At 37.4% G+C, this 760,006-nt stretch carries 665 protein-coding genes, 5 tRNA genes, 13 pseudogenes, 5 riboswitches and 1 other annotated feature (1 of these 689 cut by a window edge); of the genes and pseudogenes, 499 read left to right on the top strand and 184 right to left on the bottom strand.

Translation table 11 applies throughout. The features are described from left to right. Positions 1 to 579: 579 nt before the first annotated feature. From rpmH to BCELL_RS21325, 12 genes are all read left to right on the top strand, one after another. Positions 580 to 717, top strand: coding sequence for a 50S ribosomal protein L34 (gene rpmH / locus BCELL_RS21380; protein WP_013490884.1), 138 nt, complete (start codon positions 580 to 582; stop codon positions 715 to 717). A gap of 150 nt (positions 718 to 867) precedes the next feature. Continuing rightward, positions 868 to 1,233 (top strand): ribonuclease P protein component, encoded by a 366-nt coding sequence (gene rnpA, locus BCELL_RS21375; protein WP_013490883.1) that lies wholly within the window; start codon positions 868 to 870, stop codon positions 1,231 to 1,233. After that, entirely contained in the window at positions 1,230 to 1,481 is a 252-nt protein-coding gene (yidD, locus tag BCELL_RS21370; protein WP_013490882.1) for a membrane protein insertion efficiency factor YidD, read from the top strand. Before rnpA ends, yidD begins: the two co-directional genes overlap by 4 nt. An 81-nt stretch (positions 1,482 to 1,562) precedes the next feature. Continuing rightward, the gene (gene spoIIIJ, locus BCELL_RS21365; RefSeq protein WP_013490881.1) at positions 1,563 to 2,369 is read left to right on the top strand and encodes a YidC family membrane integrase SpoIIIJ; all 807 of its coding nucleotides are present in this window, start codon (positions 1,563 to 1,565) and stop codon (positions 2,367 to 2,369) included. Then, a complete protein-coding gene (gene jag / locus BCELL_RS21360) occupies positions 2,366 to 2,983 on the top strand; it encodes an RNA-binding cell elongation regulator Jag/EloR (RefSeq protein WP_013490880.1) in 618 nt (205 codons plus the stop codon). The genes spoIIIJ and jag overlap by 4 nt, the downstream gene beginning before the upstream one ends. A gap of 359 nt (positions 2,984 to 3,342) precedes the next feature. Beyond that, complete coding sequence (gene mnmE / locus BCELL_RS21355; protein WP_013490879.1) at positions 3,343 to 4,719, top strand: tRNA uridine-5-carboxymethylaminomethyl(34) synthesis GTPase MnmE; 1,377 nt, start codon at positions 3,343 to 3,345, stop codon at positions 4,717 to 4,719. Between the two features lie 21 nt (positions 4,720 to 4,740). Next, positions 4,741 to 6,627 carry a tRNA uridine-5-carboxymethylaminomethyl(34) synthesis enzyme MnmG gene (mnmG, locus tag BCELL_RS21350; protein WP_013490878.1) on the top strand — a complete coding sequence of 629 codons (1,887 nt, stop codon included), beginning with the start codon at positions 4,741 to 4,743 and terminating at the stop codon, positions 6,625 to 6,627. A gap of 26 nt (positions 6,628 to 6,653) precedes the next feature. Next, a complete protein-coding gene (rsmG, locus tag BCELL_RS21345; RefSeq protein ID WP_013490877.1) occupies positions 6,654 to 7,367 on the top strand; it encodes a 16S rRNA (guanine(527)-N(7))-methyltransferase RsmG in 714 nt (237 codons plus the stop codon). A gap of 589 nt (positions 7,368 to 7,956) precedes the next feature. Continuing rightward, positions 7,957 to 8,811 (top strand): nucleoid occlusion protein, encoded by an 855-nt coding sequence (gene noc / locus BCELL_RS21340; RefSeq protein ID WP_013490876.1) that lies wholly within the window; start codon positions 7,957 to 7,959, stop codon positions 8,809 to 8,811. Positions 8,812 to 9,223: 412 nt separating this feature from the next. Then, the gene (locus BCELL_RS21335) at positions 9,224 to 9,985 is read left to right on the top strand and encodes a ParA family protein (protein WP_013490875.1); all 762 of its coding nucleotides are present in this window, start codon (positions 9,224 to 9,226) and stop codon (positions 9,983 to 9,985) included. Beyond that, positions 9,978 to 10,832 (top strand): ParB/RepB/Spo0J family partition protein, encoded by an 855-nt coding sequence (locus BCELL_RS21330; protein ID WP_013490874.1) that lies wholly within the window; start codon positions 9,978 to 9,980, stop codon positions 10,830 to 10,832. The genes BCELL_RS21335 and BCELL_RS21330 overlap by 8 nt, the downstream gene beginning before the upstream one ends. Positions 10,833 to 11,254: 422 nt before the next feature. Continuing rightward, positions 11,255 to 11,956, top strand: a complete 702-nt coding sequence (locus BCELL_RS21325) for a DUF554 domain-containing protein (RefSeq protein ID WP_013490873.1) — start codon at positions 11,255 to 11,257, stop codon at positions 11,954 to 11,956. Between the two features lie 244 nt (positions 11,957 to 12,200). Here BCELL_RS21325 and yyaC read toward each other — a convergent pair whose 3' ends face one another. After that, complete coding sequence (gene yyaC, locus BCELL_RS21320) at positions 12,201 to 12,824, bottom strand: spore protease YyaC (protein WP_013490872.1); 624 nt, start codon at positions 12,822 to 12,824, stop codon at positions 12,201 to 12,203. 89 nt (positions 12,825 to 12,913) lie between these two features. Between yyaC and BCELL_RS21315 the strand changes: the two genes are divergently transcribed. From BCELL_RS21315 to rlmH, 25 genes are all read left to right on the top strand, one after another. Beyond that, positions 12,914 to 13,942, top strand: coding sequence for a YkvI family membrane protein (locus BCELL_RS21315; protein WP_013490871.1), 1,029 nt, complete (start codon positions 12,914 to 12,916; stop codon positions 13,940 to 13,942). An 81-nt stretch (positions 13,943 to 14,023) separates the two neighbouring features. Beyond that, positions 14,024 to 14,221 (top strand): DUF951 domain-containing protein, encoded by a 198-nt coding sequence (locus BCELL_RS21310; RefSeq protein WP_013490870.1) that lies wholly within the window; start codon positions 14,024 to 14,026, stop codon positions 14,219 to 14,221. A gap of 725 nt (positions 14,222 to 14,946) precedes the next feature. Beyond that, positions 14,947 to 16,047 carry a redox-regulated ATPase YchF gene (gene ychF / locus BCELL_RS21305; RefSeq protein ID WP_013490869.1) on the top strand — a complete coding sequence of 367 codons (1,101 nt, stop codon included), beginning with the start codon at positions 14,947 to 14,949 and terminating at the stop codon, positions 16,045 to 16,047. 289 nt (positions 16,048 to 16,336) lie between these two features. After that, positions 16,337 to 16,627 carry a 30S ribosomal protein S6 gene (gene rpsF, locus BCELL_RS21300; protein WP_013490868.1) on the top strand — a complete coding sequence of 97 codons (291 nt, stop codon included), beginning with the start codon at positions 16,337 to 16,339 and terminating at the stop codon, positions 16,625 to 16,627. Between the two features lie 50 nt (positions 16,628 to 16,677). Continuing rightward, positions 16,678 to 17,190, top strand: coding sequence for a single-stranded DNA-binding protein (gene ssb, locus BCELL_RS21295; protein WP_013490867.1), 513 nt, complete (start codon positions 16,678 to 16,680; stop codon positions 17,188 to 17,190). A 50-nt stretch (positions 17,191 to 17,240) separates the two neighbouring features. Continuing rightward, entirely contained in the window at positions 17,241 to 17,468 is a 228-nt protein-coding gene (gene rpsR, locus BCELL_RS21290; protein ID WP_013490866.1) for a 30S ribosomal protein S18, read from the top strand. 639 nt (positions 17,469 to 18,107) lie between these two features. Then, positions 18,108 to 19,040 (top strand): YybS family protein, encoded by a 933-nt coding sequence (locus BCELL_RS21285; RefSeq protein ID WP_013490865.1) that lies wholly within the window; start codon positions 18,108 to 18,110, stop codon positions 19,038 to 19,040. A gap of 12 nt (positions 19,041 to 19,052) precedes the next feature. Beyond that, positions 19,053 to 21,020 carry a DHH family phosphoesterase gene (locus BCELL_RS21280; protein ID WP_013490864.1) on the top strand — a complete coding sequence of 656 codons (1,968 nt, stop codon included), beginning with the start codon at positions 19,053 to 19,055 and terminating at the stop codon, positions 21,018 to 21,020. Then, entirely contained in the window at positions 21,017 to 21,460 is a 444-nt protein-coding gene (rplI, locus tag BCELL_RS21275; RefSeq protein WP_013490863.1) for a 50S ribosomal protein L9, read from the top strand. The genes BCELL_RS21280 and rplI overlap by 4 nt, the downstream gene beginning before the upstream one ends. A gap of 68 nt (positions 21,461 to 21,528) precedes the next feature. Then, entirely contained in the window at positions 21,529 to 22,893 is a 1,365-nt protein-coding gene (gene dnaB / locus BCELL_RS21270; protein ID WP_013490862.1) for a replicative DNA helicase, read from the top strand. A gap of 352 nt (positions 22,894 to 23,245) precedes the next feature. After that, entirely contained in the window at positions 23,246 to 24,532 is a 1,287-nt protein-coding gene (locus BCELL_RS21265; protein WP_013490861.1) for an adenylosuccinate synthase, read from the top strand. Positions 24,533 to 24,854: 322 nt separating this feature from the next. Then, positions 24,855 to 24,929 (top strand) — tRNA-Glu (locus tag BCELL_RS21260). A 105-nt stretch (positions 24,930 to 25,034) separates the two neighbouring features. After that, a tRNA-Met gene (locus BCELL_RS21255) sits at positions 25,035 to 25,111 on the top strand. Positions 25,112 to 25,227: 116 nt separating this feature from the next. Then, positions 25,228 to 25,303: transfer RNA gene (locus BCELL_RS21250), tRNA-Asp, on the top strand. Between the two features lie 39 nt (positions 25,304 to 25,342). After that, positions 25,343 to 25,418 (top strand) — tRNA-Phe (locus tag BCELL_RS21245). A gap of 15 nt (positions 25,419 to 25,433) precedes the next feature. Next, a tRNA-Thr gene (locus tag BCELL_RS21240) sits at positions 25,434 to 25,509 on the top strand. A gap of 448 nt (positions 25,510 to 25,957) precedes the next feature. Then, the gene (locus BCELL_RS21235; protein WP_013490860.1) at positions 25,958 to 27,412 is read left to right on the top strand and encodes a peptidoglycan DD-metalloendopeptidase family protein; all 1,455 of its coding nucleotides are present in this window, start codon (positions 25,958 to 25,960) and stop codon (positions 27,410 to 27,412) included. 165 nt (positions 27,413 to 27,577) lie between these two features. Then, positions 27,578 to 28,285 carry a response regulator YycF gene (gene yycF / locus BCELL_RS21230; RefSeq protein ID WP_013490859.1) on the top strand — a complete coding sequence of 236 codons (708 nt, stop codon included), beginning with the start codon at positions 27,578 to 27,580 and terminating at the stop codon, positions 28,283 to 28,285. Between the two features lies 1 nt (position 28,286). Then, positions 28,287 to 30,113 carry a cell wall metabolism sensor histidine kinase WalK gene (gene walK / locus BCELL_RS21225; protein WP_013490858.1) on the top strand — a complete coding sequence of 609 codons (1,827 nt, stop codon included), beginning with the start codon at positions 28,287 to 28,289 and terminating at the stop codon, positions 30,111 to 30,113. Then, the gene (locus tag BCELL_RS21220; RefSeq protein ID WP_013490857.1) at positions 30,106 to 31,479 is read left to right on the top strand and encodes a YycH family regulatory protein; all 1,374 of its coding nucleotides are present in this window, start codon (positions 30,106 to 30,108) and stop codon (positions 31,477 to 31,479) included. Before walK ends, BCELL_RS21220 begins: the two co-directional genes overlap by 8 nt. Then, positions 31,466 to 32,233, top strand: a complete 768-nt coding sequence (locus BCELL_RS21215; RefSeq protein ID WP_013490856.1) for a two-component system regulatory protein YycI — start codon at positions 31,466 to 31,468, stop codon at positions 32,231 to 32,233. The genes BCELL_RS21220 and BCELL_RS21215 overlap by 14 nt, the downstream gene beginning before the upstream one ends. Positions 32,234 to 32,261: 28 nt before the next feature. Then, positions 32,262 to 33,056: an MBL fold metallo-hydrolase gene (locus BCELL_RS21210; protein ID WP_013490855.1), complete on the top strand. Its 795-nt coding sequence runs from the start codon at positions 32,262 to 32,264 to the stop codon at positions 33,054 to 33,056. 169 nt (positions 33,057 to 33,225) lie between these two features. Continuing rightward, the gene (locus tag BCELL_RS21205) at positions 33,226 to 34,449 is read left to right on the top strand and encodes a S1C family serine protease (RefSeq protein WP_013490854.1); all 1,224 of its coding nucleotides are present in this window, start codon (positions 33,226 to 33,228) and stop codon (positions 34,447 to 34,449) included. Between the two features lie 305 nt (positions 34,450 to 34,754). Continuing rightward, entirely contained in the window at positions 34,755 to 34,913 is a 159-nt protein-coding gene (locus BCELL_RS22325) for a CxxH/CxxC protein (protein WP_081457360.1), read from the top strand. Positions 34,914 to 34,978: 65 nt separating this feature from the next. Further along, positions 34,979 to 35,458 carry a 23S rRNA (pseudouridine(1915)-N(3))-methyltransferase RlmH gene (gene rlmH / locus BCELL_RS21200; protein ID WP_013490852.1) on the top strand — a complete coding sequence of 160 codons (480 nt, stop codon included), beginning with the start codon at positions 34,979 to 34,981 and terminating at the stop codon, positions 35,456 to 35,458. 139 nt (positions 35,459 to 35,597) lie between these two features. On the opposite strand, the gene BCELL_RS21195 is transcribed toward rlmH, so the two are convergent. Beyond that, the gene (locus BCELL_RS21195) at positions 35,598 to 36,479 is read right to left on the bottom strand and encodes a hypothetical protein (protein ID WP_013490851.1); all 882 of its coding nucleotides are present in this window, start codon (positions 36,477 to 36,479) and stop codon (positions 35,598 to 35,600) included. A gap of 191 nt (positions 36,480 to 36,670) precedes the next feature. Here BCELL_RS21195 and BCELL_RS21885 point away from each other — a divergent pair, with 191 nt between their 5' ends. The 5 genes from BCELL_RS21885 to BCELL_RS21170 all read left to right on the top strand — a co-directional run bounded on the left by BCELL_RS21885 (position 36,671) and on the right by BCELL_RS21170 (position 43,339). Next, positions 36,671 to 37,633: an ABC-three component system protein gene (locus tag BCELL_RS21885; protein ID WP_013490850.1), complete on the top strand. Its 963-nt coding sequence runs from the start codon at positions 36,671 to 36,673 to the stop codon at positions 37,631 to 37,633. Next, positions 37,633 to 37,884, top strand: coding sequence for an ABC-three component system middle component 6 (locus tag BCELL_RS21185; protein ID WP_013490849.1), 252 nt, complete (start codon positions 37,633 to 37,635; stop codon positions 37,882 to 37,884). The genes BCELL_RS21885 and BCELL_RS21185 overlap by 1 nt, the downstream gene beginning before the upstream one ends. After that, the gene (locus BCELL_RS21180; protein WP_013490848.1) at positions 37,875 to 39,617 is read left to right on the top strand and encodes a DUF2326 domain-containing protein; all 1,743 of its coding nucleotides are present in this window, start codon (positions 37,875 to 37,877) and stop codon (positions 39,615 to 39,617) included. Before BCELL_RS21185 ends, BCELL_RS21180 begins: the two co-directional genes overlap by 10 nt. Before the next feature lie 1,109 nt (positions 39,618 to 40,726). Then, positions 40,727 to 40,915, top strand: a complete 189-nt coding sequence (locus BCELL_RS21175; RefSeq protein WP_013490847.1) for a hypothetical protein — start codon at positions 40,727 to 40,729, stop codon at positions 40,913 to 40,915. A gap of 468 nt (positions 40,916 to 41,383) precedes the next feature. Further along, a complete protein-coding gene (locus tag BCELL_RS21170; RefSeq protein ID WP_013490846.1) occupies positions 41,384 to 43,339 on the top strand; it encodes a hypothetical protein in 1,956 nt (651 codons plus the stop codon). A gap of 49 nt (positions 43,340 to 43,388) precedes the next feature. Here BCELL_RS21170 and BCELL_RS21165 read toward each other — a convergent pair whose 3' ends face one another. Next, a complete protein-coding gene (locus BCELL_RS21165) occupies positions 43,389 to 44,264 on the bottom strand; it encodes a tyrosine-type recombinase/integrase (RefSeq protein ID WP_013490845.1) in 876 nt (291 codons plus the stop codon). A 271-nt stretch (positions 44,265 to 44,535) separates the two neighbouring features. Between BCELL_RS21165 and BCELL_RS21160 the strand changes: the two genes are divergently transcribed. From BCELL_RS21160 to BCELL_RS21145, 4 genes are read left to right on the top strand one after another with little or no spacing between them, the layout of a single operon-like run. Beyond that, positions 44,536 to 45,993 carry a type I restriction-modification system subunit M gene (locus BCELL_RS21160; protein WP_013490844.1) on the top strand — a complete coding sequence of 486 codons (1,458 nt, stop codon included), beginning with the start codon at positions 44,536 to 44,538 and terminating at the stop codon, positions 45,991 to 45,993. 3 nt (positions 45,994 to 45,996) lie between these two features. Then, positions 45,997 to 47,463 (top strand): type I restriction-modification system subunit M, encoded by a 1,467-nt coding sequence (locus BCELL_RS21155; protein WP_013490843.1) that lies wholly within the window; start codon positions 45,997 to 45,999, stop codon positions 47,461 to 47,463. Further along, positions 47,460 to 48,704, top strand: a complete 1,245-nt coding sequence (locus BCELL_RS21880; protein WP_013490842.1) for a restriction endonuclease subunit S — start codon at positions 47,460 to 47,462, stop codon at positions 48,702 to 48,704. The genes BCELL_RS21155 and BCELL_RS21880 overlap by 4 nt, the downstream gene beginning before the upstream one ends. A 20-nt stretch (positions 48,705 to 48,724) precedes the next feature. Further along, entirely contained in the window at positions 48,725 to 51,631 is a 2,907-nt protein-coding gene (locus BCELL_RS21145) for a type I restriction endonuclease subunit R (RefSeq protein ID WP_013490841.1), read from the top strand. Positions 51,632 to 51,738: 107 nt separating this feature from the next. Here the strand turns inward: BCELL_RS21145 and BCELL_RS21140 are convergent, their stop codons facing one another. The 4 genes from BCELL_RS21140 to BCELL_RS21120 all read right to left on the bottom strand — a co-directional run bounded on the left by BCELL_RS21140 (position 51,739) and on the right by BCELL_RS21120 (position 54,089). Continuing rightward, positions 51,739 to 52,080 carry a hypothetical protein gene (locus BCELL_RS21140; RefSeq protein WP_041808470.1) on the bottom strand — a complete coding sequence of 114 codons (342 nt, stop codon included), beginning with the start codon at positions 52,078 to 52,080 and terminating at the stop codon, positions 51,739 to 51,741. A 46-nt stretch (positions 52,081 to 52,126) separates the two neighbouring features. Continuing rightward, positions 52,127 to 52,432 carry a hypothetical protein gene (locus BCELL_RS21135; protein WP_013490839.1) on the bottom strand — a complete coding sequence of 102 codons (306 nt, stop codon included), beginning with the start codon at positions 52,430 to 52,432 and terminating at the stop codon, positions 52,127 to 52,129. A 908-nt stretch (positions 52,433 to 53,340) separates the two neighbouring features. Beyond that, the gene (locus tag BCELL_RS21125) at positions 53,341 to 53,853 is read right to left on the bottom strand and encodes a crossover junction endodeoxyribonuclease RuvC (protein WP_013490837.1); all 513 of its coding nucleotides are present in this window, start codon (positions 53,851 to 53,853) and stop codon (positions 53,341 to 53,343) included. Next, entirely contained in the window at positions 53,853 to 54,089 is a 237-nt protein-coding gene (locus BCELL_RS21120) for a hypothetical protein (RefSeq protein WP_013490836.1), read from the bottom strand. The genes BCELL_RS21125 and BCELL_RS21120 overlap by 1 nt, the downstream gene beginning before the upstream one ends. A 245-nt stretch (positions 54,090 to 54,334) precedes the next feature. On the opposite strand from BCELL_RS21120, the gene BCELL_RS21115 reads away from it, so the two are divergent. Further along, complete coding sequence (locus BCELL_RS21115; RefSeq protein ID WP_013490835.1) at positions 54,335 to 54,916, top strand: superinfection exclusion B family protein; 582 nt, start codon at positions 54,335 to 54,337, stop codon at positions 54,914 to 54,916. Positions 54,917 to 54,986: 70 nt separating this feature from the next. On the opposite strand, the gene BCELL_RS21110 is transcribed toward BCELL_RS21115, so the two are convergent. After that, positions 54,987 to 55,316 (bottom strand): hypothetical protein, encoded by a 330-nt coding sequence (locus tag BCELL_RS21110; protein WP_013490834.1) that lies wholly within the window; start codon positions 55,314 to 55,316, stop codon positions 54,987 to 54,989. Between the two features lie 671 nt (positions 55,317 to 55,987). Between BCELL_RS21110 and BCELL_RS21105 the strand changes: the two genes are divergently transcribed. The 3 genes from BCELL_RS21105 to BCELL_RS21095 all read left to right on the top strand — a co-directional run bounded on the left by BCELL_RS21105 (position 55,988) and on the right by BCELL_RS21095 (position 58,241). Beyond that, entirely contained in the window at positions 55,988 to 56,431 is a 444-nt protein-coding gene (locus tag BCELL_RS21105; RefSeq protein ID WP_013490833.1) for a hypothetical protein, read from the top strand. Between the two features lie 77 nt (positions 56,432 to 56,508). Continuing rightward, the gene (locus BCELL_RS21100) at positions 56,509 to 56,868 is read left to right on the top strand and encodes a hypothetical protein (RefSeq protein WP_013490832.1); all 360 of its coding nucleotides are present in this window, start codon (positions 56,509 to 56,511) and stop codon (positions 56,866 to 56,868) included. 308 nt (positions 56,869 to 57,176) lie between these two features. Continuing rightward, the gene (locus BCELL_RS21095) at positions 57,177 to 58,241 is read left to right on the top strand and encodes a hypothetical protein (RefSeq protein WP_013490831.1); all 1,065 of its coding nucleotides are present in this window, start codon (positions 57,177 to 57,179) and stop codon (positions 58,239 to 58,241) included. A gap of 140 nt (positions 58,242 to 58,381) precedes the next feature. Here the strand turns inward: BCELL_RS21095 and BCELL_RS21090 are convergent, their stop codons facing one another. Then, positions 58,382 to 58,780: a hypothetical protein gene (locus BCELL_RS21090; RefSeq protein WP_013490830.1), complete on the bottom strand. Its 399-nt coding sequence runs from the start codon at positions 58,778 to 58,780 to the stop codon at positions 58,382 to 58,384. 330 nt (positions 58,781 to 59,110) lie between these two features. On the opposite strand from BCELL_RS21090, the gene BCELL_RS21085 reads away from it, so the two are divergent. From BCELL_RS21085 to BCELL_RS21045, 10 genes are all read left to right on the top strand, one after another. Then, positions 59,111 to 59,389: a type II toxin-antitoxin system PemK/MazF family toxin gene (locus BCELL_RS21085; protein WP_013490829.1), complete on the top strand. Its 279-nt coding sequence runs from the start codon at positions 59,111 to 59,113 to the stop codon at positions 59,387 to 59,389. Positions 59,390 to 60,159: 770 nt separating this feature from the next. After that, positions 60,160 to 60,687, top strand: coding sequence for a hypothetical protein (locus BCELL_RS21080; RefSeq protein WP_013490828.1), 528 nt, complete (start codon positions 60,160 to 60,162; stop codon positions 60,685 to 60,687). Between the two features lie 57 nt (positions 60,688 to 60,744). Then, positions 60,745 to 61,662: a hypothetical protein gene (locus BCELL_RS21075; protein ID WP_013490827.1), complete on the top strand. Its 918-nt coding sequence runs from the start codon at positions 60,745 to 60,747 to the stop codon at positions 61,660 to 61,662. 93 nt (positions 61,663 to 61,755) lie between these two features. Continuing rightward, on the top strand, positions 61,756 to 62,223 hold the full coding sequence (locus tag BCELL_RS21070) for an antirestriction protein ArdA (protein ID WP_013490826.1): 468 nt from the start codon (positions 61,756 to 61,758) through the stop codon (positions 62,221 to 62,223). Between the two features lie 357 nt (positions 62,224 to 62,580). After that, positions 62,581 to 63,054, top strand: a complete 474-nt coding sequence (locus tag BCELL_RS21065; RefSeq protein WP_013490825.1) for a hypothetical protein — start codon at positions 62,581 to 62,583, stop codon at positions 63,052 to 63,054. A gap of 1 nt (position 63,055) precedes the next feature. Then, positions 63,056 to 63,820 carry a DNA-methyltransferase gene (locus tag BCELL_RS21060; protein WP_013490824.1) on the top strand — a complete coding sequence of 255 codons (765 nt, stop codon included), beginning with the start codon at positions 63,056 to 63,058 and terminating at the stop codon, positions 63,818 to 63,820. A 75-nt stretch (positions 63,821 to 63,895) separates the two neighbouring features. After that, positions 63,896 to 64,402, top strand: a complete 507-nt coding sequence (locus tag BCELL_RS21055) for a hypothetical protein (protein WP_013490823.1) — start codon at positions 63,896 to 63,898, stop codon at positions 64,400 to 64,402. Between the two features lie 10 nt (positions 64,403 to 64,412). After that, a complete protein-coding gene (locus tag BCELL_RS23270) occupies positions 64,413 to 64,544 on the top strand; it encodes a hypothetical protein (RefSeq protein ID WP_013490822.1) in 132 nt (43 codons plus the stop codon). Positions 64,545 to 64,617: 73 nt separating this feature from the next. Beyond that, a complete protein-coding gene (locus tag BCELL_RS21050) occupies positions 64,618 to 65,136 on the top strand; it encodes a hypothetical protein (RefSeq protein WP_041808468.1) in 519 nt (172 codons plus the stop codon). A 55-nt stretch (positions 65,137 to 65,191) separates the two neighbouring features. Beyond that, complete coding sequence (locus tag BCELL_RS21045) at positions 65,192 to 66,769, top strand: recombinase family protein (RefSeq protein ID WP_013490820.1); 1,578 nt, start codon at positions 65,192 to 65,194, stop codon at positions 66,767 to 66,769. Positions 66,770 to 66,916: 147 nt separating this feature from the next. On the opposite strand, the gene BCELL_RS21040 is transcribed toward BCELL_RS21045, so the two are convergent. After that, positions 66,917 to 67,966, bottom strand: coding sequence for a GTP-binding protein (locus BCELL_RS21040; protein ID WP_013490819.1), 1,050 nt, complete (start codon positions 67,964 to 67,966; stop codon positions 66,917 to 66,919). Positions 67,967 to 68,062: 96 nt separating this feature from the next. Continuing rightward, entirely contained in the window at positions 68,063 to 68,332 is a 270-nt protein-coding gene (gene rpsN / locus BCELL_RS21035) for a 30S ribosomal protein S14 (RefSeq protein ID WP_013490818.1), read from the bottom strand. A gap of 400 nt (positions 68,333 to 68,732) precedes the next feature. Between rpsN and BCELL_RS21030 the strand changes: the two genes are divergently transcribed. Next, complete coding sequence (locus tag BCELL_RS21030; RefSeq protein WP_013490817.1) at positions 68,733 to 71,510, top strand: glycoside hydrolase family 3 protein; 2,778 nt, start codon at positions 68,733 to 68,735, stop codon at positions 71,508 to 71,510. Positions 71,511 to 71,604: 94 nt separating this feature from the next. On the opposite strand, the gene BCELL_RS21025 is transcribed toward BCELL_RS21030, so the two are convergent. Together BCELL_RS21025 and BCELL_RS21020 are read right to left on the bottom strand one after the other, a co-directional pair. Beyond that, positions 71,605 to 71,862, bottom strand: a complete 258-nt coding sequence (locus BCELL_RS21025) for a hypothetical protein (protein ID WP_013490816.1) — start codon at positions 71,860 to 71,862, stop codon at positions 71,605 to 71,607. After that, positions 71,840 to 72,274 (bottom strand): MerR family transcriptional regulator, encoded by a 435-nt coding sequence (locus BCELL_RS21020; protein WP_013490815.1) that lies wholly within the window; start codon positions 72,272 to 72,274, stop codon positions 71,840 to 71,842. Before BCELL_RS21020 ends, BCELL_RS21025 begins: the two co-directional genes overlap by 23 nt. Before the next feature lie 498 nt (positions 72,275 to 72,772). On the opposite strand from BCELL_RS21020, the gene BCELL_RS21015 reads away from it, so the two are divergent. Together BCELL_RS21015 and BCELL_RS21010 are read left to right on the top strand one after the other, a co-directional pair. Beyond that, positions 72,773 to 73,456, top strand: a complete 684-nt coding sequence (locus BCELL_RS21015) for an ABC transporter ATP-binding protein (protein ID WP_013490814.1) — start codon at positions 72,773 to 72,775, stop codon at positions 73,454 to 73,456. Continuing rightward, positions 73,453 to 76,065, top strand: coding sequence for an FtsX-like permease family protein (locus BCELL_RS21010; RefSeq protein ID WP_013490813.1), 2,613 nt, complete (start codon positions 73,453 to 73,455; stop codon positions 76,063 to 76,065). The genes BCELL_RS21015 and BCELL_RS21010 overlap by 4 nt, the downstream gene beginning before the upstream one ends. 221 nt (positions 76,066 to 76,286) lie before the next feature. On the opposite strand, the gene BCELL_RS21005 is transcribed toward BCELL_RS21010, so the two are convergent. Then, the gene (locus tag BCELL_RS21005; RefSeq protein ID WP_425357465.1) at positions 76,287 to 76,598 is read right to left on the bottom strand and encodes a hypothetical protein; all 312 of its coding nucleotides are present in this window, start codon (positions 76,596 to 76,598) and stop codon (positions 76,287 to 76,289) included. 405 nt (positions 76,599 to 77,003) lie between these two features. Here BCELL_RS21005 and BCELL_RS21000 point away from each other — a divergent pair, with 405 nt between their 5' ends. Next, positions 77,004 to 77,165: a DUF1328 family protein gene (locus tag BCELL_RS21000; RefSeq protein ID WP_041809261.1), complete on the top strand. Its 162-nt coding sequence runs from the start codon at positions 77,004 to 77,006 to the stop codon at positions 77,163 to 77,165. Between the two features lie 1,030 nt (positions 77,166 to 78,195). On the opposite strand, the gene BCELL_RS20995 is transcribed toward BCELL_RS21000, so the two are convergent. Continuing rightward, a complete protein-coding gene (locus BCELL_RS20995; RefSeq protein ID WP_013490810.1) occupies positions 78,196 to 79,104 on the bottom strand; it encodes a nuclease-related domain-containing protein in 909 nt (302 codons plus the stop codon). Positions 79,105 to 79,426: 322 nt separating this feature from the next. On the opposite strand from BCELL_RS20995, the gene BCELL_RS20990 reads away from it, so the two are divergent. Further along, the gene (locus BCELL_RS20990; RefSeq protein ID WP_013490809.1) at positions 79,427 to 80,674 is read left to right on the top strand and encodes a YeeE/YedE family protein; all 1,248 of its coding nucleotides are present in this window, start codon (positions 79,427 to 79,429) and stop codon (positions 80,672 to 80,674) included. Between the two features lie 580 nt (positions 80,675 to 81,254). Here the strand turns inward: BCELL_RS20990 and BCELL_RS20985 are convergent. Next, on the bottom strand, positions 81,255 to 82,505 hold the full coding sequence (locus BCELL_RS20985) for an ATP-binding protein (protein WP_013490808.1): 1,251 nt from the start codon (positions 82,503 to 82,505) through the stop codon (positions 81,255 to 81,257). A gap of 432 nt (positions 82,506 to 82,937) precedes the next feature. On the opposite strand from BCELL_RS20985, the gene BCELL_RS20980 reads away from it, so the two are divergent. From BCELL_RS20980 to BCELL_RS20965, 4 genes are all read left to right on the top strand, one after another. Further along, positions 82,938 to 83,918 carry an EAL domain-containing protein gene (locus BCELL_RS20980; protein ID WP_013490807.1) on the top strand — a complete coding sequence of 327 codons (981 nt, stop codon included), beginning with the start codon at positions 82,938 to 82,940 and terminating at the stop codon, positions 83,916 to 83,918. A 761-nt stretch (positions 83,919 to 84,679) separates the two neighbouring features. Beyond that, on the top strand, positions 84,680 to 86,179 hold the full coding sequence (locus BCELL_RS20975) for a malate:quinone oxidoreductase (RefSeq protein ID WP_013490806.1): 1,500 nt from the start codon (positions 84,680 to 84,682) through the stop codon (positions 86,177 to 86,179). Positions 86,180 to 86,539: 360 nt separating this feature from the next. Next, complete coding sequence (locus tag BCELL_RS20970; protein ID WP_013490805.1) at positions 86,540 to 87,112, top strand: hypothetical protein; 573 nt, start codon at positions 86,540 to 86,542, stop codon at positions 87,110 to 87,112. A 137-nt stretch (positions 87,113 to 87,249) separates the two neighbouring features. Continuing rightward, positions 87,250 to 87,717 carry a hypothetical protein gene (locus tag BCELL_RS20965; RefSeq protein ID WP_013490804.1) on the top strand — a complete coding sequence of 156 codons (468 nt, stop codon included), beginning with the start codon at positions 87,250 to 87,252 and terminating at the stop codon, positions 87,715 to 87,717. 114 nt (positions 87,718 to 87,831) lie between these two features. On the opposite strand, the gene ahpF is transcribed toward BCELL_RS20965, so the two are convergent. Continuing rightward, positions 87,832 to 89,358 carry an alkyl hydroperoxide reductase subunit F gene (gene ahpF, locus BCELL_RS20960; RefSeq protein ID WP_013490803.1) on the bottom strand — a complete coding sequence of 509 codons (1,527 nt, stop codon included), beginning with the start codon at positions 89,356 to 89,358 and terminating at the stop codon, positions 87,832 to 87,834. A 13-nt stretch (positions 89,359 to 89,371) separates the two neighbouring features. Further along, positions 89,372 to 89,935: an alkyl hydroperoxide reductase subunit C gene (gene ahpC / locus BCELL_RS20955; RefSeq protein WP_013490802.1), complete on the bottom strand. Its 564-nt coding sequence runs from the start codon at positions 89,933 to 89,935 to the stop codon at positions 89,372 to 89,374. Positions 89,936 to 90,413: 478 nt separating this feature from the next. On the opposite strand from ahpC, the gene BCELL_RS20950 reads away from it, so the two are divergent. Beyond that, positions 90,414 to 91,463, top strand: a complete 1,050-nt coding sequence (locus BCELL_RS20950; protein ID WP_013490801.1) for an LLM class flavin-dependent oxidoreductase — start codon at positions 90,414 to 90,416, stop codon at positions 91,461 to 91,463. Positions 91,464 to 92,116: 653 nt separating this feature from the next. Further along, entirely contained in the window at positions 92,117 to 92,434 is a 318-nt protein-coding gene (locus tag BCELL_RS20945; protein ID WP_013490800.1) for a membrane protein, read from the top strand. 120 nt (positions 92,435 to 92,554) lie between these two features. Here BCELL_RS20945 and rnz read toward each other — a convergent pair whose 3' ends face one another. After that, entirely contained in the window at positions 92,555 to 93,469 is a 915-nt protein-coding gene (rnz, locus tag BCELL_RS20940) for a ribonuclease Z (RefSeq protein WP_013490799.1), read from the bottom strand. A 277-nt stretch (positions 93,470 to 93,746) separates the two neighbouring features. On the opposite strand from rnz, the gene BCELL_RS20935 reads away from it, so the two are divergent. The 5 genes from BCELL_RS20935 to BCELL_RS20915 are packed head-to-tail and all read left to right on the top strand — an operon-like array spanning position 93,747 to position 98,720. After that, a complete protein-coding gene (locus BCELL_RS20935; RefSeq protein WP_013490798.1) occupies positions 93,747 to 94,664 on the top strand; it encodes a DUF7847 domain-containing protein in 918 nt (305 codons plus the stop codon). A 32-nt stretch (positions 94,665 to 94,696) separates the two neighbouring features. Then, positions 94,697 to 95,329: a hypothetical protein gene (locus BCELL_RS20930; protein WP_013490797.1), complete on the top strand. Its 633-nt coding sequence runs from the start codon at positions 94,697 to 94,699 to the stop codon at positions 95,327 to 95,329. Between the two features lie 25 nt (positions 95,330 to 95,354). Further along, positions 95,355 to 96,485, top strand: a complete 1,131-nt coding sequence (locus tag BCELL_RS20925) for a DUF4350 domain-containing protein (RefSeq protein ID WP_041809259.1) — start codon at positions 95,355 to 95,357, stop codon at positions 96,483 to 96,485. Further along, positions 96,482 to 97,411, top strand: coding sequence for an AAA family ATPase (locus BCELL_RS20920; RefSeq protein ID WP_013490795.1), 930 nt, complete (start codon positions 96,482 to 96,484; stop codon positions 97,409 to 97,411). The genes BCELL_RS20925 and BCELL_RS20920 overlap by 4 nt, the downstream gene beginning before the upstream one ends. Before the next feature lie 7 nt (positions 97,412 to 97,418). After that, entirely contained in the window at positions 97,419 to 98,720 is a 1,302-nt protein-coding gene (locus BCELL_RS20915) for a DUF58 domain-containing protein (RefSeq protein ID WP_013490794.1), read from the top strand. A gap of 125 nt (positions 98,721 to 98,845) precedes the next feature. Here BCELL_RS20915 and BCELL_RS20910 read toward each other — a convergent pair whose 3' ends face one another. Continuing rightward, positions 98,846 to 99,808, bottom strand: a complete 963-nt coding sequence (locus BCELL_RS20910; RefSeq protein ID WP_013490793.1) for a stage II sporulation protein M — start codon at positions 99,806 to 99,808, stop codon at positions 98,846 to 98,848. A gap of 101 nt (positions 99,809 to 99,909) precedes the next feature. Here BCELL_RS20910 and BCELL_RS20905 point away from each other — a divergent pair, with 101 nt between their 5' ends. Beyond that, on the top strand, positions 99,910 to 100,710 hold the full coding sequence (locus BCELL_RS20905) for an RDD family protein (RefSeq protein WP_013490792.1): 801 nt from the start codon (positions 99,910 to 99,912) through the stop codon (positions 100,708 to 100,710). A 112-nt stretch (positions 100,711 to 100,822) separates the two neighbouring features. Here the strand turns inward: BCELL_RS20905 and BCELL_RS22320 are convergent, their stop codons facing one another. Continuing rightward, complete coding sequence (locus BCELL_RS22320) at positions 100,823 to 100,954, bottom strand: DUF4023 domain-containing protein (protein WP_013490791.1); 132 nt, start codon at positions 100,952 to 100,954, stop codon at positions 100,823 to 100,825. Between the two features lie 178 nt (positions 100,955 to 101,132). Between BCELL_RS22320 and BCELL_RS20900 the strand changes: the two genes are divergently transcribed. Together BCELL_RS20900 and aguB are read left to right on the top strand one after the other, a co-directional pair. Continuing rightward, positions 101,133 to 102,152 (top strand): agmatine deiminase family protein, encoded by a 1,020-nt coding sequence (locus tag BCELL_RS20900; RefSeq protein WP_013490790.1) that lies wholly within the window; start codon positions 101,133 to 101,135, stop codon positions 102,150 to 102,152. A gap of 16 nt (positions 102,153 to 102,168) precedes the next feature. After that, positions 102,169 to 103,047: an N-carbamoylputrescine amidase gene (aguB, locus tag BCELL_RS20895; RefSeq protein WP_013490789.1), complete on the top strand. Its 879-nt coding sequence runs from the start codon at positions 102,169 to 102,171 to the stop codon at positions 103,045 to 103,047. A gap of 262 nt (positions 103,048 to 103,309) precedes the next feature. On the opposite strand, the gene BCELL_RS22835 is transcribed toward aguB, so the two are convergent. Next, a complete protein-coding gene (locus tag BCELL_RS22835) occupies positions 103,310 to 104,197 on the bottom strand; it encodes a hypothetical protein (protein ID WP_013490788.1) in 888 nt (295 codons plus the stop codon). Positions 104,198 to 104,781: 584 nt separating this feature from the next. On the opposite strand from BCELL_RS22835, the gene BCELL_RS20890 reads away from it, so the two are divergent. The 6 genes from BCELL_RS20890 to BCELL_RS20865 all read left to right on the top strand — a co-directional run bounded on the left by BCELL_RS20890 (position 104,782) and on the right by BCELL_RS20865 (position 113,465). Beyond that, positions 104,782 to 105,693 carry a glycerophosphodiester phosphodiesterase gene (locus tag BCELL_RS20890; protein WP_425357464.1) on the top strand — a complete coding sequence of 304 codons (912 nt, stop codon included), beginning with the start codon at positions 104,782 to 104,784 and terminating at the stop codon, positions 105,691 to 105,693. Positions 105,694 to 105,711: 18 nt separating this feature from the next. Further along, a complete protein-coding gene (locus BCELL_RS20885) occupies positions 105,712 to 106,857 on the top strand; it encodes a CapA family protein (protein WP_013490786.1) in 1,146 nt (381 codons plus the stop codon). A gap of 124 nt (positions 106,858 to 106,981) precedes the next feature. Beyond that, a riboswitch (cyclic di-GMP riboswitch) is annotated at positions 106,982 to 107,061 on the top strand. Positions 107,062 to 107,166: 105 nt separating this feature from the next. Further along, positions 107,167 to 109,830, top strand: coding sequence for an EAL domain-containing protein (locus tag BCELL_RS20880; RefSeq protein WP_041808465.1), 2,664 nt, complete (start codon positions 107,167 to 107,169; stop codon positions 109,828 to 109,830). Positions 109,831 to 109,860: 30 nt separating this feature from the next. Beyond that, positions 109,861 to 111,177, top strand: a complete 1,317-nt coding sequence (locus BCELL_RS20875) for an ABC transporter substrate-binding protein (RefSeq protein WP_013490784.1) — start codon at positions 109,861 to 109,863, stop codon at positions 111,175 to 111,177. Positions 111,178 to 111,305: 128 nt separating this feature from the next. Continuing rightward, positions 111,306 to 112,502 (top strand): class I SAM-dependent rRNA methyltransferase, encoded by a 1,197-nt coding sequence (locus BCELL_RS20870; protein ID WP_013490783.1) that lies wholly within the window; start codon positions 111,306 to 111,308, stop codon positions 112,500 to 112,502. A gap of 63 nt (positions 112,503 to 112,565) precedes the next feature. Continuing rightward, positions 112,566 to 113,465, top strand: coding sequence for an SDR family oxidoreductase (locus BCELL_RS20865; protein ID WP_013490782.1), 900 nt, complete (start codon positions 112,566 to 112,568; stop codon positions 113,463 to 113,465). Between the two features lie 248 nt (positions 113,466 to 113,713). Here the strand turns inward: BCELL_RS20865 and BCELL_RS20860 are convergent, their stop codons facing one another. The 4 genes from BCELL_RS20860 to tenA are packed head-to-tail and all read right to left on the bottom strand — an operon-like array spanning position 113,714 to position 116,873. After that, positions 113,714 to 114,697: an ABC transporter substrate-binding protein gene (locus tag BCELL_RS20860; RefSeq protein WP_013490781.1), complete on the bottom strand. Its 984-nt coding sequence runs from the start codon at positions 114,695 to 114,697 to the stop codon at positions 113,714 to 113,716. 1 nt (position 114,698) lies between these two features. Continuing rightward, positions 114,699 to 115,448, bottom strand: a complete 750-nt coding sequence (locus BCELL_RS20855) for an ABC transporter permease (RefSeq protein WP_013490780.1) — start codon at positions 115,446 to 115,448, stop codon at positions 114,699 to 114,701. Further along, entirely contained in the window at positions 115,445 to 116,206 is a 762-nt protein-coding gene (locus tag BCELL_RS20850) for an ABC transporter ATP-binding protein (RefSeq protein ID WP_013490779.1), read from the bottom strand. The genes BCELL_RS20855 and BCELL_RS20850 overlap by 4 nt, the downstream gene beginning before the upstream one ends. Next, positions 116,199 to 116,873 (bottom strand): thiaminase II, encoded by a 675-nt coding sequence (gene tenA, locus BCELL_RS20845; RefSeq protein ID WP_013490778.1) that lies wholly within the window; start codon positions 116,871 to 116,873, stop codon positions 116,199 to 116,201. The genes BCELL_RS20850 and tenA overlap by 8 nt, the downstream gene beginning before the upstream one ends. A gap of 152 nt (positions 116,874 to 117,025) precedes the next feature. After that, a riboswitch (TPP riboswitch) is annotated at positions 117,026 to 117,128 on the bottom strand. A gap of 297 nt (positions 117,129 to 117,425) precedes the next feature. Between tenA and BCELL_RS22830 the strand changes: the two genes are divergently transcribed. After that, on the top strand, positions 117,426 to 117,596 hold the full coding sequence (locus tag BCELL_RS22830; RefSeq protein ID WP_013490777.1) for a hypothetical protein: 171 nt from the start codon (positions 117,426 to 117,428) through the stop codon (positions 117,594 to 117,596). 133 nt (positions 117,597 to 117,729) lie between these two features. On the opposite strand, the gene BCELL_RS20840 is transcribed toward BCELL_RS22830, so the two are convergent. Beyond that, positions 117,730 to 117,909: an H-type small acid-soluble spore protein gene (locus tag BCELL_RS20840; RefSeq protein WP_013490776.1), complete on the bottom strand. Its 180-nt coding sequence runs from the start codon at positions 117,907 to 117,909 to the stop codon at positions 117,730 to 117,732. A gap of 437 nt (positions 117,910 to 118,346) precedes the next feature. On the opposite strand from BCELL_RS20840, the gene BCELL_RS20835 reads away from it, so the two are divergent. The 6 genes from BCELL_RS20835 to BCELL_RS20810 all read left to right on the top strand — a co-directional run bounded on the left by BCELL_RS20835 (position 118,347) and on the right by BCELL_RS20810 (position 125,945). Further along, positions 118,347 to 119,738: a VanZ family protein gene (locus BCELL_RS20835; RefSeq protein WP_013490775.1), complete on the top strand. Its 1,392-nt coding sequence runs from the start codon at positions 118,347 to 118,349 to the stop codon at positions 119,736 to 119,738. A 789-nt stretch (positions 119,739 to 120,527) separates the two neighbouring features. After that, positions 120,528 to 121,031, top strand: coding sequence for a GNAT family N-acetyltransferase (locus tag BCELL_RS21875; RefSeq protein WP_049786664.1), 504 nt, complete (start codon positions 120,528 to 120,530; stop codon positions 121,029 to 121,031). A gap of 20 nt (positions 121,032 to 121,051) precedes the next feature. After that, entirely contained in the window at positions 121,052 to 122,590 is a 1,539-nt protein-coding gene (locus tag BCELL_RS20825) for an ABC transporter substrate-binding protein (RefSeq protein ID WP_013490773.1), read from the top strand. 12 nt (positions 122,591 to 122,602) lie between these two features. Continuing rightward, positions 122,603 to 123,574 carry an ABC transporter permease gene (locus tag BCELL_RS20820; protein ID WP_013490772.1) on the top strand — a complete coding sequence of 324 codons (972 nt, stop codon included), beginning with the start codon at positions 122,603 to 122,605 and terminating at the stop codon, positions 123,572 to 123,574. Continuing rightward, on the top strand, positions 123,567 to 124,394 hold the full coding sequence (locus BCELL_RS20815) for an ABC transporter permease (RefSeq protein WP_013490771.1): 828 nt from the start codon (positions 123,567 to 123,569) through the stop codon (positions 124,392 to 124,394). The genes BCELL_RS20820 and BCELL_RS20815 overlap by 8 nt, the downstream gene beginning before the upstream one ends. A 21-nt stretch (positions 124,395 to 124,415) precedes the next feature. Next, positions 124,416 to 125,945 carry an ABC transporter ATP-binding protein gene (locus BCELL_RS20810; protein ID WP_041809256.1) on the top strand — a complete coding sequence of 510 codons (1,530 nt, stop codon included), beginning with the start codon at positions 124,416 to 124,418 and terminating at the stop codon, positions 125,943 to 125,945. Positions 125,946 to 126,703: 758 nt separating this feature from the next. Here BCELL_RS20810 and BCELL_RS20805 read toward each other — a convergent pair. From BCELL_RS20805 to BCELL_RS20790, 4 genes are all read right to left on the bottom strand, one after another. Then, entirely contained in the window at positions 126,704 to 127,828 is a 1,125-nt protein-coding gene (locus tag BCELL_RS20805; protein WP_013490768.1) for a GerAB/ArcD/ProY family transporter, read from the bottom strand. 6 nt (positions 127,829 to 127,834) lie between these two features. Then, a complete protein-coding gene (locus BCELL_RS20800) occupies positions 127,835 to 128,068 on the bottom strand; it encodes a hypothetical protein (protein ID WP_013490767.1) in 234 nt (77 codons plus the stop codon). Between the two features lie 85 nt (positions 128,069 to 128,153). Further along, positions 128,154 to 129,323 carry a Ger(x)C family spore germination protein gene (locus tag BCELL_RS20795; RefSeq protein WP_013490766.1) on the bottom strand — a complete coding sequence of 390 codons (1,170 nt, stop codon included), beginning with the start codon at positions 129,321 to 129,323 and terminating at the stop codon, positions 128,154 to 128,156. Next, positions 129,323 to 130,828, bottom strand: coding sequence for a spore germination protein (locus tag BCELL_RS20790; protein ID WP_013490765.1), 1,506 nt, complete (start codon positions 130,826 to 130,828; stop codon positions 129,323 to 129,325). The genes BCELL_RS20795 and BCELL_RS20790 overlap by 1 nt, the downstream gene beginning before the upstream one ends. 168 nt (positions 130,829 to 130,996) lie before the next feature. Between BCELL_RS20790 and BCELL_RS20785 the strand changes: the two genes are divergently transcribed. The 3 genes from BCELL_RS20785 to BCELL_RS20775 all read left to right on the top strand — a co-directional run bounded on the left by BCELL_RS20785 (position 130,997) and on the right by BCELL_RS20775 (position 133,448). Beyond that, on the top strand, positions 130,997 to 131,185 hold the full coding sequence (locus BCELL_RS20785; protein WP_013490764.1) for a hypothetical protein: 189 nt from the start codon (positions 130,997 to 130,999) through the stop codon (positions 131,183 to 131,185). A gap of 358 nt (positions 131,186 to 131,543) precedes the next feature. Continuing rightward, positions 131,544 to 132,332 (top strand): carbon-nitrogen family hydrolase, encoded by a 789-nt coding sequence (locus tag BCELL_RS20780; RefSeq protein WP_013490763.1) that lies wholly within the window; start codon positions 131,544 to 131,546, stop codon positions 132,330 to 132,332. Positions 132,333 to 132,491: 159 nt separating this feature from the next. Beyond that, positions 132,492 to 133,448: an SDR family NAD(P)-dependent oxidoreductase gene (locus tag BCELL_RS20775; protein WP_013490762.1), complete on the top strand. Its 957-nt coding sequence runs from the start codon at positions 132,492 to 132,494 to the stop codon at positions 133,446 to 133,448. A 152-nt stretch (positions 133,449 to 133,600) separates the two neighbouring features. Here BCELL_RS20775 and BCELL_RS23125 read toward each other — a convergent pair whose 3' ends face one another. Both BCELL_RS23125 and BCELL_RS20760 read right to left on the bottom strand, forming a co-directional pair. Further along, a complete protein-coding gene (locus BCELL_RS23125) occupies positions 133,601 to 137,587 on the bottom strand; it encodes a LysM peptidoglycan-binding domain-containing protein (protein ID WP_013490761.1) in 3,987 nt (1,328 codons plus the stop codon). A gap of 89 nt (positions 137,588 to 137,676) precedes the next feature. After that, a complete protein-coding gene (locus BCELL_RS20760) occupies positions 137,677 to 137,856 on the bottom strand; it encodes an H-type small acid-soluble spore protein (RefSeq protein ID WP_013490760.1) in 180 nt (59 codons plus the stop codon). Positions 137,857 to 138,178: 322 nt separating this feature from the next. On the opposite strand from BCELL_RS20760, the gene BCELL_RS20755 reads away from it, so the two are divergent. The 21 genes from BCELL_RS20755 (at position 138,179) to BCELL_RS20655 (ending at position 166,205) form a co-directional block, all read left to right on the top strand. Then, complete coding sequence (locus BCELL_RS20755) at positions 138,179 to 138,775, top strand: GNAT family N-acetyltransferase (protein ID WP_013490759.1); 597 nt, start codon at positions 138,179 to 138,181, stop codon at positions 138,773 to 138,775. A gap of 254 nt (positions 138,776 to 139,029) precedes the next feature. Next, positions 139,030 to 140,070, top strand: a complete 1,041-nt coding sequence (argC, locus tag BCELL_RS20750; protein WP_013490758.1) for an N-acetyl-gamma-glutamyl-phosphate reductase — start codon at positions 139,030 to 139,032, stop codon at positions 140,068 to 140,070. Between the two features lie 27 nt (positions 140,071 to 140,097). Then, on the top strand, positions 140,098 to 141,324 hold the full coding sequence (gene argJ, locus BCELL_RS20745; RefSeq protein ID WP_013490757.1) for a bifunctional ornithine acetyltransferase/N-acetylglutamate synthase: 1,227 nt from the start codon (positions 140,098 to 140,100) through the stop codon (positions 141,322 to 141,324). A gap of 11 nt (positions 141,325 to 141,335) precedes the next feature. Continuing rightward, positions 141,336 to 142,139: an acetylglutamate kinase gene (gene argB / locus BCELL_RS20740; protein ID WP_013490756.1), complete on the top strand. Its 804-nt coding sequence runs from the start codon at positions 141,336 to 141,338 to the stop codon at positions 142,137 to 142,139. Beyond that, positions 142,132 to 143,328 carry an acetylornithine transaminase gene (locus BCELL_RS20735; RefSeq protein ID WP_013490755.1) on the top strand — a complete coding sequence of 399 codons (1,197 nt, stop codon included), beginning with the start codon at positions 142,132 to 142,134 and terminating at the stop codon, positions 143,326 to 143,328. Before argB ends, BCELL_RS20735 begins: the two co-directional genes overlap by 8 nt. Next, entirely contained in the window at positions 143,325 to 144,413 is a 1,089-nt protein-coding gene (locus BCELL_RS20730; protein WP_013490754.1) for a carbamoyl phosphate synthase small subunit, read from the top strand. Before BCELL_RS20735 ends, BCELL_RS20730 begins: the two co-directional genes overlap by 4 nt. Then, complete coding sequence (gene carB / locus BCELL_RS20725; RefSeq protein WP_013490753.1) at positions 144,400 to 147,660, top strand: carbamoyl-phosphate synthase (glutamine-hydrolyzing) large subunit; 3,261 nt, start codon at positions 144,400 to 144,402, stop codon at positions 147,658 to 147,660. Before BCELL_RS20730 ends, carB begins: the two co-directional genes overlap by 14 nt. Further along, positions 147,639 to 148,616 carry an ornithine carbamoyltransferase gene (gene argF / locus BCELL_RS20720; RefSeq protein WP_013490752.1) on the top strand — a complete coding sequence of 326 codons (978 nt, stop codon included), beginning with the start codon at positions 147,639 to 147,641 and terminating at the stop codon, positions 148,614 to 148,616. The genes carB and argF overlap by 22 nt, the downstream gene beginning before the upstream one ends. A 70-nt stretch (positions 148,617 to 148,686) precedes the next feature. Continuing rightward, a complete protein-coding gene (locus tag BCELL_RS20715) occupies positions 148,687 to 149,952 on the top strand; it encodes an argininosuccinate synthase (RefSeq protein ID WP_013490751.1) in 1,266 nt (421 codons plus the stop codon). Between the two features lie 96 nt (positions 149,953 to 150,048). Beyond that, positions 150,049 to 151,434 carry an argininosuccinate lyase gene (gene argH / locus BCELL_RS20710; protein ID WP_013490750.1) on the top strand — a complete coding sequence of 462 codons (1,386 nt, stop codon included), beginning with the start codon at positions 150,049 to 150,051 and terminating at the stop codon, positions 151,432 to 151,434. 869 nt (positions 151,435 to 152,303) lie between these two features. Then, the gene (locus tag BCELL_RS20705) at positions 152,304 to 152,999 is read left to right on the top strand and encodes a Na-translocating system protein MpsC family protein (protein WP_013490749.1); all 696 of its coding nucleotides are present in this window, start codon (positions 152,304 to 152,306) and stop codon (positions 152,997 to 152,999) included. Between the two features lie 152 nt (positions 153,000 to 153,151). Continuing rightward, a complete protein-coding gene (locus BCELL_RS20700) occupies positions 153,152 to 153,877 on the top strand; it encodes a Na-translocating system protein MpsC family protein (protein ID WP_013490748.1) in 726 nt (241 codons plus the stop codon). 162 nt (positions 153,878 to 154,039) lie between these two features. Then, positions 154,040 to 155,260 (top strand): ATP-binding protein, encoded by a 1,221-nt coding sequence (locus BCELL_RS20695; RefSeq protein ID WP_013490747.1) that lies wholly within the window; start codon positions 154,040 to 154,042, stop codon positions 155,258 to 155,260. A 219-nt stretch (positions 155,261 to 155,479) separates the two neighbouring features. After that, entirely contained in the window at positions 155,480 to 155,941 is a 462-nt protein-coding gene (locus BCELL_RS20690; RefSeq protein ID WP_041809246.1) for a hypothetical protein, read from the top strand. Between the two features lie 791 nt (positions 155,942 to 156,732). Continuing rightward, entirely contained in the window at positions 156,733 to 157,476 is a 744-nt protein-coding gene (locus BCELL_RS20685; RefSeq protein WP_013490745.1) for a Cof-type HAD-IIB family hydrolase, read from the top strand. 258 nt (positions 157,477 to 157,734) lie between these two features. Continuing rightward, positions 157,735 to 157,931: riboswitch (cobalamin riboswitch) on the top strand. Positions 157,932 to 158,107: 176 nt separating this feature from the next. Then, on the top strand, positions 158,108 to 160,288 hold the full coding sequence (locus BCELL_RS20680) for a ribonucleoside-diphosphate reductase subunit alpha (RefSeq protein ID WP_013490744.1): 2,181 nt from the start codon (positions 158,108 to 158,110) through the stop codon (positions 160,286 to 160,288). A 17-nt stretch (positions 160,289 to 160,305) separates the two neighbouring features. After that, entirely contained in the window at positions 160,306 to 161,343 is a 1,038-nt protein-coding gene (locus BCELL_RS20675) for a ribonucleotide-diphosphate reductase subunit beta (RefSeq protein WP_013490743.1), read from the top strand. A 137-nt stretch (positions 161,344 to 161,480) separates the two neighbouring features. Further along, positions 161,481 to 163,307 (top strand): anaerobic ribonucleoside triphosphate reductase, encoded by a 1,827-nt coding sequence (locus tag BCELL_RS20670; RefSeq protein WP_013490742.1) that lies wholly within the window; start codon positions 161,481 to 161,483, stop codon positions 163,305 to 163,307. A gap of 5 nt (positions 163,308 to 163,312) precedes the next feature. Next, positions 163,313 to 163,810, top strand: coding sequence for an anaerobic ribonucleoside-triphosphate reductase activating protein (gene nrdG, locus BCELL_RS20665; RefSeq protein ID WP_049786722.1), 498 nt, complete (start codon positions 163,313 to 163,315; stop codon positions 163,808 to 163,810). Positions 163,811 to 164,036: 226 nt separating this feature from the next. Then, the gene (locus BCELL_RS20660) at positions 164,037 to 165,020 is read left to right on the top strand and encodes an aldo/keto reductase (protein ID WP_013490740.1); all 984 of its coding nucleotides are present in this window, start codon (positions 164,037 to 164,039) and stop codon (positions 165,018 to 165,020) included. A 240-nt stretch (positions 165,021 to 165,260) separates the two neighbouring features. Further along, positions 165,261 to 166,205 carry a dimethylarginine dimethylaminohydrolase family protein gene (locus BCELL_RS20655; RefSeq protein ID WP_013490739.1) on the top strand — a complete coding sequence of 315 codons (945 nt, stop codon included), beginning with the start codon at positions 165,261 to 165,263 and terminating at the stop codon, positions 166,203 to 166,205. A gap of 184 nt (positions 166,206 to 166,389) precedes the next feature. Here the strand turns inward: BCELL_RS20655 and BCELL_RS20650 are convergent, their stop codons facing one another. Further along, positions 166,390 to 169,935, bottom strand: coding sequence for a carbohydrate-binding protein (locus BCELL_RS20650; protein WP_013490738.1), 3,546 nt, complete (start codon positions 169,933 to 169,935; stop codon positions 166,390 to 166,392). 537 nt (positions 169,936 to 170,472) lie between these two features. On the opposite strand from BCELL_RS20650, the gene BCELL_RS20645 reads away from it, so the two are divergent. Beyond that, complete coding sequence (locus BCELL_RS20645) at positions 170,473 to 171,273, top strand: SurA N-terminal domain-containing protein (protein WP_013490737.1); 801 nt, start codon at positions 170,473 to 170,475, stop codon at positions 171,271 to 171,273. Positions 171,274 to 171,338: 65 nt separating this feature from the next. On the opposite strand, the gene BCELL_RS20640 is transcribed toward BCELL_RS20645, so the two are convergent. Beyond that, positions 171,339 to 171,842: a GNAT family N-acetyltransferase gene (locus tag BCELL_RS20640; RefSeq protein ID WP_013490736.1), complete on the bottom strand. Its 504-nt coding sequence runs from the start codon at positions 171,840 to 171,842 to the stop codon at positions 171,339 to 171,341. Positions 171,843 to 172,290: 448 nt separating this feature from the next. On the opposite strand from BCELL_RS20640, the gene BCELL_RS20635 reads away from it, so the two are divergent. The 3 genes from BCELL_RS20635 to BCELL_RS20625 all read left to right on the top strand — a co-directional run bounded on the left by BCELL_RS20635 (position 172,291) and on the right by BCELL_RS20625 (position 174,554). Continuing rightward, entirely contained in the window at positions 172,291 to 172,656 is a 366-nt protein-coding gene (locus BCELL_RS20635; protein WP_013490735.1) for a hypothetical protein, read from the top strand. Continuing rightward, positions 172,602 to 173,426, top strand: coding sequence for a membrane protein insertase YidC (gene yidC / locus BCELL_RS20630; protein ID WP_013490734.1), 825 nt, complete (start codon positions 172,602 to 172,604; stop codon positions 173,424 to 173,426). Before BCELL_RS20635 ends, yidC begins: the two co-directional genes overlap by 55 nt. 510 nt (positions 173,427 to 173,936) lie before the next feature. Further along, complete coding sequence (locus BCELL_RS20625) at positions 173,937 to 174,554, top strand: hypothetical protein (protein WP_013490733.1); 618 nt, start codon at positions 173,937 to 173,939, stop codon at positions 174,552 to 174,554. An 82-nt stretch (positions 174,555 to 174,636) separates the two neighbouring features. On the opposite strand, the gene queF is transcribed toward BCELL_RS20625, so the two are convergent. The 4 genes from queF to BCELL_RS20605 form a co-directional block, all read right to left on the bottom strand. Continuing rightward, positions 174,637 to 175,131 carry a preQ(1) synthase gene (queF, locus tag BCELL_RS20620; protein ID WP_013490732.1) on the bottom strand — a complete coding sequence of 165 codons (495 nt, stop codon included), beginning with the start codon at positions 175,129 to 175,131 and terminating at the stop codon, positions 174,637 to 174,639. After that, positions 175,121 to 175,801 (bottom strand): queuosine precursor transporter, encoded by a 681-nt coding sequence (locus BCELL_RS20615; protein ID WP_013490731.1) that lies wholly within the window; start codon positions 175,799 to 175,801, stop codon positions 175,121 to 175,123. The genes queF and BCELL_RS20615 overlap by 11 nt, the downstream gene beginning before the upstream one ends. 186 nt (positions 175,802 to 175,987) lie before the next feature. After that, positions 175,988 to 177,955 (bottom strand): hypothetical protein, encoded by a 1,968-nt coding sequence (locus BCELL_RS20610; protein ID WP_013490730.1) that lies wholly within the window; start codon positions 177,953 to 177,955, stop codon positions 175,988 to 175,990. Positions 177,956 to 178,121: 166 nt separating this feature from the next. Further along, positions 178,122 to 178,934 (bottom strand): DUF2935 domain-containing protein, encoded by an 813-nt coding sequence (locus BCELL_RS20605; RefSeq protein ID WP_013490729.1) that lies wholly within the window; start codon positions 178,932 to 178,934, stop codon positions 178,122 to 178,124. 308 nt (positions 178,935 to 179,242) lie between these two features. On the opposite strand from BCELL_RS20605, the gene BCELL_RS20600 reads away from it, so the two are divergent. After that, positions 179,243 to 180,895, top strand: coding sequence for a glutamine--tRNA ligase/YqeY domain fusion protein (locus tag BCELL_RS20600; RefSeq protein ID WP_013490728.1), 1,653 nt, complete (start codon positions 179,243 to 179,245; stop codon positions 180,893 to 180,895). A 209-nt stretch (positions 180,896 to 181,104) separates the two neighbouring features. Here BCELL_RS20600 and BCELL_RS20595 read toward each other — a convergent pair whose 3' ends face one another. From BCELL_RS20595 to BCELL_RS20570, 6 genes are all read right to left on the bottom strand, one after another. Further along, positions 181,105 to 181,677 carry a GNAT family N-acetyltransferase gene (locus tag BCELL_RS20595; RefSeq protein ID WP_013490727.1) on the bottom strand — a complete coding sequence of 191 codons (573 nt, stop codon included), beginning with the start codon at positions 181,675 to 181,677 and terminating at the stop codon, positions 181,105 to 181,107. 425 nt (positions 181,678 to 182,102) lie between these two features. Further along, positions 182,103 to 183,029: a homoserine kinase gene (thrB, locus tag BCELL_RS20590; RefSeq protein WP_013490726.1), complete on the bottom strand. Its 927-nt coding sequence runs from the start codon at positions 183,027 to 183,029 to the stop codon at positions 182,103 to 182,105. Then, positions 183,026 to 184,090 (bottom strand): threonine synthase, encoded by a 1,065-nt coding sequence (thrC, locus tag BCELL_RS20585; protein WP_013490725.1) that lies wholly within the window; start codon positions 184,088 to 184,090, stop codon positions 183,026 to 183,028. Before thrC ends, thrB begins: the two co-directional genes overlap by 4 nt. Next, positions 184,087 to 185,388, bottom strand: a complete 1,302-nt coding sequence (locus BCELL_RS20580; protein ID WP_013490724.1) for a homoserine dehydrogenase — start codon at positions 185,386 to 185,388, stop codon at positions 184,087 to 184,089. The genes thrC and BCELL_RS20580 overlap by 4 nt, the downstream gene beginning before the upstream one ends. 393 nt (positions 185,389 to 185,781) lie before the next feature. Beyond that, positions 185,782 to 186,945: a M20 family metallopeptidase gene (locus tag BCELL_RS20575; protein WP_013490723.1), complete on the bottom strand. Its 1,164-nt coding sequence runs from the start codon at positions 186,943 to 186,945 to the stop codon at positions 185,782 to 185,784. Positions 186,946 to 187,075: 130 nt separating this feature from the next. Then, positions 187,076 to 188,644, bottom strand: coding sequence for an FAD-dependent oxidoreductase (locus BCELL_RS20570; protein WP_013490722.1), 1,569 nt, complete (start codon positions 188,642 to 188,644; stop codon positions 187,076 to 187,078). A 183-nt stretch (positions 188,645 to 188,827) separates the two neighbouring features. Between BCELL_RS20570 and mscL the strand changes: the two genes are divergently transcribed. The 7 genes from mscL (at position 188,828) to rsgA (ending at position 195,661) form a co-directional block, all read left to right on the top strand. Continuing rightward, complete coding sequence (gene mscL, locus BCELL_RS20565) at positions 188,828 to 189,322, top strand: large conductance mechanosensitive channel protein MscL (protein ID WP_013490721.1); 495 nt, start codon at positions 188,828 to 188,830, stop codon at positions 189,320 to 189,322. Positions 189,323 to 189,719: 397 nt separating this feature from the next. After that, positions 189,720 to 190,667 carry a type I pantothenate kinase gene (gene coaA / locus BCELL_RS20560; protein WP_013490720.1) on the top strand — a complete coding sequence of 316 codons (948 nt, stop codon included), beginning with the start codon at positions 189,720 to 189,722 and terminating at the stop codon, positions 190,665 to 190,667. A 195-nt stretch (positions 190,668 to 190,862) separates the two neighbouring features. Further along, on the top strand, positions 190,863 to 191,600 hold the full coding sequence (gene pxpB, locus BCELL_RS20555) for a 5-oxoprolinase subunit PxpB (RefSeq protein WP_013490719.1): 738 nt from the start codon (positions 190,863 to 190,865) through the stop codon (positions 191,598 to 191,600). Then, positions 191,597 to 192,361 carry a LamB/YcsF family protein gene (locus BCELL_RS20550; RefSeq protein ID WP_013490718.1) on the top strand — a complete coding sequence of 255 codons (765 nt, stop codon included), beginning with the start codon at positions 191,597 to 191,599 and terminating at the stop codon, positions 192,359 to 192,361. Before pxpB ends, BCELL_RS20550 begins: the two co-directional genes overlap by 4 nt. Continuing rightward, positions 192,362 to 193,315 (top strand): 5-oxoprolinase subunit C family protein, encoded by a 954-nt coding sequence (locus tag BCELL_RS20545; protein ID WP_013490717.1) that lies wholly within the window; start codon positions 192,362 to 192,364, stop codon positions 193,313 to 193,315. Positions 193,316 to 193,336: 21 nt separating this feature from the next. Continuing rightward, positions 193,337 to 193,717: a RidA family protein gene (locus BCELL_RS20540; RefSeq protein ID WP_013490716.1), complete on the top strand. Its 381-nt coding sequence runs from the start codon at positions 193,337 to 193,339 to the stop codon at positions 193,715 to 193,717. Positions 193,718 to 194,614: 897 nt separating this feature from the next. Continuing rightward, entirely contained in the window at positions 194,615 to 195,661 is a 1,047-nt protein-coding gene (rsgA, locus tag BCELL_RS20535) for a ribosome small subunit-dependent GTPase A (protein ID WP_013490715.1), read from the top strand. Between the two features lie 71 nt (positions 195,662 to 195,732). On the opposite strand, the gene BCELL_RS20530 is transcribed toward rsgA, so the two are convergent. After that, positions 195,733 to 196,446, bottom strand: a complete 714-nt coding sequence (locus tag BCELL_RS20530) for a 5-formyltetrahydrofolate cyclo-ligase (RefSeq protein WP_013490714.1) — start codon at positions 196,444 to 196,446, stop codon at positions 195,733 to 195,735. A 91-nt stretch (positions 196,447 to 196,537) separates the two neighbouring features. Between BCELL_RS20530 and BCELL_RS20525 the strand changes: the two genes are divergently transcribed. The 3 genes from BCELL_RS20525 (at position 196,538) to BCELL_RS20515 (ending at position 198,927) form a co-directional block, all read left to right on the top strand. Next, positions 196,538 to 196,777: a hypothetical protein gene (locus BCELL_RS20525; RefSeq protein WP_013490713.1), complete on the top strand. Its 240-nt coding sequence runs from the start codon at positions 196,538 to 196,540 to the stop codon at positions 196,775 to 196,777. Continuing rightward, complete coding sequence (locus tag BCELL_RS20520) at positions 196,764 to 198,572, top strand: terpene cyclase/mutase family protein (RefSeq protein WP_013490712.1); 1,809 nt, start codon at positions 196,764 to 196,766, stop codon at positions 198,570 to 198,572. The genes BCELL_RS20525 and BCELL_RS20520 overlap by 14 nt, the downstream gene beginning before the upstream one ends. Positions 198,573 to 198,645: 73 nt before the next feature. Next, positions 198,646 to 198,927 carry a hypothetical protein gene (locus BCELL_RS20515; protein WP_013490711.1) on the top strand — a complete coding sequence of 94 codons (282 nt, stop codon included), beginning with the start codon at positions 198,646 to 198,648 and terminating at the stop codon, positions 198,925 to 198,927. 272 nt (positions 198,928 to 199,199) lie between these two features. Here BCELL_RS20515 and BCELL_RS20510 read toward each other — a convergent pair whose 3' ends face one another. Beyond that, the gene (locus BCELL_RS20510) at positions 199,200 to 200,561 is read right to left on the bottom strand and encodes a YjiH family protein (RefSeq protein ID WP_013490710.1); all 1,362 of its coding nucleotides are present in this window, start codon (positions 200,559 to 200,561) and stop codon (positions 199,200 to 199,202) included. A gap of 514 nt (positions 200,562 to 201,075) precedes the next feature. Continuing rightward, a complete protein-coding gene (locus BCELL_RS20505; RefSeq protein ID WP_013490709.1) occupies positions 201,076 to 202,452 on the bottom strand; it encodes an alanine/glycine:cation symporter family protein in 1,377 nt (458 codons plus the stop codon). Between the two features lie 378 nt (positions 202,453 to 202,830). Here BCELL_RS20505 and BCELL_RS22980 point away from each other — a divergent pair, with 378 nt between their 5' ends. Both BCELL_RS22980 and BCELL_RS20500 read left to right on the top strand, forming a co-directional pair. Further along, entirely contained in the window at positions 202,831 to 202,986 is a 156-nt protein-coding gene (locus BCELL_RS22980) for a hypothetical protein (RefSeq protein ID WP_198283996.1), read from the top strand. A gap of 149 nt (positions 202,987 to 203,135) precedes the next feature. Then, entirely contained in the window at positions 203,136 to 203,513 is a 378-nt protein-coding gene (locus tag BCELL_RS20500; RefSeq protein WP_013490707.1) for a VOC family protein, read from the top strand. A gap of 251 nt (positions 203,514 to 203,764) precedes the next feature. Here BCELL_RS20500 and BCELL_RS20495 read toward each other — a convergent pair whose 3' ends face one another. Then, entirely contained in the window at positions 203,765 to 204,997 is a 1,233-nt protein-coding gene (locus BCELL_RS20495) for an aminopeptidase (RefSeq protein WP_013490706.1), read from the bottom strand. Positions 204,998 to 205,526: 529 nt separating this feature from the next. On the opposite strand from BCELL_RS20495, the gene BCELL_RS20490 reads away from it, so the two are divergent. Beyond that, complete coding sequence (locus tag BCELL_RS20490; RefSeq protein ID WP_013490705.1) at positions 205,527 to 206,042, top strand: hypothetical protein; 516 nt, start codon at positions 205,527 to 205,529, stop codon at positions 206,040 to 206,042. A 144-nt stretch (positions 206,043 to 206,186) separates the two neighbouring features. Here the strand turns inward: BCELL_RS20490 and bshB2 are convergent, their stop codons facing one another. From bshB2 to BCELL_RS20470, 4 genes are all read right to left on the bottom strand, one after another. Then, positions 206,187 to 206,861 carry a bacillithiol biosynthesis deacetylase BshB2 gene (gene bshB2, locus BCELL_RS20485; RefSeq protein ID WP_013490704.1) on the bottom strand — a complete coding sequence of 225 codons (675 nt, stop codon included), beginning with the start codon at positions 206,859 to 206,861 and terminating at the stop codon, positions 206,187 to 206,189. 46 nt (positions 206,862 to 206,907) lie between these two features. After that, the gene (locus tag BCELL_RS20480) at positions 206,908 to 207,258 is read right to left on the bottom strand and encodes a YojF family protein (RefSeq protein WP_013490703.1); all 351 of its coding nucleotides are present in this window, start codon (positions 207,256 to 207,258) and stop codon (positions 206,908 to 206,910) included. Positions 207,259 to 207,286: 28 nt separating this feature from the next. Further along, entirely contained in the window at positions 207,287 to 208,219 is a 933-nt protein-coding gene (locus BCELL_RS20475) for an ATP-grasp domain-containing protein (protein WP_013490702.1), read from the bottom strand. A 234-nt stretch (positions 208,220 to 208,453) separates the two neighbouring features. Continuing rightward, positions 208,454 to 208,816 (bottom strand): response regulator, encoded by a 363-nt coding sequence (locus BCELL_RS20470; protein ID WP_013490701.1) that lies wholly within the window; start codon positions 208,814 to 208,816, stop codon positions 208,454 to 208,456. Between the two features lie 211 nt (positions 208,817 to 209,027). Here BCELL_RS20470 and BCELL_RS20465 point away from each other — a divergent pair, with 211 nt between their 5' ends. The 5 genes from BCELL_RS20465 (at position 209,028) to BCELL_RS20445 (ending at position 213,582) form a co-directional block, all read left to right on the top strand. Next, entirely contained in the window at positions 209,028 to 209,711 is a 684-nt protein-coding gene (locus tag BCELL_RS20465) for a uracil-DNA glycosylase (RefSeq protein ID WP_013490700.1), read from the top strand. Positions 209,712 to 209,729: 18 nt separating this feature from the next. Beyond that, positions 209,730 to 210,602 carry an NAD(P)-dependent oxidoreductase gene (locus tag BCELL_RS20460; protein ID WP_013490699.1) on the top strand — a complete coding sequence of 291 codons (873 nt, stop codon included), beginning with the start codon at positions 209,730 to 209,732 and terminating at the stop codon, positions 210,600 to 210,602. Positions 210,603 to 210,703: 101 nt separating this feature from the next. Beyond that, complete coding sequence (locus BCELL_RS20455) at positions 210,704 to 211,414, top strand: NAD-dependent epimerase/dehydratase family protein (protein ID WP_013490698.1); 711 nt, start codon at positions 210,704 to 210,706, stop codon at positions 211,412 to 211,414. Next, positions 211,398 to 213,179, top strand: coding sequence for a M3 family oligoendopeptidase (locus tag BCELL_RS20450; protein WP_013490697.1), 1,782 nt, complete (start codon positions 211,398 to 211,400; stop codon positions 213,177 to 213,179). Before BCELL_RS20455 ends, BCELL_RS20450 begins: the two co-directional genes overlap by 17 nt. Positions 213,180 to 213,270: 91 nt before the next feature. Then, positions 213,271 to 213,582, top strand: coding sequence for a YwdI family protein (locus BCELL_RS20445; RefSeq protein ID WP_013490696.1), 312 nt, complete (start codon positions 213,271 to 213,273; stop codon positions 213,580 to 213,582). A gap of 734 nt (positions 213,583 to 214,316) precedes the next feature. Here the strand turns inward: BCELL_RS20445 and BCELL_RS20440 are convergent. The 3 genes from BCELL_RS20440 to BCELL_RS20430 form a co-directional block, all read right to left on the bottom strand. Further along, a complete protein-coding gene (locus tag BCELL_RS20440; RefSeq protein WP_013490695.1) occupies positions 214,317 to 215,039 on the bottom strand; it encodes an amino acid ABC transporter ATP-binding protein in 723 nt (240 codons plus the stop codon). Further along, positions 215,036 to 215,710: an amino acid ABC transporter permease gene (locus BCELL_RS20435; RefSeq protein ID WP_013490694.1), complete on the bottom strand. Its 675-nt coding sequence runs from the start codon at positions 215,708 to 215,710 to the stop codon at positions 215,036 to 215,038. Before BCELL_RS20435 ends, BCELL_RS20440 begins: the two co-directional genes overlap by 4 nt. 93 nt (positions 215,711 to 215,803) lie before the next feature. Beyond that, positions 215,804 to 216,544, bottom strand: coding sequence for a glutamine ABC transporter substrate-binding protein (locus tag BCELL_RS20430; RefSeq protein WP_013490693.1), 741 nt, complete (start codon positions 216,542 to 216,544; stop codon positions 215,804 to 215,806). Positions 216,545 to 216,881: 337 nt separating this feature from the next. Here BCELL_RS20430 and BCELL_RS20425 point away from each other — a divergent pair, with 337 nt between their 5' ends. Both BCELL_RS20425 and BCELL_RS20420 read left to right on the top strand, forming a co-directional pair. Continuing rightward, the gene (locus BCELL_RS20425) at positions 216,882 to 217,205 is read left to right on the top strand and encodes a hypothetical protein (RefSeq protein WP_013490692.1); all 324 of its coding nucleotides are present in this window, start codon (positions 216,882 to 216,884) and stop codon (positions 217,203 to 217,205) included. A 95-nt stretch (positions 217,206 to 217,300) separates the two neighbouring features. Then, entirely contained in the window at positions 217,301 to 217,672 is a 372-nt protein-coding gene (locus BCELL_RS20420) for a DUF423 domain-containing protein (RefSeq protein WP_013490691.1), read from the top strand. Positions 217,673 to 217,777: 105 nt separating this feature from the next. Here BCELL_RS20420 and gerQ read toward each other — a convergent pair whose 3' ends face one another. Beyond that, the gene (gene gerQ, locus BCELL_RS22310) at positions 217,778 to 218,236 is read right to left on the bottom strand and encodes a spore coat protein GerQ (RefSeq protein ID WP_013490690.1); all 459 of its coding nucleotides are present in this window, start codon (positions 218,234 to 218,236) and stop codon (positions 217,778 to 217,780) included. Positions 218,237 to 218,258: 22 nt separating this feature from the next. Then, positions 218,259 to 218,690 (bottom strand): cell wall hydrolase, encoded by a 432-nt coding sequence (locus BCELL_RS20410; protein ID WP_013490689.1) that lies wholly within the window; start codon positions 218,688 to 218,690, stop codon positions 218,259 to 218,261. A gap of 339 nt (positions 218,691 to 219,029) precedes the next feature. Here BCELL_RS20410 and BCELL_RS20405 point away from each other — a divergent pair, with 339 nt between their 5' ends. Then, entirely contained in the window at positions 219,030 to 219,401 is a 372-nt protein-coding gene (locus BCELL_RS20405) for a DUF3887 domain-containing protein (protein ID WP_013490688.1), read from the top strand. Between the two features lie 233 nt (positions 219,402 to 219,634). Here the strand turns inward: BCELL_RS20405 and hemQ are convergent, their stop codons facing one another. Further along, positions 219,635 to 220,378 (bottom strand): hydrogen peroxide-dependent heme synthase, encoded by a 744-nt coding sequence (gene hemQ, locus BCELL_RS20400; RefSeq protein ID WP_013490687.1) that lies wholly within the window; start codon positions 220,376 to 220,378, stop codon positions 219,635 to 219,637. Positions 220,379 to 220,667: 289 nt separating this feature from the next. Between hemQ and pta the strand changes: the two genes are divergently transcribed. Beyond that, the gene (gene pta / locus BCELL_RS20395) at positions 220,668 to 221,636 is read left to right on the top strand and encodes a phosphate acetyltransferase (RefSeq protein ID WP_425357463.1); all 969 of its coding nucleotides are present in this window, start codon (positions 220,668 to 220,670) and stop codon (positions 221,634 to 221,636) included. Positions 221,637 to 222,076: 440 nt separating this feature from the next. On the opposite strand, the gene BCELL_RS20390 is transcribed toward pta, so the two are convergent. Next, positions 222,077 to 222,907 (bottom strand): lipoate--protein ligase family protein, encoded by an 831-nt coding sequence (locus tag BCELL_RS20390; protein ID WP_013490685.1) that lies wholly within the window; start codon positions 222,905 to 222,907, stop codon positions 222,077 to 222,079. 254 nt (positions 222,908 to 223,161) lie between these two features. On the opposite strand from BCELL_RS20390, the gene BCELL_RS20385 reads away from it, so the two are divergent. The 3 genes from BCELL_RS20385 to BCELL_RS20375 all read left to right on the top strand — a co-directional run bounded on the left by BCELL_RS20385 (position 223,162) and on the right by BCELL_RS20375 (position 225,397). Then, positions 223,162 to 223,398 carry a YuzB family protein gene (locus BCELL_RS20385; protein ID WP_041809234.1) on the top strand — a complete coding sequence of 79 codons (237 nt, stop codon included), beginning with the start codon at positions 223,162 to 223,164 and terminating at the stop codon, positions 223,396 to 223,398. A 163-nt stretch (positions 223,399 to 223,561) separates the two neighbouring features. Continuing rightward, positions 223,562 to 224,887: an HD domain-containing protein gene (locus tag BCELL_RS20380; RefSeq protein WP_245546914.1), complete on the top strand. Its 1,326-nt coding sequence runs from the start codon at positions 223,562 to 223,564 to the stop codon at positions 224,885 to 224,887. 3 nt (positions 224,888 to 224,890) lie between these two features. Continuing rightward, positions 224,891 to 225,397: a YwgA family protein gene (locus BCELL_RS20375; RefSeq protein ID WP_013490682.1), complete on the top strand. Its 507-nt coding sequence runs from the start codon at positions 224,891 to 224,893 to the stop codon at positions 225,395 to 225,397. A 111-nt stretch (positions 225,398 to 225,508) separates the two neighbouring features. On the opposite strand, the gene BCELL_RS20370 is transcribed toward BCELL_RS20375, so the two are convergent. After that, the gene (locus tag BCELL_RS20370) at positions 225,509 to 225,736 is read right to left on the bottom strand and encodes a 2-hydroxymuconate tautomerase (RefSeq protein WP_280967039.1); all 228 of its coding nucleotides are present in this window, start codon (positions 225,734 to 225,736) and stop codon (positions 225,509 to 225,511) included. 131 nt (positions 225,737 to 225,867) lie between these two features. Between BCELL_RS20370 and BCELL_RS20365 the strand changes: the two genes are divergently transcribed. Beyond that, entirely contained in the window at positions 225,868 to 226,404 is a 537-nt protein-coding gene (locus BCELL_RS20365) for a YwhD family protein (RefSeq protein WP_013490680.1), read from the top strand. A 236-nt stretch (positions 226,405 to 226,640) separates the two neighbouring features. On the opposite strand, the gene BCELL_RS20360 is transcribed toward BCELL_RS20365, so the two are convergent. After that, the gene (locus BCELL_RS20360; RefSeq protein WP_013490679.1) at positions 226,641 to 228,731 is read right to left on the bottom strand and encodes a transglycosylase domain-containing protein; all 2,091 of its coding nucleotides are present in this window, start codon (positions 228,729 to 228,731) and stop codon (positions 226,641 to 226,643) included. A gap of 307 nt (positions 228,732 to 229,038) precedes the next feature. On the opposite strand from BCELL_RS20360, the gene speE reads away from it, so the two are divergent. The 6 genes from speE to BCELL_RS21860 all read left to right on the top strand — a co-directional run bounded on the left by speE (position 229,039) and on the right by BCELL_RS21860 (position 233,671). Then, the gene (speE, locus tag BCELL_RS20355) at positions 229,039 to 229,866 is read left to right on the top strand and encodes a spermidine synthase (protein ID WP_013490678.1); all 828 of its coding nucleotides are present in this window, start codon (positions 229,039 to 229,041) and stop codon (positions 229,864 to 229,866) included. 235 nt (positions 229,867 to 230,101) lie between these two features. Beyond that, positions 230,102 to 230,539: a YwiB family protein gene (locus BCELL_RS20350; RefSeq protein ID WP_013490677.1), complete on the top strand. Its 438-nt coding sequence runs from the start codon at positions 230,102 to 230,104 to the stop codon at positions 230,537 to 230,539. Beyond that, positions 230,540 to 232,207 carry an arginine--tRNA ligase gene (argS, locus tag BCELL_RS20345; protein ID WP_013490676.1) on the top strand — a complete coding sequence of 556 codons (1,668 nt, stop codon included), beginning with the start codon at positions 230,540 to 230,542 and terminating at the stop codon, positions 232,205 to 232,207. It begins immediately after the preceding gene. Between the two features lie 234 nt (positions 232,208 to 232,441). Continuing rightward, on the top strand, positions 232,442 to 232,612 hold the full coding sequence (locus BCELL_RS20340) for a XapX domain-containing protein (RefSeq protein ID WP_013490675.1): 171 nt from the start codon (positions 232,442 to 232,444) through the stop codon (positions 232,610 to 232,612). A 265-nt stretch (positions 232,613 to 232,877) separates the two neighbouring features. Beyond that, positions 232,878 to 233,246 (top strand): alpha/beta fold hydrolase, encoded by a 369-nt coding sequence (locus BCELL_RS22790; RefSeq protein ID WP_049786663.1) that lies wholly within the window; start codon positions 232,878 to 232,880, stop codon positions 233,244 to 233,246. Next, positions 233,189 to 233,671, top strand: coding sequence for an alpha/beta fold hydrolase (locus BCELL_RS21860; RefSeq protein WP_245547056.1), 483 nt, complete (start codon positions 233,189 to 233,191; stop codon positions 233,669 to 233,671). Before BCELL_RS22790 ends, BCELL_RS21860 begins: the two co-directional genes overlap by 58 nt. Before the next feature lie 80 nt (positions 233,672 to 233,751). On the opposite strand, the gene BCELL_RS20330 is transcribed toward BCELL_RS21860, so the two are convergent. Together BCELL_RS20330 and cls are read right to left on the bottom strand one after the other, a co-directional pair. Beyond that, a complete protein-coding gene (locus BCELL_RS20330) occupies positions 233,752 to 235,692 on the bottom strand; it encodes a heavy metal translocating P-type ATPase (protein WP_013490674.1) in 1,941 nt (646 codons plus the stop codon). A 268-nt stretch (positions 235,693 to 235,960) separates the two neighbouring features. Further along, positions 235,961 to 237,166, bottom strand: a complete 1,206-nt coding sequence (cls, locus tag BCELL_RS20325) for a cardiolipin synthase (RefSeq protein WP_013490673.1) — start codon at positions 237,164 to 237,166, stop codon at positions 235,961 to 235,963. 276 nt (positions 237,167 to 237,442) lie between these two features. On the opposite strand from cls, the gene BCELL_RS20320 reads away from it, so the two are divergent. From BCELL_RS20320 to BCELL_RS20270, 11 genes are all read left to right on the top strand, one after another. Beyond that, positions 237,443 to 239,533, top strand: a complete 2,091-nt coding sequence (locus BCELL_RS20320; protein WP_013490672.1) for a (Fe-S)-binding protein — start codon at positions 237,443 to 237,445, stop codon at positions 239,531 to 239,533. Between the two features lie 155 nt (positions 239,534 to 239,688). After that, positions 239,689 to 240,870 carry an acetyl-CoA C-acetyltransferase gene (locus BCELL_RS20315; RefSeq protein ID WP_013490671.1) on the top strand — a complete coding sequence of 394 codons (1,182 nt, stop codon included), beginning with the start codon at positions 239,689 to 239,691 and terminating at the stop codon, positions 240,868 to 240,870. Positions 240,871 to 241,203: 333 nt separating this feature from the next. Continuing rightward, on the top strand, positions 241,204 to 242,058 hold the full coding sequence (locus BCELL_RS20310; protein ID WP_013490670.1) for a 3-hydroxybutyryl-CoA dehydrogenase: 855 nt from the start codon (positions 241,204 to 241,206) through the stop codon (positions 242,056 to 242,058). A 27-nt stretch (positions 242,059 to 242,085) separates the two neighbouring features. Further along, on the top strand, positions 242,086 to 243,237 hold the full coding sequence (locus tag BCELL_RS20305; RefSeq protein WP_013490669.1) for an acyl-CoA dehydrogenase: 1,152 nt from the start codon (positions 242,086 to 242,088) through the stop codon (positions 243,235 to 243,237). A 105-nt stretch (positions 243,238 to 243,342) separates the two neighbouring features. After that, positions 243,343 to 244,482: an acyl-CoA dehydrogenase gene (locus BCELL_RS20300; RefSeq protein WP_013490668.1), complete on the top strand. Its 1,140-nt coding sequence runs from the start codon at positions 243,343 to 243,345 to the stop codon at positions 244,480 to 244,482. Positions 244,483 to 244,494: 12 nt separating this feature from the next. After that, the gene (gene meaB / locus BCELL_RS20295) at positions 244,495 to 245,472 is read left to right on the top strand and encodes a methylmalonyl Co-A mutase-associated GTPase MeaB (protein WP_013490667.1); all 978 of its coding nucleotides are present in this window, start codon (positions 244,495 to 244,497) and stop codon (positions 245,470 to 245,472) included. Between the two features lie 21 nt (positions 245,473 to 245,493). After that, positions 245,494 to 248,748: a fused isobutyryl-CoA mutase/GTPase IcmF gene (icmF, locus tag BCELL_RS20290; protein ID WP_013490666.1), complete on the top strand. Its 3,255-nt coding sequence runs from the start codon at positions 245,494 to 245,496 to the stop codon at positions 248,746 to 248,748. A 1,207-nt stretch (positions 248,749 to 249,955) separates the two neighbouring features. Further along, on the top strand, positions 249,956 to 250,453 hold the full coding sequence (gene rpoE, locus BCELL_RS20285; RefSeq protein ID WP_013490665.1) for a DNA-directed RNA polymerase subunit delta: 498 nt from the start codon (positions 249,956 to 249,958) through the stop codon (positions 250,451 to 250,453). Positions 250,454 to 250,749: 296 nt separating this feature from the next. Beyond that, positions 250,750 to 252,357, top strand: a complete 1,608-nt coding sequence (locus BCELL_RS20280) for a CTP synthase (RefSeq protein ID WP_013490664.1) — start codon at positions 250,750 to 250,752, stop codon at positions 252,355 to 252,357. 306 nt (positions 252,358 to 252,663) lie between these two features. Continuing rightward, the gene (locus tag BCELL_RS20275; protein WP_013490663.1) at positions 252,664 to 253,218 is read left to right on the top strand and encodes a DUF6944 family repetitive protein; all 555 of its coding nucleotides are present in this window, start codon (positions 252,664 to 252,666) and stop codon (positions 253,216 to 253,218) included. A 180-nt stretch (positions 253,219 to 253,398) separates the two neighbouring features. Beyond that, the gene (locus tag BCELL_RS20270; protein ID WP_013490662.1) at positions 253,399 to 253,902 is read left to right on the top strand and encodes a hypothetical protein; all 504 of its coding nucleotides are present in this window, start codon (positions 253,399 to 253,401) and stop codon (positions 253,900 to 253,902) included. Between the two features lie 563 nt (positions 253,903 to 254,465). Here BCELL_RS20270 and BCELL_RS20265 read toward each other — a convergent pair. Next, the gene (locus BCELL_RS20265) at positions 254,466 to 254,996 is read right to left on the bottom strand and encodes a DUF2529 family protein (RefSeq protein ID WP_013490661.1); all 531 of its coding nucleotides are present in this window, start codon (positions 254,994 to 254,996) and stop codon (positions 254,466 to 254,468) included. Between the two features lie 122 nt (positions 254,997 to 255,118). Between BCELL_RS20265 and BCELL_RS20260 the strand changes: the two genes are divergently transcribed. From BCELL_RS20260 to BCELL_RS20205, 12 genes are all read left to right on the top strand, one after another. Next, the gene (locus BCELL_RS20260; protein WP_013490660.1) at positions 255,119 to 255,637 is read left to right on the top strand and encodes an RNA polymerase sigma factor; all 519 of its coding nucleotides are present in this window, start codon (positions 255,119 to 255,121) and stop codon (positions 255,635 to 255,637) included. Next, complete coding sequence (locus BCELL_RS20255) at positions 255,621 to 257,201, top strand: DUF4367 domain-containing protein (RefSeq protein WP_013490659.1); 1,581 nt, start codon at positions 255,621 to 255,623, stop codon at positions 257,199 to 257,201. Before BCELL_RS20260 ends, BCELL_RS20255 begins: the two co-directional genes overlap by 17 nt. A 654-nt stretch (positions 257,202 to 257,855) precedes the next feature. Beyond that, a complete protein-coding gene (locus BCELL_RS20245) occupies positions 257,856 to 258,233 on the top strand; it encodes a response regulator (protein WP_013490658.1) in 378 nt (125 codons plus the stop codon). Between the two features lie 262 nt (positions 258,234 to 258,495). Continuing rightward, positions 258,496 to 259,359 carry a class II fructose-bisphosphate aldolase gene (locus BCELL_RS20240; RefSeq protein ID WP_013490657.1) on the top strand — a complete coding sequence of 288 codons (864 nt, stop codon included), beginning with the start codon at positions 258,496 to 258,498 and terminating at the stop codon, positions 259,357 to 259,359. A gap of 321 nt (positions 259,360 to 259,680) precedes the next feature. Then, positions 259,681 to 260,973, top strand: a complete 1,293-nt coding sequence (locus BCELL_RS20235) for a UDP-N-acetylglucosamine 1-carboxyvinyltransferase (protein ID WP_013490656.1) — start codon at positions 259,681 to 259,683, stop codon at positions 260,971 to 260,973. A 432-nt stretch (positions 260,974 to 261,405) separates the two neighbouring features. Next, entirely contained in the window at positions 261,406 to 262,680 is a 1,275-nt protein-coding gene (gene rho / locus BCELL_RS20230; protein ID WP_041809232.1) for a transcription termination factor Rho, read from the top strand. A 169-nt stretch (positions 262,681 to 262,849) separates the two neighbouring features. Then, a complete protein-coding gene (locus tag BCELL_RS20225; protein WP_013490654.1) occupies positions 262,850 to 263,095 on the top strand; it encodes a type B 50S ribosomal protein L31 in 246 nt (81 codons plus the stop codon). 414 nt (positions 263,096 to 263,509) lie between these two features. Further along, positions 263,510 to 264,133 (top strand): thymidine kinase, encoded by a 624-nt coding sequence (locus BCELL_RS20220; RefSeq protein WP_013490653.1) that lies wholly within the window; start codon positions 263,510 to 263,512, stop codon positions 264,131 to 264,133. Positions 264,134 to 264,506: 373 nt separating this feature from the next. Next, the gene (locus BCELL_RS22785; protein WP_157184235.1) at positions 264,507 to 264,647 is read left to right on the top strand and encodes a hypothetical protein; all 141 of its coding nucleotides are present in this window, start codon (positions 264,507 to 264,509) and stop codon (positions 264,645 to 264,647) included. Continuing rightward, the gene (locus BCELL_RS20215; protein WP_041808455.1) at positions 264,640 to 265,428 is read left to right on the top strand and encodes a hypothetical protein; all 789 of its coding nucleotides are present in this window, start codon (positions 264,640 to 264,642) and stop codon (positions 265,426 to 265,428) included. The genes BCELL_RS22785 and BCELL_RS20215 overlap by 8 nt, the downstream gene beginning before the upstream one ends. Beyond that, a complete protein-coding gene (locus BCELL_RS20210; RefSeq protein ID WP_041808453.1) occupies positions 265,428 to 265,892 on the top strand; it encodes an inorganic phosphate transporter in 465 nt (154 codons plus the stop codon). The genes BCELL_RS20215 and BCELL_RS20210 overlap by 1 nt, the downstream gene beginning before the upstream one ends. Positions 265,893 to 266,056: 164 nt before the next feature. Beyond that, positions 266,057 to 266,536, top strand: a complete 480-nt coding sequence (locus BCELL_RS20205; RefSeq protein WP_013490652.1) for a hypothetical protein — start codon at positions 266,057 to 266,059, stop codon at positions 266,534 to 266,536. 225 nt (positions 266,537 to 266,761) lie between these two features. Here the strand turns inward: BCELL_RS20205 and BCELL_RS20200 are convergent, their stop codons facing one another. Then, positions 266,762 to 268,090, bottom strand: coding sequence for an FAD-dependent oxidoreductase (locus tag BCELL_RS20200; protein WP_013490651.1), 1,329 nt, complete (start codon positions 268,088 to 268,090; stop codon positions 266,762 to 266,764). A 279-nt stretch (positions 268,091 to 268,369) separates the two neighbouring features. Here BCELL_RS20200 and prfA point away from each other — a divergent pair, with 279 nt between their 5' ends. Then, positions 268,370 to 269,443 (top strand): peptide chain release factor 1, encoded by a 1,074-nt coding sequence (gene prfA / locus BCELL_RS20195; RefSeq protein WP_013490650.1) that lies wholly within the window; start codon positions 268,370 to 268,372, stop codon positions 269,441 to 269,443. 6 nt (positions 269,444 to 269,449) lie between these two features. Then, positions 269,450 to 270,322: a peptide chain release factor N(5)-glutamine methyltransferase gene (gene prmC, locus BCELL_RS20190; protein WP_013490649.1), complete on the top strand. Its 873-nt coding sequence runs from the start codon at positions 269,450 to 269,452 to the stop codon at positions 270,320 to 270,322. 763 nt (positions 270,323 to 271,085) lie between these two features. Here the strand turns inward: prmC and BCELL_RS20185 are convergent. After that, a pseudogene (locus BCELL_RS20185) lies at positions 271,086 to 272,269 on the bottom strand (IS256 family transposase). A 1,111-nt stretch (positions 272,270 to 273,380) separates the two neighbouring features. Between BCELL_RS20185 and spoIIR the strand changes: the two are divergent. The 9 genes from spoIIR to BCELL_RS20140 all read left to right on the top strand — a co-directional run bounded on the left by spoIIR (position 273,381) and on the right by BCELL_RS20140 (position 280,580). Next, positions 273,381 to 274,031 (top strand): stage II sporulation protein R, encoded by a 651-nt coding sequence (gene spoIIR / locus BCELL_RS20180; RefSeq protein ID WP_013490647.1) that lies wholly within the window; start codon positions 273,381 to 273,383, stop codon positions 274,029 to 274,031. 189 nt (positions 274,032 to 274,220) lie between these two features. Further along, positions 274,221 to 274,622 carry an NUDIX hydrolase gene (locus tag BCELL_RS20175; RefSeq protein WP_013490646.1) on the top strand — a complete coding sequence of 134 codons (402 nt, stop codon included), beginning with the start codon at positions 274,221 to 274,223 and terminating at the stop codon, positions 274,620 to 274,622. 182 nt (positions 274,623 to 274,804) lie between these two features. Continuing rightward, on the top strand, positions 274,805 to 275,257 hold the full coding sequence (locus BCELL_RS20170; protein ID WP_013490645.1) for a GNAT family N-acetyltransferase: 453 nt from the start codon (positions 274,805 to 274,807) through the stop codon (positions 275,255 to 275,257). Between the two features lie 149 nt (positions 275,258 to 275,406). Continuing rightward, entirely contained in the window at positions 275,407 to 276,459 is a 1,053-nt protein-coding gene (locus BCELL_RS20165; RefSeq protein WP_013490644.1) for an L-threonylcarbamoyladenylate synthase, read from the top strand. A gap of 274 nt (positions 276,460 to 276,733) precedes the next feature. Beyond that, a complete protein-coding gene (locus tag BCELL_RS20160) occupies positions 276,734 to 277,249 on the top strand; it encodes a manganese efflux pump MntP (protein ID WP_049786720.1) in 516 nt (171 codons plus the stop codon). Between the two features lie 70 nt (positions 277,250 to 277,319). Next, positions 277,320 to 277,937: a low molecular weight protein arginine phosphatase gene (locus BCELL_RS20155; RefSeq protein ID WP_013490642.1), complete on the top strand. Its 618-nt coding sequence runs from the start codon at positions 277,320 to 277,322 to the stop codon at positions 277,935 to 277,937. A 175-nt stretch (positions 277,938 to 278,112) separates the two neighbouring features. After that, positions 278,113 to 278,565, top strand: coding sequence for a ribose 5-phosphate isomerase B (gene rpiB / locus BCELL_RS20150; protein WP_013490641.1), 453 nt, complete (start codon positions 278,113 to 278,115; stop codon positions 278,563 to 278,565). A gap of 50 nt (positions 278,566 to 278,615) precedes the next feature. Next, positions 278,616 to 279,185, top strand: coding sequence for a TIGR01440 family protein (locus BCELL_RS20145; protein WP_013490640.1), 570 nt, complete (start codon positions 278,616 to 278,618; stop codon positions 279,183 to 279,185). 123 nt (positions 279,186 to 279,308) lie between these two features. Further along, on the top strand, positions 279,309 to 280,580 hold the full coding sequence (locus BCELL_RS20140; protein ID WP_013490638.1) for a serine hydroxymethyltransferase: 1,272 nt from the start codon (positions 279,309 to 279,311) through the stop codon (positions 280,578 to 280,580). A 62-nt stretch (positions 280,581 to 280,642) separates the two neighbouring features. Here BCELL_RS20140 and BCELL_RS20135 read toward each other — a convergent pair whose 3' ends face one another. Then, the gene (locus BCELL_RS20135) at positions 280,643 to 280,933 is read right to left on the bottom strand and encodes a hypothetical protein (protein WP_041808450.1); all 291 of its coding nucleotides are present in this window, start codon (positions 280,931 to 280,933) and stop codon (positions 280,643 to 280,645) included. Positions 280,934 to 281,169: 236 nt separating this feature from the next. Here BCELL_RS20135 and upp point away from each other — a divergent pair, with 236 nt between their 5' ends. The 14 genes from upp to BCELL_RS20065 all read left to right on the top strand — a co-directional run bounded on the left by upp (position 281,170) and on the right by BCELL_RS20065 (position 295,912). Beyond that, on the top strand, positions 281,170 to 281,799 hold the full coding sequence (upp, locus tag BCELL_RS20130; RefSeq protein ID WP_013490636.1) for a uracil phosphoribosyltransferase: 630 nt from the start codon (positions 281,170 to 281,172) through the stop codon (positions 281,797 to 281,799). A gap of 489 nt (positions 281,800 to 282,288) precedes the next feature. Further along, positions 282,289 to 283,134 carry an NAD-dependent epimerase/dehydratase family protein gene (locus tag BCELL_RS20125; protein WP_013490635.1) on the top strand — a complete coding sequence of 282 codons (846 nt, stop codon included), beginning with the start codon at positions 282,289 to 282,291 and terminating at the stop codon, positions 283,132 to 283,134. 74 nt (positions 283,135 to 283,208) lie between these two features. Further along, positions 283,209 to 284,048 (top strand): aldo/keto reductase, encoded by an 840-nt coding sequence (locus BCELL_RS20120; protein ID WP_013490634.1) that lies wholly within the window; start codon positions 283,209 to 283,211, stop codon positions 284,046 to 284,048. A 1,101-nt stretch (positions 284,049 to 285,149) separates the two neighbouring features. Next, positions 285,150 to 287,429: a S8 family serine peptidase gene (locus BCELL_RS20115; RefSeq protein WP_013490633.1), complete on the top strand. Its 2,280-nt coding sequence runs from the start codon at positions 285,150 to 285,152 to the stop codon at positions 287,427 to 287,429. A gap of 831 nt (positions 287,430 to 288,260) precedes the next feature. Then, a complete protein-coding gene (locus BCELL_RS20110) occupies positions 288,261 to 288,497 on the top strand; it encodes an AtpZ/AtpI family protein (protein ID WP_013490632.1) in 237 nt (78 codons plus the stop codon). Next, positions 288,494 to 288,874 carry an ATP synthase subunit I gene (locus tag BCELL_RS20105; RefSeq protein ID WP_013490631.1) on the top strand — a complete coding sequence of 127 codons (381 nt, stop codon included), beginning with the start codon at positions 288,494 to 288,496 and terminating at the stop codon, positions 288,872 to 288,874. Before BCELL_RS20110 ends, BCELL_RS20105 begins: the two co-directional genes overlap by 4 nt. Before the next feature lie 56 nt (positions 288,875 to 288,930). Further along, a complete protein-coding gene (gene atpB / locus BCELL_RS20100) occupies positions 288,931 to 289,656 on the top strand; it encodes a F0F1 ATP synthase subunit A (RefSeq protein WP_013490630.1) in 726 nt (241 codons plus the stop codon). 145 nt (positions 289,657 to 289,801) lie between these two features. Next, positions 289,802 to 290,017 carry a F0F1 ATP synthase subunit C gene (gene atpE, locus BCELL_RS20095; RefSeq protein ID WP_013490629.1) on the top strand — a complete coding sequence of 72 codons (216 nt, stop codon included), beginning with the start codon at positions 289,802 to 289,804 and terminating at the stop codon, positions 290,015 to 290,017. Positions 290,018 to 290,297: 280 nt separating this feature from the next. Next, on the top strand, positions 290,298 to 290,795 hold the full coding sequence (atpF, locus tag BCELL_RS20090) for a F0F1 ATP synthase subunit B (protein ID WP_013490628.1): 498 nt from the start codon (positions 290,298 to 290,300) through the stop codon (positions 290,793 to 290,795). Beyond that, positions 290,792 to 291,346, top strand: coding sequence for a F0F1 ATP synthase subunit delta (locus tag BCELL_RS20085; RefSeq protein ID WP_013490627.1), 555 nt, complete (start codon positions 290,792 to 290,794; stop codon positions 291,344 to 291,346). The genes atpF and BCELL_RS20085 overlap by 4 nt, the downstream gene beginning before the upstream one ends. 11 nt (positions 291,347 to 291,357) lie before the next feature. Then, on the top strand, positions 291,358 to 292,857 hold the full coding sequence (gene atpA / locus BCELL_RS20080) for a F0F1 ATP synthase subunit alpha (RefSeq protein ID WP_013490626.1): 1,500 nt from the start codon (positions 291,358 to 291,360) through the stop codon (positions 292,855 to 292,857). Between the two features lie 116 nt (positions 292,858 to 292,973). Continuing rightward, positions 292,974 to 293,846 carry an ATP synthase F1 subunit gamma gene (gene atpG, locus BCELL_RS20075; protein ID WP_013490625.1) on the top strand — a complete coding sequence of 291 codons (873 nt, stop codon included), beginning with the start codon at positions 292,974 to 292,976 and terminating at the stop codon, positions 293,844 to 293,846. Positions 293,847 to 293,927: 81 nt separating this feature from the next. Next, complete coding sequence (gene atpD / locus BCELL_RS20070) at positions 293,928 to 295,340, top strand: F0F1 ATP synthase subunit beta (RefSeq protein ID WP_013490624.1); 1,413 nt, start codon at positions 293,928 to 293,930, stop codon at positions 295,338 to 295,340. Positions 295,341 to 295,519: 179 nt separating this feature from the next. Continuing rightward, on the top strand, positions 295,520 to 295,912 hold the full coding sequence (locus tag BCELL_RS20065) for a F0F1 ATP synthase subunit epsilon (protein WP_041809231.1): 393 nt from the start codon (positions 295,520 to 295,522) through the stop codon (positions 295,910 to 295,912). A 1,825-nt stretch (positions 295,913 to 297,737) separates the two neighbouring features. Here the strand turns inward: BCELL_RS20065 and BCELL_RS22975 are convergent. After that, complete coding sequence (locus BCELL_RS22975; protein WP_425357462.1) at positions 297,738 to 298,250, bottom strand: transposase; 513 nt, start codon at positions 298,248 to 298,250, stop codon at positions 297,738 to 297,740. Beyond that, positions 298,229 to 298,288, bottom strand: a pseudogene (locus BCELL_RS23360) (hypothetical protein); the annotation flags it as partial. The gene BCELL_RS22975 and the pseudogene BCELL_RS23360, both read right to left, overlap by 22 nt. Before the next feature lie 1,264 nt (positions 298,289 to 299,552). On the opposite strand from BCELL_RS23360, the gene BCELL_RS20055 reads away from it, so the two are divergent. From BCELL_RS20055 to BCELL_RS19980, 16 genes are all read left to right on the top strand, one after another. After that, positions 299,553 to 299,924: an NADH-quinone oxidoreductase subunit A gene (locus BCELL_RS20055; protein WP_013490621.1), complete on the top strand. Its 372-nt coding sequence runs from the start codon at positions 299,553 to 299,555 to the stop codon at positions 299,922 to 299,924. Next, the gene (locus BCELL_RS20050; RefSeq protein WP_013490620.1) at positions 299,915 to 300,442 is read left to right on the top strand and encodes a NuoB/complex I 20 kDa subunit family protein; all 528 of its coding nucleotides are present in this window, start codon (positions 299,915 to 299,917) and stop codon (positions 300,440 to 300,442) included. Before BCELL_RS20055 ends, BCELL_RS20050 begins: the two co-directional genes overlap by 10 nt. Continuing rightward, the gene (locus BCELL_RS20045) at positions 300,439 to 300,978 is read left to right on the top strand and encodes an NADH-quinone oxidoreductase subunit C (protein WP_013490619.1); all 540 of its coding nucleotides are present in this window, start codon (positions 300,439 to 300,441) and stop codon (positions 300,976 to 300,978) included. The genes BCELL_RS20050 and BCELL_RS20045 overlap by 4 nt, the downstream gene beginning before the upstream one ends. 14 nt (positions 300,979 to 300,992) lie before the next feature. Then, positions 300,993 to 302,105 carry an NADH-quinone oxidoreductase subunit D gene (locus BCELL_RS20040; RefSeq protein WP_013490618.1) on the top strand — a complete coding sequence of 371 codons (1,113 nt, stop codon included), beginning with the start codon at positions 300,993 to 300,995 and terminating at the stop codon, positions 302,103 to 302,105. After that, positions 302,105 to 303,067, top strand: coding sequence for an NADH-quinone oxidoreductase subunit NuoH (gene nuoH / locus BCELL_RS20035; RefSeq protein ID WP_013490617.1), 963 nt, complete (start codon positions 302,105 to 302,107; stop codon positions 303,065 to 303,067). The genes BCELL_RS20040 and nuoH overlap by 1 nt, the downstream gene beginning before the upstream one ends. Position 303,068: 1 nt before the next feature. Beyond that, the gene (locus tag BCELL_RS20030; RefSeq protein ID WP_013490616.1) at positions 303,069 to 303,524 is read left to right on the top strand and encodes a NuoI/complex I 23 kDa subunit family protein; all 456 of its coding nucleotides are present in this window, start codon (positions 303,069 to 303,071) and stop codon (positions 303,522 to 303,524) included. Further along, the gene (locus BCELL_RS20025) at positions 303,521 to 304,015 is read left to right on the top strand and encodes an NADH-quinone oxidoreductase subunit J (protein WP_013490615.1); all 495 of its coding nucleotides are present in this window, start codon (positions 303,521 to 303,523) and stop codon (positions 304,013 to 304,015) included. Before BCELL_RS20030 ends, BCELL_RS20025 begins: the two co-directional genes overlap by 4 nt. 1 nt (position 304,016) lies before the next feature. Then, the gene (gene nuoK, locus BCELL_RS20020) at positions 304,017 to 304,325 is read left to right on the top strand and encodes an NADH-quinone oxidoreductase subunit NuoK (RefSeq protein WP_013490614.1); all 309 of its coding nucleotides are present in this window, start codon (positions 304,017 to 304,019) and stop codon (positions 304,323 to 304,325) included. A gap of 75 nt (positions 304,326 to 304,400) precedes the next feature. Continuing rightward, a complete protein-coding gene (nuoL, locus tag BCELL_RS20015; protein ID WP_013490613.1) occupies positions 304,401 to 306,263 on the top strand; it encodes an NADH-quinone oxidoreductase subunit L in 1,863 nt (620 codons plus the stop codon). Continuing rightward, on the top strand, positions 306,260 to 307,774 hold the full coding sequence (locus tag BCELL_RS20010; RefSeq protein ID WP_013490612.1) for a complex I subunit 4 family protein: 1,515 nt from the start codon (positions 306,260 to 306,262) through the stop codon (positions 307,772 to 307,774). The genes nuoL and BCELL_RS20010 overlap by 4 nt, the downstream gene beginning before the upstream one ends. A 5-nt stretch (positions 307,775 to 307,779) precedes the next feature. Then, positions 307,780 to 309,264, top strand: a complete 1,485-nt coding sequence (locus BCELL_RS20005) for an NADH-quinone oxidoreductase subunit N (protein WP_013490611.1) — start codon at positions 307,780 to 307,782, stop codon at positions 309,262 to 309,264. 853 nt (positions 309,265 to 310,117) lie between these two features. After that, entirely contained in the window at positions 310,118 to 310,351 is a 234-nt protein-coding gene (locus BCELL_RS20000; RefSeq protein WP_013490610.1) for a DUF1146 domain-containing protein, read from the top strand. 268 nt (positions 310,352 to 310,619) lie between these two features. Next, positions 310,620 to 311,396, top strand: coding sequence for a YwmB family TATA-box binding protein (locus BCELL_RS19995; RefSeq protein WP_013490609.1), 777 nt, complete (start codon positions 310,620 to 310,622; stop codon positions 311,394 to 311,396). A 32-nt stretch (positions 311,397 to 311,428) separates the two neighbouring features. Beyond that, on the top strand, positions 311,429 to 312,754 hold the full coding sequence (gene murA / locus BCELL_RS19990) for a UDP-N-acetylglucosamine 1-carboxyvinyltransferase (protein ID WP_013490608.1): 1,326 nt from the start codon (positions 311,429 to 311,431) through the stop codon (positions 312,752 to 312,754). A gap of 737 nt (positions 312,755 to 313,491) precedes the next feature. Beyond that, positions 313,492 to 314,529, top strand: coding sequence for a stage II sporulation protein D (gene spoIID, locus BCELL_RS19985; RefSeq protein ID WP_013490607.1), 1,038 nt, complete (start codon positions 313,492 to 313,494; stop codon positions 314,527 to 314,529). 1,828 nt (positions 314,530 to 316,357) lie between these two features. Then, entirely contained in the window at positions 316,358 to 317,419 is a 1,062-nt protein-coding gene (locus tag BCELL_RS19980; protein ID WP_013490606.1) for an FxLYD domain-containing protein, read from the top strand. Between the two features lie 123 nt (positions 317,420 to 317,542). On the opposite strand, the gene BCELL_RS19975 is transcribed toward BCELL_RS19980, so the two are convergent. Then, on the bottom strand, positions 317,543 to 317,731 hold the full coding sequence (locus BCELL_RS19975; RefSeq protein ID WP_013490605.1) for a DUF4177 domain-containing protein: 189 nt from the start codon (positions 317,729 to 317,731) through the stop codon (positions 317,543 to 317,545). A 384-nt stretch (positions 317,732 to 318,115) separates the two neighbouring features. Here BCELL_RS19975 and BCELL_RS21855 point away from each other — a divergent pair, with 384 nt between their 5' ends. The 13 genes from BCELL_RS21855 (at position 318,116) to BCELL_RS19915 (ending at position 330,720) form a co-directional block, all read left to right on the top strand. Continuing rightward, entirely contained in the window at positions 318,116 to 319,219 is a 1,104-nt protein-coding gene (locus BCELL_RS21855) for an FxLYD domain-containing protein (RefSeq protein ID WP_013490604.1), read from the top strand. 210 nt (positions 319,220 to 319,429) lie between these two features. Next, positions 319,430 to 320,227, top strand: coding sequence for a stage II sporulation protein SpoIIQ (gene spoIIQ / locus BCELL_RS19960; RefSeq protein ID WP_013490603.1), 798 nt, complete (start codon positions 319,430 to 319,432; stop codon positions 320,225 to 320,227). Between the two features lie 859 nt (positions 320,228 to 321,086). Beyond that, on the top strand, positions 321,087 to 321,371 hold the full coding sequence (gene spoIIID / locus BCELL_RS19955; RefSeq protein ID WP_013490602.1) for a sporulation transcriptional regulator SpoIIID: 285 nt from the start codon (positions 321,087 to 321,089) through the stop codon (positions 321,369 to 321,371). A gap of 136 nt (positions 321,372 to 321,507) precedes the next feature. Continuing rightward, positions 321,508 to 322,509 carry a rod shape-determining protein gene (gene mreB, locus BCELL_RS19950; protein WP_013490601.1) on the top strand — a complete coding sequence of 334 codons (1,002 nt, stop codon included), beginning with the start codon at positions 321,508 to 321,510 and terminating at the stop codon, positions 322,507 to 322,509. 148 nt (positions 322,510 to 322,657) lie between these two features. Then, positions 322,658 to 323,482, top strand: a complete 825-nt coding sequence (locus BCELL_RS19945) for a flagellar hook-basal body protein (protein WP_013490600.1) — start codon at positions 322,658 to 322,660, stop codon at positions 323,480 to 323,482. A gap of 59 nt (positions 323,483 to 323,541) precedes the next feature. Continuing rightward, on the top strand, positions 323,542 to 324,372 hold the full coding sequence (locus tag BCELL_RS19940; protein ID WP_041808447.1) for a flagellar hook-basal body protein: 831 nt from the start codon (positions 323,542 to 323,544) through the stop codon (positions 324,370 to 324,372). Positions 324,373 to 324,414: 42 nt separating this feature from the next. Continuing rightward, entirely contained in the window at positions 324,415 to 325,119 is a 705-nt protein-coding gene (locus BCELL_RS22385) for a DNA-directed RNA polymerase subunit beta (RefSeq protein WP_013490598.1), read from the top strand. 865 nt (positions 325,120 to 325,984) lie between these two features. Continuing rightward, a complete protein-coding gene (gene fabZ, locus BCELL_RS19930; protein WP_013490597.1) occupies positions 325,985 to 326,416 on the top strand; it encodes a 3-hydroxyacyl-ACP dehydratase FabZ in 432 nt (143 codons plus the stop codon). Positions 326,417 to 326,812: 396 nt separating this feature from the next. Then, positions 326,813 to 326,938 carry a hypothetical protein gene (locus BCELL_RS23265; protein ID WP_013490596.1) on the top strand — a complete coding sequence of 42 codons (126 nt, stop codon included), beginning with the start codon at positions 326,813 to 326,815 and terminating at the stop codon, positions 326,936 to 326,938. A 50-nt stretch (positions 326,939 to 326,988) separates the two neighbouring features. Further along, entirely contained in the window at positions 326,989 to 327,129 is a 141-nt protein-coding gene (locus tag BCELL_RS22970) for a hypothetical protein (RefSeq protein ID WP_013490595.1), read from the top strand. A 112-nt stretch (positions 327,130 to 327,241) separates the two neighbouring features. Then, positions 327,242 to 327,547, top strand: a complete 306-nt coding sequence (locus BCELL_RS19925; protein ID WP_013490594.1) for a hypothetical protein — start codon at positions 327,242 to 327,244, stop codon at positions 327,545 to 327,547. Positions 327,548 to 328,186: 639 nt separating this feature from the next. Further along, entirely contained in the window at positions 328,187 to 329,815 is a 1,629-nt protein-coding gene (locus BCELL_RS19920) for a C40 family peptidase (RefSeq protein WP_013490593.1), read from the top strand. A 191-nt stretch (positions 329,816 to 330,006) separates the two neighbouring features. Next, positions 330,007 to 330,720, top strand: a complete 714-nt coding sequence (locus BCELL_RS19915; protein WP_013490592.1) for a polysaccharide deacetylase family protein — start codon at positions 330,007 to 330,009, stop codon at positions 330,718 to 330,720. 86 nt (positions 330,721 to 330,806) lie between these two features. Here the strand turns inward: BCELL_RS19915 and BCELL_RS19910 are convergent, their stop codons facing one another. Beyond that, positions 330,807 to 332,513 (bottom strand): DUF6612 family protein, encoded by a 1,707-nt coding sequence (locus tag BCELL_RS19910; protein ID WP_013490591.1) that lies wholly within the window; start codon positions 332,511 to 332,513, stop codon positions 330,807 to 330,809. A gap of 282 nt (positions 332,514 to 332,795) precedes the next feature. On the opposite strand from BCELL_RS19910, the gene BCELL_RS19905 reads away from it, so the two are divergent. From BCELL_RS19905 to BCELL_RS19725, 40 genes and pseudogenes are all read left to right on the top strand, one after another. After that, positions 332,796 to 333,113 (top strand): hypothetical protein, encoded by a 318-nt coding sequence (locus BCELL_RS19905; protein WP_013490590.1) that lies wholly within the window; start codon positions 332,796 to 332,798, stop codon positions 333,111 to 333,113. 76 nt (positions 333,114 to 333,189) lie between these two features. Continuing rightward, positions 333,190 to 333,966: a class I SAM-dependent DNA methyltransferase gene (locus BCELL_RS19900; RefSeq protein ID WP_013490589.1), complete on the top strand. Its 777-nt coding sequence runs from the start codon at positions 333,190 to 333,192 to the stop codon at positions 333,964 to 333,966. Between the two features lie 75 nt (positions 333,967 to 334,041). Beyond that, the gene (locus BCELL_RS19895; protein WP_013490588.1) at positions 334,042 to 334,629 is read left to right on the top strand and encodes a GNAT family N-acetyltransferase; all 588 of its coding nucleotides are present in this window, start codon (positions 334,042 to 334,044) and stop codon (positions 334,627 to 334,629) included. A gap of 718 nt (positions 334,630 to 335,347) precedes the next feature. After that, a complete protein-coding gene (locus tag BCELL_RS19890; protein WP_013490587.1) occupies positions 335,348 to 336,136 on the top strand; it encodes a class I SAM-dependent methyltransferase in 789 nt (262 codons plus the stop codon). Between the two features lie 42 nt (positions 336,137 to 336,178). Then, positions 336,179 to 336,550: pseudogene (locus BCELL_RS23120) on the top strand (GNAT family N-acetyltransferase); the annotation flags it as partial. Between the two features lie 564 nt (positions 336,551 to 337,114). Further along, positions 337,115 to 337,567: a GNAT family N-acetyltransferase gene (locus BCELL_RS23115; RefSeq protein WP_041809222.1), complete on the top strand. Its 453-nt coding sequence runs from the start codon at positions 337,115 to 337,117 to the stop codon at positions 337,565 to 337,567. A 455-nt stretch (positions 337,568 to 338,022) separates the two neighbouring features. Then, positions 338,023 to 338,664, top strand: a complete 642-nt coding sequence (locus BCELL_RS19880; protein WP_013490585.1) for a hypothetical protein — start codon at positions 338,023 to 338,025, stop codon at positions 338,662 to 338,664. 160 nt (positions 338,665 to 338,824) lie between these two features. Beyond that, a complete protein-coding gene (locus BCELL_RS19875; protein WP_013490584.1) occupies positions 338,825 to 339,190 on the top strand; it encodes a VOC family protein in 366 nt (121 codons plus the stop codon). A gap of 106 nt (positions 339,191 to 339,296) precedes the next feature. Further along, entirely contained in the window at positions 339,297 to 339,470 is a 174-nt protein-coding gene (locus BCELL_RS22765) for a DUF6366 family protein (RefSeq protein WP_157184233.1), read from the top strand. Between the two features lie 80 nt (positions 339,471 to 339,550). Beyond that, a complete protein-coding gene (locus BCELL_RS19870) occupies positions 339,551 to 340,318 on the top strand; it encodes a GNAT family N-acetyltransferase (RefSeq protein ID WP_013490583.1) in 768 nt (255 codons plus the stop codon). 26 nt (positions 340,319 to 340,344) lie between these two features. Then, on the top strand, positions 340,345 to 340,797 hold the full coding sequence (locus tag BCELL_RS19865; protein ID WP_013490582.1) for a DinB family protein: 453 nt from the start codon (positions 340,345 to 340,347) through the stop codon (positions 340,795 to 340,797). A gap of 408 nt (positions 340,798 to 341,205) precedes the next feature. After that, positions 341,206 to 341,661 (top strand): GNAT family N-acetyltransferase, encoded by a 456-nt coding sequence (locus tag BCELL_RS19860; protein WP_013490581.1) that lies wholly within the window; start codon positions 341,206 to 341,208, stop codon positions 341,659 to 341,661. A gap of 215 nt (positions 341,662 to 341,876) precedes the next feature. After that, positions 341,877 to 343,133: an ATP-binding protein gene (locus BCELL_RS19855; protein WP_013490580.1), complete on the top strand. Its 1,257-nt coding sequence runs from the start codon at positions 341,877 to 341,879 to the stop codon at positions 343,131 to 343,133. 459 nt (positions 343,134 to 343,592) lie between these two features. Then, positions 343,593 to 344,153, top strand: coding sequence for a hypothetical protein (locus BCELL_RS19850; protein ID WP_013490579.1), 561 nt, complete (start codon positions 343,593 to 343,595; stop codon positions 344,151 to 344,153). Between the two features lie 65 nt (positions 344,154 to 344,218). Then, the gene (locus BCELL_RS19845; protein WP_041808445.1) at positions 344,219 to 344,614 is read left to right on the top strand and encodes a VOC family protein; all 396 of its coding nucleotides are present in this window, start codon (positions 344,219 to 344,221) and stop codon (positions 344,612 to 344,614) included. A gap of 84 nt (positions 344,615 to 344,698) precedes the next feature. Next, positions 344,699 to 345,013, top strand: a complete 315-nt coding sequence (locus BCELL_RS22960; RefSeq protein ID WP_013490577.1) for a DUF6199 family natural product biosynthesis protein — start codon at positions 344,699 to 344,701, stop codon at positions 345,011 to 345,013. A 149-nt stretch (positions 345,014 to 345,162) separates the two neighbouring features. Beyond that, entirely contained in the window at positions 345,163 to 345,330 is a 168-nt protein-coding gene (locus BCELL_RS22760) for a hypothetical protein (RefSeq protein ID WP_013490576.1), read from the top strand. Between the two features lie 112 nt (positions 345,331 to 345,442). Next, positions 345,443 to 345,631, top strand: coding sequence for a hypothetical protein (locus BCELL_RS19835; RefSeq protein ID WP_013490575.1), 189 nt, complete (start codon positions 345,443 to 345,445; stop codon positions 345,629 to 345,631). A gap of 72 nt (positions 345,632 to 345,703) precedes the next feature. Continuing rightward, positions 345,704 to 345,997, top strand: a complete 294-nt coding sequence (locus BCELL_RS19830; RefSeq protein WP_041808442.1) for a hypothetical protein — start codon at positions 345,704 to 345,706, stop codon at positions 345,995 to 345,997. A 115-nt stretch (positions 345,998 to 346,112) separates the two neighbouring features. Continuing rightward, positions 346,113 to 346,286: a hypothetical protein gene (locus tag BCELL_RS22755; RefSeq protein ID WP_013490573.1), complete on the top strand. Its 174-nt coding sequence runs from the start codon at positions 346,113 to 346,115 to the stop codon at positions 346,284 to 346,286. A gap of 92 nt (positions 346,287 to 346,378) precedes the next feature. After that, positions 346,379 to 347,572: an MFS transporter gene (locus tag BCELL_RS19825; protein ID WP_013490572.1), complete on the top strand. Its 1,194-nt coding sequence runs from the start codon at positions 346,379 to 346,381 to the stop codon at positions 347,570 to 347,572. Between the two features lie 192 nt (positions 347,573 to 347,764). Further along, a complete protein-coding gene (locus BCELL_RS19820; RefSeq protein ID WP_013487640.1) occupies positions 347,765 to 348,328 on the top strand; it encodes a helix-turn-helix domain-containing protein in 564 nt (187 codons plus the stop codon). Then, positions 348,292 to 349,155 (top strand): annotated as a pseudogene (locus tag BCELL_RS19815) (IS3 family transposase); the annotation flags it as partial. The gene BCELL_RS19820 and the pseudogene BCELL_RS19815, both read left to right, overlap by 37 nt. A 263-nt stretch (positions 349,156 to 349,418) precedes the next feature. Continuing rightward, the gene (locus tag BCELL_RS19810; RefSeq protein ID WP_013490571.1) at positions 349,419 to 349,721 is read left to right on the top strand and encodes a hypothetical protein; all 303 of its coding nucleotides are present in this window, start codon (positions 349,419 to 349,421) and stop codon (positions 349,719 to 349,721) included. A gap of 184 nt (positions 349,722 to 349,905) precedes the next feature. Beyond that, complete coding sequence (locus tag BCELL_RS19805; protein ID WP_013490570.1) at positions 349,906 to 350,205, top strand: hypothetical protein; 300 nt, start codon at positions 349,906 to 349,908, stop codon at positions 350,203 to 350,205. Between the two features lie 565 nt (positions 350,206 to 350,770). After that, positions 350,771 to 351,178 carry a hypothetical protein gene (locus BCELL_RS19795; RefSeq protein WP_013490568.1) on the top strand — a complete coding sequence of 136 codons (408 nt, stop codon included), beginning with the start codon at positions 350,771 to 350,773 and terminating at the stop codon, positions 351,176 to 351,178. 110 nt (positions 351,179 to 351,288) lie between these two features. Next, positions 351,289 to 351,849: a sugar O-acetyltransferase gene (locus BCELL_RS19790; protein WP_013490567.1), complete on the top strand. Its 561-nt coding sequence runs from the start codon at positions 351,289 to 351,291 to the stop codon at positions 351,847 to 351,849. Between the two features lie 82 nt (positions 351,850 to 351,931). Continuing rightward, positions 351,932 to 352,462, top strand: coding sequence for an AAA family ATPase (locus tag BCELL_RS19785; RefSeq protein ID WP_041809220.1), 531 nt, complete (start codon positions 351,932 to 351,934; stop codon positions 352,460 to 352,462). Positions 352,463 to 352,534: 72 nt separating this feature from the next. Next, entirely contained in the window at positions 352,535 to 352,927 is a 393-nt protein-coding gene (locus BCELL_RS19780) for a hypothetical protein (RefSeq protein WP_013490565.1), read from the top strand. 912 nt (positions 352,928 to 353,839) lie between these two features. After that, entirely contained in the window at positions 353,840 to 354,211 is a 372-nt protein-coding gene (locus BCELL_RS19775; protein ID WP_013490564.1) for an iron chaperone, read from the top strand. A gap of 85 nt (positions 354,212 to 354,296) precedes the next feature. Continuing rightward, a complete protein-coding gene (locus BCELL_RS19770; protein WP_013490563.1) occupies positions 354,297 to 354,821 on the top strand; it encodes a DUF1648 domain-containing protein in 525 nt (174 codons plus the stop codon). Between the two features lie 246 nt (positions 354,822 to 355,067). Then, positions 355,068 to 355,370 carry an ArsR/SmtB family transcription factor gene (locus BCELL_RS19765; protein ID WP_013490562.1) on the top strand — a complete coding sequence of 101 codons (303 nt, stop codon included), beginning with the start codon at positions 355,068 to 355,070 and terminating at the stop codon, positions 355,368 to 355,370. Between the two features lie 96 nt (positions 355,371 to 355,466). Then, a complete protein-coding gene (locus BCELL_RS19760; protein ID WP_013490561.1) occupies positions 355,467 to 356,378 on the top strand; it encodes a cation diffusion facilitator family transporter in 912 nt (303 codons plus the stop codon). 339 nt (positions 356,379 to 356,717) lie between these two features. Next, on the top strand, positions 356,718 to 356,915 hold the full coding sequence (locus tag BCELL_RS19755; protein ID WP_013490560.1) for a hypothetical protein: 198 nt from the start codon (positions 356,718 to 356,720) through the stop codon (positions 356,913 to 356,915). A gap of 62 nt (positions 356,916 to 356,977) precedes the next feature. Further along, complete coding sequence (locus BCELL_RS19750; RefSeq protein ID WP_013490559.1) at positions 356,978 to 357,319, top strand: VOC family protein; 342 nt, start codon at positions 356,978 to 356,980, stop codon at positions 357,317 to 357,319. A gap of 214 nt (positions 357,320 to 357,533) precedes the next feature. Beyond that, positions 357,534 to 358,097: a helix-turn-helix domain-containing protein gene (locus tag BCELL_RS19745; protein ID WP_013487640.1), complete on the top strand. Its 564-nt coding sequence runs from the start codon at positions 357,534 to 357,536 to the stop codon at positions 358,095 to 358,097. Continuing rightward, a pseudogene (locus tag BCELL_RS19740) lies at positions 358,061 to 358,924 on the top strand (IS3 family transposase); the annotation flags it as partial. The gene BCELL_RS19745 and the pseudogene BCELL_RS19740, both read left to right, overlap by 37 nt. Before the next feature lie 509 nt (positions 358,925 to 359,433). Next, positions 359,434 to 362,481, top strand: coding sequence for a hybrid sensor histidine kinase/response regulator (locus BCELL_RS19735; protein ID WP_013490558.1), 3,048 nt, complete (start codon positions 359,434 to 359,436; stop codon positions 362,479 to 362,481). Then, positions 362,475 to 363,566, top strand: a complete 1,092-nt coding sequence (locus BCELL_RS19730; protein WP_013490557.1) for a response regulator — start codon at positions 362,475 to 362,477, stop codon at positions 363,564 to 363,566. Before BCELL_RS19735 ends, BCELL_RS19730 begins: the two co-directional genes overlap by 7 nt. A gap of 476 nt (positions 363,567 to 364,042) precedes the next feature. Next, positions 364,043 to 368,911 carry an immunoglobulin-like domain-containing protein gene (locus BCELL_RS19725; RefSeq protein ID WP_013490556.1) on the top strand — a complete coding sequence of 1,623 codons (4,869 nt, stop codon included), beginning with the start codon at positions 364,043 to 364,045 and terminating at the stop codon, positions 368,909 to 368,911. Between the two features lie 595 nt (positions 368,912 to 369,506). Here the strand turns inward: BCELL_RS19725 and BCELL_RS19720 are convergent. From BCELL_RS19720 to BCELL_RS19705, 4 genes are read right to left on the bottom strand one after another with little or no spacing between them, the layout of a single operon-like run. Next, positions 369,507 to 370,970 (bottom strand): phytoene desaturase family protein, encoded by a 1,464-nt coding sequence (locus BCELL_RS19720; protein ID WP_013490555.1) that lies wholly within the window; start codon positions 370,968 to 370,970, stop codon positions 369,507 to 369,509. Next, entirely contained in the window at positions 370,967 to 372,070 is a 1,104-nt protein-coding gene (locus BCELL_RS19715) for a glycosyltransferase family 2 protein (protein WP_013490554.1), read from the bottom strand. Before BCELL_RS19715 ends, BCELL_RS19720 begins: the two co-directional genes overlap by 4 nt. A gap of 5 nt (positions 372,071 to 372,075) precedes the next feature. Beyond that, complete coding sequence (locus BCELL_RS19710; protein ID WP_013490553.1) at positions 372,076 to 372,792, bottom strand: lysophospholipid acyltransferase family protein; 717 nt, start codon at positions 372,790 to 372,792, stop codon at positions 372,076 to 372,078. Beyond that, the gene (locus BCELL_RS19705) at positions 372,761 to 373,573 is read right to left on the bottom strand and encodes a carotenoid biosynthesis protein (RefSeq protein WP_013490552.1); all 813 of its coding nucleotides are present in this window, start codon (positions 373,571 to 373,573) and stop codon (positions 372,761 to 372,763) included. Before BCELL_RS19705 ends, BCELL_RS19710 begins: the two co-directional genes overlap by 32 nt. A 300-nt stretch (positions 373,574 to 373,873) precedes the next feature. On the opposite strand from BCELL_RS19705, the pseudogene BCELL_RS19700 reads away from it, so the two are divergent. The 4 genes and pseudogenes from BCELL_RS19700 (at position 373,874) to BCELL_RS19680 (ending at position 378,293) form a co-directional block, all read left to right on the top strand. Beyond that, positions 373,874 to 375,372 (top strand): annotated as a pseudogene (locus BCELL_RS19700) (phytoene desaturase family protein). 53 nt (positions 375,373 to 375,425) lie between these two features. After that, complete coding sequence (locus BCELL_RS19695) at positions 375,426 to 376,265, top strand: phytoene/squalene synthase family protein (RefSeq protein WP_013490551.1); 840 nt, start codon at positions 375,426 to 375,428, stop codon at positions 376,263 to 376,265. Positions 376,266 to 377,333: 1,068 nt separating this feature from the next. Continuing rightward, positions 377,334 to 377,801 (top strand): GNAT family N-acetyltransferase, encoded by a 468-nt coding sequence (locus BCELL_RS19685; RefSeq protein ID WP_013490550.1) that lies wholly within the window; start codon positions 377,334 to 377,336, stop codon positions 377,799 to 377,801. 63 nt (positions 377,802 to 377,864) lie between these two features. Further along, on the top strand, positions 377,865 to 378,293 hold the full coding sequence (locus tag BCELL_RS19680; RefSeq protein WP_013490549.1) for a DinB family protein: 429 nt from the start codon (positions 377,865 to 377,867) through the stop codon (positions 378,291 to 378,293). Positions 378,294 to 378,554: 261 nt separating this feature from the next. Here the strand turns inward: BCELL_RS19680 and BCELL_RS19675 are convergent, their stop codons facing one another. Beyond that, positions 378,555 to 379,295 (bottom strand): hypothetical protein, encoded by a 741-nt coding sequence (locus BCELL_RS19675; protein ID WP_013490548.1) that lies wholly within the window; start codon positions 379,293 to 379,295, stop codon positions 378,555 to 378,557. A gap of 107 nt (positions 379,296 to 379,402) precedes the next feature. Beyond that, the gene (locus BCELL_RS19670) at positions 379,403 to 379,948 is read right to left on the bottom strand and encodes a DUF3231 family protein (protein ID WP_013490547.1); all 546 of its coding nucleotides are present in this window, start codon (positions 379,946 to 379,948) and stop codon (positions 379,403 to 379,405) included. Positions 379,949 to 380,096: 148 nt separating this feature from the next. Between BCELL_RS19670 and BCELL_RS19665 the strand changes: the two genes are divergently transcribed. Continuing rightward, the gene (locus BCELL_RS19665; protein WP_013490546.1) at positions 380,097 to 380,813 is read left to right on the top strand and encodes a hypothetical protein; all 717 of its coding nucleotides are present in this window, start codon (positions 380,097 to 380,099) and stop codon (positions 380,811 to 380,813) included. Positions 380,814 to 380,951: 138 nt separating this feature from the next. Here BCELL_RS19665 and BCELL_RS19660 read toward each other — a convergent pair whose 3' ends face one another. Beyond that, entirely contained in the window at positions 380,952 to 381,386 is a 435-nt protein-coding gene (locus tag BCELL_RS19660) for a hypothetical protein (protein ID WP_013490545.1), read from the bottom strand. A gap of 797 nt (positions 381,387 to 382,183) precedes the next feature. Here BCELL_RS19660 and BCELL_RS21845 point away from each other — a divergent pair. From BCELL_RS21845 to BCELL_RS19575, 18 genes are all read left to right on the top strand, one after another. After that, positions 382,184 to 384,508, top strand: coding sequence for an EAL domain-containing protein (locus BCELL_RS21845; RefSeq protein WP_013490543.1), 2,325 nt, complete (start codon positions 382,184 to 382,186; stop codon positions 384,506 to 384,508). Positions 384,509 to 384,803: 295 nt separating this feature from the next. Continuing rightward, positions 384,804 to 384,956 carry an SRPBCC family protein gene (locus BCELL_RS22750; protein WP_157184232.1) on the top strand — a complete coding sequence of 51 codons (153 nt, stop codon included), beginning with the start codon at positions 384,804 to 384,806 and terminating at the stop codon, positions 384,954 to 384,956. Continuing rightward, positions 384,957 to 385,232 (top strand): SRPBCC family protein, encoded by a 276-nt coding sequence (locus tag BCELL_RS19650; RefSeq protein ID WP_041808438.1) that lies wholly within the window; start codon positions 384,957 to 384,959, stop codon positions 385,230 to 385,232. It abuts the gene before it with no gap. 858 nt (positions 385,233 to 386,090) lie between these two features. After that, a complete protein-coding gene (locus tag BCELL_RS19640) occupies positions 386,091 to 386,666 on the top strand; it encodes a hypothetical protein (protein ID WP_013490541.1) in 576 nt (191 codons plus the stop codon). Positions 386,667 to 386,852: 186 nt separating this feature from the next. Continuing rightward, complete coding sequence (locus tag BCELL_RS19635) at positions 386,853 to 387,392, top strand: DUF1572 domain-containing protein (protein WP_013490540.1); 540 nt, start codon at positions 386,853 to 386,855, stop codon at positions 387,390 to 387,392. A 191-nt stretch (positions 387,393 to 387,583) separates the two neighbouring features. Further along, positions 387,584 to 388,090: a GNAT family N-acetyltransferase gene (locus BCELL_RS19630; protein ID WP_013490539.1), complete on the top strand. Its 507-nt coding sequence runs from the start codon at positions 387,584 to 387,586 to the stop codon at positions 388,088 to 388,090. 179 nt (positions 388,091 to 388,269) lie between these two features. Then, entirely contained in the window at positions 388,270 to 389,046 is a 777-nt protein-coding gene (locus BCELL_RS19625) for an arylamine N-acetyltransferase (RefSeq protein WP_013490538.1), read from the top strand. Between the two features lie 288 nt (positions 389,047 to 389,334). Next, positions 389,335 to 389,532, top strand: a complete 198-nt coding sequence (locus BCELL_RS19620; RefSeq protein WP_013490537.1) for a hypothetical protein — start codon at positions 389,335 to 389,337, stop codon at positions 389,530 to 389,532. Positions 389,533 to 389,572: 40 nt separating this feature from the next. Continuing rightward, a complete protein-coding gene (locus BCELL_RS22955) occupies positions 389,573 to 389,734 on the top strand; it encodes a hypothetical protein (RefSeq protein ID WP_013490536.1) in 162 nt (53 codons plus the stop codon). A gap of 118 nt (positions 389,735 to 389,852) precedes the next feature. Continuing rightward, on the top strand, positions 389,853 to 390,329 hold the full coding sequence (locus BCELL_RS19615) for a hypothetical protein (RefSeq protein WP_013490535.1): 477 nt from the start codon (positions 389,853 to 389,855) through the stop codon (positions 390,327 to 390,329). Positions 390,330 to 390,453: 124 nt separating this feature from the next. Next, positions 390,454 to 390,594, top strand: coding sequence for a YczI family protein (locus tag BCELL_RS23110; protein ID WP_280967031.1), 141 nt, complete (start codon positions 390,454 to 390,456; stop codon positions 390,592 to 390,594). A 102-nt stretch (positions 390,595 to 390,696) separates the two neighbouring features. Further along, positions 390,697 to 391,227 (top strand): LURP-one-related family protein, encoded by a 531-nt coding sequence (locus BCELL_RS19605; protein WP_013490533.1) that lies wholly within the window; start codon positions 390,697 to 390,699, stop codon positions 391,225 to 391,227. Positions 391,228 to 391,431: 204 nt separating this feature from the next. Further along, entirely contained in the window at positions 391,432 to 391,839 is a 408-nt protein-coding gene (locus tag BCELL_RS19600; RefSeq protein ID WP_013490532.1) for a hypothetical protein, read from the top strand. A gap of 85 nt (positions 391,840 to 391,924) precedes the next feature. Next, entirely contained in the window at positions 391,925 to 392,284 is a 360-nt protein-coding gene (locus tag BCELL_RS19595; protein WP_013490531.1) for a YciI family protein, read from the top strand. Between the two features lie 269 nt (positions 392,285 to 392,553). Further along, positions 392,554 to 392,757, top strand: coding sequence for a helix-turn-helix transcriptional regulator (locus tag BCELL_RS19590; RefSeq protein ID WP_041809216.1), 204 nt, complete (start codon positions 392,554 to 392,556; stop codon positions 392,755 to 392,757). 2 nt (positions 392,758 to 392,759) lie between these two features. Next, positions 392,760 to 393,191 carry a hypothetical protein gene (locus BCELL_RS19585; protein ID WP_013490529.1) on the top strand — a complete coding sequence of 144 codons (432 nt, stop codon included), beginning with the start codon at positions 392,760 to 392,762 and terminating at the stop codon, positions 393,189 to 393,191. A gap of 200 nt (positions 393,192 to 393,391) precedes the next feature. Then, positions 393,392 to 393,790, top strand: a complete 399-nt coding sequence (locus BCELL_RS19580) for a VOC family protein (protein ID WP_013490528.1) — start codon at positions 393,392 to 393,394, stop codon at positions 393,788 to 393,790. 143 nt (positions 393,791 to 393,933) lie between these two features. Continuing rightward, positions 393,934 to 394,182 carry a hypothetical protein gene (locus BCELL_RS19575; RefSeq protein WP_013490527.1) on the top strand — a complete coding sequence of 83 codons (249 nt, stop codon included), beginning with the start codon at positions 393,934 to 393,936 and terminating at the stop codon, positions 394,180 to 394,182. A gap of 94 nt (positions 394,183 to 394,276) precedes the next feature. Here the strand turns inward: BCELL_RS19575 and BCELL_RS19570 are convergent, their stop codons facing one another. Continuing rightward, the gene (locus BCELL_RS19570) at positions 394,277 to 394,765 is read right to left on the bottom strand and encodes a pyridoxamine 5'-phosphate oxidase family protein (RefSeq protein ID WP_013490526.1); all 489 of its coding nucleotides are present in this window, start codon (positions 394,763 to 394,765) and stop codon (positions 394,277 to 394,279) included. A gap of 147 nt (positions 394,766 to 394,912) precedes the next feature. Between BCELL_RS19570 and BCELL_RS19565 the strand changes: the two genes are divergently transcribed. After that, positions 394,913 to 395,341 (top strand): DUF3888 domain-containing protein, encoded by a 429-nt coding sequence (locus tag BCELL_RS19565; RefSeq protein ID WP_013490525.1) that lies wholly within the window; start codon positions 394,913 to 394,915, stop codon positions 395,339 to 395,341. 111 nt (positions 395,342 to 395,452) lie between these two features. Here BCELL_RS19565 and BCELL_RS19560 read toward each other — a convergent pair whose 3' ends face one another. Continuing rightward, a complete protein-coding gene (locus tag BCELL_RS19560; RefSeq protein WP_013490524.1) occupies positions 395,453 to 396,736 on the bottom strand; it encodes a methyl-accepting chemotaxis protein in 1,284 nt (427 codons plus the stop codon). 731 nt (positions 396,737 to 397,467) lie between these two features. Continuing rightward, complete coding sequence (locus tag BCELL_RS19555; RefSeq protein ID WP_013490523.1) at positions 397,468 to 398,445, bottom strand: nuclease-related domain-containing protein; 978 nt, start codon at positions 398,443 to 398,445, stop codon at positions 397,468 to 397,470. A 1,161-nt stretch (positions 398,446 to 399,606) separates the two neighbouring features. Here BCELL_RS19555 and BCELL_RS19550 point away from each other — a divergent pair. The 35 genes from BCELL_RS19550 (at position 399,607) to BCELL_RS19400 (ending at position 422,403) form a co-directional block, all read left to right on the top strand. Continuing rightward, on the top strand, positions 399,607 to 400,662 hold the full coding sequence (locus tag BCELL_RS19550; protein WP_013490521.1) for a serine hydrolase domain-containing protein: 1,056 nt from the start codon (positions 399,607 to 399,609) through the stop codon (positions 400,660 to 400,662). Positions 400,663 to 400,677: 15 nt separating this feature from the next. Then, positions 400,678 to 401,460 carry a class I SAM-dependent methyltransferase gene (locus BCELL_RS19545; protein ID WP_013490520.1) on the top strand — a complete coding sequence of 261 codons (783 nt, stop codon included), beginning with the start codon at positions 400,678 to 400,680 and terminating at the stop codon, positions 401,458 to 401,460. Between the two features lie 82 nt (positions 401,461 to 401,542). Then, entirely contained in the window at positions 401,543 to 402,160 is a 618-nt protein-coding gene (locus BCELL_RS19540) for an NUDIX hydrolase (RefSeq protein WP_013490519.1), read from the top strand. A 68-nt stretch (positions 402,161 to 402,228) separates the two neighbouring features. Further along, a complete protein-coding gene (locus BCELL_RS19535; protein ID WP_013490518.1) occupies positions 402,229 to 402,435 on the top strand; it encodes a hypothetical protein in 207 nt (68 codons plus the stop codon). A gap of 88 nt (positions 402,436 to 402,523) precedes the next feature. After that, positions 402,524 to 403,180 carry a hypothetical protein gene (locus tag BCELL_RS19530; protein ID WP_013490517.1) on the top strand — a complete coding sequence of 219 codons (657 nt, stop codon included), beginning with the start codon at positions 402,524 to 402,526 and terminating at the stop codon, positions 403,178 to 403,180. Positions 403,181 to 403,337: 157 nt separating this feature from the next. Then, a complete protein-coding gene (locus BCELL_RS19525) occupies positions 403,338 to 404,093 on the top strand; it encodes a phosphotransferase family protein (RefSeq protein WP_013490516.1) in 756 nt (251 codons plus the stop codon). A gap of 120 nt (positions 404,094 to 404,213) precedes the next feature. Further along, positions 404,214 to 404,714, top strand: a complete 501-nt coding sequence (locus BCELL_RS19520; protein ID WP_013490515.1) for a hypothetical protein — start codon at positions 404,214 to 404,216, stop codon at positions 404,712 to 404,714. 129 nt (positions 404,715 to 404,843) lie between these two features. Beyond that, positions 404,844 to 404,996 carry a hypothetical protein gene (locus BCELL_RS22950; RefSeq protein WP_013490514.1) on the top strand — a complete coding sequence of 51 codons (153 nt, stop codon included), beginning with the start codon at positions 404,844 to 404,846 and terminating at the stop codon, positions 404,994 to 404,996. Between the two features lie 131 nt (positions 404,997 to 405,127). After that, positions 405,128 to 405,295 carry a hypothetical protein gene (locus BCELL_RS22745; RefSeq protein WP_013490513.1) on the top strand — a complete coding sequence of 56 codons (168 nt, stop codon included), beginning with the start codon at positions 405,128 to 405,130 and terminating at the stop codon, positions 405,293 to 405,295. A 153-nt stretch (positions 405,296 to 405,448) separates the two neighbouring features. Then, positions 405,449 to 405,664 carry a hypothetical protein gene (locus tag BCELL_RS19515; protein ID WP_013490512.1) on the top strand — a complete coding sequence of 72 codons (216 nt, stop codon included), beginning with the start codon at positions 405,449 to 405,451 and terminating at the stop codon, positions 405,662 to 405,664. A gap of 104 nt (positions 405,665 to 405,768) precedes the next feature. Beyond that, entirely contained in the window at positions 405,769 to 405,936 is a 168-nt protein-coding gene (locus tag BCELL_RS22740) for a DUF1049 domain-containing protein (RefSeq protein ID WP_013490511.1), read from the top strand. 122 nt (positions 405,937 to 406,058) lie between these two features. Continuing rightward, on the top strand, positions 406,059 to 406,562 hold the full coding sequence (locus tag BCELL_RS19510) for a hypothetical protein (protein ID WP_013490510.1): 504 nt from the start codon (positions 406,059 to 406,061) through the stop codon (positions 406,560 to 406,562). Positions 406,563 to 406,648: 86 nt separating this feature from the next. Then, on the top strand, positions 406,649 to 406,807 hold the full coding sequence (locus tag BCELL_RS22945; protein WP_013490509.1) for a hypothetical protein: 159 nt from the start codon (positions 406,649 to 406,651) through the stop codon (positions 406,805 to 406,807). A 129-nt stretch (positions 406,808 to 406,936) separates the two neighbouring features. Next, the gene (locus BCELL_RS19505; RefSeq protein WP_245546901.1) at positions 406,937 to 407,242 is read left to right on the top strand and encodes a hypothetical protein; all 306 of its coding nucleotides are present in this window, start codon (positions 406,937 to 406,939) and stop codon (positions 407,240 to 407,242) included. A 469-nt stretch (positions 407,243 to 407,711) separates the two neighbouring features. Further along, positions 407,712 to 407,965 (top strand) — a binding site (T-box leader). 66 nt (positions 407,966 to 408,031) lie between these two features. Beyond that, complete coding sequence (locus BCELL_RS19500) at positions 408,032 to 409,291, top strand: MFS transporter (RefSeq protein ID WP_013490507.1); 1,260 nt, start codon at positions 408,032 to 408,034, stop codon at positions 409,289 to 409,291. Between the two features lie 191 nt (positions 409,292 to 409,482). Further along, positions 409,483 to 409,890: a hypothetical protein gene (locus tag BCELL_RS19495; RefSeq protein ID WP_013490506.1), complete on the top strand. Its 408-nt coding sequence runs from the start codon at positions 409,483 to 409,485 to the stop codon at positions 409,888 to 409,890. 116 nt (positions 409,891 to 410,006) lie between these two features. Next, positions 410,007 to 410,273: a hypothetical protein gene (locus BCELL_RS19490; protein ID WP_013490505.1), complete on the top strand. Its 267-nt coding sequence runs from the start codon at positions 410,007 to 410,009 to the stop codon at positions 410,271 to 410,273. Between the two features lie 183 nt (positions 410,274 to 410,456). Beyond that, the gene (locus BCELL_RS23355) at positions 410,457 to 410,738 is read left to right on the top strand and encodes a TIGR04104 family putative zinc finger protein (RefSeq protein ID WP_041808435.1); all 282 of its coding nucleotides are present in this window, start codon (positions 410,457 to 410,459) and stop codon (positions 410,736 to 410,738) included. 465 nt (positions 410,739 to 411,203) lie between these two features. Beyond that, on the top strand, positions 411,204 to 411,662 hold the full coding sequence (locus BCELL_RS19480) for a GNAT family N-acetyltransferase (RefSeq protein ID WP_245546900.1): 459 nt from the start codon (positions 411,204 to 411,206) through the stop codon (positions 411,660 to 411,662). A gap of 773 nt (positions 411,663 to 412,435) precedes the next feature. Next, positions 412,436 to 412,672, top strand: coding sequence for a hypothetical protein (locus BCELL_RS19475; protein WP_013490504.1), 237 nt, complete (start codon positions 412,436 to 412,438; stop codon positions 412,670 to 412,672). 131 nt (positions 412,673 to 412,803) lie between these two features. Then, the gene (locus BCELL_RS19470) at positions 412,804 to 413,175 is read left to right on the top strand and encodes a hypothetical protein (RefSeq protein WP_013490503.1); all 372 of its coding nucleotides are present in this window, start codon (positions 412,804 to 412,806) and stop codon (positions 413,173 to 413,175) included. A 155-nt stretch (positions 413,176 to 413,330) separates the two neighbouring features. Continuing rightward, on the top strand, positions 413,331 to 413,513 hold the full coding sequence (locus BCELL_RS19465) for a hypothetical protein (protein WP_013490502.1): 183 nt from the start codon (positions 413,331 to 413,333) through the stop codon (positions 413,511 to 413,513). Then, positions 413,501 to 413,791, top strand: a complete 291-nt coding sequence (locus BCELL_RS19460; protein WP_013490501.1) for a type II toxin-antitoxin system RelE/ParE family toxin — start codon at positions 413,501 to 413,503, stop codon at positions 413,789 to 413,791. Before BCELL_RS19465 ends, BCELL_RS19460 begins: the two co-directional genes overlap by 13 nt. A 282-nt stretch (positions 413,792 to 414,073) precedes the next feature. Then, positions 414,074 to 414,772, top strand: coding sequence for a DJ-1/PfpI family protein (locus tag BCELL_RS19455; protein WP_013490500.1), 699 nt, complete (start codon positions 414,074 to 414,076; stop codon positions 414,770 to 414,772). Positions 414,773 to 415,021: 249 nt separating this feature from the next. Next, positions 415,022 to 415,453: a cytidine deaminase gene (locus tag BCELL_RS19450; RefSeq protein WP_013490499.1), complete on the top strand. Its 432-nt coding sequence runs from the start codon at positions 415,022 to 415,024 to the stop codon at positions 415,451 to 415,453. 164 nt (positions 415,454 to 415,617) lie between these two features. Continuing rightward, a complete protein-coding gene (locus BCELL_RS19445) occupies positions 415,618 to 416,355 on the top strand; it encodes a hypothetical protein (RefSeq protein WP_013490498.1) in 738 nt (245 codons plus the stop codon). Between the two features lie 418 nt (positions 416,356 to 416,773). Beyond that, positions 416,774 to 417,247, top strand: coding sequence for a MerR family transcriptional regulator (locus BCELL_RS19440; RefSeq protein WP_013490497.1), 474 nt, complete (start codon positions 416,774 to 416,776; stop codon positions 417,245 to 417,247). Beyond that, positions 417,228 to 417,641 carry a hypothetical protein gene (locus tag BCELL_RS19435; RefSeq protein ID WP_013490496.1) on the top strand — a complete coding sequence of 138 codons (414 nt, stop codon included), beginning with the start codon at positions 417,228 to 417,230 and terminating at the stop codon, positions 417,639 to 417,641. Before BCELL_RS19440 ends, BCELL_RS19435 begins: the two co-directional genes overlap by 20 nt. Before the next feature lie 971 nt (positions 417,642 to 418,612). Beyond that, positions 418,613 to 419,533 (top strand): hypothetical protein, encoded by a 921-nt coding sequence (locus BCELL_RS19425; protein ID WP_013490495.1) that lies wholly within the window; start codon positions 418,613 to 418,615, stop codon positions 419,531 to 419,533. A 57-nt stretch (positions 419,534 to 419,590) separates the two neighbouring features. Continuing rightward, entirely contained in the window at positions 419,591 to 419,752 is a 162-nt protein-coding gene (locus BCELL_RS22735) for a hypothetical protein (protein ID WP_157184231.1), read from the top strand. Between the two features lie 171 nt (positions 419,753 to 419,923). Then, positions 419,924 to 420,277: a DUF4181 domain-containing protein gene (locus BCELL_RS19420; protein WP_013490494.1), complete on the top strand. Its 354-nt coding sequence runs from the start codon at positions 419,924 to 419,926 to the stop codon at positions 420,275 to 420,277. Between the two features lie 81 nt (positions 420,278 to 420,358). Further along, a complete protein-coding gene (locus BCELL_RS19415; protein ID WP_013490493.1) occupies positions 420,359 to 420,715 on the top strand; it encodes a hypothetical protein in 357 nt (118 codons plus the stop codon). Positions 420,716 to 420,816: 101 nt separating this feature from the next. Then, on the top strand, positions 420,817 to 421,017 hold the full coding sequence (locus tag BCELL_RS19410) for a helix-turn-helix transcriptional regulator (protein WP_013490492.1): 201 nt from the start codon (positions 420,817 to 420,819) through the stop codon (positions 421,015 to 421,017). Further along, complete coding sequence (locus BCELL_RS19405) at positions 421,014 to 421,451, top strand: hypothetical protein (protein ID WP_013490491.1); 438 nt, start codon at positions 421,014 to 421,016, stop codon at positions 421,449 to 421,451. The genes BCELL_RS19410 and BCELL_RS19405 overlap by 4 nt, the downstream gene beginning before the upstream one ends. A gap of 169 nt (positions 421,452 to 421,620) precedes the next feature. Then, on the top strand, positions 421,621 to 422,403 hold the full coding sequence (locus BCELL_RS19400; RefSeq protein ID WP_013490490.1) for an MBL fold metallo-hydrolase: 783 nt from the start codon (positions 421,621 to 421,623) through the stop codon (positions 422,401 to 422,403). Positions 422,404 to 422,465: 62 nt separating this feature from the next. Here BCELL_RS19400 and BCELL_RS22730 read toward each other — a convergent pair whose 3' ends face one another. From BCELL_RS22730 to BCELL_RS19380, 4 genes are all read right to left on the bottom strand, one after another. Then, positions 422,466 to 422,927 (bottom strand): hypothetical protein, encoded by a 462-nt coding sequence (locus BCELL_RS22730; protein ID WP_157184230.1) that lies wholly within the window; start codon positions 422,925 to 422,927, stop codon positions 422,466 to 422,468. 457 nt (positions 422,928 to 423,384) lie between these two features. Then, a complete protein-coding gene (locus BCELL_RS19390; RefSeq protein WP_013490487.1) occupies positions 423,385 to 423,903 on the bottom strand; it encodes a DUF6141 family protein in 519 nt (172 codons plus the stop codon). Positions 423,904 to 424,063: 160 nt separating this feature from the next. Beyond that, positions 424,064 to 424,810: a hypothetical protein gene (locus tag BCELL_RS19385; RefSeq protein ID WP_013490486.1), complete on the bottom strand. Its 747-nt coding sequence runs from the start codon at positions 424,808 to 424,810 to the stop codon at positions 424,064 to 424,066. Next, positions 424,803 to 425,015 carry a helix-turn-helix transcriptional regulator gene (locus tag BCELL_RS19380; RefSeq protein WP_013490485.1) on the bottom strand — a complete coding sequence of 71 codons (213 nt, stop codon included), beginning with the start codon at positions 425,013 to 425,015 and terminating at the stop codon, positions 424,803 to 424,805. The genes BCELL_RS19385 and BCELL_RS19380 overlap by 8 nt, the downstream gene beginning before the upstream one ends. 136 nt (positions 425,016 to 425,151) lie before the next feature. Here BCELL_RS19380 and BCELL_RS19375 point away from each other — a divergent pair, with 136 nt between their 5' ends. The 3 genes and pseudogenes from BCELL_RS19375 to BCELL_RS19365 all read left to right on the top strand — a co-directional run bounded on the left by BCELL_RS19375 (position 425,152) and on the right by BCELL_RS19365 (position 428,304). Then, positions 425,152 to 425,913: an AAC(3) family N-acetyltransferase gene (locus BCELL_RS19375; protein ID WP_013490484.1), complete on the top strand. Its 762-nt coding sequence runs from the start codon at positions 425,152 to 425,154 to the stop codon at positions 425,911 to 425,913. 242 nt (positions 425,914 to 426,155) lie between these two features. Then, positions 426,156 to 426,704, top strand: coding sequence for a hypothetical protein (locus BCELL_RS19370; RefSeq protein WP_013490483.1), 549 nt, complete (start codon positions 426,156 to 426,158; stop codon positions 426,702 to 426,704). 416 nt (positions 426,705 to 427,120) lie between these two features. Further along, positions 427,121 to 428,304: pseudogene (locus BCELL_RS19365) on the top strand (IS256 family transposase). A gap of 641 nt (positions 428,305 to 428,945) precedes the next feature. Here BCELL_RS19365 and BCELL_RS19355 read toward each other — a convergent pair. Continuing rightward, complete coding sequence (locus tag BCELL_RS19355; RefSeq protein ID WP_013490482.1) at positions 428,946 to 429,278, bottom strand: hypothetical protein; 333 nt, start codon at positions 429,276 to 429,278, stop codon at positions 428,946 to 428,948. Positions 429,279 to 429,485: 207 nt separating this feature from the next. On the opposite strand from BCELL_RS19355, the gene BCELL_RS19350 reads away from it, so the two are divergent. Together BCELL_RS19350 and BCELL_RS19345 are read left to right on the top strand one after the other, a co-directional pair. After that, positions 429,486 to 430,547 (top strand): DUF3231 family protein, encoded by a 1,062-nt coding sequence (locus BCELL_RS19350; protein ID WP_013490481.1) that lies wholly within the window; start codon positions 429,486 to 429,488, stop codon positions 430,545 to 430,547. Positions 430,548 to 430,704: 157 nt separating this feature from the next. Then, a complete protein-coding gene (locus tag BCELL_RS19345) occupies positions 430,705 to 431,229 on the top strand; it encodes a YcxB family protein (RefSeq protein ID WP_013490480.1) in 525 nt (174 codons plus the stop codon). 101 nt (positions 431,230 to 431,330) lie between these two features. Here the strand turns inward: BCELL_RS19345 and BCELL_RS19340 are convergent, their stop codons facing one another. From BCELL_RS19340 to BCELL_RS22725, 3 genes are all read right to left on the bottom strand, one after another. After that, complete coding sequence (locus tag BCELL_RS19340; RefSeq protein ID WP_013490479.1) at positions 431,331 to 432,338, bottom strand: DUF3231 family protein; 1,008 nt, start codon at positions 432,336 to 432,338, stop codon at positions 431,331 to 431,333. A 177-nt stretch (positions 432,339 to 432,515) separates the two neighbouring features. Further along, on the bottom strand, positions 432,516 to 433,013 hold the full coding sequence (locus BCELL_RS19335) for a CBO0543 family protein (protein WP_013490478.1): 498 nt from the start codon (positions 433,011 to 433,013) through the stop codon (positions 432,516 to 432,518). Between the two features lie 159 nt (positions 433,014 to 433,172). Further along, positions 433,173 to 433,313 (bottom strand): hypothetical protein, encoded by a 141-nt coding sequence (locus BCELL_RS22725; RefSeq protein WP_157184229.1) that lies wholly within the window; start codon positions 433,311 to 433,313, stop codon positions 433,173 to 433,175. A gap of 246 nt (positions 433,314 to 433,559) precedes the next feature. Here BCELL_RS22725 and BCELL_RS19330 point away from each other — a divergent pair, with 246 nt between their 5' ends. Further along, positions 433,560 to 434,048 carry a hypothetical protein gene (locus BCELL_RS19330; RefSeq protein WP_013490477.1) on the top strand — a complete coding sequence of 163 codons (489 nt, stop codon included), beginning with the start codon at positions 433,560 to 433,562 and terminating at the stop codon, positions 434,046 to 434,048. A gap of 418 nt (positions 434,049 to 434,466) precedes the next feature. Continuing rightward, on the top strand, positions 434,467 to 435,096 hold the full coding sequence (locus tag BCELL_RS19325) for a hypothetical protein (RefSeq protein ID WP_013490476.1): 630 nt from the start codon (positions 434,467 to 434,469) through the stop codon (positions 435,094 to 435,096). A 654-nt stretch (positions 435,097 to 435,750) separates the two neighbouring features. On the opposite strand, the gene BCELL_RS19320 is transcribed toward BCELL_RS19325, so the two are convergent. Next, on the bottom strand, positions 435,751 to 436,032 hold the full coding sequence (locus BCELL_RS19320) for a hypothetical protein (protein WP_013490475.1): 282 nt from the start codon (positions 436,030 to 436,032) through the stop codon (positions 435,751 to 435,753). 801 nt (positions 436,033 to 436,833) lie between these two features. On the opposite strand from BCELL_RS19320, the gene BCELL_RS19315 reads away from it, so the two are divergent. The 4 genes from BCELL_RS19315 to wecB all read left to right on the top strand — a co-directional run bounded on the left by BCELL_RS19315 (position 436,834) and on the right by wecB (position 441,411). Next, positions 436,834 to 437,043, top strand: a complete 210-nt coding sequence (locus tag BCELL_RS19315) for a hypothetical protein (RefSeq protein WP_157184228.1) — start codon at positions 436,834 to 436,836, stop codon at positions 437,041 to 437,043. Between the two features lie 8 nt (positions 437,044 to 437,051). Continuing rightward, on the top strand, positions 437,052 to 438,968 hold the full coding sequence (locus BCELL_RS19310) for an alginate lyase family protein (RefSeq protein ID WP_013490474.1): 1,917 nt from the start codon (positions 437,052 to 437,054) through the stop codon (positions 438,966 to 438,968). Between the two features lie 3 nt (positions 438,969 to 438,971). After that, positions 438,972 to 440,213 (top strand): glycosyltransferase family 4 protein, encoded by a 1,242-nt coding sequence (locus BCELL_RS19305; RefSeq protein WP_013490473.1) that lies wholly within the window; start codon positions 438,972 to 438,974, stop codon positions 440,211 to 440,213. A gap of 103 nt (positions 440,214 to 440,316) precedes the next feature. Then, the gene (wecB, locus tag BCELL_RS19300; protein WP_013490472.1) at positions 440,317 to 441,411 is read left to right on the top strand and encodes a non-hydrolyzing UDP-N-acetylglucosamine 2-epimerase; all 1,095 of its coding nucleotides are present in this window, start codon (positions 440,317 to 440,319) and stop codon (positions 441,409 to 441,411) included. A gap of 327 nt (positions 441,412 to 441,738) precedes the next feature. After that, positions 441,739 to 441,823: riboswitch (cyclic di-GMP riboswitch) on the bottom strand. 155 nt (positions 441,824 to 441,978) lie between these two features. Here wecB and tnpC read toward each other — a convergent pair. Genes tnpC through tnpA form a run of 3 tightly spaced genes read right to left on the bottom strand, consistent with a single transcriptional unit; the run spans position 441,979 to position 444,249 of the window. Then, a complete protein-coding gene (gene tnpC, locus BCELL_RS19295) occupies positions 441,979 to 443,553 on the bottom strand; it encodes an IS66 family transposase (RefSeq protein WP_013490471.1) in 1,575 nt (524 codons plus the stop codon). Positions 443,554 to 443,596: 43 nt separating this feature from the next. Beyond that, on the bottom strand, positions 443,597 to 443,917 hold the full coding sequence (tnpB, locus tag BCELL_RS19290; RefSeq protein ID WP_157184226.1) for an IS66 family insertion sequence element accessory protein TnpB: 321 nt from the start codon (positions 443,915 to 443,917) through the stop codon (positions 443,597 to 443,599). Positions 443,918 to 443,949: 32 nt separating this feature from the next. Further along, entirely contained in the window at positions 443,950 to 444,249 is a 300-nt protein-coding gene (gene tnpA / locus BCELL_RS19285; RefSeq protein WP_013490469.1) for an IS66 family insertion sequence element accessory protein TnpA, read from the bottom strand. Positions 444,250 to 444,610: 361 nt separating this feature from the next. On the opposite strand from tnpA, the gene BCELL_RS19280 reads away from it, so the two are divergent. The 6 genes and pseudogenes from BCELL_RS19280 to BCELL_RS19260 all read left to right on the top strand — a co-directional run bounded on the left by BCELL_RS19280 (position 444,611) and on the right by BCELL_RS19260 (position 451,440). Next, positions 444,611 to 445,453 carry an SHOCT domain-containing protein gene (locus BCELL_RS19280; RefSeq protein ID WP_013490467.1) on the top strand — a complete coding sequence of 281 codons (843 nt, stop codon included), beginning with the start codon at positions 444,611 to 444,613 and terminating at the stop codon, positions 445,451 to 445,453. Positions 445,454 to 445,730: 277 nt separating this feature from the next. Beyond that, positions 445,731 to 446,024, top strand: a pseudogene (locus tag BCELL_RS19275) (UDP binding domain-containing protein); the annotation flags it as partial. Positions 446,025 to 446,348: 324 nt separating this feature from the next. Then, positions 446,349 to 447,038, top strand: a complete 690-nt coding sequence (locus BCELL_RS19270) for a hypothetical protein (RefSeq protein WP_013490466.1) — start codon at positions 446,349 to 446,351, stop codon at positions 447,036 to 447,038. Positions 447,039 to 447,823: 785 nt separating this feature from the next. Then, on the top strand, positions 447,824 to 449,506 hold the full coding sequence (locus tag BCELL_RS19265) for a DNA integrity scanning protein DisA nucleotide-binding domain protein (protein WP_013490465.1): 1,683 nt from the start codon (positions 447,824 to 447,826) through the stop codon (positions 449,504 to 449,506). 573 nt (positions 449,507 to 450,079) lie between these two features. Beyond that, positions 450,080 to 450,334 carry a hypothetical protein gene (locus BCELL_RS22720; RefSeq protein WP_157184225.1) on the top strand — a complete coding sequence of 85 codons (255 nt, stop codon included), beginning with the start codon at positions 450,080 to 450,082 and terminating at the stop codon, positions 450,332 to 450,334. A 446-nt stretch (positions 450,335 to 450,780) separates the two neighbouring features. After that, positions 450,781 to 451,440, top strand: a complete 660-nt coding sequence (locus BCELL_RS19260; RefSeq protein ID WP_013490464.1) for a RipA family octameric membrane protein — start codon at positions 450,781 to 450,783, stop codon at positions 451,438 to 451,440. Positions 451,441 to 451,679: 239 nt separating this feature from the next. On the opposite strand, the gene BCELL_RS19255 is transcribed toward BCELL_RS19260, so the two are convergent. From BCELL_RS19255 to BCELL_RS19240, 4 genes are all read right to left on the bottom strand, one after another. Then, complete coding sequence (locus BCELL_RS19255; RefSeq protein WP_013490463.1) at positions 451,680 to 452,201, bottom strand: competence protein ComK; 522 nt, start codon at positions 452,199 to 452,201, stop codon at positions 451,680 to 451,682. Between the two features lie 402 nt (positions 452,202 to 452,603). Further along, on the bottom strand, positions 452,604 to 452,885 hold the full coding sequence (locus tag BCELL_RS19250; protein WP_013490462.1) for a helix-turn-helix domain-containing protein: 282 nt from the start codon (positions 452,883 to 452,885) through the stop codon (positions 452,604 to 452,606). 261 nt (positions 452,886 to 453,146) lie between these two features. Then, complete coding sequence (locus BCELL_RS19245; protein WP_013490461.1) at positions 453,147 to 454,181, bottom strand: hypothetical protein; 1,035 nt, start codon at positions 454,179 to 454,181, stop codon at positions 453,147 to 453,149. A gap of 99 nt (positions 454,182 to 454,280) precedes the next feature. Beyond that, positions 454,281 to 454,781, bottom strand: a complete 501-nt coding sequence (locus tag BCELL_RS19240; RefSeq protein ID WP_013490460.1) for a hypothetical protein — start codon at positions 454,779 to 454,781, stop codon at positions 454,281 to 454,283. A 445-nt stretch (positions 454,782 to 455,226) separates the two neighbouring features. On the opposite strand from BCELL_RS19240, the gene BCELL_RS19235 reads away from it, so the two are divergent. Then, positions 455,227 to 455,751: a sigma-70 family RNA polymerase sigma factor gene (locus BCELL_RS19235; RefSeq protein ID WP_245547052.1), complete on the top strand. Its 525-nt coding sequence runs from the start codon at positions 455,227 to 455,229 to the stop codon at positions 455,749 to 455,751. Positions 455,752 to 455,826: 75 nt separating this feature from the next. Here the strand turns inward: BCELL_RS19235 and BCELL_RS19230 are convergent, their stop codons facing one another. Further along, complete coding sequence (locus tag BCELL_RS19230) at positions 455,827 to 456,417, bottom strand: hypothetical protein (RefSeq protein ID WP_013490458.1); 591 nt, start codon at positions 456,415 to 456,417, stop codon at positions 455,827 to 455,829. A gap of 52 nt (positions 456,418 to 456,469) precedes the next feature. Further along, positions 456,470 to 457,312 carry an SDR family oxidoreductase gene (locus tag BCELL_RS19225; RefSeq protein WP_013490457.1) on the bottom strand — a complete coding sequence of 281 codons (843 nt, stop codon included), beginning with the start codon at positions 457,310 to 457,312 and terminating at the stop codon, positions 456,470 to 456,472. A gap of 188 nt (positions 457,313 to 457,500) precedes the next feature. Between BCELL_RS19225 and BCELL_RS21840 the strand changes: the two genes are divergently transcribed. Continuing rightward, positions 457,501 to 459,363 (top strand): DUF5011 domain-containing protein, encoded by a 1,863-nt coding sequence (locus BCELL_RS21840; protein WP_013490456.1) that lies wholly within the window; start codon positions 457,501 to 457,503, stop codon positions 459,361 to 459,363. Between the two features lie 295 nt (positions 459,364 to 459,658). Here the strand turns inward: BCELL_RS21840 and BCELL_RS19215 are convergent, their stop codons facing one another. After that, positions 459,659 to 460,420 carry a transposase gene (locus BCELL_RS19215; protein WP_013490455.1) on the bottom strand — a complete coding sequence of 254 codons (762 nt, stop codon included), beginning with the start codon at positions 460,418 to 460,420 and terminating at the stop codon, positions 459,659 to 459,661. Between the two features lie 561 nt (positions 460,421 to 460,981). Here BCELL_RS19215 and BCELL_RS19210 point away from each other — a divergent pair. Then, positions 460,982 to 461,233 (top strand): hypothetical protein, encoded by a 252-nt coding sequence (locus tag BCELL_RS19210; protein WP_013490454.1) that lies wholly within the window; start codon positions 460,982 to 460,984, stop codon positions 461,231 to 461,233. A gap of 214 nt (positions 461,234 to 461,447) precedes the next feature. Here the strand turns inward: BCELL_RS19210 and BCELL_RS19205 are convergent, their stop codons facing one another. The 3 genes from BCELL_RS19205 to BCELL_RS19195 form a co-directional block, all read right to left on the bottom strand. Then, positions 461,448 to 462,218, bottom strand: a complete 771-nt coding sequence (locus BCELL_RS19205) for an alpha/beta hydrolase (protein WP_041808424.1) — start codon at positions 462,216 to 462,218, stop codon at positions 461,448 to 461,450. A 156-nt stretch (positions 462,219 to 462,374) separates the two neighbouring features. Then, positions 462,375 to 462,995 (bottom strand): glycosyltransferase family 2 protein, encoded by a 621-nt coding sequence (locus tag BCELL_RS19200; protein WP_013490452.1) that lies wholly within the window; start codon positions 462,993 to 462,995, stop codon positions 462,375 to 462,377. A gap of 779 nt (positions 462,996 to 463,774) precedes the next feature. Further along, positions 463,775 to 464,782 carry a DUF3231 family protein gene (locus tag BCELL_RS19195; protein WP_013490451.1) on the bottom strand — a complete coding sequence of 336 codons (1,008 nt, stop codon included), beginning with the start codon at positions 464,780 to 464,782 and terminating at the stop codon, positions 463,775 to 463,777. Between the two features lie 437 nt (positions 464,783 to 465,219). Here BCELL_RS19195 and BCELL_RS19190 point away from each other — a divergent pair, with 437 nt between their 5' ends. Further along, complete coding sequence (locus BCELL_RS19190) at positions 465,220 to 465,702, top strand: hypothetical protein (protein WP_013490450.1); 483 nt, start codon at positions 465,220 to 465,222, stop codon at positions 465,700 to 465,702. A gap of 198 nt (positions 465,703 to 465,900) precedes the next feature. Next, a complete protein-coding gene (locus tag BCELL_RS19185) occupies positions 465,901 to 466,584 on the top strand; it encodes a hypothetical protein (RefSeq protein WP_013490449.1) in 684 nt (227 codons plus the stop codon). 716 nt (positions 466,585 to 467,300) lie between these two features. Here the strand turns inward: BCELL_RS19185 and BCELL_RS19180 are convergent. From BCELL_RS19180 to BCELL_RS19165, 4 genes are all read right to left on the bottom strand, one after another. Continuing rightward, positions 467,301 to 469,379: a methyl-accepting chemotaxis protein gene (locus BCELL_RS19180; RefSeq protein ID WP_013490448.1), complete on the bottom strand. Its 2,079-nt coding sequence runs from the start codon at positions 469,377 to 469,379 to the stop codon at positions 467,301 to 467,303. A 525-nt stretch (positions 469,380 to 469,904) separates the two neighbouring features. After that, the gene (locus BCELL_RS19175) at positions 469,905 to 471,260 is read right to left on the bottom strand and encodes a cytochrome P450 (RefSeq protein WP_013490447.1); all 1,356 of its coding nucleotides are present in this window, start codon (positions 471,258 to 471,260) and stop codon (positions 469,905 to 469,907) included. 212 nt (positions 471,261 to 471,472) lie between these two features. Then, on the bottom strand, positions 471,473 to 472,510 hold the full coding sequence (locus BCELL_RS19170) for an alpha/beta fold hydrolase (protein WP_245546899.1): 1,038 nt from the start codon (positions 472,508 to 472,510) through the stop codon (positions 471,473 to 471,475). After that, the gene (locus tag BCELL_RS19165) at positions 472,503 to 473,048 is read right to left on the bottom strand and encodes a hypothetical protein (protein ID WP_041808422.1); all 546 of its coding nucleotides are present in this window, start codon (positions 473,046 to 473,048) and stop codon (positions 472,503 to 472,505) included. Before BCELL_RS19165 ends, BCELL_RS19170 begins: the two co-directional genes overlap by 8 nt. A gap of 368 nt (positions 473,049 to 473,416) precedes the next feature. On the opposite strand from BCELL_RS19165, the gene BCELL_RS23260 reads away from it, so the two are divergent. Beyond that, positions 473,417 to 476,659 carry an IPT/TIG domain-containing protein gene (locus tag BCELL_RS23260; protein ID WP_013490444.1) on the top strand — a complete coding sequence of 1,081 codons (3,243 nt, stop codon included), beginning with the start codon at positions 473,417 to 473,419 and terminating at the stop codon, positions 476,657 to 476,659. A gap of 122 nt (positions 476,660 to 476,781) precedes the next feature. Here BCELL_RS23260 and BCELL_RS19155 read toward each other — a convergent pair. Together BCELL_RS19155 and BCELL_RS19150 are read right to left on the bottom strand one after the other, a co-directional pair. Then, a pseudogene (locus tag BCELL_RS19155) lies at positions 476,782 to 477,645 on the bottom strand (IS3 family transposase); the annotation flags it as partial. Next, positions 477,609 to 478,172 carry a helix-turn-helix domain-containing protein gene (locus BCELL_RS19150; RefSeq protein ID WP_013487640.1) on the bottom strand — a complete coding sequence of 188 codons (564 nt, stop codon included), beginning with the start codon at positions 478,170 to 478,172 and terminating at the stop codon, positions 477,609 to 477,611. The gene BCELL_RS19150 and the pseudogene BCELL_RS19155, both read right to left, overlap by 37 nt. Before the next feature lie 231 nt (positions 478,173 to 478,403). On the opposite strand from BCELL_RS19150, the gene BCELL_RS19145 reads away from it, so the two are divergent. The 7 genes from BCELL_RS19145 (at position 478,404) to desB (ending at position 486,641) form a co-directional block, all read left to right on the top strand. After that, complete coding sequence (locus BCELL_RS19145; RefSeq protein ID WP_041808421.1) at positions 478,404 to 479,219, top strand: zinc-ribbon domain-containing protein; 816 nt, start codon at positions 478,404 to 478,406, stop codon at positions 479,217 to 479,219. Between the two features lie 215 nt (positions 479,220 to 479,434). Further along, the gene (locus BCELL_RS19140) at positions 479,435 to 480,019 is read left to right on the top strand and encodes a hypothetical protein (protein ID WP_013490441.1); all 585 of its coding nucleotides are present in this window, start codon (positions 479,435 to 479,437) and stop codon (positions 480,017 to 480,019) included. A gap of 159 nt (positions 480,020 to 480,178) precedes the next feature. Further along, the gene (locus tag BCELL_RS19135; protein ID WP_013490440.1) at positions 480,179 to 481,303 is read left to right on the top strand and encodes an SLC13 family permease; all 1,125 of its coding nucleotides are present in this window, start codon (positions 480,179 to 480,181) and stop codon (positions 481,301 to 481,303) included. Positions 481,304 to 481,580: 277 nt separating this feature from the next. Continuing rightward, positions 481,581 to 482,330, top strand: a complete 750-nt coding sequence (locus tag BCELL_RS19130) for a sterol desaturase family protein (protein WP_013490439.1) — start codon at positions 481,581 to 481,583, stop codon at positions 482,328 to 482,330. Between the two features lie 1,012 nt (positions 482,331 to 483,342). After that, complete coding sequence (locus BCELL_RS21830; protein WP_013490437.1) at positions 483,343 to 483,909, top strand: LysM peptidoglycan-binding domain-containing protein; 567 nt, start codon at positions 483,343 to 483,345, stop codon at positions 483,907 to 483,909. 208 nt (positions 483,910 to 484,117) lie between these two features. Continuing rightward, positions 484,118 to 484,978 (top strand): hypothetical protein, encoded by an 861-nt coding sequence (locus BCELL_RS19120; RefSeq protein ID WP_013490436.1) that lies wholly within the window; start codon positions 484,118 to 484,120, stop codon positions 484,976 to 484,978. Positions 484,979 to 485,528: 550 nt separating this feature from the next. Then, a complete protein-coding gene (gene desB / locus BCELL_RS19115) occupies positions 485,529 to 486,641 on the top strand; it encodes a Delta(10) desaturase DesB (protein ID WP_013490435.1) in 1,113 nt (370 codons plus the stop codon). A 310-nt stretch (positions 486,642 to 486,951) separates the two neighbouring features. On the opposite strand, the gene BCELL_RS19110 is transcribed toward desB, so the two are convergent. Genes BCELL_RS19110 through BCELL_RS19100 form a run of 3 tightly spaced genes read right to left on the bottom strand, consistent with a single transcriptional unit; the run spans position 486,952 to position 491,943 of the window. Beyond that, complete coding sequence (locus BCELL_RS19110) at positions 486,952 to 487,707, bottom strand: hypothetical protein (RefSeq protein WP_013490434.1); 756 nt, start codon at positions 487,705 to 487,707, stop codon at positions 486,952 to 486,954. A 49-nt stretch (positions 487,708 to 487,756) separates the two neighbouring features. Then, positions 487,757 to 490,219 (bottom strand): AAA family ATPase, encoded by a 2,463-nt coding sequence (locus tag BCELL_RS19105; protein WP_013490433.1) that lies wholly within the window; start codon positions 490,217 to 490,219, stop codon positions 487,757 to 487,759. Further along, positions 490,216 to 491,943, bottom strand: a complete 1,728-nt coding sequence (locus tag BCELL_RS19100) for a leucine-rich repeat protein (protein ID WP_013490432.1) — start codon at positions 491,941 to 491,943, stop codon at positions 490,216 to 490,218. The genes BCELL_RS19105 and BCELL_RS19100 overlap by 4 nt, the downstream gene beginning before the upstream one ends. Positions 491,944 to 493,287: 1,344 nt before the next feature. On the opposite strand from BCELL_RS19100, the gene BCELL_RS19095 reads away from it, so the two are divergent. The 3 genes from BCELL_RS19095 to BCELL_RS22715 all read left to right on the top strand — a co-directional run bounded on the left by BCELL_RS19095 (position 493,288) and on the right by BCELL_RS22715 (position 495,233). Next, positions 493,288 to 494,121 carry an NmrA/HSCARG family protein gene (locus BCELL_RS19095; RefSeq protein ID WP_013490431.1) on the top strand — a complete coding sequence of 278 codons (834 nt, stop codon included), beginning with the start codon at positions 493,288 to 493,290 and terminating at the stop codon, positions 494,119 to 494,121. Positions 494,122 to 494,282: 161 nt separating this feature from the next. Continuing rightward, entirely contained in the window at positions 494,283 to 494,660 is a 378-nt protein-coding gene (locus BCELL_RS19090) for a hypothetical protein (RefSeq protein ID WP_013490430.1), read from the top strand. 417 nt (positions 494,661 to 495,077) lie between these two features. After that, positions 495,078 to 495,233, top strand: coding sequence for a hypothetical protein (locus BCELL_RS22715; RefSeq protein ID WP_013490428.1), 156 nt, complete (start codon positions 495,078 to 495,080; stop codon positions 495,231 to 495,233). Positions 495,234 to 495,560: 327 nt separating this feature from the next. Here the strand turns inward: BCELL_RS22715 and BCELL_RS19085 are convergent, their stop codons facing one another. Continuing rightward, positions 495,561 to 497,039, bottom strand: coding sequence for an LPXTG cell wall anchor domain-containing protein (locus BCELL_RS19085; RefSeq protein ID WP_013490427.1), 1,479 nt, complete (start codon positions 497,037 to 497,039; stop codon positions 495,561 to 495,563). Positions 497,040 to 497,739: 700 nt separating this feature from the next. Between BCELL_RS19085 and BCELL_RS19080 the strand changes: the two genes are divergently transcribed. Further along, the gene (locus BCELL_RS19080) at positions 497,740 to 498,327 is read left to right on the top strand and encodes a hypothetical protein (RefSeq protein ID WP_013490426.1); all 588 of its coding nucleotides are present in this window, start codon (positions 497,740 to 497,742) and stop codon (positions 498,325 to 498,327) included. A gap of 360 nt (positions 498,328 to 498,687) precedes the next feature. After that, a complete protein-coding gene (yiaA, locus tag BCELL_RS19075; RefSeq protein WP_013490425.1) occupies positions 498,688 to 499,152 on the top strand; it encodes an inner membrane protein YiaA in 465 nt (154 codons plus the stop codon). Positions 499,153 to 499,851: 699 nt separating this feature from the next. On the opposite strand, the gene BCELL_RS19070 is transcribed toward yiaA, so the two are convergent. The 3 genes from BCELL_RS19070 to BCELL_RS19060 all read right to left on the bottom strand — a co-directional run bounded on the left by BCELL_RS19070 (position 499,852) and on the right by BCELL_RS19060 (position 502,267). Beyond that, positions 499,852 to 500,751, bottom strand: coding sequence for a hypothetical protein (locus tag BCELL_RS19070; protein ID WP_013490424.1), 900 nt, complete (start codon positions 500,749 to 500,751; stop codon positions 499,852 to 499,854). A 136-nt stretch (positions 500,752 to 500,887) separates the two neighbouring features. Next, a complete protein-coding gene (locus BCELL_RS19065; RefSeq protein WP_081457348.1) occupies positions 500,888 to 501,538 on the bottom strand; it encodes a ThuA domain-containing protein in 651 nt (216 codons plus the stop codon). A gap of 12 nt (positions 501,539 to 501,550) precedes the next feature. Continuing rightward, positions 501,551 to 502,267 (bottom strand): SDR family NAD(P)-dependent oxidoreductase, encoded by a 717-nt coding sequence (locus tag BCELL_RS19060; RefSeq protein ID WP_013490422.1) that lies wholly within the window; start codon positions 502,265 to 502,267, stop codon positions 501,551 to 501,553. Between the two features lie 358 nt (positions 502,268 to 502,625). On the opposite strand from BCELL_RS19060, the gene BCELL_RS19055 reads away from it, so the two are divergent. The 4 genes from BCELL_RS19055 to BCELL_RS19040 all read left to right on the top strand — a co-directional run bounded on the left by BCELL_RS19055 (position 502,626) and on the right by BCELL_RS19040 (position 505,628). Beyond that, positions 502,626 to 503,246: a DUF2975 domain-containing protein gene (locus BCELL_RS19055; protein WP_013490421.1), complete on the top strand. Its 621-nt coding sequence runs from the start codon at positions 502,626 to 502,628 to the stop codon at positions 503,244 to 503,246. Between the two features lie 14 nt (positions 503,247 to 503,260). Next, a complete protein-coding gene (locus BCELL_RS19050) occupies positions 503,261 to 503,530 on the top strand; it encodes a helix-turn-helix domain-containing protein (protein WP_013490420.1) in 270 nt (89 codons plus the stop codon). A gap of 263 nt (positions 503,531 to 503,793) precedes the next feature. Continuing rightward, positions 503,794 to 504,336: an RNA polymerase sigma factor gene (locus tag BCELL_RS19045; protein ID WP_013490419.1), complete on the top strand. Its 543-nt coding sequence runs from the start codon at positions 503,794 to 503,796 to the stop codon at positions 504,334 to 504,336. Further along, positions 504,312 to 505,628, top strand: coding sequence for a DUF4179 domain-containing protein (locus tag BCELL_RS19040; RefSeq protein ID WP_013490418.1), 1,317 nt, complete (start codon positions 504,312 to 504,314; stop codon positions 505,626 to 505,628). Before BCELL_RS19045 ends, BCELL_RS19040 begins: the two co-directional genes overlap by 25 nt. Positions 505,629 to 505,691: 63 nt before the next feature. Here the strand turns inward: BCELL_RS19040 and BCELL_RS19035 are convergent, their stop codons facing one another. Genes BCELL_RS19035 through BCELL_RS19020 form a run of 4 tightly spaced genes read right to left on the bottom strand, consistent with a single transcriptional unit; the run spans position 505,692 to position 507,854 of the window. Then, positions 505,692 to 506,300 (bottom strand): ABC-2 transporter permease, encoded by a 609-nt coding sequence (locus tag BCELL_RS19035; RefSeq protein ID WP_013490417.1) that lies wholly within the window; start codon positions 506,298 to 506,300, stop codon positions 505,692 to 505,694. Next, positions 506,293 to 507,159 (bottom strand): ABC transporter ATP-binding protein, encoded by an 867-nt coding sequence (locus BCELL_RS19030; protein WP_013490416.1) that lies wholly within the window; start codon positions 507,157 to 507,159, stop codon positions 506,293 to 506,295. Before BCELL_RS19030 ends, BCELL_RS19035 begins: the two co-directional genes overlap by 8 nt. Before the next feature lie 5 nt (positions 507,160 to 507,164). Continuing rightward, the gene (locus tag BCELL_RS19025; protein ID WP_013490415.1) at positions 507,165 to 507,536 is read right to left on the bottom strand and encodes a GntR family transcriptional regulator; all 372 of its coding nucleotides are present in this window, start codon (positions 507,534 to 507,536) and stop codon (positions 507,165 to 507,167) included. Positions 507,537 to 507,551: 15 nt separating this feature from the next. Next, on the bottom strand, positions 507,552 to 507,854 hold the full coding sequence (locus BCELL_RS19020; protein WP_013490414.1) for a YfzA family protein: 303 nt from the start codon (positions 507,852 to 507,854) through the stop codon (positions 507,552 to 507,554). A 554-nt stretch (positions 507,855 to 508,408) separates the two neighbouring features. Between BCELL_RS19020 and BCELL_RS19015 the strand changes: the two genes are divergently transcribed. Both BCELL_RS19015 and BCELL_RS19010 read left to right on the top strand, forming a co-directional pair. Continuing rightward, entirely contained in the window at positions 508,409 to 509,560 is a 1,152-nt protein-coding gene (locus BCELL_RS19015) for a GNAT family N-acetyltransferase (protein WP_013490413.1), read from the top strand. Then, positions 509,557 to 510,126, top strand: coding sequence for a GNAT family N-acetyltransferase (locus BCELL_RS19010; protein ID WP_013490412.1), 570 nt, complete (start codon positions 509,557 to 509,559; stop codon positions 510,124 to 510,126). The genes BCELL_RS19015 and BCELL_RS19010 overlap by 4 nt, the downstream gene beginning before the upstream one ends. Positions 510,127 to 510,201: 75 nt before the next feature. Here the strand turns inward: BCELL_RS19010 and BCELL_RS21825 are convergent, their stop codons facing one another. Then, complete coding sequence (locus BCELL_RS21825) at positions 510,202 to 510,996, bottom strand: helix-turn-helix domain-containing protein (RefSeq protein WP_013490411.1); 795 nt, start codon at positions 510,994 to 510,996, stop codon at positions 510,202 to 510,204. A 606-nt stretch (positions 510,997 to 511,602) separates the two neighbouring features. On the opposite strand from BCELL_RS21825, the gene sda reads away from it, so the two are divergent. Then, entirely contained in the window at positions 511,603 to 511,749 is a 147-nt protein-coding gene (gene sda / locus BCELL_RS22295; RefSeq protein ID WP_013490410.1) for a sporulation histidine kinase inhibitor Sda, read from the top strand. Positions 511,750 to 512,239: 490 nt separating this feature from the next. Here sda and BCELL_RS21820 read toward each other — a convergent pair whose 3' ends face one another. Together BCELL_RS21820 and BCELL_RS18990 are read right to left on the bottom strand one after the other, a co-directional pair. Then, complete coding sequence (locus BCELL_RS21820) at positions 512,240 to 513,472, bottom strand: nitroreductase family protein (protein ID WP_013490409.1); 1,233 nt, start codon at positions 513,470 to 513,472, stop codon at positions 512,240 to 512,242. Positions 513,473 to 513,605: 133 nt separating this feature from the next. Beyond that, the gene (locus tag BCELL_RS18990; protein WP_013490408.1) at positions 513,606 to 514,430 is read right to left on the bottom strand and encodes a hypothetical protein; all 825 of its coding nucleotides are present in this window, start codon (positions 514,428 to 514,430) and stop codon (positions 513,606 to 513,608) included. Between the two features lie 372 nt (positions 514,431 to 514,802). Here BCELL_RS18990 and BCELL_RS18985 point away from each other — a divergent pair, with 372 nt between their 5' ends. From BCELL_RS18985 to BCELL_RS18970, 4 genes are all read left to right on the top strand, one after another. After that, positions 514,803 to 515,381 carry a TetR/AcrR family transcriptional regulator gene (locus BCELL_RS18985; protein ID WP_013490407.1) on the top strand — a complete coding sequence of 193 codons (579 nt, stop codon included), beginning with the start codon at positions 514,803 to 514,805 and terminating at the stop codon, positions 515,379 to 515,381. 105 nt (positions 515,382 to 515,486) lie between these two features. After that, positions 515,487 to 518,153, top strand: a complete 2,667-nt coding sequence (locus BCELL_RS18980) for a YhgE/Pip domain-containing protein (RefSeq protein ID WP_013490406.1) — start codon at positions 515,487 to 515,489, stop codon at positions 518,151 to 518,153. A 304-nt stretch (positions 518,154 to 518,457) separates the two neighbouring features. Then, positions 518,458 to 519,963, top strand: a complete 1,506-nt coding sequence (locus BCELL_RS18975; RefSeq protein WP_013490405.1) for an amidase — start codon at positions 518,458 to 518,460, stop codon at positions 519,961 to 519,963. A gap of 196 nt (positions 519,964 to 520,159) precedes the next feature. Next, positions 520,160 to 520,360 (top strand): hypothetical protein, encoded by a 201-nt coding sequence (locus BCELL_RS18970; RefSeq protein WP_013490404.1) that lies wholly within the window; start codon positions 520,160 to 520,162, stop codon positions 520,358 to 520,360. A 218-nt stretch (positions 520,361 to 520,578) separates the two neighbouring features. Here the strand turns inward: BCELL_RS18970 and BCELL_RS18965 are convergent, their stop codons facing one another. Together BCELL_RS18965 and BCELL_RS18960 are read right to left on the bottom strand one after the other, a co-directional pair. Then, positions 520,579 to 521,388 (bottom strand): IS3 family transposase, encoded by an 810-nt coding sequence (locus BCELL_RS18965; RefSeq protein WP_013490403.1) that lies wholly within the window; start codon positions 521,386 to 521,388, stop codon positions 520,579 to 520,581. Between the two features lie 182 nt (positions 521,389 to 521,570). Further along, positions 521,571 to 521,966, bottom strand: a complete 396-nt coding sequence (locus BCELL_RS18960; protein ID WP_013490402.1) for a helix-turn-helix domain-containing protein — start codon at positions 521,964 to 521,966, stop codon at positions 521,571 to 521,573. Between the two features lie 434 nt (positions 521,967 to 522,400). Here BCELL_RS18960 and BCELL_RS18955 point away from each other — a divergent pair, with 434 nt between their 5' ends. Then, on the top strand, positions 522,401 to 523,177 hold the full coding sequence (locus BCELL_RS18955) for a transposase (protein ID WP_013490401.1): 777 nt from the start codon (positions 522,401 to 522,403) through the stop codon (positions 523,175 to 523,177). A gap of 695 nt (positions 523,178 to 523,872) precedes the next feature. Further along, on the top strand, positions 523,873 to 524,088 hold the full coding sequence (locus BCELL_RS18950) for a hypothetical protein (protein WP_013490400.1): 216 nt from the start codon (positions 523,873 to 523,875) through the stop codon (positions 524,086 to 524,088). Positions 524,089 to 524,288: 200 nt separating this feature from the next. Here the strand turns inward: BCELL_RS18950 and BCELL_RS18945 are convergent, their stop codons facing one another. From BCELL_RS18945 to BCELL_RS18920, 6 genes are all read right to left on the bottom strand, one after another. Further along, entirely contained in the window at positions 524,289 to 526,538 is a 2,250-nt protein-coding gene (locus tag BCELL_RS18945) for an Ig-like domain-containing protein (RefSeq protein ID WP_013490399.1), read from the bottom strand. A 584-nt stretch (positions 526,539 to 527,122) separates the two neighbouring features. Beyond that, entirely contained in the window at positions 527,123 to 528,691 is a 1,569-nt protein-coding gene (locus BCELL_RS18940) for a sensor domain-containing diguanylate cyclase (RefSeq protein WP_013490398.1), read from the bottom strand. Between the two features lie 189 nt (positions 528,692 to 528,880). Then, positions 528,881 to 530,173, bottom strand: coding sequence for a methyl-accepting chemotaxis protein (locus tag BCELL_RS18935; RefSeq protein WP_013490397.1), 1,293 nt, complete (start codon positions 530,171 to 530,173; stop codon positions 528,881 to 528,883). Continuing rightward, positions 530,154 to 530,975, bottom strand: a complete 822-nt coding sequence (locus BCELL_RS18930) for an EAL domain-containing protein (protein WP_198283992.1) — start codon at positions 530,973 to 530,975, stop codon at positions 530,154 to 530,156. Before BCELL_RS18930 ends, BCELL_RS18935 begins: the two co-directional genes overlap by 20 nt. A 362-nt stretch (positions 530,976 to 531,337) precedes the next feature. Next, positions 531,338 to 531,805, bottom strand: coding sequence for a helix-turn-helix domain-containing protein (locus BCELL_RS18925; RefSeq protein ID WP_013490395.1), 468 nt, complete (start codon positions 531,803 to 531,805; stop codon positions 531,338 to 531,340). Positions 531,806 to 531,820: 15 nt separating this feature from the next. Then, positions 531,821 to 533,275: an RAD55 family ATPase gene (locus BCELL_RS18920; protein WP_198283991.1), complete on the bottom strand. Its 1,455-nt coding sequence runs from the start codon at positions 533,273 to 533,275 to the stop codon at positions 531,821 to 531,823. A 311-nt stretch (positions 533,276 to 533,586) separates the two neighbouring features. Here BCELL_RS18920 and BCELL_RS18915 point away from each other — a divergent pair, with 311 nt between their 5' ends. After that, the gene (locus BCELL_RS18915; protein ID WP_013490393.1) at positions 533,587 to 535,464 is read left to right on the top strand and encodes a serine hydrolase domain-containing protein; all 1,878 of its coding nucleotides are present in this window, start codon (positions 533,587 to 533,589) and stop codon (positions 535,462 to 535,464) included. 443 nt (positions 535,465 to 535,907) lie between these two features. Here the strand turns inward: BCELL_RS18915 and BCELL_RS18910 are convergent, their stop codons facing one another. Next, positions 535,908 to 536,468, bottom strand: coding sequence for a hypothetical protein (locus tag BCELL_RS18910; protein ID WP_013490392.1), 561 nt, complete (start codon positions 536,466 to 536,468; stop codon positions 535,908 to 535,910). A 390-nt stretch (positions 536,469 to 536,858) separates the two neighbouring features. Between BCELL_RS18910 and BCELL_RS18905 the strand changes: the two genes are divergently transcribed. Together BCELL_RS18905 and BCELL_RS21815 are read left to right on the top strand one after the other, a co-directional pair. After that, positions 536,859 to 538,337, top strand: coding sequence for a methyl-accepting chemotaxis protein (locus tag BCELL_RS18905; RefSeq protein WP_013490391.1), 1,479 nt, complete (start codon positions 536,859 to 536,861; stop codon positions 538,335 to 538,337). Positions 538,338 to 538,849: 512 nt separating this feature from the next. Next, entirely contained in the window at positions 538,850 to 542,455 is a 3,606-nt protein-coding gene (locus BCELL_RS21815; RefSeq protein WP_013490390.1) for an immunoglobulin-like domain-containing protein, read from the top strand. A 621-nt stretch (positions 542,456 to 543,076) separates the two neighbouring features. Here the strand turns inward: BCELL_RS21815 and BCELL_RS18895 are convergent. Continuing rightward, positions 543,077 to 543,961, bottom strand: coding sequence for a hypothetical protein (locus BCELL_RS18895; RefSeq protein WP_013490389.1), 885 nt, complete (start codon positions 543,959 to 543,961; stop codon positions 543,077 to 543,079). A 587-nt stretch (positions 543,962 to 544,548) separates the two neighbouring features. Between BCELL_RS18895 and BCELL_RS18890 the strand changes: the two genes are divergently transcribed. Next, the gene (locus tag BCELL_RS18890; protein ID WP_013490388.1) at positions 544,549 to 545,802 is read left to right on the top strand and encodes a PTS sugar transporter subunit IIC; all 1,254 of its coding nucleotides are present in this window, start codon (positions 544,549 to 544,551) and stop codon (positions 545,800 to 545,802) included. 163 nt (positions 545,803 to 545,965) lie between these two features. On the opposite strand, the gene BCELL_RS18885 is transcribed toward BCELL_RS18890, so the two are convergent. Next, positions 545,966 to 547,528, bottom strand: coding sequence for a methyl-accepting chemotaxis protein (locus BCELL_RS18885; protein ID WP_041808419.1), 1,563 nt, complete (start codon positions 547,526 to 547,528; stop codon positions 545,966 to 545,968). A 523-nt stretch (positions 547,529 to 548,051) separates the two neighbouring features. Between BCELL_RS18885 and BCELL_RS18880 the strand changes: the two genes are divergently transcribed. From BCELL_RS18880 to BCELL_RS18860, 6 genes are all read left to right on the top strand, one after another. Next, on the top strand, positions 548,052 to 548,567 hold the full coding sequence (locus BCELL_RS18880) for a hypothetical protein (RefSeq protein ID WP_013490386.1): 516 nt from the start codon (positions 548,052 to 548,054) through the stop codon (positions 548,565 to 548,567). A gap of 207 nt (positions 548,568 to 548,774) precedes the next feature. Beyond that, positions 548,775 to 548,924, top strand: coding sequence for a hypothetical protein (locus tag BCELL_RS22710; RefSeq protein ID WP_013490385.1), 150 nt, complete (start codon positions 548,775 to 548,777; stop codon positions 548,922 to 548,924). A 47-nt stretch (positions 548,925 to 548,971) separates the two neighbouring features. Next, entirely contained in the window at positions 548,972 to 549,124 is a 153-nt protein-coding gene (locus BCELL_RS22940; protein ID WP_013490384.1) for a hypothetical protein, read from the top strand. A 1,268-nt stretch (positions 549,125 to 550,392) separates the two neighbouring features. Further along, positions 550,393 to 551,415, top strand: coding sequence for a CAP domain-containing protein (locus tag BCELL_RS21810; RefSeq protein ID WP_013490383.1), 1,023 nt, complete (start codon positions 550,393 to 550,395; stop codon positions 551,413 to 551,415). Between the two features lie 244 nt (positions 551,416 to 551,659). Further along, complete coding sequence (locus BCELL_RS18865; RefSeq protein WP_013490382.1) at positions 551,660 to 554,107, top strand: TPM domain-containing protein; 2,448 nt, start codon at positions 551,660 to 551,662, stop codon at positions 554,105 to 554,107. A gap of 451 nt (positions 554,108 to 554,558) precedes the next feature. Beyond that, a complete protein-coding gene (locus tag BCELL_RS18860) occupies positions 554,559 to 555,056 on the top strand; it encodes a hypothetical protein (protein WP_013490381.1) in 498 nt (165 codons plus the stop codon). A gap of 80 nt (positions 555,057 to 555,136) precedes the next feature. Here BCELL_RS18860 and BCELL_RS18855 read toward each other — a convergent pair whose 3' ends face one another. Together BCELL_RS18855 and BCELL_RS23095 are read right to left on the bottom strand one after the other, a co-directional pair. Continuing rightward, the gene (locus tag BCELL_RS18855; RefSeq protein ID WP_013490380.1) at positions 555,137 to 555,814 is read right to left on the bottom strand and encodes a PspA/IM30 family protein; all 678 of its coding nucleotides are present in this window, start codon (positions 555,812 to 555,814) and stop codon (positions 555,137 to 555,139) included. Positions 555,815 to 556,207: 393 nt separating this feature from the next. Further along, a pseudogene (locus BCELL_RS23095) lies at positions 556,208 to 556,309 on the bottom strand (type II toxin-antitoxin system antitoxin); the annotation flags it as partial. Positions 556,310 to 556,536: 227 nt separating this feature from the next. On the opposite strand from BCELL_RS23095, the pseudogene BCELL_RS18850 reads away from it, so the two are divergent. Further along, a pseudogene (locus BCELL_RS18850) lies at positions 556,537 to 556,776 on the top strand (glutamine synthetase); the annotation flags it as partial. A 2,027-nt stretch (positions 556,777 to 558,803) separates the two neighbouring features. Here BCELL_RS18850 and msrA read toward each other — a convergent pair. The 4 genes from msrA to BCELL_RS18820 all read right to left on the bottom strand — a co-directional run bounded on the left by msrA (position 558,804) and on the right by BCELL_RS18820 (position 563,723). Next, complete coding sequence (gene msrA / locus BCELL_RS18835; RefSeq protein WP_013490377.1) at positions 558,804 to 559,337, bottom strand: peptide-methionine (S)-S-oxide reductase MsrA; 534 nt, start codon at positions 559,335 to 559,337, stop codon at positions 558,804 to 558,806. A gap of 110 nt (positions 559,338 to 559,447) precedes the next feature. Next, positions 559,448 to 560,569 (bottom strand): ABC transporter permease, encoded by a 1,122-nt coding sequence (locus tag BCELL_RS18830; RefSeq protein ID WP_013490376.1) that lies wholly within the window; start codon positions 560,567 to 560,569, stop codon positions 559,448 to 559,450. 1 nt (position 560,570) lies between these two features. Further along, the gene (locus tag BCELL_RS18825; RefSeq protein ID WP_013490375.1) at positions 560,571 to 561,500 is read right to left on the bottom strand and encodes an ABC transporter ATP-binding protein; all 930 of its coding nucleotides are present in this window, start codon (positions 561,498 to 561,500) and stop codon (positions 560,571 to 560,573) included. 132 nt (positions 561,501 to 561,632) lie between these two features. Continuing rightward, the gene (locus BCELL_RS18820) at positions 561,633 to 563,723 is read right to left on the bottom strand and encodes a sensor domain-containing protein (RefSeq protein WP_013490374.1); all 2,091 of its coding nucleotides are present in this window, start codon (positions 563,721 to 563,723) and stop codon (positions 561,633 to 561,635) included. A gap of 1,820 nt (positions 563,724 to 565,543) precedes the next feature. Here BCELL_RS18820 and BCELL_RS18815 point away from each other — a divergent pair. Next, positions 565,544 to 566,791 carry a DUF5050 domain-containing protein gene (locus BCELL_RS18815; RefSeq protein WP_013490373.1) on the top strand — a complete coding sequence of 416 codons (1,248 nt, stop codon included), beginning with the start codon at positions 565,544 to 565,546 and terminating at the stop codon, positions 566,789 to 566,791. Between the two features lie 73 nt (positions 566,792 to 566,864). On the opposite strand, the gene BCELL_RS18810 is transcribed toward BCELL_RS18815, so the two are convergent. After that, positions 566,865 to 567,197: a winged helix-turn-helix transcriptional regulator gene (locus BCELL_RS18810; protein ID WP_013490372.1), complete on the bottom strand. Its 333-nt coding sequence runs from the start codon at positions 567,195 to 567,197 to the stop codon at positions 566,865 to 566,867. A gap of 163 nt (positions 567,198 to 567,360) precedes the next feature. On the opposite strand from BCELL_RS18810, the gene BCELL_RS18805 reads away from it, so the two are divergent. From BCELL_RS18805 to BCELL_RS21800, 14 genes are all read left to right on the top strand, one after another. Continuing rightward, positions 567,361 to 568,416: an LLM class flavin-dependent oxidoreductase gene (locus tag BCELL_RS18805; protein WP_041808414.1), complete on the top strand. Its 1,056-nt coding sequence runs from the start codon at positions 567,361 to 567,363 to the stop codon at positions 568,414 to 568,416. Positions 568,417 to 568,774: 358 nt separating this feature from the next. After that, positions 568,775 to 569,362, top strand: coding sequence for a glycerol-3-phosphate responsive antiterminator (locus BCELL_RS18800; protein WP_013490370.1), 588 nt, complete (start codon positions 568,775 to 568,777; stop codon positions 569,360 to 569,362). Positions 569,363 to 569,500: 138 nt separating this feature from the next. Continuing rightward, positions 569,501 to 570,868 (top strand): alkaline phosphatase family protein, encoded by a 1,368-nt coding sequence (locus BCELL_RS18795; RefSeq protein ID WP_013490369.1) that lies wholly within the window; start codon positions 569,501 to 569,503, stop codon positions 570,866 to 570,868. Then, on the top strand, positions 570,831 to 571,763 hold the full coding sequence (locus tag BCELL_RS18790) for a carbohydrate ABC transporter permease (RefSeq protein WP_013490368.1): 933 nt from the start codon (positions 570,831 to 570,833) through the stop codon (positions 571,761 to 571,763). Before BCELL_RS18795 ends, BCELL_RS18790 begins: the two co-directional genes overlap by 38 nt. 11 nt (positions 571,764 to 571,774) lie before the next feature. Further along, a complete protein-coding gene (locus tag BCELL_RS18785; RefSeq protein ID WP_013490367.1) occupies positions 571,775 to 572,614 on the top strand; it encodes a carbohydrate ABC transporter permease in 840 nt (279 codons plus the stop codon). A gap of 41 nt (positions 572,615 to 572,655) precedes the next feature. Then, positions 572,656 to 573,990 (top strand): ABC transporter substrate-binding protein, encoded by a 1,335-nt coding sequence (locus tag BCELL_RS18780; protein ID WP_013490366.1) that lies wholly within the window; start codon positions 572,656 to 572,658, stop codon positions 573,988 to 573,990. Positions 573,991 to 574,009: 19 nt separating this feature from the next. Beyond that, positions 574,010 to 574,816 carry an HAD-IIA family hydrolase gene (locus BCELL_RS18775; protein ID WP_013490365.1) on the top strand — a complete coding sequence of 269 codons (807 nt, stop codon included), beginning with the start codon at positions 574,010 to 574,012 and terminating at the stop codon, positions 574,814 to 574,816. A gap of 529 nt (positions 574,817 to 575,345) precedes the next feature. Then, positions 575,346 to 576,398, top strand: a complete 1,053-nt coding sequence (locus BCELL_RS18770) for a LacI family DNA-binding transcriptional regulator (protein WP_013490364.1) — start codon at positions 575,346 to 575,348, stop codon at positions 576,396 to 576,398. A 32-nt stretch (positions 576,399 to 576,430) separates the two neighbouring features. Further along, the gene (locus tag BCELL_RS18765) at positions 576,431 to 577,726 is read left to right on the top strand and encodes an extracellular solute-binding protein (RefSeq protein ID WP_013490363.1); all 1,296 of its coding nucleotides are present in this window, start codon (positions 576,431 to 576,433) and stop codon (positions 577,724 to 577,726) included. A gap of 80 nt (positions 577,727 to 577,806) precedes the next feature. Beyond that, positions 577,807 to 579,114, top strand: a complete 1,308-nt coding sequence (locus tag BCELL_RS18760; RefSeq protein WP_013490362.1) for a sugar ABC transporter permease — start codon at positions 577,807 to 577,809, stop codon at positions 579,112 to 579,114. Continuing rightward, positions 579,114 to 579,956: a sugar ABC transporter permease gene (locus BCELL_RS18755; RefSeq protein WP_013490361.1), complete on the top strand. Its 843-nt coding sequence runs from the start codon at positions 579,114 to 579,116 to the stop codon at positions 579,954 to 579,956. Before BCELL_RS18760 ends, BCELL_RS18755 begins: the two co-directional genes overlap by 1 nt. 28 nt (positions 579,957 to 579,984) lie before the next feature. Further along, the gene (locus BCELL_RS18750) at positions 579,985 to 582,363 is read left to right on the top strand and encodes a glycoside hydrolase family 31 protein (protein WP_013490360.1); all 2,379 of its coding nucleotides are present in this window, start codon (positions 579,985 to 579,987) and stop codon (positions 582,361 to 582,363) included. Between the two features lie 321 nt (positions 582,364 to 582,684). Further along, positions 582,685 to 585,225, top strand: a complete 2,541-nt coding sequence (locus BCELL_RS21805) for a pullulanase-associated domain-containing protein (protein WP_013490359.1) — start codon at positions 582,685 to 582,687, stop codon at positions 585,223 to 585,225. 436 nt (positions 585,226 to 585,661) lie between these two features. Then, positions 585,662 to 588,607 carry an alpha-amylase family glycosyl hydrolase gene (locus BCELL_RS21800; protein ID WP_013490358.1) on the top strand — a complete coding sequence of 982 codons (2,946 nt, stop codon included), beginning with the start codon at positions 585,662 to 585,664 and terminating at the stop codon, positions 588,605 to 588,607. 613 nt (positions 588,608 to 589,220) lie between these two features. On the opposite strand, the gene BCELL_RS18735 is transcribed toward BCELL_RS21800, so the two are convergent. Both BCELL_RS18735 and BCELL_RS18730 read right to left on the bottom strand, forming a co-directional pair. Then, positions 589,221 to 591,074: a coiled-coil domain-containing protein gene (locus BCELL_RS18735; RefSeq protein WP_041808412.1), complete on the bottom strand. Its 1,854-nt coding sequence runs from the start codon at positions 591,072 to 591,074 to the stop codon at positions 589,221 to 589,223. A gap of 2 nt (positions 591,075 to 591,076) precedes the next feature. Continuing rightward, positions 591,077 to 593,176, bottom strand: a complete 2,100-nt coding sequence (locus BCELL_RS18730) for an efflux RND transporter permease subunit (protein ID WP_245547048.1) — start codon at positions 593,174 to 593,176, stop codon at positions 591,077 to 591,079. 433 nt (positions 593,177 to 593,609) lie between these two features. On the opposite strand from BCELL_RS18730, the gene BCELL_RS18725 reads away from it, so the two are divergent. Further along, entirely contained in the window at positions 593,610 to 594,179 is a 570-nt protein-coding gene (locus BCELL_RS18725; protein ID WP_013490353.1) for a TetR/AcrR family transcriptional regulator, read from the top strand. Positions 594,180 to 595,108: 929 nt separating this feature from the next. After that, positions 595,109 to 595,441 (top strand): hypothetical protein, encoded by a 333-nt coding sequence (locus BCELL_RS18720; protein WP_013490352.1) that lies wholly within the window; start codon positions 595,109 to 595,111, stop codon positions 595,439 to 595,441. Between the two features lie 263 nt (positions 595,442 to 595,704). Here BCELL_RS18720 and BCELL_RS18715 read toward each other — a convergent pair whose 3' ends face one another. Continuing rightward, positions 595,705 to 596,034 carry a hypothetical protein gene (locus BCELL_RS18715; protein WP_013490351.1) on the bottom strand — a complete coding sequence of 110 codons (330 nt, stop codon included), beginning with the start codon at positions 596,032 to 596,034 and terminating at the stop codon, positions 595,705 to 595,707. A 124-nt stretch (positions 596,035 to 596,158) separates the two neighbouring features. On the opposite strand from BCELL_RS18715, the gene BCELL_RS18710 reads away from it, so the two are divergent. Further along, a complete protein-coding gene (locus tag BCELL_RS18710) occupies positions 596,159 to 596,503 on the top strand; it encodes a hypothetical protein (protein WP_013490350.1) in 345 nt (114 codons plus the stop codon). 504 nt (positions 596,504 to 597,007) lie between these two features. Here the strand turns inward: BCELL_RS18710 and BCELL_RS18705 are convergent. From BCELL_RS18705 to BCELL_RS18690, 5 genes are all read right to left on the bottom strand, one after another. Next, positions 597,008 to 597,400 carry a hypothetical protein gene (locus BCELL_RS18705; protein WP_013490349.1) on the bottom strand — a complete coding sequence of 131 codons (393 nt, stop codon included), beginning with the start codon at positions 597,398 to 597,400 and terminating at the stop codon, positions 597,008 to 597,010. Between the two features lie 31 nt (positions 597,401 to 597,431). Next, positions 597,432 to 597,632: a hypothetical protein gene (locus BCELL_RS18700; RefSeq protein WP_013490348.1), complete on the bottom strand. Its 201-nt coding sequence runs from the start codon at positions 597,630 to 597,632 to the stop codon at positions 597,432 to 597,434. A 79-nt stretch (positions 597,633 to 597,711) separates the two neighbouring features. After that, a complete protein-coding gene (locus BCELL_RS23365) occupies positions 597,712 to 597,825 on the bottom strand; it encodes a zinc-ribbon domain-containing protein (protein WP_483459058.1) in 114 nt (37 codons plus the stop codon). A gap of 21 nt (positions 597,826 to 597,846) precedes the next feature. Beyond that, the gene (locus tag BCELL_RS18695; RefSeq protein WP_013490347.1) at positions 597,847 to 599,370 is read right to left on the bottom strand and encodes a hypothetical protein; all 1,524 of its coding nucleotides are present in this window, start codon (positions 599,368 to 599,370) and stop codon (positions 597,847 to 597,849) included. Positions 599,371 to 599,679: 309 nt separating this feature from the next. Beyond that, positions 599,680 to 600,210, bottom strand: coding sequence for a hypothetical protein (locus BCELL_RS18690; RefSeq protein WP_013490346.1), 531 nt, complete (start codon positions 600,208 to 600,210; stop codon positions 599,680 to 599,682). Positions 600,211 to 601,488: 1,278 nt separating this feature from the next. On the opposite strand from BCELL_RS18690, the gene BCELL_RS18680 reads away from it, so the two are divergent. The 3 genes from BCELL_RS18680 (at position 601,489) to BCELL_RS18670 (ending at position 604,702) form a co-directional block, all read left to right on the top strand. Continuing rightward, a complete protein-coding gene (locus BCELL_RS18680; protein ID WP_013490345.1) occupies positions 601,489 to 602,769 on the top strand; it encodes a phosphate/phosphite/phosphonate ABC transporter substrate-binding protein in 1,281 nt (426 codons plus the stop codon). A 242-nt stretch (positions 602,770 to 603,011) separates the two neighbouring features. Continuing rightward, positions 603,012 to 603,986: a hypothetical protein gene (locus BCELL_RS18675; RefSeq protein ID WP_013490344.1), complete on the top strand. Its 975-nt coding sequence runs from the start codon at positions 603,012 to 603,014 to the stop codon at positions 603,984 to 603,986. A 284-nt stretch (positions 603,987 to 604,270) separates the two neighbouring features. Continuing rightward, entirely contained in the window at positions 604,271 to 604,702 is a 432-nt protein-coding gene (locus tag BCELL_RS18670; RefSeq protein WP_013490343.1) for a hypothetical protein, read from the top strand. A gap of 130 nt (positions 604,703 to 604,832) precedes the next feature. Here BCELL_RS18670 and BCELL_RS18665 read toward each other — a convergent pair whose 3' ends face one another. After that, positions 604,833 to 605,564 carry a toast rack family protein gene (locus tag BCELL_RS18665; RefSeq protein WP_013490342.1) on the bottom strand — a complete coding sequence of 244 codons (732 nt, stop codon included), beginning with the start codon at positions 605,562 to 605,564 and terminating at the stop codon, positions 604,833 to 604,835. A gap of 283 nt (positions 605,565 to 605,847) precedes the next feature. Here BCELL_RS18665 and purU point away from each other — a divergent pair, with 283 nt between their 5' ends. From purU to BCELL_RS18645, 5 genes are all read left to right on the top strand, one after another. Continuing rightward, the gene (gene purU / locus BCELL_RS18660; protein WP_013490341.1) at positions 605,848 to 606,747 is read left to right on the top strand and encodes a formyltetrahydrofolate deformylase; all 900 of its coding nucleotides are present in this window, start codon (positions 605,848 to 605,850) and stop codon (positions 606,745 to 606,747) included. 138 nt (positions 606,748 to 606,885) lie between these two features. Next, positions 606,886 to 607,719, top strand: coding sequence for a CsxC family protein (locus tag BCELL_RS18655; RefSeq protein WP_087942432.1), 834 nt, complete (start codon positions 606,886 to 606,888; stop codon positions 607,717 to 607,719). A 276-nt stretch (positions 607,720 to 607,995) separates the two neighbouring features. After that, positions 607,996 to 608,199, top strand: coding sequence for a hypothetical protein (locus tag BCELL_RS22705; RefSeq protein ID WP_157184222.1), 204 nt, complete (start codon positions 607,996 to 607,998; stop codon positions 608,197 to 608,199). An 810-nt stretch (positions 608,200 to 609,009) separates the two neighbouring features. Next, positions 609,010 to 609,987, top strand: coding sequence for a hypothetical protein (locus tag BCELL_RS18650; protein ID WP_013490339.1), 978 nt, complete (start codon positions 609,010 to 609,012; stop codon positions 609,985 to 609,987). A 113-nt stretch (positions 609,988 to 610,100) separates the two neighbouring features. Next, positions 610,101 to 611,774 (top strand): TcaA NTF2-like domain-containing protein, encoded by a 1,674-nt coding sequence (locus BCELL_RS18645; RefSeq protein WP_013490338.1) that lies wholly within the window; start codon positions 610,101 to 610,103, stop codon positions 611,772 to 611,774. 700 nt (positions 611,775 to 612,474) lie between these two features. On the opposite strand, the gene BCELL_RS18640 is transcribed toward BCELL_RS18645, so the two are convergent. Beyond that, positions 612,475 to 614,250 (bottom strand): SLC13 family permease, encoded by a 1,776-nt coding sequence (locus BCELL_RS18640; RefSeq protein ID WP_013490337.1) that lies wholly within the window; start codon positions 614,248 to 614,250, stop codon positions 612,475 to 612,477. A gap of 380 nt (positions 614,251 to 614,630) precedes the next feature. Here BCELL_RS18640 and BCELL_RS18635 point away from each other — a divergent pair, with 380 nt between their 5' ends. The 5 genes from BCELL_RS18635 to BCELL_RS18615 all read left to right on the top strand — a co-directional run bounded on the left by BCELL_RS18635 (position 614,631) and on the right by BCELL_RS18615 (position 618,201). Next, positions 614,631 to 615,035 carry a hypothetical protein gene (locus BCELL_RS18635; protein WP_013490336.1) on the top strand — a complete coding sequence of 135 codons (405 nt, stop codon included), beginning with the start codon at positions 614,631 to 614,633 and terminating at the stop codon, positions 615,033 to 615,035. Between the two features lie 177 nt (positions 615,036 to 615,212). After that, positions 615,213 to 615,452, top strand: coding sequence for a hypothetical protein (locus tag BCELL_RS18630; RefSeq protein WP_013490335.1), 240 nt, complete (start codon positions 615,213 to 615,215; stop codon positions 615,450 to 615,452). A gap of 47 nt (positions 615,453 to 615,499) precedes the next feature. Then, positions 615,500 to 616,348 (top strand): sugar phosphate isomerase/epimerase family protein, encoded by an 849-nt coding sequence (locus BCELL_RS18625; protein ID WP_013490334.1) that lies wholly within the window; start codon positions 615,500 to 615,502, stop codon positions 616,346 to 616,348. Between the two features lie 250 nt (positions 616,349 to 616,598). Further along, positions 616,599 to 617,057 (top strand): glycine zipper domain-containing protein, encoded by a 459-nt coding sequence (locus tag BCELL_RS23090; RefSeq protein WP_041808410.1) that lies wholly within the window; start codon positions 616,599 to 616,601, stop codon positions 617,055 to 617,057. Between the two features lie 964 nt (positions 617,058 to 618,021). Further along, positions 618,022 to 618,201 carry a hypothetical protein gene (locus BCELL_RS18615; protein ID WP_013490332.1) on the top strand — a complete coding sequence of 60 codons (180 nt, stop codon included), beginning with the start codon at positions 618,022 to 618,024 and terminating at the stop codon, positions 618,199 to 618,201. 186 nt (positions 618,202 to 618,387) lie between these two features. On the opposite strand, the gene BCELL_RS18610 is transcribed toward BCELL_RS18615, so the two are convergent. Beyond that, positions 618,388 to 620,145: a Rieske (2Fe-2S) protein gene (locus BCELL_RS18610; protein ID WP_013490331.1), complete on the bottom strand. Its 1,758-nt coding sequence runs from the start codon at positions 620,143 to 620,145 to the stop codon at positions 618,388 to 618,390. A 202-nt stretch (positions 620,146 to 620,347) separates the two neighbouring features. On the opposite strand from BCELL_RS18610, the gene nagZ (BCELL_RS18605) reads away from it, so the two are divergent. Further along, entirely contained in the window at positions 620,348 to 621,502 is a 1,155-nt protein-coding gene (nagZ, locus tag BCELL_RS18605) for a beta-N-acetylhexosaminidase (protein ID WP_013490330.1), read from the top strand. A 394-nt stretch (positions 621,503 to 621,896) separates the two neighbouring features. Here the strand turns inward: nagZ (BCELL_RS18605) and BCELL_RS18600 are convergent, their stop codons facing one another. The 4 genes from BCELL_RS18600 to BCELL_RS18585 form a co-directional block, all read right to left on the bottom strand. After that, a complete protein-coding gene (locus BCELL_RS18600; protein ID WP_013490329.1) occupies positions 621,897 to 622,505 on the bottom strand; it encodes a guanylate kinase in 609 nt (202 codons plus the stop codon). Positions 622,506 to 622,992: 487 nt separating this feature from the next. Then, positions 622,993 to 623,400, bottom strand: coding sequence for a VOC family protein (locus BCELL_RS18595; RefSeq protein ID WP_013490328.1), 408 nt, complete (start codon positions 623,398 to 623,400; stop codon positions 622,993 to 622,995). A 10-nt stretch (positions 623,401 to 623,410) separates the two neighbouring features. Next, entirely contained in the window at positions 623,411 to 624,355 is a 945-nt protein-coding gene (locus tag BCELL_RS18590) for an aldo/keto reductase family protein (RefSeq protein WP_013490327.1), read from the bottom strand. Between the two features lie 319 nt (positions 624,356 to 624,674). Then, entirely contained in the window at positions 624,675 to 626,558 is a 1,884-nt protein-coding gene (locus BCELL_RS18585; protein ID WP_013490326.1) for a FapA family protein, read from the bottom strand. A gap of 310 nt (positions 626,559 to 626,868) precedes the next feature. On the opposite strand from BCELL_RS18585, the gene BCELL_RS18580 reads away from it, so the two are divergent. Both BCELL_RS18580 and BCELL_RS18575 read left to right on the top strand, forming a co-directional pair. After that, positions 626,869 to 627,519, top strand: coding sequence for a hypothetical protein (locus BCELL_RS18580; RefSeq protein ID WP_013490325.1), 651 nt, complete (start codon positions 626,869 to 626,871; stop codon positions 627,517 to 627,519). A gap of 125 nt (positions 627,520 to 627,644) precedes the next feature. After that, entirely contained in the window at positions 627,645 to 628,355 is a 711-nt protein-coding gene (locus tag BCELL_RS18575; protein ID WP_013490324.1) for a nuclease-related domain-containing protein, read from the top strand. A 140-nt stretch (positions 628,356 to 628,495) separates the two neighbouring features. On the opposite strand, the gene BCELL_RS18570 is transcribed toward BCELL_RS18575, so the two are convergent. Further along, positions 628,496 to 628,885 carry a zinc ribbon domain-containing protein gene (locus BCELL_RS18570; RefSeq protein WP_013490323.1) on the bottom strand — a complete coding sequence of 130 codons (390 nt, stop codon included), beginning with the start codon at positions 628,883 to 628,885 and terminating at the stop codon, positions 628,496 to 628,498. Positions 628,886 to 629,452: 567 nt separating this feature from the next. Here BCELL_RS18570 and BCELL_RS18565 point away from each other — a divergent pair. The 12 genes from BCELL_RS18565 (at position 629,453) to BCELL_RS18510 (ending at position 642,772) form a co-directional block, all read left to right on the top strand. Beyond that, positions 629,453 to 630,415 (top strand): sugar kinase, encoded by a 963-nt coding sequence (locus BCELL_RS18565; protein ID WP_013490322.1) that lies wholly within the window; start codon positions 629,453 to 629,455, stop codon positions 630,413 to 630,415. A gap of 15 nt (positions 630,416 to 630,430) precedes the next feature. Continuing rightward, positions 630,431 to 631,072: a bifunctional 2-keto-4-hydroxyglutarate aldolase/2-keto-3-deoxy-6-phosphogluconate aldolase gene (locus tag BCELL_RS18560; protein ID WP_013490321.1), complete on the top strand. Its 642-nt coding sequence runs from the start codon at positions 630,431 to 630,433 to the stop codon at positions 631,070 to 631,072. A gap of 60 nt (positions 631,073 to 631,132) precedes the next feature. Further along, on the top strand, positions 631,133 to 632,245 hold the full coding sequence (gene uxuA, locus BCELL_RS18555) for a mannonate dehydratase (protein WP_013490320.1): 1,113 nt from the start codon (positions 631,133 to 631,135) through the stop codon (positions 632,243 to 632,245). Between the two features lie 572 nt (positions 632,246 to 632,817). Further along, positions 632,818 to 633,498 (top strand): FadR/GntR family transcriptional regulator, encoded by a 681-nt coding sequence (locus BCELL_RS18550; RefSeq protein ID WP_041808408.1) that lies wholly within the window; start codon positions 632,818 to 632,820, stop codon positions 633,496 to 633,498. A gap of 21 nt (positions 633,499 to 633,519) precedes the next feature. Beyond that, complete coding sequence (locus tag BCELL_RS18545; protein WP_013490318.1) at positions 633,520 to 634,689, top strand: pyridoxal phosphate-dependent aminotransferase; 1,170 nt, start codon at positions 633,520 to 633,522, stop codon at positions 634,687 to 634,689. A 57-nt stretch (positions 634,690 to 634,746) separates the two neighbouring features. Next, complete coding sequence (locus BCELL_RS18540) at positions 634,747 to 635,481, top strand: aspartate/glutamate racemase family protein (RefSeq protein WP_013490317.1); 735 nt, start codon at positions 634,747 to 634,749, stop codon at positions 635,479 to 635,481. 40 nt (positions 635,482 to 635,521) lie between these two features. Then, positions 635,522 to 636,526 carry a sugar ABC transporter substrate-binding protein gene (locus tag BCELL_RS18535; protein ID WP_013490316.1) on the top strand — a complete coding sequence of 335 codons (1,005 nt, stop codon included), beginning with the start codon at positions 635,522 to 635,524 and terminating at the stop codon, positions 636,524 to 636,526. Positions 636,527 to 636,595: 69 nt separating this feature from the next. Next, on the top strand, positions 636,596 to 638,104 hold the full coding sequence (locus BCELL_RS18530) for a sugar ABC transporter ATP-binding protein (protein WP_013490315.1): 1,509 nt from the start codon (positions 636,596 to 636,598) through the stop codon (positions 638,102 to 638,104). Between the two features lie 34 nt (positions 638,105 to 638,138). Beyond that, a complete protein-coding gene (locus BCELL_RS18525; RefSeq protein WP_013490314.1) occupies positions 638,139 to 639,116 on the top strand; it encodes an ABC transporter permease in 978 nt (325 codons plus the stop codon). Between the two features lie 30 nt (positions 639,117 to 639,146). Further along, positions 639,147 to 640,511 (top strand): dihydroorotase, encoded by a 1,365-nt coding sequence (locus tag BCELL_RS18520; protein WP_013490313.1) that lies wholly within the window; start codon positions 639,147 to 639,149, stop codon positions 640,509 to 640,511. Positions 640,512 to 640,632: 121 nt separating this feature from the next. Continuing rightward, entirely contained in the window at positions 640,633 to 641,871 is a 1,239-nt protein-coding gene (locus BCELL_RS18515) for a M20 family metallo-hydrolase (RefSeq protein WP_013490312.1), read from the top strand. A gap of 13 nt (positions 641,872 to 641,884) precedes the next feature. Further along, positions 641,885 to 642,772 carry a dihydrodipicolinate synthase family protein gene (locus BCELL_RS18510; RefSeq protein WP_013490311.1) on the top strand — a complete coding sequence of 296 codons (888 nt, stop codon included), beginning with the start codon at positions 641,885 to 641,887 and terminating at the stop codon, positions 642,770 to 642,772. 87 nt (positions 642,773 to 642,859) lie between these two features. Here the strand turns inward: BCELL_RS18510 and BCELL_RS18505 are convergent, their stop codons facing one another. From BCELL_RS18505 to hemH, 3 genes are all read right to left on the bottom strand, one after another. Then, complete coding sequence (locus tag BCELL_RS18505) at positions 642,860 to 643,327, bottom strand: hypothetical protein (RefSeq protein WP_013490310.1); 468 nt, start codon at positions 643,325 to 643,327, stop codon at positions 642,860 to 642,862. A gap of 358 nt (positions 643,328 to 643,685) precedes the next feature. Continuing rightward, entirely contained in the window at positions 643,686 to 644,519 is an 834-nt protein-coding gene (locus BCELL_RS18500; protein WP_013490309.1) for a sensor histidine kinase, read from the bottom strand. Positions 644,520 to 644,704: 185 nt separating this feature from the next. Further along, positions 644,705 to 645,676 (bottom strand): ferrochelatase, encoded by a 972-nt coding sequence (gene hemH / locus BCELL_RS18495; RefSeq protein WP_013490308.1) that lies wholly within the window; start codon positions 645,674 to 645,676, stop codon positions 644,705 to 644,707. Positions 645,677 to 645,852: 176 nt separating this feature from the next. On the opposite strand from hemH, the gene BCELL_RS18490 reads away from it, so the two are divergent. Then, positions 645,853 to 646,773 (top strand): nuclease-related domain-containing protein, encoded by a 921-nt coding sequence (locus BCELL_RS18490; RefSeq protein WP_013490307.1) that lies wholly within the window; start codon positions 645,853 to 645,855, stop codon positions 646,771 to 646,773. A gap of 1,144 nt (positions 646,774 to 647,917) precedes the next feature. On the opposite strand, the gene msrB is transcribed toward BCELL_RS18490, so the two are convergent. Both msrB and BCELL_RS21795 read right to left on the bottom strand, forming a co-directional pair. Continuing rightward, the gene (msrB, locus tag BCELL_RS18485; protein WP_013490306.1) at positions 647,918 to 648,877 is read right to left on the bottom strand and encodes a peptide-methionine (R)-S-oxide reductase MsrB; all 960 of its coding nucleotides are present in this window, start codon (positions 648,875 to 648,877) and stop codon (positions 647,918 to 647,920) included. A 251-nt stretch (positions 648,878 to 649,128) separates the two neighbouring features. Then, positions 649,129 to 649,911: a hypothetical protein gene (locus tag BCELL_RS21795; RefSeq protein ID WP_013490305.1), complete on the bottom strand. Its 783-nt coding sequence runs from the start codon at positions 649,909 to 649,911 to the stop codon at positions 649,129 to 649,131. A gap of 144 nt (positions 649,912 to 650,055) precedes the next feature. Between BCELL_RS21795 and gloA2 the strand changes: the two genes are divergently transcribed. The 6 genes from gloA2 to BCELL_RS21790 all read left to right on the top strand — a co-directional run bounded on the left by gloA2 (position 650,056) and on the right by BCELL_RS21790 (position 663,421). Continuing rightward, positions 650,056 to 650,442: an SMU1112c/YaeR family gloxylase I-like metalloprotein gene (gloA2, locus tag BCELL_RS18475; RefSeq protein WP_013490304.1), complete on the top strand. Its 387-nt coding sequence runs from the start codon at positions 650,056 to 650,058 to the stop codon at positions 650,440 to 650,442. A 228-nt stretch (positions 650,443 to 650,670) separates the two neighbouring features. Next, positions 650,671 to 651,255 carry a hypothetical protein gene (locus tag BCELL_RS18470; RefSeq protein ID WP_013490303.1) on the top strand — a complete coding sequence of 195 codons (585 nt, stop codon included), beginning with the start codon at positions 650,671 to 650,673 and terminating at the stop codon, positions 651,253 to 651,255. Between the two features lie 720 nt (positions 651,256 to 651,975). Beyond that, entirely contained in the window at positions 651,976 to 656,520 is a 4,545-nt protein-coding gene (locus BCELL_RS18465) for a ThuA domain-containing protein (protein WP_013490302.1), read from the top strand. Between the two features lie 112 nt (positions 656,521 to 656,632). Next, positions 656,633 to 657,172, top strand: coding sequence for a hypothetical protein (locus BCELL_RS18460; RefSeq protein WP_013490301.1), 540 nt, complete (start codon positions 656,633 to 656,635; stop codon positions 657,170 to 657,172). Positions 657,173 to 657,525: 353 nt separating this feature from the next. After that, entirely contained in the window at positions 657,526 to 661,905 is a 4,380-nt protein-coding gene (locus BCELL_RS18455; RefSeq protein WP_013490300.1) for a glycosyl hydrolase, read from the top strand. 220 nt (positions 661,906 to 662,125) lie between these two features. Continuing rightward, the gene (locus BCELL_RS21790; protein ID WP_013490299.1) at positions 662,126 to 663,421 is read left to right on the top strand and encodes a WG repeat-containing protein; all 1,296 of its coding nucleotides are present in this window, start codon (positions 662,126 to 662,128) and stop codon (positions 663,419 to 663,421) included. A 1,097-nt stretch (positions 663,422 to 664,518) separates the two neighbouring features. On the opposite strand, the gene BCELL_RS18445 is transcribed toward BCELL_RS21790, so the two are convergent. The 3 genes from BCELL_RS18445 to BCELL_RS18435 all read right to left on the bottom strand — a co-directional run bounded on the left by BCELL_RS18445 (position 664,519) and on the right by BCELL_RS18435 (position 667,572). Next, complete coding sequence (locus BCELL_RS18445; protein WP_013490298.1) at positions 664,519 to 665,661, bottom strand: S1C family serine protease; 1,143 nt, start codon at positions 665,659 to 665,661, stop codon at positions 664,519 to 664,521. 14 nt (positions 665,662 to 665,675) lie between these two features. Beyond that, positions 665,676 to 667,124 (bottom strand): zinc-ribbon domain-containing protein, encoded by a 1,449-nt coding sequence (locus tag BCELL_RS18440; protein ID WP_013490297.1) that lies wholly within the window; start codon positions 667,122 to 667,124, stop codon positions 665,676 to 665,678. Between the two features lie 160 nt (positions 667,125 to 667,284). Further along, complete coding sequence (locus tag BCELL_RS18435) at positions 667,285 to 667,572, bottom strand: hypothetical protein (RefSeq protein WP_041808406.1); 288 nt, start codon at positions 667,570 to 667,572, stop codon at positions 667,285 to 667,287. A 366-nt stretch (positions 667,573 to 667,938) separates the two neighbouring features. Here BCELL_RS18435 and BCELL_RS18430 point away from each other — a divergent pair, with 366 nt between their 5' ends. The 9 genes from BCELL_RS18430 to BCELL_RS18405 all read left to right on the top strand — a co-directional run bounded on the left by BCELL_RS18430 (position 667,939) and on the right by BCELL_RS18405 (position 675,756). Beyond that, complete coding sequence (locus BCELL_RS18430) at positions 667,939 to 669,051, top strand: thioredoxin family protein (RefSeq protein WP_013490296.1); 1,113 nt, start codon at positions 667,939 to 667,941, stop codon at positions 669,049 to 669,051. 331 nt (positions 669,052 to 669,382) lie between these two features. Further along, positions 669,383 to 669,535 carry a DUF2292 domain-containing protein gene (locus tag BCELL_RS22280; protein WP_013490295.1) on the top strand — a complete coding sequence of 51 codons (153 nt, stop codon included), beginning with the start codon at positions 669,383 to 669,385 and terminating at the stop codon, positions 669,533 to 669,535. Positions 669,536 to 669,614: 79 nt separating this feature from the next. Further along, positions 669,615 to 670,961: a YeiH family protein gene (locus tag BCELL_RS18425; protein ID WP_013490294.1), complete on the top strand. Its 1,347-nt coding sequence runs from the start codon at positions 669,615 to 669,617 to the stop codon at positions 670,959 to 670,961. A gap of 17 nt (positions 670,962 to 670,978) precedes the next feature. Continuing rightward, positions 670,979 to 671,143 carry a hypothetical protein gene (locus BCELL_RS22695; protein ID WP_013490293.1) on the top strand — a complete coding sequence of 55 codons (165 nt, stop codon included), beginning with the start codon at positions 670,979 to 670,981 and terminating at the stop codon, positions 671,141 to 671,143. 244 nt (positions 671,144 to 671,387) lie between these two features. Next, the gene (locus BCELL_RS21785; RefSeq protein ID WP_013490292.1) at positions 671,388 to 672,380 is read left to right on the top strand and encodes an HNH endonuclease; all 993 of its coding nucleotides are present in this window, start codon (positions 671,388 to 671,390) and stop codon (positions 672,378 to 672,380) included. Continuing rightward, positions 672,370 to 672,804, top strand: a complete 435-nt coding sequence (locus BCELL_RS18415; protein WP_013490291.1) for an SMI1/KNR4 family protein — start codon at positions 672,370 to 672,372, stop codon at positions 672,802 to 672,804. Before BCELL_RS21785 ends, BCELL_RS18415 begins: the two co-directional genes overlap by 11 nt. A 249-nt stretch (positions 672,805 to 673,053) precedes the next feature. Beyond that, complete coding sequence (locus BCELL_RS18410) at positions 673,054 to 674,220, top strand: nucleotide sugar dehydrogenase (RefSeq protein WP_013490290.1); 1,167 nt, start codon at positions 673,054 to 673,056, stop codon at positions 674,218 to 674,220. 633 nt (positions 674,221 to 674,853) lie between these two features. Then, the gene (locus BCELL_RS22275; RefSeq protein WP_013490289.1) at positions 674,854 to 675,021 is read left to right on the top strand and encodes an aspartyl-phosphate phosphatase Spo0E family protein; all 168 of its coding nucleotides are present in this window, start codon (positions 674,854 to 674,856) and stop codon (positions 675,019 to 675,021) included. A 150-nt stretch (positions 675,022 to 675,171) separates the two neighbouring features. After that, the gene (locus BCELL_RS18405) at positions 675,172 to 675,756 is read left to right on the top strand and encodes a hypothetical protein (protein WP_013490288.1); all 585 of its coding nucleotides are present in this window, start codon (positions 675,172 to 675,174) and stop codon (positions 675,754 to 675,756) included. Here the strand turns inward: BCELL_RS18405 and BCELL_RS22270 are convergent. After that, positions 675,686 to 675,940, bottom strand: a complete 255-nt coding sequence (locus tag BCELL_RS22270) for an aspartyl-phosphate phosphatase Spo0E family protein (protein WP_013490287.1) — start codon at positions 675,938 to 675,940, stop codon at positions 675,686 to 675,688. The genes BCELL_RS18405 and BCELL_RS22270 overlap by 71 nt on opposite strands. 399 nt (positions 675,941 to 676,339) lie before the next feature. Here BCELL_RS22270 and BCELL_RS18400 point away from each other — a divergent pair, with 399 nt between their 5' ends. From BCELL_RS18400 to BCELL_RS18320, 17 genes are all read left to right on the top strand, one after another. Further along, complete coding sequence (locus tag BCELL_RS18400) at positions 676,340 to 677,761, top strand: tetratricopeptide repeat protein (protein ID WP_013490286.1); 1,422 nt, start codon at positions 676,340 to 676,342, stop codon at positions 677,759 to 677,761. A gap of 22 nt (positions 677,762 to 677,783) precedes the next feature. Further along, positions 677,784 to 679,265: an AAA family ATPase gene (locus tag BCELL_RS18395; RefSeq protein WP_013490285.1), complete on the top strand. Its 1,482-nt coding sequence runs from the start codon at positions 677,784 to 677,786 to the stop codon at positions 679,263 to 679,265. 24 nt (positions 679,266 to 679,289) lie between these two features. After that, on the top strand, positions 679,290 to 680,234 hold the full coding sequence (gene grpE / locus BCELL_RS18390; RefSeq protein WP_013490284.1) for a nucleotide exchange factor GrpE: 945 nt from the start codon (positions 679,290 to 679,292) through the stop codon (positions 680,232 to 680,234). A 33-nt stretch (positions 680,235 to 680,267) separates the two neighbouring features. Next, positions 680,268 to 682,004, top strand: coding sequence for an Hsp70 family protein (locus BCELL_RS18385; RefSeq protein ID WP_013490283.1), 1,737 nt, complete (start codon positions 680,268 to 680,270; stop codon positions 682,002 to 682,004). Between the two features lie 10 nt (positions 682,005 to 682,014). Next, positions 682,015 to 683,253, top strand: coding sequence for a tol-pal system YbgF family protein (locus BCELL_RS18380; protein WP_013490282.1), 1,239 nt, complete (start codon positions 682,015 to 682,017; stop codon positions 683,251 to 683,253). 14 nt (positions 683,254 to 683,267) lie between these two features. Then, complete coding sequence (locus tag BCELL_RS18375; RefSeq protein ID WP_013490281.1) at positions 683,268 to 684,437, top strand: J domain-containing protein; 1,170 nt, start codon at positions 683,268 to 683,270, stop codon at positions 684,435 to 684,437. Positions 684,438 to 685,395: 958 nt separating this feature from the next. Further along, positions 685,396 to 686,193 (top strand): ZIP family metal transporter, encoded by a 798-nt coding sequence (locus BCELL_RS18370; RefSeq protein WP_013490280.1) that lies wholly within the window; start codon positions 685,396 to 685,398, stop codon positions 686,191 to 686,193. 241 nt (positions 686,194 to 686,434) lie between these two features. Beyond that, entirely contained in the window at positions 686,435 to 687,991 is a 1,557-nt protein-coding gene (gene nagZ / locus BCELL_RS18365) for a beta-N-acetylhexosaminidase (protein ID WP_013490279.1), read from the top strand. A gap of 404 nt (positions 687,992 to 688,395) precedes the next feature. Continuing rightward, positions 688,396 to 690,474 (top strand): EAL domain-containing protein, encoded by a 2,079-nt coding sequence (locus BCELL_RS21780; RefSeq protein ID WP_013490278.1) that lies wholly within the window; start codon positions 688,396 to 688,398, stop codon positions 690,472 to 690,474. A gap of 491 nt (positions 690,475 to 690,965) precedes the next feature. Next, complete coding sequence (locus tag BCELL_RS18355; RefSeq protein WP_013490277.1) at positions 690,966 to 692,303, top strand: ABC transporter substrate-binding protein; 1,338 nt, start codon at positions 690,966 to 690,968, stop codon at positions 692,301 to 692,303. A gap of 120 nt (positions 692,304 to 692,423) precedes the next feature. Next, positions 692,424 to 693,287: a carbohydrate ABC transporter permease gene (locus BCELL_RS18350; RefSeq protein ID WP_013490276.1), complete on the top strand. Its 864-nt coding sequence runs from the start codon at positions 692,424 to 692,426 to the stop codon at positions 693,285 to 693,287. Between the two features lie 25 nt (positions 693,288 to 693,312). After that, a complete protein-coding gene (locus BCELL_RS18345; protein WP_013490275.1) occupies positions 693,313 to 694,197 on the top strand; it encodes a carbohydrate ABC transporter permease in 885 nt (294 codons plus the stop codon). A gap of 26 nt (positions 694,198 to 694,223) precedes the next feature. Further along, positions 694,224 to 696,125 carry a beta-N-acetylhexosaminidase gene (locus BCELL_RS18340; RefSeq protein WP_013490274.1) on the top strand — a complete coding sequence of 634 codons (1,902 nt, stop codon included), beginning with the start codon at positions 694,224 to 694,226 and terminating at the stop codon, positions 696,123 to 696,125. A gap of 23 nt (positions 696,126 to 696,148) precedes the next feature. Continuing rightward, complete coding sequence (locus BCELL_RS18335; protein WP_013490273.1) at positions 696,149 to 697,186, top strand: lactonase family protein; 1,038 nt, start codon at positions 696,149 to 696,151, stop codon at positions 697,184 to 697,186. A gap of 268 nt (positions 697,187 to 697,454) precedes the next feature. Further along, entirely contained in the window at positions 697,455 to 698,543 is a 1,089-nt protein-coding gene (locus BCELL_RS18330; protein ID WP_013490272.1) for an amidohydrolase/deacetylase family metallohydrolase, read from the top strand. Next, positions 698,533 to 699,636: a DgaE family pyridoxal phosphate-dependent ammonia lyase gene (locus tag BCELL_RS18325; RefSeq protein ID WP_013490271.1), complete on the top strand. Its 1,104-nt coding sequence runs from the start codon at positions 698,533 to 698,535 to the stop codon at positions 699,634 to 699,636. The genes BCELL_RS18330 and BCELL_RS18325 overlap by 11 nt, the downstream gene beginning before the upstream one ends. A 1-nt stretch (position 699,637) precedes the next feature. After that, on the top strand, positions 699,638 to 700,639 hold the full coding sequence (locus tag BCELL_RS18320) for a sugar kinase (RefSeq protein ID WP_013490270.1): 1,002 nt from the start codon (positions 699,638 to 699,640) through the stop codon (positions 700,637 to 700,639). Between the two features lie 122 nt (positions 700,640 to 700,761). On the opposite strand, the gene BCELL_RS18315 is transcribed toward BCELL_RS18320, so the two are convergent. Continuing rightward, positions 700,762 to 701,484, bottom strand: a complete 723-nt coding sequence (locus BCELL_RS18315) for a GntR family transcriptional regulator (protein ID WP_013490269.1) — start codon at positions 701,482 to 701,484, stop codon at positions 700,762 to 700,764. A gap of 162 nt (positions 701,485 to 701,646) precedes the next feature. Here BCELL_RS18315 and nagA point away from each other — a divergent pair, with 162 nt between their 5' ends. After that, on the top strand, positions 701,647 to 702,840 hold the full coding sequence (nagA, locus tag BCELL_RS18310) for an N-acetylglucosamine-6-phosphate deacetylase (protein ID WP_013490268.1): 1,194 nt from the start codon (positions 701,647 to 701,649) through the stop codon (positions 702,838 to 702,840). After that, positions 702,821 to 703,546 (top strand): glucosamine-6-phosphate deaminase, encoded by a 726-nt coding sequence (nagB, locus tag BCELL_RS18305; protein WP_013490267.1) that lies wholly within the window; start codon positions 702,821 to 702,823, stop codon positions 703,544 to 703,546. Before nagA ends, nagB begins: the two co-directional genes overlap by 20 nt. 807 nt (positions 703,547 to 704,353) lie before the next feature. Here nagB and BCELL_RS23350 read toward each other — a convergent pair. After that, positions 704,354 to 704,536: pseudogene (locus tag BCELL_RS23350) on the bottom strand (sigma-70 family RNA polymerase sigma factor); the annotation flags it as partial. A gap of 144 nt (positions 704,537 to 704,680) precedes the next feature. Between BCELL_RS23350 and BCELL_RS18295 the strand changes: the two are divergent. After that, on the top strand, positions 704,681 to 705,820 hold the full coding sequence (locus tag BCELL_RS18295) for a M20 peptidase aminoacylase family protein (RefSeq protein WP_013490265.1): 1,140 nt from the start codon (positions 704,681 to 704,683) through the stop codon (positions 705,818 to 705,820). A gap of 1,142 nt (positions 705,821 to 706,962) precedes the next feature. After that, positions 706,963 to 707,091 carry a hypothetical protein gene (locus BCELL_RS23255; protein ID WP_280965497.1) on the top strand — a complete coding sequence of 43 codons (129 nt, stop codon included), beginning with the start codon at positions 706,963 to 706,965 and terminating at the stop codon, positions 707,089 to 707,091. A 1,225-nt stretch (positions 707,092 to 708,316) separates the two neighbouring features. Here the strand turns inward: BCELL_RS23255 and BCELL_RS18290 are convergent. Then, entirely contained in the window at positions 708,317 to 709,048 is a 732-nt protein-coding gene (locus BCELL_RS18290; RefSeq protein ID WP_013490264.1) for a sulfite exporter TauE/SafE family protein, read from the bottom strand. A 312-nt stretch (positions 709,049 to 709,360) separates the two neighbouring features. Between BCELL_RS18290 and BCELL_RS22690 the strand changes: the two are divergent. The 6 genes and pseudogenes from BCELL_RS22690 to rfbB form a co-directional block, all read left to right on the top strand. Continuing rightward, positions 709,361 to 709,495 (top strand): annotated as a pseudogene (locus BCELL_RS22690) (N-acetyltransferase); the annotation flags it as partial. Between the two features lie 110 nt (positions 709,496 to 709,605). Then, complete coding sequence (locus BCELL_RS18285; protein ID WP_013490262.1) at positions 709,606 to 710,616, top strand: DUF3231 family protein; 1,011 nt, start codon at positions 709,606 to 709,608, stop codon at positions 710,614 to 710,616. Between the two features lie 460 nt (positions 710,617 to 711,076). Then, entirely contained in the window at positions 711,077 to 712,084 is a 1,008-nt protein-coding gene (gene galE / locus BCELL_RS18280; protein ID WP_013490261.1) for a UDP-glucose 4-epimerase GalE, read from the top strand. A 103-nt stretch (positions 712,085 to 712,187) separates the two neighbouring features. After that, a complete protein-coding gene (rfbC, locus tag BCELL_RS18275; protein ID WP_041808402.1) occupies positions 712,188 to 712,751 on the top strand; it encodes a dTDP-4-dehydrorhamnose 3,5-epimerase in 564 nt (187 codons plus the stop codon). Further along, the gene (rfbD, locus tag BCELL_RS18270; protein WP_013490259.1) at positions 712,748 to 713,602 is read left to right on the top strand and encodes a dTDP-4-dehydrorhamnose reductase; all 855 of its coding nucleotides are present in this window, start codon (positions 712,748 to 712,750) and stop codon (positions 713,600 to 713,602) included. Before rfbC ends, rfbD begins: the two co-directional genes overlap by 4 nt. 1 nt (position 713,603) lies before the next feature. Next, the gene (rfbB, locus tag BCELL_RS18265; RefSeq protein ID WP_013490258.1) at positions 713,604 to 714,602 is read left to right on the top strand and encodes a dTDP-glucose 4,6-dehydratase; all 999 of its coding nucleotides are present in this window, start codon (positions 713,604 to 713,606) and stop codon (positions 714,600 to 714,602) included. Positions 714,603 to 715,113: 511 nt separating this feature from the next. Here the strand turns inward: rfbB and BCELL_RS18260 are convergent. Then, positions 715,114 to 717,057 (bottom strand): InlB B-repeat-containing protein, encoded by a 1,944-nt coding sequence (locus BCELL_RS18260; RefSeq protein ID WP_013490257.1) that lies wholly within the window; start codon positions 717,055 to 717,057, stop codon positions 715,114 to 715,116. Between the two features lie 236 nt (positions 717,058 to 717,293). Here BCELL_RS18260 and BCELL_RS18255 point away from each other — a divergent pair, with 236 nt between their 5' ends. Then, complete coding sequence (locus BCELL_RS18255; protein WP_013490256.1) at positions 717,294 to 718,184, top strand: DUF6671 family protein; 891 nt, start codon at positions 717,294 to 717,296, stop codon at positions 718,182 to 718,184. Positions 718,185 to 718,206: 22 nt separating this feature from the next. Here BCELL_RS18255 and BCELL_RS18250 read toward each other — a convergent pair whose 3' ends face one another. Both BCELL_RS18250 and BCELL_RS18245 read right to left on the bottom strand, forming a co-directional pair. Next, positions 718,207 to 718,707: a VanZ family protein gene (locus BCELL_RS18250; RefSeq protein WP_013490255.1), complete on the bottom strand. Its 501-nt coding sequence runs from the start codon at positions 718,705 to 718,707 to the stop codon at positions 718,207 to 718,209. A gap of 87 nt (positions 718,708 to 718,794) precedes the next feature. Continuing rightward, positions 718,795 to 719,283: a DUF456 domain-containing protein gene (locus BCELL_RS18245; protein ID WP_013490254.1), complete on the bottom strand. Its 489-nt coding sequence runs from the start codon at positions 719,281 to 719,283 to the stop codon at positions 718,795 to 718,797. A gap of 217 nt (positions 719,284 to 719,500) precedes the next feature. On the opposite strand from BCELL_RS18245, the gene BCELL_RS18240 reads away from it, so the two are divergent. Further along, positions 719,501 to 719,941: a histidine kinase N-terminal domain-containing protein gene (locus BCELL_RS18240; RefSeq protein WP_049786659.1), complete on the top strand. Its 441-nt coding sequence runs from the start codon at positions 719,501 to 719,503 to the stop codon at positions 719,939 to 719,941. A gap of 176 nt (positions 719,942 to 720,117) precedes the next feature. Here BCELL_RS18240 and BCELL_RS18235 read toward each other — a convergent pair whose 3' ends face one another. Further along, the gene (locus BCELL_RS18235) at positions 720,118 to 722,631 is read right to left on the bottom strand and encodes a bifunctional diguanylate cyclase/phosphodiesterase (RefSeq protein WP_245547044.1); all 2,514 of its coding nucleotides are present in this window, start codon (positions 722,629 to 722,631) and stop codon (positions 720,118 to 720,120) included. Positions 722,632 to 723,128: 497 nt separating this feature from the next. Here BCELL_RS18235 and ppc point away from each other — a divergent pair, with 497 nt between their 5' ends. The 3 genes from ppc (at position 723,129) to BCELL_RS18220 (ending at position 727,537) form a co-directional block, all read left to right on the top strand. After that, a complete protein-coding gene (gene ppc / locus BCELL_RS18230; RefSeq protein ID WP_013490251.1) occupies positions 723,129 to 725,894 on the top strand; it encodes a phosphoenolpyruvate carboxylase in 2,766 nt (921 codons plus the stop codon). 574 nt (positions 725,895 to 726,468) lie between these two features. Continuing rightward, a complete protein-coding gene (locus BCELL_RS18225) occupies positions 726,469 to 726,822 on the top strand; it encodes a DUF5658 family protein (protein ID WP_013490250.1) in 354 nt (117 codons plus the stop codon). 184 nt (positions 726,823 to 727,006) lie between these two features. Further along, entirely contained in the window at positions 727,007 to 727,537 is a 531-nt protein-coding gene (locus BCELL_RS18220; RefSeq protein WP_013490249.1) for a hypothetical protein, read from the top strand. Positions 727,538 to 727,748: 211 nt separating this feature from the next. On the opposite strand, the gene BCELL_RS23250 is transcribed toward BCELL_RS18220, so the two are convergent. Beyond that, positions 727,749 to 727,880, bottom strand: coding sequence for a hypothetical protein (locus tag BCELL_RS23250; RefSeq protein ID WP_280965482.1), 132 nt, complete (start codon positions 727,878 to 727,880; stop codon positions 727,749 to 727,751). Between the two features lie 178 nt (positions 727,881 to 728,058). Between BCELL_RS23250 and BCELL_RS18215 the strand changes: the two genes are divergently transcribed. The 4 genes from BCELL_RS18215 (at position 728,059) to BCELL_RS18200 (ending at position 732,850) form a co-directional block, all read left to right on the top strand. After that, positions 728,059 to 728,958 (top strand): helix-turn-helix domain-containing protein, encoded by a 900-nt coding sequence (locus BCELL_RS18215; RefSeq protein ID WP_041808400.1) that lies wholly within the window; start codon positions 728,059 to 728,061, stop codon positions 728,956 to 728,958. Positions 728,959 to 729,054: 96 nt separating this feature from the next. After that, positions 729,055 to 729,255: a cold-shock protein gene (locus BCELL_RS18210; protein ID WP_013490247.1), complete on the top strand. Its 201-nt coding sequence runs from the start codon at positions 729,055 to 729,057 to the stop codon at positions 729,253 to 729,255. A gap of 166 nt (positions 729,256 to 729,421) precedes the next feature. Beyond that, on the top strand, positions 729,422 to 730,399 hold the full coding sequence (locus BCELL_RS18205) for an AEC family transporter (RefSeq protein WP_013490246.1): 978 nt from the start codon (positions 729,422 to 729,424) through the stop codon (positions 730,397 to 730,399). Between the two features lie 1,179 nt (positions 730,400 to 731,578). Next, complete coding sequence (locus BCELL_RS18200) at positions 731,579 to 732,850, top strand: methyl-accepting chemotaxis protein (protein WP_013490244.1); 1,272 nt, start codon at positions 731,579 to 731,581, stop codon at positions 732,848 to 732,850. Between the two features lie 74 nt (positions 732,851 to 732,924). Here BCELL_RS18200 and BCELL_RS18195 read toward each other — a convergent pair whose 3' ends face one another. Next, on the bottom strand, positions 732,925 to 734,187 hold the full coding sequence (locus tag BCELL_RS18195; protein ID WP_013490243.1) for a hypothetical protein: 1,263 nt from the start codon (positions 734,185 to 734,187) through the stop codon (positions 732,925 to 732,927). 301 nt (positions 734,188 to 734,488) lie between these two features. Beyond that, positions 734,489 to 735,445: a L,D-transpeptidase family protein gene (locus BCELL_RS18190; protein ID WP_013490242.1), complete on the bottom strand. Its 957-nt coding sequence runs from the start codon at positions 735,443 to 735,445 to the stop codon at positions 734,489 to 734,491. Between the two features lie 233 nt (positions 735,446 to 735,678). On the opposite strand from BCELL_RS18190, the gene gndA reads away from it, so the two are divergent. Then, positions 735,679 to 737,088, top strand: a complete 1,410-nt coding sequence (gene gndA, locus BCELL_RS18185) for an NADP-dependent phosphogluconate dehydrogenase (RefSeq protein WP_013490241.1) — start codon at positions 735,679 to 735,681, stop codon at positions 737,086 to 737,088. A gap of 143 nt (positions 737,089 to 737,231) precedes the next feature. Here gndA and BCELL_RS18180 read toward each other — a convergent pair whose 3' ends face one another. Continuing rightward, positions 737,232 to 737,849 (bottom strand): cyclase family protein, encoded by a 618-nt coding sequence (locus BCELL_RS18180; protein WP_013490240.1) that lies wholly within the window; start codon positions 737,847 to 737,849, stop codon positions 737,232 to 737,234. Positions 737,850 to 737,993: 144 nt separating this feature from the next. Next, entirely contained in the window at positions 737,994 to 739,478 is a 1,485-nt protein-coding gene (gene zwf, locus BCELL_RS18175) for a glucose-6-phosphate dehydrogenase (protein WP_013490239.1), read from the bottom strand. Positions 739,479 to 739,770: 292 nt separating this feature from the next. Here zwf and BCELL_RS18170 point away from each other — a divergent pair, with 292 nt between their 5' ends. Both BCELL_RS18170 and BCELL_RS18165 read left to right on the top strand, forming a co-directional pair. After that, positions 739,771 to 740,763: a BMP family ABC transporter substrate-binding protein gene (locus BCELL_RS18170; protein ID WP_013490238.1), complete on the top strand. Its 993-nt coding sequence runs from the start codon at positions 739,771 to 739,773 to the stop codon at positions 740,761 to 740,763. Between the two features lie 23 nt (positions 740,764 to 740,786). Then, positions 740,787 to 742,592 carry a sensor histidine kinase gene (locus BCELL_RS18165; protein WP_013490237.1) on the top strand — a complete coding sequence of 602 codons (1,806 nt, stop codon included), beginning with the start codon at positions 740,787 to 740,789 and terminating at the stop codon, positions 742,590 to 742,592. A gap of 243 nt (positions 742,593 to 742,835) precedes the next feature. Here the strand turns inward: BCELL_RS18165 and BCELL_RS22685 are convergent, their stop codons facing one another. Together BCELL_RS22685 and thiC are read right to left on the bottom strand one after the other, a co-directional pair. Beyond that, positions 742,836 to 743,006: a hypothetical protein gene (locus BCELL_RS22685; RefSeq protein WP_013490236.1), complete on the bottom strand. Its 171-nt coding sequence runs from the start codon at positions 743,004 to 743,006 to the stop codon at positions 742,836 to 742,838. A 161-nt stretch (positions 743,007 to 743,167) separates the two neighbouring features. After that, positions 743,168 to 744,961, bottom strand: a complete 1,794-nt coding sequence (thiC, locus tag BCELL_RS18160; RefSeq protein WP_013490235.1) for a phosphomethylpyrimidine synthase ThiC — start codon at positions 744,959 to 744,961, stop codon at positions 743,168 to 743,170. 139 nt (positions 744,962 to 745,100) lie between these two features. Continuing rightward, positions 745,101 to 745,215, bottom strand: a riboswitch (TPP riboswitch). 316 nt (positions 745,216 to 745,531) lie between these two features. Here thiC and BCELL_RS18155 point away from each other — a divergent pair. Together BCELL_RS18155 and BCELL_RS18150 are read left to right on the top strand one after the other, a co-directional pair. Then, positions 745,532 to 746,815, top strand: coding sequence for a diguanylate cyclase (locus BCELL_RS18155; RefSeq protein WP_013490234.1), 1,284 nt, complete (start codon positions 745,532 to 745,534; stop codon positions 746,813 to 746,815). A gap of 94 nt (positions 746,816 to 746,909) precedes the next feature. Beyond that, a complete protein-coding gene (locus BCELL_RS18150; protein WP_013490233.1) occupies positions 746,910 to 748,646 on the top strand; it encodes a phospho-sugar mutase in 1,737 nt (578 codons plus the stop codon). 1,071 nt (positions 748,647 to 749,717) lie between these two features. Here BCELL_RS18150 and BCELL_RS18145 read toward each other — a convergent pair. Continuing rightward, a complete protein-coding gene (locus tag BCELL_RS18145) occupies positions 749,718 to 750,623 on the bottom strand; it encodes an SIR2 family protein (protein WP_013490232.1) in 906 nt (301 codons plus the stop codon). Positions 750,624 to 750,810: 187 nt separating this feature from the next. On the opposite strand from BCELL_RS18145, the gene BCELL_RS18140 reads away from it, so the two are divergent. Further along, positions 750,811 to 751,887: a hypothetical protein gene (locus BCELL_RS18140; RefSeq protein WP_013490231.1), complete on the top strand. Its 1,077-nt coding sequence runs from the start codon at positions 750,811 to 750,813 to the stop codon at positions 751,885 to 751,887. A 135-nt stretch (positions 751,888 to 752,022) separates the two neighbouring features. Then, entirely contained in the window at positions 752,023 to 752,232 is a 210-nt protein-coding gene (locus tag BCELL_RS18135; protein ID WP_013490230.1) for a hypothetical protein, read from the top strand. A gap of 220 nt (positions 752,233 to 752,452) precedes the next feature. Here the strand turns inward: BCELL_RS18135 and BCELL_RS18130 are convergent, their stop codons facing one another. Next, positions 752,453 to 752,986, bottom strand: a complete 534-nt coding sequence (locus tag BCELL_RS18130) for a hypothetical protein (protein WP_013490229.1) — start codon at positions 752,984 to 752,986, stop codon at positions 752,453 to 752,455. Between the two features lie 157 nt (positions 752,987 to 753,143). On the opposite strand from BCELL_RS18130, the gene BCELL_RS18125 reads away from it, so the two are divergent. From BCELL_RS18125 to BCELL_RS18110, 4 genes are all read left to right on the top strand, one after another. Next, positions 753,144 to 753,680, top strand: coding sequence for a VanZ family protein (locus BCELL_RS18125; protein ID WP_013490228.1), 537 nt, complete (start codon positions 753,144 to 753,146; stop codon positions 753,678 to 753,680). Positions 753,681 to 753,845: 165 nt separating this feature from the next. Beyond that, positions 753,846 to 755,900, top strand: a complete 2,055-nt coding sequence (locus tag BCELL_RS18120) for a peptidoglycan D,D-transpeptidase FtsI family protein (RefSeq protein WP_013490227.1) — start codon at positions 753,846 to 753,848, stop codon at positions 755,898 to 755,900. 321 nt (positions 755,901 to 756,221) lie between these two features. Beyond that, the gene (locus BCELL_RS18115) at positions 756,222 to 756,800 is read left to right on the top strand and encodes a class D sortase (RefSeq protein ID WP_013490226.1); all 579 of its coding nucleotides are present in this window, start codon (positions 756,222 to 756,224) and stop codon (positions 756,798 to 756,800) included. A 381-nt stretch (positions 756,801 to 757,181) separates the two neighbouring features. Beyond that, on the top strand, positions 757,182 to 758,012 hold the full coding sequence (locus tag BCELL_RS18110; RefSeq protein WP_013490225.1) for an SGNH/GDSL hydrolase family protein: 831 nt from the start codon (positions 757,182 to 757,184) through the stop codon (positions 758,010 to 758,012). A 50-nt stretch (positions 758,013 to 758,062) separates the two neighbouring features. On the opposite strand, the gene BCELL_RS18105 is transcribed toward BCELL_RS18110, so the two are convergent. Continuing rightward, positions 758,063 to 758,302, bottom strand: coding sequence for a CpXC domain-containing protein (locus BCELL_RS18105; RefSeq protein ID WP_013490224.1), 240 nt, complete (start codon positions 758,300 to 758,302; stop codon positions 758,063 to 758,065). Between the two features lie 340 nt (positions 758,303 to 758,642). Between BCELL_RS18105 and BCELL_RS18100 the strand changes: the two genes are divergently transcribed. Both BCELL_RS18100 and BCELL_RS18095 read left to right on the top strand, forming a co-directional pair. Further along, a complete protein-coding gene (locus tag BCELL_RS18100; protein ID WP_013490223.1) occupies positions 758,643 to 759,764 on the top strand; it encodes a glycosyltransferase in 1,122 nt (373 codons plus the stop codon). 22 nt (positions 759,765 to 759,786) lie between these two features. Beyond that, on the top strand, positions 759,787 to 760,006 hold the 5' portion of the coding sequence (locus BCELL_RS18095; protein ID WP_013490222.1) for a glycosyltransferase. The gene runs 929 nt beyond the window's last position; the window shows 220 of its 1,149 coding nt (coding positions 1-220); its start codon is at positions 759,787 to 759,789; its stop codon lies beyond the right edge, outside the window.

Here is a 760,006-nt window from a genome sequence, read left to right as displayed (position 1 = left end):
TAAAAAAATGTGGAAAAACATATAATATAGTAGAAAAGTAGTTTATCAATAGTATTCACATCTATGTGGACAAGCTTATTAAGAGATGAATATAACTATCCACATAGTTGTTAACAGTTGTGGATAGTTATTATTTTACCACAGGTTTTCCACTAGCAAAAACAAGAATATAATATCAAATAAATGCTTTATTAGCAATAAGCAGTGAGAGTTATCCACATAATTCAACAGGTTGTGTTGAAATGTTTTCCACAACACTATATAGTGTGTAAAAGCTGTCGAAATTTCTGTGGAATAAATAAAAAAATGTTGAAAGTTGTCCACAAATAAAATTTAATCTCATTATTTAACAAAATGAATTTTTAACTTTTATGAAAATGGTCGGCTGCATTTTCATAAAAGTTAAAAATAAAAATTTACATGTTGTGAAAAATTTCTCAGTAGCAAAATGATCGAGAAAGTGATATCGTTCATTTTGTCGGAAAAAATGAGACAAGAGAAAAACTTGACAATGAATAGTCACTCTCATATAATTTATTAGACTGTCGTTTTCGTAATTTCCCGCAGGAGGTGTTATAGATGGGTAAACCAACATTTAATCCAAACAATCGTAAACGTAAAAAAGTACACGGTTTTCGTTCTCGTATGAGTACAAAGAACGGTAGAAGAGTTCTAGCAAACCGTCGTCGTAAAGGAAGAAAAGTATTATCTGCATAATAGTAGGCCACTGAGAGTTCAGTGGTCTTTTTCTTTTGTAAAGTAGGAATAAGGGTTGGCGTTAGGACAACTTTTTCTTTATAATGTTATTTGTCTACATCATTTTCCTGAATTAAAGGATGATAACGTAGCGGTAGTGAGGTGTAATAGGTGAAAAAAGAAAACCGCTTGAAGAAAAATGAAGACTTTCAAATCGTATTTCAGCGTGGAAAGTCTGCAGCTAATCGGCAATTCGTTATGTATTCATTAATAAAACAAGATCAAACGCTCCCACGAATAGGTTTATCTGTTAGTAAGAAAATTGGGAACGCAGTAGAAAGAAATAGAATTAAACGATTAATGAGAGAAGCATTAAGAGAAGTATTACCTCATATTAAAGAAAATGTAGACATTGTAATAATTGCTAGAAAACCAGTTATAAATATGAGTGTTTTTCAAATAACTGACTCTATTCAACATGTTTTAAAGGTTGGAAAAGTGATTAAACGTAGTCAGATCGAGGTGAATAAAAAGTGAAGAGGTTCTTTATCGGATCTATTCGTTTTTATCAAAAATATATTTCTCGCTTCACACCTCCGACATGTCGATTTTATCCAACATGCTCTCATTACAGTATCGAAGCGATACAACGTTTTGGTGCATTTAAAGGTAGTTGGTTAACGTTTAAACGAATATTAAAGTGTCAACCTTTTCATCCAGGAGGCTTTGATCCTGTTCCAGATGAAAAAAAAAGTAATCAGTGCAAATGTTTTTCTGGTCATTGATGGTTGTTTAAGTAAATAACTATAATGACGTTTTTATAAAAAAATATAAAATATGTTATAGGAAGGTTAGGAGGACCACATGTGGCAAGGAAATTAAGCTTAATACTTATTTTAGTTGGTTTGATGTTATTAATGACTGGTTGTTTTAGTATTGACCAGCCAATTACTACTGAAAGAGAAGGATTTTGGGATTCATTTTTCGTTTACCCGCTATCTTGGTTAATGATAGAGATTGCAAATATTTTTAATAATAGCTTTGGTATATCTATCATTATCGTAACACTCTTGATTCGTATTTTAATTTTACCTTTGATGATTAAACAAACAAAAAGTACAAAAGCAATGCAAGCAATTCAACCAGAGATGAAAGAATTAAGAGAAAAATATAGTGCAAAAGATCAACAAACACAGCAGAAACTTCAACAGGAAACAATGGCTTTATTCCAAAAGCACGGGGTAAACCCATTAGCAGGTTGTTTACCTATTTTAGTTCAAATGCCTATTTTAATTGCGTTTTATCATGCAATTATTAGAACGCCTTATATAAACCCGGAAGTAGATATTGCAAATTATGGTCATTTAGACCCACAAGTTTTCCTTTGGTTTGAACTTGGTCATGCAGATCCATATTATATTTTACCGTTAATTGCAGGGGCAACGACATTTATTCAGCAAAAAATGATGATGGTTACAGATAATCCGCAAATGCGAATGATGATGTATATTATGCCACTAATGATTATGGCATTTGCAGCATTTTTCCCATCAGCATTAGCACTTTATTGGGTAATTGGTAACTTATTCATGATCGTTCAAACGTATTTCATTACAGGTCCTAATGTAGGTAAAGATAAAGATCCTAAAACAGAGGGAGCGAACCGCAAGTGAGAAAAGTAACTGTATCAGGAAAATCGGTGGAGGAAGCCATTGAACTAGGACTTAAAAAGCTTGATACGACGAGAGAGAAAGTAGAAATTACAACTTTGGAAGAGCCACAAAAAGGTTTATTTGGCTTATTAGGTGGAAAACCAGCTGTAGTTGAATTGAAATTAAAGGCTGATCCAGTCAAGGAGGCCATCATATTTTTACGAGATACCATTGATAAAATGGGAATTTCAGCAAGTGTCGACAAAGAAGAAAGACAAGAAGGTCTCTTTTTAAATATTACTGGCGTTGATATTGGCGTTCTTATTGGGAAAAGAGGTCAAACGCTTGATTCACTTCAGTATTTAGTTAACTTAGTTGCAAATAAGCAGTCAGAAAATTACATTCGAATTTATTTGGATGCAGAAGGCTATAGAGAAAGAAGAAAAGACGCACTTCAAACACTCGCTTTAAGACTAAGTAACAAAGCATTAAAAACGAGACGTGAAGTAAAGCTTGAACCGATGAATGCACATGAGCGAAAAATCATTCATACGACACTTCAAAATGTGAAAGGTATTAAAACATATTCTGATGGTGAAGAACCAAATAGAAGAATAGTTGTTGCACCAAAATAAATAATACAGTAGAGCATCTTAAAGGGTACGACCTTTACGGTGCTTTTTTTTTGAAAATATAATAAAGAAAAACGAGATAATAGAAGTTCTATCACGTTTTTTCTTATAGATGAGATGTGAATAACTCTCTATATTTTTTTGTCAACATGTAGAAAAATATAGCGTTTTAATTATCCACATGTGGATAATTCCTGGTGCATTATTTTCAAAAAAGTAATTGTGGATGATTTTTTATCTTTTTGCCAATGATGAAGAAGAGAGATTAAATGTGGAAAACTTTTTTACATATGAAATATGTGGTATTCTTATGAATTGGGAATAGTTAATAACATTTTTAGCATATAGAGGAGGTGTAGCTGATGGAAATGGATACAATTGCAGCAATTTCCACACCGATGGGTGAGGGAGCAATCGCTATTGTAAGAATCAGTGGAGATGAAGCAGTAAACATTGCCGATCTTATTTATCAAGGTAAAAAGTCGTTGAAGGAAGTAGAAACACACACAATTAATTATGGATATATAGTAGATCCTGAAACGAACGATAAAATAGAGGAAGTAATGGTTTCTGTTCTTTTAGCTCCAAAAACATTTACGAAAGAGAATATTATAGAAATTAACTGTCACGGTGGTATCATTTCTGTCAACCGTATCCTCCAATTAATCATTAGTCATGGTGCAAGGCTAGCTGAGCCTGGGGAATTTACGAAACGAGCATTTTTAAATGGTAGAATAGATTTATCACAAGCCGAAGGGGTAATTGATTTAATTAGAGCAAAAACGGATAGGGCTATGAATGTTGCCATGTCGCAATTGGAAGGGAAATTATCAAAACGAATTCAAAAATCAAGACAAGACTTACTTGAAACAGTAGCACATGTTGAAGTCAACATAGATTATCCTGAGTATGATGCAGAAGAGATGACGTTAGCTTTACTAAAAGAAAAAGCTCATGATGTAAAGGCAGACATTGAAAATCTACTGCAAACGGCACAACAAGGAAAGATTTTAAGAGATGGCTTATCTACTGTTATTATTGGAAGGCCTAATGTCGGTAAATCTTCCTTATTAAATAATCTCGTGCATGATAATAAGGCAATTGTAACTGAAATTGCGGGTACGACGAGAGATGTCATTGAAGAATACGTAAATGTACGAGGGGTGCCCCTTAGATTACTTGATACAGCTGGGATAAGAGAGACAGATGATGTCGTTGAAAAAATAGGTGTGGAAAGATCAAGAAAGGTAGTAGGAGACGCTGAGTTAGTGTTGCTTGTACTAAATTATAATGAGGAATTAACAGAGTCAGATGAGGAATTATTTCATATTAGTAAAGGAAAAGAAAGAATCATTATTATTAATAAAACCGATTTGGAACGGAAAATTAATATGGAGCGAGTAAAGCAGCTAGCGAATGAAGCTCCGATTGTTTCCACATCTTTAATTAAAGATGAAGGAGTAGACGAACTAGAGGAAGCTATTAAAGTGTTATTTTTCCAAGGTGATATTGAAACTACGGATTTAACGTACGTGTCTAATACGAGACATATCACCTTACTCCAAGAAGCATTGCGATCTGTCAGTGAAGCTTTAGAAGCAATTGATGCAGGACTACCTATTGATATGATTCAAATTGATATAACGAAAACTTGGGAACTATTAGGAGAAGTAATAGGGGAAAGTGTTCATGAAAGTTTAATTGATCAATTATTTTCTCAGTTTTGCTTAGGGAAATAATTGAAGAAGGAGAGTTGAAAGATGAGTTATCACGGAGGCGAATATGATGTCATTGTCATAGGTGCTGGTCATGCTGGAGTCGAAGCTGGTTTAGCTGCAGCACGAATGGGTGCCAATACATTAATGCTCACATTAAATTTAGATGCTGTTGCTTACATGCCTTGTAATCCGTCTGTTGGAGGTCCAGCAAAAGGTATTGTTGTACGAGAAGTTGATGCTTTAGGCGGAGAAATGGCGAAAAATATCGATAAAACGCATATTCAAATGAGAATGCTAAATACCGGGAAAGGTCCGGCGGTTCGAGCGTTGCGAGCACAAGCTGACAAGTTTTTATATCAACACGAAATGAAAAAAACGATAGAAGAAACGGAAAATTTATTACTACGTCAAGGAATGGTAGAGCGACTTATTATTGAAAATGATAAAGTGACAGGTGTTATTACACAAACTGGAGCGGAGTACTATGCCAAGTCAGTTGTTATTACAACAGGCACATATTTAAGAGGGAAAGTGATTATTGGTGATTTATCTTATGAAAGTGGTCCTAATAATCAACAGCCTTCGGTAAATTTATCTTATCATCTACAAGAGCTTGGCTTCGAGATGGTTCGCTTTAAAACAGGAACTCCTCCAAGAGTAAATAGTCAAACTATTGATTATAGTAAAACAGAAATACAACCTGGTGATGAAGTTCCGAGAGCATTTTCATATGAAACGACGAAGTATATAACAGACCAGTTACCATGTTGGTTAACGTATACGAATGATGAGACTCACAGTATTATTAATAGTAATTTAGACCGCTCACCAATGTACTCAGGTATGATTGAAGGAACTGGTCCGCGTTATTGTCCATCAATTGAAGATAAAATTGTTCGTTTTAATGATAAGCCTAGACACCAAATTTTCTTAGAACCTGAAGGAAGAAATACGCAAGAAGTGTATGTACAAGGTTTATCTACGAGCTTACCTGAGGATGTGCAACACCATATTTTACGATCTATTCCTGGATTAGAAGGCGTCACAATGATGCGCCCAGGTTATGCAATAGAATATGATGCTATTGTTCCTACACAATTATGGCCGTCTTTAGAAACAAAGAAGATTGAAGGTTTATTTACAGCCGGGCAAATTAATGGTACTAGTGGATATGAAGAAGCTGCTGGACAAGGTTTAATGGCCGGAATTAATGCAGCTAGGAAAGCGCAAAACAAAGAATCTGTCATATTAAAAAGGTCAGACGCTTATATAGGAGTGTTAATTGATGATTTAGTAACGAAAGGAACGAATGAGCCATATCGATTACTTACGTCAAGAGCTGAATATCGTCTCCTTTTACGCCATGATAATGCCGATTTACGTCTAACAGAAATTGGTCATGAAATAGGCTTAATTAAAAGTGAACGTTTCGATCAATTTTTATCTAAAAAGGAACAAATAGAACGTGAGAAGGACCGATTAGCATCAACAATTGTGAAAGTAACAGAAGAAACAAATCAATTTTTAACTGAAATTGGCTCTTCACCATTAAAGGAACCAATGTACGGAGTAGGTTTGTTAAAACGTCCTGAAATTACTTACACACATATTGCGCAAATAGTACCTCCTCTTGAGAAGTTGGATGATGATGTAGCGGAACAAGTAGAGATTCAAGTGAAATATGAAGGGTATATTTCAAAGCAGCTTGAGCAAGTCGATAAACTGAAGAAAATGGAAAACAAAAAATTACCTGAGGACTTAGATTACCATGCAATAAACGGCTTAGCAACAGAAGCTAAACAGAAGCTATCGGAAGTGAGACCATTGTCAATGGCACAAGCCTCTAGGGTTTCTGGCGTAAATCCAGCTGATGTATCTATTCTTTTAGTATATATGGAACAAGGAAAATTACAAAAGATCAAACAATAGGAAGCTTCAATTTAGGGAGATGTACTATGAATGAAGAACAATTTCTAAATGCCCTGCTTGAACGGGGAATACATTTAAATACAGACCAGTTAAAGCAATTCCATGATTACTATGAACTTTTAGTAGAATGGAATGAAAAAATGAACTTGACAGCAATTACTGACAAGGAAGATGTTTATTTAAAGCATTTTTTTGATTCAGTTTCGGTTTCTTTTTATCACGACTTCAAGGAGCAGAAGTCTATTGTAGATGTTGGTGCTGGAGCAGGTTTTCCTAGTATACCGCTTAAAATCTGTTATCCTCATTTAAAAGTCACGATTGTCGATTCGTTAAATAAAAGAATTACGTTTCTCAATGCTTTAGCAGAAAAGTTATCATTAAAAGAAGTTTCTTTTTATCATGATCGTGCAGAGGATTTTGGCAAAAAGAAGGAGCATAGAGAGACTTATGATACTGCACTTGCACGTGCTGTAGCTAGATTACCAGTACTTGCAGAGCTTTGTATGCCATTAGTGAAACAAAATGGATACTTTTATGCCATGAAGGGTGCTGGTGCAAAAGGTGAAATAGTCGATGCGAAAAAAGCAATCTCTACTTTAGGTGGAGAACTAATATCAGAAGATAACTTTGTGCTACCTAAGGAAGAAAGTGAAAGATATATTATTGCGATAAAAAAATTAAAGTCGACACCGAAGAAATATCCAAGAAAGCCAGGCTTACCAAACAAGCAGCCTTTATAAAATGAATGTACTACCACGAAAATATTTCTAGTAATAAAAAACACATTAGTTTTCAATTGAACTAGTGTGTTTTTTTGTTGTATTAATTTCTAGTCATGATTTTTATTTAATTTCATAATCAAACGAAAAATACAAACAATATATTTTTTTATATAGATTGTATGTTTGAAATTATCCTATCTATTATAATAGAAGTATTATTTTATATTTTTACTTGAGTAACTCAATACAGTCTATGATAAAGCGCTATACTAATCATAGAGATGAATCGTTAACGACATATGATTTTACAATTTTATAAAATACCCAAAATAAAGTTTATTTTACTAGATATACATTTACAGTTATAATAGTAGTATGATAGATACTTATGTGTTTTTCATAAATAATAAATAAAATGTTCCACGTGAAACAATTTATATACTCATATTTTTAGAATGGACTTTCTTCATATCAGTTACCTCTAATTTTAAATCTGTTACAATGAGAGGCTAATATATGATTTTAATCAACTACAAAAGCAGGACTTTTATCATTCATCCCGAATGATTAATGATAAAGAGGGAGTTTTTTTGAGGGTGGTGTTGGAATGAAACAGCCGTTTACGCGATTATTTGGATTAAGTGATAAGAACGAAGAGACTGAAGAAATTACAATAAGTGAAAAAGAAGAAGTACATCAACTACCGATCGACAAAATTGTTCCAAATCAGTTTCAACCGCGAACTGTCTTTCAAGATGAGAGAATTGAAGAGCTAGCACAAACAATTAAAACACATGGCATCATTCAGCCAATAGTAGTTAGAGTAAGAGAAGACGATATTTTCGAACTTATTGCTGGAGAAAGACGTTGGCGAGCCGTCCAAAAGCTCGGTTGGGAAACAATTCCTGCAATAATTAAGGAGTTTAATGATTCTCAAACTGCATCTGTTGCACTGATTGAAAATTTACAAAGAGAAGGCTTAACCTCTATAGAGGAAGCTACTGCCTATGCAAAGCTCCTAGAAATTCACAATTTAACACAAGAAAGCTTGGCGCAGCGTCTTGGAAAAGGGCAATCAACAATCGCGAACAAATTACGTTTACTTCAACTTCCACAAATAGTTCAAGATGCCTTATTAAATCGACAAATTACCGAAAGACATGCGCGTGCTTTAATTGCTTTAAAAAATGTTGAACTACAGGAAAAACTATTAGAACGAATTATAAACGAAGAGCTAAACGTTAAACAGACAGAGGAAGCTGCAAAAAAGATCTTAGAAGGGAATAATAATACCGCTAAGAAACCGAAACCTTTAAGAAAAAGTGTTTCAAGGGATATGAGGCTAGCGATGAATACTATTCGTAAATCAGTAGATATGGTTGTCCAAACGGGGATGAATGTTGATACATCTGAAGAAGAACATGATGAATACTATCAATTTACGATTAGAATTCCTAAATAAATACAGAAAAAATATGTTGTCGCATTTGTCATAGGCAAATGCGATATTTTTACAGAGAAAATTTATTCGAGTTGTTATAAATATATCTATTATATTTTTAGCGGAATTTCTTCATTTTAAAGTTCTCACAATGGTTAAATTTGCGTGCGCCCACTATAAGAAAGTCAGTTATAGTGGGCTTTGAATTGGCTTTTGTTACCCAATATATAGATTATAGGTAGCTTAATAGGTAAATGAAACGCTTTCGAGTCAATCACTTTCGTACGTTATATGTCGAGTGTAAATAATAATTTTATAATTTTATCATTTACATTCGTTTTCTCTCGCTTTTTCATGATAAAATAAAAAAAGTTGCTATTTATTTTTTTGATTAGATAGATTTGAAAATAGTAGTTTTAAGGTAGGTGAAATAATGGGAAAAGTCATTGCCATTGCAAACCAAAAGGGTGGTGTCGGAAAAACGACATCTGCTGTTAATTTAAGTGCATGTCTTGCTCATTTAGGAAATAAAACGTTATTAATAGATATTGATCCTCAAGGTAACACGACTAGTGGTGTTGGAATTGACAAAGGGGATGTCGATCATTGTATATATAACGTGCTCGTTGAAGATTTGAAACCAAAAGATGTGATTATTCCAACAAAGGTTGAGGGCCTTCATATATTACCTTCAACGATTCAATTGGCAGGAGCGGAAATTGAACTTGTACCTACAATTTCAAGAGAAGTGAGGCTAAAACGAGCAATAGAGCAAGTGAAGGAAGATTATGAATATATTATTATTGATTGCCCACCTTCATTGGGTTTGTTAACAATCAACTCATTAACAGCATCAGACTCTGTTTTAATACCAGTGCAATGTGAGTATTATGCACTCGAAGGACTAAGTCAATTGCTTAATACAGTCAGATTAGTTCAAAAGCATTTAAATAATGAGCTCGAAATAGAGGGTGTCCTATTAACAATGCTCGACGCACGTACGAACTTAGGGATACAAGTAATAGAAGAAGTGAAAAAGTATTTCAGGGAGAAAGTTTTCAAAACTATTATTCCTCGAAACGTTCGTTTAGGGGAAGCACCTAGTCATGGAGAACCAATCATTACGTACGATCCTAAATCAAGAGGTGCGGAAGTTTATATCGATTTAGCTAAGGAAGTGATGAGCAATGGCTAAAGGACTAGGGAAGGGAATAAACGTTTTTTTTCCTGATAATATCGATGAAAAAAAAGATAAAATTCAGGAGATAGAAATTTCTGAATTGAGACCTAATCCTTATCAACCTAGGAAAAACTTTGAAGAAGATGCGATTGAAGAATTAAAGACTTCTATTGAGCAACACGGTGTTTTACAGCCAATCATTGCTAGGAAAAGTATTAAAGGGTATGAGATAGTTGTTGGTGAACGGCGCTATCGCGCTGCAAAAGCTGCAAATCTATCTGTTATTCCTGCAGTCGTCAGAAAACTGACGGAAGAAGAAATGATGGAAATTGCACTTATAGAAAACTTACAACGAGAAAACTTAAATCCACTTGAGGAAGCCAAAGCATACCAAAAGCTCATGGAGCAATTAAATGTTACACAAGAAGAGTTATCGAAGAAACTAGGCAAGAGTAGACCTCATATTGCTAATCATGTTAGGTTATTACAGCTACCATCCTTAGCGCAAGAGTTGATAGCAGAAGGTAAGCTTTCAATGGGACATGGGCGTGCTTTGTTAGGGTTAAAAAGAAAAGAACTATTATCTAATACGCTAAAAAAAGTGGTAAATGAGAAGTTAAATGTACGCCAAGTAGAAGAGTTGGTACAACGCTTAAATGAAAATGTTTCACGTGAAACAAAATCGAAAAAGAAGGATACTAATTCACCATTCATTAGAGAAAGAGAATCGCACTTAAAAGAATACTTTGGAACGAATGTTCAAATTAAAAAAGGAAAGAAAAAAGGGAAAATTGAAATTGAATTTTTCTCTGAAGAAGATTTAGATAGAATACTGCAATTAATCAACGAAGAAAAAGAATAAGACAAAATTAAAATACTCGAAGGTCACTAACCTTCGAGTATTTTTAAAAAGATAAGAAGAAAGTATAATTCTAAGAAAAGACTAAAGACGAGCTTCGAGCGAGGCCACTGAAAAAGTATAAAACAACTTTTCAGTGCCTTTTATTTGTATTGCAGTCGCTCGCATGATAGGAGAAACCCGGTCCTATCAGGCTTTTAAACGATGGCGTCGGCTACGCAGATTGCTTAAGGGCACTGAAAAAGTGAAAGAACGCCACTTTTCAGTGTCCTTCTTCAAGCTCATTTTTAGTCTTTTCTTATTGCTATGTTAGGCTTTGTTGTTGATTTAGGCTTTAAAGAGTCACTTTATGACAATAAAGAATGAAAAGACTATAATAGCAATAATGTGTTAGAATTTCTTACAGTTAGGAGAGAAAGTGACTTATGGTTTTGTTTGGGACAATCGTTAACGGAATAGCAATTATTGTAGGGACATTAATAGGAATCAACTTCAAAAAACTATCAAAAGGGTTACAGGAAACAGTGATGAAAGCGATTGGACTAGCAGTCATTATTTTAGGTGTATCAATGACGCTAGAAGGTGAACAGTTCTTAATTACGATTTTAAGCCTTGCTTTTGGAGCAGTATTAGGGGAGGCATGGAATATTGAAGGGAAACTTAATCGTGTTGGTGAAATAATAGAAAAGAAAATGAAAAAGAAGAAGGATGACAAAATAGCAGAAGGTTTTGTTGCTGCAACTCTCCTTTATGTTGTTGGGGCGATGGCCATTATAGGCGCATTAGATAGTGGATTAAGACACGACCATTCAGTACTACTTACAAAATCTGTCCTTGATGGATTTTCTGCAATAGTATTTGCTGCAACAATGGGAATAGGGGTCATTTTTTCAGCTATTCCAGTCGTGATTTATCAAGGAACAATTGCATTAACGGCGACTTTTATTGACGCATGGGTTCCTGAAGCTATATTAAACTCTTTCATTCAAGAAGTGACTGCAGTAGGTGGTATTATGATACTTGGAATTGGTTTGAATTTATTAGGTGTTCCTAAAATAAGGGTAGCAAACTTATTACCAGCAATACCTGTTGCAATCGTTGGGGTTTTCATTACAACATTGCTTTAAATTATGTATACTTTGTTATTCATGTTCACATAGGGCAATCTGTTTGTAGCACTTCAGATCGCCAGAAAATATGTTGGAAGGTGTGCAAAAAGGATATGAATCTATCTTGAACACCTTCTTTTTTTTTGCTGTGTAAAGGAATTGAATTCAACTTCAGTACATTCGCTTCCTTCGAATAATTTGGTCTTATTAATGTAAAGTTCGCAACAATAAAACTATGATGTAGTATTTTTAAAAAATATAATCAGTATTTATCTCCAATAGCGGCTATATTAAGCTTCCGTAACCACTCAGGCTCCGTTTCTAACCATCTAGCAGCACGAGATATCGCTCTTGAAATAATATCTGCCATATCCATGACGAGTGATAGTCGCGTATTTTGTAAAACCATCATTTCCATAAACCCATTAACATTAACAATACCAGTAATATGAATATTCCCAACGTCAGGTAGCACCTTATTGACAGCAGCACCTGGCTTCACAGGTCCTTCAGATACTGTCATATAACCAACACTTGAATGCCTTCCTAAGCATGCATCTATTCCAATGATAAAAGGATTATCATAGTTTAATTGAATAGAAGATAATGTCTCTTCCAAGTTTTTTGCATGAACTGGCTTTTCAAGCGTGCCGAAAACAGGGAACCTTTTACAGCCTCTTTCTAGCAGTTTAGTACCAACAAGTGGACCTAAACTATCTCCAGTTGAACGATCTGTTCCGATACAAACAATAATTATTTGTTGATTGTTATCTTTAGGTAACAAGGAGTAGATTTTTTTGGCCATATCACTAGTGACAATCGGTTGTTTCATATGGGCTCGAAATGAGTTATTTTTCTTTTGTGGAAAAAGTTGTCCAGAAAGCATCATACAACCCTCATTTCTAAAATAATAGTAACAGTATACGGATATTTTTTTAGAACTATACGTCAAAACAGGAAAAAGAGGGGAAAAAGATGTGGCTATCTGGTTTTAAGTGGATGTTTTTAATTATTGGTACAATAATAGGAGCAGGGTATGCGTCTGGTAGAGAACTATGGGAGTTTTTTGGGACAGAGAGTACATTTGCAATCGTTTTGTTTTCAATACTCTTTTTCATATGTACCTATGTCATTATGAAAATAAGCTATGAAAAAGAATCGGAACACTATATTCCTGTATTAACGGAGTTAATGGGGAAAAGAATAACTCGCATCTATGATGGGATGATTATTTTATACTTATTTTCAACTACAATGATCATGATTGCTGGTGGGGGAGCGACATTACAAGCTGTAAACATTCCATATTGGTATGGAGTATTTATCATTTGTAGTCTATTAGTATTATTGTTCATATGGGGTATTAACGGCATGACATCGATGAATGCATTTATAATTCCAATATTAATTACCTTCCTAGTAGGTACATTGGTAATCTTTCAAGTCACAACAGGATTTAGTGTTGAGATGGATTTTGGCAAGCAGCATAATTGGCCATCAGCCTTTACTTTTACAGCATTAAATATATTACCTCTAGTTGCAGTAATAGGGGCTATTGGTAGTAAAATTAAACAAAAAGGAGAAATGCTCATTGCTAGCTTTGGAAGTGCATTATTATTAGGGGCCGTATCGTTATTATATAATGAGTCTCTAATCAAAGTCGCTAATGAAGTCATGTTATATGAAATACCGTTATTTGCAATTTTAAAGAACTATCCTTATTTTATGATTATCGTGATGACAGTTTTATTATGGGCAGCAATATTTACAACAGCAGCTTCAGGTATTCTTGGATTATGTACAAGACTATATGAGTATTTGAAAATGAGGTTTTGGCTGATCGCCTTATTATTACTCATTTTAATGGTTCCTTTAACAACGATAGGCTTTGCAAAATTGATATCGATACTTTATCCATTGTACGGTGTGTTGAACTTATATATTTTAGCAGCAATTCTATTACACCCAATAATCCATAAATTTGACGATAATACGGTTAATTGAGAGGAAGAGGATGTTAGCATAAACTATCCTACATATAGTATAATTTTGAGAAATGAGTTTTTAGTAGGGAGGTATGCTTGTATGTCAAATTCAAACTTTGAATTACACGATGTTGTAGAAATGAAAAAACCTCACCCGTGCGGAGAAAATAAATGGGAGATTATACGAATGGGAATGGATATTCGTATTAAGTGCTGTGGTTGTAATCATAGTGTCATGCTTCCTAGAAAAGAGTTTAATAAGAAAGTAAAACGAGTGTTAAATAGAAAAGACGATTAAAGCACGACTGAAAGGTGCTCTATCCTTCGTTTAATTGTATAGATTTTTTCAAACTATAACATCACAGGTATGTTTATTCATTTCGTTTATTTAGATGGATTTCCACTTTAATTCATGAGTTACTGGCTTCAAAGTAGTCGAATGTTATTTCTACTACATTTGCAAGTGTTGGCATGGAGAAAGGAAGAAATCAGTATGGTCTTATAGATTTAATTTAAAAGTAATCGTTTATTTTTATATAAAAGAAGATGCATGAGTTTATAATGATCAGAGACTTAAAGGGGGGATGTTACCTATTAAGTCTCTTTTTTTGAAAGAAAAAGCTTGTTGGTGAGAATGATGCCATGCGTAGTAGAGAGAAGAGCACTACTACTTTAAAGGCATGTGGCAGCATCTCTTCAACTCTTCTAAGAAGTGACTTAAAAAGAGCTTGATGAAGCTTGTTTTCAGTCTTTCTGTATAGACACTTGCGGAATTGTAGTACAAAACCTATAATTGTTAAGGATGAATGACTGTTTGTTTAGGCTGTTTTCGTAAAATTTGTTGCTTTTTTCAGCTTGGTGAAACGAAAGGTGTCCTTGCCCGCGGAAAGCTTCCGCCTGTATTGGCAGCCAAGCATATAAATATACTTAAAAACAACAATCTATGCTAGAAGAGCCTTTGTTAATGTAAAATGTAAACATATTAAACAATAAAAATATTATTTTTAATAAAGGAGCAAAAAAATGGCTTTAACAACTGGAATAGTCGGGTTACCGAATGTAGGTAAATCAACGTTATTTAATGCAATTACGCAGGCAGGTGCAGAATCTGCAAATTATCCATTTTGTACAATTGATCCAAATGTAGGTATTGTAGAGGTACCAGATTATCGGTTAGATAAATTAACAGAATTAGTTGAACCGAAAAAAACAGTACCTACAGCATTTGAATTTACAGATATTGCCGGTATTGTGGAAGGTGCCAGTAAAGGTGAAGGGTTAGGGAATAAGTTTTTATCTCACATACGCCAAGTCGATGCTATTTCACATGTTGTACGTTGTTTTAATGATGAAAACATTACGCATGTCTCAGGAAGTGTTGATCCTATAAGAGACATCCAAGTCATTAATCTTGAATTAATCCTTGCTGATTTAGAGACAGTTGAAAAAAGGATTGGAAAAGTAGAAAAACAAGCAAAACAAAAAGATAAACAATCAATGGCTGAATTTGAAGTATTGGACAAGCTTCGCAATGCTTTTGAGGAAGAAAAACCAGCGAGAAGTGTGGAATTAAATACTGAACAGGAGAAAATTGCTAAAGGCCTACATTTATTAACGATGAAACCAGTCCTCTATGTCGCTAACGTAAGTGAAGAGGAAATACTTGATGTAAGTGATAATCCTTATGTCCAAAAGGTAAAAGCATTTGCAGCTGAAGAAGGTTCGGAAGTAATAGTTGTTTGCGCAAAAATTGAATCTGAAATTGCAGAGCTTGATGGAGAAGAAAAAGAAGAGTTCTTAAATGAACTCGGTATTGCAGAGTCTGGTTTAGACCAACTCATTAAAGCTGCTTACCAATTATTAGGTTTAGAAACATACTTTACTGCTGGAAAACAAGAAGTCCGAGCCTGGACAATAAAAAAAGGAACGAAAGCACCTCAGGCTGCAGGGGTAATTCATACAGATTTTGAGAGAGGATTTATTCGTGCAGAAATCGTTTCTTTTGATGATTTAATAGAGGCTGGATCAATGACTGTTGCAAAAGAAAATGGGAAAGTAAGGTTAGAAGGGAAGGATTACATCGTCCAAGATGGAGATGTTATTCACTTTAGATTTAATGTGTAAAAAAAAAACTTTAATCAGTGTAAAAGCTGATTAAAGTTTTTCTTATTAGAGTTAGTAAGTAAAAGTATTGACTAATGTTAATTTTTCATTTGATTAGCGGAAGGTGCAGTAAGGCTCTGTAAAAAGTATAATAAAGCTGTAGAAAATGGTAAATTTATTTAAAATCAAATACTTTCTTGTATATGCTTGTATAATCTGATATAATTTTCAATTGCGAGCAATACAGATATATTTTGCTCCTTGCTCCTCTCATGAAAGGGGAGCCTTAGACCAAAAGGAGGTGACACACATGCGCAAATACGAAATTATGTACATTGTACGTCCGAATCTTGAGGAAGCTGCAACAAAGGAAGTTGTTGAGCGTTTCAATAAAGTATTAACGGATAATGGCGCAGAAGTCGAAAACGTTGAGGAAAAAGGTAAGCGTCGTTTAGCTTACGAAATCAATGACTTCAAAGAAGGTTTTTACGTTTTATTAAACGTAAATGCTCCAACTGTTGCAATTGATGAGTTCAATCGTTTGATTAAAATCAACGACAACGTTTTACGTCATTTAGTAGTACGTGAAGAAGAAAAGTAATCCGATAGAAATAGATATTTAGAAGTAGTGTATTCCGGGGAGGGAATCCAATGATTAACCGTGTTGTTTTAGTTGGTCGTTTAACGAAAGACCCAGAGTTAAGGTATACAGCTAACGGTATTGCAGTTGCTTCGTTTACTTTAGCGGTAAACCGTCCTTTTTCCAATCAACAAGGAAATCGAGAAGCAGATTTCATTAACTGTGTTATATGGAGAAAACCAGCAGAAAATGTGGCTAATTATTTGAAAAAAGGTAGCCTAGCTGGAGTAGACGGTAGACTTCAAACGCGCAGCTATGATAACAATGAAGGACGCCGTGTATTTATAACTGAAGTTGTTGCTGATAGTGTTCAGTTTTTAGAGCCTAGAAATGCATCTTCTGGTGGGAACCGTGAACAGTTTGGTGGAAATTTTGACCAAGGCCAAAGTGGTTATCAAGGACCTCCTAGTCAATCTCCCGGACAAGGTTTTAGTCAAGGAAACCAAGGTAAACCATCTAACGATGATCCGTTTGCAAACGACGGTAAACCGATAGATATTAATGATGATGATTTACCATTTTAAATGAAAAGACACTTGTTATATAAATAAAAAATAATGAAGGAGGGGTATTCATGGCACGTCGTGGTCGTCCAAAGCGTCGTAAAGTTTGTTACTTTACAGTAAATAAAATTACTAGCATCGACTATAAAGATACAGATCTTTTAAAGAAGTTCATTTCAGAGCGTGGAAAGATTTTACCTCGCCGAGTGACTGGTACATCAGCAAAGTATCAACGTCAATTAACTCGTGCGATTAAACGTTCTCGTACAATGGCATTATTGCCTTATGTTACTGAATAATAATGTTCAAAAAACACAGTAGTGACGGAGCTACTGTGTTTTTTTACAGATTAAATACAAATGTACGGGACGTTTAAATAAAAAGAAGTGAGTATAAAATTACATGTAATGAAAAGTATCAAAAGTAGTTCAACATTTAGAAGTTTTGTTCACCATATAAATGTATATCAGTATTTACATGGAAACGTTCTAGCTTCTGCGTCGATTGTTAAAGTTGTCTCAAGGAATGCTTACTTAAGCTATGCTAGTTAGGCAACATTTACTTTTAACTTCACTGATTAACATCTAATATCCTAACAGCGTAGAGTTTTCCCCTTCCCGTCTACGATAAGTAATATCGAATCGATATGAACTTCATGTAACCATTATCTACTAGCTTAAGTCCATTTTTTAGAGGAAGAGATCTGCTGTATACTCATTTGTAAAATATATTTCCTTTACAATGATAAATTCTTATTCTTAAGAATTGAAAGTATACACTAATTGAAAATGTTCCACATGAAACATTTTAAGTACCATTCTTCAATCGTATTAAGGGTATAATGGGAATAGATAAACAACCTTTGTTCTTAAGAACTAACTCATGCTACAATTAATGGCGATATATTGATTTTACATAGGAAACGAGGGAATGATTAAATGAATCGGTCTCACATGCTCATGGAAGGGGCTAGAAGTTTAGCTATATATATTATCTTAATTCTTTTAACAATATGGCTTCCTTTTGTTAGTCTAATAACTTTATTTTTAATTCCAATCCCGTTTATTTTATTTACTAATAAACATGGATTAAGAGCAGGAGGCTTATTAGCTTTATTTTCATTCTTTTTACTCTTTCTCATAACTCCATTATCACTTCCAATAACAGTTGCTTTTGTGATTGGTGGGGTGACAATAGGGGAGTTATATAGAAAGGGGAAGCATGCATTTGCTGTTTTTCTTGGAGGATCGTTAGCTTTTATTTCAGCATTAATCTTTAATTATGTTGGAAGTATTTTAGTCTTAAATATTAATCCAATAGAAGCTTTGCAAAATTTATTTAGAGAGTCACTGGAGCAAACGGCAGAAATGCTTCAAGTATTAGGACAGTATGATGAAGCAGTAATAAATAGCATTAATTTGTATATTGACCACTTAAGTTATATTGCACCAACGATTATTATTATTTTAGGTGTCGTTTATGCATTTATTGTTCAATGGTTAGCTTCTTTATGGATGCGTAAGCAGAAATATCAAGTAACGCTTTTCCCACCGTTTAGGGAGTGGAGCTTTCCTAAAGTTTTCATTTGGTACTATTTAGTAACATACATTTTTGTTTTTATCGGTTTAGAAGAAGGGAGAACGATGTTTATCGTTCTCGCCAATTTAACACCTGTATTAGATATAATATTGATGATTCAAGGGCTTGCATTCATCTTCTTTTTCTTTCACATGAAGAAGAAAAACAAGATTGTACCTATTATCATTACGATAATACTGTTCCTATTGCCAATGCTATTATACATTGTGCGGATTATAGGTATAATTGATTTAGGTTTTGAATTAAGGAAGCGGTTGAACTCTCAGAAGTAGGAGATGTGAACAATGCCGAATTTTTTATTAAAACGCTGGCATGGATACCATGTTATCGCGCTCTTTACAATTTCAGTGATAATCTCATTATTTTTAACATACTTCCATTGGCAATTTGGTTTAGTTGCCTTTGGTAGTTTAACTGTTGTGCTTTACTTCATGTATAGGGCGAAAAAACAATTTGAAAATCAATTAAAAGAGTATATATCGACCTTATCGTATAGAGTAAACAAGGCAGGGGAAGAGGCTTTTACAAATCTTCCGTTTGGAATCATTCTTTATAATGATAACGACAAAATTCAATGGGTAAATCCATATGTAACAGAATTTTTAAAACAGGAATGTGTTGGAGAGCCATTAAACATACTATCGAATACTTTGCCAGAACTATTAAAAACAGATAGAGAATTCACTGTTTCTATTGAAGAACATAATTTTAAAGTAGTTCACGATGCTAATGAGCGTCTACTATATTTATTTAACGTTACACAGCAAGAAGAAATTAAAGAGCTATATGAAAGAGATAAAACAGTTATTGCTCTCATTTATTTAGATAATTATGATGAAGTTACTCCGGGATTAGATGATCAGTTTCGTAGCAAATTGCTATCAAAGGTTACTGACGAACTAAACAAATGGGCTCAACAATATGACATTTTATTAAGAAGAACAGCTTCAGACCGTTTCATTGCTATATTAAACGAAGCGGCATTAGAATTGTTAGAAGAGGATAGGTTTACAGTATTAGATGAAGTTCGAGAAGTTACTGCAAAGGAATCTGTTTCCTTAACTTTAAGTATTGGTATTGGAAGTGGGAAGGCACCGTTAAGAGAGCTAGGAGAGCTTGCTCAGTCAAGTTTAGATTTAGCACTTGGTAGAGGTGGAGATCAAGTTACTATTAAACAGACGAATGGTAAGGTTCGTTTTTACGGTGGAAAATCTAATGCAGTTGAAAAACGTACGAGAGTGAGAGCAAGAGTCATATCTCATGCGATAAGAGATTTAATAGTAGAAAGTGATAAAATCATTATTATGGGGCATAAAAACCCGGATTTAGACTCGATTGGCTCTGCGATAGGGATGATGAAAATAGCGGAAGCGAATGGTAAAGAAGCAAGTATTGTTCTTGATCCGGAAGATATGAATCAAAGCGTTAAAAAGCTACTTTTAGAAATAAAAAGTCATAATAACCTTTGGAGCCGATTTATTACACCTGAAGAGGCACTAGAAGAAATAACACAAGATTCGATGTTAATTGTAGTAGATACGCATAAACCATCATTAGTCATTGAAAAGAGACTACTTACAAAAGTAGACAGAATCATTGTTATCGACCACCATCGAAGAGGTGAAGAATTTATAAAAGAGGCTGTTTTAGTCTATATGGAGCCATATGCATCATCTACTGCAGAATTAGTGACTGAGATGCTGGAATACCAGCCAAATCATCCCAAATTGCATGTGATTGAGTCAACGGCGCTATTATCTGGTATTATAGTTGATACGAAAAGCTTTGCAATAAGAACAGGATCTCGAACTTTTGATGCTGCTTCTTATTTAAAAAGTAAAGGTGCAGATACAACGATCGTTCAGAAGCTATTAAAAGAAGATATAGAACAATATGTAAAAAGAGCAAAGCTAATCGAAAATGCTTATATTTATAATGGAGGCATGGCAATTGCAAAAGGAAATCCAGAGGAAACATATGGACAGTTAACAATTGCACAAGCAGCTGATACACTATTAACTATGAATGATGTTGTAGCCTCATTCGTTATTTCTAAACTAAGTGATGGAAGAGTGAGCATTAGCGCTAGATCACTAGGAGATATTAATGTACAAGTAATTATGGAAAAACTTAGTGGTGGTGGTCATTTAACAAATGCTGCTACTCAAATAGATGATAAAGATATTGATGAAGTAGAGAGTTTATTAAAAGATAAGATTGATGATTATTTTAAAGGGGGAGAGACGTCATGAAGGTTATCTTTTTGAAGGATGTTAAAGGTAAAGGAAAAAAAGGTGAAGTAAAAAACGTTGCAGAAGGATATGCACGAAATTACTTATTAAAAAATAACTTAGCTGTTGAAGCAAATCAAGGCAATATGAAGACATTAGAGAAAAAACAAGAAAGCCAACAAAAACAAGCAGAAGAAGAACTGCAAAAGGCTGAGGAGTTAAAAGCGCATTTAGAAAGTTTAACTGTTACTTTAAAAGCGAAGGCTGGGGAAAATGGTCGCCTTTTTGGTGCTGTTACAAATAAGCAAATTGCAGAAACATTAAAGAAAATGAAAATAAAAGTGGATAAAAGAAAAATTGAAATGGATGAACCGATTCGTGTATTAGGTTATACAAATGTACCAGTAAAGCTCCATCCTAAAGTAACAGCAACTGTTAAAGTTCATGTAACAGAAGAATAAATGACAAAATGAAGTGCAGCAACAAGTAATTATCATTTGCACTATTGCGGAAAAGAGGGAAGTATGTCATGAGTGATATATTTACTGATCGCACACCACCGCAAAATATGGAAGCAGAACAAGCGGTGTTAGGGGCTATTTTCATTGATGACCAAGCCCTTGTCACCGCTTCTGAACGTTTAGTTCCAGAGGATTTCTATCGAGCTGCTCATCAACGGATTTACTCAGTAATGTTAACTATTGCGCAAAGAGGAGACCCAGTGGATCTCATCACAGTAACATCTGAGCTGCAAACGAAGAAATGGCTTGAGGAAATCGGTGGTGTATCATATTTAAGTGATTTAGCTAACGCTGTACCGACAGCAGCAAATATAGACTATTATAGTCAGATGGTAGAAGAGAAGTCACTTTTACGTAGGTTAATTCGAGTAGCAACCGATATTGCATCTGACGGATATGCAGCAGATGAAGATGTAGATGCTATCTTAAATGAAGCAGAGAAAACGATTCTAGAAGTTTCACAGAAAAAGAGCTCTGGCGCATTCGTGTCTATAAAAGATGTTCTTGTTGAAGCATTTGACAAAATAGAGATGCTTCAACATACTGCTGGAGAGATTACTGGTATTCCTACTGGGTTTTCAGAGTTAGATAGAATTACTGCTGGATTTCAAAGAAATGATCTTATTATAGTAGCGGCACGTCCATCTGTTGGTAAAACTGCTTTTGCGTTGAATATTACCCAAAACGTAGCCACAAAAACAGATGAGAATGTTGCGATATTCAGTTTAGAGATGGGTGCAGACCAGCTAGTAATGCGTATGCTCTGTGCTGAAGGTAATATAGATGCACAAAGGTTACGTACAGGAAAGCTAGAGGATGAGGATTGGCAGAAGCTAACGATGGCTATGGGGAGTTTATCAAAAGCCGGGATATATATTGATGATACTCCAGGTATAAAGGTAAATGAAATAAGAGCAAAATGTAGACGACTGAAGCAAGAACGTGGTTTAGGAATGATCATGATTGATTATCTCCAGTTAATCCAAGGTGATGCAAGAAGCGGAGAAGGAAGGCAACAAGAGGTTTCGGAAATCTCAAGGTCACTGAAAGGACTAGCCCGTGAACTTGAAGTACCTGTTATTGCTCTCTCACAGCTTTCTCGTGGAGTAGAATCAAGAACAGATAAAAGACCAATGATGTCTGATATTCGTGAGTCAGGAAGTATCGAGCAGGATGCTGATATCGTAGCCTTCCTTTATCGAGATGATTATTATGATAAAGAAAGTGAAAAGAAGGATATCATTGAAATCATTATTGCAAAACAGCGTAATGGTCCTGTAGGTACGGTAGAGTTAGCATTCGTGAAAGAATTTAATAAATTCGTTAACTTAGAAAGACGTTACGACGAAAGTGATATTCCACCTGGAGCTTAAAGGTATTGGTGGTTTATAACAGGGAATCTGATCATAATCACGTGGCAATATTTCATCTTGTATGTACGAAAAGACTTAAAATTAGCCTACAAAGCTAGTTTTAAGTCTTTCTTATGTTAAAATAAGAAATTTTATTGATTATAATACATAAGGCGAACAAAATAAATGTGTATTAGTTTAATGTTCGGGATTTGTATTGACTATCTATACAATTTACTGATAAACTAGTTGTGGTTTTCATTGTTCATACAATTATTGGTTATACTAAGTATGATTTTCAACTTTTAAAATTTTTTTACTATCTTTTAAATTATTTTTATAAGTATAGCTACAATCATTTGGAGGTGCTCATATGCCATCTGTTGTTGTCGTTGGTACACAATGGGGAGACGAAGGAAAAGGAAAAATTACTGATTTTTTATCAGAGCAAGCGGAATTAGTAGCAAGGTATCAAGGTGGTAATAATGCAGGTCACACAATTGTGTTTAACGGAAAAAAATATAAGCTGCATTTAATTCCATCTGGGATTTTTAATGGTGATAAAACTTGTGTAATCGGAAATGGAATGGTAATAGATCCTAAAGCGCTAGTAGAAGAGCTGAAATATTTACACGATCACGAAGTGGATACAAGTAACTTAAGAATTAGTAATCGTGCACACGTTATATTACCTTATCATCTTAAGCTTGATGCTGTTGAAGAGGATAGTAAAGGTGCAAATAAAATTGGTACAACTCGTAAAGGGATTGGACCAGCTTATATGGATAAGGCTGCTCGAGTGGGTATACGTATTGCCGACCTTCTTGATAAAGAAGTTTTTGAAGAGAAGCTAGCTTATAATTTAAAAGAGAAAAACCGTATGTTTGAAAAGTTTTATGAAGTTGAAGGGTTTAAAATAGAGGATATTTTAGATGAGTACTACGAATATGGTCAACAATTTGCAAAATATGTAACAGATACTTCTGTAGTACTAAACGATGCTATTGATGCAGGGAAACGTGTGTTATTTGAAGGCGCACAAGGGGTAATGCTTGATATTGACCAAGGAACATACCCGTTTGTCACATCATCTAATCCAATTGCTGGTGGAGTTACTATCGGTTCTGGTGTAGGTCCATCAAGGATTAATCATGTTGTCGGTGTCTCAAAGGCATATACTACTCGTGTTGGAGACGGCCCATTCCCTACAGAGCTAAACAACGAAATTGGTGATAGAATTCGTGAAGTAGGAAATGAGTATGGAACAACTACTGGTCGTCCTAGAAGAGTTGGATGGTTTGACAGTGTTGTTGTTCGTCATGCAAGACGTGTGAGTGGAATCACTGATTTATCTCTAAACTCCATTGATGTTTTAACTGGTATTGAAACGTTAAAAATATGTGTCGCGTATAAGTATAAAGGCGAGGTAATAGAAGAGTTCCCAGCAAGTTTAAAGGTTCTTGCAGAATGTGAACCTGTATATGAAGAGCTTCCTGGTTGGGATGAGGATATTACTGGCGTAAAATCGCTACACGATTTACCAAAAAATGCTTTATACTATATTGAGCGAGTGTCTCAGTTAACAGGAATTCCTTTAACAGTATTTTCAGTTGGTCCAGATAGAAATCAAACGAATTTAATTAGAGGCGTTTTCGGATAATATAAAACATGAAAGTATAAGGAGGGGGACTCAAAACTTTTTGAATCCCCTTTTTAAAAAAAGGCTCTGTTAAAGGCTAATGTTGATTTTCACAAAAGGTGCGAGACGCCTGCGACGAGCGTTACATCACGATTAAGCTTCGAGTTGTCTCGACGGATACAACTCCAGAGCGTTGCATGTAGAGGAAGGGACAGGTTGTGAGCTGAAGATCCCACAGGGTGGTGGTTAGATAGCAATAAAAAAATATTTTGAAATAGCTATTGCATTATTATTTTAAAGGTGGTAAGATATATCTTGTCGCTGAAATAAGTCATTACAGTTTGGCCCGTTGGTCAAGTGGTTAAGACACCGCCCTTTCACGGCGGTAACACGGGTTCGAATCCCGTACGGGTCACCAACTTTACAAACTGAAATAAAATTGGTATAATTAATCTTGTCGCTTCACATACTAAGTTATGTTGGGGAAGAGATAACACAACAACATAGGTAAAGTTTATAACGTCGCGGGGTGGAGCAGTCTGGTAGCTCGTCGGGCTCATAACCCGAAGGTCGGTGGTTCAAATCCGCCCCCCGCAACCAAATTTTAAAACCTCATCGAAATATCTTCATTATACTTTTTGTGCCGAGGCGCTTTTTCACCACAGGAGCAAAATAATACATAAAGATGAGACACTTTGTTTTAAAAAAATACTTGAGGTCCCGTGGTGTAGCGGTTAACATGCCTGCCTGTCACGCAGGAGATCGCGGGTTCGATTCCCGTCGGGACCGCCATTTTTTTTTGTTGATTAGGACAAGTTTTAGTAGTTTAATGGCTCGGTAGCTCAGTCGGTAGAGCAATGGACTGAAAATCCATGTGTCGGCGGTTCGATTCCGTCCCGAGCCACCATTGATATAGTTATTTGCTGGCCTAGCTCAATTGGTAGAGCAACTGACTTGTAATCAGTAGGTTGGGGGTTCAAGTCCTCTGGCCAGCACCATTTTATATAGTATATGGTACATTTTAATGATACTTAACTCTGTATTGTTAAAATGTTTTTTTGTGTTTAAATTTGATTTATAACGATAAAGTTTCAAGGCTGAACTGTTCGTATAATCACTATAAACTATCTTTTTAGTTTTATTTCTATATAGCATGTGTTTGATATGTAAATTTTTTCTTGTTTTGTTACTATATTATTACAAAAAACGATAATGCTTATCATGTTTTCTTGTTACGAATCAAATCGTAAAATATAATTTCAAATACGCATGAGATCAAGCTTTACTGACATTTTTACTATTTACTATTTCAGAAACAGTAAAACTTGTTTTAAAACTTGTAACATTAATAATACAATTTTTTTACGTTTTCCAGAATTATGCCACAATCTATCATAATATGATAAAATATCAATGCTTACATTAAATTCATTTAGGGGGAGAAAAATGGTTTCAATACCGTCACCCATAAAGTATCAGTACTCGCTTAGAAAAGTATTTATGCTTATATCAATAAGTTTATTTATAGTATTACTTTTATTCTCGAATCAAGTGAAAGCAAGTGAGGAAAATTTAGACTCTTCGATTCAAACTATTTACCATGTTTTTTATGGAGATGAATGGTTAGGAGTTGTTGATGATCCAGAGGTAATTGAGAAATATAAAGAAACAGTCATTGGAGAATTAGCGGCAGAGTTTGACGACTTTCATTTTACACTAGATGACTCACTCACTTTTATACCGGAATTAGTTTTCTATCATAATGCAGACAATGAACAAACACTTTCATATTTTCAAGACATGCTAGAGGTTTATGCTAATACATATGAAATCACTATTGGTGATAATGTAATAGGTCATGTTGATAGAAATGAAGATATTGAGGCTTTAGAAAATGCGTTAATGTTAGAGTACATCAGTGAAGAGGAGCTTAATAGTCTAAGTGAAGAAGATATTGATGAGCGTTTAGATGCTCTTGAAATTGGTGATTCAGTAATCGTTAATGCATATATTTCTGATGAAATTGATTGGAAAAAATCAAGTGCTCACCCAGATGATATTTTAGAGATGAATCAAGTTTTAAAGAAAATTCAAAAAGGTACATTAGAAGAAGAAACGTATACTGTACAAGCTGGTGACGTGCTAGGAACGATTGCAGAAAAACATGATTTATCTATTAATGACCTAATGGATATTAACCCAGATATTACAGAAGATACGCTGTTACAAATCGATGATGAAATAAATGTAACGGTTTTGAAGCCTTTAACGACAGTAATCGTCGAAAAAGTAGAGAAAAATAATGAAACAATTAAATATGAAACTGAGACAAAAGATGACAGTGATATGTGGCAAGGTGATACGAAAGTAACCCAAGAGGGTGAAGATGGTGAAAAAGTTATTGAGTATGCGATCACATATGAAAATGGACGAGCAGTCAATAAAGATGTCATAAACGAAGATGTTATTAAAGAAGCACAAAATAAAATTGTATTAAGAGGAACAAAAACTTCTCCATCTAGGGGTTCAGGACAGTTATCTTGGCCTGCTGTAGGTGGTTATATCTCTAGCTATATGGGAACTAGGTGGGGAAGATTCCACCGCGGGATTGATATCGCTAGACCAACTAACCGAAATATTTTAGCTGCTGATAATGGTACAATTAAATCTGCTGGCTGGGAAAATGGTTATGGAAATACGATTAGAATCAATCATAATAACGGAATGGAAACAATGTATGCTCACTTAGATAGTATAGATGTAAGTGTTGGACAAACTGTAGGACAAGGACAAAAAATTGGTATAATGGGCTCTACTGGGAACTCTACTGGTGTGCATTTACACTTTGAGGTATACGTAAACGGACAACTTAAAAATCCTATGGATTATTTAAATCGATAAGAATTATAATCAGGTGTCTCAATTGGATATAACAATCCTTTTGAGACACCTTCATTTTTTGGTAAAATACTATCAGGAGACGTAACGATACTAAGGGCGTTATATGATAGAATAAGAACATGAATGAAAGAAAGCTGTAACTTTACTATAGGAGCTGGTATAACAGTGGACAAGCAAAAAATTCTCGTTGTTGACGATGAACAACCTATTGCAGATATTTTAAAGTTCGGATTAGAAAAGGATGGTTATGAGGTTATATGTGCGTACGATGGTAATGAAGCGATAGAGATGACGAACAAACATGAACCAGACCTCATTTTATTAGATATTATGCTCCCATATCAAGATGGTATGGAAGTATGTAGGGAAGTACGTAAAAAGTTTGATATGCCTATTATTATGCTAACGGCAAAAGACTCGGAGATAGACAAAGTATTAGGGCTAGAGCTAGGGGCAGATGATTATGTGACAAAACCTTTTAGTACTCGTGAATTAGTGGCGAGAGTAAAGGCTAATTTAAGAAGAAATCAAAAATCTAAAGAACCAGATACAGAAAAGAAAAACATTCAAATCGGAGCATTATTGATCCAGCCAGATGCTTATTTAGTATCCAAGCGTGGTGAGCCAATCGAATTAACGCATAGAGAGTTTGAGTTAGTCTATTATTTAGCGAAGCATATTGGACAAGTGATGACGAGAGAGCACCTGCTACAGGCTGTATGGGGGTATGATTACTTTGGGGATGTTCGAACAGTCGATGTTACTGTACGAAGACTACGAGAAAAAGTAGAAGATGACCCGAGTAACCCAACGTGGATCATAACGCGTAGAGGAGTAGGTTACTACTTAAGGAATGCTGACCAGGAGAACTAGCATGAATAAAATTCGATTTTATAAATCCATTCATGTAAAAATCGTTATTATTTACGTTCTCTTAATTCTTATTGCGATGCAAGTAATAGGTGTATATTTCACAGGTAAATTAGATGAATATTTACAATCTAATTTTAATGAATCACTGACAGAAAGAGTAAATTTACTTTCTTACAACGTCGCACAAGAAATAAGCCGTGATGAAGAAGATGAGGAGCGGAACTTTAATACGAGAATAAATAGTTTGTTAAGAGACCTCTTTGATAGGGATACAACCCTTGTACAAATTATTGATAAAAATAATACGATTATAGGCGTATCTAACCCACGCCAACAACCAATTTTAGGTCAACGAACGACAAACGTATATATAAAAAGAGCACTCATCGGTACTGGAATGTCTCAGCCTATTACGATGACAGACCCAACAACAGGTCCAGTTGGTGTTATTGCAGTCCCGGTCATTTTAGACGATGAAGTAGTAGGTGCGATATATATTGAAGCATCTATGCAAGAAATTTATGACCAAATGCAACAAATTAACCAAATTTTGATGACCGGTACGATTATGGCGCTAGCTATTACTGCGATTCTTGGCGTATTGTTAGCACAGACGATTACACGTCCTATTGTTGATATGAAAAAACAGGCAGTAGTTATGGGACAAGGAGATTTCACACGAAAAGTAAAGGTTTATGGTGATGATGAGATTGGTCAGTTAGCTTCGGCTTTTAATGTATTAACTAAAAAGCTACAGGAAGCAAATGAAACGACTGAAGGCGAGAAAAGAAAATTATCATCTGTTTTAACGCATATGACAGATGGTGTAATAGCTACTGATAGATTAGGGAAAGTAATTTTAATGAATAAACGTGCAGAGCAGCTTTTAGGCCATATGCAAGATGACGTACTAGGAATTGAAATTACAAAAATATTAAACTTAGATAAATTTCTTACATTAGATGATCTTTATACATTTAAGGATCCGATTCTTTTAGATTTTGATTCAGATGAAGAGGAAGTCATATTAGAAGCACACTTTTCAGTCATTGAAAAAGAAGCAGGGGCACAAAATGGGTTAATTGCCGTTCTACATGATGTGACAGAACAAGAACGTATCGAAGAGGAAAGAAGAGAATTTGTTGCAAATGTTTCTCACGAATTAAGAACGCCATTAACGTCGATGAAAAGCTATTTGGAAGCTTTAGCAGATGGAGCAATAAACGATTCGGAAGTTGCACCGAGGTTTATTCACGTTACACAAACAGAGACAGAGAGAATGATTCGACTTGTTAATGATTTGCTGCAGCTCTCAAAAATGGATAGTAAAGATTATAGTATGAATGTCGTAGAAATTAATTTACCACAATTTATGGATCAAATTATTGAACGCTTTGAAATGGCGACAAAAAATGAATCCATATCCTTCAAAAGAAGATTAACAGTGAATACGGATATTATCGTTTTTGGTGATCGAGATAAATTGACACAGCTACTAGATAACATTCTATCAAATGCCGTTAAATATTCACCAGAAGGTGGAACGATTCTTTGCTCTTTAAAGATAGCGAAGGATAACGTTATCGTTAGCATTAAGGATGAAGGTGTTGGTATTCCTAAGGAAAATATTCCTTATGTGTTTGATAGATTTTACCGTGTCGATAAAGCGCGTTCTAGGAATTTAGGGGGAACCGGTCTAGGGCTAGCAATAGCAAAAGAGATTGTACATGCTCACGGAGGATCTATTTGGGTAAGTAGTGATTGGGGAAGAGGTACAACGATTTCATTTAGTCTCCCATTTGACGAGGCGGTGAATGTAAATGATTGAAAACATAAAGACGTTCATTTTATGGGTTCTCATTATTACTAGTGTTCTATTCACTTGGCAAATATGGACTTACCAACATGACTATAATTTCATTAATGAAACAGAGTATTATGAGAGTGAGCAAATTGGTGAAGAACGGTCATTAGAGGAATTAATTCAACCGAAACAAGTGATTACGCATGAAGAGGATAATAGCTTTTGGATACAACCGACAAATAACCATTATCTCCTTTTAATGGAAGAATTAAAGCAAGTAAACATTCAAGAGATACGAAGGGGATCAAATTCCTTTGCTAGAACTATCAACGATGTTCAAGGAATAGAACTCCTTTTTTCACACGAAATAAAAGGAGAATGGATCCATCGTTTTTTTGAAATGGACCAGGAAGAGCCATTCCCGATGGAAGGATTAGATAGAATCATTATTTTTATTAATGAACAATCGTCGGAGACTGAAGTATCTGTGCGTTTTATGTCAACTTCAGAGGATGTATTATATCAGGCGAATACGAACTTATCAGCTACTAGCCTCATTTCGCTGTATGAACAGTATGAGGATACACATAAGACGTTAGTGGAAGAAAGGTCGTTACTAGGAAGTGCAGGTGGGCTTTACACAGTCAACTATATGCCAGTAGAAGAAGTAGAAGCAAATAAGTATTTCTATACTGCTACGGAGCTGTCTATAGAAGCTTTTAAGAATGGTTTATTTAATGATCCTGAGTTTGTTAAACAATATTCCCTAGGAAATGACGAAGTATTTGCAGATGGTATTCGGATGATGAGTGTTGAAAACGATGGCTATCTTCTCAAATATGGACAAACGTCACAAAGCTTGCAGCCAGGTGCTGGAGAGCGATCGATTGTAGATGCTAGTATTGATTTCATTAATGGTCATGCTGGATGGACAGGAAATTATCAATTAGATCAATGGAGAGATTCATTAATTAATGACCGAGTCACATATCGGTTACATGTAAAAGGATTGCCAACTTTATCAACAAATTTTTCGAATCAAGATATTCTAACATTTAATATTACAAGACAAGGTAGTCAAATCTCAGAATACGTCCGTCCGTTATTTCATTTTGAAAATGAAGACTTATTTGATGGCCATTACGATACAGTGACCTTGCCGTCATATGATGATCTCATTTCGATTATTGAGCAAAAGGAAATTTTAGAAACGAGTAATATTGAAGATGCAAGAATTGGCTACTACATGAGAATTGCAACGTATGTGTTTTTTGAACCATCCTGGTTTGTAAAGGAAAGGGGTTCAAGTAGCTGGAGAAGAATTGATACGAGTGAACAAGCACAGTCTAGAAGCCAAGCAAGGGAGAGTGATGATAGTGGATTGGAGTAATACGAAGACAATATTCATTATCATCTTTCTTTTTTTAAATGTATTTTTAGCATATCAATTAATGGAAAAGCAGCAACACAGTCATTTTAGTGAATTACTCCATGAGTCCATGCAGGAGCTTTTGCAGGAAAATATTGAAATTAATGTATCAAATCCAGAGGAGCCAATTACTGGTTCTCCAATTCTTGGCTCGCTACAATCATTCAATGAAGAGACATTACACTTTGATCGGCAGATTCAGGATATTGAAATTTTTGGACAAATGCTTTCGTCACAGCTCGTTTCCCCATATCCATTAAATAGAGATACTATAGAACTTGGAGTGGAAACGTTTCTTCAGGAATATGTGTATAGAGGAGAGCAGTACCGATTTCACCGGTTTGATGAGGAAGATAATGTGATTCATCTACAACAGCTGTACGAAGGAAACCCAATTAGTAATCAAGAGCAAGAATCACATATAAAGTTATTTATGAATGACGATTTTGAAATTCAGTCATATCAACAGGAGTATTGGGTTATTTCAGAAGGTGAAAGACAACAAGAAATACTATTACCGCTTGAAGCGATTGAACGTTTATATATTGAAGGGAAGATACCGAGAGATACGGTCATTGATTATGTTGAGTTGGGCTACTATAGTTTGCTTCCTTCAATAGGACAAAATCAAGTGTATACACCAATGTGGAAAGTAGAGGTAAATGATACCTTTCAATTAGTAGATGCCATTGATGGATCAATAACATCACAATAGTATGAGTTTAAAATTGGAGTGAAGCTTTATGACGCTAAGGTTTAGTGTGCTAGCAAGTGGCAGTACGGGGAATGCCATATACGTAGAAACGGGAAATCAAAAGCTATTAATAGATGCAGGATTAAGTGGAAAAAAGATAGAAAACTGCTTTAAACAAATCAATATTTCACCAGAAAGTCTCGATGGTATTCTTGTGACACATGAGCACAGTGACCATATTAAAGGCGTCGGCATACTTGCACGACGCTACGATTTACCTATTTATGCAAATGATAAAACGTGGAAGGCGATGGAAGGGTTACTTGGTAACATTCCTATCGAACAGCGATTTCATTTTGAAATAGGTGAAACAAAACTTTTCGGAGACATTGACGTAGAATCGTTTGGTGTTTCGCATGATGCAGCAGAACCAATGTTTTTTACATTTCAGCATAGTGGAAGAAAGCTAGCACTTGTAACAGACACAGGTTATGTAAGTGATCGAATAAAAGGGACGACAAAAGAGGCAAATACGTTCATTTTCGAATCTAACCATGATATGGATATGCTCCGAATGGGAAAATATCCGTGGAGTGTGAAACGAAGAATTTTAGGAGATGAAGGCCACGTTTCCAATGTAGATGCTGCTTTAGCTTTATCAGATATTATAATGGACTCCTCAGCAAACGTGTATTTAGCACATTTGAGCTTAGATAATAATATGAAGGAATTAGCACGAATGACTGTACACCAAACGTTAGAGGAACAAGGAATCCATGTAGGAAAGCAAGTGAAATTGTTTGATACGGATCCATTAAAGCCAACAGCTCTAACAGCAGTATAATGAAATATGCTTGTTTTATTTTTGCTATTTGTGGGAAATAATATGGATGTGTGAAAAATTGTATAAAATAATCGATAGTATAGACGAAACAAATAGTAGTTTAATAAAATATTCATAGGTCTTTCATTAAGACTTTTCTCCATATTTAAACAAAAAGAGGAGGGTTTTTATGGGATATTATGACGGGCATTATCAATCATCAAGACAAGCAAATCGCCAAAGTGCTAGACGAATTGGTCTATATTCCTTTTTTGGTGCAATCATGGGAGCACTTATCGTAGTTTTTTCGATCCCGGTGTTATCCAATTATGGCTTTCTTCCTTATGATATAGCTCCAAAGGGAGCAACTCAAACTGGAAGCACAACTGAGGAAGCACAAGAGGTTTTAAGTGATGTACCTACTAATACGGTCAATATTTCTATGACATCAGAGGTGATGGAGGCTGTTGATAAAGTTTCAGATGCTGTCGTAGGTGTTGTCAACATGAGGCAGTCTACTAGTATTTTTGGAGCGGGAGGAGAAGGTACAGGCTCTGGCGTTATTTATAAAGTAGAAGGTGATCTTGCATATGTCGTTACAAATCACCACGTAATAGAAGGGGCAAACGAAATAGATGTTACGTTAACGAATGGCGCTCGCGTATCAGCAGAAGTCGTCGGCTCAGATGAATTAACAGATCTTGCCGTGTTAACGATTGATGCTCATGAAGTATCAACGGTTGCTGACTTTGGAAACTCAGAAATGCTAAGAGCAGGTGAACCAGCAATTGCAATAGGAAACCCACTTTCCTTTGAAGGATCTGTTACGTTAGGAATTATTAGTGCAATTGAGAGAAGTATCCCGATAGATTTATCTGGAAACGGTCAGCCTGATTGGGAAGCTGAAGTGCTACAAACAGATGCTGCAATTAATCCAGGTAACAGTGGTGGGGCATTACTAAATATAAACGGCGAAGTCATTGGTATTAACTCTATGAAAATAGCGCAGCACTCTGTTGAAGGTATTGGGTTTGCCATTCCATCAAATATTGCTTTACCTGTCATAGAGGATTTAGAACAGTTTGGTGAAGTTCGTCGTCCGCAAATCGGTGTTTATTTACACTCACTTCAAGAAATACCAAGCTCTTATTGGAAAGGTGCACTTAACCTTCCAGAGGACATTAAAGGTGGTATATATATAGAAGATGTTATCCCAGATACACCAGCAGCAAAAGCTGGTATACAAGCTGGTGATGTTATCGTAGAGTTAGATGGCGAAAAAGTAAAAGGCGCCAATGAATTAAGAAGATATTTATACACAGAAAAGAAGATTGGCGATACGTTAACGGTTGGCTTTTATCGCCAAGGTGAAAAACAGGAAGTCGAAATAACACTAGATGCGCAAGTGTCATAAGGTTGACTTAAAAGGTTGGTTTTTCAAGGACACTGAAAAAGTGATGTTCTTTCACTTTAGTGTCCTTAAGCAATGTACTGTATTGCTACTATAAGTGGATTGATTATAGTGGGCGCGCGTCTAGTGTACCCATTGCCAAGTTCTAGCTTATTTTAAAAAACTAGGGGAAAAATCTTCCCTTAGTTTTTTATTTTTATCAGTTATCCACAAGTCGTGTGAACGTTTTAAATGATTGGGTATGATATAATGTCGGAGGAAATAATAAAAGTAAATAAAATGACATACATGAAGGGTGTTTGATTACGATGTATTATAGCTGTAAAGATCACATAGATATAGCGATGGAAGAGATGGTTGATGAAACTGGAATGCCGCCAGATTTACAATTAGTAAACGAAGCGGAAAAAGAAGAGAGACATTGTTCTTTTTGTAATTCGGAGGCTACGTATAAAATCAGTGGATAATTAACAGGTTTTTTGTGGATATGTGGATAACTATTGTGGATAAATGTGGATGAGGAGACTAAATTGTGAATATATCTATTATTTCGGTTGGAAAGTTAAAAGAAAAATATTTGAAGCAAGGCATAGATGAATATAAAAAACGTCTATCAGCCTACGCAAATATACAAATAGTTGAGGTTGCTGATGAAAAAGCACCAGAAAATTTAAGCAATACAGAAATGGAACAAATTAAACAAAAAGAAGGGGAAAGAATATTAAGCAAGTTATCCCCAGATACATATGTTATCGCGCTAGCCATTGAAGGAGAAAAATGGAGCTCTGAAAAACTAGCAAAGCAGCTAGACCAATTAGCTCTCCACGGAAAAAGTAAAGTTGCCTTCATCATAGGAGGCTCACTCGGATTAAGCAAAGAAATCATGCAGCGCTCACAAGCACAGCTCTCCTTCTCCAACATGACCTTCCCCCACCAACTCATGAGACTCATCCTAGTGGAGCAGATCTATCGTGCTTTTCGGATTAATAGGGGTGAACCGTATCACAAGTGATGGTAAAGCAAAAAGTTGAGATTATATTAGATAAATCTGTTCTAAAAAAAATTCTCAAAAAATGAAAATAAGTTAGAAAGGGAGGTTTGGTTAGTTAAATTAACCAAACCTTTTTCTAAAATAATTAATATAGAAGATTTTAATAATTATTGTTAACGCTATACTTAACTTTATATTCTTGTTCTGTCATAATTTCCATAATTTCTTTTGGGGGTATTCTCCATTCAGGATGTACATATGAGTAAAGCTCGTATTTGCCGTACTTTAGAATATAAAGTGATTTATGGATTACCCATTTCTTTACCTTTGCCTCTATTACATTATTAGGTAAATATTCTAAATTACCTTTTGTAATTCCGTAATCATTATCCTCATATTCAACTTCAAATGTGAACCACTTATAGTAGTTCAGTGGTTGCTTAAATTTAATAATATAATGTTTTTTATTTTTATCTTTAATCCAATCTAGCTCAATCTTTTCATCCCCTAACAAATATGCTAAATCGTAAAGAATCTCTGGTCTATCCTTTGTATAGCCACCGTATGTAAGGACATTTTCGTGACATAAGAACCCGTTAACTTGATAATCACCATAAAATTTATGAATTACACGATTTTTATTTTCATCTTCGTCACTTAAGCAAAAACCTTCAGTTTTCTTACTTATATCAAATTTATTACCATTAAACAAAATGTACATTTCTTCTATACTAATTTTGATATTCTTATCTTCTAAATAAGCCTTTAATGGCGTTTCTTGCGATACAGCATCCTGTAGATTAATTATGCCTATCTCTTTGATTGACTGGCAATTATCAAAACTGGTGGTACTATGTAAGCTTACTAATTCCATATCCTTTTCTAATAGTTTTTCATCTGTTATATTAAATGCTTCCAAAAATTTCACTACTTCTATATCTGTGCTGTTTAAAACAAATTCTGAAATTTCTTCTTTAGTTAAGTCTAAAAAAACTGCTAGTGATTTAATAGTGTTATCAAAATCTGTCATATCAAATATCAAAATTGAACACCTCCAAATAAAATTTTACTAGATAATAGTAGGTTATTATACAAAAATATACAAAGGGCTCCGTTATTTTATTAGTTATTGGAAATTCCGATAATTGAATAGCATAAGGAAATATTTATGTTAATATTAGGATAATAATGTAAAATGTTAATAGAAACCTTTTAAGAGGAGAATTATATTTTATGGATAGAGACGATAAGTATTTATCAAGAATAATGTTTCAAAATAAGATATATTCTAGTGATGGTCAAAATTTTGAGGATCTCTTTACAAAAATTATGGGATTCAGACATAAAGATTTTAGAGCAGTTAAACCTCAAGGTAGATTAGGAGATATGAAGAATGATGGATATATTTTAGATACTGGTCAGTTTTACCAAGTGTATGGACCTGAAAATATATCTACTAGTATCGAAAATGCAATTTCAAAACTAGAGGACGATTTTGATGGACTAATTAACAAATGGTCTGCTGAAGTCAAAATCGAAGAATTTTATTTTGTTGTAAATGATAAATATAAAGGTGCATTTGTAGAGGTACATAAAAAAATAATGAAGCTCCAAGATATCATAGACTCTCTTGGAGAAAGCAGAAAAATAAAGACAGGATTAATTGTAGCAAGAAATTTAGAAAATTTATTATTTGAACTAAATGAAGACGATATTATCGCAGTTGTTGGATTAATACCAAGAACTCATTCTATATATAATGTTGATTACAATTGCTTAAATGATGTTATACAACATATATTAAATCTCCCTTCAAAAAATTATATAGAGGAAGATTTATTTGTTCCAGATTTCAATAAAAAAATTGAGTTTAACAATCTAAGCAAAATAATTGAACGTAGATTAGATGCAGCAGCAATCAATTATGGTGATGTTGAAACATATTTTAAGTATCAAGGAGATTTTCTTAGAAATGAAATAAAGAATAAATTTGTAGATCTATATGAAGAGTCTAAAGAAAAAATTAAGGAAGATGAGGAAAATTATTCAGACCGCAGGTATATGTATATATTAGAGAAAAGTATGCCTAAAAACAGTAATAACTCTGTACAACAAGCAACTGAATGTTTAATGGCATTTTACTTTGAAAGTTGCGATATATTTGAACAGCACATCTTAGAGGAGGTTGAAAAATAATGATTCTACCTCAAAAACACATAAAACTATCGGAATCTATATTTGCAATGGGAGCTATCATATATAGTTTACTTGATGATAACAAATCTGTAGGTGTAGATGAGTTATGGGAAAGACTTAAAAGCAAAAACCAAAATGAGAAAATAATTGATAATTATTCGTTTGATAAGTTTATTATCTCATTAGATTATTTATTTACTATTGGTATTATAAACTCTAATGAGAAAGGAGGTCTAACAAAATGTATTTAAGAAAGTTAAGTGCAAATAGGTCAGGCTTCCATACAATAAAGTTTAAGGATGGTCTTAATTTTATTGTTGGGAAAAGAGAAAATCCAGAAGAGAAGGATTTGAAAAACACCTATAACGGTGTTGGAAAATCATTGGCAATTGAACTAATACACTTTTGTTTAGGAAGTAAAAAAATAGATGTTTTTGAAGAAAATTTAGAAGGTTGGATTTTTACTTTAGAATTTGAGATAGATAGTGAAGAATATATTGTTTCTAGAAATTGTTCAGAGCAAAATAATGTAATACTTAATGGTAAAAAAATTTCTGTTGGAAAATATACAAAACTGTTATTGGAAAAAGTTTTTGGATTTGAAGAAGATAATAAAATAAAATATCTGACATTTAGAAGTTTAATTTCACGTTTTATAAGGAGAAGTAAGTCCAGCTATACAAAGTATGATAAATACCAAGATAAAGAAACGGATTATGCAAAATTATTAAACAATGCATATTTATTAGGATTAGATATAGATCTAATAGAAACTAAAATGATATTAAAAAAAAGTATTGATGAATTGGAGAAAAACAAAAAAATAGTTGAAAAAGACCCAATTTTAAAAGAGTATTTTATTGGTAATGATGATCTAGACTTTGAAATTATAGATTTAAAAGAAGAGGTAAAGGAATTAGAGAAAAAAGCAAGGGAATTTAAAGTCGCAGAAAACTATCGGGAAATTCAACAAGAAGCAGATAGACTTTCTTACCATATAAGAGAATTAAAAAATAAGGGTACGCTTATTGAAAATTCAATTAGGAAAATAGAGAAAAGCTTAAGTCTAAAGCCAGAAATTGAATTAGATATGATACTAGAAATGTACGGTGAAGCAAGATTACTCTTTGAAGATAAAGTTAAAAAGACTTTATCTGAGGTAACAGAGTTTCATAATAAATTACTTTTAAGTAGAAATGAACGGTTAGAGAGACAAAAAAAATCCTTCGAAAAGGAAAAAGAAGAGATTCAGGAAAGAATTATTGAAAAAGGTAATGAATTAGACAAAAAAATGAAGTATCTTGGAGGATACGGTGCGCTTGAAGAGTACAATGCATTACATGATAAATTATCAAGCTTACGAAATAATTTAGAAAAAGTAATGGATTATAAGAATTTACTTGAAACTTATGACGATAGATCAGCACAAGCAAAAATAGATATAGAACAACAAAAATTAGAAACAAGCAAATACTTAAAAGAACATAAAGAAATGCTAGAAGATATTATGGGTACTTTCAGGTCATATTCAAAAGCTTTTTATAAGAATAAAGCGAGTGGTTTAGACATTAAAATAAATGATGGTCTTAATCAGATAAGATTTGAAATAAATGCAAAAATTACGGGTGATTCATCTGATGGAATAAGCGAAGTGTGTATTTTTTGTTTTGACATGACTTTATTGAAGTTGAAAAATCATAATGTTAATTTTATTTTCCACGATAGTAGATTGTTTTCAAATATGGACCCGAGACAGCGCTTATCTTTACTGAAAATAGTAAAGCAGGAAGCAAAGGATGAGAAAATTCAATATATCACATCAATTAACGAAGATATGATTTCTACTATTAGAGATGTTACGAATGAAGAAGAATATCTGTATTACAAGAAATTAATAGATATGAATACTATTCTAACTCTGACTGATAAATCAGATGAAGATAAACTGTTAGGTATGACAATAGATTTACCATATGATAAATGATTTTACAGGCAAGTGGCGTGTCTTTTTCTCTAATATTAGGAAGGGGAATACAATTGCTTTTATACTCCAATAACAATAAAAGATGCAATTAGAGATATAACAGTTTTAATTAGAATTTTGGAGATTTATAATCAAGATACTTTGACAAGAATGTTGTCAAAGTATTTTTTATTATGTTTTACGATTAAATAATAGTAAAAAGCCAAATTTGACTTCAAAAAAAACGGTTATATAATGATGTAACACAATTGAAAATTGAATAGAAAAATAATTATTAAACCATATAAAATAGGCAGTTTTGGAGAGGGTGAAATATTCTCAATGGTTCTGGCTCCCCTCTTAATCAGGAGGGTGGGATGCGTTAAAGGCTAGTAGTTTTCCCAGATGCCTTTCAAGATTATTTTGAGAGGAATTGCCCGTACTAATCGCTAATAGCGAGGTAGAGGTAGGTTATTGCAGTGATGCAAGAGTTGTAAAGTTAGACCTGGGGACTTAATTAATATTGTGTGTTAATTTAACCTACTAAAAATGACTGACTGAGTGATAACTATATCCGTTTTGAACAGTTTTTCTCTGCCCCTTTTTAGGGGGTAGATCTGTCCTTCCCTCATTCCTCCTTCTCCATTTTGGAGTTTATAAATAAAAATACTTAGTGAATCACCCTCTAGATAAAAAAACCAAGGGGGTATAGATTCGCAATTCTTATTCTAAAAGTGGTTGTTCTTATTTATATAACTGGCTCTCCCATCCGCAAACAGCGGCTCTATCTTACGCAATCAATGGCTCAAAACTCCGCACAAGTGGCTCTCTTCAGCCGCAATAATAATCAGGCTTTTCTAATGCTATACATTGGAAATAATTTAGAGAAGGAGTCATTTCAATTATCAACTTCGGGTTAAACTCTTAAATAGTGGTTTTTCGTTGTAAAAGGCTTACATATTTAAGTAGTTCAGTGTAAACTGAATTTACATAATTTATAGTAGATAAATTCATAGTTGTCCGAATAATGTAAGTATTGTATTATAATTGCAACTCATTAAAAGCTAATTTACTATTGCTGGATAATCAATATTTTGATACGCAATTTAAATTGGAAAAGGAGGAAACTTATGAAAAAGTATATTTGTAACGAGTGTGGAGGAGAATTCTCCAAAAATCAACTCGATTCAGAATTACTGGTAGATGGTGAGTCTCTCTGCAAAGGATGTGCTAGCAGCTTAATGGAAGCTGGAAGAGACTTTGTAGATCCTAATCATAATTTTGATTCGTATGACGACTGGGACAAAAATGGACGTTAACTAAAATAACAGAAGTATTAAGAATAGACCGACCTCAATATAGTTGGTTAAGATTTTTTATTATTTCTTTCTTTGCTTACTATTTTGGGTGCTATAGTATATTCGCTTTCCGAAACAATCAATCTTTTTTTGAAAAAACAATCTTATATCTGCTCGATAAGAACCCATTTTGATCCCTCTTTTGGCAAATTGGGTTCTTATTACTTATTGTAACATGTGGGTTTGGGAGGTGCTTATGAACAAACCTCATTTATAAGCTACACAAGTGGCTCACTCACCCGCACTCATGGGCTCTATTGTCCGCAATACTCAAAGTCCTATGTTTTGCCCCAAGGTATATCTTTTATTAACAATTTGATACACTAACCGTAACTGTATATTGAATTAATAAGTCTCAAGTAAATTTATTGAGATAAGAAATATATAGAATGTACTTTAAATAATATTATGTTAAGTGGAGGGGAGCGTATGGATAACGGGGGAAGAACAATCGATAATATAAAATCCCAAGTTAGACACCTATTACAGGAGAATTTATATAGAGAAGTTACACCAGAAACAAAACATAATATATCAGGCATCTATATGATTTACATTGACCATTTTACTTCAGAGGAAATTGTCCCCATTTATATAGGACAAGCAAAGGATATACAAAGAAGATATAAACAACATTTTACTGAAATACTGGCTTTGAATAGACTTTCTTATGAGGAATATAACAAATATTTCTTTTCTAAAACTAGATCTTTTTATGAAGGTAAGTTTAAAGCGTGTAAAATTTTTAAATATATGCTAGAACATGATTGTTCTCTACAAGACTTTCATATGATTGTCTTAGAAGAGGTAGAAGAAGAAATGTTAGATGGAAAAGAAGAGGAATATTTTCAAAGATTATTACCCGCATTTTTTGGATTTAATCAACTGAATTCTTTACTTAAACAGTTTAAGTTGCGTTTTTCAGATTCACAATCGGAAATAAGGGATTATTTGAGGATATTACTGGAGGATGTTAATAATATAGCCACTTATTATGAATATGGATTTACAAAATTTAATTTTGAACATTCGGTACCAAAAGATATCTCTTTATTGAAAGACAAAGAACATTTAGATAGTGACATATTATTAAAGTTTGAAGAAGTAAATCTAAAGCTCAATGAATTGTGTGAACGATACATACCTAATTTTGAAGAAATAAAAAAATTGAATGAAAAGAAAAATAAATTATATGAAGTGTATAAAGTCGCTAGAGAACAATTTAATGAGGAATTAGACTTGCTGAAAAGGTTGATTAGCGAAAAATTTGTAGATATGAACATCTATAGCGAGGAAGCAATTAATAATTTTATAAATAGTATAGAGTATAAAGCTAACCCTAAGTACAAAGAACTTTTCCATAAGTATCTTAAATCAAAAAAGTGTAAATTAAATTTTTATAAGATTTTTGATAACCAAATTAAAGTTGTAAACAAAAAATTAGAAGAAAAAGAAAATAAGAATATTCCTTATCAAGAAATTTTGGACATATATTTAAATAACGAAGATACAATGAGACCAGAAAGATACAAATTAATTTTTCCTTCACATCACTTTGAATCTTTTTCTTTAAGAGCTAGGTCAAACCATTTTGTAATAGAAATAAACGAAGAAAATGATTTATTGAACACATGTCATATTAATATATACATATCAAATAATGCCATTAATAAAAGTGTTGAATACAGTAAGGAACCTTTTATTATTAGATTTGATTATTGTTACATAGATAATGAAGGAAATAAAATAGAAGTGAATCATTATATTGATAATGAAACTACAAGAAATTGTCAGTCTGGCATAGAATATATTGAAAAAGATTACTATGATTTTTGGGCTATAAAGAAAGAAAGGTTTAAAGTTTCTAGTATAATAAATAATGAAATAGACAACTCTTTTATTTCTGTTCTAGCTGAATACAAGCATGGGATTAACGATTACACGATAAAAAATAAAAAGTTGGTAAAATTATCAGCTGTTTTGGAAGAAATTCAACAATTAGTTGTTGAAGATACTCGATTTAGTGTTGGTGCTTCAGAATCGCAAAGATGCTTAGAACTTTGTATGTTGAATGAAAGATTAAGTAATAATTCTTGGGTAGAAAAATTACTTGCAAAAAAATTACCTAAAGTTAAGAAAAAAAGAAAAGCCTCTAAAAAAGCAATAAATAATTCGAGAGACTTGAAGGTAGATAATAAGGTTTCACGAGCTGAAGCTTATAAGCAAAAAATATTAAAAAAATCTAATAATGCTATTAATGTACTAAAATACATTTCAAGTAGAGAAAAAGTAACGGCGCAATGTATCAGTTGTGGATATGAGTGGCAGATCCGAAGTGACCATCTTTTAACAAGAACTTTTTGCCCGTCATGTAGAAAGAGATAAATGAAAGTATAAAGGAGCACCCACTTGTATAGGTGCTCTTTTAATTAGCTTATATTTCAGAAATTGAATTAACATAACGTCTCTTATCTTGTTCGTTGATAGTGGTATAGCGACTAGTAGTTTGAATACTATCGTGTCCCATTAACGTTGCAAGTGCACTTAAAGGAATATTAGCATTCTGGATTAAAGAGTTAGCATAAGTAGCACGAAGCCTAATGCAATATAGTTCGACCCCAGCCTCTATTCCAATCACTTCAACTACCCTTTGAATAGCACGTACCTCTAATCTATCCTGACGTTGAGAAGTAAAAACATACTTACTTCGGGTGTGATATATCTTATCTGATTTATTTCTTTCGTCTATCCAAGCATTTAATGCTTTACAGGTATCCATTGGAATTGGAACATAGCGAGATTTGTTTCTCTTAGAATCCTTTACTAAAAGAGTAGGTTCCTTATCTAAAAATAGACAATCTAATGTAAGGCTACTTAATTCACTTGGGCGCAAACCACATTTTAGTAAAACCATTAGTATGGCATATGCTTTGATTCCCTTTTCTTTAGCTTTACTCATTACTCTTAACTCTTCTGCTCTAGTCATATATTGACTTTTTATATTATCAACTTTTTGTAGTTTAATATATTTTGCAGGGTCTTCTTTTATAATATGTGTTTGTGTCATAAACTTATAAAACGTTTTGATACAGGCTAATTTCTGATTTACAGTAGCTGGAGAATACTTTTCTAATAATATTTGTCTGTATGCTTTAATTTCTCTGGTTGCCACTATTGATAAATCATCTATAAACTTTTCTTTGATTAACCAATTTGAAAATTGAGAAATAGTGTTTAGATAACTAACAATAGTCCTTTCACTTTTATCCATGTCCTCTAAATAATTATTAAAACCCTTTAAATAATTCATTTGTGAAACCACTCCCTTTAAATAGTGTTATACGCTCAGTTTTTTTATAGTGTTATACGATGAGAACATTAAATTTTAGCACCAAAAACCAAGTTTTCAAAAAGAACTAGCCACTTAATAATAATTATGTGTCCAGCAACCTATAGGAAGTAATGCCAATTATTAGTATAGTAAAATTTGTAATATACATTGTGTTATTATATTTATAAAGACAAAGATTAAAAAGATGTTTATTAATTCGTTGAAATGACCTAGGAAGGAAGAAATAGAGATGAAATTAGAAGAACTGGAATCTTGGTTATGGGGAGCAGCAAATATTCTTAGGGGACCTGTAGATCAATCCGACTTTAAATCATACATATTTCCAATGTTATTCTTTAAAAGGATATCTGATGTATACGATGAAGAACTCCAAGAATCTATGGAAATTTATGGAGAGGATTTTGATGAAGAACATAGATTCATCATACCAAAAGGTTGCCATTGGAATGAGGTTAGAAGTGTTACTAAAAATGTAGGTATAAAAATTTTAAGTTCAATAAGGGAAATAGAAAAGGCAAATCCTGAGAGCTTGTATGGTATTTTTGGTGATACACAATGGTCAAATAAAGATAAATTAACTGATGAAATACTAATAGAATTGATTGAGCATTTTTCCCAATATAACTTAGGGAATAAAAACGTAAAATCAAATACAATGGGACAGGCATATGAATATTTAATAAAAAAATTTGCTGATGTTGCAAATAAGAAGGCAGGAGAGTTTTATACTCCTAGAGAAATTGTAAAGTTAATGACAATGCTATTAGATCCTGAAGAAAATGAGAGTATTTACGACCCAGCTTGTGGAACGGGTGGGATGTTGTTGGAGGCAGTAGATCATTTGAATGATACGAGTAGAGATGCTAGGACTTTAAAACTTTATGGTCAAGAAAAGAACCTTACAACTTCTTCTATAGCAAGAATGAATTTGTTTTTACATGGTTTAGAGGATTTTAAAATTGTAAGAAATGATACTCTTAAAAATCCTGCATACTTTGAAGAGGATAAGCTAATGACCTTTGACTGTGTTATTGCGAATCCACCTTTTTCCTTGAAAAGTTGGGGGTATGAAGAATGGAAAGATGACCCTTATGGAAGGAATATAGCTGGCATTCCACCAAAAACAAATGGAGATTACGCTTGGGTGCAACATATGATTAAGTCTATGGAAATGTACACTGGACGTATGGCTGTGGTTTTATCCCAAGGTGTTTTATTTAGAGCTGGGGCAGAAGGTAAAATTAGAAGGGAATTACTTCAACAGGATTTATTAGATACTGTTATTGGATTAGCACCAAACTTATTTTACGGAACAAATATATCTGCTTGTATTTTATTTTTCAGAAAAGATAAACCCGTAGATAGAAAAGGGAAAGTACAATTTATAGATGCATCACAATTATTTAAAAAAGAAAGAAATCAAAATACATTATTATTAGAGCATGTTAACGAGATTTTTAAACTTTATAATGAATACAATACTACAAAAGGAAAGACCAGTATAGCAACTCTTGATGATATTAAATCTAATAATTTTAATTTAAACATTCCACTTTATGTAAAGCCAATTATAGAGGACGACGGAATATCATTAGAGCAAGCATATAATGAAATGGTCCAAGCATTAAAGGAAACTAATGAGTCAGAGAATGTATTAAACAGTTTTTTAAAAGAAATGGATGTGTAATCTGTGGGTAGAATATCTTTAGAAAAGCTAGAGAGGTATTTATGGGGTTCTGCAAATTTTCTAAGAGGTCATATTGATGCAGGAGATTATAAGCAATTTATTTTCCCGTTATTATTTCTAAAGAGATTATGCGATGTTTATGATGAAGAATATAATGATTCGCTTAATACATTAGGTGAGGATTTCGACGAAAATCATAGATTTATTATTCCAAAAGGTCATCACTGGAACGATATTAGGAAGAAAGTAAATAATATAGGAACAGCTATTCAAACTGCAATGGCTGAAATAGAGAAAGCAAACATTGGTAGGTTAGAAGGCATTTTTGGTGATGCACAGTGGACGAATAAAGATAGATTGCCTGATTCATTATTAAAAGATTTAATTGAACATTTCTCACAGCAAACTTTATCACTTCAAAATGTGTCGGAGGATGAATTAGGACAAGCTTATGAGTATTTAATAAAGAAATTTGCTGATGATAGTGGGCATACTGCACAAGAATTTTATTCAAATAGAACAATCGTAAGACTGATGACTGAATTGTTGGAACCCAATCCCAAAGAGAGTGTTTATGACCCAACATGTGGTAGTGGGGGGATGCTGTTACTTTCAGCACTACACTTAAAGGAAAAAGGGAAAGAGTATAGAAGCTTAAGATTATTTGGGCAAGAAATAAACTTAATTACATCCTCAATAGCTAAAATGAATATGTTTTTACACGGAATAGAGGACTTTGAAATATTAAGGGGTGACACACTAGAAAATCCAGCATTTATTAAGAATGATAAATTAAGGCAATTTGACATTGTACTAGCTAATCCTCCATATTCAATTAAAAGATGGAACCGTGAGAGGTGGGAAACAGATCCTTATGGACGTAACATATATGGTACTCCACCAAAATCAAGAGCGGATTATGCCTTTTTACAACATATTATTAAGAGTTTGAAAGCAGATACTGGAAGATGTGCAATATTATTTCCACATGGTGTGTTATTTAGGGATGCAGAACAAGAAATGAGAGAGAACTTAGTAAAAAGTGATGTTATTGAGTGTATTTTAGGGCTAGGTTCAAACTTATTCTATAATTCCCCAATGGAAGCCTGTGTAATATTTTGTAGAACAAATAAAAAAGAAGATAGAAAAGGGAAAATATTATTTATTAATGCTATCAATCAAGTTCGAAGAGAAAGAACAATGAGTTATATAGACCCTGAACATATCGAAGAAATAAAAGGTGTATATGATGAATTTAAGAGTATAAACGGTTTTTCAAATGTAGTTGAGGTTGATGAAGTGTTGAAAAATAATGCCAATCTAAACATTCCTTTGTATGTAATAGATAACAAGCAATATAAAAATTTTACAATTAATGAAACTGTAGAAGAGTATCAAATCGATAGTTCAAGTATAGACGACTCTTTTACAGAACTTTTTAAATTGGTTCAGGAGGTATCATTTAAGTGATAAAAGAGAAAGGGGATATTATTCAACTTGGTGATGGATGGCGTTTAGTTCCTTTTAAACTAATGGCTGAACACATTTCAAAACGAGTTGAACCAAAGGAAACAAAACTAAAATATTACATTGGATTAGAGCACCTAGATTCTAAAACTCTTAAGATAAAAAGGCACGGAACCCCTGAAGATGTTCAAGGAACTAAATTAGTGGCTAAACCAGGTGACATTATTTTTGGGAAAAGAAGAGCGTATCAAGGTAAGGTTGCAATATGTGAGTGGGACGCTATTGTATCAGCGCACTCAATGGTATTACGAGCACAAGAAGAAGTAATTATTAAAGAATTACTACCATTTTTTATGCAATCACAAGAATTTTATAATCGATCACTTAAAATATCAGAAGGTTCTTTATCACCTACTATCAAATGGAAGGTGTTAGCAGAGGAAAAATTCATTATACCTCCTAAAAATATTCAAAGAGATATCATAGAAAAACTGAATGCAACTGAAGACAATATTAATTGTAAGGAGATATTGTTAGAGAAAACATTAAAATATAAAGAAAAATTAGTTAATAAGCTATTAACAAGAGGGGTAAATCATTCTAATTATAAGCCATCATCCATCGGGGAAATTCCAAAAGATTGGGAATTAAAAAGAATCGATGATGTTTGTAATATTAATCCTCAGAAAGAAAAAATAGCGGATACTGATACAGAAATATCTTTTCTTACTATGGAAGATATATCAAATGACGCTAAGATAATTAACTTAAGGGAACGAAAATACTCTGAGGTTTCTAGTGGTTTTACATCATTTAGAGAAAATGACGTTATAGTAGCAAAAATAACACCTTGCTTCGAAAATGGTAAAGGAGCATTGGCTCAAAATTTAAAAAATTCTATAGGTTTTGGGAGCACGGAATTTCATATACTTCGGGCTAAGGATGAAGTCCTCCCCAAATATATCTACTATCACACAACAAACAAGTTATTTAGGACTTTAGGTGAGTGGAATATGACGGGATCTGCGGGACAGAAAAGGGTTCCAAAGGAATTTTTAGAAGGGTTCAAAATAGGAATTCCACCATTAACAGAACAGAGAAAAATTGTTGAAATACTTGATGGTCTAGAAAATGTTATCTCAAATATTGAAAGTAACATAAAGAATACCAAAAAGGTTAAAGAAGAATTGCTTATTTTCCTTTTTGACCCAAAGTTTTATCAAAATAATATAGCAAAAGTTTAATTTAAAGGAGGGATGTTGAGATGTCTGTAAGCAAGTTCAATGAAGGAAATTCTGTTAGAGATTACATCAGAGATTTACTTGTTGAAAATGGTTGGAAGTTCGTTCCCTCTAATAAATTTAATCGAGAATTGAATAATCCATTTATTGAAGAACATTTAGTAAATGCACTAAAAAAATTAAATCCAGAAATAAAAGCAGAACCGAGTCGTGCTGATGAAGTAATTTATAAATTAAGAGCCATTGTGTTAAGTGTAAAATATGAAGGTTTAGTTAGAGCAAATGAAGAGTTTTCCAAATGGCTTAGAGGTGAAAAGTCTATGCCATTTGGGAGAAACAATGAACATGTTCCCGTGAAACTAATTGACTTTGACGTTGTGAAAAATAATGAATTTATAGTAACTACAGAGTATAAGTTTAAAACTCAAGAAAGTCGAAGAACAGATTTGTACCTTTTAGTTAACGGAATTCCTCTAGTTATAGGTGAGTGTAAAACACCTGTTCGCCCAGCAATCTCTTGGGTTGATGGTGCAAAGCAAATCTCAGAGGATTATGAAAACAACGTTCCAGAACTTTTTGTCTCCAATGTATTTAATTTTGCTACTGATGGAAAAGAGTTTAGGTATGGGACAGTCAAATCACCAATCAATAAATGGTTCCCTTGGAGAGATTTTAATAAAGGAAAGCATTCAGAGCTGTCTGCATTACAATTTCCTATTAAGGAAATGTTGAATAGAAGAGTATTACTAGATCTATTGCAAAACTTTGTGATATTTACTACTGATGATAAAAAAAGAAGAATAAAAGTAATATGTCGTTCTCAACAATATGACACTGTTAATAAGATTGTAGAACGTGTAGTGAATGGTAAGATAAAGAAAGGATTAATCTGGCACTTTCAAGGTTCAGGAAAATCATTATTAATGTTATTTGCAGCGTTAAAATTACGTATGCACGAGAAGTTAAAAAGTCCGACTGTCTTAATAGTTGTAGATAGGAAGGATTTGGATTCACAAATAACAGGAACATTTTCCTCAGCGGATGTTCCAAATATGGTCCCTGCTAAAACAATCAGTAGTTTAGAACAGTTATTAATCCAAGATACACGTAAAATAATAATAACAACAATATTTAGATTTAAAGAAGTGGAAGAAGTCCTTAATGATAGAGAAAATATCATTGTCTTAGTAGATGAAGCACACCGTACTCAAGAGGGAGATTTGGGTATTAAAATGAGAAATGCTTTACCAAATGCATTTTTCTTTGGACTAACAGGAACTCCTATTAACAAGCGTGATAGAAATACATTTGCCACCTTTGGTGCTGAAGTTGATGAACAAGGGTATATGAGTAAATATTCTTTTGAGGACTCGATAAAGGATGGGGCAACAAGAAAATTAAAATTTGAGCCACGTCTGGTAAGGTTACATATTGATAAAGAGACTATGAAGGAAGAGTTTGATAACTTAACAGATACAATTGGTGATTTAGAAAGGGAGGAACTAATAAAACGAGCAGGAAGAGTATCCACCTTCGTTAAAGCACCTGAAAGAATAGAGATGGTAAGTAAAGATATAGCAAATCACTATAAAGAGATTATTGAACCCAATAAGTTTAAGGCAATGGTGGTCTGTTATGATAGAGAATGCTGTATTAAGTATAAAGAAGAATTAGACAGATTATTAGGTAAAGATGCCTGTGAAATTGTAATGACTGTTAATAGTGGGGAAGAAGAATATAAAAATTATGACCGTACCCCAGACGAAGAGAAAAAAGTATTAGATAATTTCAACATAGAGGAACACCCTTTAAAAGTTCTTATTGTTACTGCAAAATTATTAACTGGATTTGATGCTCCTATATTGCAGACAATGTATTTAGATAAACCTTTAAAAGAACATACACTATTACAAGCAATTTGTAGGACGAACCGAGTATATAAAGATAAAGAATTTGGTCTAATTGTTGATTATATAGGAGTTTTTGATGAGGTTGGTAAGGCGCTAAACTTTGACCAAAATTCAATGAAAAAAGTTATTGAAAATATCGATGAATATATAAAGGAGTTCCCAGTAGCACTAGATAAATCGTTATCATATTTTCAAGATATTGACCGAAATCTTGAAGGGTATGAGGGACTAATAAGAGCTCAAGAATGTTTACCTAATAATGAAACTAGAGATCAGTTTGCTTCGGACTTTTCTTATTTGTCTAAACTATGGGAAGCTATCTCTCCCAATCCAGTTTTAAACCAATATAAAGGCGATTACAGATGGCTTTCTCAAGTATATGAATCAGTTAAACCCTCAAGTGGTCAAGGAGCATTAGTTTGGCATACGCTTGGACCAAAAACAATGGATATCATTAATCGTAATATACATGTTTCAGAAATTGAGGATAATTTAGAAGAGATTGTTTTAGATGAGGAATTAGTTGAAGAAGTTCTTAAAAACCAAGATTCTCAAAAAGTGAAAGAGATTGAGTTTAAGATATCGGCAAGAATTAAAAGAAACATTAATAAAAACTCTAGGTTTAAAGAATTAGCACAAAAACTTGAAGAATTAAAAGAAAAATATGAAGAGAATTTTAAGACTAGTTTAAATTTCTTAAAGGAACTCTTGGAACTAGCTAAAGAAGTACTAAGGGCTGAAAAAGAAACAGACCTGAATGAAGATGTAAAGACAGGTAAAGCGGCTTTAACAGAATTATTTAATGATATTAAGTCTCAAAAAACCCACATCATTGTTGAAAGAATCGTAAATGACATTGATAGTATTGTTAATGTTGTAAGATTTGATGGTTGGCAAAATACTAATGCTGGAGAACGTGAAGTAAAGAGAGCCCTTAGAAAAACATTAGCAAAGTACCAATTGCATAAGGATCAGGAACTCTTTGAAAAAGCCTATAACTATATCAAAGAGTATTACTAAAAAGTAGGGGGAAGTGAGCCTCCTACTTTTTTCTAAGGGCTAACAAATAATTAAGATATATCCATAATAGTAAAGGTAAAGTATATATGCTATATATCGTATATAGATTAATCTCTATTAAAAATAACTTTTGCACTAACTAAATCATTAATACAATCAATAGAAAAGTTCTTTTCATTATCATAAAAACTTAAGATTTCATTCATGTAATTTCCTGTATATCCAAGCGTTTTTTTAATTTGTATTAGCCCAAATAAATATGTTTTATTATATATCACTTTTTTCCCTTTATTATGAATCTCTACAAAAGAACACTTTTCATTAATTATCAAATTGAAATAGAGCAAAAATGCTACTGTAGCTGGTGTGAGTGATATAACTAAAGGTACACTAATCTTTGAATGTTCTAGATATAAAAATATTGCTAGGAATCCGAGCCCTAAAAACATAACTATTATTCTATTTATAGTATAATCAAATTTACCAACATAAATATTAGTATTGAAAGCAACAATCCTCCTTTGAAATATCAATAACATAGATACCATTATCTATGAATAGGGAACACAGTTCATCATAGTCTCGAAAATGTTTCATACTTGGAACAACAAGGCATTGTATTTCCTCTAAGTTACCCACTAATTTAAACATTTCTTTAAAAGACCCTCGAGTATCTGTAAAAAACACACAATCATTAATATCTAAAGATAACTCTTCAATTGCGAAAAAAAATAGATTTAAAAAATAGTAATCCAAAAATTCCTGAGTATCTCCATAGCAGTAAAAAGCGTATTTCCTCATAATCCCACCCCTAAAATAATGTGGTCCGATTCTAGCAATGATCTGTAATTGTGTAAAGGCTAAACAATATAATATATAATTCTCATTCAGCTCCGATATAGCTTATATATATGATATATATGTTAGAAAAAATAGAAAGTATCCATTGGTAATTATGGACCGATTGGTAATAACAAATATAACAAAAAGATATATTCATTATATTGAACAACAGAAGGTATTTATTGATGCTTTGGATAACCAAGCTACTTAAGATTGAATATACATAAATTTTACTTGAATGCTCATTTATAAAGTAGTTATTAATAACAAAGGAGAAATGTATAGATTAAATAATATAAAAAAGTATGTGTATACATTAAAAAAAAGTACAAATAACCAAAAATACTAAAAAAATTAGACAAGATATTCTAAGTCTAAAATATTATTAAAAAGGAGTTTTTACATTAGTCTTAATTAGAAAGGTATTAAAATGTTCTTTGAAGTCTTTTATAGATAAGAGGGTCATTTATAAAAAGGTGTGAATGAGTGTAGTTCATTTTATCTCCATACTTTTTTAAAAGAATTCGTTTAATATCTTTTGTAAGCCTATCTGCTGAAAACTGGGAAGGGTTTGTATAGACCAATTTTGAATAGAAGTGAAGGTTAACCAAATATATTGAAGAAATTAGAATACATATTAAGCCGTAAATAAGTGCAAAGTTTTCTAAGAATGTATCTGAAAGACCATTAAACAACATATTCAACATCCTCTCTATTATTCTTTTACTTTTACTGCAGGATAATTATACCAATTATGGGTATGGGTCTCAAGCTCTAGTTTTTTTAAAAAAATATTTTTTTATGTGGAAAGGAATGCTAAAAAACCACCGATATCTACTAAGATAATAGTGGTTAATGTCTATATTCTATAAATTAAATAATCCATTTCTTAAGACTAGATTATGATGACAGTGGAATAACCCCATTGCTATGCTGTCACTTTGATGATTATCAAAGTCGGAAGGTTCTCCTAAGATGTTAAATATATGCTCATATACTATATCCTTGTTGATTCGTGGTAATCCAAAAACGTTCCTATAACCGTTTCGCCAAGTGTTAACGTGGACAACTTGGCATTCAATATTTCTATAATAAAAGAAGTATTGTAGAAAGAATAATAAGGAAGATAATTTCTTGTATGTCGTTAGTCCAGTTCCTCTATGCTTTTGGATATCTTCTACAATTGCAAGTTTGATATTATAATCCTTTACCATTTCATTTAATATATTTTCTAAGCAGATTATCCTTTCGAAATAATCTAATTTGGTATTAAGTTTAATCGTTCCGTAATCAATCAGTTCGGATTGATTATTATGTATTTCGAATATGGAATAACCGCAGGAAGTGATTGACTGGTCGAGTGATAACAGCCGAGGCATTAGATGTCACCCCAGAATAACTGTTCATAATCGACTTCATTATATGTATTTTCAGCAAGTAACTCCTGATAAAACATTTCTTCTAATTCATCTAATTCAGGGATTTGAAAATCATATTCTTCTGGTTTATTATTCTTAGCTTCTACATGCTTAGCATCATAGAATAAATACTTCACCATTGATTGATTAGGTAGTTGAATAACAGCAAGAAGGCTTAGTTGATTAATTACTGCCATATAAGGTACTCCTATGCTGCGTATCAAATTTTGCTTGCTTATTATTAAAAATTCCCATTAGTCTCTACTCCTTAATAATCATTTATGTTTTATTGTAGTAACATCTTATTATGGATTTTTAATAAGTCAAATTTGATTAATAATAGCATTAAACTTATATATTGTTGGCAGTATGATTGCTTACAATAATGTATAATTAATAGTACCAATTAAGGAAATTGAATGTTTATTTTACGGAGGGTATTATGAAAATAGATTTTAATATTAAGGAGATTTTAACGCTACCAACAACAATAATGGCTGCATTAACATTAGCAAGTGGAATTCTTCTCTTCTCTCCAACAACTATTTTAGAAAAAATGTTTATGATTGATTTTAGGGATAATTATGGCTTTATTATTGGAATAGTATTTATTGTATCTTTATCAATTCTCATAGTAAATTTAATATACAAGATAGCAAAATCAATTTCTGATGCTAAAGCCAAGAGGGACTTTTATGCAACAGCCGAAAAACGATTACTAAAACTAAACAACTATCAAAAGGCTATTATTTATGAATTATATCAACAAGATAACAGAACGTTGCCGTTGCCGTTACATGATGGTGCTGTTTTAGAATTAGAGCAACACATAATGATTGGAAAAGCAACTTCAGAATATATGGTTAGTGATTTAAACACTGCATCATTTCCATATTTACTTCATCCGTGGGTTGTAGATGAGTTAAATAATAAGCCTGGATTATTAAAAGACTTCAATGACGCTTATAATGCACTCTACGAAAAAGAGTTTAATAGGAGTAAAGAACAAATAGATTACTGGTAAAAAACACAATAAAGACCCCCATGAATAATTGATTGAATTATTAGGGGGTCTTTTCTACATGAAGGGGCTATTATTGTTTTTTACTCAACAACTTATTGTCATAAACGGTAGAATAGATTTCTCCAAAGTTTTTAAATTTTAAATTTTTAACTCCTAATCTCTTCTCAACGAAATCAGTTACATCAGTAAAGTGATGCTGATTATTTCGGTTAGGTCGCTTTGCTACAGTGATTTTTGTACCTTCTTGAATTGCAAAAATACGAATGCTTACTCCATTAGGGAAATAGATACAATGGCTTTTCTTACGTATTTCAATTTTATCGGTAGGTTGATTTATTGTAAGTTCTTCTACTACTTTTTTATAGTGCTGTTGGGTTGTATATATTTTTTTACTTATCATTATTAGAACCTCCTAAATAATATGAATATCTAGTTATAATACGAAAAAGCATAATAGACAAATTTCACCACCGTAAAAGTTTACGGTGTTTTTTATTGTGGGAAATGTAAGTAATATCAATGGTTTGAGCCGAATTTGACTTTGGAAATATTGGTTATATAATGATGTAACACATTTACAATTGAATAAAGTTTTACTTTTTTAAACCATTTAAAATGAGCAGTTTAGGAGAAGGTAAACACCTTCGATGGTTCTGGTTCCCCTATTAATCACAGGGTGGGAAGCGTTAAAGGCTCATAACACACCCAGATGCCTTTCATATACATTTGAAAGGAATTGCCCGTACTAGTCGCTGAAAGGCGAGGTGGGGGTAGGTTATTGCGTGATTGCAAGAGTTGTAAAGCTAGACCTGGGAACTTAATTTATGTGTGAATTTAACCTACTTAGAAGATGACCGAACGAGTTGAACGACACCGTTTTGGAAGAAACTTGTCCACCCTTTTTATAAGGGGTGGGCTCTATTCCCTCACTCGTTTTCACTCCTCCATTTTGGAAGTTGAAAAGATACAAACATTAGAGCTTTACAAAAAAATACAGACTGATTTGAGAAAATTGACAATTGAATATTCAAATATATATCAAACAATCAAAAAGAAGTGAGGTACTCAATAATGAAATTAGAAGATTTAGACTTAACACTAGAAGACTATTTATTAGAACGTAATTTATACATAAGAATTTCAGAAAGCCAGTTAGAGGAATACACAAATCAAGAGGAACAATATATAGTTATTAAGGTAACAGGTAATTCCACATTGTTTGCTAAAGACACATACGTAATTTATTTGAACCATGGTTCTTGCTACTTTTCGGAAGGTGATAATTTAGGAGATTGTAAGTTAGATGACCCGAGCTTCTTTGAAGGGTTACGCATAACTGGAGATATAGATGACGAAGATTTCTCCATCACAGATTGTTATTTCTCAAAAGACTATGACGCTTGTAAGTGGGAAGCTGATTATGACGGGACGAATATTGCTTATGAGTTCAAAATTAACGCACGAAATGACAATGGATTTGCTGACTTATACGGGATTTTCGTGGTGGATAAATAATATAATATAGGCTGGTGGGTTTCACCAGTCTATTTATATAATATTATATATAGGACAAGTATTAGGAGGTTACGAAAGTGAACATTAATGATTACAAAAAATTGTTTAACATGAAATTAAACGATATTGAGAGCTTAGAAGTGTTTGTTGAGTTATTCCAAGAAGAAGAGCACGAGAATGTTATTAAAGATGTTAGTAGATTTATAAAATCATTTGAAAATACTCAATCAGATAAAGGGAATAAAATAAATTATGTTATCTTTGATTATATAGATGACGGATTTAGTGACCCTGAATTTTTAATATTATTTTATGTAAGGGAAGAAGATAATTTGGTGATTAAGACTTACAAAGCGTCATTCAATGGAGATGGGTCAAATGAAGAAATCAAGTTCTACCTAGACAGGGAAAAGATGTTAGAGGCATTCTTTGAGTAAGTAAAATGAAAACGTAAGATTTTCATTCGTTTAAGGTAGTATATCTTAGTTTCTTAAGCTAGTATCTATCTATTAAATTAAAAGTGGTTATTAGGTTGAAAATAGTATTTTCATGATTAAAGAGCAGGGATAATTTCTTGAAGAGGTAAAATGGGCTAATTATGTTGGAATAAAAACAAAGAAACACTAAATGACCGCAGCATGATGTTTAGCATTACTTTTAAGGTCCAACTAGTGTACTTTAATGTTGAGATTTTCTATTTACTGTGATTATTTAGCAAATTGTATGTAAGGATGTGAAATAAACGATGTATGAAATATTACCGAAAGAATATTGGAAAAAACAAGATTATCTGCTTTACGCTTATGATGTTTTGAGAGATATGTTAAAACAAGCAGATAGTAAGAAGCTTTCCAATGTAACTATAAAATTTAATGATATAAAGGAAACGCAATCATTTGAAAAAACGGATGATATTTTTAAGTGGTTGGATTTTAATGGTTATCACGATAAGGCATTAAATTTATTTAGTAACCATATTTTCTTTCTTCTATTAAAGGATTTTTGTTACTATATATACGAATCGATAAGTTGTGCCGAACGGGGAAAAGTAACAGTTGCTTACTCATTACTCCGAAAACCAATAAGGGATAATTTATTATATATGGAATGGTTATTGGCAGATCATGAAGAATTTTACCACACATTTTTACATAAGCCCATAGAAGAGTATGATGTTTCTAATTATAAAATTTTTACAAGGGATAGAATAAAAAAAATCATAAAAGAAGCTGGTGAAAAGACCCATATGGGTGAAGCTATTAATTATAATAATCTTGTTTATACGTTTAGATTTAATGGTAAAGAAGAAATAGGTTTACAGAGAATCTGGAATCAATCGATGCATTTAGTTACAACATCACCTAATTACAAGACGGAGAAAAATAACCTTAATTTTGTTTTTGCGGATGAGGAAGTTTGGAACGATTATTGGCGATACTATTATTTTACACTCCCACAATTAATGGCATATGTCTTAGAGATCTGTGAGTCATTGTTTGTTAAAGCGGTGAAGGTTGATAGCTTTAATTTATTCCTCAATCGATGTATTCGGTACGCTAAATATGCAGATGTTTATCCAAGTGTTGATTTACTTAAAGAGCTGAAGAGTCAACCTAATATACTTTATAAAACAATGAAGGATAGTGGAATAGTATATAAATTTAAATGTGAACATTGCGAGGAAAATATAAAATTAACTTTGGAAGTATTAGATGAGATGGTAGATAGATGGAGTGTTTATTGTTCTTCGTGTTACAAAGAACACAATATCTGTAAATATTATACAGATTCAAATTATTCTAATGAGTAACGATATAAGATAAGGGCTTAAATTACCTTGTCCAATTTAACACTTATTCCCCGTTACGAGGATATAGTTGAATCCATGGTCAAAAGGGTAGTTATTAAAGGATATTCCTCCATATAATAACTACCCTTTCTTTTAATACACTACTTGGCAGTAGCCAATAAATCCTCTTCCTTCTCCAATTTAGCAACAATCAACTCTTTCTCTGCTGTTACCTCATAAGTTCCGTGTACGGAATCCAAATCAATTTTGTTGAATTTGAAAAAGGAGATAGCTGATGTGTAAGTGGCATTCCCTTTGCTGGTTTGGTTTATCTTCAATGCTTTCTCGTCGTTATTAGTTTTGCACAGCTTAATAGCTATTTGTTTCGTTTTAGCGTTATAACCTAATTGAATGAAATTATTGTCTTTCATTAGAGTATTAACGAATTTTTTATTGAGATTAATTCTGCCAGCTTTACTAATGTTGATTGTTGGAAATGGTGATTCTCTTGTTGTTTTATTTTTGCCGTAGTCAAAAAAATCAAATTGTGCAGCAGTCATATTAATCGCTCCCTTTGGTTATTTATACCAGTTTTTTCTGTAGTTAAATTGTATAGTAACAGAATAGGAGCGCCAAGCTTTATTTTGGATGTAGCAAGATTCCTATAGTTGTTTTAATGAGGTTATATGGAAATAGCAGGTTAAGTATGTGGTTTTTGGAAGAATAATAATCATTTAATGCATTTAGGTTTTTTATTATCCAGAACAGATCGCCATTTCCTACACAGACCAATTATCAAATTTAACAGAATGTTATTTTACTATTCATTTTTTAGAATCAAAGTTTCCGTGCTATCATCCATCACTTGATTTAAAAAGGAGATGGAGATAGTGATTAAAACAGTAAAGCGAGGGGAAGTTTATCTTGCTAATATGGATACAGATGTTCAGGGAGTATTGATTGTTCAGAACAACAGGGGGAATCTTTTCAGCCCTACTACAATAGTATTGGAGATTAAGGATACAAAAATTGATTACTTTTCGTTACGAACAATAGATAAGAGTAGGTTAATCAAACGTGTGGGGCAATTGAGTACATATCAAATGCAACAAGTTAGTGAAAATATGACAGCGGTAATTTTAGGTGTGAGAGAACCTGCCTTGGTATAGGTAGGTTTATTTGATGGTTACATGATGTATTAGTAAATGAATAGGTGAATTATAAAAAAATGCAAAATAATAAAAAAAATGTTGACAAGTAGCAATAAGATATACTAGAGTTATTATCAAGTAATTATTTGAAGGAGGAAATTCCTACTTCAAAAGGATGCGAAAAAAGTTTTTTTAAAAAACTATTGCATTGTGTTGAATTACATGCTAGTATTATTTTTACATTCTACATTCTAACAAATGTTGGTAGTTGGTAGATTTACTAAAAAAGAAGGGAAGTGATTTTATAGGATAAAGAAGAAGGTTAAAATTAATTATTAATTGTTAGCTAGATATTTCGAATGCCTTATCTGTATGATAAGCATTTACACAAATTGGAATGCAAGGAAGTTTATATATTTACTATAACCTTTCCGTTCCAAGAAGAACATTGATTGTTTTTAGCACTTACATTTGAAGAGTATCTTCACTTGTTAAGGTAGCTAAGTTTTGAATACTGAATTAATAGGATAAGTATGTTCTATTTTAACAATTCAGTATTACAATCAAAATTCTTGTTATTGTGTAAATGTGTCGCAGATAGTTATTCGAAATCTCTAGCTTTTTTGTTTTTTAGAGATTTTCGTCTGCAAAGCATACGGGAGTCTCTTTTTTTTGTGGGATTCTGACTGTTCTTTGACATAGTGGCTTTCATAGCACGCTGAATAAGCAATACCCAAAGTAGGAAGGAGTTTTAAATTCCGCAAAAATAATTTACGAGGGTGATTATCATGTATCAAAATAACGAGCAAATAAAAGTAGAAATAAGAGAAATTGACCGAGAATTATCTAACTTAGAAGGATATGCAAACATATCTTTAAAGGTTAGTAGAGAAAATGTAGAACGTGGAAGGATACAAAAGCACCTGAATTTTGTAAACCAGCTAGAAAAAAATAAAGATATACGGAATAACAGCTTAATGATTTTCTTTGACGGATATGAAAATGACGCTAGAGAGATAATTGAAATTCCAGAAGTCAGAAAATGGGTATCCAGGCTCTTTAAGAAAAAGCCACATATCTTCTATTATCTGTCAGATAATGAAACGATTAGTATCTTCCTTCTATGTATAAGTAAATCTAAAATAGTTAAATCCGACAATCAAACAGCTACATATGAGATTACTTTAGAGAATCACATAATAACGAAAATAATGACCTCAGCTATTGCACACTCAAGAAAGCGTGGAGACAGCATAGAAAAGCAGGAAGAAGTGGAATCAACAATACTATTTGGAATAATTAAAAATTCAATGTAAGGCAGAGGGGTGTTGTGTAACCTCCTTTGCCAATCAAATTAAGAGAGGGCGAGAAAAATGACTGAAAAAACAATCGAGGAATTAGTTAAGAGCATAAATGAAAATAGTGTTAGTCAGTACAGTGTAAGAAGAGAAGAAATAACAGCCTGTGGATATAAGGGATATTATTTTTCACAAGAAATACCTAACTCTGTGAAAGACCCATATAAAGCAGTTGTAGAGCTAATCTCTTCTACTGAAATAGTTTACGAAGCTCGAATTTTTGATTTAGAAAGCTGTAAAGTTCTTACCTACTACCGTGACTATGATACAGGGCATGGAAACAGAGTTTCTTTTGAATATGAAGAATTTGGAAAATACGTAAATTCATTTGTTAATGAGCTAAATACAAGCAATATTTATGTAATGTTAAGCACTTTGGATATCGTTCAAGAAGACTTGATAAAAATTAGTAAACTGGCTCAATTCGAGCAAGTAATGGATTATATTCAGAATCTATATCCAGTTACAAAACCTAAACCGAAAACTAGTGAACCTCTGTCAGAGAAGGAGTTAGTGGAGTTAATTAATTACGAAAAAGAAAGCTTTAAAATCTCTGAAGTAATAAATGACGACGGTTTTCATGAATGCTTTGAATTAGAAGCCCATGTCAAGGGGAACTCCAAAGAAGTATTGAAAGAAATAATAGATTGTAGTTCAGCTGCACTTGGCGCACTTCTTAATGAGGAAGGAAGTTATAACACCATTGGTAATGCCAATGATTTACCCACTCCATACCCACTAAAACCAAAATTAAAGGTGGATAACACTCACGTAATACTTTGGTGCTCATTGGATATCGAAGACTTAAAAAATATTAGAGAAATGGCAGATACTGAACAAGTGCTAGAGTACTTAAAAAATCCACCAGCAAGATATACGCAAGAAAATTTATTGGAAAACTGTGTTGAAGACGAAGAGATACTTCCATTTTAAAAGAACTGAATCTTCAATGAAACGAAAGTGGAGAAGCTCTATGTTCAAACTAATCAAGTTAAAACAAATAATCTAGTAAAGGGGAAATTAATCATGCATTTAGAAATTAAAGTAATAAAAGATAATAACAAAAATGAATACACACATATTAAGCTACCTTCACCATATTTAGAAGAGGAAATCAATGAAATTGTAGGAACGGATTGTTATTCAATCCAATTTAATAAGAGTATCAAAAATAAGGTGAATTTAAGTATTGCCGATATCAACTTAATTGCAGAAAGATTAGAAAGATATGATACAGCACTGGTTGAAGCAATGTATGAGTATACTGGTTGTTTATATGAAACCTTCGTTTGTTTGGAGGAATATAGGTATCAGTATAAAAGTGGTGTTTCTAGTTTAGTTGAAGTAGCGGAAGAAATGGTGAAGCTAGGATATTTAGGTACGAATGATTTAAGCGAGGAAGTATTGCGCTATATTAGCTTCGATAAAATAGCACGAGATTTAGACGCTGAGGGTTGGAAAATCATTAACAATATTGCCATTTTAGCATATTAATCCCCCTATAAACATTAATAAAAGTATTTAAATGTAAAATAATGATCACCTAAAACTGAGTAAATTTATAAGAAAACTAGCAATAAGGCTATAGGAAATATTGACTTTATTAAATCGGAAACAAGACCTAAAGCTAATCAAATTAGGAAAGAAGCGTTGAAATTCGAATTGGTAATGCATAAGGAGAACTCGAAAGAATTGCAAGAAATGCTAGATAGAATATTAGCACCTTTATAAAATAAGATTTTTAGGGAGCTGTACTTTGGACATTGAGATCCAATGTACAGTTACCCTGAAATCTACGGAAGTAATAAGCCATAAGTTGATTTTTATAAAAATATACGGGGGTAGAACAAAATGATTAATAAAGAAAATTTTTGTGTTGAGGTTAATCGAAGTGATATTGATAGAGGACATATTTTAAGTTATTTAAAATTATTTACAGCATTAGAAAAAAAGAAACAAGTCCAATTGGCAAATAAGATTATGTTTGTATATAGGGGTTATAAGTATGAAGAAGCAACAGAAATTTATAAAAATATAGAATTTAAAAAATGGGCTAGGAGATTGTTTAAGAATAAACCACACATTTTTTATTATTTGTGTGAACATACTTCACAAGATATATATATGGCTATGTCGGAATTTGAGGAATTTAGTACAAACGGGGATAGAGTTATCTATAAAATTAAATATAACGAGAGCCTATCTAATAAGGTTATATTTTCAGCATTAAAGCATTCTGTAAAGCGCAAAGATAGCCTAGAAGTACAAGGATCTGTGGGAGTTACAATTGTAGACTCATTGTATCCAGATATGGGAGGTATTTAAAATGAAAAAATTATTAGGACAAATAGAACTAAATCGTATATATCAACGCAATTGTACTGAAGGAATGAAAATGATACCTGGTGAAAGTATTTCTCTTGTTATAGCTGACCCACCTTATAATATTGGCAAAAAAGGTAGTTTCATAGAAGCAAAAGATAAGCACCACCATACAATCAGAGAAGATTGGGATAATATACCACTCAATGAATTTGAAAAGTTTAATAATGATTGGATAAATGAATGCTTCAGAGTTTTAAAGCCAGGTGGTTCATTATTAGCTTGGGGTAGTCACCATAATATACATATTATTGCTCAATTAATGGAACAAACAGGATATGATATGAAGCCCTTTTATATATGGGAAAAATCTAATCCTGCTCCTTCTTGGAGCGGGAGACTTCCAACAACTAGTACAGAGTATCTACTATGGGGTACTAAAGGAAAAAACTGGACTTATAACTTGGACTATGCAAAATCAATCAATAATGGCAAAAACATAAAAAACGTTTTTAAAACAAGTTTAACTCCACCAAAGGAAAAGAAAAAAGGTAGATTTCCTTGTCAAAAACGTATTGAGGGTTTAACAGACCATTTAGTTAAACTTCATTCACTTAAAGGTGATATTATTCTTGTTCCTTTTTGTGGAAGTGGAACTGAGTGTGTCGTTGCAAAAATGTACGGAAGAGATTTTATATCTTTTGAAACGAAACCTGAATACATAGTACTCGCAAATAACAGGTTAGACGATATATGTGACGTAAGCTAATCTACCAATCTCTTTTAAATATACATACATATCAAAAGAATCACCCAAATAATAACTATGAGGGGATAATTTAAAATGAATGAATATAGAAAAATGATTAATGAGTTTCCTACTAAAGCAAATATGGTTTTAAATTTACTAAGCATACCAAATAAGTACACATATCAATCATTGAGCCTATTAGAGAAAAGAATGCTGGAATTGTACCCTATGGTTCAGGCTGATATTTATTTGCAAACTTATGTTGCTCTTTTTCTAGGAGAAGTATTGGTCCGTAATTTTAAAAAAGCAAAATGGGTTACTGAAGAATGTGAAACTCACTGGGATGTCCATATAACTCTATCAAACTCTCAAGGAGAAAAAATAACATTATACCCATTTAGAAGGGTACAGCGATTTTTTGAGAATCCTGAGTATGGATTAACTGTATGTTATCAAACATTCCAAGACATTTCTAAAAACAAGATAAATACCGTTGGCTTACCAAAAGGTGAATGGGTAAAGTTTGGTGGGTACCAACTTCGTGCAAATAACCCTGATAACTTAAGTAACGACTTAATTTCAATAATACATAAAGAATAAGGTGATTAAAATGTCTTTTAAAGAGGAAAAAAATACAGAATGTAAAAGTAGGTTTATAAAACCAACAACAGAAGAAATAAAAAAACAAGAACTAATAAGTACACTTGCAAGCTTGTTAAAAAAATACGCTCAACAAAAATAGTTTCATACTGATTATTATGGGATAAGTGCCTTATCAAGCACTTAGTCCCAATTTTATAAAAGGGGTAATAAAAATGAATATTGAACAGTTCTTAATGAGAATAAATAACAACAGTAATAAAAGAGATTTTGGAGTAAAAATGAATGATAATGGATTGCTATTTTATTTAAAAAACGATAATACCGATAATGTTATGAAAAACCCATATAAAGAGGCTATCGAGTTAGCAACAAATAAAAGTGTATACCAAGTCTATATTATAGATTATTTAGACCATAGAGCCTATACATATACACGCAATTATTATAATGGCAACGGTGAAGAAGTATCCTTTCAAGAATTTAGTTTTGACTGGTTTGCTAAAAACTGTTGGAATTTAGCTTCTCGTAGAAATGTAGATATATATTTTGAAACACTTGTCCTTGAAAGTACAGATTTACTAAAAATTAGTAAAATTGATTCTTTGAAAAAGGTTATAGGTTATATAAAATGCATTAGCAATCATAATATTCCAGATAAAGCGGTTAAGGATATTCAGGCTAAACAATTAGAGGTACAATATCCTGACGTAGATAGTGACTTACCATTTTAGTTGTTAGGGCAGATTTAATGATCTGCCTTTTAATATAATTTTGGAGGGATATAAAATGTCAAAATCAACATTAAAAGCTGCATTGTATATAAGAGTTTCAACTGAAGAACAAAAAAAACATGGGTATTCATTAAGTGGGCAAGCAGAAGAATTGAAAGAGTATGCTAAACAAAAAGGCTATGAAGTATTTGACGTTTATTCTGACGGTGGTTATTCTGGGAAGAACTTCAATAGACCAGAAGTACAAAGAATGTTCAGGGATATGTCAAATAATAAATTTGACGTAATCATTGTATGGAAAGTTGATAGAATATCGAGAAGTAATAAAGATGTTTTAAGTTTAATAGATGACGAACTAAAACCTAGAAATATGAAACTTTTGGTGAAAACTTGTGATATAGATAGTAGCACAACAAACGGATATATGTTTATTTCTCTATTAGGTACATTTGCGGAATACGAGAGAGCCGTCATAATCGAAAGGGTAACTGCGGGTATGGAAAAGGTCGCTAGGGACGGAGAATGGAATGGCGGCAAAGTTTTGGGGTATGATTCAGAAGATAAACAGCTAGTGATTAATGAAGAAGAAAGTAAAATTGTTAAAGAAATATATAATATGAGGGCTGAAGGACTTGGGTATAAAAAAATAGCTGATAATCTAAATTCTAAAGGAAAAAAGACAAAAAAGGATAATTCGTTTAGTATTCCAGCCATTAAACTGATTTTAGAGAATGAAGTTTATATCGGAACCAAAGTTTGGGGTAAATATCGTAATTGGGAAGAAAAAAGACGTGGTGGAAAGAATAACAGCCCCATTAAGGTTGAGAATAAGCACGATGCAATTATTGATATAGAGCTTTGGAATAGAGTACAAGAGATTAAGAGGATTAATAATAATACCTATTCTACAAATAGAAATTTTAATGGGAACTTATTTTTAACAGGACTGTTAAAATGTCCTGTATGTGGCGCTGGAACAGTTATGAGTAAAACGAAAAAAAGAAATGGAAATGGATATCACATTTACTATATGTGTCAAAATTATCACAGTAAAGGTAAAACAGTTTGTAAACCAAATCTTATAAAGAAAGAAATAGTAGAAAATAAAGTTTTAGAAGCGATAAAAGAAGTTATTTGTGACCCAGATTTAATAAATGAAGTAATTACAAAATTAGAGTTGGAAAAAAAGAGTGGTGTCGCAGATTTAACTAGTAATTTAGCCCTTTTAAAGAGGGAAATAAAAAAATACAAGGAAGAACAGCTGAACCTAGATAAGCAATTATTATGCGGATTAAAAATAGAACATTATAATCGTGTTTCAGACCAAATTCAGGATAGATTAAATGAGTTAAATCAAAGTATAGAGAATATTGAAAGGCAAATTGAAAGAAACAATTTAAATAATTTTATAACCAAGGAGATAATCATAGATACCTTAAAGAACTTTGATAATTTGTTTGAAAAGGCAAATGGAGAGGAAAAGAAACTTTTGATTAGGTCTTTAATAAAGAATGTAGAAATGGAAAAAGACAGAAAAGAAATAAAACACATTGCTTTCTGGTTTGCAGAAGGCAATGGTCCCAAGCCACCAAATGGTTTACCACCTAGTAAAGTTCGGAGAACCGTATCATAAGTGATGAAAAAATATTAGAAAACTTGGTAACTTAGTAAAAAATAAAAGAGGCTGCTCCTATATGCCCGGCTTGCCAATGGACATTTAATTAAAGAAGGTAAATTTAAATCCCCCTACAAAAAGTAAGGGGATTTTTGCGTATGCATGCTATTTAGACATTTTACGAACTGAAGGGGTCTCATATTTAAGTAAAGAATTATCCAGTTCGTTTTGAATAGTAAGTGGGTCTAAATGGTCACCAATAAATAGAAATTCTGATAGCGTTTTGCTTGGAATTTGTTCAACATAAGTTTCTTCCTCTGAAAATACTTCGATAGAAGACCCGATTTGTGAAAAATAATACGTTTGTTTTTCTGAAGGACTATAACATACTGCCTTTGTACGTAATATTCCATCAGGAAGTTGTTTGAAAAACTCTTCAAGACCTTCCATAGAAACGGGAAAAGGACTACGATAAATATACGTATCAATTCCATAATCACTAACGAGCATGAGTGTTTTTTTCTGCTCAAATAATTGTAATTGAAAAGTGTAAAGCTCATGAGGGTTACGCCACTTTCTCATGTTTTTTTCCTCGAAAAGCTTACTATCCCTTTTGAAATCATTCAGAGTAACAATTGTAGCTAGTGGATTTAGCTTATTTAAAAACCATTGTAACTCAGCTAAACGTTCTTGGTTAATCTTGTCATTGTTTCCGATGACAATGGTGTCTGCCATTTCTAATGGTGCAATTAAAAGTTCTCCAATTGATGATTCATATGTTTCTCTCCCGTCCGATGATGCAACATACTTTGTAGAAGAATATTGAAACCAGAAAGTAACCGCATCAACAACATGGACATGTGCCACGTTTACGGGATCATCGTCTTCCAATTTGAAATAATGAGGAAAGTGAAGTTTGATATTTGAAAACCTTTCTAGATCAATAATGATCGAGTCCATTTTCTTATTAGTTCGTTCCATTAGAATAGAAAGTAGATCCTTTTCAGTGAATATCTCTATATCGTGCACTACTTCGGTTAGTATATTATCTTGAATAAACTCTTCCTCAAAAATTTCTCGATTTTCTACAGTACGGTCTCGAAAAAGAATAACTTTAGACTTGTTTTGTAATTTCATGTTCTGAATTAAAGAAGATTTTATACTGTCAGACATCCCCGTTACTAATGTAATGGGAACTTGTTTTTCCGCTGTCATTGTTACCTCCCTTCTGGTAACTTACATCAATAGCCTCTATAAAAGGAGAACTCCAAAAGTCTGAGATTCTTTAACACAGACAGCTGCGCTTTCCTATTACCAACTGGATTTTTTGACACCAGGAATTTGTCCCTTATGTGCTAATTCTCTAAATGCAATTCTTGAGAGTTTAAATTTGCGAAGAACACCTCTCGGTCTCCCTGTCATTTCACATCGTCTAGCAAGACGGTTAGGGTTTGAATCCTTAGGAAGCTTTCGTAACGCCTCGTAATCTCCCTTAGCTTTTAATTCTTTTCTTAACTCCGCATATTGAGCAACTAAAGCTTGTCGTTTTCTTTCCTTAGCTACCATTGATTTTTTAGCCATAAATCTTTTATCCTCCTTAACGGTTATAAATCGTAACCGTTTCGTTTTGTGTATGTTATTATCATAGCGAAAAAATATTAGTAAGTAAAGGAAGCAAACAAATTAAGTTGCGATCATTGTTAATGACATGCGTGAGATTAACATTAACCCTGAGATGGTGAAGCAGGTTTAAATAAAAAGTCAGTTTTTGTGACTACCTCAAAATATCTTACAAATAATATTGTTACAGCTATTATTATGTCAATGTAACAACATTCAGTGAATTTTTTTGCAATATATGTAAAAGTTTGTGAAAAAGCATTTACCCAATTAGAAGTAAGAGATAAGATGGAGTAAGTGAATATTTTAAAACCTAACAAAATTTGAGTAATGGATTCAGAAAGCTAAGGAGGACATAAAGATGAAAAAATATACACTTGATTGGAATCGATATACTGACTTGGCGCGAACTGCAGTTGCAGAAGGTGCCGTTTTATTGAAAAATGAAAAAGAGACACTGCCAATAAAGGCAGGAACGACTATTTCCATTTTCGGACGTAATCAGTTTAATTATTTCAAGAGTGGGACAGGCTCAGGTGGTATGGTAAACGTATCGTATGTGTCAAGTCCGCTTGATGCTTTGAAAGATTGTCCTGATATTCATTTAAATCAATCTTTACTTCAAGTTTATGAGGATTGGCTAGAGGAAAATCCGTTTGATAAAGGTGAAGGTTGGGCAGGCGAGCCGTGGTCTCAAAAAGAAATGCCTGTAACCGAAGAGATGGTTGCTGATGCAGCAGTAAACTCTGATATGGCGTTAATCATGATTGGAAGAACAGCTGGTGAAGACCGTGATAATACTGCAGATCCCGGGAGCTTTCTATTAACGGATGTAGAAAATAAGATGATTGAAATGGTCACGAAGGCATTTTCAAAGACAGCAGTTATTTTAAATGTTGGAAATATTATCGATATGAAATGGGCAATCGACTTTAATCCAAGTGCTATTGTCTATGGATGGCAAGGTGGTATGGAAGGCGGAAATGGACTGATTGACGTCCTGACAGGAAAAGTTAGCCCATCTGGTAAATTAACGGATACCATTTCCTATTCTATTAATGATAATCCGTCAACTGAAAACTTTGGCCATGAGGATATAGGCATTTATCAGGAAGATATTTATGTAGGTTATCGTTATTTTGAAACCTTCGCAAAAGATAAAGTTCTGTACCCATTTGGATTTGGTTTATCCTATACAAGCTTTGCAACCGAGGTTATTGAAGCTACAGAAAGTGAAGGAATAATCAACTTAAAAGTCAATGTTACAAATACAGGTAAGATAAGTGGTAAAGAAGTAGTTCAGGTTTACGTTGAAAAGCCGCAGGGTCTCCTCGGAAATCCTTCACGTTCACTCGTTTCTTTTGCTAAAACCATGCTACTTGAAGCTGGCAAACGCCAAACACTCGATATATCCATCCCTGTTAATGATTTTGCATGCTATGATGATAACGGAGTTACCGGATATAAATCGTCTTACATATTAGAAAAGGGAACTTACCGTATTTATGCTGGGACAGACGTCAGATCTGCAAGCCCTGTCTTTGATTACAATATAGATGCATTACAGGTGATAGAATCGTTAAGTGAAAATATGGCACCTGTCACGCCATTCCAAAGAATAAAACCAATTGCAAATGAAAATGGGTACGAGGTAGCTTATGAGAATGTGCCATTGCGTACAATCGATGTACAGGAAAGATATTTAAGTGAACGTCCAACGAGTCGTGAATACACGGGTAACCGTGGGCATAAGCTAACAGACGTTTATCATGGTAAAGTTTCACTCGATACTTTCCTTGATCAGTTATCGGATGAAGATCTTGCGAGCATCGTTCGTGGACAAGGAATGAACTCCCCTAGAGTCACACCAGGTACTGCCGGTGCCTTTGGAGGGATTTCAGATAAACTTAATGATTTTAGCATTCCAGCAGTTTGCTGTGCGGATGGTCCATCTGGCATTCGCATGGACATAGGTACAAAAGCATTTTCATTACCTAATGGTACGCTTTTAGCCTCAACCTTTAACTTGGAGTTAATCGAGGATCTATTTGAAATGACTGGACTTGAAATGCGTAAAAACCGAGTTGATACACTTCTTGGACCTGGCATGAATATTCATCGTAATCCATTAAACGGACGTAACTTCGAATATTTTTCTGAAGATCCGTATCTCACTGGAAAGATGGCTGTTGCCCAGCTAAACGGTATGCATCGAGTAGGTGTAACAGGTACACTAAAACACCTTAGTGCAAATAATCAAGAATTCCACAGGCACGACATCAACTGTATCGTCTCTGAAAGAGCACTAAGGGAAATATATTTAAAAGGGTTTGAAATGGCAGTTAAAGAAGGTAAAGCCTACTCAATGATGACAACATATGGTGGAGTCAATGGTATTTGGACTGCCGGACTTTATGATCAAAATACCCGTATTCTACGTGACGAGTGGGGATTCGACGGAATTGTTATGACTGATTGGTGGGCTAAAGTTAATCAAGAGGGTGAAAAAGCGAATCGGGAAAATACTGCTGCGATGGTTCGTTCTCAAAATGATTTGTACATGGTTGTTGGAGAGCCTGAGGCAAATCCATTTGAAGATAACACTATTTCATCCATTGAGGATGGTACATTAACAAGAGGCGAACTATTACGGAGTGCAGCTAATATCTGTAAATTTATTATGCGTTCTCCTGTCATGGAACGTACGCTTGGTTTAAATGATGGCGCGATTGACGTAATTGGTTTAGATGAAGAGGTGGAAGAAGAGCTGGATTTTGACGTTTCATATCAGCATGTAAAAGACGGTGAAAGTATCAATCTTATGGATGTTGATACATCTACAGGCAGTTCACATGCTTTCGCAATCTCGGTTGATCAGTCTGGTATGTACGAGGTGACACTAACGGTACGTTCCTTCGCGGGTGAACTTGCTCAGATGCCTGTTACAATATTTGCAAATAATATGCCAGTAGCGACGCTCACATTTAACGGTACCGGAGGGGAATGGGTATCTCAAACGAAGCAAATGTTTTTTGTAAATCAACATAATTATCTAAAGCTCTATTTCTCACTTGGCGGTCTTGAAGTGAAGGAAATAACATTTAAATTAGCAAATTCCTTTAGTATGAGAAATTTATAAGCCAAAGTTTAGTTAATATAGAAAGCTGCCTGAAAACAGGCAAAAGACATCCCTGGAAAGAGAACAGGGATGTCTTTTTTCGTGAAACATATGTTCATTCAGTTTTTTCTCGGCATGATTTACCTTTATTGGCTTTAATCAATTTGTCATGATCTACAATTTTTCCGTTAATGACTACGGATGGTAAATGTTGAATCGAATAGAAATCACGTTTCTCAGCAAATTCGTTGTCTCTTTCATGATATAGTTTTATTTCACAATCTGAACATGCTGTTGCTTTTACATCCTCGATGAAGCAGTGGTCGGACTCAAGGTTTTGTATAAACACTTCAATCTTCATGGCTATTGTCATGATCTCCTTTCATTATTGATTGTATGACGGGACATTGATCTTTGAGAATAGGATGAGGAGTATGAGATTTGAGTAAGACCTTTTTCAATAGGTGCTTTTGGTGTTGTAGCTGAGCTATTTTAGATTCGATTTGCTTCAATTTTTCCTCAGCTAGTGCAAACATAGTCGATGTCTCCACTTCTTCGGAAGAATAAAAAATCATTAAAACTTGTCGAATTTCTTCTAGTGTTAGCCCTAACGCCTGTGCGGATTTTATAAATCGAATATCCTCAATTGTCTTATGTGTAAAAAGCCTATATCCTGACTCAGATCTCGTTGCTTCAGAAATAAGCCCACGTTTCTCGTAGTATCTCACGGTCTCAATACTCACCTGGGATAATTGTGCAATACGGCCGATAGTGAGCCCACCCATTGTCATTCCTCCTTTTCTCAAGATCTTCCATCATATATTTATTATCAACCCTCATCTATACTTCAGGGTCAAACATTTATTAAAGAGGAGTATAAAAAGCACTAGCATAAGAAGTCACGCATGAGACGTAATCCATGCGCCAACTGACATTGGAAATTATCATTGAAGTTATAAGGCCATTCAAGGCCTCGAATCATATGTATGGGGATGACACTGCGGGAACACTTTCATTTTATCATGTTTCCAATAAGTACAGAGTGTAACTTCATGAGTTGTTAAGTTCGTTTAAGAAAAATCACGAATTAAAGTAGCAGTGAATACATTTTTAACTTTCAACAAGAAGGTAAAGCTAAGGAAGGAAGGGAATAGAAAATAGAATAAATTTTTACAAACTAGTTTTTTATATGTAATATGACTAAATTGTCACTTAAGAGTCACCGGACAGTCATTTTAGCCAGTTATAGTAAAGTCAGCAAGAATAAATGGAGGTTATGAGATATGGAAATCTTAAAAATAGAAAATCTGTCTAAAGTGTACGGAACTGGTGACACAGTAGTAAAAGCACTTGATGATGTATCGTTTAGTGTGAAAAAAGGTGAGTTTGTCGCGATTATTGGTCCTTCTGGTTCTGGTAAATCAACACTGCTTCATTTGCTTGGGGGAGTAGATCGGCCATCAGGGGGTAAGGTATTTGTAGATAATACCGATATTTATAAGTTGGATGAAACGCAGTTAGCAGTTTTTCGAAGAAGACAAATCGGTTTAATTTATCAATTTTATAATCTTATTCCAATTTTAACGGTCGAGGAAAATATTACACTGCCGCTGCTATTAGATGAGCATAAAGTAGACAAGGCACAATTTGATGATATTGTTAAAATACTTAATTTATCTACACGATTGAAACATCTGCCTAATCAGCTGTCAGGTGGTCAACAGCAACGTGTTTCAATAGGACGTGCGCTCATTAGTAATCCGGCAATTATGTTAGCGGATGAGCCAACGGGTAATCTCGATAGTAAAAATAGTCAGGAGATTATGGCGCTCTTTAAAATGTTTAATAGAACGTTTAACCAAACTTTAATTGTAATTACACATGATGAACAAATTGCCCTCCAGGCTGATCGCGTTATTGCGATAGAAGACGGCAAGGTTGCTAAGGACGAGGTGATTCGACCATGAACATCATGCATAAGCTTACATTAAGACATTTAAAAGAGAACAAACGAAGAACGCTCGTAACAATCATAGGGACTATCATTTCTGTAGCGATGGTTACCGCTGTTGCTACGTTAGCAATCTCCTTCCTTGATCTCATGCAGCGGCAATTAATTGCCGATAAAGGAGAATGGCATGTTAGCTATTTTCATGTGAGTGCAGAACAAGCGGAAACAATCGAAAATGATCCATCGACGGAGCTACTTATTCTGTCAGGTGACCGAGGATATAGCTATTTAGAGGGAGCTCACAATCAATATAAACCATATATCTTTATTAAAGAATACAATGAAAATGCTTTTGAAAAAGTGCCAATAAGTTTGAGGGAAGGAAGATTTCCTGAGGAGCCCGATGAAATTGTACTATCCTCAGAGATATTGGAGAATACAGATGTTGCATATCGGATAGGAGATACGATTTCGTTTGAAGTAGGTAATCGGGTTTTACAAAATACTGAAGCACACCTTGAAAGTTTCATTGATCAGCAGTATTCACTGGAGATACTGGACGGTGAAGTTACTGAATCGATAGAGAATACAAAAACGGAAACGTATGAGATTGTTGGGATTATTGATCGTCCGAATTGGGAATATTCATGGTCTCCGGGTTACACAGCAGTAACGTATACAGATGTGTCGTTAATTTCAGATAACCATCCTACTACTGCCTCTGTAATACTGAATGATGTGCAGAATTCCTTGTTTTTTCATGCAGAAGAATTAGCAAAACAAATTCATCTCGGATCGGATAATCTTAGTTTTAATCATGAATTACTTCGCTATCATGGAATAACAGATAACGATAATTTACAAGTCACGATGTACTCTTTGGCTGCCATTATTATGACAGTAATCATTGTTGGTTCTGTTGCTTTAATATACAATGCTTTTGCTATTTCGGTATCCGAGCGCGCGAGACATTTAGGAATGCTATCGAGTGTTGGAGCAACGAAAAGCCAAAAGAGAAACTCAGTTTTCTTTGAAGGTGCCATGATTGGTTTAGTCAGTATTCCACTAGGTATTATTTCTGGGCTAGTCGGAATGGGTGTAACATTTTGGTTTATTAATAGGTTGCTGCAAGGTGCATTAAATGTTACTGAGAAATTAATTGTTGTTGTGACACCGATGTCTGTTTTGACAGCAGTTTTAGTCTCTACCTTAACGATATTTATTTCCACTTATCTACCAGCGAGAAAAGCATCAAAAATATCAGCCATTGATGCAATTCGTCAAACGACAGATGTAAAGCTAACAGGTAAAGCGGTAAAGACGTCTACACTCATACGTAAATTATTTGGAATGGAAGCGGAAATAGGCTTGAAAAACATAAAAAGAAATAAGCGGAAATACAAAGTCACTGTTTTCTCGCTGACTGTTAGTATTATTTTATTTCTAGTCGTCTCGTTCTTTACGTACTCACTAGAAAAGTCCATTGAGCTATCACAACAACAAATTAATTATGATATACAATTGACGACTTCAGGTAATATGGAATTCAATGAACTGTCGGTGGAGGCGATTACTAGTTTAGAAGATGTTACTAGTTTTTCTATGATGCAAGAGACATATTCCTTTTATGCGATGGTAGAAGAAGGGGATATCTCTGAAAGATTAAAGGAAATAGTAGAAGATGACCCTAGTATATTAGAGGATGGCCACTATCCATATTTTACAGAAATTCATGCATTGGATGATGAAAGTTTAAAGACATATGCGCAGGAAATTGGAATGAATGTGTCGCCTTTATTGGACGAGAAAACATTTTCGGCCATCGTTGTAGATAGAGGTGTATATGAGGATGTTCAGGCAGGAAGGTTTGTTGAGTTTCATTCTATTCATACATCTGAAGGAGAGCAATTAGATATATATTTTGATGATTGGGAAAATGACAAGAAAGATTTCGTAAGTACATTGACGATTGAGGCACTAACGGATCAGCTACCTATGGGAGTTACAACTGGCGGTGGCATATCAGAGATAAAAGTCTTTGTCTCAGAAGCAGTATTCCAGAATCTCATAGATCTTGAAGGCAGGGCTATCTCTCGGGACTACATCTATTTGAATAGCTCAGACCCATTAAAAACACAGGAAGAAATCGAGGACATTGACGAGAACTTATATATTTACAATGTGTATCAATCTCGTCAGCAAAGTGAACAGTTAGTTTTACTGATGTCTGTGTTTATATATGGTTTTATCGTGTTGATTACAGTTATTTCAATTGCTAATATTTTTAATACTATTTCCACGAGTATCTCTTTACGTAAACGGGAATTTGCAATGTTGAAGTCGGTTGGAATGACGCCTAAGTCATTTAATAAAATGATGAACTATGAAAGTATTTTTTACGGGATTAAATCGTTACTGTATGGTATACCGATAAGCATTGGTATCATGTATCTTCTGTACAAAGCAATGATGAACACATTTGAATATCGTTTTGAGGTTCCCTGGATGAGTATTCTTGTTGTCGTGATCGCTGTTTTTGTCATTGTCGGATCTGCAATGCTTTACTCTATATCAAAAGTGAAAAAAGAGAATATCATTGAAGCTTTGAAACAAGAAAATATTTAATTCGGTTCTTACGAACAAGCATGGAGAATGTTCTTTATGCTTGTTTTTTGTGGTTGTAGTAATGTTGTATAAAATTGTGGAGATTCTAAAAGTAACTAAAACGGGTCTAGTTAACCAACTTCATCATTGAAAAATTTGTAGTTTAAAAGGCAAAGGAGATCCGTCCCTATTAGTAAAAAAACGAAGTACCAAAGAATTGGCTCTCCGTTTTACTATGTTTTTTAACGGTAGTATGGGTAAGGTGGATAATAAGGATAAGGTGGGTAATAGTATCCAATACCAGGTCTTGGTGCTAAAAGTGCCCCAGTAGCAAGTCCTCCTAAAAATCCTAATCCCAATCCAACTCCAACCCCAGGTCTACCAATCCCATAGCCTGGTCTACCATAACCGAAACCAGGTCTTCCAACCCCATAGCCCGGTCTGCCATAACCAAATCCTGGCCTTCCTACTCCAAGTCCAGGACTACCTACTCCAAGTCCAGGACTACCTACTCCAAGACCAGGACTACCTACTCCAAATCCAGGACTTAAAATTCGTTGATCATTACCATCAATTAATTCCTGATTCATTGCTTCAGGGTAACGGTGATATGAATAACCAATTGTCAAAACAAACCCCTCCTAATAATTTCATACACTAAAGGATATGCTTAAGTAGCCTATTTGGCTGGGTATTTGTCTTATGTCCTTATAATTTTCAGTCACTGTTTATGAATCTGAACTTTTTAGGGTTGGGACAAGAATAAGGGAGCAGAGCAGATTATTATGTTTTCAAGCGAGAAGGATGTGGAAGAAACAAAGTTATAAATGAGAGGGCAGCATGTTCAGTGTAAAGCAATATTAGAATGTACGTCATGATCTGACGACTTTTTATAACATGTTTACCTCACAAAATGGTGGGTATTGAAATGTATACAAACAAAGAAAGGCGTTGGTATGATGTTAAGATGGTCAATTATATTTTTTATCATTGCAATTATAGCAGCATTCTTCGGCTTTATTGGAATAGCTGGTGCAGCAATTGAAATTGCTAAATTTATATTCTATATTTTCGTCGTATTGTTTATCATTTCCCTCATTGGTAGTGCTATCAAAAGATAAACACTATTAGGGACGGTTCTCATTTGCAATAATTAATTCGCACTTTTTAGGGTTCGGACAGAGTTGAGTAATGAATGAACAAGGGTATCTGTCTGGAAAAGAGAATGATACAGACAGAGTTGAGTAATGAACAAGGAACTCTGTCCGAAAAAGAGAAGCAATCGGACAGAGTTGAGTAATGAGCAAGAGACTCTGTCCGAAAAAGAGAAGCAATTGGACAGAGTTGAGTAATGAACAAGGAACTCTGTCCGAAAAAGAGAAGCAATTGGACAGAGTTGAGTAATAAACAAGGAACTCTGTCCGAAAAAGAGAAGCAATCAGACAGAGTTGAATAAGAAACAAGGAACTCTGTCCGAAAAAGAGAAGCAATCAGACAGAGTTGAATAATAAACAAGGAACTCTGTCCGAAAAAGAGAAGCAATCAGACAGAGTAGAATAATGAACAAGGAAATCTGTCCGAAAAAGAGAAGCAATCAGACAGAGTTGAGTAATGAACAAGGAACTCTGTCCGAAAAAGAGAAGCAATCAGACAGAGTTGAGTAATGAACAAGGAACTCTGTCCGAAAAAGAGAAGCAATCAGACAGAGTTGAATAATAAACAAGGAACTCTGTCCGAAAAAGAGAAGCAATCGGACAGAGTAGAATAATGAACAAGGAACTCTGTCCGAAAAAGAGAAGCAATCAGACAGAGTTGAATAATAAACAAGGAACTCTGTCCGAAAAAGAGAAGCAATCAGACAGAGTTGAATAATAAACAAGGAACTCTGTCCGAAAGAGAGAAGCAATCAGACAGAGTTGAATAAGAAACAAAGAACTCTGTCCGAAAAAGAGAAGCAATTGGACAGAGTTGAGTAATGAACAAGGAACTCTGTCCGAAAAAGAGAAGCAATCAGACAGAAATGATAAAGCTTCTCAGAAACACTCACTGATAGTATGAAGAATCGAGAATGTAAGCAAATCAGAAACTTAAATCAGTAAAAAACATGTTGTTGATGATACCATACGCTTTTATACATTTTCCAATAGTAATTTATCTATAATATGTTTCTTTTGTCTTTCCAACTGCTTCAAAGTTGTTCTTTAATACCCTACAAATTGTCCTTCTATTTAATTCTGTATTGCACCATTCAGAAATGATTTTAGTAGTAATTTTTTGTCCTGGTAATAGCAGTTTGAATTCGTTAATATGACGAAGAATGACTTTGCTTATTTTTTCACGTTCCCCGCAATTACCGCAAACAAAGTTATACTTTTCAATTGACATATAATAGGAGATACATTTATTACAATAAACGCCTTTTTGTAACTGATCATAATGATAGCTAGGAGGTAAAGAGAAAGGGGTCTTTGGATGATGTAATGATAGTAACTTTTTCGCTAATTGTTTGTCACTATTAGTTAGCTTAGAAGGCACATTGTTTAAATTAGATATAAAACGATTTACTTGGGATGGAAGTATAATAGAATTATCCATGGAAGCTTGATATAGGGTAAAATGAGGATTGATAAAAATAGCGGTCGATTCAACAAGATAATTACATTTGAGGATCCTAAGTAGTTGGGAGAAGAGAGTTTCACTTCTTTTTAACTGGTTAATGGGATTCTTATATTCCCATCGTGTTTTTACAGAAAATATTTTATCAGATTCCATGTAACAATCGCCTTCAAAATTTTTTATATCAATAAGATAAATAATCCCCTGTGAAATAATCAACGTATCAATTTGAAAATATGAATTATTAACTTCTAATAACAAATCATTTAGAATTAGTCTTTCTTCTTGAATATTTTCGATTAGTTGATCAAATTTGATTTCACCTTCGAATCCTTTTTCAAGATTTAAATAGCGAAACTTGTCCTTCTCATTTAACTTTATTCGTCTATTTAAATAACGTAAAATGAGTAATTCATCCGACTCAAACCTCTTCTTAAGAATCATAGGTCACAACCTTTCATATTTATAAGTACATTCTATACAACATTACATGATTGCTTTTCCATAAAATATGTATAATTTGTTAATTATTTTTTGCATAGTCATTAAAAAAGCATATTATTTTACGTTTCCTCCGTTTTGTAAACTATATTTAAATAGTCTCTTTAGAAGATAGCTACTTGTCACTACTTCTTCAAGCTCGTGATTTGAAGGCCTACAAATTATTCCATTCTAGGAAACTTTATTTTTATATTTACTATATTAATAAAATGAATTATAATATCATAGTAATTCCGACTATTTTTATAAGATATGAGGTGATTGGATGGCTTTGCAGTCATTAAAAGAACAGAAAACGAATGTCCAAACTGAAACACCATTACCACCTATGCAGTTGAATCAATTTATTATTGGATTTATCGCATTTATTATTTTAGGTGTGGTCACATACACAATTGCTGGCTTACAAATGTTGATTCTTTTATCATTTGGACTTATATTAGGATACACGCTTTTTCACGCTCGATTCGGGTTTACGTCAGCGTTTCGCCGATTTATGGCCGTTGGAAATGGTGAGGCTTTACGTGCGCATATGATTATGTTGGCAGTCGCAATTACTTTATTTGCACCAATTTTACATTTGGGAATTGGGTTTTTTGGTGTTGATCCATCAGGATATGTTTCTCCAGTTGGAACAAGTGTTATTGTTGGTTCTTTCTTGTTTGGTATTGGTATGCAGCTTGGAAATGGCTGTGCTTCGGGAGCGTTATACCAAATTGGTGGTGGTCGAACGTCTGCCATTATTGTTCTAATTGGCTTTATTATTGGTTCTGTGTTCGGTGCTTGGCACTTTGAGTTTTGGACAGTAACAGCACCTAACTTACCTCCAATTTCACTTGCTGAGGATACTAGTTTAGGTTTTATTGGTGCATGGATATTGCAATTAGCAATTTTCGGAGGAATCATTTTACTAACGATTATTGTAGCGAAGAGACGTCGCTCTCCAAAAATGGCAGTACTTCCGACAGCAGCAGGCTGGAAAAAAATTATTCGTGGTGCTTGGCCTTTATGGGTGGCAGCAGTCATTTTAGCTGTTTTTAATGCTTTAACGTTAATGGTCAGTGGTGCTCCATGGGGTGTTACGGGGGCATTTGCTCTATGGGGATCAAAAATTGCTCAATTTATTGGAATTGATGTATTGCAATGGGGGTACTGGTCTGGCGGCCGAGAGATTCAGCTTGAACAATCAGTTTTCCAAGAAACAACAAGTGTGATGAACTTCGGAGTTATAGCGGGCGCATTTATGGCAGCTGCAGCAGGTGGAATATTAAGTTTTAAAAAGAAAATTCCATTTAAGATCATCATGGCCTCATTAATTGGTGGATTATTAATGGGATATGGTGCAAGGCTTGCATACGGATGTAACATCGGAGCTTATTTCGGTGGTATAGCATCGTTTAGTGTTCACGGTTGGGTTTGGATGATATTTGCGATGATAGGAACATATATTGCTCTGTTTATTCGCCCACTATTTGGGTTGAAAAATCCTAAATCTACTGATAACTTCTGTTAAGAACGAAGGAGGTCGTATTCTATCGAATACGGTCTTTTTTCTATTGTTTTAAGTTAATCGGGACGGTTCGAGACCGCTGAAAAAGTAGAAACCTTGATATTTTATTGTATTAATATTCAATATATCTGATTATAGAATAGGTTGATGAGACCGGAGCAAGCGAGACTCCTGCGGGAGAAAAGGCAGGGGTGAGACTACGTAGATGCAAAGCATCAAGGAGGCTCACCAGCCGCCCGCGGAAAGCGAGTTTGCAAAGGTCTCATCAACTTCTATATTCAGATAACTTTATATTTATTAGTCTATACTTAAAATGAAAGTACTTTTTCACTGGTTCCGGACGGTTCTCATTTGCCAATTAATTATGTACGTATTCTACAATTATTTCTGACAAATGAGAACCGTCTTCCTTTTGGCGATCACTTATGCAATCATGAGGAGATACATCATCACTCTGGAATGCATTAAAACATAATTTTATTGCAAAAATAAAACGTAATTATGTATACAAATCAAGTACGATCTAGGAAGTTTATAATTAAACACCTAGTACTCGGCAAGCAAGAACTGTCCCCATTTGCCATTACTTCAAATAAGGTAGGCGAATGTAAAAGTTTGTTCCTTTATTAACTTCGCTTTTTACACTTAGCTTTCCATTCATTGACGCTATTATCTTGATGGCTACCATCATTCCGAGACCGGTGCCTTCACTTCCTTTAGTTGTAAAGTAAGGTTCGCCTAAACGTGCTAGTTGTTCTTTCGTCATGCCTTTACCATTATCAGATATTATTAGCATAATTTGTTCATTCGTTATTTCTGCATTTATTTTAAGCGTGCCTGTGGCGGGCATTGCCTCAATACAGTTTTTTGTTATATTCAATAAACATTGTTGGAAAAGTTGGTCATCACCTTTAGTGTATACTTCCTCTAATTCGGTTTCTACTTTAACCCCTTTCATATTGGCTAACGGTAAAATGAGGTTAAGGGTGTGTTGTATCTCTTCTTTTATATTCAATGTTTTTACATTTTCAGGGGCAGGTTTTGCAAAAGTTAAATAATCACTAATTATTTCATTTGCCCGATTAACTTCATCAATAGCAATTTTTAAATAACCTTTTCTTTGACTATCGGGTAAATCATTTTGCATCATTAATTGCAAAAAGCCTTTTACAACAGTGAGTGGATTTCTAACTTCATGTGATACAGAAGATGCAAGATGACTTACTACTTCCAATTTTTCTGCTTTAGCTAGTCGCTTATTGATAAAAAGACTTTCATTGAAAACTTCAGAAAAATAAATAAGCAATGCTGTTGAGATTATTGTAAGTATGATGTATAAGAAAAAAAGCGTGGCACTAAATGGCATACTGAAAATGAAAATGGAGTTTAACAATGCTAAAATTGCAGCTGTTAGAGAAAGCGCAGTTCCTAGTATTACTTTTTTTGTACGTGTAGATTGATTAAAAGATTTGTACATTGTACTTAATAAAATTGTTAATAAAGTGATGACAATGATTGTAGCTGTTGCACCTAAACCACCAATTATGAAGCGACAAATGATAATAACGCCACCTAATATAAGAATAGATGGAATACCACCATATAATCCAGCTATTGTAAGTGCTACTAATCTTAAATCAAAAAAATAACCGTCCATTACAGGTATAGGAAAGGACATGCAACTAATAATGGCTAATGAAGCGGATATGATATATATCCATTTTTTCTTACGGTACGTCATTAATTTGCAATTTAATTCGGAAATAATAGGTATAAAAAGTAAGAAAACAATTAAAAAAAGAAAATTTAATAAAAGTTCCTGTAAACCCAACATAGCATTCCGCCTGTTCACGATTTTTATTTATTAGGAGGTTAACCTAATAGATTTCAAAACTTTCTAAATTTAATTCTACCAAAAATTACTGATTGGGGGAAATATGAATGTCGGAGACACTTAGAGACCGCTGAAAAAGTACAGAGCAACTTTTTCCGTGCCAATAAACTCAATGGCAATGGCTCCGTTCGATGTGTGAACCTTATTTTTATAAGTTCTCCCACTAAACATAAGTAAACTTCCACGGGTACCGGACAGTTCTCGTTTTCCAATTAATAAACAATAACTTTCCACCATTGTTAATCGGTAAAAAATAGACGTCCGAGAAGGGTAGCCAGTCAGTACCTTTTACTCTATTATAATAAACATAGAAGGCAAGGAAGAACCGTCCCCTTTAGCCAGCTTACTAATAAGAGAAAGCAGGATAAACTTATGACATGTAAAAGTTGTTTAATAGATGAAGTGATTTATGAAATTAAAATTGATGGGGATGAGAATGTATCTTTCATTGGTGAAGTTGTAGAGCACTTTAGGCGTAATAATTTTAAAGTCTCCTTTGCAAGTAATATTATCAAGCTAGAGGAGACAGGAGTAATTGACCTATTTGATTTCATCATGGATCATATGCCCGCACATCATGTATCTTTTCGAACGAATGGTGGAGAGTGGCGTCCGTTTTTAGAGATTAAAGAAGCATACAAGTTAAGGTGGATTGATGACGTAATTGAAAATGAACGTCTTACTTGTTATTTTCAACCAATTGTAAATCAAGAAGAAGAGATATTTGGATATGAAATTTTGGCAAGATTTCAGAAAGAAGATGGAAGTTTAATATATCCTGGTGAGATTTTTGACGCTGCAAGAAAAAGAGGGCGTTTATATGCATTAGATAAATTATGTAGAATGACAGCAGTGAAGTTTGCAGCCAGAATACAAGATAAAAAAGCATTTATTAACTTTCTTCCGACGTCGATTTACTCACCGGAGTTCTGTCTACGTTCAACAGTAAAGTTAGCCAGCGAATTAAACCTGGATCCCCACCAATTAGTATTCGAAGTAGTAGAAACGGAGAAAGTTGATGATATTGCTCACTTGAAAACAATACTGTCTTACTACAAAGAAAAAGGATTCGAGTATGCATTGGATGATGTAGGTGAAGGTTATAACACTTATACAATGCTGGAGGATATTTCACCACAGTATATGAAGCTAGACATGCAATATGTACAAGGAGTTTTTGAAGATGAGAAGAAACAACAGGTGGCTAAAAAGTTTTTACAAAAGGCCAAAGAGATAGGAGCCACACCTTTAGCAGAAGGTGTAGAGGAAACAAACGACTATCAATGGTTGAAAAAGATAGGATATGAATTGTTTCAAGGATATTTATTTGGAAAACCATCCCCACACCTATAAGGGGAGACTAATGGGGACGGTTCGAGACCGCTGAAAAAGTGTAAAAATTAATATATTATTGCATTATTATTCAAAGTACCTTATTTATAGATTTATAGAAAGAGTTGATGAGACCGAAGCAAGCGAGACTCCTGCGGGAGCAAAGGCAGAGGTAAGACCCCGCAGATGCGCAGCATAGAGGAGGCTTACCAGCCGCCCGCGGAAAGCGAGTTTGCATAGGTCTCTTCAACTCCTCTATACTAATAACCTTATATTTATTAGGGAGCTCACTAAATGCAAGTACTTTTTCACTGGTTCCGGACGGTTCTTGTTTGCCAAATTAAAAATATCTCATTACTCATGCAAATGAGAACCGTCCCTGTTAGCAGTCCCTGTTAGCCAACACTAAATTCTTTATCTTTTTATTCATAACTGCCCACTCTCATTTCATAGTTTAATTTAGTATCTTTATATAACTGTAGGGTTCTCGTTTGGCAATTTTTATCATTGAAAAACGAGGTAGGACAATAGGCAAACGAGAACCGTCCCTTCTTGCCGTCCTTACTTGGAAGGAGTTCTCACTTTTTTAAGGGAAATAAATAGTTTATAATTATCAGATAATAGTAGATATTTTAACCTATTAAAAACTATAATAGAGGAAGGTATCGTGAAGTTTGGCACAAAAAAGGATTGTTTTTAGGTAGCAGCTTGTTAATAAAATAATTCAACCAGAAGTACCTATGTCTTTTTTGCAGATTTTAGGGGGAAAGGAAGATTATATAATGAGCAGCATTCAAGAAGAAACAGACGTTATTTTAATTGGTGCTGGAGTCATGAGTGCGACTTTAGGATCATTATTAAAAGAGCTAGCACCGGAATGGAACATTAAAGTATTTGAGAAGCTTGAAAAAGCAGGGGAAGAAAGCTCTAATGAATGGAACAATGCTGGAACAGGGCATGCAGCATTGTGCGAGCTAAACTATACATCCGAACAGCCTGACGGGTCTATAGATATTAGTAAAGCAGTAAAAATCAATGAACAGTTTCAGATATCGAGGCAATTTTGGTCTTATTTAGTTAACAGTAATCTCATTCGTAATCCTCAAGACTTTATTATGCCAATACCTCATATGAGTTTAGTCCAGGGGGAAAAAAATGTAACATTTTTAAAGAAAAGATTTGAAGCGCTCTCAAATAATCCCTTATTTGAAGGAATGGAATATACCGAGGACGATGAAAAACTGAAAGAGTGGATCCCTCTTGCGATGGAAGGTCGTACGTCTAATGAACCGATAGCTGCAACAAAAATAGATTCAGGAACAGATGTAAACTTTGGTGCATTGACACGGACACTGTTTGATCACTTAAAGAGTAAAAATGTAGAGTTTCACTACAAACATAGTGTTGAAGATTTGAAACGTACAAGTGATGGCTCTTGGGAATTAAAAGTGAAAGACCTACACACGAATAAAAAAGAATATCATAAAGCAAAATTCGTCTTTATTGGGGGCGGCGGAGGAAGCCTACATTTATTACAAAAATCTGGCATACCTGAATCAAAGCAAATTGGAGGATTCCCTGTAAGCGGCTTGTTCTTAGTATGCAATAATCCATTTGTTGTTGAGCAACATCATGCGAAGGTGTATGGAAAAGCTAAAGTTGGTGCGCCACCAATGTCAGTCCCACATCTAGACACTAGGTATATAAATAATGAAAAGTCACTTCTATTCGGACCTTTTGCAGGCTTTTCACCTAAGTTTTTAAAATATGGTTCAGTGTTCGATTTGCTAACTTCAATAAAGCCTAATAATGTGCTTACGATGCTAGCTGCTGGAGCAAAGGAAATGTCATTGACAAAATACTTGATTCAGCAAGTTATGCTCTCACATGAAAAGCGGATGGAAGAATTAAGAGAGTTTATTCCTAACGCTAAAAATGATGACTGGGAAATTGTTGTTGCTGGTCAGCGTGTGCAAGTGATAAAGGATACGGAAAAAGGAAAAGGAACTTTACAGTTTGGGACGGAAGTCGTTAGTGCAGAGGATGGCTCGATTGCTGCATTGCTCGGTGCTTCACCAGGTGCATCAACAGCAGTCAACGTTATGCTAGAAGTATTAGAAAAATGCTTCCCAGAGCACATGATTGGATGGGAAGGGAAAATTAAAGAAATGATTCCATCCTACGGTGAATCTTTAGTAGAAAACCGAGAGCTGTTCAGAGAAATTCATAAACATACAGATGAGACGCTCGGTCTTTGTGAAAAAGAACCTGTTTATAGTTAGTTGTCTCAACAGATATAACAAAATAACGATGATTTTTAACTTTAAAGTCATGTAATGATCCACATAAATCACTACTGTTAATTTGGGTTGTTAGTGATTGCCCGGCGAGTAGCATATGGGACTATTAGAGATAAATGATTAATAATTATATAGTAAAAACGAGACAGTTTTAGAAAGTGAAGAAGCTGTCTCGTTTTTTATCATAATACTCATGTTAGCTACGTTCATATTTTTCTTGATTTGGAAAAAGAGTGGAAAAATTTATGATACAATTAAATAGTAAAGAAATTTATTGTAAAAAAATGCTATTATATCGGAGAGATTGAGTAAGAAAATACTATTAAGGGAGGTGGAGTGTTCATGATCAATATTTTTCTTGGTTTACTGTTTATATTCTTCAAACCAAATCTAAGCTTCTTGGACATAGGTATTGCATATTATATAACCAACATCATTGGATATATTTCAATATTTTTTGGAGTAAAGGAATTGGCAAGAAAATATAACGGTATCGTAAAGGTCCAACCATACGTTATCTTCATGATGATTCACAGTATTATCTTTTTACTTTTGAATGTTTCTGGTAATTCTCCTTTAACTATTGAAATGTCCTCTTACATGGCTGTTATATCTTTAATTGGGTTAGGTTTTATCATTGTAGGTACGTTTTTGGTATTTATCATTATCTCTAAACTTATTGAAGTACTGAAGGTTGAAACAAGTAAAACTGTTAGTGCAAGAAAGTTAGAATTGGTGTGTGCGGCAATGATGATTACATTTTTTTTAACAGGAGTAAGCTATTTCTTATTCCCACTGACTCCAGAAATACCTCAAATGATGATGGGTATTTTATTGTTTTTGAAGGTAATATTTTTATTTGGATTTTATAATGTGTTTCTTCGTAATAGAGAAAGTATAGTTGAGCATTACTGATACTGTTTTAACGTTGCTAGTCAATGAATGAGAGTGTTTGGAGCAAAAAGCAAGCTGCTGTTGCTTTTCTACTACAACAGGGTTCTTGAACAGAGAGAGAACTTCCTAAATGAAGAAACATCAAGGGAGAATTAGATATGACTCAGTATATTTATATTTCTTCACCAATGAGGTTACCTGGGGGATCATTCGGTGAAAATCCGGTATCGTCAGAGCAACCGAATGTTTTTAATAGTGAATTAGATTTTACACATTTATATTTTGAAAATAACTACGATAGCAACTTAAAACGAAGGTTTTCATATAGTCCACATTTTTCTTTCAAACATCAAGTGGCAGCATTCTCTAATCATATTCCTCTAACCAATCAAATAAAGGGAACGGCAGAACAAGAAAAGTGTTTAACCATACTCTATTCCTACCTTGAAGAAGCAATTCAAAATAGTGGAGTTGTAGAGTATTTCACTTCATTAAATGGTGAAGAGGATAATCCACTATCAAAAAAGAGAAATATTCATTGGATGGATTTAAAAAAACCGCATGACTTAGTTTTAGAAGATCGTGAATTTTGGCAAATCACCCTTTGGAATGTAGATGATTACTGAAGTAATAGTGAAAAAAGCGTTCGCTAGTACTTTAAGAGATAAGACGACATGCGATTGCTTCTAAGAAAAGACAAAAAACGAGCTTTAGCAAGCTCGTTTTTTGTTTTTCTTATACTAATTTCGGATAAGGTGGTCAAAAGCACCTAATGCTGCTGTTGCACCTGATCCCATAGAAATAATGATTTGCTTATATGCACTATCCGTACAATCACCAGCTGCAAAAACACCTGGAACGTTTGTAGCACCGTGGCGATCCACTAGAATTTCACCAAAGCGGTTACGTTCTATGACACCATCTAGCCATTCGGTATTAGGGACAAGACCGATTTGAACAAAAACACCTGCTAATTCAACGTGATGCTCTTCTTCTGTATCACGATCAATATACGTAATACCGTTCACTTTATCGTCCCCTATGATTTCCTTCGTTTGTGCATTTTTAACGACAGTTACATTTGGTAAGCTATATAGGCGCTCTTGTAAAACTTCATCAGCCTTTAGCTCAGGCATGAACTCAAGTACTGTTACATGCTTTACGATACCTGCAAGATCAATTGCAGCTTCGATACCAGAGTTACCACCGCCGATAACAGCTACGTCTCTACCTTCAAATAACGGACCGTCACAGTGAGGGCAATATGCTACGCCCTTGTTTTTAAACTCTGCTTCACCAGGGACACCAACATTACGCCAGCGAGCACCAGTTGAAATGATGACACTCTTACTTTTAAGAACTGCACCATTTTCAAGTTCAAGTTCAACAAGGTCTTTTTTCTCTAAGCGTTTTGCACGCTGTAAATTCATTACATCAATATTATATTCCTTCACATGCTCCTCAAGACTAGCTGCAAGCTTAGGACCTTCAGTATATTTTTGACTAATGAAGTTTTCAATACTAAGTGTATCCATAATTTGACCACCGAAGCGCTCTGCAACAATACCAGTACGAATACCTTTTCTCGCTGCATAAATAGCCGCACTTGAACCTGCTGGACCACCACCAACAACGAGGACATCGAATGGATCTTTATCCTCAAAATGAGATGCATCTGGTGCATCCGTGATTTTTGCAAGAAGCTCCTCAAGTGATGCACGGCCACTCGTTAAAAATTCACCATTTAAATATACTGTTGGCACAGCCATGACGTCTCTACTTTCAACCTCATGCTTAAATGCAGCACCATCAATCATAGTGTGTGTAATTCCTGGGTTAAGGACGCTCATGACGTTAAGTGCTTGTACAACGTCAGGACAGTTGTGACAGCTTAAGCTTACGTATGATTCAAAATGGAATTCTCCTTCAATGCTTTTAATTTGATCAATAGCACTTTGATCAACCTTAGGTGCTCTACCACTAACTTGGAGTAGAGCTAGCACTAATGAAGTAAACTCATGTCCTAAAGGAATACCAGCGAATGTAACACCAGTATCTTCACCAACACGGTTGACGCTAAAGCTTGGTGTTCTATATAGCTCAACTTGTTCAACAGTAATTTTTGACGACATATCAGCGATTTCATTCACTAACGATAACATTTCTTTTGAAACGTTATCATCGCTCACGCTTACCTTTAAAACGATGTCGTTTTCTAGTAATTGTAAGTATTGCTCTAATTGTTGCTTTATTTCAGCTTCTAGCATCGATATCGACTCCTTAAATCTTCCCTACAAGATCAAGGCTTGGCTTAAGTGTTTCTCCACCTTCTTGCCATTTAGCAGGGCATACTTCACCTGGATTGTTACGAACATATTGTGCTGCTTTAATTTTATTCACTATTGTACTAGCGTCACGGCCAATACCTCCAGCGTTTACTTCTACAGTTTGAATAACACCGTCTGGATCAATGATGAATGTTCCACGATCAGCAAGACCACTTTCTTCATTTAAAACTTCAAAGTTACGAGAAAGTGTTTGAGATGGGTCACCAATCATCGCGTAAGTAATTTTTCCGATAGTTTCTGAGCTATCGTGCCAACCTTTATGTGTAAAGTGTGTGTCTGTTGATGCAGAGTACACTTCAACTCCTAAATCTTTTAATGTAGCATACTCATTTTGAAGATCTTCTAGCTCAGTTGGACAAACGAATGTGAAGTCTGCTGGGTAAAAGCATAATACGCTCCACTGACCTTTGAAGCTTTCCTCCGTTACATCGATAAATTCACCGTTTTTAAAAGCTGTTGCTGCGAATGGTAGTACTTCTTTTCCGATTAAAGACATAGATAAAATCCTCCTAAAAATATTGTAGTTTTAAGAACTTTTATTAGCATTCCCAAAATTGCTGTAAAAAATTCTTTATCGATAATAATTCTAATTCGATACTTATTATTATATAGAATTGAATGTTTTGTCAAGTAGTATCGGTGTATTTTTTTATTCGTTCAAAAACTTTACACACTATGTAAAGAAAAAGCGAGAAAGAATAAAATGGTAGTTATTCGTTTTAAGAACGCGCAAAGAAGTAACGTTCAAAAATTAAAACATTGATTACTACTGAACATTCTCAATTGTAATTATGTTTTTCTCACTGTTCAAGAAATATGCTTCATGTAGTCGATTTGTGTAAAAAAATAATAAAATAATCTGCAATGATATAAAGAATATTTCCAAACAAACAACTTGAAAATAAAAAGGAAAAGCAGCACAATAGATACATACTAAAATATAGTATCTTAACTTTCGTTAGGGGGAGTGTTGAATGGAAATCGGGATTAGTACGTTTGTAGAAACGACACCTGATACTGTGACAGGTGAAGTGATTAGTCATGCAAAGCGTTTACGAAATGTAATTGAGGAAATAAAGCTAGCTGATGAAGTAGGGTTAGATGTATTTGGTGTCGGAGAACATCACCGAGAGGATTTTGCCGCATCTTCACCAGCAGTCATTTTGGCAGCAGCAGCATCACAAACTAAAAATATTCGCTTAACAAGTGCTGTAACAGTACTTTCTTCCGCTGATCCGGTCAGGGTATTTCAAGACTTTGCAACTGTCGACGGAATATCTAATGGAAGAGCAGAAATTATGGCAGGGAGGGGTTCGTTTATCGAATCATTTCCGTTATTTGGCTACGACCTTCATGACTATAATGAGCTTTTTGACGAGAAGCTGGAGCTCCTTTTAAAGATAAGGGATTCGGAAAAGGTCACTTGGAAAGGGAAACACCGTCCAGCAATTGATCATCTCGGTGTATATCCTCGCCCAATTCAAAACCCACTACCTGTATGGATAGGAAGTGGTGGGAACCCTGAATCGGTTATTCGTGCTGGGCGACTTGGGTTACCACTTGTTTTAGCTATAATAGGTGGAAGTCCCATGCAGTTTGCACCGTTAGTCGAGTTGTATAAAAGAGCTGCAGCTGAAGCTGGTTATGACCCAGATACCTTACCCGTAGCATCTCACTCTCACGGATTTATTGCAGAAAATACAGAAACTGCTGCAGATAAGTTCTTTGCACCAACCCAATATGTCATGAATGTCATCGGTAGAGAGCGTGGGTGGAGCCATTATGGGCGTGCTACATATGATGCTGCCCGTAGCTTTGAAGGAGCACTTTATGTTGGCGATCCTAAAACAGTAGCCGAAAAAATTATTCATTTGCGAAAAAATGTTGGAATTACAAGATTTATGCTACACGTTCCGGTAGGATCAATGCCGCATGAAGATGTCATGAATGCAATCAAATTATTAGGAACAGAGGTTGCGCCTATTGTACGAGAAGAAATAGCCAAATGGGAAAAAGGACAATGAAATCGAGAAAAATAGAATTTTTTTATTAATAATTTAGATAAATCAATTTCATCATTCACTTTTATAAAACATCATACTATCAAAAGTATATTCTCATTAATAAATTTTATTGTTACCTTAACTTTGTTGTTGATTTTCACTTCAGGACACTCGCTTGCCTCGGGCAAGGCTTCAGCTAATCGGGGGAACCCCACCCCGATGGATCTTCCGCTCTTGCTTTTCCCGCAGGCGTCTCGTACCCTTCGTTTCAATCAACAATACTTTGTACAAAACCGGGTAATTATACTTGCTACTGAATACTAAATTCGACATTCATGTAGGTACTCCTTTTTTCATGTTTTGAGACCCTTGGCCTGTAAGGGACGAAAATGATGAAATTCATTCAGATGATTTCCAATAAACAAAAAAGACACTTCTATCGAACTTCTATTTGGAATATGATCATATCATCTTGTGAAAAAGTTAGCCTTACATTTGTAGAAAATTGAACCTAATTTTCTTAAGGAATTAACGGGTTATATAGGTAATTATTATTAAAATGAGAGAATCTTTAGCAAAGCTAAATTTAGTGGAGACAAATTAGGTAATTAGTGCTACAATGTAAAAGGTTAGTTTTTATAAGATTATTTACTTATTTAAAAGGGGGTTTTCACATGTCACCTTCAAGAATTTTGAAGTGGGTTACAGGCGGACTTGAAGCGATTCTAGCAATTCCAGTTTTAGGTGCTTCTATCATTATCGGACTTTTATGGATTCCTTTATTTGTTATGTTAGTGTTGCACATCATTACACTTATCTTGACTAAAAAAGATGGTGGAAAAACAACTGGAAGTATTTTAGGTATCGTTACTTCTTGTGTTGGTTGGATTCCTTTCGTTGGATGGGTGATGCACGTTCTTACAGCGATCTTCTTAATGATCAATGCATCTCAACCAGACAACGCTTCAGCTAACAAGCCAAGCGCTGCATAATAAAATGAACAAAAAACTATTCCAAAACTGGAATAGTTTTTTTTCTATATCAAAAATGGAAATAACGCCACCAATTGGATCTCAGTCAGCTACAATCTTTACTATCCTCCAGTAAAATTTTTAAATTTGAAAGGTTTTTAAATCTTCAGCTATATAAGTCTGAGGAAAGACTTCCTTTGCTTCTAACAATAGCTGTTTCATATCATCCTTTTGATATCGAGAGCTAATATGAGTAAGGATAAGCTGCTCGACACGAGATAGCTTTGCTACTTTAGCAGCTTCTTCTGTAGTCGCGTGAAAGTACTCGTGTGCGATCTGCTCGTCTTTATGTGCAAAAGTCGCTTCGTGTACTAACGTATGAACGCCTTTACAAAGCGCTATCGAACGAGAAGAAAATCTCGTGTCTCCTAAAACCGCTACAGATTTACCCTTTTTCGGCGGACCGATAAAGTCTTCGCCATGAAACACTCTCCCGTCCTGTAACGTTACAGAACGACCAACTTTTAAATCCTTTAATATTGGCCCGGGAGGAATACCGGCAGCAACCACTTTATCCATGAGTAAAGAACCAGCCTGTTCCTTTTGATCAACCCTAAAGCCATAGGAGTCAATCCCATGCTCCAGTAGTTGAGTAGTAACAATGTACTCATTATCTTCATATATGACGCCATCATTCTCGAGCTCTTTAAAATGAATAGGATACTTTAAATAAGTGGTGCTCACCTTTAAAGATGTTTCAATAAAATGTTGTATTCCAACAGGTCCATATACCGTTAAAGGTGTTTCAGCGCCTTGAAATGAGCGACTTCCTAATAATCCTGGGAGGCCAAAGATATGATCGCCATGCAAATGACTAATAAAAATGCTATTTATTTTTCTTAGCTTTATAGGTGTATGTAATATTTGGTGCTGCGTTGCTTCTCCACAATCAAACAACCAAAACAAGCTATCATTATGTAAGTGTAGTGCGATAGAAGAGACATTTCTCTCTTTTGCAGGAATACCCGCACCAGTTCCTAAAAACGTAACCTTCATGTTTTACCTCCAATAAAAATATAAAATGAAAAGGGTCTTTTACATACATGTTTAATGGACAGTTCACCTTTCGTTTACCCAAGTCTGAAAAAACTAAAAAATTATACGGAAACAGTCAATTAAAAAATAAACAGGAGCATAGCTATATTTAGGTTATCAAATTAGATGAAGTAAGACTATTTATATAGTTTGCATATATTTACAAAAACACTACAAAAAAATGTTAAAATGATCATTATGGTGATATTGAAAAAATACATAGAAGGGGGAAATCTGCATGAAAGATAGGTTAAATAAACCTAAAGGTTTTGGGGAAATTCTCGATGTAACATTTTCCTTAAGTAAGAAACATTTTATTAACTTCTTTAAAATATTTTTATTTTTGATCGGTCCTGTTATTTTAATAGAAGCTCTAATAAGGGCAGCGTTCGGTACTAGCTTAATACGTGATGTAGCTGGGGGAACATTTCTTGAGCAGTTTACATCCGTTTTCGATGATCCAGAGCCGTATGCAACCTCAGAAATAATAGCCGATTTATGGATTGCGTTAGTCAGCTTTATTTCTTTGTTTCTATATCCAATTGCATATGCTGCGATCATCCTTGCAGTTAACCGTATACGAAAGGGTGAAGAGTATACGGTTGGGGGAGTCATTAAGCAAGCATTCTCACGCTTTTGGCCAATAATTGGAAGCTCTATTCTTTTCTTTCTTATTTTGTTTGGGATGATTATCGTACCTAATATCGCGCTTCTGTTTATCGGTGTTATTGGTATCCTCATACACCCTGTAATTGGTGTAATTTTAGTATTCATTTTTGGTTTAGCTGCATTTATCGGGCTCGGACTACTATTAACTCGTTGGGCCTTTTTCTTAGGATCTGTCGTATTAAAAGAGGAGAGCCCTGGATTATCAAGAAGCTGGCAATTAACGAGAGGTCGCATGTGGGCATCATTTGGTTTGATTATCGTATTTACTTTAATTATATCGTTGGTTGGTCTCGCCTTCGAATTTTCATTCATGGCACTATTAGGTCACAGTGTATTATTTTTTACTGTGATGAACTTGATCATGCTCGTGACACAGATGATCACTGCTGTTGCATACTCAGTCGTGTATACAGACTTAAAAACGCGACATGATGCAGAAGATATTAAAGATTTACTTGAAAATTATAACGGTTCGATACAGGAATAACCTATTTCCATGTGAAAGCTAGGTGAATAAAAATGGCTGATCATGCTAGAGAGCAGCTAGAAAAGATTTTAGACACGCCAGAATATCAAGTATATTATGAGGATAATCGAGGCTTAATTGAAAGAATAATCGATTTCGTTTTACATTGGATAGGAGAACTACTCTCACGGTTATTTCCGAACATAGCCATTGGTTCGGGAGTATCTGGAGCAGTTTTTGTTTTTATCGTTATCCTTGGCTTAGCGCTATTAGTTGTCATCTTTCTTCTTGTCGCTAGAACTATAAAAAGAAGAAGAACATTCCGTGACAATCAGCCGCTACAAGCAATGAATGAAATGAGCTGGTCGTATGAAAAGCATTTATTAGAAGCCGAAAAGCATGAAGGAAAAGGTGAATACTCTTTAGCAACACGACACATGTTTTTAGGGCTACTCCTTTACTATCATGACATAAACTGGCTCGAGGCAAAAATTTGGAAAACAAACTGGGAGTATTACGATGAGTTAAGGAAAGTAAAGAAATCTGATGCTGAATTATTCTTTAAGTTTGCCATCTTATTTGATGAAGTGACTTATGGAGAAAGATTAATAGAAAAAGAAGAGTATATTCCTTTCCGTGACGAAGTAGCAAACATTTTAAAAGGGAAGCAAGAAGATCACAACTAGGAGGTGAGAGGGCCGTTTGGAGAAAATGAAGAATGTAAGGCGAATGATTGTATGGATTTCTATTTTGGCAATATTTTTAGTCGTTAGTTACTTTGGCTTTTCCAATCAACCGAGAGAATATCCAGCATACATATCTTCCTCTCCATCACCTACTGGTGTAAAAGCACTTTACACTTATATGGAGAATGAATATGACGATGTGACGAGATGGTATAACTCTCCCGATGTATTGCAATCTGAGCAAAGCTTATTATTAATGATTGAACCTTTTTTCGTACCTATGGAAGAGGAAATGAATGAATACGTACGTTTTATGGAAGAAGGAAATACGATTTTACTTTTCAGTGAAAATCCTGTAGGGATGTTTGATATAAAGGTCGAGTATGGCTACCTGACTGAACCACTGGAAGAAGAATACCATTCTGTTCAAATGAATGAGCAAAGCTATCAATCGATGTTTCTTTCAAACATACGAATACAAACGGAAGAGAATGATGAGGTACTCATTACGGATGATTTAGGTGCGATAGCCATTCGTCGCCCTATCGGTGAAGGGCATTTAATGATCGTGAATACACCACATTGGACGATGAACACATACTTACTTGACTATGATCATATTCCTCTTGTGCTGCAGATGATTGAGGAAGGCTATGAAGACCATGAAGCGATTATTTTCGATGAGTATATACATCATCAAGGGAATGCAGCAACGTTTATCACTGTTTATCCAAAATGGTTTATCCTATTTATGATTCAAGGTGCATTACTCGCAATTTTATTACTACTGTATCAAGGAAAACGTTTTGGCCCAATATATCAAGTTCGTGATGAAGCGGTACGTTTTAGCGATGAAGGCACCCGTGCATTAGCTGCTTGGTATTTAAGAGGAAGTAGGTATGCCGATGCGCTAGCTATGCAAGCCGATTATCTCAAGCTCCTCTTGCAGGAAAAATGGATGATCTCGTATAACAGAGAATGGAAGGATATCTCAGAGGAACTAGATAGAAAATGGGCTAGAAAATCACATCAAGAAATAAAAGCATTTTTAGAAGGGTTACACATTGTATTAGGGAAACAAAAGGTCAGTAAGCAAGAGTTTTTACTCTGGTCGAAACGCTTAGAGGAACTTAGAAAAGGGGTGGAAGAAGGATGAGAGAGAAGCTAACATCCTTATTGGACAGCTATGAAAAACGCATTTTAGGTCAAAGCACAAATTTAAGACTATTATTATCTGCCGTATTAGCCGGTGGTCACGTACTTATTGAAGGTGTTCCAGGAACAGGAAAAACACAAATGGTAAGGACGCTCGCAAACCTTTTAGGCGGTGACTTTAATCGTATTCAATTTACACCAGATCTTCTTCCTAGTGATATTACGGGTAGTACGATTTATAACATGAAAGACAGTTCATTTGAAACGTTAAAAGGGCCAATTTTCACGAACGTATTGCTAGCGGATGAAATAAACCGTACACCAGCTAAAACGCAAGCAGCGCTTTTAGAAGCAATGGAAGAAAAGCAAGTAACAATACAAGGAGAGACGTATCAACTAGATGACGTATTCTTTGTTGTAGCTACGCAAAACCCGATAGAGTTTGAAGGGACATATCCACTACCGGAGGCACAACAGGATCGCTTTTTATTTAAGCTACTCATAGATTTTCCTACTTTAGAAGAAGAACAAAACGTTTTAAAGCAAGTCATTGAAAACAGCTATGATGTGAGTGAAGTAAATGCATTTATCGATATGGACGAATTTTTACTCATTCGAAAAGAAATTGAACAAGTGACGCTTAGCGAAAGTGTACTTTATTACATTATGCAAATTGTAAGAAAAACGAGGGAAGTAGATTCGCTACGCTTCGGAGCAAGTACCCGTGCAGCAATTGCAATTGGTAAGGCAGCACAATCATGGGCATACATGGCTGGTCGCGACTATGTCACACCAGATGATGTGAAAATGGTGGCGCGTCCAGCGTTAAGACATCGTGTACAATTATCTCCACATATAGAATTGGAGGGGGCGACTGTTGACCAAATCATCAATGAACTGGTGGGGGCGATTCCTGTTCCGAGATAGAGGGATATTGCCTACGAAGAAGCTGATTCTTCTCATGTTAGTTGTTTCGCTCAGCCTCTTCGTAGCAAGCTTTTTCGGAATCACCTGGACCTTTATTATACTTTGTAATGCAGTAGTGTTATTTGCAACCTTTTTAGATCTTTTCCTTTCTCCAAATAAAAGACAGCTTTCTTTTGAACGAGTATTACCGCAGGAAATGGAGAGAGATATTACGTATGAAGTGGAATTAAAAATAGAAAATCATTCAGATAAGGCGATTAAATTTCGCTTCAAAGATGATTTACCACAATCGTTTAAAAGACCGTTTCCGTACTATGGCACTGCAGAAAAAGATCGTGCGACAATAGTTACATACGAAACAGCAGCACCTGTAAGAGGCGAATATACAATCAACCAGCTGTATTTTCGCTATCGAAGTACGTTAGGCTTATGGGAAAAACAAAAGACTGTCAATATGGAGAAAACCGTTAAAGTTATTCCAGATTTAACGGAAACGAAAGAGTATTTAGAGAATGCACAAAAGTTTTTACTACACGAAGGCGTAAAAATAAAAAAACAAAATAGTAGTGTCGGTGAATTCGCTAAAGTAAGAAACTATGTCGTTGGAGACGATCCAAGAAAGATTAATTGGCGGCAAACGGCTAAGCTACAAGAAGTGATGACGAATGAATATGAACCGGAGCATGGTAAACATATTACATTACTAATCGATTGTGGCAGAATGATGGGTGTAGAGCTAAAGCGAGGAAATCGGTTGGATAAGTCTTTAGAAGCGGCTATCGCAGTGGCTGCGGCGGCGTTGAAAAAGGGCGATTACGTGGCTGTTCTCGCTTTCTCCAAGGGCACGAAAGTATATGTGCCACCGGGCAAAGGGATGGAGCACCTTCAAACGATTTTAAAAGCGGTCTATAACCTTAAAGCTGATGCAGCGGAATCGAACTACGGCGTCGTTTTGAACTACTTGCAAACCGTACAAAAAAAACGGAGCTTGTTGTTACTGTTTAGTGATGTAAAAACGTTTTTACATGAAGAAAGTGCATTAGCTTATTTAAGACGTTTAAGACAGCGTCATGTGTTTTTAATGATTGGAATAGAAGATGAAGAACTTAGAAAGCAAATAAAGAAACAGCCGAGCGATATGCAGTCAACAATGGTGAAAAGTATTGCACAGCAGCAAATGGTATTTAAAAAGCGAGAGAAAAATAGATGGGAAAAGCAAGGTCTACAAATGATCGAAGCAAAAGAGGAAAACTTAGCTGTTACAGCAATTTCAAACTATATTGATATTATCAACCGTGGGTTATTATAATTCCCTTGTAAAGCATTACCTTGGCAGGCGAGCGTTATGAAGTGAAAATCACCAACAAAGCTTATCACAGCCTAAAAACTCCCCAAACCATACAGCGCGACAGTTTGGGGAGTTAAGAAAATCATTTATGACGTCTTATTTTTTAATAATAAGTTACCGATTGCTACATAAAGTAAGAGGCCAATCACAGTTAATATTGCAACGAGATACTTTGCCTCAAGAGAAATGGAGGCAGGAGTAATAAAGCCTTCTATTAGTCCAGCGATAATAAAAATTGGGATCGTACCGATAAGAAGCTGCACGGACCTTTTTGCTTGCACCTTCAATTGGTAGCTCCTTGAATAATTCCCTGGAACGAACAGCTTATATCCCATAAGAAGACCAGCGCCACCCGCAATGAATATCGCAGCAAGCTCAATCATACCGTGCGGAACGATATAAGCCCAAAACTCGTATGTCATACCGTAATGCCAAAACAGGGCAGCAAGTGCGCCAACTATAATACCATTATAAATAAGGATATAAACGGTTAATAATCCGAAAGTAATACCACCTGCAAAGGCTAATATCGCCACTTGAATATTGTTTGTCATAATACTTGCTGACATAAGAGAAGGATCTATCGTATCATGATTAGCACCTAATTGTTCAGGGTCGACCCCTTGAGCAATTTCAGCAGGAAGCACCGTATATAAATGTAGTGGATCGCTTAAAACGGCAAAAAAGCTTCCTAAACCACCTAATGTAAACAAAATCATCGCTGCGATAACAAACTTCCATTGTTCCGTTAGTAAACGAATAAATTTTTGGGTAAAAAAGTAATGAATTTGCTTTACGCTTGTTAATTGATCTTTATAAAGTAAGTTATGAGACTTTGAAACGAGGCCGTTTAAGTACTCTGTGACTTCTTCATCTTTAAAGTACGTTTGACTATAGGATAGGTGTTGTGTTGTCTTTTGATAAAGCTGATGGAAACGCTCAATATGATCTCCAGTAACACGTTTCCTTTTTTTATGTAATGTTGTGATCATTTGTTCTAGCTCTTTCCAGTCTTCGCGATGCTGCTGAACAAATTGCTTTACATTCATGAAACCACCTGCCTTTAAATACTATATCCTTCCATTCTATTATAGTAACATGAATGAAATATAGAAATACATATAGAAAATTAACCGAAGAGGTGAAGCGGATGAATGATGAACAAGTCTCGATAAAAACGCCTGAATTTGTATCACTTCAATTTCAGCCTGCAGGGTTAGGGAGTAGAGCACTCGCCTTTATGCTCGATCAACTCATTATATTGTTGGTCAATATAGGTATCGTTATTTTGACGGTATTATTTATAAGCGGTCAAAGTTTTTTAATAGGAATGAATTCACCGAACGTGGCTATGGCAGTTACCATCGTCCTTATTTTTATCGTTAATACGGGTTACTTTTTCGTGTTAGAGTACTTTACTGGTGGAAGAACGATAGGTAAAAAAATGATCGGAATTAGAGTGATTCAAGAGAGTGGCCATAGTATTACATTATTATCGAGCTTTATTAGAAATTTTTTACGTCTTATTGATTCATTACCGATGGCGTACTTAGTAGGAATCTTAATGATCTTTTTTCATTCAAAGCACAAGCGTTTAGGTGATGTAGTAGGTGGAACGATTGTCGTTCATGAAAGAAGAGCAAAAAAATCGAATAAGAAAACAGCGTTAGAGAAGGAAATAGAAAGAAGAAGCTTAACGAAAGACGATTTGGCGATTGACGTATGGGCATTGAAGTCTATTAGTGCAGAAGATTGGAAGCTAGTCAAAACGTATAGTGAGCGACTATTACATTTACCGATGAATGAACGTGACCCATTAACTCGCAAGGTTGCCAATGCTTTATTAACAAAGGTCGGAATAGAAGGAACTGGTAAATCAAATCGGGAGTTAGAAAGCATCCTGTTTGTTCTTTATTTAAAGCTGAAAGAAGAGTGGGAGTTTGAGTTGTAGCGCTCGCAACTTGCACCGGAGAGGGATTTGGGAAGTAGAGGTTGACAGAAAAGGTGAAAATACACCTTTTCGATCAACCTCTTTTTAATCGTTTAAGAAAAATTACCTTTTCCTACTTGTTTGTGCTATGCTGCTTATTCGGTAACTTGTGGCTAGGATTGCCTGTTCCTTGGCGTTTTTTATTTCTTTCTGCTTTACTTTGTTTATCATGTAAATTTTCCACAAATTCATGTGTATTTTCCATCTTTAATATCACTCCTTCAATGTCGAACTCTATTTTAATTTTTCCTTACATCGATAAAACATACGTGCATGAAAGAGTAGGAAAAATTTTATTGTAGCAAAACAATAATTATTATATGATGAGCGATAGGACAAAATAGTCTTGACAAAAATTTAACGTAAAAAAGAGTGATGAATGTATGGGAAAAATATCAAATATGTATATGCCCCCAGAATGGGTGCCACATAAAAGAACATTAATTTCATGGCCAGTAAAAGAATCAATGGTTTTTCCTGACGACTATGACGTTGTCACGAACGGCTATCAAGAATTAGTTACAGCTATTTCAGAGTTTGAGCCAGTTACTGTAATCGTAAACGAAGCAGATGTCGCGAAAGTAAATGAATTATTTTCTCTTAACAATAACGTTGAGGTGTTATCCATTGAGCATAACGATGCGTGGTTACGTGATAATGGTCCAACCTTTGTGATCAACGAAGCTGGTGAAAAAGCAGGAATAAATTGGATTTTTAATGCTTGGGGAGAAAAATATGCCCCTTGGGATTTAGATGACAATGTCGCGCCCAAAATATTGAAGCATTTTAACATAAAACAAATAGATGCACCAATTGTAATGGAGGGTGGCTCCTTTCATGTTGATGGAGAAGGCACGTTAATTACAACGGAAGAATGCTTACTGCATCCTAATAGAAACCCTTCTCTTAGTAAGACGGAAATAGAACAGCATTTGAAAACATATTTAGGTGTTGAAAAAATAATTTGGTTAAAGCGCGGATTAAGTGGGGATGAAACAGATGGTCATGTAGATAATATCGCCTGCTATGCTGCACCGGGGAAAGTAATTATGCAAGTGTGCGAAGATAAACATGACGAAAACTATGAAATCACGCAAGAAAATATAACTATTTTAGAGAATACGACAGATGCTAAAGGTAGACGTTTAGAAGTAATTCAAATTAATCAACCACCAAAAGTAATGCAACAATCACAAAGACTTACTTTGAGCTACTTAAATTTTTACTTTGTGAATGATGGAATTATTTTACCTGTTTTCGGAGGTACTGCAGAAGAGACAGATAACCAAGCAATCGATGTGCTGCAGCAAGTGTTTCCAAATCGAAAGATACGAACGATTGATGGAATGGCAATCATTAAAGAAGGTGGAAATGTCCACTGTACTACTCAGCAAATGATTTAATCAATGAGGTGAAATGATGAGAAAAGTAAAGGTAGCAGCAACACAAATGAGCTGTTCATGTGATGTTAATGAAAACATCAGTAAGGCCGATAAGCTTGTGAGAGAGGCTTCAGACAAGGGAGCCAACATTATTTTAATTCAAGAGCTTTTTGAAACGCCTTATTTTTGTCAAAAGGAAAAAGCAGAGTATTACGCATATGCAACTGAAATAGAAAGTAATAGAGCGATCAACCATTTTAAAAAGGTAGCAAAAGAGCTTCAAGTCGTATTGCCAATTAGCTTTTACGAAAAGAAAAACAATGCGAGATACAATTCATTAGTCGTTATCGATGCAGATGGTTCGCTTCTTGGCACATACCGAAAAAGTCATATTCCAGATGGACCTGGCTACGAAGAAAAATTTTATTTTAATCCTGGTGATACAGGATTTAAAGTATGGAATACAAAGTATGGAAAAATTGGCGTAGGGATATGCTGGGATCAATGGTATCCAGAAGCGGCTAGATGTATGGCATTAATGGGAGCGGAGCTTCTCTTTTATCCAACTGCAATCGGCTCAGAGCCACATGATGATACGATCGACTCTAAAGATCATTGGCAAACCGTGATGCTTGGTCATGCTGCGGCAAACCTCGTTCCCGTTATTGCCTCAAATCGTGTCGGAGTGGAGGAAGACGATGATTCTAAAATTACGTTTTACGGTTCTTCCTTCATTGCAGGACCGCAAGGCAATAAAATTGAAGAGGCAGACCGAACAGAAGAAACAGTATTAGTCGCAGAATTTGATTTAGATGAACTAGACACACAAAGAATAGAGTGGGGAATTTTTAGAGATCGTAGACCAGATCTATATAAAATCATTACTTCCTACGATGGAGAATTAATCGTTGAATAATGTTTAGTAGGAGGCTGACTCAAAAGGTCGATTTTTACCTTTTGAGTCAGCCTCTAAGCAATGTGCGTAGCCACCGCAATCCCTTAAAGACCACTATAAGTGGTTTTTTATAGTGGTCGCGCGGTGAGTGGAGCCATTGCCAAAAATTTAATAGCTTTTGGGACAGCCTCATTTCTACGTTTTAGGGAAAGGGAGCGAGCGAGAGCGTTGCCATCTGCCTTTGAGCGGTGGGGAAAGTGTGTGGAGGGAAGATGGCGGTGTGTTATCTGCCCTTGAGCGTAGAAAAAGAAGTGTGAAGGAAAGAAGGCGCCGCCCCAACTGCCCTTGAGCAAATAAAAAGTGTTGTGAAGGTAAGATGGCGTTGCCCCAACTGCCCTTGAGCGAATAAAAAAAAGTGTGAAGGTAAGATGGCGCGTTGCCATCTGCCCTTGAGCAAATAAAAAATAGCGTGAAGGTAAGATGGAGCCGTCCCATCTGCCCTTGAGCAAATAAAAAGTGTTGTGAAGGTAAGATGGCGCGTTGCCATCAGCCCTTGAGCGAATAAAAAATAGCGTGAAGGTAAGATGGAGCCGCCCCATCTGCCCTTGAGCGAATAAAAAAAAGTGTGAAGGTAAGATGGAGCCGCCTCAACTGCCCTTGAGCGAATAAAAAATAGCGTGAAGGTAAGATGGCGCGTTGCCATCTGCCCTTGAGCGAATAAAAAATAGCGTGAAGGTAAGATGGCGCTGTCCCATCTGCCCTTGAGCAAATAAAAAATAGTGTGAAAGTAAGATGGCGCGTTGCCATCAGCCCTTGAGCAAATAAAAAATAGCGTGAAGGTAAGATGGTGCGTTGCCATCTGCCCTTGAGCAAATAAAAAATAGCGTGAAGGTAAGATGGCGTTGCCCCAACTGCCCTTGAGCGAATAAAAAATAGCGTGAAGGTAAGATGGAGCCGCCCCATCTGCCCTTGAGCGAATAAAAAATAGCGTGAAGGTAAGATGGCGCGTTGCCATCAGCCCTTGAGCAAATAAAAAGTGTTGTGAAGGTAAGATGGAGCCGCCCCAACTGCCCTTGAGCGAATAAAAAATAGTGTGAAGGTAAGATGGCGCGTTGCCATCAGCCCTTGAGCAAATAAAAAGTGTTGTGAAGGAAAGAAGGCGCGTTGCCATCAGCCCTTGAGCGAATAAAAAATAGCGTGAAGGTAAGATGGCGCGTTGCCATCAGCCCTTGAGCGAATAAAAAATAGCGTGAAGGTAAGATGGCGCTGTCCCATCTGCCCTTGAGCAAATAAAAAATAGTGTGAAAGTAAGATGGCGGCGCCCCATCTGCCCTTGAGCGAATAAAAAATAGTGTGAAGGTAAGATGGCGCGTTGCCATCAGCCCTTGAGCAAATAAAAAGTGTTGTGAAGGTAAGATGGCGCGTTGCCATCAGCCCTTGAGCAAATAAAAAATAGCGTGAAGTTAAGATGGCGCGTTGCCATCAGCCCTTGAGCAAATAAAAAGTGTCGTGAAGGTAAGATGGCGTTGCCCCAACTGCCCTTGAGCGAATAAAAAAAAGTGTGAAGGAAAGATGGCGGCGCCCCATCAGCCCTTGAGCAAAAGAAAAAGCACCTGAAGGTAAGTTAGCAACACCCCATCTGAAATTCTCCCAAACTATGCAATAAAAAACACGCAATCTCCCCTCGGAACCAGCAATATTTTCCATTAAGCAAGTATAGAAACTCTACTAATATCGAATAATATTACTTACGAAATAAGAAAGGGTAGATACAAGTTGCACAAAGCTTACATGAGTATAAAAATCGCATTGTTATTGATGATGTTGATACCATTATCTCAAGCAAGCACAGCAGTAAATACACAGATACATGAATTAGCGTATAGCGTAAACAAAGCAAAGCTTCCTATAGAAGATACTTATGTTGTTGCGCACCGTGGAGCCTCTGGCTATGCGCCAGAAAATACGTTAGAAGCGTTTGCATTAGCTAAGAAAATGGAAGCTGATTTTATCGAGTTGGACATTCAACGTACAAAAGATGGTACACTAATAGTATTACATGACAAATTAGTTGATCGAACGACAAATGGTGAGGGAAAAGTAAAGGATCTTTCATTACATGACATACAACAACTAGATGCTGGATCATGGTTTAACGAAAAATACCCGAAATACGCAAAAAAAGAGTACGTTGGAGCAAAGGTACCTACGTTAGAGCAAGTATTTGAGACCTTTGGCAATAGTATTCAATACATCATAGAATTAAAATCTCCCCATCTTTACCCAAAGATGGAGATGGAACTATTAAACCTCCTTGAAAAATATCAAATTGAAGACGATCACATCATCATACAATCGTTTGATGAAAAGTGTTTAGTTAACATCCACAAACAAAACGCCAATATTCCATTATTCCAGTTATTAAAACGACCAAATACAGACGAGCAACAGTTAAAATTGATTAAAAAGTATGCGGTAGGCGTAGGACCGAATTTTAAACGAATAAATGAAGACTATGTACGAAAGGCAAAAAGTTTTCAGTTATATATTCATCCCTATACATTAAATGATGAATTCGAAATTGAAACGGCATTAAATTGGGGGGTATCGGGGATTATTACAAATTATCCTGATAAAGTGAAGCGAAAGCTGAGTGATAAGAAGTGATAAGAAAGGAGTGGAAAAATGACTAAAAGGATAATAGCGAGTTTTGTTTTGATGGCAATTCTTTTTGGCTGTCAAGAACAAGGAAAATACGAAGGTCAACATTTTGAAGAAAGAAAAAATGAGCTATCTTTATTAAACGCTGCAAATGACAACATAGAAAGAGCTGTCGTTGTTGAGGAGAAAATGACAATTGGAGCAATAGGAGATGTATTGCTGCATAATCGTGTTTATGAGCTTGCCGAAACGGATGAAGGCAAATACGATTTTTCCCCAATGCTTGAAGAGGTTGCCCACCTTTTAGAGAAACCGGATTTTTTAATGGCAAACCAAGAATCGATGCCAGGAGGAGTGGAAATCGGTTTATCCTCTTACCCAGCCTTTAATAGCCCGCAAGAAATAGTAGAAAACTTACAAGACGTGGGAGTCGACATGGTGATCGGTGCGAATAACCATACGTTAGATCGGGGAATGAAGGCGGTAAATAGTGCACTGAACTTTTACGATGAGATTGAGATGGATTATGTTGGTGTTTATCGAAATACGGAAGATAGAGAAACGGACCGCATAGTAGAAATGGATGGGATATCGGTAGGTGTACTTGCCTATACATATGGTACAAACGGGATTCCTATCCCGCAAAATCACCCGGACGTAGTTGCTTTAATTGAGCCAAACAGAATCGTATCTGACGTAGCTAATTTGAAAGAAAAAACAGACGTCGTCGTTGTACACATGCATTGGGGTGATGAATATAAAAGAGAGCCTAACCAGGAGCAAAGGCAACTAGCACAAACATTATCAGAAGCTGGAGTCGATATTATTTATGGTCACCACCCACACGTACTACAACCAATTGAAATTGTAGAAAACGATGTAAATGACAACGAGACAATCGTTTTTTATTCTTTAGGAAATTTCCTATCAGGTCAGTACTTTGACTTTACTGATATCGGAGGGATAGGCACAGTGGAGATAACGAAAATAACTAACGGAGAGGATGTAGAAGTTAGCATAAAAAATCCTGAAATTATTCCTACGTTAGTAGTACAAGAGAATGACCTTTATCGTGTAAAGCCATTAGAGTCTACAGATGGCTCTCCAATAACAGGTTCGACTTTTAAAGAAACGATTGCGCATACATTGCTTTATTTAGATGAAGAGTAGCAAGGAATAGAAACACCTACTTTAGCACTAAGACTATTTTAACGAAAATACTTTTCAACGAGGGCAATACATACTATAATAAAATGAAGAGTTATGTCGATAATTGGAAATTTTTAAAATAAATTTAATATTGGGGCAAACTGTGCGAAAGTGCAGGACGCAAAGCCACGGGTCTAAGCATAGTATGATAGCCGGGTTACCTAGTATATTCTAGAGTAAACTGCTATAACGTTATATGCAGTTTTTTCTATTTTTATTAACGAAAACGTTTTCGTGAACAAGAGTAATATATTCACAAGTGGAGGAGGAATGATGTTGAAGCAAGAAAAGGCAAAAAATCTAGTGTTCAGTAAGTCGTTTAAGTATGTAATTGTATTTCTCCTTCTCTCTTTCAGCGCACTCATAACTAAATTATTCGATCTTCCCTTAGTTTTTGGCATGACGGTGAGCTTTGCTAGTTTATTTTTATTATTAATTGTCAGGTTGTTCAGCCTTGTTAAAGCGACAGCAATCGCTATCGTCATATTTATTATAGGATTCCTCTTTTATGAGTTACATATAACTGAGATTACGATGATACTAGAAGTCTTTTTCATTGGGGTTATTTTATTATTTAGACGAAAAAGCAGTATGGTTTTAATGGTTGGTCTCTTTTGGCTTATAATTGGAGTGCCATTAACGGCGATGATGTACAGCAGCTACTATCCTGAATTTACTGGTACATTACTGTATGTGCATTTGGCAATTCTTATCTTAAGCGGTGTTTGTAATGCATTAATAGCTGATATGATACTCGCTTATACACCATTAGAAAGATGGATAAAGGGCAGTAAAAAACAATACATTAGCTCACAGCATTTAATACTACACATCATCATTGTTGCTATCACCTTTCCATTTTTAATTAATTTTGCAATAAATAGCATTAGTGCGTATGAGTCATCTATTAGAAGCACTTCTCATTTATTGAGTAACAATGCTCGAAGTATTGAGAGTGAAATTAAGCAATGGAATACGAAAGACATGATGAAATTGTCTTTATTTGATACCGTGAAGCAAAGTCAATTAAGTAGCTTGCTAGAACGAAACATACAGGATGAAATATATAATGTCGTGGTAACAAATGAAAAAAATATCATATTATCGTCAACGAATGAACAATTTCATATGAGAGACTATTTTGATTGGTTTTCAGAATATGATGTTTACTATTTATCAGAACGCTATTATCAGAAACTACCAGCTAATCAAAATGAGCAGCCAAGCATTATGAATTGGAATAAAGGTAGCTTTATTTACGAAAGGCCTATTGAAGGGCTTCCACTAACAATATATGTAGAAATGCCATTGTCTTATCAGCAAGAGCGAATTTTTACCGACTTTTTGGATCAATTTAGATTCTTACTTATATTTGCCTTAGTTGCATTATTAATGTCAAGGGTGATCAATAGGAATTTGGTTAGTACTTTAAACCAACTTACATTAACAACGACAGGATTACCTAATAAAATTGGTGACAATGAAACGATTGATTGGCCACAAAGTAACGTGAAGGAAATTGATTTATTAATAGAAAACTTTAAATATACGTCAACGAAGCTGAAACAAATGTTTCAAAGAACAAACAATATGAATAAGGAGCTAGAAGAGCAAGCGGGGATGCTGCAAAAATCAGAGGAAAAGCTACAAAAATTAGCGTACTACGATATGTTAACAGGCCTCCCAAATAGACAGCATTTTCAAAAGTATTTAGAAAGCTTACTACAGTCTGAGGCAAACAAAAAAGCACCAACAATCGCTGTCATGTTTGTTGATTTAAATCAGTTTAAACAAATCAACGACACGTTAGGCCATAAAGTTGGTGATGAACTATTGAAGCTTGTATCCAACAAGTTGATGAAATTAGAGAAAGAGAAGATAAAAGTGTTTAGGCTAGGCGGAGACGAATTTGTCATTGTGTTAACTGAGGCTGATAAGAAAGAGGTAAAAAGATTCGGTGGGAAATTGCAAAGATTGTTTGCTGAACCAATCATTCTTAATAACATGTCCCTTTATGTAACAGCAAGTTTCGGTGTTAGTATGTACCCGAAAGATGGGGATACTTTGGATAGACTTGTTAGGTTTGCTGACATGGCCATGTACAATGCGAAAGAAAAAGGAAGAAATTATATACAATTTTTCGATCAATCGATGAAGGCTGACTTCTCAGAAAGAATGATGATTAACAATGGATTACGAGAAGCATTAGAGCGGAATCAATTTGAGCTTCATTACCAGCCGAAGGTAAATGCAAAAACGGATGAAATGTCTGGAATGGAAGCTTTAATGCGTTGGCACCATCCAGAGTTAGGGAATGTTAGCCCTGGAAAGTTTATTCCAATTGCAGAAGAATCTGGCCTTATTTTAAAAATAGATGAATGGGGCTTATTGCAAGCTTGTAAACAGAATAAACAATGGCAAGATGCAGGCTTGAAAAAAGTACCAGTAGCGGTAAACATCTCGGCAAAGCATTTTTATCATGGCTATTTAAGTGAAATGGTAAAAAGAGCATTAACAATATCGGGACTAGAAGCGCAGTATTTACAAATAGAAATAACGGAAAGCGTATTTATTAAAAAAATGGATGATGTTATTCATACACTTAATGGATTGCAAGAAATGGGTGTAAAAGTATCCATTGATGATTTTGGTAATGGCTTCTCTTCATTAAATCAGTTGTTAAAATTGCCGATTTCTGAGGTGAAACTAGATAGAGAGTTTATAAGGAACATAGGAGAAAATGAAAAACAAGCATCGATGGTAAAAGTGATCATTGAACTAGCGCATAGTCTCCAGTTAAATGTCGTTGGTGAAGGGGTCGAAACAGAAGATGAGCTAGCACTTTTACAGCAGTACCATTGTGATGAGCTGCAAGGCTTCTTATTTAGTAAGCCAGTGCAGGCGAGTGAATTAAAACAATTATTACAACGTTAAGGGATTTCCAAATAGGAAGGAGGACATGGAGTGAAAGCACACTATTTATTTTTTGTTATATTTATATTTTTAGCTGCCTGTCACGGTCAACCAATCGAAATGGAAATTCCTATACATGCTGATGAAGGATATGAGCAAACGGAAGTAAATAATGATGAGCGTATACAATTAGAAGTTTGGTCCTACTATCATGATGGATGGGAAGAGACTTTTCAAGATTATCAAGAGGAGCATCCTAACATAGAATTTTCAATCACTACCTTTGAATACGATGATTATTATGAGGCCTATTTTAACGCAATAGCAACTGGGGATGTACCAGACATCATGGTCATTGATTCTCCTTATTTAGCTTCTTTTAAATCAATGGATGGATTTGAAAATTTACTGGATGAACCATATCTTGCAGGTCAGCATAAGCACAATTTCCCAGAAGCACTCTGGGAGGTGTCTTTATCACTAGATGGTGAGTCCCTACTTGCGATGCCATTTAACACGTCGCCTTTAGTAACTTATTATCGCGCTGATATTATGGAGGATTATGGTTTTCCGTCTGAACCTGATGAACTAGCCGAGTACATGGAGGAACCAGAAAATTGGTTTTTAATAGGTGAGACGCTACGAAGAGATGATAAATGGATACTACAATGGCCGATAGAAGTAATTAGATTGTATGAATCGACTCGAGGATTTTATAATAATGAGATGAAACTTGTTAGAGATGATGGTGAATTTATTCAAGCTGTTAATCATGCACAACACGTAAAGGATAATGGTATGTTTCCTGGGTTAGATATTTACGGATGGAATGGGCGTGAAGCGATAAGAAATGATGAATATGTCATGATCTACTTAGGGACATGGGGAGCTGACTATATTAAACAAATTGCACCTGAACAAGAAGGGAAATGGCGAGTAACGAGGCTGCCTTTCAACCTTTATGGCTGGACAAACAGTGTGAACTTAGCTATTCCAGAAGCAAGCACGAATAAACTAGCTGCTTGGGATTTTGTTGAATACTATACGACAGAGCGAATGATGGGTGGCTTAATAGACTCTGTACCAGCTTATATTCCTGCTAGAGGTAATGAAGAGGTACTTTCATTTGAAAACCCATTTTTCGGAGGCCAATTAACACAGCAGTTATACGAGGATATGATGTCCAAAACGGAGGAAAGCTTTTTAACGCCGCTAGATTTTAAAACTCAACACATTTGGGATAACACGATTTATGATGCGTTAGAATTAGGGCTACGTCCGCGTCAAATATTAGATGCTTTAACTGAGAATATTGAATACGAATTAGCAGAAGATATGGAAATATTAAGGGGAAGCGTAACAAAATAATAAATACGCTATGCATAAAAACTTTCATTAGTGTCAGAAGAGCTAATGAAAGTTTTTTTGAGTTGACAATGTTTTTTTATCTATGTGTTATGCGTATAATGGGACTAGCAACGAGCAAAGGTGGAACAATGATGACTGAATTAAGAGTAACTTTAAAAAGTAAGTTTACAAACAAATATAAACGTGGCTATCCACTATTAACGAAAGACGTGCTTCAGCATGATAACGCTCAACTTGAAGAAGGTGCTTTGCTGCGGGTATTTGATGAAGGAAATCAGTTTATAGGTAAAGCATATTACGGGCTACAAAATAAAGGCGTCGGTTGGATGATCAGTGATAACGAAAACGAAAAAATTGATGAGGCATTCTTTAAAAACAAAATGAGTAGTGCATTCAATCATAGAAAATTGTTTTTTAAAGATACAAGTACGACAGCATTTCGAGTGTTTAATGGTGAAGGTGATGGACTCGGAGGATTAACGATCGATTACTTTGATGGCTTTTATTTAATTCAATGGTATAACGAAGGAATTTATTCCTTTAAGGATCAGAATATTTCTGCTTTAACGGAGCTCGTGACGTACAAAGGGATTTATCAAAAGAAACGGTTTGATAAAAAAGGCCAGTATATAGAGGATGATGATTTTATTACAGGAGAACGAGGAGCGTTTCCGATATTTGTAAAGGAAAACGACGTCAATATCGCTGTCCATTTAAATGATGGGGCAATGGTAGGGGTTTTCCTAGACCAACGTGAAGTGAGAAAGCGAATAAGAGATACATATGCATCTGGAAAAACGGTTTTAAATACGTTCTCGTATACTGGGGTATTCTCTGTGTTTGCAGCATTAGGAGGCGCATTATCAACAACGAGCGTTGACCTAGCAAACCGTAGTAAGCCGAAAACGATCGAGCAATTCAGTTGTAACGGAATTGATTATGAAGCGCAACACATCATCGTGCAAGATGTATTCAACTTCTTTAAATTCGCGGTGAAAAAAGAGTTGAAGTATGATTTAGTCATATTAGATCCGCCTAGCTTCGCGAGGTCAAAAAAGCACACCTTTAGTGCTGCTAAAGATTATAAAGATTTATTAAAGGATGCCATTTCGGTTACAGAAAAAAACGGTGTCATTGTCGCCTCAACAAATGCGAGTAACTTTGATATGAAAAAGTTTAAAGGGTTTATAGAAAAGGCTTTTAAAGAATCGAATAAGGCCTATCACATTTTGGAGGAGTTTACATTACCTGCTGATTTTAAAACAATTCCAGCATATAAGGAAGGGAACTATTTAAAGGTACTTTTTATAAAAAAGAGAGATTAGAAACACTTTGGGCAAGCGCTAGGAATAGGCTATATCGTAAAAAGCGTGAGGAGGTTACGACACTTGTATCCACAATACCCTTATTACGATAAAGAAGTAGAATGTGAAGAACAGCCTATCTCCTTTCCACCACAGCATCAAAATGAGCATCCAGGTAAAGAGTTTCCAATGATACCAAGGCCAATTTCAGAAAATCCTTACTATATGCCAGCAAATAAGTTGAAAAATAAAGTTGCGATTATAACTGGTGGAGATAGCGGTATTGGGAGAGCCACAGCGATTGCCTTTGCAAAAGAAGGGGCTAATATTGCTTTTGCTTATTTCAATGAGCATGAAGACGCACATGAAACGAAAGCGAGAGTCGAAGAGCTAGGAAGTGAATGTTTAGCGATACCGTGTGATTTGACGAGTGAACAGGCAGCAATTGCGTTTGTATCTCAGACGCTCCACTATTTTAACAAAATCGATATTGTTGTCAACAACATAGCAGTTCAGTATGTACAGGAGTCTTTATTAGATATTACGAGTGAACAACTAGAACATACTTTTAAAACAAACATTTTCTCCTTTTTTTACGTAACAAAAGCGGCACTACCGTATTTGAAAAACGGAGCATCCATTATAAACAATGCATCAGTGACCGCATATAAAGGACACGAAAAGCTCATCGATTACGCTAGTACACAAGGAGCAGTCGTTACCTTTACCCGATCATTAGCTAAATCGTTAGTAAAGGATGGTATTCGGGTCAACGGTGTTGCACCTGGTCCTATTTGGACGCCACTCATCCCATCATCCTTTTCTGCAGATGACGTGAAAAAGTTTGGCACTAATACACCGATGAAACGTGCAGGCCAGCCATTCGAATTAGCACCGACATTTGTCTACTTAGCATCAGATGATTCTAGTTATGTAACAGGTCAGGTGTTACATGTAAATGGAGGAGAAAGTGTAGGATCGTAAAAGAGGTTGACTCAAAAGGTCGATTTTACCTTTGGAGTCAACCATACCTTTTGGGACACCCTCTTAGAAACAGTAAAGAAAAGATGCCACATGTCTTTAAAGTAGTAGTGAGTGCTCTTCTCGCTACTACGCGTGGCATCTTTTCCACCGCCAAATTTATACATTATCTTTTAATAAAACGTAAAAACACCTTCACGAAGCAGTTATTAACGTTTTTTCTTTAAAGCGGTAAAGAACGACCTTCGTCCTTACTCTACAATATTAACAAAAATATCATCAATAGAAGGTGCCTCATCAATTAAACCAAATTCGAGCATCCAATCGATCGTTTCTTGCCAAGAAGCACTATCTTGACTTCCGAAACCGTTTGAAGATTGCATTTTTGGTAGTAATATATGCAAGCTTTCCTCTTCTACTTCTTCAATTAATGGGAAGTTTGCTTCATCCTCGTTACTAAACAAAACAGCTAAAGCCTCGTCGGGGTTAGTTACAGTAAATTCATAGCCTTTTGTTGCCGCACGCCAAAACGCTTTAATTGTTTCTTGCTCCTCTTCCCACGTTTGATCATTTGTAACGAAAACGAGCTCATAAAAGCTTGGTACGCCGTAATCAACGGGATTAAAATAGCGTGTTTCATTTCCTTGGTAACGTAAAACGGGAACTTCATGGTTAATGTAAGCGCCAGTGACCGCATCGACTTGCCCAGATACAACAGAGGATCCAAGCTCGAAGCCAACATCAACTAACTGAACATTTTCATAACTTCCACCGTCGTTTTCGACCATCGTTTTAATTAACGCTTCATTTAATGGAATACCAGGATAACCAACTTGCTTACCTTCAAGGTCTCTAGGTGTTTGAATATCACTATCCTCTAAAAAGATCGTATGATTTAAAGGTGAACGGACAATAGCGCTAATCGCTTTTACAGGAACGTCCTGATTAGCACGAGCAGTTACAACGTCAGGCTGATAAGTAATACCGAGCGTAATTTGCCCTGCAGCAGCGAGATTAATAGGGTCAGTTGGATTTGCCGGGAATTGGATGTTGACATTTAACCCTTCCTCTTCAAAATAGCCGTTTTCCTGGGCTACATATAAATAACTGTGTACGGCATTTGGATACCAGTCAAGCATGATGTCAATTTCCGTTAATTCGTCATTGTCGCTGCCACATGCAGTGATAGTAAAAATACATACAGAACAAAATAGTGCGATTAAAAGCTTTTTCATTTTATTTTTTCCTCCATTTTAATGTTACTTTTTCTAGTAGTACGACGAGTAAAACGAGTGTAATACCGATTAATGATAATAATAAAATCGGTGCAAATACACCAGCCCCGTCAAATTGCGTCATCATCCTCCGACTAAAGTAGCCTAAGCCTGCTTGTGCACCTAACCATTCTCCGATAGCAGCCCCAATAACGCTTAACGTCACCGCCACCTTTAAGCCAGAGTAAAAATGAGGTAATGCTGATGGAATATCAAGCTTGAAAAAAATATCCCTTTTTCGTGCCCCCATCGTAAGGAGCAAATCTTTTAAATCTTTATTACTAGATTTGAGTCCATCGTACGTATTTACCGTAATAGGAAAAAACGTAATTAATAACGTGACAGCAACTTTACTCCAAATCGAATAGCCGAACCAAAGCACGAATATTGGGGCAAGTGCAATAACAGGTATCGTTTGAGAAGAGATAATAATAGGATAAAGTGCCTTCTCTAACGTTTTACTCACATTCATCAATACCGCTAATCCTACTCCAAGAAAAATGGATAAAGATAAACCTGTTAAAATAACAGTGAGCGTAGCTGGCATATGGACGAGTAATAAACTACCTCTTAACTCCCAGAGACGAACAATAATTTGTGTAGGAGAAGGTAAAATAAAAGCCATGCCTATCGCCTTTGCGCTAATCTCCCAGGCAATGAGTACAATCAAAACAATCACTGTCGGTGCAATAAAATCCTTCCAATTTTTCATAGCTTTACCCTCGAACGAAGCTGATCAATTAATGCTTCTTTTAGTTCAATCACTTGTGGTTGATGAATATCCCGAATGTCTCTAGGACGGGAGAGCGGGACAGTCACTTCTTGTAAGCGAGTAACCGGCGTTTCGGTAAAAACGTAGATTCTATCAGATAAAAATAACGCTTCATCTACGTCATGAGTAATAAATAATACGGTAGATTTTGCCTTTTCCCATTTCTCTAACAACCATTCCTGCATCGATAATTTTGTAATTGCATCAAGAGAACTAAACGGCTCATCTAATAAAAGAATGTTTGAGCCAGAAAGCACGCTTCGTAAAAAAGATACTCTTTGTCTCATACCGCCAGATAATTCACTAGGAAATTTATTTTCAACTTCTTTTAGACCGAACTCAACTAGCAGTTTTCTAGCTTGTTCGTGAGCTTCATGCTTTTTTAACCCTTTAATTTCTAGTGGAAGTGCTGCGTTCTCTAAAATAGTACGCCATGGCATGAGCAAGTCTTGTTGCGGCATATAACCAACTTGACCGAGCCTATTTTCTACAACTCGCTCATTGATCAATACCTCACCATTTGATGGTTGTTCAAGCCCGGTAATTATCTTGAATAATGTACTTTTTCCAGAACCACTTGGACCAATAATACTTACGAATTCACCATCATTGACAGTGAAATGCAAGTTCTCTAATATGCTTTGCTCCGAGTTGTAGTAAAATGAAACATCGTGGAACTGAAGCGTCTTCTTACTCATCTGTCGGCCACATTTGCTTATTCCAGGACATATCCCAGAACATATATTCAAAACGAGTTGTATTTAAAAAGATTTCTTCAAGCTTTGCTAACTCGTCCTCTGTTTTTCCTTCCGTTAGTTCATCAAGTAAATTGATAGTCCATTCGGCTAACTGACCGAATTCCTCGGAGCTATACATTTGGATCCACTCGCCATAAAACTCATGCTCACTTGCACCAGGAATTTCATTTAATTCTTTACCAATTTCCCAGTAGCTCCACATACAAGGAAGCAAGGCTGTTACGAGGTCTGCAAGTGTACCGTTTTGTCCAACATGTAGCATGTAATGCGTGTATGCTAAAGTTGTCGGTGCTGGAGCAGCTTGCTCAAATTCCTCAGGCGTAATTCCAAACTTTTTCCCGTACTCTCTGTGTAGTGACATTTCTTCATTTAATGTTGAATCTAACAAGTTAGCAAATTTGCCCATTGTTTCTACATCCTTCGCTTTAACAGCACCAATCGCGAAAAGCTTTGCATAGTCAATGAGGTAAAGATAATCTTGAATCATAAAAAAACGAAACTTTTCTTTATCAAGCGTGCCGTCACCAATTCCTTGAACGAAAGGATGTGCATGGTTTTTACGCCAAATAGGCTGAAGCTTTTTGTGTAAACGTTCGCTAAATTTCATCTCGTACCACTCCTCATTTTTAATAAGTGTTACTGTCATATTCATACCACTTTGAAAACTAAGAGAAGAAATAAAAAAGCCACTTCTATTAGAAGAAGCGGCTTTGCTAACAATGTAAGAGACATATACGATGGCTGCAGTCGTATATTAATCATTGAAAAACACTTCTTCCCTACGCTAGTTCGAACTAGATCAGGTTATAAGGGTTAAGACTTATTTGTCTCTCTCAGCTATGTAGCACCCCTAGTAGTGAAAATATGAAGTTTATTCTGAAATATTTTATAACTCGTTAATAGTTGTATCATATAACTATAAGGACTTCAACCAAAACTATTTATTTAGAGTTCCTTCTATAGTCTTATATCATCATACTGGGAAATCGATTGTGGTAATGTTTATGGAGAATAAAATGCAATTATCATTTGTTTTGCTAAAATTTCTTTGTTTTAATAAGTATTTTCAATAAGCAAAATGTGTGCGATACTCGAATCAACAATAAATATCATGTTGAAGAAACGACTTCTGAAAAATGAACAACGTAGGGAGGGGAAAATGATACAATTCGTTTTATTGTTTAGTTCCTTTTTATTTATCGTTTTTTTAATATTGAGCATGGATCCAAGAATAAAACAAATGACCAAATTGTTCTATGTTTTTGTATTTCTTAGTGGAATTAATTTTTCAATACTTATTTATACGATTATGATTATTTTAACTATGTAAAGAAAGATGCATGAAACTTCTCCAAGAAAGTGTACCTTTGCGGTGGAAATGATGCCACGTGTAGTAGCAAGAAGAGCACTCACTATTATTTTAAAGACATGTGGCATCATTTATTCGCCGCTTTTAGTTTTTCTTATCCTTCTGTAAGTCCTTGTACATCTACATCTTGTTCATTTTCCATTTCATCTAAAGGAAAAATGCGGGCTTTGCCACTATTAGCATCTACTTCCTTAATATAAACTGGAATCCCATGATAAGAAACATTAATCATAGCAGGTGATTCGATGATTTCTTGTGCTCTTTGTGTGTCCATATTAGTCCCTCCTCATATAAAGTTACGTCAATATATTTTTTGAAGAAGGTTTATTATCTATACAGTAAAGATTTATAAATATAAAGCACGGGACGGTTCGTTGCTTCCATTGAATTTATTAGGGAACGTCCCTCTGCATCTCTATTAAAAGTCCAATATTGAGCATTTTTGTAGAAGAAAATAACAGAATGAGGGTTCCTCAGGTTTATGTAGGATTAAATAATAATGGAGGTTTCAATTTAATTGATTAAGAAATCAATTATTTTAGGAAAAAACAAACTATTTAAACTTTGGTTTCGTCTATATAAAGGGAAGGATTTGAAAAAATACCGGTTGATATAGGAATTTAATTCAAAAAAGAATCGTGCAAAACAAGCAGAGATTTATTAATCGAAATAATCGAAGCATATCTATTTTGTTGTCAGAGGGAGAAGGTAATGAGAATACAAGAAATTATGGGTATTTTGAGAGAGTATTTTTTACTAGCATTACTAGCATTAATTGTTTTAGGTATTATTATCTTTATAGGGTATTTCATTGTATATCGGAAACTTTTTAAGGGAAAGAAAGGTATTCCAATAAATAAATTATTTTTTGGAGGATTATTTATTGGTTATATCATCATGGTTATAGGAGTAACATTCTTGAATAGAGGTCCTAGTTTTCAAGGTGGGATGAATTTATCTCTTTTCAGTACATATAAAGAAGCTTGGCATAACTTTAGTATAAGGCATTGGCAGTTCGTCATATTAAACATCATTATGTTTGTGCCGTTTGGCATCCTTTTTCCACTATTACATTCACGATTTCAACGAGCAATTTGGGCAATTGGAGCTGCATTGTTATTTACCATATCCATTGAAAGTATCCAGTTAGTGACGGCATACGGTAATTTTGTCCTTGATGATTTATTTAACAATCTACTAGGGGCAATCATTGGATATGGCATCATTATAGGACTCATCACCTTAAAATCAAAGGGAATAATACATTCAGTGAAGTATTTTACCCCTTTATTTCTAGTAGTAATTTCATTTGTAAGTATTTTTACATACTATCATTTCAAGGAATTTGGAAATTTATCCATTGTACCTCTTTATAAGGCTAATATGTCGGAAGCGAAAATCACTGTTGATAAGGATCTGAACGATAATGGAACAGAAGTGTCAATTTATAAAGCACCTTCTTATACAAAGACAGCTGCTGATGAGTTTGTGGTAGATTTTTTTGAAAAAAAGAATGTGGATTCATCTAACATGGATGTTATTTACTATCAGCATGAAGGAGTTTATTGGATAAGAGAGGGAAGTTCTCATAATATATGGTTCAATTTCTTAGATGGAAGTTACAGTTATTCAGATTTTTCATATTTTGATGAAGATATAGAGCTCAAAGATGTAGATGAAGAAATCCTGTTGGAAAACTTAATACAACTTGGCATACATATACCTCAAGACGCATCTTTTCAAAAAAATGATACTGGAAGCTATGAGTGGATTGTAGATAAAAAGCTAATAGAAAATCAACTAATAGATGGTAATTTAGGGGTTAGTTATTACAACGATGATACAGTCAAAGTAATTGATAACCAATTAATAACATATGAAAAAGTAAGGGATGTACAAATAAAAAGTGAACAAGAAGCATACAAAGAAATTTTAGAAGGTAATTTTCAACATTACTCTGAAAATAAAATGATAGAAAGCATCCATATCCACAGAGTAGAGTTAACCTATCGTTTAGATTCCAAAGGATATTATCAGCCTGTTTATGCATTTTATAGTACAGTAAATGGAATAGAGCATATAATCCTAATTCCAGCAATGTAGAAAGTTATAAATCTACATCAGGAAGTGATGGGAAACTGAAGTGGCGTACTTAAACATACGGGTTGCGTTAACAACATATAAACTAGCCTTTAGTTGAACAAAGACAATCATTTAAATGACTTTATGCTGCACAGTACAACCTTACTCGTAATACACATCCATTAAGAGATAATTACTTTAAAAGTAATTGTCTCTTTCCTATTTAAAGGCTGATATTCAAGAAAAAAATTGTTCATACTTAGATGGTCTTTTTGGTGATTAGGTAATCCTTAGTCACTACATTGGCGCGTTCTTAATTGTGTAATATTTCACAATCTTTATTGTATCTAAAAGTAAATATTTACTGATTGCTTTTAATATTTAGAATTTTTACTCTTTACGCTTGACAAATAAATAATATAATATAAAGTGAAGTTTAAATCGTAATTATTACGATTTGATCAATCTATATTAATATGTTGATAGACAATTTTCAGTTGTTAGAGTACGGAGGTGATGGTTGAAAAAAATAAATATACTAGAACTTACTAATATGCTATTCCGCCCATGGTGGTCAGGTTATTTCCAAAAAAGATATGTTGGTGTCAATGTTCTTCGTATCCTACTAGTAATAGCACTATTTTCCTTGGAAGCTATTATTATGGGATAACTATCTGGCAAAACTGCAATGTATGCATGTAAAACCTACGGCTAATTACGATTCTATTTGTACTTATAAATAGTAGGAAATTAATCTTAATAACTGAAGGTGAAAATAAGATTTGTTAGGAAAGACTGGTGAAAACAAGAATGAAAGACTATACCATCCAGCTAGCAACTGAAGATAAACGAGAAGAGATATCAAATTTTGTAATAACGATGTTAGAGGAATTATATCCAACTGGTGCTTTCAATCCTAATCCAACTGATCTAGTAAAGTTTAATACTATCTATTTAAATCGTCCCATTGCTAGTTTCTATATAGCCCTAAACCACTCTAGGCAAATAGTAGGTACTGCAGCTATACGCCCCTACGATGATCGGTTTTCCTTTTTAGGAGATTTGAAATTGGTTCACCCTGTTTGTGAAATGACAAGGTTTTATGTGGAGGCTTCTTATAGGGGAATAGGAATTGGGAAAGAACTTTATGCTTTAACGGAAAATTACGCTTTTGCCACAGGGTATAAGACATCTTATTTACATACCTCGAAGTATTTACCTGGAGGTTATCATTTTTGGAAGTCCAGAGGGTATGAGGAAAATGTTTGGGAAGACGATCAAATCGTCCATATGTGTAAAAGAATTTATGAATAATATGAGGAGTGAATAGAAACATGTTGAAAAAAATATATTTAGTTATTGCATTCATAGTTATTGTTAGTATCGTTTCAGCATGCAATAGTACGACTTCAAAAGAGGATAGTGCTGAATTGGTCATTGCAGCACGTGAAATCGCTGCAAGTTTTGATCCTGTAGAGCCACTCACCTCAAGCTATTTAAGAGGCATCGGTGCTGCAGAAGCTCTTTTTTATGTGAATGCCGATGGAGAAGTAGAGCCATATTTAGCGGAATCCGCAGTAGAAGTAAACCCAACCACTTGGGAAATTAAATTACGACAGGACATTTATTTTTGGAGTGGTAAAAAGGTAGATGCGACTGCTGTCATTGCATCTCTAGAACGTTCGAGAGAAAAAGATTTGCAAGCCCTACCTTTTTTGGAGGAGTTATCTTTTAGTCAATTAGATGAGTACACCATTCAGGTAACAACGAACCGAAAGCATATGTCTGTGCCTTTAAATCTATCTTACTATCAAACGGTTATTCATAATGCAGAAGCAGCATTTGATTCCATAGATACGATGGATTTTACAGGAATGTATAAAGTGGTTGAATTTAGTCCTAATCAAAAAATGGTGTTGGAGGTTAACGAAGATTATTGGGGGAAGAAGCCGACAATTCAGCGTGTCACATTTGAGGAAATTAGTGACGAACAAACAAGGGTACTTTCAGCCTTAAGTGGGCAAAGTCATATCGCTTTAAACGTTGGCGTAACGAGCCTTAGTCAGTTTGAGAATAACAGTGATGTTAGAACATTAGCTACTCCTGTAGCGAACACGCAAACCATATACTTGAATTTAAATAAACCTCAATTCCAAGATGTACGCGTAAGGCAGGCACTAGCGTGGGCTTTAAATCGGGAAGAACTCGTTACACTTGCTGCTGAAGGACAAAGTATTCCAGTAACAACCTGGTTAAGTTCGAATCCAGTTTTCTCAGAAGCAAAAAGTGCTGTATATGAACAATTCGATATAAATAAAGCTGCTACACTTTTAGACGAAGCGGGGTGGGAGCTTGAATCAGACGGTCTCCGCTACAAGGATGGTAATCTGTTAACACTACGTTTAATGACATGGGGAGGAGATAAAGCGTTAGGAGAAGCAATACAAAATCAATGGACCCAAATTGGCGTTAAGGCAGATGTCCAGCACGGGGATTATAGTCTAATCCAAGCAGCCCGCGAGACAGGTGATTGGGATGCTTCCATAGAAGCATGGAGTACCTTTGGGGATATTTACGCATTGATGCTTGGCCAATTTTCACCTGATGGAAGTGCCAATTATGGAGGTTATAACGATAAGGAAACAAACGAATTACTCGCTCAATTGTCAGAAGCAACAGACGATGAAGCACGCTATCAGCTTGCCCTTAAAATAAATGAACGTGTGGCTAGCCAAGCTCCAGGAATCTATTTATTTCCACGACCAGAAATTACGGCTATAAGCAATGAGCTGTCAGGGTTTGAACTTCATTTTAGACAATTTGAAAACATCGTTAATCCTAATATGTCCTTAGATGGAGTATCAAAGGAGTAGGGTGTGTGATACATGCTTAAAATAATTTTACGAAGAGGCTGCGAAGCACTACTCACCTTGTTCTGTTCTACATTACTTATTTTTGTTTTAATACAGTTATCTCCAGGTGACCCAATAAAAATATATCTTGGTCATCAGCCAGAGCTTGCCATGAAAAACACAGAGGCCTATGAGGAACGAGTAGCTGAGCTGCAAAAAGAGCTTGGTCTTGATCAGCCTGTAATGCTACAGTACGTAAGCTGGATAAAAAGGGTACTAACCTTGGACCTTGGAAACTCGATTCATACTGGAAGACCTGTCAGTATTGAAATTGCTGAACGGCTGCCTGCTACGATTCTTCTTGCCATCGCTGCCATCACCATTCAAGTAATGATAGGTCTATACTTTGGAATTATTTCTGCACGAAAAGCGGGAACAGCAACAGATAATATAGTGAGGATATTTTGTGTCTTCTTTGCTTCCATTCCTGTCTTTGTAGTAGGGTTGCTCCTCCTTTATGTCTTTGCTGTTTCCTTCAGGGTATTTGATATAAACAGTTCAGTCAGCTTACAAAGGCTTTGGCTTCCTGCGATTACATTGGGACTAATAGGGTCTCCACAATTAGTTCGATTAATAAGAGCGAACCTTCTTTCTGAATTTGGTCAGACATATGTCCTATCTGTTATCTCAAGAGGGTTAGATAAAAAAAGAGTGGTAAGGCATGCCCTCCGCAATGTCTTACTACCTATTATTACGATTGCGGGCCTCTCATTTATATCTTTAATTAGCGGAGCTGTCGTAATTGAGAGCATTTTCTCTTGGCCGGGCATCGGAAAATATGCGCTAGACAGCATCCTGTTGAAGGATTATCCCGTCATTCAAGGCTATGCTTTTATCATGGTATCGCTGGTGATTCTTATCAATTTACTAGTTGATGTAGCCTATGTAATCATCGATCCTCGTATACGCAATAGAGGGAAGGAAGGTGTAGAATCCTGTGCCTAATGCAAAGCACTCTATTAGTCTTATTTCTGGTATATTTCTGCTAGCTATTCTAACCATTCTTATTATAGGGGCACCATGGATTGCTCCACATGATCCTTTACAGCAAAATCCTTCAGAGCGACTAGAGAAGCCAAGTCTGACCTATCCCTTTGGAACAGATCGTTTTGGAAGAGATGTTCTATCAAGGACTCTCCATGGGGGACAAACTACACTTCTTTCAACGCTAATAGCCCTTAGTTCTGCGATTATGATTGGAATAATCGTCGGATTATTAGCAGGGATATATAAAGGTACGATAATTGATATCTTTTTCATGCGGATCATGGATGTTTTGCTAGCTTTTCCCTTTATGGTACTTGCTATCGTTATTGCCGGGTTATTTGGCACAAGTTTTTTCCATCTAATGATAGCGGTCATTTCTGTATGGTGGGTTACGTTTGCCCGTTTAACGAGAAGTGTTGTATTACAAGCGAAAACTAGCACTTCTTATGCAGCAGCAAAAATACTAGGTGCTAAAGATAGTGTACTAATCTGTAAAGAGTTGCTTCCGAAAGTAATGAGTCCGGTGTTGATCCTGGCTACCTTTGAGCTTGGTAGTCTTATCTTAGCTATCTCCGCACTTTCTTTTCTTGGGTTAGGTGCACAACCACCCGTGGCTGAATGGGGGAGTATGTTGGCAGATGGGCGAGATCATTTTTTCCAAGCTCCATATATTCTTTTAGGTCCAGCAACATTTATTTTCCTAACCGTATTATCCTTTAATCTGATTGGAGAAGGATTACGAGATAGACTAGACCCATATGAAAGATCCGAACTATAGGAGAGATGTTAAGTGAAAAATATGAGCAAACACATCCTACATCTTCAAAATTTAAAGGTAGTCTATAATCAAAATGAAAATTTTGTGCCTGTTATCAAGGATTTTTCAATTGAACTTAAAAAAGGAGAGGTGGTAGCCCTTCTTGGAGAAAGTGGGGCAGGAAAATCTACTATTGGTAAGGCTTTAACTGGTTTGCTACCACCTTCAGCACAGGTTGGAAGTGGTACTCTAAATTTATATCCAGGTCTTTCATTTCAGCTTTCTAGTAAAAAAGAGGATTGGAAGTTTATTAGAGGAAGAAAGATTGCTATGCTTTTTCAGGATGCGCAGCTTGCATTAAATCCTGTGCTAAAAATCAAGGATAACTTTAAGGAATTACTGCTCTATCATGGACTAGTACCAGAGCAAGACATTTTTACTTTTAGCAGTAAACTGCTAAGTAAGCTCCATTTCTCTGATCCAGTGCGTGTTCTAGAATCGTATCCATTTCAGATTAGTGGTGGCATGTGTCAAAGAGTTTGTCTGGCTCTTGCTCTATGTCTTGAGCCTCATCTCCTCATTGCTGATGAGCCTACATCTGCATTAGATGATGACTGTCAGAAAGAGGTTCTAGATGTGATTAAACAGATGAATCAGGAACTAGGCTTGACAGTTTTACTAATTACTCATGATATAGAAGTGGCTCATGCTCTAGCTGACAGAGTTGTTGTCTTACATAAGGGAGCCATTGAGGAAGAGGGACCTGCTCGAACAGTCCTCTCTACACCAAAGTCATCTTACACGAACCGATTGCTTTCTTCTCGGTTTGTTAAATCTAGGCACAAAAGCACTAAGCTAGAGCCTTCTACTGAGCCGATTTTAGACATTATTAAGCTTGAGAAAAGCTATAGCAAAAGCCAGCCTGTCATAAAAGATGTAAACCTATCTGTGTACAGAAAAGAAATAGTTGGAATAACAGGGCCAAGCGGATGTGGCAAATCCACACTGGCGAAATGCATCACAGGATTAGAAACACCTCATGGAGGAAACATCCTGTATCGAGGGAAGGAAATAACAGGATTAAAAGGAAAGCAAAAACGAGAGATATGTAAGCACATTCAGCTGGTTTTTCAAGATGCAAGAGCATGCCTTCACCCAGCACGAACTGCTTTACAGCTCGTTCAAGAACCACTTCATTATTTGAATATTGGTTTGAAAAGGGAGTGTTCTATTAAAGCGAAAATATATCTTGAACATGTGGGAATAAGGGATGATACTCAATTGAGAAGACCTCCACAGCTAAGTACAGGGCAATGCCAGCGAATTGCACTAGCAAGAGCTTTAGTATTGGAGCCTGAGATCCTTATTTGTGATGAGGCGGTATCTGCCCTAGACACACATATTCAAGTGCAAATATTAGAATTGCTTCATCATCTTCATTATCAATTGGATATCTCCATTATCATGATTTCACATAACAAGAAAATACTTGAGTCCTTCTGTGATCGAGTGGCTATAATGAACAATGGAGCAATAAAAGAATATATGAATAGTAATTATTCAATTAAATAGTATACATTCCTATATCTATTCTTAAATTTCATATTAATTTATTTATTGTTAATAGAGGATAATGCTATCAAAGTTACGATCACCGACGGAAAAGAGTTTATATTCAAACGTTTTGTAATGTAATTCATAGTCTTGTCTAATGCCATTTAGTAATAATTCAGCTAACACTAAAGTTCTTATTTGTTCAATATTAACTTAAAAAAACGTTCCGTTAATCATGTTAGAGGCGGAAACGTTACGTCAAAAGTAAGTATATTTTGAAGAATAATTACTAACAAAAGAAAGCCGGTTGATACGTAGTACAATGATACTATCCAGAAAAAAATAACTACCATAATTTAGGTGGTTGTTGTAGAATGAAGTCTAGTTCCTCGGAATAAATAAAGGGGACTAGGCTATTATTACTGGTAAAAAAGCAAATAAACTAAATTCACCTATTCTCCTACAGGAACAAGCGTTTAAATCAATGAATATGCAGCGAGTTGTCTTGGTGTGTAAGATTTAAATTAAAGTACCTGAACACCAGTAGGGATCCTACCCCTACTCCAGCAGATAATGCTCCAACAATGATAAAGTCATAATGATCAATATTATTCATAATACCACCATCCTTTATTGAAAATCGTAATTATTACTTTTTATTATTGGTGATTATTTACTACTCTTTTCATTTTGTCAATAATGAACGGTATTGTGAATAAGGGGTAAATAGTAAAATTATGAAGTAAGCTTTTCAATACTAAAAGAAATATATATTCTCAAGTTTCATCACTACTAGCAGTTTTTTCACTCCCCTTAGTCACAGATTTTATTCCGCGTATTTTCGCTACCAGGAGATAGAGAATTGGGATAGCAGTTACAGACCATACAAAACCGGGAAAGCCTTCGTTTGCAAATAACTCCATTTCTGAGGAGTTGTCACTGATGTTTATTGTATAGATAAACAGTAATAAGCCCATGATTGGAGCAATTTTTTTATAATCATTTATTTTGACGAGTTTACTAAAGAGAATCGTAAAGACGAATAGACAAAAACTAACTCTTACAAAAATAGAGATGATCCAGACGGAAAAAATGAAAGGATCAACATTTTGCAAAAAGTTTGCAATTTGAATTTGACGAAGCATTTCGAGTTCAGCTACAGTACTATAGGTGGGGAAATAAGGTCCAAGTACCAATAGTACCATTATTAATATGGGGATATAGGTGATAATATGGAGTCCCATACCTATTGCTAAGCTCTTTCCTGTTTTCTCTGGATTAGCAATCATATGAAAGATGACTAGGATGATGATAATATCCATTAACCATGGAGTAGTGAATATTGTACCTTCCCATACCTGTGCCATATCAAAACGGTTGATGAAAGCAATTGTCATATCGTAATCTACCTGATTCATTAGTAAAAGAGGAATGCTAATGCCAAGGAAGAGCGATAGAAAAGTGAAATATTGTGCAACCCTTCCAATCGGTTCAACACCAGCGTAAGCTCCCATGAAACAAACGAAACAAAATAAAAAGATGAGTACCTCTTCAGGAGTATCTGGATAATAAGTTCCAGCTGTGAAATCAATAAACAGTTTTATATGAAATGCAGTGATGTGAAGGGTGAAGAAAAATAGATACACTAAGACCAACTTATGAATCCACTTTCCTACGATTTCATTTCCATAATCGAGAAAGGAATAATTCTTAACTTTTTGTCCCACCTTTGTCATCAATAAAAGAAAAAATAAAGCGGGGCCATAAGAAAGAATATATATATACCAAGACGAATAGTCCCCGATCTTGATGAGGGAACTAAAAAGAAAGGTGTTGGAAGCAAAACCAAACATAAAGGTAATCGTGACAATTTGGGATTGAGATACTTGATACGTTTTCATAAATATTCACCACGTTAAAGATAATAGTCTGTATAATTTTCCATAAACGTTGTACAAAACTTCATTGGGAGATGGCATTAATGTAGTATCTACAATCAATACGATTCCTGAAAAAATGCTGATCACTGTTAATGCACTGAATACGACCACATATGTACGAATCCTACTTTTTTTACGCTTCAAGTCATACCAAGTGAACCAATATAATATAAGGCAAAGGAAAATAAAGAATAGCATCATTCTTCTCACCACCTGAATACTCTAAAAAGCTTAGGAATTAATATCATACGTAAGGGAAGCCCTGGTCTCTCTCCCTTTCTAAAGGTTATTCATCTTCATCAACCCAAGGCGGATTACTGATCGCACCATGTCGTTTAATTTTCATTGTTACGTGAGCATCTAACGTAACTTCTTTATATTTATTGTCCCAATCACTGCGTAACTTTTCCCATTCCTTCGGGTGGTGCCACTCGAAGTATTGTCCAACTAAAAATACGTCAGCTCCCACTTCCTGTGTGATAGTAAATGTTCTTTCTAGCCTTTTTTTAATAGCCTCGGCAAAAAGCATTTCTAATTCATCTATTATTTCAGGATCATTGATATCTATCTTTGAACCAACTGAAAGCAAATCGTCTACAGCCTCAATAGTTATTTCAAACGATAATTGACCTGTTTCATCAATAGAAGGACGTTTTTGAATTTTGGAGTCAAGTACAATGATACTAATCGGCTTCCCATCGGTAGGAGAATCGATAGTAATAACAGCTTCTCTCGCAACCTTATGAAACCAAAGTGCCCCTCTCATTTCTGATTGATTAAGGGTGCCAACAATTTTCCAGTCATGAAACAGGGCGGCGCCACCAGTTCCAACCCAAGTGCTCACTTTCCAATCTTCACTAACCATCGGCTCCTCTCCGATTGTAAGCATCGGTACAATGACATTTCCACCGTATTCGTATGCCTTTAAAAAATCTAAAAAAGTTATAGAAATAGTAAGATCTTGATCCATGAATTCATCTAATACTTCGGACGGAAAGCGTTCAAAGGCTGGCGTCAATTTGGTAATATCAGTGGCTTTCCCAGGAGCAACGAAAACTTTAGCTCCAAGTGGAAATGATGGCTGTCTTGCTAAAAAGTCTATACAATCATGTAGACCTATTTCACCAAATTCTTTGCCTATAATAACATTTTTCGTTTGACCCCATGTGATTTTTCGTGGCAAATCTGATTGGATTAGCCGATATGCTGCGGCAATATTCTCCTCTTGTTTTGTGACAGTTGTGTAAAACCTCCCTTCAATACTTGCACCCATTTCTCCTGGAACCATACGATTCGTCAAGGGAAACCCAAGTGTAAGTTCGATTTGTCCGTCGTCGCCTTTATCAAGAAATATAATGGTCACCATAGCATTATCATTTATTTCCGTCATGGACCAGCAACCGCTTAATAGGATGAGATATGTAAAGACAATAATGCCTCGGTATAATTTATTCATTAATCTCTTTCCTCCTCTTTTGGAAGCTGAGGACGGATGATACGGCGACTTCTCGTTGAATTATGTGACGTTGCCAAATGTGGCCGTTTGTTCATCATCCACAGTGGTACTCGAATAAACATATCTTTCCAGTCTGATAAATGATAAGGCGCAACAGGTGTAAGATAAGGGGTTCCAAAGGAACGTAACGAAGACAGGTGAATCATGATTAATATTAACGAAATCATGATACCGTATAACCCAAAGAACCCTGCCATAAGTAGTAATGGAAAACGTAAAAGCCGAATTGGCACGATCAAATTATGTTGTGGAATCACATAAGAAGTGATTCCAGTCAAAGAAACAATAATTACTAGAGGAGCAGAGACGATACCAGCTTGAACAGCAGCGGTGCCGATGACAAGAGCTCCTAGAATAGAGACAGTTTGACCTAGGATTTTTGGGATACGAATACTAGCTTCTCGTAAAACCTCAAACGTTAACTCCAATATCAACGCTTCTAATAGTCCAGGGAACGGAACTACTTCCCTAGCTGAAGCGATGGAAAGAAGTAAATTGTTCGGAATCATTTCTGAATGAAACGTTGTAACGGCGATATAAAACGATGGTAAAACTAATGCTATTATGAAAGACATAAAACGAATCCATCTTGTCCAGGTACTAATAAAAGGACGATTATAAAAATCCTCTGATGTTTGCATTAGCATAAAGAATGTAACGGGTGCAATGATACAATTAGGTGCCCCATCTACCAACACCGCAGCTCTACCATCCAATAGAGCAGCTGCAGCAACATCAGGTTTTTCTGTAAATTCAAATTGAGGAAACAGGGAATAAGGTTGATCTTCTAAGTAAGCTTCAATGTAACTTGTATCAAAAATACCGTCTATATCAATCCTTGAGATCCGCTCATCTATTTCGTCAATAAGCTTTTGTTCACAAACACCATCAATATAAAGAACGGAAGTTTTTGTCTTCGTTAGCCTCCCAAAACGATAGTGCACAAAAGACAACTTCTCACTTTTAATTTTGCGTCTTATCATAGTGATATTTGTATCAATATCCTCCACAAAAGACTCCCTTGGTCCTCGTACCACATTTTCATTTTGAGATTCAGTGATAGAACGGGTTTTAAAATTACTTAATGAAAAAACGTTAATAACGTCTTCTTCATCAAATAGTAGCAATATATTTCCATCCATTAATTCAAGATTTGCTTCAGTTAAATCTAGTGTCGTAGAATAACCCGCTATGGGCAACTTTGATGAAACATCTTCAAATGGTTGAAGAAATCCAGTATTAGTTTTAAAATTTTTATCGTCCAATAATGGGTCTATGAGATTATTCTGTAATAAATTTAGATCCACTAATCCTTGAATATATATGAATGCCCCATGTTTCTCATTAGGTAACGAAAAAGTATAATACACTACATCTTCGGATTTCTGGAACTTTGATTGAAACCAATTGATTCGAACATTGAGGATGTTAGATATTTTTGTCATCGTTAAACTCCTAGGAATGATGTCAAGATGTTCTTTAATATGCACTTATTGGGACTAACTCATGCGCTAGTTGTCTTAAAAAATATATTTTTCTGAAAAACCTAAACTTATTGTAGAAAGGTTGCATAGCTTGTAAACAAGGGAGAAAGAAAAAGAGGAGGGAGCTGCATGAAACTGAAACTCTCAAGCCTGGATAAAAAAAAGATGACCTATACTGCGACAGGTGTGTTTGTTATCGGTGCAATTTTATTTGTATTAGGATCGATTCTATTATTTACTGTATCAAGGGCGGACTTAGAGGAAGAATTGGTGGAGGGATACCCACGTGAAGGAGGAAACGATACGCTATTCGAGTAATACTTCTTTGTATATAGTCTCAAGGCTAGCAAACGTTCGAATTCTATTTTAGAGCCTGATATTTACTAGTGTAAATAAAACACTTATGTTAAAAGAAGCTCCAGTATGTAAGTGCATATTAGGGCTTTTTGGTTTAAGGTTATTTTTCTAGTTAGTCGAAAAACTGATATATAATCTTTATTAAGTTTAAGTACAACGTCGGAATGGGAATTAATTGCACAAAATTGGAATTAAATGGACCAAAAACTTGTATTATATTTGTAAATAAGTGAAAAGAAGTCGAGTAGAATGCTAATCTCATGATGAAGTAAAATGTTGGTATAGTAGAATGTAATAAATGATGATTGGAGGGATAGCAATGCAGTGGAAAGTAGCTATGATACAAATGGATATCGCTTTTGGGGATATAGAAAAGAATATAGATATTGTAAAACAAAAGGTGAAGGAAGCGATGAAGGAAGCCCCAGATGTGATTGTTTTACCAGAGCTTTGGACGACTGGATATGATTTAGCCCGTTTAAAGTCGTTGTTGGAGCATAGTACCATTAATATTTCAGAGTTTTTAAGTAAGCTAGCAAAGGGAAATAAAGTACACATCTTAGCGGGATCGATCGCACAAGCAACAGATGCTGGAATAACAAATATAATGCTCATTTTTAACAATAAAGGAGAGCTTGTGAAGGAATATAGTAAAGCGCACTTATTTCGATTAATGGATGAAGAAAAATATTTAGTTCAGGGGAATAAAGACGGGCTTTTTTCCCTCAATAATATAGATTGTGCAGGCGTCATTTGCTACGATATACGATTTCCAGAATGGATTCGAACACATATGATTGACCAAGCAAAAGTGCTTTTTGTTGTCGCGGAATGGCCGAAAGCCCGTATTGATCATTGGCGGGCATTATTAATGAGTAGAGCAATTGAAAATCAATGTTATGTCATTGCTTGTAACCGTGTTGGTGCTGACCCCAACAATGAATTTGGTGGAAATTCAATGATTATTGGACCGTGGGGAGAGGTAGTTTCAGAAGCTGGTGATAAAGAGACGATCATATATGGTGAAGTTGATCTTTTAGAAGTAGATAAAGTAAGGGAAACGATACCTATTTACTCCGACCGTAGAACAGATTTATATAAACTATAAAATGACCAAAAAATATAAATGGAAAAAGAAGGTATTCACTTTCATGTGTAGAAGTGTAGCATTGCTGATACATATGTTTTGGACAGCGGCGACTTCTTCTACTAGATGAACCCTAAAACAATAGAAGTCTATATTATATGAAGAAAGAAGGTAAAAACGGTGAAAAAAGCTTTAGTATTAGGAGCAACAGGTGGTATAGGCTATTCCATTGTTAAAGAGCTAGTGAGTAGGGACATCGAAGTGATTGCATTTTCACGAACAGAGAAGAAATTAACAGCACTATTCGGTGATAATGAAAAAGTCACCATTTTTTCGGGAGATGTTTTTAATAGGCAAGCTTTATTGGATGCCGCGGAGGATGTCGACGTTATTTTTCACGCATTAAACATTCCTTACGCTGATTGGGAGGAAAAGCTATCTAAAGTGATGGGGAATATACTTTACGTAGCAGAAAAGCAATTAGCGAAAGTCGCTATTGCTGACAATATATATGCATACGGTAGAGCGGAAGGGGTAGCTAAAGTAACGGAAGAAACAGAAAAGAACCCACATACGAAAAAAGGGAAGATAAGATTAAAAGTAGAGAAGCAAGCTAAGGATTCCAATGTGCCCGTGTTGATTGCTCATTTTCCAGATTTTTATGGTCCAAACGCAGAAAGTGCCATTTTACAATATACGCTAGATGCAGTTGTAAAAGGGAAAAAAGCTAGCTTTGTTGGGAATCAGTCTGTGAAAAGAGAATATATTTTCACACCAGATGGAGCGAAGGCAATTGTTGAATTAGCTAGTCGTGACGATGCATACGGTCAAAACTGGAATATTCCAGGTGCAGATATTATTTCAGGACATGAGCTCGTTAAAATCTTGCGAGGTATAACCGGCTATAACAAAAAGGTAGGAACTGTGACGAAACGGATGATTCAATTTATAGGGATATTTAATGCGCAAATGCGTGAAGTAGTAGAAATGCTTTATCTTACAGAAACGCCAGTAGTGTTAAGTGGGGAAAAGTATGAGCGTGAAATTGGCGAAATTCCGAGAACTTCTTATAAAGATGGGCTGCATGAAACGATTTCATTTATGAAAAATAAGGAAGCTGTAAAAACGACAGTTTAGTAAAAGAGATGTTTTTTAAAACATGGCAGTGGAATTTTATCGCCGTGCGTACTAGTGAGAAAAGCACTCACTAGTACTTTAAGAGATACGGCGAAATTCCACTGCTTCTAAGAAAAACTAAAACCGAGCTTCAAGCTCGGTTTTAGTTTTTCTTATGGTATGACAAGTGTTTGGCCTACGAAAATCATATCGCCAGTTAGGTTATTTGCTGCTTTTAACTCATTGATTGTTGTATTATAGCGAAGGGCAATGCGGTATAAGCTATCGCCTGCAACAACAGTATATGTTGTTGTCATCGCCTTTTCTGTTTCAGTAGCGTCATTTCCACTACTCTCATGATTATCGCTACTTACAAAGGCTTCGTCGCGTGGGGTAAACCAGCTGTGATAACGATTCCATACAGTGCGATTTTCTTGACCTATACTCCAATGACCTACACCGCGAATTTGGTATTGTTGTACGAGTGCTGCTTTTGCTTCATAGGACTGATCGTTTTCAAACCAAATTGTGTATGTTCCTGGAGCTAATGCATTCCCCATAATATACGTTTTAGGATCCGTTTCCTTTATCGTGACAAGCGCCTTCACGGAAGCTGTTGCCTCATCGAAAGTGATTGTATGCTCATACTTCTTTAGCATTTCTTCGATTTGTGTATTGGAGATACCGTTTCCACCAACTGCTGCACCTTCTAACCAGAAGCGGCCATAGTGGGCAAGTCCAATAACAATTTTATCTCTTGGTACGCCTTCATTGATTGCATATTGTATAGACCTTTCCACCCATGGAAGGCTTGCCACAGGACCAGGGCTACCACCAGGATAACTTTCGTCGTACGTCATGAGCATTAAGTAATCTGCATACTTTGCAAGTGAGCGATAATCATATGCACCATGCCAGCCTTGCGTCCATCCATTAGGGTTGGCAGCTACTGCAACAGAAACCTCTTTAGAGGAGGGCACTTTCTCACGAAGTAGTCTAACGAAATCGGTGAAGTTATCCCGATCCTCATGATTAATATTCTCTATATCAACGTTTACGCCATCTAAATTATTTCTAACAATAAAGTCTGCTATTTCTTGAGCAGCAGCTTCACGGTTTTCTAGCATTGCTCTACCAATATCGCGGTCCCAATGGTTACTTAAAAAGGGGACAACGCGTATTCCTTCGTTATGCATTGCTTGAATAAAAACGGGATCAAACTGGTGTGTTACCTTTAATGTTCCGTCACGATTAATATCAAAATAACTAGGAGACACGACATTAAAGGAGCGTTCCGTTGCTAGAACCGCATTTGTAAAATGCTTAGGATCGCCAAAAAACATGTATCCTAAATTGAGCGTCTCTGTAGCGGTTACAGGTAAAAGTAGTGATTGTCCAATATGAATGCGATCGCTAGTTAAATGATTTAATCTCGTAATAGCTTGTACAGTTGTGTTGAATCTTTTTGCAATATGAGACAATGTATCTCCAGATTGAACAGTATATATGATTGCATCTGGAGAGAGAACCTCACTCAAATTCCCTGCTTTATCCTCTTGTGTTATAGATACAATGACGCCTTCACTATAGTTGATGTCACTAAGGGGAAGGTCAATGTTGAAAAATCCATTTTCACCGACAGTATAGGTAAGACTTCTATCGTTATTTCCATTAGCCTCCGCTACTGAAAAATGAATGGTAGACATCGGCTCGGCAATTCCAGAAAAGTGATAAACGACATTGCTACCAACGAAAGCAAAGCCACTTCTCGTTAAAGTTGGTGCTGTAATATGTGTATCCTTTTCAACGTTGAGCGTCGTTGATTCACTTTCATTACCAAACTCATCGGCTTGAAATAGGACTATCGTAATTGGCCCATCGTGTAATCTACTCAAGTCTAGACGAATAGCGAACTCTCCATTTTCAACAATGCCAGTTTCCGTTAATGTCGCATCCCCGTCTGAAACCGTAACTGTAACGACAGCGCCATTCTCATCACTGACACCTTGAATGACATAATCTGTATCGTTTGTATTATTAATAAAACCTAAGTCAGACACATTTAATCCACGAGGGGCTTCTGTAGCCTTCATTAAATGAGTATGGTGTTCTTTACTGACATTCCCATGAACGTCTTCTGTACTAACCATCATTGTTATTTCACCGTCTTTAAGAAAACGAAGGTCGACAGGTAGCGTAAAATTTCCATCTAAATCTGAAGAGACCATTTCAGTCATTATTTTTTCCCCATCGGTAATCGAGATGGTAATAGAGCTGTCTGCGGAAGTAACTCCTGAAACGATATAGCTATCTACATTACCACTAAAAACAGGAGTAAGGGCATGCAAACTAAGCGCAGGTGTCACAGCATTCTTTACGAAGGAGTGCTCTATCAACTCACTTTTGTTTCCTGTCTTATTTTTTTGATACATTTGTACGACAACCGTCCCATTTGCTAACTGAGATAGATCAATAGGTAATGTAAACTCGCCTTCACTATTTGCGTGTGCAGTTGCTTCCACTTGCTCGTTCTCACTCGAAATCGTAAAGAATATAGCTGCCTCCGGTTCAGCAGTTCCTGCAAAGAGAAATTCGCGTTCGTTTTGGTTGTTAATAATGTTCTCAGTATTCACTAAACGAGGCTCTTCAGGAGCTACCGTATCTTTTTCAACAATATAAAGACTAGCTTGACTACTATTACCTAAAGAGTTCGTTTGTTTGACACGAACTGTCAGTGTAGAGTCTGACAATGCACTTACATCTAACGCTGTAAAGAAGTTACCATCAGCATCTACTGTTGCTGTATTTTCAATCGTGTTTTCATGTGTATCGGTAATGCTAATAAAGATAGATGCACCTGGCTTTCCACTACCACTTACTTTGAATTGATGTTGTGAAGCGCCATTTATAGAGGTAGGAACATCGACCACTGGAGCTTCAACGACAGTATCCGGTATATGTGGAATATGCAACACTTGTCCAACTCGAATCAAATCCGAGGTTAAATTGTTCAACGTTCTAATTGCGTCAACAGATGTACCGTATCTTTTAGCAATGACAGAAAGTGAATCACCAGAAACAACGGTATATGAAATAGTATTTTGCGTCTCATCTCCACGTTCTATATTTTCACCGTCAGTTGGTGGATTTTCTGTTATATTGTCCTCTTGTTTAATAACGGGTATTTTTAACGATTGCCCGATACGGATAATGTCAGAAGACAAATTGTTTTCCTGTTTTATCGCAGTTACCGTTGTGTTAAATCGCTTTGCAATAACAGATAACGAGTCACCGGAAACTACTGTATAACGAATCGTTTCTTGCTCACGAACAGGTTCATTCGTTTCATTTATGGGCGTAGTGTCTCCCTTTGGCTCAGTGACAGCTTCCTCACCCTTTTGTGGGATCACGAGAGTTTGTCCAACGCGGATAATATCAGAAGATAAATGATTCAGTGTTCTCAAAGCATCTATAGTAGTATGAAACCTTTTCGCAATCACGGATAAGGAATCGCCAGGCACAACAACATAAGTAAATGTCGGTTCAACGGTAGCTTTTATTGGTTGAGGCTCATCCACCTTTACACCTTTGGAAGTAGTAGGCAAACGAAGCTTTTGCCCAGGGAATATACGGTCACTAGTTAAACGGTTCGTGGCAATAATATCATCGACAGTAACTTGAAAATGTCTAGCAATTGTAAACAGACTATCCCCTTGCAACACTGTGTACGTATAAAAAGGGAGCTTCAATTGCTGCCCGATAAAAATGATGTCTGATTTTAAACCATTCGCATCCTTTAGCGCTTGAACAGTAATGTCATGATCCCTCGCAATGACAGATAGACTATCTCCTCGCTTTACGGTATATACGTCATATTTTTCCTCAGTGCTTATTTGAGAAGGAGTAGTTGCATGAGCATCACTTGGTGTAGCGTGTAAATAAATAGAAGATATTAATATCGAGCCTGACATGACTTTAATCGCGTTCACTTTAAGGTTTGGGAACTTCCTTTTAACAAAGGAACGTATATAAACGTGAAGGTCTTCCTTTTTCTTTGGTGAATGACCTAATTCACTTGAAAACTCCGTTAACTGAGGATCTAAATGAACGACTAAAACCATTTCATTTTTTATTTGCTTTAACTCATAACGTTCTATCATGAATGTCACCTCCGAAGTTTAGTATGAGACGGGGCAAAAAGTTACTTTCAAGAGGTTCTACTTAAAAGTAGCTTTTGCACATCCATTCTTTACTCTTCTTTTAAGTTTGCGACTAAAACTTCTTTCTCATTTTGTGAATCGTTTATTGGGAAAATGCGAGCAGTATCATTTTCATCGTTCACGTGTTGAATATAAATTTGTTCGCCATTATATGTAACATTCTTCATATCAGGTGATTGCGCTATTTCCTTCGCTCGTTGTGTATGCATGTATAAAACCTCCTATTAGTCATTCTTTGTTATTTTGCGATGAATAAGTAATAATATTCTTTAGATTAACTAGAAAGAAAGTATACAAAGATGAACCGATAAAAAGGAGAGAGGTTGTTTTCTTAAAATTTGTTGCTTTTTTCAGCTTGGTGAAACGAAAGGTGGCGACTCCAGCGGGAATAGCAAGGGCTGAAGATCCATCGGGTGGGTTTTCCCGATTAGCTGAAGCCTTGCCCGCGGAAAGCGTCCACCAGTAGTGCAGCCAAGCATATAAATATATTTAAAAACAACAATCTATGCGAAAAGAGCTAGGAGAGAATATATGGAGAAACAAATCAAGAGATTAGAGAGTATTCCATTAATAGAAACAAAAAACTATTTGCTACGGGAGATTATGGTAGAGGATGCAAGCAGCCTATATTCTTTTTTAAAAGAAAAGAACACAATGAAATATATTACACCTCACCCCGTTAAAACGATAGAAGAAGTAAAAGAAAACATAATAGGAAGTTTGCAGCAATTCGAAAAAACAAAGGAAGTCCCATGGGTCATCGTCAATAAAATGAATGAGGAAATAGTAGGTACGTTTCGTTTTCATAAGCTAAACCTTTGGCATAAGAAAACAGAGATGGGAGTGGTCATTAGAAAAGAATATCAACAAACAGGAGTGATGACAGAGATTTTATCGTATATTTTACAATTCGGTTTTGAAGTGATGAAACTGAATCGAATCGTTGGCGATATATTTGCTGAAAATAAAGGATCTAAAAAACTACTAGAAAAGTACGGTTTCCATAAGGATGGCGTATTAAGGCAAACGGACTTTGACGGAGAAAAGTATCACGATACAGTCGTATACTCTTTATTAAGAGACGAGTATTATCATGCGTTTAATAGCGAGAAGCGAACTACGACCTAAAGACTAATGGCAAAACTCCGACAAGCTCGCTATAAGAAACCAACTTACATATGATGCGTAAAGGTTGACTAAGAGGTAAAAAACGAGGGCACTGAAAAAGTACAAAACAACTTTTTCAGTGCCCTCGTAAAAAACCTCCTTTTAGTCAACCTTATCTTATAAAAACAATACAATAATTTTTTTAATTCTATTGCATATAAATTCATCAAGGAGTATAATAATGAACTAATCAAGGGAATGGGAGGTTTGTTAACGTGGTAAATGTAGCTGTTGTTGGGGGAACAGGATATGGGGCTGTTGAGCTAATTCGCTTGTTAAATAAGCATCCACATGTCCATTTAAAATCAATTATCTCTCATTCTCAGAGCGGAACAGAAATAAAAGAAGTTTATCCTCACTTAACGAATATTATTAATGTTCAGATGAATGAATGGAATATACAAGGACTATCATCAGATGTTGATGTTGTATTTTTTGCAACACCACCTGGAGTTAGTCAAAAATTAGTACCAGAATGTCGCAAAAATAATATAGCTTGCATAGACTTATCAGGTGATTTTAGGCTAACGTCTCAAGAAGTCTATGAAACTTGGTATGGTACGTCGGCTGCTTCGGAAGATTATTTGCAGGAAGCTACATACGGCTTAACAGAGTTGTATGAACAAGAAATTATGAATAGCAAACTTATTTCTAATCCGGGTTGTTACCCGACTGCAACGCTACTTGCGTTATTACCAATTGTAAAAAAAGGTTGGGTAAATGTTGAGTCGATCATCATTGATGGCAAATCAGGCGTATCAGGAGCAGGTAGAAAAGTAGGGCTAGGAACACTTTATTCTGAAATTAATGAAAATTTAAAAGCTTATAAACTAGGAGAGCATCAACACATACCAGAAATTGAACAGTTTATTCAAAAGGAATCGGGTCAGGAGACGCAGGTCACCTTTACAACACACTTAATTCCAATGACAAGAGGACTCATGTGCACCATTTATGTAGATTTAAACGAAGAAAAGACGACAGAAGAGCTCATTAATTTTTATACAGACGTATACAGTCAGCATCCATTTGTCCGTGTTCGGCAAGAGGGTATTTACCCAGCGACGAAAGAGGTAAGTGGCAGTAACTACTGTGATATTGGTATACACGCAGATGCACGAACTGGAAAAGTAACGATCGTATCGGTGATCGACAATTTAGTCAAAGGAGCAGCAGGTCAGGCCATTCAAAACTTGAATGTCATGAACGGTTGGGACGTGACGCTAGGATTAAAAGAAATACCGATGTACCCGTAAAGAGAAATGAAAGGATGGACTGATCATATGCAAACGACGATAAAGAAAAAACTTCATGTGTTAACGAACGGAAATGTAACAACACCTGAAGGGTATAAAGCCGGCGGACTTCATTGTGGAATAAAAAAATATAAGCTAGATCTTGGTTGGATTCAATCTGACGTGCCAGCAAACACTGCAGGAGTATATACTACAAACCAATTTCAAGCAGCGCCATTACATGTTACGAAAGAAAGTATTGCAGTTGAAAATAAAATTCAAGCAATATTAGTTAACTCCGGCGTAGCAAATGCGTGTACAGGAGATAAAGGGCTTGAAGATGCTTACGAAATGCGTCATCTTTTTGCCAGTAAGCTCGGAATTGAAGATCACCTTGTAGCCGTTACTTCTACAGGGCTTATCGGAACACACTTACCGATGGAAAAAATTAAGGCAGGTGTTTCTGAGTCAGATAAAAGCGAGCATATTGACACCGATCGATTTGAAAAAGCGATTTTAACGACAGATACATGTGTGAAGCATATCGCAGTGCAGTTTGAAATTGATGGAAAAAAAGTGAGTATCGGCGGTGCTGCAAAAGGGTCAGGGATGATTCACCCTAATATGGCAACAATGCTTGCTTTCGTTACAACGGATGCAAATGTTGAGCAAGAAAGCTTATCGAATGCATTAAAGCAAGTAACAAATAAAACATACAACATGATTACTGTTGACGGAGACTCAAGTACAAATGACATGGTGCTCGTTATGGCGAACGGAAAAGCAAACAATGCACCATTAAATGAAAACCACCCGGAGTGGGAGAAATTTTTAGATGCGCTTGAACAAGTGAGTCAAATACTTGCGAAAAAGATTGCACGAGACGGAGAAGGGGCTACGAAGCTCGTTGAGGTAGAAGTAAAAGGAGCACAATCGGAGGAAGCTGCTAGAAAGATAAGTAAAACGATTATATCTTCTAACTTAGTAAAAACAGCGATTTATGGTGCTGATCCGAACTGGGGGCGAATTGTTTGTGCAATAGGGTATAGCGAGCAACCGATTTTGCCTGAAAAAGTGAGTGTTGCTTTAGGTCCAATTCCTGTCGTTGAAAATGGCCTACCACTTTATTTTGACGAAGAAGTAGCGAAGGATTACCTCCAACAAGAGACAGTATCCATCGTTGTAGATCTTCAGCAAGGAGAAGCGAGTGCGACTGCTTGGGGATGCGATTTAACGTATGACTATGTCAAAATCAACGCTTCCTATCGAACATAAGGAGGAGTCCGATGAATTATCTTGTCATCAAATGTGGCGGTAGTGTGCTAGAAAGATTACCACAATCATTTTATAAAAATATAGCTGAGCTCCATCAAAAGGGAATATGTAAACCTGTCATCGTTCACGGTGGTGGTCCACTCATTTCCTCGCTCTTAACGAAGCTCGGTGTAAATACAACGTTTGAAGATGGCTTAAGGGTAACAACGAAGGAAGTGCTTAACGTCGTGGAGATGGTGTTAAGCGGCTCTGTAAATAAACAAATTGTAGAAAGCTTACAAAAGGTTGGCGGAAATGCTTACGGTATTAGTGGTGTCGATGGGGCTTTACTACAAGCAGCACCTACGACAAGTGCAGAAAAGCTAGGCTTTGTTGGCGAAGTTGTTCAAGTGAAGACAAAATTAATTGATCAAATATTAGACCAAGACTTCATCCCTGTTATATCACCAGTCGGTATTGATCGTGAAGGACAGAAATACAACATAAATGGTGATGTTGCAGCATCCGCTGTTGCGCAAGCGTTAGGCGCGAAGCTTTGCTTTATTAGTGACATCCCAGGTATATACGCGGAAAAGAACGGCGTAACAAAAACCTTTCATGAACTTTCCCAGTCAGAAGCGGAGTCACTCATTGAGCAAGAGGTCATCACTGGTGGCATGATTCCGAAGGTGAGAGCGGCAATTGATGGCTTAACACATAATGTTGATCAAGTAGTCATCTTAAATGGGATGGAAACGAATAGTATTACCCATTTTTTAGAAGGAAAAAAAATCGGCACAAAAATGATAGCAGATAGGGAGATGTACCATGTCTGAGGCGATAAAAACTGAAACGATAATGCCAACGTACGCTAGATTTCCACTTACGATCGTCAAAGGGAAAGGGAGCTACGTATGGGATGATAAAGGAAATAAATATTTAGACTTCACTTCTGGCATCGGAACGTGTAACTTAGGACACGTCAATGACGAGGTGAAAAATAAAGTAGAAGCGCAGCTGCAAGCACTTTGGCACTGTTCTAACTTGTTTCATATCCCATCTCAACAGGAATTAGCTGATTTGCTAACAGATAATAGCTTCGGTGACAAAGTATTTTTTTGTAACAGTGGTGCGGAAGCAAATGAAGGTGCAATAAAGCTTGCACGTCGATATGCGCAAAAAGTGAAAGGAAATGACGCCTTTGAAGTAGTCACATTTAAACAATCCTTTCACGGCCGAACTCTCGCGACATTAACTGCAACAGGGCAATCTAAAATACAAGATGGCTTTGCTCCGCTAGCACCAGGCTTTCGCTATTTACCTTATAACGATATTGAGTCATTAAAAGAAGTCGCTAAGTCAACGACATGTGCAGTACTTTTAGAAGTCATTCAAGGAGAAGGTGGTGTGATTCCTGCAAACAAAGAATGGCTCGAGGAGCTTTCAAAAATTTGTAAGGAGCATGACATTCTTCTCATATTTGATGAAGTGCAAACGGGTATCGGGCGAACAGGTTCGTTATTTGCTTATGAACAGTACGGAATTACACCTGATGTGATGACGTTAGCAAAAGGACTAGGCTCAGGTCTACCGATAGGTGCGATAGTAGCAACGGAGGAAGCAGCTAAAGCGCTGGAAGCAGGCACACACGGTACGACATTTGGTGGTAATCCGATTGTAACAACAGCAGGCGTCGCTACAATGCGTGAAGTAACGAAGTGGTTACCACATGCTACTAATATTGGGGCATATTTAACGGAGAAGCTGAATGAGTTGAAAAATCAATTTGTCGAAATAGAAGCGGTTCGCGGAATAGGACTGATGCAAGGAATCGTTTTAAAAGGGCCAGCCAATGACATCATTGCAAAAGCACGGGATAAAAATATTTTAGTTTTATTAGCAGGTCCAAATGTGATTAGACTTTTACCTCCGTTAACGACTACGAAAGAAGAAGTTGACGAAGTAATAGATTCATTGATTGATATTTTTAAAGCGATGGAATTAGAAAGTGAGGGATCCTTGTGAAGCCAGCATACTTAGTACTTGAAACAGGGGAAGTTTTTGAAGGCAAGCTCATCGGAGAGCTAAATGATATGGTCGGTGAGGTTGTTTTTAATACAAGTATGACAGGGTATCAAGAAATCCTAACAGATCCTTCTTATGCAGGCCAAATTCTCACTTTTTGTTATCCGCTAATCGGAAATTATGGGTTGAACAAATTCGATGACGAAAGCTTAAAAACGGTAGTAGCAGGAGTGATTACTGGTGATATGTGCGATGACCCTAGTCACTACCAAGCGACGAAAAAGTTTTCAGATGAGCTTAAGGAAGCGAGTATACCAGGCTTAACAGAGGTCGATACAAGAGCGTTAGTGAAAGTAATTCGAAAGCATCATACGGTTAAAGGCATGATTACAACAGAGCCATCAACCGATATGTTAAAAAAGAATGGGAAAGACGTTTCAACGGATTTTTGGGTCGACCATGTGTCGACGAAGGAGCCAGTTGTTTATGAAAATGACGGCGAACATGTCGTCTTAATCGACTATGGGTATAAAAAATCAATTTTACATGCACTGTTAAAACAAAATTGTGCCGTAACGGTTGTTCCTTATTACTATAGCTATGAACAAATAGCAGCATTAGAGCCAGACGGAGTGTTATTAAGTAACGGCCCTGGAAATCCTATGAAGCTCGAGCCGTGGTTTAAAGAAATTAAAAGAATCACAGAAAGCTTTCCGACATTAGGTATTTGTTTAGGACATCAATTAATTGCACTAGCGCATGGAGCTAAAACGAAAAAGCTCGCATTTGGGCATCGTGGCGGAAATCATCCTGTCAAAGAATTAACTACTGGAAAAGTAAGCATGACAGCTCAAAACCATGGTTATGTGGTCATTGAAGATAGTATCAACTATGACGACTTTCAAGTGCTATTTAAAAATGTAAATGATAAGACAGTAGAAGGATTAAAGCATAACCACTTACCAATACAATCTGTTCAGTTTCATCCTGAAGCACATCCAGGACCAAGTGATACAGAATACATTTTTAATCAATTTTTACAACAAGTGATTGCTTCTGGAGGGAGAACGTATGCCAAAGCATAACAATTTAAGCAAAGTACTTGTCATCGGTTCTGGACCAATTGTCATTGGGCAGGCAGCGGAATTTGACTATGCTGGAACACAAGCGTGTTTAGCGTTAAAAGAGGAAGGCATAGAAGTTGTCCTCGTAAATAACAATCCAGCAACGATCATGACAGACCAATCGGTGGCAGACCAAGTATATATCGAACCATTAAACATCGAAACGATTGAAAAAATAATAAAAATAGAAAATCCAGATGGCATGATTGGTACGCTCGGTGGGCAAACTGGCTTAAACTTAACGGTCGAACTATATGAAAGTGGCATTTTAGATAAATATGATGTTACATTACTCGGAACATCGGTACAATCTATTCAAAAAGGGGAAGACAGAGAAAAATTTAGAAACCTTATGCTAGAAATTGGTGAACCAATTCCAGAGTCTTCTATTATTGAAGATATGGAATCTGGTTTTCATTTTGTAAAAGAAATAGGTTATCCAGTCATTATTCGCCCGGCATATACGTTAGGTGGTGCTGGCGGAGGGTTTGCAACAAATGATGAAGAGCTTGAGGCGATTTTGAAGCAAGGGTTAACGTTAAGCCCTATTCATCAAGTTTTAATTGAAAAAAGTATTAAAGGCTGGAAAGAAGTAGAATATGAAGTGATGCGCGATGAAAATGATACGTGCACAATCGTTTGTAATATGGAAAACATGGACCCTGTCGGTGTCCATACAGGCGATTCTATCGTTGTAGCACCATCACAAACGTTATCTGACGTTCAATATCAAATGCTCCGAGACTCCTCATTGAAGGTAATAAGGGCATTAAATGTCGTTGGTGGATGTAATATTCAGTTTGCATTAGAGCCGCAATCGAATCAGTATTACATTATTGAAGTAAATCCAAGAGTGAGTCGTTCTTCGGCATTAGCATCGAAAGCAACTGGCTATCCGATTGCAAGAATAGCAACAAAGTGCGCGATAGGATACCATTTAGATGAAATATTAAATCCGATAACAGGAAACACGTATGCTTCATTTGAGCCTGCGATTGACTATATCGTTGCAAAGCTACCTCGTTTTCCATTTGATAAATTTTCGGAGGGTGATCGATCACTAGGTACACAAATGAAGGCTACTGGGGAAGTAATGGCAATAGATCGTTCCTTTGAAGGTGCGCTAAATAAAGCTCTTCGATCGATGGAAATGAAGGCGCATAGTTTATATTTGCCGGCTGTACGAAATAAAACATCAGAAGAAATCGAGGCATTATTAATAAAGCCAACGGATTTAAGGCTATTTGCCATTGCGGAAGCTTTCCGTAGAGGATACACGATTGAACAAATAGCGATGCTAACAGAGATCGATCGCTGGTTCTTAACGAAAGTAAAAAATATCGTCACTTGTGAAAGTGAGCTAGCTACGTACCAATGGGAAATTGTACCTGATGAGTTAATCAAAAAAGCAAAGCACCTTAACGTAGGGGATAAACGAATTGCTGAAATTTTTTCCATCACGGAAAAAGAAGTGAGGCAAAAGCTGAAGCAGCTTCACGTAAAACGAGGCTACAAGCTTGTGGATACTTGCGCAGCTGAATTTGATGCGATTACGCCATACTATTATTCTACTTACCGTGGGGCCGATGAAGTAGAGACTTCAACGAATAAAAAGAAAGTATTGGTCATTGGCTCTGGTCCGATTCGTATCGGTCAAGGGATCGAGTTCGACTATTGCTCTGTGCATGCAGCCAAGGCTGTGAAGAAAAAAGGCTATGAAGCAATCGTCATGAATAATAACCCAGAAACAGTGAGTACCGACTATTCTATTGCAGATAGATTATATTTCGAGCCACTAGCGTTGGAGGATATATTAGCTGTCGTAGAAAAGGAAAAAGTAGAAGGAGTACTCGTGCAATTTGGTGGGCAAACTGCGATTAATTTAGCGAATGAGCTAGAGGCTGAAGGTGTTAAAGTTCTAGGTACATCAAATGAAGTGATAGATAAGCTAGAAGATAGAGAACAATTTTATGCACTTTTAAACGACCTAGACATCCCGCATATAGCAGGAAAAACGATTTCGAATCCGGATCAACTTTTGAAGTCAGCGAATGAGTTAGAGTATCCCGTATTAATTCGACCTTCTTATGTCATTGGCGGACAATCAATGTTTATTTGTTATAACGATTATGAGCTGAACAAATATTTGCACCGAATTATCGAAGATGGTAGTGAGCGAAGCTGGCCGTTACTTGTAGATAAATACTTACCAGGTCTTGAATGTGAAATAGACGTCATTAGTGATGGGGAATCTATCGTCGTCCCAGGGATCTTTGAACACTTAGAAAAAGCAGGTGTCCATTCAGGAGATAGTGTCGCCTTATTCCCACCAATCACTATCGGTGAGCATACGAAGGAAATGGTGATTAAATACGGGGAAAGAATAGCGAAGGCACTGCCGATCGTTGGTATGATGAATATTCAATACGTTGTTCATGACGAGACAGTTTATGTATTAGAGGTAAATCCTAGGTCTTCCCGAACAGTTCCGATCATGAGTAAAGTTACAGGCGTTCCAATGATTGAGTGGGCAACAAACGTTCAATTAGGCGATTCGTTAACAGACTTAAGCGAAGTGCTAGGGTTACTCCAAGAACCTCAATATTATTCTGTTAAGGCACCTATATTTTCTGCGAGTAAGCTAAAGGGTGTTGATCACGTTCTTGGCCCAGAAATGAAATCAACAGGTGAAACGTTAGGGTTAGGACTAACGATAGAAGAAGCATTTTCTAAGGCTTTAGCCTTAAACAACGTAAACAAAAACGAAGATAATAAAGTGCTTTTTTGTTCAATTTCTGATCGAGCAAAAGACGAAAGTGTAGCGTATATTCAATCATTTGTGAAAAATGGTTATGCTATTATTGGGACAGAGGGGACAGTGACGTTTTTACAGGAGAAAGGGATACATGCAGAAGCTATTAATAAAGAGAAAGTGCTTTTACATGACTTCTGGAAAAAAACGACACCTACAATCGTGTTAAATATACCAAATGAAGGCCGTGACGGGGAAAAAATCGGTTTTTACATTAGGGAGCTAGCGGTTCGTTATCAAGTGCCGTATTTTACGAGTAACGATACATTGAAGCCGTGGATTGATGCATTTGAACAAAAAGAAACGATCGAAATACCAAGAACGTTAGGTGACTATCTTGCATATATAAAAAATGGGAATGAAGAGGTGCCGTTATGCCAACTACAAAAAAATTAGAGGATAAAGCAATGATAGAACAAAAGCTGCGAGGGAAAGATTTCTTAACCCTCGCGGAGCTTGAAACAGAAGATATTCTTTTTTTACTAGAGGAAGCGATTGATTTAAAGCAAAAGCAGAAGCAAGGAATTCCCCAAACAGACCTACAAGGAAAAACGCTAGGGATGATCTTTGAAAAATCGTCAACAAGAACGAGAGTATCTTTTGAAGTAGGGATGCTTCAGCTTGGAGGGCACGCGATATTTTTGAGTAGTAAAGACATTCAATTAGGTCGAGGGGAAAGCATCCATGACACAGCAAAAGTACTGTCGAGATACGTGAATGGCATCATGATAAGAACATTTGAACATGAAAAGGTAGAGGAGCTTGCAGAGCACGCGACAATCCCTGTCATCAATGGCTTAACAGACTTACATCATCCTGCACAAGTTTTGGCAGATCTCTTGACGATTTTAGAACATAAAGGTAAACTAAAAGGACTTAAACTTTGCTATATTGGAGACGGAAATAATAATGTCGCACACTCCTTAATTGAAGGTGCTGCAAAGGTCGGTATGAATATCGCTATTGCAAGTCCAAATGCATATGAACCGAATGCAGACATACTTAAAGGGGCTAACGCTGACGCAGAAAAGCAAAATAGTTCGATCTCTTTTACAAACGACCCAATTGAAGCAGTGAAGGACGCAGATGTTGTTGTGACAGACGTGTGGGCGAGTATGGGGCAGGAAGACGAACAGGAAGAAAGAATCAATGCTTTTAAGCCGTTTCAAGTAAATAGTAACCTTTGTAAGCATGCGAAGGATGATTTCATTTTTTTACATTGCTTACCAGCACATCGTGAAGAAGAAGTAACAGCAGAAATCATTGATGGAACACACTCCGTAGTTTTTGATGAAGCAGAAAATAGACTACATGCACAAAAGGCACTTTTAAAAGTCTTGATGAAGGACTAATTTTTTTAAATGTAAATGCATAAAAATACGACAAGCTAGATATTAATTCGTTCAAAGGGGAGAAATGAACATGAGTAAGGGAAAAGTAGTATTAGCGTATTCCGGTGGTTTAGATACTTCAGTTTCAATTAAATGGATCCAAGAGCAGTACGGCTATGATGTAATCGCACTAGGGCTCGACGTTGGAGAGAAAAAGGATTTTGAAGCAATTAAAAATAAAGCGCTCGATGTTGGTGCTGTAAAAGCAATTATGGTCGATGCAAAGGAACTATTAGCGAAGGAATACGTGTTACCTGCATTGAAAGCGAACTGCTTATATGAAGGGAAATATCCATTGTCTTCTGCTCTTTCTCGTCCTCTCATTTCTAAACTATTAGTGGAAGTTGCAGAACAAGAGGGAGCAGTTGCTGTCGCACACGGTTGTACAGGAAAAGGGAATGACCAAGTGCGCTTTGAAGTATCTATTCAAGCGTTAAACCCGAATTTAGAGGTGATTGCACCTGTCCGTGAATGGGGAATGACGCGTGATGAAGAGATTGCTTATGCAGAAGAAAAAGGAATTCCAGTTCCTGCAACGTTAGAAAATCCATATTCAATTGATGCGAATATTTGGGGAAGAGCATGTGAAGCTGGTGTACTAGAGGATCCTTGGGTAGAAGCGCCAGAAGGAGCTTTTGATTGGACTGCACCAATTTCTATGACACCTGATGATGCAGAATATGTTGACATTGAATTTAAAAACGGCGAGCCAGTTGCTTTAAACGGAAAAGAGCTTCCATTAGTAGAGCTTATTGAAACGTTGAATGAAATTGGTGGAAAGCATGGCGTAGGAAGAATCGATCACATTGAAAACCGATTAGTAGGGATTAAATCGCGTGAAGTGTATGAAACACCAGCAGCACTTATTTTAATTAAAGCGCATAAAGAGCTTGAATTTTTAACTTTACCTCGTGAAGTAACACAATTTAAAACACAAGTTGATCAGCAAATGACACAAATGATTTACGATGGTCTTTGGTATTCACCGTTAAAGCAAGCGCTAGATGCATTTGTAAATGAAACACAAAAGGTCGTTTCTGGTACAATTAAAGTGAAGCTTCATAAAGGAAACTTTGATGTTGTTGCAAGAAAATCCGATAACAGCTTATACAACGAAGAGCTTGCAACATACTCTAAAGGCGACGCTTTCGATCATAACGCGGCAGTAGGCTTCATTAAGCTATGGGGTTTAACGACAAAGGTTTACTCCGAAGTAAACGAAACGAAGACAGCAAATACGTTAAAAGAAGAATATATATCCCACAAGGCAGAGAAAAGCTCAAAGATTTTAGGTTAGCATAAGCGTCTCGTCTCGTATAAGACAGTAGGGAGAATTCACTTCCTACTGTTTTTACTATAACGAAACAATGAAATAGAAAAGGAGAATCAACTCATGTCTAAACTTTGGGGCGGAAGATTCACGAAGGAAACGAATAAATTAGTAGAAGAGCTTACAGCATCAATATCATTTGACCAAAAGCTTGCACACGAAGATATAGAAGGAAGCATAGCACACGTGCAAATGCTAGGAGAATGCAATATTATCTCCAAAGAGGATGCCGATAAAATTAAACAAGGCTTACAAAAGGTGAAGGAAAAGCTAGAAAATGGAGAGCTTACATACTCTGTTGCAAACGAAGATATTCATATGAATATTGAGAAGTTTCTAATTGATGAAATTGGACCAGTCGGAGGAAAGTTGCATACTGGGAGAAGTAGGAATGACCAAGTCGCAACAGATATGCATTTATATTTAAAAAACCATACTGTTGAAATCATTAGTTTAGTAGAAGCGGTTCAAGCTGCTATCATAGAACAAGCTGAAAAAAATGTAGACACTATTATTCCAGGGTATACACATCTTCAGCGTGCGCAGCCAATTTCATTTGCCCACCACTTACTCGCCTATTTTTGGATGCTAGAACGAGATAAAGGGAGACTACTCGATAGTTTAGAAAGAGTAAATTGGCTGCCATTAGGAGCAGGTGCTCTAGCAGGTACTACTTTTCCAATTGATAGAGAGCGTGTGGCTGAGCTATTAGGCTTTGCACATGTATATCCAAATAGTATGGATGCAGTGAGTGATCGAGACTTTATTCTTGAATTTTTATCCACTGCTTCGATTTTAATGATGCACATTTCAAGACTTTCAGAAGAGCTCGTCATTTGGAGTAGCCAAGAGTTTCAGTTTGTTGAGCTTGATGACTCGTTCTGCACTGGCTCAAGCATCATGCCACAAAAGAAAAACCCGGACGTTCCAGAGCTGTTACGCGCAAAAACAGGGCGTGTATATGGTAACTTAATGGGATTATTAACAGTATTAAAAGGGCTCCCGTTGGCATACAACAAAGATATGCAAGAAGATAAGGAGGGAATGTTTGATACTGTTGAAACACTTGAAGGCTCCCTGCAGCTTTTAGCACCGATGATTGAAACGATGGTCGTAAATGTTGAAAAAATGAGAAGTGCCGTTAATCATGATTATTCAAACGCAACAGATATAGCAGATTACCTCGTTACAAAAGGATTGCCTTTTAGAGATGCTCATGAAGTTATTGGTAAAACGGTTTTATATGCAATCGAAAAGAAAAAGTTTTTACTGGAGCTATCGCTAGAAGAATATAAGCAGTTTCATGAATTATTTGAAGATGATATATACGAGGTACTTACACCAGAGCATGTTGTAGGGGCAAGAAATAGCTACGGTGGAACAGCGCCAAAACAAGTAAAGCAACAAATCATATTAGCCAAAGAAGCATTGAACAACGTTAAAGGATAAGAGTGAAAAAAATCGCGTTCGTGGCTGTCTGTTCTTAAAACTGAAAGTGTTAAAAGACACCAAGAATATAATGACAAGGAAACCTTTCATTGACATGATGAAAGGTTTTCCTTATATTTGGATCCTTGATGAAAGAGAGGTTGACTCAGAAGGAAAAACCTCTAAAAAATATTTTTATAATTTGATAAATTTGTGGTTTTAAACTATTTTTAAGGTGGTACTTGTATAATTAATAAATGAAAAAATTAAATAGACTATAAGAAGTGATCATCATTTCATTTTCTAGGGCGAGTATGCATTATAAATGTTACTAGTTGATGAGATGTGGCCATAGGTTAATTATTGTTTGACTACGCAATATATGTTAAAATAAAAAAGATTGATGTCTAGCAGTCATTGATCATATTAATCACTATTCTTCATATACATACAAATGAAGCACTATACATATAAAACAAAATGACGGTAAATGGAAGAACAGTTGGTAATCGATCAGTTGCGTCTTAACCATGGCCTAACTTCATTATTATGAGGTTAGGCCATTTTTTATTTTGGCTCTGTTAAAGGACAATGTTGATTTTTGCGAAAGGCGAGATACCCTTACGGGAGTGGAGATGAGGCCACTAGTACAAAACAATTTTAAAAGTGCCTTTAGACTATTCGTTGCGCGACTATTATGAGAAACCGATTTATAGTAGTCTTTCAAAAGATTGAAACGACTAGCTTCATAGCTTTGAGGACTCACCAACCGCTCGAGAATAGCGAGTATCATTAAGCTAAAATCAACAATAGCTTTTATTTTAATAAATAGTGTTTGTACTTCAGTTTTTTATAGGTAGGAAGGAATTGTTCAGGAGGAAATGGGAGTTATGATAAGGCAAAATGGAAGACAGGAACAGTTGACGTTCCTAAGTAGTCAAATGAGTAAACTAATTAAACAAAAGTATGGTAAAGGTCCAGATTCCTGTGTCATTACAATGGAAAAAGGGATGATGCTTGCTCACGTTCGTCATTTTAAAACGCCTGCAGAAGAAGTTTTAATACAAAGAAATGAGGTGACTTTAGCCTATAAATACCGTTCAGTCATTTTAGAGGCTATTTTTGAGCAATTTAAACATGAGATTAAAAAGGCAGTAAACTTAGATATTAATAGTTTCGTACATGAATGGGATTATGAAACAAACACTGGTATTATATTGTTTTACAATAATCAGTTACCGCTAATAAAGCTTAACGTAATGGAAAATGGTATGAAGGAATATGTAATGGTTAAGATGAAAGAGATTTATACAAATATTTGTAAAGCACCTTCTGAAATGAAGTTTTATAAGTACAATGAGAACGTTTATATTATCGAATGCAAAAATGTCATGCTACCAATTGAAAGGCACTTGTATAATAAAGGACATTGTGATCTTCTCCGCTCTTATTCCATAGAAGCTAGTAAAAATTTCGATTCATTAAAGGGTAAATTGCACGAAGAATTTCCTATATTCATTAATGAAGTGTATACGATTTGGGATTACTCAATAAATAAAAAATATATCTTTTTATTGAAAGAGTAAAAAATAATTTTGAATGTGAAATAAATCTCAATTTATTGACTATACTATGTGTATCAATAAAATGGGAAAATAAGTTTATTTTTTGGAAAATATTTAAATAATCTCCATACGTACTATAACATATGGTATGCTTAAATGGATTATTGTTTTTCATGGCAGTAATTCTTTATGTTTTCCCTTCAGAAAGAAGTGTTAAGGTGAATATACAAGAAAAGGCAACGAAAATTAGTAGTTATACTAGTAAGATACTGCGACAAAAATTTGGACGAGGACCAGAATCTTGTCACGCTACCATTAGCAGCAACTATCTCGTGCTTTTTATTAGAGGGTTTATCTCACCAATGGAGGAAGTTCTTCTTGAAAAGGGACAAGACAAATTTGTTGATCATACAAGACAAGTCATTATTGGTCATATTCTGGAAGAGCTTAAAGGTGTCGTTCAAGTCAGTTTAGACGTCGAAGTTTTAGAGATGTTTCACGACTGGAACTTTTCTAACAACTCTGGAATGATGACTTTAATATTGGATAAATCTGTCGAGAAACATCAACATAAACCATCATTTAATTTAAAAATGCTTGAAGATGAAATTTCCCGTATAACAGCAATCGTTCAAAAAACACCTGATAAAATAATGACGGTTCCGCTTTCTGAGAATATAATTATTGTCGAGCGAATCGGTATTTTAATCCTTATAGAAAAGGCATTAATTCAAAAAGGCTATCAGGAGGAACTAAAAATAACGAAAGATAACTTAGAAAAAAGCTATTTCCATCGAGATGCTAACTTTACTAATATTTTCGGAACACACGTACTAGATTTATTTATTGACTGGGATTTTAAAGAAGATAAGTCAATCATGTGTTTCATTATTAGATAATGATTACATAGGTAAATGTGAGGAAGTATCATTTAATTGGTATATGCCTAGCGTGGCCTAACTTCTTAATTTTTTTAATTATGAAGTTAGGCCATTTTTATTTTTTTGTATCGTTGATGTCGCCAATCAGTAACTTTTACAATGATAAGGGGTTTTTCATGTATGTACGAACTATTAAAAAAGTATAGGAAAGAGCTATACTACTTTGTTATATGTACAATAGCGATTTTTAGTATAGGAAGTATTATTTTATTCGAAGGAAATACATTTGCAATAATACTAATACTTATCGCTTTTGCACTTATAGCGTACGAGTTATATAGATTAAATAAAGCTAATAAAAATAAAGCTCGTGACATGAATGAAATGGAAAACGTCATGCATCAGTATCAAAATTTGTATGAGCATATACCCGTGCCGATGCTGATATTTAACAAAACTAAAATAATCCACGCAAATCATTATTGTCTTGCATTATTAGCAGCTCCGTGCAAAGAAATGGTTGTCGGAAAGCCATTTGAAGATTTTTTTAAAAATGATGAGTGGTGGCAATCACTGAATAAAAAGCTTTATGGAAATATGAATGGTAAGCTACTTCGGGTAGATGGCGAATGGATTGATGTAAAACTCCATCATAGGCAAATGGAATTCGAAAATGAGCCTGTTTATGGCATCGTTATTAAAGATTTAACAAATGTAAAGGAAAATGAAAAAAAACTCCGTCATTCTGAACAATTGTCAGTAATAGGAGAGCTAGCTGCCGGTATTGCTCACGAAATTCGTAATCCGTTAACGAGCTTGATGGGATTTTTACAATTGTTAGGTGCTCGAGATAAAAATGCGGAGCCGTATAAAGAGATCATGGCATCTGAATTAGAACGAATAAATCTCATTGTAAATGAGCTTCTACTTTTATCAAAACCAAAAGAATACGAGTATGAAACGACAAACATTGTACACCTCCTTCGAACTGTGATAACGATTGCCAATACACAAGCAATCTTACATAACATAGAAATATCATTAAAAATAGAAGACAACGAAGAAATGTTGATTGACTGTGAACAAAATAAACTAAAACAAGTTTTTCTAAATTTAATTAAAAACGCAATAGAAGCAATGGAAGATCATAATGGTGTTATCACAATAGCTGTAAGAAAGAAGCTTGATAAAGTGGAAATATCGTTTATTGATCAGGGGAAAGGAATACCTGAGGAAAAGATCGAAAATTTAGGTAAACGTTTTTATACAACGAAAGAAGATGGCACCGGATTAGGCTTAATGATTAGTATGAATATCATCGGTGAGCATGACGGGGAAATGTACATCAATAGCAAATTAAACGTTGGAACAACAATTACGGTATTATTACCGACAGAGTAAGAGGTGGACTCAAATGGGTGATTTTTCCATACCTATTGAGACTACCTCTTTTTATTTTGATGTACGATCTGTTTGTTAATAGGGATGGTCGATTTTGAAGGAGAAAGCTGGAAATACTGGTATTAATATAGAGTAAATAGTCAGAAAATAAACGAATTTTTAAAATTCTCAATGGACAATTTATAAGTATCAAATAGGTAAGGAGAATTCACTATGACTATGACCTCAAAGCGGCACACGCTATTCAATGTAGCATTAATCATTATTCCTTGGCTTACATTAATATTTATTGGTAAGCGTAGTATGAAGCGATATTCCTTAGCAAGCGGTATTGTTGGCATTTTTGAAATGATTAATCATCTGTATGGACGTAAGCGTCATTGGTGGGAGTTTTATGATAAACCGAGATCCTTTATAAGAGATGAGCTGCCATTTGATATTGGACCTTATATGCCAATGTCTATGTGGCTACTAAAATATTCATACGGGAACTTTAAAAAATACGTATTATTAAATGCCATAGCTAATGGCGCTTTTGCCTTTTTATTCATGCCTTTTCTGAAGAAGATAAGAATAATCGAGTTAAAACGATTAAATTATTTACAATTCTTTCTATATATTCACTATAAAGCGTATGTGTTGTATGGCACACAGTACTTAATTGAAAAAGCGAGAGCGTGAAGGTGAGGGAAATGAATCCGGGTTAAAGTGAACCCGGGTTCAAAAGTCTCACCTTCAAATCAGGAGAAAAAGCGAGAAAAAGAGAGCATGAAGGTGAGGGAAATGAACCCGGGTTAAAACGAACCCGGGTTCAAAAGTCTCACCTTCAAACCAGGAGAAAAAGCGAGAAAAGAAGAGTTTGAAGGTGAGGGAAATGAACCCGGGTTAAAACGAACCCGGGTTCGAAAGTCTCACCTTCAAATCAGGAGAAAAAGGGAGGAAAAGCGAGTTTGAAGGTGAGGGAAATGAACCCGGGTTAAAACGAACCCGGGTTCGAAAGTCTCACCTTCAAATCAGGAGAAAAAGCGAGAAAAGAAGAGTTTGAAGGTGAGGGAAATGAACCCGGGTTAAAACGAACCCGGGTTCAAAAGTCTCACCTTCAAACCAGGAGAAAAAGCGAGAAAAGAAGAGTTTGAAGGTGAGGGAAATGAACCCGGGTTAAAACGAACCCGGGTTCGAAAGTCTCACCTTCAAATCAGGAGAAAAAGCGAGAAAAGAAGAGTTTGAAGGTGAGGGAAATGAACCCGGGTTAGAGCGAACCCGGGTTCAAAAGTCTCACCTTCAAACCAGGAGAAAAAGGGAGAAAAAGTGAGTTTGAAGGTGAGGAAAATGAACCGGGTTCATATCACCACACCACTCACCTTTAAATTAAAACGATCTTCCTCGAAAACCGTGTCTAGAAAGTCTCACCCAAGAGTAAAACATATCCTGATATGGTAAACTGACAATACAAGAAAGAAAGGGTGGAGTACATGCAAGCTATTAAATTAATTGCACTAGATATGGATGGCACTTTGCTGAACAGTGATCATAGCATTTCAGATGCAAATCGACTTGCCATTATGGAAGCGGAGCAAAATGGGATGACGGTTGTGATAAGTACTGGTAGATCCATTTTGACATTAAAGCCATACATAGAATCACTAAATTTATCGTCCTACATTGTAACGGTAAATGGAAGTTTGATCTGGGACAACAAAGGGGAAGTTTTCGATCAAAGTGAACTAGCTCCAGATTTAATAAAAATGATGTGGGACTTAAAAAAGAAATATGATCTTCATTTTTGGGCAGTAACGCCAGAAAAAGTTTGGCGGGACGAATTTCCAGAGGATGAGATTGAAGCGCACGAATGGTTGAAATTTTGTTATCATATTGAAGATGATAAAACGAGAAAAACAGTTTTTGAATTTTTGTCAAAAGATGATCGGTTAGAAATAACGAACTCGAATCCTGTGAACCTAGAAATTAACGCGGCAGGAATTAACAAAGCTTCTGCGCTAAGAAAAATATGTGAGGAACTTGGCATAACAATGGACAATGTGCTCGCAATGGGAGATAGCTTAAATGATATTGCGATGATTAAAGAAGCAGGAGTAGGCGTTGCGATGGGGAATGCACAACCTGTTGTCAAAGACGCTGCTGATTGGGTGACAACGAAAAACAATGAAGATGGTGTCGCTTTAGGCATTAAAAAGTTTGCTTTGAAAACGATATAATGACTTATCAAGCTATAGAAATTATTATGATTAGATACAGTTCTCCGCGAGCCCACTAACCAACTTGTAGTGGGCTGTGAACGGAAGGCTGCGGCACTGTACTTACTTAGCATAGAAGTCAATAGGAAAACCTTTTGAGTCAGTATCGTCATATTTTGTCGAAAAATAGTTGAACGAATATGGTTGCGTTCAATGACAAGATTCGATACACTCATCATACTAGATAAAGTTTCAAAAACAAATGAAAACACTATATATTGATTTTGCTGAAATAAAGGTGCTATTTTTATAGCTTAATAGGGAATTCGGTGTGAATCCGAAACTGTCCCCGCAACTGTAAATGCAGACGAAATGAGAAATCCACTGTGCAAGGAGGCTGAAAGGCTTTTGCATGGGAAGGCTCAAAGTAGGTTGAAGCATTAGTCAGGAGACCTGCCTTCTATTTCAACAGTTTCATGTCTTCGGGGAATGAGATCATGGAGCGGCAGGACGGTGGATATAGAATTAATAGTATCTCTATTAAGAAGATTCTATTCTTATGCCACAAATATGACATGCCGACTCCGTAAGCCAAGCTCTTCCTCCGTTGAGGAAGGGCTTTTTTATTTTTTACTAAAAAGGAGAGATTGTAATGAATACTTTAGTGAAGGAATTAGACGTCTGGGATGAACTAAAGAAAAAATATGAGCACTTAAATTGGGGAAACTGGCATTTTGATAAGAGTGAAAAGGACTTGTTATTAGCTGCACTTGATCGTATTTCAAGTGACGAGCCTGATTGGACGTATGTTGCAGCGACGATTCGGCTGCAGCAGCTATATAAACAAGTAGCTGAGAAGCGGCAAATGAGACCTGAAGAGGTGTATACAGGATTTGCTCATAACGTTACTTATTTAGTAGAAGCAGGCTTTTACGATCAAGATTTAGCAGGCGCCTACCAAAAAGATGATTTAGAGAGATTAGAAGCAGCACTAAATAAATCAAATGACTCCAAATTTACTTATCTAGGTTTACATACATTAATCGACCGCTATCTTACGCGAGACCATGAAGGACATATACTAGAATTACCGCAAGAGCGTTTTATGATCATCGCGATGACATTAATGAAAGAGGAGAAGCAAAGCAAGCGCCTCGACTATGTTTTAGAAGCATATTGGGCACTATCAAATCTTTATATGACAGTAGCGACACCGACGTTGTCTAATGCGGGGAAAACACATGGGCAGTTATCAAGCTGTTTCATTGATACGATGGATGATAGTTTAAGAGGGATTTTTGATAGTACGACAGATGCTGCGACATTAAGTAAAAACGGTGGTGGGATCGGCATTTATTTAGGGAAGATTAGAGCGAAGGGCTCATCAATCAAAGGTTTTAAAGGGACATCGTCTGGGGTGCTTCCTTGGATGAAGCAATTAAACAACACAGCAGTATCGGTAGATCAACTAGGACAAAGGCAAGGAGCAATTGCCGTTTATTTAGATGTGTGGCACAAAGATATCTTTTCATTTTTAGATGCTAAGTTAAATAATGGTGACGAAAGAAAACGGACGCACGATTTATTTACAGGTGTTTGTTTACCTGACTTATTTATGGAGAAGGTCGAAGCGAGAGAAGCGTGGTTTTTATTTGATCCTCATGAGGTACGCCAAACAATGGGCTTTAGCTTAGAAGATTTCTATGATGAAGAGCGAGGCGCAGGCAGCTTTAGAGAAAAATATGAGCAATGCGTCAGAGATCCACGACTTTCAAAAGAAAGTGTCCCTGCGATTGAAATCATGAAACGGGTCATGATTTCTCAGCTTGAGACAGGAACGCCATATATGTTTTATCGTGATGAGGCCAATAGGCAAAATCCGAATGCGCACTGTGGCATGATGTACGGCTCAAATCTTTGCACAGAGATTATGCAAAATATGAGTGCAACAACGATAAAGGAAGAAACAACAGAGGATGGGAAGATACTCATTACAAAAGAAGCGGGAGATTACGTTGTGTGTAATTTAAGCTCTATTAACCTAGCTACGGCCGTAACGGATGGGGTATTGTCCAGGCTTATACCGATACAAGTAAGAATGCTAGATAACGTGATTGATATAAATAATATTGAAGTACCACAAGCGAGGCTGACAAATGAGAAATACAGAGCAATCGGGCTAGGTACGTTTGGATGGCATCATCTTCTAGCGATAACAGGACTTCGTTGGGAATCTGAAGAGGCTATCAACTTTGCTGACAAGCTCTATGAAAAGATCGCTTATTTAACGATCGAAGCAAGTATGGAATTAGCGAAGGAAAAGGGAGCTTACGAAAAGTTTGAAAATTCCGCTTGGCATACAGGAAAGTATTTTTCACAGAGGAATTATACGGATGAAAAGTGGATAGCGCTTGCGGAAATGGTTAATAGAAGTGGTTTGCGTAATGGCTACTTAATGGCAGTTGCACCTAACTCTTCAACGGCGATCATTGCGGGAACGACAGCTTCAATAGATCCAATTTATCGTAAAGAGTATGCTGAGGAAAAAAAGAATTTTCGTATTCCTGTAACAGCGCCAGATATTTCACCGGCAACGACGTGGTATTACAAGTCAGCACATGATATTGACCAAATATGGAGTGTAAAACAGAACGGGGCACGTCAAAAGCATATTGATCAAGGAGTGTCGTTTAATATTTATGTAAAAAACACGGTGAAGGCGAAGGAGTTACTAGACATTCACTTGTCGGCATGGAAGCATGGGTTAAAATCAACGTATTACGTTCGCTCGACATCTAGTGAAATAGATGAGTGTGAGAGCTGTGCAAGCTAAAGGAAGGTTGTGTGAAAATGGATAAATTACAAGAAAGAAAGCTGTACGACGTAACAGCACCGAATGCATCAACACGAATTATTAACGGTGAAAGCTCTAATGTATTGAACTGGGACGATGTTCGTTTTAAATGGGCATATCCATTATATAAAAACATGCTAGCGAATTTTTGGACACCGTTTGAGATTAACATGGGGAACGATGTGAAACAGTATGATAAGCTCGAGCCGAAGGAAAGAGAAGCATTTGATAAAATTATTGGCTTACTCGCCTTCTTAGATAGTATTCAAACAGACTACTCGATGCATGTGGCACGCTATTTAACAGATTCTAGCTTGTCGGCATTAATGACTGTATTGTCCTTTCAGGAGGTTGTTCATAATCAAAGTTATTCATACGTATTATCAAGTTTAACGACAAAGGCAAAGCAGGATGAAATCTTTGAATATTGGAAACATGATAAAGTGCTAAGAGAGAGAAATGATTTTATCGCTGAAGGATATGAGGCGTTCGTCTCCAATCCTACACCAGAAACATTTTTACACTCGATTGTTTACGATATCATTTTGGAAGGCTTGAACTTTTATTCTGGATTTAGCTTTTTCTACAACTTAGCGCGAAATCAAAAGATGGTATCTACGTCGACAATGATCAATTATATTAATCGGGATGAACAGCATCACGTCTATTTGTTTGCAAATATTTTCAAAGAATTAATGCACGAATATCCGGAGCTCAACTCAGAAAAAACCCACCGCTTCGTACAAGAAACGTTTAAAAAGGGAGCGGAGCTAGAAATTAATTGGGCTAAATATATCATCGGCGATCAAATGGAGGGCATTGATATCGGTGATTTAGAAGCCTACATTAAATTTATGGCCAATAAACGTGTGAATGAGCTTGGTGTTGAGCGGCCATTCGAAGGCTACAGAAATAATCCGATGCGCTGGATAAAAATATATGAAGACGTAAATAGCGGGAAAACAGATTTCTTTGAACAAAAATCGCGACAATATACGAAAGTATCTGACGATAACGGATTTGATGATTTATAGAGAGAAAGTGCAGCCGTAAGGGGAAAACGGCTGCATTTTCATAAGGTAAGAAAGTTGAAATATGGCAGTGGAATTTTACCTTTTGAGTCAACCTTAAACGTTTTTCTTAAAAAATGAATAATAAAGGGGATAGATTAATGGAGGAGTTAACGCAAGTTTTTGAAAAGGTAACAATGAATACAGCTGTGGAGGGGAAAGAAAACGCCAATATGGACGGGGGAACGCCATTAGGTAAACTAAATCAATTCGCCTCCACCACAGCAAAATGGTATACAGACAATTACCTGCTGACAGAAGAAGCAAGAAAAGCCGAAGAAAATAATGAGATTTATATTCACGATAAAGACTTTTATCCGACAGGAACGTCAACGTGCTGCCAAATTCCGTTAGGTAAGCTGTTGAAGAATGGCTTTCACACAGGACACGGTTTTATTCGACCACCCAAATCAATTCATACAGCAATGTCCTTAGCATCGATTATCTTACAAGCTAATCAAAATATGCAGCATGGCGGACAAGCATATGCTAGCTTTGATTATGACCTTGCCCCTTATGTAAGGGTGACATTTGAACAGTTTCGACAGTCTGTTAATAAGAATCTTTCAGAGAGGGAAAAGGATGATTTAGCATGGGAAAAAACAGAGGAAGCAACGTATCAAGCGTGTGAAGCTTTTATACATAATGCAAATACCATGCATTCTCGTGGTGGTGGGCAAGTCCCTTTCGTCTCTGTAAACTATGGAACTGATGTATCGAAAGAAGGAAGGATGATCATAAAGCAGCTACTATTAGCTACAGGGGCAGGTTTAGGAAAAGGGGAGACGCCGATTTTTCCTATCCAAATTTTTAAATTGAAGGACGGCATCAATTCTGCTGAGCATGATCCTAATTATGATTTATTCCAACTAGCAGTAGAAACGACAGCCAAGAGACTCTTTCCTAATTTTAGCTTTTTAGATGCCCCGTTTAATAAGCAGTTTGACAATGGGACACCTGAATCCGAGGTTGCTTATATGGGATGTCGTACGAGAGTAATGGGGAATATACACGGAGAAGAAACGACCGTTGGAAGAGGGAATCTTTCTTTCACATCACTCAACCTTCCTGGGCTTGCATTAAAGGCAAAGGGGGAAATTCAGCAGTTTTATCGTCTACTCAACAGCGTGACAAATATTACGATAAACCAGTTGCTTCATAGACTAGAATTTCAAAGTAGTCGACAAGCAAATGAATTCCCATTTCTTTATTCACAAGGAGTATGGCGTGGTGGAGAATTTTTAGATAGAGAGGAAGAAGTGAAAGAAGTACTCAAACAAGGGACATTGAGTATTGGATTCATAGGTTTAGCAGAAGCTTTAGTCGTTTTAACTGGAAAGCATCATGGAGAATGTGAGGAGGCATGGTCATTAGGAAAGGAAGTGATCAGCTTCCTGCGCAATAAGATGGAGGAAGCTGTACGTCAATATCAATTGAACTTCTCTTTACTTGCAACACCGGCAGAGGGGTTATCCGGAAAATTTACAGTACGGGATCAGAAGAAATATGGAATTATTGAACGTGTTACAGATAAATCGTACTATACAAACTCCTTTCACATTCCTGTTGATTCTCGTATTTTAATAGAAGAAATAATTCGTCGTGAAGCACCTTTTCATGCGCTTTGTAACGCAGGGCATATTACATACATCGAACTAGACGGGAATGCATCAGCTAATCGAAGGGCAATTATGCAAGTGATTGAATTAATGAAAGAGCATCAAATTGGATACGGATCGATTAATCATCCTGTAGATCGCTGTCACTCTTGTGGATATAGCGGGATAATGGCAAATCGATGCCCTCAATGTGAAAGTGATGCTATTGAACGTATTCGTAGAATTACTGGATACTTAGTTGGTGACTTGAATCGTTGGAATAATGCAAAACGAGAAGAAGAAACAAAGAGAGTAAAGCACTCGTGGTAAAGGTAATGTCTATCAAGTATGATTCAATTGTCGATGGTGAAGGATTACGTACCGTTATTTTCACAGCTGGCTGTCCTCACTTTTGTCAAGGCTGCCATAACCCATTATCATGGAATATAAATAATGGGTACAGCTATACAGAAGCAGAGCTTGTCGATGCGATTTGTAAGTCTTCCTATAACGATGTGACATTTTCAGGTGGGGATCCATTATATCAAGCAAGAGAACTAGTACCAATTGCAAGACGTGTGAAGGAAATGGGCAAAAATCTATGGATATATACTGGCTATACGATGGAGCAGATTATTGATAGAAGTAACATAGAAGAGATTGAACTTATCTTGTTGGCAGATGTTATCGTTGATGGACCTTTTATTGAAGAAGAAAAAGATCTTTCGTTGCCTTTTAGAGGGAGCAAAAATCAACGCATTATCGAAATGAATGGTGAAATTCGTGACAAATTAAAACATATTACAGAAAATCTACAATATCAATTAATCTAAAAAAGAGACAAAAAGACTTCACAGCTCACAAATAGGGATGCGAAGTCTTTTTCCCATAGAAGGAATCTAATAATGGTACATGTATGAAGCAATGGGTGAAACACTATATAATGTCTTTGTAGTGTTAAGTCTTTTAGTGCAGGCATTAAAAGGGTTTGTATGTTAAGATGATATCGATTACACCTAGGAATAATACGAAAAAAATACATAACGGAGTGTGATATATATGAATTATCGTCAACTCGGAAATACAGATTTGAAAGTAAGTGAACTTAGCTTTGGAACATGGGCCATTGGTGGTTCATGGGGGAAGACGAACGATACAGAATCTATTAATGGGCTACATCGAGCAATGGATGCAGGCGTAAACTTTTTTGATACTGCAGACGTGTATGGTGATGGACATGCAGAGAAGCTGTTAGCAAAAGCAACAAAGGGGAAAGAAGATGAGATTCATATCGCAACAAAGTTCTGTCGAGCAGGTGATATCTTTGATCCGAATACATATTCGGAGGAAGCAGTAAAAGCCTTTTGTGAAAATAGTTTAAAAAGATTAGAGAGAGAAAGAATTGATCTATACCAAATTCATTGTCCACCGTTTGAAATATTAAAGGATGGAAAAGTGTTTGAAGTGCTAGATAAGCTACAAAAGGAAGGGAAAGTTCGCCACTACGGTGTCAGTGTGGAAACTGTAGAGGAAGGTTTATTCTGTCTTGAAAATCCTAACGTTAAAGCACTACAAGTGATATTTAATATTTTCCGACAAAAGCCTTTAGAACAGCTTTTCCCAGCCGCAAAGGAAAAAGGTGTTGGTATATTAGCGCGTGTACCGCTTGCAAGTGGTCTTTTAACAGGAAAGTTCAAAAAAGATACGTCATTTGAAGCAGATGATCATCGGAATTTCAACAAAGACGGAGAAGCATTTAACGTAGGAGAAACGTTTGCAGGATTACCGTTTAACAAAGGGGTAGAATTAAGTGAGGAGCTTCGCTGGATTGGTGAAGGCCGTGGCAACATGACAAAGGCAGCTCTTCGTTGGATTTTAGATCAGGAGGAGGTTACTACAGTAATACCTGGTTTTAAAACGGTCGCACAAGTAGAAGACAATTTAGCTGCAACAGAAGTACCAGCGTTTACGGCGGAAGAGCTACGTAAGCTCACTGAATTTTATGAGCAGAAAGTAAAAGATAACATTCGAGGCCCTTACTAAAAAAGATAGGAAGAGGTTGACTCAAAAGGTCCATTTTTTACCTTTTGAGTCAACCTCTAATAGCTTTGGGACATCTTTAATGTAAGAAACAAATGTAAACATTTTAATGTGAAACGTGATATGATTTTTTTATAATAATGCATTGATATACATTAGTTTTGAAATGATTAATCCTTATTTCTTGTGATAGGTGTCAGTGTCCTAAAGTAAGAAGTGTTGAGTACATAAGGGGGAAGCAAGATGAGTAAAGTAATTGTTCAAGGAGAGCGTTGGTTTCCATCCGAGCAGTCGTTTTCTGATGAAATGAAAGAACTCTGGGGTGAATGGTATTGTGATTCTGAGGTGGGAAAGCTAAGAGCTGTTCTCATGCATAGACCAGGGCAAGAAATAGAAGGAATTACAGAAGATAATTTTGCGGAGTATCGCTTTAGAGCGCCAATGAATCCAGAAAAGGCAAGATACCAACAGGATGAACTGGCAAATATATATCGAGATCATGGTGTAGACGTTCATTATGTGCAAGGACAGCGTACAGATAAACCGAATGCGATGTTTATGAGGGACTTAGTTTTCATGACGCCAGAAGGAGCTATCGTCTGCCGGCCAGCAATTCCTGCTAGAAGAGGAGAGGAAAAGGCTGTTGCTGCGACGCTAGCATCATTAGGGGTACCGATTATTAAAACGATAAATGGTGATGGCTACTTTGAAGGGGCTAGTGCCATGTGGATAAATAGAGAAACCGTCATTATTGGTACTGGCAGTAGGACAAATGAGTCTGGTGCAAATCAAGTTGAAGCAGAGCTTAGAAATATTGGAGTAAAAAATATTATTCGTACAGAAATTCCATATGGCTCCATACATTTAGATGGATATATGAACATGGTAGATAAAAATAAGCTAGTCGTTTTTCCTTGGCATCTAGGGTATGATTGTGCGAAACAGCTGATCGACTTAGGGATTGAGCTTATTGAGGTAACAAATATTGAAGAGTTGAAACAAGGCATGGCAATCAATTTCGTTGCAATAGAACCAGGTAAAATAGTAACACCTAGCGGTAATCCAGAAACGAAGCTACTCCTTGAAAAACATGGTGTTGAGGTGATTGAAGTAAACCTCGATGAGATTATGAATGGCTGGGGAGCGGTTCATTGTATGACTACGTTTTTGAGGAGAGATCCGATTTAAATCCTTCGATTAAGATGGGGAGGGTGTCTAAGCTAAGCTATAAAGTTCGTAAATCGATACAATAGCAGGTCTAATAAGAGCTTACTTAAAATTGACTTCTGGTGATTTTGGTAGATTCAGACGAAGCAGGAAGGTAGACTCAAAGGTTAGTTACCTAATGAGTCTACCTTCTTCATTTCATTGTTTAATGACTATATGAAAACCAATCTGTGGAATATTGAGCTCCTGATCTTTCATAAGTAAAGCTATACTCTATTGTATCTCCACTAGAAAGATTTAAGTGTCTAAGCCAATCTCCGTTGCTCTCGTCCATCCTATAATTTAATTGATTTCCCCCGTTTATGCGTATGTGTACATCTACATAAAGGGATTCAGCAGATGGATTGAAAAATAGTGTTGCTTCGTTCTCAGTAATATTGGTTATTCCAGCTGTGTAATGATCATGAGAATGTGTTTCTCCGTCGTTGCTTCCACCGTTATCTCCACTATCACTACCACCTGAAGTGAATTCAATCCAGTTAACATTCATTAAATCTTGGCTTGAATCTCCTGTGAAGACGAGGAATAAATCATGTGTACCATCGACATCAACATCACCAGAGAAAGTTTCCCATTGTTGCCAACCACCTGTATTGGAAACGTCAACAGTACCAATAAGCGTGCCAGACTGGCTTCCAATACGGAATTCTACTGTCCCACCATCGTTGTCACTAGCAGCACGTATGTTAACCGACGATGTACCTTCATTAAAGTTGACATTGTTAAATCTTACCCAATCTCCGTTACCTATCCAGCCGATGTTTTCCTCACCAGATTCATCACTTGTTTCTTCTGTTTGAATTCCAGACATATCATCGTAAGTTTGTGCTTGAATTGGAGAATAAGGATTTCGAGCATCTGGGTCAGTACTTCCTTCTGCTTGTTCAAACTCAAACCAATTTACATTCATCAAGTCATTACTAGAGTTTGAAGTGAAGACAAGAAATAAATCATGTGTGCCCTCGACATCGACATCACCAGAGAAAGTTTCCCATTGCTGCCAACCACCTGTATTGGAAACGTCAACAGTACCGATGAGTTGGCCAGTATCACTACCTAATCTAAATTCAACTGTTCCACCATCTGCATCACTTGCTGCCCGTACGTTTACAGACGAAGCGCCTTCATTAAAATTGACATTGTTATACCTTACCCAATCACCATTTGCAATCCAACCGATGTTTTCGTCACCAGATTCATCACTTGTTTCTTCTGTTTGAATCCCAGACATATCATCATAAGATTGTGCTTGGATTGCAGAATAAGGATTTCTCTCTTCAGGGTCTCCCGGCGGTGTTGGGTCCGGATCTGGTTGACCTGGATCGCCTGGATCACCAGGATCAATGGACCCTTCACCATTACCAATATTAAAGCTATTTGCTTCAACAGTAACTGAGTGACCATCAGAGAAATTAACTGTAATTGGTGAATTCGAGTAATTGTATGCAATGTATGTTCTTTCACCATCTTTGTTAAACACAGCGTAGATAGGATGATCTGATGTGACAGAAGGATCAACCTGCCCTAGCTCGTTCATATTGTGTATCCAGTGGTAGGTTTGTGCTTTCGTACTTCCTCTTTCTATTATTGTTTCATCACCAGGGTTGAATGAACCATAGTCATCGATTCTTGCTTCCATCTGATTAAGTGCATCATCAGGGTTTGTCAAAGAACGATACATCCAGACCATATTAGACCACAAATTCCAATCGGTTGATCCGTTTTCTGATCTAATAGCTTCATAGGCTCTTTCTACATAGTCAGGGTGATGTCCTAAATATAGAGACCCTCCATGGAATGGTAACCAGCTGATTGCATATTTTTCGACTAATCCTGATTGCCACCAAGTAGCAAAGTCCATTTTACCGCCCCAATTAATCGTGACAATTTCAGGTTCGTACTCGTCAGGTAAAATTTCTTGATGGACATCAAAGAAATATTCATTAATCGCGCTCAACTCAGTTGTATATAAATAAATAGCTCTATCTCTTAATTCAGTATTACCTGTAGCTTCAGCCCAAAGAATGACGTTCGTCCAAGCATGCATAGCCTCAGAAGACGATTCTTGGTTATTACCAGAATCGAATGTTGCTAGCCCGTCAGCCCATGAGTTCCCAGAATACGGATCGAACATTCTGAGGTATGGGAATAAATCGTCATCTCTGTCAGCCGCGAAATCGCGAACTAATAGGTCAATCATGCCACCCCAATTTTCCTCTGCTGCCCACTCTGGGTCAGTACGTGCAATTTCTGCAGCAGCTTTTACGAAGTATCCATAATGGAAATGGTGGTCATTAATACGTGTAGCTGAGCTGTGTGCAGCATGATAACCTAATATCGTGCCCCAGTTATCGTTATAATAAAATAAGTTGTTTCCTTTTAAGTTTCCATTGGAGTCCGTAGCCTTGAGCCAATCTTCTAGAATAGACTTAAGCTCATCTCTAAACTCCTCTGCAATATCACTTTCTCCCATTTGATCAGCGATAGGTGCTAATGTAGCTAATTTGCCTAAATACTTTCCTAATTCGTATGTGTCTGAACCAGTTGGAAAGTGTGATCTAGCATCATCAAGGTAACCTATTAATCTATCTCTATCATAGCTACCTAAGTCTGGTAGTGATGGTAGAACACCTGTGTATGTTAGCTCTGTCTCAAAGCTTTTTCCTTCTAATGCCATCATATTTCCGCGAATAGTTTGAATCTGATAATCTTGAAGTAGTTGATTTTGTGAAGTGTCTGCGATGTTACGATATTGGTGTGGGTACAAAGCAAAAAGTGTTGCATCTGGTGCTCCAGGTGCTTTTGCTTCTGTTGTTACTTCAAATGTTGTTGTGACTAACCCTGTATTTTCATCATACTCGAAATCAGCAATTGCATCTCTTACGATCGAGTAGGCATATTCTTCATATTTATCAAGCATGCTACTATCTTGATCTGGAAGCTTTGCAACGGAAATGTAATCAGAGTTATTTGTTAAATTAAGTGAACCAACGCCTGACCAGTTTTCTCCTGGAGGGGCAAAGGCAGCATAGTGCTTATTGTCATGTGTAGAAAAGCCGAGTACATTTCCTCTGTTCTCCCAAATTTGAGGTTCTATATCAAATTCTAGTTCTGCAGAGCCACCCTCATATTCGACAAAAATGAAGGGAGAACCTACCCCATATGTGACTCTCATATTTTGCGAGCCATCTTCTAGCAAGCCTGTCACATACCAATCGTTATAATCATCAACAAGGGAATGCTGAAAATTATCTGTGTTAGAATGTTTTATTAAAAAGTCAGTACCGATTGCACCATTAATGTGCCACGTTCCAGCCTCAGGATTTTGGTTTACAACCATATTGTGAGGTGCGTCATAAAAGACATGTAGTCCTTCAGCACGGTGACGCACACTAAATGGGTGTGGGTATTGATTCATGGAGAACTGTTCAACAGCTAGAGATCCCCACCACGTGTTTGTTTGCATTGGACCTGTTACGTTGTTAGAACGGTAGATCGTCTCAGGGGGCTCCCCTTGTTGATCTTGGAATCCTGGATCAGTAATTCCGCCGTAATCAATATCTGGAAATATAGTAGAATAACTACCATTCCCAACAACGGCTTCATTAGGATTTGCATAACCTCCTCCGACTGGTAGTATGAGTGTAATGGCCAAAAATACTAAAAACAGTGGTATTCTTCTTTTCCTCATCCAATTCCTCCTTCAAAATATGCATGACATGTCAGCAAATAAAAATATACCCTCCTTTTTTGAAAAGCTATTTAAAGCGCTTTCAATTATAAGCAAAAAAAAGATTAACTAAACGACATTCACCATAACCGAAGCGCTTTCGGTAACATGTCACGTTATTTATAGCCTAGTATGACTTTGTTACAAGCGTCAACAGGTTTGCTAGAATATAACTGCAAAAGGGTTCTATATACTTAATTAATTTACAAAATAATCAATTTATAAGTTCGTTAGGGACTAGGATTAAATACCTATCAACCACGTTGTCTATGGGAATTTTTTCTAATTAAATTTAATTATTTTATTTTTACATTATTTTTTAAATTTCAATATGTAACGATAAAACGATTGTGTTGATGGGCTTTATAAGGACACAAATTTACATATTTACGTATTTCAATATTTTTTCATGGCCATAAAGATGGGTGAGGGTTACGAGTGACAACAAATTTATGTTACAATGACCAAAGCTTGTTTAGTTAAGAAAGGATGGTATTCATGTTAAAGAAAAAATTTGGTCTCAGCTTACTAACACTCGCATTAGCTGTTGGATTAATGGCTTGTGGCGATAATGATGAAACGGATGAAGTAGGGGAAGATTTAGATATTGATACCGAGATTGAAGATCAACTAGACCTTACTGAAGAAGGTGTGCCAGATACGGAATCATTAGTAGATGCGGAAGATTATCCAGATGTCATTGCAACAGTGAACGGTGAAGACATTGGGAAAGAGGATTTTGTCGCACTTCTTGAACAACACCTGATGCAACAAGCTTCTATGGGCCTCACTTTAGATATGGAAGGTAGCGATGAAATTTTAGCGATGCTAGAAGAGGATGTTGCTAACCAGTTAATCAATCAAAGAGTTGTTTATCAAAAAGCACAAGAAGAAGGCTTTGATGCAACAGATGAAGAGATAGATGAAGAGTTAGAGCTAATTAGAATGCAATATCAAATTGAATCAGAAGAAATGCTTATTGAAATATTAGAGGCGGATGGCGTAAGTGTCGATGATTTTCGCCAAGATATAGCGCAATATATTTCAGGCGAGAAATTCCTAGATTCAAGAATTGATACTACAACAGTCTCAGACGAAGCTGTTCAAGAAGAGTATGATGAATATGTAGCGAGAGTACAAGAAGCAATTGAACAGTCTGGAGAGGAAATGGATATTCCGGAAATTGAAGATGTGAGAGCAGACATTGAGAGTTATTTAATGAACCAGCAGCGTCAAGAATTAGAATCAGAAGTGATTCAACAGTTACGAGAAGAAAGTGATGTAACGATCCATATTTAATGGATATGAAGAGGGAGACTCAAAGGGATGATTTTTCGCCTATTGAGTCTCCCTCAATGATTTTACTAAAGAACTTTATAGTAAAAAACGGTAGAATGTAGTTCTCCATTTGCTGATTTAGCGTAATGAGGGATTTTACCCGCATGCATATAACCAATGGAAGAGTAAAGATGATTAGAAGGATCCCCTTCTCTTGTGTCAAGAACTAGTAGTGACCTCCCCTCCTCCTTGGCACGTTCTTCTGCTTTATTCATCAAACTACGACCAATACCACTCCGTCGAAAATGAGGAAGTGTCATAAGTTTGGCAATTTCAGCTCTATGTTGACCGTTCTCTTTAGTACATAGATGTAATTGTACGCTACCAACTATCTGATTGTTTATTTTAGCAACATATAAAAGCACTTCAGGGTTTATTGCATTTTTCCAATAGTTCATTGCATCGGTATGTTGAAACGGTGGCAAAAATCCAATCGATGCACCATCTTCTACAACCAATACAAGTAGTTCCGAAAGTTCATCAATGTGTTCCTCAGTTGATAATAAATGCTCAATCGTCACATTATTCACCAAAAAAACCACCTCAATAATAAAAGGAATATTCTCAATTTTAAAAGATAGTACGCTAATCGTTTAAGTGCATCCTTTCACATACGTTTCTTAAATATGTGACGTGGCTTTTTAAAAGTAAAAACTTAAGCAAAACTAGTCATCGATCGTCTCCTATTGCAACGAAATAATCTATACCCTTATTTTACCACATGTTATATATTTATAGCTGTAAAACTACACTCTAGTTCCCAATATCAGAAGAAGACTATTACGAATAGAACATAAGAGAAAGTTAGTATCATTCTTTTTGAAACTTTTGTTTTTTTGATTAGTATATATATTATTAAATATTTATGAATAATGGATAAAGATGGTACACATACTAAAATAATGCTTTGACATTTCATGGGAAATAAAAGATGATATATATACTTTAGGTCGGAAATGTAAAAGGAGGTGAATACAGATGATATTCGAGTTTTCTAATGATCTAGTACCCATACTTTTATCAATTAGTGTATATGTAACGATATTAGCAGCACATACTGCCAATTTATTGGCAAATGAGCATGTTGTCAAGCAGCGGTTTATGGCAAACGATACATTACAAAAAGTACAGTGGCAGGCATGCTTTCATAGTGAGGTGCCGCTAGATATTGTCGAAAGGAATCAATTCATAACAAGGATTGTAAAGCGAAAAGAAGCGCCTGAAGATGATGCAGATTATTTTTTCTCCTCGAAAATAGCAACAACAGAAACAATACGAGGAGGACAACGATGGAAAACAAATCTGTATTCAAGTTCTTTAAAAGGTACGGTATTTTCATTTTAATAGCATTTCTAGCGATTACTTTGAGTGGGTGTGGAGCAACCAATGAACCAATTGATGAAAATACAGCAGGCTTTTTTAATCATTATGTTGTATACCCATTCTCATATTTAATTAAATTTTTTGCTGCAATGTTTAATGGTAACTACGGAGCATCCATTATATTAATGACGATTTTATTGAGAATGGCGTTAATGCCATTAATGCTAAAGCAATATAAAAATCAGATTGTTATGAAGGAAAAAATGAGTGTCATCCAACCTGAAATGCAAAAAATAAATGAGCAATATAAAGATAAAAAGGATCAAGAAAGTCAAAGAAAAAAACAGCAGGAATTGATGGCAGTTTATCAAAAGCACAACTTTAATCCAATAGCTTCAATGGGCTGTCTACCTATGATTATTCAATTACCAATTTTAATGGGCTTTTATTGGGCAATTATGCGAACACCTGAAATTGCGAGTCACTCTTTTCTCTGGTTTAACCTTGGAGAGACAGATTTGATCTTACCGTTTTTAGCTGCATTCGTGTATTTTGTACAGTTTAAAGTATCACAAATTGGTGTTATTCCCCAACCGGGTCAGGAAAATATGATGAAAATGATGGGATTCATTACACCAGTCATGATGGGGGTATTTTCCTTTGGAATGGCAGCAGCATTGCCACTTTATTGGACGATAGGTGGATTGTTTTTAATATTTCAAACATTGCTGTCTAAAGCGATATATAAAAAACCCGAGCCCGCAATTGCGGCTTCAGTAGATAAATCTTAAGAATTATAAAGAAAGCAGCTTCGAAGTCATTTCGGGGCTGCTTTTTGATATAATAATTGAGAATATAAGTTGTTTTCATAACCTTTTTAAAGACCAGTTGAGGAGAGAAGAACCACTACATAAAATCCCCGTAGTCGAAGGGAAAATAAATTAGCGCTTAAAATCCCGTCGTAGTTGAGGCAAGAGTGTGAAGGGATAATAAAAAGTGTTTAATAGCCTGTTAGAGTTGTGCCGCGAAGCTGAAGGGAAAATAAATAGTGTTTAAAATCCCGTCGTGGTTGTGTCGAGGAGTTGAAGGGATATTAAACAGCGCTTAAAAGCCCATCATAGTTGTAGCCAGCGACTGAAGGGAGATAAACCTAGCATTTAAAATCCCACTCACTATAGAAGTCCAATTCAAAGCACAGAGTATTTTAAACCATGCCAGCTAGTGTGTATAGATTTCAAAACAAAAAAGCATTGATAAAAAATTGTTATAATAATGGAAAATGACGAAAAGGAGGTATTTTAATGACATTGGAAATCTTTATTTTAGTTCTCGTATTTGGATTTTTTTTATGGATATTAACGAGCTTTATCAAGTCTAAAAATAGATTCCAATTAGTAAAAAAGGCGCTATACCCAACACAAGAAGGGACAGATATAGTAACGCGAAGTGGAAAAATAGAATCGCTTAGCTTTAACTCGAGGAAGTGGAAACAGCGATTGTGGCTTTTTATTCTTTCTATCTTGATCATTACAGTGTTCGTTATTTTTTCAATTAATAGTGAAAACTTAGATTGGTTTAATGTTTTGCCGTTATTTAATATACCTATTCTACTCCTCATTTCAACGAAGCTTGCGAGCTTTTATATTATTAATTCTGGCATATTATTGGATGAAAGTTTTTTTGCTTGGGAAGAACTGAAAGGATATAAAACTGCACCATTGCGTATGGGGCATGATATGTATGGGATGTTTGATAACTCGGCTCAATATACAGAGGTTGAATTCTTCTTAGCGAAAACCAAAAATTCAGTGTCTATTTTTGTTCGCGACGAAGATGAAGTGAATAGGATACATCGTTTATTAAAATCTAATGGGCTAGAAGAGATGAATAGCGATAATAAAAAGGAGCAAATTCAATAATGATTTGCTCCTTTTTACATATAAAATAAATGGAAACGTATCCTCGCATAAACGATGAGACAGGTTAATGAAGCTTTCCTATCTATCTATTATCGATTGTTTCTGGGTACATATCGTGGTTCATGAGACGATGCTCAGCCATCTTTTCGTACTTCGTTCCAGGCTTACCGTAGTTGACATATGGATCGATAGAAATACCACCACGGGGCGTGAATTTCCCCCAAACTTCAATGTAGCGTGGGTCCATCAGTTTTACGAGGTCATTTAAAATAATATTCATGCAATCCTCGTGAAAATCCCCGTGGTTTCTAAAGCTAAATAAGTAAAGCTTTAAAGACTTACTCTCAACCATTTTTTTATCAGGAATATAGCTTATATATATAGTTGCAAAGTCAGGTTGCCCAGTTTTAGGACAGAGGCTCGTAAATTCAGGACAATTAAACTTTACGAAATAATCTCGATAATCGTGGCGGTTTTCAAATGACTCTAATATACCAGGGTTGTATTCAAAGTGATACTCTGTACCTTGATTACCTAGAAGAGAGACTTCATCCTCTCTATGATGTTTATGAGACATGAGCGATCTCCTCCTTTTTATTTGTTTGTTTTCGATCGTCATTTCTTAACCATTTCACTGTTAAGTAGATAAATGGTGTATCTGCTAAAGCAATGACTAGCTTCACAACGTATTGAGTAGCAATCATCACGAACAGCGCTGAAAGCTCCATGACACCATAAAAAGCGATAAATACAAAAACAGTAGAGTCTAGTAACTGACTTGCTAATGTACTACCATTATTTCGAATCCATAAATGCTTTCCACCTGTTTTTTCTTTGAGCTTATGAAATAAATGTACATCAAAAAGCTGAGAGGTGAAATAAGCAATAAGCGATGCAGCAACCATCCGCGGTACCGCTCCTAATACAGATTCAAACTCACCTTGCATAGGCCAATAGCTAGCTGCCGGTAAGTTAATCGCAATGTAAAAAAAGCCGATCATAATAAGGTTAGTAATTAGTCCGATAATGACCACTTTTTTTGCAATTGTTTTCCCAAAAACTTCTGATATAGAATCAGATATTAAAAAAGTTAATGGGTATGCGATAATTCCTGCCGTAATCGTTAATGAGCCAATCGTAAATAGCTTCGTTGAAATGACATTGGAAACGAGGAGAGCAGCAAAAAATATGCCAGAAAGCATAATAAGCTTATAAAGCTTCGCCTCAGAAATAGTAACTGTATTCATTTTTTAATCATCTCCCTAGTTTTTATTTATAAAGCGGAGGATGGTTTCGAACTCCGCTAACCTTCATACTTTATCATAAATGTGGATGATTTTAAAAGGGAACTTATGTAAAAATAAAAGAACTGCTCCGAATCTTCAAGATTTGCGGAGCAGTTCCATTGAAGGCTCGCACTTCCAACAAATGTTTTAGTCACCTTCACTTATCGTCGTTCGAGTCATTAAATAATCGATTAATGCCTCTTTTTCCTCCTCACTAAACCCAGCCTCTTCATCTACCCAAAACTCATGGCCTTCACCTGTAACATGAACACGCTGCAAGCTTTCGTCTGCCTTATTTGCTTTAATGACTTTTTCTCTAAGGTTACGATCCACTAACGCCTTTAAACTATTTACAGGATCAGGAGGTACTGCTTGACGAAGTGTTCCTGGGATGCCTAAATGGATGTCTGCATCTGGTCCAACAGCAACACCACCGTCGTGTAGATAAGGTGCAGACCAAGCTAATCCAATAAGCCCTTTTACTTTGTAGCCACCTTCATTACCTTGGGCTAGCATGAGCTGTAATTGATCTTCCTCTAGGTCTCCAGTTGGTATTTTTATTTGCTTTGCATCCTCTGGAATAGGCACAGGTGTGTCAAAGCTGTACATCCATGGCGTGTCCATCATTTTTACAGACCCTTCAAAAGCCTTCGCCCTAGACCCTTCCGTTTTTATTTCTTCTACAGGTATGATTTTATTGTTTGTGTATCCTGCTCCTGCGTGACAAGCAGTACACCCAGCGCGTTCGAAAACTTCTCGGCCTTCCTCGATGCTAACCGTATCCCTTTCTTTATCGGTTGGCATTGGTGGACGCAATGCATCTTGGTATGCTGACATCGCGTTAATCTGCTCAGCAACAGAATAGCCTGGTGAAGATACGATCGTACCATTTGGTGAAAATAATGACACTTTTGGGAAATGAGGTGGCTTGACCATTTCATTAACACCAGGAACTTCAGGAGTTTCATCCACACGAGTGAAAAAAGCTGAAGGCTTTTCACCACTAGTAGGATCATAACGATAATGTCGATGTGCAGCATTTTGTAAAATAGCGCCTATATATACTTCTTTATCAATATCAAATAATTCGTTACTCTGCTCAAATTGAGCTAACAAATCCGAATTCTGCGCATGTACATTATTGTTAAGCGAGGTTAACCCGTTAAAAGGTCCGATAGAAGCAAAGCCATTCCAGCCAAAAGGGTGATCCTTAAATGTAAAAGAGTCAGGTATTTGTGCAGGGTTACTCTTCAAGTCGATCGTCGAGTCAAAATTCCCTTTCGGCCAGTTAGCAAGTGTTTCATCGACTACGGCTTCTAATTTTTCAGGATCAGGAAGAAGCTTTTTCTCCCCATTACTTGTCATTACTTCTTGAGAGTTTTCACTAATATATTTTTCCATCACTTCGACCTCAGTATTTGGGAAAAATGCTGTTGAGTTAGAAGCTAACGCTAATAACATTCCTGCATCAAAATCAGCATTTGGTGCGCCCTCGACAATCTTTCCAGTATTTCGGTCGATAGTAGCATGACACGAAGCGCAGTTTGCACCAACACGAATTTTCCCTTTAGAATAGCTTACAGGCATTCCAATAGGTGACAAAGCTCCTTCCGGAAGATCAAGCCCAGTGTCAATGAGTTCTCCTTTTTCATAAGTTTTATCTCCAATAGTCACATCTTTTGCAAGCGCAACTTGTAAGTTATCGGTCGGCTCACCGCGAAGCTTTTGTTTTAAAATGGCCATCATCATATTCGGTAAAGTAATACCGCCATCTAAAATACCGACAATGTCGGTCATATATTCCTCGTTGTTAAATGTCTCTTTATAAAATTGCTCACGTCCAAATTCAATAAATTCCTCGTCTACTGGAATGGCACCTTCACTAATAGAGGATCCGTGTGTGCCGATGTTAGCATGGTTCATTCCACGGTATTGATAGCTTTCTTCATCAAAAGGTATTTTTTCTCCCCATAGATCATACCCAGTAAAATCAACACGCCTTTCATTAAGAATATCTTCTTCATCCGGTATATAAGCGTACTGAAACTCTATGTTATAGGCTAATATTAAGAAAACAATGATTAAACCTCCGACAATCCACCATCGTTTTTTCATGACAAGACTCCTTTCACTGGTATCGCTATTATTCTTCCTTAATTTCTTCAATTAACTATAAAATATGTAAAAGAGTCTGTTACAAAAGCTCAGAAACGGAGCTCTTGAACAGACTCTAAAAGAAAGGCTAACAGAAGGAATTATATCATTGTGTTATCCAGTAATTTTAATCTTGTAATCTTGGTTTCGTTGGGTCACAATCATCAGGTGGCGCTAACTCTGTCGTATCGGCTAATTTCATTAAGTAATAACATTCTTCACGTAGCATATGATCGGCCATGAGCGGCTCAAAAACGCCTAACGATTCTTTATTTAGCTCCATTTCTTCAACTTCTCTTAAAAAGGCTTTAAATAATTCCATTTCTAGCTTTATGTCTTTATGCATCTTTGACAATGCGGGAAAATGAGTAACATTTGCACGTAAATATCCTGCCATTTCTACTGCCTTTAAGTAAAACTCTTCCCATTCCTTCGTAAACTGCTCACTTCTGTGACGAATGTTGTATTCTACGTGATCCATATCATCGTGAATGGCATTCGCATGACCAGCTGCGTCTAAAAGCCATATTAGGTCATGATGCAGCGGATGCACATCTGGTGGTACTTGGCCTTTGACAAGGTACGATAATAAACGTAAAAATTCATCTAACTCATTTACCATATGATTTAAAAAGGAGGGAGGTAAAGAAATTTTTACATCTCCAACTAAGTGTTCCTTTATAATGCTAAGTTTTAACTCTCGTAATTTATTTCCCTCTTCATTCGATCTTTGTAATAGCTGCATTAATTGTTGATCATTCAGCGATTTTCTCGCTTCCTCTAACAATGTATCAAACGTACGAATGAAATACTTTGCTTGCTTAATATATTCCTCTTCACTTGGTGCCAATGAATCATGTATAAAACGACCGTGATCACCTAATACTTGTAACCAAAACTTTAACTCAAAAAAAGCTTCGTTACGAAAATGTTTAGCCATTATTGCCACCTCCACATTTGTTCCATTACAAACATATGCGCGATAACATGAAAAATGAATGAAAAGAAGCGAGTTCATGAAGATAATGAATGGATAGTGGACTTAATAGCAATAATGATGCTATAAATGATCAAAACGTGATAAAATAACAAAGGCTGATAGGAACCAGCACTTTTATGTTCATATTTAAACAATCCATAAAAAGAGCTTGTTTTTTTCTAAATCCATAGATATGGACGAGCTTTTATGATATAAAGACTAATAAATGTGTCAGAAATGCCATACTAAACAGAAAGGGTGACTATTGTATGAGTGATCATAACACGACATCATCTTCTAACTTTATAAAACACATTATTAAAGAAGATTTAGCATCTGGAAAGCATGATGAAATTGTTACGCGCTTCCCACCTGAACCAAACGGTTATTTACATATTGGACATGCAAAGTCGATCGTATTAAATTTTGAACTTGCCTATGAATTTAAAGGGAAAATCCACTTGCGTTTCGATGACACGAATCCTCTAAAGGAAGATGTGGAATACGTTAATTCTATTAAAGAGGATATCGAGTGGCTTGGTTATAAATGGGATGCACTGCATTTTGCTTCTAACTATTTTGAAGAGATGTATCATCGAGCTGTGGTTCTAATTAAAAAAGGGTTAGCTTACGTAGAAGACCTTTCACAGGAAGAAATCAGGGCGTATAGAGGGACATTAACTGAGCCTGGAAAAGAGAGTCCAGCTAGAAGCCGTACGGTTGAGGAAAACCTCGATTTATTTGAGCGCATGCGTAAAGGCGAATTTAAAAATGGAGAAAAAGTCCTTCGTGCCAAAATAGACATGTCGTCGCCAAATATTAATATGAGGGATCCTGTTATTTATCGTATCTCGCATACCGAGCATCATAATACAGGCGATCAATGGTGTATTTATCCGCTGTATTCCTTTGCACACCCATTAGAGGATGCAATTGAAGGCGTTACGCACTCCATCTGTACGCTAGAATTTGAGGATCAACGCCCATTCTACGATTGGGTTGTAGCGAACTGTGATATGGATGCTGAACCAAGACAGTACGAGTTTGCTCGCTTAAATTTAACTAATACGGTGATGAGTAAGCGTAAGCTCAAGCAGTTAGTCGATGAAAATTACGTGGATGGATGGGATGACCCTCGTATGCCAACGATTTCAGGGCTAAGAAGACGAGGATTTACGGCAGATTCCATCAAGCAGTTTTGTAGAGAAATTGGTGTTGCTAGAGCAGATAATACAGTAGATGTTCGCATGCTGGAGCACTTCATTCGTGAGGACTTAAAGCTAAAAGCACCTAGAACGATGTCAGTTCTTGATCCATTAAAGGTTGTCATTACAAACTATCCTGAAGGGGAAGTAGAATGGCTCGATGCGGATATAAACCCTGAAAATGAAGAAATGGGTAAACGTAAAATACCTTTTTCTCGTGAAATTTATATTGAGCGTAGTGATTTTATGGAAAACCCACCTAAAAAGTATTTCCGCCTATTTCCAGGAAGTGAAGTTCGCTTAAAGCACGCATACTTCATAAAATGTGAGGAAGTAGTCAAGGACGACGCTGGGAATATTGTAGAACTTCGTTGTACGTATGACCCAGAAACAAAAAGTGGTACCGGATTTACTGGACGTAAAGTAAAGGGTACGCTTCATTGGGTAGAAGCAACGCATGCAAAGGCAGCGGAGTTTAGACTTTACGACTCGTTAATTTTAGATGAAAAAAGTGGACACGATTTCCTAGAGCAAGTGAACCCTGACTCTCTTACGATTGCACAAGGGTTTGTAGAGCCGAATATGGAAGAAGCAAAAGCAAACGATAAATTTCAATTTTTCCGTCATGGCTATTTTAATGTAGACCCTAAGCACACGACCGAGGAAAAACTTGTCTTCAATCGAATTGTAGAATTAAAAAGTTCATTTAAGCTATAGGGAATAAGGGTTGACTCTATTTGAGTCAACCCTTATTTAATGAACAAAGCCCGCCGCAATTAATTGAAAATGAACTGTAGAGTGGTTTTTCTATAGTTGTCGAAACGGGAATGTAATCCTTGCCAAACTTTCTGTAGCTTATGGATTCATACAAAATTTAAGTACTTTTAGAAATTAGATCATGTGATAAATAAACGGTTAGAATGAGGTTAGCGGGTTTTTGAATATTCTTCTCTTAATATTGAATAGACCTTTAAATCTTCATGTTTTCCTTTTATAAACGCCGCTTTTCGTAAAGTTCCTTCATATCTCATTCCGATTTTTTCCATCACACGAGCCGAGGCGTTATTATCGACAAAGCATTTCGCCTGGATTCTCACCAAATCCATTTTATTAAAGCCAAACTCAATGACTTTTTCCGCTGCTTCCGTAGTAATTCCCTTCCCCCAATAATCAGGTGATAATACGTACCCAATTTCGGCAACATGATGTGTTGGCTTCCAAGAAACAAAGTCAATCGTCCCAATGAGCTTATTAGTAGATTTGTACTCAATTCCCCAAGGAGCTAAATTATTCGATTCATATTGCTTTATTACAAACTCAATAAAACCCTTCGTATCATCCATTGTATTGTGTGTATCCCAAGTTACATATTTAGTAACCTCTTCATTACTGCCATAAGAAAACATTTCCTTTGTGTCATCAAGTGTAATCTTTCTTAGCCTAAGCCGATCAGTTTCTAAAGAAGGTAAATCACGATAAATATCCTCAATCGTTAACATAAATTGACACCCCACCAACTTTTAGTTATTTATTATATCGGAATTTTCAGGAAATGGAAGAGGGGAATGAATAAATATTTTCGTAGGATGGAAGAAATGAATTTTTTAATTAAAAAAGGTGTCGTTTGGTTTTGAAGGGAGATGAAGGAATGAATAAAAGCCATTTAGTATTAATCTCACTGCACAAAGGGTTAAAATTTAGTATGCTGAAAACAAAGTAAAGGAAAGAAAGATCACAAGAACAAACCTAGTAAGTTATTTTTCACTCATTAGGTTTGTATGTGATTCAACTTCAAAGGTAAAGCAATAGGTGCTGGAAATGTCGCTGCATGTAGTAGCGAGAGGAGCACTCAATAGTCCTGAACAGAGATAGAGAAATATATTCGCCACTGCTAATAAAAACTTAGCTTCGCAAAGCTAAGTTTTTATTGAGACACCCTTTTAGAAGCAAGGTATTGTGTTACTGTTACACCATTTTTGTCGACATTCAGTAGTTGGACGTTATGTTCTGAATAATAACGGTGAAGTTCGTTTTTCACCTTCGCACCATTTCCTTTTTTGGTGAAAAATAACACGATAGGTCCTGCACCACTTAACGATGTCCCGTACACATCGAGCTCTGAAACAATGGAAAGTGCTGTTTCAAGCTCAGGCACAACATTTTTTCTATATGGCTGATGAAAAAGATCGTTCATCATCATTTTTCCAACAACATTCCATTCGTTTTGTAGTAACGCTGCAACTAAAACATTGCTGACGCTACTCGCCTTCACTGCGTCGCGATACGAAAGCTCGCTCGGTAATAACCCGCGAGATTCCTTTGTCTTTAATTCATATGAAGGAATAATAGCAACAATATCAATTTCTGGACAACCGCCTAATATGACATCAGTGTCGTCACCACGGTGACTGCCAATGACTAGGCCACCGTATAACGAAGCTGTAACATTATCAGGGTGACCTTCAAAGGAGCTTGATAAATGTGCTTTTTCTTTATTTGTCAATGAAAGTCCCAACAATTGATCAGCTAGCTCAATACCAGCAATGATAGCAGCGGCGCTACTGCCTAAACCACGAGACATCGGAATACTGCTGTACATGTCAACAAGACATGGTGGAAGAGTTTGATTATACTTTTCAGCTACAGCTGCTGCAATTTCATAAATGTAATTATCGGTTCCTGTAGGTAATCCTTCGAGGTCAGGCGAATGCCCAACAAAAGTCCATTCATCACTTTTACTAATGTGGAGTGTTAAATATCGGTCTATCGCCAAGCCTACAGAGTCAAAGCCAGGCCCTAAATTAGCCGTACTTGCTGGAACTGTAATTGTAAACATCGGCGTCGTAATCATGAGTTAACACGTCCTAGAATATGATCAAAAACAACTTCTTCTTCATTCGGAAGGACGACAGGTTTAAACATAGCAGTATCAATCGCGCAGTTAGGGTCCTTGAGTCCATTACCAGTTAAAACTGCTACGACCTTTGCCCCCTTCTTAATTTTTCCTGCATCAATATCCTTTATCACTCCGGCAATCGATGCACATGAAGCTGGTTCTGCAAACACGCCCTCTTCTTGAGCGAGGAGCTTATAAGCAGCTAAAATTTCGTCATCTGTAACAGAATCGATGGCACCATTGGAAGATGTAGCAGCATCTACCGCTTTATCCCAGCTCGCTGGATTTCCAATTCGAATGGCTGTTGCAATCGTCTCAGGGTTCTCGATCACTTCATTACGAACGATTGCAGCCGCGCCCTCCGCTTCGAATCCACGCATTTGTGGAAGTCCAGTTTGCTTCTGCTCATCGTATTCTTTGAAACCTTTCCAATATGCTGTGATGTTTCCTGCGTTACCAACTGGAATTGCAAGTACATCAGGAGCCGTTCCTAACTGGTCACACACTTCAAAGGCAGCTGTTTTTTGACCTTCGATACGATAAGGATTTACAGAGTTTACTAGCGTAATAGGAGAAACTTCAGCTAAATTTCTAACCATTTGTAAGGCGTTGTCAAAGTTTCCTTCTATTGCATAGATTTCCGCGCCATACATGACCGCTTGTGCAAGCTTACCCATCGCAATTTTTCCATCAGGAATTACGATGATGCATCTAAGACCGGCACGTGCAGCGTATGCAGCAGCAGCAGCGGATGTGTTCCCTGTGGAAGCACACATAATTGCTTCGCTACCTTCTTCCTTCGCTTTAGCCACAGCCATTACCATTCCTCGATCCTTGAATGAACCGGTAGGGTTAGCGCCTTCATATTTGACGTGGAGCTCAATGCCCCACTTTTTAGAAAGGTTTTCTAACGGTATAAGAGGTGTATTCCCTTCACTTAAAGAAAGCCTCGGTGTTTGTTCATTCACCGGTAAAAATTGTTCATATTCTCCTATTAACCCTTGCCATCTCTTCATCGATTGCCATCTCCTTCAACACGGTAGCTACTTTTCACTTCTACAACTACATCTAAGTCATTTAATTTTATTAATATATTTTCAAAGTTTTTCTTTGTCGCATTATGCGTAACAATAATGATTTCAGCTATTTTCCCTTCCTCTAATGGGAGCTGAAGAATTTTCTCTAAGCTTACATCCTGTTCTGAGAACAACGACGTTAAAGAAGCAAATGTTCCTGGCTGATCCTTTGCATGAATACGTAAGAAGTATTTAGCTAAAACCTCCTCAGGAGATTTCAAATTTTTCTCAAATTGTGGAATGACCGCACTGTTACCATTCACACCTAATCTCATATTTTTCACTACTTCTACTAAATCAGACACTACTGCAGTAGCTGTTGGTAGCTTTCCAGCCCCTGGTCCGTAAAACATTGTTTCTCCGACAGCCGCGCCGTATACATAAACGGCATTAAACTCATTATGAACAGCAGCTAACGGGTGAGAGTGTGTAACAAGCGTGGGCTGCACGCTTATTTCAACTTTATCATCAGTACGGTTTGCTAACCCAATCAGCTTCATCGTGTAGCCGAGCTGATCTCCGTATTCAAGATCCTCTTTAGAAACGTGTGAAATACCTTCAACTGAAACATCATCTAAATCAATATGCATGGAAAAACCGAGGGTACCAAGGATCGCAATTTTTCTAGCTGCATCAAGACCCTCTACATCGGAAGTAGGATCTGCTTCTGCATAACCGAGATCCTTTGCCTCCTGTAAAACTTCCTCATAGTTCCGTCCTTCTTGAGACATTTTCGTTAAAATATAGTTTGTCGTGCCATTTACAATACCCATCATTTTTGTAATGCGATCTGAAGCAAGCCCTTCTACTAAACTACGTAGAATTGGGATGCCGCCCGCAACACTTGCTTCATAAAATAAATCACATTGGTTCTCAACAGCTGTTTGTAGCAGTTCACTTCCGTACAATGCCATTAAGTCTTTGTTTGCAGTAACGACATGCTTTTTATTCCGTAAAGCTTGTAATATATACTCACGAGTAGTTTCTACACCACCCATTACTTCAATGACAACATCGATCTCCGGATCGTTTAACACTTCTGAAGGGTCATTCGTTAACCTTGTTCCGTTCAAATACACATCTCTCTTTTTATGAATATCACTAACTAAAATTTTGCGAACCTTCACTTCGCAGCCGACTTGATGCATGAGCTTATCTTGGTGCTGATCAATAATTTGCACGACGCCGCTTCCAACTGTTCCAAGGCCTAATAAACCTACAGAAATTTTTTCTACCATTATGATCGCCCTTCTTTCGTTGTGTCTTTTTATAAAGGACACCTGTTTTTCTATAAGAGACATTATAGTGCTTAAGTCGAAGTAATTCAACCATAAATTGAATAAAAAACCCCGACTTACTGATTAGATTGTTATTGTTAGCGTTTACAACCCTTTGGTGACAATGTGTGTGTGACAGTTGTTGAATTTTTAAAATATTTATTTAATGAGTGTAATGTCTAATAAAGTAGTATTAAAATCCCTTTAGAGAAGCAGCGTTCACCTAAGCGTCCATTAAAGCGAATATAAAATCTCGTAAGAAAAGGAACCATGATCTGAGTTTCCAAATGAGGCCCATTAAAAAACAAAACCAGCCCATGAGCTAAAGAACAGCATCATAAACTGGTTAAAGCGTTATAGTGTTGTTTGGAATTCGGCCTTAATTTTTTCTAGTAATGTTTCGTCTGTTAAAACGTCGAAGCCAGTTAATGCCATCGTTTTTGCAGCTAAAAGCATACCTTCAAAGCCACTCTTACTTAATGCAGCTTCTCTGAATTCATGGGTGTGAGCGATAATAGGCGCTTCACTAATTTTTATAAAAGGGTGTATAGAAGGTACGCAGTGACTGACATTTCCCATATCTAAAGAACCACTTCCGGAAGGTGTAACAATTTCTTCCTGTCCCACACCGAGAGAGATGAGGTTTCTCGTAAAGCATTCTGATAATGCTTCATTTGTAACCATATCATCATAGGAAAATTCATAGTTTGACACAGTTAATTTAGCACCAGTAGCGAGTTCAGCTCCTTTCGCACATTGAATAACCTTTTGGGCGACGTCATTTAAGGTTGCACGTGTATTAGCACGCACGTAAAACTGAGCAACCGCATAATCAGGGACAACATTGGCAGCTTTTCCACCTTCAGGTATGATTCCGTGAATGCGTACATCTGAAGTTACGTGCTGTCGTAAAGCATTAATGCCATTAAACGTTTGGATAACAGCATCTAATGCGTTAATCCCCTCTTGAGGAGCGGCAGCTGCATGTGCAGCACGTCCGTGGAATGCAAACTGTATAGCGTCCATCGCTAATGATGTACCGCTTTTTACATAGCTACTACTAGGGTGTGACATCATAGCAACGTCAAGGTCATTAAATATACCTTCTTCGGCCATCGTTACCTTGGCACCTCGCGTTTCCTCTGCCGGTGTACCAAAAACACTAATTTTCCCGCCGGTTTGATGAATGACTTTACTTAATGCGATGCCTGCTGCAACACCCATCGTACCGATCAAGTTATGCCCACATGCGTGACCAACCTCAGGGAGCGCATCGTATTCTGACATGAAGCCAATGTGTGGACCAGGAAGGCCACTATCGTAAACTGCAATAAAAGCAGTAGGTTGATTGACGACATTCATTGTAATATCGAATTCGTGTTTTATAAGCTCATCCGTTAATATTTGTGCGGCTTTAAACTCTTCATTTCCTAGCTCAGGGTTATTGCCTATAAATTGACTAATATGAAAAAAGTCATCTCGTAACGCCTCTATTGTTTTAGTAATGATGTCTCTCAATGGTAGAACCCTCTTTCCAATTAATAAGTTAGTTCTATTGTAAATGCTAGTACAAGAGCTGTCACTGTTTAATAGAAACAGCAGGTTGAACCATTGTTAGCATCACTACTGAAGAGACATCTTTCACCATTTAACTTAACGTTTCTTCCTCTGGACTCACTTTTCGCAATCCTTTTTTTGCTGGTCCTTCTACAACATCACCATCAAATGTAAATCTAGAGCCGTGGCAAGGGCAATCCCAAGTACGCTCGCCACCATTCCACTCCACTTCACACCCCATATGCGTGCATGTCGTATCAACACAATGAAGTGTCCCTTTTTCATCACGATAAGCGCCAGCACGGCTACCATTAATATGAATAATTCCTGCTTCACCTCGTTGGATTTTATCCGGTGCTTGATGACGCTGATCCAATTTTCCTTTTAGGAAATGTTTCGCTACATTTAAGTTTTCTTTAAAGAAATGTTTTAAGCTTGGATCTGCATGAAAGCGTTCGGTAGAATACACCTCCATTTCAGGTGTATCCTTCTCAAGCGCATAATCACGCAAAATGTGGGCAGCAACAGTACTGCTAGACATCCCCCATTTTCTAAAGCCAGTTGCAACGAAAATGTTCGTTTCATTTGCTGATACTGGACCAATATATGGAACGTTATCCTGTGTATATAGATCTTGAGCAGACCATCGGTAAGGAAATGATGTCACTTGGAAAACATCTTCCCCAAATTTTTTAAGTGCTTCATAATGCTTCATCTCAGGCTCGCCTTGTCCTGTTTTATGACCATCTCCAGCTAATAATAAGTGTGTTTCACCGTTTATTGTGACAGTTCTTACAGACCTTGAAGGACTATCAACACTTAAGTACATGCCTGTTAGATGATCCATGTTGCCATTTGGTTTAGCAGCTACAATGTATGAGCGCTCTGGATGCATCCGCATAAAATAGTAGCCTTCACCTTCATAAAAAGGGAAATGTGTACAAGCCATTACCTTATGACAGGAGACAAAATGACCATCTTGTGTTTCTACATGCAGTCGATCTTCTCCAGTTTGAGATTCTGTCATAATACTTGTAGCAACAGTACCTTCAAAGATTTCCCCTCCGTTAGCTAGAAACTCATCTACCATTTTTCCTAAATACTGTAGTGGATGGAACTGTGCTTGGTTTTTCATCACTAATGCTTTTTCAACACGTACACCGAAAGGAACTGTATCTGTTAACTCTGAAGGAATTCCTAGCTTTTGATAAGCTGCGTATTCCTTTTCAAGCTTACGAACAGATTTAGCCTCTGCACCATAAAGAACCGCATCTTTTTCTTGAAAGTCACACTGTAACTGATGCGATTCAATAAAATTGCGAATAAAGCCTACTGCATTCATATTTGATTCATAATATGTTTTTGCGAATCCTTCACCGAAATGCTCAATAAGCTCATCATATAAAAGGTTATGCTGTGCGGTTACCTTTGCTGTTGTGTGTCCTGTCGTGCCATTAAAAATTTGTGTCGCCTCAAGAATTGCGACTTTCAAGCCTTCCTGACTAAGTAAGTAACCAGTAGTAATGCCAGCAATACCGCCACCGACGATGACGATATCAAAATGTTTGTTTTCCTTTAAAGGATGAAAGCTAGGTCGATTTGTGGAATCAAGCCAGTATGATTCAGGGTATTGAGGTAAACCTTCATAATTTTTTTCCATATGTACGCCTCCTTGCAATAAAAGCAATTACAAAATATTCCTCTTATTTTTAGTCAATGAATAACGTTCTATGCAAATAAAACAAGAACTTTCATCATTTCGTACAAGTATTGGCATATTGCGCTAGGACAACCGAATACAAATGGTTATAATAATAATTTTCATAAGAGGAGTTTCTACTTTATGAGCTTTTTCAGAGGCTTTCGAGAGTTTGCTATAAGAGGTAACGTAGTTGATATGGGGATCGGTGTAATTATAGGTGCTGCCTTTGGTGGGATTGTGACTTCTTTCGTTTCTGATGTATTAATGCCTCCGATAGGACTTTTATTAGGGAAAGTCAATTTTTCTAATTTATATATTAATTTGTCTGGGGAGCATTATAGTAGTTTGGCTGAGGCACAAGAAGCTGGTGCAGCAACAGTGAATTATGGAGCTTTTATAGAAACGGTTATTCACTTTGTGATCATTGCTTTTGCTGCGTATTTAATTATTATTCAAATGAATAAGCTAAGACGAGTCCCGATGGAGTCTACTAAACAAAAATCCTGTCCTTACTGTTTTTCTGATATACCTTCTCGCGCGTTACGCTGTCCGAACTGTACGTCAATAATTGAAGAGAGACGAAAAAATGCATCCAAGAGAAAGGAAGCCGTCGTCCGTATATCCTCGAGAAAATGACTGAGGAGATGGCACAATTCCACCGTAAATTCGTTCTTATCTTCTAAAAAAGACTTAAAATTTAGCTTTATGAAGCTAGTTTTAAGTCTTTTTTTATAAGAAGTTGGCAAGTGTTAGCCATTGCAATACAAATAAAAAGCACTGAAAAAGTTGTTTTGTACTCTTCAGCAGTTTTAAATATCAACCTGTTTCAATGCTCTGTTCAAAATAAATTGGAAGTATCATAAGTTTGTAAGCTTCACATTAGCTTTACTGTAGTATAATAAAGAAATAAAGTTTCGGAAGCATAAACGAAGTGCGTTCTCGTCAATTTTTAGTTACAATTGGGAAAGGAACTATAACAAGGCGGTACACATTATTGCAATGAATACATTCTAGATAGCTGTAGAGGTGGACTATGAAAAATCAAGACTTTACACCATATATTGAATTTGACAGAGATGAATGGGCAAAACTTCGATCTACTGCACCAATGACCATGACGGAAAAAGAAATAGAAGAGTTGAAGGGCCTAAACGACGTATTGAATTTAGAAGAGGTTGAGGATATTTACTTACCACTTTCTAGGCTATTATACTTACATGCAAAAGCAACGAGGGAGCTATACGATAGTCGAAATACATTCTTGCGGACAAAAATTAAGAAAGTACCTTATATTATAGGAATCGCGGGTAGTGTAGCGGTTGGAAAAAGTACAATGGCACGTGTTTTAAAGACATTACTATCAAGATGGCCAAAACAGCCTAAAGTAGACCTATTAACGACAGACGGCTTTTTATACCCTAATGCTGTATTGGAAAAAAGGGGAATTATGGACAAAAAGGGGTTTCCAGAAAGCTATGATATTGGGAAGTTACTTGAGGTGTTATCTGAATTAAAGTCGGGTAAAGAAAGCGTGTCAGCACCTATTTATTCACATATTACATATGACGTTATAAATGGTAAAGAGCAAATCATTGAAAATCCAGATATATTAATTGTAGAAGGAATTAATGTTCTACAACCACCAAAACGATTAGATAAAAAAGCTGTAGACCAAATTTCAGTGTCTGACTTTTTCGACTTCTCTATTTACGTCGATGCAGCAGAAGAAAATATATTTCAGTGGTATGTGGAGAGGTTTAAAATATTAAAAGATACTGCATTCAGACATGAGCACTCCTATTTTAAGAAATTTGCTGGCATAGATGATAAAGAAGCATACGAGATGGCCAAAAGCATATGGGACACGATAAACAAAGTTAACCTACACGAGAATATATTACCGACACGCTATCGTTCCGATCTCATCCTATCAAAAGGAGACCACCACCTCGTCGAATCAATCAAAATGCGAAAAATATAAGAGCAAGCTCCAAAAGGTTGCCCTTTACCTTTTGGAGCTTGCTCGAAGCAAAAGGCGAAGCCATTGCCCAAAAGGTCGCCCTTTACCTTTTGGAGCTTGCTCTAAAGTACTCTTTTATTGGTTTTGGGTGAGAAGAATTTTCCTCAAGCGCGTGAACGGTAGGTGAGGGAGGATGTCAACAAGGAGGGGAGAAGAGTGTTTTCTTATGATGTTATGCCACTTGGTGACAAAGCAATACGGGTAGAGATTGGAAAAACAATCTCACCAGAAATAAATAGTCGTGTTCATCGATTGGCTAGCGCCTTTTCAACGTTAAAAATGAAAGGCGTTATTGAGCTAGTCCCAGCATATACAACGCTAACAATCTACTATAATCCACTTATGATTAGCTACTTACATTTAATAGATGAAATAGAAAACCAAATGAATACACTAAAAAGCCCAGCCTATCTTGAAAGGAAAAAAGTAATCATTCCTGTTTGTTATGGTGGAGAGAAAGGACCTGACCTTGACTACGTTGCTAACTATCACGCTATTACTTGTGAGAAAGTGATAGAAATGCATACAAAACGAAACTATTTAACGTACATGGTCGGTTTTTTACCTGGGTTCCCTTATTTAGGTGGTATGAACAAGCAGTTAGCTACTCCGAGGAAAACGAAGCCACGGAGAAGTGTAGCAGCAGGATCCGTCGGTATTGCAGGTGAACAAACAGGAATATACCCTATCCAAAGTCCGGGTGGTTGGCAAATTATCGGGCGTACACCTGTTTCTTTATTTAATCCAACCATAAAAGATCCTACTCTTGTGAAGGCAGGAGACTATCTCGTGTTTAAAGCCGTTTCAGAAACAGAATATGATACGATTAAAAAAGCATGGGAAAAGGGTGAATATAGTCCAGCTATTTTACATGAAAGGGTGGACGATTTGTGAAGCGAATAGTCGATTTAAATAGTGATATAGGGGAAAGCTTTGGTGCTTATAAGATAGGAAATGATAAAGAAATTCTACAGTATATTACATCAGCAAATATTGCCTGTGGTTACCACGCCGGCGATCATAACGTCATTTTTGAAACAGTAAAGGAAGCTGTAAAAAACGGTGTCGCACTAGGTGCACATCCAGGACTTCCTGACCTCGTCGGGTTTGGCCGAAGAAAGATGGATGTCACACCGAATGATGTGTATAATATGGTTGTTTATCAAGTGAATGCAGTCCAAGGCTTTGCGCAGCTTTTCCAACACTCTCTAAACCATGTGAAACCACATGGGGCTCTGTATAATATGGCGGCAAACGACGAACAAATAGCTAGTGCAATTGCAAAAGCGGTAAGAGATACGAATCCAAGCCTTTATTTATTCGGCTTATCTGGAAGTGCTTTAATTAAGGAAGGCGAAAGGATTGGCTTGAAAACAGTAGAGGAAGTATTTGCAGATAGAACGTACAATGCAGACGGCACATTAACACCTAGAAGTCATCCACAAGCGACGATAGAAGATCCACAAAAGGCAATACAGCAAGTCATTTCGATGGTCAAAAACGGAACTGTACTAGCTGTTGATGGATCTGAAGTCCCGGTGCAGGCAGACAGTATTTGCGTTCATGGTGACGGGGAACATGCATTGATATTTGTACAACATTTACGTGTTGCTTTAAAACGGGCAGGAATTACTGTAAGCTATCCGGGGGGGTAGATGATGAATGTTTTCGAAGTAATAGAACCTGGCTTGCATACAACGATTCAAGATTTAGGGAGAGAGGGCTATAAGCGTTTTGGAATCGTTACTTCTGGAGCGATGGATGACCTTTCCTTTCAAATCGGAAATCTGCTCCTCGGAAATGACCGCAATGCAGCGGGCCTAGAAATGACGATGCTTGGTCCTAGCCTACACGTTTTAAATGATACACATATCGTAATAACAGGTGCCAATTTATCACCGATGATTGATGATAAACCAATACGAATGTGGAAAACGGTAAAGCTGCATAAAGGAGAAAAGCTCCATTTTGGAAAACCAATTGAAGGAGCAAGAGCCTATCTGTTAGTCGCTGGTGGAATTGATGCTCCTATAATGATGGGAAGTAAGTCTACATATGAAAAAGCGAAAATAGGTGGCATTCATGGAGGTCCTCTAAAGGAAAAGGATGTTTTGTGTGCCAACGAGGTTTATGGCAATATAAAGTACGAGAGAAGTATTTCCTCCACTATTATCCCAAATATAGAAACAAATAGCCGAATTAGAGTAATTCCTGGTCCACAAGACAACATGTTTACACAAGAAGCAATCGCACGATTTTACTCTTCAACCTTTAAAATCTCGTCGCAATCAGATAGAATGGGCTACCGCATAGAGGGAGAAGCAATTGAGCATAAGTCGGAACGAGAGATGATTACAGATGGAGTAACGAAGGGATCTATTCAAGTTCCAGGTGATAAAAATCCAATTATATTAATGGCCGATAGCCAAACATCAGGTGGCTATCCTAAAATCGCATCTGTCATTAGTGTAGATCTTTGGAAGGTAGCTCAAAAGCTACCAGGACAAACGTTAACGTTTCAAAAGATAACATTACAACAGGCGCATACAGAATTAAAAAAACGTGAGCAGCTGTTTAACACTTTAAAATTAGGTGTTTTAACAAAATAAATCGGAAAGAGGGAATAAAACATGACAAAACAAATTGTTCAAACAAAAGCAGCACCAGGGGCTATTGGACCTTATTCACAAGCAGTAATTACAGGAGACTTTGTATACTCCTCTGGCCAAATTGGCTTACATCCGGAAACTGGAGAAATGCAGGAAGGACTTGACGCGCAAACACGACAAGTTTTCAGTAATGTAAAAGCGGTGCTAGAAGCTGCCGGTTGTACGATGAATGATGTAGTAAAAGCGACAGTTTTTATGAAAAATATGGATGACTTCGTACAAGTAAATGAAATTTATGCTGAGCAATTTGAACAACCATTTCCAGCAAGAAGTGCAGTGGAAGTAGCACGCCTTCCTAAAGACGCGCTAGTTGAAATTGAAGTGATAGCTGTAAAAAAGTAATCATGTGAATCAATTGCATCTCATTAAAAAATTCCTGTTAACTTAACTTTGTTGTTGATTTTCACTTCAGGCTACTCGCTTGTCTCTTCCTCTGCCAGTTTCGCTCTGAAGCTGCATCCGTCGAGACAACTCGAAGCTTAATCGTGATGTAACGCTCGTCGCAGGCGTCTCGTATCCTTTCGTTTCAATCAACAATACATTGCATAAAGTGTAGTAATTATACTGATACTGAATAGAGCTAATCATTTTTTCATGCTTTTAAAACACTTGACAAGTAAGGCTCAATAATTATGAAATTCATTCATTCATGTGAAAAAAATTATTTACAAATGTTTTATTTAACCATATAATACCAAATAAAGCCTACAAAAATTAATTTTAATTTAGACATAAGATTTAATGATTTCATTATAGATTAAGGTAGGAGATTATTTTATCTCAGAAACTATACTCGAAGGAGTGAATGGTGGCGACTCCAGCGGGAACAGCGCGAGCTGAAGACCCCGCAGACGCGTTTTTTGCGTCGAGGAGGCTGAGGCCGTGCCCGCGGAAAGCGCCCGCCATTAGCGGATTCGAGTAATCATTATTATACAATTATGTTAAATTGAAAAGATGTTATGGTTATTATAAAGGGGGTGTTGTGTTATGCGAAAAGTAATGAATAGAGAATTAACTCAGTTAATTGTATATGCACAGCCCATGGAGGAATTCGTCGTTTAATAGATTGTTCGATGTTTTTTAGTGAACTCTTAAATAATTGTAGAACCATGGGCTGGTAGTCCGTGGTTTTTTAAGGATCAAGTATAAAACTTAGAAAAGGCTAAAAGCGGGCTTCAGCAAGCTCGTTTTTAGTCTTTTTATTTTTGCAAGACTATAATTATTTTGGAGGAATAATCCTTGACATTAGAACAATATGGTTGGAATAAAGAGTGGGAACAAAAAATGAATGACATATCGTCACGAGAGACACTAAATCCTGGTCGAGTGACGGAAGAGCATAAAGGGATGTATCGTGTTTATACGAATGTAGGCGTGATTTCATGTGAAGTAACAGGCAGTTTTAGATATCGTGCTATAGAACGTGAGGAGTATCCAGCGGTTGGGGATTGGGTATTAGTAGAGTTATTTCCGTCTGAGCGAAAAGGAAGGATTCACCATATACTTAAAAGAAAAAGTCGTTTTTCACGAAAAGCAGCTGGTTTAAAAACAGATGAGCAAATTGTCGCTGCCAACGTGGACACATTATTTATTGTCATGGCTCTAAATAATGATTATAACGTACGCAGATTAGAACGCTATTTAACGCTAGCCTGGGAAAGTGGAGCAAGCCCAGTAGTTATTTTGAGCAAGGCAGACTTGTGTCATGATGTTGAAAAAAAGGTTGCTGAAGTAGAAGGAGTATCTTTCGGCGTTCCAGTTCATGTCATTAGTGCTTTATATGATGATGGTATGGAACGCATTTCAACGTACATGAAAAAAGGAAAAAGTGCGGCACTCATTGGTTCGTCAGGTGTCGGGAAATCAACGATCATCAATGCGCTTCTAGGAAGAGAAGTGCAAGCAGTTCAAGGTATAAGAGAAGATGACGCAAGAGGAAGGCATACGACAACACATAGAGAGCTATTTCTCCTCCAAGAGGGCGGTGTATTAATTGATACGCCTGGAATGAGAGAGATACAGCTTTGGGAATCAGAGGAAGGACTAAAGCAAAGTTTTGATGATATACAATCAATGTCATTAGCTTGTCATTTTAGGGATTGTAAGCACGAGCATGAGCCGAGATGTGCGATTCAATCTGCTATCATGGAAGGGACGCTAGATAGACATCGCTACAATAGCTATTTAAAGCTGCAAAAGGAGCAGGATTATATAGAGAAAAAGGCCGTAGAAAAGGCAAAGCTCGCAGATAGACAGCGGAAAAAGGAAAAGAATCGGAGAAACTAACAAAATTGTGTAACAAAACTAGAAAAAGCGGAGCCACCACTTCACGAGTGGGCTCCGCTATTCCTATACTACTAACCTTTTGTCATATCCCAAATCTCCCTTAAAACAGGCATTTCATTCATTTCTTCATCGGTCACTTCTGACCATATAATACCCTTTGGCTTTTCGTATGGAGAATTTGTCTTTATGAGTTCATTTTCTGTAGCAATCCAATCACATGTTAAATCGTACTCATCCTTAGGCATATCTTCAGATACAATTTGTACGGAATGAGCCGTACCAATAACGGGGATCTCACGGTTACCAAGCTCTCGCAAAATAGCATATTCTCTATCTGCATAACCTTCCCCTTTACCGATTCTACGTCCATCGTGATGTAATGCGACGGAGCCAGCGAAGAACAAATCGATCTCAGGCAGTTGAGAGAGAGGAATCACTTTCCCATATTGATGAATATTTTTTAAGCTCGAAGCTTTCTTTTCCTCTCCCGGTGGAACATTTGCTGGATCGACAAAAATAAAGCCATCCTTTAATCGTGGTGTAGGAACTAAAAGTATTTTTCCATCCTTTATAACTTGTGCTCGAATAGGCAGTTGTGGAGAATCTGGATTCACCTTGACGACCTTTGCCTGTTTGTACTCCTCCATCTCAAATACAAATTGTGCTGCTTTCTCTGCCCCTTTAAAATTTGGAATTCTCCCCTTCAAAGGAAATGGAAATCTTCCTACCTTTTCTTCCATCATCTTTTTCCATATATCTTCACGAATGTCTTGTTTATTACGCATGCTTGTCACCTCTCCTCCATTATAGTAAATGTAAAAACATAGAACAATTTACAATACTTAATAGTTAGCTGCCACGTATTACGAGCAATTAGTGACAAACTGTTTTTTGATTCCATACGATAGAGGAGAGGGCACTAGATTTATACTTTTTAGTGATGAGGCATTGTTAAAGGCTAATGTTCATGATTACGAAATAGCATTAGCTAGAGATCCTGCAGGGTACGTTGCCAACTTTAAAGAAAAAACGTTAATAACAGTGAAGCTGTATTTACGTTTTTCTTCTTATTATGTGACCCTTATTAGAGAGGGAGTTATCAATGGAAATACGTGACAAGCTAACAAACTTTCAACAACAATTAATTGAAGATGTACGAGTGAAACAATTGAATGATGGACAGTGGAAGTTTCCTTGCGAAAGTGGACCTCTTACAGATGCATATATGATTGTATTGCTAAAACTAATAGACACTAGGCATGAGCACTTGATAAAGCAACTTGTAGATCGCCTATTATATACGCAAGCAAACAATGGCGCTTGGAAGCTTTATGAAGACGAAAAAGACGGAAATATTTCAGCGACGATAGAGGCGTATACAGCGTTATTATTTTCTAGAAAGATAGATGAACACGATGAAAGACTAGTAAAGGCAAAAAGGTTTATTTATAGAAATGGTGGTTTAAAAGCAGCTCACGTATCAACAAAGTTTTTCTTAGCACTGAATGATTTATATCCATGGCCAACTATTTTTCCTCTACCAACATGGCTGCTATTCATGCCTTCACATATCCCAATTAGCTTTCATAACATGACAAGCTACGTAAAAATTCACTTTGCATCTGTCTTTATTTTAGCTAGTAAACAGTTTTCGATTAGAACACCGAATACACCGTATATAGACGATTTAATTATGGAATCGAAAGTAAGGAAAAGGCTGAAAAAGCAGCGCAATGGTAAAAAAAGACGATTTCATTTTTCACGAATAAATAATGCAGCTAATTTACGTGCAGAAAAATATATTCTTGAGAGGTTAGAGGCGGACGGAACAGCAGGAAGCTATGCTACTGCTACATGTATGATGATATATAGCTTACTAGCGTTAGGGTATCGAAGTGACTCTCCGATTATTCGACATGCCATTCATGGATTGCAGAAGCTAACCGTTCAAATAAACGGAAAGACACATATGGAAAATGCTGAATCTGTCGTGTGGGATACGTCATTACTATTATATGTGCTTCAAGAATCGGGATTTGCAATAGAGGACGAACATGTAAAAAAAGGCGGAGAATTTATACTTCGTCAACAACAAAAAACGAACGAGAATGGCGCATGGGGTTTTTCACAAAATAATTCCTTTTACCCTGATGTTGATGATACACAAGCGTGTTTAAGAGCGCTTCAATCATTAGCCGATAAGGACAGCACTTACAGAGAATGCTGGTATAACGGCCTAAAGTGGCTTTTAAATATGCAAAATAAAGATGGTGGCTGGGCATCCTTTAACAAAAATCGACGTAACCACTTTGTAAAGCACTTACCGATTGAAAACATTAGTGATACGGCTATTGATATATCGACTGCTGATTTAACCGGTAGGGTCGTTCAGTTTTTAGGTAACAATGTAAAAATGACGATTAATCACCCTAAAATAAAAAAGGCAGTACAATGGCTATTAAAGAATCAAGAAAAGGATGGCTCTTGGTATGGGCGTTGGGGCGTTTGTTACATTTATGGAACGTGGGCGGCCGTCACAGGACTATTATCAGTAGGTGTAAGTGAAAACGATCCAGCAATTCAAAAGGCGAAAAAGTGGCTTTTATCGATACAAAATAAAGATGGTGGATGGGGGGAGTCTTGTTCTAGTGATGTTCACAAGAAGTACGTCCCTTTATCGTGGAGTACTCCGTCTCAAACGGCTTGGGCATTAGATACCCTTATCGCAATTTGTGATGAACCGAATGAAACGATACGCCGTGGTATTGAACATCTTATGGAACGAAAGGGAAACTTTACTTACCCTACTGGGGGAGGACTTCCAGGAAACTTTTATTTAACCTACCATAGCTACAACTCTATTTGGCCACTACTTGCAATTGCCCATTTCAGGAAAAAATATATGAAATGAGTCGTCTACAAGAGACACGCCGTTACTAGAATATACGTTGCACCATAGTATGCAAAATAAGGAGGTGAGATGTATGGGACATGTAGACCCATATTTAATGAGTATATTTCGAAAGCGAATCGCTGATCCGAGATGTGCATGCCGAGTATATAAAGCACTACGTAGTTGTTCCTTCCATACGTTGCGAACGCCAGAAGGAGCATATGGCTTAGTTGATGAACTTGCGCGATGCTGTCAAGTTCACATTACACCAGAAACGAGAGACTATGCAGCAAGATGGTTAATGAACTGTGGTGTTGATCCGCAAAATCCTATGCATAGAAGGTCGATGTCGAACTTAGTGTTTGGTAGATAGAAAGAGTTTTTGCAGTGAATGAAGAGAACAGAATAACTACTGTACAGGAACGGCCTTATTACCTTATCTTGACATAAAATACTAAATGACGATGAAGCTTTTGGCCCGTGCAGGTGTGTTGTTTCAATAATAGTTATGGCAGAGGTAATAGTTGTTTAGCGTTCCGTTTCAAGGAATCAAAATCTCCTAATGTGAATAACAAACTATTTTTCCCCAAAAAAAAGGATGACTTAAAAGGTAGATTTACCTTTGAGTCATCCTTGTCGTCGTCATTAAAAAATGATATGTGCAATAAGAGTAATAATTGGTAGTGTGATAATCGTACGTAATAAGAAGATAAATACTAAATCTCTAAATTTAACTGGAATTTTAGAGCCTAGTAATACACCCCCGACTTCAGATAAATAGATTAATTGTGTGACAGAAACAGAAGCGATAATAAATCTCGTCATTTCGCTGCTAATATCTCCTGCAAAAATGGCAGGTAAAAGCATATCCGCAAATCCAACGACTAACGTTTCTGCTGCAGCTGCTGCCTCTGGCACTTGCATTAACTGAAGGAGAGGTACAAATGGTGCACCTAACCATGTGAATACTGGGGTAAACTCAGCGATAATAACACCGAGTGTACCGATCGCCATCACGACAGGAACAACACCAATCCACATGTCTAGCACATTTTTAAATCCGGATTTGAAAAAAGCACCTACACTAGCATTTTTATCGGCACGTACTTTAGCCATTTTTACACCCCAGCTAAATGGATTATAGCCAGTAGGGATTGTTTCGTCTAGCTGTGCTTCTTGCCCGTTAGCATAAGTTTTTGACTTTAACGATAAAGGTGGAATTCTAGGCATAATGATGGCTGCAATGAAACCAGCAACAAAAATAGTACCATAAAATTGTAAAAACATATGCTCTAGTTCTACATAACCGAGAACAACGAGAGAGAAAGTGATCGAAACAATAGAGAATGTTGTACCAATAATTGCAGCTTCACGTTTAGAGTAATAGCCTTCTTCATATTGTTTGTTTGTTAAAATAACACCGAGCGTTCCGTCCCCTAACCATGAAGTTAAAGCGTCTACTGAAGAACGTCCTGGAAGCCTAAATAGTGGTCTCATCACTTTTGTTAATAGTGCACCAACAAACTCAAGTAAACCGAAGTTTAACAGTAAAGGTAAGAATAAACCAGCGAACAAGAAAATAGTAAAAAGAATTGGTAAAAGATCATAAAGTAAAAGCCCACCAGTATAGTCATCGATGACAGCTGCTGGCCCAATTTGGAAATAGACCATCGTAACGAAAACAAGTGCAATGGTACGAATGATAAACCAAACGATAGAAATGTCAAAAAGACTAGCATAGAATGTACTATTCATCATAAACCTTGGCTTTACCCATTTTTGGAAAACGACGCCAAGAACACTAATGAATATAAGGATTAAAGTAATGAGTGGTATGGCATCCCCGAGAAATGCTTCTAGCCAATTTGCCATTACTGAGACCGAAATCATAAACCCATCTTCTCCGGCAGGGAATGGTACCATAAATAAGGCTATTCCTAAGAGAGAAGGTAATATAAATTTCCAAATGGCAGAACTTGATACTTGTTTATCTTCAATATTATTCAAAATAATCACCTCAAAAATTTATAAATATGCAATGAAACTAATTTTAATGTAAAACTGGTAAATTATCAATATAAAATTTATATTTATTCTAAAAAAATATTAAATATACTATTTGAAAGCTGTAAAACACGTAGTTACTGCTATGTATAGCGCTTTTTTAATAGAAAATATACTTATTATTATATTAATAGTTTTTTGTTGGAGTATAAAAAAGATAAGAATGCTATTATTTATGAATGGAATGTATTATTTATTCATTTTCGTTTCAATTCATTTGAATTGAAACAGAGAAAGAGGATGACTCAAAAGGTCGAATTTTTACCTTTTGAGCCATCCTCTAAACACTGTACGGAGGCGCCGCAATTTCTTAAAGCGCATTATAAGTGATTTCTTATAATGGGCGCGCGGCGAGTGGAGTCATTGCCAGAAATTATATTAGCTTTTGGGACATCCTCTCTATTGATGTGACTATTAAGATGTTAGTACTTACCGCAAAACAACTAACTTACAAGCTTTATTCATTTACGGCAGGTGGATCAGAAGATTTCGCTGCTTTTTCTGCTTTGGCTACTTTTAGGAAACGGTTTGTCTCAGCTACGACAATTCCAGAAAGTCCAAGTAGACCAATTAAGTTTGGTACTGCCATCATAGCATTAGCTGCATCGGCAAAGTTCCAAATAATATCATTTGAACCTAAAGCTCCAGCGAAAATTAAAAGTACAAATAAGATACGATAATATTTTGTGCTTTCCTCTTTAAATAAGTAATTGAAACACTTCTCTCCATAATAAGACCATCCTAATATCGTAGAGAATGCAAAGAATGTTAAGCCGATAGTAACAATTGTTGAGCCTGTGCTACCTAAGAAGAGCTCAAATGTTTGACTAGTTAAGGATGCACCATTTAATCCATCCATATAAATATTACCCATTACGATTGCAATACCAGTGATCGAACAAACGACGATCGTATCAATAAATACTTGTGTCATCGATACGAGTGCTTGGCGACCAGGATAATCAGTTCTTGCAGCAGCTGCTGCAATTGGTGCAGAACCGAGACCAGCTTCGTTCGAGAATACCCCACGAGCAACCCCGTAGCGGATAGCAGCACCAATACCACCACCGATAATAGCACTACCAGTAAATGCTTCAGTAAAAATTAAATTAACAGCTGCTGGAACGAGATTAAAATTAGTTACAATTATGACAAGACCCGCACCGACATAAAAGAGTGCCATGAACGGAACGATATACGCTGTAACTTTTCCGATTTTTTTAATACCACCTAAAATAACGAGACCAGCTAATACGGTTAATACAATACCAGTAATCCAAGTAGGTACATTAAAGGTCGAATTTAAAGCAGAGGATACTTCATTTGATTGAACGACGTTACCAATACCAAAGGCAGCGATAGCACCAAATACTGCAAAGAGAACAGCAAGCCATTTCAGCTTCAACCCTTTCTCTATGTAGTACATTGGGCCACCAGAGAATTCACCGTTCTTTCCTTGAACACGGTACTTAACGGCAAGAATGGCCTCAGCATACTTCGTCGCCATTCCGAACAATGCGGAAATCCACATCCAAAAAACAGCACCTGGCCCCCCAAGAACGACGGCAGTTGCAACACCAGCGATGTTACCAATACCAATCGTTGCAGCTAAAGCGGTTGTTAATGCTTGGAAGTGGGAAATATCCCCAGGAGATTTTTTGTCTTGTGCGCGACGACTAAACGCAAGCTTTAAAGAATAAGGTAAAGTACGGAATTGTAAAAATGCGAGACGAAATGTCAAAAAGATACCAGTACCAACAATAAGAATGAGCATAGGTGGGCCCCAAACAACATCATTAACGGCCCCCAAGAAATTTTCAAACCATTCAACCATATAAATCCCCCCTTTTTTAATAGTTGTCTATATTATATAAATTTTCTGATAAATTAGTAGTCTTTTTTCTAAAAAAAGTAAAATTCATATGTAAAATAATCTGACAAAATACGTGTTAATAGGAAGAAACACTGACTATATTAAAATTGTTTGCTATAAGTGACATTATTACCCGTACTCAAACCCATATTTTAAAAATATGACTGTGATAAAATATCTTGTAATGTTATCTTTAGTAATTGGGGAGCCATCGAAAAAAAGACGTTAAAATGATATTAGTGAAAATACAGAGAGTGTGAAATTGAACACTTAAACTCAAGGGGAGTAGCACGAGAAGTGTTAATATTTTTAAGGTATTTATCGGAAAAGGGGAGGATTATGAATAAGGTATATGGTACTTTTAAAAATATGTTCTTAGATTTATTCTCTATGGGTAAAGGTTTTGTCTATGGATTAGTAATGATGGGGTTATTTATTGTAATTTTTGGTGCTTTGATATATGGCTTTTTATTAATTAAAAAACTTATATTTTAATCAATATAATTTTAATTCAAACTTTTACGATGCAACAAACGGGTTGCGTTAACACAAGAAGCTGACGCTACTCTTGTTCAACAAAGGGGGAGGTTTCGTGAAAGAAGGAGTCAATAAAAAAATAGCTTTCAAAGAAGGGATTTGGAAATGTGAGTGTTCTTTTTCGTGTGGAATTGTATGTTAAGGACATTGAGGAATCTATAAAATTTTATCAAGACATAATTGGTTTAGAACTCTACGGTAGGAATGAACGGTCCGCACGTTTTAATTATGATTGTTTTTCATTATTAATAACTTCAGAAACGGTCTTAGATGATAATCATTTCTTTAAAAATAAAGCAAAAAGCAAAGTTAAAGGAAATGGTTTTGAGTTCATTATAGTTGTAGACGAGTTAGAAACAGTACATCATCGATGCCTCGAAAACAATCATCCAATTGAGATTGGTGTGGAAAAATACCCTTGGGATATGAGAGGTTTTAAAATAGCTGACCCAGATGGGTATTTTCTAAGAATTACTTCTAAATGATATTAGTGAAAATATATACTTAAACTATCGGAGAGCGTTAGTTTAATAAGAGTAAAATACAAGTATGTTAGTTATGACTCGGTTCGTGTAGAACTGCGTCATTTTTTTTGAAAACAAAAAGTGCTGCAATTAACAGCACAATTTGTTGTACATTTTTGTATGCAATTTAAAGTTTTGCGATAGGGAACGGAATCCGTTAGAAAAGTCAATTAAACTTTTCAGTCTTTCTAGAAATAATAAAGTGTATAAACTTAAAAAGCCCATTCACCATTTCTAAAGATTGGCTCAGTAGTTCCGTCTGCTTTCACGCCATCAATATCCATCTCTCCAGATCCGATCATAAAATCAACATGAGTCATACTTGTATTTATTCCGTTAGCCTCTAACTCCTCATTAGACATTTTTGCGCCACCTTGAAGGTTAGTAGGGTATGCACTTCCTAGTGCAATGTGGTTGGAAGCATTTTCATCATATAAAGTATTATAAAACAAAATGCCGGATTGAGAGATCGGAGAGCTATGTGGTACAAGTGCTACTTCACCTAAATAGCGTGCACCCTCATCTGTATCTAACAAATGTTTTAACGTTTCTTCCCCTTCTTTTGCTGAAAAAGCAACGACCTTGCCGTTTTCAAAAGTAAGGGAGAAATCATCAATCGTATTTCCTCCGTAGTTCAATGGCTTTGTGTTTGTTACTGTCCCATTTACCCCATCCTTTTTTGGAGCAGTAAACACTTCTTCTGTAGGCATGTTAGCGACGAAGTGAACACCGTCTTCGTTAGGGCCACCACCGCCAATCCAAATGTGTCCCTCTGGAAGATCAATCGTGAGGTCAGTACCAGGTGCTTTATATTGTAACTGCTTATACTGTTTTTCAGTAAGCACCTTCGCTTTTGTCTGTAAATTTTCATCATGCTCTTTCCAAGCTGTAACTGGATTAGCGGTGTTAATACGAACCGTTTCAAACATCGCTTCCCAAAGTTTTTCTTCTTGTTGTTCTTCAGGTACTCCAGGAAAGACCTTTGCCGCCCATGATTTTGATGGCGTGGAAAAAACAAGCCAGCTAACTTTATCAGATTGTATGTATTTTCTAAATGTATTCATTAATTGACCTTGTGTTTTATTAGCCGTTGCTATTTTTTCTGGATCTACACCCTTTAACAGTTCTGGATCAGTCGATTTTATCGTCATGAAAGCAGCACCCTTTTCTGCTAATTCCTCAAAGCCCTTTGCCTTCCATGCAGGTGCTTCCTTGAATGCTTCAAACGGAGCTAAGTCATATTTTAAGCGAGTAAGCTCATCATCGTTCCACTCAACATGGACATTTTTTGCTCCAACCTCATAAGCTTTTTTGGCAACGAGACGAACAAAATCTGCGGATGAAATAGGAGCATTTACAACGAGCGTTTGTCCTTCTTGAACATTAATTCCTATTTTAACAGCCAGCTCAGCATATTTTTCTAATTTCTCATCAAAAGTTGTCATGCTTCATCTCCCTTTTCTATTTCGAATATATTCATGTATATTATTGTATCAGCTTCCGAAATATTATGAAACTTTACTGTGAAAATAAGTGGAAATGATGTGGAAATATGTTGTGAAAATATCTACCACGAAGAGACTATTCTGCAAAAAGACTAGTTATACTAGATGTTCAGAGGAAATCAGGGACTTATATTTAAAAAGGATATGTTAAACTTTGTTGTTGATTTTCGCTTCAGGATGCTCGCTTGCCGCAGGCATTGCTTCAGCTTCCTCGGGCACCACACCCTGCGGGATCTTCAGCTAACAACCTGTCTCTTCCTCTACATGCAACGCTCTGGAGTTGTATCCGTCGAGACAACTCGAAGCTTAATCGTGATGTAACGCTCGTCGCAGGCGTCTCGCACCTTTCGTGAAAATCAACATTAGCTTTTAACAGAGTCTCTAAAAAAACTGTAAAAATAGTTTCAAAACTGCATATAATATGTTATAGTTTATAGTTACACAAAACAAGTAGGGGTGGTGAGGAGTAATGGTTGGAAGAACAAGATTGATATCAGATAAGTATTTTCGCTATATTGTGTCCTGGCTCATCTTTGGTGTTCTAGGTGGAACGCTATTTTGGCAAATAGGATGGATGTATACGATAGCAAGTGTAGCGATTGCTTTTATGCTATCATTTGGAATTGATATGATAGCTAGAATGATAGTCGGGTTTAAAGTGCGAAGTATCGTTAATGAAAAACCGCTCCTTACCGTTGAAGCAATTCGGTTGAGAATGGAGAAAAAAGGGTTTTTAGTTGTTACAAATCGGTTTATTTTATTTGTTCCGTTGTTTAGGAAAATTAAAACCGTTATTGATACGAATCAAATTGTAAGATATGAGGTTGACCGTCTGCAAGTTACTATTACAGCCCGTTTACCAAATCGATATCGGACCTTTTCATATAATGTCACTTCAACAAAAGCGATATTATCACTATTGCAAGAAATGACAGGAGAGTCATTGCCGTATAAGTACGAAAAGATGGAAAAGGATACGATGTGATAAAAAAACTTTCATCCGCTTAAAAAGGATGAAAGTTTTTTTTAGACGGTGGACTCTAAAATTCGACCTTTTGAGTTCACCCCATATAAGTGCAATGCTAGTATAGCCATTGACAAGACGAATAGTAGCTTATGGACTTCTTATTTAAACATCTTCATCAGAGATCGGATATGTCCAAAAAGACTCCTTCGTTAACCTTTCTATAGCTGCCTCTTCTTTCTGTGCATAGCCTTTTTTCAAAGCAGGTATAAAGTTCGCTGTTTGAGATTCATGAGCCTCAAGGACAGCTATTTTTCTTTCGGCAAAAGCTGAAACATCATTGATGACATCTGGAGAACCAATGATTGCTTCACTTCCCTCACTAAAGGCAATGGCATGTATTTTAGGACGCTGCTCCTTATTTAAACGTAAAACAGCTTGCACAACTGCAGCACCTGTAGCATCATGATCTGGGTGTACAGCATACCCTGGATAGAAGGTAATGATTAAAGAAGGATTAACCTCATTAATAACTTCTAATATATGATTAATAATCTTTTCTTGATCTGTAAATTCAACAGTTTTATCTCTTAAGCCAAATCGGCGTAAATCTTTAATACCTAAAAGGCGACACGCTTCATCTAGCTCTTTTTTTCGTATCTCTGGTAGCGTCTCTCTATTGGCAATTAGTGGCCGTCCCATATTTCTCCCCATCTCACCTAGCGTCAAGCATATATAGGTCACGGGTGTGCCAGCCTCAGTATGAGATAATATTGTCCCTGCAACTCCGAACGCTTCGTCATCTGGATGCGGAAATACGACTAGTACGTGGCGTTCCATTTAACCACTTCCTTTCCTAAAAAGGTTACATCTGCTCTAGTAAAAGTTATTTCGGAAAAGGAGTCTCACTTAGCTCGAATGCAATCGCGAGTCTTCCATCCTTATCATGTCCTGCAAACAATACTCTGTTCTTAGTGTCAACGACCCAATCTGTTAAACCCTCTGCGTATAACCAACCAATTTCTGATTCGAGGCCAATACGATAAGGGCCATCTCCTTTTATACTTCCTTGATAAAACGTGAGCTGTGCATTTCTAATGAAAGCACCAGCAGATAAAAAGGATTGGTCGTGATGCGAAGCATATGCCCCGTTTGTTGTTTCAAGATGGACATAAAGCTGCTTGCCTTTGAGCCTACTAAGTTGTTCTTGAACCTTTTGCTTGTCTATCGGTATCAATGTAATGTAACCTCCTATCCGCACTTCACTACTTTAATGATTCTAATTCTTTCTTAAGTGCACGAGCAACTTCCCTCATTCCGAATTTGTTTGCTTTCTTTTCAGCTTCCGGATTATAGTTTGTATTCGTGTTTACGTCATACGTGTATAAGTGCCCGCTTGCATCGGTAATATTCTCAATACCAGCGAAATAAATGCCTTCTGCCTGTAAATACTTTTCATATTTTTCAATCACAGGATGAGAATAATCTTTGATAATTTCAAATTTAGGCTTCGGCTCTGTACCATCTGTTGGACAAAACTGATCACCGATTGCACACGCTTCTGCAGGACAAAGTTCAAAGCCTTCAGATGTATCAACCCTTACTGCGTACAAAAACTTACCTGCTACAAATTCACAACGTGTAATCGTTTGTGTAGGAGATGAAATGTACTGCTGTAAAAGCATGACCCCATCAACGGATTCCTCAAGCTTGCCATCCTCTATAAAAGTCTCGAGCGCTTGATAAGAATCGAATTTATGAACACCTAATCCCTTTCCAGCTCTATTATGTTTCGTAATAAAAGGAGTTGGAAAATCCTTTGCCGCCTTGAGAAGTGAGGAAATACCTACTGCAGCTGTTGTTTTTGGAATAGCTACATCATATTTTTTCAGCGCCTCGTATTGCATGACCTTACTTAATTCATGCTGAAGTGCATGGCGACCATTTAGAACCCTTCTTCCAGCTGCCTCTAACCATGTTAACACGGCATGAGTAAGTTCTGGGGCGTAGCGGTGACCTCGTGAATGCGAAGATGCACTCATTCTATTGTAAAAAACCCCTTCAGGTGGCGACTCATCTAACGGAACGATCCCTTCGTGTAAATGCCAATCTTCAAAGGGAACACCTTCTTCTTTTAAAGCTTCAAGTAACGGCTTCGTCCAATCATCGTTTTCATGGATGATATAAACCTTTTTCATATGGCGTTCCTCCAGTAATATAAGTTCTTCTCAATATTGTATACAGTAAAGGAGAAAACTGCAAAAGAGAGCAATTATTGAAAAAAAGGCATGATGCACATTATAATGGGGAAATAAGGAAACTTAAGATGAGGGGTGGGAAGTGAAAGCGAGACAGCATATAAATATATGTTTCACTCAATTTTTAAGGGCAAGAAAAAAGATTAGGTTATACCCTAATCTCTCTAAGTGATATTATTTAGCAAGTGCTTTTTCTAATGCCTCTTTAATACGAACTTCGTCAAAAGGCTTAACAATAAAATCGATAGCGCCTTGTTGAATGGCGTCAACAACCATGTTTTGCTGCCCCATAGCAGAGCACATAACGACCTTTGCATTTGGATTAATTTCTTTAATTTTCTTAAGTGCATCGATTCCGTTCATTTCTGGCATCGTAATATCCATTGTTACTAGATCAGGCTTATGTTCATTATATAAATCAACAGCTTCCTGGCCGTTAGCTGCTTCACCTACTACTTCATACCCTGCATCTATCACAATTTTCTTAAGTACCATTCGCATAAATGCGGCATCATCTGTAATTAATAATTTAGCCATATTATGTAGTTCCTCCTCCAACACTAAGGAATCTAGTATTTATAATAATCTATAATAAATATAGTACCATAGTTACATAATGTCAATTATATATCAGTTTTCACACAATTATATAGTAATAAAGTCACGGGTTTTCTATCGGTTTTAAATGATTAACACTGAAATACTAGTGGTAAAATAATAGAAAGAACGTAAAAATGTGGAGGGGTTTATGATAACTGTTGTAAATAATAGCTGGGACGAACTACTTCAAAAAGAGTTTCAGAAAGAGTATTTTAAAACTTTATGCTCCCATGTTGAAGAAGCGTATGAAAATAAACAAATATATCCAGAAAAGCAAAATATTTTTCACGCACTAGCCTCTACACCTGTGGAGAAAACAAAAGTAGTTATACTTGGACAAGATCCTTACCACGGACCTAACCAGGCTCACGGGCTTAGCTTCTCGGTTAAAAGAGGAGTAAAGGTTCCACCGTCTTTAAGAAATATATATAAGGAGCTTCAAAGCGACCTTGGTTATGCTATTCCTCATCATGGTTTTCTACAAAAATGGGCGGATGAAGGGGTGCTATTACTGAATACCGTATTAACAGTGGAGGCGCACAAACCAAACTCTCATAAAGGGATTGGCTGGGAGTTATTTACCGATGAAGTGATCAGAACATTAAATAATAAAAATGAGCCAATCATATATATGTTGTGGGGCAAGCATGCACAAGCAAAAGAAGCACTCATATCTAATCCAAATCATTATATTTTAAAATCACCGCATCCAAGCCCATTTTCTGCAAGCAAAGGCTTTTTCGGTAGTAGACCTTTTTCAAAAGCGAATGCTATATTAAAGCAACACGGAAAAGAAGAAGTGGATTGGAAGATCGAAACGTTAGAAGAATAATAGAGAGGGGAATGCTAGATGAACGAAAAACAAATCATTGGCTTTATTGGCACAGGTGTCATGGGAAAAAGTATGGCGAGAAATTTACTGAAAAAGGGACACGAAGTGCTTGTTTATAATAGAACAAAAGCAAAAACGGCAGAATTAGTGGAGGAAGGCGCAGTATGGTGTGAAACAGTAGCCGATGTTGCCAAAAAAGCGGATGTAATCATTACGATCGTAGGATATCCAACCGATGTTGAGGAAGTATATTTAGGGACGAAAGGAATTCTTAACAATGCGAAAGCCGGTGCTTATGTTATCGATATGACGACATCAAGTCCATTATTGGCTAAGAAAATCCATGATGAGGCAACGAAGAAAGGGATTTTTGCTCTAGATGCCCCAGTTTCCGGTGGTGACATTGGAGCGAAATCAGGAAAACTAGCAATCATGGTAGGTGCAGATAAGGAGGCATTTGAGGCCGTAAAACCAATCTTCTCAATCATGGGAGAAAACGTAAAACGCCTTGGACCACCGGGGTCTGGTCAATATACAAAAATGGCAAACCAAATAGCAATAGCTTCGACGATGATGGGGGTTTGTGAAGCGATGGCCTATGCGAAAAAAGCAGGTCTTGATCAAAAGCAGGTGATTGAGACGATTGAAACGGGAGCGGCTGGAAGCTTTTCACTTAGTAAGCTAGCGCCGCGCATGATTGATGGTGATTTTGAGCCAGGTTTTTATATTAAGCATTTTATAAAAGATATGAAAATAGCACTTCAGTCTGCAGAAGAAATGGATGTAAAGACGCCAGGACTAACGTTAGCGAAAAACTTATATGAGCAGCTTGCAAACAAAGGTGAAGAAAATGCTGGAACGCAAGCGTTATATAAATACTATTTTTCATAAACTATAGTCAAATCGAAGTTGATTACCGTATCACATGAGTTTCGGTTCATTTCATGGTACGATAATAAATAATTCGGTTTACTAAATAAGAGGTGAATGGGTTGAAAAAAGCATTAGTTGCTGGAGCTACTGGACTGATAGGTCACCATTTAATGGAGGAACTTTTGCATAGTGGTTTGTATGATGAAGTTCGTGTGCTATCAAGGCGCGAGTCTGGATTTATCGATGAAACAATTGTAAAGGAACGTGTCATAGACTTTGACGAATTACATAAACATGCTGATATGTTCCGCGGGATTGACGATGTTTTTGTTTGTTTAGGAACAACAATGAAAAAAGCAAAAACAAGAAAACGGTTCATGAAGGTTGATTTTAAATACCCATTAAAAATTGCCGAGTTAGCGAAAGAAAAGCATGTAAAGCGTTTTTTAATTGTTTCTTCAATTGGATCCAATCGGGAAGCTACTTTTTTCTATAGTCGTGTGAAAGGAAAGTTGGAGGAAGCATTAGTTTCTTTGCAGCTTCCTTCATTACATATATTTAGACCGTCTTTACTTGTAGGAAAAAGAAAAGAATTTCGATTAGGTGAAAAAACGGCAGAATTTGCTTTTAAACCTCTTTCCATTTTTCTTGTAGGACCTTATGGGAAATATAAGCCAATTAAAGCAACACACTTAGCGAAGGCAATGTTTGCACTTGCACAAGAAGATAGTAGCGGCGTCCATTTATACGAATCAGACCGAATTCAACAATTAGGGAGAGTATTAACACAAGACCACTCTAGGAGGCGGAAATATGACAGCGAAGTATAAGCAAGTTTGGGACTTAGACTCCATATTCAAAGGAGGAACAAGTGATTCTGAAGCACTTCTCAAATTTTTAAATGAGCTTGAAGCGGAGTTATCGACATTTCAAAAAGAAACAGATGCTGCGGATAGTAACGTAGAGACTTGGGCAAATATTATCGTTCGTGCTCAAGAAGTGGGCAAAAAGGTGCGTGAGTCCGGTGCGTTTGTAGGTTGCTTAACGGCCCAAGACGTAAAGGATGAAGGTGCAAAGCTGTTAACTGGTCGAATAAAACAGCTATCATCTATGTACCAATCGATACTCACTTCCATTGATGAGCAGCTTTTAGCTTTTTCCGATGATGAGTGGAACTTATTTATATCGTTAGATTCCATGTACGAAATTGTCTTTAATTTAAATGAACGACGTCAAAATGCGAAGGAAAAGCTTGCAGGAGATAAAGAAAAACTCATCCAAGCTCTATCGATTGACGGCTATCATGCATGGGGAGATTTTTATAGTACGATTGTTGGTCGCATGTCCGTTGACATTGAAGAGGACGGGGAAGTCAATTCTTACTCAGTAGGGCAGGCTGCAAATAAGATGAGCAGCAACGATCGTACCTTCCGTAAACACGTATTTGACCAAACAGAAAAGGCTTGGGAAAAGGAATCTGAGCTTTTCGCAAATACTTTAAACCATTTAGCTGGCTTCCGTCTAAAAACATATGAAGCCCGTGGCTGGGGTGAAGTTTTAAAAGAGCCTTTACAAATAAACCGCATGAAAAAAGAGACGTTAGACGTCATGTGGGATACGATTACAAAAAACAAAGCTGACTTTGTAAAATATATGGAAAGAAAAGCAAAGCTATTAGGTGTAGAAAAGCTAGCGATGTATGACGTCAGTGCCCCTGTCTCTGAAAATGCTGAGGAAGTAAGCTACGATGACGCAGCAACTATGATTGTCGAACAATTTCGTACGTTCAGCCCGAAAATGGCTGACTTTGCACAAATGGCGTTTGATAAAGAGTGGATTGAAGCGGAAAGTCGTCCGGGTAAAAGACCAGGAGGGTTCTGTACTAGCTTTCCAATGAGTGAACAATCACGTATCTTTATGACCTATAGTGGCTCTGCATCAAATGTAGCTACGCTTGCCCATGAGCTAGGGCATGCCTACCATCAGCATGTCATGAATGACCTACCGCAAATGTCGCAACGCTATGCGATGAACGTAGCAGAAACTGCGTCTACATTTGCTGAAATGATCGTAGCTGATGCGACAGTAAAACAAGCTGAAACAAAAGAAGCAAAGATCCAATTATTAGACGATAAGCTTAACCGTGGAATCGCCTTTTTCATGAACATCCATGCTCGCTTCTTATTCGAAACAAGATTTTATGAAGAACGCAAAAAAGGGTTAGTAAGTGCCAATCGTTTAAACGAAATAATGCTGGAAGCACAAAAAGAAGCGTATTGTGATGGACTATCCGAGTACTCACCACATTTTTGGGCTTCTAAGCTTCATTTCCATATTACTGGTGTGCCATTCTACAACTTCCCATATACATTTGGCTACTTGTTCAGCATGGGAATTTACGCGCAAGCAGTAGAATCCGGGGGCGACTTTGAAGAGCGTTACATTGATCTATTGCGTGACACAGGTAGACTAGAGGTAGAAGAACTAGCGAAAAAACATTTAAATGTTGATTTAACAAAACCGGATTTCTGGCAAAAAGCAATCGATCTCGTTAAACAAGATTTAGATACATTCATGGAATTAACCGAAAGCTAAAATGGAGGCCGCTGAAAAAGTGATGTTCTTTCCACTTTTTAGTGGCCTTACAAAATGACTTTGTTATGTTTATTAGAAGGGGCGGAGTAGTATGGAAATTCCAGCTAAAGTAGTAGTGCAGAAAATGGAGGAGGAGCTAGCCAAGTTAAAAACGTTATTAGAAGGCGATTCATCTTCACCAGCTTTTCGTGATCAGGCAACTGCTATTAAAACATATTGTGATTTGCTATTATCATCTCACGAAACGAAGCGGCAAGCAGCCCCTAAAGTGAATCATGCTTCAGTGGACGATGTGATTAACACCAAATCCACTAGTGAAACTATCCGAACTTCAAGTGGTGAAAAAGTTTCTATTTACGATGACGGTGATATACCTAAAAGCGATAGCTTGCTTGATTTTTAAACCGTTTTGGAACATCTATCCAATAAAGGGTGTGAAGAGGGACACTAAATAGGTTGATTTCTGAAGGAAACTGAAAAAGTGAAAGAAAACGAGGCTGCTGAAAAAGTGAAAAACTTGTTATTTTGTTGCATTAATATTCAAAATACCTAATTATAGAAAATGTTGATGAGACCCGAGCAAGCGAGGTAACTGTCTCTTCCTTTACGCGCATATGCTTTGGAGCGTATCCGTAACTGTATGAGCATATAGAGAGATGAAGCAAGAGGTGAAATGCCGATAGAGCAGCGTCGCCCGTTCCTGTGGAAAAGTAAGTCAGGGTGAGACACTGCAGAGCGAGGATCGAGCGGTTTGCCGACTCTCCACTGAAAGCGAGTTTACGCAGGCCTCATCAACTTCTATATTCAAATGACCTTATATTTGTTAGCCACCCCTTTCAATCTAAGGGCTTTTTCAGTGCCATTAAAAAACACCACGTTTTCAGTAACCTTCTAAAGAATCGCTTGTACAGCGATAGGAGTTCGGACAACTAATTTGACTAGTATAACCACTTTTTATTTAATAAGAGTCTGTCCCAAAAGTTACTAAAAGTCCTTGCAATGGCTCGACTCACCGTGCGCTCACTATAAGGAATCCACTTATAGTTGGCTTTAAGGGAATGCGCCGACTCCGTACAATACTTAGTGCTTCTCTCAAAAAAAGCCACCTTTTGAGTCAACCGCAGTTGGCTGTATAGGCTACAAAACTTTATTTAAGAACTCTTGCGTTCTAGGGTTTTGTGGATTGTCGAAGATCACTGAAGGATCCCCTTCCTCCATAATGATGCCTTGATCCATAAAAATGACTCGATCACCCATTTCACGAGCGAACCCCATTTCATGAGTGACTACAACCATTGTCATCCCTTCTTTTGCAAGTTCTTTCATAACTTCAAGGACATCGCCCACTAATTCCGGGTCTAAGGCTGATGTCGGTTCATCGAATAACATGACCTTCGGATTCATTGCAAGAGCTCTTGCAATAGCTACACGTTGTTTTTGTCCGCCTGATAAACTTGCAGGATAAACGTTAGCCTTATCAGATAATCCGACCTTTTCCAATAGTTGTAATGCAAGCTCATCAGCATCCTGTTTTGGGGTTTCCTTTACCCTAATGGGGCCCATTGTTACATTTTCAAGCACTGTTTTATGAGGGAATAGATTGAAATGTTGAAACACCATTCCTACTTGTGAACGTAATTTGTTAATATCGATTTTAGGATTAGTTAAGCTTTCGCCGTCAATAATAACTTCACCAGATGTTACTTCTTCAAGTAAATTAAGACATCGTAAAAAAGTACTTTTTCCAGAGCCAGAAGGGCCAATCACACACACAACTTCTTTTTCCTTTACTTCAGCATGAATGCCTTTCAATACTTGTAATTTACCAAATGACTTGTGTAAATCCTTCACTTTTATCATGATACATCTAACCTCCGTTCAATCCTTCTAAGTATGAGCATCGCTGGAATAGTGATAATTAAGTATGCTAAACAAAGCATAATATAAGGCTGAAGCGTATTCGCAGAAGAGCTTACATACATTCTCATGAGAAAAGTCACTTCCTGTAAAGAAATAATTGCGAAAACAGAAGTGTCTTTTAAGCTAATAATAAATTGGTTTCCTAGAGGAGGGATCATTCTTTTAAAAGCTTGTGGCCAAATGATATAACGCATTGTTTGGCGAGAACTAAGGCCTAAAGACCGGCCAGCTTCCATTTGCCCTTTGTCAATCGACTGTACGCCACCACGAACGATTTCAGAAATATATGCACCTGCATTAATAGCGATAGCTACAATACCAGCAGTTGGTGCATTCAAATTAATACCTATGTTTTGTGAAACTGCAAAATAAAGAACAATAGCTTGGACAATTATTGGTGTTCCACGAATTAGTTCAATATATATAGTAGCAAGTCCATATATGATTTTACTTTTTGACAATCTTGCAATACCAACAAATGTACCGATAATAAATCCGAAGAATATACCTATAAGAGTAACGTATAAAGTCATTTGTAGACCTCTCAAAAGTAAGGGGAGAGCACCAGCCCAATCCGGGTGAGTAAAAAATTCTATTAAACTGTCAACCATTAAAAGTAACCTCCTATATAGAATAGATGGATAAAGCGCAACAAGCTACTCACTTATTGCGCTAGCATATTGTATTACCCTAGTTTCCTCCCATTATGGAGAAGTACCGAACCATTTTTCATAAATCTCATCATAAGTTCCGTCTCCCATTATGTCGGCAAGTGCTTCGTTGACTTCCTCTCTTAACTCTGAATCTTTAGGAAACATAATGCCATATTGCTCGCCAGTAAGAACATCACCTACTGTTTTCATTTCTCCTAAAGCCTCAGATTCAATGTAGTACACCACATTTGGGAGATCATAGATAACAGCATCGACACGTCCAGCTACTAAGTCTTGATATGCATTAACGATATCCGGGAAAAGGCTAATGTCGGCATCCGTATTTTCCATTAAGTATGTTTCACTCGTTGTAGCAGCACGTGTAGCTACAGTTTTCCCGTCTACATCGTCGATCGATTGGATCTCTTCTTCATCTGCTCGAACAGCAAGTATTAATCCAGCATCATAATATGGATCAGAGAAGTCAAATAACTCTGCTCTGTCTTCTGTTATTGTTGCTCCAGCAATCCCAATATCATATCGCCCTGTCTCCATACCAGTTAAAATGCCATCAAATTCAACAACTTCTAAATCAATTTCAAAACCAACTCTATCAGCAACTTCATTGATTAAGTCGATGTCAAAACCTACCATCTCTCCAGTTTCAGTGTCCAAAAACTCAAATGGAACGTAGTTTGTGTCTGTGGCAACTGTATAATTTTCACTCCCACAGGCTGATAGTAGAACAATTGCAACTATTAATCCTAAAAATAACCCACTCATTTTTTTCACTTTATATTTCCCCCTTTGCTTGTATAGAGAACTTTTATGATTAAGACAAGCAAAATATTACAAACTATTTAAAAAATTGAAAAAATAAAGGTGTATTTAACCGATACATTAACTAGTCGGACAACCTCTATGAAGTGTATGTACGCTTTATATTTTTCCTTGAAATACATAGTGTTTTGTAAATCCTTGCATAGTGAAATGCTATATTTACATGAACAGAATATCGAGTTATACACTAGTCATAAAAAATGTTTCATTTAGGCTGTATTCGTAAAAACATTTATACATACATGGTTTTTTTAGTTCAGGAAAAAATAAAATGGTAAGGAGGGATAGTATGAATTTTCAAGGTTACTCAAATGGACAAGGTATTGCAGGTTTGCCGATTCGCTTTATAACAGGTGGAGCAGATGACGATCAACATGATATGAAATTAAATCATGATAGCTATGATGTATATGTGGAGGATCACTATGTTGGCAAGCATACGATGCTCGTCCAAAAAGAAGATGCTACTGCGATTACTGATTTTTTAAAAAAGCAAGGATTTACAAATGCTAACTTAGAGGTTGACGGTGACCATATCGTTGTCCACTCTCAATCTGTAGAGGAATCTAAGGAAATGGAAAAAGCAATAAAAGTATTTTTACAAAATAGGTAACAAAAACAAAAGGCTAAAGGCAAGCACCTACGCTTGTTTTTAGCTTTTCTTCTATGCTATTCTTTGGTCAAGAAAAGCGGAAAGGAGATAAAAACATGAAATTATTTATTTTATTAGGTGGATTAAACGGATTTTTGTTCGTTGCATTAGGTGCCTTTGGTGCACATGCATTAAAGCCTAGACTCGAAGCAAATGGATATTTAGAAACCTTTCAAACAGCAGTTCAATACCACATGATACACTCGATTGCGCTAATTGGCGTCGCGCTTTTAATGAACCATTTGAATGCAACAGGATTATTAACAGGTGCTGGTTGGGCTTTTTTCATCGGTATTATTATTTTTTCAGGCAGTTTATACATACTGAGCATGACAGGACTTTCTTTTCTAGGGGCAATAACACCGATAGGAGGACTAGCCTTCCTAATTGGATGGACGCTCATTGTTGTTGCAGCAATACAAGGATAATGACTTTATAACTTATGTAGAAGAAAAGACTAAAAACGAGCTTCAAGCTCGTTTTTAGTTTTTCTTATTCAGGTGTTTTTCGCACTAAGTTTACCTTATTCCCGTCTAATCTCTTGGCGAGTAAGTTGATAAATCTTGCTGTGCAGGTGCAGGAGCCGGTGCAGAAGCTACTCCATTTGCATAAGGGTAGTCGTATTCTAGCTCCTCGTCGAATGTCACGTAATCTAAATTTATCATGAGTAGTAAATATCTTTTTCCTGTTTGAGGATCACTAAGAATAATGTGATCTCTTCCAGCTGCTTCTACTACACCTTTAAAAACTTTAGCATTCCAACGCTCATTGTTTTCAAAAGTCATATAAAATGTTCCTACTTTTCCACGGTTTAAGCGGAGGATGTTCTCGATAAAAGACTGTTCAAGAGGAAGCTGCCCTTGAGCAAATGGATCTGCAAACTGCTGTTGTTGTGCAAAACCTGGCTGTGGCGTACCTGGAACTGCACCAGGTGCTCCTTGAGGAAAGCCGCCTCCGTATTGTGGAAATGGAAAACCTTGTTGTGGATACATGTTCTTCACTCCTTATGTGATATTAATAAGTACTGTAAACGGACGGACACTCACTGGCTAACGGCGAATAAAAGCAATGTAATTTATAACGGCCAGAGTTCCATTGACCCCACCACTGTGCAGGGCAAGACCCCTCTGGTCGGAAAAACCAAAGTGCGAAATCAGCAGGGTGATGACGCTCCCCTTGTACAAGCCTTCGAGCTAAGCGCTTATCCTTTTCTCTTGGATGCTTATAAAAGTAGCTTTTTTGTACAGCCTCAAAACCTCCTGGAGATTGGAAAACCATTTTCTCAACATTTACAATATCGGTAAAATCAAGACAATCTGCTCGAACCCTATTTACCATGACGTTTCCGGCTTTTAGCATACCAAGCTCGCCTTCTCCTTCAGCCTCGGCTCGCATCAGCCTTCCCAATAATTCAATATCTCGCTCACGAGTTTTTATTACAGCCATTCAAACACCCCCTTTAACATTCTAGTTGTCGGCACATGATGGTGGAGTATTCGATTATATTTAAATGAATCACTAGTATGTGTATGTTTCATCAAGTTCCACTATGACACTAGAATCGTATTAAAAATATATACAGCACTAATTAAATATGTATTCGTCTATACACAAAATTGTGAGTAAAAATTAGGAAAAAAACCTATGCTAGTAGAAAATGGCAATTTGTTAGGCTCTTTTAAAGAATAATGTTGGTTTTCACGAAAGGTGCGAGCATCCTGAATTGAAAATCAACAACAAAGTTTAACATAGCCTTTTGTTAAGAAAACAAAGGAGGAAAATCTAATGAGAAAACAGCTGTTAGTATTTCTTTTACTATTAACATCCATGATAGTGACAATAGGCTGTAATGATCATGACGATATAGAAGAGATAGCTGTCGAGTACCTTGAACAATTAAAAGCTGAAAACTTTGATGAGGCTAGTGCGATGTTTAACGATAGAGTGCAAGCTTTGTATACTACTGAACAGTTAGAAAAGACTTGGGAAGAAATAAAGGGAGATATAGGAGAGTTTAAAGGGCAGGAGTATGAAGCTACTGAGGAATTTGGAACTTCAGAAACAGTGCATATAAGAGGAATTTTTGATAAAAACCAAATAATATTTAGCTTCAACTTCGATGAAAATAATAAAATAACAAATTTTTATATACATTAGAAGTTGAGCTTTGTGTTGTAGTCCTTAAAGAAAAGATGCCACAAAAGGGGGATAGACCTTTAGGTGGCATCTTCATTTCTTAAAAGATAATAAAGTATAAATTTGGCAGTGGAATTTTATCGCCGTGCGTACTAGCGAGAAGAGCACTCACTAGTACTTTAAGAGCTACGGCGAAATTCCACTGCTTCTAAGAAAATACTAAAAACGAGCTTCCAGCTTGTTTTTAGTTTTTCTTAGACATGTAAAAATGCTTTTATTTTGTCTTCCTCTAAAATATTTCCGACGAAGAAGGAGCCAAACTCACCGTAACGTGCACTTACTTCATCAAAACGCATTTCATAAATAAGCTTTTTAAATTGAAGTACATCGTGAGCGAACAAAGTCACTCCCCACTCCCAATCGTCAAACCCTACAGAACCTGAAATGATTTGACGTACTTTACCAGCGTACGAACGACCAATCATACCGTGGCTTCGCATCATTTTTTGGCGTTCTTCCATAGGAAGCATATACCAATTGTCATTACCTTCACGCCGCTTATCCATTGGATAAAAACAAACATACTGCCACTTAGGTAAAATAGGCTTTAATCTTGCTTGTATCTCTGGGTCTGTATTTGGATCTTTGTCAGCTGGTAAGTAATTGCTTAATTCTACAACAGACACATAAGAATGTGCTGGAATTGTGTATTCAGCTAATCGCGTTTTATTAAAAGCATTCTCAATATCATTTAATTCTTCCATAGTAGGACGAAGAAGCATCATCATAAAATCTGCTTTTTGGCCAACGATTGTATATAAGCCATGGCTGCCTTCAAATTTTGATTGCGTATTATTCCATTTTTCAAGTAGGCTAAAAAACTCAGCCATTATCGTTTCTCTTTCCTCAGAGCCAAGCTTTTTCCACTCAGTCCAATTCATTTTACGGAAATCGTGTAACACATACCATCCTTCAAGTGTTTTTGCTGGTTCGCTCATCTTGGTCACTCCATTCCAATTTCTTTTACTCCATTTATTATACTTGTTCACATATCAAAATCCAAACAGCTTGACTTAGGAAAGAAAACATAAAAATCGGTTACACTAAACACATGCAATAAGAAAGGAGATTCACGTATTTGACAACATTGTGAAGTTTTTATCATTCTGAAAATTTAAACTTTAGTGAATTAGTTTACGTTTAATTTATTTTTTTGTCGAGAAAGAGTATCCTAGGTAATAGAGGTAAGTTGTGAGGATATAAAAGGAGGAATTTCTTGTGAGTAATATGTTTTCTGCCATTGCGGATAAAGTGAAGCAAGGCTATCCGTCCATTGTTTTTCCTGAAGGCACGGACGAGCGTATTTTAGAAGCGACGGTAAGGTTAAAAAAAGAAGGGATTTTAAATCCAATTCTTATTGGTCAAGAAACTGCGATTAGCGAAAAAGCAAATAGTCTTCAATTAGATATTTCAAATATAGACATATATGATCCTGATACATACCCAGCATTTGAAGAATTAGTTGAAGCTTTTGTGGAACGCCGTAAAGGAAAGGCTACACCAGAAGAAGCTCGCAAAATATTAAAAACACCTAACTACTTTGGTACGATGCTCGTATATGTAAACAAAGCAGCTGGACTTGTTAGTGGGGCAGCACATTCTACAGGCGACACCGTAAGACCGGCCCTTCAAATTATCAAAACGAAGGAAGGCGTAAGAAAAACATCAGGTGTTTTTGTTATGGTAAAAGGAGATCAAAAGTATATTTTTGGAGATTGTGCCATCAACATTGCGCCAGATAGTAATGATTTAGCGGAAACTGCTATAGAAGCTGCTAAAACAGCAAAAGTATTCGACATTGATCCGAAGGTAGCTATGCTAAGTTTTTCAACAAAAGGTTCTGCGAAAAGTCCAGAAACAGAAAAAGTCGTAGAAGCAACAAAGCTTGCACAAGAAAAAGCACCGCAGATTTTAATTGATGGTGAATTTCAATTTGATGCGGCCTTTGTTCCATCTGTTGCACAAAAGAAAGCACCAGACTCGCCACTAAAGGGAGAAGCAAACGTGTTTGTATTTCCGAGTTTAGAAGCTGGAAATATCGGATATAAAATTGCCCAGCGCTTAGGTGAATTCGAAGCAATTGGACCAATTTTACAAGGGCTCAATAAGCCAGTCAACGATTTATCACGCGGTTGTAACGCAGAAGATGTATACAAATTAGCTTTAATCACAGCAATGCAAGGTCTTTCAGACTAAAAAATTAGTGCCTCTTAGGGTTGATGGAATCCTAATGAGGCACTTTTAATATAGATTTTTTCGTATTAATTGTTGTTTTTAAGAATATTTATTTGCTTGGCTGCACTACAGGTGGACGCTTTCCGCGGGCAAGGCTTCAAGAGGGATAGGAAAAGGTCGATATTTACCTTTTCCAGTTCCTCAATGCAATGAACGGAGCCATTGCTATCCCTCCCCGCCCCGATGGATCTTCAGTCCTTGACCTGTCACTTCCTCTACATGCCACGCTCTGGAGTTGTATCCGTCGAGACAACTCGAAGCTTAATCGTGATGTAACGCTCGTCGCTGGAGTCGCCACCTTTCGTTTCACCAAGATTTAAAACAAAGCTTACGAAAACAGCCTTTAATTTAAAGTAAAAACTTAGGCGGTGGAAGTTAGCCGCGCGTAGTAGCACTGACTACTAATGGAGCTTTTCGTTTCGCTTTATCATTCTTGCTAAGTTATCTTCATAGTTATTCCAATCTTCATCTGTTAATTGGTAAGTACGGAGCTCATCACATAATCGAGAAAGTGTAATAAGTAAGCTGTGCATTAAGCTTTGTACTGAAAAAGGCTGTGTCGATAATTCGTCAAGAGAAGTCATTTTAGTAGGAATGATTTTAGGGTACTCAAATTTTGTAGGAGCACCTTGAACCGCTTGGTCATAAAATTGCTTAATAAGTGCAGCACGGGAAGAGCCACTCCCGGAAACAGCGATATATATTTGTACAGCAACACCGCCGCGAATTCTTCTTTGAGAAATGCCTGCAAACTTTTTACCAGCAATACTTAAGTCATATCTTCCTGGACAATAGGACTCTTTCACTTCACCGTCGATGACCTCTTCGCCAAGTTCACCGAGCAATAATCGAATAAGCATCACCATGAGCTCATAGCCATGATCAATAGACATCTCCTTATTATCTTGAAATAGGAGGGAGATGTTTAACACTTGTTCATCTAAAACGACTGCTAATCCACCTGAATTACGTACGATCACGTCATACCCTGCTTCTTTAAGAAAGTCGATGCCTGTTTCAATATGTGGCAGACGATGGTCCTGAATTCCTAGCACAACCGTATTATTGTGAACCCACGAACGGGCAATTCCCGAATCATCTTCTTGACCAATGCGCCGACATAGCGTGTCATCTATCGCAAACGATTGGATTGGATTCATCCCTAAGCCAACAACTGATTGATCTAATATAAACCATTTTTTTCGAAATAAAGGGGATTCGAAATCTTTCATCGCTTTGCTCCTCAACATTGTTTATGCTTAAATGAGTATAGCATAAAAAGATATATCAAGTGATAGCATGAGAAGTTATGAGGTTAGTTTTTCAACCAAACCGTTTCTTAGAAAAATTGGACAACGTTACCGTTGCAATTCATAGATAAAACATTGTAAAATACTCGTTAGTGTTACAAAGATGCTTTATGCTAATCGTGATCGCTTATAAGCGCTTCGTGCGCTTGACTTATAAAAGAAGGATGTGGTGAATGATGGCAAATGAATTTCGCATCTGTGATGATTGCCTGGCCACAAACATACACACTTTAGTACCAAGGTTAAAAAAACTAGATCCTGAAGCTAAAATAGAGATTGCTTGTCAATCATATTGTGGTCCAGGACGTAAGAAATCATTTGCTTTTGTGAATGATCGTCCTATTTCTGCTCCAGACGAAAAACAGCTTCTAGAAAAAGTGAAAAAGAAGATAAACAGTAAAGTGGCCAAATAGAAAAGCTATTTCTAACATCTCCTTGTTAGAAGTAGCTTTTCGAATTTTTATGTAGGGAGAACCTGTTACGACTTAATTTGTCATTTTAAACTTAAATTTGACATGATTCCCCTGTTATTTTTGTCTGATTTTAGTATAATAATGACTAGGATAAGGCGTAAACATGAGCAAGAAAGGAGCCGCTATGACGGGAAGGTTTGGAAGGCTAGAAGAAGAAAAAGTATTTAAAGATCCAGTACACCGTTATATTCACGTTCGAGACGAACTAATATGGGAACTGATAGGAACGAGAGAGTTTCAGCGACTAAGACGAGTTCGCCAATTAGGTACGACGTACTTAACATTCCACGGTGCAGAGCACACTCGTTTTAACCATTCACTAGGAGTATATGAAATTATGCGCCGTATAGTGGAGAACATGGAGGAAAGAGAGCACTGGGATTCTGAAGAGCGGCTCGTTTGTCTTTCAGCAGCACTTCTCCATGATATTGGACACGGACCATTTTCTCATTCATTTGAAAAGGTTTTTCATACCGATCATGAGGAATGGACGCGAAAAATCATTTTAGGCGATACGGAAGTACATAAAGTGCTATTAAAAATGGGACAAGATTTCCCAAAAAAAGTCGCTGATGTCATTGCAAAAACGTATCCAAACAAACTCGTTGTAAGCTTAATATCGAGTCAAATTGATGCGGATCGAATGGACTATCTTCTTCGCGATGCCTTTTACACAGGAGTAAGCTACGGCCACTTTGATATGGAGCGTCTCTTACGCGTGATGCGCCCGATGGAAGACTCAGCTGTTTTTAAGCATAGCGGCATGCATGCAGTAGAAGATTACATTATGAGTCGTTATCAAATGTATTGGCAAGTATATTTCCATCCAGTAACAAGAAGTGCGGAAGTCATTTTGAGCAAAATTTTGCACCGTGCTAAACATTTATATGAACAAAACTATCAATTTAAAGACAAGCCTAAACATTTTATTTCATTATTCTCTGGAAGCATCACACTGGAAGATTACTTGAAGCTAGATGAATCGATTATCCTTTATTACTTCCAAGAATGGCAAGACGAAGCAGACGCCATTTTAAAGGATTTGTGTCAAAGGTTTATGGATCGAAGACTATTCAAGTATGTGGAGTGTGACCCAAGCGCGCAAATGAAGATTTGGACAGAGTTAAATCAATTATTTATAAAAATTGGACTAGATCCTACTTATTATTTAGTCATTGACTCTTCTTCTGATTTACCATATGACTTCTACCGTCCCGGTGAAGAAGAGGAAAGATTGCCAATTCATTTATTAAAGCCTACAGGCGAACTACGAGAGCTATCAAGGGAATCTGATGTAGTAGAGGCCATTTCAGGTAAAAAGAGAACGGATCACAAGCTTTATTTTCCGAAGGATATATTAGAGAATGATACAACCTTTGCAGAAGAGAAAAAACGTATTTTGGAGCTACTTATGGCACAGGAGGGGTAACCGTTGTTACAAGAGCATTGCAAGCTATTAGCATTGTTAAAGGAAACAGGGGAAGTCGTAGGGAGAAAGAAGCTACAAAAGCTTATTTATATAGCTAAAAAGCTTCATTTTCCGTTTTATGAAAAATATCAATTTCACTTATACGGTCCATACTCTGAGGAATTAAATTTGCGCGTGGAAGAAATGAGTGAGCTTACGTTTGTAGAAGAGGTAAAAGAAAAGAAGGCAGGATACTATCAATATCGTTATAAGCTCTCTGATAAAGGTAATGAATTTCTAGAACTGTCAAGCTATCAATTACCCGAGTCAAAAGGTGTTTTTAATGATATCAATGAAAAAAGCTCAAAGTTTCTTGAACTCGTATCTACAGTTTTATTTTTCGAGGACCTCTCCCGAGAGGAAGTGGAAGAAAAAGTCTTCACACTAAAAGCAAAGCAAAACTACTCAAAGGAAGATATCGAAGAAGCGTACGCTTTTATCGCAAACACAAGGAAAAAACTAATACAATAGCACAGCACTTGCACGACCCTTTAACTGAGGGTCGTGTTTGTTGATGTGAGGTTAATAGGGACGGACCTCGTTCGCCAAAAATGGCAAACGAGGTCCGTCCCTATTCGCCTATTAAGAATCACTCACTCTTTTTCCTGCTACTCCATAATGATTTGGCGACATCTCTTCAATGATGACAGCTACCTTTTCAGCTGGAGCATTTGTCGTTTCAGAAACAGCGGCAGTGACTTTTTCAACTAGCGCGCGTTTTTGGTCATCGGAACGTCCTTCAAGTAGTTTAACAGTAACGATCGGCATAATGTATGTACCCCTTTCACGATAATAGTTCTCGTATAGTATATGATGAAATGGACATTTCAAGCAATGCTATGAAAAGGAATATATTTCGCATATAGCAGTTGCCATTCTTTGTTAACACTATTTGTTATGATAAAATTAGAGGAAGTAGCAATCGAAAGCGAGGGAAAATAATGGACTTGTTTGATAACAAAAAGGATGAAAAGAAGCGATCGCAAGGGTTTAACATTTTAAGCTCTGACTCAACAGATGGCCATGGAGGCTATGGAGCAGGAGTACTAAATTTAAATAACGTCTCTCCAGTTTTTATTGATGTAGAAGAAGGAGAAGCGTTTGTCGATATGGGCGCATTACATGCGCGAAGTGTTGTAGAGAAAGGAATTAAGTTTCTTCCTGACAAAGAGGAAGTGCCAAATGGAAGACCGTATTGGCTCGTTTGGGTAACTGTTGATCAAAGAAATGGTGGCCCAGCGTATGTTGGTCTTGGGGCGTGTGAATTAACAGTCGACAGAGAAATTCGAAGAGGATACAAAAACTTCCCAGAACACGTAAACAATATGGACCGGTCGCTAAAAGGTAGAGTGATGGTTTCTCAAATGGATGATAAATCTAAACAAATTTTGCAACATTATTTAGAAAATTTTAATGAAGAGATGTGGAATCGCGCAGATGAAGAGCTAAAAAAAGCGTTAGAAACTAGTACTGAATGAGAGTAAATGTGAACAAATTGTGAACAGATGTGACAGCTGTTGCTTAATAGACTTTTTGTGCGTACACTTAAAAAATGACATGCAATGTCATACTAAGACAGAAGGCAGGCGAAGGAACCCCAATTATTCTTCGCCTGCCTTTATTTATATAAGAACGATGGAATGACCGCTGACCTGTGCAACAGTTTTATCGACCCGAGAAAAACACTATTGCGTTATCTTCGCTACCTTCTCCTTTAACTAAACCAATCAAAAATCTTATCGAGGAACTTTTCTCTTTTTTCGTCCTCTGTCTTCTGGTGCTCATCAAACTTTCTTTCAGGATTTTCTTCCTCAGCCCCTTCGATATGCTCATAGCAGTACTCTGTAGGCTCCGTTCCTGCATAAAAAAGGGTAGGTCTACTAATTGGACATGATTCGGTTGCTAATAACCCAGTATGTGGATTTATATCTACCTCTACTACATTATCAGGAACTTCAAAATCAATAATTTCTTCACCAGCCATTGCCTCTTTCATAAACTGTCCCCATATGGCACGAGCATGTGTGTATTCTCCATTATTAGAATTTAACCTTTCATTGTCATCATTACCAACCCAAACCCCAGTAACAATTTGTGGATTATATCCAATCATCCAACTATCAAATTCAGTAGAGCCACTTTTCCCAGCAGTGGGCCGATCGAGAAACTGGGCTAATGATGCACCGGTTACTCTTGCATATCTACCTTCACTTAGTTCTGGCTCAAACATTGCCTCCATCATATTGTTCATGACTGCTATTAAATCAGGATTAAATACTTGCTCCTTTTCATTTTCGGCTTCAAATAATATATTGCCATCGCGGTCAACTACTTTTCTTACAAAATGAGGTTCAACGACGGAGCCGCCATTTGCATAAGCACTATAGCTATTTACCATTTCAAGAATGTTGATGGCACGAGAGCCTAATGCAACAGATGGTAGCTCAGGTAGAGGTGTGGAAATGCCGAAACGTGCTGCTGTATCGACTAATTGATCGAGTCCAAGTAAAAAATGAGTTTTCACTGCAAAAATGTTATCAGAAACAGCGAGCGCCTCTAACATCGTTACATAATCCTCAGCATAGGCGTCAAAGTTAGTTACTGGATATTCTGTATTATCATAGTGAAACTCTGTAGCTTCACTTTTTAACATTGAATTTGGCCTCATACCATTTTCTAAAGCCGCGTAATATAAGTGAGGCTTCAACGTTGAACCTGGCTGTCTGGCTGCTTGAGTCACCCGGTTAAATGAACTCTTGTCATAATCGACACCGCCAACGAGTGATTTTACTTCACCAGTCTGGGGATCTATTGCGACAAAACCAGTTTGCAGATGATCTTGTCCACCAAGCTCTTCCTTTACAAGCCTCTCAGCAATTTTTTGCATCGATGTATCTAGTGTCGTATGTATCTCTAATCCACCACTTTCTAGTACACTCGAATCTATTCCTAAATCATTTCTTAACCAATTTAACACCGTTTCTTGAAAATATGGTGCAACGACGTTCGCCTCAATGTCATCGTCAACTGCATACGATAATTCCTCATTTACATAGCTTTGTCTTTCTTCAGAAGTGATGAATCCAGCTTCCTCCATTGTAAATAACACCGTTTCTTGACGACCTTTCGCACGATCTTCGTTTATAAATGGAGAATAAATGTTAGGTCCCTTCGGAATACCAGCTAGCATTGCCGCCTCAGCTATCGTTAAATCTTCTGCGTTTTTTTGAAAATATAAGTTGGCGGCTGCTTCAATTCCATACGCACCGTGTCCATAATATATCGTGTTTAAATACCCTTCCAAAATCTCACTTTTCGTATAATGGAGCTCAAGACGTAATGCATAAAAAGCTTCATCCATTTTTCTAGTCCATGTTTTATCATGTGTTAAAAATAGATTTCTTGCATATTGCTGTGTAATTGTACTAGCGCCTTGAGCCATTGAATTTGACCGTACGTTCGTTACGACAGCGCCACCTATTCGAAAAAAGTCAAAGCCTTGGTGATCATAAAAGCGTCGATCTTCAATGGCTAAAGTTGCCTCTACAATAGCGTCACCCATGTTTTCTAAAGGAATCCAATGTCGGTTTTGCCCTTGATGGAACTCGCCAATAACTTCTTCATTGGCAGAGTATAAGACAGATGTTTCTTGAACAGAAAGTGAGGGTGGCTCTAGCTGGTACGCGTATGTGACAACAGCCGCAACTGCGCATAGGGAAATAGTGAGTAAAAGAATGGAAAGCTTAAATAATCTTCTCCATCTACGTTTACGTTTTCTAATAGCGGTTCTAGTAAGTACTTCCATGTCATCCACCTCTCGCTGTTCAATGCAATAAGCATTTTTATATGAAAATTGCCATTAGTTTCATATGAATTATTACCACAGTTTTCCACAAAAGGAGCTTCGATATACTTACAAGTCGAAAGATTAATAGTGAGAAAAAGAGTGGAGGATGGTAGAAGAAAGTGTGTAAAAGAAAGCAGGGAACACATCGGTTATTTATAAGGATAAAACGCTCGAAATCGGCTGAAGATAAAGAAGTAAATGGATTGCGTGAAAAAGAGTTTGTCGTAGCGAACAAACGTGTATGTATAAAAAAGAGGTGAAGAAAATGGAGTTTTGGTTTACAGAGAAGCAAACGAATGACTTTGGCATTACGATGAGAGTAAAAAAAACATACCATAGTGAAAAAACTGAATTTCAACAATTGGACATGGTGGAAACAGCAGAGTTCGGAAATATGCTCATATTAGATGGCATGGTTATGACGACTGAAAAAGACGAGTTCGTTTATCATGAAATGGTAGCACACGTACCGCTTTTTACTCACCCAAATCCGAAACATGTTTTAGTAGTAGGTGGTGGAGATGGCGGTGTCATTCGAGAAATATTAAAGCACCCTACTGTAGAAAAAGCAACATTAGTTGAAATCGATGGAAAAGTAATAGAGTATTCAAAGCAATATTTGCCTTCTATAGCAGGAAAGCTGGAAGACCCTCGTGTAGAAGTAAAGGTTGACGATGGGTTTATGCATATCGCAAAAAGTGATCATGAGTATGACGTCATCATGGTTGATTCCACCGAACCAGTAGGACCTGCTGTAAATTTGTTTACGAAAGGCTTTTACGAAGGAATATCGAAGGCACTAAAAGAGGATGGTATTTTTGTTGCCCAAACGGACAACCCATGGTTCCATGAAGAGTTAATTAAAAATGCGTATCGTGACGTTAAAGAAACCTTTCCAATAACGCGCTTATATACGGCAAATATACCGACATACCCAAGCGGGCTATGGACGTTTACATTAGGATCAAAAAAATTCGACCCACTCGAAGTGAGTGATGAGCGGTTCCATGAAATTGAAACAAAATATTACACAAAGGAAATCCACAAAGCGGCATTTGCTTTACCGAAGTTTGTAAAAGATTTGACGGAATAGAAGGGTGAAAAACACGAGTGAATTGCTTTAAAAGCGGTTTGCTTGTGTTTTTTTTGTCTCAGTTATAGGGGAGTGATTACTTGAGGCTACAAACTAAACTGATTACGTTAAAACGAGAAATAATTTTAATAACAATGTAGAAATCATCAAAAATAGGGTAAAGCTTGAAGGACAGAGCAACGATCCTATATAATGAGTTAGTTGTAGTAGTTAGCACGGGGAGGATTGAGTCACTTTGGGAAATAGTATACCCGTAGAGATTCAGATGAAGACGACCATTCGCGATGGAAACCAACAAGATACAAGTGTAATGAAATCGACTGGTCATTTAATTCAAAAGTCATTATCTACGTTTTTACGCTTTGAAGAACCGAATGAAGAAAACGAAAAGCAGCTAACCATGCAAACTGTTAAAATACAAAATGGGGAAGTTACTGTCATACGTAAAGGGGCAGTGACGATGAACCAACGCTTTATCCCTGGTATAGAGACGGAAGGAATGTACCATAGCAAATTCGGATCGTTACTCATGATCACTAAAACGAATAAAGCTGATTTTCAATGGGACGATGTGAATAGTGAAGGGCAGCTTCACTTAACATATACGCTTACACTTCAAGGGGCGAAGGCTGGAGACTATGAAATGCGTGTATCAATAAAGGAGGTCAGTTAAATGAGCCAAGTAGAACAATTAAAAGAAACGTTAAAGAGTGAAATCATTGCAGCTGTAATAAAAGCGCAGTTAGCAACTACGGAAAACATACCTGGTGTTGTTATTGAGTCGCCGAAGGAAAAGGAACACGGAGACTATGCAACAAATATGGCAATGCAGTTAGCTCGAATTGCAAAAAAAGCGCCGCGTATGATTGCAGATGATATCGTCGCTAATTTTAACAAAGAAGCAGCGAGTGTAGAAAAAATCGAGATCGCGGGACCTGGGTTTATTAACTTCTTCATGAAAAAGGATTACTTATCAGAAATTGTCTCAACCGTACTTAAGCAAGGAAATGCGTTCGGTAAAGTAAATGTAGGAGAAGGGAAAAGGTTACAAGTCGAGTTTGTGTCAGCCAATCCAACAGGCACACTCCATCTTGGACATGCCCGCGGTGCAGCAGTTGGAGATTCTTTATGTAACATTTTAGAAAAAGCAGGCTACGATGTAGCGCGCGAATACTACATAAATGATGCAGGAAACCAAATAGAAAACCTTGCCCGTTCAATAGACGCACGATATTTACAAGCGCTAGGAAAAGATGTTCCAATGCCTGAGGACGGCTATCACGGACAAGATATCATTGGCTTTGCAAAAGAAATTGCCGACACATACGGAGACCGTTTCATCGATGCGGAGGAAAAGGAACGCCTCGCATTTTTCCGTGAATATGGTTTGAAACGTGAGTTAGATAAGCTAAAGGAAGACTTAGCAGACTTTCGAGTAAACTTTGACCACTGGTATTCTGAAACATCATTATATACGACAGAGAAAGTAACTGATGTTCTTACAGAATTGAAAAATCGTGGGGAAACGTATGAGGAGGATGGTGCTGTATGGTTCCGTTCTACAACATACGGGGACGATAAGGACAGAGTTCTCGTAAAAAGTGACGGTTCGTATACGTATTTAACGCCAGATATCTCCTACCATAAAGATAAGTTTGCACGTGGCTTTGAAGAGCTCATTAACATTTGGGGAGCAGATCATCACGGATATATTCCGCGAATGAAGGCCGCAATTCAAGCACTCGGCTATGAGAAAGAGCAGCTATCTGTTCAAATTATTCAAATGGTAAACTTATTTGAAAACGGTGAAAAAGTTAAAATGAGTAAAAGAACAGGGAAAGCGGTAACGATGCGTGACCTAATGGAAGAGGTAGGTATCGATGCTACGCGTTATTTCTTTGCAATGCGTGCAGCCGATACACACTTAGATTTTGATATGAGCTTAGCGAAATCACAATCAACAGAAAACCCTGTATATTACGTACAATATGCCCACGCGAGAATTTGCAGCATGCTTCGCCAAGCACGAGATTTAGGTTATGAGGTTGACCCACATGCACAATTTGAGCGATTAACTGCAGAAAAAGAGCTAGATTTAATGAAAAAATTAGGCGAATATCCTGAGGCCGTGGCAGATGCAGCGAAAAAACGAGCGCCACATCGCATGGCAAATTACGTCTATGATTTAGCGCAAACACTCCACAGCTTTTATAATGCTGAAAAAGTAATTAATGAAGATAGCGAGCTAACGAAAGCAAGGCTCGGTTTAATGGAAGCGGTTCGAGCAACACTTCAAGATGCTCTTAAGCTAGTAGGAGTAGAGGCACCAGAAAAAATGTAACTTCGTCAGGAGAAAGGTAAGACCGGATTGCGAATGTAATCTTACCTTTGTGCAAAATAGAATGAGTTGGAGGGCAGATGGGAATACACCATCTGCCCTTCGCGTTAAATAAAACTATTAGAAGGTAAGAGTTTCTTTCATTCGCTGAAACATGCCTACTTTTGATAGGATAGAAAAGGTCGCAATATCGCAAACTTTAAATAATAAAAATGAAGACGTTAAAGGGTGATGAAAATGCAAGAAATATTATTAGCACTATTAGCAGGATTAGTTGTTGGCTTTTTATTTGGCTGGATCAAGCTGCCGATACCTGCGCCACCAGCCTTACCAGGTATTATGGGTATTATTGGCATCTATGCAGGATACAAGCTATATGAATGGGTAGGAACGACATTTTTTTCTTAAATAAGGATGCTAAAATAACAATGTTTTTCGTAAGTTTCAAAGCTCGTGTGAAACAGCAATCCATACAAGTACCTAAAATGTATTAGGTAGACTAGAAAAACTTTTTTTGACTCGGTGGATTTTGGATCAAGGAGTCTCGCAATTGCTGCCTATAAACATCCGTTCCGTCCCTGCACGATATTTTTCAATCAAAAAGCATGTTCTAAAAGCTTTTGCGGCAAACTACATATTGGATTGAAAAAAACGTAACAAGGAGGCGGGGAACTTGCCTTGGACAAAGGATGAAGGGAAGGCAGACATATATTATGAAATCGAAGGTTCTGGGCCGCCTATTGTGTTTATTCACCCTCCTGGAATGGGGCATGTAACCTTCCGTGGTCAAAAGGATGGTATGAGTGATCAATTTACGGTTATTACTCTAGATCTACGAGGGAATGGACGTAGCGGGACAGATGAAAGAGAGCTTTCGATGGCCGTAGTTGCTGAAGATGTTGCACGTGTGTTAGATGATTGCGACATAAAAAAAGCGTATATTGTGGCTATTCAAACGGTGGTTCTGTCGTACAAGAATTTGCGATTAACTACCCTGAAAGAACGAGTGGAATCATGCTTATCGGTGGTTTTTCAGAAGTGAATAGCTTTTTACTTCGCAATGAATTTAAGCTAGGTATCTGGGCAACGAGTAAAAAATTGATGGGACTCATTTCCAATGTACTTGCAATTGCCCATGAAAAAAAGCGAGAAAACAAAAAGGATCTATCATCCTATATTAAAAAAGTGTCACCAGAGTTTTTAGAGGAATACTATCGAATGGGGCTTGTGTACAATGCTACCGATCGATTAAAAAAGATTACTTGTCCACTCCTGTTGATATATGGACAACGCGATGATTATGTGCACCATTATCGTCATTTATTTAAGAAATATATTTCAGGTGATGTATCGATGATCTTAGTAGGGAATACAGGACATCAAGTACCGACAAAAAAGGTTCATGCGCTTAATCATATATTAAAGGAATTTATTAATCAAACGAAAACCCACCCTAGCTACTCGTAACAAGGGCCACTGAAAAAGTGAAAGAACACCACTTTTTCAGTGGCCTCATCGTAACAGGAGTGGGTTTTCTCCAAAATGGATTACGTCTTCAGAAGTCGTAAGCCGTTTAATATGACTAATATCGTACTACCCTCGTGGCCAATGACGCCGAGTGGAAGAGAAACGTGTTGAAAAAAATTACCGATAATGAGTAATATGATGACGGATACAGAGAAAACTAGGTTTTGTTTAATGATGCGGTTCATTCTTTTCGATAATAGAAGTGTGAGCTTAATTTTATTTAATTCGCTTTTCATTAATACGAGATCTGCCGTATCAATCGCTACATCTGTACCAGAGCCCATCGCAATCCCGATGTCTGCTTTTGCTAGCGCAGGGGCATCGTTAATACCGTCTCCTACCATTATGACGGAATCGTATTGCCCTTTTAATCGCACAACTTCCTCTACTTTTTCTTCAGGTAGACTTTCAGAAATCCAATCATCGACGCCTGCTTCCGCGGCGATAGAAGCAGCAGTCTCTTCATGATCGCCAGTAATCATGACTGTTTTTAGACCGAGCTTCCTCAGTTCATGTAACGTTGCCTTTGCATTATGACGAATTTGGTCTTTCACACCGAAGGCACCAATAATAGCACCATTTCTACTGACATAAACGACTGTTTTTCCAGCATTACGATAAAGTTTTTCTTCTTGTAGCCACTCATGACTTAAGCTATTGTCTCCTTGTTTTTTCATTAAAGCATAGCTACCAATGCACCACTCTGCATCATCCACCATCGCTTTTACACCGTAACCAGTAATATCCTCAATAAAGGCTAGTTCTGGATAAGGCCCAGCCTCTTTTTCACTACAATAGTTAACGAGCGCCTTCGCCAACGGATGATTCGATTGTCGTTCAATAGCAGTGATAGCACGATAAAAATCTGCTGGGGAAACAGCATCTTCGATAAGTACGTCGGTTACCTCTGGCTTCCCATTTGTAATCGTACCAGTTTTATCAAAAGCAATGACGTCCGCTTTGCTTAATTGCTCTAAAAATATACCGCCTTTCATTAAAACCCCGTTACGTGCACCGCTTGAAATAGCAGAGAGTAAAGCCGGCATGACGGATGCTACAACTGCGCATGGAGAAGCAACGACGAGTAGTACCATTGCTCGGTAAAAGGTCTCTGTAAAGCTCCAATCGAAAAACATATACGGAACAATGAGCATGATACCAACCATTGTGAGCACGACTAGGACATATGGTCCTTCAATTTTTTCAATCCATTGCTGTGTAGGGGGACGTTCCGACTTTGCTTGCTGCACGAGCTTAATCATTTTATGAAAGAGGGAATCAGCATTGCGCTTACTAACTTCAATTGTTAAAGAGCCCTTTCCGTTCATCGTCCCGTTAAAAACGTCGCTATTTGCTTGTTTTATGACAGGGATCGCCTCACCAGTTAAAGTAGATTCGTCTACAGTAGATTCACCTAATATGACGATACCATCAACAGGAATACGTTCTCCTGGTCTCACTAATACACGATCACCAATATGAATGGCATCAATAAATACGGTCCTAAGAGCCCCGGCGTCACCTATGACAGTTGCTTTATTAGGTGCTAGGCTCATGAGTCTTGATAAATCCTTTTCACTTTTCTGCCACGTGTATGTTTCCATTGCACCGCTTAAAGAAAAAATAAAGATCAAAATAGCACCTTCACCCCAGTAGCCAATGGAGGCAGCGCCAATTGCTGCAAGGAGCATTAAGATTTCTACGTTTAGTGATCTATCTTTAAATAAATCAACTACTCCTTCCTTTGCCTTATAATACCCCCCAATAAGATAGGAAATAGCGTAAAAGGCAATGGCGATACTCGAAAGGTCGTACCTATCAATGATATAAGCAAAAAGTAAAAATAGGCCACCAAGTAGAGAGAAAATCAATTGTCTATGGGTAGAAACGAGCGAAGAAGCTTTCAAACAGCATGAGATAAATGGTGAGGCCTCAGTCATCGACTTATTCTTCAGTTCCATATGCTCAACTCCTTTTTTTGAATGAAGAAGCAGCTTATTGATAATTAGAATCATCTTCATTACCCTTAAAAACCACAAATTGCTGGCACCATATAGGTACCAGCAATCAAGATAAAACGCCAAGCTATTTAGTTTTTAAATATGTTAAAAAATGGAACATCATTATCGCCGCTTCTTATATTCATCATATACCGCTATTCGGAAAAAAAGAAGCATATGGATATAAAAAAAGAGGTAGAATAATCAATGTTCTGAATTTTGTCAAATACTATAAAAGTGGAGATACAACCTTTGCCGCAGATTCCTTTATATAATCCATGAATGTTCGCTTTTTTATTTTATCTAGCGTCACTTTTTCACTGCTCTCGTAAAAGTCCTTCTCGATTTCATCCTTTACTGGACGTATCCATTCATTACTATGGATGACACAGTTGATTTCATGGTTAATAAAAAAGCTTCGTTTGTCAAAATTAGCTGTTCCGATATCAATGACTTTATCATCAACAATAATCGTTTTCGAATGATAAAAACCATCATAAAATTGGCGAACATCAACTCCGTGTTGAATTAAGGAGCGAATATACGGGAAGGCCGCTTCTTTTACTAAAGGGTGATCTGGATGTTTAGGAATCAAAACCTGGACGTGGATGCCTGCCTTTGCTATTTCAATTAACTTCTTTTTCATTTTCTCACCAGGCACAAAATAAGGCGTACCTATTTTCACTGACTTTTTTGCGTGCTTTAATAACTCAAATATTGTTTCCTGTACATAAGCGCCATCGGTTGGAACAATTTGAACATCAAGGCTCCCTTTTTCGAGTGTTGGGAAAAACTCTTTTGATTGAAGGGATATCTTTTCTTTTGAAGCACCTTGCCAATCTAATAAAAACTGCTTCTGTAAATCTGCAACCGCTTCACCTGTTAGAAATAAATGATAATCTCGCCATTGTCCCATTTTTGGATCACGGCCTAAATATTCATCTCCAACATTGTATCCGCCTATATATCCAAGCTTACCATCAATGACCGTAATTTTTCGGTGATTTCGCTCATTGTAGCTGTAAAATAGGAACGGTAGTGAGATCGGGTGTGATTTAGCAAATAAAACACCAGCCTCTTTTAACTCTTTTTGAACCTTTTTCGTTATCTTACCAGCGACTGCATCGACCATTAAACGGACAGTAACGCCTTCTCGAGCTTTATCCTTTAATATTTGGAGCATGTCTTTACCGATTTCATCTTCGCGAAAAATATAAAAGTGGATGTGTACAGAGTGTTTAGCCTGTTCAATTTTTTCGAACATATGGTCAAACAACTCATCCCCTTTAGAAAAAAATAAAGCATCGCTTTTTCTCATAGGTGCCCCTTTATAAGGATGAATTTTTTTATGGCTCCACTTTTTACCTAAGTTGTAGTCAATCGTGATCCAAACAACTAGTAGAAGCAATATGGTGAAGATTACGGTCCAAAACACGAAATCCCTCCTCATTTAGCATGTCATTAGCATGTACAAAACTAGCGAATTTACCCTATTTTTTTTACTATTTCCTTTTTCTCAACAATCAAAGCATATTTTTCTTTATGAATGAATACTCATTCATAAAGAATTGTGCTATAATGATTACCAAATTCGATATTTTCTGAATATACGAAATCTCATATGAGTAAACATGTCGTAGTTACAACAGTTCATAAAAACAATATTCAAGTGAATGGGAAACAAATGAAACTTAAAGGGAGGAACGCTTCAATGAACCCAATTTTAATTAACTGGATGATGTTTTTACTCGTCACGGCATATGCCATTTATTTATTTGCTTCACTTGTAAAAACAAGAATGGCTTATATCAAACTTGGAAAAAAGCCAGAGTTTATCCTATCTTTAAAAGAGCGTTGGCAAGCAGTATGGACGATGGTTTTCGGACAAAAAAAGCTATTAAAGGATAAGAAAAGTGGCATTATTCATGTCATGTTATTTTATGGATTCATCCTCGTCCAGTTTAGTGCTATTGACGTCATTTGGAAAGGCCTTGCCCCGAACTCACATTTACCGCTAGGGCCACTTTACCCATTTTTTACATTTTCACAAGAGATCGTCGTAGTCATGATACTCATTGCAGTTTTATGGGCATTCCATCGAAGGTATGTCGAAAAGCTAGGTCGTTTAAAAAGAAATTTTAAAGCAGGACTCGTCCTTATTTTTATCGGAGGGTTAATGATCTCCAAGCTATTTGCAAAGGGCATGGAAATGATTTGGCTAGGTAAATCAACGACTGTAGCCGAGCCAATTGCCTCAGGAATTGCAATCGCTTTCAACTTTGTTGGCGAAACAGGTGCAGGAGCAATGTTTTTTATATTTTGGTGGCTCCACTTACTATTTCTATTAACATTTCTCGTCTATATACCACAATCAAAGCATGCCCATCTTATTGCAGGACCTGCCAATGTTTGGTTAGGGCCAACGCATAAACGTGGTCAATTACAATCAATTAATTTTGAAGATGAGGAAGCGGAAAAGTTCGGTAAAAATGTGATAGAGGACTTTGATCAAAAACAGCTCATCGATTTGTATGCATGTGTGGAATGTGGTCGGTGTACAAATGTATGTCCTGCGACGAGTACAGGAAAGGTGCTTTCACCGATGGACCTCATCGTAAAAATGCGGGACCACTTAACAGAAAAAGGAGCAGCAATTACATCAAGAAAGCCGTGGCTTCCAGCGTATGCGTTTAATCATACGAAAGGAAACCAGTTAGCCGCAGCAGCACCCGCAGGAGAGGCTGGAAAAGAAGCTGCTGCAACGGCAGAAGCATACGATGTAAATCTCATTGGCGAAGTCATTACGGAGGAAGAGCTATGGGCGTGTACGACATGTCGTAACTGTGAGGACCAATGTCCTGTCATGAATGAACACGTCGATAAAATTATCGATATGCGCCGCTACCTCGTTTTAACGGAAGGGAAGATGGACCAAGAGGCACAGCGAGCAATGATGAATATTGAGCGCCAAGGAAACCCGTGGGGCATTAACCGTAAGGATCGTGAAAAATGGCGTGATGAACGCGATGATATAGATGCACCAACTGTAAAGGAAATGAAAAAGCGTGGCGAAGAGTTTGAATACTTATTTTTCGTTGGGTCGATGGGTTCTTATGACAACCGTAGTAAAAAAATCGTACAGTCGTTCGCAAAAGTGATGAATGAAGCGGGCGTATCCTTTGCAATTTTAGGAAATAAAGAAAAGAATTCAGGGGATACACCGAGAAGAATCGGAAATGAGTTTTTATACCAAGAGCTAGCGACGAATAACATCCAAGAATTTCAAAAGCATAACGTGAAAAAAATCGTCACAGCAGATCCACACGCATACAACACGTTTAAAAACGAGTATTCGGAGTTTGGGCTAGAAGCAAAAGTTTATCATCATACAGAGCTTATATTTGAGTGGATACGAGAAGGAAGACTGAAGCCAACGAAGGAAGTAAACGAAACGATCGTCTATCACGACTCTTGCTATTTAGGGCGCTACAACGATGTATACGATGCACCTCGTGAAATTTTAAAGGCCATACCAGGTGTAGAGCTCGTAGAAATGGAACGAAATCGTGAAAACGGCATGTGCTGTGGAGCGGGCGGAGGTATGATGTGGATGGAAGAGGATACCGGCACTCGTGTCAACGAAGCACGTACAGAGCAAGCGCTAGCCGTTTCTCCATCTGTAATCGGAAGTGCTTGTCCATATTGTTTAACGATGCTAAGTGACGGAACGAAAGCGAAGGAAGCAGAAGATGATGTAAAAACGTTAGATATCGTCGAAATCGTCGAGCGATCACTTTCGTAATATAAGCAATTCATTCATGGTGCCTTGCATGTTTTGCGGGCACCTGAATAGAAATAGAAAAAGAATGCTTCGTCAAGACGATAAAAATATGTAGGGACAGCATGTGTTATGTAAGCGCTTAAATGATAGTTGTAGAGATAATAAAGGAGGAGAAAATGGGGAGAACAGTGATTGTAAGTGGGGCAAGAACGCCAATAGGGAAGCTAGGAGGAGCATTGTCTAGCTTCTCAGCAGTACAGCTAGGCGGTACAGCAATCAAGGCTGCGCTACAACGGGGGAATGTGAATGCAAGTGAAGTGGACCATGTCATCATGGGAACTGTATTGCAAGGAGGACAAGGGCAATTACCATCTCGGCAAGCGATGCATGAGGCGGGGATTCCTTGGACGACTGAAACAGAGACAATCAACAAAGTGTGTGCATCGGGATTAAGAAGTGTATCATTAGCTGATTTATTCATACAGTCAGGGGAACAGAAGACGGTTGTAGCAGGAGGAATGGAATCGATGAGCCAAGCACCTTTTTTCGTAAAGGGTGCGCGTTTCGGTTTTAAAATGGGTAATCAAACATTGTATGACATGATGATTCATGACGGCTTAACGTGTACATTTACCGGCGTCCATATGGGGAACTACGGAAACGAAGTCGCCGAGGAATTTGCACTGACGAGAGAGGAACAAGACAAATGGGCATTTCGAAGCCATCAAAGGGCAGCAAAAGCAATAGCGGAACGAAAAATTTCAGAGGAAATTGTGCCAGTGGAAGTGCCGCAAAGAAAGGGTACTCCGATTATCGTAGACGCAGATGAGTCGCCAAGAGCGGACACAACGGTAGAAAAACTGGCGAAGTTAAAGCCTGTGTTTGGTGCAGATGGTACGATCACAGCTGGAAATGCCCCGGGTGTAAACGATGGTGCAGCCGCACTCGTGTTAATGGAACAATCTGAAGCAGAGAAAACAGGTGTCGAGCCGCTAGCAACTATTATTGGTCATACGCAATTAGCGGTAGAGCCTCAAAGCTTTCCGAAAACACCGGGATTAGTCATTAACAAGCTACTAGAGAAAACGGGAGTAGCGTTAGATGAGATAGATTTATTTGAAGTGAATGAGGCCTTTGCAGCAGTTGCTTTAGCAAGCGGAGAAATTGCGAGCTTAAATCCAGAGAAAGTAAACGTCAACGGAGGTGCTGTAGCACTCGGTCATCCTATCGGCGCAAGCGGCACACGTATTTTATTAACGCTTGCTTATGAACTAAAACGAAGAGGCGGAGGAACTGGGATAGCCGCTATTTGTAGTGGAGGTGGGCAAGGTGATGCAATGATGATACGTGTGGAATAACACAGACATCACATTCCGTCCAAAAGAGGAGCACTGAAAAGTACAATATATGGCCACTGAAAAAGTGAAAATCATGATTGTGTCGTGTATTAATATTCATAAGCCATAATTTAAGAACGAATTGATGAGCCTGGAGCAAGCGAGACTCCTGTGGGAACAAAGGCAGGGGTGAGACCCCACAGACCGCAGGTCGAGGAGGCTCACCAGCCGCCCACGGAAAGCGAGCTTGTGCAGGGATCATCAATTCACTATATACAGAGTAACTTATAATAACAACTGATAATGATAGAATAAGTACTTTTTCAGTGCCTCACCAAAAGAGGAGCTGAGATCATGGAAATAAAAAGAGTGATGGTAGTTGGCGCAGGACAAATGGGAGCAGGCATCGCACAAATTTGCGCACGAAACGGTTATGAAGTCATATTACACGACTTACAGGAGGATATCGTTGAAAAAGGGATATCGTCAATAAGAACAGACCTTCATCGTCAAGTGAAAAAGGAGCGCCTTTCTGATGCCGATGTAGAGCGTATCCTTCGCCTTATTCAAATGTCTACTCAACTCGGAAACGTCGAGCACGTAGATATGGTTATTGAAGCGGCAACAGAAAAACTAGAAACGAAAAAAACATTGTTTTCCCACCTAGATCGCAGGGCGCCAGAACACGTCATTTTAGCAACGAACACATCCTCATTACCGATTACAGAAATCGCCGCAGAAACGAAGCGCCCGGATAAAGTCATTGGTATGCATTTTATGAACCCAGTCCCAATTATGAAGCTTATTGAAGTCATTAAAGGTCTAGCGACATCAGATGAAACACTTCATGCAGTGAAAGCAATGGCAAAGTCTTTAAAGAAAACGGCCGTCGAAGTGAACGATTATCCTGGATTTGTAGCCAATCGGATTTTAATGCCGATGATTAACGAAGCAATATTTACCGTTTATGAAGGGGTATCGACACCTGAAAACGTCGATGAAGTAATGAAACTAGGGATGAATCATCCAATGGGACCACTCACATTAGCTGACTTCATCGGACTAGACACGTGCCTTTATATTATGGAAACACTGCATGAAGGATTTGGCGACGATAAATATCGCCCGTGTCCACTGTTAAGGAAATACGTGAAGGCAGGTTGGCTTGGAAAAAAATCCGGAAGAGGATTTTATACGTATGAAGCATAGCTTGTAAAAACGAGCGAGGTGGACAGCATGAATCTTCATTTTACTGAGCAGCAACAAATGGTGAAAAGCATGGTCAGTCAATTTGCAAAAGAGAAAGTCGCAAAGGCAGTTCCGAGAATGGAAAAATACGATGAGTTTCCAGTAGCGATTGTGAAGGAAATGGGGCAGCTAGGTCTCATGGGAATACCTATTCCAGAAGAGCTCGGTGGTAGTGGCATGGACTTCCGCTCTTATATCGTTGCCATTCATGAATTAGCAAAAGTCAGTGCAACCGTAGGGGTTATTTTATCGGTGCACACATCAGTTGGAACGAACCCGATTGTATCCTTTGGAACGGAAAAACAAAAAGAACGCTTCGTAAATAAGCTGGCCACTGGTGAATTTCTTGGCGCTTTCGCACTTACCGAACCTAGTGCAGGAAGTGACGCAGCGAATATTAAAACACGGGCTGTGAAAAAAGGCGATCAATATATTTTAAATGGGGAGAAAGTGTTTATTACAAATGCCGGGGTTGCCGATACGTATATCGTTTTTGCAAAAACAAACCCGAATCTCGGAAGTAAAGGGGTAACCGCATTTATCGTTGAAAAAAATACACCCGGCCTTTTCATAGGTACGAAGGAGAAAAAAATGGGATTGCACGGCTCTAACACGATGCCAATTCATTTCGATGACGCTATCGTACCGGCAGAAAATAGACTTGGCGAAGAGGGAGAAGGCTTTAAAATTGCATTAGCGAATTTAAATGTTGGGAGAATCGGCATTGCTGCACAAGCACTTGGCATAGCAGAAGCGGCCCTTGAACAAGCGACTAACTATGCAAAAGAAAGAAAGCAGTTTGGGAAAACGATTGGGTCCCAGCAAGCGATTGCTTTAAAGCTAGCAGACATGGCCACGAAAGTAGAAGCAGCGAAGCTTCTTACTTATCGTGCTGCCTATTTACACGAACATCGTAAGCCATGTGAAAAGGAAGTGTCGATGTCAAAATCGTATGCTTCTACGATTGCAATGGAGGCTGCGACAGAGGCGATACAAGTATTCGGTGGCTACGGCTATACAGAGGCGTATCCAGTGGAGCGTTTTTTCCGCGATGCAAAGGTAACCCAAATTTACGAAGGAACGAATGAAATACAACGAATCGTCATAAGCAAACAGCTACTCCAGCTACGAGATAAATAGATTGTAAATCAAAGCATAGAAGCGAGTACATTTAGCAGCAAAGAAAATCGATCTATCACAATAACTACTTTCAGAAATAAAAAAGACAAGGGAGGCGGAGTGGAGATGAACTTTCAGCTAACAGAGGAACAGGAAATGATTAGGAAGATGGTACGTGATTTTTCAGAGAAGGAAGTTGGGCCTTCAGCGGCGGAGCGGGATGAGCATGAGCGATTTGATCGTGCTATTTTTGATCAGATGGGAGAGCTTGGGTTGACTGGGATTCCGTGGCCTGAGAAGTATGGTGGGATTGGTGCTGATTATGTTAGTTATGTGATTGCGGTAGAGGAGCTGTCGCGTGTCGATGCTTCAATTGGGGTGACGTTGTCGGCGCATATTTCGCTTGCGGGGTGGCCGATTTATAAGTTTGGTACGGAGGAGCAGAAGGAAAGGTTTCTTCGGCCGTTAGCTGAGGGGCGTAAGCTTGGTGCGTATGGTTTGACGGAGTCGGGTTCTGGTAGTGATGCTGCTGGGATGAGAACGACGGCGAAGAGGGACGGAAGTGATTATGTTTTAGATGGGTCGAAGATTTTTATTACGAATGCGGGAGAAGCGGAAATTTATGTTGTGTTTGCGTTGACAGATCCTGAGTCGAAGCATAAAGGATGCTCGGCGTTCATTGTGGAGAAGGGGATGCCTGGTTTTTCGATGGGGAAAAAGGAGAGTAAGCTCGGTATTCGTTCTTCACCAACGTTAGAAATTATTTTTGATGGCTGTCGTGTGCCGAAGGAGAACTTATTAGGGAAAGAGGGGGAAGGCTTTAAAATTGCGATGATGACGCTTGACGGGGGGCGAAATGGTATCGCAGCTCAAGCTGTTGGCATTGCGCAAGGGGCGTTGGATGCGTCGATTGAATACGCTAAGGAACGAAAGCAGTTCGGTAAGCCAATCGGAGCGCAGCAGGCGATCTCGTTTAAAATCGCTGAAATGGCGACGAAGGTGGAGGCGTCTAGACTGCTTACTTATCAAGCGGCATGGCGGGAAAGTGAGGGGCTTTCTTATGGGAAGGAGTCGGCGATGTCGAAGCTGTTTGCGGGTGATTCAGCGATGGAGGTGACGACGGAAGCTGTCCAAGTGTTTGGTGGATATGGCTATACGAAGGAGTATCCAGTAGAGCGGTATATGCGAGATGCTAAGATCACGCAAATCTATGAAGGGACTAATGAGATTCAAAGGTTAGTCATTTCGAAAATGCTATTAAAGTGAGGGCGTATGTACATGGGTACGAGCGACAAAGACGTACAGCATTTAATAAATGGTATTTTGGCTGGAGAAACGCGTGCGATTGCAAAGGCAATCTCTTTAATTGAGGATCGTATGCCACAGCATGAATTGTTGTTGGAACAGCTTTTTTCTCATGGCGGACGTGCACACATCGTCGGGATAACGGGGGCGCCTGGTGCAGGGAAAAGTACGCTCGTCAATGTGCTCGTAAAAGAGTGGCGAGCGGTTGGGAAAAAGGTGGCGGTCATCGCTGTTGATCCGACTAGTCCTTTTTCGGGCGGTGCGCTTTTAGGCGATCGTGTCCGGTTACAGGATCATGAAGGAGATGACGGTGTTTATATGAGGAGCATGGGGACGCGTGGGAGCTTAGGGGGATTGTCAGAGGCTTGTTACGATGTGCTTCGAGTTCTCGATGCTGCGCCATTTGATATCATCGTCGTCGAAACAGTAGGAGTAGGGCAATCAGAGCTTGATATTATGCAAATGGTACATACTGTCGCTCTCGTAGTAGCACCTTCGACTGGGGATATTATTCAGGCGTTTAAAGCTGGTGTGATGGAAATTGCCGATATTTTTCTAATAAATAAAGCGGACTTACTTGGTGTTGAACAGCTGAGGGGAGAGCTAGAGGAGCTGAATCATTTAACAAAGGTAGAAGCTTCATGGGTGCCACCAATTATTGAGACTGTTTCTACACGTACTCATGTTGTCGGAATGAAAAAGGTAATCTCAGCGTTTGCTAAACACTTTCAACTGTTAAGTGAGTCAGGCCATCTGCAAGAAAGAATGCATGAGCAGCAAATGCAGGAGGTGTTCCGACGGTTAAAGGCGCACTTCAAAAACGAGATAAAGCCAATCGTGGAACGTGCGGTTCAAAAGGAGCCATCTATTAATCCTTATAAACTAGCAAAGACGCTGTATGACGAGTGGAAGAAAACAGGGGAAACGTGCAACAGGAAAAATCAAAAGTAACGATGATTAGGGGGTGTGAGGATGAAGTATAAACCGCAAAATCCAATACGTATCGTCACTGCTTCTAGCTTATTTGACGGTCACGATGCATCGATCAATATTATGAGAAGAATGCTGCAGGCTTCAGGCGCAGAAGTGATTCATTTAGGGCATAATCGTTCGGTAAATGAAGTTGTACAAGCTGCTATTCAAGAGGACGTGCAAGGGGTGGCGATTTCCTCGTATCAAGGTGGACATATCGAGTATTTTAAATACTTATACGATCTATTGCATGAGCGCGGCGCAGCGCACGTACAGATTTTTGGCGGCGGCGGTGGTGTCATTATTCCGTCAGAAATAAAAGAGCTGCATGAGTATGGTATTCGGAGAATTTTTTCTCCTGAGGATGGGAGAAGGTTTGGCCTCCAAGGGATGATCGATGACATCCTTAAGGCATGCGACTTTCCCCTTCGAGATGGAGCGAATATGAGCGAGGAGCAAATCGATTCGCAACAAATGAGTGCGATAGCGAGATTGATTACGATCGCCGAAAAGCGTGCTTTTGATGAAGAGGTTGATGAAAAATCGAGTGCGCTTTTTGAAAAACTTGTCTTGAAGCAATCGTTACAAGCTTCACCTGTATTAGGAATTACTGGTACAGGCGGAGCGGGGAAAAGCTCTTTAACAGATGAGCTTGTGCGCCGCTTTTTAACGGCTTTTCCGGAGAAAACAGTAGCGATTCTTTCTGTCGATCCGACAAAAAAGAAAACAGGCGGAGCATTATTAGGAGATAGAATTCGCATGAATGCGATCCATTCTCCAAGGGTGTTTATGCGCTCGTTAGCAACACGAGATAGTCGCCAGGAGCTTTCGAAGGCAATAGAGGAAGCAATTCGTGTCGTGAAGCGGGCCAAGTACGACCTCATTATTGTAGAAACGAGCGGAATTGGTCAAGGAGATGCTGCAATTACCGATGTTGCAGATGTATCCATGTATGTGATGACGAGTGAATTCGGAGCACCCTCACAGCTAGAAAAGATTGATATGATTGATTTTGCGGATATCATTGCAATTAATAAATTTGATCGGAAAGGCTCTGAGGATGCACAGAGAGAAGTGAGGAAGCAATACCAACGAGCACACCTCCTTTTTGAAGAGGCGCCAGAAAGCATGCCGGTTTATGGTACGATCGCAAGCCAGTTTAATGATGCAGGCACGAACCGGCTATTTTATGCGTTAGTAAATGTACTCAGGGAAAAAGGTGGTGTCGATTGGGCTACGACATTAGGAAAAGAAGATATGATCTCGCTGAAAAAGGTTATTATTCCTGCTGAACAAATTCATTATTTAAGGGAAATTACGCAAACGGTCCGAAGCTACCATCAGGAAACGGAGGAAGAAACGAAGAAAGCACGTCGTATTTTTCAATTGGAAGGTGCGATTGATGAGGTACAGCAATCCGGGCAGATGGAAGTGGCTCTGTCTTCCCAGCTTGAAAAATTACGAGAAGGTGTAAGCGGAAAGCTGCAACGAGAAACGAGGGAAACGCTTGAAGGATGGGAAAAAAAGAGGATTGCATATGAACAAGATACGTTCGTAACGAAAATACGAAACAAGGAAATAGTAACAGAGTTGAAAACGAAAAGCTTATCGGGTCTCAATATTCCTAAGGTAAGCTTGCCGAAGTTTGAAGATTACGGGGAAATCGTAAGGTGGGTTCGCAAAGAAAATGTCCCTGGAGAATTCCCGTTTACTGCAGGAGTGTTTCCGTTTAAGCGAAAAGGCGAGGATCCGAAAAGGCAATTTGCAGGGGAAGGTGGCCCGAAGCGGACGAATCGACGGTTTCATTATTTATGTAAGGATGACGAGGCGAAGCGACTAAGCACCGCTTTCGATTCAGTCACATTGTACGGTGAAGATCCAGGTGTACGACCGGACATCTATGGGAAAGTAGGAGAAAGTGGTGTAAGCATTTGTACGCTTGATGATATGAAATTATTGTTTGAAGGCTTCGATCTTTGTGCACCATCTACATCCGTTTCGATGACGATTAACGGTCCGGCACCGATCATATTAGCGATGTTCATGAACACAGCAATCGATCAGCGTGTAGAAGTCTTTCGGAAGCAGGAGGGCAGGAGCCCACAAGAAAAAGAGTATGAAGCGATTAAAGCAGAAACATTATCAGTAGTACGTGGAACTGTTCAAGCTGATATTTTAAAGGAGGATCAAGGGCAAAACACGTGTATTTTTTCCACTGAATTTGCTTTACGGTTGATGGGCGATGTCCAGCAATACTTTATCGATCATCGGGTACGTAATTATTATTCTGTATCAATTAGCGGATATCATATTGCAGAGGCTGGTGCAAATCCTATTAGTCAGCTAGCGTTTACGTTAGCAAATGGCTTTACGTATGTGGAATATTACTTAAGCCGAGGCATGGATATCGACGATTTCGCACCGAATCTTTCCTTCTTTTTTAGTAATGGCTTAGATGCAGAGTATACGGTGATCGGCCGTGTTGCGAGAAGAATCTGGGCGATCGTCATGCGTGAAAAATACGGTGCAAACGAAAGAAGTCAAAAATTAAAGTATCACATTCAAACGTCGGGACGCTCCCTTCATGCGATGGAAGTCGACTTTAACGATATAAGAACAACGCTGCAGGCGCTATTAGCAATTTACGATAATTGTAATTCACTCCATACGAATGCGTACGATGAAGCAGTGACTACACCAACAGAAGAAAGTGTTCGACGAGCGATGGCCATTCAATTGATAATTACGAAGGAACTCGGTCTCGCGAAAAATGAAAATTCAATGCAAGGCTCGTTTATTATCGAGGAGTTGACCGATTTAGTAGAGGAAGCTGTCCTTAGCGAGCTAGAGCGTATGAACGATCGTGGTGGTGTATTAGGTGCCATGGAGACCCAATACCAAAGAGGGAAAATTCAAGAAGAGTCGTTGCTTTATGAGACTTTAAAGCATAACGGGGATTTGCCAATTATCGGAGTGAATACGTATATAAACCCGAGTCCGCCGTCAGAGGATGAGTTTGAAATGGAGCTTGCTCGTGCTTCGAAAGAGGAAAAGGATGAGCAAATTACTCGTCTTAAAAAGTTCCAAGAGACACACAAAGACGAGGCGGAGGAAGCACTCATGCAATTAAAGGACGTAGCACTGCGCGGAGAAAACTTATTTGCAGAACTAATGAAAACAGTACGCGTCGCAAGCCTCGGACAAATAACAGGCGCGTTGTATGAAGTAGGAGGACAATACCGAAGAAATTTATAGTTATTATGAATTTGTTTTTTGAGCGCATTGAAAGAAGGCTGATTTCCAGGCCGCTGAAAAAGTGATGTTCTTTGAGGTCACTGAAAAAGTACTTAAATTCAAAGGGTATACTAATAAATATAAGGTTGTTTGAATATAGAAGTTGATGAGACCTGTGCAAACTCGCTTTCCGTGGGCGGCTGGTGAGCCTCCTCGACCTGCGGTCTGCGGGGTCTCACCCCTGCCTTCGACCCCACAGGAACGAGCGTTGCTTCGTCGATAATGCTTCGAGTTGTCTCGACGGACACGCTCCAACGCATATGCTTGTAGAGGAAGAGACAGTTACCTCGCTTGCTCCGGTCTCATCAACCTTCCCTATAACGAGGTATATTGAATATTAATGCAACGAAACAGCAAGTTTTTCACTTTTTCAGTGTCCCTAAGCAATGTGTGTGCCGTCGCAATAGCTAAAAAGCCTGATAGGAGTGAGTTTCTCCTATCAGGAGAGCGACTGCAATACAAATAAAAGGCATTGAAAAAGTTGCTCTGTACTTTTTTATTTGACTATGATTTAGCGCTGGTGGACTTTGATATTGTCAGTTGTTTAGTTGATATAGTTGCTGCTCTCTGAGCAAATAAAAAGCAGAGTGAACTATCAAAGTACCGATAGAAAGGGTTTATGATCATATAGAGAGATGAAGCAATAGGTAAAGTGCCGATAGAGGGGCTTTATGAGCATATAACGAGATGCAGGAAGAGATAAAGTGCCGATAGAACAGCTATAAGAGCATATAGCAAGATGAAGGAAGAGATAAAGTGCCGATAGAACAGCTATATGAGCATATAGCAAGATGAAGCAACATGTAAAGTGTTGATAGAACCCTCTTAAAGCATAATTATATAATAGAGGGAGCACCGCCAATCCCCGCCGATCATACGAGTGCGATTAAAACCGATCCGAAAATGAGAATATCAAAAACAACAAAAAAAGTAAGGTTTGAATCGAGGATTTATTGTTTACTCTATATAGTGAAAAAACTTTTCATAGAAATAATGGAATGTACTGGCATATTTATATGAGATATGTTTATAATGAAAGGTATGATTTAATGTAATCGGTGTAGTGAAAAAGCGGTCGGGGACAATGTGTTTTTGTATAAGACTTTCAAGGCATACATAATGAATCCTAACCACTTTTATAGAATATCGTTGAAAGGAAGTGCCAGTTGTGAGCATCAAACAATACAGTGAGGCGCAACTTAAAGAAATTGCAATGCTAGAGCTTGCAAATGAGATTTTACAAGAGTCAAAAAATCCTGTTGACTACCATTCCATTCTGAATCAAATAGCAGAAGCGAAAGGGATGTCTGAAGACTTAAAGAACAGCCGTATTGCACACCTTTATGCTGAAATGTCAATGGATGGTCGTTTTGTCAACATAGGGGAAAACCGTTGGGGTCTACGCTCATGGTACCCATTTGACCAAACAGAGGAAGAACTTTCTCAAGCTAACAAGACTCGCAAAAAGAAACGCAAGGAAGAGGAAGAAGATGACTTGTTTGAAGATGAGGATGACTTCGATGAGTTTGAAGACCTTGAAGATGAGTTAGATGAGTTAGCAAATGAAGAAGATGAAGATTTTGATGAAGATGATGACGAAGATGAAGATATTGATGAATTTGATGAAGATTTAGAAGAGACAGATGAGGATGAAGACGTTCTATAATCGGTCTTGACTTTTTTATCAGATGTAGATAGAATCATTTTTGGGCTCCACAATTTTTTAATGAAATATTTACAAAATATTAACAACAGTCCCCCTCTTATATTGGGGTGGTGTCTGTTGTTTTTTTATTTTATGTACGAAATACAAAAATGTCTCCAAACGGAAAAACTTTTTTATAGTGGACATAACAATGCATGAAATAGGAATTTTAATTCCACTATACAAAAGAGTATAAAATTATAGTTGAACTTTTTTATTTTTTTATATTGAAAAATTGATAAAGCGAGGGAACTAACATGGCAACGAAGTATATTTTCGTAACAGGTGGTGTCGTATCCTCTTTAGGAAAAGGGATCACGGCAGCTTCATTAGGGCGATTGTTAAAAAACAGAGGATTAACAGTTACGATTCAAAAGTTTGATCCATATATTAACGTGGATCCAGGTACGATGAGTCCGTATCAACATGGAGAAGTATTTGTTACGGATGATGGTGCTGAGACAGATTTAGACTTAGGGCACTATGAACGTTTCATTGATATCAATCTAGGCCAATTTAGTAACGTTACAACAGGAAAAATATATTCGTCTGTGTTGAAAAAGGAGCGCCGTGGTGATTACTTAGGCGGAACAGTACAAGTTATCCCTCACATTACGAATGAAATTAAAGATCGCGTATTCCGCGCGGCAAAGCATGGCAACCCTGATGTCGTTATTACTGAAATCGGTGGTACTGTTGGTGATATTGAAAGTTTGCCATTTCTTGAAGCTATTCGCCAAATTAAAAGTGATGTAGGTGCGGGCAATGTCATGTACATACATTGTACTTTAATTCCTTATTTAGCGGCGGCAGGTGAAATGAAATCGAAGCCGACACAGCATAGTGTAAAAGAGCTTCGTAGCTTAGGTATTCAGCCTAATGTCATCGTTGTTCGTACAGAGCGACCAGTGCCAGAAGACATGAAGGATAAAATTGCTCTTTTCTGTGATATTGAAAAAGAGGCAGTAATTGAAGCGCGAGACGCTGAAACTTTATACGAAGTGCCGTTAGAATTACAAAAACAGCACCTCGATGATTACGTATGTAAGTTTTTAAGCTTAACTTGCCAAGATGCAGACATGACAGAATGGAATGGACTTGTGCATAAAGTCAAAAACCTTTCTGGTAAAGTAAAAATCGCGTTAGTTGGTAAATATGTAGCGCTTCAGGACGCTTATTTATCTGTAGCGGAAGCACTAAGACACGCCGGATATCATTTTGATTCAGATATAGAAATCGATTGGGTTCATTCAGAGGACGTAACGAAGGACAATGTAACAGAGCTTTTATCTGGTGCAGACGGAATATTAATTCCTGGTGGCTTCGGTGATCGTGGTATTGAAGGGAAAATCGCTGCAATCGAATATGCACGTGTAAATAAAGTACCAATGTTAGGGATTTGTCTAGGAATGCAGTTAGCATCGATCGAGTATGCACGTAATGTACTAGGCCTTGAAGGTGCAAACTCATCGGAGCTAAACCCAGAAACAAAATACCCTGTCATTGATTTGCTTCCAGAACAGAAGGATGTTGAGGATTTCGGTGGGACGCTTCGCCTTGGACTTTATCCGTGTAAACTTCAGGAAAATACAGCTGCATACAAAGCATATAAAGATGAGGTTGTTTATGAGCGACACCGTCACCGCTATGAATTTAATAATGAATACCGTGAGCAAATGGAAAAAGCAGGATTTGTATTTTCTGGGACAAGCCCAGACGGTCGCTTAGTAGAAATCGTGGAAATTAAAGACCACCCATTCTTTGTGGCGTCACAATTCCACCCAGAATTTGTTTCACGACCAACACGCCCACAACCTTTGTTCCGCGAATTCATTCGTGCAAGTGTTGAGGTACAAAGTAAGTAATAAAGAAGCTATTCAGTAGTACCATTTCTGTATAGAAAATATAAATACTGATAATAACTAGTCCAATTAATTTAGCTAATTGGGCTAGTTTTATTTTTATAAGTTGTTTTTGTAATAACTGAAAATAAGTTCTTATAAAAATAGGTTAATACATGCTGTTATCTCATTTTAGTAATTCTATTATTCAAATACATCATAGTCATGCAGGAAACTAGTGCATTTTCTGCGTTTTCAAGATACTTTCCTATACCTGTCCAATCGTTAAGAATATGATAATAACAATTAGACAGGTTAGGAGTGAGGAGGATGCCTGATGCAAGAGTAGTCGCCGGTAATTGGATAGATGCGGTTGGTACGATTATTTCTGCTATCGCGGAGGTTAGAGAGTTAGCTAATGTTAATGAAATGAACGATCTATTAGTAACGATAGGGGAAGGATTACAGGCAATTGGCGGGTCAATCGCTTCATTGACTGCGACAGATGATGATGAATTAGGGTTTAGTGGTAGCTGGATAGATAATGCAGGGGCTGCCACCTCCTCCATTGCAGCTTATTTACAACATATTGACGAAGAAAACGGAGATGACAATATTCTGTTAGAAAGTCTCGGGGATGGTTTGCAGTCACTGGGTTCTTTTATGAGTGCGATTTCAGACTATGAAGCTGGTGAAGATACTTATGCACTCGGGAACGCCATCCAAGGGATAGGTGCAGGCTTAGAATCGATCGCAGGTATATATGAATTAAGAGAATTAGAAGTAGCAGGACAGCCTATCGGAACAATAGGTGCGATATTACAGGCTATCGGGCAAAACCTTAATGCAGTAACTGTAACAAGGGAAGTGCTAGGACAAGATTAAAAAAACAACAAAAGAGGAAATCGATGCCACCTTTAACATGTATATTGTAGTCATCATAACAGTTGCGGACAATATGTGTTTTCAATGTAAAATCCCTCCCCACATACAATCTTCAGTTGTACTCTGTATCCTTTTATGACTTTTGGCGTCTAAACTTATAAAAGGAAAGAAGGGGTACGCTTGTTTAAATATGGAGTGATCTCTTTAATAGTTGTTTTATTTATAACGGGGTGTAGTCAAGGGAGTGCAGAAAGTCAAAGAGTCGATATAGCAAAACAATACTTAGAAGAAAAAGGTTACACAATGATAGAGCATATTATGACGGTAGAGCCCTTTATACTAACAGAAAGTGATTTATTGGAAACGTATCACATACAAATTTGGCAGCTACAAATGCTCGATGTAGAACAATATATTGGAAAAATGATTAATGGGGAAGTTTTTTTAATAAATAACCATCCTTTAGATCATTATGAGAATGGTACGATAAAAGGATTAGGATATACGCATGTCCATTTATTAATCGTTGATGACGTGGTAATCGGTGGGACCGCCAGTCCAGTTACAGAAGAAACGATATTCGGTGCCCCATACTCATTAGAGGGAAAAACATTCGAAGATCTCTATCCAAATGAAAATTGGAGAGAGTGGACGGACAAATGGATAGAAAAGTATACAAAATAAACGACAGCGATATATTTCTGACTAAAAAGGAAAAAGGAACGAAGAGGAGGGAGACTGAAAAAGTGATGTTCTTTGTGGCCACTGAAAAAGTAAAAATCATGATTGTATCGTGTATTAATATTCATAATCTATAATTTAAGAACGAATTGATGAGACTGGAGCAAGCGAGACTCCTGTGGGAAAAAGGCAGGGGTGAGACCCCACAGACCGCAGGTCGAGGAGGCTCACCAGCCGCCCACGGAAAGCGAGCTTGCGCAAGGATCATCAATTCACTATATACAGAGTAACTTATAATAATAACTGATAATTATAGAATAAGTACTTTTTCAGTGTCCATATGTTCTTTCACTTTTTCAGTCTCCCTAAGCAATGTGCGTAGCCGTCGCTATCGTTAAAAAGCCTGATAGGAGTGGGTTTCTCCTACCAGGCGAGCGACGAGCATAGCCATTGCAATACAAATAAAAGGGGCTAAAAAATTTGTTTTGTACTTTTTCAGTGCCCTCACCTCAACGAAGTGCGGTTCTCATTTCTTTTTAGGTTCAATTGCCCTACCACTTTCTTATCTATTCCTCAAATTCTTCCATAAACTCCATCGTAGTAAAGTACAAAGCATAATAGAAATGTAGCGCTACTAATAAATGTGGGACGCCAATACGGTCGCCAGATTCAGTAGGCATGAGCCCATGTGAAATGCTTGTTGAAAAGGAAACAGTGCATTGACTTGTCCAGTCGATCTGCATATCTCCATCATTTTCGGTTGTTTCAGAAAAGACACCAATCACATTTCCTCCAGCACCGCGAGCGTTGTCAGCCACTTTAGCAGCAGCTTTACTCCCTTTATTTGGTGAAAAAATAAGAACGGTATCTAATGGCGTAAACACACTCGTTTCGGAAGCCTCTAAACAGCCAGGTAAGCGGTCGACCCCATTCAGTGCTTGTGGAATGATTCCCACCATTTCCATGTCGCCAAATATATATACCTTTCCATCACTTATCATACTTTGGGCAATATAACGTGTCGCTTCCTCAAAAGATTCTTCATAGTCATCTATTTTCCTAATTAACCCTTGAAGCTGTGTTTGAAATATTTTCATCAATTATCTTACCTTTCATGTCGAATATGATATCGTTATTTTAACAAGTTTACCGTGCAAAAGAAAAAAATCGTTACGTTTTTTTAACCTGTTCGTCTAAGTAGGTAAGAAAGGAGGAAAATATGCCAATGGAAGAATTTGATGAGCTTTATTTTAAATACAGTGATCGCATTTATTCTTATATTCTACTGATGGTGGGGGACAAACAAATTGCAGAGGATTTAACACAAGAAACATTTGTTAAGATGTTTCGAAATCGCGAACAGTTTCAAGAACAATCACAGTTTTCAACGTGGTTAATTAGCATCGCACGGAACTGTACAATAGATTATTTGCGTAAACAAAAACCATTGTTTTTATGGCCATTTGATAGACTAACAAGTATTACCGCAAAAGATACAGTAGAGATGAAGGTGGAAAAAAACGAAGCGGTGGGAGAACTATACCGGCAAATCTCCATGCTAAAGCAGAAGTATAAAGAAGTGATCATTCTTAGAAAAATTCAGGAGTTATCGATTAAGGAGACTGCCGACATTTTAGGGTGGTCCGAGGGGAAAGTGAAAATGGTCACACATCGGGCTATGGAAAAACTTCGCCTGCATATGAAAGAGGAGGTGGATGTGCATGAGACAATTAGATGATCAACTAAAGGAGCTAAAAGAATTACCAAGGGAGGAATCTGCAAGAATGACATCCTATCATCAAGCGAAGGCACAATTGTATAAACGGGAAAAACCGGAACGCTCGCGCATGCTAGGAAAAAAGCTAGGGATTCCAATAGCATTCGTGTCTGTGTTATTTATTGGATTTATACTTAGCTATCAGTGGTTTGGAGATCATTGGTTCGGTACACCGTTACCTGCAGACGAACAAGAAGAAGTGTTTATTGAAAGTGACATTCGTGAAGCGCGTGTAGGGAATAACTTATGGGCAACCATTCATGGTGCGGACGGAAACGAAATCATCCAAGATTATATAGTCGTAGACGATACGGATACGTTAGCGAAACTAAAAGATGACTTGAACGGAAAAAGAGAAGCGGTTGAGGTTAATTCGTTCGACGGTTACGACGTGGAGCTTTTATTAGAAAGTGGCGATACACTTCGATTATCGTTTTCGAACGAAACGGAAGAAGGGGGCACTGTCGTAAATATTGTAGATGAAGGGACCCTCTACCAATATGATGAAGATTTAAACTACGTATTCATGGAGTATTTAGCTGGCCAATCGTACACAAACTACTATTCAAATATTGAAGAAGCGTTAGCTGAAATAGCACATGCATTACATCACCCTGGAGAGAGCCCAATGAATCTCACGGCAGAAACGATTGTTGTTATGGGAAATCGCGGAACAGGACGAGAAATCTTTCAAATAGATTACGTCGATGCAGCGGATGAAGTGGCTTTGACTTATGTCGCTCATCATTCAGATGAGGAACTGTTTACTATGGATCAAATGTTTGAGGATGAAATAGATGTCACGAAAACGGAATACAAGGATAGAACCTTTTATACAACAGAAATGAACGCATCCATTATTATGGAATGGCAAGACGGAAATGTCTATTATTCGCTAACCTCTGAATCACTCTCCATGGAAGAATTACTAGACATTACAGATATCATGTATGGGACAGAGGAAGAGGGTGAGGTCATAGAATCTGGAGATAGAGAAGAACAGCCAGAAACAAATATAGATCCGCTAGATAAATATGCTGTCTTTACAAACTATGACCTAGAGCACCAAAGCTACATGAGTGAAGCAAAAGACTTTTATTTTAGTGAAGCTTCAGATTATATTTTAGGATTTGGTCACCAAGCCCATGCAGTTATCCAATACAGACTGTATGAAGTAAACGATGACGGGACAAAAGTAACTGCTGTTCGAAGCACCTTTGACAGCGAACATGAGGTTGCCGCAGAGCAATTTGTAGCAGCGGAGGATTGGGAAGGTCTCATCACGTTTTTATTGGAAAACGGTGAAGCAATTGAAGAAGTATTTTTTGAGTATGACGAGAATCGCACTGAAGAAACGGTAACAGTAGATGGAGAAACGTTAAACTTGTACCCAGTACCGGTGAACGAAGACTTGACTTACTATTTTAAGGAAGGTCAAGGGCTTTGGATGGTAGTGAATGAAAATGAAGCAGCAAAAGAGCTATTTGGAGAAAACAATTACGCCTTGAGAAAAATAGAGGAGTAGGTTGACTTAGCTGGAGGAGGTCAGATGGGGAGTGTGCCATCTGACCTTGAGCAGAGAGGGAAGAGTGTGAAGGTAAGATGGGAAGCTGCCATCTGCCCTTGAGCAAGAAAACCGAAGTCTGAAGGTAAGATGAGCCCCCATCTCCCCTTGAGTCAAGAAAACCATAGCTGAAGGCCCAATGCGCAACACCGCCCACCGCCACGCACCCATGCGCAAGACTACTAAGCCAATCACATTACCAAAAACCCTAATTGCCCACCAACGGCACCAACCAATCACATCGTAGAATACCCTACTTGCATAATGCCCCAAATCCTCATCTAACCAGATTGCCATCAACTCCCTTCAAAAAGAAGTCGAACAAAGTAGTATGACTATTTTACAACTTTTCTGCTCCAAGGATGAATCATGTCGAAATTATCCCGTTTCCACGAACAAACATTGTAGATAAAGCGTGAATAATAGTGTTTTTCACGAAATAAATATAAAAAATTTCGACACGCTAAAAAAAGTGACGTAAAACCTACTATTCGACAAAAAAATATACTGATAAATTCCAAATTTCCTGTACAATGAGAGAAGGAAAAACATTTAGGAGATAGAATATTTATTTCGATAACAAAGAGCGTTTTTAATTACATAGGAGGTAGAGTCGTGAAAAAGAAGCTTTTAATTGTAGATGATCAATTTGGAATACGAGTCCTCTTAAACGAAGTTTTTGAAAAGGACGGCTATAAAACGATGCAAGCTTCAAATGGCAAACAAGCGCTAAAGATCGTTGAGGAAGAAGAGCCGGAGCTTATTCTACTAGACATGAAGATTCCAGGTATGGATGGACTAGAAATATTGAGAGAAATTAAAAAGATGGATGTAAAATCTGACGTAATTATGATGACTGCTTACGGGGAATTAGAAATGATTAATGAGGCGATGCAATTAGGCGCTTTAACGCATTTTGCAAAGCCATTTGACATTGATGAAGTTCGTGATGAAGTGAGAAAATACTTGGAAGCTCGCGAAAATGTGAAATAAAAATATAAAAATTGTCAACAGTTTTTAACAATTTCAAATGAAATTTTTTGCCGATATGCTATAATGGTTTAGTGAGTCAACCTAGTGAATGGCATGAGCTATGTCCTAATAAGGTTCATGGCTTTTTTCATGTCAAAACTACATATCAGTTTGAAGGATAATTTTTATTTCGTAAGAGAATATTATCAGTAGTACTGTTTGTACGTAAAGCCATTCGTTTTGGAAGACTAATTTAGCACGTGAATCAAAGGAGGATTATCGAATGCCTTTAGTATCAATGAAAGAAATGCTAGAAGATGCAAAAGCAGGTGGTTATGCAGTAGGTCAATTTAACTTAAACAATCTTGAGTTCACTCAAGCGATCCTACTAGCAGCAGAAGAAGAGCAATCTCCAGTTATCCTTGGGGTTTCCGAAGGTGCTGCTCGTTACATGGGTGGATTTTTAACAGTAGTTAGTATTGTTGAAGCATTAATGGCTGACTATGAAATTACTGTACCAGTTGCCATTCACTTAGACCATGGTTCAAGTTTTGAAAAGTGTGTGGAAGCTATTCATGCAGGATTCACATCCGTTATGATTGATGGATCTCACCATCCACTTGAAGAAAACATTGCACTTACGAAGCAAGTAGTTGCTGTTGCACATACACTTGGAGTTTCTGTTGAAGCAGAATTAGGTAGAATTGGTGGACAAGAAGATGATTTAGTAGTTGACGATGCAGATGCTGCATACGCAATTCCTTCTGAATGTGACCAGCTAGTTCGTGAAACTGGAGTAGATTGCTTTGCACCTGCTTTAGGTTCAGTACACGGTCCATATAAAGGAGAGCCAAACTTAGGCTTTGACCGTATGGAAGAAGTAGCAAACCTTACTGGAGTACCTCTAGTGCTTCACGGTGGTACTGGTATCCCAACGCATGATATCCAAAAAGCAATTTCTCTTGGAACTGCAAAAATCAATGTTAACACGGAGAATCAAATTTCTTCTGCGAAGCGTGTTCGTGAAGTGTTAGCTGAGAAGCCAAATGAATATGATCCACGTAAATACTTAGGGCCAGCTCGTGACGCGATTAAAGAAACAGTTATCGGGAAAATGAGAGAATTCGGTTCTTCTAATAAAGCATAATTAAATTTTAATTATGAAGTTGGTTGCACACCTCTATGGGTGTAACCAACTTTCATTTTTGTTTAGTCTGTCGAAAAATTCGGAAAACTAAAGAGTTTATTCTATAAAAACATAAGAAAAGCCCGAATAGCATGTCTAAAAAATTTTTCTCCGTATAAAATGGTAGATAAGAGTAGTTTTATGTTACCATTTTATAGAGAGTAAAATATGATAGAAGGGCAAAGAAGCCTTTTTTATAAAAAAATAGCTCTTCAAAACACAAACAAGTGTGATGAATAAAGAAATACGTGTCATGTGAAAGTGACAGAAGGGAAGTCGGTTATGGAAAAGCTATTGATCGAAGGTGGTTATCCATTAGAAGGAACAGTACAAATCAGTGGAGCAAAAAATAGTGCTGTTGCACTGATTCCAGCAGCTATTTTAGCAGATTCCCCGGTGACGATCGATAACCTCCCTAATATTTCAGATGTTGAAACGTTAGCAGAGTTGTTAGAAGAAATAGGTGGTAGCACGAAGCTTGAGGATGATACGCTTGTCATTCATCCTGAAAATATGTTTGCCATGCCACTTCCGAATGGACGGGTAAAAAAATTGCGCGCCTCTTATTATATGATGGGGGCTATGCTTGGTAAATTTAAAAAAGCTGTTATTGGATTACCTGGTGGTTGTAACCTTGGTCCAAGGCCCATTGATCAACATATAAAAGGTTTCGAAGCACTTGGTGCAAAAGTAACAAATGAACAAGGAGCTATATACCTCCAGGCAGACGAGCTTATTGGAGCAAGAATATACTTAGATGTTGTTAGTGTAGGAGCAACGATTAATATTATGCTTGCTGCAGTTCGAGCAAAAGGGAAAACAATTATTGAAAATGCTGCAAAAGAGCCTGAAATTATTGATGTTGCCACATTATTAACGAATATGGGAGCAAATATTAAAGGTGCGGGGACGAACGTTATTAGAATAACGGGTGTTGACGAGCTTCATGGTTGTAGGCACTCTATTATTCCTGACAGAATCGAAGCTGGTACATTTATGATATTGGCAGCAGCAATGGGACGATCCGTTCTCATTGACAATATTATTCCGGACCACGTAGAGTCATTAAGCGCTAAGCTTCGTGAAATGGGTGTCTTTATCGAAGAAGCAGATGACTCGGTATTTATACGTGCGCGTGAGGACAACGAATTAACGCCAATCGATGTAAAAACGCTTGTATATCCTGGGTTCGCAACAGACCTACAGCAACCATTTACGAGTCTATTAACGAAAGTACCTGGATCAAGTATGGTGACAGATACAATATATAATGCAAGATTTAAACATATTGATGAGCTTCGGAGAATGGGAGCGAACATTAAAGTGGAGGGCCGTTCAGCACTCGTGAATGGAGGAACGCCTCTACAAGGAGCAAAGGTGCGTGCCAGTGACCTTCGTGCAGGAGCTGCGCTTGTTGTCGCAGGATTAATGGCAAAAGGGATAACTGAGATCACAGGTGTCGAGCATATTGACAGAGGTTACGGGGGATTAGAAGAAAAGCTAAAAGGTTTAGGAGCAAAAATATGGCGTGAAAACCTAAATGAGAAGGAATTAGCCGAGCTAGAAAACATTTAACCATGGATGTCCTTCGATTCAGTAGGGCATTACCATAATAGAGCGAAGGCAAGATACACGAGGGGAAACACTTCTTCCCCTTGTGACTTTAAAACCTCTAACTACAATAATACTCCCTTTCTACACTTGAACATTTTAAGTTTTTATGCTTTGATTATATTAAAGTTATTTTGACTAACCTATTAAAGGAAAACATGTATTTTTGAAAATTGGAAATGATATTATTTTAACCTCATGTTGCTTCTCAGACTTCCATTTACCTTCAGATGGAGCTTTCCTTCAATCGATAATCAACATACACAAATGAATTCCATTCTCTTTATGAATGCTTTACGAGAAAAAAGAATGTGTTGTGAGATTTTTAAATTTAATTTGGAGATTGGGAACGTATACATATATGAAACAAAATTATATAAAGGTGTGATGATACGCATGGGCGTAACGCTAAAAGAACTAGAACAAATGAAATTAAAAGAACTATATCAAATGGCGAAGGAATTCAAAGTTTCTTATTATAGTCAATTAACAAAAAAAGAACTCATTTTTGCAATCATGAAAAAGCAGGCAGAAAAAGAAGAACTCATGTTTATGGAAGGGATACTAGAAGTCGTGCCTTCTGAAGGATTCGGTTTCCTACGCTCCAATACGTACAAGCCTAGCTCGCAAGACATCTATATTTCTGCATCACAGATTCGTCGTTTTGAGCTTAGAAATGGAGATACTGTTTCTGGGAAAGTAAGAAAGCCAAAGGAAAATGAGCGCTATTATGGACTACTACAAGTAGCGGCTGTAAACGGACAAGATCCTGAGCTTGCTAGAGAGCGTCCACACTTCCCGCAGCTAACACCACTTTATCCAGACAAAAAGATGACGTTAGAAAACGACCCTAAGAAAGTCGCATCACGTGTCATCGATATGGTGGCGCCAATTGGTTTTGGACAGCGTGGCTTAATTGTGGCACCTCCGAAAGCTGGTAAAACAATTCTTTTACAAGAGGTAGCAAACAGTATCGCTGAAAACCACCCTGATATTGAATTAATGGTGCTACTTATTGACGAACGTCCTGAGGAAGTAACAGACATGGAACGTTCCATTAAAGGGGAAGTAGTCAGCTCGACATTTGACGAAGTTCCAGAAAATCATATAAAAGTAGCAGAACTTGTCCTTGATCGCGCGATGCGTCTCGTAGAAGCGAAAAAAGACGTTGTTATCTTAATGGATAGTATTACTCGACTAGCACGTGCATACAACCTAGTGATTCCACCAAGTGGACGAACGCTATCTGGTGGTATTGACCCAGCGAGTTTCCATCGTCCGAAGCGTTTCTTCGGTGCGGCTAGAAACATTGAAGAAGGCGGCAGCTTAACAATCTTAGCAACGGCACTTGTCGAAACAGGTTCTCGAATGGACGATGTGATTTACGAGGAATTCAAAGGAACAGGGAACATGGAGGTTCACCTTGACCGTAAGCTTTCTGAGCGTCGTATATTCCCTGCAATTGATATTCGCCGTTCAAGCACACGTCGTGAGGAAATGCTGTTACCTAAGGAGCAAATCGAAAACCTTTGGGCTGTAAGAAAAACGATGAACGATCAGCCAGAATTTTTAGAGCGCTTCTTGAAAAAAGTTCGCCAAACGAAAACGAACGAAGAGTTCTTCAACTCGTTTGAACAAGAAAAGACCGGGAAAGTCCGCGTCAGAAACTAACTGGAATGAATTAACACCAGCTATTATTGAAAAAGCTTAAACAGCTAGTTGCAAATTAAATGCACACTTGATATAATTTCACAGTATGCAAAAATGTACGATGCAGGGCGTATGCTACTGCTCATTAAACTCTGTTTCGAAAGACTCAGGGCGGAAGGAGATGAAAAGAATGAAACCAGAAATCCATCCTAAACATCAAAAAGTTGTATTTAAGGATACTTCTACAGGTTTTATGTTCTTAAGTGGATCAACAAAGTACTCTAGTGAAACAATCGAGTGGGAAGATGGAAACACATATCCATTAATCACAGTCGAGGTTAGCTCTGACTCTCACCCATTCTACACTGGACGTCAAAAGTTCGCCGATGCTGGTGGACGTGTAGACCGCTTCAAGAAGAAATACAATATGAAGTAATAAAGTCAAACAGACAAGTATCTCACTTGTCTGTTTTTTTATGAATTATTAAGGGCTGCTATTTTTGCGTCAACCTGTAATAAGCGGAGCCTCCACAGCCAATTCTTAAACTATTCCAATTTTTCCGTGAAAAACAATAAGCGCTCGGAGAAAAAAATTTTCCCTTGATACGAGTTGTGTTTCCTCACTTTTTGGTGAAATAGGGGAAAATGTCCATTGTTCAGAATGGCCAATATGACTATAATAGAATATGTTGAACCGTTCAGTGTAATGGACGGTTTATCTATTTTATCGAACTATTTAAAGGACAAGCATATAAAAAAATGAGCTGATATGATCACTCGAATGCGTTAACTAAACGAAGCTAAAAGTACATAAATGCTTTTGCGAGAAGATTAGAATAGGGAGAGTAGTATGATGCATTTAACTAGGAGAGAAGGCTGGTTAGAAGTCGTTTGTGGAAGTATGTTTTCAGGGAAGTCAGAGGAGCTTATTCGCCGCGTTCGTCGAGCTTACTATGGTCGTCAAAAAGTACAAGTGTTCAAACCGGAAATTGATAATCGATACAGTGAAAAAGAAGTAGTGTCTCATAATGGGACGAAAGTGTATGCACTTCCTGTTAAAGGCGCAGCTATGATATTAGAACTGTTAGAAAAAGATACACAAGTAGTTGCCATTGATGAAGTACAATTTTTTGACTTAGGAGTTGTAGAAGTTGTCCAAGAGTTAGCTGATGAAGGAATTCGTGTCATTGTAGCAGGGTTGGATCAAGATTTTAGAGGAGAACCATTTGGCTGCATGCCGTCGCTACTTGCGTTAGCGGAAACTGTGACAAAGCTACAAGCGATATGTTTATCTTGTGGTTCGCCTGCAAGTCGTACGCAAAGACTCATTAACGGTGAACCGGCATCTTATGATGACCCGATTATTTTAGTCGGTGCATCTGAATCGTACGAGCCGCGATGCCGACATTGCCACGAAGTACCAGGCCACCCAGCTTTAAATAAAAAAGAATCAGCGCTAGTATCTAAAAACTAAAACTAAATAACGATAAGACGAGTATGAAGTTTTTTTGACTTCATGCTCTTTTTTAAAGACGATTTTCGCATAGATTGTTGTTTTTAAGTATATTTATATGCTTAGCTTACAGGCTAGAGGTAGTCGGTTGAAATTTAACAACGTGTAGTAGTGAGAGAACATTCACTACTACTTTAAAGACATGTGGCATCATTTCATCACCGCTTCTAAGAAAAGACTAAAAACGAGCTTCACCAAGCTTGTTTTTAGTCTTTTCTTATTGACATTTAATTTGTTGGGTAAAAGTTTGTTTTTGAGTGGCACATATTTTTCCATATTATAGTGAATCATATACTTAGTTTAGGGTTATAAAAATGTAGGCTTTGTTAGGGAAATGTTGATTAAAAAACAGTTGAAGCGCCCTGCAATCACGAAGGCGATGAAGCCTAGAAGCGCTCAATCCAGGCTTGGAAAACAGAAATCAACATTAACGTTTAACACTGCTAATAATACAAAGGAAAATAGAGATGAATAACTTTTATCCAACTAACAATCAGCGACGTTTTAAAGCGTACGTGAGTCCAATTGGGACAACACAATTGCACCTTCGTAACCCCTATGTTATTGCTTGGTGGTCTGCTGCATTTCCTGGATTTGGACACCTGCTATTATCTAAATATCTTCGCGGGTATGGATTATTCATATGGGAAATATTAGTGAACAATATGGCTAACTTAAATCACGCAATGGTATTATCCTTTACCGGGAATATTTCAATGGCAAAGGAAGTTCTTGAGCCGAGATGGATGCTATTATATATTCCTGTTTATATATTTGCTATTTGGGATAGCTATCGTACATCCGTTGATATGAACAAAGTATTTTTACTAGCAGAACGGGAAAATGCTGATTTTAACTCTTATACCATTGGAGCGTTTGAAATTAATTATCTAGATAAACGTAGGCCATTAATGGCGATCATCTGGTCCTTGTTTATGCCTGGTTTAGGTCAACTTTATATTCATCGAGTATTGACAGCTGTTTTCACTCTAGGATTTATGATCATTTTTGTCTATTATTCGAAAGTTCTTGTAGCTTTACATTTTCTATTTCTAGGCGACATTAGCGAAGCAACAAATGTGCTCGACCCCCAATGGTTTCTGTTTCTGCCATCCCACTTTGGCTTTGCTGTTTATGATTCATACGTAAATACGGTCGAAAATAATAAACTGTATGAAAGTGAACAACGGAAATTTTTACAACAGAATTTCCAAAAGCGTCGTGTCATGTTTCACGAGAAAGTGGAGGTGAAATAATGCAAATCTTCTCTACCTTTGAGCATTCCGCATATTTAGAGTTGGCTATTAGTGCGTTACAAAAAGTTGGTGTGAAAAAGGAACGTATATTAGCAGTTCCGCTTAATAGCAGAGTAGAGGAAAGACGACTATTTGATACGTTACATAGAGCAGATGGAGTTAGTTTATTTGATAAAGGTGCTGCAATAGCCACTGCTTTATCAGTTGTCGGTGCAAGCATTGGATTTGTACTTGAATGGGGTCCTATATATTGGGGACTAATTGGTGCAGGAGTTGGCTTTATTATAGGATTCACCATAGATTACATCATTTATAAAGTTATTCATAGGCGAAACAGAAAAGTGAGAGGGAAAAAATCTGAAGTTGTCATCGTTGTTGATTGTCCGAAAGAACTAGTGGAGAAAGTGGAAGAAGTGATGTGGGAGCACTTAGCATTAGGAGTGGCAAAAGTGGAAGGAGAATAGAATAAAAAAAGAGTATTTTTACAGACTACTACCTTAGCTGTAAGGAGCTAGGTAGTAGTTCTTCATAATGGAACGCTTTTCCTCAATTTAGCCGATATATTTCTTTTAAAACGTGTATTCCCTCTTATTCTTTAGGAAATGATACGTCATAGGAGGTGTTTGCGATGAAATATACCTTAATTGGAATGACTTTACTTCTATTTGTGATGACAGGATGTAATGAAAACTTAGATAATCCAGAGGTTGGGGGAATGAATACAGAGCCTGGCTCTTCCATGGTTAAAGATTGGGGAGAGAGCTTTTTTGGTCCTGGTCCTGCTAATTACGGTGCAATTGAAGAACACAATGCACCATCTGATCCAAATACGGAAACGAATACGACAGGAAAAAGCTACCGAGATCCTGTAAAAGCACACCAAACGGAAGAGGACGATCACGAAATGATTGAAAATATCGTTCACAATACGCCAGGAGTTACCCCAGGTATGGTAATGATTGTAGGGAGTAATGCTTGGGTGAACGTTTCATTCGAAGAACGGATAAATGGAAATGTAAGCAGTGAGCAAGTAAGAGAAATCGAAAGACAGCTTTACGAAGCGAACCCAAGATACAACTACAGAGTGATCGTAAACGATTTTAGGTAAAAAGAAATTCGTATCTATGAGAGAAAACTCAAAAGGTTCATTTTAGAGGGACTGGAAAAGGGTGATATAGACTTTTCCAGTCCCTCAATGCAATGAGCGTAGTCACGCAACGAACGAAGCCATTGCCATTGAAAATAAGGTTACTGAAAAAGTACTCTGTACTTTTCCAGTCCCCTTATCATTTCATCTATTGGTTCTCTCATTATCAAGCGGAGAGATGGATGACTAATACCTTCTGGCTGCTTGCTGCAATGGGTCCCATACACTGTTAAACGGTGGTGCATAGCTTAAATCAAGGTTTTCCATATCGGCAATTGTCATGTCGTGATAGAGCGCAGTTGCGGCAACGTCAATTCTTTTATCAACGCCTTTTTTCCCAATCGCTTGGACACCTAATAGCTTGTCTGTTGCACTGTCTCGAAGTAACTTAATGAGTATTTTTTCACTATCTGGATAGTAGCTAGCATGAGAGCGCGCTCGGAATTTTAGTGGTTCAGCGTGGATACGGAGCGCTTCAGCCTCTGCGACACTCAATCCCGTCCTCCCAACAGTTAAACGAAAAAATTTCATAATGGACGTGCCGACAACACCTTGGAACGTTGCAGTAACGCCAGCGATATTACTACCTGCAACACGTCCTTGCTTATTTGCATGTGTTCCGAGCGGAATATAATCATCGAGCTGCTTAATACGGTGAAACTGTGTCGCGCAATCACCAGCAGCATAAATGTTTTTCACGTTTGTTTCCATGTACGGATTCACAACAATGGCCCCAGAAGGATGAAGATGAATGCCAGCTTCTTTAGCGAACTGGGAGTTTGGCTTCACACCAACAGCGACAATGACCATATCAGTAGCATACTTCCCCTTATTCGTTACGACCTCTCTTACCCGTCCACTACCGTTAAAGTGTTTGACCGATTCTCCTAAAATGACCTCTACACCATGGCTCTCCGCCTCCTCTTGCAGCAACTCACTTAATTCTTCATCATACACCATACCCAACCGGTCAGCCTGATCGATAATACGCACTTTTTTACCGTGCTCCACTAAATTCTCAGCCACCTCAAGTCCGATGTAACCACCGCCGATGACGGTGACTGTTAGTACATCCTCCTTCATGTCCGTTAATATGTCATCAGCATCGGGGATAGTTTTCAAAACGTGAATCCCAGCTAAATCACGACCATCCCATGGCGGTATTATGGGAGACGCACCGGTCGCAATTAAGCATTTATCATAATGCTGCTCAAACGTATCTCCACTTTCTAAATCGGTGCCAATGACGAGCTGGTTAGTTGGATCAATACGAGTCACCTCGTGCAATATTCGTGCATCAATCCCGTATTTTTCTTCAAATGTATCGCGATGACGCGCAATTAATCGATCACGATCATCGATATGACCACCGATATAATACGGTAGCCCACATTGCGCGTAAGAATAAAATTCTCCTTTTTCGAAAACTGTGACAGAAGCATTTTCATCATTTCTCACAACCTGCATCGCAGCGCTCATGCCAGCAGCATCACCACCAATAATGACGACGTTCATGCAATTTCCCCCTTTAAGAAAACTAAATTAATGCTCTATTAACAATATCCCCAAATTCAGGAACGAAAAAACTTCAACGGCAAAACGTATATTTTTCACCGAACATAGAGTAAAATGACTAAAGTAACGACGTATAGAAAACGTGCATACAAAATGAGTAACGAATCACGATGAGAATGAGCCGACATGATTTTTCCAGAAAAAAAGAATTTTTACAAACGTGTCTCTCTATACTATAATGAGACAGATGAGCGTTTATTATAATGAGGTGAAGAAAACGTGTTTGACCGCCTAGAAGCAGTAGAAGAACGTTATGAGAGATTAAATGAATTATTAATGGATCCGGATGTCATTAGTGACACGAAGAAGCTCCGCGATTATTCGAAGGAGCAGTCGGATATAGAGGAAACGGTGCAAACGTTTCGCGAGTATAAGGAAATCAAAAAGCAGTATACCGATGCGAAAACGATGTTAAAAGAAGAAGATTTAGATGATGAAATGTATGAGATGGTAAAGATGGAGATGGATGAGCTCGAGGATCAAATCCCTCCGTTAGAAGAGAAGCTACGTGTACTTCTATTACCGAAGGATCCAAACGATGACAAAAACGTTATCGTGGAAATTCGTGGTGCCGCTGGTGGAGATGAAGCAGCGCTATTTGCTGGTGACCTTTACCGCATGTACTCTCGCTATGCGGAAGCGCAAGGCTGGAGACCAGAAGTTATCGAAGCGAGCGAAAATGATATCGGTGGCTACAAAGAGATCATTTTTATGATTAACGGAAAAGGCGCTTATTCTAAAATGAAATATGAAAACGGTGCACACCGCGTGCAACGTGTACCAACGACGGAATCCGGTGGACGTATCCATACGTCAACAGCAACCGTTGCTGTTTTACCTGAAGCAGAAGAAGTCGAAGTCGACATTAACGAAAAAGACATTCGAGTCGACACATTCGCATCGAGCGGGCCTGGGGGACAAAGCGTGAACACGACGATGTCAGCGGTTCGATTGACACACATCCCAACCGGTGTCGTAGTATCGTGTCAGGACGAAAAATCACAAATCAAGAACAAAGAAAAAGCGATGAAGGTGTTACGTGCTCGTATATACGACAAGTTTAGGAAGGAAGCCGAAGCAGAATACGCACAAAACCGTAAATCAGCTGTTGGAACAGGCGACCGCTCCGAGCGAATCCGAACGTACAACTTCCCACAAAGCCGTGTGACAGACCACCGCATTGGCTTAACACTGCAAAAGCTCGATCAAATTCTTGAAGGAAAACTCGACGAAATCACCGACGCACTAATCGTCGAAGAACAATCACGCATGATGGAAGAAGCGGGAGAGTAATTAACAATGGAAACAAATCACAAAGTATACGAGGCCCTCAAATGGGCTTCTTCTTTTTTAAACGAACACAATTACGAAGAAACAATCGCACAGCTCCTAATGCGCCATCACACCGGCTGGTCACGATCGCGCCTGTTCAGCGAAATGCAAACAACACTACCAGCACCTATTTGGACTCGTTTTGAAGCCGACGTCCGCCAAGCAGCAACCGGTACACCAGTACAGCACATCATCGGCCACGAACAATTTTACGGACGCGACTTCAAAGTAAACAGCAACGTCCTCATCCCACGCCCAGAAACAGAAGAACTGATTGAAGCCCTTCTGGGAAAAATCAAGTCACTGTTTTTGAACCGAGAACAGCCAATCCGGATTGTCGATGTTGGAACAGGCAGTGGCATTATCGCCATCACATTGGCCCTTGAGGTAGTTCATAGTCACGTCCATGCGGTCGACATTTCGCAAGCGGCACTCGACGTAGCGCGCTCTAATGCAACCGCACTCGGAGCGAAAGTCACCTTCCATGAAGGCGACCTATTAGAACCATTCCTGGCAGAGTCATCGGAATTTGATATTGTCATTTCCAACCCTCCGTACATTCCAGAGGGTGATCGTGCCATCATGAAGGAAAATGTGCTCGACCATGAACCAGCACTCGCACTATTCGCTGGCCAAGACGGTCTAACAATATACCGCAAGCTCATAAAACAAATCCCTTTTGTGCTGCACAAAAAAGGCTTGGTCGCCTTCGAAATCGGCCACGGTCAAGGCGAGAGCGTAAAAGCCCTCCTAGCAGCAGAATACCCAGCAGCTGACATAGCGGTTCTCAACGACATCAATGGAAAAGAACGAATAGTCATCGCAGTAATAGAAGGTTAGTGGTAGAAATCTGTGGGAAGTGCTGATAGGACAGATTGTAGCCTGTTCTCAGGGCAGATAGCCAGGAAGCTTTGAGATTGAAGTGCCGATAGAGCGGTTTTCAAGACAGATAGCGGTGAAGGTTGGGAGTCGAAGTGCCGATAGAGGAGTTCTCAAGACAGATAGCCATTGAAGAATCGAAGCCAAGTGTCGATAGGAGCGTTGTCAAGACATATAGCCTTTATGAATCAATAGCTAAGTGCTAGAGAGTGTTTGGACAAAAATTTCATAGCATTTTTACTCACTGAGCCCTTATTTGATGCCCGAAATTGTGCTCAATATGTACTGACGGTAATCATAGAGGTTGTATGCTGCCTGAGAGTGAGCCCAAAATGAGTTGACGGTAATCATAGCGTTTGTATGCTGCCCGAGAACGAGTCCAAAATGAGTTGACGGTAATCATAGCGCGTGTATGCTTCCCGAGAGAGAGCCCAAAATGAGTTGACGGTAACCATAGCTCGTGTATGCTTCCCGAGAACGAGTGCAAAATGAGATGAAGGTAATCATAGCTCGTGTATGCTTCCCGAGAGAGAGCCCAAAATGAGTTGAAGGTAATCATAGCGATTGTATGAGTCAAGTCCTTACTTATGTGTAAAAGTAAAATACAATGTTTTAACCTGTATATAATAAATTCTACCGAAGGTAGAATGGGTCTTTTAGGTTTTGAACTTTCAGGGGTTGCCCCCCGAGGGGGGCAAAAATTTTCCAATTAATTCTATATTTTTTATTTCACTTTTTCTTCCATGTTTAAAAAGACATTTCTGGCGTTCGCATATGTCTGGTCAATATCCATTAAAATCGCCCCTATTAATCTAGTAGCAGAGGCTAAATTAGGAAAAATTTTAATTGTTTTTCCCTTTTGCGAACTTCTTGGTTCAGTCGTTCAATACTGTTACTAGTACGTAAGCGAATATGGTGATGCGCAGGATACTGGTAGTATTGGGTTGTATCATCAAAAGCTTCATCTAATAGCGCCATGGCTGATTCATACTTTTTTTCTTCACCATAAGCATCTATCAGTTTATTTTTACGTTCTCTTGCCTGATCGAGCGTAGGGGCGTCAAAGATATCCTTGATTTGTGCCTTCATTTCTTTGGATCCTTTTTTAGGTAACAACCCTACCACATTGCGGGACAAATGAAAATAACAGCGTTGCCACGACGTTCCAGCAAAACTAGACCTGATTGAAGAAACAAGCCCAGCGTGGGCATCAGATATCACAAGCTGAGGTCTCTGAAGGCCTCTGGCCTTTAACTCGTCGAAGAACTCAGTCCACGTATCTTTGGATTCACCATTTGAAATTTTCATACCTAGTACTTCTCTCTTACCGGCAGAAGAGACACCAGTAGCGATGTGCAGCGCTTTGGAGACGACTCTATCGCCTTCTCTGACTTTGATATACATGGCATCGGCATAGACATAAGGGAAGTGTTGAGTATTTAATGGACTGTTCCGCCATTTCTCCACCACTGGATCCAACTCTTTCATCAGTTCAGAAACAAGAGATTTGGAGACTTTTTTCCCACAGAAGTGATGGACGACTTTCTGAACATTTCTCGTTGAAACTCCATTTACAACCATCTCAATCATAGCAATCATAAATGCCTGGTCAATACGCTCGTATTTCTTAAATACTGATGGACTGAATTCCCCATCTCGCGTTCTTGGAACATCTAATAGGAGCGTTCCAGCAGAAGTCATTAGTGAACGACTATATGAGCCATTTCGATAACCCTTACGTTCTGAAGAACGTTCATATGAATTAGCCTGTATATGTTCCTCCTGTTCTTTCTTCATGAGTTCATTAAGCGCTAATGTAGCTGAAGCTTTCACGGTAGCTTCAAGTGTACTTTCCTGAATTTTTTCTTTAAGATCTGCTAAATCTAATGTAAAATTGATTTGAGTCACTATCATTACCTCCCTGTTTGTTTTTTTGGTCGAAAACATTGTAACATGGGGTACTTGATAGTGGCCCTTTTCTTTTTACACAATTATATGGACTTAATCATTGTATGCTTCCCGAGAGAGAGTCCAAAATGAATTGAAGGTAATCATAGCGATTGTATGCTGCCCGAGAACGAGCCCAAAATGAGTTGAAGGTAATCATAGCGTTTGTATGCTTCCCGAGAACGAGCCCAAAATGAGTTGAAGGTAATCATAGCGATTGTATGCTGCCCGAGAACGAGTCCAAAATGAGTTGACGGTAATCATAGCGCGTGTATGCTTCCCGAGATCCAGTCCAAAATGAGATGAAGGTAATCATAGCGATTGTATGCTTACCGAGAACGAGCCCAAAATGAGTTGACGGTAATCATAGCGCGTGTATGCTTCCCGAGAGAGAGCCCAAAAAGAGTTGAAGGTAATCATAGCGCGTGTATGCTTCCCGAGATCCAGTCCAAAATGAGATGAAGGTAATCATAGCGATTGTATGCTTACCGAGAACGAGCCCAAAATGAGTTGACGGTAATCATAGCGATTGTATGCTGCCCGTTGGAAGTTGCTAAATCATTTTAAGGTCAACAAAGCTTTTTATACTCGCGATAGGTGCTAAATTACCATTTAAAGGTAATCATGAACAACGCCAGATTCATGAGAGACAAAACCATTATGAGCTAAACCAAACATCCTTATAAACTATCAAATCACCACATGCTGAAATCTACTATACTTATAAAAATGCAGCTAATATGAAAAAAGTAACACCGAGTGGATGTGCAAAAAGAAATCCCCCCATCACGACCACTCTCCCAACACGAGGGGCATAAATCGTCAACAACTCCACAACCTTACAAAACTAGTTTTTCTTAAAATAAAAGTATAAAATTTGGCGGTGGAAATGAGGCCGTGGGTAAAACCAATCACTGCTAATGTGACATCATTTTTCCCCGCTTCTAAGAAAAGACTAAAAATGAGCTTCACCAAACTCGTTCTTAGTTTTCTCAAATAAAATCTATTAAATGCATGTATAAATCTATCTTTCCCTGACAAGAATGATGGCTAAGGGGAAGGGTGATATAAAATGAATCGCAAAGCAAGAATTTATACATTAATTGGACTTATTATATTAGTTTTATCTTGGGAAGCACATGTTATTATGCCTGCACAAGCAGGAGAGGAAAACTACATAGCTGATGAATCTATTAGACTCAGAATATTGGCGAATAGTAATTCAGCGGTGGATCAACAAGTAAAGCAGGATATCCGTGATGAAGTAAATGCACACATAACAGAGTTAGTAGAAGTATTTGACGATGTTGAGCATGCGAGAGAAGTAATAAATGAAAACATAGATGGTTTAAATCATATTGTTGAAAGTAAATTAGCGGAAGTTGGCAGTAACAACTCATTTAACATCTCTTTACAAAAGACAAACTTTCCGACGAAGCTGTACGGAAGCCGAGTGTATCCGGCAGGGGAATATGAAGCGGTACTGATTGAAATTGGAGATGGCCAAGGCGACAACTGGTGGTGCGTATTATTCCCACCACTATGCTTCTTAGATTTTAACAACGGAGATGCAGTTGCACATGAGGCAGAAGAAAAAGAGGAAGCTGTAGAAAAAGAAGAACAAGAACAGGAAGAAATTGAAGAAGATGATGAAGATGAAGTGAAAGTATCTTTCTTTATCGTAGACGTATTCACAAGCCTTTGGGATAGAATTACTGGATAGGATAAAGCAAAAGCAATATCACACTTGAACGAATGAATATAAATTAAAAATATAGAGAAGCCAGGCATGGAGAGTAGTCTCCATGCTTTTTCCATGGCGATAAATAATAATATATAATGATACAATACAATGAATTTCGGAATAACGAAACAGCAGAATTGCTAATGTATTTCGTGAAGGTGGTAATATATGAATAAATTTATTATAACTTCAGGGGCAGTCGTACTAAATAAACATCATAAAATATTATTAAAAAAGGATCCTGTAAGGGGCTGGGAATTACCTGGTGGAATGGTAGAAGAAAACGAACCTATCAAAAACGCAGTCGTTCGAGAGGTTAAAGAGGAAACGGGGATTGATATTGATATAGTTAGCTTTTGTGGGGTGTCACAAGAGTTAAGGAAAAATATTTGTAATATGTGGTGGTTAGGAGAACCAGTAAGTGGAGAATTACAAACAAGTGTAGAAAGTGTGGAAGTTGGCTTTTTTAGTATCGAAGAGGCATTAAATATGATAGTGATAAAAGAATTCACAGAAGAACTTTTAATGTGCTTAGATAAGAAAAAACATCCATTCTATATTGCATTCTAAGGTAACATACATTTAACGGATAGCTTTAATGAAATGCAATCCGCACTGCGAGTATAGCCATTGCTAAGACTTCTTTATACAAAAAAAGTAATCTATTAAAAAATCTCATAAAATAGTAATAATTCCACCCTTCTAACATATGTATACAATACAAGCCTCATTTAATAGAAAGGGTGGAAATCGTGAGCTATATCGTTCGAAAAGCTTCAGAAGAAGATGCACTACAAGTCCAGCATTTTATCGCCAAAGTAGGAGTAGCAAAGCAACCCGCCACCACCGATTGGTCGTCATATCTCGTTGCTGAAGATGAGCAAGGTCAATTCGTCGCCGTCGTACGCATACAGGAAGTAACGAAGACAATAGGATTAATTCGAACATTAGTAGTAGACTCGGAAAAAATAACGTCTATTTTTATACTAGAATTTTTAGAGGCGACACTACATTATGCTGAAAACGCAGGAATAAAGGATATTTATTTACTAGCAGCTAATGAAGCAGGGTTCCTCAAACAATTAGGATTTACGAAAACACTCGTAAATGAACTTCCTAAAGAGCTTGTAGTAATGTCAGACGTCCAAGCTCACCAGGAAAAACAACTACCAATTTTAAAGAAAACCGAAGCTGTGAATAACTAATATTGATATTCACACAAAAAACACAGGTTTATACACAATAATTATAGGGTTATCCACCGCCTCCTGTGGATAACCCTATTGTTTTCCACACATATTGACATTCTAGTCGAACAGAAGCAAAATATATACAGCAAGGAGGACGTTTTTACATGACAAATCAACAAACAAATATACTATCTGTGGATAATAGTGTGGAAAACTTAAAGGAACATCCATTAATTCAGTGTGCAGCAACCCAATTGGCAAGTAATGAGGTCGTTGCTTTTCCAACAGAAACGGTTTACGGATTAGGGGGAAATGCATTATCTGATCAAGCGATTGAGCGGATTTTTAAAGCGAAAGGACGCCCGTCTGACAACCCTTTAATCGTACATATATCCAATAAAAAACAACTGCAGCATTACGTAAAACACATACCAAACTCTGCAAGAAAACTAATAGATGCTTTTTGGCCCGGGCCACTCACGATCGTGCTTGAGCATAACAAGAAGTTATCCACAAGGGTAACCGCTCAATTGTCAACAGTAGCAGTAAGAATGCCAGATCACCCAGTGGCGCTCGCGCTTATTGAAGCAGCGAATGTTCCTTTGGCAGCACCGAGTGCCAATACATCTGGAAAACCGAGCCCGACGACAGCTGATCACGTAAGGAAAGATTTAGCCGGAAAGATATCCACAATCATCGATGGTGGCACAACTGGAGTAGGAGTAGAGTCTACTGTTGTTGATTGCACCAGCGAAACGGTCATGCTCCTTCGCCCAGGTGGAATTTCAAAGGAAGCGTTAGAGGAAATCGTCGGTGTCGTTGAGGTTGATCCTGCATTAGTAGCGGCCGACCACACACCGAAATCACCAGGCATGAAGTATACACACTACGCACCAGATGCACCTTTGCAGCTGATTGACGGTAGCACAGACTTTTTTAGAAAAATAGTAGAAGACGCGATAAACAACGGGAAAAAAGTAGGTGTACTTGTTACAGAAGAAAACAAAGGGTTGACCCGAGCGAATCAAGAGGTCATTCTCGGTAAAAGATCAGACTTATCCACAGTTGCGCAAACACTCTATAGCTCGTTAAGGTCTTTTGATAAAAATGTAGTAGATATCATTTTCACAGAAGTTTTCCCAGAAACTGGCCTTGGAAGTGCAATCATGAACCGCCTAAAAAAAGCCGCAGGCGGCACGATCATTAAACAAGATTAGTTAAGAGCAGCATTCCAATCACCGAATGCTGTTTTTTACATTTAAATGGTATAGCGTGTGAAACTCCGCCGGAATCATGCGAAAACCGTCCAATGATGCACGAAAATCGACAGTAATCACGCGAAACTCCGTCCAAACCATGCATAACCCACCCGAAACTTGCCCCCCTATCCCTACTAAAAAATAGAGATAATTTCCTTTGGACTTGCATATTCTACTTATAGCTAGTCCTAGGGGTGATAACGTGTTAGGAGAATTGTTGACAATAGGGTTTATGGCTTTTGCCTTAAGTATGGACGCCTTTTCACTATCTATTGGAATGGGTCTTGCAAAATTAAGGTATCGGCATATCGCAACAATAGGAATGACCGTAGGAGGATTACACGTTTTAATGCCTCTCATCGGGATTTTTTTAGGAAAACTATTATCTCAATATATTGGACTATTCGCCTTCGTAATAGGAGGGGGCGTGCTAGTCTTTATAGGTTTACAAATGATCGTCTCTACTTTTCAAGACAATAGTGGGCCAGTACTCAGTCCAACAGGATGGGGGCTTCTTTTATTTTCAATAAGTGTTAGTCTTGATAGTTTCTCAGCGGGGCTTAGTTTAGGCATGCTTGGAGCAAAAACGTGGGTGACGATTGTGAGCTTTGGATGGATGAGTGCCGTGTTGACATGGTTAGGACTCATTATCGGAAGAAAAATGGGGAACTTTATAGGAGGGTACAGTGAGTGGCTAGGTGGCGCTATCCTCATTGCCTTCGGTGTCAAAATTATCATTGCAGCATAATAAAAAATAGCGAGTAAATATGATAAAATCATATATACATTGATTTTCAGTAGAGAGGTGAACATACCTTATGAAAAATATTCTATTTATTTGCACAGGTAATACGTGTCGAAGTCCACTCGCGGAGAGACTTTTTGAGCATAAGAAATCGAATAACACGGTAACAGCTAAATCTGCTGGTATTTATGCGACGAATGGTGCACAAATGTCAGGAGGTTCCCGGATCGCATTGGAAAAGCGTGGAGTGAAGGAAAACCACACGTCACAACCAGTCGATGAAGAGCTTTTACAATGGGCAGATATTATTTTGGCAATGACAGAATCTCATAAAAGTGCGGTTATTCAGCAATACCCTGAAAAGGCAGATCACACATTTACATTAAAGGAATTTGTCTACGAGGATAAAGAAACGAAAGAAAAGCTAGAACGCTTTAAAAAGCGTGTAGCACAGTTTGAACTAAAAAGGGCTTCATTGCATGGGAATGAGCAAAATACAGAAGAACAAAGAGAGCAATTGATAAGAGAATTAGAAAACGAACAAGAAGCAATTTATCAGCTTGCCTCTGAACTGCCTGGCTTTGACATTAGTGACCCGTATGGTGGGACAGAAGAAATGTATGAAAACACAGCTAAAGAAATTGAACAAGCAATAAATAAATTGATAGAAAAGCTTGAGAAGGAAAACTAAGTCGTATGAAGTCTTCGGCGAAATTCCATCGAGTTAAAGAAAAGACTTTAATAACAGCTTGATGAAGCTGTTATACGTTTTTCTTATAAAACGAGAAAAAAGTGTTGGAAAATTTCGTATATACGCTACTATAGACATAGAGGAACAACGTCGTTGGAAATGAGGAGGAAGTAAATTGAAGGTAGCGATTGGAGCGGATCATGGAGGATATGATCTAAAAGAGCAAATCAAGCAATTATTAAACGAGATGAATATAGAAGTAGAAGACGCCGGATGTGATTGTTCTCAATCTGTCGATTACGCTGATTATGGTTTGCCAGTAGCTGAAAAAGTCGCAAGAGGAGATGTCGATCGTGGCATTCTTATTTGTGGGACAGGCATCGGCATGTCAATTGCAGCGAACAAAGTAAAAGGTGTACGCTGTGCACTTGTACATGATTTATTTTCCGCAAAAGCAACACGTGAGCATAACGATACGAACGTGTTAGCGATGGGCGCACGTGTAATTGGCCCAGGAGTTGCATTGGAAATTGTACGGATCTGGCTATCAACGGAGTTTGAAGGTGGACGTCATCTCCAAAGAATAGGAAAAATAGCAGAATACGAAAACAAAGGTAATGAAGGGTGAGGTGTCTCAGCCTTCATTCCTTCGTCTACTACAAAGGAGGGAGAATCCTGTTGGATTTTTCATCGATCAAACATTCAGTAAAAACAGTGTTGGATGATCTTCAAGAGGTAGCAAAGCTAGAAGAAGGCCAGCTGCTCGTAGTTGGCACGAGTACGAGCGAGGTTATTGGAAAGCATATAGGGAGTGCAGGCACAGTTGATGCAGCGGCAGAAATTTGGACTGCATTGCACGATTTCGCCGAGAAAACAGGTGTCGATCTCGCTTTTCAATGCTGTGAGCATTTAAATAGAGCGTTAGTTATCCAAGGTAATGTAGCAGACAAATACGGTTACGAGCGTGTTTCCGCTATCCCTATTCCATCTGCAGGAGGATCCATGGCAGCCTTCGCATTTGAAAACATGACATCCCCTGTTTTAGTCGAAGAAATAAAAGCAGATGCAGGAATAGATATAGGCGACACACTCATTGGTATGCACTTAAAGCGAGTTGCAGTACCGGTACGGAGTAAAATAAAAACGATTGGCGAAGCGCATATGACGATGGCGACGACTCGTCCAAAGCTAATCGGCGGTGAACGAGCGATTTATCATACGGGAAAAAATAACCAATCTTGTCATTAATGATTGAAATTTCTCTCATTTTAAGAGAAGATAGAATTTATGAAAGAAAACCAGTTCGGCATACTCTTAAAATGTTTTACTTAAGAGAGAACTATTTTTTACGATTAGAAGGAGGATTCCCCCGTGACTACAACACAAACTGGTAAATTACCTGCAGTAAAAAAGCAAGATGTAGAAGTATATAAAGCGATTGAAGCAGAGCTTGGTCGCCAGCGATCGAACATTGAGTTAATCGCGTCAGAAAACTTCGTCTCAGAAGCTGTAATGGAAGCGCAAGGATCTGTATTAACAAATAAGTATGCAGAAGGCTACCCGCATAAGCGTTACTACGGTGGCTGTGAGCATGTTGATGTTGTTGAGGACATTGCAAGAGACCGTGCGAAAGAGCTATTTGGTGCTGAGCATGCAAACGTACAACCACACTCTGGTGCACAAGCGAACATGGCTGTTTACTTTGCATTTTTAGAAGTTGGTGACACAGTACTTGGCATGAACTTATCCCACGGTGGGCACTTAACACACGGAAGCCCAGTAAACTTCAGTGGTAAGCAATATAATTTTATTGAGTACGGCGTGGACAAGGAAACTGGGAAAATCAATTACGAGGATGTGCGCGCGAAAGCGGTAGAAAACAAGCCTAAAATGATCGTAGCAGGTGCATCAGCATATCCAAGAGAAATTGACTTTGCAAAGTTCCGTGAAATTGCAGACGAAGTTGGCGCTTACTTAATGGTAGATATGGCTCACATTGCTGGATTAGTAGCAACTGGCCACCATCCAAACCCCGTACCATATGCAGATTTCGTCACTACGACAACACACAAGACGTTACGCGGACCTCGCGGTGGGATGATCCTATGTAAAGAAGAATACGGCAAGAAAATCGATAAAGCCATTTTTCCAGGGCTTCAAGGCGGTCCATTAATGCACGTAATTTCTGCAAAAGCAGTGGCATTAGGTGAAGCACTTACTGACGAGTTCAAACAATACTCAGAGCAAGTGAAAAAGAATGCCGTAGCTTTAGCAACAGCATTAACGGAAAACGGCATTGATTTAGTATCAGGTGGAACAGACAACCACCTAGTGCTTTTAGACCTTCGTAGCTTAGGTATTACTGGAAAAATTGCAGAAGAGGCGCTGGACGAAGTAGCGATTACAACGAATAAAAACACGATTCCTTACGATCCAGAAAGTCCATTCGTAACGAGCGGCCTTCGTATCGGAACGGCAGCAGCAACTTCACGCGGCTTTAATGAAGAAGCAATGGCAAAAACAGGTGAAATTATTGCATCTGTATTGAAAGCACACGACAACGAGGAAGTACTAGCAAAAGCACGCAAAGATGTGGAAGCATTAACAGCACAATTCCCACTTTACGACAAATACTCTCTATAATAAGGTAAGAAAAGAAACGCCCCAGCTCGATACAGCTAGGGCGTTTCTTTTCTTATTCCTATTTAAAAAACAATCCATTCACTAATAACAGCAACGATAAATCCACAAATAAGCACGATTCTCTTCGCTTTCACATTTACCTTGCGAAAACGATGGATAAGATAAAAACCAACAGCTAGTCCGACTGCAATAGGAAAAAAGCTGTACCAAAAAATTAGCGTACCGAGAAAGAAAAAACCAACCAACTTTAAAAAAAGTGCTTCTTCTTTACGATTTTCAGAAAAAAAGAAGCCAACTGCAACAACACCAATAATCGGAAAAATATAAATAGGAAAGTATAATAGCGAATTCAAGTGATTTTCCACTCCATCCATCAGCCTAAATTTACCGTTTCAGTATACACCATTCATAGCGGTTCCCTCAAAATAATAGATGATAAATGTGAAAAATAAGTAACATAATAAGATAAAAGTAAATTGTTGCTTGAATCACACACCATTTTTATGTAGAATTTTCAAAGAGAATGTGGAGAAAAACAGAAAAATATTTCAATGACAATGTGTCATTGAAACAAAAAGGAGCTTTTTAAATGAGTAAAGTGTTTGTTTTTGATCATCCGCTTATTCAACATAAGTTAACTTACATAAGAAATAAAAATACAGGTACAAAGGAGTTTCGTGAGCTCATTGATGAGGTAGCTAGCCTCATGGCATTTGAAATTACGAGAGACCTACCGCTACAAGATGTCGAAGTCGAAACGCCAGTTGGCTTAGCCAAGAGTAAACAAATTGCTGGGAAAAAGCTTGGGCTTGTTCCGATACTAAGAGCAGGATTAGGTATGGTTGACGGTATTTTAAAACTTATTCCAGCAGCAAAAGTTGGACATGTCGGTCTATACCGTGACCCAGAAACGTTAAAGCCAGTTGAGTATTACGTCAAGCTTCCGAAAGACGTTGAAGAACGTGAATTCATTGTCATCGATCCAATGCTTGCTACAGGCGGATCGGCTGTTGAGGCTATCAACTCATTGAAAAAGCGTGGCGCTAAAAACATGAAGCTCATGTGTTTAGTTGCAGCACCTGAAGGAGTCGAGGAAGTACAGAAGCACCATCCTGACGTTGACATCTACTTAGCTGCAATGGACGATAGACTTAATGAAAAAGGCTACATCGTACCAGGACTAGGAGACGCTGGAGACCGCTTATTTGGAACAAAATAACGATTGCTAAAGAGGGACTAAAAAGGGAGGTCACTGAAAAAGTACAAAACAACTTTTTCAGTGCCTTTTATTTGTATTGCAGTTGCGCGCCTGATAGGATAAACCCATTCCTATCAGGCTTTTAAACGATTGCAACGACTTCACACATTGCTTAGGCCACTGAAAAAGTGAAAGAACGCCACTTTTTCAGTGGCCTTCTTAAAAGGTTAGTTTTACCTTTTGAGTCCTCTTTCGTTAGTGAATATTGGAATGAAATTGGTAAATCGTGTGTAACTTTGGGTGAACCATGCGTAACTACGAAAAAGTCAAATGCACAACCCCGTACGAACCACCAACACAATAAAAGTAAGTAACTAACCCTAACTATACTTAATCAACAGAGTGTTATTATATTTACAAAATTTCAGTAATTGTTTAAATAAAATAGAACGCGTATACTTCACAGTGTCACGAACGATTCAAAAAAGAAGTTTAATGAGGAGTGGGATGATGGGAAAAGTAGTAGTAACTGGTGGAAGTGGCCTTTTAGGTAGAGATGTTATAAAAGAATTTTTAAATCATGGCTATGAGGTAGTCAATGCAGATTTAAAGCATCCAGCAGAGCCGCTTTGTCAGACAGTAATTGTTGATTTAACAAATCTAGGTGAAGTATATGGCGTGTTAGCTGGAGCGGATGCGGTTATCCACTTAGCAGCAATACCTGTAGCTTATTCTCATCCGAATGAGGTAACATTTGAAAACAATGTAATGTCTACATATAATATTCTTGAAGCCGCTAGCACATTAGGAATCAAGAAAGCAGTCATTTCATCGAGCGAATCCTCTTATGGAATCTGCTTTTCAAAGCAAAACTTAACACCACAGTACGTACCGGTTGACGAAGAGCATCCACAATTACCGGAAGAAAGCTACGGATTGTCTAAAATCGTTAATGAAAAAACAGCTGATATGATTAACCAAAGAACAGGCATGCAAGTAGTATCTATGCGTTTAGGGAATGTGATTACTCCAGAAATGTATCAAAATTTTCCGGACTTTATTCATAACCCAGAAATAAGAAAAACAATCGTTTGGAGTTATATTGATACGAGAGATGCTGCAACTGCGTATCGATTAGCTGTTGAAACGGACGGGCTTGGCTCGGTTGCGCTAAATTTAGCGGCAGATGAAACGAGCATGGACATAGAAAGTAAAGAACTAATGTCATCCGTTTTTCCAGAAGTAGAACTGAAAAAGGAGATTTCAGGCTACGAAACGTTATTAAGTAACGAAAAAGCTAAAAAATTATTGAATTGGCAGCCAGTCCATAAGTGGAGAGATTACGTTAAGCTATAACTTCTGTTGAAAAATGAAGTTTGCTTCCTAAGCAAACCATTTTTGATAAAAATACGAATAAGGAGAGTGTACGTATGCTAAAAGACTTACAAAGCGCAACAACACTACATAATGGAGTGAAAATGCCTTGGCTAGGACTTGGTGTTTTTAAAGTGCAAGATGGGGAAGAAGTTGTAAGCTCTGTGAAAGCAGCGATTGAGCATGGCTACAGAAGCATTGATACAGCGGCAATATACGGCAATGAAGAAGGTGTTGGTAAAGCAATTGCTGAAGTAAATGTGCCACGTGAAGAACTCTTCATTACATCAAAGGTTTGGAACTCAAACCAAGGCTATGACAAGACGTTAGCTGCTTTCGATGAAACGCTAAACAAGCTTGGCCTTGATTATTTAGATCTATATTTAATTCACTGGCCAGTTCCTGCTGAAGGAAAATATATTGATACGTGGAAGGCACTAGAGAAGCTTTATAACGATGGCAAAATTCGTGCAATCGGAGTCAGTAACTTCCAAGTTCACCACCTGCAAGACGTGATTGATCAATGTGACATCGTACCGATGGTGAACCAAGTAGAATATCATCCTAAACTAACACAAAAGGAATTACACACTTTTTGTAAAAACAATAATATCCAGCTTGAAGCTTGGTCCCCATTAATGCAAGGACAGCTTCTTGATCATCCGACATTAACAGAGATTGCAAACAAATATAACAAGTCAGTATCTCAAGTCATTTTACGCTGGGATTTACAAAATGAAGTTGTAACAATTCCTAAATCGGTAAAACCACATCGAATCGCTGAAAACGCAGATGTGTTTAATTTCGAACTTACAAATGAGGATATGGAAAAAATCAACGCACTAAACGAAGACGAGCGCGTCGGTCCAAATCCAGATGAATTTAATCGAGTGTAAGTAGCACGCCCCCTTCCAAATGGTAACCCGTTCGGTTGAGAGGGAGAAGACGGAACAAACAATAGCTTTTGGAGATGCAATTAGCCCGCTAATTACATCTCCTTTTTATGTTGTCATATCAATATTTAAGCGCAATACTATGTGTTTCAACAGGCAATTTTTTTAGCACACCAACTGACGAGGGTGAATAAATGTATGCATTGGTGTTATTTTGGGTGTTAAAACATACGTGAATTTGCTCTCTATACAGAACCTAGCGATTCGAAAAGGAGAAGAGAACTGTCTGGGCTCATAAGGCTCCGCACTTATGGATTATGATTTCTGGTTATGCACCCGGTCTGATAAATAAGCGGAGAAATTTCCCTTAATTAAAAAATAGGCAATGAAAACAGGCTAAATAGACGGAGAGATTCCGCCTATTAACTCGAAGCTCTTGAAAAAAAGGGCTTTAGGTTTGAATAGCCGGAAATTCTCCGCTTATATAGACCAAAACAAGCTCAGTTTTCAATTTAATCGGAAATTCTCCGCTTATTTTCCTTCGCTGATAAGGATAGGGAGACTTCTATATTAACCTCATTTGGATATCCAACGGTGAAACCTATTACAAGAAAGATATTGAAGAATTCAATCTTAAGCAACAGGTATACCGATTTTAAGTTAATCCATTCCGAATACAAGGAGAGTGTTCTACGTATTGAAGTTAATCTAAGAGAAAACGCTTTTTATATTGTTGTTTTCTTTGTTAATCCGAGAGCATATTTGCATTTTCTTCGCGTCATCCGAACGGGTTGTTCCAGATGGACCGGGGGCGTTTTTTTCCATCTGAGCAGATCGTAATAATTTTCCTTAAAATGTTAAATCATACCAAACTCGATCTGAATCATGTGAAACTCAACCGAAACTCGATCTGAATTATCGATAACTCCATCTGAAAACGCTCTTAGCTCCGTCCGAATCCTCCACAACGTAAAAACCACTTGCATGAAAATGAAAGGACCTTGGAAAGATAAAAAAACATGATTAAAAAGGAGTCATAAATTAGCAGACAAGCCAACAAATTAAACGATCCAATACTATACAAAAAAGAAGGGTGATGCATCCATGAGCACGAGAAACAAGATATTTACCCTTGTTTTACTTACTCTCATTTTATTCGTACCAGCAATAGAGAACGGATCGGTCAATGCGACAAAGCTAGAAGCGGCACCTGTTATGTTTCCTGAAAGACCAGCATATCCAGACAGAAGTGACGAAAAATCAGTATACATTATAGAAGCATTAGGTGACCCATTAGAATTAGTAGAAAAAATCAAAGAAGAAATACCTTCGGCTAACATTCGCAAAACATTTACGAAGCTATACAACGGTGTTTCGCTAGAGGTGAAGAGGAAAGACGCAGAACGGCTTGCTAGCTTTTTAAATGTAAATAGAGTAGACGAGATTGCCTATTATGAACCATCTCTAGACGAAAGTGTCCCCTTCATTGGTGGAAATGAAATTAGAAGCATGTTAGATGAAGAAGGTGACAAGTTAACTGGTAAAGGTGTAAAAGTTGGCGTCATCGACACAGGCATTGATTATGAGCATCCTGATTTAAAAAACAGCTATTACGGTGGTTACGATATCGTCGATGAGGACGATGATCCGATGGAAACAAAGCATACAGAAGGACGCCCTACGTTACATGGCACACATGTAGCTGGAATCATTGCCGCAGATGGGAGATTGAAAGGCGTTGCGCCAGACGCAGAAATTTATGCTTACAGAACGCTCGGTCCAACGGGGATGGGGACGACAGAGCAAGTAATCGAAGCTATCGAAAAAGCAGTCGAAGATGGTGTAGATGTCATCAACCTTTCATTAGGCAATACAGTAAATGGACCTGATTGGCCAACAAGTATTGCATTAGATAAAGCAGTCGAACAAGGAGTAGTCGCTGTCACCTCCAACGGGAACAGTGGACCTAACTTATGGACGGTTGGATCACCAGGTACGTCATCAAAAGCGATTTCTGTTGGTGCCTCCACACCACCAATGCGAGTACCGTATTTGACTACAAGTGCACAAGATAAAAATGAAATTCCAATTATACCAATGCAAAATTCGGAAAAGTGGGAGTTAAGAAGAGCATATCCTCTTCAATATGTCGGATTAGGAAAAAAAGAGGATTACGCAAACGAAGATGTGAGAGGAAAAATCGTCATAGCGAAGCGTGGAGAAATAAGCTTTACGTATAAAGCACGAATTGCTGAAAGCGCAGGTGCAGAGGCACTCATTATTTTTAACCATACAGACGGTGAATTTGCTGGTTTGCTTGAAGAACCAATGGGCATCCCGGTAGTAAGCATTTCAAAAGAAGCTGGGGAAGATTTATTAAAAAAGATAGAGAAAGAAGAGGTAATCTTAAGAACGATTTACCGTGAAGAGGAAGACTTTATGGCACCTTTTAGCTCACGGGGACCAGTGACCCACACATGGGATATTAAGCCTGATGTCGTTGCACCAGGGGTAGCCATTGATAGTACAATTCCACGGGGCTACCAAGATTTGAATGGAACAAGTATGTCTGCACCACATGTAGCTGGAGTTGCAGCACTCTTAAAGCAAAAGTATCCAGATTGGACACCTGAGCAAATAAAAGCGGCGATTATGAATACAGCGAAGCCAATTAGCGACAAAGAAGGAGAGATATACCCACCACACGTCCAAGGAACAGGAAGAATTCAAATGAACGAAGCGCTAAACACGGAAACGCTTGTGTATCCTGGATCATTATCGTTCGGTAAGTGGCTAAGGACCGATAGAAGAGTAGAGAAAAAAGTAGAGATCACGATAGAAAATCTTTCAGATAAGCGAAAGAAGTACACGATAGAACCACCTTTTGAAGTGCCTGATGGTATTCAGTGGAAAGTGCCTTTTGCGATTTATCTATCGCCTGGAGAAACGAAAACAGTACCAGTAACGATGGATGTTTTCCCATCTGTATTTGAAGAAGGGATTTATCACGACGTCATTGAAGTGAAAAGTGGCTCAGAAACAATTCAAGTGCCATATTTGTTCTTTGTGGAAGAGCCGGAATATCCAAGATTAATGGCATTCGTGTTTGAACAAACACCGGAACCACATAAATATCATTATGAAGTGTATTTCCCTGGTGGCATCGATACGTTTGGAATTGCTTTGTATGACCCTGATACGTTTCAGTTTATTGATTACGTCGATGTACAATCAAACATAGACAGAGGAATGTTTGAACAAGATGTGAAGATGGAAGTAAAGCCTGGCGTATATAAAGCGTTAATATTTGCAGAAAAAGACGGCCATGAAGATACAATTGAAAAGGAAATATACATTGGATCTTGGGGAGAAGAAGGAAACTAATGAACGCGTCACACATTACCAAAAAGGGAAACACAATAGGTGAAAAACAACCTAATGTGTTTCCCTCTTTTGTATTAGAATGAATTTCATAATTATTGAGCCTTACGTGTCAATTTATAAAAAGTATGAAAAAATGATTACCTCCCCAAATGTCGAACTTATTATTCAGTATCAGCATAATTACTACACTTTGTGCAATTGTTGATTGAAACGAAAGGATACGAGACGCCTGCGGGAAAAGCAAGAGCTGAAGATCCATCGGGGTGGGTTTCCCCCGATTAGCTGAAGCCTTGCCCGCGGCAAGCGAGTAGCCTGAAGTGAAAATCAACAACAAAGTTAAGTTAACAAGAGATTTTTTAATGAGATGATACTTATTCTGAGACTATGATTTTTTTTAGAAAGTGAATGATGAAATTGATTCATTATAGTAAAAAAAGAATAAAATCGGGATAATTTGAAAGCATATATATATGTAAAAAGTAGGAATTCTTTTGTTAGTATAATGGAAAATAAAGGATAAAGGATGATAAAGAGGAGTCATTAATTTATTGAAAATTAAAAATATTATTTTTCCGCAATTTAGCAAAGACAGACTAATACTTTTTATGTATAATAGAAATTGTGTCTACTGTGTGAACTTTATTAGAAAAAAGTGTGAACAAGAAAGCGCTTAACCCTTATGTATAAGAGAGTTTTTTTTATGATACATAGATAGGATTTATTGACAGGGATATGCGGTATTGGTACGATTACAAAGGATAATTCAGTAGTGCACAAACTTTTTGTTAACGAAGTTGTTTTAGACTAGGACTCAAGCTTGAGGAGAAAACTATGTCAGAACCTTCATCTAAATTTCGAAGCACAGTAAAAGCACTTGCACTGATGACGACAATGAGTTCTTACCTTGTAGGTTCAATACTTGTTGGTGTGTTTACTGGTAGGTGGGCAGATAACCGATTTGATGGAGATGGTTTATTTATTGGGCTTGGTGTACTTTTAGGTATTGGAACTGCGATAACAGGAATATACTTTGCTATTCGCAAATTTCTAGGAGAAGAATCATCATGATGGATTATAAAGTGGCAGCGAAAAGGTACACTATTTTTACAATCGTTATCATTGCAGTTTTTCTTATACTCGCTTTTATACTTTCTAATTCCCCACTCTTCTTAGGAATTGTATTTGGAGCAAGCTTCAGCTTAATTAATCTTATTAATACATATTTGCAAGTGAAGCGAATTGGCGAAGTGTTTGACGGAAAAAAAAGACCGAGTCTTGTGATTTTTGGAACGCTAACACGAATTATCGCTGCGGTCTTAGCTGTAACAATCGCAATGCGTTTTCCTGAATACCTACAAATCGAAGGTGTCATCATAGGTTTAGCAATAACCTATTTCATTATATTAATAGAACCTATGTTTCACATTAAGCACCTTAATCGCTAATGTGCATGGCAAAAAATGTACAAACCTAGAGTAACAGAGAAAAGAGGTGAAAATGGTTGGATAATAAGAAACCAGTGATTGAGCTTTTTGATAACCCTTGGTTAAAGGTGGACCTCACCGGTATTTTCATGACTACTGTTGTCATGGCAATCGTGTTTTTTGTCCTCTTTTTTATGTCGAGGAAAGTGAAAATGTACCCGACAGGAGCACAAAACGCAGTCGAATACTTATTACAGTTTATCAAAAATATCATCAGTACAAATATGGATTGGAAGCAAGGGAAGCACTTTGTCGTGCTAGGTACGACATTAATTCTCTATGTTTTCGTAGCTAATATGGCTGGGCTACCGTTTGAGCTTGCGACTAAAACAGAACACTATGTTTACTGGCATTCTCCTACAGCAGACCCTGTACTTACGATTTCATTAGCAGCTTTCATCATCATATTAACGCATTTCTATGCATTAAAGCTTAAAGGACCTAAAGAATATGGGAAGGACTATTTCCGTCCAGTACCATTCTTATTTCCATTTAAAATTATTGAGGACTTTTCCAACACCCTCACTCTTGGAATGCGTCTTTATGCCAACGTATTTGCAAAGGAAGTACTAATGGTCATGCTAGTTGGTCTCGGTGCAAGCACCGTTGCATGGGGGGTTGCAATGTTCTTACCGCTCATTGCATTACAAGTGTTTGGACTATTTATTGGATCGCTACAAGCATTTATTTTCTGTATGCTTACAATGGTGTACATGGCACACAAAGTGAACGAGGAACATTAAACATGAAACTGCTTTATGCACAATAAAAGTGCTAAAGCACAGCAACACTTTTCAAGTATAAACTTTGGTAATCTTGCTCTTATATTTTTTAGGGCGTTACAAATAAAAACAATAATCAATGGAATTTTAAAGGAGGATATTAATAATGGAATTTCTTTCAGTAGCAATAGTTGCAAGTATCGCTGCAGTAGCAGGGGCGTTTGGTGTAGCAATCGTAGTACGTAGTGTCGTTCAAGGGGTAACTCGTCAACCTGAGATGAGAGGTCCACTTCAATTACTATTATTCATCGGTGCACCATTAGTAGAGGCGATTCCTATCTTTGCTATCGTTATTGCCTTCATGTTATTAGGTAATATTTAAGGCTAACACCTTTAGCATATATCCTTTTATTCTGCGCACATAAGCTTACTAGCTTTAGTCGCCATTGCCTCAATAACTAACCTGCCGATGAAAGCATTTATCGAACAGATTAATACGTGAGGCAATGACCTTATATGCTATTATGGCGGAGAACGTTACATACACACTCTTCGCCATTCCTTTTATGTTTTCATAGTTGTAGAAATGGAACGTAACGTAAAAAAACATAATGATAGAATGGTGTTTTCTAGATATTACTGTATGAAGGAGGCGAAAATCGTTGTTTGATCTTCAAGATATTGCATGGATTAATGCTGGTTATCAGCTTTTGGCTTTCCTCGCACTCATGTTCTTATTGAAAAGGTTCGCACTAGGACCAATTCTTAAGATGATGGAAGACCGTGAAAACCACATTGCTGACCAAATTAATTCTGCAGAAAAAAATCGTAAAGAAGCAGAAAAATATTTAGCTGAACAACGGGAAGCAATTCAAGAGGCCCGTCAAGAAGCGAAAGGTATTATTGAAAAAGCAACAAAACTAAGCGAGCAGCAAGCGGAAGAAATCGTCTCCAATGCACGAACTGAAGCTGAACGCATGAAGCAATCAGCACTTGCTGAAATTAATAATGAAAAAGAGCGAGCTATCTCCGCGCTTCGTGAGCAAGTTTCTACCTTGTCAGTCCTTGTTGCATCTAAAGTGATCGAAAAGGAATTGGATGAAAAGGAACAAGAAAAGCTCATTCAAGAAACGCTTAAAGAAGTGGGCGAAGAGCTATGAAAAAACATCCAGTAGGTTTTCGTTACGCTAGTGCACTGTTTGAATATGCACAGGAAAACAGCCTTTTAGATTCTATTCAACAAGAACTAGACGATGTGACACAAGTATTTCAAGAGACGAACCTTCTTGACGAAGTGTTTAAACATTCGAAAATGACTTCTGAAGAAAAGAAGAAAATAGTTAGAGAGAGTTTTTCGTCAAAAGTAAGTGACGCGGTGTTAAACCTTCTTCAAATCTTAATAGATAATAGAAGAGAGCAGCTATATTACACAATTGCAGAAAGCTACCGGTCGCTCGTTTTTGAAGCGAAAGGAATTGCGGAAGCAACTGTTTATACAGCTAAAGCCTTATCGGAAGAAGAGAAGCAAGCAATTTCACAAGTGTTTTCTAAAAAAGCCAACAAAAATCAGCTTCTTATTAATAACGTTGTAGATAAAGATATCATCGGTGGCATGAGATTAAGAATCGGTGATAGCGTTTATGACGGTAGCGTAGCCAACCAATTGGCACGCATACAGCAACGTATGATGTATGGGAACGTTAGTAGATAGGGGTGAACGGAATGAGCATCAGAGCCGATGAAATCAGCTCTTTAATAAAAAAACAGATTGAAGGCTATCAATCTGAAATTGAAGTAAGCGATGTTGGTACCGTCATCAAAATTGGTGATGGAATCGCTGTTGCTCACGGACTAGAAAATGTTATGGCCGGTGAGCTTTTAGAATTTTCAAATGGTGTCATGGGTATGGCACAAAACCTTGAAGAAAACACAGTTGGTATTATCATCCTTGGACCTTACACGGACATTCGTGAAGGGGACGAAGTACGTCGAACTGGACGTATTATGGAAGTACCAGTTGGTGAAGAGCTTTTAGGACGTGTAGTTAACTCTTTAGGTCAACCACTAGATGGTCAAGGACCAATTGAAACGACAAAAACTCGTCCAATCGAAAGCCCAGCACCAGGTGTTATGGACCGTAAATCTGTTCACGAACCACTTCAAACAGGGATTAAGTCAATTGACGCATTAATTCCAATTGGTCGTGGTCAACGTGAGTTAATCATCGGTGACCGTCAAACTGGTAAAACAGCCATTGCGATTGATACAATCTTAAATCAAAAAGATCAAGACATGATCTGTATTTATGTCGCTATTGGACAAAAAGAATCCACTGTTGCGGGCGTAGTAGAAACGTTACGTCAACACGGTGCGTTAGACTATACAATCGTCGTAACAGCAAGTGCATCACAGCCAGCACCATTATTATACTTAGCGCCATATGCAGGTGTATCAATGGGTGAAGAATTTATGTACAATGGCAAGCACGTACTTGTTATTTATGATGACTTAACGAAGCAAGCATCAGCTTATCGTGAGCTTTCTTTATTACTTCGTCGTCCTCCAGGGCGTGAAGCATATCCAGGGGATGTGTTCTACTTACACTCCCGTTTACTTGAGCGTGCTGCAAAGCTTAGTGACGATAAAGGAGCAGGTTCATTAACTGCCCTACCATTTATCGAAACGCAAGCTGGTGACGTATCTGCCTACATTCCAACAAACGTAATTTCGATTACGGACGGACAAATTTTCCTACAATCTGATTTGTTCTTCTCCGGTGTACGACCAGCCGTAAACGCTGGTTTATCCGTATCCCGTGTAGGTGGTTCAGCACAAATTAAAGCGATGAAAAAGGTTGCAGGTACACTGCGTCTTGATTTAGCTTCATACCGTGAGCTTGAAGCATTCGCACAATTTGGTTCTGACCTTGATAAAGCAACACAAGCGAAGTTAAACCGTGGTGCACGTACAGTTGAAGTACTAAAGCAAGGCCTTCACCAACCACTTGCTGTAGAAAAACAAGTTGTCATTCTTTATGCATTAACAAGAGGCTTCATCGACGACATCGAAGTAGAAGACGTAAGCCGATTTGAAGCAGAATTATTTACATTCTTAGAGCATAACAATAAAGATCTTCTTGATCAGATTAAAACATCAGGCGCATTACCTGATGAAAATGCTCTAAATAATGCAATTGACGAGTTCAAAAAAACATTTAGTTAAGCATAAATACTTATCACTTACGGTTAAAAAATAAATGGGAAAATGATGCTTCATGCATGTCTTTTCCCAGCTTTTTGCCGAATACAGCAATTCGTAAGTAAAGGTGGTGAACAACGGTGGCCTCATTAAGAGATATAAAATCAAGAATTACCTCTACGAAGAAAACGAAGCAGATTACGAAAGCAATGGAAATGGTATCTGCTGCGAAGTTAAATCGGGCACAATCAAAGGCAACATCCTTTATTCCTTATACAGAAAAAATTCGTGAAGTAGTAGCGAGTATCGCTTCTGGTGAAGAAAATACAATTACTCACCCGATGCTAGAAGCGCGTGAAGAAGTGAAAAAGACAGCATACATCGTCATCACTTCAGACCGTGGACTGTGCGGAGCATACAACAGCGGACTTTTACGTCAAACACATAAAATCATTAACGAACGTCACGAATCACCAAATGAGTACGGCCTCATCGTTATTGGTAAAGTAGGACGTGATTTTTTCAAAAAAAGAGGAATGCCGATTTACCAAGAAATCGTAGGATTACAAGATCAGCCAGAGTACGCTGAGATCAAAAATATCGCCGCAACAACGATTGATATGTTTACGGATGGCATCTTTGATGAAATCTATCTTCACTACAATCACTTCGTAAGTGTCATTAGCCAAAAGGTCACAGAATCAAAGCTGTTACCACTTACTGACCTTGCAGGAGAAGAAGAAGATGCAGCAACGCAGGAATATATTTATGAGCCAGATCCGAAGGTCATCTTAGAGCAATTGTTACCACATTACGCTGAAAGCTTAATATATGGTTCATTGCTCGATGCAAAAGCAAGTGAGTTCGGGGCAAGAATGACTGCGATGCAATCAGCTACGAATAATGCCACTGATCGTATTGACGAGCTAACATTAGTATATAACCGAGCGCGACAAGCTGCGATTACACAGGAAATCAACGAAATTGTTGGTGGAGCTTCCGCACTCGAATAGTAAACATAGAAGAAAAATAACGTATTTTTCTTAAACGATTTCACTCCAACGTGGTCATTTAGGATGTAAGGAGGAAAGAAGATGAATAAAGGACGCGTCACTCAAGTAATGGGTCCGGTTGTAGACGTTCAGTTTAACCGTGGCGAATTACCTGAGATATATAACGCATTAAAAGTAGAAAGACAAGCACAATCTTCAGGCGAAGTTGACGTTAACCTTACGTTAGAAGTTGCCCTCCACTTAGGAGACGATACTGTTCGTACGGTTGCGATGTCATCAACAGATGGTGTCGTACGTGGAATGGAAGTAACTGACACAGCTAAGCCAATCGCTGTACCAGTAGGTGACGATACACTCGGACGTGTATTTAACGTATTAGGGGAAAACATTGATCTAGACGCACCAATTCCGGACAGTGTTCGTCGTGATCCAATTCACCGTCAAGCACCTGTTTACGAAGAGCTTTCTACTGAAACAGAAATTTTAGAAACAGGTATTAAAGTAGTAGACTTATTAGCACCTTACATAAAGGGTGGTAAAATCGGTCTATTCGGTGGTGCCGGTGTAGGTAAAACCGTTTTAATCCAGGAGCTCATTAACAACATCGCGCAAGAACACGGCGGTATTTCCGTATTCGCAGGAGTAGGAGAGCGTACTCGTGAAGGAAACGACCTTTACTTCGAGATGAAGGATTCCGGCGTAATCAACAAAACAGCGATGGTATTCGGTCAAATGAACGAACCGCCTGGAGCACGTATGCGTGTTGCCCTATCTGGTTTAACAATGGCTGAATATTTCCGTGATGAAAAAGGTGCAGACGTACTTCTTTTCATCGACAACATCTTCCGTTTCACGCAAGCGGGTGGTGAGGTATCTGCCCTATTAGGTCGTATGCCTTCTGCCGTAGGTTACCAGCCAACACTTGCAACAGAAATGGGTATGCTGCAAGAACGTATTACATCGACGAAAAAAGGTTCCGTAACATCTATCCAAGCGATTTACGTACCTGCCGATGACTATACTGACCCAGCACCAGCAACAACGTTCGCTCACTTAGATGCAACGACAAACCTTGAGCGTAAGCTTTCTGAAATGGGTATTTACCCAGCGGTGGATCCACTTGCATCTACTTCTCGCGCACTGTCACCAGAAGTTTGTGGAGATGAGCACTATGAAGTTGCACGTCAAGTTCAACAAACACTACAAAAATATAAAGAGCTTCAAGATATCATTGCTATCTTAGGTATGGATGAGTTATCTGAAGACGATAAATTAACTGTACATCGTGCCCGTCGCATTCAGTTCTTCCTTTCTCAAAACTTCCACGTGGCGGAGCAGTTTACTGGTCAAAAGGGCTCCTACGTGCCAGTGAAGGAAACGATCAAAGGCTTTAAAGAAATCCTTGAAGGTAAGCATGATGACTTGCCAGAGGATGCTTTCCGTCTCGTAGGTAGAATCGAAGAAGTGGTAGAGAAAGCGAAGCAAATGCAATAAGAAGCGTCTAGTGGTTAGCGGTTAGTAATTAGTGACTAGTGGTTAGGAGTAAGCTTAAAGCTTCGGTTGGGCAGTTACTACAATGTCTCCTAGTTCTTAACCAACTAATGAACTAATTAACTAACCAACTCCTAACCAACTATGTTGCGCTTCGTAAAGGAGGGTGAACCGTGAAGACGATGCAAGCAAATGTCGTCACTCCTGATGGCAGCGTATATAACGGACAAGTAGAAATGGTCAGTGCGAAAACAACCGAAGGTGAACTCGGTATATTACCTGGCCACTTACCTCTAGTGACACCGCTCGATGTAGGAGCTGTCCGATTAAAGCACGATTCTAAAATTCAGCTTATTGCTGTCAGCGGCGGTTTTATGGAAGTTCGCCCTGACGAAGTTAATGTTTTAGCTGAATCAGCGGAATTACCGTCAGATATTGATGTAGCAAGAGCGCGTGCCGCTAAAGAACGCGCGGAACGTCGCCTCGAACAAGCAAAAAAAGATAACATCGACTTCAAGCGTGCTGAAATGGCACTCAAACGTGCCATCAACCGTCTAGACGTCGCAAATAAATAAAAACACATAAAACTAGCTTTGTGAAGCTAGTTTTATGTGTTTTTTTGATGTTGGGGAGGGGAGTATTTTCTTTGGAATAGGGGGGGGAGGTGAACCCGGGGGTGGTGCGAACCCGGGTTACAACGAACCCGGGTTCAAAATTCTCACCTTCAAAAAGAGAGGAAACAAGAGCATGAGCGCGATTGAAGGTGAGGAAAAGTAACCCGGGTTACAACGAACCCGGGTTCAAATCTCTCACCTTCAAAAAGAGAGGAAACAGGAGTATGAGCGCGATTGAAGGTGAGGGAAAGTAACCCGGGTTAGAACGAACCCGGGTTCAAAATTCTCACCTTCAAAAAGAGAGGAAACAAGAGCATGAGAGAGTTTGAAGGTGAGGGAAAGTAACCCGGGTTAGAACGAACCCGGGTTCAAAATTCTCACCTTCAAAAAGAGAGGAAACAAGAGTATGAGCGCGATTGAAGGTGGGGAAAGTAACCCGGGTTACAACGAACCCGGGTTCAAAACTCTCACCTTCAAAAAGAGAGAAAACAGGAGCATGAGCGCGATTGAAGGTGAGGGAAAGTAACCCGGGTTAAAGCGAACCCGGGTTCAAAACTCTCACCTTCAAAAAGAGAGAAAACAAGAGCATGATCGCGATTGAAGGTGAGGGAAAGTAACCCGGGTTACAACGAACCCGGGTTCAAAACTCTCACCTTCAAAAAGAGAGGAAACAAGAGTATGAGCGCGATTGAAGGTGAGGGAAAGTAACCCGGGTTAGAACGAACCCGGGTTCAAAATTCTCACCTTCAAAAAGAGAGAAAACAAGAGCATGAGAGAGTTTGAAGGTAAGGGAAAGTAACCCGGGTTACAACGAACCCGGGTTCAAAACTCTCACCTTCAAAAAGGGAGAAAACAAGAGCATGAGAGAGTTTGAAGGTGAGGGAAAGTAACCCGGGTTACAACGAACCCGGGTTCAAAATTCTCACCTTCAAAAAGAGAGGAAACAAGAGCATGAGCGCGATTGAAGGTGAGGGAAAGTAACCCGGGTTAGAACGAACCCGGGTTCAAAATTCTCACCTTCAAAAAGAGAGAAAACAAGAGCATGAGCGCGATTGAAGGTGAGGAAAAGTAACCCGGGTTAAAGTGAACCCGGGTTCAAAACTCTCACCTTCAAAAAGGGAGAAAACAAGAGCATGAGAGAGTTTGAAGGTGAGGGAAAGTAACCCGGGTTACAACGAACCCGGGTTCAAAATTCTCACCTTCAAAAAGAGAGGAAACAAGAGCATGAGCGCGATTGAAGGTGAGGGAAAGTAACCCGGGTTAGAACGAACCCGGGTTCAAAATTCTCACCTTCAAAAAGAGAGAAAACAAGAGCATGAGCGCGATTGAAGGTGAGGAAAAGTAACCCGGGTTAAAGTGAACCCGGGTTCAAAACTCTCACCTTCAAAAAGGGAGAAAACAAGAGAATGAGAGAGTTTGAAGGTGAGGAAAAGTAACCCGGGTTAGAACGAACCCGGGTTCAAAACTCTCACCTTCAAAAAGAGAGAAAACAGGAGCATGAGCGCGATTGAAGGTGAGGGAAAGTAACCCGGGTTACAACGAACCCGGGTTCAAAACTCTCACCTTCATAAAGAAAAGATACTCATCCCACAAAGATAAAACGACCTTCGATACCAGCTCCATCTCAACTAAACTACCCACACATAATTCCGCTCCATAAATGCGCAAACTGCACGACCACGCAAAAATAGCACACAAACGCAAGACACTATGCTCCATCCATCCAAAAAATAGCGCACAAACGCAGTCCTGCTATGCCCCATCTCCCAAAATCAATTTAAATAAATCAGTATTTACACCAATCAATATACCTTGCTTTCTTTTCGTATTCATTTCCTTGGAATTGGTTCAAGATAGGAGTAGTATCTAAAAATGTGGGGATTTCATTAGCGGGAGTTGATGGTAAATAGAATGTATAGCTACTCCATTTATAAACCTCTGGAGTGCGGTAGCGATTATTCTTTTGATGTACTGGATTATAATGTATGTATCTGCTTAGCGTTATCATTCCATGATTATCTTTTACGGGAATTGATTTAAAACGGTCTTCAAACAGGGGGCCACTATGATTGTATTTATGGTTAAAGTATCTTGCATACAGTTTATTTATTTGCTCCATAATTGGTGATAGTGGAAGGTGATTAGAAAATATTTGGAGATGGTAATGATTCTTCATCAGGCAGTAGGCCGAAATTTTAAAAGGGTATTTGAGGCTTGTCGCGTGTAGTATATTCAAAAAAAATATAAAATCGTCATCTTTGTAAAATAAAGTGTCCCTCCTACTCTTACGATTGAAAATATGATAGTGTCGGCCGAGCTCCCAATTTCGTTTTTCATAAGCCATGAAACAATCACTCCTCATTTTAAGATATATTGTTTATCCGAAAAAAGTGTTTATCGTGAACTGCACTGAATTGATAATTTTTTAAACACTAATTCTTCAAATGTAAATACGACATCCTATTAGAAATAACCTCTATAAATTTCACTAGAATTGTTACAAATTATGTACGACTTAATCTAACACACTCTTGGAGAAGAAAAACAACAGGGTTAAATGAGTGTAGAAAAACAAGCTTGCATCAAAAACGGAACGAAGAAAAAAAGCAGCAACGACAACTAAATAGCACAACCACTATCAAAAAAACAAGATTAAAAAACAAAAAAGATACAAGATTAAAAAAACAAGATTATAACAACAAATGATACACTGCATAAAAAGTAACTAAAATAATGACCACAGAAACAAACTAAAACTAACAAACAACAAATAAGAGAATTCCAATCCATATTTATTCCATAAAAGATCCGGAAAAATTCCAATCCATATTTATTCCATAAAAGATCCGGAAAAATTCAAATCCATATTTAATTCCACAAGAGATCCTCAAAAATCCCCTCATAAAAATAAGACAAATTGTCATAATAGGTGCTTTGATTGAATCGACTATTGTATAGAGATTTTTCTTTACAGTTTCCAAAGCTGACAAGCGGGTTTGCGTAACCTAAAAACGAGTCATAGTAGCGATCACATGAGACCGCCAAATTTACTATTATTATCACTTCAAAATAATCTGCTAGTTTTTCACAAAAAAATCAAGAAATTTTGTAATACGAAATGCTTTTTAAAACATAATTATTAAATAAGTACAATTAACAAGCCTGTTATATTACCCAGGAAATACTGTATTAGTCCTAGAAGGAAGAAAAATGTAAGAATAAAGGAGGATTGTTTGTAAAACAGGAGTATTGTCATAGACAACAGAAGCAAAACGTCAACACTTATATACCAATCTAGTAAAACAGAAAAAAACAGTTCATATTTTTCACCATAACACACCTGTAATGCCGGAAAAATAAAATAATTCAGTATTTATAGTAATTCTAATTAAATCAACATATGAAAAAGAGATAAAACCTATATATACCAAGGCTTCAAGCCTGTCGACATGACATGAAAACAGACTTAACAATATTACTAATGTAATAACTATAAAATTGCGATAATTCCTAATAATATAGACATTTTTTGAACTGCTTTGTTATACTTTTAATTGGAACAAGTATAAATTTACTATATCACATGGAGGGGAGAGAAGTTATGGGGCTGGGAGTATATTTTGACAACTATATTTATGTGTTAATCTTCATGGTATTAGGTGTAGCACTTCCAGTAGTTGCGCTCACATTTGGACGTTTGCTTCGCCCAAATAATCCTTACAGCAAGAAGCTACAAACGTACGAGAGTGGGATTGAGCCAACAGGTGATGCGCAAGTGAGGTATCACGTTGCGTATTACATCGTAGCACTTGAGTTTGTGATCTTTGATATTGAAACCGTTTTCTTATACCCGTGGGCTGTAGCTTTAGGTCAGCTCGGTTGGGTAGGTCTTAATGCCATGTTAATCTTCATTGCAATTCTAGGCTTAGGGCTTGCATATTCTTGGAAAAAGAAGGTGCTAGAATGGAACTAAAAGGCTTTAAAGACACAGAACAGTATGACCCTCGAATTCTAGAGGACATAAAAAGGAATGTATTTTTCACAAAGGTTGAACAGTTAAAAGCGTGGTCACGTACACGTTCGTTATGGCCATTATCATTTGGGCTAGCATGCTGTGCAATTGAGATGATGGGGACAGGGGCAGCGAGGTATGACTTTGATAGATTTGGAGTTATTTTCCGAGCGTCACCGAGGCATTCCGATGTCATGATTGTTGCAGGTACAGTTACATCTAAAATGGCGCCTGTGTTGAGAACATTATATGACCAAATGCCAGAGCCAAAATGGGTAATTTCCATGGGATCCTGTGCAACATGTGGGGGTCCATACAAAGAGGCATATAGCGTAGTAAACGGTGTTGACAAAGTTGTTCCAGTTGATGTTTACGTGCCAGGGTGTCCACCAACACCACCTGCGTTACTAGATGGTGTAGACTTGCTTCGTGAGAAAATTCGCCGTGAAGCAAAAGGAGAGAAGGTGGGGCAAGAATGAGTCAGGAAGTATTAGAGTTAGTCGTGAAAAAAGTGAACAATGTACTAGGAGAAGAGACACTGACACTTAAAACGGCTGATGAAGAATCCGCCGAATCCGAAGAAGAGCAAGAAGAACAAGAAGAGCTCGCATTGCTCAATTTTGATAGACCAATGATCATTCTTACTTCAGAACAATGGAAAGAAAACGTCGCAAAAGCACTCCGCGATGATCCGGAACTACAATTTGATTTCCTTTCCTGTGTGACGGGTGTTGACTATGATGAACATATGGAAGTCGTTTACAATTTTTACTCAACAACGAAGAAGCATTATTTATATGTGAAGGTGAGAACGTCAAGAGAGAACCCGTCGGTCATTTCTGTAGATTCTATATGGAAAGCGGCTGATTATATGGAAAGAGAAATTTATGATTTATTAGGAATTGATTTCCCAGGCCATTGGAATTTAAAGCGTATTTTGCTCCAAGATGAGTGGGAAGGCCATCCACTCAGGAAAGACTACATTACTGATAAAAAAGCTCTCGGGCTGGATTAGGGGGTGCCGAACGGATGTCGATAAAAACAGAAACGATGACATTAAACATGGGTCCACAACACCCTAGTACACACGGAGTATTTCGAATCGTAGTGGAAGTCGATGGGGAAACGATTAGAAAGGTAGAACCAGTGATGGGCTACTTACACCGTGGATCCGAAAAACTAGCAGAACGCTTCATGTATACACAGTTTATTCCTTACACAGATCGTCTCGATTATATGAATGCGATGACGAACAACTACGTATATTGCGCAGCAGTTGAGAAACTACTAGGTTGGGAGATTCCAGAGCGTGCTGAATATTTACGCGTCATCACGATGGAACTCAACCGAATCGCAAGTCACTTAGTTTGGTGGGGTACATATTTACTAGATATTGGTGCCCTAAGCCCATTCCTTTACGCATTCCGTGATCGTGATCATTGCTTAGATTTACTGAATGAAATCAGTGGAGCAAGAATGACCTTTAACTACATGCGTATCGGTGGAGTGAAATGGGATGCACCAGACGGATGGATTGATAGAGTAAAAGAAAAAGTAAACGTGCTTCGTGAAAACATCGCCGAGTATGACACGCTCGTTACAGGAAATGAAATTTTCCAATCTCGTACGATGGGGGTTGGGAAGCTAACGAAAGAACAAGTCATTAATTGGGGTCTTTCAGGACCACTAGCGAGAGCAAGTGGCGTGAACATTGACATTAGAAAAGAAGAGCCTTATTCGATTTATGACCGGTTCGACTTCGATATTCCAGTAAGAGAAGAAGGCGATGTGTTTGCCCGTTATAAAGTGAGAATTGCAGAGCTATATGAATCTCTGAAAATCATTGAGCAAGCATGTGAGCAAATACCTGAAGGCGGAGACATCATTACGAAAAAAGGAAAGCGTATTATGATGATCAAACCACCTGCTGGTGAAGCGTACACACGTGCGGAAGCATCTAAGGGAGAAATCGGTGTTTATGCGATTAGTAATGGAAAAAACAAGCCTTATCGTATCAAACTGCGCCGACCATCTTTCGTAAACGTATCTATTTTACAAGAATTACTGATCGGACAAAACATACAAGACCTCGTAGCTATATTCGGAAGCTTAGATATCGTACTCGGGGAGGTTGATGCGTAATGGATCTCCTATATATGGTCATATATGCCGTAGCTGTATTAGGGGCCTTACTCGGGGCTGTTACCTATACGATCCTTTTTGAGCGAAAAGTAATCGGATATATGCAAGTGCGTAACGGTCCAAACCGACACGGACTTTGGGGTATGATGCAAACAATCGCAGACGTAACAAAGCTTCTGATGAAAGAGGATATCATTCCTAGAGGCGCAGACAGAACAATTTTTATCATGGCACCAGTCATTGCCTTTGCACCAGCGTTTATGGTGTTCGCCGTCATTTCTTGGAGTGAAAATCTGTATGCTGCAGATTTGAATATCGGTGTTCTTTACTTTCTAGGTGTATCCTCGATGACAATGCTAGGAGTACTTATGGGAGGATGGAGCTCCAATAACAAGTATTCCTTACTAGGGGCGATACGTGGTGTATCCCAGATGATCAGCTATGAGCTACCACTCGTACTATCAATTCTTGGGATCGTCATATTAGCAGGCTCGTTAAACTTACGAGACATCGTATTTTTCCAAGCTGAAATTGGGATGTGGTTTATCATTCCACAATTCCTAGGCTTTGTTATTTACATGATTTCTGCTATAGCCGAACTAAATCGCTCACCATTTGACTTACCTGAAGCAGAGTCGGAGCTCGTATCAGGTTATCATACGGAATACTCTGGATTTAGATTCGCGTTCTTTATGCTTGCAGAATATACGTATGCAATTGCCATCGCTGCATTTGCTACGACATTATTCCTAGGCGGATGGTTAGGGCCAGCGTTTTTACCAGGTGTTGTTTGGTTCCTACTGAAAATGTGTTTATTCATGTTCGTATGGTTCTGGCTTCGTGCTACGTTACCGAGAGCGAGAGTGGATAAACTGATGCAATTTTGCTGGAAGGTTCTCATTCCGTTAGCATTACTGAACATCGTAATTACTGCAATATTAAAAGTGGGGATGGGGTGGTAAAATGTTTCGATTATTAAAAGGCTTCGGCGTAACCTTTAACTACTTTAGGAAGAAAAAGATCACCATCCAATATCCTGATGAACAAGTAGTTATGCCGGAACGTTTCCGAGGAATCCATCGATTTTTTCCAGATAAATGTATCGTATGTAATTTATGCGTAACAGCATGCCCGACAGACGTAATTACACTTACAGGGAAAAAATCCGAAGAGAATCCGAAGAAAAAAATTATTGATACGTATAACATCGATTTCCAAGGCTGTATCCTTTGTGACTTCTGTACAGAGGTATGTCCGACAGATGCGATCGTGATGACAGCGCGTTACGATAATTTAAGCTCGTTTAATCGTTCTGAGCATTTTAAAGATATTGAATGGTTAACAAACAACCATGTGTATGGCTACTACGAGGAATCAGACCCTGTGCCTGAGATGGGAGAAAGAGGTGAACGTAAGTGAATACGCAAATGATCATCTTTCTCATTCTCGCAATATTAGCCATCGCGTGTTCTGTACTCGTTCTCCAGCTTAGACGCATCTCGCACCGAGTTGTATCGATGGCGTTCGTCTTCTTCGCCATTGCAGGGTTGTATTTTTTACTAGGCGCTGACTTTATCGGGATCATACAGATCATCGTTTACGCAGGTGCGGTTACGATTCTGTTTATCTTCGGTATGATGATGACCGAGCACCGCAATGTTACCTTTAGCGCACACCCGCGCAGAGCGCATCGCGTGCTTAGCTTTATCGGTGTCGCGACATTACTTGGCTTTATGCTATACGGCATTTTAGGTCTAGATCTCCCAGCAAGTGAGCCGTATGAAGGTACAGCAGAAGCAATTGGACTAGAACTATATGGCCATTACGTTGTCGCCTTTTTAGCAATGGGCTTTTTGCTTACGGCAGCGCTCATCGGTGCCATCGTTATAGCGCGGAAGGAGGCGGAATGATATGGTCTCCATTAATCTCTTTTTAGCACTAGCGGCCATTTTGTTTTGCATAGGACTTTATGGTGTGTTGACAAGACGACATTTAGTCATCGTACTTGCCAGTGTGGAACTTATGCTTAACGCTGTAAACATTAACTTAGTCGCGTTTTCAAGTATTGGCCCTGCAGCAGGAATAACAGGGCAAGTGTTTACATTGTTTATCATTGCCGTTGCAGCTGCAGAAGTGGCAGTAGGGCTTGCGATACTGATTGCTCTCTACAAAAATAGAGAATCAATCGATGTCATAAAACATGACCTACTACGTTGGTAATCCGATGAATGATTTTGAACGAAAAAACGAACGTCTGTATAAAAAACACAGATTAATAGAGGAAAAGGTGATGGTATGATACAAAATGCCTGGTTAATTCCAGTTTTTCCACTAATCGCCTTCATCATACTGTTATTTGTAGGGAAAATGCTCAAACAAAAAGCTGCCTACGTCGGAATAACAGCGATGGCCTTGTCGTTCATCCTGTCCATAATTGTCCTAGTTGAACGAATTGGTGGAGAAACGTACACATTTGTCTTAGAATGGCTAACATTTGGAACGAGTACAATCACCATGGGATTCGAAGTAACACCGCTTAACGCGATGATGCTCATCGTCGTAACCCTCGTGAGTTTACTCGTACACATATTTTCAAAGGAATACATGCATGAAGACGATCGCATCCACATGTTTTACGCGTACCTTGGCTTGTTTTCCTTCTCCATGCTCGGATTGGTGCTTGCACCGAATATTTTACAGCTCTTCATTTTCTGGGAGTTAGTAGGACTTTGTTCGTTCCTGCTCGTCGGATTTTGGTTCTTTAAGCCAGAAGCAGCAGCGGCAGCGAAAAAAGCATTCCTTACGACTCGTATTGGTGACGTTGGTTTACTCATCGGACTCGTCATCCTCTTCAACCAAACAGGCTCGTTCGAATATGGAGAAATATTCGCAGCCCTTGAAGCAGGACTCATTAACGATACGATGATCACCGTCATTGCCATCTGTATCTTCTTAGGTGCCGTTGGTAAATCAGCTCAATTCCCGCTTCACGTCTGGCTACCAGATGCGATGGAAGGTCCAACACCAGTATCTGCACTTATCCACGCCGCAACAATGGTTGCAGCAGGGGTGTACTTAGTTGGTGTGATGTACCCATTATTCCTAGCATCAAGTACTGCTATGACAGTTGTCGCGTACACAGGGGCAATCACCGCGTTTTTCGCCGCGACCATTGCGCTCGTGAATACAGATATAAAACGAATTCTAGCATACTCTACGATTAGCCAGCTCGGATTCATGATGCTCGCACTCGGAACTGCAGGCTATGTTGCAGGAATGTTCCATTTAATGACACACGCCTTCTTCAAAGCACTTCTATTCCTAGGCGCAGGAAGCGTCATTTATGCCGTGCATCATAGGCAAGATATAAGAAAAATGGGTGGCTTATGGAGCCGCATGAAAGTTACATCCATTACATTTTTACTCGGTTCACTTGCGATCGCAGGAATCTTCCCATTCGCTGGTTTCTGGAGTAAAGAGGAAATATTAGCGTCTGCATTCATAAACGGTGACATGTTCCTATTTACGATTGCACTCATTACCGCCTTTATGACAGCGTTCTATATGTTCCGTCTATTCTTTAAAGCCTTTACTGGAAAATTTCGTGGCGACCACGAACCACATGAGAATTCTAAGTTCATGACCGTTCCACTATCGGTTCTCGCTGTGTTAGCTGTCGTTGCTGGTTTAGTTAATGCGCCGTTCTTTGGCCATCAATTAGAAGGGTTTTTAACGCAAGGGTTAAACGTCGGATATCAGCCACATGGTGAGCTTTGGTTAGCTGCCGTTTCGATAGCAGTCGCCGTTGCAGGTATCGGTCTTGCCGCTGCAATGTACTGGAAGGGCGTCATTAGTGAAGACTTCTTTGCGAAAAAACTACCAGCTGTTCATAAGTTATTTCTTAACAAATGGTATATCGATGAAATATATCAAACAGTGTTTGTCAGACCAACAGTAGCTATCGGAAAGCTGTTCTACGACATGGATCGTATCATTGTTGACGGCATCGTCAACTTCGTCGGTCGCGCAACACGCGGTACAGGGCGTGCTTTTGCGAAAACGCATGATGGTCAAGTACAAACATACGGACTTGTAACACTCATCGGAGGATTGATTGTAGTAGCAATTGCCTTCGTAGTAGGGGGGTATATCGGATGAACCCATTCATACTCACATGGCTTGTATTTTTACCATTAGCCGGGGCATTGCTCATATTAACAGTACCTAAAGAAAACAAAAATTTAGTTCGTTCTATCGCAACGGGGACTTCGATACTCGCGTTAGTCGTATCACTCGTTGTTTGGGGAATGTTTGACCGTGCAAACCCAGATATGCAAATGAATCACTTTTTCCAATGGTTTGACTTAGGTTTTCTCCAAATTAACTATCACTTAGGTGTAGACGGATTATCGGCACCGTTACTCGTACTAACGACGATCGTAACAACGCTATCGATATTCGCGTCATTTACGATTCAAAATCGTGTAAAAGAGTTTTACGTTTGGACACTCGTCCTACTAACAGGGATGCTAGGAGTATTCGTTGCACTAGATATGTTCCTATTCTTCCTATTCTTTGAGCTAACACTTATCCCAATGTTTTTCATTATCGCGATTTGGGGTGGTAAAGCAAAGGAATACGCAGCATTTAAGTTTTTACTATACACAGGCTTAGGTAGTGCAATCATGTTCATTACATTCATTGCAATGTACTACGTGGCACTACAAGCGAGTGGCTATGCAACATTTAACATGATCGTACTCGCTGACATTTTTGCAAACGTAGAAGTGTCCTCGACTGTAAAAGCAGGATTGTTTTTAGCACTATTCGTTGCATTCGCAGTAAAGCTTCCTATTTTTCCATTCCATACGTGGCTACCAAATGCCCACGTCGAAGCACCAACAGCTGCTAGTATGATTTTAGCTGGTGTCCTTCTGAAAATGGGTGGATACGGTTTAATTCGTATCGGGATTGGTGTTTTCCCAGATCAAGCAGCGCGCTTCGCAACATTAATTGCACTGCTCGGTGTCGTGAACATCATCTATGGAGCATTACTCGCACTCGTTCAAACGGATTTAAAGCGTCTCGTTGCTTTCTCGAGTATTAGTCATATGGGTATCGTGCTATTAGGAATTGCTTCATTCACAGAATCAGGAATGCAAGGGGCAATCTTCCAGCTCGTATCACATGGCTTTATCGCAGCACTTCTATTCTTTATGGTAGGTGCAATATACGAAAGAACGAAAACACGTACTATTTCCGAGCTTGGTGGCTTATCAAAGTCGATACCGATTTTAGCAGGATTTATGCTCGCAGCAGCAATGGCTTCTGTAGGATTACCAGGTCTTTCAGGCTTTGTGAGTGAATTGCTCGCATTCATCGGTATTTTCGGAGCTGATGCTAGCATTTTACCAGCTGCAGCTTGGTTCGGTGTCATCGGAGGAATTGGTATTATTTTAACGGCTGCTTACTTGTTATGGGCAATGCAGCGTACGACGTTCGGTCAGTTAGACGATAAATATAAAGAACTAAAAGATGCACGTCCACTGGAATACATCCCAATGATCGGTTTGCTCGCATTTAGCTTACTTATTGGTGTATATCCGAACATCTTAAGTGACGTCATTAACATTACAGTAATCGACATTGTGTCGAAGATAGGGGGTTAAAGACAATGTCCGCTTTTGATGCAAACTGGTCTTTAATGACTCCGGAAATCGTATTAGCTGCCCTTGCCTTAATCATTTTTACGATTGATTTCATGACAGGCATTCACGGTAAGAAGCCATTTCTAGGCCGAATGAGTATTTTAGCGCTCGTCGTCACTTTCGTGCTCGTCTTGTTCACGAACTCGACAGGCGGCTCTATTGAGGAAATTTTCGTCGTAGACTCATTCGCGAGAATCTTTAAGTTAATTATTATCTTCGGAGTAATCATGGTCATTGCTATTAGCATGCATTACTTAGAACGTAACAAAGACGTTTACCAAGGGGAGTATTATTCCCTCATGCTCTTTGCTACGCTAGGTGCAATGATTATGGTGTCATCCGCTGATTTAATTACGCTATTTGTTGGTCTAGAGCTACTCAGTATTTCCACTTACTGTTTAGCGGCATTTAAAAAATATAACCGCAAGTCTACAGAAGGCGCTATTAAATACGTTGTGCTTGGTGGTACTGCGTCAGCCTTCATTCTATATGGAATGTCGTTCTTGTACGGTTTAACCGGCTCAACAAGTCTTATCGACATTGCGCTTTCGATGCAAAGCTTATATGCAGACTATCCATTTATCATCATTATGAGCTTTCTATTCATTCTCGGTGGTTTTGGATTCAAAATTTCGTCCGTACCATTTCACATGTGGGCGCCAGACGTATACGAAGGATCGCCAACGCCAGTTACAGCATTTTTATCAATCGTTTCAAAAATCGCTGGCTTTGCCATCCTCATACGTGTCCTATTCATCTCGTATGGCTTAGGCATGGCAAATGCGCTCTCAGATCATTGGTACATCGTTTTCCCAATCATTGCTGCTATTACAATGATTGTCGGGAACGTCATCGCGCTTACCCAGCGTAACGTGAAACGACTAATGGCTTACTCTGGTATTGCACAAGCAGGTTATCTTCTCGTGCCAGTTGCAATCTTGTTTAAGCTAGGAAACGAAGGCTACATGACTGTATCACTCGGTATGATTGCGTTTTATGCAGTAGCATATGTACTAATGACCGCTGGTGCTTTTGCAGTCATCACACTAGTAACGGAGGATGCAGGAAAAGAAGATTTGTCTACCTTTAACGGACTATATAAGAGAGCACCTTATATGGCTGTTTCGATGGCAATATTCTTAGTGTCACTAGCCGGCCTTCCATTAACGGCTGGCTTCGCAGGAAAGGCATGGATATTTACAGGAGCAATCACGGCAGATATGATTTGGCTATCAATCATTATGATCGTAGCAAGTGTAGTATCCTTCTATTACTACTTCGTGATCATAAGGCAAATGTTTATGCGTGAACCAAACCCTGATGCATCACAGCTGCAAACGCCATTTGGCTTATCAGTTGTTGTCTCAGTGACGTTAGCATTCACAGTCATTCTAGGGCTCCTTCCAGGTTTATTAACAAACTGGATGCCATACATCAACTGGATGTTTTAGTTAGTGTTTAAAACCACTCTCAGTGCTGAGAGTGGTTTTTATGTGTGTTGTGGAATGTGAGGGGTTGGTTTCATGTTATTTACATGCAACTACTTCGAGTTCGTCCAAACAACGTTAATAATCACCATCAGCTATTTGAACAATATAGAGTGGTAACCGGTTTGAGTGAGGTTTTTGGAAGAGTCAGAGCATATAAGGAGGAGAAAAAAAGAGTGAAGTGCCGATAGAGCACACGACATAAAGGAAAGAGAAAAATTAGTCAAAGTGCCAATAGAGCAGAGCAGTTCACGATATTTACGTAGCAGAAACAAAAAAATTGCCGATAGAATTCCTCTCAAGCATCAAAACTGTAGATAGGCAGGGCTCCCCCAACCTAAATAAAGTATCACAATTCAGCGCCAACAAATTATCATAATCATTTATAGAAAAATCCATGCATCTTGGTTAGTGTTTTTAAATAATATGTAAAGTAGTAAAAATTAGCATAATGTCCAATAAAGCTTGAAAAATTTTAGTGCTTTCGACTCAATTTTTGTAATAAACTCATAATATTTTTCAAAGAATATGTATGATATATAAACGCTTTCAACAATTAACATATTTCCCCTTTGAAAAAACTTCTCATATTGGACAATGGTTTCACCCTCGCGAACGACAAAACTAATTTTTTTAATCGTCATTACTTTTCGTGAAACATTTCTGTAAATTAGTAAGGAAAAGGAAAAAAAATGAATAGCATTTTACAAAAGAATTCGCTATTATTAACATTGTGAGCGTATGTTCATAAATTACTTACAACTCTAGAAATACGCTAAAAAGAAATAGAGAAATTTTTCGTTATGGGGGAATTACTTTGCTTGAAGAAATTGGACAGCAGGCATTATTAAACATTACCGTTAGCTTAATGGTGCTCATCGTAGTCTGGAAATCATTATCGTCCTTTAAACTGGACATATTTTTTACCGACCCGGATAGTCCAAAAGCAAAAACTTTAGTAATTCTCGTAGCTATTGCATTGACCTATTTAGTAAGTAGCTTCTTGCTGAATTACTTAAATTGGGCAATGAATTTGAGATTTTTGTTTTAGAAACGTCTCAAAACTAAAAACGTTCTTAAATAAGACAGAAGCTGAAATGATACTTAAACCACTTAAGAAATGTTTCGCTATACGTAAATTTCGATAGCAATTATTCACATAAAAAGACTTAAGTGAATAGCAGTGTCTCTATGTGCGGAAAAGCGCGTTATTTGTCACGTTTTAGTGATTACTTCCATGTATGTCTTCCTCTCAAACGGCAACAATGCTAATAAGAGATAATCGTTCATTGAAACGGTTTTTAGGGAGAGGATTACAAATGGGGAATAAAAAACAATTTTTCGTACTGGTTTCAGTGTTACTTCTTATTAGCATGACATTTTTATTTGAAGAAAATCTTACTCGTTCAGAAAGCAATCAAGACCCAGAGGACACACTGCAATACATTAAAGAAACAATGCGTGAAGTGAAAGTTGATCCTGAGCAAGTTCATATTTACGGACGCAATCACCAACACAACTTTGTTTCATATAATGAAGTGATGATCTACATGGAGCAATGGAAAGCCACGAATGAACGGGTGGAATGGACGTTTTCAGAAACAGCAGATTACCAAAAATGGGTTGGAACTTTTCAAAACCCAACAGCGTCATATAATGAGAAACTTTCGATTTATGTGATGCCATCATCTTCATCAAAAGATGGATATGACGCATATACTATTTACGAAGCAGCATTTAAGGCAAAAGCTGATTGGCAATCCACATACTCTGAACTGTTTGAACCTTCATCTACTATAGCCAAATTTGAAAAAAATGATTTGTTTATGAATGTGCAAGGGACAGTGACAGAGCATGAAGTAGAGATAAAACAATGGGGAAGAAGCATTGTAGAAGCATATTCTGCAGAGGTTGTTGAACAGCTAGAAGAAGAAACGTTCGTTTCGTTATCCGCATATACTCCATTATTAGATCAACAAATGGAAACTAACGGAAAGGAAATGAACTTGCAAGTAGCTTTACGCACCATTCAAACTGGAATGGGCGAAGAAACAACCGTAACAATTGGAACGCCACTAATTACTACTGAATATTAATAGTATAGAATCTGGACGCGGAGGGGAATACGTTGGAAAAAATCATCGTCCGCGGTGGCAGGCGCTTGAACGGCACTGTCCGAGTCGAAGGAGCAAAAAACGCCGTTTTGCCGGTCATCGCTGCATCCATTTTGGCCAGCAAAGGCAAGAGCAACATTTATGATGTACCAGCACTTGCTGATGTATACACAATTAACGAAGTTTTAAGAAATTTAAATGCAGAAGTGGAATATGATAATGGGCATATCACTGTAGATGCCGAAAAAACATTAAATACAGAGGCACCATTTGAGTATGTTAGAAAAATGAGAGCATCTTTTCTAGTGATGGGACCTTTATTGGCCCGTGTGGGACACGCGCGAATTGCCCTACCCGGTGGTTGTGCAATTGGCTCAAGACCAATCGATCAACACTTAAAAGGCTTCGAAGCAATGGGAGCTGAAGTAGAAATCGGTAATGGCTACATTGAGGCAAAGGTTGCCGGCCGACTTGAGGGAACAAAAATATATTTAGATTTCCCTAGTGTAGGGGCTACAGAAAACATTATGATGGCTGCATCCACTGCAAAAGGATCTACAATCATCGAGAATGCGGCACAAGAGCCTGAAATTGTTTGCCTTGCAACATACCTTAACTCCATGGGAGCAAAGGTAAGAGGCGCAGGAACAGGCACAATTCGTATTGAAGGTGTAGATGAATTAGTTGGAGCAGATCACACCATCATACCTGACAGAATTGAAGCAGGTACGTTTATGATCGCTGCTGCTATTTCTGGTGGAAATGTTCTCGTGGAAAATGTTCTTCCAGAGCACATTCGTCCACTCATCGCTAAGATGACAGAAATGGGCGTTGACATTAAGGAAGAATCAAATGGATTGCGTGTGAAAGGTCCTGAAACTTTAAAAGCGGTTGATATTAAAACGATGCCGCATCCAGGATTTCCAACAGATATGCAATCACAAATGATGGCATTACTTCTAAGAGCTGAAGGATCAGGTGTCATTACAGAAACAGTATTCGAAAATCGATTTATGCATGTCGAAGAGTTTCGCCGCATGAACGGTAACATTAAAATTGAAGGCCGCTCAGCAATTGTAACAGGTCCTAGTGAGCTACAAGGTGCAGAAGTGAGAGCAACAGATCTAAGAGCTGGTGCAGCACTTATTTTAGCAGGACTCGTTGCTGATGGCTATACACGTGTAACAGAGTTAAAGCATATTGATCGTGGTTATGTAGACTTTGCAGGAAAACTAAAAGGTCTTGGAGCAGAAATCGAGCGTGTTTTTGAAATTGACGAAGAAGAGCTAGAAAATCTCGAAGCACCAGCACCATTAAAGATGGATCCAAATTTTGCATAAACACTATAATTACTTCTCTAGATCAAAAATCATGAACTGCATGTGTCACTCCACCACGAGTGACACACAAAATATATAACAAGATCAATGCACTTTACACGGTATACCTATGTAAAGTGCATTTCTCTTATGAAAAATAATGTATATTGTAATAACATTGTAAAAAAATTCTTCACATAATATCGGCTTTTAAATGAAATGGACGAAATAAATAAACTACATAAAAGTACTGCTGAAATGTTTTTACAGATGGCAACAACTAAAAAAGTGAAGTAGCCGAATGCAACTCAGTAGAAGTCATCTCAAAAGTGCAGCACCATGAGTAGAAATTCATATAGTTATTCGTGAAAACCCCTGAAAGCTCTAGTGTTGTCACCAAATTCAGCGTAGCCTGCACATTCAAAATCCTTCATACTTTAGGCAAATTTATCAGAATTAAGTCCCCCATAGAAATGGTGCAATAGATATTAAAAAGAACCCCCCCATCAATCAATAGTTAAGTTAGTGCAAAGGTAAACACACTACAAGTATATGAAAAATTAATAGAGGGATATATTTAGTAGAGAGAAGCCGTATGTGGCGTCAGACTAAGAATAGGACAACTAGATTTTCTAGTAGATAAATAAAAATCTAGTATATTTTACGGAAAACTTGTTCTAACTAGTAATAGTATTTCATAGATATTTGATGTAGATGAAAAAAGAAATGCACTAATGATTAATGAGGTGGATGGTCCTATGAAAAAGATAATGGGAGTTGGACTTATATTTGTAGCAGTTGTTCTCGTCATTCCGTCATTGCTCGTCCTCGGATTTTCTGAAGAAGAGCCAGGATTCTCTTCAAATCATCAAGGGAACGAAAAAGCAGAAAAAGCAATGATTCAAATGCTTGAAGAGGAGGAGACAATTGCTGTTTACCGAACAGCAACAAGTACTGTAGAAGAAGTGCCACTTGAAGACTATATCGTTGGAGTTGTTGCTGCAGAGATGCCGGCTGAATTTGAATTAGAAGCACTAAAAGCACAAGCGTTAACCGCTAGAACGTACATTATTAACTTTATGTCACTCGCACTCGATAACGATATGAGAGTTCCAGCTGGAGCCGATATTAAAGATACTGTCGAACACCAAGTGTATTATAACGATGAGGAGTTACGCGAGCGCTGGGAAAATTATGACTGGAAAATTGCGCGAATCAAGCAGGCGGTGTATGAAACGAGTGGACAAATCATTACACACAATGGTTCACCAATTACCGCTACATTTTTTTCGACGAGTAACGGCTACACAGAAAACTCTGAAGAGTATTGGTCTGATGAAATTGCCTATTTAAGAGGTGTGGAGAGCCCTTGGGATGTCCATTCACCAAGATACGAAGACGAAGTTCACATGACCGTAGCTGAATTTGAAGAAAAGCTTGGTGTATCCATTGGGGAAGGCTCTCCAGCAGAAATAGTTAGCCGAAGCTCTGGTGGGCGAGTAGCTGAAGTGAATATTGGTGGAAAAACATTTACTGGTAGAGAAGTGAGAGAAGAATATCTCGATTTACGATCTAGTGATTTTACAATCGAGCGTAATGGAGACACAATCATAATTAAAACTACTGGATATGGTCACGGTGTAGGGATGAGCCAATATGGAGCAAATGGAATGGCCCAAGAAGGGTATTCCTATGAGGATATCATTCACCATTACTATCATTCAGTGGAAATTGAGGATGCAGGAAAAGTACTAGGGTCTATTTCAGCTCAGAAGAATCGTAATGAAAACTCATAATATAATGAGGAGAATTTAAACTACAACAAAATTTTAAAATTATGCTTATGACGCTGGGTTGCTCAAAAGGTTGGTTTTTCGAGGGGACTGAAAAATGTTGTTCTTTACGTTTTCATTTTCCATTTATATAATGTGCGGTGCCGGCGCAATCACTTGAAAGTCCACTACAAGTGGGCTTTTTATATTGGTGTCGGTCGAGCAAACTATTTGGGGTGTTTTTATTGGCGTATGGGACAGCCTCTCATACATCGGTCGAGGGAGTAGTTTTGCCAGACGAAGTTGCTAAAGGGACCTCACTACTTTCTATAAAGGAGCTGGAGAACGAAATCGATGTAGAAAGGAAAGCGAGAGTGTTTAGTATTCCTTTATGGCGAGGGAATCGACGAAGATAGGAAAGCCAGAGTGCTTAGTATTCCTTTAGGACGAGGAAATCGGCGTAGAAAGGAAAGCAAGAGTGCTTAGTATTCCTTTATGTCGAGGGAATCGATGTAGAAAGGAAAGCCAGAGTGTTTAGTATTCCTTTATGTCGAGGGAATCGGCGTAGAAAGGAAAGCCAGAGTGCTTAGTATTCCTTTATGGCGAGGGAATCGACGAAGAAAGGAAAGCCAGAGTGCTTAGTATTCCTTTAGGACGAGGAAATCGGCGTAGAAAGGAAAGCCAGAGCGTTTAGTATTCCTTTAGTAAGAGGAAATCGATGTAGAAAGGAAAGCCAGAGTGCTTAGTATTCCTTTATGTCGAGGGAATCGGCGTAGAAAGGAAAGCCAGAGTGCTTAGTATTCCTTTATGTCGAGGGAATCGACGAAGAAAGGAAAGCCAGAGTGTTTAGTATTCCTTTATGTCGAGGGAATCGATGTAGAAAGGAAAGCCAGAGTGCTTAGTATTCCTTTAGGACGAGGAAATCGGCGTAGAAAGGAAAGCCAGAGCGTTTAGTATTCCTTTAGTAAGAGGAAATCGATGTAGAAAGGAAAGCCAGAGTGCTTAGTATTCCTTTATGGCGAGGGAATCGACGAAGAAAGGAAAGCTAGAGCGTTTAGTATTCCTTTAGGACGAGGGAATCGACGAAGAAAGGAAAGCCAGAGCGTTTAGTATTCCTTTAGAAAGAGGAAATCGACGAAGAAAGGAAAGCTAGAGCGTTTAGTATTCCTTTAGAAAGAGGAAATCGACGAAGAAAGGAAAGCCAGAGTGCTTAGTATTCCTTTAGGACGAGGGAATCGGCGTAGAAAGGAAAGCCAGAGCGTTTAGTATTCCTTTAGAAAGAGGAAATCGACGAAGAAAGGAAAGCCAGAGTGCTTAGTATTCCTTTAGGACGAGGGAATCGACGAAGAAAGGAAAGCCACAGCGTTTTTACATTTCTGTGTAGTTAGTAAAAACAAGGAAAGCACCGCACGTTCTATTCAGAGAAAACCACGCAAACACGAGTCCACCCCTTTTAACGAAAATGTAATAGCATAAACTCAAAAGAGAACCTCATCAGTGGAGATACTGCCATCTCATATAAGGGCACTGAAAAGTGGTGTTCTTTGAGGCCGCTGAAAAAGTATAAAACAACTTTTTCAGTGCCTTTTATTTGTATTGCAGTCGCTCGCCTGGTAGGAGAAACCCACTCCTATCAGGCTTTTTAACGATTGCGACGGCTACGCACATTGCTTAGGGACACTGCAAAAGTGAAAGAACACCACTTTTTCAGTGTCCTCACCTCAAATCATCCATCCCCAATCAATTAGGACTTTATTCCACAAAATAATATATTATATTACAAATTAAGACAAATTCCCAGAAAGGTGATAAAATTTATAAAATAAAACTAAATATGAGGGGAAATGACATCATGAAAAAAATGATCTTAGTTGTCAGCATCATCGCTTTATTTTTCTTGGCGGCATGTAGTCCTGAAGAAGAAGCAGTTGCTGTAGAGCCAGATGAAGTAGAAGAGACAGAAGAAATTGAGGAACAGGAAGAAGAGTTAACAGAGGAAGAGCGTATTTTAGAGGTCATTCGCTTAAATATTGAAGCGGCAAATAAAAAGGATGTTGATTTGTATTTGTCGACAATTCATCCAGAGTTAGAAGGCTTCGACACACAAGAAGAGGAGCTAACACAATTTTTTCAAGAAAATGATATTAAATATACAGCTGAAGAAGTAGAAGTAATAGAAATTGGTGAAGACGAAGCGAAGGTAGAAATTGTACAATTAAATGAATTTGCTCTTGAAGCAGACACTCGAGCTGTTGCCATTTATACAATGAGAAAGTATGAAGGTGAGTGGAAAATTGCCGAGACAGAAGTTGTTGATGTCACTTATGTAAATGAAGCTCTCGCTGACGGACATGATTTCGGTGGTGGATTAATACTTACACATCATGAATATATTTACGATGACTTTAATGAGTATGTTATTGGTTCGGTAGTAAATGAATCAAATAACAGCTATTCTCTCGTGCAAGTGGATATTACTTTAACTGATGAAGATGGGAATGTTGTGGGCTCCACTTTTGACATGATAACGGACTTTGCAGCAGGACAAACGTGGAACTTCGAAGCATTAGTGTTTGATGAAAATGTAGCCTACTATGAAATTATTGATATTTACGGTCTTGATTATGATGATGCAAACTACGGAGATGTGTCCGAAGGATTAACTTTAGTTGATCACGATAGTAGAAGTGATGAGTGGTCGTCCTATGTTGTAGGTTCAATATTAAATGAATCTAACGAAACATTTGATTATGTGCAAGTGAGTGTCAATTTATTTGATGTCAATGGCAACCTTGTTGGAAGCACTTTAGATAATGTCAACAATCTCCGTTCAGGAGAAACGTGGAATTTTGAAGCAATTATTCTTAATAGCAACGTTGATTCCTATGAAATCGTTGATATTTTTGGATGGTAAACTTTAATGAAAAACATGAAGCCCTTTTCCGCATTGGAGGAGGGCTTTTTCCCATTTTCATTTAATAAACGGCCATTATCCCTATCACATCGCAAGTGATTATAGAAAAAACGAGTACCACCTTCAATGTAAAGATCTTTCGAAGATAAGCTCAAAATAAGTAGCATGACCATATCCTGTCGTAGCTGGAGCAAAGATCTGGACAAACCGCCAACCATCCTTAGCGTAGTTCACAATAACATCATGGTAGTTTTCTTTCGGTTTACCGTTCCAACTACTAAGGTCAATTTTTACAAATTTATATTCATACATGTTAAAAACCTCCAGTGAATTAATGTAATCCTATTTACGATTATTCGAATACAATAGTTTCAAATGAAAATTGCCCGCCCTCTCACCGACAGTTAACGAAACAAAACACCTAAAGCAGCGTCCTATGATATAAGCACAAAGATTTATAAATTCGACAACACAACGCCCTACTAAAGTAATGAATTTCCAATTCACATAAAAAATGGTAACAAAACGTTTCGCGATATATATAATTAAATTGTGTGAAAATTGCTGATCAGTTGTCGAGCATATTATGAAACGAAGCAATTTTCACTAGGGGTATTGAGGTCTCCTCCTACATACATATTCTCATTGAAAACGTAGGCGCGAGATAAAAAATCAAATATAGGGAGTTTTGTACGAATGAAAAAAACTGTTTTATTGTTGTTTAGTATGCTGCTGTTATTTTTCATAGTCGCATGTGGTTCAGAAGAGGAAGCAAATGTCGACGCGGAAGAAACCGAAGAGGAAACAGAGGAAATTGAGGAGCAGGAGCCAGAAGAAGAGGAAATTTCAGATGAAGAACTTATTATTGAAGTTATTCAATTAAATTTAGATGCGGGTAACAATGAAGACATCGACTTGTATATGTCGACACTGCATTCGGATTCACCTCAATATGACCTTACTCGTGAGCAACTCACTCAGTTATTTGAAGTTTATGATTTGCAATATACGCTTGACGATATTGAAGTAATCGAAATAACTGGTGATGAAGCCGAAGTAAGGCTCATTCAAACGACAGAAAAATTAGCTGGTCCTGAGTTTCAGGATAATCAAGTCGAAGCGTTAAATAGAATGAAAAAGGAAAACGGAGAATGGAAAATCTATGATACGGAGATTATTGAAGCAACTTATTTAAATGATGAAGACACAGAAGCGGCTGTTACAGACGGCGAGGCTATTGACTTTGGTGGTGGACTTACATTAACAGATCATGGTTATGCTGCAGATGGCTTTTATCAGTATGTCGTTGGAACTATCGTTAATGAATCAGATAGCACATACTCCTACGTCCAAGTCGATGTAAGTTTAACTGATGAAAATGGCAATATCATTGGTGGTACATTTGACAACATCAATAACCTTGAACCAGGGCAGACTTGGGAATTTGAAGCTTTAGTGTTTGATGATGGCGTTGCGTACTATGAAATAGTTGATATTTTTGGTTATGACTTAAGCGTGTTTGATACCGATTTTGATCCTTCTCATTTAGAGGTAGTTGATCATAAGCTAGTTAGTGACGACTATTATTCCTATGTAGAGGGCACAATCGTGAATGAAGGCGATGAAACGTATTCTTACGTTCAAATTGATATTAGCTTATATGATGAAGATGGTAACCGAATTGGTAGTACGTTTGATAACATTAATGATCTACAACCTGGAGAAACGTGGAAGTTTGAGGCACTCATTTTTGAACCAAACGTCGATTCCTATGAAATTATAGAAATAAGCGGTTTTTAGGAAAAATAAATGATAATAGGGCGACTCAAATGGTAAGTAATCAACCATTCGAGTCGCCTTTTTCTATTATTTTAAAGACAAATGTTAGCCCTCATCACCTCTAGCAAACTACAAGATCTATTAAAAAGTAGTGTAAACAATGAAAAATTTTCTAAAAAGTGTATAAAGTACTGACAATTTGATCAGAATGATTGCTGAGGTGGTGATACTATGAGTAATCATGAGGAGAAACAAACATCCGCATGGGAGCGAACACAGGCGAAATTAAAGCGCCTAATGAAAAAACGTTGGGCAATGCCCGCAATCTATCTAACATTAACGGCAGTAGTATTAACGACATTTATTTGGTTAGCTGGAACGGAAGATCTAGCAAATGATCCAAGTGACTCAGAGTTTAATATAAACGACCCTGAAGGCATCGAGGATCCGTTTGCGTACGATGATGAAGAAGCAGTTCCGGTAACCGGTACAAATGAAGTTTTCCAAATGCCAGTGTTAGATGAAAATGAAGTAAGTGTTATAGGTACATTCTATGATTTTGATGACTCTGTAGAAGATCAAGCAAACTCTCTCGTACACTATAACAACTACTACTATATGAATAGAGGTATCGACCTTTCTTCTGAAGAAGGGGAAAGCTTTGATGTCACTGCTGCGATGAGCGGTACAGTAATTAAAGCAGAAGAAGATGCTTTATTCGGACAAGTAGTGCACATTGAGCACGATGAAGATATCGTGACAATCTATCAAAGTCTAGATGGTTCTTTAGTAGAAGCTGGACAAACAGTGAAGCAAGGTGACGTCATTGGTAGAGCTGGACGTAACCTATACAATGCAGATGCTGGCGTACACGTTCACTTTGAACTACGTAAACAAGGTATTCCTGTAAATCCATTAGACTTTATGGAACAAGGCTTATCGGCTTTACCACAATTTAATGAAGACGATATTGCTGAACAATCTGGAGCAGAAGAGCTTCCAGAAACAGATTTCCAAGCAGAATCATAATTTGAAAGACTATTTGTTGAAGACGATAACGGCACTAACATTGTTCCATTTTAAACGTAGTTGGAAAGATGTGAGAGCATCAACAGGGAGTATTATTTTCAAGTAAAACAACTACTCTGTTGATGAGCGAACTGTTACTTAAGTTATATGAGGCAAGAAATCGCAGCAAAAACAAATAGTTTGTTCACTTGGAAAAGTTTTAAACTGAAGTGTTGTAGTAAATTTGAAGAACATTCGTTAACTAGGAAATTGCACATTCCACCTGTGAGAATCAAGTCAAACACAAAAATCCCGAGAGGCAATAAGCTCTCGGGGTTTTTGTGTTTTATAAATTATTTGGCGGTGGATTTGTTGCGAGTTTTCGCAAGATTGGCACGGAGTTAGACATGATTTTATCAAAGTTACGCACGATTTCTCCCACGTTTCACATGATTCATACCGAGTTACATATGATTATCCATTTATATGGAAAAAACAGAGATAATCATCTCTGCATTAAACGAGTATTGAGTACGTTAAATGACCAGATTCAAGAAAAATAAAAAAGTTTTTTTCTAAAAAAATAAGTGACTTAATCATGGCCAAATTGTGTTAACGTCAAGGAATATTCAGACAATTGAATGAGCAGAAACAGCATGAAAAAAAAGCTGTTTCCTTGTTTTATGCATATCTCACTGTCCCCCTTAATAAAATTTAACAAACCTTACCAAAATGATAGGTTGTTCAAGAAGTATGAGGAGGTTGGCAGTGGACCTGCAAGCCCAGGAAACGCAGCTGAGACACCAAGAGAAATCAAGCATGGGTGCTGTCTTTTCTTCGTCTTTTTGAACTCCAGAAACACTCTAGGGAGGCGAGAGGTGTGCACGATTACATCAAGGAGAGAACGATCAAGATTGGAAGGTACATCGTAGAGACGAGGAAAACAGTTCGAACCATTGCAAAGGAATTTGGCGTATCCAAAAGTACTGTGCATAAGGACCTAACAGAAAGACTTCCTGAAATCAATCCAGAGCTTGCGAACGAAGTAAAGGAAATACTCGATTATCACAAATCCATTAGGCATTTAAGAGGTGGAGAAGCAACAAAGGTGAAATATCGAAAGCCAGAACCGAAAAAGGAGGGGCCACTAGAAACAAAAGTTTAAAAAAATACAATTCCTCCCACTTTCATATGTCAAAATATGATAAAATGGTACAATGGAAATACAACTATTGTAGAAGCGGATCAAAATAAAGAAAATAATACGGTCAATTGCCATCACGTGTCAGGGAGGAAAAAAAATGTTCGTAAGGGATATTGGAATTGATTTAGGAACCGCAAACGTACTTATTCATGTGAGAGGAAAAGGAATTGTCTTAAACGAGCCATCAGTTGTAGCGATTGATACATCCTCTAACCGCGTACTTGCTGTTGGGGAAGAAGCATTCCGCATGGTTGGGCGAACACCGGGAAATATTGTTGCAATACGCCCATTAAGAGATGGCGTAATTGCAGATTTTGACACAACTGAAGCAATGTTAAAACACTTTTTAAACAAAATACGTGTGAAAGGCTTATTTGCAAAGCCAAGAATTTTAATTTGTTGTCCAACAAATATCACTTCTGTTGAGCAAAAAGCGATTCGCGAAGCAGCTGAGAAAAGCGGTGGAAAAAACATCTACCTAGAAGAAGAACCGAAAGTAGCTGCTGTAGGAGCAGGTATGGATATTTATCAGCCAAGTGGTAACATGGTCGTAGACATCGGCGGTGGAACAACGGATGTTGCAGTTCTTTCTATGGGAGACATCGTCACCGCCTCTTCGATCAAAGTTGCTGGTGATCGTTTTGATCATGACATCCTCTCCTATATTAAGAAAAAGTACAAGCTTCTAATTGGAGAACGTACGGCAGAAGAAATCAAAATGAACGTTGGAACAGTCTTCCCTGGTGGTCGAAACGAAGAAATGGATATACGAGGACGGGACATGGTGAGCGGTTTACCGAGAACGATCACAGTAAAATCAGAAGAAGTGCGTGAAGCGCTAGAAGAAGCGATTTACCACATCATCCAAGCCTCAAAAAATGTTTTAGAAAAAACACCGCCGGAGCTATCTGCTGATATCATTGACCGTGGTATTATTTTAACAGGTGGAGGCGCCTATTTGCATGGGATTGAACAGCTGTTGTCAGAAGAATTAAAAGTACCAGTCTTAGCTGCAGAAAGCCCAATGGATTGCGTCGCGATCGGAACAGGCCTATTACTAGAAAACTTAGATAGAGTGACTAGAAATAAAATAAAATAGCTCTTATTATGTTGGACAAGCTATCCAATAAAAAATCAAGTAAATGTTGGTAACATACAAAAAAGCATTTAGTAATTATACATAATACCGATATAATAGATAGAAAAGCAACTATAAAGATTGATTACACATAAAGAGGTGAGGAGCCATGCTCCGTGGATTATACAGTGCAGGCGCTGGAATGATAACACAACAGCGACGCCAAGAAATGTTAACAAACAACTTAGCAAATATCGAAACACCTGGATACAAAGCCGACCAAGCGTCGATACGATCGTTTCCTAATCAATTAATACAAGCGATGGGAACGAACCATATGCAAAAATTTGGGACAAACGTTATTGGTGAGCTTTCGACGGGTGTATATATGCAAGAACGTACACCGAACTTCAGACAAGGTGACCTGCAGGAAACGTTTAATTCAACGGACATAGCCCTACTTCAAGGCGTCGTTCCAACGAATGAGGAAACAGGACAGCAAGCAGCACTCATGTTTGTCATTGAAAACAGTGAAGGTGATCTTCGCTATTCACGTAACGGTAACTTTACCGTCGATGGAGCGGGCTTTTTAACAACGTCCCAAGGAAACTACGTGCTTGATGCTGACGGAGATAGAATTAATGTCGGAAACGAAGACTTTATCGTTAGAAGCAACGGCGAAATAATAGATGCAAACGAGCAATTTATTGCCCAGCTCGATATAGCACTTATCGCTGACCCAGATCAGCTTGTGAAAGAAGGTGCTGGCCTTTTACGTTATGACGGTGACAACGCCATTGAATCTGCCATTGATAACGCTGAAGCAACGTTCCAGCTCCAACAAGGCTTTCTTGAGCGGGCTAACGTTGATGCTGCACAAACAATGACAGAGATGATGAGCGCACTGAGAACGTTTGAAGCAAACCAACGTGTGCTGCAAGCATATGACCGAAGCTTAGAAAGAGCGGTCAATGACATCGGGCGCTTACGATAAAAATAATGAAGACAAATAATATGTAATATAAAAAAATCCAATGAATTCGGGTGAAGAACGTGAACCAATCGATGATTACTTCCGCTGTCACTATGGGACAGATGCAGAGAAAACTAGACACTGTCGGAAACAATTTAGCTAATTTAAACACAACAGGCTATAAGCGCCGCGACGTTTCTTTTAGTGACCTTTTGTTCCAACAAGTGAACAACCAAAGAGATGCACACCATGAGATTGGTAGAACAACGCCAAATGGTATTCGTGTCGGATCGGGATCTGCTGTTGGACAAACAGCTGTCCGTATGGAGCAAGGCGCACTTAGAACGACAGAGCGCGAACTAGACATTGCCTTAACGGAAAAGGGCTACTTATTCGAACTAGCACCTGCTGAGGATGGCACACGCCGCTTTACACGCGATGGCGCATTTTACTTTAGCCCAAATCCGGATGTAGATGGCGAGAATTTTATTGTTAACCAAAACGGAGACTACGTGCTAGGCTCTGACGGAAATCCAATTGCAGTACCAGGACATTATGAGTCATTGCGAATCACTGATGAGGGTGCAATATTGGTTACACTAGACAATGGAGAGAGTGTTGCTGTCGGAGAACTACAGCTCGTACAGGTAACTAAGCCCCAATTACTCACATCGTTAGGTGACAACATGTATGTTTTCCCAAATCTTGAAGAGCTTGGTTTGGCGTTTGGTGATGTGTTGAATGAGGCGGCTGGCGCGCAGGTGTTCAGTCAAGGGATGCTGGAGCAGTCGAATGTGGATATGGGTCGTGAGATGACGGAGATGATGCTGACGCAGCGTAATTATCAGTTTAACTCGCGGGCAATTTCGATCGCTGATGAGATGATGGGACTTGTCAATACGATACGTTAAGGCTAAAATACATCGTAGGACGTAAATGCCGAGGAGTAGGTCATGAATAGAGAATATGTGAGTTATAGATCAAAAACTGAAAAGAAGACAACAGTGCTTGAAGAGCCTCAGGGAAAACAAGGGTCGGGTGAGCCGCAATCTGTTTCGGATGATCATAATCAAGCATTCTCTGATGCTGATGCTGCACCTCGTGGCGATGAATCTGCAAGTGATTCTATTGGTGAAAAGCGTGATCCTAGTGATAGCAAGCAGGAGCGGGATCATTCCAATGAGCTAGAGGAATTGGAAGTGGAATCGACGAGTTCAATGAAAAATAATATAGACAAAGATAAAGAAAAAGATGAAATAGAAAAAGGGGTAACAAGGTCCTCACGCCGTAAGCGCATGCTTGAAGAGAAAGCTGCGCCTATAATTGAGGATCAAGATTCGGAGTTAGGACAGAGTGTGGAAGATGAGGATGAAGAAGGCGTGAATACACGGAAAGCACGTCGGAAGCAGAAGAAACTAGCAAAACAGGAAAAGCGTGATGCGAAATTTTTAAAGCGCCGACGAATAAGATTAATTCCTATCTGGATAAGGCTGATTTTTGTTATAGCCTTATTTGCCGGAAGTTTGATTGCTGGTACAATGGTCGGTTTCGGAATCGTAGGGGACGGTAACCCCCGTGACGTTCTCGAAGCGGAAACGTGGTATAACGTATACGACTTCATCTTCATCGACACACCACTAGACAGACATAATAGATAAAAGTAGAACCGTACAAATAAGGAGTGACGACCTTATTTGTACGGTTTTTATTTGTGTTGATGTCTTTTCCGGTTAATTGGTAAATTTTGCGTAACTCGGGAGGGGATTATTTACCAGTTGTTTGGTAAATCGCACGCAACTTGGACGAAATCGCGCGTAACTCTGGTAAAATCGCGCACAACTTGGACAGAATCGCACGTAACTTTGGTAAAATCGCACGCAACTTAGACGAAATCGCGCGTAACTCGGACAAAATCGTACGCAATTAAGTTGGAATCGTTCAAAACACGTGAGAAATAATTCAAAAGAGTAAGGCTCGACCAAAGTGATAATCGAAAGAACAGGGGCAAAGAGGGTTCGAGCTTCGGAGTAGAGAAAGAGTGTTTTTTTTGGTTGTGTTTTACCAGTCATTTGGCAAATCGCACTCAACTTGGACAGAATCGCACGTAACTTTGGTAAAATCGCACGCAACTTAGACGAAATCGCGCGTAACTCGGACAAAATCGCACACAACTCAGTTGGAATCGTTCAAAACACGTGAGAAATAATTCAAAAGAGTAAGGCTCGACCAAAGTGCTAATCGAAACAACAGTGTCAAAGAGGGTTCGAGCTTCGGAGTAGAGAAAGAGTGTTTTTTTTGGTTGTGTTTTACCAGACATTTGGCAAATCGCACAAAACTTGGACGGAATCGCACGTAACTTTGGTAAAATCGCACGCAACTTAGACAGAATCGCTCGTAACTCGGACAAAATCGCACGCAACTCAAAAAATTCGAATCGTTCAAAACAGACAACAACTCAGTAGCTAAACTCCCGCACGAGTGGTAAACTAAGTTATAGCCTACATATTATAGGAGGTCATAATAATGTTGTCAATTGAAGAAATAAAGGAAATTATTCCGCACCGTTATCCGTTTTTGCTTGTGGACCGTATTTTAGAGGTAGAGGAAGGGCAGCGTGCTGTTGGGATTAAAAATGTAACTGCAAATGAAGAGTTTTTTAATGGACATTTTCCAGATTATCCAGTGATGCCTGGGGTGCTGATTATTGAGGCACTTGCACAGGTCGGAGCTGTCGCGATGCTTAAAAAAGAAGAAAACCGTGGTAGGTTAGCTTTTTTTGCAGGCATTGACGGTTGCCGTTTTAAAGGACAAGTGAAGCCGGGAGATCAGCTTCGCTTAGAGGTGGAAATGACACGTCTGCGCGGTAAAATTGGTAAAGGAAGAGCTGTAGCCTCTGTAGAAGGAAAAACGGTTGCAGAAGCAGAGATTATGTTTGCATTAGGAGACAAAGAGTAAGGCTGTATTGGTTGAACCATGAAAACGAATAGAAAGTCTCGGTGCCTATACTCGCCGTAGTCCACTATAAGAACCTTCTTATAGTGGGCTTTTTAGTTTATTGCGTGTAAGACATTTTCACATAATTTTTCAAGTGAAAAAAAGAAATTGGGATTTCAGAATAATTGCTTCGACAGTAGTGAAACTTTTAGGACAATTCGAAAGTGCTGTATATTCGGTTGCCTTGAAAATGAGTGACACGTTTATGACTATTATGACAATTGTGGGAAAATGTAAAAAAGCGTTTAAATAAGTTTGAAGCCATTGTTATCGGGTTATATCGTTGATAGAATCACCTTTACATGGTCGATATAGACCATCATCCAACTTTATTGAAAAATTAAGGAGGAAGTAAAGGTGAAAAAGAAAATATTTCTAGCATTTCTATCGAGTGTTTTTGCAGTAGGTTTTTTAGCAGCTTGCGGTGATGTAAACGAGGATATGGAAGATCCAATGATTGAAGAGGATGGCGGAGACTTTTAAACAAACTGTAACTAGACACATAACAAATTTTTTACTAGGAGGAATCAAGGATGAAGAAAAAGATGTTTTTAACAATGTTAGCAAGTTTTTTCGCGGTAGGTATGCTTTCGGCTTGTGGTGATGTGGAGGATGGAGAACCGTTAGACCAGGAGCCAATTGATGAAGAGGTACCAGCAGACGACGACTTGTAAAAATATTTACTAACATAAAATGCTCCTCCTAAGGTCATGATATATATACAAAATTATATTTTCATGCAAAATATAATTTTTCAATGCTATGACTTAACAGGAGGAGCTTAACATGAAGAAGAAAATTGTGTTATCCGCTTTATCAACTGTTTTAGCAGTAGGTGTTCTCGTAGGTTGTGGTACTGCTGGTGATACTGAAGATCCATTAGTTGATGAGGAACCTATGGGTACAGACACTAACTTAGGTGATGATCCAATCGATGAGGATTTAGGTATTGACGACGATATTGTTGACGAGGATATCGATGATGGTTTAGAAGACATGGACGATAATGATTATGACGAAGAGATTAACGATGCAGATGAAGAATTTAATGATGATGAGTACGACGAAGATGAGGATGAAGACGAACAGTAAGTGTAGATTTAGATTTCCAATACGAGAAAGCCACATGTAGCTATAAAAAATTGTGAGGTACGTGCTGAGCAATTTTGATTCTTTACCCCCCTTTTAATATATATGAAATAACCTAGGAGGTCGCCACCCTCTTAGGTTTTTTCTTTTGTACGGTGCGTGCAGGAGTGCTTGGGCAATGGCTAACGCACATTTAGTTGACAGCGATATGTCGGCTAAATTGCATAAAGACCGTTTAACTACCAGGCTCTTTTTGAGTTCAGATGATGTCATTTTTCTAAGGTGATAAGACAAAAGGAAAGAATGTTTTAAGAAGAGGACTTTTAATGTCACAACATGTCAAAAAAGTTTGAAAAAATGCGTCAAAAGTAATAAAAATAGGTCATTAGTAGCTAATTTTTTGCAGAAAATCTTGGTAAAATTGGATTAAAACGATCGTTCTATTTAGTGAATGAAAAAAGTAGATTCGGCATGGAACTAATGATACATAGTGATCTCATATCGTTCTATTTAGTGAACATCCGGACATGAACGCTACTTGTTCTATATAGTGAAAATGAACCCATTGAACGACAGGTTACTCAAGCAATCGTTTATATGGGTACGCTTCTATACATAAAACAACTAAAAAGAGGTGGAGAAATGGGAATACAATCTAAGTTAGGCGCTACACTCGTAACTTCTGTTACAGCGACTGGTGTATTTCTAGCGATGCCAAGCATAGCGGAGGCGTCCTTTGGGGAAAAAACGTTATCATTCGGTGTGAAGTCAAACGATGTTGTTGTACTTCAGGAGCAATTAAAAGAGAAGGGCTATTTTAATTATCCGACAGCAACAGGATACTTTGGTGAAGTGACGAGAAAAGCAGTGCAAGATTTTCAACGGGCAAACAATTTGAAGGCTGACGGCATTGTTGGTCCACGCACGTTTGCTGCATTGGCAAACACAACGTCGGTACAACCGACACAAAACGTTACCCAAACATCGAACAATCAGACTACACCGACAACAACGCAAACAACGACAAACTTAAGTGAAATAAAGACAACGAATGTCCTTCGTGTAGGTTCAAGAGGGAAAGACGTAGAAGCAGTACAAACCATCCTGAAGAAAACAGGCTTCTTCAACCATGACGCGATCACAGGATACTATGGGACAATCACGCAGGAAGGTGTCCGAAATTTTCAACGCGCTAGGGGCTTAAAGGTCGATGGTATTGCTGGCCCTCAGACGATTGCGGCGCTCAATAAGGAAATCAATTCAAGCTCAACGACGACAAATAATAATAACAATACGAACACGTCCAATAACACGCAAAACTCGAATAATTCTCAAAGCAAGAACAACTCGAATACTAACAATAGCACACCTGTAAGCATAGGCAGCATGACGTCTATTCTTCGTGAAGGAAGTCAAGGAGAACAAGTTCGCACACTACAAACGGCATTAAAGGAGCTTGGATATTTTCAAGGTGACGTTACAACCATTTTTGGACCAATTACGAGAAATGCAGTACGTAGCTTCCAGCAAGCAAACAGTTTAAAAGTTGATGGCGTTGCAGGTCCACAAACTTTCCAAGCACTAGAGCGTGCGCTAACGGAAAAAAATAATCCTTCTTCGACAACGCCGACTAGCAACAATAACGCGAATGCCGATGCAACAACATTACTAAGAGTTGGCCAATCTGGTGTAGGAGTTACGGAGCTTCAAGCACGATTAAAAGTGTTGGGCTACTTTAAACAAGAGCCAACAGGGTTCTTTGGTGATATAACGAAAAATGCATTGACGCAATTTCAGAAGGATTGGGGACTCGTTTCAGATGGCCTTGTTACACAATCAACGTGGGACAAGCTGGATGAAGTCTCTGCTGTTCATTTGAAAACAGTCGAGACGATGCTCCCGAAAACGTCATTTAACCCGTTGAACCTCGTCGCTGATGCAGGTAATTTTATAGGAGTTCCATACTTATGGGGAGGTACGACCGCTCTAGGATTTGACTGTAGCGGATTTATTCAATTCGTGTTTAGACAAAACGGTGTGACGCTGCCAAGAACTGTAGCTGAGCAATGGAATGCAGCAGTACCAGTAACCGACCTCAAAGTTGGTGACATCGTATTTTTTGAAACATATAAAGCCGGCCCATCTCATAATGGAATTTATATTGGGAACAACCAATTCATTCACGCAGGCTCATCCACAGGCGTTACAATTACAAGCATGAACAATTCCTACTGGAGCCAAAGATACCTAGGAGCCAAACGAGTCAAGTAGATGAGGCAAATAGGCCAATAGGGACGGTTCTTGTTTGCCAACACATTGGCAAACAAGAACCGTCCCTTTTAACCTCCACAATTATCCTATAAAAAAGCAGGTAGACCAATACGTATTAATTTGGTATTGTAAGCAAGTAATTGTCTAACTTTACATTGCACATGAAAATGGGATTAGCAGTGGAGGATAGTATGAAAAAACTTTTAATTATTATCATGATAGTGGCATTACTTTTTATTGGTTTAGCCTTCTTATTAAATGCATTGTCTCAATCAAGATCATTACAATTTTTTGGAGGACTTGTTACAAATGTAGAAACCGATGAAAAAGTAGTAGCATTAACTTTTGACGATGGTCCAGGGGTACATACAGACCAGATTTTGCACATTTTAAGAGAAAATGATGTTAAAGGGACCTTTTACTTGACGGGGTATGAAATTGAAGAATATTTTGAAGATGCAAAAAAAATTGTCGACGACGACCACGAAATTGGAAATCATACCTACTCACATGAACGAATGATTTTTAAGTCTCATGCATTTGTGAAGGAAGAAATAGAGAAAACCGATGAGCTTATAAGGCAAATAGGCTATGAAGGAGAGATAACGTTTCGCCCACCTTATGGGAGAAGGCTATTCGTACTACCGCGTTATTTATCAAGCCAAGATAAAAGCACAATTCTATGGAGCTTAGAGCCTGAATCTTATCCTGAAATAGCTTCAGATTCCAGTAAAATAACAAACTACGTAGTCGAGAACATTGAGCCAGGTGACATTATCTTATTGCATGTCATGTATGAAAGTCGTATCGAATCACTCAACGCAGTAGAAGGCATTATACATGAACTAAAGGAGCAAGGGTATCGCTTTGTAACCGTATCAGAATTATTACAATACGAAAGCTAAAGCGCAAATAGGGACGGTTCGAGACTGCAAATAGGGACGGTTCTTGTTTGCCAATGTGTTGGCAAACGAGAACCGTCCCTATTAGCCTAAAAGTTGATTTGTCTTGGGTTGGTACCATCTTTATTAATGACAAACCAGCCAAGCTCGAAGCTACTAATGTGTTTTTGGTAAAACACAAGGTCGTCAATCACGTGAATGGAAAAGCCACGGTCGTCCAATTTTGTTTTTTCGAGTGTATCTAAATCTAACCTATACAATGCTTCATCATCAGATGCATTGGTGAAAAATAGACTGTCTTCTGTTACATTAAACCCTTGCGACTCTGCTTCTGTTAGTTTTTCCACACGATACCCGTCAGTTGAAATGCGGTATAGAGAATGGCCGTCTTCACTGTTTTCGTAATAAATATATTCGTCTAATGCTTGAAAAGTACCAACACGGTGACTTATAAAAGGAAAGTTCGCATTATCATTTGGATCGACATCCGTTACGTACAAATGGTGATCATCCCCTTGATAGAAAACGTTCCCTTGATGAATGGTAAAACGAAATACATGATCAACGAGAGTGAATGTCGTTGTTGTAGTAGGAGAGAGCTGAGTAGCGTATAGTGAACGCTGATTATGCCCATTAAAGTTTTTATAATAAAGCGTTTCATCTATCACACGTACATCGATAGTATTGTCGCTTATAACCTGTTCTATTTCGGAGCCGTCTTTACTCATTCTATATACGTGTGAATCTTTTGAGCGATCCTCGTAATAAATCCAATCGTCAGTGACGTTTATGTTAGCTGCAATGTCATCAGATAATTTTTCAACATGATTGTCGATCTCATCAGCTTTAAAGCGATAGATCCCCTCAATGTGATGATCGTCAGCAAAATAAATCCACTCACCATCTGTAGTAAATTTAGCCCCATTAAAATGATTCCCATCCGAAATGCCTTTTTCTTCTTCAATAGAAGTTTCGGTATCAATTTCCAAATCTATTAGGCTATCTGACATGTTTTCTCCAATTTTTCTTGCATTATCAATAACCTCGTCAGGGATGAAAACAGGTTCCGTGTCAGTATAATCATAAGTAATGTTTATTTGTTCCATAAATGTCATGTCATCAATGTCTGGATTTCCCACGTCCAATAACAGCTCAATTAATTCTGATTCTCGCATGAATGTATCTTTATTAATTGTAAATTCATAATTTAATTGTTCAACTATTCCTTCAGATCGAAGTATGTAAAGCATTATTTCAAGAAGAGGATCGTCTTGTACGTGAAAAAAAGGAAATATCGTTGATAGTAAATTGTCTAATCCGTCATCATATGTCGATAAAGTAAAATGGTAATAGTCTCTTTCTTCTATAAAAGTAAAGGAATCACTAAATTCTTTTATGAGATCGAATTGTTCATGTGGCGTTGGTGGGGTATGAGAATAGTCGTTTCCAATCCATTCAGCATCCGTCTCGGCCACTCGAGTACCTTGATGATAAATAGCATCATCTGATATATAGACTTCCGTTTTAACTTGGTGTTCGTCATCATAGTCACTTTCAAGTTTCATATGTGCAGCGAGAGGTGTATATTGAACATTTCCTTCACTTGATATAACGATTTGTTGCCCATCTTGATCTTCGGCATGGGAATCGAGCACAAAACGGAACTCATTTATATCGTCCATTGCATCAATAGTATTCTCTAAAACTTCTATCGCAGTTAACTCCTCATTACTACAACCGATGAAAATTGCACTACTAACAAATAAGAAACATAGTTTATTAAAATGTTTATTCACAAATATACCTCCTGTAATACCATTCCTAAATAATGGTAACTTGTTTGTCACGACAATTCAATAGGGAATGGCTAATGGGGACGGTTCTCGTTCGCCAGTTGGCCAACGAGAACCGTCCCTATTAACCTCTATTAACCTCTTAAGCTATCATGTTCAATGATGGAAAAAAGTGTTAAAGTTAATATGGAGAACGATACTGCGCTTAACAATATAGGTGCTGTTTTAAACATGACATCCAGGAATGACTTAGAACGAATATAATAAATGGATGGAGTGAGAGTTGTGCGAGAAGAAGAAATTAAGGGATTAAAGAGAGAGATGAATAAGGAAATCGAGAGAGTAAAAAGAGCACATAAATCCTTCAAAAAACGTGTGAGCATCGTAGCTAATATATTCATTCCAGGATTAGGCTTAATTGTGTATGGGGGTTCAGTAATAGCGGCTCTCATAACGATGGTGCTATTTTATTCGTACATTTGTTTCTACTTATCTGTGATTTTCGTCCCTATCGATGCAGCATTGGCCGTAATATATTTTGTTCCTGCGGTAGTTATTTGGATTGTTAGCTTAATCATGGTAGTGGGGATGGACGATCTATAGTTGTAACTATACTAAAGGAATCTGATTTATTTAGGTGAATTTATGCTACTAATTTTTTTATAAAGGAAGAAAAGATATGACAGAGAAAACAACATTGAGTAATTTCGAAGAATACGAAAATCCCACCATATATGATGTGGAAAATAATACTTATATGGATGACGTCAAGTTTTTGGAGAAGTGGGCAGCTCAAACAGAAGGTGTCATCATTGATTTGGCATGTGGTACAGGGAGGGCAACGATTCCTTTAGCAGCAAAAGGCTATCGATTAATAGGAGTTGACGTGCATCAAGGAATGTTACAAGAAGCGGTCAAAAAATCAAACGACCTTGATTTGCAAATCGAATGGGTGAAGCAAGATTGTACACGGTTAAAATTGAATGTTAAAAGCAATCTGATCTACTGTGTCGGTAATTCGTTCCAACATTTTCTTACGAATGAAGATCAAGATAATCTATTAACAGGGGTGTACAAACATTTAAGTGAAGATGGAGTATTCATTTTCGGAACAAGATTTCCGAATGAGAAAGAATTATTAGTAGAAAACGAACTAGAGTACTGGAAGACGTATATTGATGATAGATCAGAAAATAAAGTTGATGTATATACGATCAGTAGTTATGATTCTTTAAAACAAGTACAGCACAATACGACAATAAGAAAATACATCTATAATAATGACGTGGTTGATGAATTAAAGACTAATATAAGCTTGCGATATGTTTTCCCTCAAGAAATGGAACGTACATTAACATCAAACGGATTAAAAATTGTTAATGTTTTTCAAGATTGGAATGGTACGACAATAACAAACCAAAGCAATCAAATGATATACATATGCAAAAAAGGCTAATGGGGACGGACCTCGTTCGCCATTTTAGGCAAACGAGAACCGTCCCCATTAACCTATTTAGGGAGAGACGGAACGATGAATGACTTTTATTCTAACAACATAATATTGGAAAATAATATTGTGAAATTAGTGCCATTTGAAGAAATTTACAAGGAGCAGATAAAAAAAATTATCTATGATGAGGAAGTACATTATACAATTGATTGTAAAAATGAAGAGGATTTGGAAAAGTACATTGTGGAAACTGCTGAACAAAGAGAAGTGGGAAATTCATATCCGTTTATAATTATTGACAAAAGAACTAACGAGGTAGCTGGTTCAACAAGATACGGAAATATTCAGTTTAATAACAAACGGTTAGAAATAGGATGGACTTGGTATGGTAAACCCTATAGAGGGACAGGATTAAATTTTGCTTGTAAATATGAACTATTGAAATATGCGTTTGAAGTTATGAATTTTAGACGGGTGCAGTTTAGTGCGGATATTGAAAATACTCGCTCACAAAATGCAATAAAAAAGTTGGGAGCTACCCAAGAAGGTATATTTAGAGCAAACTATATTAATTCATCAGGTCAAAGTCGAGACGATGTATACTTTAGCATTATTTACAGAGAGTGGGACCGAATCAAGAAGAGTGTATTTAAAGATTTCACTTTTTAAAACCGAGAGTTGTGAAGTACTTTACTTATACTATAGGCACTCCGTTAGTTGAAGATGAAATAATTACATTTAATCCTAAAGAACCGACTACTCTTGTGTAGTTGGTTCTTTTACATGTATCATTATTGGTTACTTAATTCCCACCTAATTCAGCACCATATTAGATAGGAAATTTGCAGCTAATTTAGTATACAAAATCAAATTTTGAATAATGAGCATTTTTTAGTACGATATTTCGGGGGCCAATTAGAGAATAAATTAAGGGGAAACCTTGTTATATCAATAAAAAATCCTAGTCCAATTAGCTATCTATTTGGTCTAATAATTACGGTAATATTTGCTTTTTATCCTCACGAACCGAACTACTTAGTAGAACTCCATGTCCTTTTTTATACGCATGCAACAAAAGATGGAATTCTCAGCATCTTTCTTTTTGGTAGATTGTGATATTTTTTTTTCCTATTGGACGACGTTAATACCCTGACAAATTGGGACCACCGGGTTCATTCACACTCTTTATTTGCCAATCAAAAAGGAACTTGTGTAAAAATATAGAAATTAATAGAGTAGACGAAAGATTAGGAGACGTGGTAAGAGTTTTTGTTCCAGGTTTTAATTTCTTTTACCTGACAGAAATGGTACTTGCATTTGGCAAATTTGGCAAATGAGAACCGTCCCTATTAGCCGCTATTAGCCATATTAGCCTGGAGGTGGAGAGATGGATGTGAATTTCGGTAATGTGGCTAGAAGATATGCACAGTTTCGAAACGATTTGCCGAATGAATTAATGGATAGTTTAAAAATAAGAGGAGTAAGTTTTACGGGGAAAAGTGTCGCAGATTTTGGTTCAGGGACTGGTGTTTTAAGTCGTGCTCTGTGTAGGGAAGGGGCAACCGTCACTGGGGTGGAGCCATCAAGAGAGCTAATAGAGGAAGCTAAAGTGCTGGACAAAAACGAAGGTGTAACAATTAATTATGTTAATCATTTCGCAGAATCTACTAGCTTAGAAAGTGAGAAGTTTGATTACATCACTGTATTGCGAGCTTGGCATTGGTTTGACAGACAAAAGACAATGGATGAAATGAAAAGAATTCTAAAGGATCGTGGCACAATATTGATCATGGACTCCGGCTTTATTTCGGGGTCGAAGGTGATATCGGATACAGTTGAAATTGTAAAACGATATATGCCAAATGGCGTGATAAAGCCAGCTGGGTCTAAGCAAAATTCGAAGCAATTCATCAATAGTTTTCCAGTAGAATGGTTTCAAGAATGGAAGCAAAATCGGTTTGATTTAACAGAAACGTATAAGTTCGAGTATACTGTTCCATTTACAAATGCAGAATGGTGTGGCAGAGTAGGGTCGCTTTCATGGTTGTCCCAGTTTGATGAAGCGACTCAAAATCAAATATTAGAAGAAATATACAATCACTTACATAAAGAATTTGGAGATGTAAAGCATCCTATTCTTCATGGGTGTTATATTTCTATATTGAAGCGGATTTAAAACGTGATTTTCAAAAAAGTAAAATGAGACAGGTGAATAAAAGTGGTGAATGAAAAAATTATTTATGAAAAATGTGAGTCTAGACATAGTTATTCTCTAAGAAGTTTATTGACTATCTGTTTCCCGAGCGACGATTATTCTCAACATTTCTTTGAACGGGGCTTGAAAAATTCAAATAATAGCTGTACATATGTTGCTATGAAAATAGGAGAAGTAATAGGCGCCATTACAGCATGGAAAACAAAGTTTCATCCTAATTGCACATATTTTTCGTTAGTCGTTCATCCACTTTATCGCAACATAGCTGTAGAGGCCGAACTGTTAGATCAAATAAAAATGCAAGACCTGACTTATCCATTGCAAACTTCAATTTCAGAAACAAACTATTTTTTGAAGGACTTTTATGAGAAAAATGGTTTTAAAGAAATGAGACGTACTTATTTGCCATTGTTACATATCTCAAAGATGAAAGGTTTATATGAGAGCTTCATAAAAAAATATGAAAAAACTAATGTCTCAATAAAATCATTTAAGGAAATAAAAGAAGACGAGAACGTAACAAAAAGATTGATCTTAATGGTAAAGGATACATATGAACAGACGCATAAGAAAAATCCACCCGGAATAAGTGATGTACATACATGGGGAGAGTTAATTTTTAATGAGGATACGATGCTTGACAGTAGTTACATCGCTTTGTCTGAAAGTAACGAAATTTTGGCATTTGCATTCATGCATGAAGGAGAAAATAATCAAGTTTTGGAACTTGGTTGGAGAGGTACAAAGGGCGTCAATAATGCAAATCTATTACTATTACTAACAGCGATGCAAATAAATGATGCTAATAGTAAAGGTTATGAGTGTATTGAGGCTGAAGTCGACTCTACCGATCCTTACTCATTAGAAATGTTGAAGGTATTCCCCTTTTCAACAACACCATCGCTCATTACCTATCAACTATCCAATGTCGAGAACGCTATGAACATTAGACGATTAGCTAAAACCGAGAAACCGCCAATGCAGTTATTGCTATTAGCTGACCCATCTGAAAGAATGGTAGAGGATTATTTGAAAAGGGGAAATTGCTATATTGCGGAAATAAACAATCAAGCTATTGGCGTTTATGTTTTACTATCTTCAGGACCACATACAGTCGAGTTAGTCAATGTTGCAGTTGATCCTAAACACCAAGGACAAGGGATTGGCAGACGATTAGTAATGGACGCCATTAAGATAGCAAAATCAAAGGGCTACAAATCAATCGAAGTGGGTACCGGTAATTCTAGCATAGGGCAACTTGCTCTTTATCAAAAATGTGGATTTAGAATAACAACTATCGAAAAAGATTATTTCATGACACACTATAACGAAGAAATTTTCGAGAATGGCATACAGTGCAGAGACATGATCCGCCTCTCTCGAGAAATATAAAGCTAATAAGGCTAATGGGGACGGTTCTCGTTTGCCCTTGCGGCAAACGAGAACCGTCCGAGACCGCTGAAAAAGTAGAAATCTTGATATTTTATTGTATTAATATTCAATATATCTAATTATAGAATAGGTTGATGAGACCGGAGCAATCGAGGTAACTGTCTCTTCCTCTACGAGCATATGCTTTGAAGCGTATCCGTCGAGACAACTCGAAGCATTAGGCGACGAAGCGACGCTCTTTCCTGAGGGAGAAAAGGCAGGGGTGAGACTACGTAGATGCAAAGCATCAAGGAGGCTCACCAGCCGCCCGCGGAAAGCGAGTTTGCACAGATCTCATCAACTTCTATATTCAAATAACCTTATATTTATTAGCCTATACTTAAAGGGTAAGTACTTTTTCACTGGTTCCGGACCGTCCCCATTAGCATACTAACCGTAGAAAGCAGGAATACAATATGTCTGAACACAAAAAAGAAAAGTTTACTGAACTCGATGTTGAAAAACTAAATATTGTTGATAAAAGTGGTAAGGTCAAAATGACGTTATTCAACCAAGATAATATACCTCCATTAATCATGGGTGGTGTGGACATAGCCCCTGGGCACAGACAAAATGACCCGGATTCCGGAATCATTTTTTTCAATGGTAAAGGAGAAGAATGTGGCGGTCTTATTTATGGAAGTGAGGAGGATGAGGAAGGAAACTACAGTGCGACAGCATCATTAACATTTGATCAATACAATACAGATCAAGTTGTCCAAGTTCATTATAGCGACGAAAATGATGATAGGCTTTATGGTTTTTCTATCTATGATAGGCCAAACATCCCTCTGTCCGAGTTAGTTGAAAAACATAAGCAAATTAAACAATCACAAATAAGTGATGAGATTAAAGAACAACAAACGAAGGAGCTCTTAAAAGGCAATGCCCATAGAGCGTTTATGGGGAAAAATAAAGACGGAGATGTTTCGGTTCAGTTAATGGATTCTAAAGGAAATGAAAGAATTCGTATGGTTGTAGATAAAAATGACGTACCAAGAATGGAGTTTTTAAACGAAAAAGGCGAGGTTACTTATAAATTACCTCCCGATGAATGAAAAAACTGCGAGCTGTAGGGGGAGATGGCTCTACTACGTTTTGAAGACTACACGTTGTCTCTAGACATAAAATCTAAACTCTAAAACTATGTAAGTATGGAAGTTTCGGCAAATCCGGCAAACGAGAACCGTCCCCATTAGCCAAAAGGAGAGGATATGTATGATTATTGGTTTGCATCATGCGCAGATTACGATACCAAAAGGAGCGGAGGAGGAAGGGAGACGTTTTTATTGTCACATACTGCAATTACCTGAAATGGAAAAGCCTGATTCGTTGAAAGGGAGAGGTGGATTTTGGTTACAAGTAGGTGATAAAGAAGTTCATGTTGGTACGGAAGACGGTTTTGATCGATTGACAACGAAAGCGCATTTAGCATATGAAGTGGAGGATGTGCCATACTGGCGTCACGTATTAGAGGAAAACAAGATAGAAATTCTAGATTCAGTACCGATCCCAGGCTATGAGCGATTTGAATTTCGCGATCCGTTTGGAAATCGGGTTGAAATGATAAAACGTACCGATTAAAAGCATTACACATCAATTTTTCACAAAGAAAACCGGTATGGGCAGCTACAACAAGAAACTTCTTTCCCTTTAATCCGTATATGGGGATGAATAGGGGGCGTGGCAATTGACGAAAGAAACCACACGGGATCGTTTAGTGAGAAAAGAACAAAGGAATAGTCCAGGAAGTGGATTTAACAATGCACTAGCGAGGGCGCATACTGGCCAGCCACCGAACGGCTGTTTATCTTTTATTATTACTGTCATAATAATTTTCTTGCTATTTCGAGCATGTATGTAGCATTGTAGCACGTTTTTTTACCGAAATATCTTGCGAAAATTTACAGGAAACGACTAAATATAGATGAAAGAAGGAATGTAATGATTTTTGAAGCCGATCAACATGTTAGGGAAAAGTTAGTCCCTATGTTTGCAAAATTTGATAGCACAATTGTACTATCCTATCTCCAAGGCCACATGGGGAAGGCATGGGTAAATAACGTTGAAACGCCAACCGTTGCACAAATAACGGTAGGCATTTTCGTATTTTATGCAGGGGACCCTTATGCAGAAGGAGCGGAACAGTTACTACACAATCTTCCCGAGTTTCCACTAGTCATTGTGCAGAGCACTGAATGGAAAGAGCGGATCGAGAAAGTTCATAAAGATTCATTTGAAAAATTTCAGCGCTATCGCTTCAGTAAGAATCGTGAGCATTTACAGAGGACACATTTAGAAAAAATAGCTTCTCAATTACCAAAAGAGTATAAAATGCAAAAAGTAGATAAAAAAGTAGCTGAGGATCCCACATTCCAAGAGCTCTCCGAAGATTTTGTAAGTCAGTTCGAATCGATAGATGATTTTATTAATAGAGGCGTGGGGTATGCTATTTCCCATGATGACCAAGTAGTATCTGCGGCAACATCGTATAGTATATACAACGACGGTATCGAAATAGAAGTTGCCACTCACCCAAACTTTAGAAAGAAAGGTTTAGCAACTATAGTAGCAGCTGCCATAATACTAGATTGTTTACATAGAGGGAAATATGCTAGTTGGGATGGCGCGAACGAAGAATCTATTCATCTTGCCGAGAAACTTGGCTACATTTTTAAAGAACGATATGACACGTACTACATAAATGTTTAGCAGCAGACTGATATGGAGGTGAGCCCATGAAAAAAACGTTCAAGGAATTTGCGAGTGCATGTGAGGAAGTTTTAAAACTACAAGGTGTACCGGAGGAAAAGCTTTGTGAACCTATACAAGAAGGTAAATGGTCGGTGAGAGAAATCATCGGTCATCTCTATTACTGGGATAAATTTAATCTCGAACGGATGCTTCCGGATATGCACGACGGTGCTGATCTACGAAAGTTTCCTGATCATGATGAGCATAACGCCGAAGCGATTTCATTTCTTCAAGATGAGCCAGTCGAAGCTATCGTAGATCGTTTTGTAGAGACTAGACAAGTACTGACGGGAAAACTAGTAAGTTTAGACGGAAATATGAGATTTACTATTGGTGGTGGCAAGAGGAAACTCTCTGTTGAAAGCTTCACTAAGATTTTCGTAAAGCACGACACGCACCACTTAAAACAAATCGCTGAAAAACTAAGTGAGAATTAATTCACTAGGTGAAGGGGCGAGGGGTAACAGTCACTATTGGCACTACTAACCGGTAAAATGGGAGAACGGCGAACGAGAACCGTCCGAGACCGCTGAAAAAGTGTAAGAATTAATATATTGTTGCATTTTTATTCAGAGTACCTAATTTATAGATTTATAGAAAGAGTTGATGAGACCGAAGCAAGCGAGACTCCTGCGGGAATAAAGGCAGAGGTAAGACCCCGCAGATGCGCAGCATAGAGGAGGCTTACCAGCCGCCCGCGGAAAGCGAGTTTGCATAGGTCTCTTCAACTCCTATATTCTAATAACCTTATATTTATTAGGGAGCTCACTAAATACAAGTACTTTTTCACTGGTTCCGAACCGTCCCTATTAACTTTCTTAACTAGAATGGGGGAGCTTACAAACATGTATCAGTACTATCATGGATTAATCATTAGAGAGGGCACTGACAATATTCCTGCTGACTTAGTTGAATCACTTTTTCAAGATGCTGGTTGGACTAAACATACGCCTTCTTGGCAAAGAGAAAAATTTTCTCTCATATTTAAAAATGCTACTTGGGCATTTACAGTCTGGGATGATGAAAAATTAGTAGGGATGGTTAGAGTAATTTCAGATAAAATCATGGTTGCAAATATATTAGATTTAATAGTTTTATCAGACTATCGTGGAAGGGGAGTAGGGAAAAAGCTAGTAGAGCTTTGCGTTCACAAGCTGCCCCACGGCGATTGGTTTGCACATACTTCATCTGAAAACTTCTCTTTCTATAAAAAATGTGGCTTTGAAGTTGACGACTTAACAAGGAATGGAACTTGTAAATACTACGGATATATTCAAGCACGTAAAGAAGGCCATAGATAAAACAAGGACCATATAAAAGCGAAGTGTGAAATCTTCTTTTAAATAAACTAGAAAACAATGTTACGATAATGAGTGAGTGTGGCCTTCGAACATCACTTCATCGAACATGTAGGATAAGTAGGAGGAAAAAACAGGCAAAGGAGAACCGTCCCTGTTGGCTTTTTTGACAAAGGCTAACGAGAACCGTCCCTATTAGCCTATGTGGAGGTTGGGCTATGGAAAACATGTATCTCAATGTATTAGTCATTATTGTATTTATACTTGCTTATCATGTTTTTGTGAACGTACATCATGTGTTTAAACGTTATAGCCAGTTTACTCTCATTATTTTATCTATCATTTCGATTACTTTGTGTATGAATTTTCCCATTTACGAGAGTCATGGGCATGTGTTTGATTTAAGATTTATTCCAATACTTATTGGGGCCATTTATGGTGGGAAAAAAGTCGTGTTGGTGTTAATCATTTATTCTATAATCACGCGGTTTTTTATTGGTGGTCATGGATTTTATGTTTACCTTATCACTTCTTTATCCTTTGGCGCTCTATTAATATATGGCTTCATTCCTTTATTTAATCGACTAACACAAAACAAGAAAATAGTATATTCTAGTCTAGTTGCCTTGGCATATATTTCTTACGAGTTCACCATTTGTCATATTTGGTTCGGCACATTAACAAAAATGTCTCCAATACTAATGATAATTAGCATCTTGGTGGCACCTCTCCTTACTGCAGGTGTAGTGTACTTAATTGAGTATTTGAGGAATGCTAATGAGTTAATGGAAAATTATAATATACATAATAAAACGAAAGCATTAAGTGAGATGGCATCATCGATATCACATGAAATTAGAAATCCACTTACTGTAACAAAGGGTTTTATCCAATTAGTACAAAATGACGATACTATCGAAGTTGCTACAAGGAAAAGCCATTTGAAGCTTGCACTACAAGAATTAGAAAGAGCAGAATCCATCATCACGGATTATTTAACGTATGCAAAACCTTATGATGAAATCAATCTGCAAAAAATTGATGTAAAAAAAGAGGTTGAATATATAATAAATGTGATTAATCCACTAGCATTAATGAATAATGTGAAGGTTAGTACTAGTTTCGATGATCATGAAAGTTATTTTATTAAAATTGATAAAAAGAAGCTTCATCAAATTCTTTTAAATCTATCAAAAAATGCCATTGAAGCAATGCCAAATGGTGGTGTTCTACACATATTCATCAGTAAGGAAAAAAACAAAGTAATGATTGAAATGAAAGACAGCGGTGTCGGAATGACGAAGGAGGAAGTTTCAAGATTAGGTACACCTTTCTTATCCACAAAAGCAAAAGGAACTGGACTAGGAACAATGGTCGTATTCCGCTTAGTAAAGACCTTAAATGGCCAAATATCAGTATCAAGTAAAAAAGGAGAAGGCACGTCATTCAAACTTCGATTTAATGAAGTAAATTAAAAAGCAAACAGAGGCAAACAGGGACGGACCTTATTAGCCATTTCGCTGTTAGGCAAAGAGGGACGGATCTTATTAGCCATTTCGTTGTGGGGCAACCGAGCACTTGTCCCAATTAGCGAGAACTGACCAACGAGAACCGTCCGAGACCGCTGAAAAAGTAGGAATCTTGATATTTTATTGTATTAATATTCAATATATCTAATTATAGAAAAGGTTGATGAGACCGGAGCAAGCGAGACTCCTGCGGGAGAAAAGGCAGGGGTGAGACTACGTAGATGCAAAGCATCAAGGAGGCTCACCAGCCGCCCGCGGAAAGCGAGTTTGCACAGGTCTCATCAACTTCTATATTCAAATAACCTTATATATATTAGTCTATACTTAAAGGGTAAGTACTTTTTCACTGGTTCCGAACCGTCCCCATTAGCCCATTAGCCTTTATTAACCAAAGGAGGATTCCCAATGCGAACACGTATCATCCGCTTTTTCGTCCTAATAGTAGCTTTTCTTTTAGTAGCTTGTTCCGAGAGAACGTTCGAAAAGGATGAAACAGTGGCGATTCTTAACGGAAATGAGATTAAAGTCGAGGATTTACTTTTATACACATCACTTGAAGAAAATGCAGAGGAGATCATTCTTTCTCATTTGAAACTAAAAGTGGTTGCAGAAGAAGCAAAAAGCATGGGAATGACGGTTACAGAGGAAGAATTAGATGAAGCGAAACAAGGGATATATCCAGGCTCCACGCCTCAGGAAAGATATGAAATGTTACCGTCCACAGAATTTTATGAACAACAAGCAGCCATTTTAGGGTTATCGACAGAAGAATACTATGAAATTTGGGAAGACAAGACGCAAACGATATCAGCGTATTTGGGGAAATATATTTATTATAAATTCGGTGATATTAATGACTCGGAAACGGAAGAGGAAGTAAAAGAATGGGAAGATAAAGCAAATAAGCACCTGAACGAATTGTTCGAGCTTTATAAAAAAGAAGGTATGTTGGAAACGAATTTTTGAAATTCTCTAATCGGTGTTGCTAGTTTCGGTGATAGATTTAAAGATTTAAGGTGGGGGCGATCTTGGTGATAATCGAAATGACAAATCAAATAAGAGTAAAAGAAATAGAAGAAGGACTAAAGTGGTACGAAACCTTGTTTAATAGAAAACCTGACTTTATTCCTCACGAAGGTTTTGCTGAATGGGAAATTGTACCCGGCTGCTGGCTACAAGTTGCCGAAGGCCTACCATCTGAAGTGAGTGGTCCATTACGATTTGGAATAACCAATATTGAGGCTGAAAGAGACCGCCTCGTACAACAGTTAAACATTGATAAATTTGAGATCTTTTCAAGAACGGAGGTTCCTGTAAAATGGGGGACATTCACTGACCCATGGGGAAACCAGCTAGGTTTTTTCGAATACATCAATAAAGACGAAGAAAAAGCGCGCATGAAAATGCTGAAGAAATCATTTCTCTAATAACAGCACTTTTTCGAAACTATGATGTTGTTGAAAGTGCATATCATTCTTGATGAAAAATCACGCTAATGGGAGTGAATCGGGATGGCAGAGATCATTTTTACGGTTATTATATCAATCCCTATATATATCCTTTTAATTCTCAGTTATTTGTACCCAGAAGAGATGATGTTATTTGGAACACGTTGGATGTACAAGGAAAAACCAGAATTTTCTGAAGGGGCCGTCATCTATACTAAATTTTTCGCAATCTTTGGCTTATTTATAACAACATGCTTTTTAATAGGCTTCATCATCCAGCATATCATTATCATACCAATCATTATCTTAGGTATATCGGCTTTTATCGTAACTGGAATGCTCATTATACGCAAAAGAGTACTCGACGATAGTAATTAAGTGATATTCCCTTTATTCGCTAGTAAATTTAAATATAATCCTAAAAAGAGGCAAACGGGCAAACGGGGACGGATCTCGTTAGTAAAATGAGAATAAGTAATTGGCAAACAAGAACCGTCCCTATTTGCCAGTTCGATGGAGGGGTGTGAATGGTATTAATACAAGCAGTTGCATTAACGGTAATTTCATTTACTATCTACACATTATTGCGTATTCTCGTCGGTTACTATAAAACGAAAAAAACAAACCCGACATTGAAGAAGCCTATAACAACAAAACCCTTTCAAAGGAAATCGATCATGGGAAAAATATATTAGGAAAATATGTTGTCATATCTTTATTAGGAGTTACCTTTTTGTTTTTTATTCTCTTGTCTCTTTACAACCATTTTTAAAAGTAATATTGAACAAAAAAGGGAGGTGTTTATGAATGGGCGAAAGCATCTTTACTTTTTTATTCATAGCCTTTATCGCTCTTGTTGTCCTAGTTTTCCTAGCATACGACAGAATTAAAATCATTCAATACCGCCTAGAGCAGCAAATCGATCAAAATGAAAAAATAATCGCATTATTAACGAAAGAAAAGGAAAGCAAAACGACTAACAAGGACGGTTCTTGATAGTAAAAAGCGCGAGTAATTGGCAAACGAGAACCGTCCCCATTTGCCGTTCAGACCTAGGAGGGGAATGTGTTGAATTTATCTATATATTTTTTTATCATCACGACTTTTCTCATATCGACAGCCTCTTCAATATGGTTTTATAAGAAGAAGGAGAATAAGTGGTCGGCATTATTTTTGGCATTTTGTATCAATGTCATCTTACTGTGTGGAGCAACGATTGTTTATTCCAAAGTCTTTCATGTGAAAGGAACAGGAGGCCTATTTGCTAGTTTAGGTATTTTAATTTTTGCATTTTTTATTCCTGTCATCACTTGTATAAATCATTACACTTTAGCGTTATGGAAAAGAAAAGCAAACTATTAGTACTATTAAACTGTTGAGGAAAAAACGAGAATTGAACCTAGGAGGGTCTATCATTAACAGCAAACGGGGACGGTTCTCATTTGCATTTTACATTTATTAAATTAGAGGTGAAAAGATGTTTGAGGATATTAACGTATTCAATGTAATTTATCAATTCATCGCCATCGCGGCATGGTTAGGAATCATTTTACTAATCATCACAATTATAAGAAGCAGTATTGAAAATAGAAAAAGACTAGAAAGACTTGAGGAGAAAGTGGACTACATAAAAAATAAAATTGATAACTAGACAATATGGACGGTTCCCGTTTGCGAAATTACGATTTAACTAAGGTTGGCAAATGAGAACCGTCCCTCTTAACCTACTTGGAGGAAACATACATGGCAACATTTCTACTAATTATTATATACTTGGCATTTATTAGCCTCGGGTTACCAGATTCGTTAATAGGAGTTTCATGGACATTGATGCAACCAGAGTTTGGCGCACCACTGGAAGCCGCAGGATTGTTATTCATGACAGTTGCTGGAGGAACGATCATTTCCAGCCTTGCTAGCGGGGCAGTCATTAAACGTTTCGGAACGGGCAGCGTCACAGCGGTAAGTTGCCTGATGACCGCAGGAGCACTAGCTGGTTTTCACATTGCGCCGACCCTCGTTTGGTTATTCGTTTTAGCTGTTCCACTCGGGTTAGGGGCTGGAGCAGTTGATGCAGCACTAAATAATTACGTCGCTACGCACTACAAAGCACATCACATGAGTTGGCTTCATTGCTTTTGGGGCATTGGAGCTACTCTCGGCCCAGTTATCATGGCTTACTTTATGGTTGATGGCGCTTGGAGAAACGGCTTTCTTGCTATCGCTGCTATTCAGTTTGTCTTAGTCATCATTCTTTTCTTGAGCTTGCCATTATGGAAGCGAATTGGAGAAAACAACGCAGGAAATGCTAGTCAAGAATTAAGTGATCAACATGAATCAAGCACTAAAAACGAAAAGCCGTTACAAATAAGAGGAGTTAAACTAGCTTTAATACCTTTCTTGTTTTACTGTGGAGCAGAAGCCGCAGTAGGCCTTTGGGGTAGTAGCTTTTTAGTCAATATAAAAAGTTTGTCAGTAGAGCTAGCGGCAGCATGGGTTTCCTTATACTACGGGGGAATCACAGTCGGCAGATTCCTAACAGGCTTCATCACGCTAAAAATGAGCAATCGCTCACTCATTCGAATGGGACAAATCATCGCATTAGTAGGAACCGCATTTCTCTTATTACCTTTACCAGATACATTTACCCTTATTAGCTTTGTCCTAATAGGGTTAGGATTTGCACCTATTTTTCCATGCATGCTACATGAGACACCAGCACGCTTTGGAAAAGAACATTCACAAACAATTATGGGATATCAAATGGCAGTTGCCTACACAGGGAGCACATTTCTCCCACCATTACTAGGGTTCGTAGCAGCACAATTAACAATAGGCATCTTTCCATTCATGATCGCCACCTTTGTCGTCATCATGTTCCTAGTCTCAGAAAAACTAAACATCACCCTAAAAACCAACCATACAGCAAATGGCTAACGGGGACGGTTCTTGTTAGCCAAACGTGCGTCTGTGATTTTGGCTAACGGGGACGGACCTAGTTAGCCGACCATATACCTTCTGTGATTTGGCAAATAGAATTGTTCCGTTTTGCAGTCAATGTTTGGCGAGAGAGAATGTAGTGCACCCCAAAAGTTAGAGTGAAAAATCTAACTTTTGGGGTGTTTATTTATGCCTAAATATAATGATGAATTAAAGATTAAAGTCGTTAAAGAATATCAAGAAGGAATTCTAGGCTTCAGGCGTCTAGCCAAAAAGCATCATATTAAATCAAAATCATTGGTTGAAAGATGGGTGAAGATATATGAGAAGTTCGGAGAAGAAGGAATAAAAAGTAATGGGCATAAGGGAACTTATTCTGTTCAATTTAAGCTAGATGTATTAAGCTTTATTAAAAGAACAGGAACTTCAGAAACCCAAACAGCCCTCCATTTTGGGTTAGATAGTCCCACTTTAATTGCTTCATGGAAAAAATCTTTTCGTGAAGATAAGGCTGAAGCCCTGGATCGAACGAGAGGACGAGGTACCATGTCTGATAGACCTAAGAACAAAAACAAGAAAAATATAAATGAAAAAGAACTTACAAACGAGCAACGGTTAGAGAGGGAAAATGAGCTTCTTCGTTTGGAGGTAGAGTATTTAAAAAAGTTGCAAGCTTTTCGGGCAAACCCGGAGGATTATCTCGAAAAGCACAAGCAGCGTTATCATTCGAACTCAAAGAAGAGTTCAAATTAAAAGATGTTTTACAAGTAGTGGGAATACCAGAATCCTCTTACCATTATCATATAAAAGTGATGAAGAAAGACAACCCAGATCAGGCACTTGAAGAGTTAATCCAATCCATCTTCGATGAGCACAACGGGAATTATGGTTATCGTCGCATTCATCTAGAATTGAGAAACCAAGGTTACCAAATTAATCACAAGAAGGTTCAACGCATCATGCAAAAATTAGGACTTAAAGTAACTAAGTTCTGTAGAAAATCACGCAAGTATAGTTCTTATAAAGGTCCTGTGGGCAAAGTAGCCCCAAACCGTATAAATCGCCGTTTTCATACGACTGTATCCCATCAGAAACTAACTACAGATATCACAGAATTAAAATGTTTAGGTGGGGCGAAATTATATTTAAATCCAATTATGGACTTGTTTAATAGTGAAATACTTTCGTTTGGAATCAGCACGCGTCCAAATCTTCAACTTGTGTTAGAACCTTTAGTAGAAACCCTTGAAATCATAAAGGATGCAAAGTATAGAACAACCCTTCACTCAGATCAAGGTTGGCATTATCAACATAAAAATTGGGTGGGACTCCTTAAAGAAAATAACGTTTTTCAGAGTATGTCTAGAAAAGGTAATTGTTTGGATAATTCGCCAATGGAGAACTTTTTTGGTCTACTAAAGCAAGAAATATATCACGGAGAGGCTTTGTGTACTTACGAAGAATTAAAAGGAAAAATCGAAGATTATATAGATTACTATAATCACAAGCGCATTAAAAAGAAATTAGCTGGGAAGAGTCCGGTTCAATACCGCCTCCACACCAGCCAATTAGTAGCTTAATATAAAACTCTAACTTTAAGGGGTCACAACAGAACCGTCCCTATTAGTAGTCCATATTAGAAAAATTTTATATTGGCAAAGAAGAACCGTCCCCATTAGCCTTAACTTTGTCTGGGAAACGTCAACAAAAGCAAACGGACACTACTAGAGAAACTTTGAGTGAATATATATTTTCATATAATAGCAACTATGAAACTATAGAAACTTTAAACCCGTATATGTAAAGAAAGGCTTTTTCTAGAAAAAAAGTAGGAGGTGGGCATTTGTATATAATCATCACTATTTGCATCATTGTATCTCTTGGCATTCTCTTGAATTACCTACTCGGATATAATAAGCATCAAATCATCATCGATTTTGACGAGCGATATACCGATGTTACTGAACATTCCCAAGCGATTGTGAAAAAACTTGCTGAGCAAGGTAAAGTTGTTGAACTTGTTGGCAATCGTAGATTTATCATTGATAACAAACACTATTTCTTTACCGAACGGACGATTAACATCGGTGGAGTGCCAATGCAAAGAACCATCCTTGTACCTCAAAAGGATAATAGCGTTTATTAGTTATAACTTTAACTGTATGAATCTAGTTTAGAGCTTTCATATTGGGCGAGCAGAGAATGAATGAAATGAGGCAAAAGGAAACGGTGGCAGGCAAACGAGAACCGTCCCCATTAGCCGAAACGATAAAAAGTTTAACCCGTATATGTAAAGAAAGGCTTTTTCAGAAAAAAGTGGAGGTGGGCATTTGTATATAATCATCACTATTTGCATCATTGTATCTCTTGGCATTCTCTTGAATTACCTACTCGGATATAAAAAGCATCAAATCATCATCGATTTTGACGAGCGATATACCGATGTTACTGAACATTCCCAAGCGATTGTGAAAAAACTTGCTGAGCAAGGTAAAGTTGTTGAACTTGTTGGCAATCGTAGATTTATCATTGATAACAAACACTATTTCTTTACCGAACGGACGATTAACATCGGTGGAGTGCCAATGCAAAGAACCATCCTTGTACCTCAAAAGGATAATAGCGTTTAGTAGTTATAACTTTAACTGTATGAATCTAGTTTAGAGCTTTCATATTGGGCGAGCAGAGAATGAATGAAATGAGGCAAAAGGAAACGGTGGCAGGCAAATGAGAACCGTCCCCATTAGCCTAGAGGATGAAAGGGTGATTGTTGGATGTTAAATCTATTTCAAAAAGATAGTAAAAAAATATATCTAATATTATATATCATTTTTACATTTACTCTAGCCTTTTTATTATGGCTCTTTAAACTTTGGGATGGCAGTTATGTCATTTATGGAATCTATATTATTGTTTTTCAAATTATTATGATTGAGTTGATAGTTAAGCATAGGGAATCAAAAAACTCTATAGGAAACTACTTATTTGTTTTACCAACTGCACTTTTTATGCTTTTAATAATAAACAACTTGTTATCACCAGTATTTTTTTCTGTTTTAATATCACTTTTTATGCTCATTCCAATTCACTTTCTAGAAAAATATATTTTTCAGTCCTAAGAAATTTTTGGTCAAAGGCAAACAAGAACCGTCCCCATTAGCTGTTTTAGCCTACCAACCTTAGGAGGAAGACAATGTGAAAAAAGTAATTGTGTTCGGCCTTGTTGTACTTTCATTCGCACTAATAGTTTATAGCCAAACAACTTCTCAACAAAACAAGGACTTAGAAAAAGCCATTTATTCTATTGTCGAAAATGATGAAAATGATGTCATTAAAATTGCAGCTATTACAGATTTTAATTGGGATAAAGCATTTCTCTTTGAGCCATACACACCTCAACAGCACATGGAGGAAAAACTAGGAGTGAAGTATAAAGATCGTAGCAACATTTCCATGAGGGATGATATTTATTTATTGGTTTTCCTTCATGAAGAGAAGGTTGTTCAATATGCCGAGATGAATCGACAAAGAAACAGCTTCTCCATAGGGAATAAAGAGTATTTAACCCCCGATAATGATACCGTATACATAGACCGGCATTAAATCATACAGTAAGCAGTGTTGATTTTGATAACTAAATTTAAACCGAAGAAAAAAATTAGAGGAATAGGCAAACGAGAACCGTCCCCATTAGCCAAAAGGAGATGTTTATGATGAGAACGGAAAAAGAGAAGATGTTAGCTGGAGAGATGTATGACCCTACTGATCCTGAGTTAGTTAAGGGTCGAGAGAACGCAAGAAGATTAGTGAGATTATATAACCAAACTTTAGAAACAGATGGAGAAAAACGAGTGGAGCTATTAAAAGAGCTACTAGGTGCTACTGGTGAAAACGTCTATATGGAGCCAAACATCAGGTTCGATTATGGCTACAATACATATGTCGGTGAGAACTTCTATGCAAATTTCGATTGTACAATTTTAGACGTTTGTGAAGTGCGATTTGGAGATAATTGCATGCTCGCTCCTGGAGTGCAAATCTACACAGCGACACACCCACTCCAACCAACTGAGCGAAATTCAGGGAAAGAATATGCCAAGCCCATTACCTTTGGAAACAATGTATGGATAGGTGGCAGTGCCATCATAAACCCTGGCGTTACTGTAGGAGACAATGCCGTCATTGCATCAGGTGCAGTCGTGACAAAGGATGTCCCAAATAACGTTGTAGTTGGAGGAAACCCGGCAAAAATATTAAAGGAAATTGAGATTTAACCGTGACAATATTTTTCCCTAAACATGATCTTCCGGTGTAATGAAAGCTTATTGAGTAAAGTAGGTGGCTATATTGACGAAAATGTATATTATTTCAGGACCAGCTGGCGTTGGCAAATCAACAACTGCAAAAAGACTTGCCCACCAGCTAGAAGAAAGTGCTTATATCGAAGGCGATGTCATTTATGGTATGGTCGTTGGCGGCTATCTCCCTCCATGGGAAAGTGAAGCATCGCTAACGTTAGCTTGGAAAAATATTGCGGACTTAAGTATCAATTTTTTAAAAGCCAACAAAAATGTGGTTATTGACTATGTTGCTTTTCCAGAAGAAGTAGAGAGGCTATCTAAAATGGTATGGTCAAAAGTAGCTGACGCTGAAATCGTCTATGTCACACTAATGGTCGAGCCAGATGAACTCCTAAGAAGAGATGCCTTAAGAATAAAAGAGCATCAAATGGGAGAAAGATGTATCGAATTAGTGAAAGAATTCCAAGAAAAACAAGTAGATAAGCGCTTCATTTACAACACAACAAACTTAAAGCCCGCTGACCTAGATAGTATACTCGAAAACATTAAAGAAAACCGAAGATTCCATCTCCGTAAAGGCGAGTAAACAGCAGGAAGCTCCGTCCTAGGAATGATCATTAACTAAATGGTTTGTACAATAAAAAAGAGGTGAATTTACATGGATTTGTTAGAGAGGGTTATAACAGCAATCGTTTCTGCCCTTTTATTTTCATTTGCTCTATCAGCTTTAGGTGGCTTAATGGAGTATTTTCTCGCATATTTCATATTTTCCTTTTTCATCATCGCAGTAGGAGGTATCATTTTTTCCATATTTGCAGACCTACTCCTAGGAAAAATGAATTTCAATCGTAAGCTATCAAAATACTTTATGTCTATCGTTTTATATGCTGCAGGCGGCATTGTCGTAAATGTATTCTTTTATATTACAGTCTTCAATGAGGGCTTAGGAGAAGAAGCATTACAGATGATGACGTTTGGTATAGTTGCGGCGCTTATTTTTTTACACATCAAGTATTTAACGAGCCTTGTAACAAAAAAATTCGTCTATTAATTTCTAAATAATAGATCTATCATAACACTTACAGTATCAAATACGGCAAGTTGTTGTTTTTCCATATTTACCCAAAATGTTATAATGATAGTACATATATAAAGATAGAGCATTATTAATGAAAACTAGGCACCTGCCTTTTTAACACGGTAAAACTAACGAGAATTTGGCGAATGAGAACCGTCCGAGACTGCTGAAAAAGTAGAAAACTTGATATTTTATTGTATTAATATTCAATATATCTAATTATAGAAAAGGTTGATGAGACCGGAGCAAGCGAGACTCCTGCGGGAGAAAAGGCAGGGGTGAGACTACGTAGATGCAAAGCATCAAGGAGGCTCACCAGCCGCCCGCGGAAAGCGAGTTTGCACAGGTCTCATCAACTTCTATATTCAAATAACCTTATATTTATTAGTCTATACTTAAAGGGTAAGTACTTTTTCACTGGTTCCGAACCGAACCGTCCCCGTTAGTCGAAAGGAGTTTGTTGATTTGCTGGAAATAATTGTTCCCTTAGTAGTCCTTTTTATTGTTATTGCACCACTACTTTTTTCGAGAATACAAAAAACGAGCACTGGTCGTGCAAACTGGTCCTCTTTGTTTAAATCTAGGGCATTTGGCATACCACTCATTTTTCTATTGTTATTCTCTTACTTAAGCTTTCATAGCTTGGTATACGCGATCGCTTATTCAATCATCATCTCGACGCTCATTTCACTTATTTTCTTTAGTCTAAAATACTTCATGAATAAGTTTGCACGGTAGCATGAGATTATATTTTTGGTGGACTTACTGACTGAGTATATAATGTCTAGAGTGATTAACAATAAAAAAGTAAAAACTATTGCTACAATGTTATTATTAATTATTACGATTTAGTGGCTAATAAATAAATGATACAGGAGGAAAAACATGAAAGAGTTTGCCGACTATTTACAAAGTGTTACGAACGAAGAACATCGAGCCCGAACAGAAGAAGTATTGTCTTGGATAAATGATAAATTCCCTAACTTAGCACCGAAAATTGCCTGGAACCAGCCGATGTATACTGACCACGGTACATTTATTATTGGGTTTAGTGTATCGAAACAGCACCTGGCTGTTGCCCCGGAAAGAGTAGCGATTAATCGCTTTTCAGATGACATTGTTCAAGCTGGCTATGATCACACGAAAGAGATAATACGCATTAAATGGAACAAGCCAGTTGACTTCACACTTCTGGAAAAAATAATTGAGTTCAATATAATCGATAAGGAAGATTGTACAACCTTTTGGCGCAAATAAGATCAAAATATCCAATTTAATGGGCAAATGAGAACCGTCCCCATTAGCCTATTGGCTACAATGAGAAGGGAGGCAATTGGCATATATGAATGCAAAACGACCAAAGATTCCTCTTGAAAAACTAGAGAAATCTACTTTCGAACGTGTAATATCTTTCTTAAGCATGCTCATATTTTTGGGAAGTTTAGCCTTTCTTGCTCTCGTGTGGGGGGACATACCTGATCGAGTTCCGGCGCACTTTAATTTTTCTGGTGAGGTAACCCGTCACGGCTCGCAATGGGAGCTGCTAATCCTTCCGATTATAGGGCTAGTTATCTATTTGTCTATGCACCTACTTGAGAAATACCCACATATGCACAACTACCCTATAGAGATTACCGAATCAAATGCCGAAGAAGCTTATAAAATTTCTCGTTCCATGTTGGGTATGTTAAAAAACACAATACTAGTCATTTTTTCTTTTATCATGATCAATGCAAGCGTAATCGCATTGGGCTGGGGAGACGGTGTTGCTAGCCTCATTTTGCCACTGGTTTTCTTAGGAACAGGACTACCGATCATCATTGCGATAGTGAAGCTCGTAAAACTTAGCCTACGTGACGGTACATAGGTACAGAAAGGTGAAAACAAAGTTCCTTAGTAAGAGGTACCGCAAAAGCTGTAACTCGACTTGAATCATACATAACTATGCTGAAATCTTGTAAATCTAGCAATTTGGCAAGTGAGAACCGTCCCTATTAGTAGTAGGTTTCACTAAGGGTATATGCGTATTCATAAATTAGACCTACACATAATAAGAATAATATGGTAATATGAACATATATTCATATATTCATATATAAAGGAGTACAATGCCATGGCAAATAATATTGACCTTGATAAAGAAACTCTTTTTATCGTTTCACAAACCTTTAAGGCTCTGGGGGATCCAACTCGTATTAGAATATTACATTTATTATCGGTAAAAGAATGTTCAGTTGGTGAAATTGTGGAACATTTGTCATTAGGACAATCAACAGTTTCTCATCAACTAAGGTTTCTTAAAAACTTACGCCTAGTTAAATCTAGAAGAGAAGGAACATCCATTTACTATTCTCCTGAAGATGAGCACATAATGGATATCCTCGAAAAAACAATAGAACACTCAAACCATGATTAACATGATGGTTTGCCAAAACATGTAAAGATATTTTTCAACACATTATTTGCACTATTTATATGAATATATGATCATATATTATAAGGAGTGAAGGGAATGGGACATCATCACCACAATCACCACCATCACACAGGACAAAAAAATAAAAAAAATTTAATAATCGCAATGCTGATGATAGGAAGCTGGATGATTATTCAGTTTATCGGAGGACTATGGACAGGAAGTTTAGCTCTATTGGCTGATGCGGTTCATATGCTTAATGACTTTTCCAACTTGCTTATCAGTTTAGTTGCTATTATTCTTGCTGCCAAAGCAGTTACTCAAAAACGTACTTATGGTAATCATCGCTATGAAGTGTTAGCAGCATTATTCAACAGTGTTGCCCTTCTTGTAATTTCTGTCTTTATTTTTCGAGAAGCAATTTTCAGGTTCATGTCCCCTCAAGAAATAATTGCTGAAGGCATGATATTTATTGCATTTGTTGGGCTCATAGCTAACATTGGGGCAATGTATGCTTTAACGCGTGGAGATGTGAAAGAAAACCTTAATATGCGTGGAGCATATTTGCACGTACTTAGTGATACTTTAGGCTCCGTAGTCGCAATACTTGCTGGAGTAATTATATACTTTACAGGATGGTATATGGCGGATCCTATTTTAAGTATTATTATCGCAATTATGATAGCTTTTACAGCATTTTCATTGTTAAAGGATTCCGTTCATGTATTATTAGAGGGTACTCCTGAGAATATAAATGTAAAAGAGATAGAACATGCACTTTTGAATATAAAAGGGGTTATCAATATACATGATTTGCATGTTTGGACAATAACATCTGGTATTAATAGCTTAACTGTACACCTCATTATCGATCCTAGCTATTCAGAAAAAAATCATGAGATTTTGTTACAAGCCAATGAATATATTAGAACCAATCTGAACATTAAGCACAGTACAGTTCAAATAGAAAAAGAGGATTTAAGAGAACACGAACATCAAACAATTTAATTACTAATCAAAATATATTAAAATCAAGTAGATGATGTAATTCTTTGGAAAACGTGAACCGGTAGGGAACGGCTATTCAAAATACCTATTATAGAAAAAGTTGATGAGACCGGACAAAGAGAGTTAACTCTCACTTCCACCAGGATTATGCTTAGGTTCGTATCTGTTGATACAACTCGACGCGGCGCTCGTTCCTGCAGGAGCAAAGCCCTGCAGATACATAGCATCGAGTCGCCCGGTGAATGCAAGTTTTCTTAGGTCTCATCAACGCCTACAATCGAATAACCTAAGTTCATTTTCATTCGTTCGGAACCGTACCCAATAGAAAGGAGGGGCTTAATGCAGTTTTTTATTTTCTTTGTTATTGCAATGATTTCGTTTCAGTTAAGACATATTATCACAAAAAAATCTAATCTATTAATAAGAATTCTAAAGAATAAATCGAAAGGGACTAAATCTTTTGTAGAGATTTTTATTTTCGGCTTTCTTATGTACATATTCATCGTCGCAGCAGCTCTCGTAGGCGTAATAGAATAGCACTTTAAGAAAACGAAATCGCGTTGTTTTCAAAGGAAAATATAAAAAGGAGTGTGCGTAAAATGTTTGAGAGATTAGATACTATTTGTCTAACAGTTAGCAATATCGAGGACGCGAGTAACTGGTACGAAGCATTAGGCTTTAAAGTCGACTTTCAAGGAGAAGGCTATAGAATTTTAGCAATTGGAAACAGTCATGTCCCCTTAACACTAGAAGAAGGAACGATCACCTCTAAAGCAAATCGAGCTTTCCCTATTTTATTCGCTAGAGATATTAACAAAACGTATAAAATGCTACAAGGAAAAGGCATAAAAGTAACAGAAATCAAAGACGATGGTGATAACACATTTTTCGATTTTTATGACTTAGATAATAATAAAATACAAGTATGCTACTGGGAATAACCTATTTCTTACGAACGGCTACTAACTGAAAAATTACTAGATCCAGTAATACCTTCACTACGCTCATATGTATAAGGCTAGAATATCTCTCATCACCAATCTGAACTATATAAAGTAGTCGAAAGCCGTTCCTGTAATTACCAAAAAAAGCTAACGAGAATGTAGTGCACCCCAAAAGTTAGAGTGAAAAATCTAACTTTTGGGGTGTTTATTTATGCCTAAATATAATGATGAATTAAAGATTAAAGTCGTTAAAGAATATCAAGAAGGAATTCTAGGCTTCAGGCGTCTAGCCAAAAAGCATCATATTAAATCAAAATCATTGGTTGAAAGATGGGTGAAGATATATGAGAAGTTCGGAGAAGAAGGAATAAAAAGTAATGGGCATAAGGGAACTTATTCTGTTCAATTTAAGCTAGATGTATTAAGCTTTATTAAAAGAACAGGAACTTCAGAAACCCAAACAGCCCTCCATTTTGGGTTAGATAGTCCCACTTTAATTGCTTCATGGAAAAAATCTTTTCGTGAAGATAAGGCTGAAGCCCTGGATCGAACGAGAGGACGAGGTACCATGTCTGATAGACCTAAGAACAAAAACAAGAAAAATATAAATGAAAAAGAACTTACAAACGAGCAACGGTTAGAGAGGGAAAATGAGCTTCTTCGTTTGGAGGTAGAGTATTTAAAAAAGTTGCAAGCTTTTCGGGCAAACCCGGAGGATTATCTCGAAAAGCACAAGCAGCGTTATCATTCGAACTCAAAGAAGAGTTCAAATTAAAAGATGTTTTACAAGTAGTGGGAATACCAGAATCCTCTTACCATTATCATATAAAAGTGATGAAGAAAGACAACCCAGATCAGGCACTTGAAGAGTTAATCCAATCCATCTTCGATGAGCACAACGGGAATTATGGTTATCGTCGCATTCATCTAGAATTGAGAAACCAAGGTTACCAAATTAATCACAAGAAGGTTCAACGCATCATGCAAAAATTAGGACTTAAAGTAACTAAGTTCTGTAGAAAATCACGCAAGTATAGTTCTTATAAAGGTCCTGTGGGCAAAGTAGCCCCAAACCGTATAAATCGCCGTTTTCATACGACTGTATCCCATCAGAAACTAACTACAGATATCACAGAATTAAAATGTTTAGGTGGGGCGAAATTATATTTAAATCCAATTATGGACTTGTTTAATAGTGAAATACTTTCGTTTGGAATCAGCACGCGTCCAAATCTTCAACTTGTGTTAGAACCTTTAGTAGAAACCCTTGAAATCATAAAGGATGCAAAGTATAGAACAACCCTTCACTCAGATCAAGGTTGGCATTATCAACATAAAAATTGGGTGGGACTCCTTAAAGAAAATAACGTTTTTCAGAGTATGTCTAGAAAAGGTAATTGTTTGGATAATTCGCCAATGGAGAACTTTTTTGGTCTACTAAAGCAAGAAATATATCACGGAGAGGCTTTGTGTACTTACGAAGAATTAAAAGGAAAAATCGAAGATTATATAGATTACTATAATCACAAGCGCATTAAAAAGAAATTAGCTGGGAAGAGTCCGGTTCAATACCGCCTCCACACCAGCCAATTAGTAGCTTAATATAAAACTCTAACTTTAAGGGGTCACAACAGAACCGTCCCCATTAGCCTAATTGAAGTGTTTTTCCAGTTGGCTTCCAAATCGCTTCAAACTTGTGTGAAATCGCGCGTAACTCGATCAGAATCGCTTGTAACTTGAAAGAAATCGCACATAACTTCGACCAAATCATCCAAAACTATCAAACTGACGAACGAGAACCGTCCCCATTAGCCTAATCGAAGTGTTTTTCCAGTTAGTTACCAAATTGCTTCAAACTCGTGTGAAATCGCGCGTAACTCGATCAGAATCGCTTGTAACTTGAAAGAAATCGCACATAACATTGACCAAATCATCCAAAACTATCAGACTGGCGAATGAGAAACGTCCCCATTATCCATTATCCCCTTAGAAAAATTTACTATAAAAAAAATTCAGAATTTGTCGCAATAATACTGTTATAATCTTTTAATGTAGGCAAACAAGAACCGTCCCCATTAGCCCATTACCCCATTAACCGAACGGAGGTTAGTATGAATAGAAAAAGATTGATAGTGATTGTTTGTGCGCTGATGATAGTTAGCGTGTTTGTTAGTTTTTATTTGAAGGCGGGTCAAGCGGAGGAAGAGAAACCGGTTGCTAATCTTGGAGTAATAGATTTATCGGAATGGCATGTCGAGGAAGGGGAAACTATCAGACTAGATGGTGAGTGGGAATTTGTAGAAGGATTAGTAGACTCGCAGTATTTTGCTACGAGAGACGAACCTCATTATGTAAAAGTCCCGTCTCTTTGGACTAACTATGAAATAAATGGACAAGCCGTAACAAAATTTACGAGTGGTACGTATCGACTCATCGTGAAACTACCTGAAAATGAACAATCATTTGGGATAAAAACGAATAATATCCGTATGTCGAATGCCATTTTTGTTAATGGGGAGAAAATCGGGCAAAGCGGTTCACCGCAAGAGGATAAATCGTATGCGCCGAAAAACACGCCATATGTGGCAACGTTTCATAGTGACGAGAACGAAATCGAGCTACTCATTCACATAGCGAATTTTAACTATGCAACTGGCGGAGGAATCGTCAGCTCGATTTACTTCGGAAATGATGAAAGCGTGTATAAGCTACGAGAAAAATCTGTTACGTATGATTGGATCATGATGGCGACTTTTTTCATTGTAGGCTTATACTTTTTCGGATTTTACTTACACTTTAGAAAAGATATTAGCTTATTATACTTTTCGTTATTCTGTTTTTCGATCGTTCTATACTATGCAACACATGGAGAGAAGCTTTTACACTACTATTTTCCAGAAATGCCTTATAGCTTGTTTCAAAAGCTACAAGGCACATCGAACTTAATAGGTATATTTATTTTAGCTTATTTCCATCATTTGTTTAAAGATTTAACAAATAAAAAAGTAGTAAAAACACTGATTGCAATAGGCGTATTATTGTCGGCATCGATGCTATTACCAACAGCTATTAACTCACAGCTGCAGCATGTGTATTCCATCTATTTCTTAATCATCAACTTATATGTTCTTCATATTCAAATAAAAGCGTACATGAATAAAACGACAGGCTCGCTCTATTTATTACTCGGTTCCTTTACACTCTTTATCTACTTTATTGTAGCGACGCTGAATGTCATCGGTAATACGAAGATCTACGTGTTGCCGCCAGTTTTACCATTTTTATACTTACTGACGCTATCATTATTTATAGCAAAACGATTCACAGATACTTATAGAAAAAATGAGGAGTTATCAGAAAAACTAGTACAAACGGATAAATTTAAAGATGAGTTTTTGGCGAAAACATCCCATGAATTCAGAACGCCTTTACACGGGATAATTGCGATATTGCAATCGATGACGCAAAAAGAAGACAAAGCACCCCTCACATTGCAGCAACAGGAAAAAATTAATTTTGTAATCTCGAAAGCGAAGCACTTATCGAGCCTTGTAAATGACATATTAGATTTAGCTAAAGTGAAGCGCCGGGAATTAAATGTAAATATTGAAAATGTGGACGTGTATGCTAATGCGCATATCGTAACCGAAGTTTTTTCCTATATTACACACAAGGATGTTCAAATAGAAAACTTGATTCCTAGAGACATCCCATTCGTGTTAGCGGATGAAAAACGTCTGCGGCAAATCTTGTATAATTTAGTAGATAATGCGATTAAGTATACGGATGCCGGGAAAATACAAATATATGCAACAGAAGAAAACGGTACTATTACCATATCGATCAAAGATACGGGGATAGGAATACCTGCAAACAAAATAGACACGATTTTTTACGATTATGAACAAATAGGGCACGCCGATAGTGGAATAGGTGTTGGTCTCGGACTAAGTATTACGAGAGAATTAGTGCAGCTTCAGCAAGGAGAAATTTCGGTTGTATCTAAGCTAGGAGTAGGATCGACCTTTTCCTTCACACTACCGTTGGCACCTCAAAAAACAGATGGTAGCGAGAAAAATGAGGAGCGTGCAACAGCACAGCATTTTTATCTGAAATGTCCTTTCTTATACGGCGAATCAAACGATAAAAAAGTGATTATTGCCGACGACAACCACTCGAACATTAAAGTGCTATTGGAAACGTTAAAACGAGAAGGTTACTTTATTATCGCAGTAGATAATGGAAATGACGTATTGAAGCAACTAGAGGAGCATCCAGATGTCGATTTAGTATTGCTAGACATTATGATGCCTGGCATGAGCGGATATGAGGTTTGTCAAAAAATTAGAGAAACCTATAGCCTAACAGAGCTACCAGTTCTCATGTTAACCGCAGCTTTCCTTGCCGATGATATGGTCGCTGCCTTTCAATCGGGGGCGAATGACTTCTTGCACAAGCCAATAGACATTGCCGAATTGAAAACGAGAATGAACAACTTAATCGTGATGAAGGAAACAGCAGAAGCGTCACTGAATATGGAAGTAGCCTACTTACAGGCGCAAATAAAACCGCACTTTATTTATAACGTATTAAACTCGATCATGTCATTAAGCTACACTGATATTGAGCAAACGAGAGATTTAATCGCTAACTTTGCAAATTTTTTAAGAGGAAGCTTTGTTTTCATGAATACGGACAAATGGATTCCGATTGAAAAAGAAGTAACTCTCGTACAATCATACGCAAATATAGAAAAAGCGAGATATCCAGAACAATTTCATTTTGAAATAGAACGAGATGACAATATAAGTGCCCTCATTCCGCCTTTACTCATCCAGCCTTTAGTAGAAAATGCGATTCGTCATGGGCTGAGCACGAAAGAAAATGGGCGAGTAAAATTAACGATAAAAGAAAATGAAGCAAATATTATTATTCAAGTGATCGATAATGGTGTAGGGATGCGTAAGGAAAAAATCGAAGCTATTGAACGATTAGACTATCAAGCGAACAGTGGCGTAGGGCTAATGAACATCGTAAAAAGACTAAAAGCATATCCGAAAGCAAGCATTTCGATTGAAAGCAAAGAACAAAGTGGAACAACAGTGACGATCGTTTTACCGAAAAAGGTTGTTCCTAAAGAGGGAGAAGGCAAATGGTAAGAGTAGTGATGATTGATGATGAAATATTGGCATTAAACTTACTAGAAAACTTAATAAAGACGATTCACGGCATTGAAATAGTTGGGAAGTTTACGAGCTTTGATGCTGCCATCGCTGACTTGAATGAGCTTAAGCCGGATCTACTTTTTTTAGATATTGAAATGCCTGGTGAAAATGGCATAAGAGCTGCGGAGCGAATGACGACGATAGATGAAAACGTCGATATTGTGTTTGTGACGGCTTATGATCAATATGCCCTTGAAGCGTTCGGTGTGCACGCCGTTGATTACTTGTTGAAGCCTGTCACAAAGGAGAAATTAGAAAAATCAGTGGCAAAAATATTGAAAAGAAGAAATATAAGCGCGCCGAATAACGAACAGCACGATCGTTTTCTTAAAGCGCAATTTCTCGGGAATTTCATCTTGTACGATAAACATCACATGCCGATTAAATGGAGAACAAAAAAGGTGAAGGAGCTTTGTGCCTATTTACTATACCACCATATGGAATCGGTGCATAAAGAGCAAATTTTAGAGGATCTATGGCCAACGCATTCTGTTGAAAAATCGAAAAATTTATTACACACAACGATGTATCAGCTTAGAAAGGTTTTCAAAACAGAGGGCATTGAAGACGCGATACAGTACATCGACGAAAGGTATAAAATTAACCTTGAAATAACGAGCGATCTGCTAAATGTTACGAACATCCTTCAGCTTTCAGACTACACGGAGGAGCATGTAAACAAGCTACTTGCTATATATAAAGATGACTATTTAGTGCAGGACGATTATATGTGGGCAACAAGCCACCGCTTTTCTGTTAGGAAAAAAATCATTTCACTATTAGAAGATAGCGCCAAACAAGCTAGCTTCATAGCTAGTAAACAAATCATACTAGAGCGGTTAATCGAACTAGAGCCAATGGAAGAAAGCTATAGACAACAGTTAATCAAGCACCTTATTGAGGAAGGCAAGTACTCGGACGCACGAAACGCCTATCAAGCATTCAAACAGCTTTTATGGGAGGACTTAGAGCAAGCGCCTCATGAGGAAACGAATAAGTTAATACAAACATATTTGTAGAAAAAATGATGGACAATGTTTCGTGAAGAAAATAAATAGAACTTTAATTACTAGAGGGAGACTCAAAAGGCAAATAGAGTCTCCTTTTGTGTTTTTCAAAATATCGTTACACCTCAAAGTTCTTTACGACGCATATTCCGCTAAAGTAACTAAAGCTCTGCTGCATATAGGTATAGGTTGACTCGATAGGTGAAAATCCCCTCCTGTTAGTCAGGCTATTACTTTTTTTATTTAATAAAAAATATTTTTGTGGGCTATAAGTATTAGGTTTTTATACCTATATATCATACTGTTAGCACCATTATTATGGTGAATAACGTCGAATGTTCAGAAAATGTTCAGACTAAAGAACTAAAATAGAAATATGTAAAAAAAGCGAAGGAGTTGCCTTAAATGAACGTTAATAAGTGAGTTCATTGTAATAGACAAAACATTTAATTAAAAAAGCTTAACTAAAGAAAAAAGGGGTTTTGGAGATGGGGAAAGCAAAGAAACACATAAAAAGGCCATCTATCATCGGAATGGTTCTACTCATATTATTTTATACGGTTTTACCAGCAAGCACAGTTACCGCAGACGCTTGCTCATACTCTGGAGCAAGAGCGGTGTATGGAGGAGAACACGGAACCGAGCTATTTTTAGGCGGTAATTACATTGAATTAGGAATTAGTAATTGGGGTGACTTCGGAACTTTAGGAGAGAAGCCTTCGAATTTCAGAGGAACTTTAAACGGAGAAACGACACCACACCTAGGTTCGAATATGATTGGCATGAGTGCAGACCATGATGGATTCTGTAATGGAAGAGATTTACCAGTTGATTACTATCTTCCAGGTACACCAGAAGAAAGATTTGCGGTAGGCTATCAAATTGGCTCTACAAAAAATGCTAACTCGAATTCGGCTCAAATGGGTACGAGAAACATGCCTACTACAGTTACAAATGAATCGAATGTTGAGCAAGGCATTTTGAAGGCGAGAACTGTTTCTATTTGGGCTGGCACAATGGAAATTACACAAGTCATCAGTTTTCGTGTAGACGACAAGTTTTACCGCAATGATGTCACGATCAAAAACATCACTGCACATGCTTGGGACGGCGCGCGCTATATGCGAACTTTCGACCCTGACAACTCTCAATATCGCGGTGGACCATTTGTGACGGCAAATACAGTAACCCACACGATTGCAGAGGACGGCAAATCGGTAATTAAAGCAGAGACTTTCCAAAATCATGATCCACTATATACTGCTTTTAATTCAAGAATACCAATTTTCTTTTACTCAAATGATCCTGCAGCTAGAGCGTCCGTATTCGGATTTACGAATACGAACCCGTATGAGCCAGCTGCCTACGATAACCCAAGTGCGAAAGGTCAAACGATTCAAGCTGACCAAGCAATCACAATGACTTGGGATTCAGGCCCATTACATGCAGGTGAAAGCAAAACATTCACGTACTATACGAGCTTAGACGAACGTGACTTTGACGACGTGCAAAAAGAGATTTTCATTGATGACGTGAAAAAAGATATAGAAAACCTTGACGATATGGATGACGTCAAAAAAGTAAAAGACAAAATTGACAATGAAGATTCATTAGAGGAAGAAAAGAAGAAAGAATTAAAATCAGACGTTCTTGATATTTTAATAGACGGAGAAAAAGATATTTTAATTCGAGATGCACGAGATATTTTCGTCGTTCGTGACCTCATTAATGAATCTGATAAAGACGATGAGGAAAAAGATGATATACGTAAAAAATACGTGAAAAAGATTTTAGATGATCTTGAGGAGTTATCTCCTGAGGAAGAAGAAGCGACGAGAGCAATCATCGACGATATCGTTGACCCTACAAAAAAAGCGGAAGCAGAAGATACGTTAAATTCTCTAGCAGACTTGATAGCAGCAGCTGAAGAAGCACTAGAGGAAGCGGAAAAAACGCAGGATCGCTATAAAGACACAGGCGGTGATGCGTCAGACGAGCTTTATGAAGAAGTAGCAGCAGCGAAGGAAGCATTAAACGAAGCACTACTAGCTGATCCAGCAGACAAGGATGCAATCGAATCAGCAACAGAGGCCCTACATGACGCAACGAAAAAATTAGAAGAAGCCGCTGAACAAAAGGAATTAGCAAACGCGAAAGCAGCCGGAGAAGAAGCATTAGAGGAAGCAGAAAAAACGCAGGAACGTTATAAAAACGCGGGCGGCGATGCGTCTGACGATATATTTGAGCAATTAGAAACAGCGAAAGAAGCATTAAACGAAGCACTACTAGCTGATCCAGCAGACAAGGACGCAATCGAATCAGCAACGGAAGCCCTAAATGACGCAACGAAAAAACTAGAAGAAGCCGCTGAACAAAAGGAACTAGAAAATGCGAAAGCAGCTGGAGAAGAAGCATTAGAGGAAGCGGAAAAAGCGCAGGATCGCTATAAAAACGCGGGCGGCGATGCAACTGATGAAATATATGAAGCACTAGAAGCAGCAAAAGAAGTGTTAGAAGCAGCGAAACTTGCTGATCCAGCAAACAAAGAAGCGATTGAAGCAGCGACAGAGGAAGTAACAGATCTTACTACTGTACTAGAAAAAGCAATCGACGCGAAGGAGCTAGAAAACGCGAAGTTTGCGGGAGAAAAAGCATTAGAGGAAGCAGAAAAAGCCCAAGACCGTTATGAAAATGCAGGTGGCGAAACGTCTGACGATCTTTATGAAGCAGTAGAAGCAGCGAAGGAAGCATTAAAAGAAGTACTACTTGCTGATCCAGCAGAGAAAGATGCAATCGAAGCAGCAACGGAAGCGTTAATTGATGAAACGAAAAAACTAGAAGAAGCCGTTGAAGCAAAGGAATTAGCAAATGCGAAAGCAGCCGGAGAAGAAGCGTTAGAGAAAACGGAAAAAGCGCAGGATCGTTATTACAATGCAGGTGGCGAGGAATCTGATGAGCTGTACGAAGCAGTAGAAGCAGCGAAGGAAGTCTTAAACAATGCATTACAAGCAACACCAGCAGAGAAAGAAGCGATTGAAGCAGCAACAGAAGCGTTAAACGACGCGACGAAAAAATTAGAGGAAGCCGCTGAAGCAAAGGAATTAGCAAATGCGAAAGCAGCTGGAGAAGAAGCATTACAGGAAGCAACGAAAGCTAAAGATCGTTATTACAATGCAGGTGGAGAGGAATCTGATGAGCTGTACGAAGTAGTAGAAGCAGCGAAGGAAGTCTTAAACAATGCATTGCAAGCAACACCAGTAGAGAAAGATGCGATTGAAGCAGCAACAGAAGCGTTAAACGACGCGACGAAAAAACTAGAAGAAGCCGCTGAACAAAAGGAACTAGAAAATGCGAAAGCAGCCGGAGAAGACGCGTTAGACGAAGCAGAAAAAGCACATGATCGCTATAAAAAATCAGGTGGCGAAGCGTCTGACGAACTTTATGAAGCAGTAGAAGAAGCGAAAAACACACTACAAGAAGCACTACATCAGGACCCTCTCAATAAAGAAACGATTGAAGAGGCAACGGCATTATTAGAAGCCGCTATCTTAGAATTAAATATGGAAACGACAACTAAAGATCTAGAAACTGATATCACAAACGTCGATTCGATCGATCAATTGCTTGAAGTGAAACAAAAAATTGATAGTAGTGACATTAGTGAAGACAGAAAAGCACACTTGTACACGAATCTCGTTAATAAATGGCTAGAAACGAAAACATCGTTTTCCTTCGTAGACGAAGATCAAGTGCAACAGCTAGTAGATGCAGTTGAACAATCAGATAAAGAAGAAACAGAGAAGCAGCAGGCGTACATCGCATTGATAGAAAATGCAATCGATGACGTTGCAAAGCATGACAAACCAGTTAATGCAGAAACTAAGTTCCAACAGCCAGAAAATAAAGTAATTGAATTGGCAATCCAAAACGTCACAAGTGATGAAGAAAAACAAAGGCTAACGACACTTCTTGAATTAACAGTAGATGCTCGTGCATTATCGATGCAAACAGCTTTCACTTTCGCGGAAGGCGACACTTGGGAAAGCATCACGTCAAAATTCATTATGCTAGCTGAAGGAAACTACGGTTCAAACATTACTTGGGAATCAAGCAAAAATGACATTATCACAGTTTCAGGAGAAAATGCTGAAGTACAACGACAAACGAGAGATGAGTCAGTAATCTTAACAGCTACCCTCACAAATGGCGTAGCGCAATTAGAGAAGACCTTCTTATTAGTTGTCAAAAGCAACAGAGTCGGTGACAAGTTATTTGAAGAAGTAAAGCGAGAAGTCACTGTTGAAGTTGGTTCTAACTTAAACAAGCCACCAGCGATTCAACGCATTAACTTATTGGATAGTTCGAATACGACAATCGTGAACAAAATCGACAAGCTCATTATTGACAACGCGATTATTTCGCAAGTAACATCAGGACCGATCACGATTTACCTTCCTGATGACACATCTAATCTCGCTGATGAAATTGCTGTAGAGATTTCATTAGATGTTTTAGAAAAAATACAAGATTCATTAACAATTAAGACAGATCAAGGCTCGATTATCTTGTCTAAAGAAACAATCGAAAAAATGCAGCAAGACGGCAAAGACTTATTTTTCCGTATCGTCCCTGTCCGCCAAACCGACGAAAGAAATGACGTAATAGAACGTACGAAAAACCACGAACTAGTCATTGCTGAGTTAGAAGCAGGACAAGAAATTGTTGTATTAGGTACACCGAGAGAAATCGAAACAAACTATAAAGGATACGAAACAACCGTCATTTTACCTCTAGACGATGTAGAATACACAAACATTGATAACTTACGTATTTTCATCGAGCATACTGACGGCGACAGAAGAGTAGTGAATGGCGAAGTTGTCGTAGACGAAAACGGTACGCCAGTAGGATTACAATTTGTCATTGATAAATTTAGTACATTTACCATCTTCGAAATCGTACAAAGCGAAGAAGTAGATACGCCAGGCGAAGGAACTCCGCCAGTAGAGGACAACGAAAGCCCAGGATCGGAAACGACTCCAGGAAGCGGAAGTGAAACACCAGGATTAGAGCCGACTCCAGGAAGTGGAAGCGAATCGCCAGTTACGGACACTACGCCAGGAATAGGTAGTGACGCTACTGTCGAAAATGATTCCGCTGGATCAGAAGGCAAAGGTGGAGAAAACAAGACTGGTGAGAAAGCAGCAGGTGCAGACGCGCTAACCGATGCTGTAGCCGCTGACACGGATAACTTACCAAGCACAGCAACGAACAACTACAATATGCTGTTACTAGGCACCGTACTCACCATCATGGGAGTCATTAGCCTATACTACAGAAAAAAACGAACTGCATAAATTAAAATCGTGGGGACTGGAATAGGTAGATACTTACCTTTTTCAGTCCCTTTGTGCAATGTTTATAGAGAATGGTGCACACCAATGGCGAACGAGGCCAATGAGAACCGTCTCCATTAGCCTAATCGAAGGTGATTTCCAGTTGGCTTCCAAATCGCGCGTAACTCGATCGGAATCGCTCGTAACTTGAAAGAAATCGCACGTAACTTTGACCAAATCAAGCAAATCAAGCAAACCTGGCCAATGAGAACCGTCCCCATTAGCCTGATAGAAGGGGATTTCCAGTTGGCTTCCAAATCGCGTGTAACTCCGTTGAAATCGCGCGTAACTCGATCGGAATCGCTCGTAACTTGAAAAAAATCGCACGTAACTTTGACCAAATCAAGCAAATCAAGCAAACCTGGCCAATGAGAACCGTCCCCATTAGCCTGATAGAAGGTGATTTCCAGTTGGCTTCCAAATCGCGTGTAACTCCGTTGAAATCGCGCGTAACTCGATCGGAATCGCTCGTAACTTGAAAGAAATCGCCCGTAACTTTGACCAAATCAAGCAAATCAAGCAAACTTGGCCAATGAGAACCGTCCCCATTAGCCCATTAACCGCTCAGGATTTTCCTCGCGACGTTGCTGCCGCTTAACACAACCATAGGAGAGCCGCCGCCTGGGTGTGTACTGCCACCGACGAAATAAAGGTTTGAAATATCTTTTGCAGCATTGTATGGCCTTAGAAAAGTATCGCGTTTTCGATTTGATGCGATGCCATATAAGGAGCCGCGAAATGCATGGAACTTAGCTGCGATCGTTGTTGGATCGACCGTTATATCGTTGACAACATTGTCGCGAATTGCCAAGCCACGCTTTTCCAATTGGTCATAGATTCTTTCTTTTATCACAAAAGAAGGCTCTCTCTTCTCATTCAAATCTGCTGAAAGAGGTGGGGCATTTACTAAAATAAATAAATTATCCCCGTCAGGAGAAAGTGTTTCGTCTGTTTTCGAGGAAGTACAAATATAGATTGTTGGATCGTCACCGAATTTCTGGTCGTCAAACAATTGAGTGAATTCCCTTTTAGGGTTTTCACCGAAAAAGACGTGATGGTGATGTAAGTCTAATCTTGTTTTCATTGCTGCCATGATAACGAATGCGGAGATCGATGGCTGTACGTGCTTTAAAGAAAAGTGAGGGCGGTGCTGCTTATCGACGAGTCTTGGAAACTGCGTTAATAAATCACCATTTAAAATAAACTTATCTCCTGTGATTCGCTGTTCCTTGTCAGTAATGGCGGCAACGATACGCTGATCCTTAACCTCCAGCTTCGTTACTTCTGTATTCGTGAGCAAAGTGACCCCTAATTTTTTTGCCAGCTTTAAAAAACCGAGAGCAATGCGATGGTTACCACCACGAGTAAAATAAACCCCATCAACTAATTCCAAGTGCCCAATTAAACCGAATGTAGCCGGAGTCGTATAAGGGGAAGATCCTATATACGTCGCATAGCGATTAAAGGCATAACGGACACGGGCATCTTTGAAAAACTGCTGATGAAAAGCATCTAACGTCGTTAACGGCTTCACCCTTGCCATTGCCTTCGCTAAAGGGAGCGACAAGTAATCCTTCCATGAAGAAAAAGTGCGATGAAAGAAATGTTGTCGGGCAAGGGAATATAAGTTTTCTACTTCCATTAAATAATCCTCGTACTTATCTGCAGCAAACGGATCGAGCTTTAACAACTCTTCTTTCATTCTTTCTTTTTCTGAAGAAAAATAAAAGGAACTACGATCAGCAAATACATTTTTCGTATGCACATCAAGTTTTTCAAAAGTGAAATAGTCATCAGGGTTTTCACCTGCGTCTTGAACAACTTCACGGAAAACATGAGGCATTGTAATCGTATTTGGACCAAAATCGAAATGATGACTTCCGATAACAACTTCATGCAGTTTTCCACCAACGTCGTTATTTTTTTCAAGTAGTGTCACTTGCCAACCAGTTGCTTGTAGTTTAATAGCTGCACTTAGCCCACCTAATCCACCACCGATAATAACAGCGTGTTTTTTCATGAATATGTACGTCCTTTCCAAGAAAATCCTCGTTTAGAAAACTGTAAAAACATAGAGTAAAACAAAACGAGTATTGTTGCTATGACAGAAAGCGGGAATAGTAGAAAGTTCCAACTTGCTTGCTTTGTAAATATGTCGACGATGCACTTTTGTGCGAGTACTAAAAGGAAAGGAATCGAACTGAGAAATGGGGAACTAGAAAAAAGTCCACCAATGAATATTAAAAACGGAAGCAAAAATATAGCAAAATAAAACGTCGATAACAAAAGGGCTAATGCTTTACTTTTTCCTAACCCAGGAAAAATATTTTTTGAGAAGCCTGCCCATACTTCCTTGTTACTTTCATACATGAAACAAGAAACAGAATCGGAAATATTCATCAGTCTTACGTAATAGCCTGTTTTTTTTACTTCACGAGCAATATGGATATCCTCGACAAGCGAATTTTTCACAGAATAATGTCCCTTAATTGCTTCATACGCATCTCGCTTAAACATCATAAAAGCACCATGTGCTGCTGTAAAAGCTGGTCTCTTTGTATTGTTAGCGATGAAAATTGGTAAGTGAAAATGAACAATAAAATGCTGCATAGGAACGAGCAAGTGACTAAAGAAGTTTTTAACAGGATACTTTGGGAAACCGGTAATAAGACCAGTCCCTAAGTGAAAAGCGCGTAACGTACGCTCTAACGTATTTTCGTGAATGGAAACATCTGCATCAAGAAAAAGAAAGTAATCGCCATTTGCCTCCAAAGCGAGCTGATGGCAAGCAAAAACTTTTCCAACCCAACGTTGAGGAAGCGGCTTCCCATCAATCACTTTAAAACGATTGTCGCTGCCTATTGCTTGCTGAAGAAGCTGTTTCGTATCGTCTTCTGAATGGTCATCCAGGATGATCACTTCAAAATTTTGATACGTTAACGCTTTTAAGTTATTGATGACCTTAGCAACATTTCTTTCTTCATTTCTCATCGGTATGAGAACAGATATAAGCGGAGAAGAAGACCGTCTGGAGTAAGACGGAAGCTTTGGTAAACAAAAACTATTAAACAGAACCCAAACTAGAAAGGCAAGCTGAATAACGATAAATAATGCCAACATCGTAATTACCTCCTTTTAAACAGTTGTTTACAACTTTCAAGCTTCTCACTAATCCCGCTTTTGCCATGTAATATTAACTGGAAATCGTCAATCTGCTCCGTCATTGCAAGCGTTCTTAAATGATCAAGCTCGAATGTCATCTTTTTCTCAAACAAAGCGGTTATTTCCTTCCTAGTCGCTCGTTGTGGAATAGAAATGGGCTTACCGATAGAAATGAACCATTCAGCAAGTTGATGATGAAAGAACGAGTGATAAAAACTGATAGGAATAACAGGTAAGCTAGGTTGCTTTTCTACTAAATAGGCAGCTCCTGAAAAAAAAGTGAGCGGTCGTTTTTCGATATGTACTTCCTCTCCTTGTGGAAATAAAAATACGCTTTTTCCTTCCTTTAATTGCTCAGAAGCGTATTGCAACGATGTCATGATTGATTTTCTAGCTTGCCGATTAACAGAAAACGCCCCGATTTTTCGAAAAAAAGGAAAACGTGTCAGTCCATCCTCTGACATCATCGCTACAGCATTTTCCTTTAAAACGGCATGGTTTAAATAAAACAAAACGAGGGGATCCCACCACGAGCTATGGTTAACAAGATAGATTGCTGGTCCAGCTCGTTTTTCCCCACGTCTAGCTAAATAAATGCAATGAAAATGCTTCCTTAAAAGGTGCTTGTTATACACAGAAAACATATGTTCAAACAATACGCTTCTTTCTGCTTTTATCATCGACAGCCCTCCTATTATTCGTAACGTAATAAATAGGATATATGATCAATAGAAAAATAATAGAAAGAACGGCTGCAAGAAAAAGCGTGTTTACTAATGCAACGATGAGAAACATGAAGGTCATAAGAAAATATAGTAGTCTCATTCGTAAATCCCAAGCTGTTTGTTGCGAAGTCCATTTGTTATTTTTAAAGAAAAATGTGTACAGGCAGTAGTGGATGACAAAAGATAGTATAAACCACCCGTAAAAATTAGAAGCAGGAATGCCATAATAATAGCCCGGTTCGTGCCATATCCAATATTGCTTCACTTGAAATGCCACCGGATCAATAATAAAGTCCAACGCTGTTGCGATAAAAGCTGCATAAAGAGCATACGCAATTCCTTTCATGCGAGAAACGATGTTCGCAATAGGACGAGCTAGTGTATGAGAAGTGGCAATGACCATTACCCATGCGAAGCCAATTGTAATTGGTACGCCAAGCAGCTTTGGACCAAAATCAGATTCATATGTATAATCACCAAAAAATAGTCCCGTTTTAACACCAAAGCTTTCAATCAGCATAGACAAAACGAAAACGAACGCGATCATAAGCAACCCTTTTTTAAAATGGAAAGCGCGAGTAAAATAGACCATCGCAAGCAGGCCGGCAAGAATCAAAAATACGACGTTTGCCCATTCTAACCACATCGGTAGAAGGTCAAAGGTTAATAGGACAACCCCACATATGTACCAAAAAATGAAAAAACGGAATAATACTGTATCGAGCTGATATGGCATGAAGAGCCCTCCAAATCCTATCATGTTATACAATAGTTATACAACGATACACTTAAAATGTGTAGTGATACGACTTTATGGAAGAAAATGGTGCAATATTTAGTGAAAAAAACAGAGGCTAGTAAGTAAGTTAACACTTACAGTAATAGGGGTTCTGATGCATTTGGTGAAAATGTAACATGGTAAATTGATAAAGCAAAATACTAACACTTCCAATTCGTTTTTGTATATAATTTGTATACATATGAGTGGGGAACATATCAATAGGGAAATGGCACGATAGATGAAGGGAGAACGGTAATGAAAGAAAACAAAGTGATTGTCATCGGCGCAGGCCCTGGAGGATTAGCGGCAGCAATGCTCCTCGCGGCAAAAGGATACAAAGTACAAGTCTTTGAAAAACAGGATTATATCGGAGGCAGAACATCATCGTTTTCCTTAGGTGACTATTCCTTTGATCTAGGACCAACATTTTTTAGTATGCCTCACATACTAGAGGAAATCTTTCAAGCTGCTAATCGAAACCTTCATGATTATGTAACACTAAAGGAACTCAATCCGATGTATACACTCGCTTTTAACGACTTGAAGATAAAGGCAACGAAAGATAAGCGGAACATGGTCAATACAATTGAAAGCCTTTTCCCGGGCTACGGCGCTCAATATGAAAGATTTATGGATGATACGAGAAAAAAGATGAGCATGTTAATGCCAATTCTGCAAAATAAGCATGATTCCATTTTCGATTACGTTCGTTTAAAAAGTCTACGTGCGCTTCCATCGTTAGATTTAGGAAAAAGCTTATACGATGTGCTATCTCAATATTTTGATGACGAAAGACTGTTACTTTCCTTTACCTTTCAATCAAAATATTTAGGAATGTCTCCGTGGAAATGTCCGGTGCATTTAGCATATTATCATTCATGGAATATGAGTATGGTATTTTTCACCCAATCGGTGGCTTGAATGCATTAACGAAGGCGATGGCAAACGTAGTAAAAGAGTATGGAGGAGAAATACATACAGGAACAAGCGTAGAAAAAATAATGGTGGAAAATCAACACACTCGAGGTGTAGCGCTATCGAACGGTGAACTAATCCACGCTGATGACGTTGTAATGAATGCAGACGTTGCGTATGGCATGACATCACTGATCGATGACAATAAAAGAAAAGCATATAAAAACATCAAGCTAGAGAAAAAAGACTATTCCTGTTCTACATTCATGATCTACGCAGGAGTGAATCAACCTGTCAACCTAGATCACCACACGATTTTGTTCTCAGAGGATTATAAGAAAAATGTAGAACAAATAACAGAAACGATGACAGTTTCAGAAGACCCATCTATATACATTCAAAATGCGACTGTTACCGATCCAACATTAGCGCCAGCTGGCAAATCTGCACTCTATATATTAGCACCTGTGCCGAATAATACGAGTGGCATTTCTTGGGATACGGAAAAAGAGAGTTTTAGAAATTTAATTTGGGATCAGGTTGAAAAAAGAACAGGCCTAACGGATTTGCGAAGCAATATCGAAGTCGAAAAAATACTTACCCCACTAGACTGGGAACGGGAGAAACACGTTTTTCGTGGTGCAACCTTTAATCTTGCCCACAACTTAAAGCAAATGATGTACCTCCGACCGCATAATCAAGTAAAAGAAATTAAGGGGCTGTGGCTCGTCGGTGGCGGAACCCATCCAGGAAGCGGACTTCCAACAATCTTTGAATCCGCAAGAATCACAACGAAATTACTGATCGATAACGCAAGGAAAAAAACTGTCCATATTTGAATTCGAACGAGAAGAATGACAAAGAGGATTCATAGATGAGGAGGGCAAGTACAATGGAAATAAGTGTTGCGTATAAAATGTGCCAGCAAGTAATGGAGCATCATTCAAAGTCGTTTTCTAAAGCATTTCAATTATTGCCTCTCGAGAAACGGCAAGCTGTATGGGCCATCTATGCCTTTTGCCGTACTGTAGATGATATCGTAGATGAAGGGACTAACCCTGTTACAGAGCTAAATGACTTTAAAACGAACTTCGAACAGTTTAGAAACGGCACCATCGATGAAAGTGATTATTTATGGATAGCGTTAAACGATACCTTTTCAAAATTTGATTTTGACATCCAGCCATTCCTCGATATGGTGAAGGGGCAAGAAATGGACTTATATAAATCGAGATACAATACGATGGAAGAACTGGAGCAGTACGCATATTACGTTGCGAGCACCGTTGGACTCATGCTCCTACCAATCCTATCTCCAGAAAACAAAGAGCAGCTTCGCCCAAGTGCAATTAGTTTAGGACTCGCTATGCAAATAACAAATATACTGCGCGACATAGGAGAGGATTTAGATCGAGATCGCATTTACATCCCGAAAGACCTCCGTGATAAACATAACTATACAGATACGATGCTAGCAAACAAAGAAGTGAACCCAGCCTTTGTTCGCATGTGCGAAGAACTATCCAACATCGCTGAGCAAAACTATGAAAAAGGATTAGCCAATATCGAGCTGTATCCACAATTCTCGAGGCTACCAGTAACACTATCAGCCTACTATTATAAAGCAATCCTAACATCAATACGACAAAACAACTACGACGTCTTTGGAAAAAGAGCATACGTCACGACACAACAAAAACAACACATCTTAAAAATGGTCGCAAAAGCTTAGCATTAACAAGTTGGTTGCAAAAGCATAACATACACAAGTTAAAATGGTTGCAAAAACATAACATACACAAGTTAAAAATGGTTGCAGAAGCATAACAGAACCATCTCAAAGATGATAGGAAAAGCATAAAGGCACTCTACAACAAACATAAAAAAACTATCAAACTGGCAAGTGAGAACCGTCCCTGTTAGCCTAATTGAAGTGTTTTTCCAGTTGGTTTCCAAATCGCTTCGAACTCGTGTGAAATCGCGCGTAACTTTATCAAAATCGCGTGTAACTTGAAAGAAATCGCACATAACCATGACCAAATCATAAAAAAACTATCAAACTGGCAAGTGAGAACCGTCCCTGTTAGCCTAATCGAAGTATTTTTCCAGTTGGCTTCCAAATCGCTTCAAACTTGTGTGAAATCGCGCGTAACTTTATCAAAATCGCGTGTAACTTGAAAGAAATCGCACATAACTATGACCAAATCATAAAAAACTATCAAACTGGCAAGTGAGAACCGTCCCTGTTAGCCTAATTGAAGTATTTTTCCAGTTGGTTTCCAAATCGCTTCAAACTCGTGTGAAATCGCGCGTAACTCGATTAAAATCGCGTGTAACTTGAAAGAAATCGCACATAACTTTGACCAAATCATAAAAAAACTATCAAACTGGCAAGTGAGAACCGTCCCTGTTAGCATAATTGAAGTGTTTTTTTCAGTTGGTTTCCAAATCGCTTCAAACTCGTGTGAAATCGCGCGTAACTCGATCAAAATCGCGTGTAACTTGAAAGAAATCGCACATAACTATGACCAAATCATAAAAAACTATCAAACTGGCGATAGAGAACCGTCCCTGTTTGCATAATTGAAGTGTTTTTCCAGTTGGCTTCCAAATCGCTTCAAACTCGTGTGAAATCGCGCGTAACTCGATCAAAATCGCGTGTAACTTGAAAGAAATCGCACATAACCATGATCAAATCATAAAAAACTATCAAACTGGCAAGTGAGAACCGTCCCTGTTATCCTTACAAGTAGTTATAGAGATAATAAACATTACATTCGAAAAAAATGGAGGAATCGATTTGCAAGAAATAAGACAAGTCTCACTCGATCAAGATAAATCAAAAATTACTAACAACATTTTAAGGGAGCTTCCAGAATGGTTCGGCATCGAGGAAGCAATCACCAATTATGTTAACGGTGTAAACGGCACCGATTTTTACGCACTGTACGACTTAAATCAACCTGTTGGTTTTATCAGCATCAAAGCTAACAATACGTTCACCTCAGAAATATATGCGATGGGTATTTCAAAGAATTACCACGGCTGTGGCTGGGGAACAAAGCTATTGAAGGTTGCTGAGGAGCATTTAGTAAAAAACGATGTTAAATTCTTTATGGTAAAAACGTTAAGTGACTCACACCCAGATAAAAACTACCAAAAAACGAGACGATTTTATGCTAAAAATGGCTTTATTCCATTAGAAGAAATCAAGGAAATCTGGGGAGAAGAAAACCCCTGTTTAATCATGGTTAAAAATCTATTATAGTTACACTTTGCTGGAATTGAGCGCCAGTTTTTATTGCAAAATTAGAAAAGGAGTATGGTAGAAGTGGATGTAAAAGGTTTTATATACGCAGCGAAAATGACAAATGCCTTAGCAAAAGAGATTCCGGAAAGCAGCTGGGACACTCCACTAATACGTGAACTCGGTACGCTGAGAAAATTGTTTATCCATATTATACGCGTAAGAAATGTTTACCGGAATGGACTCGAAACAGGAGTAGTGCAATTCCCAGGTGAACTACCGTCTAGTGAAAACATAAAGGAAGCGCTTGAAAAAAGTATGGAGGAGCTAGCAACTGCATTTTTGAGTACTGAAGGGACGCACATCAAAATGGCAGAAGAAGAATTATCTATTGCGGAATTACTTGCGACTGCGATACAACACGAAGGCATTCATCAAGGCCAATACTACGTCGCCCTAAAGCAAAAAGGGATGTATATACCTGACAGCTGGAAGAAAGATTGGGGTATGTAAGTGACTAAAAAGTAGGGCGCAACCAAATGATTGCACAAAAAAATGAAAGCCCCTCCTCCGCAGCAACCCTGGATAGCTCATTTACCACATATCCAGTAAACTTTGCGAAACTTCGCTCAAATCACACAAAACTTAGATAGAGCGTAACTCAATGAAAATTATACATAACTCAGACCAAATCATGCGGAACGTCCACCGAATCATGCAAAACTCCACCAACCCAACGCCAAAAAGGCGAATGAGAACCGTCCCCATTCGCCTTTACATTGATTCGACGACTTTGATGATGTCGTATGTTTCGCTTGAATGGGTATTCAAGCGAATGGTGTATTGTAGGTTGCTTTTTTGGAAGATGAGCTGCTGTTCGGAGGCGGCTTCGCCTGAATAGAACAGTACCTTTGTTCCGTCGGAAAGGTGGAGGCTTTCGTAACCGTCGCCACTGTAGTTATCAATATCGTACGTTTTTGGGCCGACGTTGATGGAAAGGAGATCATTTAGAAGGCCATTTTTGTAGGTGATTTCTAATTGATCGTCGTTTACGGCGCCGTCTACGTGCGTGATGGTGAAAGGAAGATCGGAAGGGACTAGAATGCTAGTCCCGTTCAGCTCTTCGTATTCCTTTACCGTTTTTTCCTCGTTGATCATCGGGTTAGAGCCGTCGTGGACAACACGAATGTTCGTTATTTTGTCGTCTTCGACAGTTAATTCCCAAATGAAAGCCATTCGATCGTCGGCTAAGTCATCCTCAAAATATCCTATGACAACCTTTGTATTTTTCAAAGGGGAGGATAGTGAAGAATAGCCTTTCACCCGTGTATGCTCACGAATCTCTGGTACGACTACGCCGTCAGCGAGATAGGTATCATACGGGCTTTCTTCTTTTCCTTCAATGAAGGATATCATAAACTCTCTTGCGATATTTTTGTCTTCTGCTGATGCTTCCATTGGAAGAGCGCCAACCATGAAAGCGAGTAGAAAAACAATATGTAGTTTCTTCAACATGTCACATCACCAAAAATAGTTTTGCCTAATAAAACCAAATATATGTAAAGAAAATAAAAAAAGCTCCATCCGATTGAGGGAGGGAGCCCGAAAAGACTGGAACGAGTCTAATTAATTTTACCTGGCGGAATATAGTACGGTGGCACCTTTAACCAACCTCTTTTTTTCATTAATCCTTTTAGCTTCATTCCAAACGTAAGAAGCTCAGTTTGAAATTCAAACCACATTTTCCCGATATCGTTGCGGATTGCTTGGGATTGTCCAGACGCACACTCGACAATGGCGGCAGCAATTTTTACCGATAGACCGTTTGTAATTTCATTATCAGTGCCTTTTACTCCAGGAGGGACGTCATCCGGAGACGATTTCGGCTTTTGAGGAGCGTTATCAGGGAGCGGAACCCCTTCCTTCGTCAATAAATCTTCTAATTGTTTTGTCTGCGATTCACAAAGCTTATATGCATCCTGAAGAATATCTTTCACTTCGTTATCGGTCGTTGTATTCAAACCTATTTCCTCATAGCGTTGCAAATCTTTCATTGCTGTCAAGTAAGTCCATGAGAGCATCGCTTCCCCTACGTGAAGCGGTGCATCTTCATCTTCCTCTATCATTGCCTGTAGCTTAGTCCATATAGAATCTAGTGGATTTGTCATCTTATCACCTCCATCCTTCAGTGGTATAATGAGCATTATTAAACCAAATATGTATAAAAATGTTATGAAATATATCGATTCTATGTTTTTGATAAGCAACGTATACTATGTATAATGAAATTCAATGCTTTTTGAAGTGAGGGAAAACATGACGACATTCAATAAAATACTAACAATTATCCTGTTAACCATGATCATTGGTATTGGGACATGGTTTTTTCACTTTTATACAAACGTAGAGCAATCAGCTCCGACAGTAGAGGAATCTAAAGATATATCAGAAGAGCTTTTACCTCCTGTGGAAGAAAAAGATGAAGAAGACGAACAGGAACAAGAGCCAGAGACGGAGCGGCTTGACGAAGAAGAACCTGAATATGAGGATAGGCAAAAAAGATATGCAGAAACGATGGAAAAAGCAATGGAAGTTCCATTAGGTGTTGAAAGGGACTATATCGTTGCAATGTTTGGCGAACCTGAAATTTATTTTGATCCATATTACTATTTCCCTGTATCGTTTCAATATGATGAAACAGACACGCTCGTTGGCCTTTCGTATGCGTATGCAATGCCACATGGAAACGATATTACGAAAGAGGGAGTACAACGCCGCGACAAGCTAACGGACATTTATGAATTGTATAAGGAGTACGAACTTGCATTTTATTACGATGAGACGAATGATTACCCTAGATTTATGTTCGTCTACAGCGGAGATGACATTCTCACCTTCGAATTTACAAAAGGCGAATCAGACGAAGAAATTGTCCTCATCGGCTTTAACCGCGGCACAGCTGAATATATAAAAAGCTCACAAATTATCAACTACGACGCCCTAACAAAGGCTAACGGGGACGGACCTCATTAGCATGGCTAACAGGGACGGACCTCGTTAGCCTTTTCCCCACCAAATTAGTAGTGCACTTCTCGATACACGCATGTCACCGCACCAATATTAATTTAAAGAATCTAGTAAGGTGGACTCAAACTTTAGAGTTCACCTTTCTTAATGCTTAATATACAAATAATAAACGCGAAAGAGAGGAATGATAATTAAGAAGAAAATGAACGAATAAAATGGCGTCCAGCCTGTGTAGGTCAAGTAGTGAAAAACACTAGTTGTCCATTCAAAAAACGTAGAAAACACTGCCCAAAACAACCAGTACGGGATAAAGCGTCTAAAATCCTTAGGCATATAATGAAGAAAAATGATGCCAAATAGTGGAGCCATAATAAGCTTGATGCCGAGCGCTTCAGCACTTACCTCATTTTCCCCAGCGAAATAATACAAATCCAATAGCAGTCCTAAAATAAGATCAGCAACAATTTCAACATAGGACACAGTAATCCAAATAACAAGCACATCGTTGCGCCTTAACCTCTTTGGTAAAAACCAAACGAATATCGCTAGAAGTATCGTAACGATCGTGACATATAACATTTTAGCCTCCTAACATGACTACTAATAATATATTTTTCAATTCTATAGAAAAATATGTACCGGTTAACAGGGACGGATCTCGTTAGCCGAAATGGAAGACACGATGCGCTTGATTAGAACGGAGTTACACGCGATTTGATCAAAGTTACGCGCAATTCGGCCCGAGTTACGAGCGATTTGATCAAAGTTACGTGCAATTTGGAATCTAACTGGTAAATCCGGAGTGCTAACAGGGACGGACCTCGTTAGCCGAAATGCAAAACTCGATAGAGATGACTTGCGCTTGATTAGAACGGAGTTACACGCGATTTGATCAAAGTTATGCGCGATTCCGCTCGAGTTACGAGCGATTTGATCAAAGTTACGTGAAATTTGGAATCTAACTGGTAAATCCGGAGTGCTAACAGGGACGGACCTCGTTAGCCGAAATGCAAAACTCGATAGAGATGGACTTGCGCGTGATTAGAACGGAGTTACACGCGATTTGATCAAAGTTACGCGCGATTCGGCCATAGTTACGAGCGATTTCATCCAAGTTACACGCGATTCCGCCCGAGTTATGCGCGATTTGATCAAAGTTACGAGCGATTCCACCCGAGTTACGCGTAATTTGGAAACCAACTGGTAAATCCGGAGTACTAACAGGGACGGACCTCATTCGCCCCTGATTAATACTTCCCACCCATCACAGCAAAATATAAAATAATCTCCATATCAGCATATTGACCGACACTTTGAAGATAATATTGGTGTACAAAAGTCCCTCACCTAGACATACATAATTGGAGTTGTAAGCGATGTACGTATTAAAATCATTTACGTTTTGGAGGATATACATTTTAGTAGTAGCGATATTTATTTTTCTACTAGCAGCGATATTTTTCATTGCTGAGAGAAACTTACCTGAAATATCTCGCGCACACTTTCAAGAGGTGACAGATGCGGAAGTTAACCATACAGCAAAAGTCTTGTCGGCGATGATCGAGCAATATACCATCACTGGAGACAGCATTCAGCAGATCGTTACGGAAGAAAACTTAAGTGGCATCAATGAGAAAGTAAGACGGATTGTTTCTATTTCACCTTTGGTCGATTTAGGGGTCGTCATCACCCCAGAGGGAGCAGTTGGCTTTAGTTATCCGTATGAATACGACAGAGATTTGACGGAGCAAATAGAACGTTTAGTTCAAAGAACAGAAGTAACAGTCAGTTCGGATTTCATAACGGGCGTGGAAAGTCCGATTATTGGCACGACAGTACCGCTATACAATGGAAGTAACGAGATTCATCACTATATTTATTTAGGAAGCTTTACCCAAGAAAACTTAGTGTTAGATGCCCTTCTTAACCAGAAAAATTTAGGGTCTGGTGGATATTCAGCGGTTGTTGATCAAAATGGAGATGTATTAGCACATGCACTGCGAGAAAGAGTAGGAAAGAATATTAGTGATCGACCTATTGTTGAAAAAATAATGAACAAACAATCAGGATATGAACATACAATTAACAGCGAAGGGAATGCGTATTATGCGTCGTATCAGTACATCCCAGAGCTAGAATGGGGAATCATTGCGCAAATTCCTGAATCAAGTATTTATGATCAACTACGTGATTTCCGCAGCTCGATCTGGAATATGGCACTGTTTGTTATCGTTTCAATCACCTTCTTTACTTACATTTATGCGAGAAAAACACTGGAACCATTCGTAAACTTGTATGATGCTGTAGACAAGGTAGCCGAAGGAAACTACACAAAAACGCTCGACGTCAACGTCAAAGACTATCCCGAAATGAAAAACTTAATTGTACGCTTTAACGAAATGGTTCATAACTTCAATCAATCAAGGAAGGAAGTTGAATATCGAGCCAACCACGACATATTAACAGGATTGCCGAACCGCTATCATATCGAACAGCTTTTAGAGCAAGAGATCGTCACGTGCGACGAAAACGACCAGTCACTGGCACTCATGTTTATGGATCTGGACCGCTTCAAAATATTAAATGATACGATGGGACACCAAATAGGTGATCAATTACTCATCCAAACCGCAATAAGACTACAACAGCACGTATGTGAAAACTGTACTGTAGGACGATTAGGAGGAGACGAGTTTTTAATATTATCAAAGGACGCTTCGATAGAAAAAGTATCGAACATAGCAAAAAAAATTCTCAAGGATATGGCGAATCCATTTATCATTAATAGCAAAGAATTTTTCACGTCACCAAGTATTGGTATAAGTGTTTATCCAAAGGACGGGCAAACGAAGGATGATATTATAAAGCACGCCGACACTGCAATGTATGTCGCAAAAGAAAATGGCGGAAACAATTATCAATTCTACACGCCAGAGCCAACCAACCTCTTAAGTAAAAAATATATTATAGAAAATGATCTAAGGAAAGCATTGAAAAACGAGGAGTTTTTACTCTACTATCAGCCACAAGTAGACTTAAAGTCAGGTGATCTCGTTGGACTTGAAGCCCTTATCCGTTGGCAACACCCAAAACTAGGGCTCATACCGCCAATGGATTTTATACCAATTGCCGAAGAAACCGGCTATATTAATCACATAGGGAAATGGCTAATCAAAGAAGCATGCAGACAAAACAAACAATGGCAGCAAAACGGCAGCTTTTACATTCCCGTCGCAGTCAACGTCTCACCATGGCAATTTAGAGACAAGAATTTCGTAGAAAACATTAAAGCAGCACTAGACGAAACAAATCTCGACCCAAAATATCTCGAACTAGAAATCACAGAATCGATGATGCACCACTTTATCGACACAATAGATAAAGTGCACCAAGTGAAAGAAATGGGGATCAAAGTAGCCATTGACGACTTTGGAACAGGCTACTCATCCTTAAACGCCATCGATCAACTACCAATTGACACACTAAAAATAGATCGCAGCTTCATCCGTGACATGATCACAAACGACAGCAAAGCAGCCATTGTAAAAACAATCATCGACCTAGGCAACAACCTTCACCTCAACACCATCGCCGAAGGAGTCGAATACGAAGAACAAGCAACATTCCTAGCCAACCAAGACTGCGTCAAAGCCCAAGGCTACCTATTCAGCAAACCACTCCCACCCGAACAACTAGGCTAATAGGGACGGACCTCATTTGCCAAATTGCATGACGCGTGGCGGATCTCGTTAGCCAAATTGCATGACGCGGGTGGGGGTGTGTATGATCAAGAACAGAGTTATGGATGATTCGATCAAAGTTCGGTATGATTTCCCCAAAGTTACGCACAATTCTGTCCGAGTTCGGCATGACTTCCCCCGAGTTACGCACGAATAACTAAAAAATGTAAAAGAACTACCAACTATAACAATATAAATGGATAGTAAATGTTAGAATTTAACTAATAAGACAATTTGCATAAAGGATCGGTCAAACATGGCTAATGGTCCTTACTTGTATGAAGTATATATCGAGACTAGGCCAGAGCAGCTATGGGAAACGCTCACAAATGGAGATTTAACAAAACAAAGTGTTGGGGCGAGAGAGTTAAATTCTGATTGGAAGCCTGATGCTGTTGTAGAGTCTTAGATGAGCAATGGACAGTTAGATGGCAGAGGGAAAATAGTAGATATCGAGCCTTTCAAATTAATAACATACCATTGGAACGATGTAGATGATGACCTTGCGCCGTCTCTTATCACATATAAACTAGAACAAACAATGGCAGCAAAACGGCTCGTCAAGCCTACACTCACACACGAAAACTTGCTCGGCAGAAATACAAATTATTGGCCAATAGTTATTAGTGATTTCAAATCCTTTATCGAAACAGGCCATTCAATTTTTACAAACTACTATTTTTAGACGAAATTTACCTTCATCCACTTTACTCTGACACTTCTAGACAATATTTTTACAATTCTTTTCCAATTAAGTGTAAAAATATGTTAATCTACATACTAGGATACATGATAGGAGGTTCATCTCATGACTAAAGGCTCTAAAATCTACTATATAATATTATTTTTATTAGGCATCCTCACGGGGCTTTTTATTGTACCACTATTCACAAATTGACTAAATCTCTCATATTTGTATAAACATTTTTGGCTAATCTCGTAACATTACTAGATTGATAGGGTCAGAACTAATAATACTAGCAGTCATTTTAATTGTTTTATTTATTCTGGCCTATTGGAAAACTGAGAAGTAATTGCCACCCGACGTGAACAACAAAAAGTTGGATGAATAACAAACTAATATCGATAAATTAGGAGCGTGATAAACATGCATGTTGTGTTGAAAACTACTTTATATGCCTTAGCTGTCCTGTTCGTTTTACTCATATTTGATTGGCATAGTAAGCTTAAGCTTACCACAATACTAGTGAGCGCAGTCGTATTCGGCTATGCTATTAATTCGATAGTGGATCTATATCGCAAATTTCATAAAAACATATCGACCCGCTCTTAAAAAAAGTAGATCTTAACTTCGGTCCTAGCGAAAAAACGCAATAATGTTTTGAAAACTGTGACTCGAATTGTAGCCAATGAAAAACTTCATTTTTCCAAAATAAAACTAATCAATCAACAGACATCTTTACAGATTATCCATATGCACAAGCCGGTGTATATGGATAATTTAATATACACCTTCAATACATATAGTAGAATCCGCTTCAACTAGCGCAGCATTAAAAAATATAATAGTGAGGTGAAAAAAATGCGACAGTTAGTATTTCTGCTTATTTTTACTACTGTTATTTTGACTGGATGTGCAACATCTGAAGAAATAAAGCCTATTATGGAAGAAAATATAGATTTTGATATTAATACTGCAACAGAGATGATTAAGGAAAAAGAAGAGCTGATTATTGAGCTAGCAATGAAGGAGACAGTAACTAAAAAAGAGTATGACGAATATGAAGAAGCATTTACAGAACAGTTTGGACAACACGCCCAAAGTTTTTTAGAGATGTTTATTATACTGGGTTCAGAGAATGAAACAGAAACAGGTACCTATTTGATTCAAGAAACGTTATATCCAACTGTTTTCCATAAAGGAATAGCCATAACAGATGCTGTTATCTATAAAAGTTATTACGAGAATGAATTTTTTAATGAAACCCGCCTAATGATAAAGCAGGAATATACTGGTGATGACAATGAATTAGAAGGTTGGAAAAGAGAGTATGTTTTTGATGAAAGTGAGGATGGGGACTGGGAAATTCATGCTTTCTCAGGAGAAATGAACTTCGTTGGAGACGACTTTAGCATGCAATATTTAGAATTTGAGTAATCGATGACATGATTATCGATACTATTTTTTCCTACATCAAATAAAGCTTATCTTCGGAATTCTAATAAAGGGGTTTCGGTTTTTGTACAACAGTCGCTTCCTGCGATAAAGAAGCAGCCAGGAAGAAGATTTTAATAAATTCTTAGTTTTTAATTTGATTCATTAGCCGTTTAAAGGGGGATTCAAATGGATGTTGGAAACGAGTATTTGAGGATTGTATTAGAAAGATTTAAAAGTGTAAAAATCCTAGGAGATAAGACATTAAACCAACTATCTGAAGAGGAAATACATTGGAATTATAATAGCCAATCCAACAGCGTAGCAATAATAGTTAAGCATTTAAGTGGAAATATGACTTCAAGGTGGAGTGACTTTTTAACTTCTGATGGGGAAAAAAATGATAGAAATCGTGATGAGGAATTTATAGATGATATAGCTACAAAAGCCGAATTAATCACTGTTTGGGAAAAAGGTTGGAATGTTCTAATTGATACATTAACGGATTTAAAAGAACAAGATTTATTAAAAAAAATTACCATACGTGGAGAAAGTCATTTCGTTTTAGAAGCGATTGAAAGGCAAATGGCACATTACGCCTATCATGTTGGTCAAATTGTTTATATTGGAAAACAACTAAAAGATAGTGAATGGGAAAGTCTCAGTATTCCGAAAGGTAAATCTGAAGATTATTTAAAGGAAATGCTTGAAAAGCACCAAGAAAAATAAATTGAGGTGTTGTAATAAAAGAAGCAATATAACATTTTTAGTTTGGTTAGGTTATTGTACCGTGGTTGGTAAGGTGAACTACTAATACTACTGAATGATGCACTTCAACAAACGGGTAAGCTTTCGTTAACCGTTGTTAACGGGGAGATGCAAGAATAGGGTCAAAATAGTATTTGGAGAGTGTAGATATCATGAAGAAAATAATAGAAACAGAGAGGCTTTATCTTAGGGAACTAGTAATGGAAGATATACAAGCGTTATCTAAAGTTCTTTCAGACCCAGAATCTATGCAATACTATGCTGAGCCATTTGATCAGGAGAAAGTGGAACAATGGATTCAATGGAATATTGATAATTATAATAAATATAACCATGGTTTATGGGCCGTTATTCTAAAAGATGGGGAAAAATTTATTGGAGACTGTGGCATTACAATGCAAGCAATAGAAAATGAAATAGTACCAGAGATTGGTTATCATATTATAAAGGAGCATTGGAATAAAGGCTATGCAACAGAAGCAGCATTTGCCTGTATGGATTATGCATTTGATCTTTTGAATTACCCCAAGTTATTTTCATATACAACACTTGAAAATATATCATCACAGAAGGTTGCAGAAAAATTAGGAATGCAGACATATAAGATATTTGAGAAAAATGGTGAGAAACAAATAGCCCAAGTGATAATAAATAAATAGGGAAAAATTTTTTTAGAATCTATATTCTTAGCGGTTGAAGAAATAAACATAAACAAACGAGAAAAGAATAATTCAAGAAGCTACGGGAGTTCATATGAGCGCTAATTGTGAAATCTATTAACGAACTTTTTAGTCTAGTTGCTGACATATTGGATCCTATAAATGAGGAGATAGATTTTATGGAAAACGACAAATTATGTAATAAAGTATTAAAATTTCTTTCTGTAAAAAAAGAACATCCAAATCTATCATTCCTAAATAAAATAGTTAAAAATCATCAAGAGAAAATTAAATGGGAAACACTGACAAAGGTGATTGATTGGCAAAATGGAGATCAAACGGGCCAATTTTTACCTTCAGTCGATATTTATTTTGAACGTGTAATAAATAAAGGAATGGGTGGAACGTGTTGGACACATTCGGTCGGGCTCCATTGGTTATTAACCGAACTAGGCTTTCCCGTTTATTACGTATACATGGATCCAGGTCACATTTGCCTGAGAGTAGAACTTGACGAGCCTTATTATGTTGATGTTGGATATTGTGCGCCTTTATTTCAAGCGTATCCTATGTTTGAAAGCTTTAAAGTCAAAGACGAAAGAGAAATATTTGATTACTCTGTTACCAATGATGGTATAAAAATAATAAGAACGCCAGGACCTACCAAAACGTTAAATCCGAATCCTATTATTTTGCAAGACATGGAGCCAATAATAAAAAACTCTAATAATTGGGATACATCTCCTGTACTTAGAGAGATACAAATTTTTGGATATATTAATGGTGTACCTACTTCTTTGAAGAAGAATGTTTTAAAACAACACTTTCAAACAGGGAAAACGGAGAAAGTATTAAACAAGGGAGAAGTAGAATATTGGGTAACAAAGTTATTTGGAATAGATAAAGACATATATTATAAAGCACTGAAGATATATGAAAACAAAATGAAAATCTGAGTCCTTGAATTTCTCATTTAACAAACGTAAGTGTTAATTCAACAAACTGACACTGCTCTTGTACCGCTAACGCGCAAAATACTAAATTTAGTGGGAGGAATGAACTTTATTGGACTATTAAGAGTTTTAATAGGAACTTTTAATTCTTACCAACTTTTATTATGCTCAAGTCTTTCTGTTAAAGTTGAATAACAAAGTAATCTGATTCTCTATTAAAAAAGTATAATTGCTAAATTGCATAAAAATATGTTTCTATTGAAGTGAAAAAACCACAAAGGTAGGGTTACTATGTTTAAGTCAGTTAAAGGACAATTCATTATTACTATAATCACAGCCGTTTTATTTGTTTTTCATATTTTTGTTAACGTAACTGAGTTGAGCGGATTTATCGATATTCTATTTTATTTTATTATGATCATAGCTGTTTACAATGCAGGGTTATTAACACAAAAGTATATCCAAACAAATAAGGCAAAAAAGAAATAACCCAACTAGCCGTTTTGTATAGGGAGGGGAGATAACAGCTATGGACGAACAATCCCAAATCCACAATATAATCGATAATCGAGGAGAAGAACATGAATTAATGCTTATAATAACAACTATTAGTTCTATTATGACATTTAAAAGGATTAAGAAATTAGAGCAATATAGAAAAAAGCTAAAAGGCTCTTTTAAACCTTATTAAGAAAACTTGAGTTTAAAGTTTGTAAATATCTTTTATTACGATTCGATGTATATGAAAACAATTGTTTAATTAAGGATTAAGACTTTGTTGAAGAAAGTAGATATAAGGAGGGAACAAATTGAAAAATCGACCTATCCTAATAAGTATTATTGCAATTACTCAAGCAGTTATAGCATCGGTTTTTATTTTATATAATCAGTTTGTATGGACATTTCACCTAACTGCATTTTTGATGAACATTAGTTTATTGACATTGATTTTATTAGCTTCATTCGGATTGTGGAAAGCCAAACAATGGGGTTGGTGGCTAACAAATATCTATTATATTCAAGTGCTATTCAACACCGTTATTTCGACCATCAATTATCTTTATATTGTACCTCGACAGTTTGAAGGTATAGAGGTAGATATCTCTAATATGCTTTCTCCTGTTATGATTCTTACTATTATCATTGGGCTATTCATTCCTTTTTATCTATTTAGAAAGACTACCCTTCATTATTTTAATATTAACAATGATAAAACGAAACTTATATTAATAACGATTATTGCTTTTATTTGGAGTTTTTCTACTAGCTTTTTATTGTTCAACTAAGCTCAAATAAGCTTTAAAGGGGTGTATATATTTGTTCATTATTTTAAGAGTCATTTTTGCGGTAATCGCTGCTTCTTTTGCAGGATATGGCTTGATTACTAAGAATTTTGAATTCCAATCATATATGCTGTTTTCCCTAAGTTTAATGGTGTTAGTAATAGGAATAGAACAATTTCAGAAAGAACGAAAAGTGACGGGCTGGATTAGCATAGTTGCTTTCTTATTTGTATTATTTGCATCACTTCTAGTCTTCTTATTGAATTGAAGGAGAGCGGTATTAAGACATACGGCGAATATGAGGTAAAAATAATATGTAGTCAGTAGTACGATGAGCAGAAAATAAAAAGAGATTAAGGAGTGCAAACTGGTGGCAACTTATAAGTACAGACGCAACTTTTTAGTCTTAAGTACAAATCCAATAAATGTTTATGATGAAAATGGCCATGTAGCCTACAAAATAAAGAAAATTCATACGAGTAAACTGGAGAAATATTTAATAATTAAGCTATATAATTTTAAAGTTTTAGACAAAAACAATAATACTCTAGTGTTTTCTGAAATGGAGACACCAAAGTTTACTAGACCAAAGTGGGATATTCATTATGGCAATTCATTAGAGAATACATTTACATTTCAATGTGTGTCAAAAATAAATACACACCCAAGATATATTTTTAACTATGAAGGACGTTCTTTTGAAATTAAAAAGAATTTAGGGGATAAAACTACTTACATTTATTCAGGAGCGAGAAAAATAGCGACTTTCAATTATAAATATAAAGGCATTTCCCTTATTAGACCTACATTCTACTTAAATATAAACGATGAATCACAACTGCCTCCTGACATTTTACTTTGTCTTTTATATTCGTATGAGGCTGTACTTAGCCGTAACTAAAAGATACCAATATTTTTGTAGTAGAACGCATGTGAAAGTACTTACGCTATAGTTTCCGCGAGTAAAAATTTCGAGTTGCAATGATGCAGCTCATTTTTTGTACCAACAAACTGGAAAATGATGTTAAACTATAAGGGCGGTCTGTAACATGATAGTGACTACGAAATGGAACAAAAGGTCTAACTATATAGGGAGTTGTTAATATTGCCAGAGCTTGTGAGGAATAATGAAGAGATTTTCATAGTCATATATTGTTTCATCATTTTGTGGATTAATATCAGCTACATAAGAGATTTTAAGAATATTCAAAAAGGATTAAGTGAAATAAATTCTGAAGATGAATTGGACATAAATCCAAATTCAATATCCATCATGTTATTTAGCTTAATGTTTTCTTTTTTCCGAAGATGGATGATTTATATTCTTGCAGTATTAATCACGGAAAACATATTCGTGCTAATGATTTCAGTTGTGTTATTTGTTATAAGTTTATACGACAGCTTGTATAATTCCAGATTAGAAAAGTTAAAAAAGTCGAACGTCGGATTCTACTTGGCGATTGTGGATACGATATTCATTACCATTTTTGCTATCTATCTATTTGTCGTTTAAGAAATTCCTTTAATGGGTGCTGTTAGCACAATAGACAGAGAAAGATTTTAATAATTTCATATGAAAAATGAAAGAAGGAATGTCCATGAGATACCTAATATTATTAACTCCATCAATGAATTGGATAGATGGTGTAGTTTTACATAATCAACCTTTTATGCCTGAACATGCTGTTTATGTTCAAAACGAATATAATAATGGGAGTATAGTTTTAGCTGGACCATTTGCAGGCTCAACTGGAGGAGCGATCGTGATTGATGCAGTTAAGGAAGAAGACGTTATTAAATTTGCTGAGAATGACCCTACTGTTAAAAATGGTATTTTCAGTTATGAAATAAAGCAATGGGATTATAAAATGAGCAAATTTGAAAATGAAAGTCCTGATTTTGACCAGGGATATATCAAATATAAACATAAGATTCAAAAAGAATTAGGGATTATTTAGGATAGTTTCAGTCATTTAGGGAAAGAAAAAGACTTAATAAAAGAAAAGTATAATCGTGTTCATGAATGTATTTGTTATATGAAAACTAGTTCTAATCAGATTAAGTAATGAAAAAAAATGATGTACTAATGTAGCGGGCAGCGATAGTGAAAGAAACTGTTGCTGCCCTGTTGTGGTCAAAATGGTCACGATTATGATTTAATTGTAATATATATATTGAATTTTGTAATATATATATTACAATTGGGTGTGGGGAGGGAAACAACATGATGAGAAACAAAGTTAAAATTGCCCGTACTCAAGTAAACCTGACACAGCAACAGCTGGCAGAAAAAATAGGTGTCACTCGCCAAACTATTAGTTTGATTGAAAAGGGAAAATACAATCCAACCTTAAAGTTGTGTCTGGATATTTGTTATGCAGTAAATAAAACGTTAGATGAAGTATTTTGGGTAGAAAAGGAGAATGGTTAAAAATGAAAAAAATTACAGATGAACGTTTGTTATTACAAAATTTAATAAACATACGCATTGTATATATCATTCAAACCATTGGTATTATTGGAATTTTAGGATATGATTTAGTTTCAAAGGGGTTTGATGAAATGAGAGAAAATCCCCTCTGGCTTTTACTTATTATAACCGGAGTTACTTCTGCTTATTTATCAATGAGCATCAGTGCAGACTATGAAAATAATAAAATTAACCCACAAAAAAGTCTAAGCATCTCACTAGTTGTGCTACTTTTAATCTCAACAGTCATAGGATTTTTTGTATCACTCACTGATGGCTTTGCAATAATCAATGGTGTAATGATAGGTGGAATAATATTTGTTTGCGGCCTTATTCCAATAGTTTATATCTATAATCTACGAAAAAAACGACAAGATGAAAATAACGAAGACTAATAGTTTGTTATAAGCTTGTCTATTATGGATACGATATTCGTTTTTATTTTTGTCGTTTAAGAAATGTGGGAGACTCATAAGGTCGAAAATTTTAGCTGTTGAGTCAACCTCCATGAAATGTGCTGACCGCCGCGCTCGGCGAGTGTAGCCTTTATAGGGCACCCACAATAGTTGCTTGAATAAGCAAGGAGGAATTTTCATTGCCAAAAGGATTGCTTCATCATATTGAACTATATGTATCAGACCTAAAAAGGACACAAGATTTTTGGGGATGGTTTCTAGAAGAATTAGGATACACATCTTTTCAGAAATGGGAAGAAGGGCAAAGTTGGAAGCTAGAAGACACCTACATTGTTTTTGTCCAAGCGGAGGACAGGTATTTAGATATTCCGTACCATAGATGCCGGGTAGGTCTCAATCATTTAGCCTTTCATGCATCATCACGTCAACACGTCGATGAAATGACAAATAAATTAAAAGCGAGAAAAGTCAACATTCTATACTCAGATAAGCACCCTTTCGCTGGTGGGAAAAACTATTATGCTGTTTTTTTTGAAGACCCAGATAGAATAAAAGTAGAACTAGTTGCACCGGAATAGTTTTGCCGACCGGAAAGTTACTCATATACTTAAACAAACGAAGCATTAGTACAATAAGCTATCGCTGCTTTTGTACATCAATACGAAGAGATCGTTGACAACCAATCATAACCAAAAGTGCAATAAATAGTAGGGGGAAAACAATGGGCAAAATTGATAAGAGAAATCGTTTAGCAGAACTTCCTTTTAGTTATCGAGTCAATAAAGCTAACACCGTTTTTCTGAATTATGAAGGTAAACAAGTGAAAATGATAAAAGGGAAGGATGCAGAAAAATTTCTTAAAAAAATTAACTTTGCTGAAAACGAAAACGAAAGACAATTAATCATGGCGAAGATAACAGGAAATTTTAAAAGGGGTAATGAAGGTAATCAAAGCACAAAGCAGCTGTGAAAACTTCTATTTTCCCCTTTGTTTAAAGACATGTGGCAACATTTCTTCAACACTTCTAAGAAAAAACTAAAAACAAGCTTCATTAAGCGCGTTTTTAGCTTTTCTTATTATTTAATTCCAAAGTTTCATTAATGTCAGTAGCCTTAGCACTTTGCCCTGTCATTCGTTTATAGTAGAAGGCAATCTTCTTTATCAAATTTCCCTCTTCCCAATACTCGGCTGCTTCCACATTGACCTTTATCAAGATAACATTAGAATCATCATAAGAAGTTTGCATAATTTTTTCGTGTACTTTACTCCACAATTCCTTTTTCTTGTCTAAATCTTCAATGATTTCTGCTTTCCCACGAACCGAAACGTAGGACTTACCAACATACGCTACATTAACATCTTGGTTATGTAAGATTTCGTCATATTTATTCGTCTCTTTTTTAGTGAAAAACCATAAGTCGCCATCAAACTCTACCTCTTGCGTTTTCATAGGACGAGAAACTAGTCCTTCCTCAGTTGACGTAGTCAACATAGCCGTGTCTACATCTTTAATTAACTCTCTTAAAGTTTCGATCTCCTCTTGTTTCATCATGTTATATCACCTCTTTCAAGGCTATATACTCCCCTCTGTCGCAACATTTATTCATGTACTACGCCTTACTTTGAAATCAAAGTTAAGTGCATCAAGAAAAACGTATATGTGCATATTAAACATGAATCTAATAGAAGAGGTGTTTATATGAAAATAAAAATAGCGTTATTATTCATATTGTTTATTGTTCTAACCCCACATGTTTCAGCTGAAGAACTCACAAGTAAAGAAATCTATGCTGCACCAGAAGAAGTATTAGTAGACATGCTTCACCCTTACATTACTGAAGCGGTAAAAAAAGAGTGTGGCGACAATGTTACGTGGAGCTTTGAAAGAGTAAAAAACATCCACTTAATGGTCGAGCACATGAAAAATAAATCAAGAAGATGGTATGAAGTGAGTCTAACAATTAGAACGATGAACGAAGATAATGAAGCCGACGCTTGGCAAATTGACACTGTCACATTCAACATCGATCCCAAAACTTATTTCGGATCCTCCGATGTGAAAAGAAAAAGCTTAAAAGAAGTATCAGTCCAATTTATAGACTACATCCACCATCACGATAAAAACTAAGAAAAGGGAGACTCAGCACTATTGAGTCTCCCTAATGCATTAGCCTCAAAAGAGGAGATGCATTTAATAGCATACGCCAGTTTATTCAAAGTAAAGCCGTTTACTTTAAAACTAATTTACCATTTTCAGCGCTTTATCATCTGAAATGGCATCAACTTTATCAAATGTTTTGTTCAGTCGCGCCAATGTTTCTTTTAAACTTTCAGCCGCTTGCAGTTGAAGCTCGAGCTGTTGATCGATCGTCATGATTTCTTCCGTTGAACCTTCCGTTTTGCCAGTTACATTTTCCATCATGTTAGCAACTTCACTGCTTGCTTCAGATAGAGCGGTTGTACTCTCATTAATTTCCTCAATAATAGACTTGTTATCGAGAATCGACTTCGCAATATCCTCTAAATTTGTGCTCATAGAAACGATTTGCTGAGATCCACTTTGAATCGTCTCCGCACGCTCCGTTGTTTTTACTTGCGTTTCCTTCACTTCATCTAAAATGGCATTAATCGTGTCCGTAATCTTCGTTGTCGCATCAACTGAGTTTTCAGCCAGCTTACGAACCTCATCAGCAACGATAGAAAACCCTCTCCCATGCTCACCAGCACGAGCGGCCTCAATACTAGCATTCAATGCAAGTAAATTAGTTTGCTCCGAAATGTCATGAATAAGTGAAATCACCTCATGAATAGAGGAAATATCAGTAGCTAATTTCGACATATCGACTTTAGATTGCTCCGTTTCCTCCCCAACTGTATGCAATAACTGAGAAGTAGCCTCTATATCTGTGATACCCTTTTCAGCCTTCGTTGTAATATCCTCGAATAAATCAGACAACGCCTTCGTTTTACCATCAATAGTCGTGAGACGCTCACTCATCGTTTCCGCAGAGCTAGCAGTTTCTTCAAATGAGCTTAATAAATCCTGTGATTGCGCTGAAACCTTATCAGACGACTGCTTTATAGCATGAATGTTATCCGAAAGATTATCCATTCTCTCTACAGATTCAGTTGTGAATGACTCAATCGTATCAAATTGTTTTTCTTGCGCCTTACTAAACTTCTCCAAGTTTTCAAATAAAAGATCAAGACGTTTTCCGAGCACACCGATTTCATCCTTTGACTTCAAGTCTAAACGAGTATGCAAATCACCGTCTTCAATACTTTTAATCACCTTATGTATACGCTTTAACGGGCGTAATACTAAATAAAATAGTAGGAAACTGATCAACACAGTAGCGGTAATAATATTAATAGCATTATTCAGAACTAATCCAATCACACCTAGATCAGCATCAATATTTTCTATTAACCTTACAACCTGTCCAACAATAAACGCATTCACTGTTAAAACTACTATTAAAGCACAAATAATCTTAAATTGTAATCCTTTAACAAAATTCATAGAAGCAACCCTTTCTTTGTTTAAAAATATGTTCACTATAGTTAACGATGATGACATTATTAAAATTCTATTCTAAAACTAGCACATAAACAAGCAATAACTACATTAATAGACAAATTCCCTACCCTACCTTAACGGAAAAATGTAATATTTTCTGGGAAATAATTGTATAATGTCAAAATGTCGTAAGGTGAAAAGCTAGATAGCCATTTGTTAAATTACTGGTAAATTGCACGTAACTCTGAAGAAATCGCGCGTAACTCAGTAGAAATCGCCCGCAACTCACGCCGAATCGCCCGTAACCCACACCAGATCGTGCACAACTCGCTAAATTAAGCAAAACATCTAACAATGAAACTAAACATAAAGTAGGAAGCAACCTAATATTGAAAAGCTAGATAGCCATTTGCCAAATAACTGGAAAATCGCTCCTAACTCTGAAGAAATCGCGCGTAACTCAGTTCAAATCGCTCGTAACTCAGTAGAAATCACCCGCAACTCGCACCGAATCGCGCGCAACTCACACTAAATTACCCACAACACACACCAGATCGTGCACAACTCGTTCCAAATCAAGCAAAACATCTAAGAATGCAACTATACATAAAGTTGGAAGCAACCTTATATTGAAAAGCTAGATAGCCATTTACCAAATACCTGGTAAATCGCGTGTAACTTTGAAGAAATCGCACGTAACTCCTTCGAATTATGCACAGCCCCACTCCAGCAATCTAATCTTCTAGCGGAATGATATAGACACGATCCCGAGTAGTCCCAATCGAAGTCAGATTCATTGAACGAAGAATAGTAAAGGAACGTGAACGACTAATGTTCAAATATTTTCTTAGTTGTTTATTTGTTATTTGCGGGCCACAGAGTAAAGCATAATCTAGCACAGATTCCTTAAATGCATCTGCAGATTTACATCCACATTTCGTACAAAGCCAGTAGTTTCTAAACTTAATCATCGGAATATGGTGGCAGCTTGGGCAGTGGACACCCGTTAATATAAGCTCTTTAGGGATTTTAAATATTTGGAGAATATTAGTATCGGAAGGCGTGTGATGTTGAATGAGGGTATTGATTAGCCGAGACCTATCGATTTCGCTTAAGTACTCTCTCCGAAGTGATTTATTATAACCGTTCACTCTCTCAACAATCTGTGTACTTTTGATCACGGAGTTCTCAATCTTGCGCTTATACTTATAATCCTGAGGTGGAACAATAATCCTGGAGTTAAGGTTTGTTACAACCACCTTTGAAAAGACAGGTACTGGTGGAAAACCATGATCTTTTAACCACTTCTGAAACTGAAATGAATGACGCTCTCCTTGCTCAATCGGATCACTATATGTTGTATACTCATCCTTAAATTTGCGAACTAATTGATGATGATTGTGCTCAAAGCTAATGTCGCCAGAAATATGTTTCGAATCTAGCAGTATGACAAAATTACTAGTTATTATGGCAGCATCAATTTGGAAATAGTAGCCTTTGCACGGAAGGCGAACATTAAACAAAATATCATAAGCCGTTTCGTCTAGAAAACTAAAATAGTACTCTAACGATTTCTCGCCTTTATAGCCTGATTCAAATTTACTCAAATCGAACTCAATTAAATGTTTGTTGGGAAAACTAGCATGTACACGCCGCACAGCAGCCTCTAACCGTCTAAGATGCAGTGACTTTTTCAAAGACTTCCTAATCAATTCATCACACCCTTTTCAATTTTGTGACTAATTCTCCATCCACATTTATGAATCCTTTCATTTCTGATCATAAAAATGGACAATTTATGGCGGTTTATATCCTAACTATTGAAAACCTAGATAGCCATTTACCAAATACCTGGTAAATCGCTCGTAACTTTGAGAAAATCGCCTGCAACTCGCGCCAAATCGCCCGTAACACAAACCAGATCGTGCATAACTCAACTCGCTCCAAATCAAGCAAAACATCTAAGAATGAAACTAATCATAAAGTTGGAAGCAACCTAATACTGAAAGGCTAGATAGTCATTTACCAAAGAACTGGTAAATTGCTCGTAACTTTGAAGAAATCGCTCGTAACTCAGTTCAAATCGCTCGTAACTTTGAGAAAATCGCCTGCAACTCGCGCCGAATCGCGCGCAATACCACCAGGTCGAGCACAACTCGCTAAATAAAGCAAAACATCTAAGAATGAAACTATACATAAAGTTGGAAGCAACCAAATACTGAAAAGCTAGATAGCCATTTGCCAAAGAACTGGGAAATTGCTCGTAACTTTGAAGAAATCGCACGTAACTCAGTTCAAATCGCTCGTAACTTTGAGAAAATCGCACGCAACTCGTGCCGAATCGCGCGTAACACACACCAGGTCGAGCGCAACTCGCTCCAAACCAAGCAAAACATCTAAGAATGATACTATACATAAAGTTGGAAGCAACCAAATACTGAAAAGCTAGATAGCTATTTGCCAAAGAACTGGTAAATTGCATGTAACTTTGAAGAAATCGCACGTAACTCAGTTCAAATCGCTCGTAACTTTGAGAAAATCGCACGCAACTCGCTCCAAATCGCACAAAACATCTAAGAATGAAACTAATCATAAAGTTGGAAGCAACCTAATACTGAAAAGCTAGATAGCTATTTGCCAAAGAACTGGTAAATCGCCCGTAACTTTGAAGAAATCGCACGGAACTCAGTTGAAATCGCTCGTAACTTTGAGAAAATCGCCTGAAACTCGTACCGAATCGCTCCCAACTCTGAAAAAATCGCCCGCAACTCGCGCCGAATCGCCCGCAACCCACACCAAACCACCCAAAAACCCACCCCCTCAACATTGGAAAAATATGTTACTATTAAACTACCTACGAAGGAGGGTTGGCGATGGAAAAGCTTGATGTTGTTAAATCGATTGAGGAGTCGTTTAGGAAGCAGGTGCGAAAGGACAAAAACTTGAAGAGTGCTTGTTTGCTCGTTCATTCGGAGAAGCATAACATTCATTTGAACGCGAATGAGGGGTTGGTTGATCCGAATCAGCCAGTGTACATGGCGAGTGTTGGGAAGTTGTTTACTTCTACACTAATCAGCATTTTATTTGAGCATGGCCATTTAACGTTTGATGATGCAATCACATCATATTTGGATTATCCATTTATGGAAGCGCTTCATGTGCATGATGGGAATGACTATACGGACGAAATAAAAATTAGGCATCTTTTAAATCATACATCTGGGCTATCGGATAATTTTCGTCCTTTATTAGAGAAGTTTCTTCAGGATAAGAACTTCTACATAACACCTGAGGAAGCGATCGCTTGGTCGAAGCATCATCATGCGGAATTTCCTCCGGGGAAAGGCTTTCAATATACGGATACAAACTATCATATTTTAGGATTGATCATAGAGAAAATCACAAAGCTGCCTTTTCATGAGGCTGTCACGCAATATATTTACGAGCCTCTCGGAATGATGCACTCATCAATACTTTATTACTCTGAACCGCTAGATGAGACAACGCATCCGGTCGCGGATTTTTATATTGAGAACAACAAAGTGACAAACTATAAAGGCTACGCAGCGATTGACTATGCAGGTGGGGCAGTAGTCTCCACGGGCGAAGACTTGCTGAAGTTTATGCAAGCATTAACGAATCATCGACTCGTGAAAGAGGAGACGCTTGAAAAAATGAAGCAGGATAAAGTGAAGTACGGTATGGGTATTGACTATGGATACGGCATGATGCAGTTTAAGCCTGTCCCTCTTCTCATGCCTAAAATTTTTGCGATGTGGGGTCATGCCGGGGCAACAGGCGCTTATATGTTCTACCATCCGACCTTCGACGCATACATCATTGGCACTTTTAACGACTTTTCCTATGAAAAAAAAGGAGTGAAATTTGTGCTCATGAAGGTCATTACCCAATTAGCTAAAATCAAATGATAAGGGGGAATGAACGTGGGAATAGATTTCCATAGTAAGAAAAATAAAACGAGCTACACGACCCGAGAAGCTGACAAGTCTTGGATAGAGGCAATGCAAACTTTGCTACCGATTGATAACATTACCTCTGCTACAGATGTGGGCTGCGGTGGGGGCATTTACTTAAAGGCGCTGTATGACATCGGCATCAGCGCTGTAACAGGCGTCGATTTTTCTAAAACGATGCTTGAAGCAGCACGTGAAAACTGTAAAGACTATCCAAACATCACATTTCAACACGGCACTGCTTTTGAGACGACGCTTGAAAACAATAACTATGAGCTTCTCCTAGAAAGGGCCTTGATTCACCATATTAAAGCAGAAGACCTTAGCGTCTGTTTTGAAGAAGGACACCGCGTTTTAAAAGACGGCGGACATTATATTATTCAAGACCGCACACCTGAAGATTGCCTTCTTGAAGGTAGTGACACCCATATTAGAGGCTATTTCTTCGAGCTTTTTCCTAAATTAATAGAGAAGGAAACGAAGCGAAGACATAGCAGTGCTTTCGTGAGAGAAACGTTAAAGAAAGCAAACTTTAAGCAGATCGAAGAAATCACGCTATGGGAAAAAAGACAAACGCATGAAACGAAGGCACAGCTCCTAAAAGACATAAGTGAAAGAACAGGGAGAAGTATACTGCACGAATTAACCGACGATGAGCTATCCCAACTCGTCAACCACTTAGACAAAACAATCAAAACAAACACCAACATCGTCGAAAAAGACAGATGGACAATTTGGAAGGCAGTAAAATAATACAAGGCTCAAAAGGTAACACCTCTTGAGGCTTCCGTTATGCAATACAGCAGCTGAAAACAATCGATGGTGGTGATTTTACATGGAACCGAAATGGCTTGAATGGGCGAAACAGCTTCAGTCCATTGCACAAGCAGGATTAGCTTATTCGAAAGATGTATACGACATAGAAAGGTTCGAACAGATTAGAAATTTGAGTGTTGAAATACTCTCACTACATACGGAAGTTAGCGAGACAAAAATAAAAGATTTATTTGCCAATGAAACGGGTTATGCAACACCTAAAGTAGATATTAGGTCTGTTGTTTTTAAAGATAACCAAATTTTAATGGTCAGGGAAAACGCAGATGGAAAATGGTCGCTCCCAGGTGGCTGGGGCGATATTGGTTTATCGCCAAGCGAGGTTGCAGTCAAAGAAGTGAAAGAGGAATCAAACTTTGATGTCAAGGCAATCAAACTATTAGGTGTACTTGATAAGAAATGCCATCCTCACCCACCTTCACCCTATCACACATATAAAATATTCATACAATGTGAAATCATAGGTGGACAACCGAAAGAAGGAAGAGAAACGAGCGCAGTACAATTTTTTTCTGAAAATGACCTACCACCATTATCAATAGAGAGAATAACAGAATCACAAATTAAACAGGCCTTTAAACACTTACACAACCGAGAGGAACCTGCATTCTTTGATTAAAATACTGTGGCGCTATATGAGATTAGGAAAGTAAGTTTCGAAATTAAAATGAAAAGGCGGTTGTATACATGGTATTGCGGTATCTGCGGGTTAAATGGGCTGAAATTTTAATTGGTAATATAATTGCGATTGCTATCGCGGTTTTACTTGCTTTACTTTTAAATATAACAATACATTACATCATTTTAATTCTCGGTGCGATTGGTTCTTGTGTATTTGTTCAATTTTTGAACTATAGAAAGTGGTTACGAAATGGTGCAACTACAGCTAACTGATATTTTTTTACTAACAGGAGCGGTAGCCTGTTCTTCGAACGGGAGTAAGAATAGTGAATATAAATAACGAGGATTTGGGGAGATCACAATGTTGAAGTGGATGACAGAAATCGATGAACCATTATCTGAAATGAATAACGATCATGGTGAATTAAACATTGAAAGATTAGAAGCAACAGATGAATTAAAGGAAATGAGCCCAGTTTGCCAGTTTTTTACCTCGTTTGATGTGATTTTAGACTGTGATTCCGTAACAGCGTTGCCAACCCCAACTCAAACTGCATTGAAAACGATATTGAATGAAGTCGTTCCACATTATTTAGATATAAAGGAAATATACATTAACGGTAAACTAATAGAAATAAACGTTACGGGTCTTAAAAAGGAGTCTAAAAGGCTTGTACAGGAGTCCCTTACAAACGGTATATATCCAGTTATTCCAGATCTATATCGTACAAAAAATCTTCAGTTGCCAACTGGACCGAGGAACTTGAAATATTATTCGGTAAATCTAGACATGATCGACTCACTTCATAATGATGAGACAGAAAAGATACGAGATTTTTTAATAAGCTCCTTCTTTACTTCTAGAGGTTTCATATCGCTTCAACCAACAGGATGGAAATTAGAAGATAGTTTGAAAGAGTCAGTAACGATTCGATCTTTTAGTACATTTGCAAAACAAATTGTTTTAGTGGTTGATGAAAAAGATATGAGTGTAGTTGGACTTGATATTTACGGGTGATTTTATACGTTACTCGTTCAAGAAAAGCAGCCTTAGTGGAACAGGCTAACGATGCTGTTGTTGACTCGATAAACAGGGAGGTTGCTTTAATAAGGAGATACCTCTCTCATATAAAACTTGCAGGCATAATTATTTTAGGATGTAGGGAGAGAGCCCAATGGATTTAGGTAATCCAATAGCAAAAGGAAATACTGCAACAATATATTATACTGACAACAAAATAGTAAAAGTTTTTAACGATTTTTTGCCTGATACCGAATCCATAAAGGAAGCAAACAAGCAAAAATATGCATATTCATGTGGACTTCCTGTTCCTGAAATTTTAAGTGTTACTAAAATAAACGGGGAACAAGCAATTATAATGGAATATGTTAAGGGAGAAATATTAGGAGATTTAGTGTTCAAAGATAAAGAACAAGCAGAATATTACTTGAAAATTTCAGTCGATATGCAAATGAAAATTCATAGAGTTAAACCTAATCCAGAAGCAATTGAACCAATGTATGATAAGTTACATCGACAAATTGAAACTACGAATAAATTAGATGAAAAACAAAAGTTTCAGTTGTTTAATAGATTAGATTCATTTACTTATGAAAATAAGCTCTGTCATGGAGACTTTCATTTATTTAATTTGATTAAGACAGATAACCGATTGGTAATTATAGATTGGGTTGATTCGAGTGCAGGAGACATCCGTGCTGATGTATATCGGACCTATCTTTTATATGCCCAAGTTTCATCTGAGTTAGCTGAAATGTACGTGCGACTTTATTGTGAAAAGAGCGGAATTTTAAGGTCGGATGTTTTTCAATGGGCGCCTGTCATTGCTGGTGCAAGATTATCTGAAAATGTCACAACGGAGAATGCTGAACGACTTATGAAGATTATAAATCACTACTGCTCATTATGATATGAAAACACCGTGAGGAATTACACTTAAACAAACGGGGAGAATCCTGCGATAAGGAGTTAACATTTAATTTAACTAACGAGCAGAAGAGTTGAACAAGGGATTTGGGGTGGTAATAGGATGAAAATATATAAAATTATTACAGTTTTGACAATTATGCTTGTAGGTTGTAACAACGAAAAAGGGGTTGAAGAACAGAAATTAACATATGGTGAGCAGATACCGCAAGAAGAGGCTTTATCTGTAATTTCATTTGTACCTAAGCAAATTAATGAAGATAATTCACCTTTTCCAATAAAGAAGAAGTCGGCAATTCTTAACAAAACAGATAAACAAAGTGAAATTATTGAATTAAGGTACGGAGGAGTAGAATGCAACATTCTATTAGAAGTCGAAAATACGAAAAACTTAAAACGAAATAATTCATTGGATTTTGAAGAAATGGATCTTCTTAATGGAGAAAACGCCTATTATGCAGAAGATCAATATACCCAATATATCTCATGGGTTGATAACGAATTAAGTTATCTTATGTCATTCCACTATAAAGGAAACCCACTCAATAAAGCAGATGTATTCTTAGAAGAAGATATTTTAGAAATAATAGATCAAATGGAATGAAACCTTATTCAACAAACGGGAGCATTAGTAGAATAAGGTGTCGCTGTCGTTATGGTACTAAACGGGAAGTAGAGTTGTATATGGATTTTAAGTTACATTAAAAAATCTAGTATAAAGGAAGAAGATACGATGACTTTTTTAATTATTATTGGAGTTTTAATATTAGGATTGGTTATGTTGATAGTTGGTTTTATCGCTAAAAAAAGATGGATTAAATTAGTTTCAATAATTCCATTGGCAGTTGCAGGGTGGCAAATTGTTAGAATGTTAGCTATGGGTTGATAATGATGAGTATTTTTAAGGGTTTATATTATGGAACATATTAGCTTTCATAATATTCTTGATTAAAAAGAAATTTTAAAAGTTTCACTAACGAGTAAGCGTTAGTGGACACGTGAACGGAGTGTTGTTAAATGAGCCTGGGACGTTATCTCCTTTTTGCAGTGCCTATTTATCTTCTGGTTTTTATCTTTATTGGTTTATTTGTTGAAAATCAAAATTTGTACTCTATTTTATTGGCATTAGGTTCAGGTTTAATGGTCATAATCGGTAAGAAGATGATTGTCAATCGTTTAAAGTAAGCAGTAAAAAACTTTACCGTAACTTAAGCTTGTGAAGTCCTGTATCTAAACTAACGGGAAGCGTTAGTTGAATAAGCTGCCATTGCCGTTGTGGTGATAACGCGGAGTTTCGCTAAATAAGAAGTCACAACAAGAGTGGGGGGTATTTAAAAGTTGAGTAACTTTATTGGCACATTTTTGGCTTGTCTTGCTGTAACTTATGTTTTTTCGTTTTTCTTTCTTTTTCTTATTATAGAGAATGTTTGGGCTTTAATTATCTTTATTGCATTAGTATTAGCGGTGCTAATTTCAGTTTTTAAAGAACAATACTCCGAAATTGAGAAATTAAAAAAGAAAGTGGAAGAGTTATCAAATAACAAGAAGGATTAAGAAATGTCTGATATTTTGAAATATTCCACTTAAAGTAAAGGGAAGCGATAGTTGCACAAGCCTTCGCTCGTCAGGGAGGTATCATAAAAGAGGAGGTTATTTTTATGATGATTGGTGACATAACGTTAATAGTTGTTCTTTTATTAATATTAATTGGTAGTCTTGGGATTGTATTACTAATTGTCTTTTGGTTAAAAAGTAGTTATAGACAAAAAGACTTAAAAATCAAAGAACTACAAAAAGAAATTGAGGAACTAAAAAGTAAGAAATAAAATGAAAATGTGAAATATTACACTTAAACAAACGGATAAGCGTCAGGTGCACAAACTATCGCTGTCCTTGTGTTGCTATCGGGAGAATAGTTCGGTGAAATATAGTAAAACTGGAGGGGGAAATGGATCAACATAAGTTTGATGAGTTCATTAAAGTTGCAAAAAAGTTAAATGATATTGAAATTATTCCATTATTAATGGGTTCGGTTGGCTTAGAGGTCATTACAGGAAAGAGTTGGGATGCACAAGGCTTAGATATTCATGTGCCTGGTGATAAAAGAGGTTGGGAAGTACCGCCCGATTTAAATATACATAACTGGGATGATATAGTGACCATTATGAATTTGATGGAATATAGATTGATTGATTTGCATGAACATGAGTTCTCGAAAGAGGGGTTATCAGTAGAGTTTGGTATAATTGACACTTTGCCAAGTTTCGCAGGAATACAGTTAGACGATCTAGAAATGCATGAAATGGGGAACGTAAATTACTTTTTACTAAATCCGAACCAATATCTAAGTGTTTACGAAGCTTCATCCAAGGACAGTTATCGAGCAGATAACAATAATAATAAAGATTTTAGAAAGATAGATTTCTTAAAAAGTATGATACATGGTAGCTAAAAATTTTTCGAAATCTAATTGTGCTAACGGGGAGTTTTTGTATCGCATTTGACACAAAATTCGACGTAACGAAAGGGTTGAAAAAAATGAACGATACAGGTAAATCAGTAGCTAGAACGGGTATTACATTCGGTTCAGCGTTGGCAATCGCAATATCTTGGAGTTTACACGAATCAATTTTATGGGCATGTATTCATGGTTTTTTTAGTTGGTTTTATGTAATCTATTATGCTTTTACTAGATAAACTTAATGCACATGTCAAACATAATGTGTAATAGGTTTATTAAACTAACATCCGTTAGCATAAGAAGCTGTTGCCACTGTTGCTTTACAAAAAAGAATGAAGTGAGGTAAGAAATAATAAAGGGGGATTATGTTGAGAGTCTTATTAGAGTTAATAAGGATTATTTTTATTTTTGCTTTTCTTGGAGTGTTATTAGGCATCATTCCACATAGTATTTATTTATTAATCGGTATTAATACTGAAAAATATGCATGGTCATATATGCTCGGTATTTTTATCTTAATCTTTGTTTTATATAGAAATAAACTACAATTTAGTGGTTGGTACAAAGGAAAGGGAAGAGAAAAACTACCAAAAGCTCTCTCGAAAACGTTAACGATAAGTGCTATCATTTTGCTTTTATCTCCACCAATGCTTCATTTATTCTTCAACTAATGGGTAGCGTTAGTTAATTTTATTTAATCCATATCTAGATTTCGAACTATATTAAAACTGTTGTATATATATGGGTAAGTACTTTGAAATGGACGATAAATAAGAGTATGAGAATGGATATGAAGCAGCGTTAATTAAAAGTATTGTTCTTGACGGAGAATCAGTTATAGAGATAGATGGTAAAAAATACTATTTAAGCTTAATCGAAAAACCAGAAACTATAGTAAAAGAAGATGTTGATGCTGATCCAGATCTAAAACAAAAATTATTCCATGCAAAGAAAGAACGGAATCGTTAGTAAAATGTCGAGTTGCAGTAATGCAGCTTATTTTTGTGCCAATTAACTGGAGAATGATGTTAAACTAACATGGCCATTTGTACTATCAGGTTGGCCTATATATAAGGTGATAATATTATGTATACATCATATGGAAATTAATGTTACAATACTAAAAATATTAAATAACTTACATATGCGATGATGAGAAGAGTAAGTATAAAGTTTCTTTACAGAGAGCTCCGCAAGCTGAAAAGGAGTAAGAAAATTTTTATTGAAACAAGCCTCTGAGCATTACATTGGAACCTTATTAGGGGGATGGTGTAACGGGAGCTCCCGTTATAGAGCTAGGGTATAAGCACGTAATTGCCGTACCTGAAAAGGTTAATATGGTGACATATTAATAAACTGGGGTGGCACCACGAATGATAAATCTCGTTCCCAAGACGAAAAGTCTTGGGGGTGGGATTTTTTTATTTGCTAATAAAAATAAATTTTAGGGAGTGAGGTCAGTGAATTTAAAACGATTAGTTGAATCGTGGAAATACCCTACTATTTTATTGCTAGGTATAGGAGTTTCAAATTTAGGTGCGTGGGTTTACTTAATTGCACTTAATTTATTGATATTCGAAATCACGGGTTCTCCTCTTGCCGTAGCCGTACTTTATATTCTTATACCTTTAGCAACTATGCTTACAAATTTATGGTGCGGTAGTATTGTTGATAGACTCAATAAACGAAATTTGATGATATTTCTTGATGTTTTTAGAGCGATCTGCTTATTTCTTGTACCATGGTTATTAGATACATCCTTGTTGCTATTGTATATCATTGTCTTTTTTATGAATATGGCAACCTCTATATTTAGCCCGACGTCGATGGTTTATATCACGAAGTTAATTCCCCCCGATCAAAGAAAGAGGTTTAATTCTCTAATAAGTTTAATTGATTCGGGAGCTTTTCTGTTAGGTCCTGCTCTAGCGGGAGTACTTTTCATCATTGGTTCACCTGAACTTGGCATTATAATTAATGCTGTTGCATTATTTTTATCAGGTTTAATTACATTACTGATGCCTGATCTAGAAAAACAATCAAAAGTTATTAATAATGGTGAGAAGTTATCATTACAACTAATAAAGAATGATTTTCAAATCGTATTGAATTTCAGTAGGAAAAAAAGTTATATCATGTTAGTTTACTTTTTGTTTAGTTCAGTTCTTGTTATGACTGCTGCTGTTGATTCATTGGAAGCGGCTTTTGCAAAAGATGTTCTTGGTTTGTCAGATAGTGATTACGGCTTTTTAGTCAGCATTGCAGGTGCAGGTATTCTTGGTGGAGCGCTTATTAACGTACTCTTTGTTAAAAAGATGGCAATTTCATTAATGATTGGTTTAGGTTCCATATTTGTATCAGTTGGTTATATTATTTATGCATTTTCAAATATATTTACAATTGTTGCGCTGGGCTTTTTTATTCTTGCTTTCTTTATTGCATTTGCCAATACAGGTTTTCTTACTTTTTATCAAAGTAATATTCCTGAAGATGTGATGGGGAGAATAGGTAGTATATATGGATTTGTCGAAGCAACACTTATTATAATAACGACTTGTCTTATAGCACTTTTTGCACAAATAGTTTCAATTCAATTTGCGGTTATTACTGGAGCATTGGTTATGTTGTTGATTTCAATTATTTTATTTGCTTTTAATTTAAAACCTTCAGAGAGTAAATATTATCAACCTACTATACTGGAAAAACAAGAGTATTATTGATAGGTACGGACATGATCTTATTCAACAAACTGGATAGCATTAGTAAAAAAATGAGTTGCAATATAGCAGCTCATTTTTTGTACCAATTAACTAAGAAATGATGTTAAACAAACCGGATAAATAGTAAAAAAAAGGAAAACAAGTACATTTGCAGAATTAAACAATGAGTAAGCTGAAAAGGAGAGGTGTTAATGATGCTCGAATTACAAAATCGATTATATGAATTTACTAGAATGCATGATGACTTTATCAGTGACTGGAACCACGCAATGAGTTCCGGTGATACATCCTCAGTAGATAGAATGTCAGAAGATTATTATGTAGCCTTTTTTACTAGGGGAAATGAAAAACCAGCTTTTTTTACTAAACAAGAGGCTTTAAATGGTATGGAACAATCAGTTAAACATTTTATAGGATCCAAAAAGAGGTTTGAAAATAGAGTTATTCGACTTAGGGATAACGAAAATGCAGTAGTGTTTTATGAACTATTGATTGTAAAAGATGAGAATATATTAGCAAGGTTGTTCACCATTGAAAATTGGAAATTCATTAACGGGAAATGGATGATTATAAGGGAAACAGAAGAACCTATTAGTTAATTTTGTTCTTCAACTAAACTCCTTTAGTTGAACAAAAAATCGTTATCCTTTTGTAGCTAACGGAACGGGTTAATATTTTTTTAAGAACAAGGAAGTTACGCAATAGGAGGAGTTAAATGAATGTTAATTCGGAAAAAAGTAAAGATAAACTAAAAGAGGGATTAGTCTATACCAGTGGTATTTTGGGATGTGCATTATTTTTAATTGGAATTTTTTTTAATATACAGATGCTTACAATTTCAGGTGCTATATTAGCACTAAGCCATAAGTTATTTTATCTAAAAGAAGATTGGAAAAATAGCAGCAAAAGAACACTATTTAGTTTAATCATGCTAATATTTTTTGTTGTAGTTATTATAGCTGTTAATATTGGATTTTTTTAATATAACATAAACGTATAAGTTAGATAAAGTGAATCTAACACGCAACCTTTTAACTGAAAAACAGAGAGCGATAGCACAATAAACGTTTGCTGTGCTTGTTTATCAAACGGAAGAGGCGTTGATGTAACCAGTGTATCCTTTGTTGGCTTCCTTTATTAGGATGAAAAGTTATAGGAGGTAAATATGAGGCTCTCAAAATGTAAAGAATGTAACCACCAATTTAACTGGCTTAAAGTATATAAATCGCTATGGTTTAATAAGCCGCAGAGAAGAATTATTCAATGCAGCAAATGCGAAACAAAACATGACCTCTCCCCACGTTCGAGATTTATTTCTTTCGTTCTTCTTATACCAATAATTATATTAGGTGTGATGTTTCTTAATCTATTTTCAGCAAATATATTCTCATTTTCACTAACTAATATATTTATAGGTGTAACATTTATCCTAATATTCTCTTTGTAATCTCATTACTACTCCCATTTTTAGTAAAACATGAAAAGATAAATACAAATTATTTAAAGAAATCGTAATAAAGTAATGGGTTCCGATAATTGAAAAAGCCTTGGCTACCCTTGTCCAACAATTCTATATTGGAATACTACCTTAGTTCATCAATAATAGGGGGATTCATATGAGTACAGAAGAACAAAACATTAACTTCTTGAAAGAGTCTCTTTCTGCTTTTATTCAACAAACGGGGTAGAATCCTAAAATAAGGGGATACCAATTTTTATTTAACGAACGAATCAGGGTTCTTTAAGAAGATATATATAGTAATAGCGAGTATTATCAAAAAAACAAAAAAGAGGTGGTTAAATTTGAATGAAGCACCAGTTATTAAAGGAAGTAAGGTGTTGTTACGCCAACCGATAGAAAGTGATTTAATGGACAAATTTAAATGTTGAAGTAAATGAGGAACTTGTCAGAATGTATGGTGGTGATACAACGAATTTATCACCTAAGACGATGGAAAAGGCAAGGGAATTCATAGAATCTATTAAATCAAACAAACTAGAATGGTGCGTAGAGTTTGAAAGGCGATTAGTAGGTCAAGCTCGATTAACAGTGAGTGATATGGATAATCGTGCACGTTATGCGGTAGGATTATTTGACCCCACTGTTTGGGGAAAAGGATTAGGAACAGAAATTACACAATTAGTATTACATTATGCTTTTAAAGAACTAAATCTACATAGGGTTGATTTACGAGTTCTTCAATATAATACAAGAGCAATAAAATGCTATGAAAAATGCGGTTTTATTCAAGAAGGGGTAGAAAGAGAAGGTGCTTTAATCGAAGGGAAATATGAAACGGATGTATTGATGAGTATCTTGGACAGAGAATACCATTCAGTAAAAAATACATATATAAATATGAGCTTGTGAAGCTAACTGAGAATTTTAGCTTAAAAATCAGTCGCGGAGCTTGTAACGAACGGGGAGAATACTAAAATTGGTGGGAGGAATTAACTTGCAAAATAAAAATATCTTTTTTTTTCGGAGGAGGAGATAAACCAATTTAAAAAGGAATTAAAAAAGAATCCTATTAGAGTATTAATTAGAGTATTAATTTATATTTTATTGATAATTGGACTATTAATGGTTTTAATAGGAACTTTTACTTCTCACCATATTTTATTTAACTTAGGGTTAGTAATTTCTTCAACAAGCTACTTTTCCTTAGATATCAAAGAAGTTTGGTAAAATAGTAAAAAACGATTTTTCCTTTTGTTACTTTTGTAGTTAGTTCTCGTTATATTTATTACATTGATGACATTTATATGGAAATAATTGAATCATAGATATTCATTTTATAAGCTGACAAAAACAGTTTTTGTTGTTAATATAAGTATTTTGTAAATTATTTCACTTAAACAAACGAGTGCGTTAGTAAATTTCGAGTTGCAATGTTGCATCTTTTTTTTTGGCATCTATACACTGGAATATAATGTTAAAATAAGTGAGGATTAACAAATTAAGAAAATGAAACAATATACAACTTCGAACGTAAATATTGATGAGAGGGGGCAAATTTTTTTAAAAAAAACATTCAATTCGGTTTAATAATCTCTGTAACTATTTATATGCTAATAACATTGATTTCATTTTTAATGACCAGAAGTATTCAATTAGAAACTATTAAGCTATGGGGGTTCGGCTTGTCTCTATTATTATTTATTGGTTCGTTTCCATTATATAAAAGTACCTATCACGCAGGAACAGTGGCTAATCCTAGTTATACTTCTTATTTACCTCCTGAGGAACATCTTCAACATAAAATCCAACATAACTATGAAGCATCTAAAAAAAGGAAAGAAGGAAGTTATCAAGGCATTTTCATTTGGGCATCATTATTTACACTATTGATAACAATATTGCTGGCAGTACTGTTTTAATCAAAATACAACGGGATAATTAAGAAAACAATTCAGTCAGGACATTATTGTTAAGCTATCGGGTAGCGATAGCAAAAGAAGCTGTCGCTGTTCTCGAAGGAAAAAAAATTGAATAATTTGGGGGTGGAAAGTTGATAAGGTTATTCTATTCTATTGGAATTATTTTCATTGTTTTTGGACTTTTCAACAATTGGGTTGTTATTGAATGGAAGCACGCCAGAGGCATTGAGCATTGGACAGGTGTAATAATATTACTGTTAACAATAATTGCGACATATTTTTTAATCAAAGTAAATCACAGATACCTAATGATGATTGGAGTCGGCGTGATAATACTCGCTGGAGTACAGTTTTTTATGTTTGCATCCATATTGAACATCAGTTCTGCTTCTTTGAGTTTCAGTATGGCTAGTGTCACAGTTGGCTTTTATCTAACTCTTTTTGGTGCTTCGATTATTTGTATTTTTGGCACTTTAAATAGCAGAATTATTAAAAGTGCATAATGCTTTTGTTCTTAAACAAACGTGATAGTAGAACAAGGTTTTTCTGCTATTATTTTTGTATAGATGGAATTTTTGGTATTTATACACAACTTCTTGTTTGGTGATAATTGCTTATAATTGGTTTATAATGATTATATTGGAAAGGGGAGATTGCTATGAGCACTAAAGAGGAAGTAATAAAATTAATAAAAGATTTACCAGAAAATGTGACTCTTGAGGATATAATCAAGGAACTTTATGTTAGAAAGAAAATTGAAAAAGGAATACAAGAACTCAATAATGGAAAAGTCGTTTCCCATAATGAAGTTAAGGAAAAATTAGGGAAATGGTTGAATTAGTTTGGGCGGAGTCTGCAGTTAAAGACCTAGAAGGAATATGTAATTATATAGCTCAAGACTCGGAGGAATATGCCAATATTTTCGCTAGTAGAGTTATTGACACAATCGAAACAATTGGAATATTTCCTTCATCTGGCAGGGTAGTTCCTGAATTAAACAATGATATGATAAGAGAAATGGTTTTAACCAATTATAGAATTATATATAGAATTAACAATGAAAAAGTGGAGATAGTTCGCATTATTCACAACGCTAGACAATTAAAAAAATTAGAGTAAAAAACATCATGGCTTGTATGACGCTATGATGTTTTTTTTATCATATTGTGAAGTAACATGTTTAGACTACCAGAGAGAAAATAGCACAATAAGCTGTTAAGGTTCTTGTGGAGCTAATATTGTTGGCAAAACTGTTTTAATCAAAGTATGATTACCTTTCTGGTACTGAACTAACGGAAGTATTTCCTCAAGAAGAAAATACCTTTATTTAAATGAGATATTAAACTAGAAAACAAATTAGGTGTTCGGAGCAGAAATAAAAAAATAGAAAAGAGGAAAGCGATGAAGATCATTATTTATGTATATGATGGAATGACTATGCTTGATGCTATTGGACCATATGAAGTTTTAAGGTATATGAATGATGCGGAAGTATTTTTTGTGGGTGAAAAAAGAGGTGAAATAAAGGCTGATTCAGGATTCATAGATTTTAACGCTAAATATAGTATTGATGATATTCATGATGCAGATATTTTAATCATACCAGGTTCTCCTGTAGCGTTTTTAAAGGAAATGAAAAATGAAAAAGTATTAAGTTGGATTAGACAATTAGACAAACAAACAAAATGGACTACTTCTGTATGTACAGGTTCTATTATTTTGGCAGCAACAGGATTATTGTCAGGTTTAAAAGCTACATCGCATTGGAAAATAATAGATTTATTAAGCGATTTTGATGCTATACCAACAAGAGAGAGAGTTGTTGAACAAGGTAAATATATTACTGCTGCGGGAGTTTCATCTGGTGTTGATATGGCTTTGTATTTAACAAACAAAATTGCGGGAGATTTAGAAACCAAGGCGATACAACTCACTATAGAATATGACCCCCAACCTATGTTTAATTCTGGAAATTACTCCTCTAGTGATAAAGCAGTTATCCAGGTTGCAAATAAGAAATTAAGTAAAGATGCAAAAAAAGGACTTGGTTTACTAGGTCTATTAAAAAACTCAAAATACATTCTCAAATTGATTAAATAGAAACCAACAAACAGAGACGGTTTGCACAATAATCTATCCTTTCTCTTGTCATGTATCGGGGATTAGAGATCAGGAAGAAAAAGGGAAGGTCATAATTAAAGAGCAGACGGCATAGACTAGGAGCTCGATTTTGAAATCATATATATGTTTTTTCTACTTTATCCGGAAGTGTATGGAAAAACATGGTATTCTTAAACAGTGGCGATTTTGATTGTAAAAAGGCCACTCAATCTTTCGGGAGGGAATATTATGCTAAAAGTAAGACCACTTAAAAATGATGATTATAAATTAATTAGAGAAGCAGAAAAAGTTATTGAAAATAATTATATATACGGAAGACATCACATTGGTACAGCGGTTAGAACAACTTCAGGAAATATTTTTTCCGCTGTTCACGTAGAGGCAAACGTTGGAAGAATCACAGTATGTGGAGAGGCAATGGCTATCGGGAAGTCTATTTCAGAAGGAGAACACGAGTTTGATACTATTGTAGCAGTAGCTCATCCTCATCCTCACGAAGATATAGAAAAATGCTGGGTAGTGTCTCCTTGTGGTATGTGCCGTGAGTTAATTAGTGACTACGGAAAAAATACTGATGTAATTATTCCTTACAAAGGAGAATTAGTTAAATGTAATGCAATGGAGCTTTTACCAGAAAAATACACAAGTGATATAGAATAATATTATTCTTAACAAACGGAAAGCAATACTACAAGTAGCTGTCAGGGCTGTTATGGGTCTAACGGGGGAGTTTAGGACAATAAGGTGTCGAAGCTATTTATTGGTGGAAAAGTAAAACAATTTTAGTTTCCAAAGTTGATTTTTACGAAAGAAGGTCTACAAAGATGAAGCAAATATATGCATTTGAAGATTCAAAACAACTAACTAATTTTAAAGAATTTACGGATGAATTATATTCTAAGTTGGATGTTTACAAGAAATTATTAGAAAATGAATATGCACTTCATTCAAAGCCCAAAGGGATAATATGGACTTCTGAAGAATTAGCTACAACTGTCTTTTCTAATGTCCCAATACCAGCGTTCACAGATAAAGATCTAATTTATATGTCTCCAGATCTTAATAAATGGAGAAGGTTATTTCTAAGCCAATTGGAAGAATTAAACCTACCAACAATTCGTAAATTCTATGAAAATTATTCATTTAACAATTTACTGGTTATTTTGGCACATGAGCTGACACATCACTCTGATTTATTTATAGATGAGTTTGATGATGAGCGAACGGACAGCATTTGGTTCGAAGAAGGTATGTGCTTCTATCTTCCGAGAAAAATGCTCTTAAGTAATGTCGAATTTGATGAAATATCCAAGATAGAAGCTGAATTAGTAAAAAACTTTAAAGGTAAATATGGTAGTCATTCTCTTGATAATTTTGGAATAGGCTCATATAACGGGTCTTTAACTAGCATCATGTATGATTATTGGCGTAGTTATTTGGCGGTTAAAGAATTGGTCGAAGTAAAAGCAGCAGGGAATATAAAGACTGTCTTTGAACAATATCATCAGTGGCATAATGAAGGAAGAACAATCCCATTAACAGAGTATTTTCAAATACAGTAAATTCAAGAGTTGTGAAGCATTACACTTAAACTTACGGGTGTGAAAGTAGCACAAGCCTTCTCTTTCGTTATGTCGCTATCGGGGAGGATGCTTCAATAAGTAAATGTGATCTTTTATTAGATAATGAGCAGGATAGTTTAATAATGGCATTTAGAGAAAAGAAAAATATACAAAAATGAAAAGAGGGTAAACAATTGAAACGATTTATTGTACTTTTAACTCTAATTTCAGTGATAGCAATTTTGTCTTGTTAGGAGATGAAGAAATAGCTCGTTTTGATTTAAATGAAAGTTCCTGACCCCCAGTACAGTAAAACTTTAACGCACCGGAGGTCAGGTGCATTGGTCAATAATTTTTTTTGTACAGAATACGAAAAACACATTGACATTGGAGTCAACTCCAATGGTATTTTAATGATATGGAAAAACTTTATTCTATACAAGAGGTTTCGAAAATACTAGGGATTTCGAAGGATACGCTCCGATATTATGATCGGATAGGGATTGTCACGCCCTCTCGGGAAGAGAATCGATACCGCACGTATTCTAAGAACGACCTCATCGACTTGATGAATATTCAAATCATGCAGTATGCAGATTTTTCTCTTGAAGAAATAAGGGGTAAATTAAATTTTCATAAAATGGATAATATAGACCCCGCATACTGCAAAGAGGTTGCTGAGTTCCTCGATGCTAAGAACGCAGAAATTCGTAGAAAGGTTGCTCATCTAGAAAAGGTAAGTCGGTTACTCGACGTCGCAGCAGAAACGCTTAGGGATTTTAATAACGAAAGGGATCAAAATCTGAAAAAGATTGTCCGAGAAATTTACAAGAATATTCAAAAGGAGGAAGTGGAAATTCCTAAGGAAGGTTGTGGTGAACATCAAAGTTAATAATTATTATTATTTGACTGTAGGTATCCTTGCGATACTGTTTGCAATTACACACGCATGGAACGGGCATTCTGTTGTGCTCCCGAATCTCCACGTGGACGGTGTATCTGTAGATACCCTGACAATATTCACTTATGTATGGCACATCATCACGGCGGAAAATCTAGTATTCGGCTTTGTTTTCATTTTCATGTCATTCTATACTGATGGAACAAAAACACGCATTACCGCATGGGTGATTGCGACGATCCTGTTGGTCAGATTGATGGTTATCCTTAGTATAACGGTGTTACTTGACAGAACGGCACTTTCCGATACACTTATAGATTCGATTGCCATTATTGTCTATGTCACCCTCATCATACTGGGCACAAGAATGAAGAAAAAACAGTGAGATGTTGAGTAACCCTCAATAACAAAGATTAATTTCTTTCATACATGTAATAACAAAAAATGGTAAGGGTCAGTATTGTACAGAAATGTACTTAAAGTCATTCATTAACATTTTACCCTCAAGAACGCAGCGTTTCTGCAATAAGCAGAAACGTTTTTTACATTTTTACCCCAAATAAAAGGAAATTAGTGGTAACATTAAATACGAGAAAAGAAGATAATGAGGTAATGGGGAGAATGATTATGAAAAAACTCATAATAAAACGCTATTAAAGAATAGACGGAGTGAGAAAAGTGAGAACTATCTTAGAATCATTTCGTTTCACATTTCTTTTTTTATACTGTTAACAATTGTAGGCGTAATTAACTACATTATACTTTCAAGCATCGGTGTTAATGCGGAGAACTACGGATGGTTTGCGATAATCTGTGTGTTTATAGTACTTTTTCTTCTATATAAAAATAGGGGATGGAGTAGAGTATATAACCCAAAGGCTCTGTGGATATCTGTTATTTTTATACTTCTCCTATCATTGTTAATCCCTGACTGGAATCCAGAACACCTACATACGACTAAATATGCTTATTCGTATGGTTTTCCTTTTAATATTGTTACTGTATATGTTGACAAAGGCACTAAATTCCTTATGCCAAACCTATTATCAAACGGAATTACAGATTGGAAAATGAGTATAGGTATTTTAGGTAACTTCCTATTGTTTTATTTTTCTTTTCGCTTAATATTTCTTAAACTATCAAAAAATGCGGCATTTTAACGATTATGACGTGCAGTTCTAGTTGAAAACTTTAGTTGTACGATAGCAAAAGTATGGGTAGTTTACATTTTTTCTTTGGATGGTTCTCATTATGGACTATTTTGATAAGCACTTAGATTTTTCATTTTGGGAAATTCTTGATATGCATTATATTTTAACTAAAGATAGATACGTTTTTGTCTAGAGGTGAGAATTATTGAATATTATTGGCGGTATAGTTTTTAGTATATTAGATTTTATAGAAAAATTAGTTGATGATACAAGTAAATCAATTAAATTACTCATCATGTTAAATATCATTTCATATATACATATCTTTTATTTATATTATAACGTTGGATCGTTTATAGAAGGAAGCCACCAAATAGATGGTAATTTTGTTAGTATTGTACTTCTTGGCGGGTTATTACCATATTTGCTTTTATTTATTACGTCCTTTGTCTTGTCAAAAAGAGATGCTTTCTTAGGTTTTAGGAGAGAAGCAATACTAGATTGGTTTTTACGATTGTTGGCCTATATTCTAATCTTTCAACAATATAGCTTTGACGTCTTACTTGCAAACTCTAATTATATTTTGGTTACACTTGTTTCATTTATGTTAATTAGTTTTTTTCTGGAATATAAAATGGTTCAGAAATCAAAGAGATTTGTACCGAATGAAAATGCAATAAAAATGGAATTTAATCCAACAAAGGAAGAGATCAATAATATCCCCAATATGGAGAAAGCTGTTTCAATTGGCGTTGGGTCAATATTCGTCGCGAGTGGACTAGCGATTGGTATTGCAATAAGCATTCCAAGTGCAGCTAGTTCACTAATTAGAACAATAATATTATTTTGTATGTCCATAAGTGCTTTTATGTGGTTTTTAAGCATCTCATATAGTAAATGCCATTTATTCTATGTTGATAAGAAATGTGCAAGAAGAAATTTCATAAAAGACTCTTCCATAGCTTTTTTTGGATACCTCTTATGTATTTTAGGAGGGATGGGATTATTAAGCAAAGAAGAATTGACAATTGATATAGTAATAATTGCAGGAGTTTTTTCTTTATTGCCTGCAATAAATACTAATCGTAGAATGGCTATTTATTTAGAAAAAATAAAGAATGTCTAATAATTTTTGGGGTGGAATCGTGTCTGTACTAAAGTGGTATTAGTTGGAGCGGTATATGTGAAGAAATCTGAAAAAATGATTGTAACTATTTCAGCGATAGTTTATTGTCTGGTATTTTTGTTTTATATAGGTATGGTGTTATTTGGAAATGGTGTTGATCCATTTCTTCATGCAGTTTTCATTTCTACATTTTTTCTTTATTTTTATTTTAGTAATTAAAAAGAGTAGAAAAACCACATAATTTTTGAAAGGAATTAACATGACAGAGAAAACGGTCTCTTGAACGAACGGTTAGTTGCAGCTGATTTTTGCACCAACTAACTGGAATATTATATTAAACTAATAAGTATTCATTGAAAACATTAAATTGGTTTGAAGGAGTCTGGTAGGGTGCTTGGATTTGTTGCTTTTATGGCAGTTGTTACTTTTATAGTAGACATACTCATTAGCAAAAAATATAATATCTTCTCTGAAAGACTGTATAGACATGTTAATCATACTCATAAAAGGATAGAAAACACTTTATTTATTATTTTTATCATTGTGGTACTTATTGCTGCTTTTTCTTTTTCCTATAAAACTATTTTTTTACTAACATATGGCTTCTTTACAATAATGGCGAGTATTCGTGCTTTTATGGATTATAACTATGGGATAAAGGAAGAAAAGCAGTACATTAGTGATTTTGTGTGGGCGATTGGTTTTTGTGTAACCTTTATTGGTTTAGTATTTTTAGCTATTTAAAAAATGTTTGTTTTCTATAGCTATTCCGTCCAAATGTTAGGTATGGAAAATTAGAAAGAGATATGTTAAGGAGGGCTCGTGATGTGGTTTATTAAGGAATACTTTTTGGGGTATTTGCTTATTATGATTGCGGCACAAGGATATTCTTGGTATTATCTTTCGGGTGATACTCATCCCTTATGGTTTTGGTTGATATTTGCGATCGTAGGGTTGATTTTATTAGTACATAAAAACATCAAAAAAGTGCCTGACAGTAAAAAAATTAAAGTGATTCTCTTCGATGTTATATATATTACGCTTGTTTCTATACTCGTAAGTATTCCTTCGCCGTTTTTAGCATGGGTTATATCTGCATTTCCCCCTCTTTTCATTATTCAATATGCGTTTAAACCCTTTGGTAATAAAGATAGAGGGCCCAAAGATTTTAACGATTCATGAAAAAGGAGTAAAACTCCCATCTGGAGTTTACTTTTTTTGGTATATGATGTAATATATATCTAACATATGCAATATATATATTGCAAAGGGCAGGGTAGTAAATGAAAAACAATGTAAAAATAACCCGTATAAAAATGTCAATAACGCAGGAACAGCTAGCCAAAAGAGTCGGTGTCACTCGCCAAACGATTGGATTAATTGAGAAGGGAGAATATAATCCTAGTCTTCAACTTTGCGTATCAATAGCAAAAGTACTCAATAAAACGTTGGACGAATTATTTTGGGAGGTAGATATAGAGTGAAAACATGGGTTTCGTTTTTATTACCAACCGATGAATATAAGGAGAAAAGATTTTTATATTTTTACACGGAAGGTGCAGTATTACTCGTACTGTCTTTAATTGTAATGGCTATGCTAAACTTAAACACATCCACTGTCATCGGTCTTGCCATCGCGATCTTTCTACTTTATGTTACCGTTAGATATACAATATCTGGGATGGAATACACAGATGTTACGTCGGAGAAGGCATACAAGAAAGAGCTGAGAGTGATATATATCCGAACAATGGCATTTGTTATCATTCTTCTCCCACTAATTTTTCTTATTATGCCAGTAAGCTTAGACGACTTCTATAAAATCATAATAAACGTTATAGTTGTCAGTTTAATCTGTTTTTTTGCTAGCCTTATTTCATTAAAACGATCTTATAAGAAAAATAAAGAATTGCTCTAAACCGAACATCCATCAGCTTAAACCGCGCCAGACTAAACAAGTAACTGGCCATATAAAAACTCCGAGTTGCCATGTTGCAACTCCTTTTTATTCTAAAAAACCGTAAGTTGATGATAAACTAAATGGGATAAGCTGGGAAGGATCCTGAGTAAAAACTTGGAGGTATAAGATGATAAAAGACTCGTGGTTTACTGTACAGAAGATTGATACGAATACATACGCAATTAGCGAATATGGCCATTGGGAGAAGGTGCATTCATTTTTATTATTAGGGCTGGAAAAAGCAATATTAATTGATACTGGGCTTGGCATTGACAACATAAAAAGAATCACGGATCAACTGACTACGTTGCCGATTGAAGTAATTACAACACACGTCCACACTGACCATATCGGAAGTCACGGAGAATATGAAAAAATCTATGTCCACGAAGGCGATAAAGATTGGTTAGTCAACGGGATAAAAGGCCTTTCAATCGAGCAAATAAGAAAGGATATTAGTAGAGATATCACCTTACCTACGCCAAAAACGTTTGATCCGGTTACATATGAACCATTTCAAGGCGAACCAACAGGTTTAGTGAGTGATGGCGATATTTTCGATTTGGGCAACAGAAAACTAGTTATCTATCATACACCTGGACATTCGCCTGGTCATATTTCCGTTTTTGACGAAACAAACGGATACTTGTTTACAGGAGATTTGCTATATGACGAAACACCAATCTATGCTTTTTACCCTTCAACAAACCCAGTTGATTTAGTAAATTCATTGGAACGCATTTCAGAGATACCCGATATCTCAATGATTTATGGTTCTCATAATACACTAGGACTTAAGCCGAAAATATTAGAAGAAGTAAAAAACGCAGTGAAGTACTTGAGGAAAAACGAACTCACTAAGTTTGGAACAGGAATCCATACATTTAACGGCTTTAGTGTGCAGTTTTAAAATAAGAAAAAGCTGACTCAAAAGAGCACTACTTCACTTTTGAGTCAGCTTTCACTCATCATTTACATCATAAACGAAAAAATAGTTGGCATCAGTGTATAAACTATTATTTGGTACACGACATACACGGAAATAAGAATAATAGCTTCTCTCCGTTTTGAATGCCCCTTATATATCGCCGATAATAGTAAACGAAGGACCCCCATGACTAATCCATTAACTAATGAAAGAGGGAGAAGGAGCACAAATTCAGGAGCGGGTAAAAATAAAAAAGTTCTTACAAACGATTCAAATACGATAGATGGAAAAAAGTATAGTAAGTTATAAGTTAATTCTTCAGCCCGTAAGTTAAAAATGAGGATAATGATGACATGTAAAAGAAAAGATAGCAAAGCGAAGCTGGAAAATGTCGATATGAATTCCTTGCGCCACTTACGCTTATATAAAACAACGAGTAAAATCGAAGTGATGACAATAGGGATAACCCAATACGCAATGATAGGTACACGGTTTACGATCCCCATCAAAACCATCATGGCAGGAAGAAAGAAAATGATTCCCCACAATAGCATTTTAATGACAAAATGATTAATAATAACACCCCATTATTACCATATTATTATTCCCTTCCATTATAAATCACCATCGTTTTTCTTTACAAATTAAATTCGACTTCTTTAAGATTGCTTTTTTTTGTCCATTGAATAAAAGTTCCTGACCCCCAGTACAGTAAAACTTTAACGCACCGGGGGTCAGGTGCTTTGGCCAGCTTGGAACACTTTAATGCGTAATTCATCCTAAGTTACGGGCGATTTTATAAAAGTTACGAGCGATTCGAACAAAGTTACGGGCGATTTTATAAAAGTTACGAGCGATTCCATCAAAGTTACGAGCGATTTACCATAATTTAGGAGACCTAACCGCGATCTACTCAAAAAACCACTCGTTAACTTAAACAATTTCCCGTACCACTCCGAGCAATCACGTTCGCTCTCTCTCTTTAAACTTCTCAATTGCCTCAACAATTGCATCAGGATTTTCCGTTTCAATCACAACATTTGTATTCTTCAAATACAACTTGATGCCTTGCTTTCGGTTTAATAAATATTCCGTGTCACCGTCTATGTTCATCGAAACACCCCAGCGACCAATTTGGGAAAAACGAAAAACTGTAGGCTCATAACGAGTAATATCCTCAAATAAAAACTTCCTATAATGAAGGTGAAAAGGTAAATACCTTATATAAATCCCATCTTCACGGACCTCGACGATTAGCTTAATAAACGCCAACATCATAACAGGAAAAACAACCCCAGAAACGAACCAAAATATCATAAGAATCATATCTGGTGCTGGCTTGCTTCCGACTGGAACTCCAAAAACAATTTGTTGAATAAACACGTACCAAAAAAATAAAGCAATTCCAATCACTAATGCCCATGACAGCAACTGACGTGGCCTTTGAACCTCACGATGCAGCACGCTATTTCTATCTCTCATTTTGTCCTCCATTTATATACACCTGACATATATGTTGTGAATACGAGAAAAACATAAAAAGGTTTCAACCCCATTAAAGTTTATCATAGTCATATTCCTAGGAAGCTAAATGAATAAAAATCACCTAACAAATAAATTTGATAGTCATTGTCACAAACGCTTATTCACACCTTACAGAAGAAAAACCATTCTCATCAAATTCAACAATGGCAGATTTACCGTCGTTTAAACAATCCTCAAATTGCGCCATCGTGTTTCGTTGATTAAGCTCAAGCTGAACGATACGAACGGCAGGGACAGCGACAGCAATCACGATCATGAGCACTAAAACACCAATAAACAAGTTTGGTAGTTTACTAGTTTTTGTCCTACTCACCGTTTTCACCGTAAACTCCCCATTAACAAACTTACGAATCTCGCGGTAATATACCGCGTTATGCGCGACTAACAGTAGTAGGAGTAAAACGACATACACGTACCGATTGAATGGAAAAATAAGAACAAAGAAGATGAACAATGGTAGCGCTTGTGAATACAACACATACACCTTTTTCGTTGCGCTTTCCGTTACTTGCCGGAGCATTTCGTCATCTTCAATAAATTCACTCGGCTTCAGCAGCGTAAAAGCAGCCATTTTATGATGAGGATGTTCCTTATTATGCCTACGAAGCCGGATTGAATAAGCAATGAAAAAACCAATAAGCAAAATCATCCCAATCGAAAACGACAGCACTGCAGGCACGTTCCAGTTAACAATTAACTCCCCATTAGAAAAATAAAATAAGTCATCAAAACCACCATGCATCCTATCAAATGCATACACTACACCGTATGACCACACGATGAGTATACTCCATAAAGCGATATTCCATAACGGAAACTGTACGCGAAAGTCACTTTTATTCATCGATATCCTCCTCATCTAACCAAAATAGCTCATCCACCCGAACGTCCAAATGCTTTGCTAAACGTAAAGACAATGCAATCGATGGCGAAAAGTCACCCTTTTCGATAAAACCGATTGTTTGCCTCGTTACACCTACGCGCTGAGCTAATTCCGTCTGTGAAAACCCGTGTCTCGCTCTTAACTCCTTCACACGATTCCGAAGCATGCTATACATCCTTCCAACATTATTTGTTAACTATTCTACACATAATGTAAAGTATTATTAACATTTCGTCAAGTATAATTAACATATGATAAACTAGTGCATATAGAAAAATAGAGTCGAGTATGGAGGCGATGAAATGAATCTCAGCAAACAGACGATAAAACAAGGCTTCAACGAACTCGGTCTAACAGAAGGAAGCACTGTACTTGTCCACAGCTCATTGAAAAGCTTTGGCTACGTAGAAGGAGGGGCAATCACAGTGATCGAGTCACTGTTAGAAACGGTCGGTCCCGAGGGCAATGTCATCGTACCAACACTAACTGGCGAGGCTTCAGACAGTAAAGAAACGCCTCCACAGTTTGATGTAAGCACAACGCCATGCTGGACGGGAGTCATTCCCGAAACGTTCCGCAACCTACCGGAAGCTAGGCGATCCCTTCATCCAACACATTCTGTTGCCGTTATCGGTAGTAAAAAACATGAGCTAGTCAGCGGACACGAAACAAGTCACTCCCCATGCGACAAAACGAGTCCCTATTACAAAAACGCAATGGAACACGGCTACATTATGCTCATTGGTGTCGACCAAGAAAGTAACACGACAATCCACACCTGCGAAGAAATCGCACAAGTTCCGTACCATTTACAAAAGGAAACAACGACAAGTGAAATAATAGACGAAGCAGGGGGAAAAATAACTGTAAAAAATAAACTCCACGACTGGACTAAACCCCCAACGAACTTCAACAAACTAGATGCCCTCTTCGAATCAAAAGGCATCATGACGAAACAAAAAATAGGCAATGCCACCACCCGACTCATCAACGCCAACAGCATGCTGCAACTAACACTAGAACTACTAACAAAAGACCCACACTACATGCTTACCTCAAGATAAAACATCGATTTTCAAAGGTGGAAATAAATATTTCCTTCTTGCAATTTTGAAGTGATTAGTCATGTGGATTTAAATGTGAAAGAGAAGGTTTTAGATTTCTATGTTACAATAATCAAATGCATATTCATCATAGTGATGGAGTGTACATAAATACTGTTAGGATAGCACCAAAGCTGTCGCTACGCCTGTTCGACAAACGGGGAAGATTCTTCAATAATTTACTAGATTTGATGGAGGCGTGTATGAATATATTTAAAGGTATAGGTGTTATATTTATAATTTTCTTGTTAGCTTCAGGGTGTTCTAGTGCAACTTATGATTCAGAGAATTTGGAAGGGATAGAATTAAAGTTATCTCTCGATAAGAAAGAATACTCACTAAATGAAGATGTTGTTGTAACAATAAGTCTTAGAAATCATAACAATAAAGCTAGGGAAGTCTTTGTACCCATCCCTTTTGATTTCGATGAGCGTATTACTAGCGTATTTATTGCTAATCAAAATGGATCTACTTTTCAGGTGTTACATCCAAAAGGGGAACATAACATTTCAAATATTGTTGGTCGTTCTAACTATGATTATGTTAAGGTTCAATTGGACCCAAAGGAAACGATTGAGCAAGAATTTTTATGGAATCATGAATTGTTCCATCAAGAAGCTCTAGAAACCGTTGAATCTGAGCCGGGGGAGTATGTTATTGGAGCAGTCATATTTTTGGATGATATCGAAATAGAAGATATTGAACCTAATAATGAGTTGTATACAGACCTTACATTTTCGGTTGGAGAATAAACAAAGTATCCTAGCAATCCACTAGGTATGCTTCTTTAACTGCTCGTTAGTTGAAGATGTAAATATAATCAAAGGACTTAGAGAACTGAACACCCCTAAGTCCTTTTAGTTGTGAATGAACGCACCATATTGTGTCGTCTTTTACCAGTATAATGGTAAATCGCACGTAACTCTGCTGAAATCGCTCGTAACTAAGACTAAATCGCTCGTAACTAGCCTCGAATCGCGCGTAACTCTCCCAAAATTGCACATAACACAAAAAAACGACTACAACCCAGTGTAGTCGCCCCACATAATACCCCCGACTAAAAACAAAGGATTAAGTCCATATAATTGTGTAAAAAGAAAAGGGCCACTATCAAGTACCCCATGTTACAATGTTTTCGACCAAAAAAACAAACAGGGAGGTAATGATAGTGACTCAAATCAATTTTACATTAGATTTAGCAGATCTTAAAGAAAAAATTCAGGAAAGTACACTTGAAGCTACCGTGAAAGCTTCAGCTACATTAGCGCTTAATGAACTCATGAAGAAAGAACAGGAGGAACATATACAGGCTAATTCATATGAACGTTCTTCAGAACGTAAGGGTTATCGAAATGGCTCATATAGTCGTTCACTAATGACTTCTGCTGGAACGCTCCTATTAGATGTTCCAAGAACGCGAGATGGGGAATTCAGTCCATCAGTATTTAAGAAATACGAGCGTATTGACCAGGCATTTATGATTGCTATGATTGAGATGGTTGTAAATGGAGTTTCAACGAGAAATGTTCAGAAAGTCGTCCATCACTTCTGTGGGAAAAAAGTCTCCAAATCTCTTGTTTCTGAACTGATGAAAGAGTTGGATCCAGTGGTGGAGAAATGGCGGAACAGTCCATTAAATACTCAACACTTCCCTTATGTCTATGCCGATGCCATGTATATCAAAGTCAGAGAAGGCGATAGAGTCGTCTCCAAAGCGCTGCACATCGCTACTGGTGTCTCTTCTGCCGGTAAGAGAGAAGTACTAGGTATGAAAATTTCAAATGGTGAATCCAAAGATACGTGGACTGAGTTCTTCGACGAGTTAAAGGCCAGAGGCCTTCAGAGACCTCAGCTTGTGATATCTGATGCCCACGCTGGGCTTGTTTCTTCAATCAGGTCTAGTTTTGCTGGAACGTCGTGGCAACGCTGTTATTTTCATTTGTCCCGCAATGTGGTAGGGTTGTTACCTAAAAAAGGATCCAAAGAAATGAAGGCACAAATCAAGGATATCTTTGACGCCCCTACGCTCGATCAGGCAAGAGAACGTAAAAATAAACTGATAGATGCTTATGGTGAAGAAAAAAAGTATGAATCAGCCATGGCGCTATTAGATGAAGCTTTTGATGATACAACCCAATACTACCAGTATCCTGCGCATCACCATATTCGCTTACGTACTAGTAACAGTATTGAACGACTGAACCAAGAAGTTCGCAAAAGGGAAAAACAATTAAAATTTTTCCTAATTTAGCCTCTGCTACTAGATTAATAGGGGCGATTTTAATGGATATTGACCAGACATATGCGAACGCCAGAAATGTCTTTTTAAACATGGAAGAAAAAGTGAAATAAAAAATATAGAATTAATTGGAAAATTTTTGCCCCCCTCGGGGGGCAACCCCTGAAAGTTCAAAACCTAAAAGACCCATTCTACCTTCGGTAGAATTTATTATATACAGGTTAAAACATTGTATTTTACTTTTACACATAAGTAAGGACTTGACTAAACAAAGTACCGACAATAGCAAAAAGCGCTCCTAGTACAAAACTAAGTCCTTTTAGTTGTGAATGAACGCACCATATTGTGTCGTCTTTTACCAGTGAAATGGTAAATCGCTCGTAACTCTGCTGAAATCGCGCGTAACTAAGACTAAATCGCCCGTAACTAGCCTCGAATCGCTCGTAACTCTCCCCAAATTGCACATAACACAAAAAAACGACTACAACCCAGTGTAGTCGCCCCACATAATACCCCCAACTAAAAACAAAGTACCGACAAATAGCAAAAAGTGCCCCAAGTACAAAACTAAGTCCTTTTAGTTGTGAATGAACACACTTTATTGTGTCATCTTTTTCCAGTATAATGGTAAATCGCTCGTAACTCTGCTGAAATCGCACGTAACTAAGACTAAATCGCTCTTAACTAGCCTCGAATCGCGCGTAACTCTCCCAAAATTGCACATAACACAAAAAAAACGACTACACCCCACAAATCATCTCTCATTCGAACTAAAATCCGGCACACTTTCTTCCCTAGCCACAGACCTCGTTCGCACCATGTTATTCATACTCGCTTCCTCGATCGTATTTTTAATAATACCCCCGACTAAAAACAAAGTACCGACAATAGCAAAAAGCGCTCCTAGTACAAAATAAGCCGTTGCATAGTTAGCATTAATAATATAATTGTACGCATCGCCACCAACATACGCGTTGACTGAATCCCTAAAATACGAATCTGGATTCTCATAGTTTCTAATCTTATCAAAACCTACCCAAATAAAAATAACCGTAAAAATATAAAGAATAATGGCTGTTACTCTCATGTCTGTCCCTCCTAGTATTGTCCATTCCTATATAGATTAGTGCAAAATAACTACGCAGTCTATCACTTTCAACAAACTCACGCCCAAGAGTATAAAAAAGTCACGCTCATCTACCCACGAAATATTTCCTAAAAAATATTTAGTAGCACTAATATATTTTTAGAATTTACAAACACTAAACTTCGAAAAGCATTCGAGGAGGAAAAAATGGATAAACAACATTCATCTCATAATGAAGAAACCATCATGCATGTAAAGGAGCACCAGCAAAATAAGAAGCTTTCTGCTGCTGAAATTGGTGACCTTTTTACAAATTATTTAGGTGACAGCTTGTTTTCTTGTATGTTTGAGCACTTTCTTGAAGTTGTAGAAGATGAAGACGTAAAACAGTTCATTACATTTGCTAATGAAGTATCGCAAAAACATACGAAAGCTATTGAGCAAATCTATCAAAGTGAAGGGATTCCGGTTCCAGTCGCTTTTGGTGAAAGTGATGTTAGGAATGGGGCACCACGTTTATTTAGTGACACATTTATGGTATTTTATACGACAGAAATGTCGAAAGCAGCGATGATCTCCTACGGAAATGCCATTGCTGCAGCATCGCGCCACGACATCATTGACTACTTTGACATGTGTATGCAGGACTCGATTGCTACATATAAAAAAGGCATTACCCTGCTAAGTGAAAAAGGATTAGACATTACACCACCAACGATTCCCTATCCTAAAAAACGAGATTTCGTTGACAAAGAGTCTTTTATTTCAGTGATTACAGGAAAAACGAGACCATTAACTGCGCTCGAAATAAAACATCTGCAACTTAACATGAATACAAATATATTAGGAAAAGCACTTCAACTAGCATTTAGCCAAACAACGACGATGGATGAACTAAGAAGCTATTTCCGAAAGGGAGCAGAACTCTCTCAAGAAACACTTTTAGAACTAGAAAAGCTGCTAGTAAATGAAGATCTTCCTGCGCCAAAGCTAATGGATGCACACATTACAGATGCAACCGAAGCACCATTTTCAGATAAGCTAATGCTATTCCACACAGCATTAGCCATTGCGGCAGGAATAGAAAACTTTGGAATTGCAGTATCCAATATTTTAAGACACGATATTCACTTACAATTTGGTGCACTATCAGGAAAGGTAGCTAAATTTGCGAATGAAGGCACGAACTTAACCATTAAATATGGTTGGCTAGAAGAACCACCAACTGCAGCAGACCGCGACAAGCTTTCATCTAAACCATTACATTAGGGGGAAATGTAGTGAAGCACTAACACATAAATAAACGCAGCTCATGAAATCGAGTGACCCATCAAGAGGGACAAACGTTATTTAAAGAGCTGCGTTTCTTATTCAATGAAGTCATCGCCATGATATGTTACGATAACCTCTACGGGAGGGAAATCATATGACTAATCGACTAAAAGTAACTGGGGCATTAACCTACGAAGACTTCAAAAAATACAATGAACTTCACCAACGGAATACATATATATCATTCTTTGTCATTGCAAGTTTACTAACAGGATTACTTTTTAATCAGCCACTTTCTGAAACGAGCCTCGTCTTCAGGTTACCAATGTTATTATTTCTAGCTGTCGTTTTCGCTACGTTCGGAACACTTCTTTTAAGATCGCTAATACTATTACGCGTACGTAACGAGTTTAAAACAGCAAAGTTTATAAAAAGGGAAATCACATACGACATTTCAGACGAAGGAATCACGCAATTAACAAACCGTTCAAACGTAACAGTGGAGTGGAGTGACATCCTCAAAGCACACGAGCATCCGGCAATGTTCAGACTCTACATCTCAAAAAACCAGGCACACGTCATACCAAAAAGATTTTTTACTTCTGAAGAAGACATAGGCGTATTAAGAACACTTTTAAAAAACAACTTACCTCAAGAAAAACGGAAAATGATATTATAGCTATCGAGTCGGACGTATATGTATACGATAAAGCGCCGACTCGCTGTAAGTCTATTTTAACAATACCCGCAAAAAACTACATAACCAATCTGAAACTACTATTAACGTGTTAACTTTCTGCGGTCTTCCACTTTTGGAGGCTCTTCTAACCACCTGTTTTTTATCATAATTTCTCCACCTTCTTTTGCAAAGAAATATATTTTTTGTCCAATTTGAGCCATCGTTATCGGTAAATCACTCCGCAAGCTAAATGCGCCTCCAAGCGCATTACTGCCAAGCCCAAAAGTGCTTAATAAGTTGGTGATATACATCATCATTTTATCTGAAAAAGGTGGAACTTTAGATGCTGTTACTTTGCCAGCATGTGTCGCAGGTGGCTCGATAAAATCTTTGCGGAGAAAATCACCAAGCGTTGTCTCCACTTCCTTTGATAATTCCATCCCTTTTACAAAATATTTTTTGACTTCCTCGTTACGAGCACTTTGCGCAAAACCAATCATCAACTGCATCCCTGTTAAGTTCGTTTCAATAGCATGGTGGAGGAGAGATACCTCCGTCGTGTTTAACGAACGTGTTTCTTTAAGTAAATGGTATCCTGATAAATAATCTTGATCTTGGACGAAAGGATACCCCTTCGGCATAGAGACATAAGGGGGACGAGAGAGAATCCCTTTATCTAATAAAAAACCAGTACATTTATCGTAAATACTTTGACCATCAAAAGTTAACTGCTTATAGAGGTCCCGAATATCCTTGCGATATGACATCGTAGAATAAAGTCCATATAAGCCAATACTAATTTTCGTCATAAGACGAGCAAACATCATATCATAATGAAAATCGAATAGCTTAGGCGTTCCTTTTATGACGTCATTGTCAGTGAATCCAAGAGGAACTGCAGCTCCTTCCTGTCTAAAAATATTCTCCAAATCCGTTACTACCTTTGAGGAAATATCGTAATACTCTTTTAATATTTGTTTCGCTTCAGCATCCTCCACATGCTCTTGGAAATGCTCTAAAAAGCGAACGATTAACGTTTTCTTCTGATACGTCATCCAGACATTATTTAGTTCTGATGACGACAAAGGAATGTGACTAGTACTGGTCATTCCTAATGCCCCCTTTCGTTTATATATTTTTCACTCTTTTGCAAAAAATATAAAATAATTTTAATAAAGGGAACTAATATTCTGTCTAAAACTAAACAAACGTTTATTTAGAAAGAACACTCAAGTCTAAATAAACGTTTGTTTAAAATTTAAAACGCAAACTACAAATATTCAAAATCAAACTTCCTCAACAGAATTGTGTACATTACGATCATTCCACATTCTAATTGCTCCCATTGTTGCTCTTACTAGCCAGAACGAAAGGGTAAGCGTAGCAAATGATATCCAAGCACTCCAATTTTTTCGGAATTTAATTAATTTTGTTTTTCTCTCAGCCCACACCTCTATTAAAGTAATTGGAACACTGAAGAGAAATACCTTTATAACAATGTCAAGAAAAGTATTATTTCTATAAGTTAATTGGTTATACATCACACAAGCAAGCGGAAACAAAAACACATCAAAAAGCACATGAATTTTAAAAATATGAGGTAATATCCGCACCGGGTAAGATATTTGTTTAGACGCTACAACAAAAGAATCAATAAACCAGGAATAAAAGCATTTAATAAGAAAAACTAAAATCCAATCTTTAATCGGCTGCTTTCGATACACAATAGGTATAAGAATAAGTCCAAAAACAAAAAGTCCTCTTAAAATCCATCTTTCCTTCACTTACAACACCTCCATTACTAGGATGTCTGACCACTAAATAAATCATGCAACCAAACATACATACAACATGATGTAACATTTGGAATAAAGAAAGGGTGAAGCAAATAGAAATGATTTCCTCTGAATCCACCCTTCGTATGCGCAGATTCAATCAAGCCTTTATGTACGCAACTGCTTTATCTGCTTATTCATGTTCACGATATAACCAATGATGACAGAACTAAAAATAGTTGTTAATAACGCGCTCCCCACACCCATCCATATTAGCGATAACAGCCTATTCTTATAATCAGGAAACATCTCAATCCCTCCTAGCTTTTCAATTGTGGTAATATGATGCACAATTTAAGTTGAAAACATATATATTTGCGTTAAAAATACTATTATGTAAGTTTTGGAATTAGTAAATCTCCGTTGTAATAATTTAATTCAATGCGCAACACAACTGCATGACGTAAAAAAGCTAACGAGGTCCGTCCCTGTTAGCCGCATTAGCATTCGTAGCTAATCTCACGTATAATATGTAGCAAATGAGAGGAGTTTAATATGTCTAATAAAAACATAGCACTTTTATTTTTAGCGATACTATTCATACAATTACTCGTGATCAACCTCGTGAACGTTGTCATGTACATAGGCCTTTTAAAAGGATGGACGTTCATAATCTTTACCATCGTCCAAGTCACCCTCATTCTTCTTATTAGGAAATTCGGTAAAAAAAGAAGTCTCATCGTTGCAAACATTGCCGGACTCATCCTTTTACCAATCCTATTCATCGCATCATTGCCAGCATACACGTATGAGGGAGCGAAGGACATCATTTATGACATCCATGGGGAAAACGCCGAAATTGTCGCCCATGACTATGAAAATGTCCCTGTCGATAGCAGCTCATCATGGTTTGTCATCGACTATCACTACTACTATGAAGTCATCACTGACGACAACCACATCTTTATCGCGATCGATCCAGTAACCGGCACCACCACCGAACTCGAAGAAGACTTTTACGACTTTCCATACGAGACTCAATAGGTTGATTTTTACCTATTGAGTCTCATATTGTTTGCAATCCCCTCTAAGTAGCACCCCTAAATAGCTATTTACCATTCATTTGGTAAATCATGTTTACGAGCGAAATCATGCAATACTCAGTATGAATCACCCCGCCCTCTAAGAAGCCCCCCCTTAGATTGTTTATTACCATTTAATTGGCAAATAGCGCGAAACTCGGGCGGAATCGCTTGGAACTTGGACAAAATAGCGTGGAACTCGAACAAAATCACACGAAACTCAAGCCAAATCATACAAAACTCATAAGAAATCAAAACACCCTAAACCATAGGTAAATCACACAAAACCCCAGTAAGAATCACCCACACCAACCATAAGCAATCATCAATATGGTAAACTATGTAAAAAAAGGAGTTATGTACTAGGGTAGGAGGCTAAGATGAAAAATATATTGTTAGCAATTATCACAGTTTTAGTTTTAGGAGCAGGTATTTGGATAGGAATATTACAATCCCAAAATAATAGCCTAGAAAAAGTAGAAGCTGAAGTTTCAATCGAAGAAATCATAGAGAACCCAGAATTCAAAGGGTTTGTAACATATCCGAACGAAATGTTAGCTCAGAATTTAGATTTATTAATCAATCTTGTTTACCATGATATGAACGATCTGAATGGTAGGCTTGACGAGACAATAGAAACGAATGAATTATCAGGAATGAACGCTCTTATCCTATATAGGAATGCATTCGACTTTAGAAATATGTTTATCGACTTGAATAACATTGGTATGTCTTTGGCTGCGGCAGCAAGAGAAGATCATGATTGGAGCGCAAAGAGGGATGTATTTGATGACTTCTATGATTTGCTTGAGCCTTATCAAGAGTCAACGGCTACTCAGTATCCATTAAACGATAGTGAAATGGAACAAATTAAAGAAATAAAAAGAATATTAGTGGAATGGAAAAACATTATGGAAAATTATATCGATATTCCTACAGAAGAACTTTATGACGCGCGCAATCCTGAGTGGCGCCAACTAATGAATGAATTGAATGAAGTAGTTAAATAAAAAAGTGGGAGACTCAATCAACGTGTTGAGTCTCCTACTTATCTGCGATAAAACAAAAGTGCCGAAAATCTTAGAAAGCCCCTCTAAGAAGCCCTCTTAGATTGTCGATTACCATTTAATTGGCAAATCGCTTGTAACTCGAGCGAAATCGCTTGGAACTCGGACAAAATCGCACGAAACTCCGACAAAATCGCTTCGAACTCGGACAAAATCGCACGAAACTCAAGCGAAATCGCGCAACTCACCGAACCAACCTACCAATCCGCCGTCTCGCCCCATTCATTTATGATCACCCCGGTATGAACATCCACATAAAACTCACCAAAATAGCTAGCCGTATTAGGATTTGTAACAGGTCTATTCCTACGAAGCAATGATAGATTGCTCGTTTAACAATAAAAAGCGTGCATTATTTTGGAAATTCGAATGAGTTAAGTAGAGCACCCAATACACAATTTAATCTATATATTGTTCATACATTCTTTCCAATACTTCATCCTCAATTTCACGTGTAATCCCGAATGTGGCAGCAATGTCATTATATTGCTCATTAAATTCTTCTTCCATTTCGATAGGCACTGCTTCAAAGACGGCGAGGGTATCTAGTATGTCTTTACTTAAATCAGTGACCTGTTGAATGAGTTCTAATTCTGCCTAATTAAAATCCATTTGAAAACGAGGATAATCAACATTGAAAAAAATAGTTATTGCATCTTCATCCTCACTGTTAAAAATAAAATTTCCTTCTCTAGAATGAGGGATGGCAAATTCAAAGTAGTGGTTTACTGCGATGATATAATCACTCATCTGATACCATAATTCCTCCCGTACATCATCAGGACGTTTATCCCCTTGACCGGCACTTGATTGACTACATCCTAGTAGAACAGATGATAGTAAAATGATAGCTAGAATAGAAATATATGTAGTTCTCATTGTAAAACTCCTTTGTTAATGTCGTATATGAGCATTGATTCGTAAGAAATAATCATACCATGAAAGGATATTTATCAGTAAAAAGGAGTTATCTTAGTGAAAATCATGCAAGGACATCAAAACATATAAAAAAAAGTTTTTTTAGACGTAAGGAGATCGAATTAAGGATCCCCCTTACGGGGCATGGAAAGAGAGAATGACAATTACCAGTCATTTGAAAAATCATGTGAAACTCGGACAAAATCATGCCAAACTCAACTAGAATCATGCGTAACAATCATAACCAATTCACACCTATCAATCGAGGAATCACACAAAAAATGAAAGCGCTTTGATGAGAAAACAATATAATAGAAGAAACTCGTCTAAATTGTGGAAACTCACTCAAGAATTACCATACAAATCAACGTACTGAAGCACAAAAAACCGATCCGTTACACAACGGATCGGCTCAAACAATTTTATCCTTCGTTATCTTCATTATCCTCTTCTGCAGCAGCAACAGAGTCATTGCCTTCAAGCGCTAAATGTGCGCGTAACTCACTCGATATCGCAGCGCGCTCTTCTTACGTTCACACCGAGAACATCTAAAATGTCATCATACGTCAGATAATCAATGCAATCATTCAAGAAGGCGCACAAATTTCTAACATTACGAAAGCTGAGGAGGACGCGAAAACGGTATTTGGTATTTGTTTGTTCCATCACGCCACCTTGGTAGGAAATGTAGGCAGTAATAGTGATAATGTTAAATGGGCTTTGCCTAATCGGCTCTATGAATCTTTGTATTATAGAAAACCTATGATAGCTCATAAAGGAACTGGTGTAGCTAAAAGAGTAGCTGCACTTGGTGCTGGTTGGGAAATAGATTTCTTCGACATTGAAGAAGCAGTTAAGGTAATTAGTCAGATTACTCCTGAAGAATATTTACGTGCCTTTAACAATACAGGTGTTGATGAAAGCCTTGTAATTGGATTACAAGATCACAAAAACTTAATTGAAAGTCTTTAGAGGTAATTATGAAAAAAATACGATATATGTATAATACTTTAAAGCATATGAATTTTGCCCATTTTTATAACCGAATAAAATATGAGGTTTTTAAAAGAATACGAAAAAGAATAAAACAAATAAATAAAAAAACTTATACTATTCAATTTAAAAGTTACCACTCAGATTATAATATCTGCTCTAATGAGAATGACATATTAAAAGCAAATAATATTGTTAAAAATAAATTTTGCTTTTTAAATATTTATGAACATCAATTTGTAAATAATGTAGACTGGAAATCTAATCCTTTCAACTACAGGTTATGGAATTTCAATCTGAATTATTTTGACTATTTACAGGATCTCATAACTGCATATACTACTAAAAAAGATGTAATGTATCTAGAGAAGGGTCTTTCACTTATTGATGACTGGATCACTCAAAATATAGATGTGTATGATCCAAATTTATGGGATCCTTACGTTGTTTCGAAAAGGCTTATTAACTGGATACTATACTTTGATTTTATAAGTAAATATACGGACTTTGAAATAAATGAGAAATATTTAAGATCGCTCCATACTAAATTACAGTATTTAAAAGAAAATCCTGAATATTACCTAAGGGCAAACCATTTAATTATGGATGGGAAAGGTTTGGTAATAGGCGGGGTATTTTTAGAGGATAAAGAGGCTGTTTCAAAGGGACTATTTATTTTAAGAACTGAATACGAAGAACAAGTAATGAGGGATGATTTTCATTACGAAAGAACAACATCTTATCATGTTGAGGTACTTGAACATTACGTAACAGTCTATCTTGTGTTACTAAGGAATGAATATATTGACGAGGCAAATGAAATTAAAGGTAAACTTAATGGAATGTTTGTGAGTCTATACAATATTATTATGCCAAATGGGGAAATTCCGTTATTAAATGATTCAACACTGGATTACCCGATAAAGGCAAATGATTTATTAGAGAGTGCAGCCATATTGTTCAATGATCCAAAATATATAAAGTATAGTGGAAGCACTATAAGTATTTATAATTACAAGCTATTTGGAGAACAGGGGTTAAAAGTATTTAACGGACTAAAGCCTTATCTTGGTTTTAATGAAACAAATGTAATCTTAAAAGATAGTGGATACTACATTATAAAAGATCGCATAAAGGAAGGAGATTTATACCTTTTATTCGATTGTGGAGATTGTGGACCTGATTATAATTTAGCGCATGCACATGCGGATTCATTAAATGTTATTTTGACTATTGGTAATAAAAAATTTCTAGAAGATTCCGGGACATACACTTATCAAATTTCTAGTGAAAGAGATTATTATAGGTCAACAGCTGCTCATAATACTGTTACTATTGATGAAAAATCTAGTTCACAAGTATGGAAAGCATTTAGGGTGGCTAAAAGAGCTAAATCTAAAATGTTAACATACTCTGACAATGAAACGTTTACCATAATAAGTGCTGAGCATGATGGTTATACAAAAGTATTAGATAAGGATAAGATTATACACAATAGAACTGTAATCTACTTTAAAAAACACGGTTTTTTAATAATTGATAATCTTTATGGGAAAATAAATGAACGACATAGTGTATCTTTAAATTACTATAGCGGTGAAAACTTCAAGAAACGTAAACAAAATTCAATTATTTTTGACAACTCAAATGTAGAGCTTGAAACAAATTATCCACTTATCACAGAGAATGTAAATATATCCGAATTGTTTAGTATAAAAAAGCAAGCTAAAAAGGTTAATGTTAGTAAAAACATTGATAAAAACAACATATTTGTTACGAAAGTAATACTTTCTGATGAAAGTTTATTAGATTATGAAATAGTTGATAGTGAACTTATTAGAATAAAGCATGGTGAACAACTATATAATTATTTTGTGAATGAAAATTCAATGGTAAAAGGATGAATTATGAAAATACTTTATATCACTCAGTTCTTTTCTCCGGAAAGGGTAGCAGCAGCTTTTAGAGCGTATGATAATGCAAAGGTTTGGGTTGAAGCTAAGGAAGAGGTTGTAGTTTTAACCTCATACCCAAATTTTCCCACAGGGAAAATCTTTGATGGTTATAAGGTTAGTTTAATTGAAAGTGAAAAAATAAATAATATAAATGTAATCAGAAATAAAGTTAGTATAAGACCTAATACTAATATAATTAACCGGCTTATTTCTTATTTGAGTTTTCCTTTCTATACAATCTTTAATTTAGTTTTTAATAGCAAAAAAATAGGTAAGGGGTTTGATGTTATATTAGTTACATCAGGCCCTATTTTTACTCCAATTATAGGGTACTTGTATTCTATTATGACTAAAAAGCCGTATGTAATTGAGTTAAGGGATATTACCTATAAGCAAATTTTGGCTACTGGTGGAAGTAGAAATAAAATTGGATACAAAATTATTAAATTTTTGGAACTGTTTCTTTGTAAAAAGGCCAAAAAAGTAATAACTGTAACCGAGGGGTTCAAAAAAGAGCTTATAAGCGCTGGCATTGTGGATAATAAAATAGAAGTTATTCCAAATGGAATGGTCATAAGTAATTCTGTAGATATATCTATTGAAAAAAAAGAAAAAAATACAGTTGTTATTGGGTATTTTGGTACTCTTGGAATTTCCCAAGATCTACAAAATATAATTGATGTTTTAACCTCGTTAAATATAGGTAGCCTTGATGTTGAATTTTTGATAATTGGTGATGGTGCTGAAAAGCAAAAACTAAGAAAATTCTTACAGGAAAAGCAGTTAATGAATGTTACACTCTTGGGCAGTATGGATGTTGAAAAATTGGAGCGATACTATCAAAAGGTTGACTTATGTCTGGTTTCTTTAAGAAATAATGAGTTTTTCCAAAATACCATTCCATCAAAAATATTCCATATTATGGCTAGAAAGAAATCTATACTTTTTTTGGGACCTGAAGGAGAAACTAGTAACATAATAAGAAAGGCAAATGCTGGTATAACAATTACAAAGGACTCAAAAGAAGCTTGTATAAAATACCTTTCTAACGAAATTGTTAATTTGTACAATGACGGTAATTTTGAAGAGGCATTGAGGGATTTTGGTGAAAGTGGATTTAATTATTTAAAGGAAAATTATGATAGAGAGAAATTGGCAAAAGATTATTTGAGGGTATTAAAATCTCTCAATTGATATATCCGCTCAATTTCATAATAAGATATGATATTTTCCTTTTTTATCTTTTATTATTTTTTTGAGAAATCTTATTAAATAATAAGTATAGGAGATAGATAAAATGAGTAGAAAAGTAATGGTAGTCTTCGGAACGCGACCAGAAGCAATTAAAATGTGTCCCTTAGTTAAAGAGCTTAAAACACGAGAGAAATTAGATACCGTTGTTTGTGTAACAGGACAGCATAGAGAAATGTTAGATCAAGTTTTAGATGCGTTTAATGTTGTACCAGACTATAACCTTTCAATTATGAAAGAAAAACAGACTTTATTTGATGTAACAGTCAAGATACTTGAAAAAATGAAATCAGTTTTGGAAGAAGTACGACCTGATGTAGTGTTAGTTCATGGTGATACTTCTACAACATTTGTAACAGCATTAGCATGCTTCTATTTACAAATACCTGTTGGGCATGTTGAGGCTGGACTTAGAACGTATAATATTTATTCTCCATATCCTGAAGAGTTTAACAGACAGGCTGTTGGGATAGTAGCTAAGTACAACTTTGCACCTACAGATATGTCAAAAGAAAACTTAATAAAAGAAGGAAAAGATGCTTCTACCATTTATGTAACTGGTAATACAGCTATTGATGCATTAAACACTACGGTTAAAGAAGGTTATTCTCATGCACAGTTAGATTGGGTAGGCGATAGCAGACTTATTATGATAACGGCACACAGAAGAGAAAATCTAGGTGAGCCAATGAAAAATATGTTTAGAGCAATCAAGAGAATAGTTGATGAGCAACCAGATATTAAGGCCATATATCCAATTCATATGAATCCGGTAGTAAGAGAAGCTGCAAATGAAATTTTAGGGGAATGTGATAGAATTAGAATTATTGAGCCTCTAGAAGTACTGGATTTTCATAACTTTCTTTCAAGGTCACATTTAATACTGACAGATAGCGGTGGAATTCAAGAAGAAGCGCCAAGCCTAGGTAAGCCGGTTTTAGTTATGCGTGACACGACAGAGCGCCCTGAAGGTATAGCGGCTGGGACGCTAAAGTTGGTTGGCACTGATGGAGGTGTCATTTACCAATCTTTTAAGATGTTACTCGAAGATAAAAAAGAGTATGAAAAAATGAGTCACGCAAGTAATCCATACGGTGATGGTTTTGCTAGTAAGCGGATAGCTGATGTGTTGGAAAGATAGTAATATTAATTCTCTTCGTTTCACCGATCACAGAATGGAACCATTATTAAATAAAAGTAGACTAAATGGAAAGCAATTGTAATAGTAGGACGGCCTTAGCCCCTTAATCTTCATAGGTTAAGGGGGCTTATTTATTTTAGAAATATAACGTTTCAAAACAATCTAAAATTAATGTTATAACATATACATACTAATTAGCTTAATCCACCCAAAAATGGATAACTATAATGGGATACTGAGTGCAGTCCCCCACAACATTCCAATCGAAAAAGGACCTTCTACCATAAAAAGCCCTCCTAATTTTATTAGTTGATGGTTAATAATGTATTCGGCAACTGGCTGGCATGACTCAACGTTTTAGCCCCTTTAGTTTTGCGTCACTACTTTTCAGATAGCTTTGCTATTATCGTACAATTTATGGTATTGATTAGTTTTATCATATAAAATATTTCGACAAATTTCACAGGCACTTATCACTAATATTTATGAACAATTTAATTTAGTTGTTTTGTAAGCGTCAAATAGCCCACACCTATCATTTAGGCCTGGGCTCGTGCTACTATTGGGTTACTTCTTACTTGGTATACGACATCCCTCTGGAATTGTTTCTGACCAAGGTAAATATTTCTTGAGTGTGTCCGAATCCGTTAGATCTATATTCGGAAGCTCTTCGAATAAATATTTTAAGTAAGCATAAGGGTTAAGGTTATTCTCCTTTGCGGTTTCTACAACACTATAAATAAGGGCACTACTTCTTGCGCCTTTAGCAGTGTTGCTAAACAACCAATTCTTTCTCCCTATTACAAAGGGTTTTATTGCTCTTTCCGCACGGTTATTATCTAATTCTAATCGTCCATCCAGAAGAAATGCCTCGAGTTTTTCCCACTGTGAATGACAGTATTTAATAGCCTTCCCCAATGAACTCTTTGGTAACACCTTAGGTGTTTGAGCTTTTAACCAGTCAGAAAACTCATTTAAGATAGGTTGACTCAGTTTTTGCCTTTGTTGATGGCGTTCACTTGAATCTACACCTTTAAGTTGACTCTCAACTTTATAGAGTTGATCGCAAAAGCTCAAGCCCTCCTGAGCAGTAAGCCTTGAGGCTTTAGCAGTTTCAGGAAGAGCGGTTAATGCTCCTTTAAAATTTCGGCGAGCGTGTGCCCAACAACCTACGAGTCTCACATTAGAAATGGCATGATATCCAGCATAACCATCTACATGTAAATATCCAGTGAAATTCTCTAGGAATTGCTTAGGATGTTTACTCGCACGCGTTTGTTGGTAATCAAACAAGACAACAGGATGATGAGTAACGCCGGTCCGAAACATCCACATATATGAATTTGAGCTACTCTTTCGTCCTGGTTCAGATAAAACCTGTAGTGTCGTTTCATCCGCATGTAACACATCTTGTTTGATAAGATATTGATACATCTCACCAAAGATAACAGATAGCCATTTCTCTGCACCATAAATCATCCAGTTTGACATGGTCTGTCTAGATAAAGATAAACCAAGACGTTCCAAAGCTTTTTCTTGGCGATATAGTGGCATACCATCTACATATTTTTGGGACATCAAATAGGCAATCGCCGATGGTGAAGCTAAACTTCCAGGATAAACAGGTTGAGGTGATTTAGCCACCTGAATTGGTGTTTTTAATTCGTTTCGTTCACATTGGCGACAACTATAAATATAACGCACATGCTTTTTAACCTTAGTCTGCGCGGGTACAATTTCTATTTCTCTGCGCACTTCCGTGCTCATTTCATGCAAATTTCCATCGCAACACGAACAAACTTGTTCCTTTTCTGATAAACGATATTCTATCGTTTCAGTTGGAAGATCTTCAAGTTTCTGATCGCGTTGTCCTGTTTTCTTTTTGCGCTTATATGTAATAGTTTCAATAGTAGGCTCTTCTACATCTTTATTTGATGTATCTTCTATTTCATTGAATAGAGAAAGTTGTCCAGTCGTTTGTTCACTAGAAGCACCAAATTGTCTTTTCTGACTTAACCTAAATTGTTCTTCATACCATTTAAGCTTTGCTTCCAGTTCTTCTTTTTCTAGCTCAAGTTTCTCAGCGCGTTCCTTATAAAATTGTGCGTCTTTGTCATTTTTGATTTTTTCCATAGGTCTCATTATACGAAAAAGAATCCGCTTTGAATAGAGCGAATTCTTAGGTTTATAAAATCGTTCGCGCTTTAACTTCACGATGCGCAGATTGTTGTATAGATATCCCATCCAGTAACCAACGTAGTTGTCGAGGAGAAATAACCTGTGTCTGATTAGATGGACCAGATGGCCAAGAAAATGTCCCGCGTTCCAAACGCTTATAATATAGCCAAAATCCATTATTATCCCACTGTAAAATTTTTAGTTTATCTTTATTACGATTACAAAAAACAAAGAGGGCAGGCGCGAATGGATCAAGTTCAAAAGCTTCTTTCACAATAACGGCTAGACCATCAATAGACTTTCTGAGGTCCGTAGGACCACATGCCAAATAAACGCGTTCATAGTATGGATGAATCATGGTTATCTAAGCAAGTTTAATACATCGGATAAAAGTCGACGATCGACGGTAGGTCTAACTTCTATAGATAAGTGATCCACCGTGATGTAGAGAGGTGTTTCGAAACCTTCGTCATTAGAATGGCTAATATTAATCCACTCAATCGGAGGTTGATTTTCTTCCGACGATTGATCAAACTTACGCTTCCAATAATACATTTGATGGATGTTAACTTCTTCCTGGCGACACCAAGCAGCCATGCTCAGACCACTATCACGCCATTGTTCCATTCTTTTGTTCCATTCTATTTCTTTAACTGACATGAAAAGCCTCCTTTGAGAATTAATCTAATAGGATTATCTCACCTGGAGGCTAGATTGCATATGTGTGAAGTATTTGACGCTTACGTTGTTTTTATACGGAGGTTAAAATGAAATGAAGCTAAATAAAATACATTACATTGCGATTATCGGGCAAATGGGGACGGATCTAGTTTACTTTTTTTTATATTTAGAGAACCGGGAGAAGGTTTGTGTGCACCTTAAGTTATGAGTAACAAAGATTTATTAATGTGTAACATTTATAACAGAGTGGATAAACTTTCAGCTTGTATTTTGAAAATGCAAGGTACGCTCCCGTGAAAATGTTTTACATGAATTATATGGAATTATTGGAGGTCTTTTGATGATTATAGGTTGTTTTATTCTTTTCCTAATAGGATTTTTTGTTTTAATGATGTTTCAAGTAAGTACAGGAGCTGGTGTTATCTCACTGATTATTGTTGTAATTAGTATGACTCTACTAGTCCAGTACACAAAAAAGTTTGAAAAAGAGGAAAAAGAAGCTGTAGAGAAAAAGGAAATAGATGTTAACAAGGAAGTTTGGAAAAGAATGGGTGAACTAGAATTTAGTATTTCACAACGGTATGATGACGTTTTACACGAAGATAGATATAAATTTATTGCAGTAGATGAAAAAGCAAAAAAGGTTGCTCTAGTTGAAAATGGGAACTACCGTATTTTTGGCTACCGCGATATATTAAAATCACAAATCGTAGAAGACGGACAAGAAATCACAACAACATCTCGAACTAGTCAAATAGGCAGAGCATTAGTTGGTGGAGTGTTAGCAGGTGGTGTAGGAGCTATCATTGGTGGTGGTGGTGGAAAACAAAAACATACCAGTGAGGTTAAGCAAGTTAGTCTAAAAATCGTTGTAAACGATACGAAAATCCCAACCTTTACTCTAGACTTTCTGAAGTTAGATGTGCTAGAAAATCATGTTACGAAAGACAGCGAAAAGTATACAAATGCAATAAAAGTCGCTACAAATATACATGACTTAATAAGTGTTCTAATTAGACAGGCTGACGAAGAAGATAAAGCCACCGAAAGTCAGAAACTGAGTGAAGGTGAAAAGACTATCTCTTTAGCTGATGAATTAGAGAAATTAAGTAAATTAGTAGAAAAAGGAATCATTACTAGCGAGGAATTTGAAAAACAGAAGAATAAGTTGCTTAATGATTAAACATTTAAGTCAAATCGATACGAGTTCCTTTGCCTACAAGGAATGTGCTAATTGGGACGGTCTCATTTGCATTTTATAGAGGATTCTCTACTAGTGAACCTTGGGGGCAGTAATCGGTATCTTATAAGATAGAAAGGTGTCACTATATAGTGACACCTTTCTATGTTTACATATAATCTTGATACTAAATCAACATTTCATGTATCAATAGACGGCTTTATTATTTACTAGATCGTATCGTTTTGTAGCTTTGGTTTTGGCTGCCTGTCACTCCCCAATTGCATCCAAGCCAAAAGATGTCTGCATATATAGACTTAAAATGAAAACAGGCTCAGACAACTTCCGAGCATCAGCCATCCAAGGAATCATGGATCACCTTAAGAATGAAGGCTTTGAAGTAGTCATTTATGAACCAGTATTAGAAGAAATAGAATTCAACGGCTCAAAAGTCGTAAACAACTTTGACGAGTTTAAACAAATTGCAGACGTCATCGTATCCAACCGCCTCATTGACGAACTCACCGACGTAGCAGAGAAAGTGTACACGAGTGATTTGTATGAGAGGGATTAAATGTTCTAGTCTCACCGTTCTGTCTTGTGATGTAGCGGTGGGGATGATTTTAAAAGAAGATATGCTACTTGATAGTTAATAGAATTAAGATTATTTAATAAGAGATATACTAGGTACTATTGAATAATAATTTCCTTTCTTTATGAAAAATCCCCTACAGCTTAGTGAACTATACTATTCTGTAATTACTGGTCAACAATATGTAATTCTCCAAATATAACAAATGTGTTTTTTTATTTTGTGCATGATTTTTTGAGAGAAATTTTATGTAGTATTACTATATGATGTGATGAGATCGTAGCACTTACTAACAAGGAGGAAAAAATGATTATAAGAGATTTAATAAATACTTATAATGAGAATTTTGGAATGATATATAATATGAGGCAAAGCCTAAGGAATAATAAGTTAATAATAATCCCTCTATTAACATTATTAGTGTCAGCGCTTACCTTCTTCTTTGTCGCGTTTCGAAGTATCACTACTATTAATATAATTATTATAATATTTTCTATTATAATATATATAGGTAGCGTTATTTGTGGAGTTATAATTCAAAAGAATTCAATTAAAAAAAAATATGGCAGTTTACAAGAATATGAGGAGGAAAAAATCAGAAAAGTAAAGAAGTGTATAGTAAATTATTTCAATCATTCAGATGAGTCAGAAGTTAATCATGAACATTTTGAACTAATAGACAAGCTTATAAGAAAAGAGCTTGAAGAAAATGAAGAAAATAGAACTATCCCTTTCTTTAACACTGTTAGACAGTTATTCATTGCAGTTTTAGTCACTGGCCTACTATCTTATAGTTTTAGTCAACTAGGTACTGAAAATGATTATGTAGCTGTACCTTTATTAACATTATACATTATGATAATTGGATTTCTTATTTTTTTCGGTAGTACAATTTTTCTCTTCAGAGAATTCACAAAAAAGTATAAACTAAAGCAAATAAGTAGAGTGCTAATTGAAATACAGATTTTAGATAATGTAAGGCAGGAAGAAATATAAACTTTTTTATTGTCTGTTTGGTTTTAACCACAAAAGAGTTTAATGGGACGGAAGTTCACCTGTCTTAAGGTGAATTTTGAGGAGCTAAAGAGCGAGACATCCCTCCGGTGCGCGTTTTCCATCAAGAAGGTCTACAAAAAATTGCGATATGGCATGTGGAGTATTACAACAAGAAATATAAGCTCTGAAAGAACAGGGGCAGTCAATCAAAACCCATTGACCTCTGCCCCTGAATTATTCTAAAAATAAATATCAGAATGTTCATTCTAAGGAGCTGGAGATTCAACACTTGGTAAAAGAAATGCAGGTATTAGCCATAACACAATAGGAGAAATAGTAATTAATATATTCATCAACTTCAAGGATATTATATTTGACAATGGACTTATCATGACAATCATAGGGTTGACGTCACTTGTGGAGACCCTATGATTGTCATTGGCGAAGATTTCGATAAATTCCTAGTGAGGAAATAAAAGACATGTATCGGCGTTAGAAATTATATACTCCTCATTAACTTTGCTATCATTAATGTCAGCTCACTTTTCTTTATTTCGTTAATGCTGTAGCATTTAGGGTCGTTAATTTCATTCCCATTAGTCTTCAGTCTTATTTTTGCCATCTTCTATTTCTTTGCCTACATAATAGGCGAAAACACAGGTGTAAAGAATCAAAATCATAAACAGGAACTGTTGTTGGGCCTATATAACTCCAGCGATGAAATAACGACAAGTGTCTATTCCCCAAAATAAATAATAATAAAATGTTTAATGAGGAGTGAGATTATGTATTCAAATGCAGAAACTGGGATAAATTTCCTTGATTATACTCTTAAACATATGAGAGAATTGTTTGATCATTTTAATATATGGGAAGAACCACAAATTCTACTAGCAATGATTAGTTCAGATCATAAAATTGAACTTGTTTTTAGCGACAATTTAAATGATAAAGCAATACAAGAACATACTGTTGATTTTAAAGAGTTGTATTCATTAGATGGTGATAGCCTACAGAAATATTATGGTCAAAAAGTTGAAGAAGTTATTATTGACAAACAATTAATAGATTTAAACAAATATAGGTTAATAAGAATAAATTCTTTATCTAGAAATGAAAAGGATAGTTTACAATCATTTCTTCTTATAGATAAAAGTAATGTAGTGTTTAAGAAGCCATTTGTGGATCAAGTTTGGAAGACAATTCAACCAAATAATTCTTTTTTTAATATAAAGAAATTACTAAATAAAGCAGGGGAAGATTTATTTAATAATATTTTTAGTACTCTTCTTGACATAGAATCAAAAAAATATAATTTATTTGAGTCAATTCATGAATTATCACTTATGACTTATGAAAGAAGTCAAAATAAAGGTTGTCTCATATTCTGTTCGGATTTTGATGATAGCTGTTTTGAAGAGATTGTTATGTTAGAAGAGCCAATTCCTATTAATAAAGAGTATTATAAAAAGGTCAGAAAGCTATTGGAAACCTGCAATAATGATAAAACGGTTTTACTTTGTCGAGGGGTTATAATCTTTGGTATTGCAAGAACGATAAATTATTCATCTTTGCCGGAAAGTTCTGTTAAAATCAATTTTCTTAAAACAGGCTCATGGATGTTGACTGAAAGGAAAGGGAAACAAGAAAGTGATGATTTAATGCTAGTCACACATAAAACTTGTACCCTTATGAAGGGGCCAGTCACTAGAGATGAGTTTGAACTTAAGTTTAAGCGTACATTTGAATCAGATGAGAACTATAACAAATACGAGGTTGGGATGGTATGGGAATATATTGAAAGTGCACAAGAGCAAAAACATGGGACGATGATTGTAGTTACCAATAAAGCATATTCGGAATCCAAAAGGTTAACTAATCAATCATTTCAATTAAAAAATTTTAAGAAAGTTAATCCCGAAACAGTACTTGCTTTAAGTTCAATCGATGGAGCGATCATAGTTGATCCTAAAGGTCAATGTTATTCAATAGGTGCTATATTAGATGGGTTAGCAGATTCCACAATTGGTGATATCTCTCGGGGTGCAAGATATAACTCAGCTATTAGATATTTACATTCGCACAATGAGGGGTTTTGTTTAATAGTAATAGTCTCTGAAGATGGATATGTAGACATTAAAACCAAAGAAGATATTGGTCATAAAATAAGGAATGCTTCTGAAATACACAAAAAAAACTTAATAAAATTGTTAAGTCATTCAGATATAAAAAAATCAATGAGAGCACAAGATGAGTATATTAATTTTGAGTCTTTAATTGGCGAATTGTTGCAAATGGAGGTAATGGCGAGTTATGCACAGTATCTTGCAGGACAACAAAGAGATTTAAATTTAGCTAGAGAATTTAATACGATATTAGATAATCCTGAACTACTAATGACAGAAAAAATAAATCTACTAAAAAGTTTTCATTCAAAGGTTTTGTTTGAATCAGACTTTGGATACTAGAAGGCTGGGTTTTGGGTGCCCCCGGGGCGTAAGGAGTTTGCGAAAAGAGCATTGGAAATCGCTGCAGCAGGTGGTGTCACTATGTTCTCAAGGGGGGGGCACCAGGGAGAAGCACGGGGGGTCTCGTGCTTCTTAATTTTATGATCATGTCTATTGCAATTATTTTAGAGTTTTTTTGATATGGATAGCTTTGGGAACTGTAGGTTCACATTTGGTGTCGTGTTTATTAATTTTTTCATTATATCTTTTGTTTAAGAGACAACAGAAACATGAAAACAATAGTATAGAAAAGAAAAAAAGATTGAAGTAGAGTTCTGGTGCCAGACCGCCGGGATGGTAAAGTGCTAGTCTAAATATAATAATGGAGTAAATATGCTGAGAAAGTGTCTGTTACTGCATGGTTAATGAGTACCAGTTAATTTGTACAGTAGTTAGAGAAATGTTGAGTAAGTGATTGTATGATAGATTTGTATTTTTCTATTGAAGGAGAAGATATAGTGTCTAGAAAGCGAAGAGTGTGTATCATATTACTGCCCGTGGCAAATAGTAGAGCGTCGTTGTTTGAGTCGCGGAATGATTACCTACGTATTTATTAATCCTAGAAGATGTCCGTCGGATGTACCCCTTTATACTTCATGCGTACTGCCTTATGACAAACCATATACATCTCCAATTACAGAATACAGAACACATATTAAAGACCTCATGAAAGAAATGCATGTACGCTATACTATGTGGTTTAATCGTAAACATGGTTATGATGGCCATTTGTTTCAAGGAAGGTATGGGGCTAAGTTGATTGATACAGACTTGATGAGACCGGAGTAAGCGAGACTCCTGCGGGAGGAAAGGCAGGGTTGAGCCTACATAGATGCAAAGCATCAAGGAGGCTCACCAGCCGCCCGCGGAAAGCTAGTTTGCACAGGTCTCATCAACTGCTATATTCAAATACCCTTATATTTATTAGTCTATACTTAAAGGGTAAGTACTTTTTCACTGGTTCCGGACGGTTCTCATTAGCCTTCTATAAACTAGATATTCATAGAGGATTCGCTACAAAGTGAACCTTGGGGCAGTATATAGTATGTTATATGCTTATGTAAGTAATAAAGTATATTTTTTATGTAATTTCAGAAAAGTGTGAGTTTTGTTTTGTAAATAACATATTAATTAAATATAATATATTTGAGTAAAAATGAGTCTCTTTAAATAAAGACATTCATAAGCGTGATTTTGGTATAAATGGAAAAATACTATGAAATAGGTGTTGTTGAATGATTGATAGAGATGATCAATATCAAAAAAGCTTTAGTTGCAATAAAAAGATTAGAGAGGAAGCTTTACGTCAGGCTTTAGATATAAGAAAGTTTGAAATTGAGCTGTATTGGAAACGTGCAACTTATTTTTGGACCTTCTTAGCAGCTACATTTGCAGGTTACTTTTTAGTTCATAGTATTGATTCACCTCCACAACTATTAATATTTATAATATGTAATTTAGGCTTTATGTTCTCTCTTAGTTGGTTCTTAGTTAATAAAGGGAGTAAGTTTTGGCAGAATAATTGGGAAAGACACGTAGATAGGTTAGAAGATACAGAAATGGGTCCATTATATAAAACAGTAATAATGAAGGAAGGGCTAAGCAAATGGTCATCTATTGAAGAATTTCCATTTTCAGTTTCCAAGATTAATCAAATATTAAGTCTATATATAACGTTACTTTGGTTAATACTCCTATTAAACTCAATAGGTGAATTATTAGAATTCAGTATAAGTGAAGGCAGTATATCAATTAATATGAAATTATTGCCTTTGATTATTACCATATTAACTATTTATTTTATATATCTATTTATAAAAAAGGGTGTATCAAATATAAAAAAAAGGGAAGAAAAAGTAGAGATTAAAAAAAGAGAAACAGAGAGAAATATTTAAAACAATATTAGTTCAATATTAGAAAAGGGTGAATTAATTTTATATTGCCAACTAATGGTGATTTCCATTCTTGTTAAGACAGAGGGACAGGTTCCTCTGTCTTACTTTCTTGATACGGAGACAAAAAGGACTATTCCCTTGTCTTAAATGAAAGTACGCCCCAAAATAAAAGAACAATGAGCAATGGAACACTGCTCATTGTGCCTTCTAGATAAGACAAGGTACCTGTCCCTGTTGTCTTATCCCTGTTGTCTTATATCGTTTTCAGCTTTAGCGAAATCAATTAAGTGTTGGGAGAATAATAAAATAATGAATGCGGTTCGGTGCATTTGTTTCTCTATGACTTTAGGTGAGACGGCTAATGTTAACTGTTTCGTGTTCTTAAAGGTAAGTGTGCATTTATTAGGGATTTTCGGTATCGGTGTAAAGCTAAGGATGTGGGAGTAGAAAATCCAGCTACAATCGAACTGCGATGGAGATTGTGTTGGAAAGGCGTATATGTTTTTATGCGTGTTAATCGCAATAGGAACCTTTTTCTTTAATGACGTTGCGTGAATAGCAGCCTGTCTTCTACCAGCATAAGTTGCGCCGCCTTGTAAGCATGCTTTTTCGATAATTTGAAGCGGCCGTTGTTTTACGTAAATGATGCTATTTCGTTCAAATGCTACTGTTTGATAGTCAATATGTGCTGCTGGTACAAGGGCTATCGTTTTTTCCGTTACAACGTAATTGTCTTGAACTGTAATCCTTTGTTCGTTCATTCACATACACTCCTGTTAATTAGTATAGTTTTTACTAGAATTAAAGCGCTATCATTTTTTTGATTCATTAGTTCGACTAGGATAATGGGGACGGATCTCATTTGCCAATTTTCTTCTGAAATAATCACAAACGGTTTTTAAAATCTAGCTTTTGACCGTCAATTCATAACAAGAAATTTTAAAAGCTCCCCCCTATTTAAACAAGAATTCTTTTGTTCATACATTCACATACACTCCTAAGTTTTTTTATTTATATAATCATAGATTTTCTATGAAATATAAGCTGAAGGTTTTTCTAATCCACTTGGGTTTTATTTAAGCGGTGGTCGTATGTCTCAGGTGATATGGTTCAGTAGTGGTTTTTGAAGGGTGAAGATATTTGAGGTAAGGAGAAGGGAGGTGTTATTTTCCAGAATCCCTTCTTTGTTGTTTTACAAATTCTTTTAACATACTTTGTGAGTCTTCTACAATGAGGTTCATATCTATCTCTAATGCTTCCGCAATTAACACGATATTAGTAAATGAAAGATCCATTTCTCCACGTTCAAACGCACCTAACGAGTTATGGTGTATTCCAGCAAGCCATGCTACTTCTTCGATAGACTTTCCAGTTTGTTTTCGCAGCTTACGCAATTTCTCTCCGTTTAACGGCTTTACCATTTGCTCTAACTTATCTTTTTCCAACAGATATGCTCCTTTTTAAGAACATTATCTAGTTGAATAGAAATAGTGAACACACAGTATACTGTGTGTTTTGGTGTTTTTTTCGTCAGGTATTAAGACAGAGGGACAGGTTCCTCTGTCTTACTTTCTTGATACGGCACAAAAGGAACTGTTCCCTTGTCTTAAATGTAAGTACGCCCCAAAATAAAAGTGTAAAGATCAATGGAACACTGGATCTTTGTTCCTTCTAGATAAGACAAGGTACCTGTCCCTGCTGTCTTACTAGTTTAGCATCATAAATGAAAATTCGTCTTCCTCTGATTTGAAATTAACGCTCAACGTTCTTCCTTCGACATCGAATGAGACCAAATATCCGCCGTCAAGCATGTCTTCGCCCTCTGAGAACGGTTCCCCTAACAGCTCGACAAAGTCGTCATAGCGATAATCATAGCTTCCGTCGTTAACGTATTCTAAGGAAGTCACCTCTTTACTTTGTTCAGAAAAGAAATACATGTCGTTTCCCCAACTATGAAATCTTCCGCCTCTCCAATAATCATCCTGCTCGGGCTCACCTTCTTGTCCGATGATATATTCAATATGGTTTCCGATCCTATACCTCATCGGCGGGAGATACCCTTCCCTGATTCGGTCTTTAAACATGTGATTGAGAAACATCATATCTATTTCAATCAACGTTTTGTCATGGCCATCATACTCCCAAGTATTACCGCCCTCGACAATTATTTTTTCAAAACCCAATTCGAAACGCTCATCAAAAAGAAAAGCATTTTCTTCTTCGATTTGGTTAATCGTTTCTAATTCTTTTACTTCTTCATCTTCTATGTAAAAGAAATGTCCTAGCAGCTTATCCTCTTCAGTCAATTCACTCAATACAAAGTATCGTTCAGCATCAGTTTCTACAAACGGAAACGCCTTATAAGAAAACTCATGTTCTAATAAAAACCGTTGTTCTTTTCCGTTTAACATCGTGTCATGCTCAATAAAATCATCGCTACTTTCTGCTTGAGTGGCAATTTTAAAATCACCAGTCACCAGATCATTGTCTATTTGAGCATCGTCAGCATAAATATACACAGAGTATAAATCAGCACGATTCCCATAAAGCTCAAACGTAAAAATAGCTTTATCAGCAATAGATTTTTCTTCTTTTTCTTCTTCGGTTTCTTCTGGTTCTTCGATTTCTTCTTGTACCTCTTCATCAGGCTCTTCTACTATCGCTTCTCGTTCCCCATCTTCTCCACTACAACCAACAATAAATAAAAGTGCAGTAAAACTAATAGAAAATAATTTAAACACAAATGCTCCCCCTTCATTTTTTTACTTTATGAGTCTCCTATAAAAATATGATCATTTTTGTGTCGTTAGCTTTGTATCTTAGACAGAACTGCAATGATATTAAAACAGCACATAAACAATGGTAGCTATTAACAAACTACCAATAATAGAAAACAAGACACCTGCTCCAAACCCCTTTATATGAAATAAATAGTTTTTGTAATCTGGGTGCCCATCTGTTCCAGGTATTACAGTGAAACTTGGCGTCACTTTACAAATTATTATCCAATCAATAATCACCAAATCTACTAAATTAAAAATATTAATAATAATAAAACTAACTATCCATATTTCCATATAGGAAAGGCTGTATAGATTGTCTAAATAGATGGCGTATAGTAGTGGGATTCCAAATGACAAAATCATAAAAATACTGCCGAAAATTTTAGTGTGCATTTGCTCTTTCTTACTTTTTCCCATCACTTTTTCTTGTATTGATTTTGGATATGACTGCAGTAAAATCCTAGGATTTATATACTGAATAAAAACAACAAGCACACTTAAAATAATAGAATATATAAAACCTACAATAATAACCTCGAACATATCAAAGCTAAACATTTTCATCACCACCTATAATGTCTTTCTTTCTTAGCTTAGCCATTAGTTGTAATGGCACAATACATCTCTCATTACATCCAGTTTGACATAACTTGGTAAATCGCTCAAGACAGAGGGACAGGTTCCTCTGTCTTACTTTCTTGATACGGATACAAAAGGAGCTGTTCCCATGTCTTAAATGAAAGTACGCCCCAAAATAAATTGAGCGAGATACTGCTCATTGTGCCTTCTAGATAAGACAAGGTCCCTGTCCCTGCTGTCTTTCTTTTTTATACATTTATGCCGTTTGCGCTATCGAAACGTGCAGTTTCTCCTAAGGAAACTGCACGTTTATTTAATAGATACGTATTTTTCCCTACGTCGTTGTTTTCTTAAAAAGGCTATACAATGGCGTTACCGCGGAAAGAGCGGAAGCGCGCTTCCAAGAGGAGAAAGTCCCTTGGATATGAAAAAAGAAATAGAGTTTGAGGAATGCTGTGCTGCCTACATGCCACTCGTGCATTCTCTTATTAGAAAGTGGCGGCTAGAGAGAGAAAGAGATGAGTACGTTCAAGTTGGGAGAATTGCGATTTATGACGCATGGAGAAACTATAACCCTAGTGCGGGTCCTTTTGCAGCCTATGCAAAAAGCTATATTTGCGGACGAATGAAAACAGCCATCTATAAGCAAGACAAATGGGGGACAAGTAATCTCTCAACCGATCAGGAAATTCTGACCGCCATATCACCACCAGCAAACAATGATGCCGAAATGATGATCGTCTTAAACGATTGGCTACATACCGTCAACCTATCAAACCGAGAAAAACTATGGGTACACGAAGCAATATTCAACAATCTCAAACCAAAAGAAATCGCCGAAAAATACCAAGTTCAAGTAACAACCGTAAAATCATGGCGAAAAGAAGCACTACAAAAACTCCGCACTACCAAAACCGCTAACGGGGACGGTTCTCATTCGCCGTTTTGACGATCACTAAGTAAGACAGAGGAACCTGTCCCTCTGTCTTGCTTCTTGCCAAGGCCGACAGAAGCATCTCTCTGTCTAGTTCAATAAATCTTCTAATTCACCTAGTATTCTGCAGTTTGCCCACAAGTCTTGAACAGACATCGTGCGTTCTATTTTAGCCATTCGATTATAATTGTAAGCCAATTGCTCTATTTGTTGGCTTTGACTCATAATGTGATTAGATAATTCGCTGTGCATTTGTGCAGGGATTGTAAAAGAACGTAATGTATGAATTACAGGTACATTTTCACCCCATTGTAAAGTGAGGGGTAAATCCACTGCCGCTATTAATAATGGATTGTGATCGAGCCAGTTTTTAATAAAATGTCCATGTTTTTTTCCAAAAGGTAGTATTAAAGATTGATACAGCAAGGATGAATTATTGTATGATATTTTGAAGAGTAAGATAGTAAGGTGGTCCTTGGTGTGTTTCATTTCGGGGGTTATGTATAATCCAACTTCTACTCTTCCATTTCTAATAATAGTTTGATCCCCCTGCTTAACTCGTATGGTTGCGATCCCAAAATTGTATTTATCAGATTGTTCTAGTGTTATATCGTGAGGTAATAGTTCATAAAAAATAGGTTCTCCAACTTTAAGGTAGTTATCAACTGATTCAATGTTCATAATATCCTCCCAGATAATACAGATGTAAGACAGAGGAACCTGTCCCTCTGTCTTATTCCCCAACCTGCGCCTTACTCCATTCCCAAAGTTTTTCTGCAAGACGCTCGTCTTTTGCCCGCTTTGACAGCTTAGCGACCTTACAATTGATAAAGTATTCGCCCGAGCTATCTTTCACTTCAGGGCTCGTCGCTAAATAGATACTCGTTGCCGCACCCTCGTTCGGCGTCTTAAAAAACGGAGTAAGTAATTTGTACACACCTTTGCCAAAACCCGTCTGACGATTGACACCTAGGCTCGTGGCCACAGCGCCAGGATGAAGCGTGTTCACCGTGACCGCGGTATCCTTTAACCGTTTCGCCAATTCCTTTGTAAAAAGAATATTTGCTAGCTTGGACTGCCCATACCCTTTAAAAACGGTATAACCCTTTTTCAAATGAGGATCCTGCTCGTAAAAGTTCCCCCATGAATACCCGCCAGAGGAAACGTTGATAATTCGCCCCTGCTCGGACTTCAATAGAAGGTCTAGGAGCAAGTTGGTCAAAAGGAAATGACCAAGATGATTGACGCCCATCTGCCATTCAAAGCCGTCCTTTGTTTCCTGTCGCTTCAATGAAATTACACCCGCGTTGTTAATTAACACATCTATCGTTTTGTGTGTTGCAGTAAAACGTGCTGCAAACTCTCGGATACTCTGTAGATCACCCAAATCAACGATCCACATTTCTAACGCCTTATTTCCACTTTCCTCTTGCACCTTCCTTAGCGCTTCATAACCGCGTTCCTTATCCCTCGAAAGCAAACAAACTCGATACCGTTTTTTCGCAAGCTCAATCGCTGTGGCTAATCCAATCCCAGAAGTTGCCCCCGTTACTACAACCGTCTTTTGCGGATACATATGTAACCCCCATTCACTCGTTCTACAATTAATATAGCTTGTATTTAGCATTTTGAGAAGAGACAGAGGGACCTGTCCCCACGTCTTACAAATTGACAAAAAAATGTTTATATAGACAATATTTTGATAATTTTGTAAACTAATAAAGATCTAACTGTTCTCTATTCTATTATAAAAGGGGTATGTATGTGGAAAGAAGAAAATTTCATAAGAAATCATCTCCGTTGTTCTTGATTGTCATTTTAATTTTATCGTTGTTCATTTCTGGTTGTACCGTTGCATTTAGGGGAGTACTGAACGAAAATGAAGGTTTTTATTTACAAAGTGAGGATGCTTCAGCAACTTTAACTGAAGTTGATGCTTATTCAAACATTCTTGTTTCCGTGGATCCTTTAACAACAGTAGGTGGATTTATCGCGTCACCAGTTGGTGAGAAAACAGTTTACTGGGTACCTAGGTACTTGCATTCACAGGATGGTTTCACGTATTACGATTTCTTTACGGAGGAAGGCCGCCCTTCCACCGTGCCAGCAGATGCACAATTTAATGGTTTAATCATTGATCCGATGGAACCAAATAGAATGCTTGTTTCTCTACGAATCCTTGACGAAAACAATGAAAGCGTTGATGGCTATACACATGTTTATGTAAGCGAAACAAATTCAACAAATGGCATTTGGTTTTATGACTTCGATTACGTAATAGGTAGTGTAATTGCGCCTCTAAGTGAAGAGGAATATCGACCTAGTGAAGGTTGGAGAACGGCTGATTCAACATCCACTATTTTTGGCTATTTCAACAAAGTCGACCACAGCTTTTTCGATTTGTTTGACGAAAGTCACAGTTATTTTCTGGAAGATTTACTCAATCCTTTACTTCATAGTTTAGGAGAAAACACGACGAATCCACAGGCTGGAGTAACCGAGGTTTTCACATACATAAATGATGATGTATGGGATCAAGGAAGTTTTTCATTAGACTTGAAGTCCGGTGAAATTGACTTTACGACTGTTGAGATTCCACTTCCGCAACTATCAGCAAGTTTAACCGCTGAGACAGGGACAGTTCAACTGGATTGGCCTGAAGTATTCGGCGAAGTCTCAGGCTACAAAATTTATCAAGATGATGTGGAAATTGCGGAGGTTGATCCACATACAACGACAATCGATATCGCTAATTTAACAGTAGGTGAGACTTATGCATTCTCTGTTAAAGGTATTGTAGAAAAAGATGATGTTCTTGCTGAAACGATACTCACGTTGTCTACATCTCAATTTGTTGCGGATGAAGAAGCCCCAGTGTTTTCATTAAATGGAAGTAATCCGATGACGCTAGAAGTTGGCAGCCCTTATATTGAACCCGGCTTCACAGCAATAGATAATGTCGATGGGGACATAACAAACGACGTGGTAGTTTCCGGCTCCGTTAATATCGATGAAATCGGCGAATATACACTTGTTTACACCGTCTCAGATAGTGCAGGAAATGAAGCGGAAGCGACTCGTGTTGTCCACGTAGTTGATACAACTGCACCTGTCATTTCATTGGACGGAGACAATCCGCTAATCATAGAAAAAGGTAGTGAATTCGTTGAACCCGGCTATACTGCCGTTGATAATGTAGATGGAGACATCACGGATCAAGTTGCCGTAACAGGTGAAGTAGATACGAACACACCTGGTGAATATACGCTAACCTATTCCGTTAATGATAGCGAAGGGAATAATGCCCAAATTACAAGAGAAGTAATTGTAAAAGAAACCGAGATTCCACCACCACCTACTGAGCATCCAGAAGAAGATGGAACAGAGGAAGATAGTACAGAGGAAGGTGGAACAGAAGAAGATAGTACAGAAGGAGAAACTACGGAAGAAGCTTCAGACGAAAAAGGTAGTGCCGAAGAAAATACACCAGAAGAAGACAAAGCAGAAGAAGTAAAAACCGAAAAAGACGAAGCTCTACCAAACACATCCACGAATATCTACAACATGCTATTCGCTGGCATGCTATTCGCCCTAATGGGAGGCATCACACTAATAATCAGAAGATAAAAGTAAGACAGAGGGACAGGTCCCTCTGTCTTACTTTCTTGATACGCGCGATGAGACAGAAAGCCCTAGTATGGAAAGTAGATCAAAATAATAAAAAAAGCCATTGTTTTCATTGTAAAATAGAAGAACCTACCACAGCACTTCTAAATACACCTTAGTAGAGGAGATGAAAACAATGGCTCATAATTATTGAAACATATTTAGGAGAAAAATGAAAGTCTCTTAAGACAAAGGGACAGGTTCCTTGTCTCATGGATTTGCGAGTGAATAAGACAATGTGACCTGTCCCCTTGTCTTACTTTATACGCTCGATAATGCTTTTGGATACCCCTGTTATTCTAGAAATTTGGCGGATGGATACGCCCTCCAGCTTTTTAAGGTGAGCTAAAACAGCATATCTACTTTCTCTATCCATTTGCTGAAGCATACTGTTGCTATTCACCCCTCTCGTTCGAAGAATCTCTCTAACCTGATCATCTGAGAGCCTCCATTTTTGGTTGGATTCGAAGCACTGATCAGTATTTTCTTTTTGCGTATGGGAGAGGAACTGTTCCATTGCAATACTTCTGTCGGAGGAAAATAAATTCAATGCCCGATCGATGTCAGTAATATGTACTTTATGTAAGTACTCATGAATACTGGTCCATTTGCAGTCAAAAACACTTTCAACCAATCCCGCCCTAAGTGGATTTTGATGAATATACCTTAATACTGTAATAAAATAACGAGCGCTTTCAACACTTTCACTCTTAAACCTCTCCTGGAACAAATGTCCACATCGATGATACTTCCTGTTATACCAATAAACGTAACTTGAACTGATCCGCTTCATAATAGTGGATATGGGCTCCTTCGTTTCCATCATTAACAAATGGACATGATTATCCATTAAACAGTAGCCATATAATTCAAAACAACTGATGACTTTGTATTTTGCTAACGTCTCCAAAAATTTGTGCTTATCATTGTCATCTTCAAAAATTGTCTGCTTATTAATACCTCGCAGCATGATATGATAAATAGCAGTTTTACTCTTTTTCCTTGGTTTTCTTGGCATGTAATTATCGCCTCCAACAACTTAGATTATTGAATTGTCAAAAAACACGGATCAACATCCGTAAAAGGAACTGTTTTAATAGGGGAATAGCTAAGGGACTTGGAATACTAGATGACGAAAAGGACAGGGCAAAAATCCTTCCTAAAAAAAAGTAGTGAAAAACTCGAAGTTTACTATGAAAAATAAATTCTAACTTCCAAAAATCATGGTGACGTGACTAATAAAAATAGGTAAATGATTGAGTAACATTGAAGTGTGCAAGAGGTTAAACGCGGAAATAATATTAATAGTAATATTATATCTATAGACCTGAAATCTGTCGAGAGGAAAGGGTAAGACAGAGGGACAGGTTCCTCTGTCTTACTTTCTTGCGCCCGGCATGTATAACAGCTAGGTGTGAAAGTCCACTACAGGCTTGGCAGTGGGAACTGTTAGCGAATGGCAAGGGTGTCCACCGTGAGATGGATTCTGAAGGTAAGACAAGGTACCTGTCCCTGCTCTTTTTTGTATAGCAAATGTTCTATAAAGGTAGTATAATCTTCTAAAAAGGGGGTGATAGAGATGAGTGAAAAGCAAATGGATCGGTTTGAAGGAATGCTTACTCAACTAGTTTCCATGGTAGGGCACCTAAAAGAAGATGTGGATACGTTGAAAGCAGACATGACAGGAATGAAAGCTACTCAAGAAAAACAACATGCAGAAGTGATGGGGAAACTAGAATTATTGAGAATGGATCAAGAAATTACATGGCAAAAAACGGTTGAAAATGAAAGAAATATAGAGCGATTAACTAGACAAATTTCAAATAACTAACTTAAACGGATATTTTCGGCTTCTTACTACTTCTATTATTATATTATCCTTCTTTTATTACAACTCATGCATTGATGACACGACAAATGAATAAGAAAAAAACAGTCGATCATCTTGGTCGGCTGTTTGTTTGTGTAGGTTTTCAAATGGGACGGAGGTACCTCTGTCTAATTTTCTTGATACGCGTGACGAGACAAAGGTACGATGTTTTTTTCTAGATAAGACAAGGAACCTGTCCCTGCTGTCTTGTTGTCTTCGATATGAATGTAACGCTATCGTTGATGATTTTTTCATTATCATAGTCCATGGAAGCGACGTGATAGGAATTGGTTAAGGTAATGATTTCTTTTTGTGTTGTTTGTAATTGATCATAAGCATCATTCGTACTCTCTGGAGGTACGACATGGTCTACGGATGATCGGAATAGTAAAACAGGACATTCCACCTGGTGAATATGCTGTTTTGTGTATTGTGCAACACTGAGTAATTCGTTGATTGCTGTAATAGGAATGTATGGATAAGTAATTTCATGAACATTTTTATTTTTTATATCAGGTGCGGATTCCTCTATAAACCTCGGCGAGATTTTATTTCTGTACATTTCTAATCCTGGAACTTCGTATGCCACGTTTAATGTAATGACACCTGCTATATCTTTGAATCTACCAGCTATGATAAGGGCTAAAAGGCCTCCCATCGATTGACCAACGACAAAAATCTGGGAACACGTTTTTTTCAACTCAAGATAATTTTCTTCTAGATCAGTTATCCAGTCATGATATGTTGCTTTTTCAAAGTCATAAGGATCGGTACCATGCCCTGTAAGTCGTGGCGCTCTCACTGTAAAACCTTTCGCGGCAAATTTTCTACCGATTGTCTCCATGCTTTGCGGCGTACCAACAAACCCGTGGCATAATAAGATACCAACATCATTCCCCTTCAAATGAAAAGCCTCGGCCCCTTGAATAATTGATGGATGATTCATAACTGAAGTCCCCTTTCTAAAACAAATCTTCATTGTTGATAATTCCTACTTGTTTACTTTGTTTTAATATATCACCAAACTGTTGCCCCTGTCAACGGCTAACGGGGACGGCTAACAGGGACGGATCTCGTTTGCCTTTTACTTATCAAACAGAGTCTATTTTTTAAACAATGCCCAATAAGCAAATCTAATAGACTTTTTTAGTATGTTGTAATTAGAGTGAACAGAAACGCCTTCTTCTCTCTCTCGAACAGTAATAGGGACTTCGGCGATTCGTTTTCCTAACCTTTTTTCTTTAACAAGCAGCATGCCACCATAAGCAGTATCATCTTTAAAGTTTTCAACTTCTGTTTTCCTCATCGCTTTAAATCCGGTTGTTGCATCACTAACGCCAGAGAACCGAGCGATAATCTTCTCTCCTAATCGAGGGAGGCTATTTCGAACACCGAGGACAATATCGGCTTGGTCATTAAGGATAGGACGAACGACATCATGAATAGACGCAACGGGATGCTGACCATCCGCGTCTATAGTAACAACGACATCGTGACTAGCATTTACGATACCAGTGGCAATTGCTTCAATTGGACCACCGTTCGTGGACTGCTTAATTACACGTACATGAGAGAATTGACTCGCAACCTGCACCGTATCATCGGTACTACAATCATCAACAACAATAACCTCCGCATCACTAACAGCCTGTTCAATAGCAGCTAGTACCTTCCCAATAGATTTCCCTTCATTATAAGCCGGAATAACGATAGTAAATTCCATAAACACAGCACACCTTATCTAAGTCATAATATCTCATTATAACAATTGCTTTAAGCAATTGGCTAACGGGGACGGATCGGAACCAGTGAAAAAGTACTTATACTTATGTGTAGACTAATAAGTATAAAGTTATTTGAATATAGAAGTTGATGAGACCTGTGCAAACTCGCTTTCCGCGGGCGGCTGGTGAGCCTCCTTCATGCTTTGCATCTCCGTAGTCTCACCCCTGCCTTTGCTTCCCGCAGGAACGAGCGTTACTTCGTCGCCTTATGCTTCGAGTTGTCTCGACGGATACCTCCAAAGCATATGCTTGTAGAGGAAGAGACAGTTACCTCGCTTGCTCCGGTCTCATCAACTCTTTCTCTAATTAGGTACTCTGAATAATAATGCAACAATATATTAATTTTTACACTTTTTCAGCGGTCTCGGACGGATCTCGTTTGCCATCGAGCGGTAATCGATATCTTAATAAGAGAATGGTGTCATCGTATAAAGGGGACATCATTCTCGTTTTTACTTATAAAAATTGCCGGGAAACTAATTTTGTGGGTTAGTGTTGTTTTGAAATAGATTTTATATTTGAAAAGAGGGGGGAGGATATTGCATAACTTCGAAAAGGCGCTGTCCCCCTTTTACCTTGTCGAAGAGAGAGGACTTTGTTTTTCCGTAATAATGTTTTCGGTCTCTAGTGATGCTGTTCTTACCTATAAACGTTAAAATAAAACAGTACAGATTTTTAGTAGCTACATAGGAACGCCTGCAACCTCCGTCGCAAAATCCTAGCTATTCTTATCAATTAATTGTTTTCTATCTGTAGCATGAGGGGGTTGCTCCATCCATCCTTTGCTGACGATGATTTTAAACCCTTCCTGACCGTATTTTAATACCTCGAGTATGAGTTTACTGAAATGTGCAGTAAGGTCGGCCCTCATGGATAGGGATAATGAGTGTCCGAGGAGAGTGATGTCCATTTGATTTAGTGAATGAAATAACATGATGATTAGTCGATCGGAAAAAGGGGAGGTGGTCGAATCTGTCACTTCCATAGTAACTGGACTAGACCCAAGCATATCCTCTTGTAACAAAATGTCGTTAAACAATTTATTTTGCTTGTCACAAATTTCTTTTCCTTTTTTTATATATTTTTTTATTTCATCATCTTTTACAATTTGGAGTAACCCTAAACAAAGGATCGATCCAAAATAGTTTCTTACCGTGTTATAAAAAATTTCATTCAGTTCAATCGCATTGATGGGTCTCTTTTTATTAATATACCCAGATATAATGGAGGCATTGGTGATATACTCCACCTTTTTAGGGTAGTTGATCATAGGGGGGCGATCATAGACCCCTTTTTCCAACATTAATGTAGCCGACGCATTGAATAAGTTCGTTGACCCACTTAAGCACTCCGTAAAAAACTCGCGTACATCGGTCCTTGCAACACCAGCGGTTATAAATGAGTAATTTACCATGGACAATCTACTCATCGAATAGACAAAGCTCAATGAAAATAAATCATGAAAAAGCGCAGGTGCTGATAAATCAACATCATCATCAGAAAAAGCATGTGGAATGGGAATACCTTCCTTGTGAAAAATCTGATTTATCTCTTGAATATGGTATTGAGATATATGTAGAGCTTTTTGTAATAATGGCTTTATTTCCTCATCTTTAAGATGCTGTTTTAAATGTTTCATAAAACAAACAGCCATTGTCTCTTGCATATAAGTTGTCCATAACCCTGCTATTTCAGTACTTGATAGTCGTATATTCTTTTCATTCATCTACCATCACCTCAGTCAAGTCATATTCACCCTCAATATCGAAACAATGCTGCAATCCATTAATAGAGGCAAATAAAAGTTCTAATAATATATTTTCTTCAAATTTCATCCATTCATACATAATACGCGTAAGACACAGGGACAGGTACACTGTCTTATTTTTGGCTAATAGGGACGGACCTCGTTAGCCGGATTGTCTCTGAATATTATATTAGTCGGTGCTAAGAATCGATTTTGAGGTGTTTTCCGGGCTATATAGAGTTGTGCTTGTTCGGCCGTTACTAAGATAAAACACAAAAAAAGTGAAAGGATCTTCTTAACTATTATGATATGATTAGTTAGGCTAATTTCGATGGTAAATGTCTATCTCCATGACTACTTAGCCAATAACCTTTTTCAAAACGATTTTAATCAGAATATTAGGAGAGGAAATTACTATGGAATTACAGGTGAAGGATTCGTCTATTAAAACATTTTCATTATTTTTAGTCATCATTACATTTTTTTTACCTTGGTATGCTGAGGAATATAGTGGTCAGAGACATTCTCTATTTGACGATGTGCGAAATTGCATCAATTTGCTATTTACTGGCGAATTGGCTTCATTAGTAAATTACTATTCTCTTTATGGGTTTTGGATTAATACTAATATCATTTTATCTGTTGTCTTCGGCGCAGCAGCAATACTTATTCCAATTTTAGCAGTAACTGTTTTTTATCAGATGAAGAAAGGAAAAACACATAAGGCAAGTATAATCATCATACTAATTTTGATGTTAGGCAATATGTATTTTATTACCCATTTGTACGCAACTAACTTGAAAATTGGATTCTTTCTTTCTATCATATCGATCGTTTTATTAGTGATTCCGGGTTTGATCAGTAAGGTAGTGAACCATGGCTTGAAAAAGATTGGCTAACAGGGACGGACCTCGTTAGCCTTTTGCCAATTATCAAAGGATTTTTTACGAAAGAGTGTTTATTAACAGTAATGAAATAGCCGTAAAAGGTGTATATGAAAATATATCTGTAGTATATTTAATTTCAAATATTTTAGATAAAGAAGTATAATAAAACAATTCAGAATAATATGTTTATTAATATGAAGGAGGTTTTCTATGAGTGATTGGTGGGATATTAGACCAGATGGAAGTGGGGGTTATTACGCCTATGCTCCAATTTCTATGACGCCTTTAGTTGTATTTGCAATAATTATTTATTTTTACGCAAACTATATTGATGCTCCGTTAAGGGAAGCAACAGACCAAGTTCTCGTGATGTATTTTTCATTTGTGCGGGGCTACTTTATCTTATTTATTTTATTGTTTATCGTCGGTTTAATTGTTTGGAAGAAAGTTAGTAATAATTTTATAAGGATCCCTATGAATCTCGTTACTTATTTTAGTTTTTTCATTCTTTGCTCGTATGTTTTCTCTTGGGGACTAGTAAATATGAATACATACGAATTGCCAGCAACTATGGATTACCCTATTTTTTATGCCATTTTCTTCGCAATTTACCTCATTGTTGTCCATGTCGTGTTAGCACTCATTTGGATTTTTATTGGTAAGGATTGGATGGAGGATGTTGCAGAAGATAGGGATTATGAAAAAAATGAAAAGAAAAGAAAAAGAAAATTTCAAAAAAAGATGGGAAGAAAAACGGGATTTAGTGCTATCATTTACAACTCTTATAAGCGTAAGAAAAACAACATAACAGAAGAACGCGTCCAGTATGGGAATTCATGGTTCCTTGAAAGAAGGAAAGACGGCATTTTAATACAGAGAAAGAAAATAAACTAAAGAAGGCTAACAGGGACGGACCTCGTTAGCCTAGAGCCACCACATGTAAACAGAGTGTGAAAGCAATGTGGAGGACACGTCTTCGGCTCCCATAGGCCAGCTTAAGATCCGTCCCACATGCTTCTTGGTAATTCGGACATCATTCTGATTAAGTCATATCGGTATTACCTACAATTTCTTTTTCTGATAACACCACCCACCACATATCTGTATCGTTTGGGTGTCTTACCCAATGTGTTAAAATGTAACATTCTAAATGAAGAGAACGGTTCCGACTTGTCGGAACCGTTCTTCTTTTCACTCTCTTTAATTAACGTAAAAATCGAGATTTCCTAGAATGGGAATCTACTACTAGCTGGCAACAGAGATCCGTCCTTGTTAACCGCAGCTATCTTTTTTTGGCAAACGAGAACCGTCCGTAACCAGTGAAAAAGAACTTGCTTTTAGTGAGCCCCTAATAAATATAAGGTTATTAGTATATAGGAGTTAAAGAGACCTATGCAAACTCGCTTTCCGCGGGCGGCTGGTAAGCCTCCTCAATGCTGCGCATCTGCGGGGTCTTACCTCTGCCTTTACTCCCGCAGGAGTCTCGTTTGCTCCGGTCTCTTCAACTCTTTCTATAAATTTATAAATTAGGTACTTTGAATAATAATGCAACAATATATTAATTTTTACACTTTTTCAGCGGTCTCGAACCGTCCCCATTCGCCATAGTCTTATAGTTTAAATTTAGATACTTCCTCTGTTAACTCTTCGGCCATTTTTGCTAGTGTGGCAGCACTTGCTGTTATTTCCTCTACGGTTGCTGATTGCTGTTCAGAAGAAGCGGCAACCTCTTCTGATGACGCAGCAGACTGCTCTATGATAGCTGATATTTCTTCTATAGAAGCCAAAACTTTTTGGGAGTTATACAACACATTTGCCAAAACTTCTTTTGTGTCATTACTCATATCTTCTGTGCCTTTCGTATAAGAAACAATATCCTTTAGTGAAGTGCCTACCTTTGAGATAACATTCATTTGTGATTGTACCGAAGATAGATTTTCTTCCATTTTTAATACAATCTGATTTGTTTCTGACTGGATTCCTTCAATTAATGTACGAATTTGAGTAGCTGAGTGAGCTGATTGCTCAGCCAGTTTACGAACTTCATCGGCTACGACGGCAAACCCTTTCCCATGCTCACCTGCTCGGGCTGCTTCTATCGCTGCGTTAAGTGCAAGGAGGTTTGTTTGTTCAGCCAGTTCAGAAATGACAGTAATAATGTCGCCAATCTCTTCCGACCGATGCCCCAATGACTTTACAGCATTTGCGGTTTCTTGCACTTGATCATTTACTTCCTCAAGCTGTTTTACTGATTCCTGAGCTATTATATCTCCTTGATGTGCTGATTCACTTGACTTCTTCGCTATATCTAACACCTTTAAGGAGGCTTCTTCCCCTTTGTTTACATCTTCTACCGTATTTTGCATCATCTCTAGTATCGTTTTCGTATACTCGGATTGCTTTGATGCACCATCAGCAATCTCGTTGATCGTAACACTTATTTGATTAGAGGATTCACTCGTTTCTGTAGCACTTGTAGCTAGTTCCTCTGATGCTGCAGAAGCCTGCTCTGCACTTGATGTGACGTTACGTATCATGCCTGAAAGATTGCGTTTCATTATATCAAAGCTTCTCGTAATTTCTCCAATTTCATCTTTTCTTTTTAAATAACGCCCATCAATGTCCTCTGTAAAGTCTCCATCGGCAATCTTATTCCCTGTATAAACAGTTGCTTTTATTGGCTTTGTAATAGATACAGCAATCCATAGAATCACACCTGCAATAATAAATAGACCAATAACCGTTGCAGCGATCACTGTTATCAATATATCCCTTGCTTCTTTTACCACTTCTGATTCAGGAACTATAATCATAGCTGACCACCGCTCGTCCGTATAGCCTAGAGTAACAGGCTCAGCATCGTATATAATCCCGTTCATTACTAATTCTAAATCTTGCCCTGATTGAACACTAGTTTGAACCTCATCTAAAATCGCGTTGGGTATAATTTCACTAAGTTCCGTACCCATATACTCAGTGTTCGGATGAGAGACGATTTGTCCTTCATTAGAAATAAGTATGGCAAAACCAGTATCATAAAATGTGAAAGAACTGACACGCTCTTGGATATAATCCAATGAAAGATCGATCCCTACTACGCCAAGAAAGGTATCATTTTGTTTTACAGGCACAACAACGGAAAGGAACATAACTTGTTCCCCCTGCACTTCATACAAGTAGGGCTCTAATACAACCTCTGTCTCTTTTTGTTTTGGAATACTATAAAAATCATGACTGTCAGGGTCACTCGTTGGTTCACCAATAATTCGATTTTGTTCATCCCAATAAAAATAAGGAGTATATCTACCTGTATGGTCATGGTATTCCGCACCTGCATACTCACTATCTTTTCCGTCAAAGGAGTTTGGTTCCCAAATCGTCCAAATACCAGAAAAATTCGCGTTGTGTTCTAATACCGTTTGCAACATTGTATTCACTTGCTCACGGTTCATATCATCATGATTTTTCATACCTTCAAGAGCATTGGCAAGCGCCCTCGCACTATCTAGTGCCGCCTCAACTTCATTTTGTACTTCTAGTGACAGTTTTTCCGTCTCTATTTCCATTAAATCCATTGAAGTAGCTTTCGTCATTTGCCAAAAGTTAAAAATGGTATAGGTTGATACCGTTCCAAATAAAAGTAAAACGGTACCTAAAATGGAGATAAGCATTCTTGTTCGTAAAGTCATAGTTTGCACCTTCCCTATTTTAATATACTAATAAATCATACATGAATAGAAGACTAATAGAAATAGGTAATATATCGAAATGTGTCGAAATATGTAGAATTCCAAGAGGCTAATGGGGACGGATCTAGTTAGCCGGATCTGTAATATATTAGTATAGACTCTGACTTGAGTTATTCTATCGGACCCCGGTGGGTGGTTAGTAGAGGAGTCTTCATACTTGTTTATTCAAGATGCGTTCAATATGATTTTAGTGTAGTAGGTTATAACTCTATTGATGCAATTATATATGCTTAAGTTCTGGTGCCACGGTGCAAAATTATAAAAAAACTAAATGAAGAGAACGGTTCCTAAAAGTCGGAACCGTTCTTTTCGTTCTCTTTCATTCAACGTAAAAATCGAGATTTCCTAGAATGGGAATCTACTACTAGATGGCAACAGAGAACCGTCCCTGTTAACCGCAGCTATCCTTTTTTGGCAAACAGAACCGTCCCCATTCGCCCAACGAGAACCGTCCCCATTCGCCGTTTAGCGTCTTTTGGTGGTTAGTAATGTTAGGCCGTATTTTGGACGGAGTGTGATTAGCGGTTGTGGCTTGATTTTTTGTGGTTCGTGTGGGGATGTGAACTTAAACTGCTTCGATAAACAGGCAAGGACAAGGACTGCTTCCATAAAAGCAAAGTGGTTTCCGATACATACTCTTGGTCCACCACCAAATGGGAAATAAGCATATTCAGGTATCGTTTTAATAAAGTCATTTTCAAATCGCTCTGGAATAAACGTATGGGGATCTTCATAATATTTTCGGTTTCTTTGCATCACATACTGACTCATTAAAATCATGTCGCCCTTTTTTATGCGATAACCGTTTATTTCTGTATCCTCGGCAGCTTGTCTGCCTATAACGTATGCAGGAGGATATAGGCGCAAAGATTCTGATATGACATGTTGTGCGTAAGTCAGCCTGCCGAAATGTTCAGGTTTCACTGGTCCATCTCTAGTAATGCTAGCAATTTCTTTGAAGAGTTTATCTTGGATTTTTCGGTGTTGAGACAATAAATACAACGTCCATGTTAAAGCATTTGCTGTCGTTTCATGGCCTGCTAGAAAAATTGTCATCAATTCATCCCTAAGCTGGTTATCCTCCATACTTAATCCGTCAGTTTCATCCTTTGCTCTCATTAAAACGCCGAGTAAGTCTTCATGCTCTACCTCAGTTTCCTTTCTTTCCTTGATCAGACGGAAAAGGACATTATCTAGCTCCTTAATTGCCTGCTTATATTTCCGATTCTGTTTCACTGGAATCCAAAGCGGAAGCGGAAGAATCGAACGCATTCTCCTGACCGCAGTTCTCATTGTTTCCTCCATAGGCTCGCCGATTACTGAAGCACCTTCTTCAAACTCCATACTAAACATCGTTTTGCTAATAATGCCGAGAGCGATATCCATCATGTCGTCTGAAACAAGGCGTTCTGCCCTACTGCTCCATCTAGAAATATACTTGTTAGTCGTGTCTATCATATCCTGAGCATACGTTGTAATGTGTGTTTTCTTAAATGCTGGCTGTATCATTCTTCTTTGTTTGAGATGAAAACCTTTTTCACTCGTTAAAAGTCCGTTTCCAACAATTGATTTTAACGATTGTATATCTCTCGATTTTATAAAAGATTGTTGTTTACTTACTAGTATTTCTTTTATTAAGTCTGGGTCATTTACGAGATAAACGTCTTGAAATGGCCCTAAACGGAATTTCGAAACAGTGCCGTATTTTTCTGAGAGTGATGTAAGAAATTTAAGAGGGCTAGATTGAAATGCGCGAAGGCTTCCGGTAAGCCATTTCTCTTTAGGACCGGGAGGGTAGTTACTATTTCTTCTATTATTCAAGATATTTTACCTCCTTTTTTACTGCTGCAGAGCTATTGAAATGATGGCGCTAGAAAAAGGTAGTGATCATCTTTTTCGGTGTACTTATTGATAACTTATGGTGTTTTTGTCAATAAGCTTGTACTTTTGCGGAGGAGCAGAGAAAAGGGGCGGCAGCAGATACGTTATGAATGGGAAAAATCACGTGCCCGTACTGCTGCTTCAGTGGTTTGTTAAGAAATCTGGCTAATTGGAGAAGATCTTTCATGAAGCCAGTTAATTAAAAAAGTTGGTAGACTGCCTTTTACAGCTATAGTAACGTGCCCACCTCGGACAGTTTTGAAAAGTTTATCCTTACTGTTTGACTTATCCATGAGAGGTTTACTCATTTTGGGAGGAACTAATTCATCATCTAAAGCTGAAACAACGAGGAGACTTGATTGAATATTTGAAAGTTGTACCCTTTCTTTTTCAATATATAGCTGGTCGTTAATTAATTTGTTATTAATATAAAGGTCATACATGATCTTTTTCAATACTGCTCCAGAGAAGGGGACATGATCGTTTGCCCAGTTGTTTATACTAGACCATTTTTTTACGTAAGTTTCTTCGTCGGCACGTTTTAGAAGTGATAAGTAGGAAGAAACCGTTATTGGCGCAGTAAATAATTTCATCCACGCCTTTACAGCACCTACAGGGATAAATTCATTGGCATCAATCAGTGCATCAACAGGCAGTGATTTATTTTTTAATGCACGCTTCCATTCCTTCATGACGATACTATCCTTAAAATCTAATGGTGGAGCAAACAGGACGACATTTTTTACTGGTTCTTCAGCAATAGCAGCATAAATTGCAGCTAATGTTCCACCTAAACAATAACCGAGAATGGTGATTTCGCTTGCTTTCGAATGAAGTAAAGCTCTCCGAACACCTTTTTGAATATGCTTCTTAATGTAGTCATCAAGCGTTAGCTCTTTATCTTCATATCCTAGTGCGCCAAAATCTAGTAAATAAACATCATAGCCTTCTCTTGTAAAGGCATTTATCATACTCATTTCTTGAGAAAGGTCGAGTATATAAGGTTTATTTAGTAGTGAGTAGATTAAAAACAAAGGTGTGTGATATTTCTTCTGCTTTGGTCGGTAATGCCAGAGTGTCGATTTATTTTTTTTCCAAACAACTTGTCTTTGTATGGTGGCTGATTGATCACCTGTCAGGGAGGACGAATGCATGCTTTTTAAGTTGTTTCTGTTTATGTTGTCACTCAATTTTATTCAACTTTCTGATGAGTAATGTAGTAAGGTCTGAAAGCTCTTGATCCTTATCCTGATGATTAATTGTTTTAAAAATGAAATCCCTTTGCAGCTGCTTTAGTGGGTCAATAAGTAAGCTTTGTTTGCGCTCATCTGACTCGTTTTTTCTAGTGTTGCTAGTTTGTTTTGCGTCTTCAGTTATTTCATCGATTTCTTGAGTGAGGTTTTGAAGTTCAGGAGTATCTTGAAGTCTATCAGCAAGTATGGCGAACTTTTCTTCCAGTGAATCTATTTTTTCCTCTATCTGAATACTTATTTTCGCTATATTAGCAACGTCATCCTTAGTAGGAAGATTCAGGCGGAGTGCAATAATTTCACTCAACTCTTTTAGTAAACGGATTCCATCTTTTTGTTTTGACATCACTCTCTTAAGGTGCTTGATCTTTTTTTTGTCATCTAAAATGGAGTGAAGTTTTTCTTTCAAATCAATATCTACTTCAATTTTTGGAAGTTTAATAAAGTCCTCTAAATTAACTGTTTTTTTTGCAGGCATCACTGTCACCCTTTCATTCATTGTGAAGGTTGTCTCGCTATAGTATATACATTGTACAAATTACAGTGATGAAAATAGGCTAACAGGGACAGCTAACAGAAGCTAACGGGGACGGTTCTCGTTTGCCTTATCAGGCAAATGAGAACCGTCCCCATTCGCCCCCGACAAGTAACGACATTTCCTGTAAAAAAAGTTGTACCTTTTGGTTCATTGTGAACGATTTCATCGTTTGGTACGATACAGATACTAAAATAAATTGAATACTACGAATATTCAGTTTATTAAACCCGTAAAAAAGTAAGGGAGGTATTGTAGACAAGCTTGTCGATGAAGATTGTAAAAAATATAGCGTTGAAAGGAGCTATGATATGCCAACTAGTAGAATCTTGAATAATCCACGTATACGTGACAAAGAGATTAGACCTATTAGTCCTATCATAAAAAATCGAGTGCAGAATCCAGAAATTGCGGAAGGTTTTTTGAAACGTATTAATTTAGATTTAGATCTTTTAGATGAAGTAATTTTTGAGGTCCCGTCTAAAGGAATTCTTGATGAAGCGAAAGCAAAGCTAGAGTCCCTCGGTGTAGATAATCTCAATCAAGCCGAAAATTTATCGCTTTTTCAGAACCTAACCATTAATAGAGGGGGCTTAATGGCAGCACCAAAATTTCAACAGCGCGTAAAGAGTAGTAGGGATATTCAAATACATTCTGGAGCTGTTCCAAGTTTTCTTATGATGGCGAGTGTTGCTACTTGGCCACAGAGGGAATCTGTACTCATTGCGGATGAACTTGATTTAAATAATAAAACGATAACAATTATGCGTGAAAGTGTATCCCACTTGTGGATTATTGCGCGCAAAATTAAAGCGCGGCAAGGAGCAGTTATAACCTATTCACCACTGGAAAACCGAGAAGCTGGAGTGAAAGGTCGCGATGGAACTCCAAATCCTGCAGATCCTACGTTTAACCCAAATGAACGGCAAAGGACTCATGGGCCGCGTGGACAACGTGGAGGTAACGGAAATGCTGGCGGACCTGGTAGAGAAGGTTTTCGCGGTGAAGATGCACCGAAATTAACGATCTTAGCTCTTGAAATTGATGCCATGCCTGATATCATTCTTCCTGGTCAACAAGGTGGCCGGGGTGGACAAGGTGGTAGAGGGGCCGATGGTGGCAATGGTCAGCGAGGACAGGACTCAAGAAATGTCTTGATTGGCGCTTTTGGTGTAGGTAAATATGTTTGTGCTAGAAATGGTGGTGTTGGTCACGGTGGCCACGGTGGAGATGGAGGTAATGGTGGACAAGGTGGACCAGGAGGGAAAGGCGGTAATGGTAGTGATGTTACTATTGCGACGCAAATGAATACGCATCAAAATTTAATAGGATCATCCTATATATTGAGCAATGGACCTGGAAATGGTGGTCAAGGCGGAGAACAAGGCATACCAGGAAAAGGTGGTAAGGGTGGACAACCCGGTCACCTTGTAACGGGCTGTACCGCACGCCCTGAACGTGTGGGGAATACTGGGAAGAATGGCATTAGAACTGGCGATCTAGGAATGGGACAACCTGGTTCTCCTGGAAAAATCAACACTGCTATCATTACGGAAGAAGAATGGAACCGAAAGCTTCAGCAACCTTGGATTCTTTCGATCAATCCGACAGAAACATTTGCAGGAGAGCGTATAACGGTCAATGGACACCATTTTGTTCCTGATATGGAAGTAGTACTGATGGGACAACAGATAAATATTGACTATAACTATGATAAGCAGTTTACTTTTGTTTTACCTAACCAGATGTATGGAAAACATCAGTTCCATGTAGAAAACCCTTTTGGAGAACAATCGAATACGATGGAAATTGCCGTTCGTCCGTACATCACTGAGTTACAAAGAGACGGTCAAATGGTAGAAAGCTTTGCATCCGGTGACAAAGTATCGCTGATGGGCCGGTCGTTCGATCCAGATAGTTCTGTTTTGATGAACGGGGAACCGGCAGAAGCAAATTGGGTATCGAATAACCAAATTGAAATAGACATGCCAGAAGTAATGGGAGAGGATGCCGGTGGAACGGTCACGTTTGTCGTGCAGAACTCCGACGGCCTTAAAAGTAATTCATTTACAGCGAAACGACTACCTACGTTAGATAGTGGTTTTAGACCATCAATAAACGGATATGCCTTTCATAACTTCAGTGCAGGTAATCCAAACCTAAGTACGTTCAGGGAAACTTTCGGATCAAGAGAGATCATTACTTCATTTGTTCGTTATCCAGTGTTAACAGGAGCTTTCTATGCTTTTTATCGCTGGTTTTTAAGAAATAACGGGCATTGTACGGGAATGTCCGCCACGTCACTACAACGATTTCATAACGGTGTTCCGAATTTGTTTAGTGAAGGGCCTAATACAGTTGGCGCAAATCCATCACCTCAGCCACCGAACATTTCCGATGAATTAATGCATGAATTGGATGTGACGCAAGGACGAGTATTAAGCCGTGAATTAATTATTCACTATTCCAATCAAGGGCGTGCTGGTGTAGATCGAGTTGAACAAACAATTCGAGAAATCGAAACGGACTTTCGAAATGGGCTTGGTGAACGCGGAGCCCGTGTACTCTGCTTCATTCCGTCCGGTACGACGTGGGATATTATCTCCGACCCGGAAATACGTAGAGCATTTATGAAAAGCCATTGCGTAGTCCCGACTCGTATTGTGTACCCAGATGCGGAACAGAGTTTGGACGGCGCTCGACTTTACGTTTATGAAAACAATCGTCCCGAAAGAGAGGATCTATGGATTGATCTCATGGAGGTGAATGGTAAACTACATTTTGCTAATTCCTATTCATCAACAAACCTGCACTATACATCTGCAAATGGATTTACTCTCGGTACAGCCACTTTGAAAAAACAGCTATTTGATGACGTAAGCCTTCCGTTTTCCGGTGTGAATGCGCAGGTAGGTCTTGGCTCCTTTGTCATGGAGTTGATATTAAGTCCAGCACGCATCTCTATTGAAACAGATGACGGTAAAGTTCTTGGATATAAAGACGGCAAAATGCATTCTGATCCTGATCTTGGTTACGTTTGTCCTTGGTTAGAAAACTATATTTTGCTGCGTAACGATGCAAAAGTAAAGGAACGCGCCATCGTGGGAAATGATACAGGTACTTACACATATATGAGTATCCATCCTAACGGTCGATCTTTTACAATTAAAGACGCAGATTGCACAAGTACGACACGTGACAAAGTGTTGATTGACGATGCGTTCCAGAAAATGGAGGTGATTGTGAAAGAAAGCAAATCATTGAATCTCCATGTCGGTGAGGAACTTCCAGATGGAACTATCCGTTATGTGAATCTATCCTGTGCATTGAATCAAGACGAAGGCACCACACTTGAATTCCAAGACACATTGGACGGCATTGACTTGAAAACACCAGCCCGTGATCTAGACATACACCTTGAACTAAAGACATTCAAAAACGATATATTACTAGAAGAAAGAATGATAGATACAAATATCCCTAGTGCCAATCTCTTACACCTCCCACGAGGCATCTGGCATAACCTAAAACAATTCAACCCAGAAATCAAATAAAGGCTAACGGGGACGGACCTCTTTTGCCAAATTTACAAAACTTTCACGCTAATAGGGACGGATCTCGTTTGCCATATCAGGCAAATGAGAATGTTGTGACCCCTTAAAGTTAGAGTTTTATATTAATCTACTAATTGGCTGGTGTGGAGGCGGTATTGAACCGGACTCTTCCCAGCTAATTTCTTTTTAATGCGCTTGTGATTATAGTAATCTATATAATCTTCGATTTTTCCTTTTAATTCTTCGTAAGTACACAAAGCCTCTCCGTGATATATTTCTTGCTTTAGTAGACCAAAAAAGTTCTCCATTGGCGAATTATCCAAACAATTACCTTTTCTAGACATACTCTGAAAAACGTTATTTTCTTTAAGGAGTCCCACCCAATTTTTATGTTGATAATGCCAACCTTGATCTGAGTGAAGGGTTGTTCTATACTTTGCATCCTTTATGATTTCAAGGGTTTCTACTAAAGGTTCTAACACAAGTTGAAGATTTGGACGCGTGCTGATTCCAAACGAAAGTATTTCACTATTAAACAAGTCCATAATTGGATTTAAATATAATTTCGCCCCACCTAAACATTTTAATTCTGTGATATCTGTAGTTAGTTTCTGATGGGATACAGTCGTATGAAAACGGCGATTTATACGGTTTGGGGCTACTTTGCCCACAGGACCTTTATAAGAACTATACTTGCGTGATTTTCTACAGAACTTAGTTACTTTAAGTCCTAATTTTTGCATGATGCGTTGAACCTTCTTGTGATTAATTTGGTAACCTTGGTTTCTCAATTCTAGATGAATGCGACGATAACCATAATTCCCGTTGTGCTCATCGAAGATGGATTGGATTAACTCTTCAAGTGCCTGATCTGGGTTGTCTTTCTTCATCACTTTTATATGATAATGGTAAGAGGATTCTGGTATTCCCACTACTTGTAAAACATCTTTTAATTTGAACTCTTCTTTGAGTTCGAATGATAACGCTGCTTGTGCTTTTCGAGATAATCCTCCGGGTTTGCCCGAAAAGCTTGCAACTTTTTTAAATACTCTACCTCCAAACGAAGAAGCTCATTTTCCCTCTCTAACCGTTGCTCGTTTGTAAGTTCTTTTTCATTTATATTTTTCTTGTTTTTGTTCTTAGGTCTATCAGACATGGTACCTCGTCCTCTCGTTCGATCCAGGGCTTCAGCCTTATCTTCACGAAAAGATTTTTTCCATGAAGCAATTAAAGTGGGACTATCTAACCCAAAATGGAGGGCTGTTTGGGTTTCTGAAGTTCCTGTTCTTTTAATAAAGCTTAATACATCTAGCTTAAATTGAACAGAATAAGTTCCCTTATGCCCATTACTTTTTATTCCTTCTTCTCCGAACTTCTCATATATCTTCACCCATCTTTCAACCAATGATTTTGATTTAATATGATGCTTTTTGGCTAGACGCCTGAAGCCTAGAATTCCTTCTTGATATTCTTTAACGACTTTAATCTTTAATTCATCATTATATTTAGGCATAAATAAACACCCCAAAAGTTAGATTTTTCACTCTAACTTTTGGGGTGCACTACAGAACCGTCCCCATTTGCCGTTTTTGTTAACTTACTTCCGTGATGCAAAGAAAGGGAGGTGTGTCATCGTTCTCTTTTCTATAGTAGAATTAATTAAGTAGGAAAGGGAATGTATGTTATTTTCTCCCCCTATCCGTATACGATACGTGGAAGTCAGACAACTATCGGGAGAGGATTTATGGGACAAAAATATTGTAGTAATTGCGGCCAGGGCGTGTTGGAAGGCTTTAAGTTTTGTAGTGAGTGTGGAGCTGCTACAATCCAAAATTCAGAGCAGGGTTTGCAAAAGCCTCACGTACATCGTAAACATAGTGAAGAAATTTTATCGCAAGAAAGTCTTGCAAAAGATACGAAAAAAATAGGGAAGTTCAATAAAAAAAGAATCATCAGTAGTTTTGTTCTCATTTCTTTAGTTGTTATAGCTACGGCCTTCATTTTTAGTGATAATAAAGCTGGAATGTATAACACTCATTGGGGAGATTCTATCGAATCTGTTGTCGAACAAAAAGGTAACGACTATGAACTACATAGTATAAGTCCAAGTGAGTTTCATGACTTTTCTTTAACTTCTTTACAATATACTGGCCAAAAATTTGGTGGTTATGACGTGATGATTACATATGGCTTCTATCAAAATAGTACAGGAAATTGGGATGGTCTATGGACTTATCAAACAAGTGCACAATATGCGTCATTATACAATAATACTGTTTTTCAATTAAGCGCAATTGAGTATATTGTTGACAATAATGTTGTTTTAATTCAACCACAGTTAATGAGAATTGACGTTTTTTTCACGATTGATAATTTATATACGATATTTGATGATTATGATGAAAAATTAGATATGCTCGTACGTGAGTTTGGTACTCCCGACAGTTACGGTGAAGGCCCAGGAGCAAGGCATATTTGGCAAACAGATACAGAATTAATCATATTCCATCAATCCTCACTCAGTATCATCCCAATGCACAACGCCATGCCAAACGGCTAACAGGGACGGTTCTCGTTTGCCTTATCCAGACTAACAGGGACGGACCTCATTTGCCAAAGAGACTAGCAAGGACTTCATTTCCCAAAGACAACTGGTACGTTTTTGTTCAAGAAAATCTACAATAATTGCAGTGACATAGAGGGCACATAAAGGAAACTCACCCAAGACAATCAACCATGTAAAGATATTCATAAAATACTTGGAGGGAACTATTCATGATTAGAATGGGACTAATTTTTGCTGCTTTTTTTATATTAATAGGGTGTAATAATGCCTCAGAAACAGAAGTAGATAATAGTATTATTGAAGTGGAAGAAAAGTTACAAGAAGAACTCGGAGCGGTCATCATACCAAAATACTCAGATTTAGGAATATCTTACGCATATACTTATTCAGATTTTAATGGCGACGAAGATTCTACCCATGCGTATGTTCAGTATAGTGACGTTGTAGGGGAAGCATTTAGTGATGATGTAATAGCGGAATGGGAAGAAAATTTGATAGTGGAAACAAATAATATTTATGGACCATATGAAGGCGAGCCAATAGTATTTTTACAGTTTACAAATGAGATTAATGATGAAGTTGCACTAAACAACAGTGATCAAAATACTGGTGAGATGATAGTCGACTCTCATCATGTGACATATGTTATTAATGAGGCAGTAGGGTTTTATATATATTCTTTTGACACAGACCACGGGAGTTATACACTGGGTTATGATATGGAATTTTTCACATTTGAAGAAACGGAAGAGCATATAGAAGATTTTATATCTCAAATTGATGAAGTGGAATAGCGGATAGGGGTAGGCATGGTTGTAAAAGTGCTTATATTTTGAAGGGGTACTTTAATTGAAATCGCGCTAACGGGCGGACCACATTAGCTGGATATGCGATAATAAAAGAAAAACGGCAAATGAGAACCGTCCCTCTTAGCCATTATGTGGAGATAGATTATGATAAAGATGAAGGTTACATTGTTTTTGAGAGGATTTTTTAAAGAAAACTATGTGGTATTAACTGCTGCATGTGCTGCTATTATTAGTAGTTTGATAGTTAAACCAGACGGGCAGTACATTGATTATATTGATTATCAGACATTGGTCACGTTATTTTGTATGTTAGCGATTGTTCGTGGGTTTGAAGAGATTCATTTTTTTCGAATCTTATCTAGACGGATCATCAGTTTTTTTGGAACGATGAGAACGGTAATTTTAGCGCTTGTTTATATTACATTTATTGGATCGATGATTATTGCAAATGACATGGCCCTGATTACTTTTCTACCACTTGGTTATTATGTTTTGAGCAGTACAAATTCGCATAAGTATGTAGCTTTTACTTTTATTATGCAAAATATTGCTGCTAATTTAGGTGGGATGCTCACTCCATTTGGTAATCCGCAAAACTTATTTATGTATTCTTTCTTTAATATTAATCCTTATGAGTTTATGAGTATCATGTTCTTCCCTTTTATCATTTCTATTGTCCTTATTACTGTCTGTTGTTTATTTGTGAAAAACGAGCCATTAGTTTTAATCGACAGTCCTAATCAATCAGTGAATATGGGGAAAACAATTTTATATTTTGTTTTATTTGGGTGCTTTATAGCCATTATATTTAAATTAATTCCATATATTTATGGTGCCATAATAATAACAGGAGTAATTTTGTTCTCTGATAGAAAGGTACTGATAAAGTTAGATTATCCACTACTGTTGACCTTTTTTTTCTTCTTTATTTTTGCCGGAAACATGTCGAGAATCGATCTAGTTCGAGATATATTAAGTGATATGCTTCTGCAAAACACATTGGTTACAGAAGTCATATCTAGTCAGATTATTAGTAATGTTCCAAGTGCCATTCTCCTATCACAATTCACTGACAATTATAGTGATTTATTAGTAGCGGTAAACATCGGAGGAACAGGGACATTAATTGCTTCTTTAGCTAGTTTAATCACCTACCGAGAGTATATTAAACATTACCCAGAAAAAAACTGGCACTTTATTAAACTATTTTCGATCATTAATTTCAGCTTCCTCATCACACTAACCACCATCACACTCTTTATATTATAAAGGCTAACAGGGACGGATCTCGTTCGCCTTATCCGGCAAACGAGAATAAAGAAAACGCTCTGCTATGGTAGCTGCTAATTCGACTCTAAGAATGGATCATTTTTTCACCAAGTCTGCGCTATTACTACCTCAAACAAGCATCACTAACGGAATTTCACGAAAAAGTTAATGAGAATTATCTCCTTGGAAAAAAACTGATTAGTTTGACACAATTGCCATGGTTGAATAAAATTAAGAATATTCAAACATTATTAGGCGGACAAAAGGAGGTTTTCTCATGTTCGAATCCGTTTTAAACTGGTTAATGCAAGCTTCTTGGAAAATCGTCATACCTTTATTGCTGCTATTAAATGTCGTGATTTTATTGAGCTGTATTGTTGTTGGAAATAAAATCGTTCAATGGTTTTACAAGAGAAGAATTGCCGCACTCATCACTACCCGTCCATCGGAAGTGTTTTTAGCATTGCTGTCCGTGATACTGAATACAGCCGTGACTGTACTTGGTTATTATTTATGGAAAAATGGTGTCATTGTCTTAAGCACAAGCTTTGGCTTCTTTGATTGGATCGATATTCTCATTTTACTTTTAATCATGGATTTCGCCATGTATGTATTCCACAGATTTGCACACCTTCGTTTCATTTATCCTCTTATTCATCGTACGCATCATCGATATGAAGATCCAAGACCGATTACTTTATTTGCACTAAATCCTCTTGAAAACTTAGGTTTTGGTTTGCTATGGATTATTGTATTGACCATTTATCCAGCTTCTTGGATTGGGATATCTGGCTATCTTTTTCTCAATGTTGTCTTCGGTCTCATTGGCCACCTTGGGGTGGAGCCCTTCCCGAATTCATGGGTCAAACATCCCATATTAAAATGGATTTCAACAAGTACGTATCATGCGCAGCACCATCAACAAGAACACTACAACTACGGCTTCTACACCATCATCTGGGATCGCCTATTCGGCACCCTATCCCCAAAATACCCATCCGACTTTGGCAATACCAAAAACGGCTAAGAGGGACGGTTCTCGTTCGCCTTATCAGGCAAACGAGAACGAGGAGCCTGTTCGATAATCACATATATTTGCATATGGTATGAGAGTTAACTTCAGTCATAAGTAAAATAAATTGATGTAATCAATCTTTTTTAACATTTTTTCACGATACATGTCCCGCATTGGATTAAATTCCTGCCCGTTAACGACGTTGTTCATCAAAGTAACGAAGAAATTTTCCGTTTCCTTACAGGGAACTGCTTAGTGGTCGATATTTTGCTGGGGGCAGAAAGATATTTTGTTCGTAAATATTTAGCCATTTTTCTTACTTCCTCTTGGTTTAAAGAATCTTTCTCCGCATATGGTCTAAGTGCATATTTTTGCATTTCTGAGGTTATTTTAATAATGAATGTGTACCACAAGTAAAAAATTCATAGTACTAACTGTTTAATTCGATTAATTGTAGAAGATTAATCCGGAAATTGGAGGAGTTAACATGTCCGAACATCAAGGTAGAAAACCGAATTTTGAACCTACAAATCCAGATCGTAAGTTACCAAATGAACAACAAAGAGGTAAAGCAAAATCGAACGCTCGTGGCAAGACTAGATAAGTAAGAGGCTAACGGGGACGGTTCTTCTTAGCCAAAATGATGCTACAATTACGGTTAGAACCGTCTCTGTACCTGATGAAATCATAGAGCATTTTATTTTTTAATAAAATTTGCGATGCATCATGAACATTTCAATTTTATCAAGCTTAATCCAGTAATTTTGTATACTAAATCTCCAGTTTTTTTACCACGTACTTTCTTTCTGAACAAATATCCTATCTTTTTTATTTCTCAATTCCCCAGATGTTATCCATATAGTAAATGCATGATAAAACCGACATCCACAACTATTCCAACAGTATCCTAGTAAATTATTCCCCTTCTTTTTCGACAATCATAATATTTTTCTGTAGAAAAATGTTTAAAAATCTCGCAAAAAGGAATGGCATTAATATACTACTATTGAAGGAGGAGTTAAAAGTGAAGAAAACGAGTAAAATCATTGCACCTATTGCAGGGATTGGTTTAGTTTTCGGGACAGTGAGTGTATCAGCTAATTCCTCAGTAACAGTAGAGCCTGGTGATACGTATTGGGGGATCGCGCAGGATTATGACAATGTGTCGGTAGATGATATTGTGGAGGCGAATGATTATGATCCGGAAGCACTAACGGTTGGATCGGAAATTGTTATACCAGTTGATGGGGACGAAGAAAGCTCAGAAACTGTAACACACGTTATCCAGCCGGGAAACACACTATCTGAAATCGCTTCTGTATATGACGGTATATCAAGTGATGATTTATTAGAATTAAATTCAGATATTGACCCATATGCTCTGCAAATCGGTTCAGAAATTCAGGTCACTAATCATGAACGTGATGAAGTAGAGGACTATCTCTATCACACCGTACAGCCAGGTAACACATTCAATATAATTGCAGGTGTTTATGACGGTGTAACAGTGGACATGCTACGCGATGCAAACCCAGATGTTGATCCGTATGATTTAACTATTGGATCACAGCTAGTAATACCACTTGAATAACAATTAATAAGGCTAATGGGGACGGATCTCATTAGCCTTTTTATGCACTTTGACGAAAGAAAAAAACTCAAAGCAATGAAACCTAGTTGCAGCATGAACGGAGTCATTGCCGTTCAATTTGTTGGCACTGTATTTTTTCAGTGGCCTCTTGTAATTTGAAGTGACTTGGACATAATAACTCTATTCCTAGTATGAGGTGGAGTTATCTATGTTTAGTGGGAAAAATAACAAACGCTATCCCTATATCATATTATTGGTGATTCATTCGGGCTTGCTCTTATATACTTTTGCGCGAAAGAAGGATCGAAAGGCTCTAGTCGTGCTGTTATTCTCTAACATGGGAATTGCCTATCTGTTTGAATATTTGGTTTTATCGTTCCTTCATCTATATAAATACAAGCCGAAATTTTTTAAGAAGAACTTCTTAGATGATATATCTGGAGCTATCTTATCGCAAGCGGTATACGTGCCATTCACAGCGCTTTTTATCACTGCCTTTCAATTAAATTGGATTGTTAAAGTGGCATTTGCAATTTATTTTTCAGTAGTCGAGAAAGTTTTCATTAAAATGCGTATTTATAAGCTACAAGGGTGGAAAATAAGATACACGTTAGTGTTAATCGTGATGTATTTTTATTTGAGTGATTGGTGGCTAAAGCTACTGAAAAAGGGAAATGCCATAATCCAAAGGCTAACGTTGTTTAATATGATGCAATTTACAGGGATCAACAGTTTAGTTAGCTTAGAAATGCCACGAATACTTAGTTTCGGAGTTGGGAGGTACCATTCCACGAAGGAACAGCACAAAGTGGAAACTTCGTATTCAACCCTCATGTCATTAATAAAAACAGTGGCAGCATGGAAGGGGAATTTAAGTTTAAAGGTGATGTTTTTACTAATTAAAATCATGCTAGACATAACATTAAAAAGAAAAGGAATTATAAAAATCAAGTCTACATTAGTAATCACAATGATCGATCTCTTTCTACTAACTATAGGACCAACATATAAAAAATGGATCCATGAAATAGCGGCTAATGAGGACGGTTCGAAACTGCTGAAAAAGTAAAAATCTTGATATTTTATTGTATTATTATTCAATATATCTAATTATAGAATAGGTTGATGAAACCGGAGCAAGCGAGGTAACTGTCTCTTCCTCTACGAGCATATGCTTTGTAGCGTATCCGTCGAGATAACTCGAAGCATTAGCGTCGAAGCAACGCTCGTTCCTGCGGGAGAAAAGGCAGGGGAGAGACTACGTAGATGCAAAGCATCAAGGAGGCTCACCAGACGCCCGCGAAAAGCGAGTTTGCACAGGTCTCATCAACTTCTATATTCAAATAACTTTATATTTATTAGTCTATACTTAATGTGTAAGTACTTTTTTCACTGGTTCCGGACGGTTCTGGCTTGCCAGAACCGTTTATTTTTACAACTCTTTAATTAAACTTTTCTTTGTTGTCGAGGAGGACAGCAAGCTAAGTACTAGATGGCAAATATGAACCGTCCCCATTAGCCGCATTCACCGTGAATAAATTTTTAAGAACGTTCAAATAATAAAGGTGGTAATTCATGGTACTAATAAATTATGCACACAATAAGGAAAGGAATGGAACATGAAGGAATTACATACTTTTGGATGGTATGCTGCCAGATTAGCAAAGCATTTACCTAAAGAATATCACAAGCCAACACCGCAGCGGTTGTTGGGCGGATTAGCCTATGTAATGATAGTAGTAGGAGGCTTCTTATCTATTGCATTATTTGAACTACCTCTCATTTTAAACATTGGAATAGCAGTAATTCTAGGGATGAGTTTTGCTGGAATGGGTTTTTTAGGGCATGAAATATTGCACGGAAATGTAGTAAGAAAACCGTGGTTAAGAAACTTTCTGGGGGCAGTTGCCTTTTGGCCATTAAGTACAGGCCCACAATTATGGAGGAAATGGCACAATATGAATCATCATGTCCACACGCAGCATGATGAAAATGATCCAGATTCATGGCCAACACTTGAGAGAATATCAAAGACGAAGTTTGTCAGCTGGATATACCGAATACCATTTATCATAAGATCGTTGATAGCCTTCGCGTCTTTATCAGTACAGTTTACAGCTCATTCATTAAAATGCTTGATGATTTATATAAAGGATTTTCAACCGAAAAAAAGACCGGTTGTCATCATTCAAGCTATTTTACCTTGGGCAACGTGGATAGGGTTACTATTTGTTCTCGGTTTCCATGATTGGTTCTTTGCGTTTCTACTCCCACTACTGATCGCTAATTTTGTGGTTATGGCTTATATATCAACAAATCACCGATTAAATCCATTGGTCCCAGTTAACGACCCATTAGCGAATAGTCTTACCGTTACCGTACCGAAATGGCTTGATTGGATACATTTTAATTTCAGCTATCATACGGAACACCATATTTTTCCGGCGATGAGTTCAAAATATTACCCAGAAGTGAAAAGGTTGTTAAAGGAAATGTGGCCAGAACGATACCATGAAATGCCAATGACAAAAGCACTACTCGCTTTAATAAAAACTCCAAGGGTATACTTTGAACATAATGATCTCGTAGACCCAAACGGAGGCAAAATTTACGGATCATTAGGTAACGGACTAAACCCTGAAAAAATTACAAGTAAACCCCTCGACTTAAACAACCTAGAGGAAATAAAAAAAGAAAACAAAATTAAAGAAGAAAACGACCTCCAAGCCTAAACGGCTAACAGGGACGGATCTCGTTAGCCAAAAAACTATGATCATGAATTACGGCTAATGGGGACGGACCTTATTAGCCAATATACAACTACTAGTAGGATGACTCTTGCTTACCTGATAAACTATTGTGGAGACTAAATAGGATTGCTGGAGTATACGTTATAATCAACAGAATAACCCTTGATTTAGTCATACTTCTTATTCGAATCGTAGAGGATAGAATATGACAAAAAACCTTGATTGGCTAAAGCCTCTCAAGGTTTTATTTTAATTTGTAAATGATTATAATGGCAAAGAAGAACCGTCCCCATTAGCCAAGGCGCATTTTGGTTTTTAATTTTTGTAGGTCGGTGAGTGAGTTAATTGGTAAGTTTAGGTCTGATTCTGTTAAATAGTAACCGATGTTCATTTGTTTTTTTATTTCGGTAGCTGCATGGTCTGATTCGTGGACGTGCATAACGGTGACGTGTTTGCCGTTCCAGGAAAATGAGTATTCATAAGGTGGGAAATCTTTAAAGCTAAAAAACAGACTATGATTACCGTAAAACTTACTTGCTGGATAAAACTGCAGCATTTTACCCCGCTCTTCTTCGGTTAGCACACTCAAGCCTTGGATTAGCACACCGTTATGTGTAACCTGTAGCGTTAATGGTTCTATAGACGTATTCTCAGCCCACTTCGGCAGCTTCACTGCAGCATTAATAAAAAGAAACTTTGCATGCTTTTCTAGCCTTTTTAATATTGCATCCTCAACTTGCGCCTGTTGATTATCAGGATGAAGAACAATGCGTTCAATGTTTTCAATATTATCGTTCCAGAGCTGAACTAATTCTATCATTTCAATAGGCTTGCTTGAATCTATCACCGTTTTTCTCGCGCAATCGTAATGATCGATTAAAAGCTGAACAATATCCTCACTATTTAAATAAATCTCTTCACTAATATCGACATTCACCTTTGCTTGCATGAACAGAATGATATTTTTCACTTCGTCTACGTTTTTCGTAGTTGAAATAAAGATATCGTCACTATCTTTTAGGTGATCTTTTATGCAGTAAAAATACAACGACTCGTCCTCCTTGCCAACATAGCAGCTTTCCTTCAAAATCAGTTGATCATGATTTTTCCCCATTAAAAATGTAGTTTAGTATATCTTTCCCTGTTTTATCACGGTACTTTTCTTTAGACTCTTCAACAAAGTGATAGCCATAGTTGCCAAACACACGTAAGCGAGAGGCTTCATTTACTTCACTAAGCTGCTTTTGGAACGAATCCATTTTCCGTTCTTCAGACAAATGCTTCGTAGCAATGCTCAGTTTATTTCCCTTTATAACAAGTGAAATATCATTAAAATCACCGCCAGTTATCTCACTTAACTGCACAGGAATTCCATTTGAAAATAGCGTCCCCTTACACGTCAAAAGCCTTTTATTCAATACCTTCTCCTGGAGCTCCTCATACAATAAACGCGCCGCCTCGGCATGTGACATATACGGCTGAATAAAAACAGAAATGTGCCGTCCACCTAAGAGACGCTCATAGCGCACGTTCATTTCAAAATACCCCTTGAAGGTCACACCGAATTTCTTCTCTAACGCGTTGAAAGCAGCCTCTAAATGCTGGGGAGTGCACTGGTCTAATTCCAGATTCATATAGCACTCGTAACGATTTTTCAACTCAAAAAGCTGATCGTGATGATACAGTCGTAAGCAAAGATCACGCCTATTATTTTGACCTGCTTTCTCATACGCGTCGGCTGCTTGCGAATATTTTTTAAGCTTAAACAAATGATCGGCTTCCTTCAGCCAATCGGCATCGACACTCACGTCAATAGGAGCGGCCGTTAATGAAGCTGGCTGAAAGTAAGCCTCTAGCATTTTTTCTATCGCAGTCGTCTCATCTTCAATCATATAAAAGTGCCGCTTACTTCTCGTCATGGCTACATACACGAGGTTAACATACGTCTGATATAAATCATTGAGCTTATCGGTTTCAGCAAATAATGTGCGCCATACATTTTTAAAGGTCGTAAATATATTGTACGTGTATACTTTCTCGTATTCTAATCCTCTCGTTTCCTCAATCGTAAAGACACGCTTCACACCATTTTTCTCAAAGTGCTCTTTCTCTCTACGGTCGCTTACAATAATCATGGCATTGACATCTTGCTGCAACTGACGAAAGAAAGACATAGTGCCTTCACTGCCTCTGGAAAAATAAGGTTTCACTCCTGTGCGAACGGGAATCTCAAGCTGCTGAAAAGAGATACCTGCACTTTTGAACTTTGACTGCTTTACTTCCTTCACCTTGTTAATGGCCTGGACAATCTCACTAGTGGAACGATAGTTTTTGTTAATAAAAACTTCTTTTAAAGTGTATCCCGCCTCGTAAATGTCATTTTTTATAAAGGAGAGGTCAAACTGATAATTTTGCGTCGACTGATGAACATCACCAAGTAACAGGACAGTTTGCTTATTTTTCGTTGAAGCTAAAATATATGTCAGCTGCTTATTCGTCAACTCTTGCACCTCGTCAAAAATAAGGTGGTCATACTGTCTAGCAAGTGGACGTGATAACGCTTCATACGCTAAATCGTTGTAATCATAGTAATGATTCACCTTTAACCACATATCATATTTACTTGCAACAGCGTAAATCATCTTCTTTGTTTTTTCTGGATAGGCTGATGCCGCGGATCCCAAGTATGCATCTCTTGATTGTATTCGTTCCTTTGAAGCCCCTTTTATCACTGTGTTGATTTCCACCCAAATCTCTCTTAAAGGAAAGCCGTTCGCGATATCGGAAATGTCGTCTCTCAGTGCCCATTGAATAAATGCATCGTATTCAATGATAGTCGGGTTTTCCAATTCTAGCTCTTTACATAGCATTTCTTCTAATGTCATAACAGGAAGTTCACTTTTTCGATGTTCGGGAAGGAAAGATGTTGCTTTTTCTACCATGAACGCCGATTTAGTTGCATAAATCGTTTCCTTTGATAAGTCAGCATCTAATAATAGTTTTCTTATTGCAATACTCGTTTTTCCACTGCCTGCACAACCAAAAATAATCGTTGGATTGACGATCTCTGTCAAACAATTGTACTGCTCCATACTTAATAGTAGCTCGTTACTGTTGCTTTCAATGGCAAGCTCGATATATTCATCATCAAAAACTTCAGCATGCAAGATTTGATTTAAGTGATGCTGCAATTCATTTTGCGCATACGTATCAATTTCCGTATCAACTGCTTCTTCGAAATACGCTTCTTGCACGATATTCAAGTCTTCTAGTTTTATATGTTTGGACATATTTTTTGCTGCACGAATTTGATTGTCATGTGTTTGAAAGCTTAAGAAAACAATGGTCCCCTTTTCGTAGCGGAATAAAATCCGATCCCCGCTATTGATCCGGAATTTATAAATATCAGTGCCCGCGATTTGCCTCACCCAATATCCTTTAGGTATATCTGACAACGTTTTTTTCTGTGGAAGTATGTTTATAAATTCATGTAGCTTTCTCGTAACAATTTCTCTTTTTTCTATAGGAACCTCTTTCATAAAGTTTGCAGCAATCTTCATGCGCTTTCCTCCACGTCATGCTGAAGAAACTTTTCGGCGACACTAATACAAATCTGATCGTATTCAGCCATTTTTTCTTCACTGACATTGAGCGGTGTTTGATAGCCACGCAGTACTTTTAAATGTGGGTTTATTCCCTCTTCGTATTGGGCGATGACTTGTTCATATGCCGTTTGTCGCATGATTTCGTCCAGAAGGGAGTGCCCTAAATGTCTAAGCACTTCATATTTATCTTGACCTAAATGAATCGCTGTTTTATAGGAACGCGCACTTGCATCATAATCCCCTTTTATATATAGCACTTTACCTAAGTTATAATATGCCGTGCTAATAAGTGGCTTAAAATCAATCGCTTCCTTGTATTTTGCGATCGCTCCGTCGATGTCACCTTGCTGCTTTAACGTATAACCTTCTACTAAAGTCTCAACATACAAGTCCTTTTCTGTAATCGATTCCTCCGTATATTCCGAAAGCCCCTCGATATGGAACGTTTCTTCAAGTTCGTATTCGGGGTTGTTCGAAGGGAATACTATATTGAGAGAAGCGTAAATCTCTCGTTTTTGTTGCTCTTCAAATTCAATCACTTCCTCGTTTGAAGCATGTGACCACTTTGTATTGCGATTCCCGATCAGTTTACGGATGGGCGCCTTTTTAACTTTCACCTTAAATTCTTTTTCATACTCCGCCTTCGTCATGTTGCCGGCAAACATTTCATAAGAAGTGTCCATCAGTTCCACTTTCACATTCGACTTAATAGTAGAAACAATGTCGGTGAGATTGTCACATCCAACAAAAGCGTGCTCCGCAATCACTTCAACGTTGTCTTTCACTGTCAATGTTGTTAATCCGATACAATTCTGAAATGCTTGTTGGCCGATTTTTTTAAGTGCACGAGGTAAAAAAACATGATCTAATGAATGACATTCTGCAAATGTCATATTCAGTATGCTGTTTACACTCTCTGGAATTTCAACATACTCGAGCGACGTACAACGATAAAACAGAGAGTTACCAAGAAACGTGATGCCATCTGGAATTTTTATGTGCTGTATACTAGTCTCTGAGAAGGCATATGCCCCGAGTTTTTCCATTTCGCTCGGTAGCTGCACGTCCTCCAGACTATAGCATTCATCAAATGCATACCCTTCTATCACCGCTAGCGATTCGGGGAAAACAACAGATTGTAAGGATTGACACCCTTGAAAGGCCCACCTGCCAATCTGCTTTACCCCCTCAGGAAAATGAATTTGCCTCAGCTTCGTACATTGATCAAAAGCCTTATTTTCTATGATTTCAATTCCTTCAGGTAAAAAAACAGCTTCTACTTTACTCCCAGCAAAAGCCTCTTCACCAATGATTTTTACTTCCTCACCGTTAATAGTGGAAGGAATTTTTACAATTTTATCTTTTCCGACATAATATAATTTACCGTTAATAACTTTGAAGTTTTTTTCCTTTACAGAAACGGTGTCAAAGTCAATCGGTTTATGATTAGTAGATTTATTCTTTTGAGTGCTCCTAGCGAATTTGTTTTCACCTAAAAGGCCTTGATTAAAAAGGCTAAAAAGCTCATCGGAAGTAGTAACCTCCTGCCTACCATTAGGGTTAGCCCCATGCTCATTCGTATGCTTATACTGTTGTCCGAGCCTTCCTTCATTCCGCTCACAACATTTTCTATATTGCTTTCCTGATCCACAAGGACAAGGTTGACGCCTACCTGCCATACCAAAAATCCCCTCTCTCTTGGCTAATGGGGACGGACCTCATTTGCCAGACTAGCCCTATTAGCATTTGCCCCCTCAATTAGCGGGTTGAAGTAAATAATTTAATATTTTCTTTGTTCTAACGATATTAAATCTATTATATCCATTGTATGCGTGAAAGAAATAGTACTTTTCTAGAACAATTCGGCAAGTGGGGACGGATCTTGTTTGCCATTTATGGCATTCCTTTCTCGGATGATTTTACTAGTACAAAGGAAAGTGAAGACGTTTAGTATTCCTTTCATGGCTGATTTTACTAGTAGAAAGGAATGCAAAGGTGTTTAGTATTCCTTTCTTGGCTGATTTTACTAGTAGAAAGGAAAGCGAAAGCGTTTAGTGTTCCTTTCTTGGCTGATTTTACTAGTAGAAAGGAAAGCGAAAGCGTTTAGTGTTCCTTTCATGGCTGATTTTACTAGTAGAAAGGAATGCAAAGGTGTTTAGTATTCCTTTCATGGCTGATTTTACTAGTAGAAAGGAAAGTGAAGACGTTTAGTATTCCTTTCATGGCTGATTTTACTAGTAGAAAGGAAAGTGAAGGCGTTTAGTGTTCCTTTCATGGCTGATCTTACTAGTAGAAAGGAAAGTGAAAGCGTATAGTATTCCTTTCACGATTGATTTTACTAGTAGAAAGGAAAGTGAAGGCGTATAGTATTCCTTTCATGGCTGATTTTACTAGTAGAAAGGAAAGTGAAAGCGTTTGGCATTCCTTTCACGATTGATTTTACTAGTAGAAAGGAAAGCGTTTAGTGTTCCTTTCATGGCTGATTTTACTAGTAGAAAGGAAAGTGAAGGCGTTTAGCATGCCGTTCGAGATTGATTTACATGTGCGAAAGGAATACAAACACGATTAGTATTCCTTTCCTCATCAATTTTTCTAGTAGAAAGGAAAGAGAACTTGATTTGTCTCCCAATCACACTCTATTTTTCCACTAAAACGGTGGGCAAAAGTCATTACATTCCGCCGGCGAGTGACTATCTTCATAATAGAAATCCGCATAAATGTCATTTGTAGACACTTAAAATGCGCCAATTGAGTGACTTTTCGTTTCATAAATGTGACTTTTAGATTATGACTATTACCCGTGTATTTGTGACTAATGTGACCTTTTCAAGACATAAACTACGAATATACAATATAAACATAGGTATAAAGTTATAAAGGTGGATGGTTCCATTTTCCATTGATAACAAGCACTATTGAGTGATTCATAGTTTCGTAACTCGTGGGTCTTCAGAAAATGACTCGGACAACAGAAATGGAAAACAGAAGGGAGAGGTTGTATATCATGAAGACCATTTTAGTTATTGGCAACAGGTCAACAGGGCGGTGCAGTTACAAGGCACCTATTGAAGAGAGGCTGGAACGTACGGGCTATTACGCGTAATCCGGATGGAAATGCAGCGCAGGAGCTACAGCGGCAAGGAGTAGAAGTCGTATCCTGTGATATGGAAGAGAAAGGGCAATTAGAAAAAGCGATGGAAGGCACGTATGGTGTTTTTTCTGTGCAGAATTTCTGGGAAAAAGGTATTGGTTATGAAGGCGAAGTTCGCCAAGGGAAAAACGTAGCCGATGTAGCTCACAAAGTGGGAGTAGAGCATTTGTTGTTTTCCTCCGTCGTAGATTGTGACAATGCATCGGAGCTAGAGCATTGGACATCGAAATGGGAGGTTGAAAAATATATAGATTCGCTTGGAATTCCTCGTACTTTTTTGCGTACGGTGTTCTTTATGGATAACTTTGCAATTCCGAAAACAGGGAAATTGACCATACCTGTGATGAAAGGGGCTTTAAGTAAAAGTACAAAATTACATATGATAGCAGTCGATGATATAGGTTATTTTGCTGCTGAAATTTTTGATCATCCTGAGCAATACCTTGATCAAATTGTGGATATTGCTGGTGACGCATTGACTTATGAAGAAGTATACGAACAAATTGTTGAGGTTGTCGGTACAAAGCCACCTTCCTTCAAAATGCCCTATTGGGTTTTTAAATTGATGAATGCAGAAATGGCACGCCAATTTAAATGGAATGACGAAATAGGCTGGTCTGTAAACCAAGAACAAGTAAGACAAAAACATCCAAAGCTCAAAACCTTCCGCACATGGCTGGAAGAAAACAAACAACACCTCGGCTAATAGGGACGGTTCTCATCATCCATTTTTGTAATTTTTAAAACATTAAGTAATCTTAGTGTCAAAAAATGCTAATGGGGACGGACCTTATTAGCCAGATTAATGCGATGGTGGGGGATGAATAAAGTCATAGAATGATAACTATATGAAGGGGGAAGGGAATTTTGGGAATAAAGTTAATTAAAATATCTGTTATTTATTTTGTGATTGGGGTACTTCTTGGGTACCACATGTCCGTCGCAACGGACTACAGTTTAACACCAATCCACGTTCATATTAATTTGTTAGGATGGACTTCGATGACGTTAGCGGGGATCTTGTATGTGATGTTTCCAAAAGCAGAACAAAGTATGCTCGGAAAGATTCACTTTTGGACTCATAATATTGGGTTACCACTGATGATGCTAGGTTTATATTTTACCATTCTTGGAATTGACAGTGCAGTAGTGCCACTCATGCTTATCATAGGTTCTACCCTCGTAGTGCTTGCTGTTCTTGTTTTTGCCTTTAATGTATTCAAAAACGTCAAAGCTGGTGAATAGGGACTGGTGAATAGGGACGGATCTTATTAGCCAAAAATATTTTAAGTAAACACCAGGTAGTCGGGGAATACCCTGAATGCCTGGTGTTTTTATCGTGTGATATTGAAATGTTTCTTCTTTAAATTGTTATTCACAAAAAGACTTTATTTTTCTCTAATATATTTTGGGCGCTTATACAATTGACTGCTGGACGATGAAATATGGATCGCTTATATAAATAGAGTAAACAATTTAACCAATTAGCACCTGATTTACGCGTCACCGTTTTAACTTGTGAAAGTGAAGGTGAACCGTCCCCATTCGCCAAAAAAATTTTATTTTTACAGACATTAAGTGACATATCTTTTGAGATCCTTTCATTATAATAATAATGGCATTAGATTTTTATCGAAAAAAATGGAGGGCTACAAAATAGAAATGAAAACTTATGAAATATACAGTAAATCGGCGCCGATTACGGAACAAATTAGCGAATGGTTAGAAGGGCTAGATAATTTAACCTCTATTCATATACAATTTTCTGAGTTTGCTGCTAAAGTGACCTATGTTGAGGAAGAAAAAGAAGAAGAATAACTACATAAAATGACGAGTGATTTTAAAAATAATCGCTTGTCATTTTTTTTTGGAAGAAAAGAAAGAAATCGCGGTGGAAATGATGCCACTTAAGTAAAATGGTTGACTCCTACTCGAGTTGCGACTACGAAGTTAAGGGAGGGTTGGTCTCGGCGTTCACGAGTAACGTGTGGATGCTATGTTTGTACGAAATATAATTGTAGAATTTGTGTAATAGGCATACAAAAAAGCCCAGTAGTCATCTGACTAGCTGGGCCTTTTTCTTTTAAATTGTTCCGTCATGCTTAATTAATTTTAGTTTGTATGAACGCAAAACCGTCCTTGCGTTTACGAAATTACATACGGGCGCTGACGTCGTTTGATCTTCCTAGAACCAAATAATACTACGCCGCCACCAAGGATAAGAATGGCTCCTAAAAGTAATTGATTATATACATTTGTTGCTGTATTTGGTAGTGTTGTATTCCCATTGTCATTATTATCAGAGCTTGAGGAAACAGGAGTGGCTACTTTATCTTCATCCGTTGAGCCGCTTTCCTCATTAGTTTCCGTTTCACCTGTCTCTGAACCTTCCTCTTCATCTACGATTGGATCTTCATCTGGCTGATTATTAGACGGGTCTTCCTCAGTAGGATCATTTTCTTCAGGATCTTCTGGCTCTGTCCAACTGCCAAGCGTTAATGCCCCTTCCTCAGCAAGACCGAATATACCTGTATGATAAATGCTCCCATAGACCAATAAACCATAAACTATTACTTGACCATCGTTATCATACTCATATTCGTATTGAAGATCGTAATAATCACCTTGCCAATAAACTCCATTATAACTCATGCCGTTTTGATCCTGATTAAACCAATATCCATCTTGATAATAATGGTGTTGTAAAGTTGGTATTTCTTCTTCAGATATAACTACCGTCTCGATCAAGATAGGTTCTTCGAATGTATCAATAGTTTCATTGCCTTCTGTAATCGTCAATTGGAAAGCACCTTCTGTCTTCTCTATCTCGGAAACACCTGAGTTAAGGATTTTTTTAGTAATAAGTACATCCTCGTTCCCACTAAAAATAGAGCTAGGAATAACTAAGGAATTGTGAAACCATGAATCGAGTTCCTCTTCTAACATTAAAACTAAATAAGAACCTGTTTCTATCATGTTGGACATATCATCTGCACTGATGAAAAGAGATTCATACACCTTAAAATCCTCATCATTCATAAGATGATTATCCAAGTATACTGCCACCATTGTCCTTTTATCGAGCGATAATGGGTGGGCAAAGGAAATAGTAGATTCGTTTAATTCAATTTTACTAGGTGAAAAATATTCAAATTCTTCCTCATCAGACGCTTCTTCCTCTTCCTCAATTGTTTCTTCATCATTACCGTTTTCCTCGATGTCACTATCTTCTTCCTCGATTAAATCATCTTCCTCTGTTGAAGGAGGAGCATCTTCATAGTTTTCCCCGTCTCCGTCTTCGCCATTCTCAGAATCTGTTGAACTATCATTTTCGCCATCAGTAGAGTCCCCGGCTTGATACTCATTTTCTTGGGGTTCCTCTTCAATTGGTTCTTCCTCTGCAACTTCTTCATCATTTGCCTCTGAAGTTTGGTGTTCTTCTTCTAGAGACTCTGATTCTTCGATGTCTGATTCAAGATATTCCTCACTAATAACCTCTTCATTGTTGACAATAATGTCCTCTGCGCTAATCTTGGTTGGAATGAGTAGAGTGCTTAATAGTGGAGAAATAACAAGAGCACCTGCCATCATGAGTGATACTGTCTTTGTTCTGACCACTTTCACAAACCATACTCCCTTTCCTAAAACGATAATATTTCTTGCCTAGATTAGTACCAATACGTATTACTAACGGTTCTGTAAAATTTGAAGTTGAATATTTGAAATTTGTGGAGGTGCCTGTTATTGCGCTATGTACATGACCTACATCCATTCATTCTTATATATCATAATTCTCCTTTAACAGTGCCTAGGGAAAAATACAGAATATGGTACTAAATAGATATTATATATGGAAATCTATGGATGTCATTATGGAAATTACCTTTTATCAAATTTCATATAAAAGTCGCAAATGTATACTAGTGGGTTTCCGTGAAAATGGGGAGTAACTACTATGGTAAAATGTGGAATTAGGTATATCGAGATAGACCACTTGTCCCTGATAGGATAATAGGCTAACAGGGACGGATCTAGTTCGCCAACCATGGCTAACAGTGGCTAACAGGGACGGACCTACTTCGCCAACCAAACAGCAAGTTCGTTTAGCAGCCTGCGATGATTCGGTTGAAGTGATAGATTGTAGAAGCTAAAAATTATAGTTAGAAAGTAACAAAAACGTTTGATTAGTAAAGAATTTGTTACATATTTTGGGAAGGGTGATAAAATATTCGTTGGAACGACTGTGGATTTAAAATAGGAGTTTCATTGCTTTAACAAAAAAGCACGTAGTTTTTCTAATAGACTAAGAAGTAGGTGGATGTTTATGGGCATGAAGGAGAATGGATCAGGGAAAAAAATGTATTTATTAGCAGCAGTTATTTTCGTTGTTGGTATTGCGTGTTCGATTTTTTTCGTTATTACTTCAAGTGTTTTCCAAACAGGGGAGAGAGTGATTGTCCCTGGGGCAACTGAAATTCATTTGGAGGAAGGAGATTATACCGTTTTTCACGAGTATCGTAGTGTTATTGATGGGAAGGTTTACTCGACTGAAACGGCCTTAACGGGTTTATATGTTCGTTTGCTAGAAAAATCAAATGGCTCTCATATAGAGATGTCCCCGGTGAGATTCAATACGAATTATTCGTTAAACGGCCGAGAGGGAGAAGGGCTTCTTTCTTTTACCATTGAAGAAGAAGGTACATATATTCTAGAAGGCAGCTACGAGGAAGGGTTTGATGAAAAAGAAGCGATTTTCTTAATTAAGCAGACATTTCTGGGTGAGATTTTATTCGCAGTCGGGACATTCGTTATGAGTACTTTACTATCACTGATCCTCATAATATTGGCACTTGTGAAAAGAAGAAATAATAAGGCTAATGGGGACGGATCTAGTTTGCCAGATATGAAATAATGATGGTAGATTGATGGTCCGATTTTGATAGTATATTATAGATTTTACATAGCTTTTTTGAGAATTAATTTAATGATGAAGCAGAGGGGCAGTCTATCTGAAGATCGATCCCTCTGCTTTTTCTTTTTCGTAAATGTTGTTTGTTATTAAGCATTAGAAAGAGTGAAAACTAAGGTGAACGCCATCTTCGGGACTTTAGTAGCGGTCAGAGAGCCCCTTAATAATGACCTAAAAAAATTTTGCTTTATTGTTTGAAGCTTTCAAATTATAATTGTAAATGATTGTTAATGTGAGAATAATCTGAAAGTTATTCAAACCGAGTTTTCAAGGAAAGGTTGAAAAAATAAAAGGGGTGGTTGAATGTCTGAAGAGTATGAAGTTGTACAGGAAGAAGTGAATAAAATGAGACAAAAGGAAGAAAGGAAATTGGGAGAGCCGACTGGTGCTTTCAAGGGGGCGACCTGGGCTGCACTAATAATAGGCGTTTCCGCGTATTTAATTGGTCTGTTTAATGCATCGATGGAGCTGAATGAGAAAGGGTATTACTTTGCGGTTCTCGTCTTCGGTTTATATTCAGCCGTATCTCTGCAAAAAGCGGTAAGGGACAGAGATGAAGGGATTCCTGTTACGGGAATTTATTATGGTCTAAGTTGGTTCGCACTAATAGTGGCAATTGCACTTATGGCGATAGGTTTATATAACGCAGGAAGCATCATCTTAAGTGAAAAAGGTTTTTATGGCATGGCTTTTGTACTAAGTTTGTTCGCAGCAATCACCGTTCAAAAGAATATTAGAGATACACAACGAGCCAGAGAAATGAATTAAAAATGGCTAATGGGGACGGACCTAGTTTGCCACGGGAAATAGAGATTGGCTAATGGGGACGGATCTCACTAGCCATCATTTTTTTATGTGAATAATCAAAATGAGGGGGATTCTCAAAAGGTTGATTAACTTTTTGGAGTCCCCCTTTAAGAGATATATGGAGCGCCGCCGGTTACTTACTAGCGAATATTTTAAAGTGGCATCGCTGAGTTTCTACAGCATATTTAAGGGAACTTACTATTTACTGGAAAGTTTAGTACGAGGGATGGTGACTAAAATATTGTTGCGAGGAAAGACATGCGAAAATGGGGACGGCGAATGAGAACCGTCCGAGACTGCTGAAAAAGTAGAAATCTTAATATTTTATTGTATTATTATTCGAAATATCTAATTATAGAATAGGTTGATGAAACCGGAGCAAGCGAGGTAACTGTCTCTTCCTCTACGAGCATATGCTTTGAAGCGTATCCGTCGAGACAACTCGAAGCATTAGCGACGAAGCAACGCTCGTTCCTGCGGGAAAAAAGGCAGGGGAGAGACTACGTAGAGGCAAAGCATCAAGGAGGCTCACCAGCCGCCCGCGGAAAGCGAGTTTGCACAGGTCTCATCAACTTCTATATTCAAACAACCTTATATTTATTAGTCTATACTTAAAGGGTAAGTACTTTTTTACTGGTTCCGAACCGTCCCCATTCGCCATTAATTAGGGTGGATTTCTTTTTCGAATGTTTCTCCGTTACTATATACGGCTTTTAATACGAATCGGGAATTCGAGCCGACTATCAAAGGTTCTTCAGTGTACAAATAGGTTGGGGAGTGCTCATAGCCCTCTTGATGGACATCTGTTTGTAAAGCTTCTTCTTCGATGAGTTCCCCGTCTTTGTACTTTAATACATATACTCGCTCTAATGAATGTACTGCACCGTAATCATCGTTTTGGATATTTACATATAAGTCATCGTTGTTCCTATTGATGTCAGTATATAGAAAACCATAATAGCTAGACCCAAGATAGCCAATGTTAGTAACATCCATTGTCCCACTTTTTACAATCCCATTGTCAATCATAGACACAAAATAAGATATCTCGTTTTCTTTAGCGTCTATATGCTCGTCTACTACTTCATCATAACTTGCAGAGCTGTTTCCATCAGAAAAGTGAGTCGTCACATACCAATCTGGTTTGAGATTTGCTTCAAACGGAATGGATACTTGGAAAAGCCCGTTTTTGATTTCCTCTACAGCAACTTCTGTAAATGTCTCACTGCTTCCAAGTGCATAGTTAAAAACAACGTGTGCGTCTGTTGGAAGCTCTTTAATTTGCCATTCAAATTTAACCGCGGCTTGCCCCGATTGCATATGCGTAGTATCGATATCCATCGAAACAGGAGTCAGCCAACTTTGATCCTCTTGCATTTGATTCATGACACTATAAATATGGTCTGCCTGATCGTCAACACTGCTCCTTATACTGTGTTGATAACTTACAACATGGCTAATTTCTTGTTCCATTCTCTCTAGCTTTGAAAATAAAAGTATATTCATAAATAAACTAGCTGCAAGTGCAGCTGCAATAAAAATGCGCCAATTACGACTCATTTAGTTTCCTCCGATCAGATTAAAAGACTGTAAAAAAATACTAACAGGGACGGACCTCATTTGCGAAGCACATAAAATGTGCGTGTTTAGACGAAAACTTAAGGTGAATTGGCAAATGAGAACCGTCCCCTTTAACCTATTTTTTGAGTAGCCATGTTATTTTTTCAGCTAACAATGAGGAAACGTTGTTATCAAGCATTGCTTCTTTAGTGTGGGCTGGTGAAAAGCAGCATACTTTTCCGTGCCCGTACTGATGCTTCCAGCCCGCTAATGAATCTCCATCTACTCCTGTACTCCAGAGGTCGACTTCGGTTGCATTTACATCGCAATGAACGAAGTATTGCTCGTCCTTTAATGGAAATGTATTCGGACCAGTTTTTTCACCTTCCTTCAACATGTATATCACATCCTGCAAACCTGGTGGGTGATAGTCGAAATACCCACGGCACATGTGAATATATCGGCTTTCTGGGTCATAACCAGCCATTCCTGAATGCCAGGCCAACACACTTCCACCATCCTCTACGTACGATATTATTTTTTTATCGACAGCATCAGTTAGCCATGCTTGAACATCTTCTTCCTGTGGCGTCTGTGGATCCATCTTTCCATTCACAAATATATCAGGATTTTCATCGAGAGCGGTACTCACTTCATCGATTGTGATGTAGCGAAGCGCGACGTTATCCTTGTTCGGTAACCTGTTAATCGCTGCCTCTAAGCCAGCTTTATAAGCGGACTCACTGTGCCAGAAATCTCCTAACAATGCTACTATTTTCACCATCATAACAGCTCCTTTTTACCAGTTCATTTTGTTTCCTTCATAGTCGATGTACATGTGATCTTCGATTGTAGGCGATTTCAAAATCTGCTCGGCAATACCAGTTGCAGACGTTATCGCATCGATCTCGGCGAAATCCATAAATTCGCCTTCAATATATGTTTTAACAAAACCAGGATGGATAGCCATAACCTTGATTCCATGCTCCTTCAATTGGTTTTGTAGAATCGTGAGTCCCATATTCAAGGCCGATTTTGACATGGAGTATCCGTACTCCTTTACACGCCATGAATCCTCTAAGCTTCCGGCCTCTGATGAAATATTGGCAATCATCTTCGTATCCCCGTTCATCATGAGGGGTAAAACTGACTTGGCCACTCGAAGCGGGCCAAATGCGTTTACGTCAACAAGCCTCATCATATCATCATAGTGAAGCTCTCCGAAAATATCTGTAGAGCGATCTTTGAAAAAACCAGCGTTGTTCAGTACAATATCAAGTTTGCCGTTAGTTTCTGTTTTAATGTGTGTCGCGGCAGCATCTACGGAACTTTGATCTGTTACATCTAAAGAAACAAGATCGAGATGATCTCCATGCTCCTTTTTGAGGTCATCGAGCTCAGGCCAATCCGTCATATAGCGCCCGGCAAACACTTTAAATCCATGACCAAGAAATACTTTTGTCAGCGCGAGTCCAAGACCACGATCCGCGCCAGTAATATATATCGTCCTTTTCATTTACAAGACCCCTCCAACCAAATAATTAATCATTCCTCACACCCTATAAATATTCGCCACAAAAAACCCAATATCCTTTTCGGCTAATGGGGACGGATCTCGTTAGCCAAACGAAGTTAACAGGGCGGGCTAACAGGGACGGATCTTCTTAGCCAAAAATGAGTTCATAATAAAGGTATGGGTTAATAGGTAATAGGTAAGTGAGATTTTCCTCTAACCGAACTTTGGCAAGTGAGAACCGTCCCCATTATCCCATTAACCTTCTAAGTAATTTAATGTTTATCATTAATTTTTTATTGATTTTGGTTAGTGTTGAATGTAAGATGAAGGAAAATGATTTGGTTGGGAGTTGTGGGTGATGAGTACTGACTTGCTAAAGCAAATTAGAGGTAAATCAAGAAAAATGTTATTGGTTATCAATGTTATAAAATGGGGGGGCGTTGTTTTATTTATTGCGGCAATGGGACTACTTATTTGGGCTAGTTTTTCACCAGCGGAAGCATTTGTAGCAGAAAAAGGTGTTGCTCATTGGTCTGTAAGTGCCTCAATATTTGGTCAGGGCATGTTCCGGGCAATTATTCCATTTTCTATTCTTCAACCACTGACTATTGATATGTTTCAAGTAAAAGCAGCATTTATCACCTTCTTTCTTTTTCGTACCCTTACATTTTTCCCACTATTCCTGTACGGTGTAGTACAATTACAGAAAATCTTTTATTCTATTAGAGAAACGAACACACCTTTTTCAGCAGAAATTGCTAGTAGACTTAGAAATATTTCGTATGTCATAATCTTGTACGCATTAATTGCGGATCTCTTCATTAATATAGCAATCACCACTTTTGTAACGAACATTTTGTACATTGACTTACTAAATGTTAGTATATCTGGGCTTACTGTTGGTGTACTTGTGCTAATCATCTCGCACATTTTTCGTTATGGATCTTATTTACAGGATGAATTTGATACAACATTGTAAGGATGTGAAGTTGCATGGCAATTATCATTCGTTTAGACCGCGTTTTAGCAGATAGAAAAATGAGATTAAATGAATTAGCAGAAAAAGTAGGGATATCTCACGTAAATCTATCGAACTTAAAAACAGGAAAAGTAAAAGCAATCAGATTTTCGACACTAGAGGCTATTTGCAAAACATTGCAGTGTCAGCCAGGAGATATACTAGAATATCATATTGACAATAATGATAAACCTACGTCCGAAACCTACACCATCAACAGTACCAACAGGGACGGTTCTCGTTAGCCAAATTCTAGATTTCGGCTGAAAAAGGGACAACGAGCAGGTTTTACCTGTTTCGTTGTCCCTTCTTTTGTTGGTGGGGGATTATTTGAGGAGTCGATTCGGCAAGTAAGAACCGTCCCTATTAGCCTTTAGCCGGATGTTTGCCGCGGTTAGAGGAATTTTGGCGAAGGAGAACCGTCCCCATTAGCCATCCGTTAACTTTTTGAAACCTTTTGGGGGAGTTTTGTATCTAACGAGTAGGTTGAGTGAAAGGAGCCATGATTGTGGACAGTATAAAAGAGGTGAAGAAGGCGCGAAAGGGGAATGCAGCAGCTTTTGAGAGGCTTATTATTGAGCATCAAGTTATGATGTATCGGGTTGCGAAAACAATTCTTCCTAAGGACGAGGATTGTGCGGATGCCATACAAGAGACGATTTTGAAGGCATATGAAAAACTCCCAACATTGCGGGAGCCTGCTTATTTTAAAACTTGGTTGATGCGTATTCTTATGAACGAATCGTACCAAATATTAAGGCAACGGAAAAAAATTGTTGTTTTAGAAGAATGGGGAGAGCAGTCTTCTGATGACGTTGGCTATGAAAAAATAGAGATAATGGAACTGCTAGAAACACTGCCAGAAGAACAATGCCAGTTGTTGAAGTTATTTTATATCGAAGGCTTCTCAATCGAGGATTTAGCGTCGATATACAAGGTGCCAGAAAATACCATTAAAACGAGATTGCGAAGAGCACGGGAAAAAATGAGAACTATCATGACCAAAGAGAAGGAGGAGAAAACGACATGGAAAAATGGGAAGACAAAATAAAGCAAGAGGTGAATGAGCAGCCACCGAGTATCGTTACGGAGCGAATCAACGCGACACTTCAGAAGCTTCCGACTAAGAGGAGAAATTATAAAAAACTATATTTTTCTGCTGCGGCAGCAGTGTTAGCTTTTGGTTTAACACTAGGAGCCTCTTTTTTCTCGCCGACTTTTGCCGATACGGTAAAGTCTATTCCTGTCATTGGCTCTGTGTTCGATACGATTGGTAACATCGGGGTGAAAAAAGGAAGTGAAGAAGGGTTATCGATTCTTTTAGGAGAGCAAGTGATTATCAATGAACAAACAGTAACATTCACTGAAAGTCTTTATGACGGCTCGGAAATTCATTTAGGTTATATTATTGAATCACCGACTCGAGATATCCTGGATTTAAATAAAGGTTTTCTTTCAGATATAGAATTTACGGTGAATAATCGTTCAATGGGAAGTTATGGCTGGGGCAGTTCAGGTCAAATATTAGATAATGGTACGTATGCTGGGACGATTAGTATCAAATTTAATGATGAAGTCCCAGACTCGTTTTTACTTGGAATAAAGCCTCGAACGGGAAGAGCATGGAAAGTGGAGCTTCCAATCGAACTGCAAGGAAGTCATGAGACGTTCCTAGTAAATGAGACAAGGGGAATGGAAGACATCACTATTCATTATGATTCCATTACTTTTTATCCTACAGCAACTGAAATTGCTATGCGGCAAGTGACGGATGAGGTGAAAAATCCTGAGGACGATAAATATATGTTTATAGATTTTAAATTAGTGGATGATCAAGGTCACGTTCTCCAGCCGTTAAGTGGTGGCGGGGAAGGTACTACAAAAGGTGGGAAGCTGGTACAAACGCTACAGTATAACTTTGAGCCACTAGATACTTTTCCTGAAACGATTACTGTGAGGCCATATTTGATTAATATAGGAGACGATTCTCTCTCCTTTGTGCGTGGGAAATGGGAAGGAGAAGAGCTAGTCCTTTCTCAAGGAGAAATAGGTAATTTAATAGTCACTGACGTGAGAGAAGAGGATGGGCTGGTTACGGTTTTCTATGAGGTGGATGGAGATGAATTCTACGATCAATCAATGGCAATCTGGTTAGAGGATTCGGCTGACAATGAATATTACTTTGATCGCCAGCTTCCTAAAAAAATAGAAGGTACGAAAAATAAATTTGAAGTGTCGTTCTCCTCGGCACCTGCATTAGACGATCTATATATAACAACATTAGAAATGAAGCCGCTAAATTATCTAGAAGATTTAGAAATAACCATATCTATCGGGCAATAAGACAGTAGGGACAGGTACCTTGTCTTAATAAGACGGAGGGACCTGTCCCTCCGTCTTACCCTCTTAAAACGCCTTTCTCTGGTATATGATCGTCGTAAACACCCAAGAGATTGCATAGAGTGTCAAGATAATAGCAGCGGCACCTACATATAAAACTTCGGTCGTTAAATTGTTTAGAAATGCTGTGATGGTTGTAAAATGTTCTGCTAAAAATCTGAAAACATGCGGTCCTACAGCTGCTAGAGCGAGAAAAATAATAATAACGACCGTTGCTATATGGCCAGGTTTAAGAATATAAAATAAAGGAAACGTAAACGCAGCAAATATTAGAAACAGGCCACCACCAATGGCAATATCCGTTAGTGTGAAAGGTTTATTGAATAGAAATAATGTTACCCCTGTCACTGCAAAAGCTAACAACGTATAAAAGATAGAACCAAGATAGCGTGCTGCGATGATCTCCTTGCGTGTATAAGGTAATGAATTTAGCAATATATTCGTCTCCGCCTTTTCATCGTAACTATAAGCATTAAAGGGAATAAACAAACTCGCAACGAGAAAAATGAATGCGGGATGATGGATGTCCATAATAATAAAGAATAAAATAAACGGAATAAAAGTGAGTAGCATCTTTTTTTGTAGGATGGCATCGCGCCGAATTAAATTAAACATGCTGATAGTCTCCTTTCATATAATACATGATGTCCTCCAGGGAGGCACGATCCATGACAACGGTATCTCCAAACGTGTTTTTCACTGCTTTCGTATTATCTGTCAATGCTTGAAAACCTGTTGGTGTCCGACGAACGCGAATAAATGCCTTTTCCGTATCGCTATCCAGCAGATCGATACTACCTTTAACAATGGCATAGTCTTCAGCAACATCGTGAATGGATTTATGAAAGACTAAATCTCCCCGCTGTATAAAAGCGATATAGTCAGCGATCCGGTCTAAATCAGAAGTGATATGCGTCGAGAAAAAGATGGTGCGATTACTATCCATCATTAATTCCTGTAAAAGGTCGAGTAACTCACGTCTGAAAATAGGGTCTAATCCTGCCGTTGGTTCATCCATAATAATTAATTCTGCATGGTGTGATAAAGCAATGGCCAAAGAAGCCTTCATTTGCATCCCCTTGGAAAAAGTTTTCATCGGTTTATTAAGCGGTAATTCGAATTTTTCAACATAATGTTTAAATAAAGTATCATCCCATTGCTTGTATGCCGGTCCCACAATGCGTTTAATATCTTTTAAGTTCAAGCCTTCAAAAAAAACATTGCCATCGTACACAAAGCCAATGCGCTCCTTGATTTCCTTCTCGTGTGTCTTGTAGTCCAACCCGAAAAGCTTAACGTCACCGGCATCTGGTTTTAACAAATTCATCATCATTTTTATCGTAGTCGACTTCCCGGCACCATTTGCACCAATGAAACCTGTTACAAACCCTTGCTTTAGTTGTAAATTCATGTTTTCTATGGCAAAACCTTTGAATTTTTTGCTAACATTTTTTAGCTCAACTATATTTTCCATTCGTTTCACTCCTCATATAAAAACTTCACTATTTGCTGCAACTCATCAAGGGTTAACCCAATTTCTTTACTATTCGTAATGACATCAGTTAGTTGCTCCTCAATGACTTTTAGCTTCTTTTCTTTGATGACCTCTAAATTTTGCTCTGCAACAAAAGAGCCTTTCCCGACAATGGAGTAAATAAAGCCCGCCTTTTCCAATTCCTCGTAGGCTCGCTTTGTCGTTATCACACTAATTTGTAAATCCTTTGCGAGTTTACGCATGGAAGGTATCGCCGTTCCTTCTTGTAGTTCACCTGACAAAATAGCCGACTTGACTTGATTCATAATTTGCTCATAAATCGGCTCTTTTGAACTGTTCGAAATAATGATCTGCATCCTAATCCCTCATCTTTATTTTTTTGTGAAAAACGAACTAGCATCATGTACAGCTTGAATCAGTATTGTGATCACGTGGAGACTCATGAACATATTAAAAAATGGATAGGAATAAGGGGTAATCCATTCAGTAAAGAGCTTCAAGTCCAAAATCCACCTGCCAGTTCTAGCAAACAGGTTACCACTATCGTTTATGTTGGGCTCCAGGGAAGTACCATCGACCGCGAAAAAAATCACTTGCACAATGACGAATATACCAAGGATGAGCATCCAGCGTTTTGTAACATTCATTTTTGGTTTCCTTTCTATCGTTACCATTTGAACAAATCCCCTCACTTGTTCTGCTATAGAAAACTTCTGTAAATACCGTTGTTCGTATATTGTATATATACTATAGATACATTATATACACACCGGAAAACATTGTGCAACCTTTTTTCAGACAGAGGGACAGGTTCCTCTGTCTGATTTTCGTGCCTAGTAGGCAAGAAGGCAAGAAGGGACGGTTCTCATTAGCCGATAAATAATCATAATTTAGATTTATTTATGCTAGACTGATAAACACACAACGAACATGTTTGGAAGTTCGTTGTAAGACTAACAGGGACAGACTAACAGGGACGGACCTTGTTTGCCGGTTTTGGCAAGTGAGAACCGTCCCTATTAGCCGTCCCTACTAGCAATTTGCCGCATTTACCTTATGCCCCTTTAGGTTTATCTAAAATTATGTAACAATTAATATATGTAAGGCTTTAAATAGGTCCGTACTATAGGGCGGCCAATGAGAAAGGTCCCTATTCGCCGAAGTTTGGCAAATGAGAACCGTCCCCATTAGCCGCATTGCTCGTATTCGCTTTTTTGGAGGTGCTTGGTTGAATAATTCTAACAAGTTTATAGGAACTTTTGTTAATAACATGTATGCCATTTTATTGGGGATTGGAATTAGTAATATTATTTTTGTGCAATCCTTAAACATTATGAATCTACATGAATCAATAATGGCGCTTTTCGTCACTTCGGTTGTTTTGCTTTATTGGTGGGATTGGAGCGAATATATCGAAGAAGAAGTGAAAAGCACAAAAGCCGAATTTATTATCGATTTTATGATATTAATCTGTTTACAAATGCTATTCGCTAACTTCAATCAACCACAAGATTTAGCGATGTACTTTGTAGTTTTAGGGTGCTTAGATCTGTTGTGGGTGTTAAATTATATATATTTTATGAAGCATGAATCGTTGCAATCGAACATGAAAGCGAAGCCTTGGATATTAGAAAAAGTGTTCTGTATCGGCGTTTATTTACTCGCATGGATGATACTGAACACGTATAGTTTTTCAACTTACATAAATATTGCGATTATCATCGCTAGCTTTGTCATTGTAAGGAATTTAGGATTCGTGCAAGTTCGGAGAAAAATGAAGTTTATGTTTGAGAAAGCAACTGATGCCGACGTCTCTCAAATGATAGAAATACACCAAACCTATCATCGAAGAGAAAGGAAAGAAGGCTCCTTATCGAAACAACTAGATGTTTATGAAATAAGCAACATCATTGAGTCTAAAAAGGAGCGGTTTTATGTTGCAAAAACGGTTGGGGGACTTACGATCGGCTTTATCGAGTTAACAAAATATACATCTCTTGAGCAGTTGCCTTCTGTGAGCTGGCACTCTGACAATATTTCCGATGCTTTAATGAAAAATAGTTGTTTTCTGTATGTTGATCAAATTGCTGTTAGAGAAAATTATCATAATAAAGGCGTGGCAAAATATATGTATACTAATATATTGGAACGCTACAGAGATGCAACTATTATCACGCCAATTCCAACAGCACCAAATAGAAATACAAATGCGATTGTTGCGCACGAGAATATTGGTTTTAAAGAAGTAGGGTTAATAAATACAACAGAAAACGGCAAATGGAAAGTGTGCTCTATATTTATCCTAACGGAGAATCGAGACGAGCTAGAACATATGACGAATGCGGAAGAAGTACCGATGAAAGGGGTGAGCACGTCATGATTGATCAACATTCCTACCATTATCGTCCAATGCAGAAAAAGGACATTGCTTCCATAGTTGAAATCAATCATATGTACTTAGACTATTCTTCTAATAGTTTTTTGCTTAAAAAGTTAACGAAAGAGCAAGTTCTAGCAACAATGAAAAATGGAGTTAACGAGTATTATGTAGTGGAGTTTGAAGACAAGGGTACGGTAGTAGGTTATATAGAAATTGCGCCTCAAATAGAAAGGAATATATTAGATGAAGTTTCTTGGAAAAAGGATGTGCAAGTGAATCCTCTAAAAACAAAACGTTATCAATATATTGAGCAAGTAGCCACTCATCGTGATTATCTTGGCTCAGGAGTAGGTACTTTTCTATATCGTTCATTACTAAGCTCAGCTACTAAACCAACAGCTGCTTTTGTAGCTACAAAACCAATCAAAAACGAAGCATCGATACACTTTCATGAAAAACTAGGCTTTAAACGTATCGGAACCTACACCGCTGACACCTTTCTTCACTTCAAAAACTACGAAAGCATCCTATATTGGCAAACAGGGACGGACCTCATTCGCCGATAACGTAAGCGAATGAGAACCGTTCCTGTTCGCCTTTCTCCGGAAAAATGGCTAACAAGAACCGTCCCCATTAGCCTTTTATTCGATGAAGAGGGAGGGGAGTATGAATTTGTGGTTGCCTTGTTTGTATAGTGGGGAGACAACAATTTCGTTATCTGTCATTAAAAGGGAGTAAACTCTCATCATGTTAATATAACGGTCGGCAGATATATGACTTGCCTCGTATGAGCAGGAAAACAAAAAATTTTTACCGTCAATTTTTTTTTGCATAAGTTTATATAAGCTATCCAATTTATCAAACCAATCGGTACGGCCAGTAGTTTCCTTGTTAATCCACACACGGATTGTCTTAGCTGTATTTAAATCGTAAAGCTTATTTATTATATTATCGTATAGTTTATGAGGGGGAGTGTTATTAATTTCATCTTTATTGATGGTGTATATATATTTTAAACGATTTTGTGCACTAATCCTTTTTAGAACCTCCGTATTATTTTTATTAGTATCAAATATAAATACGTAAGTTCCCTGATCAATTCCAGTTTCGACAAATGTATGTAAGTTTTGAATGTACTTTCCAATTTCTTTGTAAAGATATAATATTTCGCCATTACTAATAGATTGCAAGTTATGATGGATATTATCATTAGGAAGACTTAAACTACTTGGAATCTCTTTGAGGTGTTCTTGAAAAAATATCATCGGATCAAAATCTAAAACATTAGCAATGTTGGCAGCAACATCAAATCCAGGGTTACGTTTTCCAGTTTCTACTTGAGAAAAAAATGCTCTATCTATAAATGCAGCTGAAGCAACTTGCTCTTGTGTTAGTCCTTTTGATTTTCTCAGCTTAATTAACCATTCTCTTCTCAAAATATTCCCCCCATCCTCCCAGAAAAAATACCCATTATTGACAGCATAAACAACATTAAAATATAAATATTGTGGAGTGGAGTTAACAGTCCACCTTAAAGTTATCGTCCTAAATTGAGAATACTTTGACTTTATTTTTGTTGAAAAAGATATTTAATCGAGGTTTATGCTGAACTGTAAAAAAAGCATAAAATCTCTAGATCTCTTATATTGACATAGTAAATTTATTAACTATTTTTTATATATTCAAAATATAATTGTAACAAATATAAAAAATAAAGTATGTCGTATACTATGTGGTAATTTATTCATAAAATTTTAATAAAAATACATTTTATTTATATCTACTATTTTTTTGATTTTACCAATGTGTCATTTCGACACATTTTGCTGTATCCCTTGATAGTTAGAAAATATTGGGTATCATGTACTGTGTAACATACATTTTTCATTATTTTTTTGATTAGTACTCTAATTAAAATACCACCAAATACCAACGGGGACGGTTCTCGTTTGCCGAGTATAGAGATCCTGTAGAGTCTAAGGAGCAGTTAAGGTACTTTTGTGTTACTTACTGGTAAACAAAAATAAAATGGAGGCCTATATATGAAAAAATTAAATGATGAATCGCTAATTGAAGCATATATAAAGTCGATGGAAATCAATGTTAGCCAACATTTCATAGATTTACTAGAAGAAGAGTTAAAAGAGAGGGGGCTTTTTGACAAGGTGATTTCAAAAATACGAGGTTGAGGGAAGCGAGACAAGTGAGAACCGTCACTTTAAGTATGTTACCAAAAACCCCCGCATCCCTCATAAATATTTCTTGAGGTTTTTAAACATGTCACTAAAGTTGTAGGTTATTGTGCTTTAGCTGTCTATTAAGAACTTAATCTATTATTAACACCATTCGTACAATACTAAACACAACTTTTACCAACTCCCCCTTTAATGCCACAAATCTAGCATATTCACATTTTTACTCACTTAATGTATAAATGTTAACTCATCATTTAATCAGTACCCTTCCAAAGAACAAGTTCTTTTAGCCTGAAATATACTAATGGGGACGGTTCCTCATAGCCATTTGATAGCAATACAAATATATAAAATAGTGAAGAACCTTCCTAGACTGGCATCCATCATTCGGAATTGGGATGATGAGAACCGTCCCCATTCACCAAAATTTGTTTTAGTGGTTTTTTTGTAATGTTGGGTACTTTGCAATCGGCTTTTGGGTAGCCTACTGGTAAAACGACTCGGGCATTTCGTTTTTAGGTCTATTTAATAAATCTCTTAAAAATGCCATTGGACTCGGTGTATATGTCAGAGTTGCAAGTCCGGCGAAGTGGAGTGCGCCAATTAATACTCCTACTGACATTCCTGTTGCTAATAGAGCGTGTTGCTTGTCGTAGCTGCCCAAAACTTCAACATCGGAGTGTCCGCTTTGCTCCTTGTCGATAACTTTAAAAGCAATGATTAAATATGGTGCGTCTGTAAGGTGTGGCTTCATCCAATTCGTGGCTAGTGGAGCTAGTGCTTCTTTCCACTCAGTAGATATTCGCTCTTCATAAAGCTTTTTCTCTTCATTTTCGGCCTGCTCACGAATGACCTTTTTAACTTCAATATTTTTGACTACTGCAAAGCGATAAGGCTGTGTGTTTCCAGCCGAAGGCGACGATATAGCAGCCTTTAACGAACGAATAATCAATTCCTCTTCGACATCCTCAGTGGAAAAATCACGTATATTTCTTCGTCGTTTTATTTCTGCATAATAGTTTTTTGCTAGTGTTAATGGATCAATGTCAGGTAAACTAGTACTCACGTCAGCAATCTTTTTTCCCATATCAATATCACCAATCACTAGTTTTGTTGCGGATCCACTAGAGTGATTGAAGGTCCCATTCGTTTTCTCTGCAAAACCTACCGCAAAAACAGCGGTGGGCGTTTCATTTTTAGGTCTGTTTAAAATGCTAGAAAGTTCATCAAACGGGGAATGTATAATACTATCTAACCCTGAGTTCTCCAGTGCAGCTAGAAAAAAACCTGCACAAATAGCAGTAGATTCAAAAGGATAATAATGACGTACCTTTTTCCACTCGCCATTCCGCTTAGCCTTAACGCTGTAATTTTCACGAAAAAGCACGACTAAATAAGGCGCCTCTTCTAAGTACGCTTTAGTACTTGCTGCACCGTTCATCTTCGCATCAGCTTCGGCTGCTACACGCACTTTCTTTTTCACGAGGGGATCTTTTACTGTTATGAATTTCCATGGCTGCTGATTTGCACCAGATGGGCTTGTCCCTGCAGCTTTTACGGCTGTCTCGATTACTTCTTGTTCAACCTCGCGATCTGAAAATGCTAGTACCTTCTTACGTTTTATTATTTTATTAGCGTAATCACTTACATGAGCCACCTGATCAAGGGGCAGCTTTCTATTAAAATTTAAATCTATAAAACCATCACCATTACTCACTCTCCATCCCCCTTACAAAATCTAATATGTTTTATTGTACACTACAATCATACTAAGAGGACTACTAAGAGGGACGGTTCTCGTTTGCCAATAATTCGGCTAACGAGAACCGTCCCCATTTGCCCCATTTGCCTTATTTTCTCAATTTCATTGAGGACTTTTTATGTTGTTTTCCGTTCATAATATAGGTGCTTTTAAAAAGTGGAATAGGAGTTTTTCTTTGTAATTTCTCCATATCATAAGAGAAGTTTTCTTTTGAGCGTTTTCTAAATTCAATAGCGTGACGTACAATTAAGAATCGAATATCGTTATTTGAAAGCTTCATAAGTTCAGACATGTTTGCTAGAATCATAGTCCTTGCGAGTTTCCAAGAATCGTTAGTTAAACGGTACATATGTTTCGGTGGATAGGTAATAAATTCATACATAATAGTTTTCATCCGTTCGTTAAGAGTAGAACGACAAATGGCGTTCGCAAGTTGACCTGACTCACATTCAGCAGCCTTTGCTCTAATTTTAATTGGAATGGCATCGTCCAGCAAATAATGCTCCACTTTTTTAAAAGGAATACCTAACTTTGAAGCAAGTGTATTTTTGGATTGCTTGTAGTTTACGTGTAAAATTTTAAACTGCTGCATTTTCGTAATCCAAGCAGATCTCTCGTACGTTAATAGCTCCCTAACAGCTGCATACCTCGCTTCCAGTGAAGAAGCATAATCTCCAATAACAAATTTTACTACTACATTAGGGTCTTTTTTTAACAATGAAAAATATTTTTCGTATCCTTCTATGAGTAAATAATTATTCTGACCTGTCTTGTAAACGATAAGCTCATGCTTTGACTTATTTTCCTTATATCGTTTCGTTCTTTGATCTGCCTGCTCACTCGAAAAATTGAGGTAGTACATAAGTGAAACACTCTTTAAAGGTAAATGAATACTTTTTTTATATATACTCATAATTCCCCCTAATTGATTGCCCTCATAAGAACTTATGAAACAAACAGCTTATCCTATTCGAGAAGGTTAAATATGCTAAGAGGGACGGACCTCATTTGCCAAATCGACTAAGTTCATACAATAAATCTATCAAGTGTACCTCAGATAGATCGATTAGCTATTTAAAGTTTAATAATGTTTTACAAAAATCCAGTCATGGTCTACAAGAGACTACTGACTGGATTTGGTTTAATTCCCATAATTAATTTTAGGCTAACGAGAACCGTCCCCCTTAGCCCCTTAGCCCCCCCTTGCAATAGGAAATGAAAAGTGGTACTTTATTTATTATATAAAATGACTGAGAAAGTCATTTGGTCAATTCGGAGGTAGAACGTGGAATCGAATAAAAAAGCACGTATTTTAGAGGCGGCTACGAAATCCTTTGCCCACTTTGGCTATAAGGCGACTACTGTCGACCAAGTAGCAAAGATCGCAAAGGTTGGTAAGGGTACTATATATACTTATTTTGCAAACAAAGAAGAGTTATTTAAAGAGATTATCGATGATCTTGCTCGGCAGATGAGAGTGGTTGCTTCTGAATTAATCATACCAGGCAATTCTTTTATATCGAATTTTACAGCTGCGTTACATGGTGTAGTTGAGTTCAGAGAGAAGCATGAGCTAACGATTAAGCTTTCTCAAGAAGTGAAAGAGATGGGAACGCCAGTAGTTGCTGAAGCATTGCAATCTATCGAAAACGAAATATGTGCGTTTATTGAATCGCGCATTATCAAAGCGGTAGAAAGAGGAGAATTACGAAATTGCAATCCGAAAATTACTGCATTTCTTATGTTTAAAATGTATATAAATTTAGTAAGTGACTGGAAGGATCGTTATGAACCATTACCAAAGGAAGAAGTAGCAAACTTAATAAAGCTTTATTTTATTGATGGGCTAGGAAATCAGATTTGATTTCACAAACTAGCTTTTTTTTCTGAAGTGTATTGACCAAAAAACGATATCGGTCAAAATTCGCGAAATGCAACCTACTAACTAGATTACCTCAGGGGTGAAGAAATGAAAAACATATGGGGGATTTTTAAGCAAGACATTCGTAATATTAAACGAGTTCCTTTAGTGGGGATTCTTTTAATCGGACTAGCGGTGCTTCCTTCCTTTTATGCATGGTTTAACATTAGTGCTGCATGGGATCCATATTCAAATACTGAAGGAATACAAGTGGCTATTGTTAATGAGGATAAAGGAGCAGAAATAGAGGGAGCGTATATTAATATTGGTGACGAGCTTGTTGATAATCTTTCTTCTAATGAAAACTTAGGCTGGGATTTTGTCTCGAGAGAAGAAGCGGAAAAGGGGGTAGAATACGGAGATTACTATGCCAGCATTTATATTGACGAAAAGTTCTCCGATGATTTAGCACAAATTCTCACTGGAGATCCGAAACAAGCGAATGTCCACTACGAAGTGAATGATAAAATAAACGCGATTGCACCGAAGATGACTTCAGCAGGGGCGTCAACGATTGTAAATCAAATAAATGAGCAAATATTGGAGGAAACATCAAAGGCTATTTTTCAAGAGCTAGATAAAATTGGTGTGCGACTAGAGGATGAACTGCCTACTTTTCGGAGAATGAATGCTACTCTAAGTAATATTGACGAGTCCTTCCCTGACATCATCGAATTTGCCGATTGGATTATTGAGGCTGATGAAAATTGGCACAAGGTGGAAGAGCAACTCGATCAATTTTTAACAATAGAGGAGTTTATTCCTCAAATACAAAGCGGTGCAGAAGAAATTGTTAGACTAGATCACAATTTTTCAAGAATCAATGAATTAGCTGCAGGAATAATCCAGCTTGAACAGGCAATTCCAGAAATAGAGCAAGCGCTTGAAGAAGTGGAAACGTATCAACAGCATTTTAGTGAGCTCCACGAACATTTTATAAAAGCACATGAATTGACAACTACTGCAGAAGAAAACATCAAGACTGCCAAAAATAAACTTCCATCTAGTCAAGCAATATCAGAATCTACAGAGCTGTATATCAATGAATTAAATGATGCATTAAAAGCTACGTTGGAAGTCATCATTCCTGTGACGAACACATTCACACAACAAATCCTTTTCATTAATGAAACAGCCTCCGACATTAATCAAATTATGGACAACGGAATTGAAGAGGGATCACTGGAAAAACAAGTTGAGCTTCTAACGCATCTAAATGAAGAGGTATCTTCCCATATACGTCAGTTAGAAAATGCTATTAGTATGTACACACACCTCTACAATCTGACTGGAGAAGAAGACATTCTCGTGATCGTTGAACGATTGGAAGAACTAGTAGAAGGACTATCTTCCTTGCAAGAAAAACTAGAGGATGTAGTAAACCAGCTAGAAGAAGGAGAGCAACCGGGAGAAGAGTTTCTCACTTCGATTCAAGAAAAAACCAAGCTAGTTGAAGAAAAAACGAATACGATAAATCTCGTTTTCAATGAAAATAGTATAGAAAGCACGTATGAAAAAATAGAATGGAGATTAGTAGAAAATTTCGAGATTGAGGATGCTAATGCGCTTATAGAAAGTATGGAGCAAATACTTTACGAAGCGGAAGAAATAACAAAAAACGTTTCGGATGAACTTCAATTGATCATTGAACGTTTTCCTGAAATCGAATTACGAATCAATGAACTCGTTGACATACTACATGATGATTTACCAACAGTGATTCATGTAATAGAAGCATTAAGTAGTTTTATAAAAAACGATTTGCCGCTTATTGAAAACCAAGTTCATCAATTAGCAACGATGGCTGAAAATGATCTTCCGAATGTTGAAGAAAGGTATGGAGACATATCAAAGATACTTGAAGAAAATAGAGGTGCTGTTAAGCAAGCAATCAATGACCTCTCTGAATTTAGTCGCAATACGTTGCCAGAGGTAGAAGAGATGGTAAGTGAAACGGCGGGGCGTTTACAAAAAGTGGAAGAGGAGGAATGGTTAAGTGAAATTATCGCATTTCTTCGTAATGACTTAGATGAGGAAAGCAGCTTTTTTGCTAATCCAGTTCAGCTAACAGAGGAGGAGTTATTCCCAATTCCAAACTATGGATCAGCTAATGTTCCGTTTTATACGACGTTAAGTCTATGGGTAGGAGCACTACTACTATCTAATCTCGTTAGTACAAATGTACATGCTGCAGACAGACGAGAGGAGTATACATTACGGGATATTTATTTTGGTAGAATGATCTTATTTATACTTGTTGGCATCCTCCAAGGAGTAATCGTGAGCGTAGGGAATCTCTTTATATTAGGAACGTATGCAGCACATCCGTTTTTACTCGTTCTCTTTTCCGTTATCATCGCAGTCATTTTTATGACAATTGTTTATACGTGTGCTTCCATTCTAGGAAACATCGGAAAAGCGCTTGCCATCATTTTACTCGTTCTGCAATTATCAAGTGGAGGTGGTACGTTCCCGATAGAGGTGACTCCAAATTTTTATCAAACAATTCATCCGTTCATGCCATTTTCCTATGCTATAGACTTACTAAGGGAAGCCGTCGGAGGAGCCATTACCTTTCTAGTATGGAAAAATATCATGCACCTCCTCGTATTCTGGTTAATCGCATTAGCCATCGGCCATATGTTAAAGCCACTCCTAGCAGCCAGAATAGAAGAAACATACAAAAAATCAAAATCCAGCAGACTAATCGAATAAACAAACAGGCAAACAGGGACGGACCTCGTTAGCCATTTGGCTAACGGGGACGGTTCTTGTTTGCGGAAAATGGTATACGAGTGGAAAGGGGCGATTGTAACTTAATATTTTTGTTACTGAAAAAAATTATATGGCTCCTGTTCATCAGTACAGGAGCGATTTTCTTACATTGAGTAGCAGAAAATCAGCAACAAAAAGAATTGTTGGTTCATTTGGCCAATGAGAACCGTCCCCATTAACCTCAAAAAAGGATATGCATATTCCCTTAGAGAATAAGTGTATATGACAATGAGGTAGGTGACGAATGATGAAAAATTTCGTTTATGAAAAGTATGACGGACTTGGTTTAGCGGAGTTAATTAAACGTAAAGAAGTAACAAAACTCGAGGTGCTAGAAGCAGCAATTGAAAAAATCGAGCAGTTAAACCCTAAACTAAATGCAGTGATCCACAAAATGTATGATCAAGCGAAAAATGAAGCACAAGTAAATACGAGTGCTGAAGGAATTTTCGCTGGTGTTCCAATGTTATTAAAGGACATTACGCAAGAAATTGCTGGCGAACCTATCACTTCAGGTTCAAAGGCATTCCAGAACTACAAAGCAAAGCAAGATGCAACTTATACGAAGCTCCTCCGTCAGACTGGTGCGATCTTCATCGGACAAACGAACGTACCAGAATTTGCGCTAATGGGAATCACCGAACCTCTTCAATACGGACCTACACGAAACCCTTGGAACACAGACCACACCCCTGGTGGATCAAGCGGTGGATCTGCTTCAGCGGTCGCCTCTGGGATGGTCCCAATTGCTGGTGCAAACGATGGGGGAGGGTCTATTAGAATTCCAGGTGCATACTGTAATTTATTCGGTTTAAAACCAACTCGAGGAAGAACGCCGACCGGACCTACTTTTGGACGTCACTGGCAAGGCGCATCCGCAGACCATGTTCTCACTAGAACTGTTCGCGATAGTGCTGCAATGCTAGACGTTTTATCCTATCACGAAAAAGGCGCAGCATTTTTAGCTCCGCCATTCACCGGAAGTTATCTCCAGGCAATGTATGAACCTATCAAAAGACCATTAACCATCGCCTTTTCTACACAGTCTCCATTAGGAACAACTGTAGACGATGAATGTAAAACAGCTGTAATTAAGGCAATGCAACTATTAGAGGACATGGGGCATCATGTAGAAGAAATCACAGCCCCAGTTAATGGAGAAACGATTGCGAAAAGCTACTTAACAATGTATTTCGGTGAAGTTGCAGCTACAATAGCTTCATTAGAAAACACACTCGGAAGGAAAGTGAAAATGAGTGATGTCGAGCCGACAACGTGGTTACTCGGATTAATAGGGAAAAGTATATCGGCCCAAGAGTTTGTACTGCATTTAAGAGAATGGGACAAAGCAGCATTTTCTATGGAGAAGTTTCATGAAAAATATGACCTATATGTGACACCAACAACAGCCTTTCCACCAGCAAGAATTGGGGAAATGAAGTTAAGTCGTACGGAGGACTTCCTAGTAAAACTAGTCGGACGCTTAAATGCTGGTAAACTATTAAAGCAGACAGGAGTCGTTCAAAATATTGCTGAGAAAAACCTAGAAAGAACACCTTTTACACAATTAGCAAATTTAACAGGCCAACCGGCTATGACTGTTCCTATGCATTTCACTAAGGAAGGACTCCCGTGCGGTGTACAATTTATGGCAGCTAAAGGCCAAGAAAAACTGCTCTTCCAACTAGCCTCAACCATGGAGGAACACAGTAAAAAGGCTAACGGGGACGGACCTCGTTTGCCAGTTTGATAGGGGTGTTTATGATTGGTAACTACTATAACAATAGAGTTAAGATTTGATATTTTAATAATGATCAAATCTGACTCCTTTTTATTATAAAGTAAGTTTACACTGATTATTGGGTAAACTAGAAGTAATAGTTTTATAGAGCGGAGTAAAGTAAAAACGTCTCTATTGGTATTCTTATAAAGAAGAAGGTGATTATATGCAAAAGGATGAATTAGCTGAGAGAAGGTGGAAGGCGTTTCCGAGTGATATAAGAAAGAATTTAGAAGGGAATGTTTATTGTTCTAACTGTGGTGTGACGAAGATTGTTAACTATGATGTATATTCATCAGATTATGACATTGTTTTAAAAGGACAGTGCAACAAATGTCATGACACAGTTGTTAGGGTCATTGACTAACAGGGACGGTTCTTGTTTGCCGAATTGACCTAATGTTCATTAATTAATCTAACAAGTATACTTTATGTAATATGCATAGAGACAAGGTGAAAAAATTAAAAGCCAGTCAAGGTCTACAAAAGACTTTTGATTGGCTTAATTTTGAAATAAATTTCTTGATGTCCTTAAATTATTTCGCTAATGAGAATGTTGTGACCCCTTAAAGTTAGAGTTTTATATTAAGCTACTAATTGGCTGGTGTGGAGGCGGTATTGAACCGGACTCTTCCCAGCTAATTTCTTTTTAATGCGCTTGTGATTATAGTAATCTATATAATCTTCGATTTTTCCTTTTAATTCTTCGTAAGTACACAAAGCCTCTCCGTGATATATTTCTTGCTTTAGTAGACCAAAAAAGTTCTCCATTGGCGAATTATCCAAACAATTACCTTTTCTAGACATACTCTGAAAAACGTTATTTTCTTTAAGGAGTCCCACCCAATTTTTATGTTGAGAATGCCAACCTTGATCTGAGTGAAGGGTTGTTCTATACTTTGCATCCTTTATGATTTCAAGGGTTTCTACTAAAGGTTCTAACACAAGTTGAAGATTTGGACGCGTGCTGATTCCAAACGAAAGTATTTCACTATTAAACAAGTCCATAATTGGATTTAAATATAATTTCGCCCCACCTAAACATTTTAATTCTGTGATATCTGTAGTTAGTTTTTGATGGGATACAATCGTATGAAAACGGCGATTTATACGGTTTGGGGCTACTTTGCCCACAGGACCTTTGTAAGAACTATACTTGCGTGATTTTCTACAGAACTTAGTTACTTTAAGTCCTAATTTTTGCATGATGCGTTGAACCTTCTTGTGATTAATTTGGTAACCTTGGTTTCTCAATTCTAGATGAATGCGACGATAACCATAATTCCCGTTGTGCTCATCGAAGATGGATTGGATTAACTCTTCAAGTGCCTGATCTGGGTTGTCTTTCTTCATCACTTTTATATGATAATGGTAAGAGGATTCTGGTATTCCCACTACTTGTAAAACATCTTTTAATTTGAACTCTTCTTTGAGTTCGAATGATAACGCTGCTTGTGCTTTTCGAGATAATCCTCCGGGTTTGCCCGAAAAGCTTGCAACTTTTTAAATACTCTACCTCCAAACGAAGAAGCTCATTTTCCCTCTCTAACCGTTGCTCGTTTGTAAGTTCTTTTCATTTATATTTTTCTTGTTTTGTTCTTAGGTCTATCAGACATGGTACCTCGTCCTCTCGTTCGATCCAGGGCTTCAGCCTTATCTTCACGAAAAGATTTTTTCCATGAAGCAATTAAAGTGGGACTATCTAACCCAAAATGGAGGGCTGTTTGGGTTTCTGAAGTTCCTGTTCTTTTAATAAAGCTTAATACATCTAGCTTAAATTGAACAGAATAAGTTCCCTTATGCCCATTACTTTTTATTCCTTCTTCTCCGAACTTCTCATATATCTTCACCCATCTTTCAACCAATGATTTTGATTTAATATGATGCTTTTTGGCTAGACGCCTGAAGCCTAGAATTCCTTCTTGATATTCTTTAACGACTTTAATCTTTAATTCATCATTATATTTAGGCATAAATAAACACCCCAAAAGTTAGATTTTTCACTCTAACTTTTGGGGTGCACTACAGAACCGTCCCTATTAGCGGTCCTATTAACTATTTATAAAAAATAGTGAGTGAAATGTTGAGCAAGTTGTTGTATGATGGGGTTATGGAAGTTTTGACCACCTCTCGTTATTATCCTCTTAAGTACTTCTCATATATTTTTCATTACATTCAAAGGAAGAGCAATGGACAACATCAAATTACAGCAGCTTATTTTTCTTAAACACTATTTCCGCAATTACTTCAACTAACCTCATCATTTTTTATACTCAACCTTTTTAGGCGGTAAAACAATATGTACTAAGAGGTAAACGACACCCGTTGATCTATTATTCGGCTTTGTTTCAAAAACTATCATTTTATGTGAGTGGGGTTTTAAATTCAAAGTAAAGTGGTGAATGCTATGGCTCGACAGGCACGTAAAAAAAGTAGAACAGGTATTTATCATATTATGTGGAGAGGAGTGAATGGACAAGAGATTTTTCATGACGATAAAGATAGGTATACATTTCTCGATATATTATTGAAATATAAAGAGGAGATGGGATTAAGTGTATATGCGTGGTGCTTAATGAGTAATCATGTGCACTTACTTATAAAGGAAGGAAACGAAAGTATTTCAACAACGATGAAGCGGATTGGCGTTAGTTATGTCTCTCATTATAACTGGAAATATAGTACGCGTGGTGCTTTATTTCAAGATAGGTTCCGGAGTGAGAATGTCGAAACGGAAAAATATATGCGTACAGTAGTGAGATATATTCATCAAAATCCTGTGAAGGCAAAGTTAGTGAACGAGGTCCAATGGTGGCGCTGGAGTAGCTGTAATGAATACTATGGAGGCAAAGTTTATCCGGCAAAACTACTTGATGAGGCATTTATTTTAGGGTTGTTTTCAGACGATGTAGTTCTAGGCCGGGCATTGTTTAAAGAATACAACGAACGGAAAAATGATGACGAATGCCTCGAGGAAAGTGTATATGTCAAAAGGCTGTCAGAAGCAGCAGTAAGAACAGAAATGGAAAAGGTGCTTGGTCCTGTAGGTATAACACAAGTAAAAAGCCTATCAAAGAAAAAAAGAACAACCCTATTAAGAAATATAAAAAAAATAGATGGAATATCCCAGAAGCAAATATCCAGAATACTAGGAATCTCTCCAAACTTAGTTTATAAAGCATAGACTGAAAGGGCTAACGGGGACGGACCGAGACCGCTGAAAAAGTGTAAGAATTAATATATTGTTGCATTTTTATTCAGAGTACCTAATTTATAGATTTATAGAAAGAGTTGATGAGACCGAAGCAAGCGAGACTCCTGCGGGAATAAAGGCAGAGGTAAGCCCCCGCAGATGCGCAGCATAGAGGAGGCTTACCAGCCGCCCGCGGAAAGCGAGTTTGCATAGGTCTCTTCAACTCCTATATTCTAATAACCTAATATTTATTAGGGGACTCTCTAAATGTAAGTACTTTTTCACTGGTTCCGGACGGATCTTCTTTGCCATAATTGCCTAATAGGGACGTCTTAAAGCTAATAGGGACGGTTGCTCTTTGCCAAAATAAGGATAGACTATGCGGGTGTAACTAACTCACTAGTGGTAAAGACGTTCTCACTTACGTTTTTTAGTAAGGATGAACATATTAAAAAAGGATGCTCATTAGGTTGATTTTCACCATAACTTTTATAGTTTATGTGAGTTCTCCCTTAGAGTATTCAATGTTATTTATAATGAATTACCGAAATTATTAAGATGCATAAGAAAGAGATACAACAGCATTTCAGAGTTTGTTGTATCTCTTTTCTTATATTAGAGGAAAAAATTAAATTTTGAAGAAATTGTTATTAGCTACCATTATATGAATATGGAGGTATGTACTGATGAATTCTTTTTTTGAGTTAATGATAGTATTGGCACCGTTCATTACAGCTATTAGTATCGTGACAGTTGTATTATGGCATAAAAGAAGGGTAATGGAAATCAACAATGATACCGATATTGATGTCTTGCAACTATCAGAAAAAGTGAAAGAACTGACGATAAAAGTAGAGCGTCTAGAAAGTGAATTACGAGAACAAAAGAAGATATCTGGGTAAATGCAATGACTTTTTGATAAGAAATGTTACGTACATAAAACATGAATGATTGGGTGAAGTTTACTATACAAAGACAAGGGACAGACATCTTGCGTTTCCACGCAAACGAGATCTGTCCCTATTCAATCAATTGGTTATAAGGTTTTGCCTCTCTTGGCAAACGAGAACCGTCCCCATTTGCCCATTTGCCCACTTGCCTTTTAGTCTTCTACTTTTAGTAATCTTCTTTTTAAGAAAACGCCGCCTATTATTAGTAATATCAATCCTATTAATAGGATGTTATATGTGGTTGTTGCTGTACTAGGTAGTTTTCCATCAGTACTTTCTTCCTTTGTTTCGGTTGGAGGTACATCTACCGTATTTTCATTTGTTGGTTCCTCATCAACAGGTTTACTTGGCTTCTCTGTTTCAGTATGTTCTTCAGGCAGTACGACGACTGTTATCATTGCCATGATTTGATTTGGATTTGTGATACCTTCAGTCAAGTGTAACTCACCTAAAAAAGTATACTCTGTTGACGAATAAGGATCAAAAACAGGAGAACCTTCATTCCAAGTAACATGAACTTTCCTACTCATTCCGTTATTTAATGCAACCTCTACTTCACTAGGAAAAATATGAGTCGCAAGCTCTGTTCCGTATTTTAAAACGATAGTTTCAATTTCCTCTACACTTTCTACAATTAAATCTTGTTCTGTTTCCATTACGGTAACTTTGACGCGGGAAGCTAGATTTTGTGGATTCAAAGCTACATCAGATATTAGCAATTCACCAGTAAATATATACTCACCTTCGTTTTCCCCATCGTAGCTTGGTGTTCCATTATCCCATTCAACAGGAACCGTATTAACACTTTCATCACTTAATAAGACTTCTACTGTAGACGGAAGTGGCAGTTCACCTACCGATGTACCGAGGTCAACAACGATATCATTAAGGTCGGATACTTGAATAACCTCTAATGGAGACACCTCATCTTCAAGAACAATTGTAATAGATGCCATCAAGTTATTTGGGTTACTTATGTTTTCTGGCAAATCAAGTTCTCCATTAAATACATATTCTCCAGGACTATTTTTATCAAAAGATGTGTTTTCCTTGTCCCATTGAACAGGGATTGTTTTTTTGCTGCCATCATTTAAAGAAACTTCCACTTCTTGTGGGAAAAATATTGTGTCTAGCTCCGTACCAAGGGCAACATTAATATTATTAAGCGATGGTATAGCAGATACAGTAAGAGGAACTGGTTCTGTCTCACCACTTAAGCGCAAATGTGGGTAATTCCCTGGATTTATATCCCAAATAGTAGTGAAATCCCAGTCTGTAAATGTATTTTGATCGTGCATCTCTGCAGTAGTTTTCGGTTGGCCTTTATCATCATCAGATTGACCTGACGTTTCTGTGTCATAATAGCTAGCTGTGACCGTCCCTGTATTTGTTCCGACTAACCCACCTGGATCACCACTTACACGCCCAACAGAAAAACTATGTGTTATTCCCCCTCTATTTAATCCGACAAGTCCACCAGCTCTTTCATTTCCATGAACATCTCCGATAGCGTAGGTATTCTCTAGTCGAGTTGGACCATCAACTGTACCAACTAAACCACCGACATTTAGATCACCTTCGACATTTCCAGATGCATAGCTTTGTTTTACGTAATAAAAACTTCCGCCGCCACCCATGAAAATTCCGATGAGTCCACCTACACTAGAGTCACCTAAAACATCGCCAGTCGCATAAGAATTTGTTACCTCCCCATTTGCATTACCACCAAGTAATCCACCAACGAAAGAAACGCCCTCTACATCTCCTGTTGCAAAACTATTGTCAATCGTACCGAATTGACCGCCTCCCATCAACCCACCTACATAATTACCAAATCCTTCTATACTTACGTTAGCGCTACTATCAACTATTGTGGTCCCGTTGTACCTACCAACGAGTCCACCTACATAATTCTCTGCTACAAAATAACCGTTAGTTACATGGCTATTTTCAATAACTCCTCCTACCATATTCCCAACTAATCCGCCGATATTATCATTTCCTCTAAATAAGCCGGCTTCAACTGTAACATTCTTAATTTCTCCGTGAACGACCTCACCAAACAATCCTAAATTATTTTCATTCCAACGACTTATCGTTAAACCAGTAATTTTGTATCCATTACCATCAAAGGTACCTGTAAATGGACTACCATTAAAGTCGCCTCCGAGCGGCACCCAATTAGGGTATACAGACAAATTAATATCTGCACCAAGTATGTAGTCGCCATCTAAGTTATATTGAACATCATACAAATCACCTGCGTTCATGATGACAGTAGGGCCACTATTTTGAGCCTGTCCACCAGCTCCGATAATACTAGGAGCAATCGTACCCAATAATAACAACAATACTAACGTAACAAGTAGCTTCTTCTTCCCCCACACTAGCTGCTTAAACACTTTTACCACCTCATCTTATTTAGTTTTTAACATTCAAAACATTTTAACAACTTAAGGTTAAAAACTAGTTAAAAAAACAAAAGTGAAGAGGGACGGTTCTCATTTGCCATCCTGCAGGCAAATGAGAACCGTAAGACCTGAGAAACAACTGAACAAAACCGTTGTAAATTAAAAAGCCTTCTATGAAAGGATTTTCATAGAAGGCGCGCAACAGTTATATCATGGAACTACTTTGGCAAATGGGGACGGTTCCTATTATCCTAATTTGCCTCAATATTTGGCTAACGAGAACCGTCCGGAACCAGTGAAAAAGTACTTACACTTTAAGTATAGACTAATAAATATAAAGTTATTTGAATATAGAAGTTGATGAGACCTGTGCAAACTCGCTTTCCGCGGGCGGCTGGTGAGCCTCCTTGATGCTTTGCATCTACGTAGTCTCACCCCTGCCTTTTCTCCCGCAGGAGTCTCGCTTGCTCCGGTCTCATCAACCTTTTCTATAATTAGATATATTGAATATTAATACAATAAAATATCAAGATTTCTACTTTTTCAGCGGTCTCGAACCGTCCCTATTAGCCCTATTAGCCCTGGTTAATAAGAACCGTCCCTGTTTGTCGGTCTTTGTTTTTTGCTTCGTACATTGCTTTGTCTGCGTTATTTAAGAGTGTATCTGGGTCAAGGCCATCTTCATTTGCTAGGCTTATTCCGACACTTGTAGATACGATTACCTTTTTTTCTTGTATCTGTATTGGTTTTCGTATATTGGCTATTAAGGTCTCGACAATTTCTAGCAGCTCTTTTTGTGTTGTTGTTGGTAGTAAGATGGCAAATTCATCTCCACCCATTCGGAAGCCATAGGCAATTTCAGGTAGTAATTGTAAAATTTGCGAACTAACATTTTTTAAGACAGCATCACCAGCGGAATGCCCATATGAGTCGTTAATTTCCTTAAATCTATCTAAGTCTAATAAAATTACTGCTAATTGTTGCTGATTAAAATTCAACGTTTTGTCCAGTTCTTTAAACTTTTCGTAAAACAATACCCGATTGCCGAGTTGTGTTAATGAGTCATGATAAGCTAAAAATCTCAGTTTTTCTTCGTATGTCTTTTGGTGTGTAATATCTCTGAAAATTAAAAAGCTATGCTTCTTCTCATCAATATCTATATAGTCGGAAAACATTTCGGCAGTTACTTTTTCCCCATTTCTTGCTCTTAAGGTTACTTCCATGTGTAGTTGGTCGGAAACCGGATAGGCGGCTTCGTAATTGTATTGGAAATCGATTGGCGATTTCTCAATAAGGAAGCTACTTAATGGGAGATGATACACATCCATCTTCGTATATCCTAGCATTTTTAGAAATGTAGGATTCACATCCACTATTTTTGCTTTATCATTTAAGATCAGGATACCGTTCGTACTCATTTTAAATAACAACTCATATTTTCTACTTGATGATTCAAGTAGGTCATATTTAAACATAGAGTAGCGAACTGTATATGCCCAAATTAAGACGGCATAGGGTGATAAAAAAGCTAATATGATTCCATGGTGTTCTGCAGTAAAAACAATGATGTTTAACAGAATGATTGCAATTGTAGTTATAATGTTTCCTTTTAAAATTAATTGTAGACGACTAACATAAGTTTTACTTATATTCACTTCTTTTGATTTTTTATATCCCTTATAAAGAAAGTAAATATTAAAAATAAAGGCTATAATAGTACAAAATAAAAGTAATACAACAAATGGTAGACTGAACATTTCGGTTTGTACATTCGATACCTCATTAAAGGTAATTGGATCAAATGGTAGCATGAAGGTCATGATGACTGCACCAAATAAAGGGAATAGGAACAAAGCATGCCACCATCCCGATAAACGGATTTTACTAATGTATCTAAAAAAATAAATTCCTAGTGTCATAATAAAGAAGACACAATAATATTTGAAAAGTAGCAATATAAGTGCTTCTCTAGGTGGAAGAAAGTATTTTAAAGCATCTGTTAAAAATAGCATACTTAAAAAAATGATTAATAACGCAGTCAATCTATGAAAATTGCTTTTTTTAGAACGGTAATACACTTCACATGCCAAAGCAAACATGATCAGAAAAGGAATAAAACTTACAAGAAAAAGAAAGATAAACAATCGAACAACCCCCCATTTTTACGCCATAGCAAGTTTATACAAATCTGTTAAGGGCATATAGTTATATTTTACTACAATAATGTGACATTTCTACTAGGTATTTTTAATTAGATGGCCAATGGAGGCTAATAGGGACGGATCTCCTTTGCCAAACACTTGCAGGCAAACGAGATCCGTCCCTATTAGTTTTTATGTTCTGAATTTATTGGTTGTTTTTTGCAAGTGTAGTGCTAGCTCAGATAATGATTCTGTGGCGACACTTACTTCCTTCATAATTGCGGTTTGTTCTTCGGATGCAGCGGCAACCTCCTGAGTGTGACTAGTAGTTTGTTTAGAAATCTCACTGACATTTTCAATGGAGGTTACTAAAACGTCTGTCTCTTTATTAATAGTAGTGATGGACGATGCGACAGTAGTTAATGTATTTACGACTGCTTCTATCGAATTTGATATATTTTGAAAGGATTCTCCAGCAGAGTAAACTATGTTTCTCCCTTCGTTAACTGCACTTTCACTATTATCCATTGCATGAACCGCTTGTTTTGTATTCGATTGTATATCGTGAATAATGTCACTAATTTGTTTTGCGGAAAAACTCGACTGCTCTGCAAGCTTTCTCACTTCGTCTGCCACAATAGAGAAGCCTCTTCCATGTTCGCCAGCACGCGCAGCTTCAATAGCTGCATTTAGTGCCAGAAGGTTCGTTTGTTCAGAAATAGCAGTAATGATTGAGACAATGTTCTCAATCTCGTTAGATTTTTCGCTTAAAAGATTAATCAAATCACCAGTTTCATTTGTATGCTTATGGATAATGTCCATTTGTTTAATAGCGTGGGTAACAATTGTTTCTCCATTTTTTGCATTGTCAGAGGCTTTGATTGAATCATTTTTAAGTGTGAGGATGTTGTTGGATGTTTTGTCCATTTTTTCATAATTGTCCTTCACTGTTGTAACTGAATCACTTATTTTATGTTGTTGATTTTCTACGCCAGTTAAAACTTGTTCAAGTGATGATGCGATAGTAGTGGTTGTTGTTGCTGTTTCTTCCGTATTAGCATTTAGCTGCTCTGCTGCATTCGCTAGTTGTTCAGAAGTTGTAATGATATTGTTTAATAGCTCACGAAGATTACTTGTCATTTGATTAAATAATGATGAAAGCTGACCTATTTCATCTTTAGATGAAGTAGGAATCGACCTTGTGAGATCTCCCTTTGAAACCAATACTAATTCATTAATAATTTTATGCAGAGGGGAGAGTACTAAAAATCGTATAAATATTGAAATGATGCATGTTGTAACTAATAGACTAACGATCGAATCTACGATCAAAGTTAAGTTACCATCGTACACTAAGTCGATAAAGTTATTGATTATGGCTGAAATAGGGGTACTAATGACTAAGCTAACGATGATTGCAAGCGCCATTTTACTTCTCAATCCAAATTTGACTTTTTTCATGTTGTTAGTTAACTTTTGATGCACAACAATCACTCCTAGGATGACTTATTTCTTTTTGCGGTTTACCAAATAAAAATCCTTGTACATTCCTAACACCTAGCTCTTTTGCAATTTTAAGGTCTGTTTCCTTCTCAATGCCCTCCAAAATGAAATGTGAACCCATATATTTAGTTAAATCAACGAAGAAAGTAACTACTTTTTGCTTTTCTTTTCTAGCACTTAACTCATTGGAAAAATATTTATCGAGTTTTATGTAGTTAGGTTGATATTCAAATATTCGCTGTATAGAAGCTTGGCCAGTTCCTACATCATCAAGAGCCCATTTGATATTATGTTCCTGTAGCAAGAGGATGTTTTTCTTTAGTAATGGGTTATTCCATATTGTAGTTTCTTCATTTGCTTCATTTATTTCTAAAATCACTGGTTTATTTACTATTTTATCAAGTAACGCTAGGAATGCATCGCTTACTAGAGTAGATGGAAAAATATTGATAAATAGATGGTAAGCGGAGTTACTGCTATCTGCATATTTTAATGCACAGTTTATCGAATGAAGATCTATTTCTAAAAGCGAGTTATTTTTTCTAGCTTTTTCAAAAATTTTGAGAGGATTTTTTTCATGTCTGTTTCTAATAAATGCTTCATATCCAATAGGTTTTTCAGGGAAATTAGTATTGATAATGGGCTGAAATAAGTGATAAAAATCTTGTGAGGACTCCATTTTAAAACACCTTTCCAATAGCTTTTTCTCATTCAATTTTCCTATTATCTTCGCTGTCTGACAATCCCCAGCGCTTCCTATTACCTTTCGTATGACTTGAAGCAAATAGGAAGAGTAACCTATTAGGACGAAGAGGGACGGTTCTCATTAGCCAAGCTGGCTAATGAGAACCGTCCGAGACCACTGAAAAAGTAGAAATCTTGATATTTTATTGTATTAATATTCAATATATCTAATTATAGAAAAGGTTGATGAGACCGGAGCAAGCTAGACTCCTGCGGGAGCAAAGGCAGAGGTAAGACCCCGCAGATGCATAGCATAGAGGAGGCTTACCAGCCGCCCGCGGAAAGCGAGTTTGCATAGGTCTCATCAACCTCTATATTCAAATAACCTTATATTTATTAGTCTTTACTTAAAGGGTAAGTACTTTTTCACTGGTTCCGAACCGTCCCTGTTTGCCTTTACTTTTAATGGTAAAGGTCTTTTATAAGCTGTAAGCGGTCTTTTACATTTAATTTTTGATAAATGTTGCTAATATGATTTTTTACTGTATGGGGACTTATACCTAAACTTTCTCCAATACTCGCGTTATCTAAGCCTTTACATATGTGAATGATTACCTCTTTTTCCCTTTGGCTAAGTATGTCTAATTTTTGAACCTTTTCAATTATTAATGAGAATTTACTTTCTTCCGTTTCAGAAAATTCATGTTTATAGGTGTCTTTTTCCGTATTTAAAAAATATACATGATGAGATCCTACTTTTCTCTCTTTCAAGTGGGACGATAAAACGAGGTGTTGTAATGTCGCTTTCACTTGGCTTTCCATTCTCCCTAACCTTGTAGCAAGGCTGTTTGCAGTTTCGTAGCTGTTCTCGTTTTTATAAAAAAACTGTATGCATTCCTGCTGCAAAATACGCTTTTGTTTCATATTCATGAGAAGTCTCCTTTTTTATATTAATCTAAAAAAAGGTGGGGCATCTACAGACTCTACAATATATGGTTGAGAGAAGATGCCAGATTGGGATTTCATTACTTGCAAATACTGATATTTGTTATTTCTCCAAGTTTTAATGATGGCATTTGCTTTGTGCTGAAGTAATGCAATAACGTCATTGTCCAATTTATCGATGTTAGCTACCACAAAAGCACTCATATTTAATTCCTTTTGCAATGCAACGAGCTCCGGATATAAATCTAATACAAAACTTTTTCCTCGTTTATCTATAACAGAGTTAATATTGTATATTGTAAACCAATCAGTTTTGCTATTTTCTCGAACTAATTTTCCTAAATCATTTAAGACAAAGGAGCGATAATCCGTATTATTAAGGTGCGAAACACTATGTACATAACCATTTAAAAAAGTAGGGGGAGTTCTTTCGAATTGTTCAATAAATACACTTTTATGTTCAAATAAATATTTCTCCAAATTTATTCCGAACTGTTCTAACAGAGCTTTAATTTCTGGAATCGTAATCATACTAGGAAGTAGGTACGTAAAATTTTGGGACTTTTTCATTAATTGACTAACAAATGATGAAACGATATATTTGTACATCGATGTGCTATCTGTTTCAATTAAATAAATTAAACCTTGTTGCAACCCGCCATCTAAATTTTCATCTATAACTTTATTACCGGTAGAGATATGTTGACTAATGCTCCTTTGAATATGTAACGTTCTATAAGAAGGAAGTATATATACCCCTTCATCCGTTAGTCGATACGTATGTTCACCTTCTTCTATCTTTGTACCTCTCATTTTTAAAATTTCAAGTGTTCTTTCCTTATACTCATCAAATTTCTCCCTATAATTAAGTTGTATCAATCCATCAAAAATAAAATGTTCAAAAGGTAACTCTTGATTATTTGTATACCTTTCTGAAATGATCAGTGATGTTAATCGGTACTTTCCAAGAATATTTTTAAAAGAGTAAATTAACTTTCTTAATTTATGAACATCTTCCTCTAAATGTTTAAAAATACTCAAACTATCAATAACAATACGTTTACATCCGTATTCTTCTACTAACTCTTCAAATAGCCCTGATGGAATGAACATTTCCTCTAAAAGAACTTCAGGGGAGAGCAAGACAATTTTTAATAATTTTTGCTTTTCAAGTTCTTTAATATTGAAGCCAAAATTGCTCATATCACTATAAATTTGATCGGGGAATTCTTGAAATGATAAATATAATCCATTCTCTCCATTTAAGGCACCATGGTATAAGAATTGAATTCCCATCGTTGTTTTTCCAGTTCCAGGTGCTCCCTCTACAATGATGCCATTTCCCTTTGGAATACCACCGTTCAAAAGGCTATCTAGACCGTTAATTCCCGTAGTAACAAGCTGTTTCATACAACCACCAACTTTTAACATTTTATTCAATGTTAGTATTACCAAGTTCTTCTCTCGCATTCTGGCTAATGTGGCTAATGGGGACGGATCTCGTTTGCCAAATACTTGCAGGCAAACGAGATCCGTCCCCATTAGCGTAAAAAAAGGTGATTTGTAGGATGTGGAAATGGTTGTAAAACGATAATGTTTATATTAAATATAGTTGTTGTCCTTAGCGTAAGTTTAAGCCCCAAAACATCCGCCAACCTTGCAATAAAATGACAATAAAGCAACCTGTCATATACTGTAACGCTGTTGTCTTAAAGAACAAAAATATTGTTAGAAATAAGGAATCACCTAATACACTGGAGGTGTCTATGTTGAAGTCTAAGTGGGTCTTAAAAAAATCCATTCTATTTTTCATCCTAATATTTATGTTCGAGCCACTTGATATACATGCTAATGAGGAGCTATCTGAGATCACTAATGAAATATTCAAGCGTGAGATTCGAGAATTCTATAAAAATTGGGAAATGGAATCGAAAGTTACAGGAAGCGTTTTTGTATTTGTTCATAATGGAGAAGTCTACCACGTTAGTTTTGGAGTAGAAGATTTAAAGACTAACAACCCTATCCGTTATGATCGATCACTTTTTCGTATTGGTTCGATCACTAAATCCTTCACTGCAATTGCTATTATGCAGCTGGTTGAAGAGGGGAAGATAGATTTGAATGAAAATGTGAATACATATTTGAAAAATATCCGGGTGCCTGAAACGTTTGATCAGCCAATAACATTGAACCATCTTCTTACGCATACTGCTGGATTTGATGAAAAAATAGTTAAAATGCAATCAGAGCAATTTGAGAATGCACTCCCGCTTCAAATGTATTTACAAGAAAATTTGCCAGAGCGTATTCGTGAGCCAGGGTTGTTCATTCAATATAGTAATCATGGATATGCTTTGGCAGGGGCAATCATTGAAGATGTGACGGGGATGACTTATGAAGAATATATTCGTGCAAATATTTTAGAACCGTTAGAAATGAGGAATACACATCCGAGGATAACAAGTGAAGCACTTGAATATCTGGTGAAGGAATATAACTATGTGGAAGGTGACTATAATCCAGCACCAGTTTACGACTTAAATGGCTTGTATCCTGCTGGGGCATTTCTTGCTACCGCGGAGGATATGTCGCATTATATAGAAGCACATTTAAACAGAGGTGAATATAAAGGGAAGCATCTTCTGACGAATACATCTCATTCCGAGATGCATCATGCCCAATTTAGGCATCATTCATTGCAGAAGGGAATTGGTTATGGCTTTTTCGAGTACAATGTGCCAGATTTTCATGTGACGTCACACACTGGGGCAACAAACAGTACTTATTCTACCTTAATCTTAGATCATACGAGAAGTTTCGGGATGTTTTTTAGTGCGACGGGACCTGAAGCAATACATATGTTGGAGAATTTATATCAAATGATCGATACAACGTTGTATCCGTATTCAATACATGTATCCTCCAACTATACAAACTTCGTAGCAACAAACCGAACAAGTTTTGAGGGGGAATACTATGATACGAGAGTGAGTTTAAGTGACCCTTCAAAAATCATGCGCTTATTTGTACCCGCTACAAATATTACAGCTAATGATAATGGAATCACCGTTACCGATGCGAGTGGCAGCGCTGATTATATTCAAATAGATGATTTTGTTTTTAAAAATCAGGAAAACGGGAATACACTAGTTTTTCACGTCGATTCAAATGGGGAGGTAACCCATGCGTTGCCGGGGTATGGAGCTTTGGTAAAAACTAATTTCTGGCAATCACCCAATACACACAGAAGCACTTTCACTGTATTAATTGTATGGTTTACAATCGTTTTACTTGCGTGGATATCATTAGCGATTAGAGATGTTGTGAAAAAAAGCTGGAAATCGCGATCACTACTTTGGCAACTCAACGGTATCGGTGTGTGTGCCCATTTATTTTTTTACATTACTGTTATTTATGCCTTTGAGAGACTTGAAAATATAAATAACTTGATGTTCGGCCTACCATGGTATTTACAAGTCGCTACTCCTTTACCATATATATCCGTGCCGATAACTGCGCTAATGATCTATCTATTAATTAAAAATAAACGAAAAGTGAAACTAGCTATCATTGCCTTCACTATAATTAATATTGTTCTTTTAGCCACATCAATAACACTTTTACAGCACTATCAGTTAATCTAGGCTAATGGCTAATGGGGACGGTTCGAGACCGCTGAAAAAGTAGAAATCTTGATATTTTATTGTATTAATATTCAATATATCTAATTATAGAAAAAGTTGATGAGACCGGAGCAAGCGAGGTAACTGTCTCTTCCTCTACGAGCATATTCTTTGAAGCTTATCCGTCGAGACAACTCGAAGCATTAGCGACGAAGAAACGCTCGTTCCTGCGGGAGAAAAGGCAGGGGTGAGACTACGTAGATGCAAAGCATCAAGGAGGCTCACCAGCCGCCCGCGGAAAGCGAGTTTGCACAGGTCTCATCAACTTCTATATTCAAATAACCTTATATATTTTAGTCTATACTTAAAGGGTAAGTACTTTTTCACTGGTTCCGGACGGTTCTCGTTTGCCAAACACTTGCAGGCAAACAAGAACCGTCCCCATTAGCGAAAAAACATCTCAATTAATGAGATGTTTTTTCGTATTCAAAGACAACAGAGAAATAGCTGCCTATCATTTCTTCAATTTCGTCATCAGTAGCTTCGTCATCGAGAAATAGAATCATTCTATAAAATGTGTCATTATATTCTGTTTGAACGATAAGGATTGGTTCACCATCACTATCACCTTTAGCATAATTGAAATCATGACTATCGATAGTAACAATCGTTCCAAATAATCCATCTTCAAACGGCTTGTTTTGTTGATAAAGATGTAATCTATGATAAATGTAGTCACTATATGAACCATAAACCGCCTTTATATCATATGCTTCACTAATTTCTTTTTTCTCTGCTTCACTTAATGTATCTCGATTGCTTGGTATGTTCGATTCATCATAGTAATACAAAGAAAGTGAATCTGCATTTCCTTTACGCGGTGAGACATCAGCAAGTGCCAATTCATAACCATCAAACTCAGGAACACTATGATTGAAGTGAACATAATCCTCAATATTCCCGTCAGTCTTGCTACATGCTGCTAAAAAAATTAGAAGTGTAGTTAGTAGAAAAATTTTACGCATGCTATAGTATTCTCCTCTATGATCGTTTTTATATTGATAGACTTACATATCATAGCTTATTTTAAGATATTCGACAATGAAAAAATAAGGTTACTGTCTTTAGGACTGTGAAAAGTGTTCATCGGAGATAGACTATATCTTTCAGCTGTCATAGTGATGATTGAAGCTGTAGTAAGCTTAAAAACTCAATTTATTCTTCGGTTTCTCATATGTACATCCATCGAGTCAATCGAATAAGAAAGCATAGATAGCTTTCGGGTTTGGCGAATGAGAACCGTCCCCATTAACCGAAAGTCAAATTATGTCGAATCTCGCTAATATTATCTATTATTTTGTCGAATTATGAAGTAAAATAGTAGTTGAGAAGTATAAATTTTTTGGAGGTTTAACATGACAGCGATAGATAACATGAAGCTACAGGATGTAAAAAAGAAAAACTTGCTCATGCTAATTAGTTTTTCCATTTCTTTAATAACAGGATTACTGAGGTCACTAGCTCAAGGTGGAATGGATCGGGTAATTTTTTACGGATCTGAGTTGTTAGTTTTTATATTATTATTTGTAGTATTCCAATTAGTTATAAAGAAACCAGTTGTTTTTCCGTATAGTAGCATTATTGCCATTTACGTGTTTACCTTTTCATCGTTATTTTTATTTGGACCGTCAACGGATGTTGTGTTAATTGCTATATTTTTGACATTAATATCAGCGGTACACTTCAACATAAAGGTTTTTGCAATCGGGTATAGTATGGGGTTATTAACAATCATAATGGCTAATACTTTGCATCAAGACAAAACGGAAGTACTGGAAAGCATCTATACAATGTCAATTTTCATCTACATTCTCATGGGTCTTGTACTAGGCGTATTAATTTATTTAAACAAAAAGCAATTTGCTCAATTACAGCAGTTTGTTGACACATCAGAAAAAGAAGCGAAAACAAAGGAAGAACAAAAGCAGCAATTAGAAACAAATGTATCAAAAATTTTGCATTCCATTAAACTCGTGAATGAAAAAATTCAAACTAGTTTGCAAGCGCAAGAGGAAATGAAGCTTGCAATAAATGAGGTATCAGTAGGAAGTCAAAACCAAGCAGAACGTATTACGGAAATATCGGAAAGCTCCGTGGATACAAAGGGATCAATGGAACAGCTAACTGCGGTATCAACGGAACTAGTGGAGGAATCAAAGGAATCTACTCAAATAGCAGAACTAGGTCAACAACAAGTAGTAGAGTTAAACGAAGATATAACGTCATTAAAAAATATTGTGCATGATCTACAAGGCACGTTTAAAGTTTTATCAGATACAATTGTTGAAACAAACAAGCTGAATGGAAAAATTACAGATGTTACAGAACAAACAAATTTATTAGCATTAAATGCTTCGATTGAGGCAGCAAGAGCCGGAGAAGCAGGAAAAGGATTTTCTGTTGTTGCAGAAGAAATTAGAAAGCTGTCCGTGTTAACGAATGAATCGACAGAGGAAATAACGAAAAACTTGTCTAAGTTAAATGCTAGCAATAAAAATGCATTTGAAAAGATCAATCTCTGTAATAGTTATATTGCTAAAGGGATCAATTCAACCGATGAAGTGACAACGTATTTTGCAAAAATACAAACGATGCTAGTTCACCTTGGTGAGACTGTGAGTACAAGTACTCATTTAGCAGGTAATGCCCAGTCTAAGGTTACGGGTGTACAAGGATCGACTGCTGAATTAGCAGCAATTATTGAAGAAACAACAGCAAGCTTAGAAGAGGTAAGCGCAACAATAGAAAACTTAACTGAGGACTATCAAGCTATTGCACAATTAATGAATAATACATCAAAAAGTGCAGAAGAAATTACAAAATCATTCTCTTAAAAAAGAAGCTGTTCCTCCCGCGCCCACTATAACCTTATAGTGGGCTTTTACTGTTACTGTGGCGAGTTAGCCATTGCTAGGAGCTAGCTCTAATATCTCGAGACATCTTCTGCATCTCATTAATGAGATGTTCTCCTCTTTGATTAGTTTTATCTTGTTAGAATCAAATATCACAGTTTATTTTAGAAAATACGACAATGAAAACTTAGCGAATGATAGTTATTAAATAAGGATCTGAATAGAGGTTGCCAAAGTCAGTTTGAAAAAGGGAAGCATTCTATTCGATTATGAATAATCAAAAGCGTTGCAAACACCTAAAATAGATTGGAATGAATTCGGATTTGGCTAATAAGAACCGTCCCCATTAGCCGTAATTCCCGAACATTAAATAGAAATATTAAGTCAATGTTAAGTAATTTTACAATAAATTAATAAAAAACACCTATAAATCTATAAAAATTAAGTTATAATGTAATAGTTGTTTTTGAGATCAATATTTTAGGAGGGAAAGTATGATTAATAGAACCACATCAAGAATGAATATTTTACCTTTATTTTTAGCATTAGTTTTAGTTTTTTCCCAGATCTTATCTGCATTTGTTCCAGTGTCGGCACAAGCGGACATTCAAGCAGATACGGTGACGCTTGTAGAGTGGGATTTTAATCAAGATACTCCGTTAGCTACTGGCGGGATTGAAGGGAACTTAAACGAAGAATTTTCGATCGCTGGTGCTAGTCCTACTGGATATGTCCTTGGATCCCAAAGTGGATCAAGAGCACTCAATTCTAATGGATGGAATTCAGCTGAAGAAAGCTATTGGTTCGTACAGTTTACAACGGAAGGCTATGAAGATATTCGTTTTTCTTCCAAGCACAGAGGATCAAATACAGGTCCGAAAGATTTCACGGTAGAGTATAGTCTAGACGGTGAAACGTGGACGAGCGTTCCTGGAGCTGATTTTGAAGTTGGGAACGATTGGACAACAGGTATATTAAATCAAATTTCAGTCCCTACAGAAGTAAATGATCAAGAAACAGTTTTCTTAAGATGGTTAAACACATCGGACGTTTCCATTAATGGCGGTACAGTAGGTGGAGCTGGAACGAATCGCGTAGATGATGTCATCATTGAAGCGGCCCCATTAGATGAAGCAGGTGCACCTGGCGAGACGCCGGATCCAGAGGTACCAGGAGATGAAGACTGTCCTACATATACATCTATTTCTGATGCGCGCGCGATGTCAGGAGAAGAAGTGACAGTGATTGGTGTTGCGAACATCGATCAAGGACTACTACATCGTAATAACTTTTCTTTATATATACAAGACGAAGCTGCTGGAATTCAGCTTTTTAGTTTTGACGCCAATGACTTTCCAAGTGTAAAAGAAGGAGACCTTGTAAAAGCTACTGGTACTGTTGGAGAATTTAATCAAGTAACACAGTTGGCAGTGACGGACGTCGAAGTACTTGAGAGAAACCAAGAAGTTTCAGCGAAAAATATTGACCTCTCAACTTACATGGATGCTAGTTTAGCAGAATCTTATGAAGGTCAACTTGTGCAATTTGAAGGCTATATTCGTAATATTAACGATTACTTTAATGGTGGGGTGACAATCTCTATCATTAATGACGATTTTGATGCAGTAGATATTCGCATTTGGGAAAGCACAGGCTTTGACCTTTCTGAGCTAGAAGAGCATACGTGGTATGAGGTTACAGCTATTTCCAGTCAGTTTAATACGACGTATCAAGTGCTGCCTAGAAGTAACGCTGATTTTGTCAAGCTTGCGGAGCAGAGAGATGAGCCGACGACATTAAATCGCGAGTACGAAGCGGTTGTCGCTAATGTGACAGATGGTGATACGATTAGATTGGCAACACCGATTTTAGGTGCGACGAATGTTCGTTTTCTAAACATGGATACACCTGAAACATATCACGCTGTGCATAATGAGTTAGATGAAAATCAAATGCGTCACGGTGATAATGCAACTGCACATATGCAAACGATGTTAAGTGTAGGCGATACAGTGACCATACGTTTAGGGGAAGAACCATTAGATAGCTTTGGTCGTCTTCTTGCAGAAGTAATTACGTTAGATGGTGTGAACACGAATTTAGAAATGGTTCGCGCTGGCTATGCGTCAACGTATTTCATTTATCCGTTTGAGGATGATACAGTTGAGGAATATGCTGAAGCAGCAAAATATGCGAGAGAAAACCAGTTAGGCATTTACAACCCTGAAGATCCACTTTTAGAGGAACCGTTTGTGTTCCGTGCTAGAGAGCGTGGCGACACGGGACTTTCACGCTATGTAGGTAATTTTAAAACGAAAGAATATGTGGCACCTGACCACTATGCAATCATTGAACCGGAATATCGCGTCTTTTTCACAAGAGCACAAGCAGAGCATTTAGGTTACACCCCGCTTGAGATGACGGATCAAGAAGTGATTGATATGGATAAAAATGCGTTAGGCATCGGATTCCAAGGAAGTGATTCTGCTGCCAATGTGACACAAGACGTTATGCTTGAAACTACAGGCTCCTATGGATCTGTTATTACGTGGGAATCTAGTAATGAAGAAGTTATTTCTCCTACTGGTGAAGTGACAAACCCGTTATATGAAGGCGTTTCTGTTACTTTAACAGCAACACTTCAGAAGGGTGAACTAGTAGAAACGAAGGAATTTGTTTTAACTGTCAATCCTGAAATTGTCGAGCTAGTAAGCTGGCATTTCGATGGAGAATCAGAAGTTGCAACAGGTGGTATAGAAGCTAATACTGGCGTAACAATCGAGACCGTCGGTTCTGATATTACTGGTTACGTTGCCGGTCATGGATCTAACTCAAGAGCAGTTAATGCGAATGGTTGGACAGAGGGAAGCTATTGGGTAGTAGACATCTCTACTTTAGGCTATAAAAACATTACGCTATCCTCTCGTCAGTTTGGATCGAACACGGGGCCAAGAGATTTTGAAGTACAATATAGCCTTGATGGTGAAAACTGGAGTGTTGTTCCTGGCGGCGAAGTTGTTGTTGCGAACAATTGGAACTCTGGCGTCATCGATCAACTCGCTTTACCAGCAGAAGTAGAAAACAATGAGTCAGTTCTTATTAGATGGCTAAATACTTCAGATGTTGCTATAAACGGGAATACAGTAGGTACATTTGGTACGAATCGTATCGACAACATCGTTTTCACAGGAAACGAAGGCTTGTTTATCGAGGAGCCTGAGGTTGATCCAATTGTTGAGGAAATCAACGCTGGTGGAACTGTGACGGTTCCTGTCGTTGATGGTACGGCAACACAATCATTTACAGCCGATCAACTAGTTAATGTGACGGAATTACCTTTAGAAACTGCAGGGGTAAAACTAACAATCCCTGTCAGCACGTTAGATTCTTCTAAGGATGTCACTGTATCGTGGACAGAAAATAATGATGCACTCCCACATGCCGATCAAGCATTAAGTAATATTTTTACGTTTAACGTATGGCAAGATGGAGAAAAAATCACGAGCTTCACTGAGCCAATTTCAATTGCATTTAAGTTAAATGCTGACGTCGATACATCGAAAGATATAAAAATCTTCTACTTTAATGGGACGGAATGGGTAAGTGAAGATGCTCATGGCCATGAATATGGAGGTACACTGTCTGATGATGGGCAATTTATTGTAGGATCTACAACACACTTTAGTACGTTCGCTTTATTTGCAGTCGCATCCCTTGAAGATGAGGGCGGAACTGAAGAAGATGGACCCGAACAAGAAGACCCTTCACAAGAAAATGGAGATAATGATGTGCCTGATACAGGTAATGGAGAATCTCCTGAGCAAGATGGCGATCAAGCACCTGGACAAGAAGGAGAAGATGCTCCAGAACAAGGTGACACAACAGAAGGCGGCCAACAAGATCCAGAGCAAGGAACAACACCGAACAACGATGAAGAAACAGCTGGAACAGATGTCACTGTTGAGGAACAATCTACAGAAGAAACTGACGAAACATTACCAGCAACAGCAACAAACATGTACAATATGATCCTAATCGGCCTACTCCTCATGACCATAGGCTACACAACAATAACCATAAGAAAAAAACAACTAAGCTAATGGGGACGGTTCTTATTTGCCAAATAACTCGGCAAATAAGAACCGTTTTTTTTTCAAAGGTAAGAATTATAAGGCTAATAGGGACGGTTCTCACTTGCCAAATAGTTCTCTTGCACTATAAAAAATGAGACGATTGTAATCACATAGAAACTGCAGTACGCTAAATCTATATTCTATTAATCATGAAGATGTTTGTGAGTATAGGGGAAATTAAAGAAGTTCGGCGAACAAGAACCGTCCGAGACCGCTGAAAAAGCGTAAAAATTAATATATTGTTGCATTATTATTCAGAGTACCTAATTAGAGAAAGAGTTGATGAGACCGGAGCAAGCGAGGTAACTGTCTCTTCCTCTACAAGCATATGCTTTGGAGCGTATCCGTCGAGACAACTCGAAGCATAAGGCGACGAAGTAACGCTCGTTCCTGCGGGAAGCAAAGGCAGGGGTGAGACTACGTAGATGCAAAGCATGAAGGTGGCTCACCAGCCGCCCGCGGAAAGCGAGTTTGCACAGGTCTCATCAACTTCTATATTCAAATAACTTTATACTTATTAGTCTACACATAAGTGTAAGTACTTTTTCACTGGTTCCGAACCGTCCCCATTAGCTGAACATACTCAAGCTATTTTGCCATTACACTTACCGACATTTGGTGACGTGGCCAGTTTATTTCTATCGATAGAGATTGAGGCTCTAAGTCATCCGGAACAACAAATTTATTATTTTTATCGGATATTGTTTCCGAAAATATCGTACCTCCCATGATATACGTTATATCTGCTGTGAAATTCTTAACCATACCTTGATTTAATGAAAGAGATATTATATCCCCTTCGTTGATTTCGTATATATCATATTGCGGATCTTGCAAAATCCCCTTAGGTAGAAGGTATGGATCAAAAACATGATAATTTTCAAATCCAATAGAATCGTAACTTGCTCTATTTAAAGAAACCTCAATTTCTCTGTCGTTAATCTTTATAACAGGTGAAGGGAACCCATTACGCTCAAGTTGTTCCATCTCCATCGAGACTTGGTAGTTATGTATCCCAACAGGAATAAGTGAAATAAAAAGAACAACGACAGGCACCATACTCATCAAAAACTTACCTTTTTTACTTGTATATCGAGGGTACTCATCAAACATGAAAAAGACTGCAGCAACTACGATTGCAAGAGAAGCGACTTCATGCTCCCCTTTAAAAAGAATGACGCTCGCCAGAATAGCCGCCCCTATATGAACGAAAAAGTTAACGGAAATTCGAATAAATCCATTCAACGACCTAGTAATCCACCCCGCTAAGACAGTTACCGGAAATGCCGTCAACAAAATAATAGGAAGCCCATACACGGAAAACCAAAGTACAAAAATAAACGAATCCTCTAATTGATAAGCTGCGCCCATCCGTTCAAAACTAAATATATGAAGTATTATAGGCCATAAAAACAATAAAACAATATAGACGATCATGCTCTTAGCAGTAACTATTAATTTTTTTTCAAACATTAATTCCTCCTTCTCCCCAACTGTTTCTCACTCATAATAGACATAGGGGGATCAACCAGATCAATAGTTTTGGCTTCCTCAAGGGATGCTATTTTGAATCTTCCGATCGATCAATTTATCATAAAATTTCTTCTGCTCAATAGCTTCATAGAATCTGTTAACTTCATTACCTTAGTAGAAGATTCTAAATGGAACTTGTACCCCTTGTTTTTTTGAACAAAGATTGATAAAAAATTGTTATAATCAGGAGTCCATGCAGAAACCAAATACCTATATTCTATATTTTACCAGATAGAACATTTTAATGAAATACAGTGGCTAACAGGGACGGACCTTCCTTGCCAAACTGCTAAACGGCTAACAGGGACGGTTCTCACTTGCCAAATAGTTCTCTTGCACTATAAAATATGAGACAATTGTAATCTCAAAGAAACTTACGGCGCGCTTATTCTATTACAATGCTATTTTTTGGGGGTTAGTTATGATAGTTTTGGTTAATGAAAGGAAAATGAGAACAGTTCGGCGAACGAGAACCGTCCCCATTAGCCCATTAGCCTCATTAGCCAGAAAGAGGGGGGAGCAATTAGATGAAGAAGATTATTGAATGGATGAATGAGTCATTTGCACCTAGAATGAATAAGGTGACTCGTAATCCATGGGTAGCTGCTATACAAGGAGCGATAACTGGCGTTTTACCACTCATACTTGTCGGGTCTCTTATCACTCTTATTTCAATATTAAATGATTATATACCGGGCATGCCCAATTTGCATCCGATAAGTGATTTTTCCTTCGGGCTTATCAGTTTGTTTATTGCCTTTTTAGCACCGTATTACATCATGGATAAGCTTCAGAAAGAAGATCGTCGACTTGTAGCGGCCCTTACTGGAGTAGCTTTGTTCCTCATGCTGTTAGCACCTGAATTTACAGAAGGTACAATAACATTTGCATTCGAACGTTTTGGCGCTAACGGAATGTTCGTGTCTCTTTTCGTCGGAATATTTGTTGGATTCGTGTTTTACCAGTTCAGTAAATTTTCATTTTTTAAAAAATCAAGCTCTCTACCAGATTTTATCATCGTTTGGTTTGATACGATATTACCAATATTATTCCTGCTAGTAACTGGCTGGTTGTTGACCATTGTAGGCAGCTTTGATCTATATAGTGGAATTTTAAGCGCTTTCGAACCGTTAAATAAAATAGGACAAAGCTTTATCGGCTTTGTATTTATTACTTTTATTTGTGTTTTCCTGTACTCTTTTGGTATTAGTCCATGGGCGCTGTTCCCAATTTTATTTCCAATTTGGATTGCTGGAGTCGAACAGAATTCAATACTCGTCAGCCAAGGGTTATCTCCAAACAACATTCACGTAATGGAAACTTTAATCGCTTGGATATGGTTCGGTGGAATGGGGTCGACACTACCACTCGTCATCCTAATGTTAGTCTCTGCGAAATCTAAACACTTAAAGGCGCTCGGAAAGGTAACGATTACACCATCCTATTTTAATATTAATGAACCGGTGATCTTCGGAACGCCTATCGCGTTTAATCCGATACTTATGGTGCCAATGTGGTTAAATGGGATCATGTTACCAACCGTAACCTATATTATTTTAAATGTTGGGATAGTAGATATTCCACAATCAGTCATGCATCTCTGGTATTTACCATTTGGTATTTCAACCTTCATTATTAGCCCGAGTTTTCAAGCGATTATGTTACTATTAGTAAATTTAACGATCGCATTTATCATCTGGTATCCATTCTTTAAAGTTTTTGATAATCAAAAGTTAAGGGGAGAAACTGATAAGCTGCATAGTGAAAACTTAGAAGGTTAAATGAACAGGAAATGAGCTGTGAGGTTTATACACGTCATTCATACGACTAACAGGACATCAGAAGCGGGTGTGAAAACTTTAAACATTGTTCCATAATAAAAAACATCTCATTAAGAGATGTTTTTTGATATATAGGATAAAACTCTGGATTGTTAAGCTTTCATTACGTTATTTCTTTTAATTTGTTTTCAATTTGTTTTATACTTTGTAAACTTGTAGAGTTGCCATCCAACAAAGTTTCTAGCGTAGCAATTAATTCTTCTAAAGAAGCGCTAGATTGTTGACTAACAGAAGCTAACTCTTCCGTAGATGAATGAATGACATCTACTGTTGAAGTAATATCTGTTATTAAATTGTTACTGTCCATAGAAAGCTGAGTTACCTTTTCGATAGCTTCGTTAATCTCATTAAATGATTCATTTGTTTTTTTCGTTACATCATAGCTTTTTTCCATCTGGTCCCCAACGTGCAGCATTCTTTTTCTAGTTAAATCTGATTGAGACGAAAAATGCTCGAGGTGTTTCGAAATTTGTTCAGCAGCCTGTGAAGTCATATCAGATAATTTTCTAATTTCATCTGCAACTATTGCAAATCCTCTTCCGTGTTCTCCCGCCCTTGCAGCTTCTATACTTGCATTTAGCGAGAGTAGGTTTGTTTGCGCTGCTATTTCCATAATAGTATTACTGAATTGATTTGTTTCTTCTAGATTTTTTATGAGATCACTAATGTCAACTGACATGGAATCAACTTCTAGTTTAAATTCGTTAATTGTTGATGTTAATGTTTCAATTTCATCTTGTCCGTTGCTAGATAATTGTAATGCGCCAGTTGCCCCAGTTTTTAATAGCGACATAGAATGCACCATCTTCTGCATGCTTTCACGCATCGCTGTTACTGATTCATTAATTTCTACAGTAGCTTCATTTTGTGAATTGACACCACTCGCAATCTCTTGGAATGTTGCGTTCATCTCACTAAAGGAACTGTTATTATCTTCACTTGCAGAAGAAACAATATTAAAATTAGATGTGACATTCGAAACAAGTTCCACCATTTTTTCTTTCTCTTCTTTTTGCTGCTCAAGTAAAAGCTGGCTATCTTTTCTAAATTTAGACATTTCAGCATTAATGTGTTGTGTTACTTGAAGTAAAGCCAGCATTAATATTGTGATTAAAATATAGTAGATGATGTAAGTGATTTGATCTTCACTACTAATATTTAATAGATCGTTCTGTAAAAACAAAATATAAGCTAGCATAAGGAAACCATACACTTGGACAGTTAACGATATTTTTCGATTCATATAAATAAGTGCAAGTATGATTAAATAGTAAATTGAAAATACATTGGTTAAGGCAGGCATAAATATTAAAGAAAGTGTCGTTGATATTGCTGTTCCACCAATAGCAATATAAGGGAGAAACCCTATTAGCTTTCTTTTAAAATGTAAAAGGGCAAAAACACTTAATATAAAGATTTGAGTACCCATTAACATCCATAGATAACTAGTAATGTCACCCCCCATTGATAATATAGGAGCAACTGTTAATATACTAACAAATAAAATAGCTTTAAATACTATTGCATTACGTTTAATTAGATCTCTTTGTTCTAGTGTAAAATTACTATCTTTGTCTTTTTTTACAGATTGTTCTTTCATATACTCACCCCATCCTCCATTAGTTGAAAAAACATACTTACTATCAATATACATATTTCGACGCATTTCAACTACACTTCAAGGATTTTCAGGTAAAATAGTCCTATTTCGGCAAGTGGGGACGGTTCTTGTTTGCCATTTCAAGGCAAACAAGAACCATACCCATTAACCCAAATGAAGGCAAACGAGAACCGTCCGGAATCAGTGAAAAAGTACTTGCATTTAGAGAGCCTCCTAATAAATATAAGGTTATTAGAATATAGGGGTTGAAGAGACCTATGCAAACTCGCTTTCCGCGGGCGGCTGGTAAGTCTCCTCTATGCTGCGCATCTGCGGGGTCTTACCTCTGCCTTTACTCCCTCAGGAACGAGCGTTTCTTCGTCGCTAATGCTTCGAGTTGTCTCGACGGATACGCTTCAAAGAATATGCTCGTAGAGGAAGAGGCAGTTACCTCGTTTGCTCCGGTCTCATCAACTCTTTCTCTAATTAGGTATTTTGAATAATAATGCAACAATATATTAATTTTTACACTTTTTCACTGGTTCCGAACCGTCCCTATTAGCCAAATTTAAGGAGGTGAAATGTAATTTTGGACACAATTCATGCAATTGCTAGTGTAGTTTCTCTCATATCATTTGGTGTGGCATTATGGACCATTTCTGTTACGAAGGAAATGCAGAAGGAAACAGAGGTTTATAGAAAGCAAGCTTTAGAGGCTAGAAAAGAAGCAGAAAATATGAAACAGAAAATGCTTGAGAAAAAGAGGAAATCAGATCTTATTGAGAAACTTAAAGTAGTAGAACAAGAATGTGTAATCGCTCATCGAACGATAGATGATTTGATGAATACTAAACAAATAAAAAGTGAACACATTGTTAGCTTAAGTAAATTTCAAAAACTAATGAAGAAAAATGAAAAGAGTTTACACGTTTCTTTTACTACTGTACAATCGTTTGATCGCGCACTAAAAAGCATTGTAAATGAAAGTAACTATAGCACCTTTATTTCAGATGCATTTGATTTAAGAGAAGCCGTTAATGTAGTGAACACAAAATATCATGAAAAGAGAGAGGAGATCACGAAAGAATTAGAGGAGTTGGATTGAGAGTAAGGCGAAGGAGAACCGTCCCCCTTCGCCTGTTTTTTACCAAATCTAAATATATTTGTAATTGGGAGATTTCTGTCAAATTCATAGGCTTTTTATAAGATTATGAATAAATATTCGTCAATTTACTAGAATTTGTATGTTGATTAGTAATACATACCTATATTATTGTAAGGGGAGTGATTAATTAGTACTAGGAGGGGTTGCGTGGAAACGAAAGATTTAACTAAGCTTATGCTAGAGATTAAGCAAAATGCCGATAAAAACCCTAGTGTTACAACATCGGAAATGATGGCACTAATACAAAAAAGAATGAGTAATACGTTGAAAATTGATCAAAAGGAAATAATCAAGTAAATACTAGAACAATTGTGGTTTATTCATCAAAGTCAGGCGGGTGTCTTATGAAATCCTTCGATACGTATCCGAAAACAGTAAAAAAAACAGTAAGATATATAAAGCAGGATGCTAGTCTAGAACAAATCAAAAAAATAGAAGACCTCATATTGAAATCTATTCAAGCGAGGAAGCAAGAGCTGGTTAATAAAGGTTCATGAGATTCTTTGTATAAAATAGCTAGGATTTTAGTACATAGATAATTTTCAGAACAATCGAATTCTTTTCAGCCGACAGTAGGGAAGCTGATAGATTTAGGCAATGAAAGCCTGTTAGGAAATTGGTTAATAAGAACCGTCCGAGACCGCTGAAAAAGTAGGGATCTTGATATTTTATTGTATTAATATTCAATATATCTAATTATAGAAAAGGTTGATGAGACCGGAGTAAGCGATGTAACTGTCTCTTCCTCTACGAGCAGATGCTACGGAGCGTATCCGTCGAGACAACTCGAAGCATTAGCGACGAAGCGACGCTCGTTCCTGCGGGAGAAAAGGCAGGGGTGAGACTACGTAGATGCAAAGCATCAAGGAGGCTCACCAGCCGCCCGCGGAAAGCGAGTTTGCACAGGTCTCATCAACTTCTATATTCAAATAACCTTATATTTATTAGTCTATACTTAAAGGATAAGTACTTTTTCACTGGTTCCGAACCGTCCCTGTTTGCCGCCGAAATGGCGAATGAGAACCGTCCCCCTTAGCCTTTTGATAAGTAATGGACGTATTTGATATGGTGGAAGGAGCTTTTTTTCATAAATTCCTCGGCATTTTCATGAGCTTCATTGCTATAGTACATTTTTAAATAAAGGTTAGCCTTACGATTATGCCAGCTACGTAAGAAAGAATAATACAATTTTTGAACCATATTATCATCCCCTTTAGGTTGTTATTACCCAGTTAAGCATACATGTAAACATATATTCATTATAAATTATCATTGGATAATATTTCTATGAATCAAATGTTATGTTTAGAAGTGTGCCGTTGTGCTTATTTTTCATGTGTTGGATGAAAAAATGATAGGTATATTTTAGCTTCAGGACACTTCCTTTCTCTAGGTAATTGGTAAGCACCGCGGTCTAACAATACTATCACTGAAAAATACAGAACAACTTCATTGCCCTCCTCACACTCTGTAGACCATACCTAATCTGCTTTTCCCCAGGACCCTCGTCTTCAGAAAGTTCAACACTTTCATTTTCACCTGAAAAAGAGATGATCATATGCACCATCGCACTACTTCAAATGGGATATGACTAATTATAGCGAACGAAAGTCATACGAACAGTCGATGTAAAAATGATTCTCCGGTCCCTTTATGTTAATAGTATAATAGTTCATAGGGGTTCAATATCGTGAACATATAAAAGTTCTATCAATCTAGTAATAACATCTCATATTTGAAGCTAGAAAGGTGCGGAGGAAATGTAATGAATAGAATAGTAGAGACAGTCCAATTATTTTTTTCTAAAGTGAAGCGAATGGACAAAAAGTCGATTGTGGCTACATCGCTCCTTATTCTCGTTCTCACAATAGGGTCAATATACATCGCTTCGTCGCTTGCTACTCAAAATGAAGCAGTTGACGCTAGCCCTGATGAGCATATTGAGGAAGACGACGAAACAGTAGAGGAAATAGAGGAACTAGTAGATGATTTGGAGACAGCTGAAGCTGATGAAGAAGAGGATCAGAAAGCAGAACGGGAAAACGAAGATGACCGTGATGAAAACAAAGAAGAGGAAGCAGATGATGAGCAATTAGCTAAAGAAGATGATTCCGAAGAAGATGTAGAGGAAACGCCTATTGCAACAAAGACACCGGAGCAGGAAGAATCAAAGCAAGCACCTGCAAGCACCGACAGCAATAGTACATCTAAAGAAGAACCGAAGCAGGAAACCGAAAAAAAGCAGCCACAACAAAATAATAGTAAAGAAAGCACCCCTTCAAAAGAGGAGCCTAAAAAGCAAGAGCCAAAGAAAGAAGAACCAAAGAAAGAAGAACCAAAAAAGGAAGAGCCACCAAAAGAGGAACCTAAGCAAGATAAAACAAACGGTTCGATTCCTTCGAATCATTCTGTTAGTAGCTTTGAAAAGGAAGTGCTTGGGTTAACAAATGCTGAACGGAAAAAGGAGGGGCTTTCTGAATTAAAGCTGCATGTGAACTTGAGCTATGTAGCAAGGCAGAAATCAACCGATATGATTCAAGTAGGTTATTTTGCACACAACAGTCCAACTTACGGTTCTCCATTTGATATGATGACTTTTTATGGCATCAGTTATAGAGCAGCTGCTGAAAATATTGCTCATGGGTTTTCCACACCGGAGAGCGTAGTTAACGCATGGATGAACAGTCCTGGGCATCGAACGAACATCATGAATGGAAATTACACGCACTTAGGTGTCGGCTACGACGCCAATGGCCATTATTGGACACAACTGTTTCTTTCGCAGTAAAGAGAGGACATCTCGCACTCGATATTGACTGACGACAAAACACAAACCCGTTATGAGAAAACTCATGACGGGTTTTTCCTGCTACTTTCAAAAGGAAAATATGTTCCTTTGCGGATAGCAAAAATAGCTGTATCACTTATTCGTCTGAAACTTATTCCCATTTTGATACGTAAAAATAAGTATGAAAGCTATTATATGCTGATCGTTGGCTTTATAATGAGGATAGATAATTTGGAGGTGGAATATGAGACAGTTTTTGAAATCAACGGTATGTGCACTCTTCATCGTGATGTTATTTTTTCCACTTTATGGAGAAGCTGCTGTTTCGATTCATGATGATGGAAATTTTTTTAGTGGAAGTGAAATAGAGTCAATACGAGACACATTTGATCAATCTCAGCACGACTATTATATCCAAACATTAAACAGCTTGGATGGCGCCGGAATAAGCCAGTACGCCTCTAATACTTTAGAAGAGGTGCGTACTGAAGGCTATTCTGCAGTACTCGTTATATCTTACGAGGAAGGTGAGGTGTATTTAGAAATTGCGAATGGCACAGATATTGATCGTGCGATCGGTGGGCAGTCGATTGAGCGTATGTTAGATGATACATTCATTCCTGAAGCGCAAAATGGGGAGTTCGGTGCAGGTGTAGAATCACTTCTTGCATATATAGAAGGATTAGAGGTCTCAGAAGGCGGGGCAACGACACCACCGCCACCTGCAGAAGGTAGCGGTAATACAACTACACAAGCAAATTACGGCTTTATTGTTTTTATCGGTATTTTTATAACTATACTCGTTCTAGTTTATCTTTTCTTTCTTTTTTCTCAACGAAAAAAAGCGAAGGAGTACTATACAACGGTGCAGCAAGCGCATCGTCAACTCCTTTCTAAAGTGTATGAGCCCTATAACAAAACGAACGAAAAGGTCAGCATAACGAAAGGCAGTACGAAGACATTATTTGAAAACTTAAATGGACAGCTTCTCTCATTGCTAAAGAAAGTACAAGAACGTGAGCAACAACTAGAAGCACAACCGATCCCATGGTCATCATTCATGAAATTCTATCAAGCTATAAAGCCACTTGAGGCAGAATGTAAGGATGATCTGGCCGAGTTAGAACGGTTAATTGCAGAAGTCGATGGCCAAGTGAAAAAAGAGTTAGAGACTTCGCAAAAAATAAAGGATTTATCTGAAACATTACAGCATCAAAATGAAAAATTCACGGCCCTTTCAACAGAAACGAATAGACAATTTCAATCGTTACTTGAGCAAAAGGACAAAGTCACTCGTCAATTAAATGAAGTAGTCGCATTAGAGGATGCCTTTGATTACCTCGCTGCGAATGATGAACTTGCAGACGTAAAAAAAGTAGTTGTCACGTTTAAAGAGGAGCTCGCACTATTAAGTCAATTACTTGAAGCGCATGAGCAAATCGCCACACATATAGATGAAAAGCAAGAGGAAGTATCGTCGTATATTAAGCGTGAGCGTCTCATATTAGCGGATGAAGACCCATTTGTTTTTATTGAAGATGCACGCGATTACGAAGTGAAGCTAAATCAGCTTCTTGATGAAGGGAAGGCTTCTGAAGGAAGTGAAGTATTGAATACAATTTATCAACGATTAGACGAAGCGAAAAATCGTGTTGAAAAGCTAGTCGAATATCGAGATACAACGAAGGAACATGTGCAAACTTTAGCAACCGATATTCAACAATATAAAAATAAAGATAATGCCTTTGCAAATGAGCTAGAAAGGCTGAACAATAAGTATGCACATCTTCATTGGTCTCATTTAGAAAAACAATTTAATGAAATGAATGATCTTGTAAATGAGATCGAAGTGACTTTACCTCATATCGAGCAATTGTTAAACGATGATGTCCAACAATATAAAAAGAGCTTTGAGGGAATGCGCGTTCTTTTAGAAAAGTTCGACGCCACGAAGCGTATATATGCCGAATGCTTTCATACGTTTGACAATTTAGAAGAAGAGGCGAAAACGATCGCTGCAACTGTGACAGAGCTACAAGAGAAGCTTCAAGATGCATTAACGACAAAGGAACAAAACCGATTGCCTGTGAACGAACGACCACTCGAAGCAATCGAAAAAAATCTTGTGGAAGTGAAGGCTGCACTTGATACTGTGCCAATTGATCTCACAAAAGCGAAAGAGATTACAAACGAAACGAAGCGGGGAATAGATGAATTTACTAGTGAAGTAACCTTCGTTTTAAATGAAAAAAGGAAAGCGGAGCGCGAATTTGAAGACTTGAAATCAGCCTATAGCAACGCAGAAAGACGCTATGCTTCAGGGTTCTTCTCATCTAACTTCAGGTCCCGCTTTCAATCATGTGAATCGCAAATTCGTGCGTATATGGAACGCGGCAACTATCAAGGTGTGATGGGTGAAATTAAGATTGGTAGAAGAATCATTCAAGACATGAAGGATGAACATGATCGTATTGAAGCGAGACGACGTAGGCAAGCGATGCAAATGTCAAGACGCACGACGACATTCGGCGGCGGATTTGGCGGCGGCTTCGGTGGTGGTTTCGGCGGAGGTGGCTCTCGCGGAGGCGGAAGCGGATTTGGTGGATCAAGAGGTGGCGGGTCCAGCTTTGGTTCACGAGGCGGTGGTGGAGGCTTTCGCGGTGGTTCGCGCGGAGGCGGACGAAGGTTTTAATGCCCTTCAATTATACACGTAACAGCTATACATGCTGAGAACGCTAATAAGAAAAAAACTTAAACTAGCTTTGTGAAGGAGGGCACTGAAAAAGTACAAAACAACTTTTTCAGTGCTCTCTTGTGAAGCTAGTTTTTAGTTTTACAAATTCATTCTTTAAGATGCCCACTTATCATATGGTCTCTAAACCTACGACGAGTCGACTGGAAAACAACAGTGCAACTTTTTTCAGCGCGTTTAGATTGAATGACAATGGCTCCGCTCTTTTATCGCTTACTATGAAATTGGTCTTTCAAAGGAGGGTGCGATGGCTACACTAGAATGACCTCGCCACGACAGTACAATGGCTAAGGGGGAGGGCAACCTCTGTTGCGTGATTAGGTTCTTCTCTCTTAACTTTTGAAACATTCTTCATCCTTTATCGTCTAATTTTGGAAAGGGGGCAGGGACCATGTTGAGGTTTATTTTTAGTAAAGTTGTCTTTTTTGTTTTAGTGATTGGATTATTCGGATGTGGTACAGAGGAAAGTAGGGATTCCAGCAGTAGCGATGAAAGGTTGATAAATTCAGAAGAAACAAATCAGGATGGTGAATTTGAGGTATCTATACACGTCGGTAATGATAGTAATGACCTTGAAGTTTACGGTACTATTTCTTATATAGGGGATAAAGATAAAATTAACATTTTCCACGGAGGAAGCATCTTTTTCTTTCATATATATGAGGTAAATGGTGATTTCGAACATATTGGAGGGATGGACCAACCATTATTGAGGACAACCCTTACGAAAGATGAAGCTCATAAAGTGACATTTATTCACCCTGTATTAGATGAGCTAGAACCTGGAGACTACGAGTTTGAAGCAATTGCTGATTTTTCTCTAGATGAGGATAATATCGTAAATACACAAATAGAAATTCCTGTTTCTACTATTGTAGAAATTGATTGATAAATCAAAACGCTTGGCGTTAAAACCAAGCGTTTTTGTTTGCACATATTATTACTGGCATACTTTCGGACAAACTTTCCTTAAGCCTCATTCTTATTTTGTAGCTTTGCTTTTAATGCTGCGAGATCATTGTCAACGGCACTGTTTCTATCGAGTTGTTTTAGCTCATCATCTAAAGTCCTGTTTACACTTCGCATTTCTTCTGACGTTTCCGCCTCTGCTTCATGATGGATTACTTTCTCCTCCATACGCTCAAAGCCCGCTTTTGCACCGGAACCGATTCCAGACATCGTTTTATTCACTTTAGATCGTGCTTTTGCGCTTTCCGATCGTGCTTTGAGAGAGTCCTTTTTCATCTTCATCTCATTGTATTCTTCTTTCATTTCTTGTAGCTTTTCTCTTAATTCAGCAGAAAGCTTTTGTGCTTCCTCGTAAGATAGCTTCAAAGAGTCAGCATTTCCTTGCTGCTTGTTTTTATCCTCTAATACGCGTCTTGCTAATTCCTCGTCGCCTGACTCTAGTGCCTTAAGTGCTTGTTCTTCACGTCTATTAACGTAAGCAACAGCTTCCTCATATTTATTTTTAAGCACTTTTTCATTTGCAATTTGCTTCGCTACAGCAGACTCCACCTCTGCAAGATCCTTTTCCATATCTGCTAAAAATTGATCAAGCATTTTTGCAGGGTCTTCTGCTTTGTTCAATAGTGAGTTAACTTCTGAAGCAACAATAGTTCGAACACGATTAAAAAAACGAAACATATAAATCCCCTCCACATGGTTAAATGATAGTTTAATATTAGCATATTTTAACAAAAACAATACGAAAATCATCCATATTGAATATACGATTTAATGAATGAAAAAGTTTCATGAAGATAGAGGAGAGAGAAGGTATTTTTCTTAAAAAATGTAGGGGCGTCCTATAAGCTCATAAAAGTCCTGGATATGGCAACACTTGCCGCGCCAGACTTTAGATTATTCATCTTTAGAGGGAAGACTATGCAATTATTAGTCTTTCATTTTAAGACCGTTTTGTATTGGACTCTAAATGCCAGCAGCATTTCCTGATATTGCAAAAGGTTGACTCGATAGGTAATCAAACTATCGAGTCAACCTCTGAAGACGATTATGTCCGTTCGAAGGGAGCGTTTTCTACTTTTTCTTTGGCAACTTACCTGCCTTTTTAGCTGCGTCTCTAAGCAAGTATTCGATGTGGCTGTTTACACTTCTGAAGTCATCTGCTGCCCACTTTTGTCTCTTTCACTTTATATCCCTCCGTTTATTAGTGATATTTTATTGATATCATTATAAAATCACTTTTGGATATAACTGTAAATTGTTTTTGGGAGGAATTTTATTGGGGAAATTCTATAGTAGATTATCTAACACGATTTAACACAGGTAGTGAAAAAACATTTATGATAAACAAACACATGTTTTTATCAAATATTACTTGGAGAGGGGATAGAAAATTTATGTCGATGTTAGTAACCCAAAGTCCAGTAAAGTCTGAAAGCAATGTCGCGGTGACAGAAGATGTGATAAAAGAGAAAGATGTGGAGCTCATTCATTTGCACTTTGTAGATATTGAAGGAATGATGAAAAGTGTAACGGTAACAGCTGATCAGTTAAAGGATATCGAGGAAGGCAATATTATGTTCGATGGATCTTCCATTAAAGGATTTACACCAATAAATAAATCAGACTTATATTTAAAGCCGTAAAAAGCTGTTATGATTGTTGAGGTTGATTCAAAAGATTTTATCTTTTGGATCAACCTTTTTGCTATTTGCATAGCGCGTGAATGCTACCGGCAAATAGCAATTGGAAGCGCTGAAGGTCGTCATACGAAGGCAATGCTACCTGATAAAGTGAAACTGAAGCGGTGAAGATCATTATACGAGTCCAATGCTACCCGAGAAAGCCAAGCTGAAGCGGTGAAGGTCATTATACGAAGCCAATGCTACCCGAGAAAGTAAAACTTAGAAGCTGAAGGTCATCATACGAAGGCAATGCTGCCCGAGAAAGCCAAACTTAGAAGCTGAAGGTCATCATACGAAGGCAATGCTACCCGAGAAAGTAAAACTGAAGCGGTGAAGGTCGTCATACGAAGGCAATGATGCCCGAGAAAGTAAAACTGAAGCGGTGAAGGTCGTCATACGAAGGCAATGCTACCCGAGAAAGTAAAACTGAAGAGCTGAAGGTCATCATACTAAGGCAATGCTACGCGAGAAAGTGAAACTTAGAAGCTGAAGGTCGTCATACGAGTTCAATGCTGCCCAAGATAGTGGAACTAAAGCGGTGAAGGTCATCATACGAAGGCAATGCTACCCGAAAAAGTAAAACTTAGAAGCTGAAGGTCGTCATACGAAGGCAATGATGCCCGAGAAAGTAAAACTGAAGCGGTGAAGGTCGTCATACGAAGCCAATGCTACCTGAGAAAGAAAAACTTAGAAGCTGAAGGTCAACATACGATTCCAATGCTACCCGAGAAAGTAAAACTGAAGAGCTGAAGGTCATCATACAGGAGAGGCTATTTATTCCTTGGAATTGTATAAAGACTTCTCTACCAGGTCTTTTGATAGACAATTAGCTATGAAAGTGATTAATGTAAACAAGAGCTAATATCTACTAAATTTTTCAAAGTATGATGTCCTATGCTACCACACATATCCAAAAATAAAAAAACAGATGATTGTTTATGGGAATAAACCTAAAATAAATACTCTTGTAGTACTATTTACACATAGTATGTTTTGTTGGATCTTGAACAATAACAGTATTAACTATAATACAATATTTATTGGGTTGTTATAGAGCCTAAAAAATGTCTTCATGTTAGTTCGTTAAGTGTAAGTGATATGAAATTACTAAATTTAACATTTTTAAATAAATTTAGTTGTTTGTATTCTGTTATTCTATTACACTTGCCGTGGGGACCGGAAATATATCTTAGTAAAACAGCTGTTGAGAATATACTTCTACATGGCACTGGAGTTGCTCTTGCTGCTATCTCAGGTTTACTATCAAGAGGTGTATTGACTGCAGTTGGTTGGTATATTCGAGGATCAATAATAGGTCATTTTATAACTGAGTCAAAGATTAGACCGATAATTATATAAGTAAGACCGGTGGGTATGTCCTGGGAATATCATTAGGAGGTAGTATGAGCATATTACAGAAAATCCTATTTATAATAACAATATATGGAATTTCTTTAGCGCTAATTTTAGTTTTACTTTGGTATTTTGATCCCTCTCTGAATGGAGTTGTTAGAACTCTAATCATTTCGCTACCAATACTTATTTCAACTGTCCTTGTCCAACTAATCGAAAGAAAAACCAATTTAAGAAAAAAGTAATTAGAATATCAAATATATGAACATACTAGCAGTGGTATATGCCTATTTAGCGAATAAAGTAATCAGGTGGGGTTAGTGAACATACAAAATGTCCTAGTATTAGTCCGATAAGGAAAGTGAGTATAAACTACAATAAAAGTTTGTATATTCGTCATGTTTACACTATATGTAGGGAACCCCCCAGGGAATGACAGAGATAATGTATGTAGCAGCTTGGGGACTATGCAAAAACAAAGCAATGACAAGCATCAAAAAACAACAATGCTCCCCCGAAAATGCCACACGCAAGCAATCATCCCTAACCCAACTCGCCCCCACGCCCCCAAAAAACAAAAACGAAGCGCCTCATCCCACATGATTCACTTCGTTTTTCTTACACAATATTTATTATTTCCACTGGGATTCTGTAAATATTTTTCTACCTGACTCTTCCACTTCTTTTTTATAGTGAAGGGGATTCTTCTTATAAAAATCTTGGTGATAGTCTTCTGCAGGATAGAAGGTGGAGGCAGGGAAAATATCAGTGACGATTGGCTCAGCAAATTTATTGCTTTCAGCTAATTGTCTTTTTGTATGTTCCGCTAGCTGCTTTTGTTCATCAGTATGATAATAGATTGCAGTTTTGTATTGCTCACCTCTGTCGATGAACTGTCCGCCCTCATCAGTAGGGTCAATGTTTCTCCAAAAAATATCTAGTAAGTCTTTATAAGGAAACAGAGAAGGGTCAAACGTAATTTGCACGACTTCGCGGTGACCAGTCGTTCCCGTTTTTACTTCCTCGTACGTTGGGTTTTCAACATGTCCTCCGGTATATCCAGAAATGACTTCATGAATGCCGGGAAACTCATCGAAGGGCTTCACCATACACCAGAAGCATCCCCCAGCAAATGTTGCTTTTTCAAGTTCATTATTCTTAGTCATTTATCTTCACCTCATCATTCATGATGACAGTGTAATACGCCCTTCACTATTTTACAAGAGTAAAGTCTCAAGAAAAAAAGGAAGGCGGACAGCCTTCCGAAAAAAACTAACTATCTCGTTGATACAATGGATTTCCTCTTATATAACCAAGAGCCGAGCACATATGCTCCTACTCCCCAAAGGACGACGATACCAATCCCTGTCCAGAGGGTACTTGAGAGAATACCGGTTGAGTAAACCATACTTTCACGAAGCCCTTCAACAAAGTACGTAAGAGGTAGGACGTTGGAAATAGGTTGTATCCACTCCGGCATTGTTTCAATTGGGAAGAAGACACCGCTTAGAAACATCATGACAAAACTAGCGATGTTCGCAACGCCCATATATGCTTCGGCTGTATTACTAAATGACGAGAAAAAGTAGCCGAGTGCGTTAAACGACAATGCCCCTAATAAAAATACGACGAGTAAGCTTGGAAAACTAATATACAAGTTTGCCCCAAAAACAAACACACCAATAATCGAAAGTAACACGATTTGAATGACGCTAAAAATCATCCGCATAGTCATGTCACTAAATCCAAATATACCCATATTCGCTGGTGTCATTCTTAGCCTTTTAATTAACCCTTTACGGCGCATTTCAACTAAGTCAACCATGCCGAACATACCACCTTGAGCTATTGCTAAAGCGATCATCCCGGTGAGCAAAAAATCGGTATAGTTGATGTCATTAGTCGTAGAGGTGATCGATTCAAATTGTAGCTCGTATGTAGGTGTTGCACCGACAGCATGTAAATTTGCCTCTTGTACGAACTGATTTAGCAGGCCAGATAATGCCTGTGTAGTAACGCCACCTTCGTTTTCCCTGTTTACTACAAGTAGTATAGAAGTGTCATTTTCTGAATCTGGCAAGATGATTGCAGCATGAACATCTTGATCAAGCACTAACTGGTCTGCTTCTTCACGGCTGACTGGTGCGTCCGTTTCTATGTCAAGGACAGGAATATATCTAATTTGCTCCAATAACATTTCCGACACTGGATTTGGGTTTTCGTTTACGATTGCAATATCAGCAGAAAATTCATTGTCAGAGCCACCACTAAAGATAACCATAAAAATCGACATTAAAATAACTGGAAAAAAGATTCCCCAAAACCATGCTTGTTTTTCCCGTAACGTCAGTTTTAACTGCGCTAAAAACATTTGTTTAAATTGATTCATATTGTTCATGTTAATCCCTCCATTCCTTTCCTGTGAATGCGATAAAGACATCCTCCAAGCTCATTTCTCGAATGGAGACTTGTTCAATTTGGTAATCATGCTCCTTTGTGAATGCAAATAAATGGTATAGCGTATCTTCAGGAGCCGTTGTCCAGAGCTTTAATGCTGTGCCGTCTCGTTCCGTGCGTGTAACAGAGTCAAGGCTTTGAGAAAACGACGTCGTTTTTTCTGCGGCATCCACGCCGTCAATGAAGGAAAGACGTACTTCTCTTTCTTCTGTTAACCTTTCAATTAACGCTGCAGGCGTATCTAACGTAACGATTTTTCCTTGGTCTACAATACAAACACGATCACTCAGTTTTTCGGCTTCTTCCATATAGTGTGTCGTTAAAATAATCGTTTTCCCTAGCTCCTTCAAGCGCAAAATAATGTCCCAAATGTTACGGCGCGCTTGAGGGTCAAGCCCTGTTGTTGGTTCGTCGAGAAAAATAATGTCAGGATCGCTAATCATGGCGAGTCCTATCGCAAGTCTTTGTCTTTGCCCACCAGATAGCTTTTTTACATGATTGTTCCGATGATCGGTGAGATTGATGAGTTTTAAAATTTCTTCGGTTGGTCGTGCTTTATCATAGAAGGTGGCAAAAAGGTTTAAGTTTTCTTCAGGCGTTAACAAGTCAAACATGGCACTTGATTGAGGCTGAACACCAATTTTCTTTTTAATGCTCGTGCTGTTTTTCGCCCATGTCCACTCGCCGAACGTAATGTCACCATGATCAGGGGGGACTAACCCTTCGATCATTTCGAGTGTCGTTGTTTTTCCAGCGCCATTAGGTCCGATGATCGTAAAAACTTCTCCCTCAGCAACAGAGAAGCTAATATCTTTAACAGCATGAATGTCGCCAAAAGACTTCTTCAAATTTTTCACTTCTAAAATGGCCATTTTATTCCCTCACTTTCTATTCAATACTCCACATAATGATACGATAAAGAAGTCAGAAAAGTTTCAAAAAAGACAGAGAAAAAGGGTGACCTCAAGGTATATACTAACCTTTTCAGTCACCCTCTGTTGCATTTATAATTGCTGTTGATTTAAGAGGAGTTCTTCAAACTCCTTCACTGGCTTCGGCCTACTAAAGTAAAAGCCTTGTAATTCATCGCAGTTTAGCTTTTGTAAGATGTCGTGTTGTTCTTTTATTTCAACGCCTTCCGCCACTACTTTCATATTCAATTGATTCGATAATTGAATGATGAATGTGATTATTGCTTGGTTATCAGCAGACGTATGAATATCATTAATAAATGATTTATCGAGTTTAATTGTGTTAAACTTATATTTTTTCAAGTAGCTTAACGAGGAATAGCCTGTACCAAAATCATCGATGGCGATGTGAATGCCAAGCTGTTTTAATCCTTCTAATTTATTGAGGATATCGTTGTCGTGTTCGAGAATGAGACTTTCTGTCATTTCTACCTCAATCCAATGCCCCTCGACTTGATTTTTCTCAAGCAGATTTTTCACCTTAGTCACTAAGCCCTTTTGTAGCATTTGAATAGCAGAGAAGTTTAGCGAGACAACGAGCGGTGGAAAACCAGTGTTCTCCCATCTCTTTACTTGTTTACATACTGCATCGAAAACCCATTCTCCTATCGGAACAATTAACCCTGTATCTTCGGCTATTGGGATAAAGTGCCCCGGCGATACCATACCTAATGTAGGGTGATTCCAGCGGATCAGCGCTTCTACACCAACAACTTTTTCTGTACTTGCCGAGACTTTCGGCTGATAGTAAAGTTCAAACTCATTGTTCGTAATTGCTCTTCTTAAGTCGTTTTGCAACGCAAAGTTTTTATAAGAATTTTCTTCCATTTCTGGTGTAAAAAACTCGAAACTGTTCTCTTTCGTTTCCTTCGCTTTATACATAGCAAGGTCTGCATTTTTCAAGATGACGCTTATGTCTTCGCCAGATTCAGGATAAGTCGATATACCGATACTCCCTGTCACGAACAGTTCATAATGATCAAAAACGATGGGGCTCTCCATCCTCTTTAAAATAGAGTCGGCAAGCTCTTTAACATAATCAAGCGCTTCAATATGAGGAACTAAAATCATAAACTCATCGCCAGCCATTCGAGCGATGAGATCTTTTTCGGAAACAAGACTTACCAACATTTCAGCTATTTCCTTTAATGCCTTGTCGCCAACGTGGTGACCTAATGTGTCATTGATGAATTTAAAACGATCAATATCAATGAATAATACCGCTAATTTGCTTCTATTTGTTTTCGCGTCTTGTAGTTCCGCCTCTAGTTGCTCTTCAAAATAGCGGCGATTCGGTAAGTCAGTTAAATAGTCATGATACGCCATATGATGAATTTTCTGCTGTGCTTCACGCATTTCAGTTACATCATGATAATTGATGATCACCCCTTCAATATGAGGGTCATCCATACGGTTGTTGGCAATCACGTGAACAGTCCGCCAGTTTCCTTCCTTATGTCGCAATCGTACGTCTAGCTTCTGAGGCTTATCAGGGTTTTCAAGTAAATTTTCAAATCGAGAACGAACGTAATCATGCTCATCAGGATGAACAATTGTAAAAAATGGGCCAGCTAATTCTTCTGGTTTGTATCCTAGTACCTTTTCAATGGATGGACTTCGGTACATGACGTTACCTTCCGCAGATAGTATACAATTGACGCTACTCGAGTTTTTTAGCAAAGAACGAAATTGATGGAATTGCTGTTGTATTTGTGATTGGAGTTGCACTTCTGTTGTAATGTCTTTTGCAATCCCTAAAACACCAACGAGTTGACCACTTTTTCCAAAAAGAGGCACCTTGCTCGTAACGATTGATTTTTCATTTCCTTCTATAGAATAGATTCGCAGACGCTCATCTTGTAATACTTCGCCTTTTAATGTTTGCACAAACCCTTTTTTTGCAAGTTCAATATCTTCAGGATGCACGATTTCAAGAAAACTCGTGTGCAAATATTTTTCTCCAGGGCCTACTAACGAGCTAAACCCATGATTATAATCTATGAAATTTCCTTCTAAATTTATCACGTATATTGCTTCAGTAAAGTTTTCTAGCAATTCTTTGTATGGGTAATTGTTTTTGTCTATGTCAGGGTGTATGGAGGGATTAAAATTTGAGTCGCTCATATATTCTCCTAATTTCTATAGTTTTTATAAAAAAAAGTTAAGTTGTGTAGTTTATTATACAACATATATAAGAACTAGAGTGTTTTTTCTAGTGAGGAATAGGGTGTTTGCACGGTGTTTTACGAAGGGAAGTTTTGGAAAATGAGAGAGGTATTTGAAGGCTGCTAATAGTGCTGTTGAAAGGAGCGTGAGTTAGCATTCCTTTCATGGGAGGGAGACGCGTTAGAAAGGAAAATGAAGTAGGTTAGCATTCCTTTCATGTGAGGAAAAAGCGTTAGAAAGGAAAATGAAGTAGGTTAGCATTCCTTTCATGAGAGGCAAAAGCGTCAGAAAGGAAAATGAAGTAGGTTAGCATTCCTTTCATGTGAGGAAAAAGCGTCAGAAAGGAAAATGAAGTAGGTTAGCATTCCTTTCATGTGAGGAAAAAGCGTTAGAAAGGAAAATGAAGTAGGTTAGCATTCCTTTCATGTGAGGAAAAAGCGTTAGAAAGGAAAATGAAGTAGGTTAGCATTCCTTTCATGTGAGGAAAAAGCGTTAGAAAGGAAAATGAAGTAGGTTAGCATTCCTTTCATGTGAGGAAAAAGCGTCAGAAAGGAAAATGAAGTAGGTTAGCATTCCTTTCATGTGAGGAAAATGCGTTAGAAAGGAAAATGAAGTAGGTTAGCATTCCTTTCATGTGAGGAAAAAGCGTCAGAAAGGAAAATGAAGTAGGTTAGCATTCCTTTCATGTGAGGAAAAAGCGTTAGAAAGGAAAGCCACCAGAGAAAGCGTTCCATTCAAAGAAGGAAAAAGTCACTGAACGGAAAACTATCCGAGAAAGCGTTCCGTTCAAAGAAGGAAAAAGTCTATGAAAGGAAAACTATCCGAGAAAGCATTCCGTTCAGAGGAGGAGTCAGTCACTGAACGGAAAACTATCCGAGAAAGCGTTCCGTTCAAAGAAGGAAAAAGTCACTGAACGGAAAACTATCCGAGAAAGCATTCCGTTCATAGAAGGAACAAGTCTCTGAAAGGAAAACTATCCGAGAAAGCATTCCGTTCAAAGAAGGAAAAAGTCTCTGAAAGGAAAACTATCCGAGAAAGTGTTCCGTTCAAAGAAGGAACAAGTCTCTGAAAGGAAAACTATCCGAGAAAGTGTTCCGTTCAAAGAAGGAAAAAGTCTCTGAAAGGAAAACTATCCGAGAAAGCGTTCCGTTCAGAGAAGGAAAAAGTCTCTGAACGGAAAACTACCCGAGAAAGCGTTCCATTCATAGAAGGAATAAGTCGATAAACGGAAAACCACTCAAGAAAACGTCCGTTTCAGAGAAGAAATCATAGCACAACCAACAAAATCATTTACCATAAGCAAAATTGCCCCTAAAACAAATGCAAAGCAAGACGCCAATCTCCGTAATCTCCACTACATACCATCTCCCTCTTTTTCGAAAATGATATTATAATAGATAATAGTTGAGAGTTCCTATAGTTCCTAGTTTTCACTGCACTAACAACTATTAGCAACACAACACTTCAAAAATAGTTGCTGGCATAAACGAAACGGAGCACTCACGGAAAACTAAAATATAGTTGCTAGCATAAACGCAACTGCGCACACAGGAACCAAAAATTAGTTTGCTAGCATAAACGAAACGAAGCACTCACGGAAAACCAAAATATAGTTTGCTAGCATAAACGCAGCGGCACACACTGCAAACCCAAAAATAGTTTGCCAACATAAACGAAACTAGAGCACACAAATACAGCCAAAAAAATAGTTTACTAGCTTGCACGATATTGGAAATAATATCCACCTGTAAAAAGTATCAAATAACGGAGGTGCGTCCATGGGGAAAATAAAGCCTATTATAGCCTTTGGGGCTTTGTTGTTAGTATTGTGGTTCATCGTAAGCGGAGAAGAGGATAGATTAAGCGAAAGAATAGGCTACTATATGCCTTCTTCCTCCAACACGCGTGAAATATTACCTAACGTCGTTTCTCCATCGAAAGAAATGACGGCAGAACAAGCAATTGACGAAGTACTTGTGTATGAGCGAGAGGTGGAGCAGCTCCCCTTTGACACATTATATGAAGCGATACTTCATGCACTATTAGATCAAAAAGAAGATATCAATGTTTCGCAATATAGCATGGACCATGAGGAGGTTTATGCAACGCGCTTGCAAGTTATTGAGGATCATCCTGAAATTTTTTACTTTGATCATGAAGAAAGTTATTTTTGGACAGACGGAACGTTAGAATTTAATTACTTATACTCTGAGGAGGACATTGAAGCGAAGCGTGCTGCGCTGGACAACAAAGTAAACACCATCATTGATCGTTTCATTTCTTCTAATATGTCAGATTTAGAGAAAGTGATAGAGCTGCATGATTATGTCGTATTAAACACAGTGTACGACTATGAAAACTTTGAAAATAACACAGTTCCACCTTTGTCATTCACAGCCTATGGGGCACTCATCAATGGGGTAGCTGTGTGCGACGGATATACGAAGGCAATGAACTTACTGCTGAGAGAAGTGGGGGTAGAATCGAAGTACGTCGTTGGCGTAGCTAACGGAAATGGTCATTCATGGAACTTAGTTCATATCGATGGTGAATGGTATAAGCTAGATGCGACGTGGAACGACCCAGTTCCTGATAGGGAAGGCAGAGTGTCGTATCAATACTTTTTAATAACAGATGATAAGCTAGAGCAAACGCACGAATGGGAAAAAACGGACTATCCTAAGGCAACAAGCACGCGATTTTCTTACTTTGAAGAGCTAGTGCATAGCCAACGACACGGGAATATCATTTACTACACAGATGATGAAAGCTTATATCAAATGAATATCGACGGGACGAATAAGAAAAAAATTGCACCTGTAAGGGCATATGAGATTGCAGTTGGCGGCGACTGGCTATATTTTAGTAATTTTAGTCATGGTGGATATTTATTTAAGATAAAAAAGGATGGCAGTGAGTTGACGGAGTTAAATGACTTTTATACGACTCATATCCTTTATGAAGAAGGAAAGCTTCATTTTACCGAGCATGAAACTGACGAGCGCTATTACTTGGAGGTCGAATAAGCTGAGTAAAAACCTCGAAGTATAGCACGAACGACATTCTACATAAAATGGAATGTCGTTTTTTATACTGCTCCTACTGCTTTCGCTGCTTATATAATGTATGTTTTTTTCCCCACTCGTGCATCGCATCTAAAATGGGCTCCAAGCTTCGGCCATATTCTGTGATGGAATACTCCACCCTTGGCGGCACCTCTGGATAAACGACGCGTTCGATAATGTCCTCTTCCTCTAACTCGCGGAGTTGACTTGTTAACACTTTTTGTGTAATCCGAGGCATCTCTCTTCTCAATTCGTTAAACCTCTTTGTTCCGTGATGAAGTAAATGTAATAAAATGATTGGCTTCCATTTTCCTACTAGTATATTTAATGCATCCTCTACACGACAATTTTGTGGGAGCTTTTCCATGCGGGCACCTCCTCAGTATCCTTTTTGATACTATACCACTTTTTAGTGCGTACTTATAAAAGGTTGGCTTCTATTTTATAATAAACACAATGACACGTGAAAAATATTGTGCTGCAACTAACAATAAAGTGGCAAACTAATAGTAGGAAGATAGGTGAATCCCATGGAAAAATATCGTATTAATAAAAATAAAGGGCTGGAGTTTGGAATATATACGCTAGGAGATCACTTGCCGAACCCTGTGACAGGAGAGAGAATATCGGCTCAGGAGCGTATAAATGAAATCATAGAATATGCAAAGCTTGCCGATCAAGCAGGGCTAGATTTTTTTAGTGTAGGAGAAAGCCATCAAGCATTCTTTGCTACGCAAGCACATAGTGTCGTCCTTTCGGCAATAGCTCAAGCGACTAATCAGATAAAAATAGGAAGCTCCTCTACGATCATTAGTACCTCTGATCCTGTAAGGGTGTATGAGGACTTCGCGACGATTGACTTAATCTCCAATGGACGGGCTGAAATTGTAGCCGGGCGTGCATCGAGAATTGGTTTGTTTGAATTGCTAGGCTATGATGTTCGGGATTATGAAGCACTATATGAAGAAAAATTTGATCTGTTAAGAAAAATAAATGAAGAAGAAATAGTCAATTGGAGTGGTGAATTTCGAGCGCCATTACGAGACGCAGAAGTGATACCTCGGCCGAAACAAGGAAAAATGCCCATTTGGCGTGCTGTTGGAGGATCACCATCAAGTGCATTGAAAGCGGGAGCGGTTGGTGCACCAATGTTTATGGCCCATTTAGGTGGACCTGTCTCCGTATTTAAGAGAACGGTAGATGCGTACCGACAAGCGGCAGAGCAAAGCGGCTTTGATCCGACAGAATTGCCAATAGCTACAGCTGGATTTTTCTATGCTGCTGAAACTTCACAGCAGGCAATAGAAGAAATGTACCCGCATATTAATGAAGGAATGAAGCGAACAAATGGCCAAGGATTCCCACAACAAAGCTTTGCACAAGGGATTGACACACAAAACGTCATGAATGTCGGAAGCCCACAACAAATCATTGAGAAAATATTGTATCAGCATGAAGTGTTTGGACACCAACGCTACACAGCACAAATTGATTTCGGCGGCGTACCATTTGAGCGACTACAAAAAAATATTGAAATAATCGCAACAGAAATTTTACCAGCAATAAGAAAATATACAGCGAAGTAGAGTGCCAGCATTCTACAAATGACAGTTTGCTAAAGCATAACTAGCAGAAAAACAACCTGCTAGTTATGCTTTTTTGTGCTAAGCGTATGATCACTGTAAAGAGTAAATGCTACCATAAAACAAAGACAATCAAATTTAAAGGTAATAATAGCGCACCAATCCTCTCAATAGAAAAATAGAATACACAAAGTTCACCAGAACAAACATTTTAACAAGAAACATAATTAATAGATATTCTAGTGTAATCAAACTACTCCACACATTCACAAAGTTTACAAAAGCTTTACTGTCCCTCAATTTAGAGTTAACAATGAGATGATAGGATTATAGATGTAGAAGGAGTAGGAAGGAGTTACTGATGACGCTTTTACATATGATTGGAAAGAAGCCTATCATTGCTGCTTTAAGGTCGCCAGAGGATGTGTCAATGGCAATTAACAGTCCGGTAGACAATATCTTTTTTATGGGTGGTAGTATTAATGAAATCATAGATGCAGTGAGGTTGGCAAAGGCAGCTAACAAAGGAGCATTCATACACGTCGATTTAGTTCGTGGTTTGTCTAGTACAGATGTAGAAACGATAGCATTTATCTCTAACCACGTGAAGGCAGACGGGATTGTGACTCCGAAAAAGCATTTAATACGTGAAGCAAAAAAAGTAAATCTATATGGTGTTTTACACCTTTTTACATTAGACTCTGTTGCTTTGAGTAACGGGTTTAAGTCAATAAAATCTGCAGAGCCTGATGCAATTGAGCTTATGCCTGGTGTTATACCGAAGACAATTGAATTTTTTAGTAACGAGCTTGAAGAGATTCCGATCATAGCGAGTGGTTTAGTACAGACGGAAGATGAAGTGAGAGCTAGCTTGGAGGCTGGGGCTACATCCTTATCGGTAAGTGCAAAGCATTTATGGAACCTTCAGTTTCAAGATATTTATGTTTAATTACAAATGTAATTTTCAGTGTGATAGCGAGTGATGAGAGAAAGCAACTACACTGGAGAAGCGACAAATGCTTATTTGTTGTTTTTCTCCTATACACGTTGCTCTCTCTCTTTTTTTATAAAAAAGGAGGAATTAAGGATGAGAGCTCAGAGAGAGAACAATATCGTAATCGTCAGCATTGATGGAATGGCGCAATTTTATTTAGACGAAGGGAAGGTAGACTTGCCTAATATTCAAGCACTGATAGAAAAAGGTACTGTTGCAAAAGGGATGAAAAGCATTTTTCCAACAGCGACGTGGGCGATACATACAAGCTTAGTAACAGGGTGTTATCCGAAAAAACACGGTGTGTTAGGGAATTGGGTGATTGATCGGACTGTTCCAAGAGTGGGGGAGCACTTTGGTGATAAAACATGGACAAAGGAAGAGTCTGTGTTAAAAAAGACATTTTATGATGTGGCCAAGGAAAAAGACTGGACGACAGCATCGATCTGCTGGCCGAAGACGAAGCTTGCACCAACTATTGATCATAACATTCCAGAGTTTTATGAGCAGGAGCTTTTTGAATTATTTTCCTCTGAACAGCTTTGGAAGGAATTAAAGGCAAAGCAATTACCAGTAGAAAACTATGGAGTCTGGAGTAAGGATCATTCTCGTGGTCATATGCAGGATGCGTTGACAACTGATATTGCGAAGCACCTCATTGAAGAGCATCAGCCTAACTTAATGATGCTGCATTATCTACTGCCTGATAGTTATCAGCATGATTACGGTACAAGATCAAAAGAAGTATATTGGTCTTTGCAATTTATTGACGAGCAAATTGGGAAAGTCATAGATGCTTTGAAAGAGAAGGGGTTATGGGATAGAACAAATATGTTTGTCGTTTCTGATCACGGTTTTGTTGATACATCGTGGAGTTTTTACCCTAATATTCTTTTCTATCAAAAAGGATGGTTTGACCCTTCAGACTTTAGAACAAAGACGAAGGTGGCTGCGGTATCAAATGGTGGATCAGGTTACGTGTACGTCAAGGAAACAGACGAAGTAAAAAAACAAAAACTCATAAAAGAAGTGCATGCGCTTTTAGCAGCGACAGAGCATGTGAAAGCAGTATATGAACTTGAACAGTTCGGTGTTTTAGGATTACCGGTAGAAAATGAATTAGATGATCACCGTCCAGATCTCGTATTTGAAATGGAGAAGGATTGCTTCATCCATTATGGTTTTGAAGGTGAGGAGGTTATACAAAAGCAAGCTAAATTTAAGGGGATGCATGGGTATTCACCAGACTTAGAAGAAATGAAGGCAGTCTTTATTGCAAGTGGTCCTGCTATAAAGGAAGGGCATGTAATTGAAGAGGTTCGTGCCATTGATCTTGCACCGACAATAACGAGGTTAATTGGTGAAAAACTTCATGATATAGATGGAACGGAGGTAGAAGGAATTTGGAAGGAGGAGTTGACGGTTGGAGACTACAACAACGGTTACGTTAAAACAAAATAAGGAAAGGCGTGCAATAGGGTGGCGAATGAAATGGAGAAAGACTATTCCATATTGGTTTTTACTCCCGGCATTTAGCTTATATGCAATCTTCTTTGTACTTCCGTTCATTTTCGCACTGTATTTAAGTTTTCATGAATGGAACATGATTAATCCAGACATTGTTTTTGTTGGGCTAAACAACTACGTAAGTCTTTTTAACAATGAAGTGTATTGGATTGCACTTAGAAATACAGGTCTTTATGTACTGATGACAGTACCGATTTCCCTAATAGCAGGTTTAGGGTTTGCAATTATAATAGAAAGTCTGAAACGAGGGAAAGTACTGTATCGGCTTTTGTTTTTCCTGCCTGTCGTTAGTTCAATAGCGATTATGGGAATAGTGTGGACCCTCATGTATAATCCGCAAGTTGGAGCAGTGAATACGATCTTAAAGAATTTTGGTATTCATGGCATTCATTGGTTAAATGACCCGAGAATTGCGCTTATTGCAGTCGCATTAGTAGGGATCTGGAATTCATTTGGCTACAATGTCATCCTGTTTATTTCCGGCTTGAAAGGTATCGATAAGTCGTTGTATGAAGCTGCTGCATTAGATGGTGCAAACAAGTGGCAATCATTTAAAAATGTAACAGTACCAATGCTTTCACCAGTGACGTTCTTCGTTTTTGTCATGAGTATGATCGCATCGTTTCAAGTGTTTACAACAGTACAAATCATGACTAAAGGTGGACCAAATAATGCAACAAATGTATCAGTGTATCACATTTATCAAGAAGCATTTCAGTTTTTCAGTATTGGGACTGCAACAGCTTCTGCAACGGTATTACTGGTTGTTGTCATTGTATTTACGGTTATTCAGCTCGTCATTGGAAAAAAACTTGTTCACTATCAATAGGAGGTCAATACATGAGTAAACAATCGTTGCCGTTGAGAGGTACGGCCGGAGAGAGTGGTAAACATTTGTTTTTACTAGTAGCTGCCTTCATTACATTAATACCAATTTTCTGGATGTTGGCGACATCAGTAAAAACACCTTCAGATGTTTTTTCAGGTAATTTGTTTATCCCATCAACCTTTAGCTTGGATGGTTATAGGCAAGTTTTTCAAGAAATTCCGTTTTTACGTTGGTTTTTAAATAGTAGCATCATTACTGTTATCCAAACAGGTGGACAGCTTCTCGTTGCCATTTGTGCTGCTTATGCTTTTTCACATTTTCGTTTTCGGGGAAGAGAGCTTTTATTCTTCTTCGTACTCATGACGATGATGATTCCACCGCAAGTCGGGATGGTACCAACGTATATGATCATTAACCAAATGGGTTTAGTAAATTCGTTTGCGGGTGTTATTTTACCACAGCTAGCAAGTGGATACGCAATATTTTTATTAAGACAGACATTTTTAACGATACCAAAGGATCTTGGTGAAGCAGCAAAAATCGATGGCTGTAATCCGTTACAAATAATGTGGCACGTGTATGTTCGTTTATCGTTTACCGTTCTAGTGGCACTCGGGTTGATTTTGTTCGTTAATAATTGGAACGACTATCATTGGCCACTTCTCGTTTTATCTGATAAAGAGCTGCAAACATTACCTGTTGCTTTTGTTCAGTTTCGAGAAGAGCATAACTTAGATTGGGTACCAACGATGGCAGTTGCTACATTAGCGATATTGCCAATCCTACTACTATATTTAATCGCACAGAAAAAGTTTGTTGAAGGTATGACGCATACTGGTTTAAAAGGGTAACCCTTATCCTTTTACATAAAAAAAATTGGAGGTAATGAAATATGAAAAAGAATATTTACTCATTTTTGTTGTGTTTGATGATGGTTTTCGTATTAGCAGCATGTGGCAACACTTCTGAAGGAGCAAGTAGTAATGAAGCAGACGGTAGTAATGATCAATCTTCATCGTCGGACGTTGAGACCTCATCGGAGTCCAGTGATGCAATAGAAATTGAGTTTATGCATATGCACGGTGGTGATATCGTTGAGCGTCTTGTTGAGCAGTATCACGAAGCGCAAGATGAGGTTCGTGTGAAAACGACTTTTGTTGAGGGTTCTTATGAGGGGATTGTTGAACAAGTTCAAATGCGAGCAACAACAGGGAGTCTTCCGGACGTCATTACCAATGGACATGTGTATACGAGGTTTGCGATTGATACGTTACCAGTTATCTCATTACAAAGCTTTATGGATGAAGAAAATTACGATACATCAGATTTCTTTCCATCGATGCTAACGCTAGGTCAAAGTGATGATGGGGAGCAATATGGTATGCCATTTGCCGTCAGTACCCCAGTTGTTTACTTTAATGAAGATCATTTTGAAGAGGTTGGACTCGACCCAAATAATCCTCCACAAACTTGGGATGAGCTTCGTGAAGCAGCAGAAAAATTAACGTTTGATGATCGATACGGAATCTATTTTGATTATCAAATTACTGGAAACTGGCTGTATCAAGCGATGGTAGAGACTGCTGGTGGACAAATGATGGAAGAAGATTTATCGGGGGTAGCCTTTGATACGGATGCTGGAAGAAAAGCACTACAATATTGGGTAGATCTTGTAAATGAGGATAAATCAATGCCTAATATTGATAGAACGCAAGCGTCACAAAGCTTTTTATCAGGTAACACTTCTATGTTTGTAACGACAACAGCTTCATTGACGAGCTTTAGAACACAATCAGATTTTGAAGTTGGAACTGCTGTTTTTCCAACGGTTGATGGGCTACCACGGGTAGTACCTGCCGGTGGAAACAACTTGTTCATGCTTTCTGTTGAACCAGAAAAACAAGCGGCAACTTGGGATTTTATGAAATTTGCTGCTTCTGCCGAGGGAACAACATTTATTGCACAAGAAATCGGGTATATGGTCACTCGTCAAAGTCCATTAGATGAAGCGAGCCTCATGGGAGATTTCTTGGAAGAAGTTCCTGCTGCTAAGGTAACATATGACCAAGTAGATGAAATGGTACCATGGTATAACTTCCCAGGTTCTGCAGGGTCTAGAGTATACCAAATTGTTCAGGACAACATACAAGCTGCACTACTGCAACAAAAAACGGTTGATGAAGCTATTACAGATGCCGCGAAGCAAGCAAATGAATTGTTAAACTAGTAAAAGGAGATACAAACCATTGAATGAATCACTACTTCTAGAAAAGAAAGTTTTCCTCTTTGATTTAGACGGATGCATTTATCATGGGCATAGAGCATCTACACGAGCAGCAGAATTAATTGCATTTTTAAGAGGGGAAAATAAACAAATAAGGTTTATTACGAATAATTCAACAGATAATGCAATTGACATTCAAGATAGATTATTAAATATGGGTATTCAAGTTGCAACTGAGGAAATTATAACTGCAACAGATTATATTGGCTTATATTTAAAAGAACGATTTGGTGAAATTAAGGTTAAGGTAGTTGGAAGTATTGGATTAAAAAAAAGTATTATTCACCACGGGCATGTAGTATTAGATGATTTTAGTCATGAGCGAGCAGAAGTGATCATTATCGGACGTGATGTTACCTTCTGCTATGAAAAATTGAAAATGGTTGTGAATGAGGAAAAACGTGGTGCAATTATTCTTGGAACAAATATGGATGCAGCGCACCCTGGACTGAACGGAGAAATTGTACCTGAAACTGGCTCCTTAATCGCGGCAATTGAAACAATTACTAGTAATCCAATCATGACATTTGGAAAGCCATCTCCTTACTTGTTTACTTATGGAATGGAGTCTTGCGATGTGAAAGCGAGTGAATGTGTCATGATTGGTGATAACTATGATACAGACGTCGTTGGAGCAATGAGCTTAGGCATTAGTTCCGTCTGGTTAACCGATGTTTCCATAAATGCCTTAAAGTATGAAGCAAGTGACACGATTAAGAAAATTGTAAAGTTTAAGAGTATAGAAGATTTCTATATGGCGGTAAGATAAAAAGAAAATAAGTAGATATGAAATCAAAGTAGTCATAGGAGAAGAAACGCTCTTAAGGCTACTTTTTTAAAGAATTTACAGAAAAAATAAATTTCTACTTGTCAAATATCAAATCTATGCTATAATTTGATTAAACGTTTAACTAGTCTTAATTCTTTTAAACTTCAAAATGTAAGCGGTTTAGAAAATGTTGCAAAAAAAGGATTCATAAATTATATTTTTTTACATAATGATTAAACGTTTAATCAAATAATCCTTATTTTATCAAATTATGAATGTATAACTAATAATTATTGTAAAAAAAAGGTAGATTTATAACTGGGAAATATAGTTATAAATTTTTTCTCCCTTTGATTAAACGTTTAATGAAAATGTGACTATTTTTGATAACTTAAAGTAGGGGATAAATGTTCTACTTTGTTGAAAAACGATGAAAAATAAAGAATAAGAAATAATTAACTTTGTTTCATCTTTGTATTCATTTATACTTTGATTAAACGGTTAATCAAAGTATCGGAGGATGATTGTGATGGGTAATTTTATGAAGGAAACTATTAATATCAAAGATGTAGCAGAACGAGCAAATGTATCTATTGCGACAGTTTCGAATGTCATTAATGGAAAAGGTCGTGTGTCAACAAATACTATTTCTAAAGTGAAGAAGGTAATAGAAGAGTTGAATTATTCACCGAGTATGTCAGCTAGAAACTTAAAGACTAAAAAATCACACTTGATTGGGGTGATTGTCCCAACATCAATGCCAGGTCGTTTGCAGGACAATCCATTTTATTGGGATTTAGTGACAGGTATAGAGGAAGGCGCTCGAGACAAGCAGTTCCACGTTATTTTGATGGGAGTAGCTGATGGTGATGAAAAGGGTCTTTCGATAGTGAAGGAAAGACAATTAGACGGATTGATTGTAGTTGGGGGATATGAAGGGTCGCTGACAGTAGAGCAAATTAGAAAATTAAATGTGCCTTCAGTATTTATGGATAGTTATATATCTGACCCTGATCTTTATCAAGTTTGTATTGATGACAAGCTAGGAGCTTATCAAGCAACAAAACATTTAATTGATTTAGGTCATGAAAATATCGCGATACTTCTAGGTGATATTCCATATGAAGAGTCTCATAGATACGGTGTACTTCATGAACGCATACTAGGTTATAAAGAAGCCTTGGATGAGAAAGGGATAGCATTTGATTCTCAACTGATTATTTCACTCCCTACATCCATGGAGGGTGGTTACAAAGCAGCTAAAGAAATAGCAAAACGAAAAGAAATCACTGCTGTATTTTCTTTTTCCGATGTCAGTGCTATGGGCTTATTAAGAGGGTTTGATGAAATGGGGATAAATGTCCCAACAGATATTTCTGTAGTGGGTTTTGATGACTTGTTTTTATCAGAATATACTAGTCCTCCACTAACTACGGTACATCAAGATATAGTTGCTAAAGGGCAAACAGCTATTATGCATCTATTAGATCAAATTGAGAATAAGAGAATGATCAATTATCGAAAGGTGGTGTTGCCAATAGAAATGAAGGTCAGAAAGACGACGAGCTCAGTCCAGTGCTAAAAAAACAATTATTAACAGGGGGATAGTTTATTATGTTAAAAAATAAAAAGTGGAGTCTTATTATTAGTTTGATAGCTTTAACTCTTTTATTAGTTGCTTGTGGACCAGATCGAGATGATGTAGACACGCCAGCAAATACGGATTCAGATGATAATGGCGAAACAAGTGAAGGGACAACAGAAGAAACAGATCCTGAAGAATTAACAATTTGGGTAAACGATGAAGAGCATGAAGTTGCAATCGTTACAGCACTTACAGAAGAATTTACAGATGAAACAGGTGTGGCTGTTAATGTCGTACCGATGGGGATGGGTGACCAGGAGGACGCTATTTCTCTAGATGGCCCAGCCGGTCGAGGACCTGACTTATTTTATCAGCCAGGTGTAGGTAGCTTATCTTTAAGAGGGTTAGTTCAACCGATGAATGTTGATCAAGCGATTTTAGATGCCTATTCTCCAGGGTCTGTTGAGGCTTTAAGTTATGAAGGTGAGATTTACGGACTTCCTGCGGTAGTAGAATCTATTGGACTTTATTATAATACTGAGCTTGTACCTGAAGCACCAGAAACAATAGAAGATTTGGAAAGAATTGCACTTGAACTAACTGACGCATCAAATGATGAGTATGGTTTCTTGTATCCTGCAGATGATTTCTATTTTTCATTCCCATTTATGGCTGGGTATGGCGCCTATATTTTTGGTGAAGATGATGGCGTTTTTGACCTTGATGATATTGGTTTAGCAAATGATGGAGCAGTTGAAGGCGCTTCCTTAATTCAAGGCTGGTTTGAAAGCGGTATCTTACCACAAGGTGTTGATGGCGATGTAAGAAGTGGTCTATTCAATGATGGTAAAGCAGGTATCGTAGTAGATGGACCATGGGCAATGCGTGATTACCAAGAAGCTTTAGGAGAAAACTTAGCTACTGCTCCTTTACCACAGCTTGACAACGGTGAGTATCCAATTACTTTCTTAGGAACAAAAGGATGGATGCTATCCCAGTATAGCGAACAACCAGAATTAGCAACAGAATTAGCGATTTTCTTAACAAACGAAAGCTCCTTAACGAAATTATTTGAAGCGACTGGAGAAATGCCTGCTAATAGTGAAATTTTAGCAAGTAGCCAGCTACAAGATGATCCATTGTTAACTGGATTTGCAACACAACTAGAAAGAGCAGAGCCATTTCCACCTGTACCAGCACTTTCTACTGTTTGGGACCCAATGGCTGATGCACTTCAATTCATCACACAAGGCGATGACGTTTTAGAAACATTGGAAGAAGAAGTAGATGTGGTAAGACAGGACATTGATATGAATTATAGATAACAATTTCTCTGATAGGAAAAAGAGGCGGTCAGTTTCCGCTTGCCGTCTCTTTTTTATCGTTATAAGGAGGGATACATAGGATGAAACCTGAGGAATCTCGAGAAAAATTGAAAAAAAACAGGCAAAATCATAGTCCTAACATTGCAACAATACTGTCCTTTATTCCAGGCTTTGGGCAGATGTATAACCGAAGATTCATTAAAGGATCGATTATTTTTGTATTGTTTTTAGCGTTTTTAATTGTATTTCATGACTTTTTGAATATTGGATACTGGGGACTATTCACTTTAGGGGAGATTCCAGGTGTTGATGATTCAAGAGTTTTATTAAGTCAAGGGATTATTGCACTTATCATCACAGCGTTCGCATTAACATTTTATGTAGCAAACATTGTAGATGCACGGAAGGATGCACAAAAGATTAAAGATGGTTGGGAAATAACCTCAATGGGAGAAGCCTTTCGTAACGCATGGGATAAAGGGTTCCCGTATTTACTCGTTGGGCCAGGTCTCTTTTTATTAGTTTTTGTTGTTATATTTCCGTTACTATTTATGGTTTTTTTAGCATTTACAAACTATACACTGATGAATGCACCACCAGGCAGACTTCTTGAGTGGATAGCCTTCGACAACTTTGCAAATTTACTTACTAACCCGATGTGGAGGAATACATTTTTCTCCGTTCTCTCTTGGACGTTAGTTTGGACATTAGTTGCGACTACCCTTCAAATTAGCCTTGCAATGTATTTAGCGGTAATCGTAAATGATGCAAGAGTGAAAATGAAAAGGCTGATAAGAACAGTTTTGATACTCCCTTGGGCAGTACCTGGATTCGTTACTATTCTTGTATTTGCTGCATTGTTTAATGATAATTTCGGTGCGATAAATCGAGATATTCTTGAACCGATTTTTGGTCAAGGGGCACCGTGGATGAGTGATCCGTTTTGGACTAGAACAGCACTTATTGCTATTCAAACTTGGTTAGGGTTTCCTTTTGTCTTTGCTTTATTTACAGGGGTACTTCAAAGTATATCCCACGATTGGTATGAGGCAGCAGATATTGATGGTGCAACCCGACTTCAAAAATTTAGACACATTACATTCCCACATTTAATGTTTGCGACAGCACCACTACTCATTATGCAATATGCAGGGAATTTTAATAACTTCAATATTATTTACTTATTTAATGAAGGTGGTCCTGCAGTAAGAGGGCAAAATGCAGGGGGTACCGATATTTTAATTTCATGGGTGTATGATTTAACCTTTGAGTCACAACAGTACGGTATGGCAGCAGCTATATCCCTCATACTCGGATTAATCGTAGCGACTTTCGCCTTTTTCCAATTTAGAAAAACAAGATCATTTAAAGAGGAGGGGAAAATATAATGAGCAAAAAATTAAAGAACGTTTTAGAATTAACAGTAATATACGGAAGTATTTTAGTGATGTTTGTTATTATCCTTTACCCTCTTTTATGGACATTTGGCATATCGCTTAATCCAGGAACGAGTATGTATGGTGCTTCTATGATTCCGGAAAACTGGTCATTTACACATTATGTATGGCTTTTTACAGACCCAGCAAGTAATTATTTGACATGGTACAAAAATACTTTAATCGTTGCATTTTCAGCTTCATTACTATCAACGATCTTTGTTACTTTAGTAGCCTACGCATTTTCAAGATACCGTTTTGTAGGAAGGAAATATGGGATTTATGCTTTTCTATTACTACAAATGTTTCCGGTATTAATGGCGATGGTAGCGATTTATATCATTTTAAATTTAGTAGGATTATTAGATTCTTTACTAGGACTGATTTTAGTTTACGTTGGTGGAGCCATTCCGATGAATGCGTTTTTAGTAAAAGGCTATTTTGACACGATTCCTAGAGAGCTTGATGAATCTGCAAAAATCGATGGAGCTGGTCATTTTAGGATTTTATTTCAAATTATGCTACCACTAGCTAAGCCAATTCTCGCAGTTGTTGCATTATTTAACTTTATGGCACCATTCATGGATTTTATATTGCCAAGAATATTATTAAGAAGTCCAGAAAACTTTACGCTAGCACTAGGGTTATATAACTTTGTAAATGCCCAGTTTGCAAATAACTTTACAAGATTTGCTGCGGGAGCTATATTGATCGCGATTCCGATTGCAATTGTCTTTTTAGCACTTCAGCGCTATTTAATCAGTGGCTTAACCTCAGGGGCTACGAAAGGATAAAACATCACATAAAGGAGGAGGAGCCTTAATGGAAGATACAAGTTTCGCAATATTACCAGAAAATAAAAAGCATGGAAGTAAAGTTAATTATCAAAGCTTAGGTACCGTTAAATCCTACAATATAGAGAATAATGCAGTAGTATTTCAATGTGATAACGGCTATGTCTCCATATTGTTTTATAGAGACGATATCGTTCGTATCATTATGAATCATAAAGGTAGACCAAGTTATCAATCAAGCTTTGCTGTAGTGGGAGAGCGTGAACAAATTAAGCCTCATATTACAGAAGGTGAAAAAGAACTTCGAGTTGCAAGTGAGAAACTTACGCTTGTTATAAAAAGAGACCAAGTCTCCATTTCTATTTTTGATCATCATAAGAAGTTACTAGTGAAAGACGATCATGTAGGAATGGGATTTAATGATAAAAACGAAGTGATCTGCTATAAGCAAATGGATGCCGAAGATCATTTTTACGGATTTGGTGAAAAAACGAGCTTCCTAGATAAACGTGGCGAAAAGATGACAATGTGGAATACCGATGTGTATGCGCCACATAACCCAGAAATAGATTCACTCTATCAATCTATTCCATACTTTATGACGGTTCGAAATGGTAAAGCTCATGGCATTTATTTTGACAATACATTTAAGACTGTTTTCGATATGAAAACTTCTGATGACACATACTCTTTTTCTGCGGAAGGCGGACAGCTAGATTATTATGTATTTGCAGGGCCATCGCCGAAAGAGGTGGTTGCACAGTTTTCTGAGCTAACAGGGAAAATGCCACTTCCACCAAAATGGGCATTGGGCTATCATCAATCTCGCTATAGCTATGAAACAGAGGAGGAAGTGAGGGATGTTGTAAATACATTTAAGGAAAAAGACATCCCTTTAGACGCCATATATTTAGATCTACATTACATGAACGGGTATAGAGTTTTTACATTTGACGAAGGAAGGTTTCCGAACCCGAAAAAGCTTCTACATGATTTAAAAAATCAAGGTGTCCGTGTTGTGCCAATTGTAGATCCAGGTGTAAAGGTCGATCCAGAATACAACATTTATCAAGAGGGAGTTAGAAACGATCAATTCTGTAAGTATATAGAAGGAGACATTTATACTGGTGATGTTTGGCCAGGAGAAAGTGCATTTCCTGATTTTACAAACAGCGAGGTTCGTCGTTGGTGGGGAAAAAATCATCAATTTTATTCTGATCTAGGAATTGAAGGTATTTGGAATGATATGAATGAACCAGCTGTATTTAATGAAACGAAAACGATGGATATAAAGGTCATGCATGATAACGACGGAGACCCAAAAACACATCGTGAACTTCATAATCTTTATGGCCTGCTAATGGGAGAGGCAACTTATGAAGGGATGAAAAACCATTTGAAAGGGAACCGTCCATTTTTACTCACGAGAGCTGGATTTGCTGGGGTACAAAGATATGCGGCGGTTTGGACTGGCGATAATCGCAGCTTCTGGGAGCACCTTCAGATGGCAATTCCAATGTGTATGAATTTAGGTATTTCGGGTGTGCCGTTCTGTGGTCCGGATGTTGGGGGATTTGCCCATGATTCCAACGGCCAATTACTTGCTCGTTGGACACAATTTGGAACATTTACTCCTTTCTTTAGAAACCATAGCGAATTAAATTCTATTCATCAAGAGCCATGGATGTTCGGAGAAAAATATGAAGCGGTAGTGAAGAAATATATTCAGGAGCGCTATGTCTGGCTACCTTATTTATATACTTTATTCCAAGAAGCGAGTGTTACAGGTGAACCAGTCATGCGTCCACTAGTACTAGAATATCCAAACGACAAAAATACGTTTAATTTATCAGACCAATTTCTTATTGGTGCAGACGTCCTTGTTGCCCCAATCACAACACCAGATACGTACCATCGTGTAGTTTACTTACCTGAAGGGAATTGGGTCAATTATTGGACGGAAGTGAAGCTTGAAGGTGGAAAGCATCACCTCGTCCAAGCGGCGCTTGATATACTTCCTATTTTTGTGAAAGAGGGATCAATTCTTACACATGGAACAGTAAAAAGCTCTACAGAGGCAAAGGAAACGGAGCTGAAGGTGCACATCTACGTAACTGATGAAGAGAAAAGCACATTTACGTATTACGAAGACGATGGCAAATCCTTTGAGTATGAGCGAGGCTCTTTTTATCAATGTAGATTTGAAGCGAAGCTAGAGAAAAATCGGTTGGACATATTAACTCATGTTGAGCATGATGAGTATCAACCAGAATGGAAAAATGCTGTCTTTGTTATTCACGGCATAGTAGAAGATCTCGAAGTATTCGTAAATGGAAATGTGCAAAACAATAGCAAACGACTCGCAGACAATAAATTGGAAGTAAAACTAGGTCGGAACGAGTTTTAAGATCGATGCGAGTAATGTAGTCATTTAGAGAATTAGAAAAAGCAAGGGCAATTATAGAGGGAACTGAACAAGTCTGTCTTTACTTTTTCAGACCCTCAAATTATATAGGAAGAGTCTAATTTATCCTTCTTTTATTACCTTTGCTTTTTCTTTAATTTGAAATGAAAGGGTTTTCAATCGGTAAAGTGATTGTCCCTGAATCTTCGGCCTTGGTTTTCATCATACGTACTTATTTTTCACTACAACAAAGGGGGTGGTCCTTTACATTGAATGTCACGACCATTAATTGTAGCTAACTAATAAGAGGAGTGAGGAATATTGATGAAGAAGAAAAGCAAACGTTACTTAGCTATGAGCTTAGTAGTTATTATGTTATTAAGTTTAATGCCATCATTTTCGACAGCACTGCTTGCCAATGCACAGGAGCAAGATGATGTAGAGGTTGTAGAAACGGATATCCCAGAGAATCACCTACGCGTTCATTTTGAAAGTGGAGACCTTAATGTTGAGGACTTAAGATTATGGGTTTATGAGGATGTGGCAACATGGTCTGAAGAATTAGGTAGTTGGCCAAATGGGATGGTATTTCCTGAAGGACAAGCTACAGACTACGGGCCATATGTCGATATAGAACTAGCAGAAGATCCAGAGTTGGTAGAGTTTATTGTAATATATGAAGGTGATCATTTATTAGGTTCTTCTATAAAAATAAATATGATCTCAGAAGAGATGAATGAGGTTTGGGTATCTAGAGAAGGTGATGTTTCCCTTTATGAGCCGGTCGAACTAGAGGAAAACCATATTCGAATCCATTGGTATAATGAAGAAGGTATATATGAGCCATGGGGATTGTGGTTATGGGGAGATCTAGTTGAAACTTCAGAAAGTAGAGGTGGATGGCCAACAGGTGCATATCCATTTTCTGATGATCAAGTAGGAAAGTATGGCGCGTACATTGATGTTGAATACAAAGAAGCTGCTAATGTAATTAGATTCTTGTATGTGAACCGTGAAACGGAAGAACAGTTTGGAGAAGTTTCGTTTTCAGATTTAGGGAACCATGATCAAATATTTGTTAACGGTGAAGATAATCGTGCTTATACAAATCCATACTATGTAAGAGAAGTAGTAGAACAAGTCGAGACGAACGCAACGATACCAGAGTGGTCAAAAAATTCCGTACTTTATGAAGTTAACGTTAGACAATACACAGAAGAGGGAACGTTTGAGGCGTTTGAAGAGCATCTTCCTCGATTACAAGAATTAGGTGTAGATATTCTTTGGTTTATGCCAATTCATCCAATATCAGAAGAGAGAAGAATGGGAGAATTAGGGTCTTATTATGCTGTACAAGATTACACAGCAATTAATCCTGAATTCGGGACAATGGAAGACTTTCAAAGATTAGTTGATACCGCTCAGGATATGGGATTTTATGTCGTGTTAGACTGGGTTGCAAATCATACTGGTTGGGATCACGCATGGATTGAAGAAAATCCAGAATATTATGAAAAAAATGATGATGGAGATATTACGCATGTAGAAGAATTCGGATGGACGGATGTTGCACAGCTTGATTACTCTAATGAAGATATGCGTCAGGAAATGAAAGAGGCCATGTTGTATTGGGTGGAGGAAGTTGGCGTTGATGGATACCGAGCAGACTATGCGACAGGCGTTCCTAAAGATTTTTGGGAAGAAATTAGTGCAGAATTAAATGCCATTAAGCCAGTGTTCATGTTAGCGGAAGACAATATGAGGTATGACTTTTTAGAAGAAGCCTTCTTCGTTAATTGGGGCTGGGCATTCCATCATATCATGATTGATATAGCAGATGGAAGCAGTGACAAAAGTGATGTAATTTCACATTTTGAAGAAGCAAAAGAGCTGTATCCTATTGGAACTTATCCAATGCAGTTCCTAACGAGCCATGATGAGAATTCTTGGGAAGGAACAATTAATGAAACATTTGGTGACGCTGCGGATGCAATGGCTGCCTTATATTTTACGGTTCCAGGTATCCCACTCATTTACTCTGGGCAAGAAGCTGGTCTAGATAAGCGTTTGAATTTCTTTGATAAAGATGAAATCGATTGGAGCGACTTGTCTATGCAAGCGTTCTATCAAGACTTGATTCAATTGAAAAAGGATAATGAGGCATTGTGGAATGGCGCTGCTGGTGGTGATATTGTCTTTTTAGATACATCAGATGACCATCTTTTAGCCTTTGAAAGAGAGATGAATGGTAATAAAGTTGTTGTCATGATGAACTTGTCTGATAGTGATGTTTCAGGAACGGTTCATGCTGGTTCAACAGCAGGAGAGTATGTATCTTATTTTGAAGGTACGGAGTTTGTTTTAGAAGAAACGCATTCGTTCGATTTTGCTGCGTGGGAATATATCGTTCTAGCACCAGGTCAGGAAGAGGGAGAACCAGAACCGACAGATCCAGAAATTCCGGTCGATGTAGAGGATGAGCTGCAGCGATTAAAAGATTTAATAAATGAATTACAGGAAAGAAATGCAGAATTAGAAAAAGAAAATGAAGCAATTACAAAAGAATTAGAAGAGCTTAAAGCAAGGTATGAGGCGTTAGAAAAAATGCTATCTGAGCGAGATAGTCTGATAGAGGAATTAGAAAAAGAATTGGAATCACTTCGTGGTGCTACATCTGATGGAGACGATAGTAGTCAAGAATCAAAAGAAACGTCGTTAAGTAGCGATAAAGATACTAATAAAGATGGCGGGGAATTACCAGATACTAGTACATCTATGTACAATGTCTTATTGATAGGTTCTATGTTATTCCTTGTAGGAGCAGGATTGTATTTATTCAATAGAAAAAAAGCACTTGTTAAATGACATAAGATTAGCTTGATGTTCGTGTTTAAACATGACAAGTGAGGTACGGAAAAAGGGCGTTTTAGAGGGCTCGTAAGAAAGGATCAAATCGACCTTTTCACTCTCTTGGTGTTTCCTTTTTCTGACCTCATTTAACGAACTATCTAAAGAGTAGCTTTCTAGTTACGTAATAGCCAGCCTATCCCTGGAAAGCGTTTTTGTTAAAATTACAGCATTAAAGGAACAAGCAAGTATAAGGAAAAGTTGGAGCTAATTATGCAAACGTTTGCACTGTTGTAGGGACAAAGGATAGAGGGAAACGAACGTTTTGTGTATTAACCGAGGTATAGAACGACAACAAGGGAGGTGGTTGTCGCATACTAGTGTACTAGTTTAGTTCAAACTGAGATTTTGGATTTTTATGAACACTTAAATTAACTAAGGGAGTGGAAGGATATTGCTGAAGCGTAAAAACAATCGTTACTTAGCTATTAGTATGATTATTATTATGTTGTTTACTTTGATTCCTAAATTTTCTCCAACACCATTTGTTAATGCGGAGGAGCATGAGGGACAGTCGGATATTCCAGAGAATCATATACGTGTTCACTTTGAAAGTGGAGAACTTGAGATTGCTAATATAAGGTTATGGATTTACGGAGACGCAGCAACCTGGTCTGAAGAGTTAGACAGCTGGCCAAATGGGATGGCTTTTCCAGAGGGACAAGCAACTGACTACGGACCATATGTAGATATTGAGCTTATCGAAGATCCTGAGTTATTAGAAATGATCGTGTTATATGAAGATACGGAATTACTAGATTCCTCTTTGAAAATTGATATTATTTCAGAAAATATGGACGAGGTTTGGATATCTAGAGATGGTGACATTTCCCTTTATGAACCAGTGGAGTTAGAGGAAAACCATATTCGAGTTCATTACTACTCAGAAGACGGCTCTTATGAACCATGGGGATTATGGTTATGGGGAGACGTATTAGAAATGTCCGAAGATAGAGGCGGTTGGCCAATTGGAGCACAACCTTTTTCTAATGATCAAGTAGGGAAACATGGGGCATATACTGACGTTGAGTATAGAGAAGATGGTACTCATATTCGTTTCTTGTTTGTAAATATGGAAACGACTGAACAGTTTGGTGACTTTACGTTTGAAGACTTAGAAAATCATGATCAAATTTTCATTAACGGAAGAAATAATCATATATATACGAATCCGTATTATATAGATGAAGAGGAAGAAGAAATAGAGTATAAGGACGGCGAGTATGATATCACCGTTTCTGGAGAAGTTTCTTCTTCATTGAACTATAATGAAAATGCTGTTTTATCGGTGGATATTGAGAACAATGATGACGTAGGAATTAATGAAATATTCATCGATCTTACTGAATTAGGTGGATCAAATAAGAAGCAAGTAGTTTCATTTAATAATAGAATATCAATTTCCGTTCGTTACGATATTGAACCAGGTGAGAAAACAATTCCAATAACAGTCGTTGATGAAGATAACGGAACGTATCACACCACAACAACGGTTCAAGTTGAACCGCGTCCAGAGAAAAATGGTGACTTTGACTGGGATGAAGCGATTATTTATTTTATGCTAACAGACCGTTTTTATGATGGTGATCCAAGCAACAATGATCCATACGGTATCGGTTATGAAAATTACGACAATATCCGTGGTACTTATCAAGGTGGAGATTTTAAAGGGATTACGAAAAACCTAGACTATTTGGAAGATTTAGGTATTAATACTATTTGGATCACGCCAATAGTGGAGAACATTGGCCATGACCTCGGTTCTGTAGATACACCAGAGGGCAGTCCAGGTGCATTTTTTGGCTATCATGGGTATTGGGCAAAGAATTTTGAAGAACTTAACCCACATCTTGGTACATTAGAAGATTTCCATGAACTAATTGATTCAGCAGCTGAGCGTAACATGAAAATCATGGTCGATGTTGTTTTGAATCATCCAGGATACGGCCTAAAGATGGAGGATGCTCTACCTGAAGATGAGCGTCCAATTGGCTATCCGACAGACGCTGATCGTGAGCGGTTCGAAGGGATGATTCGAGAAAGACCAGGATCTAATGATTTAACGATGGAACTATCCTATTTACCTGATTTTATTACTGAGGACCCAAGCGTGAGTGAAACACTGATTGATTGGCAAACGAGCTGGATAGATCGTGCTACAACGGAAAATGGTAATACGATTTCTTACTATCGAGTAGACACAGTGAAACACGTAGATGATGCTACATGGCAACAATTTAAAACAGAATTAACATTGTTGAAACCTGATTTTAAACTAATTGGTGAGTCTTGGGGTGCTGGGCAAAATAATGATCATGGCTACCTAAATACGGGAACAATGGATTCGCTACTAGACTTTGAATTTAAGGGAAGTGCAAGGAGGTTTGCACAAGGGCAACTGGAAAGCGTCAACCAAGATCTGATTGAGAGAAACGCAATAATTGACAATACGGCAACACTAGGACAGTTTCTTGGAAGTCACGATGAAGATGGTTTCCTTAGTCATCTAGTCGATGGAAATGAAGGAATGCTTAAAATAGCTGCAGCGCTTCAAATAACAGCTAAAGGGCAACCGGTTATTTATTACGGCGAGGAGCTTGGTCAATCTGGTGCGAATAACTGGCCACAATATGACAACAGGTATGACTTAGATTGGGATAGTGTTGAGGATAATCACATTCTAGAACACTATCAAAAGCTATTGTCATTTAGAAATGATCATTCCCTCATTTTTGCAAGAGGTGATCGAAGTCAAATAGCAGGATCAGATGAAGAAGAGTTTCTTGTATTTGATCGTTCGTTTGAAGGAGAAAGTGTGTTTGTTGGTTTAAACGTTTCGGAAGAGGTGCAAGAAGTAACACTCGAGGTTGAATCTGGTGCTACAGTAACAGATAGCTACAGTGGAGTAACGTACGAAGCGGATGGAACAGAAGTAACTGTAAGTATTCCAGCGATGGCTGACGGAGGTACCGTTCTATTAACTGTAGCTAATGAAGAACAAGATTTACCTGAGGATCCACAAGACGAAGACAAAGATGAAGAAAAAGATCCTAATGGGGAAGAACCTATACAAGACGAAGATGAGGAACAGCCAAGAGAACAGGAAGACACAGATTCTGAGGAAGACAAAAAGTCAGAAGATTCGGATTCGGAAGTAGTGAAGGATGATTCGGATTCTAAACTTGATGAAGAATCAGGTGAAAAAGCTGGAGAAAAGCTACCAGATACTGCAACAAACACTTATACAGTAATGTTAATGGGGCTTGTACTGCTCTTATTAGGTGGAGCAACATTGTTCGTGATAAGAAAAAAATCAGTGAAGGAACAATCAGAGTTATAATAAAGTGAAAATTAAACTATGGCGGTGGAAATGCTGCCACGCGTAGTAGTGAGCACTGAAAAAGGTCGAAATTTACCTTTTTCAGTGCCTCAAAGCAATGTGCGTAGTCGTTGCAATCTTTTAAAAGACTACTATGAGTGGTTTTCTCATAGTAGTCGCGCAACGAACGAAGCCATTGCCAGTACTTTCTACCATTTATGAGACAACCTCTTTATAGAAAAAGAAGTAAAACTTGGCATCATTTCTTCACCGCTTCTAAGAAAAGACGTAATAACAGCTTCACGAAGCTGTTATTACGTTTTTCATAAAAGATAAGAAATTTAAAACTTGGCGGTGGAAATGGTGCCACGCGTAGTAGTGAGCACTGAAAAAGGTCGAAATTTACCTTTTTCAGTGCCTCAAAGCAATGTGCGTAGTCGTTGCAATCTTTTAAAAGACTACTATGAGTGGTTTTCTCATAGTAGTCGCGCAACGAACGAAGCCATTGCCAGTACTTTCTACCATTTATGAGACAACCTCTTTATAGAAAAAGAAGTAAAACTTGGCATCATTTCTTCACCGCTTCTAAGAAAAGACGTAATAACAGCTTCACGAAGCTGTTATTACGTTTTTCTTATCCAAAAAACAAATCCCAGAGCTTTTGCCAAAAGCTTTTTTCTTCTTCTTCCTCAGTTGTTTCTTCTGCTTCATCCATGGAGATGTTTTCTGTTCGTATTACGAATTGAACCGAGTTGATTTCGTTGTTGTCTGCAGAGACAAATGACACTGGTTCGAAATCAGATCTGTCGAATTCGGCGATCATTTTATCGATTTCTTCCTTCATTTGATCAGGTAATCTGTTTGTTGATTCGTACAATTCGTTTGTGCCATCGTACAATTCACCAACACCAGATTCTAGTTCATCTGTTCCATTAGACAATTGGACGATACCTGAGTGAAGCTCGTTGTACCCGTTTGAAAGCTCAGCGACACCGTTAGTATAGCTTAACAATCCATTATGAAACTCGTTATAGGATGAGGAGAGCTCCGCCATCCCTTCTTCTAGTTGCGTGAAAGAGTCTGTGATGTCTGCCAGGTCCATATCCTCTAAAGCTGACTCTAACTCGACAGAGACTACCTTTAGAATTTCACTTACTTGCTTTGATGAAGCTGCCATTTCGCCAAGCCTCGTATCGACGGTATCTAAGCCTTCTTTCAGGCGGTCATATGTGCCGCTCGCTTGACGAGCAGCATGATACGTTTCGACGAGCTGATCAATAATCTCTTCATCTACACCACTTTCATATAATCTCTCTATATCTTCATCAGAAATATCATACTCAGGAATGTTTTGCATTGCTTCGTCTAAGCTAGCGTACGCCTCTGAATATGTTTCGTGGATAGAAGCGAGCACATCTGCAGTTTCATCAATGCCGTTTGCTAGCTGAGATAGGCTATTTGGCAGCTGCTCTAATTCACTCATATCGATAATTTCAAAATCAAAATCAATCGTGTTTTCTCCTACTGCTTCATTTATGGTAGCAAGTGCCTCATTAATCATCGCTGATCCATCAATGAGCTCAGTGGAAGCATCATTAATTTCTGTCATCCCACCTTGGAATTCCGCCGAACCATTTCGAAGCTCAAAAACACCGCTATTTAAATCTATGACGCCATTATTTAAATCAAAGACACCTTCATTGATTTGCCTAATTGCATCTGTCAGTGATTCCATGTCGCCAGTCATATCATCCATATCTGGTCCATCAAAGGACATGTTGTACGGGACAGCGGCAATCTCAATACCTTTCATTTCAAACTCCGTGACGTCAGCTTCTACAACGAATTCTCCGTCTTCTTCCGGCATGCCAGTAAAGGTAATTTGCTTGTTTTTACCGGCATTTGCCATCGAAGCATCTTCTGCTTCAATGTTTCTAAATAAATCTGTATCGAGTGTTAACGAAATTTGCAATAAATAGTTCTCATAAAACGTCGTCTCTACACCTTCGTTTGCAGTCGTCTCTATTTTTATTTGAACGTGCCCGTCTTTTCCAGGGAGCGATGCGGGATCAATTTCTTCACCATCTAAATAATAGGAAATCGCAAAGTTCCAAGGGAGGCGCTCGTTTTTCATATTCCCTTGATAAAAGAACTTCCCTTCAGGAGCATCTAATTCTATTTTATTGCCTGATTGCTCAATGGTAGATAAATTCGTTAAATTTTTCACGCTCGTGTAATTGCCGTAATCGATGATCGTTCCAGGCTCTAACACTTCGAATATGTTAACGACATAAATCTCTTCCATTATGCCATTTGGGCTTAACGCCGCATAAACGACTTCATCCTTTGACGTAAATGTACCGCTTGCGGGGTTATTCTCTTCAGATGCAGTTGTGCTTATCGTTTCGCTTGTTGCAGCACTCACTAGAAATGACGGCAAGACAAGCACAGCGGCTAAGAAAACGAGTAGTATTTGTTTTTTTCTCATCATCATTTCTCCTTATAAAAATTTGCTTTCCACGTTGTTTTTTCAATCAGCTTATCGGAAATGTAAAGCATAGCAGGAAGGAAGAATACGACCATAATAAAGGCTAGTAATGCCCCTCTGCCAAGTAAAAGCCCTATAGATGATACGATAGGGTTTGTTGATGTAATCCAGAGAATAAATCCGACGCTTGATAAGATGGACGCGGATATGGAAATAGAGAATATTTTTTTATCGACGGTTTGTTTAATGGCGGTTAGAGCTGGCATCTCTTTGCGTCTCTCTTTATAATCCTCTGTAAACAAAATCCCGTAGTCGACTGTTGCGGCTAACTGCACAGTACTAATAATTAAATACCCGACAAAAACTAGTGGGGAGTCGGTGAAATAAGGTACTGCTAGATTGATCCATACCGCAGATTGAATTGTTAATAGCAACACGATCGGAATCGTAATCGATCTAAATGTCACGAGAAGGACAATAGCAATCGCGACTACTGTCAATACATTTACGACGAGATTATCTTGCGTAACGGTAGATTTAATATCGTATAATGTGACACTTTCCCCTAGTGTGTAATAGTCATCATAGTAATAGCCTGCAGCACTTTGCACGGCTTCCACGACAGCGAAGGGAATATCGCCTTCTTTTTCGGTATCCGTATATAAAATGATTCGGCTATAGTTTTCAGAATAAAACTGCTCTGTAATGGCACTGTCTAAATACTCTGGTGGAATAGCTGGACTAACTGTGCTCGTATAGGACAGGACACTTTTCACATGATCCATTTTTTTAAAATCGTCACTTAGCTGTGCTTCCTTCACAATATCGCCTCTAGGAACGAGGACGACGATCGGTGTTAACTGTCCAAATTCTTCTTCAATAGCATAGAAATCACTACCAGCACGTGTTGTATCCGGATGCTCTCCAATCCCATACGTAAACGTTGTACTGCTTTGCGCCAAAAAGCTCGGAACGATTAAGATAAACACGATGAGCAAGCTTGGCACGCGAAGCTTCATCACGACATTGCCGACACCTTTGAAATCAGGAATGAATTGTTTATGCTTCGTTTTATCCATCCACTTGTAAAACAATAGCGTTAATGCAGGTAAAAATACCATCACACTAATAAAACTTAGCACGATTCCTTTTACGAGATTGACACCAAGGTCTGCACCAATTTCAAACTGCATGAACGTAAGTGCAATAAAACCGAAAAATGTTGTCGCTGCACTTGATGCAATAGCTGGAAACGATTTTTTTATCGCGAGCTGCATCGCTTCCTCAGGATTTTCGACTTTCTTCCTATAATCATGGAAGCTGTGAAGTAAAAAGATCGCATAGTCGAGCGAAACGGCGAGCTGTAAAATCGGTGCGACCGATTGCGTAACGAAGGACACCTCTCCTAAAAAAATGTTCGTTCCTAAGTTTATGAGAACAGAAACGCCGATGGCTGTAAGAAAAAATACGGGCTCTACCCACGACGTTGTAGAAATAACTAATATAAAAATAATAATAGGAATAAGTAAAGCTGCAGCGTATACTGCTTCTGCACCAGCCATTTTTTGTGACTCGGCAGTGTCGACGGCTTCGCCTGCAAGGGCATTATCCTCGCCGATGAGTGCATAAATTTCATCGGTTACTTCGACCTCTTCGCCTTGACGAATGCTAAAGGAAAACAACGCTTTGTTATCTTTGAAATAAGATTCCACTGTGTCCTCATTAGCCATTTCAAGCGGTGTTTTTAAGTCTATTTCATCATCGAGCCACGTGACATCATAGACGCCATCGATCGCAGATAGCTCTTCCTTAAATATGAGTGCTTCTTGAACGGTCACGTCATGGATCATGACACGAGTATTCGGAACAGAGCCAGAAAACTCTTGCTCCATCACTTCCATCGCCTTTGTCGATTGGGCCTCATCTGGTAAGTAATCTACCATATTGTAATTGACCGAAACGAAAAACTGTACAATAGCTGAAACGACAGCTAACACCATAAAAAAGACGACAATTAACTTTTTATGCTTCACAATTCTAGCTGCTATATCAATCTGAACCATCTCCTTGGAAGCGCGAAAGTGGGAGGATGAACCTCTCATCACCTACACAACATCTTCCTCTATATAAAGTAAAATTATATTTAAAGAAAGTATAAATTTGGCAGTGGGATTTTATGGTCATGCCTACTAGCGAGAAAAGCACTCACTAGTACTTTAAGAGCTACGGCGAAATTCCACTGCTTCTAAGAAAAGACTAAAAACGAGCTCAGTTAGCTTTTTTTTAGTTTTTCTTATTGATTGCTTTCTTACCACCTTACAATTATAATGACACCGTGTTGTTTTATCAACAAACAGTTCTTTAACATTTGTTTATTTCACAACAAAACAGCATGTTAGTGTTGGGTAACATTAAAATGTGTGAAAACATGTAGAATATGTAGACGTTTTCATAAAATGGATCGCTAAATAGGGATTACCTTATAGACTTATGACAAGCTTCATTTTGAATTGGAAAGGGTGGAAGGTGAAATATATGAGTTCAAAAATAGATCGTCGTAAAAAATATACGAGAATGGTGTTGAAGGAAAGTTTAATGAATATTTTAAAGGAGAAGCCGATTTCCAATATTACGATTAAAGAAATATGTGAGGGAGCAGATATAAATCGCTCTACATTTTACTCTCATTTTTCTAGTCAATACGATCTTCTCAAGCAAATTGAAGATGAAATTATGAACGATGTAAACGACACGTTATCTCATTACAACTATAATAAGGACGATGAAGCACTCCAAATGACGGTTAAAGTGCTAGAGTATGTCAAAGAGAATAGTGACGTTTGTGAAGTTTTATTTAGTGAGCACGGGGATGTCCATTTCCAAAGAAGGGTCATGATGCTAGCTCACGAACATACGATGAAAAGTATACTAGCTCGAAGCGACATTGAACATGAAGTATCTCAATATGCGAGCTTATTTACGATTAGCGGGAGTATACATGTTGTGCAGCGCTGGTTGAAAAATGGCATGGATACACCACCGAAGGAATTGGCTGAAATCATTATTACTTTAATAAAAAAAGGGACAAGCGCTTTTAATAAGTAGTTCCGTTTAGAGGGAGAAAACTAAAAATGATACAGCAAAAACGAGACAATTTCACTATGTGAAATTGTCTCGTTTTTTATTAAAAATTAACACTATAAAAAATGTCCTTAAACTCCCTCACTTTGATACTACAGGGGGGATGATTTATTTAGGGGAGGTAGTGAGATTTTGAAATAAGCGGAGTTTTTCCACTTATGCTCCAGAATTGCGTTTGATTAGTGTTAAATAAGCGGAGTTTTTCCCTTTAAGCAAAGTAAAATGGCTTATTTTCACGACTTTTTAATAAATAGCCGGAATTTCTCCTTCTATTCCAGTGATTTTTGTTGCTATTTTATAAATAAGCGGAATTTCTCCACTTATCTACGCAACTCATTTCAGCAACCGTCTAACCTTATCATGCAGTTTTTGTAAAATAGATGTATTGCGTTAGTTGGAGATAAAATGAAGAACGATTACTCCAGTCTAGTTGGTTTTTTACATGTATCTTTATTGGTTACATAATTTCCACCTAATTCAACACCATTTTAGATAGGTAAATAGCAGATACTTTAGCATACAAAATAATTATTGAATAATGAGCATTAGTCTGTTGTTTTTTAGTACGATATTTCGGGGGCCATCAATCAGAGACTAAATTAAGGAAAAAACTTGTTATATCAATAAAAATTCCTAGTCCAATTAGCTATCTATTTGGACTAGGAATTGCGGTTATATTTGTATTTTCCTCCTCACAAATGGAACTACTTGCGCTTTTAACTAGAACCTTTTAGAAGTTCTCCCTCTCTCTTCTATTTATGTGGCATTAATTACGCCCCCTAAAACGCTGTTTTTAGTATTATGACCAAAATAAATGAAGTGAAAAAAGTACATTCAGCATAAGATTAGTGGTAATATGTAAAAAAGTACCAAAAGAGAAGGGGGAGAAACGTATGAAGCTATTTAATGTCATATTCGTCGTTGTAATAATGTCACTTTTGTTAAGTGCGTGTGGAAATGAAGATGAGCTAGCGGGTACTTGGGAAATTTACGAAATGTTTGGTGAATCTGTAGTAGAAGAAGGTGCAACGATCACATTTACGGAAGATGGAAGTGAAGGCCATACATTAAGTGATGACTATATGCAAAATTTTACAGTAAATAAAGTGGAGGATGGCAAAGCCGAATTACTTCAAGTAATACTTGAAATTATGTATGAAGATGGGGAAATGATATTTCTTATTGAAGGCGAAGAAATAGGGGCTGCAAAAAAAAGCAATAACTAGTTTTTGGAATGTGACAAACAGTAGTAGGGAGGGAAAGATAAGGATCGGAGGGCACTGAAAAAGTACATAGCAACTTTTTCAGTTCATTTTATTTGTATTGCAATGGCTACACTCGTCGCTCGCCTGATAGGAGAAATCCACTCCTATCAGGCTTTTTAATGATTGCGACGGCTACGCACATTGCTTAAGGCCGTTGAAAAAGTGAAAGAACACCACTTCTTCAGTCCCTATAAAATGAATGACAAAGACTCCGTAAGCATTTACTATTCTTCAGATCCTTTAATCCTTTCACGAATTTCCTCTAAATCCTCCAAAGACAGCTTACTCAATGATTTACTTATTTCCTTTTCAAGTACTTTTCTATTGTTTTCACGGTATGTATCCCACCAATCTCTTAACCCATCTGTATTATCCATCAACGATTCAATATCAATTTCTTCAATATCGTCATCGGAAATGTAAGTTAAAACTGCCGCTAATAAACGATTCAGCCGCGCTACTTCATCTTCTTGTTGGTCGTTGTCGTGATCGGAAAGGGCATCTAGACTATCGTTTTCCACTACTTCTTCCTCTTCTGTCTTTTTACGTGGCATTTATTACTCCCCCTAAAACGCTGTTTTTATTATTATGACCAAAATGAATGAAGTTAAAAAAATTACCTTCATCACAGGATTAGTGGTAAAATCTAAAAATACATAATTGAAGGAGTGGAAAAGTATGAAGTTATTTAATGTCATGTTCGTCGTTGTAATAACGGCATTTTTGCTGGGGGCTTGTGGAAACGAAGATGAGCTAGCTGGCACTTGGGAAATTTACGAGATGTTCGGTGGTCCAGTAGTAGAAGAAGATGCATCGCTCACATTTACGGAAGATGGAAGCGAAGGCTTTTTATTAGTTGACGGACATATGGAGAATTTCACAGTGAATAAAGTGGAGGATGGAAAAGCCGAATTAGTACACGAGGAAGACCCTGAAATAATTGAAATTATGTATGGAGATGGGGAAATGACGCTTTATAGTGAAGGTGAACAAGTAGGGGCTGCTAAAAAAAGCGATAACTAGTTATTTCGAATGCGACATTCTGTAGTCTGCTATGGAGGCCAGTGAAAAAGTACATAGCATCTTTTTCAGCGCCTTTTATTTGTATTGCAGTCGCTCGCCTGTTAGGAGAAATCCACTCCTATCAGGCTTTTTAATATCGCCTGTTACACGCATATGCTTTGGAGCGAATCCGTAACTGTATGAGCATATAGAGAGATAATGCATGAGGAAAAGTGCTGATAGGGGAGCCTTTATGAGAATATAGAGAGATGAAGCAAAAGATGAAGTGCCGATAGAGAGGCTGTATGAGCATATAGAGAGATGCCAAATGAGAAAAAATACCGATAGAGCGCTTTTCAGAACAGATATTATAGTAAGGGAAAAGCCAAAAGTGTCGATAGAGAATTTTTCAGAACACGCGGCCAACACTAAAAAAGCATATTAATCAATACATGATCAATATGCTTCAACACCGTTTATGTTTCCATAATGAAATGATAATAAATGAATAGCTATATTACCCTTTTATACATCCGCTTGTTCTGGCGGTCGTTTACGTGTGAGCAAAATACCAGAAATGAGTATAAGTACGCTTGGGATGAGTGAAGCGATATTAATAATTAAGGCTACACTGCCGCCGACAATAAGAATGATACTGCTTCGTTTCTGATTTTTCTCGATATTTGATGGTATCGAAAAGATGACTGAACAAATGTAAATTCCTATTAAGACAATTGATTGGAACGCAGCGATAAAGAAGCCAACTACGAATAGCGAATCATCCATATACCAGCCCCCTTGGAAGCCGAAGATAAAGTGAGCCCAGAAGCCTGTTCCCATGAATAACCATATGATTGCGAATATAAAACCTAAAATAGAGCCGATAAGTCCCAAAATAAATTCTGCAGTATACTTCATTATACTCTCCTCCTTTATTTAATTTTGTATATCATACTACTGAAAAACGAAAAAATTCCATTTGTAGCGCAGTAAATAAGTTTGCATAAATGGTGTTTGGAAAGTGTTCGTTACTATAATAAAATTCGCTACCGATATCATAAAATCCTGTAAAAGATTGTAGAATAATGATCGGTACAACGCTGTGAAAAAATAACGAGGATGCAACAAAAGACTTGTTCGTCCACCTCATGAGGCATCCTCTATAGCAATAGGCGAAGGGGTATTCCTTTGCGAAATTATTTTACTTTATTAACGCAAGCTTCAAAGAACTAGTCTAGTTTTTCCCCACATTTATTGCAGTAATAATCTCCTACACCATTTGGTGCGCCACATTTACGGCAGCTATTGTTGAAAGAAACGAACTTATTTTTGAAAAATATCATGTTTTCTCCTCTCCATACCCTTTAACGAAATTCGCCATTATGCAAGATAAAATGTTTATACGCGGCACTATCTATGTTGCCGTTGCTATCCGTTTCACCAACAAAGCCAACAACCATTAATTGGTTAGCTCCTTCAACGCTAAGGCTAATACGCTCAGTTGGATTGTCTGCTGTTAATGTAACTTCTTTTACTGGAGGATCGTATAAACCATCGTCCTCATTAATCGCATAGGCTAATGCTGGAATAAAAATAGAGTGAATGCGCTCTTCGTTTAAAGTGAAGAAATATATTTTTGCTGTAACATCTTCTTGAACAGTTAATGTGACATCTGTTTCAAAAGATGAAAAACGGTTGTTTAAGTTGAATCCGCCATGCATAACAGTCAAGTGTCTTTCGTAGTCGTAACCTAGCTCATGGTGAGTTGTAAATTGTGATTGATGACTTTGGAAGATCACGCCATCAAAGGTGTCAGCAAGTACTGAATTGTATCTATTATATAAGCCTCCAAAATCAATGTACTCATCATTTAAATGAGCGTTTTCAAAAGGGAGGGCGCTTAATTTCACAGGCGCGCTTTCCAGTATTTCTCCAGTTTCAAGGTGCAAAGCAAAAGTATACTCGTTTATATAAAATTGCAGCACTTGATCATTTAATGTTGGTTCGTACATTACGTTAATATTCAGTTCAAAGCTTTCAGTTGCTCCTGCTGCATACTCTTTTTCATAGTTCCCTGAACTCATGGCATCATATTTTGCGTATGGGATTTGTAGCGCACCACTAATTTTCGATGTTACATCGTCGTGGAACGTCACGTCACCGAAAACTTTAAAGGCGCCATCTATATATTGGACAGTATCAACATTTAACTGCTTTTCTTCATCCTCAAAACTTATATCGACATTGTACGTCGTTTCTGGAAGTGTTTTTACACCAGGGAAATCCCATTCAGTATGTTGCATCTCTATCTCATCCATCGATACTCTCTCTGAAACCTCTTCCCCTAATATAGAATATGTTAAGTCAATGTCCGTTAACTCACTTGAATCACTATAAGTTGTATTGAAAAAAATAAGCATGCTATCTTCAGATTCATGGTAAATAGTAGATTCCATTGACGCTTCTACAAAACTACCTTCGTCAAAAATAAAGTACAATTCTGGAGAAAAATAGAGTTGCTTTTGCCCCTCTTCTAACCGATACGCATCAGCATAGTTTCCTTCATATAATATAGCGAAAGTATGTTTTTCACGATCCTCTTCAAAAGCGTCTACATGATAACCTACAATAGAAACGGCACCATCGTCATTATGTATAATAGGTAATTGTACATCCAGAAATGCCATAGGTAGGATGAGATAATCTTCCTCATTGATTTCTTCTGTGACCTCTTCTACAACTTCCTCTGTTACTTTGTCAATCTCGCTAACAATTTCTTCTTCTGCTACATCTTGATGTTCTTCTTCTGCACTTGAAGTTTCGTTATCGCCACATGCTGACAGTGTGATAGAAAACAGTGCAAGAAGAATTATTTTTGCTTTAAACAAAATCCCACTCCTCTACTAATTTTATGAAATGTAACGTTACAACATTTCTTTTTGGCAAAAGCTTTTTTAATATAACATATTTTTGGGAACACTGAAACGTTCTAACATTTGAAGCAATAGCATAATTTTTTGGTTTTCAACAGGAATAAGGTGAACAGTAAGGAAGCAAACAAACATAATTACGTGTCTAATGAGGTATTGTGAAATAGTGACCCTAGACACTTTGTTTTTCCCATACATCTAAATAAAATATTCGAAGCAATTGAAGAAACAACCTACCCTTATTTAAGAGGGGACTACCAAACGAAATTAGTTGACCTCCTCTAACATTCTACTTATAAGCGCTGTTGCTTCATCAACATGCTTTTCTCCTTCTTCAAAGTTATGTCTATAATTCGAAAGCTCAGTGACACTTCCTCCAGCAGCATAAACAATTAAATGTGAAACGGAGTCAATATAATACGGGAAAGCTTTTTCATACGCACGTTGAACCCGCGTGTATTCACTTGGAGGGTTCAAAGCATCGAGACGATGAGATAAGTCTCTTATAGATTGTGAAGTCTCTCGTAATTTTTCTTCATTCCCCGGAACCCTTAATACGACAGTATCATCTGTAACATGACTTTGATTTAGTTTGATATGTAGTTCATCCATTATTTCTTGAAGGGAATGTAAGTAATCAATCTCTGCCTCTAAATCCTCTAACGACTCTCTTGAAGATGGCTCTTCTTCTGTCGAGGAACAGCCTATCACCAAAACAGTAAATAAAATAAAAGCTATCGATAGGGTAATTTTTTTTGACCAAATAGATCGAGTAAAACAATTGCTAGATTTTTTCATGATGTGTATCCATCCTTTTTTAATAGTTTTTGTAGTTTTAACACAACATACATATGTTTTGGATAAAAATTAGTAGAAATTAGTTTTAAAGAAAAGACGTTTATAAAAGCTTCATGAAGCTGAGGTAACTTTTTTTTTAATGTATTACTCCATTTTCTTTTAACGAAAAGTGGGAAGTACATAATAGTTGCGTTCCCTTTATTTTCCCATATTAATAGGTAATTCGTCACCATTTGCCACACATAAGATGAATAGTGCCTACAATAATTGAAAAAAATGGCTATTAATATTAATCAAGTAGTGGAGGTAAATGGGATTAGCGCATTTCACATAAGAATATAGTAGCTGTTGGGGAGCAAACCGAATGAGAGCATTCCTTTCTGAAGGGTAACGAGCGTTAGAAAGAAAAGGAAACGAGTCTAGCATTCCTTTGTGAAGAGAAACGAGCATAGAAAGGAAAGCGAACGAGTCTAGCATTCCTTTCTGAATAGAAACCAGCATTAGAAAGGAAAGCGAAAGAGTCTAGCATTCCTTTCTGAAGAGAAACGAGCATTAGAAAGGAAAGCGAACGAGTCTGGCATTCCTTTCTGAAGAAGAACCAGTGTTAGAAAGGAAAGCCAACGAGTCTGGCATTCCTTTCTGAAGAAGAACCAGTGTTAGAAAGGAAAGCCAACGAGTCTAGCATTCCTTTCTGAATAGAAACGAGCGTTAGAAAGGAAAGCGAACGAGGCTGGCATTCCTTTCTGAATAGAAACGAGCGTTACAAAGGAAAGCCAAAGAGTCTAGCATTCCTTTCTGAATAGAAACCAGCATTAGAAAGGAAAGCGAACGAGTCTAGCATTCCTTTCTGAATAGAAACCAGCATTAGAAAGGAAAGCGAACGAGTCTAGCATTCCTTTCTGAAGAGAAACGAGCATTAGAAAGGAAAGCGAACGAGTCTAGCATTCCTTTCTGAAGGGGAACGAGCGTTAGAAAGGAAAGCGAACGAGTCTAGCATTCCTTTCAGAATAAAAACCAGCGTTAGAAAGGAAAGCCAACGAGGCTGGCATTCCATTCCAGAATAGAAACGAGCGTTATTCTAGGTAAAAAGTACAGCATATCCCATCCCTTCCGCACTATTTAACTGAATTTTACAAAAAAAGTGTTAAATCATATTTACATAGTGTAAAATAAAAAAATGTGTCTATCATTTAACTAGTATTTTTTTACTATTTAAGAATAGGCTAATATGCAGCTTTAAGTTTTATCATCATTAATTATCATTTACGGAGGGGATTTATGTTGACAATGAGGAGATTACATATTTTACTCGCATTTATTATCATGGGGCTTTTAGTAGCCTGTGGTAGTGTGAAAAACGAAACAGTATTGGAAGCGGCAGAAACCTTTATGGAAGGGATGATAGAAGCTGATTTCGATAAAATTGAGAGTGTAAACGAATCTGATGAATGGATGTTTCCAACTGATTACCTATTAGAAGTTGCTAATGAAGGAGGCATTGTTGGCTTAACAACCGATGATTTTTCATTAGAAGAAATAGATAGCCTAGAAGTTGTTGTCTCGTTTACGAATGAATCAAGTATTCCACTATTACTAAAGTTCCAGGAGAGAAACGATGGTTTTTACTTCGTTGGCCTTGAACAAGCCCGTCAAGTATCTGCAAATGACCCTGCAAGAGTGAGACCGCCTGAGGAAACTGAGGATGAAGAATCAACTATTGATGAAGAAGTTGATTCTTCTGAATCAAGTATAGTAGAAGATGAGGCGGGACTTTCACTTGATAGTGTAACAATTGGTATTGTGCCGTTTTATGATGAGGAATACTTAGATGAATTATTGGCGCCATTAGCCGATAATTTAACAAATGAATTAGGAGTGCCTGTATCATTTTCCTATGCACTTATCGAGGAAGAGTTATTTGAAAGACTTCGAACTGGAGAAAACGATGTCGGATTCTTAAATGCTAATCAATATATTCCTGTTAGGGAGGAAGTGGATGTTATTTTAAATACTTTCGACTCAGCAGGAAATGAGGTAACTGAATCACAATTTATTGTAGCAGAATCATCGAACCTTCATTCGTTAGATGATTTATTACAAGCAACTAATTTAACGTGGGGACAAATTGAACTAGCACGCACAACAAGCTTTTTGTATCCATCTTCGTTTTTCATAGAAAATGGAATTAATATAGAAACATTTAATCAAGTTACATTTGAAGAAGACGGTGGTGCGTTAGAAGCATTATTAGCTGGAGAAGTCGATTTTATTACGAGCTTTGGCCATGCACGCGATCAATATCTCAGTAAAGAACCAAACATAATGGAAAAAACGAGAGTAATAGGAAATGCAGCAGAAATACCTAACCGTGCGATCGTGATAAACAATAACGTAAGTGGGGAGTGGAAACAAAAGGTTGCTGATGCATTTGTAACTATTAGCGATGATCCAGAGATGGAAGAAATTATGCTTGAGGCGTTTTTCTGGAGTGGCTTTGTGGAAATATCAGATGATAAATATGATGTAGTTGAAAAAATGACGACAAATATGCTTGATTAATATTAAGAAATGAGGGTGACTCAAAAGGTAAAAATTCGACCTTCTGAGTCACCCTCATTCTGAATAGCGAATGGTTCATCTGGTGGAGTATAAAAGACCTTGTTTTTTTACATTAATAACCATTGGTATATAGTATTTATTTCTATTTCCGAAAAAAATAGTCAAAAAGTTACATCATTTGATATAATTTTAATAATAACATTTTAATACAACTTAATAAAAAAAGTCGGGGGTTATACACCATGAAGAAAGCAATAATAATTACTGCATTATCATTTACTTTACTATTTACTATTGGCTGCTCTGATGAATCCTCCTCTCAAGAGCTAGATGAAGTGGAAGTAGTAGAAACTGAAGAAAGTTCAGAGGATGAGGCTGATGAAGCGGGAGAGAATGAGGAAAGCACAGAAGCAAGTGAACCTGAAGAAGAGCTTCTTTCTGAAAGTGATGCTGTCGCGTTATCAGAAGCATTTTTTCTTGAGCTAGTAGAAACAGCAGGAGATGATAACTACGAACATTTTCGTACACTTTATGCTGATAGTATGGAAGAAGAAGTAGTTCAGCAAGACTTCGACTTTTTCAAAGCGAAGAATGAAGAAGGGTTACGTGAAAATCTAGATATTGGTATTCTCTTTGTAATAGAAGACGTCATTGCAGCTAGTATTTTCGAATACACGAATATCAATGCAGAAAATCGTCGTAACCATACGGCAACAGAAGCAAAATTATATATGGAATTATTTGAAGATGGTTGGAAATTCTCTACGTCAGAAAAAGTTCAAAATGCTTATAATGATAGTTTTATTCCACTTTTAAATGATAAATATGGCGAAGATTATGTTGCTGAAGGATTTGTTAGTGGAAACCATGCGATCATTTTTGAAAGAGTATTTACAAATGATATTGATGTACAAATTTATCGAGTCAAGCGTAACGATGATGGGGCATTTAGTATCGATATTGCCATCTCAAATGGATTAGACAATGATGTCTTTGACGTGAGATTCAATGAATTAACTTTTAACTATGGCTTCGAGCAAATCCCATTTTTAACGCTAGAAAACTATGAACTAGACACGAACCACATTATTTACTCTAAAGATATGTCCATCGTTACAGTAGAGTATGATGCATCGGACTTACTAGTTCCTGCTGATCAAGTTGACTTTTCTCGTTTAGGTATTGAACAATCAATGAAATATACAAATAGAGATTAGTAGATGTATAGTAAAAGGACAAGTTGATTGTGTCTCAACCTTAGTAATGTTTCCAATCAAGGCTCGAGGTTGTCTCAAAAACTATTAAAATTCCTGGCAATGGCGCCACTACTATAAAAATTCACTTATAGTAGGGGGTGAGGCAGCTCGGGAAATTGCTGAGAGGGTGACTCAAAAGGTAAAAATTCGACCTTCTGAGTCACCCTCTTTCAAGTAGCAGCAGTCCTGTGATGAATCTACATGTTTTCTATTATTTTTATATAAGTAAAGAGGTGTTCATAGCAGTGAAAAAACTAACAGGATTCATTCTTTTATTTTTCATGTCGTTTTTACTAATGGGCTGTGGTGGATTAATTAGTGAAATATTATCAGATGGCCCGAGAAGCGGTGAGATGATATTCGGTACAGGAACATTTGAACAAGGCATTCAACACGAGAAAACGGTATTTTCTACTCATGAAGACATTTTGATGGAGGCGAACTTCGCTAAACCGCTCGGCACTCGTGATGTTTACTATATTTTACATAAGATTGATGGCGGCCATGAAAGCTATTATGATGATTGGTACGACACGCTCGACCCTTCGTGGGATTGGATATTAACTGAGTTTCACCTCGTGCATGTACATGGTGTTTTTGACATAGGCAATTATCGATTACGTTTATACAATGATTATGATGAATTAATGGCAGAGGGGTCGTTTAGTATTCGGTAAAAATGAAACAAAATTAGACAGCCGGACCTTCATTTGTGTAAGGATTCAGACTTTCGATAGTGCTATTACATCACACTGCGTAAAGGATGACCTAGGTGGTTTAACCCACCATTTAAGTCATCCTTTTACTTTATTTAAGTATAAACACTGTTTCTCCAATCCCAGTTTCGGCAACAATTTGAATGACTACATCGGATGTCTCGTAAGCTTCATTCACATAAACATTCTTCCCTTGAGATATTAGCCCTTTAAAGCTTGTATTTCCAATCCCTGTCTTTGCGATCACTTTCACGCCAACATCATTTGGTAAAAATATCGTCGTCTCTCCAACTCCAGTATCAATTGTTGCTTCAAAGCTTTCGTGCCAATCACCGCTTAAGTCGATGTTCACACTGCCGACACCTGCGTCTACAACGAGTCCAGTTAAGTGAAGACCTCTCAAATCTAACGCAGTATCAGATACGCCAGCATCGACGATTAAATCGATAGGGACATCATTGGATAATTGTAAATCCCAGCTGTTTCGCTGATTCCCAAAAATAGCATTAATTTTGCGCTTACTTTTTTGCTCAATGGTGAATGCCCCATTTTCTCTTTGCGTTGTATAATCTGAGTCTATTCGAATACGATCATTCGTGTAATGTAGTTCGCCAGTTACCCATTCAGAGGAACCACCAGTAACCGTCAAATCTCCATATTTAAACTGAACATTCACATCTAAATGTTGTGATTCGTCTTTTTCAATGATTATCTCTTCTCTCATATCATCACCTGGTAGTGGATTGATGGCATTTAATGGCCCACACCCTGCTAAAATAAAAACAAATACTGTCACCCAGCAACATAAAATTAGCTTTCTCATCGCTCATTCCTCCAATTGTTCTCTCTTTAACATGATTATATGGTAGCGACGAAAAGTACAAAATGCCCCTTAGATATAATTTATATAAGACTTGAGGTGTATTTTGTAATAAACAGGCGATGAAGTGTCATGCCCCCACAAGTGGTTACGGGAAAAAAACAGTAATTAAATATACTCCACATTTCTAACAATAAACGACAGCAATTAATTTATTTGAATATTCACTGTATTACTGTGAGCATGTCTTGTATAATGTTTTTATCAAAAGAAGCGAGGTTTTATCATGACTGTATACAATAAGGAAAACATGGAACGATTCAAAGAACGCAATAAAAATCGAGGCCGTCTATTAGTTAGCTGCTCGGATCAGCCAGGCATTGTTGCAGCAATATCAAATATGTTTTACTCGTTTGATGCAAACATTATCGAGTCAAGCCAATATTCTACGAATCCAGAGGGAGGCACTTTTTTTATCCGAATCGAATTTGAGTGTCCTTCATTTAAGGAAAAAGTAAAGGAGATGAAAGAAAGCTTTGCTGAGATTGCCAGCAAGTTTTCAATGGAATGGAGCTTAACGCAAGTTTCTCTCATTAAGAGAACAGCCATTTTCGTATCAAAAGAGCTTCATTGCTTACGTGAGCTTTTGTGGGATTGGCAAAGTGGCGATCTCCTAACAGATATTGCACTTGTCGTTAGTAATCACGAAGATGGCCGTGAGCTAGTGGAAAGCATGGGTATTCCATATTATTACATAAAGGCAAATAAAGATATTCGTAAAGAAGTAGAAGAAAAACAGCTACAGTTATTAAAGGATTATGACATTGATGTCATTATTTTAGCGCGATATATGCAAATATTAACACCTGAATTTGTGAAGGAACATGAAAACAAAATAATTAATATACATCATTCGTTTTTACCAGCCTTTATTGGTGCAAAACCTTATGAAAGAGCACATGACCGTGGCGTCAAGCTTATCGGAGCCACTTCTCATTATGTTACGAATGATTTAGATGAGGGGCCAATCATTGAACAAGATATTGCCCGTGTAGATCATCGTGATAATGTGGAAAGACTGAAAAAATTAGGTGCCTCCATTGAACGAAGTGTGCTTACGCGAGCTGTCAAATGGCACATAGATGACAGAATTATTATTTATAAAAATAAGACGATTGTTTTTTAACAAAAATATGATGTATCTACTAATTTCCACGTTCAACTAAAATTTAGTAGAAAAATATGCGAATGGAATGGATAGGTCGTCCACTCTCTTTTTATTACTATGCATATAGTGTAGTAGATAATAAAGGGAGGTGAATAGATGATGGCTGATAGAAAAGGAAAAGGTGGCCAGGAGAACACAAACAGTAAAAACACGACAGAAAAAGTAAACAAACCAGCGAAACCATTTTTCAATCTAGATCCTATCAAGTCAAAGAATGCCATTTCACCAAGATCAAAAAGTAGACGAGAGAAACCAGACGTATCGTTTGGTGAAAAAACAGCAAAGGTTCCAGTAGTATTGGCAGAGGAGCAGGTGCAGCTAGATTTAAATGCCAAAATTGAATTTCCAGAGCCAGTATTAGAGATCAAGGAAATCAAAAAGAACTTAAAAATTACGCAGTGTCGCTTATTACTTCCAACAAATAAACTATTCATTAAAGGTTTTGTTCGCAAAAACATTCAATACGCAACGCCAAACTATAGCACGAAACATGCCGTAGTATCAAATATACGCTCGCTAACAGTCGATGTGCCATTTAGTACAGTAACAGAAGTAGACTTCATTAATGATCCAACATTCAAGCTACTACCAGATTCCCAAGAGTTCTCTTACTTCAAGTCTTCAAAGCTACCAGATGGTCATGCTTCTACAGAGAAGATGCTTTCTACTGATTTATCGCAATATAACCAGATCAGTGGGGAAGAGTTTAACGAACTGCCATATTGTGAAATTGTCTCAACTCACTTTATAGAGCTAGACAAAGCGCTTGATAGAAAAATGGGGAGAGTAAGAGACAGACGTGGTGAAGAACTAGAAGCACCATTCGAAGAAGGAACTTTCACAAAGATTGAAGAAAAAATGGTAGTAGAAGTTAAAATTAAAGTGTTGCAAGAGCAGCAAGTAAACATCGACTCAAAGAAAAAATGGTAAATGGCTATTAAAGAGGTTGCCTCAAAAGGTTGATTTTTTATCCTTTGAGGCAACCTCTAAACAATGTGCGGAGCCACCGCAATATTTAAAAGCCCACTAAAAGTCGATTTTCTTATAGTGGGCGCGCGGCGAGTGGAGCCATTGCCGAAAAATTTAGTTACTTTTTGGGACAGACCCTTTAGGAATTTTATTAACTTGTGGGAAAAACACATTTTATGATTAGCATTATCAAGCATTGATGCATAGTAATGCTGTACGAGAAAAGGAAATACAAGCATGATGAGTAGAATAGAAGAGCAATGCTACTCGTCACCTAACTGGAAACTCGATGACGATCATCAACCGAAGCCAATACTGCCCGAGAAAACGAAACGGAAGTCGCGAAGGTCATCATACGAAGCTAATGCAGCCCGAGAAATCGAAACTGAAGTCGAGACGGTCATCATACGAGTTCAATGCTGCCCGAGAAATCAAAACTGAAGCCGCGAAGGTCATCATACGAAGGCAATGCTGCCCGAGAAATTTAAACGGAAGCCTCGACGGTCATCATACAAGTTCAATGCAGCCCGAGAAAACAAAACGGAAGTCGAGACGGTCATCATACAAGTCCAATGCAACCCGAGAGAGTAAAACTGAAGAGCTGAAAGTCATCATACGAGTTCAATGCTGCCCGAGAAATCGATACTGAAGTCGCGACGGTCATCATACGAGTTCAATGCAGCCCGAGAAATCGAAACTGAAGTCGCGACGGTCATCATACGAAGGCTATGCAACCCGAGAGAGTAAAACTGAAGAGCTGAAGGTCATCATACGAAGGCAATGCTGCCCGAGAAACCAAAACTGAAGCCGCGAAGGTCAACATACGAAGGCAATGCTGCCCGAGAAATCGAAACGGAAGTCGCGACGGTCAACATACGAAGGCAATGCTGCCCGAGAAACCAAAACTGAAGCCGCGAAGGTCATCATACGAAGGCAATGCTGCCCGAGAAATCGAAACGGAAGTCGCGAAGGTCATCATACGAAGGCAATGCAACCCGAGAAATCGAAACGGAAGTCGCGACGGTCATCAAGCAACTAAGAAAAATGCCTCCAAAGCTATTCAAGTGTCTTCCTAGATCTTTTTGACTACTGAAAAGGTTGAAGATTCCTGTTGTCGAAATATTCTAGACACTTTTTCTTACTAAAGTCTTATTTACTTAGCTGTTTATTGCTATAATAACCACTATGTGTAAGTGGGAAACTTGTATAGAAAGGAATGGTGAGAATAAATACCTAGAGGAGGAACAGATATTGAAGGGACTTATGTATGTTATATTTATTTTTTTATTCTTATACTTAGTTGGGTGTAATGATGAGACAGAATCTATAAATGCCCAGGACGATGAAGCGGATACAGAAGAAGAGCAAGTTGCCAATAGTGAAGATGGCGAGGAAGAGAACATAGAAATAACGGGAGTTTTAAGAGATGACCAATCTGAAATCGAGGAAGAGTCTTCAGACGCGGAGCCTGAGTCTACAGAAACAAGTGATCTAACAGGTTATCCTAGAATGGGAGATCCTCAAGAGGAATTTTTGGATTTCTACGGTAATTATAACGAAGATGCGACTAACTATGGGATGGAAATCAACTATACGGATGACGATGATGTAGATCATAGGTTAAGATTTTTCAGTACTTCGTCTTTTCATGGTCCTGATAGAGAGGTCATCTACTTGGAGGCAAGAATAATTACATATCCAGAAAACACGATGGAAAAGATCGAGATGTATTTACCGGATGACGCTGAATTGATATATATCATGCCGCGGGATTATTCCATTGCGGTTTACGCATTGGATAACGACCAATACGTAGAAGTGAAGTTTAAGCGAGAACCGTATTATCTTACCGATAAGATTGAAGTAAACGTTGAGTATGACTATGACATAGAGAGAACAGTTTATGAAAGATTTTATGAATATATAAGCTTTGGGTATCAAACGTATCCAGATCGAGTGTTACTTACAACAGCCGAGCAAATGAATGACGTGATAATGGGAAATAGAGAGTATGATGATTTATATGATGTGACATGGAATGAATTATCGGCACGTCATCAGGAGGTTTTCGCTAAAGGCATCGGCTTCTATACGTTAGATGAGGAATTCTATAAAGCAGCCGATTATCTAGAATATATGAAAGACAGGAATAATGAAATAACCATGTCTTTTGATAAGTTATTAAATTTGCTAGCAAGAGAGCACCAACTTTGGTTGTATGAAGAGTAAAACTAAGTTGATAGTTTTATAAAACAAGGTTTGTGGACAAAACTAGAAAACGAGTTTGTGAAGCAATAATCAACATTGTGCCAAAAAAACATAATAACTTGAAGGAGAGCAATATGGGGAAAAAATTATATTTTATTTTTATCGCTATCATGTTAGTGGCATGTAGTGATGATACGGATGCTGACAGTGAGCAAGTTGAACTTAATACAGATACTGAACAAACTGAGAATACAATTGATCCAACAGATACAGCGTTTCATTCGATAGAACAAAAACAACTAACTTTAGATTACGGTTTTTTCCCTGACATGAAGGCATACCGGGTTTCTGATAAAGCAATTTTTACTAACCAGAACATCGACAATTTTGATAGTGAGACAGTATTTGAAGTAGCAGGCCTTTATTTAAATAGCCCTGCGAGTGTTGAGCAAGATGAAGTGGCACGATTTGAGGCATCAGTATTTGCTATTAATGAAGGCGCTATTTATTATGATTTACCACAAGGTTCACAAGAAGTAAGAGGGCTAGCAGCAGAAAAATATTTTTACCAAAACAATGCGCATCGCTTTGATAGTGAGCTAGAAATGTTTAATGAAGTTTCGCTGATGGCATTTGATCCAATAAAAAATCATGTCGTACATGGGCAATTTCATGATGGTGACTTTGAACTTTATGATGGGACTTCAAGTATTGGAAAGCAAACAGATGTTGAAGAGGCGCTTTTTTTACAAGCAAGTGATGGGTATGCGCTGTTTAATTTTAAAGATAACACAGAAACAGTACAGAATCACTTATACCATTATGAAGAAAGTGAACATCGCTTACTAGAGAGCCGCGATAAAAATCTAATATTAGGAAAAATCGATGGTGCTGCTCCAGTATTCTCTGTAAATCCTGATCAAGGGAAGATGCATTGGTACGATGTGTTGACAGGCGAGTTCCATCTATTTTATGAAACTGCGAAAACAGCGGACTCATTCGAGGTCGAATTTAATGAAGCAGGCGAGTGGTTTGTTAAATATTACGTGTATGACACGAATGAATTTATCATTGAGACGCCAAGGCTATTGATAGATGGGTTAAACAATGTGAGAGATGTACATTGGGTAGGCAAGGACCACATTATTTTTTCAGAAGAAGAGGCGTTAGTTCTCGTTAACGTTGCAAATGGTGATTTTGAAGTCCTTGTTCAAGGGGAGACGAATGGAGGATTGGCAGTTGGGGCTAACCACATCGTCTATTCCTCAGTCTTTGGCCCGCCATATATCATTCAAATAGTAGATGAGTCTAATGTAGACCACTATGAGTCTTTAACAATGCACGAATCAGGCGCTACGACCGATAGTGAAGAAATCGAAGAAAGTGCCGGAAGTATGGACGAGGATAAACAGGAAGAGGAAAGAGCGCCTAAGGAAAAAGAGGTAGACATAGAGACGGCACTTTCTAATGCAGTTGGTCGTTACCTTAATAGCTTAATAAAAGCGATCAATGAAAATGACTTTGCCTATGTTGAGCCTACTTTAACTCACGATAGCGCACTTTACCATGATCAAATAGCGCTAGTCAATAGAATGGATGACCTTGGAATCACGCAGGCGTTAGTTGGTTATGATGTCATTGACTATGACTTGCATGTGACGAGCAACCAGCACATCGTCACTGTTGTAGAAACAATTGATATTATCCAAGCAGATGGCTCTAATGAAGTGAGAGATTTTACGTGGAGTTATACTGTTGATGAGAATAACAATCGATTTACGTTAAGCAAGATCGAAAGTCCGGAGTAAAAATGAGGAGTATGGGTCATGTATTATAATGGCATAGGCAATGACGCACGAAAAAGCTGTAGTTTTGGAATGTTGTGTGTCATACGAAGCCAATGACACGTGAAAAAGCAGTGGAGCCAGCATAATGTGTGTCATACGAAGCGAATGACACATGAAAAAGCCGAAGAGCCGAAATAAGATGTATCATACGAAGTCAATGACACGCGAAAAAGCCGAAGAGCCGAAATAAGATGTATCATACGAAGGCAATGACACATGAAAAAGCAGAAGAGTCAGCATAATGTGTGTCATACGAGGTCAATGACACGTGAAAAAGCAGTGGAGCCAGTATAATGTGTGTCATACGAATCGAATGACACATGAAAAAGCCGAAGAGCCAGAATAATGTGTATCATACGAATCGAATGACACATGAAAAAGCCGAAGAGCCGAAATAAGATGTATCATACGAAGTCAATGACACATGAAAAAGCCGAAGAGCCAGCATAATGTGTATCATACGAAGCCAATGACACGCGAAAAAGCAAAAAACCAAAATAAGACGCGTCATACAAGACCAATGACTACTATCACCGCGCGACCACTATAAAAAAACCATTTATAGTGGTCTTTAAGGGATTGCAGCGGCTACGCACATTGCTTAAGGTTGACTCAAAAGGTAAAAAATCGACCTTTTGAGTCAACCTTAACCATTTTATTATCAAACTAGCCAAACGAAATATACGATGATTACCGTTACGATCAAGTAGAGGATATTGAGTGGGATCCCTACCTTTAAATAATCAGAAAAGCGATAGCCCCCTGGTCCATAAACGATCAAGTTAGCTTGGTAGCCGATTGGTGTGGCAAAGCTCGCTGAAGCAGCAATGGCAATTGTCACGAAAAAGCTCATAGGGTCGACGGACAGCTGATTTGCAATTGCTAGTGAGATTGGGACCATGAGAACGGCTGCTGCATTGTTTGTAATAACCTCAGTAAATAACGTGGTTAGTAAATAAATAGCAATGACGGCGCCGATGATCCCGACCCCTTTCGTAATGTGAATGAAAGATTGTGCAATGAGAGCGGCGGCTCCAGTTTGATCTAATGCAATCCCAATTCCTATCGTACACGCGATTAATAAGAGGACATCGAACTGAATATACTTTTTCGCACCTTCAAACGTTATTGTTTTCGTGAAAAATAATACGATAACAGCTAATAAAGCACTTTGAAACATAGGTAAAATGTTAAAGGCAGCTAAAGCTATCATGCTAATAATAGTAGATAATGCAATAATAGACTTTCTAGAATCGACAACCTCCGGCTCCTTTAATGGAGAAATTAAGTAAAAGTCACGGGAATTTGTCCACCGTCTTTCAAAGTCTTTGTTACTTAATAGGAGTAATGTATCTCCAGGCTTTAATACAATATCGCCGACTTTATCATTAATTCGTACATCTGCCCGATGCACGGCAACGACACCTGCACCGTATTTACTGCGAAATTTACTTTCTTTTACAGTTTTTTGCGCTAACGACGATTGGTGTGACACGACAGCCTCCATCAAAGAGGCACTACCATTTTGCAAGTCCTCTAGCTTTAAATTCGTTCCAGTTTCTACACGAAGTCCCTTTATGTTCTGTAAGTCTACGATTGTTGATAAAACACCTGTGAAAATCAATTTATCGTTCGCCATTAATTTTTTATAGGAAGGAACAGAAGCGGTTCTTTCTCCGTTTCTAATAATCTCTATTAAATAGAGTCCACTTAACTCTCTTAATCCTGCTTCCTCAATTGTTTTCCCTACTAAAGGAGAGTTTGCTTCCACATATGCCTCAGACAAATACTCGCGGGAGCTTTCCTCAAACGACTCCTCTGAAGTTCTTCTTGATGGTAAAAGCTTATAACCGATCGTGACCATATAAATGATGCCAAGAATCCCCGCCGGTAAACTAACAATTGCTAGTTGAAACATCGAAAAACCGTCTAATCCTTGTTCAAGCATAAAGCCATGGATTACGAGATTCGTAGAAGTTCCGATCAACGTTAAGGTACCTCCGAATATCGTTGCATAAGATAGTGGTATTAAAAACTTAGATGGGGCAATATTTCTTTCTTTACACCACTTTCTAACAACTGGTGTAAACATGACAACGATTGGTGTGTTATTTAAAAATGCAGATAATCCGGCCATCGGACCCATCATTTGAACGAGTGACTTTCTTGGACTTTTTCCACCGCCAAGTGATTTAGTGACAATTTGGTTTAAGACGCCGCTTTGCTTAACAGCCCCCGCCACAATAAAGAGGAGAGCAACGGTGAGCATTCCTTCGTTAGAGAAGCCTCTTAAAGCATCGGCTGGTGATAATATGCCACTTAACAGAAGCGATGCTAATGCGATAAAAACGATAAAAGCTGGCTTTGCAATCTCTTTCGCTAAGGAAACGAGCATGAGCAACACGACAATAATGACAAATGTGATTTCGAAAGTCATTTCTCTCTCTCCTACCTATAATTTATGTAAGATGATTCATAATAATTCCTATTTGTTTACTATGGATTGAAATTGTATAAAAAAAGGACATGCTCCCAATCAAAACGGTTGTGAGAACATGCCTTTGGTTAGTCCAATCAGCATATTTAGTTGATATATATTGATATTATATTAATTCGATTATTCTGATATGTCAACTAAGAATTTTATTCTCTCACACTATATATGGTATTCGTCCATTCTTCTATGGTGATGGTAAATAGAGGGAAATTACCCTTTGAGAAGCCCAAATTCGTGAGAGACGACCATCTCCCCTCCTTTTTTCATTATGACGCATACATAAGTAGCGAAAAGTATAGAAGAGAAAAGGAGGAACATGCATGCTACGTCGCGTCATTATTAAAGAAGAGTTTGTTGCTATTACTGGCGATTACAAGCTGGCCATCGTGCTCAATCAGCTACTAGAATATGCACAGCAATATGCGTCTTTCGTTCATGTGGAGTACGAGGAGGAAAACGGTCAAAACATACCTTTGATTGTAAACACCGGTGGTTGGTTTAACGTCACCTCAGAGGAAGTTGCACGGCAAACATTAATGAATATTTCATCAAAAACAATGAGGGAGTATATTAAAGCGCTAGTGAAAAAAGGTTGGGTAGAGGAAAGAGATAATCCGAGCCATAAATGGAATCGAACAAAGCAGTATAGGGTAAATCACGATCAAGTGAGAAAAAGCTTGCTACATGTAGGGTATGATTCAACCGTTCTTACAATAGAAGGATGAAGAAGGGGAGGTATCAAAATGCTAAGCAGGTCTATTATAAAAGAGTAGTTTGTCGTATTAACAGGCGATTATAAGCTCGCCATAATTTTAAACGAGCTTCTACGGTACTCTTTTGAGCAGGAGGGACAAGTTCATTTTGACTATGAGATCATAGACGATATGGAGGTGCCTATCATTGTGCCCTTTGATGGCTGGTTTACTGTTTCAGGTATCGGTCTTGTTGCACCGATGATGAAGCTTGCACCTAAAACGATACTTTGCTACATCAAAACGCTCGTGAAAAATGGCTGGTTAGAGGAAAGAAGCACGAGCAAATTTCGTTGTAGTAAAACTAAGCAATGGAAATTGAGACAGGATAAAATAACTGCCGATCTTGTTAGCAAAGGCTATAGAGCAAATGGAGCTTTCTTGAGCTAACCTTCTGCTGTATAGTGAAACTATAATAGTACGGGGAGGCTACGGATATGTTAAAAGGATTGACGAGTGCAGGATTAGGCGAGTTCAAAGACATAAATTCATTTATTAAGCTAGCTTCGCGTTACGGTTTTCAAGCGATCGATACAGACAGTGAAGCCATTAAGTGTTTCATAGAGTCTGAGGGGACTGCGGGAGCGAAGCTTTTTTTACAGGAGCATCATATTGAAATTGTAGCGATGAACTTACCTGTTGAATGGAGAGAGTCCGAAGAACAATTCCGTAATGATTTGCCAAAGCTAGTAGAAGCTGCAAAATCTGCTTTTGATGTTGGATGTAAAGCATGTACAACGTATATTTTACCGTCAACTGATTATCATTCAGCACAATTTATGGCTGTAGCAACGAGACGCTTGCGGACATGTGCACAAATATTACATAACTACGGCATACGTCTTGGACTTGAGTTTGTTGGCCCGCATCACTTAAGAACAGCATGGAAAAATCCGTTTATTTGGGATTTACAGCAAACGCTTGATTTTATAGAAGCGATCGGGGAAAAAAATGTTGGACTTCTTATCGATGCATACCATTGCTATACAACAAATTTAAGCAACGAATCTCTTACAAAATTGAGTGCAGATCAAATCGTTCACGTTCATATTAACGATGCTAAAGATATTCCGGTACACGAGTTACTCGATAATGACCGTCTTTTTCCAGGGGAAGGCGTGATAGATTTAAGTGGGTTTTTACGGGCATTAAAAGCCGCTGGTTATAAAGGCGCTGTTTCGCAGGAGGTTTTAACTGCCACAGCACCTACTGAACCAATCGAAGGCCTATTGGAAAAATCACAAAAAGCATACACGACCATATTTAAAAAAGCAGGATTAGAATAATAAATAAGATTTTTTTCTGAAAGGGATAAGCTTTGGCGTTGGAAATGATGCCACGCGTAGTAGCGACAAGGGTACTCACTACTACTTTAAAGACAAGTGGCATCATTTCTTCACCGCATCTAAGGAAAGACTAAAAACAAGCTTCTCCAAGCTCGTAGTTTTTCTTATGGAACCCTTTCTTTACAAAATACGTAAATAAAACAGCAGCTACTTTACTAGCATCTTATAAAATGAAATGGGGCGACATATAATGGAAAAAAATAAGATGGAAAAGCTAAAAGAGATGTTAGAAGAACTAGAAAGTATAGGTGATGAAAACGTTAAAAAGAAGCTCCAACTTAAACAAAGTAGTAAGTTAATCGTAAAGTTAGATTCTTTATCCGAAGAATGCGAAGAATGCCAACACCATTTCGATGGATTTGAAGACCATATACATCAATTAAAAGCTGGCGACTTTAATGAAGATAGTTTAAAAAAGCATAAAAAATTCCTTTATAAAGTTACTTCTCATCTACAAAAGAAGCACAAAATAGTGTCAGAAGGCTACTATATGAGTATTTTTATGTCGATTGGTATAAGCATGGGGGTTGTATTCGGTCTGACCATCTTCGATAATATCGCACTCGGAATCCCAATCGGTCTGTCAATGGGGCTCGCGATAGGAGCGGGAATTGACGCAGACTCAAAGAAAAAAGGGTTAGTTCTATAAACATGTTTACGTATACAAGCGAAGAGGTTTGCTCCATGCATCAAACAGAGCAAAAAAGCCACTGGATAAGTTGATCTATACTTTTCCAGTGGCTTCTCTTTTTACAGAGTAAGTCAACCTCTTTTAGCAATAATGGGAGCCATCGTAGTGACTTTAATAGGCGTGTTTAGACAAGAGGATGACACATGAAAAAAAGCAAACAAGCAAATAAAGCGTGTCATACGAGAGCAATGCCACATGAAAAAAAGCAAACAAGTGAATAACGCGTGTCATACGAGAGCAATGCCACATGAAAAAAAGCAAACAAGCAAATAAAGCGTGTCATACGAGAGCAATGCCACATGAAAAAAAGCAAACAATCGAATAACGCGTGTCATACGAGAGCAATGACACGTGAAAAAAAGCACACAAGCAAATAAAGCGTGTCATACGAGAGCAATGCCACGTGAAAAAAAGCAAACAAGCGAATAAAGTGTGTCATACGAGAGCAATGACACGTGAAAAAAAGCACACAAGCAAATAAAGCGTGTCATACGAGAGCAATGACACATGAAAAAAAGCACACAAGCAAATAAAGCGTGTCATACGAGAGCAATGACACATGAAAAAAAGCAAACAAGCAAATAAAGCGTGTCATACGAGAGCAATGCCACATGAAAAAAAGCAAACAAGCGAATAAAGTGTGTCATACGAGAGCAATGACACATGAAAAAAAGCAAACAAGCGAATAAAGTGTGTCATACGAGAGCAATGACACATGAAAAAAAGCAAACAAGCAAATAACGCGTGCCATACGAGAGCAATGCCACATGAAAAAAAGCAAACAAGCAAATAAAGCGTGCCATACGAGAGCAATGCCACATGAAAAATAGGAAACAATCGAATAAAGCGTGTCATACGAGAGCAATGCCACGTGAAAAAAAGAAACAAGCAAATAAAGCGTGTCATACGAGAGCAATGACACATGAAAAATAGGAAACAATCGAATAAAGCGTGTCATACGAGAGCAATGCCACGTGAAAAAAAGAAACAAGCAAATAAAGCGTGCCATACGAGAGCAATGCCACGTGAAAAAAAGAAACAAGCAAATAAAGCGTGTCATACGAGAGCAATGCCACATGAAAAAAAGCAAACAAGCAAATAAAGCGTGTCATACGAGAGCAATGCCACTTAGAGGCAGACTCAAAAGGAAAAAATCGACCTTTTGAGTCTACCTTGAAGACTCTAACTCCCAAAATCAAACAAAATCAATCCATATCCCAATCTCATTTCAAATCGAAAACTCAACTCCCAAAAAACAAGCATCATACAGTAACACCACGTAATTAGCTTAATCCTCAAACAATTTTTCCCCACGGTGTAGACGCATGGCGATTTTCGCTGTATGTGAAACCTCTCTTGCAGTAGGTGCATGGGCAGCTAAGTAGCGGGCTGCAGCAATAATGAATGTGTCTTTTGCATCATCTGCGAATGGCGTATCCTCCTCATCCCAGAGCTCATGCTCCATAATGGCAGCCTCGTAAACTTGGAATGTATGAAATTCCGCATCCTCGCGCAGAAGTGAATGTCCGAGAATATTAAATAGAGACATTCGATCACCGCCACTAGCTAAATAGTTTACGACCCATTTAGCAGCTTCATCTGTCTGCTGTTGTTGATTGAGTAGCTCTAAAAACGCATCAACTTTAGGTGGGTCATCTAGCACAGTTGGCTTTGGCCTTCTTGCGGAAGGGATATTGAGAAAACGGTCAAGATATATCGTCATTGCCCCGTGGAAAATAGCGCGTGTTAGCTCAATTGTTGAAGATCGTCTTAGCATTTGGTGTACAGCGTGCGCGTGTGTAAACGTGTGAAGGACAGTGTCCCAATCACGAAATTCATTTTGAACGTGAAAGCGAGCAATTCTTTCGGTTGCAGCAACTGTAACTAGCTTCGCTAAGCGCGTAGGTGTAGCACCCTTCTTTAATAAGGAAGTAAGCAATTCAACAGTTTCTAGAGGTTTATCACTAAGTAACTGATCGACAATGCTTCGTTCATCAAGGGCTACTTGATTTTTCTCAGAAGTGTTTATGTCAAAGGTAGCGATTTGTTCAAAAGCGTTTTTTAGAGGTGTTACTAAATCGATGGGTGATTGCCAGCTATGCGACTCTTCACTTCTTGAAGCGTTGCTCAGCTCTGGTAGTAGAGAGGTGAGAATATAGTCTGTGTTTGTCGCATCGAGCTGGTCAACCATTTCAAATGCTTTGTTGTGAAAATCTAGCGTATGTCCAATGTTCATGTAAAAGTGGTCTGTTATCGCTGTCATCATCATCCTTGATAATTCCTCTGTAGAAGCACCGAGCTCAATTGCAGTGAGTAACACTCTTTCGGCACCTTGTACATCACGAACTTCAATGTTATTTCGGTACCACTTTGTTAGCTGGGGTAAGGATGGCTGATTTTCCTCCGTCTTTGTTGACAATGGACCTAGTAAAAAACGAGTTCCCATTCCAGCACTTTCCCGAGAGACGTGAACGAGTCCTTGATACAAAGCGAGTATTTTTCCATTTTTATCGAGGTATGGTAATACATTTGTCATTGCTGTCAAAATCGTAAGTCCCGAACGCCACCCGTTCCAGCGATGTTTCGTTCCAAATTCTACACCGATTTTTGCAATATTTACTGGCGGCTCACCAGCTTCCATTAGTCCTACTACTGCTTTGGCAATTACGAGGCTTATGTTTTGTTCAAGGCCGTCCTTTAAACGGGCTTTCAGTTTATTAATCGTTTGCTTTTGGTGTGGCTCTGTTAGTACCCAAACATCTCCACCCTTGATTTCTACTGGATAAGTAGGAACATCATCGGCCCAAGGATCCATCGTACCACCACTTTTAATGTCAAAACGTGCGTGATGCCAATGACAAGTTAATATTCCGTCACACGTACTCCCCATATGAAGCGGAAATCCTAAGTGTGGGCAACGATTATCAACGGCATACACTTGGCCATCTTCATATAGTGCTGCAATACCATGCTTTCCACCTTTAACTACTTTAACAGTGCTCTCCTTTAATTCATCGAGTGAACAAACATACACTTTCTCAGACATCCAATCCCCTCCTTATTTTCATTCAAACTACTAAATGTAATTAAAAATGGCAACGCTTACTTATAAATAAATAGTATCACAAGTCATTCTATTTATGTTTTAAGAACAGTAAGAGTTTTAAATATATACAACGTGCAAACGTGGACAAACGAGACTAGGTAAAAAATACCGAGCAGTTCTTAAAAGTTGAGGTGTGTAAAAAATGAAATATTTCATGTTACTTGTCATATTTTTTACTATCATTGGCTTCTCCTCGAGAGAAGGAACGGACCTAAATCGTGAGATAGACGAAATGACATTAGAAGAAAAAATCGGACAAATGTTTATCATCGGCTTTCATGGTACAGAAGTAGATGGTCATCTAGAGAAAATGTTGAAGGAAAATCATGTAGGAGGCGTAATTTTATTTTCTCGAAATATTAGTAATCTAGAGCAATTATTTTCATTAACTAACGGAATAAAGAAAGAGAACAATGACGGTATTCCGCTGTTCATATCGATAGATGAAGAGGGGGGAAGAGTGAGCCGTTTGCCTGCGACTGCTACGAAGTTTCCACCAAATGAGGTCATTGGAAAATTAGAAAACAAACAGTTGTCCTATGAAGTAGGCTCTATTATCGGGAGGGAGTTATCTGCTTTAGGATTTAACATGAACTTTGCACCGGTGCTCGATATTTATAGTAATCCTGATAACGAGGTGATTGGTGACAGAGCGTTTGGAGATAACCCTAAAATTGTGAGTGAGCTTGGCATATCTACGATGGAAGGCTTGGCCGATCAATCAATAATTCCAGTCGTGAAGCACTTCCCAGGGCATGGTGATACGGAGGTAGACTCTCATTACGGATTACCGCAAGTTAACCATACGCTCGATCACTTAAAAAACTTTGAGCTCCGACCGTTTCAACAAGCAATACAGCATGGTGCTGACGCTGTGATGACCGCCCACATTACGTTTCCAAATGTGGATGATACACAGCTACCGGCAACCCTTTCAAAAGTGATGATTAACGATGTATTAAGAGAGAAGATGGGGTTTGACGGCGTCGTCATAACAGACGACATCGTCATGGAAGCGATAGCAGCAAACTTTTCTGTAGAAGAGGCAGTATATAAAGGCATACAAGCCGGAATCGATATATTTCTTATATCAAGTGACGTTGAAGCGCAACAACAAGCAATGGATGAATTACTGCGTATGGTGCATGACGGTGAAATACAAGAAGAGCGGATTGATGAAAGCGTAAAAAGAATATTACAGGTGAAAAATAAGTACAGTTTGACAAGTAATCCTAAATCAATCAACGAACTAGATAAAGTCGGTGTAGCATCTTGGGAGAAAATGAAAAGTCGTTGAGTAAAGTGAATGGAAAGTGCCTTCTGGCTACGAACAAAGGAAAAGTGACTTTAAGCAGGTCGTTGAAGCTTATGTGCATAAGGCAATTTATCTGCCAGCGCGTACTCAGCTGTTCTAAATCGTAGTGGGAAATGTGCGAAGGAAAGATGTAGCCGCGCCACTTTCTAAAGGTAAGATGAGCCTTTCCATAAGTTACATTAGTCACAGCAATGGCTTCACACGCATTTTCCTAAATATCTATACGTAGTAGCGTCTCAAATAACTACGCTGGCGATTGTAAAATGCTAAAAGGGTGCCACAAAAGGTAAAAAACAACCTTTTGTGGCACCCTTTTAAGAACATAATCGCGAGGCTCATCAATTGAAATCAGCCCAGCTTCCTCGAGGATGATTGCTTATAATAGCTCTTTTTTTGCAGCTTTTTCTTCTAGCTTTAATTTGAAGTAATGCTCGATTGTGTTTGTTACTTCAAAGGCGATATGATCGAGTTTGTAGTTTTCAAATATGTGTTCGCATTCCTCTTTATATGCCATATCTTGATCATAGTGTGCTAGGTGACGCTCGATAATCTCAGGCGTGTCACCTCTTTCTTTTTGCCTTTCCATAACAGTATTTCTGTCCGCATAAACGAAAAAGCGTATCACTTTATCACCATATAGCTTTTTAAGAATTTCGGCACCTTCTGTATTTAAAACGAGATAAATACAGCCTTTTTCTTCAAAGGTGTTTTTAATGTCTTGCTCTTTAATTCCATACAAATTACCGTCCACTTCCACGCTTTCAAGAAACTCCCCATTGTTTCTTGCAGACTCAAACTCATCCTTTGAGATATAGTGATAGTCTTCTCCTTCTGTCTCGTAGTGACGACGTTCGCGTGTAGTGTAGGAAATGACGCCTTTCATGTGTAACGTGCTTTCCCCAACAAGCTTTGAAACAGTCTTTCTTCCAGAACCATCTGGGCCTGTAAAAACGAAAATGATTTCTTTTTCCTTCAGGCTATACATCCGGTTACCCTCCTTAAATAGATTTATATCACTCAGACTAAAGATAGCCTGTGTTGAACATCATCAATTTATAGAGATCAGAAAAACGTCTTTCTCGTGTTATGAAATTTTCGTGTACAGTACTATTTCCATGCTACATGGTCATTCTCCTGCTTTTTTATCACTTCTTGTTTAAAAAGTGTCAGTATTTCTAATATTCAGTGAAAAAGAATAATCACTAAAAGAGGAGTATTCACAATATATGCTGTCTTTTCTTTGAGTAGAAGAAAATCTTACATCATTAAGCGAGCAGAACTTGGAAGGAAGTAAATCCATATCAAATCACAGAATGTCCTTCAAATAATTCTACCCCCACCCCAAAATGAAAAACTTCCCCTAACATCACAAATCCACTCCACCATAATGGAAAAACAGTCATTCCATCAAAACTTCAAAGCAGCAAAAAAACGTAGAGACATCATGCCTCTACGTCGGAAATGCAAACAATTTAGCAATTCATATGTGGTGAGCTTGGATCTAGCTGCATAAACTCGATTCGGTTTCCGTCTGGATCTTTTACCCAGCATTGATAGTTGTTATCTTTTCCTCTATTTGGCTCTACGTCTAGCGTGACGCCTTTAGACTTGAGGTGATCTGCGATTTCATGGATGTCGTTCACTTCAAGACATAAGTGGTTAAAACCAATTTTCTCATCAGCATACGGACTTGGAACTTCCCCGCCGTAAAATAATTCAATGAACTGTCCAGGTGCGACCTTTATATATTCAATCCATGGGTTCCCTTTGTCATCAGGAATATCAAATGCCCGTTGAAAACCTAGGAGGTCGCAATAAAAATGTAATGACTTTTCCATATTTTGAACCGTCAATGCTAAATGGCCGATACCTTTTATCATGGATACCCTCCTAGCTTAAAATAGCTTCGATTTTTTCTTGGACGTCAGAGGAAAGTGTAATTCCTGCTGCTTTCACATTCATTTCTACTTGCTCAGGTTTGCTTGCCCCGATTAAAGCACTCGCTACGTTTGGTTGTCTTAGTACCCATGCTAATGCAAGCTCAGGTAAGGAAATTCCGATTTCTTTGGCAACCCCTTCGAGTTGATCAACTTTCTTCAATACGTCTTCATTTAGCATGCCTGAAATGAACGTATTAATAGAATTGTTAGCAGCACGGCTATTGCTAGGCACTTTTCCACCGCTATATTTTCCTGTTAAAACCCCTTGTGCAAGTGGGGAGAATACGACTTGTCCAATTCCGTATTTTTCACTTACTGGAATAACTTCGTTTTCAATGTAGCGTTGGAACATGTTATATTGCGGTTGGTTAACGACGATGCGGTCTAGCAAATATTTGTCAGCAACACCAACTGCTTCTTCAATTTGAGCGGCACTCCACTCACTAACACCAGCGTAAAGAATTTTTCCTTGGCTTACTAAGTCATCAATCGCTCTTAACGTCTCCTCTACGGGTGTTTCAGGGTCATAGCGGTGGCAGTAAAAAATATCAACATAGTCAAGATTCATACGCTTTAAGCTGTTATTTACTTGTTCAATCACATGCTTTCTAGATAGACCTCGGTCATTTGGCCCTTCACCCATTGGCCAAAACGCCTTAGTTGTAATGATGTAGGAAGTGCGATCATAAGCCTTTAACGCTTGAGCCATGACACGCTCGCCTTCACCGCGTTCGTAAACGTTTGCAGAATCAAAAAAGTTAATGCCTAGTTCGTACGCTTTATGTATCGTTTTCTCGGCAATATTGTCCTCCACAGATTTACCGTATGTTAACCAGCTTCCTAAGCTTATTTCACTTACTTTTAGTCCAGTTTTACCTAATCTTCTATATTGCATCAGTAATACCTCCTAGTATGTTTTTAGAGCTTGTACTCGTATTGTATCCGAAACGAACTAGGAAAAAAAGTAGTGAAATGTTTTAAAGATATTCACGAATAATATAGTTACTATACTTTTCTATAGTAATAAACTGCACACAACAAGGAAGGGAAATCATCAAAGATGTCTCGAGAAAAGGAAGAGGAGGGCACTGGAAAAAGTTGATGTTAACCTTTTTCAGTGCCCTCAGGAAAAGGTTGTCGAGATTTCTCGCATAACCTTCAATGTATGGAGATAATTTACTGAATAAAACTTATTGCTCTCGTCCATAACAGTTCTACAAATAAAATGGGAGTCTTTGATTACTGTCTATACGCTCGTCATTTTCGTTGTAGCTAAGAGTAAGGTTATTCATTTGTTCATCGATATTGACCTTTTGTGTATGCATCGTTACATGAGCTTGATGTACTTCATTCATCTCTATTTTTTCCCCAGCATATAAATGAGGCGCTTTTCCAATTGTAGTTCCGACAATTCCGGCATGAATATTTTTCACGGCCTCGATCTTTCCGCCTCTAATAACAGATTTCTTGCTTTCAAAAATAATTTCAGAGCCAGAGAATAAAGTAGAGTTGATGACACCTTCTTTTTTGACGATGAGCTTACCGTTCGATTTAATTTGTGAATGGGAGGCTGAATAAAAAGTGATATCACTTTCTTCTAAAATTAAGCTTTCCATTTTTTGAATAAGCTCACGTAAAGACACTTGTGTACTATGAATCATATGCTCAGACTCAATCGATAATATAGATTGGAGAGAACTAAATTTTCTTAATGCGTTTGTTGTAATTTGTATATTTAACGTAAGGTCATTTTCCGCTTTTCTTATATCATTACTAATACGATAAAACTCCTCAACATTTTTCATTAAAGAAGGGAACTTAGATTCAATCAATGTAGAAACGATGTAACCAAAGCTATAATCAATATTCTTATTTGAAAGAACGTGCTTCACTTGAGAGAGTGCGTCGTTTAATTGCTTTAATGTAGAGGATATACTTTGGGAAACTTTGTACATTTCACTATAATACAGACCAAATTGACCAGCGCTTATTTTAGATTGCATAACGTTCCCGAAAATATAAATGTTCTGGGATGATATGAGTGTACTGTGGTAAACGCTTCCATAAATGAATAAAGAACCAGAGCACTCAATTTTCATATTATCCTTTACATGACCTCGTATGATGACATCGCCGTTAAAATGTATATTACCTGTAGACATATCTACATCGCCGTATACTTCGTGAACGTCTAGCACATCAAAGTATTTAACAGATGTTCCCGTCAACGAAGGGCGACCAGGTACGAGCGCTATTGCATTGCCATCGTCTGTTAATTTAACTTTCGGCTTTGCACGAGCGACAATTTCTTTAGGTGTATTTGGCTTTAACTCTTTTCCATAAACATCGTGTCCTGGCATCCCAGGCTTTGGTGGAATGATTTGTGCAATCACATCACCTGGTTCTACGGTAGGGATTTTCACTCTATTTTTAAAGTCGATCGTTCCTTTGACCTCTTCTAAAACCTCTTTAATGGATGTTGAGAAAAATTTTTTAATATATCCATCACTAGCAGGGATAACGGGTAAACCTTCTGCTATTGTAATTTCCTTAAAGGTTGGGGCGAGTATTTCATCAATGATAGCTGTTGTGTTAATTTCTATTCTTATATTTTTTTTATAAACATCTTCTACAATCTCAGAAACTACTTCCTCAAGGTTTAATTCTCGTGAAATCGGTTCGGCTTCAATGATGAATCGGTTCGAACGCTTCTTATTTTTTAAGCGATTTGTTTGATAGATCTCTGGATATATATATAAGTAAACGTATAGATGATCCTTGCTTATCGTCGTTTTGTATTCTACTTCTGGTGGAGTTTCCCAAGTAATTTCATCCTCTTCAAAAACAGCCTGCTCCTTTTTTAACAATTCACCATTAATATACACCTTCACTTTTTTGTTGGGAAAAAGACAGGGTTGTTTTCCATCCTGTTTAGGGTTGATGACAAATAGCTGATGATTTCGTACCTCAACGAAACCGTCTACGTCCAGTAGACTTTCTTCTATCACTTCAAGTTGTTCTTTTACACTCGTTTTTTCTGTAACGCTTGTATTACTTACCTTAATATTTTTTATAATTTCTGAAATATTATGAGACATGATGAGTTACACCCCCCAGGTTCTATTGTGGAAATACAAATTCGACAAAAATCTATCCGTTTTTTATTATTAGTGGGTAAAAATACCCACTATCATTACATATATTGTATTATAAAAAAATAGTAAAAACAACGACCGTAGCATGGTACTTTTTTATTGAAATTACTATTTTGATAGAGTTTAGTATAGTTTTTTAACGTCTAGTATTGATGTGAAAATGAGGATAAGGGACAATGGAGGGCAGCAGTAGATAATGTGAGGCGCTACCCGTATTTGGTAGTGCCAAAAATGAAAAAGGAAGGGTAGTTTGATGAGAAAGTTATTTTATGTTGGCGTCACTGTCTTATTTTTAATCGGGTGTAATCAAGAAGTGCAAGAAGAAAGTGCCGCACAAGACCATGAGGAACAAAATGAGGAACAAGATGAGCTAAGTGAAGAAATGAATCAGGGGAATCAGCAAGAAGAGGAATCCTCTGAAGCTGACAATAGTGAAAATGACGCCCCTGCAGAACAAGAAGCACCTGGAGATCTTGTGATTGGTGACATTTCTGGTGAGCAAGTAGTAGAATCGATTATCGTATACGACCGCGATACGTTACTAGAAGATGGCTTCGAAAGTGTTGTCACAATAACAGATCGAGCAGATATAGAGGCGATTGTTTCTATTCGTAATAGTTTCGAGGTTGTTGCAGCAGAAAGGTATGATGGAGAGGATTTTGAAAACATATTCGGAATGAGTGAGAGCATCCTTGACGGGGCTTATGAATTAACTTTTATAAAAGAAGGTGGTCCGATCTACTCAGTTTTATTGATCACGCATGACGGGAAGCTATTGTTTGAGCCGGCAATCGATGAGTTTCCGATAGATTTTGAAAACTTAGATCTTGATAGATTAACAACGTATTATCATAAAGAAGCAAATAGTAGTTATTTCGAAGCGCTAGTACCGTATTTACCTTAAAGAAAATTTCGTTAATCTGATCTTTTCTTTAGGTATTTTGTATTGTTTATGCATATGAGGGGTGTCTTTCTACCTAGAAATATGCCAAAATAATAGAAAGTATACATACATAAAGGAGAGCAGCTATGGCAGTGATACATAAAGGTGATAATGAGTTAAAGGGTAGGGCACAAAAGAATTTATTGTTGTCGATTGTGTTTACTATTCCAACCTTACTCTACATGTTCTTATTTTTTACACAAAGCTTTCATTTCCCTGGATTCTTTCACTTGTTGGCTATTGTCCCTGCTGCAATTGGTAGTTATTTTTGGCGGCAGTATGACAAATTACGGTCTGGTATTAAAGGAGAAGAGCGAACGACGAAAGCGTTGGCAAACCTACCAGATGGATATGAGGTATTTACTTCCGTTAAGATTGCTACAGGTGAAGGGCGCACGGAACTGGACCAACTCATTGTTGGTGAGAAGGGCATTTTTATTGTAGAGGTAAAAAACCATAATGGAAAAATTGTAGGACATGAGGAAGATCATTCTTGGGTGCAACATAAAGTTGGCCAAAAGGGTGGAAGATACACGTCAAATATGAAAAATCCTGTTAAGCAAGTAAGGAGACAAGTATACCTTCTTTCTCAATATTTGAAAGAAAACAAGAGTCAAGTTTGGATTGAAGGTGTTGTTTTATTTTCGAATCGAAGAGCAACTGTCAATGTGAGAACAGAGCGTACGCCGGTTTTCTCAGATCCAGATCAATTATCTTATTATTTATCTTCTTATCAACCAAAGAGAAAGCCTTCTACAGAACAATTAAACAAGGTGAAAAACTTATTAAAACGGTAAGAAAGCAATTGATGGCCACTGAAAAAGTGGTGTTCTTTCACTTTTTCAGTGGCCTCAAAGAACACGTCCTCTTCATGTAACTTCGTTAGCTTCGCACATGGCCATACGTCTATTCAATAGTAAAATATTGTGAGTTAACCTTATAAAAATGTAAAAAGTAATCCAAGGAACATTCCGAATACGGTACCAACAGCAGATAATACCATCATAATGATTCCGTGTGTGTCAGCTCCAGTTCTATATAATAATAGCCCCATGACAAATGCGCCGACGCCGAACAATGGTGGGATAAATAACAATGAAATGGCAAAAAATACCCAACCTAATACGATGTAAACGACCGCGTAGCTTTCTTGATTTGTTTGCTTAGCGGGGGGAGCAGGTGTTTCAGCCGAGGTGTTATTGTTTACAACTTTTGGCGTAGGAGAAATACCTGTATTTTCTTGTATCGGTGATTTCACTTTCGCTCCACACTTTACACAAAAATTACTACCTTCTCTCACTTTACTTCCACAACTAGAACAAAACATAACGTTCCTCCTATATTAGAAAAAATGATGATGTCATAATCTACTAAAATAATACCATTTATCATTCTTATTATATATATAATTGGTCCTTCATAGGGGGGAACTGAGATAAATTGAACCAATTTCATCATTAACTTTCAAAAAAATATTCTCTAATTAGAAAATTACTTGTTAACTAAACTTTTTTGTTGATTTGCACTTCAGGGTACTCGCTTGTCTCTTCCTCTTCTAGTTTCCCTCCATGCAATGAGCGTAGCCGTCGCAATCTTTAAAAAGCCTGATAGGAGTGGGTTTCTACTATCAGGCGAGCGTCGAGCGTAGCCATTGCAATACAAAATCCTTGCTTTTCCCGCAGGCGTCTCGTACCCTTTTGTTTCAATCAACAGTACTTTGAACAAAAACTCATAATTATGCTGCTACTTTCATGCTTTTAAACACTAGCTATAAGGGGCGATAATTATGAAAATGATTCAATTATGTAAAAAGTATGAAAATATGAAAAAATAATTGCTTCTTTAAGCGTTTTCAAAATAAACTAATAATAGTTGAAAGGAGTGTTTATATTATATGAAACAAAAAGATGTCATGACGATTGGAGATGCAATGATTACTTTCAACCCTGTATCTAAAGGGCCGATGAGATATAGTCAATCCTTCGAGAGAAAGGTTGGTGGAGCTGAACTTAACTTTGCAATTGGTTGTGCTCGCCTCGGTTTACAGACGGGATGGATTAGTCGGTTAGGTGCGGATGAATTCGGTCGCCACATTTTAAATTTTGTAAGAGGAGAAGGAATCGACGTCTCTGAAGTAAAACTAGTCAATGGTTATCCTACTTCGCTCAATTTTAAAGAAATATTAGAGGATGGTTCAGGAAGTACATATTATTATCGCTATCAATCCCCAACAACCGTTATAACGAAAGATGCTATAAACGAAGATTATATTAAAGCTTCAAAATTCCTTCATATTACTGGTGTTTTTGCTGCAATTGATAAAAAAAATCCTGGGATTTTAAAACATGCAGTAGCCCTCGCCAAAAAGCACGATGTGAAAGTATCGTTAGACCCAAATTTAAGATTAAAGCTATGGACATTAGAAGAAGCGAAAGAAACATTAATACAATTATTGCCTTTTGTTGATGTTGTTTTATGTGGAGAGGAGGAAGCAGAATTACTTTTTGGTGAAAAATATGTAGAGGAATATATTCATATTTTTAAAGAATATGGCATTAGAGATATTGTCATTAAACAAGGAGAAAAAGGTGCGACAGCCTTTCGCGCGGAGGAAGGCAAAATACTTTATGGACGCCCGATAAAGGCGAAGATCGTTGTAGACACGGTAGGTGCTGGAGATGGCTTCAATGCTGGATACATATACTCGTTGTTAAATGGAAAAACGTTAGAGGAGTCTTTAAAAATAGCAAACACAATTGGATCGATGGTTGTTGCAGTATCTGGTGACAACGAAGGACTGCCGTATTTAGAGGATGTTGCTATAGCGTTAGGAGAGAAGAAAAAAATAGAGAGATAGTGAGGAGGAAAAATGATGTTTCAAAGCTATGAAACGCTGCAAAAGCTAGTTGCAGCAAAGGTAACTGCCGTCGTTAGAGGAGATAGCTATGAAGAGGCAGAAACAATAGCAAACGCTTGCGTCGAAGGGGGAATTTCCTCTATAGAAATTACTTTTACAACACCGAATGCGGGAAGCTTAATAGCCCATTTAAAAGCACAGCAAAAGGAGATTACAGTTGGTGCAGGTAGTGTGCTTGATGCAGAAACTGCAAGGTTTGCGATTCTTCAAGGTGCAGAATATGTTGTTTCGCCTTGCTTTGATGAGGAAACCGCAAAGCTATGCAACACATACCACATTCCATACATACCAGGTTGTATGACAATTAAAGAAATAAAAGAGGCAATACAGTTTGGTGTAGCACTGATTAAGCTTTTTCCAGGTAACAATTTTTCTCCAGCTATGATTCAAGCTGTTAAAGGGCCACTACCAAAAGTTGAGATGATGCCAACAGGTGGAGTGAACATGAACAACGTTCAGGAGTGGTTTGAAAATGGTGCTGCAGCAGTTGGTGTCGGTAGTGATTGGAATAGGGCACTTCGAGCAGCAGGACCAAAGGGTGTTGTCGAAGCGGCTGAAAGCTACATGGACATTCTCGTAAACTATGCAACAACATGAAAAATGTGACGTGCGATAAAGTAATAAAAAAATTCTATCTTGGAAGGGTGTGTTTCACTAATGAAAATGGTATTTCGATGGTTCGGAGAAGATAACGATCACGTGCAATTACGAGATATTAAACAAATTCCAGGAACAGAAGGAATTGTTTGGTCACTTCATCATGTGCCGGCAGGGGAAGAATGGATGATGGAAGACATTCTAGCGGTGAAGGAACAAGCAGAGGCACATGGCTTACATATCGATGTTGTAGAAAGTGTGAATGTGCATGAGGATATAAAGCTAGGACTTCCAACGAGGGATAAGTACATTGAAAACTATAAAACAACCATTGGCAAGCTAGCGAGGGCAGGGGTAAAGGTCATCTGCTACAACTTTATGCCTATTTTTGATTGGTTACGTACGGATTTAGCAAAGGAGCTAGAAGATGGATCTACTGCTTTATTTTACGAAGGCTCACAAATAGAAAACATTGATCCTTTTGATTTAGTAAAGGAAATTGCCGAGAACTCGGACAGGACGATGCCAGGTTGGGAGCCAGAACGACTTGCCCACTTGACGAAGCTATTTGAAGCATATAAAGGAGTTACGGAAGAAGATCTTTGGGAGAACTTAACTTACTTTTTAGAAGAGATCATTCCCGTTGCAGAGCAGCACGACATAAAGATGGCTATCCACCCCGACGATCCACCTTGGTCTGTTTTCGGACTGCCACGGATCATAACAAATAAAGAAAATTTACAGCGCTTTTTAAACGTAGTCGATAGCCCGTATAATGGACTAACCCTTTGTAGTGGTTCATTAGGAGCGAACCCGAATAATGATGTTGCTGATATGGTCAAATCCTTTGCAGAGAGAATTCATTTTGCACATATACGCAATGTAAAAATATATGATAACGGTGATTTTATTGAAACATCTCACCGAACTGAGGACGGCTCCGTAGATATTTATAACATCGTAAAAGCCTACCACGATATAGGCTTTACAGGCTATGTACGACCTGACCACGGAAGGCACATATGGAATGAGCAATGTCGCCCAGGCTACGGCCTTTACGACCGAGCACTCGGTATCATGTATTTGTGGGGGATTTGGGATTCGCTTGTTAGACAATCAAATAGTACCGAAGCAATTCAATTGAAAGTGATGAATCAAGCAGCTGATAAGTAATATATAAACAGCCTTATGAGGGGATATTTCCATTAAGGCTGTTTATTTATATGAGAGGAGATCTTACAAGTAACACTTTTAATAACTTCTACAATGTTCAACTGTAAGGTTTTATCACAGAGAAATTTCCTGAATTTTATTTTTATAATATATTTAATTTTTCGGAATATTACCAATTCAATTAGGTGTTCAAGGTTATTAAATGATATCAGTATACTAACTTATATCTAGGTGTAGAAAAAAACTATTTTTTCATATTGTTAATTAAAAGTGTGTATCCTATAATACGATCTATAAGAAAATCATATTGTCAGACAACGTGATAAACTTCGATACTTCACCTAGAATTCATACAAAAAAAACTCTTCAGTTAAGTCGCACTAACTGCGAACATCAAGTCAAAATGTATCCAACTACCAAACATTAGTCCTATCACTTTCTTATTTAAAAAAGGCAGGTGACAATAAAAAAACTAAATAAGTAAAGTGGTATAATTATTTTGAAAAGTACAATAGCTATACAAAAGTTTAATAGTATAGCGAAAAAATAGGATTAATAGCGGGGTGTTAATAGTGTTACAAAAAATTACGACTTTAACAGCAAAGGAAGAAGTGATTAAGCAGCTTATTACACTAATTAAAGATGGGAAGTTAAAGCCTGGAGACAAGCTTCCTAATGAAAAAGAACTAATGGAAAAATTAAGTGTTGGTAGATCAACAATTAGGGAAGCTAAGCAAGTGTTAATTTCAAAAAATATTCTTGAAAGTTATCCAGGAAAGGGAACGTTTATTAAGGATTTAGAGTTTGATGTTATTTTAGATGAAGATGTACTAGATGCGATATTAAAAGAAGATGATGTTCTTTATTCTTTGTATGAGGCAAGAGAGATTATTGATATAGAGACTGCTGTTCTCGCAGCACAGCGAGCTACAGATGATGATATTAGTAAAATCACTCATGCACTTCAGTTAATGAAAGAAGCTATGGATGAAGATGAATTGTTTGAACAAGGGTTGCATTTTCATATGGCCATTTGTAAAGCATCTCATAATCCAATTTTAATAAGATTATATTACTTAATTTTAAAGCTTTTAAGAAAAAATCAGTACTCTAAATATGTTATCAATATGCAGGATGAAATAAGAATACATGAAGATATAGTCATTGCCCTCAAAGAAAAATGTGTCAATAAAACTAGAGAGGCAGTGAATGCTCATTTCAATTATGTTAGAGAATCGTCAAAGGAAAATTGATATATTCGTTAGGGGGTATATATGAAAGCATTATCTATTAGTAGAAATGATCTTCCACGCTCAGGAATCCGAGAAATAATGGACGTCTCTTCAACTATGAAAGATGTCATTCATCTAGAGGTAGGGGAACCGAATGAAGATACTCCTCAAAATATAAGGATTGCTGCAACTGAAGCAATGAATTCAGGATTTACACATTATACACCTAATGCTGGCCTACCATCATTAAGGACATCGATTGTAAAACATGTATACGATAAATATGAAATAGTTGCTGACCCTTCACAAGTGATCATTACACCGGGGGCTGTAACAGCAATTGCAGTAGCGTTGCTTGCATTAGTAGATGCAGGAGAAGAAGTGCTCATTCCAGATCCCGGATGGCCAAATTATGAGCAAATGTTAATAAGTCAAGGAGCAGTTCCTGTTAGGTATCCATTAATACCGCAAAACGAGTTTTCTCCTAATTTTGATAAACTTGAACAATTAGTTTCTTCAAAAACAAAAGCAATTATTATTAATAGTCCTGGGAATCCAACTGGGGGAGTCCTAAATGAATATGTTCTAAAGAAAGTGTTAAGTTTTGCCTCAAAACAAGATCTATATGTCATTTCAGACGAAGTATATGATGGGATAGTTTTTGAGACAAAACATGTTTGTCCTTTTTCTTTAGATAATGAAGATCGAGTAATCAGTATTTTTGGCTTTTCTAAAAATTATGCAATGACGGGCTGGCGAGTTGGCTATGCAATTGCTCCACCACATATTGCGCCATTAATGACTAAATTGTTAGAACCACTCGTTTCATGCGCATCATCGGTATCACAAAAGGCTGCAGAAGAAGCAATTAATGGACCACAAGATTTCGTAACGAATATGAGGGAAATATATAGAAGTAGAAAAGACAAAGTAACAGCAATGTTTTCTGATGCTGGAGTAAAGGTATTTGAACCAAAAGGTGCCTTCTATATGTTGATAGATGTTTCTAATATAAATATCAATCGTGATGAAGTTGCAATTCAATTATTAAATGAAGATAAGGTTGCCGTAGCCCCTGGCATAACATTTGGTCCATCAACTAAAGAAATGATAAGAATATCACTTGCAACAGAAGAAAGGGATTTAATAGAAGGCGTAAAAAGAATTTGTCGATTTATTAAAAGACATCGCATAGAGGGAGTTTCTTTATGATCATATTGTCAGACAATCTGACTATGTGATGTAATCTAACAAGTAGAGAGGTGAAAAATGAAAATAAAAATTATAAACCCTAACACTACTGAAACAATGACTAAAAATATCGAGTTAGCAGGTCAAAAGTTTGCAAGAAGTGATTCAGAAGTGTATGCAGTTAGTCCAAGTATGGGGCCAGAAAGTATTGAATCGTTTTATGACGATTATTTATGTATACCTGGTGTCCTAGAAGAGGTCATAAAGGGTGATAAAGAGGAAGACGTAGATGCATTTGTGATTGCCTGTTTTGGTGATCCTGGCCTTTGGGCAGCTAGGGAAGTGACATCAAAGCCGGTAGTTGGAATTGCTGAGGCAGCTATTGCTACAGCAAAGTTATTGTCACCGAACTTTTCTATTGTCACTCCACTTCATAGATCAAGAAAGATTACAGAAGAAGTACTTCATATGCACGGAGCAGAAAGGTTTTGTCGTTCCATCCGTACAACTGATTTAACCGTGTTAGATTTTGATAAAGATTTAAAGAAAGGACTCGATGTATTGGCATTAACAAGTAAAGCAGCTGTTGAGCAAGATCGTGCTGAATGTATATTACTTGGATGTGCTGGCTTTGTCACATTTGTAGAACAATTGCAAATGGATTTAGGAGTTCCTGTATTAGATGGTGTTAGTCCAGCGGTAAAGTTGGCAGAGGCGCTAGTAGATATGGGTTGCAAAACTAGTAAATCGCTAACGTATAGTTTTCCAGAAAAAAAATCTATTAAAGGATTTTCTCAGATATTACAGCCTTAAAGCTGTTTTATACAAAATTAAACTTAAAGGGGAAATGGATATGTTTAAAAGATTTGGAATTTTGGCAATTTTCATTACTTTTGTTTTCGTGATAATGATAGGGTGTAGTTCAGAGTCTCCTGTTGAAGGGCAATCTGATGATACTACTGACGAACAAAACGAGGAACAAAGCGAATCGTCAGAGGCATCAGCATCTGGAGAACAATTAACGATAGGGGTTAGTATTAATGCTTTAGCAAATATCCATAATCGCCATATGTTTGAGTATATTGAGGAAGAAATTGAAGCGGCTGGTCATAATGCGGTAATGGTAAATGCAAATGGACATGCAGTTCAACAAGTAAATGACATTGAAAACTTAATTTCACAAGGGGTTGATGTCATCGTCGTACAAAATGGAGATACAGATGCACTGACAAATGTAGTTCAAGAAGCTGTAGATGCAGGGATACCTGTTATTAGTCAAGAATCAGGTTGGATACCTGGCACGTCAGCCATGTTTGCGATGAATGATTTTGCAGTAGCGTCAGAATTATATATGATGCTTGCTGGTGAAATGGGATATGAAGGGGAAATTATAACAATTAACCATAATGATCACCCAGCTATTCGTGCAAGAAGAAATATTCAAGATGCAGTTTTAAGAGAATACCCACTCATCGAAAATGTGAACACAGTTACTTCTGGATTTCCAGGTACAGTTGAAATTGCTTATAGCGGTGTAGAAAGTGCACTACTTGCAAATCCAAATGTTAAAGCAATATGGGCAACCTTCGACCTTGAAGCAATTGGTGCAGCTCAAGCTGTTCAAGCAGCAGGTCGAGACGACATTCTAATTGTTGGGGTTGATGGAGAAGAAGAAGCCTTAGAAATGATTAGAGATGGTGGACCTATTATTGCGACTGTAGTAGGTGATTTGAGAGCAACTTGTATTGAAGTAGTCGAGGTAGCGGAGAAGTTGGCAAGTGGAGCAGAGACATTAAGTTTCTATTCTATCCCTTATGAAATTGTAACAGAAGATAATGTTGCTAAATATTTAGATTAATAGAAAATCCCTACATAATGATCAAAATCATTATGTAGGGAAATTCAACAAGGGAGATGAACAGTACCTATGAAACGAGATAATAATATCATAGAAATGAGAAATGTAAGTAAACGTTTCGGTGGAACAAAAGCGCTAGACAATGTCAATTTTTCAGTAGAAAAAGGTAGTATCCATGCTTTGTTAGGTGAAAACGGCGCAGGTAAATCAACTTTGATGAAAATTTTAAGCGGAGTATACAGTAAAGATGATGGTCAAATCTTCTTAGATGGAGAGGAAGTAAATATTCAAAGTTATTCTCATTCTCAAACAATAGGGATTGCACTAGTCCCACAGGAACTAAGTTTAGTCCAGTATTTTACTGTAGGTGAAAATATCTTTTTAGGAAGAGAGCCTAAATACAAAGGAACAAATTTAATAAATTGGAAAAAGCTTTATAAAGATACAGAAACGCTACTTAAAGACTTAAATATCAAACTAAGTGCTAAAACGGTAGTAAACGATTTAAGTGTATCTGAACAACAGATGGTAATTATAGCAAAGGTTTTATCTTTAAACGCAAAAGTAATTATCATGGACGAACCAACAGCTAGGTTAGGACATCAGGAGGTGGAAAAATTACTAGATTATGTCAAATATCTGAAGTCTGAAGGGATTTCAATTATATATATATCTCATCACCTTGAGGAAATCTATAAAGTTTGTGATGAAATAACAGTTCTTCGTGATGGAAAAACAGTAGGTACGAAAAAGACTACAGAGGTAAAAATAGAGGAACTCATTAACCTGATGGTAAACCGAGAATTTAGTAGTGCAATAAAAAAAGTATCTAATGAACAAACAAATACTGATAAGAATGAAGAAGTATTACGTGTTGAAAACCTCTCAAATGCGAGGGTAAAAGATATTAATTTTTCTGTTGGACGTGGTGAAATTCTAGGAATCTCAGGATTAGTTGGTGCTGGGCGAACTGAAATGGTAAGGGCATTATTAGGAATAGACAAAAGGAATAGCGGCGATATTTTCCTTGAAGGAAAGAAAATTAAACTGAACGATATGAGTGATGCCGTTGATGCTGGGCTTGTTTTAGTTCCAGAGGAAAGAAGAAAGCAAGGAGTTGTTTTAGACTTATCAATTAGATCGAATATATCATTAGGCAACCTTAGTAGTTTTTGCGTTGGTCCATTCTTAAATCAAAAAAAGGAACGTCAAGTAGCGAAAGATCTTATAAAAAAACTACGGGTACGAACAGGAAGTGCTGAGCAGTTAGTTTCAAACTTAAGTGGAGGTAATCAGCAAAAGGTCGTCCTAGCAAAGTGGATGAGTAGACCTGTAAAGGTGTTTATTCTGGACGAACCGACGAGAGGGATTGACGTTGGATCAAAAGGGGAGATTTATCAATTGATTAATGACCTAGCTAAAGAGGGTACTGCTGTAGTTATGATTTCTTCTGAAATACCAGAAATTCAAGCCGTCTGTGATAGGGTGCTTGTTATGAAAGAGGGAAAAATTACAGGCGAACTCACTAGTGAAGAGTTAGAAGCAGACAAAATTCTATCTTATGCAATAGAAGGTTGATCATTTAGAAGAAATAATAGGGAGGTCATTATGAATGAGTACAAATGTAGAAACTAGTAGAACGAGTAAATTTAATTTTGATGTATCTAAGTTTTTTAAGGTATACGGAACACTAATAGGTTTTATTATTCTGTGTATTATTTTTTCAATATTAAGTCCGGTTTTCGCTACTGTAAATAATGGTTTAACTGTGTTACGACAAATAGCAATGCTATCGATTATGGGTGCTGGACTAACTGCGGTTATGGTAACGAAAAGAATCGACTTATCCATTGGTTATGTTTGTAGCGCTTTAGGGGTTTTTGCCGCTGCATTAATGGTTAATGGTGTTCCTATATGGATAGCTATCATCATGACTATAATAGTAGGTGCAATTATTGGCGTAGTAAATGGTTTCTTCGTTGCTTATATAGGTATTCCAGATTTTGTTGGAACTTTAGCAGTAGGATTCCTTGTTTCAGGTATAAACCAAGCATATACAAACGGCCATCCCATTTCTGGATTACCAGGAGGATTTAGAGCAATCGGCCAGTGGTATTTATTTGGTATTCCAATGCCAATTTTTATCATGCTAGCTTTTATGGCATTTATTTATTTTTTCTTATACCACTCTAAAAATGGAAGATATATTCATGCCATCGGAGGTAATGAGGAAGCAACAATGCTTTCTGGCGTTAACACCAAAAGAAATCTTATGTTGTCATATGTCATTTGTGGAATAGGTTTGGCTGTTACAGCAGTAGTACTAACCGCACGATTAGGCGCTGCTCATCCATTAGCAGGAGATGGATTACTGTTAGATGCGATTGCCTGTGTTTTTCTTGGAGCAACTGCTTTTAGAAATGGAGAACCTAATTTAGCTGGTACGTTTGTAGGTGCATTAATTATCGGGGTTTTAGGAAACGGATTAACCTTATTAAATGTTCCGTATTATTACCAAGACATTGCAAAAGGATTAATCATTATTTTAGCTGTTGCGATTACGTCTTATCAGCGCATTAAGAAATCGTAAATTTAAATATATTATAGAGGAGCGATTAGTATGACAGTAGATACAATTTTAACTGGAAAAGTGGTAAGTCCTCACGGTGTTTATGATAGAACGTCAATTGCAGTAAAAGATGGAAAAATTGTAAGTATCGGTGATAAATCTACAATGCCACCAGCCGAAGAAGAAGTAGATTATGGTGATCTACTTATTTTACCAGGAGCTGTAGATACTCATACACATTCATTAGGAACTGCGGAAGAAGGTCATTGGAATTCTACATCTGCAGCAGCTGCTGGAGGAGTGACAACTATAAATGATCACCCATTAGATTTAGGTGGTGCTCCTAGTAGTTCTGATGACATCTATACTAAAGCTGAAAAAACGGCAAAAGAGGCAATTGTAGACTTTTCACTATTAGCAGCTGGATTGCCAGAAAAAATGGATAATATCATTGAAGTGGCTGATAAAGGCGTTACAGGATATAAAATGCTAATGCATACTACATCTGGTGCGCATGCATATGGAATGAGAGCGGTAGATGACGGTGAATTATATGCTATGTTTGAAAGAATTGCTAAGGTGAACCAGGTGGGAATGGTCCATGCAGAAAATGAATGGGTAATAAATTATTTAGTTGATAAGTATACAAAGGAAGGCAAAACGTATTTAGCTGCACATCATGAAACAAGACCAGAATTTACAGAAGTTGTTTCTGTTCATACAGCTATCGAGTTTGCTCGAGCTTTGGATATGCGTCTCCATATTGTACATGTAAGTGTTCCACGGTCTTTTGATTTAATTATGCAAGCTAGAGCTGAAGGTGTAAAGGTTACTGGAGAAACTTGTCCACACTATTTAATTAGTAATGAGGACCATTGGAAAAAAGTAGGGTCACATTTTAAAATTAACCCGCCACTTCGTAGTGAAGATAGCAGGCAAGGTTTATGGAAGAAAATCCGCGAGGGGAAAATACATATGGTGTCTTCTGACCATGCACCACACCCAGGTGTGGAAGCACCAAATGTCTTCGATAATCCGTCAGGGAGCCCAGGTATAGAGACAATGGTTCCGTTAGTGTTTCATGAAGGTGTTCACAAAGGAAACATAGATCTCCCGACATTTGCAAAATTAATGTCATATAACCCTGCTAAGTTAATGGGTTTATACCCACAAAAGGGAAGTATAGAAGTAGGTTGTGATGCAGACTTTGCCATCATTGATGATAAAAAAGAGTGGAATATAGAAGCGAAAAACCTTCGCGCACAATCAGGATGGTCTATGTTTGAAGGCATGAATATTACAGGGAAGGTGTTAGCAACTTTTGTGAGAGGAACTAAAGTATATCAGGAAGGTGAAGTAATCGGAGAGAAAGGCTACGGTAAGTGGGTCAAGAAAACTAGAAATTATGATTTATAGAAGTCATTTTTTGTGTATCATTGCCTTATAAAAAAAGATATATTACTGCAGTATTGATAGTTTTACTATCAAGCTGCAGTTATTATTTCATATACCTTCGACTTTACTAAGGGGGATTGAGATGGAAATTAATACTAAGAGAGTATGGGAGAGAATACATCAATTATCATGTATTGGAGCAACGAAACATGGAGGAGTTAGCCGTTTCGCTTTCTCGTTAGAGGATCGGCAGGCTACAGATTTAGTTATAAAGTGGATGAAAGAAGCTAATTTGCATGTAACGAGTGATTCTTTAGGAAATGTATACGGTCGTCGTAAAGGAAAGAGGGAAGGTCCTCCAGTATTAGCAGGATCACATCTAGATACAGTTCCAAATGGAGGGAAATTTGATGGGGTTGCTGGTGTCATAGCAGCCTTAGAGGTACTACAAGTATTTGAGGAAAATGATATTATAACCGATCTACCAATAGAAATGGTGATATTTGTAAATGAAGAGGGGAGTAGGTTTGCAGGTGGATTAATGGGGAGTATGGGGATAGCGGGAAGGTTAGACAATAGCATCGTTGATTCGTTAATAGATAATGAAGGAGTGATTTTACGAGATGCGATGAAATCGTTTGGTGCAAAACCCGATGAAATTCATGAAGCAGTACGTACGAAAGGGGATTACACAGCATTTTTTGAACTACATATTGAGCAAGGTGAAGTGCTAGAAAGTCAGGATATTCCAGTAGGGATAGTGAATGGTATCGCAGGTCCCTATCAGATGAAGGTAAGTATTTACGGAAGATCAGGTCATGCAGGGGCAACACCTATGGGGTTAAGGAAAGACCCTATGGTTGCTGCCGGAATGGTTATTCAAGAAGTGGAAAGGTCTGCTTTAGAGGAAGGAAAGACAATTCGTGGAACAGTAGGTTTTATAAAGGCGTATCCTGGAGGACATAATGTTATACCTGAAAAGGTAGAATTCACTTTAGACTATCGTGATATTAACCCTCAAAATAGAATAAAAGCGGTTAATAGAATAAAAGATTATATAGACGATATTTGTGAAAATAGAAGCCTAAAGTACGATATTATTACAACCCAAAATACACAACCCATTTTATTAAATGAAAATATAGTGTCTCTAATGGAAAGTTCAGCTCATGAATATAACATACCAGCATTCATTATGCCAAGTGGTGCTGCACATGATGCGATGAATTTACATGCTTTATGTCCAACTGGAATGATATTTATTCGTAGTAAAAACGGATTGAGCCATTGTCCTGAAGAATACTCTACTGAAGAAGATGTAGCGCTGGGTACCAAATTATTGTTAAGTACTATTCAAAAATCTGCCGATGGATATTTATAAAAGGGGTGAACCGATGTTTAAAGGTATATATACACCACTGGTAACACTGTTTAACGAAAATGGAGAGATTGATTATGAAGCAAATAAAATGCTAATTAATGATTTAATTGAGCAAGACATTGATGGAATTGTATTGCTAGGCACAATTGGTGAGTTTATGCATTTAACTCTTAGCGAAAAAATTGCATATACAAAGGAAATAAAAGATTTCGTAGGTACAAGGACAAAGGTTATCGTCGGTACAGGGGATAACAATGTCGCAGATGTGGTTAAATTTAATCAAGTTGCTGACAGCATTGGTATTGATGCCTGTATGGTTATATCTCCATTCTTTCTAGGACAAACAGAAGAAAGTCTATTAAATTATTACAGCACTATATTGGATCAATCTTCTATACCTATCATTTTGTATAATTTTCCTGAACGTACCTCATCAAACTTATCAATAGAATTAGTGAAAAAGCTAGCTATAAAATATAATCATTTAGTTGGAATAAAAGATACGGTGAGTAACTTTTCAAACACGAGAAAATACATTCAAGAAATTAAAACAGTTAGGAAGGACTTTTCAGTGTTGTCTGGATTGGATGAATTTTTAATTCCAAACTTACTTTCTGGAGGTGATGGAATAATCGGGGGTACAACTAATTTTAACCCAAGCTTATATTTACAGACTTATCGTGCATTTCAAGAAAAGGACTTTAATAAGTTATTTGAAAATCAACAGAAAATAAACCAAATTGTAAAAATATATGATTGCATAGATTCGTTTATCGTTGCTATGAAAACGGCTGTAAAAATTACTTATAGTCATGATATAAGTGTAGACTTAAGGTATTCTAAAAATACTTTAACTGATGAGAATATCAAGGACATTAAAAAGATAATTTCGGTTTCGTAAAAAAAGAGGTGGCCATTGGATGTATAATCTCCTGACCACCTCATTGTTACTTCACTATTACAGTTTACTGTGTAAATTTTACTCCATCTATTTAATTAAAAACGGAATATTAATTTTTAATTTAAACTTAAGTAATAAAAGTACTGTTACGAGCATTGGTAATTGAATTGTGATAAATCCAGTAGTCACTCGCTTCCATGGATCTGCTTGTATTGCTGTGTAATCTGCATCAAAGACATACATGTTGATCAATGAAAACGTAATTTCATAAAATGACAAAATAAAAAATGCGATTAAAGCGATCGTAAACCCCTGTAACATAGTCCTTTTAAATAAGAAGGCTACTAAAACTGTGAAAGTAATAATTGTTACAAAAGGCTTTAATGGATTTTGCATATAAATACTTAAAGCAAAAGCAACTGCTCCTTGTAAAAACGCAACAAGTAGGATAGGCTTTGCGTGTTCTTTAATGGAAAAACCTAATAGTAGTAAAGTAATTACGAGCATTAATAATGTTTCAGGAACATTTAATAAAAAATAACTATACCATGACATGAAATTGTCTCCTCTACCTGATAATAAATACCTAGTATATTTGTACCACATATTCGACAAATTTCACAGTATTTTTAATACAATCATGTATAAATGTCCTATAAAGTAGATTAGGTAAGGTGATTGGTGAGGACACTGAAAAAGTACAGAGCAACTTTTCGTTGCCTTGTACTTGTATTGCAGTCGCTCGCCTGATATGAGAAACCTACTCCTATCAGGCTTTTTACCGATTGTGACGGCTACGCACATTGCTTAGGGACACTGGGAAAGTGAAAGAACACCACTTTTTCATTGCCCTTGGTAATTGGTGCCTAAGAGACCGATAGAAAAGCTACCTTAGTGCAAAAGTAATTCTCATTTATACAGCTTGCTCTTGTGGAAATGTAATTTGAAAGATGACAATATTGTTTTCTGATTGCACATCAAAATTACCATCGTACTTTTTTATTATTTCTGAAATTATAGAGAGTCCGTAGCCTCGTTTTCCTGTTTTCCCTTTTGATGATTGCCCCATTTTGAAAAAGTCACGATTAAAGCTTTCTTGAACAGTGCTATTTTCTACGATTATTTCAACTTCTTTATCTTTTTCATAAATTTGAAAATTAATATTCCGTTTTTCTTCAGTCAATTCCATCGTTGCATCAAAGGCGTTGTCTAATAAGTTCCCAATTAATCGGATAAGGTCTGTAGAAGAAAGTATATGTGTTATTTCCTCTGATTCGACATGAACGGAGAATTCAATTTGATTTTGGTGATATAGTTCCATTTTAGAGAACAATATCGAAGCAAGAATAGGATTTTTTATACTCAAAGCTTTATTATTTATATGTATATCGCCAACCATTTGGTTTAAATACTCATGAGCTTTTGAATAATTCCCAATTTTCATTAGGCCTAAAATCACTGTTAAATGGTTATTAAGATCGTGTCGGTCAGACCGAACTGAGGCGACAAGGGAATGGAATTCCTGTTCATGTGTAGATTCTGTTAAAGTTAGTTTTTTCTTTACAGTATGGCGATACATCCTTGCTAGAAGAAAGAGCGATAATACATTGAGGACAATGATAAATAGCAAGTGAACTGGTATCTCAAATATATATAGACGTTCGTTATATAACGCCATAGAAGTGATAAAAAAGAAAACAAGTATTATTTGTACTAAAATAATTAAAAAAATATTTCTTATATCCATCCTATTAATATATTGCAATTACAGCTTGCAACAAGCAAACCAATTGTCAATATTTCTCCTTTACTCATTGTTTCACGTTTACATTCTTTATCATAACACACATAGCGTGTTAAAAAACGAAACACTTCGCATATTTATGAATTTTTTCAACAAATAATAACATTTTTCGCGCAATATTTGTCGAATCAAAGTGAATCCTTTAATCGTTCCACTATCAAGCTTTCTAAACAATCAATAAATAGTGAATCGTCATTTGCGGCAGGGAGATAATGATAGGCTTTGCCACCACTGCTGAGAAAAATGTCGCGGTTTTCTACTTCAAGCTCTTCTAATGTTTCTAAGCAATCAGCTGTAAAAGCAGGAGCGATGATTTGTACATGCTTTTTGTCTGTTTTGGCTAGTTCTATTAGCTTGTCGCTCGTCGCAGGTTCAACCCAAGGTTCCTTTCCGAATTTTGATTGGAAGCATTGCAATATAGGGACACTTGGAAAACGACGTCTTAATGCATCAGTCGTCCTTGTGCATCGGTTCACATAATCGTCACCAGATTCAGCATAACGATTTGGAATACCATGGTAGGAAGCAACAATTGCATCCGGGGTACCATTTACTTCGATCGATTCGTCTACGCGTTTTTGTAATAGTTCAATGAATTGAGGGTGATCAGGGAAATCCCTAATAAATGATAGTTCAGGTATGTCACGCCATTTTGAGATTACCTTTTGAACATGATCCCACACAGAAGCGGTCGTCGTTGATGAATACTGTGGAAATAATGGAAGAACGATAAGATGACGAACACCCCAATGATGAAGTTTCTCCAATTCAGTTGTGATAGAGGGAGCACCGTAATTCATTGCTAGTGTAACTTTCACGTTTCCATTACCTTCAAATCTATTAGCTAAAAGCTGTTGCTGCTTTTGGCTGTATACTAACAGTGGCGAACCATCCTTTGTCCAAATAGATTTGTACAACTTGGCTGACTTTTTCGGTCGAAAGCGAAGGACAATTCCGTGTAATATCGGCAACCAACGCCACCTTGGTAAATCAATAACTCTTTTATCTGATAAAAATATTTTTAAATACTTCCTAACTGACTTTGTATCTGGGGCATCGGGTGTTCCAAGGTTTACTAATAGTACTGCAGTTTTCTCCATATTTGCTGAGCTCCTCTATTAAAAATACTATTGACAGTGACTCAAAAAATAACTACTTTTAAGATAGATAGTTATTCTCCCAAATTCTTCTTTTATCATATCAATATTCCACAGATGTTACATTATCCTATTTTCTCTATGAAATTAAAAAAATATAGAATGGAGATGTGTATTTCATGAGCGTCATTAAAAATCGAAAAGAGCCATTGAAATTAGTAATTTTAAGGCTGTTGGCGTCAAGAATGAAGTTGCAGGAGGAGTATGAACAGCAGCTTTATAGTACTGAAAAAGGCTATGAAGGAGAACTAGAATTTGATCAATGGATAGCAACTATTAATGATGATTATTTAGTCATTAATGATCTATTGATTGAGTCAAATGGGACAACCTTTCAAATTGACTCCGTCATTATTTGTTACGATTCCATTTTCCTAGTAGATGTGAAAAACTATACGGGCGATTTTTATTTTGATGGTAACAAATTTTGTAAAAGGAACAAAAATAGAGAGTACAAAAACCCTCTGCTACAGCTTGAACGAGCCGAGTCCCTATTTCGCCAGCTACTGAATGAGCTTGGTTTAAGTTTTTCGGTAAAACCTCAATTGCTTTTTATTAATCCCGAATTTACACTATACAACGCAAAAATGGATCAACCAATTATCTTTAGATCACAATTAAAATCCTTCATCACAAAGCTTCAGTATCCTTCCCAAAAGCTTCAAAAACGTCATATGCATCTGGCTAATCAATTAATTTCTTACCACCAAGAGGAATCCCGATACACTCAATTACCGAGCTATACGTATGGAGATTTGAAAAAGGGGATTATGTGTAAAGAGTGTAGAGGGGAGATGGTGAGACACAACAAGTTTAAGTTGCTTTGTAAACAGTGTGGTAAGAAAGAAGACAGTGTTCGAGCTATTCTTAGAAGTGTTGAAGAGTTTGAATTGCTATTTCCAACGCAAGATATAAAGGTAAGCACAATCTATGATTGGTGTGGGGGGATTGTAACGGAAAAAGCAATCTGGAGTGCAATATCAAAAAAATATACACTTATTGGGAAAGGCCGTAATTTTAAGTATAAAAAGAAAGAGTAGTTTGCTAAGTGGATTGTAATTTGGGAGTATTATTACTTCAGAATCATTGTTTTTGGTTAGGTGCATTTTTGTAATGTGATTGGATGAATTTGTTATCCTTTTTAGTGGCGAAGTGGACATTGGTATAGAAAGGAAAGCCAGAGTAGCTAGTATTCCTTTCTATTGGGATGTGTGCATAGAAAGGAAAGCCAGAGGAGCTAGTATTCCTTTTTAAGGATGAAAAGTGCATAGAAAGGAAAGCCAGAGGAGCTAGTATTCCTTTCTAAGGAGGAAGTGTGCACAGAAAGGAAAGCCAGAGGAGTTAGTATTCCTTTCTAAGGATGAAAAGTGCATAGAAAGGAAAGCCAGAGAAGCTAGTATTCCTTTCTAAGAAGGAAGTGGACATAGAAAGGAAAGCCAGAGGAGTTAGTATTCCTTTCTATTGAGGAAGTGTGCATAGAAAGGAAAGCCAGAGGAGTTAGTATTCCTTTCTATTGAGGAAGTGTGCATAGAAAGGAAAGCCAGAGGAGTTAGTATTCCTTTCTAAGGATGAAAAGTGCATAGAAAGGAAAGCCAGAGGAGTTAGTATTCCTTTCTAAGGATGAAAAGTGCACAGAAAGGAAAGCCAGAGGAGCTAGTATTCCTTTCTAAGGATGAAAAGTGCACAGAAAGGAAAGCCAGAGGAGTTAGTATTCCTTTCTAAGGATGAAAAGTGCATAGAAAGGAAAGCCAGAGGAGTTAGTATTCCTTTTTAAGGAGGAAGTATGCACAGAAAGGAAAGCCAAAAGTGTTAGTATTCCTTTCTAAGGATGAAAAGTGCACAGAAAGGAAAGCCAGAGGAGTTAGTATTCCTTTCTAAGGATGAAAAGTGCATAGAAAGGAAAGCCAGAGGAGTTAGTATTCCTTTCTAAGAAGGAAGTGTGCATAGAAAGGAAAGCCAGAGAAGTTAGTATTCCTTTCTAAGAAGGAAATGTGCACAGAAAGGAAAGTGAAGTAGATTATAATATTTCGTTCAGTGAGGAAAACATCCATGAACGGAAGAAGAAAGTCCTTTCTTCCGTTCATGAGCAATGTTACAACAATAAATAAAACGCAACCTCCCACGCCTCCCTCACCCAACCAACCAAAAAAGAAGCAGGGTACTAGCCCCTACTCCCCTACTCCCCTACTCCTCAAACATCACTTTATATTCACCATAGCCTTCTTTTTCTAAGTCATCTTTACGGATGAACTTTAATGCTGCTGAATTAATGCAGTAGCGGAGTCCGCCTTCTTCTTTTGGCCCGTCGTTAAAAACGTGCCCTAAGTGGGAATCGCCATACTTACTGCGTACCTCAGTGCGAATCATGCCGTGACTTTGATCAAGTTTGTCCGTAATATGATAGTGGCTAATTGGACGAGTGAAGCTTGGCCAACCACAGCCGGCATCGTACTGGTCCTTCGAGCTGAAAAGTGGCTCTCCAGAAACGATATCTACATAAATTCCCTCATCCTCATTTGAATAGAATTCATTTTGAAAAGGGCGTTCAGTACCGTTGTTTTGGGTTACCTCATATTGAATAGCTGTTAACTTCTCCCTTAATTCATCCTCGTTTTTAGACACCTTCCACTTGCTCTCGGTGAAATCCTTTCTGCCAGAACCTTCATAATAGCGGTTATAGTGAAACGGATTTTTCTTATAATAATCTTGATGTCCTGATTCTGCAGGATAAAAAGTCTTAGCTGGGAGAATATCCGTTACAATTTGCTTATCAAACTTACCACTTTCCTCTAAATTCCTTTTCGACACTTCAGCAAGCTCTCTTTGTTCTTCAGAATGGTAATAAATTGCCGTTTTATAGTGCTCACCGCGATCGTGAAATTGACCGCCAGCATCTGTCGGATCTATATTCCTCCAAAAAATTTCTAACAGCTTTTCATATGGAAAAACCTCTGGATTAAACGTAATTTGAACAACTTCGCGGTGACCTGTAGTGTCAGTAGAAACTTCTTCATATGTTGGGTTTTCAGTATGCCCACCTGAATAACCAGAAACAACTTGATGAATGCCAGGAAACTCATCAAATGGCTTTACCATACACCAAAAGCAGCCGCCTGCAAATGTTGCCTTTTCAAGATTACTCATTGTCCTCACCTCGCTCGTTTTATGTTAGTGTATAATCACATTCTATTTTATACAAGAAAGTCGGCTTCTATCAAAAATGAGGTATCCGTGGACCCACTGAAAAAGTACAGAACAACTTTTCCATCGCATTCACCATCACCGTTAGTTACATGGCGGGAACAGAATAAGTGAAGATCGGCTTTCAAATTCGCTCACTCCGATGCCCCTCACATAATACGGTTCGCCACCATCCGTCACCAAAAAACGCCCCATTATATTGTCCATCTATCGACCGCTATGCCTACAAGGTACCATTCACCTTCATACTCTTCAAATGCAAGAATCAAATTTGCCCAATTTAACTCATTATCACTTGGGGTTACGTAGTAGCTGACAAATTCAGCTTCGGGATACTTTTCTTCTACATTCACAATGATGTTTCCATAAGATTCAATCTCGTTCTCCACGATATCTGAAGACATTCGGCTAAAGTCGCGAATATAAATATATTCCTCATAATATTCGGAAGGAGTTAATGTGATTGCATAGCCAGTTCCATCTTCGGTACCCCATTCATACTCTTCGGTATCATAAGTAAACCCTTTAACTTCTTCTGATTGAAAAATAAGATGTTCGTCTGTATCAACATAGCCATATGGTGAAAAGCGAACCCCTTTTTCAGGGTGAACATAGTTGGCTAAAGTATTAAAATTTTTGTTCTCTAATGAACCTACAACTAAATTTGCTCTTTCACGAAGTGTACTGTTCTCTGAGGACGAAGGAGATTCGTTGTTTGACTCACCTTCACCTGTTGAATCAGAATCTTCAATGCCTAATTCAGACTCTAACTCCGAAATGGTCTCATCTCGCTTCGCTAGCTCATCTTGAAGTTGGTCAATGATGCTTTCAAGTGCCTCAATATCAGCCTCTAGTGATGCAATATCACTATCCTCGTTTTCCTCTACAGGCTCATCTCCGTTATTGCAGGCGGTCATTAATAGAACGACTATGACTATCAACATCCACGATAAAAGATTATACTGTCTACTAAACAAGATTATCCCCTCCTGCTAGTATTATATGAATACTCCTTCCCTTACATTAATAAAAACAATCATTTATATGTGAAAAAAATTGTGTAATCACCTATTAGATTAAGCTATGATATAAAGAGTAAATAGAACGATGGAGGCTATGTTATGAATATAAATGCAGTACACCATATTGCTATTATTTGTTCTAATTATGAAGTGTCGAAGGATTTTTATGTGAGGATATTAGGGTTAGAGATATTACAAGAAGTATATAGAGCTGAACGGGAATCGTATAAACTAGACTTAGCTGTTAATGGTTATTATCAAATAGAATTATTTTCATTCCCAAGTCCTCCGAAAAGACAAAGCTACCCGGAAGCTACTGGATTGAGGCATCTAGCATTTGAAGTTAATAATGTAGAGGAAGCAGTGGAACACTTAAAATCTGAAAATATAAAAGTTGAGAGGGTAAGGATTGACGGAATTACGAAAAAAAAATATACCTTTTTTAATGATCCGGACGGACTTCCTATAGAATTATATGAAAAATAGTGGGGTGCTAGTCAAAGGAGAAACGAAAAGATTTCGTTTTATCGGTTACTAAATATTTTTTTTTGTAAAATAATAGAAAAAATGTTCGTTATTAAGGTATAAAGGTGGTATAATGACATTTATAAAATAGTTATCCAATGTAGTAATAGTTTAATATACATAGTGTGCTTTTACCAATACATATTTTTTTAAAATGATTATATTGTAAACGTAGGAGGCTACATCAAAATGATAAAAATTAATTATGTACAACCAGAGTATTTCCCTACTACTCTATTAGTCGGGGTGGGCGATCTCGGTGTATCTGTATTGGATACATTTAGAGGTAATATTGAAAGCGTTGGAGTTTGCTTCAGTCCCGAACAAAAGGAGTTTTGCGAAGCACCAATAAATAACAGCTTTCATACGTTTACAAACGAAAGTAAATTTCAAATGTTACCTTATGTAACTGAACTCTTAAATATGGTAGATAAGAATGTTGTCAACAAAGTCTTTATCACCGGTGATTGCGATAACGAATTGGATGCAGCAGTCATTAAATTAATTGTGAATCGTGGTAAACTTTTAGGAATTGACTTTTCGCTAGTCTTGGCTAAACCTTACGCGAAACAAGAAACAATTCTTCCTACACTATTAGAAGATCTTCAAACAGATTGTGAAGCGATAGTAACTATAGAAAAAAATCAGTACTGTAATAATAAGAAAATGGTGGAGCCCGTAAATGAAGCTGATGTATGTCTTCGTTTAGTTCGTGCATTAAAGCAACTAGAAAAGCTATTGAATAGTAGGCAGATGCCTGAAGCAATTGAATAACTTACTGAAGATAGTTCAAGGAAGGTGTTACTACAGACTGAACTATCTTTATTAATTTTTGAACAAAACATCTATTCATTTCTGGAAACAGAGATAGGAAGCTAACTCTTCCGAAGAGGTCACATTTTGCTGAAGAAAGTAAAAAAACAACTATTTTTGTAAAATTAAAAATATTAAGAATATATTGACACTTTAAAGGTGCTTTGTTATTCTTTTCTATGAAACGGATTACATCTATAAAATACTACTTCAATGCCGCTGAAGGAACTTAAAAGCTTTGTATCATCCTCCTTAGTGTTCTACATTCCTACTTTACACTGATTAAAGTCACAACGCGATTTTTATATCAAAATGTAACGGATTACATTTTACAACTATGATTAGAAACATCTAAAAATCTAGAAGAAAGCAAGGACTTACATATTCATACTCAATGCTTTCATTTTTTAAAACTAAAAAATGAAAGCGCTTTAATTACTTATGTGTGTACCAAAAAACACTTGTACTCATTTGAAGAGGACAAAAGTACGTCATTTATCCAAAGCGCTTTCGGACTATAGGCCTAAATTAGTGGAGAACTACTTAACTGACTAGTAATAAGTCCTATGTATTTAAGGAGGTGGTGAAGATTACAGTAAGTTAGATTTTTAGGTACCTTTTCTATTTTTCAAGAATGAGTACCTTGATGTATTAGCATAAAAAATAGGAGGTGTAGAGTAATTGAATAGTAGAAGACAGAAATTCAATGTATTCTTGATGTTATTATTATTGCTATCAACATTGATTACCCCGGTTTTACAGCCAAACACAGTAACGGCACATAACGGAGACCATTCGAGTGACAGTTCACACAGGCTTTTAGTAGTAACCCATACAGAGGGGTATTTCCATGGCTCTATCAATGATATACGAGATGTTATGCCTCAATGGGGACAAGAGAATGGCTTTGAAGTAGTGTTTGCAGATAGCTCATCAAGTGCTAGAGGCAGTGATGTGCCAATCGAAGAGGCATTTACACCTGAGTTTTTAGCAGATTTTGATGCAATGATGTTTGCTAATACGACTGGTAATTTCGGAACGACAGAAGAGAGACAAGCAATCATGGACTTTATTGAAAGTGGTGGGGGCTTTGTAGGTGCTCATGCTGCGATTGATACTGGATATGATTGGCCAGAATATGGTGAAATGGTCGGGACTTATTTTCAATCACATCCGTGGGTGCAACAAGTCAACTATCTTGTCGAGGACAGTGATCATCCGGCTACAAGGCATCTTCAAAGTGGGGAATGGACGAAATTAGAAGAAGTCTATATTTTCCCTGAAGATTTAAACCCGAGAGATGCTGGAAAACACATTCTCTTAAGTTTAGACACCGATTCTGTTAGTGGAAATCGCGGGGGACAATTTGATGATCATCCTGCTGCATGGTGTAGCCCTCAAGAAGAAGGTCGAGTATTCATTACTGCACTAGGTCACCACTCGCAAACTTGGTCATCTGAACCAGACTTTAAGCAGCATATTCTCGGTGGCTTGGAATATGCATTTGGGATAGAGAATGATACAGACTGTCATTTACCATCTCCGAAGCCAGGGTTAGTAAAGGAGCAGTTAACGAATGCTGTACCTAGGCCGACAGCGTTAGAAGTTACAGATGATAGTAGAGTGTTTTCCATTAGTATTAACGGTGGAGTATATGAAACACAGCCGAATGGTTCTACGAATAGAATTCTGAACATTCCAACTACAACAGAAGGTGAACACGGTGTAATGGGGATTGCTCTTGATCCAGAGTTTGATGAAAACGGGCACGTGTTTATTTATTATTCGGAACCAGAGCATACTTCAGAAGGAGAGATTATTAATAACCTGTCTCGCTTTACGTATGAAAATGGAGAGATTGATCCCGCCACTGAAGAGTTATTATTAGAAGTGCCATCTGATCCACAATGCTGTCACCAAGGAGGATACCTCAAATTTGGTCCAGATGGAAAGTTATATTTATCAACAGGTGATAATAAACCTGCCACAAACGGACCTAATGCACTAGCAATTGAAACGGCACAAAATCTTGGTGATTTAAGAGGAAGCATCCTTCGAATAAACAAGGATGGATCGATTCCAGAAGACAACCCATTCGTTGATGTGGACGGAGCACGAGGAGAAATTTATGCTTACGGGTTCCGAAATCCTTATCGTTTTACTTTCGATGAAGAGACAGGGTTCATTTATGTCGGTGACGTAGGACCTGATAGCAGTAGTGATTATGACGAATACAATGTAATAACGGAACCAGGGCAAAACTTTGGGTGGCCATATATCATTGGTGATACTCCTTACGTCAATTACTTAAGTAGGTTCGAGAGTTTTGCTAATAATTTTGATTTCTCAACAGTAAGAGGCAATTTCACTGCTGATGATGTATTAACGACTGCTGAAGAAATTCTTCATTTCCATGAAAACGAAGCAGTAGATCCAATCGCATTTTATCCGTATGGACATAAAGATCCTTGGGGAAGTGGCGGACGCACATCGAATGTCGGACCTGTCTACGACCCAGGTAATGGGGAGAATGCATTCCCAGCAACACATCACGGTAAGCTACTATTTTATGACTTTGTTCGAGGGTGGATGAAATTAGTAGATACGGATGAAAACGGTGAGATTATAGCGGTTGAAGATTTTATTGATGGCTTATTGCTCCCGATGGATGTTGATATCGGTCCAGATGGTTCAATTTATATAGCAGAATTTGGTTCTTCCTGGTGGGAGGTAAATGACCAATCTGGTATTACAAAAATATCATGGGGAGTATTGGAAAGGGCACCTGTTATTCAAGTGAATGTAAGTAAAAATTACGCTTTTATCGGTGATGAAATCTCGTTTGACTCGAGTGGAACGTATGATCCGGATGGAAATGACATTACATTTGACTGGGATTTTGGTGATGGAACGACTTCTACGGAAGCAAGTCCAACGCATGCCTATTCTGAAAATGGGGAGTACACCGTAAGGCTCTCGGTGACAGACGCTACAGGAAAGGTCGCAAGCTGGAATACAACTATTGTTATTGGAAACACACCGCCAGTGGTTGAAATTCTACAGCCTAGCAATAACACTTTCTTTAGAAATGGCGACACATTTACATTTGTTGGAAGAGCGTATGATGCTGAAGATGGAGAAATAGCATGTGAGAATTTAGAGTGGCGATTAGACCTGCTCCATGACGATCACGGACATCCACAAGAGTATAAGAGAGGCTGTGAAGTTACTTATACTTTACAAGATGACGGTCACAACTACACCGACAATATTTGGTGGCAAATGAGTCTAGTAGCACGCGACAGTGGTGGGGACGGAGCGCCAGTGCTTGAAGGTATAGATACAATAGAATTTATTAAAAACCGTATTGAAGCAGAACACTATGACGATAAATCACCGGCAATAAACACAGAGGGTACATCGGATGTTGGTGGGGGGCAGAACATCGGTTGGACAGGCCCTGGAGAGTGGTTGAAATTTGAGGATCTCAATTTAGAACAGATGGATACCGTTTACTTACGGACGGCGTCACTCTCTAATTATCACATTGAACTGCGTCTCGATTCACCAGATGGAGAATCCATTGCCTCTATTGAAGGGAATGCAACAGGCGGTTGGCAAAACTGGAATACGGTAAGTGCTGAGTTATCTGATGTAGAAGGCAATCACGACATATATGTTTACTATGTATCAGGCGAAGCTAATATTAATTGGATTCAATTCGGCGGCGAAGGTTTTCCAGGGCCGGGTGAAGAAGGAGATCCATATGAACCCGTTGATCCGGGAGATCCAGGAGACCCATCTGATCCAGGTGAAGATTGTGGAGGTAATTACTGCTTTGAACCAATTGCAGACTTGGAGAACTCGCTAGATAGAAGTAACTGGATACCATCTGCTAGTCATAGTCACGAAGAAGAAGCGAACGATGCACCAAGTGGTTTACACTACGCAATTGATGATGATTTAGGTACTCGTTGGTCATCAGGAGAAGATATGACTGACGGCATGTATTATCAAGTTGACTTTGGTGAAGTACACACTATCAATGCGGTTTATGTAGATTCTGGCTCTCACTGGGAAGAAAGAGGATTAAAGGATAGTCATAGAGATTGGTTCCTAGGCTATCGAATAGAAATTTCTGTTGATGGTGAAAACTGGACAACAGTCGCTGAGCAAGAAGAAAATGATCAGTATATCATTCACGTACAGTTCGACGATGTAGACGCTAGATTTGTAAAAGTAACAAACACGAAAGACATTACTGTTCCAGGGTGGTTATCGATCCATGACCTTCAAGTGATTGAAGCGGTTGGTGATTCGGAACCTGGAGTGGATGTAACAGAACTAGAAAATCTTATCTCAACAGCAAAATCATATACAAATGATGAAGGAGAATATACAGAGGAGTCTTTTGAAGCTTTACAAATAGCAATAGCCGAAGCAGAGGCAGCTCTCGAAACGATAGAGACAATACAAGATTTGAATAATGCCTTTGCAGCCTTACAAGAAAAAATTAATGCTTTACAACCTTCGTTATCTGATCCAGTACTTGATGTTTCAGAGCTAGAGAATTTAATAGAGTCAGCAAAAGCAATCTCAAACGAGGATGAAGTGTATACGGATGAATCATATGAAACACTGCAAGCTGCAATAGCAGAGGCGGAAGCACAGCTAGAGGTCATTGAAACAGAAGAGGAATTAATGAATGCAATCTCAGCATTACTAGCTGCTGTTGAAGGTTTAGTTGAGAGACAACCTGATCCAGTACTTGATGTTTCAGAGCTAGAGAATTTAATAGAATCAGCAAAAGCAATCTCAAACGAGGATGAAGTGTATACGGATGAATCATATGAAACACTGCAAGCTGCAATAGCAGAGGCGGAAGCACAGCTAGAGGTCATTCAAACAGAAGCAGAATTAGTAAATGCATTAGTAGCCTTACAGGCAGCGATCGATGGGTTAGTAGAAAAACAAGTTGACCCAGATCCTAAGCCAGACCGAGACAAAGATAAGGATTCAGACAAAGACAAAGACAAAGATACAGACATAGACAAAGACACAGACCATAAAGACATTGAGGAGAAAAATGGTGACAGTGATGATGAACTTCCAAGTACTGCTACATCTATGTATAACTATTTGTTCATTGGTTTCTTCATTCTCATAATTGGGTGCTCTTTGTACTTTTTATCAAAGAAGGGGAAAAGACAAGAAGTAAATAGATAGATTTAAAATTCAAAAATGCAAAATGGAGGCCCTCTTCGTAAGGGGGGTCTCTATATACATAGAAGTATTAGTGTATCGTGACATAATAGTTTTTTTGAAAGGAGTACTTTAAATGTCAAAAAGGAAGAAAAAGACGATCGCAGAGAAGGGGAAAAATAAAAGGAATACGATTATTCTCTCATGTTTAGGTTTGGTATTGGCTGCTTCACTGTTAAGCTATGTTGTAAATGCCGATAGTAGCCAAACCATAGTAGAAGAATATGAGGTACCTGAGAAACTACAAAAATACGAATTGAGTGGAACTGTAGATGAAGTACGGGCGGAGTTAATTAAGCTAATGGCAAATGAAATGGGAGAATTTATTTATATATATGAACCAGGATGTGATGAATGTGATAGAATGGACGCTATCGTTTTCCCAATAGCAGAAAGTGAAGGCATTACAGTGAACCGCTTAAATATAAAAAAATATGAAGAACTTGCCCCACTAGTAGACTTAGACAATATTCCTACACCAGTAACCGTTTATTACAGCGGGGGTTGGAGAGAAGGGTGGATTACAGGGAATGAAGATGAAAAGTATTACCACGATTTTATAGATCATTTTTATTTGCATCATGAAAAACATCCGGACGGTAATACCGTACATTAAAATTGTGTCGGAATATTTTGCTAATGAGGTTGTTAAAAAGGTAATGTATATCTATAATTAAATTAAAGCGCTTTCATTTTAGTGGTTGAAAACTAGTAAAAGGGAGTGATAGATTGAAAGGTGCAAGCAATAAGTCTTATTTGGAGAAAAACGACATCGATCCGAGTAAGATAAGGCTTTAGTACCAATGTCGAAAGCGCTTTGGTAGTAGGTTTAAAGGTAATGGATGAGATAATTGACATAAAACTAAAAATCTCAGCACAATGATTATGCCACTTATTTTTTTCTATTAACACAGCAACATACTATTTTGTCATCATGAATAAGCGAAAAATTTCTCCGGAGGTTATAGAATGACTAAACGTGGATTACCGTTAATGATGATTTTTATTATGTTATTTTCTTTACTACAGCCAGGGATAATCACAGATGCTAATTCAGATGTAACAAATGTCGGTAACGGCAGCTATTCAAATGTTTTCCCAAATATTGATCATGGAAGCTTTGATGATCCAGGCTATGCAGGGCAGCAAGGTGAACCTCCGAGTACGATATATCGTACTGAAAATGTAACAGGACCAATGCAAACGAATACTTGGTGGAGCTCTTTAGCAGCGGATCCATTTTCCATGACACAATTTCCCCATCCTTTTAGTATCAAACATGGTGCAGATGGGTTTAATGTTTTTTACAATTCTCCAAATCAAACAGTTGTTCACGGAGATGCGGGGTCAGGACTATGGCATATCGTAGGTGCTATGGGAACTGATTTTAAGATTGGGCATTCAGGGACAAGCACCTTTCAACAAGCGCTTGTAGATGATTATAATGATTGGTATGTGCGCGGTGTTTTAGAAAATGGTAATAATAAGATGTATACGACTTATGGTGTAGGCTCTCCGTATATTTTTGTTGAATATGAAGGGGGCAGTGCAGAGATAAACTTCCCAAATACGCCAAATATATGGGAAAACCGTGGTAATGTGCTTGGTTTTTCTACACATGACAATAAACATTATGCTGCATTTGCTCCTGATGGATATGATTGGTCAGGTGTTGGAACGCAGAAGCTAGAAAACAGTTCCAATGCGATTACAGTTGCAAAACTACCAGATGCAAATAGTAGCACATTAGATAAATTTGAGGAATATGCGTTTTCATTTGTGAGAGATGCACAAGCGAATTATTCCTATAATGAAGATACGGGTATCGTAACGACAACATTTGAGGTAACTACCGAACCAATCGAAGAAGGGGCGCCAGACGGAACGATATTTGCATTGTTGCCTCATCAACATAGACACTTAGCTGAAGCTTCAAGAGATCAGCTTTTAACAGGGTATAGCTTTTATTTACTCCAAGGAGACATGCTTGCACTAGAAGGGAAAAGCTTTCAAACAGAATTAACGTATACTGGTGTACTTCCTAGTCTTCCAGATGCAGGAGATTATGATAGAGAAGTGTTGAAAGGATATCTTCAGGATGCGAGAGAACACACTCCTACTGGACAAGACACGTATGAGTTAGGGAAATATTTAGGGAAGATTGCAACGTTAGCCCCTATTGCTGATCAGATGGGCGAAGTAGAATTAGCAGAAGAATTTAGAGATGAGTTAAAAAGTATACTAGAAGATTGGCTAGTTGCGACAGATTCAGAAGGCAATATTAAGACTGAGAATGTCTTATATTATAATGATAACTGGGGAACGATGCTTGGTTACCACGCTGCCCATGGATCCGCGACACGAATTAGTGACCACCACTTTCATTATGGCTACTTTGTAAAGGCTGCTGCTGAAATTGCACGGACTGATTCAGAGTGGGCAAGTGAATCGGAGTGGGGTGGAATGATAGATATATTGATCCGAGACTATGCTGGTGGTCGAGATGATGAGATGTTCCCTTATATTAGAATGTTTGATCCTTATTCTGGCCATTCGTGGGCAGATGGACTTTCCACATTCGATGCAGGGAATAACCAAGAATCATCATCCGAAGCGATGCATGCTTGGACAAATACGATTTTGTGGGCAGAGGCTACTGGTGATACAGAGCTTCGCGATCGCGCAATTTATCTATACACAACTGAAATGAGTGCCATCAATGAATATTTTTTCGATGTGCATCAAGAGAATTTTCCTGATGCCTATACTCCAGAAATCGTAACGATTAAATGGGGCGGAAAAATGGATCATGCCACTTGGTGGAATTCAGGTATTGTTGAAAAATATGGAATTAACTGGTTACCATTCCATGGTGGATCGTTGTACTTAGGGCACCATCCAGAGTATGTAGAAAGAGCTTATGCTGAGCTACTTAACAGAAATGGATCGACTGATTGGAACTGGTGGTCAAACATGGTTTGGATGTATAGGGCGTTAACGAATCCTACTGATGCTTTGAACCAAATGAATGCCTCAATAGATGATTATACGAGCTTTAATCCTGGTGATGAAACGATTATTGAAAGAGGTAGTACAAAAGCGCAAACATATCATTGGATTCATAATTTAAATGTACTAGGACGAGTGAATCCAAATGTTACAGCTGACCATACTACTTATGCCGTTTTTGATAAGGATGGAGTAAGAAGCTATGTTGTATATAACTTTACTGATACTGAAGTTGAAGTTAGCTTTTCTGATGGCATGACGATGACGGCAGGAGCAAATGACTTTACTATTGACTATGGTGAAGGTCTTTCCTTCCCAGAAGACCCGGTTGACCCAGTTGACCCAGGTGAACCTGGAGATGGTGATGACGGCAATGGTGATGATAATGGAGTAGCACCGCCTCAACCAGGTGATGGTCACGTACACGAAGATTATGAGGCTGGAGCTAGAAAAACAGGAGATAATGAAGCGCAAATTTGGTTTACGCCTGAAACAGATGCACAATATGTCGATGTCCATTATTCTATAAACTCAGGTAATAAAGCAGGGTATCGTATGACAAAGGATAATATGACATGGACTCAAAATATCACTGGTTTAAGTGAAGGGGATGTCATTGAATATCACTTTATCTATGAAAAAAATGGACCGCAATATCAATCAGAAAGCTATCAATTTACATTTACTGAAAATGAGATCGATCCAGATCCAGTAGATCCAGGTGAACCGGGAGATGGAGACGATAATGGGGAATCACCATCACAACCAGGTGATGATCACGTACACGAAGATTATGAAGCAGGAGCTAGAAAAACAGGAGATAGTCAAGCACAAATTTGGTTTACGCCTGAAACAGATGCGCAATATGTCGATGTCCATTATTCTATAAACGCTGGTAATAAATCAGGGTATCGTATGACAAAGGATAATAATACATGGACTCAAAATATCACTGGTTTAAGTGAAGGGGATGTCATAAACTATCATTTTATATATGAAAAAAATGGTCCCCAATACGAATCAGAACACTATCAATTTACTTTTAAAGAAGCCAGTGAGCAACCAGACCCAGTAGACCCAATTGTACCGGATGCTCCGACTAGTCTAGAGGCTTATGAAAAAACAACGTCTACTGTTACGTTAACATGGGAAGCGGTTAATGGAGCAGATGGATATGAGGTATTACGTGATGGTATTGTTGTTCACACAACACCAGAAACTACTTTTACAGACATTGGTCTTGATGAGAACACGACATATGAGTACACTGTGCGTGCATATAACGAAGCTGGATCTTCTGAAGAAAGTGTACCATTAGTGGCTACGACGGATAAGAAAGCAGAAACCCCAGGTGATGGTGAACCAGGAGACGGTCAAGATCCAGAAGCTATAGAAGTAGAGAGCGGAGTAGAAACGTCTGTTTCAGCTAATCAAGTAGTGAAATTACAAGGTGGTAAAGCAACTATTAAGATGTCAGAGAACTTACCAGACGGGGCTACGATTTCAATAGAATCAGTGGAAGAACCAGCACCAAATGTAAATCATACGAAAGCAGGACAGGTAATCAAGGTTAATCTTCAAGGAGCAGAAGGTGCAGAAGGATTTGATCTAGAGTTGTCCTACGATGAAGGGTATGAGGAAGTAGCGATTTTCTACTATAATGAAACAACAGAGGAATGGGAGAGAATTGGTGGTGTAATGAATCAAGAAACAAACACTATTAGTGTAACAGTCGACCACTTCTCGACATACGGTGTGTTTGCTTCGGAATCAGGAGACGGGCAAGACCCAGATCCAGTAGATCCAGGTGAACCAGGAGATGGAGAAGATCCAGATCCGTCAGATCCATCAGACCCAGGTGATTCTGAAGAATTGCAACAAAGAATTAATGAATTGCAAGCATTAATTGAACAACTTAATACTAGAATTTCAGAGTTAGAGAATAATAATGAGATTTTAGAGTTAGAAATGAGAGTTGCACAATTAGAAGGACAATTAAATGCTCTTAAAGCACAATTTAGTGACATTGAAGAGTATGTTTCTAACTTAGAAACGCTTATCAATAATCTAAAAGAAGAAATCGCAGCTTTAAAAGCGCAATTCTCTGATTTTGAAACACCAGAAGCACCAAAAACGGATGACGATAGTAGCGAAGAAGATGAAAATGGAACTGATGGAGACGTTGATTCAGAAGAAGCTTCTAAAGATTCCTCGAAAGATGGAGACGAGCTTCCTAACACTGCTACTAACCTATTTAACTATTTAGTAATTGGTATGTTATTACTAATAATTGGTGCAGTGACATTCTTTACTAGAAAGAAGCAAGTTTTTAATAATTAAAGATTTGAGCCTTCTTCCACTGTGGGAGAGGGCTCTTTTGCTAAAATAATATTAAAGCGATAGTATAGCTTGACGCCGGCCTACAAGCTAATAAAAGTCGAGTGAAAATGCCAATTATAGTATTAAAGTAAATATATGTTCTATTTTGTCACATTTTGTGGTACTTTAGTAGTATTAAAGAGGCTAATTTGCCACCTAGAGAGGGGAAAATGGATATACTATGTTAAAGTGTACAAGCTGTGGAGCTGACCTGCGGGAAGATGCAAAATTTTGTGTTAAATGTGGAGCGAAGGCAGAAGTTAAAACTGCAACGGAATCCCCAGTAACAGAAGAAGAAAAATTAGATTCCTATTTTAATCATCAAGAGGAGCAGGAATCTCCATCTAATGAAGTAGTAACTACTTCAATTGAACAATCAGATGAGAAGTCCCCTTCATTTTTTCGCAAATTTCGACTATGGATTATTGCTGGATCATCAGCATTAGCTGTTATCGCACTTTTAATTGTACTTTCTACTCAATTTATTTTTGGTCAAGAGAAAACATGGTTTGTTACGGTGAACCACAATGAACAAGCAGGATTCATTAATGCTGCTGGTGAGGAACAAATTGCACATCAATACGAAGTTCCTTTCCTACTACACTTTTATTATTGGGATAGGTATTGGGATATCGATGAAATTAGAGCCTTTTATTTCACAGAAGACTATCATGTTGTAAGAATTTCCGATAAATTTGGATATATTAATAGAGATGGTAGATATGCAATTAATCCTCAATTTGATACGGCTACATCATTTGTTGACGGTCTAGCATTAGTATCGAAAGACGGTATGTATGGTTTTATTGATGAAGATGGAAATACTGTCATCAATTTCGAATTCGACTATGCGGAACCGTTTTCTGACGGTCTAGCATTAGTAGGTATTCAAAGCAATTATGGATTCATCGATAAAAATGGAGAAATGGTTATTAACCCACGATATGATGATGCGTATTCCTTTAGTGAAGGGCTAGCGCGAGTTGAAGTAAATGGGGAATATGGCTACATTGATAAAAATGGAGAAATGGTGATCTCACCACAGTTCGATTTTGCAATGGATTTTTCGGATGAGAGAGCGAGAGTTTATATCGGTGATAACTTAGGGTTTATTGATAAAAACGGTCAAATGGTTATTAATCCACAATTTCAATTTGCACTTCCGTTCTCTGAAGGCTTAGCGCCAGTAGCGAAAGACGATAAAATTGGTTATATAGATGTCGATGGTGTCTATGTTATCGATCCACAATTCGATTTTGCGGGTCCATTCCATGAAGGACTTGCAGCAGTTAGCATTGGTGGAAAAGTTGGATTCATTAATAAAGAAGGCAGAATTGTTATTAATCCACAGTATGATCAAGCATTACCTTTCTATAATGGTGTCGCATTAGTTGTAACAGACAACCATGATACGAGAACATTTAAGTACATCAACGAAGATAACGAAGAAATCTATTCGTTTAACTTGGACTATTAAAGAGGGAACCTTGAGTTAACTTACTTCAGAGGTGAAAACAAGTAATTCACAAGCAAAACACATGCGATTTCACAGTAGAAATCACATGTGTTTTTTGTTGTTATATCAGTGATTTATTGTTAAACATACAGTAATTCACACCCTTATTCCCATAGGTGGAAATAAATATCGATGTGATTTGCCATGTGAATTCTAATGTGAAAGGTAGGGAATTGTTTATTTATATTAAAGTAAATGAAAACCTATATATAATCTTTCATCCTTTCAAGCAATGTAATGAAAGAAACGAGCAGAAATACTCAATTCAATAAATAAACGGAGAAATTCCGCTTATTTAATAAATAGCACTGAAAATAGTCTGAATAAACGGAGAAATTCCCCTTATTGACTAGAAACTATTGAAAAAGGGGGGATTTCCTTTGCATAAGCGGAAAAACTACCCTTATTTGCCACGAAATTAGGTCAATTTTGATTTTAAACGGAAATTCTTCGCTTATTTTATTTGACTGGTAAAGAGAGGAATACATGGAATTGGCGATAAGCCAAGTGTATCTAATAAATTCCAATAAAACCGCATTTACTCCAACGAACGATTCGTGAAATAAGCAAACATAAAAACAATGGTACGAAGAACTTTCGCGCCATTGTTTTTATGCGAATAATTATACTGTGAATCTAGTTGCGAAAGATGTGAGTTTTAGCGTGTGAATTCGTTTGTGATTTGACAATTTGCACCTCACAAGTAAACCCGCTAGTTAACTACTCAAGGTTTTTTCTTTGAAAGATAAAGAAATTTGGTGGTGGAAATGATGCCGTACGCAGTAGCAAGAAGAGCACTCACTACTACTTTAAAGACATCTGGCATCATTTCTTCGAAGCTTCTAAGATAAGACTAACAACGCGCTTGTTCGTTTTTCTATGCGGTTGGCAAGTTTATTGTGAAAGTAATAAGGAGCCGCGCCATCTTACCTTCATTCATCATTTTACACCCTCAACGTCAAATAGCACCTCTTAATCGGCACTTCAACTAGCTAAAATGGCACTTATAAAAAAGAAATCAATAGATTTACCTCCAGTAGCAAATCTATTGATTCCATTTAGTTTATTCTTTCTTTCTGCTCAGTGAGTATTTTCAAGTGGTCATTTTCATAGCCAATTGTGTGAGTAACTTTATATTTTTCATAAGACGTTGTGTTATTACTATATTGTTCCTTCGTAATGATAGAAAATACTTGCAAAGGGTTTGTATTAGTGACAACAATGTCATCGATTGAAATCCAGTCTGTATGAATATATTCATTACGCAATGATTCGTAGCTCATATTAGTCTGCAAATTGCTTCCGAGTAAAGAATAGGCTGTAAGAAAATCTTGGTAAATTAAATTGTCGTAATAATATTCTACTAAGTACAAAGCGTAATCTTCATCAGTATAATAGTAGTCTGTTTCGTAGTAGCCATAGTCCGTTGTGTATGTGTCGAAGGTAGGTAAGGCAGTCATCGGACTTTGGGACCACCCTTGAATCATGCCGAGTACATCGATAATAGGAATGCTAAAACCGATAGACCCTTGGTCAGCAGCAGCAGAATTAATACCAATGACTTCTCCTGTTGCACTATATACAAGTGGCCCGCCGCTATTGCCCGGTGCGATAGGAGCAGAAATTTGATATAGTCCTTCATAGTAATAAGGTGGTAGATCGAGGTCACGGTCTAGCCCGCTAATGATTCCAGTTGTAACAGTATTATCTAAACCGAAAGGACTTCCTAAGGCAAGTACTTCTTCACCGATTTCTGCTTTCGTATTGCTAATAGGGAGTGGATCTGTGCCAGCTAAATCGTCAACTCGTACGAGAGCGATATCAATCGTATCACTAATACCAATAACAGTTCCGTAAAGTTGTCTGGAGTCGGCCGTTGTAACAGTAACATTATTCACTCCAGCAACGACGTGAGCATTAGTGACGATATCACCCATGTCATTATAAAGGAAGCCGGATCCAATGGACCCGTCTTCCGTTTCGATTTTTACTACTAGTTTTTGTGTATCATGAATAATTTCTGTTAACTCTCTTGTTTCCCCTTCAACAAACTGATCGCTCTCTTCGTCATCATAGGCGAGTATACTCGATGGCGCATCAAGTTGTTTTGGGACATGGTCGTATATAAAGTAGAAGCCATAAGCGCCTACCCCTAATATTAAAACTGTAAATATTAAGCTAATGATCCAATGTAATTTCATCGCCTTCACCTTCTTTAGTCAAGATTCCAAGTAATATAGTCAACTTCAACGCTGCCAATTTCATCATACCACGAGTAGTTAATGTACCAATCGTCAAAGTATCCGATGTCGCCTGGATATAAGTAATAAGGAAAAACAAATGTATAGCTCTCATCCATATAATAGCCATAATCATCATATACGGTGTAATAGATAGTAATATCATAGATTGGTACAGATGCATTATTTACAATTTCACCTTCTAAAAAGATGTCGCCCCAGCTATCAATATAGGAATCAAAGTAAGTGACTTGAACAGCTTCTGTTCTGTTGAATAAATCATCCTGTGCAGCGGCTTCTAAAGCAGCTGTAAGTCGTTCTTGCTCTGCTCTTTCAAATTCGGCTTGTTCAGATTCTATTTGACTACGTAATGAAAGGAGACTATCATTGTTACTCGCATATTCAAGGCCTTGGTTGACTAAAGAAAGCGCTTCTGAATATTGGTTGTTATTTAAAGAAGCTGTCGCCTGTTCCGTGCTAAGTTCAATAATTTTTGAGATAATTCGCTCTCGCACTTCCTCTGCTTCATCAGATGAAAGCGAGGAAATTGTATTTAATCGATCTGATAATGCATGGATTGTCGTTAGTTCATCTAACTCCAGCATGATTTTTCCTACAGCAATCGCAGATTGTAGAGATGGTATTTGATCTTTAAAATAGTCAAATAATATACCTTCTTCTCTATCTAGGGAACTTATAAAAGTTAGCAATAGCTCATCTGCTTCATCGTATGATTGCTCATCAATTAGCGTTGAGATTTCTACTAATCTATTAGAGAAATCATTTGCTTGATTTATTTCCTGTAAATTTTGTCTTAAAACAATATAATTAGGTCTTAAATCAATGGCCTTATTAATATCCTCTATAGCTGCAGTGAAATCTCCATCTAAAGCAGACTCTTCAGCCGATTCCTTCAGGTTTAACACTCTTTCATTTACGTTTGACTCATAAAAATAATATAAAATAAGTCCGCCTACAATAAGGAAAAAACTAAAGATAGGAACTAAGATTGATAGCCAAAATGAAAATGTTTTACGACTAGCTGGCTTAGATCGAGTCTTGCTTTCCTGTGGAATAGGTTCGGTTTCTTGAACGCTTTGTTGCTCGCTCGTACTAGCAACTTCGTTTTGCTGCTCTTCTGCCGGAACAACTTCTTTGCTTTGCGAATCTACAGTATCTTTTGAAGCATCTGTTGCTGCTGGAACACTTGAAAGTACTCCAGATGGTGTGTCATTTGGGGTGTCAGGTGTTTCATCCACGTTTTGAGATGAGGATGTTTCTCCTTCCTCCTTTAGTTCCACTTCATTGTTTTGTTCGCTCGTTTGATCATCCACTGGATGTTCGTCATGAGCTAACTTTGTACCACAATTTGCACAAAATTGAGAATCTTCGGGTAACTGTTCCCCGCAATTATGGCAGTACATTAACAACCCCTCCACATCTTCCTATGAAATTTTAAATGAATAATCACATTATACATTATTATTAAGAAAAAATGTTTCTTTTTTCCTATATATGTGACGTGGGAATGTCTGGTTTTGTCGAGTGTGAGTGAAAATCAGAACGAGCATGAAATGAACACGTCTATTTTGCTAAAATCGTATTCCATAGGTTGTTGTAAGCAAAAAATATAATGAGAAAAAATAATACACATTGTATTCCGATAATGCTAAAAAGTAGTCGTGATTCTTCGAACCTTTCAATCACGATATACGACATAATATATATGATTACTACCACGAGGGGAATAAGGAAAATCCAGAGATAAAATTGAAGTGTGTATCCAATATATGCCCAAGTATAGAACCAACTTAAGCCTATAATGAATAAGCTTACTAATGTATTAAAAAATTGAATTGCTTTTTTATTCATAAGAAATTCACCCCATTTAAGATGTATTTATTTTTCCCTATTTTTTTGAAACAAAACTAAAGAGACTCTTTGCAAAGGGGCAACGTGAGAGAAACAAGCTGGTGTTGAAGTGAGAGCTACTTTAGCATCGTATTTCGTTTTTTATGAATTATGCTTTATGCTCTCATTATTTTAGCAAATAATACCATTTTTACCTTGAGGCTTTTTTCATGTTTTACGAACAATTAGTACTAGTGATAAACGACTAAAGAGAGTGACGCAGACGTTACGTCCACAAAAAAATAATGAAATCGACAAAGAAAATCATTATACTTAGGATAAATGGTGGGTCGTTTTACCTACAGATGTATGGGGAGAGGCTAATAAATGATAAAGTATGGGTATTTTTTCGCTATATTGATAGTGCTTATTGGATGTGGGAGTTATGAACAAGAAATGCTTGCTGAGGAGGCGGTTGTTAAAGCGGAGGGGTTAGCGGAACAGTTAACGGAAACATTATTTATCAATGAAAACGTTGAACCGTTATCGTCGCTAGAAAATATTGATGAACAATTGAAAAATGAAACGAAATTAGCATATGAAGAAGCGATGGCATCGTTAGAAGAAATAAGAAATGAATCGAAACGTGAACCATACTTAGTGAGGTTAGAAAAAGTTTTGTTTGCGGTTGAAGAAGCTGAGAATTTTCAATTAGCAATTAATAAATATAATGAAGTTATTCAAAAATGGTTAGATTTTGAAAGCTTTGTCATGAAAAATCCATTAGATGCATCATTAAATGCTAAACTCGATGAAATGAATGAATTGTTTTCTTCTAAGCATTGGGAGGATTTCGATGATGAGATAAAGCTTGCATTCGTTAATCTTCTTCAATACGCGTCTACAGAAGAAGTCGAAACGATTTTAACGTTTCAACAGCAATTTGATGGACTAGAAGAATGGCTATTTTCAAATCCATCCATTGGCGAAGTGAATGATATGCATGATGAAATGACTGAACTAGTTGCACTTTTAGACAATCCGATCATAACTGAAGCATATGAGAAGTTTGAAAATGAAATGCTGTCTAGTTTTTATGATTGGAAAGAGTACGAGGCTGAGGTAAAGGCGTTTATGGATATAGTCAAGGAAGAGCAGATCATATCGTTGGACGCGGAAACAGAACCTCTATTGTGGGTGATACTTGAAAATAGTGAATACGTGTCACTGCTTTTTTATACGGATGGCTGTTTTGTTAATACGCAGTCCTCGCATTTTTCACTTAAGCAGCAAAGCGATTTAGCAAAAAAGTACCCTGAAATGATCTTTATCAATGTCCGTTTCCATGATCACCAAGAATTAGCTAAATTCTTTTCTATAACGGAAACCCCCTTTAAGATTATTTTTAAAGATGGCGATTCAAAGGTTGGTTTTTCTGGATTTATGGAGATGACAGAGGTAGAACAACTTTATCATGATGTGTACAACGATAAATATTAGTTGAAAAAAGAGAGGTGACTTAAAAGGTATATTTCTACCTATTAGTCGCCTTTTTTCATCCAACGCATCAATTCAAACGTGAGAAGCGATGAGTATGTAGACTATCTAACTTTTAATCCCGTATCAAATGACAACATAAGGTTAAATCACTTCATAATTCATACTTGACAAGTATGGATTATCGGAATAATATAAAAAGTAATTGTTAGAAAAATAGAAACAGTCCTCTAATGCAGTATCAATTCCGAGTTAACAAATGTGTTTTATAAACTTAAAATAGTGTTGTGTCATCATTACATATTAGGCATATCGTAAATAGGAGTGATTGAGTGTGGGGGAAAAGGAATTACAGTACTTAGAGGAAATAAAAAAACTCATTGAAAAAATTGATTTTGGTTCTATTACGATAACGCTCCACAACGGAGAAGTAACTCAAATTGATGCAACAGAGAAAAAACGTTTTGATGTGAAAAAGAAAAAGTAAGTCTAGCGGATAACCGAGGGCTTCTCATAATCACTAGTAGAAATAATAACGAATCGAAGAGGAGTACGGAGGGGAAAGAATGGCAGAAGAAAAAGATGTGAATTTATCAGAGGCGAAGCCGCCAGTAAAGAAACACCCGTTAAATACAGAAGATTGGTGGGCAGTTTGGCTAGGTTTTGGATTAATTAGTTTAATCATTTTCATTTCTTTTCCTGGAGCGACGCTGCCTAGTCGCTGGGGAACAGAAGGTAGCGAAAGTATTTTTAACGCGATTCCAGGAGAAAACTTGTTTGGAATTATATTAACAGGAGTCATTGCACTTATCGTATTTTTAATTGCAGTCAGCTTTTTAAAAGGGAAATTTCAAAAGCAGTTTTTAATAGGGTTTCCAATTCTATTTTTACTTACACTAGTCGCTTATGTTATCGGTCAGTATGCCCCTTTTCGACATTATGGCTTTAACGATGTCATCTGGGCACTTGTCATAGGTCTAGTTATTAGTAACGTTTTCAAAACACCAGCAATCTTAAAAAGTGTTTTAAAAACGGAGTTGTATATTAAAACAGGACTTGTATTATTAGGTGCTTCTATTTTATTCGATAGAATGCTAGCTTTAGGCATGCTCGGTATAGGCGTAGCCTGGGTTGTGACGCCAATTGTTATCATTGTCATGTATATATTCTCACAACGTGTTTTAAAAATGAACGACCAACGAGAGTTAGCAGTAACGATCTCTTCTGCAACGGCAGTGTGTGGTGTATCAGCGGCAATTGCATCTGGTACAGCAGCAAAAGCAAAAAAGGAAGAGATCACGCTAGCGATCTCTATAACACTGATTTTTACGATTCTCATGATGCTTGGTATGCCTGCACTCGTTTCACTATTGGGAATTGATCCGATAGTTGGTGGGGCATGGCTCGGGGGAACTATTGATGCAACAGGTGCTGTCGTTGCAGCTGGATCAATGCTAGGTGACAATGCAATGGAAGTAGCCTCCGTCATCAAGATGGTACAAAATATATTAATAGGTTTTGTAGCGGTAGCTATAGCGATCTTTTTCGTTTCACGTCAAAATGCAGCGAATGGGCAAGGCACGGAAAAAAAGAAAGTGAAGGCGAAGGAAATTTGGACGCGTATGCCTAAATTCATTATTGGATTTATTGCAGCATCTTTAATTTTCTCATTTTTACTACCACAACAAACAGTAGACGCATCAGGCTCAGTAGTTGATAGTTATCGCAATCTATTTTTCACACTTGCCTTTGTAAGTATTGGATTAGAATCCAATTTTAAAGAGTTAGCTAAAGGTGTCCGTGGTGGTAAACCAATCGTTTTATATATTGTAGGTCAATTACTCAATATCATTTTAACTTTAATTGCTGCATATGTGTTCTTTAGCGGCGTATTCTTCACTTTACCTTTCTAGGAGAGAGGAGCACTAGTTTGAAGAAAAAAATTATCTTTCTCGTTGCCATTTTGGGCATAATAAGTCTCGTCTTATTACTCCCTAATCCAGATACGAACGAACCAGGCGCTGGTGATATATGGTGGATGAACGTACCAGAAATTAATGAATCCTACTATAAAATAAATGGAAAAAATGATTAGCTCTAAAAGGGATACTCAAAAGGTTGATTTTACCTATTGAGTATCCCTTTTACTAGTCAATCGGACACTATTTTACTTATAAAACTGGACTTATATTTTATACAAATTATGGTAAAATTCATGTAACTCAGTGAAGTCATGCGCAACTTAGTTGAAATCATCCGAAACGCAGCAAATAATTCTTCACAACCTCGAAAAAATACTGCACAATGAAGTTAAAATCCCTTCATAAGGAGAACGAAAGATGAGTTTTCAAGACCGGGTTAAGAAGGAGACAAAAAAGCTTGGGGAAAAAGTAATTGATGGTGCGAAAAAACTCCATGAAAAGGATAGAGTCCTTAAGGAAACGACAGGAAAGGGCCTCGTACATACGACAGGAGAGAGTGTAGGTAATGCAGCTGGCTTCTTGTTAGGAAAGCCGTTAGAAAAGGTTGGTCAACGATTTCATAATAAGTTTTTCATGGAATTAGGTGAAGGCATTCATAAATCGTCCCGTTTCACAGGTGGTGTTGCCGGCCAACTTGGGCAAGGAGCATGGAAAACGACAGAGGGGTTGATTCGTTGGGACGGTTCAGTTGTATGGGAAGGATTTGGAGAAATAGGTCATGCAACAGGACGGACAGTTGTCGGTATTGGAAAAACGGCCATTTATACGCTCCAAAATAGTGCCCAAATTGTAAAGGGCTTATATAGCAAGGATTATGAACGAGTGAAAATCGGAGCAAGTGGTGTCGCTAAAGTGGTTATTATTGGTGGCATTGCTTTTACTGTTATTGATCTCGTGGATGGCGGCAATATTGCAATGGCGGAGGAAGGCACCTTTATTAACACACATAACAGTAGTCTCGCAGGGCAGCTTCATCCCGAAACCGGTGTCCCATTTGAAGCACAAGCGATTGCGCTAGAGGATGGGACAGAGGTAGTTGGCGTATTTCCAGTGTTCGACGCTGTTGCCGAAGTTGTACTGCCAGAGGAGCTGTATGGAAGCAGCGATTACTTGCATTTTTCCTATGCAAACGGAGAGCTTATCGATATGGTTAGTGAAAACGAGACGATTGCTGCACAATTTTCAATCGATCAATTAGAACAAATTTATGCTGGTGAAACACCAGATGGCTATACATGGCATCACCATGAGGACCTTGGAAAACTAGAGCTTGTTGATGAAGAAATTCACGCGAAAACAGGACATAGTGGCGGCCGGTCTGTGTGGGGAGGGGGAACCGATGGAAGGTAATACGAAGCTAGAGTGGCGTTTTGTAAAAAATCCTGCTACGGAAAAAAGCTTAAATAATTTAGAAAATGAATTCGACATTCTTTTACCGAGTACGTATCGTATATTAATGAAGCTTTATAATGGAGGACGTCCAAAACCAAATAAGTATTATATACAACAGGAAGAGCGTGTAGTGAAATCATTTTTGAATGTCTACCCGGTAAAAGGCGGTGTGAAGGATGTTGTTAGCTGGTTAGAACTACCACAAAAAGTCATTCCGTTTGCGAATGATCCGTTCGGTAATTACCTATGCTTTGATTATCGTAACATTTCCTATATGGAGCCAACTATAGTATTGTGGGAGCATGAAAAGAATCGATTAGTCATTGTTGAGCAATCATTTGAAGCTTTTTTAAGAATGCTAAAAAAGGGAGTTAACAATTAGATGAAACACCCTGGCGGAGTACCTCATCTCTGTGGTAACAGTTCGGAAGCTTATTCCTAAATTCGCCAATGTGATAAAAATGTTACATCTATAAATAACTTACCTAAAACAAGACAATTTATTTTATAATATTCTTCGGTTAGAAAAATAGACTGTCAGCTATATAGAATGAATTTTATGCTATAATTTGGATATTACTCGTGTAAAATAAAGAAGAATGTAGAAAAAGAAATGAGGTTGTATTTTACAATGAAAATAGCAGTTGCGGGAACAGGGTATGTTGGATTATCGAATGCAGTGTTATTGGCACAACATAATGAAGTAGTTGCAGTTGATATAGTGGAAGAGAAAGTCGATATGGTAAACCGTAAGCAATCACCGATCGCAGATAAGGAAATTGAAGAATTTTTAGCGACGAAGGAATTAAATCTTGTTGCTACTACTGATAAATATAAAGCATATGAGAATGCGGACTTCGTTATCATTGCGACCCCAACAGACTATGATCCAGAAACGAATTATTTCAATACAAAGTCTGTGGAGAGTGTTATAGAGACAGTATTAGAAGTAAACCCTAATACGGTAATGGTGATCAAGTCTACGATTCCGGTCGGTTATACGAAAGATGTAAAAGAAAAGTATAATACAGACAATATTATGTTTTCACCAGAATTTTTACGTGAAGGCAAAGCATTGTATGACAACTTATATCCGTCAAGAATTATAGTAGGTGAACAATCAGATCGTGCAAAAACATTCGCCAACCTATTATTACAAGGTGCGATTAAAAAAGATGTACGCATGTTATTTACTGATTCTACAGAAGCTGAAGCAGTGAAGCTATTTTCTAATACTTATCTAGCTCTTCGAGTAGCTTATTTTAATGAACTTGATACTTACGCGGAAATGAAGGGTCTAAATGCAAAGCAAATTATTGAAGGTGTTGGATTAGATCCACGTATTGGAGATCATTACAATAACCCTTCCTTCGGTTATGGTGGTTATTGTCTTCCTAAAGATACGAAGCAATTAAGAGCGAATTATGAAGGCATTCCAAATAACATTATTAATGGTATTGTTGATGCAAACAGTACAAGAATGGATCATATTGCCGCACAGATCATTGCTAGTAATCCGAAAGTAGTAGGTATTTACCGTTTGACAATGAAAACAGGGTCAGACAATTTTAGAGCATCCGCAATTCAAGGTATTATGGAGAGACTCAAAGCTAAAAATATCGAGCTAGTCATATATGAGCCTGGTCTTCACGAAGAGACTTTCAATGATTATAAAGTAATCAAAAGTTTAGAAGAATTTAAACAAGTTTCTGATATTATCGTATCAAACCGCCTGGACGCAGAAATAGCTGATGTGAAGGAAAAGGTGTATACGAGGGATTTATATCAAAGGGATTAAATAGGAAACTCCTAATGGATTCATGACATTGATGGATCATTAGGAGTTTTTATGAATAAAAAAGCATATATAGCGTGTGGCAAATAACGGAGAATAATTGTCAATACATGCTGGCAAACGGTGGTGAATTAATTAAGGAAAATATTTAGAAAATAAAAACTTTAATTCATATTGTTTTTCCCCTATAGGATTAATGTCAGTCTCCTTTTTTCATTAAAGTCATTAGCCTACTAAGGTCATTATGTGTATTAATCTATGTTTTCATCATTTTTAATACATTTAAAAAGTATATTACATAATACAAAAATTGCATAATCACACAGAGGTCTAAATAGATGATGACGGTGTAAAAATACTATTTCTATATATTGTTTCTCATTTGTTTGGAAAATATAATATTGTTTTGCTATGAGGTGTGCTGTAGTATAAATTAACATGTATTATTACGTAAAGAACAAACGCTTATAAAACAATATGGTGTACTGGGAAAAATGATAGAAACTGCTGGGAGATAAAATAACGGTAACTTCTTAGGGAGATTAGCCCTTTCTTTAAAGTCTTATTAATGTTACTCATAACAATAAATATTTGGTCATATTAGATAAAATAATTGTGATAAGAAGAGGAAGGAATATGGCAGAGAGTAGAGAAAGTCTTAAAACTAAAATTGAAGATAAGAGAAAAGAAATGATAGAAAATGGGAATGAATACGGTTTGAATCATAGAAAAACAGTAACGAATAGTATAGAGCTAGATAGCTTAATTGCTAAGTTTTTAAAGCAGTATGGCGAAAAAAAATAATAGAGTTTCTTCTCCTTTAGTGATATGTTGGAAATATTACAATCTATTGCCTTTGCTTGTGTTCAAGGTACATCGTAATAAATAGAGGGTGTTTATCGTTCTCTTAAAGGTACGAATTAGGCAATATGATAAACAGCGAGGAGGAAACATATGGAATACTACGTAGCAAACATATTAAGAATCATCGGTATTGCTGAAATGATCATTGGTGTATTGGTTTCAATCTTTATTGGTTTTCAAGGAATCACATTTTCATTTTTTATCATGTTAGTTATATCGAGTGTAACGATCGGCTTACTGTTAATCGGTGTTGCTTACATCATAGAATTTCTTTCGATGATCGTTGACCAAACAAATACAACAAACATCGTTAACAATAAAATTTTGAAAGAATTAGAGAAGATAAATGCCCAAGAAAATCAAGGACAGGTTCGTGATCATGTTTGGAAAGGTGCTCAGCATTCCAATAGAAGCATGGTTGAAAGTGAAAACAGAAATGAAACAAATCTCACTACAGAAATAGTAAATTTGAGCGACATCCAATTAGATGAGACAAAAGAAGTGCCTTTTAAGTTAGTAGTAAATATACTAAGCTACTATAAAGCTAAGTACGGGGCAAAGCCGGAATCAGTAAAAGCTACTAACGTAAGAAATTATTATATTGTTACTTTCCATGCAGACGATAAAAGAATCGTAAAACTAGATGGAAATGGCGTTGAGGAAATAGAGGGATAAGTGCACTTTTACTTTTGTTATTTACTGTGTTATGCATTTCTAAATTTGCATAGTAGTTTAAATACACATCTAGTTGTTGGCTATATTTAATCGTTTCAGGATGGTTAAGCCCTTTCGCATTTCCTATGAAGATCATTTTAGATTTTAAAACATTTATTTGCGTATGTAACTCATCTCTCGTCATGCTTATCCTTTCCTTTCATGATCAATATATGGACAACACTATTTTAATTTATATATCTGTAAAGTGTAAATAATTGCTAGGCATACTTCAAATAATGTTCATAACTTTTATAGAAGAAGGTAGTCGGAATTGGGGCGAGAACGCCACAATTAAACGACCGCCTTCTTTTTTTTGAGGTGGTATTATCAGGAGGTGGCTTTCATCTCTCGTTAGAACGAGCGTGCCCTCGTGAAAGGGAGAAAAAACCATCAGCGTCGATTTCGCTCTACTTATACACAATCAAAAGATAGCAAATAACTTTGGAAACTGATGGAATAGTTAAAAAAAGTAATATCTTCCTAGTTAAAAAGTATTATAATACTACATAATAAGACGTTTTTTGCAGAGGTGACAGCGTACATGTTTGGGGATGCATATGAAGTATTAGGAATATCGAATGATGCTATAGAATTAGAGATTAAACGCGCATATAACCGGAAAATCAAGGAATTTTCAAACGAAAAACACCCTGAACAGTTTAAAAATATACGTAGAGCATACGAAATATTAATTAATGAAGCATCACGACAAAAGTATGATACGATGAGGACTTTTGGTCCAGAAATTAATAGATTAGAAGCGGACGCTGAGCATGCATTAAGTAAAAAGGATCTACATTCTGCAACATTAGCTTATAAGAAAATATTGATGATTGAACCTTCCTTACATATTTATCGAAACGAGCTTGCGTTAACGCTCGTGCAGCAAGGAGACTTAGAGAAGGGGCTCATTCAATTTGAAAAGTTAGTCACAAAGTATCCGGAAAACGCATCGTACCGTTGTAATTATGCACACTGCTTACAAAAACTCGGGAAAACAAATGAGGCAGTCGATAGCTTTAAGACTGCGCACCATCTTGATCCGAATGATGTCAACATTGTGTTTTCGCTAGTAGAATTGTATATCGATAATCATGACTACGAGAAAGCAAGATTCACCATTGAAAGTGCTCTTGAAGAAAAGGAAAATGAAGGCTTCCATCGTTTTTACTATTTGTTTAAGCTCATTCATGTTGATATTTTTGAACGGAATACAGAGCAGCTTGAAAGATCCCTTGCTAGAGTAGAGACGTTAATATCAGCACATATAGAGGAGTCTGCTTATGTCGCGAATGAATTTGCAAGACTTGCCTTCCAGCTTTATGAAGTAAAGCTTTATGATTGGGCGAAGCGATTAACAGAAAGGGCCATTGAATTAGATCCAGAGAATGAATATATTCAAGCACTGCACGAAAGTAATGAAGAAAATAACGTGAAGTCCAAGGAATTTCAATACTTGATGGACGACGAAAGAATACTGAAGCCAGTAAAGCATCCATTTTTTCTAGCGTTTCATAAGGATGAGATGAGTGATGAGGAATTTGAACAATCGCTATCGATCATGTATGAAAATGTGGAGTACATCGCGAAGTTTGATCCACATGAAACGATTAAATCCTTAAAAAGAGTGTTAATAAAATACCCTCACTTATACGAGAGCCGCCAAGAATTTTTAGAAAAAATACAAGGTTTGGCAAATCGGTCGTTAGAAGAGCAATCACAATACGAACAGTTAAAGCACGATCATCAAGTGATAAACGCATTGAAACGATTAATTGCACTATATTTATCGGATGTTAGTGAAGAGGAAAGAAAGCATTACTTCGACGATATTATCGATGAATTAACCTATGAAAGAACACGGGCAGTGTACCAATCGGTAACGAGGATACAATCAAGCTACCCATTACTATATAGATTGAATGAAAGCTTTTTTGATGAGCTAAAGAGGAACGCGAGATAGATGCGACATAGGAGGAAGCAAGGTGGAGCAACGATTAAAGCTCATATATGAGTCGTTTTATGATTTAGAGAAGGAATTAAAGCTAGCAATACATGACAATGATGTTGAATCTATCCGTTATCAATTGTTTCGTTCTACAAGACTCCTTGCTAGAACGAATAGTTTAATAGAACAAGCAGTTGAAAAGAAAGAGTTTGCACATGTAGCTGATTACTTATCTTGCGTGAACACCATGAAGGAAACGATTAGCGCTTGCTATGAATCGTTAGCACATATGTATCAAAAGCAAGGGGTAGACGACTTTGCCGAACGAGAATGGTTTGCAAGTATTGTAGAGTCTGAAGCAAAGCCAGAGCGCTTTATACAGTACGCTCATGCATCGTTACGTGTTCACCACCTTTTTGTTAACAAGGAAATAAAAGAAAATATGGAAAGAGTATCGCAAGGGAACGTGAGAGAAATCATGCACTGTATTAAACGGGTGCGCTTAACGATCAATGCGATTACGAGTAAGCACGGATTTATGGAGGACGCCAATTATATTGTTGCCTGGGTCGATGAGTTGGAGAAAGCGATAAATGAGCGAGAAGACTTAAAGGATGCTCTAGAGAAAACGAATGAGATTGCATCTTTAGAAAAAGCGATGGCCCAATTAGATGAGTTAATTGGATTGACTGATATGAAACGGAAGATAAAGGATATAACGAACTGGGTTACCTTTAATGAGCTACGCAAAGAGCAAGGGTTTAAAAAAGAAGAGATTAGTCTCCACATGATTTTTTCCGGGAATCCTGGAACAGGAAAAACGACCGTGGCCCGTATCGTCGCAAACATATTGCAAGCGGTAGGTGTTTTAAGTAAAGGGCATTTAGTAGAGGTTGGACGATCTGATTTAGTTGCGGAATACATCGGGCAAACAGCAGTAAAGACGATGAATAGAATAAACGAAGCAAAAGGTGGCGTTTTATTCATTGATGAAGCCTACTCCCTCGTGCGTGGACAATCAGGTGGCGATTTTGGGATGGAGGCTATCGATACACTCGTGAAGGCGATGGAGGATGAACGGAAAAATTTAGTCGTCATTCTTGCTGGCTATCCAGAGGAAATGAAGGGCTTTATCCGGGCAAACCCAGGGCTGCAATCCAGATTTAAAAATCAAATCGATTTTGAGGATTATAGTCTTGATGAGCTAGTAGACATCACGAAGCTACTTTTAAAGCAACGCGATTATAAGATGACAGATCGAGCATTAGAAAAATTTCGTGCGATCCTCTCATCTTCTATGACGAAAAACCCTGATACACATGGGAATGGTAGGCTCGTAAGAAATTTAATAGAAGATGCAATTATGTGTAAAGCATCCATCATTATTGCAAGAAAAGATAATGGGGTAGAATTAGGGGAGCTTGATTTGCTAGATGAAGAGGTCATTGGATTGTTAAAAGAAAATATGAACATACCACAGGAGATTCGTCAAAATTTAATCAGGACATTTACGTTATAAAGCGGTTTTATTGGAGGTCATGAAGTGGAGTATGACGATAAGAAGCATAAAAATTCACTTTTTTTCTCATTTTTACAAGGCAAGAAAACGGATGTAGAGGAGAAAACAGTAAAATCGTCCTCCTTTACCCGGTCAAATAAATGGGTAGATGCAGTAGTTGGGGTAAAGCAGTATCAAGAATTTACAGCGTTATTATCACAGCTCATTGTTATTGATTTGTATATAGAGACAACCAATTATGTAAAGCAAATCAACAAGATTTTTCTAGAAAACGGTTATGCTTCATGGGCAGAAGAAGGTAGGAAAACAGAAGAGAAGCTACTGAACATGAGTAGTCATTTCAAAGAGGGTGAGGTTTTAATGATGGATGCATCTTTAAAAGCGCATTTAATTGATCAATTAGTACAAACGAAACCATTAGAAAGCTTTTACGTAACAGAAGAGAAGCTAGTTGAAACGAGCGGTGACGTTCATGAGCTACTCAGTGCAGTAAAAGACGATGTTAAAAAAGGAAATCGCGCTTCCTTTAAGCTTTTTCAGCAGCTTGAGGAAAAATTTGAGCAATTCACAGCTCAAATGCAGCAGGATCAACACGATCAAATGGAGGAAGCGGTGCAATCTGTTAAAAAGGACTACGATAAGCTGCAACAGCTTTTGTTAGAAATGTTTGACCAAGTAGATGTGATTTATCAAGCTTGCACAAAGCTAAATGATGAAGTCATGTGTAATGAGGTTGCGAAGGTGATCAATAAGGGACTTCTATTACTAGAAGAGCATGGCATTGAGGAAATTAAAGTGGAAGGCGAACTTATTGATGGGAAAACGATGATCAGCTTAGGAAATGTTCCTCGTGAAAAATACGCGCCGCATTTAGAAAAGTATGAAGTATATTCTGTACAGCAGCGTGGGTTTAGACGAAAAGATACGAAAGAAATTATTAGAAAAGCAACGGTCATTACAGTAGATTAATAGAATTTTTTACTATGTGAGGAGAATGTAAACATGACAGTAGTAGGTATAGACTTAGGGACAACAAACTCAGCAATTGCATATTTAAAGGATGGTAAGCCAGCGATTATAGAAAATGTAAATGGCCATAGAACGACACCTTCTGTTTTTCAAATTAACCAAAATGGAGAAATTGTTATTGGTCAAGAAGCAAAGGATACGTATGCTACGTTAACGGACCAAACGGTAATGGAAGTAAAACGATTAATGGGTACGGATAAAAAGGTGACGGTGGCTGGTAAAGAATATCGTCCAGAGGAAATCTCCGCGTACATTTTAAAATATTTGAAGTCAGCGGCGGAGGACAAGCTTGGAAAGCCCGTGACAGAAGCTGTCGTTACTGTTCCAGCTTACTTTTCTGATTCACAGCGAAAAGCGACACAAAAGGCGGGGGAGATCGCTGGTCTAAAGGTAGAAAGAATCATTAACGAGCCAACGGCAGCAGCGCTAGCGTTCGGAATTGAAAATATGGATAAAGACCAACATATTCTCGTTTACGACTTAGGTGGTGGTACGTTTGACGTATCCGTTGTGGAAATGTTCGAAGGTGTTATTGAAGTAAAAGCAAGTGCAGGGAATAATCACCTTGGTGGAATGGACTTTGACAACGCGATCGTTGACTGGGTGGCTGAAAAATTCGAGCAGGAAAATGGGTACAGTATTTTTATTAACGCAGAGGAGTCAGAGCAGCTATCAAGAACCGCAAAGCTGAAGGATGTAGCAGAGAAGGCGAAAAAAATCTTGTCTTCCCAAATGTCTACAAGAATTCAAATTCCTTTCTTAGGTATTCACAATAATGCACCAATTGGTGTTGACTATGAAATTACACGTGCAGACTTTGAGAAAATTATAAAAGAGAAGGCACAATCTACACTTGTTGAAGTGGATAAAGCACTAGCTGATGCGAAATTATCTCAAAATGATATTCAAGAAATTTTACTCGTCGGTGGCTCAACAAGAATACCACTCATTCAAGAACTAGTAGAGAAAAAGTTTAATAGAACTCTTCGTAAAGATGTAAACCCAGACGAAGCCATTGCATTAGGTGCTTCTGTTCAAGGGGCTATAAAGAGTGGGGAAATTGAAGCGAAGGATGGGCTCATGGTCATTGACGTTTGTCCATACACACTAGGAACGGAAATCGTAAAGGATGTTGGTGGACAAGTCGTTCCTGGTTACTTTGATCCAATTATCCCACGTAATAGTACGATTCCAATTAGCGAAACGAAGCGCTATTACACCGCTTACGATAATCAAGATGTCGTTGTTGTTAATGTGTATCAAGGTGAAGATCAGTACGTGAAAAATAACATCTTTTTATCTGATGACATCGTTCTAGAAAACATTCCGAAGCGTCAAGCAAGAATGGAAGCAATCGACGTGACATTCACTTATGATATTAACGGGATGCTTCAAGTTGAGGCAAAGGTATTAAGTACAGGCCTCGTTAAAAAAGAAGCGATTCAATCACAAGCAGGAGTAATGTCTGACGTAGAGACAGCGGCGTCTGTAGAAAGAGTAAACGAAGAATGGGATCAATCAGCATTATATCAAGAGGTCAAAAACGTCATGTATCGTGCTGAGAAAATGCTTGATGAAGTAGATCCAGCAAATAAAGTGAAAATTGAGCAGCTATTGCAACAATTAAAGACAGCTTTAACAAACGATGATACAGCTGGGGTTAAGCGTTACGAAGAAGAATTAACAGATTTATTAATCGAATTAGTATAGTAGGTGTCATATGGATTATCTATCAAAATATAACGATGCTATATCCCTTATTCACAACGAACAGTACGGAAAAGCAGAAGTACTTTTGTACAGCATACTTGAAGCCGATCCACACCATTCATTCACGAATTGGACATTGGGACTTTTAGAGGCTGCTACAGGAAAGCCTTACGCTGCTCTGAAACGTTGGCAACACGTAAGCCCGAGCGATGTTCCGTATATTGAAGAGGAAATAGAAAAGCTTACGCAGTCTTTGCCAACATATGAAACGCTATTCGCAAAGAATAATGAAGCGTTAAAGAAAGCAGCAAATAAAGACTTTATCGAAGCTAAAAGGTTATTTGTAGATATTTTATTGGAGGGGGAGGCACTTCCTCTTCCAATGGAAATATACAAAAGCTACTTTTTAACATTACTTATTAACGAGGAAACGGCTGTTTTTCACGATGAATATGATAAAGCACCTAGCTATGTAAAGGATGCAGCTGAGATTACTGATATTTATTGGAAAATAAAAAATGATGAAGATGTAGGTGACAAGCTCGTAAAATATCAATCGAAAAATAAATGGATGCTCGTAAGTGCTAGTACAGTAGCAGCAGCTTCTATCGCTTTTACGGTTTTGCTGTTTACAACGGATTTATTTGAACGAGAATCAACACCAGCTTCTGCTTCTCCTACAGTAGAAGTAGTGGAAACAATTATTGAGGATACGGAAAAAATTGAGACGCTTGAACAACAACTAACGCAATTAAGTGAAGATATTGAGATGAGCGCACATTTACACGATGCAGAAGTGCAGCGTAACGAACAATTACTTTCATTGATTGATGCAGCCGGACTATCCGAAGCTGAAATGAAAATAAATGCTGCCGAGTCACTATTTCGTATCGGATATTCAGCGTATCAGGCTGGAAATGACGTCGAAGCAATCGAAAGCTTAGGAGAAAGTGTTCAATATAGTCAACAGCACTACGTTTCAGATGATGCTCACTTTTTCCTTATCCAAGCACTGTTAAGGGAAGAGGAGACAACGAGGGCTGAACAAGAGATGGACTCATTTTTAACTGCTGCGGATGAGTATTATATAAATTCTCCATATATCGATGATGTCTTACTCTTAAGAGCTCAGCGATATATACTGAACGATGAAATGGAAGAGGCATTCCCTTTACTAACAATGATTCAAGAACAGTATGCTGAGGAATGGACAGCTCATGAGGCTGAAAGGTTATTGAAAAATCAATAGGGGTGCAGTAAAACATGAATGAGAACATGAGCTACTATGAAATTTTAGGCGTTGAACCATCAACACCTTCTTCAGATATTCGTAAAGCATACGTTCGGAAGATAAGACAGTATCCTAATGAAACACATCCTAAGGAATTTCAGCTTATTCGTAAAGCATACGAAGTACTTAGTGATGAGTCGCAACGTGCAGCTTATGACAGCTCTGGCCAAAATGATGATGAATACGAAAGACTTTTCTCTGAAGCGATGGCGATGATGAATAACGGTAAGTATTATCAGGCATCAAACCTTTTTAACGACATTATTGTCCGTTACCCAGGAGATCGTGTTGCCCGTTATTATAAAGCCTTGTCACTCATCGAAATTAATAGCTCAGATAAGGCTTTAGCAATAGCGAAGCAACTCCTTATTGAAGATCCAAATAACGTTGACTATATGGAGTTGACGGTGCTTGCGCATGAGAAGGAGAAAAATCATGATCAGGCAATTCGTCTACTGGAGAAGTTAATTGATCGTTATCCAGAGAAGTCTGAATACTACTTACGATTATCTAATATCTTTGTAGATACACATCAATATACGATGTCAGCACGAACGTTAGAGAAAAAGCTAATTAAAGGCGAAACTATTCAAGATTTTCCTTTACTGCAAGAGTTGTTTTTCATCTACTACTTAGATAACAGCTATGAAAAAGGTAGACGTGTACTATACAGACTTCGGAATCTACCGCAAAATGAAAATGAAAGGCAGCAAATGTTAGATTGGTTAATGGACACTTGTGACGGGATTACCCCAAGGCATCACTGCTACGACGATTTAGTAGAGCTCATACGTACAGTCAATGCAAGCCAGTATCAAGTCGTCAATAATTGGTTGCGTCAGGCGGATGCTGCTGTTCAAACGGCTGCAACGAGTGCCCCTGTATATAACGAAACGTACAATCAACCGAATAATCACAATAACACAACAACTTACAATCAAAGTGGAACTGTTGATGATGGAAGAGGCTCTGTTTTTGCAGCTGTAGTTATTGGTATTATTGCGTCTTTAATATTCACACCATTTGTTGGAATCATTATCGGTTTTGTCTACTACTACAACGCAAGGTTAATAAAAACAGTAGTTGGCTGCTTAGTAGGTATTATTATCTTTATTATATTTGTTATGCTGATAGCGCTATAGATAGGGGGTGACTCAGAAGGTTTTTACCTTTTGGAGTCACCCTTTCATTATTGTCCGGTTGGAAGTGGTTCTCTCTCAGAGAGCCATTCTACTGCAAAAATCAGATGAGAAAGGCCAGCAAATAAGAATAGCGCCCCATTCCTTTAAAAAAATCAGAGGGTAAAGGGCAGCAAACAAGAATAGCGCCCCATTCCTTTACAAGAATCAGAGGGTAAAGGCCAGCAAATAAGAATAGCGCCCCATTCCTTTACAAAAATCAGAAGGTAAAGGCCAGCAAATAAGAATAGCGCCCCATTCCTTTACAAAAATCAGAAGGTAAAGGCCAGCAAACAAGAATAGCGCCCCATTCCTTTACAAAAATCAGAAGGTAAAGGTCAGCAAATAAGAATAGCGCCCCATTCCTTGACAAAAATCAGAAGGTAAAGGGCAGCAAACAAGAATAGCGCCCCATTCCTTTACAAGAATCAGAATGTAAAGGGCAGCAAACAAGAATAGCACCCCATTCCTTTACAAAAATCAGAGGGTAAAGGCCAGCAAATAAGAATAGCGCCCCATTCCTTTACAAGAATCAGAGGGTAAAGGCCAGCAAATAAGAATAGCGCCCCATTCCTTTACAAAAATCAGAGGGTAAAGGCCAGCAAATAAGAATAGCGCCCCATTCCTTAAAAAAATCAGAGGGTAAAGGTCAGCAAATAAGAATAACGACCTATTCCCCTACAAAACTCAAATGAAAAAGTGTCGATTTCAACAATAACACTACAAAACAAAAGAAAAATCAAACCCAAAATGCCGCACCATCACTCGCTCCCTCATATTCAATCACAACATATAACCGTACACCACAGAAAAGAAGCACGGCTCGCCGCTATATGACTAGCTATGGGTTTATTAAGCGGATGATTTTTAAATTTATGGAAACGTTAATAGTGGACACAGTTTTATAGGAGGATTTTTCCCTATGTGGAATGCAATTTTTTGGGGAACATTTGCAGCTTCAGCTACCCTCTTAGGAGCGCTAGTTGTATTAAAATTTTCCATCCCTAAAAAAGTGATCGCGTTTATTATGGCATTAGGGACTGGGGCGCTTATTGGTGCGACTGCATATGAATTACTTGAAGATGGTAGCTTAGAAATTAGTAGCATTAAAGAGGTAGCTATTGGCTTTTTAGGAGGAGCTTTAATATTTACTGTTCTAGATATGCTCATATCAAAAAAAGGAGGTCACAAACGAAAGCATTCGGACAGGTCGGAACACAAAAAAGAAATCAATGAAAAGCAAACTTCTACGTCGGCCTTTACGAGTACTTCTGCTAAGGTTGCCGGGGGAACATCAGGTGTTAGTATATTTATTGGGACAGTAATGGACACTCTTCCAGAGTCAGCAATGATAGGGATGAGTCTCATTGGTGGAGAATCCGTAAGTCTTGCACTTGTTGTTTCCATTTTTATTAGTAACATACCAGAAGGATTATCGAGTACAGCCGGATTACTAAAAGGAGGATTCTCTAAGAAGAGGATACTATTTTTATGGCTGCTCGTTGTCTTTTTCTCTGCACTCAGCTCGCTTGCCGGTGCCGTACTTCTAGAAATGGCATCAGACAGCATTAAAGCAATAGTAAGTAGCTTTGCTGGAGGAGCGATTATTGCTATGATCGCTTCAACGATGATGCCAGAAGCTTATAAAGAAGGTGGGCCAATAGTAGGGTTTATTACTGCAGTAGGTTTGTTCTTGTCACTATGGTTACATCACCTATAGCTATTGTACGATGAACCGGGCAAATAAAATGCTCGGTTTTTTTACTTGTGAAAATATAATTTTTTTTGCGCTGAATATGACTTAACAATTAATAGAAGGAAGCAAACGTTTACGACTCCTACTGCGGCCACACAATATACAAATGGCGATAGGAAATATCCTCATTTTTTTCTTTATCGCTTTCATTCTTGTCAAACCTTTGATTTAATAAAGGGTAAAATAGGAGAGAAGAGGGATACCATTGGCAACTGTAAAAGATAAGATTGGCCAAATGTTTGTCGTTGGATTTGAAGGTAAACAAGTGACTGAACAAATGAAGGAACTCATTCATGAATATCGTGTAGGCGCTATCATTTTATTTAGCCGTAATATAGGTTCTCCAGAAGAAGTACTCACACTTACAACAGAATTGCAAAAAGAAGCTAAGATTGCTAGACATAAGCACCCATTGCTCATATGCATTGATCAAGAAAATGGGATAGTTCGAAGATTAGGGGACGGGACGACAGTTTTTCCGGGTGCGATGGCGCTTGGAGCAACTCAAAAGCCTAACCATGCTTATGACATCGGAGTTGCAACAGGAAGAGAACTAAAAGCGCTAGGGATAAATTGGAACTTAGCCCCGGTTCTCGATGTGAATAATAACCCTAAAAATCCGGTTATCGGTGTGAGGTCTTTTGGAGAATCAGCAGAACTAGTGTCGCAGTTTGGAATAGCCGCAATGAAAGGTATGCAAGCAGCGGAAGTAGTTACTACACTAAAGCACTTTCCAGGGCATGGAGATACAGATGTCGACTCCCATGTTGCGCTACCAGTGATTACACATGACCTAAACAGGCTAGAGGAAATCGAATTAGCTCCTTTTAAAGCGTGTATGGACGCGAATGCGGATGTCGTCATGTCTGCACATATACATTTCCCAGAAATCGAGAAGGATCCACAAGTTCCCGCAACGCTCTCAAAGGCAATCATAACGGGGCTGTTAAGAGAAAAGCTACAATACGATGGTGTTGTGACAACAGATTGTATGGAAATGGACGCCATTAGTGAAACTATCGGAACAGAACGGGGGGCAGTTGCAGCGATTGTTGCTGGTGTTGACTTAGTTATGATTTCTCATATAGCAAATCGGCAAATTGGTGCACTTAAGGAAGTGTCAACAGCAGTCTCGAACGGAGAACTTGATATGTCTCTTATAGAACAAGCTTTTGAGAGAGTAATGAAATTAAAGGAAAAATACTTAAGCTGGGAAGACATTCAGCTAGAGGGAGAAATCACCGTCCCACCTATAATCGCGAGTGATAAACATAAAAAACTTGCTGAAGCTGTATATACAGACAGTGTTACAATAGTAAAAAATGAAGGTATTCTTCCATTAAACGTGAATGGCAATGACAAAATCCTTGTCGTTGAACCAGAGTACAATAATACAATAGTGGAGGATAAAAGCTATGAAAGTGGCTTACTTACTAGACTTGTAAAAAAGCAAACCTCAACGGTTGATGTATATCATCGTAACAGTGTTTATCAAAATCTAAAGGAATACAAAGCTGCTATCATTGGTGTTGTTTCACCAGATACGAGAAAATTACCAATTATTCAAGAGTTAATAAATAATGGCGTTCCTATCATTATTATCGCTATGCGAAGTCCTTACGACATTGCACATTTACCTACAGGCATAAGTGCATCTATTGCAACGTATGAGTATAGTGCAACTGCAGTAGATGTTGCGGTCGCAGCTATTTTTGGAACAGGGAATGCATATGGAAAACTTCCCGTAACGATTAACGTATAGTGATATGTATTTACTATTGAGTTGATCAATGTAAGATATCAACAGAAAAAAGAGCCAAAGTCCATTTTTCTTTTTAGCAGTACCTTCCTTAATGCCATTGATCCCCCCTCTCCCCTCTATAATTTATAGGCGCTGAAAAAGTTGATCTGTAGTTTTTCAGTAGCCTCCCCTCTTCTATAAGTAGTAAACCGATTATGAGTAGTATTCCCAATAACCCTAACGAGAAAAAGGTAGAATTTTGTCAAAAAATAGGCCTATAATTTCGCGACTTTGTTTGAGATAATAGTCTTTATATAGGTAAATATATCTAATTATTTTAATGGTATATAGTTCGAAGGGTTCAACCTAAGCCGTTGGGAATAAGTAGATATCCCTATTAGGCTATTTGTGAAGGGGGGATAAGTGTGCATGTTTTTTCTAAACTATTCAAAAATAGAAAAAAGCTAAAAGGTTATGATCTAGTCTACCTCTTTCAAGCATTATACGATTGTAATAGTGATCCAGCTTTTATCCTTACTGAAGAGGGTGAGGTAAAAAGTATTAATAGAACATTACAGTTATTATTAAACTGTTCGGAAGATGCGATAATAGGAAAGCCTCTTTCATCATTACTTAATGAGCGTAGTAGTGATAAAATGTCACACTTAATAAAAAAAACCTCCTTAATCAAGCCACAATCTGCACATATTACTTTTATAAATGATCGTAACGAACAATTATTACAATGTTTAATTTATATAGCACCTAATGTTGTAAAAAATAAGCAAGTTGGTTTTATTGGGATGTTAAGTGAGGTGTATGAGAAGAAAGAGATCTCTGCTCAAGTGAAAAGCAAAAGGAATGCAATCTTCGACTTATACCCGCATGCCCTTTTTTCTATTAATCAATCTTGGGTAATAGAAGATGTAAATGAGGCGTTTACATCTTATACACATTTTGAGGGTAATGATGTATCTGAATCATATCGTACATTTATAAGCCCCGAACATTTAGAAGATACATATGAAAATTTAAATATTGCTTTTTCAGGTGAAGCCGTTCAATATAATACGAATATCATAAATAAGGAAGGGAAATTTATTCACACTCATGTCATTTTTATCCCTTATTTTCATGAAGAAAACGTGATAAAAGTTTTTGGAATAATGAAAGAGATTTCTATGTTAAAGGAATATGAGAAACAAATTTATAAGATACGAACGAGCTGGGATTACGGGCAACATATAGAAAAGGAATCAAAGGAAGAGTACGAACTAGCTGATAAAGAGATAATAGATGCATTAGATCAAAACAATATGCTTATCGAATACCAACCGAAAATTGTTGCAAAAACAGGAGAGCTAGCCGGAGCTGAAGCGTTAGTTAGATGGGAACATCCAACGTTAGGCATTATTCCGCCGAATGAGTTTATCCCAGTTGCTGAAGAAAGCGGCGTTATTTTTAAACTGGAGGAATGGGTTATTGAAAACATTTGTGTGCAAATGAACAAATGGACTAAGAGTGGTTATGATCCAATGCCAGTATCTATTAATATTTCTCCACAACATTTATGCAAAGACAACTTTTCAAACAAGGTGGAAGAGATACTGAAAAAGTTTCAAGTTTCACCTAGTTTGATAGAGTTAGAAATAAGTGAAGATGCGCTTATTAAGGATGCTGACACCGTCAATGCGAACATTCAGCATCTGAAGAAACAAGGAATAACAGTGACTCTCGATGATTTTGGACAAGGGGTATCTTCTCTCACACATTTAAAGTCATTGGAGCTAGATCATTTGAAAATTGATAAATCACTCATTGACAATATTACAACAGACAAAGAGAATGGGGTCATTATAACTAGTCTTATCCAAATGGCTCATGGCCTCGGTGTAAAAGTCATTGCAGAAGGAGTGGAGAATGAAGAACAGCTTCATGCACTTGTGGAAAAAAACTGTGACCAAGTTCAAGGCTTTTTGTTTAGTAAGCCCGTGAAAACGAACGATTTTGAAAAAATATTAATGTCAAAAGTGCTGCAGCTTTCATCAATCGTAAAAAAGAAGCGTGAATACAATAAAAGAAAATATTATCGGCTTCACTTTCCATTTGCTTTATTGTCTCATATGACAATTACTGAAATAGGTGGGAAGAAGGTCGACCTCGGAACGACTGAGGTGTTACTCGAGGATTTAAGCTTAGGCGGTATGCGAATATTATCACAAATCAACTTACCTATTAGGAACGACCTTCTCGTTTTAATAGAAACGAAATTACTAAACAATAAACAGCAATTTTTTGGACATGTTGTTTGGAAGCATGAACCAGTAGAAAATATTTATCAATATGGCATCAAGTTTACGATGCTAGAAAAAAAGATTGATTTGCTAGCACCCATTTTAAACGAATTACAAATTGAGATGAAAAAGCGCAAGTATCTTCCTAACTGTAATTGCGTGAAGGTGAGTAGTATTAAGTATATGAACAAATTAAAGCACTTCGCATAAGCAGTGGAATTTCGCGTATCTCTTAAAGCTGGTGAGCCTCCTCAACCTGCGGTCTGTGGGGTCTCACCCCTGCCCTTTTTCCCACAGGAACGAGCGTTGCTTCGTCGCTAATGCTTCGAGTTGTCTCGACGGATACGCCCCGAAGCATATGCTCGTAGAGGAAGAGACAGTTACCTCGCTTGCTCCAGTCTCATCAATTCGTTCTCAAATTATAGATTATGAAAATGAATATTAATACACGGTACAATGTTGATTTTTACTTTTTCAGTGCCCTCAAATATCACCCTTTTTCAGTGATATAATTACGTCTTCGTCAAATTTCACTATTCAAAATGTATAAATCTGTCAGATTTTCTGACAGATTTTTTCAATTTTGATTAAAAAAATTCAGAAAATTCATTGACTATCATGATAACCTGTTCTAAAATTGGTATAGACAACTGTACAGAACAACTTTTGTCTATGAAGTAATTTTAATAGGGGGGAATACGATGAATAGCTTTAAGGTAACATTACGGTTGGTGTTTATGGCATTGGTTTTACTTCTACTAATTACAGCGTGTGGGCAAGACGATGAAGTTGATTCAAATGCAGATAATGACGGTACGACAGAAACAGATGATGGGGATGGCGACAGCGATGACAGTGATGATAGTGGTGATGAGGCAGCGGCACAAGATCCAGTTGAACTGAAAGTTGTTACGACAATGGCTGGTACTGACCCTGCTGGTGAAGTATTTGAAGCAGTATTGGAAGAATACATGGAAGCTAATCCACATGTCACATTTGTTAATGAATCCCAATCAGCAGATGCTGGAACGATTCGTACGAAAATTAATACGGACTTCACTTCTAACAATGAACCAGACATTATGTTTTACTTCAACACGATAGATGCACATGGGATTATTGAGAACGGACTTGTAGTAGATTTAGAGGAAGCAGAAGGCATTGATTTGTCAGGCTACAATGAAATGCTAGAGCAGCAGAGACATACGGACGGCAATATATATGCTGCACCTCAAACAGGTTTTTACGAGGCTTTATTTGTAAACACGAGATTGTTTGAAGAACATGGCATTGAACTTCCTACAACGTGGGAGCTTTATGAAGAGGCAATAGAGAAGTTTGCAGAAACGGATGTTATACCTGTAGCAGTATCAACAGAGGACTCTTACTATGTTGTGGAGCACTACGTTTTAGCAGCTGGTGGTATAGAAAACTATCGTGCTGAATTAGCAGATGAAAATGCAGCGTGGGCGGAAGGGTTAGATATGATAGCTAAACACGCAGAAATGGGAGCGTTTCCAGTAGATGCTGCGACGATTGATTTAGGTATGGCAACAAACTTATTCCGTGAAGAAAAAGCAGCAATGCTCTTTGAAGGTTCTTGGGCTTGGGGTGGACATCCAGAGGAAATTGCTGAGGACATTGCAGTGCTTCCAATGCCAGTATATGGAGACGGTGGCCAAACTGGTGACTTAGTTGGTGGATCTTCTCAAGGTTGGTTTATTAGTACGAAAGCTTACGAGGATGATAGTAAGAGAGATACAGTAGTAGATTTCTTTAACTTCATTACATCAGAAGAAATATTGCTACGCATTGCAGGCGCGACTGGTCAAATCCCTGCAAAAGGACAATTAACAGATTTACCTGATCACATTGCAGCAGGTCATGCTTTAGTGGCTAATGCAACAGCAGTAGAGATGCCTATCAATGACAGAATTCTACCTGAAGCATTCACACATATTCGCACAAGCGTACCTTCCGTCGTTAACGGTTCGAAAACTGGTGCGGAAGTAATAGCAGAAGCAGCAGCGATGGAGTGATCGTAGTTGAGGTTGGTTCAAAAGGCTGAATTTTTACCTTTTGAGTCAACCTCTCTCAAATAGAATGATAAAACATAATCTATATCAATCTTTGAAATAAATTTCTAAAAGGAGCATGCTATGAAAGGTGATAAATTATATGCGTTCCTTTTCCTCACACCAGCATTTTTAATCACGAGTATTTTTTTATTTTATCCGTTTTTTGATAACGTCCGGCAAAGTTTTTATAGAACAGATGGATTTTTTAATTCGACCTTTATCGGCTTTGATAACTATGTAAGGCTATTTAACGATGAAATAGCGATAGGGGCAACGTTAAACTCACTTGAGTTAATGGCGTACGTCGCTATTTTTCAAGTTGGTATTGCGCTTATTTTAGCAGTGATGGTTGACTCTATTAGACACGGCGTGCGCTTTTTTAGAACGACTTTTTTCTTCCCTGTAGTCATTTCAGGTGCAGCAATCGGTCTTTTGTTCACGTTAATTTACAACTATCACAGCGGGTTGTTAAATGAAATATTAGTGCGCTTTGGCTTTGAGAGAGTGTTATGGTTAACCGAGCAATCTGCTCTTTACATGGTGGCCATTCCTACAGTATGGAGCTATGTTGGCTTTTATTTCATCATTATTTTGACCGCAATTTCTAAAATCCCTAACGATTACTATGAAGCAGCGAGGCTCGATGGGATTACGGGCATTCAGAGATTAATTAAAATAACGATTCCGCTTATTGTCGGTGATTTAAAAACGTGCTTAATTTTGGCCATAACTGGTGCTCTTAAAATATTTGAACTCGTCTATATTATTACTCGTGGTGGGCCAGCAAGGTCTTCGGAAGTGTTAGGAACGTACATGTATCAAAAGGCATTTGAGGATATGGCAATAGGTTATGGTGCGACGTTGGCGGTGCTGATGGTTGTAATCGGCCTAACTTTAGCTTTTATAACGAATAAATTATTGAAAAGGGAAGAAGTGACGTATTAAATGTTTGAAAGCGTGGTGAAAAAGCATGGCTAACAAAGATCGTAATAAACTAACCTACTTTGAAAGATTCCAAGAAAATTATATACGAAATTCTCGTGCCGGACGATTATTTGTTTATATTATTCTCTCTATTTGGGCCATCTCTACTATTTTTCCCTTTGTTTGGGTAGTGATGAATTCATTTAAAGATTCACGGCAAATTATAAACGCAACGTTTCAATTCCCTACAGATCCCACATTACAAAACTACATTAATGCATTCAATACGATTGATATAGGGCGAAGCTATATGAATAGCTTCATTATGTCAGGATCGGTTGTATTTTTCACTTTATTTTTCGGAGGCTTAGCCGCCTTTGCTATCTCAAGAATGAAGTTTAGGTTAAGAGGATTTCTGCAAACATTATTAATTATGAGCCTTCTTATACCTGCCTTTGCAACGATTGTTCCTGTGTATCGAATGATGATCGGATTCGATTTAGTGAACACTTATTGGGGACTCATTATTCCACAAACAGCTGGAAACCTTCCATTTGCAATATTAGTTATCTCAGGATATATGGCAACAATTCCGCGTGAACTTGAGGAAGCTGCCGTTGTCGATGGATGCAACCGGATAAAAATGTATTTTCGAGTGTTTCTACCAATCTCTCTGCCGGCCTTCGGAACAGTAGGAACTTTTGTATTTTTATGGTCCTATAACGATCTGTTTTCCTCGCTTGTATTTGTAGAACACGCAAATGTGCGACCTATTGTTGTATTACTAGCTCAAGTAAGCTCGCAATACGGTACTGATTATGGACTTATGACTGCAGCGATTACGATGACCGTTATTCCTATTATTCTCTTTTACTTATTAGCACAAAAAACGTTTGAAAAAGGAGCAACATCAGGAGCGGTTAAAGGATAAATGATAACGATAAAGGTGGTAATATTGTGAAAATATCATTAAGAGGAAACGTCAGCTCACTTCTACATGGTATTGAGGAATTACAGGAGGATTATGCGTTTACGTTAAGCGACAACGGATATCCATTAGCAATTATACAACAAAAGAACGCACCACTTACCGTTTCGGCTGATAAGGAAGCAGGTAAAATTATTTATGATGAGCGCGCGCATTTTTTCCGGGCTTTCGGGCTGTTTCTAGAAAACCTGCAATCCAGTAATGAGTTTCATATTGAGGAGGTACCACAATTTACAACTGTTGGTCCAATGTTTGATTTGTCTAGAAATGCCGTCATGAAGGTAGAGGCTTTTAAGGGATTAATAAGAAAACTGGCTATGATGGGCTTTAATTCAGCCATGTTATATATGGAAGATACGTATGAGGTAAAAGAGGAGCCGTATTTCGGCTATATGAGAGGAAGATATACACAAACAGAGTTGAAGGAGTTAGACGATTATGCTTTTTTCCTTGGTATTGAACTAATTCCGTGTATACAAACGCTAGCTCACTTAGAGGAGTTTTTAAAGTGGGATGCGACAGCTCATTTGAAGGATACGAGAGGTGTATTACTCGTCGAGAGTGAGGAAACGTATTCCTTTATTGAGAAAATGATCGTAGCTGCTTCTAAACCATTTCGTAGTAGACGGATCCATATAGGAATGGATGAAGCTGAAGAACTAGGGAGAGGGATTTACTTAAATAAACATGGCTATAAAAAAAGGTTCGACTTAATGGTCGATCACTTAGAACGCGTCATGGCAATAGTGAAAGAAAAACAGCTTGAACCGATGCTATGGAGCGATATGTTTATTAAGTTAGCCTCTTCTACAGGAGAGGATCATTACAATTTATCAACGGCTATTTCGGATTACATCGTCGAAAAAACGCCAAAAGATGTCCAGCTAATGTATTGGGACTATGCCCATACGAAGAAGGAAGAATATGTTGAAATGATTAAAAAGCATAAGGCGTTTAAAAGCAAGCCAGCATTTGCAGGTGGAATATGGGTGTGGAATAGCTTTGGAACGAATTACAACCTCTCATTAACTGCTAGTGAAGCAGCACTTCAAGCTTGTAAACAAGAAGGAGTCTCCGATGTATTTGTCACATTATGGGGAGACGACGGCTATGAAAATAATTATTATACAGCTCTACTAGGTTTACAGTTTTATGCGGAGCACGCATATAGTAGAGAGTTAAATAGAGAGAAATGGAAGCAAAGGGTGAAATTTTGTACTGGCATAAATGCCGAGGCGTATTTATTATTCAATGAGCTAGATCAAATAACTGGTGTGATAGAGGAAAAGACAGAGCAGACAAATCCGTCTAAGTTTTTATTGTGGCAGGATGTTCTTCTCGGTGTTTTCGATAAGCAGATTGAAGGTATCGATATAACAAGTCACTATGCTTCATTGGAGAATAAGGTGAAACGGATTAGAAATGCTGACAACGAGATAGATTTTATTTTTGATGTGCCAGAAAAATTATGTGCTGTTCTATCGATGAAAGCCAACTTAGGCATTAGGCTGAAGGAAGCCTATGATCGTGATGATAAAAACACCTTACAATCAATAGCACAATCAGAGCTACCTGAGCTGATTAGTCGTGTAGAGCAGCTACGAAATGCCCATAGAGAACAGTGGTTTCGCATGCATAAACCGTTCGGTTGGGAAGTCATTGATATTCGCTACGGAGGGGTAGTATCGAGGTTAGATACTGCTAGTAAGCGGATCGAAGATTATCTCAATGGTCACATTGCGCAAATAGAGGAGCTAGAACAGGAGCGTCTCCGTTTCAGTAACAAGCCAACAGAAAACTTAGGTTGGTGCAGCTATTATTATCGAATGGCAACTCCAAATGTATTTTTCCACGTACTACCAATCTATTAAACAAAGACGGGGTGCTGAAGAGAGTGAATAAACATCGCTACTATTATATCGTAGTAGGATCGTATGGAAAAAAAGAGGAAGAGTCGATCCAAATCCTGCTTTTTGATACAGAACAAATGACTTTATCGAAGCAAATTGGAATCACTGGTATCGAGAATCCATCGTTTTTAACGGTGAATCGAGACGGCACACACCTTTATGTGTTAAGCGAAGTTGAAAAGGGTGAAATCATTGTTTTTCAAGTAGATTGGGAAAAGAGGGAAGCGATTGAATCGAGTCGGTGCGATACGAATGGTGCCCACCCATGCCATATACAGTTAAGTGAAGATGAGCGCATGCTATTATCTGCAAACTACGGTGGAAGTAGTATCGGCATTTACTCTTTATCTGGAAATGGGGAAATAGCTTTATGTGGTGGAGACGTATATGAAAAAGACGGTGCGATAGTTTCAAAGCCACATATGGTCAAAGCAGTTCGTTCAGAGGGCTCAGCTTATGCTGTTACTGATCTTGGTAAGGATAAGTTGTACCTTTATCAACGAGTAGAGGGAAAGCTGGAAAATAGGGTGACTATTCCAGTGCCTACAGGAGCAGGACCACGTCATATCGAAATAAACGAGGAAAAAAATATGATGTACGTTATTCACGAGTTTCAATCCTCTATTAGTGCCTACCGTTTTAACAATGCAGTGACATCGCTTGAAAAGATCCAGGAAGTGAGTACACTACCAGAAGGCTATGGAGGAGAAAGCTTCGGGGCGCATTTACAACTGAGCAGTAACGCGGACTATTTATATGCGTCTAATCGTGGGCATGACAGCATCGTGCGTTTTCAAGTAGACGATAGTGGGTTGCTAAAGGAGCCTAGCTTCACACCAACGTATGGGCGGTGGCCGAGGCACTTTGCAGTTCTTGAAAATAATGAGTTTGCTCTTATTGCAAATGAGCATTCAAACGACATAACCGTATTAAGGTTAAATGAAAATGGGCAACTGCTAGAGAAAGTTGAATTGCGCTATACAATCAAAAATCCAACTTGCATCTATGTCCAACACGTATGAGTAGGGAGGATTGAAAAAGGTACATATCAGAGGGCACTGTAAAAGTGGTGTTCTTTCACTTTTTCAGTGGCCCTAATATCAACCTTTTTCAGTTCCTATAGTTTGAAGGGCAATGGCTCCGTTCGTTGCGCGACTACTATGAGAAAACCACTCATAGTAGTCTTTCAAAGATTGCAACGACTACGCTCATTGCTTTGAGGGAACTGAAAAAGGTAAAGAGCGACCTTTTTCAGTTCCCTCATAAATGATGGCAAGGAGTGTTGCTTTTATGAAGGTTATCAAAAACGCGATGCTTCCGAGTGGATTGCGTCGTGACATTGTAATTAACGATGGTGTCATTGAAGACATCGTCAAAGATTACGACGGTCATGGCGATGTGATTTACGTAGAAGAAGGGACGTATGTTTCGCCAGGCTGGATTGATATGCACACACATACTTTTCCAAAGTTTCCGCCATATTGTGCACATCCAGATGAAATCGGTTATATGCACGGTGTAACGACCGTTGTTGATGCAGGATCAAGTGGTGCGGACGATATTGACGAATTTTATACACTTGCAAAGCAATGTAAAACGAATGTGCTAGCTTTTTTAAATATATCTCGAATTGGCCTTAAAAGAATGGATGAACTTAGTCGAATAGACGATATTTCTATCGACGAAGCAAGGAAGGCTATCGATCGATACGAGCATTTTATTGTAGGACTAAAAGCAAGAATGAGTCAAAGCGTAATCGGCGAAAGCGGCATAGCGCCTTTAAAGCTCGGTAAAGAACTATCTGAAAAAACGTCATTACCTTTAATGGTTCATATAGGCAATGCACCGCCAACGTTAGATGAGATGCTACCTTATTTAAAAAAGGGAGATATTATCACTCATTGCTTTCATGCGAAGCATCAAAACAACATTTTTCACGAACAAATATTGGATGCTATGCTTGTGGCAATAAAGAAGGGCGTCTACTTAGATGTTGGGCATGGAACAGCTAGTTTCTCTTTTCAAATCGCAAAAGTGGCAAAGAGGAAGAACTTGCCGTTCCATTCAATAAGTACCGATATATATGAAAAAAATAAAGAGGAAGGTCCAGTTTATAATATGGCCACGACGCTCACAAAATTTTTAGCATTAGGTTATTCGTTAGAGGAAGTGATACGTGCCGTTACGGAAGTTCCTGCCGAAATACTAAAGCTTCATCGGCGAGGAAGATGTTCACCAGGAGCGATTGCTGACTTCACATTTTTTTCCATAGACGATGAGGAAATAGCGTTAAAGGATAGCGAAGGCTATATTCAACATCACCGAGAGCAAATCAAAGTAAATGCAGTCATGTTAGGGGGAGAATATATTGAGCTCTAGTTCATTACAATTGAAAAAAGTGATTAACGCAAGTGGGAGAATGACCATTTTAGGAGTTTCCACTTTATCAGAACGGGTACTGGAGGAAATGGCATTCGGTGCACAAAATTATTTTGAAATGGACGATTTAGTGAATAAAGCAGGTAAAAAAGTAGCAGAAATAATTGGCACAGAGGATGCACTCATTACGAACTCCGCTTCCGCCTCAATTGCTTTAGCGATAGCGGGTGTAATCGGAAAGGATAATGTGTCTTTAGTCGATCACTTACATGATGGAAGTATTGATTGTGATCGGGAAGTGCTTGTCATGAAGGGACATAATGTTAACTACGGTGCCCCAATTGAAGTGATGATCCGGCTAGGGGGCGGCGAAGTAAAGGAAGTAGGCTACGCTAATGAATGTACAGTGAGTCAAATGGAAGCTGCAATAAGTGAAAAAACGGCAGCTGTAATTTATGTTAAATCGCATCACTGTGTACAAAAAAATATGGCTAGCCTATTTGAGGTTAGTGAGCTATGTAAAAATAAAAAAATACCTTTATTACTTGATGCAGCAGCAGAAGAAGATATCGATGCGTATGGAGAGGTAGCAGATCTTATTATACTGAGTGGAACGAAGGCGATTGGCGGCCCGACATCAGGCATATTAGCTGGAAAAGGTAACTTCATCACGTACAGCAAGCTTCACTTGAAGGGAATCGGGCGCGCAATGAAGGTAGGAAAAGAGCAAATTTTTGGTTTGCTACAAGCTTTAGAAGATTATTCACATAGTGGAAAAACGAAGGAAGAGCAAAGGGATATGATCATGCCTTTAATGGAGCTAGACCAGCTACCTGGCGTTCGAGTCACGATTGTGGCAGATGAAGCAGGCAGAGAAATATGCCGAGCGAGAGTTCAAATTGACGATAGCTTGACGAACTGCCATGCACTTGACGTTGTAAGACAGTTGAAGGAAGGGGAAGACATCGCCATTTATACGAGAGATTATCATGCGAATCTCGGCAGCTTTGATATAGATCCACGCCCATTATTAGACGGAGACATAAATACCATTACCGAATCGGTGAAAAATATCGTATCAGGAGAGGCTTGAGATGGGTAAAATCATCGCATTTGGTGAAGTAATGATGCGGTTGGAGGTAGAAAGGTATAAAAAACTAGAGCAAGTAAACACGCTGGAATATTCGTTTTCCGGTACAGGGGTTAACGTCCTTGCATCGTTAGAAAAGTTTGGCTGTGATACTTTGCTGCTTACAAAATTGCCTAGCAATCGGCTAGGCGATGCAGCCGTTGCATACATTAATCGTTTAGGTATTAATACTTCGGCCATTGCAAGAGGTGGCGAATATATAGGCATGTATTTTTTAGAGCATGGCTTTCATCCGCGGCCTTCTACTGTATGCTACTCCAATAGGGAGGAAAGTTCCTTTTGCACCTCTTCTATAGAAGACTACGAGGTGTTTCAGGACGCTTCCCACATACATTTTTGTGGAATAAGCTTAGCAATCTCACCAAAAATAAGAGAGATTACCATTACATTAGCCGAGAAGGCAAAAAAAGAAGGATTAACGGCCTCCTTTGATTGTAATTTTCGTCCAAAGCTATGGAAGGAAGAAAAGGATGTGATTAAACGAGCATATGAACAAATGCTTGAAATAAGTGATATTTGTTTTATGACTGAAAAGGACGCGATTCATACGCTAGGTTTAGAAACGGAAGAGAAAAAGAAGAAAAAACAGATTGAACATTTACTACGCATTGTAGCAAGAAAGTATGATATACCAATCATTGCTGGTACAGTAAGGCAACATGTAGCTAGCAATGAACAAACACTCCAAGGTTTTATTGTAAAAGAAGACAATGTAGTATATTCACGGAATTATCCGTTGACGGTGTATGACCGAATTGGTGGAGGCGACGGTTTCGCAAGCGGTATTTTATATGGATATTTTCATAGATTCGATTTGAAGAAAATGGTAGAGTTTGCGACAGCAGCTGGTGTTCTTGCACATACAATAGCGGGAGACTCCCCATTATCGACAGCGAAAGATGTTTGGCGCTTAGTGAATGATTTACATGATGAGCTAGAGCGGTAAAGTTTTTCAAAAATAATAAAAAAACATTCATTTCTTTTCGGAATTGCTAAGTTTCTTTCATTTACAGGCTAAAACGATTTCGTCCACTATTATGTAATAATAGCGGACGGAAAAAAAGTGAGTTAACGGTGCATTTGGATTTTATATTTATATTTATCTGCTCGGTACGTCGTACGACAATATTCAAACGGTTCATTATTAGATAAAAATGTGACCCTGCGTACGAGCAATACTGGATCTCCTTTATGAAGGTTTAAATGCTTAATTTCTGAGTCATTCGCTAAAACAGATTCTATTTCTTGCTCACCATAGCCGATCGATAGATTCAAACGCTTCTCAATAATGTCATAAAATGAAGAAGTGAATTGTTCTTCAGAGATACCTTCAATAAACTTCGCTGGAGTATAAGTAGTTTCTACAGCGAGTGGAATATCATTTGCTAGACGAATACGGTGTATTTTATAAACAGGTGTGTTTGCTTCGATTTGAAGCTTTTTAGCAACAACAGGCTCAGCAAGTTCCTGCTGAAAGGAGATAATTTTAGTGGAAGGTTTCATGTTTCGCGCTTCCATTTCTTCACTAAAACTAGTAATCCCTTTAAGTGGCTGCTCTAATTTTTTTTCAGCAACGAATGTACCTTTGCCTTTTTGGCGAATGAGTAAACCTTCTGATACTAAATTTGTAATAGCTTGTCTTACAGTCATGCGGCTAATTTCATACTTTTCTGCGTAAACGCGTTCAGAAGGTAACAAATCGCCAGCTTTCAGTTGACCAGAGTTAATTAATTCACGTATTTCTTCTTCTAATTGATAATAAATCGGAAGTGGGGAATTTTTATCTAACATCAAGATCACTCTTTTCACTAAAATTTTCTTTCTTTTATTTTACCAAAAATTAAGATAATTGTATACAACTTGTACAATGGTCTAGACAACTATAAATCTTGTATGGTATTTTAGTATAAGATAAAGTTATAGAGTAATGTAACTTAGGGGGAGTGAACCCAATTGAAAGATCAATATTTATTCATTAAGAATATTCAAATATATATGGAGACGAGCACAGTGCCCGATGGATGTCTCCTCATAAAAAACAATCAAATCGAACGGATCGGGATGTCGAATGATTTCACCAATATGGAAGAAGTAGAAACAATTGATGGTCAAGGACTACACGCAATACCGGGCTTTATTGATGGGCACATTCACGGTGTCAATGGTACGGATGTCATGGACGGAACACCTGAGGCACTAGCAAATATGTGCGAAACGCTCCCAAAGGAAGGAACAACAAGCTTTCTGGCGACAACTATTACACAATCAACTGAAAACATAGAGAAAGCACTCAAGAACGTCGCTCGATATGAAAACAAGAGCGGTACAGCTGAACTCATTGGTGTTCATTTAGAGGGGCCGTATATTGAAAAAAAGAAAGCTGGCGCACAGCCTCCTATGTACACTGTACCGCCAAATATTCTCCAGTTTAAGCATTGGCAAGCGCTCTCAGGCAATGCAATCAAAACGGTGACAATGGCTCCGGAAAAGGACACAGACGGTAGTTTTATACAGTACTTGTATGAACAAGGAATCAATGTCTCTGCTGGTCATACGGAAGCGGGAATCGCAGACATGAAGAAAGCACTAAAGCATGGGGTGAAGCAAGTAACTCATCTATGCAATGCAATGACAGGTCTTCATCACCGAGATATCGGCGTTGTCGGTGCAGCATTTTTGTTTGATGAGTTGAAGTGTGAGCTCATCGTTGATGGTTATCACGTCTCAAAAGATATGGTCCACCTCATCTATAAAAATGTAGGCGTCGATCGGATTATGCTCGTTACCGATTCCATTAGAGCAAAGTGTATGCAACCTGGGAAATACGAGCTTGGAGGCCAACAAGTTGTTGTTGATGACGAGGTAGCAGCTTTAGCCGATGGAAGGTTAGCGGGGAGCATCTTGAAGCTCATTGATGGTGCGAAAAACATGGTCGAGTATAGTGGCGCTTCCATTGAAGAGTTGGTCAAAATGACTGCGCTAAATCCTGCGAAACAGCTTAATATTTTTGATAGAAAGGGTAGTTTAGCTGTAGGGAAGGATGCGGATATTTTGCTCATCGATGATGATTTGGCACTTAAATACACAATCTGCAGAGGCAAGGTTGCTTTTAAGGAGGAAGTGAAAAGTGGAGCTAGTAACGGTTAGCGATTATGAACAAATGAGCAAAAACGTTTGTCAGCAAATTGTTGATAAAGTAAATATATTAAAAACGCCAGTTCTAGGCTTAGCAACAGGAGGAACACCTGAGCTTTTATATGAACGATTAATAGACGAGTATAAAAGCAAGAACGTGTCCTTTGCAAACACGTTTACGTTTAACCTTGATGAATATGTAGGATTAAGCGGTGATCACCCTAATAGTTATCGACATTATATGAATGAAAAATTATTAAAGCATGTCGACATTTCAATCCATCAAACGCACATTCCAAATGGTATGGCAGAAAACTTGGAAGAGGAATGTGCGAATTACGAGGCGCTTATAGAAAAAGCAGGAGGCATTGACATCCAAATATTAGGTCTCGGTATGAATGGCCATATTGGTTTTAATGAACCTGGAACATCGTTTCATTCTAAAACGCACGTTGTCACGTTAGATAGCTCTACTAGACAAGCAAACGCAAGATTTTTTCCAAATGCTGCAGAGGTTCCTCATAAAGCAATTACGATGGGGATTAATACAATTCTTTCAAGTAAAAAAATCATTTTGATGGTATCTGGCGAAAAGAAGGCGAGCGCATTGAATCGGTTACTCAATGGAGAGGTATCTCCTGAGTTCCCTGCATCAGTGCTGCTAGAGCACCCAAATGTAACGGTAGTAGCTGATCACTCAGCCCTTTCTTTGTTATAACGTGATGCAGGGGAGAGCTCACGTAGGTTTGGGCTGATTGCATATACAGAGCGGGCGGTGTCTCGATAGGAATTTTTTTTAGGACGGATTGAGGCGTCTATGTTTATATAGATTTTGTAATGGAAATGGAAATCTTTATAGCATCGAGCACTCTAAGCTGAGCAATCTAATTATGTGCGCCATTACTAGATGGGAATTTCAATAGAAAGGGCAGCAAGTTAATTTTGCGAGCCATTGTAAGGTGGAAAAAGCATAAGAAAGGGCAGGAAATTAAATTAGCGAGCCATTGTAAGGTGGAAAAAGCATAAGAAAGGGCAACAAATTAAATTAGCGAGCCATTGTAAGGTGAAAAAAGCATAAGAAAGGGAAGCAAATTAAATTAGCGAGCCATTGTAAGGTGAAAAAAGCATAAGAAAGGGCAGCAAATTAAATTAGCGAGCCATTGTAAGGTGGAAAAAGCATAAGAAAGGGCAGCAAGTTAATTTTGCGAGCCATTGTAAGGTGGAAAAAGCATAAGAAAGGGCAGCAAATTAAATTAGCGAGCCATTGTAAGGTGGAAAAAGCATAAGAAAGGGCAGCAAATTAAATTAGTGAGCCATTGCAAGGTGAAAAAAGCATTATAAAGGTCAGCAAAATAAATTAGCGAGCCATTGTAAGGTGGAAAAAGCATAAGAAAGGGAAGCAAATTAAATTAGTGAGTCATTGTAAGGTGAAAAAAGCATAAGAAAGGGCAGCAAAATAAATTAGAGAGACATTGTAAGGTGAAAAAAGCAAAAAAAGGCAAGCAAGTCAAAGTAGCGAGCCTTTCACTTTTTCATAGCATTTAATAAAAATTACCTGCGTTAAATCCTCAGCAACAGTTCTGTTTTTCACATATGTATAAACGAGATGCAATTCAACATCACTGTATTGATCCATTAAATCATCAATGGAAAACGCATACTCTTGCTCCTGTGAAGCGAAGTAACTACTATGCTCTAGATCCTCCATCGCTGTATCACCTCTTCCTAATTATTAGACGATAGTCACCTACTTTTTGTTGGAAAAAGTTTTATTATTATTCTTGTTTTTTCCATTTGTTTCGTTTATTCTAGCAAAAAATCAATCTCATATTTTAAAAAAGGAGATGCTACTATGCGGGTTGCTATCGACAACTGGGTTAATAAAAATGAAGAAATCATTATGTCTACATACCATTACCTTCATCAACATCCAGAGATTAGCTGGGAAGAGAGGGAAACGACGAAGTTTTTAAGTAGCCAGCTTGACGAACTTAAACTCTCATATGATTTGTTTGAAACTATGACAGGATTAGTAGGGGAGTGGGGAACCTCAGATGTGGGACGGACGGTTGCTGTTCGTGCTGATATGGATGCGCTATGGCAACATGTAAACGGCGAATGGAAAGCAAATCATTCGTGCGGCCATGATGCACATATGACAATCGTCCTCCTCGCCGTACGCTGCTTATTAGAAATTGGCTATGAGCCAAAAGGATTGTTAAAAGTTATTTTTCAACCAGCGGAGGAAACGGGTAAAGGAGCAAAAGCACTAATACGTAACGGGGTGCTTCAAGGTGTTGAACGCCTTCTCGGTATCCATCTCCGCCCATTGCAGGAATTACCTATCCACACAGCATCACCAGCAATTTATCACGGGGCAACGACTTTGTTAAAGGGAAAAATAAAAGGGGTACAATCGCACGGAGCTCGCCCACATTTAGGGATTAACGTCGTAGATTCGTTGGCAGCGATCGTCCATGCCGTCAACGCAGTGAAAATGGATCCGACTATTTCATATTCTGCAAAAGTGACTGTATTAAAGGCGGGCGAACAAAACATTAACATCGTCCCTGACTATGGGGAATTTGGCATTGATTTACGAGCGCAATCTAATGAAGTGATGCAACAGTTAATGGAGAAGGTCGAGCACGCAGTGATTGCTGCTGGTTCTATGAACGGAGCAGAGGTAACGATAGATGTAGAAGCAGAAATGGTAGCAGCGACGCCAAGCCCACAAATGGAAAACATAGTGGGTAGTGCAATTACCGAAGCTCTAGGTGAAAAAAACTTGATGGAAGCCTCTGTTACACCAGGTGGCGAGGACTATCACTTTTATTCAAAGGAATACCCTTCATTGGAATCAACGATGATCGGTCTTGGAGCAGGGCTGGAGCCCGGACTCCACCATCCTCATATGACATTTGAAGAAAGCACATTGCTGGATGGGGTAAAAATAGTAAGCTTAGCTATTATCAAAATGTTCGAAGAGTGATAGTCGTAAATCAAACAGATCAAATAAATGGTGTGATAATAAGGAATGTATTCGAGAATGAACAATGCAGCAAATAAATGTTTTATACGAAGTCAATGACACATGAGAATAAAGAAAGAAGCAAATAAAATGTGTCATACGCCGCCAATGACACATGAGAATAAAGAAAGAAGCAAATAAAGTGTTTCATACGAAGTCAATGACACATGAGAATGAAGAAAGAAGCAAATAAAGTGTTTCATACGAAGTCAATGACACATGAGAATGAAGAAAGAAGCAAATAAAGTGTTTCATACGAAGTCAATGACACATGAGAATGAAGAAAGAAGCAAATAAAATGTGTCATACGCAATCAATGACACATGAGAATGAAGAAGGAAGCAAATAAAATGTGTCATACGCAATCAATGACGCACGAGAATGAAGAAAGAAGCAAATAAAGTGTTTCATATGCATTTAATGACACGTGAAATTGAAGAAAAAACCAAATAAGATGTGTCATACGTCAACAATGACACACGAGAATGAAGAAAGAAGCAAATAAAGTGTTTCATATGCATTCAATGACACGTGAAATTGAAGAAAAAACCAAATAAGATGTGTCATACGTCAACAATGACACACGAGAATGAAGAAAGAAGCAAATAAAGTGTTTCATATGCATTCAATGACACGTGAAATTGAAGAAAAAACCAAATAAGATGTGTCATACGTCAACAATGACACACGAGAATAAAGAAAGAAGCAAATAAAGTGTTTCATACGGAGTCAATGACACGCGAGAATAAAGAAAGAAGCAAATAAAGTGTTTCATACGAAGTCAATGACACATGAGAATGAAGAAAGAAGCAAATAAAATGTGTCATACGCCGCCAATGACACATGAGAATAAAGAAAGAAGCAAATAAAGTGTTTCATACAAAGTCAATGACACATGAGAATGAAGAAAGAAGCAAATAAAATGTGTCATACGTCAACAATGACATACGAGAATAAAGAAAGAAGCAAATAAAGTGTTTCATACGAAGTCAATGACACATGAGAATAAAGAAAGAAGCAAATAAAATGTGTCATACGCCGCCAATGACACATGAGAATAAAGAAAGAAGCAAATAAAGTGTTTCATACGAAGTCAATGACACATGAGAATGAAGAAAGAAGCAAATAAAATGTGTCATACGCAATCAATGACACATGAGAATGAAAAAGAAGCAAATAAAGTGTTTCATACGAAGTCAATGACGCATGAGAATGAAGAAGGAAGCAAATAAAATGTGTCATACGCAATCAATGACACGCGAGAATAAAGAAAGAAGCAAATAAAGTGTGTCATAGGCAATCAATGACGCACGAGAATGAAGAAAGAAGCAAATAAAGTGTTTCATATGCATCCAATGACACGTGAAATTGAAGAAAAAACCAAATAAGATGTGTCATACGTCAACAATGACACACGAGAATGAAGAAAGAAGCAAATAAAGTGTTTCATATGCATTCAATGACACGTGAAATTGAAGAAAAAACCAAATAAGATGTGTCATACGTCAACAATGACACTTGAGAATAAAGAAAGAAGCAAATAAAGTGTTTCATACGGAGTCAATGACACGCGAGAATAAAGAAAGAAGCAAATAAAATGTGTCATACGCAATCAATGACACGTGAAATTGAAGAAAAAACCAAATAAGATGTGTCATACGCAGCGAATGACACGCGAGAATAAAGAAAGAAGCAAATAAAGTGTTTCATACGAAGTCAATGACACATGAGAATGAAGAAAGAAGCAAATAAAATGTGTCATACGCCGCCAATGACACATGAGAATAAAGAAAGAAGCAAATAAAGTGTTTCATACAAAGTCAATGACACATGAGAATGAAGAAAGAAGCAAATAAAATGTGTCATACGTCAACAATGACACACGAGAATAAAGAAAGAAGCAAATAAAGTGTTTCATACGGAGTCAATGACACGCGAGAATAAAGAAAGAAGCAAATAAAGTGTTTCATACGAAGTCAATGACACATGAGAATGAAAAAGAAGCAAATAAAGTGTTTCATACGAAGTCAATGACACATGAGAATGAAGAAAGAAGCAAATAAAGTGTTTCATACGAAGTCAATGACACATGAGAATGAAGAAAGAAGCAAATAAAGTGTTTCATACGAAGTCAATGACACATGAGAATGAAGAAAGAAGCAAATAAAGTGTTTCATACGCAATCAATGACACATGAGAATGAAGAAAGAAGCAAATAAAGTGTTTCATACGCAATCAATGACACGTGAAATTGAAGAAAAAACCAAATAAGATGTGTCATACGCAGAGAATGACACACGAGAATAAAGAAGGAAGCAAATAAAGTGTTTCATTCGCAACCAATGACACACGAGATTAAAGAAAAACCAAATAAGATGTCTCATACGCCAACAATATCTTCCGAGACCCAAAAGCGCACCATCACATATTAAAACCTAATCATCGACCAAATCACCATTAAGCACTAATAAGCGTCCAAATGCCTGAGGCAATAATTAAGTACAACGTAATCCGTTTAAACAATGACTCATTTACAACCTTTAACATATTTATTCCAATAATAAGGCCGATGATCATAGCAGGGATAAACGTAATAGAATAGGTTAACACTTCGGAATTCATCATTCCAGAATAGCTGAAAGAAGCGATTGTCATCATATTTAAAATGAGTGAGTAGGTAGCGATGTTTGCGCGGAACACTTGTTTTTCTACTTGTTGATTATTTAAAAATAAAGCAACTGGAGGACCACTTAAAGAAAGACTTCCGTTGAGAACACCGCTTAAAAACCCAACAGGAATTGAAGCGATTTTTTGATTGTCAACGTGAAATGTTACCCCTTTTAGCATGAGGACGGCGACACAAATAATAATGACTCCGATCGCTATTTTTAATAAACTAATATCGACTATGATTAAGAGACGTACGCCGAGAGGGACAGCAAGAGTGCTCGCCAGCGTAAGGATCCAAATTTCCTTAAAATGAATGTATCTTCTCACTGTATATACGATAAAGGCATTACTAATTAAACATAGCAAAGTAATAATAGGAACAACGACATCAAGCGGGATAACTTTAGAGAGAATCGGAATGGAAAATAAGGCGAAACCAAAGCTAGTAAGTCCTTGGATAAACCCGGCAAAAAGAATAATACTGATCCCCAATATTAAAATAACGAAAAGTTCATTCATTTTACTTTCTCCTAATCAATGAAACAACCAACAGGTCGTCCAATATGTATTTATACTATTGTACGAAATAAGAGTTTATTTATTCTCAAACATCTACTATTCTATCACGTAGAAAGGGGAAAAAGGGTATTCCTCTGTTTTTGTACAAAGGTAAGAAATTTGGCAGAGAAATTTTATCGCCGTGCGTACTAGCGAGAAGAGCACTCAATAATACTTTAAGAGCTACGGCGAAATTCCACAGCTTCTAAGAAAAGACTAAAAACGCGCTTCATAAAGCTCGCTTTTAGTTTTTCTTAATGTGTAAATGAAGAGGAGACGAAGAAAGGAGCAGGTTCCATGCTTATGGAAAAAGTGTATGAGATTGCTGCACAAAAAAAGATTGAACTCGATTATTGGTGTAAAAATAGTGTAGCTAAACACTTTTATGCGAAGCAAGCCATTACATAATATAGGTAATTCGTTTATAAACAAATGTAACTTCTGTTCCATCATTGAGGATAATTGTTCATCATCATACAAATAATGAAAGTAAATATTTTTCTCAGGAAGTGAACAGGATGAGTCATATTAATTTAACATCTGGAGAAATTGGTTCGTTATGGACTACATATATGAATGATAGTATGTCTCAATGTATATTAGGTTATATGATTAACCATGTACAGGATCAAGACATCTTTCCTGCTATAAAAGAGGCACTACATATTTCAAATGAACATGTACAGCAGCTCGAAAAAATATTTGAGGAAGAGAGCTATGCGAAGCCAATTGGATTTACGAATAATGATGTTAACATTCAAGCACCTAGCTTATATACAGATGTTTTTTGCTTAACTTACATCAATCACATGGCAAAGTTCGGTATGCTTTCCTATAGTGGATATTTATCGATGAGTGCAAGGGAAGACATGATTAATTTTTTTTCAGATGCTTTAGTAAAAACGAGTAATCTTTATCATATGACGACAAAGATAGCATTAAAAAAAGGTGTATTTGTTCGTGCACCTTATATATCTGTCCCAAAAAAGACGGATTACGTTGATAGTAAAAGCTATTTCAGTGGATATAGTCTTTTTAACAAGCAAAGACCATTAAATGCGATTGAGATTTCTCATTTGTTTATGAATATACAAACAAACCTGATAGGATCTAAGCTGTGTTTAAGTTTTGCACAAACGTCTCCGAATAAAGAAGTACAGGAATTTATGCTCAGGGGAAACGAAATTTCATTGAAGCATATGAAAGTATTCTCCTCACTCCTATTAAATGATAATGTCCAATCCCCAATTAGCTCAGATGTTTGTATTACAGATTCTACATACTCACCTTTTTCGGATAAGCTGATGATGTATCATATGAGCCTTTTAAGTGCGGCAGGGACTGGAAATTATGCCACAGCGGCTGCTGCAAGTCAGCGGAGTGACTTAATACTAGATTATGAACGGTTATCGATAGAGATTGCACGGTTTGCAAAAAAAGGGGCAGATATTATGATAAAAAATAATTGGCTAGAGCAACCGCCCGGTACGATTGATAAAGTACAATTAACAAAACAAAAAAATAATTGATAATTGTTATATGAAAAGGACATTAATAAAATAAGGAGGCGATGAAAATGCTAAATATAATGACGTTTATTGTAAAATCACTCTTCCCTCATGTTTTACGATGGATTCAGCAAATGCGTTTACATTTGTTTAGCATTTTTTACCTTCTGAGACTCAGACCGAGTAGTTATGCTGTAAAATAACTACTCAGCTAGTCTAATGAAACTGGTTCTTTCCTATACGGAGGGGAGCCAGTTTTTTTTAGCAGAAAAGCCTTTTACAAAAGATAAGTTAAACTTAGATGGTGATTTTCGACTTCAGGATGCTTGCTTGAGGTGGGGAATGAAACATATTACGATAAAAACAATATTTTATAACACAGTATTTTGGAAAAGAATGTTAGAATGTTTTTGAGAGATGATTTATGTTTTATCCATATACTATTATATTTCGGTCAAATAAATGTTAGGAGTGGAATGAGATGATTTTAGTTACTGGTGGTGCGGGGTACATAGGAAGTCATACGTGTGTTGAGCTTTTAAATGCTGGCCATGACATAATCGTTCTTGATAACTTTTCAAACAGTAAATATGAATCGATTAAGCGAATTCAAGAGCTAACAGGGAAAGAATTTAAAGTGTATGAAGCGGATTTATTAGATAAAGAAGCATTAGCAAATATTTTTAACGAAAACGATATTGAGGCCGTTATTCACTTTGCTGGCTTAAAAGCAGTAGGAGAATCGGTAGCGATTCCTCTTCATTACTACCACAACAATATTACAGGTACGCTGCATCTTTGTGAACAAATGAAAAAACACGGCGTGAAAACGATCGTATTTAGTTCATCTGCAACTGTTTATGGAATGACTGAGAAGATGCCAATAGTCGAGACTGACCCGCTTTCAGCAACAAACCCATATGGAAGATCAAAACTGATGATCGAGGAAATACTTCGTGATTTATACGTTTCTGATAATGAATGGAGCATTACATTACTACGCTATTTTAACCCTATTGGCGCTCATGAGAGTGGAAGAATTGGTGAAGACCCAAATGGTATACCAAATAATTTAATGCCATTTATTACGCAAGTAGCAATAGGGAAGCGCGATGAATTAAAAGTATTTGGTGATGATTACCCAACAGAAGATGGGACAGGTGTCCGTGATTACATTCATGTTGTTGATTTAGCAAAAGGGCATTTAAAGGCGTTGGAAAAAGCTAAAACGACTTCAGGGGCGCATGCATACAATCTTGGAACAGGGAATGGGTATAGTGTATTACAATTAGTGAACGCATTTGAAAAAGCAGCTAATCAGAAGATTCCGTATTCAATCGTGGATAGAAGGCCAGGTGATATTGCTACATGTTACGCCGATCCGACGAAGGCGAAAGAAGAGCTAGGCTGGACCGCGGAAAAAGGAATTGATGACATGTGTAACGACTCCTGGAAGTGGCAAAAAAACAATCCGAATGGCTTTGAATAACAAAGTAATATACAATATAAAAGAATTGCAAGAACAATATGAATTCCTTACTAAAAATGTGATAGTATATTTTATAAATATAACAAAAAGATGGGTGGATTATATGGAAATAATTAATACTAAATTAGAGGGAGTAGTAATTATCGAACCCAAAGTATTTGGAGATAATCGAGGATTCTTTATGGAAAGTTATAATCAAGAGAAATTTCAGCAAGTAGGTTTAAAATATAAACTAATACAAGATAACCATTCATTATCTGTTGAACCTGGAGTGTTAAGAGGACTTCATTATCAATTAAATCCCAAAGCCCAAACAAAGATAGTTCGGGTTGCAACAGGTGCAATCTATGATGTAGTGGTAGATATTCGGAAAGAATCACCAACTTTTGGTGAATGGATTGGGGCAATTCTATCTGAACATAATAAGCGACAAATAGTGGTACCAAAAGGTTTTGCACATGGATTTTGTACATTAGTTCCTAACACAAATGTATTGTATAAAGTAGATGAGTACTATTCTAAGGAACATGACCGTGGAATTTTATGGAATGATCCGGATATTGGTATAGAATGGCCAATATGTAACCCAATACTTTCTGAAAAGGATAAAGTCCATCCGCCTTTAACTGGTGCTGATATAAATTTTCAGTATGGTGATAAAATATGAAAATATTAGTAACAGGTTTTAATGGTCAATTAGGATTCGATGTTGTGCGTATTGGTAATGAAAACGGAATGACGATGATTGGAACTGGTATAGAGGAATTAGATATAACTGATCAAACTAACGTGGACACATATGTGAAAAAAATAAAACCAGATGCCATTATTCATTGTGCAGCCTATACTGCAGTTGATAAAGCAGAGGACGAAAAAGAACAATCTTGGAAAGTCAATGTTGAGGGCACGAAATATTTAGTGGATGCTGCAAAGAAAAATGAAGCTAAATTTATCTATATTAGTACGGATTACGTTTTTAATGGTGAGGGAGAGAACCCCTATATCGAGACTGATCAGCCGGATCCTGTGAGTTATTATGGTATAACGAAGTATGAAGGTGAAAAGGTGGTAAGAGATTCTCTTGAAAAATGGTTTATTATTAGAATTTCATGGGTTTTTGGAATTAATGGTAATAACTTTATAAAGACAATGCTTCGTTTGTCTGAAACGAATTCACAACTTAATGTAGTAGGGGATCAATATGGTTCACCAACATATACATATGATTTGGCTAAATTGTTAATTGATATGGTAAAAACGGAGAAATATGGTATATATCATGTTACTAATGAAGGATTCTGTTCTTGGTATGATTTTGCAAACGAAATATTTAGACAAGCAAACAAAGAAGTTAAGGTAAATTCTATTACAACGGATAAATTTCCAACAAAAGCAAAAAGACCTGCAAATTCAAAAATGTCAAAGCAAAAGTTGGTAGATAATGGTTTTAAATCTTTACCTGACTGGAAAAATGCAGTAAAACATTACTTAAACGAATTATCTAACGAGGTGAAATAGGATGGTCACAAAGAAAGTTCTTGTTACTGGAGGAGCAGGATTTATTGGTGGTAATTTTGTACAGTATATGGTCAAAAAGTTTCCTCACTACGAAATATATAATTTAGATTTATTAACATATGCAGGAGAGTTATTCAAACACAAAAATATTGAAGAATATAGTAATTACCATTTTATTAAATTAGATATTGCAGATAGAGAAAAAGTAATGAAATATTTTGAAAGTGAAAAATTTGATTTTGTTGTTCATTTTGCAGCTGAAAGTCATGTCGACCGTTCAATTACTGATCCAGAGGTATTTGTTAGGACTAATGTAATGGGAACGCAAGTTTTACTTGATGCGGCTAAAGAGCACTCTGTATCAAAATTTTTACATGTTTCAACTGATGAAGTTTATGGAGAGCTAGATTTTAATCCAAATACTTTTTTTACTGAAGATACTCCTCTTCAGCCAAATAGTCCATATAGTGCGAGTAAGGCAGCATCTGATTTATTAGTACGTTCTTACCATGAAACGTTTGGTTTGCCTGTTAATATAACGCGTTGTTCTAATAACTATGGACCTTACCATTTTCCAGAGAAACTGATTCCATTAACTATTTCTCGAGTACTAAATGATCAAAAAGTTCCAGTATATGGAGATGGAAAAAACATTCGTGATTGGCTACATGTGCTTGACCATTGTTCAGCGATTGACCTAGTTTTACATGAAGGTTCGAACGGTGAAGTTTATAATATTGGTGGGCATAATGAGAAAACTAATCTTGAAGTGGTTAAGACAATAATAAACACCCTTGGCAAATCAGAAGATTTAATCGAGTTTGTTACAGATCGTTTAGGTCATGATAAACGTTATGCTATTGATCCTTCTAAATTAGAAAGATTAGGATGGAAGCCTAAATATAATTTTGATACTGGCATTAAGCAAACAATTGAATGGTATGTACAAAATAAAGACTGGTGGCAAACGATACTAAGTGGAGAGTCCAAAGAAAATTAAAAGGTGTGTCAAAAGGTGGTTTTTATTACCTTTTGACACACCTTCTATTATGTCGTCTTTTAAAAAACACAAGTTCGTGTAAAAATTGCAAATATCATGTAGTTCTTAACCAGAAAATATAGAAGATAATACATGGAATATTAATGAGAGTTATTGGAGTGATATTAAGTAAGGTATGTGAATTCAACTAACAGAAGCTACTCTATGCTATACCATTACATATGTTAGTCAAATTCCAGCGGAAACTTCAGGATGATATTTTATGGAATACTTAAAAGTGAAAAATAAACAAACCTGCACCCTAAATTTAACATTGTCATAAGGTGCAGGTCTATTTTTAATGGTAATTTATAAAAATGGCAGTGGAATAATTCCGCCGTGCGTACTAGCGAGAAGAGAACTTACTAGTATTTGAAGAGATAGGACAAAAATTCACCTCTTTAAAGAAAAGAGGGCAATAACAGCTTTGTGAGCAGTTATTTAGTATTACTTTAACTCATAATCACATCGACTATTCGTCTTCAGTTCTCTGCTCGAATATAGCAGTCATTGTTTTATTACTATTCATAGTGATCTGGGTGGGTGATTGACCATTTGTCTCCTTCCACCCAGCAAATCGCCATCCGCTATCAGGAATAGCTCGTAGTTCAACGACGGTTCCTTCATCAAATTTACTACCGCCTCCAATAACTTCCACTCTCCCATTTCCTTCAACGGCAGTTGTCAACGTAAATTGCTTTGGCTTATCCTCTTCAAAAATAGCACGCACAGTTTTATCCTTATCCATTGTAACTGTTACGGTTCTGGAGCTGCCCGAAGCGTCACCTTCCCAACGGATAAACTTCCATCCTTCATTCGGCTGCGCAGTCAAAGTCACTTTGTCACCTTTTTTATGGCTACTACCAGATTGTGCACCGTTAATTTTCCCGCCTGAAGCTGTTGAAATAGTTAAAGAAAACGTAGCTTCGGCATTCTGCTCTTGAGATTCTTGTTCATTTTCATTGTTTCTCTCAGCCTCGTTACGATTTGACGTTTCTGGCTCATTATTACCATTACTAGAAGAAGGTACTTTTTCGAATACTGCAGTGAGCGACTTATTACTGTCCATGATCACCGTGATCGTTGGCGTTGTACTTCGATGACTTCCTTCCCAACGAACAAACCTCCATCCTGATTGTGGATTGGCAGTTAATGTGACTGCGTCCCCATCATCAAAACTAGTATTTGTTGAACTTCTTTGAATACTACCTTGGCCTTCCGTATTCAGCTCAAGTGAATGGGAAAGAGGGGTGAAGATGGCTTGAAACGCTTTATGATCATCCATCGTAATCGTTATTGGGTTAGTAGACCCAGACAAATCACCATCCCAGCTAGAAAATTTCCATCCATCAGCAGCAATTGCTTCTATAGTCACTTCACTGTCGATCTTATATTCTTCTTCTTCGGGAGAAAAAATTAATGTACCTTCTCCTGTTATCTCATAGTTTAATATTTTTGTATCCCCATCAATGCGTATATGTATTTCTTTTTGTAAGTCCTCGGCAGCTATGACGATTGTTTCTAGTCCGCTTTTATTTGCAGTGAAATGTGTAACAGTACCAGTTTCGGTGCTTACATGACCAAGCTCATTCTTAACTTCCCAACTAGGTAAAACAGGTATTGCTTCTCCGGCATAGTCGATACCATTGGCTGTTAATGTTAGCTCCTCACCGACTGAAATGTGACCACCTTCATACGGACTGTTATTGTTTTCAATCAGCAATTCAGCTAATACTTGCTCTCGTACGTCAATTTCTTGCTTTATAGAAATCGATCTAATTGACGCTTCTATCGTAGCAGTGCCAGTGTTTTGTGCGGAAAAATAATAGTCTTCCTCCTCTGCCACAATAACGCCAACTTCATTGTCGTCTACCGTATAATAGGCTTGTACAGGAAAGTATTGCTCGTCTTCATCAACCCATACAACCTCTAGCAAACGATTAAAATCAACTTGTACAGAAGACCTTTCTATTTTTATATGTAAATGTGATTCTATTTCATTTAGCAAGTGAGATAGTTCAGTAGCTTCAGTCCGAAAAAATCCGTTTTCAGCTGTTTTAATCGCTTCGTCAATATCACGTTTGTACATGTAAAAATAAGACAAATCGATATAATATTGTTCCTCAAATGTATCCAGCTTGATGCCATCGAGTAAGGTTGATTCTACTAAATCCCAGTTTTCGAGGGAAAAATAACACTTTGCTAAGCTTAAGCGAGCTTCAAGATGTTTATTATCTTCAGCTAAAATGTCTAAATAAATAGCTTTGCTTTCTTCATATTTTTCTTCATTAAAGTATTGCTCGGCAAGCGCTAGCTGCTCTGCAAAATCATTTGATTGTACAACTGTATATGTAAAGAACCCCATCCCAACAAGAACGAGTACACTTACAATTAAAACGATTCCTTTCCTTTTCATATGTAGCCCCTTCATCATTCGACATAATTATGTAAATTATACCATGTTTTTAGAGGGGCATAATGTAGTTAATCAAATAAATGTTCACACACTGGATTAAAAAAGAGAAGCAGTCGGACAAAATGATAGGGATCGACAAGGAAAGCAGTTCAGAGCCGAGCAGAGTTCGCCGGAAATGACAAAGCAGCTAAGCTTTTTTTGCAGTATAATAGGTACAAAAGAAAGGGGGGAGTACTATGAATGACAAGCAAATGTTTGATGGGAGAGAATGTGTCGTAGCGACAATGCATCAAAAGGAAAAAGTAATTGCGCCATTATTGAAAGAAGAGCTTGGCCTACAAGTCATTACCCCACAAAATTTTAATAGTGATGCCTTCGGAACGTTTTCAGGGGAAGTGAGTAGAAAAGGAGATCAGCTAGAAGCTGCGAAAAGAAAGCTAAAAGAAGCGATGGATATGACAGGTGTGAGTATTGGGGTAGCGAGTGAAGGATCTTTTGGTAATGACACATTATTTCGGGGTGCAGCAGTCAATAGAGAGCTCATCTTGTTGATAGATAAAAAGGAGGAGCTTGAAGTTGTAGGCTATGTGAAAAATAACCATACCAACTATGCCCAAAGTGAAGTAGAGAATTACGAAGAGGCTTATGCATTTGCTAAGTCTATCGGCTTTCCTGAGCATGCTGTGATAGTAAAAGCTCACCGAAAAGCGAAAAAGAAAGCGGATATGGTAAAAGGAATAACGAGTGCTGAACAGCTAAAAAAAGCCGTCACGACGTTGTTACAAAAGAAAAACACCTCTTTTTCCTTTTTAAAAAAGAGGCAAAAAAGCTTATGGATTGAAACGGATATGCGCGCAATGTACAACCCTACACGAATGAAAAACATAGAACTGGCGACAAGAGATCTTATTACAAAGCTTCAATCGACTTGTCCATCGTGTCAAGCACCAGGATATGAAATTACAGAGGTCAAGGATGGCTTGCCTTGTGCTGGTTGTGGCATAGAAACAGCCTCCACGCTCTCGCATACGTATACATGTCAAAAATGCCATTATACGGAAGAAAAGCTATATCCAAATGGTGTAACAAGGACAGATCCAACTTATTGCTCGATATGCAACCCTTAAAGGGAAAGCAACCACGTAGTCATTATGAAACATTTCTTCTCCATTTTGAGGTGGCGGCAAAAAGAAATCTTCTTAGCTTTATGATCCCAATAAAGAAAACGAGTGCGCTGACAGCGGAAACAATTCCTAACAAGTTAATATACACATCAAGTATCCGACCACCTCGGCTAACTAGAAAGTATTGGTGAACTTCATCAATTAATCCAATTGTTCCAGCTAATAAAATCGCTAAAAATGACTTGATCAATAACCGTTTCGTAGGAATAAACAAAAATAATATGGCTGCTAAAAGGCCATATAACATAAAATGTCCAACTTTCCTAAAAAGTAGAGGTGGGTTATTTCTTACTGAAAACGTATCATAAAAGGAACTATTTCGATCAAATAGAAAGTAAGGTGACGCATCATCCCGATATACAGCGTTCATCGGGATATCTTCTTGGAGCGTGTCCACCTCAACGGCTGTACTTATGCTAATAATTGTCATCGCGAGAAAAACGGTTAAAAAAACAACGTTTCGCATCTTAAACACTCCTATCAACTAGTAATCTAGTTTTCACAATGAAGAGCGCTTTTATACGAAACGTTGTTTTCAGTATGTAGCCAAAGGCTAATTAAAAAAGATGACGTTAATTAGGAAAAGCACAATGATAAGCACGTGTATAAATCCTTTTGCGACAGTACCACTTAAAAACGCAAACAAGGTGCCGATGGACACTTTGACTGCTTCTTCGAATGTCTTCTTTTGATATAATTCTGTACCTAGTACAAATAAAAATGGAAATATAAGAACGCCTATTGGAGGGATAATGAAGCAACCTACTATAAGGCCAGCGGTTGCAGCATACATACCTAATTGAGAGCCGCCATACTTTTTCACAAAAAATAAGTTTGCTAGTAAATCAGCAACAAAAACTAAAATTGTTAAAATCGTTAAACTAACCCAAAACCACCATGCAAGGTCGCCAGCAGGAATGAAAAATTGGTATAAAGCAATTCCAATCCAAATAAACAAAATGCCTGGGATAATCGGATAAATAAGGCCAATAAAACTTATAACGAAGCAAGCTATAATAAGAAACCAAATTAAAAAGCTCATGCATTCACCTCTAATAAACATATTCCATATCATTATACGGTTCATCGCTAACTTTTCATACTGAAAAGAAAGAATTGTGTATTAGAAGGTTAACTGTTTTAATTAGGAAAACAACTTAATGAATATATGTAGCAGGATTTTTTTAACTAGTGGGGAATTAATATTTAGTTCAACTATTTTTAATATAGGGAATCGGTTTTGAAGAGGGGGGATTGTGTTGCCATTTAAGAAAAAAATAGTCGAGGCGTCCAACAGTGTTGTTCACTTTTTAGAATGTCATGAGGACAACTTTATTGATTTATGGGAGAAAAGTATTTTACTTCATGACGGGGATATCCATCAACAAAAGGTGAGAGAAAATGGGTATAAAATGTACGATCTAGTAAAGCGGGCACTCCGTAACACAATTTCTGAAGGTGAGATGAAACAGTTAGCTGAAAAAGTAGCAAAAGAACGGATGGAGGCGGAAATTAACATTGGTGAGTTTGTTTACAACAATAATGTAGGAAGAAGTATTGTCGTCTCCTACGTTTTTCAGTCAGGCTTATCACGAAATGATTTACAACTTATTATAGATAAAGTGAATACTTATTTTGACCACTTTTGCTTTCTAGTCGTAAGTGAATATACGAGTTTAAAAGAAAATGAAAAGTGTTAAATGAGGGAAGGGCAATAGTGTTCCTAATAAGGGTGGAAGTATTGCCTTTAATATTAAATCGCTCTACGTAAAATTAGGCCGCAAACATCCATCACAGCAAAAAGAAAAAAGAGGGTGTCCCAAAAGCTATAAAAAGTTTAGAGGTTGACTCAAAAGGTAAAAATTGACCTCTTGAGTCAACCTCTTATGATTAATTCTCCAGAAATTAGTGCTTGTTTAAAGTGATCGTTGGAAATGGGCTTACTAAATAAAAAGCCTTGTATGTGATCACAGTTTTTTTCCTCTAAAAACAGAAGTTGCTCTTCCGTTTCAACCCCTTCGGCTAAAATCGTTAACCCTAGGCCGTGGGCCATTTCGATAATGCTCGAGATAATGACAGCATCATCTTTTTCTGTCGGTACTTTGCTAATAAACGACTTATCTATTTTTAAAGTATCGAGTGGGAACTTCCTAATATGAGTTAAGGAAGAGTATCCTACTCCAAAATCATCTAACGACAGTTTTACACCGAGCTTCTTTAAAGATCTAATAGTAGAAAAAACGGATTGATTTGGTTGAATTAATGATGTTTCCGTAATTTCAAGCTCTAATAGTGAAGGTGAGACATGGTTTGCTTTTAACGCTGTAAAAATAGTATCAAGCAAACTCGTTTTTAGTAGGTGCTGAGCCGATATATTGATAGATACAGGTACTGTATTTATTCCTTCTAGATGCCATTTCTTCAACTGTTTACACACTTTTTTAATAACCCAATTCCCAATATCACAAATCAAGTCACTCTCTTCTGCGATGGGAATAAACTGAGCAGGAGAGACTATCCCTCTTTTAGGGTGCGTCCAACGGATAAGTGCTTCACATCCAATTACTTTTTTTGTTTTTACATCTATTTTTGGCTGATATTCTAGGTAGAATTCTTCCTTTTCAAGGGCAAGCCTCATGTCTTTCTCTAAAAAATATATATTATGCGAATCCTCATTCATCTCTGGTATATAATGCTTGTAATTATCTTTCCCGTCAATTTTGGCAAAGGACAAAGCGGTATCAGCATTTTTTAATAATGTAACTGCATTTTCACCGTCCTTTGGGTAAAAAGCAATGCCAATGCTCGCGGTGACATAAGATTCTACCTCGGAAATATGGAAGGCTTGCCTCATCACATTGACAATGTTATGAGCAAATACGATGACCTCTTCCTCGGTAACGTCATGCAAAAGAACTGCAAACTCATCCCCACTCGTTCTAGCGATAAAGTGAGACTGAAGTACTTGCTTTAGTCTATAAGAGATTTCTTTTAATAAATCATCTCCATAGTTGTGCCCAAGCATATCGTTCACGTGTTTAAACCGGTCTATATCTAAGTAGAATACAGAAAAAATTGATTTTGTCTTTTTGGCATGATGTATCAATTCATGAAGCTTGATGTCGAAGCTCCTTCGATTAGGCAAATTTGTAAGGTGATCATGATGGGCAATATGATGCATTTTAGCATCGAGCTTTTTTTTCTCTGTAATATCACGAATAATACCATCAACGCGAATGAAGTCCCCTAAGTCATCAATGATCGGAAGCGCTTTAATTTCGATCCAGCGAACCTCCGCAGAAGTATGTTGAACTCGGCATTCAAATTTCAATTGATTCCCTTGTGAAAGGGTGATTAGTTTTTCAGGAATACCTTTTATGTCTTCCTCGTGTATCACTTTTTGCCATAACTGACGCTCATCTATTAAATCATCAAGGCAATAGCCAAAAAGCTGTTCAAATCCATTTGAGCAAAAGATCACTTTTCTAGATGATATATCAATGGACCAAATGATTTCGTCTAAATTATTGAAAATAATTCGTGCTTGTTTCTCGTTATCAACTAACCTTTGATTAGCTTCCTTTTGTTCTGTTATATCATGTGTATTACCAATGATTTTTACGACATTACCTTCGTTATCAATGATAGGGTTCCCTTGTATTTTTACAATACGTTTCATACCGTCTTTTCGAAAAATTCGTGATTCATAATTAAAACTTTTTTTCTTTTCCATTGCATCTTGTATTGCAACAATATCTCTTAAACGGTCATCATGATGTACATATTTTAAGTATTGCTCCATACTAGGTGCAGTGTTAGTTTTTTCGTCTAGTCCAAAGATACGAAACATTTGCTTAGACCAGTACAGCTTGTCATTATGGGGGTCATAGTCCCAGCTTCCGATATTAGCAATATATTGCGCGTTATTTAGACTTCTTTCAATAAAAGATAAGTTTTTCTCATATATTCGAAGTTGAGAGATATCTCGAATTACACCATAAATCCCTTCTATTCTTTCATTAACTGTAATTGGGATAAGCGAAAGAAGTACTTCTATCTCTTTTCCTTGTTTGTTTACGATAAAAATATTTAACTGGTTTGCTTCACCTGAAATGGCCTTTTTCATACAGTCAGTAGTATATGCTTGTTGAGATTTACGGATGAAAGTATGAAAATTATCGTGAATTTCTTCAATTAAATAACCAGTTAATATGTAAAAAGCATCGTTACATGAATCCAACATGAATGAAGAGTTCATAGTGAATATAGGAGTTGGATTATTATGAAATAAAGATTTATATCTTTGTTCTGTCCTAAGAAGCTCATCCTTTAAGTTATCTTCTGTATTTTTAATACCGTTAAAGGTGCTTGTTTCAACTAAAGAGGGCACATGTTTCAAAATAAAACCTCCTACTACACAATGTTTTTTCAAAAAAGGAAATTTATAACAAGTGATAACGTTAACATCTTCTTGTTAACTAGAAATTTCTTTTACGTTAAAAGCTGTTTAACTTTAATGACATTGGCTTTTCTAACAAAATAACTTTATCGATACCTATATATCACCTATTTTATAATAGATAACTCCAAATAACCACATTATTTGTCATTTTACTACATTTTCAGTAGAGTTATAGGTTAATAGTCTAATAAAGAATTCGTTATCCGTTGTTTTTTACCGAAAAGTCAGAAAATATTTGTTTATCTATGTAATATTTGTTAACATATATAAATACCTGTGTTCCCGAGTTTTTTCTTATATAATATATGTAAGAATCATCACTAAGCTAACGCTGGGTGCTTGACCCATGGTGCGTTACAAAAATCACGCGCCGAGGGTCAGGTAGGCCAATCCGCACATCACTATTGAATATAGGAGGACAAAGTATGATACAAACTGAAGATAAAAACTCTCTATTACGAAATGATGTCAAAAAGCTAGGAAATATATTAGGTGAAATTCTTGTTCATCACGGTGGGATTTCTCTTTTCAACAAAGTAGAAGAAATACGTGAAATGACAAAGGATCTTCGTAAAAATTATAATGAAGAAGCATACAATAAATTAAAGGAAAAGATTAATAGTCTCGAAGCACCGACACGTCAAAATGTTATTCGCGCATTTTCAATCTATTTTCATTTAGTTAATATTGCCGAGCAAAATCACCGTATACGTAGACGTCGTCAATATCAACTAGAGGAAGATCATGTTGTACAACCGGTGTCGATTGAAAGTGCAGTTCTATCTATGAAAGAGCATAATTACGATCGAGACGTCATTCAGAAAGTATTAAACGACTTATCTATTGAACTTATTATTACAGCTCACCCTACAGAGGCTGCGAAGCGAACAATTCTAGAAATACAAAAACGTATATCAGATATACTTAAACAATTTGATAATCCAATATTAACAAAGCGAGAAAAACTATCATTAGAGGAAAGTTTATTTAATGAAGTGACCGCTTTATGGCAAACGGATGAACTCCGTCATCGCAAGCCTACAGTAATTGATGAAGTGAAGAATGGACTATATTACTTTGATGAAACGTTATTTGACGTGTTGCCGGAAATTCATCAAGAGTTAGAGGATCAACTCGATTCCTATTTTCCTAACAGTGAGTGGAAGGTACCTAACTTCCTGCACTTCGGTTCCTGGATCGGTGGAGACCGCGATGGGAATCCTAATGTAACTCCAGAGATTACATGGGAAACGTTAAGATTACAAAGAAAGCTTGCACTGAAAAAGTATAAACAAGCAATCGTTGATTTAATGAGAAAATTTAGTCAGTCTACATCCCGTGTCACTATTAGTGAGGATTTAATCTCTTCTGTAGAGGATGAAGAAAGAATCTTCTTAAAAAAGGGAGAAACATGGCCAGTAGATTCAGAAATTTATCGCCGAAAGTTTGCTATTATGCAAAAGCGTATTAAATATGTTGGTCAATCTACAGAAATCGGCTATTCTCATGCAGAAGAGCTATTAGATGATTTAAAGATGATTCATAAAAGTGCACAAAATCATCAATCGTCTCACCATAAGTTAAAATCATTAGAGAAGCTCATGCGCCAAGTTGAACTATTTGGCTTCCACTTAGCAACTTTAGATATTAGAAACCACAGTGGTGAGCATGAATCAGCGATAGCGGAGATTCTTAAATCTGTAAACATTACAGATGACTATTCAGCGCTTCCTGAGGACGAAAAAATTAACATCTTAAATGATGTGTTACAGGACCCAAGACCAGTGATGCTGTTCCATGGCGATTATTCAAGAGAAACGCAAGAAGTAATTAAAGTGTTTCAAATGATCAAGGAGGCACACGAAGAGTTTGGAAGTCGTTCTATTCAAGTTTATCTCGTAAGTATGACACAATCCGCTAGTGACCTACTAGAGGTTCTCGTTCTTGCAAAGGAAGCAGGCATTTATCGACTACACGCTGATGGATATGTCGAAAGTGGCCTTCATGTAGCGCCTCTACTTGAAACGATAGATGATTTAGTTGCAGGTGCAGAAATCATGAAGCAATTATTCCAAATGGACGTGTATCGAAACCATCTTGAAGAGCGAGGTAATCATCAGGAGATTATGCTCGGCTATTCAGATGGAAGTAAAGATGGCGGTACGTTAACAGCTAATTGGAAGCTTTTTAAAGCGCAACAAGAAATTCATGATATGGCAAAAGAATTTAATGTTCGCTTGAAATTTTTCCACGGACGCGGTGGTTCTTTAGGTCGAGGTGGTGGACCTTTAAATAGAAGTATACTATCTCAGCCTGTAGAAACTTTAGGAGATGGCGTAAAAATTACCGAGCAAGGTGAGGTCTTATCTTCTAGATATTTATTACAGGATATTGCTTATCGTAATCTAGAGCAGGCGTCTTCAGCACTGTTAGAAGCTTCTGCAAAGGTTGCAGGCTCTAATGATCATGACCATTTCCGTGAAAAATCATGGGAATTGGCGATGGAAGACATATCGAAAGTCTCACTAGAAAAATACCAATCACTCGTTTTTGGTGATCAAGATTTCTTAACTTATTTTAAACAAACGACACCGTTGCGTGAGCTTGCTGCGCTTAATATCGGCTCCCGTCCGATGAAACGTAAAGGCAGCGAGAGATTCGAAGATTTACGTGCCATTCCGTGGGTGTTTGCTTGGACGCAATGTCGTCAAAACTTACCAGCATGGTATGCTGCTGGATCGGGACTACAAGCATTTGTTTCAAAAGAGAAAGAAAACTTATCCCTCTTACAAACAATGTATCAACAATGGCCATTCTTTGAAGTTACGATTAACAATCTTCAAATGGCATTACTAAAAGCTGACTTAACAACGGCAAAGGAATATATTAATCTCATCGAAGACAAAGCCATTGGAGATAGAATCTTTGGAAATATCACTGAGGAGTACCACCGTACAAGAGAGGTGCTTTTACAAATTACAGGTAATAATGAATTACTTGATCACACTCCAAATATACAAGAGTCCTTCCATAGAAGGAATCCATATGTTGATCCATTAAACTTCCTTCAAGTCGATCTTATTCAAAAAATGCGTTCTTTAGATGAAGAAGATCCACAAATGGAAGAACTGCTAACCGAGGTTTTATTAACTATTAGCGGTGTCGCTGCAGGTTTATTAAATACTGGATGATGAAAAAACTGTAAATAAAAATGGTGACTGAAAGGGGAACATTTACCTTGAGTCACCATTTTTTTGGTACCGATATATGATGTATGAACAAACACGAATAAAAAGTTGGGGTAATAAACCAGATGCAAAAACGTACTATTAGTTGAAAAGTGATGGGTGATTGTCTTCAACGCATCTAAGAAAACTATAAATTTGGCGGTGGAAATGCTGCCACGCGTAGTAGTGAGAAGAGCGTTCACTACTACTTTAAAGATAAGTGGCATCATTTCTTCACCGCTTCTAAGAAAAAACTAAAAACGGGCTTTACTAAGCCCGTTTTTAGTTTTTTCTTAGGTAAGGTATAAAGTAATCAAAAATTGACCAATATATTATTATTCCCCCATTAATATATAGTTTGTTAAAAAAGTCTCCTCATAGTAGGAGGCTTTTTTATTACATTTCATATTATGTATCACTTAATAATAAATATTCATAAATTAAAAAGTATAAAAAGTAAGAAAATTATTGAAATTCTATATATAGAATTATAAAATCGTTATAAAGAACAAGAGTGTCCTATGGAAAGGAGTTAGCTATGGCGGTAGCAAAGCGTGAAAATGACGTAAATATTGAATCGAAAAAATATAACATTACAAATTCGTTAGTTATGTGGATTATTTTATTAAGTTTTACAGATGCATTGTTTACCGACGTTGGCTTAAGATTAAACTTCATCGCAGAGTGGAATCCTTTCGCTAGATTTTTATATGAATTAAACGTAGGCATATTTTATTTATATAAATTACTATTACCAATTGTTTTATATATCTTATATCAATATGTATACGGTAATAGATTGATTGACATAGCGATATACGCTTGTTTCGGATTATATGCAGTAATAAACCTATATCACTTATATTGGTTAGGGATTGTTGTTTTTGTCTAAATACTATAGGAATCTATATTACATAACTGAGTGTATTTTATAGAAGGTTTCACAAAGCTATGAAAAAAATGAAATCTGTATTCCTTGGAAATCTGGAAATCTAGTAAAAAAATTTCTGTTTATAAGTATAAAAGTAAAACTATTAGACTATAATTCTAATAAAATGTTGGAGAGGGGTTTCTAAATGACAAAAGAAAGAAAAGATAGCTGGAATGAACAGGAGCAGATTGAATTAGCAAATATAGTACTACATCACCTACAAAATGGAAGCACACAGCTTGCAGCTTTTGAAGAAGCTGGGAAAAAATTAAACAGAACTGCAGCAGCATGTGGCTACCGCTGGAATACTACGTTAAGAAACGACTATAAAAATGAGTTGAAGAAATTAAAAGGCGGTAATAACAAAACCGTAAACAGTTCAAAGAAGCAAAATAAAAATAAAGTGAAAGCAGCTCCAAAAACAAAAGAAAAACCAGTTAATAAAAATAAAAACATACATATCGATAAATTAACAATAAAAGAAGTATTGCTTGCACTACAGCAACTAGATAGCGAATTAACCATAGAGGAGTTAAAACAGTTAAGAACTGAAAATGACTTGCTCGTTGAGGAAAATGAAAAACTGAAAGAAGAAATTCGATCTGTTTATCTCATTTTAGACCGAGTGAGAAGAACAGCTAAAATAGATGTAAATTTGGAGCAAAAAGCAAATTAGTTTTAACTAGATAATGAAAAGAGGGTGCCTTTATTATGAAGGCACCCTTTAGGTATTTGTTAGTTGCACCATCCACTTGAAAGCCCACTCTAAGGTTGTTCCTTATAGTGGGCGCGACGAGTGTAGCCATAATAGAAGTTATAAAAGTCTATGGTACACCTTCGTTCTTATGTACTTCTGGATAGTCTAGCTAAGCTAATCGTGGTTGACTTTAATGTTGCTCTGGGAGGTCATTTTGAGGCTGTATTAAGGAAGCACTACTAACAGGAACATCTACTTGTAAAGGACTACATAAGAACAATAGGTTTAGTACGATAAAAGCAGCAACGAGTTTCTTCTTCAATATTCCCCCTCCTTATGATTTAAATATAGATCAAATGGAATGATTTAGCGAAACACAAAAAACGTAAAAATAGGCGCTTTATCCCATAATTTGTGAACATATGTAGAATTTTTGAACTATATAGTAAAAAAATATAAATTTCGTTATATTGTAGGAAACGGAGTAAGGGATGGTGCTCATGGTTCCTATTGGAAAAAAGATATTACACTATCGTAAAAGCATTGATATGTCACAAGGTGAATTAGCGGAAGGCATTTGTACACAAGCGTTTGTAAGTCAAATTGAAAGTGGTAATGCGATTCCGAACATTGTTATTTTCAGAGGACTTCTCAATCGTTTGGGCGTATCTTATGAGTACTTTTTCCAAGAGGAACGACCATATGCTTCTTATTTTGATGAAGTAGAGAAAGCAATAGATACCCTTAAACGAAAGAGGGATTACAAAGGAATAAAGCAATTTATTTTAGGAGAAAAAAATAAACCTTGTTTTCAGCATGTAAGTGGTAAACAATACATGCTTTGGAATTTAGGGATTTGTTATACTCATATCGACCGGAATATAGATATCGCAATCAAACACTTTCATGACGCTTTAGCTGTAACAGGCAAATCAGTTAACAGTAGTGTACTTAGTGAAAGGGAAGTAGAGATTTTAATAAGCATAGCCATCACAAGTGGAGAAACAAAAAATTATGATTACGCTATAAAATTGTACAAGAAAGCGCTTCATGTGTTACGTGACAGAGATCAATTACTCGATGAAAAAATTTTAATTAGAGTGTACTATAACCTTTCTCGAACCTTTGGATTAAAAGGAAATTTTCAAGATGCTTTAAACCATGCCTGGCGAGGAAAAAGCTTATGTGAACAATATGACTTATTATATTTACGTGGTGAATTATTATATCAAGTCGGCATTAATAAGGTCGAGTTAGGCTATCTTGAGCAAGGGATTTCCTACATAGAAAAGTGTTTGCCTTATTTTAAATTAGATGAAAAAAATAATCCTGCGATCTACGAATACGTAGAAAACAAGCTGAAACTGCTAAAAAAATCATTAAAAGTTTGTGATTTGTGATATGTTGGTATGTTTAATTTTATGTACTTTGGGCAATAAATAAAATGCACGATAATTTAATTCATGTTTAGGTACATGCAAGGAGGAAAATCAGAAATGGAACAAGGTAAAGTAAAATGGTTTAACAGTGAAAAAGGTTTTGGATTTATTGAAAGAGAAGATGGAGACGATGTTTTCGTTCACTTCTCAGCTATTCAAGGAGAAGGCTTTAAGACCCTTGATGAAGGACAAGAGGTTACGTTTGAGATTGAAGAAGGACAACGTGGCCCGCAAGCTACAAACGTAAACAAAGTGTAATAAAATAAATGCGAATAATCACTAACCCGGATAAGCACCACTGTGCTTTATTCGGGTTTATTTCAGTTCATCATTATGTGAGTTAATTACCCTTTTAGTATTTTAGATGAACTTAATAAAAAACGATGGTACGATAGAGGATATGAAATTCAGAGGGGAAATCTAAATGGGGAACTTTATATTTGCACTATCGATTATTGTTTTAGGTCTTTTAGTAGGAAGAGGCATTCGTTTATTATTTGACAAAGGAAAAATACAATCATTTGAAAAAACGCATGCTTTATTAAGAAAATCAACAATGACAGCACTTTTAGTCGTGAATCCAATCATACTCTTCGCTGCATTTTGGTATGTACAATTGGACGATCTTCGCTTAATCTCCTTGCCTGCCTTAGGGCTAATTACCCTCATCATGGGAGGTACATTAGCTATATACGCATCGAAAAAAGTCTTAAAGCTTCCCGCTCATAAGACAGGATCAATGTTTACATCCGGCATGTTCACAAACTTAGGCAGCTTTGGCGCACTGTTTTGTTATGTCTTCCTAGGGGAAGCGAGTTTAGCCTTTGTGGCGTTATTTCGTTTATTCGAGGATGTTCTATATTACACAGTAGGCTTCCCAGTAGCTCAATCTTACGGAGAAAAAAAGAAAGAAGTAAAAGAAAAATCAGCATTTATGAAAATCATAACAAATCCTTTCATTGTCGTTACCTTTGTAGCAATATTACTCGGTACAATATTAAACCTATCACCGTGGGACCGTCCTGAATTTTTTGCAACATTAAACGGCATTTTAGTTCCTTTATTTACAATATTACTAGTCGTGCCAACTGGCTTTAGCTTAATGCTAAATAAAACACGGGGCTACTTAAAAGAGGGCTTTACTATCACAGCAATTAAGTATGGTATCGTTCCTTTAATTGTTATTCCTCTCGGCTTGATTGTGGGCCTTCACACAATCTACGATGGCATTCCATTTAAAGTACTCGTCATTTTAGCTTTTATGCCACCAGGATTCTCATCGTTAGTACCACCGCAGTTATTTAAACTAGACGTTAATTTAGCTAACTCAAGCTGGCTAATTAACACAGTTTTGTTAGTAATTACTTTACCGATTTTGTATTTAGTTATATCGTTTTTATAGATTAGAGAGTGGAGTAGTAGAAGGTGAGGGAAGTGAACCCGGGTTAGAGTGAACCCGGGTTCAAAAGTCTCACCTTCAAAACGCGAGGAAACGTGAGCATGAGAGCGTTTGAAGGTGAGGGAAACGAACCCGGGTTAGAGTGAACCCGGGTTCAAAAGTCTCACCTTCAAAACAGGAGGAAACGTGAGCATGAGAGCGTTTGAAGGTGAGGAAAACGAACCCGGGTTAGTTGTAACCCGGGTTCAAAAGTCTCACCTTCAAAACGTGAGAAAACGCGAGCATGAGAGCGTTTGAAGGTGAGGAAAATGAACCCGGGTTAGTTGTAACCCGGGTTCAAAAGTCTCACCTTCAAAACGTGAGGAAACGTGAGTATAAGAGCGTTTGAAGGTGAGGAAAACGAACCCGGGTTGAATGTAACCCGGGTTCAAAAGTCTCACCTTCAAAACAGGAGGAAACTCGAGCATGAGAGCGTTTGAAGGTGAGGGGAATGAACCCGGGTTGGTTGTAACCCGGGTTCAAAAGTCTCACCTTCAAATCGCGAGGAAACGCGAGCATGAGAGCGTTTGAAGGTGAGGAAAATGAACCCGGGTTAGAGTGAACCCGGGTTCAAAAGTCTCACCTTCAAAACGTGAGAAAAAGCGAGCATGAGAGCGTTTGAAGGTGAGGGGAACGAACCCGGGTTGGAGTGAACCCGGGTTCAAAAGTCTCACCTTCAAAACGTGAGAAAACGTGAGCATGAGAGCGTTTGAAGGTGAGGGAAGTGAACCCGGGTTAGTTCGAACCCGGGTTCAAAAGTCTCACCTTCAAATCGCGAGGAAACGCGAGCATGAGAGCGTTTGAAGGTGAGGAAAACGAACCCGGGTTGAGTGTAACCCGGGTTCAAAAGTCTCACCTTCAAAACGTGAGGAAACGCGAGCATGAGAGCGTTTGAAGGTGAGGAAAACGAACCCGGGTTAGTTGTAACCCGGGTTCAAAAGTCTCACCTTCAAATCGCGAGGAAACGCGAGCATGAGAGCGCCTGAAGACGAGGTACATCTAGCTGTCAATTAAATAAATCACATTTTTCAACAAAATTTTAATTTTTTCGACAATATCTCCCTATTCCAAATCTGTTTGTGATACCATATATCCTATATATCTTACCGACATATTATTTAGACAAAAAGGATGGGTGTTAATGTGAAAAAAATACGTTTTGGTCTTCAGTTCAAACTAAGTATTGCCATTATTTTACTAATATTTATCGTTATTTCGCTTCAAAGTACGATTTTAGGTTATGTGTCTAGTTATGTGGAAAATCACGTTTTGATAACTGTACTAACCGCTATTGCAAGTATTATGATTACGGCGTTAGGTGCTTATTTTATCATTCGCATTGTGCTAAGAAAGCCACTTCAAAATCTGATGGAAATGGCAGAGGCATTTGCAAACAACGATTTTACTCAAGATTTTTCTATCAAAACGAAAGATGAGTTTCAAGTGATCGGGGAGTCATTCCAAAATGCATCAAAAACAATTCAAAAGATTACGAAGGAAACACAACGCTTAAGTGGACAATTGCAGTCAGAAAGCGATGTTCTAAGAACGACGACCGATGAAACGAAAATATCATCGGCACAAATTGCTTCGAGTATGGAGCAGGTTGCATCAGGTACAGACCAAATTGGTGAGGACATTAATGCGATTGTGGAGAGCGCACATGAAATATCAAGCTTAAACCAAGAAATTTTAGCAAGTTTAGAAGAAGCAAATAAATCTTCGGAGGATGTCATTACAGCCATTTCAAACGGGCACGAAACGATAAACTATTCTTTAAATATCGCAGAAGAAGTGAAAAATACACTATCTACTACGAATCAAAGTGTCAAAAGGCTTGTAGGACAGTCTGAGAAAATTGATGCAATTATTAACATTATTAACGATATTGCGGAACAAACAAATTTGTTAGCTTTGAATGCTTCTATTGAGGCGGCAAGAGCAGGGGAACATGGTAGAGGATTTGCGGTAGTTGCTGATGAGGTGAGGAAGTTAGCTGAACAATCGTCTCAATCGACGTCAGATATTCGTGAGCTTATTCAAGAAGTGCAGCACGGCATTAGTAATATCGTTAATGATAACAGTGAGAGTGAAAAAGGAATTTTATCGCTGTCAAACTCTGTGAACGATAATCATAATGTCATTAAAGACATTCAGTCTTCTGCTACTGTTATTCAAGCGCAAATTGCGGAAATCAACGACTCGATGAAAGGGTTAGCAGAAGGAAATGACCAAATAGTTCAATCGACAACGAATACAGCTAGTATTATGCAGCAGTCAAGGGCTAGCTATCAGGAAGTAGCCTCGGCAGCACAACAACAAAAGGAAGCGATGGAGGAAGTCAATGCAATGTTTACATCCATTCATACGTTAACAAAAAACATGGACAATCTTTTGCGAAATTTCAAATCGTAGGTAGATAATAAATATACTAGGCGAGTGATTCAGAAACGATTCACTCGCCTTGTTTATGTTTAACAGCAGAAGAACTACCCCTCTTTTATATAGTAAAACCGATGTGCAAAATATCCGACTGTCCCAAATAATAACGCTAAGGCTGTGGAAGTGAAAAATAATGATGTGGCAGAAAAACCTAAATGGACATAAATATAGTCGCTAAAATTAGTATGAAACGTCAAGCTGCTAAGATGTGCAAATATGAAGTGAAAGGCACCTATAGTAACACTATAAAGGATGATCCAATGTAAAAAGTTAGTATGATGCTTTATACTGCTGTAGCCTCCAAGCCATCCAGCTAATAGATGAAGGAGAATTGGAACGAATACTGATAAGTAAATATAGTTCCCAAATAATGAAGCAATGATTGCTTCGTAACCACGCTGATCCTCGCTTGCATTAACGCCTTCAACAATCGAATAGGAGACTGTGAGTTCTTCCTCGTACACCTCAGGATTATACATGTTTAGTTCAAACTGAAGTGTCCCTAATTGAGATATCCCCCAATAGTAGTTGCTAAATTGAGAGGTGAGAAGTGCTTTCGTTTGTAATGTGTCGTCTGAAAAATCATCACTAATGGAAATCGTGATAAACGAGATGCAAGACAAGATGAGGATGCCAATAAATGTACTGATAAACGCGATATAAACTGGTTGTTGTATAGTTTTCGTTTTATTGTGCAGGTGACGAACTGTATACTCGGTAAATGATCCAAATGAACAAAATAAACTACTAATGAAAAAACCGTTCACTGCAGTTTTCCATAAAGCGTAGTTCTTATCTAAAGACACAATTCCTCCCATTGAATCAGAGGGAATAGACAGTGCAATATCGGAGTTTGCAAAAATAGATATAACGCATAGGGTAATGGTATAAAAAACGGCAAAAGTAATCACAGAAATCATTCTATCTAATGGCGTTTTGTCAGTGCTACGATGTAACATATATCCACAAATGAAAATTGGAAGGGCCGGAATGATGATAAATAGTAAAAGTCCACCGTTGCTACTAAGGAAAAACATATTCGTTAAAATATGAAAGACAAAATCTAGTGCTGTCAAATGGCTCAACATCAAAATATCGTAAAACGTAACAATGTTCACTGTACTAACATATTCACTAAACATCCCAAAATGATCTGCTAATATGCTTTGTACAAATGTGTTTATAAACATACTTGCTATGAAAGAAATAAAACCAATGATAACGATAGAAATAAAACTAAATTTAGCGATATGGATCAAGTTTTTCAAGCCTAATCTGGTAAAATGATTTTTTATTTTTGAAAAAAGCAACAGAAACACCCTCAATACAAATCAATAATGATAGTTAATAATATTTCACTATTCCCTCGCTCGCGTGATGTAAACTGCGAAAACGCGCTGACAAAATAGAAAGACAGCTTTCACATCTATGAAAGCTGTCTCAATCATACTAACATCTATAAAAAGGGACTGTAAAATACAATAGATGCTAATGTTCGTCCATTAATGGCTTACTTAAGTAGTGTGCCTCCATGGAGTTAACACAGCAACCAAAATAGCAAAGAAGTCACTTCACTGCGAAGGTGAAATACATGCCGTTACATAATATTCACTATTGTTTTAATTTAGAGAGTGTTTGATTTCCGACAATACCATCGACAGTGATGCCGTTTGTTCGCTGAAAGCTTTTGACAGCACGCTCTGTTGCAGGACCAAAAATGCCATCAATGCCACCAGTTTCATATCCTAGAGAATGTAAATCTGACTGTAGCGAACGAACGGCTTCCCCACGGCTACCTCGTCGCAATGTTGTACTCGAAACTGTAGCTGTCGTTTTCTCCAATGCCTGTAATGTGTTTTGCCCTACAATACCATCAATAGTTAATCCACGATCCCGCTGAAATTTACGGACAGCATTTTCTGTTGCAGGACCAAAAATGCCATCAATAGAGCCTAAATGATAACCTTGATTCGTTAATTTCTCTTGCAAATCTCGGACAGCCTGACCACGGCTACCTAAGCGAAGCACTTCGGACGACGATGATTCACTACTTGTTACAGTGTAGCCATGCATTTCAGCAATAGCAGCAAATGATTGAGAAGAATTCGTAATGATGACAGGTGTATTGATTTTTACTCGATCGTATAGCCAATGTACTTCGCTATTGTGCATACGAACACAGCCTGCGCTTACATACCCTCCAATCGAGCTAGCGTCATTGTTCCCATGAATGGCATACGTTGTTCCCCAAGTGCCACGGGCGTTTATTCCTAGCCAACGGTCTCCTAGTGGGTTTTGTGGATCACCCCCGGCGATATTACCGCTGTAGTATGGACGATTTTTTATCTTATTTACAATCTTAAATGTTCCTTCGGGAGTCATCGAGTTCTCACGACCAGTGCCTACACTAAACACCTTCTGTAGTTTGCTGTCTTCAAAAAATGCTAATTCATTGCTCGCTTTGTTAATAATGATAAACTGATTATTGCTTATTGCACTGACAGATGGTGAGAAAAAGAAAGATAGAACTAAACTTATAACACTCAATAAAATAAACCCTTTCTTCATACATTAACCCTCCTTTATTGCTTATTAAACGTCTAAAATAACGACATAGTTTCGTTATTAAGAACATTTTATATGTAAAAATTCGATATAAAGTTTATTTATTCCTTTTTTTTTTAGGGAAAACTACATGAATGTGGATGGTGAACGAACGCATACCTTTTAATCTTGAAGATGTTTATCGAAATATGGTATGGTCAAGTATAGGAAAGTTAATATAGAAGGGAAGACCATTTATGACAAAACAGCAAATCGGTGTCGTAGGCGTTGGAGTGATGGGGAAAAGCTTAGCTTTAAACTTTGAAAGTAAAGGTTATTCCGTAGCGCTATATGACATATCCGCAGAAAGAGTAAAAGAAATTGCAGATGAGCACAAAGATAAAAATGTTTTAGGTACATATAGTGTCGAGGAGTTTGTGAGCTCGTTAGAAAGCCCTCGCAAAATTATGTTAATGGTACAGGCAGGAGAAGTAACAGATTTAGCAATTGAGTCATTACTTCCTCACTTAGCGAAGGATGATATTTTAATCGATGGGGGTAACACGTACTATCCAGATACAATCCGTCGAAATAAATATTTAGAAGAGAAAGGCATTAACTTCATCGGTGCTGGTGTATCTGGTGGTGAAGAGGGAGCACTTAAGGGTCCAGCGATTATGCCTAGTGGTCAAGAGGAAGCGTATAACCTTGTACGCCCGATGTTTGAAGCTATCGCTGCAAAAGTAGATGGAGATCCTTGTGTTACGTACATTGGACCTGGTGGTGCTGGTCACTACGTGAAAATGGTGCACAATGGCATTGAATATGGAGATATGCAGTTAATTTGTGAAGCATATTCTTTAATGAAAAATGTGTTAGGGCTATCGAATGAAGAGATGCATGAAGTTTTCTCTGAATGGAATAAAGGTGAATTAGATAGCTATCTCATAGAAATAACAGCCGACATTTTCACTAAAAAGGATGAGGAAACTGGTGAATATATCGTCGACCTTATTTTAGATACGGCTGGCCAAAAAGGAACAGGTAAATGGACGAGCACGAACGCATTAGATCTAGGAGTTCCATTACCAATTATTACTGAATCTGTATTTGCTCGTTTCTTGTCTGCTATGAAAGACGAGCGTGTCCAAGCGAGTAAGCTTTTAAGTGGTCCTGATAAGGGAGCATTCACTGGTGATAAAAAAGAAATGATCGAAGCTATTCGTAAAGCGTTATATATGAGTAAGCTTTGCTCTTATGCACAAGGCTTTGCACAGCTCAAGGCTGCTTCAGAAGAAAACGACTGGAACTTACAATACGGTAATATTGCGATGATTTTCCGAGGTGGCTGTATTATTCGAGCTGGCTTCTTACAAAACATTAAAGATGCTTATGATCGTAATCCCGAGCTTCCGAACTTGTTGATGGATGATTATTTCCGCAATATTGTTGAAAGTTATCAAGGCGCATTGCGTGAAGTAATTACACTAGCTGTTCAAGCTGGTGTTCCTGTACCAGGTCTTTCTGGTGCAATTTCGTACTATGACAGCTATCGCTCAGAACGTCTCCCTGCGAACCTATTGCAGGCACAAAGAGACTACTTCGGTGCTCACACATATCAACGTGTAGACAAAGAAGGTACATTCCATACAGAGTGGTTGAAGTAAAATACTACATTGACACCCCAACTTTTGTTGGGGTGTTTTACTTGGAAACTAACCTTAAACACACATGAAATAACCAACAAATGAAAAGGGCGACTCAATAGGTAAAAATCAACCTTTTGAGTCGCCCTCTCATATCACACTGATTATTTTAATTCGTCAAATAGAAGCACTCTTGCTGGTGATGCATCTGTTCCTTGTAGCTTAAGTGGAGCAGCAACCATGAAGTAGTTACCTGCTTCTACCTCCGCTAAGCGAAGACCTTCGATAACAATGACGTCGTTGCCGAATAAAGCTTTGTGAGTTGGGTGTCCTGGTTGTGCACGTTCGACACCTAAAGCATCCACACCAACGCCTCGTACACCTTTGTCAGCTAAAAATTTAGCAGCATCTTCTGCTACGAAGACGAAGTCAAAATTAAATTCTTCATCGTCAGAGTTTGTTGTTTTAAATAAAACAAAATCGTTAGCTTGAATATCTAAGTTTTCAATATCACTAGCTGTGATTTTATCTTTTACGGATGTTAAATCAAATACTTTACTTTGGCCAACAAGCTTTTCGATGTCGATCGTTTCAAATGTGTCACCGTCGTTAATCATATGTAGCGGTGAATCGATGTGTGTTCCAGTATGTACGTCTAAGCTTAAGCGTGATTCAGTGACATGTCCATTCGTTACAGTTTCAATTTTCGGCTGCTTTTCCGGTTTGTTTTTATAAACTGGCATACCTTCAAAAATTGCTGAACTAATATCGTAAACCTTCATGCTATCATCTCCTAATCAAAATTTTAAATCACAATTATAAACAAATTTAAGCTTCATGCAAACAAGTAGAAGGGGGATGGTGCCCCTTTCTACTTTAAAAATGTGTTGTCTTTCACGAGTTCGGGTTCATCCTAAAATAAGAAATTAATCTTCTATCGGCCACCATTTAAAGCCGTCTTTTGCTAGCAGGGCGTCTGATCCTTTTGGCCCCATTGAACCTGACTCGTATGTTTCAAGATTGTTTCCATTACCTTCCCAAGCATTAGATATTGTATCAATTAATTTCCAAGACAATTCCACTTCGTCCCAATGGGTAAAATTGGTAGCGTCACCTTTCATGCAATCGTAAATTAAACGCTCATAGCCTTCTGGTGTATTCACAGTGCTTTCACCATTATTGTTGTAATCAAGCTGTACTGGAATGGAGCCACCATTTGGCCCTTGTTTTTTTCCATTTAGTACGAGAGATACACCTTCGTCTGGTTGTATATGAATTGTAAGTAAATTTGGGTGCAGCTCGTCTTTATTTTTGTTGTAGTATATGTTCATTGGCAGATCTTTAAATTGTACGATGATTTTAGTTGATTTTACACTCATCCGTTTTCCAGTTCGAATATAGAATGGCACGCCAACCCAACGGTGGTTTTCAATCATAAATTTACCCGCAACAAACGTTTCTGTATGGGAGTTTGGGGCAATATTGTTTTCACTTAAGTATCCAGGCACTTCATTGCCATTTTGTAGGCCTGGTCCGTATTGTCCTCTTACGAAATGTTCCTGAACCTCATCTGTGCTTATATTTTTAATGGAACGTAGTGCTTTAATTTTTTCACTACGAATCTCATCTGGGTCTAATTTAATTGGTGGATCCATCGCGAGTAACGCTACCATCTGCAGCATATGGTTTTGCACCATATCTCTTAATGCACCAGATTTTTCATAATAGCCACCACGATCCTCCACACCTAATGTTTCACTCGATGTGATTTGAATATTCGAGATGTACCTGTTGTTCCAAAGGGGCTCGAATATAGCATTTCCAAAACGAATGACTTCGATGTTTTGTACCATTTGTTTACCTAAATAATGGTCAATTCTGTAAATGTCCTTCTCAGCGAATGCAGCGCTAATTTCTTCATTTAGCTGTTGTGCAGAGGATACATTATGTCCAAAAGGCTTCTCAATAACAAGGCGAGTATATCCTTTTGTTTCTGTTACCCCTTCAGACTTCAATTGAGATGCAATGGTACCGAAAAACTCAGGTGCCATAGCCATGTAAAAAATGCGATTTCCTTCTGTTTGATATTGTTCGTCTAGCTGATTTAACAATTCGTCTAACTCATGGTACGATTGCTTATTTGTCACATCAAATGGAAGGTAGTAGAAATGATCTTTAAAATCGTTTAATTTTTCTTCATCATTTCCTTCTGATTGAATGGACTTTTGAACATTTTCACGGATAATTTCATTCGTCCATGGTTTCCTACCGAGTCCAACAACAGCAAAATTATCTGAAAGCATGTCCTTTTTATAAAGATTATAAATGGAAGGATATAGCTTTCTTTTTGCTAGGTCACCAGTAGCCCCGAAAATAACGAGAATAGTTTTAGGCTCTTCTATTTGATTCATGACAAAACCTCACTTCTTTCAAAATTCGAATATTGCAACAATGAAACCTTACATCCAAGCTAAAAATCGAAAAGTTTCTGTAATACTCTTGTAATAGCATACTATGATTTCGCTTTTCCTACAACGAATTGAATTTTTTGTACCTATTTAACTGTATGAAAATGGTATTAGTGTAAAAGTATGATTTTTTGCACTAATACTAGGAAGTGGTTAATTTTGTCGAATTAGTGGTGGAATTGTAGAGTTGTGTCGTATAGAATTGTAATTAGATATGAATGAGGGGAGTATTTCTATGCAACAATCACGACAGCTACGCACTATATTTTTATTAACTATTATTGTTGCAAGTATTTTTATAGCATTACTAGTTTTTCAGATCGCAAAAATCTCCTTATCCTCTAAGGATTCCGACGTTGAAACGAAAGTAACGATTATTACTTCTGATGAAATAGTCGATCAAAGCTGGGGGAGCCTAGCATTCAAAGGGAAAATAGAGATTGAGAAGCAATTCCCAGTTAATGTGACTTTATTTAGTGAAATAAATACTGAGCAATTAAAGCGTGAAACGATAGATAATTCTGTAAGTGAAGGGACAACACTGATTATTGGTCATGGTAGAGAGTTTTCAGAAGTGTTTACAGAAGCAGCACAGGCGTATCCAGAAACACACTTTGTCACAATCCATGGATATTCAGAGCATGAAAATCAATCAGTATACACGTTTGAGCAAGGGGACGTGGAATATTTTGCTGGGTTAGTTGCAACGCTGTTTACTGAGTCGAACAGCGTTGCAGTGCTAGATTCTTTCGAGGCGAGAGATCGCAATCCACAATTTGAAAAAGGATTAAACTATTACGACCCTGACATTCGTTTTTTCTATGAAGCTGTCGGAAGCCGCGATGATGGTGAAGTCGCTGTAAACTTGATGGATGATCTTCTACAAAAGGGTGTTGACGTATTTTATGCAAAAGGAAATGCCTTTAATCGCGATGTCATCGAGTATGCAAAAAAACAGGATGTATATGTAATTGGGTATTTAGATGACCAATCCTATTTAGCAAAGGATCATGTTCTGACGAGCGTATTAAACAACGTCCCAAAGGCGTATGTTGCGATATTGGATGACTTTTTCCGAGAGGATGGAATTCCAGCGGGAGAAACGATACTAACGGAAGAACACGGTGTCTATCAGTTAGCGCCATTTGGCCCAATGTTTAGCGATGAAGAGATCGAGTTCATTGAAGATGAAATGCTGAAATTCCAGCTAGGGGAATTGAACTTTTAACTTTGAAGAAGGAGGAGCAAGCGATGATAAGAAAAATGACGTTCAGAAGCAAAATATTATCTACACTAATTCTATTAGTGTTGCTGCTCACGAGCTTCTCCTTCATTCTTGTGCAATCTATAGGAGATGTAAAGGATGTTAGTAATGAAATAAATCATACAAACATACCAGAAATCGTTTGGATTTCACACTTAGAAAAAGAGTTGGCACTAAGAGAACATTTCGTACAGAATGAATTAGATAATGGACTAGACGAGAGTTTCATAGCCCATTATGAAACGTTAAGAAATAGCACTTTGAGTGAGGATATTGTAGAAAAACACGATGAAATACCTAGTAGCCTAGCGGATATACAAAGACATATTTCCTTGCTAGATCATTTGATTCTAAATAATGTTAGAGGTCTACTCACTATTGGAGACAATGTAGGTGCAGAAACCTTTATCGATGAAAACTATATACCTGAACTAGAACAGATAAATGAGTCATTAAATAACAAAAAGAATGGAGTGTTTTACTCGTTAAATAATCACTCCGATTCATTGTATTCTATTATAGAAAGCTCTCTTTTATTTTTGCTTCTATTAACGATCGGAGCAATTATCATTTCCATCCTCTTTGCTTTTAGAATTAGTAAAAATTTGACGACGCCTATTGAAAAGATGATCAATAAAGTAAACAGAATTTCAAATGGAGAGTATGGATTGACAATAAATAATATTGAGCAGATCGAGCTTCAACAGTTAACATCGTCAATTAATGAAATGTCTCTTCGCTTGCGACAATCTTTTTCAACGATATTAAAGGACAAAATATCAAGGGAACAAATTTTGAACTCACTTCCTGTAGGGATTATTACGACTGATGAAAAATCGAATGAAGTCTCTCTCAATCGAGCAGCAAAACAGCTTCTGCAAATTAACAAGGAAACAATACTACAACTTAATAAAAACGATAAAAATGAACCGTTTTGGGAAATCTTTAAGTCGAAAAAGATTGTTCAAAACGTGAAAGTTCCTTTCAGTACAGGAAATACAGAACTTGCTCTACTTGTATCACAAGTCGACTTAACAGACCAGTATGCTGAAAGAATCGGAAAAATTTTCTATTTTGTAGATATTACCGAAACGGAAGCACTAGAAAAGCGAATACAGCAATCGGAAAAGCTAGCTCTTGTCGGGGAACTGGCAGCAGGTGCAGCGCACGAGATTCGTAATCCACTTGCAGTCATTGATGGATTTATGTCTCTTATGAATGCATCATTATCAGAAAAGGAAAAAGAGAAATACTATGTTCCTTTATTAATAAAAGAATTAGAGAGAATTAATACGATTATTGAAGAAATGCTCCTGCTAACAAAGCCAAGTGCACCATCATTTAAAATGGCTTATATAGAAGACGTACTAAATGACATCCTCCCATTAATATGTAATGGGCAGCCTAAAAATAGTATCTCTTTCGATGTAGACCTACAAAGAACCGCACTTCCTATTGATCAGAAACAAATGAAGCAAGTATTGCACAACTTAATTAGAAATGGCATAGAAGCGCTGAATGGAGATGGAAAGATAGCACTTCATTCGAGAATAATAGGTGATCATTATCAGCTTTTTATTGAAGACAACGGCCCTGGAATTCCAACAGAACTAGCCGATACGATATTCGATCCATTTCTAACCTCTAAAGAGAACGGCACTGGGTTAGGACTAACAATCGTTCAGCGAATAGTAGAAAACCATAATGGAAAAATCGAGCTAATAGACACAGAAAAACAAGGAACCACTTTCTTAATAACACTTCCACTAAATAAAAATATGAAGAGTGCCTAGAAGGTTGGCTCAAAAGGTCGATTTTTTACCTTTTGAGTCAACCTCTAAGCAATGAGCGTAGCCGCCGCAATCCCTTAAAGACCACTATAAATATTTTTTTTATAGTGGTCGTGCGGTGAGTGGAGCCATTGCTTCCTTTTACGAACAGTGAATGTTCATATTCATTTCTTTTCTTATAAATTATGTTCAATTATGCGTAACTCGGCCTGAATCATTCGTAACTATGTTAAAATCATCCAAAACCTAAAAATACAACGGCCGTACCTTCTTACATAAAACACAAGTTTGGTAATAAGTATCTCCTTTGAATTCATGATTACAGTTACTTTGAATGGAAATAATCTTTTCTTCCAATAGATCGATTTCTTTGTACAATTTTTCAATGTCAGCTCTTATTTCCTGGACATTCTTCACGAATTCACCTCCAACAATAACTGTTTATTGACGGCAACTAACTTAAATTAGTTATTATGTTTGCAATTTATGTTAAATCATGTGAAACTCAGCCCGAATCATGCGCAACTCCCCGAAATCAGCCACAACTCAGACCGAACCAATCACTCCCCACCTAAAACTTAAACCTTATTGTAAAGCTGACTTCCACCTTCTTTGAACTCCTTCGACTTTTCTTCCATCCCTTTTTCTATTGCTTCTGCTGTATCTAAATCATTTTCCTTCGCGTAAGAGCGAATATCATGTGAAATTCTCATACTGCAAAATTTCGGACCACACATCGAACAGAAGTGTGCCGTTTTTGCCCCTTCTGCAGGTAAAGTTTCATCGTGATACTCCATTGCGCGCTCTGGATCTAATGCTAATTTAAATTGATCTCTCCACCTGAACTCAAAACGCGCTTTCGACAACGCATCATCGCGTTTTTGTGCACCAGGGTGTCCTTTTGCTAAGTCAGCGGCATGGGCTGCGATCTTATAAGTGATTACACCTTCGCGTACATCATCACGGTTTGGTAAACCGAGGTGCTCCTTCGGTGTTACGTAACAAAGCATCGCCGTTCCGTACCAGCCGATCATTGCTGCCCCAATAGCCGACGTAATATGATCGTAACCAGGAGCAATATCCGTTGTTAACGGTCCTAACGTGTAGAATGGCGCTTCTTTACAAGTTTCTAGCTGCTTATCCATGTTTTCCTTTATTAAATGCATTGGCACATGTCCAGGGCCTTCCACCATTACTTGAACATCGTGCTCCCAAGCGATTTGTGTTAGTTCACCTAACGTCTCTAGCTCTGCAAACTGTGCTTCGTCGTTGGCGTCTGCAATAGAACCAGGTCGTAAACCATCACCAAGAGAAAACGCAATATCATATGCTTTCATAATGTCACAGATTTCCTCGAAGTGAGTATATAAAAAGTTTTCCTCATGATGGAATAAACACCACTGTGCTAATATGGAGCCCCCGCGAGATACGATTCCCGTCATGCGCTCGGCAGTTAAAGGGACGTAGCGAAGAAGGACTCCTGCGTGAATAGTGAAGTAGTCAACGCCTTGTTCTGCCTGCTCAATGAGTGTGTCGCGGTATACTTCCCACGTTAAATCCTCTGCAATCCCATTCACTTTTTCAAGCGCTTGATAAATGGGTACAGTTCCAACCGGTACAGGAGAGTTCCGAATGATCCACTCGCGCGTTGTATGAATATTTTTCCCGGTAGACAAATCCATGATCGTATCGGCACCCCATCTCGTTGCCCATGTCATTTTTTCAACTTCTTCAACGATAGAGGAAGATACCGCAGAATTCCCAATATTCGCATTAATTTTCACGTGAAAGTTCCTACCAATAATCATTGGCTCTGACTCAGGGTGATTAATATTCGATGGAATGATTGCGCGTCCACGTGCCACTTCATCTCGAACATATTCAGGTGATAAGTTTTCACGTATCGCGATATACTCCATTTCAGGAGTGACGATTCCTTTTTTCGCGTAATGAAGCTGGGTCACATTTTTACCTTTTTTTGCTCGCAGTGGCTTACGGTTCAGCCCTGAGAAAATTTCATGATTGCTCCTAGGATCATTTTCGTCTTTATAGCCATTATCCTCTGGCTTTATTTCTCTACCGTCATATTCTTCCACATCTTCTCGTTCAAGAATCCAGCTCCTACGTATTGGTTGAAGTCCTTTTCTAACGTCTACCTTTGCATGAGGATCTGTGTAAGGACCACTAGTGTCGTAAACACGCACTGGATCGTTTTCTTCTTCACCAAAAGTGCTTGACGTAGGATCTAACGTAATTTCTCGCATAGGTACTCGAATATCCTCACGTGAGCCTTGTACGTAAACCTTTTGACTTCCTTCAAAGTTAGACATAATTGAAATGTTTTGCTCTTGTAAAGATGCTTCTTTTGCCATAAAAAAATCTCTCCCTTTTTTTGTAATGAGGACAGATTTAGCACAGTACGTAGCGTTGGAAACTAATGACAACAAACAAAAAAGCCGGAATCCATTATGGACGGACCCGGCTTCGTAATAGTAGAAGTAGTTTTCAAGATAGTAACTGCATGAACTTCCCTACGCTAGTATGAACTAGATCAGGTCCTGAGGGTCAAAAAGCTTCAACGTGCTTTTCTCTCAGCCCAACTCATTGGACACCCCTAGTTATTGCTATTCAATTTTCTTTCAATTTAAAGTATACAGACATTTCCGTAAAAATGGAAGAGGAGATTATAATTTCCTTTCCGCAATAAGAGGCAGCTAATATCAGTATGTCTAAATCAAAGTTTCTTTAGGAATACAATGAATCGCATGATTTTACAAAAAATATAAAAAATAAACATATTATTTCCAGGGGAATATCGTAAAATGGTGAGGAGATGACTACTACTCGCATTACCTGTCAGAAATTGTTTCATTTATGATGAAAAAACAGTATGATTATTGTTATGCAAGTGCAAAAGAGTGATGAATGTTTGGAGGGGAAGGATGTTACGGTCTTTATTTCAAACGCATAAGCAGGAGTTTGTGAAATTTATAAACTGCATGGTTGATGCTATTTATGTAATGGAAGTGAAAAATAATACTTTTTATTACACTGTCATGAATATAGAAGGAATGAAGCTTAGCGGTTTAACTGAAAGGGCAATTGGGGAAACGATAGATACAGTATTGCCAAAGGATAGAGCAGAATATTTGATGAATCAATATCGCCAAGTACTTCAAGAGAGAAAATCCATTACATTTGAGGCGATTACAGCAAATGGGGATATAGGAGAATCGATATTAACCCCGATATTTGATGAAGAGAAAAAAGAAATTACATATATTTTATCCGTTACACGTGATATATCAATACGAAAAAAAATGGAGAAGCGACTTGAAGAAAGTGAAGAGAGGTATAGGTTAATTGCTGAAAACTCAACAAACTTAATACAGTTGGTTGATAGTGATGGAAACCTTATATATGCATCTCCTTCATTTAAAAAAATATTAGGTTATCATCCTATAGATAAATCCCACTCTGTATTTGGACAGTTTCATGATTGTGGCAAAAAGGAAGAATTTAAGAAACAATTTGAAAGTGCCTTATGTAAAAAAGAGACAGTTTCTATAGAAATGGATGTTCAGCATGAGAATGGTAGCATCTTATGGCTAAAGGTTGATATTATTCCTATTTTTGAAATTGGAAGTAAAATAAGTAAGATGCTAATAGTGGCAAAAGATATAACAGAAAGTAAAGAATATGAAAAAGAAATACGCTTTATGGCTTACCATGATCCGTTAACTGGATTGCCGAATAGAGGTTTTTTTAAAGAATATATGCTCATGTCACTTGAAAGAGCAAAAAAGAATAGTGAAAGCATGGCATGTTTGTTTTTAGACTGCGACAATTTTAAACAATTAAACGATGCGCATGGTCACGATGCAGGAGATAAGTTTTTGCAATCTGTCGCAAAACGTTTACATTCTGAACTGCAAAAAGATGATATGATTGCGAGGATAGGTGGTGACGAGTTTAATATTTTGTTGTCACAAATGAATAGTAAACAACATGTGAGTGATGTTGCACAACGTTTGTTAAAGGTCATTAATGAGCCATGGCCACTTTCCGGTGGAGAATGGGAAATTACTGCAAGTATAGGCATTGCTCTCTATCCAGAAGATGGTGATACGATGGAAACGTTGTTGAAGCATGCTGACATTGCTTTATATGATGCAAAAAATAATGGACGTAATCAATATAAGTGGTATGACGCTAGTTTATATTAATGGTTTATTATTGGTGAAACGAAATGATGTATGTTCAAATGTGTTTTTTTGATAAAATGATAATGATAATTTTATGTAAAAAGGAGATATTTAGATGAGCTGGAAGCAAAACTATGAAAAATGGATGAACACACCGAATTTATTAAAGGAGTACAAAGACGAGCTTGATCAATTAAAGGATAATGAGGCAAAGCTAGAGGACGCATTTTACAAAAACTTAGAATTCGGAACAGGTGGATTACGAGGAGAACTAGGTGCTGGTACGAACAGAATGAATTTGTATACAGTACGTAAAGCTACAGAAGGTTTAGCGCAATATATACTTGCAGAAGGTGAAGAGGCGATCAACAGAGGTGTCGTAATTGCTTACGATTCAAGACATATGTCCCCAGAATTCAGCCTAGAGGCTGCAAAAACATTAGGCTATCACGGTATAAAAACTTACGTATTCTCTAGCCTACGTCCGACACCAGAGCTTTCTTTCGCTGTAAGATATTTACATGCATATGCTGGAATTGTCGTCACTGCTAGTCATAACCCTCCTGAATACAACGGCTATAAAGTGTATGGTCCAGACGGTGGACAAGTACCACCAGAAATGGCGAATGAGATCATCGACTATGTCAATAAAATAGAAAATGAGTTAGAGGTTCCTGTAAAGGAAGAAGCAGAACTACTAGAGGCTGGTACACTCACATACATAGACAAGCAAGTTGATGAAGCTTATTATCAACAACTAATGACACTTGTCGAAAACCAAGAAGTCATTAATGAAATGAAGGACGAATTGAAAATTGTCTTTACACCACTTCATGGTACAGCTAACCACCCTGTCCGAGAAGGCTTAAAACGTATGGGCTTTAACGAAGTGACAGTTGTGAAGGAGCAAGAGGAACCAGACGCGAATTTCTCTACTGTAAAATCGCCTAACCCAGAAGAGCACGACGCCTTTACGATTGCAATTAGTTATGGAGAAAAAATTGATGCAGATATACTAATGGGGACGGACCCAGATGCAGATCGCGTAGGTGTAGCTGTAAAAAATGCTGAAGGAAAATATCAAGTATTAACTGGTAATCAAGTTGGTGCCCTATTACTGCATTACTTATTAGAGCAAAAGAAGAAAAAGGGAGAACTTGATCGTAATTATAAAGTGTTAAAGTCGATCGTTACCTCTGAAATTGGAAGAAAAATAGCTGATCAGTATGGAATTGAAACGATTGATACGTTAACAGGATTCAAATTTATTGGAGAAAAAATTAAAGAGTTTGAATCAGATGAGCGCAAATTTTTATTTGGCTATGAAGAAAGCTACGGATACTTAATCGGCGATTTTGCACGAGACAAGGATGCCGTACAATCTTGCTTAATGGCAGCCGAGGTTGCCGCATACTATAAATCTAAAGGGAAAACGTTACTCGAAGGGTTAAACGATATTTTTGAGGAAGTTGGCTACTATAAGGAAGACTTAGAATCGTTAACGTTAAAAGGGATAAAAGGTGTTGAACAAATCAACACCATTATGGAGGACTTCAGAGCAAATCCACCTGCTACTTTAGGTGGTCAATCTGTTGCTATTCTTGAAGATTATCAAGCACAACAAAGTACAGCATTAGAGACGAATGAAAAGTCTGTCATTGCATTACCGAAATCTAACGTTCTTAAATTTAAGCTAGGTAGTGATTCATGGGTAGCATTAAGACCTTCAGGTACAGAACCAAAAATTAAATTTTACTTTGCTGTAAACGGAAGTTCCGCAGCTGAAACGAATGAGCTTTTAGAAGCGTTAAAAGCAGATGTCATGAAGCGAGTGCAGGCATTAGTGGAGTAAATAAAACGATAAAAATGAATGAGAAGACTATCCTTCCAAACCAAATAGTGGTGCAGAAGGGTAGTTTTTTTTATTGGAATTTGTACATTTAAACGCTGTGTATCTTAAGAGAAGTTTCATCAGTAAAAGGTGTGAAAGTAAGAAGGTGAGGTGATTGAACCCGGGTTGCGGGAAACCCGGGTTCAAAAGTATCAGGTTCAAATCGAGAGAATAAGCGAGAAAAAGAGAGATTGAAGGTGAGGGAAACGAACCCGGGTTGAAGGGAACCCGGGTTCAAAAGTATCAGGTTCAAATCGAGAGAACGAGCGAGAAAAAGGGAGATTGAAGGTGAGGTGATTGAACCCGGGTTGCAGGAAACCCGGGTTCAAAAGTATCAGGTTCAAACCGAGAGAATAAGCGAGAAAAAGAGAGATTGAAGGTGAGGGAAACGAACCCGGGTTGCAGGAAACCCGGGTTCAAAAGTATCAGGTTCAAACCGAGAGAATGAGTGAGAAAAAGAGAGATTGAAGGTGAGGGAAACGAACCCGGGTTGGAGGGAACCCGGGTTCAAAAGTATCAGGTTCAAACCGAGAGAATGATTGAGAAAAAGGGAGATTGAAGGTGAGGAAAACGAACCCGGGTTGAAGGGAACCCGGGTTCAAAAGTATCAGGTTCAAACCGAGAGAACGAGCGAGAAAAAGAGAGATTGAAGGTGAGGGAAACGAACCCGGGTTGCAGGGAACCCGGGTTCAAAAGTATCAGGTTCAAATCGAGAGAATAAGCGAGAAAAAGAGAGATTGAAGGTGAGGGAAACGAACCCGGGTTGAAGGGAACCCGGGTTGAAAAGTATCAGGTTCAAACCGAGAGAATGAGTGAGAAAAAGGGAGATTGAAGGTGAGGGAAACGAACCCGGGTTGCAGGGAACCCGGGTTCATTTCAGTGCCTTTTATTTGTATTGCAATGGCTATGCTCGTCGCTCGCCTGGTAGGAGAAACCCACTCCTATCAGGCTTTTAAACGATTGCGACGGCTACGCACATTGCTTACGGACACTGAAAAAGTGAAAGAACACCACTTTTTCAGTGCCCTTCTACTACCACGGTAATCCGTTTTTATTTCCACGTTTCAACGATAAGCCTAGCGAATTAATTTTATGTATCAGTGCTTCGTTTGGATGAGGATCAATGACGTACACAGTAGTTCCTTTTTTAAGTCGTTCTAAATACTGATTTATTTCCTTTTTATCAGCATCACTATAAGAAAGGCCTACGATAATAAGGCTGTCGATATTGTTTGCTCGTTGTAAAAATTGCCTTATACCGTTTTTCACCCAACGTAAGTGGCGCTGATAGTTTTCTTCATGAGGAGGAATAATATCTGCTTCATAGCGTGGCGTTAACCATTTTTCCCTTGGGATAGAAAGGACATATCCGACATCATTTAAATACGTAGTTTCCTTTAACTGTATTTCTTTCGTCGTAGAAGTAACCGAATGTAGGTCAATATCAAAGTCAATAGAACCGTGCGGCTTTAATATTGGAATACCATTCCTTTTCTCATTTGTGCCAGTACGGTAAAACGGAATAGTAGCTTCTTTAAAAGCTTTTTCCAGTATGAGATCGTAATTAAAAGAAATAGCAAAACGCATTTCACTCTTATTATTCTTAAACCATCTCGTCCACTTCCAATTCTGAATGTCGTATTTATCTACCTCCAATTGAAATCTTGCGTATGATAGCGAAAGAAAGCGCCGTAATGCACAATCCTTTTGTTCGTTATATTCACTACTTTCCATAAATTTCTCTATTGCTACGTACTCATCCTTATCTTGTTTAGCTAATGAGAAAAGTTCACGGATGGAAGGGAGGTCCTTTAACAGTGCATCATACGATATTTGTTTTTGACCGAAATGAGAAAAAGGAATGGAAGGATTTAAGCCGAAATGGTTTGCAAAATCTATAGAAAAGCCATTACCGATGAGAAGACATATGTTAGACATGTTAACGTTCTCCTTCCATTGACTACTTCATAAAACCGAGTGTAATTATCCTCTACTATTTTTAGTGGAAGGGAAATTATTATACAACAAGTCCAATGTTCTGATACAATTTAAAACTGTTGGTTAAAATAAGTACTTAAATATGAATGTAAAAAATGGAATTACAGTGTTGGAGGAGAATAGAAAGTTGAAGACGATAGCATATTATATTTCAGATTATGGCTTCGGCCATGCGACGAGAAGCATCGCAGTGATCAGTGAACTTATGAAGGAAGACGTGAATATCATTATTTCTACGAGTTTTCCAATGCCTATCGTTCAAACGGCATTTGAGAAAAAACACGAAGGAAAAATCACATATCGCTACAATGAAAATGACCTCGGTTTTATTACAAAAATGAACTCAATAGATGTTGATATCGATAAAATGAATGTTGCCTATGATGCGTATATATCGACGTTACCGGAACGTGTAATTGAAGAAGAATGGTTTTTAGAAGAAAACAATGTTGACCTCGTTATAAGTGATATATCACCTGCCCCATTTTTAGCTGCAAAAAATAAAGGGATTCGCTCTATTGGTATATCTAATTTTACTTGGTACACAGCATATCTCCAGATTATTGAGGAGCACAAGTTAACACCGTTAAAAGAAGCGTATGAAGCGATGGATTATTACTTTGCTTTAGCTGGTGTGAATGAACCAGATTGGGCAAGAGAGAAAACAGAGGAATTTGGTTTTTTCGCACGCAAAACAAATCATGATGAAAAAGATAAGCTACTGGAGCTTCATAACCGTGATGGAAAATATAAGCTTATTTATTTAGGTCTTGGAATGAAGATAGATATAGAAGATCTAGATCACTTACGATTATTAGATGATCCAAATGTAAAGCTCATCGTATCAAGTAATATAGACATTAAAGGTGAACGGATTATTAATATTCCGGCTACTGAACCCGAGGCGCATCATTACACTGCGATAGCAGATGTCGTTATAACGAAACCCGGCTGGGGAACGGTTGGAGAGGCTATTTGTAATAACAAGCCACTCATTCTTATTAATAGAAGCCACATGCAAGAAGATGCAAACACGATAAATTTCCTCATGGAAAGAAAGCGGTGCATGCTCATAGAATGGGAAGAGCTATTCGACCTCCGCTTGACAGATGAAAAGTGGCTTGATTTGAGCAAACAAATGAGCGTTGAAAAAGTTGACAATCAATTAAACAAGCTTGTAGATTCTATTAAAAGTAAGTGGTAATATAAAAGTATAAGCTCCACCTAAATTCAATAAAAAATAGCATTATTTTGGAACAAAAAATTTTTTTGAAAATATAATGTATAAAACCCTCTTTTTTCCAAATACTATGAAAAAATAGTTTTGAGGTGAGTAAAAATGGGTTTATTGAATGCAATTGCTGAGTGGAGTGCAGCTAGATACGAAAAGAAAGTTGCAGATATGAAAACAAAAGGACTTTGCCCAGATTGTAATGGATATGGCTACCATATGTTCTCAAATGAGTATTTTTACATGGCTTCACACAACGAATGTCATGGCTGTAGCGGTAGCGGTGCTTACGATGATTGGCATGAGACACAACAATAATGACCATACAATTCAAGGGTACTTCATTATGAAGTACTCTTTTTGTTAAAAGATAAGTATAATTCTAAGAAAAGACTAAAAACGAGCTTCAAGCTCGTTTTAGTTTTTCTTATTTTGTTAAGAGGCAGAGGGTTAGCTTGTAGTGATAGCCAGCTTAAATGGAAAAGGGAAGCTTTTTAGTGAGTGCCCTCAAATATCAAGCTTTTTCACTCGCCTCTTATTAATTTGTAATGTAATCTAAAATAGTGCTCATATAACCTTCTTTTACTTCCTCAAATGTTTCCTTAAAATATGTCGCTTTCTCTGTCGACATTCCGTTTTCGTTTAAGTCTTCAATTAACTTATCGTACTTTTCAAAGAACTGGTCGTCAATGCTCTCTTCTATTGACTTTGCCTCCTCATAATACGTGCTAAAAAGGCTAAATAGTGAAAGCGCGTTTCCTTCCTCTCTAAGTTGTTGATAATCTGAAAGAGCAGATGATACTAATTCACCTAATTTTTGGACGGCTTCTTCCTCTAGAAAGCTGAACTCTTTTTCGTATTGATTCACGATATCATTGTTCATGTTTTCATTGTGGTTATCGGAAAAGGCTTCTTCTATTTCTTCATTTTTATCTTTTAGCTTTAATTCGTTTAATACTGTTCCATCGGATTCGTTGTTCTCATCACTACTTACTTCTGTTGATGAGTGAATCAGACCGGCTGCGCTCGCAATAAAGAAGATGAATATTGCAAGCCAAATGAATTTTTTCATATTATCCCTCCAATAAAACTGTAACAACATCCTTGCCCAAAATAGAAAAAAATATAACGGTAATTTAAAACGTATCGATATTCAGGGTTCAGTATAATCAGCCAGTAAAAAGCTTATCTTCGATACTTATCAATAAAATCGGTATATAGTAAAATAAGTGAATGATAGAAAAATTACAAACGTTGGGGGCATTACTATTTTTAAACGAAAATTTTACTTATATTATTTGTTGCCGCTTTTATTGTGGTTAACGGTTATTTATATCTCGTCATCGCAATCATATGAGACTCAAAACGTTCAACCTATGTTAGGAGAGTTTAATTTATCATGGGTTGAAACATTTGCTAAGGACATATCATTTCAATACGGTGATTCTGAAGTTAGCTTAGAAACACGTTCGCCTGCAGCCTTTGTAGAGTTTTTCTTAAGGAAAGGTGCACATCTCGTCGTTTTTGCCATTTTAGCTATTCTTTCTTATCGAGTTTTCTACTATATGAAAGCCCATCAAGGTATTGCTAGTTTAGGAGCTTGGACTTTTGTTACTTTATATGCGGCTATAGATGAGTTAAGGCAGCATTTTCATCCGTATCGATCAGGTATGATAGAAGACGTCGTGTTAGATTCAATTGGGGGATTACTCGGTATTGCTATCATAGTAGTATGGAGAAAGTGGAGAGGCAGAGATAAATCATAAAACTTTCAGAATAATTTTAACTTCTATCACCTTTAACAGTAAAATATTGTTATATTAATAATAACTTGTTTCTTTGATAAAATAGTGCCATTTAGTTAGTCGATTTGATTCACATCTAAATATGACAAATTTACGAATTATTTTAATGAACTTAGAGAGGTGAGCATGTTGCGGAAATTTAGCTATATCATTATTGTTCTTATCGTTACGCTATTATATGGTTGTTCAGACGAAGAAGAAGTTGTTAATCCAGAGGACAGTTTAGATGAGTACATAGAAGCTTGGCAGACGTTTCAATTTCACAATATGACAGCTCCTTTGACAGAGGATTCACTTCAATTGATACAAAGTCAAGAGTGGGAACTTCATGAAAGAATGGAAAATGTATATGGACAACTTGGTATTGATGATATTGTTGTAACCTATGAATCTCGAAACTTTGAAGAGGAAGAGATCAACCTCGAAGAGATAGAGGAACTCACCTATCCTATTGAAGTGACGATGAATACGATAGCAGGCACGCTTCGTTATCATACCGATGTCACTTTAGTAAAAAAAATAGAACTGATGGACGAAGAAGAGGTAGAGCATTGGCTTGTTACATGGCATCCAACTCATTTTTTCATTGGAATGCAAGAGCCAACAGATCGCATTTCCATTTCAACGTCGCAGCCTAAAAGAGGAGAAATTTACGACCGCCACGGAATAGGGCTAGTGATGAATGGCGAAGTTAATGAGGTAGGATTTGTTCCTGACTTTATAGAAGATTTTGATAGCGAAACGGAAGCGTTGGCAGAAGCGTTAAATTTAGATTTAGAGAGAGTAAAGAATGCAGCCAATCAATATCCAAATAACCCAGATTGGTTTGCACGGGTCGTCGAGATTCCTCTTGATGATACGCGAGTAAATGGGTTAGCTGATAGTATTCCTGGGGTACAGGTTCGCCAAAGCAATGGGAGAGTGTATAACTTAGGAGCGGAACTTTACCAGCTTGTCGGTTACGTTGGACCAATTACAGGAGAAGAATTAGAAGAAAGAGAAGGAATGGGATATAGCAGTAGTTCAATTTTAGGGAAAGCAGGATTAGAATTAGTACTTGAGGACGAATTACGTGGAAGTCAAGGAGTAACGATTTCTGTTGAGGATGAGAATAGACAATTGCGTGACGTCATTATAAAGACAGAACCCGAAAACGGAAAGAATTTCACATTGACAATAGACCGAGATATACAATCACTTTTAGCTGAAACGTTAGGCGATGATGTAGGCTCAGCGGTAGCGATGAATCCAACGACAGGTGAAGTGCTAGCACTTGTGAGCAACCCAGCTTATGATTCAAACACGAGAAGTTTGGGCGTGAGAGACCCGTTAGCTGATGTGTATGAACATGAGGATCTACACGAGAGGCGATGGCAGATCCCGTATTCAACAGGCTCCATTTTCAAGCCATTTACAGCAGCAATTGGTATAGAAGAGGGAACACTAGATCCTGAAAAAGTAGAAACAATTACAGGTAAAAGGTGGCAACCAGAAAATAGTGATTGGGGTAACTATCAAGTTACGAGAGTGAATGAGCATATTAATGAAGTTAATTTAAATACAGCTATGAAGTTCTCAGATAACATATATTTTGCCCGACAATCATTGAATATTGGTGCAAACGCCATGGAGGAATGGGCCGATAAGCTAGGCTTTGGAGAGCCAATGCCTTTTGCTTTTCCAATGAACGCATCAACTATTGCAAACGAGTCTATAGAATCTGAGATCCTTCTTGCCGATACGGGGTATGGGCAAGGACAAGTGCAGCTTAACGCCTTACACGTTAGTGCTTTATATACGATGTTCATTCATGAAGGTAATATTATTCAGCCAATATTGTTTGATGACGAAGAAAAAGGTGCGTACTGGATTGAGGAGATCATCTCACCAAATACTGCTGACGCCGTACTAGATTCGATCATTTCAGTAGTAGAAGATTCAAATGGTACTGCATTCCGACCGCAAGCTGATCATGGGAGATCAATTGCTGGGAAAACTGGAACAGCAGAATTAAAAACGTCACAAGAAGATGAAGATGGTCCACAGTTAGGTTGGTATGTTGCAATGGACTATGAAAAGAAAGACATTCTTGTTACAATGATGGTAGATGATAAAGAAGGAACATTAGGTAGTGGGTATGTTGTAGATAAAGTGAACGAGTTTTTATCTAGACTAGATTAACATGGAAAAAGAAATGGTTGACTCCAAACGTTAGAGGGGCACTGAAAAAGTGGTGTTCTTTCACTTTTCAGTGCCCCTAAGCAATGTGCGTCGCCGTCGCAATCGTTAAAAAGCCTGATAGGATTGGTTTTCTTTCTCCTGTCAGGCGAGCGACGAGCGTAGCCATTACCAATACGAGAAGTTTATGTGAATCGTTTTTTTTCTATAAAAAATGAAGCGCTTACTTCCAAGAAAAACATATTTTCATTTTTTCGTATGCAGTTTACAATGGAAGTATAATATTGCAACGTTGGAAATATTTAATAAAGGATGGTTCATAATATGAAAAAACTAATTGGTATCGTCTTTATATTGGCAGGTTTAATTTTTGTTGGTACTGCAGGGTACCAAATTTATCAAACCAATGCAGCGCAAAAGGATGCACTTGATTCTGCGAGGGAAATCGTAAACCGTTCAACAGATGAAAGAAAAAATTTAACTGAGCCGGTTGAATTTGAACCTGATCATGGCGAGACGATTGGGATACTGTATATACCAAAGCTTGATGCAGAGCTTCCTATCGTTGCAGGTACAGACGAGGATGACTTGGATAGAGGAGTAGGACACTTTACTGGTACAGGCTTCCCTACACAAGAAAGACAAATTTTATTATCAGGTCATCGAGATACCGTTTTTCGTAATTTAGGTGATTTAGAGATTGGCGATATATTCGAAGTGCAAATGGAATATGGGACGTTTCAATATGAAATTGAAGAAACATTTATTGTAGATGCTGATGATAGAACGGTCATTGATTATTCGATTGATGAAGAAGTATTAACTGTCTCTACTTGTTATCCATTCGGTTTTATCGGAAATGCACCAGATAGATATATTCTTAATGCAAAGCCTGTGAATTAATAATGAGAAACGTTTGAAAGCTTGCAATTAGCGACTTTTAAACGTTTTTTTCTTATAAAAATAGTAGAGTAGATATAAAAATTAAACGATCGTTTAATAAAAAAATAATCTATACCAGCCCACGATAGATACCCAAAGCGGAATGCTAAATATGATGCCCCAAAATAACCCCTTGAATATATTTCCTTCGTTTTGCATAAAAGTCATTCCTTCGTAATGATATTAAAATTAGTATTGGAAAATATACAGAAACATAAACATTCCTATTTAAGTATGGGTGGAAGGTTTTTTCATAGAGGCACTATTAGTAAATTACGTGTTTTACTTTTACTATAAGTATAGTATGATGAAAGTAAAATTTTGGGGATTTAGGAGTTAAACATGAAAAAATTAGTTGCTTTACTTTTAGTTTTAATATTTTGTATAACCGTCATTACAGGGGGGAGATTAACCTATAATAAAAAACTCAATAACATAGCTAATTCAGCTGTAGATGAGTATAAGGCTGCATTAATTGAATTAGAACAAAAAGAGATGGAAGCTATTGCGATGGAGGAAGCAAGAATCGAAACGCTTCTACATACATTAACCGAAGGTCTCAACAACCAAATAAAAGAGCTGATATTAGAGAACTATCATCAAGATGGTGATGTAAAAATACTTGTATTTGGAACGAACAATGTAATATTAGAAAATGAAGATGGGAAATCATGGCCAAAGATTGCGGAAGATAGATTAAATGAAGCGTATGAAAAGGATATGTTCGTATTTGAATCAAAATCGTTTGGTGATCGAACGAGTATTCAAATCATAGAGGAAGGGCTTCATGTACAACTGGCAGAGAATGATGCGGACATTGTTTTGATAGAATCGAGTATTTGGAATGATAGTATTGGACAAGTGGCTCCCGCAGACACGCGCACTGTTCTTAGTATGAAGATGAATGCGATAGAACGTGAAAATGAAGATGCAGTTATCCTTGTTCACCCTGCACCACCTGTTTATGATACACAATTCTATCCTATATATGTTGAGGAATTAAAGGAATTTGTCATTGAGGAAGGTTATTTGTATATAGATTATTGGACAGATTGGCCAAGTATAGATGATGAAGTTCTATTAAATTATGTTAATGATGGTGGGAGTTCACTTACTGATCTTGGAAAATTAAGTTTAAGTGAAAACATTTTGGATATATTTATGAATAAATAAAAGAAAATGACATTTCAAACTGCTAAAAAAGCAATTTAAAATGTCATTTTTTATTTACAGTTTACTAACTTTACTAAATAAGCAGAATAGCCCATATAGCACTTAGGGCATTGAAATGGAAAAGAGATTTTCTTATCAAGTGCTGCGTGTCTAATGTCAGGACTATTTTCACCGTATGTTTTTATTGCAATATCGTTCCATTCTTCTACAGTTGATTTTTCATTGCAGCTAGGACACAATACGTGGGTACTACGTTTATATTTTTTTGATTGTAGTAATTTTAAAGCCAATATGTTCACCTCATGATCTGCTAGAAAAAATAATTTACGACAAATTATAACATATTCATTACTACTAATTATATTGGAAATTGTTTATTTGTGAAGGGTTTTTTTAATAATATAGATAAAAAGCCTATGTTTCAAAGAAAATTCGACAAAAATGTAGTCTTTAGTCATAGACTATTTTGTTATCTTTCTAAAATTTTCATTTTTTGCTATGATATAATCGGTTGTTTTGCGTTCTTTGTTACTTTTTGAAAGGAATCGTCGTCTAAAAAAGAGTATTATGTAAATGTAGCTTGATAAAAAAAGTCCGAGCAATCGTTTTTTACGGAAAGGTTGTATTATTGTGGAAAAGAAAAACGTCTTATTTTTTATATACCAAATGGGTGGCGGAGGAGCTGCTCGAACGTTACTCAATATCATTAACAACTTAGACCGGGAAAAGTTTGCACCCAAATTAGTTACTTTAAATTTTGATGGTTCCTACGAGCACGAATTAAAAAGTGATGTTGAGTTTATTAAATTACGAACGACTCGTTTAAGTAGATCTATTTTTAGTTTGTCAAAAATCATAAAAGAAAAAGATATTGATATTGTTTTTAGTACAATCCCAAGAGTGAATACAATCGCTATCCTTGCTACGCGGCTAAGTTTTTCAAAAGCAAAATGTGTCGTTAGGGAAGCGGATAACTTAGGGGGGACCTTTAAAGAGGACTTACAGCTTCGTGGATTTGGAATGATGTATAAGCTATCTAATCAAGTTGTATCTTTGTCTGAAGGAGTAAAGGAAAACTTAGTCAGTAAATATAAAGTAAAGCCCTCTCATATAGAAGTCATTTATAACCCTGTTGATATTCAGCATATTAATCATAAAATTGTGACTGGGAAAGTGGATAGCCAATTTCAACCGATTTTTGAGACAGGGGATAAAGTCATCATAACCGCAGGACGGTTAGTTGAACAGAAGGATCAAACGACATTACTAAAGGCTTTTGCAAAAGTAAATGAAGAAATAAGCAGTCAACTAGTAATACTTGGAGAGGGACCTTTAAAAGACAGTTTAATCTCAGAAGCGAAACAGTTAAATATCGAAAACAGGATACATTTTATTGGGTTTCAAAGTAATCCTTATATCTATTTTAAACATGCAGATGTTTTTGTGCTTTCATCTATACATGAAGGCTTTAGTCATGTCATTGCGGAAGCACTAGCGACTAAAACCCCAGTCGTATCAACAAATTGTAAATCAGGTCCATCTGAAGTATTAAACGGGGGAGAATTTGGCTATTTATGCCCTGTTGGTAGTGTCGAGGAAATGAAAGCGTATATTTTGAAAGTGTTAAAGAAAGAAAAAGATGAAGTAAACCAAATGATAGAACACGGTTATAGACGAGCACACGATTTTGATGCGAAAAAAATTGTGAAGCAATATGAAGAAATATTTTTAAAAACACTTCGAGAGAAATGATATAAAAAGGAGGTGTTGTGCTATGAGCAACACCAAGTCTGTCGTGCACTTAACGACTGTCCACCACCCTTTAGACCCGAGAATTTATTATAAGGAGTGCAAGTCTCTTCATAAAGCTGGGTTTAAAGTATCGTTAATTGTACCAGAAGATCATGATAGTAAAGAAATTACTGATATAACAGTCGTGCCAATCAAAAAGCGTAAAGGTAGATTGAAACGAATGGTTTTATCTACGATCGAAG

The sequence above is a fragment of the Evansella cellulosilytica DSM 2522 genome, from assembly GCF_000177235.2.
Lineage (GTDB): Bacteria > Bacillota > Bacilli > Bacillales > Salisediminibacteriaceae > Evansella > Evansella cellulosilytica.
The sequence above is the reverse complement of the archived record's forward strand: the minus strand, read 5'-3'. Positions and strand labels throughout refer to the sequence as shown.

Excerpts from the sequence above, each read along its gene's own strand:
- BCELL_RS18425 (WP_013490294.1), top strand. The coding sequence starts at position 669,615 with ATGGCAGAAGAAAAAGATGTGAATTTATCAGAGGCGAAGCCGCCAGTA.
- BCELL_RS21180 (WP_013490848.1), top strand. The coding sequence starts at position 37,875 with ATGTATTTAAGAAAGTTAAGTGCAAATAGGTCAGGCTTCCATACAATA.
- BCELL_RS22980 (WP_198283996.1), top strand. The coding sequence starts at position 202,831 with ATGAATAAGGTATATGGTACTTTTAAAAATATGTTCTTAGATTTATTC.
- BCELL_RS19200 (WP_013490452.1), bottom strand. The coding sequence starts at position 462,995 with ATGGAATTTACTATCGTTATTCCGGCTTATAATGAAGGGAAATCTATT.
- BCELL_RS22755 (WP_013490573.1), top strand. The coding sequence starts at position 346,113 with ATGTTTGAGGATATTAACGTATTCAATGTAATTTATCAATTCATCGCC.
- BCELL_RS18585 (WP_013490326.1), bottom strand. The coding sequence starts at position 626,558 with ATGTCTCATAATATTTCAGAAATTATAAAAAATATTAAGGTAAGTAAT.
- BCELL_RS20995 (WP_013490810.1), bottom strand. The coding sequence starts at position 79,104 with ATGATTCTTAAGAAGAGGTTTGAGTCGGATGAATTACTCATTTTACGT.
- BCELL_RS21815 (WP_013490390.1), top strand. The coding sequence starts at position 538,850 with ATGATTAATAGAACCACATCAAGAATGAATATTTTACCTTTATTTTTA.
- BCELL_RS21050 (WP_041808468.1), top strand. The coding sequence starts at position 64,618 with ATGAATATTGAACAGTTCTTAATGAGAATAAATAACAACAGTAATAAA.
- BCELL_RS19550 (WP_013490521.1), top strand. The coding sequence starts at position 399,607 with ATGGAAAAGCTTGATGTTGTTAAATCGATTGAGGAGTCGTTTAGGAAG.
- thiC (WP_013490235.1), bottom strand. The coding sequence starts at position 744,961 with ATGGCAAAAGAAGCATCTTTACAAGAGCAAAACATTTCAATTATGTCT.
- BCELL_RS20005 (WP_013490611.1), top strand. The coding sequence starts at position 307,780 with ATGTCCGCTTTTGATGCAAACTGGTCTTTAATGACTCCGGAAATCGTA.
- BCELL_RS20910 (WP_013490793.1), bottom strand. The coding sequence starts at position 99,808 with ATGAATGTAAAGCAATTTGTTCAGCAGCATCGCGAAGACTGGAAAGAG.
- BCELL_RS18400 (WP_013490286.1), top strand. The coding sequence starts at position 676,340 with ATGTTTGGGGATGCATATGAAGTATTAGGAATATCGAATGATGCTATA.
- BCELL_RS20460 (WP_013490699.1), top strand. The coding sequence starts at position 209,730 with ATGAACGAAAAACAAATCATTGGCTTTATTGGCACAGGTGTCATGGGA.
- coaA (WP_013490720.1), top strand. The coding sequence starts at position 189,720 with ATGAAAAATCAAGACTTTACACCATATATTGAATTTGACAGAGATGAA.
- BCELL_RS18245 (WP_013490254.1), bottom strand. The coding sequence starts at position 719,283 with ATGAGCTTTTTAATTTGGTTTCTTATTATAGCTTGCTTCGTTATAAGT.
- BCELL_RS20600 (WP_013490728.1), top strand. The coding sequence starts at position 179,243 with ATGAGTGATCATAACACGACATCATCTTCTAACTTTATAAAACACATT.
- BCELL_RS18385 (WP_013490283.1), top strand. The coding sequence starts at position 680,268 with ATGACAGTAGTAGGTATAGACTTAGGGACAACAAACTCAGCAATTGCA.
- mreB (WP_013490601.1), top strand. The coding sequence starts at position 321,508 with ATGTTCGTAAGGGATATTGGAATTGATTTAGGAACCGCAAACGTACTT.
- BCELL_RS18190 (WP_013490242.1), bottom strand. The coding sequence starts at position 735,445 with ATGAAGAAAGGGTTTATTTTATTGAGTGTTATAAGTTTAGTTCTATCT.
- BCELL_RS22745 (WP_013490513.1), top strand. The coding sequence starts at position 405,128 with ATGAGCCTGGGACGTTATCTCCTTTTTGCAGTGCCTATTTATCTTCTG.
- BCELL_RS20465 (WP_013490700.1), top strand. The coding sequence starts at position 209,028 with ATGATAACTGTTGTAAATAATAGCTGGGACGAACTACTTCAAAAAGAG.
- BCELL_RS18205 (WP_013490246.1), top strand. The coding sequence starts at position 729,422 with ATGGGGAACTTTATATTTGCACTATCGATTATTGTTTTAGGTCTTTTA.
- BCELL_RS20470 (WP_013490701.1), bottom strand. The coding sequence starts at position 208,816 with ATGGCTAAATTATTAATTACAGATGATGCCGCATTTATGCGAATGGTA.
- BCELL_RS18960 (WP_013490402.1), bottom strand. The coding sequence starts at position 521,966 with ATGCCTAAATATAATGATGAATTAAAGATTAAAGTCGTTAAAGAATAT.
- BCELL_RS21115 (WP_013490835.1), top strand. The coding sequence starts at position 54,335 with ATGAAAATAGATTTTAATATTAAGGAGATTTTAACGCTACCAACAACA.
- BCELL_RS20445 (WP_013490696.1), top strand. The coding sequence starts at position 213,271 with ATGGAAATTCCAGCTAAAGTAGTAGTGCAGAAAATGGAGGAGGAGCTA.
- BCELL_RS23115 (WP_041809222.1), top strand. The coding sequence starts at position 337,115 with ATGAACATTAGACGATTAGCTAAAACCGAGAAACCGCCAATGCAGTTA.
- BCELL_RS20475 (WP_013490702.1), bottom strand. The coding sequence starts at position 208,219 with ATGAAAAAGGTTTATATCATCCATGAAAACGATGATTGGACGAAGCCG.
- BCELL_RS18530 (WP_013490315.1), top strand. The coding sequence starts at position 636,596 with ATGAAACGAGATAATAATATCATAGAAATGAGAAATGTAAGTAAACGT.
- BCELL_RS21110 (WP_013490834.1), bottom strand. The coding sequence starts at position 55,316 with ATGATAAGTAAAAAAATATATACAACCCAACAGCACTATAAAAAAGTA.
- BCELL_RS19195 (WP_013490451.1), bottom strand. The coding sequence starts at position 464,782 with ATGAATGAAAAGAATATACGACTATCAAGTACTGAAATAGCAGGGTTA.
- BCELL_RS20220 (WP_013490653.1), top strand. The coding sequence starts at position 263,510 with ATGATGCATTTAACTAGGAGAGAAGGCTGGTTAGAAGTCGTTTGTGGA.
- BCELL_RS18955 (WP_013490401.1), top strand. The coding sequence starts at position 522,401 with ATGGCTCGACAGGCACGTAAAAAAAGTAGAACAGGTATTTATCATATT.
- BCELL_RS19415 (WP_013490493.1), top strand. The coding sequence starts at position 420,359 with ATGTGGTTTATTAAGGAATACTTTTTGGGGTATTTGCTTATTATGATT.
- BCELL_RS23270 (WP_013490822.1), top strand. The coding sequence starts at position 64,413 with ATGTCTTTTAAAGAGGAAAAAAATACAGAATGTAAAAGTAGGTTTATA.
- BCELL_RS18770 (WP_013490364.1), top strand. The coding sequence starts at position 575,346 with ATGGGTAATTTTATGAAGGAAACTATTAATATCAAAGATGTAGCAGAA.
- BCELL_RS18255 (WP_013490256.1), top strand. The coding sequence starts at position 717,294 with ATGAATGACAAGCAAATGTTTGATGGGAGAGAATGTGTCGTAGCGACA.
- BCELL_RS20860 (WP_013490781.1), bottom strand. The coding sequence starts at position 114,697 with ATGAAAAAGCTTTTAATCGCACTATTTTGTTCTGTATGTATTTTTACT.
- BCELL_RS21165 (WP_013490845.1), bottom strand. The coding sequence starts at position 44,264 with ATGAATTATTTAAAGGGTTTTAATAATTATTTAGAGGACATGGATAAA.
- BCELL_RS18545 (WP_013490318.1), top strand. The coding sequence starts at position 633,520 with ATGAAAGCATTATCTATTAGTAGAAATGATCTTCCACGCTCAGGAATC.
- BCELL_RS19820 (WP_013487640.1), top strand. The coding sequence starts at position 347,765 with ATGCCTAAATATAATGATGAATTAAAGATTAAAGTCGTTAAAGAATAT.
- BCELL_RS18505 (WP_013490310.1), bottom strand. The coding sequence starts at position 643,327 with ATGTCATGGTATAGTTATTTTTTATTAAATGTTCCTGAAACATTATTA.
- BCELL_RS21060 (WP_013490824.1), top strand. The coding sequence starts at position 63,056 with ATGAAAAAATTATTAGGACAAATAGAACTAAATCGTATATATCAACGC.
- BCELL_RS19380 (WP_013490485.1), bottom strand. The coding sequence starts at position 425,015 with ATGCTTCGGAATCGTGTGAAGGAGTTAAGAGCGAGACACGGGTTTTCA.
- BCELL_RS19030 (WP_013490416.1), bottom strand. The coding sequence starts at position 507,159 with ATGGAAAATATAGTTGAGCTAAAAAATGTTAGCAAAAAATTCAAAGGT.
- BCELL_RS19715 (WP_013490554.1), bottom strand. The coding sequence starts at position 372,070 with ATGTTGGCATTATTTATCGTTATTCAGCTTGCCTTTCTAGTTTGGGTT.
- BCELL_RS20275 (WP_013490663.1), top strand. The coding sequence starts at position 252,664 with ATGCCTGATGCAAGAGTAGTCGCCGGTAATTGGATAGATGCGGTTGGT.
- BCELL_RS18155 (WP_013490234.1), top strand. The coding sequence starts at position 745,532 with ATGTTACGGTCTTTATTTCAAACGCATAAGCAGGAGTTTGTGAAATTT.
- BCELL_RS20855 (WP_013490780.1), bottom strand. The coding sequence starts at position 115,448 with ATGAAAAATTGGAAGGATTTTATTGCACCGACAGTGATTGTTTTGATT.
- BCELL_RS20010 (WP_013490612.1), top strand. The coding sequence starts at position 306,260 with ATGAACCCATTCATACTCACATGGCTTGTATTTTTACCATTAGCCGGG.
- BCELL_RS20115 (WP_013490633.1), top strand. The coding sequence starts at position 285,150 with ATGAGCACGAGAAACAAGATATTTACCCTTGTTTTACTTACTCTCATT.
- BCELL_RS20120 (WP_013490634.1), top strand. The coding sequence starts at position 283,209 with ATGCTAAAAGACTTACAAAGCGCAACAACACTACATAATGGAGTGAAA.
- BCELL_RS20235 (WP_013490656.1), top strand. The coding sequence starts at position 259,681 with ATGGAAAAGCTATTGATCGAAGGTGGTTATCCATTAGAAGGAACAGTA.
- queF (WP_013490732.1), bottom strand. The coding sequence starts at position 175,131 with ATGTCTCATAAACATCATAGAGAGGATGAAGTCTCTCTTCTAGGTAAT.
- BCELL_RS20835 (WP_013490775.1), top strand. The coding sequence starts at position 118,347 with ATGAGAATACAAGAAATTATGGGTATTTTGAGAGAGTATTTTTTACTA.
- BCELL_RS20340 (WP_013490675.1), top strand. The coding sequence starts at position 232,442 with ATGCAAGAAATATTATTAGCACTATTAGCAGGATTAGTTGTTGGCTTT.
- BCELL_RS19445 (WP_013490498.1), top strand. The coding sequence starts at position 415,618 with ATGAAGCAAATATATGCATTTGAAGATTCAAAACAACTAACTAATTTT.
- BCELL_RS19010 (WP_013490412.1), top strand. The coding sequence starts at position 509,557 with ATGATTGATCAACATTCCTACCATTATCGTCCAATGCAGAAAAAGGAC.
- BCELL_RS18410 (WP_013490290.1), top strand. The coding sequence starts at position 673,054 with ATGAAAATAGCAGTTGCGGGAACAGGGTATGTTGGATTATCGAATGCA.
- BCELL_RS20825 (WP_013490773.1), top strand. The coding sequence starts at position 121,052 with ATGTTGAAAAAAATATATTTAGTTATTGCATTCATAGTTATTGTTAGT.
- BCELL_RS18370 (WP_013490280.1), top strand. The coding sequence starts at position 685,396 with ATGTGGAATGCAATTTTTTGGGGAACATTTGCAGCTTCAGCTACCCTC.
- BCELL_RS21885 (WP_013490850.1), top strand. The coding sequence starts at position 36,671 with ATGGATAGAGACGATAAGTATTTATCAAGAATAATGTTTCAAAATAAG.
- BCELL_RS19630 (WP_013490539.1), top strand. The coding sequence starts at position 387,584 with ATGAAGAAAATAATAGAAACAGAGAGGCTTTATCTTAGGGAACTAGTA.
- BCELL_RS20165 (WP_013490644.1), top strand. The coding sequence starts at position 275,407 with ATGACAAATCAACAAACAAATATACTATCTGTGGATAATAGTGTGGAA.
- desB (WP_013490435.1), top strand. The coding sequence starts at position 485,529 with ATGAAGGAATTACATACTTTTGGATGGTATGCTGCCAGATTAGCAAAG.
- BCELL_RS20785 (WP_013490764.1), top strand. The coding sequence starts at position 130,997 with ATGAAACTGAAACTCTCAAGCCTGGATAAAAAAAAGATGACCTATACT.
- BCELL_RS22730 (WP_157184230.1), bottom strand. The coding sequence starts at position 422,927 with ATGGGGATCGTAAACCGTGTACCTATCATTGCGTATTGGGTTATCCCT.
- BCELL_RS20635 (WP_013490735.1), top strand. The coding sequence starts at position 172,291 with ATGATATTCGAGTTTTCTAATGATCTAGTACCCATACTTTTATCAATT.
- BCELL_RS18515 (WP_013490312.1), top strand. The coding sequence starts at position 640,633 with ATGGAAATTAATACTAAGAGAGTATGGGAGAGAATACATCAATTATCA.
- BCELL_RS18755 (WP_013490361.1), top strand. The coding sequence starts at position 579,114 with ATGAGCAAAAAATTAAAGAACGTTTTAGAATTAACAGTAATATACGGA.
- BCELL_RS18610 (WP_013490331.1), bottom strand. The coding sequence starts at position 620,145 with ATGTCTGAGAAAGTGTATGTTTGTTCACTCGATGAATTAAAGGAGAGC.
- BCELL_RS20040 (WP_013490618.1), top strand. The coding sequence starts at position 300,993 with ATGTCGATAAAAACAGAAACGATGACATTAAACATGGGTCCACAACAC.
- BCELL_RS19790 (WP_013490567.1), top strand. The coding sequence starts at position 351,289 with ATGAGAACGGAAAAAGAGAAGATGTTAGCTGGAGAGATGTATGACCCT.
- BCELL_RS18825 (WP_013490375.1), bottom strand. The coding sequence starts at position 561,500 with ATGGCCATTTTAGAAGTGAAAAATTTGAAGAAGTCTTTTGGCGACATT.
- BCELL_RS19490 (WP_013490505.1), top strand. The coding sequence starts at position 410,007 with ATGAATGTTAATTCGGAAAAAAGTAAAGATAAACTAAAAGAGGGATTA.
- BCELL_RS18830 (WP_013490376.1), bottom strand. The coding sequence starts at position 560,569 with ATGAACAATATGAATCAATTTAAACAAATGTTTTTAGCGCAGTTAAAA.
- BCELL_RS18560 (WP_013490321.1), top strand. The coding sequence starts at position 630,431 with ATGTTTCAAAGCTATGAAACGCTGCAAAAGCTAGTTGCAGCAAAGGTA.
- BCELL_RS18700 (WP_013490348.1), bottom strand. The coding sequence starts at position 597,632 with ATGAGGTGGACGAACAAGTCTTTTGTTGCATCCTCGTTATTTTTTCAC.
- atpD (WP_013490624.1), top strand. The coding sequence starts at position 293,928 with ATGAATAAAGGACGCGTCACTCAAGTAATGGGTCCGGTTGTAGACGTT.
- BCELL_RS20685 (WP_013490745.1), top strand. The coding sequence starts at position 156,733 with ATGCAAGCTATTAAATTAATTGCACTAGATATGGATGGCACTTTGCTG.
- BCELL_RS20810 (WP_041809256.1), top strand. The coding sequence starts at position 124,416 with ATGAGCAAACACATCCTACATCTTCAAAATTTAAAGGTAGTCTATAAT.
- BCELL_RS19765 (WP_013490562.1), top strand. The coding sequence starts at position 355,068 with ATGGCAAATAATATTGACCTTGATAAAGAAACTCTTTTTATCGTTTCA.
- BCELL_RS21785 (WP_013490292.1), top strand. The coding sequence starts at position 671,388 with ATGAGTTTTCAAGACCGGGTTAAGAAGGAGACAAAAAAGCTTGGGGAA.
- BCELL_RS19625 (WP_013490538.1), top strand. The coding sequence starts at position 388,270 with ATGGAAAACGACAAATTATGTAATAAAGTATTAAAATTTCTTTCTGTA.
- BCELL_RS19440 (WP_013490497.1), top strand. The coding sequence starts at position 416,774 with ATGGAAAAACTTTATTCTATACAAGAGGTTTCGAAAATACTAGGGATT.
- BCELL_RS21015 (WP_013490814.1), top strand. The coding sequence starts at position 72,773 with ATGGAAATCTTAAAAATAGAAAATCTGTCTAAAGTGTACGGAACTGGT.
- rpsR (WP_013490866.1), top strand. The coding sequence starts at position 17,241 with ATGGCACGTCGTGGTCGTCCAAAGCGTCGTAAAGTTTGTTACTTTACA.
- rfbB (WP_013490258.1), top strand. The coding sequence starts at position 713,604 with ATGGTCACAAAGAAAGTTCTTGTTACTGGAGGAGCAGGATTTATTGGT.
- BCELL_RS19780 (WP_013490565.1), top strand. The coding sequence starts at position 352,535 with ATGGATTTGTTAGAGAGGGTTATAACAGCAATCGTTTCTGCCCTTTTA.
- BCELL_RS18765 (WP_013490363.1), top strand. The coding sequence starts at position 576,431 with ATGTTAAAAAATAAAAAGTGGAGTCTTATTATTAGTTTGATAGCTTTA.
- BCELL_RS21045 (WP_013490820.1), top strand. The coding sequence starts at position 65,192 with ATGTCAAAATCAACATTAAAAGCTGCATTGTATATAAGAGTTTCAACT.
- BCELL_RS19895 (WP_013490588.1), top strand. The coding sequence starts at position 334,042 with ATGAATGACTTTTATTCTAACAACATAATATTGGAAAATAATATTGTG.
- BCELL_RS21160 (WP_013490844.1), top strand. The coding sequence starts at position 44,536 with ATGAAATTAGAAGAACTGGAATCTTGGTTATGGGGAGCAGCAAATATT.
- BCELL_RS20840 (WP_013490776.1), bottom strand. The coding sequence starts at position 117,909 with ATGGACACACAAAGAGCACAAGAAATCATCGAATCACCTGCTATGATT.
- BCELL_RS20805 (WP_013490768.1), bottom strand. The coding sequence starts at position 127,828 with ATGAAAACGTATCAAGTATCTCAATCCCAAATTGTCACGATTACCTTT.
- BCELL_RS18565 (WP_013490322.1), top strand. The coding sequence starts at position 629,453 with ATGAAACAAAAAGATGTCATGACGATTGGAGATGCAATGATTACTTTC.
- BCELL_RS19465 (WP_013490502.1), top strand. The coding sequence starts at position 413,331 with ATGAGCACTAAAGAGGAAGTAATAAAATTAATAAAAGATTTACCAGAA.
- BCELL_RS18910 (WP_013490392.1), bottom strand. The coding sequence starts at position 536,468 with ATGCGTAAAATTTTTCTACTAACTACACTTCTAATTTTTTTAGCAGCA.
- rho (WP_041809232.1), top strand. The coding sequence starts at position 261,406 with ATGGGCGTAACGCTAAAAGAACTAGAACAAATGAAATTAAAAGAACTA.
- BCELL_RS19675 (WP_013490548.1), bottom strand. The coding sequence starts at position 379,295 with ATGTTGAAGAAACTACATATTGTTTTTCTACTCGCTTTCATGGTTGGC.
- BCELL_RS19860 (WP_013490581.1), top strand. The coding sequence starts at position 341,206 with ATGTATCAGTACTATCATGGATTAATCATTAGAGAGGGCACTGACAAT.
- BCELL_RS23365 (WP_483459058.1), bottom strand. The coding sequence starts at position 597,825 with ATGATATTTTTCAAAAATAAGTTCGTTTCTTTCAACAATAGCTGCCGT.
- BCELL_RS20310 (WP_013490670.1), top strand. The coding sequence starts at position 241,204 with ATGGAAATAAAAAGAGTGATGGTAGTTGGCGCAGGACAAATGGGAGCA.
- gloA2 (WP_013490304.1), top strand. The coding sequence starts at position 650,056 with ATGAATATAAATGCAGTACACCATATTGCTATTATTTGTTCTAATTAT.
- BCELL_RS18785 (WP_013490367.1), top strand. The coding sequence starts at position 571,775 with ATGAGTAAACAATCGTTGCCGTTGAGAGGTACGGCCGGAGAGAGTGGT.
- BCELL_RS19980 (WP_013490606.1), top strand. The coding sequence starts at position 316,358 with ATGAAAAAAATGATCTTAGTTGTCAGCATCATCGCTTTATTTTTCTTG.
- BCELL_RS18820 (WP_013490374.1), bottom strand. The coding sequence starts at position 563,723 with ATGAGCGACTCAAATTTTAATCCCTCCATACACCCTGACATAGACAAA.
- atpE (WP_013490629.1), top strand. The coding sequence starts at position 289,802 with ATGGAATTTCTTTCAGTAGCAATAGTTGCAAGTATCGCTGCAGTAGCA.
- BCELL_RS21315 (WP_013490871.1), top strand. The coding sequence starts at position 12,914 with ATGTGGCTATCTGGTTTTAAGTGGATGTTTTTAATTATTGGTACAATA.
- wecB (WP_013490472.1), top strand. The coding sequence starts at position 440,317 with ATGAGTAGAAAAGTAATGGTAGTCTTCGGAACGCGACCAGAAGCAATT.
- BCELL_RS18375 (WP_013490281.1), top strand. The coding sequence starts at position 683,268 with ATGAATGAGAACATGAGCTACTATGAAATTTTAGGCGTTGAACCATCA.
- BCELL_RS20780 (WP_013490763.1), top strand. The coding sequence starts at position 131,544 with ATGCAGTGGAAAGTAGCTATGATACAAATGGATATCGCTTTTGGGGAT.
- BCELL_RS18145 (WP_013490232.1), bottom strand. The coding sequence starts at position 750,623 with ATGTCTAACATATGTCTTCTCATCGGTAATGGCTTTTCTATAGATTTT.
- BCELL_RS19375 (WP_013490484.1), top strand. The coding sequence starts at position 425,152 with ATGAATCTCAGCAAACAGACGATAAAACAAGGCTTCAACGAACTCGGT.
- thrC (WP_013490725.1), bottom strand. The coding sequence starts at position 184,090 with ATGAAGAGATGGCAAGGGTTAATAGGAGAATATGAACAATTTTTACCG.
- BCELL_RS20055 (WP_013490621.1), top strand. The coding sequence starts at position 299,553 with ATGGGGCTGGGAGTATATTTTGACAACTATATTTATGTGTTAATCTTC.
- BCELL_RS21090 (WP_013490830.1), bottom strand. The coding sequence starts at position 58,780 with ATGACTGCTGCACAATTTGATTTTTTTGACTACGGCAAAAATAAAACA.
- argB (WP_013490756.1), top strand. The coding sequence starts at position 141,336 with ATGAATTATCTTGTCATCAAATGTGGCGGTAGTGTGCTAGAAAGATTA.
- BCELL_RS18225 (WP_013490250.1), top strand. The coding sequence starts at position 726,469 with ATGGCGGTAGCAAAGCGTGAAAATGACGTAAATATTGAATCGAAAAAA.
- BCELL_RS19450 (WP_013490499.1), top strand. The coding sequence starts at position 415,022 with ATGCTAAAAGTAAGACCACTTAAAAATGATGATTATAAATTAATTAGA.
- BCELL_RS20760 (WP_013490760.1), bottom strand. The coding sequence starts at position 137,856 with ATGCATACACAACGAGCGAAGGAAATAGCGCAATCACCTGATATGAAG.
- BCELL_RS19525 (WP_013490516.1), top strand. The coding sequence starts at position 403,338 with ATGGATTTAGGTAATCCAATAGCAAAAGGAAATACTGCAACAATATAT.
- BCELL_RS19730 (WP_013490557.1), top strand. The coding sequence starts at position 362,475 with ATGGTAAGAGTAGTGATGATTGATGATGAAATATTGGCATTAAACTTA.
- BCELL_RS20110 (WP_013490632.1), top strand. The coding sequence starts at position 288,261 with ATGTCAGAACCTTCATCTAAATTTCGAAGCACAGTAAAAGCACTTGCA.
- BCELL_RS23125 (WP_013490761.1), bottom strand. The coding sequence starts at position 137,587 with ATGATAGAACGTTATGAGTTAAAGCAAATAAAAAATGAAATGGTTTTA.
- gerQ (WP_013490690.1), bottom strand. The coding sequence starts at position 218,236 with ATGTATCCACAACAAGGTTTTCCATTTCCACAATACGGAGGCGGCTTT.
- BCELL_RS19670 (WP_013490547.1), bottom strand. The coding sequence starts at position 379,948 with ATGACAAATCCACTAGATTCTATATGGACTAAGCTACAGGCAATGATA.
- BCELL_RS18895 (WP_013490389.1), bottom strand. The coding sequence starts at position 543,961 with ATGTTTGAAAAAAAATTAATAGTTACTGCTAAGAGCATGATCGTCTAT.
- BCELL_RS18355 (WP_013490277.1), top strand. The coding sequence starts at position 690,966 with ATGAATAGCTTTAAGGTAACATTACGGTTGGTGTTTATGGCATTGGTT.
- BCELL_RS18905 (WP_013490391.1), top strand. The coding sequence starts at position 536,859 with ATGACAGCGATAGATAACATGAAGCTACAGGATGTAAAAAAGAAAAAC.
- BCELL_RS18885 (WP_041808419.1), bottom strand. The coding sequence starts at position 547,528 with ATGCGTCGAAATATGTATATTGATAGTAAGTATGTTTTTTCAACTAAT.
- BCELL_RS20755 (WP_013490759.1), top strand. The coding sequence starts at position 138,179 with ATGGAGAAACAAATCAAGAGATTAGAGAGTATTCCATTAATAGAAACA.
- BCELL_RS19225 (WP_013490457.1), bottom strand. The coding sequence starts at position 457,312 with ATGTATCCGCAAAAGACGGTTGTAGTAACGGGGGCAACTTCTGGGATT.
- BCELL_RS20360 (WP_013490679.1), bottom strand. The coding sequence starts at position 228,731 with ATGGAAGTACTTACTAGAACCGCTATTAGAAAACGTAAACGTAGATGG.
- BCELL_RS18510 (WP_013490311.1), top strand. The coding sequence starts at position 641,885 with ATGTTTAAAGGTATATATACACCACTGGTAACACTGTTTAACGAAAAT.
- BCELL_RS19105 (WP_013490433.1), bottom strand. The coding sequence starts at position 490,219 with ATGAAGATTGCTGCAAACTTTATGAAAGAGGTTCCTATAGAAAAAAGA.
- BCELL_RS20605 (WP_013490729.1), bottom strand. The coding sequence starts at position 178,934 with ATGGCTAAACATTTTCGTAACGAAGCTTTTTTTGAGTTAAAGTTTTGG.
- BCELL_RS21805 (WP_013490359.1), top strand. The coding sequence starts at position 582,685 with ATGAAGAAGAAAAGCAAACGTTACTTAGCTATGAGCTTAGTAGTTATT.
- BCELL_RS20280 (WP_013490664.1), top strand. The coding sequence starts at position 250,750 with ATGGCAACGAAGTATATTTTCGTAACAGGTGGTGTCGTATCCTCTTTA.
- nuoH (WP_013490617.1), top strand. The coding sequence starts at position 302,105 with ATGGATCTCCTATATATGGTCATATATGCCGTAGCTGTATTAGGGGCC.
- spoIIQ (WP_013490603.1), top strand. The coding sequence starts at position 319,430 with ATGAGTAATCATGAGGAGAAACAAACATCCGCATGGGAGCGAACACAG.
- rfbC (WP_041808402.1), top strand. The coding sequence starts at position 712,188 with ATGGAAATAATTAATACTAAATTAGAGGGAGTAGTAATTATCGAACCC.
- tnpC (WP_013490471.1), bottom strand. The coding sequence starts at position 443,553 with ATGAGACCTATGGAAAAAATCAAAAATGACAAAGACGCACAATTTTAT.
- BCELL_RS20655 (WP_013490739.1), top strand. The coding sequence starts at position 165,261 with ATGAGTAAAGTAATTGTTCAAGGAGAGCGTTGGTTTCCATCCGAGCAG.
- BCELL_RS19135 (WP_013490440.1), top strand. The coding sequence starts at position 480,179 with ATGATAAAGATGAAGGTTACATTGTTTTTGAGAGGATTTTTTAAAGAA.
- BCELL_RS20175 (WP_013490646.1), top strand. The coding sequence starts at position 274,221 with ATGAATAAATTTATTATAACTTCAGGGGCAGTCGTACTAAATAAACAT.
- BCELL_RS19305 (WP_013490473.1), top strand. The coding sequence starts at position 438,972 with ATGAAAATACTTTATATCACTCAGTTCTTTTCTCCGGAAAGGGTAGCA.
- BCELL_RS21030 (WP_013490817.1), top strand. The coding sequence starts at position 68,733 with ATGAAAAAATATACACTTGATTGGAATCGATATACTGACTTGGCGCGA.
- gndA (WP_013490241.1), top strand. The coding sequence starts at position 735,679 with ATGACAAAACAGCAAATCGGTGTCGTAGGCGTTGGAGTGATGGGGAAA.
- BCELL_RS18645 (WP_013490338.1), top strand. The coding sequence starts at position 610,101 with ATGGGGAAAAAATTATATTTTATTTTTATCGCTATCATGTTAGTGGCA.
- ychF (WP_013490869.1), top strand. The coding sequence starts at position 14,947 with ATGGCTTTAACAACTGGAATAGTCGGGTTACCGAATGTAGGTAAATCA.
- BCELL_RS19975 (WP_013490605.1), bottom strand. The coding sequence starts at position 317,731 with ATGTATGAATATAAATTTGTAAAAATTGACCTTAGTAGTTGGAACGGT.
- BCELL_RS20795 (WP_013490766.1), bottom strand. The coding sequence starts at position 129,323 with ATGAATAAATTATACCGAGGCATTATTGTCTTTACATATCTCATCCTA.
- BCELL_RS22270 (WP_013490287.1), bottom strand. The coding sequence starts at position 675,940 with ATGACGAGAGATGAGTTACATACGCAAATAAATGTTTTAAAATCTAAA.
- BCELL_RS22715 (WP_013490428.1), top strand. The coding sequence starts at position 495,078 with ATGAAAACTTATGAAATATACAGTAAATCGGCGCCGATTACGGAACAA.
- BCELL_RS19340 (WP_013490479.1), bottom strand. The coding sequence starts at position 432,338 with ATGACCAGTACTAGTCACATTCCTTTGTCGTCATCAGAACTAAATAAT.
- BCELL_RS22960 (WP_013490577.1), top strand. The coding sequence starts at position 344,699 with ATGGCAGAGATCATTTTTACGGTTATTATATCAATCCCTATATATATC.
- ssb (WP_013490867.1), top strand. The coding sequence starts at position 16,678 with ATGATTAACCGTGTTGTTTTAGTTGGTCGTTTAACGAAAGACCCAGAG.
- BCELL_RS19410 (WP_013490492.1), top strand. The coding sequence starts at position 420,817 with ATGAAAAACAATGTAAAAATAACCCGTATAAAAATGTCAATAACGCAG.
- BCELL_RS20975 (WP_013490806.1), top strand. The coding sequence starts at position 84,680 with ATGAGCAGCATTCAAGAAGAAACAGACGTTATTTTAATTGGTGCTGGA.
- BCELL_RS20030 (WP_013490616.1), top strand. The coding sequence starts at position 303,069 with ATGTTTCGATTATTAAAAGGCTTCGGCGTAACCTTTAACTACTTTAGG.
- BCELL_RS18345 (WP_013490275.1), top strand. The coding sequence starts at position 693,313 with ATGGCTAACAAAGATCGTAATAAACTAACCTACTTTGAAAGATTCCAA.
- BCELL_RS22740 (WP_013490511.1), top strand. The coding sequence starts at position 405,769 with ATGATGATTGGTGACATAACGTTAATAGTTGTTCTTTTATTAATATTA.
- BCELL_RS23090 (WP_041808410.1), top strand. The coding sequence starts at position 616,599 with ATGGAAAAAAATAAGATGGAAAAGCTAAAAGAGATGTTAGAAGAACTA.
- BCELL_RS21280 (WP_013490864.1), top strand. The coding sequence starts at position 19,053 with ATGCCGAATTTTTTATTAAAACGCTGGCATGGATACCATGTTATCGCG.
- BCELL_RS22785 (WP_157184235.1), top strand. The coding sequence starts at position 264,507 with ATGTTGATTAAAAAACAGTTGAAGCGCCCTGCAATCACGAAGGCGATG.
- BCELL_RS21025 (WP_013490816.1), bottom strand. The coding sequence starts at position 71,862 with ATGACAATAGCCATGAAGATTGAAGTGTTTATACAAAACCTTGAGTCC.
- yidC (WP_013490734.1), top strand. The coding sequence starts at position 172,602 with ATGGAAAACAAATCTGTATTCAAGTTCTTTAAAAGGTACGGTATTTTC.
- BCELL_RS19660 (WP_013490545.1), bottom strand. The coding sequence starts at position 381,386 with ATGTTATATGTCACGATCGTTACGATACTTCTAGCGATATTCGTTTGG.
- BCELL_RS19785 (WP_041809220.1), top strand. The coding sequence starts at position 351,932 with ATGTATATTATTTCAGGACCAGCTGGCGTTGGCAAATCAACAACTGCA.
- BCELL_RS19140 (WP_013490441.1), top strand. The coding sequence starts at position 479,435 with ATGATTAGAATGGGACTAATTTTTGCTGCTTTTTTTATATTAATAGGG.
- BCELL_RS21185 (WP_013490849.1), top strand. The coding sequence starts at position 37,633 with ATGATTCTACCTCAAAAACACATAAAACTATCGGAATCTATATTTGCA.
- rpsN (WP_013490818.1), bottom strand. The coding sequence starts at position 68,332 with ATGGCTAAAAAATCAATGGTAGCTAAGGAAAGAAAACGACAAGCTTTA.
- BCELL_RS19530 (WP_013490517.1), top strand. The coding sequence starts at position 402,524 with ATGTTGAAGTGGATGACAGAAATCGATGAACCATTATCTGAAATGAAT.
- rpmH (WP_013490884.1), top strand. The coding sequence starts at position 580 with ATGGGTAAACCAACATTTAATCCAAACAATCGTAAACGTAAAAAAGTA.
- BCELL_RS18580 (WP_013490325.1), top strand. The coding sequence starts at position 626,869 with ATGAGAAAGTTATTTTATGTTGGCGTCACTGTCTTATTTTTAATCGGG.
- BCELL_RS20045 (WP_013490619.1), top strand. The coding sequence starts at position 300,439 with ATGAGTCAGGAAGTATTAGAGTTAGTCGTGAAAAAAGTGAACAATGTA.
- BCELL_RS22955 (WP_013490536.1), top strand. The coding sequence starts at position 389,573 with ATGGACGAACAATCCCAAATCCACAATATAATCGATAATCGAGGAGAA.
- BCELL_RS22835 (WP_013490788.1), bottom strand. The coding sequence starts at position 104,197 with ATGGCAACGCGCCTTCTTTCCTTCACAACACTTTTTATTTGCTCAAGG.
- purU (WP_013490341.1), top strand. The coding sequence starts at position 605,848 with ATGACTGTATACAATAAGGAAAACATGGAACGATTCAAAGAACGCAAT.
- BCELL_RS18290 (WP_013490264.1), bottom strand. The coding sequence starts at position 709,048 with ATGAATGAACTTTTCGTTATTTTAATATTGGGGATCAGTATTATTCTT.
- BCELL_RS19270 (WP_013490466.1), top strand. The coding sequence starts at position 446,349 with ATGATTATAAGAGATTTAATAAATACTTATAATGAGAATTTTGGAATG.
- BCELL_RS21125 (WP_013490837.1), bottom strand. The coding sequence starts at position 53,853 with ATGCCTCGGCTGTTATCACTCGACCAGTCAATCACTTCCTGCGGTTAT.
- BCELL_RS20265 (WP_013490661.1), bottom strand. The coding sequence starts at position 254,996 with ATGAAAATATTTCAAACACAGCTTCAAGGGTTAATTAGGAAAATAGAT.
- BCELL_RS20390 (WP_013490685.1), bottom strand. The coding sequence starts at position 222,907 with ATGAAAGATTTCGAATCCCCTTTATTTCGAAAAAAATGGTTTATATTA.
- BCELL_RS21175 (WP_013490847.1), top strand. The coding sequence starts at position 40,727 with ATGAAAAAGTATATTTGTAACGAGTGTGGAGGAGAATTCTCCAAAAAT.
- zwf (WP_013490239.1), bottom strand. The coding sequence starts at position 739,478 with ATGAATCAAATAGAAGAGCCTAAAACTATTCTCGTTATTTTCGGGGCT.
- BCELL_RS18500 (WP_013490309.1), bottom strand. The coding sequence starts at position 644,519 with ATGGATATAAGAAATATTTTTTTAATTATTTTAGTACAAATAATACTT.
- BCELL_RS19915 (WP_013490592.1), top strand. The coding sequence starts at position 330,007 with ATGAAAAAACTTTTAATTATTATCATGATAGTGGCATTACTTTTTATT.
- BCELL_RS19035 (WP_013490417.1), bottom strand. The coding sequence starts at position 506,300 with ATGTTTAATTTAATTCGGCGCGATGCCATCCTACAAAAAAAGATGCTA.
- BCELL_RS18980 (WP_013490406.1), top strand. The coding sequence starts at position 515,487 with ATGAAAAACATATGGGGGATTTTTAAGCAAGACATTCGTAATATTAAA.
- BCELL_RS18135 (WP_013490230.1), top strand. The coding sequence starts at position 752,023 with ATGGGTTTATTGAATGCAATTGCTGAGTGGAGTGCAGCTAGATACGAA.
- speE (WP_013490678.1), top strand. The coding sequence starts at position 229,039 with ATGGAGTTTTGGTTTACAGAGAAGCAAACGAATGACTTTGGCATTACG.
- BCELL_RS21065 (WP_013490825.1), top strand. The coding sequence starts at position 62,581 with ATGATTAATAAAGAAAATTTTTGTGTTGAGGTTAATCGAAGTGATATT.
- BCELL_RS18250 (WP_013490255.1), bottom strand. The coding sequence starts at position 718,707 with ATGCGAAACGTTGTTTTTTTAACCGTTTTTCTCGCGATGACAATTATT.
- BCELL_RS20320 (WP_013490672.1), top strand. The coding sequence starts at position 237,443 with ATGAACCCAATTTTAATTAACTGGATGATGTTTTTACTCGTCACGGCA.
- BCELL_RS19775 (WP_013490564.1), top strand. The coding sequence starts at position 353,840 with ATGAAAGAGTTTGCCGACTATTTACAAAGTGTTACGAACGAAGAACAT.
- BCELL_RS19330 (WP_013490477.1), top strand. The coding sequence starts at position 433,560 with ATGTCTAATAAAAACATAGCACTTTTATTTTTAGCGATACTATTCATA.
- BCELL_RS22970 (WP_013490595.1), top strand. The coding sequence starts at position 326,989 with ATGAAGAAAAAGATGTTTTTAACAATGTTAGCAAGTTTTTTCGCGGTA.
- BCELL_RS20520 (WP_013490712.1), top strand. The coding sequence starts at position 196,764 with ATGGAAATACGTGACAAGCTAACAAACTTTCAACAACAATTAATTGAA.
- BCELL_RS19190 (WP_013490450.1), top strand. The coding sequence starts at position 465,220 with ATGGAATTACAGGTGAAGGATTCGTCTATTAAAACATTTTCATTATTT.
- BCELL_RS19390 (WP_013490487.1), bottom strand. The coding sequence starts at position 423,903 with ATGAGAGATAGAAATAGCGTGCTGCATCGTGAGGTTCAAAGGCCACGT.
- BCELL_RS21310 (WP_013490870.1), top strand. The coding sequence starts at position 14,024 with ATGTCAAATTCAAACTTTGAATTACACGATGTTGTAGAAATGAAAAAA.
- BCELL_RS20675 (WP_013490743.1), top strand. The coding sequence starts at position 160,306 with ATGGATAAATTACAAGAAAGAAAGCTGTACGACGTAACAGCACCGAAT.
- BCELL_RS20905 (WP_013490792.1), top strand. The coding sequence starts at position 99,910 with ATGAATGATGAACAAGTCTCGATAAAAACGCCTGAATTTGTATCACTT.
- BCELL_RS21055 (WP_013490823.1), top strand. The coding sequence starts at position 63,896 with ATGAATGAATATAGAAAAATGATTAATGAGTTTCCTACTAAAGCAAAT.
- BCELL_RS19850 (WP_013490579.1), top strand. The coding sequence starts at position 343,593 with ATGCGAACACGTATCATCCGCTTTTTCGTCCTAATAGTAGCTTTTCTT.
- BCELL_RS18795 (WP_013490369.1), top strand. The coding sequence starts at position 569,501 with ATGAGAGCTCAGAGAGAGAACAATATCGTAATCGTCAGCATTGATGGA.
- BCELL_RS20385 (WP_041809234.1), top strand. The coding sequence starts at position 223,162 with ATGGCAAATGAATTTCGCATCTGTGATGATTGCCTGGCCACAAACATA.
- BCELL_RS20715 (WP_013490751.1), top strand. The coding sequence starts at position 148,687 with ATGAGTAAGGGAAAAGTAGTATTAGCGTATTCCGGTGGTTTAGATACT.
- BCELL_RS18810 (WP_013490372.1), bottom strand. The coding sequence starts at position 567,197 with ATGGAAAAGCTCCCACAAAATTGTCGTGTAGAGGATGCATTAAATATA.
- BCELL_RS20660 (WP_013490740.1), top strand. The coding sequence starts at position 164,037 with ATGAATTATCGTCAACTCGGAAATACAGATTTGAAAGTAAGTGAACTT.
- BCELL_RS20850 (WP_013490779.1), bottom strand. The coding sequence starts at position 116,206 with ATGAGTAAGAAGACGCTTCAGTTCCACGATGTTTCATTTTACTACAAC.
- hemQ (WP_013490687.1), bottom strand. The coding sequence starts at position 220,378 with ATGAGCGAACCAGCAAAAACACTTGAAGGATGGTATGTGTTACACGAT.
- BCELL_RS18430 (WP_013490296.1), top strand. The coding sequence starts at position 667,939 with ATGATAAAGTATGGGTATTTTTTCGCTATATTGATAGTGCTTATTGGA.
- mnmE (WP_013490879.1), top strand. The coding sequence starts at position 3,343 with ATGGAAATGGATACAATTGCAGCAATTTCCACACCGATGGGTGAGGGA.
- BCELL_RS19050 (WP_013490420.1), top strand. The coding sequence starts at position 503,261 with ATGGCAATTATCATTCGTTTAGACCGCGTTTTAGCAGATAGAAAAATG.
- BCELL_RS19180 (WP_013490448.1), bottom strand. The coding sequence starts at position 469,379 with ATGACTTTACGAACAAGAATGCTTATCTCCATTTTAGGTACCGTTTTA.
- BCELL_RS19235 (WP_245547052.1), top strand. The coding sequence starts at position 455,227 with ATGAAAAAAGAAATAGAGTTTGAGGAATGCTGTGCTGCCTACATGCCA.
- ppc (WP_013490251.1), top strand. The coding sequence starts at position 723,129 with ATGATACAAACTGAAGATAAAAACTCTCTATTACGAAATGATGTCAAA.
- BCELL_RS19215 (WP_013490455.1), bottom strand. The coding sequence starts at position 460,420 with ATGCCAAGAAAACCAAGGAAAAAGAGTAAAACTGCTATTTATCATATC.
- BCELL_RS20240 (WP_013490657.1), top strand. The coding sequence starts at position 258,496 with ATGCCTTTAGTATCAATGAAAGAAATGCTAGAAGATGCAAAAGCAGGT.
- BCELL_RS18445 (WP_013490298.1), bottom strand. The coding sequence starts at position 665,661 with ATGAAATTACATTGGATCATTAGCTTAATATTTACAGTTTTAATATTA.
- yyaC (WP_013490872.1), bottom strand. The coding sequence starts at position 12,824 with ATGCTTTCTGGACAACTTTTTCCACAAAAGAAAAATAACTCATTTCGA.
- BCELL_RS21095 (WP_013490831.1), top strand. The coding sequence starts at position 57,177 with ATGTATGAAATATTACCGAAAGAATATTGGAAAAAACAAGATTATCTG.
- BCELL_RS19070 (WP_013490424.1), bottom strand. The coding sequence starts at position 500,751 with ATGAGTCGTAATTGGCGCATTTTTATTGCAGCTGCACTTGCAGCTAGT.
- BCELL_RS19315 (WP_157184228.1), top strand. The coding sequence starts at position 436,834 with ATGATAGCTCATAAAGGAACTGGTGTAGCTAAAAGAGTAGCTGCACTT.
- BCELL_RS19400 (WP_013490490.1), top strand. The coding sequence starts at position 421,621 with ATGATAAAAGACTCGTGGTTTACTGTACAGAAGATTGATACGAATACA.
- BCELL_RS21220 (WP_013490857.1), top strand. The coding sequence starts at position 30,106 with ATGATTGAAAACATAAAGACGTTCATTTTATGGGTTCTCATTATTACT.
- BCELL_RS20425 (WP_013490692.1), top strand. The coding sequence starts at position 216,882 with ATGAATTTTCAAGGTTACTCAAATGGACAAGGTATTGCAGGTTTGCCG.
- BCELL_RS19725 (WP_013490556.1), top strand. The coding sequence starts at position 364,043 with ATGGGGAAAGCAAAGAAACACATAAAAAGGCCATCTATCATCGGAATG.
- BCELL_RS19310 (WP_013490474.1), top strand. The coding sequence starts at position 437,052 with ATGAAAAAAATACGATATATGTATAATACTTTAAAGCATATGAATTTT.
- BCELL_RS21205 (WP_013490854.1), top strand. The coding sequence starts at position 33,226 with ATGGGATATTATGACGGGCATTATCAATCATCAAGACAAGCAAATCGC.
- BCELL_RS20435 (WP_013490694.1), bottom strand. The coding sequence starts at position 215,710 with ATGGTTGACAGTTTAATAGAATTTTTTACTCACCCGGATTGGGCTGGT.
- BCELL_RS19455 (WP_013490500.1), top strand. The coding sequence starts at position 414,074 with ATGAAGATCATTATTTATGTATATGATGGAATGACTATGCTTGATGCT.
- BCELL_RS19875 (WP_013490584.1), top strand. The coding sequence starts at position 338,825 with ATGATTATTGGTTTGCATCATGCGCAGATTACGATACCAAAAGGAGCG.
- ahpC (WP_013490802.1), bottom strand. The coding sequence starts at position 89,935 with ATGTCTTTAATCGGAAAAGAAGTACTACCATTCGCAGCAACAGCTTTT.
- BCELL_RS20935 (WP_013490798.1), top strand. The coding sequence starts at position 93,747 with ATGAAAGATAGGTTAAATAAACCTAAAGGTTTTGGGGAAATTCTCGAT.
- BCELL_RS20215 (WP_041808455.1), top strand. The coding sequence starts at position 264,640 with ATGAATAACTTTTATCCAACTAACAATCAGCGACGTTTTAAAGCGTAC.
- aguB (WP_013490789.1), top strand. The coding sequence starts at position 102,169 with ATGAGAAAAGTAAAGGTAGCAGCAACACAAATGAGCTGTTCATGTGAT.
- BCELL_RS22720 (WP_157184225.1), top strand. The coding sequence starts at position 450,080 with ATGATTACCTACGTATTTATTAATCCTAGAAGATGTCCGTCGGATGTA.
- BCELL_RS19755 (WP_013490560.1), top strand. The coding sequence starts at position 356,718 with ATGCAGTTTTTTATTTTCTTTGTTATTGCAATGATTTCGTTTCAGTTA.
- BCELL_RS21335 (WP_013490875.1), top strand. The coding sequence starts at position 9,224 with ATGGGAAAAGTCATTGCCATTGCAAACCAAAAGGGTGGTGTCGGAAAA.
- BCELL_RS19480 (WP_245546900.1), top strand. The coding sequence starts at position 411,204 with ATGTATGGTGGTGATACAACGAATTTATCACCTAAGACGATGGAAAAG.
- BCELL_RS21790 (WP_013490299.1), top strand. The coding sequence starts at position 662,126 with ATGTTAAAGTGTACAAGCTGTGGAGCTGACCTGCGGGAAGATGCAAAA.
- BCELL_RS20380 (WP_245546914.1), top strand. The coding sequence starts at position 223,562 with ATGAGCAAGAAAGGAGCCGCTATGACGGGAAGGTTTGGAAGGCTAGAA.
- BCELL_RS18130 (WP_013490229.1), bottom strand. The coding sequence starts at position 752,986 with ATGAAAAAATTCATTTGGCTTGCAATATTCATCTTCTTTATTGCGAGC.
- pta (WP_425357463.1), top strand. The coding sequence starts at position 220,668 with ATGTTTTCTGCCATTGCGGATAAAGTGAAGCAAGGCTATCCGTCCATT.
- atpA (WP_013490626.1), top strand. The coding sequence starts at position 291,358 with ATGAGCATCAGAGCCGATGAAATCAGCTCTTTAATAAAAAAACAGATT.
- BCELL_RS18115 (WP_013490226.1), top strand. The coding sequence starts at position 756,222 with ATGAAAAAACTAATTGGTATCGTCTTTATATTGGCAGGTTTAATTTTT.
- BCELL_RS18680 (WP_013490345.1), top strand. The coding sequence starts at position 601,489 with ATGTTGACAATGAGGAGATTACATATTTTACTCGCATTTATTATCATG.
- BCELL_RS18970 (WP_013490404.1), top strand. The coding sequence starts at position 520,160 with ATGCAAAAGGATGAATTAGCTGAGAGAAGGTGGAAGGCGTTTCCGAGT.
- BCELL_RS18800 (WP_013490370.1), top strand. The coding sequence starts at position 568,775 with ATGACGCTTTTACATATGATTGGAAAGAAGCCTATCATTGCTGCTTTA.
- BCELL_RS19640 (WP_013490541.1), top strand. The coding sequence starts at position 386,091 with ATGCGACAGTTAGTATTTCTGCTTATTTTTACTACTGTTATTTTGACT.
- BCELL_RS18760 (WP_013490362.1), top strand. The coding sequence starts at position 577,807 with ATGAAACCTGAGGAATCTCGAGAAAAATTGAAAAAAAACAGGCAAAAT.
- BCELL_RS19150 (WP_013487640.1), bottom strand. The coding sequence starts at position 478,172 with ATGCCTAAATATAATGATGAATTAAAGATTAAAGTCGTTAAAGAATAT.
- BCELL_RS18435 (WP_041808406.1), bottom strand. The coding sequence starts at position 667,572 with ATGAATAAAAAAGCAATTCAATTTTTTAATACATTAGTAAGCTTATTC.
- BCELL_RS19185 (WP_013490449.1), top strand. The coding sequence starts at position 465,901 with ATGAGTGATTGGTGGGATATTAGACCAGATGGAAGTGGGGGTTATTAC.
- BCELL_RS20420 (WP_013490691.1), top strand. The coding sequence starts at position 217,301 with ATGAAATTATTTATTTTATTAGGTGGATTAAACGGATTTTTGTTCGTT.
- BCELL_RS18570 (WP_013490323.1), bottom strand. The coding sequence starts at position 628,885 with ATGTTTTGTTCTAGTTGTGGAAGTAAAGTGAGAGAAGGTAGTAATTTT.
- BCELL_RS18330 (WP_013490272.1), top strand. The coding sequence starts at position 697,455 with ATGAAGGTTATCAAAAACGCGATGCTTCCGAGTGGATTGCGTCGTGAC.
- BCELL_RS19720 (WP_013490555.1), bottom strand. The coding sequence starts at position 370,970 with ATGAAAAAACACGCTGTTATTATCGGTGGTGGATTAGGTGGGCTAAGT.
- BCELL_RS19040 (WP_013490418.1), top strand. The coding sequence starts at position 504,312 with ATGGAAAAATGGGAAGACAAAATAAAGCAAGAGGTGAATGAGCAGCCA.
- BCELL_RS23355 (WP_041808435.1), top strand. The coding sequence starts at position 410,457 with ATGAGGCTCTCAAAATGTAAAGAATGTAACCACCAATTTAACTGGCTT.
- BCELL_RS18815 (WP_013490373.1), top strand. The coding sequence starts at position 565,544 with ATGGGGAAAATAAAGCCTATTATAGCCTTTGGGGCTTTGTTGTTAGTA.
- nagZ (WP_013490330.1), top strand. The coding sequence starts at position 620,348 with ATGAAATATTTCATGTTACTTGTCATATTTTTTACTATCATTGGCTTC.
- BCELL_RS20155 (WP_013490642.1), top strand. The coding sequence starts at position 277,320 with ATGAAAAATATTCTATTTATTTGCACAGGTAATACGTGTCGAAGTCCA.
- BCELL_RS19505 (WP_245546901.1), top strand. The coding sequence starts at position 406,937 with ATGTTGAGAGTCTTATTAGAGTTAATAAGGATTATTTTTATTTTTGCT.
- meaB (WP_013490667.1), top strand. The coding sequence starts at position 244,495 with ATGGGTACGAGCGACAAAGACGTACAGCATTTAATAAATGGTATTTTG.
- BCELL_RS20610 (WP_013490730.1), bottom strand. The coding sequence starts at position 177,955 with ATGAAAAAACGATGGTGGATTGTCGGAGGTTTAATCATTGTTTTCTTA.
- BCELL_RS18915 (WP_013490393.1), top strand. The coding sequence starts at position 533,587 with ATGTTGAAGTCTAAGTGGGTCTTAAAAAAATCCATTCTATTTTTCATC.
- mnmG (WP_013490878.1), top strand. The coding sequence starts at position 4,741 with ATGAGTTATCACGGAGGCGAATATGATGTCATTGTCATAGGTGCTGGT.
- uxuA (WP_013490320.1), top strand. The coding sequence starts at position 631,133 with ATGAAAATGGTATTTCGATGGTTCGGAGAAGATAACGATCACGTGCAA.
- BCELL_RS18470 (WP_013490303.1), top strand. The coding sequence starts at position 650,671 with ATGATAAAAATTAATTATGTACAACCAGAGTATTTCCCTACTACTCTA.
- BCELL_RS18715 (WP_013490351.1), bottom strand. The coding sequence starts at position 596,034 with ATGCCACGTAAAAAGACAGAAGAGGAAGAAGTAGTGGAAAACGATAGT.
- BCELL_RS21235 (WP_013490860.1), top strand. The coding sequence starts at position 25,958 with ATGGTTTCAATACCGTCACCCATAAAGTATCAGTACTCGCTTAGAAAA.
- BCELL_RS19260 (WP_013490464.1), top strand. The coding sequence starts at position 450,781 with ATGATTGATAGAGATGATCAATATCAAAAAAGCTTTAGTTGCAATAAA.
- BCELL_RS18720 (WP_013490352.1), top strand. The coding sequence starts at position 595,109 with ATGAAGCTATTTAATGTCATATTCGTCGTTGTAATAATGTCACTTTTG.
- BCELL_RS21285 (WP_013490865.1), top strand. The coding sequence starts at position 18,108 with ATGAATCGGTCTCACATGCTCATGGAAGGGGCTAGAAGTTTAGCTATA.
- BCELL_RS20225 (WP_013490654.1), top strand. The coding sequence starts at position 262,850 with ATGAAACCAGAAATCCATCCTAAACATCAAAAAGTTGTATTTAAGGAT.
- BCELL_RS18215 (WP_041808400.1), top strand. The coding sequence starts at position 728,059 with ATGGTTCCTATTGGAAAAAAGATATTACACTATCGTAAAAGCATTGAT.
- bshB2 (WP_013490704.1), bottom strand. The coding sequence starts at position 206,861 with ATGGAACGCCACGTACTAGTCGTATTTCCGCATCCAGATGACGAAGCG.
- BCELL_RS19060 (WP_013490422.1), bottom strand. The coding sequence starts at position 502,267 with ATGAAAAGGACGATATATATTACTGGCGCGGATCGTGGTCTTGGACTC.
- BCELL_RS19570 (WP_013490526.1), bottom strand. The coding sequence starts at position 394,765 with ATGATGAAACAAGAGGAGATCGAAACTTTAAGAGAGTTAATTAAAGAT.
- BCELL_RS19535 (WP_013490518.1), top strand. The coding sequence starts at position 402,229 with ATGGTATTGCGGTATCTGCGGGTTAAATGGGCTGAAATTTTAATTGGT.
- BCELL_RS21265 (WP_013490861.1), top strand. The coding sequence starts at position 23,246 with ATGCCATCTGTTGTTGTCGTTGGTACACAATGGGGAGACGAAGGAAAA.
- BCELL_RS18350 (WP_013490276.1), top strand. The coding sequence starts at position 692,424 with ATGAAAGGTGATAAATTATATGCGTTCCTTTTCCTCACACCAGCATTT.
- BCELL_RS19710 (WP_013490553.1), bottom strand. The coding sequence starts at position 372,792 with ATGATAAAAGCAGAAAGAAGCGTATTGTTTGAACATATGTTTTCTGTG.
- BCELL_RS18455 (WP_013490300.1), top strand. The coding sequence starts at position 657,526 with ATGACTAAACGTGGATTACCGTTAATGATGATTTTTATTATGTTATTT.
- BCELL_RS20160 (WP_049786720.1), top strand. The coding sequence starts at position 276,734 with ATGGCTTTTGCCTTAAGTATGGACGCCTTTTCACTATCTATTGGAATG.
- BCELL_RS18975 (WP_013490405.1), top strand. The coding sequence starts at position 518,458 with ATGATGAAAAATTTCGTTTATGAAAAGTATGACGGACTTGGTTTAGCG.
- BCELL_RS18780 (WP_013490366.1), top strand. The coding sequence starts at position 572,656 with ATGAAAAAGAATATTTACTCATTTTTGTTGTGTTTGATGATGGTTTTC.
- BCELL_RS23255 (WP_280965497.1), top strand. The coding sequence starts at position 706,963 with ATGAGAATGAAGAAAGAAGCAAATAAAATGTGTCATACGCAATCAATG.
- BCELL_RS18735 (WP_041808412.1), bottom strand. The coding sequence starts at position 591,074 with ATGAGAAAAAAACAAATACTACTCGTTTTCTTAGCCGCTGTGCTTGTC.
- hemH (WP_013490308.1), bottom strand. The coding sequence starts at position 645,676 with ATGGAGAAAACTGCAGTACTATTAGTAAACCTTGGAACACCCGATGCC.
- rplI (WP_013490863.1), top strand. The coding sequence starts at position 21,017 with ATGAAGGTTATCTTTTTGAAGGATGTTAAAGGTAAAGGAAAAAAAGGT.
- BCELL_RS20950 (WP_013490801.1), top strand. The coding sequence starts at position 90,414 with ATGGAAATCGGGATTAGTACGTTTGTAGAAACGACACCTGATACTGTG.
- BCELL_RS18750 (WP_013490360.1), top strand. The coding sequence starts at position 579,985 with ATGGAAGATACAAGTTTCGCAATATTACCAGAAAATAAAAAGCATGGA.
- BCELL_RS20700 (WP_013490748.1), top strand. The coding sequence starts at position 153,152 with ATGGCAGTAATTCTTTATGTTTTCCCTTCAGAAAGAAGTGTTAAGGTG.
- nrdG (WP_049786722.1), top strand. The coding sequence starts at position 163,313 with ATGTCTATCAAGTATGATTCAATTGTCGATGGTGAAGGATTACGTACC.
- BCELL_RS18295 (WP_013490265.1), top strand. The coding sequence starts at position 704,681 with ATGCGGGTTGCTATCGACAACTGGGTTAATAAAAATGAAGAAATCATT.
- BCELL_RS20680 (WP_013490744.1), top strand. The coding sequence starts at position 158,108 with ATGAATACTTTAGTGAAGGAATTAGACGTCTGGGATGAACTAAAGAAA.
- BCELL_RS18710 (WP_013490350.1), top strand. The coding sequence starts at position 596,159 with ATGAAGTTATTTAATGTCATGTTCGTCGTTGTAATAACGGCATTTTTG.
- BCELL_RS20920 (WP_013490795.1), top strand. The coding sequence starts at position 96,482 with ATGAGAGAGAAGCTAACATCCTTATTGGACAGCTATGAAAAACGCATT.
- BCELL_RS20495 (WP_013490706.1), bottom strand. The coding sequence starts at position 204,997 with ATGACAACTTTTGATGAGAAATTAGAAAAATATGCTGAGCTGGCTGTT.
- BCELL_RS20515 (WP_013490711.1), top strand. The coding sequence starts at position 198,646 with ATGGGACATGTAGACCCATATTTAATGAGTATATTTCGAAAGCGAATC.
- BCELL_RS18725 (WP_013490353.1), top strand. The coding sequence starts at position 593,610 with ATGAGTTCAAAAATAGATCGTCGTAAAAAATATACGAGAATGGTGTTG.
- BCELL_RS18260 (WP_013490257.1), bottom strand. The coding sequence starts at position 717,057 with ATGAAAAGGAAAGGAATCGTTTTAATTGTAAGTGTACTCGTTCTTGTT.
- BCELL_RS19890 (WP_013490587.1), top strand. The coding sequence starts at position 335,348 with ATGGATGTGAATTTCGGTAATGTGGCTAGAAGATATGCACAGTTTCGA.
- BCELL_RS18320 (WP_013490270.1), top strand. The coding sequence starts at position 699,638 with ATGGGTAAAATCATCGCATTTGGTGAAGTAATGATGCGGTTGGAGGTA.
- BCELL_RS19145 (WP_041808421.1), top strand. The coding sequence starts at position 478,404 with ATGGGACAAAAATATTGTAGTAATTGCGGCCAGGGCGTGTTGGAAGGC.
- thrB (WP_013490726.1), bottom strand. The coding sequence starts at position 183,029 with ATGATTACGACGCCGATGTTTACAATTACAGTTCCAGCAAGTACGGCT.
- BCELL_RS20050 (WP_013490620.1), top strand. The coding sequence starts at position 299,915 with ATGGAACTAAAAGGCTTTAAAGACACAGAACAGTATGACCCTCGAATT.
- BCELL_RS23260 (WP_013490444.1), top strand. The coding sequence starts at position 473,417 with ATGCCAACTAGTAGAATCTTGAATAATCCACGTATACGTGACAAAGAG.
- BCELL_RS21170 (WP_013490846.1), top strand. The coding sequence starts at position 41,384 with ATGGATAACGGGGGAAGAACAATCGATAATATAAAATCCCAAGTTAGA.
- BCELL_RS19120 (WP_013490436.1), top strand. The coding sequence starts at position 484,118 with ATGTTTAGTGGGAAAAATAACAAACGCTATCCCTATATCATATTATTG.
- BCELL_RS19760 (WP_013490561.1), top strand. The coding sequence starts at position 355,467 with ATGGGACATCATCACCACAATCACCACCATCACACAGGACAAAAAAAT.
- noc (WP_013490876.1), top strand. The coding sequence starts at position 7,957 with ATGAAACAGCCGTTTACGCGATTATTTGGATTAAGTGATAAGAACGAA.
- BCELL_RS18705 (WP_013490349.1), bottom strand. The coding sequence starts at position 597,400 with ATGAAGTATACTGCAGAATTTATTTTGGGACTTATCGGCTCTATTTTA.
- dnaB (WP_013490862.1), top strand. The coding sequence starts at position 21,529 with ATGAGTGATATATTTACTGATCGCACACCACCGCAAAATATGGAAGCA.
- BCELL_RS19925 (WP_013490594.1), top strand. The coding sequence starts at position 327,242 with ATGAAGAAGAAAATTGTGTTATCCGCTTTATCAACTGTTTTAGCAGTA.
- spoIID (WP_013490607.1), top strand. The coding sequence starts at position 313,492 with ATGAAAAAGATAATGGGAGTTGGACTTATATTTGTAGCAGTTGTTCTC.
- BCELL_RS20735 (WP_013490755.1), top strand. The coding sequence starts at position 142,132 with ATGTCTGAGGCGATAAAAACTGAAACGATAATGCCAACGTACGCTAGA.
- BCELL_RS20200 (WP_013490651.1), bottom strand. The coding sequence starts at position 268,090 with ATGAACGTCGTCATTATTGGTGGTGATGCTGCTGGCATGAGCGCTGCG.
- BCELL_RS19590 (WP_041809216.1), top strand. The coding sequence starts at position 392,554 with ATGAGAAACAAAGTTAAAATTGCCCGTACTCAAGTAAACCTGACACAG.
- tenA (WP_013490778.1), bottom strand. The coding sequence starts at position 116,873 with ATGAAATTTAGCGAACGTTTACACAAAAAGCTTCAGCCTATTTGGCGT.
- BCELL_RS19695 (WP_013490551.1), top strand. The coding sequence starts at position 375,426 with ATGGAAATAAGTGTTGCGTATAAAATGTGCCAGCAAGTAATGGAGCAT.
- BCELL_RS20930 (WP_013490797.1), top strand. The coding sequence starts at position 94,697 with ATGGCTGATCATGCTAGAGAGCAGCTAGAAAAGATTTTAGACACGCCA.
- upp (WP_013490636.1), top strand. The coding sequence starts at position 281,170 with ATGAGTAAAGTGTTTGTTTTTGATCATCCGCTTATTCAACATAAGTTA.
- BCELL_RS21875 (WP_049786664.1), top strand. The coding sequence starts at position 120,528 with ATGAAAGACTATACCATCCAGCTAGCAACTGAAGATAAACGAGAAGAG.
- BCELL_RS18855 (WP_013490380.1), bottom strand. The coding sequence starts at position 555,814 with ATGTTTCGTTTTTTTAATCGTGTTCGAACTATTGTTGCTTCAGAAGTT.
- BCELL_RS19865 (WP_013490582.1), top strand. The coding sequence starts at position 340,345 with ATGAAAAAAACGTTCAAGGAATTTGCGAGTGCATGTGAGGAAGTTTTA.
- BCELL_RS19355 (WP_013490482.1), bottom strand. The coding sequence starts at position 429,278 with ATGAGAGTAACAGCCATTATTCTTTATATTTTTACGGTTATTTTTATT.
- BCELL_RS19265 (WP_013490465.1), top strand. The coding sequence starts at position 447,824 with ATGTATTCAAATGCAGAAACTGGGATAAATTTCCTTGATTATACTCTT.
- BCELL_RS18520 (WP_013490313.1), top strand. The coding sequence starts at position 639,147 with ATGACAGTAGATACAATTTTAACTGGAAAAGTGGTAAGTCCTCACGGT.
- BCELL_RS20990 (WP_013490809.1), top strand. The coding sequence starts at position 79,427 with ATGGCTTTGCAGTCATTAAAAGAACAGAAAACGAATGTCCAAACTGAA.
- BCELL_RS18525 (WP_013490314.1), top strand. The coding sequence starts at position 638,139 with ATGAGTACAAATGTAGAAACTAGTAGAACGAGTAAATTTAATTTTGAT.
- walK (WP_013490858.1), top strand. The coding sequence starts at position 28,287 with ATGAATAAAATTCGATTTTATAAATCCATTCATGTAAAAATCGTTATT.
- BCELL_RS19900 (WP_013490589.1), top strand. The coding sequence starts at position 333,190 with ATGACAGAGAAAACAACATTGAGTAATTTCGAAGAATACGAAAATCCC.
- BCELL_RS20105 (WP_013490631.1), top strand. The coding sequence starts at position 288,494 with ATGATGGATTATAAAGTGGCAGCGAAAAGGTACACTATTTTTACAATC.
- BCELL_RS21000 (WP_041809261.1), top strand. The coding sequence starts at position 77,004 with ATGTTAAGATGGTCAATTATATTTTTTATCATTGCAATTATAGCAGCA.
- BCELL_RS18990 (WP_013490408.1), bottom strand. The coding sequence starts at position 514,430 with ATGAGTATATATAAAAAAAGTATTCATTTACCTTTAAAGAGTGTTTCA.
- fabZ (WP_013490597.1), top strand. The coding sequence starts at position 325,985 with ATGTTGTCAATTGAAGAAATAAAGGAAATTATTCCGCACCGTTATCCG.
- mscL (WP_013490721.1), top strand. The coding sequence starts at position 188,828 with ATGAGCTTTTTCAGAGGCTTTCGAGAGTTTGCTATAAGAGGTAACGTA.
- BCELL_RS22945 (WP_013490509.1), top strand. The coding sequence starts at position 406,649 with ATGAACGATACAGGTAAATCAGTAGCTAGAACGGGTATTACATTCGGT.
- BCELL_RS22830 (WP_013490777.1), top strand. The coding sequence starts at position 117,426 with ATGATACAATTCGTTTTATTGTTTAGTTCCTTTTTATTTATCGTTTTT.
- BCELL_RS22320 (WP_013490791.1), bottom strand. The coding sequence starts at position 100,954 with ATGGAAAATACACATGAATTTGTGGAAAATTTACATGATAAACAAAGT.
- BCELL_RS19370 (WP_013490483.1), top strand. The coding sequence starts at position 426,156 with ATGAATATATTTAAAGGTATAGGTGTTATATTTATAATTTTCTTGTTA.
- BCELL_RS19240 (WP_013490460.1), bottom strand. The coding sequence starts at position 454,781 with ATGTTTAGCTTTGATATGTTCGAGGTTATTATTGTAGGTTTTATATAT.
- rfbD (WP_013490259.1), top strand. The coding sequence starts at position 712,748 with ATGAAAATATTAGTAACAGGTTTTAATGGTCAATTAGGATTCGATGTT.
- carB (WP_013490753.1), top strand. The coding sequence starts at position 144,400 with ATGCCAAAGCATAACAATTTAAGCAAAGTACTTGTCATCGGTTCTGGA.
- BCELL_RS19385 (WP_013490486.1), bottom strand. The coding sequence starts at position 424,810 with ATGAATAAAAGTGACTTTCGCGTACAGTTTCCGTTATGGAATATCGCT.
- BCELL_RS20300 (WP_013490668.1), top strand. The coding sequence starts at position 243,343 with ATGAACTTTCAGCTAACAGAGGAACAGGAAATGATTAGGAAGATGGTA.
- BCELL_RS20690 (WP_041809246.1), top strand. The coding sequence starts at position 155,480 with ATGACCTCAAAGCGGCACACGCTATTCAATGTAGCATTAATCATTATT.
- BCELL_RS20790 (WP_013490765.1), bottom strand. The coding sequence starts at position 130,828 with ATGACAAAAATATCTAACATCCTCAATGTTCGAATCAATTGGTTTCAA.
- BCELL_RS19510 (WP_013490510.1), top strand. The coding sequence starts at position 406,059 with ATGGATCAACATAAGTTTGATGAGTTCATTAAAGTTGCAAAAAAGTTA.
- BCELL_RS20210 (WP_041808453.1), top strand. The coding sequence starts at position 265,428 with ATGCAAATCTTCTCTACCTTTGAGCATTCCGCATATTTAGAGTTGGCT.
- BCELL_RS18690 (WP_013490346.1), bottom strand. The coding sequence starts at position 600,210 with ATGAAAAAATCTAGCAATTGTTTTACTCGATCTATTTGGTCAAAAAAA.
- BCELL_RS19165 (WP_041808422.1), bottom strand. The coding sequence starts at position 473,048 with ATGCCTGCAAAAAAAACAGTTAATTTAGAGGACTTTATTAAACTTCCA.
- BCELL_RS22705 (WP_157184222.1), top strand. The coding sequence starts at position 607,996 with ATGATGAGTAGAATAGAAGAGCAATGCTACTCGTCACCTAACTGGAAA.
- BCELL_RS18380 (WP_013490282.1), top strand. The coding sequence starts at position 682,015 with ATGGATTATCTATCAAAATATAACGATGCTATATCCCTTATTCACAAC.
- BCELL_RS21070 (WP_013490826.1), top strand. The coding sequence starts at position 61,756 with ATGCATTTAGAAATTAAAGTAATAAAAGATAATAACAAAAATGAATAC.
- BCELL_RS23110 (WP_280967031.1), top strand. The coding sequence starts at position 390,454 with ATGCTGTTTTCCCTAAGTTTAATGGTGTTAGTAATAGGAATAGAACAA.
- BCELL_RS19345 (WP_013490480.1), top strand. The coding sequence starts at position 430,705 with ATGACTAATCGACTAAAAGTAACTGGGGCATTAACCTACGAAGACTTC.
- BCELL_RS18540 (WP_013490317.1), top strand. The coding sequence starts at position 634,747 with ATGAAAATAAAAATTATAAACCCTAACACTACTGAAACAATGACTAAA.
- BCELL_RS20970 (WP_013490805.1), top strand. The coding sequence starts at position 86,540 with ATGATCAATATTTTTCTTGGTTTACTGTTTATATTCTTCAAACCAAAT.
- msrB (WP_013490306.1), bottom strand. The coding sequence starts at position 648,877 with ATGAGTAATCTTGAAAAGGCAACATTTGCAGGCGGCTGCTTTTGGTGT.
- BCELL_RS18210 (WP_013490247.1), top strand. The coding sequence starts at position 729,055 with ATGGAACAAGGTAAAGTAAAATGGTTTAACAGTGAAAAAGGTTTTGGA.
- BCELL_RS19100 (WP_013490432.1), bottom strand. The coding sequence starts at position 491,943 with ATGGCAGGTAGGCGTCAACCTTGTCCTTGTGGATCAGGAAAGCAATAT.
- BCELL_RS21210 (WP_013490855.1), top strand. The coding sequence starts at position 32,262 with ATGACGCTAAGGTTTAGTGTGCTAGCAAGTGGCAGTACGGGGAATGCC.
- BCELL_RS20260 (WP_013490660.1), top strand. The coding sequence starts at position 255,119 with ATGCCAATGGAAGAATTTGATGAGCTTTATTTTAAATACAGTGATCGC.
- BCELL_RS18865 (WP_013490382.1), top strand. The coding sequence starts at position 551,660 with ATGAGACAGTTTTTGAAATCAACGGTATGTGCACTCTTCATCGTGATG.
- BCELL_RS18625 (WP_013490334.1), top strand. The coding sequence starts at position 615,500 with ATGTTAAAAGGATTGACGAGTGCAGGATTAGGCGAGTTCAAAGACATA.
- rpsF (WP_013490868.1), top strand. The coding sequence starts at position 16,337 with ATGCGCAAATACGAAATTATGTACATTGTACGTCCGAATCTTGAGGAA.
- BCELL_RS18655 (WP_087942432.1), top strand. The coding sequence starts at position 606,886 with ATGATGGCTGATAGAAAAGGAAAAGGTGGCCAGGAGAACACAAACAGT.
- BCELL_RS18730 (WP_245547048.1), bottom strand. The coding sequence starts at position 593,176 with ATGAGAGGTTCATCCTCCCACTTTCGCGCTTCCAAGGAGATGGTTCAG.
- BCELL_RS19560 (WP_013490524.1), bottom strand. The coding sequence starts at position 396,736 with ATGAATTTTGTTAAAGGATTACAATTTAAGATTATTTGTGCTTTAATA.
- BCELL_RS20900 (WP_013490790.1), top strand. The coding sequence starts at position 101,133 with ATGGGAAAAATATCAAATATGTATATGCCCCCAGAATGGGTGCCACAT.
- BCELL_RS20965 (WP_013490804.1), top strand. The coding sequence starts at position 87,250 with ATGACTCAGTATATTTATATTTCTTCACCAATGAGGTTACCTGGGGGA.
- sda (WP_013490410.1), top strand. The coding sequence starts at position 511,603 with ATGAAAAAATTAAATGATGAATCGCTAATTGAAGCATATATAAAGTCG.
- BCELL_RS21325 (WP_013490873.1), top strand. The coding sequence starts at position 11,255 with ATGGTTTTGTTTGGGACAATCGTTAACGGAATAGCAATTATTGTAGGG.
- BCELL_RS18120 (WP_013490227.1), top strand. The coding sequence starts at position 753,846 with ATGTTGCGGAAATTTAGCTATATCATTATTGTTCTTATCGTTACGCTA.
- BCELL_RS20580 (WP_013490724.1), bottom strand. The coding sequence starts at position 185,388 with ATGGTAGAAAAAATTTCTGTAGGTTTATTAGGCCTTGGAACAGTTGGA.
- BCELL_RS21135 (WP_013490839.1), bottom strand. The coding sequence starts at position 52,432 with ATGAGGAAATACGCTTTTTACTGCTATGGAGATACTCAGGAATTTTTG.
- BCELL_RS18675 (WP_013490344.1), top strand. The coding sequence starts at position 603,012 with ATGAAGAAAGCAATAATAATTACTGCATTATCATTTACTTTACTATTT.
- BCELL_RS20255 (WP_013490659.1), top strand. The coding sequence starts at position 255,621 with ATGAGACAATTAGATGATCAACTAAAGGAGCTAAAAGAATTACCAAGG.
- BCELL_RS19495 (WP_013490506.1), top strand. The coding sequence starts at position 409,483 with ATGATGCTCGAATTACAAAATCGATTATATGAATTTACTAGAATGCAT.
- BCELL_RS18805 (WP_041808414.1), top strand. The coding sequence starts at position 567,361 with ATGGAAAAATATCGTATTAATAAAAATAAAGGGCTGGAGTTTGGAATA.
- msrA (WP_013490377.1), bottom strand. The coding sequence starts at position 559,337 with ATGACTAAGAATAATGAACTTGAAAAAGCAACATTTGCTGGGGGATGC.
- BCELL_RS21140 (WP_041808470.1), bottom strand. The coding sequence starts at position 52,080 with ATGTTTTTAGGGCTCGGATTCCTAGCAATATTTTTATATCTAGAACAT.
- BCELL_RS20880 (WP_041808465.1), top strand. The coding sequence starts at position 107,167 with ATGATGTTGAAGCAAGAAAAGGCAAAAAATCTAGTGTTCAGTAAGTCG.
- BCELL_RS19460 (WP_013490501.1), top strand. The coding sequence starts at position 413,501 with ATGGTTGAATTAGTTTGGGCGGAGTCTGCAGTTAAAGACCTAGAAGGA.
- BCELL_RS20450 (WP_013490697.1), top strand. The coding sequence starts at position 211,398 with ATGACAGCGAAGTATAAGCAAGTTTGGGACTTAGACTCCATATTCAAA.
- BCELL_RS19920 (WP_013490593.1), top strand. The coding sequence starts at position 328,187 with ATGGGAATACAATCTAAGTTAGGCGCTACACTCGTAACTTCTGTTACA.
- BCELL_RS20650 (WP_013490738.1), bottom strand. The coding sequence starts at position 169,935 with ATGAGGAAAAGAAGAATACCACTGTTTTTAGTATTTTTGGCCATTACA.
- BCELL_RS20365 (WP_013490680.1), top strand. The coding sequence starts at position 225,868 with ATGGACTTGTTTGATAACAAAAAGGATGAAAAGAAGCGATCGCAAGGG.
- BCELL_RS19665 (WP_013490546.1), top strand. The coding sequence starts at position 380,097 with ATGACGACATTCAATAAAATACTAACAATTATCCTGTTAACCATGATC.
- BCELL_RS18665 (WP_013490342.1), bottom strand. The coding sequence starts at position 605,564 with ATGAGAAAGCTAATTTTATGTTGCTGGGTGACAGTATTTGTTTTTATT.
- BCELL_RS19635 (WP_013490540.1), top strand. The coding sequence starts at position 386,853 with ATGGATGTTGGAAACGAGTATTTGAGGATTGTATTAGAAAGATTTAAA.
- BCELL_RS18575 (WP_013490324.1), top strand. The coding sequence starts at position 627,645 with ATGGCAGTGATACATAAAGGTGATAATGAGTTAAAGGGTAGGGCACAA.
- BCELL_RS19705 (WP_013490552.1), bottom strand. The coding sequence starts at position 373,573 with ATGCCATATCAGCTCGATACAGTATTATTCCGTTTTTTCATTTTTTGG.
- BCELL_RS18615 (WP_013490332.1), top strand. The coding sequence starts at position 618,022 with ATGAAAAATAGGAAACAATCGAATAAAGCGTGTCATACGAGAGCAATG.
- BCELL_RS20330 (WP_013490674.1), bottom strand. The coding sequence starts at position 235,692 with ATGGAACTGAAGAATAAGTCGATGACTGAGGCCTCACCATTTATCTCA.
- BCELL_RS19205 (WP_041808424.1), bottom strand. The coding sequence starts at position 462,218 with ATGAATCATCCATCAATTATTCAAGGGGCCGAGGCTTTTCATTTGAAG.
- BCELL_RS19320 (WP_013490475.1), bottom strand. The coding sequence starts at position 436,032 with ATGAGAACTACATATATTTCTATTCTAGCTATCATTTTACTATCATCT.
- BCELL_RS19520 (WP_013490515.1), top strand. The coding sequence starts at position 404,214 with ATGAAAATATATAAAATTATTACAGTTTTGACAATTATGCTTGTAGGT.
- BCELL_RS20065 (WP_041809231.1), top strand. The coding sequence starts at position 295,520 with ATGCAAGCAAATGTCGTCACTCCTGATGGCAGCGTATATAACGGACAA.
- BCELL_RS19210 (WP_013490454.1), top strand. The coding sequence starts at position 460,982 with ATGAGTGAAAAGCAAATGGATCGGTTTGAAGGAATGCTTACTCAACTA.
- BCELL_RS18110 (WP_013490225.1), top strand. The coding sequence starts at position 757,182 with ATGAAAAAATTAGTTGCTTTACTTTTAGTTTTAATATTTTGTATAACC.
- BCELL_RS19620 (WP_013490537.1), top strand. The coding sequence starts at position 389,335 with ATGTTTAAGTCAGTTAAAGGACAATTCATTATTACTATAATCACAGCC.
- BCELL_RS18600 (WP_013490329.1), bottom strand. The coding sequence starts at position 622,505 with ATGTATAGCCTGAAGGAAAAAGAAATCATTTTCGTTTTTACAGGCCCA.
- BCELL_RS20305 (WP_013490669.1), top strand. The coding sequence starts at position 242,086 with ATGAATCTTCATTTTACTGAGCAGCAACAAATGGTGAAAAGCATGGTC.
- BCELL_RS19735 (WP_013490558.1), top strand. The coding sequence starts at position 359,434 with ATGAATAGAAAAAGATTGATAGTGATTGTTTGTGCGCTGATGATAGTT.
- BCELL_RS20615 (WP_013490731.1), bottom strand. The coding sequence starts at position 175,801 with ATGAATACAGTTACTATTTCTGAGGCGAAGCTTTATAAGCTTATTATG.
- BCELL_RS19770 (WP_013490563.1), top strand. The coding sequence starts at position 354,297 with ATGAATGCAAAACGACCAAAGATTCCTCTTGAAAAACTAGAGAAATCT.
- BCELL_RS18440 (WP_013490297.1), bottom strand. The coding sequence starts at position 667,124 with ATGTACTGCCATAATTGCGGGGAACAGTTACCCGAAGATTCTCAATTT.
- BCELL_RS20670 (WP_013490742.1), top strand. The coding sequence starts at position 161,481 with ATGGAGGAGTTAACGCAAGTTTTTGAAAAGGTAACAATGAATACAGCT.
- BCELL_RS19020 (WP_013490414.1), bottom strand. The coding sequence starts at position 507,854 with ATGGTAACGATAGAAAGGAAACCAAAAATGAATGTTACAAAACGCTGG.
- BCELL_RS19055 (WP_013490421.1), top strand. The coding sequence starts at position 502,626 with ATGAGTACTGACTTGCTAAAGCAAATTAGAGGTAAATCAAGAAAAATG.
- BCELL_RS22725 (WP_157184229.1), bottom strand. The coding sequence starts at position 433,313 with ATGTTTCCTGATTATAAGAATAGGCTGTTATCGCTAATATGGATGGGT.
- BCELL_RS19255 (WP_013490463.1), bottom strand. The coding sequence starts at position 452,201 with ATGAACGAACAAAGGATTACAGTTCAAGACAATTACGTTGTAACGGAA.
- BCELL_RS20545 (WP_013490717.1), top strand. The coding sequence starts at position 192,362 with ATGATGAATGTTTTCGAAGTAATAGAACCTGGCTTGCATACAACGATT.
- BCELL_RS19130 (WP_013490439.1), top strand. The coding sequence starts at position 481,581 with ATGTTCGAATCCGTTTTAAACTGGTTAATGCAAGCTTCTTGGAAAATC.
- BCELL_RS21145 (WP_013490841.1), top strand. The coding sequence starts at position 48,725 with ATGTCTGTAAGCAAGTTCAATGAAGGAAATTCTGTTAGAGATTACATC.
- BCELL_RS18535 (WP_013490316.1), top strand. The coding sequence starts at position 635,522 with ATGTTTAAAAGATTTGGAATTTTGGCAATTTTCATTACTTTTGTTTTC.
- BCELL_RS19945 (WP_013490600.1), top strand. The coding sequence starts at position 322,658 with ATGCTCCGTGGATTATACAGTGCAGGCGCTGGAATGATAACACAACAG.
- BCELL_RS22325 (WP_081457360.1), top strand. The coding sequence starts at position 34,755 with ATGTATTATAGCTGTAAAGATCACATAGATATAGCGATGGAAGAGATG.
- BCELL_RS20440 (WP_013490695.1), bottom strand. The coding sequence starts at position 215,039 with ATGATAAAAGTGAAGGATTTACACAAGTCATTTGGTAAATTACAAGTA.
- BCELL_RS21010 (WP_013490813.1), top strand. The coding sequence starts at position 73,453 with ATGAACATCATGCATAAGCTTACATTAAGACATTTAAAAGAGAACAAA.
- BCELL_RS20315 (WP_013490671.1), top strand. The coding sequence starts at position 239,689 with ATGGGGAGAACAGTGATTGTAAGTGGGGCAAGAACGCCAATAGGGAAG.
- BCELL_RS20925 (WP_041809259.1), top strand. The coding sequence starts at position 95,355 with ATGAAGAATGTAAGGCGAATGATTGTATGGATTTCTATTTTGGCAATA.
- BCELL_RS19745 (WP_013487640.1), top strand. The coding sequence starts at position 357,534 with ATGCCTAAATATAATGATGAATTAAAGATTAAAGTCGTTAAAGAATAT.
- BCELL_RS18315 (WP_013490269.1), bottom strand. The coding sequence starts at position 701,484 with ATGTTAGATAAAAATTCCCCACTTCCGATTTATTATCAATTAGAAGAA.
- BCELL_RS19280 (WP_013490467.1), top strand. The coding sequence starts at position 444,611 with ATGATTATAGGTTGTTTTATTCTTTTCCTAATAGGATTTTTTGTTTTA.
- BCELL_RS21020 (WP_013490815.1), bottom strand. The coding sequence starts at position 72,274 with ATGGGTGGGCTCACTATCGGCCGTATTGCACAATTATCCCAGGTGAGT.
- BCELL_RS18405 (WP_013490288.1), top strand. The coding sequence starts at position 675,172 with ATGGAATACTACGTAGCAAACATATTAAGAATCATCGGTATTGCTGAA.
- BCELL_RS18950 (WP_013490400.1), top strand. The coding sequence starts at position 523,873 with ATGAATTCTTTTTTTGAGTTAATGATAGTATTGGCACCGTTCATTACA.
- BCELL_RS20945 (WP_013490800.1), top strand. The coding sequence starts at position 92,117 with ATGTCACCTTCAAGAATTTTGAAGTGGGTTACAGGCGGACTTGAAGCG.
- BCELL_RS19995 (WP_013490609.1), top strand. The coding sequence starts at position 310,620 with ATGGGGAATAAAAAACAATTTTTCGTACTGGTTTCAGTGTTACTTCTT.
- BCELL_RS20085 (WP_013490627.1), top strand. The coding sequence starts at position 290,792 with ATGAAAAAACATCCAGTAGGTTTTCGTTACGCTAGTGCACTGTTTGAA.
- BCELL_RS20530 (WP_013490714.1), bottom strand. The coding sequence starts at position 196,446 with ATGCGTAATAAACAAGACATTCGTGAAGATATATGGAAAAAGATGATG.
- BCELL_RS21105 (WP_013490833.1), top strand. The coding sequence starts at position 55,988 with ATGAAATTAGAAGATTTAGACTTAACACTAGAAGACTATTTATTAGAA.
- BCELL_RS18220 (WP_013490249.1), top strand. The coding sequence starts at position 727,007 with ATGACAAAAGAAAGAAAAGATAGCTGGAATGAACAGGAGCAGATTGAA.
- galE (WP_013490261.1), top strand. The coding sequence starts at position 711,077 with ATGATTTTAGTTACTGGTGGTGCGGGGTACATAGGAAGTCATACGTGT.
- BCELL_RS19325 (WP_013490476.1), top strand. The coding sequence starts at position 434,467 with ATGAAAAATATATTGTTAGCAATTATCACAGTTTTAGTTTTAGGAGCA.
- BCELL_RS21120 (WP_013490836.1), bottom strand. The coding sequence starts at position 54,089 with ATGGCAGTAATTAATCAACTAAGCCTTCTTGCTGTTATTCAACTACCT.
- BCELL_RS19585 (WP_013490529.1), top strand. The coding sequence starts at position 392,760 with ATGAAAAAAATTACAGATGAACGTTTGTTATTACAAAATTTAATAAAC.
- BCELL_RS18490 (WP_013490307.1), top strand. The coding sequence starts at position 645,853 with ATGAGCGTCATTAAAAATCGAAAAGAGCCATTGAAATTAGTAATTTTA.
- BCELL_RS20540 (WP_013490716.1), top strand. The coding sequence starts at position 193,337 with ATGACAAAACAAATTGTTCAAACAAAAGCAGCACCAGGGGCTATTGGA.
- BCELL_RS20985 (WP_013490808.1), bottom strand. The coding sequence starts at position 82,505 with ATGTTGGGTTTACAGGAACTTTTATTAAATTTTCTTTTTTTAATTGTT.
- BCELL_RS19855 (WP_013490580.1), top strand. The coding sequence starts at position 341,877 with ATGGAAAACATGTATCTCAATGTATTAGTCATTATTGTATTTATACTT.
- BCELL_RS22275 (WP_013490289.1), top strand. The coding sequence starts at position 674,854 with ATGGCAGAGAGTAGAGAAAGTCTTAAAACTAAAATTGAAGATAAGAGA.
- BCELL_RS21330 (WP_013490874.1), top strand. The coding sequence starts at position 9,978 with ATGGCTAAAGGACTAGGGAAGGGAATAAACGTTTTTTTTCCTGATAAT.
- BCELL_RS22385 (WP_013490598.1), top strand. The coding sequence starts at position 324,415 with ATGAATAGAGAATATGTGAGTTATAGATCAAAAACTGAAAAGAAGACA.
- BCELL_RS18925 (WP_013490395.1), bottom strand. The coding sequence starts at position 531,805 with ATGAATATGAAACAAAAGCGTATTTTGCAGCAGGAATGCATACAGTTT.
- BCELL_RS21080 (WP_013490828.1), top strand. The coding sequence starts at position 60,160 with ATGTATCAAAATAACGAGCAAATAAAAGTAGAAATAAGAGAAATTGAC.
- BCELL_RS21855 (WP_013490604.1), top strand. The coding sequence starts at position 318,116 with ATGAAAAAAACTGTTTTATTGTTGTTTAGTATGCTGCTGTTATTTTTC.
- BCELL_RS20490 (WP_013490705.1), top strand. The coding sequence starts at position 205,527 with ATGGTTGGAAGAACAAGATTGATATCAGATAAGTATTTTCGCTATATT.
- BCELL_RS19025 (WP_013490415.1), bottom strand. The coding sequence starts at position 507,536 with ATGCAGATCATTATTTCGAACAGTTCAAAAGAGCCGATTTATGAGCAA.
- BCELL_RS20695 (WP_013490747.1), top strand. The coding sequence starts at position 154,040 with ATGTACGAACTATTAAAAAAGTATAGGAAAGAGCTATACTACTTTGTT.
- argJ (WP_013490757.1), top strand. The coding sequence starts at position 140,098 with ATGCAAACGACGATAAAGAAAAAACTTCATGTGTTAACGAACGGAAAT.
- argF (WP_013490752.1), top strand. The coding sequence starts at position 147,639 with ATGCCAACTACAAAAAAATTAGAGGATAAAGCAATGATAGAACAAAAG.
- BCELL_RS22760 (WP_013490576.1), top strand. The coding sequence starts at position 345,163 with ATGGTATTAATACAAGCAGTTGCATTAACGGTAATTTCATTTACTATC.
- BCELL_RS18595 (WP_013490328.1), bottom strand. The coding sequence starts at position 623,400 with ATGATAAAAGGTATCGGCCATTTAGCATTGACGGTTCAAAATATGGAA.
- BCELL_RS19750 (WP_013490559.1), top strand. The coding sequence starts at position 356,978 with ATGTTTGAGAGATTAGATACTATTTGTCTAACAGTTAGCAATATCGAG.
- BCELL_RS18150 (WP_013490233.1), top strand. The coding sequence starts at position 746,910 with ATGAGCTGGAAGCAAAACTATGAAAAATGGATGAACACACCGAATTTA.
- BCELL_RS18860 (WP_013490381.1), top strand. The coding sequence starts at position 554,559 with ATGTTGAGGTTTATTTTTAGTAAAGTTGTCTTTTTTGTTTTAGTGATT.
- ahpF (WP_013490803.1), bottom strand. The coding sequence starts at position 89,358 with ATGCTAGAAGCTGAAATAAAGCAACAATTAGAGCAATACTTACAATTA.
- rnz (WP_013490799.1), bottom strand. The coding sequence starts at position 93,469 with ATGAAGGTTACGTTTTTAGGAACTGGTGCGGGTATTCCTGCAAAAGAG.
- BCELL_RS18170 (WP_013490238.1), top strand. The coding sequence starts at position 739,771 with ATGCAACAATCACGACAGCTACGCACTATATTTTTATTAACTATTATT.
- BCELL_RS21845 (WP_013490543.1), top strand. The coding sequence starts at position 382,184 with ATGTACGTATTAAAATCATTTACGTTTTGGAGGATATACATTTTAGTA.
- BCELL_RS18460 (WP_013490301.1), top strand. The coding sequence starts at position 656,633 with ATGTCAAAAAGGAAGAAAAAGACGATCGCAGAGAAGGGGAAAAATAAA.
- BCELL_RS19350 (WP_013490481.1), top strand. The coding sequence starts at position 429,486 with ATGGATAAACAACATTCATCTCATAATGAAGAAACCATCATGCATGTA.
- BCELL_RS18590 (WP_013490327.1), bottom strand. The coding sequence starts at position 624,355 with ATGCAATATAGAAGATTAGGTAAAACTGGACTAAAAGTAAGTGAAATA.
- BCELL_RS20595 (WP_013490727.1), bottom strand. The coding sequence starts at position 181,677 with ATGTTAACGATTGAGGATATTTATCGTGATTTACCTTCTTTAGAAACT.
- icmF (WP_013490666.1), top strand. The coding sequence starts at position 245,494 with ATGAAGTATAAACCGCAAAATCCAATACGTATCGTCACTGCTTCTAGC.
- BCELL_RS20205 (WP_013490652.1), top strand. The coding sequence starts at position 266,057 with ATGAAATATACCTTAATTGGAATGACTTTACTTCTATTTGTGATGACA.
- BCELL_RS18415 (WP_013490291.1), top strand. The coding sequence starts at position 672,370 with ATGGAAGGTAATACGAAGCTAGAGTGGCGTTTTGTAAAAAATCCTGCT.
- BCELL_RS20870 (WP_013490783.1), top strand. The coding sequence starts at position 111,306 with ATGATGACTGAATTAAGAGTAACTTTAAAAAGTAAGTTTACAAACAAA.
- BCELL_RS21040 (WP_013490819.1), bottom strand. The coding sequence starts at position 67,966 with ATGACAGCGGAAAAACAAGTTCCCATTACATTAGTAACGGGGATGTCT.
- nuoL (WP_013490613.1), top strand. The coding sequence starts at position 304,401 with ATGATACAAAATGCCTGGTTAATTCCAGTTTTTCCACTAATCGCCTTC.
- BCELL_RS20505 (WP_013490709.1), bottom strand. The coding sequence starts at position 202,452 with ATGGTTGAATGGTTTGAAAATTTCTTGGGGGCCGTTAATGATGTTGTT.
- BCELL_RS19565 (WP_013490525.1), top strand. The coding sequence starts at position 394,913 with ATGAAAATAAAAATAGCGTTATTATTCATATTGTTTATTGTTCTAACC.
- BCELL_RS19575 (WP_013490527.1), top strand. The coding sequence starts at position 393,934 with ATGGGCAAAATTGATAAGAGAAATCGTTTAGCAGAACTTCCTTTTAGT.
- BCELL_RS20705 (WP_013490749.1), top strand. The coding sequence starts at position 152,304 with ATGATAAGGCAAAATGGAAGACAGGAACAGTTGACGTTCCTAAGTAGT.
- BCELL_RS20885 (WP_013490786.1), top strand. The coding sequence starts at position 105,712 with ATGACTAAAAGGATAATAGCGAGTTTTGTTTTGATGGCAATTCTTTTT.
- BCELL_RS20800 (WP_013490767.1), bottom strand. The coding sequence starts at position 128,068 with ATGATGCTATTCTTTATTTTCCTTTGCCTTATATTATATTGGTTCACT.
- nuoK (WP_013490614.1), top strand. The coding sequence starts at position 304,017 with ATGGTCTCCATTAATCTCTTTTTAGCACTAGCGGCCATTTTGTTTTGC.
- BCELL_RS20820 (WP_013490772.1), top strand. The coding sequence starts at position 122,603 with ATGCTTAAAATAATTTTACGAAGAGGCTGCGAAGCACTACTCACCTTG.
- prmC (WP_013490649.1), top strand. The coding sequence starts at position 269,450 with ATGGAAACAAATCACAAAGTATACGAGGCCCTCAAATGGGCTTCTTCT.
- BCELL_RS19835 (WP_013490575.1), top strand. The coding sequence starts at position 345,443 with ATGGGCGAAAGCATCTTTACTTTTTTATTCATAGCCTTTATCGCTCTT.
- BCELL_RS22940 (WP_013490384.1), top strand. The coding sequence starts at position 548,972 with ATGAAATCCTTCGATACGTATCCGAAAACAGTAAAAAAAACAGTAAGA.
- BCELL_RS18165 (WP_013490237.1), top strand. The coding sequence starts at position 740,787 with ATGATAAGAAAAATGACGTTCAGAAGCAAAATATTATCTACACTAATT.
- rsmG (WP_013490877.1), top strand. The coding sequence starts at position 6,654 with ATGAATGAAGAACAATTTCTAAATGCCCTGCTTGAACGGGGAATACAT.
- BCELL_RS21075 (WP_013490827.1), top strand. The coding sequence starts at position 60,745 with ATGACTGAAAAAACAATCGAGGAATTAGTTAAGAGCATAAATGAAAAT.
- BCELL_RS19595 (WP_013490531.1), top strand. The coding sequence starts at position 391,925 with ATGAGATACCTAATATTATTAACTCCATCAATGAATTGGATAGATGGT.
- tnpA (WP_013490469.1), bottom strand. The coding sequence starts at position 444,249 with ATGTCAGTTAAAGAAATAGAATGGAACAAAAGAATGGAACAATGGCGT.
- BCELL_RS19880 (WP_013490585.1), top strand. The coding sequence starts at position 338,023 with ATGTCTGAACACAAAAAAGAAAAGTTTACTGAACTCGATGTTGAAAAA.
- BCELL_RS18180 (WP_013490240.1), bottom strand. The coding sequence starts at position 737,849 with ATGAAGGTTTACGATATTAGTTCAGCAATTTTTGAAGGTATGCCAGTT.
- BCELL_RS20405 (WP_013490688.1), top strand. The coding sequence starts at position 219,030 with ATGAGAAAACAGCTGTTAGTATTTCTTTTACTATTAACATCCATGATA.
- spoIIR (WP_013490647.1), top strand. The coding sequence starts at position 273,381 with ATGAATCGCAAAGCAAGAATTTATACATTAATTGGACTTATTATATTA.
- BCELL_RS20410 (WP_013490689.1), bottom strand. The coding sequence starts at position 218,690 with ATGGCTGTAATAAAAACTCGTGAGCGAGATATTGAATTATTGGGAAGG.
- BCELL_RS18635 (WP_013490336.1), top strand. The coding sequence starts at position 614,631 with ATGCTACGTCGCGTCATTATTAAAGAAGAGTTTGTTGCTATTACTGGC.
- argH (WP_013490750.1), top strand. The coding sequence starts at position 150,049 with ATGTCTAAACTTTGGGGCGGAAGATTCACGAAGGAAACGAATAAATTA.
- BCELL_RS19870 (WP_013490583.1), top strand. The coding sequence starts at position 339,551 with ATGATTTTTGAAGCCGATCAACATGTTAGGGAAAAGTTAGTCCCTATG.
- BCELL_RS19065 (WP_081457348.1), bottom strand. The coding sequence starts at position 501,538 with ATGATGGTGAAAATAGTAGCATTGTTAGGAGATTTCTGGCACAGTGAG.
- BCELL_RS18890 (WP_013490388.1), top strand. The coding sequence starts at position 544,549 with ATGAAGAAGATTATTGAATGGATGAATGAGTCATTTGCACCTAGAATG.
- BCELL_RS20125 (WP_013490635.1), top strand. The coding sequence starts at position 282,289 with ATGGGAAAAGTAGTAGTAACTGGTGGAAGTGGCCTTTTAGGTAGAGAT.
- BCELL_RS18640 (WP_013490337.1), bottom strand. The coding sequence starts at position 614,250 with ATGACTTTCGAAATCACATTTGTCATTATTGTCGTGTTGCTCATGCTC.
- BCELL_RS20980 (WP_013490807.1), top strand. The coding sequence starts at position 82,938 with ATGACATGTAAAAGTTGTTTAATAGATGAAGTGATTTATGAAATTAAA.
- BCELL_RS20570 (WP_013490722.1), bottom strand. The coding sequence starts at position 188,644 with ATGGAAAAAAATTATGAAGGTTTACCTCAATACCCTGAATCATACTGG.
- BCELL_RS21810 (WP_013490383.1), top strand. The coding sequence starts at position 550,393 with ATGAATAGAATAGTAGAGACAGTCCAATTATTTTTTTCTAAAGTGAAG.
- BCELL_RS22950 (WP_013490514.1), top strand. The coding sequence starts at position 404,844 with ATGACTTTTTTAATTATTATTGGAGTTTTAATATTAGGATTGGTTATG.
- BCELL_RS19080 (WP_013490426.1), top strand. The coding sequence starts at position 497,740 with ATGGGCATGAAGGAGAATGGATCAGGGAAAAAAATGTATTTATTAGCA.
- BCELL_RS18285 (WP_013490262.1), top strand. The coding sequence starts at position 709,606 with ATGAGTCATATTAATTTAACATCTGGAGAAATTGGTTCGTTATGGACT.
- argS (WP_013490676.1), top strand. The coding sequence starts at position 230,540 with ATGAGCCAAGTAGAACAATTAAAAGAAACGTTAAAGAGTGAAATCATT.
- BCELL_RS20625 (WP_013490733.1), top strand. The coding sequence starts at position 173,937 with ATGACATTGGAAATCTTTATTTTAGTTCTCGTATTTGGATTTTTTTTA.
- BCELL_RS20645 (WP_013490737.1), top strand. The coding sequence starts at position 170,473 with ATGTTAAAGAAAAAATTTGGTCTCAGCTTACTAACACTCGCATTAGCT.
- BCELL_RS19230 (WP_013490458.1), bottom strand. The coding sequence starts at position 456,417 with ATGAACATTGAATCAGTTGATAACTACCTTAAAGTTGGAGAACCTATT.
- BCELL_RS22750 (WP_157184232.1), top strand. The coding sequence starts at position 384,804 with ATGGCTAATGGTCCTTACTTGTATGAAGTATATATCGAGACTAGGCCA.
- BCELL_RS19825 (WP_013490572.1), top strand. The coding sequence starts at position 346,379 with ATGGCAACATTTCTACTAATTATTATATACTTGGCATTTATTAGCCTC.
- BCELL_RS19540 (WP_013490519.1), top strand. The coding sequence starts at position 401,543 with ATGGAACCGAAATGGCTTGAATGGGCGAAACAGCTTCAGTCCATTGCA.
- BCELL_RS19650 (WP_041808438.1), top strand. The coding sequence starts at position 384,957 with ATGAGCAATGGACAGTTAGATGGCAGAGGGAAAATAGTAGATATCGAG.
- yiaA (WP_013490425.1), top strand. The coding sequence starts at position 498,688 with ATGTCTGAAGAGTATGAAGTTGTACAGGAAGAAGTGAATAAAATGAGA.